We start from the raw sequence: 908,531 nt of genomic DNA on the forward strand, positions 1-908,531 counted from the left end.
CCCAGCCGCTGCCCCAGATCAGCTTGATCACGTTCCAGCCGGCCGCGCGGAAGGTGCCTTCCAGTTCCTGGATGACCTTGGCGTTGCCGCGTACCGGACCGTCCAGGCGCTGCAGGTTGCAGTTGACCACGAACACGATGTTGTCCAGCCGCTCGCGGCCAGCCAGGGAAATTGCCGCCAGCGATTCGGGCTGGTCCATTTCGCCGTCGCCGAGGAAGGCCCAGACCTTGCGGCCCTGGTGTTCTTTCAGGCCGCGGTATTCCAGGTAGCGCATGTAGCGCGCCTGGTAGGCGGCGGTCAGCGGGCCCAGCCCCATCGATACGGTGGGGAACTGCCAGAACTCCGGCATCAGGCGTGGGTGTGGATACGAGGACAGGCCTTCGCGGCCGGCTTCGCGGCGGAAGTTGTCCATCCGTGCCGGATCGATGCGGCCCTCCACGTACGCGCGGCCGTAGATGCCCGGCGCGGAGTGGCCCTGGATGTAGATCATGTCGCCGTCGAAGGTGTCGGTGCGGCCACGGAAGAAGTGATCGAAGCCGACGTCGTACAGCACTGCCGCGGACTGGTAGGTGGCGATGTGGCCGCCGACATTGGAATGCTTGCCGGCACGTAGCACCATCACCATCGCGTTCCAGCGGATCATCGCGTTCAGGCGGCGCTCGATGGCCAGGTCACCCGGGTAGGCCGGCTGGCGCTCGGGCGGGATGGTGTTGACGTAGGCGGTCCAGGCACGGGTATGCAGGTCGCCGTGCTGCTGCGCGTCCAGATCGCTCAGCTGGTCGATCAGGTAGTGCGCGCGCTGCCGGCCGCCGGCCTGCATCACCGCCTCCAGCGATTCACGCCACTCCCGCGTTTCCAGCGGGTCGGTATCGAAGGGGATCAGGGCTTGGTTCATGACGGTCTCCAGAGGGCGCCGGTCGGACTTCTGCCTGGGCGACAACACCGGCAGGGCGCACAGCACTGGAGCGGGGTCGCAACGGCGGGGCCGTGACGCGAAGGGCGACCGTGGCGGCCACCGAGAAGACAAGCGTAGGCCGGGCCCCCTGGCTTCGATAGGCGGGCCCGGCTTGGGTCTCTGGCAAGCAAGGGTTGGCACCGCGCGCCGTATCATGCGCGCATGCGCTGGGTGCGGCCGCTGATCAGGCCGGGGACAGCCCAGGCAGGAACACCGGGATGATCGCCACGCCGACGCCCAGCAGGCACCAGGCGACAATGGGCAGCCAGCGCGCCAGGCGTTGGGCGGGTTCCGGTGCACGACGGCCACCGATCCACAGCAGCAGCGTGAGCAAGCCCAGTGCATAGGCGAGAGCGACGATCACCGGATGCACATGGATGACCCGGCTGGGCGGCCACATCTGCTGCTGGTAGGCGGTGGTGTGGGCGACCAGCAGCAGGAACAGCAGGCTGCTGAGGGTGTTGATGGCGGTGCGTGCGTTCATTGCTGGGCACTCCTTGTGCCGGCTGCCGGGACAGTGCAGGGGCGGCATTCTAGCGGCTGCCTGCCGGTCGTTGAAACGCCACTGTCATCGATGGCGGTCACCCTGCGGGGCTTTCCAGCCTCGGGGTGGTTGGCCGGCCGTGAACAGCGTGAGGATCTGGGAGAAGAGCTACGCGCTGCGGCGCCGGCTGCTGCGTGGCTTCTTCCTGCGTCGCGGTTCGGCCAGCGAGGATGCCGAAGACCTGGCGCAGGAGGTCTACCTGCGCCTGCTGCGCAGCACCGGCGAAGATGCCGATGCGGTCGAGAACCCGGAAGCCTACCTGTTCACCGTGGCGGCCAACCTGGCGCGCGAGCATGCGCGCGCGCGGTCGTCGCTGCCGCCGCTGGAAGACGTCGACCTGCTGGCCGAAGTGCTGAAAAGCGAAGAAGACATCGAAGGCGAATTCGAGCGTGCGCAGCGCTGGAACGATATCCGCAGCACCATTGCACGACTGCCGGCGACCACGCGTCGGGTGATGGAGCTGCACTACCGCGACGGGCTGGATTGCCCGGGAATCAGTCAGCAGCTGCAGGTGTCGGTGCACATGGTGCGCAAGCACATCGGCAAGGGGCTGGAGGCCTGCAGGAACGCGCTGGGCGCCAGGGAGCACACATGAGCCGGAACTCATCGACCGTGGCCGACGACACGATCACCTGCGAGGCCATGGACTGGTTCCTGCGCAATCGCGACGGAACACTGGGTGAGGCCGAGCGGGTTGCGTTCCTGGACTGGATGAAGTGCTCGCCGGAGCATGTGCGCGCCTATATGCACGCCCTCGCGCTGCACCGGCAGGTCGGTGAGGCGCTGCAATCGCCGTTGCCTGAAGAGGCGCCGGTGCCACCGCGGCAGGTCGCCGCCAAGGTGGTGCCGCTGTTCGGTAGCATGCATGCGCCGCCGCGCGCTGTGCGGCCTCGGGGGCGTGCGCGCTGGTGGGTGATGGCTGCCGCAGCCTGTACGGCCCTGCTCGGCGTGGGCCTGGTTCCGCAGCTGATGCCCACCGCGCAACTTTACAGTGCCGGACAGGGTGAGCTTCGCGACCTGGTGCTGCCCGACCAGACCCAGGTGCGGCTCAACGCGGACAGCCGCCTGCGGGTACGCATGGGCTGGCTCAGCCGCAAGGTGGAGCTGTTGCAGGGTGAGGCCACGTTCGACATCGCCCGCGACCGCCGTCCGTTCGAGGTGGAGGTGAACGGCCTCGAGATTCGAGACATTGGCACGGTGTTCGATGTCGCGCGACGGTTGAAGAGCACGCGCATCGGCGTGGTTTCCGGCGAGGTGGAGATCTGGAGCCAGGGTGCGGACGCCCGGCGTCTTGCGCAACTGGGCGAAGGCCGGGTGGTGCAGGTCGACGCGCGCAGCCATGCGGTGGAGTCGCTGGATGTACCGTTGTCGATGCTGCTGGACTGGCAGCAACGCAAGGTGTCCTTCCTGGATGAGCGGCTGGACGAGGTAGCCGCTGCCTTCAACCGGCACAACCAGGTACAGGTCCGCGTGCTGGACGAAGGCGCTGCATCGGCACGGTTGTCGGGCAGTCTCGATGCGCATCGCATCGGTGCGCTGCAGGCCTTCCTCGAACGCGACCCGCGTTTCCTGGTGAGGCGCGAAGGCGACACCGTGCGGGTCGGCAGTCGCTGAGGCCGACGTGGCCGTGGACTGTCAGAAAAAATTCATCGAATCCGCGTTCTCCACTTCGGTGGATGCGGGCTCTTACTTGGGAGAAGCCACTGCCGAGCCACGCAGCGGCGCCTGCTGCCTTCTCTCTTCCAAGGACCCGTGATGCGCAACACGCTCTACCTGTCGATCATCCTCGCCCTGTCTCCCTGCAGCGTGCCGCTGGCGGTCGCGGCCACTGCCGATGGCCTTGAGGCCCGCGTTTCGGCGCCGATCGCGGCGCAGCCGTTGGCACGTGCACTGGAGCAGTTGTCGCGCAGTTCCGGAGTGCAGTTCCTGTACTCGGCCGGCGGTGATGCGCGCATGGCCGGTGCGGTGCCGCGCGGTGCTACCGTCAAGCAGGCGCTGGACGCACTGCTGGCCGGGACCGGCCTGGGCTACACCGTGGTGGATGGCAACGTCATCGCCATCGATCCGGCGCCCGTAAGCAACGCGCCGAAGCCGGCCGCGCCGAAGCCGCGCGAGGCAGAGGCGGTGGTGGCGCCAACCCTGGACACCGTCAAGGTGATTGCCGCGCACGAGGTGATCGACCAGAAGAAGTCGTCGCCAGTGATCAAGGATTCGGTGGTCTACGACGAGATGGACAGCTACGGCGACGAGACCCTGGCCGAGAGCCTGATGGCCGCTCCAGGTCTGAGTGCGGTGGAGGATGCCGGCGAGCCACGTTACGTGACCGTGCGCGGGGTACAGGCCAACCTCAACTACACCACCATCGATGGCATCGCAATTGCCAGCGTGGGAGGCAGTGGCTCCGGCGAGCGAATGAACAACCTGCAGCTGATTCCCAGCGACATCGGCACCCGTACCGACATCTACAAGAGCTTCAGTGCGGAGCAGGCACCGGATGCGATCGGCGGCGTGATCGACATCATCAGCCGCAGTGCTTTCGACCGGTCCGGCAAGTACGTGTTTGCCGATGTGGCGGGCATCTATTCCACCGCCGAGACCAACGTCGAGCGCAGCGCAGGCGGCAACCACGAGACTCTGGGCCACTTCGGCAAGAGCGCCAAGGTGGTGTTCTCCAACCAGTTCGGCGCCGACCAGGAGTTCGGCATCGTTGCGGTGGCACGCTACGAGCAGCGTTCACGCAACAGCGTCAAGCGCTGGGTGGAGTCGAACTACTACTACAACGACGCTGGCAAATACCTCGCCGACGGTACCACCGGTCCGGACGAGGCCAAGGGCTGGAACGGGCTGCGTGCGCCTGGCAACTTCAGCACCGGCACCTATACCAACTTCATCACCAACTTCGGTGGCTCCGCCAAGCTTGAGTGGAAGCCCTCGGATGATCCGTTCTACGCATCGCTGCTGCTGTACTCGTACCGGTTCTACGAGAACTCGACGATGAACAAGACCGATCTGTACGGCAATGCCAAGTTCCCGATCCGCAACCAGACCGAGGACAGCGGCACCACCCAGATCAACAGCATCTACATCAAGAACCGTCACGACCGCTGGGACCGCAGCAACCGTGGTGCCATCGCCAGTTTCAACTGGGACATGGGCGACCGTTCGCGGCTGACCCTGCGTGGCGGCCATACCGAAGAGACCTTCCACAACAACCAGGTCTACTGGGGTGTGCGCGCCTACCCAAGCAATCTGTTCGTCGACTACGAGAACGACAGCCACGGGTTCCCCAACGCGGTGGCGGTTTCCGATTCCAGCCTGCTGACCAGCTCCGCGTTCAAGCTCAATCCGGCGCAGGCCTATGTCTCCCCGCGCGATGCCAAGGAGAGCATCGACAACCTGCGCGCGGATTTCAGCTACAACATCGACGCCGATGCGCGTGGCTTCGGCCTGGCCACCGGCGCCGAGTACCGCCATCTGAAGATCTGGCAGGACATCGACTTCGACTACTTCAAGAGCAATGCCACGCTCAACGATTACCTGTATCCGGGTTCGACGCTGCTGGGCAGCGTGCCGGGTTTCCCGCTGATCGACAACCGCAAGTGGAACGAGGAACTGCTGCCGAAACTGGGCAACAACAATGCGGCGTATCCGAATGCCAACTTCACCAGCGACTACAAGTATGTGGAGGACATCACCAATGCCTATGTATCCGCGCACTACGCCTGGGACCGGCTGCTGCTGATCGGCGGCCTGCGCTACGACCACACCCGCTTCGATGCCTACAGCCCGTTCAGCGATGATGGCGGCACTACCTATACCTCCGCCTTCCGCAATACGAGCGGTGGCTACAACAACCTGCTGCCTTCATTGAATGCGACGTTCAAGCTGAGCGAGGACCAGCGCCTGCGCTTCTCCGCCAGCCGCACGCTGGGCCGGCCGACGCCGAGCAACATCGCCCAGGCCACCAGTACCAGTTGTGGCGATGACGAGGAGGGCAGGGGCTTCTGCAGCATCAAGCAGGGCAATGCCGATCTGCAGCCGCGACGTTCCACCAACATCGACCTGGCGTGGGACCTGTACTTCAACGGAAACAACGGCCTGGTCTCGGTGGCGCTGTTCGACAAGGTGATCAAGGACGACATCTACACCCTGACCACCTTCGAGAACGTGGGCGATACCCGCTATCGGGTGACCCAGCCGATGAACACCGATGAGTCCACGCTGCGCGGCGTCGAGTTCGCGGTGGCCAACCGCAACCTGCAGTGGGGCCGCCAGCGCTTCGACATGTACTTCAACGCTACACGGCTGGAAGGCCAGACCAACTACCGCATCAGCGATGGCACCGAGCGCCGCCTGGATCGCCTGCTGTACCAGCCGGACTGGTCGCTCAATGGTTCGGTGATCTGGCGCATGCCCTGGAAGAGCGCGCAGCTGCGCCTGTCCGGCACCTACCGCAGCCGGATGCTGGTCGACTTCGGCGACACCCAGTGGCTGGATTCGTACTACGACCCATACATGACCTTCAACATGGGCTTCAGCCACAAGCTCAGCAGGCACGTGACGCTGAAGTACGAAGCCAAGAACCTGTTCAACACCCAGCCGACCTACAGCACCGGCCCGAACGGGCGCTTCCGTACCGAGATCGACGACTACGGCCGCTTCTTCTACTTCCACATCATCTACAACTGAGGGCACAGCCGTGGAGACGATCAATCGCAGGCGATTCCTGGCCCTGGCCGGCCTGTCCGCTGCCGGTGCCTGGATGGGCACGGCACACGCGCTGGCCGCGCAGGCCGATGCCACCGCGCTGAACCCGCGCAACCTGCTGGCCAAGCCGCGCTTTGCCAGCACACCCTTCACCCTGGGCGTGGCCTCGGGTGATCCCTCGGCCGATGGCGTGGTGCTGTGGACGCGCCTGGCGACCGAACCGCTGGTGTTCGGCGGTGGCATGCCGACCCGGCCGATGGCGGTCGAGTGGCAACTGGCAGCAGACGATGGCATGCGCAAGGTGGTGCGCCAGGGTTCGGCAATGGCGCATCCCGAACTCGGCCACGCCGTGCACGTGGAGCTGGACGGGTTGGCGCCCGGACGGCCCTACTGGTACCGCTTCACCGTAGGCGGCCACGCCAGTGCGGTCGGTTGTACCCGCACGCTGCCCGCAGCCACGGCCGCAGTGGATCGTGTGCGCTTTGCGGTGGCCGGTTGCCAGCACTACGAAGAAGGCCACTACACCGCGTGGCGGCGCATCGCCGAGGAACCGCTGGATTTCGTCTTCCACTACGGTGACTACATCTACGAAGGCGAAAGCCAGCCGGGCCTGCGGAAGATGAACGGCCAGCCGTTCACCAACCTGCGCAACCACGTCGGCCCGCAGATCTACACGCTGGATGATTACCGCCGCCGCTACGCCCAGTACAAGAGCGATCCCGACCTGCAGGCCGCGCATGCGGCGGCACCGTGGTTCGTCACTTTTGACGACCATGAAGTGGACAACAACTGGGCCGGTGCCGAAGACCAGGATGACACGCCCAGCGAAGTGTTCCTGCTGCGTCGCGCACAGGCGTTCCAGGCCTACTACGAGAACATGCCACTGCGCCGCTCGGCATTCCCGCGCGATGGCCACATGCAGATGTACCGGCGCGCACGCTACGGCACGCTGATGGACCTGCACCTGCTCGACACCCGCCAGTACCGCAGCAAGCAGGTGAACATGGCGTTGCGTGAGGAGGTGGAATCGCCGGAGCGCAGCATTGTGGGGGCGAAGCAGGAGCGCTGGCTGTTCGACGGCCTGGCCGATGCTGCACCACGCTGGCACACGATCGCCCACCAGGTGGCGCTGGGCAACTACATGCGCGAGAAGGACGGCGTGGTGCAATCGTCCGACGACCAGTGGTCAGGCTATCTGGACAGCCGCCGGCGCCTGCTTGACCACATCCAGAAGGTGGGCTTCGGCAACGTAGTGACTGCCTGCGGTGACGCGCATCGCCACTATGCGAGTGATCTGGTGCAGGACCACCGTGACTCGGGCGTGATCTCCAGCGAGTTCCTCGCCACGTCGATCACTTCCGGCGCCGATGGCCAGGGTGTGGACGCGTATGCCAGGAACCAGCTTGCGCACAGCCCCTATCTGAAGGCGACCATCGACAAGCGTGGCTACGTGCTGTGCGATGTCACCCGCGATGCGTGGATCGGCGATATGAAGACGCTGGATACCGTGATGCAGCCGAATGGCGCGGTGCAGAGCTGGAAGCGCTACGCGGTGGAGCACGGCCGGCCGGGGCTGCAGGAGGCCTGATCCTACCGGTCTAGCCTGTAGAGCCGAGCCCATGCTCGGCTGCTTTTCCGGTCAGTTATCGAAGAGCAGCCGAGCATGGGCTTGGCTCTACAGAGATCCTTCAATCGTGCTCGAACCGCAATGGCTCGCTGCCCATCGCCGGATCACTGGTGCCGGGGCGCCCATCCTCGGCGCGGCCGGCCAGGCGCAGGGCACTGTCGCCCACACCGACGAGGAGGTCGTACCAGCCTGCGGTGGGCGTTGCGTCCCACGCCAACGCGGTCTCTGCATGTGCGGGCAGCACCAGCGTCTGCTCGGGCATATGCCCGGCATAGGCGCCAGGCTGCACACGCACCTGCTGCGCGCTGTCACCCAGATTGTGCAGGCGGAGCCGCAGTTGGCCATCCGCACGATCGGTTGAAGCCTGCACGGCAGGACCCGTGGCCGCTCCCTGGAAGTGGCGGTGGAAGCCGTTCGGGCCCAGCAGCCACAGGTCATAGCGACCCTGGGCGTCCAGCGGCCAGCGCTCGCGCAGCGGCATGCCCGGCAGCAGCGTGTAGCGGCGTGGCACCGCATCCAGCCGCAGCCGGTCGTAAACATGCAGCACTGCTGCTGCGCCTTCGCAGGACAGCGCCAGATCCACACCCGAGGCGTCGACAGCGGCAATCGATGCCTGCGGCCGGTAGGGCAGGGCACGCGCCGGGCGCACGCCGCTTTCCTGTTTCGCCGGCTTCAGTCCCTCGGGCAACGCGGGCACGGTGCGTCCCGGCAGGGCGGCGGCGCGCGCGGCCACCGCGCTCACGTCCGGCAGGCCGCGTACGAACGGGCGGGTATCGCGCTGGGCGAAGTCGAACGCGTTGCTCAGGTCGCCGCAGACCGCGCGGCGCCACGGCGAGATGTCCGGTGCGGCCACACCGAAGCGACGTTCGATCAACCGTATGACCGAGGTGTGGTCGTACACCTGCGAATCGACCCAGCCACCGCGGCTCCACGGCGAGATCACATACAGCGGCACGCGCGGACCCAGCCCATATGGGCGGCCACGCAGTTCGGCGAGGTCGTACTTCTCGTCGCCCGGTGCCGGATGGCGGTGGTACTCGCCCTCGGTACTGACCGAAGACGCACCGGCCCAGCCGGTGCCCAGCGGTGAAGGCGGTGCCGGTGGCGGCATGTGGTCGAAGAAGCCGTCGTTCTCGTCGAACATCAGCAACAGCGCGGTGCGGCTCCACACCTCTGGATCGGCGGTCAGCGCGTCCAGCACGCGCGCGGTATAGGCCGCGCCCTGGGCGGGGCTGGAGGGGCCGGGATGCTCGCTGCCGGCCGCGTCGGCAATGATGAAGCTGACCTGCGGCAGGCGCCCACCGATCACGTCCTGGCGCAGCTGCGCCAGGCCACGGGTGCTGACGCCGCGTGCGCGCAACTGCGGGTCATGCCCCGGCGCGGCGCGATGGGCCTGGCGGAACACCTCGAAACCGGCCAGCGGGTTGTCGGTGAAGTTGTCGGCCATGTCCTGGTAGATCTGCCAGGACACGCCCGCCTTCTGCAGGCGCTCGACATGGCTGGTCCATCGGTACGACGCCGGATGCCCGCCCTGTTCCGGGAAGTTGTCGTGCGAGTTGGCGATCACCGGGCCACCTGCACGCGCGTGTGCATCATTGTGGCCAGTCCACAGGAACACCCGGTTCGGGTTGGTGCCGGCCTGCATCGCGCAGTGATAGGCGTCGCAGATGGTGAAGGCGTCGGCCAGCGCGAACTGGAACGGCAGGTCGCTGCGCTGGAAGTAGCCCATCGAGTGGTTCTGCTTGGCCTTCGGCCATTGCCCCATGCGCCCGTGGTCCCAGGCACGCTGTGCGTCCGGCCAGGTGTGCGGTGTGCCTTCCACCCGCATGTAGCCGAAGTGCGCGGCGGTATCCAGCGGGAACGGCGCGATCGCGCGCGCGCCGCTCGCGTCGGGCTGCAGCCACAGGCTGCGGGTGCGGCCGCCGGCCTGCAGTGCCGGCGCCGGGGCCACGAAGCGATCGCCGAATCCACGTACCCCCGGCAGCGTGCCGAAGTAGTGGTCGAACGAACGGTTCTCCTGCATGAACACCACGATGTGCTGCAGGTCTTCCAGACTGCGGGTCTGCGCCGCAGGCGCGATCGCTGCGGCCCGGGCGATGCTGGGCAGCAGCGGGGAAAGGCCAGCGGCAACGCCGGCCTGCAACAACCGGCGTCGGCCGATATCGGTCACGGGCTCACTCACAGGTCCACACGGAAGGAGATGCCGACGGTGCGCGGGGCGCCGATGAAGGCGTTGTCGCGGCCGTCCACCCCTGCAAGATACCGCTTGTCGGTGAGATTGCTCACCACCAGGTTGGCACCCATGCCCTTCAGGCGCGGCGACAGCCCCTGCAGGTCGAAGCCGATGTTGGCGTTGAACACGGTGGCCGAGGGCAGCTTGTTGACGTTGGCGGCGTCGAGATAGCGCGTGCCCAGGTAACGGCCGGACAGGCCGAAGTTCCAGTTCTCGCCCTGCCAGTCCGCCGACAGCACCAGGGTCTGTTCGGGCTGGCCGATCACCTTGGCGCCATCGACGATGCCCAGCTGGGTATCGCGTGCTGCATCGCCACTGCCCAGGTACTTGGAGCGGTTGTAGGTGTAGGCCGCGTTGATCCGCCAGCCGTTGTTCCACCCATAGCCGAACGCCGCTTCCAGGCCGTTGCTTTCCACGCCACCGAAGTTCTCATAGACGCCGTCGGTCTCGCCCAGGTAGTCGATGCCGCTGACGAAGCCTGCCGGCAGATAGACGATGCGGTTGTCGAACTTGATGTTGTAAAGCGTGACCGAGGCGGTCAGCGGCCAGCGGCTGATGCGCATGCCCACTTCAATGTTGTCGGCGGTTTCGGGCTCGACGTTGCGGAAGCGCTGCGGGTCGGTCTCGCCAAGCACGCCGGAGGGGATGGCGGCGAAGTTCTGCGAGAAGCCGGCGAACAGCTCCATGCCTTCCACACCCGGTGCCCAGGTGACGCCGGTGGACAACAGTGGATCGGACCTGGAATCGGATTTGACGTGCTCGCTGGCACCGATCACGCGGCGGCGCGACTGGTCGACGAAGAACTGCTTCACGCCCAGGCGCGCGCTGAACGGACCGAAGCGGGCCACGTCCTCGACGTAGTACATCTGCTCGTCGACCTTGTACTTGTCCTCGAACTGCACCCAGTACGGCTGGTGGTCGAAGGCGATGTCCTGGCCGACGTTGAGCAGGCGGTGCCAGTCGCGGCGCGCCGAACGGTCCAGCTTCTCCACCCACAGGCCGCCGCGGATCGTGTTGTCGACCGCGCCGAAGGTCTGCCGCCACTCGACGTCGGCGGTCACGCCCATGCGATCGTTGTCGTAGTGGGTGTGGCGATACGACTGCGCGCCCAGCACGTTGCCGGCGTAGCAGTTCGGATCGTACTCGGCGGTGAAGCCCAACCGTGGCGTGCAGCTGGCCAGCCGCTGTGCCGCGCTGCCATCAGGATTGACGAAGAAGATCTGGCCGCGGTTGCTGCCGCCGTACACGGTCTTGCCACCGAGGTACTCCGACTCGGGGCGGCCCGCACCATCATCGCTGACCTGCGCCAGGTACGGTGGCAGCCAGTCACCGCGGCCCTGCATGCGATGCCCATAGGCGGCCACCGACGCTTTGAAACCATTGCCGCCGTCAAAGGCTGCGCGCAGGTAGCCGAAGGTGTTCTCGCGCAGGGCGCGTGAACCGGAGCGGTAGTTCTGGTCCAGGTAGGGAATGCCGGTGAGGGTGCCGACCAGGTTGTCGCGCTCCGGGTTGGTTGCGAAGCCCGTCGGCGAAACGCTGGTGTATTCGGGCTCGTCGGCGTCGTTGTAGGACAGGTAGCCGGTCAGCGTCCAGCGGTCCAGTTCGGTGATGAACTTGCCGGCGATGTGGTCGTTGCTGGCGTGGCCGGTGCCGTCGATCCAGTCGTGCACCTTCGATGAGGAGGCACTGACCCAGGCGCGGGTGTGGCCGCCGAGCAGGCCGGTGTCGTAGCGCACGTAGTACTTGCGTGCCTCGTTGTCACCGGCACCGACCACGAAGCGCAGGCGGCTGTCCTGCAGCGGATCGCTGGTGAGGAAGTTGAGCGTGCCGCCCAGCGCCTCGTTCGAGCGCGAGGAGATATCGGCGGTGCCCTGGCTCACTTCCACCGTCTCCAGATCGAGGGTGTCGATGTAGCGGTTGGCCAGCGATCCACCGCCGTAACCCGAACCACCGTTCGGCAGGCCGTCGATGGTGGTGCCGATCTGCTGCGTATCGCGGTTGGTGACGAAGCCGCGCATGCTGATCTGCGTGCCCCACACCGACGAACCGGTGGCATCGGCCTCGCTGACCACCACGCCCGGCACTTCATTGAGCGCATCGTTGACGCTGCTCATCACCGTCTGCCGGTTCAGTGTTTCTGCGCGCACCGACGTCTTGGCGTAGCTGGTGGCCTGGCCGATCACCTGCACCTGGTCGAGGGTGCGGGCATCGCTGCTGCGCGCTTCGGCCGTCTCGCCCTGCGGTGCTTCGGCCAGGGCGTCCAGTGCGGGGGCGATCAGCAGGGCAAGCAGCGAAACACGGGGAAAGCGCGCAATCGTTCGCATCGATACCGGACCTTGGGGGGAGAGAAGCCCCCGAGTGTCGGCAGCACCAATGACATCGACATGACGTAGAGATGCAGGAACCGTGTTGTGTGACGGCCGGCACCTGCTGCCTGCTTCAGTACCGCGCGTCCTTGGGTTTCGGGTCGCGCGGCCAGTCCTTGCCCTTGTTGGCGAAGTCCGGCCGCGGCTGGTTGATGAAATAGCCGGCGATGTCCACCGCGTCCTGGTCGGGCATCACCTGCTGTCCCAGTGGCGGCTCGCGGGTCACCGCCGGCGGCATGTTGTGCTTGACGAAGCCGGCGGCCTTGTACAGGCGCGCCATGCCGGCGCCGATGTTGAAGCTGTGGTCACCCCATAGCGGCGGGAAGGCGATGTCACCGCTGGCGTCGCGCCGTCCTTCGCCGCTGTCGCCATGGCACGCGGCGCACTGCACGGCGTACAGTGCCTGGCCACGGATCGGGTCCGGGGTCAGCGTGTTGTCGATCGGCCCCTCACTGGGGGCGGCCACCTTTGCACCCTCTGGCACAGGACTGCTCAACCACGCCATGTAGTCGAGCATCGCGCGCATCTGCGGCGAGTCCTTCGGCAGCGGTTTGCCGTTCATCGAACGCTGCAGGCAGCCGTTGATGCGCTCGGTCAGCCCGATCACCTTGCCCGGGCGCGGCATGTAGCGCGGATAGGCGCCGCCGCCGGTATTGAAGTAGTGATTGCCGAACGGCCGCTTGCCTTCGGCCATGTGGCACGAGTTGCAGTTCAGATCGTTGCCGACATTGTCCGGCAGCAGCCGTGCGGTCTCGTTGAGGATGCGGCGGCCGAGCATCACCGATTCGGCATTGCCGAGCCCGGCGATCTCTTCGGCGCTGGGTGCGTGGTAGTGGCCGACCACCTTGCCCTGCGCATCGAGAATATCGATCGTGCTGGCCACGGCGGCATCCAGATCCGGGTACAGATGACGGTAGGCGAGGGTACCGGCACCGGCCAGCACCACGAGGCTGATCGCACTGCCGATCAGCAGGCGGGAACGCGTGCGCGAACGCTTCATCGTTCGGCCTCCTGCGGAACGTAGTGCACCGGCTTGTCGCGCACCACCCGGCGCATGCGCGCCACGTCGACCTCGCTCACTGCGCTGGCCTGGTTGCCCCAGCTGCTGCGGATGAAGGTCAGGATCTGTGCCAGCTGCGCGTTCGGCAGCTGCTCGAAGCCGGGCATGGTGAAGGCCATCCGGTCGCGCGGGGTATGTGGCGTGCGGCCGCCGATCAAGGTCACCTGCACCAGCGAACTGGGGTCATCGGCGAACACGATCGAGTTGCCGGCCAGCGCCGGATAGACGCGGGGCATGCCGCGCCCGTCGGCACGGTGGCAGGCCTGGCAGTGCTCCGCATAGGCCAGCGAACCGGCAACACGGTAGTCGCCGCTGCGCAGTGCGGCGGTGGTGGTGTCGGTACCGGGGGACCACTGCGCACTGCGGCCCTCACGCGCCGGCAGCTGTTTCAGGTAGCGGGCCATGGCCAGCAGGTCGGCGTCGGACAGGTACTGCGTGCTGTGCTCGACCACATCGGCCATGCCACCGAAGGCGGCCGAGCGATCGGTGCGGCCAGTGCGCAGGAAATCGACGATCTCACCCTCGCTCCAGCTGGCCAGGCCGGTCGATTCGTTGCGCAGGTTCTTCGCGTACCAGCCCTCCAGCACCGAACCGGACAGGAACTGGCCGCTGCCATCGTCGGCCAACGCCTTTTCCTGGAACGCCAGGCCGCGTGGCGTGTGGCAGGCACCGCAATGGGCCAGGCCTTCCACCAGTTCGGCACCACGCTGCTGGCCGGCATCCAGCGACGGATCCGGGCTGAAGCTGCGCGGGCGTGCGAACAGCAGCTGCCACCATGCCAGAGGCCAGCGCATGTTGGCCGGCCACGGGATCGTGCTGCCGGCGTTGTCCTGTTTCACCGGCTGCACCGAGCCCATGAAATAGGCGTACAGCGCCTTGATTTCGGCATCGGAGGCGATCACGTACGAGGCGTACGGCATTGCCGGATACAACGGCTGCCCATCGTGACGGATGCCGCGACGTACCGCGCGCTCGAAGTCGGCGTAGTCGTAGGCGCCAATGCCGGTGTCCGGATCGGGCGTGATGTTGGTCGAGTAGATCGTGCCCATCGGCGTCTGCATGCCGAGGCCACCGGCGAACGGCTTGCCGCCGGGCGCGGTGTGGCAGGCCGCGCAGTCGGCCGCGCGCGACAGGTACTGTCCCTGCGTGATCAGCGCCGGATCGTGGATGTCGACCTGCGCCGTCTGTCGCGGTGCGAACCAGTAGGGCGTGGTGCGGGCGATGCCGTAGGCGGCGGCCAGCGTGGCGGCCAGGGCAATGGCGAGCTTGAACGAGGTGCGCATGGCGGCACTGTGGGCAATCCCGCGCGCGCGTTCATTGATCCGGATCAATGACTGAACGGATACAGCTTTTACACCAAGCTGAATCGTTCCTGCGTTGTCATCAAGCCGTCATCCACGCGCGATAGATGGCCCACGCGCGCGTCGCTAACCTGCCACGCTGTCGCACCTTTTCCCCGATTGCCCATGAAGCGCCTGCTGCTGTTGTTGCTGGCGTGCGCCGGCCTGTGGCTGGCTGCATGCTCGCCCTCGATCAATGCCTCGTCCACCTCGCTCGCCGATCGGCTGATCGCGCCGGGTGGCGTATCGACCCTGCTCGATCGTCCGCGCATTGCCGCAGCCATTGCCGAACTGCCCAATCGCCACGGCTTCGCGCCGGGCCGCGATGGCGTGCCGATCTTCTGGCGTGTGTTCGATCCTGGCGATTACGGCGCGCGTTACCACTACCTGCCGCAGCGCCACGAGAACGGCCTGCCGCTGGATACCGGCTTGAGCCTGGCAGTACCGCGACCGTTCCGCGCGCAGGCACCGCGCGGCACCGTGGTGCTGCTGCACGGCTGGATGATGAATGGTGATTCGATGCTGCCGTGGTCGTTGCAGCTGGCCGAATCCGGCTACCGCGTGGTCACGCTCGACCTGCGCAACCATGGACAGTCCGGTACTGGGCCGTCGGGCTATGGCACCTATGAATCCGACGATGTGGTGGATGTAATCGGCGAGCTGCGCGCACGTGGTGAAGTAACCGGCCCGCTGTACCTGTTCGGCGTGTCCTATGGCGCCGCCACAGCGGTATTCACCGCCGACAAGCTCGGCGACCAGGTGGAAGGCGTGGTGGCGATGGAATCGTTCGCCAATGCCGGTGTAGCGATCCGCACGATGATTCCGCACCTGATGGGGCTGCAGCCGGAAGGCCTGAAGGCGCAGGCGGTCGCCTCCTACGCGCGCTGGCGCTATGGCGGCCAGGACATCAACCAGGTGATCGCCGCCGCCAGCCGCCGCATCGACGTCGATCTGGACCGTGTGGACGTGGCCCGCGCGCTGGCCGATACCCGCGCCTGCGTGCTGTTGCTGCACGGGCAGGGCGACCAGCACATTCCGGTCAGCCAGGGCCGCGAGTTGGCCCTGGCCAACCCACGCGCGCACTACATCGAGATGCGCGGCGAGGACCACATCACCCTGCCGCTGCGGCTGGACCTGCTGGCTGGCGTGGTCGACGACTGGATGGCGCGCGACGAGCATCACCCGAAGAGCGCCTGCCCGGCACCGCAACTGCCGGCCCAGGCCGAGTGGCTGACGCGTAGCTGAGAAAAGGGGACGGAGGGGATCAAGTCGTTTCCCGCACACCAAGGCAGGAAACGACTTGATCCCCTCCGTCCCCTTTTTCTGTCAGGCCACCCGTCGTGCCAGTGCTCGCGCGGATGCGGCTACGCCCAGCAGCAGCGCGGCCACGCACAGGAAGGCGAATCCGAGGCTGGTGCCGTGTGCCAGTGCACCGATCGCTGCCGGGCCGGCGAGGATGCCGGCGTAACCCAGCGTGGTCACCGCAGTGATGGCGATGCTCTCCGGCATCACCCGTTGCTGGCCGGCCATCGAGAACAGTGCCGGCACGATATTGGCGCAGCCCAGCCCGACCAGCACATAGCCCGCCAACGCCACCGGGAACGACGGTACCAGCGTGGCCAACGTGAACCCGGCTGCGGCGGTGATGCCGCCGAAGACCAGGGTGCGGGTGCGGCCGAGGCGCTCGACGATGCCGTCGCCGAACAGGCGCATCGCGGTCATCGCCAGCGTGAACAGCGCGAAGCCGGCGCCGGCCTGGTCACGCGGCACCTGCCGCACTTCGGCCAGGAACACCGCGCTCCAGTCCAGCATCGAGCCCTCGGCGAGGAACACCACGAAGGCCAGCACGCCGATGAACAGCACCACGCCGTGCGGCAGCGCCAGCAGTGGGCCTTCGTGCAGGATCCGTTGCGGTCGCCAGTGCGGCGCCGACAGCACCGCAACCAGCAGCAGTGCCGCCACCGACACCAGCGCGGCCAGCCACAGCGGTGTACCCAGGATCAGCAGGCCGGTCATGCAGCCGGCGCCGACGAAGCCACCGATGCTGTAGAAGGCGTGGAAGCCGGACATCATTGCGCGCCCGGCGTCGCGCTCGACCGCGACCGCCTGCATGTTCATCGCACAATCCAGCGCACCGACGCCGGCGCCGAACACGAACAGGGCCGCGCCCAGCGCCACCGGCGAGGGCGCCAGCACCAGCAAGGGTAGGGCGCACAGCATCATCGCGCAGGTGATCACCATCACCCGTCGGCAACCCAGCCGCCCGGTCAGCGCGCCCGCCAACGGCATCGCCAGCAGCGAGCCGAGCCCGAGGCACAGCAGCACGGCGCCAAGGCTGGCGTCGGACAGCCCGGCCTTGGCCTTGGCGTAGGGCACCATCGGCGCCCACGCGGCGGTGGCGAATCCGGGAATGAAGAAGGCGGCACGGGTGGCGTGCTGCTGGGCACGTGGGGATGAAGGCGTCATGCGCGATGCGAAGCTCCAGGGGACGTTCATGAAAACGTTTTCAGGCCGGATCGGCAAGTGCCATGCGTGACATCGGGCGACGCATACGATTGCAGTGACTCGATCGCGTCACCAGCGATTAACGTCGCCCACGGACAGTGGCTGCACGGTCGGCACCCCGCCGGCCGCTGCCGGAGATCCGTACATGAGCACGACACCGACCATCCTCCTCGTCCATGGATTCTGGGGCGGGGCCGCACACTGGGCCAAGGTGATCCTGGAACTGCATCGCAACGGCCACGACCGGGTGCAGGCGGTGGAATTGCCGCTCACGTCGCTGGCCGACGACGCAGGACGCACCCAGAAAATGATCCGGCAGATCGACGGTCCGGTGCTGCTGGTCGGCCACTCCTACGGCGGTGCGGTGATCAGCCAGGCCGGTAACGAGCCCAACGTGAAGGGCCTGGTCTACATCGCTGCCTTCGCGCCTGATGCCGGCGAGAGCCCGGGTGGCATCACCCAGCAGCACCTGCCGGAGGCGGCGCCGAACCTGGCACCGGACAGCGATGGCTACCTCTGGCTGCGTGCGGACAAGTTCCATGAGAGCTTCTGCCAGGACCTGAGTGCCGACGAGGGCCGGGTGATGGCGGTGACCCAGAAGGCGCCGCTGGCCAGCACTTTCGGCGACACGGTCAGCGATCCGGCGTGGAAGCACCTGCCGAGCTGGTACCAGCTGTCCCGCCACGACCGCATGATCGCGCCGGAAAACCAGAAAGCCATGGCCGCAAGAATGCAGCCCAAGCGCCTGCTGGAGCTTGATGCCAGCCATGCCTCACTGGCCTCGCAGCCGAAGGAAGTGACCGCGCTGATCCTGGAGGCCTGCGCCGCCATCGGCGCCTGATCCCGCACCAGTACACCGCACGACAGCCGGGGCGCAGGGGAGTACACTCCTGCGCCTGCGGCCATCCGGCCGCGTCCCTCTCTTCCCTCAAGCCGCCGCCAGAGGATCCCACCCTATCGTGGAGGTCCCGCCGTGCTGTCTGTGCCTGTCCGTTTTCCGCGCTTGTTTCCGCGTCGCCTGCCGCTGCCGCATGCACTGGCTCAAGGCCTGCTACTGCTTGCACTGAGCAGCGGCACCGCTGCTGCCCAGTCCACCCAGGACGAGGACAAGGCCAAACCGGCACCCGCCTCGCAGACCCTGCAGACCGTGCAGGTCACTGCCAACCTGCTCGGTACCATCACCGAGGGCAGCGGCGCCTACACGCCCGGCACCATCGCCACCGCCACCCGCCTGGTGCTGACGCCGCGACAGACGCCACAGACCATCAGCGTGATCACCCGCGCACAGATGGATGACTTCGGCCTGCACGGCATCGATGACGTGATGCGGGTGACCCCCGGCATCAGCATCGTCACCTACGACAGCGAGCGCACCGAGTACTACGCACGTGGCTTCGCCGTGCAGAACTTCCAGTACGATGGCATTCCGATGTCGCGTGACTCGGCCTACTCGGCGGGCAACACGCTCAGCGATACCGCCATCTATGACCGCATCGAGGTGCTCAAGGGCGCCACCGGCCTGTTGACCGGCATGGGCGATCCCGGCGCGACCATCAACCTGGTGCGCAAGAAGCCGGGCAAGGACTTCGCCGGCAGCGCGACGCTGGGTGTGGGGCGCTGGGATGACTACCGTGCCGAGATCGATGTCGGCGGCCCGCTGACCGCCGATGGGCGCGTGCGCGGTCGTGCAGTGGGCGCCTGGCAGGACAAGCATTCCAATCTCGATTACTACCAGCGCACCAGCAAGGTCGGCTACGCGGTGCTGGAAGCCGATCTGGGCGAGCGCACGCTGCTGACCGTGGGTGGCGACGTGATGGACAGTGACCCGAAGGGCTCCACGTGGGGCGGCATTCCGCTGCTGGACAGCGCCGGCAACTTCAACCGCATGCCGCGCTGGTTCAACAATGGTGCGCAATGGGCCGGCTGGCGCCAGTACGTGCGTACCGGTTTCGCCACGTTGGAGCACACGTTCGCCAACGATTGGATTGCCAAGCTGCAGCTTAACCACCAGGTCAACGGCTATGACGCCGCACTGGCCGGTGCCGCCGCTGGCAATCCCGATCCGTTGACCGGCGAGGGCGTCAGCCTGTGGCTCGGGAAGTACGTTGGCAAGACCGTCAGCAATGCCGCCGACTTCTATGTGAGCGGGCATTTCGGCCTGTTCGGGCGTGAGCATGAGCTGGTGGTTGGCGGCAGTGCCTCGCGCAAGCGCTGGACCAATACCGGCTACGGCGCGCAGGCGGGGTTCCCGGATACGGTGCCGGACTACCGCAGCTGGAATGGCGACATTGCCGAGCCGCAATGGCAGCGCAGCTACGACAACAATGAAGTGACCCGCGAGAACGGCCTGTACGTGGTCGGCCGCTTCGACGTGGCCGATCCGTTGAAGCTGATCGTCGGCAGCCGTCTGGCCAGCTACCGTTCGCCGGACACGCGCGAGACCGGCGTCTATGTGCCGTATGCCGGCGTGGTCTACGACCTCGGCGAGCACTATTCGGTGTACGCCAGCTACAGCACCATCTTCAAGCCGCACAGCGAGCGCGACGAGCAGGGCAAAGCGCTGGATCCGCTGGAAGGCCGCAGCTACGAGATGGGGCTGAAGGCCGAGTTCTTCGATGGACGCCTCAATGCCAGCGCGGCGCTTTTCCAGCTTGATCAGGACAACTTCGCCCAGCCTACCGGCGGCAAGACGCCGGATGGCCAGGATGCCTACCGCGCGTTGATGGGCGTGCGTACCAAGGGCTATGAGCTTGAAATGTCGGGCCAGCTGGCCGAGGGCTGGCAGGTGCAGGGTGGGTTCTCCCACAAGATCGCCCGCCAGGCGGGAACCAAGGTGACCACGCTGGAACCGGAGAACCAGGTCAGCCTGCACACCAGCTACCGCCTGCGCGGTGCCTGGCTGGGGCTCACGCTGGGTGGTGGCGCACGCTGGCAGGATTCGACCTTCGGCGAGATCACCAATCCCGCCACCCAGGCCAAGGTGGTGCATCGCACGCAGCCTTACTGGTTGCTCGATGCGCTGGCGCGCTACCAGTTCAACGATCGCCTGTCGGCCACGGTCAACGTCAACAACCTGTTCGACAAGCGGTACTACACGATCTTCAACTGGTACAGCACCTACACCTGGGGCGAGCCGCGCAATGTGCGGCTGACCTTGAACTACAGGTTCTGACGCGGGTTTTGTAGAGCCGAGCCCACGCTCGGCTGGCTGTCAAACCGCAGCCGAGCATGGGCTCGGCTCTACACATACGCCCGCGATGCTTTTCGGCATCGCGGGCGTTGTGGTTACAGCGGCAGGTCGAACACCAGCACTTCGGCATCGTTGCCGTTTTCCAGCGTCAATTGGGCTTCGTCGCTGACCTGCAGTGCATCGCCGGCTTCCAGGGTGATGCCGTTGACCTGCAGCTGGCCACGCGCCACCTGTACATAGGCGCCACGACCGTTGCCAAGCGCATGGTGCAGCTTCTGGCCGCCGTCGAGGATGGTGGCGAAGATGCGGGCATCCTGGTGGATGCGCAGCGAACCGTCGGCACCGTCCGGCGAGGCGATCAGGCGCAGCTGGCCGCGCTTGGTCTCCGGTGCGAAGTGGGTCTCTTCGTAGGACGGCGTGATGTTCTCGGTATCCGGGAAGATCCAGATCTGCAGGAAATGCACGGTCTCGTCGGCCGAGTGGTTGAACTCGCTGTGGCTGACGCCGCTGCCGGCGCTCATGCGCTGCACGTCGCCGTAGCGCAGCACCGAACCGGTGCCCATCGAGTCCTTGTGCTCCAGCGCGCCACCCAGCACGTAGGAAATGATTTCCATGTTGCTGTGGCTGTGGGTGCCGAAGCCCTGGCCGCCGATCACCTTGTCTTCGTTGATCACCCGCAGCGGGCCGAAGCTGACGTAGCGAGGGTCGTAGTAGTTGGCGAAGGAGAAGGTATGGCGCGAGGACAGCCAGCCATGCTCGGCCAGGCCACGGGTAGCGCTCTTGCGGATCTGCAGCATGATGGAATCTCCTTGTTCGATGGTTTCGATAGGGCGGGGTGGGCCGGTAGCCGCTGTTTTTCCCCGTTGAAGAGAAGTATCCGCTTGCGCCCGGGGTTTGAAAAACGGATAGTTTTGACAGCCATCATCGAAAAATTCGAATGCTCAAGCTCAGCCTCGATGCCCTGCAGATCCTGGATGCCATCGACCGCCGCGGCTCCTTTGCCGGCGCCGGCAAGGCCCTGCACAAGGTGCCCTCGACCATCTCCTACACCGTGGCCAAGCTGGAGGAGGATCTGGGCGTACAGCTGTTCGACCGGGTCGGCCCGCGTGCCGAGCCGACCGAGGCCGGCCGCGCGCTGCTGGACGAGGGCCGGCATCTGCTGCGCGCTGCGCGCGAGCTGGAGCTGCGGGTGCGCCGGGTGGCGTCGGGCTGGGAGACCGAGCTGACCCTGGCGGTGGATTCAGTGTTCCCGACCTGGCTGCTTGGACCGGACATCGCCGCGTTTCGTGAGGCGGAGGCGCCAACCCGGTTGCGGCTGATCGGCGAGGCGCTATCCGGCACCTGGGAGGCCCTGCTGGACCGCCGCGCCGACCTGCTGGTCGGTGCACCGGGCGAGGGCCCCAGTGGCGGTGGTTACGTGGTCGAGCCGCTGGGCACGGTGGAGTTCGTGTTCGCGGTCGCACCCGAACATCCATTGGCTGCAGTACCGGGCGTGCTCGGGCGCGAGCAGCTGGTCGAGCACTGCGCGATCGCCGTCTCCGATTCGGCGCGGCGGCTGTTGCCACGCACGGTCGGCCTGTTGATGGGGCAGGAGATGCTGACGGTGCCGGACATGGCCAGCAAGCTGAAGCTGCAATGCGAAGGCGTCGGCTTCGGCTTCCTGCCTGAACCCTGCGCGCGCGCGGCGGTGGCACGCGGCCAGCTGGTGATCCGCGAGGTGGAGGAACACAAGCCGGAAGAGACCTTCTGGCTGGCCTGGCGCACCGGCGAGGACGGCGCCGCGTTGCGCTGGTGGCGCGAGCGCCTGCGCAGGCCGGAGCTGCTGTCGCAGTGGTGGCAGGCAATGGCCAGGGGGTAGGGGTTTGGCAGGGCTGCGCCCTGCACCCGCCGAAGCAACAGCTATGGCCGAAGCAACAGCTATGGCCGAAGCAACAGCAACAGCAACAGCTGGTTTCCTGAGGGATGGCGGGGTGGGTCCGGTTGCGGGAGACGCCGTAAACCCGTCCATGGGGGCTTGGCCGCGGCATCCATGCCGCGGACACTCCCGCAACCGGACCCACCCCGCCTTCGACAGAGTCCCGCTGCTGTTGGTAGGTGTCGACCTTGGTCGACACGGTAGATCCACGCCATGCGTGGATGCTCTTCGATCAATTATCGAAATACTCGAACTCGATGGAGATTCATCCACGCATGGCGTGGATCCATCAGATCGCGGAAATCTGTCAGAGGTGGGGCGGCATGGGCAGGCAGGACCGTTGGCGGCATGGATGCCGCCATCGAGCCCCCATGGATGGGTTTACGGCGTGTCCTGCCTGTCCATGCCGCCCCGCCAACCCACGGAACACCAGCTGTTGCTGTTGCTGTTGCCGTTGCCTTGGCTTGAAGCATCTGCAGGTGCAGGGCGCAGCCCTGCCGAAAAACACACATAAAAAAACAGCAGGCCGAGGCCTGCTGTTTCGGTGTAATGGTGCGCCCGGAGAGATTCGAACTCCCGACCGCCTGGTTCGTAGCCAGGTACTCTATCCAACTGAGCTACGGGCGCCAATTACATAAACCTGTTGTGTTGACTGTGTATGGTGCGCCCGGAGAGATTCGAACTCCCGACCGCCTGGTTCGTAGCCAGGTACTCTATCCAACTGAGCTACGGGCGCGCGGTACACAATCAAATTTTAAAACATTTCCAGCGGCGGATGCTGAAAACCTGTCGAGTGGTGCGCCCGGAGAGATTCGAACTCCCGACCGCCTGGTTCGTAGCCAGGTACTCTATCCAACTGAGCTACGGGCGCCCTGCGACAGGAGCGGAATTATGCGGATGTCGGCGCGAACCGTCAACAGTTTTTGTGAAAATTTTCATCCAACTGAATGAAAAAGCTGTCAGCCACGGCGTCCGGCGCCTTCAGCCACGCGAAATGATCGGCGCGCGTGCCCAGTTCCTGCGCGGACAGCACGCGCAGCTGCGCGTCCACATTCGGCAGCTTCGCCAGCAGCGTCTGCATCGATCCGGTGGGGGCCAACCAGTCGTGCTCCATCAGCACCGCCTGTGCGCTGCCATGCACGCGCGCCATCTGCGCATCGAGGTCTTCGTCCATGCCGGACGCGGCGTAGTGGTTGTTCAGGCCCACGCGCGCCCAGTCGGCAATCAGCCCGCGCGCTTCGGTGCCACCAAAGCCGAGGCGACGGCCATGCAGGACGCCCTGGCGCCGCGCGATCCACGGCAGGAAGCGGTAGACCAGTGGCAGCAGCCAGCCACGCGGTGGCGGGAACCCGCGCCAGAACGGTGAGCCACTGGCGGCCAGCCATAGCCGGTTGAAGTAGTGCGGATTGCGGCCGGCATGCACGCAAGCCAGCTGCCCACCGAGACTGTGTCCACCGATGATCCAGGGCAGGGCGCCGGCGTCGTCATCCGCTGTGGCCATGACCGCCTGGCTGGTTGGCAGATCCTGTTCGAGTACCTCGCGATAGCCCCAGTCCTGCGTGCGCGACGGGCGCAGTGAACTGCTGCCGTTGCCGCGCCACTCGTGCAGGTAGACCGCCACGCCCTTCGCCGCCAGCGCCAATGCCAGTGGCAGGTAGTGGCGCGCGGCCACGCCCAGTGCCGGCAGCCACAGCAGGCGCGCGACGGGATGTGCAGGCACGCAGGCGATCACTTCGTAGCGATGGCCGTCGTTGCACTGCACGGCGAGGATGCGTGGCGTCAGGCTCATGCGTGCGGTGCCGCGCCGAAATGGTCGAGCACCAGCACTTCGCTGCGGCCCGGCGCATAGCCTTGCTGCAGCCCACGTGCAACGTAGTCGATGCCGGCTTCGCAGGCATTGGCCAGGCTCAGGCCATTGCACAGCTGCGCAGCAATGGCCGAAGCCAACGTGCAGCCGGTACCGTGCGCGTCCAGTGGCAGGCGCGCATGGATGAATTCTTCGCTGCTGACGCCGTCGAAATAGCGGTCGATCACGCGATTGCCTTCCTGCAGGTGACCGCCCTTGAGCAGCACTGCGCCCGCACCGAGGTCGAGCAGGGCTGAGGCGGCCTGTTCTGCGTCTTCGCCGTTGCTGATCTTCCGGCCGACCAGCAGTTCTGCTTCCGGCGTATTGGGGGTGATCAGCGTGGCCAGCGGGATCAGGCGCTCACGCATGGCCTGCAATGCGCTGTCTTCCAGCAGGCGTGCGCCGCTGGTGGCGACCATCACCGGGTCCAGCACCACGTGGGGCGGACGATGCTTCTCCAGTGCGTCGGCGACGGCATGGATCACTTCGGCGTTGGCCAGCATGCCGAGCTTCACCGCGTGGATGTCGAAGTCGTCGAAGCAGGCGTCCAGCTGCGCGCGCAGGAAGTCGATTGGTGGCACGTGCACGGCGGTCACGCCGCGGGTGTTCTGTGCGGTCAGCGCGGCGATCGCCGAAAGGCCGTGCACACGATGCGCGGCGAAGGCCTTCAGGTCGGCCTGGATGCCGGCGCCGCCGCCGGAGTCGGAGCCGGCGATGGTGAGGGCGGAAACGGGAGTGGTCGGGCTCATCAGGCGATTGTGCCGTGGTCCTGCAGGGGAAGGTAGATCCACGCCATGCGTGGATGCCTTTGATCCGCTAGGCGGGGTCAGATCCCATTTCCGCAGGAAAAGGGATCTGACCCCCAGAGCGCGACCCTCAGTGCCGCCAGCGCGCCCACTGCTGGTACAGCACATAGCCCAGCCCGGTCAGGCCGGTCAGCAGGGCGGGGGCGAGCAGGGCGTCGTACTGCCAGCGCATGAACAGCCAGGCGCCGATGATGCCGCCGGCGAGGAAGCCGCTGATGATCAGGCCGCTGAGGGTCAGGCGTCGTACCTGCAGCGGCAGCCCACGCAGCAGGTGGCCCAGGCCGATGCCGAGGTCGGTGAACATGCCGCTGAGGTGGGTGGTGCGTACCACCGCGCCACTGAAGGTGGTGGCCATCGCGTTCTGCAGGCCGCAGGCCATGGCGGCGGCCAGTGCGCCCCAGATCTGGTGCTGTTCGAACAGCGGAATGGCCACCAGCAGCAGCGCCGATTCCAGTGCCAGGGCCACGCCGTAGCGACGGCCCAGCTGCAGGGTGCTGTCCTGGATCAACAGGCCGCTGAGCATCGCGCCCAGCGAGAACGCGATCAGCAGTCCCCACAGGTGGCCGACCGCGCGCCAGTCACCCTGGGCCAGCGCCATGCCCAACTGGCTGGTGCTGCCGGTCATGTGGCTGACGGCCTGGTGTTCGAAACCGAGGAAGCCGACGACATTCACCATGCCGGCCACGCACGACAGCGCGACCGCGCCGATCCAGACCCAGGTGGGCAGGCGAATTCCCATCGGCGGGGCCCCTCAGGGCCCGCCGAAGCCGCCGTTGAACTGCAGCTCGCTGAAGGTGTTGTTGGCCGGGTCGAACACCGCGCCCCAGAACTGCGTGCCGCCGTCACAGACGCGGATCGCTTCCCGTGCCGGATTGATGCCGCTGTCGTCGGGCAGGTGGAAGGCGTTGATGTAGATCAGCCGCTTGCCGGCGCTTTCGATGCCGACGTACTGGCGGTCGAAGTCCAGCACCTTCGGTACCTGTGCCTCCAGCGATGACAGCCGCGCTTCCAGCTGGTCGACCTGCTGCCGGCTGGGCGCCCAGTAGCCGCTGACCCGCCCGGCCTCGCGGCCGGGGCTGGTGCGCGAGCAGGTGTCGAGTACCTGCGCGGCGATGATCGGGCGGGTGACCACCCAGGACTGGCCGGTGCGCTCGGCGGTCGGCACGCTGGCCGGGCCGCGCGTGGTCGTGCAGGCGCCGAGCACGGCTGCGAGGGTGATCGCAGCCGTAGGCAGCAGCAGGCGGGTGCAGCGGTTCACAACACCTCCGAAGCATAATCGGCCAGGCGCGAACGCTCGCCACGGCGCAGGGTGATGTGTGCACTATGCGGCCAGTTCTTGAAGCGATCCACCGCGTAGGTCAGGCCCGAAGTGGTTTCGGTCAGGTACGGGGTGTCGATCTGCTCGACGTTGCCCAGGCAGACGATCTTGGTGCCGGGGCCGGCACGGGTGATCAGCGTCTTCATCTGCTTCGGGGTGAGGTTCTGCGCCTCGTCCAGGATCAGGTAGCGCGACAGGAAGGTGCGGCCGCGCATGAAGTTCATCGAGCGGATCTTGATGCGGCTGGCGAGCAGGTCGTTGGTGGCCTGGCGGCCCCAGGTGCCGCCTTCCTGGTTGTGCGTGAGCACTTCCAGGTTGTCGGTCAGCGCGCCCATCCACGGCGTCATCTTTTCTTCTTCGGTGCCGGGCAGGAAGCCGATGTCCTCGCCGACGCTGACCGTGGCGCGGGTCATGATGATCTCGCGGTAGCGCTGCTGGTCCATGGTCTGGGCCAGGCCGGCGGCCAGCGCCAGCAGGGTCTTGCCGGTACCGGCGGTACCCAGCAGGGTGACGAAGTCGATCTCCGGGTCCATCAGTGCGTTCAGTGCGAAATTCTGCTCGCGGTTGCGCGCACTGATGCCCCACACGGCGTGACTGCCGTGGCGGAAATCATCGACCAGCGACAGCACCACCTTGCCATCGCCGACCACGCGGCTGACGCGCAGTTCGACCTCGTCTTCGCCGGGCAGGTAGACGTACTGGTTCGGGTACCATTCCTCGCCGTCCTGCGCGAGGATTTCGTAATGGGTACGGCCCTTGTCGCTCCAGCTGCGCAGGTCGTCGCCGTGGCGCTTCCAGAAGTCTTCCGGCAGCTCGGTGGCGCCGGTGTAGAGCAGGCTGAAATCGTCCAGCGCGCGGTCGTTCTCGTAGTCCTCGGACACGATGCCGGCGATGGCGGCCTTGATCCGCAGGTTGATGTCCTTGGAAACGAACACCACCGGCAGATCCGGCGTCTCTTCCTTCAGGGCCAGGATCGCGCCGAGGATGGCATTGTCGGGAATGACCTTGCCAAAGCTCTTGCCCGCGTCGAAATGACTGGTCTGGAAGCGCAGCTTGCCGGCGCTCTGCTTGCCGCGCAGCTGCAGGCCGTTGGGGCGCTGCAGCGGAATGCCGTCGGCCAGGTTGTCCAGGCCGGATTCCTGCACCAGTTCGTTGAGGAAGCGGCTCACCTGGCGGGCATTGCGGCTTGCCTCGGAGGTGCCCTTCTTGCCGTTGTCCAGCTCTTCGATCACCTGCATGGGCAGGTAGACGTCGTGCTCCTCGAATTTGAACAGCGCGGTGGGATCGTGCATCAGCACGTTGGTATCCAGCACGTAGATGCGCTTGCCTCGGGTCATCGTCGATTCCTGGTTACGGACAGGGAAAAACCACCACGGCCTGCTGCGGGGCAGGGTGATGGCAGACACAGTAGGCAGTGGGACTCACTTGGACTGGGAGGCCTTCAGTTCGGCGAGAACGGCATCGGCATGGCCGGCAACCTTGACCTTGCGCCAGGACTGCACGATGCGGCTGTCGGGGGAAATCAGGAAGGTGCTGCGTTCGATGCCACGTACCTGCTTGCCGTACATGTTCTTCATCTTGATCACGTCGAAGGCGCTGCACAGCGCTTCGTCGCCATCGCTGACCAGCGGAAAGTTGAAGCCCTGCTTGGCACAGAAGTTGTCGTGCGACTTCACTGAGTCGCGCGAGACACCGAGTACCACCGCGCCTGCCTTCCTGAACTTCGGCAGCAGCGCGTTGAAGTCGATGCCTTCGGTGGTGCAGCCGGGGGTGCTGTCCTTGGGATAGAAGTACAGCACCAGCCAGTGGCCGGCGTAGTCGCCGAGAGTGGCCTGTTCGCCACCGGACAGCGCCAGCGGCAGGGAGAGGGTGGTGCTGTCCAGGGTATCGCCGTTGTTCATGAGGTCCTTCTGTCGAGCCTGGGTTCTTTCTACGACAATTGCATGAAACGCCACGCGCCCGTGAGAGGCGCGCGAAAAATCCGCACTTCCGATCAGAATTTCATCGGGTCCATGATCGCGTCCAGGTTCAGGTGGTCGCAGAACTCGAGGAAATCGTCGCGCAGCGCGGCGATGTGCATGTTGGCCGGCACGCCGATGGTGACCTGCGCGCTGAACATTTCCGCACCGGTCTGCATGGCGCGGTAGCGCGTGCTCTGCAGGTTCTCGATGGTGATGCCCTGGCGGTCGAAGAAATCGGCCAGCTGGAACAGGATGCCCGGCTTGTCGGCGGCGATCACCTCGACGATGTACGGCAGCAGGTTGGACTGCGCCTGCTTGGCGGCGGTGCGGTACCAGACCAGCTTCAGGCCTTCCTCGCGCTCGAGCCGGGTCAGCATCGCTTCCAGCTTGGCCACCGAGTCCCACGAGCCGGTGGCCAGGGCGGTGACCGAGACATCGCGGCCGACCGTGGCCAGGCGTGCGTCCACCAGATTGCAGCCGCTGTCGGCGATGCGGCGGGTGACGGACAGCAGGGGGGACTCCGGATGCGTCGTATAGGCGTTGATCAGGAGGTGGTTTTCGCTCGGCGCGGGGCGCGGGGTGGTGTCGGTCAAGGCGATTCCGGGTAATGCATGCGTTAGTCTGAATGCCCGCCAGAGGCGGGGATCCACCGGTGTCCAGCATACTTGCCCGTGCTTTCGCGCCGCAAGTAACATTCAAGTCGCCCCCGGCCTTTCGTGGCGGGCGTTTTCCCTTCCCAGCCAAGAGCAGCACGTCCTTGTCCCTTTCCGGCCTCATCACCGCGCTGGCGACCCCGTTCCGGGCCGACGGCGCCCTCGATCCCGACGGTTGGCAGCGCCTGCTGCACCTGCAACTGGAAGGTGGCGTCCATGGCGTTGTCGTAGCCGGCTCGACCGGTGAAGCGGCAACCCTCACCGATGCCGAGTACGACCTGCTGCTGGCCAGCGCGGTCGAGCTTATCGGCGGCCGCATCCCGGTCATGGCCGGTACCGGCCTTTCGGGCACCGCCAAGACCATCGAACAGACCCGCCGTGCCGCCGCGCTCGGCGCCAGCCATGCGCTGGTGGTCACCCCGCCTTACGTGCGGCCGACCCAGGCCGGCCTGATCGCGCACTACCGCGCGGTGGCCGACCAGGGCGGGCTGCCGGTCGTGCTGTACAACGTGCCTGGCCGCACCGGTTGCGACATGCAACCGGAGACCGTGGCCGAACTGGCCAGCCATCCCAACATCGTCGGCATCAAGGAGGCGGTGGGCGACACCGGCCGGGTGCAGGCGCTGCTGGCCCTGCGCAGCCCGCAGTTCGCCGTGCTCAGCGGTGACGACGGCACGGCGGCCCGGTCGATCCAGGCCGGCGTCGATGGCCTGATCTCGGTCGGTTCCAACGTGCTTCCGGGCGCCTACCGCCGGATGTGCGAACTGGCCGCCGCGCACGATCACGAAGCCACCGCGTCGTGGGATGCGCGCCTGCATCCGTTCCATGATTTCTGTGGTGTCGAACCGAACCCGATTCCGGTCAAGGCGCTGCTGCGCCGCATCGGCATCGGTCACGACCTGCGCCTGCCGCTGCTGCCCCTGTCGGCGCCGCATCATCCGGCGGCCGACCACCTTGCCGGCGACATCGCCGCCCTCGAAGCCCTTTCCAGCCACTGACCTTCCGTCTTGGTCTGACCCAGGAGATTCACATGCGTCAATCCGTATCCACCGTCCGCGTGCTGTCCTACGCCCTGCTTGCGGTGGCCGTTGCCGCCGGCACCACCGGCTGCTTCAAGCGTGGTGTCAAGGGCGACTACGCCCTGGCCCCGGAAATGCGTCCGCTGGAAGTGCCGCCGGACCTGAACCTGCCGACCACCACCGGTGACAACAAGGTGCCGACGCTGGCATCGGCGACCAAGCCGGCCGCGCCTGCGGCTGCGGCCCCGGCCGTGGGCAACACCGGTTTCACCATCGCCGGTGGCAAGGACGAGGCTTTCGCCAAGGTCGGCACCGCGCTGGAAGGCGTGGAAGGTGTGACCATTGCCAGCCGCGCGCAGCTGCTGGGCTCGTATGACGTGGCCTACGAAGGCAGCAACTTCCTGGTCCGCGTGGTCGCCGTCGATGCTGGCGCCTACATCTCCGCGGTCGACCCGCGTGGCCTGCCGGCCACCGCCGAAGCGCCGGTGAAGCTGATCGCTGCGCTGAAGGCGAAGCTGGCGCAGTAAGGGCTGGTCGGGTGGGGGCGGGCCTTGGTCCGCACCCGCTCTGGTGGAGGCCGACCTTGGTCGGCGCTTCTGTGCCAACCAAGGTTGGCACCTGCCGGATCGCAAGGTTGGCATACCGGATCTTGCGGTTGGCGTTTACCGGAAAACAGAAAAGGGCGCCCGTGGGCGCCCTTTTCGTTGCCGCCGTGGGCGCTTCTCAGCGCTCCAGCAGCTTCAGCTTGTCCGGCTTGCCGTCCCATTCGCCGGCATCGGCGGGCGGGTCTTTGCGCACGGTCAGCACCGGCCACTCCTTCGCCAGCTCGGCGTTGAGGGCCACGAAACTTTCCTGGCCGGCAGGAACATCGTCCTCCGGGAAGATCGCGTTGACCGGGCATTCCGGTTCGCAGAGGGTGCAGTCGATGCACTCATCCGGGTCGATCACCAGGAAGTTGGGGCCTTCGTGGAAGCAATCCACGGGGCACACTTCCACGCAATCGGTGTGTTTGCACTTGATGCAGTTTTCGGTGACGACAAAGGGCATGGGCTGGGGGTGGATCGATTCCTGAACCCGCCAATTCTAGAACAGGTTGGCCCCCGGTGTCGGTGCGGGGCGGAAATCGGGCGTCTGGCAGGCGCGGCCGTGGCGGTCATTGGCGGCAGGGCGAGGCCTGTGCGACGCTGCGGGTCAGCCGGCTGCGTCGGATGGCCGGACCCCTTCCCAGCAGGATCGTCCATGTCCCCAGCCCAGCCCAACATCGCCTCCCATGGCGGTGAGAACACTGCATTCATCGTCCTGATCAGCTGCGTGGCCACCCTGGGTGGATTCCTGTTCGGCTTCGACAGTGGTGTCATCAATGGCACGGTCGATGGCCTGCGCCAGGCTTTCAACTCCAGTGAGGCGGCGCTCGGTTTCGAGGTCGCCTCGATGCTGCTGGGCTGCGCGATCGGTGCCTTCCTGGCCGGCTGGCTGGGAGATCGCCTGGGCCGTCGTGGCGTGCTGATCGCCTCGGCGCTGATGTTCCTGGTTTCGGCGCTGGGTGCCGGTGCCGCACACGCCTCCTGGTTGTTCATTGCCGCACGCGTGCTCGGCGGCTTCGCGGTGGGCGCGGCCAGTGTGATGTCGCCGGCCTACATTGCCGAGGTGGCTTCGGCGCGCTATCGCGGGCGTTTGGCCACGGTGCAGCAGATGGCGATCATCTGCGGCCTGTTCGCCGCCTTCCTCAGCAATTACCTGCTGGCCCGTGCCGCTGGGGCGTCGACCGAGCCGCTATGGCTGGGCCATGAGGCCTGGCGCTGGATGTTCTGGATGCAGGCGCTGCCGTCGGGGCTGTTCCTGCTGTTGTTGCTGGTGATTCCGGAAAGCCCGCGCTTTCTGGTCGTGAAAGGGCGTCAGCAGCAGGCGAGGGCGGTACTGTCGCGGCTGTACGGCGAGGCCGCTGCGGCGGCCAAGCAGGCCGAGATCGAAGCCAGCCTGGCGCAGGACCAGCACAAGCCGCGCTTTGCCGACCTGCGCGACACGGTCAGCGGCAAGCTGCGCCCGATCCTCTGGGTGGGCATCGGCCTGGCCATGTTCCAGCAGCTGGTCGGCATCAACGTGGTGTTCTACTACGGCGCGGTGCTGTGGCAGGCGGTGGGCTTCTCGGAAAGCGATGCGCTGCTGATCAACGTGCTGTCCGGCGCGCTGAGCATCGGCGCCTGTCTGCTGACGGTGCTGTTGATCGACCGCATCGGGCGCAAGCCGCTGCTGTGGATCGGTTCGGTCGGCATGTCGGTGGCGCTGGTGCTGATGGTGGTTGCCTTCGCCAGTGGCAGCCTGGCCGACGGTCGCCTGCAGCTGTCCGACGGCATGGGCCGACTGGCGCTGGTGGCAGCCAACGTCTACGTGGTGTTCTTCAACATGTCCTGGGGCCCGGTGATGTGGGTGATGCTGGGCGAGATGTTCCCCAATCAGATCCGTGGTCCGGCGCTGGCGGTGGCCGGCGCCGCGCAATGGACCTCGAACTTCGCGATCACCGTGACCTTCCCGATGCTGCTGGCCGGCATCGGCCTGGCCGGCGCCTACGGCATCTATACGGTGGCGGCCATCCTCTCGATCGTCTTCGTGGTCCGCTACGTGCGCGAGACCAAGGGCAAGGAGCTGGAGCAGATGGAAGGCTGACGGCGACTGGCTTCGGTTGCATTCCGTTGGCGCCTGCCTGTCCAGAGTGTGAGGGGGCAGGCCGCCCTCTCCAGGACACGCAAAAGCCCATCCATGGTGCTCGATGGCGCCATCCATGGCGCCAACGGTCCTGGAGAGGGCGGCCCGCCCCCTCCTGACAGTTTCATGGTGCGTGCGGATGCGGCGAAGTGCTGGTCGGTTGTTGCCGCAGCTCGCGGGAAACCGTCCAGAGTCGGTGGGGTCACCCAGGGCAGGACCGTTGGCGCCAAGGATGGCGCCATCGAGCCCCCATGGATGGGTTCACGGCGTGTCCTGCCCTGGGTGACCCCACCGGCTCAAGCCGATTGCAGGCAGGCGCCAAAGCGACCAAGCCGATCGATGCCATTGCAAACCCCGGAAAACAGAAAAGCCCACACAAGGCGGGCTTTTTCGGTTCCTGCTGCGGCGACTGGCGCTCCCTAGGGGACTCGAACCCCTGTTTTAGCCTTGAGAGGGCCACGTCCTAACCACTAGACGAAGGGAGCGTAACTGTGTCGCTGCCGAGGCAGGAGCGCTAGTATATGCACCTCGATGCCATTGGGCAATCCCGAAACTTCAACCGGAAGCGCCAACATCATTTCCTCTGCTACATCACCGTTCAGCCTGCGCGTCATCCCGCGCGACCAGCACACGATCTCCCGCAAGGACATCAGCCCGAACGCCCTGCGCGTGCTTTATCGCCTGCGCGATGCCGGCTTCGGCGCCTACCTTGTCGGCGGCGCGGTGCGCGATCTGCTGGTCAATGGCCAACCCAAGGATTTCGACGTGGCCACCGATGCCACGCCCGAACAGGTCAAGCAGCTGTTCCGCAACTGCCGCCTGATCGGTCGTCGGTTCCGCCTCGCCCACGTCGTGTTCGGCCGCGAGATCATCGAAGTCGCCACCTTCCGTGCCAACAGCGATGACGGCAGCGGCGACCGCGAGATGGAAAACGGCATGCTCGTGCGCGACAACGTGTACGGCACCATCGAAGACGACGCCATCCGCCGCGACTTCACCTGCAACGCCCTGTACTACGCCATCGAGGACTTCTCGGTGCGTGATTACACCGGCGGCTTCGAAGACGTCCAGGCGCGCCTGATGAAACTGATCGGCGACCCCGAGCAGCGTTATCGCGAAGACCCGGTGCGCATGCTGCGTGCGGTGCGCCTGGCGGCCAAGCTCGGCTTCCAGATCGAAGAGGGCACCGCCGCGCCGATCCCGCACCTGGCTGGCCTGCTCAACGAAGCCGCACCGGCACGCCTGTTCGAGGAGGTGCTCAAGCTGTTCCTGTCCGGGCACGGCGTGGCCAGCTTCGAAGGCCTTGAGCGTTACGGCCTGCTCGACGTGCTGTTCCCGGAAAGCGCCAAAGCATTGAAGTCCAACCGCACCGGTGCGCTGCGCCGCATGCTGGTCGAGGGCCTGGCCAACACCGATGCGCGCGTGGCCAACGACGAGCCGGTCTCGCCGGCGTTCCTGTTCGCGCTGCTGCTGTGGCCGGCGTTCTGCCGCGCGCAGGCGACCCTGCTCAAGCAGGGCGTGGCACCGGAGGAGGCACAGCGCCGTGCTGCCGACCGTGTGACCGTGCAGCAGCTGAGCACCATCGCATTGCCGCGCCGCTTTTCGCTGCCGATGCAGGAAATCTGGCTGCTGCAGTCGCGCTTCAGTTCGCGCCAGCGCAAGCGCGTGTTCCGTACCCTGACCCACCCGCGCTTCCGCGCCGCGTTCGATTTCCTCAGCCTGCGCCAGGTCGCTTCGTCCGAGCATGCAGTGGATGTCGAGTTCTGGCGCGAAGCACAGGCGCAGTCCGGTCGCGAGCTGGAGTCGTCGCTGGATGCGATGCACAGTGAAGACGGCGATGACGAGAGCGGGGCACCGCGCAAGCGCCGCCGTCGGCGTCGACGTCCCGGTGCTGCTGCGGCGGGCGAGTAAGCGATGACCTTGGCCTGGATCGGCCTCGGCGCCAACCTTGGCGACGCGGCCGCGACCGTGGGCGCGGCGATTGCCGCGCTGGACGGCCTGCCAGGAACGCGCCTGCGACAGGCCTCGAGGCTGTACGCCACGCCGGCGTGGGGCAATGAAGACCAGCCGCCGTTCGTCAACGCGGTGGCCTCGGTCGAAACCACATTGCCGGCCGATGAGCTGCTGCAGGCGATGCTGGCGCTGGAGCGGGGCTTTGGCCGCGTGCGCGATCCGGCGGTGCACTGGGGGCCGCGCGCACTGGACCTGGACCTGCTGCTGTATGGCGCGCAGGTGCTCGACCATCCCGGCCTGCAGGTACCGCATCCCTACATGCACGAGCGTGCCTTCGTGCTGGTGCCGCTGGCCGAAATCGCGCCGGATCTGGCCATTCCCGGCCATGGCCGCGTGCAGGATGCAGTGATGCGGGTGGATGCCTGCGGGATCGCGCCGATAGGGTGATAATGCCCGGGTTATCTCCCCCGGTTATCAGCACATGAGCACCCACGCAGACAGCAAGCCCTGGACCGTTCCCGCCCTGGCCGAGGCCAAGCGCAATGGCCAGAAGCTGGTCATGTTGACCGCCTACGACGCCGGCTTTGCCCGTACCTTCGATGCCAATGGCGTCGACCTGATCCTGATCGGCGATTCGCTGGGCATGGTCGTGCAGGGCCATGATTCGACCCTGCCGGTGACCGTGGCCGACATGGTCTACCACACCCGCGCCGTAGCCCGTGTGCTGCAGCGTGCGCTGCTGGTGGCCGACCTGCCGTTCGGTGCCGATGCCACCCCGGAGCGCGCGCTGGATGCTTCGCTGCAGCTGCTGCAGGCCGGTGCCGAGATGGTCAAGATCGAAGGTGCCGGCTTCAAGGTCGACATCATCCGCTACCTGGTCGAGCGTGAGATTCCGGTCTGCTCGCACCTGGGCCTGACCCCGCAGTCGGTGCTGCGCCTGGGCGGCTTCAAGATCCAGGGCCGTGGCGATGCCGCGCGCCAGCTGGTGGAAGATGCCAGGGCCGTGGCCGCTGCCGGCGCCAGCATCATGGTGCTCGAATGCGTGCCGACCCCGGTCGCCGCCGAAGTGACCGCGGCGGTGGATGTTCCGACCATCGGCATCGGTGCCGGCCCGCAGTGCGACGGCCAGGTGCTGGTGCTGCACGATTTCCTCGGCCTGGACAGTGGCCATCGCCGTCCCAAGTTCGTCAAGGATTTCCTTGCCGAAGGCGGTTCGGTGGCCGGTGCCACCCGCGCCTATGCCGACGCCGTGCGCGACGGCAGCTTCCCCGACGAACAGCACGCCTACGCCCAATGATCCAGACCTTCAACGAGCTCGGCGCGCTGCGCGAGCAGATCGCCCAGTGGAAGCGCGAGGGCCTGCGCGTGGCGCTGGTGCCGACCATGGGCAACCTGCATGGTGGCCACCATTCGCTGGTGACCCTGGCCCGCCAGTACGCCGACAAGGTGGTGACGAGTATCTTCGTCAACCCGACCCAGTTCGGGCCGAACGAGGACTTCAGCCGCTACCCGCGCACGCCCGAGGCTGACGTGGCCGGGCTGGAGCAGGCCGGCTGCGATGCGGTGTGGCTGCCCAGCGTCGAGGCGATGTATCCGCTGGGCGTGGACAAGACCACGCAGATGCACGCGCCGGGTGTCAGTGAAGTGCTGGAAGGCGCCAGCCGCCCGGGCCACTTCGACGGCGTGTGCACGGTGGTGGCGCGCCTGTTCCTGCAGGTGCAGCCGGATGTGGCCGTGTTCGGCCGCAAGGATTACCAGCAGCTGGCCGTGATCAGGCAGATGGTGGCCGAGCTGTCGTTCCCGGTCCAGATCGTCGGTGCCGAGATCGTGCGCGACGAGGATGGCCTGGCCAAGAGTTCGCGCAACCAGTACCTCAACGCCGAACAGCGACCGGTTGCGACGACCATTCACCGCACGCTGCTGGGCATGCGCGAAGGCTACGTGGCCGGGCACACGCGGGTGCAGATCGAGGCCGACGCCACGGCGGCGCTGCAGGCGGCCGGTTTCCAGGTCGACTACGCCGTGCTGCGCACGCCCGAGCTGGCCGAGCCGACCTTCGACGGCGGTGGCCGCGTGGCGCTGATCGCCGCGCGCCTGGGCACGACGCGCCTGATTGACAACCTGGAGTTCTGAGCCGCACGCGGCTTGGGGGCGCCCGCAACGGGCGCCTCTGCACTTCCCACGGACGGGAGACCGGAAATGAAAGCCCCCAGCACTGATACCGGCCGCCTCGCCCAGGCCTCGATCCTGGCGGTGCTGGCGGCAGGCATGTTGCCGGCCCAGCTGTTTGGCGGCCTGTTGTTCGCGCTCGAATTCAGGCGTACGCCGATGCCTGCGCTCACCGGTGGTGGGCTGATGTTCGTACTGGCCGTCTGCAATGCCATCGCGGTGTTGCTGCCGATGGCGCTGATCCTGCAGTCTCAGCAGCGCCTGCGCCGGGCCGGCTTCGTGCTGGTCGGCTTCGGGCTGGGCGCGCTGGCCATGGCCACCTGCGCCTGGCCGGGGGAAAACCAGGGGCCCTGGCTGCAGCGCCTGCGCTACGTCGATACCTTCGATGTGATCAGCTATGCCTTGCAGGTGCTGGCCGCGGGAGGCTTCGGGCTGGTCGCCGGGCTGGCCTTCCATACGGTGTTCCGGCTGTCTCTGGAAGGCAGTTCCGGGCACGCAGCGCCGCCGCCGCCGGGGGAGGGCACCTGAACAGCCTTCAGCGTCCTGCTGCAGCCCCCTGACGATGGTCAAGCGGGTGCTAGAATCCGCTCTTTCCTTTGCCGTTGCAGCGCCCCCATGCACCTGTCCCTGCTCAAGACCAAGATCCACCGCGCCACCGTCACCCATTCCGAGCTGAACTACGAAGGCTCGATCGCCATCGATGACAACCTGCTGGCTGCCACCGGCATCCGCGAGTTCGAACAGGTGCACATCTGGGACGTGACCAACGGTGCGCGCTTCTCGACCTATGCCATCCGCGCCGAAGCCGGCAGCGGCGTTGTCTCGCTCAACGGTGGCGCCGCGCGCCACGTGCAGGTCGGCGACATCATCATCATCGCCGCGTTCGCCAGCATGACCGAGCAGGAAGCTGACAGCTTCAAGCCGAAGCTGGTGTACGTTGATGGCAAGAACCAGATCACCCACACCAACGACACGATCCCGACCCAGGCCGCATGACAACGAACAACGGATTCGACTCGCTGCATTCCCATGCCCAGCGCCTGAAGGGCGCAAGCATCCCCAGCCTGCTCGCCGCCGAACCCGGCCGCGTGCAGGATCTGGCGCTGCGGGTCGGTCCGTTGTACGTCAACTTCGCCCGGCAGAAATACGATGCCGCGGCGCTGCAGGCATTGCTGGCTTTGGCCGCCGAGCGTGATGTCGGCGGTGCCATCACCCGCCTGTTCCGTGGCGAGCAGGTCAATCTGACCGAAGGTCGCGCCGCGCTGCACACCGCGCTGCGTGGCGATGTGGTCGATGCGCCGGTTGCCGCCGAGGCCTATGCCACCGCGCGCACGATCCGCCAGCGCATGGGCGTGCTGGTGCGCGCGCTGGAAGACAGCGGCGTCACCGACGTGGTCAGCGTCGGCATCGGCGGTTCCGATCTCGGTCCGCGCCTGGTCGCCGATGCGCTGCGCCCGGTCAGCGGCGCGCGCCTGCGCGTGCATTTCGTGTCGAACGTGGACGGCGCCGCCATGCAGCGCACGCTGGCCACGCTGGATCCGGCCAGGACCGCCGGCATCCTCATTTCCAAGACCTTCGGTACCCAGGAAACCCTGCTCAACGGGCAGATCCTGCACGACTGGCTGGGGGGCAGCGAGCGCCTGTACGCGGTCAGCGCCAACCCCGAGCGTGCGGCCAAGGCCTTCGCCATCGCCGCCGATCGCGTGCTGCCGATGTGGGATTGGGTCGGTGGCCGTTATTCGCTGTGGTCGGCCGTCGGTTTCCCGATTGCACTGGCCATCGGTTTCGAGCGTTTCGAACAACTGCTGGAAGGTGCCGCGCAGATGGACGCGCATGCACTGGATGCGCCGCTGGAGCGCAACCTGCCGGTGCTGCACGGCCTGACCGACATCTGGAACCGCAACGTGCTGGGCCATGCCACGCACGCGGTGATGACCTACGACCAGCGCCTGGCGTTGCTGCCGGCCTACCTGCAGCAGCTGGTGATGGAAAGCCTGGGCAAGCGCGTGCAGCGTGATGGGCAGCCGGTCACCACCGACACCGTGCCGGTGTGGTGGGGCGGGGCGGGCACCGACGTGCAGCACAGTTTCTTCCAGGCGCTGCACCAGGGCACCAGCATCGTGCCGGCCGATTTCATCGGCTGCGTGCACAACGATGATCCCTACACGATCAATCATCAGGCGCTGCTGGCCAACCTGCTGGCACAGACCGAGGCGCTGGCCAACGGCCAGAGCAGCGACGACCCGCACCGCGATTATCCGGGCGGCCGCCCGAGCACGCTGATCCTGCTCGACGCGCTGACCCCGCAGGCGCTGGGTGCGCTGATCGCCATGTACGAGCACGCCGTGTACGTGCAGTCGGTGATCTGGAACATCAACGCCTTCGACCAGTTCGGCGTTGAACTGGGCAAGCAGCTGGCCAGTGGCCTGCTGCCGGCGCTGCAGGGCGAGGATGTGGCGGTTGCCGATCCGATGACCCGCGAGATTCTTGCGCGGCTGAAGGGCTGATACGGGGTGCGGATGGGCCGGCGCCAGCCGGCCATCCCATGTCTCTCCGGTTGCCTTCGATCCGGTCGCGCATGAAGGCTGCGCGGCCACTCATTCCGTCCTGTTTCCGTGCTGCACATGCCGCGCTTCCGCGTGCCTGCCGCAGCGCAGCTTGACTGTGCATTGCGTGCCAATGCAGTGTGCACGGGCGGCTGTACCTGTCATCCAGTATCGCTCGCAGCATGATGTTGATGCCAGGGACTGGCCGTATCCGAAGGAACGTGGAATCGATCCACGTTCTCAACGCCTCATGTTGTGAATGACAGGAGATTGCGAATGGATCTGAATGACGATGTTGTGTCCGGCTGGCTCAACGGCGCGGACGATGTGGATGGGTGCGCCAACCCTGCGGGTTCGCTGTTCATCTACGGTGCGGCAGCCACCGAAGCGGCCCTCACCGGAGCTTCGGACACCATGATCACCGGGGGCACCAACGAGTGCACCACCACGGTATCGGTGATCAACCACTGCCTGTGTTGCTGATGTAACCCGAGCCGGCACGCAGAGGCATGCAGCTGCGTGCCGGCGACTGGAACAGACTTCCCGATACCTTGCAGGGGGCGTAATGACCGCTTCTCCGGCTGCGGCTGCGTTTGCGCGCATCACCGAACATTTCCTTGCCCATGCGCGCGCCGCGTTGGCGACTGGCCTGCATGACCCTGCCATTGCGCTGCAGCCCGGTGAGCGCGAACTGCTGCACGCGCAGGGCGACGCGGCGCTGCGTGAGCATGCCCAGCTCAAGCTCAACCGCGTGCTGCTGCTGGAACTGCACGCCGCTGCACGCAGTGGTGACATCGGCCCGCTGGGCAGTGCGGGTGCGCTGGACGAATTCGTTGCCCTGGCCACGAGCGAGGGCTTCCGTACGCATCTGCAGCGACGCTATCCGGTGCTGCTGCCGCGCCTGACGCGCATGCTCGAAGGACAATGTGCGGCGGTGGTGGAGCTCGCTGTGCGCATCGGAAGTGATCGTGCGGCGCTGGCAGGGTTGCTGGGCGCGCCGGCGGGCACGCTGCATGCCGTTGCATTGGGACGGGGTGACCTGCATGGTGGCGGCCGGACTGTGGCACGGCTGCAGTTCGAAGGCGGCACGGTGATGTACAAGCCACGCTCATTGCGCATCGATGCGACGCTCGACGGCCTGTTGTGCACTCTCTTCGGTGACGGCCCTGACCGCGTATGCGTGCCGAAGGTGATTGATCGTGGCAGCCACGGCTGGGCCGCCTTCGCCGCGCACCGCTACTGTGCCGATGACGTTGAACTGCGTGCCTACTATCGCGGTCTTGGCCATTGGCTGGCGATCCTGCGCCTGGTGGGTGGCACCGACATCCATCTGGAGAACCTGATCGCGGTCGGGCCGGTGCCGGTTGTGATCGACGCCGAAAGCGTGTTCTCCCGGGTAATCGAAATCGAGCCGTCAGGACTTGGCGATGCGTACGACACCGCCGTCAAGCTGATGCGCAATTCAGTGCTGCGTACCGGAATCGTGCCGTTCCGTACTGCCGGCCTGGGCATGGAAGGCGTGGATCTGTCTGCAGCCGGCGCACTGCCGGGCGAGCAGCCGCGGGTGCAGGTGCCGGTGATTGTCGAGGGCGGGACGGAACCGGCCCGGTTGGGCATGGTCGAGGCCGAGGTCTCCGTTGCGCAGAATCATCCCAGCGCGCAGCCCGATGTGTCGTTGTACTGGGACCACATCAGCGAGGGCTTCATCGACGCCAGTGGGCGCCTGCGCGCGCTCGATGCCAAGGGCGAACTGATGCCACTCCTGGCGGCTTTCGAAGGCTGTCAGGTGCGCGACGTGCGGCGGCCGACAATGGCCTACGCAGAGCTCGGGCGGATGCTCTGGCATCCAGCCTCGCTGCACAACGAAGCCCAGGCGGTTGAACGCGCGATCGATCTGCTGGTGCGCAATGCAGCGGTGTCACCGGCTGCGCCATCGGACCTGGACACCGTCCGTAGCGAAGTGGATGACCTGCGCCACGGTGACATTCCGATCTTCACTTCGCAGCTGGACGCAGCGCGCATCCGCTCCATCGCCGACAACTGGCGTGCGATGCGCATCGACCTGGAAGACGTGACCATCCGCAGCACGCTGGTGGCCACCGACCTGAACCAGCATGCGCTGGCCCGCGCCGAGGCTCGATCCGGCTACAGCTATGCCGCACAGCATCCGCGTGCGGACGACCTGGACGCGCGCCGTCGTACGCTGGCCGCGCGCGCGGTGGAGAGCCTGCTGCGGCTGGCGGTGCATGGTGAGGACGGTTCGATGACCTGGATCACCCCCGAGGTGACCCGTACCGGATGGACCGTCCAGCCGGTGCAGCCCGACCTGTATTTCGGGCTGGGAGGTATTGCATTCGCATTGGCGGCTTACCACCGGGAAGTGGAGCAGGGGCGTGCCGACCCGGTAGCGGGGCTGGGCCCGGCCATCGATGGCGCCCTTGCGGTGTTCCAGACCATGTGTGAGCAGCACCCCGCCGAGATCGATGGTGGATTCGTCGGAACCGGTTCACAGATATGGACATTGCTGGCATTGCACGACCTCTTGCAGCGACCGGCGTTGCTGGTGCTGGCGGAACGTTGTGCGGAAGCCGCAGAGCGTCGCGGCTTCCAGGAGGCGACAAAGTTCGAACTGATTGATGGCGTGTCCGGCATGATCCTGCCGTTGCTGTCGCTGGCCGCGGCTACCGGGAACGCACGCTGGCTGGAGCTGGCCGCCGCAGCGGGGCGTCGCATGCAGGAAGCGGCGATCGTCGATGCCGACGGCGCACGCTGGCCGACGCCACAGTTCCGAGAGCCGATCGGTGGCTTCGGCCACGGTGCGATGGGCATGGGCTGGGCGCTGGCACGGCTGGCGCGTTCGGATGCCGGCAGCGTGCCTGAGCGAGCGGCCTGGCGGCAGTTGGCCGAAGGAGCGTTTGCGTTCCAGGCGGCGCTGTTCGAACCGCATACCGGGCACTGGCGTGACATCCACCTGCAGGATGGGCAGAAGAACTTCCCGACCTGGTGCCATGGCAGCGTTGGAATCGGTCTGGCGGCGGCGGATCTGTATGCCCGCACCGGCGATCCCGCGCAGTTGCGTGACATGCGGCGGGCTGTGGCCGACGCGCGCGGCAAATGGGGGTTCAGCCACACCCTGTGCCACGGCGATGTGTCCACCCGGGAGCTGCTGGTGCTGGCGGCTGCGCTGGATCCGGAGGGATGTCCCTATCCGCAGGATGAGGCGGCCATCGAGATCGTTTCTTCAATCGAGGAGCACCAGGGCATGGTCGGCGGACTGACCCGCGCGGCCTTCACTCCGGGCCTGATGATCGGCCTGGCAGGTGCGATCTATGGTTTCCTGCGCATGCATCCGGCCTGCGCGCTGCCGTCGCCGTTGCTGCAGGAGACGACAGTGGCCCGGGTCGATGCACCGGCATCGCGTTCCATTACCGCGCAGGACCGAGCGGTGCTGGCCGAGGTCTGAGCCGGACGGGGCCGGCCGCGATCAACGGCTGGGATCGCGTTCCGGGCTCGGTCGCTTGGCCAGCTTGCGCTGCAGCGAACGCCGGTGCATGCCGAGCAGGCGTGCGGCCGCCGATACGTTGCCACCGGTCTCGTGCATCGCCTGCTGGATGTGTTCCCACTGCAGGCGGCTGATCGGCGTCATCGCGTCCGGCACTTCCATTTCGCCATCGTCGGCCGGGCCGTCATCTTCCTCGCCGAGGGCGCGCAGGATCATCGGTACCGTGGCCGGCTTCGGCAGGTAGTCGTCGGCCCCGAGCTTGATTGCTTCCACCGCGGTGGCGATGCTGGCGTAGCCGGTCACCAGCAGGATGCGCATGTCCGCGCGCAGCGCGCGCAGTGGTTGGATCAGTGCCAGGCCGGAATCGCTGCCCAGCTTCAGGTCGATCAGCGCGAACGCCGGCGGATGCTGGCGGGCCAGTGCCAGTGCACTGGCGGCGTCCTGCGCGGTCTGGGTTTCCAGCCCCTTGCGGGCCAGGCTGCGCTGCAGGGTACGCAGGTACAGCTCGTCGTCGTCGACCAGCAGGCCGAGGGTTGAGGTGCTCATGGGGTTTCCTCGCGTAGGGCCAGCGGCAGGCGGAAGCCGACGCGGCTGCCGGCCCCCTGGGCCGGGCGCATCCACATCTCGCCGTCGAGGCGTTCGATGGTGGCATGGGACAGGGCCAGGCCGACGCCCATGCCCTCGCTTTTGCTGCTGCCGAACAGCTTGCCCGGCAGCACCGCGGCGCGGGCGTCGAAGCCGTGGCCGTAGTCGCGGACTTCGCCGATCAGGTCGTCGCCTTCGATGCGCAGGTCCAGGTCCACGCGCGGCCGGCCGGCCTGTTCGCCGGCATCAGCGGCATTGTTGAGCAGGACCATCAGCAGATGGCCCACGCCCGGGTCGAGTGGCAGCCGCAGCGGCGCATCGTCGTTGCGGTGCAGGTCGATGGTCGGCCGCACCAGGCGCCACTGTTCCAGTACCTGCTGCGCGCTGGAGTGGCTGCGCCCCGGTGCATCGGCCGAGGCCGGTGCGGCCAGCGCCAGCACACGCTCGCGGCACTGCACCAGCAGCTCGCGCAGGGTTTCCATGTCCTCGCGCACTTCCGGCTCTTCACTGCGCTCGGCCACGTCGTCGGCGAGCAGGGTCATGGTGGCCAGCGGTGTATTCAGTTCGTGCGCCACCGACGCGGCATGGGTGGCCAGGGCGACGATGCCCTCGTTGCGGGCGAAGCGTTCGCGCAGCGCCGACAGTTCCAGTTCGCGCTGGCGCAGCGCCAGTGCCAGGCGGGTGGAGAAGGCCAGCACCACTGCGGCGGAAATCAGGAAATTGGCGACCACGCCCCAGCGGTTGAGGTCCTGCGCGCGGAAATAGCCGTCCGGCAGCGGCTGGCCGAAGATGCCGCTGGCGGCGTAGCCGAGCAGGCAGGCCAGGGCCACTGCCAGTGCCCAGCGCAGGGGCAGGGCGAAGGCGGCCAGCGCGATCAGGATCAGGAACAGTGAACTGAACGGGTTGGCCATGCCGCCGCTCCAGCCCACCATCCAGGTCAGGATGATCACGTCCACCAGGATATGGCCGAATGCGGTCAGCGGGGCGGTGTCGGCCGCTTCCGGGCGCAGCTGGGTGTAGATGTTGAACAAGGTGAGCACGGCCACGCCGGCCCATAGTGGCAGCTGGGGCAACGGCAGGCCCAGCACCCAGCTGGCGACCAGGATGGTGGCGGCCTGGCCACCTACGGCAAGCCAGCGCAGGCTGCACAGGGTTCGGAGAAACGGGGCGTCGGGACCGGTCATTCACGCTCATCGTATGCGTTCACGCGTGACCGTGCCTGCGACAATCGGCCGCAGCCGTGCCGCCGGCTGAATGCGAGTCACCCGGAATGCGGGAGCGGGCGGTAGAATGCGCCCATGCACGACGCCGTCACCCGCCCGACTCCCCCCTCCGATGCCACCTCCTGGCCCCGCCGCCAGACCCACGCCGTGCAGATCGGCGGGGTCACCGTAGGTGGAGGCAAGCCGGTGGTGGTGCAGTCGATGACCAACACCGACACGTCCGACGTGGCCTCCAGCGTGAAGCAGGTGGCCGAGCTGTGGCGTGCGGGTTCGGAAATGGTGCGTTTGACCGTCAACACCGTTGAAGCCGCTGCGGCGATCCCGCGCATCGTCGACAAGCTGGCGATGATGGGCATCGACGTGCCGCTGATCGGTGACTTCCACTACAACGGCCACCAGCTGCTGACCGCCGAGCCGGCGTGTGCCGAAGCGCTGGCCAAGTACCGCATCAACCCGGGCAACGTCGGCTTCGGCAAGAAGAAGGACCTGCAGTTCGCCCAGTTGATCGAGTTCGCGATCCGCTACAACAAGCCGGTGCGCATCGGCGCCAACTGGGGCTCGCTGGACCAGGCCCTGGCGGCGAAGCTGATGGACGAGAACAACCTGCGCGAACAGCCCTGGGACGCCGGTCGCGTGCTGCGCGAGGCGCTGATCCGCTCGGCGCTGGATTCGGCCGAGCAGGCAGTGGAACTCGGCCTGCCGCGCGACCGCATCGTGCTGTCGGCCAAGGTCAGCGGCGTGCAGGAGCTGATCGCGGTATACCGCGACCTGGCCCAGCGCTCGGATTTCGCCCTGCACCTGGGCCTGACCGAAGCCGGTATCGGCAGCAAGGGCATCGTCGCGTCGTCGGCGGCGCTGGGCGTGCTGCTGCAGGAAGGCATCGGTGACACCATCCGCATCTCGCTGACCCCGGAACCGGGCCAGTCGCGCACGCAGGAAGTGATCGTCGCCCAGGAACTGCTGCAGACCACCGGCCAACGCGCCTTCACGCCGCTGGTCACGGCCTGCCCGGGCTGCGGCCGCACCACCTCGGAGTTCTTCCAGGAGCTGGCCAAGGTGGTGCAGAACCACGTGCGCGAGAAGATGCCGCTGTGGAAGATCCACCACCCGGGGGCGGAGAACATGACCCTGGCGGTGATGGGCTGCATCGTGAACGGGCCGGGCGAGTCGCGCCATGCCAACATCGGCATCTCGCTGCCGGGCACGGGCGAAACACCCGCAGCGCCGGTGTTTGTCGATGGCGAGAAGAAGGTGACCCTGCGCGGCGACAACATCGCCCAGGAGTTCGTCGCCCTGATCGACGATTACGTCGAACACACGTATGTCCGAAGCGCCGGATAAGCCTGCAATCCTCGCTGCACCGGAGTCCGCCTCCGGTTTCCGCCACTGGATGGCGCGCAATGCCTGGCGCCTGGTCCTGCTGTTCGGCGGCGTGCTGCTGCCGCTGGCTGGCTTCGTCGCCCTGGCGGACGAGGTGCACGAGTTTGAATCGTTCCATTTCGACGCGCCGCTGCTGTGGCAGATGCATGGCCTGCACTCGCCACTGCTGGACCGCTTCTTCGTGCTCATTTCCAAACTGGGCTATGAGTGGTTCCTGATCCCGGCCGACGTGCTGATCATCGGCGTGCTGCTGGGCTACCGGCGCTGGCGCGAGGCCACCTTCGTGGCGGTCAGCTTCGTCGGCTCGGCGCTGCTGAACATGGGCAGCAAGCACTTCTTCCAGCGCCAGCGCCCCAGCCTGTGGGAATCGATCGCGCCGGAATCGACGTTCAGCTTTCCCAGCGGCCACGCGATGGGCTCGATGACCCTGGCGGTGACCCTGGTACTGCTGGCCTGGAACACTCGCTGGCGCTGGCCGGTGCTGCTGCTGGCACCGGCATTCAGCCTGCTGGTCAGCGTCTCCCGGGTCTATCTGGGGGTGCATTACCCCTCCGATATCCTGGCCGGATGGTGTGCCGCGCTGGTTTGGGTGGTAGGGTGCTATCTGGTCATGTTCAGTCGCCGGCACCCTTGGCGGCATCATGGCACGCGGCCAGCGAAGGCCAGCGAAGCATCATCACAGGGGGATTGACGTGGATGCCCCGCGCGGGACGTCTACGTGATAGATCAGTTGTTTCGTTGCAGCAGGTTCTGCAAGACAGGGGGCAAGCACAACGCGCGGTACTGTGATGCGCAAGGCAGATTGCCGGGGCCGCATTCCGAACGCGCTTGCAGGGTATCGGCACCCTGCCTAGCTTGACCTGCAATGGCCGCATTCGAAGAGGTACGTGAATGACGATTCGAGTCTACCTGGTGGATGACCACGCGCTGGTCCGCACCGGGATGAAGATGATTCTGTCGGGGGAAGCCGACATCGAGGTGGTGGGCGAAGCCGAGACCGGCGAAGACGCGCTGCGTGAAGTCCGCCAGCTGCTGCCGGATGTGGTGCTGTGTGACCTGCACCTGCCGGGTGTGAGCGGCATGGAAGTGACCGAGCGCATCGTGCGCAGCCACCGCAACACCCGCGTAGTGATCGTGTCGGTGCTGGAAGATGGCCCGCTGCCGAAGCGGCTGCTCGAAGCCGGCGCGGCCGGATATATCGGCAAGGGTTGTGATGCGCAGGAACTGCTGCGCGCGGTGCGTGACGTGGCAGGTGGGCGCCGCTACCTGGGCACCAGCATCGCGCAGAATCTGGCACTGTCGACGGTGGAAGGCAACGGTTCGCCGTTCGACAGCCTGTCGCCGCGCGAGCTGGAAGTGGCGTTGCTGCTGACCCAGGGCCTGCGCCAGGAAGACATCGCCCGCCGTCTGAGCCTGAGCGCGAAGACGGTGAACACGCATAAGGCGCGGTTGTTCGAGAAGATGGGGATCCACGACAACATCGCGTTGGCGCGGATGGCCAGCCAATACGGGCTGGTGGATCCGGCACGGCCGCTGTAAGGGATTCGGCCAACGGCTGAGCCCCTCGCGGTGGTGGTTCGGTTGGATTCTGGGGGATGGCCGGGCGGATGGGTTGAGCAGGGGACGCTGCAAGTACGTCCCTGTAAGCTCGGTCGCCGCATCCATGCGGCTCACGCCCCTGCACAACCCATCCGCCCGGCCACGGACAGTTTCCGTGCGCGTCCACCGCGGAATGAAGAAGGAAGAGCGGGAGCGGGTCGCGCGCTTTGCGCGCTCGTAGCTTGGAGTCGGATCCCTTTCCCGACGGGAAAGGGCTCTGACCCCGATCCTCTTGTCAGTGGCCGCGCACGCGCTTGATGATCTTGGCGGCGTCGGTGGCGCTGGCGCGCACCTTGTCCCATTCGCCATTGGCGATCCAGTTGCCCGGCACCATCCACGAACCGCCGATGCAGACCACGTTCTTCTGCTCGAGGTACTCGGCGGCGGTGTTTTCGGTGATGCCGCCGGTCGGGCACAGCTTCAGGTCGGCGACCGGGCCGGCCAGGCCCTTGATCATCGCCAGGCCACCCACGGCCGTGGCCGGGAACAGCTTGCACACGCGGAAGCCGCGCGCATAGAGCGACAGAAGCTCGGTCGGCGTGGCCGCACCCGGCACCACCGGTAGCGGCGCAGCGGCCAATGCATCGGCCAGCGCCGGCGGCGTACCAGGCGTCACCAGGAAGTCCGCGCCCGCATCGATCGACTGCTGCATCTGCTCCACGGTCAGCACCGTGCCCGCGCCCACCACCACATCCGGCAGCTCGCGCTTGAGCATCGCCAGCGCTTCCATCGCCACCGGTGTCCGCAGCGTCAGCTCGATGGCCGGCAGGCCACCTTCCAGCAGCGCCGCACTGACCGCCCGCGCCTGGTCCAGCGTATGAATCGTCACCACCGGCAGGATGCCCGCCGCATGCAACAGCTCCGCCGCCTTCACCTGATGTTGTTCGATACCCATGCTTTTGCCCTTGCCTTTGCTCTTCTTGATTCAGTGGCCGCAGCGCAGATGACGCGCCGGGAATTGTCCAAGGGCAGTAGAGCGCCCTGGCCGGGACCGTGAGCGGCATGGATGCCGCGATCGAGCCCCAATGGATGGGTTTACGGCGTGTCCCGGCCAGGGCGCTCTGCCCAGGCCGGGAAGCCTGCCGCGGCTTTTCGCTTCAGGCGTCCTTCGCCTCATGCGGTGCCGCCGCCGCCGCGGCATCATGCCCCAGCTCGTACTCCGCGTCGTAATCCCACGGCCCACCATCGGCCGCCGCCGGCCCACACGAAATCGAAATCGCCCCCTGGTCCGCCGGACCCACCACGCGACGGTTGATCGCAAACAGATTGCGGCCCAGGTCATGCGCGGCCGGCGCGGTGTTCGGCGCCAGCGGACGTGCTGCCCATTCCGCCGCATCCACCAGCACTTCCAGCGTGCCGGCCTCGCCATCCAGGCGGATCATGTCGCCTTCGCGCACTTTGGCCAGCGGGCCACCGCGCGCCGCTTCCGGCGTCACGTGGATCGCCGCCGGAATCTTGCCCGAGGCGCCGGACAGGCGGCCGTCGGTGACCAGTGCCACACGCCGGCCCTGGTTCTGCAGCAGGCCCAGCAGCGGCGCCAGCGAATGCAGTTCGGGCATGCCGTTCGCACGCGGGCCCTGGTATCGCACCACCGCCACAAAATCCTGCGGCAGCAGGCCACCGGCGTGCAGCTTGTTCAAAACCTGTGGTGCATCCACCACCACCGCCGGTGCTTCGATCGTGCGGTACTGCGGCTTCACCGCCGACAGCTTGATCAGCGACTTGCCCAGGTTGCCGCGCAGCAGGCGCAGGCCGCCCTGGTGTTCGAACGGGTTGTCGACACCGCGCACTACTTCGTCATCGGCGCTGCGTTCCAGGCCCGGCAGATAGACCAGCTGGCTGTCGCGCAGCTGCGGCTCGCGCGCATAGTCGGCCATGCCGCCACGCGCGACGCTCACGAGGTCGCCGTGCATCAGGCCCGCCTTGATCAGCTCGCCGAACACGAACGCCGGGCCGCCGGCCGCAGCGAAGCGGTTCACGTCGGCGTCGCCGTTCGGATAGACGCGGGCCAGCAGCGGGATCAGCTGCGATAGCTCGTCGAAGTCGTCCCAGGTCAGCACGATGCCGGCGGCGCGTGCCACGGCGATCCAATGGATGGTGTGATTGGTCGACCCACCGGTTGCCATCAGCGCGATGACCGCGTTGATGATCGCGCGCTCGTCGATGATCCGGCCCAGCGGACGGAAGTCATCGCCCAGCGCGGTGATGTGCAGCGCACGTTCGGTGGCTTCGCGGGTCAGTGCATCACGCAGCGGCGTGCCCGGGTTGACGAACGACGCACCCGGCAGCTGCACGCCCATCGCTTCCAGCAGCACCTGGTTGGAATTGGCGGTGCCGTAGAAGGTGCAGGTGCCAGCGCCGTGGTACGACGCGGACTCGGCTTCCAGAAGCTCTTCGCGGGTGGCTTCGCCGGCGGCGTAGCGTTCGCGCACTTCGGCCTTCTGCTTGTTCGGAATGCCCGGGGTCATCGGGCCGGCCGGCACGAACACCGCCGGCAGGTGACCGAAGGCCAGTGCACCGATCAGCAGGCCCGGCACGATCTTGTCGCACACACCGAGGTAGACGGTGGTGTCGAACATGTCGTGGCTGAGCCCGATGGCGGTCGCCTGTGCGATCACATCGCGCGAGAACAGCGACAGTTCCATGCCGCCTCGGCCCTGGGTGACGCCGTCGCACATCGCCGGCACGCCGCCGGCCACCTGTGCGGTGGCGCCCAGCTCGCGGGCGATCTCGCGGATCTGCTCGGGATAGGTCTCGAACGGCTGGTGCGCCGACAGCATGTCGTTGTAGGCGGTGATGATGCCCAGGTTCGGCGTCACGCCACCGCGCAGGCGGCTCTTGTCGGTGCCGCCACAGGCGGCGAATCCGTGGGCGAGGTTGCCGCAGCTCAGGCGGCTGCGGAACGGGCCCTCACGCAGGGAGGCATCGATCGCCGCCAGATAGGCGGCACGCGAGGCGGCGCTGCGGCGGATGACACGCTCAGTGATGGCTTGCAGTTGCGGATGGAGGCTCATTGGCTACCGGCGTTCGTGGTGGCGAGAGGCAAGCGGCGGCGCGGCGCCGCCGCCGACATCAATCAGCCCAGTGCACGCGCAGGCGCGCGCCGTCCAGGTTGATTGCATTGAGGATCGGGTACTGCTGGGCGTCGTTGCTGTCCAGCGCCTGGCGCAGCACCTGCAGCTTCTGCTTGCCGCGCAGCAGCAGCAGGCGCTGGCGGCACTGGCCCAGCCCGTGCGGGGTCAGCGTGATGCGCAGCGGCCACTGGTTCGCGCCCGGGCAGCCGGTGGCGTCCAGTGCCGCGTAGGGCAGGGTGCTTTCCAGTGCGCGGACCAGGTCCTTCGAGCCCGGGAACAGCGAGGCGGTGTGGCCGTCGTTGCCCATGCCCAGTGCCACCAGGCTCGGCGGCTGGCTGTGCTGGGCCTGCAGGTTGGCGGTGTAAACGCATTCCGGCAGCGGCTTTCCGATCCGTACCAGCGGATCGAAATGCGCACCTTCGGCGCGCTTGAGCAGGTGCTCGCGCACCAGCCAGGCGTTGCTGTCGCGATCCTGCGGCGACAGCCAGCGCTCGTCGGCCAGGCTCACTTCCACCCGGTCCCAGTGCACGTCCAACTCGGCCAGCGCCTGGTAGACCGGCGCCGGCGTGGTGCCGCCGGACAACAGGATGCGGGCGCGGCCCACTTCGTTGATGTCGTGGTTGAGGGTCTGCGCCATCTCGGCGGCCACTGCCTCGATCCAGCCGTCGGCATCGCCGTGGCTGATGAACTCGATGCGGTCGTCGTGGAAGGTGGGACTCATGCGGCAACTCCAGGTGCGTCACGTTCGGCGTCGGCTGCATAGGCGGCGGCGCCCAGCAATCCGGCGTGGGGATGCATCACGGCCAACGAGGGAACGCGCGCCATGATCGAAGAGAACCGCCCCTTGTGTTCGAAGCGCTGGCGGAAACCAGAGTGCTGCAGCGAATCGAGCATCTTCGGAGTCAGACCGCCGGTCAGGAACACGCCATCCCAGGCACCCTGGGTCAGTACCAGGTCGCCGGCAATGGCGCCGAACACCGCGCAGAACACGTCCACGGTGCGCATTGCCTGCGGATCGCCATGCAGGGCACGGGCGGTCACGTCCACCGGCTGCAGCTGGCCGGGATCGATACCGGCCATCTCGCACACCGCGCGATGGATGTTGACCAGGCCGGGGCCGCAGATCAGTCGCTCGTTGGAGACGCGGCCGAACTGCTCGGACAGGATTTCCAGGATGCGGATCTCCTCCGGAGTTCCCGGCGGGAAGCTGACATGGCCGCCTTCGGTTTCCAGCGGATAGCAGCGTCCGTGGCGCAGGATCAGGCCACCGACACCCAGGCCGGTACCCGGGCCGATCACCGCGTAGTTGCGCGGCTGGCCCGGCTTGCCCGGCACCCAGGCGGCACCACCGACCTGGACCACGTCATCGGGCTGCAGCAGTGAAATCGCCATCGCCTGTGCGGCGAAATCGTTGATCAGGTGCAGTTCGTCGAACCCGAGCATCGCCGCGGTGCGGCTGCGCGAGATCACCCACGGATGGTTGGTGATGCGCGCTTCGTCACCATCAACGCGACCGGCCACTGCGAACACGCCGCGGCTGGCGGTGGCGCCGATCTGTTCCAGATGGTGGCGCGCGGCATCACCCAGCGATGGGAACTCCGCCACCGCGTACTCGCGGATGCTGTCCTTCTGCAGCGGTGCGTCCTGCGAGGTGTCGGCCAGGGCGAAGCGGGCGTTGGTGCCGCCGATGTCGGCGACCAGCACCGGCTGCGAGCTGGCACTCATGCCGAGGCTCCGCTGTCCGGCGCGTCCACGCCCTGCGGCAGGAACTCGCCCGCATTGCTCGGGCCCCATTGGCCGGCGGGGTAGGGCTCCAGCGGCAGCTTGGCGTCCTTCCAGGCATCGGCCACGCTGTCGATCCACGCCCAGGCGGCGCGCACTTCGTCATCGCGCACGAACAGCGTGTGGTTGCCGTTGAACGCATCCAGGAACAGGCGCTCGTACGCGATGCGGCGGTGCAGGCCGGTCGGCACCGACAGCTCCAGCTCCAGCGGGTGCAGTTCCAGCGCGCCCCATTCCGGGCCGGCCAGGCTGCTCATCAGGCCCAGTTCGATGTTTTCCTGCGGCTGCAGCTGGAACACCAGGCGGTTTGGTGCGGCCTGCGCGCGCTGCGGGCGCTCGAACAGCCAGTGGGTGACCGGCTTCAGCGTGACCACCACGCGGGTGGTGCGCTCGGGCAGGCGCTTGCCGGTGACCAGGTGGAACGGCACGCCGCTCCAGCGCCAGTTGTCGATGTGCGCGGTGACACCGGCGAAGGTCTCCACGTCGCTGCCTTCCGGCGGCTGGTAGGCCTGTGCCGGCTGGCCGTTGATGGTGCCGGCGGTGTAGCGGCCGCGGATGCTGTCACGCGCGGCGTGCTTGGCATCAAGCGGACGCAGGGCGCGCAGCACCTTGACCTTCTCGTCGCGGATGCGGTCGGCTTCCAGCGACGCCGGCGGTTCCATCGCCACCATGCACAGCAGCTGCAGGATGTGGCTCTGCACCATGTCGCGCAGCGCGCCGGAGCGGGCGTAGTAGGCGTCGCGGCCATCCACGCCTTCGCTCTCGGCCACCAGGATGTGCACCGATTCGATGTAGTTGCGGTTCCACACTGCCTCCAGCAGCGTATTGCCGAAGCGCAGCGCGATCAGGTTCTGCACTGCCGCCTTGCCCAGGTAGTGGTCGAGGCGGAACACGCGGTCCTCGTCGATCCACTGGCCGATGGTAGAGATGATCTCCTCGGCGCTCTCGCTGTCGCTGCCGATCGGCTTCTCCAGCATCAGGCGTGCCGGTGCGGCAAGTGCGCCGCCCTTGGCCAGGCCTTCGCAGGTGGAGATGTACAGACCCGGCGGGATGGCCAGGTAGCTGACGCACTTGCGGTGCACCAGGTCGGAGACCGCGGCGGCAACCGAGTCGACGTCGCGCAGGTCCACCGAACGGTAGTCGATGCGGCGCAGCAGGGCACTGATGTCGTCCTGCGTGGCCATCGGCATGGCCTGCTGCAGGCGCGGGCGCAGGATGTCATGGAAGGCTTCGGTGTCATGCCCGGACAGGGCCAGTGCGCGGATGCGGAAGTCCTCCGGCAGCAGGCCGTCGCCAAGCAGGCGAAGCAGCGAAGGGAACAGGTAGCGCTGGGCCAGATCACCTGTGGCACCGAACAGGAAGAGGGTGTCGTGCATCGCTCGAGTTTCAGATCCGGGTGACATCGTTGTCAATCGCTTCATGGCTGGGTTCGGGGGACATCCGCGCAACTGCCTGTCCGAGGTTCGTCAGGGGCGATCTCCGGGGTAGCGGAAGACCGTTCCATTCGAAACCACTGCTCCGGCGGAAGCTTCGTTCCACCGCCGACGCAGATCGGTGCGCACCGATCATCGGATAGTGCCACGTGAAAACGTTTACATGGCAGAATGGGCAACTGTATTCGATTGCAGTGCTCGCCGTCATGCCGCAAGCGCGCAATCATCACTGCCATCGGGAGGGCCGAGGCAGTCCCAAAAGACAGCCCGGCTTCGGGCGGACCGGATAGGTGATATGGCAAAAGTGCAGTTGCAGGGTGTGCGCAAGGTCTATGACAACGGCCAGGTCGCGGTGAAGGACGCCAGTTTCGAGGTCGCCGATGGCGAGCTGATGGTGCTGGTCGGTCCGTCCGGCTGTGGCAAGTCGACCCTGCTGCGGATGGTGGCTGGCCTTGAAGAAATCAGCGGCGGCACGCTGACCATCGGTGATCGCGTGGTCAACGACGTGGCGCCGAAGGATCGCGACATCGCGATGGTGTTCCAGAGCTACGCGCTGTATCCGCACATGACCGTGGCCGAGAACCTGGCCTTCGGCCTGAAGCTGCGCGGGCATGACAAGGCGACCATCGACAAGCGCATCGCCGAAGCGGCGCAGACGCTGGGCCTGACCGAGATGATGGACAAGCTGCCCAAGGCGATGTCCGGCGGCCAGCGCCAGCGTGTTGCGCTGGGCCGGGCGCTGGTGCGCGAGCCGGCGGTGTTCCTGCTCGACGAACCGCTGTCCAATCTGGATGCCAAGCTGCGCCACAGCGTGCGCACCGAAATCGCGCAGCTGCATCGCAAGCTGGGCACCACCATGATCTACGTGACGCACGACCAGGTTGAAGCGATGACCCTGGGCCAGCGCATCGTGGTGCTGAAGGACGGCATCATCCAGCAGATCGATACGCCGATGGCGCTGTACGACCGCCCGGCCAACCTGTTCGTGGCTGGTTTCCTCGGCAGCCCGGCGATGAACGTGCTGCGTGGCACGCTGCAGGGCGATGCCGGTGGCGTGACCGTGGTCGACGGCGAATGGCGTGCACCGCTGGGTCAGGCCACGATCGATCCGGCGTGGTTGCAGAAGCCGATCGCGGTGGGTGTGCGGCCGGAGCACCTGCAGCCGGCGGCCGCCGATGATGCGCATGCGTTCACTGCGCGCATCGAAGGCATTGAGCCGGTCGGCAACGAGATCTTCGTCAACCTCAGCAGTGGCCAGCATGCGCTGACCATGCGCGTGGCGCCGCAGGCGCTGCCGGCGGTGGGCGAGCAGATCCGCGTGGCGATCCACCCGCAGGGGTTGCATTTCTTCAACCCGGAAACCGGCGAGCGGCTCTGACTCTGTAGCCGAACCCACGCTCGGCTGCTTCGTTGCGGTGCGGACCAACGGTCCGCACCCACCATGGCGGCGGTAGCGCCGGGCCGTGCCCGGCGTGAACCTCAGCGCGCCAGTCCATCCAGTAGCGGCACACGCTGCGCCACCGCACCACCCACCTGCAGCTCGGCGTCGCTGGCCTCCAGCGGCAGCACCGCCAGCGCCAGTTCACCGGCCACGCTGGCAATCGTGCCCAGCGCTGCGCCGTCCTGTTGTACGCCATCGCCGGCCTGCGCCGGTGCTGCGGCATGCAGCAGCTGCACCGCGCGCTTGGCCTTGCCGAGGAAGTGGGTGCGCGCGACGATTTCCTGGCCGGGATAGCAGCCCTTCTTCACGCTGTAGCCGTTCAGGCGGTCCAGGCCCAGCTGCTGGGGGGTCCACACTTCGCGCTGGCTTTCTTCCAGTCGCGGCAACCCGTAGCGCAGGTCGGCCTGGCGCCAGGCCAGGGCGAAAGCGGCCTCATCGGTTTCGCTGCCGGCGGCAAATGCATCAGCTGCGCCAATGCGCAGGGTGCGCGGCAGCGCATCGCTGCCCAGGTCAAGTTCCCAGCCGTCCGCTGCGGCGTGCGCAATCGCGGCGTTGCTGGCGGCTTCGGGCGCGGTGAAGGCGCCGGCCACCGCCAGATCGCTGCGCACCTGCACCTTCACCTTGCGACGGAACACGAAGCGCTGCAGTTGCGACGCAATCGCATCGGCATCGCCGTCGGCCAGCACCAGCATCACGTGGTCGTCGGCCAGCCGAAGCAGCTGGAACACCGCCAGGGTGCGGCCTTTTGCGCTCAGCCAGGCGCTCCACTGCCAGTGCAGCAGGGGCAGGGCAGTGACGTCGCCGCTGAACTGGGCGTGGGCGAAAACGGCCGCATCCGTGCCCTGCAGGCTCAGCAACTGGTGGCCGGGCAGGCGCGGATATCCGACGAAAGCAGGGGGCAGGTTGTCAGGCACGTGAACGAGGTCTAAAATTTGTGCGTTGCGAGACCGAACATGATAGGCCAAACAACCCCCACTCCCGACGACGAATCTGAAGCCCCGCTGGTCCCCGCGGCACCCGTGCCCGTGGAACAGGAAAAAGCAGAGGAATTCGGCGGCCGCGGCGGACTTGATCCGGTGCGGTATGGCGATTGGGAGAAAAACGGACGCTGCATCGATTTCTGATCAGCATTGAGCCAACGCGGCCGTGTGCCGCCCAGCCGAGACAACGAGCCCAGCGAATGGCGACCAGACAACGCCCACTTTCCCCGCACCTTCAGGTGTATCGCTGGCAGATTCAGATGGCCACCTCGATCCTGCATCGAGCCACTGGCGTCTTTCTGTCTGTTGGTGCCCTCATCATCGCCGCCGGCCTGCTGGCCCTGATGATGGGGCCCAAGTCCTGGAACTGCTTCACCGGCCATGCCGGGGCCTGGTATGGCCGCGTGTTCCTGTTCGCGTGGACATGGTCGTTCGCCTATCACCTGTGCAATGGCATCCGCCACGTGGTGCAGGACTTCGCCATCGGCTTCAGCATCCCCGCCTTCATCCGCAGCAGCTGGCTGTCGGTCACCGGCAGCCTGGTGATCACCCTGCTGGTGTGGGCCTATGTGATGTTCGGAGGTGCCGCGTGAGCAAGTTCCGTACCCCGCTGAAGAACGTGCGCGGCCTTGGCTCGGCCAAGACCGGTACCGAGCACTTCGTGCACCAGCGCCTGACCGCCGCCGCGCTCGTGGTGCTGGGCATCTGGTTCCTGGTCTTCGTGCTGGGCCTGCTGGGCTCGGACTACGCGACCGCCGCCGCCGCCGTGGCCAAGCCGTGGAACGCAGTGCCGCTGATCGGCCTGCTGATCGCCATGTTCTGGCACGCGCAGCTCGGCATGCAGGTCGTGCTGGAAGACTACATCCACGAATCGCTGCTGGCCCTGGTGCTGCAGACCGCGGTGAAGTTCGTCGCCGTGCTCGGCATGATCGTCAGTGTGTTTGCGGTGGGCCGCATCGCCCTCGGCGTTGCCTGAGCCCAGGCACCAACACAGGAATCCAGATTAGATGTCCGCTTACAAGATCACCGAACACAAGTACGACATGGTCGTGGTCGGCGCCGGCGGCGCCGGCCTGCGCGCCACGTTCGGCCTGGCCGCCAAGGGCCTGCAGACCGTGTGCCTGACCAAGGTCTTCCCGACCCGTTCGCACACCGTTGCCGCCCAGGGCGGTATCTCGGCCGCACTCGCCAACATGGGCGAGGACGACTGGCGTTACCACTTCTTCGATACCATCAAGGGTTCGGACTGGCTGGGCGACCAGGACGCCATCGAATACATGTGCCGTGAGGCCATCCCGGCCATCATCGAGCTCGAACACTACGGCGTGCCGTTCTCGCGCACCGCCGAAGGCAAGATCTACCAGCGTCCGTTCGGTGGCATGACCACCAAGTACGGTGAAGGCCCGGCGGCGCAGCGTACCTGCGCGGCGGCCGACCGTACCGGTCATGCGATGCTGCACACCCTGTACCAGCAGTCGCTGAAGCACGACGCGCGCTTCATGATCGAGTACTTCGCGCTCGACCTGATCTTCGACGAGGAAGGCGCCTGCCGCGGCGTGCTGGCCCTGGACATGTCCGATGGCACGCTGCACCTGTTCCGCGCCCAGGGCGTGGTGCTGGCCACCGGCGGCTACGGCCGTGCCTACTTCAGCGCCACGTCGGCGCATACCTGCACCGGCGACGGTGGCGGCCTGGCCATGCGTGCCGGCATCGCCATGCAGGACATGGAGTTCGTGCAGTTCCACCCGACCGGCATCTACGGCGCCGGCTGCCTGATCACCGAGGGTGTCCGCGGTGAAGGTGGCATCCTGCGCAACAGCAGTGGCGAGCGCTTCATGGAGCGCTATGCACCGCACTACAAGGATCTGGCCTCGCGCGACGTGGTCAGCCGTTCGATGACCATCGAGATCCGCGAAGGCCGCGGCGTCGGCGAGCACAAGGATCACATCCTGCTCGACCTGACCCACCTCGGCCCGGGCGTGATCGACGACAAGCTGCCGGGCATCGCCGAAAGCGCCCGCATCTTCGCCGGCGTCGACGTGCACAAGCAGCCGATCCCGGTCATCCCGACCGTGCACTACAACATGGGCGGCATCCCGACCAACTACCACGGCGAAGTGGTGCAGAAGGTCGGCGACAACGACAATGCCGTAGTGCCGGGCCTGTACGCGATCGGTGAAGCGGCCTGCGTCTCCGTGCACGGCGCCAACCGACTGGGTTCGAACTCGCTGCTGGACCTGGTGGTGTTCGGTCGTGCGGTCGCCAACCGCTGCGCCGAGACCATCAAGCCGGGCGCATCGCACAAGCCGCTGGCGTCTGATGCCTGCGACAAGGCGCTGGGCCTGCTGGACAAGCTGCGCCACGCCAACGGCGATACCCCGACCTCGGTCATCCGCGATCGCATGCAGCGCACCATGCAGGCCGATGCCGCCGTCTTCCGCACCAGCCAGACGCTGAAGGAAGGCTGCGAGAAGATGGACAAGATCTTCGATTCGTTCCAGGACGTGAAGGTCTCCGACCGTTCGCTGGTGTGGAACTCGGACCTGATCGAGACCTACGAGCTGAACAACCTGCTGCTCAACGCGGTGGCGACGATCAACTCGGCCGAACAGCGCAAGGAAAGCCGCGGCGCGCATGCGCACGAGGACTTCCCGGACCGCGACGACGTCAACTGGCAGAAGCACACCCTGGTCAGCGTCGACGAGAAGGGCAAGTGCAGCTTCGACTACCGTCCGGTGCACATGTACACGTTGACCGACGACGTGTCCGTGGTGCCGCCGAAGCCGCGCGTGTACTGATCCGACCCCGCCTACCATGCAATCCGCGCCCAAGGGCGCGGGCCGCCTGAGCCAACGAGAGCAGCCATGGCCGAGTTTTCACTCCCCAAGAATTCCAAGATCACGAAGGGCAAGCACTTCCCCGTCAAGAACGGCGGCAAGAACGTGCGCACCTTCAAGATCTACCGCTGGAGTCCGGACGACGACAGCAACCCGCGCACCGATACCTATGAAGTCGATCTGGACGCCTGTGGCCCGATGGTCCTGGACGCCCTGATCAAGATCAAGAACGAGATCGACCCGACCCTGACCTTCCGCCGCTCCTGCCGCGAAGGTATCTGTGGTTCGTGCGCGATGAACATCGACGGCACCAATACCCTGGCCTGCACCCGAGCCATCTCGGACTGCGGCAAGAAGGAAGTGCCGATCTACCCGCTGCCGCACATGAACGTGGTCAAGGATCTGGTTCCGGACCTGACCCACTTCTACGCGCAGTACGCCTCGATCAAGCCGTGGATCCGCACCCAGACCCCGGCACCGCCGGACCGCGAGCGCCTGCAGTCGCCGGAAGACCGCAAGAAGCTGGACGGCCTGTACGAGTGCATCCTGTGCGCCTGCTGCTCGACCAGCTGCCCGAGCTACTGGTGGAACGGCGAGCGTTACCTGGGCCCGGCGATCCTGCTGCAGGCCTACCGCTGGATCATCGATTCGCGCGATGAGGACACCGGTGCGCGCCTGGACGACCTGGAAGATCCGTTCAAGCTGTACCGCTGCCACACCATCATGAACTGCGCCCGGACCTGCCCGAAGGGCCTGAACCCGGCGTTGGCGATCGCCGAGATCAAGAAGCTGATGATGGAACGCCGCGCCTGATACGGCGCAGGGTAGTTGCATGACCCCAGTAGAGCCACGCCATGCGTGGCTTTGCTGTGTCTGGAGAAGCACGATGGAAGAAGACGTTCTGCTGAAGAAGCTGCGCTGGCGCTGCCGCCGCGGCATGCGCGAGCTGGACCAGCTGTTCGGCCGTTACCTCGACCACGAATGGAGCACTGCGCCGACCGAAGAGCGCGAGGTTTTCCTGTTCCTGCTCGACTGCGAGGACGATAAGTTGTGGCGCTGGTTCATGGGTTATGAGGCCTGCCCGCATGCGCACGCGATCCCCCTCATGCAGAAGATCCTCGCCCTCAAGCCTTGAGTGGCGCCCCTCGCGGCTGCAGGCCGCCGCCCAGCTGGCGGTGCTGCTGGCCGCACCCTGGCTGCTGCGCGCATCGGATCTGCCGCCGCGGCTGTTGATTCCCGCGGTGTTGCTGGCCTGGGGCATCGGGTTGGCCGAACTGGCCTGGCGCCAGCGCAGGCCACGCGTGCAGGTGCTTCTGCCGGTACCGTCCGAGCCGCTGCAGGTGGCCGGGCAGGACGTCGATGCACCACAACTGGTCGTGCGCGGCCCCTGGCTGCTGTTGCTCTGGCGTGAGGATCGGCGCCGCCGGCGCCTGCTGTTCTGGCCGGATGTGCTCGATTCCGGGCAGCGACGTGAACTGCGACTGGCCGTCGCCGCACGCAGCGTTTCCCGTCAGCCCCGGTCGATGGCACCATAAGCTGAATTGACTGGCGTGCCTGCATGTTCAAACCCATTCCCGTGGCGATCGGCCTGCGCTACCTGCGCGCCAAGCGCCGCAACGGCTTCATCTCCTTCATCTCGATGGCATCGATCCTGGGCATCGCGCTCGGCGTGACGGTGCTGATCACCACCTTGGCCGTCATGAGCGGTTTCCAGAAGGAAATCCGCAGCCGCCTGCTGCAGATGACCGCGCACACCACCATCAGCCGCGACGGCGAGCCGATGCCGGACTGGATGCGCGTGGTGGACGTCGCCCGCAAGGACCCGCGCGTGGCCGGTGCCGCACCCTACATCGAGATCCAGTCGATGATCAGCGGCCCGCGCGTGCAGGGGGCGATCATCCAGGGCATTGATCCGGCGCTGGAGCCGAAAGTCTCGGTGATCGACAAGAAGGTCACCAAGGGCAGCTATGACAGCCTCAAGCCAGGCAGCTTCAACCTGCTGCTGGGCAAGGAGCTGGCGATCTGGCTGGACGTGGACGTCGGCGACCAGGTACTGGTGACCTTTGCCGAAGTGCAGGGCACGCCCGCCGGCGCGGTGCCACGGATGAAACGCTTCACCGTCAGCGGCATCTTCGAGGCCGGCTACAACGAGGTCGATCGTGGCGTCGGCTTTGCCAACATGCAGGACCTGGAGCGCGTGCTGCGCAGCGATGGTGCCACCGGCGTGCGGCTGAAACTGCACGACATGGACCGCTCGCTGGAAGTGGGCGTGGACCTGGCGCAGAGCCTCGGCGGTGCTTACCGCGTGAGTGACTGGACCCAGCAGAACGCCAACCTCTACCACTCGCTGCGCATGGAGAAGGTGGTGATGGGCATCCTGCTGTCGCTGATCATCGCCATGGGTGCCTTCAACCTGGTGTCCTCGCAGGTCATGCTGGTGACCGACAAGCAGGCCGACATCGCCATCCTGCGCACCCTTGGCCTGACTCCTGGCGGGGTGATGCAGGTGTTCATGGTGCAGGGTTCGCTGATCGGTATCTTCGGCACGCTGGCCGGCCTGATCGGCGGCATTACCCTGACCCTCAACCTGGAGCGCATCCTCGGCGCCATCGAGAGCGTCTTCAACGTCAAGCTGCTGCCGGAGGATGTGTACTACATCACCGGCCTGCCGACCGACATGCAGACCGGCGACGTGGTGGCGATCACCGTGGTCGCGCTGCTGATGAGCTTCCTGGCCACCCTGTACCCCGCTTGGCGGGCAGCACGCACCCAGCCGGCGGAGGCCCTGCGTTATGAATAAGGTCTTCAACCGCGGCGATGAAGTGATCCGCGCCGAAGCACTGGGCAAGACCTACGCCGAAGGGCGCATGCAGACCCCGGTGTTCGATGGCCTGGACCTGACCGTGACCGCCGGCGAGACGGTGGCGATCATCGGTGCCTCCGGCGCCGGCAAGAGCACGCTGCTGCACCTGCTGGGTGGCCTGGACATTCCCACCGCCGGCGAGGTCTATGTGACCGGCCAGCGCATGTCGGCGCTGTCGGACACCGCGCGCGGCCTGCTGCGCAACCAGGCGCTGGGCTTCGTCTACCAGTTCCATCACCTGCTGCCGGAGTTCACCGCGCTGGAAAACGTGATGATGCCGGTACTGCTGGCTGGCACTGCGGTCGCAGAAGCGAGCAGCCGGGCCACCACGCTGCTGGAAGCGGTCGGCCTCGGCCATCGCCTGGACCACAAGCCGGGCGAGCTGTCCGGTGGTGAGCGCCAGCGTGCTGCGGTGGCGCGGGCACTGGTCAATCATCCGGCCTGCGTGCTCGGTGACGAGCCGACCGGCAACCTGGATGACCGCACGGCTGCAACGGTGTTCGAGCTGATGCTGGAGCTGAATCGTGCACGTCACACCAGCCTGGTGCTGGTAACCCATGACCGCAGCCTGGCGCGTCGCCTGGACCGGGTGCTGGAACTGCGCGAAGGGCGCCTGCATGCACTGGCCCACGCCGACGTCTGAGCGGTCGGACGGACTCTGGTAGAAGCCGACCTTGGTCGGCTGCTCCTGCAGGGCAAGCGCCAACCAAGGTTGGCGACTACCGGAATCCGACGTTCTGGACCCGCTTTGGCAGAGGTCGACCCTGGTCGACCGCCGACCGGCGCCTGAATGGGGCCGTCGGCCGTCGCGCCGGCGTTGCCAGGCCAGGCGCATGATGGCGACAGTTCCCCGAGGAGATCGCCATGAAGACCCCGCTTCTGCTGGCCGGCCTCTGCCTGGCCCTGGCCGCCTGTGCCACCACCGGCCGGCTCAGCAGCGCCGAGAAGCTTGACCTTTACCGTGCCCACGCCGGTGCGCCGCAGAACGACATGCAGTTCTTCGGCACCCTCAATGGCTGGACCGAGCTGGGTGACAGCGCGCTGGCGGTGTGGACGCGACCCAGCGAGGCCTACCTGCTGGAGCTGAGAGGCCCCTGCCAGGACCTGCCGTATGCCACCGCCATCGGCCTGACCAGCCAGATGAACCGTGTCTCGGCGCGCTTTGACAAGGTGCTGGTGCGCGACCCCACCGGCGGCCCGCGCATGCCGTGCTTCATCAACAGCATCCGCAAGCTGGACGTGAAGGCGCTGCGTGCTTCCGAACAGGAGCTGCGCCAGGCGCAGGTGCAGGAGCGCGAGGAATCCGGGAAATAAACGGGTAGCGCCGGGCCATGCCCGGCGGATGCCTGGACGCCGGGCATGGCCCGGCGCTACCGGCAGGTCAGGCTTCCGGAACGAAGCCTGCGGGCTTCTCCGCGTCCTTCTCGAACAGGAACTTGACCAGTTCGCCTTCAAGGAACGCGCGATGCTCCGGCGTGCGCGGTGACAGCCGGTTCTCGTTGATCAGCATGGTCTGGTGCGCCAGCCACGCGGCCCAGGCCTGCTTGCCGATGTTGTTGAAGATGCGCTGGCCCAGCTCACCGGGGTAGGGCACGAAGTCCAGGCCCTCGGCATCGCGTTGTTCGTACTGGCAGAAGACGGTTCGGGGCATGGCACTCACTCGTGGTTGCGGGTTTTCTTGGAGGTTCGTTTCGGCGTCTTGATCGTGGCGCCGTCGAGCAGCTTGCGGATCGGCGCCGGAAGGCCCAGCGCGGGCAGTTCGTCGGCAGCCACCCAGCGCAGCGTGGGTTCTTCCACGCGCAGGCCGTGTACCTGCCGCGACAGTACCTGCAGATGCAGCTTGTAGTGGCTGAAGGTGTGCTGCAGCACCGGCAGTTCGTCGGCATCTTCCAGCGAGCCGTCCACATGTGTGTCGAACCAGTCCTGCAGGTCGCTGCCCGTCTCGGCCTGCGGCAGCGTCCACAGCTGCGCCCAGATGCCAGTATCCGGCCGCTTCTGCAGCAGCACGCGCTGCTGGGCGTCGCGCAACAGCAGGGCGACCGCTTCGCGTTCGGGCAGGGTCTTGCTGGGCTTGGGCGTCGGTAACTCAGCGGTGCGGCCTTCGCGGCGTGCCACGCAGTTGTCCTGCAGCGGGCAGATCACGCATGTCGGCTTGGCCCGACTGCAGACGGTGGCGCCCAGATCCATCTGCGCCTGGGTGTAATCGGCCATGCGCCCGGCCGGGACCTGCGCAACGTGCGCCTCGGCGATGGCCCACAACTGCTTCTCGATGGCCGGCAGGGCGGGAAACCCGTCGATGCCGTGGTAACGGCTCAGCACGCGCTTGACGTTGCCATCCAGGATCGCGAACGGGTCGTTCCAGGCCTGGCTGAGGATCGCGCCAGCGGTGCTGCGGCCAATGCCGGGCAGGGCATGCAATGCATCGAAATCGCGCGGCAGGTCGCCGCCGTGCAGTTCCACGCAGCGCTTTGCAGCGGCATGCAGGTTACGCGCACGGGCGTAGTAGCCAAGCCCCGCCCACTGCGCCATCACCGCGTCATTGCTGGCGGCGGCGAGGTCGGGCAGGGTCGGGAAGTGCTGCAGGAACCGCTGGAAGTACGGGATGACCGTGGCAACCTGGGTCTGCTGCAGCATGATTTCCGACAGCCAGACCCGATAGGGGCTGCGCGGGTGCTGCCAGGGCAGGTCGTGGCGACCGTGGTCGTCGAACCAGTGCAGCAGGCGGGCGACGAAACCGTCTTCCTGGGCAGTGCTGGCGCTGGCGTGCGGCTGGCGAGGCATCGGTGTTCCAGAGAGGCAGCCACCCGTGGGGTGGCTCTACCAGGCTGCAGTAGAGCCGCCCCATGGCTGGTTGCACGGGTGTATCAGGCGCCCAGCGCTTCGGGCAGCAGGGCGTCGACGAAGGCTTCCGGGTCGAACACGCGCAGGTCTTCCGGGCGCTCGCCGATGCCGGCGAAACGGATCGGAATGCCGAACTCGCGGGCCAGCGCGAACACCACACCGCCCTTGGCGGTGCCGTCCAGCTTGGTCACCACCAGGCCGGTCACGTTCACCGCGGCATTGAACTGGCGCAGCTGCGACAGCGCGTTCTGGCCGGTGGTGCCGTCGATCACCATCAGCACTTCGTGTGGTGCGGTGGGATCAATCTTGCCCAGCACGCGGCGGATCTTGCCCAGCTCGTTCATCAGGCCGGACTGGGTGTGCAGGCGGCCGGCGGTGTCGGCGATCAGCACCGAGGTACCACGGGCCTTGCCGGCCTGCAGCGCGTCGAACGCCACCGAAGCGGCATCGGCGTTCTGCCCCTGCGCGACCACCGCCACGCCGTTGCGCTCGCCCCAGGCCTGCAGCTGGGCCACGGCGGCGGCACGGAAGGTGTCACCGGCGGCCAGCATCAGGCTGTGGCCCTCGTCCTTGAAGCGCTTGGCCAGCTTGCCGATGGTGGTGGTCTTGCCAACGCCGTTCACGCCGACGGTTAGCACCACGAAGGGCTTGGCGTTGCGGTCGATCACCAGCGGCTTGGCCACCGGCTGCAGGATTGCGATCAGCTCGGCGCGCAGCGCGGCCAGCAGTGCATTGGCGTCGGCGAACTCGCGCGACTTCATGCGCTTGCGCAGGCCCTCGACCAGATCAGTGGTGGCACCCACGCCGACGTCGGCGGTGATCAGTGCGGTTTCCAGCTCGTCCAGCAGGTCGTCGTCGAGCTTGGGGTTGCGCGAGAACAGGCCACCGAAGCTGCGCGCGATGACGCTGTTGCGCAGGCGTTCGCGCCAGCCGGGCTTGCCGGCAGGCGCCGGAACGGCGTCAACCGAGGCGGCGGCAGGCAGGTCGTCGGTGACCGGTGCCGGGGTGGGCTCAGGCAGTGGTGCGGGTGCCGGTTCGATGGCCGGGGCCGCCACCGGGGCGACGTCGATCCGGGCAGCCGGTTGCGGAGCGCTCGGAGCGGGAACGACCGGCGCCGGAACCACAGGGGTAGGCTCGACAGCGACCGGAACGACGGCTACCGGCGGCGGCTCGACCGGCGCAGGCGCGGCCGGTAAGGCTACCGGTGCAGGCTCTTTGTCCTCGACCGGTGCGGCCGACGGGAACGCCGCCGCCAGCTCTTCAGCCGAGTAGTGCTGGGTCTTGGGTGCCTCCGCTGCGGGGGCATCCTGGGGCTTCTTGCGGCGGAAAAAACTGAGCATTGGCAAAAGGCGCTGAAATCAGAGGGATATGCTACCACTCGGGCCTGTCGGGCCGATGTGGACTCAAGGTCGCGGCCTGCCGGCCGTTAACCGGTCCGGAGGGCTGCGCAGTGCGGCCCGGAGACCGCCATGAACAACGTGATGGGAATCGCCCTCGGCGGGATGCGTGCGGCCCAGCAGGGCGTGCAGGTGGCCGCGCACAACGTGGCCAACCTGGCGACTCCCGATGCCCAACGCCTGCAGCTGCAGCGTAGTGCGGTGGAGCAGGGCGGGGTGCAGGCTTCGGTGACGTCCATTGGCGCCGATACCCGCGCACCGCTGGGTGATCTGCTGGCGGCGAAAGCCGAGGTGGTGGCCTTCGCCGCCAATGCCACGGTGATCCGCCGCCAGGACCAGATGCTGGGCTCGCTGCTGGATCGCGAAGCCTGAACCCCCTCGGCAAGCGCGAACCGCCGCCCCTGGTGGGTGCCAACCCTGGTTGGCATGCTTGACCCGCCCTGGTAGGTGCCAACCTTGGTTGGCACGCTATTGGGGCGCCAACCAAGGTGGGCCTCTACCAAGGCACCGCCGGGCCATGCCCGGCGACCACCGCCTCGATCAGGCCGACAGCTCCAGCAGCAGTTTGTTCAGGCGCGCCACGTAGGCGCCCGGGTCCTTCAGGCTGTCACCGGCGGCCAGCGCGGCCTGGTCGAACAGCACCCGGCCCAGATCGTCGAAACGTGCGCCATCGCCTTCGGCATCCAGCTTGGCGATCAGCGGGTGGCCCGGGTTGATCTCCAGCACCGGCTTGCTGTCGGGCACCTTCTGCCCGCTGGCCTCCAGGATCTGCCGCATCTGCAGGCCCAGGTCCTGTTCGCCGATGGCCAGCACCGCCGGCGAATCGGTCAGGCGGTGCGACACGCGCACTTCGGCCACGTCATCGCCCAGCACCGTCTTCAGGCGCTCGACGAGGCCCTGCTTGTCCTTCGCTGCCGCTTCCTGCTCCTGCTTGTCCGCTTCGGTTTCCAGCGCGCCCAGGTCGAGGTCGCCACGGGCGATGTCGACGAAGCCCTTGCCGTCGAAATCGGTCAGGTAGCCCATCAGCCACTCGTCGATGCGGTCGGTCAGCAGCAGTACTTCCACGCCCTTCTTGCGGAACACTTCAAGGTGTGGGCTGTTGCGCACCTGGCTGTAGCTCTCGCCGGTCAGGTAATAGATCTTGTCCTGGCCTTCGGTCATGCGGCCGATGTAATCGGCCAGCGACACGGTCTGCGCATCGGCCTCGCCGCGGGTGGAGGCGAAGCGCAGCAGGCCGGCCACCTTCTCGCGGTTGTTGTAGTCCTCGGCCGGGCCTTCCTTCAGCACCTGGCCGAATTCCTTCCAGAACGTGGCGTACTGCTCCGGCTTGTCGGCGGCCAGCTTCTCCAGCATGTCCAGCGAGCGCTTGGTCAGCGCCGCCTTCATCGAATCGATGACCGGGCCGGACTGCAGGATCTCGCGCGAGACGTTCAGCGACAGGTCGTTGGAATCGACCACGCCCTTGATGAAGCGCAGGTACAGCGGCAGGAACTGCTCGGCCTGGTCCATCACGAACACGCGCTGCACGTACAGCTTCAGGCCCTTGGGCGCGTCGCGGTGGTACAGGTCGAACGGCGCGCGGCCGGGCACGTACAGCAGCGAGGTGTACTCCAGCTTGCCTTCGACCTTGTTGTGGCTCCACGCCAGCGGGTCGCTATGGTCGTGCGCCACATGCTTGTAGAACTCGGTGTATTCGGCGTCGCTGATTTCGGTGCGCGGGCGGGTCCACAGCGCGCTGGCGCGGTTGACGGTCTCCCATTCGACCGCAGCGCCTTCTTCGCCACCTTCCTTCGGCATCTGGATCGGCAGGCCGATGTGGTCCGAGTACTTCTTGAGGATGCTGCGCAGGCGCCAGCCATCGGCGAAGTCGTGCTCGCCGTCCTTCAGGTGCAGCACGATGCGGGTGCCGCGCTCGGCCTTGTCGATGGTGGCGACCTCGAAATCGCCTTCGCCACGCGAGGTCCAGCGCACGCCTTCGGCTGCGGCCAGGCCGGCGCGGCGCGAGGTCACTTCGACTTCGTCGGCGACGATGAAGGCGCTGTAGAAGCCGACGCCGAACTGGCCGATCAGCTGCGAATCCTTCTTCTGGTCGCCGGACAGCTGGCGCAGGAAGTCGCCGGTGCCCGACTTGGCGATGGTGCCCAGGTGGGCGATGGCTTCGGCGCGGCTCATGCCGATGCCGTTGTCTTCGATGGTGATGGTGTGGGCGGTCGGATCGAAGCTGACGCGCACGCGCAGTTCGCTGTCGCCTTCCAGCAGGGCCGGCTGGGTCAGGGCCTCGAAGCGCAGCTTGTCGGCGGCGTCGGCGGCGTTGGAGACCAGCTCGCGCAGGAAGATCTCCTTGTTGGAGTACAGCGAGTGGATCATCAGCTGCAGCAGCTGCTTGACTTCGGTCTGGAAGCCAAGGGTTTCGGTCTGGATGGTGTCGGTCATCGATAGGGCTCCATGTGCAATGCCGCGCCAGCGCGTGCGGCCTCGCCAAGGGGTATGGCTGATTGTCCCGAAATCAAGGGGTTGGTCGGGCAGGGCTTGCAGCCCTGCACCTGCAGAGGCCGAAGCAACAGCAACAGCAACAGCGGGCTATCCGTGGGATGGCGGGGTGGTGTGGGTTGGCAGGACACGCCGTGAACCCGTCCCTGGGGGCTCGATGGCGCCATCCATGGCGCCAACGGTCCTGCCAACCCACACCGCCCCACCTCTGACAGGTTCACGCGGCTGTTGGTAGGTGTCGACCTTGGTCGACACCTCTGTCAGATATCGAAATAAAACTGGGGTCAGATCCGTTTTCCGCAGGAAAACGGATCTGACCCCAAGAGCCGTTCCGACAGATCGCAGGAAACTGTCGAAGGCGGGGTGGGTCCGGTTGAGGGGGCGTGAGCTGCATGGATGCGGCGACCGAGCTTACATGGACGTACTTGCAGCGTCCCCCTCAACCGGACCCACCCCGCCAACCCACGGATAGCCGGCTTTTGCCGTTGCTTCGGCCGCTGCCGTGGCTTCTGCGGGTGCCGGGCGCCGCCCGGCCGAACTACAATCCTGCTCATGCTGAAATTCTCGAATGAACCCCGCCGGGGGCGCCGATGAGCGGCCGTGGGGGCAATGACGGCCAGGTCCGCATCATCGGCGGGCGCTGGCGCAACACCCGCCTGCCGGTGCCGACCCTTCCGGGGCTTCGGCCCAGCAGCGACCGCGTGCGCGAGACTCTTTTCAACTGGTTGATGCCCAGACTGGGCGGCGCGCGGGTGCTGGACCTGTTTGCCGGCAGTGGCGCGTTGGGCCTGGAGGCGGTCTCGCGCGGCGCCGCCCACGCCACTCTGGTCGAGCGCGACGCGCAGCTGGGACGCAATCTGACCGCGGCCGTGGCCAAGCTGCAGGCCTACGACCAGGTCACCGTCGTGCAGGCCGATGCCCTGCGCTGGCTGCAGGGCGCACCGGCACAGCAGGCCGATCTGGTGTTCATCGACCCACCGTTCGCCGATGGCCTGTGGCAGGACGTGCTGGCCCAGCTGCCGCGGCATCTGGCTGCCGATGCCTGGCTGTACCTGGAATCGCCGGCCGGCCACGTGCCGGTGCTGCCGTCGGACTGGCTGCTGCACCGCGAGGGCGGCACCCGCGAGGTGCGCTTTGCCCTGTACCGCCGCGCCACTGCTACACTTTGACCTCATCTGAACATCTGCAACCGCCCATGACCGTGGCCAACCGCCGCATCGCCGTTTATCCCGGCACGTTCGACCCCATCACCAACGGTCATATCGACCTGGTGAGCCGGGCCGCGCCGCTGTTCGAAAAGGTCGTGGTCGGCGTGGCGCAGAGCCCGTCCAAGGGCCCGGCGCTGCCGCTGGAGCAGCGCGTGCAGCTGGCACGTGGCGCACTCGGCCACCACAGCAACGTCGAGGTCATCGGCTTCGATACCCTGCTGGCCCATTTCGTACGTTCGGTCCAGGGCGGGGTGCTGCTGCGCGGCCTGCGCGCGGTGTCCGACTTCGAGTACGAGTTCCAAATGGCCAGCATGAACCGCCACCTGATTCCGGAGGTCGAGACCTTGTTCCTGACCCCTGCCGAGCAGCACAGCTTCATTTCGTCCTCGCTGGTCCGCGAGATTGCGCGCCTGGGCGGCGACGTGTCCGGTTTCGTGCCGGCCGCGGTGCTCGAAGCCCTGCGCAAGGTCCGCGAAGCGAAGGCCGCGCAGTCGTAAGCCCCGCTGTACCCGCACCCCATTACGTACAACACCACGCACCATTCCGGGAGGAAACCCATGAACACCACCATGCGCGCGATGCTGATCGCTTCGTTGGCCCTGGCCTTCACCGCCTGCAAGAAGGAAGAGGCCGCTCCGGTCGACGAGGCCAAGCAAGCCCTGGTCGCGCCGTCCAAGGACGATGATGCAGGCTGGAAGAAGTACCTGCAGGAAGTGGCCATCCAGAACATGGGCAACATCAGCAACAGCCCGTTCCTGTACTACCTCTCGCCGGAATCGGACCCGGACTTCCAGGCCAAGTACGAGCGCCAGACCGAGAGCGCGACCCAGGCCGTGGCCCGTGGTGTGCAGCCGGGCAACATGCTGGCCTTCGGTTCGTCGGCCTCGGGCAAGATGGCTGACATGATCCAGGCTGTGTTCAAGGACGTGGCGCCGGATTCGATGAAGGGCGTGCGCGTCGTCTTCATCGGCCAGTCGGCCGACAACGCCCGCGTGCAGGCGGCGGTCCAGCCGACCGGCGCCGAGTACATTTTCGTCGAAGCCAAGTAATACCGAGCCATGGCGGCCATGCTCCGGCATGGCCCGGGCGGCACCCCGCAAGGGTGCCGCTGATGACCTGACCGGCCCGCGCGCCCGCGCTGGCCGGTCCTTTGTCCCAAGGCGCGGGCGAGGAGTATCGCCATGTCGCTGAAAATCAACGAGCTCTGCGTCAACTGCGACGTCTGCGAGCCGGCCTGCCCGAACCAGGCCATTTCGATGGGTGAAACCATCTACGTGATCGACCCTGCGCGCTGTACCGAATGCGTCGGTCATTTCGACGAGCCACAGTGCGTGGTCGTCTGCCCGGTCGAGTGCATCGACCCGGATCCGGAGATCGTGGAAACGGAAGACCAGCTGCTGGCCAAGCTGCGCCAGCTGCAGCACGATCACCCCGAACTCTACGCGGAGCCCCCATCCGAATGAAGACGCTGATCGTCCGCCCCCTGTTGCTGCTCGGCCTGCTGCTGAGCCCGATGGCCTGGGCCGACAGCCCGGCCCGTGCCGAGCGCCCCGATGGCGCAGCCATTGCCAGCGGCCACGCGCTGGCCACCCAGGCAGGTATCGATATCCTGGCGCAGGGCGGCAACGCCTTCGATGCCGCGGTCGCGGTGTCATCCACGCTGGCGGTGGTCGAGCCGATCAGTTCCGGGCTGGGCGGCGGCGGCTTCTTCCTGCTGCACGACGCGGCCACCGGCAAGGATGTGATGCTGGATGCACGCGAGACCGCACCGGCCGCGGCAACTCCGCAGGCCTTCCTCGACAAGCAGGGCAACCTGGACCGTGATCGTTCGGTCAACGGCGCCTGGTCGGCCGGTATCCCGGGCCTGCCTGCAGCGCTCGTCGAGCTGTCGGCCAAGCACGGCAAGCTGCCGCTGTCTGCATCGCTGCAGCCGGCGATCCGCATCGCGCGCGAAGGCTTCCCGGTGTACGACCGCATGGCCAAGGGCTATGCGTCGCGCCGAGAAGTGATGGAGCGCTATCCCGGCACGCGCGAGGTCTACCTGCGCAACGGCAAGCCGATCGCCACCGGTGACCTGTTCAAGCAGCCGGAGCTGGCACAGACGCTGGAGCGCCTGGCCGCGGGTGGCTTCGATGGGTTCTACAAGGGCCAGACCGGAAAGCTGTTGCTGGCCGGCGTGAAGCAGGCTGGCGGCAAGTGGAGCGCCGAAGAGCTGGCCGGCTACCGCGTGAAGCAGCGCGAGCCGATCGTGTTCAACTACAACGGCTGGAAGATCACCACCGCGCCGCCGCCGTCGTCCGGTGGCATCGCACTGGCCAGCATGCTGCAGATCCTGGAAGGCTGGGACATCAGGAAGATGGACCCGGCGCACCGTACCCACCTGGTGGTGGAGTCGATGCGCCGCGCGTACCGCGACCGCACCTTCTTCCTCGGCGATCCGGACTTCGTGCAGATCCCGCAGAAGGTGCTGACCAGCAAGGACTACGCACAGGGCCTGCGCGCTACCATCCATCCGGAGAAGGCCACGCCCAGCGACCTGCTGTCGGGCAATCCGACCCCGCTGGAAGACGACGAGACCACGCATTTCTCGATCATCGACCGCGACGGCAACCGCGTCGGCGCCACCCAGACCGTCAACCTGCTGTACGGCTCGGGGTTGATTCCCAAGGGCACCGGCGTGCTGCTGAACAACGAGATGGACGACTTCGCGCTGAAGCCGGGCACGCCCAATGCGTTCGGCGTGATGGGCTACGAGGCCAATGCGCCGAAGCCGGGCAAGCGCATGCTCAGCTCGATGACCCCGACCTTCATGGAGAACGCCGACAAGGTGGTGGTGCTGGGCACCCCGGGTGGCAGCCGCATCATCACCATGGTGCTGCTGGGCATCCTCGGCTACGACGACGGCCTGGATGCGCAGCAGGTTGCCGCGCTGCCGCGCTACCACCACCAGTGGCTGCCGGACCTGATCGAAGCCGAGGACGATGCGTTCGACGCGGCGACGGTGAAGCAGCTGCAGGCGATGGGTCACAAGATCGACCTGCCGGGCAATGTGGCCGCAGGCGGCCGCGGGTCCAGCCATGTGTGGGGCAACCTGCAGACCGTGGAATGGGACCGCAAGTCGAACAAGCTGTTCGGCGGCAGCGACCCGCGCAATCCGGTGGGCAGTGCCCAGGTCGTCCCGGCGCGCTGATCCGGTCGTGCCGGCTGCTGGCCGGCAATCCGGCTGATTATCGAAACCCCGCCTTTGCCGGCGGGGTTTTCTGTTTCCCTTCTAGCGATTATTTAACGAGCCGGCGCCGATAATCGACACATGAAACTCTGGTCAATTCGTGGAAACTCGCAGCGCCTCGATGGCGGCGCGATGTTCGGCAACGCGCCGCGCGCGTTGTGGGAAAAATGGGCGGCACCGGACGAGCTCAATCGCATCGAGCTGGCCTGCCGTGCGCTGCTTGCCAGCCCGCTGGAAGGCAAAACCGTGCTGTTTGAAACCGGTATCGGCGCGTTCTTCGACCCGCGCATGCGCGAGCGCTACGGCGTGCAGGAAAGCCAGCATGTGCTGATCGATTCGCTGCGCGAAGCCGGCTTCGAGCACGAGGATATCGACGTGGTGGTGCTCAGCCACCTGCACTTCGATCATGCCGGCGGCCTGCTGGCGGCGTGGAGCGAAGGGCGTGAGCCCGAGCTGCTGTTCCCCAACGCAACCTATGTGGTCGGCGCGCAGCATTGGCAGCGCGCCGTGCAGCCACACCCGCGCGACCGCGCCAGCTTCATTCCGGAACTGCCGGGCCTGCTGCAGGCCAGTGGCCGGCTGGAAGTGGTGGACGGGGAGTACTCGAAGGCGCTCGGCCGCAGCGTACGCTTCAGCTACAGCGACGGGCATACACCGGGGCTGATGCTGGCCGAGATCGTCGGTCACGCGCATGCCGGCGAAAGTGCGCACGGTGGCGTGGTGTTCTGTGCCGACCTGATCCCGGGGCGCTCATGGGTACACGTGCCGATCACCATGGGCTACGACCGCAATGCCGAGCTGCTGATCGACGAAAAGCGGCAGTTCCTTGAAGACAAGCTGGCGCGCAACGTGCGGCTGTTCTTCACCCACGACCCGCAGGTGGCGTTGGCGCAGCTGGGCAGGGATGACAAGGGGCGTTTCGTGACCCTGCACGAACAGGGCGAGCTGAAGGCACGCGCCCTGGGGTAGGGGTAGAGCCGAGCCTACGCTCGGCTGCTTCTCTGAACGGTCATGCACGTTACGGATGCCTGAGCCGAGCATGGGCTCGGCTCTACGTCACTGCCATTACGACGCCTTCAGGCAACTGCTCATGAAGGTCTTGCGCGCATCACCGGCCAATTTTTTCGTGCCGGCATCGGCGTTGCATTTGCGCATGCGTTCCTGCGGCGTTGTCGCAGCCTTGGTCTCGGCGGCATGGCCGCTGAGGCAGGAGCTCTGTGCAGTCTTGTAGGCATCCCCCTTCAAGCCCTTGTTCTTGGCTGAGCATTCGGCCATGCGCTGCTGCTGCGGAGTGGTGGCATTGGCAGCCAGGGGTAGGCCGACCAGCAGGACGGCGGCCAGCAGGAAAGAGGCTTTCATCGGGAGCTCCAAGGGTGGCGGGTGCGCGGAGCATTCGCTTCCCGCCTGCAAGGCCGCGTGAAGAACCACGCCATTGCCGCGCCTGCTTGCGGCAACGTTCAGATCGGCGTATTACTTAGCCATATGGGTAAGTATGATCCAGCCATTCAGGACGTCTTCCAGGCATTGGCCGACCCGACCCGGTGCGCGATCGTGGCTGTGCTGGGGCATGGGCCGCGCACGGTGTCGACGCTGGCCGAGCCCTTCGAGATGGCCTTGCCCTCGCTGATGAAACATCTGGCCGTGCTGGAGCGCAGCGGCGTGGTTCGCAGCCACAAGCGGGGGCGCGTACGCACCTGCGAACTGGTGCCGACGCGGCTTGGGGAGGCCGAGCAGTGGCTGGCCGAACAACGTGCCGTATGGGAAGCGCGCGCCGACCGCATGGTCGATTTCGTTGAAACCCTTCACCGACAGGAGCAGACCCATGGCCGTAGACGCAGGCAACAACCCTGACACCGATCTGGTCATCAGCCGCGTGCTGAATGCACCGCGTGCCGCCTTGTGGCGGGCATGGACCGACCCGGAACTGCTGCGCCAGTGGTGGTGCCCGAAACCGTGGACCACCGAGGTGCGCGCATTCGACCTGCGCCCCGGTGGCGCCTTCCACACCTTCATGCAGGGCCCGGACGGCGGCAGCAGTGACAATCCGGGCAGTTTCCTGGAAATCGTGCCGCAGCAGCGCCTGGTGTTCACTTCGATGCTGGGCGCAGGCTGGCGACCGCAGTCACCCTGGCTGGGCTTCACCGCCGTCATCACGATGGAGGATGACGGGCAGGGCTGCCACTACACCGCGCGGGTGATGCACCCGGACAAGGCCCTGCGTGACCAGCATGAGCAGCTGGGCTTCTTCGACGGCTGGAACACGGTCATCGGCCAGCTGGAAGCCTTCGCGGCCGGCCTGTAGGCCGCGCTTGGGGTCAGATCCCTTCCGCTGTGAAAGGATGCTGACCCCGGTTCGCCGGATCAGCCGACGCGGGTACCGAAGATACGGTCACCGGCATCGCCCAGGCCTGGCAGGATGTAGCCCTTGTCGTTGAGCTGGGCGTCGATGGCCGCGGTGTAGATCTCCACGTCCGGGTGCACGGCCTTGACCGCCTCGATGCCTTCCGGCGCGGCCACCAGGAAAATGCCCTTGATGCGGCGGGCGCCGGCACGCTTGAGCATGTCGATGGTGGCGATCAGCGTGCCGCCGGTGGCCAGCATCGGGTCCAGGATCAGCGCGTCGCGCTCTTCCAGGCGGCCGGTCAGGCGCTCGAAGTAGGGCACCGGCTGCAGGGTTTCCTCATCGCGCTGCAGGCCCACCACGCTGACGCGGGCGGCCGGGATCAGCGACAGCACGCCGCTGAGCATGCCCAGTCCGGCACGCAGGATCGGCACCACCGTGATCTTGGCGCCGGCAATGCGCTGCACCGTGACCGGGCCGGCCCAAGCCGGGCAGGGTGTGCGGCTCGGTGTCCAGGTCGGCGGGTGGCCTCGTAGGCCAGCAGCGTGCCCAGCTCGTTGGCCAGTTCGCGGAAATCCTTGGTGCTGAGCGCAGCATTGCGCATCAGGCCGATCTTGTGCTGCACCAGCGGGTGGCGCACTTCGACGATCTTCATGGTCGGGAAGGGGGAAAAGGAGAGAGGGCGCCATTTTGCCGGATTGGCGTGTCGAATCCCAAACCGGGCCGGAGCCGCCGTACATGAAATGTGCAGATGCATGTCACGGCCATGCAACCTTGCGGACATACCGTGCAGACCCATTCTTAACAGGAATGGGATTCCCAGTGCATATCAAGACTCCGTTGGCCGTTGCCCATCACCCTGACCCTGGCGATGGGGGCCGCAGCACCGCTGCAGGCAGCCGGGCAGCAGGCGGTAGCCGCCACCGGCGCCGTGGCTGCCGACGCGGTCGACCTGGACCGCATCGAAGTGCGCGCCCAGCTCGAATCGCAGATCCGCGCGGTCGACCTCAAGCGCAGCAGCGACGCCATCGAAGACGCGGTGTCCTCCGATGCGCTGGGCCAGTACCCGGACAAGAACGTGGCCGAGTCGCTGCAGCGGCTGCCGGGCATCAGCGTCACCCGCGACCAGGGCGAGGGCCGCTTCGTGGTGATCCGTGGCCTGGATGCCAATCTCAACAGCGTCAGCGTGGATGGCATCGCCGTGGGCACGCCGGAGGATTCCAGCCGTGCCGCGCCGCTGGACGTGATCCCGTCCGACTCCACCGAACGCCTGCGCGTGGTCAAGTCGCCGACCCCGGACATGCCCGGTGATGCCATCGGCGGCGCCGTGCTGGTGGAATCGGCCTCGGCCTTCGACCGCGACGGTCGCAGTCTGCGTGGCAAGATCGAAGGCAGCCACCAGCAGTTGTCCGGCGAGACCAGCCCCAAGGCCGCCTTCAACTACAGCGAAGTGTTCAACGACACCTTCGGCGTGGCCCTGGGCGTGAACTACCAGAAGCGGAAGTTCGAGTCGGACAACACCGAAGTGGAGTATGACGGCGAGGATGACGCCGCACCTGGCGACGTCACCGCGATCAACCTGCAGCACCGCAAGTACGAGATCGAGCGCAAGCGCATCGGCGCCAACCTCAACCTCGACTGGCGCCCGAACGAAGACAGCAAGTACTACCTGCGCACGCTGTACAGCCAGTTCGACGATGCCGAAACCCGCCAGCGTGTGATCTTCAACTTCGACGACGCCAAGATGGTCAGGACCGGCACCGACCAGTACCGCCTGGATGGCATGCCGAAGGATTCCATCGACAAGCGCATGCGCTACCGAACCAAGAAGGAAAACACCTTCGCGGCCAGCCTGGGTGGCGAGAACAAGCTGACCAACGCCGTGGTCGACTACAGGGTTGGCTACACCCGTACCGAAGAGCGCGTGAATGACGAGATGGAGGCGCGCTTCAAGCTCAACGGCAAGGCCTTCAACGGCACCCTGGACCAGAGCAGCCGCCTGCCCAGCTACAGCTTCGACAATCCGCAGTGGCTGGACAGCAGCAACTACGCGTTCGACCGCTTCGTGCTTTCGCCCAAGCAGGTGAACGACAAGGAGCACAGCGCGCAGGTCAACGTGCGCTTCGACGGCGACAGCAGCAGCATCAAATTCGGCCTGCTGGGCCGCTGGCGCGACCGCGACGTCAATGTGGATGAGCGCGAACTGCGTGTCGGCCCGAAGGTGGCGCTGTCGAGCTGGAGCACCTCCTCGCCCGAACACCGCCACGGCAACCTGGGTGATGGCATGGATTCGGCCGCGATGCGTGCCTTCTGGGCGGCCAATGGCGGCCAGTACAGTGCCCGCCCGCAGGACGTCGGTGGCAACGCGATGACCTCGCTGGAAGAGGACTACGTGGCCAGCGAAGACATCTTCGCCAGCTATGCGATGGGCACCTGGGATGTGGACGCGCTGCGCATCATCGGCGGTGTTCGCGTGGAAAACACCCAGTTCAAGGCAGTCGGCAACCAGGTGGACGTGGCCGCCAACGGCCGCAGCTTCACCGTCACCCCGCGCGTGGCCAACAGCAGCTACACCAACGTGCTGCCGGGCCTGCACCTGCGCTATGACGCGGCCGATGACTGGGTGCTGCGCGCCTCGGCCAACAAGACCGTGTCGCGCCCCTCGTTCGGTGACATTTCACCGCGCGTGGGCTACAGCCGCGGTGACGAGGAAGTGCGCCTGGGCAATCCGGAACTGGACCCGTACGAGTCGAAGAACATCGACCTGTCGGTAGAGAAGTACATCGGCAGTAGCGGCATCGTCTCGCTGGGCCTGTTCCACAAGTCGATCGATGGCTACATCGTGGAGACCGTGCGCACCAATGATCCGGCCTACGGCGGCCTGGACGTGACCCAGCCGATCAACGGCCGCAAGGCCACCGTGCGCGGTGCCGAGTTCAACTGGCAGCAGCAGCTGGCCTTCCTGCCGGAGGGCCTGGATGGCCTGCTGGTCGGCGCCAGTGGCACGTGGCTGGATACCGAGTTCGATGCCGGCATCAAGGACCGCCCAGGCGAGGACTTCACCCTGCCGCGCGCCTCCAAGCACGTCTACAGTGCCCACATCGGCTATGAGAAGTACGGTCTGAGTACGCGGCTGGCGGCGGTGTACCGCAGCGAGTACCTGGACAGCATCGGCAAGGGCCGCGCCTTCGACATCTACGTCGCGCCGAACACTCAGCTCGACTTCTCGCTGGACTACAAGTTCACCCCGCGCGTGAGCATGTACCTCGAAGCGCAGAACCTGCTGGACAAGCCGCTTGAGCTGTACCAGGGCACGCGCTCGCGCACCCTGCAGATGGAAGAGTATGGCCGCACCTACGCGCTGGGCCTGAAGGTGGCACTGTGATGGGGCGTCGCATCACTGCCTTGGCCACCGCGCTGGCGGTAGCGCTGGCTGCCGGCTGCACGCCGGCCACCGGCAATGACCCCGCCATGGCCGCGACGTCAGCGAAGGCCAGCGGCGAGCGAGCGGTGACCACCATCGCCGAGGCCTTCCTTTCGCCGATGACCCCGGCTGACAACATCGACTCGCCTGCGGCCTGGCGCGCTCCGGATGGCAGGCTGTGGCTGATCGCCACCGCAAAGGCCACCGACAAGCTGGTGGTCTACGACGGCAGCACCGGCCAGCACCTGCGTGACGTGGGCAGCAGCGGCACCGCACCGGGGCAGTTCGACCGCCCAAACGGCATCGCGGTGATCGACGATCTGCTGTGGATCGTGGAGCGCGACAATCATCGCGTGCAGGTATTGAGCCTGCCGGACTTCGCACCGCTGGCGACGTTCGCTGCGGAGGACCTGCGCAAGCCGTACGGGCTGTGGGTCGACCGCCGTGCCGATGGCTACAGCGTCTACGTCACCGATTCCTGGGACAACGGCGAGGATGCGCAGGGCCGTGACATCCTGCCGCCGCTGGCGGAACTGGACAAGCGCGTGCGCCAATACCACGTGAGCCGCGACGATGCGAAGGTCGAGGCGAAGCTCGTCGCCAGCATCGGTGACACCAGCGAAGCCGGTGCACTACGCGTAGTCGAATCGATCTGGGGCGACCCGGAAAACGACCGCCTGCTGATTGCCGAAGAGGACGAGAGCTACGCCAGCGAGTTCAAGGTCTACACCCTGTCAGGTCGCTTCACCGGTACCACCTTCGGTCGCGACGTGTTCAAGGCCCAGGCCGAAGGCGTGACCCTGCGCACCTGTGGCAAGGACGGCTGGTGGATCACTACCGAACAGGGCAAGCAGCGCAGCGTGTTCCACCTGTTCGACCGGCATACGCTGAAGCCGGTCGGTACGTTCCAGGGCAATACCGTGGCCAACACCGATGGCATCTGGATGATGCAGCAACCCAGCGCGCGCTTCCCGCACGGTGCGCTGTATGCCGTGCACGACGACCAGGGCGTGGTTGCGTTCGACTGGGAGAGCATCGCCAAGCAGTTGGCGCTGCCGCTGGAGTGTGGCGCATGAGCGGGCACTGCGTGATGCGTACGCTGGCGCTGAGCTTGCTGCTGGCGTTGCCGTCATTGTCGTTCGCAGCGGCCGAACCGAATACCCAGGTGCCGGCGGGCAGCCGCCACTACGCAGCAACGACGGTACCTGACCGCATCGTCGCCTCGCCGGCGGTCGATCCCAGCCATGGATTCGCTGTCGCCTGGCGTACCGACGGCAGCGTGCAGGCACCGCTGCTGGAGATTGCCCTCGCCGGAGATTCGCCGGCCATCGAGGGCATCCGCCAGGTGCGCGCAACGACCCGTTCGCTACAGACCGAGAATGGTCTGTCGCATCATCATCGCGCCGACATCAGCGGCCTGCAGCCGGATACCCAGTACGTCTACCGCGTGCAGGGCAACGGCAGCTGGAGCGCCTGGAACCAGTTGCGCACACTGGCCGCGGCCGACCAGCCGCTGACCCTGCTGTACTTCGGTGATACCCAGAACAAGAACGTCAGCCATGTCAGCCGGGTAGTGCGCGCCGCACAGAAGGTCGCACCGCAGGCGCGCATGAGCCTGTTTGCCGGCGACCTGGTCAGCGGCGGCGACAACATGGATGACAGTGAGTGGGGCGAGTGGTTTGCTGCGACCAGCTGGCTGGCGCAGGAAACCCTGGTGGCCCCGGCCATCGGCAACCACGAGTATTTCGAGGAGTTCGAGGACACCCCGCAGGAACGCCGCGTGCTGGGCAAGCATTGGCCGGTGACGTTTGCGCTGCCGGGCAATGGCGCCAGCGCCGCGCAGCAGACCAGCTACTGGTTCGATGCGCAGGGCGTGCGCGTGGCCGTGGTCGATGGCACTTCGGCACTCGACCTGGGCACCGCCAAGGCACAGGCACAGTGGCTGGACAAGGTACTGGGCGGAAATCCGCAGCCGTGGACCATCGTGCTGCTGCACCAGCCGTTCTACTCGCCGCGCGAAGGACGCGAGAACGCCGCGTTGCGTGACGTGCTGCTGCCGGTGGTACGCCGCCATAACGTCGACCTGGTGCTGCAGGGCCACGATCACACCTATGGTCGCCGTGGTGAAGGGCAGGCCGCGACGCCGCAGTATGTGGTCACCGTGGCGGGGCCGAAGCAGTATCGCCTTTCCGACGAAGCGCGCAGGACGATGGACCCGGTGGCCGAAGACACCCAGCTGTTCCAGGTGTTGAACATCGATCCGCAGCACCTGCGCTATGAAGCACGCACCGTGACTGGCCGTCTCTACGATGCCTTCGAACTGCGCCGTGATGCCAAGGGTGGCAAGCAGCGCACGGAGCTGACCGAAGGCCGCATCACGCCGCGTGACTGCCCGCGCGCGCAGACTGCCAAGGGCCGCGCTGATCGCTGCTGGGAATGAGGAAATCCAGATGAAAACCGTACGCCGTCTTGTCCCCATGGCTGCCATCGGCGGGGCCCTGCTCCTGCTCGCGACGGCGGTGACCGCCGCCGATAGCGTGCTGCATCCGTTCCTGGCGGCGCAGCCGAAGCAGGCCCCGCAGGAAGTGAATCTGGCGGTGGAGATTCCGGCCGGCAGCTTCACCAAGTACGAGATCAAGGAAGACGGCCTGGTGCATGTGGACCGCTTCCAGTCGATGCCGGTCGCCTATCCGGCCAACTACGGTTCGATGCCGCGCACCCTGGCCGGTGACAACGATCCGCTGGATGCACTGGTGCTGACCCGCGAACCGCTGCATCCGGGCGTGATCGTGCGCTTCCGGCCGATCGGCTACCTGAAGATGATCGACGGCGGCGAGCACGACGAGAAGATCATCGGGGTGCCCACCGACAAGGTTGATCCGAGCTACGCCAACATCCGCGATCTGGCCGATCTGCCGGAGATCGAACGGCAGCGCATCGAGGCCTTCTTCCGGGTCTACAAGGACCTGCCGGCCGGGCGCAACCCGGTGCAGCTCAACGGTTGGGGCAACGCCGCCGAGGCGCGCGGGCTGATCAGTGAAGCGATGGAGCGATTCAAGCAGTAGACCCACGCCATGCCTGGATGGCCGGGCGCGCGCATCTCCTTCACCACCGCTGGCTATCATGTGCGCCTTCCACAACGAAGGCAGTGCCTGTGTCGGTAGCGTTGGTATGGTTCCGCCGTGATCTGCGGCTGCAGGACAATCCGGCCCTGCAGGCCGCGCTGGATGCCGGTCACGACGTGGTGCCGGTCTACATCCATGCGCCGCACGAAGAAGGCGGGTGGGCGCCGGGTGCCGCCTCCGATGCGTGGCGCCACCGTTCACTGGCCGCGCTGGATGCGGACCTGCGCACGCGGGGTTCCTCGCTGGTGCTGCGCAGTGGTGACAGCCTGCCGGCCCTGCAGTTGCTGATCGAGCAGACCGGCGCCGGGGCGGTCTACTGGAACCGCAAATACGAACCGGCCACCCAGCCACGCGACGCCACCATCAAGCGCATGCTGCGCGAGCAGGGCATCGACACGCAGAGCTGCAATGGCAGCCTGTTGTTCGAGCCCTGGGACATCGCGACCCAGCAGGGCCAGCCGTACAAGGTGTTCACGCCGTACTGGCGCAACGTACTCAGTCATTGGCGCCTGCCTTCGCTGCAGGCCGCACCGAAGGCACTGGCGGCACACACGGTCGACAGCCTCGCACTGGATGATCTCCAGCTGGCACCGACGCTGGACTGGGATACCGGCTTCTGGGAACACTGGCAGCCGGGTGAAGCCGGTGCGCTGGAAGCACTGTCCGTCTTTGAAGATGGTGCCCTGCGCGGGTATCGCGAGCAGCGGGACCTGCCGGACCGTGTCGGTACCTCGCGGCTGTCACCGCACCTGCATTTCGGCGAAATCGCCCCCTGGCGGATTGCCCATGCGCTGGAAGGGCTGCGTAGTGCCGGCACCGACGCCGACATCGACGGCTACCTGCGCCAGCTGGGCTGGCGTGACTTTGCCTACCACCTGCTGCATCACTTCCCGAAGACGCCCACCGACAACCTCAACCCCCGTTTCGATCGCTTCCCATGGGCAACGCCCAGTGACGCGCAGCTGCACGACTGGCAGCGCGGCAACACCGGCGTGCCGATCGTCGACGCAGGCCTGCGCGAGCTGTGGCACACCGGCTACATGCACAACCGGGTGCGGATGATCGTTGCCAGCTACCTGTGCAAGCACCTGCGTGCGCACTGGCTTCACGGCGCGCGCTGGTTCTGGGACACCCTGGTCGATGCCGACCTGGCCAACAACACGATGGGCTGGCAATGGGTGGCCGGGACCGGCGCCGATGCCGCACCGTACTTCCGCGTGTTCAACCCGGTCACCCAGGCCGAGAAGTTCGACCCGCAGGCCCGCTACATCAGCCGCTGGGTGCCCGAACTGGCGGCGCTGCCGGTGAAGGCGCGCTTCGCGCCGTGGCAGCATCCACAGTTGCTGGCGGCGCATGCCCCGGGCTATCCGCGTACGCCGCTGGTGGATCTGGCGGCTGGCCGCGATGCCGCGCTGGCTGCCTACCGGCAGTCAGGAACGGGGTAAAGTGCGGGTTGAGTGATCCGGTCAGTTAGCTGAACGCGGCCCTGTCGGCGTGCCCGATCATCATTCCGGCATCGCATCGGGCTGTTTATTCTCTTTGCGCCCGCAGGCCGCCGGCCAACCGGAAACCAAGGAGAACCTCATGATCCGCAACACCACCCGCAACGTCGCATTGGCCCTGATGAGTGCGGCCGTCCTGTCGGCCTGCGCCACCGGCGGCTCCTACGTACAGAGTGACCAGTACGGCAACCCGACCGAGCAGCAGAACCGCACCGGCCGCAACGCCCTGATCGGTACCGCCATCGGCGTGGCCGCCGGCCTGCTGACCGGCGACAGCGCCACCGAGCGCCGCCAGCATGCCCTGATTGGTGCTGGTATCGGCGCGCTCAGCGGCGCCGCGGTCGGCCAGTACCAGGATCGCCAGGAACGCGCACTGCGCGAGCGCACCGCCAATACCGGCATCGATGTGCAGCGCCAGGGCGACAACATCATGCTGAACCTGCCGGACGGCATCACCTTCGATTTCGGCAAGTCGACCCTGAAGCCGCAGTTCTATGGTTCGCTCAACGGCGTGGCAGGCACCCTGCGTGACTACAACCAGACCATGATCGAAGTGGTCGGCCACACCGACAGCATCGGCAGCGACGCGGTCAACAACCGCCTGTCGAAGGAACGTGCCGACTCGGTCGCGCAGTACCTGATCGGCCAGGGCGTGCAGAGCGTGCGTATCGAAACGCTGGGCGCCGGCAAGGCGTACCCGATTGCCGACAACAGCACCGACGCCGGCCGCGCCAAGAACCGCCGTGTCGAAATCCGTGTGATTCCGCTCAAGCAGTAACGCTACGCGTTACTGCTTGAGCCGTTCCGGCCATCGGCCGGAACGAAAATGCCGCCCTTGCAGGCGGCATTTTTGTGGGTGCCGAGCATTGCTCGGCACGCCGATAGCGCCTGTAGAGCCGAGCCACGCTCGGCTACCTCTTCTGGTAGATGCCAACTTTGGTCGGCGCCGTTCGAAAGGCAGTCGAGCATGGCTATGCCGGTCGTCCTGACCGGCACCCGTCGGGCCGTCGCAAGCGACGTTGGTAGCGGCTCCTGCCGCTACCTTCGACGCTACAGAAAGCGGCATCGCGCGCCCGGGTAGATCCACGCCACGCGTGGATACCCTCAGTCATGCCGCCGAAGCGGCCACCTTCTCCAGGATCCGCTTGCCGCTGCTTTCCAGCGCAGCGTCTTCCTTTTCTTTCTGCTGCTGTGCCAGCTTCGCGCCCGGGCATTGCGCCAGCATGTAGTTGGCGTCGAAGTTGAGCTTCTCGACCAGGAAGTCGACGAACGCACGCACCTTCGGCGAGACCAGGCGGCCACCGGCGAACACGGCGTTGAAGTCCACTTCCGGGCCGGTCCAGCCGGCCAGCACGCGGCGCACCATGCCCGATTCAACGAACGGCTTGGCCATCACGTCGCCGGTCAGCAGCAGGCCTTCGCCGCACACCAGCGCACCATTGAGCGCAGACATGTCGTTTGCGGTCATCAGCGGGGTAACAGGGAAGTCGCGCAGCTCGCCGCCGTTCTCGCCCAGCTGCCAGGTGAAGCGCGGCGAGTTGCCGGTGTGGTACGGCTTGCGCATCGCCAGGATGCGATGGAACTGCAATTCTTCCGGATGCAGCGGCTCGCCATAACGTTCGATGTAGGCTGGGCTGGCGAACACCTGCGTGCGCAGGCTGCCGAGCTTGCGCGCGACCAGATTGGAATCGGGCAGGGCACCCACGCGCAGCGCCAGATCGGCTTCGCCGGCAATCAGGTCCAGCTTCTCGTTGCCCATATGCATGTCCAGGCGGATCTCTGGATACTGCGCATGGAACTGGCCCAGCAGCGGCGCAATCCAGGTGATGCCGATCGAGTAAGGCACAGTGAAGCGCAGCCAGCCACGCGGCCCGGACTGCAATTGGCTCACTGCGCTCTCGGCTTCTTCAAGCTCGCGTGCGATGCGTTGGCAATGTTCGTGATAGATCGAACCGGCTTCGGTCAGGCCGAGGCGGCGCGTGGTCCGGTGCAGCAGGCGCGCACCCAGGCGCGTCTCCAGTTCCTGCACCTTGCGGCTGACCGTGGTCTTGGGCAGGCCGAGCGATTTGGCAGCGGCAATGAAGCTGCCTTGCTCGACCACTTTGACGAAGATCAGCGTCTCGTTGAGATCGTGGGACATGGTCTGGGATCCTGGACGTCGGGGATGGGACAATCGTGACAGAACGATTGGACCGGGAGCGGGATGATTATTCCCCTTAATCAGGACTAATCAAGTAAAGGTTTGAGGTCTATCGTGGCGCCATTCGTTAATTGGAGCCCGTCCGCCATGAGCTTGCGCAACATTCTTGCCCGTCTCCGGAACGCCGGCCAGAGCAGCCTGGACCTGGCAATGACCGTTGAAGTCCGCCCGAGTTCCTTGGTACACAAGGACTTTCGTGAGTTTACCGCGCCCATGCGTCAGCAGCGTGGCGGTGCCATCCGTCTGGTCCCGCACAAGGGCGACCGGCTGCGTCGAATCGGGACTATCCCGGATTTGGGAGGAAATGTCCCGTGAATGGGATGCTGACGCCCGAAGTCCTGGTCCTCGGCGGCACCGGTGCCGTCGGCCAGGGCGTGGTTGGCGCATTGCTGGAAGCCGGCAGCCCGGTGCTGGTGGTCGGTCGCGATCCGGGCCGGCTGGCGGCGCTGCATGAGCAGTTCGCCGACGAGCCGGGCCTGGAGACGCTGCTGGGTTCGCTCAGCGATGACGGCTCGGCGCGCGCACTGGCCGAACGCATCGCGCATCGCCCGCGTCCGCTGGCCGCCGTGATCGCCGCAATGGGTGGTCCTTACCGTCGCGGCCGGGTGACCGACCGCAACGGCGATGAACTGCTGGGCGCGATGCAGGCCGACCTGATGCCGCACGTGCACGCGGTGCGTCACCTGCTCCCGCTGCTGCAGGACAACGTGCATGCGCGCCGCTATGTGATGATCGGCAGCCCGGCCAACGCCAAGCCATGGGCGGGCTACGGCGAGACCTCGATCACCACCGCCGCGCTGCGCATGTACGCGCAGGTGGTGCACCAGGAAGCGCAGGCGCTGGGCGTGCGCGCGCAGATGCTGGAAGTCTGCAGCCCCGTCTGTACCCCGGCCAACGCGGCCAATGCCTGCATCGAGTGGCCCAGCTCGCTGCTGGTCGGCCGTCGCGTGGTCTCGCTGCTGGATGGTTGCCGCGACAACCGCGCCATCGTCCGCTGTGACAGCAGCGATGCCGAACTGCCGCGCGGCCTGCTGCACTTGGAAGTTCCCCCTTTGTGGCGCGATACCGCAGGCGTCGCTTGACCTCGACCATGGTTGAGGTCGCAGTATGCGGCGCCGATTTTTGCAACACGTTCTCATCTAGCTGTACCACCCCTCCGTACGGATGCATGCCATGACTTCCCCCAATACCACCCCACATCGTTTCGGCCATCGCATCGCGATGGTCGGCGTGTCGATCCTCGCCGCGGCCGTGCTGGCGGCCTGCAGCGGCGGCCATGCCGAAGAAGCCGGCGCACCGCCTCCGCCGCAGGTCAGCGCAGCGCCGGTGCTGGTCAAGCAGGTCAGCCAGTGGGACGAATTCAGCGGCCGCGTCGAAGCGGTACAGAGCGTTGAACTGCGTCCGCGCGTGTCCGGCTACATCGACAAGGTCAACTACGTCGAAGGCCAGGAAGTGAAGAAGGGCGAAGTGCTCTTCACCATCGACGCGCGCAGCTACCAGGCCGAGTACGATCGCGCCGCCGCCGAACTGGCGCGTGCCCGCACCCAGGCTACGTTGGCCCGCAGCGAGTCCGAGCGTGCCAAGCGCCTGTCCGAGCAGCAGGCGATCTCCACCGAGACCGCCGAACAGCGTCGTGCGGCGGCCGACCAGTCCGGTGCTGCGGTGCAGGCCGCGCAGGCGGCGCTGGACGCGGCCCGGCTAAACCTGGAGTTCACCAAGGTGCGTGCACCGATCGACGGCCGTGCCGGCCGCGCGATGGTCACCGCCGGCAACCTGGTCACTGCTGGCGACAGCGCCAGCGTGCTGACCACGCTGGTCTCGCTGGACACGGTGTTCGTCTACTTCGATGCCGACGAGAGCACTTTCCTGCGCTACGCCCAGATGGCGCGCAAGGGCGAGCGCCCGAGCGAGCGGGACAGCGAGCTGCCGGTGAAGGTCGGTCTGTCCGGTGAGGAGGGTTACCCGCACGCGGGCAAGGTCGACTTCCTCGACAACCAGGTCGCCCGCAGCACCGGCACCATCCGCGTCCGCGCACTGCTGGACAACGCCGACCGCCAGTTCACGCCGGGCCTGTTCGCCCGCGTGCAGCTGCTCGGCAGCGGCCAGTTCCAGGCCCTGCTGATCGACGACAAGGCCGTGCTGACCGACCAGGACCGCAAGTATGTGTACGTGGTCGACAAGGATGGCAAGGCCCAGCGCCGCGACATCCAGCTCGGTCGCACCGCTGATGGCCTGCGCATTGTCGAACACGGCCTGGCCGCGGGCGACAAGGTGATCATCGACGGCGTGCAGAAGGTCTTCATGCCGGGCATGCCGGTGCAGGCCAAGGCGGTGGCGATGCAGCCACAGCCGGCGCCGGCACCGGGCCGCGATGCCACCGCCGCCCTGAAGCACTGATCCGCGTCCCCGCTTAGCTGCCGGCGCCAGCGGCAGCCGTTCCTGCCTTCGTCAACGTGACGAGGGGCAGGGCGGCTGTTGCCCGCCGAATGCCTTTCCCAGGAATTCCTCCATGGACTTTTCCCGTTTCTTCATCGACAGGCCGATCTTCGCGGCGGTGCTGTCGATCGTGATCTTCGCCGCAGGCCTGATCACCATTCCGATCCTGCCGATCAGCGAGTACCCGGAAGTGGTGCCGCCGTCGGTGGTCGTGCGTACGGTGTATCCGGGCGCCAACCCCAAGGTCATTGCCGAGACCGTCGCCACACCGCTTGAAGAGGCCATCAACGGCGTCGAAGGCATGATGTATCTGAAGTCGGTTGCCGGCTCGGACGGCGTGCTGCAGATGACCGTCACCTTCCGCCCGGGCACCGACCCGGACGCAGCGGCGGTGAAGGTGCAGAACCGCGTGGCGCAGGCGCAGGCGCGCCTGCCCGAGGACGTGCGCCGGCAGGGCGTGACCACGCAGAAGCAGTCGCCGACCTTCCTGATGGTGGTGCACCTGACCTCCCCGCAAGGCAAGTACGACACCCTGTACCTGCGCAACTACGCCCGCCTGCACGTCAAGGATGCGCTGGCGCGCATTCCGGGCGTCGGTGATGCGCAGATCTTCGGTGGTGGCGACTACGCCATGCGCGCCTGGCTGGATCCGGACAAGGTGGCTTCGCGCGGCCTGACTGCCAGCGACGTGGTGCGCGCCATGCGCGAGCAGAACGTGCAGGTGTCGGCCGGCCAGCTCGGCGCCGAACCGCTGCCGGACAGCAAGTTCCTGACCCTGATCAATGCCCAGGGCCGGCTGAAGACCGAAAAGGAGTTCGGCGACATCGTGCTCAAGAGCGGCACCGATGGCGAGATCGTGCGCCTGTCCGACGTGGCCCGCCTGGAGCTGGGTGCGGGCGACTACACCCTGCGCTCGCAGCTGGACGGCAAGAACGCGGTCGGTATCGGTATCTTCCAGTCGCCGGGTGCGAACGCGCTGGAAATCCGCGACCAGGTCATCTCGACGATGGACGAGATGCAGAAGACCATGCCGGCCGACGTGAAGTACGAAGCCGTGTATGACACCACCATCTTCGTGCGTGACTCGATCAAGGCCGTGGTCTCCACGCTGCTGGAAGCCATCGCCCTGGTAGTGCTGGTGGTGATCCTGTTCCTGCAGACCTGGCGTGCCTCGATCATCCCGTTGATCGCGGTGCCGGTGTCGGTGGTGGGTACCTTCGCCGCGTTGTACCTGCTGGGCTTCTCGATCAATACGCTGAGCCTGTTCGGCCTGGTGCTGGCGATCGGCATCGTGGTCGACGACGCGATCGTGGTGGTGGAGAACGTCGAACGCAACATCGAGGAAGGGCTGTCGCCCACCGCAGCGGCCCACCAGGCCATGCGCGAGGTCTCCGGCCCGATCGTGGCGATCGCGCTGGTGCTGTGCGCCGTGTTCGTGCCGATGGCGTTCCTGTCCGGTGTCACCGGCCAGTTCTACAAGCAGTTCGCGGTCACCATCGCCATTTCCACGGTGATCTCGGCGATCAACTCGCTGACCCTGTCGCCGGCCCTCGCCGCGCGCCTGCTGAAGGCCCACGGTGCCCCGAAGGACGGCCCGAGCCGCCTGATCGACCGCCTGTTCGGTTGGGTGTTCCGTCCGTTCAACCGCTTCTTCAAGTCCAGCTCGGAGAAGTACGAGCGTGGCGTGGCCCGCATCCTCGGCCGTCGTGGTGCGGTGTTCGTGGTCTACGCGATCCTGCTGGTCGGTACCGGCGTGATCTTCAAGCTGGTGCCGCCGGGCTTCATCCCGACCCAGGACAAGCTGTACCTGATCGCGGGTGTGAAGCTGCCGGAAGGCTCCTCGATCGCGCGTACCGATGAAATGTTGCGCAAGGTCGCCAAGATCGCCCAGGAAACCGATGGCGTGGCCCACACCATCTCGTTCCCGGGCTTGAACGCGCTGCAGTTCACCAACACGCCGAACACTGGTGTGGCGTTCATTCCGCTCAAGCCGTTCGCCGAGCGCCATGGCCGCACCGCCGCGCAGATCAACGCCGAGATCAACCAGAAGATCGCCGGGCTGCAGGAAGGCTTCGCCTTCGCGATGATGCCGCCGCCGATCCTCGGCCTGGGCAACGGCAACGGCTATCAGATGTTCATCGAGGACCGTGGCAACCTGGGTTACGGCGCGCTGCAGAATGCCGTGCAGGCGATGCAGGGCACCGTGGCGCAGACGCCGGGCATGGCCTTCCCGATTTCCAGCTACCAGGCCAATGTGCCGCAGCTGGATGCCGAGGTCGACCGCGTCAAGACCAAGGCACAGGGCGTGCAGCTCACCGAACTGTTCGACACCCTGCAGACCTACCTCGGTTCGGCCTACGTCAACGACTTCAACCAGTTCGGCCGTACCTGGCAGGTGATCGCCCAGGCCGACGGTCCGTACCGCGAGACGGTCGAGGACATCGGCAAGCTGCGCACCCGCAACGACCGCGGCGAGATGGTGCCGATCGGTTCGATGGTCACCATCAAGCAGACCTTCGGCCCGGACCCGGTGCTGCGCTTCAATGGCTATCCGGCAGCGGACCTGGCCGGTGAAGCCGACCCGCGCCTGCTGTCTTCGGCCGAGGCGATGAACAAGCTGACCGAGATCGCCGGCAAGGTGCTGCCGGTGGGCATGACCACCGAATGGACCGACCTGAGCTACCAGCAGGCAACCCAGGGCAAGGCGGCCTTCATTGTCTTCCCGGTGGCGATCATGCTGGCCTTCCTGGTGCTGGCCGCGTTGTACGAGAGCTGGTCGCTGCCGCTGGCGGTGATCCTGATCGTGCCGATGACCCTGCTGTCCGCGCTGTTCGGCGTGTGGTTGACCGGTGGTGACAACAACGTATTCGTGCAGGTTGGCCTGGTGGTGCTGATGGGCCTGGCGTGCAAGAACGCGATCCTGATCGTCGAGTTCGCCAGAGAGCTGGAGATGGGCGGCAAGGGCATCGTTGAAGCGGCATTGGAAGCCTGCCGCCTGCGTCTGCGCCCGATCGTGATGACCTCCATCGCGTTCATCGCCGGCACCGTGCCGCTGGTGCTGTCGCACGGTGCAGGCGCCGAAGTGCGCTCGGTGACCGGTATCACCGTGTTCGCCGGCATGCTGGGCGTGACCCTGTTCGGCCTGTTCCTCACCCCGGTGTTCTACGTGGCCCTGCGCAAGTTCGTCACCCGCAACGGTGGTGGCCAGCTGGTGCAGCACGGCGAGCCGACCATCCACCACTGATATGGAACCCCGTCGCCGCCGGTCATTGGCCGGTGGCGGCTTTCCCCTCACAAGGCATGCATCCATGAACACCCATCAGAACAAGATCGCGCTGGTCACCGGCGCCACCCGTGGCATCGGCCTGGAAACTGTGCGCCAGCTGGCCCAGGCTGGCGTGCACACGCTGCTGGCCGGTCGCAAGCGTGAGACCGCCGTGGAGCTGGCACTGAAGCTGCAGGCTGAAGGCCTGCCGGTCGAAGCCCTGCAACTGGACGTGACCGACGCGGCCAGCATCGCCGAAGCGGTCGAGCAGGTGCGCCAGCGCCATGGCCGCCTCGACATCCTGGTCAACAACGCCGGCATCATGATCGAGAACCCGGCGCAGGCACCGTCGGAACAGTCACTCGATACCTGGAAGCGCACTTTCGACACCAACGTGTATGCGCTGGTGGCAGTCACCCAGGCCTTCCTGCCGCTGGTCAAGCAGGCCAAGTCCGGGCGCATCGTCAACGTATCGAGCATGCTCGGCTCGCAGACCCTGCACGCCGACCCGGCGTCGGGCATCTACGATTTCAAGATCCCGGCCTACAACGCCTCCAAGGCGGCGGTGAACAGCTGGACCCTGAGTCTGGCCTACGAACTGCGCAATACCCCGATCAAGGTCAACACCGTGCATCCGGGTTACGTGAAGACCGACATGAACGGCGGCAACGGCGAAATCGAAATCAGCGAAGGCGCACGTTCCAGCGTGGAAATGGCGTTGATCGGTGAATCCGGCGCCAGCGGCAGCTTCACCTACCTGGGCGAGGTGCTGCCATGGTGATCCGCACGTTGGCGATGGCCGTCTCCAGCCTGGTGCTGGCGGGCTGTGTCAGCGTCGGCCCGAACTACAGGGCCCCGGTGCAGGAACCGGTGGTCCTCCAGAGCGCGCAGCAGCCGGTCTTCAGCACTACTTCGCCGGTGGCCAGCTGGTGGGCGCAGTTCGATGATCCGGTGCTGGAACAGCTGGTGCATGGCGCACTGTCGGACAACCTGGATCTTCGCGTGGCCGTGGCCCGCGTCAGCCAGGCCCGCGCGGTGTTCGTCGAAAGCCGTTTCGACCAGGCCCCGCACATCACCGCAGGCGGCAGCTACGACCGCCGCAAGCAACCCGATCCGCAGCTGGGTGGGCAGCGGGTGTTCAGTGAAAGCTACCAGCTCGGCTTCGACGCCGGCTGGGAGCTGGATCTGTTCGGCCGCAAGCGCCGTGCTGCAGAAGCCGCGCGCGCCGACCTCGACGCCGAGCAGGCCAACCTGGCCGATGCGCAGGTGCTGGTCGCCGCCGAAGTGGCGCGCAACTACTTCGAGCTGCGCGGTACGCAGAAGCGCATCGCCGTGGCCCAGCACACGCTGGTCAACCTGCGCGATACGCAGAAGCTGACCGAGGCGCGCTGGGAGCTGGGCGCCGGCAGTGAGCTGGACGTGCAGAGCAGCCGTGCACGGCTGAAGGCGATCGAGGCCGACATTCCGCTTCTGGAAGTGGCCGAGACGCAGTCGCGTAACCGGCTGGCGGTGCTGCTGGGCCAGCGCCCGGAAACGCTGACCGCCATGCTGGCACCACATGACGTGCCGGCATTCGCCAAGGCACTGCCGCTGGGCGATACCCGCGAGCTGCTGCGCCAACGCGCCGACGTGCGCGTGGCCGAGCGTCGCCTGGCCGCTGCTACCGCACGCGTGGGCGTGGCTACTGCGGACCTGTTCCCGCGGCTGTCGCTGTCCGGTTTCGTCGGCTTCCTCGGCGGCGATGCAAGTGGCCTGGTCAATGGCAACAACAAGGCCTGGTCGCTGACCCCGTCGCTGAGCTGGGCAGCATTCGACTTCGGCACCGTGCGTGCACGCCTGCGTGCCAGCAAGGCCGAGGCCGAAGGCGTGGCAGCACAGTATGAGCAGGCCGTGCTGCTGGCACTGGAAGACACCGAAAACGCGCTGACCCGCTATTCCAAGCAGCAGGCGCGGCTGGCGATCGTGGTCGAGCAGGCGCAGGCGGCACGCCGCGCTGAGTCGCTGGCGCAGATCCGCTACCGCGAGGGCTCGGAGGACTTCCTGACCCTGCTGGATGCGCAGCGCACGCAACTGGCGGCCGATGATGCGTTGGCGGCCGCCGAGTCCGAGGTCAACGTCAGCGTGGTGGGCGTGTACAAGGCGCTGGGGGGATGGGGTCAATCACCGCAGCCGCCGAGTGTGGCGCAGGTGCAGTAACCGCAGGGGACGGAAGCAGTGGCTTCCGTCCCTTTCTTCTTTCAGGGCCAGTGATTGGCAGGCACCTCGCGCTCGCGCATGCGCACGATGCAGAAGCGATGGCCGGTCGGTGCTTCCATTACCCACCAACGTTTGACGAAGCCGATCCGGCGCGCGCCGAGCCTCTCCAGGCGGTCGGCCTCGGCGTCGATGTCGTCGCTCTCGATGTCCAGGTGCACCCGTGACGGGTGATCGACGCGCTGGACTTCAACGTCCAGGCCCGCCGGAGCACCGAGCAGGTCGGCGTACTCGGCGGCGTCTTCGGCACGGGCGGGCCGCGCCTGCAGGCCAAGCGCGGCGGCCCAGAAGCGGGCGCCTTCGTCGGCGGGAATGCCCTCGCAATCGATGATGAAACCGGCCAGGCGACTCTGGTGTGCCATGCCCTTCTCCACAGTTTGGGAACAGGGGCAGGGTAGCGCGGCGTCTGCTGTGGACGTTGTCACAGTCGTGACGTTTCTGACTCTGCCGGAAGCCGTGTCCGCCGTGTAACTAGTGGGGCAGATTCCAGGGAGTACACACGATGAGCGATGACAGGCGGGATACCCAGCGCATGCTGTTTGGCGACCCGGGGCCACCCGGTGCGGGCCTTTCGGTGGCGGTCGTTGTGCTGCTGGTGCTGGCGACGATGGCCGCTGCGATCGGTTTCCTGCGACTGCCCGATCCGATGCTGGGGCTCGGGCTGATCGGTGTCGCCGTGTTCCTTGCCGTCGGCGCCCGCATCTGCCAGGCGCGCAACCAGCACCAGGCGTTGTACCGGCTGTTGTCGCGGCAGCCGCCGCCGTAGCCACGGCTGCCGCGGGAATTCAGGGCTTCGGCCAGTCCAGCTCGACCACCAGCGGGAAATGATCCGACGGCAGCACGCCGTCGATGCGACGATCATCGGTAAGGAAGCTGCGCGCACGGAAGCCACGCACCAGCACCCAGTCCAGCTGCACGGTGGCCTTGCCGGTGAAGTCGTGGAAGGTCGGGCGCGGACCCTGCGGTGTTTTCACCTGGGTACGGGTGTCCTGCAGCAGGCGGGTGAACGCCCTGTAGGTGTCACCGCCGGGCTCGCTGTTGAAGTCACCGGTCAACACCACCGGCAGGTCGTCCGGCATGGCCTGCAGGCGCTTGCCGATGAGCTCGGCACCCTTCACCCGGCGCGGTTCGTCCTCGTCGCGGTAGGGCAGGTGGGTATTGAGGAAGTAGAAGCGACGGCCATCGTCCAGGCGCCGGAACAGGGCCCAGGTGACCATACGCGGGTACAGGTTGCCCCAGCTGATGCTGCCAGGGACGTCCGGCGTATCCGAAAGCCAGAAGTTGCCGGATTCCTCGATGGCCAGCACCTTGCTGTCGTAGAACACGCCCATGTGCTCATCGCCGCTGCCACCGCGGCGGCCTTCACCGAACCAGCGGTAGCCGGGCAGGTGCCCTGACAGGTAGTCGGCCTGTTCCTTCACCAGTTCCTGGGTGCCGATCACTGCCGGGTGCGCGTCGAGGATCACCTTGACCATCGCATCACGGCGGTCGGGCCAGCGCTTGCCCGGCTCGGTGTCAGCCGGGGTACGGACGTTGAATGACATCACCTTCAACGGCGCCGGCGTGACGGCCCAGGCAACGGCAGGCAGAGCAAGCGCCAGCAGCGCACTCAGCGCCGGGCGACGGAAACGCGACAACATCGTCGAATCCCTCCATTCCATGAAAACGGTTTCATGGAGCATGCCATGGAAGGCGGGGGCAGTGGTATGCCGGGACGGGCGACTTGGAGGCGCCGGGCGGACGCTGGACGCTCCGCCCGGCAGATGCCCCTTGCCCGATCAGGGGTCGTAGATCATCCCGTTCTCGTCGCGGTTGTAGTGGTCGCTGGCCACGCGGGTGCCGTCGTCATGGACCACGTACAGCGTGCAACGCTGGTGGAACACGTTGCCGCTGATGCGGAAGGGCACGCACTCCTCCTGCAGGCCGACCTCTTCGGCTGCATTCGCCGGCGGCGAGGGCACCAGGGCCGCAAGTGCAACTACTGCAGCGAAAGAAAAAGCGGTCATTCGATTGTGCAGCGTCATTGATCACACTCCTTGTAGCCGTAGTCGGTGTCCGATGCAGATCAGTCTGCCGGGAGGTACCACTGACCGTTCTCGTCTATCCAGTACACCGACGTGAAAACGGTGCCGTCTGCCAGAGTGCGGGTGACGGTGCAGCGCTGATGCACGAGGTTGGGCCCAAGTCTTACGGGCACGCAATCGGTCGTCGATCCGGGGGACCCGGCCGCGTGGCCAGTCGCCGGTATCCCACTACCCAATGCCAACATCAATGCGGCCATCGCGGCCAGTTGCAGTTTCATAAGCATCATCCTTGCTTTCTGCAATCGCGCACATGCGCATGGCGTGTGTAACACGCGAACCAGAGATCCGGAAGTGCCTCGCCGCGATCAGTCTTCGATCTCGCCGCGACGGCTGGCGGCACGCACTGCCTGCGCGGTGGTCGCCACACCCAGCCGTTGCCGCGCGTGGCGCAGGTGGTTCTCCACCGTGCGCGTGGAAAGCCCAAGCGTGGCCGCGATCTCAGCTTGCCGGCGCCCGGCGGCGACCCAGCGCAGCACTTCGCGCTCGCGGTTGCTCAGTGCGCTTCCCGAACGCTCGGCAGGCGATTCGGCCAGACGGCGCGCGGCCCGGAATGCTGCGGTTGCAGCAGCTTCCAGCCGCAGGCGCGCGTTGGCCGACGCGTCGATTGACGTACCGGCAACGCTGACCGCGCCTTCCAGGCCGGTGATGCCGAACACCGGCACCTGCAGCCCATGCAGGCCTTCGCCGCGAGGCTGCTTCACCACCTGGTAGCGCTCGCCGCGAACGCCCAGGCGCTTGCTCCAGAAGAACGGCGCGTTGCTGTCCAGCACGTGGCGATTGACGGGGCAGGCGTGGAGGTAGCGCGCAAGGTCGGTATCGCTGCCATCGCCGAACCAGTCGCCCTCGATCCAGTACACGCGTTGCGTACCCCGCTCCAGCCCGGTGCCGGTGGCAAACACCAGCACGCGGTCGAAGCCGAGCGGTGCCGCGATGCCTCGCAGGACTGCACCCACCGCGCTCAGCGAACGGGCGCGTTCCAGCTCCAGCAGCGCCTGCACCAGCTCGGTCATCCGGCTCAGCGCCCGGCCAAGGCGTCGAGCAGGGCGCGTGCAGCCAGTTTGCCCAGCGCATTGCCAGCCAACGGGCTGTCGCCGGTCAGCAGCAGGCGGTCCTGCAGCACGCTGCCATCGATGCCGTCATTGACGATCTGCACGCCCCGCTGTGCCAGGCGCTCACCGAAGAACCACGGCAACTGTCCAGGCATGTAGCCGATCTCCGGCGTCTGCCGGTCCATCGCATCGGGGAAGGCGCAGATGCGGTAGCCGCGGAACAGCGAACCGCCATCGGCCTCGTCCACGCCCGCGGCCAGCAACGCGGCCGGACCATGGCAGAGGGTGATGATGTGGCGTTGCTCGGCCATCGCCCAGCGCAGGGCTGCCTTTACCGCGCGACTCTGCGGCAATCCGATAAGGGCGCCATGGCCACCGGGAATGAACACGGCTGCATAATCCGATGCGGCATCGAGGCCTGCCACCACCTCATCCAACGGCAGTGGCTGGCGGAAGCGGGCCTCGTAGCGGTCGTACAGTCCGCCGATCTCCTTGTCCTCGCGCGGGAACGCCCACCACTCGAACTTCGCGGCGTTGCCGGACAGCGTGGCCACATCGATGTCGAAGCCGGCTTTGTCCAGGTGGTACATCGGCAGCAGGGTTTCCACCGGATGGTTGCCGGTGGAGAACAGGTGGCCGTTGGCAGTGGGCAGATAGCGTTCGTCCGCAGCGATCATCAGCACCTTCCAGCGGCCGTCGCGGCGCGCGTCGGGATAGTCGGCACCGGACAGGTCGCTCTTCGCCGACGTGAACTGTGACAGCGAGTACGGAGACGGGAAGAAGGCGTCGCGCTCGGCCGGATCGGGGCTGGGATGGCGGCTGGGTTCTTGCGTGTTCATGCGGACCTCCAGTGGGGTAGTGGAGCCAGCATAGAAGGGCTGATGCGCAGGCGCGATGAGGGTTTTCCCCTCATTCGCGCGACGCTGCCATCTGTTGGCGCCAGGCATTCGGGCTCATGCCGAAAGCACGGCGGAACGCACGGCTGAATGCTGGTTCGGAGAGATACCCGACGTCTCCGGCGATCTGCGAAACCCGCCGGTTTCCGCTGCGCAGCAGCTCCGCGGCCAGCTGCAATCGCGATCCAGCGAGATAACGCATCGGTGACATGCCGGTGGCCAGGCTGAACCGCTGCGCGAAGTTCGAGCGGGACTGATTCAGGCTTGCCGCCAGAGACTCGACCGTCCATGCCTGTGCGGGGTGTGCCTGCATCAACGCCAGTGCCCGCCCGATCAATGGGTCGGCCAGTGCGTGCAGACGCTGGCAGTTGTGAGGGCTGGAGGTTCCCAGCCAGTAGCGCAGCGTCCAGACAAACAACAGGTCGAGCAGGCGTGACAGCATCAGCCCACTACCCAGCGTGGGCCGGGCCGCTTCAACCTGGATTGCGCCCAGGGTTACCGCCACCCAATCGGCTGAGCTGGCGGGAAATCCGTTCGGCATCCGGTCAACCCCGGGAACATGCAGCCAGCCGGGCAGGGCATCAAGCAGCAGCTGGCTGCCTGGGCCATCAAATCCAAAGGACGCCGTGGTCAGATGGGCAGGTTGCGGGGCGTCGCCGGCACAGTCGATGCGATGTGTCCTGCCATGCGGCATCAACAGCAGCTCGCCGGTCTGCAGTGGCACCACCGTGGCATCCGCATGCAGGCGTGCCGTGCCCTGTTCGATGAAATGGAAGCAGCCGCGCCCCACGGCAATGATGCGGGCCCCACCGGGCTGCACGACGTGGCGGGTGATGTCGCCGCCGTGCATGCGCGAGGACTGGAAGATCGCAAACAAGGCGTCGGAGCCGGCCTGAAGCGATTCGGTGGTGTGGAGCCTTGGCATGGTTTTCAGGAGTCCGTGCATCGCCGCTGGCAGGGGCGATCCGTAGTCTGGTCGGGTGGCTTCAGGCAGCGCTGATGGCTGTCGGGCAACGATCCCATCCAAGTGAGGAGTTCTGCAAGATGAGCAAGCCAAGCATCATTCTGGTTCATGGTTTCTGGGGCGGCGCCGCGCATTGGGCCAAGGTGATCCTGGAGCTCGATCGCCGGGGCTTCCACGATCTGCATGCCGTGGAACTGCCGTTGACGTCGCTGGCCGACGACGCAGAGCGGACCCGGCGCATGATCCGCCAGGTTGCGGGGCCGGTGCTGCTGGTCGGCCATTCGTATGGTGGCGCGGTGATCTCCGAAGCCGGAAACGAACCCAACGTGACCGGCCTGGTCTTCATCGCCGCGTTCGCGCCGGATGCGGGCGAGAGCCCTGGCGGCATCACCCAGCAACAGCTGCCGCAGGCGGCGGCCAATCTGGCGCCGGACAGCGACGGCTACCTGTGGCTGCAGCCCGGCAAATTCCACGAGAGTTTCTGCCAGGACCTGCAGGCCGACGAGGCGCGGGTGATGGCGGTCACCCAGAAGGCGCCGCTGGCGAGCACGTTCGGTGATGCCGTCAGTGATCCGGCGTGGCGGCACAAGCCGAGCTGGTACCAGGTCTCCAGCGCGGACCACATGATTCACCCTGACAACCAGCGGCGCATGGCGGCGCGCATGCAGCCACGTGCCAGCATCACGCTGGATGCCAGTCATGCATCGCTGGCATCGCAGCCGGTAGCGGTGGCCGATCTGATCACCGAAGCTGCGTCCGACGGACAAGGCTGAGTTTCCCGGTCTTGCCGCGGTGGCGGTGTCCCGGTCAGCCCGGATACCGCTGCCGTGATGCCGCCACGCTGTGCGTTACTTGTTCTGCCGGTCGTGTTCCTGCATGTCTTCATGCAGGATCCGCCGTAGTTCGACGATGGCCGGCGTGGCTTCCTGCACGCTGTGCCCGGACACGATCACCTTCTCCGAATCCGCGTGCGGCAGGTGCGAGCTCCAGTAAGGAACCAGCCCGTCGTCGGTCTTTTCCAGCGGACCATCGGCCTTGGCCCGCGCGATGATCGAGTGGTAGTGCACCTTCGGCGACATCGGCAGGTCGGCCACGGCGCGGACGAAGGGATCGTCCTTGTCCAGATTCTGGATGCTGTTCATCTGGTAGCCGTGCTTGCCGTCGTTGCGATCGATCTGGCCGTCGTTGGCGATGGTGGCGACGTCTTCCAGCACGGTCAGCGGCAACCGCACCAGGCGACCGATCCAGCGGCCCAGGCGGGTGCCCGCCACATCGGTGCCGCGGTGTGGTGTGGCGATGAATACCACGCGCGATACTTCCGGCTCCGGCAGGAAGGTCAGCACCGGTGCGCCTTTGGTACGCAGCAGTTCACGCTGTGCCGGCGTCATCTGCGCAGTCTCCAGCAGGGTGTCGACCAGATGATCGCCGGAAGAGGAGATCATCAGCCGCGCGATCACCCCACCCATGCTGTGCCCGACCAGCACCATGTCATGCGAAGCCTGCGCCTTGCCGCTGGGGTCGAAATGCTTGAACACCTCATCCAGCGTGTGGCGCATCGAATCGTGGCTCATCGCGATGGGCATGTTGGTGGGGTAGTAGAACTGCCAGACCTGGAAGTCCTGGCGGATCTCGTCGTCGCGCATCAGCTCGTTGGCGACGTTGACCCAGGCTTCCGGACTGCTGGCCAGGCCATGGATCATCAGCAGCACGCGGCGGTTCGGATCGTAGGGCTGCATCATGTACAGATGCGGCGTGTCGATGCCGCCTTTGCCACCGAACAGCGAACGCAGTGATTGGTGGCTGAAGTTGGAGCGCGCCAGCCACAATGCGTAGCCTGCGGTGAAGTTCGCGGCCAATGGCACCTGCTGCCCATGCAGGGTGACTTCCGTGACCTGGTAGGGATCGTGGATCTCCAGTTCCGGCTCGTCGTCGTGCAGCACTTCCCACAGGTTCTTTCCGGAGAAGCGCAGCAGTACCGTCATCGATGGCGACGGCATCTCGCTCCAGCTCTGCGTGACCGGTGTGGTGGCCTGCGCGGCGGGTGTTGTGGCCGGCGGCGTGGTGGCGGTGGTGGCGGCCGGATCCTCCATCACGGCCACCAGTTCGGCACCGAAGCCATCGCGGCGATGCACGCTGCGCAGCGTGCCGGTGAACGACAGCGAGGCGGCCGGTACCAGTTCGGTGGGGGTACGCGTATCCAGCGGCGATGCCTCGCCTGAAGGTGCCAGCACGAAGGTCCAGCGGCCCAGCTGGAAATGGCTGGCCTGGCTGTGCACGCGCCCGGTGGCATAGGCGTTGTACAACTGCACCGAGGCTTCCTGCACGGCCAGGTTGTAGTAGTCGCGCACCTGGGTCTGGCGGTCCTCGAAACCACGCTGGTTGGCGGTGCGCTCGGTGAAGAACAGATAGGCGTAGGCTTGGCGCGCGACCTGCATCCACGCGTCCAGGCGCGGTTGGAAATCGGCATCCAGCTCGGTGATCGCGCTCTTGGCACGGCCGGAGGTGGAGTACTCGCGCTTGGGCGCCGGCAGGGTCATCGCATGCTGCAGCCACAGCTCGGCCAGGCTTGAGCGCTTGTCCTCCTCGCGCACCACGATGCTGCCTTCCATGGCCTCGATGCAGGGCAGGCCGGGCTTGGCGCAGAAGCCTTCGTCGAGACCGGCCACGCGCAGCGTTTCCATGGTGGCCGAACTGAGCTTGCCGGTGGTGAGGATGTCGCCGCGCTTCAGGGCGATGTACTGGCCGGGGGTGACCGAGGCCACCTGCACCGACGGCCCGAACTGGCGCAACGTGGCGCAGCCGCCCAGGGTGAGCAGCACGGTGATGATGAGGGTCGTGCGACCGATGAAGCCCAAGCCCGTGGTTGCCATACGATCCTCCTGCGCGGTGGCGCCACTCTAGCGGTCGGCATGTCAAAGCGGAAGATACCGGGCGGTCGGTTTGGAGTGCGGAAGTGCCGCCAACCGGGCGATTCAGGCATTTCCGTGTGACACTGGGGTGAACAGGATGAATGCAGGGCTGCGATGCGCTGGCTTGAGACCCGTGTTCCTCCGCCTCTTGCGATGCTGTTGTGCGCCGCCATCGGTTATATGGGCAGCCGATGGCAGCCGGGCGGGGCGTTGCAGCTACCGATGCCTGAGTTGCTTGCGGGTCTGGTGATGGTCTTCGGCGTGGTCTTGAACCTGCTGCCGAAGCTGGCCTTCCGTCGCGTGGGCACCACGGTCAATCCCCTGCGGCCGGCGGCGTCGAGCGTGCTGGTCACGCACGGCGTGTACCGCTACACACGCAACCCGATGTATCTGGGCCAGGCCACTGTCCTGGCAGGTGCCATGCTGTACCTGCAGAACCTGGCCGCACTGCTGGCTGTGCCGCTGTTCGTGCTGTACATCAACCGGTGGCAGATCGTACCGGAAGAGCGGGCACTGTCGGCCCGCCTTCCTGAGGCATACGCAGCCTTCCGCCAGCGAGTACGGCACTGGCTCCAGCGCGGGTCAGGCCGTTACGGCGCGATCTGGCACTTCACGGCGGCGGAATAACCTTCGTAATCGTCACCGGCAATCACGTGCAGGGTGTGGCGCTTGTCGATGCGCTTCACGTACGAGGGCTCTTCGGTGTTGGCGTATTCGTTGACCGTGGTCACCGACCAGGTCTTGGCGAGGCGCTTCGGATCGACACCGTTCAAGTAGACGAAGACGCTCTTCTCGCCCTCGGCGACGTTCACATCGGCATGGGTGACGGTACCGCCGAACAGGGCGACTGGCGTGGTTTCCGGCTCGAACGTGCCGCCAGGCTTCCTGGCCAGGCCAGCTGCCTGCAGGGCATCGATGGCCTCGGCTTCGCTGAAGTTCGAACCTGCCTTGCAGGCCAGCAGGGCCTCCAGCGTTGCGGTGCCGGCGGGGGCGATGGCAGGCGGGGCTGCGTGGGTAGCCGAGCTCGCGGCCAGAGCGGTCATGACCACGGCGAACGCGGTGTTTCTGGTTCTCATTGCAGGTCCTTCTGTACGTGACGGAGCAGCGCGCCCGGCACCGGGCGCGGAACCGGATTATGGGCCTGCTGATGTTGCCTGCGTGTACAGATCGGATGCGCGACGAAGGCGCAGCGACCTTGCCGGGCCGCTGCGCCATGCCATCAGTTGCTGGCCGCCTTCACCGCTTCTGCGGCGTCGACAATGCCTGGCCCGCAACCACCCGGGCAGTTTGCTGCCGCGATCGGGCGCGCAGTGCGACGCAGGATGTCCTTGACCTGGTCGGTGGTCTTGGGCACCGGCGCCACTGCCTGCATCAGCGCGACGATGCCGGCGACGTGCGGCGCCGCCATCGAGGTGCCGGACATGAAGTCGAAGGCGTTGTTGCCCACGGTGGACAGGATGCCCTGTGCCGGATGCTGGCGGGTCGGTGCGCAGTTGGTCTGGTTCGGCGGCGTGGCCAGCGGCAGGAACTCGCCGACGGACGCGCGGCAGGACCAGGTTTCACCACCGGGTGCGGTGATGTGGATGCCTGCGCCGTAGTTGGAGTAGAACGCACGACGACCGCCCTGATCGTTGGCGGCAACCGCAATCACGCCCTTGCAGTTCGCCGGAGCAAACTCGGACACATCCAGATTGCTGTTGCCGGCGGCGACCACCACGATCGTGCCCTGCGCGGTGATGTCGTCGATTGCATCCTGCTCGGCCGGCGAGCAGGCCCGGCGGCCGCCGAGGCTGAGATTGATGACTTCAGCCGGGTTGGCATTGGCCGGGACGTTGGGCACGTTGATACCCGCACTCCAGAGCATGCCGTCGATGATGTCGGCGGAACCGCCATTGCCCTGGTTGCCGAGTACGCGCACCGGCACGACCTTCGCGTTGTAGGCCACGCCGGCGACGCCGATCTGGTTGTTGGTCACCGCTGCGACCGTCCCAGCGACGTGGGTGCCGTGAGCGATGCCCGAGGCATCGAAGGCATCGGCGTCGCGTCCGTCGCCATCGTCGGAGCCACCACAGCCGGGATTCATTCCCCCGATGATGCATTGCCAATCACTGAACGGGCGGGTGGACGAGATCATGTCGTAACCTGGCAACAGGTTCGCCTGCAGGTCGTTGTTGTTCAGATACCCCGAATCGACCACAGCCACCACCACACCCTGGCCGGTGGAGCGGTCCCACGCGGCCGGCAGGCGCGCACCGCTGGTCGGATTGCTGTAGTGCCACTGCTCGCCGTAGCGCGGATCGTTCGGTGTGGTGAACGCGCTCATCATGTAGTTCGGCTGCACATACTCGACGTCCGGATCGTCGGCGATGCGCTGCATCAGGATCTGCGCTTCCGGAAGATCCAGTGCCTTGTCCGTGGTGACGACGTCGGCGCCACCGCCCATGCGGCGCTGGTGGGTCACGGCTGGGGCCGGCGCAGCGCCGATCGAGCGCTTGCTGCGTTGCTGGATGCCGAGGCGCTTCTTCAGCGCATCCTGTGCGGTGGTAGCCGAAACGCGCTTGCTGCTGCCGTCCCGGTACTTGACGATGAAACTGCTGTACTGCTCGTTGCTGGCCATGCCTCGCGTCCATACCCGTTCGGTGGGTTGGGCGAAGGCGGGGGCGCTGACCAGAACCAGGGTGATGGCGCTGGCAAGGGAAACCCGAAGCGACGTACGCATGGATACAGTTCCTTTGTGAAAGATGTGTCGAACAGGCCGTGCCCCTCGGGCGCGGCTTCATGTGAAGGGTGCGGGTGCTCCGTGGTCTCCTCTTGATGGCGACCAGGGACGAACGGCTTCGCGGACACATCCCCCCCAATGGGAGGCTGGGAAAATTCTGAAGTGATTTAGTGATGTCGAAGGTGAGAGAAGATGCGCGGTGTCGACCTTTCTCGACGGCATCGGATCGCGACTGCGCCTGGGCGGTGAACTCCGCGGCGAGGCGAGGCGGGCAATAAAAAAGCCCGGAAACCCACGTTGGTGGAATTTCCGGGCTTCTCCGGTCCTTGACGAACCGTTCGTTGGTGGAGGTGGGCGGAATTGAACCGCCGTCCGAAGGCACTCCATCCCCAGCACTACATGCTTAGCTCACCGTTGAATCTCATCCCCGAGCAGCACGGTGTGCAAAGCGCACCCGGGAACCAGCCTGTTGTGTTCTAGTGCCGGACTGACAGGCAGCCGCCCAGCGCGATTCCATGATAATGACTCTACGCTGCGAGCATGGACACAAGCAGTTTCGAGGCTCCGCCTAAGTCGGCAGAAGGTCACGCACCGCAGTTTTTAGGCTGCGAGAGCGACCGGAGCGTAGTTGTCGTCGTTGGCAACTAGAGTTTTGCAGCTGGATTTACGAGGAAAGCTACCCCCTCGGCATGCGCCAGGCGACTTCACAACCCCCGTCGAAACCAATGCACCCCCGGTTTCTTCAAGTGCTGCAAGGCTTTGCGGCCAATGCCGTCATAAACGCTGACACTGACCCTGCCCAACGAAACGGATCTTACGGCAATCTTCCTGAACAGTCACGCGCGGTCAGGGCTGACGCTGAAATCGTTCAGCCGCCGCTGCTGTCCAGAGGCAGGCAGCGGGGCAGAGGCCGGCATGACAGCCGGCCCCTGTTTTCCAACGTCGTGATGTCGCATCCCTGCTAGGGACGCCCCATTCCATTGCAGGCGTCCGGGTTGTTCAGTCCGGTCGAACTACTTGCAAGAGCGAATCGTGTCTGGATCGCCTCACGCCAACTCCTATCCAGTGGGTAGAACCAGTGCGCCCGTAATGTCGCGTCATTGGGCCCTTGATCCTGGCTGGAATCACCTGCGCTTCCGTAGTGATTGAAAAGGAATGAACGAATTGCGCTTGCAACACGCTTGTGGGCGGACTAACGGCACCGATCGTTGCGGGGATGCTCACATATTTGGGCGAGAACCCAATCACGCGGGCCACTTTCGTGGCATCGTCCGGGTTGACCATCAGTCTGGGCCAGTGTATCCAATGCGGCCATTACCAGAATTGACGGTATCAAGCAGCGAGGTGTCTCCCGTTGCCACGGCAGGGAGAAAGTTTGAGGGCGCCGTGTTGTTTGAGAACAAGCCGGCGAAGCTCGTCTGGATCGAGAAGCCCGGCGCCGATCCACTCCAGTTGCTTTGCTGTTTGAGATTAGTCCCGAACAAATCAACCGACTTGCATGCCGCAGACAGAAAACGCGTGAGAACTTCAGTGCTACCGCTGCTCTCCGAGCGGTAAACCACAGTGATCGGGCCACTCTGACCTGACGACAAACCCGATGATAGTTGAGACCAGTCCGCTATCTTGCTTGAGAAGACACCACAGATATCGTTGATGGACAGGTCAAGCTTCGCGCCGGGCTTGTTGAAGGGGATCACGACTGGTACGAGCGCCGTGGGAATCTGGATGAGCGCTCCATATTTTTGGTTGGTTGTGGGTACGTTGTAGGCGTTGGTGTAGTCGGACAACTCGGTCGCCGTAAGAACGGAATCGCCTGCCGCAAAATGTACTGTGCCGATGTTCCCGAAGAGACTGGGATCATTGCTGAGAAACGCTTTCTTCTCTTTGCCGGAGCCCGTTACGGCGTAGCTGAAGCTGTTTGGAAGAATGCTGTCTGCTGATCCCTTGTAGAGGTTTGCCGGCACCGAGGCGCCGCCGCCTTGCACTGGGGACTGGGCGTAAGCCAAGTGGAACGGACTGGACAACGAGATAACGAGCAAAGCGGCCCTGATCGATTTCACGTTTACCTCTTGGCGGGCTGCTTTTGCAGAGGGGCGTCAAGGGAGGTTGCACAACGGTTGCTCGAACCCTCCAAGCCCCCCTATCCCTGAAGGACGATTCGATGTTCGATTGAATCAATGACATGCCGCTTAGAAATCCTGTGGAAGATCAAACGGTCATCCTTCTGTGAAGCCATCACGCTGAGAACCGGTGGCCATTGGAGGAGAAGGGCCAGTCCATGGATGGTGGTGCTGCTTTTCTTTTCCCTGCAACAGGCTTGGAGGCGGGTCCAAGGCATGCAGAGGGCGGCACTCTCGCCGCCAGACGCTGGAGAAGGACATGGAAGATGAGCGCCATAAGGCTCAGGTGGTCTCGATGGAGGCCTTCAAGGCAGCCCGGATGGGAAAGATCCCACCGGAGCTGCTGGATATGTATGACGAGCTGACGCGCGATCAGGATGCGTTGGCGCAGATCTCGATCATTCTAGTGGCGGCGCTGCGGAGACGATTGGGCCTGCCGGACCTGTAAGGTCCAAGGGGCCGCCGCGGCGGCCCCTTCAGGAACTGGCGCCGCTGGAAGCGGCATGATTCAGCTATGGCCAGGCATACGCCAGTGGCAGTTCATCGGCGACGCTGGACAGCACAAGCCCTGCTGACCCGGAGACAGGTCATAGTCCTCGCGCCGCCATCAGTCGCGTCTCATGCTCGTGCTCTTGAGTACGCAGATCGCTCTGTGCACGCGATTCAGAGGCCACCTCCAATCTGGAGAAACTGTCCTCGATCGGTGTATTCAACGCCGTCTGATAGTCGAAACCCGCCCGTAGATGCGCCGGGGAGTCGAGTGCCCCCTGCACGACAAAAGCTTGGCCACGATTTCCGACCACAAGGTGATCCACCTGACTCAACCCAGCCCGCTGGGCTGCGATGGTTCCGGCCATCGCCAAACGCTCAACTGCCTGATCCGGCAACCCACCCTGGGTGCATGCCAGTCTTTCTGCCGCTTGGAAATTCTGCTTGTAGATGGCATTTGCCTCGTGGTCCGAATGGCGCGGATCGAGGGTGGCGGTGCGGCCAGCCGGTGAAAGGGGGGCCGGAGCCTGCTGCTGCGATTGAACCGGCGCATTGAGCAGCGTGCCGTCTGAGCGCGTGAGTTGCGCATTGATCGGGTGGACAGGCCCACGCGGGTCACCGTCCTGCGCCACACGCTGTAGATGCTTGCCGAACTGATCGGCATTACCCTGCAGGCTACGGGCTATCCCGATTGCGAACTCAAGACCATCGCGCTGCGGCTGGTCGCCATAGCCAGCGCGAGCGATACCTGCCAATGGATCGAGATGTCCGAGGGGGCGCTCGACCATCTTCTGGGTTCGCTGCATGAATTCCTGCATCTGCGCTTCGCTGAAGCTGACCGAGACTTTTTCACCGGGACGGATCTGTCCCGGGCCCTCGGTCGATCCAGTTAAAGCCAGGTTCAACCCGGTGGCGATGTTGCGCTCCTCAACGGCTTCGTTTCGGCCACCAACCACCTTGTCCATAAAGCCGGGGGTCGGCACATCCGTGTCGACAAGGAACTGATACCTGCGCGCATCCACGTCCTCGCGGAGCGTTTCTCCGTCACGGATGAAGGCGCGCACAATCGTCAGCTTCACGTTGTCGTCATAGCTCAATTGCTGGGTGACTGTGACCTTGCCGTCGGGAGCCGTGCTCTGGATCGCCGTGCCAGTATTGCGGCGCCCCGCGATATCGGCACTCACCAGGTCATTGACCAGTCCCACTTGCAGCCGCTGCTGGGAGCTGTAGTCCAACCGCTCCAGCTGAGCCACGTTGCTCACGCCCGGCGTCTGATCGGCCACCTGGCCTGTTGCGAGCATTCGGATGTAGGCCGCACGCGCATCCGGGTCGCGCAGGTCAAAGTCGGCGGTCTGCAGTTTGGACTGTCCAAGCGCATCCTGGCGACCGGCCATCACGCGCGCAATGCCTAGATCGACGCCCACGCCCTGCAGGGATTCGATCGCCTTGTTGGGCCCCGTAACGACCCGGACATGGTGTTCGTCCAAACGGCTGATCGCGACACCGACCCCCTCCGCTTCAGTGAGCTGGTTCACCGTTGCGATGTGGCGGAACGCAACTTTCAACTCACTCTGCTGGAATTGCTGGCTATCCAGCAACACCCGGCCACCAATCGGCAGCGTGGTCGGGTCGAAGGGGTTCACTCTGGCAGCTTGCTCAGCCGTTGCAGGAGTGGATTTTCCGGTTTCAGATGCGGTGGTGTCAGGCAGGGAGACGCGATAGCGCACACGGGCACCCACCTGCGATCCGGCTTCAAGCTCGATACCAGCCAGACGCTCTTTGCCTTTGACTTCGGCGCGTGCGCCAACTGCAACCGACGCCTCAAGGCTGAACTGGGTGATGCGTTCGCGCTCGATACGGTTCTCGCCTGCCGTACCCGTTACCTCTGTCACCTTCTTCAACGTGGCGCCTGCAAGAGCCACCTCTGCCTGAGTCTTCTCGATACTACGTCCGGCAACCTTTACAGCGCCGTCTGCGGTCCGGGTAATCGAAGCGCTGTCACCCGGCAGTTTTGCACTGTGCTCAGTGCTAGAGCCGGAGTAGGTGGGGTCAATCGAATCGTCAGGATTGGAGGCCGTCGCAGTCATGCGAACTTCCTATGAAGAGGCGAGCCAGCCCAGAGTATAGACACCCTTCGGTTGATGGGGGGCGGGACGGTTGGCCGTTCTGCCTGACCCCAGCAGCAAAATATTGGGGTTGATAGCATCCAGACTCTCGATCTGCAGCCAATGGAAGGACGCCATGTCGCTTGAAGTCGCCGTAACCGATGATCCCAGCGACGAGGCGCTGGACCTAATTGGCAGTGGCCTGGACCAGTTCAATCTGAACGCAGCGGGTTACGCCGATCGGCGCACACTCGCGGTGCTGGTCACCGATCCGGCCAGTGGCGAGGTGGTGGGGGGCTTACCGGGCGAACTTCACTGGGCCTGTGGTTCGTGGATCTGTTCCATCTGCCAGCGGCCTATCGCGGCAACGGGCTGGGATCGCGCGTGCTGAAGGCCGCAGAGGATGAAGCACGGCGTCGTGGTTGCCGTTCCGGCGTGCTGTACACCCTCAGCTTCCAGGCGCCCGACTTCTATGTGAAGCATGGATGGGTCGTGTTCGGCCGGGTGCCATGCGATTCGGTCGGCACATGCAGGGTGTTCCTCAGCAAGGATCTGTCGGCGGGGTGTGTGCTGCGGGCGAGTCGCGCGTCCTGTCAATCCGCAACTTGTTGTAGAGCGTCTGTCATAGCGGATTGCTAACTTCGTGGGCACGAATTTGCGACACACTGGCGACGACCATCCAGGCCAGGACAGACACGGAGACGGTGGGTGACCGATGCAAGCCAACAACGCAGCCTGCGGCAGCTGATCGGACCGGTCGGTGCCGATTACCAGCGACGCGCGTTGCCGCCGGGCTGGGTATGGGCGGTGCTGGCGGTGCTGCTGGCGGCCACCTGGGTGACCGAGTTGCCGGCCACGGCCGCTGCGGCACTGGTCGCCAGCGCGGTGGTGGTGCACTGGTCGCAGCGTGGTCGCATCCATTGGCTGGGGTGGCGCCTGCCTGGCCTGGCGGTGCTGGCGGCCTTGTTGTGGGGGCCGGAAGTGCTGTCGCAGTGGTTCGAGCACGGGTTGGCCGTGGTGCTGATGTCGCTGGCCAGCCTGAGCATTGGTGTGCACGTGTGGCAGTCGCGACAGATGGCCCGCCGGCTGCAGGGTGCGGCCGACGCGCTGGACGATGCGCAGCTGCTGGCGCTGCTGCCGGCTGATGCCGCACAGCTGGCCCAGCAGTGGCGCTCGGGCGATGATCGTTACGCGCCGGAGCTGGCAGTGGTGATGCATCTGGCGGTGATGCACGCGGCACTGGCGCCGCGGGTGCGCAGGCAGGGCATGCTGGCGGGGTGATCAGCGTCTTGTAGAGCCGAGCCTGCGCTCGGCTGCTCTTCTTGCCGAAGCCGAGCGTGGCTCGGCTTTACAGACAGCCAAAGCAGTCGAGCATGGCTCGACTCTACAGGGTGATGCGCAACCGCCTTACGCGTCGCGGTTGCCGCGACGCATGACACGCTGCTTCTCGATCGCCCAGTCGCGGTCCTTGGCGGCATCGCGCTTGTCGTGGGTCTGCTTGCCCTTGGCCAGCGCGACTTCGAGCTTGATCTTGTTCTTGCTCCAGTACATCGCGGTGGGCACGATCGTGTAGCCATCGCGCTCGACCTTGCCAACCAGCTTGTCGATCTCGCTCCGGTGCAGCAGCAGCTTGCGATCGCGCCGGTCGTTGGCCACGACATGGGTCGAGGCCTGGATCAACGGCGTGATCTGCGCGCCGATCAGGAAGATCTCACCATCCTTCACGTAGGCGTAGGCGTCGACGATGTTGCCGCGGCCAGCACGGATCGATTTCACCTCCCAGCCCTGCAGGGCCAGGCCGGCTTCGAAGCGATCTTCGATGTGGTACTCGTGGCGGGCACGCTTGTTCAACGCGATGGTTTTGTTGGCCGTCGCGCTCTTTGCTTTATCCTTGCCGCTGTTCTTACTCATTTCCGTATTGTCTCCGATTCGGGCCCGCCCGGTCGATTGCCGAAACGTCCTGTATTCATGCCTACTATCCGCCGCAGCGCCCTGGTCGAACATTCGGCCGCGCGCATGTTCGACCTGGTCAATGATGTCCAGGCCTATCCGCGCCGTTTCCGCTGGTGTTCGGCTGCCCAGATCCTGGAGCAGGGCGAGGACCGACTGGTAGCGCGCCTGGATCTGGGCCTGGGCTCGTTCAGCACCTGGTTCCAGACTGAAAACACCCTGCAGCGCCCGCACAGCATCGACATGCAGCTGCGCGATGGCCCGTTCAAGCAGCTGCATGGCCGCTGGGAGTTCCATGCGCTGGCCGAAGATGCCTGCAAAGTCACCCTGACCCTGGACTTCGAGCCCAGTTCGCGCCTGCTGGGGCCGGCGCTGGCGTTGGGCTTCCAGAGCCTGGCCGACCGCATGGTCAACGACTTCATCCGCGTTGCCGACGAGGCCTGAGCAATGATCGAGGTCGAGGTGGTGCTGGCCTGGCCGCAGCGGGTGCTCTCGCGCCGGTTGCAGCTGGACGAGGGCGCGACCGTGGCCGAGGCCATTGCCGCTGCTGCGCTGGAAGGCAGTGCAGGCTGCCCGGCGGCGGCCGTGCATGGGGTACTGGCGCGCCCGCAGCAGGTACTGCTGGATGGCGACCGCATCGAGCTGCTACGCCCGTTGCAGGCCGACCCCAAGGACAACCGCCGGCGTCGCGCGCTCGGCGGTTGATTCCTGCCGCCCGTCCGTGCGGACGGGCAGGGGGCGTCAGCGACCCTTCTTCTTCTTGTCCTTCGGCAGATTGCGGCCGAACTGGCGCACGGTCTGCTGGGCCAGGGCCTTGTCGTTACCCGGGAAGTAATCGCCTTCCCAGCGGGTCACGTTGTCATTGTCGAAGAACACGGTGAAGTTCTTCACCTCGGTGCGGCCCAGGCGGTTCACGCGCTGGCTGGAGGTGTAGTCCCAGCGCTGGGCGTGGAACGGGTCCGGAATGGACGGGGTGCCCAGCAGCGCAGTGACCTGCTGCTTGCTCTGCCCGACCTGCAGCTTGGCCACGGCATCTTCCCGGATCAGGTTGCCCTGATAGATGGGTTGCTTGTAGATGATGCCGCACCCGGTGGTGGACAGGGCGACGGCGGCGACCAACAGGAGATTGCGCATCGGGACTGGCGGTTGGGGAAATCAAACCGATGATACACTCCCGGCGTGCCACCGCGACCCAATCCGAGGCAGCTGGCGCTAAATCGCCAATGAACGGAGACCTATGGAAACCCACGACCTGCGAAAAGTCGGCCTGAAGGTGACCCATCCACGGATGCGGATCCTGGCGCTGCTTGAACAGCGCAATGCCCAGCACCACATGACCGCCGAAGATATCTACCGCCAGCTGCTTGAGCATGGCGACGAGATCGGCCTGGCGACGGTCTACCGGGTGTTGACCCAGTTCGAGGCCGCCGGTCTCGTGCTCAAGCACAATTTCGAAGGCGGCCAGGCCGTCTACGAGCTGGACCGTGGCGGCCACCATGACCACATGGTCGACGTGGACAGCGGCAAGATCATCGAGTTCGAGAGCCACGAGATCGAGGAGCTGCAGCGCAAGATCGCTGCCGACCACGGCTACGAGCTGGAAGAGCACTCGCTGGTGCTGTACGTGCGCAAAAAGCGCAAGTAAGCCGTTCCTGCCAGCTGGATGCGACCAAACCCCGGGCTTGCCCGGGGTTTTTCGTTGCTTACGGTAGATCCACGCCATGCGTGGATGGCCCCATGAGCACCTCAAGATCGACCGCCTCGGCCATGGCCCGGTTGCCCGCATCGCCCGGGTGCAGGTGGTCACCGGAGTCGTAGGCGGCCGCCATCTGTGACGGATCGGCTGGGTCCCGCAGCGCGGCGTCCAGGTCGATCACCGCGTCAAAAGGGCTGTCCGTGCGCAGCCACGCATTGAGCTGCCGGCGCAGGACATCCTTGTCCGGGTGGTAGTAGTCATCCAGCGGCGTGTCGGGCAGGGCGCCGGCGAACGGTGCCAGGGTGGCGCCTACGATCCGGATACCTCGGCCTCGGGCCTGCTCGGCCAGGGCGCGATACCCCGCCTGTAGTTCCGCCAGCGCGGGCCGGGCCTGGTTGCGGGCGAACGCGGTGCCAGGCCAGCTGATGTCGTTGATGCCGATCAGCACGATCACACTGGCCACGCCGGGCTGATCCAGTGCATCGCGCTGCAAGCGGGCCAGAACCGACTCACCCATGCCGTCGCGCAGCAGCCGCCCCCCGGATATACCGGCGTTGACCACGGCGATGCCCCGCGGTGCCAGACGCGCGGCCAGGTGGTCGGTCCAGCGCTGGTCCTGGTCGAGGCTGGCGGTGGCGCCGTCGGTGATCGAGTCGCCGATCACCACCACGCTACGTGCGCGGGCGGCGGCCTCGACCTCGATGCCGGCCAGGAACAGGCGGGCAGTGGTTCTGCTGGCCGCGCTCAGAGCCTGGGCCCTGCTCTGGTCGCCGGGCGCAGTCCAACTGGTCTGGCGGCCTTCCCAATGGAACGTCTGCACCGGCGTCGGCCCCGGCACGAAGACACTGACCTGCAGTGCCTGCCGGTCATCCGTGACCAGTGGCAGCGGGTCGCTCAGCCGTTCCTGCCCGGGGGAGATCAGCACCCCGGGCTGGCCGTCGAAACTGAGCGGCTGCGGTGTGTCCCCCGCCCGGGCAGCCACGCTCGCTGCCCCGATCCGCAGCGGCTGGGTGCCGTAAGCATTGCTCAGCCGCACCCGCAGCCGAGGCCCGCCCAGGCTGATGCGCGCGGTCTGGCGGAAGGTCTGGTCATGCAACGTGGCCGGGACCAGGGTCGGGAACAGAAAATCCGCGCCCCAGACCGGTTGCGGGCTGGCCTGCCAGCTGGCAACCCAGTGCGGGGCGGATGCGGCACTGGCGACGCCGGACAGGGCGAGCAGGGTGGTGGCGGTAAGGTGGCTCAGGCGGTTCATCGGGCGGTCCCGGGTGGAGGGAACACCATGGTGATTCCGTGTTTATCTGTGAACTAGACTGCGCATGGATAATCATCTGTGAACTGGATTCATTGCCATGGCGCGACCAGACATCAACCGATCCGGCGAGCTGGAAGTGTTCGTGCGGGTGATCGAGACCGGTGGCTTCTCCGCCGCCGCCCGCACCCTGGACATGACGCCCTCGGCGGTGAGCAAGCTGGTGGCCCGGCTGGAACAGCGGCTGGGCACGCGCCTGCTGCAACGCTCCACCCGCCAGCTACAGCTGACCCCGGAAGGCTGCGCGTTCTATGAACGTGGCCTGCGCGTGCTGGCCGACCTGGAGGAGGCCGAACGCTGCGCCAGCGCACATGCCGAGCCGCGCGGACGGCTGCGGGTCAATTCCAACGTGCCGTTTGGCCAGCACTTCCTGTTGCCGCTGCTGCCGGCGTTCCTGGAGCGCAACCCGCAGGTGGGCGTGGACCTGACCCTCAACGACGAGGTGATCGACCTGCTGGAGCAGCGCACCGATGTGGCGGTGCGGGCCGGGCCGCTGAAGAGCTCCAGCCTGGTGGCGCGGCGGCTGGGCGCGACGCGGATGATGATCGTGGCCGCGCCGGCCTACGCGCAGCGGCATGGGCTGCCGCGCGACGCTGAGGAGCTGCAGTCGCACAATCGGCTGGACATCGGCCATGCCCGGGCGATGCAGGGCTGGCCATTGCTGCAGGACGGACGCGAGCGGATGGTGCTGCCCAGTGGCAATGCCCGCGCCAGCAACGGTGATGCACTGCGGCAGCTGGTGCTGGGTGGTCTGGGCATGGCACGGCTGGCAGCGTTCCAGGTGCAGGCCGACATCGCTGCCGGACGCCTGCTGCCGGTGCTGGAGGAAGCCAATCCCGGTGACCTGGAAGAGGTGCACGCGGTGTTCCTGGGACAGGGCGGCTACCTGCCGCTGCGGGTGCGCGCGTTCCTGGATTACCTGGTGGAAACGGTGGACCTGGCACGGCCCTTGGGGTGAGAGCGCCGGCGGACAGAAGCCGAGCATGGGCTCGGCTCTACATGTCGGTTTCGTTCGGGACGTTCCTGTAGAGCCGAGCCCATGCTCGGCCCGGTCGGCGTTACACCTGCAGCAGCTTGCGCGCAGCGGCGCGCGCTTCCTTGCTCACTTCCACGCCGCCGAGCATGCGTGCCAGCTCTTCCTCGCGCGCCTTGCTGTCCAGCTTTTCCACTGCGCTCTGGGTCATGCCTTCCACCGGCGCCTTGCTGACCCGGTAGTGGGCGTGGCCCTTGGAAGCGACCTGCGGCAGGTGGGTCACGCACAGCACCTGGCGCTTCTCACCGAGCGCGCGCAGCTTCTGGCCGACGATGTCGGCCACCGCGCCGCCGATGCCGGAGTCGACCTCGTCAAACACCATGGTGGGCACCGCATCCAGGTCCAGCGCGGCCACTTCAATGGCCAGCGAGATGCGTGACAGTTCACCGCCCGAGGCCACCTTGCGCAGGGCGCGCGGCGGCTGGCCGGCGTTGGCCGCCACCAGGAACTCGACGCGCTCTGCACCCTGTGGGTCGGGCTTGCCGCTGTCCTGTGGCTCCAGTTCGATCAGGAACTGGCCGCCGCCCATGCCCAGCTCGGCGATGATGCCGGTGGTGGTGGCCGACAGTTCTGCCGCAGCCTTGCGGCGGCTCGCGCTGAGCACTTCAGCCTGCATCCGCCAAGCCGCAGCGGCCTTGTCGATCTCGCCGGCCAGGCGCTGCAGGCGTTCGTCGGCGCCGCGCAGCTGCTCCACTTCGGCGTGCATGCGCTCGCGCTGCGCGCCCAGCTCGTCCATCGGCACGCGGTGCTTGCGGGCCAGGTCGTGCAGGCGGCCCAGGCGGCGCTCGTTCTCCTCGAACTGTTCCGGGTCGGCGTCGAGGTCGTCATGCACCCGGTCCAGCAGCGACAGGGCTTCGTGCAGCTGGATCGAGGCGTTCTCGATCAGACCGTCCACCTCGCCCAGGCGCGGGTCGTGCTCGATCAGGCGCGACAGCTCGTGGCGCACCTGCTGCAGCAGGTCCAGCGCAGAGCTGCCGTCGTCGCCGTTGAGCTGGTTGCTGGCGGCCTGGCAGGCGCTCAGCAGGGCGCTGGCGTGGGCCTGGCGGCGATGGCTGGCACCGAGCGCCACGATCGACTCCGGCTCCAGGTCTTCGCGGTCCAGCTCGCGCAGCTGGTGTTCCAGGAAGCCGATCCGGTCACTCACGTCGCCCTGTTGCGACAGCGCCAGCGATTCATCGACCAGTGCCTGCCATGCGGCCGCGGCGCGGCGCACCTGGCGGCGCTCGTTCTCGTTGCCGGCATAGGCATCCAGCAGGGCCAGCTGCGACGGGCGCGCCAGCAGGGCCTGCTGTTCGTGCTGGCCGTGGATCTCCACCAGCAACGAGGCCAGGTCGCCCAGCTGGGCCAGGGTCACCGGGCGGCCATTGATCCACGCCCGCGAACCGCCGTCTGCACGGATCACGCGGCGCAGCTGGCATTGTTCTTCGTCGTCCAGCTCGTTGTCGGCCAGCCACTGGCGCGCGGCCTGCAGCTGGTCCAGCGTGAACTCGGCCGAAAGCTCGGCGCGCGCGGCGCCGTGGCGGACCACGCCGCTGTCGGCGCGCAGGCCGGACAGGAAGCCCAGCGCGTCGACCATCAGCGACTTGCCGGCGCCGGTCTCGCCTGAAACCACGGTCATGCCTGGCCCGAACTCCAGTTCGGTGGCGCGGACGACGGCAAAATCCTTGATCGAAAGATGTCTGAGCATGGGTAAGGGGGTATCAGCAGCCGCGCAACGCTAGCACGTGGGCGAGGGAGGTCCAATGACTTGCCAAGGTGATGCGCCGCCATTATCTAGTGTCCGTGTCTCACAGGTTGATTCCATGCACGGTTCTCCCGACCAGCTTGCCCCGCGTGCGCGCCATCTGCTGCGCACGCTGATCGCGCGTTACATCCAGGACGGTGAGCCGGTCGGCTCGCAGACGTTGGCGCGCGTGGCCGGCCTGGAGGTCAGCCCGGCCACCATCCGCAACATCCTCGGCGACCTGGAGGACCTGGGGCTGCTGGCCTCGCCGCACACCTCGGCCGGGCGCGTCCCGACCGCACACGGCTACCGGGTGTTCGTCGACAGCCTGCTGCAGATGCAGCCGCCGGGCGAGGGCGAGCTGGCCCGGTTGCGTCAGGAACTGGCTGGCGGCGGCAGCACCCAGGCCCTGCTCGGCAGCGCCTCGGAGCTGCTGTCGGCCATGAGCCACTTCGTCGGCGTGGTCAGCGCGCCGCGGCGCGAGCAGTTCGCCTTCCGCCAGATCGATTTCGTGGCGCTGGACGGGCGCCGCGTACTGGCGATCCTGGTGTTCGCCGACAACGAGGTGCAGAACCGGGTCATCGAGACCCGGCAGGAGTTCGCGCCGGGCCAGCTGGAGCAGGTCGCCAACTACCTCAATGCCCATTTCGCCGGCCTGCCGATGGCCGAGATCCGCACCCGCCTGCTGCTGGAACTGCGCGACGCCCGCTCCGAGCTGGAACAGCTGCTGGCGCACAGCATCGAGCTGGCCGAGCAGGCCCTGCAGCCAGCGGCCGACGACATGCTGGTGGCCGGCCAGACCCGCCTGATGGGGGTGCAGGACCTGTCCGACCTGGAGCGCCTGCGTGAACTGTTCGAGCTGTTCTCCAGCAAGCGCGAGATCCTGCAGCTGCTGGAGCGGACCATCCAGGCGCCGGGCGTGCGCATCTTCATCGGCGAGGAGACGGGGATGATGCCGCTGCAGGGCGTCTCGCTGGTCACCGCCCCGTACACCGCCAACGGCCAGGTGCTGGGCGTGCTGGGCGTGATCGGCCCCAAGCGGATGGCCTACGACCGCATGATCCCGCTGGTGCAGGCCACCGCCGATGTGCTCGGCGCGGCCTTTTCACCCGCCGGGCGCACTCCCGGAACATCCGACGCTTGAAACGCAGCATCCCGCCCACACTAGGGTGGGTGGAGGCGGAGAGTGACCGCCAGGGACCCAGACATGAACCACGAACAGCCAGATATCGAATCCCAGCAGAGTGCCGCTGATGCGGCTGCCGCCGCCGGCGTCAACGACGAAGTGGAGCGCCTGCGCGCCGAAGTCGAGCAGATCAAGGCCGATGCGCTGCGTGAGCGCGCCGACCTGGAGAACCAGCGCAAGCGCGTGGCCCGTGACATCGAGCAGGCCCGCAAGTTCGCCAACGAGAAGCTGCTCGGCGAGCTGCTGCCGGTGTTCGACAGCCTGGATGCCGGCCTGAAGGCCGCCGGCGACGACCCGCACCCGCTGCGCGAAGGCCTGGAGCTGACCTACAAGCAGCTGCTGAAGGTTGCCGCCGACAACGGTCTGGTCCTGCTGGACCCGACTGGCCAGCCGTTCAACCCGGAACACCACCAGGCCATCAGCCAGGTGCCGGCCCCGGGCGCGGCCCCCGGCAGCGTGGTGACCGTGTTCCAGAAGGGCTACCTGCTGAACGAGCGCCTGCTGCGGCCGGCGCTGGTGGTGGTGGCCGCCGATTGATTGACTGGGCCGGGTGATGCCCGGCCCCGGTCGAGCCAGGCCATGCCTGGCAAGGTTTTCCAGGCGCTGAACACAGCGTTCGGGAGATGGCTTGAATGTTCCACGAGCCTCCCCCACATCGTATTCATCCACCGGCCGAACGGCCGGACTGACCCCAACAAGCATCCTCAGGAGTCTCCCCCATGGGCAAGATCATTGGTATCGACCTCGGCACCACCAACTCGTGCGTGGCGATCATGGACGGCGGCAAGGCCCGCGTCATCGAGAATTCGGAAGGCGATCGCACCACCCCGTCGATCGTCGCCTACACCAAGGACGGCGAAGTCCTGGTCGGCGCCTCGGCCAAGCGCCAGGCCGTGACCAACCCGAAGAACACCTTCTACGCGGTGAAGCGCCTGATCGGCCGCAAGTTCACCGACGCCGAAGTGCAGAAGGACATCGCGCACGTCCCCTACAGCATCCTCGCCCATGACAATGGCGATGCCTGGGTGGCCACCAGCGACGGCAAGAAGATGGCGCCGCAGGAAATCTCGGCCAAGGTGCTGGAAAAGATGAAGAAGACCGCCGAGGACTTCCTCGGTGAGAAGGTCACCGAAGCGGTCATCACCGTGCCGGCCTACTTCAACGACAGCCAGCGCCAGGCGACCAAGGACGCCGGCCGCATCGCCGGCCTGGACGTCAAGCGCATCATCAACGAGCCGACCGCGGCCGCGCTGGCCTATGGCCTGGACAAGGGCGACAACAAGGATCGCAAGATCGTGGTGTACGACCTGGGCGGCGGCACCTTCGACGTCTCGGTGATCGAGATCGCCAACGTCGACGGCGAAAAGCAGTTCGAAGTGCTGGCCACCAACGGCGACACCTTCCTGGGCGGCGAAGACTTCGACAACCGCGTCATCGAGTACCTGGTTGAAGAGTTCAACAAGGACCAGGGCATCGACCTGCGCAAGGATCCGCTGGCCCTGCAGCGCCTGAAGGACGCTGCCGAGCGCGCCAAGATCGAGCTGTCCAGCGCCCAGCAGACCGAAGTGAACCTGCCGTACGTCACCGCTGACGCGTCGGGTCCGAAGCACCTGAACATCAAGCTGACCCGCGCCAAGCTGGAAGCGCTGGTGGACGACCTGATCAAGAAGTCGATCGAGCCGTGCCGCGTCGCCCTGAACGATGCCGGCCTGCGTTCGAGCGACATCAGCGAAGTGATCCTGGTCGGCGGCCAGACCCGCATGCCGAAGGTGCAGCAGGCGGTGACCGAGTTCTTCGGCAAGGAACCGCGCAAGGACGTCAACCCCGACGAGGCCGTGGCACTGGGTGCGGCGATCCAGGGCGGCGTGCTGGGTGGCGACGTCAAGGACGTGCTGCTGCTGGACGTGACCCCGCTGTCGCTGGGCATCGAAACCATGGGTGGCGTGTTCACCAAGATCATCGAGAAGAACACCACCATCCCGACCAAGGCCTCGCAGGTGTTCTCCACCGCCGAGGACAACCAGTCGGCCGTGACCGTGCACGTGCTGCAGGGTGAGCGCGAACAGGCCCGCTTCAACAAGTCGCTGGCCAAGTTCGACCTGTCCGGCATCGAGCCGGCCCCGCGCGGCCTGCCGCAGGTGGAAGTGTCCTTCGACATCGACGCCAACGGCATCCTGCACGTGTCGGCCAAGGACAAGAAGACCAACAAGGAACAGAAGGTCGAGATCAAGGCCGGTTCGGGCCTGTCCGAGGAAGAGATCGCACGCATGGTCGCCGACGCGGAAGCCAACCGCGAAGAAGACAAGAAGTTCCAGGAACTGGTGCAGGCCCGCAACCAGGCCGACGCCCTGATCCACGGCACCCGCAGCGCGATCACCGAGCACGGCAGCAAGGTCGGTGGCGAAGTGATCGGCAAGGTCGAGGCGGCCCTGGCCGATCTGGAAACCGCGATGAAGGGTGACGACAAGGCACAGATCGAAGCCAAGTCGAAGGCGCTGGAAGAAGCTGGCCAGTCGCTGTTCGCTGCCGCTTCGGCCGACCAGGGCGGTGCTGCGCCGGGTGCCGACGCCGGCAACGCAGGCAAGGCGCAGGATGACGTGGTCGACGCCGAGTTCACCGAAGTCAAGGACGACAAGAAGTCCTGATCCGGACCGACACGGGACGCTGGCCATCAGCGTCCCGTTGTCGCATCAGGGTCCTGACCGCCCACCGGCGTGTCGGGGCGCCCGACGCAAGAGCGGACCTGGTTCCGCTCTTCCGCTTTGACGAATCCCGACTTTCCGGAACCCGATTCACGATATGAGCAAGCGCGATTACTACGAAGTGCTGGGCGTTGCCCGCACCGCCACCGACGACGAGCTGAAGAAGGCTTACCGCCGCTGCGCGATGAAGTTCCACCCGGACCGCAACCCGGGCGATACGGCGGCCGAAGCCTCCTTCAAGGAGTGCAAGGAAGCCTACGAAGTACTGTCTGACGGCAACAAGCGCCGCATGTATGACAGCCACGGCCACGCCGCGTTCGAGCACGGCATGGGCGGCGGTGGTCCGGGCGGCCCGGACATGAACGATATCTTCGGTGATATCTTCGGCAACATCTTTGGTGGCGGCGGTGGTCCGCGCCAGGCCCGTCGCGGCGCCGACATCGGCTACGTGATGGAGCTGGACCTGGAAGAAGCCGTGCGCGGTGTCGAGCGCCGCATCGAGATTCCGACCCTGGCCGAGTGCGGCGACTGCGATGGCAGTGGCTCCGAAGACGGCAAGGTCGAGACCTGCAACGTCTGCCATGGCCGTGGCCAGGTGCGCATCCAGCGCGGCATCTTCGCCATGCAGCAGGCCTGCCACAACTGCGGCGGCCGTGGCCAGATCATCGCCAAGCCCTGCAAGACCTGCCATGGCAACGGCCGTGTCGAGGAAGACAAGGTGCTGTCGGTGAAGGTGCCGGCCGGCGTCGACACCGGCGACCGCATCCGCCTGCAGGGCGAGGGCGAAGCCGGTCCGGCCGGTACGCCGCCGGGTGATCTGTACGTGGAAGTGCGCGTGCGCGAGCATGCGATCTTCCAGCGCGATGGCGACGACCTGCACTGCGAAGTGCCGATCCGCATCTCGCAGGCCGCACTGGGCGACACCGTGCGCGTGGCCACGCTGGGCGGCGAGGCGGAGATCCGCATCCCGGCCGAGACCCAGACCGGCAAGCTGTTCCGCCTGCGTGGCAAGGGCGTACGTTCGGTGCGCAGCCGCAGCGAGGGCGACCTGTACTGCCGTGTGGTGGTGGAGACCCCGGTCAACCTCACCAACGAGCAGCGCAAGCTGCTGGAGCAGTTCGAAGCCACCTTCGTCGGCGAGGAAGCGCGCAAGCATTCGCCGAAGTCGGCCACCTTCATCGATGGCGTGAAGGGCTTCTGGGACCGGATGACGTCCTGAGTTTTCAACACAAGCGTTGAACGGTAGCGCCGGGCCATGCCCGGCGTTTTCGTTTGCGGTCAGCGGAAAAACGCCGCGGGTGTCTGCCCCAGCTGCCGCTTGAACATGCTGGTGAACGCGCTTGGGCTGTCGTAACCCATCGCCAGCGCGACATCGATGACCTTGTCGCCGACCGCCAGCCGTTCCATCGCGGCCAGCAGCCGCGCCTGTTGTCGCCACTGGCCGAACGTCATGCCCAGTTCGCTGGCGAAATGGCGCTGGATGGTTTTCACGTCCACCTGCAGCGCCTGCGCCCAATCCTGCAGCGTGGCGTCGTCGCCGGGATGCTTCTGGATGTGCTGGCAGATCCGCTGCAGGCGCGGGTCGGTGGGGGAGGGCAGGTGCAGCGGCAGCACGTCCATGCGGTGCAGCTCGTCCAGCAGCAGGCGCACCAGGCGGCCGTCGCGGCTGTCGTCCACATGCGCGGTCTCGATCAGGCTGGCGGCCAGCAGCAGCTCGCGCAGCAGCGGTGCTACCTGTACTGCGAACGCCTCGTCCGGCAGCTGCGGCGCGAAGTCCGGCTCCACGTACAGGCTGCGCATGTGTACTTCGGCGATGCAGTCCACCGCATGGGCCATGCCGGCCGGGACCCAGATCGCGCGGGTCGAGGGCACCACCCAGCGGCCGCCGTCCGCACGCACCACCATCAGTCCGGACATGGCGAACACCAGCTGGTGACGGCGGTGCCGGTGGGGCGCGATGTGGGTGCCGGGCTTGTAGTGGCGGGCGCGGCAGGTCACTGGGCGGTGCACCGGAACCTCGTTCCACGGCGCAGTCTCGCGGACCGGGCAGGGGGTGTCCTTTTTGCGATATGCCATGACCCGAACGCGGCAGAAGGGAGGGGGAGGTCACCGTAGCATGCGTGGCTCGCCCCCAACCTGACTGTATCCATGTCGACCCTAGCTTCTCCCGCAACCACCTCACGCCCGGTGGCCCCCGGCGTGCTGGCCGCCATCTCCACCTCGCATGTCGTCAACGACATGATGCAGTCGCTGATCCTGGCCATCTATCCAGTGATCAAGGGCGGCTTCAACCTCAGCTTCACCCAGATCGGCCTGATCACGCTGACCTACCAGCTCACCGCCTCGATCTTCCAGCCGTTGATCGGCATGGCTACCGACCGCCGCCCGGCGCCGTACTCGCTGCCGATCGGCATGGCCTCGACCCTGTGCGGCATGCTGCTGCTGGGCTTCGCACCGAACTACGCGGTGGTGCTGATGGCGGCGGCGATGGTCGGCATTGGTTCGGCCATCTTCCATCCGGAAGCCTCGCGCATCGCGCGGCTGGCCTCGGGCGGTCGCCATGGTTTCGCGCAGTCGGTGTTCCAGGTCGGTGGCAACTTCGGTACCGCGCTGGGCCCGCTGATTGCAGCGGCGGTGATCGTGCCGTATGGCCAGCATGCCGCATCGTGGTTTGCCGGCGCCGCCCTGATCGGCATCGCGCTGCTGACCTATGTCGGCCGCTGGTACGCGCTGCACCTGGGCATCCCGCGCCCGGCCAGCACCGCCTCGACGGCGCCGCGGCATCCGTCGCGCACCGTGGCCAAGGTGCTGGCGATCCTGCTGGTGCTGATCTTCAGCAAGTACTTCTACATGGCCAGCATCGGCAGCTACTTCACCTTTTACCTGATCCACCATTTCGGCATTCCGGTGGCACAGGCGCAGCTGCACCTGTTCGCGTTCCTGGTGGCATCCGCCGCCGGTGGCTTCCTCGGCGGCCCGCTGGGTGATCGCATCGGCCGCAAGCCGATCATCTGGACCTCGATCTTCGGCGTGGCCCCCTTCGCGTTGATGCTGCCGCATGCGGATCTGTTCTGGACCACGGTGCTGGCGGTGCTGATCGGCTTCGTGCTGTCGTCGGCGTTCTCGGCGATCGTGGTCTATGCGCAGGAGATGATGCCGCACCGCATCGGCATGGTGTCCGGCCTGTTCTTCGGCTTCGCGTTTGGCATGGGCGGACTGGGTGCTGCCGTGCTCGGCCTGCTGGCGGACAAGACCAGCATTGAGTACGTCTACCAGCTGACCGCGTTCCTGCCGCTACTCGGCATCGTGGCGGCGTGGCTGCCGCCATCTCGGCCTGCTGCTCACTGAGGGGGTTTGGTTTGCAGGGCTTGCAGCCCTGCACCCGCCGAAGCAACGTCAACGTCAACAGCAGAAGCTGGCTATCCGTGGGTTGGCGGGGTGGGTCCGGTTGAGGGGGACGCTGCAAGTACGTCCATGTAAGCTCGGTCGCCGCATCCATGCGGCTCACGCCCCCTCAACCGGACCCACCCCGCCTTCGACAGTTGGCCGCGATCTGTTGGAGCAGCACTCTGCTCTGGTGGGTGTCGACCTTGGTCGACACATCTGTCAGATATCGAATGAATTCATCCACGCATGGCATGGATCTACCGTGTCGACCAAGGTCGACACCCACCAACAGCCGCAGTTACCAACAGCCGCATGAATCTGTCGAAGGCGGGGCGGTGTGGGTGGGCAGGACCGTTGGCGCCATGGATGGCGCCATCGAGCCCCCATGGATGGGTTTACGGCGTGTCCTGACCACCCACACCGCCCCGCCAACTCACGGAATGCCGCTCTGGCTTTTGCCGTTGCCGTTGCCGTTGCCGTTGCCGTTGCATAGAGCAGGTGCAGGGCTGCAAGCCCTGCCGAAAACCCCCTTGGGCGTAGAATGCGGCCATGAGCGAATTCCTTGATAACCACCTGGTCCACGGCCGCCGCCAGCGGCCCGACGGCCCGTCGCCGATCGATGTCATCTCGGTCCAGTCGCAACTTGTCTACGGCCATGCCGGCAACAGCGCCGCGGTACCGCCGATGCGCGCACTTGGCGTGCGCGTGGCGGAGATCCCGACCGTGTTGCTGAGCAATGCGCCGTTCTACGACACCACCCGCGGCCGTGTGCTGCCCGCCGACTGGTTCGCCGACCTGCTGCTGGGCACCCACGAGCGCGGCCTGCCGCAGCGGGCGAAGATGCTCGTCTCCGGCTACTTTGGCAGCACGGCCAACGGTGCTGCCTTCGCCGACTGGCTGGACGACATCCTGCCGGCCTGCCCGCAGCTGCGTTACTGCCTGGATCCGGTGATCGGTGATACTCACACCGGCCCCTACGTGGAACCGGGCCTGGAAGCGATCTTCGCCGAGCGGTTGTTGCCGCATGCCTGGCTGGTGACCCCGAACGCCTTTGAACTGAATCGCCTGACCGGTATGCCGGCGCTCGCCGAGGCCGATGCCATCGCCGCCGCACGCACGCTGCTGGATCGTGGCCCGCACTGGGTGATCGCGCACAGCGTAGGCGGCACCCCGGGTGAACTGGTGACCCTGGCCGTTGGCCGCGAGGAGACCTGGCGCTGGACCTCGCCGCTGCTGCCGGTGGACGTGGCCGGTACCGGCGATGTGCTGATGTCGCTGGTGGTGTCGTTCCTACTGCGCGGCGAATCGATGCAGCAGGCGATCTCGCGTGCGATTGCCGGCACCCACGCGGCGCTGGAGGCGACCCTGGACAACGGCTTCGAAGAGTTCGACGTGATTGCTGCAGCGCCTGCCGCGCTGGCCGAAGGGTCGCGCTTCCGCGCCGAACGCGTGGCATGAGCGGCCTGCTCGAACGTACGCCGCGCACGGTCGGCATCATCGGCAGTGCCGGCGCCTACGGGCGCTGGCTGACCCGCTTCTTCCAGCAGCACATGCAGCTGAAGGTGATCGGCCACGATCCGGCCGATCCGGACTCGCATACGCCGGAAGAGCTGCTGGCGCAGGCCGACGTGCTGGTGTTCTCGGCGCCGATCCGGCACACGCCCGCGTTGATCGCCGAGTACGTGCGGCAGTCCGCAGGCCGTGAACGCGACCGACTGTGGCTGGACGTGACCTCGGTGAAGGAAGCGCCGGTCCAGGCGATGTTGGCCTCTCAAGCCGAAGTGGTCGGCCTGCACCCGATGACCGCTCCGCCCAAGGCGCCGACCTTGAAGGGCCGGGTGATGGTGGTCTGCGAAGCGCGGCTGCAGCACTGGCAGCCGTGGGCCGATACGCTGTGCACGGCGTTGCAGGCTGAGTGCGTGCGCGCCACGCCGCAGCACCACGACCAGATGATGGCGCTGGTACAGGCGATGGTGCATGCCACTCACCTGGCCCAGGCCGGCGTGCTGCGCCAGTACCAGCCGCAGCTGGGCGATCTGGCCGCGATGATGCCGTACCGGTCGGCATCGTTCGAGCTGGATACGGCGATCATCTCGCGCATCCTGTCGCTCAACCCGGCGATCTACGAAGACATCCAGTTCGGCAACCCATACGTAGCGCCGATGCTGGAGCGGCTGGTCGGCCAGCTGCAGTCCCTGCAGGCGCAGGTCGGTCAGGGTGACGACGGTGCACGTGCTGCATTCCGGGAGCAGCTGCTGTCGGCCAATCGCACTGCCTTCGGCGAGCAGGCGCTGGCGGACGGCAACTACACATTCGAACGCGTGGGCTATCTGCTGGCTGACCTGACCGAGCGCAATGCGTTGTCAGTGCACCTGCCGGAAGACCGGCCGGGGTCGTTGCGTGAACTGCTGAACGTGTTCGAGCAGCACCGCATCAGCCTGGCGTCGATCCATTCTTCGCGAACGCCTGGCGGCGAAGTGCATTTCCGTATCGGATTCGTGGCCGGCAGCGATCCGGCGGCGATCACCCGGGCGGCGGCCGAGGTGGACGCCAGCGGCATCGGACGGGTGCTGGGCTGAATTCATCCACAGGCGATGTGGATGGTTTCTGAGCAAAGGTGTGGATAACCGCGCGCAGCCCTTGGCAGCCAAGGCTGTCAAGATGCTTGGTGAAAAATTGACCATGCTTTTTTGTAGCGTCGAGCCATGCTCGACCGCCTTTGGCAAAAAGCATGTCGACCAAGGTCGACACCCACCAGAGCGGGGCGGAATGAAATCCGGTAGCGCCGGGCCATGCCCGGCGAACCTCAGATCGTCAACCTCAACTCGCCGCCACTGGTGGTGAACTCGCGGCCATCGCGCACCAGCGGCCGCCCATCATCCAGCTCGTAGCGCGGCGTGGCTTCGGAATGGTGCCCGCTGCCATTCGCCTCGGGCTTGAACTCGATGATGATGTGACTTTCGCCGTTGCTGTCGACGGCGGGGAACTGACGGAACGACATCGTGCACCTCCTTCAGCGGATGCTGCAGTTGCGCGGCCAGCTTGGCCGCGCCGATGTTAGCCGGACGTCATCAATCGATGAACTGCAGGCGTGCCAGTTCAGCGTACAGTCCGTCTTCGGCCAGCAGCTGTGCGTGCGTGCCCTCGGCGACGATGCGGCCCTGGTCCATCACCACGATGCGGTCGGCCTTGAGCACGGTGGCCAGGCGGTGGGCGATGACCAGCGTGGTGCGACCCGCCATCAACCGTTCCAATGCCTGCTGCACGCTGTGTTCGCTCTGTGCATCCAGCGCGCTGGTGGCTTCATCCAGCAGCAGGATCGGCGCATCCTTCAGCAGCGCACGGGCAATCGCCACACGCTGCTGCTGCCCACCGGACAGGCGGGCACCGCGCTCACCCAGCTCGCTGTCATAGCCCTGCGGCAACGCGCGCAGGAAACCGTCGGCCTCGGCCGCTCGTGCGGCATCCTCGACCTCGGCGTCGCTGGCCTGCAGGCGGCCATAGCGGATGTTGTCGCGGGCACTGGCAGCGAACAGCGTAGGCTGCTGTGGCACCAGCGCCAGCTGCGCACGCAGCTCGGCCGGGTCGACCTGGCGCACGTCGATGCCGTCCACGTCGATGCGGCCGCTGGCCGGGTCATGGAAGCGCAGCAGCATCGAAAGCACCGTGCTCTTGCCCGCCCCTGACGGACCCACCAGCGCTACGGTCTCGCCGGGGCGCACATGCAGGTTGAAGTGGTCCAGTGCGGCCTGGTCCGGTCGCTGCGGGTAGTGGAACACCACGTCGTCGAACCGGATCTCGCCACGCAGCGGTTGCGGCAGCGCATGCGGCTGGGCCGGCGCGCGGATCTCGATGTCTTCCTGCAACAGCTCGCCGATGCGGCCCATGCCGCCGGCCGCGCGCTGCAGCTCGTTCCATACTTCGGCCAGCGCGCCCACCGAACCGCCGCCGATCAATGCATACAGCACGAACTGACCCAGCGTGCCGGCGCTGAGGCGGCCGTCGATGACGTCGTGCGCGCCCAGCCACAGCACACCGACGATGGCGCCGAACACCAGCAGGATGGCGCTGGCGGTGACCAGCGACTGTGCACCGATGCGGCGGCGGGCGGCGCCGATGGCGTCACCGAGCGCCTTGTCGAAGCGACCGCGTTCGTATGGTTCGCGTGCATGTGCCTGCACCGTGCGCACCGCGCCCAGCGTCTCGCTGGCCAGGCTGTTGGCATCGGCGATGCGGTCCTGGCTGTTGCGCGCGACCGTGCGCAGCTTGCGCGCACCGATGATGATCGGCAGCACCGCCAGTGGAATGCCGAGCAGCGACCATGCGGCCAGCCGCGGGCTGGTGACGAACAGCATCGCCAGGCTGCCGATGACAGTGACCGTGCTGCGCAATGCTACGGACATGGTCGAGCCGACCACGCTGCGCAGCAGTTCGGTGTCCGCGGTCAGGCGCGAGACCAGTTCGCCGCTGCGGCTGCGGTCGTGGAAGCCGGCGCCCAGCTGGATCAGGTGGGCATACAGCTGGCTGCGCAGGTCGGCCACGACTTTTTCGCCGAGCAGCGACACGAAGTAGAAACGCGCGGCCGTGCCCAACGCCATCACGACCGCCACCAGCATCAGCAGGGCGAAGGCGCGGTTGATCTGGCCGCCACTGCTGAAACCATGATCGATCATCTGCTTCACCGCCGGCGGCAGGCTCAGCGTGGCGGCCGAAGACACCGCCAGGGCCAGCAGCCAGGCGGTGAACAGCCCGCTATGGCGGCGCACGAATGGCCACAGCGTGCGCAGGCTGCCGAGGCGCCGCAGCGGCGGGGTCGAAGCGGGGGCGTCGTCCTTGTCAGTCATCCTGGTCGTCGTCTTCTATGCGGATACGGTCACGGGTGGCGTCGCGCAGGCGGATTTTCAATGCGTCGACCTGATCGGCAGGCAATTCGATCCGCAGGCACACGCCATTGGCATCGAACTGTTCATCGCGCTTTTCGGCACCGAAGGCGGGCAGGGTGGCGTGCAGGGTACCCAGATCCTCGAAGCCGGCCAGCAGCTGCAGCCGGGCCATCACTAGCAGCGGCAGGCGCGGCGCGGTACGCAGGCACTCGGCGGCGGCGCCACCGTAGGCGCGTACAAGGCCACCGGCGCCGAGCTTGATACCGCCGAACCAGCGGGTCACCACCACCATCACCCGGTCGAAACCCTGGCCGTCGATCGCCGCCAGGATCGGACGTCCAGCCGTGCCGGCCGGCTCGCCATCGTCGCTGGAGCGATAGTCCTGCCCGTGCCGGTAGGCCCAGCAGTTGTGGGTGGCATCGGCCACCGCGACCTGCTGCAGGAACGCCATGGCCGCTGCGGCGCCTTCGATCGGCGCGGCATGGGCGATGAAACGGCTGTGTTTGACTTCCAGCGTGTGGCTGACCGGCTGGGCGAGAGTATCGAGCATTCCCGCCATTCTACGGGGTTGCCGGGTATTCCCGTCCGCTTCAGTCGTCCAGCAGTGGGCGCAGGTCGCGTGGCAGGCGCGCTTCCGGGTACTGCTGCATGTAACGCTCCAGGCTGGCACGGGCCAGATCGCGCTGGCCGTCGTCGCGTCGTGTACGGATTTTCTGCAGCCACTGCCGACGCGGCAGTCGTGCGTCGGCGTCCACCTCGGCCTGCACGGCGTCCGCGCTCAGGCCCGCATCGGTGCTGCGGCGCATGATGCCTGGTGCGGAACGGCTGGGAGCCTCACGCTTCATCGAGGTGATTTCTACCCGGTCCAGCGCCTGCGCCCGCTCGACTTCGGCGGCATTCGCTGCCGGTGCTGCGGCCGTGCGTGCTTTCAGCGCCCCGGACGCTACCGGCGCGAATGCCGGTGCCGGTGCCGAGTAGGCGGCGGGTGCCGGTGGCGCAGGCGGCGCCGCTGCCGGCGCTGCGGCCGGAGCGGGCGGAAGGGCCGCAAAGGAGGTATCGGCGGCGGCATCTGCAGCCATCGATCGTGCAGCCTGGGCCGGCGCGTCAGCGGACTCGGCCGGCGCAGGCTTGCGCGTGCGCGCGATGACCGGTGCCGGTGCCGGGGCAGCGGCAACAGGGCCTGCCTCGGGCGCTGCGGGCGTAGCGGCCGGTTCCGCAGCCGCCACCGCGCTGTCGGCCGCACTGCTGTCAGCGGCCTGATCGGCAGCCGCAACGTCTTCTGCAGCAGCCGGTGCCGCAGCAACAGCGGCCTCACCGGCCGGAACCGGCGGCGGTTCCGGACGCAGCTGCCAGGCGATGCCAATGGCGAACACCATCGAGGCGGCGATGCCGAACACCGCCGGCCAACGCGGGCGTGCGCGCTGCGTGGGCGGCGCCTCGGGAGAGGCGACCGCATCGGCAGCCGGAGCGTCCACGGCAGCGCGGGCCGCGGCCAGGATGGCGGCGTCCAGTGCGGCGGGCGGTGCCTGATCGGCGCGACGGCCGAGCAGGCGGGACAGCTCGCGTTCTTCCGGCGTCAGCGGTTCGTCTCGGTTCATGCGTTCAATCCCGCACGCAGCTTGTCCATCGCATAGCGCAGCCGCGATTTCACGGTTTCCCGGCCTACGCCGGTGATCTGGCCGATCTCCTCCAGGCTCAGTTCCTGATCCAGCCGCAGCTGCAGCACTTCGCGCTGCTCCGGCGGCAGTTGTTCCATCGCCAGCTGGATGCGGCGACGTTGTTCGAATTCGGAAAGCTCACCTTCCGGGGTCTGCCCATCCTCGATCGCGGCCAGGCGCAGATCGGCGTCGGCCGGCGCGGCGGGGCGATGACGGGCGGCACGCCAATGGTCATTCAGGCGGTTGTGCGCAATGCGGAACAACCAGGTGCTGAACGCCGCCTCGGGCTGCCAGCCGGCGCGGGCGCTGATCACCCGCTGCCAGACGTCCTGGAAGATCTCCTCGGCCAGCGCGTTGTCGCGCAGTTGCCGCAGCAGGAAGCCGAACAGGCGCTTGCGATGGCGCGCATACAGGCTTTCGAATGCGCGCAGGTCGCCACCGGCCCAGGCCAGCATCAAGGCTTCATCGGTTGGCAGTGCGCTGGCTTCCACGGCGTACAGGGTAAGGCCTGCAGGCGATGGCGCATAGCCGGTGGCAGGGGCGGGCAGGGCGAGGGTCATGGCTCGGAAGGGGCTACGGACAGCAGGAAAAACGTACGGGCGCACGATTCGGGGTTTACGGGCTTCCATTGCCCCCCGGGTGGCGCGCTATGCTCGGCGGCTCAGGGGAGGCGACGCACCGACGGCGCCAAGAGATTGTCATTTGTCCACGCATGCTGAACCGGCGGAAGAGCCACCACACGAGGCCGTGCTGAGCACGGCGCTGGTGCGCGCGTTGCATGCGCTTTTGCCGGAAACGGCCGTGGTCCGCGTCGGCTGGGACGACCCGCAGCTCGGTCGTGGCCAGGGGGGCTGGCCGACAGCGGCTGCCGGAGGTGATGCGGCGGCACCCGGCGCGGGCGATGGCCAGCACGGCTGGGAACATGATGGTGCGCGCCTGCTGTTGTCGGTCGAAGGCGCAGTGCCTTCGCCGGCATGGTGGGGCGTTGCCCGGCAGGCGATGGAGCTGGCGCTGCAGCGCGGCCGCCAGGCCGGCCAGATCAAGGCACTGGAAGAGGCCGAGCGGTTGCAGCAGGCCCTGTTCCAGATTGCAGACCTGGCCGGTGCCGACCTTGAAATGCCCGAGATGCTGCGCCACGTGCATGGTGTGCTGGGCACGCTGATGTATGCCGAGAACTGCTACATCGTCGAATACGACGATGTGCGCGACCAGATCCGGTTCCTGTACTTCGCCGATCAGGTCGATGACTTCGTCGCCGATCCCACGCAGAGCCATGACGCCAGCGAGATGCCGCGCAGCCTGACCGTGGCGCTGCTGCGCCATGGCAAACCGCTCAGTGGTCCCTCGCGCAAACTGCTGGCGCAGGTGATGGAACAGGAGCACGACCCGCAGCGTGGGCCGGAAAGCCTGGACTGGCTGGGCGTGCCGATGCTGCGCGATGGCCGTGTATGCGGTGCCATCGTGGTTCAGAGCTATGAACAGGCGGCCCGCTATGGCGAGGCCGAGCGCGCATTGCTGGGTTTCGTTGCGCAGCATGTGCAGACCGCGATGGACCGGCGCCAGGCGCAGGTGCGGCTGGAGCAGCAGGTAGAGCGGCGTACCCAGGAACTGCAGCGGGCCAACCACAGCCTGCAGGACGAAGTAACCGAGCGGCGTCGCGCCGAACAGCTGCAGACCGCGCTCTACAACATTGCCGAGATGGCGATGTCGGCCGACAGCCTGGCCCAGTTCTACGGACAGGTGCATGGCGTGGTTGGGCGCCTGCTCGACGCACGCAATTTCTACATCGCCCTGGTCAACCCGGCCGGCAACGGCCTGGATTTCGTGTATTCGGTGGACGAGCACAATGCCAGCCGCGCGCCACGGCCCTTCAGCCGGGGCCTGACCGAATACGTGGTGCGCAACCGGCGCCCGCTGCTGGCCTCGCGCGCGCAGATCGATGCGCTGCTGGCCAGTGGCGAAGTGCGTGAATCCGGTGCGCGTTCGCACTGCTGGCTGGGCGTACCACTGCTGCGCGACGACGAAGTGGTCGGCGCGATCGTGGTGCAGAGCTACAGCGAGAACAGCATTTTCAGCGTGCATGACCAGCGCCTGCTGACCTTCGTCGCACAGAACATCGGTACCGGCCTGGCCCGTCAGCGCGACCAGCAGCGGCTGCGCTCGGCGCATGCCGAGCTGGAAAAGCGCGTGGAAGAACGTACCCGCGAGCTGGCCGAGGTCAACGAGAAGTTGCTCGGGCAGATTGGTGAACGCCTGCGGGCCGAGCAACGCCTGACCCACCAGGCCATGCACGATGCGCTGACCGGCCTGCCCAATCGCCTGCACCTGCTGGACCGCCTGCAGGATGGGCTGGCGCTGGCCAAGCGTGATGGTGGGCCGGTGTTCGCTGTGCTGTTCCTCGACCTGGACCGCTTCAAGCTGGTCAACGACAGTATCGGCCACGCTGCCGGTGACCGCATGCTGGTGGAGGTGGCCAAGCGCATCGTATCGATGGCTGGCGCCGAGGACGTTGTGGCGCGGCTGGGCGGTGATGAATTCGCGGTGCTGCTGCAATGCCCGCAGGGCCTGGCACAGGCGCTGGACTTTGGCCAGCGCCTGCTGCTGGCGCTGCAGGAATCGATGTGGATCGCCGGGCGCGAACTGTTCCCGTCCGGCAGCCTGGGCATCGCCCTGTGGAACCCGCGCTACCGCACCGGCGAAGAGCTGCTGCGCGACGCCGACGCGGCCATGTACCGGGCCAAGGCGCAGGGTCATGACCGCTGCGCGATCTTCGACGAAGACATGCGCGAGCAGGCCATGCGCAGCCTCGACCTGGAGGCCGACCTGCGTCGTGCGATCAACAACCGCGATTTCGTGCCGTTCTACCAGCCGATCGTGCGCCTGTCCGATGGCGAGGTGGTGGGCTACGAGGCGCTGCTGCGCTGGCAGCATGAGCGCCGCGGCCTGCTGCTGCCGGGCGCGTTCCTGGAGCTGGGTGAAGAGAGCGGCCTGATCGAACAGGTCGACTGGCTGATCTACGAGCAGGTCATCGCAGGGTTGGCGCAGGGGGGCGAAGGCTACGTCTCGGTGAACGTCTCACCCCGGCATTTCCGCTCCGCCGAATTCAGTGACCGCCTGTTCGGCCTGCTCGACAGCTGCGGTGCCGATCCGCGCCGGCTGCGCCTGGAGATCACCGAGGTGGCGCTGCTGGACGATGGCCCGCACACGCTGCGCATCCTGCAGGGGCTGCGCGAGCGCGGCATCCAGGTGCAGCTGGACGATTTCGGTACCGGCTTCTCCGCGCTGTCCTACCTGCACCGTTTCCCGATCAGTACGCTGAAGATCGACCAGAGCTTCATCGCCGGCCTGCATGGACCGGAAGTGCAGAGCACGCGCGCGCTGGTCGAAGGCGTACTGTCGCTGGCGCGCACGCTGGGCATCGAGACCATCGGTGAAGGCATCGAGACCGAGGCGCAGCGGCAGACCCTGCGCGAACTGGGCTGCGATTACGGCCAAGGCTATCTGCTGGGGCGGCCTGCCCCGTGGTCACACGCGGCGGCCTGAGCCACCGCGTGCGGCTGCATCAACGCAGGGCGGCGCGACGCTTCTCGTCGATCCACTTCGAGGCCTGGGCCGGCTGGTAGTTCTTCATCCACTCCAGCATCGCTTCGATGTCCGAGCCGTACCACAGGTCCTGGCGCTGGTCCGGGTGCAGGAAGCGCTCTTCCACCATGCGATCGATCATGCCGATCAGCGGGGCGTAGAAGCCTTCCACATCGAGGAACGCGCACGGCTTGTTGCCGATGCCCAGCTGGCGCCAGGTCAGCATCTCGAAGATCTCTTCCATGGTGCCGAAGCCGCCGGGCAGGGTGACGAAGCCATCGGCGAGGTCGAACATGCGCGACTTGCGCTCATGCATCGAACCGACGATCTCCAGTTCGGTCAGGCCGCGGTGGGCCACTTCCCAGTCGGCCAGCTGACGCGGGATCACGCCGGTCACTTCGCCGCCAGCGGCAAGCACGGCATTGGCCACGGTTCCCATCAGGCCGACGTTGCCCCCGCCATACACCAGGCGCAGGCCGTCGCGGGCGATGCGGTCGCCCAGTGCAATGGCGCGTTCGGTATAGGCCGGCTTGCTGCCAGCGTTGGAACCACAGTACACACAGATCGATTTCATGGATCTTCCTGTCTCTTGGCCGGAAACGAAAACGCCCCGTCGCCGACCGCAGGGCGGTCAGGGACGGGGTGCCCAAGGATTATGAGGCCTTGAGAGGCCTTCTGTAGAGCCGAGCCGCGCTCGGCTGCTCTTCGTTCAGATCGCGGCAAAGGCGCCAGCCGAGCATGGGCTATGCCGGTCGTCCTGACCGGCACCCTTCGGGCCGTCGCCAGCGACGTTGGCAGCGGCTCCTGCCGCTGCCTTCGGCTCTACCGAAGCGGGGGTTTACGCCGCCGCCGCCTGCTCGCGGCGCGGGCCTTCACGCAGGGCGCGGCCGACCATGCCCACCAGCAGGTCCAGCTCTTCGCTGTCCATGCCGAAGTGCGGGGTGAAGCGCAGCGAGTTCTCGCCACCGTGGATCACGTTGATGCCGTGCTGGCGCAGCCATTCCTCGGTGGAATTGGCGCCGTAGCACTTGAACTGCGGGGCCAGCTCGCAGGAGAACAGCAGGCCGGTGCCCTGCACCTTGGTGATCAGCCCGCCCAGCTCGTTCTTCAGCTGTTCCAGCTTACGCACGGCCTCGGCACCGCGTTCGGCAATGTTGGCACGCACCTGCGGGGTCAGCTGGGCCAGGGTGGCGCAGGCCACGTCCAGCGCACGCGGGTTGCTGGTCATGGTGTTGCCATAGATGCCCTTGCGGTACAGCTGCGCGGCATGCTCGGTTACCGCCAGCACGGACAGCGGGTACTGCGCGGCGTTGAGCGCCTTGGAATAGGTCTCCATGTCCGGCGGGTCCAGGCCTTCGAAGCCCGGGTAGTCCACCACCGAGAGCACGCCATGCGCGCGCAGGCCGGCCTGGATCGAGTCGAGCAGCAGCAGGCTGCCATGGGCACGGGTCAGTTCACGGGCCACGGCATAGAACGACGGCGGCACCGAGCGGCCGGGGTCGCCTTCGCCCATCACCGGCTCCAGGAACACCGCTTCGATGAACCACTGGTTGCGTGCGGCATCCTCGAACACCTTGCGCAGGCCGGCCTCGTCGTACGGCGCCACGGTGATCACCGAGTCCTCGCCGCGATAGCTGGCCAGGTGCTGCATGTAGCTCTTGCGGCTGGAATCGGAATACAGCGCCGGGCGGTCGGTACGGCCGTGGAAGCTGCCCTTGACCACCACGCGCTTGATCGCGGCGCCGGCGTGGCGCGCGCCGGGGTCGGTCTGCAGCTTGGCGTTGACGTCGGCGATGCGGGCGGCCAGGCCGACGGCCTCGGAACCGGAATTCAGGCACATGAAACGGGCGAACGGGCAGCCGCCACGGCGGTGGCCGATCTCGGCGCGCAGGGCGGTGATGAAGCGCTGCTGCGACAGGCTGGGGGTCATGATGTTGGCCATCACCTGCGGGCGGGCCATCGCCTCCAGCACGGCATCCGGGGTGTGCCCGAAGCCGAGCATGCCGTAGCCGCCGGCGTCGTACAGCACGGCGCCCTTCAGGGTGACCACCCACGGGCCGCGCGCGGCCAGTGCCACGTACGGGGTCACCGCGTCATCGGCATAGAAATTGACGAAACCGTCCTGCATCGCGTCGATCTGCGCCTGTTCGTCCTGCGCCAGCAGCGGCCCCAGGTCGGCCTGCACGCGCGCGAATTCCTCGGCGGCGGCATCCACCGCAGCGATCAGCTGCGGGTGGTTGGCGGACAGGGTGGTCAGGGTGGCATCGTCCAGACCGGAGGTGAGGCGGGTGCCGGGCTGGTTGCGCAGGGGGGCGAGGCGTTCGATGAAGCTCATTGCAGATCTCCTGAAACAAAGGGTCGCACGGGTCTTCAAAAGCAAAACGCGCGTCATCACGCGCGCTTGGGGGCAGGCTCGTGCAGCGGACTTCCGGCTCGATGCTAGCACTTGTTTTTTTGCGCGATAACCCCGCAGAAACCTGCTGCATAGCAGCATTTTGCGCGACGTTCGCCGCGAAGCGCGCCGGCTCGCAGACGCTGGACGTACAATGCGCGCCATTGTCGACCTGTTGCCGCCCACTGCCTTGAAGAAGTCCGATTTCCACTACGACCTGCCGGCTGAACTGATCGCGCAGGCACCCTTGGCCGAACGTTCCGCCAGCCGCCTGCTGCTGGTCCCGCCGGCGCCCGATGGCTTCACCGATCTGCAGGTGCGTGATCTGCCATCCCTGCTGCAGCCGGGCGATCTGCTGGTGTTCAACGACACCCGGGTGATCCCGGCGCGCCTGTTCGGGCAGAAGGCCAGCGGTGGCCGCGTGGAGATCCTGATCGAACGCCTGCTCGGCGGCCAGCAGGCCCGTGCCCAGGTCGGCGCTAGCAAGTCGCCAAAGGCCGGCAGCCGCATCGCGCTGGATGCCGGTGGCGAAGCCGAGGTGCTGGGCCGCGATGGCGAGTTCTACGTCCTGCAGTTCCATGTGCCGGAATCGCTGGAACAGTGGCTGCTGCATGCCGGCCGGCTGCCGCTGCCGCCGTACATCCAGCGCGAGCCGGGCGTGGACGACCGCGAGCGCTACCAGACCGTGTTCGCGCGCGAAGTGGGCGCGGTGGCGGCGCCGACCGCCGGCCTGCATTTCGACGAACCGCTGCTGGCCGCGCTGAAGGACAAGGGTGTGGACTTCGGCCATGTCACTCTGCACGTCGGCGCGGGCACCTTCCAGCCGGTGCGCGCCGATGACCTGAAGGATCACGTGATGCACCGCGAGTGGCTGAACGTGGGCGCGGAGCTGGTGCAGCAGGTACGGCGCACGCGCGCGGCCGGCGGCCGGGTGATCGGCGTCGGCACCACCGTGGTACGCGCGTTGGAAAGCGCGATGCGCGATGGCGAGCTGCTGCCGTTCGCCGGTGAAACGCAGATCTTCATCACCCCGGGCTACCGCATCCGCAGCGTCGACGCGATGGTGACCAACTTCCACCTGCCGGAAAGCACGCTGCTGATGATGATCTCCGCGTTCGCCGGCAAGGAAAGGGTGTTCGAGGCCTACCAGCACGCGATCGAGCAGCGCTACCGCTTCTTCAGCTACGGCGACGCCATGCTGCTGTTCCCGCAAGCGGGGTAGGGCGCTGACCTCTGCCTGCTTGTGGTGGGTGCGCACCGTTGGTGCGCACTTGCAGGTGCCTGGAGACCAGGAAAGCCACGCATGGCGTGGCTCTACTGCCGTGCCGTTCAGGCCTGAATGGGCGGTCGAGCCGGTTTTGGGAGACAATGAGCGACTATTTGCCCGAATGACCGCTCCATGTCCCGATTGCAGTTCCAGCTCCAGACCCGCGACGGCCGTGCCCGCCGTGGCCGCCTGACCTTCCCGCGTGGCACGGTGGAAACGCCGGCCTTCATGCCGGTGGGGACCTATGGCTCGGTCAAGGGCATCCTGCCGGACCAGGTGCGTGCGCTGGGCGCCGAGATCATCCTCGGCAACACCTTCCACCTGTACCTGCGCCCGGGCCTGGACATCATCGCCGACCACGGCGGCCTGCACGGCTTCTGCCGCTGGGATGGCCCGATCCTGACCGACTCCGGCGGCTTCCAGGTGTTTTCGCTGGCCCACCGCCGCAAGATCACCGAGCAGGGCGTGACCTTCGCCTCGCCCACCGACGGCGCTCGCGTGTTCCTGGGCCCGGAGGAGAGCATGAAGATCCAGAAGGTGCTCGATTCGGACGTGGTGATGATCTTCGACGAGTGCACCCCGTACCCGGCCACCGAAGACGTCGCCCGCCGTTCCATGGAACTGAGCCTGCGCTGGGCGCAGCGCAGCCGCAACGCGCATGACGAGCTGGGCAACGACGCGGCCCTGTTCGGCATCGTCCAGGGTGGCGTGCACACCGACCTGCGCAGCCGCTCGGCCGAGGCCCTGCAGGCGATCGGCTTCGACGGTTACGCCATCGGCGGCCTCGCCGTGGGCGAGCCGGAGCACGAGCGCAATGCCATGCTCGACCACCTGGACCCGGAGCTGCCGGGTGACCGCCCGCGCTACCTGATGGGCGTGGGCCGGCCGGAAGACCTGGTCGAGGGTGTCGCACGTGGCGTGGACATGTTCGATTGCGTGATGCCCACCCGCAACGCGCGCAACGGTCACTATTTCACCTCGTTCGGCACCGTCCGCATCCGCAACTCGCAGTACGCGCGCGACATGGATCCGATCGAGCCCGGCTGCGGCTGCGTGGCCTGCACCGGTGGCTACACCCGTTCCTACCTGCGCCACCTGGACCGCTGCAACGAGATGCTGGCGCCGATGCTGGGTACCCTGCACAACCTGTTCTATTACGAAAAGCTCATGGCCGACATCCGTGCGGCCATCGAAGCGGGAACCTTCCTGGCCTTCCGTGAGTCTTTCTACGCGGCACGCGGGGCGGTCGCGCCGCCCCTGTAAACCGAGTACCCCCTGCCAAACGGCCCAAGGACGAACGCCCGGGGCCGTGGCATACTTCAAGGCTGACCCAGATCCGCGGTCGACACCCCGTGCCCGTGAAAGGGCCGGAGCGCCGCCCAACCAAAGGACCAACGATGAACCTGCTTGCTTTCCTGATTCCCGCCGCCCACGCCCAGGCCGCCGGCGGCCAACCGCAGGGCATGGGCCTGACCACGCTGCTGTTCCCGGTCATCCTGATCGCCATCATGTACTTCCTGATGATCCGCCCGCAGATGAAGCGGCAGAAGGAGCACAAGGCCATGCTGGAGAAGATCAAGCGTGGCGATGAAGTGCTGACCAATGGCGGCATCGCCGGCATCGTCACCGACATCGGCGACAACTTCATCACCATCGAAGTGGCTGACAACGTGCGCATCCGCGTGCAGAAGGGCGCTGTCGGCAACGTGCTGCCGGCCGGTACCCTGAAGTCGGCCCAGTAAGCCACTCCCTTTCCGATGCACAACCGCGGCGCCGGGGATGGCGCCGCGCGGGACCCAAGCAATGCTCGAATTTCCACGCTGGAAGTACGTCGTCATCCTGATCGTACTGGCGCTCAGCGCGCTGTACGCGCTGCCCAACATCTACCAGAAGGACCCGGCCGTCCAGATCACCGCCAACCGTGGCGGACAGGTCGACGACGCGCTGCGCGACCGTGTGCTGGCCGACCTGAAAAAGGCCGGTGTGGACGCCCTCGGTGCCGAGAAGGAAGGGGAGAGCCTGATCGTCCGCCTGCCGGACCTGAAGGCGCAGTCCGCTGCCAGCGACGCCCTGCGTGACACGGTCGGCGAAAAGTACACCGTGGCCCTGAACCTGGCCTCGACCGTGCCGGACTGGCTGGCCAACCTCGGCGGTCGCCCGATGGTGCTGGGCCTGGACCTGCAGGGCGGCGTGCACTTCGTGCTGCAGGTCGACCAGAAGGCCGCGCTCGACAAGCGCCTGGATGCCTACACCGAAGACGTGCGCAGCACCCTGCGCGACGCCCGCATTCCGTACCAGTCGGTGGAACGCCGTGCTGACAACAGTATCGTGGCCAACCTGAGCCCGTCCGCCGGTGACGACGCCGCGCAGCGTGCCCGCACTGCCCTGGTCAAGGCGCAGCCGACCCTCGGCTACGACGTCAGTGGCAATCGCATCACGGTGACCGTGCCGGAAACCGAGATTACCCAGATCGCCAACGGCGCCATCGAGCAGAACATCAACACCCTGCGCAACCGCGTGAACCAGCTGGGTGTGGCCGAGCCGATCATCCAGCGCCAGGGTGCCGACCGCGTGGTCGTGCAGCTGCCGGGCGTGCAGGACACGGCCGAAGCCAAGCGCATGATCGGTGCCACCGCCACCCTGGAATACCGTGCGGTGGTCGAGGGCAACGCGCAGGACGCCATCAACTCCGGTCGCATCCCGCCGGAAGCGAAGGTCTACCAGCGTCGTGATGGCGGTGGTCCGGTCCTGCTGAACAAGCGCGTGATCGTCACCGGTGACCAGATGGTCGGCGCGCAGGCGGTGACCGATTCGAACAGCGGTTCTCCGGCGGTCAGCGTGACGCTGAACAATGTCGGCGGCCAGCGCATGTTCGACTTCACCAGCGCCAACGTGAACAAGCCGATGGCGGTGGTCTACACCGAGCGCGTACCGACCGTGACCGTTGTCGACGGCCAGGAAGTGCGTGGCTTCAAGGTCAACGAGGAAGTGATCTCGGTGGCCAACATCAACGGCGTGTTCGGAAAGAACTTCCAGACCACCGGCCTTCAGAAGAAGGAAGCCGAGGACCTGGCCAAGCTGCTGAAGTCCGGCTCGCTGGCCGCGCCGATGGACTTCGTCGAAGAGCGCGTGGTCGGCCCGAGCCTGGGTGCCGAGAACGTCAAGAACGGTATGCGCGCGGTGGTGTTCGCATTCCTGTTCACCCTGGTGTTCTTCAGCGTCTACTACCGCATGTTCGGCGTGATCACCTCGATCGCGATGCTGTTCAACCTGCTGATCGTGGTGGCGGTGATGTCGCTGTTCGGCGCGACCATGACCCTGCCGGGCTTTGCCGGCCTGGCGTTGTCGGTCGGCCTGTCAGTGGACGCCAACGTGCTGATCAACGAGCGTATCCGTGAAGAACTGCGTGCCGGCGTGCCGGGCAAAACCGCGATCGTGACCGGTTACGAGCGTGCTTCGGGCACCATCCTCGACGCCAACCTGACCGGCCTGATCGTCGGTGTGGCGCTGTTTGCATTCGGTACCGGTCCGCTGAAGGGCTTCGCGCTGACCATGATCATCGGTATTTTCGCCTCCATGTTCACCGCGATCACCGTGTCGCGTGCGCTGGCGACGCTGATCTACGGCCGTCGCAAGAAGCTCCAGAACGTGGCCATCTGACGGGACGACACGCACAATGAAACTGTTTCCGCTGCACATCCTCCCGAACGACACCAAGATCGACTTCATGCGCTGGCGCCATGTCGCCATGGCAGTCACCATCGTGGTGTTCCTGGCGTCGATCAGCATCATCGCGTTCAAGGGCTTCAACTACGCGCTGGACTTCACCGGCGGCACCCTGATCGAAGCCCGCTTCGACAAGGCGGTGGACGTCGAGCAGGTCCGCACCAAGCTCGAGCAGAATGGCTTCGACGGCGCCCAGGTACAGAGCGTCGGTGGCAACACCGACCTGCTGATCCGCCTGGCGCCACACGGCGAGCATGCTCCGGGCACGGGTGCTGCCGCCACCGAAGACAAGGCTACCGCTGCCGCTGTAGTGAAGGCACTGTCCACGGCTGACAACCAGGCCACCGTACTGCGCAACGAGTTCGTCGGCCCGCAGATCGGCAAGGACCTGGCGATGAATGGCCTGTACGCCACCATCTTCATGCTGGCCGGCTTCCTGATCTACATCGCCGTGCGCTTCGAATGGAAGTTCGCGGTCACCGCCAGCATCGTGGCCATGTTCGACCTGATCGTGACGGTGGCTTACGTGTCCCTGCTGGGCCGTGAGTTCGACCTGACCGTGCTGGCCGGCCTGCTGTCGGTGATGGGCTTTGCGATCAACGACATCATCGTGGTCTTCGACCGCGTCCGCGAGAACTTCCGCAGCCTGCGCGTGGACTCGATGGAAGTGCTGAACCGTTCGATCAACCAGACGCTGTCGCGTACGGTGATCACCGCGGTGATGTTCTTCCTGTCGGCACTGGCCCTGTACATGTACGGCGGCAGCTCGATGGAAGGCCTGGCCGAGACGCACATGATCGGTGCGGTGATCGTGGTGCTGTCCTCGATCCTGGTGGCGGTGCCGATGCTGACGATCGGTTTCCTGCGCGTGAGCAAGCAGGACCTGCTGCCGAAGGCGAAGGACGTCGAGGCCCTGGCCCGTCGCCCGTAAGCGTTCGCGCTGCACGCAATGCACAGAGAACCCCGCGCAAGCGGGGTTTTTTGTTGGCAGGGCTGGTACGCGTCATCGCATGCGCGCTGTCGCTCCCACGCTTCGCTGCGCGAACCGTGGGCCCCACTTACCAGCTCCCAGACCCCCGCCGCTTCGCGGCCGCCCCCTGACTCAGGGGGCTCTGCCCCAGATCGTTTCCTGCGGCTGTTGGTAGGTGTCGACCTTGGTCGACACACCTGTCAGATATCGAATGAGTCATCCACGCATGGCGTGGATCTACCGTGTCGACCAAGGTCGACACCCACCAGAGCAGAATGCCGTCCTGACAGATCGCGGAAGTCTGTTGAAGGCGGGGTGGGTCCGGTTGAGGGGGCGTGAGCCGCATGGATGCGGCGACCGAGCTTACATGGACGTACTTGCAGCGTCCCCCTCAACCGGACCCACCCCCGCCCACCCCCAGGAACCCAGCTTTTGACGTTGCTCTGGCTCTGGCCGTTGCTCAGGCCTCTGCGGGTGCAGGGTGCAACCCTGCAAAAGAAACACCACCCTACGGCAGCGTCGGTTGTGCATTCGGCCCCCGCGCACTACGATCCTGCGGTTCGCGCGCGCATGCGCGCACCCATATTCCTGCTGAGCGCCCCGCGCGCCGCATCTGCCAACCCGAGGTATCCATGGTCATCAAACCGCGCGTCCGCGGCTTCATCTGCGTCACCACCCACCCGACCGGCTGCGAGGCCGCGGTCAAGCAGCAGATCGACTACATCCGCGCGCGCCCGCCGATCCAGAACGGCCCCAAGCGCGTGCTGGTGATCGGCGCCTCCACCGGCTACGGCCTCGCTGCGCGCATCACCGCTGCCTTCGGCAGTGGCGCCGCGACCCTCGGCATCTTCTTCGAACGCCCGGGCAGCGAGACCAAGCCGGGTACCGCGGGCTGGTACAACTCGGCCGCGTTCCACAAGTACGCCGACGAAGCCGGCCTGTACGCCAAGAGCATCAACGGCGATGCCTTCTCCGATGAAGTGAAGGCGAAGACCATCGAAATGATCAAGGCCGATCTCGGCCAGGTCGATCAGGTCGTCTACAGCCTGGCTGCGCCGCGCCGCAAGCACCCGAAGACCGGTGAAATCATCAGCTCTACGCTGAAGCCGATCGGCGAGCCGATCACGCTGCGTGGCCTGGATACCGACAAGGAAGTGCTGACCGAGACCCATCTGCAGCCGGCCACCCCGGAAGAAGTCGCCGGTACCGTCGCGGTGATGGGCGGTGAGGACTGGCAGATGTGGATCGACGCGCTGGCCGATGCCGGCGTGCTGGCCAACGGCTGCACCACCACCGCCTTCACCTACGTGGGCGAAGAGATCACCCAGGCGATTTACTGGAACGGCTCGATCGGTGCCGCCAAGAAGGACCTGGACACCAAGGTGCTGGGCCTGCGCGAGAAGTTGGCCAAGATTGGTGGTGATGCACGCGTATCGGTGCTGAAGGCGGTGGTGACCCAGGCCAGCTCGGCGATTCCGACCATGCCGCTGTACCTGTCGCTGCTGTTCAAGGTGATGAAGGAAAAGGGCACCCACGAAGGCTGCATCGAGCAGTTGGATGTGCTGTACGACATCCTCTACGGCGGCAAGGCCGACGGCGTGGCGATCGATCGCCTGCGCCACGACCTGGTCGATGGCGAGGGCCATACCGTTGCGCTGGTCGATGAGGAAGGCCGCCTGCGTGCCGACTACAAGGAAATGGCGGCAGACGTGCAGGGCAAGGTGGTTGCGCTGTGGCCGCAGGTGACCAACGAGAACCTGTACGAGATCAGCGATCTGGCCGGTTACAAGGCCGACTTCCTGCGCCTGTTCGGCTTTGGCGTGGAGGGCGTCGACTACGAGGCCGACGTCAACCCGGACGTGAAGATCGACAATCTGGTCGACATGACCTGATCAATGAAAAGGCCGGCGAAAGCCGGCCTTCTCTTTGTGTAGAGCCGAGCCATGCTCGGCTGCTCTTCGCTTGAGTCTCGCAGCCGCGCATCGCTCGGCTCTACAGAGAGGCGTCAACCAAACTCGAACCCCATCTCCGGCAACGCCGGACCGACGAAGTCGCCCTGCACGTAATCCACGCCGGCACTGAACAGCAGGGTCATCGAGTTGGCATCGCTGACGAACTCGGCGATGGTGCGGATGCCGGCTTCCTGCGCGCGCGCGGTGATCTGGCTGATGCGGTCGATGTTTTCTCGGGTGGCGGCCAGATCGCTGGTGAAACCGCGGTCCAGCTTGAGGAACTGCGGCTGGAAGTGGGCCAGCAGCTGGAACGAGTCCAATCCCGAACCAAACTGCTCCAGGCCGATGCGGCAGCCCAGCGGCGCCACTTCGGCAAGGAACTGCTGCGCACTGCGCAGATGGGTGAACACCTTTGCTTCCGGCGCATGCAGCCACAGCCGTTCGCCGGGCACGCCCTGTGCCTGCAGTTCCCGACGCAGGGTGGCGATCATCTGCGGGTCGTCGAACGACTCTGGCGTCACCTTCACCAGCATCTGCGTGGCATGGCCTTCGCGTGCACGTTGGCCCAGCACAGCGATCGCCCGTGACACCACCCAGCGGTTGATGTCGGCCAGCAGGTCGTGTTCCTCCGCGATGCCCAGGAACGCAGTCGGGCTCAGCAGTTCACCATTGTGCTCAAGGCGCAGGTAGGCCTCATACAGCTCCAGCGACTCCCCCTGCAGGTTCAGCACCGGCTGGTAGTGCAGCTGGAAGCCATCACCGGCCAGTGCTTCACGGATTCGGGTGACCCAGCGCAGTACGCGTTCTTCCTCCACGCGGTCGGCAGCGGCCGGGTCGAAGATGCGGCAGGTGTTGCCCAGTTCGGCGGCGGCCTGCGTGCATTCGCTGGCGCGTGCCAGCACCTGGCCGATGCTGGCGATCTTCTCGCCCACCTGCACGCCACCGATGCTGACCGTTACCGTGGCCGAACGCGCGCCGATGCTGAAGACGTGTGCGGCGTAGGCTTCGCGGATGCGCTCGGCCAGTGCCACGGTCTGCGCGTAGGGCCCGGCCTGCAGCACGGCGAAATTGTGTTCGCCGAAGCGGGCCAGCTGCGCGTCCTCGCCAACCACCTCGGCCAGCAGGGCGGCGAGGGCGCCGATCAGGATGTCGGCCGAGGCCAGGCCGATATCCGGCAGCAGGCGCGCGTAGTGGTCCGGCTCGATCAGCAGCAGGCCGAACTGGCCTTCGCTGCGCCCGGCCTGGGCCACCGCGCTTTCCAGCTGCAGCATGAAGGTCGGTCGGTTGAGCAGGCCGGTGACCTGGTCGCGCTGGCGCAGGTCCTCGACCTCGCGCGCCAGTTCCGGGTCGAATTCCATGCGGCGGCGGAGTACCACCTGCAGGCAGGATTCGCCCTCGTAGGTGGCGGGGGTGAATTCCATCGTTGCCGGGAACGCGCTGCCATCCTCGTGGCGCGCGTCAAGCTGGTACTGCGGCGGCGGCGCCTCGCCACGGCTGAGGCCCTTCAGCAGCTGCTTGAAGCCTTCCACATGCTGGGCGGCGACCATGTCCAGCAGCGAGATGCCTTCGATATCGTCGAAATGCTCGTAGCCGAACATCTCCAGATAGGCGTCGTTGGCGCGGATGTGCATGCCTTCATGCACGTAGGCGATGGGGTCGCGCGAGGAAGCGATCAGGGCATCGCAGCGGCGCTCGGTCTCGCGCATCTGCGCCTCGATGCGGCGCAGGCCACGACGCGCCTGCAGGTCCACCCACTGATCACGGACCACGGCGAGCAGGTGCTCGGAACGCTGGCGCAGGGCGAGGGCACGGATGCCGTGGCTGCTGGCTTGTACCAGCTCGTCCTCGTCGATGCGTTCGGCCAGCAGCACCAGCGGAATGTCCTTGCCGCTGGCAGCAATATGCTGGGCCACCAGTGGCAGTGGGATGCCCTGCGAGGGCGAAGCCAGCACCAGGTCGATGGCCTGGCTGGCCAGCACCTGGGACAGCTCGGCAGCATCCTGCGGGCGCCACGGACGCACCGCGATGCCGCTGTTGCGCAGGGTGCTGACGATGGCCTCGGCGTTCTCGCCGCTGTCATCGACGATCAGCAGGCGGATGGTGATGTCGTTCGCGTTCTGCATGCACTGCTCCCCAATCTGCAAATCTAGATACACGATGCGCGCCGAACCGTCCATGCGCGCACCCCTTGCACGCATCGAACGGCGATGTGGTTCACACCACGCCACCGGCCGCGTGGCCGCTGGCCCAGGCCCACTGGAAGTTGTAGCCGCCCAGCCAGCCGGTCACATCCAGCACCTCGCCAACGAAATGCAGGCCCGGTACGCGCTTGGATTCCATCGTCGAAGAGGAGACCTCGGCGGTGTCCACGCCACCCAGCGTGACCTCGGCGGTACGGTAGCCCTCGGTGCCACTGGCCACCAGCGGGAACGCGCCCAGCAGCTGCGCGGCCTGGCGCAGCACCGGCTCGTCCAGCTGGCGCACGGGGCGGTCGGGCAACCAGTGTTCGCACAGGCGCTGCGCCAGTCGCTTGGGCAGCACCTCACCCAGTACCGTGCGCAGCTCGGCGGCCGGGCGCTCTCGCTTCATCTGGCGCAGCCACTCGCCGGCATCCTGGCCGGGCAGCAGGTCCAGCTCCAGCGCATCGCCGGGTTGCCAGAACGAGGAGATCTGCAGGATCGCCGGGCCACTCACGCCGCGATGGGTCAGCAGCATGAAATTCTGGAAGCTCTTTCCGTTGCAGCGCGCCTCGATGGGGAGAGCGACGCCGCTGAGATCGGCCAGCCGTTCCTGGTGCTTGCCGCTGAGCGTCAGCGGCACCAGCCCTGCGCGGGTCGGCAGCACCTGGTGGCCGAACTGTCGGGCCACTTCATAACCAAAGCCGGTGGCACCCATGCTGGGAATGGACAGGCCGCCGGTGGCAACCACCAGCGAGGCGCAATGGAACAGGCCATGGGTGGTATGCACGCGGAAGCCATCGCTGCCGTGCTCGATGCGCTGCACGCTGCACTCGGTGCGCACCTGCACGCCGGCCGCCTGGCATTCGTCCACCAGCATCTTCACGATCTGCTTGGACGAGACATCGCAGAACAGCTGGCCCAGCTCTTTTTCGTGATACGCGATACCGTGCTTGTGCACCAGCTCGATGAAGTGCCAGGGCGTGTAGCGCGCCAGCGCCGACTTGCAGAAGTGCGGGTTGGCCGACAGGAAGTTGGCCGGGGTGGTGCCGGTGTTGGTGAAGTTGCAACGGCCACCGCCGGACATCAGGATCTTCTTGCCGACCTTGTTGGCATGGTCGATCACCTGCACCTGGCGGCCTCGCTGGCCAGCCGTGATTGCGGTCATCAGCCCGGCCGCGCCGGCGCCGATGACCACCACATCGCAACGGAGGGTGCTCATGCCTTGGCGCGCTTGCGCCAGTTCGGGATTACGTCGAGCTGGATCTGGTCGTTGAGCAGCTGCACTTCGCCGTCCTGGATCAGCACGCTCCAGCGCATGGCGCGCTGGATCTGCTGGCCCCACAGTTCGACGAAGGCACCATCGAGGTCGACCACCGACAGGTTGTCGAAGCGCGCCAGGCCCTTGCTCTGCTTGCTCCACCAGATGTCCGAAGCGTTGCCGCCGTAGTTCACCACCTGCACCTGGCGGCTGCGGTTGCTGGCCTTGCGGATGCGCGATTCGTCTGGATGGCCCAGGTCGATCCATTGCAGGATGTCGCCGGTGTAGTCGTGCTCCCACAGGTCCGGCTCGTCATCGGTACTCAGGCCGCGGCCGAATTCCAGGCGGTCGCCGGCGTTCAGCGCGAAGGCGAGCAGGCGCACCATCAGGCGATCGTCGGTCTCGGACGGGTGCTGGGCCAGGGTCAGGTTGTGGGTCACGTAGTAGCCGCGATCCATGTCGCTGATCTGCAGTTCGGCCTTGCGGATGGTGGCGGTGAGAGCCATGGGGGGTCCGTGGACTAAAGACGACAATGATAGAGGTTTGCTCCAGGGGTGTCCGTGGCCGGGCTGTCTGTGGCGCGTCAACGTGGCACCCTTTCACTCTTTCCTGCCGCAGGAGTGCCACCGATGACCCTGCCCAGCCGCCTGCAGCTGCCGCCCGGCCACTGGCGCAGCCTGCTTGATGGCCTGTGTGCACGTTTCCCTCGCATCGACCGTGCGCAGTGGCAGGACCGCTTCGCCCGAGGCCGTGTGCAGGATCCGCAGGGCAGGGCACTGGCGCCGGACATGCCCTGGCAGGTGGGGCTGGAAATCCAGTACTTCCGCGAGGTGGCCGACGAGCCGGTGGTTCCCTTCGCCGAGACCATCCTGCATCTGGATGCGCACCTGCTGGTGGCGGACAAGCCGCACTTCCTGCCGGTGACGCCGGCCGGTGGCCATGTGCGCGAAACCCTGCTGGCGCGCCTGGTCGCACGCACCGGCAACACCGAACTGGCGCCGTTGCACCGCTTGGACCGGCTGACCGCCGGCCTGGTGCTGTTCTCGACCCAGGCAGCCACGCGTGATGCCTATCAACGGCTGTTCCGCGAGCGCCGCATCGAGAAGACCTATGAGGCGCTGGCACCGGCGCTGCCCGGGCTGGCGTTTCCGTTGCAGCGGGACAGCCGCCTGGTGCCGGGGGAGCCATTCTTCCGCATGGCCGAAGTGCCGGGCGAGCCCAATGCGCGCAGCCGGATCGAGCTGATCGAGGCCGAAGGGCCGGTCTGGCGCTACCGGCTGCTGCCGGAAACCGGCCGCAAGCACCAGCTGCGCGTGCACATGGCGGCGCTGGGCGCGCCGATCGAGGGCGATGACCTGTATCCGCTGCTGAGGCCGCGCCCGGATGAAGCGGTCGAGTCGCCCCTGCAGCTGCTGGCGCAGGGGCTGGCCTTCGATGACCCATTGAGCGGGGAGCCCCGGCGGTTCAGCAGCCGGCGCCGCCTGTGCCTGCCCGGCCAGGGCGGGTAGGGCCGTTCAGCGAACCGGGCGTCGGGCCAACCAGCGGTCCAGCTCGGCAGCGAACAGCTGCCGGTCGCGCGGGCCCAGCGGCGGCGGGCCGCCGGTCTGCACCCCGGCGCCGCGCAGCTCTTCCATGAAATTGCGCATCGACAGCCGCTCGGCCATGTTGTTCGGGGTGTACAGCTGGCCGCGCGGGTTCAGCGCCACGGCCTTCTTCTCCAGCACCAGGGCGGCCAACGGGATGTCCTGGGTGACCACCAGGTCTCCGGCGGCGACCCGCTCGACGATGGCGCTGTCGGCCACGTCCAGGCCCTGCGGCACCTGGATCGAGCGCAGCCAGCGCGATGGCGGGGTGCGGATCCACTGATTGGCGACCAGGGTCAGCTCGATCCCAACGCGTTCAGCGGCACGGAACAGGATGTCGCGAATGACGGTGGGGCAGGCATCCGCGTCCACCCAGATGCGGGGCAGGGCGGGTTCAGCTTGGGTTTCAGCTTCAGTCATTTACCCAGTGTAGGGTAGGAAAAACCTGAATGGGGACTCGGAGTTAGGCTTGATCGGCTGCCAAGCCTTGTCACGCCTAGCGGGCAGGGTTTGCCCATGAACGTCCGGGCTATCGCTTTTTGCAGAAAACACGCGTATCGTTCGACCCACTGTGTTTGCTAGGGTCACCGTGAATCGTGGCCTGGTGCAGTTGATCTCACGATCCGCTCATCGATCCGCTTTACCAACGCCTGCAACTCAGTCTCGGCCCCGATACCCGGTGGCTGCGATTTTTTTCAACATGTGTTTCAGGAGTTAGTCAAATGTCTGATCGTCAGACCGGCACCGTCAAGTGGTTCAACGACGCCAAGGGCTTCGGCTTCATCACCCCGGAAAGCGGCCCGGACCTGTTCGTGCACTTCCGTGCCATCCAGGGCACCGGCTTCAAGACCCTGCAGGAAGGCCAGAAGGTTACCTTCATCGCCGTCCAGGGCCAGAAGGGTATGCAGGCTGACCAGGTGCAGGCGGTCTAATCCGTCTGCTACCGTTTGGTAGCCAGAACGCCGGAAGCGAAAGCTTCCGGCGTTTTTTGTTGCCTGCTGTTCTGTAGCGTCGAGCCATGCTCGACTGCTTTCCAAAGGCAGTCGAGCATGGCTCGACACTACATGGGGCATGCACTGCTCGCGGTACGATGCGGGCCTCCCCAAGGATCATCCCCATGCGCATCGTCCATCACCTGGAAAACTCCCGTTCCCTGCGTGTGCTGTGGATGCTGGAGGAGCTGGGGCTGGACTACGAACTGCGCCGCTATCCGCGCGATCCGAAGACGCTGCTGGCGCCGCCGGAGCTGCGCAACGTGCACCCGCTGGGCAAGTCGCCGGTACTGCAGGATGGCGAGCTGGTACTGGCCGAGTCCGGTGCCATCCTCGACTACCTCGCGGATCGCTACGACACCCAACGCCAGCTGTCGCCGTCACCGATGCCGGCCGATGGCGCCGAGCGCATCGCCTACCGCTATTGGCTGCACTACGCCGAAGGCTCGGCGATGCCGCCGCTGCTGCTGACCCTGGTGATGGGCCGCATCCGCAACGCGCCGATGCCGTTCTTCGCCCGTCCGATCGCGCGCAGTATCGCCGACAAGGCCGAACGTGGCTTCATCGGCCCACAGCGGCGCCTGCACCTGGACTGGATGGAGCGCCGCCTGGCCGAAAGCCCGTGGTTTGCCGGTGAACGCTTCAGTGCGGCCGACATCCAGATGAGCTTCCCGATCCAGGCTGCGGCCGCGCGCGGCGGTGGCCTCGACGACAAGCCGGCACTGCGTGGCTTCCTCAAGCGTATCGGTGAGCGACCCGCCTACCAGCGTGCCGAGGCCCACGGCGGCCACCTGCAGGCGCTCAGCGGCAATTGAGGAGGGCGGCCGTCGCCCCCATCTTCAGCACCATGGATACCGACAGCCCCCGTTTCGACAACCGCCTGCTGCAGACCCTGCCGGGCGATCCCGAATCCGGCCCGCGGCGGCGCGAAGTGCTGGGTGCGGCCTGGTCGCCGGTGATGCCGACCCCGGTGACGGCGCCCACGTTGCTGGCCTGGTCGCCGGATGTTGCCGCGATGCTTGGTTTCGATACCGCTGAAGTCGAAAGCGAAAGCTTCGCGCAGGTGTTTGGCGGAAACGCACTGTACGCCGGCATGCAGCCTTGGGCGGCCAACTACGGCGGCCATCAGTTTGGTCACTGGGCCGGCCAGCTCGGCGACGGTCGCGCGATCTCGCTGGGTGAACTGGTCGCGCCCGATGGCCTTCATTGGGAGCTGCAGCTGAAGGGGGCGGGGCCCACGCCGTACTCGCGCGGCGCCGATGGTCGCGCGGTACTGCGCTCGTCGATCCGCGAGTTCCTGTGCAGTGAAGCGATGCACCACCTTGGCGTGCCGACCACGCGTGCGCTGTCGCTGGTTGGTACCGGCGACGACGTGGTGCGCGACATGTTCTACGACGGTCATCCGCGTGCAGAGCCCGGCGCCATCGTATGCCGCGTGTCGCCGTCGTTCCTGCGCTTTGGTTCCTTCGAGCTTCCGGCATCGCGCGGGGAAACCGCACTGCTGCAGCAGCTGGTGGGTGCCTGCATCGCCCGCGACTTCCCCGAACTGCAAGGGCAGGGTGAGGCGCTGTATGGCGACTGGTTCGCGCAGATCGCGGTGCGCACCGCCGAGATGATCGCGCACTGGATGCGCGTCGGCTTCGTGCATGGCGTGATGAACACCGACAACCTGTCCGTTCTTGGTCTTACGCTCGACTACGGTCCATATGGCTGGGTCGAGGATTTCGATCCGGACTGGACGCCGAACACCACCGATGCCCAAGGCCGGCGCTATCGTTTCGGCACCCAGCCGCAGGTGGCGTACTGGAACCTGAGCCGATTGGCACAGGCATTGTCACCGTTGTTTGCCGATGTCGAACCGTTGCAGGCTGGATTGGCTGCATACCAGTCCACCTTCGTGGCCTGCACGCGCCGCGATGCCGCAGCCAAACTCGGCCTGGCTGCGGCCGACGATGACGACCTGCAGCTCTACCTGCGCTGGCAGCAGTTGATGCAGGATGGGGGTATGGACATGACCCTGGCCTGGCGTGCGCTGATGCGTATCGATCCGGCGGCACCGGATGTGGCGCTGCTGGATGCGGTGTACTACGACGAGGCGCGCCAGCAGGCGGTGCAGGCGCCGTTGCAGCAGTGGCTGCAGGACTATGCGGTGCGGTTGCAGGCCGATCCGCTGTCGGCCAGCGAACGCCTGGCGAAGATGACAGCGGCCAACCCGCTGTACGTGCTGCGCAACTGGCTGGCCCAGGAAGCCATCGATCGCGCGGAGCAGGGCGACCTCGGCGGTGTTCATGCGTTGCAGGACGTGCTGCGCAATCCATACACCGAGCGTTCCGGTCTGGAACACTTCGCCAGCAAGCGCCCGGCGTGGGCCGACAATCGCGCCGGCTGCTCGATGCTGTCCTGCAGTTCCTGAGGGTGGGTTTCGGCAGGGCTGCGCCCTGCACCTGCAGAGGCAAGGGCCGAATCCAAAGCCAGAGCCAAAGCCAAAGCCAGAGCCAAAGCGGCTCTGGATTGTCGATGGTCTGGCGGGGCGGTGTGGGGCTGCAGGACACGCCGTAAACCCATCCTTGGGGGCTCGATGGCGCCATCCATGGCGCCAACGGTCCTGCAGCCCCACACCGCCCCACCTCCGACAGATTCCCGCTGCTGTGGGTAGGTGTCGACCTTGGTCGACACGGTGGATCCACGCCATGCGTGGATGCTCTTCGTTCAATTCTCGAAATATTCGATTTCGATGAAGATTCATCCACGCATGGCGTGGATCTACGACAGATCGCAGGAAACTGTCGAAGGCGGGGTGGGTCCGGTTGCGGGGGCGTGAGCCGCATGGATGCGGCGACCGAGCTTACATGGACGTACTTGCAGCGGCCCCCGCAACCGGACCCACCCCGCCATCCCACAGGAAACCCGCTTCTGCTGTTGCCGTTGCCGTTGCTTGAAGCCTCTGCAGGTGCCGGGCGCAGCCCGGCCGACACCCCCAACAGGCAGCCGGCGCCCGGAACAGGTACCCTATGCCGCCATCAGACAACCAACGTGACATGACCGACGCCCTCGTCGCTCCGCAGTGGGCCTCCCGCCTGCGCGACATCGCCGACTTCCCCAAGCCCGGCATCCTCTTCAAGGACATCATGCCGCTGCTCGCCCATGGCGAGGACTTCCGCGGTGCCATCACCGCGATGGCCGACCGTTGGCGCGACCAGAAGCTGGACGCGGTGGTTGGCATCGAATCGCGTGGTTTCATCCTCGGTGCCGCCATGGCGCTGGAACTGGGCGTGGGCTTCGTGCCGGTGCGCAAGCCGGGCAAGCTGCCGGGTCAGGTGCTGCGCGAGGAATACACGCTGGAATACCGCAGCGACTGCATCGAAGTGCACGCCGATGCGCTGCCGGCCGGTGCCCGCGTGGCGATCATCGACGACGTGCTGGCCACGGGCGGCACGCTGGTCGCTGCGTTGTCGCTGGTGCGCCGCCTGGGCGTTGACGTGGTCGGTGCCGGCGTGCTGGTCGAGCTCGATGGCCTCGGCGGTCGTGCGCGCTGGGAATCGGATTTGCCGCTGCACACCGAACTGGTGTTCTGAGTCTGTCGCCGGGCGTGGCCCGGCGCTACACACGGCATGCAGGTAGTGCCGGGCCATGCCCGGCGACTACCTTGCCAATCACATCATCCGCACGCGGAAGCGACGGCCCTTGATCTTGCCGGCTTCCAGCCTGGCCACGGCCTTGTTGGCCTGCTCTCGGGCGATCGCCACGTAGGATCGGGTCGGGAAGATCGCGATCTTCCCGATGAACTTGGCTGACAGGCCGGCATCACCGGTCAGCGCGCCAAGGATGTCGCCCGGGCGCAGCTTGTCGGTCTTGCCACCATCAATGCGCAGCGTGCGCATCGCGGCCTGCGGCAGCTCGGCCGGGCGCGAGGTCGCCAGCGGCGTCTTCTGCCAGTCCAGCGGTTGCCCCATGTGCGCTTCAATCGCTTCGGCGCGGGTCTTTTCACGACCGGCCACCAGGCTGATCGCCAGGCCACTGGCACCGGCACGGCCGGTACGGCCCACGCGGTGCTGGTAGCTCTCCACGTCGGTCGGCAGCTCGTAGTTGATCACCGCCGCCAGCTCTTCCACGTCCAGGCCACGTGCGGCCACGTCGCTGGCCACCAGCACGTTGCAGCTACGGTTGGCCAGCAGCAACAGCACTTCCTCGCGGTCGCGCTGTTCCATGTCGCCGTGCAGGGCGAGTGCGGAGAAGCCAAACTGCTGCAGCGAGTTGGCCACTTCGTCCACGTCCTTGCGGGTGTTGCAGAACACCACCGCCGACTCCGGCGTGTACTTCAGCAGCAGGCCCGCCAGCGCCTTCTGGCGGTGCGCCGGTTCCACCTCGCAGAACAGGTGGCGGATGGCCGGTGCCTGGTCGGCGCCTTCCACGGTCACTTCCACCGCGTCGCGCAGCAGGTCACGCGCCATGGCGCGGATGCTGTCGGGGAAGGTGGCCGAGAACAGCAGGCTCTGGCGGTCCCTGTGGGTGCGGCCGGCGATCTCGCGGATCGGCTCCTCGAAGCCCATGTCGAGCATTCGGTCGGCCTCGTCCAGCACCAGTGTGCGCACCGCGCCCAGGTTCAGCGCGCGCTTGCGTGCCAGCTCCTGCACGCGGCCGGGCGTGCCGACCACCACGTGCGGGTCATGGCCTTCCAGCGACGCCAGCTGCGGGCCCAGCGGCACGCCACCGACCAGCAGCAACAGCTTCAGGTTGGGGATGCCGGTCGCCAGCTTGCGGATCTGCTTGCCGACCTGGTCGGCCAGTTCGCGGGTCGGGCACAGCACCAGCGCCTGCACGCGGATCAGGCTGGGGTCGATGGCCTGCAGCAGGCCCAGGCCGAAGGCGGCGGTCTTGCCGCTGCCGGTCGGCGCCTGTGCGATCACATCGCGGCCATCCAGGATGGCCGGCAGGCTCTGCGCCTGCACGGGGGTGAGGGTGGTGTAGCCGAGGGCATCCAGGCCGGGCTGCAGGGCCGGGCTCAGCGGCAGGGTCGAGAAGTCAGTCATGGCGCATTGTACCCGTCCGGTCGCGCGCGGCTGCCCTTTGTAGAGCCGAGCCGATGCTCGGCTGCTTCACCTCTGAAGCCGAGCGTCGGCTCGGCTCTACATCGGGGGTAGGCTCAGCCCAGCACCGCCAACACGCCCTGATGAATCGCCACCCCCCCGAACAGCAGCCAGGCGAAAAGGATCAGCGCCAGCAGCAGCGGCTTCAGGCCCGCCTGGCGCAGCGCCGAGACGTGGGTGGTCAGGCCCAGCGCGGCCATCGCCATCGCCAGCAGCACGGTATCCAGCTGCACCAGCCCGGCCTGCAGGCCAGCCGGCAGCAGATGCAGCGAGTTGAAACCGGCCACCGCCACGAAACCGAAGGCGAACCACGGCACCACGATGCGCGCCTTGCTGCCGTCGGCGCTGGCCTTGCCGCCACGCGCCAGCCACAGCGACAGCGCAACCAGGAACGGCGCCAGCAGCATCACCCGCACCATCTTGGTGATCACCGCCGTGTCGGCCGCCGCTTCGCTGACCGCGCGGCCTGCCGCCACCACCTGTGCCACTTCATGCACCGTCGCACCGGTGAAAAGGCCGTACTGCCGCGCATCCACCGCCAGCCAGCCGTGCGACTGCACCAGGGCATACAGCGCCGGGTACAGGAACATCGCCAGCGTGCCGAACACCACCACCGTCGACACGGCCACCGTGACCTGTGCCGCGCGGCCACGCACCACGGGTTCGGCGGCCATCACCGCTGCCGCGCCGCAGATCGCGCTGCCAGCACCGATCAGCATCGCTGCCTCGCGCTCCATCTTGAACACGCGCACACCCAGCCAGCAGGCCAGGCCGAAGGTGCTGGCGACCACCAGCACGTCCATCAGCACGCCGCTGACGCCGACGTGGCCGATGTCCTGGAAGGTCAAGCGCAGGCCGTACAGCACGATGCCGGCGCGCAGCAGCCAGTGCTTGGAAAAGCCGACACCGGCCGCGCTGCTCGGCGCCAGCCGCGGGTAGAGGGTGTTGCCGATCACGATGCCGGCGACGATGGCCACGGTCAGCGCACTCAGGCCGTGTGCCTGCAGCCACGGCAGCTCGGCCAGGTACAGCGACGCCGCTGCGATCAGGCCGACCAGCAGCAGGCCGGGCAGGCGCGGCTGCCAGCGTTGGCGCAGGGCGGGCAGGGACCAGGGGGAGAGGGCGGGGGCGTTCATGGCACGGGCAGCGCTGGAGAGATGGGGCAAGCGTGCGCCTGAGATGATTACCTGTAAAACGAATAATATGGGTGAAACCTACCCATAAAGAAGGTAAGTGCCATGCGCCTGACCTTGCGCCAGCTGCAGGTCTTCGTCGCCATCGCCGATCACGGCAGCACTACCGCCGCCGGCCAGGCCATCGCGCTTTCGCAATCCGCCAGCAGTGCCGCCCTGCAGGAGTTGGAAGCCCACTTCGGCACCCCGCTGTTCGACCGCATCGGACGCCGCCTGGCGCTGAACGGGCACGGCCGCGCACTGCTGGAGCCGGCGCGTACCTTGCTGGTCAACGCCGCCGATCTGGAGCGGCAGCTGGCCGCCGGCGGCGACCCGTCGCAGGGCGCGCCGCTGCGGCTGGTGCTGGCGGCCAGTACCACCATCGGCAATTACCTGCTGCCGCCACGCATCGCCGAACTGCTGCGCCAGGCGCCACAGGCCGAGGTCGATCTGCGCATCGACAACAGTGCCGGCGTTGTCGCCGCCGTGCAGCGCCTGGACGTCGACGCCGGCCTGATCGAAGGCCCGTGTCACGAGCGCGGCCTGCAGGTGACCGCCTGGCAGCAGGATCCGCTGGTGATCGTCGCCGCCGACGACGCTCCGCCGCGCTGGACGCTGGACGAACTGCGCCGCGCCCGCTGGCTGCTGCGCGAACCGGGTTCCGGTACCCGCGAAGCGGTGGAGCAGGCCCTGCTGCCGCATCTGCGAGGTTTCGCCCAGACCCTGCAGCTGGGCAATACCGAAGCGATCAAGCAGGCCGCGATCGCCGGCCTCGGCCTGGCCTGCCTCTCGCGCCACGCGCTGGAAGAGCCGCTGGCGCTGGGCCACCTGCGCGTGCTGGACACCCCGCTGCCTCCCCTGCAGCGCACGCTGTGGCTGGTGCGCCACCCGGGCAAGCAGTGGCTGCCGGGGTTGCAGGCGTTGCTGGGGCAGGTGGAGTAATCCATCAGACCCCCAGTCGATCCCATCCATCGACAGTCCCTCCAGCGTTCATCCACGCATGGCGTGGATCTACCGTGTCGACCAAGTTCGACACCCACCAGAGCAGAATGCCGTTCCGACAGATCGCAGAAATCTGTCGAAGGCGGGATGGGTCCGGTTGCGGGGGTGTCCGCGGCATGGATGCCGCGGCCAAGCCCCCAGGGACGGGTTTACGGCGTCCCCCGCGACCGGACCCATCCCGCCATCCCACAGGAAACCAGCTTTTGACGTTGCTTTGGCTGCGGCGGTTGCCTCTGCGGGTGCCGGGTGCAACCCGGCCGACGCCCCCAACCCGTACAATATCCGGATGCCTCTGATTACTCTGCAGAACGTCGACTTCAGCGTCGGCGGCCCGTTGTTGCTGGAAAAGGCCGAACTGTCGATCGAGCCGGGCGAACGCATCGCCCTGATCGGCCGCAACGGCGCCGGCAAATCCACCCTGCTCAAGCTGCTGTCCGGCGACCACAAGCCCGATGACGGCGAAGTCCGCGTGCAGCAGGGCGTGCGCGTCACCCGCCTGGAGCAGGAAGTGCCACACGGCGCCGCCGGCTCGGTGTTCGACGTCGTCGCCGATGGCCTCGGCGAACTGGGCCAGTGGCTGGCCGAATTCCACCACCTCAGCCATGCCGAGGTGTTCGATGGCGAAGCCCTCGGCAATGTGCAGGCCAAGATCGACGCCGCCAACGGCTGGGGCCTGGACCAGCGTGTCAGCGAAACCCTGACCAAGCTCGACCTGGACGGCGAGGCCGAGTTTGGCCGCCTGTCCGGCGGCATGAAGCGCCGCGTGCTGCTGGCCCGCGCGCTGGTGTCCAGCCCGGATGTGCTGCTGCTGGACGAACCGACCAACCACCTCGACATCGAAGCCATCGACTGGCTCGAAGCGTTCCTGAAGGGCTGGAGTGGCAGCGTGGTGTTCGTCACCCATGACCGCCGCTTCCTGCGTGCGCTGGCCACCCGCATCGTCGAGATCGACCGCGGTCAGGTCACCAGCTGGCCGGGCGACTGGGCCAACTACGAGCGCCGTCGCGAGGAACGCCTCAACGCGCAGGCGCAGGAAAACGCACGCTTCGACAAGCTGCTGGCGCAGGAAGAAGTGTGGATCCGCCAGGGCATCAAGGCCCGTCGTACCCGCGACGAAGGCCGCGTGCGCCGCCTGAAGGCGATGCGCACCGAGCGTTCGCAGCGCCGCGATCTCAGCGGCAACGTCAAGATGGAAGCCGCGCAGGGCGTCAGCTCCGGCAAGAAGGTCATCGACGTCAAGGACATTTCGTTCGCCTTCGGCGAGCGCACCATGGTCCGCGACTTCACCACCACCATCCTGCGCGGTGACCGCATCGGCCTGATCGGCCCCAACGGCAGCGGCAAGACCACGCTGCTGAAACTGCTGCTGGGTGAACTGCAGCCGGCCAAGGGCGAAGTCAACGCCGGCACCAACCTGCAGATCGCCTATTTCGACCAGTACCGCGCGGTGCTGCGCGAAGACTGGAGCGCGATCGAGAACGTGGCCGAAGGCCGCGATTTCCTCGAGTTCAACGGCAAGCGCAAGCACGTGCATGCCTACCTGCAGGACTTCATGTTCACCCCGGAACGTGCGCGCGCACCGATCACCCGCCTGTCCGGTGGCGAACGCAACCGCCTGCTGCTGGCCAAGCTGTTCGCGCAGCCGTCCAACCTGCTGGTGATGGACGAACCGACCAACGACCTCGACGTGGAAACCCTGGAGCTGCTGGAAGAGCTGCTGGGCGACTACACCGGCACGTTGCTGTTGGTCAGCCACGACCGTGACTTCATCGACAACGTGGTGACCTCCACGCTGGTGATGGAAGGCGACGGCGTGATCGGTGAGTACGTCGGCGGCTACAGCGACTGGCAGCGTTATGCGGCCAGTGTGGCGGCGACGCCTGCTGCGGCACCGGCAGCCAAGCCGGCGGTCGCCGCACCGGCCACCCCGACTGCTGCAGCTCCGGCCGCACCGAAGCGCAAGCTGGCCTACAAGGAAGCGCGCGAACTGGAGCAGCTGCCGAAGACCATCGAGAAGCTGGAAGGCGATGTCGAAGGGCTGACCTCGGCGATGAACGATCCGTCGTTCTACACCCGCAGCAGCGCCGAAGTGACCGCGCACACCCAGCAGCTGGCCAAGGTGCAGGCCGAGCTGGATGCCGCGTACGCACGCTGGGAAGAGCTGGAAGGCTGAGCGTTGACCGGCGCCAGCGGTTGCGCCGATTGATGTAGAGCCGAGCCCACGCTCGGCTCAGTAGATCCACGCCATGCGTGGATATCCGGATCTGTGCGGACCAACGGTCCGCACCCACCAATCATCGGTCCGCACAGACCGGGGGCCGGCGGTCATTTAACCCCGTGCAGATCCCGCAACTGGCTCGGCCGGCTGCCGAAGTACGCCGCCAGATCGGCGATGTCCTGATCGCTCAGGTCCTTCGCCTGCGGCGTCATCAACATGTGCTGGCGGTCACCGGCACGGTAGGCCTGCAGGGCGTGCGCCAGATAGTCGCCGTACTGCCCACCCAGCTTCGGATAGGTCGGGTCGATCGGCGCATTGCCGTCAGCCCCGTGGCAGTCGATGCAGCTCTGGTTGGTGGCCTTGCCCTTCACCTTGGCGCGGGCTTCACCGGCGGCCTCGCGGCCTGCGGGCAGGCCGGCCGAAGAAGAAGAGCCGTGTTCGCCGCTGCCATGGCCCGGGTCGGCGGCGGATTTCTCGCTGTTTTCCACCTGCGACTGCGAACAGGCCGCCAGCAGCAGGGCAACGGACAGGGCGATGGCGTGACGCATCGGATGCGCGGCTTTCGACATGGGCGGGCCTTACTTGACGGTGGACAGGTAAACAGAGAGATCGGCGATCTCCTGTTCGCTGAAACTCATCGACTGCGCCTGCATCGTCGGATGCCGGCGCTTGCCCTGGCGGTACTCGGTCAGGGCCTGGGCCAGGTACTGCTGGGTCTGGCCGCCGATCTTCGGCACCCGGTAACTGGGGTAGGCGTTCTTGTAGCCGGTGATCCCGTGGCAGCCCTGACAGGTGTAGGCCAGGACACGGCCATTGTCGAAGTTGCCGGTGGGGGCGGCGGGCGCCGGGGCAGCGGCGGGAGCCGGGGCCGGGGCCGGTGTGGCAGGAGCAGGAGCGGGCTGTGCGGCGGCCCCAAGGGGCAGGAGGACGGCCAGAGCGAGACAAGCGGCGAGCGGCTGCGGGCGCATGGTGTCGTTTCCGGGGATTCGGGTCTGGTCGTTCCGGCGTGGGGTACGGAACGACCCGAGTATAGCCCCAGGTTTCATCTAGCTGAAATGGGGGGCGGGCCGACCAGTGGCACGAAGGCACCATGACCTTTGGGATATGGTGTTGCCGTGAAGTGGTGCATTACTTTGCTACCACACCTGTCCACGCATCCTCCAGGGACCTGACGATGTCGCACCCAACCTTCCTGTCCGGCCGTCGCAGCGGAATCTGCGCTGCCGCACTGCTGATCTCCACCTCCCTGCTGCTGGGCGGTTGCGCCGCAGGGCCCAATTCCGAAGCCAAGGCCGCCGAGACCAAGGAGGAGAAGAAGGTCGACGCGGTCCCGGTCGAAGTGGCCGTGGCCAGCCACCGTGCCGTCGCGGCCAGCTACACCGGTACCGCCGCGTTGGAACCACGCGCCGAATCGCAGGTGGTCGCCAAGACCTCCGGCGTGGCGCTGGCGGTGCTGGTCGAGGAAGGCCAGCGGGTGACCGCTGGCCAGCCGCTGGTGCGCCTGGACCCGGACCGCGCACGCCTGGCCGTGGCGCAGAGCGAAGCGCAGATGCGCAAGCTGGAAAACGACTATCAGCGTGCACAGAAGCTGGTCGTCCAGCAGCTGGTCAGTGCGGCCAGCGTTGACCAGCTGCGCTACGACCTGGAAAACGTCCGTGCGCAGTACCGCCTGGCCACGCTGGAGCTGTCCTACACCACGGTGGTGGCGCCGATCTCCGGCGTGATCGCCTCGCGCTCGATCAAGACCGGCAACTTCGTGCAGATCAACACGCCGATCTTCCGCATCGTCGACAACTCGCGGCTGGAAGCCACGCTCAATGTGCCCGAGCGCGAGCTGGCCACGCTGCGCGCCGGCCAGCCGGTGACACTGGCTGCCGATGCACTGCCGGGGCAGAGCTTCACCGGCACCGTCGATCGCATCGCGCCGGTGGTGGATTCGGGCAGCGGCACGTTTCGCGTGGTCAGTGCCTTCGACGGCGCCGCGCACGCGCTGCAGCCCGGCATGTTCGGCCGCATCCGCATCGATTACGACCAGCGTGCCGATGCGCTGGTGGTGCCGCGCCTGGCGCTGCTCGACGACGGTGAGCCGGCGGTGTTCCGGGTGCGCGAAGGCAAGGTCGCACGCGTTCCGGTCAAGCTGGGTTACGCCGAGGGCCCGTGGGTGGAGATCCGTGATGGCCTGGCGGCCGGTGATCAGGTGGTCACCGCCGGCAAGGTCGCGCTGCGCGACGGCACCGCAGTGCAGGTGATCGCCGATCCGAAGGCAAAGGCGAAGACGGTCGCAGCGGCCGCCAAGCCGGCAGACAAGGCCGGGAGCAAGCAATGACCGCCCCGGGCCACGACCACGGTGCCTCGCCGGCGAGCGACGGCGCCGCCGCGGGCATGCGCGGCGGCCTGGTGGAATTCGCCACCCGCCGCCGCGTGACCATCGCCATGTGCACGGTCACCCTGCTGCTGTTCGGGCTGATCGCGCTGGGCAACCTCAAGGTCAACCTGCTGCCTGACCTGAGCTACCCGACGCTGACCGTGCGCACCGAGTACACCGGTGCGGCGCCGACCGAAATCGAAACCTTGATCACCCAGCCGGTCGAAGAAGCGGTCGGCGTGGTCAAGAACCTGCGCAAGCTGAAGTCGGTCTCGCGCACCGGACAGAGCGACGTGGTGCTGGAGTTCGCCTGGGGCACCAACATGGACCAGGCCAGCCTGGAGGTGCGCGACAAGATGGAAGCGCTGAACCTGCCACTGGAGGCCAAGGCCCCGGTGCTGCTGCGCTTCAATCCGTCCACCGAGCCGATCATGCGCCTGGTGCTGTCGAACAAGGCGGCACCGGCCAGCGATGCCGATGCGATCCGCGAGCTGACCGGCCTGCGCCGCTATGCCGATGAAGACCTGAAGAAGAAGCTGGAGCCGGTCACCGGCGTCGCAGCGGTCAAGGTCGGCGGTGGCCTGGAAGACGAGATCCAGGTCGACATCGACCAGCAGAAGCTGGCGCAGCTGAACCTGCCGATCGACACCGTCATCAAGCGCCTGAAGGACGAGAACATCAACATCTCCGGCGGCCGCTTGGAGGAGGGTTCGCAGCGCTTCCTGGTGCGCACCGTCAACCAGTTCGCCGATCTGGAGGAAATCCGCAATCTGCTGGTCACCACCCAGGCGTCGAACGGCAGCGCGGCCGACTCGGCACTGCAGCAGATGTTCAACATTGCCGCGTCGACCGGTTCGGCGGCGGCCATCGCTGCGGCGTCGGCGGCGCAGAGCGCATCATCCGGCGGCAGCTCCAGCGTGGTCGCCAACGGTGTGCCGGTGCGCCTGAAGGACGTGGCCACCGTGCGCCAGGGCTACAAGGAGCGCGAAGCGGTGATCCGCCTGGGCGGCAAGGAATCGGTCGAACTGGCGATCTACAAGGAAGGCGACGCCAATACCGTGTCCACCGCCGAAGCGCTGCGCAAGCGCCTGGAGCAGATCAAGGGCACGTTCCCGTCCGACGTCGAGATGACCACCATCGAGGACCAGTCGCGCTTCATCGAGCACGCCATCGCCGATGTCAAGAAGGATGCGGTGATCGGTGGCCTGCTGGCGATCCTGATCATCTTCCTGTTCCTGCGTGATGGCTGGAGCACGTTCGTTATCAGCCTGTCGCTGCCGGTCTCGATCATCGCCACGTTCTTCTTCATGGGCCAGCTCGGCCTGAGCTTGAACGTGATGTCGCTGGGCGGTTTGGCACTGGCCACCGGCCTGGTGGTGGACGACTCGATCGTGGTGCTGGAGAGCATCGCCAAGGCCCGCGAGCGTGGCCTGGGCATCCTGCAGGCGGCCATCGTCGGTACCCGCGAAGTGAGCATGGCGGTGGTCGCCTCGACCCTGACCACCATCGCGGTGTTCCTGCCGCTGGTGTTCGTCGACGGCATCGCCGGCCAGCTGTTCCGCGACCAGGCACTGACCGTGGCGATCGCCATTGCGATCTCGCTGCTGGTGTCAATGACGCTGATCCCGATGCTGAGCTCGCTGAAGGGACGGCCGCCGCTGGCGTTCCCGGAAGAGGCGCCGAACGAACCGTGGCAGCCGCAGAACCGTTGGCAGAAGCCGGTGGCGCTGGGTCGCCGTGGTGCCGTGGCGACCGCGCGCTGGAGCTTCTATGCACTGGCCTGGCTGGTCGTGCGGGCGTGGCGTGGCGTGGTGGCGGTGGTTGGCCCAGTGATGCGCAAGGCCAGCGATCTGGCGATGAAGCCCTATGCCGGTGCCGAGCGCGGCTACCTGCGACTGCTGCCGAGCGCGCTGGCGCACCCGGGCAAGGTGCTGGGCGTGGCCACGATCATCTTCGTGGCGACCATGGCGCTGGTGCCGATGCTCGGTGCCGACCTGATTCCGCAGCTGGCACAGGACCGCTTCGAAATGACGGTGAAGCTGCCGGCAGGCACGCCGCTGAAGCAGACCGATGCGCTGGTACGCGAGCTGCAGCTGGCGCATGGCAAGGGTGAAGGCGTGGCCTCGCTGTATGGTGTCAGTGGCAGCGGCACCCGCCTGGATGCCAGCCCGACCGAAAGCGGCGAGAACATCGGCAAGCTGACCGTGGTGATGGAAGGCGGCGGCAACGCGCGCACCGAGGCGGAGATCACCGAGCGCCTGCGTGACACCATGGGCCAGCATCCGGGTGCACAGGTCGACTTCGCGCGCCCGGCGCTGTTCAGCTTCTCTACGCCGCTGGAAATCGAGCTGCGTGGGCAGGACATGGCGACGCTCGAAGTGGCCGGCCAGCGCCTGGCGGCGATGCTGCGCGGTAATGCGCACTACGCCGACGTGAAGTCGACGGTGGAAGAGGGCTTCCCGGAAATCCAGATCCGATTCGACCAGGAACGCGCGGGTGCGCTGGGCCTGACCACGCGTCAGATCGCCGATGTGGTGGTGAAGAAGGTGCGTGGCGACGTGGCCACCCGTTACAGCTTCCGTGACCGCAAGATCGATGTGCTGGTGCGTGCGCAGGAAGGTGATCGTGCCAGTGTGGAAAGCATCCGTCGGCTGATCGTCAATCCGGGCAGCACCCGTCCGGTGACGCTGGACGCGGTTGCCGACGTGGTTGCCACCACCGGCCCCAGCGAGATCCATCGTGCCGACCAGACCCGCGTTGCGGTGGTCTCGGCCAACCTGCGCGACATCGATCTGGGTGCGGCCATGCGTGAAGTGCAGCAGATGGTGGCCGAGCAACCGCTGGGCGCGGGTGTCGGCCTGCACATCGGCGGCCAGGGTGAGGAGCTGGCGCAGGCGGCGAAGTCGCTGATCTTCGCCTTCGGCCTGGCGATCTTCCTGGTCTACCTGGTGATGGCCTCGCAGTTCGAGTCGCTGCTGCATCCGTTCGTGATCCTGTTCACCATCCCGCTGGCGCTGGTCGGCGCGATCCTGGCACTGATGCTGACCGGCAAGCCCATCTCGGTGGTGGTGTTCATCGGCTTGATCCTGCTGGTGGGCCTGGTCACCAAGAATGCGATCATCCTGATCGACAAGGTCAACCAGCTGCGCGAGGCCGGCGTGGCCAAGCATGAGGCCCTGGTGGAAGGTGCACGTTCGCGCCTGCGGCCGATCATCATGACCACGCTGTGCACGCTGTTCGGCTTCCTGCCGCTGGCGGTGGCGATGGGCGAGGGCGCTGAAGTGCGTGCACCGATGGCGATCACCGTGATCGGTGGCCTGCTGGTGTCGACCCTGCTCACCCTGCTGGTGATCCCGGTGGTGTACGACCTGATGGATCGCCGCGGTGATGCCTATTACCGCGAGCGTGGCCGCAAGCACGCCGGTGAGATCGAGCCGGGTGCAGCAGGCAGCGCGGCGGGTGCGGAGGAACCGGCATGAGTGTTGCCGAGTTCTCCATCCGCCGTCCGGTCACCACCATCATGTGTTTCGTGTCACTGGTGGTGATCGGCCTGATAGCCTCGTTCCGGCTGCCGCTGGAAGCGCTGCCGGACATCTCCGCGCCGTTCCTGTTCGTGCAGATCCCGTACACCGGTTCGACGCCGGAGGAAGTGGAGCGGACCATCATCCGCCCGGTGGAGGAATCGCTGGCGACGATGACCGGCATCAAGCGCATGCGCTCGTCGGCCACCTCCGAGGCGGCGCTGATCTTCATCGAGTTCAGCGACTGGGACCGCGATATCGCCATCGCCGCCTCCGATGCACGCGAACGCATCGACGCGATCCGCAGCGACTTGCCGGACGACCTGCAGCGCTACAACGTGTTCAAGTGGTCCAGCAGTGACCAGCCGGTGCTGAAGGTGCGACTGGCCAGCACCACCGACCTGACCACCGCCTATGACATGCTCGACCGTGAATTCAAGCGGCGCATCGAGCGCATCCCCGGCGTGGCACGCGTCGACATCACCGGTGCGCCGCCGAACGAGGTGGAGATCGCCATCGATCCGAACCGGCTCAACGCGCACGGTCTGAGCATCAACGAGCTGAGCGAGCGTTTGCGCACGCTGAACTTCTCGATCTCGGCCGGGCAGATCGACGACAACGGCCAGCGCGTGCGCGTGCAGCCGGTGGGCGAGATCACCGACCTGCAGGAAATGCGCGACCTGGTGATCAACGCCAAGGGCCTGCGCCTGGGCGACATCGCCGACGTGCGCCTGAAACCGGCGCGGATGAACTACGGGCGTCGCCTGGACGGCAACCCGGCCGTCGGCCTGGACATCTTCAAGGAACGCAGTGCCAACCTGGTGGAAGTCTCGCGCGCGGCGCTGGCCGAGGTCGAATCGATCCGCGCGGAGCCGTCGATGCGCGATGTGCAGATCAAAGTGATCGACAACCAGGGCAAGGCGGTGACCTCCTCGCTGCTGGAGCTGGCCGAGGCCGGTGCGGTCGGCCTGATCCTGTCGGTGACGGTGCTGTTCTTCTTCCTGCGCCACTGGCCATCGACGCTGATGGTGACCCTGGCCATTCCAATCTGCTTCACCATCACCCTGGGCTTCATGTACTTCGTCGGGGTGACGCTGAACATCCTGACCATGATGGGCCTGCTGCTGGCGGTGGGCATGCTGGTCGACAACGCCGTGGTGGTGGTGGAGAGCATCTACCAGGAGCGCGAGCGCCTCCCGGGGCAGCCGCGGCTGGCCTCGATCATCGGCACCCGCAACGTGGCCATCGCGCTCAGCGCCGGCACGCTGTGCCACTGCATCGTGTTCGTGCCGAACCTGTTTGGCGAGACCAACAACATCAGCATCTTCATGGCGCAGATTGCGATCACCATCTCGGTCTCGCTGTTGGCCTCGTGGCTGGTTGCGGTCAGCCTGATCCCGATGCTGTCCGCGCGCATGGCCACGCCCAAGCTGGTGCACTCGCAGACCGGCATGATCGCGCGCCTGCAGCGCCGCTATGCGCAACTGCTGGACTGGTCGCTGCACCATCGTGGCTGGAGCCTGCTCGGCATTCTGCTGGTGGTGCTGGTCAGCCTGGTGCCGATGAAGCTGACCAAGATCGACATGTTCGGTGGTGACGGCGGCAAGGACATCTTCATCGGCTACATGTGGAAGGGCGCCTACACCTACCGGCAGATGTCCGAGGAAGTGGCGCGGGTGGAGAACTGGATCGATGCCAACCGTGAACGCCTGCACGTCAAGCAGGTCTATTCCTGGTACAGCGAGCAGGAAGGCAGCTCCACCGTGGTCACCCTGGACGAGAAGTACGCCAAGGACATCAAGGCGCTGCAGGAAGAACTGCGCAAGGGCCTGCCGAAGTCAGCCCGCACCGACTACTTCGTCGGCAACCAGGGCGGCGATGGGGGGGGCGGCGGCAACCAGGGCGTGCAGGTGCAGCTGGTCGGCGACTCCAGTTCCATGCTGCAGGAGATCGGCCAGGAAGTGGTGCCGCTGCTGGCCCAGCGTGCCGAGCTGCGCGATGTGCGCATCGACAATGGTGAGAAGGGCGGTGAGCTGAAGGTGCGCGTCGACCGCGAGCGCGCCGCCGCATTCGGCTTCAATGCCGAACAGGTGGCCAGCTTCGTCGGCCTGGCCCTGCGCGGTGCGCCGATGCGCGAGTTCCGCCGCGGCGACAATGAAGTGCCGGTGTGGGTGCGCTTCGCTGGCGCCGAGCAGAGCAGCCCGGAAGACCTGGCCGGTTTCAGCGTGCGCACCGGCGACGGCCGCAGCGTGCCGCTGCTGAGCCTGGTCACCGTTGACGTCGGCTCGTCGGCCACCCAGATCGGCCGCACCAACCGCCAGACCACGCTGACCATCAAGGCCAACCTGGCCGAGAAGGTCACCGCACCGGATGGCCGCAAGGCGATGGAGTCGGTGCTCAAGCCGATGAACTTCCCGGCCGGCTATGGCTTCACCTTCGATGGCGGTGACTACGGCAACGATGACGAAGCGATGCAGCAGATGGTGTTCAACCTGTTGATCGCGCTGGTGATGATCTACGTGGTGATGGCGGCGGTGTTCGAGTCGCTGCTGTTCCCGGCGGCAATCATGAGTGGCGTGCTGTTCTCGATCTTCGGCGTGTTCTGGCTGTTCTGGATCACCGGCACCTCGTTCGGGATCATGTCCTTCATCGGCATCCTGGTGCTGATGGGCGTGGTGGTGAACAACGGCATCGTGATGATCGAGCACATCAACAACCTGCGGCGCGGCGGCATGGGCCGAACGCAGGCATTGGTTGAAGGCTCGCGCGAGCGCCTGCGCCCGATCATGATGACCATGGGCACGGCGATCCTGGCGATGGTGCCGATCTCGCTGACCAATACGCAGATGTTCGGCAACGGCCCGGAGTACGCGCCGATGGCGCGCGCGATTGCCGGGGGCCTGGCGTTCTCGACCGTGGTCAGCCTGCTGTTCCTGCCGACCATCTACGCGGTGCTCGATGACCTGCGCAATGCCGTGACGCGGCTGATCCGCCGCGCGCGCGGCCTGGAGGTCGTGGCGGGTACCCCGGTGTAGTGGTCGAGCTTGCTCGACCGTAATGCGCGACAACGTGTTGTGGTGTGGGGGAGGCCGGTCGTAGTGGGGCGGCCTCCCCCCTTTTTTCTGCTCGCCGCGTCTGTTTGTCTCTGTAGAGCCGAGCCCATGCTCGGCTGCTGTTCGCCGCGTCGCCGCGTCGCCGCGTCGCCGAGTCGGCCGAGCGTGGGCTCGTGCGCTACAGATTCTGTGGCCGGTTGAGGGGTTTACCCCGCCACCTTGCCCCACACCTTGAACGTGGTCAGCCACAGGCCGAGCATGCTGCCGATGTTGGTCAGCATGAAGGTCAGCACCACGCGGGTGACGCGATTGCGATACCAGCCCTTCAGGCTCTGCGCATCGTCGCGCAGCTTGAGGAAGTCCTCATACGCCGGCTTGCGCAGGCGCGCTTCCACCAAGGCCGAGAATGCGCCGGTCGGGATGCTCAGGCGGAACGGCTTGAACGGGGCCACCGCGATTGCAGTGAGGATGCTCAGCGGGTGGCCACCGGCCAGCAGGCAGCCCAGGCCCGCCAGGCCGCCGGTATACATCGCCCAGGTCGCCAGCAGCTCGGTACCCACGCCGAGGCCGCCGCGATAGAAGCCCACGCCGATGCCGGTCGCCACGATCGCCAGGATGCCCAGCGTGAACCAAGGGATGTTGCGCTTCTTCGGTACCGCTTCCAGCTCGGCACGCAGCGGCGCCGGTGCTTCGGTGTCGGTTTCCAGGTAGCGCGCCAGGCCTGCAAGGTGACCCGCACCGACAACCGCCAGCACTTCACGCTGCTGCGGGTTGTGCTCCTCGCGCAGGCGCGTGGCCATGTAGCGGTCGCGCTCGCCGATGATGGTCTCGTACAGCGCTGGGCTCTCGCTGGCGAACTCACCGAAGCTCGATTCCAGCATGTCGCCCTGCTTGAGCTTCTCGATCTCGTTCTCGCCCACTTCCTCGGACGAGAACAGGCCGGCGCCGAGGCCGGCGACCAGCTTCAGCTTGCCGAAGAAACCCAGCCGCTGCGAGGCGCGGCGGAAGGTCAGGCCGACCTCGCGGTCGATCAGGTGCACCGGCAGGTCGCGTTCGCGGGCCAGTTCCACCGCGCGCTTCAGTTCGGCGCCCGGCTCGATGTCCAGCTGTTCGGCCAAGCGGCGCTGGTAGGCGGACAGCGCCAGGTTGGCCGCGAACAGGGCGACGCGGCCCTTGCGGATCACCTCGACCAGGTCGAGCTTGGCCAGCGTGTCCGGATCACTCAGTGCCTGCAGGCGCTGCGGGTCCAGTTCAACGGCAACGGCATCGAAGCGGCCGCTGTCGATGGCTTTCTCCACCGCCTCAACGCTGGCGCGCGAAACGTGGGCAGTGCCCAGCAGGGTGTAGCGCACGCCGTCGCGTTCGACGACGCGTACCGGCTGGCCGGCGAACAGGTCGTCGCCGGTTTCGGGAAGGGTTTCGGTCATGGGTTCATTCATTGGAAGGTGCGGTGTCGGCGCCATCGCCGAGCGCGCGCTGCATCTGCACGGTATCCAGCCAGCGGCCGTGCTTGCGGCCGAGGCCACGGAACACGCCGACCAGCTCGAAGCCGAAGCGTTCGTGCAGCTTGATTGAAGCGGTATTGGTCGGTTCGCCGATCACCGCCACCATCTGCCGGTAGCCACGCGCCACGCAGGCATCGATCAACGCCTGCAGCAGGCCGGTGCCAACGCCCTTGCCCTGGAACGCGGCATCGACGTAGACCGAGTTCTCCACGGTCCACTGGTAGGCAACGCGGGTACGGTAGGTGTTGGCGTAGGCATAGCCGGCCACCTGGCCGTCGATCTCGGCGACCAGGTAGGGGAAGCCGCGGTCGATGATGTCGCGCATGCGGCGCAGCATCTCGGACGCGTCCGGGATGTCGTACTCGTAAGTGTTGACGAAGTCGGTCACTTCCACCGCGTAGATCGCGGTGATCGCGGCGATGTCGGCCGGGCCGGCATCACGGATGAGGACGGCCATGCGCGGCTCCGGCTCAGTCGATGTAGCGCTTGAGCAGGTCACCGTACGCGTCGATGCGTCGGTCGCGCAGGAACGGCCAGATGCGGCGCACGTGCTCGCTGCGCTGCAGGTCGACATTGCACAGCAGCACGGTGGCTTCGGTGCCGGCTTCGGCCAGGAACTCACCCTGCGGGCCAAGCACGTGGCTGTTGCCCCAGAACTGGATGCCCGACGCGCCCAGCGGCGAAGCCTCGTGGCCGACGCGGTTGCAGCTCAGCACCGGCAGGCCGTTGGCCACGGCGTGGCCGCGGTGGCTCAGCACCCAGGCGTCGCGCTGGCGGGTCTTCTCGTCCTGCACGTCGTCCGGGTCCCAGCCGATCGCGGTCGGGTAGAGCAGCAGTTCGGCACCGGCCAGCGCCATCAGGCGTGCCGCTTCCGGGTACCACTGGTCCCAGCACACCAGCACGCCAAGGCGGCCCACCGAGGTGTCGATCGGCTTGAAGCCGATGTCGCCCGGGGTGAAGTAGAACTTCTCGTAGAAGCCCGGGTCGTCCGGGATATGCATCTTGCGGTACTTGCCCAGCAACGTGCCGTCCTTCTCGAAGACGACGGCGGTGTTGTGGTACAGGCCGGCAGCGCGGCGCTCGAACAGCGAGCCCACCAGCACCACGCCATGCTTCTTCGCCAGCGCGCCCAGGCGCTCGGTGCTCGGGCCCGGAATCGGCTCGGCCAGGTCGAACTCGTCCACCGACTCGTGCTGGCAGAAGTACGGACCGTTATGCAGTTCCTGCAGCAGCACCAGCTTGGCACCCTGCGCAGCCGCCTCGGCCACGCGTGCTTCGATCACCGCCAGGTTGGCGGCGGCATCACCGTGGTTGCGCTCCTGGATCAGGGCGACGGTAAGGGGGCTGCGCGAGTTCATGCGGGGCGTTCCTGCGGGGGAAAACCAGCATGTTAGCGCGGATGGGCGGCGACGGCGTGTCGCGCGCTGAATGGGTGCACGCAATCGGTAGCGCCGGGCCATGCCCGGCGGATTTTCCAGATGCGGCAGCGTTCGCCGGGCATGGCCCGGCGCTACCGGTTCGGCTTACGCCTTCAACAGCCCTTCCGGCAGCTGCATGGTGATGCAGTGCAGGCTGCCGTTCTGCCAGATCAGCGAGCGGCAGGGCACCTGCACGATCTCGCGGCCCGGGTGCGCCTGCGCCAGCACGTCGCGGGCCAGGTCGTCGGCCGGATCACCGTAGGCCGGCATCAGCACCGCACCATTGACGATCAGGTAATTGGCGTACGACGCAGCCAGGCGGCGGCCTTCGTCGATCACTGGCTGTGCCCACGGCAGCGGGAACAGGCGATACGGCTGGCCGTCCTTGGTGCGCAGCGCGGCCAGTTCGTTGCCCATCGCCTGCAGCTCGGCGTAGTGCGAGTCGCTCGCGTCGTCGCAGGCCTGGTAGACGATGCTGTCAGCCGAGGCGAAGCGGGCGAGGGTGTCGATATGCGCGTCGGTGTCGTCGCCTTCCAGGTAGCCGTGGTCCAGCCACAGCACGCGGTCCTGCTGCAGCCAGTCGGCCAGGTCGGCGCTCAGGCTGGCGCGGTCGCGGTCCGGGTGGCGCTCGTGCAGGCACTTCCAGGTGGTCAGCAGGGTGCCTTCGCCGTCGGTCTCGATGCCGCCGCCTTCCAGCGCGAACGGGATGCTGCGCACCGGCGCGTCGTTGAACACACCGGCCTGGTCGAGCACGCCCACCAGCTGGTCATCCAGGGTGGCGTCGAACTTGCCGCCCCAGCCGGTGAAGCGGAAATCCAGCAGCTGGAAGCCGCCGTCGGCGCGGCGCAGGGTGATCGGGCCGGAGTCGCGCAGCCATGTATCGTCGTAGGCCGCCGTGGTGAAGTGGACCTTGTCCATGTCGATGCGGTTGGAGCGCAGCCGCATCTCGGCATAGGTCTCCACATCGTCGTCGGCCACGCAGATCAGCACCGGCTGGAAGCGGGTGATGGCCGCGACCAGGGCGATGTAGGTCTCTTCCACCTGGCCCAGGCGGTCGGCCCAGTCGGTGTCGGCAGTGGGCCAGGCAATCAGGACGCCGCTCTGGGCTTCCCACTCGGCAGGAAAACGAAGGGTCTGGTTCATGGTCTCGCTACACAGGCCCGCCCACGGCGGGTAAAGGGATCAACGGATCGGCGGTTTCGGGCCGATTTCGTTCGGGTCCGCCTGGTTGGCCACCACGTCGATCACCTTCTGCTTCTCGAAGTAGACGGTGAACTGCGGGTACACCCAGCGGTTGATGGTCGGCCACTGCCGCTTCTGTCCGCCACGTGGCTGCAGCTGCTCGCTGGGCGCGCCGAACTGCGCCTGCACCTGCTGCATGCTCTGGCCGCGCACGGGCAGGGCACCGGCCGGCTTCTCGCGGGCGCGGTCGACAAGCAGGGTATCGGCCAGTGCCGGTGTGGCGGCGGCCAGGGTGGCCATCACGGCCAAGGCGGACAGGTAACGCTTCATCTCGATCTACTCCCCAGTGGTCAAGAAAGGCGATTACAGCAAAAACGGCAGGAAAAAGCCGCATAAACAAAAAACCGCCCGAAGGCGGTTTCTTGCATCGGGTCGGCCCCGCGTAGGGCCAGCCGCAGCCGGAAGGCTGTGAGGCTTAGCGCTGACGCGCCTTGAAACGCGGGTTCGACTTGCAGATGACGAAGATCTTGCCACGACGACGCACGACCTTGCAGTCACGGTGACGGGCCTTCGCCGACTTCAGGGAGGACAGGACTTTCATGGCATACCTCGGCGTAAACAGTAGTTGTTCGGGTGGAGCGTGGCCGCGATATGCGAAAGACAATCGGCAGTTGACGCTCGTTCAAGCCCGCCATTCTACCGGGCTTTTCCTCGTGGTTTCAAGTGGTTGCACAAAAGATCCCGCTGGGGGTGTCTGGCAGGGGCTAGAATGACCCCTTCACACGCTCTGGGAACCCCATGAATCCACTCGCTCCCGTCCTGACCATCGACGGCCCTTCCGGGGCCGGCAAGGGTACCATCAGCCGCATCATCGCGCGCCGGATGGGCTGGCATTACCTGGATTCGGGCGCGCTGTACCGGGCAGTGGGCGTGGCCGCGAGCTGGGCCGACATTGATACGTCCGATGCCTCGGCACTGGTGCGCTGCACCTTCGACACCCATGTTCAGTTTGTTGAGCAGGGCGAGTCGATGCGGGTCATGGTCAACGGCACCGATGCCACCGACGAGCTGCGCCTGGAGACCACTGGCGCCCTGGCCTCGGCCATTGCCGCCATTCCGGAGGTCCGCGCGGCCCTGAAGGAGCGCCAGCGCGCATTCAGGGAGCTGCCCGGCCTGGTTGCCGATGGCCGCGACATGGGTACGGTGATCTTCAAGGACGCCCCCTATAAGGTCTTCCTGACCGCCAGTGCCGAGGAGCGCGCCGAGCGCCGGCATAAGCAGTTGAAAGACAAGGGGGTTTCTGTTAACTTTGATGACCTCCTGCGCGAGATCATGGCCCGCGACGCCCGTGATGCTCAGCGTACCGTGGCGCCCCTGAAGCCGGCAGACGATGCTGTCCTCATCGACACCACAGGCATCGGCATCGCAGATGTCGTTGCCAGAGTGATGGATCTGCTTCCGGTTCCGGCTGCCTGATCCGTTCGCGCGGGAGCACTGCCAGCAGCATCGGCGGTGGTCGCGCATAACAGTGCTGTACCAGCTCCGTCGCGCAATGATGCGTGGCGGTTTTCCTACTACACACGACCTGCGTTTCCGGGGTCGACCAACAGGCGGGCGGTCGCCATTCCCCTGAAGGGGACGCCACCGACCCATGTGTCCAACAGAGTAAATCTAATGACCGAATCATTTGCCGAACTGTTTGAAGCCAGCCAGGCCAACCTGGCCAAGCTGAAGCCGGGCGCCATCGTCAGCGGTACCGTTGTTGAAGTCCGCGGCGATGTCGTGGTGATCAACGCTGGCCTGAAGTCCGAAGGCATCGTGCCGATCGAACAGTTCCGTAACGACGCTGGCGAAATCGACGTCGCCGAAGGCGACATCGTCAAGGTCGCCCTCGACTCGATCGAGAACGGCTTCGGCGAAACCGTCCTGTCGCGCGAGAAGGCCAAGCGCGCGATGGTGTGGGACGAGCTGGAAGAAGCGTTGGAAAAGAACGAAACCATCACCGGCCGCATCAGCGGCAAGGTCAAGGGTGGTTTCACCGTGGACATCAAGGATGTCCGCGCCTTCCTGCCGGGTTCCCTGGTCGATGTGCGCCCGGTGCGCGATCCGGCCTACCTGGAAGGCAAGGAGCTCGAGTTCAAGCTCATCAAGCTGGACCGCAAGCGTAACAACGTCGTGGTCTCGCGCCGCGCTGTCGTCGAAAGCGAGCACTCGGAAGAGCGCGAGCAGCTGATGGACAAGCTGCAGGAAGGCGCGATCCTGAAGGGTGTCGTCAAGAACCTGACCGATTACGGCGCGTTCGTGGACCTGGGCGGTATCGACGGCCTGCTGCACATCACCGACATGGCGTGGAAGCGCGTGCGTCACCCGTCGGAAGTCGTGAACGTCGGCGACGAGCTGGACGTCCGCGTGCTGAAGTTCGACCGCGAGCGCAACCGCGTTTCGCTGGGCCTGAAGCAGCTGGGCGAGGATCCGTGGGACAACATCGGCCGTCGTTACCCGGCCAACAGCCGCGTCTTCGGCAAGGTCTCCAACGTCACCGATTACGGTGCGTTCGTTGAGATCGAGCCGGGCGTCGAAGGCCTGGTGCACGTCTCCGAGATGGATTGGACCAACAAGAACGTCAACCCGTCCAAGGTTGTCCAGGTTGGTGATGAAGTCGAAGTGATGGTGCTGGACGTCGATGAAGAGCGTCGCCGTATCTCGCTGGGCATGAAGCAGGTTGCCGCCAATCCGTGGGAAACCTTCGCTGCCACCCACAAGAAGGGTGACAAGGTGTCGGGCCAGATCAAGTCGATCACCGACTTCGGCATCTTCATCGGCCTGGACGGCGGCATCGACGGCCTGGTCCACCTGTCCGACATCAGCTGGAACACCACCGGCGAAGACGTCGTTCGCAACTTCAAGAAGGGCGATACCCTGGACGCCGTCGTCCTGGCTGTCGATCCGGAGCGCGAGCGCATCTCCCTGGGCGTGAAGCAGCTGGAGCAGGATCCGTTCGGCCAGTACATGGCTGCCAATCCGAAGGGCTCCAAGGTCGAAGGCGTGGTGAAGGAAGTCGACGCCAAGGGCGCGATCATCGAGCTGGCTGACGGCATCGAAGGTTACGTCTCGGCCCGCGACATCGCCAACGAGCGCGTTGACGACGCCACCCAGCACCTGAAGGTCGGCGACAAGGTCGAAGCCAAGTTCGTGGGCATGGACCGCAAGGGCCGTACCCTGCAGCTGTCGATCAAGGCCAAGGACGACGCTGAAATGCGCGAAGTGCTGGAGGAATACCAGTCCTCTTCGGCTTCCAGCGGCACCACCCAGCTGGGCGCGCTGCTGCGTGCACAGCTGAACGGCAACAAGTCCGAGTAATCGGCCTTACGCTGTTCGTTGTTTCCTGGACGGCCCGGGCATTGCCCGGGCCGTTTCAGGCTGGGATACCCCTGATGTGAGCCGGTAATGACCAAATCCGAACTGATCGAAATCCTTGCGCGCCGCCAGGCGCACCTGAAGGCCGATGATGTCGATCTGGCGGTGAAGTCGTTGCTGGAAATGATGGGCGGATCGCTGTCCGCCGGGGATCGCATCGAAATCCGTGGTTTTGGCAGCTTCTCGCTGCACTATCGTCCGCCGCGCCTGGGTCGCAACCCGAAGACCGGCGAATCGGTTGCCCTGCCGGGCAAGCACGTCCCCCATTTCAAGCCGGGCAAGGAACTGCGCGAGCGGGTCAGCAGTGTGCTGCCGCTGGACGCCGATCCGGCCTGAGCCTCCCGTCGCGCCACCGCGTGCGAATCCAGCCGCGAGTCGGATAAGCTACGGACTCCTGCCACTGGAGCTGTCGCATGAAGGTTTTTCGTCTGCTGGTCCTGCTGGCGGTACTCATTCTTGGGTTGATCATCGGTGCCATGAACATGGACGAGATGACCATCAACCTTGTTTTCACCCAACTGAAGACCTCGGTCGGCGTGGCAATCATTGCCGCATTGCTGATCGGTGTCATCGTCGGCGCTGGCCTGGTGCTGGTGAGCGTGGTCATTCCGCTCTACAGCCAGTTGCGCCGCGCCAACAAGTCCGCTGTCGCCACGCCGGCACCGGTTGCTTCCCCCCAATCTTTTGATGGACGCTGATCGAAGATGGATTTCGTCACCGAGTGGTTCTGGTTCTTCCTGTTCGTTCCGCTGGCCGCACTGGCCGGGTGGGTGATCGGACGGCGTGGTGGTCAACGCCACGGTGACAGCCAGGTCAGCCGCCTGTCGAGCACCTATTTCCGTGGCCTGAACTACCTGCTCAACGAGCAGCCGGACAAGGCCATCGAGCTGTTCCTGCACATCGCCGAGCTGGACAAGGAAACCTTCGAGACCCAGGTCGCGCTGGGCCATCTGTTCCGCCGCCGTGGTGAAGTCGACCGCGCCATCCGCCTGCATCAGGGCCTGGTCAATCGCCATGACCTGAGTGATGCGCAGCGCGTGCAGGCGCTGCTGGCGCTGGGCGAGGATTACATGAAGTCCGGCCTGCTGGACCGCGCCGAAACCGTATTCACCGAACTGGCCCAGCTGGACCAGCGTGCCCCGCAGGCACTCAAGCACCTGATCGGCATCTACCAGGCCGAGCGCGACTGGGAAAAGGCGATCGATAACGCCACCCGTTTCGAGGATGTCACCGGCGAGCCGATGGGCAAGCTGATCGGGCAGTTCGAATGCGAACTGGCCGAACGCTTCCGCGGTGCCGGCAAGCTGGAAGAGGCGAGGGCAGCGATTGCCCGGGCCTACCAGGCCGATGCGATGTCGGTCCGTGCCGGCATCATTGAAGGCCGCCTGGAAACCGATGCCGGCAATCCGGAAGCGGCCGTGCGCGCCTTCGAGCGCGCGGCGCGCAACGATCCGGAGTACCTGCCGGAGCTGCTGCCGGCGCTGATGCAGAACTACCGCAAGGTGGGCGATCTGGCCGGCGCGCGCGCCTTCCTGTCGGAGATGACCGAGCATTACCGTGGCATTGCCCCGGTGCTGGCGCTGACCCGTCTGATGGAAGAGCAGGAGGGCGTGGCCCCGGCCCGTGCCTACCTGGGCCGCCAGCTCAAGGATCGCCCGTCGGTGCGTGGCGAGTCCGCGCTGATCGACCTGACCCTGGCTGAAGGTGCCGATTCCACGGCGACCCTGCACGACCTCAAGCACATCACCGACCAGTTGCTGGTGCGCAATCCGGCCTATCGCTGCACCCGTTGTGGTTTCGGTGCGCGCACCCACCACTGGCAGTGCCCGAGCTGCAAGGAGTGGGGTACGGTCAAGCCGCTGCTGAACTACGCGGTGCTCTGATCCATGCCGTGGCTCGTGATGGGCGCGCTGCTGGGTCTGGCCCTGCTGAGTGCGGCACTGACCTGGGCAGCGCGGGGCTATGCGCTGCGCCGGCAACTGTTTGACCAGCCGGGCGAACGCCGCAGTCATAGCGTGGCGACCCCGCGTGGCGGCGGCATCGCCATCGTCATCAGCCTGCTGGTGACCGCCGGTGTTGCCATGTGGGCCTGGCCCGAAGCGCGTCCGAGCCTGCTGGTCGCCAGCCTTGGCCTGGCGCTGGTGGCGGGTATCGGCTGGTGGGACGACCACCGGCCGCTTCCGGCCATGCGCCGCCTGATGGTGCACTTCATCGCCGCCGCGCTGCTGGCCGCGCTGGTCAAGGTCCATGGCGGCAGCTGGCTGCTGGCCGTACTGGTCCTGCTGTTCACCGCTTCGCTGATCAACATCTGGAATTTCATGGATGGGATCAACGGCATCGCCGCCAGCCAGGCCATCGTGGTCGCGCTGGGACTGGCGCCGCTGCTGCCTTGGCCGTACTCGCTGGCGGCGGTCGCGTTGGGCCTGGCCTGCCTTGGCTTCCTGCCGTTCAACTTCCCGCGGGCCCGGATCTTCATGGGCGATGTCGGAAGTGGCGCGCTGGGCTACGCGGTGGCGGCAGTGCTGGCACTGGCCAGCGTAAAGACCGACATCCACTGGATGCTGCTGCTGGTGTCGGCATCGCCCTTCCTTGTGGACGCGGGCTTCACACTGCTGGCGCGCATCATTTCCGGACAACGCTGGATGGAACCCCATACCCAGCACGTTTACCAGCGCGCGGTGCAGGCAGGAGCCAGTCACGCCCAGGTAACAGGGATGTACTTTGCTTTGGGCCTGTTCAGTATTACAGTGCTTAATGTCTGCTCCAATTTGCAGCCGAGGTGGGAGGCTGCCGTGGCGATCGCGTGGTTCACCGCGCTGAGCGTCCTCTGGCTCCTCCTGCGCAATGGATTGCGCCACCCAAAAGGAAATACCTGACTTATGGCTTCACCCTGGCGGGACAGAATCCTCGGCCTGATGCCGCGTTCGGCCATCGTCTGCCATGACCTGTTCATGGTCTGGGCGTGCTGGCAGCTGCTCCACGCGGGGCGGTACTCGATCCTGGCCAACGCCCCCGAGCTCCCACTCTGGAACGTCGACACCACGCTGGTGCTGCTGCTGCAGGGCATGGTGTTCTGGCGCGTCGGCCTCTATCGCGGCCTGTGGCGGTTCGCCAGCGTCAGCGACCTGCTGAACATCTTCAAGGCCAGCTTCATCGGCATGGTCGCCATCGTGCTGGTGCTGATGTGGAAGCGCTTCGACGGCGTGCCGATGTCGGTGCTGGTGATCTATCCGTTCGCGCTGTCGGCGCTGCTGGGCGCGCCGCGCCTGCTGTACCGGGCCTGGAAGGACTATCAGGCGCTGCAGTCGGACTCGTCCGCGCGTCGCGTGCTGATCCTGGGTGCCGGCCAGGCCGCCGAGACCCTGGTCCGTGACCTGCGCCGTTCGGGCAATTTCGAGCCGGTCGGCCTGCTGGACGACGCGCCGCACCTGCGCGGTGCCAAGCTGCAGGGCCTGCCGATCCTCGGCACCCTGGACGATGCGCCGACAGTGGTCCGCGAGACCGCGGCCAAGCTGCTGGTGATCGCCATTCCGTCGCTGGACGCTGCGGGCATGCAGCGCATCGTCGCCATCTGCGAAAGCACCGGCGTGCCGTTCCGCACCGTGCCCAAGCTCAGCGATATCCTGCAGGGCCAGTCGCTGCCGGGGCAGTTGAAGGAAGTGGCGATCGAGGACCTGCTCGGCCGTAAGCCGATCATGCCGGACTGGAACCTGATCCGTGGCTGGTTGGGCGGGCGTACGGTGATGGTCACCGGCGCCGGTGGTTCGATCGGCTCCGAGCTGTGCCGCCAGTGCGCGCGTCACGGCGCCGGCCGCATCATCCTGCTCGAGATCAGCGAGCTGCTGCTGCTGACAATCGAGGGCGAGCTGCGGCGCAGCTTCCCGGATGTCGAGGTCGAAGCGGTGCTGGGCGACTGCGGTGACCCGGCGGTGATCCGCCACGCCCTGTCGCTGCACCCCGTCGACACCGCCTTCCATGCCGCCGCCTACAAGCATGTGCCGGTGCTGGAGCGGCAGCTGCGCGAAGCGGTGCGCAACAACATCCTGGCCACCGAGAACGTGGCCCGCGCCTGCCTGGAGGCACGCGTGGAGCATTTCGTGTTCATCTCCACCGACAAGGCGGTCGACCCGGTCAATGCGCTGGGCGCCAGCAAGCGCTATGCGGAGATGATCTGCCAGAGCCTGGACCAGAAGTCCACGCATACCCGTTTCGTCACGGTGCGCTTCGGCAACGTGCTGGCCTCTGCAGGCAGCGTGGTGCCGTTGTTCCGCGAACAGATCCTGCGTGGCGGGCCGGTGACCGTCACCGATCCGGAGGTCAGTCGCTACTTCATGACCATCCCGGAGGCCTGCCAGCTGATCCTGCAGGCGGCCGCTTCGGCGTCGCACGGTGCGATCTATACGCTCGACATGGGCGAGCCGGTGCCGATCCGCGTGCTGGCCGAGCAGATGATCCGCCTGGCCGGCAAGCAGCCGTACAAGGACATTCCGATCATCTACACCGGGCTGCGTCCGGGCGAGAAGCTGCACGAGACGCTGTTCTATTCGGACGAGGACTACCGTTCCACCGCGCACCCGAAGATTCTCGAGGCCGGTGTACGCACGTTCTCGCGTGATCTGGTGTTGGGCAATGTTCCACGCCTGCGCGATGCCGTGGCTGGTTACGACACCACCAGCATCCAGGAGATCCTGTTCGCGACGATGCCGGAGTTTTCTCCTATCGAACAGGATGCTTACATTTCATCCGCTAAAGTCGTGCCTTTTCCGGCACGTGAGGCCAACAGGCACCAATGAGCAAGCGAATTCGCAAGGCAGTTTTTCCAGTGGCAGGGCTCGGGACGCGCTTTTTGCCGGCAACCAAGACGGTTCCGAAGGAAATGTTGCCGATCATTGATCGTCCGCTGATCCAGTACGCGGTCGATGAGGCGATCGAAGCGGGCTGTGACACGCTGGTGTTCATTACCAACCGCTACAAGCACGCGGTCGCCGACTACTTCGACAAGGCCTACGAGCTGGAGCAGAAGCTCGAGCGCGCCGGCAAACAGGAACAGCTGGAGATGATCCGCCACGTGCTGCCCAACGGCGTGCGTGCGATCTTCGTGACCCAGGCCGAGGCCCTGGGCCTGGGCCATGCGGTGCTGTGCGCCAAGGCCGTGATCGGCGACGAGCCGTTCGCGGTGCTGCTGCCGGATGACCTGATCTGGAACCGCGGCGACGGCGCACTGAAGCAGATGGCCGACCTCAACGAGGCCAGTGGTGCAAGCGTGATCGCCGTTGAAGACGTGCCGCACGACAAGACTGCCAGCTACGGCATCGTGGCCACTGACGCGTTCGACGGCCGCAAGGGTCGCATTTCGCAGATCGTGGAGAAGCCGAAGCCGGAGGACGCGCCGAGCGACCTGGCGGTGGTCGGCCGTTATGTACTGAGCCCGAAGATCTTCGAGCTGCTGGAGCAGACCGGCAGCGGTGCCGGTGGCGAGATCCAGCTGACCGACGCGATCGCGCAGCTGCTGAAGACCGAAGAGGTTGATGCCTATCGTTTCGAGGGCACCCGCTTCGACTGCGGCACGCATCTGGGGCTGGTGGAGGCGACGATCCGCTTTGCGCTGGATAACCCGAAGCTGGCCGGGCCGGCGCGGGAGAAACTGACGGCGATGTTGGCGGAATAAGGTTTATCAAGCGTTCCGTGCAGCGCCTTGATTGATACGTGATGGGCGGGACGGGTGGGCCGTTGCAGGACACGCCGTAAACCCGTCCATGGGGGCTCGATGGCGCCATCCATGGCGCCAACGGTCCTGCAACGGCCCACCCGTCCCGCCTGGCAGGTTTCCTGCGGGCGCGGACGGGAAGGGCGGAATCAAAGGCAGAAGCACAATCAAAAAAGGCAGCCTATGGCTGCCTTTTTTGATTGTTGGGGTCAGATCCCTTTGCGCAGCAAAGGGCTCTGACCCCGGCCTTTGACCCTGCCTTTGCTCATCCCTCCGCCGCGCGGAATGTTGGGTGGCGCGGGTGGGTGAGGCTGACCGGGACTGTCAGCGGCATGGGCCAGGCGCATGCGCCTGGCGGGTTGGGCAGGACGCCCAACCCCGGCCTTGCTGCGTGCGCAGGATTGCGCACGCTAGCAAGCCGCTGCCAAGCCCCCAGGGACGGGTTTACGGCGTGTCCCGGGCAGCCTCACCCACCCGGGCCCCACAGCCAACCAACAATCAGCCGGCAACGCTTTGAACCTTACAGCGCTTCGAAAATACCCGCCGCGCCCATGCCGGTGCCGATGCACATCGTCACCATGCCGTACTTCTGCTGGCGACGACGCAGGCCGTGCAGCAGGGTTGCGGTACGGATCGCGCCGGTTGCACCCAGCGGGTGGCCCAGGGCGATCGCGCCGCCCAGCGGGTTGACCTTGCTCGGGTCCAGGCCGCAATCGCGGATCACCGCCAGCGACTGCGCGGCGAACGCTTCGTTCAGTTCAATCCAGTCCAGCTGGTCCTGGGTCAGGCCCGCCTGCTTCAGTGCCTTCGGGATCGCGGCGATCGGGCCGATGCCCATCACTTCCGGACGCACGCCGGCCACCGAGAAACTGACGAAACGGGCCAGCGGGGTCAGGCCGTAATCCTTGATCGCCTGCTCCGAGGCCAGCAGCACGGCACCGGCGCCATCGCTCATCTGCGAGGAGTTGCCGGCGGTGACGGTGCCGCCGAACTGGCCGTTGCGGAACACCGGGCGCAGCTTGGCCAGGCCTTCGGCGGAGGAGTCCGGGCGCGGGCCTTCGTCGGTGTCGGCGATCTTGTTGCGGGTGATGATGCGCTGGCCATCGGCCAGGTCCGGCAGGTGCGAGACGATCTCGTACGGGCTGATCTCGTCCTTGAACTCGCCGTTCTGGATCGCCGCCATGGCCTTCTGGTGCGAGGCGAGGGCGAAGGCGTCCTGGTCTTCGCGCGAGACCTTCCACTCTTCGGCCACCTTCTCGGCGGTGATGCCCATGCCGTAGGCGATGGCCACGTGGTCGTTGTCGAACACGCTCGGTGCCATGGCGATCTTGTTGCCCATCATCGGCACCATTGACATCGACTCGGTGCCACCGGCCAGCATCAGGTCGGCGTTGCCCAGGCGGATCGCGTCGGCAGCCTGCGCCACGGCCTGCAGGCCGGAGGAGCAGAAGCGGTTCACGGTCTGTGCGGCGATGGTGTTCGGCAGGCCGGCCAGCAGCACGCCGATGCGGGCGACGTTCATGCCCTGCTCGGCTTCCGGCATCGCGCAGCCGATGATCGCGTCATCGATGCGGTTGACGTCCACGCCCGGGGCCTGCGCGACGACGCTGCGCAGCACGTGCGCGAGCATGTCGTCGGGGCGGGTGTTGCGGAACATGCCCTTGGGCGCCTTGCCGACCGGAGTACGGGTGGCGGCGACGATGTAGGCGTCCTGGATTTGCTTGGTCATTGCAGTGATCTCTCGTTTTTTTTAGCCGGAGTGCCGACCAACGGTCGGCACCCACCGGGGCAGAGGGAGTGCCCACCAAGGTGGGCACCCACCAAAAGCAGGGATGGCGATCAGTTACGCAGCGGCTTGCCGGTCTTCAGCATGTGCGCGATGCGGGCCTGGGTCTTCTCCTGCTGGGCCAGTTCGACGAAGTGCTTGCGCTCCAGGGTCAGCAGCCACTCTTCGTCCACCAGGGTGCCGCGGTCGACCTTGCCGCCGCACAGCACGGTGGCGATGCGCTCGGCGATCTCGTAGTCGTACGGGCTGATGAAGCGGCCTTCCAGCATGTTGACCAGCATCATCTTGAAGGTGGCGATACCCACGTCACCGGCCACCTGGATGCGGCGTGCCGGCAGCGGCGGACGGTAGCCCGCTTCGGCCAGGGCGCGCGCTTCGGCCTTGGCGATGTGCAGCGCTTCGTAGCTGTTGAACACCACCTTGTCGGTGCTGCGCAGCAGGCCCAGTTCCTTGGCGTTGACCGCGGAGTTGGACACCTTGGCCATCGCCACGGTCTCGAAGGTCTTCTTCAGTTCGGCGAACACGTCACCGCCCGGGCCTGCGGCCTGCGAGGCGCGCACGGCCAGTTCCTTCAGGCCACCACCGGCCGGCAGCAGGCCGACGCCGGCCTCGACCAGGCCGATGTAGCTTTCCAGGAATGCCACGGTCTTGGCGCTGTGCATCTGGAACTCGCAGCCACCACCCAGCGCCAGGCCACGCACGGCGGCAACCACCGGCACCAGCGAGTACTTGATGCGCTGGCTGGTGCGCTGGAAGTTGGCAACCATTTCTTCGAACTGGTCGACCTTGCCGGCCTGCAGCAGGCCCAGTGCACCGGCCAGATCGGCACCGGCAGAGAAGGGCTCCTTCTGCTGCCAGATCACCAGGCCCTGGAAGTCCTTCTCGGCGCGGCTGACGCATTCCTGCAGGCCGTCCAGCACCTGGTCGGACACGGTGTTCATCTTGGTCTTGAAGCTGACCACGGCGATGCCATCACCGTCGTGCCACATGCGCAGGCCGTCGTTCTCGAACACGGTCTCGCCCGGCGCGAACGTCTCGCCCAGCAGCGGATCGGGGAAGCGCTGGCGCTGGTACACCGGCAGCGACGAGCGCGGCAGCTTGGCATTGCGCGACGGGCTGTAGCTGCCTTCGGCGGCATGCACGCCGTCGCGGCCATCGAACACCCAGTCCGGCAGCGGGGCGTTGCTCATGCTCTTGCCGGCCACGATGTCATCGGCGATCCACTGTGCGACCTGCTTCCAGCCGGCGGCCTGCCAGGTTTCGAACGGGCCCAGCGACCAGCCGTAGCCCCAGCGGATGGCCAGGTCCACGTCGCGCGCGGTCTCGGCGATGTCGGCCAAGTGGTAGGCGCTGTAGTGGAACAGGTCGCGGAAGGTCGCCCACAGGAACTGCGCCTGCGGATGCTGGCTTTCGCGCAGCTTGGCGAACTTCTCGGCCGGGTTTTTGATCTTCAGGATCTCGACCACTTCCGGCGCGGCAGCGCGATCAGCCGGACGATAGTCCTGCTTCTCCAGGTCCAGCACCACGATGTCCTTGCCGACCTTGCGGAAGATGCCGGCGCCGGTCTTCTGGCCCAGCGCGCCCTTGGAAATCAGCGCGTCCAGCCACTTCGGCGACTTGAAGAACTCGTGCCACGGGTCGCTCGGCAGGGTGTCGCCCATGGTCTTGATGACGTGCGCCATGGTGTCCAGGCCGACCACGTCGGAGGTGCGATAGGTCGCTGACTTCGGGCGACCGACCAGCGGGCCGGTCAGGCCGTCCACTTCATCGAAGCCCAGGCCGAACTGCTGGGTGTGGTGGATGGTGGACAGGATCGAGAACACGCCGATGCGGTTGCCGATGAAGTTCGGGGTGTCCTTTGCGTACACCACGCCCTTGCCCAGGGTGGTGACCAGGAAGGCTTCCAGGCCTTCCAGCACGGCGGCGTCGGTGGTGGTGGCCGGGATCAGCTCGGCCAGGTGCATGTAGCGCGGCGGGTTGAAGAAGTGCACGCCGCAGAAGCGGTGACGCAGCTGCTCGGGCAGCACGTCGGCCAGCTTGTTGATGCCCAGGCCCGAGGTGTTGGAGGCCAGCACCGCGTGGTCGGCCACAAACGGCGCGATCTTCTTGTACAGGTCCTGCTTCCAGTCCATGCGCTCGGCAATGGCCTCGATGATCAGGTCGCAGTCCTTCAGCTGCTCCAGGCCCGACTCATAGTTGGCCGGGGTGATGGCTTCGGCCAGCGACTTGCTGGCCAGCGGCGCCGGGCTCAGCTTGCCCAGGTTGGCGATCGCCTTCAGCACGATGCCGTCGGCCGGACCTTCCTTGGCAGGCAGGTCGAACAGCACGGTGTCGACGCCAGCGCTGGTGAGGTGGGCGGCGATCTGGGCACCCATGACGCCGGCACCCAGCACGGCGGCGCGGCGGACTAGCAGGGAATTGGACATGGTGTAGGGCCTTTGTTGGTCAGCAGTTACTGGGTGGAATCAAAGGGAAGCGGGCAGGGCGCTGGCGCGTGCGGCGGCGCGGAACCCGGCTTCGGCGAAATGGATCAGTTCGTGGGCGGCATGGGCACGATGCGCCGCTTCGGTGACACCGGCGGGACGCTTGATCAGCCCGAAGTCGGCCATGGCATAGGTGAGCGAGCCGGCCAGGAAGTCCAGGCGCCAGTACAGCTCTTCCTTGCTCAGGCCGGGCACGCACTCGCCGATGGCCTTGCCGAACGCACGCAGCACGTGGCCGTAGTGGTCAGACAGGAACTTGCGCAGGTTGTCGTTCTTCTCGGCATAGGCGCGGGCGATCACGCGCACGAAGGCGCCGCCGTTCTGGCGGTCCTGGGCCAGCGCCAGCGCCGGTTCGACGAAGGCGGCCAGCACCGGGCGCAGTTCACCGGGGTGTTCGCTGCGGGCCCGCTCCAGCTGCGACAGGCGGGCACCGGTCATCTCGTCCATGCGGCGGCGGAAGACCTCGTTGACCAGGTTTTCCTTGGAACCGAAGTGGTAGTTGACCGCGGCGATGTTGACGTCGGCCTGGCTGGTCACCTGCCGCAGCGAGGTGCCGGCGAAGCCGTGCTGGGCGAACAGCTCCTCGGCCGCGCCGAGGATCCGGTCCTTGGTCGAGAAGTGGGCGGGCTTGGCCATCGATGGGCGGACCTTAATCAAACGATTGTTTGATACTAGAACCAGACGGTACCGTATGGCATTTTGCAGTGCAGCAAAATCGGCGGGCTCGGTCAGATTTCACTCAGGTGGGTGAATGGGTGGACCTGAACCTGTAGGGCCGAGCCCGCGCTCGGCTGCTCTTCGGCCCAAAGGCCAGCCGAGCATGGGCTCGGCGCTACTACAGGGCCACAAGGCCCTCTACCACCCGGCCACGTTATCTTTTACAATTCGCCTACGTTTATCAGGCTAAGCCCGCGTCCCGACGCGGGTTTTTTTCATGTTACCCTTCGGGCCATCAGCGGCCCGATTCCATTGGAGACATCCCATGGCGCTGGAGCGCACCCTTTCGATCATCAAGCCGGACGCCGTTGCCAAGAACGTCATCGGCGAAATCTACGCCCGCTTCGAGAAGGCCGGCCTGAAGGTCGTGGCCGCCAAGTACAAGCAGCTGTCGCGCCGTGAAGCCGAAGGCTTCTACGCCGTGCACCGCGAGCGTCCGTTCTTCAACGCGCTGGTCGAGTTCATGATCTCCGGCCCGGTGATGATCCAGGCCCTGGAAGGCGAGAACGCCGTCTTGGCCCACCGCGACCTGCTGGGCGCCACCAACCCGAAGGAAGCCGCTGCGGGCACCATCCGCGCCGACTTCGCCGAATCCATCGATGCCAACGCCGCCCACGGCTCGGACTCGGTCGAGAATGCCGCGATTGAAATCGCCTACTTCTTCGCCGCCACCGAAGTCGTCTCGCGCTGAGAGTAATGCCGTGAACGAGGTCGTACAGTCCCCCGCCATCCAGCCGCTGCCGAAGTCGGCACCCACGGCTGGCAAGCAGAACCTGCTCGACCTCGATCGCGCGGGCCTGGAGAAGTTTTTCGTCGAGGTGCTTGGCGAAAAGAAGTTCCGTGCCCACCAGGTGATGAAGTGGATCCACCATCGCTACGTCACCGACTTCGATGAAATGACCGACCTCGGCAAGGTCCTGCGCGCCAAGCTGCAGGCCCATGCCGAGGTACTGGTTCCGAACATCGTGTTCGACAAGCCCTCCGCCGACGGCACCCACAAGTGGCTGCTGGCGATGGGCGTGGATGGCAAGAACGCCATCGAGACCGTGTACATCCCGGACAAGACCCGCGGCACGCTGTGCGTGTCGTCGCAGGTCGGTTGCGGCCTGAACTGCACGTTCTGCTCCACCGCCACCCAGGGCTTCAACCGCAACCTGACCACCGCCGAGATCATCGGCCAGGTGTGGGTTGCCGCACGCCACCTGGGCAACGTGCCGCACCAGATGCGCCGCCTCACCAACGTGGTGATGATGGGCATGGGCGAGCCACTGATGAATTTCGACAACGTCGTGCGCGCCATGAGCGTGATGCGCGACGATCTGGGCTACGGCCTGGCCAACAAGCGCGTGACCCTGTCGACCTCCGGCCTGGTGCCGCAGATCGACCGCCTGTCTGCCGAAAGCGACGTGTCGCTGGCGGTGTCGCTGCATGCGCCGAACGATGCGCTGCGCGAAACCCTGGTGCCGCTCAACAAGAAGTACCCGATCGCCGAGCTGATGGCCTCGTGCGCACGCTACCTGCGCGCCAACAAGCGCCGCGAATCGGTCACCTTCGAATACACCCTGATGAAGGGCATCAACGACAAGCCCGAACATGCCCGCGAGCTGGCCCGCCTGATGCGCCAGTTCGACAACGCGGTGCAGGCCAAGGATTCGGGCAAGGTCAACCTGATTCCGTTCAACCCGTTCCCGGGTACCCGCTACGAGCGTTCGGAAGAGGCGCACATCCGCGCCTTCCAGAAGATCCTGCTCGACAGCAACGTGCTGACCATGGTCCGCCGCACCCGTGGCGACGACATCGATGCCGCCTGTGGCCAGCTCAAGGGCCAGGTGATGGACCGCACCCGCCGCCAGGCGGAGTTCAACAAGACGCTGCAAGCGGGGAAGGGGAGCGATGCCGCGGCCTGACCGCCTCTGGCTGGTTCTGCTCGCAGGCGTGCTGGCCGTTGCGGTCGGCGGCTGCAAATCCCAACCCAAGGCCAGGCTGGGCCCCAGCGAAGCGCCGGTCTACTCGGTCCGCGATCCGGACAACGTGCGGCGTCAGGTGCGCCTGCAGGACCTGCTGGCACTGGCCGCGCGCGACATGCAGGTCGGCAACCTGGATGCGGCCGAACGCAAGGCGCGCGAGGCGCTGAAGCTGGCACCCGAATCGCCTGATGCGCTGGTGCTGATGGCCGGCATCGACGAGCGCCGTGGCCGTACCCAGCAGGCCGGCGAAAGCTTCCGCAGGGCTGCCGAACGGGCGCCGCAGCGCGGGGACGTCCTCAACAATTACGGCGCGTGGCTGTGCCAGCAGGGCCGGCCGGCCGAGTCGCTGGCCTGGTTCGATCGTGCGCTGCAGGCGCCGGGCTACGCCACACCGGCCGAGGCCCAGGCCAATGCCGGGGGCTGTGCCCTGGACGCTGGCCAGCTTGAACGTGCCGAGCGCGACCTTCGCGCGGCGCTGTCGACGCTGCCGGGAAACCCGGTCGCGCTGGAAGCGATGGCCCAGCTCAGCTTCCGCCAGGGCCGCTACATGGAGGCCCGGGCCTTCGCCGAACGTAGGATTGCGGCTGCACCCGCAACGCGTTCCGTGTTACAACTTGCGTCTCAAATCGAAGCGCGGCTGGGTGATCGGGCGGCATCTGATCGCTATATTCAGCGGATTCGAAAGGAATTTCCGCAGGAAGCGGGCTCCTAACTCCAGGGTTGATGCATTGTGATTGATGACCAGACTGTGAGCGCTCTCGAGACTGCGGCCGGCTGCGGCAGCCGCCTGCGCCAGGCCCGCGAGGCGGCCGGACTGACCCTCGAAGATGTCGGCTCGCGCCTGCGCATGCCGGTCCAGGTGGTCAGGTCGCTGGAAGAAGAACAATGGCAGAAGCTTGGCGCGCCGGTGTTCGTGCGCGGCCAGCTGCGCAGCTACGCGCGGCTTCTGGATGTGGACGTCGGAGAGCTGCTGGAGCAGGCCCAGGTCGGCCCGGTGGTTCCGCCCACCCTGGTCAGCCATACCCATACCCCGCGTGCGCGCCGCATTGCCGAGAATCTCGGCCGTCGCGTGCTGTATGTCGGCATCACCGCGGTGCTGGCGGTGCCGGTGTGGTTCGCCACCCGTGGCCATTTCGATGGCAGTGCCACCCCGTCGCCGAATACCGCCTCGCTGGATGCCATCCCGGCCGCCGTGCCGGTAACCCCGTCCGCTGCGGGTGTCGAGCCCTCGGCGCCGGCTGAAGTGGCGAGCGCCCCGGCCAGCAAGCCGGCCGCCACCCCGTACGTGGCCTCGCTGGCCCCGGTGCCGCGTTCAGCCCCGGCGCCAGCGGCTGCCGCCAACACGCTGGACATGCAGTTCAGCGGCGACAGCTGGGTCGATATCGGCGGCCCGGACGGCGCTACCGTCGAGAAGGCGCTGATCAAGTCCGGCGAAAGCCGCAGCTTCACGCCGGGCCAGGTGACCCGGGTGACCCTGGGCAACGCCTCGGCGGTCCAGGTTCAGCAGAACGGCGCTATCGTCGATCTGACCCCCTACCAGCGAGCCAACGTGGCGCGCTTTCAGGTATCCTCTGAAGGCTCCGTAGTCCCGGTTTCGCACTGAGGCGCGGTTTCACCACCTTCGATTAATTCCAATGGTCCCTCCCGATGGGCGGGGCGAGAGTACGCATGGCGATCGACGATCTGCTCGACGAGCACGAACAAAGTGAACGCGTCCGCAGCTGGCTGCGGAAGAATGGTGCCAGCATCCTCGGTGGCGTGGTCATCGCCATCGGTGCCATTGCCGGCTGGCAGTGGTACCAGAAGGATCAGGGCGGCAAGCTGGCCTCGGCCAATGTCGAGTACCAGAAGGCGCTCGTTGGCCTGCAGCAGAACAAGCTCGACGACGCCGCCAAGGCGGTCAAGGCGCTCGAAGCCGGCCCGTCCAGCATCTACGGCGACCTCGCGGCGCTGCAGCTGGCCAAGGCCCAGGTCGACGCCGGCAAGAACGAAGAAGCCCTGGCCACCCTGCGCGGCGTGAAGGTCGAAGGTGACCTGCAGCGCGTGGTCGACCAGCGTGTGGCCCGCCTGCTGGTGGCCACCGGCAAGAGTGACGAGGCGATCAAGCTGCTGGGCAGCGCCACTGACAGCAGCAGCCTGGAAATCCATGGCGACGCGCTGATGGCGCAGGGCAAGCGCGATGACGCCCGGAGCCAGTACGAGAAAGCGCTGAAGTCGCTGGACGTGGCAGCGCCGCAGCGGCGCCTGCTGGAAACCAAGGTTATGGACGCCGGCGGCACCGTTGCCGCCCCTGCGGAGTCGGTTTGATGAGTCAGAAGGTCATGATCACCCGCGTCGCCACCGTGCTCCTGATGGGCATGGCCCTGAGCGGCTGCAGCACCGTGAAAGGCTGGTTCGCCGGCAAGGACGCGGCCGCGAAGAAGGCACAGGAACCGGCTGAGCTGGTCAAGTTCGAGCCGACCCTGAAGGTCAACAAGGCCTGGTCGGTCAACCTCGGCAAGGGCGAGCGCCGCATCGGCGTGCGCCAGGGCCCGGCGGTGGCCAACGGCCACGTGTTCGCTGCGGCGATCACCGGTGGCGTGCACGCCATCGACCTGCAGACCGGCAAGAAGGTCTGGACCTGGGAGCCGAAGAAGGAAAAGAAGAAGGCCAAGCTGCGCCTGTCCGGTGGCCCGGGTGTCGGTGAGAACCTGGTCGTGATCGGCACGCTGGATGGCCAGGTCATCGCCCTGGACATCAACGACGGCAGCGAGAAGTGGCGCGCCCGTGTTCCGGGTGAAGTCATCGCCGCGCCGGCCATCGCTCAGGGCGCAGTCTACGTGCGCAGCAATGACGGCCGCATCACCGCGTTCGATGCCGGCAACGGCACCCAGAAGTGGTTCAACCCGAGCGAGCTGCCGGCACTGACCGTGCGTGGCAACGCGCCGGTGGTGACCGGCCCGGGCGTGCTGTTCATCGGCAAGGACGAGGGCGCGGTTGCCGCCCTGGCCCAGCAGGATGGCCGCACCCTGTGGGAACAGAACGTGGGCAACGGTGAAGGCCGTACCGAGCTGGAGCGCATGGCTGATGTCGACGGCGCGCCGGTGCTGGATGGCAACACCCTGTTCGTGAGCAGCTTCAAGAACCAGACGATGGCCATCGAAGGCCCGACCGGTCGCCCGCTGTGGGCGCGCGACCATGGCGGTGCCGGTGGTGTGGCGGTCTCGTCTGGCAATGTGTTCGTCACCGACAACAAGGGCGGCGTGTTCGGCCTGGACAAGGCCAGCGGCGCAGCGATGTGGTCGCAGACCGCACTGGCCCGTCGCTCGCTGACCGGTCCGGCACTGCACGGCGACTACGTCGTGGTCGGCGACTACAAGGGATACGTGCACTGGTTGCAGACCTCCGATGGTGCGATGGCGGCACGGGCGAAAAGTGGCGGCGACGCCCTGCTGGCCCAGCCGGTCGTCGCAGACGGGGTGCTGCTGGTGCAGAACGTTGATGGCAAGCTGACCGCCTTCCGGTTGGCAAATTAAAAATTGGAGTAATCGCGATGCTGCCTTTGGTCGCCCTGGTTGGACGGCCGAATGTCGGCAAGTCGACTATTTTCAATGCGCTTACGCGCACCCGTGACGCGCTGGTCCATGACCAGCCCGGCGTCACCCGCGACCGCAACTACGGCGTCTGCCGCCTCGACGAGGACAACCATTTCCTCGTCGTGGATACCGGCGGTATCGCGGAAGAGGAAGAGGGTCTGGCAGGGGCTACCACCCGCCAGGCCCGCGCCGCTGCGGCGGAAGCCGACCTGATCCTGTTCGTGGTTGACGCCCGTGAGGGTACGTCGGCGATGGACGACGAGATCCTGGCCTGGCTGCGCAAGCTGTCGCGCCCGACGCTGCTTCTGATCAACAAGATCGACGGCACCGACGAGGACACCGTGCGTTCGGAGTTCGCCCGTTACGGTTTCGGCGAGATGCTGACCGTGTCGGCTGCGCACCGCCAGGGCCTGGACGACTTGCTGGACGAAGTGGTCCAGCGCCTGCCGGAAGAAGGCAGCGGCGAAGAGCTGGACAACGATCCGAACCGCATCCGCATCGCCTTCGTCGGCCGTCCGAACGTGGGCAAGTCGACGCTGGTCAACCGCATTCTCGGCGAGGAGCGCATGATCGCCTCCGACGTGCCGGGCACTACCCGCGACTCGATCGCGGTGGACCTGGAGCGTGACGGCCGCGAATACCGCCTGATCGATACCGCCGGCCTGCGTCGTCGTTCGCGCGTGGACGAGGTCGTCGAGAAGTTCTCGGTGGTCAAGACCATGCAGTCGATCGAGCAGTGCCAGGTGGCCGTGCTGATGCTCGACGCCACCGAAGGTGTGACCGACCAGGATGCCACCGTGCTCGGCGCCGTGCTCGATGCCGGCCGCGCGCTGGTGATCGCCATCAACAAGTGGGACGGCCTGACCGAGTACCAGCGCGAGCAGGCCGAAACCATGCTGTCGCTGAAGCTGGGCTTCGTGCCGTGGGCTGAATCGGTGCGCATCTCGGCCAAGCACGGCTCGGGCCTGCGTGAGCTGTTCCGTGCGGTGCACCGCGCGCACGAATCGGCGAACAAGACCTTCACCACCAGCGAAGTGAACAAGGCGCTGGAAGTAGCCTACGAGACCAACCCGCCGCCGACCATCCGCGGCCACGTCTCCAAGCTGCGCTACGTGCACCCGGCCGGCTCCAATCCGCCGACATTCATCGTGCACGGCACCCGCCTGAAGGAGCTGCAGGAATCCTACAAGCGCTACCTGGAGAACTTCTTCCGCAAGCGCTTCAAGCTGATCGGCACGCCGGTGAGCTTCATCTTCCGCGAGGGTACCAACCCGTACGAGGGCAAGAAGAACGTCCTCACCGAGCGGCAGGTCAAGGCCAAGCGGCGCTTGATGAAGCACGTCAAGGGCAAGTGATGCACGAGAAGGCGGCCTGAGGGCCGCCTTTTTTGTTGTGGTGCATGGGTGGCCGCCTTGCTCAGGCGCGGCCCCACGGCAACAGCACGCCACGGAACCTCATCCTTCCTGACGACAGGCGGTCATACGCCTCGGTCGCCTGGTCCAGATCAAAGGTCTCGACCATCGGCTTCACCTTGCCGGCGGCGGCAAGCTGCAGCACTTCGCTGAGGTAGTGCTGGCCACCATGGGTGGCGCCGATCACGCGCTGGCGCATCATGTGGAACGGCACGCCTTCGGACGAGATCGAGAACGGCTGGCTGAAGTCCAGGCCGCACAGCACAACGCGCCCGTCGACACGCAGGCCGGTCATCGCTTCTTCGGCCGAGCTGAATTCATTGGTGGTCACCAGCAGCACGTCGGCGCCGCCGATGGCCTTCAACTCCTTGCCATTGGCCACGACCTTGTCGGCGCCCAGCTGCTGGGCGAGCGCATGCTTGTCTGCGGAATGGGTGATGGCGATGGTCTCGAAGCCGCAGGCCTTGGACAGCTGCAGGGCGACATGGCCCAGTCCGCCGATGCCCAGTACCGCGATCTTCTCCCGTGGCTGGGGCGCCGCATCGCGCAGCCCGCTCCAGGTCGTGTAGCCGGCACACATCATCGGCGCCGCATCCACGTAGGAGAGTCCGTCAGGCAGCAGCACCGTGCCTTCGGCGGAGATCGCGATGTACTGGGCATGGCCGCCCTGCGCGGCGAAGCCGGTGGTGCGGGGTGCATCGCAGTTCATTGCCGTCTGTCCGGACAAGGGGCGGTTCTCGCGGCAGTAGGGGCAACGCCCACAGGACGACTGGACCCACGTGGTGCCCACGCGATCGCCCACCCGGCGCGAGTGCACGCCGGCGCCCACCTCCACCACTTCTCCGACTACTTCATGCCCCGGTGTCTGCGGGTAGATGTCGCCGCCATAACCCTGGGTTGCCCACACGTCCGTGTAGCACATGCCCGATGCGTGGACCTTGACCAGCACCTGGCCCGGTTCGATCACGGGCATCGGCACGTCCTGGACCTGCCACGGCGCATTCGGCCCGGTCATCACAACCGCTTTCATCGTCTTCATCGTCTTGATCCTGTCCCGGTGGGTGAGCGCCGAGGGCGGGTGCCCGCGGACTACTCGGAGCGTAGAATCGGTTGACTATCAAGACAATCGCTTCAATATTTCACGATATGGTGAGCCAAATTCAACAAACGAGCGGAGGGGATCTGACCGCCTTCACCGCGTTCCTGGCGGTGGCGGCGCATCGGAGCTTCCGCAGCGCGGCGGCAGAGCTGAACATCACGCCGTCGGCGATCAGCCATGCGATCAAGGCGCTCGAGCAGCGGCTGGGTGCGCGCCTGTTCAATCGCACCACGCGCAGCGTCTCGCTGACCGATGCCGGGGAGCGCCTGGCGGAAAAACTGCGGCCGGCCATGGCCTCGATCGAGGAGGCCCTGCAGTCCGTGGACACTGAAGCCGGCACGCCGCGTGGCACGGTCCGCATCAACGCCAGTGAGGGCGCCATACGGCTCGTGCTGAAGCCGGTGCTTGCGCGGTTCCTGCGCCAGTACCCGCAGGTCCATCTGGACATCGTCAGTGACGGCCGGTTGGGCGATATCGTTTCGGAGGGGTTCGATGCGGGTATCCGCCTGACCGAAGCCGTGCCCCAGGACATGGTCGCGATAGCGGTGACCGCCCCGATGCGCTTCGCGGCGGTGGCCTCGCCGGCGTATCTGCAGGCGCGTGGCCGTCCACTGCGGCCGCTGGATCTGCATCAGCACGACTGCATCCGTTTCCGCTTTGAAAGTGGGGCGATCTACCGGTGGGAGTTCGAGCACCAGGGCACTACCGAGCGGGTGAACGTCTCCGGGCCGATCACGCTGACGGACCAGCCGTTGATGGTCGACGCGGCCATTGAAGGGATCGGCATCGCCTTCGTTCCCGAGCATCTGGCACTGGAACCGTTGGCTGATGGCCGCCTGCTGCGGTTGCTTGAGGACTGGTGTCCTGAATTTCCCGGCCTTTCGCTGTACTACCCGGGCCACCGCCATGTGCCGCCCGGGCTGAAAGCGCTGATCGGTCTTCTTCAGGAACAGCACGGCGGGCGCGGGTAGTCCGGGTAGCGCTGGGTATTGGTCAAGGCAAGGTAGAGCGGCCTGCGTGATAATGCGGCCATGAGCATCCAAGAGCTTTCCCCCGCGCAGGCGTGCGAGCGCCTGGCCCACGGCGCGGTGCTGATCGATGTGCGCGAAGCGCACGAACGGGCCGGCGGGATGGCCGAGGGCGCGCGCGGCGTGTCCAAGGGCGAACTGCAGGCCGCCCCGGCCGCGCATCTGCCGCGGCACGACCAGGAGATCCTGCTGATCTGCCAGAGCGGCAAGCGCTCGGCCGATGCCACGCAGTTCCTGCTGGAGGCCGGCTACACAAACGTCGCTTCCGTGACGGGCGGTACCGTGGCCTGGCGTGAGCAGTCGCTGCCGCTGGTGCAGCCGCTGGCCAGCGCCGCCGACCGTGATTTCTATGATCGCTATTCGCGGCATCTGCTGCTGCCGCAGGTGGGCGAGGCCGGCCAGCGCCGGCTGCAGCAGTCGCGCGTGCTGGTGCTGGGCGCGGGCGGGCTGGGTGCCCCGGCCGGCTTCTACCTGGCCGCCGCGGGGGTGGGGCACCTGCGCTTCGCCGACCACGACCGCGTGGAGCGCAGCAACCTGCATCGGCAGATCGTGCATACCGAAGCCAGCGTCGGCCAGCTCAAGGTCGATTCGGCGCGCGAGCGGCTGCTGGCGCTGAACCCGTCGATCGAGGTCGAGGCCGTGCCCGAGCGGGTCACCTCCGAGAACGTGGATGCGCTGCTGGACGGCGTGGACGTGGTGCTGGACGGCTCGGACAACTTCCCGCTGCGCTACCTGCTCAACGACGCCTGCATCAAGCACGCCAAGCCGCTGGTGTATGCCGCCATCGAGCGCTTTGATGGCCAGGTAAGCGTGTTTGATGCCGGCCGCCAGCGTGGCGTGGCGCCGTGCTACCGCTGCCTGTTCCCGGAACCGCCGCCGCCGGAGTTTGCGCCGAACTGTTCCGAGGCCGGTGTGCTGGGCGTGTTGCCCGGCTTGGCTGGGGTGCTGCAGGCCACCGAGGTGCTGAAGCTGCTGCTCGGCATCGGCGAGCCGCTGGTCGGGCGCCTGCTGCGCTTCGATGCGCTGGGCATGCGCTTCCGCGAGACCGGCATCCGGCCGGACCCGCAGTGCCCGGTGTGCGCGCCGGGTGTGCCGTTCCCGGGGTATATCGATTACGCCGCGTTCTGCCGGGGTGGGTAACCCCGGCCGGGGATTGATCCACGCCATGCGTGGATGAATGTGTCTGGTTTCGGGATGATGCTGGGGATCGCTCCCATCATCGTTCCACCTCCAAGACAATCCGACGCAACATGCGTGCTATTGCCGTCATCGGCATTGCTCTATTGTTGAACCCGATTCTGGATCTTGGGGAACACACCGCATGGCGGTAGAAGCAGCGACCAGCGAGCTGGTCAAGGTCGTCGCCCTGCTGGGCGCGGCGGTGGTGATGGTGCCTTTGTTCCGCCGGGCCGGCCTGGGCTCGGTGCTGGGCTACTTCGCCGCTGGCCTGGCGATCGGACCGTTCGGGCTGGGCTGGTTCTCCGACCCGCAGGCCATCCTGCATACCGCCGAACTCGGCGTGGTGATGTTCCTGTTCGTGATCGGCCTGGAAATGCGGCCCTCGCACCTGTGGAGCCTGCGCAAGGAAATCTTCGGGCTGGGCACGCTGCAGATCGTCACCTGTGCGCTGGTGCTGACCAGCATCGCCAAGCTGTTCGGCCTGCCGTGGCAGGTGGCCTTCATCGGCGCCACCGGCTTCGTGCTCACCTCCACCGCGGTGGTGATGCAGCTGCTGGCCGAGCGCGGTGACATCGCGCTGCCGTCGGGGCAGAAGATCGTCTCCATCCTGCTGTTCGAAGACCTGCTGATCGTGCCGTTGCTGGCGCTGGTAGCCTGGATGGGCCCGAGCGCGGGCAGTGCCGATGGTGAGGGTTCGCGCTGGCTGTCGGTGGCGATCGGCGTGGGTGCCATCGTCGGCCTGGTGCTGGTCGGCCGCTTCCTGCTCAACCCGTTGTTCCGCGTGCTGGCCGAATCGAAGGCGCGCGAGGTGATGACCGCCGCCGCGCTGCTGGTGGTACTGGGTGCAGCGCTGCTGATGCAGCTGTCCGGCCTGTCGATGGCGATGGGCGCGTTCCTGGCCGGCGTGCTGTTGAGCGAATCGACCTTCCGCCACCAGATCGAAGCGGACATCGAACCGTTCCGCGGCATCCTGCTCGGCCTGTTCTTCCTCAGCGTGGGCATGGCGCTGGACCTGGGCGTGGTGGCCGGCAACTGGCAGCTGATCCTTGGCCTGGTGCTGGCGTTGATGGCGGCCAAGGCGCTGTGCATCTACGTGGTCGCGCGCATCATGGGCAGCGACCACGCGCAGGCGCTGGACCGTGGCGTGCTGATGGCGCAGGGCGGCGAGTTCGCCTTCGTGTTGTTCTCCGCCGCGGCATCGGCCGGCGTGATCAACCTGGAGATCAATGCCAACTTCACCGCGGTGGTGGTGCTGTCGATGGCGCTGACCCCGCTGGTGGTGCTGCTCTACAAGCGCATCGCGCCGAAGCCGACGGTGAACATGGACGGCGTGGACGAGGCCGATGGCCTGTCCGGCAGCGTGCTGCTGATCGGCTTCGGCCGCTTCGGTCAGGTCGCCAGCCAGTCGCTGCTGGCGCGCGACGTGGACGTGACCATCATCGACAACGATGTGGAGATGATCCAGAGCGCCGCGCGGTTCGGCTTCAAGATCTACTACGGCGACGGCACGCGGTTGGATGTGCTGCATGCTTCGGGCGCGGCCACCGCACGTGCGATTGCGGTGTGCGTGGACAAGGCCGAGGCCGCCGACCGCATTGTTGAACTGGTGGCGCACGAGTTCCCGCAGGCCAAGCTGATGGTGCGCTCGTTCGACCGCGAGCATTCGCTGCGGCTGATCCATGCCGGTGTCGATTTCCAGATCCGCGAGACGTTCGAGTCGGCGGTGCTGTTCGGCCAGGCCGCGCTGGTGGAGCTGGGTGCGGACGAAGACGATGCGGTGGAGATTGCCGAGCAGATCCGTCGCCGCGATGCCGAGCGCTTCGAGCTGGAAATTGCCGGTGGTGGTCTGAATGCCGGCGCGCGGATGATCTACGGCAACAGCCCGCAGGGCGTACCGACGCCAACGCCGTTCACCGCGCCGAAGCGGGAGAGCAAGACGCTCAATCCGCAGGATGTGCCGGAAGAGGAAGAATGAGGTGCCGCGCACCGCGCTCGCCGGGCGTGGCCCGGCGCTACCGTGGTGCGCACGGGTGGGGTAGCGCCGGGCCATGCCCGGCGAGCGCAGCGGCCGCCCGGATTGGCGGTGGGCGAGGGGGCCTGAATCAGGGACAATAGCGTCCCCGCCGCCCCACGCCTGCTCCCGATGACTGATTCCGCCGCCCCGCATCCTGCCCGCATCCTCGATGGCCGCCGTATCGCCGAGGACCTGCTCGACAGCCTGAAGGTGCGCGTCGACGCCCGCGTGGCCGCCGGTGGCAGCCGTCCGGGCCTGGCCGTGGTGCTGGTCGGTGGCGACCCGGCCTCGACCGTGTACGTGCGCAACAAGCGCCGTGCCGCCGAGAAGGTCGGCATCGAGGCGCATGACTACGATCTGCCGGCCGGTACCACCGAGGCCGAGCTGCTCGACCTCATCGACCAGCTCAACGCCGATCCGAAGATCAACGGCATCCTGATCCAGCTGCCGCTGCCGGGCATCCCCGACGCGCGCCGGCTGATCCAGCGCATCGACCCGCGCAAGGACGTGGACGGTTTCCACCCGGAAAACGTCGGCCACCTGGCCCTGCGCGAATTCGGCCTGCGCCCGTGCACCCCGCGCGGCATCACCACGCTGCTGGGCCACACCGACCAGCCGGTGCGCGGCCGCAACGCCACCATCGTGGGCGTCAGCAACCACGTCGGCCGCCCGATGGGACTGGAGCTGCTGATTGCCGGCTGCACCGTGACCAGCTGCCACAAGTTCACCCCCAAGGACGTGCTGGAACAGGCCGTGCGCAACGCCGACATCCTGGTGGTGGCGGTGGGCCGCCCGGGCATCGTGCCGGGCGAATGGGTGAAGCCGGGCGCGGTGGTGATCGACGTGGGCATCAACCGGTTGGACGACGGCCGCCTGGTGGGCGACGTTGGGTTTGAGGCGGCGGCCCAGCGGGCCAGCTGGATCACCCCGGTGCCGGGCGGTGTCGGCCCGATGACCGTGGCTACGTTGATGCAGAACACCCTGGAAGCGGCGGAAGCCTCCTGAGGGTAGCGCCGGGCCATGCCCGGCGGATGTTTGCGGCGCCGCTGCGCTCGCCGGGCATGGCCCGGCGCTACCGGGGTTGCATTGATGCCCCGCGATTCCCGCCGACCCGCTCCTGGTAGGTGCCAACCTTGGTTGGCACACATCCATCGGGGCCATCGGCCCATCTGGGGTACCGGTGCCGGACGGGTTGTGCCAACCAAGGTTGGCACCCACCCAAACCCCCCTGAACCAATCACCGCCCGCGCGACACTGCGTCGCATCTACCCCCTGCCACGCGGCGCGAAAACAGGGTAAAATGTCGCGCTTCCCCACATCTCGGGTATGCCGATGCTGCGCATCCAGGCTGAAGCACTCACTTACGACGACGTCTCGCTCGTCCCCGCCCACTCGACCATCCTGCCCAAGGACGTCAACCTCGAAACGCGGTTGACCCGAGACCTGAAGCTGAAGCTTCCGATCCTGTCCGCCGCGATGGATACCGTCACCGAAGCCCGCCTGGCCATCGCCATGGCCCAGCTCGGCGGCATGGGCATCATCCACAAGAATCTCAGCCTGGAACAGCAGGCCGCGGAAGTGGCCAAGGTCAAGAAGTTCGAGGCCGGTGTCATCCGCGACCCGATCACCGTCGGCCCGGAAACCACCATCCGCGACGTGCTGGCCCTGACCCAGGCGCACAACATCTCCGGCGTGCCGGTGGTGGGCAGCGACGGCCAGCTGGCCGGCATCGTGACCCATCGCGACATGCGCTTCGAGACCGAGCTGGACGATCCGGTCCGCCACATCATGACCAAGAAGGATCGCCTGATCACGGTCAAGGAAGGCGCCGCGTCTGATGAAGTGCTGCAGCTGCTGCACCGCAACCGCATCGAAAAGGTGCTGGTCGTCAATGACTCGTTCGAACTGCGTGGCCTGATCACCGTCAAGGACATCCAGAAGAACACCGACTTCCCGAACGCTGCCAAGGACCTGTCGACCCGCCTGCTGGTCGGCGCTGCCGTCGGCGTGGGGGGCGATACCGATCGCCGCGTGGAAGCGCTGGTCGCCGCCGGCGTGGACGTGATCGTGGTTGATACCGCGCACGGCCACTCGCAGGGCGTGCTGGACCGCGTCAGCTGGGTCAAGAAGAACTTCCCGAACGTGCAGGTCATCGGTGGCAACATCTGCACCGGCGAAGCCGCACTGGCGCTGCTGGACAGCGGCGCGGACGCAGTGAAGGTCGGCATCGGCCCGGGCTCGATCTGCACCACCCGCGTCGTCGCCGGCGTCGGCGTGCCGCAGGTCACCGCAATCGACCTGGTGGCCGAAGCGCTGCAGGACCGCATCCCGCTGATCGCCGACGGTGGCATCCGCTACTCGGGCGACATCGGCAAGGCGCTGGCCGCCGGTGCCTCGACCATCATGGTCGGTGGCCTGCTGGCCGGTACCGAGGAATCGCCGGGCGAGACCGAGCTGTATCAGGGCCGTTCGTACAAGAGCTACCGCGGCATGGGTTCGCTGGCTGCCATGGAGAAGGGGTCGAAGGACCGCTACTTCCAGGACGCCGCCACCGCCGACAAGCTGGTGCCGGAAGGCATCGAAGGCCGCGTGCCGTACCGCGGCCCGGTGGGCGGCATCATCCACCAGCTGATGGGCGGCCTGCGCGCCACCATGGGCTACGTGGGCTGCGCCACCATCGAAGACATGCGCAGCAAGCCCAAGTTCGTGAAGATCAGCGGCGCCGGCCAGCGTGAGAGCCACGTCCACGACGTGACCATCACCAAAGAGCCGCCGAACTACCGCGCCTGATGCGCTTGCGAACTGCTCTTGCGATTACGGGCAGCCTGCTGATGGCAGGCTGTTCGTTGTCCGAACCGCCGCCGCGCTCCGGGTCTCCGGGCGCGGCGGTTTCGCAAGTGAAGGACGTGCAGGCGTGCCAGAACGCGTTCTCGCTGCCGAAGGGCTGGCAGGTGCAGGCCGCAGGCGAGCAGCGCTGGCTGCTGAAAGGCACCGGCGAGCGCCCGCTGCAGGTCGTCCTGCGGTGCGTTACCGATCTGGGTGACAGGCTTGAAGATCCTGTGGTCACCGCCGAGCTGGGGCCGCTGGAGCCGAAGCGGATGAGCGTGCAGTCCGCGTTCTGGGGCAACGCCGTGGATTCCGGTTACCCGATGCACACGCTGCAACGGCGCATCGTGCCCGGCACCGAAGTGCAGGAAATCGCCGAGCTGCCGCGCGCCGACCGCGCCAACCCCAACGCACCGCACGGCCTGCTGATGCTGCGCTGGGACGAGGAAGACCCCTCACATATTCAACAACGCGAGGCGTTCATCGCCACGCTGACGCAGAGCCTTGAAGCGCCGGGCGCTGCGAAAAACACCACTGGAACGGCACCATGACCAACATCCATAACGACAAGATCCTCATCCTCGATTTCGGCGCGCAGTACACGCAGCTGATCGCCCGCCGCATCCGCGAGCTGGGCGTCTACTGCGAAATCTGGGCGTGGGACCACAACCCGGCCGAGATCGCCGCGTTTGGCGCCAAGGGCATCATCCTGTCCGGTGGCCCGGAATCGACCACGCTGCCGGGCGCCCCGGCCGCACCGCAGGAAGTGTTCGACAGCGGCCTGCCGATCTTCGGCATCTGCTACGGCATGCAGACCCTGGCTGCGCAGCTGGGCGGTGCCACCGAAGCCGCTGACCAGCGCGAGTTCGGCCACGCCGAAGTGAACGTGATCAACCCGGATGCACTGTTCAAGGGCCTGAGCGACCACGGCGGCGAGCCGAAGCTGAATGTCTGGATGAGCCACGGCGACCATGTCTCCGTTGCACCGCCGGGCTTCACCATCACCGCCACCACCGACCGCATTCCGGTGGCCGCCATGGCCAACGAAGAAAAGCGCTGGTACGGCGTGCAGTTCCACCCGGAAGTGACCCACACCCTGCAGGGCCAGGCGCTGCTGCGCCGCTTCGTGGTGGACGTGTGCGGCTGCCAGACCCTGTGGACCGCCGCCAACATCATCGACGACCAGATCGCCCGCGTGCGCGAACAGGTGGGCGATGACGAAGTGATCCTGGGCCTGTCCGGCGGCGTCGATTCGTCCGTCGTGGCCGCGCTGCTGCACAAGGCCATCGGCGACAAGCTGACCTGCGTGTTTGTGGATACCGGCCTGCTGCGCTGGCAGGAAGGCGACCAGGTGATGGCGATGTTCGCCGAGCACATGGGCGTGAAGGTGGTACGCGTGAATGCCGCCGACCGTTACTTCGCCGCGCTGGAAGGCGTGAGCGACCCGGAAGCCAAGCGCAAGATCATCGGCAACCTGTTCGTTGAGATCTTCGACGAAGAGTCGAACAAGCTGAAGAACGCCAAGTGGCTGGCGCAGGGCACCATCTACCCGGACGTGATCGAGTCGGCCGGCAGCAAGACCGGCAAGGCGCATGTGATCAAGAGCCACCACAACGTCGGCGGCCTGCCGGAGCACATGAAGCTGGGCCTGGTGGAGCCGCTGCGCGAGCTGTTCAAGGACGAAGTGCGCCGCCTGGGCGTTGAACTGGGCCTGCCGCGCACCATGGTCTACCGCCATCCGTTCCCGGGCCCGGGCCTGGGCGTGCGTATCCTGGGCGAAGTGAAGCGTGAATACGCCGAACTGCTGGCCAAGGCCGATGCCATCTTCATCGACGAGCTGCGCAAGGCGGATCTGTACGACAAGACCAGCCAGGCGTTTGCCGTGTTCCTGCCGGTGAAGTCGGTGGGCGTGGTGGGCGATGCGCGGGCTTATGAGTGGGTGATTGCGCTGCGGGCCGTGGAGACGATTGACTTCATGACCGCGCACTGGGCGCATCTGCCGTATGAGTTCCTCGGGACGGTGAGCAACCGGATCATCAATGAGTTGCGGGGGGTGTCACGGGTGGTTTATGACATCTCGGGGAAGCCGCCGGCTACTATTGAGTGGGAGTGAGTTCCCGGCGCCCTTAGTGAAACATTGGAGTGCCCGGCTCTAGTTCAAACTGTTGAATTTTAGCCGCGGGTGGGCGATCGCTAGATTGATTTCTGGCGATCGCTAGTTTCAAAAATTCATTCAAGCGCACATAGAGGGGCGCAGGTATCAAAGCAAGGTGTTGAAGTCCGTCTTTCTGCTGTTTGCTCCGGGATGTGCGCGAGTAGGAAGAGCGGCGGCTGAAGTGTGTTGGGACGTGCAGTTTTGCGGTGATTCCGATTACAGTGGGGCATGGACCTAGGAATCCACGGGGTCTACCTTTCGTGCCATGCCTGTAGGGAAGGCTTGGGTGACGCATTGAGCCTCTGGGTCGACGCAATTGCTCGGAAGTAATGATCGGGCGTGTTGCGAGACATGAATTCCTGCTAGATTTGCCTGGCGGGCTTGGAGTCCGTGGCTATAGGGAGCGAATTGGGGAACATGGAGCCAGTAGATTGCGCCACGGAAGCGCTCAGTCCATTCCTGAAATGGGCTGGAGGTAAGCGCTGGTTTGTCCGGCATCATGGAGGCTTATTTCCTGCTACCTATAACCGGTATTTCGAACCCTTTCTGGGCGGCGGAGCCGTCTACTTCCACCTGCGCCCGCAGCGTGCGGTGCTCAATGATGTGAACCCCGAAGTGATCGCTGCGTATAGGGCCATCAAAGAGCATTGGATTGGTCTTAAGAAGAGCTTGGCCTACCATCAGCGCTATCACGATGCAGACGATAGCTATTATTATGCCGTCCGTGGACGAGCGCCCAAAACATTGGTGCAGCAGGCGTCGAGGATGATCTATCTCAACAGGACCTGCTTTAACGGTATCTACCGTGTCAACCGCCAGGGCGAGTTCAATGTGCCGCGTGGCAGTAAGGATAGCGTCCTGATGGACACCGACGACTTCAAGTCGATGGCCGCCTTGCTAGCCACGGCCGATCTTCGGGTGGGGGATTTCGAAAGAATCATCGATGAGGCCGGTGAGGATGATCTTGTTTTTGCGGATCCGCCATACACCGTGCGGCATAACCTCAATGGTTTTATAAAATATAACGAAATCCTATTTTCCTGGGCTGATCAGGAGCGATTGGCGAGGGCGCTCAAGCGCGCGGCTGCGCGCGGGGCGAAGGTCGTGGCCACCAATGCCAATCATCACTCTGTCCGCTCGCTTTACGAAAGCTGGGATTTCCTGACGCGCTCGGCAAGCCGGTTTTCGCAAATCTCAGCTGACGGCGCAAGTCGAAAGCAATTCGAAGAGCTCATCATTACCTGCAATATTTGAAGGAGTCGCCATGTCCACGCTTGGAAGCTTGATGCAGACCTCGGCAACGCAAGGCAATCCGATCGATGCTTTGCGAAGCTTTCTTGATGCCGAGGCAAATAATGAAGCTGCAAAGCTAGTAAGCAAAATGCGCTTTGTGGGGTACGTACTTGAGTTGGGCTTTGACTCCGCAAAAATCATCACCAGCGACCCTTACAAGCTGGCGGTCGGGGGCATTCCGCGAGGTTCGTTTCTGATCATGACGCCGGTGAATGCTGCCGCTGCACCGGCGCATTTTACCCTCCTTCGCGTCACGGGCGTATCGCCCACACCCCTTAGTAGTCAAGTTCAGCAGACGTATTTCGAACTGCACAAGAAGTCTATGCCTGAACTGGACGTGTGGACGCAAAGCGAATTGCAGTGGGGTGCGCTGGACTGCGACGTGTTGGGCATGTTCTATGCCGATCCCGCTGCGATGCAGCGGCTAGCCTATTCGGGTGATGTGAACAATGTGGTGAGCGCCCATCGCTACAAGGTTTTCTCCCCTGACGATGCGCTGTTGAAGCTGATTGTCAATGGCATGGTCAAGCCAGAGAGCCAGATCGAGATCGGCGCGCTAAGGACGATGGAGTGCGGCCTGTCCAGCGCAAGCACCAGCCGCATCCCTGTTTCAATCTCGATGAGAGATTTCATGGGCTGCCGGACTGCGATGTTCGGCAAGACCCGACTTGGTAAATCCAATGTGGTCAAGCTCATTGCTAAGGGCATGCTTGATGCAACGGCAGAAGATAAGTCGGTTGGTCAGCTGATCTTCGATGTGAACGGGGAGTATGCCAACGACAATCCTCAGGATGGGAACAAATCCATTCGCTCGGCTAATGCGGATCGATGTGAGGTCTATGCTCTGACTACCCGCCCGGAGACGCCATCCAAGCCGTTGCGACTGAATTTCTACGAACAGACCGACTCCGCTATCCAAATTCTTGGCTCGATGCTGGAGCAGGATAACAATACGGCGCACTACGTTAAGAGTTTTACCAGTGCGACACTGCCCTCCATTGAAGGGATCAAATCGCTCCCTGAAGAAGATAAGGTTCGGCCGATCCGGAAAATCCAGATGTTCTGGGCAATTCTGAAGAAGGCTGGCTTTGATATTGACGAGAAGCGGCTACGAGGACTTGGACTGATATCTCGTGTTGCCAAACACTTTGATCCGCATTTTAGCATGGAACTCCGGTCGGCAGCCTATTCGGCCACTGGTGCAGGAACGCCTCCCTCATCGATCGATTCCATTGACCTTCTCAAGACAGAGCTTGAGGTAATTGCTCAGTTTCGCCGTGACAATCCGTCCGATCCGGTGCTTACGTCTAAGAAATCGAAGAAAGCCACGTTCGATCCAGACGACATTGCGTTGCTAGACTTTCTCAGTCCTGCAGCGGGGCGCACAGGTCCAGGTATGCTGCGAGCCTACAAGGCTTTTCACTCGCCGCATGCTGGCGACTTTATCAATGAGATCCTAGCCCTGCTGGATAACGGGCTTACGGTTATCCTCGACCTTGGCAATGCGACAGATGAAATACGGCGCTATTTTGCTGACATGCTGTCCAAGGCTGTATTCGCGCACCAGGAGCGCAAGTTTGTCAGCAATACCTTGGGTGGGTGTTTTGTGCAGCTGTACTTCGAGGAGGCTCATAACCTATTTCCTCCGGATTCGCGAGACCTAACAGGCGTCTACGCTCGTTTTGCGAAGGAGGGTGCGAAGTTCCACATTGGCATGGTGTATTCGACCCAGTCGCCCTCCACGATCAACAAGGACCTGTTGGCTCAGACAGAGAACTTCTTTGTCGGCCATCTCTCCAGTCAAGATGAGGCGCGTGCGTTGGGTCGGGTGCAGATCGCCTTCGAAGGCATCGAGCAGGATATCCTTAGGTCCAAGACCCCAGGGTATATGCGCATGTTGACGATGTCGCACCGGTTCGTCATTCCTGTGCAGGCAAACAAGTTCGAGGCGATCTGACATGCCTTACAGTGGCGGGACAAGGTTGCCCTTCGAGTCGGCCTCCAAGTTGGGCCATCTATCGGTGGTTCAGAGCACGTGGGTGAAGGAGCTGGTCAGGGATTTCGAGCAAGCGAAAGCACCAGCAACGGATAACTCTGGCACTTTATGGCAGACCATCGACACTCAGGGTGTACTGCCCCTGCGGAGCGTCTGGGCAGTAGATGGCTCCTTCGTTGCGGTGCGATCAGAAGGGAAGCCGCCCAAGGAAGTCGCGTTCGTCAAGACCGCGCTCTTGCTGGTCGATCGAGTCAAGATTGATGCGATCGACAAGGAGAATCCGCACCCGCTTTTGCTGCAGGATGTTCTCAGGGGCAGTGCGATCTATCATTCCACTGTGTTTCCGCTCAAGAACGTGCGCACCACGCTGGGAAGCAACTACGACGCTGTCCGTCACATTGTCCGAGACTCGTTCAAAATCGATCAGGGTGGGGCGTTCTTCGACACACTCAAGTGGCTGGTCTACAAAAAGTGGTCCGATGGCACTTCGTCGTCCCCTTCCTTCGAATGCCCGCATTGCCATACCTTGATCGATGGCTTGCCTCACGATGCCGACGAAGGTACTTGCGATCATTGCAAGCAGGTCGTCTTTGTGTCGGACCTGATTGGCTTCCATCTCGACATGGATGAGGACAGTGCGCCAGATTCGGTCGCATCGTCCTACATGCTCGTCATGGAGCATCTGATGCTTTTTACCGCCATTCGGGTCGCATGGGGGCACACCGACAAGTCGTTGGTCGGCGAGACTTTATTTATAAAGGACGGCCCGTTATCGCTCCGTAGCCAATATTCCAAGCTCGTCCCCAACATCCGCGAGTTTCTTTCCTTCGCCGTGAAGCAAGGCAGGGCTGTGCACATCATCGGACAGGAAAAGAGCGGTGCCTTCGTCGATCACTTGCAGTCAATCGTGCACTTCGCTGCTCCGCACGAGCGGGGAGAGCGGGGTAGCTATGCCGCGTTGGATCACAATTATGTTCGTCGCGAGGTCTATCGCTCGCCAGATTTGTCTAATCCCTATGGGAAGCGTACAAATTGGGGGGAGAAGCTATTCGTCAAGTTGGACCCGGGAATGTCCATGGTCCTGAATGTTCCAACGGGAGACTACATTGATGCTGGAGACCGACCGGTCCCTCAGGACTTGATCGGGCTTAAGCGAATCTTGGCTACTCTGCCATCGATAGTCAGCCATAAATTTGAGGGGGCACTTTTCCCCGTTGAGCTCGCCAATGGCATCGCGTCTATGTCGAGCTACCCGTCAGCTGCAATCCTGGCGAAGTTCTTGGAAGACCAGTCACCCTAATGACGAGAGGTGCCTGGCGATAGATTTGAAAAGAGTGTTGCGGGCGCTGCAGTTGTTGCCTTGTCATCCTCGCGCAGCGGTGCTGGTCTCAGCATCCGATATCTATGTGGCCTAGGGTGATCAGTGAAGATCACCCCGGCCTTACCTCATGGCAAGCCCACTCAACCAGCCCCCGACAAGCCAGAAACAGTCCATCCACAACTCCCTCATCCAGATGCCGCTCCGGCTCCGCTGCCACTCGGCAGCGATCTGCCGCGTGGAGCAGCTCCAGGACCGTTAGCGCTCCCACCATCGCGCGCTCACTCCTCGCCAGGCTCACGCGTCGGCCGGGTGACACGTCGGTTTCTGGCCAGGGGTGCCCATCGGCTCCCTCGCAGCCGCGCATGCGCTTGAGGATGCCGAGGAGGTAGTTCAGGTCGGGCAGGGGAGTGTCGTCGTTGATGGGCTCAACAACGGTGTACGAAGAGAAGGTGTCGGATTCGTTCATGGCGTCGGCTTCCGTGGCTGTGCTTAACAGCGCCACCGTGAAGAGGTGGCGGACGATGCGTGGCTGCAAACCGGGACGAAGCAACGAATGACCGGTGGGTCCGAGGACCCCCACGCACCGCCCGCCAGATAGGCCGACGGATTGCCCGCCGGCACCGGTTAAGGACGGTGCCGACGGGCAAGCGTAAACAACAGTCGTTGCTCATCGCGGGTTTGCAGACCCGGAGCCACCCGTTGTCGGTGGCACGTCATGGTGTTTACGCCGCCGCTCCGAATGCCAATAGAAATTCGCGAAGGAATCGCGGAATCCGAGAGCGAAGAACTATTGTGGCACGCACCATTCGTGCAGCACGCGACACCGCCGGATGCATTCGCGCAGCTGCTCTGCTGATGGCGAATCAAACTGGCGCAATCGCCCATGCCACAAGCGAATAGCGCGACAGCCTTCTTTGCAACAGTTCTTAGTCCGCCTCGCCAATCAACGGCGCGCGATCAGCCGCAAACCTCGAAAATCGGTTCAAACCCGACACCGTTAACAAGCTCGCAGCTTCAACCAACGCCCTTTTCAGCCGCATTCCCCACCAGCAACTCAATCATCGCCCGTGCCGCCGCCGACTGCCGCCGATGCGGCGCATAGATCACCGAGAACGGTCTTGACCGCCCTCGCAGCTGCGGCAGTACTTCCACCAGCTGCCCACGCAGCAACCGCTCGCGCACGATGAACTCATAGCTCTGGCAGATACCGATGCCCTGTTCGGCCAGCGACACCACGCCCAGCACATCGTCGGAAGTCTCGATGGACGAACGTGGCAGCCAGTCCACGTCGCGCCCGCCGTCGCGGAAGATCCACGGCGCCAGCCGCCCGGTGCGCGGCATCACGAAGGGCAGGCACAGGTGCTGCTGCAGGTCGTCCAGCGTCTGCGGGGTGCCGCGGCGCTGCAGGTAGTCCGGCGCGGCCACCAGCAGCAAAGGGGCGTCTTCCAACTTTCGCGCTACCAGCCCGCTGTCCGGCAGCTGGCCCAGGCGGATGGCCAGGTCGAAGCCTTCGGCGACCAGATCCACGTTGCGGTTGGTGATGTTCAGTTCCACCTGCACCTGCGGGTACTGCTGTGCAAAGCGCGCCAGCACGGGCGGCAGCCGGTAGTGGCCATAGGTGGTGGGCACGCTCAGGCGCACGCGGCCGGCCAGCGCACCGTCCTGGGCCAGCACGTCGCGTTCGGCGTCGTCCAGCAGGCCGAAGGCGGTGCGCACCTGTTCCCGATAGAGCCGCCCGGCGTCGGTCAGGCCCACGCGGCGGGTGGTCCGCTGCAGCAGCTGCCGGCCCAGCCGCGCTTCCAACCGGGTGACCGCGCGGCTCAGCACCGAGGGCGTGGTGGACAGCGCCACCGCCCCGGCGGTGAACGAGCCGTGCTCGACCACCGCCAGGAACACCTCCACATCGCCCAGGTAATCGAACTTGCGGCTCATTTGGCTCTCCGGGGAACAGATGTTTTGCGATGGGGCCAATTTATCGCCGCTGGGGCGATGAATAAAGTGGCCGCCATTCCCCGATAGGAGCTCCCCATGAACCTGATGACCCGGCTGGCCGCAGCGCTGGCCCTGACCCTGGCTGCCAGCGGCGCCCATGCCGCCAACGTGCTGGTGGTGCTGTCCGACGAAAACCACCTGGACCTGAAGGACGGCAAGGTGCTGTCCACCGGCTTCTATCTCAACGAGTTGATGCAGCCGGTCAAGCTGCTGCTGGACGCGGGCCACCAGGTGACCTTCGCCACGCCGCAGGGGCGGGCGCCGACGGTGGATGCGTCCTCGGTGACGCCGGCGTACTTCGGCAACGATGCCGCGCAGCTGACGCTGCACAAGGCGCTGCTGGAGAAGCTGGCGCTGACCTCGCCGACGGCCTCGCCGGTGGTCAGCCTGGCGCGCATCGAGCAGCAGGGCTACGCGCACTTCGACGCGGTCTACATTCCCGGTGGCCACGCGCCGATGCAGGACCTGCTGAAGAGCCCGGCGCTGGGCCGGTTGCTAGCCGACTTCCACCAGCGCAACAAGACCACCGCGCTGGTCTGCCACGGGCCGATCGCGCTGCTGTCCACGCTGCCGGATGCGGCGGGTTTCGTGGCAACTCTGGAAGCGGAGGCGATGCCGGCCATGCCGAAGTGGATCTACAGCGGCTACCAGATGACGGTGATCAGCAACCAGGAAGAGGAGCAGGCCAAGCCGCTGCTGGGCGGCGGTGAGATGAAGTTCTACCCGCAGACTGCGTTGCAGCGGGCGGGTGCGAAGTTCAGCAGCAATGCCACGCCGTGGACCGGGCATGTGGTGGTGGACCGCGAGCTGATTACCGGGCAGAACCCGGCCTCGGCGCTGGAGGTGGGGCAGCGGTTGGTGGAGCGGTTGAAGTAGGGCGGGGCCTGCATCGCGTGCGGTGCCGTGGCACCATGGCGGACTGGCCTCGTCCTTCCGGGCGGGGCCGGTTTTCCACGGAAGCTCTAGAACACGACATGCGAACGTCTTTTTTCATTCTCTCCGCCTTGTGCCTTGGCCTGCTGTCCGGCTGTGCCAGTGGCCCGGAAGAGCACGCCTCAAGCCGCGAGATCACCAGTGCGTTCGTGGCGGACGACGGCCAGCTGTACCTGCTGCCGCGCTATGACGAGCCGATGCGCTTCAATGCCGCGCCGTTCCGCGAGTACCGGGCGCTGATGGACAGCCCTCTGCGCGAGGCGGTGGCCTGCGCGCAGATGTACTTCCATGAGGATTGGCGCGACCCGGCCAACAAGGCCAAGGTGCACGGCAGCTATGCGCTGCTGCTGCGGCCGGAGCAGGTGACGCCGGAACAGGCCGCGCAGTTCAAGCTGGAGCGGATTGAGGTCCCCTCGCGTGAGGCCAAGGCCGTGGAGGAGCGTGCGCGCTACTACCTGCCGATGGACCGGACCCGTTACGCGCTGGCATTTGACCGGGCCTGCAATCTTTCCAAGAAGGGAGGCAGCTATTACAGCGCGCTGTTCGAGGGCCACGGCGAGCGGGTGAAGTTGCCGGATGCTGCGGCGCTGGCGGAGAAGGGGAAGCTGGCACAGCCGATCAATGCGCGGGCGCAGCGGATCCTGCCGGAGAGGGAGGACAAGCCGGGTGTGGGTTCGGCGGCTGGCAAGGTGCTGGGCGCGGCGTTGATCCCTGTGGCGGTGCCGGTGTTTGTGTTGAGCCTGCCGTTCCTGGGGCCGGATCATTGGAAGTGATGGGGCGTTGAGGGAGAGCATCCACGCGTGGCGTGGATCTACTTGGGTATCGCCTGAAAATTCATCCTGGAGATCTGTGTGCCCAGCACGCTGGAAACTGTTTTGAAGACCGCAGGTTTCATTGTCCTCGCGGCACTTCCGTTGGGGATCCTTTGGTTCATCCTTCGGCGAATGTCGGCAACTGCTCGCTCGTCCGTGAAGTCGGGGCTGCGTTTGGATCCTCCTCGCCGGATCTCCGGAACATCCATGACCTTGGTGATGGTGGATGGCAAAGAGGATCGCGAGCACTACTTCTTCGATACGGAAGCTTTCTACCTGCGGCGGGGACCGGTTCCCACGGCAGTTCCGCTTTCGCAGATCACCTCAGTCACCCGAACGTCCGACGTCATCTATGCGCGCTATGTCTGGCAGGTATGCTTCAGCAGAGCATCGGGTAAAAAGTGCGTGACGTTCACCAACAACCTTTCGCTGTTCAACCGCGACTTTCTGCTTTTTCTGGAGGCGGTGCGGAAGGCCAATCCGCTCGCGACCGTTGAGCGAGCGAGTCTGTTCTTCTGATTGTGCGGCGATATCAATAGCGCCGATTGGCAAGCAGAGGGACCAAGAGGGCGGGCTGTTGTGAATGATTTCGCGCGTGTCTTACCCACTCAGCCCATGCTGGCGGCACGGATCTGGATATCCTGCTGCACGCGCTGATCTTCCAGCTGCTGCTCCAGCTGGTTGGCGATGACGCGCTGATGCGCTTCGCGGCTGACGGCGTCGAACTGCTGCATGGATTCTTCGACTGAGGTCTGTGCGGCCAGTTCGGTCGGCATCGCAGCGCGCTGGTGTGCGGGGTCGCTGGGCTCGCCCTGTACGACGAACAGAGTATGACCGGCGGGTTTGTCCGCGGTGGCGTTGCTCAGCAGTACGTGGTCCACGCGATCCAGGTCGTTGTCCTTGGCGAGCACCAGCAAGCTGGCAGTCATGCGCTCGCTGGCTTCGTCGAACGTGCGGCCGTGCTTTGCATCTAATGTGGCTACGCCTGTGCGCACCTGCTGGTAGAGGGCGTGATCGGGATGCTCAGGCTGGGTAGGCAGCAGGGGGGCGGGCGGCGCTTCGGGCTCTTGCTGGGCCGTTGCGCTTGAGGGTGGTGCCGCCAGTGCTTCCACGGGTGGTGGCGCGTAAGGAGGCTCGTGCTCTGAGACCCTGGGCGCAGCGGCCTCGGCTGCTGCGAGGGGGGCTGGAACGTCTGGCTCAAGTTGGACTGGCGCTGGTGTTGCTTCGGCTTCGTGGAGACGAGCAGTAGCCGGGGCGGCGTCAGCCACTTCGGCCTGGATTGACGGGGCCAGAGAGTGGGTCTGAGTCGCAACGGGCTCCTGCGCAGGAGCGGGGTGTCCGACATCCGACGTAGGTAATGCACTCACTTCTGGCTGTGCGGGAGATCGCTCAGCGGAGGGAATGCCGGGTGACGGCACAGGGGCTGCCGGCATCGGGTGCGCAGGAGGATTTGCCTCGGTATGCGCTTGCCGCTCGCTTGACTCATCCGGTGCAGGTTGCGTTGCAGCGGCCGCGATCGGCTCCCGTCGTGGTGCTTCGCGGCGAGCCGGTTCCTGCACGGATTCCACACGATCCGAAGGCGTCGGCGCTGCAGGCGCAGGAGCGCGATGCTCCTGTACCAAGGGTGATGTGTTGGGCGACAGTGCAGCGCGTTCAACGCTGTGCGCATCGATCACGGCTTGTGGCGTCAGCCGTTCTTCGGCGTGCTCGCCGCGAACCTCAGCCACGGCAGCGGCGGCAACCTGCTGCGCTTGCGGTGCAGCGACACCCAGTCGATTGGCTTCCTGCATGGCCTGGTCGCGGGCTTCGCGTTCGTTGACGGTCAGTGCCTCGATACTGCGTTCGTGGGCGCCGGGTACCGGCGCCTCCATCTGTTGGATGGCGCGGATCTGCGGATAGGTTCGGTTCAACTCGTCGCGGATGTTGCCCTCGGCGAGCGAATCGTAGATCCAGCCGTCATGCAGCCATTCGCCGTCGCCCTGTTGCTGATAGGTGCGTCCATCGGATGCCAGTACGTGATCGGGATGGTCTTGGGCCCAGATCACTTCATCCGGAATCGGTCCGTACTGGGACCAGCCTTGGGCGGTGTAGGCCTGCTCGTACTGCTTGGCAAAGGCCGCCGAGCTACGGGCGGCGTTGAAGGCCATGATGCCCTGTGCGGCGTCATCAAGCTGGGCAGCCTTGGTGGCGTCGGCTACTTCGACCGTGGTGTTCTTGATGCCGTGTTCGAGGACCTGATGGACGACCTCGCGCCGCCATTCGCCGGTTTCTGGATTGCGCTCCCAGGAGCGTGGCAGTGCGCTGGGCGTATCGCTGGCATCGCCGGCGATGCTGAAGGGATTGATCGGTTGATCCGGCGCGGACAGCCGCAGCCCGACGGCCCGGCTTGAGGCCTGGTAGTTCAGTTGCTGGGTCAATTCGGCGTCGGCCGTGAGCAGTGTAGTCGCGCCGTAGATCGGGCGATCGGCCAGGGTGCCGACGGTGCCGATGATCTCCCGCTCGCTGTGCGTCCAGCCCTTTTCGGGATGCGCCGGGTCAAACGTCCAGACCCTGCCGGTGCTGTCTGCCTGGTTGTTGATCTGGTACTTCTCGATCCAGTCGACGATCTCACTGCCACCCCAGGCGCCTAACCCGCCACCAATGATGCCGGTGACAATGGCGCCAGGGCCGGATTCGATGCCCAGCAGCGTACCGACCTTGGCGCCCACCACTGCGCCGGTCCAACCGCCGACGCTGCGTGCTCCGAAGTCCAGCAGCGCGGCTTCCGCGCCCGTCCGGTTGTCGCGTGCGTACAGGTCGGCGATCCTTGTTCCTTCCGTCGCGGCTTCAACGACCGTCGCTGCGGCGCCACCGATGACGGCGCCCCGCACCATGTTTGGACGCACGCGGATGGTGTGGTCGATGACGCGTGCTTCCTGGATGTTGGGTGTAATGCCTTCAACAACCTTGAGCGTTGCGCGCTCATCGAAAACGGCTGCCGCTGTTGGTGGACTGACCTTGTCGTTGAGGGGCAGGGTGTCCCCAAGCTCGGCGTGCCAGCGGCCTTGTGCGCGCCAGCCATCGCGCAATGATTGGGTGATTCGGGGGTCTTTCAGCCGAGCTTCGCGTTCGGCTTCCAGTGCTGCGCCCGGCAGGCGGGTATCGGCATAACTGTCGTAGACCTGAGCGCCTTCGCGTCCGTAGAGCCGAATCTGGATGCCGGTCTCGGCCTGGACCTTGTCCAGATTGCCGGGCAGGGCATCGTAAACGTGTTTGCGTACATCTTCGGGGACGTAGCGGCCGAAGCCTTCGTCGTCCAGCTTGTCAGTAAACCTTCGGTCGACACCAAGCTCGCTTTCCAACCGATGTGCGACAACTCCCCGAATCTCCACTTCGTAGCCCTTGGCCTGGAGATTCTTGATCAGATTAACTGCGGCGTCGCCATTTCCTAGTGTCGTATCGAGGATGAGATTCCTGTGGCCCTCGACTGCCAGGGATCGCAGCTCTTTTGCCCATTGGCTGGCATCGCTGTGAGTATGCCCTGACCAGGTGTATGGGTGCTGCTGGACAAGCTGCGGAGCGTCACGGTGCATCTCCCGCAGCGCGTCGGGATCGATGGGAATGGCATCACCAGCAAGCTCTCGAATCGCAGCACCGGCAACCCCGCTCTTACCTGCGCCTGGCTGTCCAGCGAGTACAATTGCCTTGGGGTGCTCCTGAGGAGTGGTACTGTCCAGACCACTATGGGGAAGCACCTTCTCCGCAAACACCTGCGCATGCGCCTGGGGCGCGAGGCTCCAATCGGCTGAACTCAACGCTCTAGCTCCTGAAAATAGGAGTACATCGACTCATCTCCTATCCATTGGCTTTGTAGGCGCGCCCTAAGCATTAACCGTTCTTTTTCAAGTGCATTGGCAATATCCTGGGGATTCCCAGCCGCTTCAGCAGCGGCAAGCTCACTCCGTGCCTCCATGATGAACGTTCCGAGCCTGCCTTCCAATGCGGAGATCGCGTCGTCGAACGGCATTAAAGGAATCTGTCGTGATCGTTCGGCTGATCGATTCAGTACTTCCTGCAGTCGTTCGATATGTTCCGGATAGTCCTTGAGCATTTCCCGGAGTTTGGCTGGAACGGGCGGAGAGGAAAGGGTCAAGATTGTCACCTTTTGGGCAGATCCACGTAGATTCGAGAATATCCCCACATGCCTTGGTGGGTCCAATGCTATTTGCGACAACGTATAGGCAAATGGGTTGTGTCGATTTGGCCGGCGAGTCAGATCATTGGGTCGCCATTCCTCGTGGGCTGGAGGAATGTACGGCATTGCGCATGCATAATCCCAATGGGGCGAACGGATGCCCGCAAACAGGAAGGAAGCCTGCGCCATGACGAACATGCCAACCCAGCTCACGACCGACTTCGATGCGGTGCTCGACCGTGGTGGCATTGCCCAGGCGCGGCGGCTGTTGGCCCCGCAGCTTGCACGCGGGTGCGCCGAAGCGTTGTTCCGCTCTTCTTCGATGCCTGTAGGGGAGGACGACGCACATGCCGAGGCGGACAGCTTCGCGACCCTCAACCAGGCCGCAGAGAGGGGCTATATCCCGGCAATCCATGCGGTAGGGCTGTGCCTGCTGACCGGTGACCGCGTCGAGCAGGACGTCATGCGGGCGGCCGCGCATTTTGAACGGGCATCGGAGGCCGGCTATCCGTCGGCCATGTCCGAGTTTGGCCTGGCGCTGTTCCATGGCAAGGGTGTCGCCAGCGACGTGCCGCGTGCGGTGTACCTGATCCGTGCTTCGGCGCAGGGTGGGAATGAGTACGCCAGGGAGTTCCTACTGGCGTACTCGTTGGACGTGGGCACATAGGCGGAGGGTGCGGCGGCCGGTAACGCTACACTGGCGGCCTACCTCCGACGGAAGCTCGCCCATGTTCAGTGGAAAGGTTGCAGTAGTCACCGGCTCCACCAGTGGTATCGGTCTTGGCATTGCCAGCGCGCTGGCGCGGCAAGGTGCCGATATCGTGCTGAACGGCTTCGGCGATGCGGCGGAGATCGAACGCATGCGTACCGGTCTGGAAGCCGAGTTCGGCGTGCGCGTGGCGCATGACGGCGCCGACCTGTCCCGTGGCGAGGCGGTGCGCGGAATGATCGACCGCGCGGTTGCGACGATGGGGCGCATCGACATCCTGGTGAACAATGCCGGCATCCAGCACACCGCGTCGATCGAGAAGTTCCCGGTCGAGAAGTGGGATGCGATCCTGGCGCTGAATCTCTCGGCGGTGTTCCATGCCACGGCAGCGGCCCTGCCGCACATGAAGCAGCAGGGCGCCGGCCGCATCATCAACATTGCGTCGGTGCACGGGCTGGTCGGGTCGGTGAACAAGTCGGCCTATGTGGCAGCCAAGCATGGCGTGATCGGGTTCACCAAGGTGACCGCGCTGGAGAATGCGGGCACCGGCATCACCGCCAATGCCATCTGCCCGGGCTGGGTGCGAACGGCGCTGGTCGAGCAGCAGATCACCGCGTTGGCTGAGCGCGAAGGCACGGATCAGGAGTCCGCCGCCCGCGCGCTGCTGGCTGAAAAGCAGCCGTCGTTGCAGTTCGTGACGCCCGATCAGCTGGGCGAGATGGTGGTGTTCCTGGCCTCGGACGCTGCGGCGCAGATCACCGGCACGGCGCTGCCGGTGGATGGGGGCTGGACGGCGCGCTAGTTTGCCGGCTGCGCTTTGCGCTGCAACATCGGCAATGCCACCAGTGTGGCGAGAATGGTGAACAGCACCAGCGACGAGCCGACCGTGCCGAAGCCCAGGCCGCCCTTTTCCAGTGGCTTGGTGAGCAGATCGCCGAAGGTGGCGCCGAACGGGCGGGTGAGCACGAAGGCGATCCAGAACAGGATGACCCGGTTGATGCCCTTGATGCGGCTGGCCAGCGCGGTGAGCGCGATGAGGCTGCCGATCAGCAGTGCGCCGCCAGTGAAGCCCAGCCCGGAATCGTCGGCCAGGAAGTCGCCCAGCGCGGTGCCCAGCGTGTTGGAGAACAGCACGGCGGTCCAGTAGAAGCCTTCGGCGCGGCGCGATGCGATGTTGCTGACCGAGATCGACTTCTCCGACATGCGCCAGGCCAGCAACACCAGCGCCAGGCAACCGGCCAGTAGGCTGGCGCCGGTGGCGTAGCCCAGGCCGAGCGTGCGGTCGATCAGGTCCGACATGGTGGTGCCGGCGGTGCTGGTGGCCAGCACCACCGACCAGAACAGCACCGGATGGAAGCGTCGTGCCGACAACTGCATGCCCAGCAGGCCGGCAAAGATCGTCAGCAGGATGGCCGAGCTGGCCACGTAGCCCAGGTTGAGTGTCATCGACAGCAGGTCGCCGGCGGTCTCGCCGAGGGTGGTGGCGGCGATCTTCATCACCCAGAAGCCGAGGGTGACCGCCGCCACTTTGCTGTGCAGGGAATCTGCGTCTGAAGCACGCATCGAACGTCGCCTGGGGAGCCTGCGGGTGATGCTCTGGCGGGCGGCGTCGGAGTGCAGTCGGAACCGGGTTCGGTGAGGGTGAGTGTGGGGCTGGCGTTCAGCCCGCGCTGGCGGGGGCCGAAAGGCGAGCCAGCAGGGCATCCCAGTCGGCAACGAAGCAGCCGTTGTGGCCGCGGTTGCACTCAATGATCCACGCGTCCAGCGATTCGCTCTGTGCGCGGTAGTCGCTGACATCGCCCAGCACGGCGAAGTGCAGGCGGTAGTTCACCAGCATCTGCAGCCACTGACCGGCCATGCCGGAGCGCAGCTCGAAGAAGTCTGCCGAAAGGCGCTGCACCGGCACGGCAATCCACTCGGCCTGATGCCCGAGGGCATCGCCGACCAGATCGCGCAGGCCGTTGGCATCGAGTGCGGGGCCCTGCGGCGCGATGCGCAGGAGGCGGGTGGTGCCGATGTGTTCAATGGAATCATTCATTCTGGAGGTTCTGCAGTTGACGCAGCCGGGCGAGGATGTCTTCGCGCAGGCCGGGGATGTAGTGATAGGCGTCTGCGAGCAGGGTGACGTCCGCCGTCGGGACGAGCCGTTTCATGCGTTCGGCGGCGGCAGGGGTGTCGATGAGGGCATCACGCGCGCCCATGACAAGGGCTGCCGGCGGATGCAACGCAGCCAGGCGCTCGTCGCTGATGCGGGGAATGCGCAGCGGACGTGGCCGAACCTCGGCACGGATCAATGCCAACAGGTCGAGCAGCGGCTGCGCACGTGCAGGTGCATGCAGTGGCGCGGGACCCATGACCGCGCGGCGCAGGCGCTCGCGTCCCCATCGGCCAAGCAGCAACAGTGGCAGCGCCTTGAGCAGGAATGCACGCTGGCGCCCGATACCCGAGGGGCTGACCAGGACCAGTGCGTTGACCCGGGCAGGCCTTCGCAGCGCGTAGTCCAGTGCCAGGAAGCCGCCGAACGACAGGCCCACGAATGCTGCGCTTTCCACGCCAAGTGCGTCGAGGACATCATCCAGCCATTGCGCATGCGCGTCGCTGTCCAGCGCAGGTTGCGTGCCTTCGCTGAGGCCCGGTTCGCCAATGATGTCGACGGCATGCACGCGGTAGTACTCGCTCCAACGTTCGGCATCGAACATCCAGCTGGCGGCATTGCTGAGGGTGCCATGCAGCAGCACCAGGGCCGGGCCGTGTTCCGGGCCGCAGCTGACCACAAATGTCGAACCGGCGCGGGTGGCGAGATGGTGCGATTCGTGTGGTCCCGGCCAGTCCGAAAGCACCTGGCGGTAGGCGGCAAGTACGTGCTGCGTGGGAATACCGGGGCGCTGCCGCTTCATGCGCTGCGGTCCTGCAGCAGGCGCTGCAGGCTGACCAGCAGCGCCGTGGAACCTGCCAGGCCACCGATCACGATCAGCTTGAGCACATCGTGCTCAGGCGAATAGATCGTCTCCATGCGCAGCGGCTCATCGTCGGCCTCGCGGCCGGTGACGCGCGCATGCAGGGCACGCACCAGGTCGGCGGCACGTGCCGCACCGCATCCGGGAATATCCACCACTGTGGTCAGCTGTGGGCGCGCAGCGGAGGGCTCACGCACGGTGCCGGTGAACACGTCGAGGTCTTCAGCGGTGATGCGATAGGACTTGCCGATGCGGGTCGCGCGCAGTTGGCCGCTACGGATATGCCGCAGGACGGTTTTGGGGTGCAGGCTGAGCTGCTGGGCAGCCTGATCGACGGTTAGCAACGCGAGGGACATAACGGAACTCGAGAACCATGTGCTCCCTATTGTTCCATGAAATGCAATGTGGGGGAGCGATTGGGGATTGTGCGGCGGCGGCGACAGCGGGCCATCTGCCCGGTGCCGCTCGCGCGGGCCAACCCTCCCGACGACTACGCCGGCTTCGCAAACACATCCAGCCCCTTGCCCGTCTCCAACAACGACTTCAGGCTGGACAGCACGATCGGCCAGCCCTGGCGGATGCCGGTATCCATGCCGCTGCCCGGTTCCAGCTCGTCGTGGGTGACGGTCAGCCGCACCATGTCCTGGTAGGGCACGATGTCGAAGGTGACCCGGCTGTAGGCAGCGGGATTGTCGGCCTGAGAGGCGGCGGCCCAGGTGATGACCAGACGCGAGGGCGGGGTGCTTTCCACCACTTCGCCGACCAACTCGACCGAGCGCGTTTCGTTGGCGCGCACATGCTGCCAGCGCGAACCGGGCTTCCAGTCCGAGACGTTTTCATGGCCCCAGTAGCGGCTGGCGATCTCGGGGCGGGTGATGGCCTCGAACACCTTCTGTGGCGTGGAGGCGATATAGATCACGTGGATGAAGCGGGTGGTCTCTGCGGACATCGTCATTCTCCTTCCAGTTCTCGTTTCAGGTCATGCAGCAGGCTCAGGCGCTGCTGCTCGAACTTGCGTACCCAGCGCTCGTAGACTTCATGCAGCGGCACCGGGTTGATGAAGTGCAGCTTTTCGCGACCACGACGCACGGTACTGATCAGGTTGGCGTCTTCCAGCAGGCCCAGGTGCTGGGTGACCGATTGCCGGGCCATGTCCAGGTGCTCGCAGAGCTGTCCCAGAGTCTGGCCGTTGTCTTCGCAGAGCAGGTCCAGCAGCGTCCTGCGCGTGGGGTCGGCCAGGGCCTTGAACACCTTGTCTGCATTCATGCGGGGCGTCTTCAATTCCAGTTGTCGATCCTGATGTCGTGCGGGTTGGGCTGGCCCTTGCCGGTTTCCAGCAGGGCTTTGAGGCTCAACAGGAACACCGCCCACTTGGTGCTGCAGTGGGAGGTGAACTCGACGCGTTCTTTCCAGCCTTCGTGGGTGAACAGCACGATGCAGTAGTCGCCTTCCTGTTTCAGTGCGAAACGCGCATGCGTGCCGATCCATTCGGCGGGACCGGCCAGGAACTTCCAGAGCACCAGCTCGCCGGGAATGAGCTGTTCGAGCAGCATTTCCATGGCGCCGATTTCCTGGCCGTTGTTGGTGAAGCGGACCTTGACCGTGCCACCGGTCTGGCGGTCGCCATGGGTGTCTTCAGCCCACCAGGCGGCGACGCCTTCGGGGGTGGCCAGGGCCTGGTACACCTGGCTTGCGGGGGCCTTGATGCCGACCCGATGTGCGATATCCACCATTGCAGGTTCCTCGCGTGGGCGGGCAGGCGCCGCCGTCGAGTGGACTATATGCAGGTAAATGCCTGCATGTCAAATCCGGCCCACGGACGTCCGGCCCTGGCAGTGCTGGCCGCTGGCCGGCATCCTCGGTGCAGCCGATTGATGCGTTGGAAGGAGTGCGTGCATGACTGAAGCTGGAAAGGACACCTTGACCATCCGCCGCGCCAGCGTGGCCGATGCCCCTGCGGTGCTGAGGCTCTTCGACGAGGTGATCGAATGGTTCGTGTCGATCGGTAATCTGCAGCAGTGGGGCAGCGAGCCGTGGTCGACGGTGCCGCGTCGGATCACCCAGGTGACTGATGCCTGTGCGCTGCCCGGCGCGTGGGTGGCGCAGAACGCACTGGGTGAGGTGCGTGCGTTCCTGGCGCTGGGTGAGGCGATGCCCTATGTACCGGCGCCCGATGGGCCAGAGCTGTACGTACGCGTGCTGGTGGCTTCGCGCGATGGCCGCGTGCGCGGCGTCGGCCGCCGCTTGATGGCGTTTGCCGATGAGCAGGCGCGCGCTGCCGGACTCGACCATCTGCGCGTGGACTGCTACGGCGGTGGCAATGGGGATCTGGTGCGCTTCTATGAGTCCTGTGGCTACACACGCATCGCACCGTTCAACGTGGACGGTTGGCCTGGCATGCTGCTGGGCCGGCAGCTCTGACGCGGCTGCGTCATTCGGTCGCGGCGTGTGTGCAGGAAACGGTACATCGGTTCGGCGCTAGAGTAGGGCCATGACCTGCACGGGATGGCTGTGTCATCCCGCTACGGGTTCCTGATGACCCCCCTCCAGGAAGGAGCAGCGCATGTACTACAGCAGTGGCAACTACGAAGCCTTCGCGCGCCCGCGCAAGCCCGCCGGTGTCGAGGGCAAGCGGGCCTGGTTCGTCGGTTCGGGCCTGGCCTCGCTGGCGGGAGCCGCGTTCCTGGTGCGCGATGGCCGCATGGCCGGTGAACGCATCACCATCCTTGAGCAGCAGCAGATTGCCGGCGGCGCGCTGGATGGCCTGAAGGTGCCGGAAAAGGGTTTCGTGATCCGTGGTGGCCGCGAGATGGAGAACCATTTCGAGTGCCTGTGGGACCTGTTCCGCTCGATCCCCTCGCTGGAGATCGATGACGCCAGCGTGCTGGACGAGTTCTACTGGTTGAACAAGGACGACCCGAACTATTCACTGCAGCGTGCCACCATCAATCGCGGCGAGGATGCGCACACCGACGGCCTGTTTACGCTGACCGAGCAGGCGCAGAAGGACATCATCGCGCTGTTCCTGGCCACCCGGCAGGAGATGGAGAACAAGCGCATCAACGAAGTGCTGGGCCGCGACTTCCTGGACAGCAATTTCTGGCTGTACTGGCGCACCATGTTCGCGTTCGAGGAATGGCATTCGGCGCTGGAGATGAAGCTGTACCTACACCGCTTCATCCACCATATCGGCGGCCTGCCGGATTTCTCGGCGCTGAAGTTCACCAAGTACAACCAGTACGAATCGCTGGTGCTGCCGCTGGTGAAGTGGCTGCAGGACCATGGCGTGGTGTTCCAGTACGGCACCGAGGTGACCGACGTCGACTTCGATCTGCAGCCGGGCCGTAAGCAGGCCACGCGCATCCACTGGATGCGTGATGGTGTAGCCGGTGGCGTGGATCTGGGCGCGGACGATCTTCTGTTCATGACCATCGGCTCGCTGACTGAGAACTCGGACAATGGCGACCACCACACTGCGGCACGCTTGAACGAAGGCCCGGCGCCGGCCTGGGACCTGTGGCGACGCATTGCCGCGAAGGATGCAGCGTTCGGGCGCCCTGACGTGTTTGGCGCACACATTCCGGAAACCAAGTGGGAATCGGCGACGGTGACCACGCTGGATGCGCGCATTCCGGCTTACATCCAGAAGATAGCGAAGCGCGATCCCTTCAGCGGCAAGGTGGTGACCGGCGGCATCGTCAGCGTGCGCGACTCGCGCTGGCTGATGAGCTGGACGGTGAACCGGCAGCCACATTTCAAGAACCAGCCCAAGGACCAGATCGTGGTCTGGGTGTATTCGCTGTTCGTGGATACGCCCGGCGACTACGTGAACAAGCCGATGCAGGACTGCACCGGCGAGGAGATCACCCGCGAGTGGCTGTACCACCTGGGCGTGCCGGTGGAGGAGATCGACGAGCTGGCCGCGACCGGTGCCAAGACGGTGCCGGTGATGATGCCGTACATCACCGCGTTCTTCATGCCGCGCCAGGCCGGTGATCGCCCTGACGTGGTGCCGGAAGGTGCGGTGAACTTCGCCTTCATCGGCCAGTTCGCCGAATCGAAGCAGCGCGACTGCATTTTCACCACCGAGTATTCGGTGCGTACGCCGATGGAAGCGGTGTACACGTTGCTGGATATCGAACGCGGCGTGCCGGAGGTGTTCAATTCCACCTACGACGTGCGCTCGCTGCTGGCGGCGACCGGACGCCTGCGTGATGGGAAGGAACTGGACATTCCCGGGCCCGCGTTCCTGCGCAACCTGCTGATGAACAAGCTGGACAAGACCCAGATCGGTGGCCTGCTGCGCGAGTTCAAGCTGGTACAGGACGACTGAGCGGGGTGTGGGTGGCGCCGGGCGACGCCCGGCGAGTCCAACAGGGGGGAGTTGACGGCGCCTCAACCTACTAGTAGGTTGGCGGCATGAAAGAGTCGCTCTCGCCCAAGGCCCAGGAGATCCTGGCCCACGCCCGTTCGCTGCTGGAGGCCGGTGGCTACAACGGCTTCAGCTACGCCGACGTGTCGGCACGAGTGAACATCAGCAAGGCCAGCATCCACCACCATTTCCCCAGCAAGGTGGATCTGGTGCGCACGGTGGTTGAGCTGTACCGGGCCGAGGCGCGTGAGGGCCTGGCGCTGCTGGACCGGCAGCTGGGCGACCCGTTGCAGGAGCTCAACGCCTATGTGGACTACTGGTCCAGTTGCATTGCTGGCGGCACGTCGTCGTTCTGTATCTGCGCGATGCTGGCCGCAGAGGCACCGATGATCCCAGCAGAGATAGCCGATGAAGTACGCGGGCATTTCGAGGATCTGAGCGGGTGGCTGGCCGCGACGCTGGAAAAGGGCGCGGCACTGGGTCAACTGCGCCTGCAGGGTTCGGCGACGGACGAGGCGAGGGCCTTCATGTCGTCGGTACATGGCGCGATGCTGGCTGCGCGCGGTTTCGGCGATGCGGCGACGTTCGCGGCACTGGCGCGGTTGGCCATTGCGCGGGTGAGCGCGACTGCCTGACATGACTGTGGTGGGGCCCGCGGCGACGCGGGTCATTTTTTGAATCACGCACCTACCAACTAGTAGGTTTATTTAACTCTGGAGATGTTCCATGTCGCACTCTCTGTCCACGCTGGGCGTGTTCCATACCGTTGTCAGCCTGATCCCGGTCCTCAGCGGCCTGTATGCCTTCATTCGCCATCGCGCAATCGACCCTGCAACACGCTCGGGCAAGCTGTACCTGGCGGGACTGGTGCTGTCTGTCGCTACCTCATTCACCGTCTCCAGCACGGGCGGGATCAACCCGGGCCACGCATTCGGGGTGATCGTGCTGCTGGTGGCATTCGGCGGCGTGCTGGCCGCGCGGCTGCGCTGGCTGGGGCGCGCAGCGCGTTACCTGTCGACCTTCGCGCTGTCGTTCAGTTTCCTGTTGTCGCTGGTGCCCGGCGTCAATGAAACGCTGACCCGCTTGCCGGCGGCGCATCCGATTGCTGCGGCGCCGATGGCCCCGGTGGTGCTGCAGACGCTGCTGGGATTGGCTGTGGTGTTTGTGATGGGCTTTGCCGCGCAGTGCTGGCGGATCCATCGGCGCACCACCATGTTGTAAGCGATGCAGGCCCGCAGCACGAAGTACCGCAGAATCAGCAACCCACCAGCCGATCTGCGCCAATACCGCCACGATGCTGGCTGCGATACTCGGTAGGGCTCGCATCGACCTGACCCCGAAAGTGCCGACGGAACGATTCCTGTGAACCAAAGCCGGCCTGCTCGGCGACCCACTGCAGCGGCCGGTCGGTGGTTTCCAGCAGTTCGCGCGCGAAGGCTACGCGCTCGCGGATCAGCCAGTCGATCGGCGACAGGCCGGTGGCTTCCAGGAACTGCCGCTGCAGGGTGCGCTGGCTGAGTGCAGCCTGCTCGGCGAGACTGCCAAGGGAATGTGGCTCGCGCAGGTTGCGGCGCATCCATTCCATCAGCTTTGCCAAGCGCGTGGGCTCGCCATGGGGAATGGCCCGGCTGACGCGCTGGCTGCGGCCGGCGTCGCGCCATGGCGCCAGCACCAGCCGCTCGGCCACCAGGTTGGCTACACGCGCGCCGTAGTCCTTGCGCACCATGTGCAGCATCATGTCCATGCCGGTGGCCGAGCCGGCCGAGGTGATGATGCTGCCGGTATCCACATACAGCGCATCTTCGCGCACATCGATGCGTGGGAACTCACGTGTGAGCGCTTCGGTGAGGCGCCAATGGGTGGTGGCCTGGCGGCCATCGAGCAGCCCGGCCCAGGCCAGCACGAACGCACCGGAGCAGATCGAGGCGATGCGCGCGCCGCGTGCGTGGGCACGGTTGAGCGCATCGAGCAGTGCCTGCGGCGGGCGTTCGCTGGGTTCGCGCCAACCGGGGATGACGATGATGTCGGCGTCATCAACCGTGCTGAGATCGCAGGGCAGCTGCACCTGCGCATTGCCGAGCATGCGCAGTGCGCCGGGCTCGCCTGCGCATAGCTGGGTGCGGTACCAGGCCACGCCGAGCTCGGGCCTTATCGGCGCGAACAGGCCCACCGCACAGCCGAATTCGAACAGCCCCTGGCCGTGGCAGGCGACGATGGCAACGAGCGGCGCGGCGGGATCGGCGGGTGGGCTGGGCATGGCTTGATGCTACGTTTCGAGGTGCGCGGCGCGGAGTGGTGCGCGGGCATGAGGTGATGCCGGCCAGGCATATGGAGCGGTCGCTCCCCTCTTGTAGAGCCGAGCCCACGCTCGGCTCAATACCGGCAGGGGGGGGGATGCATCTGACGCCGTCACGAAGAGCAGCCGAGCGTGGGCTCGGCTCTACAGACAGCAGTGCACCGGCAATGCCGCCTAACCTCATTACCAGCGGTCATGTGGGTGGCCGGATATGACGGTTGGGTGACGTGATCCCGCCTGTCGCGCCAGGTGAACAGGCCCTTGAATGGAAGCGTGTTTCCGGCCCACCCCCACGAGCCCCCATGCCTGCCGCCCACGCCCCTGTCCTGAGCACTCTCGCTGTTCTGATCACTTCTATCCTCGCCGCGTCGCCCACCCATGCGGCGGAAACCGATGCCGATCCTGCCGCCACCGCCGCGACAGCCAACGTGGCAGCGTCCACGCTGGATGCGGTGGTAGTGACCGGTTCGCGCACCAGCACGCGCACGGTAAAGAACAGCTCCACGCCCATCGATGTGATCTCCGCCGAGGACCTTGCCGCTACCGGGCAGGGCAACCTGTTGGAAGCGTTGCAGCGCAGCCTGCCGTCGCTGAGCCAGATCGGCGGCTACCAGAGCGACCAGGAAAGCCTGATCCGCGGCTACCAGCTGCGCAACCTGTCGCCGGGCTACACGCTGGTGCTGGTGAACGGCAAGCGCCGCAATGCCAGTGCCTATGTGAGCGGGGCAAACGGCGGCGGCTATCCGGGCCACGCGTGGGCCGATCTGGCGCTGATTCCGGTCTCGGCCATCGACCATGTGGAAGTGCTGCGCGATGGTGCATCGGCCATCTACGGCTCGGATGCGATCACCGGCGTGGTCAACGTGATCCTGAAGTCGCAGGCCCACGGTGGTGAATTTGCCGTGGAGAGCGGGCAGAGCATCGATGGCGATGGCTCGCGCACCAGCGTGCGCGCCAACGTCGGCCTGCCGTGGGGCCAGGATGGCTTCGTCAATCTGTCTGGCGAGACCACGCGCCAGCATCATGCGATCCGCACCCGCCGCTACATCGATGGCTATCTGAGCTACCCGGCGGTGGATGGCAGTGGCAATCTGGTGGCATTGCGCCCGAACAACCGGTTGCCTGCGGGCGCGTCGCCGAACCCGGCTGAGGCCAACCGCGATGCCGAGGCCAACACCATCCTCAGCTCGCCGTCGTACGCGTTGAAGGCCTTCGCGGTGAACGTGGGCCATGGCCTGGGCGAAAGCGCGCAGTTCTACGCCAATGCCACCGCCAGCGACCGCACCGCGCAGGCGATCCAGAACTTCCGCCTGCCGGCGACCATCTTCACCACCTACAAGGCACCCGGCGTGCTGAGTGTGTTCCCGGATGGCTTCCTGCCGGTACTGGAAACCAAGGAGAAACAGTACACCGGCACCGCAGGCGTGAAAGGCCAGATCGCGGGCTGGGACTACGACGCCAGCCTGACCGGCAACCGCAGCACGGTGCGTACCTACACCCGTAATTCGGTGAACTATTCGCTGCCGTACCCGGGATCGCCCACCGATTTCTATGACGGCAAGCTGGACTACCAGCAGGGTATCGCCAACCTCGATCTGCGCCGTGGCTTCGAGGTGGCGGCATTCGCCTCGCCGCTGGAAGTGAGCGCAGGCGCCGAATACCAGCATGAACAGTATGAACGCGGGGCCGGGCAGTGGGAGTCGTATACCGGCTTTGGTGCTGCGGCGTTCGTCGGCTATTCGACTGCCGATGCGGTGAAGGCTACCCGCAACAGCAAGGCGGTGTACGTCGGTGCGGCCACCAACATCACCTCGCGCTGGTATCTGGATGCGGCCGCGCGCTGGGAAGATCACTCCGACTTCGGCAGTGTCTCCACCGGCCGCCTGACCACGCGCTTCGACGTCACCGACGCGCTGGGCGTGCGCGCGACGGTCAGCAACGGTTTCCATGCACCCAGCCTGGGCGCGCAGTTCTACCAGGCCACGGGCAGCTGCCCCTGCGGCACCACGCTGGTGGCGCAGGTGTCTTCGCCGGCGGCGATCGCACTGGGTGCCACGCCGCTGAAGCCCGAGAAAGCCACCAACTACAGCCTGGGCGTGACCTGGGACCCGAGCCCGGCGTTCCACCTGGCCGTGGATGCGTACCAGATCGATATCCGTGGCCAGCTCGGGCAGTCCAGCCAGATCGGCTACAACGCACAGGATCCGGCGCGCATCACCGACAACAGCGGCACGGTGCTGAGCGCAGCGCAGAAGAACACCATCGATGCACTGCTGGGGTCAGCCGGCATCAGCATCCTGCCGGGTGATGCGTTCTACGCGAGCTACTTCACCAACGTGGGCAATACCCGCACACGCGGCGTCGAGCTGACCCTGGAAGCGAACCAGGAGACTGCGTGGGGCAAGCTGCGCTGGAGCTACGCGGCCAACGTGGGGCGCACCACCATCCAGAAGGTCAGCGACATTCCAGGGGTGCTGCAGGGGCTGCCGAACATCAACCTGCTGACCAGGACCAGCGAATACGCACTGCGCTTCCGCACGCCGAGCTATACGCAGGTGGCCGGCCTGGGGTGGCAGAACGGGCGCTGGCGCTCGAATGTCGACTTCACGTACTACGGCCCGATCAAGCGCCTGAACAACGGCGTGGAGTACAAGCAGCCGCCCGTGCTGGTGACCAACCTGTCCGGTGGCGTGGAACTGGGGGCGGGCTGGAGTGCGGCGCTGGGCATCAACAATGTGTTCGACAAGCGCACCCGCAAGGTGCCCGAGTACGCACGCAGTGCCACCGATGTGGCGAGCATCGAGACGACGTGGGACAACGGCGATGTGCTGGGCAACGTTGGAGCGTACTGGTATGGGCGGGTCAATTACCGGTTTTGAGGTTCAGGCCAAAGGCAGCCGAGCATGGCTCGGCTCTACATGGGAGCGTTTCATGTCTTCTGCATTGAAGGTGGTTGCAGTGGTGGGGTCGCCGACCAGTTCGGCGACGTCGCGCACGTTGCTGCTGGTGCGGCACCTGCTGGAGTCGTTGCAGCAGCGGGTGCACGCCAGTGTGGATCTGGTGGAGCTGGCACCGATCGCGCGTTCGCTGGGGCAGTCGTTGTCGCGCGATGAAGCGGAGCCGGCCGTGGAGCAGGCGCTGCAGACGATCGAGTCGGCCGAGCTGCTGGTGGTGGCCGCGCCGGTGTATCGGGGGGCGTATCCGGGGCTGTTCAAGCACCTGGTCGACTTCATCGGGCTGGAAGCGCTGGTGGATACGCCGGTATTGCTGGCAGCGACCGGCGGCAGCGAGCGCCATGCGCTGGTGATCGACCACCAGCTGCGGCCGTTGTTCAGTTTCCTGCAGGCGCACACGCTGCCGATCGGGGTATATGCCACGCCTGCCGACTTCGATGGCGAGCACATCAACAGTGCCGCTTTGCAGGCGCGGATCGCGCTGGCGACCGAGCGTGCGGCCGGCCATCTGGCTACGCAGGCGCTGGCGGTAGCGGCGCCGCTGCGACGCATCGCCTGACGGCATAACCGGCGGCGCTTTGCTTATGGCCAAGGCGCATCTGCGTGGCCGGATCTGACCGCCGATTGTCGTCTGGCATCGCCGTGCCGACGGCCGTCATCTCTAGCATCGATATCGAAGCGGCATCGCATTGCCGCCCCCCGATGAGGACGACCCTGTGAGTCTGGACGCAACCGACAAGCCCATCCTGTTCCTGCTCGACCGTGAGTTCGAGGACGGGCAGATTCCCGGCCAGCGCTTCTTCTGCCGGCACAGCCTGCTGCTGGAAGGGGCGCTGTCGAGCATCGACGGCCTGGACGCGCAGCTGGACGTGCGCCGCATCGGCTTCGCGCGGCCGCGCCGCGAGGTGATCGCCGAGATCGGCGAGCAGGACCAGTCGCTGCCGAAGCTGGTGCTGCCGCAGGGCGTGCGCAGTGATCTTGCGAGTGGCGCGCACCAGGACCGCCAGTACATCTCCGGCGCCGAGCCGATACTGGCCGCACTGAACGGGTTGCTCGGCATCCCCGTGGCCCATCCCTGAGCGAGGACGCGACGATGAGCTATCAGATCAGCGTACTGGACAAGAGCCCGGTGGCCGAAGGCGCGTCGCCGGAGCAGGCGCTGCGCAACAGCCTGCAGCTGGCGCAGCGTGCCGAGCAGCTGGGCTACCACCGCTACTGGTTCGCCGAACACCACGCCGCGCCGACCTTGGCCAGCCCGGCGCCGGAAGTGCTGGCGGCCTGGGTGCTGGCGCAGACCCGGCGCATCCGCATCGGAAGCGGCGGAGTGATGCTGCGCCACTACGCGCCGTACAAGGTGGCGGAGAACTTCAACCTGCTGGCCGCACTGGCGCCGGGGCGTGTGGATCTGGGCGTGGGCAAGGCGCCCGGTGGCCTGCCGGCCTCTACAGCTGCATTGGCAGCGGGGCGACCGGCGTTTGCCGACTTCGACCAGCAACTGCGCGACCTGGAGGGCTACCTTTCCAGTACCGAAACCGAGGCGCAAGCGCGCCCGATCCCGCAGCAGGCGCCGGAGCGCTTCCTGCTCGGTGCCAGCCCGCAGAGTGCGAAGCAGGCGGCCGAGCTGGGCTGGCGCTTCGTCTACGCCGCGCACTTCGATGGCGACCCGAAACACATCGAGGCTGCGTTCGATGCCTACCGCAGCGTCTCCTCGCAGCCCCCGCTGCTGGCCACGGTGGCCTTCGCCGCACCTACGGCCGAAGCGGCTGCGCGTCATATCGGCGCGTTGCGGGTCTACAAGCTGCACCTCGGCCCCGGCCAGACGGTGAACCTGCCCAGTCCGGAGGCGGCTGCCGAGTACGCGCGCCAGGTGGGCGTGGCCGACTTCCGCATCGAGGAAACGCGCCCCAGCGTGCTGTCCGGCGATGCGCAGCATGTGCGTGACGAACTGGACGCGTTGCACCGGCGCTTCGGCGTGGGTGAGTTCATTCTCGATGCGCCGGTGGCCGACCTCGACGCACGCCTGACATCCCTTGAACTGCTGTCGCCCGCGCCACGCGCGGCGGTGGCCTGACCTGCAGGAGCGATCCCCATGAGCACCACCCCGCGCCACATTCCGTTCGGCATCATGCTGCAGGGCCCCGGCAGCCACATGCATGCCTGGAAGCATCCGTCCAATCCGGCCGATGCCAGCGTCAACCTGCAGTTCTACATCGACATTGCGCGCACCGCCGAGGACAACGGCATTGCCTTCGGTTTCGTGGCCGATGGCCTGTACATCAACGAGAAGTCGATCCCGCACTTCCTCAACCGCTTCGAGCCGATCTCGCTGCTGTCGGCCCTGGCCACGGCAACGAACAAGATCGGCCTGGCGGGCACGCTGTCGACGTCCTACAGCGATCCGTTCACGGTGGCACGGCAGTTCGCTTCACTGGATCTGCTCAGTGGCGGCCGCGCCGGTTGGAACGTGGTGACGTCGCCGTTGGAAGGTTCGGGCCGCAACTATGGCCGGCCACACCCAGAGCATGCGCTGCGCTACCAGATCGCCGATGAGTACCTGGACGTCGTGCAGGGGCTGTGGGATTCGTGGGATGACGATGCCTTCGTGCGCGAGCGCGACAGCGGCACCTTCTTCGCACCGGAGAAATTCCGCCGCCTCGACCACAAGGGCCGCTTCTTCCAGGTGGAAGGCCCGCTCAACATCCAGCGTTCGCCGCAGGGACAGCCGGTAATCTTCCAGGCCGGTTCGTCTGACGATGGCATCGCGCTGGCCGGGAAGTACGCCGATGCGGTGTTCACCCATTCGCCTTCGCTGGAAGAAACCCGTGCATTCACCCAGAAGGTGAAGAACTCGGCGATCGCGCACGGCCGCAGCGGCAATGACGTGAAGATCTTTCCGGGCATCGGCCCCATCGTCGGCCGCACCGCCGAGGAAGCCGAAGCCAAGTATCAGGCGATTGCCGCACTGGCCACGCTGGAGGATGCACTGGCGTACCTGGGGCGCTTCTTCGATCACCACGATTTCAGCCAGTACGATCCGGATGCACCGTTCCCGGAGCTGGGTGACATCGGCAGCAACTCGTTCCGTTCCACCACCGACCGCATCAAGCAGGATGCGCGTGAGAAGGGCCTGAGCCTGCGCCAGGTGGCACTGGAAGCAGTGAGCCCACGGCCGAACTTCATCGGCACACCGGAGCATGTGGCCGATGAGCTGATCCGCTGGTTCGATGCCGGTGCCAGCGATGGCTTCATTCTCGGCTTCGCCGCGCAGCGCGAGGGCCTGGACGATTTCGTGACCCAGGTGCTGCCGATCCTGCAGGCGCGCGGCTACCACCAGCGCGAGCTGGAAGGACAGACCCTGCGCGAGCATCTGGGTCTGCCGTACAAGGCCAGCCGCTATTCGACCGACGCCGAGCCGGCACGGAAGGCGGGATAAGGCGATGAGCGGAGAAACCGCGGTAGCGCCGGGCCACGCCCGGCGGACTTCCCCAACCAGTGGCATATTGCCCGAGATCGCGGCACGCGCCGAGGCCACAATCGCGATCCGCCATGACCTGCACCAGCACCCGGAGCTCGCCTTCGAGGAGCACCGCACCAGCGCCCGCGTGGCCGAGCTGCTGCAGCAGTGGGGTTATGAGGTGACCACCGGGCTCGGCGGCACCGGTGTGGTCGGCACGCTGCAGCGCGGGCAGGGCAGCCGTCGTCTCGGCCTGCGCGCCGACATCGATGCACTGCCGATCCATGAGGACTCCGGCCTGGCCTACGCCAGCCAGACCGAGGGGCTGATGCATGCCTGCGGCCACGATGGGCATACCGCCATCCTGCTGTCCGCTGCACACTACCTGGCCCACCACGGGCGCATCGACGGCACCCTGCAGCTGGTGTTCCAGCCTGCTGAGGAGACGGGTTCGGGCGCGTCGAAGATGATTGCAGATGGCTTGTTCGAGCGTTTCCCGGTGGATGCGATCTATGGGCTGCACAACTGGCCGGGCGTGCCGGTGGGCCACTTCGGTTTCGTCGATGGCCCGGCGATGGCGTCGGTGGATTGGGCACGGCTGAAGGTGATCGGCAAGGGCGGCCACGGCGCCGAGCCACAGGGCAGCGTCGATCCGATCCTGGTGGCGGCGCACATCATCACCGCGCTGCAGAGCGTGGTGTCGCGCAATGTCGATCCGCGGCAGATGGGCGTGGTCACCGTCGGTTCGATCCACGGCGGGCAGGCCGCCAATGTGATTCCAGACGTGGTCGAGCTGAAGCTGACCGTCCGCGCCTACCTGCCGGAAGTGCGCGACACCCTGCGGCGCCGGGTCACCGAGATTGCCGAACACACCGCCGCCGCGTTCGGTGCGCGCGCCGAGATCGAGTTCCCGCGCGGCTTCCCCAGTGTGATCAACCATCCGCAGCAGACCGCCTACATCCGCGAGGTGGCCGTGCAGGGCTTCGGCGCCGCACAGGTGGTGCCCGAATTCGCGCCGCGCACGGCCAGCGAGGATTTCGCCTTCCTGCTGCAGGCACGACCGGGCAGCTTCGTGTTCGTCGGGAACGGCGAGAGCGCGCCGCTGCACAGCCCGCGCTACGTGTTCAACGATGCCGCCATTGCCCCCGCCGCCAGCCTGTGGGCGCGACTGGCCGAAGACTATCTGGTGAAGGATGCGACATGAGCAGCAACGAACGCTTCCTCTATACCTCGGTGGATGATCCGCTGGCGCGGCCGCTGTTCGACGGCCTGGAACAGGAGTACGACAGCCGCTATGCCGACGTGCGCCGACGCATCGGTGGCAGCGCTCGCGAGGAGCTGCAGCGCTACCCGGCGCAGGCCTTTGCGGCCCCGGTGGGCGCCTTCGTGCTGCTGCTGCGCGACGGTGTGGCGATTTCAGGTGGTGCCTTCATGCCGCACCGCGATCCGGATACCGCCGAGTTCAAGCGCATCTGGACGCTGCCCGGGCTGCGTCGCCAGGGCATTGCGCGGCGCGTGCTGCAGGAGCTGGAAGAGCAGGCGGCGCGGCAAGGGTACCGGAGGGTGTTCCTGACGACCGGCTTCCGCCAGCCTGAAGCTGTTGGCCTGTACCTGAGCCACGGCTACACCGCGCTGTTCGATCTGGAGGCCGACCCGGAAACGGTTGCGCATCTGCCGTTCGAGAAGCAACTGCGAGCGACGACGCCCGTCGTTGCACCTGCACAGGCACTGCTGCACGGAGCCCACGCATGAGCACACCGTCGACCGCGCTGGAGGGCATCGCCGCTCGTCCGGCGCCCGGACAGGCACTGAAGATCGTGCCGGCCCGGCATCCGCTGCAGGTCTTCGGCACGGTGCTGGCACTGGCGCTGATCCTGATCGGGCTGCAGTCCGTGCTGGGCAATCCGCGCTGGGGTTGGGGCACCTTCGCCGAGTGGTTCTTCGCACGCCCGGTGCTGGAAGGCCTGGGTCGCACGCTGCTGCTGACCGCGCTTGGCACCGGCCTCGGTTTCGCGCTGGGTACGCTGCTCGCGCTGGCACGCGTCTCCGGTTCGCCGCTGCTGTCGGCGGTGTCGTGGGGCTATGTGTGGTTGTTCCGTTCGATCCCGTTGCTGGTGCTGTTGCTGCTGTTGAACAACCTGGGCTATCTGTACAGCACCATCGAACTGGGCGTGCCGTTCACCGGCATCAGCCTGTTCTCGTACCCGACCACACAGCTGATCGGTGTGTTCACCGCCGCGGTGCTGGGCCTGACCCTGAACCAGGCCGCGTTCTCGGCCGAGGTGATCCGCGGTGGCATCCTCTCGGTCGACCACGGCCAGTACGAGGCCGCGGCCGCGCTCGGCCTGCCGCGCGGTCGCCAGGTGCGCCGCATCATCCTGCCGCAGGCGATGCGTTCGATCCTGCCGGCGGCGTTCAACGATGTGATCGGCCTGGCCAAGAGCACCTCGGTGGTCTACGTGCTGGCGCTGCCGGAGCTGTTCTACACCGTGCAGGTGATCTATCGGCGCAACCTGGAAGTGGTGCCGCTGCTGATGGTGGCCACGGTCTGGTACCTGGTGATCCTGACCGTGTTGTCGCTGCTGCAGCGGCGCGTGGAACAGCGCTTCGCGCGCGGCCAGCTGCAGCGCGAGCGCTCGGTGTCGCGGGTGTCGTCACCGGTGCGGACATCCAGTGATGCTGCGCCGCGCGTGGCCAACCGCCCGCGCATCGCCACCCAGGTGGAAGCGGGCGAGGGTGCGGCGGTATCGCTGCATGGCGTGGGCAAGGTGTTCGGCGATCAGCCGGTGCTGGAAGACGTGAGCCTGGACCTGCGCGCCGGCAGCGTGACGGTGCTGATCGGCCCGTCCGGTGCCGGGAAATCCACGCTGCTGCGGTTGATCAACCACCTGGAACGCGCGGACAGTGGTTACGTGACTGTCGGCGGCCAGCTGATCGGTTACCGCCGCGAGGGTGACACGTTGTACGAACTTCCCGAGCGCGAGATCCGCCGTCGGCGTGCCGAGGTGGGCATGGTGTTCCAGGGCTTCAACCTGTTCCCGCATCTGACCGCGCTGGAGAACATCATCGAGGCACCGATCGCGGTACGTGGTGTATCGCGCGCGCAGGCCGAGCAGCAGGCGCGGACATTGCTGGAGCGGGTGGGCCTGGCCGACAAGGCCGATGCGTTCCCGCGCCAGCTGTCCGGTGGCCAGCAGCAGCGCATCGCGATTGCCCGCGCGCTGGCGCTGCAACCGAAGGTGCTGCTGTTCGATGAACCGACCTCGGCGCTGGACCCGGAACTGGTGGCGGAGGTGCTGAGCGTGATCGAGGAACTGGCCCGTTCCGGTACCACGCTGGTGATCGTCACCCATGAACTGAGTTTCGCCCGCCGCGTGGCCGACCACGTGGTGATGATGGACCAGGGGCGGGTGATCGAGCAGGGCACGCCCGAGGCGTTGTTCGAGCACCCGCGCCAGCAACGCACCGCCGATTTCCTGGCCAAGACCCTGTAACCCCGGTAGGAACATCATGAGCCCTGCAGCACCGCGTCGCCCCTCGCGCAGCACCCTGTTGATCGTGGGCGTGCTGGTCATCGGCATCGCCGGCATCGTCTATTCGCGCGTACGCCAGGCACCGGATGCCGGCGCCGTGGCCGCGACCAGCCTGGCCGGAGCGAACACGGCCGTGCTGAAGGGTACGTTTGACCCGAAGGCTCAGGCGTTGATCCCGGCCGACTATCGCTTCGTCACCCCCGGCACATTCACCGTTGCCACTCATCCGGGGCAGCTGCCGCTGGCCGACTATGGTGCCGACAGCAAGGACGTGGTCGGCATCGAGCCGGACATCGCGCGGCTGATCGCCGATGGGCTGGGCCTGAAGCTGGTGATCGTACCGGTGGCCTGGCCTGACTGGCCGCTGGGGCTGGAATCGGGCAAGTACGATGCGGTGCTCTCCAATGTGACGGTCACCGAGGAGCGCAAGAAGAAGTTCGATTTCTCCAGTTATCGCTACGACCTGCTGGGCATCTACACGCGCGCCGATGGGCCGATACAGAAGATCGAAAAGCCCGCCGACGTCGCCGGGCTGAAGGTGGTGGTGGGCGCCAGCACGAACCAGGACCAGATCCTGCGCCAGTGGGACCAGCAGAACATCGCTGCCGGCCTGAAGCCGGTGGAGTACCAGTACTTCGACGACGCGGTGGTCGGCCGCTTGGCGGTGATCACCGGCCGCGCCGATGTCTCGTTCGAGCCCAATGCCACCGGCGCTTATTCGGCACGCGATGGCAAGGTGCGGCGTGTGGGCCTGTTCCCAGGGGGATGGCCGAACGCTGCGGCGATTTCGGTGACCACGCGCAAGGGCAGCGGCCTGGCCGACGCGGTGACGCAGGCGCTGAATACCCAGATCGGCAGCGGCACCTATGCGCAGGCGCTGAAGCGATGGAATGTGGCCGAGGAAGCCGTGCCGCAGTCGCAGACCAATCCGCCGGGGTTGCCGACGCTGCAATGACGCCGGGCGTGGCCCGGCGCTACCTCCGTCTTTGTAGAGCCGAGCGATGCTCGGCTGCTCTACCAACGCGCCTCCAGTGTCCGGAACGGTTTCACCAGCCGCACACCCTCGGCATCGAAGTCGGAAACGCTACGTCCATCCACACGCACCGTCTTCGGCATGGTGCGCTCCGGCCACCAGACCTTCACCGCCGTCCCGCTGCGCAGCCCCTCACCAAGCGCCACCGTCAGCACCCCGTCGCGCTGCCGCGCCTGCATCTGCAACGTGCCATACGCTGTCGGCAGGCGTTCGACCGCCAACCCATCGCCAGACACCCAAGACGGTGGCGTGCCCGGCAGCAGTGAGAGGGCATCATCGTCTTCGCGCATCAGCATGCCGAACAGCGTGCGGCCGTACTCGGCACCAATCCAGGTATGCGGCATGTCGCCCAGGTAACGCGGAAAACGTAGGCGTGAGTGCACGACCTCAGCCAGCACCTGCCACTCAAGCGGGCGCCGATCATGCAGCAGTCCCTGCAGCAGCTCATCGGCCACCTGCGGCTGGCCCAGGTGCACATAGCTCAGCACATTGCGGATCTCGTACGGTGTGTACGCGTACAGCGCACCGGGCTGGCTGCGCTTGCGCACGTCATCGAGATAGCGGGCGAAGGTGGTACGCAAGGCTTCTGCGGGCAGTACGCTCTGCGCCCCGGTGGGGTCCAGCGCGATCGATACGCCGGTGGGATCGCCATCGCCCAGGTCGGCCGAGGAGGGAATGAAGTCGATGCCCTTCCACGCCATCGTCGCCCGGATCGAGGCGTGCAGCGCGTCGTAAAGCAGTTTGTACTGTTCGCGTGCCCACACTGCGGTCTCGTGGTCGCCCAGCGATTCGGCCAGCCACGCGCCGTCGTGCCAGCCCTTCAGGCCCCAATAGTCGTCCCAGTAGCTGTGGGTGGGAGACGGATAACCCTCATGGCTGATCGACGGCGCAAGAATGCCCGCGAAGCGCTCCGGCGCTGGCTGGTCGGCCTTGTAGCCGGGCGCCAGCGTGCGTTCGCGCAGTTCCTGCAGGAAGCGCAGCGCTGCCTTCACTTTCGGCAGATAGGCACGTACCGATTCGGGTCCGCCATCGAGGCGCGCGACATCGGCCACCAGCGCCACGTACTGGCCCTGGCTGTCGTACTCGATATCCGAACCGAAACCGGTGTTGACGCTGCCATCGTCGTTGAGGATCGGCGAGACCAGGCCGTTGGCATGCACGCCGTGTTCGCTGTACCAGCCCAGATAGTCGCGCGCGACCTTGGCTTCACCCATGCGCAGCAGCACCGCCGAGGTGGCCATGCCGTCGCGGATGAAGGAGCGGTTGTAGTTGCGCGGGCCGGGCTGCATGGCCGGGCCGGTCTGGTTGATCAGCATGTAGGCGGCCTGCGCACGCAGCATGTCGACCAGTGAGGGATCGGGCAGGCGCAGGCCGACCTGGCCCAGCCGTGCCTGCCAGTCCGCGGAGGCCTGCGTGGCCAGGGAATCGAACGCCGCATTGGCATCGCGGGGCAGCGTGGCTAGATCGAGAGCAGGCGCTTCGGTCAGTGCGCCCTTGGTATCGGCGGCGGTAGTACCCAGCGGGAACGCGACCACGATGGCATCGCTGGCCCCCGGTGCCAGTGATACGCGGTAGTTCAACGCAGCCGAGGCAAGACCCTCGTCGTCGCGCGCCTGTTGCGTGGAGGGCAGCTGGCCGGCAGCGAGGGTCGCGGTGATTTCCGTTGCGCCATCCTTGCCGAACGGCGCCGCGCCGGACGCAGCCACCGGCGTGAGCGACTGCAGCAGCGTGCGTCCATTGATGCGCACCGCCTGCCCATCGATGGTCACATCGCGGATCGGTGACAGCCCGCCGTTCTGCCACGGCGGATTCATCTGCATCGGGCGCACGACCAGGCTGAGCGTGCCTTCGATCCTGGCGCTGCCCGTGTTGTGCAGGCGATGCCGCAAGAACGTTACCGGCTGGCCGTCGCGCTCGATGGCGAAAACCTCGCTGCGCAGCTCCAGGCCGGGCTGCGGTGACCAGGTGGCGGAGGGCATCGGCTTCCAGCCATCCCGCAACGCGTGCTGTATCGGCTGTCCTGCCGCGCCAGCGGCACGCCCGTCAGCGCCACGCCAGATCGGCTGCACCAGCGGCGCGCCCTTGAAGGCTTCCAGATTGCCGTATTCGTCGAAGATCGATTTCTGTCGTCCTGCGTGCACACCGACGGCGGTCCAGTAGGTCTGCTGCATCTGCAGCGATGCCGGGAACAATGCGCGCTGAGCGCCGCTGGCGGTGATCTGGTATCGCTTCATCGGCGTCATTACCGCCTTTGGCCCGAGCAGGCGCAGTCGCGCGACCTGCGGTGCGGGGCCGTCCACGCTCAGCCGGAACGCACGCAGGGGTTGTGCCGTGTCAGCAGCCAGCCAGCTTTGCCGATGATTGGCCGCCTGTGCATCGTGTGCGACGTCCTGCCAGCGGCCCTGTGCATCCTGCGCCTGCAGTCGTGCAGCGCCGCGCGCGCCATCGGCCCAGTCGACCACCAGGCCAGCCGTGGATTGAGCCTGCGGCAGCGTGATCTCGAGCGCATGGGATCCACCTTTTCCGGTCGGAACCGCAATGGTGCCGCCGCCTTGCCAGAGCGCGGCTGCCTGTGTTGCATCGACATCGGCGATGCGTGCGCTGAGCGTGCTGTCCAGCGGCTCCATCTCGAAGATCGACACACCCCAGTCGGAGGTGCGCTGCGGACTGGCCAGTCGTAGATAGCGCGCCTGCCGCGGCGCGAAGTACAGCGTTTCCACATCGCCCAGTGAATCGGCCATCGTGTACGCGGTCTGCCACTGCGTACCATCCATTGAGGTCTGCAGTGAATAGCCTTCCGGGTTGGAGACATCCCAGGTGAGTCGTGCGCCAGCCAGCAGGGTTGGCGTGCCCAGATCGATCTGGAACCAGTGGCCGGGGCTGAAGGCGCCGCCGGTGACGGTCTTCGGGTCGCCGTCGATCAGGTGGCTGATCGCCATCGCCGGCACCTGCTGCGAGGAACTGCTGGCCTGCCATTGGCTGCGCGGGGGAAGGGGCTGTGCCTGTGCGGCGGCGGCGAGGGCGGCCAGTATCAGGGTGGCGGCAGTAAGCCACGGAATGGCTGAGCGGGCAACCTTGGAGCGTTCGGCGCGCAATGTCATTACGTACAGCCTCGCAGGTTCGGCCGGTATCGGGCGAGCGCTACGCTAGCAAGGGATGTAATCGGTTACATGACGCACTGCAGCGTCGCAGGCCGCTTCTGTGGTTGACGCAGCCGAGCATGGCTCGGCTCTACATGGTTTCCGGCAGGTCAAGCGCACCGCACGCTACAACTCCACCGTCTCCCACCAGCGCGTGCCCGCCTGCGGCGCCTGCATGTCCAGCGCTTCGCCCATCATCGGCGTGGCCACCGGCACGTTCTTCGCGGCCGCCAATGCGGTGATGCGCTCGAACGGCTGCTGCCACTCGTGCAGGGCCAGGTCGAAGGTGCCGTTGTGGATCGGCAGCAGCCACTTGCCGCGCAGGTCCAGGTGCGCCTGCAGCGTCTGTTCCGGCTGCATGTGCACGAACGCCCAGCGCGGATCATAGGCGCCGGTCTCGATCATGGTCAGGTCGAACGGGCCGTACTTCTCGCCGATGGCCTTGAAGCCGTCGAAGTAGCCGGTGTCGCCGCTGAAGAAGATGCGGAAGTCGTCGTCCTGGATCACCCACGACGCCCACAGGCTGCGGTCGCTGTCGCCCAGGCCGCGGCCGGAGAAGTGCTGGCCCGGGGTGGCGGTCAGGCGCAGGCCGCTGGCCTCGGTCGATTGCCACCAGTCCAGCTGTTCGACCTTGCTGGCGTCCACACCCCAGGCAATCAGCTGGTCGCCGACGCCGAGCGGGGCGATGAAGCGCGCGGTCTTGCCTGCCAGCTGCATCACGGCGGCATGGTCCAGGTGGTCGTAGTGGTTGTGCGAGAGGATCACGCCAGCGATCGGCGGCAGCTCTTCGATGCTGATCGGCGGTGCGTGGAAGCGGGCCGGGCCCATCCACTGCACCGGCGAGGCGCGCTCGGAGAAGACCGGGTCGGTCAGCCAGTATTGGCCGCGCAGCTTCAGCAGGATCGTGGAGTGCCCAAGCCGGAACAGGCTGCGGTCCGGCGCGGCGTCGAGGGTGGCGCGGTCCAGCGGCAGCACCGGAATCGGGTGCGCAGGCACGGTGCCCTTGGGTTTGTTGAAGAGGAACGTCCACCAGATCTCCGCACCGTCGCGCAGGCCCATCGCCGGACGGGGCAGGGCATTGTGGAACTTGCCGTCGCGGTACTGCGGCGAATCGGGGAAGTCGGGGAGGGACCAGGATTTGCAGAAGGTGTAGGCGGTCACGGCGAGGATTCCAAGCAAAAGGACAAGGAGCAGGCGCTTCATGGGTGACGTCCGCTGGGTACACTGCACAGTGTAGTTTCGTGTTTTTCAAAAGTACACTGTCCGGTGTAAAATGTGCGCATCCGTTCAGCTATCCGGTTTCTGCCATGCCCCGTGCCCCGCAACGCCTGACCGACCGTAAACGCGATGCCATCGTGCGCGCGGCGGTGGAGGAGTCCCGTGCCTCGGGCTACGAGGCCACCAGCATGGACCGCATCGCCGAGGCGGCCGGAGTCTCCAAGCGCACCGTCTACAACCACTTCCCAAGCAAGGAAGCGTTGTTCTCGATGATCCTGGAGGAGCTGTGGGAACGCAGCGTGGCCAGCGACGCGTTGCCGTACCGCGCCGACCAGCCGCTGCAGGCGCAGCTGCTGCAGTTGCTCGGCCAGAAGCTGGAACTGCTCAGCGATGCCAACTTCATTGACCTGGCGCGGGTGGCGATGGCCGAGATCATCCACTCACCGGAGCGCGCGCAGGCCATCGTCTGCCGCATGGGCGAAAAGGAAAGCGGCGAGAGTGCCTGGATCCGCGCGGCCATCGCCGATGGCCGACTGCGCGAGGTCGATCCGGAGTTCGCCGGCCACCAGCTGCACGGGCTGGTGAAGAGCTTCGCGTTCTGGCCACAGGTGACGATGGGGCAGGCACCGTTGAGCGCACAGGAGCGTGCACGCGTTGCCGAATCAGCGGTGGCGATGTTCCTGGGTTTCTACGCGGCCTAGCCGGTAGCGAAGCGGCGGAACTCGTCGGCCGGCAGCGCCGCCGAGTACAGATAGCCCTGGCCGACATCCACACCCAGTGCGCGCAGTTGCTGTTCCTGCGCCAGGGTCTCGGTACCTTCGGCCACCACGATTGCACCGCAGCGGTGCGCGACTTCGACGATGAAGCGCACGATCGACTGCGACTTGGCGTCGGACAGGGTGGCGATCAGGGCCTGCTCGATCTTGACCTCGGCGATGGCCAGCTGCGAGAGCAGGATCAGGGTTGAATAGCCAGCGCCGAAATCATCCAGTGACAACGTGACCTCCGCCGCCAGCAGCTGTGCGATGTTGGCATCGACCACGTCGCGCTCGACGATCTCGGTCCATTCGACGATCTCCAGGCGCAGCATCACGCCGGGCACATCGTGCAGCTGCAGCAGTTCCTGCAGGCGCAGGCCGAAGCCGGGCAGGCGCAGTGACTCGGCCGAAACATTCACGGCGATTTTCAGCTGCGTGCCATCGCGTCGGCACTGCTGCAGGAAGTGGATGGCCGACTGCAGCGTGGCCCATTCCAGTTCAGCCAGCCGCCCCTGCCGGCGCAGCAGCGAGATCACCCGCATCGGCGCGATCAGCCGACCCTCGCCGTCGCGCATGCGCAGCAGTGCTTCGGCGCCGACCAGTTGGCGATCCTGCAGGCGATGCTTGGGCTGGTAGCACAGCGGGGCGTCGCCCTGCTGCAGCCAGCGATCAAGGGCGACTTCAATCAGGGCGTCGATCTCGCTGTCGCGCTGGATCGGGTCGTCGAAGAACACGACGCCGGATTCGATCGCACTCAGCGCCACGGTGATTGCCCGGAAGGGCAGGTGGCCATCGTCTGCCGCGGCCGGTGGCTTCAGTTCGACCACCGCGCAGCGGAACAGCGGCCGGAAGCCGGGCCAATCGCGGCCGACCTGATCGGCCAGGTTGCTGGCCAGCTCGGTGATCTGCGGTTGCGTGCGCAGTTCGGACAAGGTCAGGTCGCGCACCAGGATCGCCAGCGCGGCATCGCCGAACTGGTATATCTCCAGTTGCCCGGCCGGCAGCGAGGGCAGCAGCCGATGCACCTCTTCGGTGCTGTCGCGCTGCCACAGGCCGTTGTCCTGCAGCGGACCGTAGCGCAGGCGCAGGTCGCGCAGGTTGCCCATCTCGGCCACGATCAGGCAGGCCTTGCCGATACCGTCGTTGTCGCGCCAGTAATGCTGCAGGCGTTCGCCGAGCGCACGCATGTTGGGCAGGCCACTGATCGGATCGATGCGCAGCCAGGCGTGTTCGCGCTGACGCTGTGCATCGATCTGCGCATCGTTGTAGACCAGTGCGAACACCGCGCCCAGCATCAGCAGCGATAGTGGCAGTGCCAGCAGGCGCTGGATTGCCAACTCCTCCACGGGTAGCTGATTGGCGCCGATGATTGCGACGCCCAGTGCCAGGCCCAACGCAGTGACGACGATACGCACGCCCCAGGCCTGCAGGATCATGCGCAGCGAGAGTTCATTGAGCATGCGCGGGTGCAGGCGCCTGCGCAGCCAGACGCCTGCCAGCATCTGCAGCGTGGCCTCGAGGCCGGCTGGTAGAAAATACTGGGTGCCGGCGAACTGGTATCGGGCCAGCAGGCTGGCACCGAGGCAGGCCAGGCCGCCGCGCCAGCCGCCGAGCAGTCCGCTGACCAGCAGGATGTCGAAGCCGAGGTGCAGCTTGACCACACCCTGGGTGTAGCGGGCTACGAACCAGGCGTTGAACAGGTAGATCAGGCCCAGCGCCACGCCCACGTACAGGCGGCGGCCCTCAATGGCATGGCCAGCGCGACGGGTGGCGATCAGCAGCACGCCGATCATGCCGATCACCGCCGTGGCCTGCAGCAGATACAGCGGCAGGCTGGGCAGGGCGCTGTCCAGGACCTGGGCCGAGACCCGTGAAAGCGCATCCATAGCAGGTTCCCGCCTGTGACCGACGGCCAGTGAGGAGCAGGGTAAACCACAGGCGCCCGAGCGGCCACCAAGGGCCCCGGGCCGAGGCCTCTGCAGTCAGTAGCGCGGGTCGGCGATGGCCGGCAGCACCAGTTCGCGCACGAAGCCGGACGGTGACAACTGCAGCAACGCGCGCACCATCGCAACGACGTCATGCACGGGCACTAATTCGCCGTCGCCGCGCGCTGCAGCCTCTGCAACCGGCACCGACAGTGCATCGTCGGTGTTGAGGTAGCCCAGCTGCAGGCTGGTCACCGCCAGGCGGCGATCGCGGAAACCCTCGCGCAGTGCATCGGCGATGCCGTTGAGTGCGAACTTGGATGCACCGAACGCCACTTCCGGGCGGCCACTGCGCGGCAGCGCCGAGGTCGAGCCGGTCAGCACCAGCTGCGGGCGTGGCGCGCCGAGCACCCGCGGCAGCAGGCGCTGCAGCAGCACCAGGGTGGCGGTGATGTTGACGTCGACCAGTTGAGTAAGCGCGGCATCGCTCTCGTCGAGGAAGGCGTACTCGTCGCTGAAGGCGGTCTCTTCCCAGATGCCCAGGTTGTGGATCAGCACATCCAGATCGGCCGGTGCCTGCGCTGCGATGTGATTGGCAGCCAGGGTGGGTTGGGACAGATCGGCCTCGATCCACTGCAGAGTGACACCCTCGGGGCATTCAAGATCGCGTGGACGCTTGCGCGAAACGCCGATGACGGTGTCGCCCGCACTGCTCAGGCCTTCCACGAACGCCCGACCCAGGCCCCTGCTGGCGCCGATGACCATCAATTTCATGTTGCTTCCTTGTTGTACTGCGGCGGCCTCAGTCGGCAGCCAGAATGGTGTCCCAGACGGCGAACGCGCGCAGGTTGCTGCGTTCAGCGGTAATGATCGAGGCGATGTTGTCGAGCTGGCAACGGTACTGTGGTAGTAGCCGTCGCAGCTGCTGCAGGTGCTGGGATGTACTGACCACTGACAGCCGGGTCAGTTTGGTCAGGCCTCCCATTGCGCGCTCTGCTGGGCGGTGTGCTTCGGGATCGGCGAGAATCCGTAGGGTCCGCAGCAACAGGAACATCCCGGCATGGGAGCACCCGATCCCTTCACTGATGGCCTGCCGCTGCCGTGGGCGTGGCAGGAAGCGTTGGCCGATGCGCACATCGAGCGGCAGTCGATCGGCGTGTCGCGCGCGGATGTCGCGCGGGTGCATCGTCCCGGGCAGACCGACGCCTTCCTGAAGTCGGAAGTGATCGACGCCTTCAGTGAGCTGGGCGATGAGATCACGCGCCTGCGCTGGCTGCAGGCACAGGGACTGCCGGCGCCAACGGTGATTGCCACCGCCGAAGAAGCGGGCCGGCGCTGGTTGCTGATGAGCGCGCTGCCCGGCCGCGACCTGGCCTCGTCGCCGGAACTTGCGCCGCAGCAGTTGGTGGAACTGCTGGCTGACGCGCTGCGCAGGCTGCATGTGTTGCCGGTGGCAGCCTGTCCGTTCGACCAGCGATTGGCCTCGCGCTTGCAGGCCGCCGCCGCCCGCGTCGAGGCGGGTCTGGTCGACGCCGATGACTTCGATGACGAGCGCCTGGGGCAGAGCGCACAGCAGGTGTTCGCCGAACTGTGCAGCACCCGGCCCGACCATGAAGATCTGGTGGTCAGCCATGGCGATGCGTGCCTGCCGAACCTGATGGCGGTCGAGGGGCGTTTCAGTGGTTTCATCGACTGTGGGCGGCTGGGCGTGGCCGACCGCTACCAGGACCTGGCGCTGGCCGCGCGCAGCCTGGTTCACAACTTCGGCGACACGCGTTGGGTGGCGCCGTTGTTCCAGCGCTACGGCGCGTTGGTCGACGAGCGTCGGCTGGCGTTCTACCGGTTGCTCGACGAGTTCTTCTGAGCCCGCGCATGGCTGGCGATGGCCGCGCAGATCAGGCCACCGACCACGCTCAGGTGTTCCAGCGCGAAGAACATCGCCAGCTGCTGTTCCGCGCCGTGCTTGGTCCAGAAGGTATGCACGATGACGATGGTCAGCAGCATGAACACCGCCAGCGCGCCGCTGCCCAGCCATAGCAGGCGATCGAGCAGCAGGCACAGTGAGCCACCCAGCAGCACCACGGCGCTGGCGATGTTGAACAGCGCGGGCGGTTGCAGCCCGGCCGCCTGCATTTCGGCCACGCTGTTGTCCCACGCCAGCAGCTTGGCCAGACCCGAGGACAGGAACACCACGGCCAGCAGCAGTCGGGCGAGGAACCACAGCACGCGGCTGTCGAGCAGGGTGGAGATCATCCGTGGCATGCAGCAACTCCGGGTTGAGCGTTGGGCGGGGCGGGCAGCATCGGGCCTCAACAGCGGTTGAGGTCAAGGCTGCCTGAACGAAGTCCGGTGGTGGCCGGGTTACCCTCTTCAAAATGGACGAACGTTCGTTCACTATTTATGGCATGAGCAGAATCGACCGCAATGAGCAGCGCATGATCCTGATCCTGCAGGCGGCACTGCAGTGCTTCGTCGCAAGGGGATTCCACCAGACCAGCATGCGTGACATCGCGCAGGCGGCCGGTGTCAGCCTGGGCAATCTCTACAACCACTTCCCGGGCAAGGAAGCGATCATCCTTGCAGTGGCGGTGGCCGAGAGCGAAGAACTGGCACCGTTGCTGCAGCGACTGGCCGCGTCCGATGGCGAGCGTGCACAGGTACTGGTTTTCCTTCAGGACTTCCACGCACTGTGCCGCCAGCCGGAATGGGCGACGCTTGCCGTCGAAGTGCTGGCCGAGAGCGCACGCAATCCGGCCGTGGCCGAGGCATTTGCGGCCAATCGCAGGCAATTGCAGGCGACGCTGGCCGAAGCCCTGCAGCAGGTGGCACAGCGCGAACGTCGGCGCCCCGTGCTTGCAGCGCCACTGCAGGCGCAGGTGCTGCTGGATGCCATCGAAAGCGACGCGCTGCGTCGGGGGCTGGGCGAAGCCGGTGGCACCGAGGAGGCTTCGCTGGATCTTGGCCTGCTCGCGCTGCTGCTCGCGGCACGCGCATGAGCGCTGTTGATCGGCGGTTGCACGGGCTGGACCTGGCGCGCTATCTGGCGCTGGCCGGCATGGTGCTGGTCAACTTCCGCCTGGCGATGGCCGTGCCCGCAGAGGGTGAGGGTTGGCTGGCAGGGTTCTTCCATCTGCTGGAAGGCAAGGCCTCTGCGACCTTCGTCACGCTGGCCGGCCTTGGCCTGGTGCTGGCCACGCAGCGGCAGGGGTGGTGGCCGGCCAGTGTGCAGACCTGGCGGCGCGCACTGTTCCTGATGGTGCTGGGCCTGCTCAACCTGACCCTGTTCCCAGCCGATATCCTGCACTACTACGCGGTGTATTTCGCGTTGGCCGTGCTGTGGCTGCGTGCCTCGCCGCAGGTGTTGCTGGCCAGCATCGTGGGCCTGGCGGCCTGTTCGTTCTGGGCGTTGCTGCACTGGGACTACAGCCAGGGATGGAACTGGCAGGCGCTGGAATACACCGGTCTGTGGCAATGGCCGGGCGCGGCCCGCAACCTGCTGTTCAATGGCTTCCATCCTCTGCTGCCGTGGCTGTGCTTCTTCCTGCTGGGGATGTTGCTGGCACGCCTGCAACTGTCGCAACCGCGGGTCCAGCGTGCGCTGCTGGTGCTGGGCCTGCTGCTGATCGCGGCTGGACATGGCGTGCAGCAGCTTGCACAGGGAACGCCCTGGCAGGCGTGGCTGGGAACGCAGCCGATGCCGCCGGGGCCCGCCTACGTACTCACCGGTGCGGGCGCAGCGTGCAGTGTCATTGCCGCCTGCCTGTGGCTGACGCGTGCGCGACCGGGTGACTGGCTGGAACCGTTCACCGCGGCCGGGCGCATGACCCTGACCCTGTACGTCGGCCACATCCTGCTGGGCATGGGTACGCTGGAAAGCCTGGGCCTGCTCGATGGCCGTGCATCGCTCGCGTCGGTGCTGCTCTGGGCACTGCTGTTCCTGATGCTGGCTACGGGCGCGGCCTGGCTATGGTCGTGGCAGTTCGCACGCGGCCCGCTGGAGGCGGTGATGCGGCGCATCGCAGGCTAGTTCTCTGCTCGTGCCGAGGCGATGTTGTGACGGACATGTCTGTGTCGTGGCGAGTGCATCTGCGATAGTGGCGGCAGGTAACACTTTCCGCTTGCATCCATGTCATTCGCTTCGGCGCAGCATCTCGGCGAAGTCCTGCAACAATCCTATGGCATCACCCCTACCGCCGTGGTGCCACGCCCGGTGGGGGCCGACGCCAATGCCAGCGTGTATCGCGTCGATGCGCGGCACGGGCAGTGGTGGTTGAAATGCCGTACCTACCAGGTCGACCCCGCAGTGTGGGACAGCCTGCATTGGATGCGCGGCACGCTGGGCATCGATGAGATCGTCGCGCCGTGGCCGGCACTGACCGGTGGTGCGTCGGTGCAGCGTTGGGGATTGCAGTTCACCCTGTTCCCTTATGTGGAAGGCCAGTCCGGGTTCGAGGCGGCGTTGAGCCGCACGCAGTGGAAACGGCTGGGGGAGGTGCTGCGGCGCCTGCACGGCGCGCAGCTGCCAGCGGAACTGCTGCAGGCGCTGCCGATCGTACGGCTGGAAACCGCGGCGCTGGAAACCGTCGGGCAATGGCTGGCTGGCGAGGGCCTGGCGGCCGCGAAGGATGGGCTGGGCCGCGCTTTCGTTTCGGTATGGGACCGGCAGCATGCGCGCATCGCGGCGCTGCATGCGCAGGCACGGGAGCTGCTCGCGGCATTGCAGGACGCGCCGGTAGAGCTGCATCTGTGCCACACCGATCTGCATGCCGGCAACCTGCTGATGGGCAATGACGGGGGCCTGCACCTGATTGACTGGGATGGCCTGTCGCTGGCACCGCGCGAGCGCGACTTGATGTTCATCGGTGCGGCTGTCGGCGGGCGCTGGGGGCGCGAGAATCCGCTGGGCTTCGAGGACGGCTACGGCAGCGACCGCGGCGACCCGCGCTGGATCGCCTGGTACCGGCACTGGCGCATTCTCCAGGACTTGATCGAGTTCCAGCAGGTGCTGCTGGGCAGTGATGGTGAGGAGCGTTCGCCGCAACTGCGCAGGCAGTCGCTGCACTATCTGGGCGAGCAGTTCGCACCGGGCAATGTGTTCGATGCGGCGGAGCGGGTGTATCGCGCGCTGGAATAGGTACTGGGCCGTTGCCAGGATCGCCCCGGGTAGAGTCGACTGTTAGTCGACTGCTCTTCGATTGGAATAGGCAAAGCCCGCGCTGCGCGCGATAGTCGACTAACAGTCGACTCTACCAAGGGCTTGTCCATCGAGGCGGTTTTCATTCGGCGGGCTTGGCCGCTGCCGAGGCCGCTGCACTTGCGGCCCGCCGCGACAGTACGGCTTCGCGGTGGGCGATGTAGGCGTTCGCGGCAAGGATGATGCCGGCGCCGATGATCGTCCAGCGGTCCACCGTTTCGTTGAACAGCAGCCAGCCGCACAGCGTCACCAGCGGCAGCTGCAGGAAGCTGATCGGGGTCAGCGCCGAGACTTCGCCCAGGCGCAGCGCCCGCGTCCACAGCAGCTGGCCGACCGTGCCGAGCACGCCGGTGGCCAACAGCCACAGCCACGCCACGCCGGTGGGCCAGACCCAGACGAACAGGGCAGGCAGCAGCGACAGCGGCACCCAGAACACGTAGGTATAGAGCACCACGGTATCGGCGCTGTCGATACGGGTCAGCTGCTTGATCTGGATCGCCACCAGCGAGCTGAGCACGGCGGCAGCCACCGCTACCAGGCTGCCCGCGGTGAAGCCGGCGGTACCGGGGCGCACGATCACCAGCACGCCGATGAAGCCGACCACCACTGCAGCCCAGCGCCGTACGCGCACGGTCTCGCCCAGCCACAGCACGGCAGCGATGGTGACGAACAACGGCGTGGAGTACGACAGCGAAACCGCCTGCGCCAACGGCAGGTGGCCCAGTGCCCAGAACGCGCACAGCATCGAGCCCAGGCCGATCGCACTGCGCACGAAATAGCGTGGCAGCTGCTGGGTCTTCAGCGGCGCGTGGCCGGGGCGCAGCAGCATCGGCAGCAACGCGAGCAGGCCGAAGGCATTGCGGAAGAACGCCACTTCCTGGGTCGGCACGTAGCGCGTGGCATAGCGGATCGCCACCGCCATCAGGCCAAATGCCATGGTGCTGCCGAGCATCAGCAGCGCCGCCCGCATCGGGGTGGCGCTGGGGGAGAGGGCGGGGCTGTTCACCACTGTGCGCCGAGCAGGCGGGGCTCCGGTTCGATCGGTACGCCGAACTTCTCCAGCACCGAAGCGGAAATACGTCGCGCCAGCGCCAGCAGTTCAGCACCGGTGGCGTTGCCGTGGTTGACCAGCACCAGTGCGTGGCTCGGCGCCACGCCGGCATCACCTTCGCGGAAGCCCTTCCAGCCGCAGGACTCGATCATCCATGCCGCCGAGACCTTGCGCTTGCCGTCCTGGTCGGACGGGAACACCGGCAGTTCGGGGAAGTGCTGCAGCAGCACGTCGACCTGTTCCAGCGGCAGCACCGGGTTCTTGAAGAAGCTGCCGGCGTTGCCGAGTACATCCGGGTCGGGCAGCTTGCGGCGGCGGATCGCGATCACCGCATTGGCCACGTCCACCGCGCTCGGCAATTCCACGCCCTGCGCCTGCAGTTCCTCGCGGATGCCGGCGTAGTCCATGCGCAGGTCGTGCAGCAGCGGCAGCTTGAGCTCGATGGCGGTGATCAGGTAGCGATCAGGTTGCTGCTTGAATACGCTGTCGCGGTAGGCGAAGCCACACTGTTCGTTGTCCAGCCGCACCCAGGCCCGCTCCTGGCAGTCCCAGGCCTCCACGGCCTGGATGAATTCGCCGACCTGCGCGCCGTAGGCACCGATGTTCTGGATCGGCGCGGCACCGGCGGTGCCGGGAATCAGCGCCAGGTTCTCCAGGCCGGACAGGCCCTCCTGCAGGGACCACATCACCAGCCCGTGCCAGGGCACGCCGGCACCGGCGCGGATCACCGCATGGTCGGCGCGGTGTTCAAGGAAACTGATGTCACGGTTGCCGAACACCAGTACCGTGCCAGGCAGGTCCTCGGCGATCAGTACGTTGCTGCCGCTGCCCAGCACCAGCAGCGGGCCGTTGGCCACCTCGGGCAGCGCGAGCACGTCCGGCAGCAGCACGGGATCGTGCAGCTCCAGCAGCTGCGCTGCGCTGGCCTGCACATGGAAGGTGTTCAGCGCCTGCAGCGGCGCATTGCGGGTGAGCGTCCAGCGCAGCGGTGCGTTGCCGTCGACGGTATCCATGGGCGCGCTCACAGTGGGGCCACCGCGCCGCGGCTCGGTGCTTCGCGACGGCGACGGATCGCCTCCACGCATTCGGAGACCAGCGCCGGGCCACGGAAGATCAGGCCGCTGTAGCACTGCACCAGCGCCGCGCCGGCGGCCATCTTGGCCACCGCATCGGCACCGGACAGGATGCCGCCGACACCGATCAGCGGTACCGATTCGGGCAGGCGCGAACGCAGGCGGCGCAGCACCAGCGTGGACTGCTCCAGCACCGGCGCACCGGACAGGCCGCCGGCCTCGTTGGCCAGCGGGTCGCCGGCCACCTTGCTGTGGTCGATGGTGGTGTTGGTGGCGATCACGCCGTCCACCTGCAGCTCGCCGAGCACGCGGGCGGCGGCATCGATGTCGCGCTCGCTCAGGTCCGGCGCCACCTTCACCAGCATCGGCACGCGGCGACCATGCTGCGCAGCCAGGGCTTCCTGGCGGTCACGCAGCTGGCTGACCAGTTGGCGCAGCGCGGTTTCTTCCTGCAGCTCACGCAGGCCGGCGGTGTTGGGCGAGGAGATGTTGACCGTGATGTAGTCGGCCAGCGGATAGACCTTGTCCAGGCAGGCGATGTAATCGTCCACCGCCTGTTCGTTGGGGGTGTCCTTGTTTTTGCCGATGTTGATGCCGAGCAGGCCGCGACGGTTGCGCGCGCGTTCGACGTTGCGCACCAGCGCGTCCACGCCCGCATTGTTGAAGCCCATGCGGTTGATGATCGCATTGTGCGCCGGCAGCCGGAACAGGCGCGGCTGCGGGTTGCCGGCCTGCGGACGCGGCGTGATGGTGCCGATCTCGACGAAGCCGAAACCCAGCGCGAACAATGCATCGATGTGCTCGCCATTCTTGTCCAGGCCGGCGGCCAGGCCGACCGGATTGGGGAAGGTCAGCCCGAACACGGTGCTCGGCATCGGCGCGATGCGTGCAGCCAGCAGCGGCGTGGTGCCGGTGCGATAGGCCAGGTCCAGTGCGGACAGGCCGAGGCCGTGGGCGCGCTCGGCGTCGAGCGAGAACAGGAAGGGGCGGGCAAGCGAATACATGCGTCGGTTCAGTCCAGCGTGCCGAGGAAGGCTCGGGTTCGATATTCAAAAGCAACCTGGCCGTCGACCGCGTGGGCGGCGAACAGGTCCTGCAGGGCGGCGATCATCGGCGCATGGCGCGGATGACCGGCTTGGGGTGCGTAGGAGGAGGACAGCAGGCGCCCGCGCAGGGCGTCGAAATCCAGATATTGCACGTTCGGCAGCTCCACCATGCCGCGCAGGCCGGGGCCGAACCACGCCTGCATGGTGGCGTCGTCCTGGTAGCGCTCGGCAACGGCGGTGTAGTCGGTGCCGTAGTCCAGCAGCAGCTGCTCGTAGCCGATCAGGAACGGGCTGGCATCGAGCAGGCGCGAGTTCCAGTAGATCAGTGCCAGGCCACCCGGACGCAGGATGCGCTGCCACTCGGCGCGCACCGCCACGGTGTCGAACCAGTGGAAGGCCTGCGCGACGCTGACCAGATCGATGCTGGCATCGTCCAGTGTGGTGGCCTCGGCGCGGCCGTCCACCGCACGGAACTGCGGGTACTGCGGTGCCAGCCATTCCTCGGCCGCGCCCCGCATGGCGGCGTTGGGTTCAACCGCGACTACTGGATGGCCGCTGGCCAGGAACAGGCGACTGGAAATGCCGGTGCCGGCGCCGATGTCGGCGACCACGGCCTCGTGACTGACGCCCATCGGGCCATGCAGCCACTCCAACAGGGCGGGCGGGTAATCGGGCCGGTAGCGGACGTAGTCGGCGACGCGGCTGCTGAAGCGTTCAGAGCTGTCGGAATTGGTCATGATGATCAGTTCGACATCGCGGCGAGCCAGGCCAGGCCGCCGAAGAACAGGATGAAGACCAGGATGGCGGCGATCACGGCGCCGACCATCACCCAGCCCAGCACCAGACCGGTGACGGCGAGGCCATCGCCTTCCAGTTCATGCAGGCGGCGGCGGATCTCGGCGCGGGCCATGTGGCCGGTGATGATGGCCACGATGCTGGCCACGAAGGGCAGGACGGTCCAGCTGGCGATGCCCATGACCAGGCTGACCACGGCCAGGGCGCTTGTCTGTCGGGGTGCCACGCTCATCGGGGTCCTCCTTGGCAGTGTGCACATGATAGTGCCTCTGCCCGGGCAATCCCATGCCCGGCGGATGCGATGGCAGGCGTCGACCGGAATGTCAGCCATAGTAGGCGTCGACCTTGGTCGACGAAAGCCATGCCAACCAAGGTTGGCAGCGACCGGTGTGCCGGTATCAGCCCATCAACACCTGGCCGCCATCCACGTTGAGCACATGGCCGGTGATCCAGCGCGCCAGCGGCGAGCACAGGAACAGGGCGGCATCGGCAATCTCGCGCGGGTGGCCGAAGCGGCCGAACGGGATCTTCGCCAGGGTGCCGTGGTACAGCGCGGGATCTTCGGTGCGGCGGCGATCCCACAGGCCGTCATCGAACTCGATCGAGCCCGGGGCGATGGCATTGACCCGGATCCGGTCCTTGGCCAGCGCCAGTGCCTGCGAGGTGGTGTAGTGCGACAGCGCGGCCTTGGCGGCAGCGTAGGGCGCGCCACCGGGACGCGGCTGCTGGGCGGCGATCGAGGACAGGTTGAGGATGCAGGCATCGCTGGATGCGCGCAGCCACGGCAGTGCCAGGCGCGAGGCCCGTACCGCCGCCATCAGGTCGATCTGCAGGCTGGCGGCCCAGCCGTCCTCGTCATCGGCCATGCCATAGCCGGTGGCGTTGTTGACCAGCACATCGATGCCGCCGAGTGTATCGGCGGCAGCCTGCAGCCAGGCCTGGATCTGGTTGGCCTCGCCCAGATCGGCAGGAAACGTGTGCAACTCGACGCTCTGTACCTTTGCATCGGCACGCAGGGCATCCAGGCCGGGCTGGCCGCGGGCGCAGACCGAGACCCGCGCACCGGCGCCGGCAAATGCCAGCGCCATCTCACGGCCAATGCCCTTGCTGCCACCGGCGATGAGCACGCGGCGGCCGGTGAAATCAATCACCGGCTTGCCACCCTGTAGCGCCGAGCCATGCTCGGCTGCATTTCCTGCGGTGTTCATGGCGCATCCTGCCGAGCATGGCCCGGCACTACAGAAAGCGTTACAGGTCGAACTTGATGCCCTGTGCCAGCGGCAGCGAATCCGAATAGTTGATGGTATTGGTCTGGCGGCGCATGTAGACCTTCCACGCATCCGAACCGGATTCGCGGCCACCGCCGGTGTCCTTCTCGCCACCGAAGGCGCCGCCGATCTCCGCACCGGACGTGCCGATGTTGATGTTGGCGATGCCGCAGTCGCTGCCGGCGGCCGACAGGAACTTCTCGGCGGTCTTCAGGTTCTGGGTGAAGATCGAGGACGACAGGCCCTGCGGCACGCCGTTCTGCATGTCGATGGCTTCGTCGAGGGTGTCGTACGGCATCACGTACAGGATCGGCGCGAAGGTCTCGTGCTGGACCACGGCGTCGCTGTTCTTCAGGCCGGAGACGATCGCCGGCAGCACGAAGTTGCCGGCGCGGTCGATGCGGGTGCCACCGGTCTCGATGGTGCCGCCGGCCGCCTTGGCCTGGGCGATGGCATCGAGGAACTGCTGCACGGCGCCGTCGCTGTTCAGCGGGCCCATCAGGTTGGCGGCATCGGTCGGGTCGCCGATCTTGCCTTCCACCTGCTTGTAGGCCTTGACCAGGGTGGCCAGCACGTCGGCGTAGATCGAGCGGTGCACGATCAGGCGGCGGGTCGTGGTGCAGCGCTGGCCGGCGGTACCGACGGCGCCGAACACGATGCCCGGCACGGCCAGCTTCAGGTCGGCGGTTTCGTCCAGGATGATGGCGTTGTTGCCGCCCAGCTCCAGCAGGCAGCGGCCCAGGCGGCGCGCGACCTTTTCGTTGACGGTGCGGCCGACCTGGGTCGAGCCGGTGAAGCTGATCAGCGGCACGCGACGGTCATCGACCATCTTCTCCGACAGCGCGGTGCCGGCATCGTTGATCAGGAAGAAGATGTCCGGGAAACCGGCTTCGCGCAGGGCGTCGTTGCAGATCTTCAGCGAGGCGATGGCGGTCAGCGGCGTTTTGTTGGACGGCTTCCAGATGCACACGTCGCCACAGATGGCCGCCAGGAACGAGTTCCAGCTCCAGACCGCCACCGGGAAGTTGAAGGCCGAGATGATGCCGACCAGGCCCAGCGGGTGGTACTGCTCGTACATGCGGTGGCCGGGGCGCTCGGAATGCATGGTGTAGCCGTACAGCATGCGGCTCTGGCCCACGGCGAAATCGGCGATGTCGATCATCTCCTGCACTTCGCCATCGCCTTCCGGCTTGCTCTTGCCCATTTCCAGGGCGACCAGCGAACCCAGCGCATCCTTGTGCTTGCGCAGCGCTTCGCCGCACAGGCGCACGGCCTCACCGCGGCGCGGGGCAGGCGTGGTGCGCCAGACCTTGAAGGCTTCCTGCGCACGGGCGACGACGGTCTCGTACTCGGCCTCGGTGGTCGCGCGGACCTGCGCGATCGGCTCGCCGGTGGTCGGGTTGACCGGGGTGATCAGCTCACCGCTGGTCGCGCTCGACCACTCCCCGTTGCCCAGGTACGTGCCAGCGTTGATCGCGTCCAGGCCAAGGGACTTGAGCAGCTCGGAAGACATGCAGACTCCTGTGTTTCGTTACGTTGTTTGGCGCCATCGCGGGCAGGTGGGGGACGCGATGAACAGAACCGCCGATGGTAGCAGAGGGTGGTGGTTGGGCTTTGGTGCGGTGCGGGGTGGGTGGAGCGCCAGTGAACCGACATGAAGTGCGCAATGACGTTCATTTATTGACGCTAAATGACGCATGTTGATGCAAATTGACACATTGGAAATTGTCAATATTTTCAATTGGATGGGGTGATTTCATGGCATTCCTCCGAGCCTGTGCCCAGTCGGAATTCCTATCTTTTGGCCCAGACTTCATCCACAATTCCTCCACATTTGATTGACACAACCTCGACGATTCCGTGCTGGCTGGGGAGTCCGCGCACGTGGACGCAGACAATTCCGCGTCCCGTCGAGCCGAAAATGGAGAAGTGCGTTGCTACAGGGATCAGTAGAAGACCTTTCCGCAGAGCGGGCCCGGGCTGGCCGCCGCCGCGTCGAAGCCCGGGCTGCCCTGGAGTTGGGGCTACGCCTGGGCGACATGTTGCTACTGCCAGGCATGGCAGTGCTTTCCCATATCGTGTTGTATGGAGCAGCTGCGCCGGACTCCTCCCAGCGAATCGTGTTTGGCGCGGTGATTCTCAGCGCCATCGTGTGTTTCTCCGTGGCGCCGCTGTATCGGAACTGGCGCATGCGGGGGCTGCTCGCTGACCTCTGGCTGCTGTTGCTGGCGTGGTCTGCCACCTTTGCGCTGTTTTCGCTCTACGTCGTGCTGGTCGGGCTTGCCGACGTGGTGCCCTCGACATGGCTGATTGGCTGGTACGCCTTTGGTCTGGCATCGATGGCGGCGCTGCGCGTATTGCTGAGAGTGCAGTTGCATGGCCTGCGCTCGCGCGGAATGGACCACGAGCGCATCTTGCTGGTTGGGCTAAGGGCTCCCGCTTTGAGGTTGCATCGCCTGCTGCGCGGGAAGCCAGAGCTTGGCAAGGACGTCATCGGCTACTTTGCCAGTGCGGGCGATATCGCCACCCGCCGTGGTGGGGACGCGCCGTGCAGGCTGGGGCGACTGGAAGACGTCCCGCAGTACATGGATCAGCACCGCGGCGAATTCGATCAGGTATGGGTGTCTCTGCCGATGGGGCATGCTGGCGCCATCAAGGACATGCTCAAGCAGATCGAGCGTTTTCCGGTGCCTGTGCGTCTGATTCCTGATACCACGGGCCTTGGGGCGCTGAACCCTGGTGTCCACCAGGTGGGTGATGTGCCGATGATCGGTGTACGCCAAGGCTTGGTTGATCATCGATTCCGCTTGTTCAAGCGCGTCGAGGACATCATGGTTGCAGGCGTGGCAGTAATCCTGCTGGCGCCTTTGTTTGCCGTGTTGGCCATTGGTGTGAAGCTGAGTTCTCCGGGGCCGGTGCTGTTCCGCCAGAAGCGCCATGGACTGGGCGGAAAGGAATTCTGGATGCTCAAGTTCCGCTCCATGCGCGTACATGCAGAGGGCTCCGGGCAGATCACCCAGGCGACGCGCGGTGATCCGCGAGTGACCCGGTTCGGTGCGTTCCTGCGTCGCAGCAGCCTGGATGAGCTGCCACAGTTCTTCAATGTGCTGGGCGGTAACATGTCTGTGGTTGGGCCGCGACCGCACGCGATTCAGCATAACAATCACTACGAGCGTGTGATCGAGCGCTACATGCATCGCCACTATGTGAAGCCGGGGATTACCGGCTGGGCGCAGGTCCACGGATTGCGTGGTGAGACACCGGAGTTGCGCTCGATGAAGAAGCGGGTCCAGTACGACATTGATTACATCCGGCGCTGGAGTCCGACGCTGGACGTACGGATCATTTTGATGACGGCCTTCAAAGTGCTGGGCCAGAAATCGGCATACTAGGCGAGGCTGCTGCCGGCATGTGGCGGCACGCTCGGATGGAAGTGCCTGGTCTGTAGGGGCGGCCAGGTGTTGCGTGCCATGTATTGAAGAATTGATGGAAACCGTTGTCCGTGTTCAAGAATATTCTGGTTGTGTGTGTCGGCAACATCTGCCGTAGTCCGTCGGCGGAAGTGATGCTGCGTGAGGCTGTGAGCGGCAGGGGCATCACGGTGTCCTCGGCCGGGCTGGGGGCCCTGGTCAATCATGGTGTGGATGCCACCGCGCAGGCGCTGTTGACCGAGCATGGCCTGGATGGCAGCAGTCATCGTGCGCGGCAGATCGACCGCGGCATCCTGGCAGCTTCGGATCTGGTGCTGGTGATGGAGCGCAAGCATGTCCATCGCATCATCGAAATCGCGCCGGAGGCGTCGGGCAAGACCTTCCTGCTGGGCAAGTGGCAGTCCGATCGCGAGATTCCCGATCCCTATCGCCAGCAACGTGCTGCATTCGAGCACGTCTACACGCTGATGGATGAGGGGGTGAAGAGCTGGGTGCGTTACCTCTGATTGCACAAGCTCTTTGAAGTTGCGCTGCAGACGAATGGCCGGGAGCCGTCAGGCTCCCGGCTTTTGTCATTCCCCGACGTTACGCAGATTGTCGTAGAAGAAGCGCTCGTCGCGATCACCGGTCATGCCGTACAGGCCGTACTTGCGGCCGAGCATGGCGCCACCATCGCGGATCAGTGGGTTCCAATTGAAGGCCGCACGGCCACGCGTGGAGCGTGGCAGGAATCCATCGAGCGGAATGCTGAAGTAGATACCCTTGTCGAAGCTGCCTTCACCGAAGTCGCGCGCCGAGACATTGGTCTTGGTCGCATACGCGCCCATTGTCACGCCGTTGTCGAATACGCGGGCCAGGTCCAGAGTGGCGCCCTTGTCGCCGGCCAGATACTGGCCGACCGATAGCGAGCCGATGATGCGTTCACGGGCGTCGAGGGCGTAATAGAACGTGGCGTGGCCGGTGGTGACGCGGTAGTCACGAAGGCCCCAGTGCTGGTCATAGTCGCGCTGTTGCACCCGGTTGAGATTTGCGCCAACCGCCCAGCGCTCGCCGCTTGGGCGATACAGCAGTTCGCCGCCTACGCCAGCATACATCCACTCCAGGTAGCCTGCGTAGGCGACGCCATACAAGTCCGGTGCCAGCCGCCCGGCGATGTTGGCCTGCAGGTTGGGCAGCATGATGTCGGAGGTGGTCAGGTACTGGCGGATGTCGGTACGTACACGCGGCAGGCGGCTTGGGGCGTTGTACTTGAACTTGTGGTAGTTGTTGGTGACATCGGCACTGATGGTGCCGGTCAGCCAGATGTTGTCGCGCAGGAACAGGCTGCCCGTATAGTTGGCTGCGACCTGGTACAGAATGAAGCCATCGGGGCCGCCAAGGTTCTGCCGGTAGCCGATGTTGAAGCCGCCGCCGAACGGGTTGCGCTTGGGTGTGTAAAGCGTTTCGCGCGCGCGCGCGTCAGGCGCCTGCAGTTCCGTGCTCCGCCGCAGTATGTCTTCGCTGACGGTGCCATCCAGGTATCCCGCGAACGCTTCGCGGTTGATCGACAGATCGGCAATCGGCATGCCCACGCGGGTGGTACGCAGGGTGAACCAGTTGTAGTTATCGCCGGTCGCGTTGGTAAGAATGCGCGTGGCGCGTCCCAGGCCCTTGGCGGCATGCAGGTAGCGGGTCTGGTAACCGTCGACATACAGTTCGTCGCCGCGGCGCGAAATGCGTTCGACACGGAAGCCGGCATTGCGCTGCAGCTCGGTGCTGATCGCTGCCCAATCGGTGCTGGTGCCAGGTGCGGCACCAGAAGCGTCGCTGTTGGCAGCTGATGCGCGCTGATCGACGGCGGCCGTCTCGGGCAGCAGTCGCTGCGGTGGCGGGTCGAACGGCTTCGGTGCAGCAGGCGCATTGCCCGGGTTGCCACGCAGGGTGAGCGAGAACATCGCCGCGTCGCCGCGCTCCCAGGCTGCAGTCAGCTCTACATTGCGGTTTGGCACATAGACCAGGCCCACGTTGACGGGCGTGCGCTGGCGCAGGTTGTTGTTGCGGGGTTCGCGGCGGTAGTCGTTGCCGTCGTATTCGACTTTGAGCAGCAGCTCATCCATCGGCGTCTGGTAGGTGATGCCGCCAAAAACGCCAACTGGCCCCTTGAACATGTTGCTCAGGCCGAACTTGCCGGACTGGGTGATGTCACTGTTGGCAATGGAGCGGCGGTTCTTGAAGCGATCATCGATAGCGCCGAGTGGATTGGAGAAGTCGCCGCGGTTGCCAATGTAGCCGGTGGCAAGTCCGATCGACGCATCGATCGGACCGAAATTCTTGTTGGCAACCAGGTATTCGCTGGAAAAGAATCCAGTGCCACCCAGATCGCGCACGCCAAAGGCCAGCTCCGGCAGCAGGCGTGATTCCTGCCACAGGCGCAGTTTGAAGTCGATCGACTTGTCCTTGTAATGCTGATCGCCTGCAACGCTGGGCCCGTACAGTAAGTTATTGACATTAATGTAGCGGAATGATGCCTCCAGCCATGGAAATGGCTGCATGGTCAGGTTATAGCGGGCGTACGGAGCGTTGTATGACGCCGTAAAGCTCAGGTCTCCGTCGCTTGCCATGCGCGCGGTAGGTGTCTGCAACAGGCCGATCCCGCCCCATTCGTTGGCAGTGGGTGGCGGCGCCTCCTGTGCATGCAGTGCGCAGGACAGCGACAAGGCGAGCGCGCTCAGTGCGAAACGGGCGGGGCGCACCGGGTGCGCGCGCAGGCAGGACTGGGTCATCACGGGTTGATGGGCTGGGTGGCGATGAACGTGGCGAAATCGCTGTTGAACAGCGGGTCGATATGCTTGATGAGGGACGCACGTACGGGCACGAAGACCGTACCTCCAGGCGCGACGGCCTGGGGATCTGCGCGGTTCCACAGGCCGATACCCAGCTGCTGGATTCGCCCGTCGGGTTGGATCACGTAAATATCGTTGCGGTCAGCAAGAGGACTGGGATGACAGTCACCCATATAGTCGCGCGCATCGCGCTGCGGGACGTGCGGCAGCTCGCATTCCTGCTCCACTGCGCCCATGACGGTGATCGTGCGTGGCTGCAGTGGGAACCGCAGCCTATCGCCTGTGGCTAGTATCGGGTTGTTCGCGGGCTGGACCTGGATCAGTCGTGCGGGTCCGGCGATGGGCGTCCGGCCGGTGGCCGGATGTGTCTCCAGCCAGGTCTGCAATGCCTGCGCTAGCGTCACTACCTGTGCGTCGGCAGACTCTGCCAGCTGCCCGACGCCATACTGCAGCCCCGCGCGCAGCCGCACTTGGGCCTGCAGGGCATGTGGGCGTTCGAGGCTTGTCCCCAGTAGGTAGGCGTCGGTGTTTGGGCGGGCTAGCAGTAGCCCGTCGGCCAGACGGGCGCCAGCGCTCAGCTCGTACTCCCCGGCTGCTTCGACGGCACCTTCAATATGTATCTGCGCGGCCTGGACGCCAGTGGCAGCAAACAGCGCGGCAAGGATTGCCGGGTTGGGAAATCTGAACGTCATGGCTCAATCCTTGGCCGTGCGATAGGGTTTGAGCTGGGTCAGTTCTGCGACGCGGCCGGGTGCCAGATGTTGTCGGCTTTTCCAGATGAAGCCCGTGACCGGATCTGCCCAGTAGACATTGCGGCCACTCATTCCGCCGCCCTGTAGCCGCTCGTCGAACCGCTGCAGGGTTCGACGCGAACCCAGTATGTCTACCTGCTCCAGTGCACCCCTGCTCAGTGTGCCGGTCACGGCGACGTCGACCTGGTAGGCGGGAACCCAGTCATAGCGGCGTTGCACCGTAACGGGCGCGGTCACTGTACGCAGGTCCTCGAACGGCGAAGGGCCATCGATACGCGCATGCCATTGCTGCCCCAGGCCGCTGCCACCCAGCAGCAGGCCGTGAGCGTCCATTTCGAACACCGCATGTGAGCCTGCGAACCACTGCTGGCGGCCTCCATCGATGTAGCCCAACACCGCCACTGCGGTGAGGTCAGGAGTTTCTACCTGCATCTGTGGGAAGCGGTTGTTGGCCACGCCTTCTGCGGTCGCCTGCGCCGGGCGATGGGTGATCAGCCGGAAGGTGTCCACTGTGGAACGGCTGCCGGTGGTGCACCCGGTGAGCAGCAGGGCGGCGACGATGACCATCAACACCGCGCCATGGGCCCGATGTGCTGGGCAGTGGCAAGCCGCATCCATGCGAGCCATGTCAGTTGTCCTTGATTTCGGTTCCGGTACGCGCCGCGTTGTACAGGATATTGGTGAAGGGCAGCAGCTGATTTACGAATCGGTTCCAACGGCTGACGCCGGCTGCGCCGACAAATACCACGTCGCCCGGCTGCAGATGGAACTGGCTGCCGGCAGCAAATGCGGTCGGCGAGCGCGCCTCCAGCTGATAGACCATCGACGGCTCCTGCTGCAGGTCCGTGCTGCCGCGGATGACATACACGGCGTTGCCGTTTGCGGTCTGTTGAAGCAGGCCGCGAGCACGGCCCAGTGCCTGGTTCAGCGAGACATCGCCCGTACGGAAGCTGTAGGCGCCAGGCTGATTGACTTCGCCCACCACGAAGATCTCTTTGCGATCCAGATAAGGGACGAAGATGGAGTCGCCATCCTTGAGGAGCAATTGGCGGCCGCCAAACTCGCGGGCCAGGGTTTCCAGATTGATCGTGTAAGTGGTGCCTTCCCGGCTGAGCTGGATGCCGGACAAGTCGGCCTGCTGGTTGTCCAGTCCGGACTGGCTGATCGCATCCGCCAGCGTCAGCGGCGAGGTGCCCAGAGCAATCGGTGAGGATCGCTGGGCAGCGCCTGTCACCCAGACCCGCTGGCTGCCATAGGTGAGGACGGATACGTCCACTTGGGGCGATTCCACGTACTTGGCCAGGCGGGTGCTGATCTCCTCGCGGAGCTGCATCGGCGTCTTGCCTGAAGCTGTGACCTTGCCGATGTATGGGTAGAACATCGTGCCGTCACTCTGCACAAGGCGCCCTGCCAGAGCACCTTGCTGCTGGGGACCGGCCGGCACGGTCAGTTCCGGGTGATCCCATACGGTGACATAGAGAATGTCGCCGGCGCCGACCGTGTACGGTGCCGGCTGGTAATCGAACAATGCAGCCGGCAGTGAATTCTGCGTACGCGCGGCGTTTTCCTGCGCGATCAGCTTCGGCGTGATGGTGACGATTTCCAGCTGACCATCGCCGCTCTTGCGGTCAACGGCGACGTCGCTGCGGCGCAGGTGCTGTCCCGGCGCAAGCGCACAGCTGGACAGTGCCAGTGCGGTCAACGCAGCGGCAAGAAGGCGAGGGGTGATGTTATTCATGGGAATGAGAGTCTGGCAGGCATAAAAAACCCCCGCCGGGCCGCGCCCGGCGAGGGCCTGAGTGGTACGCGGTGCGCTGATCAGCCGCCGGTGCCGCCGGTGCCGCCCGTACCACCGGTGCCGCCCGTACCGCCGGTGCCACCCGTACCAGGGCCGCCCGGACCCGGGCCGCCCGGATCAGTGCCGCTGCCGCCGTCATTGCTGCCGCTCGTGCTGTCGCCGCCGATGCTGTAGGCAACGGCAGCGGCGGCCACGCCGATTACGGTGGTGCCCACGACTGCAGCGGTCGAGACGCCAGCAGCTTCTGCGCCGGCAACTTCAGCCGCAGTAGCCTCCGTGCCGGCCGTAGCCTGCGCTTCCTGCGCGAAACTCATCATCGGGGAGGCGGACAGGGCCGCCAGTGCCACAACTGCGATCGTCTTCTTGAACATGGGAGGCCTGCTCCGTCAGGGGAAATTCCTTTCACATATTCTGCGGATGAACCCTTGCTGTCAAGATTTGTGAAAACTTCGTGCCTAATGATGGCTTCTGTCTGGCGACGAATTGCCGCGTAGATTCTGGCGCTCGAATGCCTGCGTGCGGCCGGACAGTGTCTTCGCAGCGGCCTTCACGAGGTCATGAGTGTGTAAATCTGCGAGCAGTATCGGCGTGGTCATGGCGGCGGCAATGGTCAGCAACGCGGCGCGGCCATGCACCGCCAGGATGTTGCCCAGCGTCTGTCCGTGACGCAGCACCCAAGCCGACGCAGCCAGGCCGAGGCTGAGTCCTATGATGATCTCGGAGGGGGAATGGGCCCGCAAAGGCAGTCGAGAGTATCCGATCGCGACTGCAAGCCCCGCGCCAGCGACGGCCCAGGCCCGCAAGTGTCGGCTGCGACCGCTGGCCAGCAGCCATAAGGTCACGGGATAGAGCACGCTGGACATGGCGGCATGCCCGGAGATGCCGGTGAAATCCAGATGCTCCAACCCGAAACCCCAGCCCATGAAGGCGATCTTGCTGGCCAGAGTGGTCGCGGCGACTACAATGATTGCCGTTGCCCAGCGCCATAGTAGGCGGCGGTGAGAGGTTGGCAGGAACAAGGCGAGTACAGTGGCAAGCGGAAACAAGGCGCGGCTGTCGCCGAGCGCAGACAGGCTCTCCCAGAAGGTCATCATGCGGCGACGGTATAAGTGCAGGGGGTGGATGTGCGCAGAATACTGGTGCTGGACGTCCTGCAGAACGCCCAGCGCTTGGTCCATTCAGCTGGACGCGGTATCCTGTGCCGCTGCCAGTGGCCCCGTAGCTCAGCTGGATAGAGCGTCCCCCTCCTAAGGGGAAGGTCGCCCGTTCGAATCGGGCCGGGGTCACCATAAGTCAATGGCTTGCGGCATTTGGCCAGCTTGCAGATTGTCTTGAAGCGCCAGTTGCTCCCACAGGTGCGGAATGCAGGCGCTGCGCGGAAGTTCGCTGCGCTGATGGTGTGGACCTCCGCTCATTTCAGGCGGCCCGCAGCTTGCACTACTGTGGTCATTCATCCCGGCTTCTGTCGCGGAGGGCGAGGAATGCGGCAATTGCGCTTGCAGCGACGCCAAGCAAAAAGCCGAGGACCATTCCGTCGAACCAACTCAAGCTCGCCACGTTGCCCCCATGCAAAGACTGATGCGCGAACAGCGTTCTGCTGCTTGTGTTGTACTGCGAAGGGGCAAAGGTATGGTCCCGGGCTTTCGCGGGCCTTACAGAGAACAATTCGCATCTTGGTGTCGCGAATCCCAGGTGATCTGCAGCAACAGATCTTCGCGGTTGTTCCGGGGCGCGTTCACCGTGCGGCTGACGCGGTAGGCCTCCATCACGTCCCCAGAACGGCACCGTGGTCAGATAGCCGCCATGTGTTAAACCGCCCAGATCATGGCCGCCTACCAGGATAAGGTCGCCCGTTCGAATCGGGCCGGGGTCACCATTCGGCACTGCTGCATTGCAGTCGCTGGCTGGAGTTCTATAGCAACCCCAGCCCGCCCAGCACCGTCGCCACCTCCTCGCGCTCGCCACCACGCAGCCCCTGCAGCGGCAACGGCATGCAGTTCTCGCCGCACAGCCCCAGCAGGGTCGCCGCGCAGGCCATGACGCGAATCCCGCCAAACCGGTCATACAACGACCACAGCGGCGCCAGTCGTGCCGAGAGGGCAATGGCACCCTCGGCATCGCTGTTTCCCACGGCCCGCACGATCTGCAGCGCAACCTCAGGGAACAACCCTGCTGTCACCGAATACCAGCCATCGCACCCCGCCAGCAGTCCAAGCACCGCCGAGGCGTCACCACTGACGCCCAGCGTCACATGCGCAGGAACGCACGGACGGAGTGGAGCAACGCGCGCGGCCACCTCAACCGGATCATCAGCAAGGCGCGGGATCTTGATCGAGGCGATGTTGGGCAGTGCGGCGATCCGGCCATGCAGCGCATCGGTGAAGCGGAAATGCGTGGTGCCCGGATTGTCGTAGACGCAGATCGGTGTGCGCACCGCTGCGCATACGGTTTCGAACAGCGCTTGCACCTCATGATCCTTCAGGGGCTGGTAGGACACGGGGGCCAGCAGCAGGCCAGCAGCACCCGCATCCTCCGCATCCAGCGCCAGTGCCAGCACATCGCGGGTACGCAGTGCACCGATGCCGGCGATCACCGGTACGCCCCCGGCATGCGCGAGTGCTTCGCGCAGCACCCGCTTGCGCTCGGGCTTTTCAAGATAGGCGTAGCTGCCCGTAGAGCCCAGGACGCCCATTGAATCAACACCGGAATCAGCCAGGCGCTCGATCAGGTGCGCAAATGCCCGAAAGTCGATGCCGGCTTCAGAGAGCGGGGTCAGGGGAAACGCGCTGAGGCCATTGAACATGGGATCTCCCAGAACTGGGATGGGTTGGGTGCCACCGCGCCTGGGGCGTGACGACTGGACGTCTGGAATTGTTTATTGTCCTATGACAAAACTCAAGTGCGGCCATGCAGCGTGTCTATCCGGTGCAAATGGCGCACCATGAATGTCATGGAACCGAACCTTCGCCCCGTCCAGCCTTCGAACTACGCCACCGTCGCCAGCTGGCCCGAATCCGCCGGGGCCACCCAGCGCTGGGCAGGCCCGGGTGTGCCGTTTCCACTACCGCCGGAGCGGTTCGCGCAGGTGCTTGAGCTCGAGGTGCGCCCGGGCTGGGCGCTGCTGGACGAGCAGGGTGTTTGTGTTGGATTCGGTCAGTACTGGATGACCGCAACCGACACGTCGCACCTGGGTCGCATCATTGTTTCCCCACTGGCACGCGGGCGCGGCCTTGGCCGGCTGCTCGTTCAGTCCTTGAGTGCACAGGCGATGCGCGAAAGCGGTATCCAACGCCTCACTCTGCGTGTCTATCGTGACAACACGGCCGCCGTGGCCCTGTACCGCGATCTCGGTTTCCAGCAGGTTGAAGCGTCCTCAACGCCGGAACTTCTGTTCATGCAGCGCACGTCGGGCTGAATCCTGTTCAAGCAGGTGTGGCGGCTTGCAGGGCACACCATTGCTCCCGGGTGATGCGGCTGATGTGCTCGGTACGGTAGTCGCCAAGGAAGCTGTTGAACGTGTTCACTTCGGTATGGTGATGCTGGAAACCGCATTTGCTCTGCGCGGTGAGCGATTGCAGGTTATCAGCGAAGTAACCGCACCACAGCGCTTCCAGCTCCAGCTGCAGGAATGCATGCCGCATCACTTCGCGCACCGCTTCGGGGACCAGCCCGCGGCCCCAGTACGGTACGCCGATCCAGTAGGCGATCTCGCCTTCGCGGTCGCTGATCTCGAAGTTGCTGTCAGCGCCGATCAGGATGCCGACACAGCCGATGGCGCGGCCGTCTTCGCGGTTCTGCAGAGCGTAGACCTCCGGTTGGTTGAAGACGGTGCGGATGATTTCGGTACTTTCCTCGACACTGGTGTGCACCGGCCAACCGGCGATCGGACCCACGCGCGGGTCGCGGGCGTACTCGTACAGATCGGCGGCGTCGGTGTCTCGCCAGGGGCGAAGGATCAAGCGTTCGGTGTGCAGCTGCATGTCGATTCCAAGGAGGCAAAGTGAGCGCACAGGCTAGGTCGCCAGGCGCGGCCGGACCAGAGCGGGACCTTGATTGTTTCGGTACTTTTCACAACTGATGGTCGAGCCCGGGTATGCTGGGGCTTGGAGTACAGCCGGATCGGCCCATGGACCGCGTACCGCAGCTTCTGGACCAGGACGAATCCATGCGACTGGAGGTCAGCACGCTGGCCGAAGGGCAGGGCGTCCCGTTGTCGTTCGGTCACGCCTATCTGGCGGTGCTGGTATGCGTATCGGGGCGGGCGCGCTTTGCACTGAATTTCCGCGAAGTAGCGGTGCAGCGTCATGATGTGCTGGTGCTGGCAGAGGACACGCTGGCGCTGCTGCGGCATCGCTCGCGCGGCTTCCTGGCGATGGTCTGCCTGATGCCCAAGGCGCTGGCATCGGAGGTGGCCTATGTGTTGCCCAATGCGCTGTTCCAGTTCCTGCACGAACAGCCGCACTGCCGGCCATCACCGTTGGATGTGCCGTTGCTGCAGGGATGGTTGCAGCTGATGATGGACGCGCAGCACAACGGTGGACGGCATCGCCACGTGATGCTGCGCAATCTGCTGCAGAGTTTCTTCCTGAAGATGGCCACGTTGCTGCCGAAGCAGAAGCGGGCGCCCGCGCAGGTCAGCCGACGCGAGCGCCTGGCCTGGAGCTTCTGGGAGCTGGTCGGGCAGCGCAGCACGCGCCAACGTGACGTGCAGTCCTACGCCGAGGCGCTGTGCATCACCCCGTTCTATCTTTCGCAGCTGACCCGCGAGTGCTTCGACGAGACGCCGAAGGCATTGATCGACCGTCAGGTGGTGCTGGAGATCAAGGCACTGCTCACCTACAGCGAATTGCCGATCGGTCGCATCGCCGAGCGCCTGTGTTTCGAGGATGCGTCCTACCTGTGTCGCTACTTCCGGCGGCATACCGGTCAATCGCTGACTGGCTACCGCCGGGCGGGGCAGGGTGGCACTAATGTGATACGAACAGCGGCGCCGGTACTTCGGCGAGCAGATCCTCGGTGACTCCGCCGAGCACGCGCTCGACCACGCGGCTGCGGCTGTAAGGGCCCAGCACCAGCAGGTCTGCGTCGGCATCGAGTACGTGCTGGCGGATGGTTGCGGCAACGCCGCCCTGGCTCGAACTGATCGTCTGGATCTCCACTTCAACGCCATGCCGCGATAGATGCTGGGCCATCTCTGCGCCGGGTGTGGCCTCGGCCTTGGGCGTGTCGACCATCAGCAGGTGCACCGAGTGTGCACGCGCGAGCAGGGGCAGCGCATCGGCCACCGCGCGACGTGCCTGCTTGCTGGCATTCCAGGCCACCACAATGCGATGGCCGACCTGATCGCCTTGCCAGTGCGGCGGCACCAGCAGCATCGGCACGCCGGTCTGGCGCAGGGTGCCCAGCGGGTGCCAGCCAGAAGGGGCGCCGGGAGTACGCGGATAGCCGGCGATGATCAGGTCGCAGTACAGCGACTGCAGGGCCAGGTCGGCGCCGCCCAGATAGTCCGAGACGATGCGCAGTTCGGTGCTGATCTGCAGCGGCTCGGACACGGCTCGCAGGTTCTGCATCAGCTGTGCGGTGCAGGCGGCATCCGCGCGCGCCTCATGGTCGAGCGCGGCGGCGATGGCGGCGCCGCGCGCGAAGCCGTTGGCGATGTCGGTGGGATGCTGGGCGGTGGAGACTGCGACCAGATGCGCCTGCTGCGCCTGCGCCAGATCGGCGGCGATGTTGAGAACGCGGTTCCCGGTGTCGCTGGCGTCGAACAGCACAGCGATATCGCGTAGTGGATGCAGCATGGCGTTCTCTCCTTCGATGCCTGTGACGCGTTCCCTGTCGTGCACCCACCCGGGTGCACCGGACGCATACCCGTTTTAGCGCAATGGTGATTCGGATGAATCACCCACGATTCAGTTTATTAATTGATGATTCATGCTAGCGTGAGGGCGAACCCATACCTCGGCGTTTTCATGCGACCTGCCGCAGCACGCACCCGCCGCGACCTGCACCACGCCCTGGCAGCCACCCTGGTCAGCCATCCCCGCTGCACGCTCAGCGAACTGGCGCAGGGGGCAGGCATCAGCCGGGCCACGCTATATCGATTTGCACCGACACGTGAAGCGATAGACGAAGCACTGTTCGCCGCAGGCTTCGAGCGTCTGGAAGCGGCGGCGGTCTGGTTCGACGAGGGCGGTGATGCACGCCACGTGCTGGAGCGGGTCACCGCCACGCTGCTGGCGGACTGGGAACTGGTGACGCTGCTGTTCGCGCGGATGATGGAAGAGCAGCAGCGCCAGGGCGACCTGCATCTGCTGCCGGAGCGCTGGGCGCCCATCGGCGAGCGCTTCGAGGCGTTTTTCCTGCGTGGTCAGGCGGCCGGAGAGTTCAACGTCGGTTTCACCGCAGTGTGGCTCGCGGACTTCTACTGGACCTGTTTCTACGGCATCACCTGGTCACTCGCACGTGGTCGGCTGGCGCCGGCCGCGGCGGCCTCCACGCTGCTGGCGTCGTTCCAGCGGGGGGCGATGAAGGGATGACCGCAGGGGCTTGCTGCCGGGGCGCCGTGGCTTACGCTTGCTTCAGCAGCTGCACCAGCTGGCGCAGCCGATACGGCTTGGGCAGGAACTCCACCTGTTCCGGCAGCGGCGGCAGCTGCGAACGGGCATAGCCGGACGACAGGATCATCCGCGCCTGCGGTTGTTCGCGCGCCACATGCTCGCTCAGCTCGATGCCGGACATGCCGTTGGGCATGCTGACGTCGCTGAACACTACGTCGAAACGTGCCTCCCCCTTCAGCAGGGCGGCGGCCTCATGCGCGTCAGCGGTCGTGGCCACATCGATGCCAAGGTCGCGCAGGGCCAGGCCGATCATTTCACGCAGATCGGTCTGGTCTTCCACCATCAATACGCGGATCGGGTCATCGGTCATCGGCAGGGTCCTCCATTGCGGGGAGCAGCAGGCTGACCGTGGTGCCGACACCGGGCGTGGTGGACACGTCGACGAAGCCGCCGCTCTGGGTAGTGAATCCGAACACCTGGCTCAGGCCCAGGCCGCTGCCCTTGCCGATGTCCTTGGTGGTGAAGAAGGGCTCGGTGGCCCGTTCGGCGATGTCGGCCGCCATTCCGTGGCCATCATCGCAGACGCTGAGCGTGACATAGCCCCGTTGCAGCGTGGAGTCCGCATCCGGGTCGAGCCGATGCTCCAATGCGGTGCCGATCAGGATGCGGCCGCCTTCGAGGGTGGCATCGGCGGCATTGGCCACCAGGTTGGCCAGCGCAGCCTGCAACTGCATCGCATCGGTGTTCACCAGGGGCAGGCCGGGTGTGAGCCGTAGCTCCAGCAGCACCGCAGGCGGACAGGCGCGCTGCAGGTCCGGCAGCCCTTGCAGTACCAGGGCATTGATGTCCAGTGGCTCGCGGATCAGCGTCTGGCCGGTGCTGAACGCCAGCAACTGGCGGGTCAACAGCGCGCCGCGGTCGGTGGCTGCCTGTGCAGCATCCAGCAGCTCGGCGGCACGCGCATCGTCACCGCTTACACGCAGTGAGAGCAGGTCCAGCGCGTTGCCGATGGTGGTCAGCAGGTTGTTGAATTCGTGTGAAAGGCCGCGGCTGAGGCGGCCGACGGTTTCGAACTGCTGGGTGTTGCGCAGCGCACGCTGGGCGTCGCGCAGCAGTCGTTGTGCCTGCCACTGCTCGGTGATGTCGCGGGTGATCTTGACGAAGCCGAGCAGCTCGCCTGCCTCGACGACCGGCTCGATGACCACGCTGGCACGGAACGAGGAGCCATCGCGACGTACCCGCCACCCTTCACTGGCAACGTGGCCATGTTGAGCTGCATGGCGGAGCAGGCGCTGCGGTTCACCTGCCTCACGATCGGCAGCCAGATAGAAACGGCCAAAGTGCGTGCCTATCACTTCATCGGCTGAATAGCCCTTGATGCGCTCCGCGCCCGGGTTCCAGCTGCAGACCATGCCATCAGGATCAAGCAGGTACAGCGCATGGTCGCGCACGCTGTCGATCAGCAGTCGCAGTTGGCGGGAAGTGTCCGTCAGCACGGACGTCGTAGAGGCGGCAGCGTCCACGTGGAAATGAGCATTACCCCTGGGAGGGACGTGAAGCTAGGCAGTGCAGTGTGAAGAGTGTGTAGAGGCATGGCACGTGCCATTCGTACTGTGCGGCTGAATACGACACGGGGTACCATCTCCCACCTTTATTTGCTGGAACCGACCTGCATGCGTCCTGGTGCGACCACGCGTGACCGCTGGATCTGGATGACCTCCGCCGTGCTGCTGGGGGCGACCATCGCCCTGGAGCTGGTGGTTCCACTGGGCTATGCCGTCTGGCTCGCCTATTTCCTGGCGGTGGGCGTCACGGTGTTCCAGCGTAGTGCACGCGCGCCGTTCATCGTGGCTGTGCTCGCCTGCGTCCTGCTGGTCATCGGGTTCAACATCGCCCCGGCCAGCTCGAATTCGGCGTTCTCGCTGGTCAACCGAAGCATCGGCGGCTGTGCGTTCCTGATGATCGCGCTGATCGTTTCCCGCGCGATCCAGGCACGCCGGGATGCAATGCGGGCGTTGTGGCTGCAGGAGGCCGAAAACGCGGTGGCGATGAGCCTACGCGGCGACCTCGGTCCCGAGCAGATCGCCGAGGCCGCGGCAACCAGCCTGGGGGCCCAGCTGCAGGCGGATGTCGCCGCCGTCTACCGCCTGGAAGGGGGGCGACTGCAGCTGACCGGTGGCCTGGCATTGCCGTCCGGCATGCCGGCGTCGCTGGCATTGCAGGAGGGCGTGGCCGGGCAGGTGGCGCGGGACGAACGCATCCGCCACCTGCACGGGGGTGACGATTCGGTGCTTGAGCTGCAGACCAGCCTGGGGCGCTTGCCGGTGCGCGAGCGCATCCTGGCGCCGATCAGCAGCGATGGTGCGGTCGTGGGCATCGTTGAACTGGGACGCACCCGCGCCGGCGAACAGGATCGACTCGATGTCGAGCTGCTGGAGCGCTGTGCAGAGACCATCGGCATGGCGCTGCGCGCATCACTGCTGCGTGCACAGTTGGTGGTGCTGCTGGAGGAATCCCAGCGCCAGGGCGAGGAGCTGCAGGCCCAGCAGGAAGAGCTGCGCGTGGCCAATGAGGAACTGGAAGAGCAGAGCCGCAGCCTGCTGCAGTCGCAGAGCCATCTGGAAGAACAGCAGGCCGAGCTGGAACAGAGCAACGTCCAGCTGGAAGAGCGCACCCACGAGCTGGAGGCGCAGAAGCAGGCGCTGCTGGTCGCGCAGAGCCAGCTGGTGCGCAACAGCAACGAACTGGCCGCCACCTCGCGCTACAAGTCCGAGTTCCTGGCCAACATGTCGCATGAACTGCGTACGCCGCTGAACAGCTCGCTGATCCTGGCCAAGCTGCTGGCCGACAACAAGGACGGCACGCTCACCGAAGAACAGGTGAAGTATGCGCGCGCGATCCTTTCGTCCAACAACGACCTGCTGGCGTTGATCAACGACATCCTGGACCTGTCGCGCATCGAGGCCGGCCACGTCGAGCTGGCCGATGAAGTGGTGGTGACGGACAGCGTGCTGCAGCGCCTGCGCGAGACCTTCGAGCCGATGGCGCGGCAGAAGGGCCTGGCCCTTCAGATCGAGGCCGATGCGCTGGCCCCCAGCCAGCTGGTGGTCGACAGCCAGCGTCTGCAGCAGATCCTGAAGAACCTGCTGGCCAATGCGGTGAAGTTCACCGAGCATGGAAAGGTCAGCCTGCACGTGCGTGCGGGCGGCCAGGGCCGCATCCGGTTCGAGGTCTGCGACAGCGGTATCGGCATTGCCCGAGAGCAGCTGCAGGTCATCTTCGAGGCATTCCGCCAGGCCGATGGCAGCACCCGCCGCCGCTACGGTGGCACCGGCCTGGGGCTGTCGATCTCGCGCGATCTGGCCGAGCGCATGGGCGGCAGCATCCAGGTCGACAGTGAACCGGGCCGCGGCAGCTGCTTCATCCTGGAACTGCCGTTGCAGGGTGCGCCCGCATCGAACGCCACTGACAACTCCGTGGCGCCCGTGGCGGCGCCGGCCATGGCCGCTGTGCCGGCGATGCCGGTACCTGCAACGGCTGCGGTGGCGCCGACCACGACGGTGCCCAGCGTGGCCGATGACCGCGGTCGTCGCCAACGCGCTGGCCGCTTGATCCTGGCCGTTGAGGACGATGCCACGTTCGCCGAAGCGCTGGTGGCCCTGGCCCATGAACTGGACTTTGACTGCGTGGTGGCCGGAACCGCCGAAGAGGCGCTGACCCTGGCCAGCGAACTGCGCCCGAACGGCATCCTGCTCGATATCGGCTTGCCGGACGTGTCCGGCCTGAGCGTGCTGGAGCGGCTGAAGCGTAACCCCGATACCCGGCATATCCCGGTGCACGTGGTCTCGGCGATGGACCGCAGCCAGGTGGCGCGCGAGCTGGGCGCGATTGGTTTCGCGATCAAGCCGACCACGCGCGAGCGTCTGGTGTCGGCCATCGAGCAGCTGGAGCAGACCAGCCAGCGCGACGTGCGGCGTCTGCTGATCGTCGAGGACGACAGTGAGCTGCGCCACAACCTGGAACTGCTGCTGGGCCGTGATCAGCTGCAGATTGTCGCGGTGGGCACTCTGGCCGGTGCGCTGGAGCAGCTCAGCACGGTCACGTTCGACTGCATGGTGATGGACCTGTCGCTGCCCGACGGCAGCGGCTACGACCTGCTCGAGCACATGGCCGGCAACGATGACGTCGGCTTCCCGCCGGTGATCGTCTATACCGGTCGCGCGCTCGGCCGCGAGGAAGAGCAGCGCCTGCGCCGCTATTCAAAGAGCATCATCATCAAGGGCGCCCGTTCGCCCGAGCGCCTGCTGGATGAAGTGACCCTGTTCCTGCACAGCGTGGAGGCCAGCCTGCCGACCGACCAGCAGCGCCTGCTGCGCGAGGCACGCCGCCGTGACACCGTGCTCGATGGACGCACCGTGCTGCTGGCCGAGGATGACGTGCGCAACATCTTCGCGCTGTCCAGCGTGCTCGAGCCGCTGGGCGTGACGCTGGAGATCGCGCGCAACGGCCAGGAAGCGGTGGATCGCCTGGCCGAGCGCGACGTCGACCTGGTGCTGATGGACATCATGATGCCGGAGAAGGATGGCCTGGCCGCGATGCGCGAGATCCGCGCGCAGCGTCACCTGCAGGACCTGCCGATCATCGCGTTGACTGCCAAGGCGATGCCCGATGATCGTGAGCGCTGCCTGCAGGCCGGTGCCAACGACTACATCGCCAAGCCCATCGACGTCGACAAGCTGGTCTCGCTGTGCCGGGTCTGGTGCTCGCGGCAATGAACGAACAGGCCCTGTTCGACCTGGAACTGAAGGTCCTGCTGGAGGCGCTGTACCAGCGTTACCACTACGATTTCCGCAGCTATGCGGTGTCATCGCTGCGCCGGCGCATGCGCCAGGCGATGCAGCGCTACGAGTGCGAACGGCTGGTCGACCTGCAGTACCGGCTGCTGCACGAGCCGGAACTGTTCGCCCAGGCCATGCAGTTCTTCACCGTGCAGGTCTCGGAGATGTTCCGTGACCCCGCGTACTTCCGTGAGCTGCGTGAGCAGGTGGTGCCGGTACTGCGTACCTATCCCTCGGTGAAGTTGTGGGTGGCCGGTTGCAGCACCGGTGAGGAAGTGTGGTCGCTGGCGATCCTGCTGCACGAAGAGGGCCTGCTTGATCGCAGCATCGTCTATGCCACCGACATCAATCCGGCGGCGCTGGCCACCGCCGAGGCGGGCGCCTATGGCATCGACCGGATGGCCCAGTTCAGCCGCAACTACCTGGCCGCCGGCGGCACGGCGTCGCTGTCCGACTACTACGCCACCGCCTACGATGGTGCGGTGTTCGACCGCCAGCTGCGTCGCAACGTGGTGTTCGCCGACCACAGCCTGGCTACCGATACCGTGTTCTCCGAAGTGCACCTGGTGTCGTGCCGCAACGTGCTGATCTATTTCAACCGCGATCTGCAGGACCGCGCCGTCGGCCTGTTCCGCGAAGCGCTGGTGCACCGTGGCTTCCTTGGCCTGGGCAGCAAGGAGTCGCTGCAGTTCGGGTGCCACCATGACGCCTTCGATGTCTGTTCGCGCGAGCATCGCCTGTACCGGAAGGTGGCCTGATGGCGTCGCCGGCGCGTCCAGCCGTGCTGGTGATCGGCGCGTCCGCCGGTGGCGTGGCCGCCCTGCAGGCGGTACTTGGTGCACTGCCGGGTACGCTGCCGGTACCGGTACTGGCCGTGCTGCACCTGCCGCGTGACCGTACCAGCCGCATCGCCGAGGTGCTGGCGCCGTACTGCGCGTTGCCGGTGCGCGAAGCCGAAGACAAGCAGCCGTTGCAGCCGGGCACGGTGACGTTCGCGCCGCCGGATTACCACCTGCTGGTGGAGGACGAGGGATCGGTGGCGTTGTCGGTGGATGCGCCGGTGCTGTTTTCCCGTCCGGCCATCGATCCACTGTTCGACTCCGCTGCTGCAGTGTTCGGCGGGCAGGTATTGGCCCTGCTGCTGACCGGTGCCAGCAGCGATGGCAGTGAAGGCGTGGCTGCGGTGCGCGCCGCCGGTGGCCGTGCCTGGCTGCAATGTCCCGAGGAGGCCGAGGCATCGATGATGCCGGCCTCCGCCCTGCAGTACGCCGGCGCCGATGCCGTGCTGCCCCTTGAACTGATGTGTCGCCGCCTGAAGGAGTTGTTTGCATGAACCTGTTGCCACCGGACCCTGCGCAGCCGCAGACCCCGGTCAACCTGCTGATCGTCGATGACGTGCCGCAGAACCTGGTAGCCATGCAGGCCCTGCTGCAGCGCGAAGGGGTCAACCTGCTGCTGGCCGGCTCGGGTGCGCAGGCGCTGGAGCTGCTGCTCGAGCACGAGGTGGCATTGGCCCTGCTTGACGTGCACATGCCGGAGATCGATGGCTTCACCCTGGCCGAACTGATGCGCGGTTCGCATCGCAGCCGCGACGTGCCGATCATCTTCCTGACCGCCTCCCCGGATGATCCCCTGCGCGTGTTCAAGGGCTACGAGAGCGGCGCGGTCGATTTCCTGCACAAGCCGGTGGCGCCGCAGGTAATCCTGAGCAAGGTCAATGTCTTCATCGAGCTGTACCAGCAGCGGCAGCTGCTGAAGGCGCGCAACGAGGCGCTGGAGCGTGCGCTCAAGCTCAACGAGACGATGGCAGCGGTGCTGACCCACGACCTGCGTACGCCGCTGTCGGCCATCCTGCTGTGTGCCGACAAGCTGGCGCTGGATCTTCCCGAAGACAACACTGGCGCGCAGCAGACGCTGCAGTACCTGGAGGCCAGCACCCTGCGCATGGCACGCATGGTCGAGCAGTTGCTGGACTTCTCGCGGATCCGCAGCGGCGGCCTGCGCCTGCAGGCCAGTGCCTGCGACCTGGCCGACGTGACCCGCGCGGTGGTGGCTGAGGCGGGCAGTGCGCATGGGGCAGGCCGGATCCATCTGGACATGCACGGTGATACGCGGCTGCAGGGCGATCTGGACCGTCTCGGCCAGGTTGCCGCCAATCTGGTCGGTAATGCGCTGACTCACGGCAGCGAGGCGAGGGTGGAGGTGGACGGGCGCGACCCCCGCAGCGTGCTGTTGCGTGTAAGCAACGCCGGCCGGATCGACGACGCGCTGCTGCCGCGGTTGTTCGAGCCGTTCAAGGCCAGCTTCCACCAGAGCAAGGGCCTGGGGCTGGGTCTGTACATCGTCGATCAGTTCGTGCGCGCGCATGGGGGGCGTATCGCCGCGCGCAACGAGGCCGGGCAGGTGGTCTTCGAAGCCCTGCTGCCGAGGCGCGTCGAGGGGCTGCCTGCAGCAGCAACCTGAATTCTTCAGGAAACGCCCGCGGGTGTTGAGACGGACTCGTCCGCAACTGCTACCGTGGGTGTACATCCTGTCAAGGAAGCACCATGCCACTGCGTGCCATCGCCTATGTCAGCCAGGCGCTGCCGGATCTTTCCGCTGAACGGTTGCGGGCGCTGGTCGACGATGCAGCCCGCTTCAACAAGATGGCGGGCGTGACCGGTGTGCTGCTGCATGACGGCGGGCGATTCCTGCAGTACATCGAGGGGCCGCCGGACGGTATCGATTCGGTCTATGAGCGCATCCTGCAGGCCGGCAGCCATGTCGACATCATCGAGCTGGCGCGTGGCCGCCTCGGCCAGCGTCAGTTTCCGTACTGGTCGATGCGCGCGTTGCCGGTGGAAGAGGCGCTGCTGCGCCAGCTGTCATCCAGCGACTGGTCGGGTTTTACCCGTGCCCTCCAGGGTGATCGTTCCGCGCCGACGCCGGTGGATCTGCTCGACAACGTCGTGCAGCCAGTCCTGCACGCCGGCTGAGCGTCAACGCGAGGTGCCGCCGCAGTAGGCGGCATGCAGCGCCTGCAGCACGCCCAGTGCGGGCCCTTCAATCACGCGGTAGTGGATCGCCTGCGCTTCGCGCCGGGTCGCGACGATGTCCAGTTCGCGCAGCACCGCCAGATGCTGTGACAGCGCTGATGCGCTGAGTCCGGTCAGTGCCTGCAGTTCCGGCACCGGCGCCTCACCTTCGACCAGGCGGCATAGCACGCGCAGCCGCGCAGGATGGGCCAGGCTCTTGAGCAGGGCTGCAGCCTGCGAGGCGTGCTCGGCCATGGCGGCGCTGTCGAGCGGGGGGCGGGCCATGGTTGACCTGTGGATTTAGAAAAAGCTAATTTAGAAAAAGCTAAATCAAAAGGCAAGCGAATGTACGGAATGGGCGGAGGCAGGTCATGACCCTGCCGTGGGCCGCGGTGGCGGGGGGCGCGGTGATCGGTGCGGCGGCGGTGGTGCTGCTGGCAACCACGGGCCGGGTGGCCGGCATCAGTGGCATCGCTGCTGGCAGTGTGCGTGCCGCGCCAGGTGAGCGAGGTTGGCGCTGGGCGTTCCTGCTTGGCCTGCTGGCTGCTGCAGGGTTGGTGCTGTGGTGGCAGGCCGCGCCAGGGCAAGCGCCCCGCGCCCTGCTGCGTGATGCCTTGCCGGCGTGGCAGCTGGTCGGTGCCGGCCTGCTGGTCGGCTTCGGTACGCGGTTGGGCAATGGCTGCACCAGTGGTCACGGGGTCTGCGGCCTGGCCCGCGGCTCAAAGCGGTCGCTGCTGGCGGTGCTGGTGTTCATGGCCTGCGCGATGCTGACCACGTTCCTGATCCGTCACGGCGGAGGCTTGGCATGAGCCGCGCGATGGTGGCCGCCGGTGCGGCAGGCGCGCTTTTCGGCGCAGGCCTGGCGTTGGCCGGCATGACCGATCCGCGCCGCATCCTCGGTTTCCTCGACATCGCCGGCGATTTCGATCCCACCTTGGCCTGGGTGCTGGCCTCTGCACTGCTGGTCAGCGCGGTTGGCCAGCGCTGGGTGCTGCGGCGCGCGCGTCCGTCCTGCGCAACGCGCTTCCAATTGCCCGCTGCGCGCGGTGTCGATCTGCGCCTGGTGCTGGGCGCGGCGTTGTTCGGCATCGGCTGGGGCTGGGCAGGCTATTGCCCGGGCCCTGCCATCGCCGGGCTGGCGGTGGGATCGCGCGAGGCGCTGTGGTTCGTGCCGGCGATGCTTGCAGGTTTCTGGCTGCACGATCGCGCGGTCCGCTGAGGCTTCACCGCTGTGTCACCCTGCATGGGGTCATATCCATGGATCAAGGGGAAAGGAGCGCAACGACATGGCACGGATGAAGTGGAAGGAAAAGGCACTGCTTGCGGTCGCACTGGCCGCCGCCGCAGCACCAGCGCTGGCCTGCACGCGTGCGGTGTACCTGGGCGACAACGGCGATGTGATCACCGCGCGCTCGATGGACTGGAAGGTCGATGTGGCGACCAATCTCTACGTGCTGCCGCGCGGTATCGCACGCAGCGGCCAGGCTGGCCCGAAGTCGCTGGCGTGGACCGCGCGCTACGGTTCGGTGGTGGCCACCGGCTACGACGTATCGACCACCGATGGCATGAACGAAAAGGGCCTGGTGGCCAACCTGCTGTGGCTGGTCGAGTCGGAGTATCCGCAGCAGCGAGGCAACAAGCCGGGCCTGGCCATCTCGCTGTGGGCGCAGTATGTGCTGGACAACTTCGCCACCGTGGAAGAGGCGGTCACCGCGTTGAAACGCGAGCCGTACGCGATCGTCACCGACAGGGTGCCCGGCGAAGATCGACAGGCGACGCTGCACCTGTCGCTGTCAGATGCCAGCGGCGACAGCGCCATCGTTGAGTACATCGGCGGTCGCCAGGTGATCCACCATGACCGGCGCTATCAGGTGATGACCAACTCGCCGATCTTCGAGCAGCAGCTGGCCCTCAACAGTTACTGGCAGCAGATCGGCGGCACGGTGATGCTGCCGGGTACCAACCGCTCCGCTGACCGCTTCGCGCGCGCCTCGTTCTACATCAACGCCATTCCCAAGGCCGAGGATCCGGTGGTGGCGCTGGCCAGTGTGTTCAGCGTGATCCGCAACACCTCGGTGCCGTACGGCATCACCACGCCGGGCGAGCCGAACATCTCATCCACACGCTGGCGCACCGTGGCTGACCACAAGCGGCGGCTGTACTTCTTCGAATCGGCGCTGACCCCGAACACCTTCTGGGTCGATCTGAACAAGGTCGATTTCGGCGGCAAGGTACTCAAGCTCGATCTCGGCCCGGACCAGCGCAATACCTTCGCTGGCGATGCACTGGGCCACTTCGTGCCCAGCGCACCGTTCACCTTCCTCGGCGTCGACGGTTAGTTCGACGCCTGGCTGGAGGCCGGGTAGACCGCCTGGATCGTGCAGCTGCCGCGGGTGTACTGCGGCAGCGGGGCGATGCTCTCACTGCGCAGATCGTCTGTCTCGAACTCTGCAGCCATGATCCGATCGCCAGGATTGCCGCAGATCAAGCCATTCTGCAGGCCCGAGTGGAAGCTCAGCTGCGGCGCGCGGTCGAGCTGGCGGCAGTGGCTGCCGAGTTCGACCCGGTAGTAGCGATGGCCACCATTTCGGTGCGGATTGGTCTCCACCAGCATGCCCTGCGGGTCGGAGGACCAGGCGCGCACGTTGCGCGTGGCAAAGCAGTAGGACGGTGAGCCGCCGAAGCTGCGGCGTACCTCCTTGCGTTCGCGGATGGTCACGGCGGGCAGGGTGGCCGTGCGCAGGCGGTCGCTGTCGCGGGCGACACTGGCGTAGTCACGATCCTGCAGCGGGGTGACCGCGCTGATGGCGCATCGGCGGCCGTCGACCACGACGCGTTCGCTGGGGCGGCCGCAGGCCCAGCCGGCGGGGGCTTCCAGTTTCAACGAGGTGGCACCGCGGACGCCGGGGCAATCTTCGTTGAAGTCGATCCGATAGGCCTGGCCGGAGGCGGCGCGCAGTGCGATCGAGCGCGGTGAAGCCTGCTCCACTTCCTGTACGCCGACAGCGTCCATGCAGTGCGGAGCCGGTGGCGTACGCTCCTGTGCGGAGGCCGAAGCTGCGAGCATCAGGCCGAGGCTGGTGGCGAGCACCGGGGACACCTGCTGATGGGTCATGTCCTGCACTCCCTGCGTTGGATGACGGATCGACTATAGCAGCGGTTTGCACGGCCGTTGTTACACGCGCACACTGCGCGGATGGGCGCCATCTTCCATCTGCGGCACTACGGGCAGGCCACTGGCCTGGACCGCCATGACTACGCGCAGTGGGTGCTGCCGCTGCAGGGTGAGCTGCAGTTCGAGATGGAGGGGCGCGGCGGTCGGCTGGACCTGCTGCAGGGAGCTTTCGTTGCTGCCGGCGAAGCGCATGACCAGATGGCTGACGGTCCCAATGGGTTCGTGATCGTTGACTGTCCTCCGGGCGTGCTCGATGACGGCACGCAGGAGCATCTGTGCCGGCAGCGCTGGCTGCATCTGCCGCTGGCATTGCGTCGGCGCCTGGCCGAGGTGCAGGCAGGGCAGCCGATGCCGGCGCTGCTGCCGCAGTTGCTGCAGGTATTTGCACCTGCTGGCAGTGGCGCGCGCATGCAGGGCCTGTGTGCGGCGGTGCAGGCCGACCCCGGGCGTGCGTGGCCGGTGGCGCGCATGGCTGCGTTCGTCGGGGTCAGCGAGAGCCGGTTGCACGCGCTGTTCCAGCAGGAGTTCGGGCTCAGCCCGCAAGCCTGGCTCAGTGCGTGCCGGTTGCGCTGGGCCAAGCATCGGTTGCGCACCAGCACGGCGCCGATCAGCGATATCGCGCTGGCCGCAGGCTATTCCGAGCAGAGCGCACTGACCCGTGCGCTGCGCCGCGAGTGTGGCCAGACCCCGGCCGCGTGGCGCAGGAGCGCCGGCTGATCTGTAGAGCCGAGCCCACGCTCGGCTGCCCTTATCTGCACAAGGGCGAATCGCAGCCGAGCATGGGCTCGGCCCTACAGAGGTGACAAGGCAGTAGCCTCGGTCAAGAGCGCCCACCGGCCAGCGCTTACACTGCGCGGCCCGTTCTCTCCCCCGAAGAACCCGAATGCGCAACAACCCGATGGCCCTGGGCATCGCCAATGGCGTTGCCGCCGGCGCACTGTGGGGCGTGGTTTTCCTCGCGCCCGCCGTGCTGCAGTCGTTCAACGCCCTGCAACTGTCGGCCGGTCGTTATCTGGTCTACGGCCTGATCGCCGTAGCCCTGCTGCTGCCGCGATGGAAGCGGCTGGCGCCGCGGCTGGGCCGCGCCGAATGGATCGGCCTGCTGTGGCTGAGCCTGGCCGGGAACCTGGTGTATTTCCTGTTGCTGGCCACGGCGGTGCAGTGGGCCGGTGGCGCGGCAGCGTCCTTGATTGTCGGCCTGATTCCGGTGGTGGTCACTCTGGTTGGCGTGCGCGAGCAGGGGGCGGTGCCGCTGAGGCAGCTGCTGCCGGCGCTGGGCCTGTGCGTGCTCGGCGTGGGACTGGTTGGCTGGGAAGCACTGATGTCCGAGCACCTGGCAACCCCGTGGCGGCAGCGTCTGATTGGCCTGCTGTGTGCGTTTGGCGCGCTGTTCTCATGGGCGTTGTACTCGATCGGCAACAGCCGCTGGCTGGCGCGCCGACCGGATCTGTCCAGCCACGACTGGTCGCTGCTGACCGGCGTGACGACTGGCGGCCTGGCCCTGCTGCTGGTGCCGATGGCCTTCATCGGTCACACCGGCGGGCACACAGCGGCACAGTGGAGTGGTTTCTGGGCGATCAGCGCCGGTGTGGCAGTGGTGGCCTCGATCCTCGGCAACGCATTCTGGAACCGCGCCAGCCGCCTGCTGCCGCTGACCCTGACTGGCCAGATGATCGTGTTCGAGACTTTGTTCGCGCTGCTGTATGCCTTCGCCTGGCAGCAGCGCTGGCCGACGCTGCTGGAGGCGCTGGCAATCGTGTTCCTGGTAGCCGGCGTGATGCTGTGTGCGCATGCCCACCGCACACCGCGGGCGATCGCCGAACATGCCGGCTGAATGCGGAAGTCATGGGTGCTGATGCCGGCTTGGTCTCAGATGCAACCAAATGCCCCCACGTTGGCCGATGATCGCCGCAATGGTTTTTTGCATCGCAGCACTTGACAGCCGCCCGGCGCGCAGTGTTTTCTGTACGCCATGGTTCTTGATGCCGCCCACGCCAGCCTGATCGCCCCCGCCACCGCGGGCCGTTCGACTGCGCCGGTCGCCACCACCACCATTACCACCACCACCGTCACCACTGCCCTGGTGCGGCCCGTCGTCTTCGTGTAACTCCCGAAAACCACGGCCCCGCACCATACAGGTGGCGGGGAAACTCGACACCTGCATGCGACGGGGCCTCCTACCGAGGTCTGCATGTCTTCCCACGCCCCCGCTCATCCCGTTGCCCCGGACGACCTGGCTGCACCGTCCATTGTCGTGCACAAGTTCGGTGGCACCTCGGTGGCCGATGCCGAACGTTACCGCCATGTTGCCGGCCTGCTGCTGGCCCGTCCCGAATCGCTGCAGGTCACTGTCGTCTCGGCGATGAAGGGCGTGACCGACGCGCTGATCGAGCTGGCCCAACTGGCGGCCAAGGGTGATGAAAGCTGGCGTGAAGCCTGGCATGCGCTGCGCGCGCGACATCGCGGCGCTGCCGTGGCGCTGTTGGGCGAGCAGGTGGGCGAGACGGTCGAATGGATCGACGCCCGCTTTGATCAGCTGGCCGAAGTGCTGGCCGCGCTGGCGGTGATCGGTGAACTGCCGCGCGAGGTCCTGGACCGCGTGCAGGGCCTGGGCGAAGTGTTCTCCGCGCAGCTGCTTGGCACCCACCTGCGGGCGTTGGGCGAAGAGTGTGCGGTGCTCGATGCGCGTGATGTGCTGGTGGTCGGGCACGGTGAACTGGGCGTGGATGTCGACTGGGAAGCCAGTGCCGACCGCCTGGCCAAGTGGCGTCTGCAGCACCCGCAATCGCGCCTGGTTGCCACCGGATTCGTCGCGCGTGATCGCGATGACCGTATCACCACCCTCGGCCGCAACGGCAGCGATTACTCCGGCGCGATCTTCGCCGCGCTGTTCAACGCCGATGAACTGCACATCTGGACCGATGTTGACGGCGTGCTGTCGGCCGACCCGCGGCTGGTGCCTGAAGCCGTGCAGCTGGAATCGCTGAGCTACGACGAAGCCTGCGAACTGGCCTACTTCGGTGCCAAGGTGGTGCATCCGCAGACGATGTCGCCGGCGATCCGCCTGGGCCTGCCGATCTTCATCCGCAACACGTTCCAGCCGGCACATCCGGGTACGCGCATCAGTGCCGAGCGCTCGCCGCGCGGGCCAGTGAAGGGCCTGACCCTGAGCCCCGGGCTGGCCCTGCTGAACCTGGAAGGCACCGGCCTGATCGGTGTACCCGGTACGGCCGAGCGCGTGTTCGCGGCCCTGCGCCAGGCACAGGTGTCGGTGGTGATGATCTCGCAGGGTTCGTCGGAGCATTCGATCTGCTGCGTGGTGCGTGCTGCTGAGGCGGCGCGTGGCCGCGAGGCGCTGCTGCACGCGTTCGCGCACGAGTTGTCGGTCGGTCAGGTGCAGCGCGTGCAGGTCAGTGAGGGCGTCAGCGTACTGGCGGCGGTCGGTGACGGCATGGCCGGCCAGCCCGGTGTGGCCGCACGCCTGTTCGAGGCACTGGGGCGTGCGCAGGTGAACATCCTGGCGATCGCACAGGGCTCGTCCGAACGCAACATCTCGGTCGCGGTGGACAGCGCCGATGCCACCCGCGCGCTGCGCGCGGCGCATGCCGGTTTCTGGCTGTCGCCTCAGACCTTCGCGGTGGGTGTGATCGGGCCGGGCAATGTCGGTGCCGCACTGCTGGACCAGCTGCTGGCGGCCCGCCCGCAGCTGCTGGCCAAGGCCAATGTCGACCTGCGCCTGCGTGCACTGGCCTCACGCTCGCGCATGCGGTTGGAAGTGGACGGCCTGCACGCCGACTGGCGGGAGGCTCTGCAGGACGCCGGCGAGTGCAGCGATCTGGATCGCTTCACCGAACACCTGCTGGCCGCGCACCTGCCGCATGCGGTGGTGATCGACTGCAGCGGCAGCGCCGAGGTGGCCGAGCGCTACGAGGGCTGGCTGGCGGCCGGCATCCATGTGGTCACCCCGAACAAGCAGGCCGGGGCCGGGCCGCTGCCGCGCTACCAGCGCATCCGCGCCGCGGCGGCGGCAAGTGGCGCACGCTTCCGCTACGAGGCTACGGTGGGTGCAGGCCTGCCGGTGATCACCACGCTGCGTGACCTGGTTGATACCGGTGATGAAGTGCTGGCGATCGAGGGCATCTTCTCCGGCACGCTGGCCTGGCTGTTCAACCGCTTCGACGGCAGCCAGCCGTTCTCGCAGTTGGTGGCGCAGGCGCGGTCGATGGGCTACACCGAACCGGACCCGCGTGATGATCTGTCCGGTGTGGACGTGGCGCGCAAGCTGGTGATCCTGGCGCGCGAGGCCGGCCACGCACTCAGCCTGGAACAGGTACAGGTGGAAAGCCTGGTGCCGGCGCTGCTGCGCGACGGCAGCGTGGATGACTTCATGGCGCGGCTGGGCGAGTCCGATGCCAGCCTGCTTCAGCGCCTGCAGGACGCGCGGGCGCGTGGCGCGGTGCTGCGCTACGTGGCGCAGCTGGGTGCCGACGGCGCCTCGGTGGGCCTGCAGGAACTGCCCGCCGATCACGCCTTCGCCAACCTGCGGCTGACCGACAACGTGGTGCAGTTCCGCACCCGTCGATACTGCGACAACCCGCTGGTGGTGCAGGGGCCCGGCGCCGGACCGGAAGTGACCGCCGCGGGCGTGTTCGCCGACCTGCTGCGGGTGGCCGCCGGCGAAGGAGCGCGCCTGTGATCGCACGTGCGTTCGCGCCTGCCTCGGTGGCCAACGTGGCGGTGGGCTTCGACATTCTTGGTCATGCCATCGCCGGTGTTGGCGATACCGTGAGCGTGCGCCGCATCGATGAACCGGTGGTGCGCATCGATGCGATACGTGGCAGTGCGGTCGAGCTGCCACTGGATGCGGCTGGAAACACCGCAGGTGCTGCGCTGATGTCGCTTCGCGCAGGGCTGGCCCTGGACTTCGGATTCGCGGTGGAGATCGACAAGGGCATTCCGTTCGGCTCCGGCATGGGCGGTTCGGCAGCGTCGTGCGTCGCTGCGCTGGTCGCCGCCAATGCACTGCTGGATGCGCCGCTGACGCGCGAGGCTCTGTATCCATTTGCGCTGGATGGCGAGGCGGTGGCCAGTGGTGGCCGTCACGGTGACAACGTGGGGCCATTGCTGCTGGGCGGGCTTGCACTGTGCACGGCCGACCGCCTGCTGCCGATTCCGGTACCGGCTACCTGGCACAGCCTGCTGGTGCATCCGCACGCGGTCCTGGAAACACGCCGCGCACGCCAGGCGCTGCAGGGCAGCTATGCGCTGGGTGAATTCGTGGCACAGAGTGCGAACCTTGCGCTGGTACTCAGTGGCTGCCATCGCAGCGACGCCGCGCTGGTCCGCGCGGGCCTGCGTGATGTGCTGGTGGAGCCTCGCCGCGCCGGCCTGATTGCGGGCTTCGAGGCCGCACGCGATGCGGCGCTGTCTGCGCATGCGATGGGCGCGGGCATTTCGGGCGCTGGCCCCAGCGTGTTCGCCTGGTTCGAGGACGCCGACCAGGCCCGCGCCGCTGCCGCACCGGTGCAGGCGGCATTCGCCGCCGCCGGTTTCGACAGCGATGCCTGGGTGTCGCCGCTGGATGCACCGGGAGCCCGCTTGTGCTGAATCCTTCCCCTTTACTGGATACCCAACCCATGCAATTTGTTTCGACCCGCGGCCAGTCCCCGGCCGTCGGCCTCAGTGCGGCGATCGCTGCAGGATTGGCGCCCGATGGTGGGCTGTATGTTCCGCAGGTGCTGCCGGCGCCACGTGAGCTGCAGGCCGGCGCAACGCTGGCCGATACCGCCGCCGATCTGCTGGCACCGTTCTTCGCAGGTGATGCTCTGGAGGCAGCGCTGCCATCGATCTGCCGCGAGGCGTTTGACTTTCCGGTGCCGCTGCGTCCACTGGGCGGCGGTGACCATGTGCTGGAGCTGTTCCATGGGCCGACGGCGGCGTTCAAGGATATCGGTGCGCGCTTCCTGGCCGGAACGCTGTCGCGGCTGCAGGCCGGCAAGGACCGCGACCTGAGCATTGTTGTCGCCACCTCCGGCGATACCGGTGCTGCAGTGGCGGCGGCGTTCCATCGCCAGCCGGGCGTGCGCGTGGTGGTGCTGTATCCGGATGGCCGCGTGTCACCGCGCCAGGCGCACCAGCTCGGTTGTTTCGGCGACAACATCCAGGCGCTGCGCGTGGCCGGTGCTTTCGACGACTGCCAGGCCATGGTCAAGCAGGCGCTGGCTGACCGCGAACTACAGGCACAGGTGCCGCTGAGCTCGGCCAACAGCATCAGCCTGGGCCGCCTGCTGCCGCAGATGAGTTATTACGCGCATGCGGCACTGACCCATCATGCTGAAACCCGTCGCCGGCTCAACCTGGTGGTGCCGACCGGCAACCTTGGCAACGCAATGGCTGCGGTGCTGGCGCGTGCGCTGGGTGTGCCGATCGGACAGATCGTGCTGGCCACCAATGCCAATGCGGTACTGCCAGCGTACTTCAGCGGCGGCGACTACCAGCCGCAGGCCAGTGTGGCCACCGTGGCCAATGCAATGGACGTAGGGGCGCCAAGCAACTTCGAACGCCTGCGCTGGGCTTACCACGGAGATGATGCCGAGCTGCGCGCTGCGTTCCGTGCGTTCGCGGTGGACGACGTGACCATCCGCGCCACGATTGCCGCAGCGTATGCGAGCCGCGGCGAACTGTTCTGCCCGCACACGGCGACGGCGGTGAAGGTGCTGCAGGATCTGCGCGCGCGTGGTGCCAAGGGTGACTGGGCGGTGGTGGCTACCGCCCATCCGGCCAAGTTCGAGGCTGTGGTCGAACCGTTGATCGGCGAACCCGTGGCCGTGCCGCCTGCATTGGATGTGTTGTTGCAGCGGCCGGCGCACGCCGAACCGTTGGCCGCCGATTACGCGGCGTTGCGTGAGGTGTTGGCTCCCATGTAGAGCCGAGCCATGCTCGGCTGCTGTTCGCGCACGGCGCGATGAGTCGAGCATGGCTCGACTCTACAATGCCCTTCGCGCAACACGGGTAGTGCCGGCCGCTGGCCGGCAACCCCACCAACCGCGATGCGGTCAGATCAACCCTTCACCGGCCAGCGTGCGCAGCCCGTCCTCGTCGAGGATCTCCACCACGTTCAGGTGGGGCAGGGCGATCAGCCCCTGCTGGCGCAGCTTGGTGAAGGTGCGGCTGACCGTTTCCATGGTCAGGCCCAGGTGGTCGGCGATGTCGCCGCGGCCCATTGGCAGCGACACACGCAGGCCGTCGCCACCCAGCTTGGCCTCGCGTGCAGCCAGGCGCAGCAGGAAATCGGCCAGTTTTTCGGCAGGCTGCAGGCGTGCGAGTGCCAGCGCAGCATCCTGTGCGGCATCCAGTTCCTGGCAGGCGCGCTGCAGCAGCTTGCGCTCCAGGTGCGGGAAGCGGCTGCGCAACGCCTTCATCTGTGGCAGCGCAACGCGGCATACCCGGCTGTCGGCGATGGCCTCGATGTCGTAGCGGTGGTGGTCGCTGCCGCTCAGGCCCAGGTAGTCGCCGGGCAGCACGAAGCCGTTGATCTGGCGGCGGCCGTCGGCCAGGGTGCGCACCAGGCGCAGTGCGCCGCCGGTCAATGTATAGACATGGTCGCGCTCTTCACCGGTGCGGGCCAGCGTGCTGCCCATGCTGACCTGCTGCGATACGGTGACCTGTTCCAGCGCCTGCACTTCATCGGGCGACAGCGCCGAGCACACCGCAAGGTGGCGAACCGAGCAGTGCAGGCAGTCCAGCGTGGCGCAGGACGGCGAGGCGGGATCGTTGGTGGCGGGCGGAGCGCCGGAAGGCCGGGACATGTTGCGGGGGCGTATCGCGGGCGGGGAGGGCCTTATGATACTTCAAGCGGCCGTTCGACCTTGCCGGAGGCGGGGGCGCTAGAATGTCGCCCCCTCCCACGTCCCGTTCCAGCAGGAGTTCCGCCCGTGATCAAGCCCCGTACCCCGCCCGGCACCCTTGAACTGCTGCCGCGCGAGCAGATTGCGTTCCAGCGCATGCTGGATGTCATCCGCCGCAACTACGAGCGCTTCGGGTTCCTGCCGGTGGAGACGCCGGTGTTCGAGCTGTCCGACGTGCTGCTGACCAAGTCCGGTGGCGAGACCGAGCGCCAGGTGTATTTCGTGCAGTCCACCGGTGCGCTGGCCAACGCCGCCGAATCGGGTGATCGTTCGCTGCCGGAAATGGCGCTGCGCTTCGACCTGACCGTGCCGCTGGCGCGCTACGTGGCCGAGCACGAACACGAACTGACCTTCCCGTTCCGCCGTTACCAGATGCAGCGCGTGTACCGTGGCGAGCGTGCCCAGCGCGGCCGTTTCCGCGAGTTCTACCAGTGCGACATCGACGTGATCGGCAAGGACAGCCTGAGCGTGCGTTACGACGCCGAAGTGCTGGCGGTCATCCACGCGGTGTTCTCGGAACTGCGCATCGGTGACTTCAGCATCCAGCTGAACAACCGCAAGCTGATGCGCGGCTTCTTCGAAAGCCTGGGCGTGGCCGAAGGCGAGCGCCAGCTGGCGGTACTGCGCGAAGTGGACAAGCTGGACAAGCGCGGTGCCGATTACGTGCGCGAAACGCTGGTGGGCGAGGGCTTCGAGATTCCGGCCGAGCAGGTCGAGAAGATCCTGGCATTCGTGGCCGTGCGTTCGCAGGGTCATGCCGATGCGCTGGCGCACCTGGCCACGCTTGAAGCCGACGCCGGTTCTTCGGAGATCCTGCGTGCCGGTGTTGCCGAGCTGCGCGAAGTGCTGCAGCTGGTGCAGGCGCTGGGCGTGCCGGAAACCGCGTACTGCCTGAACTTCTCCATCGCGCGCGGCCTGGACTACTACACCGGCACCGTCTACGAGACCACGCTGACCGATCACCCGCAGATCGGCTCGATCTGCTCGGGCGGCCGCTACGAAGACCTGGCCAGCCACTACAGCAAGTCGAAGCTGCCGGGCGTGGGCATTTCCATCGGCCTGTCGCGCCTGTTCTGGCAGCTGCGCGAAGCGGGCCTGATCGACGGCATCGAAGCCAGCAGCGTGCAGGCGCTGGTGGCGCTGATGGACGAGCAGGGTATGCCGCAGTCGCTGGACATCGCGCGCCGCCTGCGCGCCGGTGGCATCAACACTGAAGTGCAGATGGAGCCGAAGAAGATCGGCAAGCAGTTCCAGTACGCCGCCAAGGCGGGCATCCGTTTCGTGGTGCTGGCTGGCGAAGATGAACTGGCGCGCGGCGTGGTGGCGGTGAAGGACCTGCTGCGCGAGCAGCAGTTCGAAGTTTCCCGCGACGAGCTTGCCAGCACCCTGCAGGTGGAGTTGGAGCAGTCGCGGGTCATGGCGTGAAGCGTGCTGCCGCAGGGGCGCTGACGCTGCTCCTGCTGGCGGGTTGCCAGAGTGATCCGGCGCTGCGCAGCACCCGGATCGGCCCGGCCCAGTACCAGCTGGTGGTTGATCGCTGCCATGTGATCGACCGGGCGCAGCTTGAGCAGGATCTGCAGGCCCTGGCCACGCGGACGTGCCCGCGCGGGGCAGGGAGGCTGCAGAACCTGCAGTCTCATCCCAGCCGACAGGGCAGCCTGTTCGGCGAATGCCTGCGGCGCGGTGCGCTGCAGGCGAAGGTCCACTGCCAGCCCTGAGCGTCGCCAGCGTATTGATTTCAAAGTAGAACGCCCACCTTTGGTGGGCGTTCTGCGTTTATGGGAAAGAGCAGTCGAGCATGGCTCGACTCGATAAAAGCCGGTTCCGATCAGCTTTCCAGCGAGATCCGCCAGATCGCAGCCAACTGTCGAAGGCGGGGAGGGTCCGGTGGCAGGGGTGTGAGCGGCATGGATGCCGCGACCAAGCCCCCATGGACGGGTTTACGGCGCCCCCTGCCACCGGACCCTCCCCGCCATCCCACGGAATGCAGGCCTTTGCTGTTGCACTGGCTTTTGTTTCTGCGGGTGCAGGGCGCAGCCATGCCGTATCCCCCCAACCCTCGATTTGACGCACCGTGCAAGAATGCGCTAATGTACTAACGCGCTATTACATTGATGCATGGAAACGACCCCGTGAAAGCCCGCCCGGACATTGCCGCCAAAGACCCGAAGGCCGACCTGCAAGCCCTGGCCCGGGCCTTTGCCACCCTGTGCGAGCCTGAGCAGGTCGAGGCCTTCCTTCGCGACCTGTGCACCCCGGCCGAACTGGAAGCGATGGCCGACCGCTGGAAGGTGGTGCCGCTGCTGCAGCAGGGTGTGCCGTACCGTGAGATCCACGAGCGCACCGGGGTCAGCGTGACCACCACCGGACGGGTGGCACGCACGCTCGAGCATGGCCATCGAGGCTATGCCGCCGCCATCGACCGCCTTGCTTCGCGCTGATCCGCGCCCCGTTCCGAACTTCGAGACCTCCCCCATGAGTGCAACCCAGGCAGCGCCGGCACGAGACCGGTTGCGTATCGCCATCCAGAAGAGTGGCCGGCTGGCCGAGCCCGCCCGCAACCTGCTCAGCGCCTGTGGCCTGAGCTGGCGCGAAAGCCGCGACAAACTGTTCTGCTACGGCGAGTCGCTGCCGGTGGACCTGTTGCTGGTGCGCGACGACGACATCCCCGGCCTGATCGCGGACGGCGTCTGCGACCTCGGCATCGTCGGTCGCAACGAACTGGACGAGCAGGCCGCGGCGCGTCGCCAGATCGGCCTGCCGGATGCCTACCAGGCGCTGCGCGGGCTGGGTTTCGGCCAGTGCCGGCTGATGCTGGCGGTGCCCGAGGAGTGGCAGTGGCAGGGTCCGGCACAGCTGGCCGGCACCCGCATCGCCACCAGCTACCCGGCCATCCTCAAGCAGTGGCTGGCCGAGCAGGGCGTGGATGCACAGGTGGTCGAGCTGTCCGGTTCGGTGGAAATCGCGCCACGCCTCGGTACCGCCGACCTGATCTGCGACCTGGTCTCCAGCGGCGCCACGCTGCGCGCCAACCAGTTGACCCCGGTGCACAACCTGCTCGACAGCGAGGCGGTGCTGGCGGGCGCGGTGCGGGTGCCGGATGACGCACGCGCGTCGCTGCGGGCGATGCTGCTGCGCCGTCTCGACGGCGTGGTGCAGCGCCAGGACCGCAAGCTGCTGATGTTCCGCGCCAGCGAAGACCGCGTGGATGCGCTGGCACAGCTGCTGGCCGATGCCGAGCCGCTGGTGCGGCTGCCGGCCGATGGCGGTGCGCTGCGCCTGCAGACCATGTGCCCCGGCCCGTTGAGCTGGCAGCGCATGGAAGAACTGGAGCGCGCTGGCGCGCAGGGCCTGATGGTGTTGAGCGTGGAGCGATCGCTGGCATGAACCGTCTGATCTGGTCCCGACTTGATGAGGCCGCGCGTAGCGCGGCATTGACCCGCCCGGTGCAGACCGTGGCGCAGCAGACCTGCGACGCGGTGGCCACGCTGATTGCAGAAGTGCGCGAACAGGGTGACGACGCGCTGCGTACGATCACCGCACGTTTCGACGGTGTCGAGCTGGTCTCCTTTGAAGTGTCCGAAAACGAGTTCGCGGCCGCCGAAGCGGCGGTGCCGGCCGAACTGCGCCAGGCGATGGTCGAAGCTGCCGAGCGCATCACGCGCTTCCATGAGGCTGGCATGGGCAAGGGCTATGCCGTGGAGACCGCACCGGGCGTGGTCTGCGAACGCATGCTGCGGCCGATCGGCCGGGTCGGCCTGTACGTACCGGCCGGCAGTGCGCCGCTGCCGTCCACCGCGCTGATGCTGGGTGTGCCGGCACGGTTGGCTGGTTGCCCGCAGGTGGTCTTGTGCACGCCGCCGCGCGCCGATGGCAGCGCGGATCCGGCGGTGCTGGTGGCCGCGCGGCTGACCGGCGTGCAGCGTGTATTCAAGCTGGGCGGCGCGCAGGCCGTCGCGGCCATGGCTTACGGCACGGCCAGCATTCCGGCCTGCGACAAGCTGTTCGGGCCCGGCAACAGCTTCGTGACCGAAGCCAAACAGCAGGTGGCACAGGACGGCGCCGCCGCCATCGACATGCCGGCGGGTCCTTCGGAGGTGCTGGTGATTGCCGATGCCGGCGCCAATCCAGCCTTCGTGGCCGCCGACCTGCTGTCTCAGGCCGAGCACGGCCCGGATTCGCAGGTGCTGCTGCTGACCGACGATGCCGCGATGCTGGCGGCGGTCGAGGCCGAAGTGGAGCGCCAGGTGGCCCTGCTGCCGCGCCAGCAGATCGCACGCCAGGCGTTGTCGGCCTCGCGCCTGATCCAGGTCGATTCGCTGGACGAAGCCTTCGCGATCAGCAACCGCTATGCGCCCGAGCACCTGATCCTGGCCCTGCGCGACCCGCGCGCGTGGCTGGACAAGGTGCAGGCGGCCGGCTCGGTGTTCCTGGGTGATTACACCCCCGAAGCACTGGGCGACTACTGCAGCGGCACCAACCACGTGCTACCCACGGCCGGTGCCGCGCGTGCTTACAGTGGTGTCAGCGTGGCCAGCTTCCAGAACCTGATCAGCGTGCAGAGCGCCAGCGCCGCCGGCCTGGCGGCAATCGGCGGCTGCGCACGCATCATGGCCAGCGCTGAAGGCCTGGACGCGCACGAACGTGCGGTTGCCCTGCGCATGGAGGCCGCCGCATGAGCGCCGCCATTGATGACGTGCTGGCACTGGTGCGCCCGGATCTGCAGGCCTTCGCCGGCTACAGCTCGGCGCGCAGTGCGGCGGTGCAGGGCGAGGTCTGGTTGAACGCCAATGAGTCGGCCTGGGCCAATCCCGCTGATGCCGCAGGCAGCAGTCGGCGCTATCCCGAGCCGCAGCCGTTGGCATTGCGCGAGGGACTGGCGGCGCTGTACGGCGTGACGCCACAGCAGCTGCTGATCGGTCGCGGCAGCGACGAAGCCATTGATCTGCTGGTGCGCGCGCTGTGCGTGCCGGGCCGCGATGGCGTGCTGGTCACACCGCCGGTGTTCGGCATGTACGCGGTCTGTGCACGCCTGCAGGGCGCCGCACTGCTTGAAGTGCCGCTGGTGGATACCGAAGACGGTTTGCGTGCGGATCTGGATGCGGTGATCGATACGGCCAAGTCGCGCAACGCCAAGCTGGTCTTCCTGTGCGCACCGTCCAACCCGGCCGGCAGCGATATCGGCCTGGACGAGATCGAGCGGGTGGCCACTGCTCTGCGCGGGCAGGCGCTGGTAGTGGTCGACGAGGCCTATGTTGAGTACGCACAACGCCCGTCGGCAACCACGCTGCTGACCACGCATGCCAACGTCGCCGTGCTGCGTACGCTGTCGAAGGCGCACGCGCTGGCCGCGGCCCGAATCGGCACCCTTATCGCCGCACCGGAGCTGATTGCCGTGCTGCGCCGCTGCCAAGCACCGTACCCCGTGCCGACCCCATGCGCGGACCTGGCCGTGCAGGCACTGCAGCCGGCCGCGCTGGCACGCACTGCTGAGCGCGTGGCCACGGTCATCGCCGAGCGCGAACGCCTGTTCGCGTCGCTGCCTGGCCTGCCCGGCGTGCGCCGCGTGTATGCCTCGTCCGGCAACTATCTGCTGGTGCGCTTCGCCGATGCCCAGGCCGCGTTCGATACGCTGCTGGCTGCTGGCGTGGTGGTGCGCGATCAGCGCGCCGCGCCGCAACTGGGCGATGCCCTGCGCATCAGCATCGGCAGCCCCGAAGAGAACGACCGCGTGCTTGCGGCCCTGTCGGCGCGGAGGGCCGCAGCATGACCCCGATCCTGTTCATCGACCGCGACGGCACCCTCATCGAGGAGCCGTCCGATTTCCAGATCGACGCCTACGAGAAGCTGCGCTTCGTGCCGCAGGTGATCCCGGCGCTGCTGAAGCTGCGGGATGCCGGCTACCAGTTCGTGATCGTCACCAACCAGGATGGCCTCGGCAGCGACAGCTACCCGCGCGCCAGCTTCGATGGCCCCAATGATCTGATGCTGCAGATCTTTGAGAGCCAGGGCATTACCTTCCGTGACGTGCTGATCGATTGCAGCTGGCCACAGGACAATGCGCCGACCCGCAAGCCGGGCATCGGCCTGATGACCGCCTACCTGCAGGACCGCAGCATCGACTGGGCGCGTTCGGGCATGGTGGGTGACCGCATCACCGATCTGCAGTTTGCCGACAACCTCAACATCCGCGGTTTCCAGCTGCGCACCGAGCAGTTCGGTGGCGAGTGGGACTGGCCGGGCATCGCCCACGCGCTGGCCGACGCGCCACGCACCGCAGTAGTCCAGCGCAATACTAAGGAAACGAAGATCCGCGTTGAGCTGGACCTGGATCGTGCCGGCGATGCACGCATCTCCACCGGCCTGCCGTTCTTCGACCACATGCTTGAACAGATCGGCAAGCATGGTGGCTTCGCGCTGGACATCCAGGCCGAGGGTGACCTGCACATTGACGAGCACCACACCATCGAAGACACCGGGCTCGCATTGGGCCAGGCCCTGCGCGAGGCGCTGGGCGACAAGCGCGGCATTGGTCGCTACGGTTTCACCCTGCCGATGGACGAGACCCTGGCCAGCGCGGCATTGGATTTCAGCGGCCGGCCGTACTTCGTGTTCGAGGGTGAGTTCAAGCGCGAGCGGGTGGGCGACATGCCGACCGAGCTGGTGCCGCACTTCTTCCGTTCGCTGTGCGATGCCAGCGGCCTGAACCTCAACCTGCAGGTGCGCGGTGACAACGATCACCACAAGGTCGAGGCCTGCTTCAAGGCGCTGGCGCGTGCGCTGCGTCCAGCGTTGGCCCGGCAGGGCACCGCGCTGCCTTCCACCAAGGGGGCGTTGTGAGCGACGTCGCGCTGATCGATGCCGGCGGTGCCAACCTGGGCTCGGTGCGCTATGCACTGGAGCGTCTGGGTGCGACGGTGCGGCTGGTGCGCGATGCGGACGGCCTGATCGGGGCGCAGCGGGTGATCCTGCCCGGTGTCGGCGCCGCCGGTCCCGGCATGCAGCGCCTGCACGCGCAGGGCCTGGTGGAATCGTTGCAGCGACTGGAAGTGCCGTTGATGGGCATCTGCCTCGGCATGCAATTGCTGTTCGAACGCTCCGAGGAAGCGGGCGTGGAAACGCTGGGGCTGATTCCCGGCGTGGTTCGCAAGCTGGTGCCGGCCTGTGGCATCCGCGTGCCGCACATGGGTTGGAACCGGCTGCTGCCGCTGCGGGAGTCGTTGCTGTTGCAAGGTGTCCCGGAGCGGGCCAGCGCCTACTTCGTGCACAGCTACGCGGCGCCCCTCAATACCCACACCGTCGCTGCCTGTGACCACGGCGGCCTGTTCACTGCCGTGGTGGAGCAGGGGCGTTACTACGGCGCACAGTTCCACCCCGAACGCTCCGGCGAGACCGGCTCGCTGATGCTGCGCAATTTCCTCGAGGGCACCGCTGCATGAGTTTCATCGTCTACCCCGCGCTGGATATCCGCGATGGCCGCGTGGTGCGGCTGCGCCAGGGCGACTACGCGCAGGAAACCACCTATGGCGACGATCCATTGCCACGCGCGCAGGCCTTCGCCGCGCGAGGTGCGCAGTGGATGCATCTGGTCGACCTGGACGCTGCACGCGCCGGTGGCTACACGCTGGCACCGCTGCTGTCGTCGATCCGCGCGCAGACGCCGCTGCAGGTGCAGACCGGTGGTGGCGTGCGCGGCCGCGCCGATGTAGCGCGCATCCTCGATGCCGGCGCGGGCCGCGTGGTGGTCGGTTCGCTGGCCGTGCGTCGTCCCGATGAAGTGGTCGGCTGGCTGGAGGAATTCGGCGCCGATCGCATCACCATTGCGCTGGACGCTCGTCAGGATGCGCAGGGCCAATGGCAGCTGCCGGTGCACGGCTGGACCGAGAACGCCGGGGTAACCCTGGATGAGCTGGCGCAGCGCTACGCGCGCGCCGGCATGCGCCACCTGCTGTGCACCGACATCGCCCGCGACGGCATGCTGGCCGGGCCCAACATCGGCCTCTACCAGCACCTGTCGGGCTTGCTGCCGGGTGTGGCGGTGCAGGCTTCCGGCGGCATCCGTGACGTGGCCGACGTTGCCGAAGCGCGACGTGCAGGCTGCGGTGGCGCGATCCTTGGCAAGGCGCTGCTGGAGCAGCGCATGGACCTGGCGGAGGCACTGGCATGTTGAGCCGGCGCATCATTCCGTGCCTGGACGTGCGCGATGGCCGCGTGGTCAAGGGCGTGCGTTTCCGCGACCACGTCGACATGGGCGATATCGCCGAGCTGGCGCAGCGCTACCGTGACCAGGGCGCCGACGAGCTGGTGTTCTATGACATCGGCGCCAGCCCCGAGGCGCGCTCGGTGGACGTGGCCTGGATCGAGCGCATCGCGCGGCTGATCGACATTCCGTTCTGCGTGGCCGGTGGCATCGACAGCGTGGAAACCGCGCGTCGCGTGCTGTTCGCCGGTGCCGACAAGGTGTCGATCAACTCGCCGGCGTTGGGCCGTCCGGAACTGATCACTGAACTGGCCGACGAGTTCGGCGTGCAGTGCGTGGTGGTGGGTGTTGACTCGGTACGTGAAGCGGACGGCCAGTGGCGGGTGCGCCGTTTCAGTGGCGACCCGGACAAGACCCAGGCGGTACCGCTGCGTACCCTGGACTGGATTGTCGAGGCGCAACGGCGGGGCGCCGGTGAGATCGTGCTGAACTGCATGGACAGCGATGGCGTGCGCCGTGGCTACGATGTCGTGCAACTGCAACAGGCGCGGGCACTGTGCCAGGTACCGTTGATCGCCTCTGGCGGTGCCGGCGCGATGGAGCACTTTGCCGAAGCCTTCGACCAGGCCGACGTCGACGGCGCGCTGGCGGCCAGTGTGTTCCACAGCGGTGCCATCGCCATTCCGGAATTGAAGCGCTACCTGCGCGGACAGCAGATCGAGGTGCGGGATGTCTATTGAAGTCAGGCCGTCGTCGGACGCATTGCAGGCGTTGGACTGGGGCAAGGGTGACGGACTGCTGCCCGCTGTCGTGCAGGATGCCGATACCCTGCAGGTGCTGATGCTGGGCTATGTCAGCGCCGAATCATTGGCGGCCACCCTGGCGATCGGGCACATGACGTTCTTCAGCCGCAGCAAGCAGCGGCTGTGGACCAAGGGCGAGCAGTCCGGCAACGTGCTGGTGGTGCAGTCGATCAGCGTGGACTGCGATGCCGATACGCTGCTGGTGATGGCACGCCCGGCCGGGCCGACCTGTCACACCGGTGCGGAGAGCTGCTTCGATGGCGCGCCGAAGGACTTCCTTGGCGGGCTGGCCCAGTTGGTGGCGATGCGCGAGGCACAGCGGCCAACGGGCAGCTACACCACGAGCCTGTTCGAGGGCGGCATCCGCCGCATCGCGCAGAAGGTGGGCGAGGAGGGCGTGGAGACCGCCTTGGCGGCGGTGGCGCAGGATGACGAGGCGCTGCTGGGCGAGGCTTCGGACCTGCTGTACCACCTGCTGGTGCTGCTGCGCGCGCGCGGGCTGTCGCTGGAGGATGCGCGGGCGGTGCTGGAAAAGCGCCATCGTTGAGGTGCGGTAGTGCCGGCCGTTGGCCAGCAACCACCCGACGTCCGACGAATGTGAGGTTGCCGGCCAGCGGCCGGTACTACCATCTTGAAATGCAGCCGAGCATGGCTCGGCTCTACAATACCGCGTCTCTTTCTGCTGGATCTCTCCCATGAAACTGCCTGCCGCGTGGCTGTGCTGCCTGTTGCTGACCTCGCCGGCCTGGGCCGCGGACACTGTGGTCACCGGCAAGGTCTATCTGGAACGCGACGGCCGGCCGGGTCGCGGTGCGACCGATCCGGGCCTGGCCGGGGTGCAGGTCTCCAACGGCGAGACCCTCGTCAAGACCGCCGCCGACGGCAGCTACAGCCTGCCGGTGCGTGATGGCCAGACCGTGTTCGTGATCAAGCCCGATGCGTATTCGTTCCCGAAGGCGGCCGATGGCCTGCCTTCGTTCTGGCGCCACTACCGTCCGAACGGTTCGCCGGCGCTGAAGTACGGCGGCATCGCCGCGACCAGCGACGTCACCCGCAACTGGGATTTCGCCCTGCAGTCGGATCGCCATGACAGTCGGCGCGGCTTCCAGATGCTGGTGTTCACCGACTCCCAGACCGCGAGCCTGAAGGACATCGGCTACTACCAGCAGTCGATCGTGGCGCCGCTGGTCGGCCAGACCAAGGCGCGCATGGGCACCACCCTGGGTGACATCGTCAACGATGACTTGACTCTCTACCCGGCGATCAACAAGGTCACCACCGGACTTGGCGTGCCGTGGTTCCATGTGCCGGGCAACCACGACCTCGATTTCGATGCCGCCAGCGATGAGCACTCGCTGGACAGCTGGCGCAACATCTACGGCCCGGACACCTACGCGGTGGAAGAAGGCGGCGCCAGCTTCGTGTTCCTGGACGACGTGGTGTACGACCCCAAGGCCAAGCCGAAGTATGTCGGTGGACTGCGCGAAGACCAGTTCGCCTTCCTTGCCAGCTACCTGAAGGGCCTGCACAAGGACCGCCTGCTGGTGCTGGGCATGCACATCCCGCTGTTCGACGCCGCGCCGGGACGCGAGACCTTCCGCCATGCTGACCGTCAGCGCCTGTTCGACCTGTTGAAGGACTTCCGCAACGTGCTGGTGCTCAGCGGCCACAGCCACACCCAGCAGCACGTCTACCACGGTAAGGCCGACGGCTGGAACGGCGACAAGCCGCTGCATGAGTACAACGTGGGTGCCAACTGCGGTGCGTTCTGGTCGGGCGTGAAGAATGCCGCCGGCGTGCCGGACAGCACCATGAGCGATGGCACGCCGAAGGGCTATGCATTGCTCGACGTGGCCGGCAATGGCAGCTACAAGCTGCAGTACCGCGTGGCGGGCAAGTCGGCCAGCGAGCAGATCGGCCTGCATGCGCCGAAGGTGCTGCGCCAGGGGGCCTACCCGGCGTGGGGCATCTATGCCAACGTCTACATGGGTGAGGATGCCAGCGTGGTCGAGTACCGCGTCGATGGCGGCGCCTGGCAGCCGATGAAGCAGGTCAGCCAGCCCGATCCGCGCCTGATGGTGGAGAACGTGGCCGACGATCTGGCTGACAGCCTGCGTGGCTACGACCGCTCGCCGGAGGCCACCGCATCGCCGCACCTGTGGCGTGGCGCGCTGCCGACCGATCTGGCGGTGGGCAGCCACAAGGTCGAAGTACGCTCCACCCAGCCTGACGGTGCGGTGTTCACCGCCACCACCCGCTACAGCCTGCAGACTGCCCAGCCCTGACCTCCGCATCACGGCCCCAGCGAAAGGACCCCGCATGGATATCCGCTTCATGGCCGGCACCACGCCGGTGACCCTCAGCCGCCACTGGTTCACCGGCGCGATGCTGCTGCAGAGCGCCACCGAGAAGGTCTGGGTGCAGCATCCGCTGCATCCGGGCACGCACTTCTCCTTCTCGCTGGTACAGTCGTGGCTGCGCCACATCGCAGGCCACGAAGTGCTGGTCGAGCGTACCCGGCCGCTGCTGTTTGCCGGCTTCCGCCCGCAGCGGCTGCGCGTGCTGGTGGATGGTGTGCAGGTGGCCGAACAGGAAGGCATGTAGGCCAACCTGAATCATCGGCGTGCTAGGCAAAGCCGCCCCGATGCCTGAGAATCGGGGCGATTCAATCGATCCAAGCAGGCCAGCGTGACCATCGCAGCAGCGTCCCCGGTTTCCTCCGACTCCGCCCGCGGCGGTCCTCCGCGCTGTCTGGTGGTCGCCGATGTCGGTGGCACCTTCGCCCGCCTTGCGCTGGCTGGAACCCAACCCGGCCAGGCGCCGCTGCTGGGCAGCCATCGCACCTACGCCTGCGCCGAGCATCCCAGCCTGGCGGCGATCCTTGCTGATTTCACCGCTGGCCTTGGCCAGCCAGTGCAGACCGCGGTGGTGGCCATCGCCGGCCTGCTCGATGGCGATGTACTGATCAATTCCAACCTGCCGTGGACGGTCTCGCTGTCGGCCACCCGCGCGCAGTCCGGGCTGCATGAGCTGCAGTTGATCAATGATTTCGAAGCGGTGGCGCTGGCTATCCCGTACCTGCAGCCGGAAACCCTGGTGCCACTGAACGGCGACGCCGATCCGGCACAGGCGTTCCCGGCGCTGGTGCTGGGCGCGGGCACCGGCCTGGGCGCCGCGCTGCGTTTCGCCGATGGCGGGCGCCCGGTGCTGGCCAGCGAGATCGGCCACGCCGCGCTCGGCGCCGGCAACGCGCTGGAACTGCAGGTGCTGGGCAAGTTGCTGCAGCGCTGGGCGCACGTGGACAACGAGCGCGTGCTGTCCGGTAGTGGCCTGATGAACCTGTATCCGTGCCTGTGCGAGCTGCGCGGCGTCACCCCGGTGTGGACCAGTACCGAAGCACTGATCGGTGCCGCCCGCAGCGGTGAAGACGTGCTGGCGGTGGAGACGCTGCAGGTGTTCTGCGCCTGGCTGGGCAGCCTGGCCGGCGACGCAGCGATCGCCGTCGGTGCACGCTCGGTGTACCTGGCCGGAGGCATTTCCGCGCATGTGCAGGATTTCCTGGCCGATGGCCGCTTCCGTGAGCGCTTCCTCAACAAGGGCGTGCTGACCGAGGTGCTGCGCCAGGTGCCGGTATGGCGCGTGGAGCACGGCCAGCTGGGCGTACTCGGTGCAGCGGTCTGGCACGCCGCACGACAGCCCATGCACGACTGATCGGCACGACCGGCATCGGGCCGGCCGTGCATTGCAGACTGGGAGGGGAAGATGGTGGATCGCAGGCAGTTCCTGCAGGCCGGCGCACTGGCCGCAGGCATGGCGGCTTTGCCGGGCGTGCAGGCGCGCACGCAGGGTGGGGCCAAGGTGGTTTCGACCTGGGACTTCGGCGTGCCGGCCAACCAGGCCGCATGGAAGGTGCTGGCGCAGGGCGGCAGCGCACTGGATGCGGTGGAAGCGGGCGCACGCTGGGCCGAGAGCGAGCTGTGCAACCCCACCGTCGGTCATTGCGGCAACCCGGATCGCGACGGCGTGCTGAGCCTGGACGCGAGCATTATGGATGGCGATGGCCGTTGTGGTGCGGTGGCTGCGCTGGTCGACATCCTGCATCCGGTGTCGGTGGCCCGCAAAGTGATGGAAAACAGCCCGCATGTTTTGCTGGTGGGCGAGGGCGCGCAGCAGTTCGCGGTGCAGCAGGGTTTCGAGCGCAAGCACTTGCTGACGCCGCAGGCCGAAGCGGCCTGGCGCGAGTGGCTGAAGACCGAGAAGTACCAGCCACAGATCAATGCCGAGCGCCGGGGTATTCCCGGCAACAGCGACAACCACGACACCATCGGCATGCTGGCACTGGACGCCAAGGGCCATCTGGCCGGTGCCTGCACCACCAGTGGGATGGCCTGGAAACTGCACGGACGCGTGGGCGACAGCCCGATCATCGGCGCCGGACTGTATGTCGACAATGAAGTGGGCGCGGCTACCGCCTCGGGCGTGGGTGAGGAGATGATCCGCAACGCCGCTTCATTCCTGGTGGTTGAGCTGATGCGCCAGGGGCGCTCGCCGGCACAGGCCTGCCGCGAGGCAATCGACCGTGTGGTGCGCAAGCGGCCGGAGGCGAGCAAGACCCTGCAGGTGTGCTTCCTGGCCATGAACAAGCAGGGTGAGGTGGGCGCCTACGCGTTGCATCGCGGCTTCGTCTACGCCGTGTGCGATGCGCAGCGCCAGGATGACCTGCGCGATTCGCCGTCGATCTATGCGAGCACCCAGGCGTGAGCACGCGGCTGACCCTGGAGATCGCCAGCAACTCCCTGGCCTCGGCGTTGGCGGCGCAGGCCGGCGGGGCCGACCGCATCGAGCTGTTCGACAACCTGGCCGAGGGTGGCACCACGCCATCGTTTGCCACCATCGCGATTGCCCGCGAACGCCTGTCGATTCCGCTGTTCGTGCTGGTGCGGCCACGCCCGGGTGACTTCCACTACGACGCGCTGGAAACCGAACTGATGCTGCGTGATATCGCGCAGTGCCGCGCGCTGGGCTGCGATGGCGTGGTGATAGGCGCACTGGACGTGCAGGGCGGCGTTGACGTGGCGTTGTGCCGTGAACTGATGCAGGCGGCCGGGCCGTTGCAGGTGACCTTCCACCGCGCCTTTGATGCTGCCCGCGACCTGCCGGCGGCGCTGGAGCAGGTGATCGGGCTGGGCTGCCAGCGCGTGCTGACCTCCGGCGGCCAGGTCAGCGCCGAGGCCGGTGCCGATGTGCTGGCGGCGCTGGTCACCCAGGCGGCCGGGCGTATCACGGTGATGGCAGGTGCCGGATTGGCCCCGGGCAACATCGCAACCGTCGCGCGGCAGACGGGCTGTACCGAACTGCACGCGTCCGCAAAAGGCCTGCGCCGCTCGGCCATGCAGTTCCAGAACCCGGCCCTGCGCGGCTTGGACCCGGACTGGAGCCAGACCGCCACCGCGACCGTGGCCGCGCTGCGGCAGGCGCTGGACGGCGCAAGGTAGCCCGCCTCTTCTGTAGAGCCGAGCCCACGCTCGGCTGCTTTTCGCGGCGAACAACAGCAGCCGAGCGCGGGCTCGGATCTACAACGACCCGCTGTCGGCCGTACACGGCATCACGGACAAAACCGTTCCGCGCGCGATTGTCGCGATCGTGTCATTGACGTGTGAGCCGTTCTCTCAGCGATGTTTCGCAACCCTTTGATTGTTCGGGATGACGGCGGCCGGTAGCGGCATTCCGCGGGCTGTTGCTGCGTCGCCGCATGCCGGGTGTGATTCAGCTGTGCTTTAGTTTGGATCGATCCACAGGGGAGGGTGCTGCGACGGTCCTGAACCGATCCAGGCGCCCGGATCACCGGTAGTGCCGCACCACCACCCGTCCATGCGTTCACACTTTCGAAGAGCAACCACCCATGGCTCAGATCGTCCGCAAGCGCCGTCACCTGCTGTCCCAGGCCTTGGTCCTGGCCCTGCTTCCCCTGGCTGCCAATGCGCAGGAAGCCCCAAGCTCGTCCACCAAGGATCTCGATGCGGTCACCGTCACCGGCTCGCGCATCAAGCGCGCCAGTGTCGAAGGCCCGGCACCGGTCAATGTGATCACCGCCGCGCAGATCCAGAAGGAAGGCTTCGTCAGCGTGTACGACGCGCTGAAGACCCTCACCGAAGCGACCGGCACTGTTGAAGCCGCCTCGCAGTGGGGCTCGCATACGCCCAATGCCAGCGGCCTGAATCTGCGCGGGATGGGCCCGAACCGCTCGCTGTTGCTGGTCAACGGCCGTCGCGTGGCGGACTACCCGCTGCCGTACGGCGGTGAAACCAACTTCTCCAACTACGGCAACATTCCGGCCGCGGCGGTGGAGCGCATCGAAGTGCTGACCGGTGGCGCCTCGGCCATCTATGGCTCCGATGCGATCGCCGGCGTGGTCAACGTCATCCTCAAGACCAACTACGACGGCGACGAAGTGCGCGTGCGCGGCGGTACCTCCACCGAAGGCGGCCGCGATACGTGGGATCTGTCCTGGGCCGGCGGCAAGACCGGCGACAACTGGAGCGTGACCTACGCGCTGCAGTACACCAAGCGCGACCCGCTGTTTGGCCGTGACCGCCCGCAGATGGACGACGCCGATGATGCACCGTATCCGTCCTGGAACATGGAACAACGCAAAGTCGGCTTCCGTCCCACCGCCGGCCTGGCGCTGATCGATCCGACCACCGGCCAGCGCCTGGCGCCGCCCACCGGCACCTGCGAGAAGTTCGATGGCGAGTACTACACCGCCGATCGATTGGTCTACAACTACGCCGCCAACACCATCACCAACACCGGCCGCCTGTGCGGCATGCGTGCGGACTATGCGAACTGGCTGCTTACGGGCGGTGCCGAGAACGTGTCCGGCAACCTGTATGCCACCTTCGACTTCAGCAATGACGTGCAGGCCTGGACCAACCTGGCCGTCTACCGCTCCGAAGCGATCTGGGGCACCAATCCGCCGAGCGTGTCGCTGATCGACGACGACAACGGCTACTACTGGGATGCCAACCGCAACCGCCCGATCCTGGGCGTGCGCCAGTTCACGCCAAATGAAGTCGGTGGCCTGGATACGCTGCGCAACACCAACCGCGAACTGTCCTGGGACTGGAGCGCCGGCCTGCGTGGCCGCCTCGCTGACCGCTTCGACTGGAGCACCACAGTGGGGCGTTCCTACTACCGCGTTGAAGAACGGCAGAACGTGGTCGACAAGCAGAAGTCGTATGACTACTTCCTGGGTCCGAAGCTGGGCACCACCGCCGATGGCGAGGCGATTTACGCACTGAACGAATCGCGCTGGTGGAATCCGCTGACGCCGGACCAGTACTGGCAGATGGGCACGGTGGCGAGGAACCGCGCATCATCGTGGGTCAACCAGGCTTCGGCGGACATCACCGGCGAGCTTTTCCAAGGGTGGGCGGGTCCGATTTCGTTCGCGGCAGTGGCCGAAGTCGCGCAGCAGGGCTATCACCTCAGCCCCGATCCGCGTGCAGGTATCGACTTCGACCTGCAGAACGTCGATCGCGGCGGCGGCGAGCGCACCCGCTATTCGGCCGGCGTCGAGTTCAAGATCCCGCTGCTGGAGAGCGTAACCGCCACTGCGGCCGCGCGCTATGACCGCTATGGCAACTACAAGGCTGACAACAGCGGCGAAGCGCTGGACATCGGCAGCCAGAAGGAAACCACCTGGAACGTCGGCCTGGAATGGCGCCCGGCGGAGTCGCTGCTGGTGCGTGGCTCCTACGCCACCAGTTTCCATGCGCCGGACATGCACTACCTGCTGGGCCAGCCGAGCAGCTCCGAAGTGCAGACCTATGACCGCCTGCGCTGCATCCAGAGCGGCGCCTACCTAGTCAACAACTGCGGCGTGGGCAACACCGACGTCTGGTACACCTTCGACGTGAACCGCCGGGGCACGCCACTGCTGCGTTCGGAAACCGGCGATTCGTGGACGGTCGGTTTCGTCTGGGATGTGATGCCCAATCTGTCGGTCAGTGCCGACTACTGGGCGATCGAGCTGGAAGACATGATCGTCGACGTCGGCGCCGACGAGGTGCTGGCCAGCGAAGCCGGCTGCCTGACCGGCAAGAACATCGACGGTACACCATGGGCCAATCCGGCCGGTGGCGAATACTGCGCCGGCATCCTGGCCCGCGTGAACCGCGACAGCAACGGCCGTCTGGTATCGATCGAGCGCGGGCCGTTCAACCTGGCCAGCCGCGAAGTGCGCGGTATCGACCTGACCGCGCGCTATCGCCTGGAAACCGCGCAGTGGGGCAGCTTCCAGCTGGGCCTGAACTACACCAACCAGATCTCGACCAAGGAACAGCGCTACGCCAACGACCCGAACCCGGAGCGTCGTGACCGCGACCTGCGCAGCAAGCTGCGCGCGAGCCTGGCCTGGCAGCGCGGCAACTGGAACGCCAATGTCTATGCCGACCGCATCGGTTCGGTGCCGGGCGTGCGCTACCACTGGGGCACCGATCGCCTGAACAACCCGGGTGGCTGTCTGCCGTTCGCTGATGGCTATGTGCCCAGCGACAGCCCGTCGCTGAACTGCCTGGAACCGGCAACACGTCCGGATGGCTCGCCCAACCCGAACCCGAACGCCGGCCAGCAGACCACGCGCTACTACGGGCGGGTCGGGCCGTTCATCACCTGGAACTTCAACATGGGCTACCAGGTGACCGAACGCGCCAAGGTCAACGTCTACGTCAACAACGTGTTCAATTCGGCCAGCTGGAACCACAAGGATCCGTACAAGCTGGACTATGACTTCGCCCCGACCCGCCTGCTCGGCGCGGTGGGCCGCGAGTTCGCGCTGGAGTACGTGTTCACCTTCTGAGGCGGATTGCGGGCGGTACGCCGGGCCTGGCCCGGCGCTACCGGCTGGACGTGGCGGCTGGATTTGACCTTCCCACGATGGCAAGGTTTAGCCTGTCCACATCCAGAAGGAACCCCGGGAATCCGATCATGAGCACGCCCCGCGCCATTGCAGCCCCCGCAAGCCCCGCCACCATCAGCCTGCCCATCGAGGGCATGACCTGCGCCAGCTGTGTCGGCCGGGTCGAGGCCGCGCTGTCCAAGGTCGAAGGTGTGGGCAGTGTTTCGGTCAATCTGGCCACCGAGCGCGCGGATATCCGCCCGTCGGGCCCGGTCGATCGGGCCGCGCTGATCCAGGCGGTGGAGCGGGTGGGCTATGACGTGCCCGCCGCTACCGTTGAACTGGCCGTGGAAGGCATGACCTGCGCTTCCTGCGTGGGCCGCGTGGAGCGTGCGCTGCTGGCGGTGCCGGGCGTCAGCCAGGCCAGCGTGAACCTGGCCACGGAGCGTGCGACCGTGCGCGGCGTGGCGGGCGTGGACGCGCTGGTGGCGGCCATCGACAAGGTCGGCTACGCCGCACGCTTGATCCAGGCCGGTGTGCAGTCCGACGATGAGGCTGCAGAAAAGAAGGATGCCGAGCGCGCCGGACTGAAACGCGACCTGATCGTGGCGTCCGCGCTGGCGCTACCGGTGTTCGTGCTGGAGATGGGTTCGCACCTGATTCCCGGCATGCACGAGTGGGTGATGGCCACCATCGGCATGCAGGCCAGCTGGTACCTGCAGTTCGTGCTGACCCTCCTGGTGCTGGCCATCCCCGGCCGCCGTTTCTACCAGAAGGGCTTCCCGGCACTGCTGCGGCTGGCGCCGGACATGAACTCGCTGGTGGCGGTGGGCACCGCCGCGGCGTTCGGTTATTCGGTGGTCGCGACCTTTGCACCGCGGCTGTTGCCACCGGGCACGGTGAACGTCTACTACGAAGCGGCGGCGGTGATCGTCGCGCTGATCCTGCTCGGCCGCTTCCTTGAAGCTCGGGCCAAGGGCCGTACCTCCGAGGCGATCAAGCGCCTGGTCAACCTGCAGGCCAAGGTCGCCCATGTGATCCGTGACGGCCGCACCGTCGACATCCCGGTCAATGAAGTGCAGAGCGGCGACGTGGTGGAAGTGCGCCCGGGCGAGCGCGTGCCGGTCGATGGCGAGGTGGTCGAGGGTCGCAGCTACATCGACGAGTCGATGATCAGCGGCGAGCCGATTCCGGTCGAGAAGCAGCCGGGAAGCAGCGTTGTCGGTGGCACGGTCAACCAGAAGGGCGCACTGACGGTGCGAGCCACGGCGGTGGGCGCGCAGACGATGCTGGCGCAGATCATCCGCATGGTCGAACAGGCGCAGGGCTCGAAGCTGCCGATCCAGGCGGTGGTCGACAAGGTCACCCTGTGGTTCGTGCCGGCAGTGATGCTGGCCGCGCTGGCGACCTTCGCGGTCTGGCTGATCTTCGGTCCATCGCCGGCGCTGAGCTTCGCGCTGGTCAATGCGGTGGCGGTGCTGATCATTGCCTGCCCCTGCGCGATGGGACTGGCCACGCCGACCTCGATCATGGTCGGTACCGGCCGCGGCGCCGAAATGGGTGTGCTGTTCCGCAAGGGCGAAGCACTGCAGCTGCTGAAGGACGCGCAGGTGGTGGCGGTGGACAAGACCGGCACGCTGACCGAAGGCCGCCCGCGCCTGACCGACCTGGAGATCGCCGACGGTTTTGATCGCAGTACGGTACTGGGGGCGGTGGCGGCAGTGGAGTCGCGCTCGGAGCATCCGATTGCACGCGCCATCGTGGATGCGGCCACCGAGCAGGGCATCGCGTTGCCGGCGATGGCCGATTTCGAATCGGTCACCGGCATGGGCGTGCGTGCCAGCGTTGATGGCGCGCGCGTGGAGGTGGGGGCTGATCGTTTCATGCGCGATCTGAGGGTGGATATCACGCCGTTCGCGGCGCTGGCCACCCAGCTTGGAACGCAGGGCAAGTCGCCGCTGTATGCCGCCATTGACGGTCGCCTGGCCGCGATCATCGCGGTATCCGATCCGATCAAGCCGAGCACGCCGGCCGCGATCGCGGCACTGCACCAGCTCGGCCTGAAGGTGGCGATGATCACCGGTGACAACGCCGGTACCGCGCAGGCGATCGCGCGCGAGCTGGGCATCGATGAGGTGGTGGCCGAGGTGCTGCCGGAAGGCAAGGTCGAGGCCGTGCGCCGTCTGAAGGCCACGCATGGCCACGTCGCCTTCGTCGGCGATGGCATCAATGATGCGCCGGCACTGGCCGAGGCCGATGTCGGCCTGGCCATTGGTACGGGTACCGACATCGCAGTGGAATCAGCCGATGTGGTGCTGATGTCGGGCAATCTGCAGGGCGTGCCGAATGCCATCGCGCTGTCCAAGGCGACGCTGGGCAACATCCGGCAGAACCTGTTCTGGGCCTTCGCCTACAACACCGCGTTGATTCCGGTAGCGGCCGGCGTGCTGTACCCGGTGTGGGGTGTGCTGCTGTCGCCGGTGTTCGCGGCAGGTGCGATGGCATTGTCCAGCGTGTTCGTGCTGGGCAACGCGCTGCGACTGCGCCGCTTCCAGCCGCCGATGGCGGATGCCGCCGCTGCCACCCACTGAAGGAGATCCGCATGAACATCGGTGAAGCTGCCAAGGCCTCCAGCGTGTCGGCGAAGATGATCCGCTACTACGAGCAGATCGGCCTGATTCCTGCGGCCGACCGCACCGAGTCTGGCTACCGGGCGTATTCGCAGGCGGACATCCATCGCCTGCGTTTCATCCGCCGCGCGCGTGATCTCGGCTTCCAGGTGGCCGAGATCACTGACCTGCTGGGGCTGTGGAACGACACCTCGCGGCACAGTGCCGACGTCAAGCATCTGGCCGAACAGCACATCGCCGACCTGGAGCAGCGCATCGAAAGCATGCGGCAGATGGCCGACACGCTAAAGTCGCTGATCAGCTGCTGCGCGGGCGATGAGCGCCCGGAATGCCCGATCCTGCAGCGGTTGGGCGAAGACGAAGAGACGCAGGTGCCGGACGAAACGCCGAAGAGCGGCGCGGTGCGGCGGCGCGCGCGCAGGCATTGAGCACGACAACGCAGGCATGAAAAAACCCGCCCGGTGCCGTCGCACCTGGCGGGTTTCGTTGTCGATGCGGGGCAGGGGATCAGGGCGCGCGCGGCGGGAAGCCGGCATCGTTCAACGCTGCCACGATCTGCGCTTCGCTGGCCGAGGTCTGCACCTGCACGCGACGGCTGGCCGGATCTGCCTGCACGCTGGCCTGCGGGTCCACGCCTTCGATCGCCTTGGCCACGCTGCGCGCGCAGCCGCCGCAGGTCATGCCTTCAACATGGAATTCCATTTGTAGCTCCTTCGGTGCTCTTGGGGTGGAGTCAGTGTGCACCTTCCAACGATGGCAGGGTCAAGTGCCGGGCTGAACGACAGGCAAGGCGCCGACAAAAAACGGCAGCCACCTGTACCAGCGTGGCTGCCGTGGAGGAACGTCCCCGCCGGAGCAGGGCGTGGGCTGCGCCGGGCGTACCCGCGCAACCCGTGGTGCTTCAGAACTTCCAGGTGGCGCCGAAGTACAGCTGGCGGCCTGCGTAGGTGTTGGAGACGAGGCGGGCCTTGGTGTCATTGCCCAGGTGCACGCGCTGCTCGGACTTGGTGGCATTGATCACCGAGGCGGTCAGGGTCCAGTCCGGGGTCAGGTTGTAGGCAACATTCAGGTCCAGCTGGTCATACGGTTCGGTGTAGACGGTGAGGCCATTGTTGAGCCCGCCGACCACCTGGCCGCGACGGTTGAACGAAGCGCGCGCGAGGAACTTCTCGTTCTCGTAGAACACCGTGACGTTGGCCTGGTTCTTGGCGCTGCCAACCAGCGGCGAGGAGCCGATTTCCTGGCCGTCCAGAACAATCGAGGCCAGGTTGGTGTCGTTGTAGGTGTAGTTGGCCTGCACGCCAAAGCCGAAATCGAAGGTGTACTGGCCATACAGCTCGACGCCCTGCGACACACCATCGCGGCCATTGGCCTGGGTCTCGTAGCGCTGCACGTTCACCGCTTCACCGTTGATGACCATCGGCGTGTCGCGCACCACCGGCAAAGTGAAGTTGTCCACGTTCTTGCGGAACAGGCCGACGCCGGCGACTGCGCCCGGCTGGAAGTACCACTCCAGGCCCAGGTCGAACTGGGTGGCCTTGAACGGTTCCAGCTGCTTGTTGCTGCCTTGGCCCACCCAGCCTGCGGTCGAAGCGCCACCGGCAACGCGGCGATCATTGACGTACTCTTCGCTGTAATAGCTCAGTGCGCCCGGTGCTGCGATGTCGGTGTAGCCGGGGCGGGCGATCACCTTCGATGCGGCGCCACGCAGCACCAGCGTGTCGGTGATGTCCCAGGCGATATTGAAACTCGGCAGCACGTCGGTGTACGTGCGATCCACGCCGATCAGGCTGTAGGTCTTGCTCTGCGCCAGGTCGTGCGGCAGGCGCACGAAGCCGCTCTCGCAGCTGTAGGTCGGGTAGGCTGCAGCGGCCGGATCGGTACACGCCATCGGCGCGCCGGACGCGTTGTCCAGGAAGTAGTCGTTGAATTTCTCGATCGAGTCGGAGGACTGCGCGAACTGCTTGGTGCGCACCACGCGCACGCCAACGTTGCCGCGCAGACGCTCGGTGCGGAAGTTGGCCTGGAAGTAGCCCGAATAGATCTTCTCGTTGACGTTGTAGACGAAGTCTTCCTCGGTACGGTTGTGCGAACCGCCGTAGGTCTTGTTCAGGTAGTCGATGTAGGCCGGGTAGTTGATGCCCGGGAACACGTTGGCATTGAAGCCACCAGCGATGTTGCTGATCGGGTTGGACAGGAAGAAGCCAGGCTGCGCATCGCCGGCAGTCGGATCGCAGCCGCTCTGGTAGCGGCTGTTGTCATAGTCGGCCGGGTCACGGCCCGGGCACACCCAGTAGGTGTTGCCGGTGTTGCGGTGGACCTTGCCATCACGGTACTTGGCACCGAACTGGATGGAGTCCAGCCAGCCGGATTCAAACAGCTTGGTGACGTCGGCCTGGAAGTAGTTCTGCTTGACCTCGGTGCGCTTCCACGACGAATCGGTCGAGCCGGTGTCGACTTCGGCGATGCCGTTCATCAGCTGCTGCTGCAGGTCGGGCGAGAAGGTGGCCGAAGGCGTGCCGGTCAGATCCCAGGCGCTGTACAGATTGCCCGACAGGTAATCGTTGCCGACCTTGCGGCGCGGCTTGGCCGACATCCGGAAGTTCATCGATGGGCCACCTTCGGACCAGGTGCGGCCGCCCGTGAACGAGGCCTTCCACAGCGGGCTGATGTCCCAGTCGATGGTCAGGTCAGCGGTCTGCGACAGCGCCTTTTCCTTGCTGTAGCCACCGGTCAGCTGCGGCGTCGGAACCGTGCAGTCGTCCGGGCCCCAGCCGCCGGGCTTGAGGCCGGCGGCCTTGGCCTGGTCTTCATTGCAGTAGTAGGTCTTTCCAGCCAGCTTTTCGAACTGGGCGCCGGTAACGGTGTTGCCGCTGGGATCGAAGTCCAGGCCGTTGAGCAGGCGGCCACCGGCCCAGTTTCCATCGCCATTGAAGCGGGCCATGCTCCATTCCGGAATCTTCAGCATGTTCTGGGTGTAGTCACCCTGCAGCTCGAAGCGGAAGTAGTTGGCGGTCATCGTGACGTTGTCGACCGGCTTGAACTGGAAGGTCAGCTGGCCGCCCTTGCGCTCGCGCTTTTCTTCCTTCACCGCGAAGTTGACCGAGGTCGGCATGAAGAAGTCGCTGTAGTTGCCGCCGGTCTGGTTGTTGAAGCCGGACTTGCCCCACCAGTAGTGGATGCCATCCTGCTGCTGCACGTTGCCATAGGCGTCGCGTGCCCTGCCGGCGCCGTACCACTGGTAGTCCTCGGTGCTGGCTTCCATGGTACGGGTCGTGCGCTTCTGCTGCGTCACGCCGACCAGCACGCCGAAACGCTCATCCTTGCTGTGCCACGAATACAGGGCCGAGGCCTGCGGGTCGATATCGTGGTGGGTATCGGAGGAGGTGCCCTCGAGCGTGACGAAGCCCGAGTTGGACTCCATGTCCAGCGGACGGCGGGTGTGCAGGATGACCGTGCCGCCGATGCCGCCTTCGTCGATGCGTGCTTCCGGCGACTTGAACAGCTCGGCGCTGGACAGCATGTTCGACGGCAGCAGGGTGTAGTTGAACGAACGGGTGGCTTCGTCGTTGGTTTCCGACGTGGCCACGTAGTTGCCATTCAACTGGGTCAGGGTCAGGTCCGGCGCAAGGCCGCGCACGCTGACACTCTTGCCTTCACCACCGCTGCGGGTAATGACCACGCCGGGCACGCGCTGCAGTGCGTCGGCCACGTTCTTGTCGGGGAACTTGCCGACGTCCTCGGCGGTGATCACTTCGACAACGGCGTTGGCGTCGCGCTTCTGCTCAAGGCTCTTTTCGATGGCGTAGCGGTAGCCGGTGACCTGGACGCTGTCCAGAGTGGTGGCATCCGGCGCGCCGGTAGACGTGGCCTGTTGCGCGGCGGCGCCAGCCGGAATGACGGCGGCGGCCAAGGCCAGCGCGATGGCCAACGCCAGTGCGTCCTGGCCATGCGTACGTGTTGAATGCTTCATTCCCATCTCTCCCTCTCTCCTGGATTGATCCGGTGACGTGGCACGGACAACTTGAATCGATCTAATTTGAAGTGACATTGTCGCTATCGCCATGCAGTGGCAGTTGCACCGTGCACGTGGCCTGGTACGTCCTGTTGCCGCTCCCCCAACTCCCGGCCATCGCAACGTCGTCTTGGATCGATCTAAGCGATGGGCGGGCGTTTTTTAGCATGGGTCGCCCGCGGGCGCATGCTGCTCCGCAATATGGTACTGGCGTGGCGAAGGGATGACGGTTTGCTGAAAACAGTGAAATCGTTTTCGTGCGCAGGGGAAGGGTGGGTCGGCAGGGCTGCGCCCTGCACCTGCTTCAAGCCAGGGCGACGTCTACAGCCAAAGCCAAAGCCAAAGCGGCTCTGGGTTGTCTGTGGCTTGGCGGGGCGGTGTCGGATTGCGGGGACGCCGTAAACCTGTGGTGGTCAAGTATTTTTGGACACTCCCAAAGGGAGTTCAGGCCACCTGCTCTTCACAAAGCGCAGGTGGCACAAGGCCGTTGGCACTGTGCGGCCGACGGTGGTTGTACCAGTCCACGAATTGCTCGATGTCTGCTGCAGCCTCCTGTCGAGTGGGGTATTTGGAGTAAAGCCACTCCCCTTTGAGGGTGGCGAAAACCCGTTCCACCACCGCGTTGTCCCAGCAGTTGCCCTTCCTGCTCATGCTTTGGGTGATGCCGTTGTCACGCAGAATTTCGGCCATGGCATGGCTGGTGTACTGCCGACCTTGATCCGAGTGGAAAAGTAGTCGCCCGTTGGGACGACGCTGTTTCAGAGCCCCACGCAGGGCTCTGACGGCCAGCCAGGCATCCCCTTCGTGAGAGTGGGCCCAGCCCACGATCCGTCGGGCAAACAGATCCACCACGATGGCCAGATAGAGCCAGCCTTGCTGGGTCGGGATGTAGGTGATATCCCCTGCCCAGACTTGGTCGGGTGCCTCCGGGTTGAATTGGCGTTCCAACACGTTGGGCGCGGTCAGTGCCTGCGGCCCCAGACTGTGGTACTTGTGCCGCCGGTGCTGCCGCGCCCTGACGCCGGCCCGGCGCATCAGCGTCCGGGCGCGGTAGCGACCCACTGGCAGGCCGCGATTGGTCAGCTCCCTGGCCATCTTGCGAGAGCCACAGCTCCCCCGGTGGGACTGATGAATGCGACGAACCAGATCAACCTGGGCCAGCAGTTCCCGGTCAATCCGGGGCTCCCGGTGCAGCCAGGCGTAGTAGCTGCTACGGGGATAGTCCATCAACTGACACACCAACCGGATCGGAGCGACCTTCCCCAATTCCTGGATCACCTGTTCCGGTGATCGCTGTCCCGAATGAAGAAGGCGATGGATTTTTTTAGTAGGTCGCGCTCCTCCTTGAGCCTGCGATTCTGGGCCTCCAGCTCGGCGATTCTGACCTGGGCATCTACGGGCGGTGCCTCGGCCTGCGGGTCATGTTTTCGACGCCATTGCTCGATCCAGCGCCTCAGCGCCGTCGGGCCGACATCCATCAGCTGGCAGACGTCCCTGACTGTCTGCCCCTCCACAACCACAAGGCGAACCGCCTCGTCCCTCATGCCCTGAGTGATCTGCTTTGCCATGGGTCTACCTCGATGCTTGAAATTGATCCTATCGAGTGTCCAAGTTGATTAGACCACCACAACCCGTCCATGGGGGCTTGGCCGCGGCATCCATGCCGCGGACACCCCGCAATCCGACACCGCCCCACCTTCGACAGTTTCCCGGTGACGGTTGGATTGATCCTGGTGCGGCATGGGGTCATGGGGTCAGATCCGTTTTCCTTTGGAAAACGGATCTGACCCCAATTGATTTCGCTATCTGACAGAGATTCATCCACGCATGGCGTGGATCTACAGATCGCGGAAATCTGTCGAAGGCGGGGTGGGTCCGGTTGCGGGGGTGTCCGCGGCATGGATGCCGCGGCCAAGCCCCCAGGGACGGGTTTACGGCGTCCCCCGCAACCGGACCCAGCCCGACTCCCCGCAGGAAACCAGCTTCTGCTGTTGCTGTTGCTGTTGCTCCAGCTCGGAGCAGGTGCAGGGCGCAGCCCTGCCGAACACCCCCCTCTCATGCTGCGCCGCAGAATGCATTCGGCTGAACCAGCATGCTCTACTTGAATCGATCTAAATTCACGGTCGCACGGGTCGGGCGTCATTCCAGGGGGAGCTTTCTGCCAGTTGTGGCGGAGCTCAGCGGAACGGTGCCGGACGGCCCCGGCCGTCTGCCTCCGTGTCATCGACTACAGGAACCCGACATGCGTCCAGTGCCGTCCGCTCCCGCCGTCCCATCGACCTCGCGCCCGCTGACGCGCCTGGCCTGCCTGCTGGCGCTTTCGGCCATGCCGATGCTGCTGCAGGCCGCGCCGGCCGCGCTGGAGCGCGAGGTCAACACCTTCATCGGCAGCAAGGACGACGGCAACACGTTCCCAGGCGCGTCGGCACCGTTCGGCCTGATCCAGGTCAGCCCGATCGGCAGCCACTACTCGGGCTGGCGCTATGACGACGAGAAGATCCGCGGTTTCGGCCACTCCTTCATCTCCGGCGCAGGTTGCTGGGAGCAGGGCGGCCAGGTGTCGGTGCTGCCGGTGACCGGTTCGATCGGCCCGGGCGGCGATTTCGATACCGGCAACGCCAAGCAGTTTGACCACAAGGCGTATGCCTCGTCGTACACCCATGACGGCGAGGTCGGCCAGGCCGGCTATTACAAAGTGCGGCTGACCAGCTACGGCGGCATCGACGCAGAATCGACCGCACGTACGCGCGCCGCAGCCGAGCGCTACACCTTCAGCCAGCGCCAGGGCGATGGCCACGTGCTGGTCAATGTCGGCCAGGCCAACGAGCGCCATTCGGTGATCGGCAGCGTGGTCGATGTGGTCGGCGACCGCGTGGTGGAAGGCAAGCTGGTCACCAAGAGTTTCTGTGGCGGCCACCAGTACACCACCTGGTTCCGCATCGAGTTCGATCGCCCGTTCAAGGCGCATGGCACTTGGGGCGAGGGTGGTGGCCTGCCGGGCGCACGCCACAGCATGGAAGGCGAACAGAAGCCGAATGGGGCCTGGCTCAGCTTTGATCTGGCCAAGGGCCAGTCGGTGACGGCGGTCAGCGCGATCTCGCACGTGGATGCCGAAGGCGCGCGCATCAACCTGCGCGCGGACGGCATGCAGGATGGGGCGCTGCTCGGTTTCGACCGCATGCGTGCGTTGTCCCAGCAATCCTGGCGCGAGCAGCTGGGCCGGGTGCGCGTGCAGGGTGGCAACGCCGACGACCGCGCGGTGTTCTACAGCGCGGTCTACCACGCGCTGCTGCAGCCGATGACCGGCAACGACGCCGACGGGCGCTACCGCGGCTATGACGATGGTATCCACCGTGCCGACGGCTGGACCTACTACGAGTACTTCTCGCTGTGGGATACCTACCGCGCGCAGAACCAGTGGCTGGCGCTGACCCGCCCGGACGTGGCACGCGATATCGGCCGTACCCTGCTGGCGATCGACGAGCAGGGTGGTTGGCTGCCGCGCTGGGGCTATGCCAACTTCGAGACCAACATCATGACCGGCGACCCGGTCACCCCGTTCATGGTCGACCTGTGGCGCTTCGGCGCGCTCAAGGGCCGTGAATCGCAGGCCTGGGATGCGCTGCGCCGCAACGCCTTCGGCACGCCGCCGTTGAACTCGCGCATGGCCGGCCGTTCCGGCAACCCGACCTATCTGGACAAGGGCTACGTGGTCTACGACCGCGCGTTCCCGTCCAAGGGCATGGACGTCGATCCGCACCATGGCGGTTCGGCCACCTTGGAATACGCGCTGGCCGACTGTGCGCTTTCGCAGATGGCCGATGGCCTCGGCCACGCGCAGGACGCGGCGACGCTGCGTGAGCGCGGCCGCAACTGGCGCAAGGTGTGGGACCCGCAGGTGCGTGACGCCGAGACCGGCTTCACCGGTTTTCCGCGCCCGCGCACCGAAGATGGCCAGTGGTACACGCCGGCCGATGGCCACTACAGCCCGCGCTCGCATCACGGTTTCCATGAAGGCACAGCGTGGCAGTACCAGTGGCTGGCGCAGCAGGACGTGCCGGGCCTGGTCGAGGCGATGGACGGCCGCGAACAGGCCGGCCGCCGCCTCGATGCCTTCTTCGCGATGGACGCGCTGCAGGCCGACCCGCTCAATGCCGCCCGCAAAGAGTGGGTGGTCGGGCCGTACAGCTATTACAACCAGTTCCGCTACAACCCGAACAACGAGCCCGACCTGCACTCGCCGTGGCTGTACACGCTGATCGGCCAGCCGTGGAAGACCGCGGCCGTGGTGCGCGCCGCGCAGCAGTTGTTCACCAATGCACCCAACGGCGTGACCGGCAACGATGACCTCGGCACGATGTCGGCCTGGTACCTGTTCAGTGCCATCGGCGTGTATCCGGCGGTGCCCGGCAGCGGCCAGTTCCTGCTGCACACCCCGCGCTTCAGCAAGGTGGAAGTGGACATGGGCAACGGCCGCACCCTGCGCATCGACGCGCCGGGCGCCGATGGCCGCCGCCTGCAGTATGTGCAGGGCGTCCAGGTCGACGGCCAGGCGCATGCACCGGTATGGCTGGACTGGAACCGCCTGCAGCAGGGCCCGCGCCTGCACTTCGCGCTCGATGCGAAGGCGCCGGAGCAGGGCTGGGGTACGGCGGTGAAGGACCTGCCGGTGTCCTGGTGCGCGGCACCGGGCAGCCAGCTGCGCTGAGCCGGACTGTGCCGTTCGCGGTCACCCAGCGAACGGCACGGCACGACACGGCCCTGATCCATTAGGCTTGAGCCTCCAGCGGAGTCCGGGAAGACGATGAACGACAACGGCAGCAGTCCCAGCAAGCGCGCCGGCAAGGCGGTGACGGTGACCGACATCGCGCGTGCCATCGGCGTGTCACGGGCAACCGTGTCGCTGGTGCTGCGTGGCAGCCCACTGGTCAACGTCGATACCCGCGCCAAGGTCGAGGCCGAACTGCGTCGCCAGCGCTATGTCTACAACCGCGCGGCGGCCAACCTCCGTCGTCGTACGTCGTCAAGCATCGCGCTGGTGATCAACGATCTGTCCAACCCGTTCTTCGCCGAATTCGCCTCCGGCGTGGACGAGGCGTTGGGCGGGCGCGGCTACGTGACCCTGCTGGGCAGTACCGGTGAATCGCCGGAGCGCCAGCAGGCGGTGCTGTCCACGCTGATGGAACACACTCCGGCCGGCTTGATCCTGTCGCCGGCCGAGGGCAGCGATACCGCGCAGTTGCGGCAGGCGTTGGGTGCCAATGCCAACGTGCTGCTGTTCAATCGTGAACTGGACGGCGCCGACTGGGACTTCCTGACCTTGGACAACCAGCACGGTGCCTATCTGGCCACGCGCCACCTGATCGAGCGCGGCCATCGCCAGATTGCCTTCTTCGGCGGCCATGCTGCATCGAGCTCGTGCCACCAGCGCCGCGCCGGTTTCCAGCAGGCGCTGGCCGAAGCGGGCCTGTCACTGCCGCCGGGTTGGATGATCGAGTCGGCGCCGAACCGCCTGGAAGCCGCGGCACGTACCGATGAATTGTTTGCCGACGGCCATCGCCCGAGTGCGGCGGTCTGCTACAACGACACCGTCGCGCTGGGCCTGATGCTGGGCTTGAATTCACGTGGCATCCGTCCGGGCGGTGATTTTGCCGTTACCGGTTTCGATGATATTTCCGAGGCGTCGGTCGCGGTACCGCCACTGACCACGCTCACCGCCGATCCGCGCGAGCGGGGTCGGCAAGCTGCCGCGCTGCTGCTGCAACGATTGGACGAACCGGACGCGCCACCACGGCGCACGGTGGCGCCGGTGCAGTTGCGCATCCGCGAAAGCAGTGCCGCACGGCCGAACTGATTCCTTCCACATACCCCTTCCACGCAACAACGACCTTCCGCGCATCGAGGCGCGTACCGCATGCCGATCTCCGCAACGCCCCGTCCATCGGGTTTCTCCAGCAGCCAGGCACCGGTCATGAATGCCCGTGCTGCTCTGGCGGTCGCCACCACCATCTTCTTCATGTGGGGCTTCCTGACAAGCCTCAACGACGTGCTGATCCCGCATCTGAAGGCGGTGTTCGAGCTGAACTACACCCGCGCGATGCTGGTGCAGTTCACCTTCTTCGGCGCGTACTTCCTGATGTCGGTGCCGGCCGGTCGGCTGGTGGCCCGTCTGGGCTACAAGAGGGGCATCATCGCGGGCCTGCTGATCGCAGGCGTGGGCGCGCTGGGCTTCTGGCCGTCGGCCGCGCTGCGCACCTACGAAGCGTTCCTTGCATCGCTGTTCGTGCTGGCCAGCGGCATCACCGTGCTGCAGGTCGCCGCCAATCCTTACGTCGCGCTGCTTGGCCCGGAACAGACCGCATCGAGCCGTCTGACCCTGGCGCAGGCGCTCAATTCGCTGGGTACCACGCTGGCACCGCTATTTGGTGGCTTGCTGATCCTCAGCACCGCAGTGAAGAGCGGCGATGAGATCGACGCGATGCCGGTGGCCGAGCAGATGGCCTACCGTGCCGCCGAGGCGCAGTCGGTGCAGGGCCCGTACGTGGGCTTGGCCATCGCGCTGGTGCTGCTGGCGGTGTTCGTCTACCTGTTCCGCCTGCCCAGCCTGACTGAGTCGACCGAGCAGGCCGACAGCGGCCACCACACGCTGCTGGATGCCCTCAAGCACCCGCACGTGCTGTTCGGCGTGCTGGCCATCTTCTTCTACGTCGGCGCCGAAGTGTCCATCGGCAGCCTGATGGTGAACTACCTGGCGCTGCCGGAGATCGGCGGCATGACCGAACAACAGGCCACGAACTACGTGTCGGCCTACTGGGGCTGCGCGATGGTCGGCCGTTTCGCCGGCGCGTGGCTGCTGGCCAAATTCTCGCCGCGCCGCCTGCTGGCCGGTTTCGCCGCTGCCAACGTGGTGCTGCTGGCCGTCACCCTGGCGTCGGGCGGCAAAGTCGCGCTGTACGGCATCGTGGCGACCGGTCTGTTCAACTCCATCATGTTCCCGACCATCTTCTCGCTGGCCATCGAACGCCTGGGACCGCTGACCAACAAGGCCTCCAGCCTCCTGATCATGGCCATCGTCGGCGGCGCGATCATCCCGCTGCTGCAGGGCATGCTGGCCGACCGCATCGGCTTGCACCTGAGCTTCGTGCTGCCGGTGATCTGCTACGTCTATATCATTTTCTACGGTCTTGTGGGCTCGCGCCCGCCGGCTGTCCGCACGCAGGGAGGCTGAGTCCGGAATGGGTTCCATCGTTTGCTTCGGCGAAATTTTGATCGATCTACTGGCGCAGCCGCCGGCTTCGACCGACACCCCGCGCGCGTTCCTGCAGTACGCCGGCGGTGCGCCGGCCAATGTTGCGGTGGCGGCAGCGCGCCTTGGTGCGAAGACCCAGTTCGTCGGCATGCTGGGCCGCGACATGTTCGGTGACTTCCTGGCCGAAAGCCTGGTCGAACACGGCGTCGGCACGGATTACATCGTGCGCACCGATGCGGCCAAGACCGCACTGGCCTTCGTCGCGCTGGATGCCAGCGGCGAGCGCAGCTTCAGTTTCTACCGCCCGCCGGCGGCCGACCTGCTGTTCCGTGACAGCGACTTCCAGGCCGCGTGCTTCGACAGCGCGCAGTGCTTCCATGTCTGCTCCAACAGCCTGACCGAGCCGGCCATTGCCGAGGCGACCTTCGCCGGCATGGAGCGCGCCCGTGACGCCGGTGCGGTGGTCAGCCTGGACCTCAATCTGCGCCCGGCGCTGTGGCCGGCCAACGAGGACCCGACGCCGCGCCTGTGGCAGGCGCTGGAACGCGCCGACCTGGTCAAGCTGTCGCGCGAGGAGTTGGATTACCTGGCGGCACCGCTGGGTGCCGATGGCGAGGCAGTGGTGCTGAAGCGCCTGCTGGCCGCGCAGGCGCGCTGGGTAATCGTTACCGATGGTGCGGCCACGCTGCACTGGTATACGCGCGACGACCACGGCACGGTCACCAGCTTCCGTGTGGCCACCGTCGATACCACGGCCGCCGGCGATGCCTTCGTCGGTGGCGTGCTGGTCGGACTGCTGGAGCGTGGCGGGGCCGGTGCAGGCTTTGCAGCGTTCTGCCAGGACCCGGAGGCGATCACCGCCACGCTGCGCTTCGGTGCCGCGGTCGGCGCTCTGGCTGTTACCCGCAAGGGCGCGTTCGCCGCGATGCCCTCGCTCGATGAAGTGCAGCAGCTGCTGCAGGCCCAGGACATTACCGCATGAGCACCTCGCCCGATTTCCGTTCAGCCGCGTTCCTGCGTGCGCATATCGCCGACACGATGGCGTTCTACCACCCGCGCTGCATCGATCCGAACGGCGGCTTCTTCCACTACTTCCGTGATGACGGCAGCATCTACGATGCCAGCCACCGCCACCTGGTGAGCAGCACCCGTTTCGTCTTCAACTACGCGATGGCATACCGCGAGTTCGGCAACGCCGAATACCGCGACGCAGTCGAGCATGGCGTGCGCTATCTGCGCGAGGTGCATCGCAATCCGGCCACCGGTGGCTACGCCTGGACCCTGCGCGACGGCAAGGTCGAGGACGACATGAACCACTGCTATGGCGTGGCGTTCGTGCTGCTGGCCTACAGCTGTGCGCTGAAGGCCGGCATCGAGCAGGCGCGCGCCTGGATGGACGAGACCTGGCAACTGCTGGAAGCGCGGTTCTGGGAGCCGCAGCACGGCCTGTACAAGGACGAGGCCGACGGCCAGTGGAACTTCACCGGCTATCGCGGCCAGAACGCCAACATGCACATGTGCGAGGCGATGCTGGCGGCGTTCGAGGCCAGTGGCGAACCGCGTTACGTCGAGCGTGCGCTGCTGCTGGCCGACAACATGACCCGCCGCCAGGCCGCCAAGGCTGGCGGCCTGGTCTGGGAGCACTACGATTCCAACTGGGAGATTGACTGGGACTACAACCTGGACGATCCCAAGCACCTGTTCCGCCCGTGGGGCTTCCAGCCGGGGCATCAGACCGAGTGGGCCAAGCTGCTGCTGATCCTCGATCGCCACGTGCAGGCCGACTGGCTGGTGCCGACCGCGCAGCATCTGTTCGACGTGGCCGTGGCGCGCAGCTGGGACGACGCGCGAGGCGGCCTGTACTACGGCTTCGCACCGGAATCGCGCCGGCAGCCGGGCATGGAGGGCGCGCCGATCGGTGGCGACAGCTTCGTCTGCGACGACGACAAGTACTTCTGGGTGCAGGCCGAAACGCTGGCCACCGCCGCACTGATGGCCAAGCGCACCGGCGGTGACCGCTACTGGCAGTGGTACGAGCGCATCTGGGCGTACGCGTGGGAGCACTTCGTCGACCATCAGTACGGCGCCTGGTTCCGCATCCTCGATGCCGACAACCGCAAGTACAGCGACGAGAAGAGCCCGGCCGGCAAGGTGGATTACCACACCATGGGTGCGTGCTACGAAGTGTTGAACGTCGTGCGTTGAGGTCTGCCGCGCTGCGCGCTCGCCGGACGTGGTCCGGCGCTACCGTGGCGTGTTGAATTGGTAGCGCCGGGCCATGCCCGGCGGAAAAACAGGAGCATCCCGTGCATCGCCTTCCCCTCGTTGTCCGCCTGCTCCTGCTGCTGATCGCGGCCTCCGCCTTCCCGGCAACTGCGGCGCCGCTACAGGCACAGTGGGAATTCCGCATGCTGCCCGGCGACGCGCAGGGCGCGGCCCATCCCGGTCTGCAGCAGTGGCGTGCGGCCCAGGTGCCCGGCAGCGTGCACACCGACCTGCTGGCGCATGCGCTGATCCGCGACCCGTACGTGGGTGCGCCCGAAGCCGAGCTGCAATGGATCGGCCTGGCGGCCTGGGAGTACCGCGCGCGCTTCGACGTGGATGCGGCGACGCTGGCCAAGCCCAATGCCGAACTGCGCTTCGACGGGCTGGACACTTATGCCGAAGTCAGCCTCAACGGCAAGCCGCTGCTGCGTGCGGACAACGCGCACCGCACGTGGCGTGCGCGCGTGGATGGGCGCCTGCGCGCGAACGGCAATGAACTGCAGATCGTGTTCCGTTCGCCGATCCGCACGCTGCTTCCGGGCGTACAGGCGATGCCGCACAAGATCGCCGGCAACTATCCTTCGCCGTATGGCGACGAGCCGAAGGACGCGATGGTCGGCAACTTCGCGCGCAAGCCGGCTTACCACTTCGGCTGGGACTGGGGCCCGCGCTATGTCACGGCCGGCGTCTGGCGCGGTGTCGACCTGCAGGCCTGGGATACGCATCGATTGGCTGATCTGGCGGTGCGCACTGATGCATTGAGCGCGCAGCAGGCGAAGCTGACGGTGCTGCTGCAGGTGGAGCAGGGCGCGGCGGCGGGCTCGGCCGTGGTGAATGTGGATGTGCAGGATCCGCAGGGCCGCAGCGTGGCCCGGGTGAAGTGCACGGTGCTGCTGAAGCCCGGCCAGAACGCCGTCGAAGTACCGGTCGAACTGGTCAAGCCGCAGCGCTGGTGGCCGGTCGGCCACGGTGCACAGGACCGCTACACCGTGCAGGCCCGCCTGGATGATGGCGCCGATGCAACGCGGGCGCGCGAGCAGCGCATCGGCCTGCGCACGGTTGAACTTCGCCGCGAGGAAGACGGCAAGGGTGGGCAGGGCTTCGCCTTCGTCATCAACGGTGTGGAGATCTTTGCCAAGGGCGCCAACGTCATTCCTTTCGACGCCTTCCCCGCACGCGTCGATGCCACGCGATTGCGCCAGGTGCTGACCGCCGCGCGCGACGCCAACATGAACATGCTGCGCAACTGGGGCGGCGGCTACTACGAGGACGACGCGTTCTTCGACATCGCCGATGAGCTGGGCCTGCTGGTCTGGCAGGATTTCATGTTCGGCGGTGGCATGCAGCCCGGTTACGATCCGGCGTTCCGCGCCAGCGTGGTGGCCGAGGCGCGCGACAACGTGCGCCGCCTGCGCCATCACCCCAGCATCGTGCTGTGGTGTGGCAACAACGAGGAAGAGACCGCCTGGAAGGACTGGGGCCATGGTCGCGATCTGAAGGCGGCCGACCCGGCGTTTGCAGCGAAGGTGTGGCAGGGCTATGTCGACCTGTTCGGCAATGACCTGCGCCAGGTAGTAGGTGAGGAGGGGTTGGGCGTGCCGTACTGGTCCAGCTCGCCCAGCAACGACCTGGATGAGAAAGCCAACGATTCCAACCGTGGCGACAAGCACTACTGGCAGGTCTGGGGCAATCCGGCGCTGCCGGTGCAGGCCTACCTGCGCGAGACGCCGCGCTTCATGTCCGAGTACGGGCTGCAGGCGTGGCCGTCGGTGGCGACGGTGGACCAGATCGCCACCCGCGCCGAGCAGCGCATCGACAGCCCGGTGATTCGCGCGCACCAGAAGTTCATGGCGGGCGAGGGCAACAGCCGCCTGCTGCACTACATCGAACTGGGTTACGGCACGCCGAAGGACTTCGAGGACTTCGTCTACCTGAGCCAAGTGATGCAGGCCGATGGCATCGCGCTGGCGGCATTGCATCACCGCGCCTCGCGGCCGTACACGATGGGCTCGCTGTACTGGCAGCTCAACGACGTCTGGCCGGGCGCTTCCTGGTCCAGCGTGGACTATTTTGGCCGCTGGAAGGCACTGCATTTCGCCGCGCGGCGCTTCTTCGCGCCGGTGACGGTGGCGGCGCTGCGTGACGAGGGCAGCACGCGGGTGCGCCTGATCAATGATGGCGCCGCGCAGGATGCGCGTTGGCGGCTGCGGGTGATGGACATGGACGGCAAGGTGCTGCGTCGACGCGAGGACGCGGTGACGTTGACGGCGTCAGGCGTCACCTCGATCGGTGATTTCCGCGACGCGGAGCTGCTGGCCGGTGCCGACCCGAAGCGCACGGTGGCCGTGTTCGAGCTGCTGCAGAATGGGGCGGTGAGCGCGCGGCAGGTGGTCGGATTCGTCGAAGCCAAGGACCAGGTGTTGCCGCGGCAGAAGCTCAAGGCCACCTTGTCCATCGAAGGCGGCCACTATCGACTACGGCTGGAAAGCGCGGCGTACGTGCGCGCGGCGTGGATTGATTTCGGTGCGTTGGATGTGCAGGTCGAAGACAACCTGCTGGACCTGCTGCCGGGCGAAACCCGCGACATTGCGGTGCGCGGCCCGGTGGATCTGGTTACCCTGCGCGAAGCGCTGAAGGTGAAAACCCTCAACGACCGTTGAGGGCATCCGCCGGGCATGGCCCGGCGCTACCATTCATGGACCACGGTAGCGCCGGGCCATGCCCGGCGTGGGTGTGGACCGTTGAGGTGGGTGCGGACCGTAGGTCCGCACACCCTTACAGCTGGATCTGCTGGAAATTCTCGACCCGCTCGTGGCCGTTGGCGGTTTGGCCGGTACGCGGCAGCGGGTAATCGTCCAAGCGGTCGATCAGGCGGGTCTGCAGTCCAGCTTCGCGAGCGGCATCCAGTTCTTCCACCACATCGGACAGGAACAGGATCTCGCCGGCCTGCACGCCAATGGCCTGCACGATGCGGCGATAGCTGTCGGCCTCACGCTTGCCGCCGATCTCGGTATCGAACCAGCCCGACACCAGCGGGCTGAGGTCACCCGCATCGCTGAAGCCGAAGAACAGCTTCTGCGCCGGCACCGAACCGGAGGAGTACACGTACAGCGGCAGGCCGGAGGCGTGCCAGCCCTTCAGCACCGGCGCCACTTCCGGGTAGAAGTGCGCGGTGTAATCGCCGCGACGGTAGCCCTCGTCCCAGATCAGGCCCTGCAGCGCCTTCAGTGCGGTGTGCTTGCGGTCCTGGTCGATCCAGCCCTGCAGCGTCTCGGCCACCAGGCTGTCCTGGCAGGCACCGCCGATCTCGGTAGCCACCGCATCCAGCCAGCGGCGGACCTCCGGCTGCTGGCCATGTTCAGCGACGAACGCCGGCAAGGCCTTGCGGGCATAGGGGAACAGCACGTTCTTGACGAACGAGATGCTGCTGGTGGTGCCTTCGATGTCGGTCAGGATGACGCGGGGCTGCATGGATCAGGACGCCTGGGTAGGTACGTAACGGGGGAATTTCTGCGCGATGTCGGTACCGGTGAAGTGACCGACCCAGCCATCCGGCTCGGTGAAGAAGCGGATCGCCACGAAGCTCGGCTCCTCACCCATGTCGAACCAGTGGGTGGTGCCATCGGGCACGGCGATCAGGTCGTCCTTCACGCACTCGATCTCGTAGACCTTGTCTTCCACGTGCAGGGTGAACAGGCCGGACCCGGCGACGAAGAAGCGCACCTCGTCTTCCTTGTGGAAGTGCTCGTCGAGGAACTTCTTGCGCAGCTCGGCGCGGTTCGGGTTGTCGGGGGCGATCGAGGCCACGTCCACGCTCTTGAAGCCGTTCTCGGCGACCAGGCGGTCGATGTCGGCGCGGTACGCCGCGAACACTTCCTCCTGGCTGGCACCGGGCGCGACCGGTGCGGTGGCCTGCCAGCGTTCGAAGGTGACGCCGATCTTCTGCAGTTCGGCAGCGATGAGCGCGCCGTCCTGGGTGTCCAGCAGCGGCGATTCGGGGCGGGTGTCGTCGTAGATGCGCAGTCGGCTCATGGCGGCAGCTTGAACGTCTCGGGGGGAAGACAGGGTAGCAGGGTGGGGGCGAGGCGCAGATTCCGGATCGGCATCTGCACCTGCGCGAGGGTTCAGCCGCGCAGCCTGCGCAGTTCCAGCTCGCAGTGGAACAGGAACTCGAAGGCTTCCAGGTGGCGGCGCGCCTCGGCCATGTCGCGACCCCAGGCGTACAGGCCGTGGCCATCGATCAGGTAGCCCCACAGGTTCTGCTGGTCGAGCAGGTCATCGACCTGCTTTGAAAGCACGTTCATGTCCTGGGTGTTGGCGAACACCGGTACGTCGATGGCCATCTCGTGGGTGCTGTTGCCGGCGAAGGCCTTCAGCAGTTCATAGCCTTCCAGGCGGATGTGGCCCTGCGGCGCGTACAGGCGCGAGGCGATGGTCTGCACCGGCGAATGGGTGTGCAGCACGCAACCCACTTCGGGGAAGCGGCGGTACAGCTGGGTGTGCAGCAGGGTTTCGGCGGACGGGCGCAGCGGGCGGCCGACGGCCTGGCCGTCGAAGTCCACCACCATGATGTCGTCCTCGATCAGGCGGCCCTTGTCCTTGCCCGAGACGGTGATCGCAGCGTTGCGGTCGTCCAGGCGGTGGGAGAAGTTGCTGCTGGTGGCCGGGGTCCAGCCGGCGTGGGCCAGTTCGCGGACGTTGTCGATCAGCAGCTGGGCCAGTTCGCTCAGGCGCGTGGTGTCGTACGGGAAGGTGGGGGCGTTCATGCCGGCGATTTTACTGGATTCGGCCAACGGCTGAGCCCCTCGTGGCTGAGAGGTGGTTGGTTGGTCACGGAAAGCGGTTCATGGAGGTGGCGGGGCGGGTGGGCCGTGCAGGGGACGCTGCAAGTACGTCCCTGTAAGCTCGATGGCGCCATCCATGGCGCCAACGCCCCTGCACGGCCCACCCGCCCCGCCTCTGACAGGTTCCGGCGTGCGGCCGGCCACGGAGGAAGAAGGAAAAGCGGAAAGCGGGTCGCTTCGCTGCGCTTGCTCGGAGCGGAGCATGGCTCCGCTCTACAGAAACATTCATTCAGGAACATTCGTTCATGAGAACGTTTCATCCGCGCATGGCGTGGATCTACTGGACGTGCCAGCAGACTGTCGGAGGTGGGGCGGGTTGGGTTCGCGGGGGTGTCCGCGGCATGGATGCCGCGGCCAAGCCCCCAGGGACGGGTTAACGGCGTCCCCCGCGAACCCAACCCGCCCCGCCAAACCCTCAACCCAGCTGTTGCCGTTGCCGTTGCTCTGGCTTCAAAGGCGGGTGCAGGGCCGCAAGCCCTGCAATTCAGAAAACCTTACTTACCCCGCAGCCGGCTGTGCCTGAACCCGTAGCAGAAATAGATCACGAAACCGACGAACGTCCACACGCCCATCAGCATCCAGTTGTGCATCGTCATCGCCGACAGCAGCGCCAGGCAGCTCAGCACGCCCAGGCTGCAGATCAGCCAGGCCATCGGCATGCGGAACGGGCGCGGCAGGTCCGGCTGGGTGCGGCGCAGGATCAGCACGCCGGCACACACGGCGGCGAACGCGATCAGTGTACCCATCGAGGTCAGCTCACCGAGGATGTCCAGCGGGAACAGCGCCGCCAGCAGCGCGATGCCGATGCCGGTGATCACGGTGTTGATGTGCGGGGTGCGGTACTTCGGATGGATCTTGGTGAACACCGGCGGCAGCAGGCCGTCGCGGCCCATGATCATGAAGATGCGCGGCTGGCCGATGATCATCACCAGCACCACCGAGGACAGGCCGACCAGCGCGCCGACCTCGACCACCCAGCGCAGCCAGCCCAGCTGCGGATGCGCGGCCACGGCAGTCACCACCGGCTCATCGGTGCCCAGCAGCTGGAACGGCACCAGGCCGGTCATCACCGCGGCCATCGCGATGTAGAGCACGGTGCAGATCACCAGCGACAGCATCATGCCGAACGGCATGTCACGCTGCGGGTTCTTCGATTCCTGCGCCGCCACCGATACCGCTTCGAAGCCGATGTAGGCGAAGAACACCATCGCCGCGCCACGCAGCACGCCTTCCATGCCGTACTTGCCGGGGCCTTCGTTGGCGGGGATGAACGGCGTCCAGTTGCTGGTGTCCACGTACTTCCAGCCGACCACGATGACCAGCAGGATGAGGCCGGTCTTGAGCACGACCATCGCCATGTTCATTGCCGATGACTTGCTGATGCCGACGTAGCACAGCCAGGTCAGCAGCAGCACCAGTGCGGCGGCCGGCAGGTTGGCGATCGCGCCGGTCGGGCGCAGCTGTGCGTCCAGTGGCGCACTGACCAGCGCCGCTGGCAGATGGATGTCGAACTGGCTGAGCAGGCTGAGGAAGTAGCCGGTCCAGCTGACCGCCACCGCCGAGGCGGAGACGCCGTATTCGAGCACCAGCATCCAGCCGATGAACCAGGCCGAGAGCTCGCCGAAGGTGGCGTAGGTGTAGGTGTAGGCGCTGCCGGAGACCGGCACCATCGAGGCGAACTCGGCATAGGCCAGCGCGCAGAAAGCGCAGCAGATGGCGGCCAGCACGAAGGACAGCATGATGGCCGGGCCGGCGTGGTTGGCGGCGGCCTGGCCGGTGATGACGAAGATGCCGCCGCCGATCACCGCGCCGATACCCAGGGCGGTCAGGCCCCAGGGGCCGAGGTGGCGGCGCAGGCTCAGGCCGTTGGCGTCTTCATGGGCGGCATGCGGGTGCTTGGTGGCCCACAGTTGCTTGAACATGTGTGGTGGTCTTGTCGAAGCGCGCCATGACCGGCGCGCGGGGAAAACGGACGGGCCGGCGCGAGGCCGGCCCGTAGGCGGATCAGGGCGATTTGGCCAGCTTGCTGTTGCGGATGCCGTAGCCCAGGTAGATCAGCAGGCCGAGCAGCGTCCAGCCCACGAACAGGTGCCAGTGCACCACGAACGCCTGCCAGAACAGGAACAGGCAGGTGGCCGCGCCCAGCGGGCAGATGATCCACACCATCGGCACGCGGAACGGGCGATGGATCTCCGGCTTGGAATAGCGCAGCACGAGCACGCCGATGCAGACCGTGGCGAAGGCAAGCAGGGTCCCCATCGACACCAGTTCACCCAGCACGTTCAGCGGCACCAGGCCAGCCAGTGCGGCGGCGATCACGCCGACCACGATGGTGGCGACGTACGGGGTGCGGAAACGGGCGTGGACCTTGCCGAAGAACTTCGGCAGCAGGCCGTCGCGGGAGATCGTGTAGGCGATGCGGGTCTGGCCCATCATCATCACCAGCACCACCGAGGACAGGCCGGCGATGGCGCCGATCTCAACGAACGTCTTCAGCCAGGACAGGGTCGGGTAGGGCTCCAGCGCGGTCGCCACCGGCTTGTCGGTGCCCAGCAGGTGGTACGGCATCATGCCGGTCAGCACCGCACAGACGATGATGTAGACGAGGGTGCACACGGCCAGCGAGCCGAGCAGGCCGATCGGCATATTGCGCTGCGGGTCCTTGGTTTCACCGGCGGCGGTGGAAACCGCATCGAAGCCGATGTAGGCGAAGAACACGATGGTGGCCGCACGGAACACGCCGCTCCAGCCGAACTCACCCGGCACGCCGGTGTTTTCCGGAATGAACGGCTGCCAGTTGGCCGGGTCGATGTGGGCCGCGCCGATGCCGATGAACAGGCAGATGACGGTGACCTTGATCGCCACGATGATCGCATTGACGAAGGCCGACTGGGTCACGCCCACGTACAGCAGGCCGGACACCGCTGCCACGATCAGCACCGCTGGCAGGTTGAACAGCTTGCCGGAGGCGATGAACTCGCTGCCGGTCCAGGCGATGGGCGCGGCACTGAGTGCATCCGGGAACGGCATGTGCAGCGTAGTGGTGATGAAGCTGATCAGGTACGCCGACCAGCCCACCGCGACCGAGGCCGAAGCGAACAGGTATTCCAGCACCAGGCACCAGCCGATGAACCAGGCCATGCCTTCGCCGAGGGTGGCGTAGGAGTAGGAGTAGGCGCTGCCGGAGACCGGCATCATCGCCGCGAACTCGGCGTAGCACAGGCCCGCCAGGGCGCAGGCGAAACCGGCGATCACGAACGACAGCATGACGGCCGGGCCGGCGTGGTTGGCCGCGGCCTGGCCGGTCAGCACGAAGATGCCTGCGCCGATCACCGCACCCACGCCAAGCAGGATGAGGTGTTTAGCCGTGAGGGTCCGTTTCAACGTGGCTTCGCCGTCCAGGCTGCCTTCGATGGGTTCGCCGGCATCGACGTGCCCGGCCGGTTCAACCGGCTTGACCCTCAACAGAGCTTTCAGCATGCAGTACTTCCTAGTGATCGGATGGGGTGGGCCGCCGATACGTTGCCGGCAACCCTGGAATGGTGAAGGCCGCGCGAACGGCCCGCTGTACCTTAGCCAAAGCTGAAGCCAACGCACAAGCGCAATCGCAACAATGAACGGCGATAATGAGCAGTATTTTTCCAAGCGCCGCCCATTCATGAGCCAGACCGCCGAAACCCTTGCCGTGCTTGACGATCGCCTGCGTGGCCTGCTGCGGGACTATGCCCGCCGCCAGCCTGCCCACGACGCACTGGCTGCCGAATTCGGCACATTGTTGGACGATGCGGAAGATCCGTTCCGCCGCGAGCGCCTGGCCGGCCACTTCACCGCCAGCTGCTGGCTGGTCAGTGCCGATGGCCAGCGCCTGCTGCTGACCCATCACCGCAAGCTGCAGCGCTGGCTGCAGCTGGGCGGCCACGCCGACGGCGACCGCGACCTGGCCCAGGTGGCGCTGAAGGAAGCCGAGGAGGAGTCCGGCTTGAGCGGCCTGGTGCTGGAAGACCCGGCCATCTTTGATCTGGACAAGCATTGGATTCCGGAGCGCAAGGACGTGCCGGGACACTGGCACTACGACGTGCGTTTCGTGATCCGGGCGCTGGGTGGCGAGGCCTTCGTGCTCAGCGAAGAGTCGCTGGAGCTGGCGTGGCGGCCGGTGACCGAAGTCGCCGCCGATCCGGAATCGGATGAGTCGATGCAGCGCATGGCGCGCCGGTGGTTGGCGCGCTAGCAACCTGTAGAGCCGAGCCGATGCTCGGCTCGATGCGGGCCGGAACCGCAGCCGAGCATGGGCTCGGCTCTACACGTGCAAGGCGGGACGCGCGTCAATACAGGATGCGCGTCCGCAGCGTGCCCGGAATCGCGGCCAGCTCGTCGCGCACGGCGGCGGCCTGCGCCTCGCTGGCGGTGATGTCGATCACCACGTAGCCCACCTTCGGGTCGGTGCGCAGGAACTGGCCGTCGATGTTGACGTTGTGGCGCGAGAAGATCTCGTTGACCCTGGACAGCACGCCCGGCACGTTCTGGTGGATGTGCAGCAGGCGCAGGCTGTCTTCGTGTTCGGGCAGGGTCACTTCCGGGAAGTTGACCGCCGACAGGGTGCTGCCGTTGTCGCTGTAGCGCACCAGTTTGGCCGCCACTTCCACGCCGATGTTGTCCTGCGCTTCCAGCGTGCTGCCGCCTACGTGCGGGGTCAGGATCACGTTGTCGTGGCGGGTCAGCGGCGATTCGAAGATATCGCCGTTGCCCTTCGGCTCGACCGGGAACACGTCCAATGCAGCGCCGCCGACGTGACCGCTGGCCAGTGCGGCATCCAGTGCATCGATGTCGACCACGGTGCCGCGCGCGGCGTTGATCAGGTGCGCGCCCTTGCGCATCTTCGCCAGCTCCGTGCTGCCGATCATCCACTGCGTGGACGGGGTTTCCGGCACGTGCAGGGTGACGATGTCGGCGCGCGCCAGCAGGTCGTCCAGGCTGGCGGCAGCACGGGCATTACCCAGCGCCAGCTTGGTTTCCACGTCGTGGAAGATCACCTGCATGCCCAGCGATTCGGCCAGCACGCCGACCTGGGTGCCGATGTGGCCGTAACCAATGATGCCCAGCGTCTTGCCGCGCACTTCATGGCTGCCGCTGGCCGACTTCGACCAGCCGCCGCGATGGCATTCGGCGTTCTTCTGCGGAATGCCGCGGGTCAGCATGATCGCCTCGGCGATCACCAGCTCGGCCACGCTGCGGGTATTGGAGTAGGGCGCGTTGAACACCGGAATACCGGCCAGCTCGGCCGCGTCCAGGTCGACCTGGTTGGTGCCGATGCAGAAACAGCCCACCGCGATCAGGCGCTTGGCCTCGGCCAGCACCTCGGCACTGAGCTGGGTGCGCGAGCGGATGCCGACGATGTGCGCCTCGGCGATGCGTGCCTTCAATTCGTCCTCGGGCAGCGCCTTGGTGTGCGCCTCGATCTGGCTGTAGCCGGCGGCGCTGAACACCTCCACGGCGGTCTGGCTGACCCCCTCCAGCAACAGCACGCGGATATCCTGCTTCGGGAACGAGGTCTTCTTCGGCGACATGGGGCAACACGGCCAGTGGGACAGGGGCTGACCACTATGCCAGATTGGACCGCCGATGGTGCAGTGCGCAATTGGTTGCATCCGTAGCGATCGGCACGGCTGCGGGGCTGGACGCTGGCGCGTGCCGCTGGCACGCTTGCCCGTTCTTCACGCACCGCGCTGGACCGTCATGACCGATTCCCGCATTGCCTCGCTGCAGCAGGCCTGTCCCGGCCTGAAGCTGAAGACCGACCCGGCCGACCTGGAGCATTACGGGCGCGACTGGACCCGGCGCTGGACGCCGGCGCCGCTGGCGATCGCACTGCCGGCCACGGTCGAGGAGGTGCAGGCGCTGATGCGCTGGAGTGCAGGCGAGGGCGTTGCCGTGGTGCCGTCCGGCGGCCGCACCGGCCTCTCCGGGGGCGCGGTGGCGGCCAACGGCGAGCTGGTGCTCAGCCTGGAACGGATGAACAAGGCACTGGCCTACGACGCGGTCGATCGCACCCTGGTGGTGCAGGCCGGCATGCCACTGGAAGCTGTGCACAATGCCGCGCTGGACCACGGCCTGATCTACCCGGTGGATTTCGCCGCGCGCGGGTCCTGCACGATCGGCGGCAACATCGCCACCAATGCCGGCGGCATCCGTGTGATCCGCTACGGCAACACCCGCGAATGGATCGCCGGGCTGAAGGTGGTCACCGCCAGCGGCGAGTTGCTGGAGCTCAACAAGGGCCTGATCAAGAACTCCAGCGGCTATGACTTCCGCCAGCTGCTGATCGGCTCGGAGGGCACGCTGGGCGTGATCGTCGAAGCCACGGTGAAGCTGACCGACCCGCCGCCGGCCAGCAACGTGATGCTCCTGGCACTGCCCAGTTTCGAAGTGCTGATGCAGGTGTTTGCTGCGTTCCGCGCGCGCCTGCAGCTGCAGGCCTTCGAGTTCTTCACCGACCGGGCGTTGGAGCACGTGCTGGCGCACGGTGCGCAGGCGCCGTTCGACGAGGTGCATCCGTACTACGTGGTCACCGAGTTCGCCGCCGGCGACGACGCTCAGGAAGCGGCGGCGATGGCGGCCTTCGAGGACTGCATGGGCAACGGCTGGGTCAGCGATGGGGTGATCAGCGCCAGCGACGCCCAGGCCGCCCAGCTGTGGCGCCTGCGCGAAGGCATCACCGAGTCGCTGGCGCGCTACAAGCCCTACAAGAATGATGTCTCGGTGCGGATCTCGTCGATGCCGGCGTTCCTGGCTGAAACCCAGGCATTGATCGGGCAGGCATACCCGCACTTCGACGTGGTGTGGTTCGGCCATATCGGTGACGGCAACCTGCACATCAACGTGCTCAAGCCCGATGACACCAGCGACGCCGAATTTCTGGCGCAGTGCGAGCATGTCACCAAGCTGCTGGCGCAGGTGCTTGCGCGCTTCGACGGCAGCATCTCGGCCGAGCATGGCATCGGCCTGGTCAAGAAGGGCTACCTGGACAGCACCCGCGGCCCGGCCGAGATCGCGCTGATGAAGGCGGTCAAACGGGCGTTCGATCCCCAAGCGCGGCTGAATCCCGGCAAGCTGTTCGACGTTTGAGCCGGACAAATCCTTCACGCACCCGTTACGCTCCACGCTTCCTCACAACCGGCTTCGAACCGATGACCCGTCCGCTTCTGCTGCTCGCCCTGCTGTCCCTGCCGCTGGCCGGCTTCGCTTCCAGCTTCGCCGGTACGTCGGCCGGTTCGGCCACGGGTGCGTCCTCCGGTTCCTCGGGCAGCAGCTCGGGTGATGACAAGGTGGTGCTGGCTGCACGCGACGATGCGGCTGCATTCGTCGCCAGCGATGGCGAGATTCGTGGCGCCCGCCTGCAGGCCGCACTGGTCCACCTGCGTGAGCAGAGCGCCGCGGCACAGCAGCAGAGCGATCTGGAACTGGCCCGCGCGCTGCTGGCACGTTGATCCAGGCTGCATGACCTCGGCGTCATCGCCTTCTGTAGAGCCGAGCCATGCTCGGCTGCTGTTGCGATCCGCATGCGCCGGGCATTCAGCCGAGCATGGCTCGGCTCTACAGAGGCACAGCGGGCGGTGCGGGTGGATCGCCGCATTGGCGTGGCTGCTCATCCCTTCCGCGCACGCGGCTGATCGCCTGCTGCTTGATCCGTCCGGTCTCGACCCGGCGCAGCAGCAGCTCGCCAGCCAGACCCTGGCCGACGTGCAGTCCCTGCTGCCCGATGGCCTGCTGCGTGCATTGCCGTCACAGGTCCAGGTGCGTTGGCGTGATGACCTGCCGGCCGATGTGCACGGCCGGGCCTTCGCCGGGCGCATCGCCCTGCGTCGCGAGCTGCTGGATGATGCCGTGCCCGGCGCGCGTCGCGCACGCCGCAGCGCGCTGGTACACGAACTGGCCCATGTCGCCGACCGTACGGGGGCGAACTGGTCGCGCAGTGTGCGCTGGCGTGATCTGGCCGGATGGCAGCGCAAGCCCTGGCATCTCGGCCGTGGCGACAACGACTTCCGTGACCGCAGTCCCGATGCGTATGAACTGAAGGACCCGGCCGAGTACCTGGCGGTGAACGCCGAGCATTTCCTGCTGGACGCTGAGTTCGCCTGCCGGCGTCCGGCGCTGGCGCAGTGGTACCAGGTCCATTTCGGAACCCCGCCATCGCTGCCGCAGTCGCACTGCGCGACCGCGTTGCCATTGCTGCAGGCCGAATCGGAGGAGGGTGCGGCATCGCTGCTGCAGCTCGACCCCGCGCGTGTCCATGCGGTGGATTACCTGTTCGCCGAAGGCAGTGCGCAGCCGATGAGCCGCTGGGGCCACAGCATGCTGCGGCTGGTGATCTGCCGGCCAGGCCGTGCGCCGGGGCCGGACTGTCGCCTGGACCTGGAATACCACCGCGTGCTGTCGTTCCGCGCATTCGTCGGCGATGTGCAGATTTCCAACTGGCGTGGCCTGACCGGCGGCTACCCGTCGCGCCTGTTCGTGCTGCCGCTGCAGCAGGTGGTGGACGAGTACACCAAGGTGGAACTGCGTGGGTTGCAGTCGCTGCCGTTGCAGTTGTCGCCCGGCGAGATCGCCAGCCTGCTCGAGCGCACTGCACAGGTGCACTGGAACTATGACGGGCGCTATTACTTCATCAGCAACAACTGCGCGGTGGAAACCGCCAAGCTGCTACAGGCGGGCGTGCCGCGGCTGGGCGAGGCCGGGCTGGCCCAGCTGAGCCCGCGCGGACTGAAGCGGCGACTGGTGCGGCTGGACGTACTCGACGAGGGGGTGCTGACGGACCGCAATGCAGCGCAGGCGCAGGGCTACTACTTTGCTTCGGCGCGCGATCACTATCAGCAGTTGTTCGCCGTGGCGAGCTCACAGCTGGGGCTGCCGGTGCGCGATGTGCGCGGCTGGCTGAAGCTGCCCGCACCGCAGCGTGCGCCGTGGCTGCTGCAGGGTGACCTGCGTGCCAGCGCCGGGTTGCTGCTGCTGGAACAGGCGGCGCAACGCCGCGCCGAGCTGCGTGCGCGCGATGTGCTGAAACGACGCTTGCTGGCCGCACCGGACAGTGCCGAGACGCGCGGCCTGCGCCAGCTGCTGGAGCAGGGTGGGCAATGGTTGCGCCCGGGTACGCTGCTGGCGGACGGTGGCTATGGGTTGCCGCTGGTCGATGAGCAGGTGGTGCTGGCCGAAGCGGTTGCCACCGCCAGCGCACAGGCGGTGTCGGCCTGGCAGGCGCTGCGCGTGCAGCTGCGCCAGCAGTTGCCGGCAGGCCAGCGCAACGAGATGGATGCGATCGATGCCAACCTCGCTGCACTCGGCGCGCGCCTGCGGGAACAGGCGGCCGCGCCCGCTACTGGCGCGGCAGTTCGATGACGAAACGGCTGCCACCGGCGTTGCCCGCCGTGCAGTAGACGCGGCCGCCGTGCGCGTCGGCGATGGCCTTGACCACCGCCAGGCCGAGCCCACTGCCACCGCCCTGGCGTGAACGCGAGCCGTCGGCACGCATGAACGGGCTGAAGATGTCGGCGTGCAGCTCCGGATCGATGCCCGGGCCCTCATCCTCGATTGCTACCTGCACATGGCCTGGTGTGTCATGCACGGCAATCCGTACCTTGCCCGGGCTGGCATAGCGACGCGCGTTTTCCAGCAGCGCCAGCAGCGCCTGGCGCAGGCGCGTGGGATCACAGTGCGCGTTGTGTTCCTCGCGGCTGGTTTCCAGCTCCAGCACGAAGCCTGCAGCGCGGAACTGCGGATCGACCAGGGTCATCACCGAATGCACCTCGGCCACCACGTCGGTGCGCGCGCGACGCACGTCCAGCCGCGCATTGTCGGACAGGCTCAGCACGCGCAGATCTTCAATCAGGCGGGACAGCCCTTCGACCTGGGCAAGCAGGCTGCGGAACTGCGACTCGTCCGGCTGGAACACGCCCTCGGCCAGCCCCTGCAGGCGGCCACGCAGGATCGTCACCGGGGTCCGCAATTCATGGGCAATAGCCGCATGCCACATCGCGCGCTCGCTCTCCATGTGCTGCAGGCGGCGCGCCATCGCATTGAAATCCTCGACCAGGGTTGCCACTTCGCCCGGTGAGTTTTCCTCGACGCTGGCGCGCGCACCGAGGTCGCCGCCGGCGAGCGCGCGCACGCTGTCGACCAGCGAATTCAAGGGCGACAGGATGCGATGCGCCAGTCGGAACGAGGCGGCGATGGCCAGTGCCAGGCCGGTCAGGATCACCCCGACCATCCATGCCAGCTCCGGGCCGGTCGGCAGCCAGCTTTCCGGTTCCTCGGCACTGCCGGGGAAGAACTCGACCAGCACCGCGTACAGCAGCCATGACGACAGGATCATCATCACAATGACGCCGATCACCATCAACGACATCGAGACGATGATGTGTCGGCTGAGCCCGGAGCGGCGCAGGTGCGCCATCAGCGGTCGGCCATCAGCCGGTAGCCGACACCGCGCACGCTGGCCGGAACATTGACCATGCCTACTTCGTCCAGTTTGCGGCGCAGCTTGCTGACATGGCTGTCGACGGTGCGTTCCAGCGCTTCGCTTTCCGGCAGGCATTCGTGCATCAGTTCGCTGCGGCTGAAGATGCGGGTCGGCGCCAGCGCCATGCAGTGCAGCAGCTTGAACTCGGTGAGCGTGAGCAGCACTTCGTGGCTGTAGCCTTCGCCCTCCACATGCACGGCATGGGTGGCCGAGTCGATCAGCAGCGGGCCCGCCCGCAGCGCGGTCGGTGCATCCACGCGCGAGGCGCGCAACGTACGCCGCAGCACGGCGCGCACGCGTGCTGCCACTTCGGCCGGATTGAACGGCTTGACCACGTAGTCGTCGGCGCCCATGCGCAGTGCGGTCAGCTTGTCCAGGTCCTGGTCCAGTGCGGTCAGCATGATCACCGGCGTTTCGCCGCGCTGGCGCAGCTGCGTCAGCACGCTCCAGCCATCCAGGCGCGGCAGCTGCACATCGAGCAGGACCAGGTCGGGGCGGGCGCTGCGGTGCAGGTCCAGTGCGCTGTGGCCGTCGGCGGCGCGCAGTGTACGCAGTCCTTCGCGTTCCAGATAGGCGGTGAGAATATCGGCGATCTCGGCCTCATCCTCGACGATCAGGACGAGGGCAGCGAGGGCAGGGGCGGCATGCATGCAGGGGCGGGGTCTTAAGGTGCTTGCCTCCATCGTATCTCCACAGTTCCTCCATCGAAACCCCATCATTGCCACGCACACTTCACGCTTCAGAACCTATCAGCCGCCTGCGCGGCATTGTGCACAGCAATGAGAACCTTCAGGACTCCGGCCACGTTGATCGCGGCCCTCGCCCTGGCCATGACGGCCTGCTCAACCCCCGAAGCTACGCCGGAAGCCACGCCGCGTGTCAGCGTGGTCACCGTCGGCCCGCAGGTGGTACAGCGCGATGACGAACTGCCCGGCCGCGTGGCTGCCGTGCGCACCGCACAGATCCGTGCCCAGGTGGGCGGCATCGTGCAACGCCGCCTGTTCGACCAGGGCGCAGAAGTGAGCGCCGGCCAGGCGCTGTTCCAGATCGATCCGGCGGCATTCCGTGCAGACGTGGATTCGGCACTGGCAGCACTTCAGCGCAGCGAAGCGGCGCTGGGCCGCAGCCGCGTGCAGTCACAGCGCCTGCATGCACTGGCGGCCGCGCAGGCGGTCAGCCAGCAGCACCGCGACGATGCCAGTGCCGAGTACGAACAGGCCCGTGCCGCGGTGAACGAGGCGCGCGCGATCCTGGCCCGTCGCCAGCTTGACCTGCGCTATGCCACGGTCAGTGCACCGATTGCCGGCCGCATCGACCAGGCGCTGGTGACCGAAGGCGCACTGGTGGGCGTGGCCGATGCCGAGCCGATGGCGGTGGTGCAGCAGATCGACCAGGTCTACGTCGATGTGCGCCAGCCGGCGGCCCAGCTGGAATCACTGCAGCGCAGCGCTGCCGGTGGCGGCGAGCTGCCGGTGACGATCATCGGTGCGGCCGGCAAGCCGCTGTCCGAGCGCGGCCAGATGCTGTTCTCCGGCATCAACGTCGATGCGCGTACCGGTGATGTGATCCTCCGCATTCTGGTCGACAACCCGCAGCGCCAGCTGCTGCCGGGCATGTACGTGCGCGCGAGGGTGCCGCGTGGTGCGCCGGCCAGTGCACTGACCGTGCCACAGCAGGCCGTGCTGCGCAGCGCCGGTGGCCAGGCCTATGCCTGGGTGATCGGTGGCGATGGCAAGGCGGTGATCCGCACGCTGGAGGTCGACGGCAGCGTTGATCGCCAGTGGCTGGTGCGCACGGGCCTGAAGGCGGGCGAAAAGGTAGTGGTCGAGGGCCAGGAACGCCTGCAGGAAGGCGTGGTGGTCGATGCGCGCGATTGGCAGATGCCGGTCGCCAGCGCCGGCGTGGTGCAGGCCGGCAGCAAGGGCTGAGCCTCTACCGGGCTGGTCCCTCCAGGGAAATCCAACATGGCACGTTTCTTCATCGATCGCCCGGTGTTCGCCTGGGTGCTGGCGATCTTCATCATCCTGGCTGGCGTACTGGCGATCCCACGGCTGGCCGTTGAGCGCTATCCGGCGGTGGCGCCACCCAGTGTCAGCATCTATGCCAGCTACCCCGGTGCCAGCCCGCAGACGCTGAATGATGCGGTGGTCGGCCTGATCGAGCGCGAGCTGTCCAGCGTCAAGCACCTGCTGTACTTCGAATCGTCGGTGGACACTTCCGGTGAAGCGTCGATCACTGCCACCTTCAAGCCCGGCACCAATCCGGAGCTGGCGCAGGTGGACGTGCAGAACCGGATCAAGGCGATCGAACCGCGCCTGCCGCGCAGCGTCCGCCAGAACGGCCTGTTCGTGGAGGCCGCCGATTCGGGTTTCCTGATGCTGGTCGGCCTGCGTTCGCCCGATGCCAGCGTCAGCGAAGCCGCGCTGGGCGACTTCATGGCGCGCAACATCATCGAAGAGCTGCGCCGCATCGATGGCGTCGGCCGCGTGCAGCTGTTCGGCGCCGAGCAGGCGATGCGTGTGTGGCTGGACCCGACCCGGTTGACCGGCTACGGCCTGACCATGGGCGACGTCGCCGCCGCCATCGAGCAGCAGAACCTGGAGATCTCGCCGGGACGCATCGGCGATTCGCCGGGTGTGCCGAGCCAGCGCATTACCGTGCCGTTGAGTGCCGACGGCCAACTGTCCACGCCGGAACAGTTCGCTGCCATCGTGCTGCGCGCCGGGGCCGACGGCTCGCGGGTGCTGCTGGGCGATGTCGCCCGCGTCGAGCTGGGCGCCCAGAGCTATGCCTGGGGCACCCGCGAGGACGGCCATCCGGCCACCGCCGCCGGCGTGCAGCTGCGTCCTGGCGCGAACGCGGTGCGCACCGCGTCGGCGGTGCGTGAGCGCATGGCCGAGCTGGCACCGCTGCTGCCGCGCGGCGTGGAAGCGAGCATTCCGTTCGATACCGCGCCGTTCGTCAAGATCTCGATCCAGAAGGTGGTGCAGACGCTGCTGGAGGCGATGCTGCTGGTGTTCGCGGTGATGTACCTGTTCCTGCAGAACTGGCGCTACACGCTGATCCCGGCGCTGGTCGCACCGATCGCACTGCTGGGCACCTTCGCTGTGATGCTGGCGCTGGGCTTCTCGATCAACGTGCTGACCATGTTCGGCATGGTGCTGGCAATCGGCATCATCGTCGACGACGCGATCGTGGTGGTCGAGGGCGTGGAACGGATCATGGCCGAAGAAGGGCTGCCGCCGCGCGAGGCCACCATCAAGGCGATGCGTGAGCTGACCGGCGCAGTGATCGGCATCACCCTGGTGTTGACCGCGGTGTTCATCCCGATGGCGTTGGCCAGCGGCTCGGTGGGCGCGATCTACCGCCAGTTCACCGTGGCGATGGCGGTGTCGATCCTGTTCTCGGCGCTGCTGGCATTGAGCCTGACGCCGGCGCTGTGCGCGACGCTGCTGCGCCCGAACAGCCATGGCCATCATGGTCGTGGTGGGCTGTTCGGCGCCTTCAACCGTGGCTTCGAGGCGATGACCGGGCGCTACCAGCGTGGCGTGGCCTCCGTGCTGCAGCGAAGCGGGCGGGTGATGGGCGTGTTCGCCGCACTGGTAGTGGCGCTGTTGCTGGGCCTGCACTGGTTGCCGGGTGCATTCCTGCCGGAAGAAGACCAGGGCTATTTCATGACCTCGATCCAGCTGCCGGCCGAAGCCACCGCCGAGCGCACGCTGGCCGTGGTCGAAGCCTACGAACGGCATGTGGCGTCACGCCCGGGCATCGGCTCCAACCAGTCGATCCTCGGCTACAGCTTCTCCGGGTCCGGCCCGAGCGCGGCGCTGACCTACACCATGCTGAAGGACTGGGGCGAGCGTGCAGGGGCAACCGCGGCCGGCGAAGTGGAGGCCGCGCAGAAGGCGATGGCGACGATTGCCGAGGGCGAGGTGATGAGCGTGATGCCGCCGGCCATCGACAGCCTGGGACGCTCCTCCGGTTTCTCACTGGCGCTGCAGGCGCGCACCGGGCAGAGCCAGGCAGAGCTGCGCGCGGCCCTGCAGCAGCTGCTGAAGCTGGCCGAGGCCAGTCCGCTGCTGTCGGAGGTGCATGCCGATGGCCTGCCAGCAGGCACCAGCGTGCGGCTGGACATCGACCGCGCCAAGGCCGAGGCGATGGGCGTGGGGTTCGAGCAGATCAGCAGCACGCTGTCGGCGGCGATGGGCTCGCAGTACGTCAACGACTTCCCCAACAAGGGCCGGCTGCAGCAGGTGATCCTGCAGGCCGATGCACCGCACCGGATGGAGCTGGAGGATGTGCTGAAGCTGTACGTTCGCAACAGCGAAGGCGGCATGGTGGCGTTGTCGGAACTGGTGACGCCGCACTGGACCGAGGCGCCGTTGCAGCTGCAGCGCTATCTCGGCTTCCCGGCGCTGAACCTGTCCGGCGCACCGGCCTCCGGCGTGTCGACCGGCCAGGCCATGGCGGAGATGGAGCGGTTGGCGCAGAAGCTGCCGTCCGGCTTTGCCCTGCAGTGGACCAGCCAGTCGCTGCAGGAGCGGGAGTCGGGGGCGCAGGCACCGTGGCTGCTGTTGTTGTCGATGCTGGTGGTGTTCCTAGTGCTGGCGGCTCTCTATGAGAGCTGGTCAATCCCGCTGGCGGTGATGCTGGTGGTGCCGCTGGGCCTGCTCGGTGCGGTCGCCGCGGTGCTGCTGCGGGGCATGCCCAACGACGTGTTCTTCAAGGTCGGCATGATCACCGTGATCGGGCTGTCGGCGAAGAACGCGATCCTCATCGTCGAGTTCGCGCGCCAGCTGCAGCAGCAGGGTCGCGGCCTGGTCGAGGCGGCATTGGAAGCTGCCAGGTTGCGCCTGCGGCCGATCGTGATGACCTCGCTGGCATTCGCGCTGGGCGTGGTGCCGCTGATGCTGGCGCAGGGCGCGTCGAAGGAAACCCAGCAGGCGATTGGAACCGGTGTGTTCGGCGGCATGGTCAGTGCGACCGTGCTGGCGGTGTTCTTCGTACCGGTCTTCTATGTAGTAGTGCAGGGCGCGCGGCAGTGGATCGCGCAACGCCTGCGCAGGCGCCGGCCGATGCCGGAAGGATCCGTGGATGGAACGGAACATCGTTGAAAATCTGCATGAAAAACAGTTGATGGTGCTGGAGCAGCGCCTGTGCGCAGCGTTGCTGGAAAATGATCACGATGCGCTGACCGCGCTGGTATCGCCGGCCTTGTTCATGATGGATGGCCAAGGCGGGCGCATGCTCGATCTGCCGTGGCTGGGCGATTGGCTGGCCGGCGGCCTGCAGGTGCGAAGCCTGCAGCTGCACGCAGTTGAAACGCTGCTGTGTGGTCGCCTGGCACTGCTGTCCAGCAACGTGCGGTTGTCAGTGTGGCAGCAGGACCAGGAGCGTGAAGTGAAGCTGCGCCTGTTGCGCGTCTGGACCTGCAGTTCCGGCGGCAGTGGCGCACAGCTGCTGTCGATGGCGGTGCTGGCCGCCTGAGTGCGGTCAGGCCGCTTTCAGGCCCCGCTCACCGGCAGATGGTAGGGTCGAGCCTCTCTGTAGTGTCGACAAGGAGTCGAGCCATGCGTGTAGTTCCCAGTCTGTTGGCAGCCCCCCTCGGGGCGGTGCTGGCTGCGTGCCAGCCGGCCCAGGCACCCGCTGCGGGCGGCAATGACACCCCGCCTGCCACGCCGCAGCCAAGTGCCAGCACCGAAGGTGGCAGCGAGACCACCTACCAGTGTGGGGATCTCAGCGTGCGCGCGACCTTCACTGGCGAGGATACGGCCACGGTGGTGATCGGCGAGCGCACCTTTGCCATGACCTCCGAACGCGCGGCGTCCGGCGCCAAGTATGGCGATGGCCAGGGCAACAGCTTCTGGACCAGGGGCAGTGATGACGGCCTGCTGAGCCTGAAGGGCGAGGCGGACCGCGAGTGCCATGTGGTCGAAGCCACTGAAGGCGATGGCAGCGCCGGCAATGCTGCGTTCCGTGCCACCGGCAATGAGCCCGGCTGGCTGGCAGTTGTCGACGGCGACACGCCGGGCCTGCAGGTGGAAGTCGACTATGGCGAGCGCCGCTTCGATGTCGCCAAGCCCACCGAAGGTGCTGATGGCTGGAGTGGCAAGGCATCCGATGGCACCGACGTCAAGCTCAGCTTCCAGCGCACCACCTGCCAGGACGACATGAGTGGCGAGGCGTTCGAGGCCAAGGTGATGCTGACTGTCGGCACGCGCCAGTACCACGGCTGTGGCAATTTCGGCGCGAAGCAGCCGTAAGCCCTCTGTAGAGCCGAGCCCACGCTCGGCTGCGTTGTGCTCTGCACAGGCACTGCAGCTGAGCGCGGGCTCGGCTCTACACCACTGCTGTCAACGATGCGCTGCTTGCTGCCTGCGGCGAACTTGCCGCAAGCAGGGACAGGCAGCCGATCAGCGCAAGGCGCTTAGTCGGCACGGCCAGCGAATTCGCCGGTGGCGGTGTTCACCAGCACGCGTTCGCCGTTGACGATGTACTCCGGCACCATGATCTCGATGCCGGTGTTGAGCTTGGCCGGCTTCGGGCGCTTGGTGGCGGTGCCACCCTTCAGTTCCGGCGGGGTCTCGATCACTTCCAGCACCACCGAGGCCGGCAGCTGGATCGCCACCGGCTGCTCGTCGATGACCTGCACATAGATGCCGGTCAGGCCGTCGGTGATGTAGCCGGCGTCATCACCGATCACGTCCGCGTCCAGGGTGTAGGGGGTGTAGTCCTCGTCATCGAGGAACACGAAGGCGTCGCCGTCCTTGTACGAATAGGTGGACTGGCGGCGGAGCAGTTCGACCTCGACCAGGTTGTCGTCGGCATCGAAGCTGGCGTCGAGCTTGTTGCCGCCCGGCACGCTGTACATGATGAAGCGGAAGCGGACGTTGCCGCCGCGACCCTGCGGCGAGCTGCGCTCGATGTCGCGGATCTGGTACACGCCGTTGTTGTACTCGACGACGTTGCCCTTCTTGATGTCGTTGGCTTTCATGGTGATCTAGGTCGTTGGGGGAGGACGCCGTCCCGGCGCCCGGGGGGAATCACTTCGGAGCGAGGCGGGTAGCGCCGTCCAGGCGGATGGTCTCGCCGTTGAGATAGGTGTTGCCGAGGATGAAGCCGACCAGGCTGGCGAAGTCTTCCGGCTTGCCCAGGCGCGACGGGAACGGGATCGAGGCGGCCAGCGACTGCTGCACGGCTTCGGGCATGCCATCGACCATCGGCGTCCAGAACACGCCGGGTGCAATCGTATTGACGCGGATGCCAAAGCGCGACAGTTCGCGCGCCATCGGCAGCGTCATCGAGACCACGCCGCCCTTGCTGGCGGCATACGCGGCCTGGCCGATCTGGCCTTCATAGGCGGCGATGCTGGCGGTGTTGATGATCACGCCGCGCTCGCCGTCGGTGCCGGCTTCGTTGTGCTGCATGCGGTTGGCCGCGGCCTTGGCGACGTTGAAGCTGCCGACCAGGTTGACCATCACCGTGCCCTGGAAGCCGGCCAGCGGCATCGGACCTTCTTTTCCAAGCACGCGGCCAGCGCCGAGGATGCCGGCGCAGTTCATCGCCACGTTCAGGCCGCCGAGGAAATCGTGGGCCTGGTCGATGGCCGCAGCCACGGCCGCCTCATCGCTGACGTTGACGTTGAAATAGCGGGCCTTGTCGGTACCCAGCCCGGCAACGGCGGCTGCACCCTTGTCGTCGTTGAGGTCGAACAGGGCCACCTTGCCGCCCTGGGCGACGAGGTGCTGGGCCACGGCCAGGCCGAGGCCGGAGACGCCGCCAGTGATCACGGCACGTACGGAAGACAGCTGCATTGAACGGTCCTGCAGGTTCGAGAACCGCCGATTCTAACGGAAGCCGCGACCGCCGCTGTTGTGCACTGCGCCGCCTTTGCGGGGCGGCGCAGTGCGGTGGTCAACCGGCCGCGGCCAGCGCCTGGCCGGTGCGGCTGGCGGTGGCGCGGCCGAGCAGGCCGGCCAGCCAGCGGCCGGTTTCGGCCAGGGCCGGCAGGTCCACGCCGCTGTCCAGGCCCAGGCCCTGCAGCAGGTAGACCACGTCTTCGCTGGCCACATTGCCGCTGGCGCCCTTCGCATACGGGCAGCCACCGGCGCCGGACACAGCGCTGTCGACCACGCGCACGCCTTCTTCCAGGCAGGTGGCGATGTTGGCGATGGCCTGGCCGTAGGTGTCGTGGAAATGCACGGCCAGTGCCGACATCGGGATCTCGGCGGCGACCGCCTGCAGCATCGCCCGTGCCTTGCGCGGGGTGCCGACACCGATGGTGTCGCCCAGCGAGATTTCGTAACAGCCCATCTGGTGCAGGGCACGTGCGACGCGCACCACGTCAGTCAGCGGTACCTCGCCCTGGTAAGGACAGCCAAGCACGGTGGAGACGTAGCCGCGCACGCGCACACCATCGGCGGCGGCGCGGCGCAGGATCGGCTCGAACCGGGCCAGCGATTCGTCGAAGCCGGCATTGGTGTTGGTGCGGTTGAACGCCTCGGACGCGGCGGTGAACACCGCTACTTCCTCCACGCCGACCGCACGGGCACGGTCGTAGCCCTGTTCGTTCGGCACCAGTACCGGGTAGTGGATGCCCGGCCGGCGCTGGATGCCGGCGTAGACCTCGGCGGCATCGGCCAGCTGCGGGATCCACTTCGGGCTGACGAAGCTGGTCGCCTCGATGCTGCGCAGGCCGGTGGCCGACAGGCGGTTGATCAGTTCGATCTTGTCGGCGGTGGACACCGACTGCTTTTCGTTCTGCAGGCCGTCACGCGGGCCGACCTCGACGATGCGGACGTAGTCGCTCATGCGGTTGCCCCATCGGCAGGGCGGTGGCAGACCGCCTCGATGTTGTTGCCATCCGGGTCGAGCACGAAGGCACCGTAGTAGTCGGGGTGGTACCACGGGCGCAGGCCCGGGGCGCCGTTGTCGCGGCCGCCGGCGGCGAGCGCGGCGGCATGGAAGGCGTCCACCTGAGCGCGGCTGGCGCAGGCAAAAGCCACGTGCACGCCGTGGCTGGCAGTGCCGCCATTGCCAAGCCAGAAGAACGGCTTGCCGTCGTTGCCGAAGCCGATGTGGTCGTGGGCGCCGGTCTGTTCGGCGGTCACTTCCATCACCACGCCGATCTGCAACGGCGCCAGTGCCTGCAGGAAGAAGGCCTTGCTGCGCGCCAGGTCGGCGCTGGTCAAACCAAGATGATCGAGCATGTTCAGGCTTCCGTGACCCAGTGGGGGGCGCGCTTGTCGAGGAAGGCGCCCAGGCCTTCCTGGCCTTCGGCGGACACCCGCAGGCGCGCGATCAGGGCGGCATTATCGCGATCCAGGGTGTCGCGGTCATGGCTGTCGCGGACCTGGCGCACCAGCTGCTTGGCGGTGGACGAGGCGATCGGGCCGGCCTTGTCGAGCAGGGCCAGCTGGCGTTGCACGGCCTCGTCCAGGCGTTCAGGCTCGACCAGTTGGTGGACCAGGCCGATGCGCAGCGCGGTGTCGGCGTCGAAATGCTCGCCGGTGGCGAACCAGCGGCGAGCCTGGCGGGGGCCGATGGCCTCGATCACATAGGGCGAGATCACCGCCGGCAGCAGGCCGAGGCGGCTTTCGGTCAGGCCGAAGCGGGCCGAGGTGCTGGCGATGGCGATGTCGCAGCAGGCAACCAGGCCGACGCCACCGCCGAAGGCCGCGCCGTGGACCCGGGCCAGGGTCGGCTTGGGCAGCTCGTCCAGGGTGCGCATCAGCCGTGCCAGCGCCAGCGAGTCCTCGCGGTTGTCGGCCTCGCTGGCCGCCGCCATGCCGCGCATCCACTGCATGTCCGCACCAGCCGAGAAGGAGGTGCCGTGGCCGGCCATCACCACTGCCCGGACCGAATCATCGCGGCCGGCGGCCTCCAGTGCGGCGGTCAGCCGGGCGATCAGGCTGGCGTCAAAGGCGTTGTGCAGCTCCGGCCGGTTCAGCCAGAGGGTGAGGGCGGCGCCGCTGCGCTCGATCTGCAAAGCATCGTTCATGGGATTCCAGAGTCACTCCATACCTGTATGGATCATAGCGGGCCATTGGTCATGGGCCATGACGCGACGCGGGAATGTTAGAATCGAGAACCATTTACATCCAGCAGAGAACACGCTAGATGACGCTGTCCGAACTGCCGCTGCACACCTCGGCCGTGGTCGAGTCCGTGCAGGACCTGCATGCCAACGATGCCATCGCCCGTCGCCTGCGCGAGCTGGGTTTCGTGAAGGGCGAGGAAGTACGCCTGGTGGCCAAGGGCCCGTTGGGGGGAGAGCCGCTGCTGGTGCAGGTCGGGTTCACCCGTTTCGCGCTGCGGATCAGTGAAGCCAAGCGGGTCGTGGTCGACGCCGCCAGCCAGGAACGACGCGCATGACTGCTACTGCCACTACCGCCCCCCTGCGCGTTGCGCTGGTCGGTAACCCCAACAGCGGCAAGACCGCTCTGTTCAACCAGCTGACCGGCAGCCGGCAGAAGGTTGCCAACTACACCGGCGTCACCGTCGAGCGCAAGGAAGGCCGCCTGCGTGCGCCGTCCGGCCGCGAGTTCGCGGTACTCGACCTTCCGGGGGCCTACAGCCTGCATCCGGCCAGCCTGGACGAGGCGATCACCCGCGACCTGTGCCGGGGCTTCTATCCGGGCGAAGCCGCGCCGGATGTGCTGCTGTGCGTGATCGACGCCACCAACCTGCGCCTGCACCTGCGTTTCGCGCTGGAACTGCGCGAGCTGGGCAAGCCGATGGTGGTGGCGCTGAACATGGTTGATGCGGCCCAGCGCCGTGGCATCCAGGTGGATGTGGCCGCGCTGGAGCGCGAGCTGGGCGTCCCGGTAGTGGAAACCGTGGCGGTGCGCAAGCAGGGCGCCAAGGCCCTGGTCAAACGCCTCGATGCGATGGTGCCGCACCTGGATGCGCCGGTGCCGGGCCCGGAAGGTGGCATCGACTACCACGCCAAGGTGCGCGAGATCCTGTCGGTCGCCGTGCGCATGCCGGCGCGGACCGCGAAGATCGATGACGCGCTGGACCGCTGGCTGCTGCACCCCGTGTTCGGCCTGGTCAGCCTGGCGGTGGTGATGTTCCTGATCTTCCAGGCGGTGTACGCCTGGGCGACGCCGTTGATGGACGGCATCGAAGCCGGCTTTGCCTGGCTGGGCGAGTTTGTCGGCAGCGTGCTGCCGGAAGGTCCGCTGGCCAGCCTGCTGACCGACGGCATCATCGCCGGTGTCGGTGGCGTGGTGGTGTTCCTGCCGCAGATCCTGATCCTGTTCTTCTTCATCCTCGTGCTGGAGGAGTCCGGTTACCTGCCGCGCGCGGCGTTCCTGCTCGACCGCATGATGGCCGCCGCCGGGTTGTCCGGCCGCTCGTTCATCCCGCTGCTGTCCAGCTTTGCCTGCGCAGTGCCGGGCATCATGTCCACGCGCAGCATCCAGGACCCACGTGACCGCCTGGCCACGATCCTGGTGGCGCCGTTGATGACCTGTTCCGCACGCTTGCCGGTGTACGCGCTGCTGATTGGTGCGTTCATTCCGCAGAAGACGGTGTGGGGCGTGTTCAACCAGCAGGGGCTGGTCCTGTTCGGCCTGTACGCCGCCGGTATCCTCAGCGCGCTGGCGATGTCGTGGATCATGAAGAAGTGGCGTCGCGACAAGAGTGAGCATCCGCTGATGCTGGAGCTGCCGTCTTACCGCCTGCCGCATGCGCGCGACCTGGCCGTGGGCCTGTACGAGCGTGGCATGATCTTCCTCAAGCGCGTCGGTGGCATCATCCTGGCGCTGACCATCCTGCTGTGGGTGCTGCTGTCGTTCCCGGCGGCTCCCGCTGGCGCCACGATGCCGGCCATCGACTACAGCTACGCCGGCCAGATCGGCCATGCGATGGCCGTGTTCTTCGCGCCGCTGGGCTTCAACTGGCAGATCTGCATCGCACTGATCCCGGGCCTGGCCGCGCGCGAAGTGGCGGTATCGTCGCTGGCCACGGTCTACGCGCTGTCCGCGGCCGATGACGATGCCGCCAGCCAGGCGCTGACCCCACTGATCAGCGACGGCTGGTCGCTGGCGACCGCGCTGTCGCTGCTGGTCTGGTACATCTACGCCCCGATGTGCATCTCGACGCTGGCCACCATCAAGCGTGAGACCAATTCGTGGAAGCAGATGGGCTTCGCCGCGTTCTACCTGTTCGCCGCGGCCTATGTGGCTGCGCTGATCACCTACCAGGTGACCAAGGCGCTGGGAGGCGGCTGATGGATACCGGCCTGCTGATCCAGTACCTGATCATCGCGGTGGCCGTGCTGGTCAGTGCCTGGGTGGTGCTGAAGAAGCAGTTCCCGGGCACCGTGCGCACGCTGCGCGGGGCCTTGGCGCTGGCCCTGCTGAAGCCGGGTCGCCCCGGCTGGATGCAGGCGCTGGGGCGGAAGATCGCGCCGCCGGCGACTGGAGGTGGTGGTGCCTGTGGTGGTTGTGACAGCTGCGGGCCAACTCCACCGAAGCAGCACTGACGCTGCTTTTCCTGCGCTGGTGGGTGCGAACCCTGGTTCGCACGCTTGCGGGGTTCATTCCACGCATGGCGTGGATCTACTAGACCTCTTTGCGGATGATCGCCCGGAAGCGACCATCCTGATTCAATCGCCGCACCGATTCCCGGTTTCCATGGCTGGCCGCGAAGCCGGCCACGTCGGCAAGGGCAAAGAGCAGCAGGCCTTTCAGCGCGTCGCGGTTGCCGGCCTGCAGCAGATCTTCAAGATCCTGCTGGATGAAGGTCCGGCGCAGGCCTGGCGTCTCTTCGATCCGCCAGTCGACATGGGGCGTGGGAATGCTGGAGCGGTATCTGAAAGCCGTTTCAAGGTCGTCAGGCGCGAGGGGATACGCGAGCAGCTCTGGAAAGTAGAGTCCAGCATTCACATAGAAGCCCCGGTTTTCGTTGGCGCGTTGGTGATTCACGACAAGCAGGGCGGCATCCAGCAAGCGGTAGCGGGTCGTAGACGTTCCGGCAAAGCCGGTCTTCCTGGCGCACTTGCTGAAGACGGTCGAGGATTTCATGGGTTCTGCCTGGGCCGGAAGACGGGCCACAGCCTTGAGGCGCAGTGCCTGACGGTCAATTGGCAAACGCGACATCCGGAACACTGGCCAGCATTTCATCCACGCATGGCGTGGATCTACCGGGCGCGTGAGCCCAGCGCTGCTGCCAGCGCCAGCCACCGATTGCGTTGCTCCGGCGAGCTGCTGCGTACCGCGCCCACGCGGCTGACCCGCACCGGGCGGATGCCGCAGAACTGCAGGATGGTGGCGCGGATCTGGCTGATGCCCGGGTCGCGGTAGATCCAGCGGTAATACCAGGGCGGCGTGTCCAGGGTGGTGATCACCCGTGCGCTGCGTCCGGCCAGCAGCCGGTCCCACCACACCGAATCGCGCCGGTAGCGGAAGGCGTACCCCGGCAGCAGCACGCGATCGAAGAAGCCCTTCAGCAGGGCCGGCATTGCACCCCACCAGGTGGGGTAGACCAGCACCAGATGATCGCAGGCTTCGATCGCCTCGGCGGCGTCCTGCAGATCGGCTTCAAGTGGCTGGATCTGGCGGTAGCCGTGGCGCAGCACCGGGTCGAATTCAAGGTCGCCCAGTGCGATCAGGCGCACCCGGTGGCCGGCATTCTCCGCGGCCGTGGCATAGCGTTGGGCGAGGGCACCACACAGGCTGTCACGGTCAGGATGGCCGAGCAGGATCAGGACGGAACGGGACACGGCAACCTCGGGCAATGGAAAGTGCGCGAGGTTGGGGTCTGCCCCAGGGGCAGAGTCAAACCGGGGTGGTGCAGCCGCTGGGATCCAGGATGCAGTCGCCGCTGCCGGAGTGCAGCCACTGCTGCAGTTCGGCGCTGACCTGCTGCAGGGCGAGCTCGACCTGCGCCAGCCGCGCCCGTTCGCTGGCAATGCGTGTGCGCTGCTGTTCCAGCAAGGCCAGCACCGCAGGCCAGTCGAGCCGTCCGTCGCGGCGCTGCAGGCGCGAGATCGCGGCCAGGCTGATGCCCAGCCCCAGTGCCTGTCGGATCAGCTGCACCCAGGCCACGTCCTGTTCGCTGTAGTCGCGATAGCGGTTCAGGCGTGGCACCGGCGGCAGCAGTCCGCGCGCCTCGTACAGGCGGATGGCCTTGGCGCTGGCACCGGTCAGGCGGCTGACTTCGGAGATGCGCATCGGCTCAGTCCCGCACCAGCCCGCCATCGACCACCAGATTCTGGCCGGTCACCGCACGCGACCACGGGCTGGCGAAGAACAGCGCGGCATCGGCGAACTCGGTCGGCGTTGTGACGCTGCGCAGCGGGGTGTTCGCAGCGATGTAGTCGAACACCGCTTCAGGCGTAGCGGCACTGGCATCGGTGGTGCGCAGCAGGCCACCGGACAGCATGTTCACGGTGATGCCATGCGGGCCGAGGTCGCCGGCCAGGGTGCGGGTCAGCGACAGCAGTGCGGCCTTGGCGGCGGTGTAGTCGTGGTAGGGCACGACCGGGTTCTGGAACAGGTTGGTGCCGATGTTGATCACCCGGCCGAAGCGGCGGGCCTGCATGCCGGGCAGGGCGGCCTGCACGGTGTTCAGCGCGCCGCGCACGCTGCCCTCGAACTGTGCCTGGAAGGCGGGCCAACCGATGGTGGCGGCACTGTCGCGGGCATCACCATTGAACGAGAACGCTGCGAGTGCGTTGTTGACCACCGTGGTGACGCCCTGGCCGAAGTGGGCCAGGGCGTGCTGCAGCATCGCACCGACCTGGCGGCGATCAGTGACGTCGGCCGGCAGTGCGATCGCCTGTCCGCCCAGCTCGGCGGCCAGCGCCCGAGCGGTGCCTTCGCTGTGGTGGTAGTTGACGATGACGCGCGCACCCTGTGCAGCGAAAGCACGGGCGATGTGCTGGCCAAGTCCGCGTCCGCCACCGGTGACCAGCACCAGCTGTTCGCTGATCTGCATGAGGGAGCTGCCATCCATTGCATGAAAGGGCATGCAGCGTAGCAGCGATGGCGCTTGCCCGAGCGGGCTTGCTGCCGCTAGCCTTCAGGCATGAACCAGACTCCCCTGCGATTGCTCATTCACGGTGCCTCCGGGCGCATGGGCCAGGCCCTGCTGCGGCTGGCCGCCGAACATCCCGAAACCCTGCAGATCGTGGCCGCAGTGGCCGGCCGTGCGCCGGCGCAGCGCGTGGTCGACGGCGTGCCGTTCTTCGGTGCCAGCGAACTGCCCGGCGCGCCGGTGTTCGACGTGGCGATCGACTTCAGCCTGCCGGAGGGTTTCGACCCGATGCTGGCGTTGTGCGTGGAGCGGGGTGCCGGGCTGGTGTCGGGCACCACCGGCATCTCCAGCACGCAGCGCCAGGCGCTGGACGCGGCGGCTGCGAAGATCCCGCTGGTCTGGGCCTCCAACTTCAGCCTGGGCGTGGCGGTGCTGGACGAGTTGGTAGAGCGCGCGGCGCAGGCATTGGCCGGCTGGGACTGTGACATCGTCGAGTCGCACCACACCCAGAAGAAGGATGCGCCGTCGGGCACCGCGCTGACCTTGGGCGCGGCCGCGCAGCGGGGCGGGGCGGAGCCGCACTACGCCAGCCTGCGTGCCGGTGACATCGTGGGTGAGCACCTGGTGCAATTCACTGGGCCGGGCGAGCGCATCGAACTGGTGCACCGGGCCACCAACCGCGACATCTTCGCCCGCGGCGCCCTGTTCGCCGCCCGCCAGCTGCAGGGCCGCGCGCCGGGCAGCTACCGGGTGCGCGATCTGCTGGACGGGCCGCGTTAACCGGTAGCGCCGGGCCGTGCCCGGCGTCGGTGTCGGTTCCGCCGGGCATGGCCCGGCGCTACCAGCGGGCGCCGCATACGCCGCCGGATTGAAATGAATGCGCAATCGCCTGTTCATGAAGCGCGATAACCGCTGGCGCGAGCGCCCCGGCAGCGCTACAATTCGCACTCGCCGAATCACGAAAGCCGGACCGGTCCCAGACCGTACGTCCGCGCTTTTTTGCAACCGGATTTCCGTGAAGCGCAGGCGTGACTTCGGCAGCCCCCTCGGTAGCCAAAGTGAGATTCCCGTGACCCAAGCCGCAATCCTCGTCCTCGAAGACGGCACCGTATTCGAGGGCGAATCCGTAGGCGCGCCCGGCCTGTCCGTCGGTGAGGTGGTGTTCAACACCGCCATGACCGGCTACCAGGAAGTGCTGACCGACCCGTCCTACGCCCGGCAGATGGTCACGCTGACCTATCCGCATATCGGTAACACCGGCATGACCGACCAGGACAATGAAGCGTCCAAGGTGTGGTCGGCCGGCCTGATCGTGCGCGACGTTCCCCGCCGTCCCAGCAACTGGCGCAGCCAGGTGTCGCTGCAGGACTGGCTGATCCAGCGCGGCGTGGTCGCCATCGCCGGCATCGACACCCGCAAGCTGACCCGCATCCTGCGCGAGAAGGGCGCGCAGAACGGCGCACTGATGGCCGGCGACATCGACGTGGAAAAGGCACTGGAAGCCGCCCGCAAGTTCCCGGGGCTGAAGGGGATGGATCTGGCCAAGGTTGTCACTACCGAGAAGACCTACACCTGGACCGAGGGCCAGCTGGACCTGGATGCCAACGCCTTCGTCAGCGTGCCGTCCCGGTTCAAGGTCGTGGCTTACGACTTCGGCGTGAAGACCAACATCCTGCGCATGCTGGCCGAGCGCGGCTGCGAAGTGACCGTGGTGCCGGCCCAGACCCCGGCCGCTGAAGTGCTGGCACTGAAGCCGGACGGCGTGTTCCTGTCCAACGGTCCGGGTGACCCGGAACCGTGCGACTACGCGATCGAAGCGATCAAGACCTTCATCGACGTGAAGATCCCGACCTTCGGCATCTGCCTGGGCCACCAGCTGCTGGGCCTGGCCTCGGGCGCCAAGACCATGAAGATGGGCCACGGCCACCACGGCGCAAACCACCCGGTGCAGGACCTGGACAACGGCCGGGTGATGATCACCTCGCAGAACCACGGTTTCGCGATCGATGAAGCGACGCTGCCAGCCACCCTGCGCGTGACCCACCGTTCGCTGTTCGACGGCACCAACCAGGGCGTCGCCCGCACCGATGTGCCGGCGTTCTCGTTCCAGGGCCACCCGGAAGCGTCGCCGGGCCCGACCGACGTCGGCCCGCTGTTCGACCGCTTCGTGGTGCTGATGGAGCAGGCCAAGGCGTGATCAGTACGCCGCCGGCTCCCGGTGGCGTCGCGATGGACCGTACACCCCGCATCGCTGCTGCCCCTGGCGCGGCGCTGCGGATCAAGATTCCTGATCGACAGCGTGCGATCACTCCCCCTTGTCACGCTGTACTGACTTAGAGAAGAAAATGCCCAAGCGCACTGACCTCAAGACCATCCTCATCATCGGTGCTGGCCCGATCGTCATCGGCCAGGCCTGCGAGTTTGACTACTCCGGCGCCCAGGCCTGCAAGGCCCTGCGTGACGAGGGTTACCGCGTGGTGCTGGTCAACAGCAATCCGGCCACGATCATGACCGACCCGGAGATGGCCGACGCCGTCTACATCGAGCCGATCAACTGGCAGACGGTCGAGAAGATCATCGCCAAGGAAAAGCCCGATGCGCTGCTGCCGACCATGGGTGGCCAGACCGCGCTGAACTGCGCGCTGGACCTGGCCGACCACGGCGTGCTGGAGAAGTACAACGTCGAACTGATCGGCGCCAAGCGCGAAGCGATCCGCATGGCCGAAGACCGCGAGCTGTTCCGCGTCGCCATGGGTGAGATCGGCCTGGAATGCCCGACCGCCGCCGTCGCCCACACCCTGGACGAAGCGCTGGAGATCCAGACCCGCGTCGGCTACCCGACCATCATCCGCCCCAGCTTCACCCTGGGCGGCAGCGGTGGCGGCATCGCCTACAACCGCGAAGAGCTGGTCGAGATCGTCAGCCGCGGCCTGGAACTGTCGCCGACCACCGAAGTGCTGGTGGAAGAGTCGGTGCTGGGTTGGAAGGAGTTCGAAATGGAAGTGGTCCGCGATACCGCGGACAACTGCATCATCGTCTGCTCGATCGAAAACCTCGACCCGATGGGCGTGCACACGGGTGACTCGATCACCGTGGCGCCGGCACAGACCCTGACCGACAAGGAATACCAGCGCCTGCGCGATGCCTCCATCGCCGTGCTGCGCAAGATCGGCGTCGACACCGGTGGCTCGAACGTGCAGTTCGGCATCAACCCGAAGACCGGCCGCGTGGTCGTCATCGAGATGAACCCGCGCGTCTCTCGTTCGTCGGCGCTGGCCTCCAAGGCCACCGGCTTCCCGATCGCCAAGGTTGCCGCCAAGCTGGCCGTGGGCTACACCCTGGACGAACTGAAGAACGAGATCACCGGCGGCCTGACCCCGGCCTCGTTCGAGCCGTCCATCGACTACGTCGTCACCAAGATCCCGCGCTTCGCCTTCGAGAAGTTCCCGGCCGCCGATGCCCGCCTGACCACCCAGATGAAGTCGGTGGGCGAGGTGATGGCGATGGGCCGCACTTTCCAGGAGTCGGTGCAGAAGGCCCTGCGTGGTCTGGAAACCGGCAAGGTCGGCTTCGACCCAACCGGCCTGGACCTGGCCAACGAAGAAGACCTGCAGACCCTGCGCCGCGAGCTGAAGGCGCCGGGCCCGGAGCGCCTGTTCTTCGTCGCCGATGCGTTCCGCGCCGGCATGAGCGTGGAAGAGATCTACGCACTGTCGTTCATCGATCACTGGTTCCTGGATCAGATCGAGGAAATCATCGCGGCGGAAGCTGAAGTCACTGCCGGTGGCATCGATGCGCTGGACGCTGCACGCCTGCGCAAGCTGAAGCGCGCTGGCTTCTCCGACGCGCGCCTGGCGCAGCTGACCGGTACCAACGAAGCCGCCATCCGCGCGCTGCGTCGTGCGCACAAGGTACGCCCGGTCTACAAGCGCGTGGACTCCTGTGCCGGTGAGTTCTCCACCGGTACCGCCTACCTTTACTCGACCTACGAGGACGAGTGCGAGGCCGCGCCGAGCAACCGCGACAAGATCATGATCCTGGGCGGTGGCCCGAACCGCATCGGCCAGGGCATCGAGTTCGACTACTGCTGCGTGCACGCGGCACTGGCGCTGCGCGAGGATGGCTATGAAACCATCATGGTCAACTGCAACCCGGAAACCGTGTCGACCGACTACGACACCTCCGACCGCCTGTACTTCGAACCGCTGACCCTGGAAGACGTGCTGGAAATCGTCGAGCTGGAACAGCCGAAGGGCGTGATCGTGCAGTACGGCGGCCAGACCCCGCTGAAGCTGGCGCGCGCGCTGGAAGCCAACGGCGTGCCGGTGATCGGCACCAGCCCGGACTCGATCGACCTGGCCGAAGACCGTGAGCGCTTCCAGCAGCTGGTCGACAAGCTGGGCCTGAAGCAGCCGCCGAACCGCATCGCCCGCAACGACCAGGAAGCCCTGCTGCTGGCCCGCGAGATCGGCTACCCGCTGGTGGTGCGCCCGAGCTACGTGCTGGGCGGCCGTGCGATGGAGATCGTCTACGGCGAAGCCGACCTTGCCCGCTACGTGCGCGACGCGGTGAAGGTGTCCAACGATTCGCCGGTGCTGCTGGACCGCTTCCTCGACAACGCCGTCGAGTGCGACGTCGACATCATCGCCGACAAGGATGGCAACGTCCTGATCGGTGGCGTGATGGAGCACATCGAAGAAGCTGGCGTGCACTCGGGCGATTCCTCCTGCTCGCTGCCGCCGTACTCGCTGTCGGCTGAAACCCAGGCCGAACTGCGCCGCCAGGTGGTGGAGCTGGCCAAGGCCCTGAACGTGGTCGGCCTGATGAACACCCAGTTCGCGATCCAGACCAGCGACGAAGGTGCCGACACCATCTACCTGCTGGAAGTGAACCCGCGTGCCTCGCGCACCGTGCCGTTCGTGTCCAAGGCCACCGGCATGCCGCTGGCCAAGATCGCCGCCCGTTGCATGGCTGGCAAGAGCCTGGCCGAGCAGGGTGCAACCAAGGAAATCGTGCCGGACTATTACTCGGTGAAGGAAGCGATCTTCCCGTTCGCCAAGTTCCAGGGCGTCGATCCGATCCTCGGGCCGGAGATGCGCTCCACCGGTGAAGTGATGGGCGTAGGCCGCACCTTCAACGCCGCCTTCGCGCGTGCGCAGGAAGCCGGTGGCATCAAGGCGCCGCCGGTCGGCAAGGCCTTCGTTTCGGTGCGTGATCCGGACAAGAAGCGCGTGCTGCCGGTGGCCAAGGCGCTGCTGGCGCGTGGCTACAGCCTGGTCGCCACCCGTGGCACCGCCGCGTGGCTGCAGCAGCATGGCATGGACTGCGAGATCATCAACAAGGTGGTCGAAGGCCGTCCGCACATCGTCGACTCGATCAAGAACGGCGAGATCGTCTATATCGTCAACACGACCGAAGGTCGTTCGGCGATCAACGACTCGTTCTCGATCCGTCGCGAGGCACTGCAGCATCGCGTCACCTACTCGACCACCATTGCCGGCGCCAAGGCGCTGGTGGATTCACTGGAATTCCGCGGCACCGGCCCCGTCTGGTCGCTGCAGGAGCTGCACAAGGAGTTGAATGCATGAGAGCCCCCATCACGATGAAGGGCGCGCAGAAGCTGCGCGACGAACTGGATCACCTGAAGTCGGTCAAGCGCCCGAAGGTGATCGCCGCGATCGCCGAGGCGCGTGAGCACGGTGACCTGAAGGAGAACGCCGAGTACCATGCCGCGCGCGAGGAACAGGGCTTCATCGAAGGCCGCATCAAGCAGCTGGAAGGTGAGCTGTCGCACGCCGAAATCATCGACGTGAGCAAGCTCAATGCCGGCTCCAAGGTGGTGTTCGGCGCCAGCGTGACGCTGGCCGACGTGGAAACCGACGAAGAGAAGAAGTACCAGATCGTTGGTGACCTGGAAGCGGACATCAAGCTGGGCCTGATCGCGATTTCCTCGCCGGTCGCGCGCGCGATGATCGGCAAGCTGGAAGGCGATTCGATCGTGATCGACGCCCCGGCCGGCCAGCGCGAGTACGAGATCGTCAGCGTCAGCTACGTGGACTGACCACGTGGCGACGGCGACCCTGCTGTTGCCTGCACGCAGCCGCTTTGCCGCGGCTGCGCTGCCGGACGATGTGGCGCGTGCGCTCGGCCGTGCCACGATGGTGCAGGTCGCACCGGGCGAACGCGCACAACTGACGCGCCATTTCACGGTTGCCGCGCCGCACTGGCCGGTGGCCGCGTTGACCCGCCAGCGCGACGTCGGCGATGCAGCCGGCGCCAGCTGGCTGCGTGCCGACCCGGCCTGCATGGTGCCGGACATGCACGGCGCGCGGATGATGGCCTACGGCGAGACGCTGCGGCCGACCTTGGCGGACTGCCTGGCCCTGTTGCCGGTGCTGCAGCCGCTGTTTGCCGATGCCGGATTCGTGCTCGACGCACCGGACCCGTCGCGCTGGTACCTGCGGCTTCCGATCGACCTGGCCCTGCCGGACTTCGACAGTCCGGACGAGGTGCTGGGCGATGACCTGTTCTCTCACCTGCCCGAAGGCGAGGGCGGCCGCCGCTGGCGGGCGCTGATGACCGAAGCGCAGGTACTGCTGCACAACCATTCCTGGAACCAGCAGCGCGCCGCGCAGGGACAACAGCCGATCAATTCGCTGTGGTTCTGGGGCGGTGGCGTGATGCCGGTGTCGGTCAGCACGCCGCACGCACAGGTGCGTAGCCGCGATGCCCTGTTGCAGGGCCTGGCCCTGGCGGCTGGCGTCGCCGTGGACGGCGAGCAGGCGGTGGATGCATTGGTGGATCTGCGCCAGCTGCGTTCCCTGCAGCAGCTCGGCAATGAAGCGATCCGTCCGCTGCTGGCCGCGCTGAAGCGTGGTGAGCTGCAGCGGCTGGTGCTGGATTTCGAAGACGGCCTGCAGTTCCAGCTGGACCGTGGACAGCGCTGGCAGTTCTGGAAGAAGCCGCGCCAGCTTCACGATGCCTGAAGCATCCAGGTAGCGCCGGGCCACGCCCGGCGGGTGCCCTAGCGGAACTCCGAAACGTAGGTCGGCAGCTGCCAGGTGGAGGCGCCAGAGCCACTGCAGGTGCCGCCGACGTACTCCATGGCCAGCTGCATCCGCTGCCCATCCCACGACCAGTAGCGCCCGGTTTCGCAGCGATCCTGGTCGGTCTCCACGGTTTCCTCGAGAAAGACCGCCTCGGGCGAGCGCGCAAAGAGTGCGCCCTGGGTAATGAATACGGGATTGAACGGCGCCTGGTCGTTGATCACCCACGTGCCCGCCGGCACGTTGAGCGCCTGGGTGTGGCAGACAACAGAGGCGAGCAGGTGATGATCGTCCAATCGCTGGATGGCGATGGAATGCGGCGCGGTCTGCTGCACATTCGGGGCGCATGCCCAGTCGACCTTGCTGCTGGGCTGAAGCAGGCGGCGCAGGTCCTCGCGGTCCTCCAGGTGTACGTCTTCCTCATGCGGCTCGACCGCCATGGATGGCGTGGCAAGCTGTGGCTTCGGGAGGGCGGGTGGCACGCGCGACTCCGGTCTATGCCCTCGTCTCACCAGCGCGCCAGGCGTCTCCAGGCGCTGCTGGAACTGATCCATCTTCAGCATCAGCGCGGCTGCGCCGGATGCGGAGAGCGACCATGCCTGGCCCTTGCTGTCGGTGACGCTGATGGGTGAATGCTCGATGAGGGCTGCACTGAACGCCTGCACCTGGGCCGGTGTCAGCGTTGCATGCTCCGTCGCCGACTCCAGTACGCCGATGCTGCCGGCGGGCGTTCCATCCAACCGCAATTGCAGTTCGCCGGTAGGGGACTGTGCCTGCGCTTCGGGATCGTCAACGCTGTCGCGGGCGAGTGTCAGCCGGATCTCCACCGCGGCTCCGGGGCCGCCATTGCGCTCGATCAGCGCGGCCAGCCTCAGCGGCGCCAGTGCGCCGACACCGGCGAGACGACAAGTGCGCGTGTTGTCGCAGGCCATGAACCAGTCGCCATCGGCGAACGATCCGCCCACCGCATCCGTGGCCGAAGCAGCCGAAGGCATCATCAGCAAACCCAGCAGGAACAGGGGCGCCTGCAGCAGAGAAAGGGTGCGCATTCAACGAACCTCGCTGACCAGGGTCGGCAGGTTCCAGTGCCCGCCCGGGATGCCGCGACACAGGCCCGTACTGAACGCGCTGCTGGGTTGGAATCTGCGACCGTCCCATGCCCAGTCCGAGCCGGAAACGCAGTCGCCGATGCCCCGACCCTTGTAGCGCGCATACAGCGTGCGGTCTTCACGCGAGAAGCCCTCGGCTTCCAGTGTGACCACCTCCGCCGCATACGGTGGCTGATCGCGCGCGATCCAGAAACCATTGCTGTAGTTGTACGCACCCATCTGGCACAGCGCTTGGACCAGCACATGGCTGCCGTCCAGGCGCTCGATCACCATTTCCGGAGTTCCCGTGTACTCGACCAGGTGCGGACAGTCGTCGCTGTCGCCGATCGTGGCAATCAGGGCGTCGCGCAGCGCTTCGCTGGTACCCAGTGCACGGTCGCCGGGTCGAGCGGCCGCCAGCGTGGCGCGCACGATCACCGGTCTGGCCCGTGCAGCCGGCACGCTTGCCTCGGAACGGGTGCCACGCCGCACCAGGGCGCCGGGTGTTCCGATCCGCCCTTGTGCCTCGTCCATTTTCAGCAGTACGGCGGCAGCCCCACGGTCGGAAATCGGCCAGCGGGTGCCGTTGTTGTCGATGACCTCGATGCGGGCCCGGCCGGGCAGGGCGGCGAGCAGTGCTTCAACCTGCGCGGGACGCAGCGTCACGGCCTCGTCGGCGCCGGTGTCCTGCACCGGGCCCAGATCACGGTCGTTCACCAGCAGGCGCATCGCTCCTTCAGGCATTGCGCTTTCGCCATCCTCGCCCACCCGCAGCCGCGCCTTCACTGTTGTACCGGGACCGCCGGCACGTTCCAACATCAGGCCCAGCAGGCTGTCTGCGTTTTCCGGTCCATAACCCGCGGCACGGCAGGTGCCGGTGTTGTCGCAGGCCAGGAACCAGTCGTGGTGCACGAACTCGATACCGGGTGTGACCGGCGTGTTTGCGGCATGACTGGCAAGCGGCAGCAGCAGGCCTACAATCAGTGCGCTCAGCGGGCGGTACATGGCGAATTCCGTTTCAGAAGCGAACAAGCATGGGCGATGGCCGCGCCTGCGCCAAGCCCGGGAAGAGCCGGGCACGCCGAGCGGGTATCATGCGCGGGTCTTCCGTCACCCGGCGATGCCGATGTCCCTTGCCGCCGATGCTGTGCAGTCATCTCCTGATACGCCGACGATCCGCCGCCGCGATGCGGTCGCGCCCGGAAGCTGGCCGGAGGGCACGCTGCCGCTGCTGGCGCGCCTGTACGCTGCACGCGGCGCGCATACCCCGGAGCTCGCGCAGCCGAAACTGGGCAATCTGCACGCCCCCGAGCTGCTGACCGGCATCGACGATGCGGTGGGCTTGCTGGTCGAGGCCATCGCCAACGACAAGCGCATCCTGGTGGTCGGCGATTTCGATTGCGATGGTGCCACCGCCTGCGCGGTCGGCGTGCGTGGCCTGCGCATGCTCGGCGCGCAGCATGTCTTCCACGCGGTGCCCAACCGCATGGTGCACGGCTACGGCCTGTCGCCGTCACTGGTGGAAGAGCTGGCCGCGCTGCAGCCGGACCTGCTGGTCACGGTCGACCACGGCATTGCCTGCCACGCCGGTGTCATCGCGGCCAAGGCGCGTGGCTGGCAGGTGCTGGTCACCGATCACCATCTTCCCGGTCCGCAGTTGCCGCCGGCCGATGTCATCGTCGATCCCAATCTCGACGGCGACGCCTTCCCCAGCAAGTCGCTGGCAGGTGTCGGCGTGATCTTCTACGTGCTGATGGCGTTGCGCCGGCAGATGCGCGAGGCCGGTGTCTTTGCCGATGGCAAGGGACCGGACCTGACCACGCTGCTGGACCTGGTGGCGGTCGGCACCGTCGCCGATCTGGTGGCGCTGGACCCGAACAACCGGGCGCTGGTCAGCGCGGGCCTGCGCCGTCTGCGCGCAGGGCAGGGTTGTGTCGGCCTGCGTGCGCTGATCGAAGCCAGTGGCCGTGACGCCACGCGACTGACGGCCACCGATATTGGCTTCGCACTCGGCCCACGCCTGAACGCGGCGGGCCGGCTGGAAGACATGGCGCTGGGCATCGCGCTGCTGCTGACCGAAGACCCACGGCAGGCGCGCGAGATCGCGCAGACGCTGGAGCAGATCAATGCGGAACGGCGCGCCGTGCAGCAGTCGATGACTGACGACGCCGAGCAGGCGTTGACCCGCGTGGTGCTGGACATGGCTGGCCAGCGACCGGTGGCGGCCTGCCTCTTCGATGCAGACTGGCATCCGGGCGTAGTTGGCCTGGTCGCGTCGAAGATGAAGGATCGCTTGCATCGCCCGGTGATCGCCTTCGCACCGGCCGAGCCGGGCGCCGACACCCTGCGTGGCTCGGCGCGCTCGATCCCCGGCCTGCATATCCGTGACGCACTGGCATTGGTCGATGCGCGCCATCCGGGCTTGATCGAACGCTTCGGCGGCCACGCCATGGCGGCCGGCCTCAGCCTGCGCCTCGATCACGTCGATGACTTCAAGGCGGCCTTCGTCGCCGTGGTGCTGGAAATGCTCGACCCGGCCGCGCTCCAGCAGCAGGTACTCAGCGACGGCGAACTGGCGGCGGACGAACTCGACCATCGCCACGCCGACGCGCTGCGTCTTGCTGGACCGTGGGGCCAAGGCTTCCCCGAGCCGCTGTTCGACGGCCACTTCGAAGTGGCCAACTGGCGCGTGCTGAAGGAACGCCACCTCAAGCTGGAACTGCGCCTGCCAGGCGTACCCGGCACGATCAACGCGATCCACTTCGGCGGCTGGCACGGGAACGCGCCGGGCCGCCACGTGCATCTCGCCTACCGGCTCGCCTGCGATGACTATCGCGGCGGCAGCGCCATCCAGCTGATTGTGGAGCACAGCCTCCCCGCTTGAAGAAAAAGGGACGGAGGGGATCAAGTCGTTTTTGCCTTGTTTGCCATTGCGACTTGATCCCCTCCGTCCCCTTTTTTGGGACCCCGCCAACCCCGTTCCGGCAGCTCGTGCGTTCAACGGTCTACGATCCCACTGGAGTCCGGTCATGGTCTTCGCCCGATGCTGCACTGTGTTGTTGCTGGCCCTTGTGGCCTGCCCCGCTGGCGCGCAGTCGCCGCCGATCTCCCGGCCGCAGGCCGCCACGCCGCTGCTGATCGCGCCGGCCGCCGAACAACCGGTGCAGCTGCAGCGCGCACGCATCGAGGGCGAAGTCCAGGCGGGCATCGCCCAGACCCGGATCACCCTGGAATTCCATAACCCGAACCGGCGCGTGCTGGAAGGTGAGCTGCAGTTCCCGCTGGGCGACGGTCAGCAGATCAGCGGCTTCGCGCTGGATATCAACGGCGAGCTGCGTGACGCGGTGCCGGTGCCCAAGGACCGCGGTCGTCAGGTATTCGAGGAGATTGCCCGCCGCGGCGTCGACCCGGGCCTGCTGGAACAGACCGCTGGCAACCAGTTCCGCCTGCGCATCTACCCGCTGCCGGCCGGCGGCAGTCGGCGCGTGCAGCTGGTGATGCGTGAGCCGTTGGCCTTCGACGGCCACGGCTGGCAATGGACGCTGCCGCTGCAGTTCGCCGCCGGTGCAGCCTCGGTTGAACTGAAGCTGCAGGCCCCGGGCGCGACGGCCGCGGGTACGGCGCCATTCCGCATCAGCGCGGGCCAGCTGCAGTGGCAGGGCAGGGGCGCGCAGTTGCCGAAGCAGCTGCAGTGGAGCCTGCCCGCAGCAAGTCAGGCGCAGGTCCAGGTGGCGCCCTGGCAGGACGGGCACTACCTGTTGGCGCAGCTGCCGGTGTCGACCGGCAGCACGCCGCGCACGTTGCCCCGCGAGATCGGCCTGCTGTGGGATGGCTCCGGCTCGGGTGGGCAGCGTGACCGCACGCGCGAGTTCGCCCTGCTGGATCGGTACTTCGCCGCGATGGGTGACGGCACCGTGGCGTTGACCGTGCTGCGCGATCGCGCCGAACAGGTGCGTCGATTCCGTATCCGCGCCGGCAACTGGAGTGAACTGCGCGCAGCCCTGCAGGCCGTGCGCCCGGACGGTGCCAGCGCGCTGGCACAGTGGCAGCCGCAGCCGGGCGTGAAGGAATACCTGCTGGTCAGCGATGGCCTGCTGACCTATGGGCCGGAACAGCTACCGGCGATGGTGGCGGATCAACGCCTGTTTGCGATCAGCAGCGCCGGTGCGCGCACCGATGCCGTGCGACTGCGTGGTTGGAGCGAAGCGCATGGTGGCCGCTTTGTTGCACTGGGTGAGGATGTCGATGCAGCGGCGCGCGAGCTGCTGTCGTCGCCGTTGGATGTGCAGGTCGATGCGGGGCGCGGCGTGCAGGACGTGGTGATCGATCGTCGCAGTGAAGCCCAGGGCTGGCTGTGGCTGCACGCACGACTAGCGGCCGACGGTGTGCCGATGCGGGTGCGCGTGGGTGGCGGCGAATGGCAGGCGCTGCCGGCCACGCAGAAAAGCGATGACGGCGAACTGCTGGCCGGCCTGTGGGCGCAGGCGCGCCTGCAGCAACTGGCCGTCGACCGCCGCAGCAACCGTGAGGCCATGCAGCGCCTGTCCCAGCAGTTTGGCCTGGTGGGGCCGGATACCTCGCTGATCGTGCTGGAAACCCTGGATGACTACCTGCGCTACGCGATCCGCCCGTCTGGCACGCTCCGCACCGAATACGATGCACGATTCGCCGTGCAGGTGGCGGATCGCGCCGCTGCGGATCGCGAGCGCCTGGATGAAGTGGCTGCACGCTGGAAGGAGCGCCAGCAATGGTGGAACCGCAGCTGGCCGAAGGGAATGCCGCCGCAGCCGAAGGGCGGGGCACTGGAAGTTGCCTCCGCGGACTACGCGATGGAATCGGCGCCGGTGGCGACGCTCGCCGCGCCTGCCCCTGCGGCACCGCCCGCCCCGGCACCGATGGCCGCCGCCGAGCAGCGCATGGAAGCCAGCAGCGCGCGTGCACGTCGCTCGGCGCCTGCATCGAACAAGGCCCTGGATTCAATCACGGTCACGGGTGGCCGTGTCGCTGCGCCCGCTGCCGCCAACGAGGGCGAGCTCGGCATCCAGCTGGCGGCCTGGCAGCCGGACTCGACCATCGCCCGGCGCTTGCGCCAGGGCCCGGCGTCGCAACTGTATGACCGCTACCTGGCCGAGCGCGATGCCCATGCCGACAGCAGCGCATTCTTCCTCGACGTGGCCGACCTGCTGCTGGCGCAGGGTCAGCGCGACCTGGCACTGCGCGTGTTGTCGAACCTGGCCGAGATGGACCTGGACAACCGCCACCTGCTGCGCGTGCTCGGTTACCGACTGATGCAGGCCGATGCTCCCGCGCTGGCGGTGCCGGTGTTCGAGCAGGTGCTGGCGATGGGCCAGGAGGAACCGCAGAGCTTCCGCGACCTCGGTCTGGCACTGGCGGCGGCCGGCAAGCCGCAGCAGGCGCTGGCGCCGCTGTACCAGGTGGTGGTGCGGCCGTGGGACAGCCGCTTCGATGGCATCGCCCTGATCGCATTGGATGAACTGACGAACCTGGTGGCCCGCAGCACGCCCCGGCTGGATACCACCGGCATCGACCCGCGCCTGCTGCAGGCGATGCCGCTGGACCTGCGGGTGGTGCTGTCGTGGGATGCCGACAACAGCGACATGGACCTGTGGGTGACCGACCCGAACGGCGAGCGCGCCTACTACGGCAACCGCCTGACCTACCAGGGCGGGCAGATGTCGCAGGACTTCACCGGCGGCTATGGTCCCGAGCAGTTCTCGCTACGCAACGCCAAGCCGGGCAAGTACAAGGTGGAGGCGAACTACTTCGGCAGCCGCCAGCAGCTGGTGACCGGGGCGACGACGCTGATGCTGCGCCTGACCACCCACTGGGGCACGTCGAAGCAGAAGGACCAGATGGTCACGATGCGGTTGAAGGACCGCGCCGAAACCGTGCTGGTGGGCGAGTTCGAGGTGCGTTGACCGCTCGCACGCCCGTATGGAGTCGAGCGCGCTCGACCACGTTGGTATAGAGCCGAGCCCATGCTCGGCTCATGGCAGAGGCAGCCGAGCGTTGGCTCGGCTCTACAACTGCGCAGCGTGTGCAACCGGCGATGCTGGCGGATTGGCGCGCAGGCCGAACAGGGGGCGCAGCCAGCGCACGCGACGGATCAGCAGTTCGTGGATCAGCAGGCAGCCGCCGACGGTGCCGCCCAGCAGTAGCGACGGCTCCAGCCAAGGACCCAGTTGCAATGGCTTGAGCCAGAACAACAGCACGATGATCAGGCTCTGGTGCAGCATGTACCAAGGATAGATGGCCTCGGTACAGTACGGTAGCCAGCCGAACGGGCGGTCGAGGAAGACCTTGCCCCAGCCGAGGATGGCCAGCAGCGCGGTCCAGACATACACCGACTGGCTGGTCCTGCCCTGCAGGTCCCAGAACGTTTCAGGCCATTGCCGCAGCGAGGAGTCAGCCGGCAGCACCTGGCCGAGGATGCGCAACCCCAGATACCAGCCGACCGCCGCCAGCGCCAGCCACAGCGTGGTGCGGCGCAGGGAGACCACGCGCTGCCAGAACACCGGCTCGCGACCGAGCAGGTAGCCGGCCAGGAACACTGTCGCGTACTTCGCGTGCTGATACCAGTCGCCAAGCAGGGCATTGGTGGACGGATAGACCGGCTCCAGCCAGATCACCCAGGCCAGCAGCAGCGCAGACGGAATTCCGATCAGCAGTATCGGCGAGGCGGCGCAGAACGCGATCGCACGGCGCACCACGGCCGTTCCCAGTAATGGCATCAGCAGGGCCAGGGCCAGCGTGTAGTTCCACAGATAGGCCAGGTACCACAGGTGGTTCCAGGTGATGCCGTATTGCCAGCCGGCGAAACTGCCTTCCGGCCACGGCCGCACCTGCCAGTAGCGCAGCAGGAAATGCCCGAAGCCGGGCGCAACATGACCGTTGGCCACGCCCTCGCAGTAGGGCTGGATCGGCACGATCACGAACATGCCGAACAGCAGGGGCAGCAGCAGCCGCCACGTGCGCAGGCCGGCAAAGCGCAGCAGCCTGCTTTCCGGCCGCATCAGCGCGATGGCGATGCCTGAAATCAGGAACAGCAGCGACATCCGCCAGCGGTTGACGAACAGCATCGGCCACTGCAGCCATTCGGCGGTATGCACGCTCTTGAGGTGGAAGCCCCAGTCGTCCACATAGGCCATGGCGGTGTGGTAGAGGATCAGCAGGGCGAAGGCGAACACGCGCAGGGCGTCGATGTCGTGGCGTCGGGTCATGGTGGAGGTGTGCCGGAAGGTCGAGCCAACGTGACGCCGTCCGGCCTGTGCAGCCACTGCCAAGGGGCCGCCGGAACCCGCGCAGTGACCAATGGCGGGGGTGGCGGGACCAATGGAGCGGCTACCTTTGGTCCCTTGAGGCAGGCTGGAGCACCGCAACGAAATGGATGCAGCAATGACCCAGGGCCGACCATCGCGCTGGCGTACTTCAACGCGCCTGCTGGTATGGGCGACGATCCTGTCGGCTTCAGCAGTGACCAATGCGCTGGTGGAAGTGATGGATGCCAGTCGCCGCGGCGCCGATCTCGGTCTGTGGGAGCCGATGATCTGGGAGTTCAGCAGCCTTTGCCTGGTCCTGATGACCCTGCCGTTGCTGTGGTGGGGCTGCGAGCGCTGGCCGCTGCATGCCGATACCTGGAAGCAGCGGTTGCCGGTGTATCTGCTGGCCAGCGTAGGCTGGTCGCTGCTGCACGTGGTGGGGATGATGCTGCTTCGGCACCTGGCCTATGTATCGCTGGGCTACCGCTACCAGGACGATGCGGGATGGCTGGAGCGTTTTGCCTACGAATACCTGAAGGATGTGCGCACGTTCGCGATGTTCGTGGCACTGGAGCACTTCGCCAGCTGGTTCGGCCGGCGCAGGCAGGGTGAGGCGAGCCTGCTGGCCGAGCCCGACGTCGGCCCGCCGGTGGAGCCGGTCGAGCGTCCCCAGCACTTCCTGGTGCGCAAGCTGGGCAAGGAGTTCCTGGTCGCCACCGCCGACGTGGAGTACGCCCAGGCGGCGGGGAACTACGTGAACCTGCGGGTACGCGGCCACGACTACCCGCTGCGGATCACCATGGCGGTGCTGGAGCAGCGGCTGGACCCGAGCGAGTTCCTGCGCCCGCACCGCAGCTGGCTGATCAACCGGGGCCAGCTGCGCTCGATCGAGCCGCTGGAGGGGGGCGAGGCCCTGCTGCATATGGCCGACGGGGCCAAGGTGCCCTGCAGCCGGCGCCAGCTGCCGCTGCTCCGGCAGGCGTTGGGGGCCGGATGAGGCCCTCATTCCGGGCATCCCCGGCCTGCGGTATCATTACCAGTCATCTTTTGAATGCATAACCGCCGACATGATCGAACTGAATCCTGTCCGCCAGCGCATCACCGATCTGACCGATCGCGTGCTGTCGCTTCGGGGGTATCTTTGACTACGACGCCAAGAAAGAGCGTCTTGAAGAAGTAACGCGGGAGCTGGAAAGCCCCGACGTCTGGAACAACGCCGAGTACGCCCAGAATCTGGGCCGCGAGCGCTCCAGCCTGGAAAAGACCGTGGGCGGCATCGCCTCGGTGCTCGACGGCCTGGCTGATGCCACCGAACTGCTTGAGCTGGCCGAGTCCGAGCAGGACGAGGACACCGCGCTGGCCGTGGTCGCCGACCTGGACAAGCACCAGTCGCACGTCGAGAAGCTGGAATTCCAGCGCATGTTCTCCGGCGAGATGGACAATGCGGCCGCGTTCGTCGACATCCAGGCCGGTGCCGGTGGCACCGAAGCCCAGGACTGGGCCGAGATCCTCCTGCGCATGTACCTGCGCTGGTGTGAATCGCGCGGCTGGAAGACCGAGCTGATGGAAGTCTCCGGTGGCGACGTCGCCGGCATCAAGTCGGCCACCCTGCGCGTGGAAGGCGACTACGCCTATGGCTGGCTGAAGACCGAGACCGGCGTGCACCGCCTGGTGCGCAAGTCGCCGTTCGACTCGGACAACCGCCGCCACACCAGCTTCACCTCGGTGTTCGTGTCGCCGGAAATCGATGACAACATCGACATCACCATCAACCCGGCCGACCTGCGGACCGACGTGTACCGTTCGTCCGGTGCTGGTGGCCAGCACGTGAACAAGACCGAGTCGGCAGTGCGTATCACCCACATCCCGACCAACATCGTTGTGGCCTGCCAGACCGGCCGCAGCCAGCACCAGAACCGCGACAACGCGATGAAGATGCTGGCCGCCAAGCTCTACGAGCTGGAGATCCAGAAGCGCAACGCCGAGAAGGACGCGGTGGAAGCCACCAAGTCCGACATCGGCTGGGGCAGCCAGATCCGCAACTATGTGCTGGACCAGAGCCGCATCAAGGACCTGCGCACCGGCATCGAGCGTTCAGATACACAGAAGGTGCTGGATGGCGACCTGGACGAGTTCGTCGAGGCCAGCCTGAAGGCCGGCCTGGCCGTGGGCTCCAAGCGCGTCGATGCCTGATCGGCGCGCCTGCGCGGATGTCGTCACCCTCGTGCGCAACGCCGAGGGTGGTCGATCACGCGTCCTGTAGAGCTGAGCCATGCTCAGCTGCTTTTCGCGGGGTAGCAGATGCGTCGAGCATGGCTCGACGCTACAACGGGTACGGCGGTAGCGATGATGCGCAGCGAAAGTGAACGCAAGGAACTCGGCGGCTTCCTCAAGGCCTGCCGCGCCCGTGTCGACCCTGCCACGCTCGGCCTCCCGGCCGGGCGCCGGCGCACCCCGGGCCTGAAGCGCGAGGAAGTGGCGCTGGCCATCGGCGTAAGCGTCAGCTGGTACACCTGGATCGAGCAGGGCCGCGAAGTGCGTGCCTCGCCCGAGGTGCTTGAGCGCCTGGCGCAGGTGCTGCGCATGAGCGACGACGAACGCGCCTATGCGTTCGCGTTGTCCGGCTATGGCGTGCCACTGGAATCACCGGACGAAAGCGTGACCGATGGCCTGCGCCAGCTGGTGGAGGCGATGCAGCCGATCCCTGCGTATGTGCGCAATACCCGCTTCGACATCCTGGCCTGGAACCCGGCCATCGCCGAGCTGTTCGTGGACTACAGCGAGCTGGCGCCGCATGAACGCAACACGCTGCGGCTGATGTTCCTGTACCCGCCGTACCGTACGCTGATTCTCAACTGGGAAGAAATGACCCGCGGCCTGCTGGCAGGTTTCCGTGCGGCGATGGCGCAGGCGCCGGACAAGGCGCCGTTCCTGGCGCTGGTGGAGGACATTGCCGCGCACAGCGAGGAATTCCGTCAGTGGTGGCCGGAGCACGACGTGCGGCGGTTCGATGAAGGTGCGAAGAAGTTGAACCATCCCACGCGCGGGTTGCTGGACCTGCAGTACGTGGCGCTGGTGCCGGAGAGCCGGCACGATCTGTCCCTGGTGACCTACCTGCCGCGGAAGTAGGGGGTGTTCGGCAGGGCTTGCAGCCCTGCACCAGCAGAGGCCGAAGCGACAGCAACAGCAACAGCAACAGCAACAGCGGGCATTCCGTGGGATGGCGGGGCGGTGTCGGAGTGCGGGGACGCCGTAAACCCGTCCCTGGGGGCTTGGCAGCCGCATCCATGCGGCTGACACCCCGCACTCCGACACCGCCCCACCTTCGACAGGTTCACGTGGCTGTAGGTAGGTGTCGACCTTGGTCGACACATCTGTCAGATATCGAATGAAATTCCGGGGGTCAGAGCCGTTTTCCATAGGAAAACGGCTCTGACCCCAAAAGTATTTCCGACAGATAGCGGAAAACTGTCGAAGGCGGGGTGGGTCCGGTTGCGGGGGCGTGAGCGCCATGGATGGCGCGACCGAGGCTACATGGACGTATTCACGCCGTCCCCCGCAACCGGACCCACCCCGCCATCCCACGGAATGCAGGCCTTTGACCTTGACGTTGCCCTGGCCTCTGCGGGTGCAGGGCGCAGCCCTGCCGACACCTCCCCCCATTCAGACAGGTAAGTGCAGGTCACAGGATAAGCAGACGCCTTGTTGCCTCCGCCAATCGGGTCCACATTCCTGTGCAGGAGACGGGCCACCGCCCGTTTTCGAGACAACAGGAGCCCTGCATGTCCGCTGCCCCCAGCACTGCCATTTCGCGCGATCCGGCCACCGGTGAACAGATCGCCAGCCATCCCTTCGCCACCGACGCCGAACTGGAAACAATCCTCGACCGCGGTCAGGTCGGCTTCGCGGCCTGGAGCGCCAAGAGCCTCGAACAGCGCGCGGATGTACTGCGTGCGATGGCCGCGGTACTGCGCCGCGACCGTGAGAAGTTGGCTGCGCTGGCTACCGCCGAAATGGGCAAGGTCCAGGCCGAATCGCTGGCCGAAATCGAGAAATGCGCCGTGCTGTGCGACTGGTACGCCAACAACGGTGCCCAGTTCCTGCGCGACGAACCGACCCAGGTGCCCGACGACAAGGCTTACGTGTCCTACCTGCCGCTGGGCGTAGTGCTGGGCATCATGCCGTGGAACTTCCCGTACTGGCAGGTGATGCGCGCGGCGGTGCCGATCCTGATGGGCGGCAACGGCTTCCTGTTGAAGCCGGCCGAGAACATCGTCGGTACCGCGCAGCTGCTCGATGCCGCCTGGCGCGACGCTGGGTTGCCGGAAGGCACCTTCATCGCCGCCAACATCAGCCGCGACGGCACCAGCCGCGCGATCGCCGATGACCGCATCGCGGCGGTGACCCTGACCGGCAGTGTGGCCGCCGGCCGCAGCATTGCTGCCCAGGCCGGGCAGGCGCTGAAGAAGGTGGTGCTGGAACTGGGCGGCTCGGACCCGTTCATCGTGCTGGCCGACGCCGATCTGGACGCTGCCGTCGATGCGGCGGTGGCCTCACGCTTCCAGAACACCGGGCAGGTCTGCATCGCCGGCAAGCGCATCATCGTTGAAGACGCGGTATACGACCGTTTCGTGGCGCAGTTCTGCCAGAAGGTGCAGGCGCTGACCATCGGCGATGGTCGTGAAGCGGGTAATCGCATTGGTCCGATGGCACGCCAGGACCTGCTGGAACAGCTGGATGCGCAGGTACGCGCCTCGGTGGACGCGGGCGCGAAGCTGCTGGTCGGTGGCCATCAGCTGGATCGCCCGGGCGCGTTCTACGCACCCACCGTGCTGGCCGACGTGGAGCCGGGCATGCAGGCCTTCGATACCGAGACCTTCGGTCCGGTGGCCTCGATCAGCCGCGCTCGTGATGCCGACCATGCGGTGGAGCTGGCCAACCAGAGCGAGTTCGGTCTCAGCGGCAACCTGTGGACCGGCGACCGTGCCCGTGCGATGCAGCTTGCGCGCCGGCTGCAGACCGGCGGCGTGTTCGTCAACGGATTCTCTGCTTCGGACCCGCGCGTGCCGATCGGGGGCGTGAAGAAGAGCGGCTTCGGCCGCGAGCTCTCCCACTTCGGCATCCGCGAGTTCGTCAACGCGCAGACGGTCTGGTTCGACAAGCGTTGACGCGCAGCTTCCATCCTTCCTGCAACGATCCATCATCAGTCCAGCGAAAAGGACGGCATTCCAATGTCCAAGGGTTCAGATCTGCTTGTCGCCGCACTTGAGAACGAAGGCGTCGAGCGCATTTTCGGTATCCCCGGCGAAGAGAATCTCGACGTGGTCGAGTCGCTGCGCCATTCCAGCATCGAGCTGGTCATCACCCGCCACGAGCAGGCAGCGGTATTCATGGCGGCCACCTATGGCCGCCTGACCGGCAAGCCCGGGGTGTGCCTGGCCACGCTGGGGCCGGGCGCGCTGAACTTTACCACCGGCGCCGCCTACGCGCTGCTGGGTGCGTGGCCGGTCATCATGATCACTGGCCAGAAGGGCATCGTGGCCAGCAAGCAGGCACGCTTCCAGATCGTCGACATCGTCAGCACGATGAAGCCACTGACCAAGCAGGCGCGGCAGATCGTCTCGGCGCGCACCATCCCGACGATCGTGCGCGAGGCATTCCGCACCGCGCTGGAAGAGCGCCCGGGCCCGGTGCTGCTGGAGCTGCCCGAAGACATCGCGGCCGATGAGGTCGGGGACGTGGCGCTGATTCCGCCGCACGCGGTGGATCGTCCCATCGCCAGTCCGGAAGCACTGGACCGTGCGGCGGAGATCATCCGCAATGCCAAGCGACCGTTGCTGATGATCGCTTCGGCGGCGTCGCGGCCGCAGTCCAGCGAGGCGCTGTCGGCGTTCGTGCTGCGTGCCGGCATCCCGTTTTTCACCACGCAGATGGGCAAGGGCGCGGTGGCCGGTGGTTCGGGCCTGTACATGGGCACCGCGGCGCTGACCGAGCGCGACTACGTGCACATGGCCATCGACCAGGCCGATGTGATCGTGACCATCGGCCATGAGGTCACCGAGAAGCCGCCGTTCGTGATGCGTCCGGGTGGGCCGACCGTGATCCATATCGGCTATTCGCAGGCGGCGGTGGAGCAGGTGTACTTCCCGCAGGTGGAAGTGATCGGCGATATCGGCCGCTCGCTGACCCAGCTGGCCGACCGCATCGAAGGCGCGGTGCCGAACGCCGATGCGCTGCTGCCGTTGCGCGCGACCATCCTGGAGCACCTGGCCGCCCGTGCCGAGGAGGACGGCTTCACTCCTCAGCGGCTGGTGCATGACGTGCGCCAGGTGATGCCGCCGGACGGCATCGTGGCGCTGGACAACGGCATGTACAAGATCTGGTTTGCGCGGAACTACCGCACCCAGGTGGCCAACACGCTGCTGCTGGACAACGCGCTGGCGACCATGGGTGCGGGCCTGCCGTCGGCGATCATGGCCTCGATCCTGCATCCGCAGCGGCGGGTGCTGGCGGTGTGCGGTGATGGCGGCTTCATGATGAACAGCCAGGAGCTGGAGACCGCGCGCCGGCTGGGCCTGAACCTGGTGGTGCTGATCCTCAACGATGGCGCCTACGGGATGATCCGCTGGAAGCAGGCGGTGGATGGCTTCACCGACTACGGCATGACCTTCAGCAATCCCGATTTCGTGAAGTACGCCGAGGCCTATGGCTGCAAGGGCCATGAGGTGACCGCCATCGAGCAGTTCATCCCGACACTGGAGGCGGCGTTCAACGAGGGAGGCGTGCACCTGGTGTCGGTGCCGATCGATTACTCGGAGAACCAGCGGGTGCTGGTGGACGAGCTGCGGCAGGCCTTCCCGGGGAACGGCTGAGGTAGCGCCGGGCCACGCCCGGCGGATTCGTGCGCCGACCGACCGCCGGGCATGGCCCGGCGCTACCGGGCGCTGCCGGGGCCGGGGCCGGGGCGGGGCGGTTTTGGTATGCTGTCCAACCGGCTTTGCCGGCGCAGCATCCCCCCTCACTACACGATTCCCGCAGATCCATGAGCGAAGCCACCGATACCCCCCCCGTTGACGAAAACAAGTTGATCGCCGAGCGCCGCGAGAAACTCAAAACGCTGCGTGGGCAGGGCATCGCGTACCCGAACGACTTCCGTCGCGAGGACTTCGCCGGCCGCCTGCAGGAAGAGTTCGCCGATGCCGAACAGTGGACCGCCGAGGCCCTGGAAGGTAACGGCCGCCAGGTGAAGATGGCCGGCCGCCTGATGGCCAAGCGCATCATGGGCAAGGCCAGTTTCGCGCAGATCCAGGACGAGTCCGGTCGCATCCAGCTGTTCCTGCAGGGCACGGTGCTGGGCGATGCCTATACCGCCTTCAAGGGCTGGGACGTGGGCGACATCATCGCCGTCGAAGGCGGCCTGACCCGTACCAAGACCGGCGAGCTGTCGGTCAAGGCCGAATCGATCCGCCTGCTGACCAAGTCGCTGCGCCCGCTGCCGGACAAGTGGCATGGCCTGGCCGACGTCGAGCAGCGCTATCGCCAGCGTTACGTCGACCTGATCGTGACCCCGGAATCGCGCGCGGTCTTCATCAAGCGCTCGAAGATCATCCGCGCCATGCGCGCGTGGCTGGACAACCGCGACTTCCTGGAAGTCGAGACGCCGATGATGCATTACATCCCCGGCGGCGCGGCGGCCAAGCCGTTCACCACCCACCATAACGCGCTGGACCTGGACCTGTACCTGCGCGTGGCGCCGGAGCTGTACCTCAAGCGCCTGACCGTGGGTGGCCTGGAGCGCGTGTACGAGATCAACCGCAACTTCCGCAACGAAGGCGTCAGCACCCGCCACAACCCGGAATTCACCATGATGGAGCTGTACGAGGCCTATGCCACGTACAACGAGATCATGGACCTGACCGAAGGCGTCATCCGTGACGTGGCCAAGGCGGTCAACGGCGGCACCGAGGTGGAGTGGGACGGTGCGAAGATCGACCTGGGTCCGGCGTTCCGCCGCTGGCGCATGGACGAGGCGGTGCGTCACCACAACCCGGAAATCTCCGCGGCCGACTGCACCGATCGCGACGCCCTGCTGCGCCATTGCGAGCGCTTGAAGATCCGCGTCAAGCCGTCCTACGGCTGGGGCAAGCTGCTGCTGGAGATCTTCGAGGCCACTGTCGAGCACACGCTGATCCAGCCGACCTTCATCACCGACCACCCGGTGGAAGTCTCGCCGCTGGCCCGCGCCAACGACAACGATCCGGGCTACACCGACCGCTTCGAGCTGTTCGTCAACGGCAAGGAGCTGGCCAACGGCTTCTCCGAGTTGAACGACCCGGAAGACCAGGCCCAGCGCTTCCAGGCCCAGGTGGCGGCGAAGGAGGGTGGCGACGACGAGGCCATGCACTACGACGCCGACTACATCCGTGCGTTGGAGTACGGCATGGCCCCGACCGGCGGCCTCGGCATCGGCGTTGATCGCCTGGTGATGCTGCTGACCGGCAGCAGCTCGATCCGGGACGTGCTGCTGTTCCCGTACATGCGTCCGGAGCAGTAAGTCGTCTTTTTGACTCCTGATTGTGCGCGCCGTCGCGAAATGAGACGGCGCGATTGACGCCTCCCGCACTCGGCGTATCGTTAATGCACTACCTTGACGTCTGTTATGGCTTGATCGGCGCCAGGGGGAGTACGCATTGTGGAGAGTCCGCTTCACAATGTGATGACGATCATGAACCGGGACGCATGACACGGGAGTCAGGCCGATGCAGGGTGCGAGCGTTCGCAGCGGCAGGGTATCCTCGCCTGCTGATGATCCAGCATGGTCGAGAAACCAGGCAGAGTACGCGTTGAACATCGTCATTGTTGACGACCAGACGTCCGCCCGGACGATGCTGCGTCACGTCATCGAGGACATCGCGCCCGAACTGAGCGTGTATGACTTCGGTGATCCGCTGACCGCATTGGCCTGGTGCGAGGCGCATCCGGTCGACCTGCTGCTGCTCGATTACCGCATGCCGGAGATGGACGGGCTGGAGTTCGCCCGCCGTTTCCGCCGCCTGCCCAAGCATCGCGACATTCCGGTGATCCTGATCACCGTGGTCGGCGACGAGCCGATTCGTCAGGCGGCGCTGGAAGCGGGGGTCATCGATTTCCTGGTCAAGCCGATCCGCCCGCGCGAACTGCGCGCGCGCTGCTATAACCTGCTGCAGCTGCGCCAGCAGACCGAGAACGTGAAGCAACGCGCGTTGTCGCTGGAACAGCGCTTGCTGGCGAGCATGCACGAGGTCGAGGAACGCGAACGCGAGACCCTGTCGCGATTGGCGCGGGCGATCGAGTTCCGTGATGCCGGCACCAGCGCCTACCTTGAGCGCATGGCACGCGTGGCAGGGCTGATCGCCGAGCAGCTGGGCCTGCCCGAAGACGACGTGCGCCTGATCGAGATGGCCGCGCCCCTGCATGACATGGGCAAGATCGCCATTCCCGATGCCGTGCTGCTCAAGCAGGGCAAGCTCAACGACGAGGAGCTGGCGATCATGCGCCGGCACCCGCGCATCGGCCATGAACTGCTCAGCGGCAGCCAGAACCGCTTCATCCAGGTCGGCGCATTGATCGCGCTGCGCCACCACGAACGATACGACGGCAGCGGCTACCCGGATGGGCTGGTCGGTGAGGCGATTCCGCTGGAAGCGCGCATCGTCGCCGTGGCCGATGTCTTCGACGCACTCATCTCACCCCGTCCGTACAAGGAAGCATGGACCATGGAAGCCACACTGGCTTATCTGTACGCCCAGCGTGGCCGACTGTTCGACCCGCGCTGCGTGGATGCGCTGATGCGCGGTCACCAGCAGTTGATGGATATCTGCGCCCAGCACTCGACGGCATCGACGCGACCGGGTGGGTGACATGCAGGACCTGTTCGCACGCGTGAGGCGTCGGCTGGCGCAGCGTCCAGATTCGGAACATGGCCAGGCGATCGTGCGGGTGGTGCTGATCTCGCTGATCCTGGTCTATGTACTGTTGTCCGGTGCCCGCCTGCACCGGCTGGACCAGTACCAGGGCGTGCTGGCAACGGTGCTGACCGGGCTGGGCCTGTCGCTACTGCTGTGCGGTTGGCTGCTGTGGAAGCCTGAGCGCTCGGACCCGCGGCGGGTGGCCGGGATGCTGGCCGATTACGGCCTGATCGCGGTCGGCATGATCCAGATGGGCGAGCCGCTGGCGTGGGTGTACGCGGTGGTGATGTGGGTCACGGTGGGCAACGGCCTGCGCTTCGGGCCGCGCTACCTGGCCGCTGCCATCGTGCTGGCGATGGTCAGTTTCGGCACCACCGTGCTGTTGACCCCTTACTGGCAGGCCAATCTGGGCCTGGCCATTTCCCTGTGGTTGGGGTTGCTGGCAGTACCGTTGTGCTGCTCCTCCCTGCTGCGCCGAAGGATGCGACATCCGACCATGGATACGACGCCCGCCGCTGGCTCCGACAAGCGCTCGCTGCTGGCCCGCTTCAAGCAGCGCCTGTCCGGGCGCGAGGACAGCGAGCACGCGCAGAACCTGATCCGCATCATCATCACGGCGCTGTTCATCAGCTATCTCGGCTGGCGTTCGCTGAGCGGTGGCGGTGAAGCGCTGACGACGACGTGGCTGATCCTCGCCTTCGAGCTGACCATTTCCGCCGGCCTGCTGACCGCGATCCTGGTCAATCCGGGTGTGTCGCATGTGCGCAGGGTGATCGGCATGCTGACCGACTACACCTGCATGGCCTGGATCATGACGATCCAGGGCGAGCCGGCGGCACCGCTGTATGCGGTGATGCTGTGGGTCACGATCGGCAACGGCATGCGCTACGGCAGCACCTACCTGCGCGTGACCACTGCCATGGGCTGCCTGGCCTTCCTGTGCACGGTGATGCTGTCGCCATACTGGCGCGGCCACGACTATCTGGGCTGGGGCCTGCTGCTGGGCCTGGGCGCGATTCCGCTGTACTTCGATTCGCTGCTGCATGCCTTGACCCGGGCGGTGGCCGAGGCGCGCCAGGCCAATGAAGCCAAGAGCCGCTTCCTGGCCAACATGAGCCATGAATTCCGCACGCCGTTGAACGGGCTGGCCGGCATGACCGAGGTGCTGGCCACCACCCGCCTGGACGATGAACAGCGCGAGTGCCTGAACACCATCCAGGCCTCGACGCGCAGCCTGCTGGCGCTGGTGGAAGAAGTGCTGGACATCTCCGCGATCGAAGCCGGCAAGGTGCGCGTGGAGTGGCACGAGTTCGCGCTGGCCGATGTGCTGCAGGCGATCAACCTGATCCTCACCCCGCAGACTCGCTCCAAATCGCTGGACTATCGCGTGCAGGTGGACGACAACGTGCCGCCGCGCCTGCTGGGTGATGCCGGGCATCTGCAGCAGATCCTGCTGAACCTGATGGGCAACGCGGTCAAGTTCACCGACAGCGGCTACGTGCATCTGCGCGTGTCCAGCCCCGATGCGCTGGGCAGCGAGCGGATGCGCCTGCGATTCGAGATCGTCGATACCGGCATCGGCGTGCCGATGGCGTTGCGCGGGCGCCTGTTCAATGCCTTCGAGCAGGGCGATGTCGGCCTGGCCCGTCGCCATGAAGGCACCGGTCTGGGCACGGCCATTGCCAAGGGCCTGGTCGAGTCGATGGGCGGGCAGGTCGGCTATGCGCCGAACAGCCCGCGCGGCAGCGTGTTCTGGGTCGAGATCACGCTGGACGTCGCAGACACCTCATCAGCCCCGGCGGTTCCGTCCGAGGTGGCTGAAGCTGGGAATGTCATCGCGTTTTCCAATCCCTTCCTGCGCCATCGTGCACGGGTGCGCAGCCTGCGGGTTCTGGTGGCCGACGACCACGAAGCCAACCGCATGGTGCTGCAGCGGTTGCTGGAGAAGGCCGGCCACAAGGTCACCTGCGTCAATGGCGGCGCCGAAGTGCTGGATGCGTTGGAGCAGGCCAGTTACGACGCGGCGATCGTCGACCTGCACATGCCCGGCATGAGCGGACTGGATCTGCTCAAGCAGTTGCGGGTGATGCAGGCCAGTGGCATGCCTTACGTTCCAGTCATGGTGCTGAGCGCGGACGTCACCCCCGAGTCCATCCTGCGTTGCGAGCAGGCCGGTGCCCGCGCCTTCCTTGCCAAGCCCGTGGTGGCCACCCGCCTGCTTGAAGTGCTGGCCGATGTCGCCGCCAACACCCGCGCCGAGTCCGGCATCCAGTCGGTGCCGGCATTGCCGGTCGGCGATGGCGTGCTCGATACCGCAGTACTGGACGAGTTGGCGTCGCTGGGCATGGGCGATGGCTTCGAACGCAAGTTCATCGACCAATGCCTGGCGGACGTCGACGAGAGCATGGGCCAGCTGCAGGGCTGCGGCGAGCGCCAGGCCTGGGAGGATTTCCGCGAGCACGCACACGCGCTGCGCGGTGTGGCGAGCAACCTGGGGCTTGTCCAGGTTGCCGCCTCCAGTGGCGAAATCATGCGCATGGCGGACTGGCAGCTGAAGGGTGAATGGAGCGCCCGCCTCGGCAGCCTGGCGACCGCCCTGCGCAACGGCAGGAATGCGTTGGCTGCCCGTGGCGCGGGGGCACCGCACCGCGACGACAGCGAGCGCAGCCCGTCCTGACCCGCCAGACGCTCAGGCCGGGTCGCCATTGCGCCGGGCCTGCGCCCGTACCAGCCGATCCATGGTGCGCAGGGACTTCTCGCCGAGCTGCATGGCGGTGTCCACCCAGATCTCGGTGATCCGCATCATTTCATGCAGCGGCACCATGGTGGCGATCTCGTTGACCTCACGCATCGCTGCCCATGCGTGCGGAATGCGTCGGCTTTCCTTGATCACCTGTTCGACCGCGGCAACACCTTCGCCCACCGGCACCACGATGTCGACCAGGCCCATCTCCTTCAGCTGGCTGGCGGTGTAGAGGTTGCCTTCCAGCATGATCTTCTCGGCCAGGCGCGGGCTGATCCGCTGGCACAGGAAGGAGTAGGCGCCCATGCCCGGGAACAGGTCGAACAGCACCTCGGGCAGGCCCATCAGCACGCCTTCCTCGGCGACGATGGTGTGGCAGCTGAGTGCGGCCTCGAAGCCGCCACCCAGTGCATTGCCCTGGACCAGGGCGATGCTGTGGGCACGGGTGCCCAGGCCGGCGTGGAAGGCATGCACGCCGCGCACGCAGCGCTGGGCATAGTCGAGCAGGCGGGCGCGGTCGCCTTCGCGGATCAGGCGGCAGAACAGTTCTAGGTCGCCCCCCAGGTTGAACACGTCGCTGTCCGAGGCAAGAACGACATGGGGTGACAGGGCGTGCGAGGCGCTGAGGCGGTCGCCCAGGTCGCGCTGGTAGTCGACGATGTCATCGACCAGGCGCGAGGCGAAGCACGGCCGGCCTGGCTGGTTGACCAGGTTGGCGTGCATGTGGATCCAGTAGACATCCCGCTCGGGCTCCTCGGTGATACGCAGGGTAGGGTGCTGCGAGGGGCGGGTGATGATGGGGCGTACTGCGGACATGGGAGTTCTCCGTGTGACCGTCCGGCCAACCGCAGAGCGGACGGAGAGGAGTGAGGGGGCGGGCTGAACGTGCGGCGGCGACTGATTCTATGCACCCGTCGTGAACCGCCCGCAAGCGCTGTACCGGCCATGTTCCGGTAACAGAAAGACCCCGCCGTCTCCGGCGGGGTCCCTGTATTGTCCCGTTGCCCGGAAACCCTTACTGGGCGGGCGTATCACGCAGCTCGCGACGGAGAATCTTGCCGACATTGGTCTTCGGCAGCTCTTTTCGGAATTCTACGATTCTGGGGTGCTTGTAACCGGTCAGGTTTGCCCGCGCATGTTCCTTGACCATTTCCGCGGTCAGGTTCGGGTCCTTCTTCACGATCACGACCTTGACCACTTCGCCGGACTTCTCGTCCGGGACACCGACGGCGGCGACTTCCAGCACGCCCGGCATCATCGCGATGACGTCTTCGACCTCATTCGGGTACACGTTGAAGCCGGACACCAGGATCATGTCCTTCTTGCGGTCCACGATGTAGAAGAAGCCCTTTTCGTCCATCTTCGCCATGTCGCCGGTGTGCAGCCAGCCGTCGGCGTCGATGGCGGTGGCGGTTTCTTCCGGCCGCTGCCAGTAGCCCTTCATTACCTGCGGGCCCTTGATGCACAGCTCGCCCACTTCGCCCAGCGCCAGGATATTGCCGTTGTCGTCCTTGATGCAGGCATCGGTGGACGGGATCGGCAGGCCAATGGCGCCGTTGTACTCGGGCAGGGTGAGCGGGTTGATGCAGGCTGCCGGCGAGGTCTCGGTCAGGCCGTAGGCTTCGACCAGGGTCACGCCGGTGACCTTCTTCCAGCGTTCGGCCACGGCACGTTGCACCGCCATGCCGCCGCCCAGAGTGAACTTGACCGAAGAGAAGTCGATCTCGTCGAAGCCCGGGGTGTTGAGCAGGCCGTTGAACAGCGTGTTGACGCCGGTGATGGCAGTGAAGCGGGTGCCCTTGAGCTCCTTGACGAAGCCCTTCATGTCGCGCGGGTTGGTGATCAGGTGATTGCAGCCACCGAACTTCATGAAGACCAGGCCATTAGCGGTCAGCGCGAAGATGTGGTAGAGCGGCAGGGCAGTGATGATCACTTCCTTGCCCGGCTCGATGCCCGAGGTGGACAGCCACGCCGACGCCTGCTGCATGTTGGCGATCAGGTTGCGGTTGGTCAGCATCGCACCCTTGGCCACGCCGGTGGTGCCGCCGGTGTACTGCAGGAAGGCGATGTCGTCGTGGTCGATCTCGACCGGCGGAAGCGCGTGGCGGCTGCCCAGCTTGAGCGCCTGCTTGAAGCGGACGGCGCCCTTGATGTGGTAGTTGGGCACCATCTTCTTGACGTACTTCAGCACGAAGTTGACGATCGCGCCCTTGGCGCCGAGCAGGTCGCCCAGGCCGGTGGTGACCACGTGCCTGACCGGCGTGTCGGCGATGACCTGCTCGACGGTGTCGCCGAAGTTGTCGACCACCACCAGCGCACTGACGCCCGCGTCGACCAGCTGGTGCTTGAGTTCGCGCGCGGTGTACAGCGGGTTGACGTTGACCACGGTCAGTCCGGCGCGCAGCACGCCGAAGGTGGCCACCGGGTACTGCAGGCAGTTGGGCATCATCAGGGCGACGCGGTCACCCTTCTTGAGCTTGAGCTCACCCAGCAGGTAGGCGGCGAACTGGGTGACCAGCGCATCCGTCTCACCATAGGTGAGGACCTTGCCGAAGCTGGAGTAGGCGGGACGGTCGCGGAATTTCGCGACGGAAGCGTCGAAGACCGAGGCGACCGAATGGAATTCGTTGACGTCGATTTCGGCGGGAACGCCTTTCGGATAGCTCTGCAGCCAGGGACGATCCAGACTCATATTCCCCCTCCAGGAATCGTGATGTATTAGGTTCGGCCCTGAGCGTAGCGACAATGGCCGTTTATTGCAGCATACCCCGCCGTAGGGAAAACGCGAAGAGGGGTTTGCGCGGCGCATTGTGCGAACGCGTCAAACGCCGCCGGGCATGGCCCGGCGCTACCGAAGGCAGGACGCGCCTGGTAGCGCCGGGCCATGCCCGGCGGGTGTTTCACCGTGAGCGGCTGGCTCAGCCCTGCTTGCGCACCGGTGCGCCGTTGGCCTTGTAGTACGGCGCGGTGCTGCGGGCCAGCGGGGTGCGGCCGCGGATCACGTCGGCCAGCTTCTCGGCCATCATGATGGTCGGCGCGTTGAGGTTGCCGGTCACCACCTGCGGCATGATCGAGGCATCGACGATGCGCAGGCCTTCCAGGCCGTGCACGCGGCCCTGGCCATCGACCACCGCCATCGGGTCATCGGCATGGCCCATCTTGTTCGAGCACGACGGGTGGTAGGCGGTCTCGGCATGCTCGCGCACGAATGCGTCGATCTGCGCGTCGGTCTGCAGCGCGCTGCCCGGCGAGATCTCGCGGCCGCTGTACGGTGCCAGCGCCGGCTGCGCGAAGATCTCGCGGGTGATGCGGATCGCCGCGCGGAACTCACGCCAGTCCTGCTCGTGCGACATGTAGTTGAACAGGATGCTCGGATGTTCGCGCGGATCCTTCGAACGCACATGGATGCGGCCGCGGCTGGGCGAGCGCATCGAACCGACGTGCATCTGAAAGCTGTGCGCCTTGATCGGGTTGGAGCCGTTGTAATTGATCGCCACCGGCAGGAAGTGGTACTGCAGGTTCGGCCAGTCGAATTCGGCATCGCTGCGGATGAAGCCACCGGCCTCGAACTGGTTGCTGGCGCCGATGCCGGTGCCCAGGAACAGCCACTCGGCACCGATCGCCGGCTGGTTGTACAGCTTCAGTGCCGGCGCCAGCGACACCGGCTTCTTGCATTCGTACTGCAGGTACATCTCCAGGTGATCCTGCAGGTTGGCGCCGACGCCTGGCAGGTGGTGCACCAGGTCGATGTCCAGGCTGCGCAGCAGGTCGGCCGGGCCGACGCCCGAGCGCTGCAGGATCTGCGGCGAGGCGATGGCGCCACCGCACAGCAGCACTTCGCGGCGCGCAGTGGCACGCTGCGGCTGGTCGTTGTGCAGCCACTGCACGCCCACCGCACGCTTGCCCGAGAACAGGATGCGGTCGGTCAGTGCGTGGGTGACGATGGTCAGGTTCGGACGCGGCTTGGCCAGGTCCAGGTAGCCGCGGGCAGTGCTGGAGCGACGGCCCTTCGGGGTCACCGTGCGGTCCATCGGGCCGAAGCCTTCCTGCTGGTAGCCGTTGAGGTCGTCGGTGCGCGGATAGCCAGCCTGCACGCCGGCTTCGACCATCGCCGCGAACAGCTCGTTGTTGCCGGCCTTCGGCGTGGTCACGCGCAGCGGGCCGTCGCCACCGTGGTAGTCATTGGGGCCGATGTCGCGGGTTTCGGCCTTGCGGAAGTACGGCAGGCAGTCCAGGTAGGTCCAGTCTTCCAGGCCCGGCATGCTGGCCCAGTTGTCGTAGTCCATCGCGTTGCCGCGGATGTAGCACATGCCGTTGATCAGCGACGAGCCGCCCAGGCCCTTGCCGCGGCCGCAGTCCATGCGGCGGTTGTTCATGAAGGGCTCGGGATCGGTCTTGTACGCCCAGTTGTAGCGCTTGCCCTGCAGCGGGAAGGCCAGTGCCGCCGGCATCTGGGTACGGAAGTCGAGCCGGTAGTCCGGGCCACCGGCTTCCAGCAGCAGCACGCTGACATCGGCATCTTCGGTGAGGCGGGTGGCCAGCACGTTGCCGGCCGAACCGGCGCCGATGATGATGTAGTCGTACTCGTTATGGGTGCTCATGGGTGTCTCCTGCAGGCCGGGGCGCGCTGCATGCAGGCGTCCCGGCGGAATGTCGGATCGGCACGATGGCCGGACGATGGGGCGCGCGCAGGGCGCGCCGGTCAGAACACGCTGGCGTAGTCGCCCAGCTCGACCTGCACCGACTTGATGCGGGTGTAGTGGCCGAGGGTGGAGATGCCGTTCTCGCGGCCGACGCCGGATTCCTTGTAGCCGCCGACCGGCATTTCGGCCGGCGATTCGCCCCAGGTGTTGATCCAGCAGATGCCGGCTTCCAGGCGGTGGATGATGCGGTGGGCGCGGCTGACGTCCTTGCTGACCACGCCGGCGGCCAGGCCGAAGGTGGTGTCGTTGGCGCGGCGCACCACTTCGTCCTCGTCGTCGTAGGCGAGGATGCTCATCACCGGCCCGAAGATCTCTTCCTTGACGATGGTCATGTCATCGCGGCAGTCGGAGAACACGGTCGGCAGCACGTAGGCGCCATTGGCCAGCGCGCCTTCGGTGGGGCGGCCGCCGCCGGTCAGCAGGCGGGCGCCTTCGGTCTTGCCGCTTTCGATGTAGCGCAGCACGTTTTCCATGTGCGGGAAGCTGGTCAGCGGGCCGAAGTTGGTCTCGGCGGCCATCGGGTCGCCGATGCGGATGCGCTTGACGCGCTCGACAACAGCGGCTTCGAACGCGGCCAGCATGCTGCGCGGCACGAACACGCGGGTACCGTTGGTGCAGACCTGGCCGGAGCTGAAGAAGTTGGCCATCACCGCGATGTCGGCGGCGCGGTCGAGGTCGGCGTCATCGCAGATCACCAGCGGCGACTTGCCGCCCAGCTCCATGGTCACTTCCTTCAGCGACGAGGACGCGGCGCTGGCCATGACCTTCTTGCCGGTGGCGACGCCGCCGGTGAAGGAGATCTTCTCGATCACCGGGTGCTCGGTCAGCCACTGGCCGATCTCGCGGCCCGGGCCCTGCACCACGTTGAACACGCCGGCGGGAACGCCGGCTTCGGTGTAGATCTCGGCCAGCCGGATCGCGGTCAGAGGGGTCACTTCGGACGGCTTGAACACCATCGCGTTGCCCGCGGCCAGCGCCGGGGCCGACTTCCACATGGCGATCTGGATCGGGTAGTTCCAGGCACCGATGCCGGCGACCACGCCCAGCGGTTCGCGTCGGGTATAGAAGAAGCTCGATTCGCGCAGCGGCAGCTGGATGCCTTCGATGGCGGTGGCCAGGCCGGCGTAGTACTCGACCACGTCGGCGCCGGTGACGATGTCCACGGTGGTGGTTTCGGCCAGCGCCTTGCCGGTGTCCAGGGTTTCCAGGTGGGCCAGTTCGTCGTTGCGCTCGCGCAGGAGCTCGACGGCACGGCGCAGGATGCGCGAACGCTCCATGGCCGTCATCGCGGCCCACACCTTCTGGCCTTCGGCTGCGCTCTGCACGGCACGTTCGACGTCGGCCTGGCTGGCGACCTGCACTTCAGCGATCACCTCGCCGGTGGCCGGGTTGATGGTCTTGAAGGTCTTGCCGCTGGTGGCATCGACGCGCTGGCCGTGGATGTAGAGCTGTTGGACGGGCAGGGTGGTCATGGGGCGTACTCCTTGGAAGGGGGCGGGTGCTGAAGCGCTTATAGCGCGACAGCCTGCAACTGGAAGTCGATATAGCCGTAAGCGATGCGCCGGGACTTCTCGGCATTGAACTGGCCGCCGACCAGGCTGCCGCGCAGCCACAGGCCGTCAATCATCGCGGCCAGGCCGCGGGCGGCCAGGCGGGCCTGCGGGTGGGGCAGCAGGCGGTTGAACTGGTGGCACAGGTTCGAGAACAGGCGCTGGTCGTTGGCGCGCTGCAGCCGGGCCAGTTCCGGCTGGTGCATGCTCGCGGCCCAGAAGGTGAGCCAGACGCGCATGGCGGTGCCGTTGATCTGGCTGTCGTCGAAGTTGCCATCGACGATGGCGCGCAGCTGCTCGCGCGGGTCGTCGCTGGCGTCGGCGCGGTAGCGGGCGACCGCGTCCTTCAGTTCGCGCAGGATCTGCCGCATTGCAGCATTGAGCAGGCCGTCCTTGTCGCCGAAGTAGTGGGCGACGATGCCGCTGGACAGCCCGGCCTTCTTCGCGATGGTGGCGACGGTCGCATCGGCCATGCCGATCTCGTCGATGGTCTGGAAAGTGGCCCGGATCAGCTGCTCGCGCCGTACCGGTTCCACGCCTTTCTTCGGCATTGTCTCTCCACGGATTGCGACCCGAAGGATCGGGCTGCCCGCCATTATGCTTTTTATTGATTGAACGTTCAATCAATAAACCCTAGGATGCGCTCGCGCCCCACGCCATGGGCCCGGTTTACCGGTCCGGCCCCGCCCATGTGCTCCCTCGGACTTGATGAGACGACCCCATGTCTTCCCTGGCTCATCCCAAGCGTTCGCCCCTGCGCTTGAACCGTTTTGTGTTCTTCAGTTCCTCGGTGTCGATCGGCATCCTCGGGCTGCTCACCGTTCTCTATCCCGAAGGCAGCGAGCACTGGCTGCAATGGGCGCAGGCCGAAGTGTCGGCCGCGTTCGGCTGGTGGTACATGCTGCTGATCGTGCTGTGCCTCGGCTTCGTGCTGTGGCTGGCGTTCTCGCCGTATGGCCGCATCCGCCTGGGCCACAACGAGGAATCACCGGCCTTCGGCTACGTCGCATGGGTGTCGATGCTGTTCTCGGCCGGCATCGGCATCGCGCTGCTGTACTACGGTGCCTACGAACCGCTGGACCATTTCCTCAATCCGCCCGGGCAGCCCGGCGGGACTGTGGCCGCCGACCGCGAGGCGATGGTGCTGACCTTCCTGCACTGGGGCCTGCACGGCTGGGCGCTGTACGCGCTGGTCGGCGTGGCGCTGGGCTACTTCGCCTACCGCCGCGACCTGCCGCTGGCGTTGCGCTCGGCGCTGTACCCGATCTTCGGTGAGCGCATCCATGGCCGCATCGGCGACATGGTGGATGGCTTCGGTATCCTGGCTACGCTGATCTCGATGGTGACCAACCTCGGCATCGGTGCGCTGGTGGTGCAGTCCGGCCTGGTCTACCTGTTCCACATCCCGGATACGCCGCAGGTGCTGGTGGCGATCGTGCTGGTGATGATGGTGGTGGCCACCATCGGCGTGGTCGCCGGTGTGGAGAAGGGCATCGCCTGGTTGTCCAACCTCAACGTGCGCCTGCTGTGCGGCCTGCTGCTGTTCGTGCTGGTCACCGGCCCGACCCTGCACCTGTTCGATGGCCTGATCCAGAACACCGGCGATTACCTCGGTGCGTTCGTGCGCAAGAGTTTCGACATGTACCTCAACGACCCGAAGGGCCGTGAGTGGATGGGCTCGTGGACGCTGTTCTACTGGGCCTGGTGGATCGCCTGGGCGCCGTTCGTCGGCCTTTTCGTGGCACGCATCTCGCGCGGCCGCACCATCCGCGAAGTGATCATGGGCGTGCTGCTGATCCCGCTCGGCTTTACCCTGGCGTGGCTGTCGATCTTCGGCAACACCGCCATCGACCTGGTGCTCAACCATGGCCAGGCGATCCTGGGTGACGTGGCCCAGCACGATGCGGCGATGACGCTGTTCAAGCTGCTGGAATACCTGCCCGCCGCGCCGTACGTGGCCGGTGCCGCGGTGGTGATCGGCTTCGTGCTGTTCCTGACCCCGGTCGATTCGGGCACGCTGATGATCGCCAACCTGTGTACCCGTCGCGTTGACGATGGCGTGGAAGACGGTCATGACGCGCCGATCTGGCTGCGCGTGTTCTGGGCGGCCGGCATCACCGTGGCCAGCGTCGGCCTGCTGCTGGCCGGCAACTTCAGCGCGATGCAGACGGCGGTGGTGCTGTGCGGCCTGCCGTTCTCGTTCACCCTGGCGTTCTACATGTGGGGCCTGCTGAAGGCGCTGCGTACCGACCCGGACGCGCCGCGCCGCTGAGTGCTTCTGTAGAGCCGAGCCCATGCTCGGCTGCTGTCGGCGCAGAAGCAGCCGAGCGCAGGCTCGGCTCTACAGGGGGGTGCATCGCAAACGGAAAGGGCCGGATCCGTGCGGATCCGGCCCTTTTCCGTTACTTGCTGGCCAGCTGGCGCAGCACGTACTGCAGCAGGCCGCCGTGGCGGAAGTACTCGACTTCCTTCGGGGTCAGCAGCATCACCGAGACCTCAAAGGTCTTCCTGGTGCCATCGGCCTTGGTGGCGGTGACCGTGGCGCGCTTGCTGGCACCGTCCTGCAGGCCGGTGATGTCGATCACTTCCGAGCCGTCCAGGCCCAGCGACTGCGCGTTTTCGCCGTTGCGGAACTGCAGCGGCAGCACGCCCATGCCGACCAGGTTGGAGCGGTGAATGCGCTCGAAGCTTTCGGCGATGACCGCCTTCACCCCCAGCAGCAGGGTGCCCTTGGCCGCCCAGTCGCGCGACGAGCCGGTGCCGTATTCCTTGCCGGCCAGCACCACCAGCGGCACCTTGTCAGCCTTGTACTTCATGGCCGCATCGTAGATCGCCAGCTTCTCCGGCTGACCGCCGCCGGCGGGGTAGTACAGGGTGTTGCCGCCTTCTTCGCCACCGAACATCAGGTTCTTGATGCGGATGTTGGCGAAGGTGCCGCGGACCATCACGTCATCGTTGCCGCGGCGGCTGCCGTAGCTGTTGAAGTCGGCCGGCTGCACGCCGCGTTCCTGCAGGAAGCGGCCTGCCGGCGAGTCCTTCTTGATGTTGCCGGCCGGGGAGATGTGGTCGGTGGTGATCGAGTCGCCGAAAAGGCCCATCACGCGCGCGCCGTGCACGTCATCGATGGTGCCGACCTGCATGGTCATGCCATCGAAGTACGGCGGATTCTTGATGTAGGTGGAGGCATCGCTCCACGCGTACAGATTGCCGTCCGGCGAGGCGATGGTGTTCCAGCGGGTATCGCCCTTGAACACGTCGGCGTAGTTCTGCTTGAACATTTCCGGCCCGACGGTCGCTGCGATGACATCGCCGATTTCCTTGTTGCTCGGCCAGATGTCGCGCAGGTATACCGGCTGGCCATCGCTGCCGGTCCCCAGTGGCTGGGTGGTCAGGTCGATGTCGGTGGTGCCGGCGATGGCGTAGGCCACCACCAGCGGCGGGCTGGCCAGGTAGTTCATCTTCACTTCGGGGTGCACGCGGCCCTCGAAGTTGCGGTTGCCCGACAGCACCGAGGTCACCACCAGATCGCCGGTGGCGATGCCGGCGCTGACTTCGGTCGGCAGCGGGCCGGAGTTGCCGATGCAGGTGGTGCAGCCATAGCCGACCACGTAGAAGCCGATCTTCTCCAGCTCCTTCAGTACGCCAGCCTTTTCCAGGTAGTCGGTGACCACGCGCGAGCCTGGGCCGAGCGAGGTCTTGACCCACGGCTGGCGGTTCAGGCCCTTGGCGGCCGCGTTGCGCGCGAGCAGGCCGGCACCGATCATCACCGCCGGGTTGGAGGTATTGGTGCAGGAGGTGATGGCAGCGATGACCACCGCACCATCCTTCAGCCGGACCTTGCGGCCTTCGATCTCGATGTCGGCGAAGCCCTTGGCCAGTTGCTCGTTGCCGACTGCGGCGCCGCCGCCTTCGTTGACGAACGAGGACACGTCGTCGCTGCGCTTGTCGCGGTTGGCGGTCATGCCGACCAGCGCTTCGCGGTAGTTCTTCTGCACGTCTTCCAGCAGCACGCGGTCCTGCGGACGCTTCGGGCCGGCCAGCGACGGCTTCACCGTGCCCATGTCCAGTTCCAGCGTGGTGCTGTACTGCGCATGCGGGCTGTTGACGTCGTGCCACAGGCCCTGCGCCTTGGCATAGGCTTCGACCAGTGCGATCTGCTCTTCGCTACGGCCGGACAGGCGCAGGTAGGTCAGCGATTCGTTGTCGATCGGGAAGATGCCGCAGGTGGCGCCGTATTCCGGGGCCATGTTGCCGATGGTGGCGCGGTCGGCCAGCGGCAGGTGCTGCAGGCCGTCGCCGTAGAACTCGACGAACTTGCCGACCACGCCCAGCTTGCGCAGCATCTGGGTGACGGTCAGCACCAGGTCGGTGGCGGTGGCGCCTTCGGGCAGCTTGCCGGTCAGCTTGAAGCCGACCACCTGCGGGATCAGCATCGACGAGGGCTGGCCGAGCATGGCGGCCTCGGCCTCGATGCCGCCCACGCCCCAGCCGAGCACGCCGATGCCGTTGATCATCGTGGTGTGGCTGTCGGTGCCGAACACGGTATCGGGGTAGGCCACGGCCTTGCCGTCCTTGTCCGCGGTCATCACCACGCGGGCGAGGTTTTCCAGGTTCACCTGGTGGACGATGCCGGTGTTGGGCGGCACCACCTTGAAGTTGTCGAAGGCCTTCTGGCCCCAGCGCAGGAAGCCGTAGCGTTCCTGGTTGCGCTGGAATTCGATCTTGCCGTTGAGGTCCAGCGCGTCGGGCTTGCCGAACACATCGACCTGCACCGAGTGGTCGATGACCAGTTCGGAGGGAATCTGCGGGTTGATCTGCTCCGGCTTGCCGCCGAGCTTGACCACCGCATCGCGCATCGCGGCCAGGTCGACCACGCAGGGCACGCCGGTGAAGTCCTGCAGGACCACGCGCGCCGGCATGAAGGCGATCTCGGTGTCCGGCTCGGCCGCCGGATTCCAGCGGGCCACTGCTTCGATGTGGTCCTTGCCGACGGTGATGCCGCCATCCTCGTGCCGGAGCAGGTTCTCCAGCAGGATCTTCATCGAGTAGGGCAGGTGGGAGATGTCGAAGCGCTGGCCCAGCGTGGGCAGGCTGAAGTAGTCGTAGGTCTTGCCGCCGACGTTCAGCTGGCTGCGGGTGGAGAACGAATCGCTCATGCGGGGTAACTCCTTCTTGCGGATGGCTTGCACTGGCCCGCGCATGGGCGGACCTGCTTGCGGTCGCCGCGGGCCTGACGGCCCCGGTGGTTCCAGTATGAACCCGAAACTGAATGGATTCACCCGGGCCGGGTTCCGGCCTGCGGCATCGGTCCCAGACTACAGGGGAAGGTGTATGGCGTATGTCACGTTTGTGGCCGATCCTTTGCGAGGCAAGGGCTGGCGGGGCGCCGGTCCTGTTCAGGGTGGAAGTATGCCCGGGGAAGTATGTATAATTTGTGCATACTCTGGAGGGCCTACCGATGGAAGCCACTGTTGCAGAACGCGGACAGATCACCCTGCCCAAGGCGGTGCGTGACGCCCTCGGCCTGACCAAGGGCACGCTGCTGAAGGTCGAGCTGGACGGCAGCCGCATCATCCTGCGCAAGAGTGTTGACGATGCCATTTCACGGGCGCGCGGCAAGTTCGCGCTGGACGGCTTCGAGTCATCCGACGCGGCCGTACGCGCGGTGCGTGACGAGGAGTAAGCCGTGATGATCGCCGTCGATTCGCCGGTGCTGGTCGAGCTGCTCAGCAATGGTCCGCAGGCCGATGCGGTGGAAGCCATCCTCAGGCAGAGCCTGGTCGGTGGCCGCGTGGTGGTCTGTGGCGCGACCCTGGCCGAAGTCTGCGCATCGCTGCGCGGCGGCGCCGAAGTGCTGGAAGCACTGGAAGAGATGGGCGTGCACTTCAACCCGATGGAAGCCAAGTCGGCACTGCGCGCCGGCGAGATGCACCGCCGTCATCGCCAGCGCGGCGGCAGCCGCCGCAGCCTGGACGAATTCATGGTCGGCGCCCACGCACTGCTGCAGTGCGACGGCCTGATCACCTGGAACGACACGTTTTACCGCGACTACTTCAAGGGCCTGAAGCTGATCGTGCCGCAAGCCTGAGCCCACTTTGTTATTTCAACCTACGCATTACCCGGGAGTTGTCATGTTGGAAGCCTACCGCCACCACGTCGCCGAGCGCGCTGCGCTTGGCATCCCGCCGCTGCCGCTGAGCGCGCAGCAGACGGCCGATGTCATCGAACTGCTGAAGAACCCGCCGCAGGGCGAGGCCGAGTTCCTGCTCGACCTGCTGACCCACCGCGTTCCGGCCGGCGTCGATGACGCAGCCAAGGTCAAGGCCTCGTACCTGGCCGCGATCGCGCTGGGCAGCGAGCAGAATCCGCTGATCAGCCGCGAGCGCGCCACCGAACTGCTGGGCACCATGCTCGGCGGCTACAACGTCGCCCCGCTGGTGCAGCTGCTGGACGATGCCAGCGTCGGTGCCATCGCCGCCGACGCGCTGAAGAAGACCCTGCTGGTGTTCGACGCCTTCCACGATGTGCAGGAAAAGGCCAAGGCCGGCAACGCCAACGCCCAGGCCGTGCTGCAGAGCTGGGCTGATGCTGAGTGGTTCACCAGCAACCCGGAAGTGCCGCAGAGCCTGACCGTCACCGTGTTCAAGGTGCCGGGCGAAACCAATACCGACGACCTGTCGCCGGCGCCGGACGCGACCACCCGCCCGGACATCCCGATGCACGCCCTGGCGATGCTGAAGAACAAGCGCGACGACGCGCCGTTCACCCCGGAAGAAGACGGCAAGCGCGGCCCGATCCAGCAGATCCTCGACCTGAAGGACAAGGGCCACCTGGTTGCCTACGTGGGCGACGTGGTCGGTACCGGTTCCTCGCGCAAGTCGGCCACCAACAGCGTGCTGTGGTGGACCGGTGATGACATTCCGTTCATCCCGAACAAGCGTGCCGGTGGCGTCTGCCTGGGTTCGAAGATCGCCCCGATCTTCTACAACACCATGGAAGATGCCGGCGCACTGCCGATCGAGCTGGACGTGTCGAAGATGGAGCACGGCGATGTGGTCGAGCTGCGTCCGTACGAAGGCAAGGCGCTGAAGAACGGTGAAGTGATCGCCGAGTTCCAGGTCAAGTCCGACGTGCTGTTCGACGAAGTGCGCGCCGGCGGCCGCATTCCGCTGATCATCGGCCGCGGCCTGACCGGCAAGGCGCGCGAAGCGCTGGGCCTGGCCCCGACCGACCTGTTCCGCCTGCCGGTGCAGCCGGTCGACACCGGCAAGGGCTTCTCGCTGGCGCAGAAGATGGTCGGCCGCGCCTGCGGCCTGGCGGAAGGCCAGGGCATGCGCCCGGGCACCTACTGCGAGCCGAAGATGACCTCGGTCGGCTCGCAGGACACCACCGGCCCGATGACCCGTGACGAGCTGAAGGACCTGGCCTGCCTGGGCTTCTCGGCCGACCTGGTGATGCAGTCGTTCTGCCACACCGCCGCCTATCCGAAGCCGGTGGACGTGAAGACCCACCACACCCTGCCGGAGTTCATCTCCACCCGCGGCGGCGTCTCGCTGCGCCCGGGCGACGGCGTGATCCACAGCTGGCTCAACCGCATGCTGCTGCCGGACACCGTCGGTACCGGTGGTGACTCGCATACCCGTTTCCCGGTGGGCATTTCGTTCCCGGCCGGTTCGGGCCTGGTCGCCTTCGCCGCGGCCACCGGCGTGATGCCGCTGGATATGCCGGAGTCGGTGCTGGTGCGCTTCAAGGGCAAGATGCAGCCGGGCGTGACCCTGCGTGACCTGGTCAACGCGATTCCGCTGTACGCGATCAAGTCGGGCCTGCTGACCGTGGCCAAGGCTGGCAAGAAGAACATCTTCTCCGGCCGTATCCTGGAAATCGAAGGCCTGCCGGAGCTGAAGGTCGAGCAGGCGTTCGAACTGTCCGATGCCTCGGCCGAGCGTTCGGCCGCCGGTTGCTCGGTGCGCCTGAACAAGGAACCGATCATCGAGTACCTGACCAGCAACATCACGCTGCTGAAGTGGATGATTGCCGAGGGCTATCAGGATCCGCGTTCGCTGCAGCGCCGTATCGAGAAGATGGAAGCGTGGCTGGCCAACCCGGAACTGCTTGAGCCGGATGCCGACGCCGAGTACGCCGCCGTCATCGAGATCGACCTGGCCGACATCCACGAGCCGATCGTGGCCTGCCCGAACGACCCGGACGACGTGAAGACCCTGTCCGAAGTGGCCGGTGCCAAGATCGACGAAGTGTTCATCGGTTCGTGCATGACCAACATCGGTCACTTCCGTGCGGCTGCCAAGCTGCTGGAAGGCAAGCGTGACCTGCCGACTCGCCTGTGGGTGGCCCCGCCGACCAAGATGGATGCCTCCGAGCTGACCAAGGAAGGCGTGTACGGCACCTTCGGCGCCACCGGCGCGCGCATGGAAATGCCAGGCTGCTCGCTGTGCATGGGCAACCAGGCGCAGATCCGTGAAGGCTCCACCGCGATGTCGACCTCGACCCGCAACTTCCCGAACCGTCTGGGCCGCAACACGAACGTGTACCTGGGTTCGGCCGAGCTGGCCGCGATCTGCTCGCGCCTGGGCCGCATCCCGACCAAGGAAGAGTACATGGCTGATGTGGGCGTGATCGCCGCCAGCGGCGCGGAGATCTACCGCTACATGAACTTCGACCAGATCGAGGAATACCAGGACGTGGCCAAGACGGTCGCTGCCTGAGGGTAGTGCCGGCCGCTGGCCGGCCTCCCGTTGAAACGAAGAACCCCCGGTGAAAGCCGGGGGTTTTTGTCTGCTGCATCCGCTATTGCACGGTCCAGTCTGCGTTGCCCTGCAACCGACGGCCGCCGATCAGCACGTTGCCGCGCTTACCGGAGACATCCATCTCGAACCAGGGCAGTCCATCACGGTCAAGTGGACGCACGTAGGCCTGGCGCTTTGCACGGTTGAATTCGATGTAGTAGCGGCGATGCACGTTGGGGTACGGCGGGATCGACGCGCCTTTCCAGCTGACGCTTACCGCGCCGGGGTCTTCGCGACCCACCAGCATCAGCATGAAGAACACATCACCCTGCTTGGCCTCGAAGTAGAACAGATCGCCACTGGCGCTGGCGGGTGCCAGTGGCAATGAAAGCAGTACGGCCGCCAGGGCGGCCTTCCATATGCCTTTGATCATGTGCAGCATTCCTTGTGCAATACCGCTATCAAAGCACACATGCGGGTAGCGCGTTGAAACGAAGAACCCCGGTGAAAGCCGGCGCCTTTTTTTGCTGCCTGATGGCCTGTAGCGCCGAGTCCGTGCTTGGCTGCTGTTCGCGCGATGCGCGATGAGTCGAGCGTGGCTCGACTCTACAGAGGGCATCCACGCATGGCGTGGATCTGCTTTGTGTCAGTTGCGGGCGAGGGCGAGCAGGCGTTCGGCAATGCGTTCCAGCGGTACCTGTTCCTCGGCGGCGCCGAGCTTGAAGGCGGAACCAGGCATGCCCCAGACCACGCTGGTGGCTTCGTCCTGCACCAGCGTCGGGGCGCCGGCCTGGCGCATTTCCAGCAGGCCGCGTGCGCCGTCGTCACCCATGCCGGTGAGGATGGCACCGATGGCATTGCCACCCGCACTCTGCGCGACCGAGCGGAACAGCACGTCCACCGCTGGCTTGTGCCGGTTCACTGCCGGGCCGTCGTCGACCCGGCAGCGCCAGCGTGCACCGTCACGGATGATCCGCAGGTGCTTGCCGCCCGGCGGCAGGTAGGCGTGGCCGGGCAGCACCGCTTCGCCATCGCTGGCTTCGCGCACGGCCATCGCCGAGTGTCGGTCCAGGCGTTCGGCAAAGGCGCTGCTGAAGCTGGCCGGCAGGTGCTGGGTCATCACCACGGCGGGCGCGTCGGCGGGCATGCCTTCCAACACCACGCGCAGGGCTTCGGTGCCACCGGCCGACGAGCCGATCGCGATCAGGCGGTCGGTGGTGCGGAACTGCGGTGAGGCAGGACGCATCGAGGGGGCTGTGTCCAGCGTGAGCTTCGGGACTGCAGCGCGCACCAGCGGGCGCACCCGCGAGCGCGCCGCCATCTTGACCTTGGCGATGATCTCGTCGGCGTAGGCCTGCAGGCCGCGCGCCACGTCCAGCTTCGGCTTGGAGACGAAATCCACCGCACCCAGCGCCAGTGCCTGCAGGGTGGTGTCGGCGCCGCGCTCGGTCAGCGAAGAGATCATCACCACCGGCAACGGGTGCAGGCGCATCAGGTTTTCCAGGAACGCCAGGCCGTCCATGCGCGGCATTTCCACGTCCAGGGTGATCACGTCCGGGGCCAGGCGCTTGATCTTTTCACGGGCCAGCAGCGGGTCGGCGGCGGTGCCGACCACGTCGATGGCCGGATCGCTGGACAGGATTTCCGTGAGCATCTGGCGCACGACGGCGGAGTCGTCGACGATCAGGACCCGGCAGGGGGCGTTGCCGGTCAAGGTCATTCGAACAGCTCCACGCCGCCGGTGACCGGGGCCTTCGAAAGGCGTGCACGCACCGCCGATTCGGTCGCAGCCACTTCGGCTTCATGGGCATGCGGCAGGCGCTGCACCACCACGCGGCCGGTATCGGCGAAGAACCAGATCTTGCGCGGATGGATGCCGCACAGGTCCTCGGCGATGATCGGAATATGCTCGGCCTGCAGGTACTGGCGCACGAACTCGGCGTTGCGCGTGCCGACCGGATTGCTGGTGAAGCCCTTGAGCACGTTGGCGCCGCCGAACACCTTGGCTTCGATGCGCTTGCGGTGGGCGCCGCGCTTGAGCATGTCGTTGATCAGCAGTTCCATCGCATAGCTGCCGTAACGCGCGGGCGCGCCGTCGCCGGCATTGCCCTCGGGCAGCAGGAAGTGGTTCATGCCGCCGATCTTCAGTACCGGGTCGCGCAGGCACGCGGCCACGCAGGAACCCAGCGTGGTGGTCAGCGCGGTGGTGTCGTCCACCACCAGGTACTGGGTCGGCAGCAGCTTGGCCGCGATGGTCTGGAAGCGCGCATCCTGGTAGCGCATCACATCGTCGGTACGCAGCGAGGCGTTCATGCGCCGGCCTTTGCCGCACGGCGATACAGCGTACGGCCGCAGGGCTGGATCAGGTCGGCGGCGTGCAGGTAGTTCTCCGAGTGCCCGGTGTAAAGCAGGCCGTCATCGGCCAGGTGCTGCACCAGGCGGCCGAGGATGGCACGCTGGGTCGGCTTGTCGAAATAGATCATCACATTGCGGCAGAACAGCGCGTCGAATGGTCCGCCGACGTCGTAGCGCGGGGCGAGCAGATTCAATGGGCGGAACTCGATCAGCTCGCGTAGTGCCGGCAGCACGCGGCACTGGCCCTCATTGGGGCCGCTGCCACGCTGGAAATAGCGCCGGCGCAGATCCGGGTCGAGATTGCTGACCCGGTCGATGTTGTAGACGCCACGGCCGGCGGTGGCCAGTACCTGGGTATCGACATCGGTGGCGACGATGCGCACCGGCGGCTTCAGCGTACCGAAGGCCTCACAGGCGGTGATCGCCATCGAATAGGGTTCTTCACCGGTGGACGCCGCGCATGACCACAGCAGCAGCGGCGTGCGGCTGGAGCGCTGCTGCAGTTCCTCGCGCAGCTTGTCGAAGTGGTGCGGCTCGCGGAAGAACGAGGTCAGGTTGGTGGTCAGCGCGTTGGTGAACGCCTGCCACTCGTCACCGTCTTCCTGCTCCAGATGGTCCAGATACTGCTGGAAGCTGCGCATGCCCAGCGTGCGCAAGCGGCGCGATAGGCGGCCATAGACCATGTCGCGCTTTGCCGGTGCAAGGGCGATGCCCACGCGCTGGTAGATCAGATCGCAGACGCGGCGGAAATCACGGTCGGCGAACTCGAATTCGCGCGGGCCGGTGACGATGGGAGTAGGACTTTGCACGGGGGACGTGTCCATCGGCAGAGGCGGCGGCCGAAGCCGCCGCGGGTGGGTCTCAGAATTCCTGCCAGTCGCTGTCGCTGGCGACGAAGGTGCTGGCGTTGCTGCCGGTGCGGCGGACCGGTGCCGGCGTTGGAACCGGCTGCGGGCGCGCCACGGCGGTGGCAACACGCACCGGTTCGACACGCGCGGCCACCGCCTTCATTGCGGCGGAGACCTGGTTGTCCAGGCGGAAGATCGCCACGGCGTCGGCCAGCTGGCCAGCCTGTTCTTCCATCGCGCGCGCGGCAGCGGTAGCTTCCTCCACCAGCGCGGCGTTCTGCTGGGTGGTCTCGTCCATCTGCACCACGGTCTGGTTGACCTGCTCGATGCCGGCGCTCTGTTCCTGCGAGGCGGCGGAGATCTCGGCCATGATGTCGGTCACGCGCTGCACCGAGGCGACGATCTCGCCCATGGTGCTGCCGGCCTGGTGGACCAGGCTGGAGCCTTCGGCAACCTTGCCGACCGAATCATCGATCAGGCCCTTGATCTCCTTGGCGGCGGCGGCCGAGCGCTGGGCAAGGGTGCGCACCTCGCTGGCGACCACGGCGAAGCCGCGGCCCTGTTCACCGGCACGTGCGGCTTCCACTGCAGCATTCAGCGCCAGAATGTTGGTCTGGAAGGCGATGCCGTCGATGACGCTGATGATCTCGGCGATCTTCTTCGACGAGGCTTCGATGGCCGACATGGTGTTGACCACCTGGCCGACCACGCTGCCGCCTTGAGACGCAACACCCTGCGCGCCGATCGCCAGCTGATTGGCCTGGCGGGCATGTTCGGCGTTCTGGCGCACGGTGGAGGTCAGCTCCTCCATCGACGCGGCGGTTTCTTCCAGGTTCGCAGCCTGCTGCTCGGTGCGACGCGACAGGTCGCTGTTGCCCGAAGCAATCTCACCGGCGGCCAGGGTGATGCTGGAAGCACTGGCCTGGATCTGGCCGACGATCTGGGTCAGCTGCGCGACGGTTGTGTTGGCGTCGTCACGCATGCGGGCGAACACGCCCTGGTAGTCACCCTGCATGCGCGCGGTCAGATCACCTTCGGCGATGGCCGACAGCAGCTGCGAGAGCTTGCCGAGGTTGTCATCGCTGACCGCCATCATCGCGTTGAGGTTTTCCAGCATCAGGCGAAAATCGTGATCGAAGCGCTGCGCATCGCCACGGCGGCTGAAGTCGCCGGCAGCGGCGGCACTGGCCAGCTGCTTGATTTCGGCGTTGATGCGGCCGAGATTGGCCTTGACGGTGTCGACGGTGGTGGTCATCGCCGCCTTTTCGCCGGGGTAGCGGGCGATGTCGCGGCTCAGGTCGCCGACCGCGTACTGCTGTACCACGTCCAGCACGTCATGCAGGGTCTGCACGTGGCCGCCTACCAGGGCGTTGGTTTCCTGCACCATCAGCCCGTACTCGCCGGGGAAGGCACTGGCGTCGATGCGATAGCTCAGTTCGCCGGCATCGTGGCGGCGGGCCATTTCGCGCTGGCCGCCGATCACTGCGTGCAGCTGCTGCTGCATGCCGGACATGGCGTCCAGCAGGCGACCGGGTTCGTCATGCGCCTGCGGACCGATGTGGCTGTCCAGCTTGCCGCGGGCGATACCCTCGGCGACGGCCGTTGCCTGCTTCAGCGGCACGGCGATGCGGTTGCCGATGAGCCAGCTCAGGGCCAGCACGATCAGTACCAGCACGCCACCGGAGACGGCCATGATGGCGGTGAACACCAGCGCCTGCTTCTGCACGTCGTCCATGTAGACGCCGCTGCTGACCACCCAGTTCCAGGGCGCGAACAGGCCGGCGTAGGCCACCTTCTCGACCTCGCCCTTGCTGCCGGGCTTGGCCCAGCGGTAGTTGACGAAGCCGCCACCGGCCTTGGCTGCTTCAACCTGGTCGTAGTAGATGCGCACGCCGTCGTCGGTGCGGAAGTCCTTCATGTCCTTGCCGACCAGATCCTTGCGGAACGGGTGCATCAGCAGGCGGTAGCCGGTGTCGTAGATGTTGAAGTAGTAGGCATCGCTCTCGGCGCGCATCACTTCCAGCGCCTGCAATGCCGCGCTCTTGGCAGCGTCCTCGCTGAGCTCGCCGGTACCGGCCAGCCGGTGATAATGCTGGAGGATGCCGTAGCTGAGTTCGACCTGGGTCTTCAGCGCGGTCTTGCGGGTCTCGGTGAGGTCCAGGTACTGCATGCGGGCGGCGATCACCGAGAGCGCGATCACGCCGAGCGCGATGAGCAGCGTCAGCAGGTTGAGCTTGCGCCGGACGGAGAGGTTGCTGAAGTAGTGTTGCCAGCGATGCAGGAGATTCATCGAGCAGGACCAGGTCGAAGCGGGCGGGCGGCGCCGAGCCGGTCAGCGGCGGGACAAGCCGTGACAACCCCGTTATCGGCCGATGGGGCGGGGGATTGAGGCGCAGTGTCCGAACGTATTCAGGTTTCCTTGCAGCGGCGGCTGCGGCGCTGCCTGCGGCAGGCTGGTTTTGAAGCAACAGCAACAGCAACAGCAACAGCAACGGCCCTTGGTCGGTGGTCAGGGGTTGCGAGAAGGGCCGGGGCAGGATGGGTTGGCGGGGGACGCCGTAAACCCGTCCCTGGGGGGTTGGCCGCGGCATCCATGCCGCGGACACCCCCGCCAACCCACCCTGGCCCGGCCCATTCGATATCCCGGCGTCGGACGGCAAGAGCGTTGGGTTTCCAAGTGGAAAGAGGGGTCAGATCCGTTTTCCGCAGGAAAACGGATCTGACCCCGGAAGTGACCTGGCTTTTGTTTTTTGCTTTTCTTTCTTCAATCCGGGGTGGACGCGCACGGAAATTTTCCGTGGCCGGGAGGGTGGGCTGCGCAGGGGCGTGAGCCGCATGGATGCGGCGACCGAGCCTACAAGGACGTATTCACGGCGTCCCCTGCGCAGCCCACCCTCCCGGCCTGCCCTCAGCAGCCCAGCACTTCGACCGACCACCCCGAGGGGCTTCGCCGTTGGCTGGATAATCAGATATCCCGTAAACAAAAACGCCCCAGCACAGGGCCAGGGCGTTCTCGTACCTCAGGTCAGGCAGGCATCAGAATTCCTGCCAGTCCCCGTCGGCCAGTTCCGTGGCCATCGGGCGACCACCCGCGCTGCGGCGGGCGGGCGGGGCGGCCGGAGCCGGTGCCGCCGGTGCGGCAGCACGCGGGGCAGGGGCAGCGACGACGCGCGGGGCGGCCACGACCTCGGCTTCGTCCACCACGAAGATCGACACGGCCTCGCTGAGGTGGCCGGCCTGTTCTTCCATCGCGCGGGCGGCGGCGGTGGCTTCTTCCACCAGAGCAGCATTCTGCTGCGTGGTTTCGTCCATCTGCACCACGGTCTGGTTGACCTGCTCGATGCCGGCGCTCTGTTCCTGCGAAGCCGCAGAGATCTCGGCCATGATGTCGGTCACGCGCTGCACCGAGGCGACGATCTCGCCCATGGTGGCGCCGGCCTTGTGTACCAGGGCCGAGCCGTCGTTGACCTTGCCAACGGAGTCGTCGATCAGGCCCTTGATCTCCTTGGCGGCAGCGGCCGAGCGCTGGGCGAGGGTGCGCACCTCGCTGGCGACCACGGCGAAGCCGCGGCCCTGTTCACCGGCACGCGCGGCTTCCACGGCGGCATTCAGCGCCAGGATGTTGGTCTGGAACGCAATGCCGTCGATGACGCTGATGATCTCGGCGATCTTCTTCGACGAGGCTTCGATCGCCGACATGGTGGTGACCACCTGGCCGACCACTTCACCGCCCTGCGAGGCGACGCCATGGGCGCCGATCGCGAGCTGGTTGGCCTGGCGGGCGTGTTCGGCGTTCTGGCGCACGGTGGAGGTCAGTTCCTCCATCGAGGCAGCGGTTTCTTCCAGGTTGGCAGCCTGCTGTTCGGTACGGCGCGACAGGTCGCTGTTGCCCGAGGCGATCTCGCCGGCGGCCGAGCTGATCGCACGGCTGGACTGCTTGATGCGGGTGACGATCTCGCTCAGCTGCGCGGCCGTGGCGTTGGCGTCGTCGCGCATGCGGGCGAACACGCCCTGGTAGTCGCCCTGCATGCGCACGGTCAGGTCACCCTGCGACAGTGCGGCGAGCAGGCCGGAGATCTGTTCGATGCTGCCGGCATTGGCGTCCAGCAGGCCGTTGATCTGCTGGGCCAGCTGCAGGAAGAAGCCTTCCTTGTCGCTGGAATCGATGCGGCCGGACAGGTCGCCGGCGGCTGCCTGGGCGATCACGCGCGCCACTTCGGCTTCCACCTGCGCTTCCTGGGTACGGTCGCGCCATTCCACCACGTAGCCGACGGTGTCGCCGCCTTCATTGCGGATGGTCGAGACCACCTGGGCGAACTGGGCATCGCCGTACTGCATCGGGCGACGGGCCACGCCGTGTGCCTTCAGGTTACCCAGCAGGGTCTGGTCCATTTCACCACGGTGTTCAAGCACCGTGACCGGCTTGCCGATCAGCGAGGCCTGGGCGTCGAAGTCCGGCAGGTCACGGCGCACTTCGTCCTGGTACTGGCTCAGGGTCTGCTGCAGGGCGCGGTTGCTGTAGACGATGGTGTTGCTGGTGTCGGTCAGGTACACGCCGGTCGAGCTGTAATCCAGCGCGGTACGGATGCGCAGGTTCTCGCGCGCCACGGCCTGGTCGGTTTCGATGCGCTCGCGCAGGTCGCGCTGCATGCGCTGCATGGCCTGCATCAGTTCGCCCACTTCATCCTGGCGGCTGACGTCGATGTGGCCATCGAGCTTGCCGCCGGCCACGTCGTTGGCAACCGACACGGCGCCGCGCACGCTGCCGACCAGGGCGCGGGCGAACAGCCAGACCAGCACCAGGCCGAGCGCGGCGCCGCCCAGCAGGGCGATCACGGTCAGCACGGCCGAGGCGGAATACGTGGAGGCGGCCTGTTCGCGCGACGCGCGGGCGAGGCGGTTGTCTTCGGCGATCAGCGCTTCCAGCGCCGAGGCGGCCTTGCGGTGCTTGGTGCGGGTTTCGCCGACGAAGGTATCGATGGCGTCGTCCGGCAGGTCCAGTTCCAGCATCTCGGTGACGCTGTCATAGGAGGCCAGGGCGTCCTTCCACTCCTTGGCGAAGGTGTCGAACAGCTTCTTCTGCTGCGCGTTGTCGACCAGGGTCGGATACTCCTTGATCGACTTGTCCATGCTCGCGCGCAGCTCGACGCCCTGCTTGCGTGCATCCGCCTTGACGTCGTCGCTGGCGCGGATCAGCTGCTGGTAGGCGGCGTTGCGGTATTCACCCAGCATGCCGCGCATCTCGCCTGCCATGCGGATGCTCTCCATGCGAGAACCCGCCAGCTCGGTGGTGACATTGTTCAGCGAATGCAGGCCACGATAGGCGACGATGCCCTGCAGCAACATCACCAGCAGGAGGACGCCGAAGGTCAGCAGCAGCTTCGGCATCAGTTTGAGGTTGTTGATCCACGGCATGGGCGTTGCGATCTCCTAAGGCAGACGCGTCCGGGCGTCGGGCCCGGTTGCAGCAGAAACCACGCCGGCACCAGGTCCGGCGTGGTTCGACGGACAGCGGATTACTTGATGTTGGCCAGCTTCAGGCCGGCCGGCGAGCTGACTTCGATTTCCGCGCGCGAGGCGTCGCGCTGGATCTTGCCGATCACGCAGACGGTCTTGCCCTCCAGGGTTTCCAGCGGGAAGGAGAACTTGCCGCGGTTCTCGCCGGCGATGCGCGCCGAGAAGGTGTGGCGCGGGAAGGCGCCGCCCATGTACAGGAAGGTCGGCTGGCCTTCGGAACCTTCTGCGTAGCGGGCCTTCTCGACCTTGCCGCAGACCATGCCGTCCTTGCCGACCGAGCGCGGTGCCAGTTCCGGCGGGATCATGTCGGCCGACTGGGCAAACGCGGCGGAAGCGGTGGTGGCCAGGACAGCGGCCGAAACGAACGCAAGCAGGGACTTCATCGAGGTGTATCTCCGGGGATGGTGATGGTCGTTCCGGTTCTGCGCGCTCCTGCGCGACCGGCTTCTGTCCCCCTATCGGCACTGCCGGAGGGAACTGAAGGGTTGTGTGACCAGAACGTGAAGCAGGTCCGCTTGATCAGGCGGCGGCGTCTTCAACGACGTTGGCCTGGCCCATGTCGGCGCTGTCCAGCAGGGTCTCGATGTCGAGCAGGATCAGCATGCGGTCGTCCTGCGTGCCGATGCCGGAGATGAAGCGGGTATCGACGGCGGCGCCGAATTCCGGGGTCGGGCGGATCTGCTCGGCCGACAGCGGGATCACGTCCGAGACGCTGTCGACCACGATGCCGACCACTCGGTCGTCGACGTTCAGCACGATCATCACGGTGAAGGCGTCGTAGCGGGCGTCGTCCAGGCGCAGCTTCAGGCGCAGGTCGATGACCGGGACGATGGTGCCGCGCAGGTTGATCACGCCCTTGATGTAGTCCGGTGCATCCGGCACCCGGGTGACCGCGTCATAGCCGCGGATTTCCTGCACTTTGAGGATGTCCACGCCGTAGTGCTCGGCACCGAGGGTGAAGCTGAGGAATTCGCCACCGGCGCTGGCGGTGGAGCTGGTCTTGTCGTTCATCGAGGGGTCCTGGTTCTGCCGGAAGTCCCGGTGTCAGGCTCGATATCGGCCCCTCGTCGGGGGACTTTAGGTGTGGGCCCCGCGTTGTCGCGAGGTTGCCGGCCAGCGGCCGGCACTACCGGTTGGACGAGCCCTACAGCTCGCCGTTGCGGCGCGCCTTGCGCTGGCGGTCGATGCGGAAGATATAGCGTTGGATGGCGCTGTCGGCGCCACGTGGCAGGATGTCGAAGCGCATGCCCACGCGCTTGATTTCGATGCCGTTGGGTTGGCGCTGCGGCAGCAGGTTGCAGACGACCAGCTCGATCTCCAGGTCCGGGCCGTCGGGCAGCGACAGCACCGCCGGGTAGCGCTTCTGCAGGCTGAACACCGCGCAGTCGGTAGGCACGGCCACCGCCAGGCCGCCACCACTGATGTCCACCACCCGCATCGACAGCGCTTCGGCGCGGCTCTCGCCGGCGGGGATCAGCAGCTGGGGCGAATCGGTGACGGGCGTCTCCAGCCGGTACATCTCACGTCGTTGCAGATGGACCAGCTCGTCCGGCAGAGGGGCGCGGAAGGCGACGTGGCCGTCGTTGTCCACACGCTGCAGTGCCTGCAGGCGGAACCGCACCAGCACGCGTTCGAGCTGGGCGAAGCACAGCAGATGATCGGCCTGTTCGGCGGCGCGGTTGGACGCCTCCTGCGGGCTGCCATCGAGCAGCAGGGTGTCTTCATCCTCGTCGAGCTCAAGCAGCGCGGTCGGGAACGAGCGGTCGCGGCCGTCGATATGCGCATTGATCAGTGATCGCTGGTCGATCAGCGATCGCAGCAGCTGCCGCAGCTGGCGCGGATTGCGGACCAGGAAACGTTCGTCAGCGGCATCAGCCGCGTGGACATCATGCACTGCAGTGTCGTTGCCGTCGGACATGGAATCTACGGTCAGGGGCGGGCGCCAGCACGCGTTGGCGCGAGGCTCGATGGGGATATCGGCCACTGTGCCGGATTATGAAGTGAGAATTGCATCACTTTCCGTGCGTCCGGGGTCGGATCCCCTTCCCGAAGGAAAGGGATCCGACCCCGGTTATATCAGAACTCCTGCCAGTCGCCGTCTGCGGCCAGCGCCGGCTGGGCTGTCGCGGTGCGCAGCGTACGCGCCGGGACCGGCTTTGCGGCCGGTGCGGCGGCTGCAACCTGGCGCGGTACCGGTGCCGCCAGCGGGCGTGCCGGGATGGCCGTCGTGCCCTGTGATGCCAGCCGGAAGCGGGCCACGGCTTCACCCAGCTGCACGGCCTGGTCTTCCATTGCACGCGCGGCGGCGGTGGCTTCCTCCACCAGCGCGGCGTTCTGCTGGGTGGTTTCGTCCATCTGCACCACGGTCTGGTTGACCTGCTCAATGCCGGCCGACTGTTCCTGCGAAGCAGCGGAAATCTCGGCCATGATGTCGGTCACGCGCTGCACCGAGGCCACGATCTCGCCCATGGTGCTGCCGGCCTGGTGGACCAGGCTGGAGCCCTCGGCAACCTTGCCGACCGAATCATCGATCAGGCCCTTGATCTCCTTGGCGGCAGCCGCCGAGCGCTGGGCGAGGGTGCGCACTTCGCTGGCGACCACGGCGAAGCCGCGGCCCTGTTCACCGGCACGCGCGGCTTCCACGGCGGCATTCAGCGCCAGGATGTTGGTCTGGAACGCAATGCCGTCGATGACGCTGATGATCTCGGCGATCTTCTTCGACGAGGCTTCGATGGCCGACATGGTGGTGACCACTTGGCCGACGACTTCACCGCCCTGCGAGGCGACGCCATGGGCACCGATGGCGAGCTGGTTGGCCTGGCGGGCGTGCTCGGCGTTCTGACGCACAGTGGAGGTCAGTTCCTCCATTGACGCCGCGGTCTCTTCCAGGTTGGCGGCCTGCTGCTCGGTACGGCGCGACAGGTCGCTGTTGCCCGATGCAATCTCACCGGCGGCCAGGGTGATGCTGCCAGCGCTGGCCTGGATCTGGCCGACGATCTGGGTCAGCTGGGTGACGGTGGTGTTGGCGTCGTCACGCATGCGCGCGAACACGCCGTTGAACTGGCCGTCCATGCGTGCGGTCAGGTCGCCGGCGGCGATCGACTGCAGCAGCTGCGAGAGCTGGCCGAGGTTGCCGTCAGCCACCTGCATCATGGTGTTGAGGTGCTCGATCATCACGCGGAAATCGTGATCGAAACGCTGCGCATCACCGCGCTGGCTGAAGTCGCCGGCGGCGGCGGCCGAGGCCAGCTGCTGGATCTGCGTGTTGATGGCCAGCAGGCTCGCCTTGGCCGCATCCATCGACTCGTGCAGGATCGCGCGGCTGCCCGGCAGGCGGCGTGCGTCCGGGGTCAGATTGCCGGTGGCGTACTGGTTGAGTACTTCAATGGCATCGACGATTGCATCGAGGTGTTCGAAGATCACCGTGTTGATGCCGTTGGCCAGCTGGCCATAGACGCCCGGGAAGTCTTCGGGAATGCGGTGGCTGATGTCCGGGCCGGCATGCATCTGGGCCATCAGCTGGGTCTGCTCGCTGAAGCGGCGCAGCATCGCGGTCATCTCCGCGGTGGCGGCCAGCATCTTGCCGGCCTCGTCCTTGCTGGTGGCCTGGGTGCTGACGCTGAGGTCGCCGCGGGAAACTGCCTGGATGGCATGCACGGCCTTGCCCAGCGGACCGGTGACCGCACGCGAGATGACGATGGCCAGCGCGGCGGCCACCAGTGACAGCAGTACGATGCAGCCGATGATGGCGATCATGCTGTTGCGATGGGTGGCGTTGGCGTCGGCGATCTTGCCGTCCATCTGCCCGGCGATGTGGGTGCCCAGTGCCTTCATTGCAGCGAACAGGTCGCGACGTGCCGGGCGCGACTGCTCGTCGGAGATCTGCTGCGCCAGGGCGCCGTCACCGGCGGTCACGGCGTCGCGCATCGCCTTGTTGGCGGCGAAGTAGCGATCCAGCTGCGTTCTGGCCGCGCGATAGAGTTCGCGCTCCTTCTCCAGCGCCGGCAGCGCCGAGTACGCCGCCAGTTCGTCATGCACGGCTTTGGCGGTGTCGTCCATGCGCTTGTTGTAGTCGGCGACCTTCTCCGGCTGGTCCAGCATGCTCAGCTGGGCCAGTTCGTAGGTACGGAACTCACCGAGCTGCGAGCGCGCCTCGCCCAGGTGCTGGACGGAGGGGATATCGTTGCCGGCCATCTCGCGCAGCTGCGCGTTGGCTTCGCTCAGGCGCAGCAGGGCGAACGCGCCGAGGACCAGGGTCATCAACGTGGTGAGGGTGAACCCCACGGCCAGCTTGCGGGCGATGGGCAGATCTTGGAACCACTTCATGCAGGGTGCTCCAGGTGGGCAGAGTGCTGGCGTCTGTGCGCCGGTTTGGGGGTGGTTGCAGAGCGAACGGTGGTGCCCGGTGGGGGTTCGGTGACGGCCGTCAAAGCGAAATAGCGGCGCAGTCCGGATGGACTTTATGGACGCAGATCACATTCGGTTGCGTAGGGATGACGGCGCGAAAGTGCCGCCGTGGCGGGGCTTGCGCTGGTGTGACGTAGTTGCGCGCGAAACCGTCGCGTTGACGGAGTTCACGGAATGCAGGGCGCAGTGGGTTGGGGGCAGATCCCTTGGCAGGGCGCGCACAGACGAAAACCGCCGCCCGGAAGGGCGGCGGTCCAGTACACGCCTGCAACGTAGATCAGGCGGCCTGCGGCATCCGCAGCGAACGCACCAGCCCGCCGATGTCGACGATCAGGGCCACGCGGCCATCGCCGAGGATGGTGGCACCGGACACCCCGCCGATGCGGCGGTAGTTGTTCTCGATGTTCTTCACCACGACCTGTTGCTGGCCGACCAGTTCGTCCACTTCCAGCGCGATCTTCTGGCCATCGCCTTCGACCACCACCACCAGCGATTCGCTGCCCGGCGCACGGTTGCCGTAGCCGTAGTATTCGCTCAGCGACAGGATCGGCAGGTACTCGCCACGTACGCGCAGCACGCGGCCTTCGCCGGCCATGCTGCGGATGTCCTCGGCCTGCGGCTGCAGGGCCTCAAGCACATAGGCCAGCGGCAGGATCAGGGTTTCGCCCGCGACTGCCACGGTCATGCCATCGAGGATGGCCAGGGTCAGCGGCAGGCGGATCAGCGTGCGGGTGCCGTTACCAAGGCTGCTTTCGATCTGCACCTCGCCACCCAGCGCCTGGATGTTGCGGCGGACCACATCCATGCCGACGCCACGGCCGGACAGGTCGGTGACTGCATCGGCGGTGGAGAAACCAGGCTGGAAGATCAGGTCCCAGACCTGCGAATCGGTAGGGTTGTCCGGCACTGCCAGGCCGCGTTCGTGGGCTTTGGCCAGGATCTTGGTGCGGTCCAGGCCGCGGCCGTCGTCGCTGACTTCGATGACGATGTGGCCGCCCTGATGCGAGGCTGCCAGGGTGATGGTGCCGGTTTCGTCCTTGCCCGCGCCGCGACGCACGTCCGGCATCTCCAGGCCGTGGTCGATCGAGTTGCGCACCAGGTGCACCAGCGGGTCGGCGATCTTTTCGATCAGGCCCTTGTCCAGCTCCGTGCCTTCACCGACGGTGCGCAGGCGGACCTGCTTGCCAAGGCGGCTGGACAGGTCGCGGACCAGGCGCGGGAAGCGGCGGAACACCGCATCGACCGGCAGCATGCGCACGCCGATCACGGCTTCCTGCAGGTCGCGGGTGTTGCGTTCCAGCTGGTCCAGGCCGGCGAACAGGCTCTCGGCGTGGACCGGGTCCAGTGCGTGCGAGACCTGCTTGAGCATGGCCTGGGTGATGACCAGTTCGCCGACCAGGTTGATCAGCGCATCGACCTTGTCGACGCTGACTCGGATCGAGGTTTCGGCTTCCTGGCTGGCGCCGCCGCTGGTGGCGGGCGCAGCAGGCGCCGCCGGTACGACGGCAGCCGGTGTGGAAGGGGCGGTTGCAATGGGCGCCTGTGTAGCCAGGCTCGGCGGTGCGGCCGGACGGATGTCCAGTTCGCAGTCGTCCAGTACCCAGGCGAAGGTGTCTTCGATCTTGCTGCGCGGCACCTTGCCGACCAGGCCCAGATCCCACGCCAGATGGGCCTCGAGCGGGTCGAGCTGGGCGAAGCCCGGCAGGCGTTCCATGCGCGCGGCGACCTGCAGCGAACCGAGATGCTCCAGTTCGCGGATGATGCGCAGCGGGTCGTTGCCGCTCATGAACAGCGACGGTGCCGGGGTGAAGCCGATCTGCCAGGCTTCCGGCGTATCGTCCACCTTGGCCGCGACGGCAGCGGGGGCGCTCGGTGCGGCCTGGCCGGAAAGGACCGCTTCCAGGCGCGCCTTCACCGCAGCGACTGCAGCCGGATCGGCAGCCTGGCCGTGTTCGGCTTCGCGAAGCAGGGCGCGCAGCACGTCCACCGAGGACAGCATGGCGTCGACCGCGTGGCCTTCCAGCGCCCGCTTGCCGGCACGCAGTTCATCGAGCAGCGTTTCCAGCACGTGGGTCAGGCCGGCGATCGTATCGAAGCCGAAGGTGCCGGCGCCGCCCTTGATCGAGTGGGCGGCGCGGAACACCGAATTGATGATCTCCGCGTCCTGCTGCCCCGATTCCAGGGCCAGCAGGCCAGCCTCCATCGCGTCGAGGCCTTCGCGGCTCTCCTCGAAGAAGGTGGCGTGGAAGCGTTGCAGGTCCATGCTCATGGCAGTGGTGGTCCGGAAGCGAAGAGGGGGAGCGGTGGCGGGCGATCAGCCCAGCACTTTCTGCACGGTGGCGACCAGCTGTTCGGGATTGAACGGCTTGACCAGCCAGCCGGTGGCGCCGGCGGCCTTGCCTTCGGACTTCTTGTCGGCGGCCGATTCGGTGGTCAGCATCAGCAGCGGGGTGAACTTGTAGTCCGGCAGCTGGCGCAGTTCACGGATCAGCGCGATGCCGTCCATGTTCGGCATGTTGACGTCGGTGACCACCGCATTGAAGCGCTGGCCCTTGGCACGACCGAGCGCGACCGCGCCGTCTTCAGCTTCTTCGACGGCAAAACCGGCCGAGGTGAGGGCGAAGGACACCATCTGGCGCATCGACGCCGAATCGTCCACCACCAAGATACGTGCGCTCATGCAGCGTTCTCCACAGATTTCAGGTTGTCATGGGTTACGTCCAGGCCCAGGGCCTGGGTGACGCCCAGCAGGCGCGCGGCGTCACGGAAGGTTGCGGTGCAACCGTGGAAGCCGGTGCCGAGACCTGCCTCGCGGCGGGCCTGCACGAACGCACACAGCACCTGCACGGCGGCCGTGTGGATGCGGGCGACCTGGCTTGCATCCAGGGTCAGCTCGCCTGCCTGCGCCACCAATGGGGCGAGGCGGTTCTTGAGCTCAGTGGTGCTCTCGATGCCGAGATCCCCACCCAGTTCGACAGTGCTCATCGTTGCTCCGGACAAACGGTTCCGTGATCCATAACGGCACCCCGGCGGGGTTCTTTAGGGGAATCGACGCGGTGCGCCGATGCGGTGTTGTTCGGGGGCGGGAGATGCCAATGCTGCGCATCGGCACCTGCCGTCCCCGCTGCGTAGGCGCCGTTGCTGATGGAGGCGGATGCGACTTAATCCCCTCCGTCCCCTTTTTAATGGCGACGGCGCAGTGGGGACGTAAGGTGTTGATCCAACGGATCAATTCCTTGCGTCCCCGACAGGCAACGCGTCGGCGCAAAGCGCCGACTCAGCTCAACAGCCGCGTGGCATCCAGCAGGATCATCGGGCGCTGGCTGACCCGGGCGACGCCACGGAACAGGTCGTTGGAGATCTGGCAGATGCGCGCCGTATCGGGCGGTTCGATCTGCGAATCGGTGAGGTTGGCGACATCTTCCACCGCCGACACGCGCAGGCCGATGGTCTCGCCGTCTTCTTCCAGGACCACGATGCGGGTCTGTGAGTCGTCTTCAGCGGCCGCCGCGCCGAGGTGCAGGCCGAGATCCATCACCGGTACCACCTGGCCGCGCAGGTTCATGATGCCGAGCATGGCTGGCGCGGTGCCGCGCAACGGCAGCAGCGGCACCGGCAGCACCACTTCCTGCACCTTCAGCAGTTCCAGTGCATAGGCCTGGGTGCCGCAGCGCAGGCGCAGCCAGCGCGAGGTGCGCTCGCCGGCGCGTCGGTTCTGCGGATGCGGACTGCTGGCGGGCCGATGTGCCTGTGCCTGCAGTTCCTGCCAGCTGTTCGGACGGTTGCCTGCTGGTGCGTCCACGGCCACGCGCGGTGGCGGCGCGGCATCGGTGCGTGCCGCTGGAGCGGGTGCTGCGACTACGGCCGGTGGCAGCGCAGGAACGTCCTCACCGCCTGCTGCGGCCTCGAATGCAGCCTGCAGGCCGGGGCTGTCGGTGTGGGCGAGGCGATGGCTGTCGGCCGTATCGGTCTCGTAGATCACTTCGTCCGGCAGGTCGTCCCAGGTGGGTTCCGGACCTGCCTTGGCGGCGGTCGGAGCAGGGGGCGTCTCGTGGATCACCTCGTCAGGCAGGTCATCCCAGGTTGGTTCGCGCTCGGGAGCGGCGACAGGCGTTGCGGCGGCCTCGAAAGCGGCTTCCAGTGCTGCGTTGTCCTCTGCCGGGGCAGCAGCAACAGTCTCCGTTTCGTAGATCACTTCGGCCGGAAGATCGTCCCAGGTCGGCTCGCGTTCGGCGTCCGCTGCAATCGCCGGGCACGCTTCGTCGCTGGCCGGCGGCGGTGCAGCCGGTGGCGCCACGGCGATCGCTTCGCCCAGCAGTTCGTCCAGATAGTCGTCCAGTACGCCGGTGCTGTTCATGCGGCCTGCTCCAGGGCGCGGGCATCCTCGCCGAGGATCCAGTTGAGGGCGCGGCGGTAGGCAGCCAGGCCGCGGCCCGGGTAGTCCTCACCAACGCTTGGCAGGGTCAGGCCGGCGGCGTTGCTGATGCGGGTGTCGATGGGAATGGCGTCTTCCCAAACGCGGGTGCCGTGACGATCCTGCATCGTGCGCAGCGATTCGTTGCCGGCGCGGGTGCGGCGGTCGAACAGGGTGGGCAGAATCGAGATCGGCAGCGGGCGGCGGCGCGAGCGCTCGACCATCTCGCCGGTGCGGACCATCCCCTCCAGGCCATGCAGAGCCAGCGGCTCGGCCTGGGTGGGAATGATCAGGCGGTCGGCCGCGGCCAGTGCGTTGATCATCAACAGACCGAGGGTGGGTGCGCAGTCCAGCAGGATGTAGTCGTGCTGCCCCTGATGGCGGGCAAGCGCGTTCTGTAGGGCCAGGCCGAGGCCGGGCTGGTTGGCGCTGCGGCGTTCCAATGTGGCCAGCGCGGATTGTGCACAGACATAGTCCAGGCCGTGGATGCTGCTGGCATGGCACAGGCTGGAAAGATCGGCCGGCGGTGCGCCGAACAGTTCCAGCACGCCGGCCGGCGGCGGATCGACCGGCACGCCGAAGGCGCGGCTGAGCGAGGCGTGCGGATCGAGGTCGATCAGCAGCACGCGATGGCCAAGCGCGGCCAGGCCACGGCCGAGGGCGAGGGTGGTGGTGGTCTTGCCGACTCCGCCCTTCTGGTTGGCGACTGCCCAGATGCGCATCGGTTTACTCCTTCATTGCCGGGGGAACGGCGGCGCCGACGCGGCTGCCAGCCGGCACCGGCGGCAACTTCACCGGTGCGATGGGGGAGGTGGGGGCGGTAGCCGGAGTTGCCGCGGCTTGCTCGGTGTCGGTGCTTTGGGTGGCACCGGTGGCTGCGTTCAGGCGCTGGCCGAGCGGGTCCACCGAATGCGAGGTGTCGGCCAGGATGATGACCATCACCCGACGGTTGCGGTTGCGGCCCTGCGCGCTGTCGTTCTCTTCGCGCGGGCGGAACTGGCCGTAGCCGACCATCGCCAGCCGCGACGGTTGCACGCCCTGGTCGGCGAACAGGTGCACCACGCTGGCCGCGCGGCCGGCCGACAGTTCCCAGTTTGAAGGGAAGGTGGCGGTAGCAATCGGTACATTGTCGGTGTGCCCTTCCACGCGCACGCTGTTGGGCACGTCACGCAGCACCTCGGCCAGGCTGGCCAGGGTCTGCCGTGCATGCACGTCCAGCGCGGCCGAGCCGGTGGGGAACAGGATGTCGCTGTTGATCTCGACTTCGATCCACAGCTCGGTGCGGCGCACGCTGATCATGCCGCGGTCGATCAACGGCGCCAGTGCAGCGGTAAGGCGGTCGGCGATGCTGTTTAGCTGGCGCTCGGCGCGCGCGATCTGCTCCTGGTTGTGCACCGACACCGGCATGCGCATCTGCGAGGCCATCGATGGCAGCAGGGTCGGGTCGTGCGACGGTGCAGGCGCTGAGGGTCCGATCTTGGTGCCGGACTTGATCACCGAGGGGCTGTCCCAGCCGCCCCCCTGCACCTGTTTGTTACCCACCTGCACCGGATTGATGGTGCGCGGTGCGCCGCCGAAGGCATCGGTCAGCGCGTCGGCCATGATCCGATACTTGCCCTCGTTGACCGAGGAAATCGCGTACATGACCACGAAAAAGGCGAGCAGCAGCGTCATCAGGTCGGCATAGGGAATCGCCCATGCTTCGTGGTTGGCGTGCTCTTCGTGGTGCTTGCGGCGGGCCATGTCAGTGCAGGAAGCCGGAAAGGTTGGTTTCGATGTTGCGCGGGTTCTCGCCCTGGGCGATCGAAATCAGGCCTTCGATGACCATTTCGCGATCGCGGGTGTTGTGCGAGATCACACTCTTGAGCTTGGCGGCCACCGGCAGGAACAGCAGGTTGGCCGAGGCGATGCCGTAGATGGTGGCGGTGAACGCGGCAGCGATGCCGTGGCCCAGCTTGCTCGGGTCGGCCAGGTTCTTCATCACCGCGATCAGGCCGAGCACGGCGCCGATGATGCCCAGCGTGGGCGCGTAGATGCCCATCGCCTCGAATACCTTGGCACCGGCCTGGTCCTGGTGTTCCTGGCTGCCCAGTTCGATTTCCAGCATGTGCCGCATCGATTCGGGCTCGACGCCGTCCACCAGCAGCTGCAGGCCCTTGCGCAGGAACGGGTCCTGCTGCGCTTCCACCTGCGATTCAAGGCCCAGCAGGCCCTGGCGACGGGCGATGTTGCTCCACTCGACGATCTGCTGGATCAGTTCGCGGCGATCGCTGTGCGGCGGGCGCACGACCCACCGCACGATCTTGAACGCATGCTTGAACACCGCCGGCGAGGTATGCAGCAGGATCGCGGCGACGGTGCCGACGATGACGATCACGAACGCCGCAGGCGACCACAACGACGCCAGGCCGGCGCCCTTGAGGATGCTGCCACCGACCAGCGAGGCCAGGGCGAGAAAGAGTCCAATGAGGCTGAGTCTATCCATGGTTCCGGTATCGGCGTGTATGAATGGGACTTGAGACACCGGTAGATCGCGTACAGACGGTAGTCACAGTTTTCGGGTCGCCGGGCGACGCCCGGCGGGGGTCATCGCAGTCCGTCCACGTCCAGGATCAAGGCCATGCGACCATCGCCGATCAAGGTTGCACCTGCATAACCACGCAGGCCGCGCAGGGCTTTCGGCAGCGGCTTGATGACCACTTCCTCGCGCCCGCGCACCTGGTCCACGACCAGCCCGAAGCGCGCTTCGCCGGCCTGCAGCACCACGATGGTCAGCAGGGGCGAGGCGGCCGGCGTCACATCCAGCCACTGGCGGAGATCGACCAGCGGCAGGGTGTGCGAGCGGCGGTCGAGCACGGCACGGCCATCGAACCAGCCCAGCGACGTGCGCGGTGCGTGCAGCACTTCCATCACGCGCGCCAGCGGCAGCGCGTAGACGTCCTCACCGGCCTGCACCAGCAGGGTCGGCAGGATCGCCAGGGTCAGCGGCACGCGGATCAGGAAGCGGCTGCCACGGCCCAGCTCCGACTGGATCTGGATCTGGCCGCTCAGTTCGCGGATGCGTGACTGCACCACGTCCATGCCGACGCCGCGGCCGGAGATGTCGGTGACCTGCTGCTTGGTCGAGAAGCCGGGCAGGAACACCAGGTGCAGGCATTCCTCGCTGCTCAGGCGCGCAGCGGCTTCCGGATCGATCAGGCCCTTCTCGCGTGCCTTGGCACGCAGCTTTTCGGGGTCGATGCCGGCGCCATCGTCCTGCACCTCGATGCTGACGTAGTCACCTTCCTGCTGCGCCGAAAGCCGCACGTGGCCCATCCGCGGCTTGCCCTGCGCCTCGCGCAGGTCGGGCATTTCCACGCCATGGTCGATGGCGTTGCGGACCAGGTGCACCAGCGGGTCGGCCAGCGCTTCGACCAGGTTGCGGTCGAGCTCGGTCTCGGCGCCGATCAGTTCCAGGTCCACTTCCTTCTTCAGCGAGCGGGCGACGTCGCGGGCCACCTTGGGGAAGCGGGAGAAGACCTTGCCCACCGGCTGCATGCGGGTACGCATCACCGCCGACTGCAGGCGGGCCGTGGCGATGTCCAGTGTGGACACGGCGCGGTCCAATTCTTCATCGCGCAGGCGTGCACGCAGGGTCTTGAGCCGATTGCGTGACAGCACCAGTTCGCCGATCAGGTTGACGATCGCGTCCAGGCGCTTGGTGTCTACGCGTACGGTGTGTTCGGCCTCGGCCAACGGCTTGGCGGCCGGCTTTGCCACCGGTGCCGGTGCGGCGACCGGGCGCGGGGCTGCAACCGGCGCCGGTGCCACGGCGGCAACAGGCTTGGTGCCCGGTGCGGCGCCACCGTGCAGCTGGTCGAGCAGGGCTTCGAACTCGTCTTCGCTGATCAGTCCGTCGTCGGCTTTCTTCGCTGGTGCGACCGCGGTCGGCGCGTTGCCACCATGCAGCTGGTCGAGCAGGGCCTCGAATTCGTCGTCGGTGATCAGGTCGCTGCCACCCGCGGCGGGTGCTGCGGCGGCGGCGGGTGCCGCCACGGCACCGCCGTGCACGTCGAACTGGGCGATCAAGTCCGGCGGCGCATAGCCCGGCTCGGTGCCGGAGGAAACTGCATCCAGCATCGACTGCAGGTAGTCCAGCGATTGCTGGGCCGCGTCGAAGTGATGGGCCTGCAGCACCGCCTGGCCGGCACGCGCGGCGCCCAGCGCTTCTTCAGCGGCATGGCACAGCTCCACCATGGCGGTGACGCCGAGGAAGCCGGCGCCGCCCTTGAGCGTGTGATAGCCGCGGAACACCGCGTTGAGCTGATCGCTGTCCTGCGGTGCCTGCTCCAGCGACACCAGCTGTTCGCCGAGGCGATCCAGGATTTCCTGTGCCTCGATGATGAAATCGGCAGTGATGTCGTCGGATACCGCGCTCATGCTTACAGCCCCAGATCCGACAACAGGTCGTCGGCGTCGTTCTGCGAGACCGCGTGGCGGTCCAGTCCCTTCAGTGCCGGCCCGGCCAGTTCCGGGTCGGTGCGATGCTGTTCCGGTGGCAGGCCGAGTGCGCCGAAGCCTTCGTGCACGCGGCGGACGATGCCCACCACGCGACGGATGATCTGCCCGGTCAGGTCCTGGTAGCTCTGGGTCAGGGCGATCTCGGTCAGGTTGTGGCGGATGCGCTCGAGCTGCGCGTCCTGGCCCGGCTGCAGGCCTTCGGCGCGCAGCTGTTCGGTCAGGCTGCGGCATTCCTCGGCCAGGTCCAGGGTGCGGTGCGTGGCCTGCTCGGTCATCGCCACCACGTGGTCCAGGCGCGCGCAGGCATCGTCCAGTTCCCCGGCTTCGCTCGGCACGGTCGGCAGTTCACCCAGCGCCTGCCCCAGTTCGCGGGCCAGCCGCGAGAGCCCACTCATCATCGGCTGCGTGCGCAGCGCGACCAGTCCGTCGATGCGCTGCCGCCAGGCGGCTTCGTCACCGGACTCGAGTGCGTCCAGGGCCTCCTGCAGGCGCAGGGCGAGGGCGCTCTTGTCGACCGTGGTATCCATCAGGCGCTGGCCGCCAGGCGTTCGAAGATCTTGCCGAGCTTCTCTTCCAGCGTCTGCGCGGTGAACGGCTTGATGATGTAGCCGTTCACGCCGCTCTGGGCGGCTTCGATGATCTGTTCACGCTTGGCTTCTGCGGTGACCATCAGCACCGGCAGGGTCTTCAGCTTGGCATCGGCACGGATCGCCTTGAGCAGCTCGATGCCGGTCATCACCGGCATGTTCCAGTCGGTGACCACGAAATCGAACGGCTGGCTCTGCAGCAGCGACAGCGCGGCATGCCCGTCCTCGGCTTCGGCGGTATTGGTGAAGCCCAGATCGCCCAGCAGGTTCTTGACGATTCGACGCATGGTCGAGAAGTCGTCGACGATCAGGATGCGCATGTTCTTGTTCAAAGCAGAATTCCTTTGTTGTTCATTCCGGACGGCCGGGGGCAGCCGCCTCGGGGATGTTCATTCTTCGAGGCCGGCGTCGGCGGCCTCGAACAGCTTCAGCCGGCCACGCAGGCGCAGTACCGCCTGGCCGTGGATCTGGCAGACCCGCGACTCGCTCACGCCGAGCACCGCGCCGATCTCCTTCAGGTTCAGTTCCTGCTCGTAGTACAGCGAGAGCACCAGCTGTTCGCGCTCGGGCAGGTGGCCGATGGCCTTGCCCAGCTCGCGGCCGAACTCGCCCCGCTCCAGCACCTGCTGCGGGGTCGGGCCGCCCTGGGCCACGGTGTCCAGCTCGCCCTGGTCCTCGATGCGCGATTCAAGACTCAGCACCTGGCCACGGGCAGCGTCTTCCATCAGCCGCAGGTACTCGGGCAATGGCATCTCCATCGCGGCGGCCACTTCGGTGGCGCTGGCGGCACGGCCACTGCTCTGTTCCAGGCGGCGGATGGTGGCGGCGGCATCACGTGCACGGCGGTGCACCGAGCGCGGCACCCAGTCGCCACGGCGGATCTCATCGATCATCGAACCGCGGATGCGGATCGAGGCATAGGTCTCGAACGAAGCCCCCTGGTCGGCGTCATAGCTGCGCGAGGCTTCGATCAGTCCCATCATGCCGGCCTGGATCAGGTCGTCGACCTCGACGCTCGCCGGCAGGCGTGCGGCCAGGTGGTGGGCGATGCGCCGCACCAGGTCCGAATGCTGGGCGATGACCTCGTTGGCCGCCGTGCGCTGGACTTCCCGGTACTGGGCTGCGCCTTTCATGCGGCCACCCCGCGCTGCTTGAGAATACGCTCGAGGAAGAACTCAACGCCGCCGCGCGGTTCGGTCGGCGCCTGCCAGCGTGCGGTACGGCGGGCAATCTCGGTGATCGCCAACGCGGCCGGGCTGGACGGGTAGGCCTTTACCACTGGCTGCTGGCGCTGCACCGACAGGCGCAGCCAATCATCCTGCGGCACACAGCCCAGATAGTTCAGCGAGACATCGGCGAGGAATTTCTCGCAGACCCGGGTCAGCTTTTCGTACAGCACGCGGCCCTCGTTGGGGTCGCGCACCATGTTGGCCACCACCTGGATGCGGTCCACGCCGCGCTCGCGCGACAGCACCTTGATCAGCGCATAGGCGTCGGTGATCGAGGCCGGCTCGTCACAGACCACCACCACGGTGTCCTGCGCGGCCTGGCAGAAGGTCAGCACGCCATCGGTGATGCCGGCGGCGGTGTCCACCACCATGATGTCCAGTTCGCGTTCCAGTTCGGAGAACACGTTGACCAGGCCGACGTGCTCGGCCGGGGCCAGCTCGGCCATGTGCCGGCGACCGGACGCGGCCGGAACCACCAGCACGCCGTTCGGGCCTTCGACGATGACGTCATCCAGCGTGCAGCGGCCGGCGACCAGATCGGCCAGGGTAAAGGTGGGGTTCAGGCCCAGGATCACGTCGATGTTGGCAAGGCCAAGGTCGGCGTCCAGCAGCAGCGTGCGCTTGCCCATGCCGGCCAGCGCCACGGCCAGGTTGGCCGAAACGTTGGTCTTGCCCACGCCGCCCTTGCCGCCAGTGACGGCAATGGTGCGCACAGGGCCGAGCGGCTCGCTGCGGGTGGCCGACAGCGGGAAGGTCTTGGTCAGCTTGGCGTACTCACGCGACGGCATGGTTCAACTCCGGGTTGCAGGGCATATCGGCCGCGCGGCGCAAATCTTCAAGGCGAAGTACGAGATTGGCCGCACTGGCCCGGTGCAGGTCCTCCGGAACGTCCTGGCCATCGGTCACCCAGGTGATCGGCAGGGCATGGTCCACGGCCACCGACAGGGCGTTGCCGAAGCGGCCGGTCTCGTCCAGCTTGCTCAGCACCAGACCCTGCAGGTTGGCGGCGCCGAAGCGGCGGACCACCTCGTCCATGTCGCCGAAGCTGGTATTGGCCGGCAGCACCAGCAGGGTGCGCACCTGGCGGGCGGCACGCAGCCACTGCAGCTGGGCGGCCAGCGCGCGGTCGCGCGGGCCCAGGCCGGCGGTGTCGATCAGCACCAGCTTGTAGTCCTTCAGGCGTTCCAGCAGCTGGTCCAGGTCGGTGCCACTGTTGGCCTCGTGCACCGCGATGCCGAGCTGGCGGCCGTAACCGTACAGCTGCTCGCGGGCACCGATGCGGGTGGTGTCGGTGGTGACCAGGGCCACATCACGCGGCGCGTGCTTCTCGGCGAAGCGCGAGGCCAGCTTGGCGATGGTGGTGGTCTTGCCGGCGCCGGTCGGGCCCACCAGGGCGATCACACCGCCTTCTTCCAGCGGGTCGACCGGGGCGATCGGCAGCTTGCGCGAAATCAGCCCCAGCATCAGGCCGCGGCCACGGTGGGCTTCGGTCTCCAGCGGGATCTGCATGGCCACGTCGCGGGCCAGGCCGGCGTCGAAACCGTACTCGTCCATCAGGTCCAGCGCGGTGGCGCGCACCGGGCAGCCACGCAGGCGCTCGTCGGTGAAGCGGTTCATCTCGCGCTCGATCACCTGGCGCATGCCGGCCACTTCCTGGCGCAGCTGGCGGATCTCGGCGTCGTCCTGGGCGACCACGGTCAGCACCGGGGCCGGGGCGAGGGTGGGCTCCGGCGAGGTTTCGATGACGGCGTCGGCCACTGCCGGTTCGCTGGCGGCGATCTCCGGCTGTGCTTCGGTCGGAGCCGCGCCCGGCAGCGGCGGCGGCTGCACGGCGGGGGCCGCGCTTTCGTGATGCATCTCGTGCGGCGGGTCGACCTGGAAGCGGGCACGGTTGGCTGGCGCGCTGGCGGCCGGTGCCGATGCCGGTGCAACGATGGCCTCGGCGAACGGGGCGAAGATCTGTTCGGGCAGCGCCGGTTCGTTGACGGCAGCGCGGGCCAGGGTCGCGGCGAAGCCGGTGCTGCCGCGGGTCGGCACGATCTCGTCGGCGCTGTCCAGGGTACGGCCGGTGGCACCGACCGCGGCGCGGGCGAGGGCGGCCACGGCCGAGGTGGTCGCGGCAACCGGTTCCGGAGCGGGGGTGTTGCTGCGACGGCGGGTGACTGCGGCAATGACGGCATCGGCGGCGGTGCGCGGCTTGGGTGCCGGCGGCGGTGCCACGTCACGGCGCGAGGCTTCCAGTGCACGCTGCACGGCGCTCTCGTCATAGTTCGCGGCGGCGACGATCTCGATGCCTTCCTCGATCCGGCGGTTGGACAGGATCACGGCGTCAGGACCATGTTCCTTGCGCACCAGGTTCATGGCCGAGCGCATGTCGGCGGCGACGAATCGTTTGATTTTCATGCTGTGGTCACGGGACGAAGACGGCGGGGTGGCGGTCGGAGAACTCGGGTGGTCGGTGGTCTGCACGGTGCGGGTTCCCCTTGGTGTCTGTCTGTTGCGTTGGTTCGAAAGTGGTGTCTGTTTTCTGGCGCATCGGAGGGCGGCGTCAGCTGATCGTTCCGACCAGCTTCAGGCGCTTGTCCTCCGGCACCTCGCTGTAGGCCAGGACCGACAGCGACGGGACGCTGTGGCGGACCAGGCGCGCCAGCGCGGCGCGCACCGGGCCCGGTACCAGCACGACCGCCGGCTCGTTTCGCGCTTCCTGCTTGCTGACACATTCGGCCAGGCTCTGGTGCAGTCGCTCTGCGAGTCCGGGTTCCAGCGCGGCGCCGTTGCCCTGCGTGGACTCCTGCAAGACACGTTCCAATTGCGGGTTGAGGGTGAACACCGGCAGCTCCGCCGACATTCCGGCGATCTCCTGCACGATGAAGCGGCCCAGTGCGGTGCGCACCGCGGCGGTCAGCACGGCCGGGTCCTGGCTGCTGGGCGCATGTTCGACCAGTGCCTCGGCGATCTTGCGCAGCTGGCGGATCGGAATGCGCTCGACCAGCAGGTTCTGCAGCACGCGCACCACCGCCGACAGCGGCAGCGCCTTCGGCGTCAGATCTTCGACGAGCTTGGGCGCGCTCTTGGCCAGGTTGGCCAGCAGGTGCTGCACTTCCTCATGGCCGAGCAGCTCGGGTGCGTGTTCGCGGATCAGGTGCGACAGATGGGTGGCGACCACGGTGGCCGGGTCGACCACCGTGTAGCCCAGCGTTTCGGCCTGGGCGCGCTGGTGCGGCTGGATCCAGGTGGCATCCAGGCCGAACGCGGGATCCTTGCCGGCAATGCCCTCCAGTGCGCCGAGCGCGCTGCCCGGGTCCAGGGCCAGTTCCCGGTCGGGGTGGATCTCGGCGGTGGCCACCGGCACGCCGTGCACCAGCACGCGATAGCCGTTGGCCGGCAGTTCCAGGTTGTCGCGGATGTGCACCGACGGGATCAGGAAGCCGACGTCCTGGGTCAGCTTGCGGCGCACGCCCTTGATGCGCGCCATCAGTTCGCCGCCCTGGTTGGCGTCCACCAGCGGGATCAACCGATAGCCGACCTCCAGGCCCAGTGGATCGACCGGGCGCAGCTCGTCCCAGCTCAGTTCGGCGGTGGGCGCCGGTGCGGCCGGGCGACCCAGTGCGTTGAGCGCGGCGGCGTCATTGCCTGCGGCTGCCGGGTCGGTGGCCGCGGCCTTGCCCTTGCGGTAGACCTTCCAGGCGATGAAGCCGAGGATCGCGGACAGCGTCAGGAAAGCGACGTTGGGCATGCCCGGCACCAGGCCGACCACGCCGATGATGCCGGCGGTGATCGCCAGCGCACGGTACTGGCCGAACACCTGGCCGGTCATGGCCTGGGCCATGTCCTGCGAGCGCGAGGCGCGGGTGACCAGCATCGCCACCGCGCTGGAGACCAGCAGCGCCGGCAGCTGCGCCACCAGGCCGTCACCGATGGAGAGCAGGGTGTAGGTGGCGGCGGCGTCGCCGAACGGCATGCCATGCTGGAGCACGCCTACGGCCAGGCCGCCAAGCATGTTGATGAACAGGATCAGGATGCCGGCGATGGCGTCGCCGCGGATGAACTTGCTGGCGCCGTCCATTGCGCCGTAGAAGTCGGCTTCCTCGCGGACTTCTTCACGGCGCAGCTTGGCTTCTTCACGCGTCAGCAAACCGGCGTTGAGGTCGGCGTCGATCGCCATCTGCTTGCCGGGCATCGCGTCCAGGATGAAGCGCGCGGTCACTTCCGAGACGCGGCCGGCGCCCTTGGTGATCACCACGAAGTTGATGATGGTGAGGATCGCGAACACCACGATGCCGACCGCGTAGTTGCCGCCGATCACGAATTCGCCGAAGGCGGCGATCACCTTGCCGGCCGCATCGTGGCCGTTCTGGCCGTTGAGCAGGATGACGCGGGTGGAGGCTACGTTCAGCGCCAGCCGCAGCATGGTGGTGATCAGCAGCACGATCGGGAAGATGGTGAAGTCCAGCGGGCGCTTCACGTAGACCACCGCCAGCAGCACCATCAGCGAGATGGCGATGTTGAAGGTGAACAGCGCATCAAGCACCGGTGCGGCCAGCGGGACCACAACCATGGCCAGCAGGGCCAGCACGATCAGCGGCGCGCCAAGGCCCTGGCGGATCATTTCCAGAGCGCGGCGGGTGTTGAAACCGGTGGAGGGCTGGGCGCTCACGGGCGGCCTCCCTTGCCGAATTCATCCACCTGGATGTGCGGGGCGTCCGGCATCGGGCCAGTGCGCCAGGCGCGCAGCTGGTAGACGTAGGACAGGACCTGGGCGACGGCCGAATACAGTCTCACGGGGATTTCCTTTCCGAGTTGGCCTTCCCGATACAAGGCGCGTGCCAAAGGCGGGGCGGAGACGATCGCGACCTTGTTGCCGTCGGCCACTTCACGGATGCGCAGGGCGGTCTCGTCCACGCCCAGCGCGACCACGGTCGGGGCGTTCATGGCACCACCTTCGTACTTCAGGGCCACCGCGTAGTGGGTGGGGTTGACCACCACCACGTCGGCGGTGGGTACCGCCTCCATCATCCGGCGGTTGGCCATCTGCTGCTGCAGCTGGCGGATGCGGCCCTTCACCTCGGGGCTGCCCTCGCTTTCCTTCATTTCCCGGCGCAGCTCTTCACGGGTCATCTTCAGCTTGCGCATCCAGTTCCAGCGCTGGTACGGCGCGTCGATGGCGGCCAGCACCAGCATCGCACCGGCGGTGGCCAGCAGCAGGCGCAGGGTGAAGCCGAGGCCGTCGGTGATGGCGGTCTCCAGCGGGTGGTGGATCAGCCCGCGCAGGGTGTCGAAGCCGGTGCAGACCACCATCCCGGCAGCGACACCGACGAAGGCCACGCGCAGCAGCGATTTGGTGAACTCGGCGATGGCCTCCGGGCCATACAGGCGCTTGAGCCCGCTCATCGGGTTCATGCGGTTGATGTCGGGCAGCAACGCCTTCTGCGACCAGCGCAGGCCCCCCATCACCAGAGGTGCGACGAAACTGGCCAGCAGGCAGACCAGCACCAGCGGCGCGATCACCAGCATGAACTGCAGCAGCAGGTCGCCGAAGTGGCCGAACAGTTCCTTCGGGTTCTGCCGCAGGCTCTGTTCCGGGCTGAGCGCCTGCTTCATCCAGGCCGTGGCGCCGCGGCCGATCGAGCCGCTCATGGCCATCACCGCCAGTACGCCGGCACCGAACACGGCGGCGGTGCCGAGTTCGCGCGAGCGCGGCAGGTTGCCCTGTTCACGGGCGTCGCGCAGGCGTTTTTCGGTGGGTTGTTCGGTCTTTTCGCCGGCGGATTCGTTCTCGGACATCACAGGCACTGCGGCAGGGGTTGCCGGGGTGGATGCAAGAACTGTTCCGTGATGGGGTGTTGCCTATCCACGCACGGCGTGGACCTATTTGCAGAGCCGAGCCCATGCTCGGCTATGTTTGGATTGGTTGCGAAGAGCAGCCGAGCGCAGGCTCGGCTCTACAGGGGAGCGTTGTCGCTGGGCGGCGGGCTCTGCGCCAGTTCCACCCGTGGCCGCGGCAGGTCGTGCAGCTGCATGAAGCGGGCGGCGTCCACCGGCCGGCCCAGCAGGTAGCCCTGCAGGTAATCGCAGCCCAGGCGCTCCAGGTAGGCGCGCTGCGCGGCGGTTTCCACGCCTTCGGCCACGATGTCCATGTCCAGCGCGTGGCCCAGCGCTACGATGGCCGAGACGATCACCACGTCTTCGGCGCTGTGTTCCAGGTCGCGCACGAACGCATGGTCGATCTTGATCTCGGTGGCCGGCAGCCGCTTCAGGTACAGCAGGCTGGAATACCCGGTTCCGAAATCATCGATGGAGATGCCCACGCCCAGCGCCGACAAGGCCTGCAGCAGGCGAAGGCTGGTATCGGTATCGCGCATGACCGTGCTTTCGGTGATCTCCAGCACCAGGTGGCGCGGGGCAATGTCATAGCGTTCGATCACTTCACGCACATCCTGCAGCAGGTGCGGCGAACTGAACTGCACCGGCGACAGGTTCACCGACATTGACCAGCCTTCATGCCCGGCGTCGCGCCAGCGCCGCAGTTGCTGGCAGGCCTGGTCCAGTGCCCAGCGACCGATCTCGTTGATCGCGCCGCTGCGTTCGGCCAGGCGGATGAAGCGGTCCGGTGGGATCAGCCCGTGCTCCGGGTGCTTCCAGCGGATCAGTGCTTCGGCACCGGCCACCTTCTGCGTGGCCACGCGGATCTTCGGCTGATAGTGCAGGAACAGCTGCTCGCTGCCGATCGCACGGCGCAGGTCGGCCAGCAGCCGGAACTGTTGTTCGGCGCTGTCATTCATCCAGTCGGCGAACAGCACGAAGGCGTTGCGTCCGGATTCCTTGGCCTGGTACATCGCTGCATCGGCGAAGGCCATCAGCTGCCGCTCGCTGGCAGCGTGGTCCGGGCAGATCGCCACGCCGATGCTGGCGGTCACCTGCAGTTCGTTGTCGGCCAGCAACGGCCCGCTGCCTACCGCCTGCAGGATGCGGCGGGCCAGGGTCGGAAGGTCCTCGTCGTGCTCGATGCGCACCACCAGAACGAATTCGTCCCCGCCCAGACGGGCCAGCATGTCGTGGGGGCGCAGCAGCTGGCGCGTACGTTCGGCCACCGCCACCAGCAGTGCATCACCGGCCTGATGGCCATAGGCATCGTTGACCTGCTTGAAGCCATCCAGGTCCATGAACATCACCGCGAAACGGCTGCCGCCCTGTTCGGCCTCGGCCAGTGCCTGCACGATCCGACGCTGCAGCAGCAGGCGGTTGGGCAAGCGGGTGAGCGGGTCGTGTAGCGCGGCCTGGGTCAGTTCCTGCTGCGCGTCGGTGAGCGAGGTGCTCAACAGGGAATTGCGCAGGCGCAGCAGCTGCGCCTCCACCCGCTGGTCCAGCCAGGACACCACCAGCACCACGGCCAGGATCGCCACGGTGAGCATCACCACCAGCATGGCCAGCCATTCGCTCTGCAGTCCATCGCCCACCGCCGCACCGCAGATGCTGCCTTCCGGGAACCGCGCGGCGGCCATGCCGGTGTAGTGCATGCCGACAATGGCCAGCCCGAGCAGGCCGGCAGCGGCCAGCCGGTCGCCGACACGGGTGCGCTGCGCACGCAGGCGGAATGCAACGTACAGGGCCGTCCACGAAGCAGCGACCGCCACCATCAGCGAAAACAGCAGCCAGCCCGGGTCGTAGTCGATGCCCGGCTGCATGCGCATTGCGGCCATGCCAACGTAATGCATGCCGGCGATACCGGTACCCATCAAGAGTGCGCCGCCAGCCAGGCGCGGATGCGGCAGGGTGCGCAGCGAGACCAGCCACAGTGCGAACACTGACGAGGCGATGGCCAGGGCCAGGGAGAGCAGGGTGATGGGCAGGTCGTAGCCGAGCGGAATGGGCAGGTCGAAGGCGAGCATGCCGATGAAATGCATCGACCAGATGCCCAGGCCCATGGCGAAGCCACCACCGAGGCGCCACCACCACGCCGCGCCCTTGCCGGGGGCGGTGACCGTGCGCCCGGCCATTGCCAGCGCAGTGTACGAAGCCATCACGGCAACCAGCAGCGAGATCGCCACCAGCCACGGGTTGTACGTGCCTACCAGCATTCGTCAGTCTCCCGGACCTGCCTGTCGACGGAAACCACGGTGGGGCATGCATGAGGCAGGCCGACGCAGGGCGGCGGCCACGTGCGGCATCCCCCCGGTTGCCGCGCATTCACTCTAACGCGCGGACCCGGGGGAAGGGCAAGCAGTAAAACGTGAAATTGCGCCCCTGTAGAGCCGAGCCCATGCTCGGCTGCCGCTCCTGCCGAAGACAGCCGAGCATGGGCTCGGCTCTACAGAAACAAAGGCATGGCAAGCAGTAAAACGTGATGATCAGTTCAGTGTGTGACCGCGTCCGCAGCCTGGATGGCGGCGTCGAACAGGCGCTGTACCGGCGGGCCCATTTCCCCGGCCAGCAACGCCAGCAGGAACAGGCCCAGCAGCAGTGAGACCGGCAGGCCCAGCTGGATCGGGTTCAGTGCCGGGGCCGCACGGGCCAGCACGCCGAACGCCAGATTCACTGCCAGCATCGCCACGGTCAGCGGGATCGCCAGGGTCAATGCGCCGCGCAGTACGGTCAGCAGGAAGGTCGGGGCGATGCTGAAGAAGGCGTGCGGGTCGGGCAGCGGCGCGCCGATCGGCAGCGCCCGGTAGCTGTCCACCACCAGTGAGATCAGCGCCAGGTGCCCGTTGGCGGTGAAGAACAGCAGGCCGAACAGCAGATAGAACCACTGGCCGATCACGCCCGAGGTGCCGCCACGCAGTGGGTCACTCATCTGCGCGAAGGCCAGGCCGGTGCCCTGGGCAATCAGTTCGCCGGCCATCGCCCCGGCCTCGAACACCAGCCGTAGCAGGAAGCCGATGGACACGCCGATGGCCAGTTCGCGGGCGATGGTGAGCACGGTGGCGGCATCAAAGCCCGTCCATTCCGGTACCGGCGGCAGCAGCGGCGCCAGCGCGATGGCCAGGGTCCCGGCCAGCACGACGCGCACCCGCGCGGGAACGGCACGGGTGCCGACCATCGGCATGGCCATGGCCACGGCACCGATGCGCAGCATGGTCCACAGCACGGTGCCGATCATGCCGAAGGCCTGCAGGCCGTCGGCTGCCATCTGGGTGGCGGCGTCCATCGAAGCGTGTGTCCTAGCCGATCAGGTGTGGAATGCGCTGGAACAGCAGCGTGGTGAACTCCACCAGGTGGCCGATCAGCAGGCTGCCCAGCGCGAACAGCACCGCGGTCAGCGCCGCCGCCTTGGCAACGAAGGCGATGGTCGGTTCATTGAGCTGGGTCGCGGCCTGCACCACGCCCACCACCACGCCCACCACCAGCACGGTGAGCAGCAGCGGGCCAGCCACCCACAATACGGTGATCAGGCCGCCACGCAGTTCGGTCAAGGCAAGTTCGGGAGACATTCGGATTCCATCTGCTTATGTAGAGTCGAGCCAGGCTCGACTGCCTTTCGATCACGCCGGATTGAAGCTCGCCGCCAACGTGCCCACGGTCAGCACCCAGCCATCCACCAGCACGAACAGCAGGATCTTGAACGGTGCCGACACCAGCATCGGCGACAGCATCATCATGCCCATCGACATCAGCACGCTGGCCACGACCAGGTCGATGATCACGAACGGGATGAAGATCAGGAATCCGATTTCGAAGGCGGTCTTCAGTTCGCTGGTGACGAACGAGGCGACCAGCACCGGGAACGGAATCGCATCGGGGCTGGCGTAGGTGCCGTGCCCGGCGATGCCGGCGAAGGTCATCAGGTCGGTCTCGCGGATCTGCGCCAGCATGAAGGCGCGCAGCGGCGAGGTGGTCAGCGTCCAGGCGGTCTGGAAGTCGATCTCGCCATTGAGATAGGGCGCCATGCCGGTGCTCCAGGCCTTGTCCCAGGTCGGCAGCATGATCATTGCGGTCAGGAACAGCGCCAAACCCAGCAGCACCTGGTTGGACGGCGTCTGGCCGGTGCCCAATGCCTGGCGCAGCAGGCCCAGCACGATGATGATGCGGGTGAACGAGGTCAGCACCAGCAGCATCGACGGGATCAGGGTGATCGCCGTCATCAGCAGCAGGGTCTGCAGCGGCAGGCTGACCGGCGCACCGCCGATTTTGCCGACGTTGATGTCCGGCAGCGGCGTGGTCGGGGCGCCCGGGGCGGCGAAGGCCAGTGCCGGCAACAGGCACAGGGCAAGCATCAGCAGCCACGGCATCAGGGTGGCAAGACGGGTACGGGTGACACGCATGTCAGGGGTCCTTGCGCAGCCGCTGCTGGAGCAGCTGGGCGAAATTCGGCAGGTTCTTGAAGTCCGGCACGCGCACCGGTGCCGGCGGCGGCAGCGGTTCGGGCAGGGTATGCAGGGTGTTGATGCCGCCGGCGGTGACGCCCAGCAGCAGTTGCTGGCCATTGACCTCGACCACCACCACGCGTTCCTTGGCGCCGACACTGAGGCTGGCCACCAGCTTCATGCCTTCGGCCGGGCGGAAGCCGCTGCCGGGCATGCGCTTGAGCAGCCAGCCCAGGCCGACGACCAGGGCCAGCACGGCCAGCAGAGCCAGCACCGCACCGAACAGGCTGGGTGCGGCGGCCGCATGCTGGCCGACCTGCGGGCCAACCGGGGCGGCGGTCTTGCCGACCGCCAGCAGGGTGGAGGCCAGCAGGCTCAACGCAGTCTCCGGATCCGCTCGCTCGGGCTGACCACATCGGTCAGGCGCACGCCGAAGCGGTCATTGATCACCACGACTTCGCCATGGGCGATCAGGGTGCCGTTGACGAATACATCCAGCGATTCGCCGGCGCCGCGTTCCAGTTCCACCACCGAACCCTGGTTGAGCTGTAGCAGGTTGCGGATCGGCAGGCGGGCGCGACCGACTTCCAGCGACAGGGTCACCGGCACGTCCAGGATCACGTCCAGGTTCAGGTCAGGACCGTTCGCCTCATCGGCCTGCAGGCTGCTGAACTGGGCCGGGGTCGGTTCGAGGGCGTCGATATCGTTCATTGCGGGTCTTCCTGGATGACGGGTGCGCGCGGGCGGGTGCCCGGCGGATGGGTAGCGGTGATCTTCACGGCGTTCATGCCGTTGGCGATGCCGAACTCGCCGGTGAACACGGGAATGTTCTCCACGCACAGCGGCACCTGCGGGCTGAGTTCGATCGGCAGGATGTCGCCGACCTTCAGCTGGGTCAGGTCGCGCAGGGTCATGCGCTTGCTGGCCAGCACGCTGGACAGGGTGACTTCGGCGATGTTGAGCTGTTCGCGCAGGGTCTGGCCCCAGCTCTCGTCGCGATCGTTGCGGTCGCTCTGGATGCCGGCGTCGAGCAGTTCGCGGATCGGCTCCAGCATCGAGTACGGCAGGGTCACGTGGATGTCGCCGCCACCGCCGTCGAGCTCGACGTGCAGGCGGCACACCACCACGTACTCGCGCGGCGTCACGATGTTGGCGAAGTGCGGGTTGATTTCCGAGTTGATGTACTCGAAGTCGACATCCATCACCGGTGCCCAGGCTTCGCGAAGGTCGGCGAAGGTCTGCTTCAGCAGCAGGTGGATCACCCGCATTTCGGTGGCGGTGAACTCGCGGCCTTCGATGCGGGTGGGGTAGCGCCCGTCGCCGCCGAAGAAGTTGTCGACGATGGCGAACACCAGGGTCGGTTCGAACACGATCAGGCCGGTACCGCGCAGCGGCTTGAAGCGGATCAGGTTCAGGTTGGTCGGCACATACAGCGAGTGCATGTAGTCGTTGAACTTGATCAGCTCGATGCCGCGCACCGACAGTTCGGCCGAACGGCGGATCAGATTGAACAGGCCGATCCGCCACAGCCGCGCGAAGCGCTCGTGGACCATTTCCAGGGTCGGCATGCGACCACGGATGATGCGGTCCTGGCTGGCGAAGTCGTACGAACGCGCCTCGCCTGATGGCGGTTCCGGATCGGTCTCGACCGCACCACTGTCCACGCCGTGGAGCAGGGCATCAATCTCGTCCTGGGACAGCAGGTCATTCATCGGTGGGCCCTTACTGGGTCACGAAGCTGGTGAACAGCAGATCGTCGGCGCCGTTGCTGCCGGTCTCGGCCTTGAGCACTTTCTGCACTTCGGCCAGCGATGCGGCCTGCAGCTTCTGCTTGCCGGCGACGTCGGCGATCTGATCGGGGCTGACCTGCGAGAACAGCATCAGCAGGCGTGCGCGGATGGCCGGCGCATGGGTCTTGATCGCTTCCAGCGCGGCCGGGTCACGGGTCATCAGCTGTACTTCCAGCTGCAGGTAGCGCGGACCGTCGATGGGGCCGTTGAGGTTGACCACGAAGGCTGGGTCCAGCGCGAAGTACTGCGCCGGTGCCGGGGTGGCGGACTTCTTCGGGGCCTGCGCGGTCTTCTCTTCCGGCTTGGACTGGGTGAAGAACCAGACGCCGCCACCGGCGGCTGCGGCGGCCAGCACGGCCACCAGGGCGGTGATCAGGATCGGACTGCGCGGCTTGGCGGCCTTGTCCTTCTCGGCGGTCTTCTTGGTTTTGTCAGCGGCTGCGGCCACGGGGTGAAGCTCCTGAGGGTTGCTTCACCGGGATATGCAAGGGGTGTGCCGGAGCCGGGGCAGAGGGGTGTGACGGAATTCCGTCGGATGCCTGTATCGGTAGCGCCGGGCCATGCCCGGCGGAGGGTTGGGGCTCCGCCGGGCATGGCCCGGCGCTACCCGCTCGCGCGGTGTCAGGCGTATGCGTCCAGCAACCCGCGCTGGCGGATCAACTGCGCGGACGACAGGCTGGCGTCGCCTGGCGACGGTTCTCCGTCACCTGCCATGCCGCCGCCACCGGACTGGCCCGACGCATTGCCGTCACCACCGGGGGCCTGGTGGCCGACATCGGCATGAGCCAGCTGGAAGCCCTGCTCGCCGAGAAGTTCGCGCAGGCGCGGCAGGCTGCTTTCCAGTGCCTGGCGTACATCCACGTGCGGGCTGCTGAAGCTGGCATGCACCTTGTCGCCGTTCAACTGCAGGCGCACGTCGACCGGGCCCATGTCGTCCGGACTCAGGCGGATGTGGGCATGGCCGATCTTCTGGTCGGCCAGCCAACCCAGGCGCGCACCGATTGCCTGGTCGAAACCATCGTCGCCGAGCGCCGGCTTCGGTGTCGGTTCGCCATTGAAGATGGCATTGCCCGTGGCCAGCGCGGCCTTCAGATCCTGCACAGCCGCGTTGCCCGGTGCATGCAGCAGCGGCGCCGTGGCGCGGTCGCCGATGAGGGTTGCGTCGCTGCCTTCACCGCGCTCGCCGCGCTTGCCGGGCAGCACCAGCTCAGGCAACGGCAGAGTGGTCGCCTGGTCGGCCCCATTGGGGGCGTCGCCTTCGGCGGTGGCCGTAGCGGTCGCCGCTGCTGTGGAGGGCAGGGCTGCTGCGACCGGCAGTGCAGCGGGCGAGGGCAGTGCGTTGCCGTCTGCATCGGTGGCCGTCGCCACTGCTGGCAGAGCGGCGGCAGGATCGGCAGGCGTCGGTACCGCCAGTACCAGTCCTGCCAGGCCGAGCGGCGGCCATGGGGCTTCCTCGGTCGTCGCCGAGGCGTCCTTTTCGGCAGCGGGCCTGGCTTGCACCGGGGGCACCGTCGCCGCAGTCTCTTCGGGTACGACAGCGCTGTCCGGCCTGCGCTCGGCGCTGGACTGGCCATTGCTGTCGGATGCCGGCCCCTGTGCAGGCGACGTGGGCATGTTCGAGGGCCTGGAGGATCCATCGGCGCCCGGCGCACCCCCCTGCAGCAGCTGGCTGAAATCCTTGCTGCCCTCACCGCGTGGCGCGCGCGTTGCGCTGCTGCCGGAATTCTGCGGCTGCGCGTTGGCGCTGCTGGCCAATGGCGCGGGCATCACGAGCGGCCTCCCTGCTCGGCGCCGTCCTGGTCTTCGATCTGTACCAGGCGGGCGCGGCGGGCACCGATGTCATCCATCTCGCGCTGGTCGCGGCGGTCCGTCACCACCTTCTCCTGTGCGCGGTAGCTGGCGGCCAGTTGTTCCAGCACGGCCTTGTCACGGCTGGCCAGGATCAGCCGGGCGCGCTCGGCTTCCACCTTCTCGCGGTTGCCATTGACCGTGGCCTGCTGCTGTTCGACCGCACTGTCGAGGCGGTCGAGAAACGCGCGCCGGTTCAGCAGCTGCGCCGGGCTGGTCGCCGCCATCTGCGCATTCGCATACTCCTCGGCGTAGCGGCGCAGTTCGTCCAGTCGCGACAGATGGGTATCGAGCACGCGCTGGCGTTCGGCCAGGTCGCGGGCCACCGCGTCCTCGTGTTCCTGGGCCCGCTTCAGCAGGGGATCGATGCGCTTGGACTGGTTCATGGCTTAACTCTCTTGTTCCACCAGGCGCTGCAGCGCCGCCTGGCTGTGCGGGAGATCTGCGGCCTTGGCAACGTCCTGGCCGAGGAACTCCATGATTTCCGGCCAGCGTTCCAGGGCTTCGTCGGTGGCCGCGTCGTTGCCGCGCTGGTAGGCACCGATGGCGATCAGGTCGCGGTTGGCCGAGTAGGCCGAGACCAGTCGCTTCAACTTGCGGATGCGCAGGCGCCACGGCTCGTCGGCGATTTCCGTGACCACACGGCTGACCGACGATTCGACGTCGATGGCCGGGTACAGGCCACTGTCGGCCACGCGCCGCGAGAGCAGGATGTGGCCGTCGAGGATCGCGCGCGCTGCATCGGCGATCGGATCCTGCGGATCATCGCCTTCGGTCAGCACCGTGTAGAACGCGGTGATCGAGCCACGTCCCTTGGCGCCGTTGCCGGCGCGTTCGACCAGTGCCGGCAGCTTGGCGAACACCGACGGTGGGTAACCGCGGGTGGTCGGCGGCTCGCCGACCGACAGGCCGATCTCGCGCTGCGCCTGGGCGAAGCGGGTCAGTGAGTCCATCAGCAGCAGCACGTTCAGGCCCTGGTCGCGGAACCATTCGGCGATGGCGGTGGCACGGTAGGCGCCGTGCAGACGCGCCAGTGGCGGTCGGTCGGCGGGGCTGGCCACCACCACGGCGCGGCGCAGTCCTTCTTCGCCCAGCGTGGTCTCGACGAAATCGCGGACTTCGCGGCCACGTTCACCGATCAGGCCGACCACGATCACGTCGGCGGCGGTGTAGCGGGTCATCATGCCCAGCAGCGTCGACTTACCGACGCCAGAACCAGCGAACAGGCCGACACGCTGGCCGCGGCCGATCGGCAGCAGCGCGTTGATCGCACGCACGCCCACGTCCAGCGGCTGGGTGATCGGTTCACGTGCCAGCGGATTGATCGACACGCCGGCCATGCCGACATGGCCCTCGGCGCGGATCGGGCCCTTGCCGTCCAGCGGCACGCCGTCGCTGTCGATGACGCGGCCGAGCAGGCCTTCGCCCACTTCAACGCCGCCACGGCGTGCGGACGGCACCACCCGCGCATTGGGCAGCAGGCCGTGCAGTTCCGCGCTCGGCATCAGGTAAGTGCGCTCGCCGGCGAAGCCGACCACTTCGGCATCGACCCAGCCACCATCGACCACTTCCACCTTGCAGCTGGCACCCAGCGGCGCTTCGCAGCCGACCGCTTCCAGGGTCAGTCCGACCGCGCGGCGCAGCACGCCTTCGCGGATCAGGCCACGGCCATGGGCGGTATCCACGCGCAGGCCATCGAGCCGACGCGCCAGGCGCAGGTTGCGGGCGATGGCCCAGTCGGCCGGTGGCGGCGTCGGCTGCGGATCGGGGGTCATGCATTGGCTCCGGTCTGGCGGATCACCGCGTCCAGCGCGCCGCGCAGGCGGGCTTCCAGGGTGCCGTCGATGCGCACGGCTTCGGCGTGCACGCGAAGATCGCCGCGGCTGAGGCTGGTGTCTGGCACCAGGCGCTGTTGTGGCGGCAGGCTCAACAGCGGGGCGAGGGCGGCGATGTCGTCCGGGTGCAGTCGCACTTCGACCTCGCGGGTGCTGCCGCCCACCGCGTCGATCGCCTCACCGACCAGCTGTGCCAGCAACGCCGGGTCAGCTTCGTAGGCGCGGCCGACCAGCGCGCCAGCGATGCGTACCGCCAGTTCGCCCAGTGCGCCGACGACTTCGTTCTCCAGCCGCACCAGCGGTCGGCTGAAGTTGTCGAGGATGCCTTCGATCTGCGCGGCGAGGCGACGCACTTCCGCCTGTCCCTGGCCGTAACCTTCGCTATGGCCGTGCTGGAAGCCTTCCTTCTCGGCGCTGTCCTGGATGGCCTGGATTTCCTCCAGGGTCGGCAGCTGCAGCGGTGGCTCGGGTTCGTGTTCCGGGTCCGGCTCGGTGAGTTCGAACGCATCCTCCTGATCCAGCACCGGGTCGGGCTGGGCCAGCAGGTCCGGGGCAAGCCAGCGCACGACGTTGCTCACAGCATGGCCTCCGCGCTGCCACCAATGGTGACGGTGCCTTCATCGGCCATGCGCTTGACGATGGCCAGGATCTCGCGCTGCGCGCCTTCCACGTCGGACAGGCGCACCGGGCCACGGGCTTCCATGTCTTCCAGCAGGATCTCGGCCGCGCGCTGCGACATGTTGCGGGTGATCTTGTCGCGCACCTTGATGTCGGCACCGCGCAGGGCCAGGCCCAGGCGCTCGCCGCTCACTTCGCGCAGCACCAGCTGCATCTCGCGGTCGTCCAGGTCCACCAGGTCGTCGAACACGAACATCAGGTCCTGGATGCGGTTGCTCAACGGCGCATCGATGCGGGCGATTTCGCCCAGGATCGCCTGGTCCTGGCCGCTGTCCATGAAGTTCAGGATGTTGGCCGCGCACTGCACGCCGCCGATGTTGGACGACTTCAGGTTCTGGTTGCCGGCGAACTGGCGCTCCATGATCTCGTTGAGTTCATTGAGTGCGTTCGGCGGAATGCCGTCGAGCGTGGCGATGCGCAGCAGCACGTCCACGCGGGTGCGGTCCGGCAGCAGCTTCAGCGCGTCGGCGGCCTGGTCGGTTTCCAGGTGCGCCATCACGATGGCGATGATCTGCGGGTGCTCGTTGCGCACCAGATCGGCCACCGCGCGCGGGTCCATCCACTTCAGCGCGTCCAGCCCGGTGGTGTTGCGGCCGAGCAGGATGCGGTCGATCAGGTTGCCGGCCTTCTCGCTGCCCAGCGCCTGCACCAGCATGTTGCGGATGTAGTCGTCCGAGCCCACGCCCAGCGAGGTCTTCGAGCCCAGTTCCTGGCCGAACTGGTCCATCACCCGTTCCACCTGTTCGCGGGTGATGTCGGTCATGGTGGCCATGGCGATGCCGATCTTCTGCACCTCCTTGGGTTCCATGTGGCGCAGCACTTCGGCTGCATCCAGCTCACCCAGGGACAGCAGCAGCACGGCCGCGCGCTGCACGCCGGTCAGTTGTGCCTCAGTCATTGGCCACCCAGCCCTTGACCACCTGGGCCACGCGCTTGGAGTCGGTCTTCACGGCTTCACGCGCCATCCGCAGTCGTTCCTCATATGAATCCACCGGCAGGGCCAGTGCATCCGGCCCGCCCAGGCTGGCCCGGTCGGCGCCCAGCGCCGGCAGCGGCATGCCATCGTCATCGACCAGCTGCACGTCCGCGGTGTGCGGTTCCAGTGCCTGTTCGTCGTTCTTCCTGTTCTGGCCGGTGATCGCACGCAATGCCGGGCGCAGCACGCCGAACAGCAATGCCAGCACCACCACGGCGCCCAGCAGCATGCGGCCGGCATCGTGCACCCACGGCAGCTCCCACCAGGCCGGGCCTTCGACCGGCGTGGTATCACGCACGAACGGGGCGTTCATCACCGACACGGTATCGCCACGCTCGGCATTGAAACCGACGGCCTGCTTGACCAGTGCCTCGACGCGGGTCAATTCGGCGGCCGACAGCGGCTGCGGGCTGACCTTGCCGTTGGCGCCGGCGCGCGGCACGTTGTCCACCAGGACCGCCACCGAGACGCGCTTGATGCGGCCCGCCGGCTGACGGGTGTGCTGCAGGGTGCGGTCCAGCTCGTAGTTGCGGGTCGCGTTCTTGCTGCTTTCGGTCGGCGCCTGCGCGGTGGCCGGCGCGGCCTGCTGGCCCGGCGGGCTGTTGCTGGTCGCGCCCGGCACGCCCTGCGGGCCCGGGGTGCTGGTGGTGTTCTCGCTCATCTGCTCGCTGCGCAGCTTCTGCGGTTCACCGTTGTAGAGCTCACGGGCTTCCTCGGTTACCGAGAAATCCATGTCCACGCTCACTTCCGGGTTGACGCGGCCGGGGCCGGTCATCGGCTCCAGCAGCTCGCGGATGCGCTGGTTGAACGAGGTTTCCTGGCGGCGCACCTGTTCGAACTGGGCAGCGTTGACCGCCGCCTCACTGTTCGGGTCGCTGACGCTGAGCATGCGCCCGCTCTGGTCAACCACGGTCACCCGTTCCGGGGCGAGATCCGGGATGCTGGCCGCGACCATGTGCACGATGGCGTCCACCTGGCTGCGTTCCAGCTGCTGGCCGCCACGCAGTTCCAGGGTCACCGAGGCGCTGGCCACGTCACGCTGGCGGGTGAAGGCGCTGGGCTTGGGAATGGCCAGGTGCACGCGCGAATCGCGCACCGGGCGCAGCGTGTTGATGGTGCGCGACAGCTCGGTTTCCAGCGCATGCTGGTAGCGCGCGCTTTCGACGAACTGGCTGACGCCGAAGCCCGGGTCGCGCTCCATCAGCTCGAAGCCGAGCTTGCCGCTGTCGGTCAGGCCGGAGCCGGCCAGCTTCAGGCGCGCGTCGTGCAGGTTCTTTTCCGGCACGGTGATGCCACCGGTGGCCGGGTCGAGCGCGAACGGAATCTGCGCGGCGCGCAGCAGGTCGGTCGCTTCAGCGGTCGCCTTCTGGTCCAGGCCGGTGTACAGCGGGACCATGCCCGGCTTCTGCGACCAGAAGAACACGGACAGGCCTGCCGCCACCGCCACCGCGATCATCGCCATCAGGCCCAGCCGACGGGTGATCTGCAGACTCTGCAGGCGGTCGAACCATTGCCCGGCCTTTTCGGCGTTCAGGCTGTCCTTGGAGAGCGTCAGTGCCATGCGTCTCTATTCCTTACAGCGGCATGTTCATCACGTCCTGGTAAGCCTGGACGAGACGGTTGCGGACTTCCACGGTGGCGCGGAAGGCGATCTGGGACTGCTGCGAGGCGACCATCACCTTGGCGAGGTCGGCGCTGGGGTCGCCCATTTCGAAGGCTTTGGCGAGGGCGCCGGATTTCTGTTGCGCATCGTTGACGCCGGCAATCGCACCACGCAGGGTTTCGGTGAAGCTGGCCGGCTGGGCCTGCGGTGCGTCCAGCACCGTGCCCGGCAGGGCGTTGCTGCGCGGCGTTTCGCCCAGCGGGTTGAGCGCCGGCTGTCCCATCTGGGTCTGATAGGAGCGGATCTGCGAAAGGATCGAAGTGACGGAGTGGGACATCTGCAACGGTTCCAGAAACAGGGGATGGGGTTGTCTGCTGGAGCCAGTGCAAGTGCCGTGCCGAAACCGGTTTTCGATTCAGTGAAGTGAGGGTTGGGGGGGCTGGCAGGGCTGCGCCCTGCACCCGCCGAAGCAACGGCAAAGGCCGGAGCAACGGCAGAAGCTGGATTCCTGAGGTTGGCGGGGTGGGTCCGGTGGCGGGGGACGCCGTAAACCCGTCCTTGGGGGCTTGGCCGCGGCATCCATGCCGCGGACACCCCCGCAACCGGACCCACCCCGCCTTCGACAGTTTCCCGCTGCTGTCAGAGCGGCATGAGCTGCTCTTGGTGGGTGTCGACCTTGGTCGACACGCTTGATCCACGGCATGGATAGATAGATGGCGCGTTTCTGGGCTGTGACGCGCCATTTAACCGGCGTCGGTTTTCTGGCCTACGTCTGCGGTGTCCAGCGGCCGGCGTTCCGGCGCTGTAGATGCGCAGGGCTCCGACCCCGGGTTCTGGAAACACGAACGCCCGGGCAAGCCCAGGCGTTCGTGCCCCCTTCATGCTGGTAGCGCGCTTCAGCCGGCCAGTTCGGCCTGCTCGCGTTCGATGCCGTACTTGCGCAGCTTTTCCACCAGGGTGGTGCGGCGCAGGCCGAGCAGCTGGGCGGCGTGGGCGACCACGCCCTGGGTGCGTTCCAGGGCTTCGTTGATCAGGCCCAGTTCGATGTTGGCCATGTGGTTGCGCAGGTCCATGCCTTCGTCAGGCAGCGCCGCCGGTGCCGCCGGGCGATTGACGGCGATGCCGTGCTCCAGTGCCGGCTGGTTGCCGCTGCCTGGGGTGTGGAACGAGAAGCTGCGCAGGTCCAGGCGTTCTTCGTTGGCAACCGTAGCTGCCGGTGCCGGTGCAGCCACCGCCGCCAGTGCGGTGTCGCCACGGTAGCGGGCCGGCAGGTCCTGCACGCGTACTGAACCGCCCGGATGCAGCACCGCCAGGCGCTCGACCAGGTTGGTCAGTTCGCGCACATTGCCCGGCCATTCGTAGCCGGCCAGGGCCTGCAGGGCTTCCGGGGTGAAGCGCACTTCACCGCGGCCGGTGCGGGCCAGCTGTGCGGCGATGGTTTCCACCAGCGCCGGCAGGTCTTCGCGACGCTCGCGCAGGGCGGGCACGTCGATCGGGAACACGTTGAGGCGGTAGAACAGATCCTCGCGGAACTTGCCTTCGGCGATGCGCGTTTCCAGATCGCGGTGGGTCGCGGCCACGACGCGCACGTTGCAGCGGATGGTCTGGTTGCCACCGACGCGCTCGAAGCTGCGTTCCTGCAGCACGCGCAGCAGCTTCACCTGCATCGGCAGGCTCATGTCGCCAATTTCGTCGAGCAGCAGGGTGCCGCCCTCGGCCATTTCGAAACGTCCCTTGCGCGCGGTCAGCGCGCCGGTGAAGGCACCTTTTTCGTGGCCGAACAGTTCGCTTTCCAGCAGGTCCGGCGGAATGGCGCCGCAGTTGATCGCCACGAACGGGCCGTCACGGCGTGGCGAGCGCTGGTGGATGGCGCGCGACACCACTTCCTTGCCGGTGCCGGATTCGCCCAGCACCAGTACGGTGGTGTCGAACGCGGCCACCTGTTCGATCATGGTGCGCAGCGCGGTAACCGCCGGGCCGTTGCCGGTCGGCCCCTGGTCCTGCGCGGCGCCGGCCTGGTGCTCGGCGTCCAGGCGCTTGAGGCTGGCGCGGCGCAGCAGCGCCTCCATCTGCGCATGGCGCAGCGGCGTTTCCAGCGGCCAGATGTTGGCTTCGTGCAGGCCGTGCTGGCGGGCAAACGTTACCCCGTCACCATCGGCCAGCAGCACCGGCGGCGGCAGGCTGCTGCCACCCAGCCAGTTGTAGAGTGCGGTGCTGGCGGCGTTGTCGTCCAGGCTGCCGACGATCACCGCCATCCAATCGTTCTGGCGCTGGCGGCCCAGGTCGAAGTCGGCCGCGTCGGAAACCCAGCGAGGGTTGAAGTCCATGAATTCCAGCAGGGCAACGGTGCGCTCTGCGCGCACGGCGTCGTTGTCCAGCACCAGGATGCGCGATTCGCTCACGATCGATCCTCCCTGAGGCCTTCCAGGATCGGCATGACTTCCTGGATGTAGGACAGCTTGCTGACGAAATTGTCGGCGCCGGCGCGCAGCGCGTGCTCGCGGTGCTCGGCGTCGTCGAAGTGGCTGGCGATCACGATGTACGGTGCATCGTCCTGCGACTTGATCAGGCGGGTGGCCTGCAGGCCACCCATCTCCGGCATGGCCAGATCCATCAATACGACCTGCGGGCGCAGCGTTTCCGAACGCTCGATCGCTTCCAGGCCATTGCCGGCGCTGCCGACGATCTGCAGCCAGTCGATCTTGCGGAAATGGCGCATCGCCGCATTGATGAAGCCCTCGTGGTCATCGACCAACAGGACCGTGAGCTTGTTCATGTCCAACATCCTTTTCAGCCCACCCGGGCCAGCTGCGGTTGCCTGGCGCCAAGCCGGCGCCGTTCACGGGCCGGGGCGATGTCCAGTTGTTCTCGGTATTTTGCGACGGTTCGGCGGGCAATGTTCACCCCCTGGCGCGACAGCAGGCCGGCGATGGCCTCGTCGGCCAGCGGCCGGCCGGCCGGTTCGGCGTCGATCAGGCGGCGGACCATGGCCTTCACGGCCTGGCCGGAGACGCTGGCGCCTTCCAGGCGTACGGCGAAGAAGTGCTTCAGTTCGAAGGTGCCGCGCGGGGTCTGCAGGAACTTGCCGGTGGTGATGCGCGAGACGGTGGACTCGTGCATGCCGATTTCCTCGGCCACTTCCTTCAGGGTCAGCGGCGCCATGGCCTCTTCGCCACGCACCAGGAACGCGGCCTGGCGCTCGACGATCACCCGCGCGGTGCGCAGCAGGGTGTCGTAGCGCATCGACAGGCCGCGGCTGAACCAGCGCGCTTCCTGCAGCATTTCGCGCAGTGCCGGTGCGGCCTCGCTGGTCTCGGCCAAGGCCTGTTCGTACTGGCTGTTGATCGAGACCCGGCGGCTGGTGGCCGGGTTGAGGGCGACTTTCCACTGGCCGTCGGCGTGCCAGGCGACCACGTCCGGTACCACCACGGCATTGCGTTCGGGCAGCAGGCTGTCACCCGGGCGCGGCTGCAGCGACAGGATCAGGCGCACGGCTTCGCGCACGTCGTCGATCTCGGCGTCGTGCAGGCGGGCGAGGGCGGGGTAGTCGTGTGCGGCCAGTGCTTCGAGTGCGCCGTGGAGAATGCGGGTGGCCAGATGGCGGGCGGGAACCGCGCCATGCAGGCTGCGAAGCTGCGCCTGCAGGCCTTCGCGCAGGTCCTGCGCAGCCATGCCGGCGGGCTCGCCGTGCAGCAGCTGCTGGCGGATGGCTTCGACGCCGTTGGCGGCGATATCGAACTGGGCGCTGGCCAGCAACTGCAGCTGGTCCAGCGGTGCCTGCAGGTAGCCGGCCTCGTCGCAATGATCGAGCCAGAACGCGGCCACCGCCAGTTCGCGGTCGTCCATGTCCAGCGACAGGCGCTGAAGCACACGCAGCTGCGGGTCGGTCGATTCGCCGGCGGCGATGCGCGCCATACGGTCGTCGTCGCCGTCCTGCCAGCTGGCGCCGGCCACGTCCCACATCGAAGACTCCGGCAGCTCGTCGAAGGCGGCGGTGTCCATCGTCGTGGCGCTGGCCTCGGTGGCATCGGCTGCGGGCGCTTCGGCCTCTTCGATCTCCAGCAACGGATTGGAGTCCAGCAGGCGCTGGATTTCCTGTTCCAGGTGCAGCCCATCGAGCTGCAGCAGCCGGATCGACTGCAGCAACTGCGGGGTAAGGTGAAGTTGTTGGCCCAGCTGGGTCGAGAGTGCAGCCTTCATCGTGGTTCCCCGGCACCGCTCCCCGGCGCCTTGTGGAACGCATCTTGCTTTTGATCCGGCGGGGGCGGAATCAGGGGGTTCCTGAGGGGCTTCGTGAATGTCCTGACAGGATGTGGGGGTATTCCCTACATCGGCGCGGAATGTTGACGATGATCGCGCCTAAGTTGCTGATTTTCTGTGTGGTTGCCGGATTGACCGGGCTGCGCCGTGTACGGGTTCCTGTCGGAGCGTGTCAGGGTGACGGGAATTCGTCGCCGGTGCAGTGCCGGGCAGGGGTCAGATCCCTTTCCTGCGGAAAGGGATCTGATCCCATTCGCAGGCAATCACTCCAGCTCGTGCTGGTGGCGCGCGGCCAGCAGCAGCAGATCGTTGGCGCGGCGGCAGCCGAGCGATTCCATCATGCGTGCGCGGTGGGTCTCCACCGTCTTGACGCTGATGCCGAGGTCGGCGGCGATCTCCTTGTTGCTCTCACCCTTGCCGATGCGGCGCAGGATCTCGCGCTGGCGCGGCGACAGCGCGGCGATGCCGGTGGGTTTCTCGCGGCCGAGCATCGGTGCCAGCATCTTGGCGGATATCTGCGGGCTCAGGAACACCTGTCCGGCGTGCGCGGCACGCAGCGCCAGTTCCAGCTCCTGCGGCGCCGCATCCTTGACCAGGAACCCGACCGCGCCGCGATCGAGTGCATCGCGCACGTGCGCGGCGTCGTCGTGCATGGTCATCATCACCACCCGCGTGCCGGGAGCGCGCAGGCGGATGTCACTGAGGGCTTCCAGGCCGGTGCGGCCGGGGAGTGACAGGTCCATCAGGACCACGTCCGGGGCGTGCTGCAGGGCCAGCTGCAGTGCCTGCTCGGCATTGCTGGCCTCGGCGACGAGCTGCACGTCGGCAAACCCCTGCAGCAGCCGCGCCAGGCCGGCGCGGACCAGGGTGTGATCGTCGACGATGAGAACTCGCACAGGCACGTTGGAGGTCCGTGAGGGGAGTCCACCTTAACTTAGCTGAACGGGCGCGCCAAGGCTTGCCCATCCGCCGCCATGGTGGCAGGTTTCAGCGGGCGCGGCGTGCTTCGGCCACCTGGCGGCGATGCAGGCGGAACAGATGCCGCTCCATCGCCATCTCCAGGCCATCGCCAAGACGCTGGAAACGCAGCCACAGGTAGTGACCACCGCCACCGTCCGCCGCTTCGGCGATCACTTCCACCGGCAGGTCGATATGGTCGGGCAGCCAGTCGCTGGGCTGCAGGCGCACCACGCCGGCCTGGCCGGCACTGGCGCCGCTACGCGGGCCCAGCTGCAGGCGGATGCCGCGGCGTGACCAGCGCACGGGGCGCAGGGTCAGTTCCTGGCCCTGCTGGCGTACCAGACGGCCGAGCAGCACCATGGCCAGATCCAGCTTGGCTTCCAGCCGCTGCAGCTGCAGGCTGGACTCATTGCGGTCGTCGTGCTCGTCGACGCGGCTGTCCTCGACCAGGGCCAGGCTGCGCAGCAGGCCTTCGGCACTGCTGGTACGTCCAGCGGCGCTGCCTGCCTGGAACTCGGCCGGCAGGGCCAGCTCGCAGCTGAGTGTTTCGTCGAACAGCTCGCTTTCGGCCGGATGATGCAGCGACGTGGTCGGCAATTGGGTCATACCAGCGATTCTGCCTGCAGGTAGGCATGTGCCGCGCGAAGGGAGCGCTGGCCGTCGTTCATCAGCGCGGCGACGGCATCACGGCGCTGGCGCAGCAGGCCGAGCAGGTTCTGCTGGCGTTCGAACAGCGCGGTCAGCGGCGCGTGGTCGGCGGCGGTCAGCGGCTGGCTGAGCAGCGCATGCAGCGTGCTGTCGTGGCCGTCGAGCAGGCTGTCGGCCTGGTCAAGGGATTCTTCGCCAAGGGCCTTCTCGAAGGCGTCCAGCTGGGCGTGCAGTTCATGCAGGCTCATGGCGCCACCGCGGCCGGGCGGCGCTGTTCCTGCGGGATCGCATTCCAGGCGCTGTCGATCTCGCCCAGCAGCTGCAGCGACTCGTCCAACGCGGCGCGGTCGTTGTGCAGATTGGCCTCGGTCAGGCGCTGCAGCACATAGTCATACAGTGCCGACAGATTTCCGGCGATCTCGCCGCCGGCTTCATGATCCAGCGAGCCGTTGAGGTGGCCGACGATCGCGCAGACCTCGCCGATCGCCTTGCCCTTGCCGGCCTGGTCGCCACGCTCGAGGCTGGCCAGGGCACGCCGCACGCGCTCCAGCGCGCCGGCCAGCAGCATCGCCACCAGCTTGTGCGGATCGGCGTCGGCGACCGCACTGGTCACTCCCACCTGGCGGTACTGCTCGGCATATTGACGGCTGGAACCGTACATTCGTGATTCTCCTTGCGCGGGGTGCCGCCGGGCGATCGTGGGGACCGCTGCCGACGGCGCGGCGATGATTGCTGTTGCGTCCGTTATCGGTGCGTTACACGTCAAACTTGAGCGTCGCACGCAGTCCTTTAGCGGTTCAGCTGTGCCAGCTGTTGCTGCAATGCGGTGTTGCTCTGCTGCAGTTTGCCCATCAGGCTGTCCAATGCCAGGAACTGCTTCTTGTAGCGTTCCTCGACGTTCTTCATACGGACATCCAGGTCCTTGCGTCGCTTGTCGATGTTGTCCAGCGTGGTGTTCAGGCCCTTGGTACGGGCGACGAAGGCGCCCTCCTTGCCCGTGGTCGTACTGACGTAACCGTCGACCATCGTGTAGAGCTTGCCGGCGCCGCCGGTATCACCGGTGATCGCCGAGCGGATCTTCTCCGGCTGGCTGGCAAGCGCCGCTGCGAACTTGGTCGCGTCCAGCACCAGGCTACCGTCGGCATTGGGATAGCCACGGGTCTGCAGGCCGAGCTTCTTCGGATCCAATCCATCCGCGGACAGGTCCTTCAGTACAGCGCCCATCATCGAACGCAGCTGACTGGATGCGCCGCGCATCTGCGCATCGCCGGTCAGCGTCGCCGCTTCCTTGGTCTTGGCGTCGTACTTGGTCTCGGTATTGATGGCGGCGATCGCATCGTTGTAGGCCTTGACGAAGTCCTGCATCACCTTGGTGGCTGCAGTGGTGTCGGTACTGATCACGACCGTGCTCTTGCCCTTGACCTTGAGGTTCAGGGTCAGGCCTGGTACGGCATCGGTCACGGTGTTGCTGTCGCTGATCACCGTGACGCCATCAATGGTCAGCTCGGCATCGGCGGCCGCGGTGTTCTCCTGAAGGCTGCCAACCAGCGCGCTCAACTTCGGGTCGCTGCCACCGTATTCGAGCTTGATTGCATTGGCGGCGCCGGTCTTCTCCTGGGCGATCGACAGGTACTGGTTGTCGCCCGAAGCGATCAGGGTCGCCTGCACGCCTTCCTTGCGGCCTGCCGCGTCGATCTTGTTGCGCACGGTGGTCAGCGTGTCGCCGGCCTCCACCTCGACCTTCATCGTCTTTGCCTTGTCGCCCACACCAACGGTCAGCGTCAAGGTTCCGGCGCCGAAGGTGTCGGTCTTGGGCACCGAGGCGTTGGCAATCAGCTTGTGTGCCGTGGCGAGGGATTTCACCTCCACCTGGTGCGTGCCGTTGGCGGCTGCCGCCTTGGTCAAACCCTGGTCGTACAGTGCCACCGATGCCGACAGCACGTCGTCGGCATTGTTGGGTCCGGCCTTGCCGGTGGCGGTTACTGTGCGGGTGTCGAAGGCTGTCGTGGCCTTCAGTGCGGTCAATGCGGTCTTCAGCTTGTCAAAGGCCGAGGTGACGGTGCCGATTGACGACAGCTGCATCTTGGCCTTGGACTGCTGCAGGTTCAGCGCGTTGTCGGCGGGCTTGCGGTCGGCCGCCACCAGCTGGCTGACGATGTCTGAAATGTTCAGGCCCGAGCCGATGCCACCGTATCCAAAGCTTGCCATGTGATTCTCCTGGTATCGGGCCTGGCCGCTAGGCGCTGGCCCGTCGTCAACGAAAATAGCGGCCTGCGCCGCTGGGTCTTGAGGACTTCGTTGATGCATGCGCCGTGCCAATGGTTCGGCGCAGGTTCTGGCACGCAGATTGCAGGAGGGTTGGGGCAGGGTGCGGGGACATTCACCGCGGGCTGCCGGGGGTCTGCAAAAGACCCTCCCCCAATGCAGGGGAGGGATCAGGCTACTGACAATCGGGGGGAGACGAAGCCGCCCGGTACGTACAGTCAAAGGTACAGCGCTGAAAGAGAGGTCCGCAGGAGCGGGCGATGCCAAGCCGGTTCGGGAGTGTTCCCGGGCCGGGCATGGCCCGCGCCTTCGTGCATCGTGACTTCCGGGTTGCTGCTACCGTCGGTTTGACCCGACGGTAGCAGCACCTTCTTGCCGTGGATCAGCGCAGCAGGCTGAGCACGCCCTGCGGCACCTGGTTGGCCTGGGCCAGCATGGCCGTACCGGCCTGCTGCAGGATCTGGGTGCGGGTCAGCTCTGCGGTTTCCTTGGCGAAATCGGTATCCTTGATGCGGCTACGCGAGGCCGACAGGTTTTCCGTCGAGGTCTGCAGGTTGGCGACGACCGAGGTGAAGCGGTTCTGGATCGCACCGAGGTCGGCGCGGGTGTTGTTGATGGATTCCAAAGCCTTGTCGACGATCTCCATCGCCTTCTGTGCGCCAGCAACACTACCGATGTTGATGTCGGAGAGATGCGAGCTGCTGGCATTGGCCGTAACGTCAGTGGTCGTTGCGACCCCGGCAGCAAGTCCGGTCACTGCAAGCTTGGTGACGTCCGCGCCTGCCTTGACAGAGGTCAGGGTTATTGATCCGGCGACCGGCTTGTTGTTGGCATCCATCGTCTGCGCAGCCAGTAGGCCGGTCTCGCCGAGCTTGGCGTTCAGGGCTGCAGTGACGGCTGCAGTGGCGTTCTGCATGTTGCTGTCAGCAATCTTGGTGCGGGAAGCATTGCTTGCGTTCGCTGCGTCGATTGCATCCTGCTCAGCCTGTGTGGGGTTGGCCGGATCAGCGGGGGTTGGCGGTGTCACGACGGCCGGGACGGTAGCAGCGGAGTAGGTAATCTTGCCAAGGTCAATGTCGCCAACCTTCATGCCGGTGATTTCACCGCTGCTCAGATCGGCCGCAGCGGCAAAAACGATGCTTCCTTCGTTCGCGAAGCTGGCTGCACCGAGGGCGTTGGTCTTGGCATCAACTACCTTGTCGATTGCGATGGCCTGGCCCGCATTGGCGCCGACCTGGAAGAGCTGGCTGGAGAACGAACCGTCCAGCAGCTTGGTACCGTTGAACTCGGACTGCTTGGCGACGCGATCGATTTCGCTGACCAGCTGGGTCACTTCGGCCTGCAGTGCCTTGCGGTCGCTGGCCGAATTGGTGGCGTTGGACGACTGCACCGACAGCTCACGGATGCGCTGCAGGTTGTTGCCGATCTCGGTCAGCGAGCCCTCGGCAACCTGGGCCAGCGAGATGCCGTCGTTGGCGTTGCGGATGGCGACGTCGGTACCGCGGATCTGGGTGCCGAAGCGCTCGGAGATCGCCAGGCCTGCGGCGTCGTCCTTGGCGCTGTTGATGCGCGAACCGGAGGACAGGCGCTGGATGGTGGTGGCGAGCGAGCTGCCGCTGGTGCTCAGGTTGCGCTGAGCGTTCAACGACATGGTGTTGGTGTTGATGACTTGTGCCATGGTGCTTTTCCTTTGGCGAAGGTGGTACGTATTTCAGGAGCCGGGCGGCAGCTCAGCCGCCGCCCGGTGGTCGATCAAGGTGCAGATCAGCGCAGCAGGCTCAGCACGCCCTGCGGCACCTGGTTGGCCTGGGCCAGCATGGCCGTACCGGCCTGCTGCAGGATCTGGGTGCGGGTCAGCTCTGCGGTTTCCTTGGCGAAATCGGTATCCTTGATGCGGCTACGCGAGGCCGACAGGTTTTCCGTCGAGGTCTGCAGGTTGGCGACGACCGAGGTGAAGCGGTTCTGGATCGCGCCCAGGTCTGCGCGTGTGCTGTTGATGGCACCGAGGGCCTTGTCTACGACTTCCAGAGCCTGTTGAGCTCCCTTGACGCTATCGATGTTGACATCGGAGAGCATCTTCCCTGCCTTAGCTGGGCCGGCAGTAAGCGCAACGCTGCCGATGGCGACGGTGCCTGCGGCACCGGTAAGCGTGCCGGTGCCAGCGCTGACAGTCATGCCTGCGAAGTTGCCAGAGGAATCGATGCTCTCCTTGACGGAGGTGAGCGTGATTTCGCCGGCGTTGGCGCCAACTTCTGCGTAGATTCCCGCCTCACCGATCTTGGCATTGATAGCGGTGGTGACGGCAGCAACCAATGCTTTCTGGTCGTCTGCGATAACGCCCGTCGAAGTCACTTCGACCTTGTCAATCTTGATGCCAGCTGCCAAGCCGCCGCCACCAATGGTCAGGCCGTCATAGGAGATGGTCTTCCCCTTGTCGGCCGCGGCAATGCCGGTCGCAGTGATGGCCAACGTACGGTCGTCAAAGGCAGCATTTCCGAGTGCGTCGGCTTTTGCGTCAACCACCTTGTCGATAGCGATGGCCTGACCAGCGTTGGCGCCCACCTGGAACAGCTGGCTGGAGAACGAGCCGTCCAGCAGCTTGGTGCCATTGAACTCGGACTGCTTGGCAACGCGATCGATTTCCGACTTCAGCTGGGTCACTTCGGCCTGCAGAGCCTTGCGGTCGCTGGCAGAGTTGGTGGCGTTCGACGACTGCACGGCCAGTTCACGGATACGCTGCAGGTTGTTGCCGATCTCGGTCAACGAACCTTCGGCGACCTGGGCCAGCGAAATGCCGTCGTTGGCATTGCGGATGGCGACGTCGGTACCGCGGATCTGGGTGCCGAAGCGCTCGGAGATCGCCAGGCCAGCGGCGTCGTCCTTGGCGCTGTTGATGCGCGAACCGGAGGACAGGCGCTGGATGGTGGTGGCCAGCGAGCTGCCACTGGTGCTCAGGTTACGCTGAGCATTCAACGACATCGTGTTGGTGTTGATGACTTGTGCCATGAGGAGAGGTCCTTGAGCGGTTGCACGTGAGTTGGGTTAGACGCCCCCGACGTGCCCCGGGGGCGGCTCATGTCAGCGCTGCAACAGGCTGAGCACGTTCTGCGGTACCTGGTTGGCCTGGGCCAGCATGGCCGTACCGGCCTGCTGCAGGATCTGGGTGCGGGTCAGTTCGGCGGTTTCCTTGGCGAAGTCGGTATCGCGGATACGGCTGCGCGAGGCGGACAGGTTCTCCGAGGAGGTCTGCAGGTTGGCCACCACCGAGGTGAAGCGGTTCTGGATCGCGCCGAGATCGGCGCGGACGCTGTTGACCGACTCAAGAGCCTTGTCGACGATCGACAGTGCCTGCTGAGCACCCGCAACGGTGTCGATCTTGATATCCGCAACATGGACCGGGTTGGTTGCGGGACCGACAGTGTTCATCGCAACAGGGTCCGTAGCCGGAGCGACCGGCGGCTTGGTCACAGTGATGTCAGTCGCGTTTCCATCCGCCTTGACGGCGGTGAGCGCGACCTCGCCCGGAATGACTGCGCCATTAGCTGCAGTGGCTACTGTAGCGTGCAACCCGGTTTCGCCCAGCTTGTTGTTGATGGCTGCGGCGACGGCCTTGGCCGCGCGCTCCATGTTGGCGTTGTCGACGGCCGGCTCCGGGGTGCCGGCCACAGCGCGGGGGGTATAGTCGAACTTGATCTCGCCCAGGGATACATTGCCGACCTTCAGGCCGCTCAGCGTACCCTTTGCATCTTCCACATCGGTTGCAGTGAAGGCGATCTTGCCGGCATCGAGGAAACTTGCTGCCCCCAGCGATTCAGCCTTAGCATCCACCACGCTGTTGATCGCAATGGCCTGGCCGGCATTGGCGCCGACCTGGAACAGCTGGCTGGTGAACGAGCCGTCCAGCAGCTTGGTGCCGTTGAAGTCGCTCTGCTTGGCGACGCGATCGATTTCGCTGACCAACTGGGTCACTTCGGCCTGCAGGGCCTTGCGGTCGCTGCTGGAGTTGGTGGCGTTGGAGGCCTGCACGGCCAGTTCGCGGATGCGCTGCAGGTTGTTGCCGACTTCGCTCAGCGAGCCTTCGGCGACCTGGGCCAGCGAGATACCGTCGTTGGCATTGCGGATGGCCACGTCCAGGCCGCGGATCTGGGTGCTGAAGCGCTCCGAGATCGCCAGGCCGGCGGCGTCGTCCTTCGCGCTGTTGATGCGCAGGCCGGACGAGAGGCGCTGGATGGTGGTGGCCAGCGAGTTGCCGCTGGTGCTCAGGTTGCGCTGAGCGTTGAGCGACATCGTATTGGTGTTGATTACCTGTGCCATGGGGTCGTCTCCTCTTATATGGAACCCGTTGGTGAATGAAACGAAGCGCCGCCTGTTTTTTTGTGTGGCTGTGTGCTTCGTTGTTGCCAAATGAATAACGGCGCTTTGTCAACAACCTTTAGCCGTGAATTCCGCTGAAGCCGTAATTCGTTGCCGGAGGCTGTTTTTCCGGGGTTTTCCAGCCTTGGAGGGGCGTGAAGGCGACCCCGGAAGGGGCGGCTGGGCAAGCCCAGCCAGCGCTGATGAAGGTATCGGCGGGGGCCAGCCGGGCTTGATGGGCAATCACGGAAAATCCGCGGAAGGCAGGTCGGCGCGCCCGGCGGCAACGGGCCGCAGAAACGAGAAAGGCCGCGATGCAGGGCATCGCGGCCTTTCAGGAGTGACGCAGGGGATGCGTCAGCGGATCTTGTTGAACAACGACATCGACTGCATCTGCGAGAAGATCGTCTGCGCCGCCTGCAGTGCGGTGCTCTGCAGCTGGTACTGGCTCAGTGCGTCGGCGTAGTCCAGGTCGCGCATCTGCGACAGCGTGGTCTTCAGCGTCACGCTGTTGGCTTCACGCATGTCGGCGGCATTGTCCAATGCCTTCAGCTGCGCGCCACCCGCCGCACGTGAATCGATCATCCGCTCCGAGGCGCGCGCGATGTCACGCAACGCGCTCTGCAGTTCGTTCTGCTGCGCGCTCATCTTCGCGGTGGTACCGGTGTCGGCATCCAGCGCGGTGATCAGCTTGTCCATCGTGTCGAAGATGTCACGGCTGCTCGCCGGCTTCACGTTGAAGCTGTCGCCTGCGGCAGGCGCACCGGTGATCTGCAGGCGTACGCCGTTCACTTCCAGATCATCACCGGCCTTGTAGGTGCCGGTGCCGGTCACATTGCCGGCACCATCCAGCACTTCGTACTGGTTGGCGGCGGTGAAGCGGACGCTGAAGCTCTGGCCGTTCCAGCTGTCGCTGCCATCGCGGGTGATGTTGGTCAGCACGCCGTTGCCGGTGTTCCCGGCGGCGGCACCGCCATCGACGAAGCCATCGCCGGTGGGGATGCGCATGAAGATCTCGCTGCCGGGCAGGGCATCGCGGACGTAGGTATCGGGGCCAACCTCGATCTGGCGCTGGGTCTGGTCACCGCGGTAGACCACCTTTCCGTCGATCTTGGCGAACGGAGGATCACCATCGTTGGTGCCGCCGAACACATAGCGACCGGTGCCGTCCTCGGCGTTGGCCAGCGACAGCAGGCCGTCGCGGATCTGGTTCAGCTCGGTGATCAGTGTTTTCTTGTCGGCCGCGCTCAACGCGGGGTTGCTGGCCTGGATGGTCAGGTCGTTGACCCGCCCCATCAGATCGTTGACCTGTGCCAGGGTGTTTTCCTGCACACCCAGCCGGTTCTGCACGTTGCCGGCGTTGAGCTTCATGCGGTCCAGTGCGGCCAGGCTGCGGTCCAGTCCGACCGCAGCGCCGGCGCCGACCGGATCGTCCTTGGCGGTAACGATCTTGCTGCCGGTGGCGATCTGCTGCTCCAGGTGGCTGAGCTTGGCCTGCTTGGCCATCATCAGCGACACCGACTGGTTGTACATCATGCTGGTGGAGATGCGGCTGCTCATCGGCGGACGGCTCCCAGGATGGTCTGGAACATGCTGTCAGCGGTGGAGATCAGCTGCGAGGCCGCCTGGTAGGCCTGCTGCAGACGCAGCATGTCGGCGGCTTCCTCGTCCAGGTTGACGCCGGACACTTCATCGCGCGCTTCCTGCGCCTTGTCGTTGATCACCAGCTGGGCGTCCAGCGAGTACTCGGCCGAACGGGCCGCGGCGCCCACCTGGGTGGTGAGGCCGCCCAGCGCGCCGTTCAGCGTCACCGTGCCGGCGTTGAACGCCTTGGCGCTTTCAACCTTTGCCAGCTTGGCGGCATTGCTGTTGTCAGAGGACCCGGCCGGGGTCGGGGTGATGTTGAAGGTGTCGCCGACCTTCGGCGCACCATCCAGCACGAAGCTCCAACCGTTGGCACTGATGGTCTGGCCGGGGGTGTAGGTCTGCGGCGGGCCACCGTCGATGGTATAGGTGGTGGCCGAGGTGAACACGATGGCCGCCGGATTGCGCAGGTTGGCGTTGCTCGCGTCGGTCACGGTCACGCCGCTCAGCTTGCCGGTACCGGTGTTGGCGGTCGCGGCCGCACCCTTGACCGCCGCCGCGGCGGCAATACGCGACGGATCGGTGATGGCCATCTCCATGCTGCCGGCCACGCCTGCGGTGGGCTGCAGCAGGAAGCGGTCATTGGCCGATGGCGTGCCGCCGACCACCAGCTTGACGCCGTTGATCATCAGCGGGTCGGCAGCGGTGCCCGAACCGGTCAGCGGCACGCTGGCGCCGGTGTCGGCCCGGCTGGCCTTCCAGTTGGTGCCATCGAACTGCAGCACCACGTTCTGCGCGTCCAGCTTGCCCAGGTCGCCATAGGTCGCGCTGAGGCTGGCAGTGCCGGTATTGCTGTTGTTGGCGGTGACACGCGGGTTGCCGATGTTGAAGAAATCGCCGCCCATCTTGCCGTACAGGTCAACACCCTGGTGGTGGGCCTGGTTGAAGGTCTCGGCCAGGCCCACGGCCAGCTTGCCCAGTTCGGCCTGGGCCGGGGTCAGCACGGTGTCGCGGAACTCCATCAGGCCGCCGATCTGGCCACCGACGGCCTTCGGATCGAGGCGGATGGTGTTGCCCTGGGTTTCCAGGGCCAGCTGGAGGCGTTCGGGCTGGTAAGGGTCGGCCACGGTGGTGACCTTGGTCGCCGTGGTGCCCACAACCAGCGCGTTGCCGCCGGCGGTGTAGACATTCATGATGCCGCCGTCCTGGATCACCGCCGTGCCACCGGTGTAGCCGATCAGCTGGGTGATCAGCTGGTCACGGCGGTCGAGCAGGTCGGGTGCAGCCGTGGCGATGTTGGTGCCGATGGCGCCGTTGATCTGCGCGATCTCCTGCGCCAGTCGGTTGATCTCGGTGGCACCGGCCAGCAGGCCGTTGTTGACCTCGCTGTTGAGGTTGTTCAGGTGGGTGTTGAGCTGCACGAAGCGGTTGGCCAGGGCCTTGCCGCCGTCGAGCATGTTCTGGCGATCGGCGGTGCCGGAGGCATTGGAGGACAGGCCGCTGACCGAATCGAAGAAGTTCGACCAGACGCCGGAGACGTTGGTGGCAGGATCGGAGACCAGCGCGTTGACGCGGTCGGCCATGCTGGAAAGCTGCTTCAGGCGCGCCAGTTCACCGCTGCTGTCGAGCAGCCGCGAGATCGCCAGCTGGTCGGCGGTGCGGCGGATGTCGGTGATACGGGTGCCGTTGCCGACCGTGCCATAGCCGTAGTTCTGCGGATCGGCGGTGGCGAAGTTGACCTTCTGCCGGCTGTAGCCGGGTGTATTGAGGTTGGCCACGTTGTGGCTGGTGGTCGCCAACGCACGCTGGAAGGCGAGCAGGGCACCGGTACCGGTGGAAAGTACGCTGGACATGGGGTTCCTCAACGACGAGTGATACCCAGCGCCGCGGTTGCGGTGCTGGCGAAGGTCTGGCCAAGGCGCGAGCCGGCATCGGCGACTGCGCTGACGGCCCGCTCGATGGTCGGTCCGCCGGCGATCGCGGCGATCTTGGCCGCATAGCGTGGATCGGTGGCATAGCCGGCGCGCTGCAGGCCGCGGGCGAAGCCCTGCACGTCGGTGCCGGCCTGCAGGGCCTGCTGGTAACGCGGGCTGGTCTTCAGCAGGCGCACGTAGTCGGCGAAGCTCTCGGCCGGCGAACTGTAGGCGCGGAAGCTGGCGGTCTCGTTGCGGCGCACGCCATCGACATATTCATGGGTGCCGGCCGTGGCGCGCTGGCCGTTCCAGCCATTGGCCTTGATGCCGAACAGATTGTGCGAGGTGCTGCCGTCGGCATGCTTGATGTGGCGCTTGCCCCAGCCGGTTTCCAGCGCCGCCTGGGCGACCAGGGCGCGGGCATCCACGCCCAGCTCCTTGGCTGCGCTCTGTGCGTGCTGCCAGATGCTGGCTACGAAACCTTCCGGGGTGTGTTCGCCCAGCTGGGCGACGGCGGTGCGCGTGGCCATCGCATCGGCTGGGCTGATGGCCGTGCCGCGGTTGCTGGCGGTGGCCGCCCATTGGTCGCTGCTGGCGGCCCAGTCCTCGCCCTGCAGGCTGCCGATGTACGGATCCTCGGTGCCCAGCGAGCGGTGCATGCTGCTGCTCTCACGGCCGGCGATCAGGTCCAGGGCCTGCTCCATCGGCGCGACAGCCGCCTGTGTACCCTGCTGTGCACCGGCGGCCATCTGCTGCAGCAGGCGCACGGCCTGGCTGCCATCTTCCAATGGCAGCGACGGTGCCGGCTTGGCCGGTGCATTGAGCTGGTAAGCACGGCTGGCCTTGGCCGGGTCCACGCGGGTATCCAGCGCCGGACCCTCGGCGGCCTGCCCGGACAGCTGCCGGCTGATCATGCCCGACAGTCCCAGGCCCTTGCCGCGGGTCATCGCCTCGGCAATCTTCTGGTCGTACATGTCGCGGAACATCTTGTTCTCGCCGGGGAACAGCGAGTCGCCGAAGCTGGCGTCACGCATGCTCTTGACCAGCATCTGCGCGAACTGGCCTTCCAGTTGGCGCGCGACCTTGTCGATCTTGGCCGGATCGTTCTGTTGCGCCGGGTGCAGATCGAATGCGGGATTGATGCGCATATCAGATCACCTCGAGCTCGGCACTCAGGGCGCCGGCCTGCTTCAGGGCTTCCAGGATCGCGATGAGATCGCCTGGTGCTGCGCCCACGGCGTTCACCGCGTGCACGATCTCGTCCAGAGTGGTGCCGCCGCTGAACTTGAACATGCGGCTGCCGTCGTTGGTGGCGGTGATGGTCGACTGCGGGCTGGCCACGGTGCGGCCGCCGGACAGCGCATTGGGCTGACTGACGTTGGTGTTTTCCTGGATGGTCACGGTCAGCGAACCATGCGAGATCGCAGCCGGTCCCACGCGCACCTGCTGGCCGATGACCACGGTGCCGGTGCGCGAATTGACCACCACCTTGGCCGGCGCGCTGCCGGGGGTCAGTTCCAGGTTCTCGATGCGCGCCAGCAGGCCGATGCGTGCGCCCGGATCGGTCGGCGCGGTAACCGCTACGGTCACGCCGTCGACCGCACGCGCTGCGCCTTCGCCGAAGGCATTGTTGAGTGCAGCGACCATGCGCGAGACCGTGGTGAAGTCGTTGTTGTGCAGGTTCAGGGTGATGTCGCCGCCGTTGGCCAGCGGATCGGGCAGGGCACGTTCCACGGTTGCACCGTTGGGAATGCGGCCGACGCTGGGCACGTTCACCGAGACACGGGAACCATCCTTGCCCTGCGCACCAAAGCCGCCGACGATCAGGTTGCCCTGGGCGATCGCGTAGATCTGGCCGTCGGCACCACGCAGCGGCGCCATCAGCAGCGAACCGCCACGCAGCGAGACCGCATTGCCGATGGAGGATACGGTGATGTCGATCGGCTGGCCCGGCTTGGCGAATGGCGGCAGTTCGGCGTGGATCGCCACGGCGGCCACGTTCTTCAGCTGCGGGTTGACGTTCGGCGGCACGTTTACGCCCAGCTCGCCAAGCAGGTTCTTCAGGCTCTGCACGGTGAAGGGGGCCTGGCTGGTGCGGTCGCCGCTGCCATCCAGGCCGACCACCAGGCCATAGCCCACCAGCGCGTTGCCGCGAACGCCGCCGACCTGGGCCAGGTCCTTGATGCGCTCGGCACTGGCGGGCGCCGTCACGGCCAGCAGCATCAGCGCGGCGAACGACGCCACGCGGCGCTGCCAGGAGGAAGTGAGAAAGAGTTTCATGGCCATACTCAGAACGGCGTCAGGCCGGAGTTGAAGAAGCGGCTCAGCCAGCCCATCGCGTTGGACTGCGCGACGGGGCCGCGGCCGCCATAGACGATGCGGGCCTCGGCCACGCGGCTGGACGGAATGGTGTTGTCCTGGCTGATGTCGCCCGGGCGGACGATGCCCTGCACCTGCACCAGTTCATCGCCCTGGTTCAGCCGCAGGTTCTTCTGCCCCTGTACAACCAGGTTGCCGTTGGGCAGGCGTTGGACCACGGTGACCGTGACGCTGCCCTGCAGGCGGTTGCTCTGCGCGCTGTTGCCCTTGCCGGTGAAGTCACGCGCGCCCTTGGCCGTGGCACTCAGGATGTCCTTGCCGCCGAGGGTGACCGGCGCGCCGAGAATGGACGGCGTGCCCAGGCTCAGGTTCGATTCCTTGTTGGTTGCGGTATTCGCACTGGTTTGCGCGGTGGTGTTTTCCAGCAGGGTGATGGTCAGCAGGTCGCCAACATCGCGTGCGCGGCGGTCCGAATACAGCTGCAGGATCGGGCCGGCGGCATAGATGGCACCCGCGGTCGGCTGGGCCTGCGGCGGCATGATCGGCTGGATCGGTGCCATCGTCGGGTAGGGACGCACGTCGCCGGCGATCACGCAGCCACCGAGCAGGGCGGCCACGGCGCAGGCGAGGGCAGTGCGGGCGAAGTTGGAAATGGGCGACATGGCAGTTTCCCGGTTTGGCCGGTCAGAGCTTGTTGTTGAGGTAGCCGAGCATCGAATCGGTGGTGGAGATCGCCTTGGCGTTCATTTCGTAGGCGCGCTGGGTTTCGATCATCGACACCAGCTCTTCCACCACGTTGACGTTGCTGCCTTCCAGCGCGCCCTGCACCACGGTGCCGAGGCCGTTGAGCCCGGGGTTGCCGTTCTGTGCCGGACCGGAAGCGGTGGTCTCCAGGAACAGGTTCTCGCCGCGGGCCTGCAGGCCAGCCGGATTGACGAAGTCGGTCAGGGTCAGCGCACCCACTTCCACCGACGCCGCACCGTCGGCCATCTTCACGCTGATGGTGCCGTCGGTTCCGATGGTCACCGACTGCGCGCCTTCGGGAATCTGGATGCCCGGCTGCACCGGGTAGCCGCTGTTGGTGACCAGTTCGCTGTCCTGGTTGATCTTGAACGAGCCATCACGGGTGTAGGCCGAGCTGCCATCAGGCATCTGAACTTCGAAGAAGCCGCGGCCGTTGACCATCACGTCCAGGGCGCGGCCGGTCTGCTGCTGGCCGCCCTGTTCAAAATTCTTGGCGGTGGCGACCACGCGCACGCCGGTGCCGAGCTGCAGGCCGGTCGGCAACTGGGTCTGCGCCGACGAAGAGCCGCCGGGCTGGCGCACCTGCTGGTACAGCAGGTCTTCAAAACTGGCACGGTCCTGCTTGAAGCCGGTGGTGTTGGTGTTGGCGAGGTTGTTGGAAACCACCGACATGCGCATCTGCTGCGCATCCAGTCCGGTTTTCGCGATCCACAATGCCTGGTTCATCTTCGGTGTCCTGTCTGGTGAAGCCGGCCGCGTGGTGCGGCCCTTGAATGCGGGTGTGCAAGCGGTGTGCCAGCGCCGGCATCAGCCGGCGCCGGAATTCCGTCAGCTGCCCAGGCGCAGCATGCTGTTGGCGCTGCGCGCGTTCTCGTCGCCGTGCTTGATCACCTGCACCTGCATTTCGTACTGGCGCTGCAGCTGGATCATCTGTACCAGCGCGCCAGCGGCGTCCACGTTGCTGCCTTCCAGCTGGCCGCTGTGCACGGCCGTGCCCTGTGCCGGTGCGAACGGCTGGCGTGGGTCGGTGTTGCGGAACAGGCCATCCAGGCCACGCTCCAGGCGTTCATCCGGTGCCTGCACCACTTTGATGCGACCGATCTGTGCCATGGTCTGCGGGCCTTCGCCCTGCGGGATGATCGAGAGCGTGCCGTCGGCACCGATCTCCATCGCCTGGTAGGGCGGGATGGCGATCGGGTTGTTGTTGTCATCCAGTACCGGACGGCCGCTGGAGGTCACCAGCTGGCCGTTCGGCGTCACCGACAACGCCGCGCCGCGCGTGTAGGCCTCGCTGCCGTCACTGGATTGCACGGCCAGCCAGGTGCCGGTCTGCAGGGACAGATCCAGCGGCTTGCCAGTGATGTGCTGCGAGCCGGGCGTGCGGTTGAATCCGGCGTCGACATGCAGCGCATCCACCCGCGAGGCAAAGCCCGGGCCACGGATCGGGAAGGCTTCGGTATTGGCCAGCGCTTCCTTGAAGCCGGGGGTGTCGGAGTTGGCGAGGTTGTGGCTGAGCGTGCCCTGCGCCTGCAGGGAGGCGCGGGCACCGGTCATCGCCACGTAAAGGGCTTTATCCATGCGGGGAGTTCCGTGACAGGGTCAGCGCGTCATCAACGGATGTTGATGACGGTCTGGGTGATCTGGTCCTGGGTCGTGATCATCTGCGCGTTGGCCTGGAAGTTGCGCTGCGCGGTGATCATGTTGACCAGCTGCTCGGTGAGGTCGACGGTGGACGCTTCCAGCGAGCCGGCCTGGATCTTGCCGAGGTTGGAGGTGTCCGGCATGCCGGTGCGCGGCGTACCCGACTCGAACGTCTCCACCCACAGGTTGTTGCCCTTCTGCTCCAGGCCCTGCGTGTTGTTGAACGTGGTCAGTGCGACCTGGCCGAGGGGCTTGTCGTCACCGTTGGAATAGCGGGCATAGACCACGCCGGTTTCCGACACGGTGATCTCGTTGAGCTTGCCGGCGGCGTAGCCGTCCTGCTGGGTGTTGCGCAGAGCGAACTTCTCTCCGTACTGGGTCGAGCCGCTGATATCCAGCGTCATGTTGAGCTGACCGGCGCCGGTGGTCGGGGTGAACGTGCCGAGGCTGACCTTGCCGTTGGCCGGAGTGGTCAGCTTGCCGCTGTTATCGAAGGCGACCGCGGTCGGGGTGCCGGCCGGTTGGCCGTCCACGTAGTTGTGCACGGTCCACTCGTTTGGATTGGCGCCCTTCACGAAGTACGAGACCTGGATATGGCTGACGCCCAGCGAGTCGTACACGGTGATGCCACCGCTGGAATGGTTGTAGCTGTTGGAGTCGGTTGGATCGAAATTTGCGACCGTCGGCTGCTTGGCGTTGGCCGGCAGGGTGAAGCCGACCTTCACTTCGCTGGTCTGCTTCGGCGGGCTGTCGGTGGTCAGCAGCTGCAGGTCGACCAGACGGCCTGCATCGAAGTTGGTGCCATCGGCATTCGGCGCGAACACCTGCAGTCGCGCGCCCTGCGGGTTGATCACGTAACCGGCGGAATCGGTCTGGAAATTGCCGGCACGCGAGTACACGCGCGAGCCGTTCATGTTCATGGTGAAGAAGCCCTCACCGGAGATCGCCATGTCCAGGCTGCGGCCGGTCTGTTCATTGTGGCCCTGGATGAACTGCTGGGCGACATTGGAAACACGGACGCCCGAGCCGGTCTGGTTCTTCGACAGGCCGTAGCTGGTGGAGGCGAACAGGTCGGCGAATTCGGCGCGCGATTGCTTGAAGCCGGCGGTGTTGACGTTGGCGACGTTGTTGGCAGTGACGCTCAGGTCGGAATTGGCGGCATTGATGCCGGACAGCGAGACATTGAAGCCCATGGGATGCTCCTGGTAAGTACGGGGTGTGCGGCTCAGCTGACGCGGAGCACGTAGTCGATCGGGGCCGTGCCCAGGCCCTTGAGGTTCAGGTACAGGCCGTCGGAACCGACGGTCACGCTCTCCACCGGTGCCTGTACGTAGGTGGACAGCTTGGTGCTCTTGCCGGCGGTGTCGACGTGGTTGGCGACGACCGAGTACTTGCCCGGTTCCATGCGCTTGCCGTTCGCATCCTTGCCGTCCCACTGGAAGGCGGTTTCGCCGGCGGCTTTGGCTTCCACGCTCAGCGACGTGACCTTGGCGCCGTTGGCGTCAGTGATGTCCACGGTGATGATGCCGGCCGACGGCGCAGCCACCGTGCCTTCGACGCTGCCTTCCTTCTCAAGCACCAGCTTTTCCGAAGGCACCAGCACCTGGTGGCCGACCAGTGCCGCACCACGCAGCACCTGGTCGCTGGCCATCGATTCCTGGAAGCCCTTCACCGTCTTGTTCAGATCGGTGATGCCCTGCACGGTGGACATCTGCGCCATCTGCGCGACCATCTGCGTGTTGTCCATCGGCTTCAGCGGATCCTGGTGCTGCAGCTGCTCGGTCATCAGGCGCAGGAAATCGGCCTGGTCCAGCGTGTTCTTCTTCTTGGTGGCGTTGCTGTTCGGGGCGTTCAGGCCCAGCGCGGAATAGACGTCCTGGCTGGTCTGGTTGTTGACGGCGGTGGTCATGGCGGTATCCGGTGCTGCGGGCCTCAGCGGCCCATGGTCAGGGTGGCCAGGGCCAGTTCCTTGGCGGTGGTCAGCATCTCCACGCCGGCCTGGTAGTTACGCGAGGTCGAGATCAGGTTGACCATCTGCGCCACCGGATCGACGTCGGGCTGGTAGATGTAGCCATCGCCATCGGCCAGCGGGTGGCCCGGCTCATAGCGCTTGATCGGCGCAGCCTCGCTCTGGGTGATCTCCTTGACCTTCACCGAGGTGATGTTCGGATCGTTCTTGCTGGTCACGGCCTGGAAGATCGGCTCCAGCGGCTTGTACACGGCGTCGGCGGAACCGGCGACGGTGTCGGCGTTGGAGAGGTTGGAGGCGATGGTGCTCATGCGCACCGACTGCGCCTGCAGCGCGGAGCCGGCGATATCGAAGATCGGCAGATTGCTCATGGCTTATTGCCCCGTGATCGCGGTCAGCATGGAACGCACCTTGCTCTCGACGAAGCTGAGCGAAGCGCGGTATTCGAGTGCGGCGCGGCCATAGGCGGCACGCTCGGCATCGGGATCGACGGTGTTGCCGTCCAGGCTGGGCTGTACGCCGTCGCGCGCGATCTGGAACGGATTCAGGCCACTACTGATTTCGTAGTGCTGCTCGTTGGTGGTGGTCATCAGGCCGTTGGCATCCTGCCCCTGGGCATGGCGCAGGGCGGCATCGAAGTCCAGGTCCTGGGCCTTGTAGCCGGGAGTGTCGGCATTGCCGAGGTTGCTGGCGATCAGCTTCATCCGCTGTTCGCGCAACGGCATGGCCTGGGCGTGGACGCCCAGGTAGTCGGTAATCAGGTTGCGCACGGTGCACTCCCACGGGAACGTTGCCCGGGAAGCTGCAAGGGGTGTGCCAAAGCACGCGCGACATCGCGTCCGCCGGGCATGGTCCGGCGCTAGCCCAGGGGTCGGGGAGGTTGTGGTAGCGCCGGGCCATGCCCGGCGGAGACCCGTGACGCGGCCCTACGCCGCCATCGCGACCTTGCGCAGGCGGTCCAGCACGAAGTCAGCCAGTTCGTGAGGCGAGTATTTGGCGACGAAGGCGTTGGCGCCGACGCGCTCGACCATCGCATTGTTGAATACGCCCGACAGCGAGGTGTGCAGCAGCACGTACAGGCCGGCCAGGCCCGGATGGCGCCGGATTTCCGTCGTCAGCGTATAGCCGTCCATGGCCGGCATCTCGATGTCCGAGATGACCATGGCGTAGCGCTCGGCCGGGTTCTCGCCGGAGGCATGGATCTGAAGCAGGTGGTCCAGTGCCTGCTTGCCATCGGAAAGCAGGGTGGCGCCCACCCCCAGCTGGTCCAGCACGCTGCGGATCTGCTGGCGGGCTACGCGCGAGTCGTCCACCACCAGCACCTGCAGCTGCGGGCCGTCGGCCGGCATTGCCATCGCCGGGTCCAGTACTGCTTCACCGCGTACCTGGGCGATGTCGGCCAGTACGCTTTCCACGTCGATCACCTGGATCAGCTCGCCCTGGAAGCGGGTCACCGCGGTCAGGTAGCTCGATTCGGCGCCCAGTTCCGGCGGCGGGTGGATGTCTTCCACCGCGATGTTGACGATGCGCTCCACGCCGCTGACCAGGAAGCCCTGGATCGAACGGTTGAATTCGGTGACGACCAGATAGCCGGGCGAGGTGTCCGCATCGGGCTCGCGCTCGGGATGGCCGATCGCCAGCCCGAGGTCCAGCACCGGCACCGAACGGCCGCGCACGTCGGCCACGCCGGAGAACTGGCTGGGCAGCCCGGGCACCTGGAACAGCTCCGGGCGCCGCAGGACCTCCTGCACCTTGAAGACATTGACGCCAAAAAGCTGACGTCCGCCGAGACGGAACAGCAGCAGCGCCAGGCGATTGTGGCCGGCCAGTCGGGTCCGCTGGTCGATCCGGTTGAGCAGGTCATGGGACATGGCTGCTGTATCGGCGCCGCAGTGGCGGAACTTGAGGGCGCTCTGCCGCCCGCGTGGTCCGCACCGCAATTGTGGCGTCGCGCCATGTTCGACCGAGGCTCGACTCTACAAAACGCAGCTCTGCCCATCTGGCACACCCCTTGCACGCACCAGGGCCAGATCCCATCGATAGGAGGCGCCATGCGCCGGGTCACATCTCTCTTCGCCATCGCGTTGGCCTTGGCCTCGCCGTGGGCGGTTGCCGCCGACTGGCAGCCGGTGGCCAGCATTCGCGCCGCGGCGTTGTCGACGCTGCCGGCCGGCAGCGAGGGCGAGGCCCAGGTGGCCGATGCGCTGCGCCTGCCCAGGTGTGGTGGCGCGCTGCAGGTGCAGCCCACCGCCAACACCACGGTCGAAGTCAGCTGCCCCGATGCCGGTGGCTGGCGCCTGTTCGTGCCGGTGAAGGTACGGCGCAACCAGACCGTGCTTGTGCTCAATCGTGGAATCGGCACTGGAGAAACTCTCACCGCCGCCGATATCACCACTGCCCAGCGTGACGCCGCCCGGATTGCCGGTGCAGTGCTGGCCGATCCCAACGCGGCGATCGGCCGCATCGCCCGCCGTCCGTTGCAGGCCGGAGCCCTGCTGTCGAACAACGATCTGGTGGTGCAGCGTCTCATCAAGAGGGGAGACAATGTGGCCCTGGTATCGCGTCGCGGCTCGGTCGAGGTCCGCATTGCCGGTCGCGCGATGGGCGATGCCGGTGAAAACGAACGGGTCTCGGTAGAGAACCTGTCCTCGCGGCGGATCGTGCAGGGCACGGTCGATGCCGCCGGTGACGTAATCGTGGCGCGTTGATTTACCGCAAAATATCCCTAAAGATCACGGCCCTGCGGCCGTTATCCCTTGTGAACGGCAACTCCAGGACACCCCATGAGCCAGAAAATCGACGGCAACCTGCAGGTCCCCCAGGCACTGCGCAGCGTGACGACCCCGGCCAACAAGCCCGGCGTCAGCACCGATGCGGCAGCACGTCCGGTCGAAGCGGCCGACAGCCTGCGCCTGACCGGCGAGGCCACCAATCTGCAGGCCATCGAGCGTGAGCTGACCACCGCCCCGGCGATCGACGCCCAGCGCGTGGCCGCCGTGCGCGAATCGCTGCAGAACGGCACCTACAAGATCAATCCGGACGCGATCGCATCGCGCATGCTCGAGCTGGACCAGCAGCTGCACGGATGACCGCGGCGATGAGCGAGCCGCTGCAGCGCCTTGCCCAGGCCCTGGACGTTGAACGCCAGGCCTTGGTCGAGCACGACGTGCACGCCCTGATTCGGGCCACCGGCGCCAAGCTGGAAGCGCTGCGTGCGCTGGAAGGCGCGCCGCCGGTGGGCGAGGGCGAACAGCTGCAGGAACTGGCCGAGCGCAACCGCGCCAACGGCGTACTGCTGTCGCGCCGCCGCCGCGAGGTCAACTGGGCATTGCGCCAGCTCGGCCGCACCGAAGATGCCTCGGCCTACGATGCCAAGGGCCAGGCGCACACCGTCACTGCGCGCCGTCCACTCGCCGTCGCCTGACGCGACGGCGGTCGCACAACCCATTCCCGCGGGCTGAAGCCCGCTGCGTGACCGCGTATATTGGGCGCCTGTTCGAATGCCCCGAGTCGCCGTGTCCGCTGCCAACGCCCTGGTTACCGCCCCCCTTCCGCCACAGCCGGTGCTGCAGGCCCTGCTTGAGCGCCTGCGCGAAGGGCTGCTGCTGTTCACCGACGACGGGCAGGTGGCCCTGGCCAATCCGGCTGCGCAGAACCTGCTGGCCAGTGGTGAGGGTGGCGGTCTGCCACCACCGCAGCGCCTGCGTGAACTGCTGCCGCCCGATGCCCTGGAACAGGCGCGCCAGCATGGTCACTGGAATGGCAGCCTGCCGCTGGGCGAGGGCGTGGTCATCGCCCATCTGTATCACCACGGCCCGGTGGGCCAGGGGCACTTCCTGGCGTTGTTCCGCCATATCGAGGGGCAGGAAGACTACGAGCGCGAGCTGCAGCAGCGCCATGCCGAGCTGCGCCAGGCCTACCTGCGCCTGAACGGCACCCAGGAAAAGCTGCTGCAGTCGGAAAAGATGGCCTCGATCGGCCAGCTTGCTGCCGGCGTCGCGCACGAGATCAACAACCCGATCGGCTACGTGCACTCCAACCTGGGCAGCCTGCAGGAATACCTGCGCAGCCTGTTCACGGTGATCGAAGCCTACGAACGCGCCCTGCGCGCGCCGGACCCGAAGGCGTTGATTCCGGAAATCGACGATATCCGTGACCGTCTGGACATCGATTTCATCAGCCGTGACCTGCCGCAGCTGATGGCTGAATCGCGCGAAGGCATCGAGCGGGTCACCCGCATCGTGCGTGACCTGAAGGACTTCTCGTATTCCGGCCGCGACGAATCGTGGAAGCTGGTCGACCTGCACGCAGGCCTGGAATCGACCATCAACATCATCTGGAACGAGCTGAAGTACAAGGTCACCCTGGTGCGGGAGTTCGGCCAGCTACCGCTGGTGGAATGCCTGCCGTCGGAGTTGAACCAGGTCTACATGAACCTGCTGCTCAACGCCGGCCATGCCATCGCCGAGCGCGGCACGATCACGGTGCGCACCGGCGTTGATGGCGATCACGTGTGGGTCGAATTCGAGGACACCGGCGGCGGCATCTCGCCGGAACTGCGCCAGCGCATCTTCGATCCGTTCTTCACCACCAAGCCCGTTGGCAGCGGCACCGGCCTGGGCCTGTCGATCTCCTACAGCATCATCAACAAGCACCACGGCCGCATCGACCTGGACAGCACCCCGGGCGTGGGCTCGCGCTTCCGCGTGGTGCTGCCGGTGAAGCAGCCGCGCTGATCGACTCTACATGTGGGTCACCGCAGCGGACGATCCTCACCGCCATCTCCGCTCTCCACCGGCGCCGGACCGGCGTTGCTGCGGCGTTGCTCCTCATAGGTGCGGAACGCCTGGTGGATGTGCTTGCGCAGCTCGTCATCGTTCCACGGCTTGGTCAGGAAGCGATAGATCGCACCGCGGTTGATCGCGTCGGTCACGGTGTTCAGATCGGTGTAACCGGACAGCACCAGGCGGATCGTGTCCGGGTACAGCATCTTCACCCGGCCCAGGAACTCGGTGCCGCTCATGTCGCTCATGCGCTGGTCGGACAGGATCACCTGCACGTCGTTGATCGCCAGCAGGTCGAACGCATCGCGCACGTTGCCGGCGGCCAGGATGCGGTAGCCATCGCGACGGAACAGGCGCACCAGCGAGCGCAGCACGTTCTCCTCGTCGTCCAGCAACAGCAGCGTGCGGTCGGGACGGGTCTCGGCAAAGGCCTCCGGGCGCAGGTAGCGGCGGCGCAGGGTCATGCCGGCGGCATCGGCCGACATCGGTTCGCCGAACAGGTAGCCCTGGAACACGTCGCAGTCGTTGCGGCGCAGGAAGCCCAGCTGCGCCTGCGATTCCACGCCGTTGGCGATCACGGTCATGCCCAGCTGGTGGCCCATGGCGATGATCGCGCGGGCGATGGCCGCTTCGCGGTTACCGGCCGGCGCACTCTTGATGAAGCTGCGGTCGATCTTCAGCTTGTCCACCGGGTAGCGCACCAGCGCACTCAGGCTGGAATCGCCGGTGCCGAAATTGTCCAGGCTCAGGCTGATGCCTTCGTTGCGCAGGTTGGCCAGCGTCTCGTGCACGAAGTTGACGTTGTTGGTCAGCGCGCTTTCGTTGATCTCCAGCGTCAGCATCTGCGCCGGCACGCCCGCCGCCTGGATCAGGCCCATGACTTCTGCGAAGAAGTTGGGCCGCAGCAACTGCAGGGTGGAGACGTTCACGGCGATGGTGAAGTCGTCGAAGCCCTGGTCGCGCCACAGGCGGGCCTGCTTCAGCGCGCCCTCCAGCACCCAGGTGCCGATCTGCACGATGATGCCCAGCCGTTCGGCGGTGCGCATGAAGCGCTCCGGCACCAGCATGCCCAGCGTCGGCGACTGCCAGCGCAGCAGCGCCTCCATGCCCACCACGTGGCCGTCGCGGGCACTGACCAGCGGCTGGTAGCGAAGCTTCAGCTCGCCATTGGGGATCGCGTCGACGATCTGGCGCGCGATGATGCTCTCGCTGTGCGCGCTCGGCGGCGTGTCCACGGCGTGGATGCGCACCGCGTTGCCGCCTTCGCGGGCCGCCTGGTACAGCGCATCCTCGGCATGATCGAGCAGGCGTGAGGCGCTGCTTGCATGGTCCGGGCACAGGCTCACGCCCAGCTTGCCGGTCATGAACAGCGTGTACGGCAGCACCGATAGTGGCAGTTCCATCTGCTGCCGGATCTCCTCGGCAAAGTCCTCCGGCAGCGGCACATCGGCGGTGCGTGGCACGGCGATCAGGAACTCATCGCTGCCGTGGCGCCACAGCTTGCCGCGCCCGCGCAGATAGGACTGCAACCGCTGCGCCACCAGCGCCAGTGCCTGGTCACCCACCTCGGCGCTCATGTTTTCGTTGACCGAGGCGAAGTGGTCAATGTCGACATGCATCAGCATCAGTGCGGTGCCGCCCGAGGCCGCCTCGGCGACCATTACCTGCAGCTCGGGGTTGCCGGCGCCAAGGCGGTCAGGCGCATCATCGATGCTGACCGGGGGCTGGTTGGGATTCCACATAGGCTCAGTATTCCGGTGACTCAACGGCGGCCATGCTGGCCGCCTGGTAGGGGAGGTGGACGTCGATCAGCGTGCCTTCGCCGTGCGCGGATTCGATCCGCACATGGCCACCGACGCTCTGCGCGCGCTCACGCATCACGATCAGGCCCAGCCCGCGCGGACCATCGGGGTCGAAACCCTCGCCATCGTCGCGGATCTGCAGGTGCAGGCCGCGCTGGCCGACATCGCGCAGCTGCAGCTGCACCTGGCTGGCACGGGCGTGGCGCAATACGTTGGTCAGGCTTTCCTGCGCGATACGGAAGCAGGCCTGCTCGATGCTGTTGTCGGGACGGTGCGGCAGGGGCTCGATCTCGGCCAGTAGTTCCACCGGCGACGAGCGGAACAGTACCCGTGCCTGCCAGCTCAAGGCTGCTTCCAGGCCCAGCGCGTCGAGCTGCGGCGGGCGCAGCAGGGTAGAGATGTCGCGCAGCTTGGCCACCGTGGTATCGGCCAGGCTGACGATCTGCGCCAGATCCTCGGCGCGGCGCTGCGGATCATCTTCGTCCTGTGCTGCGTAGGCGGACAACTTGATCGCCGTGATCGCCTGGCCGATGTCGTCGTGCAGATCGCGCGAAATCGCGCGGCGTTCATCCTCCTGCAGCGAGAACAGGCGGCCGGCCATCGCCTGCAGTTCACGGTTGCTGGTTTCCAACGCACTGCGGGTCCGCTCGGAATCGCTCAGGTCGCGCACGATCAGCAGCTTGCAGTCGCGTCCGCCATAACGCACTTCACCTACCGCCAGGCCGGCATGGAAGCTGCGGCCATCAGCGCGCTGCATCGCCACCACGCTGCTGTGACCGGGCCCCAGGTGGGGCTGGCCGGCACGCAGCTGGCTGCGCACGCGGGACAGATCGGCGTTGCCCACCAGTGCCGACAGCGGCTCGCCCAGCAGGGTGTGGCTGCCATAGCCGAACAGGCTGGCCGCCCAGGCATTGGCGTACAACACGTGTTCTTCGGAGAGGATCACCACGCCATCGGGCAGTACCCGTACCAGCTCGCGGAACTGCTCCTCACGCTCGCGCAGCAGGCGTCGCGACTGCTCACGCTCGGTCACGTCCTGCAGCGTGCCCAGCACGCGATTGCGGCCGGCCTCGTCGATGCCGCTGGCAGCACGCAGATGCACCATCAAGGCGCGGCCATCCATCGACAACAGCGGCAGCAGCACGTCCACGTGCACGGGATCGCCGGAGCACAGTTCGGCCAGCAGCTGTTCGGTCTGGGTAGCGGTGGCCGGATCGGCCGGCACCAGCAGTTCGTCGAAGCGATGCCAGCGCCGGGCCTCGGGCGGGCGGCGACCCAGCAGGCGGTAGACCTGGTTGGAATAACGGCCGAGCCCGGTGGACGGGTCCAGCTCCCAGGCGCCGATGCGGGCCAGCTCGTGGGCTTCTTCCACCCGGGCCAGCGCCTGGTCGCGGCGCAGTTGCGCCAGATCCTCCGCAGTGCGGTCGATGGCAATCAACAAGCGGGCGTTGTGGCCGTCGTAGCTGATGGCGTTGGAGCGCAGCTCCATCTGCCGCAGCGAGCCGTCACGCAGCTGCAGCTGGGTACGCAGGATGCACAGTTCCTCTGGTGCCTCGCGGATCGCCTCCAGCTTGGTCTGCAGTGCCTGGTCCTGGCCTGGCGGCCACAACGCGTCGATGGTCTGCTCCAGCAGTTCGTCACGGTCCCAGCCGAAGGCGGTGCAGGCCGCCGGATTGGCATCGAGGATCGCCAGCGTATCGAGGTCATAGACCAGGATCGGGCCGGGGTTGCCTTCGAACATCTGCCGCAGGCGCAGCTCCGAGGCCTGCTGGCGTGCATGGGTGTGCAGCACGTGCTCGGCCAGCGGGCGCAGCAGCAGATACAGCAGGCCCGCACTGGCAAGGGCGAAGAACGAGCCCTTCAGGCCCTGCCACAAGGCCGCCTGCTGCGGGTCAGGCACCAGTGCCTGCACCGCACTGTCGGTGGAGATCATCCAGGCCAGCGCCATCGCCAGGTAGCTCAGCACCACCCGGCGCCGGTCGCGGCTCAGCGCCTGCGCCATCCGCGGGTCGGGAACTGGGGCGTTGCCGGTCGGTTCTGCGGGCATGGACAGGGCGGAAGAAAGGGGCGCCGGCCATCTTACCGCGCAGGTGCGCCCAGACCACTCAATTATCCGCCGCAGGCGCCGTTAACCACTGCGTGCCCCGCTGACGGGCGTGTCATCCGGAGCAAGATCGCGTGGACCAAGGGATCATCGCCAGCCTGCTGCAGCACCCGCTTGCGTCGGCGCTGGTCATCGTCGACCGCACGGGCCGCCCGCTGGCGGCCAATCCGGCTGCGCGCGAGCACGGCTTGCCGGCTACCGTGGCTGCGTATGCGCCGATGCTGGAAGATCTGCGCCTGATGGCCGCCGATGGCGGCATCGTGGCCTGCACGCTGCCGGGTGGCCCGCACGGGCACTACGACGGCCACCTGCGGGCCGTGCACGATGGCGCCGGCAATCTGCTGGCCTTCACGCTGAGCATTCCCGAACCGGTGCCGCTTGGCGGCGGTGGGCGCTGGGAGCTGGCGCTGGACAGTGCCGGGCACAGCCTCTGGGACTGGGACATTCCCAGCGACCGTGTGGTGCGCACCCCGGCGCTGGGTGACGAAACCGCCACCGAGATCCTGGCCCGCGTGCACAGCGAGGATATCGCCCAGGTGCGGGTCGCACTGGACGAGCATCTGCGTGGCTTGAGCGAGCAGTACAGCGCGCAGTTCCGTTTCCGCCAGGCCGATGGCCAGTGGCGTTGGGTACTGGACCGCGGGCGCGTGGTCGCGCGCACCGCCGATGGCCAGCCGCTGCGCATGGTCGGCACGCATACCGATATCGAACAACAGAAGCAGCTGGAAGGGCTGCTTCAGGAACAGCAGCTGCACCTGAGCGAGGCCCAGCGCATCGCCAGCATGGGCAGCTGGTCGTTCGACCCCAACAGTGGTCATTTCTGGTGGTCGCCGGAACTGCGCTCGATGCTGGCGCTGGAGCAGGGCAGCGCGCCCGGCCAGCGCCGCTGGCTGAAGCAGCTGCATCCGCGCTCGCGGGGTGCGTTGCGCGCGGCATGGCGGCGCCTGTGGCGTGATGGCCGGGCCGCCAACATCGAACTGGAATTGACCCGGGGCAACGAACCGTCGCAGCATCTGCGGCTGTGGATGCAGCCACTGCTGGACATGGACGGACAGCCCAAGCGGCTGCTCGGCCAGGTGCAGAACATCACCGAGCAGCACCAGACCGATGCGCTGATCCGCTGGCGCACCGAACTGCTCAACCGTGTTTCCGCGCTGGGTCGCATCGGTGGCTGCGAGATCGAGGTGCAGACCCGGCACATGCAGTGGACCGAGGAGTGCTACCGCATCCACGGCCTGCGCAAGGAGCCGATCACCCTCGACCAGGCGCTGGCGCTGTACACCGAAGATTCGCGCAATGCCTTCGACGCCGCATTGGTCCGCATTGCCGGCGGCGGACTGCCCGAACAGCTGGACCTGTGCTTCTACCGTCAGTCCGGCCTGCGCGTGTGGGTGCAGGTGCTGATCGAGCTGGACCGCCGTGATGGCCTGCCGCCGCGCTTCGTGGTGCTGTTCCGTGACATCACCCGCGAGCGCGAGGCCAACGAGCGCATCGAGCTGCTGGCCCACTACGATCTGCTCACCGGCCTGCCCAATCGCGTGCTGCTCGGCGAACAGACGGCAGAAGCCATCGAGGAAGCGCGCGACCGTGGCACCTCGCTGGCGATGCTGTTCATCGATCTGGACGGTTTCAAGACCATCAACGACAGCTTCGGTCATGCCACCGGTGATGCGCTGCTGAAGGCCGCTGCGACGCGCCTGCACCAGAACCTGCGCAACAACGACCTGTTTGGCCGCTTCAGTGGTGACGAGTTCATCGTGGTGCTGCGCGATCTGGCCGAGCCGGAAGACGCCGGCCACGTGGCGCGCAAGCTGATCGCCTCGTTGGCCGAGCCGCTGCGCCGTGGCGAGACCACCTTGAAGGTCGGCGCCAGCGTCGGCATCGCGATGCTGGGCGATGCGCAGACCGACTTTGATTCCCTACTGCGTGCTGCCGACGCCGCGATGTACGCGGCCAAGGAAGCCGGGCGCAATACCTACCAGTACTACAGTCAGGACGCGCTGGCCCGCATCCAGCGCAAGCTGGAGCTTGAGCACGCCCTGCACGGCGCCATCGAGCGCGAAGAGTTCAGCCTGGCCTACCAGCCGCTGCTGCATGCCCACCACGGCGAGCCGCCTGCAATCGAGGCGCTGCTGCGCTGGCACCGGCCCGGGATCGGCTACTGCAGCCCGGCCGAGTTCATTCCGATTGCCGAGAAGTGCGGTGAGATCGTACGGATCGGCGACTGGGTACTGAATGAAGCCTGCCGCCAGGCCACCGCCTGGGACCGCGCCGGCCTGCGCTTCGACCGCATCGCGGTGAATGTCTCTGCGGTGCAGCTGCGTGACCGCGGCTTTGCCGAGCGGGTGATCGAGATCTGCCACGCCCATGGCTGGCCACCGCAGCGGCTGGAACTGGAACTGACCGAGTCGGCACTGATCCGTGACACCGACATCCTGCGCCACTGCTTCGATGTGCTGGAACGGCACGGCGTGCCGCTGGCGGTGGATGACTTCGGTACCGGCTTCTCCAACCTCAATTATCTCAACCGCTTCCCGGTGGGCCGCCTGAAGATCGACCGCAGCTTCGTGCAGGGCATGCTGCACGATTCGGGCACGGCCGAAGTGACCCAGGCCATCGTGCACCTGGGCCACGCGCTGGGCATGAAGGTGGTGGCCGAGGGCGTGGAAACACACCAGGAAGAAGACATGCTGCGCCGCCAGGGCTGCGACGAGATCCAGGGCTACCTGTACTCGCGCCCGCTCAGCCCGCGCGACCTGGCGCAGTGGCTGCGCCAGCCACAGCCGGTTTCGCTGCGTACCGATGCCAGCGGGGAAGTGGTGCTGGCGCGCTGATCAGCTGCACTGGTTGGAACTGACCTTGGCTGCGGTGTCTATCCTCGCATGGCGTGGGTCTACCGCAATCCGCTTTGGTGGGTGCCGACCGTTGGTCGGCACTGATGCCTGGACGCGCGATCATCCACGCACGGCGTGGATCTACCTTGGAAATTCCGACTTCAACTGCATGCGCAGCGCTTCGACGATGGCCGCATAGCGCCGCTTCTGGACCAGATAGCTGGCCAGGAACAGCGGCAGCACCAGCAGCATGGGCGCCACCATCGGGCGCATCGCCACCAGCGGCAACAGCAGCAGCGACAGGATCGCCACGAACCAGCTGCACAGGCCGATCACCCGCACCTCGTGCCGTCGCGTGTTGAGTACGATGCGACCGCGCATCACGGGGAAGTAGCGCAGGCCGAAGCTCGGCGCGAAGCTCTCGCGGAACGCCATGCTGCCGTCAGGCAGCGCATGGAAGGCCAGTCGCAGCCACTTGTCCCGCGGCAGGTCACGTTCCAGGCTGCCCAGCGAGAGCCGGGCCTGCATGGCCGGTGACGCCGCGATGCGTTCGTTGAACACGGTGATGCCCCAGCTGAAATAACCGGCCACCCAGGCCATCAGAAGGACGGTCTCGATCAGCAGGAGTGCGATCAGGGCGATGGCCATCGGTCTTCCATGAAGGGGACCGGCGGATCATGCCATGCGCGACGGCCTATCCACGCATGGCGTGGATCTACCTCAAGGCTTCGCCATCCAGCCCCAGGTCCCACGCCAGCCCCAGCAGCGCCTCGTCCGTACGGGACGGCGCCGGCCGCGCGTCCGCCAGCTGCTGCAGTTCGCGGATCTCCTCGCGGGCGACCTCTTCCAGTTGCTGCAACTGCTCACGCACGCTCGCGTTGCGCGGGCGCTCGGTATCGGTGAGGGAGGGCAGGGCACGGATCAGGGTCATGGTGCGCGTACAGGATGCATCCAACGGCGGGTCACAGGCAAAGGCCCCGGAGGAACCGGGGCCTTGCGGGCTGCCGGCGAGGGCAGCGGACATCAGGGTCAGAACAGCTCGACGGTGCCGGCGCCCATGCTCTGCTGGGCAACCGGCTTGTGCGGCGGGCGTTCCCATTCGCTGCGCAGTTCGCGCAGGCGGCTGCCGGTGCGCTGCAGGGCGGTGGCGATCTCTTCGTCGAACACGCCGCCGTTGCGGTGCAGCAGTTCCTGCAGGGCGACTGCTTCGCGGTTGATCGCGGTCAGGCGGTCCAGGTGGGTGTGCACGCCGCCCAGCGCCTGGGTGGCGATGTCTTCGAACTGCAGGGCGCGCACAGCCTCGGCCACGCTGCCATCGATCGAACGGGCGCACTCGGAGACTTCGCGCATGCCATCGCCCAGCGAGGCATTGATCTGGGCCACGTTGTCGAGCATCGCGGCCGCTTCCTGGCGCGCTTCACGGGAGCGATCCATGTCACGCGACGCCATGTGCGAGACCGTCTCGCGCACCTTGGCAATGGCGTCCTTGGAGCTGTGCGCCAGCTTGCGGATCTGCTCGTTGAACGTGGTCGAGCGCTCGGACAGGTTGCGCACTTCGTCGGCGACCACCGCGAAGCCACGACCGGCTTCACCGGCACGCGCCGCTTCAATGGCAGCGTTCAGTGCCAGCAGGTTGGTCTGGTCGGCGATCGATTTGACGTCTTCCAGCAGCGCGAAGATGCCATCCAGGTGCTGCGCCATCTGGTCGATGTGCTGCACGGTGGTGCTGCTCTGGCCGCTCACCTGTTCCAGTGCTTCGACCAGCTGTTCCATGCGGTGGCTGGCGTGCTGGGCGAAACGGGCAACGTCGAGGCCGGCATTGCCTTCATCACCGGCGCGGTCGACGATGCGCGACAGGGCCTGGCTCTGCTGGCGCGACTTGCGGTTCATCGCATCGAAGCTGCCGCCCAGGCTGGAGACCGCCTGGCGGATCAGGTCACGGGCACGTTCCACTTCGCCGCGCGAACCGTCGATCTCGTTGCCGACGAAGTTGCGCAGTTCGGTCAGCAGCTGGTCCTGCTCACGCAGGACACGGGCATGTTCCGGGGAACGGTGCGCCTGGGCGCGGGTGGTCCACCACGCAAAGCCGAGCCAGCTCAGCGTCATCGTGGTCAGGATCGCCCAGCGCAGGGCGGCCGGCCATTCGAAACCGATGGCGAAGGGGAGCAGCAGGGTCAGAGCCAGGGGGGCGGCCAGACGGATGAAAATGCGTGAGTACATGGACGTTCTCGGGAGGTGCACGGAGGATGTATCGGCCGTACCCCCTTTCTCTTTAACGTCGATGTGCCCGGAAGTGCATTCTGAATGCGCCGGTTCTCCGGCGCCTTGGCGGCTTCAGGGTCAGAGCCCTTTCCGTGCCGGAAAGGGATCCGACCCCATGGCCTCAGGCCAGCTGCCGGTCCACGGCCTCGATCATCGCCTTGCGGCTGAACAGGAAGTCCCAGTAGCTGCCGCCCAGCTGGCGCCACAGCACCGCCGAGCGCACCGCGGCCAGCAGCAGGGCGCGGATCTCGGCCACCACGCCGGCCTGGCCCAGATAGTGCGGGTTGCCCTGCACCATCACCCGCGGCTTGAGGTGGCTGATGGTGTCCGCGTAAAGGCCGCCCAGGTTGGCCAGCACGTCCGGATGGCCGCTGTCGCCCAGCTCGGTGGCCTGGCGCTGGGCGCGCTCGATGCCCGAGGCGACCTTGTTCACGGTGGCGCCGTCCTGCACGAAGCGGCGCTCCAGCTGCAGCACCGACAGGGCCAGCTTGGGCAGGATCGGATCCTGGCCCTGGCTGCGGAAGTAGTTGTGCAGCAGGCGCAGGCCGGCCTTCAGTGCATGGCGATCGCCGAACACCTCCTGCGGCGAGGACGCATCGACACGGAACACGCTGTCCACGGCGGTGCGCACGGCGGCGGCGTCGGAATGGCCGGTATCGGCGATGCGGCGTACCTGCTGCAGGGCCTGGGCAATGCCGGCCAGGGCCAGGACGCGGTCGTCGACAGTGAAACTCATGCAGCGATTACCTCAAAAGGGGAGGGGGTGGTGCGCAGGCGCTGTTCCAGCGGCGCATCGGTGGCGGCGATCACCGCGCCACCCAGGCACACGTCACCGTCATACAGCACCAGTGATTGACCGGGGGTAACGGCGCGCTGCGGGCGCGCGAAGGTGACCAGCACGCTGCCATCGTCCAGCACCTCGACCGTACACGGCTCGTCGGGCTGGCGGTAGCGGGTCTGGGCGGTGCATTCAAAGCGCCGTGCCGGCGGCGCGCCGGCGATCCAGTGCGCGGTTTCCGAGCGCAGGCGATCGGACAGCATCCACTTGCTGTCGCGGTCCTGATCCACGTACAGCACGTTGCTGGCCACATCCTTGCCGACCACGTACCACGGCGCGGCCGGACGTCCACGCACGCCGCCGATGTTCAGGCCTTCGCGCTGGCCCAGGGTGAAATAGAACACGCCCGGATGTTCGGCGATGACGCTGCCGTCGGCCGGGTCGAGGATCTGGCCGGGCTTGGCCGGCAGGTAACGGCCGAGGAATTCACGGAAGTCGCGCTCACCAATGAAGCAGATGCCGGTGGAGTCCTTCTTGGCGTGGGTCGGCAGGCTGACGTCACGTGCGATCCGCCGCAGGTCGGTCTTTTCCAGGTCGCCGATCGGGAACAGGGTGGCCGCCAGCTGTTCCTGGCCCAGCTGGTGCAGGAAGTAGCTCTGGTCCTTGGAGCGGTCGGCGCCGCGCAGCAGCAGCCACTGGTGGCCGCGCTGGGTCACACGTGCGTAATGGCCGGTGGCGATGCGTTCGGCGCCCAGCTCGCGGGCGGCATCCAGGAAGTGCTTGAACTTCACTTCGCGGTTGCACAGCACGTCCGGGTTCGGCGTACGGCCGGCCGCGTACTCGGCCAGGAAGTGCTCGAACACGCCCTGCCAGTATTCGCTGGAGAAATCGCGGAAGTGGAACGGAATGCCGAGCAGGCCGCAGACGGCCACCGCATCGCGGCGGTCGTCCTCGGCACGGCAGTCGCCGCTGCCGTCGTCGGCCCAGTTCTGCATGAACAGACCGGCTACGGCCTCGCCCTGCTGTACCAGGCGCCAGGCGGCGACCGAGGAGTCGACGCCACCGGAGACGCCCACCATCACGCGCGGAGTGCTCATGCGACCTCCCGGACCAGGGAAAGTGGATGGCGCTGGCCACCCAGGTAATCAGCCACCACCTGCCAGACCAGCGGGCTGCGCTGGCGCTCGCCGGCGGCCTGCAGTTCGGCCGGGGTCAGCCAGAGTGCGCGGTCGATGCCGGTGTCCAGTGGCTGCGCCGGGTCGTGCGAGACCGGGCGCGCCGCGTAGCAGAAGCGCAGGAAGGGGGTGCCGTCGCCGGCCGTCCACTGGTAGCAGCCGATGAAGTGGGTCAGCTGCACCGTCCAGCCGGTTTCCTCGCGGGTCTCGCGCAGGGCTGCCTCGGCCAGGCTTTCGCCCGGCTCGAGGTGGCCGGCCGGCTGGTTCAGCACCTGGCGGCCGTCGATGGTCTCTTCAACCAGCAACACGCGGCCGCCGTCGACCACCACGGTGGCGACGGTGGCGTGCGGTGCCCAGCGCGGGTCCGGCGTAGCGTTCAACTCAGAACTCGTCCTTCTTGGTCAGTTCCAGCTCCATGGCGTCGGCGGTGCGGATGGCCGCATCGATGGCGTCGCTGAGCTGGTCGGCCGTGGCATCGGCGTCGATCTTGACCACGAACATGGCGGTGGTGTCCTGCTTCACCCAGCCGCCCATCTTGGCGTCCTGCGAATCTTCCAGCAGGCGGTTGGCCACGGCCACCGGGAACTGCTTGGTCTTGGCGTTGTAGGCCGGCGACCAGATCTCGCGGATGTTGTGGGTGCCGAAATCTTCCACCGACGAGCGCACGTAGACCATCTGGGTGCGGTCACCTTCGACGTCGAACACCATGCGGTAGTCGCCGTCCTCGTCGACCTCGTAGGTGTAGCCCAGCTTGTCCAGGTGGCGGGCCACGGCCTTGTCGGCCTGGGTCTCGGCGGCGGCGGAGCCGGCGGCGGCCAGGGCGATCAGCAGGGCGGAGAGAAGGGTCCTTTTCATGAAGATCCTGTGAAACAGTGTTGAGAGAGGATGCAATTGTGACGGCGGCCGTGCGTGCCGTCCAATCTGCGGCGGGCCGACGCAGGCCCGCTCGAGCCTCTATAATGAGCAGATGCCCCGCGAGTCTTCCCCCGATTCCCATCACGAGCACGGCGTTGCCGTGGAACCCGCGCGCCCGGAAGTGGCGCCGCCGCCGTTCTACCAGGTGATGCTGCTCAATGACGACTACACCCCGATGGATTTCGTGGTGGACGTGCTGCAGCAGTTCTTCACCATGGACCTGGACAAGGCCACGCAGGTGATGCTGCACGTCCATACCCGCGGCCGCGGTGTGTGCGGGGTGTTCACCCGCGAAGTGGCCGAGACCAAGGTTGCCCAGGTCAACGAGTATTCGCGGATGAACCAGCACCCGCTGCTGTGCACGATGGAAAAGGCCTGACCGCCCCCGACCTGTAGAGCCGAGCCCACGCTCGGCTGCTGTTCACCCAGGCAGCCAGCAGCAGCCGAGCGCAGACTCGGCTCTACAGCTGGATCAGGCCTCCGCCAACGCCTCCAGCGCCATACGCGCCACGGCCTCGTCGACCTCGGCGGGGGCGCCGTCATCCCGGAACCAGACTGCCGACAGCCCCGCGCTGGCTGCGATCCAGCGCAGCAGGCGCGTGCGCTCCAGGCCCGCCAGTGCACTGACCTGTTCCAGCCGGGCGGCAAACCGCTCAGGCTGCGTCGCAACGTGGATGCCCGGACCGCACAGGTCCGGGTTGCTGAACAGTGTCGTGTAATCAAAGGCGCGATCACCCAGCAGCCGCTTCGGGTCGATCGCCAGCCAGCCACGTGCGCCGAAATCGAGCACGTTGTCGTGGTGCAGGTCGCCGTGCAGCGGCCGGATCTCGCGCTCTTCCTGCAGCAACCCCTCCGCCAGTGATCTGCACTGTTCCAGCAGTGGCGGCAGCGCAGCCCTTGGCTGCAGCAGGTCGGCGAACCATCTACGGAGGCAGACCAGTTCCGCTGGCGGCGCGTTCCGTGGCCGGTGCAGCCGCTGCAGGACCTGGCACAGGATCGTGGTGCAGGCGTCATCGTCGCCCTCGATCGAGCGTTGCCGCAGCGAGTCGCCGCCGGCACGCTCGATCAGGATCGCCGGTCCCTCGTGGGCCAGCAGGCGGGCGGCGCCATCGCCCTCCCACCAGCGCAGCAGGCGATGGCTGTTCTGCTCTTCGGTTTCGCTGCTGATCTTCAGCATGGCCGGCTCGCCGGCGGTGGTCAGCACCGGCCAGAGCTGGGCATGGGGCGTTTCGATGGCTGCGCCATCACGCCGCAATCGCCAGCGGCTCAGGTAGGGTTCGCTCATGCTGGGCGGGCTGTCCTGGAGTGAATGAAGATCAAGCGATGTGTACTGCTAACGCCATCTGAACGCAGCAATCCGCTAGGGTGATGGAAATCGCGTAGTCAGGCCGCATATTGTCCCCATCTGCCGCCGGAGTAATCCATGTTCAGCAAAGACCTCGAACACACCATCGGCCAGTGCTACAAGCGCGCCCGTGAGGCCCGGCATGAGTTCATGACGGTCGAACACCTGCTGTTGGCACTGCTCGACAACCCGTCCGCCCAGGCCGTACTGAAGGCGTGTGGCGCCGACGCCGAACGCCTGCGCCAGGAGCTGGAGCAGGCCATCGAGGCCTCCGTGTCCCGCCTGGCCGAAGATGACGGCCGCGATACCCAGCCGACCCTGGGCTTCCAGCGCGTGCTGCAGCGGGCCGTGTACCACGTGCAGTCCTCGGGCAAGAAGGAGGTCACCGGCGCCAATGTGCTGGTCGCCATCTTCGGCGAAAAGGACTCCCACGCCGTCTATTACCTCAACCAGCAGGACGTCACCCGGCTGGACGTGGTCAATTACCTGTCCCATGGCATCGCCAAGCTGGGCGAAGAAGGCGAGCAGCCGTCCTCCTCCTCCGAGGGCGAAGGCCGCATTGAAGGCGGGGAGGGCGAGCCGAAGGGCGATGCCCTGACCGAGTTCGCCAGCAACCTCAACGAACAGGCCCGGGCCGGTCGCATCGACCCGCTGGTCGGTCGTGCCGACGAAATCGAGCGCACCATCCAGGTCCTGTGCCGCCGCCGCAAGAACAACCCGCTGTACGTGGGCGAGGCCGGCGTGGGCAAGACCGCGATTGCCGAGGGCCTGGCCCGCCGCATCGTCGAGGGTTCGGTGCCTGAGGTGCTGGCCGATGCGGTGATCTATTCGCTCGACCTGGGCGCACTGGTGGCTGGTACCAAGTACCGTGGCGACTTCGAGAAGCGCCTGAAGAGCGTGCTGACGGCACTGAAGAAGGTGCCCAACGCGGTGCTGTTCATCGACGAGATCCACACCATCATCGGTGCTGGCTCGGCGTCGGGCGGCACCATGGATGCGTCCAACCTGATCAAGCCGGCGCTGGCGTCGGGCGAGCTGCGCTGCATCGGCTCGACCACCTTCCAGGAATATCGTGGCATCTTCGAGAAGGACCGGGCGCTGGCCCGCCGTTTCCAGAAGATCGACATCGTCGAGCCGACGGTGGGCGAGACCTACGAGATCCTGCAGGGCCTGAAGTCCAAGTACGAGCTGCATCACGGTGTGACCTATTCCGACGAGGCGCTGCAGGCCGCGGTGGACCTGTCGGTGAAGCACATCGGCGACCGCCTGCTGCCGGACAAGGCCATCGACGTGATCGACGAGGCTGGCGCCCGCCAGCGCCTGCTGCCGGAAGGCCAGCGCAAGGAGCTGATCGACGTCGAGGAAGTGGAGGCGATCGTCGCCAAGATGGCGCGCATCCCGACCAAGCAGGTCAGCGCCACCGACAAGGATGTGCTGCAGCACCTGGAGCGCAACCTGAAGATGGTGATCTTTGGCCAGGATCCGGCCATCGAGACGCTGTCCTCGGCGATCAAGCTGGCCCGCTCGGGCCTGGGCAATCCGGAAAAGCCGATCGGCAATTTCCTGTTCGCCGGTCCGACCGGTGTCGGCAAGACCGAGGTGACCAAGCAGCTCGCGCTGCAGCTGGGCATCGAGCTGGTCCGCTTCGACATGTCCGAGTACATGGAGCCGCATTCGATCAGCCGCCTGATCGGTGCCCCTCCGGGCTACGTCGGCTTCGACCAGGGGGGCCTGTTGACCGAGAAGATCGTCAAGACGCCGCACTGCGTGCTGCTGCTGGACGAAATCGAGAAGGCGCACCCGGACATCTTCAACATCCTGTTGCAGGTGATGGACCGCGGCGTGCTGACCGATACCAATGGTCGTGAGGCGAACTTCAAGAACGTGGTGCTGGTGATGACCACCAATGCCGGCGCGGCGCAGGCCTCGCGGCGTTCGATCGGCTTCACCAAGCAGGACCATGCCACCGACGCGATGGAGACCATCCGCCGCAGCTTCACCCCGGAATTCCGCAACCGCCTCGACGCGGTGGTGCAGTTCCAGGCGTTGGGCTTCGAGCACATCCTGCGCGTGGTCGACAAGTTCCTGATCGAGCTGGAGATGCTGCTGCAGGACAAGCACGTCAGCCTGTCGGCCACCCCGACCGCGCGCGACTGGCTGGCTCACCACGGCTTCGACCCACTGATGGGTGCGCGCCCGATGGCCCGCGTGATCCAGGACAAGATCAAGCGCCCGCTGGCCGACGAGCTGCTGTTCGGCAAGCTGGTCAACGGTGGCAAGGTCAGCATCGATGTCCGCGACGACGAGCTGGTGGTCGAGACCCAGGCTGAGCCGGAGCGGCTGCTGCCGGTTACGGTGGAGTGAGCTGAAGGCTTGGCGTGAAAGACTGGAAACAACAAGGGCGGCTTCGGCCGCCCTTGTGCTGTCCGGGGTCAGCGGCTGCGGCGGCGCGCTTCGCGCTTGAACCGCTCGGCATCGATCGGCTCGATGCGCGCGACCTCGCAGCTGCCACGACCGGTGTCCAGAGCGCTTCGGCCCTCGCTGCACAGCTCGTCAGCCTCCTTGCCGTCGGTCTTGAAGCCGAGGCGGGTGGCCAGCACGGCAGAAGGGCAGCTGTTGCGGAAATGCACGACATAGTGGTCTTCGCCGGAGCGAAGCAGGATGTTCTTGTCGGCGCCGGCGCGAACGATCTGCTGTTCGCCGGTCAGTGGTACGCACTGCGCCGGCGGGGTGTCGGCGGCATGGGCGGGCGACGCCAGCAGGGTGGCGGCAGACAAGGCCAGGGGGATGAGCAGGGAAGACAGATTCATGGCGGGGCAGGGGGCGGCGATCCGGACTGGATCGGATCCCAGGATGCCGCCGCCGCTGCAAATGCGAATCTGCCGCAAGCAGGGCTGACCGACGTCACGGTGAGATCGGTCACGATGACCTTTGGCGCATCAGGCTGCGATCGAACGGAATCCCTGCTGGCGCCCCTGGTTGCCGCCATCCTCGATGACGAATGCGACCGCTTCATGCGGAATGTGCAGGCGCTGCTTGAGTGTGCTGCCCATGTGTGGGACCTCGCGCTGCGCGGCCAGATACAGTGGGTGGGATGCGTCCATGCTGGTACAGACCAGGCAGGGCTGGCCGAACCAGGTGCCGTCCGGGCCCTTGCTGGCGTAGCAGCGGCTGGTGACGGACTGCGGGTCCAGGACGATCAGGTAGGTCATGCGCGCAGCGCCCTCTGTGAAGAACGCGTTGAGTCTAGAGTTCCGGCGCGATGCTGGATTTCAGACAAGGACGAAAATCGGACGATCTCGGTGCCGCGTATTTTCTTCCGCGCACGACAAAGGGCCAGCAGCGAGGCCGGCCCTGTCGGAGTGGCGCACTGCGCCGACCGCTTACTTCATGCGGTAGGTGATACGACCCTTGGTCAGGTCGTACGGGGTCATTTCAACCTTGACCCGGTCACCGGTGAGGATGCGGATGTAGTTCTTGCGCATGCGGCCGGAGATGTGGGCGATGATTTCGTGCCCATTTTCCAGACGAACGCGGAAAGTGGTGTTCGGCAGCGTCTCGCTGACGGTGCCCTCGAACTCGATGGAATCGTCTTTCGACATGTAGTCCTGTGCGGTTCAGAAAACGGCCACGCTGGGCCTAAGGCGCGGTATTTTACGCGTGATGGGCCCGGCTTGCAAAGTTTGTGTTAACCCCCGGCCAAACGCTGTGCTGGCAAGCGTCCTACCGCCTGGGTCCATGGGCCTTCACGGCCGTCACGGTGTACGGCCTGGCGGACGTGCTCCAGAAAGTCCGCGCGCGGCAGGTGCTCGGCGCCCATCCGCAGCAGGTGCGGATTCTCCACCTGGGCATCGATCAGTTCCCAGCCCCAGTCACGCAGGGTGGATGCGAGGGCGGCCAAGGCGATCTTGGAGCCGCCGCTGGCGCCACTGAACATGCTCTCCCCGAAGAACATGGCGCCGATCGCGACGCCATAGATGCCGCCGACCAGCGTCTGCCGATCCCAGACCTCGAAGGAGTGGGCAAACCCCAGGTCGTGCAGCTGGCTGTAAGCCTCGACCATCGCCGGGCTGATCCAGGTGCCGTCCTGGCCCGGTCGCGGTGCTGCGGCGCAGGCACGCATCACACGACTGAAAGCGGTGTCGGCGGTGATCTCCCACGTGCTGCCGCGCAACTGGCGGCGGAAGCGGCTGGACAGGTGCACGCCCTCGGTGCGGAACACCATGCGCGGGTCTGGCGACCACCACAGGATGGGCTCGCCCTCGCTGAACCACGGGAAGATGCCGCCGGCATAGGCGTTGAGCAGTCGCACCGGATGCAGGTCGCCGCCCACCGCGAGCAGGCCGTCGGGCTGGCGCAGTGCGGTTTCAGCCGGAGGGAAGGGAGCGTCCGGCGCATCGGCCAGGCGCCAGGGCAGCTGGCGGGTCATGCCGCCATTGTATTCGTCGTGGCGATCGCTGATGTCTGGCACCATCAGCGTCCAACGGCAAGGAGCCCACGCATGAGTGACGCGATCACCGCCATCCTCGATGTGCACGATATCCCGCGCACGCGCAACGACAGCCAGGGCATGCTGCTGGCGCTGGCCACTGAACAGCCCGGCCAGCTCGGTGCGCTGATGCTGCTGGCCCTTGCCCGGCGTTCACCCAGCTCGGCCTTTCTCGACATGGCGCTGGATCTGCTGCCCGATGAAGCGATTGTGCCGGTCTGTGCCGAGGCCTGGCGCCGCTATCGGGATGGCGAGCGCGGCGAACTGCTGGCCAGCGTGATCGAATTCACCAGCTACCAGGCGCCGCAGGTGCTGCAGGACGACTGGGAGGCCTTGCTGGCGCTGGCCACCGAAGACGAGCTGCAGCTGGCTTCGCAGGTATGGCAGGGCCTGCCCTCCGTCATTGCCGTGCAGTGGGCGCAGATTCTGGTTGAGGCCGACGACGATCGCGAGATGGCGCGGGCCAGGGCGCTGCTGCTGGCGGCGCAGCCCGAGAGCTATGCCGTTGCCCGCGGCTACCTCGCTGACTGGGGCGCGCTGGATGCTGAGGTCTGGGCGCACTGGGCCGGCGTCGCGGACGGACCGCAGCCGCGGCGCCTGCATGGGGAGCGGCCGCTGCACATCCGCTTCGGCCGCGAGCAGCATCGCGCGCAGCAGGCGGACGAACCGAGCTGGCGCAAGCGCATCTGGCGCCTGCACCCGACCTGGAATGGCGGGCAGGTACAGTACGCCGGGCAGATGGGAGGGCCGCTGGAATCGTTGTGTGGCAGCTGCCATGCACCGCTGCAGCGCCTGCTGCGAACCGACGCTGCCGCGCTGCAGCCGGGCGCGGCGGGTGAGATCACGCTGGGCCTGTGCCTGGACTGCTGCGGCTGGGAAGATCCGCCCGTGCGTTTCTATCGCCACGATGCCAGCGGCCTGCCCAGCTGCCACCCCAGCCAGCGTCTGGAGGTGCCGGCGACGCCGACCGACAGCGGTGACCTGATGCAGGCCGAGGTCGGCCTGGTCGCCATGGACACCATGCGGTGGGAGCAGCAGGACTGGGGCCAGTCAAACCACCGGCAGAACCTGTCGCGCGTGGGCGGCGCACCGAGCTGGGTGCAGAGTGCCTGGTATCCGGCGTGCATCGATTGCGGTGAGGAGATGCCCTTCGTGATGCAGCTGGATTCGACGCTGCCGACCACCGGTGGAGGTGCGCTGCTATGGGGCAGTGGCGGCATGCTCTACACGTTCTGGTGTGCGAAGTGCCGGGTGAGTGGGCATTTCTGGCAGTGCACCTGAGCGCAGCACCCTCGACATCGCTCTGATAAGCGCCAACCTTGGTTGGCAGGCCTCATTGCTCTGGTAGGTGCCAACCTTGGTTGGCACGCTTCTCGGCACCGCGCCAGTCGAGCAAGCTCGACTCTACGTTCCTACGCGGAACGGCCCATGCCCCTGCAATTCCTGCTGGTACCGCCGCACACTCTGCCGCTCCTGCCGGCACCAGTCCTGCAGTGCCTCTGCGAAATCCGGATCGGCCACCCAGTGTCGGCTGCGCACCAGGGTCGGCAGGAAGCCACGTGCCAGCTTGTGCTCGCCCTGTGCGCCGGGCTCGAAACGGCTGAGGCCTTCGCGCAGGCAGTACTCGATGCCCTGGTAGTAGCAGGCTTCGAAGTGCAGGCCGGGCAGGGTGGCGCCGCCCCAGTAGCGACCGTACAGCGTGTCGCCACCGCGCAGGCACAGCGCGCCGGCAATCGGCTCGCCGTCCTGTTCGGCCAGAAACAGCACCAGCCCGCGTCCCAATGAAATGGCCAGATGGCGCAGGAAGGCCTCGGTCAGTGCCGGGGCGTTGCCGTACTCGAGGAATGTCTGCAGATAGAAGCGGTACATCGCCTGCAGGTCGGCGCGGCCGGCCTCGTCGCCATGTACCACGCGGAAGGTGATGCCCTGGCGGGTGACTTTGGCCCGTTCCTGGCGGATGTTCTTGCGATGCTTGTGGTCCATCGCAGCGAGGAACTGGTCGAACGTCGCCCAGTCACCCGGATTCTGCCATTGGAACTGCACGTCCTCGCGCAGCAGCCAGTCGTCATCGAACAGAGCCTCATCGCTGGCGGTGTGGAAGTTGATATGGGCCGAGGATACGTGCAGCGCGGGCAGCGCCTCGCGCAATGCCGACAGCAGCGCGATGCGCCCTGAATCGTGACGAGCCAGCAACCGCGGGCCGGTGACCGGCGAGTACGGCACTGCACCCAGCCACTTCGGATAGTAGTCGCGGCCATGACGGGCATACGCGTTGGCCCAGGCATGGTCGAACACGAACTCGCCGTGCGAATTGGTCTTCAGGTAGCCCGGAATGGCGCCGACCAGCGTGCCGCCCTCCCACAGCGTGAAATGCCGGGGCTGCCAGCCCCAGTCCTCGCGCAGGCAACCGTGCTGTTCAAGCCCGGAAAGAAAGGCATGACTGACGAAGGGGTTGCGGCCGTCGTGCAGGGCGTCCCAGTCGGTTGCGGCAATGGATTGCAGGGAGTCGAGGAAGCGGACGGAAGGCATGTGGGAAGGATAGGGCAGATGAAACAGAAAGGCCGACGCGCTGGCGTCGGCCTTCTATGCGGAGTCGAGCGTGGCTCGACCCTACAGGAGCGGGTCAGCCTCTCAGCTGGCCTTGCCCTGCGCGTCCAGGTAGCGCTCGGCATCCAGTGCGGCCATGCAGCCGAAGCCGGCCGAGGTGATCGCCTGGCGGTAGTGCTGGTCGGCCACGTCGCCGGCGGCGAACACGCCTTCCACCGAGGTCTGCGTGGCATTGCCACCCAGGCCCGAGCGGATCTCCAGGTAGCCGTTGTTCATCGCCAGCTGGCCGTCGAACAGTGTGGTGTTCGGGTGGTGGCCAATGGCCACGAAGAAGCCGTGGGCATCGATGTCGCGGGTGCTGCCGTCCAGGGTGGACTTCACGCGCACACCGGTCACGCCGGCGTCGTTGCCCAGCACTTCTTCCACCTGGTGGTGCCAGACGGTCTCGATCTTGCCTTCGGCCACCTTCTTGAACAGCTTGTCCTGCATGATCTTTTCCGCCTTCAGGGTGTCGCGGCGGTGGACCAGGTAGACCTTGCGGGCGATGTTGGACAGGTACAGGGCCTCTTCCACGGCGGTGTTGCCGCCGCCGACCACGACCACGTCCTGGTCGCGGTAGAAGAAGCCGTCACAGGTGGCGCAGGCGGAGACGCCGCGGCCCTTGAACTCGTCCTCGGTCGGGATGCCCAGGTACTTGGCGGTGGCGCCGGTGGCGATGATCAGCGCATCGCAGGTGTACTCGTGGCTGTCGCCGATCAGCTTGAACGGGCGCTGCGACAGGTCGGCGGTGTGGATGTGGTCGAAGATGACCTCGGTCTCGAAGCGCTCGGCATGGGCCTGCATGCGCGCCATCAGGTCCGGGCCCATCAGGCCGTGGGCGTCACCTGGCCAGTTGTCCACCTCGGTGGTGGTCATCAGCTGGCCACCCTGCTGCAGGCCGGTGATGACGACCGGCTTCAGGTTGGCGCGGGAGGCGTAGACGGCGGCGGTCCAACCGGCCGGGCCGGAACCGAGGATGACGAGGCGCTGGTGGCGGGAGGGCAGGCTGGTGCTCATGTAAACTCGCGAAAAGGTAGATGGGACAAGGCGCTGGCGATATTTGCGCAGCATCCGTGGCAGGTCATAGAGTGGCGGCTGGGGCAGGGCGATTCAAGCCGATGAACAGAACGCCGTCATCCGGCGATGGTTCCGGCGCTCTGAATGCCCTGTCAGATGTCGCATAACTGAAAACTGACGTCGTCTCATTTATTATCAATCACTAACAGCGCATTCCAAAGGTATGGTCTAAGGTGGCGAAGCAGGTCCCCGAACGCTCCAAGTCCGACGACAGCAAGGCGTCACGTCGCACGGCCGCGGCGGCGACGACCGACAATCCACGCCGCCAACGCCTCTGGCGCGACCTTGGCTTGATCGCCATCGCGCCGGCGCTGTTGTACCTGGCGGCCAGTCTTTTCACCTATTCAGCGACCGACCCGGGCTGGTCGCATACCGGCAGCGTGGTCGCGCCGGTGCACAATCTTGGCGGTCGCGCCGGGGCCTGGATCGCCGATGTGCTGCTGCAGCTGTTCGGCTACATCGCCTTCCTGCTGCCGGTGGTGCTGGGCGCGCTGGCGTGGATCGCCATGTTCGGCCTCAAGCGCGAGAGCAAGGGCGAGAACGACCTGGACCCGGCGCTGCGCCTGGTCGGCCTGGTCGGCTTCCTGATCGCCGGGACCGGCTTCCTGCACGTGCGCCTGTTCAGTGGCGATGTCTCCAGTGCCGGCGGCATTCTCGGCAAGCTGGTTGGCAATTCGCTTACGGTGGGCTTCGGGGCGCTGGGCGCGAATCTGTTCGTGCTGGTACTGCTGTTGGCTTCGATCACGCTGGCCACCGGGCTGTCCTGGTTCACGGTGATGGAGAAGATCGGCCGCGGGGTGATGTCGCTGGCGCCGCTGCTGGCGCGCAAGAAGGAAGAAGTCACCGAGTGGCAGCAGACGCGGGTGATGCGCGAGGAGCGACAGGAAGTGCGCAAGGCCGACGCCGAGGTGCGTGCCAAGCGCGAGCCGGTGAAGATCGAGCCGCGCCCGGAACCGGTGATCGAGAAGAGTGATCGGGCCAAGCGCGACACGCAGATTCCGATGTTCCGTGGCGTCAACGGCGACGGCTCGGACCTGCCGCCGCTGGCCCTGCTGGACGACCCCAAGCCGCAGCCGGTGGGCTACGACAAGGAAACCCTGGACGCGCTGTCGCGGCAGATCGAGTTCAAGCTGAAGGACTTCCGCATCGACGCCCAGGTGGTCGGCGCCAACCCCGGCCCGGTCATCACCCGCTTCGAGATCGAGCCCGCGCCGGGCATCAAGGTCAGCCAGATCAGTTCGCTCGACAAGGACATCGCGCGTGGCCTGTCGGTGAAGTCGGTGCGCGTGGTGGACGTGATTCCGGGCAAGTCGGTGATCGGCCTGGAAATTCCGAACGTCACCCGCGAGATGATCTACCTCTCCGAGCTGCTGCGTTCCAAGGAATACGACAAGTCGGCCAGCGTGCTGACCCTGGCGCTGGGCAAGGACATCGCTGGCCGCTCGACTGTGGCAGACCTGGCGCGCATGCCGCACCTGCTGGTGGCCGGTACCACCGGTTCGGGCAAGTCGGTGGCGGTCAACGCGATGGTGTTGAGCCTGCTGTTCAAGGCCTCGCCGAAAGACCTGCGGATGCTGATGATCGACCCGAAGATGCTCGAACTGAGCGTCTACCAGGGCATTCCGCACCTGCTGGCGCCGGTGGTCACCGACATGAAGGAGGCCGCCAACGGCCTGCGCTGGTGCGTGGCCGAGATGGAGCGCCGCTACAAGCTGATGAGCGCGGTCGGCGTGCGCAACCTGGCCGGCTTCAACAAGAAGGTGAAGGAAGCCCAGGACGCCGGCCAGCCGCTGATGGACCCGCTGTTCAAGCCGAACCCCGAGCTGGGCGAGGCGCCGCGCCCGCTGGAGACGCTGCCGTTCATCGTCATCTTCATCGACGAATTCGCCGACATGATGATGATCGTCGGCAAGAAGGTGGAAGAGTTGATCGCGCGCCTGGCACAGAAGGCGCGTGCGGCCGGCATCCACCTGATCCTGGCCACGCAGCGCCCGTCGGTGGACGTGATCACCGGCCTGATCAAGGCCAACATCCCGACGCGCATCGCCTTCCAGGTCAGCTCCAAGATCGACTCGCGCACCATCCTCGACCAGTCCGGCGCGGAAACCCTGCTCGGCCACGGCGACATGCTGTACCTGCCGCCGGGCACCGCGCTGCCCGAACGCGTGCATGGTGCGTTCGTGTCCGACGATGAAGTGCATCGCGTGGTCGAGCACCTCAAGGCGATGGGCCCGGCCGACTATGTCGACGGCGTGCTGGACGAAGTGCAGACGATGGGCGACGGCGTGGTCGTCGGCGCCACCGGGCTGCCGGAGAACAGTTCGTCCGGCGACGAGTCCGACCCGTTGTATGACGAAGCACTGCGGGTGGTGACCGAGACCCGCCGCGCCTCGATCTCCGGCGTGCAGCGCCGGCTGAAGATCGGCTACAACCGTGCAGCGCGACTGATCGAGGCCATGGAAGCGGCCGGCGTGGTCAGTTCGCCCGAGCACAACGGCGACCGCACGGTGCTGGCTCCGCCGCCGCCGAAGTAAGACCCGACGTATCCCCCACGACGTCCAAGGAACCGACGCATGCTTCACCCCGTACCAAGCGCGCTGGCACTGGCGCTGGCAGCCTTTCTGGCTGCCGGCCCGGCACTGGCAGACACCGCCACCTCCGCGCCCGCCACGGCGCCGCCTTCCACCAGCGGCGATACCGAAGCCAGCAATAATTTCAGCATTGTCCGTTACCGCGCCGACTACCAGGTGCGGCCGGATGCGGGCAATGTGCAGACCGAAACCTACGAAGTCCTGCTCAAGACCAAGGCGTCCGTCGAGCAGTTCAGCCAGGTGCGGCTGAGCTACAGCGAGAAGATGGAGACGCTGGAAGTACTCGGCGCCTACACCATCACCGCCGACGGCCAGCGCCGCGACGTGCCGGCCGACCGCATCTACACCCAGGAGAGCTACTCCAGCGCCTCGGCGGCAATGTATGCCGACCGCAAGGTGCGGGTGATCGTATTCCCGAACCTGGCCCCGGGCACGCGCCTGTACTACCAGGTGCGCCGCACCCAGGTCACGCCGTACTTCCCGGGCTACTTTGGCCTGTGGGAAACCTTCAACGTCTTTACCGAGTACGAGGACGCTGAGGTCACCCTGAGTGCGCCGGCCAACCTGCCGATGTTCGTCGACAGCCGTGGCGTGCAGGGCAGCGATCGCCCGACAGTGAAGAATGGCCAGGCGCAATGGCGCTGGCGCTACCAGCGTCGCGAAGCCATGCCGGCACAGAACTGGTCGGCGGCGGGCTGGGAGTTCGGTCCGAACATCATGGCCAGCACGTATCGTGACTGGTCGCAGATGGGGCGCGCCTACCAGCTCAAGGCTGGCCCGGCGGCGCAGGTCACGCCGGAACTGCAGGCGCTGGCAGACGAAATCACGACGGGCATCAGCGACCGTCGCGAGCAGGCTGATGCGCTGTACCGCTGGGTGGCGCAGAACATCCGCTATGTGGCGGTGTACCTGGGCAATGGTGGCCTGGAACCGAACAGCGCGCAGAGCATCCTCGACAACCACTACGGCGACTGCAAGGATCACGTGACGATCCTCGAGGCGCTGCTGGCGGCCAAGGGCATCGCCAGCTCGCCGGTGCTGATCGGTGCGGGCGGCGGCCCGACGCTGCCGAAGATTCCGGTGCTGGGCCGCTTCAACCACGCCATCACCTACATCCCCGAATTCGATCTGTACCTCGATTCGACCACCGCGTGGGCGCGCTTCGGCCAGCTGCCGGAGGGTGACCTGGGTGCGCCGGTGATGCGCACACGCGACGCCACGCTGGCACGCACCCCGGCCAACACGCCGGAGCGCAACGCCACCTCGATGGAAGTGCGCTTCACCTTCGACGCCAACGGCAACCTGCGCGGCGAGACGATCCCGAAGCTGGGCGAGAACGCCGAGATCGGCATGCGCGCCCAGTTCTCCCAGCTCAACGCGCAGAACCGTGCGCGCGCTGAAGAGCAGATCATGGCCGCCTCCGGTTTCGACGGGCGAGGGCAGCTGCAGATCCAGGGTGTGCCGGTCGACCTGACCCGGCCGTTCGGCTACCGCATGGCGTTCCAGGCCGAGGATTACGCCGACTTCAGCGTGGCCGGCGGCATGGCCGTGCCGGACCCGCCGGGTGGCGAGTCGGTGCGTGGCTTGTACGCCACCGCCTCGGCGCCGGCCAACGAGACGCCGTTCTACTGCAATGCCAGCCTGCGCGAGGAGACCTACCGCCTGCAGTTCCCGGCCAACGCGCCGATCATCGCCATCCCGGCCAGCCAGCGATTCGCCAACGCCGCCGGCGAGTACCGCGTGGACTGGAGCCGCGAAGGGCAGGAGGTGATCGTGCACCACCGGTTGCAGCAGAATGCGGTGCGCGGCCCGGAGGCATTGTGCCAGCCGCGGGATTATCCGGCGTTCCGCGCGCTGTATCGCGAAGTGCGGCGCGGCTTCCGTGGCCAGGTGCTGTACGGCAAGCTGCCGGCATCCGGCGGCTGAATCGCCGATGGACGTTCAGGGCGGCATAATGTCGCCCTGATCGCCCATTCATCTTTCCCCGGGCACACTGGCAACCACCTTTCCTGGCGCGCGCGCCCACAGGATTCCCGCATGAACTTCCGCTTCCGCCGTTTCCTTGCCACCACCACCCTGGCCGTGGCCTGCGCCGCCGCCGGCAGTGCCTGGGCTGGCGCCCGCGATGACCTGAAGACGTTCACCAGTGGCCTGAAGGGACTGGATGGCCAGTTCAGCCAGCAGGTGTTCGACAGTCGTGGCAAGGTGAAGGAATCGACCAGTGGCCGCGTGGCGCTGTCGGCGCCGCGCCTGTTCCGCTGGGAGTACGTGCGTCCGCACGAGCAGCTGATCGTGGCCGACGGCAAGAAGGTCTGGATGTACGAGCCGGACCTGGAGCAGGCCACCGTGCGCGAGCAGGGCAAGGAAGAGCAGAACAGCCCGCTGACCGCGCTGATCAACCCGGCGCTGCTGGAGCAGCAGTACGACGTCAGCGAAGAGGCCGCGCAGCGTGACGGCCTGCAGTGGCTGTCACTGTCGCCGAAGCGCGAAACCGAAGCCAGCTTCCAGTACGCCGCGCTGGGCTTCAACGCCCAGGGCCTGGCCAGGATGGAAATCACCGACGCGGTCGGCCAGCGCACCGTGATCAGCTTCAGTGGCTGGAAGCGCAACCCGGGCTTTGCGGCTGGCACCTTCAGCTTTACGCCGCCGAAGGGCACCGACGTTATCGGTAATTGATCTGTGGGCGGAGGCGCTTGGGTGGGTGTCAACCTTGGTTGACACGCTTTTGATCTGCCGGCCAGCGGCCGGCACTACCGGAATCGTGGTCACCCGGCGCGGTACAATAGCCGCGTGCCAAGACATCGCTCCACTTCCTTCCCCGGCCCCGATCTGCTGAGCGTTGATCGGGATCACCTGCGCCCGCTGGCCGAGCGCATGCGCCCGCGCACCCTGGACGAAATGGTCGGGCAGAAACGCCTGCTGGCGCCGGACAGTGCGCTGCGTCGCGCCGTCGAATCCGGGCGCGTGCATTCGATGATCCTGTGGGGGCCGCCGGGCTGCGGCAAGACCACGCTGGCGCTGCTGCTGGCCGAGTACTCCGACGCTGAATTCCGTGCCATCTCTGCGGTGCTGTCCGGTCTGCCGGAAGTGCGCCAGGTGCTGGCCGAGGCCGCGCAGCGCTTCGCCGAAGGCCGTCGCACCGTGCTGTTCGTGGACGAGGTGCATCGCTTCAACAAGGCACAGCAGGATGCGTTCCTGCCGCACATTGAACGCGGCACGATCCTGTTCGTCGGTGCCACCACCGAGAATCCGTCGTTCGAGTTGAACTCAGCGCTGCTGTCGCGTTGCCGCGTGCATGTGCTGGAAGCGGTTTCGCCAACCGATATCGTCGAGGCGCTGGAACGTGCACTGGGTGACCGCGAGCGGGGCCTGGGCGAAGAGGGCGTCGAGGTCGCGCCGGAACTGCTGCTGGAAATCGCTACCGCTGCCGATGGTGATGTACGCCGTGCGCTGACGTTGCTGGAAATTGCCGCCGAGCTGGCAGGCGGGGAGGGTGGCCGCATCACGCCGCAGACCCTGACCCAGGTGCTGGCCGACCGCACCCGCCGTTTCGACAAGGGCGGGGAGCAGTTCTATGACCAGATCTCGGCGCTGCACAAGTCGGTACGCAGCTCCAATCCTGATGCCGCGCTGTACTGGCTGACCCGCATGCTCGATGGCGGTTGCGATCCGTCCTACCTGGCGCGTCGGCTGACCCGCATGGCCATCGAGGACATCGGCCTGGCCGATCCGCGCGCACAGAGCATGGCGCTGGAGGCCTGGGACATCTACGAACGCTTGGGCAGCCCGGAAGGCGAGCTCGCCTTCGCCCAGCTGGTGCTGTACCTGGCCAGCACCGCCAAGTCGAATGCGGGCTACGCCGCGTTCAACCAGGCCAAGGCCGACGTGCGCGAAAGCGGCACCGAAGAAGTGCCGCTGCACCTGCGCAATGCGCCGACCAAGCTGATGAAGGAGCTCGGCTACGGCGCCGAGTACCAGTACGACCACGACGCCGAAGGCGGCATCGCGCTGGACCAGACCGGTTTCCCGGATGCGATGGGCGAGCGCGTGTACTACAACCCGGTACCGCGTGGCCTGGAGATCAAGCTGAAGGAAAAGTTGGATCGGCTGCGCGCCGAGCGCGAAGCGGCGCGGGCCGCGAAGGGCCGCTGACCCGGCTTCTGTAGAGTCGAGCCATGCTCGACTTCGCTCTTGCATGGGCTTACAGGTACCTCTTGGAACAGCAGCCGAGCATGGCTCGGCACTACAGGAGTAATGGCAGTCGAGCATGGTTCGTCGCCACATTGTCCTGCGCGCGTGCATTTGGCACACTGCGCGGCTACTTTTTCAAGGATCGATGCCGTGCAGGAAATGATTCTGCCGTTGAAGCGCTACGCCCAGTTCGAGGGCCGCGCCAATCGCCGCGAGTACTGGATGTACCAGTTGTTCCTGTTCCTGGTCGCAACGGCAGTGATGCTGCTGGCCGGTGTGCTGGCGATCCTCCTGCGCAACAGTCCCGATGCGCTGGCCGGCATCCTGATCGGCATGGTGCTGCTGCTGGGTGTGATGTGGCTGGCGACGATCATTCCGCTGGTTGCCGTGACGGTGCGCCGCCTGCATGACTGCAACCAGTCGGGCTGGCTGTTCCTGCTGGCGCTGGTGCCGGGCGGCGGGATCGTGATCATGATCTTCTCGCTGCTGCCGGGCACGCCGCAGGAGAATGTGTATGGTCCGGTGCCTTCGGGCCCGTGACGCTGTTGGCGTCGAGCATGGCTCGACTCTACAGGGGTAAAGAAGAGAAGCCGGCGTTTCGCCGGCTTCGTCTTTACTTGATGCGGCAATCGCCGAAGGACAGGTAGTCCGTGCCGGAGCTGAACTGCAGCGTGCAGCTGGCGGTGAACGTTGCGCCTTCTTCCAGGGCGCCCAGCTTGGCCGCCTGCTGCTCGTCGTCGGTGGTCAGCCGGGCCAGGACATTGCCCTGGTCGTCGCCGGCCTCGATCAGCGGTTCGCCCGCCAGGTTGCTGGAAACGCCCAGCGCCACGGCGGTGAACGTCACCGCCTGGTTGAGTTGGTCCATGCTCAACGTCGAATTGCCGGCCTCTTCAAAGGCCTGGTAGAGCGACGGCAGATCCTGCGCGGCGTGGGCGGCCAGCGGGGCGAGCAGGCCGAGGGACAGGGCGATCAGTGCGGTGTGCTTCAAGGGTTCTCACAATCATGGGATCCAATCCCATGGCGGTTGTGTGCAGATGAACGCGACCCGGATGGCGGCAAGTGCCCGCCATCCATGGCTGCGCTGGAAGCGGGGCGATCCAATGCCCCGGTGGGCGGCAAAATAGGGGAACTGCTGCCCCTCGTGCAACCCGGGCATGCGCGCGCGTGATACACAGTGTGACGTTCGATCGATGTGATAATCATTCGCGTTTAAGGTAGACTGCGGTCCCTTGTGAACCGGCGGCCCTGGGCCGCTTCTGCCGCCGCTGATGAAGCATTTCGTCCCGCCTTCGCGCCGTGGTCTGCTGGCCCGCGGCTTGGCCGCCTTGATGATGGGTCTGCTCCTGGCTACCCCGTATGCCTATGCACAGCAGCGCAATCCGCTGCAGAAGATCGGCCACACCGTGCTCGACGAGCCGGCGGCCAGCTACCGCTTCGAGCATTTCGTGGTGGACAGCCCGGACCGGCAGCGCCGTTGGCGGGTGAACCTGGCAATCCCGGCCAAGGCCGGCAAGACACCCTCCCCGGTGTTGTACGCACTGGACGGCAACGCCGTGGCCATGGTCCTGGATCAGCCGTTGCTGGCCGAGCTGGCCGCGCGCAAGGCGCCGCCGGTGCTGGTGCTGATCGGCTACGACAACGACCTTCGGATCGATTCCAAGGCGCGCACCCGCGACTACACCGCGTGGATCGACCGTGCCGACGACGAGAGCGGTACAACCCAGGCGGTCGGTGGTGGTGCCACGGCCTTCCTGGATGTGATCGAGCGCCGCATCAAGCCGGAAGTCGAGCGTCGCGCACGCATTGATACGCAGCAGCAAGCGCTGTGGGGTCACTCGCTGGGCGGCCTGTTCGTGCTCAATGCGCTGTACACCCGTCCCGCCGCCTTCCAGTCCTACCTGGCGGCCAGCCCGTCGCTGTGGTGGAGCCAGGGCGCGGCGCTGGGTGATCCGGAACAGCAGTTCGTGCAGAACGTGCATGGCCAGCCGGCAAAGCTCTGGCTGATGCTGGGCGGCGCCGAGCGAGTCGGTGATCGTGGCAAGCGCGACATGAACAATCCGCGCGTGGTCGCGCACCTGCGCCGCATCGGTGGCGCCACCCCGGATGCGGCGATGCAGTTGTCCGAACGGTTGGCCAAGGTGCCGGGCCTGAGCGTGCAGTACCGGGAGTTCGACGGCCTCGGCCATGGCCCGATGCTGCCCGCGTCGTTCCATGCCGCGCTGCATGAGTTGTACGGCGTGACCGACCGCAGCGCCGGTGACGGTGTCCCCACGGGTGGTGACAACGCCGCCGAGTGAATCCCTTCGCACGCGATGCCGTGCGACCCCACTACCCAGGCGAGGCTGCCGACGTGCAGCGGCCCAGGCAACCGATGAATCCCGCGCCACGTGGCGCGGCCTACGTGTGCAAGGAGCCTTCCATGTCGTTCCGTCCGTCTTTCCGTCTCACCTCTCTCGCCGCCGGCCTTTTGCTCGCGGTGACCGCCACCGCGCAGCCGGTGTTCGATCAGCCGGCCAACGCCACCTTCAAGGGTGAGGTCGTCTCGCGCGGTGAGAACGTGGTTCCCGGCAGCACCGCCGACGTGGTCGGTCGCGGCTTCGTGCCGGGCCAGAAAGTCAGCCTGCTGCGTGGCGACAGCGTGCTCAACACGCAGCCGGTGGTGGTCGACGCCGATGGCAACTTCAAGACCCAGCTGAGCATTCCGGCCGATGCGGTGCCGGGCACTCACCCGGTAGTGGTGCGCGCCAGCCAGCCGGCTGCAGCCACCGTGCTGAAGCTGCGCGTCTCGCCGCAGCTGCCGCTGTCCGGCCAGGCGCAGTTCGCCACCCAGTCCAACAAGCTGGTGCCGGGCCTGTACCAGTCCGCCTACAGCGCCGCCAGCAACGCGGTGTTCGTGACCTCGGCGGTGGGTCGCCCGCCGGTGACCCAGTCGCAGCTGCTGAAGCTGGACCCGAAGTCGCTGAAGGTGACCAAGGCGATCACCCCGGCGCAGGTGCCGGGCAGCACCAATGGTGCGGTGTATGCGGTCTACGGCGTGGGTGTGGATGACACCAACGGCAATGTGTGGGTGACCAATACCCGCCAGAACTCGATCGCCGTCTATCGCCAGAAGGACCTGTCGCTGGTCCACCAGTTCCCGGTCGATGCCGTGCCGCATGCGCGCGACGTGGTGGTCGACGGCACCCGCGGCAAGGTGTTCGCTTCGGCCACCGGTGAGGACCACCTGTCGGTGTTCGATGCGAAGACCCTCAAGGAACTGCCGCAGGTGACGCTGGAATCCGGCGTGGACGACGGCAAGTTCACCCCGATGAGCCTGGTGCTGGACGAGAAGGGCGGCAAGCTGTTCACCGTCAGCATCGGCACCCCGGAGGCGGCGGTGATCGATGTGGCCAGCGGCAAGGTCGACAAGGTCATCGACCTGGGCAATTCGATCAGCGCCTCCGGCGTGGCCTTCGATGCGGCACGCAACCGTCTGTACGTGGCCTCGCAGGGCACCGACAACCTGCTGATCGTCGACGTGGCTGCCGGCAAGGTGCTGCATGACGTGCCGGTCGGCGCCGGTGCGCTGAACGTCGCCTTCGATGATGCCTCCGGCCTGGCCTACGTCAGCAACCGTGGCGCTGGCACGGTCACCGTGGTGAATGGTGACGGCAAGGTGGTCGCCAACCTCGATGGTGGCACGCTGCCGAACCATGTGCGCGCCGATGGCAAGGGCAACGTTTTCGCGGTGAACAAGTCGCGCGGCGCCGAAGACCCGAAGGGTGACCGCATCACCCGCATCACCCCGAAGCAGTAAGTCACACGGTGGGGCGGCGTGTGCGTCGCCCTGCCAGCAAGGAGAACGAGCATGAACATCGCGTCCCGTCTGCGCCTGTGTGCGCTTCCGTTGGCTGTTTCGCTGGCGCTGGCCGCCTGTGGCGGTGCGTCGGCGCCGCCTGATGGCCAGAAGGCCGCCGAGCCGCCCACTGCAACGGCCGCTGCGGCAACCGCGTTGCCGGCAGGCTGGCAGCGCGTGGCCGGCGCCGAGATGCCGACGGTGCATGACCAGAAGGCGGTGCTGCCGGCCAAGGTGCATTCCGATGACGGCGCCGATATCGAGGTGGCCGATACCAGCCGCGTCATTGCCGGTGGCGACGACGTCATCGCGGTGATCGAGGCACTGGGCCTGGGCACGCAGGTGTTCGCGGCACCGACCAACACCACCACCCAGGCCGGCCTGGCCGCCCCGCATCAGTTCCTGTTCAACCGCACTACCGGCGTGGAGGGAGTGCTGAGCCTGCAGGGCTCGCTGTTCCTCGGCAACAGCCTGCGCCGCCACACCGAGCTGGCCAGGAAGCTGCGCGAAGTGGGCGAGCCGGCCGTGGTCATCGATGACCTGCAGCCGGCCCCGGACAAAGTGCGCAAGGTCGCCGCCGCACTAGGGCTGGCCGAGGCAGGGCAGACACTTGCCACGCAGGTGCAGCGCCAGCTCGACGAGGCTGCAGCGATTGGCAAGGGCCTGGGCCATGCGCCACGAGTGATCCACGTATCGGCCACCGGTGCCGGTGGCTCGCCAACTGTTGCCGGTGCCGACAGCGCATCGGCGCAGCTGATCGCACTGGCTGGCGGCGTCAACATCGGCACCGAGGCCGGGGTGAAGAACTACTCGCAGCTGAGCAATGAAGGCGTGGTTGCCGCGGCACCGGAGGTGATCCTGGTGACCGAGCATGACCTGCAGTTGTTCGGTGGTGCCGAAGGCCTGTGGAAGGCGTACCCGACGCTGAGGCAGACCCCGGCCGGGCAGGCCAATCGGGTCTGGGTGATGCCTGATGTGCAGCTGAAGTACACCAGTGTCGGTTCCGGTGCTGGCGCGCTGGCGCTGGCCAAGGCCCTGGCGGCGTTGCCGAAGGCATGAGTCCGGCGGATCGGCGCCGCCGTCGCGGGCGGACGATGTTGCTGGTGGCGTTGCTGGCACTGCTGGGGGCAGTGCTGGCGTCGTTCGCCGTGGGCCCGCTGCGGCTGCCGCCGCTGGAGGTGATGCAGGCGCTGGCGGTGAAGCTGGGCCTGCTGGATCCGCAGGCAGTCAGCAGCCGCGATCTGGCCGTGGTCTGGCAACTGCGCATTCCGCGTGCCCTGCTGGGCGCGATGGTCGGCGCGTCGTTGGCGATGGCCGGTGCCAGCCTGCAGGGCCTGTTCGGTAACCCGCTGGCCGACCCCGGCATCGTCGGTGTCAGCCAGGGTGCTGCACTGGGTGCGGTGGCCGCCATCGTGCTGGGCGCCGCCGGTGCGGCGGGCTGGCTGGTGCCGGTGGCCGCGTTCGTCGGCGGTGCGCTGGCGATCGGCCTGACGTATGCGTTGGCCCGGCCTGGCAAGGGCACGGGTAACGCCACGCTGCTGCTGGTCGGTATCGCGATGGCCGCGTTCTGCTCGGCGCTGATTGGTTTCCTCACTTACATCGCCAGCGAAAGCGAACTGCAGTCGCTGGTGTTCTGGCAGATGGGCTCGCTCGCGCGCGCCAACTGGGCCGACGTGGCTGCGGTGGTACCGTTGTTTGCGATTGGCGTGTTCGCGTTGCAGCGACTGGCCACGCCGCTGGACATGCTGGCGCTGGGCGAGCGCCAGGCACAGCATCTCGGGCTGGATGTCACCCGCACGCGGCGTCGCCTGGTGGCGTTCAGTGCGCTGCTGGTGGGTGCGGCGGTGGCATTCGCTGGTTCGATCAGTTTCGTGGGCCTGGTGGTGCCGCACGTTGCGCGCCTGCTGGTTGGCCCAGGCCATCGCTGGCTGCTGCCGTTGTCCGGCCTGCTCGGCGCGTTGCTGATCGTGGTGGCCGACACCGCCGCACGCACGCTCGATCCGCCCGCGGAGATTCCGCTGGGCTTGTTCTCGGCCGCGCTGGGCGCACCGTTCTTCCTCTGGCTGGTGCTGCAGCAGCGCCGCAAGGCGGCCCCATGAGCGTGCTACTGAAACTGCACGAGGTGGTGGTGCGCCGCCAGCAGCGCGAGATCCTGCATGGCATCTCGCTGGCGTTCGAGCCGGGTACGGTGACCGCCCTGGTTGGACCGAATGGCGCGGGCAAATCCACGCTGTTGGCGGTGGCTGCCGGTGACCTGCGCGCTGATGTGGGCGAGGTGAGCCTGCTGGGCAAGCCGCTGGCCAGCTACAAGGCCGGACCACTGGCGCGCGAGCGCGCGGTGATGCCACAGGAGCACGGCGTGCGCTTTGCCTTCAGCGTGGAAGAAGTGGTGGCGATGGGGCGGTTGCCGCATCCGCCGGATCCAGTGGTGGATGACGCCCAGGTGGAAGCGGCAATCGATGCCGCGGAACTGCAGGCGCTGCGCCTGCGCGAGGTGCAGCAGCTGTCCGGTGGCGAATCGGCTCGCACCACGTTCGCGCGCGTGCTGGCGCAGGACACGCCGCTGTTGTTGCTTGATGAGCCGACGGCCGCGCTGGATCTGCGCCACCAGGAGCGCACGCTGCGCAGTGTGCGTGCCTGTGCCGAAGCCGGTGCGTGCGTGATCGTGGTGCTGCACGACCTCAATCTGGCCGCGGGCTATGCCGATCGCATCGTGCTGCTGGAACAGGGCAGGGTGGCGGCCGATGGCACGCCATTGCAGGTGCTGACCGAAGACAATCTTCAGCGCGTGTACCAGCAGGATGTGGTGGTGCTGGAGCATCCACGACGTGGGGTGCCGCTGGTGGTGGTGACCTGAGCGAAGGCCGTCAGGTTGCTCCGGGTATCATGGTTGCTTCGTTTTCTTCAATGGACTGATGCCATGATCCGTACCGTTACGCGCGGCGTGCTGCTTGCCGCGATGGTTGCTTCGGTGTGCGCTGCCAATGCAGCGTCGACCTCCCAGGTTTCGCTGGCCAATGCGGCCGAGCACGCCTCGCTGATCGAGACCCGGCATTCCAGTGGCGACGGTGCCGCTGTGACGTCGATGAAGACGCAGTACTTCGCCAACGAGGAAATGTCCGTGAGCTGGGACGACCAGCAGGTGCTGGTACTGTGCAGGGAGGCGGCGTACCTGAAGATTCCTGCCGCCAAGCTCAAGGCCGGAGCGTTGACCGCCGAGCAGCGGCAGATGATCGTCTATCAGGCGCTGATGTCCGGCCTGGGGGCTGTCGCGGGCGTTGTCGGGCCGGCAGGCGAACTGGTAGCCGTGGCCGATGACGGTAGCGAGACCCGCAGCGTTGGCGAAAACAGCTGGGCCTATGGTGTTGAGCGATACGAGGTGATCACCCAGCGGTTGCCGGACGGTGCACTTCGGGTCCGGACCCGCAAGACGGAAACCGTGAATACCACGCCTCCGGCGGGCCCGGACGATATGTTCAGCACCGAGGACGACCAGGCGGCACGCTTGTCCGAACTGGCGCCGGTGGGCAGCTGGACCGAAGTGGTGGTGCGCGGTGGCGCGCGCCAGCCGCATGTGGATCCGGCGATGTCGCTGCAGGGCTGGATCTCGATGGGCGATGACCGGGCTGCGACGGTGGCCGAGGCGCGCAAGCTGCACGGCTGCAAGTAAGGGCCGCCATGGGTCAGATCCCTTTGCCAGGGGCAAAGGGATCTGACCCCTATCGTTGCCGGCCTCATCGTTCCATTTATGTGCTCAATATTCACTTGCGCGCCAGATTGGCAGGTCTAGAATGCGCCCCATGAACCGGATGCCGCTCCTGAAGTTTTTCACCCTGACCCGCGCAAGCGCGGAACGGGCGTGTCTGCCTGGAGCCCCACGAGGCCGTTGAAGCGGCCATCGCTGGACCTTCGACAGAGCGCCCTTCGGGGCGCTCTTTTCGTTTCCGCAGTTCCATTCCCCGTAACCCGATGTACCTCAAGGAGAACGTGCCATGCACCAGATCGCCGAGACCGAACGCTAGCCGCGCACCCTGTCGCCAACCGGGGTGCGCGGCCCTCGAAGTTGGCTTTGCAGGAACCTTTCTCATGAACACCCAAGTCCTTTCCCGCCGTCGCAACCTCGGCATCATTGCCCACATCGATGCCGGCAAAACCACGCTGACCGAACGCCTGCTGTGGAAAAGCGGCGAAATCCACCGCGTCGGCGAAGTGCACGACGGCAATGCGACCACCGACTTTTCGGCGATCGAGCGCGAGCGTGGCATCACCATCGGCGCTGCCGCCGTGCAGGCGCAGTGGGCGCCGCGTGACCTGCCGCCGCATCGGCTCACCCTGATCGACACCCCCGGCCACATCGACTTCGCGATCGAAGTCGAACGTTCACTGCGCGTGCTCGACGGTGCCGTGGCCGTGTTCTCGGCCGTGGACGGCGTGCAGCCGCAGTCCGAGACGGTGTGGCGCCAGGCGCGCCGCCATCGCGTGCCGCTGATCGCTTTCGTCAACAAGATGGACCGCGTTGGCGCTTCGTTCGAGCGCGTGCTGGAGCAACTGCAGGACAAGCTGCGGGCGCGGCCGTGGGCACTGGGCGTGCCGTTGGGCAGCGAAAGCGGCTTCAACGGCTGGGTCGATCTGGTCGATGAGCGCGTGCTGCAGTGGCAGGATGGCGCCGCAACCACGATGACCCCGTGGGACGACGCGGTGCGCGACCAGTGGCAGGCACAGCGCGATGCGCTGGTCGAAGCCGTGGCTGATCACGACGAGCAACTGGCCGATGCCTGGCTGGAAGGCGGCTTGATCGATGCCGGGACGCTGCGTGCGGCGATCCGTCGGGCGACGCTGGCAGGTGCGGGCGTGCCTGTGCTGGCCGGTGCTGCGTTCAAGGACAAGGGCATCGAAACGCTGCTGGACGCCGTGGTCGATTACCTGCCGTCGCCGCTGGATCGCCCTGCGGTGAGCGCCGAGAGCGAAGGTGGCGAGGTGGTGCTGCCGCCGGATCCGGACGGTCCGCTGGCGGGCCTGCTGTTCAAGATCACCCACCAGCAGCACGGCGCGCTGAGCTTCGTGCGGCTGTACTCGGGCACCTTGAAGGTGGGCGACGCGGTGGCCAGTTCGCAGCATCCGCAGGGACGGCGGGTCAGCCGGCTGGTGCGGGTGCAGGCCGACCAGACCCACGACATCGAACAGGCCGTGGCCGGTGACATCGTCGCGGTGCTGGGCTGGAAGGATGCGGTCAGCGGTGAAACGCTGAGCGGCCGTGCGCAGCCGTTGCGCCTGGAGAACATCCAGGCACAGGCGCCGGTGCTGGCGTGGCGGCTGGAGCCGGCGCGTGCGGCCGACCTGATCCGGATGGCGCAGGGCCTGGCCAGCCTGGCCCAGGAAGATCCGTCGTTCCGCGTCGAAACCGATCGCGATACGGCGGAAACCCTGGTCTGGGGCATGGGCGAGCTGCACCTGGAGGTGATGGTCGAGCGCCTGCGCAGCGAATGGAAGGTGGACGTGGGCGTGGGCTCGCCACGCGTTGCCTACCAGGAGACGCCGATGCGTGCGATGACGGGCGTCGTCGGGCGGCTGGTCAAGCAGACCGGCGGCCAGGGCCAGTTCGCGCACGTGGTGCTGGACGTGGCGCCGCGTGAGGACGATCAGATCGTGTTCAACGATCGCATCGTCGGTGGCGTGGTGCCGCGCAGCTTCATCACGGCGGTGGAAAAGGGCGTGCGTGCCGCACTGTCGGAAGGGCCGCAGGGTCATCCGGTGGTCGGTATCGAGGTCAGTCTTGTTGATGGCCAGACCCATGCCAAGGACTCGTCGGAGATGGCGTTCCACCGTGCGGGTGCCGAGGCGATCAAGGCGGCGCTGGCCGAGGGTGGCACGCAGCTGCTGGAACCGGTGATGGCGGTGACGGTGCATTCGCCATCAGCGTCGGTGGGTGATGTGGTGGGCGACCTCAACCGTCGCCATGGTCGCATTGCCCGCATCGACGACCAGGACGGTCGCGCCGAGGTCAGTGGCTTTGCGCCGCTGGCGCAGCTGGTGGGTTACACCACGTCGCTGCGTTCGCTCAGCCAGGGGCGGGCGAGCAGCGAGGCGCACCTGCACGGCTATGAGCCGGTACGCGCTGCATGAGGAAGGTGAGGGGAGCCCGTTCGCGGGCTCCCTTTTTTTTGTGGTCGGGAACGCGCATCCACGCATGGCGCGGATCTACTGGGAGTTGGCGGGTTTCCGTATCCACACAAGGCGCGGCGATTCCGCAGTAGATCCACGCCATGCGTGGATGGAGCCCTCGGCATGCGATTTTTTGCATTGCGTTGCAACAAAACTGCAGAAAAGGCTGGATTAAAGTGATGCCTCACGATAAATTGCGCACCCCCCGTTGCTCGCCGCCGCCCGCACCCCTCTCATGCGTGATGACAAAGACCCCGGAACCCTGGAGCTGACCCTGCCGCGAAAGCGCGGTCGTCCGCCCAAGTTCGGGTACGCCATGAGTGATGCGCAGCGGGCCGCGCGCTACCGCGCGCGCCGGGCAGGGCAGGCCAACCACGCCGATGTGCGCTCCTGCTCGGACATGGTGCTGCTGGACAAGATCCGCGCCGCAGTCAGCGCGCGCGACACCGAGCTGGCCGGTTTCCTGGTCCACGTGCTCTGGCAGCGCTACCCCCTGCAACTGAAATAGGCCGTCGGTGGGGTGGCCGTTGTCATCGAGCTTGTTGATAATGCGGGATTCAGGTTGTTCCCGCTGGCGCGCCCGGGATGGCAGGCGCGCATGATCGAACGGTTCCCAAGATGACGACCACCAGCGACACCACCACCGAAGCGGCGCCGAGCAGCGCCCCCCTGTTCTACACCCGTCCGGTGCCGCTGCAGGCCGATGTGCATGCCGATCTGCGCATCCTGCCGGGCAAGCTCGAGTTTGCCGCCGGCAACAACGCCATTCCGCTGGTGCTGGGCGAGTTCTCGCTGGCCCTGCACCACTTCCCGATCCTGTTCGCTGGCCCGACCGCCGTGCCGATGGCCGCCGTTGGTGTTTCCGACCAGAACCTGTTCATCAAGGACGGCCTGTGGGAAGACGAGGCCTATATTCCGGCCTATCTGCGTCGCCACCCCTTCATCTTCATCGACACCGGTGCGGACAACGACTTCCTGCTGGGCATCGACGAAGAGAGCTCGCGCGTGGTCAAGGGCGGTGACGAAGGCCAGCCGCTGTTCGTGGACGGCAAGGCCACCGACATGGTGCAGCAGGCGCTGGAGTTCTGCGGCCAGTACACCCGCGAGCATGAACAGACCCAGGCCTTCTCCAAGGCCCTGATCGACAACGGTCTGCTGGTCGAGCGCAATGCCACCGTGCGTACCCCGGATGGCCGCGAGTTCAATCTCAACGGCTTCCTGGTGGTGGACGTGGAGAAGTTCGTGGCGCTGCCGGAAGCGACCGTGGTCGAGTGGCACCGCAGCGGCTGGTTGGCGCTGATCCATCAGCACCTGATGTCGCTGGGGCGCTTCAATGACCTGACCCGTCGCCAGGTCGAGCGCCTGGCGGCCTGATCAGGCCGATGGTGCGGCTTCCGCCCTGCGGGAGCCGTGCCACTGTTGCAATCCCTGCAGCAGCCGCCGCGCCTGGACCCAGTCGGGCGCGGCCTCATGCCCCATCTCCCACAGAGCGGCCGCCATGCCGGCCTGATCCATTGCCCGGCACATCTGCAGCGTGCCCTGCAGGCGGTGCGCATGGTGGCGTAGTGTCGCAGCATCGACGTCGTGCACGGCCTTTTCGATCCTGGCCAGCTCATAGGCAATGTCCGCAGCGTAATCCGGCTCGACGCCAGGGGCGTCATCGGGCGCAGCACGGTGCGCCGGGGGCGGAAGGCCCAGCGCCTGCAGCAAGCTCGCAACCTGCAATGGCTTGACCAGGATGGCGTCGAATCCGGCTCTCCGGCAGCGCGCCGCATGGCGGCGCCCCATGCGGGCGGACAGGGCAATCACTCGCAGGGGGGGCTCTGCCTGCGCGCGCAGCTGCTGCGCCAGAGCGTAGCCATCCGAGTCGCGAAGCCCGATGTCCAGCATGACCGTGGCGCGCGGTCGTAGCGCGTGCTCGGCCAATGCGGTGTCGGCATCGGCAACCGCGCGTACATCCGCACCCAGCCGGCGCAGCTGCTCTGCGACGATGTGCCGGCTGAGTGCATGATCTTCGACCAGGAGCAGGTCGATGCCGGCCAGTGGTGTCTGCTGCAGCGGCTCGATGGGTGGCGGATCGCCGTGGACGGCGCGGACCGGCAATCGCAAGGTGAAGCGGCTGCCGCGCCCATGCACGCTGTGTGCGGTCAGGTTGCCGCCCATGGCAACGGCCAGTTCGCGCGCGATCGTCAGGCCCAGCCCGGTGCCGCCACGTCTCTGGCCATCCTCGCTCTGCTGGAATGGCCGGAACAGAAGCGCCAGTTGAGCGGGCGCAATGCCGATGCCGCTGTCGATCACATCCAGCAACAGCTCCCGGGGAGACAGGGCGGGCGATAGTTGCAGGCGCACTTCGATACCGCCGACATCCGTGAATTTCAATGCATTGCCCAGCAGGTTGTCGACAATCTGGCGCAGTCCATCGGCATCCAGCGCGACCACCGGCGCTGGATCGGGCGTGCGATCAAGCTGGAGTGACAGGCCTCTCCGTAGTGCCTCCGGCCGGATGGCTTCCAGTGCACGGGCACAGAGTTGACCGACGTCACAGGGCACGGGATGCGGCCTGAAGCTGCCGCTGGCAAGGCGCGAGAACGCCAGTGAGCGATCGAGCAGCCTGCGCAGCGACTGGCCGGCAGCAAGCGCTGCCGCGAGCAGTTCGCGCTGCCCCTTGGGCAGGTGTGACTGGCTCAGCAGGTCGATCGAAGCCAGAATCGTCTGCGCGGAATTGCGCACCTCATGGCTGATCATCCCCGCCGCGCGCCCCAGGCGGCGTTCCGTGCGGCCGATTCGCCAACGTAGCGCCTGCCAGAGCACGGGCAGGCCGATGAGTGCCGTGGCCAGACACAGCAGCCATCGCAGGAGCGGGAGGCGCATCTGGTCAAGTGGGCTCTCGATGGATGCGGGCAGCATCTGCTGTGCCCACAACTCCAGCAGCCCTGCGTGCTCTTCGAGCGTGATGGCGCGCAGCGCCTGATCGATGCGCGCCAGCAGCTGCTGGTCCTCGCGGCGGACAAACAGGTGCAGATCGGTGGAAAAATCGCTGTCGAACGGGTGCAGTTGCAGGTTGCCCGCGAAGTGCTGCCGGATCATCGACTGCAGCGTTGCTTCCAGGCCGATGGCCGCATCGGCGATACCGCTCTCCACGGCGGCCAGCGCCGCATGGCGGTCGTGAAGGTGCAGCAGGTGGATCTGAGGATGGTGGGTCGCCAGCCAGTCGGCATAGGGGCCACCGTCAACGACGGCCAGCACCTGCGCCCTCACCCCGGTGACGTCACGGGGTGGACGCTCGCCTTTACGCGAGGCCACCACCGTCCTGCCGCCATGGAAAGCGCCCGATGCCATCAGGTCGGGACAAGGAAGCGGGCGATGCGAAGGATTGCCCATGACCAGCACCAGGTCAGCCTCGTGCCGGCAGACGGCAGCGACCGCCGCGCTCGTGCTGGTGTAGGTGAGATCGCGGAAGCGCAGGCCGGAATGCTGAGCGACAAGGTCGGCATAACCATGGGCGAGGGTAGGGGGCGTGCGTGAATCCTCCAGCGCTGCAGGTAGCGGGCGCAGTGATGGCGCGGTGGCAACCCGCACTTCGCGGCCGGCGGACCATTCCTGCAGTTGCGCATCCTCGGCGGAGGCTGCGGGCAGCAGGATCAGGGCCAGCAGCAAGGTGCACGAAGTGCGCAGACGGAGACGAGCGCGGCGCCTCATCGCACCCCCAGCTGCCGCCGCAGTGCATAGATCTCCACGTCATTGCGCAACCCGAGCTTGCGCAGGGCGGCGACCTTCTGGGTGCTGACCGTCTTGACGCTGCGGTGGCGGTGCAGCGCGATCTCGGAGACGGTCAGGCCTGCCAGAAGCAGGTCCAGCACTTCGCGTTCGTTGCGACTGAGTTCCTCGCGGTTGGCCGGGAACAGGCAATCGGCGGGCAGGCGGCACAGTCCCTGCGATATGCGCACGATGGCTTCAGACAGCATCTCCAGGGGCTCGGACTTGCTGACCACGCCGCTGATGCCGGCCGTCAGCAGGTGATCGATGCGGGTGGTTGGCGTCAGCGTGGCGAAGGCGAGCAGGGGAACATGAGGAAAGCACTCGCGCAGGAGAGAAACCAGTTCATCACTGCTGCGGTCGCCGGGCGCCAGGGTGAGATCGATGATGGCGACATCCACTGCCAGCCGGCGCAGGCTGCCAACGAGCTCATCGCTGCGGGTGTGGCTGGCGACGATGTCGAAGCGGATGTCGCGGGACAGGTGCAGGACGGTGCCGCGGCGGACGACTTCGTGATCGTCGAGGAGTGCCAGCCGCAGTCGGCGCGGTGCAGGGTATCCATTCATGCGCTGGGAGGTGATCGGCGCCCGAAGGGCGTGGCGATCATTCTGGCGCTGCTGTCGCGTCGAGCATCGAGTTTGTTGGATTTTTGCGATTATTCCTAAGGGTCGATGTGCAAGATCCATCAATCCAGTGTTGCCGATTGATGCAGTGGATCGTCAGGCCACAGTCAGGCCCTTCAGGGCACGTCGCCCCCGCTGCGCAGGTCGCGGGCCATTTCGCTGGTCGCAGCCCATCCGAGATCGGCATACAGAGGCTTCCCTTGGGCGGTAGCGTGCAGCACCGCGTAGGCCACCCCTCGCCCGGCGAACGCGTTGTCGGCCAGCTTCATCAGCTGGCGGGCGATGCCGCGACGCCGGTAGCCGGGCTCCACGTAGACATTAAGTACGTAGCCGCGCGAGTCCTGCTCTGGATGGGCGGGGTGGGGCGGCCAGTCGATCAGCATCAGGCCGATGCCTGCGATGGGTTGTCCATTGTCGGAAAGGACATGGCCGAAGTAGTCGCCCGACATCAGGCGCGGCTCCAGCCATCTACGGAACGGGGCGGCCATCTGCTGCAGGACCTCTTCGCTCCGGCCGCTTTCACGGAACATCGCTTCACGGTGGGCACAGATGAGGTCGAGATCGCACGGAAGGATCTGCCGGACGACGAAGCCATTCCAGGAGGCTGTGATGGTATTGTCCGGAGTGCTGTCCATCGATCGTGTATCCGTTCAGACCCTGCTGGCTTGCCCAGCATCGTATCTGAAGGGCGCATGGTGAAAGCACCACGTTGCAATGATTGATGATCGATTGTTGCTCCAGGACGATCCACCGGGGACGAGGGTGCGGTGTCATCGCACCGACTGCGGTACCCGCCTCAGCGTGCGGGTGTCGTAACCCATCGCCGCAATCCGCTCGACTGCCTGCTGGTAGTCTCTGTCCGACACCTGCGGGGTGCGGGCCATATACCAGACGTAATCACGCTTGCTTCGCGCCACGATGGTCTGGCGGTAGCCTTCGTCGAGCCAGGCGATCACGTACTCAGCCTGGATCGGCCAGATGAACTGCATGCCCCAGATCGCGCCATTGCCTTCCTTCTCGACACGGCCGATGGGGTGCATCGACTTCTGTGGCGCATCAAAACTGCCCTTGCGATAGGTGAAGGTGGTCTGGATGCGCCCATCGGAGCGCAGGGCATAGCTCTCCACGGCGTCGAAGGCCTCGCGTTCAGGGCGCGATGGGATATGCGCGATCACGTACCAGTCACCCATGAAACGCGGCACATCCACCGATGACGGACGCGGCAGTGGGCGCGTGTCGCTGGAGCTGCAGCCGGAACCGAACAAGCCGATCGCGATCAGGGGAAGCAGTGGAAACTTTCGCATGTCACACCTCAGCGGGGCCGGAACAGGTAGTGGGCCACCAGCCACTGCTGGCCGTCGTCGTAGCCGAACAGCTCGGCACACGCCATCCAGAACATCCGCCAGCGTTGCCACCAGATGCGCGCAGCCGCCGGCCCATAGGTCGCCGCCAGTATCGGCATCACCCGGTCGCGTGCCGCATCCTGATTGGCCAGCCAGTGCTCGGCGGTGCGTTGGTAGTGGGTGCCGTCCAGCAACCAGCGCTGATCCAGCCGCAGGTCGCGCTGGAAATGCAGAAGGGTATCGGCGGCCGGCATCAGCCCGCCGGTGAAGAAATGGCGGCCCATCCAGTTGTCGCCACCCTCGGTTTCGAACGGGTACATCAGCGTGCGATGGGCAAAGATATGCACGAACAACGCACCGTCTGGCTTCAGCCACTGCGCGATGCGCGCCAGCAGGCGCTCGTAGTTGCGCACGTGTTCGAACATCTCGACCGACACGCAGCGGTCGAAGCGTGCCGTGGGCAGCTCAAGCTGGTTGACATCGCGGGTGATCACCTCGACGTTGCGCAACCCCCTGGCTTCACACTGCGCCATGATGTGCTGGCGTTGGCTGTGCGAATTCGAAACGGCGGTGATGCTGGCCTGCGGGTAGCGTTCTGCCATCCACAGGGTCAGTGAGCCCCAGCCGCATCCCAGTTCGAGAATCTGCTGGCCATCGGCCAGGCCTGCGCGCTGGCCGTACAGTTCCAGCATCGCGTCCTCCGCCTGGTCCAGCGTTTCGCGCCCGGTGGGGTAGTAGCAGCTGCTGTACTTCAGTCGCTTGCCCAGGCAGGCCTGGAAAAAGGCTGCTGGCACTTCATAGTGCTGTCGGTTGGCTGCGTCGGTGTGTAAGGCGAGTGGGCTGTCGGCCAGCTCGGCGATGCCCCGGCTGAAGCGCGCCGACTGGCCTTCGATGCCACCCTCGCTTTCCTCATGCAGGCGTCGCGCGCACAAGCGGCGGATGCCCGCACGCAGCGCCGCATCGGGGACCAGCCCGCGTTCGGCCCAGGCGATCAGCCCGGTTTCCGTGTCTTCGGCAGGATTCAGTGACGGGATCGCGTTCATGCGGAATGCTCCTTGGAAGGGCGGGGGAACCAGGGAAAGAACATCGGCGTGCTGCGCTGATAGGCCTGGTAGTCGTCGCCGCGGCTGCGCAGGGCCTGCTTCTCGGTGAACGGGATGCCGCTGAGATAGCGCAGGAACACATACATCAGCACGGGGCCGAGCCAGGCCAGCCACCACAGCGGGGAGCCGACGGCCAGCAGCACGTAGGTGAACCAGTGCAGCCACTCGAAGAAGTAGTTGGGGTGGCGGGAATACCGCCAGAGTCCATCACGGCAGGTGCGGCCCTTGTTCGCCGGGTTGGCGCGGAACCGGGCCAGCTGCTGGTCGGCCAGCGATTCTCCGCCCACGCTCATCAGCCAGACGAGCGCAGCCGCCATCACCCAGGGTGCCGTGCCTGAGGTTTGATTGGCGGCGACCGCGACGAAGGGCAGGGCAAACAGCACCACCAGCAGTGCCTGTGCCATGAAGAACCCGAAGATCTTTCCCTGGTGTCCTTGCCAGTGCTCACGAAGGTAGCGATAGCGCCCGTCCTCTTCTTCGTGCCGGACCCGGTGCCACAGATGCAGGGCCAGGCGACCGCCCCACAGGCCACCGAGCACAGCCAGCGCCACCCGTGGCGTCACCGCACCCTCGCCCAGCAACGCCAGCAGCAGCGCGGCGGCGCCCACGCCCTTGGCCCAAAGTACGTCCACAACGCCGATGTTGTGGTGGCGGCGCTGCCAGGCCCAGCCCCAGCTCATCACCAGTACCGCGTACAGCAGCACCCAGAGCAGGTTGATCATGATGACGCTCCGACCAGAGGTGGTTGTGGCGTAGTACGCGGGCCGCCACGGGCGGCGCGGCACAAGAGGGAAAGCGCAATGGCCCAGCCTGCGCCCAGCACCAGGACGCCATGCCACATCGGGCTGTTGAACTGCACCGCATCGAATCCACGCGCGGCCGACAGGTAGGCCAGTGGCGCCAGCAGCAGGCCGAACAGAGGCGGCAGGGCAGGGTGTCGCTGAAGGAAGCGCATCGAGGTGGTCAGGGTCATGGCGAATGCCGCCCACAAGGCCATGATCCAGAGCGGTGGCGCCCACCCCGGCGGGGCAGCGGCGTAGCGCACGGTGCCGCTGGCGGCCGCAGTGGCATCGACCAGCCAGGCGCAGGCCAGCGCAAGCACCAGCAGCCGCAGGTCCAGTCGCGGATGCGCCGACGCCAGCAGCTGGCTGCCGATGTAGAGCGACGCGGCCAGCAACGCAGGCCACTGCCAGCCGCGGCCCGCGCCGGCTACCGCGCACAGCCATACCAGCTGGTTGCCAAGCAGATTGGGCCAGAACCGGCGCATTTCAGTTGCCTTCACCCGGTGCGCCCGCGGGCCGATGGCCCGGGCGCGCCAACAACAGATGCGAGACGCCGATCGAACGCTCCAGGAAGCCGCCTTCGCAGTAGGCCAGGTAGAAATCCCAGAGGCGGCAGAAGCGGGTATCGAACCCCTGCGCCTGCACGGCAGGCAGCTGCGCAAGGAAGCGTTGGCGCCAGGCGCGCAGGGTCAGCGCGTAGGAATGGCCGAAGTCCTGCTGGGCGATCAGCTGCAGGTCGCTGGAACGCGTCTTGGCGGCCATGATCGCGTTGATCGATGGGATGAAGCTGCCCGGGAACACATAGCGCTTGATGTAGTCGACGCTGCGCCGGGCCTGCTCGTAGCGATGATCCTCGATGGTGATGGCCTGCAGCAGGGCAACACCATCAGGCTTCAGCAGTCGCTGCAGCGTGCCCATGTAGGTGTCCAGGTATTCCGCGCCGATGGCTTCGATCATCTCGATCGATACCAGCTTGTCGAACTGGCCCTGCAGGTCGCGGTAGTCCTGCATCAGCAGCGTGACATGGTCCTGCAGGCCCGCTGCCTGCACGCGCTGGGCAGCCAGCGCGTGCTGCTCGGCGGAGATGGTGGTGGTGGTGACGTGGCAGCCGTAGTGCTGCGCGGCGTGCAGCGCAAAACCACCCCAGCCGGTGCCGATCTCCACCACGCGATCGCCCGGCTTGAGCTGGAGCTGCTGGCAGATGCGGTCCAGCTTGCGGCGCGAGGCGGACTCCAGCGATTCGGATTCGCCGGTGAACAGCGCCGACGAATACATCAGGTCAGGCGACAGGAACAGGGCGAAGAAATCGTTGCCCAGGTCGTAGTGGGCGGCGATGTTGCGCCGGCTGCCCTCACGGCTGTTGCGGTGCAGCCGGTTCCATCCGCGCAGCAGCCAGCCAGCCACACGGGCCGGGCCCTGCTCCATGCCGTCCAGCAGTTCGCGGTTGCGTACCAGCAGTTGTATCAGGGCAACCAGATCATCGCAGTGCCACTCGCCCTGGATATAGCTCTCACCTGCGCCCACACTGCCTTGGGCAGCAACCTTGCGATAGAACGCGGGGTCATTGATGGTGACAGTGACATGCAGTTCGCCACGGGCGTCGCCCAGCCAGACTTCGCCGAGTGCATCGCGCACGCATAGGCGGCCGTCGCGCAGGGGGGCAAGCTGCGCCAGCAGGCGGCGGCGCAGGAAGGCGTCCAGCGCACCGGGGCGCGGCAGGGCCACCGAAGGTGTCATCGAGTTCATCGCGGTTTCCCGGCAAGGGTGGGGTGGTCGTGTACGGGGTTGCGCTTCAGCCATAGCCGCAGTGCGTGCCAGTGGATGGCGGCCACCACCTGGGTGGTCATCAGGGGATAGCAGGCCAGAACCCGGGCCAGTCCGCGGCCATCCAGGGCACGTCGCTGCATGGCCTGGGTGGCATCGAACTGGCGCACGCCGTCGCGCCAGACCTGCATGTGCACGCGCAGGTCCTGGTCCGGGCGGTTGAAGCGCCAGTCGTAGCGGCAGTCCATCGGCATGAACGGCGAGACATGGAAGCACTTGTCGAACTGCCAACGCAGTGAACTGCCTTCGTGCGTGGCGGTAGTGACCGGCAGCACATAGGTGTGTCGTTCCTTCCAGGGCGTGTTGGTGATCTCGGCGACGATGCAGTCCAGCGTGCGGCCGTCGGCCTGGTAGCAGTAGTAGAAGCTGACCGGGTTGAAGACATGCCCGGCGAAGCGGAGATGGGTGAGCAGGCGCACCGGGCCGGTCGGCCGGTAGCCGAGCGTGCCCGCAGCGTGGTCGCGCACCGCATCGGCCAGTGGCCGGGCGGGGTCGCCGAAGTAGTCGCTGCGGCGGAATTCGGCCAGATTGCGGCGATTGACCGACCACAGCCAGCGCCCAACAAACACGGTCTCCAGTTCATCCAGGTCGAGCAGCAGTTGTGCAACCGGGTAACGGAACGCATGCGGATGCGGATGATGCCGGCGATGCATCACCTGCCCGAAATAGAGCGCACTGGCGCTCATGCCGCCACCTCGCCCGGAGCCTGTGCCCGCTGGTGTGGCGCGCAGGCCTGCAGGGCGTCGACCACGCGTCGGGCACTGCGGATACCATCCTCGTGGAAGCCCCAACCCCAATAGGCGCCTGCAAACCAGGTGTGGCGACGGCCCTGCAGTTCCGCCCAGCGCTGCTGTGCCCGCACTGCGGCGTGGTCGTGTACGGGATGCGCGTAATGCAGGGTTCGCAGCACCTTGCTGGGGTCGATTGCCTCGCTGCGGTTAAGCGTCACTACCAGGGGGGTGTCGCCGGGCAGGCCCTGAAGCAGATTCATGCAGTAGCTGACGGTGCAGGGCGCGGCGCGATCCTGCGGCACGTGCGCGTTCCACGCTGCCCAGGCCTTGCGATTGCGCGGCAGCAACGAGGCATCGGTATGCAGCACCGCCTCGTTGGACTGATAGCGGATGGCGCCCAGCACCTCACGTTCGCCAGCGTCCGCATCGGCCAGCAGGGCCAGCGCCTGGTCGCTGTGGCAGGCCAGGATCACTTCGTCGAAGGCCTCCACGCCGGCAGCGCTGTGCACGCGTGCGCCCCAGAGCATGCGTTCGACGGTGCTGACGGGGCATTGCAGCCGCTCATGCACCCGCCAGCGGCGACGCAGCGCATCCACGTAGCGCGCCGATCCGCCGCTGACTACCCGCCAGCTCGGACGGCCGGTCATCTGCAGCATCTGGTGATTAGCCATGAACTGGGCCAAGTAGCGCGCCGGGAAGTCCTGCACGGTGACCGCCGGTGAGGACCACAGCGCCGAGGCCATCGGCAGCAGGTGCTCGTCGATGAACGCCTCGCCATAGCGCTGGCTGCGCAGGTACTCGCCGAGCGTGGGACCGTCTTCTTCGGCCAGCAGCAACGGCGCGTCGCGATAGAACCGGCGCAGGTCGGCCAGCATGCCCCAGAAGCGCGGCGATACCAGATTGCGGCGCTGGCAGAACAGCCCATCCAGCGAGGTGGCGTTGTACTCCACACCGCTGCGCTCACTGTGCATGGAGAAACTCATCGTGGTCGGTTGCGAGGCCACGCCCAACTCGTCGAACAGCGCCGTCAGCAAGGGATAGTGCTGGGGGTTGAAGACGATGAAACCGGTATCCACCGCCATGCCTCTGCCCGCCACCTGCACGTCGTGGGTATGGGTGTGCCCGCCGAGGTAATCGTTGGCCTCGAACAGCGTGACGTCGTGCTGGCCATCCAGCCACCAGGCACTGGCCAGCCCCGCGATACCCGAGCCGATGACCGCGATGCGCATCTCAGTACCTCGCCTTGGCCAGAACCCACTCGGGGATGGGCTTGAGCCCTTTGACCAGGCCCAGCGCCGCCATCGCGCGCAGCCCGTACCAGGTCAGGTCCACTTCCCACCAGCGGAAGCCCTGGCGCACAGTGCCGGGAAAGAAATGATGGTTGTTGTGCCAGCCCTCACCGAAGGTGAGCAGCGCCAGCCACAGGTTGTTGCGGCTGTCGTCGCGGGTCTCGAAGCGGCGGCGGCCAAAGCGGTGCGCCAGCGAATTGATGGTGACGGTGGCATGGAACAGCACGATGGTGGAAATGAAGAAGCCCCACACCAGCAGCTGCGGGCCATTGGTCTGCAGGTCGGGCGCCCAGCGTTCCAGTCCAGCACCCAGCGCGTACAGCGCTGCGGCCAGCAGTACCGGCACTGCCGTATCGAAGCGGTCGAGCCAGCGCAGCTCGGCGAAGCGCGCCAGGTCAGGTACCCGCGACAGATCGGTGGCGAAGGCCTCGCGGGTGAGGAACCAGCCCATGTGGCTGCGCCAGAAGCCGCCTTCGCGCGGTGAATGCGGATCCAACCGCTGGTCGGCATGCCGATGGTGGTGGCGATGATGGGCAGCCCACCACAGCGGCCCGCGCTGCACGCTGGAGGCGCCGATGACTGCGAACACGAACTGCACCGGACGCGATGCCTGGAAGGTGCGGTGCGAGAAGTAGCGGTGATAGAACGCCGTGATGGCGAACATGCGCACTGCGTAAAGCGCGGTGGCCATGACGACCGCCGTCCATGACACGCCCACCCAGATCACCGCGAAGCAGGCCAGGTGCATCAGTGCAAAGGGTACCGCGCGCATCCAGTCGATGCGTCCTGGCTGTTCGCCGGTGGTCTCTGTGGCATTGCTGGTATCGACCCACCGCTGCAACGTACGCAGCAGGCGCCAGCGTCGACGGGGGAGGGGCACTACAGAGGCCATGGCGGATCTCGGCGGGTGTCTTGGCTATCTGTACGCAGCAGAGCGTGCAGTGGATGCGACGCGACGCGGAAAATTTCGCCTTCACCCGGGCGTCACGGTGCAGCCGTCAACCAAGGGCTGGGTCCATACCCGCTGCCAGTCGCTTGCCGGGCGTTCGGCAGCTGGCGAGCTGAAGCGCACCGTCACCTGCGGGTAGCTGCCGCGGGCATCACGCAGGTTGCTGGTGCCTCGGAACTCCAGCAAGCGACGGTCGGCGTTGGCATAGACCAGTGACAGGCGGGGCGCGACGCCGCCGTACCAGGTGTCCAGACTGACCTCGATCGATTGGCCATCGATACCCTGCCAACGTACCGGACCGATGCGCCGCACCTGCACCGGGAAATAGCGCTGCCGTCCCGGCACCAGGAACGGCAGGCTGATGCGTTCGCCGCGCAGCAGCGCCGGCCAGTGCGCGCGCACCGCGGCGTCGAACCCTGCATCGATCACCGCGTCCGGTGGCAGTTCAAGCTGGCGCCGCCGCAGCTCGCTGGCGGCATCCTCCTTCCAGGCAATCGACACCGAGTCGCCAGTGGCATCGACTACAGCAGCCTGGCCGCTGCGGCGGTCTTCCAGCGAGTAACCCCGTGCCTGCGGGCGGGTACTGGCGGGCAGATGCTTGCGGGCGAAGGGTTGACCACCCGGGCACTGGTACAGCACCCAGCGCTCGGCGCCCTCCGTTGCCTCGCGCCGCCAGTGCACTTCACGGTAGAGGACGCCGCCCTGCGCGGAGGTGGCCACGCCCTCGCTTCGCAGCCAGGGTGCCGCCAGCGCGGCGTGAGGCAGGCACAGCAGCAGCCAGGCAGTGCGCATGGGTCGTGATCCGGAAGGGAGGGCTCAGGGCGTACGGCAGCGGCGGCCGGTTGGATGCACAGCGCCGGCTGCATCCAATTGCTGCCCCTGCGCGTACAGAGGACAGACCTTCACCCGCCCGCTGCGAACCCAGATGTACCCTGACGCCGCCAGCACACTCCTCAACTTCGATAGCGCACGCACCGTGTCCAGTTCCCAGCAGCCGAGCAGCGAGCCGACGAACTGGGCCGGTGACATGGACGGCGTGGCGCGGCTGCGCGACCGCGACTGTTTCATGCGGATCTACGACTACTTCATGCCGCGATTGTGCGTGTACCTGCGCGGCCTGGGTGCACCGGATGCGGTTGCCGAGGAACTGGCGCAGGAATGCCTGCTGCGCCTGTGGCTGCGAGCGGCCGACTACGATGCGGCCCAGGGCGCGCTGAGTACGTGGCTGTACCGGATTGCGCGGAACCTGCATATCGATCGCATCCGTCGCGAGCGAAGCTGGATGCAGGTGCAGTCAGCGGTGGAGGATGCTGCCACACTTGACGTGATCGAGCGCAGCAGCGCCGAGCAGTTCGCAGACCAGGCACGGCTGCGCCAGCGCATCAACGAGTTGCCCGCGGTGCAGGCGCGGCTGGTGCGGATGTCCTATTTCGAGGCCAAGAGCCACAGCGAGATCTCAGAGGCGCTGGGCATGCCGCTGGGGACGGTCAAATCACACCTGCGCCGCGCGTTTCTGCAACTGCAGGCCAAAGTGGGAGGTGCGTCGTGAACCCGCATCACCACCTGCACGAATCCACCCTGATGAGCTATGCCGCCGGCGCGCTGCCGGCGCCATTGAGCATCGTGGCCGGTGCTCATCTGGAGCAGTGCCCGCATTGCCGTCACCGCCTGCGCGACGCAGAGGCGATCGGCTCGGTGCTGCTGGAGCAGACCCAGCCACCCGCAGCCGACACGCGACGCGAACAGCTGCGTGAGGCGATGCTGATGCAACTGGCCGCGGAAGCGCCGATGGCCATGGCTGGGGTCGCACGCCCCGTGCCGAAGGAGCGGCCCGAGGCCGATCCGGACCATCTTCCTGCTTCGCTTCACCCGTATTTCGGTGCGTCGCTCAGTGGCCTGCGCTGGCGCTGGATGGCGCCGGGTGTGCACTGCATCCGTGCAGAGCAGATGCCTTCGCTGATCATGCTGAAGATCGCCCCGGGCAAGTGCCTGCCGATGCACAGCCACGGCCGCAGCGAGCTGACCCAGATCCTGCGGGGCTCGTACAACGATGCGCTAGGGCTGTTCGCGCCCGGCGACGTGGCGGATCTGGATGAAGACGTGGAGCATCAGCCGGTGACTGCGCCCGGGGTTCCCTGCATCTGCGTGTCCGCGTTGGATGCACCGTTGGTGTTCAGTGGCTGGCTGGCGCGGAAGATCCAGCGTTTCGTGAAACTCTAGCGGGGGCGACGATGGCCGGGACGGGCGCATTACGGATTCTGTTGACCGGTGCCGCAGGCCTGGTCGGGCAGGGTGTGGCGTTGGCTTGCCAACGCTCACCACATGTGTCCGGCCTGACAGCGCTGGTCCGCCACCCGGGAAGTCTGAGCGGTGCCGGCAGCGAACTGATCGTTCCGGACTTCCTGCGTATCCAGGGGCGGTTGGAAGAACTGGCCGGGTTCGATGCCTGCTTCTATTGCGCCGGCGCACCACCGGTCGGCACCACTGAGGCCGAATACCGGCGCGTGACCTTGGACACGACATTGGCGGTGGCCCGTGCCTGGGCGGCTGCGAATCCCGAAGGGTTTTTTTTGTATGTATCCGGTGCCGGTGCGGACCCTCGGAGCCGGCTGATGCCGTTGAGGATCAAGGGCGAGACCGAGGTCGCATTGCAGGCCCTGCCGGTGCGTACCGTGATGCTGCGCCCGGGCGGCGTGCGGCCGGTATCGGGAACCGGCACGCGCCACGCGGTGCTCAAGCCCTTGTACTGGGGTGGCGCGCCGTTGATGAAACTGGCTGGCGCACTCGTCCCTTCACTGGTCACCAGCAATCTGGCGGTGGGCCAGGCGATGATCGCACTGGCCGGAAGAGAGCATCCGCCTGCGACGGTGGAGTGCGCGGACATCAACCGGATCGCGGCAGGCATGCGTGATCCGGCCGCGTGAGCTCAGTGCGCGGCAGCGTCCAGCGCGGTGCGTACCGCCTGCGCAAGGTCACTGCGGGTAAACGGCTTCGGCAGCAGCGCTGGGAACCGCCCCTGACTGCCCACCGCTTCGTGGTCGCGTGGATAGCCCGATGTGAAAAGCACGGCAATTTCTGGCCAGCGCTCGCGGACCTCGCGGACCAGCTCCCAGCCCGACATGCCGGGCATCACCACGTCGGAGAACAGCAGGTCGACCCTGGTGTCCGGCCGCTCCAGCAACCTCAGCGCGGATGGTCCGTCATGCGCTTCCAGTACGCGGTAGCCCAGCAGGCGCAGTGAATCAACCGTGTGCGCGCGCACATCGTCGTTGTCCTCGGCCACCAGGACGGTTTCCTCGCGCGGCGCGTAACCGGCCAGGCCAACCTGCGGCGCACGTGCTTCGCAGGGCAGGGCCAGCGGTGAGCGCGGGAACATCATGGTGATACTGGTGCCGCCGCCTTCCACCGAATCGATCAGCACGTGGCCGCCGGACTGCTTGACGAAGCCATGCACCATCGACAGACCAAGCCCGGTGCCGCGGCCGACCTGCTTGGTAGTGAAGAACGGTTCGAACACGCGCGCCAGGGTAGCCGCGTCCATGCCGTGGCCGTTGTCGCGCACCCGCAGCATCACGTACTCGCCCGGCGTTGCATCCGGGAACAAGGCGGCGTAATCGTGGTCGAGGTGGCTGTTGTCGACCTCGATCACCAGCCGGCCGCCATGTGGCATCGCATCGCGGGCATTGACCGCCAGGTTCAGTACGGAGGCCTCCAGCTGGCTCACGTCGATCTCCACGCACCAGATGTCCTGGGCGCTGCGGATCTCCAGCTGCACCAGCTCGCCCAGCGCACGCTGCAGCATGTCGTGCATGTCCAGCAGGCGCTCGTTGAGGTTGGCGGCCTGGCTGTGCAGCGGCTGGCGTCGGGCAAAGGCCAGCAGGCGCTGGGTCAGGCTGGCGGCACGGCCCACGCCCTTCAGCGCATTGTCCAGCGCACGGCTGACCGTCGCTCCGGCTTCGCCCGCGCGCTCGTTCAGCAGCATGGCGTGCTCGATGTTGCCGGAGATGACCGTCAGGATGTTGTTGAAATCATGCGCGATGCCGCCGGTGAGCTGGCCGACCGCCTCGATCTTCTGTGACTGGCGCAGCGCATGTTCAGCCTGCAGCCGCGCGGTGGTTTCCACCGCCTCGGAAACCACGGCTGTGACCACGCCTTCGGTATCCAGCAGCGGACGGAACGAGAAATCGAAGCTGCGCCGGCCGGTCGGGAGCTCCAGCTCCAGTGCATGCAACGAACTGCGGCCCTGTACGGCTGCGGCGACGGCCCGGTCGATCAGCGCGCCGATGCCATCGGTTGTGCCGAACCAGATCGATTCGCCAAAGCGCTGGCCAATGACGTCCCCCTTGTCTGCCAGCACCGCGGCCAGTGACGCGTCATTGGCATCAACCACGCGTCCGGACAGATCCAGCAGCACCTGATGCTGGAAGCTGGATTCGAAGATCGCCTGCAGGCGCCGCTTGCTGGCCCTCAGTTCGGTGGTGCGCGCCTGCACCTGTCGTTCGAGTACCTGGTTGTCCTCGCGCAGCGCCAGTTCGGCCTTCTTCAACAGTGAAACATCGCTGCCCATGCAGATGTAGCCGACCACGCTGCCATCGGCGGCTTGCTCAGGCACGCAGTCCATCTGCACGAACCGTGATTCGCCGCTGCGGTGGATCAGTTCGACCTGGAAGCTGGTGCGTTCGCCCCGCAATACCCGCTCCAGGCTGGGCAGGGCGTGCTCGAAGGCAGAAGTCCCGCTGACATCCCGTGCCGCGCGACCCAACAGTTCTGCAAGGCTGAATCCGTGCCAGTCCAGGAACGCCTTGTTGGCAAACCGGTAGCGATGGTCCTTGTCCAACTGGGCGATCAGCGCCGGGACGGCATCGGTTACCTGCTGCAGCTGGGCCTGGCTTTCGTTCAGCGCGGCCTGCGCATTGGCCAGCTGGGTACGCTCGTGCGCCTCCTGGCGGGCGCGGCGGATCGCATCGGGCAAGCGTTGCAGGCGTTGCTTCACCACGTAGTCGCGCGCGCCGCGCGTGAGTGCCTGTACCGCCAGTTCCTCGGTCAGCGTGCCGGAAACAAAGATGAAAGGCGTCTGCGGCACGCGTTCGCGTGCCAGGGCAAGTGCTGCGTCACCATCGAAGCCTGGCAGGACATGATCGGCGAGGATCACGTCGAACGCACGGTTGTCGATGGCCTCGATGAACGCATTGCGGGTCCACAGGCGCTCGGCCTCGAAGTCGAGGCCGGCGCGCTGCAACTGTGCGCTGATCAGCTCCGCATCAAGCGCGCTGTCCTCCAGCATGAGGATGCGCAGGCGCTCGCTGCGGCGCGATCCATCACGCATTGTGCTGCCCCGAGCCGTTGGGCCGATGCGGCGGCGGCTGGTTGGTGATGCCCCAGAACATGCCCAGCCCCTGGATGGCGTCGAAGAACTCCTTGAAGTCGACCGGCTTGACCACGAATGCGTTGACGCCCAGTTCGTAACTGCGAACCAGGTCCTGCTCTTCACGCGAAGAGGTCAGCATCACCACCGGCGTGCTGCTCAGATCCGGGTCGCTACGCACCTGTTCCAGCACCTCCAGGCCGTTGACCTTGGGCAGCTTCAGGTCCAGCAGCACCACCACCGGGCCGCCGTGCATGGCGCCGGCAAACTTGCCTTCGCAGCGCAGGTAGTCCAGCGCTTCGGCGCCGTCGCGTACATGGATGACATCGTTCAGCAACTGGCAGCGCGACAATGCGGCCAGAGTCAGCTCTGCATCCTTGGGGCTGTCCTCAACCAGGAGGATCGGCCGCAGGTCCCTCATGGGTGATCTCCTGTGGAACGGGGTAGGGTGAAGTGAATGGTGGCGCCCTTGCCGGGCTCGCCCTCGGCCCAGGTACGGCCGCCATGGCGGCTGATGATGCGGCGTACATTGGCCAGGCCGATGCCCGTGCCTTCGAACTCTTCGACGTGATGCAGGCGTTGGAACACGCCGAACAGCTTGTCGACGTAGCGCATGTCGAAGCCGCAGCCGTTGTCGCGCACGAAGAAGTGTTCTTCGTCGTCGCTGCGTTCGTGACCAACCTCGATAACAGCCTGGTCGCGCTCGCGGGTGAACTTGATCGCGTTGGCCAGCAGGTTCTGCCAGACCAGGCGCAGCATCGTCGGATCGGCTTCGACCTCCGGCAGCGGTGCGAGCGCCCACTGCACGTCGCGGCCGGCGTAGTCCAGGGCCAGGCTCCGGCGCACATCCTCGGCCAGCGCGGTCATGTCCATCCGCACACGCCCCAGGGTGGAGCGCCCCATCTGCGAGAAGCTGAGCAGGTCATCCACCAGTGTTCCGGCGGACTTGGCCGATTCCACGATCGTGTCCAGGAAGCGGCGCTCGGTATCGTTCAGGCGCTCGCCCGCCGAGCTGCCCAGCAGTTCGGAATAACCGACAATGTGACGGAACGGAGCGCGCAGGTCGTGGCTGACCGAGTAGGAGAAGGCTTCCAGTTCCTTGTTGCTGCGGAGCAGCTGCTCATTCAGTTCGGCCATTTCCTCGGCCTTGCGCAACACGATATCGACGATGGCCGTGCGCATCTCGTGTGCCGCGTCGCAGTCAGCGTCGCTCCACGGCAGACTGCGCTGCTGCACGGTCTCCTTCCAGGCCTCGAACGAGTTGCGCGGGGACAGCGCCACGCCCGGTGCTGCTTCCTTGCGGGGATCGCCACCCCAGCGCACGGTGCGCACCACTTCCGGGCGGAACCACATCAGGTAACTGTCATGCAGCTGCGAAATGGACACCGCCAGCAGGCCGCTGGCGACGTCGGCCAGGTGCGCGGCAGGCGACCAGTCGGCTGCCAGGTGATCGGTGCAGTAGGTTTCCTGGCCGGCCTGCTGCGTGGCCAGCCAATTCGCCAGGGCCAGCACGTCGCTGGCAGAAGGGCACTGGCCGACACGCAGGCAATCGCCCTTGTGCACGATCACCGCGCCGGCCGCGCCAGTCAGCGACAGCAGGCTGGCCTCGTCGTCGCGCAGTGCGGCCATGAAGTCCTCATCACCGGCCATGCGTGCCAGCAGCTTGACCAGCACAGAACGCCGGGCCACGCGCTCTTCGATCGCACGCGCACGCTCCTTCAACGCAATCTGCAGCGACAGGATCTGGCCCATGAACTCGCAGGCAGTACGCACGTGGTACGGCAGGCGGCGCGGCTGCACGGTGTGACAGGACACCAGGCCCCACAGCCGGCCTTCATGCACCAACGATACCGACATCGACGCACCGGTTCCCATGTTGCGCATGTAGTGCAGGTGTACCGGCGAGACGCTGCGCAGCACGGCCAGGCTCAGGTCGGTGGGCGGCGCGTCGCGATGGTCCTCGGCCCGCATCAGCGGGGCCGGGGTGTAGTTGTTGTCCGCAATCAGGCGGACCCGGTTGCGCCGATATAGTTCGCGGGCCTGCGCGGGAATGTCCGACTCAGGGAAGCGCAGGTCCAGGTAGGACGGCAACAGGCCGTTGCCATCCTCAGCCACCACGATGCCGTTCCAGCCGGCATCGAACTGATAGACCAGGGTGCGGTCAAAGCCGGTGAGCCGCCGCATGTGCGCGGCCGCAAGCCTGCACAGGTCTTCCACGGTCGCCGCCGATTCAATGCCGGTCATCAGCTCGCGGATGGCCGGATACAGTTCTTCCAGTGAGCCCGGTTGGCCGGGAACCGGTGCTTCCAGTTCGACCAGCAGATCGTTGGCGGAACGGTGCACCAGCAACTGATGCCGGCCGTGGCCATCCAGATGCACGGCACCGACATGGGCACTGCTGCCGATCACGGCCTGCTGGAACAGGCCCTGGAACGGCGCCAGCACGCCGCCAAACACCTCGCTGACATGCTGCGTCAACGGTTCGCCGAACTGCTGCAGCAGGCCGGGATGGCTGATGGCGCGCTCGCGCACCTGCAGGGACTGCGGTTCAACGACCAGAAGCACACCGTAGGGCTGGATCGCGCCGGGGGTGTGGATCGGTTCGCGCGCGCAACTGGACAAGGCAGTGTCGTGCGCGGACTCAGCAGAAGGCATCAAGGGCGGGACTCATCATTTGTGGATGGCTGGAAAGGCCCAGTGGTACATCCGGTACCCCTCAATGGTGAAGCAAAATCATGCATTCGCCTACCAGTGTATGCGTGTGAAGCGTGCTTCTGTCCAAGCTGAATTCTTCATGTGGGGACGAGGTCGAGCACTTGCAGTTTTCGCGAAGAATACATCTCCGCTGCACATCAGCTCGACAGGTCATTGCCTAGAGTGGATCCACTTCCCTGAGCGACCGCCCCGTGAACCTGCAGCCCGCGCCCCTGTCCCCGTACCGCATGCTGGCTGACAGCTGCCAGTTTGAACTGCTGGATGTGGATGCGCTGCAGGACCCGGCCAGTGGCCGGCTGCTGCACCTGTATTCGCTGGTTGCCCGCTGCCTGTCCTGCGAGACGATCTTCAAGGCCGAAGAAGGGCAGGGCCTGGTCAGCCATACTGCGGCACGGGTGGTGCGGTGCCCCACCGGCTGCGGCCAGCAGGCATTCAAGCCGGCCCTGCTGCGGACCTGGCGCCCGCAGGCCATTGCCCAGGCATGAGCGGCAGGCGACCTTGTCACAGCAGTCCGGGATTGGCTCGCCATACCGCAAAGTTGAGCGCCGAGGCGAACGAAATCCAGGCCAGGTAAGGAAGCAGCAGCACCCCCGCAATCGGGCGGGTGCGCGCGAACGTGACGATCGTCGCGCACACCAGCACAATCAATAGAAGAATGTCGGCGAAGGCAAGCGCGCCCAGCCTCCAGCCGAAGAAGAGCCAGCTCCACAGTGCGTTGACGGCCAGCTGCACCAGATAGAGCACCAGCGCGGGTCGTGCCCCACGCCAGCCACGTTCGCGCCAGGCCAGCCACGCGGCAATCGCCATCATGGCGTAAAGCAGCGTCCACACCGGGCCAAAGACGCTGGCCGGTGGCGCCCACCCGGGGAGGGCAAGGGTGGCGTAGAAGGTGGCCGCCGATGTGGATGCCCACGCGCCCAGGGCGGCCGCCGCGAAGGTGATCGTCACCCATCCCAGAAGACCGGAAATCTGTGAACTCCGCTTCATACCGTACAGCTCCCTGATGCGCATGCTCCCGTATACGCGCAGAGGCCGCGAATGGATGCAGGCTGCGGGCCTTCTCAGTCTGAAGAGCCGGCGGCGCTCGTGCCTTGGCTTGCTGGCAGCAGGGAAGGCTGTTGATCAAACCACTCACGTGCCTTGGACAGATGCCATTGGCGCCGGTCACCGTCCAGCTCGATGCCCGCCCCCAGCAGTCCCCAGCGCAGGTAGAGATCGCCGCGTTTGCGCTGTTCCAGAAGATCCAGCCGCGCGCGTACCGACAGGCGATCATTCTCGGCCTGCAGTCCATCGATGACCAGATGGCCGGGGCGCCAGCGCAGCGTCGCCTGTGCCTGCACCTGACCGGAATCGAGGAGGGACAGCGTCCAGCGTGGGTAGTCGGTGCGCTCTGCGAACAGCGCGAGCAACGGACGGGCATCGCTGAGATCCAGATCCGTGGTGGCATCCACCTGGAATGGCGACTGCGCATCGATACGGCCACGTTTGAAGGCCGCGCGGCCTTTCCAGGCGGTTGCGCGCTCCGTACCCGCCACCTGCACGTTGCGTAGCTCGACCGTGGTGCCGGACAGATCAAAGTGGCGCTGGTTGAAGTCGCCACGGCGCAGCGTTGCGTTCACGTCGACGTCGCCGCCCATGTCCAGCCCCGCCACCTTGGCACTGGCGTTGCGCCCCAACAGCCGGGCCGTGCCATGGCCAACGCGGCCATCGGTATCGAGGGTGGCATCACCGCTGAGTGAGCCGGTGCCGCGCAGCAGGCGCACCTGTTTTGAACCGAGATAACGGTTGTAGGCCGACAGATCTGGAATGGTGGCTTCGCTGAAGCTCAGGTGCGCGCGCACGCCCTTGCGCAGCTCCTGCAGGCGACCGTCGCCGGTCAGATCCAGCGCCAGATCACGACCATCGAACAGCCGAACGTCCTTGGCATCGGTGGGACGCGCGGTGAAGCGGGGCAGGCGGACGGCAAGCAGGGCCAGATTTGGAGCGCCTGACTTCAGTTCCCCGTGCGCGCTGGCGGCACCGGCAAGCCGGACGCCGGCGACCTCGGCAACTGCTTCGGCAGAGGGAATGTCCACCGTGCTGCCTTCGCTCAGCTCGCCGTTGCGCAGCCGCAGGTCGGCCTTCAGTGTGCCGCCGCCGTCCAGTTGCAGCCACGGCTTGCGGACGAACAGGGCAGGGATCCAGTTGAGTGAGGTGAACGTCCATTCGCCGCGCACCGTGCCGGAACTGCGCTCCAACAACTGAGCGAGGTCCTGGAAGGGGATATCACGGCCTGTGATGTGCAGGTCCGCGTCCACTTCGCTGCCTGAGCCGGGCTTTGGCGGCAGGCGGGCCTGCAGGCGCAGGTCGTTGGCCACGTTGAGCTGCAGGGCCAGCACGCCGCGATCGGGGGCGCCGTCACCCAGATAGAGCGGCACCTGCCACAGCGCGTGGTCCTTGGGCTGCAGTTGGCCGTCGATCAGGTGCAGCGCCAGCTGCAGGCGGCCGGGCACGGGCGCGCTGGAGATCTTCGGCTTTGTGACATCCGTATCCATGCGCAGCCCCTGGCTGCGTGCATCAACGTCCAGCTGGGCATGCAGGATCTTCAGTTTGGCGAGCCCCGGCGCCTGGTCCCGGTAATGACGCGGATAGCTGAAGCGTGCGGCAAGGTTCATGTCATCCAGCACCTGCACGCCATCGAAGCTGGTGTCCGCACCCTTGAACGTGACGGTTGAATCGAGCAGTTCCGAGGGGCCACCGCGCAGCTGCTTGATGAAGCCGACCGTGCCCTGGCCCTTGCCGATGATCAGCAACTTGCCGAAACGGGCGCTGCGGATGCTGTCGCTGTGGATGGCATCGAAACGCAGCGTCCAGCCCTGGTCGCTGCGCGGGGGCGGCGGAATGGCCTCGTCAACGCGGCTGATCTCGGCCGATACGCCCGTGGCCTGCAGGCGCGGAACCCGCACTTCGCGCTGGAACAGCGGCAGGACTGCCAGCCTGGCGCTTGCCCGGTCGGCATGCAGCACGTAGACGGTGTGGTTGACGTGGCCGCGCATGTGCACGTTCCAGGCGATCACGTGGCCGGGCAGCAGGGTGATGGCCGGGCCCGTGGTCATCACGAACTTGTGTGGCTTGCGATTGGTGACCTGGTCGAACAGTGGCGTGTTGAGGAAGATATTGCCGGCCAGGATGTAGGCAACATACAAGCCCAGCAGGATGTAGATGGCAATGCGCCATCGCCGGGGCAGGCGATGTGCGGGCGCAGGAGGAGGGGACATGTACCACTCGAACAACGAGGACCCCCGCACTATTGCGAAGTGGGTGGCGGCAGGGTGTGAAGCCGGCGCGTCGCGCAGATTCGTTGTGACCTGCCACGCTAAATCAATTGCAACCCATCGGGATGCCGCCGGGTTTCATACAATCCTTCCGGCATCTGCCCAACATCCAAGGAAGACCCTGTGAGACAACGCGTCATCGTATGCCCGCTGATCCAGAACCAGGGTGCCTATCTGCTGTGCCGCATGCCGTTGGATCGTGGTGCATTTCCGGGCCAATGGGCACTGTCCGGCGGTGGGCTGGAGCCCGACGAACTCATCGAGGAAGGCCTGCGCCGGGAGATCCGCGAAGAGCTGGGGCACGCGCTGCAGATCGGTGCCGTTCAACCATGGACCTTCCGCGACGACATCCGCACCAAGCTCTATCCGGACGGTTCCAGCGAGCAGATTCACATGATCTACCTGATCTTCGACTGCGAAGCACTGAACCGTGACGTTACGATCAACGAAGAGTTTGATGCCCATGCCTGGGTGGAACCGAAGGATCTGGGTGCGTACGACCTCAATGCGGCGACTCGGATCACGCTTCTGGTGAAGGGGCTGCTTTCGAGCTAGTGCAGAAAGGGGCGCCAGGTTGAGATGGAGGGCCTGCGGCAGCGGACTGCCATAGACCATTAACGTGACGCGTCACGCCGGACGGAAACACTTTCCTGTCATGGCACGTGACCGGCCGATGCAATTGGAGGCGGGAGAACGATGAAGGTCCTGCTTTGGGCGCCTACAGGTTTGTTTGCCTTGCTGTCATTGTCGCGGGGGGCGGTTTGGTCTGCGGCTGGATCGCCTGGGTCATGCACAAGACTCTGATCGGACGATGGAGGAAGCCGTAGCTGCCAGGCCGCGAGGGGCACGCTGGGGAGGCTGGCTTCTTGGCTTGGCATAGCAAGGCCGGTGATTGAGGCGAGCGGTACGCCAGCGTCCTCGGGGATGCTTTGAACATAATATACATTATGCGAAATGAAGTGCTTGGCCTGATCCGGTTCTTCGGCTCGATACGGCTATGGCTGCGGCTTTTGGCTTGGCTCTTGCGTACCTGCTCGTTCTCCCGCCAAGGATGAGCTCGCAGCATGATCAAGATGGATCCCCACGACCGCATAGATCTAACCGGCCCTTCGGCCGGTTTCGGATTCCAAGGTGGGCACATGTTCACGCCCGAAGGTCATCAGCTGGAGCCATGCGACATGGCTTGGTGGTCCCTGACCTGCAACATTGCACGCGAATGGCGGCTGTTGATGGCTGAGGCGGCTCCACGGGTCTCGCTCTCCCCAAAGAGCATCCTGCAAGGCGAAATCTAGCGTCATCTGCCTAGTCGAAGCCCTCAGGATTCGCCGAGAACGGCAGTCCGACGTGATCCCGGAGGAACTCGCGAACCTGATCAACGGCCGTATTCGACCTTGTACATGTGGCTTCAGTGTGTTGCCTTTGTGCTCCTCTTGGAAGCTACGACCACCATGCAAGCCGTCGTAGAGGAATTGGCAATAAAGCGTCCGGGATCTTCGGCTGGTCAAGTCGAACAGGCGAGCGCTCTCAAATGGAAGGCTTTTGCACGGGCACTAATCCTTTTCGGACTGAAAGAAGCTGGACGTCCTTTGGGTTAACTGTGCGCCTAAGATTCTCAATGACTTTGCGCTGAGTCTCCGGGGTCCAGAAGATACGCAGCACCCGTTTGGAGCGAGTGATTGCTGTATAGAAAATGCTGTGAGTCAGGTCGTCTTCGTTGGCGTCGGTTACGACAACCTTCACGGAGTCATACTCCAGTCCCTGTGCCTTATGAATAGAAACGGCGTATGCAACCTGAAATGGAACTACATTCTGCGCTTCGTCGTCATCATCGTCGCTGGTATCTTGGTCGGTGACTGAGAAACGAATGGTTGAATCGGCAACCCACTCCAATTCGGTGCCAGCAACATCCATGGCGGTGAGAGGTCGATCCACTTGGACGTCAAACTGAAGTGACTCCAGGTTCTGCTGCATGGCTGTGATTCGACCTTTAAGATTATTATATAAAACGGGGCGAAACCTTCCGGAGTCGTTGAACAGGACTGGGTCGCCAACTTTGTAGGTTGCTTCTCGCCAAATAACGGCAGGATTCAGGTTTCCGCTTTGCAAGAATCGATTTATGTTATTTATTCCATACAGCCCATCATAATTAAGACAAAGTATGATCTCGTCATCACTTGCGCGTTGAAATAACGTGCTGTCTAAAATGCTTGAGTAGCCATTTTTCGCAATGACCTCATCTATATCATCTTCAATGTGCCTAACCTTGTTCCAAAGGCGCAGGAGGGGTTCGCTGCTCGTTCTAAAAGGCGTAGTTAACTCGAATACGGCACTCTCCGGAAGGAATGAGCGAATAACCGAGAACCAGTTTCCGAACTGAATGGACTCAATTTGGTAGACGTCACCCACAAGAACGAGAAGTTTAAAGGAGGTCTTTTCGAGCACCTTCAGTAGTGCTGAATTGCTGACCGTACTACACTCGTCGATAATAAGTAGATCATATTCAACGCCCAGTCTCGCCTGGTGGATATGTTTGCTGACCGTTCGGAACGTCGCATTCTGAGTATTGACCTTGCGAATGAGGTTGTCGATCGCAGGGTGTGTATGGGCGAGGAATAGTTTGGTCTTGTCGCCAAAGAAGTTTGCGATGTGATCGACCATGGTCGATTTGCCTGTGCCTGCTGCCCCATAGATTAGGGCTACCTTGGAATCGGAAAAGAGGCGCTCAAGGGCGTCTTTCTTAACCGGGTCATCCACATGCTGCGACGCTTGCTGAAGCCATCGCGAAATTGCACTACTGTATCCGGCCAACCCTCCACTTGCTTTAGCTTGAAGCTTCTTTACGATCGTTGCCGTCTCTTCTTCGTAGCCGCGAATGAATACGTGGCCCTTGTCTTCTTCGATCGTTCGATGGCTATGTTTGTAGTACAAATTTCTATTGTGTTTATCCGCAAGCTCTCTGATGTCACCAAATGATTTGAGCTCTGCTGCGGCCGTGTATAGCATTCCATACTGCTCGACGTTGATGTGAACTCTTCGCGCCATGATTTCGTGCTTCCGATCGCCCGCGCCTATTGCCTCTATGAGATCAGAAAATCGAGGGTTATGGTCCACAAGCGAGGTGCAGAATGGCATTGTCTCAAATGGTATGCAGCCAAATTTTAGGTATAAATTCGAAAGTGGAGCGCATGGTTCCGACGAGTACTGTCCACGAACCACTGAATTCTGCAGTCGTAGAATGAGGTAGCGGACGAGATTGTGGCCAGGTAAAGATCCACCAACTATGCGGCGTGCTTCGTCAAGAATCGGGTAGATCGCCAACCGGGTATCGGTGGATTTAGAAACAAAGCGCGCGGCATGATATGAGTACTGATCCATCTCCATTAGGTCCAGTAAACTTCCCTCGGTGTTGGTTAGCCACTGATTTAGGTGTCTATATTCTGCCGATGCACCGGACACCTGACTATGGATGCCAAGAATTCGCCCGAGATTCTTTAGCTCGCAAGGCCTAATAGATACATCCCAAGCCCTGATGATAGTGATGGGCATGTCCTGCTCCAGAACGCGAATTGAATCACTCTGAAGGACCAGGTAAGCGGAGTAGCTGTCGTTAAGATCTATGTCAGTAAAGGCAATTACTCGATTAGATTTGCTTGATCGATCAGTTGCGCGATTAAATGTAACTTCATAGTAGATCCGCCCGTCTGCAAAGAATGGTCGGATTTTGTGGATATAGTATCTAGCGCCGCGCTCGCGATCCACGCGATCCCCAGTAGTCCGCTCAATTCGCTGAGCTATTTTACGATGGTACTCTCGTAGCGACGGATCGAGATCGAACGGGAAGCGCTCCAGGTTCTCCAGTATGTTGATACCGCACGCGCTACGCATCAACGTCCTCAGGCGGTACATGTAGCCGTAGTACTTGAGCATCAGTCGCTCTGAAGAATCACCATCAAGCGTGTAGTGTGAGGCGCTCGCCTGGAGCAGGCGATGAAAGCGGGCAAGGAAACCTAGTTTCCCTTGGCTGCGAACATAAGCTTGGGCGGGCTTCACTGCGTCGTAAGTAAAAGTCGCGGCGCCTCCGCCTTGGTGGAGATATACCATTGCACCCTCTACCAGGTTGCGAAGTTGTGCAAGCACATTCTGAGAGAGTAGCGGGCGCTGGCCGCCCAGTGCGGCGATGTTTTCACAAATGGCTGCACTTGAGCGAATTACCTGATCTGCTACGCTTGCCATCTACTATTCCTTCAGTTCGGGGCCGCCGAGAAATAGTAGCCCATTGTCAAGTGGCGATGCCACCTATTCTATTGTCGGAATATTTGGCGATTTTCGGTTTTAAGTTGGACGGGCCATCGTTTCATGAGTGCGCAATAGTCGCTTTGCGCATAGCGCCGTTTGAACTCCAAATTTGAAAGCTGCTTCGTCGAGGACCAGGGGCGCCTGTCGTTCGTTCACCGGGCTCGGGAACATCGCGTTTCCATTGAGCAGATCTGCGAGTTGATTGTCATGGGTGAACAGCGGCGGCACGTGTTCGCCAGCATCATCGAAGATGCCCAGCGCTGGTCGCGGCACGCGCGCAACCACAATGCCGCATGGCTGGAACGGACCAAAGCCGCGTTAAAGCGTCACTGACACTGGGATGTGCTGGACGGGCCTGTCGCATCCGCCTCGTTCACGGCCTCGCCGGGCGGATGCCGACACTCGTCAGGCGTGCACCGCCGACATCGACAACAGCCTTGCGGCGCAAGGCTCCAGCCCCGTTGCGCCATGTGCAACGATTCTGAAAATGTTGAAAGTGATGACGGCATCGGCCTTACTGCATTGGCATCGCGCACAACCGGGCGTATTCCTTTGCGTGCCACCGGAAACGGGTGGCCGGGATTCGAAACCCCGGTAGTTCGCTGAAGTAAAACGCTTGCCAGCCGGCATCACCCTGTGTGGTGCCGGCTGGCAATCCGTCGGCCGGCTATGGCGGGCGGTGCGTGGAGGCCTTGTGCCTGCCGGTTCAGCGAACGCCGGGTTTCGAACCACGCACCGCCCGCCACCTTTATCGGTGGCGGCTTCTGCCTGCACGCAAGGAGCCCTGCCATGACCCAGCCCCACTCCCCTGCCCCTCACCCCATCCACGACGCGCCTGCGAACGGCCCTGCGCTCGACCCGAACACCCTCATCGCCCTGCTGCACAGCATCGGCTCGGGCGCCGCCTCCGATGGTCAACCGTGGCCAGAGCGCCATCAGATGCCGGGCCGGCGCATCGCCTTGGCGGATACCGATTGCTCGCTGGCCGGGCTTCGCGTGGTCCTGGAGATTCTGCTGGCCGCGCAGCGCGCCCGCGAGAATGGCGAGCTGGAGCAGTACGTTGGCCCGCGCGTGATGGAAGGGCTGATCATGGCCGGAATCGGCCTTACCGCGCACGCCAGTACCCGACTGCATCCGGAGGGCTGAGTGGCCTGGTGGCGCTGGGCGGCCACCGCGCTCTGTCTTGCGGTGGTGGTTGCGGCACAGACGCAGTGGCCGGCACCGCCGGTGCCCGAGCAGCTCGCTTTCCACAGCATCACCGACAATCGCTTTTCACAGCTGCGCCGCCAAGCGGTGCAGTTCGTGGAGGCTCGGCCACGACAGGGCTTCCAGTTCGTCGAGCGGCATCGAGATGCCGAGTTCCAGGTTCATTGCCGAGGCATACCCGTGCTGTGGCTGGAGAGGCGCCCGCAACATCTGCTGTTGCAGGTCTCACTGGACGCGAAGCAGCGGGCGCCTGCCGTTGTGCGGTTGCGGGCGCTCCTCCAATGGCAGTTGGAGCCGTTGGATTACCTGGAGCAGGTACTGGCTGGCGTGCCGGAACCTGTTCTGTTGGATCGGGTGCTGCAGAGTCTTGCCAGTGATGTGCCTGATGGGGCGCGATGTGGCGTGCCGTAGTCGAGCATGACTCGACTCTACAAGGCTGCGGGCAGCGAGGGTTCGGGCTCCGGCCCTGCCGCTCGTCACCTGCGCGACAGGCATTGGCCAGTGATCATGCGGGTCACCTCCCGGCATCGATCCAGCCCGCATCGCGCGCACGCGCAAGCTCTTCTGGCGTATCGATATCCAGGGCCAGTTCCGGTGCGTGCAGGACATGCACCGTATCGGCAGGAAGTTGCCTCAAGCGCGCTCCGAAGCCGCGGTCACCGGTTGCACCCGCAGAGTTGAACCATGCACGCGGCACTACTGCGGGAACGCCAAGCGCGTTTCCATGACGGGTACCCGCACACCCTGACGCCGAGGCGCGGACACCCGAGAGCAGCGCCTGCAGATGGGAGCGCTCGATTGCGGGCTGGTCGCATGCCACGACCATCACCGCGGTCACCGTGGGCAGCAGGTGTACGCCGGCAACCTGCAGACTGCTCGCCAGGCCGCGTTCCCAGTGGTGGTTGGTTACCGGAGTGGCGTCCAGCCCGGCAATGCTGGATGTCACGGCCTGTGCGTTCGCGCCCACCACGACCAGGACCTGCGCTGGCGCGAGCTCCCGCGCCAACCGCACCACGCGATGTACCAGGGTTTCGCCCTGCCGGGTCAGAAGCTGCTTGGGCTGGCCAAGTCGGGTGCTCCCGCCGGCAGCCAGCACGACGACCGCATGCGCGTCAGTCACCTGCCGTGCGCGCTTCGCCATTGCTGCAGCTGCGCGGCGATGCTGAGCGAAATCGCCTCTGGCCCTCGGCCGCCGATGTTCAGGCCGACCGGTGATTGAAGTCTCGGGGAAAGGCGGTGGCGCTGATCCGGTGTCAGCAGCTTGAACAGGTCCTCGCGCCTTCGCCGCGGACCCAGCAGTCCAATGAACGCAACTTTGGTATCAGCCAGGGCCACCAGCGCCTCCCGGTCCAGTTCGAAATCGTGATGCATCACCAGTGCCGCGTCGCACGGGTCGCCATGAAGGGCCTCGGCCGGGCTGGTCTGAAGATGCGCATCCGCGCACTGCCCGGCTGACGCCCAGCGCGCTCGTCGTTCGGCCACGCTGACCCGCCACCCCAGGCCCCGCAGCAACGGAACCAGGGAGGGCGTTTCGGGACCGCCTCCCAACACCAGGGCCCGCGGAAGCCGGAGCAACGGCAAATGCCATGCGACCTCGCCAAAGGACTGTGCCCCGTCCATCGGATGCAGCTGCCATGCCTGCTCGCGATGGCCAGCGCGGAAAACGACCTGCCCCGACCTGCGAAGGTCGCGCTGGAGTGACACACCCTCGCGCAACCAGGCCTCGATGACGTCGTCGATGCCGGACATGGCACGCAACGGCAGAAGCGCAATCCGCAGCCGGCCGCGGCACCCGAGCGCGGACCCACTTAACAGATCGTCGTCACTGCGGGTGTCGATCTCGATCCAGTCGACCCGCCCTGCCGCGCTCACCTGCTCCGCGCGTCGCGCGAGCTCCGGCTCCAGGCATCCGCCGCTGAGCCAGCCGACCTGGCCGCCGTTGCAGAACAGCACCATGTCGCCGGCACCGGCGTAAGTGGAGCCATCGGTTTCCAGCACCAGCGCGAGCACGGCGTGCTCCCCCGCGCGCACGCGCGTCAAGGCCGTCTCGAGTACGCCGCGCGGGCTACCTTCGGCGAGGAAGCCCGGCGCTGCGGACAGGTCCTCGGCAAGATCGCCGGGCTCCCCTCCGCCTGCCGCTGAAGCTTCCAGCGCGGGTGAGGCTACGGGTCGGTCCATGCGCAACGTCAGCCCACGTCGGGCAAGCCGGGCAACAGCTTGTCCAAGGTGATGGGATAGCTGCGCACGCGCACGCCGGTTGCGTTGTAGATCGCATTGGCGATCGCGGCGCCAACCCCGCAGATGCCCAGTTCACCCACACCCTTGGCCTTCATCGGCGAGATCACCGGATCCAGCGTGTCGAGGAAGACCACCTCCTGGTACGGGATGTCGGCGTGCACGGGAACCTCGTAGCCGGCCAGGTCGTGGTTGATGAACAAGCCAAGCCGTTTGTCGACCACCAGCTCCTCCATCAGGGTCGCGCCCGCACCCATCACCATCCCGCCGATGACCTGGCTGCGTGCGGAGAGCGGATTGAGGATCCGGCCGCCATCGCATACGGCAAGCATGCGGCGGATGCGCGTCTCTCCAGTGTAGGCATGCACGGCAACCTCGCAGAAATGCCCTGCATAGGTGCCGACGTCGTAGCCTTGTTTGAAGTCGCCGAAGGCAATGCCGTCCTCCGCCGACAGTGTGCCCGCCTCCGCCAGCTTGATCGTCCGCCCGCCCGCCTGGATGCGGCCATTGGCGAAGTCTGCGGTGTCGCCGTCGAAGCCCAGTTTCTCGCCCACCTTGCGGCGCAGGCTGACGCACGCCGCGTACACGCCTGCGGTGGAGCTTGCCGCGCCCCACTGGCCGCCGGAACCGGCGGAGGCGGGATGACGGGAGTCGCCGAGGGTCACCTGGACCCGCTCCAGCGGCACGCCCATGGTCTCGGCTGCCGTCTGCGCGATGATCGTGTAGGAGCCGGTGCCGATGTCGGTCATGTCGGTCTCGACAATCACCCCGCCTTGGCCGTCAAGCCGGACCCGCGCCGCCGACTTCATCGTCGGTGCGCCGCGATAGCCCGCAGACACGCCCATGCCGATCAGCCAGTCCCCTTCCCTGACCTGCGCCGGCCTGGGGTTGCGCTTGTTCCAGTTGAAGCGCTCCGCGCCCTCGCGCAGGCAGCGCACCAGGTTGCGGTCGGAGAACTTCTTGGACGGATCGCCGGGTACCACCTCGGGCTCGTTGAGGATGCGGAACGCGATCGGGTCGAGGCCCAGCTTCTCGGCCATTTCATCCATCGCCACTTCCAGCGCCATGTGGCCCGGTGCTTCGCCCGGTGCGCGCATCGCATTGCCTTCGGGCATGTCGAGCGTGGCGATGTAGTTGGCCACCAGGCGGTTGGCGCCCGCATAGAGCTTGGGCGTCTGCAGGGTGCCGTTTTCGCCGTCCTCGCCGTTGATGTTGCCCGACCAGTTCTCATGGGCGATGGCGGAGATCCGGCCATCCTTTCCGCAGCCGATCCGCACGCGCTGGAGGGTGGCGTGCCGGTGCGTGGTGTTGTTGGGCATCAACGGGCGTTGCAGCGCGATCTTCACCGGTCGCCCGACCTGCTTGGCCGCCAACGCGGCCAGCACCGCGTCGGCACGGATGAACAGCTTGCCGCCGAAGCCGCCGCCGATATAGGGCGAGTCCACACGCACCTTGGCAGGATCGATGCCGAGGATCGCCGCCATGCCCTGCCTGGCCCAGTCGATCATCTGGTTCGCCGTCCACAGCGTGAGCGTGTCACCCTCCCAGGCGGCGATGGTGGCGTGCGGCTCCATCATCGAATGACTTTCGTCGGAGGTGTGGTAAGTCTCGTCGAGCTTGACCGCGGCGCTCGCGTAGGCGGTGTCGAAATCGCCCAACGCCTGCCGGTCGGGCTTGCCGTCACGCCCCTTTGCCAGCGGCGCGGACGGTGCCAGGGCCGGGAAATCGAAGCGGCCCTTGCCGCGCTCGTAGCGGGTACGGATCAACGCCGCGGCGGCGCGGGCCTGCTCGAAGGTCTCTGCCACCACGCAGGCGATGGCCTGATGGTAGTGGGCCACTTCGGGTCCGCCGAACAGCGGCGCATTGTTCCAGTTCGATGTGCCGACCGGCTTGGTTTCCGGTGCGGTGATGACCGCCAGTACGCCGGGCGCGGCACGCGCGCGGGAGGCATCCATCGAAATGATGCGCCCTTTGCCGATGCCCGCGCCGACGATGTAGCCGTAGGCCTGGTTCGGCGCCACGTCATGGCGCTCGTAGGCATAGGGGGCGGTGCCGGTGGTCTTGCGTGGACCGTCGATGCGCGGCGTCGACTTGCCGACGACCTTGGCCTTGTCGAACAGGTTGTCGCCGGCGGGGGCGTTGAATTCAAGGGGCATCAGCGCTCTCCTTCCACCAGCACCGCTGCGAGGGTGCGCTCGGCGAGCGCGATCTTGAACGCGTTCTCTGGCGTCGGACGGGCACCGGCGAACACCTGCCGGGTCGCGGCCTTCACGCCGTCGCGCAGCAGGGGTTCGGCTGCCTCGACGCGCCACGGCTTCGGCGCAACCCCACCGAGGGCGAACCGCGCCGAGCCGTCACGCTGCACGACCGCGGCGACCGACACCAGTGCGAACGCATAGGACGCGCGGTCCCGTACCTTGTGGTACACGTGCCGACCGCCCAGGGGCTTCGGCAGCGTGACGTGGGTGATCAGCTCACCGCGCTGCAGCACGTTGTCCTGCTGCGGCCTGTCGCCGGGGGAACGATGGAAATCGGCAATCGGGATGCTGCGCGTACTGCCGTCCCCCCTGACGGTCTGGATCGAGGCGTCCAGCACCCGCAGGGCCACCGCCATGTCGCCCGGATAGGTCGCGATGCAGCTGTCCGAGATGCCGATCACGCCCATCTGCCGGGAGAACCCCTCGAGTGCGCCGCAGCCGGACCCGGGCAGGCGCTTGTTGCAGGGCAGATTGGGGTCGTAGAAGTACGGGCAGCGCGTGCGCTGCAGCAGGTTGCCGCCGGTGGTGGCTTTGTTGCGCAACTTCCCGGAGGCGCCTGCCACGATCGCGCGGGTCAGCACCGCGTAGTCGCGGCGCACGCGCTCATGCGAGGCCAGCGCGGTATTGGTGACCAGCGTGCCGATGCGCAGGCCACCCTCGTCGGTGGGTTCGATCCTGTCCAGGCCGATGTCCTGCACATCGACCAGGTGCGCTGGCGTCTCGACCTCCAGCTTCATCAGGTCCAGCAGGTTGGTCCCTCCGGCCAGGAACTTCGCGCCCTCGGTACCGGCGACGGCCCTGGCGGCCTCGGCCGGGGATTTCGCGCGCTCGTAACTGAAGGCCCTCATGAGCGCCTCCCTGCAGAGGTGACGCCAGCGACCTCTGCCATCGCCTCGGCAATGTTGGAATAGGCGCCACAGCGGCAGAGGTTGCCGCTCATGCGTTCGCGCATTTCCATGTTGGTGGCCTGGGGCCGTGCGCTGACATCCGCCTGCACATGGCTGGGCACACCCCGCTTGATCTCGTCCAGTACCGCCACCGCCGAACAGATCTGCCCCGGCGTGCAATACCCGCACTGGTAGCCATCATGCTTGATGAAAGCGGCCTGCATCGGATGCAGGTCATCGGGAGTTCCGAGGCCTTCGATGGTGGTGATGGCATCGCCCTGGTGCTGCACCGCCAGGCTGAGGCAGGCATTGATGCGCTCACCGTTGACCAGCACGGTACAGGCACCGCATTGACCGTGGTCGCAGCCCTTCTTGGTGCCGGTCAGCTTCAGATGTTCGCGCAGGGCATCGAGCAGCGTGGTCCGGGTGTCCAGTTCAAGTTCCCGCCGCTCGCCGTTGACGGTCAAGGCCACCGTGCTGATGACCGGCGGGCTGGGCGGCGGGGGGGCCGCCAGTTCGGCGGCGAGCGATGACGCCCCCGGTGCGGCGGACATCGCCACGGTCGTGACGCCGCCGGCGATCACCTGGCGACGCGTCAACTTCATTCCTTCATCACAACTTGGCACAGTGACCTCCTGGCGTTCGGGGAAACCCCCGTGGCTGGATGGACGCGCTCACACTACCGAAGGGCCACTATGCCCATCTGCGGGGTACAGATCTGTGAAGCCGGCAAATGTAAGAACATGATGCAGCACGCCCGAAGAAATCGGCTGCATCCAGCCACAGCGCGGCACTCTTGGGCCATGCGTATGCCTCACTGGATGACTCACAGTCCTGTTTGTCCCTCAGCATGAGGAACATGATGGCCCGACGCTACAAAGGCGTTGGCTGGGAGGGCTCGGGTTCGTGGATGGAGCCCTCCAACAAGGCAACGTAGGTATCAAGCCTGGTGCGAAGGCCGATCAGCATCCAGCCCAGCAGGTACAGCAGCACCATGGCGAAGATCAGTAGTGCACCCAGCGGGCCAACATCGAAAGCGCCCGCCCAGTCGCCCCATTTCCATCCGCGGAACTGCAGGTAGAGGGCAATCAACAGCGGGAATGGTCCCAGCCGCTGCAGGCCGCCATACATCATGCCCATGCGCTCAATCATGTTTGTGCGCAAGGTGCTGACGAACTTGAGTCGCCGCTCGCGCTGGACGCGCGGGAATCCGCGAAGCTCGGTCACCACCGCTTGCCAGTGAGCGAAGTCTTCATCCATCTCCCGGGCGTGTGAGAGCCGCGGCTGGCTGAACTGGCGAATGCCCCTGCGGGCGGCCAGTACGCCACCGACAATGAACCCTCCGATTTCGATTGCCAGGCAGGTAACAACCACCTGGAGCACTACGCCAAGAGGCAGCCATCGATCCGGAAGCTGACCCATGAGAATGCCGATGATCGCCGCACCCACGCCGATGCGAAACGCCCACGTCTCCACCCTGCCCGCCTTGGGGCAGATGCTGTGCTCAACCAGTCCCTGCACCCGCTGGTAGAGCCAGTGGAACGTGAGTTCCTGAGAATCGGTCTTCGCTGGCGGTTCGAATCCGCCCCGTGCCTGCATGTCCATTGCGCCCCGTGCCCCGCCGGCCAGGTTGCCGGCGCCACCATCGTAGCCGAGCTGGGTTGTGGCGGAATACGGCCTAGCCGTGTAACCGTCAGGCCAGGACCTTCCCGGAGTCGAGCATGGCTCGATTCTACAGAGGCGGAGCCTGCGGGCCGACCCGAACATGCACCGCATGGCTGATGCCACGATGGAACATCTTGGCGTATGGGCAGACGCGTTCGGTGTTGCGCACCAGTTCGCAGGCGAGGTTCTCATTCATGCCGGGAAGATGTACCACGATCTCGGCCGACAGCAGGTACAGCCCATCTGCCGGATCACGGGCGAAGGTGACCGCCACCTCGATGCTGGGATTGTGCAGCAGCAGGCCGGCACGCGCGGCCACCAGCACCAGGGCACCGTGGAAGCAGCCGGCATAGCTCGCAGCCAGCAGCTGCTCGGGATTGGCGCCGCCGCCCGGCGCACCGAGTTCCGGCGGCAGGCGCAGGTGCACCGCCAGTGCACCGTCGTCCGATCGCACGACGCCGGACGCCCGCCCGTGCTGGGCCTGGCCTCCGCTCACCCGCACGCGGCCGGTGTACAGCGGCTTCACGTCGTCGCCCTGGTAACGGTCCAGCATGGCGGGCGAAGGCGGTTTCAGCTCGGTCATTGCGCGGCTCCATCAAGCGCTGCTGCGGCAGGCGATCAATTCGCCGCTCAGGCAGGCTGCCGCTGCAACAGGCCCGACTGCTGCAGCCAGGCTTCGAAATCGACCTGCCCCAGCCACGCGTGTCCGACCGGCACCAGCGTGTCGATCTGCAGCGGCGCACCGAAGTACAGCGCCTCGGTATCCGCAACGACCTGCCGGGGATCACCCGTCAGTTGCAGATACCGCCTGGCCAGATCCGCCATCGCGCTGCGCTGCGGCCCGGCGATTTCCAGCACGCCATTGGCCGGCGGCTGCTGCGCGATGCGTGCCACCGCTTCGGCAACATCCTCGGCGGCAATCGGCTGCACGTCGGCGGCCGGCAGCCGCAGGGTCTCCCCATCGCCGGCGGACTGGATGATGCCCGGCAGGAACTCGAAGAACTGCGTGGAATGGATGATGGTGTACGGCAGGCCCGAGTCGCGGATCAGGCGCTCCTGGGCGATCTTGCCGCGGAAATAGCCACTGGCTGCCAGCATGTCGGTGCCTACGACGGAAAGCGCAACGTGGTGATGTACGCCGGCACGGATAGCGGCCGCAAGTATGTTGTGGCCAGCGGTCACGAAGAACGAAAGCACTGCCGCATCTTCGAACGAGGGCGAGTTGGCCAGGTCCACCACCACGTCGACGCCGTCCATGGCGGCATCCAGACCTTCACCGGTCAGCACATCCACCCCGGTCGAGGGTGCTGCCACCACGATCTCATGCCCGGCTACGCGCAGGCGTTCCACCACCTTGCTGCCGATGCGGCCGGTACCACCGATGACGAGGAACTTCATTGCGTATCTCCTGGAATGTAGAAGGGCTACCGGATGTGGCCGGGCGCAGGCATCGTAGGTAGCGCGGGCGCGAGGCAGTAGGTCCATGGCGGGCCGCGCACTGTTGCCCGGCACGCACCAATACGCTCAGGCCCAGCCAGGCCGTGCGCCTTGGTTCAGAGGGGTGGCCTGCTGGCGCGCTTCCCAGTGCGAGATCACATCCAGCTCGAGCGCGCGCACCCGCTGCGTGCTGAAGTCGATGAAGGCCCGCACGCGCTTGGGCAGCTGGCGGCGGCTGAGGTAGCACAGGTAGTGGCCACGATCGAGCGGCGCATGCCGATCCAGGCAGGTCACCACCCTGCCCGCCCACAGCGCTTCACGCACCTGATAGCTGGGCAGTTGGGCGATGCCGAGCCCGTCGATGACGGCCTGCAGGGCCAGGTCGGCATCGTTGAACACCATTGCGGAAGGCGGCTGCAGGTGCACTTCGGCACCGTCGACACGGAATTCCCAGGGCTGCATGCGTCCGCCCGGCAGGCGCCGCCCGATGCAGGCATGCGTGGGCAGCGCGTCCACCGACGCGGGTAGGCCGTGCACCTGCACGTACGCCGGTGATGCACATACGACCAGCTGCATCGGCACCAGCTGCTTGGCGATCACCTGGCTGTCTTCCAGCAGGCCGTCGCGAAACGCCACGTCGATGCGGTCACCGGCCAGGTCGGGGGCCTGCTCGTCCAGCAGCAGTTCCACGGATACCTGCGGGTACTCGGCGCGGAATGCGGCCAGCAAGGGGGCGATCACCCGCCGGCCGAAGCCGTGGCTGGCACTGATGCGCAGGTGCCCGCGCGGCGGGCCCTCGCGCAGGTCGCGCATTTCCTCCAGCGCCTGCAGGATGCAGGTCACGCCCGGGTTGCAGCCCTCCAGGAACAGCTCGCCTTCCCGGGTGAGCGTGGTCGAGCGCGTGGTGCGCAGGAACAACCGCACGCCCAGCTGGCTTTCCAGCTTCTGCACGCTGCGGCTGACGGCCGAGCGGCCGATGCCGAGGCGGTCGGCCGCGCGCGCGAAACTGCCCTCGGACGCCACTGCAATGAAGGCCAGCACACCGGCGTAGCTGGTGGAGAAGGACGCATTGAGCGCATCGTGGCCGTCACTGGCCGCGCGGGGCGTTGCGGCATTCATGGGTGGCCTGGCTCCAGGCGGGCACGTTGTGCGTGCAGGTGGCTCCGCGCCAGCGCCAACCGTTGCCTGCACGTGGAAGGGTCGAGCCCCAGCAGGGGCACGATGTCCTCGAATCCGGCGCCCAGCACGTCGTGCAACAGCAGGATCGCGCGTGCGTCGGGCGGCAGTTCGCGCAATGCGGCGAGGAAGGCCTGCCAGACCTGTTCGCTGGCAGGGCGCGATGCGGTGCGCAGGTGCGATGAGGTGTCCATGCCCGGCAGACGGCCGAGCATCGGCCGCTGTGACAGGACATTGGTGTTTTTCATGCAACAGCGTGCGGCCCGGCCCCCGCCTACCGGCGTTGCGAATGCAGGCCTAGCCTCGCTGTGCCCTTCACACGCTACAGGAACACACCATGACCGCACGCCTGGATTACGCCGCGCAATCCCCCGAACTGTTCAAGAAGCTCGGCCTGTACTCGCATGCCGCCCACACCGCCTCGATCGAAGGGGCCATCATTGATCTGGTCAACATCCGTGCATCGCAGCTCAACGGCTGTGGCTTCTGCCTGGACATGCACGTGAAGGAGGCCACCCTGCGTGGTGAGCGCCCGCTGCGCCTGCATCACCTGGCGGCATGGCGTGAATCAACGCTGTTCAGCCCGCGCGAGCGCGCCTGCCTGGCCTGGACCGAAGTACTGACCCAGCTGCCGGCGCAGGGGGTGCCCGACGAGCTGTACGCGCGCGTGCGCGGCCAGCTGTCCGATCAGGAAATGGTCGACCTCACCCACGCGGTGATGGCGATCAACGCCTGGAACCGTGCCAATGTCGCCTTCCGTACCACGCCCGGCACCCTGGATACGGCCTTTGGCCTGGACAAGGCCGGCCTGGCCTGACCCTTCCGCCGCTGCCCCATGCAGCGGCCCTCCTCCACCGCTTTGGAGACCTGCCATGCGTCGCTCTGTTCTGGTCCTGTTTGCGCTGCTGCCACTGTGCGGCGCTGCCGCCACCCCGCCCTCTCCTGCGCCCCAGCCCTTGGTGCGCGAGGTGATGACCCGCGCCCTGCCGGAGCAGCCCGGCAAGGAAGCGCTGATCCTTACCGTGGAGTACCCGCCGGGTGGTGCTGATCCTGTCCACCGCCACGATGCCCATGGCTTCGTCTACGTCCTGGAAGGACGGATCGTGATGGGTGTGGCCGGCGGCAAGGAGGTCACCCTTGGCCCGGGCGAGGCCTTCCATGAGGGCCCGGCCGATCTGCACACCGTAGGCCGCAACGCCAGCGCTACCGAGCCGGCGAAGTTCGTGGTGTTCCTGATCAAGGACATCGGCAAGCCGGCGGTGCTGCCGCCGCACTGATCGCACGTCCGGCGCTGGCACCAACGACAGGTTCCCGGGTGTCACAATCCGGGGACCTGTCCCGTCTACGCTGGTATGGACGAATCCACTGCGCTGTTCTCACGCCTCCGCCCACGCCTGTTCGGCGTGGCCTACCGCATGCTTGGGTCTTCGCACGAAGCCGAAGACGTGGTGCAGGATGTCTGGCTGCGCTGGCATGGCGCCGACCAGTCACAGATCGAGAATCCGGAAGCCTGGCTGGTGGCGGCCACCACCCGTCGCGCCATTGATGGCCTGCGCCTGGCACGGCATGCGCGCGAACACTATGTGGGCATGTGGTTGCCCGAGCCGCTGCTGACCGATGACGCCGCCACGCCCGAGTACGTGCTGGAAACCGCCAGCGATCTGTCGGTCGCCTTCCTCAGTGTGCTGGAACGGTTGGCCCCGGATGCACGTGCGGCCTTCCTGCTGCACGATGTGTTCGATCAGGATTACGCAGTGGTCGCGCGCACACTGGACAAGACGGAAGCCGCCTGCCGGCAGATCGTGCATCGCGCACGCCGTCAGCTCAGGCAGGAGCGCCCGCGCTACAACGTCCCGCAGGACGTGCACCAGAAACTGCTGCGCCGCTTCGCCGAGGCTGCATCCAGTGGAGATTTCCGCACGATGAAGGCGTTGATGGCCGAATCGGCCGAGCTGGTGGGTGACGGCGGCGGTATCGTCACCAGCTTTCCCGGGCCTTTGCTCGGCGGCACACGCATTGCCCAGCTGCTGTATGCCCCGCACCTGCGGCGCAGCGCGCAATTGCGGATGGTACCGGCCATGCTCAACGGACGGTTGGGACTGCTGCGCTATTTCGATGGCGTGCTGGAGGCGGCGATGGCCTTCGAGACCGATGGCGAACGGATCACGCAGATCCTGGTGCAGCGCAACCCGCACAAGCTGCAGCGGTTGGCTCGCCCTACCGCCATCCAGTAGTTTCACGCCAGGTGTGGATGGCGTCCGTTGTCGGCCTCGTCCTTGCGGGATTCGAGCGGGGCGCCGATGCGCCCCGTCGAAAACCCCTGCTTGCGCTGTATCCGCAGGATCCGATCAGAAGTCCCAGAACACCGGCACCCAGCGGAACGTCTCGCCCTCCAGCGACACCCGGCCCACTGACGGGAACGGAAGATGCGTGGCCACCAGCATTTCGCCGGTGCCGGCCAGTTCCTTCAGCAGAGCGATGCGTACGCGTGCGGATTCCTCCGGGTCGTGCTCAAAACCGTTGTGCCAGTTCGGCTGGTCGAAGCCGACCGCGAATACCGCGTCACCGGCAAAGGTCAAGGCGTGCCCCGCAGACGCCACGCGCACCACGCAGTGGCCCGGGGTATGCCCACCGGTACGGCGGGCCGTCACGCCCGGGGCGATCTGCTGTTCGTCCTGGAAGGTGTGCACATAGCTGCTGTACTCGGCCCAGAAGTGCTTGGCCGTGGCGCGTAGCGCATCGGGGAAACCCTGCGGCATGTTGGTGCGGCTGAAGTCCGGCGACTTCCAGAACTCCACCTCCGCTGCGGCCACGTGGATCTTCAGGTCCGGGCGCAGCTGTTCCTTCACACCTTCAACCAGCAGCCCGCCGACGTGGTCCATGTGCATGTGGGTGATCACCACATCGGTGATTTCGCCCAGGTTGATACCGGCAGCACCAAGGCGACGGATCAGCTGGCCGGCGCGCGGCAGCTGCAGGTCCGGGTCCATGCCCAGGCCGGCATCGATGAGAATGGTGCGATCCCCGCTGTGCACCACCATTACGTTCAATGCCCAGTCGAAGGCATCCTGCGGCAGGTACATCTCTTCGAACCATTCGGCACGGTCGGCCGCCGGTACGTTGTGGCCGAGCATCTGGGTGGGCAACGGCAGGACGCCATCGCTGATCACCAGCACTTCGACGTCGCCCACTTTCAGGGCGTAGCGCGAGGGCACCAGTTCATCGAGGGCGGGGGCAATGGACGCGGCGGTGTTTTCCATACTGAACATGAGGGATCTCCACGAAGAGCCATTTGGCGGGCAGCAATGCAAGGCTGGCGCGAACGAATCCGGGCGCCTGCCCATGGCGCAGGCAGTGACATTGCCAGGGCACGGTTGCCTGGCAGGCCAGCGCTGCGGAGTTCATGGGAAGACGGGCCACTGCGCGGGCAATGGGCCCGGAACACGGCAGGTGCCGTGTGGGATCAGCCTAGGCAGCAGGCCGCAGGTGCGGTAGCGCCGTGAAGGGGTACGTCATGTTGCGTTCCGGGAAGCAATGCGGAACCGGCTGCAATGCCACCATTGCAAGCGCCTCTGGCTTGTTCGGTAGCGCGCAGGCCCAGGTCGGGCAGCTTCGGATGATCATCCAGTCGACCCCACTGTGGATCCGTGCACTCAGGACGATCTATCAAGAAATTCGGACTTGTCATATCCCTGGCGCCTGATCGCGGGCGCAAAGTACGTCTCACCACCCACCCATGAGAGTTCCCGCATGAACACCTTCGCCCGTACCCTGGCCGTTGCCGCCCTCGCCCTCTCGGTCCAGGCCGGCCTGTCCGCGCAGGCCGCCGAACCGGCCAAGCCGGCTGCAGTCACCAGCATTGCGCGCACCGCCAGCTACATCACCACCGCCGATGGCGTGCAGCTGTACTACAAGGACTGGGGCCCGAAGGACGGCCCGGTCGTCACCTTCAGCCACGGCTGGCCGTTGAACTCAGACAGCTGGGAATCGCAGATGATCTTCCTGGCCGATCATGGCTACCGTGTCATCGCGCATGACCGTCGTGGCCACGGTCGCTCCAGCCAGCCGTGGGACGGCAACGATATGGATCATTACGCCGATGACCTGGCCACGGTGATCAATACGCTGGACCTGCACGATGTGACCCTGGTGGGCTTCTCCACCGGTGGCGGCGAAGTGGCGCGCTACATTGGCCGGCATGGCACGGGGCGGGTGAAGAAGGCCGTGCTGATCAGCTCGGTACCGCCGTTCATGCTGAAGACCGCCGACAACCCGAACGGCCTGCCGATTGAAGTGTTCGATGGCATCCGCAAGGCGCAGATGGATAACCGCGCGCAGCTGTACAAGGACATTCCGTCGGGCCCGTTCTATGGCTTCAACCGCCCGGGCGCGAAGGTGTCGCAGGGGTTGATCGATGCGTGGTGGGCGCAGGGCATGCAGGGCGGCCACAAGAACACCTACGATTCGATCGCTGCGTTCTCGGCCACCGATTTCCGCGCGGACCTGAAGAAGTTCGATGTGCCCACCCTGGTCATCCACGGTGACGACGACCAGATCGTGCCGATCGATATCTCCGGCCGCCAGTCGGCGAAACTGATCAAGGGCGCAAAGCTGATTGTCTACCCGGGTGCGCCGCATGGCCTGACCGACACCCACAAGGACAAGGTCAACCAGGATCTGCTGGCGTTCCTGCAGGAAAAGTGAGTGACCGGGGCTCTGTTGTGATGGCAGAGCCCTTCCTTCCCAGAAGCAGGGCTGGCACCGGAGAAGCGCCGGGTGCCGCGTCAGTGCACGATTGCGGCCGTGGGATTTCAGGCCAACGATGGAGCGCGTTCCGCACTTTGATGAAGGGTTAACCTCCAACGGAGGACACTGCGCCCTCACGGCTCTTCTCCGGCGCAGAATCCTTTGCTCCCGTGTCCAGCCTTAGACGACACGGCCATGCATCCTCCCAATGCCTTCCGGATCCACGCGATCCAGCCCCTTCTTGCGCGCAATGGCGCAATCGTTCGCCTTGATCAGTTGCGATCTACCTGCAAGAGTTGCGGCCTGCGCTCGTCAATGAGCGAGAACGCCGGCATTCAGACAAGCCCATTGGGCACGACGCTCACTTGCCCCGCATGCGGTGCCACGGGGCTGATGGACGAGGTGGAGATATGGCACCACTGGCTCGAACAATGCCGCCGTGAACGGATGCTGGCGCTCTTTGATCCAAAGCCTGACGAACCTCTGGAACCAGACACTCCGGAATGACGAGCGCGTTCCGGGCGCTTGCGGACGCAGCGCCAGCTACGCGCCTCAACCGTCGCCCGGGTGCCGGCCCGCCAGGCTGCCCATCGTGAAGGCGTAGCCAGCTTCCTCCAGCAGCGTTCTCATGCGTAGCTCCACGCGCCTGGGTGAAAGCAGGCTGTTGGGCGCGTACAGGGCATAGACATAGCCGGCGCCGTCGATGATTTCGCGGCGCACGGCGCAGTCGCTGGATTCAGCTGCCTCGGACCAGACAGACATCAACCGGGCAGGACTGATGGACTGCCCGTTGCGAAGACGAAAGAACAGCCAGCGGACTCCCAGGGACGGGGCTGGATTCAACTTAGCCACTGCGAGCCTCCAATGCGCCGGAAAAGATCCCTGAGAACCTCAGGATCCAATCGTGGATGCTCGTCTTTCGAAGATCGCGGAAGGTCGATGCGCGCAGCACCCTTCACCAGTGCAGGCAGATCGGACTGAAGGTCGATCCACCATCCCGCGGGCAGACGGAGGCCCGTGCCCGTTCTATCGTAGATGCAGATCGTAAAATTCATCGCGTTGCTCCTGAATGACCCGAGCATACGCTTGCGCAATGTCAGGTCCGGATGCGACGCCTAGGGAGATGTCGCGTCGACGCGCTTTGCGCATTCGAATACGTGTGCTTCGTCCTGCTGGACCCTGCGGAATGATTCAAGCCAGCTGAATGCTGCGCCGCGATTGTGAATCATGTCGCCGAGCCTTCCGGTCAGGCATCGTGCGCATTCCATCCCGCCAGGGCTGGGTGCGTGGCAGCAACGGCATTGCGCCATCGTCGTGGTTCTCTCCGGACGACATTGGTACATGATCTTGGTCATCAGGCTGATCGCCTGGCTTTGCGAGGACATGCCCGCTCCCTGTCTACCGCGGAAGCAGCCGCGCGGCGCGCGGCTCCTCCTGTTCCTCAGCGGCGCGTATCGCCGCCGAGACCGCCCTTCTTTTCGTCCGCTGGCTTCGGGCTCTCGCGATCCTCGTTGTCCTGCTGCTGTTGCTGCCCTTGCTTGCCGGGCTCCTTCCCGCCAGGCTCGCTCCCCTCGACCTGCCCCTGCTGCGCGGGCTGTTCTGTTTCAGCGGAAGCGCTGGAGCGGTCGTTCCTGTTCTGTTCGGGGACGCTGTTCATTTCGATTCTCCGTCGCAGCAAGTCTGCTGCCAATTGACAGTGGGCCTGGCGCCGTTACGGGAGCGTACCGGGAAGCGCGCTGGATGAACGACTGTCATGAACAGGCTCCCGGCAACAAGCGTGTACAGTGAGGCTCCGAACGTGGGGAACACCATGATCCATGGAAGAAGCAAGCACATTGTGGACGTAGAGCGTGAACTGGCCCACTGGAAGGCCGCGTTCAACCTGGGCACCCTGCCCGCGATGAGCTTCCGATATGAAGTAGCGCCGGTTGTCCGGCTTGCCTGCGATATCTATGTGAGAGATCCGCACGGCACCCGGTCGGCATGGATCGACGATCTGCAGGACAGGCTTGCGAAGCGATCGAGCCTGCGCGGCCACCCTGGCGCAGCAGAGATTGCCGATCGGTGCTGGTCCCTGCTTGGCTGCGCTTAGGCGCGGCTGGCCGCGTGATTCCGCTCGCGCATCAACTCATCATTCAGTACGTGGACAATGGACATCACCGCGTCGGCAAGTCCACGAGAATCGCTGATGGATCCGTAGAAGTAGATCCTGGCGCCTTCAATGCGAACATCCGCCAGCTGGAGCTGGGACGCCAGGGCCCTGCACTTGATGAGGAACATCTCTGTCCAGCGAGCGCCGGGCGCCAGATCCAGCAGCGCGGTGATGGCTTCGTCGGTGGATGCGTCTACACGCTCATGCAACAACGGGACATCGAAGCCGACGATTCTTGGGAGCATGGAAGCGTTCACCTGACCATCCTCTCGCTGATGGGCGCTGCGAGTACTCCCACAGTACAACAGAATGCGTCCAGCCCCAGATGAGATGGCGTCAGCTGGCCTGTCCCAGCTCGCGCGCAAGAAACGGCGCCGTCCTGCTGCCCTTGGCGCGGGCCACCTGTTGCGGCGTGCCCTTCGCCACGATGGTGCCGCCCGCACCGCCTGCACCTGGCCCGACATCAATCACCCAATCTGCCTGTGCGACCGAACGCATGTCGTGTTCGATCATCACCACCGTGTTGCCTGCCTCCACCAGTCGTTGCAGCTGCGCCAGCAACCTGTCCGCGTCAGATGCATGCAGGCCGGTGGTGGGCTCATCCAGCACATACAGCGTGCGCCCGCGCTGGCTGCGCTGCAGCTCGGTCGCCAGCTTGATGCGCTGCGCTTCACCGCCTGAAAGCTCCGTGGCCGGCTGCCCCAGCCGCAGGTAGCCCAGACCTATTTCCTGCAGCAACTGCAGCGGGCGGTCAATGGCGTCTTCTTCGGCGAAGAACGCGTGCGCCTGGTCGACCGTCATCTGCAGGACCTCGGCGATGTTGCGGTCGTTCCACAACACCTTCAGGGTGGCCTCGTTGTAGCGGGCGCCATGGCAGGTCGGGCACGGCGCATAGACGCTTGGCATGAACAGCAGTTCGACACTGACGAAGCCCTCGCCTTCGCAGGTCTCGCACCGGCCCTTGGCCACGTTGAACGAGAAGCGTCCCGCATCGAAGCGACGGCGGCGCGCGTCTGGCGTTGCGGCGAACAGCTTGCGCACGTGGTCGAACAGGCCGGTGTAGGTGGCCAGGTTGGATCGTGGCGTGCGGCCGATGGGCTTCTGGTCGACCTGCACCACGCGTTGAATGGCGTCCACATCGCCGGCCAGCTGGCCCCGCGTCGCTTCCATCACGGTCGGCCCATCCGGGGGCGTGCTGTCGGCGCTGTCGTCCACGGGCTCGTGCCCCAGGTGCAGCAGCATCAGCTCGGGCAGCGCTTGTGCCATCAGGCTGGACTTGCCCGATCCGGAAATGCCGGTCACTGCTGTCAGCAGCCCCAGCGGCACCTGCGCGTCCACGCCCTGCAGGTTGTGGCGATGGATGCCCTTCAGTTCGAGCCAGCTGTTGGCACTGCGCTGCCGGCTGGCAGGCGCAGGCACCTGGTCGAACAGATACCGGGCCGTGCGCGAATCCTTTACCTGGCGCAGGCCATCGGGTTCGCCGCTGTAAAGCACGCGCCCTCCCCGCTCGCCGGCCTCCGGTCCCACGTCCACCAGCCACTGCGCGCGGCGCATCAGCTCCAGATCATGTTCAACAACGAACACCGAGTTACCGCCGTCGCGCAGCCGTTCCAGTGCGTCGTACAGCGCCTGGCTGTCGGCCGGATGCAGGCCGGCCGAGGGTTCGTCGAGCACGTACAGCACGCCAAACAGCAACGAGCTGAGCTGCGTGGCCAGCCGCAGGCGCTGCAGTTCGCCGGCCGACAGCGTGGGCGTGGCGCGATCAAGTGATAGATAGCCCAGGCCGAGCTCGCGCAGTTGCCGTACACGCGCCATGACCCCGCCCGCCAGGCGTTGTGCCGCCAGGCGCTTTTCCTCAGACAAGGCTGAGGTCAGGCGCACGTCGGGTGCGCCTTCGTGGGTCGCGCGGCCACTTGCTGCCCGCTTGGCGCGATCGCGGGGCGTTGCACGCCTGCTGGAACGCGCGCCGTGGCTGTGTGCACTGAAGTCGCCCCGCGCGATGGGCTCGAGCAACGCCGCCAGCTGGTCCAATGGCAGCCGCATGAACTCGCCGATATCCACACCGGCAAAGGTGACCGAAAGCGCCTCCGGCTTCAGGCGCTTTCCGTGGCAGGCGGGGCACAGCTTGCCTTCCATGTAGCGCGAAACACGCCTGCGCATCAAGGCGCTCTGGGTGTTGGCAAAGGTGTGCAGCACGTAACGGCGCGCGCCGGTATAGGTGCCCATGTAGCTGGGCTCCTGCTTGCGCTTGAGTGCGCTACGGGTCTCGGCCGGCGTGAAGCCGGCATAGACCGGCACGGTGGGCGTCTCCTCGGTGAACAGGATCCACTCACGGTCCTTCTTCGGCAGTTTCTTCCACGGCACATCGATGTCGTAGCCCAACGTGACCAGGATGTCGCGCAGGTTCTGGCCATGCCATGCCGGTGGCCAGGACGCGATGGCGCGCTCGCGGATGCTCAGCGACGGGTCCGGAACCATCAGTGCTTCAGTCACTTCGTAGACATACCCCAGGCCATGGCAGGTGCTGCAGGCGCCCTGTGGGGTGTTGGGCGAGAAGTCTTCGGCGTACAGCATGGGCTGGTGGGCCGGGTAGGCTCCCGCCCGCGAAAACATCATGCGCACCAGGCTGGACAGCGTGGTCACGCTGCCCACCGAGGAGCGCGCATTGCTGGCGCCGCGCTGCTGCTGCAGGGCGACCGCCGGGGGCAGCCCGTCGATGGCATCCACATCGGGCACGCCCGCCTGGTCGATCAGGCGGCGCGCATAGGGTGCGACGGATTCGAAGTAGCGCCGCTGCGCCTCGGCGAAAACCGTGCCGAAGGCCAACGAGGACTTGCCGGATCCCGACACGCCGGAGAACACCACCAGTGCATTGCGCGGAATGGAGACATCGACATTCTTCAGGTTGTGCTCGCGCGCACCACGGACTTCGATGCAGCCGCTGGCTGCGGCAGCACATGACGACTCGCCATAGGGGGTGTTGGACATCTCAGCATTCCTGCAATCGGTGGGCGGCTCGCGCATGGTGCGCCCGGTAGGCCATTCTCGCTGTTGCGGGGTGAATGGCGTGAGGGGGTGCGCAACCACGTGCCGCATCAGAACGCCATGGCCGACGCAGACCGCGCCGCCGCGCTGATTGTTAACGCGCGTTGCCTGAAGGATTGACGCCACGTTGCCCCGCCCTTGATGAGGCCGCTCACAGTGCATTCCTATGCTGGGCCCGCCACCTGCGAGGTGGTGATCAACCTGGAGATGCACCATGCAACGCGACCAGAAAGACCTTCCACATCCGGACACGGAGGCGCAGCGCCCCGATCCTGTCAGTCCGCTGCAGGCGACGCTGCACAACCGCCGCAATCATGACGAGGCGCTGCAGGAAACCTTCCCCGCCAGTGACCCGATCTCCCCCTTCGTCGCTGCGCCCACGCCGGACGAGCAGGCCAAGCGCCTCGGGAAGCGGGTCAAGCTGCCGGACCGCCACACGGATGAGGAGGCCGCGGGAGGTGACCAGTGATCCGGCGCGGTTTCGCCCGTGTCGCGGCGGCGACGGCGCGATTGTCCGGCAGCCTGGGGGCATTCGTCGCAGCGCTGGGGGTGATCATCACCTGGGCTGCCAGCGGGCCGGCCTTCCACTTCAATGACACGTGGCAGCTGGTGGTGAATACAGGAACCACCATCGTGACCTTCCTGATGGTGTTCCTGATCCAGCATACGCAGAACGCTGATACCGCTGCGCTGCACATCAAGCTGGATGAACTGATCCGGGTGAGCAAGGACGCCAACCAGGAGTTGTTGAACCTGGAGTCGATGGAGCCGGCCCATCTTGAAGAGATACGCCAGCGTTACGAGGCACTGGCGAAGACCGCTGCAGACATCAAGTCCAAGAAGGAGCGCTGCATGCCCAGCGATGCGGATGCAGCCGCCGAAGCCTGAGGTGGATGCCTGCGCCTACAGCTGTTCTGGTGTGAGGCCCTGTCTGGCAGGGCCTTCCAGCAGCGCTCCGGTGGCGGAAAAGCGGCTGCCGTGGCAGGGGCAGTCCCAGGTGCGCTCATGGCCATTCCATTGGACAACGCACTTCAGGTGCGGGCAGAGCGCCGACATCATGTGCAGGCGCCCGCCCTCGTCGCGGTAGACCGCGGTGCGCTTTCCGTCCACGTCCAGCAGTGCGCCGCAACCACGGGCGAGCTCACTGGGTGAGTGCGACGGCGCCGTGGCAAGGCGATCTCCCACCATGTGCCGCGCCACCGTGGCGTTGGTGCGGGCCCAGCCCGATGCCGAGCGCACCGGCGTGAAACGCATGGGGCTGAGCAGCTGCTCGATCTCGCTGGCCGTGCCCATGATTCCCTCGGTGATCGCGCGCGCGGCCACGCCTGCCCAGGTCAAACCGTCCGGCCCATAGCCGGTAGCGACCCACACATTATCGTGCGCGCTGCTGCCGATGTAGGGCAGCTGGTCGGCGGGCCGGAATTGCTGGGCCGACCAGCACAGCGGCTCGCCCTGCACGTTGAAGTTGCGGCGCGCGTCGGCTAGCAGATGCTGGGCCGGATCCTCCGCTGGCGTTTCGCCGGTGCGGTGTGTTTCGCCAACCAGCACAAGCCAGTCGCGGCCATCAGCGCCGTGCACCCCGCGCAATGAGCGGTGCCGGTCGGCGATCCAGTGAATGCCTGCCGCAGGTAGGTTGGCAACCGGCACCGCCACCCCGTACTCGCGGTACACCTCCATCTCGGCCTGCACCAGGTTGAAGCCTGCGGGCGAATGCGTAGCCAGCACGAACTGCCTGGCCTGTATGCGGGCGCCATCGGCTGTCGCAACGCCGGCGGATGCCTCGATGCGGTTGATCCGGGTCCAGTCGTGGATGCGCACGCGACCTGCCAGATGACGTGCCAGTTGCCTGCAGAACGCCGCAGGATCCAACTGCGCCTGATCGGGAACGCGGAAGGCGTGGCCCAATGCAAACGGCAGCCCGGACTGCCGGTGTTCGCACTGCAGGCCGACGCGCTGATAGGCCTGCAGCTCACGCTCGAACTGCGCGGTGACCTCGCGGGTGCGATCCTGCACACCGTACTGCATGCCCACGCGTTGGAAGCCACAGCGCAGATCGTAGCGATGAACCAGTGTTTCGATGGACCGCAGCGCCTGCTGCCGCCACTGCACGACACGGCTGGCCGTGTCGCCGCCCCAACGGGAGATCAGATCGGCCAGCCGGGAGACGGGCGCGTAAAGATTGCCGGTGGACATCACCGTATTGCGCCCGCCGATGGGCCCCGCATCAACCACCAGCACATCCAGGCCGCTATCGGCCAGGCGGGCCGCTGTCAGCAGGCCGGTCATGCCGGCGCCCACCACCAGCACGTCCGCGCGCGTCGTGCCGGCAAGGGGGCGGAAGCTGTGCGACTCGGTGTCAGCTGACCATAAGCTGGCGCGCGGGAACGGTTCGGACATGAAAGAGATCCTTGCAGCTTCAGCTGGGAGGCCTCTCTGATACGCCTTGCCGGGTGAAACGACGGTGGCGTGGTCGTGCAGATGATGCTCACGCGCTGCCACGATCAACGCCATGGTCAAGGCCAGGTGAGCGTTGCGTGGGCAACACGCCTGTGTCGCCTCTGCGAACCGCAACTCCTTGCTTGCAGCGTGGTCGCTAACGTGCCTGGAAGGAGGATCAGGCAGTGAGCACGCACTTGGAAATCGATCTGATGATCGCGCAACTGGAGGAATTGCTGCCGACCTGGGCAGCGTTCTACCCCGAGCCGCAGTTCATCCGCATGCTCGCCGAGGCATTGGACTATATCGCTGCCAGCGCGGAGCCGGAGGCGCGGCTGTATTGCGTGATGCGCACCGGGCACCTCCATGTGTGCAGCGGCGAAATTCCGTGGGCCGAGCGCCATGGAGGTCGCTAGGCCGGTGGATCACGCCGCCACGGCATAGGGTTCCACCAACCTGGCCAGGACATCCATCGCCGTCTCGGTTGGCGCTTCGTCACCGCTGTGCTGGGCGAACCCCGACCAGTCCGCGCAGGCAAGAATTTTCAACTGCTCGGGTTGCGTCGGCAGCCAACGCATCGGCCAGAACGGGAGTCGCCGGTTGCCCACCCTGCCCCGCTGCAACTCGATGAGCCCTGCGTGGCTGGAAGCACCCACCACTCGCGAGTACGCCACGCTCAAGCCGTCCTCGGGTCCCTCGATGTACTGCAGGAAGCGGGCGCCATCGAACAGCAGAACTCCGGTAACGCCGGCATTTCGGTTGAAGCGGGCGGCATCATCGACCAGATCGTCCAGCTTCCCGCTGCGCAGGCCCAACGAGTCACCCGCAACGGCGGGGCCCGCTTCGCTGACGTATGCGACTGCCCTGATCGGCATTGACTGCTCCTGTAGTGAATCCCCCCAGATTCCGTGCCGCTAGGATAGGCCACCTGCGCCCCGCAGTTGTTCCCATCCTGTGCATTTTGTGAATCAGTTGGGACCCAGCCGACAAACGGCATGCAGGACGCCTCCCCGCCCAATGCCATGGATCGTTTACGCTTGGGGCAGATGACTCGGGAGCACCCCATGCCCAATACCGGCCTTTTCCATGTTCTGGAGCTGGACGCCGCTTCCGGCGTGCAGGGTATTGAGCGCGTCAGGTCCATTCGCGTGCGCTGCAACACCTGCGGCGGGATTACGCAGTTGTCGGGGGACGCGTTGGGGGCGGTACCCGGTGGAACGACGCTGGTGTGCGGTGCTTGTCCGTCGCGCCAGACGGTCAGCAACGCGCGGCTGGTCGAATGCGATCATGTATTGCCCGGTAGCGTGCAGGCGCCCGAAGCGTAGGCGCGGGCTACGGGTCTGCCTGCGCCCATCGCGCAAGATTCTGTTTCACTTTCCCGATACCGGCCCAAGGGTCTTTGCGCTGCCGTTTCAGCTTTGCTGGCACGTCCTTGATCGTGAACGCGTCTGCGCGCTTGAGTTTCGTCAGATCGCCCCAGGCGATCGGCAGTGCTACCGGTGCCCCCGGCCTGGCCCGCAGCGAGTAGGACGCAACCGCCGTCGCACCGCGCCCATTGCGCAGATAGTCCACGAAGATCCGCTTGTTGCGGAGGCTTTTGGTGGCCGTCGCCAGGAATCGCTGGGGCTCGGATTGCGCCAGCGCATCGGCGAAACCCTTCGCAAAGCGCCTGGTCAGGTCCCAGTCGCATCCCGGATTGAGTGGCACGACCACGTGCAGGCCCTTGCCACCGGATACACGCAGGAACGATTCCAGCTCCAGCTGCGCCAGCAGTTTCCGGATGTCGGTTGCCGCTTTCTTGACCTCGGCAAAGGGTACGTCCGGTCCTGGATCCAGGTCGAACACCACGCGGTCGGCCTTGTCGGGCGCTTCGGCGTGGCTGCCCCAGGGGTGGAACTCCAACGCGTTGAACTGCACCAGTTCAAGCAGGCTGGCTGCGTCCCGCACCACCAGGTAATGGGCGTTTATACCGCTTTCTTCCTTGAGCTTTACTGCGTCGACCAACTCCAGCCCGGCTGTATGGTGTTTCTGGAAGAAGCAGGGTTTTGCGGTGCCACTGGGACATCGGATGATCGACAGCGGACGATCAACCACCTCGGGCAGGAGATGCTCCATCACTGCCGCGTAGTAGTCCCATACCTCCTGCTTGGTGTAGCCATCGCCAGGAAACAGGATCTTGCCGGGAGACGACAGCGCGGGCGGTGTGCGGTCGGTAGCGGGTGACGTTTTCGCATCGCGCGCAGGACGCGCCGTTGCGGACTTCCCACCAGAGATCGTGACCGGCCCGGCGCGATCGGAATCTGCGAGATCGGCGATGTCCTTGTCCGCCCTTACCGCCTTCAGTGACGCCTGGCGCAACAGCTTCTGCCCGCCAATCCCGCGATAGAAGACCTCCACCACGAAACGCGGTGGGAACCAGGTCGCGGCGCGCAGGTCGGTGTCCTGGGTGGGCACGTACGCCGTCGGCTTGCGGCTGCCGCCGCCTTCGATGCGCTTGCTGACTTCGCCGATCAGTTCGTCCGAGAACCCGGATCCGACGCGGCCGACGTAGAGCCAGCCATGTTTCGGGTCTGGCCGCGCCAGCAGCAGCGAGCCGAACCCGGTGCGGTTGCCTTTCGGCGTGGTGTATCCGACCACCGCAAACTCGTCGCTGGCCAGCTGTTTGGTCTTGCGCCAATCCTCACTGCGGCCACTGTGGTAGCTGCGCTCGGCGTGCTTGGAAATGATGCCTTCGAAGTGCTGCTCACCGGCCAGGCGATAGGCCTCGTCGCCATCCCCCTGTACATGCGAACTGAACGCCAATGGCCTGCCCTGCCCCTCCAGCACGGATTGCAGCAGGGCCTTGCGTTCCAGCAAGGGCGCATCGGCGACGTCCACGCCATCAAGGTGCAGCAGATCGAACAATGCATACGTCAGGACGCCCTGCCGCTCGCCGGAGAGCGTGGCCTGCAACAGGTTGAAGTCTTCCCTGGTGCCGGCGCCGGCGATGAGCTCACCGTCCAGTGCCGCCGAGGTGAGGCCCAGTGCTGTGATCGCGTCACGTATTTCAGGGAGCTTGCCGGTCCATTCCAATGCGTTCCGCGACCACAGCTGCACGTTGCCCTCAGCCACCGTAGCAAGGATGCGGTACCCATCCCATTTGATCTCATGGACCCACTGCCCGCCCTGCGGCGGCGCTTCGCCCAGCTTGGCCAACTGCGGTTCGAATGGACCGAACGGCGCTGCGGCCTTTCTTGCCTTGCTGAGCGCCAGCGCCTTCTTCGCCCAGTTCTTTCGTCGGGCGCGTGTGGCGGGTACGACCGTGAGTTTCTTCTTCGCGGTCTTTCCGGCCCCGGCACGCTTCAGGTCCACCGGGGGCGCTACAGCAACATCCGCCAGCAGATCGTCTGCCTCGATGTCGCTCGCAAATTCATCGTCGTCCTTGAACAGCAGCCACTGTGGCTGGCGCGCTGGCTTGCCTGAACGGACCAGATGCCATCCACCCTTGAGCTTGGCGCCGAACAGCTCGAATCGTAGATGGCCCTTGGCGAGCTGGGCTTCCGGGTCGCCCTGCGTAGCCCACACACCGTGGTCGAACTGGGCGACATGGCCGCCGCCGTACTGGCCTTTGGGGATTTCGCCTTCGAAGGTCGCATAGTCGACAGGATGATCTTCCACCTCCACCGCCATGCGCTTGACCTTCGGGTCGTAACTGGGCCCCTTGGGCACGGCCCAGCTCTTCAGCGCGTCACCCACCTGCAGGCGGAAGTCGTAGTGCCTGCGGCTGGCGTGGTGCAGCTGCACCACGAAAATGGCGCGTTGCCCTTTCGGTAGCGCCTTGCCCGGCTCGGGCTCCTTGGTCTTGTCAAAACTGCGCTTGCGGCGGTACTCGACCAGGGACATGGGCAACTCCGCGCTATTTTCCCAGATGCTTGCGGACAGCAACGGCTGTGGGGCCGACCGCCGCCACAGCGGCACGAAGTTCCTCGGCGGACACGCCCAGCGCCGTGGTCCAGTACTGCAGCTCGTAATCTTCGTTGACGTTGATGCGATCCCGGTCCGGGCGTCCGGTGTTCTTCTTGTCGTCGCTCATGGGAGTCTCCACGCGTGATCGGGCGTGAAGTGACCGTACCGGCCGGTGCATGGGCACCAGGCGATGCCATTGTGAAGCCATGGCGAAGGCTTGGCGGCACCGGCGCCAACCCGCAGTGGCGGATCCCGCATCGTGAAGGGCACGCGCACGGTTCGCGTGGACCTTCACATGCCGCCTTCACCTGGCACCTGCCTGATCGCAACCGGGCAGACCCTACGCTGATCGCTCCACTCACTGCGGAGCCCAGTATGGCTATCAAGACGGCGGAAGACCTGTTCATCCACGAACTCTCGGACATCTACAGCGCCGAGAAGCAGCTGACCAAGGCCCTCCCGCGCCTGGCCCGTGCGGCCGAGAACCCGGACCTGGCCACGGCGTTTGAAACGCACCTGGAAGAAACCCAGGGCCAGATCGAGCGCATCGACCAGGTTGTGGAGATCCTGGGCATTCGCCTGAAGCGCATCAAGTGCGCGGCGATGGAGGGCCTGGTGGAGGAAGGCAAGGAAGTGATCGACAGCATCGACAAGGGCCCTGTGCGCGATGCCGCCCTGATCGGTGGCGCACAGAAGGTCGAGCATTACGAGATTGCGTCCTACGGCACCATCGCCGCGCTGGCCAAACAACTGGGCTACAAGGACGCCCTGCCGTTGCTGCTTGAGACGCTTGAGGAAGAGAAAGCCACCGACGAAAAGCTCACCCTGCTGGCCAAGGGCGGCGGCAACGCCAAGGCAGCGCAGGCCGCCTGATCGACGCGCCCCGGAACCCGGCTGCCACGGACGGCAGCCTCAGGGCCCGTACAGCACTTGATCATTGGGGCAGAAGAACGTGCGCCGCCGCGTGGTCCCCATGTAGAGCTTGCTGATCGGGCCACCGCACACGGGACAGACCTTCTTCGTGTGCACCTGCCAATGCTTCTTCAGCTCAAAGCAGCGCTTCCATTCCAGGAAATCGAAGCTGTAGGCGCGGGCCTGCTCGATCAGCGCGGTAAGCCTACGTGGCGGCAGGTCGCCCAATCGGGTGGCGGGATGCACGCCTATCCGGAACAGCACCTCGTTCTTGATGATGTTGCCGACGCCGGCGAAGACCGTCTGGTCCAGAAGCGCATCGCAGGCAAGGACGTCCGGCATGGTTTTCAGCTTGCGCCTGGCCAGCTTCGGATCCCAGGCATCGTTCATCACGTCCGCCCGCCAATCGTAGATGTCGTCCAGAGGCTGGTCGATCAGGCGCACGGAACACGCATAGAAGTTCAGCTCACCGTTGTCGAACACCAGCGATACCCGCGCCGGGGCTGGCTTCCGCTCGTCGATGCGCCAGCTGCCGAACATCATCAGATGGATGCGCAGCGTGTGATGGCTGAATTCCAGCAGGAAGTGCTTGCCCCAACTGCGGACCGCCTTGACCCTTCGGCCCTGCAGCGGCGACAGGTCGATGCGGCTGTTCCCGGAGACGGTGCGGACCACGTGCCCCTTGAAATGGCTCGCTGCTTCGCGCAGCAGGACGATCGAAGGGCCTTCAGGCATGTTCGTTCTCCTGCAGCAGCGCCTGCAGGTGCAGGGCATTGCCGGTGGCGTGACCCAGCGCGGTATTGTCCAGTACGAACCAGGCGGGTCGTTGCGCGTCGGCCTCGGCCAGCAGCTGCCGCGCAAGGTGGGCAAGGGTCGGCTCGTCGTAGGCACTGCGATAGATCTGCGGCTGGCCGTGCCAGCGCCAGTAGCTCCACGTGCGATCACCGCCGGGAATCGCTGCCGCCGGCACACGTGCTGGATCTGCGGCAACCCGTGCAACGCCATGCGCGCTCAGCAGCGCATCCACGTCCGCCGTAAACCAACTCGGATGGCGCGGCTCGCACGCTACTTCGGCCTGCGTGCGCGCGCGCAGGCCCCGCAGGAAGGCTTCGGCCGTGACCGTGTCGTACACCAGGCTGGGCGGCAACTGCAGCAGCAACGGACCGAGCTTTCCACCCAGTTCCAGCACGCCTTCAAGGAACCGCTCGAGCGGTTGCATTGCATCACGCAGCCGACGCTCATGGCTGATCTCGCGCGGGAGTTTCACCGCGAACCGGAAGCCCTCCGGAACGCTCGCCGCCCACCGCGCGTAAGTCCTGGGCTGGTGCGGTCGGTAGAAGGAAGAATTGACCTCCACCATCGGCAGGCGTGTGGCATAGCGCTGCAGTACGCTGTCGCCCGCGCCGAACGCCTCCTGATCCGACCGCGACAGCGACCACCCCGCACAGCCGACGCGTAGCAGCTCAGGCACCACCGGGGCGGCTGACGACATCATCGTGCCAGCTGCCCGTCTGGTTCCATGATGCCGCCCGCGCCTGCTTCCGTCTGCGATTGCGAAACCGACAGTAGTCGATCCAGGGCGCTGGTGCCCGATTCCAGCGCCGACGCGCTGCGCACGAAGCCGGTCCAGTCGGATATGGCGATCTTCCCCAGCGCGAGCTCATCCACCCGCACGCTGCGCATCCGCCAGTGCGGAAACTGCCGGCGCCCCACCCTGCCCCGGTTCAGTTCGACGATCCCACTGTGGCTGCCGGCCGCGAGAATGCGCGCGTAAGCCGCATTGATCCCGGCCTCCGGGCCCTCCAGATACTGCAGGAAGCGCGAGCCGTCGAACAGCAATGTGCCGGTGACATCGGCGGACTCATTGAACTGCACCGCCTCTGCCACAAGTTCCTGCAGCCGCTGTTCCGTCAGGTTGCGGGAGGCTTCACTTACATAGGCAATCGCTCTAAAGGGCATGGCACCACCGGTTGTTGCAGACCGCTCTACCTTAGCCACACCGATCGTACGCGCGGTGAGACCGGTGTGGAGGCTGCGTCGAACTGTGGCGTGTACCTTCCGCATCGCGTTGACGCGCGGTTGGGCCGCTGAACGTGTGCCTGCCACTGTGCGCACGCACGAATGTTCGTGGAGGCCGGATGAGGAATCAGCGCCTTCGGGATGACGCGACGTTGGCAGTCGTGCCACCGCCGTCTAGCGCCGGATCTGGAAGATGGTCGCTGCCGCCAATGAGGCGGCTGAACCCAAGGAGACTTTCCATGGCCAACCAGAACCAGAACCAGGGCACCAGCAACCGCGGTTTCGCTTCGATGGACGAGGACAAGCAGCGCGAGATCGCCGCCAAGGGTGGACGTGCCGCGCACGAGTCAGGCAACGCCCATGAATTCAGCTCGGAAGAAGCACGCGAAGCCGGCCGCAAGGGTGGCGAAGCGGTGAGCCAGGACCGCCAGCACATGGCTGACATCGGCCGCGAAGGCGGCCAGAACAGCCGTGGCGGTGGTAACCAAGGAAACGGGCAGCAACAGCAGCAACGCGGCGGCAACAACCGCGGTGGCCAGCAGCGCTGATCGGCGCTGAAACCCGATGCATCCCTTCGTGGGCGGACGTGATGTCCGCCCACTTTCGTACGCCCCACGCTGCCCAAGGGCGTTGCAACCGGGGCGCCGCACGGGCGCACCGGGTTCTTTCACGGCTCGCGTGGTGGCAGGTCCAGTGCGCCTGCGCCCGGGCCGGCCCCCAGCTCGGCCCCGGTGGTCGGCCGCGCTTCCGGGTCGGAGAGCGTGCGCAGGGTCATGGCCTGTACTGCCGCTTGTTCGCGTGGGTCCAGGTCCACCGTGCCGCCGCCGTCGCCACCATCCACAGCGGCCTGTGCCTCGCGGTCGCTGACCCGCTCCCAGAGCTCGCCGCTGTTCCAGCTGCCCTGCAGGTCGTCGGCGCCGTCGCCCTGCGACATGTCCATGTACAGATCGGTGAATGCAGGGTCCCCCGGCAGCTTGCCCGGCGGGAAGTTGGGCTGGATGCTGTGCAGCGCCTTCTCGAATGACTTCATGTGCGCGATCTCGCGCGTCATCAGGAAGCGCAGCGCATCCTTGATGCCGGGGTCGTCGGTGACGTTGATCAAGCGCTCATACACCAGCTTGGCGCGCGCTTCGGCCGCGATGTTCGAGCGCAGGTCGGCGGTGGGGTCGCCGATCGAGTCGATGTAGGCGGCTGTCCACGGCACCCCGCTGGAATTGACCAGCGCGGGGCCGCCACCGTACAGGATCTGTTCGGTGTGGCTGGTGCTGTTCTGGCCCAGCAGGCGCATGTCCTCGGCCTCGGCAAGCCCTTCGGACTGGATCGCCTTGGGCCCGCGGTTGAGCATGGCGATGATGGTGCCGATGATCTCCAGATGGCTGATCTCCTCGGTGGCGATGTCCATCAACAGGTCCTTGCGCCCGGGGTCGCATTCGCCAAGTCCCTGGGTGAAGTAGCGCATCGCGGCGGCCAACTCGCCCTGCGGGCCGCCGAACTGTTCAAGCATGAGACTGGCGAGCTGCGGGTTGGATTCGCGCACGCGCACGGTATACATCAGCTTCTTGTGATGAAAGAACATGGGGTTTCTCCAATGGCGGGCGTGGGCGGGTGTTGGGGTCAGCGCTTGGCTTGGGCGCCCGGCGTTTCGTCGCGATTGAGGAATGCACCGACCAGGCCGTCCTGGTGGTCCTCCAGCCAGCGCGCCATGGCAACCTCTTCCTGCAGGATCTGGCCACACACGGCCGCAATGTCGGGCGCGCCGGCGCGCTCGGCAGCGATCACCAGCGCCCGGTAGGTGGCGATCTCGGTATTCTCGAAGCCGAACGAGAGGCCTACGCTCTTGACCACCTCGTCCTCCATCAGACTGGTGCCCGCCGCGTGGAGGGCGGCAGTCATGCTCGCGAACAGCCCCTTTGCGGTCGGCACGCTTCCCCCAAGCGCCTCAATGCACTCGCGCAGGGAAGCTGCCTGCCCCTGCGTCTCCTGGACGTGCTGGCCGACGCGTGCGGCGAGCTGGGGATAGTTCTCGATCCGCGAAGCCATGGCCTTCATCATGGTCTCCGCTTCCTGTTCCATGGCGTAGGCGTCCTGCAGCCACTTCAGCAGGCGCTCGCTTCGGGCGGTGTTCTGGTCTGCCATCTCGATCTCCGGTGCGGGGCAACATGCCTCCGGAGACCATGGTGGAGCGCTGGCAATCACCGCCTTGTCGGCCGCTGTGATCCGCCGAAGCTCGGCGCTGCACGCAGCGCTGATGCGGCGATAACATCCCCAGCCCCGGGCTGGACCCGGGGCGCTCTCAGGTCGCCAGAGCGCTGGATACGCCTACGTTGACTGCAGGGCGCTGGCGCCTGGCGTTCGAGGCGCCCGCGCCCTCTGCCGCCATCACGGCCTGCATGACCCGATGTTCAGCACGATGCGCGCCGCCGTCCACGCCCACGACATAGACAAAGCGCCCATCAAACTTGGCCTGTGCACCGTCCAGGGCGTCGTCGGCCAGCAGCGCTCGCTTCAGCGACTTCATCCAGGTCCGCTCAGGCGTGCGGTCCAGTTCCACGACGATGGCAGCGCCGCCGCAGTCGAGCGGCATGCACTCGATACGCAGCACGCCAGGAGAGGCCGCTTCGGTTCCGGATTGAGGCATGACAGAAACTCCGATAAGGGGTCGGCGGCAGTATCCACAGCGCATGCCAAGAAGCCGTCAACGAAATCCATAACGCCTTCCACGCCTCCTCCACGAGGTTGGCCACGCGCGCAGAGCTTCGCGCCGGACTGACAATGCACACGCAGGATCTTGATGCAGCACAGCAGAAACTGGTGTTCCCAGGACAACACAGGCATGCACGCATGCAATCCGCAACCGGCCAGCGCAGATGTAACCTGCTGCTGGTGGAAGACCAACTCGACCTGGCCGCACTCATGGAGCACGCACTTGAGGACGTCGGCGATCAGGTGACGCATGCCTACAGCGTGTTCGACGCTCTCGGGCTGCTGGACACCCAGCGGTTCGACGGCGCCGTGCTCGATGTCGAACTTCGCGACGGTGTGGTCTTTCCCGTCGCTGATCGCCTGGCAGAACTCGGCATCCCCTACCTGTTTGTCTCTGCGGTCTACGACCAGCTGGTGCCGCAGCGCCACCGGCGCGCAGCCTTCGTGGCCAAACCGTTCCATGTGAGTCAATTGCAGGACACGGTCCGGCGCGTGCTGGGCGATACCTGCGCACAGCCGCCCGCGCATTGACTCCATACAACCGTCACCCCAGGTGCGGGGCCACCGCCAGGCTCAGCTGGCGCAGCGCGCCACCACGGGAGAGCCCATCCCAGTTGCCGTGCGCGACGCTGCGGATCTCGGAGTAGGCAGGGATGAGGGCCTTCGTGGCCTGCCCTGTCCCAACGCTTTCCTAAACTGCACGCTCCCATAACACGGGGCCCTTGCGTGACGGAGTCGCTGACCCTCAGGTGATCAGGGCGGGTGCTTCCGCGCCAGAGCGCTCGCCACCCAGCGCCGCCAGATAAGCGGAGAATCCACCTGTAGCGCGCCCCTGCAGACGCGCACTGGTCATCACCACGGGAGCGCTGGCCCATCGCACCTCCGCACCGCGGCGTTGCAGCGCTCTGACAAGCGCCACGTCTTCACTACAGTGCAGGGGAGCAAAGCCGCCAACGGCCCGATAGGAACAGGCAGAGACGCCGAGGTTGGCACCGTGGATGCGCCCATGATGGTCGCCCCACTGCTGCCTTGCCTGGAATGCCCTGCGCAGGCGCCGTTCACTCTGGCAGGTCGTCGCTATGTCCACCAGTCCGCAGAAAGCGTCACAACTGCTCTGAACCTGTGCGGCCAGCCACTCGGGAGGCACCTCACTGTCAGCGTCCGTGCTTGCCAGCCACCTGGCGCCCCGCCCCAGCAGTTCAGCAGCGGCTGCGGCCCGGGCGACACCGACGCAGCGTGCATCCAGCTGTACGCTCCCGACCCGGTATCGGTGGCAGATGGTGCCCGTTGCATCCGTACAAGCGTCCAGCGCGACCATTACCTCCACTGCTTCGCCGCCGAGGCCTGGGTGCAGGGCCGCCACCCGGATGGATTGCAGGCACCGCGCGATACTGTCCGCCTCATTGTGGGCGGGTATCAGGACGCCTATCACCGCAAGCCCTCGTTCCGGGCCAATGACAAGGGGCCCCGTGTCCATCCCTGAAGCACGAAGTCCGCATCGCGGTAGTGGAAGGCTTCCTGCAGGCCTTCCCCCAGGCATCGATGCACCACCTCGGTCCGGCTCGCGCGTCCCGGGAACGAGGGCAACCAATGGCAGGCGACCAGCAGGCCGTCATCGCGAAGTGCTTCATCGATGCCACCGCGCAGCTCGCGCAGTGCGCCTGCCCCCAGGTAGTAGCCCATTTCGCCGCAGACGATCAGGTCGAAGCGTCCTGGCGGCCATTGCTCGGGATGGCTGGCGCAATGGACCTGCACGTGCGGCAGATGGGCCAGGTTGCGGCGCGCCTGGAACGCCGCACGTGGACTGATGTCGGTTGCAAGCAGGCGTTCGCAACGTGCCGCCAGTGCCTCGGTCAGTACGCCGTTGGAACACCCCAGTTCCCAGCCGCGAGCGAACTGGCGCTGGCTGAGGCTTGCCAGCAGCAGCGCACGCTTGCGCTCTTCATACCACCGGCTGCGGTAGCCGAACGGGTCCTCCTGCTCATGCAGGTCATCAAAGTACGGTTGCGCGCTCATGCCAGAAACACCTCGTAGTTTCGGAAGAATCGGGCGAGTACATGTGCGGGCAGCACCGGCGGGCTGTTCAGGCCCGCCACGTCACCCGTCTGCGTCCGGAAATGCGCGATCGCGCTTCGTTTTGCGGACGCCACCGCTGAAATGTCGATCAGCTTCGGAACCTCCCACGCCATATGTGCGCAGGCAGGGTCAAGCCAGTGCCAGCCCCACACCGGATACTCCAGCCGGTGGCAACCGGCCGCCCGCGCGGCGCGGCAGGCAGCGCGCCCTGCGGCTTCGTGATCGGGGTGGCCATCAAACCGCCATGGCGCCAGGACCAGATCGCGCGGTTGCAGATACTGCTGCAGCCAGCCCTCCAGCCCCTGCTCGTGCGCGCTGACCGCGCCGTCGGCGATACCCAGGTGGAAGATGGAGCCGACCGGAATACCGAGTTCGCCCAGTGCCGCGGCAAGCTCCGCTCGGCGCGTTGATCGCAGGCGTTCCGGCGTCCACCACGACTCGCCCGGATAGCATGCTTCACCGTCGGTCACGGCAACGACACTGACGTCGATACCCTGCCCCACAGCGTGATGCAGCAGCCCGCCACAGCCGAGTATTTCGTCATCCGGATGCGGCGCGACCACCACCATGCGGTCATGCCCGCTGCAGAGTGCGGTTGCCGATATGGTCGGTTGCTGCCAGAGCCAATCGCAGTGCAACCAGGCCTGCTCCTGGGTTCCTTCCCCTTGCAGGGGTGTCCTGGCTACAGCGCCCATGTCGCCTCCTGTGCTGCACGCTGCTCGCCCAGCCATTCCCAATCGCGATCGGCGTGGCTCTGGCGAAGGAACACGGTCAGGTCCGCGCAGCGCCGGGCATGGGAGGCCTCCAGGCACATCGGGCCCGGGCCCAGCGCGCGACCCGCCAGGTCCAGCACACGCGTTGCCGCACGCTCGACCACACAGCGCAGGCGCACCACATCTTCGCGATGGGCCAGTTCGGGCGCGGCGTCGATGCGCGCCGCCAGTTCGCGAAGCAGCGCGGCAGCCGGGCCCAGGGCGAGGTCCACTTCACCCAGCAGCCGCGCGCGATTCCCCTCGGTGCAGGCCGGTCGCATGCGCTCGGCCAATGCGGCCGCTGCGCCAAACCAGACCGCCGCGATGCCTGCCCCGCCATGCCAGAAGCCTGGGCGCTGAAGGTAGTCATCGCGCGTCCCCAGGATCACCATCGGTGCGCCGTCAAAGCGCACCGTGGTGGACGGGATTGCGGCCATGCCCACGGCGGGCCATGGCTCGCCTGCAAGTGTGTGCCAGTGTTCCGCCGCCACCTGGCATAGCCACACGCCCTGCGCGTTGCGAACCGTTACCAGTGCCGAATCCACCCATGCGCTGCCGGAACACCAGGGTTTGTCACCGTACAGTCCACCGCCGGCATCGATGCGAACGGTGTTGGCCGGACCCTCTGCAGCCCACACCGCCAGCAACGTGTCTTCAGCATGGATGGGCGCCTTCAACTCGGCAGCAATCGCTTGGGCGTCATAGTGGGCCTCCAGTACCTTGGCCAGGCAGAGATCCTCTGCCCCCCAAGCTGCCAGCGCCTGCCAACGCTGCAGCGTCTGGCCGCCCCCGGGCAAAGGCAATGCCGGTTGCTGTACCAGCACCTGGCGTGCGCGATTGAACAGCGAAGAGGATGACGTCACATCCTGCATGGATGGCAGACCTGCAATGGAGATACGCCATGAACGTAGGCGGCAGGCAGTCACATGCCTGTCTTGACGGCGTGGCGGGCACATGAATGCCCGGTACCGTGATCCTCACGGACCCGTCTGCATGCGTTGCTCTCGTGCACGCACGCACTGCCGCAGTTCCCACAGCCATGGCAGCACCACCAGGCCCAGTGCCGGCAACAGGGTGAACCACCAGACGTCCGGTGCTGCAGGTTTCACTTCGAGCGACCACCGGGGGTGGACCTGCCAGCCGACCCAGCCCAGCAGGACCCACGGCGCGGCATCCAACACACTGTGCACATGTTGTTCCGCCGGGCTGATGCGTCTGCGGCCGTCTGCGCTGACGGTGTCCAGGTAGCCGGCGATTGCGTGAGCAATGACCAGAAGCGCCAGGAGCGTGACCAGCGACAACGTGTTTTCCAGCAGCAGCCACGCCAGCACGCCGCTGCCGATCAGAAGCAGCTGCACCCCATGCAACAGGCTTTCGCGCATCGCGGAGGTGTGTGGAAGGTCGGTCCGGCGGTGAAAATGGAAGTCCAGCGAACCGGCTACCAACCACAGTGCGTACACACAGCCCACGACAATCGCACTCATGGCGCCACGCTCACGGTGTCAGAACGATCTTGCGGCAGTCGTCATCCTTGGCATCAAACATCGCATAGCCCTGCGCTGCATCGGCCAGGCGCATCCGGTGCGAGATGATGTCACCCGGGTCCAGCTTTCCTTCCATGATGGCGTCCAGCAGCTCGGGCATCAGCCCCTGGACATGGGTCTGCCCCATCTTGAACGTCAAGCCCTTGTCGAACGCGTCGCCCAGCAGGAAACCGTGGATGAAGCCGGCATAGACACCGGGGATGCTGACCACGCCGCCGCGGCGGGCCGCTGCGATGCACTGCCGGATCGCCACCCCGCTGCTGCCTTCCAGTTTCACGGCGGTCAGCGCTGACTCCAGCGCACTGCCTTCGGCCTCGAAGCCTACGGCCTCGATGCAGGCGTCTGCGCCGCGCCCGCTGGTCTGGGTCAGGATGTAATCGGCCGGGTCCTCGATCTCTCTGAAGTCGATGGGGGTCACCCCGTAGGCGCGACGCGCGTAGTCAAGGCGGTAGCGAAGATGGTCCACCATGAAGATGGTCTCGGCCCCCAGCAGCCGGCAGCAGGCTGCGCTCATCAGCCCCACCGGCCCGGCACCGAAGATGGCCACCGTCGAGCCTGCCTTGACCCCTGCGTTCAATGCAGCCTGGTAGCCGGTGGGGAGAATGTCAGACAGGAACAGCACCTGCTCATCAGCAATGCCTTCCGGAATGCGCAAGGGACCCACATTCGCCTTCGGTACACGCACGAATTCGGCCTGCCCACCGGCCACGCCGCCATACAGATGGCTGTAGCCGAACAAGGCGGCCGGAGGCAGTATGCCCTTCTGATTCAGTGCGGCGCCCTTGCCCGGATTTGTGGTCTCGCAGGCGGCATGCTCGGCCAGCCGGCAGTGGAAGCACTCGCCACAGGCAATCACAAACGGGATCACCACGCGATCACCGGGTTTCACCTGGGTCACGCCGCTGCCGACCTCTTCCACCACGCCCATGAATTCGTGGCCCAGCACATCGCCATCGTGCAGGTCAGGAATCTTGCCCCGGTACAGGTGCAGGTCCGAACCACAGATGGCGGTGGCGGTCACCCTCAGGATCAGATCATCCTCGGCCGCCAGTACCGGGTCCGGCACGGTCTCGACGCGCACATCCTTGCGGCCGTGATAGGTCAATGCCTGCATCGCGGTGCTCCAGAAAGATCGGAACACCAGCATCGCAGGGCGCTCCTCCTGCTGCGGTGACATCCGGGTGTGCGCAGCGTTCATTCCGCGGCGTCGTGGCGTTAACCCGGACCGGTGCAGGCTTCAGGTTCTCGCCGCAGGAGCTGCCCATGAACGACAAGCTGCCTTTCAATCCAACCACAGACGTGGACGATCAGTCGAAGGCCCATACGCCGGACAAACGTCGCAACGACCAGGCCAGGTGGAAGGACCACGACATGCCCGACGATGGGGACGGCCCCAAGGCGGTACCTGAAGACTACGAGCGGCCGGATCCAGACCCGACAGGCAAGCGTTGAGCCCGCCTCACATCCTCGATGCGCAGTAATCACGAGCCCTGCCCTCTTGCCCGCGCATGCTTCCGCACGGTCTTTGGAACAGCTGATCGAGGTGTTGCATGTGGAAACGCAACGGTCTCTCGCTGGTGCTGCTTGCACTCACCGTCGTGTTCATCGTTGGGCAGGCAGTTGCGGGGCACCATGTCCACAACGAGGAGTTGACGCAGCACGGGCGCGCGCCGATCGATCTATGGCACTACCTGGCGACCGGCCACTTTGTAAGCGCCACATTCGAGAACTGGGAGAGCGAATTCCTGCAGATGGGCATGTATGTTCTCCTGACCGTCAGCCTTCGCCAGCGTGGCTCGGCTGAATCGCGGCCGTTGGACACTGCACGGGAGCAGAGCCGCGTCGAGCCAGGACCTACGCCCTGGCCGGTGAAGCGTGGCGGCATCTGGAAGGTGCTGTACGGTCATTCGCTTGCAATCGCCTTCGGGCTGTTGTTCCTGCTGAGCTTCACGCTGCACGCGTTGGGAAGCTGGCGAGCCGAGCAAGCCGAGAAGCTGTTGCAGGGCCTGCCCGCACCCGGCTTCCTGCAGCACCTGGCCAGCAGCACATTCTGGTTCGAATCCATGCAGAACTGGCAAAGCGAATTCCTGGCCGTGCTGTCTCTGGTGGTGCTGACGATCTTCCTGCGCCAGAAAGATTCGCCGCAATCCAAGCCGGTCGAGGCGCCACATACCCAGACAGGAGATTGAACCATGGCAGATGATCCGTCGACTGCCTTGCTGATCATCGACATGTTCAGCCGTTTCGATTTCCCGGGCGCGCAGGAGCTGGCGCCCGCGGCAGAGCGGGCGGCCCGGCAGATCCGGCGCCTGAGGGATCACTTCGACGAACGCGGGTGGCCGGTCATCTACGCCAATGACAACTTCTCGGATTGGAAGCGCGATTTCCGCCAGCAGGTGGAACAGTGCCGGCGTGACGGCGGTCCGGCGGGGCGAATTGCCAGCCTTCTCTCACCTTTGCCCGGTCATTGCTTCGTACTCAAGCCCAAGCATTCGGCGTTCCTGGCCAGTCCCTTGCCGATTCTGCTGGCCAAACTCGGAGTGCGCCGCCTGTGCCTGAGTGGCATGACGGCCGATTCGTGCGTTCTGGCCACCGCGCTGGATGCCAACGCCAGAGAGTTCCACGTCGTGTTGGCACCGGAGGTCGTGGCGGGGCTGCCATCCCGGAAGCGGCGCGCACTGGCGCTGCTGGCTGATTCGGGCGCAGCCAGGATCGCGCGGCTTTCCTCGCTCGTCTCCGGGCAGGAAGCAGGATGGCGCTGAAGGCAGCTCAGGCCCGGTCGGCTATACCCTGTACGCCCGCATGACCGGCGCAATGTGCACAGCAGAAGATCTGGCCATTTCCTTCAACGCCATGCCCGATAACCGCGCATTCGCAGTGTGCGCAGCGGGGTGCGAATGCGTGGATCGCGCACTCGAACGAATCGAACGTGCCGCTGCGCCCGCCCTGCTGCAGGGTAAAGCTTTTGTCGTAGTTGTTGCCGCAGACATCACAGGTAGCCATGGGGCACCTCGTGCTGTGGAAGGAACATGCAGTGTGGCAAGCGCGAATGTCGGTGGCCGTGAATGCACCGTGTCGCGAGGGTGTAGGACGTTCGCACCGTCGCCAAGCGGGCGCGGCGTGCTTCATTGGTCATTGCCGGGCTCGGCAATGTTGCCACGTGGTGTGCCGCGACCACAGGGAAACGCCGTCCGCAGCCCTTCGACAACCAGTGGCGACGCATCCTGCTGCAATCGCTCGCGGGGCAGTTGCCGGAGATGGGAAGACACATGGTCGACCAGTTCATGCGGAAGGATCTGGCCCTGCCCGCACCACTGTCCGCGGCTGGCATCGGCGACGCCCAGGATATAGCCGCTGGCGCGAGCGCTGGACAGGCTCCGGCACTGTTCGCCGTCGCAGAACCCGTCATCGCCTTTCCCCTGCAGGAGGGTGATGAGTTCCGTGCCGCTGACAAGCCAGATCCGTGCCGGCTGCGTTGTTCCGGCCACGGCGGACCCAGCCAGCGCGCAGAGGCCAAGTGCGAGGAGCCGACGTATGACGCGGCGCGCCTGGGGTTGGTGATGTCCCTTCATGTTGAGACCCTGGCTGTTGCTTTCATGGATGCCACGCGGCAGAGGTCAAAGCCGATCAAGCTGGCCAAGAAACGCGATGGCATCGTAGAGGCTTTCAGAATACGTCGTATTGGCCGTTTTCCATGCGCCACTGCCCGGAGATACGTCGCCAGTCGGACCAACGGGATGCTGAAGGCACGGGCGCTGCCAGCCATCTGGAAAGATCGTGGTGGGATATCTGCAGGCGGAGCAGTGTTGAATATGGCTCTGACAAGGCGATCCTCCACTGTGTCTGCGTACGGATGGCTTGTAGCAGACAACGCATGACCCGCCAACACCTGGCGGCTGCTTCATGGACTGCCGCAAGCAGGCGCCGGACTATCGCGCAGCCGTCGACCCTCTCACGACGCACCTTCCCGTCATCACCAGTCTGCGCACGGGCAGCTCCGGCATGCGCAGGCGTTCCAGCAACAGCGACATCGCAGCTCGCCCCATGTCTTCAACCGGCTGCTCGACCACGGTAATGCCAGGTTCGACCAGTTCGGTCCAGCGCTCGTTGTCGAACCCTGCCAGCGCCAGCTCTCCTGGGATGGCGAGACCGGCGCTGCGCGCCGCCTTCAATGCACCCATGAGCAGCAGGCTGTTGCTGGTGACCAGCGCGTCGGGACGCGAAGGGCCGGCCAGCCATTGGTCGACCGTTGCGATGGCGGCCTCGGCCGTTGGCTCGACTTCGCGGTAATCCGGCTCCAACCCATGCGTGCGCATCGCAGCAAGATAGCCGTCGCGGCGCTCGGCCGCCGTGGTGCTGGTGCTGCCGAACAGGCCGCCGATGCGGCGATAGCCACGCTCGACGAGATGCTCGACCAGGGCGCCCATCGCCGCGGGATTGTCCAGCACCACGCTGTCGATCGACCCGCTGGCCGCGGCGCGGTCCACCAGTACCGTCGGGAAGTCCAGCGCGAGCCGTTCCAGCCGCCCCACCGTGGTCCGTGTGGGCGCAAAGATCAGTCCACTGATGCGCTCCTCGTGCATCAACTGAAGATACAGCGCCTCGCGCTCGGGGTCTTCATCGGTGTTGCAGAGCGTGACGCGCAGGCCTTCGCGATAGGCCACCTCCTCCACCGCGCGGATCAGCGCAGTGAAGAACGGGTTTCGGATATCTGCCACGATCAACCCGATGATGCCGGTGTGCCGGGAGCGCAGCCGTCTTGCCTGCAGGTTCGGCCGATAGCCGGTCTGGCGGATCGCCACCTCGACCCGGCCGCGAACCTCTTCGCTGACCGGGCCGCCCCCGAGCACCCGCGACACGGTGGACTTGGATACCCCCGCTACACGCGCGACGTCATTGATGCTGATACTCATTGGAAACGTTCCCGGAAAAGTGCGCCTGCCATGGCCCGGCGGCTGTTCAGGACAATGCTAACGCCAAAGAGCTATTGGCATTTTGTGCGGTGCACATTGAAATAGGCAGTGGGAACGTTCCCAATATGTCCAGCCATCCTTTTGCCGGAGCCGCCCTTTGTCGCCCCTGACCTCCCCCTCCCCCGTCAGCCGGGAACTGATCCGCCTGGACGCGCGGGCACAGGACAAGACCGATGCCATCGCCCAGGTAGCCCAGATGCTGGTCGCCGCCGGCTGCGTGGCGCCGGGCTACGAGGCCAGCATGGGACGCCGCGAAGCGCTGGCGAACACCTTCCTCGGCCATGGTGTGGCGATCCCGCATGGGCTCGGCGAGGACCGCCACCTGGTGCGCCGCGACGGCATCGCGGTGCTGCAGTTGCCGGAAGGCGTGGAATGGAACCCCGGCCAGACCACCCGCCTGGTGGTTGGCATTGCTGCCCAGTCCGATACCCACATTACCCTGCTGCGCCGCCTGACCCGGCTGATCCAGGATGAGGCAACGCTGCAGCGCCTGTTTGCGACCACCGATGCGGGTGAGATCGTCAACGCGCTGACCGGCGACATTGCGATCACGACCGCCCAGGTACCGGCCACCGATCTGGCCGAGCGCTTTGACTGGACCATTGCCTACCCCAGCGGCCTGCACGCGCGCCCGGCCACGCGCTGGGCAGAGACGGCGCGCCGCTTTGCGGCCCGCGCCCAGGTGCGTGCCGGCGACCAGGCAGCGGACGCCAAAAGTCTGGTCGCGCTGCTGCAACTTGGCCTGCGTCATGGCGATGCCATCAGCGTGTCTGCCGAGGGGGCGGATGCCCCCGCCCTGCTGACCGCGCTGCGCAGGGTCATGGAGGACCTGGTGGCACAGGAAAAGGCCGACGCCGAGCGCGCAGCACAACGCAAGGCCACGCCGGTGGCAGGCTGGAATCCGCCCGAGGCACAGGCTGCCATCGTCGGCATCGGCGCCAGCCCCGGGCTGGCCATCGGACCGGTGCATGTACTGGCCAGCGCGCAGGCCGATGTTGCCGATCGCCCTGCCCCGCTCGGCGAGGGCGGCGCACGCCTGCAGGATGCACTCTGTCGCACCCGCCAGCAGCTGGCCGCGCTGCAGGACGACACCCAGCGCCGCCTTGGCGCTTCGGATGCTGCGATCTTCAAGGCGCAGGCTGCGCTGCTTGACGACACCGACCTGATTACCCGCACCTGCCAGCTGATGGTTGAAGGTCATGGTGTCGCCTGGTCGTGGCACCAGGCCATCGAGCAGATCGCCTCCGGGCTGGCGGCGCTGGGCAATCCGGTGCTGGCCGGGCGCGCTGCCGACCTGCGCGATGTGGGTCGGCGCGTACTGGCGCAGCTTGACCCCTCTGCGGCCGGTGGCGGCCTGGCCGATCTGCCGGCGCAGCCGTGCATCCTGCTTGCCGCCGACCTGTCGCCCTCGGATACCGCCAACCTCGACACCACCCGCGTGCTCGGCCTCGCCACCGCACTGGGCGGTCCCACCTCACACACTGCAATCCTCTCGCGCACGCTCGGCCTGCCGGCGCTGGTTGCCGGTGGCGCCGAACTGCTGGCGATCCAGGCCGGCCGCGAGGCGATCATCGACGGCAGCAGCGGGCGGCTCTACCTGTCCCCCTCCGAGGCAGATCTTGCTTCGGCTCGCGCCTGGATCGCTGGGCAGCAGCAGATCCGCGCGCGAGAAGCGGCGCAACGTGCGCAGCCAGCGCAGACCACCGATGGCCATCGCATCGACATCGGCGCCAACGTGAACCTGCCCGAGCAGGTGCCATTGGCGCTGGAACAGGGCGCGGAAGGTGTCGGCCTGATGCGCACCGAATTCCTGTTCCTCGAACGCGGCAGCACGCCCAGCGAGGAGGAGCAGTACGCAACCTACATGGCGATGGCCAACGCGCTGGACGGCCGTCCGTTGATCGTGCGCGCGCTCGATATCGGTGGCGACAAGCAGGTCGCCCACCTGGAGCTGCCACACGAGGAAAACCCGTTCCTCGGCGTGCGCGGCGCGCGCCTGCTGCTGCGCCGCCCGGATCTTCTGGAACCGCAGCTGCGTGCGCTGTATCGCGCAGCCAAGGACGGTGCACGCCTGTCCATCATGTTCCCGATGATCACCTCGGTGCCCGAGCTGGTCGCTCTGCGCGCCATCTGCGAGCGCCTGCGCACCGAACTCGAGGCGCCCGACGTGCCGATCGGCATCATGATCGAAGTGCCGGCCGCTGCCGCCCAGAGCGATGTGCTTGCCCGCCACGCCGACTTCTTCTCGATAGGTACCAACGACCTGACCCAGTACGTGCTGGCGATCGACCGCCAGAATCCGGAACTGGCCGCCGAGGCCGACAGCCTGCATCCGGCCGTGCTGCGCGCGATCCGCGCCACGGTGGAAGGCGCACGACTGCATGGGCGCTGGGTGGGAGTCTGTGGCGGGCTGGCCGGCGATCCGTTCGGCGCACTGCTGTTGGCCGGCCTGGGCGTGGACGAACTGTCGATGACCCCGAACGACATCCCGGCCGTGAAAGCACGCCTGCGTGGCAGCGCGCTGGCCGATCTGCGAACGCTGGCTGCGACGGCGCTGGACTGCGAAACCGCTGAGCAGGTGCGTGCCCTCGATGGAGCGCGCGCATGAGTTCCCGCGCCGTCACCATTACCCTGAACCCGGCAATCGACCAGACCGTGCGGCTGGCCGGCCTGCGGCCGGGCCACGTGCACCGCGCCCGCAGCAGCCACGACGATGCAGGAGGCAAGGGCATCAATGTGGCCGCCTGCCTGGCCGACTGGGGCGTGCCGACTACCGCGCTGGGCGTGGTCGGCGATGGCAACGACGGCCTGTTCTCCGCACTGTTCGCCGAACGCGGCATCGAGGATGGTTGCCTGCGCGTTCCTGGCCATACCCGCACCAACATCAAGCTGGTCGATGAGGCCGCCGGCGAGACCACTGACATCAACCTGCCCGGCCTGTCACTGCGTGAGGCCGATCTGGATGCGGTGTCGGGCCGGCTCGCTGCCCTGCTGCGGCCGGGCCTGCCGGTGGTGCTGTCCGGCAGCCTGCCGTCCGGACTGCCGGCTGATGCATGGGCGCGGCTGCAGGCGCAGGCCGGCGCCGCCGGGGCGCGCGTACTGCTGGATACCAGTGGCGACGCGCTTGCCGCGGCGTTGAGTGGTGCACAGGGTGCACTGCCCTACGCGGTCAAGCCCAACCGCCATGAACTGGAGGCATGGGCCGGCACGCCGCTGCTGGATCGCAGCGCCCTGCGCGCCGCGGGCCGGGCCTTGGTCGAACGTGGAGTTGCACTCGTAGCGATCTCGATGGGCGCCGACGGCGCGCTGTTCATTGATCGCAGCGGCGCCTTGGTCGCACGACCGCCGCGACTGGCCCAGGGCAGCACGGTCGGTGCGGGCGACGCGATGGTCGCCGGCATCGCTGCCGCCTTGCTGGAGCCTTCCATTGATCTGGACGGCTGCGCGCGGCTGGCGACCGCGTTCTCGATGAGCCGGCTGCAAAGCGGTGACGCACGACGACTGGACCCGGCGCAGGTACGCGGGTGGGCCGGCGATGTATTGATCGAGCGGTTGGATTGACCCCCTGCCGGAGGCAAGGCGGCTGGCTTCGGGCCGACCGCGGCGCCTTCGGTAAGGACGAACCCGAAGAATTCCAGGAGTTCCCATGCACGCTTCTACCGTAGTCATCGCCGCTGGCGAACGCAGCATCGAGGCGGTTCTTGCCGCCGAAGCGCTGCGCCGCGCCGCACGTCAGCAAAGGGTCGAATTGGCGATCGAAATCCGCAGCGATCAGGGCGTGACCGGGGCACTGCCCGGCGCGCAGGCTGCCGCCGCAACGCAGCTGCTGCTGGTGGGTGACGGCGAGGCGGACAGCGCCCGCTTCGGCAATGCCCAGATCGTGCGCGCCGGCCTCGGCGAAGTACTGGACGACCCGCTCGCCGTGCTGGCGCAGCTCGCCGCAGCATCGGTACTCCCTTCCAGGGATGACGCGGGCAAGCGCATCGTCGCCGTCACCTCCTGCCCGACCGGCATTGCCCACACGTTCATGGCGGCCGAAGGCCTGCAGCAGGCGGCCAAGGCACTGGGCCATGCAATCCGGGTCGAAACCCAGGGCTCGGTCGGCGCGCAGGACGCGTTGAGCGACGAGGAAATCGCGGCTGCTGACCTCGTCCTGATCGCCGCAGACCGCGAAGTCGATCTGTCGCGCTTCGCTGGCAAACGCCTGTTCAAGAGCGGCACCAAACCGGCGATCAGCGACGGCCAGAACCTGATCCGCAAGGCGCTGGCCGAGGCCGGCGTGCAGGCAGGTACGGCAACTTCAGGGCGCACGACCGAAAAGACCAAGGCCACCGGGCCCTACAAGCACCTGATGACCGGCGTGTCGTTCATGCTGCCGTTCGTCACTGCCGGCGGCCTGCTGATCGCACTGGCATTCGCACTCGGCGGCATCTATGCCTTCGACGATGCCCACAAGGGCACGCTGGCCTGGTCGCTGTTCCAGATCGGCGCCAAGTCCGGCTTCATGTTGATGGTGCCCGCACTGGCCGGTTACATCGCTTACTCCATCGCCGACCGCCCCGGCATTGCGCCCGGGATGATCGGCGGGCTGGTAGCAGTGAACATGGATGCTGGCTTCATCGGCGGCATCCTGGCTGGTTTCATCGCTGGCTACGGCGTGCACTGGATCAACCGTGCGCTGCGCCTGCCGCGCAGCCTGGAAGGCCTCAAGCCGGTGCTGATCCTGCCGGTCCTGGGCACGCTGCTGGTCGGCCTGTTGATGATGTACGTGATCGGCACGCCGGTCGCCGGCCTGCTGGCCTGGCTGACCGACTGGCTGCGCGGTATGCAGGGCGGCAGCGCGATCCTGCTTGGCCTGCTGCTGGGCGGAATGATGGCGGTGGACATGGGCGGGCCGGTCAACAAGGCGTCCTACGCGTTCTCTACTGCATTGATTTCCAGCCAGGTCTACACGCCGATGGCGGCGACGATGATCGGCGGCATGACGCCGCCGCTGGGTATTGCACTGGCGACATGGCTGTTCAGCAACCGCTTCACCGCCGAGGAGCGCGGCACGGCCGGTGCCGCCGGCGTGCTTGGCCTCAGTTTCGTGACCGAAGGCGCGATCCCCTACGCCGCGCGTGATCCGCTGCGCACCATTCCGGCGCTGATTCTTGGTTCTGCCGTGGCAGGTGCAATCTCGATGGCCGCTGGCGTCGAGCTGAAGGTGCCGCACGGCGGCGTGTTCGTGCTGCCGATCCCGAACGCAGTCACTCACCTCGGCATCTACCTGCTGGCACTGCTGGCGGGCGTGGCCGTCACTGCAGTCGCGTTGCGCATCCTCAAGAAGCCGGTCACCACGCCGGCCTGATCCACCCCATCGCCAAGCCCCTTCCACCGCCCCTGCGCACGCAGGGGCGCAGCGACCTAGGCCCTGCACAAGGACCCTCGCCCATGACCCGCTCTTCCCGACACATGTTGCCGATGGCGATCGCGCTTGCCCTGCCATCCCTGGCCACCACCGCAGACGCGAGCGACGTCTTCACTCGCAGGCTCGCCTACACCGGCGAAGCAGCCGCCACGCTCGACGGTGGCAAGCGCAGCGGCACGGCCTATGCCGGCCAGCTGATGTTCGGTGCCGACGTGGACCTGGACGCGGCGTTTGGCTGGCGAGGTGCGACGGTCAAGGCCTACGGCATCAACCGCCATGGCACCAATCTCGCCAACAGCAGTACGGGCAACAGCACCTCGGTGCAGGAGATCTACGGCGGCCAAGGCACGCGCCTGGCCAACCTGACCCTCGAACAGAAGCTGTTCAACGACCGGCTGGTGCTGGAAGCAGGGCGCAGCGTCGCCAACATCCACCACCTGGGTTCGGACCTGTGCCAGTACTTCCAGGGCAACTCGGCCTGTGGCAACCCGACCTACGTATTCCGCACCAGCAGTTTCACCTGGTGGCCGGTATCGAGCTGGATGGCCGATGCCACGGTCTGGGTGACGCCCGATGTCTACGTGCGCGTCGGCGCCTACCAGGTTGATCCCAGCCAGGCCGAGGATGGCCAGCATGGCCTGAAGTGGAATACGAACCAGGCCACCGGCTGGATCGTGCCCTACACGATCGGCTGGCGCAGCCCTGCTTCGGCACGACTGAAAGCCCGCTACGAACTCGGTGGCTGGCAGGACAACTCGACCTATCGCGATCCGCTGCGCGATGCCAACGGCATTCCCGCGCTGCTCAGTGGCCAGGAGTACGCGACACGTCACGGTCGCTCCGGCGCGTTCGCCCGCTTCGAGCAGCAACTCACCAGTGATGGCGCCGGCCGCGGCCTGACCTTTTTCGGTGCGGCGCTCAAGGGCACCTCCGGCCAGTTGATCGAGGATCATTTCCTGCAGGCCGGGCTGGTGCAGAAAGGCACGTTCGCCCGGCGGCCGCAGGACAGCATCGCTTTCGTCGTGACCCAGCAGAAGTACAGCAGCATGGCGCTGGAAGACCTGCGCCTCGCCCGCGCCGCAGCCGGTGGCAGCGGCACCCCGCACGGGAGCCAGGTGATGATGGAGCTGAGCTATGGCATCCAGCTCACCCCGCAGCTTCGTGTTGCACCGAACCTGCACTACATCGTGCACCCCGACCAGTTCAATGAGCCCGCACGCCAGCACGACCTGCCGAATGCGCTGATCGCGGGCATGCGGATCGACTGGAACCTGTAGGAAATGTCAGGTGGTCCTGGGCGCGGCCCGTGTCAGGCACCGGGTCCACGGCCGGTCCAGGCGGAGTACCGACCGCCCGGCACCCGGATGATCGCCTGCCCTGGCCGGGGTTTCAGGTGCTGTCCGCCGCCCACGCCAGGTCGAACGTCAACGCGAGGCGCTGGCCGGGCTCCAGCCGGTGCGGCGCCAGCGTGAAGCCGTCCGGCGGACCGCTCTGCGGCTCGACACAGGTGGCGTGCGGCGTGCCGTCGTAGACCACCCAATGGTCGTGGTCCGAGCGCAGCCGCAGGCGCTGGCCTTCACGTATCAGCGTGATGTCACTGTCGGCGATGAAGCAGTCATCCCAGCGACCGGTGGTCGGATCCACACAGGGCAGCGTGGCAATACCTTCCTCGTCCCGCGGGTACATCGCACGAGGCGTGAACAGCAGCCGGTCCGGCTTCCGGAACCAGGGATGCCAGCCCAGCACCGCCGGCATCGCCTGCTCGCCGGCCTGGACCGAAAGGCGCATCTGCAGGGTGTGGGCCTGCAGCTGCAGGTCCAGCATGGCAATGCCACCGAAGGGCCAGTAGCCGTCGCGCGGCAACGCCAGCGACAACCTGGCTGCCGCCGCATCCAGCCGGTCGATCTGCCACGGTCGCGAGAAGCCCAACCCATGAATGGCATGCCCGTCGAAGTTGAGCGGCAGCCGATGCGGCCTGTCGTCAAAGCGGAACGTTCCATGGCGGATGCGCCCGGCCCAGGGCACCATCGGGTAGCAGCCCCAGGCGATCGCAGCCGCCCCGCCCTCCTGCGCATCCACCAGCCACTCCACGCCCTGGTAACGCAGGTGCGCCACGCGCCCGCCCGCCCCTGCGGCGAGCGCAACCTCCAGTTCGCCGCATCTCAGCCAGTGCAGTTCACCGGCCGGCAGCGGGGCCAGCGCATCATCCACCGGCAGCATGCGCTCAGGCCCCATACGGATTGATCGTGCGGATGCTTCCGTCCGGCTCCATGTGCAGCGGCGTGCACTTGGCCGAGCGCAGGTGGGTGATGCCGCCGGACATCAGCGCATCGTGATAGAACAGGTACCACTGCCCTTCGAACTGGCAGATGGAGTGGTGGGTGGTCCAGCCCACGACGGGGGTGAGGATCACGCCAGCGTAGGTGAACGGGCCATACGGGCTGTCTCCCACGGCGTAGCACAGCTGGTGGGTGTTGCCAGTGGAGTACGACAGATAGTAGCGACCCTGGTACCTGTGCAGCCACGGGCCTTCGAAGAAGCGGCGCGCATGGTCGTCCGCACGCAGCGGCTGGCCATGCTCATCCAGGATCTGCACTTCGCGGGTGGGTTCGGCCAGCTCGGTCATGCCGACATCCAGGCGGCCCACGCGCGGCCCCAGGGCCGGCGCGCTGCCCTCGGGTTCCTCGTGGGCCTCGCTGTACTGGTTGTCACGATACTTCTGCAGCTGCCCGCCCCAGATGCCGCCGAAGTACAGGTAGTGGCTGCCATCCTCGTCTTCGAACACGGCCGGGTCGATCGAGTACGCGTCCTTGATCGGCTCCGGCTGGGGCACGAACGGGCCCTCCGGCCGCTTACCGATCGCCACGCCGATGCGGAACCGGCCCTCGGCGTCCTTGGCCGGGAAGTACAGGTAGTAGTGGCCATCGCGGCAGGCGGCATCGGGGGCCCACATCTGTTTCCGCGCCCAGGGCACGTCGCGCAGGTGCAGCGCCATGCCGCAATCCATGGCCGCGCTATCGGGCGTATCCATCTTCAGCACATGGTAATCCTGCATGCCGAAATGGCCACCTTCGTCGTCGAATGGCTGGCCACCGTCGATGTCGTGCGAGGGATAGATGTACAGGCGCCCCTCGAACACGTGCGCCGAAGGGTCGGCGGTGTAGATGTGGGTCACCAGCGGTTGCGAAATGGCGTGCGCGGTGAGCTGCGCAAGACGGGCTTTGCTGGCCTGGCCGTCTTCGCCGGCATGGAGGTCGATCATGGTTGTCATCTTGGCGTTACGCGGAGGCGTCGGCGGAACGTCGACGCAGGTGGAGGTCCTGCTCGATGCGGGTTTCGGTGCGCTTGTCGATCCTGTAGAAGAACAGCAGCGCCACGGCGAGCAGGAAAGGAAGGGAGCAGTAGACGCTTACGGTCAAGCGGATGCCCTGCACCACGCCCTCAGGCTGTTGCGCCAGTCCTGCCTGGTAGCCGTAGTGGGCAAGGATCGCGGCGACCAGCGCGCCTCCGACGCTGAGGCCGATCTTCAGCCCGCACAACATCGCCGAGAAGATGATCGCCGTTGCCCTTCGATGGTTCTTCCACTCCGAGTAGTCCGCGACGTCGGCGATCATCGCCCACAGCAACGGGATGGTGATGCCATAGCAGAAGCCATGCAGCATGAAGGCTGCGAACGCCACCGCCACCGCCGTCGGGGGGAACAGGTAGAAGGCCAGCAGGAACAGGGTCGAGACAAACAGGGCGCCACCGAAGACATCGCGCTTGCCGAAGCGATCCGCCAGCCGCCGTGATGCGCCGATACCCAGGATCATGCAGAGGATGCCGCACGCGTTGAACAGGCTGAACGCCGAGGTGGCCGCATCCTTCGGCCAGGTGAACGCCGCGAAACCGGCGCGGGCCAGGGCGCCATTCAATGCACTGATCAGGCCGTTGAAGCCTGAGTTTTCCAGGAAGCCGGCCAGCGCCGCTTCGCTCATGTAGTACTGGAAGTAATAGATGTAGGTGCCGCCTTTCAACGCCAGGTTGATGAACACCAGCACGGTCAGCGCCAGCATCACCTGCCACGGGCGGTTGTGCAGCAGGTCCGAAAGGTCCTGCACTATGCCGCCGGTCTGCTCTCGCGTCGGCACGATGCGCTCGCGGGTGGTGGCGAAGGTGATCAGGAAGAACACCGTGCCGATCAGTGCGAAGGCGGTCATGACCTGTTCAAAGCCGCGCACCCGGTCGCCATTGCCCAGGATCAGCACCAGCGGCATCAGCAGCACCTGGATGATGAACTGCGCGATCATCACGGCTACGAAGCGGTAGGCCGACAGGCTGTTGCGCTGGGCCATGCTGCCGGTCAGCACGCCGCTCAACGCGGAGTACGGCAGGTTGTTCGCGGCGTAAACGCAGACCAGCAGCGCGTAGGTGGCCAGTGCATAGATCACCTTTCCGCGCTCGCCCAGGTCGGGGGTGCTGAACGCCAGCAGTGACAGTACGCCAAAGGGAATGGCCGTCCACAGGATCCACGGGCGGAAGCGGCCCCAGCGGGTGGACGTTCGGTCCGCCGCGATGCCGATCAACGGCGTGAACACGAACGCACCCAGCAGGCCGACCACGAAGATGATCGTGGCCGCGGTGGCAGCTGGCAGGCGGTAGACGTCGGTGTAGAAGAATGCCAGGTACGTGATCAGGGTCTGGAAGATCAGGTTGGCGGCGAGATCGCCCAGGCTGTAGCCGAGCTTCTCGCGTACCGATAGCGCGTGTTCAGTGCTTGCCATGCAGCGGACATCCTTGAAAAGGAATCTGGTCGAAGGGGAATCGATGCCGGCGGGGGCGATCAGTCATGCGCGGGCACCACGGTGAACCTGCCCTGCGCACGTACATCGGTACTGGACGCCCCCACCCTGACCTCGTAGGCACCGGGCTGCACCGCGTACGCCGCACGTGCCTCGTCATAGTGGCGCAGGGCCTGCGCCGCCTCCAGGGTGAACGTCACCGTGCGGCGTTCGCCCGGGGCCAGCTGGACGCGCTGGAAGCCACGCAGTTCCTGCACGGCATCGCCGCTGCCGGCGTGCTCGCGCCGCACGTACAGCTGTACCACTTCGTCACCGCTGCGCGTGCCCGTGTTGGCGACATCCACTGCCACGCCCAGGCGGCCATCGGCGCGGAGGCTGTCTGCATCGAGGCGGAGCGTTCCATAGTCGAACCGCGTATACGACAGACCGTGACCGAACGGATACAGCGGCGTGCCGCGGAAGTAGCGATAGGTGCGGCCCTCCATGGCGTAGTCGTCGAATGCCGGCATCGCTTCGCCGGCCTTGTAGAACGTGACCGGCAAACGGCCGGAGGGATTGACGTCGCCGAACAGCGCCTGGCCGACAGCGGTGCCGCCGCGTTGCCCCGGGTACCAGCTCATCAGGATCGCCGGCAGATGCGCCTGCGCCCAGTCCACGGCGATGGCCGAGCCACCGGTGAGCACCATCACCACCGGCTTGCCGGTGCCGTGCAGGGCCTCCAGCAGGGTGCGCTGCGGCGCGGGCAGCCGCAGGTCGGTACGGTCGCCACCGGCAAAGCCCGGGTAGTTGACCGTCATCTCTTCGCCTTCGACATCGCCGGTGAGGCCACCGACGAACACCACCACATCGGCATCGCGTGCTGCATCCAGCGCTTCGTCGAAGGGCGCCTTGGCGCCGGGCATGCGCCACCCAAGGCGCACGCCCGCATCGCGCTGGTCGTCGTAGTACTCCAGTGTCAGCGCATAGGCACGCCCGGCCTGCAGGTCCAGTTCGACGCCCTCGGCATGCAGGCGATCAGTATTCACCCAATGATCGATCACACGCTTGCCGTCCAGATACAGGCGGTAGCCATCATCGCCGGCCACCTCCAGCCGGTAACGGCCGGACATGGGTGGCAGCAGTTGGCCACTCCAGCGGATGCTGAAGCGGTCGTTGGGAATCCCCTGCCCCGGTGCCGCTTCGCCGCGTGCCAGCAGGTTGTCGGTCGGCGAGCCGCGGTCCCAGCGGAAGCCGATCTGCGCGTCGGTACGCACCAGTGCCGGAGTGCCGGACAGGTCGGGCGTGCGGAAGTACTCACCGCGCAGGCCACGCTCGGGCGAGTCCGCCGAGGGCCGCAGGTAAGTCGGCTCGATCAGCGGTGTGGCGCCGGGATCGTCACGGCCTTCCACGAGGTCGACGCCGCGGGCATAACGCACTTCAACGCCCTTGGCCGCCTCGCGTATGCCCTGCAGGATCGTCACCGGCGCGGCCGGTGTGCCGAAGTAGTTGCCGAGCAGCGCCATGGTGTCGTCGGCGGTGGGTCCAACCACGGCAATGCGCCTGGTGTTGCGTGACAGTGGCAGGATGCCGTCGTTCTTCAGCAGCACCAGCGATGCCTGCGCGGCCTTGAGCGCGAGCGCATCATGGGCCGGCGCCTGGTTCACCGAGGCGGGAATGCGCGCCCAGCGCACCCGCTCCGCTGGGTCGAACATGCCCAGGCGCATCCGTGCGGTGAACAGGCGGGTCACTGCATCGTCGATCTCCGCCTCGCTGATCAGCCCCTGGCGCACGGCCGAGGGCAATGTGGCGTACTCCTGGCCGCATTCCAGCTCGGTGCCGTTCCTCACCGCCAGCGCCGCAGCGGCTTCGCGCGTGGTGACGATACGGTGGTGCTTCCAGATATCGACGATGGCCCAGCAGTCCGAGACCACGTAGCCCTTGAAGCCCCAGTCGCGTCGAAGCACATCGCGCAGCAGGAAACGGCTGGCACTGGCGGACTCGCCGTACACGCGGTTGTAGGCGCCCATGACCGCATCGACGTCGCCCTCCTTCACCAGCGCCTCGAACGCCGGAAGGTATGTGTCATACAGGTCGCGCCGGCTGGGCCGTGCATCGAAGTGATGGCGGTCGGCCTCCGGTCCGCTGTGCACGGCCAGATGCTTGGCGGTGGCGTCCAGCTTGCGGTAGACGGGGTCGTCGCCCTGCAGGCCACGTACGAAGGCCACGCCCATGCGCGCGGTGAGGTACGGGTCCTCGCCATAGGTTTCCTGTCCGCGGCCCCAGCGCGGGTCGCGGAAGATGTTGACGTTCGGCGACCAGAAGGTCAGCCCCTGGTAACGCCCGTGCAAGCCTTCGCGGAGGAACTGGTGGTGCTTTGCGCGGGCCTCGTCGCTGATGGTCGTGGCCACCTGCCCCATCAACGGTACATCGAAGGTCGCGGCCAGGCCGATTGCCTGCGGAAACACCGTGGCCTGCCCTGCCCGTGCGACGCCGTGCAGTCCCTCGTTCCACCAGTCGTAGGCGGGTACCCCCAGGCGTTCGATCGCCGGCGCGGCGTTCTGCATCTGCGCGGCCTTCTCTTCCAGCGTCATCTGCGCGACGAGTGCGGCGGCCCGTTGCTCGAAGCTGGCCGAAACGTCCAGCCAGGGCCGTGGCGCGGCCGCGGACGCGGCGGCCGCCACGCAGGTCAGTACGAACAGGGCGGCCCCACCGCGCAAGGTACGGCGGCGGGCCTTGGACGAAATCGACAGCCTCATTTGCTTCTCCCGGTGCGCTCGTCGCGCGCGAAAGGACCCAGCAGTGCGCCCACGAAGCCGCCTGCCCGGTCCGTACTCAGAACGGTGCCGTCCACCCCGCCTGCGAGCAGTTGCCAGCCCTGCCCATCGCCGGTGTCGAACGAGAACGCATAGTCGCCCTCGTTGCCGGCAATCTTCAGGCGCAGTGCTGCAGGCACCGGTACTTCACGGCTGGCCAGCGTCCGCGTGCTGCGGCCACCGTCGCGCGCTTCGAGGAAGAGCGAGAGGCGCCCCCCGCCAAGGTCACGAACGCCAAGGAAGTACCAGTACGCCTCGCTCTGGAACGCCGCCAGGCCGGCGGCGACTCCGGAAGCTGGCGGGGTCATCGCGGTGCTCGCCTCGAAGCGCAGATGCTGCTGGCGCCGGCCGAGAAACGTCGGATTGCGCAGCGTGTCCAGATCCTCGGCAAGCGGATGCACGGCCAGCATGCCGGGGCGCGTGGCCAGGTCGGCCCAGGCATGCCGGGGCACCCGCACGCGCAGCCACTGTGGATCAAGCGTCGGGCCATCGAAATTGTCGCGCGCTACGAAATTGCCGGTCGAAGGGGCCTGGGATGCCTCGCCCTGCATCCACGCGGGGGCCTTGGCCACATAGGGAATGGCCTGGTCAACCGGCAGGATCTGCGGCCAGCCATCCTGCCAGCGCACCGGCAACAGGTAGGTCTCGCGCCCGGTGTTGTAGTGCCGCTTCTGGTAGTTGCGGCTGGCCAGGAACACCGCCCACCACGAGCCATCCGGGCCTTCGACCAGGTCGGCATGGCCGGCATTGGTGATCGGAAGCGGACGGTCATCCGGCAGTTCTCGCTGGGTCAGGATCGGATTGCCCGTATAGGGAACGTAGGGGCCCCACACCGTGCGGCTGCGCAGCACCACCTGCGAATGCTGCGGCCCGGTACCTCCTTCAGCGTCGGACAGGTAATACCAGCCCTCCCGCTTGTAGATATGCGGTCCCTCGATCCAGATGGGATTCTTCGCCGGCTCCACGCCTCCATCAACCAGCACCCGGCGCGGCCCGACCGGCCTGAATGCCGCCAGATCGATCTGCTGCATCCAGATGGCGCGGTGCCCGTCGTAGCGCGGCGGGCCGGGCGGTGCATCGTTGTTGACCAGGTATACCTTGCCGTCATCGTCGAAGAACAGTGACGGGTCGATGCCATCGATGCCGGGCAGCCAGTGCGGATCGGACCACGGACCGGCCGGATCACGCGCGGTGGCGATGAAGTTGCCACCACTGTCGGTGGCGGTGGTGGTTACGTAGAAGGTGCCGTCGTGGTACTCGATGGTCGGCGCGAAGATGCCGCGCGAGACGCTCAGGCCGTCGAAATCCAGTTGCGTGGGGCGGTCAATCACATTGCCGATCTGCTTCCAGTGCACCAGGTCGGCACTTTCGAACACCGGAATGCCAGGGAAGTAGGTGAAGCTGGAATTGACCAGGTAGAACCGGCCGTTCGCGCGCACGACGCTGGGATCGGCATGGAAGCCGGCCAGGACAGGATTGCGGTAGTGGCCGGCCGGCAGCGGCACTTCAAACGCCTGGTCATTGCCGCGGTACTCGAACCAGTCGAAGTACACCGGGGGAGCATCCGGCGGCGCGCTGGCCCGGGTGGTTGCGGCCGACAGCAGGAACAACGCCCCCAGCAGGTGGCGCGCCATCGACCTCAGGCCGGCCCTGTCGCGGGCCAGAGGGGACTGCTTGGACAACGTCATCATCGTCGGGCCTCGGCTTCGGCAATGGGAAGTTCGAACGGGCCGGCCGGCGCCCCGCTGCGGTCGCGCAGCGTGCACACCGGGCCATCGGCCCAGCAGTAGCGCACATGCGTTGCGCGCGTGGACAGCGGGCCGCGCAGCAGGATCCGGCGCGCATCCAGTCCGGCATCGGCGTACTCGCAGTGGCGCGTATGGCCCCTGGCCTCGCACAGTTCAAAGCCGATCGGACGCAGTGCGCCGGTCGCGGTGAGCGCGCCTTCGACATCCTCGAACGCAATGGCGACGCCCGTGGGCGTCCGCACGGCGGTGACCGCTCGCGGGCCCGACGGTGCTACGCCCTGCTCGCGGTACACCACATGGCGCGCCACGCGCGCCAGGCGGCGCCCGAGCTCCTGCTTGTTCGGCGGATGGATGTCGTAGGCGTCGCCGATGTCGATGGCAATGGCAAGACCGCTCTGCGCATCCTCGGCCGCGACGCGCCGCTGCGCCTCACGCACCTGCGCCCAGCCGCTGTCGGCGGGCGCAGCCGGCGGCTGGCCGTAGCCGGCCAGTTGTACCAGCAGCAGTGGCGTGCGCGCACCGAACTGCCGTCGCCAGTCCTCGCGCAGCGCACGCAACCGCACTGCATAGGCCGCACCATCGCCGGTGTTCGATTCACCTTGATACCAGAGCATGCCGCGCAGCCCGAAGCCCCCGAGTGGTGCGATCATTCCGTTGTACAGCGTCGACAGCCCGGTGGCGGCCTGCCACGGGGCAAACGGCGGCGCCTGTTGGCCCGGCGCAACCCGATACATCCACGGCCCCTGCAGTGGCACCCGCTCGCCGGTATCGAACTGCAGGCGGTGTGCCGTTGAAGGACCGGCCAGGCCGCCTTCGCCGTAGGTGTCCAGCACGTTCACCGCAATGCTGTTGGATCCTGCCTTCAGCAGGCCATGTGGCAACGGGTAGCGCCTCTCGCCGGCGCCGTACTGGCTGCCGACGGCGACCCCGTTCACCCAGGTCACGTCCACCTCGTCAGCCGATGCCAGCTCCAGGGTCGCGCCGCGTGCAGCCTGTTCAGCGCTCAGCATCACCTGCGTGCGATACCAGACCATGCCGTTGTAGTCGGCAAGTGCGGGCTCGTTCCACCGCTCCCATGCGCCCAGTGTGGCCGGTGCGCGCGACCATCCGCGGTCATCGGCATCCGTCCGCCATGGTGCGTCACCTGACAGTGCGCCCTCGCGTGTGGCCCACCAGTGCTGCCAGTAGCGACCCCAGCGTGCATGTGCCTGCTGCGGGTCGTGGGCAGACTGAGCAAGGATGTCCAGGGGCTCGTCCATGCCGCCCTGCCCGCGCAGCGCGCCCGGGCTGGTCCACGCCTCGATCCGGGACCCGCCCCACGCCGCCTGGATCAAACCCATCGGCACGGCAGCCGTGCGCTGCAGCTCGCGCGCGAAATAGAAACAGGCTGCGGAGAAGTCGCGCACCCTGTCGGGGGTTGCCGTTGTCCATGCAGGGTCGCCCTTGAAGCTCTCCTGTGCCTGCGCGGCCCCCTCCTGCGGCACGGTGAACAGCCGGATCCGTGGCATCGTGGCCGAGGCGATCTCGCTGGCAGCGTTGAGCGAGCGCCACACCGGCAGCTCCATGTTCGACTGGCCCGAGCACAACCACACGTCGCCCATCAGCACATCGCGCGCCGTCTGCCGGCGCGTTCCGTCGTTTACCTCCAGCGTGTAGGGACCGCCAGCGGCGACCGGGGACAGCATCGCCTGCCAGCGGCCTGCGGCGTCCGCCCGGCTGCTCACCGCCTGCCCCGCAAACGTCACGGAAACCGGCTGCCCGGGGCCTGCGTGCCCCCAGACCGCAATGGGCCGGTCGCGCTGCAGGACCGCGTGATCCTTGAACAGGGGATGCAGCAGTCCCGTCGTTTCCCGCGCCGCGGCCGGCATCGCCACTACTGCCGCAGCCATCATCAACAGCGCACACCCGACCGCTCCGAACCTGCTCATCGGCCATCCCCCGGTGCGAACGGAAACTGCAAGGCCTGGTAGTACGACAACGGATGCGGCGGCGGCCGCTCGCCGGCGGGCAGTGGCCGGCCACTGAGCGACTGGAAGTACGCCACGCTGGCGTCACGCCACCATTGCGCTTCGTTGTGCTGGATCTGCAGGAACGCCGCGACGTGCCGATGCCGCTGCGGATCGATCCGGTCGCTCAGGCCGGCCCAGGTCGCCTGCATCGACTGCACCTGGCGCACGCCGCGCGAATAGCGCCCGACCAGTTCGTCCCAGAGCGTCCTGCCCGAGCGCATGCGGCGGTCCCACGGCACATGATGGAACCACAGCAGCAGCGACTCGGGCACCCGCTCGGGGTCGCCATAGACCTCGGCGACCTGCGGGGCGTACTGGCCCACGGCGTTGCTTCCGCTGGCGCTGCGGTCAAAGCCGATGCCCTTGCTATCTGCGCGGTGGTAGTACACCGACGTCCAGTCCGCACGCGGGCCGCCGTCCACCCAGGGGCCGGGGCCGTAGTGATGGCCGCGTGCCATCAGGTGATGCAGGCCCAGCGGCGTCATGTAATCCACCACCGCCTCGCGCGAGTCCATCATCATGCGCACGATCGGGCCTGTCACCTGCGGGTCGGGCGAGAAGGTCAGCGCTGCCCAGTCTTCGGCAATCGCGCGCGCGGATTCCTGCGGGTTCCAGGCCAGTCGGCCGAAGGCGTACCAGTTGGCCTGATCGAAGTGCGAGCCACTCCAGGTGCGGTCCACGCCGATGTTGGCGACGCCGGCGATACCGGTCAGCGCATGACCCTCCAGCGAGCCATCGACCACGCGGGAGACCGTGGAGCCTTCGCCGCGTGCATGGGTGTCGGCCTGCAGCACTTCTTCGTAGAGCGTTCCCAGGTACACCAGGTGCGTCGCAAAACCCAGGTACTCCTTGGTGATCTGCAGCTCCATCATCAGCGGCGTGCGCGGCATCGCGCCAAACAAGGGGTGGAACGGCTCGCGCGGCTGGAAGTCGATGGGGCCGTTCTTCACCTGCACGATCACGTTGGGGCGGAAGGCGCCGTCCAGCCCGACAAACTCGCTGTATGCCTGCTTGGCGCGATCTTCGGGAACCTCGTGCGAGTACACGAAGGCCCGCCACATCACCACACCGTTGTAGGGCGCCAGCGCGTCGGCCAGCAGGTTGGCGCCGTCGGCATGGGAACGACCGTAATCCTGCGGGCCGGGTTGCCCTTCCGAGTTCGCCTTGACCAGGAAGCCGCCAAAATCCGGAATGCGCGCATGGATCTCATCGACCTTGTCGCGCCACCAGCGCCGCACAGCCGGATCCAGGGGATCAGCCGTCGCCAGGCCGCCGAGTTCGATGGGCGCATTGAAGCGCGCGCTCAGGTAGACCCGGATGCCATAGGGGCGGAACAGGTCGGCCAGCGCGGCGGCCTTGGCCAGATAGGCCGGCGACAGGCTCATCGCACTGGCATTGACGTTGTTGAGGACGGTGCCGTTGATGCCGAGCGAGGCGTTGGCACGGGCGTAGTCGGTGTAGCGCGGGTCACGCCACTGCGGCAACGTCTGCCAGTCCCAGAGCGAGCTGCCTGCATAGCCACGCTCGACGTAACGATCCAGGTTGTCCCAATGGTTGAGCAGACGCAGTGCGACCCGAGGCGACTCACGCACCTCCAGCCCCCGCAGCGACGTGCCACGCTGCAGCAGGCGCAGCAGATGGAAGGTGCCGTACAGCACGCCGACATCCTGGCGTGCCGCCACCAGCAGCACATCGCGCCCTCCGGTCCGGACCTGCCGGATCAGGAAGCCCTCGTCGCCCAACGTGGCGATCTCGTTGCCGTACGCGGCGACGAGGGTCGAGGATTGCGGCGTGCCCAGCACCAGGGCACGTTCAGTAGTGATTGCCGTTCGCATTGGCGGTGCCGCTCCCAGCAATCCAGGGAGGCTGCGCGCAAGCTCGTCGCGGGTAGCGCGCTGCATCGGCGTGCAATCCGGGGCCACCACTTCGGCCAGTTGCCGCCGGTAATCGGCAGCGACCGTTGCGGCAACCGGCTGGTAGCGCATCCACAGCGCATAGCCATCCTCCGCCCGTGCCCCGCCAACACAGGCCAGCAGCACGAGCAGGGCCCACAGCTGCGTGCCGACAGCGCGCAACAACGGCGTTAACATGCGCCTTTGTAGACTACGTCCGGGCCCGGGACAGCGCATCATCGTCCTTCGCACCCGCGCGGCAGCGCCACCAAGAACAAAGGGATCGTGCATTGGACAAGCCGAAGAAATCGGTTCGCCGCAGAACCGCAGGCGTGACGATCGACGAGGTTGCGGCCCTTGCCGGCGTTTCGCCGATGACCGTGTCGCGGGTGATCAACCAGGGCAAGGTGCGCGACGTCACCCGCGAGCGCGTGCTGCGCGCCGTGCGTGAGCTGGGCTATACGCCCAATCTTGCCGCCAGTTCGCTGGCCGCCGCACAGCACACGCGCATTGCGCTGATCTACACCAACCCCAGCGGCGCCTACCTGCGTGAACTGCTGGTGGGCCTGCTGCGCGTCGCCTCCAGTTCCGCCATCCAGCTGGTCATCGACTACTGGGACAACCTGGATGCCGAATCCGAACGCAGGGCGGCGCGCGCGCTCGCCGGACGCGTCGACGGGGTGATCCTGCCGCCGCCCCTGTGCGAATCGCAGGCCGCCGTAAGCGAACTGGTCAAGGCTGGCATTCCGGTGGTGGCCATCGCATCGGGGCGCCTGAGCGAGGCCCTGTCCTGCGTCCGCATCGACGATTTCAGTGCGGGCAGGGAAATGACCGATCACCTGCTCCGGCAGGGACACACCCGCATCGGCTTCATCCGTGGGCGCGATGACCTGAGCGCAAGTGCGCTCCGCTACGACGGCTTCGTCACCGCCCTGCGCGAGGCCGGGCTGGCGGTGGACCCCGGCCTGGTCCAGCACGGTGACTACACCTACCGGTCCGGCCTGGCTGCGGCCGAGAAGCTGCTGTCCCAACGCCGGCCACCGACCGCGATTTTCGCCAGCAACGACGACATGGGCGCCGCCGCCATCTCGGTGGCGCATCGGCGCGGGCTGGAAGTGCCGCGCGACCTGTCGGTCGTGGGTTTCGATGACACCTCGGCCGCCACCACCGTGTGGCCGGAACTGACCACGATCCACCAGCCCATCGCCTCGATGGCCAACGCGGCCGTCGACATCCTGCTGCGCACCATCCGCCGTCCGGCGGCGGACGCAACGGTGCTGCGCGATCATGTGATGCCGCATCGGCTGATCGCACGCGATTCGGTCGCCGCGCCGCCCCGACGGCGGTAGCGCAGGCATCATGCTCCGCATCCGAGGGTGACTTCGGCTTCGTTCAGCGCACCCAGCGCGACGCGTGACACGGAGATCGTCATCGCATCGCCCGTCACCACCGACCACGGTCGGTCGATCGCGTCCAGCTTGGCGCCCGCCTTGGCCAGGCACTTCAGCGGCACGCCAACACGCTTCCACTGGCCTTGTGGAAGCGCCGCCAGCGAAGACCCGATGGCGATGCGTGCCGAGCAGCCCGCGCCGCAACCGACCGACAGCCACACCTCACCCTGCGGCGCAGCGTCGACCCGCAGCGTGGTCAGCAGCATCAGGTCGCCGTTGGATTCGCGCTGCAGGTCCAGCGCCGTGTGCGACTGCAGTGCAGCGACGGCCTCGCCCTTGCCCGACCAGGCCAGGCGTCGCCCATCCTCCTGCGCCAGATGATCCACGCCGGTGATCTTCAGCCGGTCATCTGGCAATGCGTCCGGTACGCGGGTCACGGTCAGGCCCTGGCCAGCGGCATCCTCGAGTCGCAGCGCCATGCCAGGGCCTGCGTCACCACGCGCGAAGTAGACGCCGGTCGCGCCCTCGTTGCCGGTCACGCCCGATGCCTCCGGCAGCGCGGCCAGGTCGCCGTTGTCGGCGTAGGTCAGGCCGAAGCCGAACGCAAACAACGGATCGTAGTCCTTCTGGCCGACGTTGTTGGCGTACTGGGTGGCGGTGCGCGGCCAGCTGAAACTGAGCTTGCCCTTGAAATCGTGCTGCACGCGGCCATCGCTTCCGCGCAGCAGTACATCGGCAATGCCGGCGCCTTCCGAGCCCGGCAGCCACGCAGCCACGAAGGCATCGGCGGCATTGATTTCCCGGTTCACCCAGAGCGGCCGCCCGCTCAGGAAAACCGCAACAACCGGTATGCCTTCGGCCTTGAGCCGCTTGAGCAGCGCCAGGTCCGTTTCGTTGCCGGGCTTGTAGGCCAGCGTCGGCCGGTCTCCCTGGAACTCGGCATAGGGGTCTTCGCCAAACACCACCACCGCCACATCGGGCTTCACTGCATAGCGACCGTCAACGGCAAGCACGGCTTCACCACCCGCCGCGCTGGCCTGGCGCGCGATGCCCTCATAGATCGTGTCCGCATTGGGGAAGTCCTTGCGGGTGGTGCCGGTGCCCTGCCAGTTGAGCGTCCAGCCGCCCGCCTGCTTGCCGACATCGTTGGCACCGTCGCCGGCCACGAGGATCCGCTGCTTCGGAGACAGCGGCAGGACGTGGTCCTGGTTTTTCAACAGGACCAGCGATTCGCGCACGGCCTGCCGGGCGACCGCGCGATGTGCCGGCGCGCCGATCAGTGCGAACTGCCCGCCGACGGCCCGCGTGGATGGCCTGCCGGCCTCGAACAGCCCAAGGCGGAACTTGACCCGCAGGATCCGGCGCACTGCATCGTCCAGCCGCTGCGTCGTGATCCGGCCGTCCTTGACCGCAGCCAGCGTCGTCTCGTAGAAGCCCTTCCAGCTGTCCGAAGCCATCGCCATGTCCAGGCCCGCGATGATGGTGGCCGGGCAGTCTGTGGTGGTGCAGCCCTTGACCTGTCCATGACCATTCCAGTCACCCACCACGAAGCCACCGAAGTTCATGCGGCCCTTGAGCACATCGGTGAGGTAATGCCGGTGCCCATGCATCTTTTCACCGTTGACGCTGTTGAACGACGCCATTGCGGTCTGCGCGCCGGCGGCGATTGCCGGCGGGTATCCGGCCGCGTGGATGCGCACCAGATCTGACTCGCTGATACGGGTGTCGCCCTGGTCCTTGCCGTCAGTGGTGCCCCCATCGCCCAGGAAGTGCTTCACCGAGGCGATTACATGGCGGCCATCGAGGAACTCCGGTGTTCCCACCCTGCCCTGCAATCCCTCCACCATGGCGGCGGCATAGCTGGCCACCACCTCCGGCGATTCGGAGTAGCCTTCGTAGGTGCGTCCCCAGCGATCATCCTGGGGTACCGCAACGGTCGGCGCGAACGTCCACTCCATGCCGGTGACGCGGGTCTCCAGCGCGGTGATGCCACCGATCTGCCGCAGCAGCTCCGGATTGCGCGTGGCGCCCAGCCCGATGTTGTGCGGGAACAACGTGGCACCCATGATGTTGCTCTGCCCGTGCACGGCATCGATGCCGAACAGCAGAGGGATGGGCTTGCCGCCTTTGGACGTATCCATGGAGGCGTCGTAGAACGCGTCGGCCAGCGCCAGCCATTCGGCCGGCGAGGCGTCATAGCGGCCGCCGGGATCGGAGTTGCCTCCGGCCAGGATCGAGCCGAGGCGGTAGCGGCGCACGTCGTCGGGGGTGACGCTGGCGATGTCGCCCTGCACCAGCTGGCCGACCTTTTCCTCCACCGTCATGCCGGCCATCAGGTCGGTGATGCGCTTCTCCAGTGCCGGATCCGCGGCCAGCGGCCAGGCGACCTTCGGCCAGGGATCATTGTCGGTAGCTGCGGCGGCGGCAGCCCGGTCCTGGCCGCGGCAGCCGAGCAATCCCAGCATCAGTGCGGCGACCAGCGCGCCGCTGCGGATTACCAAGGCCTGCGATGTCATGGCGCTCATCCTTCCATCTGCTCCAGTTCCTTGCCCTTGGTCTCGTGCACATGCCGGACCACGAAAATCACCGAGATCACGGCAGCCACCAGGTAGATGCCGTAGGTGGCTGCCAGCCCTGCCGCGGCCAGCAGCATCGGGAACGTCACCGTGACCACGAAGTTGGAGGTCCATTGCGCTGCGCCAGCGACCGCCAGTGCCGAACCGCGGATCTGGTTCGGGAACATCTCGCCCAGCATCACCCACATCACCGGCCCCCAGGACAGATTGAAGAACACGACGTAGGCATTGGCCGCCACCAGCGCCAGCGTGCCCATGCGACCGGGCAGCTGCAGGTGCCCGTCCGCCAGCGAACCGCTGGCAAAGGCCACCACCACCAGTGCAAGCGACAGCGACATCCCTGCCGAGCCGAACCACAGCAGGGGCTTGCGGCCGATCCGGTCAATCAGCAGTACCGTGACCACGCAGGCACCGATGCTCAGCGCGCCGGACAGCACGTTGATCAGCAGCGCGTCGTTTTCGGAAAAGCCGACCGCCTGCCACAGCACGGCGCCGTAATAGAACACCACGTTGATGCCGACCAGCTGCTGGAAGCAGGCCAGCCCGACGCCGACCCAGACAATCGGGCGGATCCGCCCGGTCGCCCGGCTCTTCAGGTCGGACAGTCGAGGGCGATGATGGTCGTTGGACAACGAGGCATCGATCTCCTCGAGCGTGGCGCGGGCCTTGTCGCTGCCCAGCAGCCGGGTCAGCACCCGCAGTGCATCGTCCTTGCGCCGCTTCACCACCAGGTAGCGCGGGCTCTCAGGAATGGTCAGCAACAGCAGCAGGAACAGCAGCGATGGCGCGGCCTGCATCCAGAACATCCAGCGCCAGGCGGCCTGCCCACCCCACAGCGGTTCGGTCGACGCGCCCGCTGCAGCCGCCAGCAGGTAGTTGGACAGGAAGGCAGCGGTGAGCCCGGTGATGATGGCGATCTGCTGCACCGTAGCCAGGCGGCCGCGATAGCGGGCCGGAGCGACCTCGGCAATGTAGGCCGGCGAGATCACACTGGCCGCGCCTACCGCGAATCCGCCCACCACCCGCGCCGCAATGAACCAGCCTGACGAGACCGCCGCCCCGGCACCGAGCGCCGACAGCAGGAACATCACTGCCGAAAGGATCAGCACGTTGCGACGGCCCAGGCGGTCGGCCAGCCGTCCAGCACTGAATGCGCCCACCGCACAGCCCAGCAGCATCGACGCGATCTCGAAGCCCTGCATCCATTCGCCGGACCGGAACGCCTGGTGCAGGCCATCCTGGGTGCCATTGATCACACCGCTGTCGAAGCCGAACAGAAAACCGCCAATCGTTGCTACCACGCTGATCAGTACGATCAGTCGTGTGTCTTCACCGCTGCCTGCTGCCTGGTTCATCCCCGTCCCCTTGAGTGCACCGTTGCGCCCTTCGCCTGCCGCGCTCAGCGCAGCAGGTATTGGTTGAGCAGGTTTTCGTAACGCTCCTGCTTGCCGCTGGCCTGGCGCGGTTCGCCGAGCCGGGAGGCCAGTGCCGCCAGGTCCGGCAGGCTGAGCGTGCCACGCTCGAAATCCTGGCCGGCACCGCTGTCGAAACTTGCGTAGCGCTCCTTGCGCCATTGCTCCCAGGGCGACTCGGTCAGCAGTGCATGGGCAACCTCCAGGCCGCGTGCGAACGCGTCCATGCCGCCAATGTGGGCAATGAACAGATCCTCCAGGTCGGTCGACTCGCGGCGCACCTTCGCGTCGAAGTTCAACCCGCCCTCCAGCCCACCCTGGCGCAGCACGACCAGCATCGCGCCGACGGTGTCGTACAGATCGCTGGGGAACTGGTCGGTGTCCCAGCCGTTCTGCGCGTTGCCGCGGTTGGCGTCGATGCTGCCCAGCAGGCCGTGATCGGACGCGACCTGCAGATCGTGCTCGAAGGTGTGCCCGGACAACGTGGCGTGGTTGGCCTCGATGTTGAGCTTGAAGTCCTTGTCCAGCCCATGCTCCTTCAGGAAACCCACCACCGTGGCACTGTCGAAGTCGTATTGGTGCTTCATCGGCTCCATCGGCTTGGGCTCGATCAGGAAGTTGCCCTTCAGGCCAATGCTGCGGCCGTAGTCGCGGGCCATGGTCAGGAAGCGTGCGAAGTGCTCGATCTCGCGCTTCATCTGGGTATTGGCCAGCGACGCATAGCCCTCGCGTCCGCCCCAGAACACGTAATGCTCGCCGCCCAGCTCGACCGTCGCTTCCAGTGCAGCCTTGACCTGCACGGCTGCACGCGCGACTACCGCGAAGTCGGGATTGGTCGATGCACCGTTCATGTAGCGCGGGTGCGAGAACAGGTTGGCCGTGCCCCACAGCAGCTTGACGCCGGTGGCCTCCTGGCGCGCCTTGGCCAGGCCCACCATGTGCGCGAGGTTCTTCTGGTACTGGCCGATGTCATCGGCGTCCGGCGCCAGGTCGATGTCGTGGAAGCACCAGTACGGCACGCCCAGCTTCGTGAAGAACTCGAACGCGGCGTCCACCTTTGCCTCGGCCGTGGCCAGCGGCGACGATGCCTCCCACGGGAACTGCCGGGTGCCCGGGCCGAACGGATCGTGCCCGGCATTGCAGAAGGTGTGCCAGTAGCACACGGCGAAGCGCAGATGCTCCTGCATGGTCTTGCCGCCGATGACCCGGTTGGCATCGTAGACCTTGAAGGCAAGCGGATTGTCCGAGCCCTTGCCCTCGAACGGAATGCGGCCGACGCCGGGGAAGTACTCCTTGGCGCCGATGAAGGGCTGCGTGCTCATGGTGCGTGCTCCTGTCGTTGTACGGGGTGTCGTGGAGGAGCCATCAGCCGTGCTGCAGCGGCGTGATGGCATCAAGATGGCTGAGGAAGCGTGCGTAGGCCCGTGCATAGGCTTCGCTGCGGTCCGGATCCGGCCGAGCGGACAGCGCGGGATCGACGGTGACGTGGCGCGCGGTGATGTCGCTGATCGGGGTGGCGTCTCCCTGCGCCTTGGTGAACGCCCACAACGCCTGTAGCGCCGCTCCAAATGCCGCACCTTCGGCCTGCACCGGGACGTCCACCGGCAGGCCGAACACATCAGCCACCAGCTGACGCCAGGCAGCGCTGTTGCTGCCACCGCCGGTGAGCACGATGCGATCGAACTGCATGCCTGCGCGGACAAAGGCGTCGTAGCCATACTTCAGGCTGTAGGTCGCGCCCTCCATGGCGGCGCGGTACACATGCGCCGGGGTGAAATTGGCGGTGTCCAGGCCAGCCAGCACGCCCTTGCCCAGCGGCAGGTCAGGGGTACGTTCGCCATTGAGGAACGGCAGCATCACCAGCCCGCCTGCTCCCGGTGGCGTCGCGCGCAGGTGCGCATCGCCGTCGCGAGTGCTGAAGCCGAAGGCACGGGCCACCTGTTCGGTCGCCACGGTGCAGTTCATGGTGCAGATCAGCGGGAGCCAGCCCCCCGTCGACGAGCAGAACGCTGCCCAGGCGCCGTCGGTATCGATCACCGGCGATCCGGAGTAGGCAAACAGCGTTCCGGAGGTTCCCAGGCTCATCGCCAGCCGACCTTCCGTGACGCAGCCGGTGCCGATCGCCGCCATCATGTTGTCGCCGCCGCCAACGGCCACCTTCACCGCCGTCGGCAGCCCCAGCGCGGCTGCCGCAGCAGGCGCGATATCGAACAGCGCATCGGGTGATGCGATGGGCGGCAGGCAGGCGGCAAGATCACGATCAGGGTCGGTTGCGCGCAGCAGCTGCTGCGACCAGGTGCGTGTGCGCACGTCCAGCCAACCGGTTCCAGACGCATCGCCAAGCTCGCAGAACCGCTGCCCGGTCAGCACGAAGTTCAGGTAGTCGTGTGGCAGCAGGATGGTCGCCATCCGCGCGTAGGCGTCGGTACGGTGGATCCGGGTCCAGGGCAGCTTGGACGCTGTGTAGCCGGCCAGGATCGGGTTGCCCGCCAACGCGATGGTCCGTTGCAACCCGCCCACGGCGTCCATGATCTGGATGCACTCGGCCGAGGTGCTGGTGTCGCACCACAGCTTGGCCGGCGCCAGTACTTCACCAGCATCATCAACCGGCACGAACCCATGCTGCTGGCCCGATACCGCCAGCGCGACGATGCGAGCGCGCAGCGAGGGATCGATCCGGGCAAAGCAGTCGCGCAGGGCCGACACCCAGTCGGCAGGCGCCTGTTCACGGCTGCCGTCGGTGCCGCTGTCCAGCGCGAGCGGCGCGCTGGCCGAGGCCACAACCGCCTGCTTCCGCGGGTCATAGACCAGCAGCTTCAGGCTCTGCGTCCCTGCATCGATTCCTGCAACCAGACCCATCGAAACCGCCTCCGATCAAAAAAGGTAGCGCTAACATTCCGTGGACTCAAAAAAGGGGCGTGATGTTCAGCCCCTCCTTGCCACCGCTCGCGTCATCGCCACCGGTGTTGCCGCACTGTAACCAGCTGCAGCGGAAAAAGCGTGCTGCAACGCAAAACCCTGCTACGCGTTTGCTGCCGTCGAACGCCACACGTCAACGCCGGACCTGCAGTACTGCCCGATGAACTCCGCCTGCGTCGGCATCTGCGCGGCGGCCTGCTGCACCGGCTGCTGGATGCCCTTCAACAGGGTGCGCAGATCGGCGTCGCTCACTGCCCGCGCCAGCGGGTGGGCAGGACCGGGCGCGATGCCCTGCCCGAGCAGCACGCTGGTCCACGATTCCACGCGGAACAGCTCGCCGGGGTCCTGCCAGGCGTGTGCGCGCTCGCGCCACGCCTGCAGCCGCTGCTGCAGCGATTCGGGCACGCGCATTTCGCGACACGCCTTCCACATCGGTTCGGTGCGCTGCGTTGCGTGATAGTGCAGGATGATGAAGTCGCGCACGTGCTCCATTTCCTGGCGGCTGACATCGTTGTACAGCTTCACCAGCGACGCACGGATGCCGTCGAACGGGAACAACTGGATCAGGCGCACCACCGCGCTGATCGTCAGATGGATGCTGGTCGACTCCAGTGGCTCGATGAAACCGCTGGCCAGCCCGAGCGACACCACGTTCCCGTTCCAGGCCTTCAGCCGGCGCCCGCTGCGGAACGGCACCTTCCATGGATCGCGCAAAGGTGGGGCCCCGGCATCGCGCAGCAGCTTCGCTGCGGCCTCGTCATCGGACAGGTAGCGGCTGTCATACACCAGCCCGCAGCCAACGCGGTGCTGCAGCGCGATGTGCCAGCGCCACCCCGCTTCGTGGGCGATCGCGCGGGTATAGGGAACCGGCGGCGCCACCGCTTCGGTCTGCACCGCCACGGCCCGATCGCACGGAAGCCATTCGTGCCAGTCCTCGTAGCCGGTGCCCAGCGCCTGCTCGATCAGCAGGCCACGGAACCCGGTGCAGTCGATGAACAGATCGCCCTCGATCACCTGGCCGTCGTCCAGCACCAGCGCCTGCACCGAGCCGTCGTGTGCGTGCTGCCTGACCAGGGCGATCCTGCCTTCGATCCGGCGCAGGCCGTGGGCCTCGGCCCTGTGGCGCAGGAACCGCGCATACAGGCTGGCATCGAAATGATATGCATAGCTGGCCTGCGGCTGGGTGTGCAGCGAGAAGCGGTCGCCACGCGAGGCGATGCTCTCCAGGCAGAAGTCGCCCAGGTCCGAGGGCATGCCGCGGCGCAGGCTGTCCAGCCAGAAGTGATGGAAGGGAGCCGCCCAGGTGCCATGGCCGATGGTGCCGAACGGATGGAAGAAGCGATCCCCCGGCAGCCGCCAGTTCTCGAACGAGATCGACAGCTTGAAGGTACCGGCCACCGCGCGCAGGAACTCCTGCTCGTCGATCTGCAGGAAGCGATGGAAGGTGCGGATCGGCGGCACGGTGGACTCACCGACGCCGACCGTGCCGATCTGCTCGGACTCGACCAGCGTGATCTGCAGTTGGTCACGGAACTGATGCGCCAGCGCGCAGCCGGCCAGCCATCCCGCTGTACCGCCACCGGCAATGACCACTTTACGGATGCGCCCTGCAGGCGTGCTCTCGGTATCCAACACGGTGCCCTCTCTCAACGGTTGAGCCTGCCCAGCAGCATCGCGCGCATGCGGCGGGCGCGCTGCTCGTCGAACGGCGCCAGATCCCCGCGCGCCGTGTCAGGCAGGTGCTGCCCGGCGCGCTCGCCGGGGCCGAATACGTAGTATCGGAAGAGCCCTTCCCAGGCCTGCTTCTCACTCGCTGGCAGGTCGCGCACGGACCACATCGCGTGCTGTAGCGCCGCCAGAGGCGCCCCCAGCCAGGCCGGCGAGCTTCGCCACCAGTAGTTCACCAGCACGTTGAACGGTTCCAGGCTGCGTACATGGTGCCACCACATGCTGGGAATGAAGATCGCATCGCCCGGCCCAAGCACCGCCCTGCGTGCATGCGCCAGCGCGTCGCGGAAGCGTGGATGCCGACCGAAGTCGGGGTGTTCGAAGTCCACCACGCTGACCACCTGTCCACCCGGCGTGGGATCGAGCGGACCCGGATAGAGGTTGTCGATCTGTGCGGGCGGGAACAGCGTGAACTCGCGCTGCCCCACCGCGCAGCAGGCGAGGTTGTCGGGTGTGTCGAAATGGCACGAGGCCGTCACCCGGTTGCCGATCCAGATGCTGGCGGTGGCGTCGATGCCCTGCTTCGCCAGCCCGGCGTCGTTGGCCTGCGCGAATGCCGGCAGCAGGGCCCGCTCGATCGGCAGCGAGGCCACGTAATAGGTTGGCGGCCGCGGCGCATGCAGCGTCGTGGCGATCTCTTCCAGCACCTGGGCCAGCAGGCCCCGCCGCACTTCGAAGTTCAGCCGGGTGAAGTCCGCGCTGTAGAACGGGCGGCCTGCGATCTCGGGGCCGCCGAACGAGTACTGGATGGGCGCACCCGCATCGACGCTGCAAAGGTACACCATCGCGTCGTGCACGCCGCCCAGTCCGGCCTGGACCAGTGGCCAACCGCTGGCGATGCCGCGCAGTACGACAGGCTCACCGGCGTCCACCAGGTCAGCCAATGGCAACGCGGCAGGATCGATGCCTCCCAGGATCCGCATCGGCAGGCTGGCGTGCACCGGTCAGTTCCTGACCGCCTGCGTGGTGCCGTCCTGGACGCGGAGACGGCGCTGCTTCTCGGCGATCAGGCGGCGCATGTTATGCAGCGAGGCAAGCATCAGGTATGCACCTTCCAGGTAACCGGCGCGGTTCAACGCAGCCAGGCGTGAACTGTCCAGCGCCGCCAGGCGCTCGCGGTCAATGCCGTGCAATCCGCTCACGCCCACGCGGTGATGCGGCGCGAGCTGCACATCAAGCGTCACCGGCTGGATGAGCCCGCAGTCGTCGAGCATCGTGAACATATTGGCCGCGAAGGCACTCCCCTCGTGGATGCCGCGCAGCACGCCGGCGATGTGGTCCAGGTAGGGCGTGTTGCCGCCCTGCGGCAGGAACACCGGCTCACCGGCGCCGGCGGTGACGCGCGGATGGTCCAGGTCCACGTGCATCACCGCATCCTGGGTGAGCACGCCATCCACGTAGTGCTCCTGGAACCCGATCAGGAACGGCCCTTTGGCGGCCGCGCCAGGCAGGTAGGAGGCATACCAGCGCCCGTCCTGCAGGAACAGGTTCTCGTGTTGTTCGAAACCCAGCAGGGCCACGGACTGCCACGCTTCCGTCCCGGTTTCCCTGCGCAGGAAGATCGGATACTCACGCTGCAGTTCAGCGAACTCGCTGGGATAGGCCGGCACCATGCCCACCGCATCGCCGAACTGCGGCCCGAAGCCGGTGGCGACCTTCAGGTCCCGATGCGCGATGTTGTTGAGCATTTCATAGCGGGCCATCAGGATATCCAGTCCAGCGCGGGGTGGCTGGACAGCAGGGTAGCGCAGGCGCGACAGGTGCGGCGATACCGTCCCGGCACGGCACCGCTGGCGGGCAGCGGTGCCGTGCCGGACGCGTCGGCAACCAGGCTCAGAACTTGTAGCGGACGCCCAGCATGTAGCGCGGGCTCTGGTCTGCCAGCTTGACGATCATCTGCGACGTGCGCGAGCGCCACCGCACATCCTCACCGGTCAGGTTGATCGCCTCCAGGCTGAAGGACCAGTGGTCATCGAGCGCGTAGTTGACGCTGAGATCCCACTGCTCGTACGGCTCCACATAGTACGGATTGCGGCTGGAGCCCTGGTTGGCCAGGATCAGGTACTGATCGCGCCAGTTCCATGCCAGTCGCACCGACCACCCGTACTTCTCGTACATCAGCATGGCGTTGGCGGTGTCGCTCAGGCCGGTGAGCGAGAACTGGTCGATACCCGGATCGCCGCCGTTGTTGTAGCCGACATCACCTTTCACCACCGTGTAGTTGGCCAGTACGCCGAACCCGGTGTCACCGAAGAAGTACTGCCCGCCCAGCTCCCAGCCGTGCAGCTTGGACTTGTTCTGGTTGATCGGGCGATTGACGTTGAACTGGTACAGCGGATCGTTGGCCTGCCCATACAGATCGTAGGCCGCTTCGGTGGCCAGGACCTGCGCATCGGTTCCGTTGTAGGCGCCCAGGCCGGCAGGATTGTTGCGCAGCAACGCCAGTGCGGTGAACAGCGAGGTGTCGTTGGCCGAGCAGGCGGCTGCGTTGGCCGGCCCGACCTGGGCGACGCAGCCGCCGCTGGTCAGGAAGTCCAACGCCGCCCGCGCATCCGGCCCGGAGGTCGGGTCGGTGAGGCCGTACAGGCTTTCCTGGACGACGGTGTTGCCGATGAAGTTGCTGACCGACTTGTTCCAGTAGGTCAATGACACATAGCTGGCATCGGCGAAGTACCACTCCAGCCCCAGGTCGAGGTTGTCCGATTCCAGCGGCTTCAGGCTCGGGTTCTGGGAATTGCCGCTGGCGCGGGACGAGGGATCGATCAGCACCGAACCGAACGGTTGCTGGGCCCCGGGTCCTGCATAGAGATTGCCGTACGGCGCGCGGGCGATGCTTTTGCCGAACGACACACGGCCCTTCAGTTCCTCGGTGAGGTCGATGCTGAAATCAAGGTTGGGCAGGATGTAGCTGTACCGCGCCTTTTCCGTGAAGGGCTGCTGCTCATCGGACAGCACGATGCGGAAATCGTTGTTGGCCTGCCACTCGATGGACTCGGGAACGGCAATGACCGAGGTCGACACCACGTCGGTGGTTTCATAGCGCACTCCCAGGCGCGTGTTGGTGCGCATGCCGCCCAGTTCCCCGTCCAGCTCTACCTGGAAGTACGCCGCCTTGGTCTTCTCTTCCACGAAATTGTCGGCCGCGCGTTGCGGGTTCACACCCAGGCCAACGCCGTACTCGCGCGACGCCCATTGCGCGAGCTGCCCGGCATTGCCGCGCCAGGCCGGCCAGCTGTTTGCACTGTAGTCGTCGAACAAGCCGACGATGCTGACCGGTTGAAGCAGGTCCATCAGGCCCGCGGCGGTATCCCGGTCCACGTTGGCCACGCCCCAGTCACCCAGGGTGGAGTAGGCCTCGGCGGCCTGGATGCGGTGGGTGGTGGACTTGTTGGTGTCCACGCCGAACTGGAAGCGGCCGTGGTCGAAGTTCCATTCGCCATCGACGCGCGCCTGCTTGATCTCGCTGATCTGGGTCTGCGCGTTGACGCGCAGCACCTGCGTGCCAACCTCGCCTTCCTGGAAGCCCGGATTGACCACGCCATTGGTCCCGGCGACCGCATCGGCGGTGCTGGGATACCAGACCTGGGTGCCAACCGGCAGGCCATTGTTGAAGTTCAACTCCTGCACCCAGGAGCCACCGCAATGCGGGCCACGGGTGCAGTTGTTGGTGCCGGCGATGCTCATGAAGATCGAACCACCGCCGGTGAGCGGGTCATTCGGGCGGCTCTCGTTCTTCGAGTTGTGCGCATCGAAGCTGAGCTTGAAGCGGTCGCTGACATTCCAGACGGCATTGAAACCCAGCGAACCCAGCTTGTATTCCTGCATGCTGCGCTGCTGTTCCAGGCCGAAATCCTTGGTGCCGGCGATTTCACGGATGTATACCGGCGTCGCGACGGCGCCACTGGTGTCGAACTCGACGTTGGTGTAGTTGCTGTTCTGCAGCCACATGCCCTGCTCGCCGCGATTCTCGGTGATTTCGTTGGTCGAGTAGGTGTAATCCACGGTCAGGGTCAGGCTGTCCGTTGGTGCGAACTGCAGCACGGCCTGGCCGTTGACGCGTTCGCGTTCGAATTCGGAGAACGCGTAGCGCAGGTCGTTGGGCCGCGCGTAAAGCTGGCCGACGGCCGGGGCATTGACCACGGTCGGGTTGCCCGGCATCGACCCTGTCCACGGCTGCACGTTCCAGTAGTTCTCCGTGGCCTGCACCGAGCCACCCTTGCGCTTCTGCTGGCTCGCGCTGAGGCTGACGCCAAAGGTCTTTTCCGGATTGCTGTAGCTGAAGATGCCCGACAGCTCCGGTGTCAGGTCATTGTCGAACGGCTGGCTCTGGTCGGAGACCAGCTTCGCCCCGGCGTTGGCCACGATGCCGGCGTGATCGAGCGGGCGCGAGGTCAGGATATTGATCGTCGCGCCGATGCCACCGCTGGGCACCTGTGCCTGGCTGGTCTTGTAGACCTCGATGCCATTGATGGCCTCGGCGGCCAGTTGCGCGAAATTGAAGGCGCGGGTGCCGCCGTCGACACCGCCGATGGCCACCTGTCCGGAGGCACCGAACGCGTCCGCGCCCGGCATCTGCCGACCGTTGAGCGTGACCATGTTGAACTGCGGACCGAAGCCACGCGCGGTCACCTGCGCGCCCTCGCCGTCACGGCGCTCGATGGAGATGCCGGTGATGCGCTGCAACGACTCGGCAAGATTGGTATCGGGGAACTTGCCGATGTCCTCGGCGCTGATCGCATCGACCACGCCCGCCGAGTCGCGCTTGATATCCATGGCCTGGCTCAGGCTGTTGCGTATGCCCGTGACCTGCACTGCATCAAGCTGGGTGGGTTGCGACTGGCTCTGCGGCTGCTGCCCGGTCGCCGGTGCGGCGTCCTGCGCAAAGGCGGGATTGATGACCAGGGCACCACCCACGAAGGTGAACATGGCCCGGGACCGGAACTTCGCCAACGCGCGGCTCATGAACCGGACCTCGGGCCCGGGGTGCCACGGAAACTGCAGGTGCTCATGAAAGTCCCCTCTGACATACGATCGAATGGATGTACCGCCCCCTCCCAGGGGCACGCACGGGCGTGGCCCGCATTCCAAACCGAACAGCACGGGTGCTCGGGCACGCCGCGACTTACACTTGCTTTTCAAGCCTGCCAGGACAAACACGCGGCAAAGAAGGCAGCCTCCCGGACCCTGGATCCCCGTCCGACTGGTAGCGCTACCATCGCGTTGCAGCGGAGAGTAATCACCGAGGTTCGCCGTTGTCACCATGCAGCGCAGCAAAACCGGCAGCGCACGAAACAGCTGCTGACTCGGCCGTTGCTGCATCTGGTCACGCTCGCCCGCCGTAGGAAAGATGCCCGCGCTTGCGGGTCATCCAGAAAGGAACGCACCGTGAACGCTCTTCAGCGCATCGCCGCCGCAGTCGGCTTCGCCGTACTCGTTTCGTCCGGCTCCTCAGTTTTCGCTGCCAACACCGTCATCGTGGGCGGGGCAGAAATGTACCCCACCAGGACCATCGTCGAGAACGCCGTCAATTCCAAGGATCACACCACGCTCGTTGCAGCGGTCAAAGCAGCCGGCCTGGTCGACACCCTCAACGGCACCGGGCCCTTCACTGTTTTCGCGCCCACCAATGCGGCCTTCGAAAAACTGCCTGCAGGCACTGTCGATACGCTGGTGAAGCCGGAAAACAAGGCACGGTTGACCCGGATCCTGACCTACCACGTCGTCCCGGGCAGCTACAGTTCGGCCCAGCTTCTGGCCGATGCCCGCACGCACGGCGGCAAGGCCACCCTGAAGACCGTACAGGGTGAGCCTCTCACCGTGGCGCTCCACGATGGCAAGCTCTGGGTGATCGATGCAGAGGGTGGCAAGGCAGGCATCAGCGTTGCAGATGTCAGCCAGTCCAACGGCGTCATCCACGTGGTCGACACCGTGCTGATGCCCAAGTAAGCGTCCTCATGCAACGGGCATCCGGCGCGATGCCCGTTGCCCGGGCCGGTCATTCCGCCGTCAGCATGCGGATGCCCGGCCGGCATGGCGCAGTGGCTACCACACCGGTCCCAGCAGCTTCGTCACTTCGGCCTCCAGTTTCTGCGCGGCCTCGTCTTGGGAGGCGACCTTGATGCACAACCCCGACTGTGCCGGTCCCGGCACCAGCTGGTAGCGGTTGATGGTGCCGCCACCTTCACCGTCCAGCGCTACCCGCGCCACTACCGTTCGGCCATTGGCGTGGAAGGTCCAGTCCTGATAATCAAACATGCTTCAGTAGGTGTGCGGCCAAGATGTCATCCCACTTTAGGCGGCACGCCAGTGAAGAACGCTCCAGGAAGATGTTCAGCGCGCGTGGACATGATGGCGACAGGGCCTATTGCAATGTCCGCGCCAACTGCAGGACATCGGCGAAGAAGGAGGGATAGTCGTCCTGTGGAGCGCTGTGGGTCTCGCGCCGGTGGATCAGGCGCACTGCGACGACACGCTGTTCCGGAATGATCATCATGTATTGGCCCAGGTAGCCGTTGGCGGCGAAGCCGACGACCGGCCCCCGTGTGATGTCGTAGAGATCGGCAAGCTTCAGCCCTCGCCCGGAGATCTGGCTGCCGTAACGCTGCGACCAGTCCGCGCCCAACTGATCGGCAAGGAAGGCCACCAGCGCGCTGCGGCTTTCGAATGCACGCCCTGCACTGGCCTGCAGTGCGCGCTGCACGTCGTCGTCCACCCTCCTTTGCACCAGCAGATCCTGTAGCCGGGGCTTGAGCTGGTAGCGTTCCCAGGCCGGTACCCGCCACCACAGCAGCCCAACATCTGGCGCACGGGCGCTTTCGGTCGTCATCAACGCGACCGACTGCTCACTCAGGAGACGTTTGCCATCCGGCGCCACGCCTCCTTCCAGCAACAGTTGCCCGATGGCGGCAAGATCGGCCGCGCGCAGGGACAGCCCGGCCATGCCCAGCGGGGTGCCTGCCTCATCCTTCATCCAGGTGTAGTGGGCAATGCCCAGGGGCTTGAAAAGACGCGCGTCCACATAGGCATCCAGCGGCTCGCCTGCCAGGCGCTCGACAATACCGGGCAGCAGGTTGGTGGCCTTGTTGTTGTAGGAGAACACGGTACCCGGGGCATCGCTCAGCTCGGCGGCCAGTGCCAGCCTGACCAGGTCCGGGGCCCCTTCCAGCTCTTCGCCCGCGTTCGCCACGTTCTGCAGGCCCGAGGTATGGTCCAGCAGCATGCGCACGGTAATGGCGCTCTTCCTGCCCTGCTTCCATTCGGGATAGATCTGGCTGACCGGCGTATCGATCGAAGCCAGCTTTCCTTCGTCCAGCAGCAACGCAATGGCGAGCGCGACGACCGACTTGGTGGCCGACATCAGGTGAACCGATTCCTGCCCCGCGGCGGGCTTCAGCTCAAGCAGCGTTTCCCGGTCGTGCATCACCAGGACCGCATCGGAATGCGCGGCGCGCGCGTTGCGCTCGATCGCGGCAAGGGCTTCGGCACGCGTCGCCGCTTGGGTGGGCCCGGCGATGCCGAACACCAGCGCCAGGGCGCAGGACAACCAGCAGGATCTTGGCATCGCAATCTCGTCCAATGAGCGTGTGTGCAGTTTGACTACATGTGTAGTCAAACTGCAGTGCCTGAAGTCATGCCGCGCTTGAGTGCTGAAGGTGGGCTGGGCGCCGCCCCGGCCCACCTGCAGCGCGGTCGACTGCAGCGGTCGCCATGCCGCGCCGCACGGTATGATGCGGCGACCCGGAACCTGCGATGATTGCAGCGGCCGCCCATCCGCTGATCGCGCGCGCCAGGACCCCCTGCGCCGGGGTCGCTGCCGGTGCCGCTGAAGCCCCACTCCATGCTCGCCCCCCAAGCCCCCCTCGTGATCTGGGCAGCGGTCGCCGTTGCCACCATCGGCCTGCTGTTCCGTCCTTTCCGCATCCCCGAATATGTGTGGGCGTTGTGCGCTGCCGCCCTCTTGCCGTTGCTGGGCGCGGTGTCGCTGCACACCGCATGGGGCGCGGTGGCCGAAGGCCGCGACGTCTACCTCTTCCTGGTCGGCATGATGATGCTGGCCGAACTGGCGCGGCGCGAAGGCCTGTTCGATTGGGTGGCGTTGTACGCGGTCCGGCATGCGGGCGGATCCGGGCGACGCCTGTTCGACCTGGTATTCTTGGTCGGCACGCTGGTGACGGTGTTCCTGTCCAACGATGCAACGGCCGTGGTGCTGACCCCAGCGGTCTACGCCGCCTGCAAGGCGGCGCGCGCCAATCCCCTGCCCTACCTGTTCGTCTGTGCCTTCATCGCCAATGCGGCCAGCTTCGTGCTGCCTATTTCCAATCCGGCCAACCTGGTGGTGTACGGCCAGCACATGCCGCCGCTGCTGCAGTGGCTGGCGCAGTTCGCGCTGCCGTCGGCGGCGGCGATCGGTGCCACCTACCTGGTCCTGCGCTGGGTGCACCGGCGCGAGATCGCCCAGCCGCTGGTGGCCGCGCCGGCGCATCGCCCGTTGACCGACGGCGGCCGGCTGAGCGCACTGGGCGTGCTGTTCACCGGCACCGTGTTGCTGGTCACGTCCGCCTTGAACGGGCCATTGGGCCTGACCACGTTCTGCGCGGGCACGCTGAGTGTGGCGGTGGTGGCGATCCGTCAGCGGCGCAGCCCGCTGCCACTGCTGCGCCACGTGTCCTGGGGCGTGTTGCCGCTGGTGGCGGGACTGTTCGTGCTGGTGGAAGCGGTGGCGCAGACCGGTGTCATCCAGACCGCGGCCAGCGCCCTGCAGGCCCTGGCGCAGGCATCTCCCCGCCAGGCCAGCTGGCTGGCCGGTGGCGCGGCTGCGCTGCTGAGCAACGTAGCCAACAATCTGCCGGTCGGCCTGGCCGCCGGTTCGCTGGGGCAGATGGCCGACCTGCCGGCGCAGACCCGTGCCGCATTGCTGGTCGGTGTGGATCTGGGACCCAACCTGTCGGTCACCGGTTCGCTGGCGACGATGCTGTGGCTGGTGGCGCTGCGCCGCGAGGGCGAGCATGTCAGCGCGCTCGACTTCCTGCGCGTCGGCGCGCTGGTGATGCCGCCGGCGTTGATCGGAGCGTTGCTGCTGCTCTGATCGGCGCGCGAGCGGCATGCGCTTCTAGAATGCCACCTGCAGGCGGGTATTGAAGGTGGTGCCTTCATCCCTGCCCTGGCCGGTGCCGCTGCGGTTGCGGGTCTGCCAACGGATCGCCTCGAACATCACGCGGCTGAAGTCGTTGAGATACCAGTTCGCACCCAGCGTCCACGCGTGGCCGGTACCGCCACTGGGCAGCTCGGCATAGTCCACATCCTCGTAGCGCCCCTTCAGTTCCCATGCCCCGGCGCCGCCGCGGGTGACAGGATCGGCCACCTTGACCCGGCCCCAGGTGCCGGCCTTGCCCGAATAGGCCGGCCTTGCACCGGCCAGGAACCAGCCAGCCGAAATCGCCCAGGCCTGGTGGTCCAGATCGTAGCGCCCGCTGGCGTCGGCCCCGCGCAGGTTGCGCGTACCCCATTCGCCGGTCGCCCAGGCCGGCCCGAAGAAGCCTGCCAGTTCCGCGCCATGGGCCGTGCTGCGCTCGGCGCCCAGCAGTGTGCCCGGCGCGATCTTGACCAGGTCGTTGAAGTGCCCGGCGATGGCCGAACTGCGGACGACGCCGCTGGCCCCTGCGGCGATCTCCTCATGGAAGGCCCAGGCCCCCAGGTGCACCGTGACCGCTTCGTTGGCCACCGGGTTCCAATGCACGCGCGTGGCCCAGGTCTGGCTGTCGTTGTCGGTGCCGGTGTTGTTGAGATCGTTGCCGGCCACCGACAGGCTGGCATGCCAGTCCTTGCCGTACACGCGCTCGGTCAGGCCGACACCGAACAGGCCGCGCTGCGGCAGCATCAGCGTGCCGACCACGTTGCGGTCCTGGAACGGCGTGTTGGACGTGCTGCTGGAGCCGTCGATACCCCGGTCGTTGAGGCGGTTGCCCACGGTCAGGTCGGCCGGCAGCCCGAACAGGCGGTGGTCCACGGTGGCGTAGACCGACTTCCACGCCACCGCGTTGTCGGCGAAGTCACCTTCCACCGCCCAGCCGAGGATGCCGTAGCGGCCTTCGGCGCCCAACCGCACCGAACGGATCTCGGTACCGGAGATGTTGCGGTCACTCACTGAGGACCCATCGGTGCTGGATGCGTCGACGAACAGGCGTCCGCGCGGACGGAACACCACGCTGCCATCGGCACTGCTGAATTCCGGTGCGCCCTTGGACCAAGTGACCTTGGGCGCCTTGGCCTGGCTGGATTCCAGTGCGGCAATGCGGGTGTCCAGCGCGGGAGCCTGCGTTGCGACCGCCGCGCCGGAAGTGCCGCGCCCGCCTTCCACGGCACGCAGGCGCGCCTCCAACTGCTGGATCTGCAGCGCCTGCTGCTGCACCAGGCGTGAGAGTTCGGCCTGGCTCAGTGGTGCGGGAGGGGACGAAACAGCCTGGGCGCCAACATGGCCACTGGCCAACAGCAGGCCAAGCGCGACCGGCAGCACTGCCAGCGGCAGCACGGTGGAATGATTCATGGGCTCTCTCTCCGGCCAGCCGGCCCCCTGGCCCGGCGCTGGCCTGTTGCGGTGGTGCGGGGGAAGATCGGGGGAGGAAGTGCGCGCCGCCGGATCGGTCCGGCGGCGCGGCGGGCCGGCTCAGCGCGGCCGGTTCAGCTGGTGGCCTGTGCCTGGGCGTTGGGACGCCAGGTGATCAGCTTGTTCTCGACCACGTCCAGCAGGGCGTCGATGACCAGCACGAAGGCGGCCAGGATGATGATGCCGGCGAACACGCCCACGGCATTGAAGTTGCCCTCGGCCTGCGCGATCAGGTAACCCAGGCCCGCCGAGGCCCCGAGGTACTCACCGATGATCGCGCCGACCACCGCGAAGCCCACCGAGGTGCGCAGCGAGGACAGGATCCAGCTGGCTGCTGCAGGGAAGTAGACATGGCGCAGCAGGTCGCTACGGCTTGCGCCCAGGATGCGGGCATTGGCCAGCACCACCGGATTCACCTCGCGCACGCCCTGCATGGCATTGAAGAACGTGGTGAAGAACACCAAGGTGACCGCCAGCGCCACCTTCGACCACAGGCCCAGCCCCAGCCACAACACGAAAATCGGCGCCAGTACTACGCGCGGAATTGCGTTGAAGCCTTTGATGAAGGGGTCGAGGATGCGCGCCGAGCGTCGGCTCAGGCCCAGCCACACGCCGCCAGCCACACCCAGGCCGGTGCCAATGATGTAGCCCAGCGCGGTTTCGGTCAGGGTGATGTAGACGTGCTGGTAGAACGAGGTGTCGGACAACCAGGTCCAGGCCTGCTGCACGATCGCTGTCGGCGAAGGGAAGAAGAACGGATCGATCACGCCCAGCGCGATACCGCCTTCCCAGCCGCCGAACACGGCGACCACCAGGGCCAGCTGGATGAACTTGTCAGTCTTGGCGTGCATAGCTCTTCTCCACTTCGCCGCGCAGGCAGGCCCAGATGTCGCGGTACAGGTCGGTGAAACGGTCATCCAGCTTGATCTCGGCCACATTGCGCGGACGCTCCAGATCCACGTCGAAGCTGCGCACCACGCGGCTGGCTGGGCCGGAGGACAGCACCACCACGCGATCCCCCAGGGCGATCGCTTCTTCCAGATCGTGGGTGATCAGGATCACCGAGCGCCGGTCCTCCTGCCACAGGCGCAGCAGCTCGTTCTGCATCAGGTGCCGGGTGTGGATGTCCAGCGCCGAGAACGGTTCATCCATCAGGATCACCTTCGGCTCGACGATCAGCGCCTGCGCCATCTGCACACGCTTGCGCTGACCACCGGACAGCTGATGGGGGTAGCGATGCTCGAAACCGGCCAGGCCGACCTTGGCCAGCCACGCGTTGGCCTTGGCCTTGCGTTCGGCTTCGGGCACGCCGCGGAAGCGCAGGCCGAGTTCAACATTCTGGTAAGCCGTCTTCCACGGCAGCAGCGCATCCTGCTGGAACAGGTAGCCGACCGACTCCTGCACACCGCTGACGGCGCGGCCGTCGATGCTGACCTGCCCGGAAGACGGCTTCAGCAGACCCGCCACGGAATTGAGGATGGTGCTCTTGCCGCAGCCGGTCGGGCCGACGATGGCAAGGAACTCGCCGTCACCCACCTGGATGTCGACATCACGCACGGCGGTGAATTCGCCGAAGGACATGGTCACCTTGTTGAGGGCGACCATGGTCTGTGCAGGCTCCAGCTGCGGCGCGCCGTTGAGCTGGCGCACGGTGGCATTGAGGGCCATGGGGTTACCTCCGCTTACGGTTGGGCCGCCGGCGCCGCAGCGTTGGCACGCTCGACGAAGGCATTGGTGTAGGTCCTGGACAGATCGATGTTGGCCTTGGCCACATCCGTGTTGAACTCGCGCAGCACCTTCAGTGGGGTTTCCAGGTCGGCCGGCGTGAAGTGACCGTCCCGGGTAAAGATCGCGCGGGCGTTCTCCACCGCGCGGGCATAGGTGGCGCGGTCGCCGGAGACGTAGCTGTCCGGCAGGGCCGCGACGATCTCCTCGGCGCTGTTGTCGGCGATGAACTTCAGCGCCATCTGCTCGGCCCGGGCAATCTTCGCGGCCGCCTCCGGTCGCTTGTCCAGGAAGCTCTGGTTGGCGTACATCACCGAGGTCGGGTACAGGCCGCCATAGACCTGGCGGGCGCCGTCATCGCTGCGCGCGTCGAGGAGGATCTTCCCGACCTTGCGCTCGGTGATCAGGGTGGCGGCCGGGTCGTAGTTGACCAGCAGGTCGATCTTGCCCTGCTCCAGCGCGGCGACCGCTGCGGCGCCCGAGCCGACGCCGATCAGCGAGATGCTGTCGGCCGGAATATCATGCTGGGCGAGGAAGTGACGGACGAAGAAGTCTGACGAGGAGCCCGGTGCGGTAATGCCGACCTTCTGCCCCTTGATGGTCTCCGGGCGGGCCGGATCGAAGGTGGCATCCTCTCGGCCGGCCATCACCAGACCGGAGTTGCGCGAGAGCAGCACGAAGGCCACCACGTCCTTGCCCTTGGCCTGCATCTGGATGGTGTGGTCGTAGAAGCCGACGGCCACGTCGGTGGAATTGGCCACCAGCGCCTGCAGTACCTTGGAGCCGCCCTGGGCGAAGTTCTCGGTCTTCACTTCGAGACCGACATCCTTGAAATAGCCCTTTGCGTCGGCGATGAAGAACGGCAGGTTGTTGAGGTTGTAGGAGCCGACGCTGATGCGTACCGGTGCATTGTCACCACCGCCGGCGGATGCGCCTTCGGTGCGCCCGCTGTTGCTGCATCCGGCCGCGGCCAGACCAGCCGCGCACAGCGCGGCCATCAAGAACTGCTTGTACATCATCCCTCCCAGGAGTGAAGCATCTACGTTGTAATGGCGGGCATGCGTGTCTACGCCGGCCCGTCCGGGTTCAGATCATGCCGCTGACGTCCATTGGCGGGCTTGGGTGGCACTGGCCGTGGTGGGCGCGGGCGAAGTCGCGTACACGCGCCCCTCGAACAAGCGGCGCGCGGTGCGGACCACGCTGGCAATCACCGGCGAATCGCCCGAGCTGCGACTGAGGCCCACCTCCAGGGCCCCGCTCGGATGTTCGAGGGTAATGCGGCCGGGAACGGACAGGCATCCGACCAAAGTGTGGGCCAGCGTGCCCGGCGTAACGGCGGCGGTGGCCAGGCCAACGGCACCGGTAATGGCCAGCGCGGTGTGGCATTGATGCGGCATGAAATAGCGCACCTGCAGATCGCCCCCATGTTGCGGCGCCGACAGCAGCACCGGCTTCGGAATGACCTTGTTGCCGGCGTCGGCGATGCCCATGCGGGCGCCCGCCTCGATGCGCAGCGCTTCCAGCCGGCGCATGAATACCGCGTCCGCGTTCAGTTCGGCGGGCGGGGCATCGCCGCGCATGCCCAGGTCTTCGGCACGCACCAGCATCATCGGCATCGCGCAGTCCACCAGGCTGACCGGCACGCCATCAATGGTCTCCTGCGCGTGCCCGCTGGGCAGCAGCTTGCCGGTGCGGGCGCCCGCGGCATCAAGGAAGGAGAGCCTGACCGGCGAAGCCGAGCCCGGCGCGCCGGCAATGCGCGTGTCACCTCGGTACACCACGTTGCCGCCGGGCGTTTCCACCGTGGCGACGATCAGCTTGCCGGTGTTGACGTTGTGGATGCGCACCTCGGTCTGCGGATCCTGCGCCTGCACCAGCCCACGCTCGATGGCATACGGGCCTACGGCCGCCAGCATGTTGCCGCAGTTCGGCGAGGTATCCACCACCTGCTGCTCTACCCGTACCTGGGCGAACAGGTAGTCGACATCGGCGTCCGGACGGCTGGAGCGGTCGATGATCGCCACCTTGCTGGTCAGCGCGTTGCCTCCGCCGATGCCATCGATCTGCAGCGGATGCCCCGATCCCATCACTTCCAGCAGCAGGCGATCGCGTTCGGCGGTGTCCGCCGGCAGGTCGCTGGCCAGGAAGAACGGGCCCTTGGAGGTACCGCCGCGCATGAGAACGCAGGGAATGCTGAGCAGATCGTTGGACATACGTGTGCTAGATTGATGCGCGTAGGGGATGAATGACCCCTCTGTGATTCGATACTGGCATGACCCCAATTGATCTGTGAATTGCTGATTTTTGGATGAATGATACCCAATGAGCATCAATTGCGAAATCCTGGATCTGCGTGCGTTCCTGCTGGTGTCGGAGACCCGCAGCTTCCACCGCGCCGCGGAAATCCTGCACGTCTCCCAGCCAGCACTCAGCCGGCGTATCCAGAAACTGGAACAGGCGGTGGGGTCGCCGCTGCTGGAGCGCACCACGCGCAGCGTCAGTACCACCGCTGTCGGCGAGAACCTGCTGCCGCTGGTGCGCCGCATGCTGGAGGAATTCGATGGATCACTGTTCTCGCTGCGCGGCCGCGAAGACACCCGCGGCGCGACAGTGACCATCGCCTGCCTGCCGACGGCGGCGTTCTACTTCCTGCCCAGCGTGATGGCGCGTTTCCACGAAGCGCACCCGAACGTGCGCTTCCGCATTCTGGATATCCCGGCCACGGAGGGTCTGCAGGCAGTGGAACGTGGCGAAGTGGAGTTCGGCATCAACTTCATGGGCGCCAACGATCCGAATCTCGATTTCGACGTACTGGCAGAGGACCCGTTCGTGCTGGCGTGCCGTCGCGATCATCCGCTGGCGCGCAAGCGCAAGGTGGAATGGGCCGACCTGGCCGAGCACCAGTTGATCACCGTGCATCGCACCAGCGGCAACCGCACGCTGCTGGATGGTGCGCTGGCGCGCGAGAACCTCAAGTTGAGCTGGCACTACGAAGTGACCCACCTGTCGACGTCACTGGGCATGGTCGAGGCGGGCATCGGGGTGTCGGTGCTGCCGAAGATGGCTACGCCAGATGGGGATCACCCCACCCTGGTGACGCGCGCGATCGGCAACCCGGTGGTGTCACGCACGATCGGCATCGTCCGCCGCCGCGGCGCCCTGCTCTCGCCCACGGCGGAGCGATTCCTGCAGATGCTGATGAGCCAGTGGCGTGGGGAGGCGTGAGCAGCCCCGCAGTTCACGCACCCATCCGTTCCGGCACACTGGGCGCTGACAGGGTCGCCCTTCATGACGAGGCCGCGAAGATCGACGCAATACCTGCAAGCGATCCCACGGCCACCCATGAGAGCGTGGCGAATGCAGTCAGCAGTACCTTCCGGTGGACGGCCTGCGCTTCGTTCTGGGCCTCCGACCGTCGCGCATAGGGCCTGGAGAAACCCAGCAGTTCGCCGGTGACAGTCAACACCCCCATCAGGATCAGTGCGGTCACGCAGAAGCCGAACATGGAGCCTATGAAGGCCAAATGGCGGGTGTCGCCGATAGCCGGCTGAGTCCCGGCCAGGGCTTCCACAAGTTGCCCCGTCCACCGTGCGGGCAGCCAAGCCAGGGCTGCGACAATGCCGAAGTGACTGGCCACGTTGATCCAGAACCAGGATGTGGTCTTCATGACGTCAGCATTTCCGGTGTTGGCCAGTGGCGGGCATCGTGACGCCTGCGCCAGCCCCGCGCAACGCTGCATGGGGAAGCCGGCCAGCGGCCGGCACTACCAGATCAATCAGCCTGCGGTTTCCAGCCCCTTGCCTGCCGCATCCATCCGCAACGAGGCCAGGTACCGGGCGTACTTGCCGACGAAGATGCCAGTGAACCCGCCCGTCAGCAGCAGGTAGGCCGCACTGAAACCGGCATGGGAGGTCAGCGACGGCGACACCGCAAATGCGACTTCGAAGCCGTACTTCACCAGGAAGGTGACCAGCAGCAGCGGCAGCAGGCTGAAGTCCGCGCTGCGCCAGAGCTTGCCGGTGCTGCGATCCAGCGTCAGCTTCAATCGATTCAGCAGCAGCCAGGCAAGTGCCGCGCCCGTGGCTATGCCGGCAAGCCACTCGCTCCAGGCGGCCAGCGACGCGCCGAAGCGATGACTGATCGACCACGCGCCCCAGACGGCGAACAGCGCGGGCACGATCGCCAGTTTGTGCAGCGAGGTTTCTGCAGGCTTCATGGCGGCGATGCCACGGGTGACCAGGAAGGCCAGGAGCAGCCAGACCCAGATCGGCGTCTGCGAGGCGAGTTGCTGGAGCATGTTCATGAGCGGTCCCCTTGATGAGTGGTGGCTGAGTGGTGGCGAGGTGCCCTCGCATTGGCGCTCACTATTCGCTTCCGCCCGGGTTGCAGCCAGTGACAGCTGTCAGCCATCGCGGATGACCCGCCGGCATGCTGCGCGTCCCCGGCAGCTGTCGGGGTGGATTCACCCGGTGCACCCTGCGCGGGCCGGCCCTCAGTCCGCGCTACCATCACCACGACGCCGCTGCGAGCCACGTGCATGTACCACGACCCTGTTCGACGTCGCCTGTGTGCGGCGCTGCTGGCCACTGGCTTCGGCCTGTCAGCACCGTCGGCGCTGGCGAGCCGGGCGACGTTGGCGGGATGCGGTTCGCTGACCGCATTGCTGCAGGCCGAACGGCAGCCTGGCATGGCGGCCGTTCTGGTCGATCACGGGCGCATTGCCGCGCTGTGCACGACCGGGCGGCTCAATGACACCCGGCCTGCACCGATTGATCGCCATACCGTGTTCGAACTGGGGTCGATCACCAAGCTGTTCACGGCCCTGCTGATTTTCCGGCTCCAGCAGCGGCATCTGCTCGACGTCACCGCGCCCATCGGCCAGTACGTGGAAGGGTTGCCTTCCGCATGGGCATCCACTTCGCTGCTGCAGCTGCTGAGCCATACCTCAGGCATTCCCAACTATCTGAATGAAGAAAATTTCCTGCGGTTGATGCCGACGAATCCAGCCCCCCGTGAATTGCTCGCAGAGGTGGCCGAGCGGCCGCTGGCGTTTGCGCCCGGTGCGCGGCACGCCTATTCCAATACGAACTACATCCTGCTCGGCCTGGCCATAGAGCATGCAACCGGCATGGACTACTGGCGGGTTCTGCAGGAGGAGATACTGTCGCCGCTGGGCATGCGCGATGCGGGACCGCGTCGTGCAGGCGATCGGCGCCGGGTTGCCCAGGGGCGTCTGTTCCAGGATGGCCACTGGCGCGCACCACCGCCCACTGCTCCGGGCTCGGCATGGGCCGCCGGCGGCCTGCTCGCCAGCATCGACGACATGGCGCGCTTTGCTGTGGCGCTGGACCAGCATCGACTGTTGCCCGAGGCGGCCCTGAAGCGGATGTGGTGCGACACACTCCTCGCCAATGGCAGCAAGGCGGGCTGGGGGGCCGGCTGGGAAGTTTCCGATGGCGGAAAGGTAGTCGGCCATGGCGGCGGGACCGCAGGCTTTACCGGGTATCTCCGGCACCGTCCCACCGATCGAAGAACGCTCGTCGTACTGATCAATCGCGCCGGAGACATCAACCCGCAGGGCATTGCAGAGCGCCTCGACCTGGGCATGCGTCGCTGCAATGGGAGGCTTTCCAGGCCGGCGCCTTCGCTGGATCAACCCGGCACCCGGACAACGCGATCCATGCCATGACGCAGATCATCGGCGCTGGCTGATGGAAATGCGCCGCCGGTACTGCGCCACCCACTCCAGCGACGGCGCAACACCGCCGAACGGGAAGAAATGCGGGCTGACCTGGCCATGGGCGCGGGTCAGCCCCTTCACCAGGCGATCGACGAACACCTCCGGCCCTGCCGTGCCGAGCAGCCGGCCGATCGAGATGCCATACCGGGCCAGCATCGATGCACTGGCGCCCACGCCGCACATCGCGGCGTAGCGCAGCAGGCGAGAGACGCTGGCCGGGCCCGGCACGCCGACCAGCACCGGAACGCTGATGCCGCGCGCGCGCAGTGCATCCAGCCAGGCCAGCACGGCATCGGCATCGAAGGCGAACTGGGTGACGATCACAGGCGCCATGCGGCGCGCTTCGATGGCCTGGCACTTGCGTTCGAGTACCTGCCAGCGAGCGTCGCCGCTCATCGCCGGATGGCCTTCCGGATGCCCGCCGATACCTACGACCTTGATGCCGAAACGCTCAAGACGCCCGGTCTCGATGATCGAAGCACTGTCGGCAAACGGCCCGGCAGGCGTCGCGAGGTCACCGGCGATCAGCAGGCAGCGCTCCACCCCGGCTTCGCTGGTGGCGCGCTCCAGGAAGCGTTCAAGCGCTGTGCGTGACCCGATGCGCCGCGCGGAGAGATGCGGCATCGGCTCGAATCCGAGCGCGCGCACGGTGCGCACGGCGGCCAGGCGGGCGTCGTCATCCTCGCTGGCCAGCCAGGGAATGGAGATGACCGTACCGCGCGGGATCCGATCCGCCTCGGCGCGCAGCGCGGGCATGGCCTTCGCGCTGACTTCCAGTGAAAAGGCGTTGATGAAGGCTTCCGCGTGCGCTGAGGTACCGACCGGCATCAGCGCGCCTCGCGTGCATTGCCGGCAAGCGGCGAGCTGTTGCGGGCCAGTTCGATGAAGGCCTGCAGGTAGTCGATACCGGTATCGGCCTCGCGCGCGCCCAGGTAGATCTGCTTGGGGATGCCCTTGGCGCCCAGCCGTACGGGCACCACGTCCATGCGCGTGGCGTACTCCTCCACCAGCCAGCGCGGCATGGCAGCCACGCCGCGGCCGCTGGCCACCATCTGCATCATGATGTCGGTGGTTTCGATGGCCTTGTGGCGCCGCGGCGTGATGCCGGCCGGCAGCAGGAACTGGTTGTAGATGTCCAGGCGCTCGAACGGCACCGGATAACTGATCAGCACTTCCTGGCCGAGCTGGCGCGGTTTTACGTAGTCCACCTTGGCCAGGGCATGGTTCCCGGCCACCACCAGCACCTGCTCGTAGTCGAACACGGGAATGAACTTCAGGCCCGGCTTCAGCAGCGGGTCGGGGGTAACCAGCAGGTCGATCTCGTAGCCGAACAATGCGCCGATACCGCCGAACTGGAACTTCTGCTTGACGTCCACATCCACGTCCGGCCATGCCGCCAGGTAGGGCGAGACAATCTTCAGCAGCCACTGGTAGCAGGGATGGCACTCCATGCCGATGCGCAACGCGCCACGCTCGCCCTGCGCGAACTGGCGCAGTCGCTCCTCGGCCAGGTCCAGCTGCGGCAGCACCCGGTTGGCCACTGCCAGCAGGTACTGTCCGGCCTGGGTCAGCCGCAGGCTGCGACCCTCACGCAGCCAGACCTCGGTACCCAGCTGCTGCTCCAGCTTCTTCATGCTGTGGCTGAGCGCCGACTGGGTCAGGTTGAGCACGCCGGCGGCGGCGGTGAGCGAGCCCTGCTGCTCGACCTGCTGCACGATGCTGAGGTGGATGCGCTCCAGCATGACGATGAATCTCACTCATGGATAGGTGAAGTAATACCATTTTACGTCATGGAAAGGCATGACTAGGATCGGGTCATGCCTTCATCCCACCGCCCTCTCCGTATCGTCGCCGTGTCCGGCGGACTGCAGCGCCCCTCGCGGGCCACCCTCCTGGCCGAGCATCTGCTGGGCGTGATCGGCAACGACGTCCATTGCGAACACCATCTGATCGAGCTCGGCGAGCTCGCCCCGCAGCTGGCCGGCGCCCTGTGGCGCTCACAATTGCCCGAGGCTGTCGAGCGCCAGCTGCTTGCCGTCGAGCAGGCCGATGTCCTCGTGGTGAGCACACCGGTCTATCGCGGCTCGTACACGGGGCTGTTCAAGCATTTCTTCGACTTCATCCAGCAGGATGCGCTGGTCGACACCCCCATCCTGCTGGCCGCGACCGGCGGCAGCGAGCGCCATGCGCTGGTGATCGACCACCAGCTGCGGCCGCTCTTCAGCTTCTTCCAGGCCCGCACCCTGCCGCTGGGCGTCTATGCCACCGACCGCGATTTCGCCGACGGCCGCGTGCACAACGAACCGCTGATCGAGCGCGCTCGACTGGCGGTCCACCGAGCCATGCCACTGCTGGCCCTGGCCCGCCAGCCCGTCGCCGCCCTCGAGGCTGCCGCAGCACCCTGAATGCCGGATGCGCTCGCCCCGCATCCGGATGTCACCCCGCATCACGGAACGCCGCCCATGACGAACGACACCTTCACCTTCAGCATCACGCGCATCCCCTTCAACGAGGACTACCAGCCCGCCGAGGGCACGCGCATCACCACCAATTTCGCCAATCTGGCGCGCGGCGCTTCCCGGCGGGAAAACCTGCGCAACACCCTCAGCATGATCAACAACCGCTTCAACGACCTGGCGCACTGGGACAACCCGAGCGCCGATCGTTATGCCGTCGAGCTGGACATCATCTCGGTGGAGATGCACATCGACGGCGCCGACGGCAACGATCCGTTTCCGTTGATCGAGGTGCTGCAACCGACCATCGTCGACACGCGGACCGGCGCGCGTACCGAAGGCATCGTCGGCAACAATTTCTCGTCCTACGTGCGTGATTACGATTTCAGCGTGGTGCTGCCGGCCAGCAACGAGGGCAAGGCCACCTTCGGCATTCCGGAAGGCTTTGGCGACCTGCATGGCAAGCTGTTCAAGCACTTCCTGGAGTCTGACGCCTACCGTGCCAACTTCAGCAAGGGGCCGGTGATCTGCATCAGCGTATCCAGCAGCAAGACCTACCACCGCACCGAGAACCACCATCCGATCCTGGGCGTGGAATACCGCCAGGGCGAGTTCTCTCCCACTGACCAGTATTTCGACAAGATGGGCCTGCAGGTGCGCTACTTCATGCCACCGGGCAGCGTGGCGCCGCTTGCCTTCTACTTCCAGGGCGACCTGCTGGGGGATTACTCGAATCTGGAACTGATCGGCACCATCAGCACGATGGAAGCGTTCCAGAAGATCTACCGCCCGGAGATCTACAACGCCAACTCTGTGGCCGGCAAGGTCTACCAGCCCAGCCTGAAGCACCAGGACTATTCGTCCACCCGCATCGTCTACGACCGCGAAGAGCGCAGCCAGCTGGCGGTCAAGCAGGGCAAGTTCACCGAAGAACACTTCATCAAGCCGTATCGCGCCGTGCTTGAGCAGTGGGCTGCCCGCTGATCCATCGATTTTCCATTCGCCCCCAGGAAACAAGACGCAATGTCGACGAAGAAACTGCTCCCTACCTCCACCGCCGGCAGCCTGCCCAAGCCGTCCTGGCTGGCAGAACCCGAAAAGCTCTGGTCGCCCTGGAAGCTGCAGGACGAAGACCTGACTGAAGGCAAGCAGGATGCCCTGCGCCTGTCCCTGCAGGAACAGCAGCATGCCGGCATCGATATCGTCAGCGACGGCGAGCAGACCCGGCAGCACTTCGTCACCACCTTCATCGAACACCTCAGCGGCGTTGATTTCGAGAAGCGCGAGACCGTGCGCATCCGCAACCGCTACGATGCCAGCGTGCCGACCGTGGTCGGCGCCGTGAGCCGTCCGAAGCCGGTGTTCGTGGAGGATGCGAAGTTCCTGCGCCGGCAGACCACGCAGCCGATCAAGTGGGCACTGCCTGGCCCGATGACGATGATCGACACGCTGTACGACGCGCACTACAAGAGCCGTGAGAAGCTGGCCTGGGAATTCGCGAAGATCCTCAACGAGGAAGCAAAGGAGCTGGAAGCCGCTGGCGTGGACATCATCCAGTTCGACGAGCCGGCCTTCAACGTGTTCTTCGACGAAGTGAACGACTGGGGCGTAGCCGCGTTGGAGCGTGCGATCGAAGGACTGAAGTGCGAGACCGCCGTGCACATCTGCTACGGCTACGGCATCAAGGCCAACACCGACTGGAAGCAGACGCTGGGGTCGGAATGGCGGCAGTATGAAGAGTCGTTCCCCAAGCTGCAGACCTCCAACCTCGACATCATCTCGCTGGAATGCCACAACTCGCACGTACCGATCGACCTGATCGAGCTGGTGCGTGGCAAGAAAGTGATGGTCGGCGCCATCGACGTGGCGTCCAGCACGGTGGAGACCGCCGATGAAGTAGCCAACACCCTGCGCAAGGCCCTGCAGTTCGTGGATGCCGACAAGCTTTACCCGAGCACCAACTGCGGCATGGCGCCGCTGGCCCGTGAAGTGGCACGGGGCAAGCTGCGTGCGCTCAGCGAAGGGGCCCGGATCGTGCGTGAGGAGCTTTCGGTGTAGCCCTGGCTGGAGATGTGTTCCCGTTTCGGCGCGAGGAGGATGGAATCTGGCCGGGTACAGACCAGGCTCCACCTCGTCCCTGCACCTCGGGCCTGGCGGCCATCATGCGCGGCCTTGGTGTCAGCGCTTCCTTGATCCTCCCCATCTCCCCTGCCCCGGCTTCAGCCAGGCGCCGGGCCTGCTGCCGCTGCTCCCGCGTCAGCACCTGCGAGGGCACGGCGCCCGCGCCGGGCGCAACAGCCACCAACCGCGCCACCGCATCGCGCAGAGGCAACTGCGGGCAGAGCCGTGCAGCACACCAGCGCTCGGCGTAGCGCTTGGCCTGACGGGCGCTGGCGGCGGACACGACCTTGGCCTGTGACATCTTGCGTGCGTCCAGATACAGGCGGAACCCGAGCACGGCATGCGGCACGATACTGGCCACCGAACGGCCGTTCCACCACAGATCCCAGCGCTCGCCGCTTTGCACCCACCCGGATGGCCGGGAGGCGGTCATGCACGCAGGGAATTTGAACGAAGAAGAGGCCATGGCGGGAAGGATACGAACACCCGTCTCATGACTTGAGACCGGGCGAACACCTGCGCGGAAGGCTGCCCGGATGCACCATTAACGTGACGCATCACGCTCGATGATGCTTTCGATCCAGTTGAGGTAGCGGGACACGCGGACGTTGTAAACCACCTGGCCATAGAAGCCCGCCTCTAGCGCATGCTCGGGAACGGCGGTGATCCAGGAGCCGAGGCCCACCAGCTGCCAGGTCCCTTCCTTACTGATCAGCAGCGGGCCGCCGCTGTCGCCGTTGCCGAGCACGCCCTCAAGGGGAAGGCCCTGCGGAGGTGGATCGAACCGGTACCAGAGATAGCGCGTGTTGCCGCCGGTGATCGCGTTGCAGGCTCGCCGCAGCGTCGTACGATGCGACCCGCCGGGCGCCAGCCCCACGGCACCGTTGCCGGTGGCGCCTTTCCCTATCAGGGAGGCGACCTGCGTGACCTCGTCGGCGCCACGGTAGAGTGCGACCGGCGGCACACCGCTCACCGGGGCGGCAAGTCTGATCAGTGCAATGTCGTCCGACGCTGCCAGAAACGCATGGATTTTCGATGCGCTCCCGGTTGCCATCGCTTCCTTGCCCAGCGCCTCGGGCATCCTCCGGTAGCCGGGGTGCAGGAAGACACGCTCGACGCCGTAGCCCTTCCCATCGATGGTGATCGTGGCATCCATCCCCTCCATCGGCGCGGCATGCGCGGCAGTCAGCACCCACTGCGGTGCGATCAGGACGCCGTGCCCCTCGCCCGGCATGTCTGCAAGTGCCGGGAACACCGATGCGTCGATCCGGTACCTGGCATCGTCAACATCATCGCGGATGACCACGGCACCGGCGGCGAACGGGAGCGTGGCCAATGCCAGGAAAATCCAGCGGTTCATGATTGCTTTCATCCTTGCAGTTCAATCACAACAGCCTAGGGGATATCCCTGCAATACGGGGAGATCGTGCGACCACTCCCGGCGATGGCCGACGAACCCGGGGAAACGGGAGTTGAAGCCAGGTGGGCCATGCCCTACCTGCGGCCCCGATAGGGTTCGCAGCCCACGCCGTCATTGTCACGATCGAGGTGCGGGCCATACCCCGGATCACCACGCCGTACCGGCGCAACCCCGGCGGCGCGGGCCTCCGCGCAGTTGGCAAATGCCCGGGAACCGCGCGCGGGGGCAGGGGCGAAACTGCTGCGCGGAGTGTCGACGTATCGAGGGGCGGCTGGAGCGCCTCGATGGCAGTGATACTCACCTGTTTTCCGGTTGGTGTGGCAACCCTGCTTGTCGAGCCCGCCCGGATGCGCGAGCGCATTGGCGGACAGTGCCAGTGCGAGCATGCCGGATGCAGCCAATACGATGGAATCTCGGCGCCGGGTATCCATGCCTTCCCCCTGTCAGGCAATCCTGCCAAAGGGAAGGCTAGCATGGTGTCTCGACCGCCAGGCTTGACGCTGCAGCGGCGACCACTCAGCGCTGGTAGTCCTTCAGGAACAACCAGGTGATCAAGGTGGCATCCGGCCCCTTCGGGTCGGTGAATGGCAGGCCCGACTGGCTGCCGCTCCAGGCATGCCCCATGCCCTGCACCACATAGTGCTGGACCAGCGTCCTGCCGCCGTACGCGTAGGTGTCGACGGTATACGCGCGGCCGCCCGGCACCTGGCCGTGATAGGTGCTGGTGGGCACGTACTTCACCGAATCGTTGTCCATGCCGTCGTCGGCCAGGTCATTGGTCTGCAGGAACTGGCGCACGGCCTGCTGCCCGTTCACCGGGTTGACGGTGAGGTCGGCGCTGCCATGGAACACCAGCACCGGCAGCGGTCGCGGCGACGGCGAACCCGAACACTGCCATGCCAGGCGACCGTTGCTGTCCGGCGAGTAGATGCTGCCAGCCAACAGTGCGTAGGCGCTGCCGGAAATCGTGGTCGCGCCCTTGAACATGCCACCGGAATGGATGGCACCTGCGGCGAACACGTCCGAATAGCAGCCCAGCATGATCGAGGTCATCGCGCCGCCCGCCGAAATGCCGGTGACGTACACGCGATGCGGATCAACGCTGTAAGCCGCCTTCACCTTTTCCACGATGCCGGCCAGGAGCGAGGGCTCGCCACTGTCGCGTGCCTGGTTGATCGGCAGCTGCCAGTTCCAGCAGCGGGCCGGATTGGAGGTGACGTTCTGCCGCGGGTAGACCACGATGAAGCCTTCGGTGTCGGCCACATCGTTGAAGCCCGAGGCATCGCCCATCAGGTTCGGCCCGGTCACGCAGCCGTGCAGCACCAGCAGCAGAGGCAGCGGTTGTGTGTCGTCGTAGCCGGCGGGCACCCACACCTGGTATTCGCGGGCGCCGAACAGATTGCCGTACAGGCCAATGTCCCAATGCCCGGCCGGGCCTGCGGCAACGGCGCTGCCCGCCATCGCCAGCCAACTGCACAGTATCAGCAGTACAACCTTGATCGAATCGATTCCGGATTTCATGGCCAGATCCTCATGCGTGAGTCGTGGATGAAGGGGTACCGGGATGCGCTTCCGGCTGGGGGCGCGCCCAGTATCCGCATCCGGCGGCCGCTGCCGACTGGACCTAGGTCCACTCGCCGCTGCCCGATGACACCGCTAGCCTTGGCTGCAGGGGTGGCAATGGGCCATCTGCAAGCACCTGCCTGGGGGAGGACCGAATGAAACGGAATTGTTTGAGTCTCATGATCGGCGCGCTGCTGGCCTCCGGGCCGGTACTGGCACAGGAAGCGCCCCAGGCCACGCCGACGGTGAGCAGGACTGCATCACCCACCAACCTGGGCAGCATCAAGGTCACCGCACGCAAGCGCGAGGAAACCCTGCAGGAGGTGCCGGTTGCCGTCACTGCGTTTACCTCCGAGGCGCTGGACAAGATGAATGTCCAGGACATCAGCGACCTGGATGCGCAGGTGCCCAACCTGACCATCTACGCTGCCCGCGGCGCCAGCAGCACGGTCACCGCCTACATCCGTGGCATCGGCCAGTCCGATCCCACCTGGGGCGCCGATCCGGGCGTGGGCATCTACCTGGACGACGTCTATATCGCGCGTCCGCAGGGTGCGCTGCTGGATGTGTTCGATGTCTCGCGCATCGAGGTGCTGCGCGGCCCGCAGGGCACGCTGTATGGCAAGAACACCATCGGCGGCGCGATCAAGTACATCTCGCGCGGCCTGCCCACCCAGACCGAGGGCTTCGCCCAGATCACCGTGGGCAACTACAGCCAGCTGGATGCGAAGGCGGCCATCGGTGGCCCGATCGGCGGTGCCGACAGCGGCCTGCGCGCCCGTGTGGCGGTGGCCAGCATGAACCACGACGGGTTTGGCGAGAACACCTTCAACGGCCAGCCGGTCAGCGACAAGCAGATCAACGCGGCACGCCTGAACCTGGGCGCGTATGCGGGCGATGACTTCGACGTGCAGTTCGCACTGGACTGGATCGACGATCAGTCCGGCATGCGCGGCTCGAAGATGCTGGCGCCCAATCCGTTCCTGCGCGCCTACCCGCCGATGGACAGCCGCTATGACATCCGCTCGGGCATGCGCAACCTCAACAACGTGGAGAGCAAGGGCGCCTCGGCCACGGTGAACTGGCGGCCGAACGAAGACATCGCACTGAAGTACGTGATCGCCAAGCGTGAATCGGACAGCGAGGCCAACATCGACTTCGATACCGCGCCGGTCAAGCTCGCCGACGTGGGTGGCACCTACCACGACGACCAGGTCAGCAACGAAGTGCAGGTGAACTACGATGCCGGCGGCCGGATGCGCGGCGTGGTCGGCCTGTACCAGTTCAGCGGCGAAGCTGGCGGGCAGATCCAGAACAACTACTTCAGTGCCCAGTTCGCCGACAACCAGGGCAAGGTGCTGACCGACAGCATCGCGCTGTACGCGGACTGGACCTTCGACCTGACCAGCAGACTGAAGCTCGATGTCGGCGCCCGCTACACCGACGAGGACAAGCGCGCGATCGTGCTGAACCGCCTCTACGCCGACCCGGGCTTCAGCCGGCCGGTGGCGGTGACCGCCGATTTCGACAAGAAGACCAACTTCAAGAACGTCTCGCCCAAGGTCTCGCTGGACTACCAGATCACCCCGGACATCATGGTCTATGGCCTGGCGACGCGTGGCTTCAAGTCCGGTGGCTACAACATCCGTGCCAACGCGGTGGCGGTACCGCGCTCGGCGGAGCCGTTCGATGACGAGACCGTGGACAGCTACGAAGTCGGCAGCAAGATGGCCTTCCTCGACCAGCGCCTGTTCCTGAACCTGTCGGCGTTCTACAACAAGTACAAGGACATCCAGCTGTCGGTGTTCACCGGCCTGGATACCAACGGCGATGGCATCGACGATTCCTTCTTCGGCGACTTCACCAACGCCGGCGCCGGTACCGTCAAAGGCCTGGAAGTCGAGTATCAGTACCTGCCCAGCCAGCACTGGCTGATTTCCGGAAACCTGGCATGGCTGGATACCAAGTACGACGAGTACATGGACCGTGGCATCAACGTGGCCAGGCAGATGAAGTTCACCAATGCCCCGGAATTCTCTGGTGCGTTCAACGTGGAATACCGCACCGACCTGGCCAACGGCAGCAACCTGTCGGCACGGGTGAGCTACAGCTATCAGAGCGAGGTCTGGCCGACCACTGACCTGAGCCCGGTGATCCGACAGCAGGGTTACGGGCTGGTCAATGCCGGCGTCATCTGGCGCCTGGATGATGCGTGGACCTTCTCGCTGCAGGGCACCAACCTGGCCGACAAGGAATACCGCACCACCGGCTACAACATCCCGGCGGTCGGCACGCTGATTGGCTTCTATGGCCCACCGCGCCAATATAGCCTCAGCGTCCGTTACGATTTCTAGCGCATCCGTTACGATCTTCAGGAAGCTTCTGCATGACGCAGTCTTACGACGACCTGTACTGGAACAGCAATGATGGATTGCGCCTGCATGCGCGCGACCATGCACCCGATGCGGGGCAGGCAGCGCGTGGCACAGTGGTCTGCATTCCAGGACTGACCCGCAATGGTGCCGACTTCGATGCGCTTGCCGATGTACTCACCGCCGAGGGCTGGCGCGTGATCGCGGTCGACCTGCGTGGTCGTGCAGGCTCGGAACGCGCATATCACCCGTCCAGCTACAACCCGCGTGCCTATGCGGATGACATGGTTGCGTTGCTGCGCTCGCAGAACATCGACAAGGCGGTGTTCATCGGCACCTCGCTGGGCGTGCTGGTGACCATCACCCTCGCCTCGCGCGCGCCCGGGCGGATTTCCGGGGCGGTGCTCAACGATGCCGGCCCCAAGGTGCCACGCGAGGCGCTGGCACGGATCGGCAAGTACGCCGGCAAGCCGGTCCCGCCGATGGACCTGGTGCAGGCCACGGCCTACGTGGAATCCATCGGCAAGGCTGCGTTCCCGCGCTTCAGCACCGACGACTGGCGGCAGATGGCGGTGCGCACCTTCCGCCCGCGCAGCGATGGCCTGCTGGAACTGGACTACGACCCGGCAGTGATCCGTACTACCCGGCCATGGTTGCTGTGGCTGTTGCGTCCGCTGCTGTGGCGTGCGGTCCGCGGGCTGACCGCACGGGTGCCGGTGCTGGTGGTACGCGGTGCGCTGTCCGACATTCTGCCGGCCGATGTCGCGCGGCAGATGGCGGCCACCTCGGAAAGTGCCCGCCTGGTGGAGGTGCCCGATGTGGGGCACGCGCCGATGCTGTCCGAGCCAGAGGCGCGTGACGCGATCCTGACCTTGCTGGAGCGTGTGGCGTGAGTGCGGACAGCGACCTGCCTCCCGCCCTGCTGGCGTTGCAGCAGTGGGCCGCCAGTGAGCGGCTGAGTGGCGTGACCCGCGTGGACCAGGCGCGCATCGATGCTTTTGCCGACGCCACCGGCGACCACAACTGGATCCATGTCGATCCAGCGCGGGCGCAGGCGCAGATGCCGGGTGGGCAGACCATCGCACACGGCTTCCTGCTGCTCTCGCTGACGGTGGAGGACGATGTGGCCGCCCTCGCTGGCTTCCCCGGCATCGCCCATGTGCTCAACTACGGCTTGAACAAGGTCCGCTTCCTGGCGCCGGTGCCGAGCGGGTCCGAGGTGCGGGTACGCTCGCAGCTGGTGTCACTGGACGCGCGGCAGCCCGGCCAGTGGCTGCTGACCCAGCGCAAGGCCGTCGAGCGGGTCGCCGATGGCGAGCTGGCACTGGTCGCTGAGCAGCTGTCACTGATCGTGATCGCCTCCTAGCACCACCCTGCCCGCTTCTCTCCCTACACTGGAGCGATGTTGACGCCCTCCATCGTCCTCTTCGCCTGCATTGCATGGACCGCACTGCTGTTTGGCGTGGCGCTGTGGGGCGAGCGCCGCGGGCACCGGCTTTCGAAGGCCTGGCCGCTCATCTATGCACTGTCGCTGGCCGTGCACTGCACCGCGTGGACCTACTACGGTGCGGCCTCGCAGGGGCAGCAATGGGGTTTCCCCATTCCACCGACCCTGGCCGGCATGGCGCTGATCTTCGCGTTGGGCCTGCCGTTCCTGCTCCGCCTCGGGCGGCTGGCCAAGCAGCACAACAGTGCCACCATCGCCGATCTGGTCGTTGCACGACTGCGTGCCGATCGCGGCCTCGGCTTCACTATCACCCTGGTGGCGCTGTTCGGCATCATTCCCTACATCGCACTGCAGCTGAAAGCCGTCAGCCAGGGGCTGGGTGCCCTGCTGGGTGATCGGTTCGCGCCTGCCGGTGCGCAGCTGGACATGTCGTTCTGGTTCGCGCTGACGATGGCCGCGTTCACCCTGCTGTTCGGTGCACGCAAGGCCTCGGCTACCGAGCCCAACCGCGGCATCGTGGTCGCGCTGGGCCTGGAATCGGTGCTGAAACTGGTCGCACTGCTGGCCATTGGCCTGTATGCGGCGCTGTCCGTGCACAAAGCCGGCACGCCGCTGCTGGAAAAGATGGCGCAGATGCCGCCACCGGCCATCGTGCCGGACTATCTCACCATGGTCGCGCTGGGGGCGATCTCCGCGTTCACCCTGCCTCACCAGTTCCACGTCGGCGTGGTCGAGCTTCGCCAGACCTCGGACCTGAAGACGGCACGCTGGATGTTCCCGGTCTACCTGCTGCTGATCGGTCTGCCGTCGGTGCCGATGGCATTGGCCGGTGCCGCGCAGCTGCCGGCCTCGGTATCACCGGACCTGTACGTGCTGGCGCTGCCGCAGGCCGGTGGCCATCATCTGCTGGCGCTGCTGGCCTATCTGGGCAGCCTGAGCGCGGCCACGGGCATGATGATCCTGTCCGGGCTGACCCTGTCGATCATGCTTGGCAACCACGGATTCGGTTCGCGCCTGCTCGGCGGCATCGAGGGTGGCGTGGCCAACGCCGATCTGCGCCCGCGCGTGCTGGCGTTCCGCCGTGCCGGCATCCTCGCCGTGTTCCTGATGGCGTGGCTGTACAGCCGCGCGATGAGCGACACCGAGGCACTCAGCGATTTCGGCCTGATGTCCTTCACCGCTCTCTCGCAGCTGGCACCGGCAGTGCTGCTGGCGGTATATCGCCCGCGTACGCCCTCCGCGGCCATCATGGCCGGCATCGTGCTGGGCTCATTGGCCTGGCTGTGGCTGGTACTGCTGCCGATGGTGATCCCGGCCGCCACGCCATCGGTCGGCGCCGACGGGCTGCATTGGTTGTCGGTGGTCTCGCTGCGCGTGCAGCCGGGGCATATCGCCATCAGCATGGGGGCCAGCCTGGCGGTCAACCTGCTGGCCGTGGCACTGGTGTCGCGGGCCGTGCGTCCGTCATTGCCGCGGAGGCGGGATGCGGTGGCTGCGGCGTCCCTGCGCAGAACCGCCGGACGCTTCCTTGGCCAGGAGCGTGCGCGCCAGCTGCTGGAGGGCTACGCCGGGCAGATGCTGGATGACGACCGGGTCACCGCCGTCGAGCGTGAACTGACTGCCGTGGTCGGTGCAGGCATGGCACGACTTCTGGTCGAAGCCGCACGCGAAGGCGGCGCCGCGCCGCTGGATGCGGTGACCCGCGCCGTCGGCGAGGCCACCCAGGTGCTGCGCTTCAACCAGCGCCTGCTGGAAGCCGCGCTGGAGAACATGAGCCAGGGCATCAGCGTGGTCGATGCGCAGCTGCAGCTGGTGGCGTGGAACAGCCGCTACGCCGCGCTGTTCAAGTTCCCGCCTGAGCTGCTGCAGGTCGGGCAGCCGGTGGTCAACCTCACGGCATGGGCACTGGGGCAGCTGAAGATCGGCGATGGCCCCGGCGACACGCCGACCAAGGCATTGCAGCGCCGCGTCGCGCATATGCGCCGTGGCACGCCACACCTTTCCGAACGGATTTTCCCCGATGACACCATCGTCGAGATCCGCGGCAACCCGATGCCGGGCGGTGGCTATGTAGCCACATTCACCGATGTCACGGCGTTCCGCCGCGCGGAAGATGCGCTCAAGCGCAGTAATGAGAATCTGGAACGCCGGGTACAGGACCGCACCGCACGGCTGCAGCAGGCGGTACAGGAGGCCGAGCGCGCGAACGCGGCAAAAACGCGCTTCCTGACGGCGGTCGGCCATGATCTCATCCAGCCCATGCATGCGGCCCAGTTGCTGACCGAGGCGATGTCGCAGCACATCGAGTCCGAGTTCCTCGAAAGTTTCCTGCGGCAGATCCGCGGCGCATTGGATTCCACTGATGACCTGCTGTCCGGCCTACTGGATATCTCGCGACTGGAAGCCGGTGGGCTGGTGGCCGATCCGCGCCCCTTCGCGCTGTCGACCGTGCTCGATCCGCTTGCGCAGGAGTTCGCGGTGCTGGCGGCGGCGCGTGGCCTGCAGTTCCGCCACGTGCGGAGCCAGGCCTGGGTCCATAGCGACCCACTGCTGCTGCGCCGGGTGCTGCAGAACTTCCTGGCCAACGCCATTCGTTACACCCGCCATGGCGGTGTCTTGCTGGGTGCGCGCCGCCAGGGGCAGGCACTGATGATCGGCGTGCATGACACCGGCCCCGGCATTGCTCCGGAGCAGCAGGCGGTGGTGTTCGAGGAGTTCCACCGGATCGATCGCAGCAACGGGCAAGGACTGGGCCTGGGCTTGACCATCGCGCACCGAATCGCCGACCTGCTGCATGCACCCTTGCACCTGCGCAGCGTACCCGGGCATGGCTCGGCCTTCTCGATCAGCGTGCAACGGGCAGCACCCCCTGTGACCCCGCGCAGTCCACCACCGACGGGCGGCAGCAGCGCCCTGAAGGGAATTCGTGTACTGGTGGTGGACAACGACCCGGACGCACTGGCGGCGATGCGGCAGCTGCTGCATTCCTGGGGTTGCGATGTGATCGCGGCAGGCAACGCCGATGACATCGGACCCTCAGCGCACGAGGCGGCGCTGTGGCTGTTCGACTATCACCTGGATGATGGCGATACCGGTGTTGCGCTGTGGAAGCGGCTGGTGGGCATGCATGGGCCGCGGCCGACGGTGATCCTCAGTGCCGATACCGGCAGCGATACGCGCGAGGCGGTGCGTGGCGTTGGGCTGTCCCTGCTCAACAAGCCGTTCAAGCCGTTGGCGCTGCGCTGGGCGATCAACCACCTGCTGGCGACCACTGCCACGCCCTGACCCATCAGGGCTCGGGAATCTCTTCGATCTGCCGGGACGGATCGGCCAGTCCCATTTCGTGCAGCACGCGGATGGCCTGCGCGCGGTTGCGCACGCCCAGCCGCTCCATGATGCGTGTCATGTGCGCCTTGACCGTGCGCAGCTGTACGCCCAGCCGGTCGGCGATCTGCTTGTTGAGCAGGCCCTCGGCCACCAGCCCCAGCACCTTGTACTGATGTGCCGACAGGCTGGACAGGCGTGCGGCCAGGTCGGCATCCCTGCTGAACGGTGCCACCCGCGCCACCGGCTCGCGCAGCAACGCTGGAATCCAGCGCTCACCCTCCAGCACGGACTGCAGCGCGGACTGCAGTTCGTTCAAGCCCGAACTCTTGGGCAGGTAGCCTGCGGCGCCGAGGTCGATGGCACGCCGGATGACCTGCGGCTCCTCGTTGGCGGAGACGATGATGATCGCCAGGCCCGGCTGCAGGGCACGGATCGTGGCCAACCCGGCCAGCCCATGGTTGCCGGGCATGTGCAGGTCAAGCAGCATCAGGTCGATCGACTGGTTCTCGATCACCTCCAGCACGCCGTCCAGCGAATCAGCCTCGCTGATCTGCAGATCGGCGACCGCCTCTTCCGCCGCGCGATGCAGTGCCGCACGGAACAAGGGGTGATCATCGGCGATGAGCAGGGTTGGCATGTCCTGGCGAGATTATCAAATCGGCTGCGCGCGGGAACAGGTACCTAGGTACGCTGGTACAGCAGGAAGGGCTTGCTAGTGTGGGGCGGAGAAGGCCGGCGACCGCAACGCCGTCCACGAGGAAATGCCATGTCATCCGCCCCCACTCCCGATGCCCATGCCTATCCACTGCTGATCAAGCAGCTGCTGCTGATGCCGCTGGCGGTGAGCCCTGGACAGGAAATCGTCTACGGCGACCAGGTACGGTTCGATTACCGCACCCTGCACGCGCGCATCGGCCAGCTGGCAGGCCTGCTGACCTCGCTGGGAGTCGGCCACGGCGACACGGTGGCGGTGATGGACTGGGACAGCAACCGCTACCTGGAGGCCTACTTCGCGGTGCCGATGATCGGTGCGGTGCTGATGATGGTGAACGTGCGCCTGGCCCCCGAGCAGATCGCGTACACGCTGAACCACAGCGGCGCGCGGGCGATCCTGGCCAACCGCGAGTTCCTGCCGCTGCTGGACGCCATCGACGAGCAGCTGCCGGACCTGCGCACCCGCATTCTGCTGGACGATGCCGATGGCCCGCTGCCGCCAGGCTTCGCCACCGAGTACGAAACGGGCCTGCGTGATGCCACGCCGGTCGTCCGCTTCCCGGACTTCGACGAGAATGCCCGTGCCACGGTGTTCTACACCACCGGAACCACCGGGTTGCCCAAAGGGGTCTATTTCAGCCACCGGCAGCTGGTGCTGCATTCGCTGGCGGCGATGGCCGCGCTCGGCGGCGCCCCCCGCCAGGGCCGCCTGCACCGTGACGACGTCTACATGCCCATGACCCCGATGTTCCATGTGCACGCGTGGGGCCTGCCCTACGTGGCTACCGCGATGGGCATCAGGCAGGTCTATCCGGGGCGCTACCTGCCTGCGAAGCTGCTGGCGTTGATCGCGCGCGAAAAGGTGACCTTCTCGCACTGTGTGCCAACCATCCTGCACATGCTGCTGGAGCATCCGGACGCGGCGCAGACCGACCTGGAGGGCTGGAAGGTGATCATCGGCGGTGCGGCCCTGCCCCGTGCTCTGGCGCAGCGTGCACTGGCACGGGGCATCGACATCTTCGGCGGCTATGGCATGTCCGAGACCTGCCCTCTGCTCACCATCGCCCAGATCGACGTGGACAGCATGACCGATGCCGACGAGGTGCTGTCACTGCGCACCAAGGCCGGCACTCCGGTGCCGCTGGTGGACCTGCGCATTGTCGACCCGGACATGGGCGATGTCGTCCACGATGGCGTGGCCACCGGCGAAGTGGTGGCACGAGCCCCCTGGCTGACCCAGGGTTACCTGCACGATCCGGACGCTTCGGCAGCGCTGTGGGCGGGCGGCTACCTGCACACCGGCGACATCGGCAACATCGATGCAGGTGGCTACCTGCGCGTCACCGATCGCATCAAGGACGTGATCAAGACCGGTGGCGAATGGATCTCCTCGCTCGCGCTGGAAGACATCATCGCACTGCACCCGGCGGTCAGCGAGGTCGCGGTGATCGGTATCGCCGATGCGAAATGGGGCGAACGGCCGCTGCCACTGGTGGTCAGGCAGCCCGGCCGTGATGTGTCAGAGGCGGAGATCATCGAACTGGTCGCAGCGCGCAGCCGTTCCGGAGACATCTCACGCTATGCGATTCCGGAGCGTGTCAGCTTCGTGGATGCGATCGAGCGGACCAGCGTGGGCAAGATCAACAAGAAAAAACTGCGCGGGCTGCATGATCCGGGCGCTGGCACCGGCGGGCGCTGACGCCCTCTGCCGGCACGGCTCAACCGCGCGATGCCCCGCCCTGCAGCAACTGGACCCAGGCCTGGAATCCCTCCAGGAAGCGCTGCAGGCGCTTGCGCGTCGCCGCGTCGAAATCGTCCGCGTCATTGTTGTAGGCGGCCGCTGCTTCGGCCACATAGAGCTGTGGCGAGGCCATGGTCAATGCCCCCATGGCGGTCAGTGTATGGCGCAGCTGCGACTGTGCCAGTTTGGTGCCCCAGTGACCCGGCGTGGCGCCGATGATCGCCACCGGCTTGGCCGAAAGGACCGTGCGGTATTCGGCATCGTCGCGGGACAGCCAATCGAGCGTGTTCTTGAGTACGCCGGGCAGGGACTGGCTGTACTCCGGCGTGGCGATCAGCACGCCGTCAGCGGCTGCAATGGCCGCGCGCAGGCGCTTGACCCCGGCGGGACCGGCCGGGTCGGCGGCTTCCAGGTCTTCGTCGAACAGCGGAATATCGGCAATGGTGTCATGCACGGTCAGCAGCAGGCCCGCAGGCGCGGCGCCTGCTGCAGCCCTGACCAGGCGCCGGTTGTAACTGTTGCTGCGCAGGCTGCCGGCAAACGCCAGGATGTTCAGCGGTGGAGGGTTGTCGGACATGCGGGATTCCTGGAATGAGTCGGTGCGGGGTCACGGGCCAGGCATCGACAGCGCGGGAGGCACCGGGAACGGTCGCGCACAGCGTACCCCAGAAGCATCGCGCCCCAGCTGCAGGTGCAGGTGTCCGCCAGATCCCGTCAGCCCGTGGCCAGCACGATCACCTGGTCGGCTGCGGTCACCACGCTGCGGCGATGGGTGATGGCCACGATCGTGACATCACCGGTAAGCGCGCGGATATGGCCCATGATCTCGCGCTCGGTCGCCTCGTCCAGCGCCGAGCTGGCTTCATCCAGGAACAGGATGGCGGGCTCTCCGTAGAGTGCACGCGCAATGGCGATGCGCTGCCGTTCGCCGCCGGAAAGTTTCAGGCCGCGCTCGCCCACCGTGGTTTCAAAGCCCTCGGGCAGCGCGTCGATCAAGGCCAGGATCGACGCCCTGTGGGTCGCGCGGCGCAACCGGGTGTCGTCGCGCGGGCGCCCCAGCAGGATGTTGTCGGCCAGGCTCTCGTTGAGCAGGATGACATCCTGGGGAACGGCGGCGACGGCGGCGTGCCACGCGGCACGGTCGATGTCGGCCAGGTCGATGCCATCCACCAGGATGCGACCGTGCTGGGGCTCGATCGACTTCAGTGCCAGCTTGAACAGCGTCGACTTCCCTGCCCCGGTCTCCCCCATCAGGAAGTTGATGCCGCCGCGCCCGGCGTGGAAGGACGCATCCCGGACGCCGCGGCCATTGCCGTAGCGATGGCTGACATGCTGGAACTCGATCCGGCCGCATTCTCCGTGGAATCGGCCGGCGTTTGCTGCCTGCCGCTCTTCGGGTGCCGCCCACAGGGACGATAGCGGCGTCAGCAGCGTCCACGAACGGGCAACGTCATCGATCGAGCGCGCGATCATTTCAAAGGGCATGTTGAGCTGCAGCAACAGCAGGTTGAACAGCACGATATCGCCGACGCTCAGGTCACCGCTCTGATAGCGCGGGAGCAGCAGTGCGAAGGTGACGATGAACTCGACCGCCAGGCCGATGCCCAGCAGCGCGATGAAACCGATCCGCTGCAGCACGTACGCCCGCCAACTGTCGCGGACCTCCAGGGCCTTCTGCTCGAAGCGCTGGATCATCCACGCGCTGCCGCCGAACTGCCGCAGCGTCTCCATCGCGTTCATCGCATTGCCGACGAAGCGCGCATTCTGCTGGCCCGCTTCGACCGCCGCCTCACGATGGATCCGTGCTCGCCGCGTAGCGATGGCCGAGAGCGTGACGGCCACAGAACCGTAGCCCAGCACGATCGCCACCATCTGCAGGTTGATCAGCGCACCCAGTGTCAGCAGGGTCAGCAGGATCTGCAGTGCGCTGGGAATGAACACCACCAGGCCAAGCTGCACCACGATCTTCAGGGCGTTGCGGCCCTTCTCCCCGGCCACCTGCAGTTCGGCTGCGTTGTAATCCAGGAAGAAGCCGTGTGTCTTCTTCAGCAGCCGCGCGAAGTAGCGGGTGCTGGTGATGAAACCCAGGTTCTCGCCACTGAGGAACGACAGGTACTGCACGGTGTTCTGCAGGATGCTGGCGGCGCCGAGCATCACCGCGTAGAGCAGGAACCCTCCCGCCAGTTCACGGATGCCTTCCGTGCTGATGCGGTCGATCAGGCGCGAGAACAGGTACGGCGCTGCCACCGTGGCCAGACTGGAAAGCACGACGATGGCGGCGATCAACAGCAGCAGCCTGCGGTCCGCCTTCCAGTACGCGGTGAGGATCTCGGTGACCGGCGGCGGCAGCGCGAACATTCTCATCAGCGTCGGTCCGGCATCGGTGCAGTGGCTCCTGTGTGGCGGTGCGCCTGCCGTCGCCCCTCGGCACAGCAAGAGATCGTCGCGCATCTTAAATGATATGATATAACATCTCCATTGAAGGCGCGATGGCTCGTGCCGCAGACCAACATCCGATGAGATCGATGGACCGGGGCATGAACAACGCATCCACCGCCAGGCCGGCGGCATTGGTGGTCGCCAGCCTGGCCGCCGCTCTGCAGCTCAACGCGCCGGCAATGGCGCAGGATGCCAGCGTTCCCGGCAGTCCTGTCCAGGGCGACCGGCGATCCGATACCGCCACGCTGGACAAGGTGATGGTCATTGGCAGCAACATCCGCGATGCCATTGGCGGCGGCGCCTCCCCGGTCATCGTGATCGACCGGGAGGCCATTGATCGAACCGGGGTGGCCTCGTTGCAGCAGCTCTTCGAGAAGCTGCCACAGAACTTCGGCGGTGGTGCCAACGGCGCCAACGTCGGCAACCTCGGCGTCGACCGCGATACCGGCAACAACTTCGGCCAGGGCACCGCCATCAACCTGCGTGGCCTGGGCACGGGCACCACGCTGACGCTGATCAATGGCCACCGCGTGACCTCCTCGAACCGCTATCAGTACGTCGACATCTCGCTGATTCCGCTGAGTGCCATCGAGCGCGTGGAGATCCTCACCGATGGCGCCTCGGCCATCTACGGCACCGACGCCGTCGGCGGTGTGGTCAACATCGTCCTGCGCCGCGATTTCACCGGCTATGAAACCTCGCTGCGCTACGGCAGCGTCACCCGCGGCAACATGGACGAATACCAGGCATCGCAGTCGGCCGGCTGGTCGTGGGAGGGTGGCCACCTGATGGCCAGCTACGAGTTCCTGAAGCAGTCCAACCTCGCCGCGGTCGACAAGGACTTTTCCAGGAACGTTACGGTCAGGCCGTACGACATCTATCCCGGCTCGAAGCGGCACAGCCTGTATCTGGACGGCGTGCAGGCGCTCAGTGATGTGCTGACGCTCAACCTGACCGGCTCCTTTGCCAAGCGCGAGATGGACACCACCATTTCCGGCACTGCCGACGAGACCCGCCTGTTCCCGCACACGCGGCAGTTCGATGTGTTCGCCGGCCTTACCCTCGAGCTTCCGCGCCAGTGGCAGGCCCGTCTGAATTCCGGATTCGGCAGAAGCGACGTCTCCTACGAGAGAACCACCATCACCGGCAGCTCGGTCAGCACCGCACCGCCGACGGATACCCATTCCGAATCGCGCTACGTGGAGATGATCGCCGACGGCGAGCTGTTCAATCTTCCGGCCGGCGGCGTACGCGCGGCATTCGGTGCGGGCTACCGCCGCGATGGCTATGAACTGCTCGATCACCGTGGGCTTGAGAAGCCGCTGGATCTGCAGCGCACGATCCGTTCCGCTTTCGCCGAGCTCAACATTCCGCTGCTGGCAGACATGCCTGGCGCTCGCCGGCTGTCGCTGACTGCGGCCGCACGCTACGACGACTACAGCGATTTCGGTTCCACCCTCAACCCCAAGCTCGGCCTGCTGTGGGAAGCAACGGAAGGTCTTTCATTCCGCACCAGCTACGGCCGCTCCTACCGGGCGCCGGTCTACCAGGACATGCAGCTGAACAACACCGTGGTGGTGGCCAAGGTACCCAACCCGAGCGCGGCCAACGGAAGCACGGTGCTGATGATGCTCTCCAACGGCAACCCGGACCTGGGGCCCGAACGTGCCAAGACCTGGACCGGCGGCTTCTCGTTCGCGCCCCCGTCGCTGCCGGGCCTCAAGATCGACGCGAACTACTACCACATCGAGTATGCCGACCGGATCGGCAGCGGTTTCGGCGGCAGTTTCCCGTCGCTCTTCCTGCAGTCCACCGCACCCTATGCGGACCTGCTGACCGTCAACCCGACGCCGCAGCAGATCCAGCAGGCGCGCCAGCTGGGTGCCTCCGGCCTGGGACTGTTCGTATCGCGGGTGGGCCCTTATGCGCTGACACCAGGAACCGATGAAACCAGCAGCGAGGTCATCCTCGACAACCGCTTCCGCAACAACGCGTTCACTTCGCAGCGCGGCGTCGACTTCAATGCCTCCTACGATTTCGACGCCGGCCAGACCCGTATCGCATTGAACCTTGCCGGCCAATACATCATCGATTCCAAGCGCCGCGTGACCGCCACCTCGCCCGAGGTCGACGCGGTGAACGCGGTGTACTTCCCGGTCGACCTGAAGGTGCGCGGCGGCCTCGCCGTAAGCCACCGGCAGGTCGCCGGTGGGTTGTTCGTGAACTATATGGACAGCTATCGCGATCCCGCCAACCGCGCCGACCCCCATGTCACCTCGTGGACGACGGTCGACCTCAATCTCAGGTATGACTTCAGCGGTTCTGCCGGCACCGGCCAGAGCACCTCGCTGGCCTTCAACGTGCAGAATCTGTTCGACAGGAATCCGCCCTTCATCGTCAACAGCATCAACACCGGTTTTGACCCGACCAATGCAACGGCGCTCGGCCGCTTCCTGTCCATGACATTGACCCATCGCTGGTAGGGCGCCCGCCGTGAGCGATGCCTCCCCCGCCCTCTCCAGACCCGCATCCGCCCTGCGCCAGGCGCGGGCCGTTGCCGCGACCCAGCTGAAGCTGATGTGGCGCGAACGGCGCCTGTTGTGGCTCGCGCTGACCCTGCTGCTGCTTGCGGGAGCGTCGGTTACCACGGGCGCAGCACGGCTGGCCCAGCAGGCCCAGGAGCGCCAGATCGTAGCGGAGCAGGAGGCCGGGCTGTGGGACAGCCAGGGCACGATCGACCCGCATGCTGCCGCGCACGTCGGCCGCGCCATTCCCGCGCCGGTGCGGCCGCTGGCGGCGCTCGACCCGGGCATCACGGATTTCGTCGGCACCTCGGTGTTCATCGAAGGCCATGCGCAGAACCCGGCCCGGCACCGACCCATCGACGCCGGCACCGCGCTCAGCCGGTTCGACGGCTTCTCCGCCGCATGGGCGCTGCAGGTCGTGGCGCCCCTGCTGATCATCCTTGCCGGATTCGCCAGCCTCTCCGGCGATGTCGCCCGCGAGACCCTCCGCCAGGAGCTCGGCAGTGGTGCATCGGCCCACGTGCTGATCGGTGGCCGCCTGATCGCGCTGGCAACGGCATCGCTGCTGCTGGTCCTCGCCCTGCTGGCGGTCAGCCTTCCGGGCATGGTCGGCCGCACCCTCGGCACGGCCGACATCACGGCGCTCGTTGCGATGTTCGCGGCGTATGCGCTCTATCTCCTGGTGTTCTGCGCCATCACCATCGGTGTCTCGGCGCGCTTCAGCGCAGCACGCACGTCGCTGGTGGTGCTGCTCGGCTTCTGGGTGGTGGCCACCCTGCTCGCGCCGCGGGTGGCCCCCGCACTGGCCGAATCGCTGTATCCCACGCCTACTGCACCCGCGTTCCGGGCGGCGGTCACCGAGGACGCGGAGCACGGCGCTGATGGTCACGACCCGGCGGACAAGCGGCTGGACGCACTGAAAGCAGAGATGCTGGCACGCTACCAGGTGAAGGACGTGGACGATCTTCCGGTCAACTTCCGCGGTGTGGCGCTGGAGTTCGCCGAAGCGAATTCCACCGAGACCTACAACCGCCACTTCGAGCGCATCTACGCCACCTACCAGCGGCAGGCGATCACGCAACGCGCCTTTGCGGCGCTGTCCCCCACCCTCGCGCTGCAGGCCGTGTCACGGGCACTGGCGCGCACCGACTTCCCTGCACATCTGGCGTTCCTGCGCGGGGTCGAGGACTATCGCTACCGGCTGATCCAGGCACTCAACCTGGAAGTGAAACAGCACAAGGCCGCGAACGGCAGCAAGCATCTGGCCGATATCGCGACCCTTACCCGCTCCGTGGCGTACAGCCCGCAACACCCCCCGCTGGGCCACATCGCCGCGGCACAGTCGGTGAACTTCGCCATCCTGCTGGCCTGGGTGCTGCTGGCCCTGGGGCTGGTGTTCACGTCGGCGCGGCATCTCGGGAGTGCCCCATGAGCAGCCTGTCGATCGCAGGGCATGAGATCCGTCGCCTGCTGCGAGACCGGGCGTTGCCGGTGCTGCTTGGCCTGCTGGCGGTGCTGGCGGCCTTTGCAGCATGGAATGGCAGTACGTGGGTCGGGCAGCGCGAGGCAGCCATCAGCCTTATCAACGCGGAAGAACAGGATGCCAGGGACCGAAGCCGGGGATTCGTTGGCAAGGCACCGTCGGTACTGCCCCGCGTCCAGCCGGTGCTCCCTCCCGGCCCGATGGCGGCATTGTCGATTGGACAGGCGGACGCCTACCCCTACACCGCCGACGTGGTTGCGCTGGGCGACCGTAGCCAGCTGCTCAGGCATGTGTGGTCCGACATCGGCAATCCTGCCGTGCAGGCCGCTGGCCGATTCGACCTGGCCTTCGTCATTGTCTTTCTGCTGCCCTTGGTCATCCTGGCGACCACCTTCGACCTCTGGTCGCGCGAACGTGAGCGCGGCATCACAGCGTTGATGTTGTCACAACCCATCGCGGCGGGACGGCTGATCGCGGTCAAGGCCCTGGCCCGCGCTGCCATCGTGCTGCTGCCTGCGCTGGCGATCATCCTTGCCGGTGCCGCTGGTTCGGGGGCCACGAGTCCTTCCGGCCTGGCCGCGCTTGCCCTGATCGTGCTCGCCTACGGCAGCGTCTGGCTGGCACTGGCGGTGCTTATCGGCTGCTTCGCCCGGCGCACCACCGAGGCCGCGATCGCTTCCGGCGCACTGTGGCTGCTGATCGTTGTCATGGCCCCGTCACTGGTCCTGGCAGCGGTGAACCTGAGGGTTCCACCGCCCTCGCAGATGCAGCTGGCCACCGCATTGAAGGCGCAACTGGCCGACACTGCCCGCCAGCAGCAGCTGCGCCACGCGGCAGCCTCCCCCGCCACGCGTTCGCCAGCACCGCGCATTGCGGACGCCGTGCGCGTGGCCTATGCCGATCTTGTCCAGGCCGATCAGGCCATCGCGCCCTTGATCGCCGCGCATACGGAGGCTGAGGACGGGCGACGCCGGGCACTCGACCGGGCGCGCCTGCTGCTGCCGTCGGTCGCGGTGCAGGATGCACTGGACCGCCTCGCCGGATCCGACGCCGACCGGGCGCTGGCGTTCCAGCAGCAGGTCCTCATGTACTGGCACGCACGTCGGCAGCTGCACAAGGCCTATCTGGACCGTGACCTGCCACAGACGCTGGCCGAGTACGACGCCCTGCCCCGTTTCGAATTCCAGGACACGGCGGGCGCCCTGCAACGCGGTGTACTGATCGACCTGGCCGCGTTGGCGGTCGCCACCCTGCTTCTGCTGATCGCAGCCTGGTCGATGCGGCGTCGGCTGGCCACCCCCTGAGGTACACCACTCATGCTGACTGCAACGCATCTGGTCAAGGAACACGGCACGCATCGGGCGCTGGATGATGTGAGCTTCACGGTAGCTCCCGGCGAGATCTTCTGCCTGCTGGGTGCCAACGGGGCCGGCAAGTCGACCACGATCAAGCTGTTCCTGGGCTTCCTCGAACCCACCTCCGGATCCGCCGAGGTTGATGGGCTCAGTGCCTGGCAGCGGCCACAGGAGGTACGCCGGCGCCTGTTGTACATCCCGGAGAACGTGGCGCTGTATGACGAACTGACCGGCTATGAAAACCTGGATTACTTCGCGCGCCTGGCTGCGGTGGAGCAGCGTTCGCCCGCACGGCTGAAGGACGCGCTCAGGTCTGCCGGGCTGGCGCCCGAGGCATTCGGGCGACGCGTCGGCCTTTACTCCAAGGGCATGCGCCAGAAGGTGGGCATCGCGCTGGCCATCATCAAGGAAGCCAGGGCACTGCTCCTTGATGAGCCGACGTCCGGCCTGGACCCGACTGCCTCGGCCGAATTCCACGAACTGATCGTGCGCCAGCGCGACCGCGGCACGGCGATCCTGATGGCCACCCACGATCTGTTCCGTGCCCGCGAAGTGGCGACGACCATCGGGCTGATGCAGGCCGGCAGGCTGCGCAGGACACTGGATGCCAGCACGATCACCGCCAATGACCTGGAGAGCCTCTACCTTGAGGAAATGAGCCGGAGCGCCTAGGCCACGCCGGCCGCAGGCGCGCCTGGCCGGCCCATCCAGCGCCTGAGCCAGGCTTCGATGTTGACCTGCGGACCGAAGATGCCCAGCACCTGGGAGGAGTGATCCGGGCTGACCCTGCGGATGCCCGCGTCGGCCGATGCGCTGTCGATGTAGCCCCGCCGCGCCAGCAGGCCATCCACCAGCAGGCCCCTGATGAACTGCTGATGCCGCTGGGTGACCGCCACCGAGTGATCGTCGAGGTAGGACTTCACCTTGCGCGACAGCAGCGCCTGCGGCAGCAGGCCCTGCAGTGCACGACGCGCGATCGTCCGGTCTTCCGCGCCGGCCATCAGCAGGTGCAGCGGCAGGCGGGCGAACAGTTCCACCACAGGCTGCGCGCTGATGGGTGATACGCCGTGCCAGCGTCCTGCGCCCTCGAAGGGATCGAGCACGCTGGTCGGGAAGATCATCCGGCCGATATGCGCCAGCTTGTGCGGAGAGAGCCTGTGCCCTTGTGCGCGTGCATGCCGCAGCCAGGCCGGCGGCACGCCATCCTGTTCGGACGCATCCACCTTCACCCATTCGCACGGGTTGCCCCAGCGGCCATTGATGTTGCCCGGCTTCTTGAGCACGCCGTGGACGAAGGCATCCTTGAATACCCCGTACAGCGAATCACCCGACTGCGCGGTTTCGAACGCAACACGGAAAAAGTCACGGTCGATCCCACGCCGCCACGCATAGTCGATGGCAGCGGCATTGCCCTTGAAGCGGAGGAAGACCGCATCGCCGCCGACACCGGTGAACTGCACCGTGCCTGCGTCGACATCCACGTCGCGCCGATGCAGCAGGTAACCCGAGCAATGCGCAGGACGCGCGGTTCGCGGGAAGTCCATGATCTCTTCCAGCGAGCAGTGCGGCTGCCGCAGGTACTCGACGAACTCGCAGCGTCTTCCGGAGGATTCACTGGCACCGGTAACGGCCATGCGCGCGAACATGCGCTCATCGGCACCAATGCCGGCATCGTAGTGATGGACGCACTTCACCTCCGGTGCGGAGGGCGCATGCAGCAGGCCGGCGAGGACGATGGAGGAGTCCAGCCCGCCGGACAACTGAAGCTGGATGCATCGATGCTGGCTCGCCAGCGCACCGATACAGCCCAGCAGCGTTGCACGTGCCAGTTGCACGGCTTCCTCCAGATCTTCGATGGGCGCTTCACTGGCCTGCCGCACCACATCCCACGGGTAGTGCCGGCCGATCGGCCGGCCATCACGGATCGTCACTGCCTCGCCCGCTTCGAGCGCGGTGACCTCCTCGAAGCCTGTCTGCAGGCCGTCACGGAACGGGAACAGCAGCGAATAGGACAGGAACGACCAGTCGACGTTGAAGTCACCCACTCCCAGCAGCAGGCAGTCTTCCATGCTCGAAAAGACCACCGTCAACTGATCGACCGTGGTCATGTAGCACGGAATCTCCGCTGTCGGATCGCGCAGCACGAACCAGCGGGTGGTATCCGGCTGGTAGCCCACGGCAACGTAGCGCCCCCAGTACTGCTCCACCAGGCTCCTGCCCTGCGTACTGCAGGCGCTGTCTGCGGATGCAGCATCGGGAAATGCCTGTGCGGGAACGGTATCGGCGGCGAACACCTTGTGGAACAGCTTGCCGAGTATCACCAGCGGGCCGGACCGGCTGTACTCGAAGTAGCCGGGGTTGTCGGTCTGGGCATAGATGGCGCCGCCGCTGCCCTTCATCACGCAGGCGATTCCGGGGCGGTCTGCCTCGATCCGTTCCATGGCCTGCAAAGCCTGCGCACGAGCGGATTCGGAATGTTCGTTCCAGAACAGAGCGATGTATCGGTACATGCCTCAGGCCGGTTACAGCACCAGGATGGGCGTCATCCGGCGCAGATTGAAGGGGATGTCGGTCAGGACCTGGTCGCCGTGCTGCAACCAGCAATGCGCTGCGAACGGCTGGGTGCGCACCGCGAACACCCACGCGGGAACGATGCCGTACCGCGACAGGAACTCACGCATGGCCAGGCAGTAGAGGAAGCACTCATCGGTCTTCCTGAAGGCGATCGGTCGCAACCAATCGAACACCCGGACCAGGAGGGCCAGCTGCTGCAGATCCACCTCGCCCGGCATGGAGGCCTGACCACGCCTGCGGGCTGCCGACACCGTGTAGTTGAAAGGCAGGAACGTCCTGCTGCAGGCCGCGCGCGTGACCGAGGCCAGGAAGCGGCGCACATCGCAGGCCGTGATCGGCGGACATCCTCGGGACTCGCCCTCGCGCACCCAGTGCAGGGGCAACGCGATTTCGGCACTTGCTGCGGATTTGCCACGCAGCGGATCCTGGGTGATCAGGCGCCGATCAAGCAGCGACTGCAGCATCCTCGGGCTCGGCGCTCCATCGGAGGCCAGGGGCCAGTCCTGCACCAGCCCGCCAAGCGCCGCCGCTCCGCGCCGATCGATGGAGAGATAGCTGCCGGAGGCCTGATCAAGAATGACCATTGCGTCACCGGTCACACAGACATGTGCGTGCTTCGAAAGGAAGTAGGTGGTTTCAGGCTGGTCCATCGCGAGCGTGATCTCATGCTGCTGCAGGCATCAGAGCGGTGCATGCGGGGGGCATGCACCGCAGGTCATGCAGGGTGCGATGGATCAGGGCGAGGTGGTCGGGAAGACGCCATCCCACAACGTGCCGTGGTTGTGCGCCTTCGTTTCGGAAACCACCGAGCCCAGCTCGATCAGTTCACTCGGATCTTCGTGATTCTGCTCTCCAGCCACTACGCCCAGCTCAATCAGTTCGTTCATGAACATCTCCTCTAGTCAGTGGATGCACCCACGCGATGCAGCGGATGCACAGCGGCCAGGCCAGCGTCGCCCTGCGTATTTCAGGACGATTGCCGCCAAGGCACGCAAATGTTACGATATAACATATTATTTTGGTGTGACGGCCGACCGTGATCCGACGCCGCTGCAGCGACTCCCAAGAGAGCGAGATGGATGCCCACCGAGATCAATGACGATGGCCTTGATTCCACCCTTCTGCTGAAGGGCCTGTTTCCGCTGCCGAAGTTCATCCGCTTCGTCCGGGAGCGTTGCCCACCAGGAAGCTTTGATGAAGCGATGCTGGTGGAGCAGTGGCGGGATGCCCGCGCCCTCGTGCGTCACCTTCATCACGACGAAGCAGACGACGCCGATGCCATGGACGTCCTCGACCTGCCCGAAGAGATGCGGCCACTGGCCGAGCAGGCGCTTCGCCAACCCTCGATGCACCGCATGACGAGCGTGGTGCCCCGCAGTTGGCAGATGGTGGAGATCGACCGGCTGGTGGTTTTCCAGGAGTGCATCAACCTGCGCCACATCGATCAGCTTGCAGCGGCCACGGCCGCGTCACCCGATGCAAGCGAGATCATGGAGCTGGTGGCGCGACGTGGACGCCACACACATCCGGATGTGCGCTTTACCCAGTCCGATGGCATCTACACGTTCGCATCTGCGTCCAACGACCTGCGCTTCCTCGACGTGGCGACGATCGACCCTCGCACCATCGCCGGTTACGAGCCGTTCGGCGCAGCCAGCCACGCCCTTGTCGTCTATCTCGGTTTCAGCGACAACCTGATCAGCGCCACACGCATTGGCCGCCGGATCATCCTGACCAACGGCTCGCACCGGCTGTACCTGCTGCGCAGGCTCGGCTTCCGCCATGCCCCCTGCCTGGTGACCGATGCGTCCGACAGCGATCTGTCCGACGTGTTGCTGCCCGCCGCGGTGAAGCAGGATCGGCCGTTCTATCTGGGCGCTTCGCGACCGCCGATGTTCAAGGACTACCTGGATCCACGCCTGACCTGCACCGTGCCGGTCACCCGCAAGCACTATGCGCTCAGGGCCAAGCTGGATCTGCAGCGGATCACGGTTCCAGCGGTGTAGAAAGGCCGTGGGCATCAAGCCCGACGGCGGTAGCCAGCCACATCAGGTCGTCGCCCGCAGAACGCCTTTCAGATACGCGTCGTCGCCATGAACCGTTCGCGGTCCTGCTGCGTGCGGCGGCGAATCTCCTCCAGCGCCTGGCTTTCGGTCGCCTGCAGCATGGCTTCGAACAGGCGCTGGAAGTGATGGCGCATCGCATTGCGTGCGGCCACCGGATCACGCGCACGCAGGGCTTCGAAGATGGCCATGTGCTCGTCGGCACGGCTGGCGCCATCATCGTGGCAGACCCGGGCATAGACCTCGGTCACCCGCGGCAGTTCGCTGCGCATGCGCCAGATCTGCTGCACGAAAAATTCCACCACCGGATTGCCGGAAAGCCGTGCGATGGCCAGGTGGAAACGGCGGTCGTACTCGCCGGCTTCGGCGTCGCTCAGGTCGCGACGGCACAGCGCTTCGGCCAACGACTGCAATTCGGCAATGCCGGCATCATCCAGATTGCTGGCAGCCAGCGCGGCAGCCTCGGCTTCGAATACCGCGCGGGCAGCGGTGAGGTCGAAGGCGCTGACATCCGGCAGCCCGCCGGACGCCTGCGTCGGGCGCGGCTTCACATGCACGCCCGAACCGATGCGGATGGCGATCCAGCCCTGTGCTTCCAGTGCGATCTCGGCTTCGCGGATGGTGACCCGGCTGACACCGAACCGTTCGGCCAGTTCACGCTCGCCCGGCAGCCGCGAGCCCGGCGGAAATTCGCCGTCCTCTATCAGCTTGCGGAGCTTGGCAGCGATGGTCTGGTAAAGGCGGTTGGCGGACATGCGGCTGACCCTTGGCGATTCCCTCCGGGTCCCTGCCCTGCCACCGCGGCCGGCAAGGGTCCGGTTGGAGCGACGGCGCGACCACTGGCCGCGCCGCCCTGTTCAGAACTTGTATCGTACACCGAAATACGCACGCCGCCCGTAGGTCACCACTTCGCGGAAGTTCCCATAAAGCGGCTGGTAGGCCACGCGCGGCTCGTTGGTCAGGTTCATCAGCTCCAGCGACAGCGACAACTGCTTGTTCACCCGGTAGCGCAGGCGCAGGTCCACGCTGGTGTTGTCATCATAGTAGCGGTTCTGCTGCGCGGTGTTGCCGGTGAAGTCCTGGTAGTAGTGCGAGCGGAACTTGCCGATGGCCTGGATGTTGAAGCGCCCGACGTCCCAGTAGATCGAGCCGGACAGGACGTGCCGCGAGAAGCCGCTGAGACCCGCCGGCGGCACGATCGCCGGAATGATCGTGCCATCACTGGCCAGCTGCTCGCCCAGTCGTGAGTCCTGGGTCCGGTAGTCGGCATCGGCGTAGTTGTAGCTGACCTTGAAGCCCAGCCCGTCGAACGGCTTGGGCAGGTACGACAGTCGATGGGTGGCGGTCAGCTCGAAGCCGGTCAGCGTGCTGTCCTCGTCGGTGGTTACCTGCTGCCGCACCGGCACAGTCACGCTCTGGCCGTCGATGGTGTAGGTCTCCGGCACCAGCGCGGTGGCGGTGCCGCCGTTGAACTGCTTCCAGTACACCGCGCCGGCCAGCATCGTGTCCGGGTTCGGGTACCACTCCAGTGACAGGTCGCCGTTCCAGGACATCAGCGGCTGTGCCGCCGGGTTGCCACTGGCGCTGATGTCATCCAGCGCATCGGCCAGGTTGCCGTAGGTGGCATCACTGCTCACGTTGATGGTGCGCCCCGCACCCAGCGCGGCGATGTCCGGCCGTGACATCGCGCGGTACGCACCGACCCGCAGCAACACGTCCGGGCGCAGTTCGAAGGCCGCGTTGAGGCTGGGCAGCAGCTTGTCGTTGCCCGCCTTGAACACCTGCGTGCTGTACTCGCCGGTGGGTTGCAGGCGGATCGTCCCGTCACCGTTGTCCTCGATACGCAGGCCGGTACGCACGCCTTCGGAGCGAACATCGGTCTTGACCCAGCGCAGGCCGAGGTTGCCGGTCACCGGCAAACCGAACAGGCTGCTGCTGAACTCACCCAGCAGATAGAGCGCGCGTGTCTTCTCGGTGATATCGACATTGTTCGGATCCTGGAAACCCGGATCCAGCCCGCTGTCGAGGCTGCCACGGAACGACTGGTACAGGCAGTTCGGATCGAAGTACGCCCACGAGGAGATCGTGTTGCCGCTGGCGGCATCCATGAAGTCATCCTGGGGGAATGGTGCACGGCAGGCCTGGTTGGCAGCGATGATCTTCGCCTTGTCGGCCGCCACGCGCTGGTCGTAGTCGGTTACCAGGGTGTTGTCGCGCAGGCGGTAGTCGGCCTGGCTGGCGCGCACGCCGCCCTTGATGCGGGTGAAGAAACCGGACTCGGGCATGAAACTGGCATCGAAGCGGCCGGCCTTGATCTTGTGGTCATTCTCCGTTGCGCTTGAGGTCACCCGCGCCGCCCCGGTGTAGGCGTCCCAGTTGGTGGGGTCGAAGTTCGGCGCCAGCGCGACACTGGGCACTTCGCCGTGCCAGTCCCAGTCATAGTCCACGTAGCCGGTGGCACCACTGCTGATGCCGGGCACGGCGGCATTGTTGACGTCGCGCTGGTTCGCGCGCAGGCGGGTCATGCGCTCGCTATCGAGGCGATTGGTATGCGAGTACGAAAGATCGGTGGACAGCTCCCAGGCCGGGGTCGGTCGCAGGATCAGGTTCAGGCCACCCCCGGTGTATTCCTCGCCACGCCAGTAGCGGTTGGAGGTGGAGTCGATCGAGGTGCTGCCATGCAGGTGGCGCACGATGCCGTCTGCGTCCACGTCGCGCTGGGTGATGCCGCGACGTGCGTTGGACAGGCTCAGATCGCTGCGGTTCTCGTACCAGTTGCGCTCGGTGTGTTCGAAGTCGAGATTCACTTCAACCACATCATTGGGCCGCCACTGCAGTGCGGCGAACTCGCTCTGCCGGTCGTTGCGCTCCTGCTTGAGCCGGTAGATGCGGCTGCTTGGCACCAGGTAGTACGGCGCGCCGTTGGCGATGGCCTGCGCGGACACTTCATTGCAGTTGGCATTGCCCACGTTCTGAGTGCCATCGCAGGCATACCAGGTGGAACCGCTGGTGATGCTCTCTTCCGGATCAGTACCGTCCAGACGCTGGAAACCCAGCGAAATGCCCAGCTTCTGCCCGTTGCCGAACTCGAACTGGTCGATGTAGCTGGCGGTGCCGCGGTAGCCGATGCCGTCGTCGTCGCGGTACTTCTTGTCATACTCGGCCCAGCTGCCACGCAGATCGATCTGCGCCGAGCGCTTGCCGTATTCCAATGGCCGTACTGTTTCCAGGCCGATGGTACCGGCCACGCCGCCTTCGATGATGTCGGCGCGCTGGGTCTTGTAGATGGCCACCGTATTGATCAGCTCGGCGGGGAACATGTTGAAGTTCACCGAGCGGTCGCCGCTGCCGTTGGTGATTTCGCGGCCATTGAAATTGGTACTGCTGAGGAAGGCGCCGAGGCCGCGGATGGAGATTTCCGAGGCGCCGGTCTTGTCGCGGGTCGAAGCGGCGCCGGTCAGGGTCTCGATCGCATCGGCCAGCGAGGGCGCCGGCAGGTCGCCGATGTCATCGGCCGAGAGCACATCTGCAATGACGGTGTCGTCGCGCTTCTTGTTGATCGAACTCTGCATCGATTCGCGGATGCCGGTGACCTGCACCTGGTCCAGCGTGGTGGGATCCTGTCCTGCCGCGTCCCTGCTGGATTGCGCCTGGGCCGCGGGCAGGCCCGCCAGCACGGCGAGCAACGCCACGATCAGGGGTGTGGGGGACAACGAGATGCTGTGCACTGCTCCGGCGGATCGCCGCATGGTTTCCTCCTCCCAAAGGATCGCCTGCATGCCAGGCGTGGGACGCAGCTTCGGCACGGTGACATGAAAATGTCAACCAATTGGTATGCAAATGTTTAAATGCCTTTGATCCATACCAGTTGATCGCAATTTAATGTGCTTCTGCAGCATGACTTTGCGCGAAGGCTGGCTTACAACAGACCCGAAAGTGGTATGCAGACCCACCCTGAAACGACGGCCGGGCCGTCCCTGGAAGGATTTCATGCGCATTCACTCGCTGGCGCGTCACCCGTCCAACAATCCATCACTGTTTTGCCTGGCCACTGGTCTGGTCATGTGCCTGACCACTTCAGCTGCAAGTGCAACCAGCTGGCTCGTCCACGATGTTGCTGAGTTCACTACAGCCGCCTCGACGCTGCAGCCCGGCGATGAGATCGTGTTGGCTGACGGCATCTGGACCGACGCCCGGTTGCTGCTGAAGGGCCAGGGCACGGCAGCCGCGCCGATCGTGCTGCGCGCGCAGACCGCCGGCGAGGTCGTGCTCAGCGGGCGCTCGGACCTGCGCCTGGCAGGGAGCTACCTTCAGGTGTCCAACCTGGTGTTCCGCAACGGCTACGCACCGGGTGATGCGGTGGTGGCATTCCGCGAGTCGAGCAAGGCCGTCGCCAGCAACAGCCGCGTCACCGGCCTGGTGATCGACGACTACACCAACCCCGATGCCAGCGACCAGGACTACTGGGTTTCCTTCTATGGCAGCCACAACCGCCTCGATCACAGCCAGCTGCGCGGCAAGACCAATGCCGGGCCGACCGTGGTGGTGGTGCGCGATGCCACCCAGGGCCTGGACAACCAGCACCGCATCGACCACAACTGGTTCGGCCCACGCCCAGCGCTGGGCGTCAACGGCGGTGAAACGATTCGCGTCGGCACCAGTGACACCTCACTGAGCAATTCCAACAGCACGGTGGAAAACAACTGGTTCGAAGGCTGCGACGGCGAGACCGAAATCGTCTCCAACAAGTCTGGCGGCAATACCTACCGCGGCAACGTGTTCTATCGTTCGGCCGGAGCACTGACCCTGCGCCACGGCAATGGCAACCGGGTGATCGACAATGTCTTCCTCGGCGACGACAAGGCCGGCACCGGCGGCGTACGCATCATCAACGCCGACCAGACCGTCAGCAACAACTACTTTGAACGGCTGGCCGGGTCCAGCAACCGTTCGGCACTGGCGGTGATGGATGCGCAGGCCAATCCGCCGCTGTCCGGCTATGCGCCGGTGGTGAATGCCACGATCAGCCGCAACACCTTCGTGGACGTGGCGAAGATCAGTTTCGGCGTCGGCCATGATGAGGCGAAGGGCATCGTGGTGGCCGCCAGCAACAGCCGCTTCACCGGCAACCTGATCGTCAACCGCACCAGCAGGAACCCGCCCAATGCCGCCAGTTCGCTGGCCGGTATTGACTTCAGTGGCAACGTGCAGTCGCCGGCAGCCAGCACTGTGTTCCCGGGAGGCGTAGAGAGCCGTGGTGTCAGCCTGCAGCAGGCTGATAGCGGATTGTGGGTTGCCACGCCTGCCCTGCCCGCCGTGGGTGCCGATCCTGCCCTGGCGATGACCGCGCGCGAGGCGACCGGCGTTGCCTGGTATCCCAAGGTGGGCGAAGTTGCCCTGTCACGCACCCGCAATGGAGTTGATCGATGAGGTTGCAGCCGCTGTTCGTTTCCCTGGCTTTGGCCGCCCCCTTCGCCCTGCTGCCGAGCGCATCGCTGTTCGCAGCCCCCACTGCTGCCGTGCGACAGGCCGAGGCCGCGCCGGTGCTGGTCACCGCCGCACAGTGGCAGCAGATGGCCAGCGAAGGCCGCCGCTACCCGTGGTTTTCCAAGGAACAGGCGCGCACCGAGGCGACGCTGAAGAAGATGATGAAAGCCGGTATCGACGTGCCGGTACCCAAGGACAAGGGCGGCGGGCGCACCCATGAACAGCACAAGCGCAACTACCAGGCGCTGCTGGCGGCGGGCACGCTGTACCGGCTGACCGGCGACAGGGCCTACGTGAACTATGCGCGCGACATGCTGCTGCAGTATGCCCAGCTCTACCCGACGCTGGGCCCGCACCCGGAAGGCCGTGGGCAGATCCCCGGGCGCGTGTTCTGGCAGGTGCTCAACGATTCGGTATGGCTGGTCAACGCCATCCAGGGCTACGACGCGATCCGCGACGCGCTGTCCGCCAGCGACCGCAACACCATCGAATCGAAGGTGTTCCGGCCAATGGCCGAGTTCCTCGTCAGCGAGCCGAAGAACTACGACCAGATCCACAACCACGCCACCTGGGCGGTGGCCGCCACCGGCATGACCGGCTACGTGCTGCGCGACCCTGAGCTGGTGGAGAAATCCCTGCGCGGCAGTCGGAAGGACGATCAATTCGGCTTTCTTCGGCAGATCGACCTGCTGTTCTCGCCCGATGGTTACTACGAGGAAGGCCCCTACTACCAGCGCTATGCACTGGCGCCGTTCCTGCTGTTCGCCAATGCCATAGTACGCAACGAACCTCAGCGGAAGATCTTCGCGCGCCGTGACGGCGTGCTGTTGAAGGCCGTGGATGTGCTGGTGCAGTCCAGTTACAACGGCTTGTTCTTCCCGATCAACGACGCCATCCTGGACAAAGGCATCGACACCGAAGAGCTGGTGGCCGGCATCGGCATCGCCTATGCGCGTACCGGTGATGACCGCCTGCTGTCCGTGGCCCAGCAGCAGAAGCGCCTGCTGCTTTCGCCCGAAGGGCTGGAGGTGGCGCAGGCGCTGGCGGCGAACAAGGCCAAGCCTTTCGACTACAGGCCGATGCTGCTGCGCGACGGCCCTGACGGCGACCGCGGCGGCTTGGCCATTCTGCGCATGAACGGCGAGCGCGGCCAGGCGCTGGTGCAGAAGGACACCATGCAGGGCATGGGACACGGCCACTTCGACAAGCTCAACTGGCTGTTCTACGACAACGGCAACCCGGTGGTGACCGACTACGGCGCGGCCCGCTTCCTCAACGTGGAAGCCAAGCGTGGTGGCATCTACCTGGCCGAGAACCGCAGCTGGGCCAAGCAGACCGTGGCCCACAACACCCTGGTGGTGGACGAGCAGAGCCACTTCAAGGGCGACTGGAAACGCGGCGAGGAACACGCGCCGCAGGTGCGCTTCTTCCAGGCCGATGCCGATACCCAGGTCGCCTCGGCAACCATGCGCGATGCGTATCCAGGCGTGATCTTCACCCGCACCCAGGCGCTGCTGCGCCACCCCGACCTGGGTCTGCCAGTGGTGCTGGATCTGTTGCAGGTGCACGGTAACAAGGCCGCGCGCTACGACCTGCCGCTGCACTTCAACGGTCACATCGTCACCACCGGCTTCGAGGCCGAACACTTCCCCGCCCAGCGCCCGGTGCTGGGCAAGGACAACGGCTACCAGCACCTGTGGCTGGATGCACGCAGCAAACCCGGCAGCGAACCGCGTTCGCTGGCCTGGCTGCTGGACGGCCGCTTCTACACCTACCGCTTCGGCAGCAGCGCACCCGCGCAGGCGCTGCTGGTGGAAAGCGGTGCCAACGACCCGGAATTCAACCTGCGCCGCGAACCGGCCCTGCTGCAGCGCGTGGAAGGCCAGAAGGACGTGACCTTCTTCAGCGTGCTGGAGCCGCACGGCGAGTACAACGGCACCGCCGAGTACGTGCACGGCGCCGACAGCCGCATCAAGGACATCGTGCGCACCCGTGGCAGCGATGCCGAGGTGATCGAACTGCGCCTTGCCAGTGGAGCCCGCATCGCGCTGGGCGTGGCCGATGACAGCAGCGCCAAGGGCGAGCACAGCGTGACCGTCGACGGGCATGCCTACGGCTGGAGCGGCAGCCACGCGCGCATGGACCCCAGCAAGGATGACGCGAAATGAACGGCCCTGCGGTGGTGGCCAACCTGCGCAAGGTGCCGGTGCGTTCAACAGTGCGCTGGCTGATCGTGGGCCTGATCGCCGTGGCTACGGTCATCAACTACATCGACCGCAACGCACTGGCGGTGATGTGGCCGGAAATCGCCAGGGAAGTGGGCGCGACCAAGGATGACTACGCGCTGCTGGTGACGGTGTTCATGCTGTTCTATGCCGCCGGCCAGTTCCTGTTCGGGCGCCTGTTCGACATGATCGGAACGCGCCTGGGTTTCGCTCTGTCGATCAGCGTGTGGTCGATCTCCATCGCCCTGCATTCGGTCACCCATTCGATGCTGTCCTTCAGCCTGGTGCGGGCGATGCTCGGCATCAGCGAGGCCGGTGCCTGGCCCGGCGCGGTCAAGGCCAATGCCGAGTGGTTCCCGGCACGCGAGCGCGCATTGGCGCAGGGCGTGTTCAACGCAGGTGCGTCGATCGGCGCGATTGTCTCCGCACCGGCCATCGCCGGCCTGTACCTGTGGCTGGGCTGGCGCGGCACCTTCGTGCTGGTCGGTGCGATCGGCTTCCTGTGGCTGCTGCCATGGCTGTTTGTCTACCGCGCCGGGCCGGACAAGCATCCGTGGGTGAGCGATGCCGAGCGCCGGTTGATCCAGGAAGACCAGGCCGGGCAGCAGGCAGAGGTGGCACCGAAGGCCAGCGTTCGTGAGCTGCTGGCCCACCGGCAGAGCTGGGGCATGCTCGCCTGCCGCTTCCTGCTGGACCCGATCTGGTGGTTGTTCGTGTCCTGGCTGCCGATCTACCTGGCCGAAACCTTCGGCTTCGACATCAAGCAGATCGGCCTGTTCGCCTGGGTGCCGTTCGTTGGCGCGATGCTGGGCAGCCTCAGCGGCGGTTGGCTGTCCGGGCGGATGATCCGCGCCGGGCACAGCGTGGACCGCGCCCGCAAGCTGGCCATCACGCTGGGCTGCGTGATCATGGCCCCTGCCCTGCTGGCTGCCGTGCTGGCCAACCAGCCGCTGCTGGCGGTGCTGGCGATCGCTGCCGTGCTGTTCGGCTTCCAGGTGGCCATCGGCAACATCCAGACCCTGCCGGGCGATCTGTTCGACGGCCGCTCGGTGGGCACGCTGGCGGGCCTGGGGGGCCTGGCCGCCGTGGCCGGCACCTTGATCACCACCTGGCTGGTGCCGGTGCTGACCCGCCATTCCTACGCTCCGATCTTCATCCTCGTTGCCGCGCTGGTGCCGCTGTCGCTGGCTGCGCTGTGGTGGTGGACCGGGCCTATCCAGAAGCTCGACCGCCGCGCCGGTTGAGCCTGGGTCTCCTTCTTTTCCAAGTACATCCATTCCCCCGCAAACCAAGGAGTTTTCCGCATGTCGTTCCAGGACAAGGTGGCCATTGTCACCGGCGGCGGCCGCGATATCGGCCGCGCCGTTTCGATCAAACTGGCTGCCGCCGGTGCACGCGTCTGCATCAACTACGCCAATGATGAAGCCAGTGCCCAGGAAACGCTGGCGCAGATCCAGGCGGCCGGTGGCCAGGCCATCGTGCATCGCGCCGACGTCACCGATGCCGCTGCCGTCGCCGGCCTGGTCGCTGCGGCACAGGCCGTGTTCGGTGAGCGCATCGACCTGCTGGTGAACGTGGCCGGTGGCATGGTGCAGCGTCGCCCGCTGGCCGAGATCGACCCGGCGTTCTTCCACACGGTGATGGACCTCAACATCACCTCCACCTATCTCACCACGCACGCGGTGGTGCCGCACATGCGCGAAGGCGCGGCCATCGTCAATTTCGCCTCGCAGGCCGGTCGTGATGGCGGCGGCCCGGGCGCATCGATCTACGCCACCGCCAAGGCGGCAGTGATGACCTTCACCCGCGCCATGGCCAAGGAGCTGGGGCCGAAGGGTATCCGGGTGAACGCACTGTGCTGCGGCATGATCGCCACCCGCTTCCACGACGAGTTCACCAAGCCGGAAGTGCGCACGGCCGTTGCCGGCGCCACCCCGCTGCGCCGCCAGGGTGCGCCGGACGAAGCCGCTGACGCTGCTGTATTCCTGGCCTCGGATGCGGCGGCGTTCATCACCGGTGCGAATCTGGACGTCAACGGCGGCACCTACTTCTCCTGACTGGAATCCTGCTCATGCAGCGCTGGACGCTCCTGCTTTCATTGACGATCTGTTCCGCCGCGGCCGCGCCTGCCGCTTTGGCTGCACCGGTCTGGGTCACCGCCTGGACTGCCTCGCCGGCACCTGACCGCAAGGATGGCACCGCCGAGGCACCCGTACAGTTCGCCGCACAGACCGTGCGCCAGGACATGCGTATCGGCAGCCGTGGCGATGCGCTGCGCCTGCGCATCAGCAACGAGCTCGGCACGGCACCCTTGCGGGTCGAGGACCTGCGCGTGGGAGTAAAGAACGGCAAGGCCGCACCGCTGCCGGTAACAGTGGATGGCCGCGCGGTCATCGAGGTGCCGGTGGGTGCCGCGCTGCTGAGCGATCCGGTGCGGATGCCGGTGGCGGCGCTGCAGGAAATCAGCGTGAGTGCCTATTTCCCGCAGCCCACCCGTCCCGCCGTGCGCCGCACCGAGCTGCGGGTAGCGGACGGCAGGCAGGCAACCGTTGCCGACAGCGTGCGGCTGAGCTACCAGCAGAACGTGTTCTCGGCGGTGATGGTGCAGCGCGCAGATCGTCCCCAGGTGATCGTGGCGCTGGGCGACTCCATCACGGAAGGTGCCACAGCCCGTCGCGGGACCTTCAACCAGTGGCCGGAGCGGTTGGCGCAGCGCCTGCAGCAGGCCTGCCCGAACCGGTTCGTGGTGCTCAACCAGGGCATCAGCGGCAACAAGCTGCTTGACCATGGCCGCAGCCACAGCGCACTGTCACGATTGGATCGCGATGTGATCGCGGCGGCCGATGCCGATCAGGTGATCCTGTTCGAAGGCATCAATGACATCCGCCATAGCGGTGGCGCGCAGCCGCTGCCTGGCCGCAATGCGGCGGACATGCTGACGGGCTATCAGCAGGTTGCGGCGCGGCTGCATGCGCATGGCGTCCGCGCCTGGCTGGGTACGTTGACCCCATTCGGCGGCTCCGAGCGCTACGAGCCCGTGTCCGCAGCCACCCGCACCACGATCAACCAGTGGGCACGCGGTGGGCAGACCGGGTTCGATGGCATCATCGATTTCGATGCCGCCCTGCGTGATCCGAAAGCGGCGGAATCGTTGCCCAACGACATCACCCGCGACCATCTGCATCCCAACGACGAAGGCTACCGGCGCATGGCCGATGCCATCGATCTGCGCATGCTGGGCTGCGCCACCGCCGACTGAGAGGGAACCGATGAGCCGCGTCGTTTGTTTCGGTGAGTTGCTGCTGCGCCTGGGTGCGCCGGGTCGTGAACTGCTGCTGCAGACGCCGCAGCTGCAGGTCCATGTAGGAGGCGCCGAGGCCAATGTTGCGGTCTCGCTGGCCTGCCTGGGCCACGATGTGCAGATGGTCAGCACGGTACCCGGCAACGCGCTGGGCCGGCATGCCGTGGCCGAGCTGCGGCGGCATGGCGTAGGCGTGGCCGGCGTGCGCGAAGTGGATCGCGACCGCATGGGCCTGTACTTCCTGGCGCCCGGTGCGGTGCACCGCGCCAGTGAAGTGGTGTATGACCGGGCGGGGTCTGCATTCGCAAACAGCAGCGCCGAGGATCATGCGTGGCCCGCTCTACTGTCCGGCGCGCAGCTGCTGCATGTCTCCGGCATCAGCCCGGCGCTGGGAGACAACGTGGCCGGGTCCGTGCTGGGGGCCGTGCGTGCGGCGCGCGCGGCGCGCGTCCAGGTGTCCTTCGACGGCAATTACCGTCCCTCACTGTGGCGACGTTGGGGCGGCGACGCCGGGGCGATCCTGCGCGAAGTCTTCGCCGAGGCCGACATTGTCTTTGCCGATCATCGGGACATCGAACTGGTGCTGGGGCTGCACTTTCCGCAGGACGATGCCGCCGCCCGAACCGAAGCCGCTGCGGCCGCCGCCTTTGCCGCATTCCCGCATCTGCAGTGGTTGGCGTGCACCCAGCGCGATGTGGTGAGCGCAGACCATCACATCCTGGGCGCGCTGCTGCTCGGCCGCGACGGCTCGCGGGCGCAGGCACCACCGCGCCCGCTCCCCGGTATCGTTGATCGCATCGGGGGCGGCGATGCCTTTGCCGCCGGCATCCTGCACGGAATGCTGTCCGGGCTCGACGCAGAAAGCACCGTGCGCTTCGGACTGGCTGCGGGCGCGTTGAAGCACGCCATTCCCGGTGACTTCAGCCCGGTAGCTGAGGCGCAGGTGCTGGCCCTGCTGGGCAATGGAGGTGCGGATGTCCAGCGCTGAATGCCGAACGCGCGTGGTCACCCCGCCGGGGTGACGACGAAGCGACGGTTGGGACGCAGATAGATGCTGCCGGAACGGGCATCCAGCAGGATATTGAACTGCTGCAGGACTTCGCTGCCAAGCGTCCCGTCGTCCGTGGAGCCATCGTCATCGACGGTGATCGAGGCTTTCGGCCCCTTCAGTTGCAGGGTCGAGATGCTGGCCACGGGCACGCGCACGTCCACCGCGCGGATCTTCCGGCCCGCGCTGCCGCTGAACTGTGATGTTCCAAGTCGTTCCGGAAACGCTTCCTGCAGGCGGTGGGCGCTGCCGAAGGCGTAGGACAGGTCGATGTTGCCGTTGCTGCCGGTGTCCAGGGTAAGCCAGGGTGCGAAAGTGCTGCTGCCGTTGCCGAGCGTGACCTGGATGGCCGGGATATTGTCGATCCAGCGCACGTTGGCCCGGACATACCCGGCAAGGTCGGGAACATCGTCGTGCACGCGCAGCAGGCTGCGGTCGTAGTCGATCTCCAGCACCTTGCCCTGGAAGAAGGTCCAGCCCAGTACCGCATCGAAGGGGCGCCCCGTGTAGTCGATCACCACGGCCCCCATCGGTCGCTGCACGCCGCCGATCTGCACGGCGTTGTGCGTGCTGTAGTCGAGAAGCGTGACGCCATCGGAACCGGTGTTCTCACTCTGGTCGTCAATGACCAGCTTCGCGTCCTGCTGGATGTGCCTGGCAACGGCCATGGCCGACGCGCCTGTATCGACGAGAAAGCGCAGTGGTCGCGAGCCGTTGATCGTACCCTCCACGTAGATCCGGTGATCCTTGCCCAGCTCGAAGGGAACTTCGGTGACCGCAGCACCTGCTGCGAAAGGCACCAGCATGATCAACATCGCGCATTGAAGCGCAGTACGAGGCAGTTCGCACATCCGAGGGCTCCTTCGGTCAGTAGAGCTGCAGCAGCGGTTGCCGGGCTCATTGCGGGTTGGATGCAGCTGCCGGTGAAAAGGTTTAATGCGCCGGAACTGCTTCACCGGTACGCCACCAGGATGGGATCATCGTCCAGAGATCCACGCCTCAAGTGCTGCGGTGTCCCGCATGTCGCCGGTATAGCGATGATCGGGCACGTGTGGTTCGTTCGAACCACGCACCCGCCCCCGGAACACCTTCATCGGCACCGAAATCCTGGCCAGCCCGCTTGGCAGCCGCTCTGGCCGCACGTCCATGTAGAGACTGTCGGCCGATGTCTCGACGCCCACCTGCACCGCGCCCAACCGCTTCCACAGGTCCAGCGCATCCAGGCAGGCCGAACCACAGGCGGCATCAGCCACGATCACCACCCTGCCCTTGCGCAGCGGTGCGGCCGGGCCTGAGGTTGGTGCTGTATCTGCGCTGGCCTCGGACGGCTCGCGCCACAACGCCTCACCCCGGCCGCGTGCCTGTGCCATGCCCGCCGTCACCGACTCCAGCATGCGACGCAGCTCTGGCGACGCGTCGGGCGCCTGCACCAGCTTCTGCAGGAAGCTGCGCAACTGGGCGATGTTGGCCTCGGAGGTCCGCCACTCCACCCAGCTGGGGTCGGGCAGCACGTCCACGGCGGCCCGGCCCCAGATCAATCGCGCCAGTTCGATGCTCCATTGCGAAGCTCCGCCGCTGTTGCCACGCACGTCCAGCACCACCGACGGTGCCTGCTGCAGGGCTTCGGCTTTCGGAGCAAGCTGCTCAAGCAGGGCGGTCAGTTCCTTGAAGTTCTGCTCCGTGGGGTCGGCATTGAAGCTGCTGGTGGTGATCCAGTAGCCGCCATCGGGCATGATGCGCCAGCCGTTCGCCGGGCGGAAGCTGCGCCGGGTGTCGGCCAGACGCTCCTTGCGCTGTGCCGCCTGCAGTGGTTGCCACTGCAGTGCGTAGGATTTCTCGCGTCCATCTACCTGGAAGACGCAGGCGTTCAGCGTGGGCACGAACGGATTGCCCTGCTCCAGCAGCACTTCGCCACCGCCGTGGATGCGGCTGGCCTGCAGGTTCCAGCGCCCGCTGAAGTCCCCGATCCGGCGCGCAGCCAGCGTCTGTGCATCGATGCCATCACAGGACAGCAATCGCGCCCCAAGTGGCGGATGGCCATGGCCACCATCCACGGTCATGACCAACTGCGCATCGCCGTCGAAACCGGTCAGGAACCCGGGCCACTGCGTTGGAACATCGGGAGCGTCGGCAAGCGCGTTGAGGCTGACATGCCCATCGTTGAAGAACGCCGCATAGCCTTTCATCGCCCACCAGTAGCCCTGGTAGTTGGTGACCCGACCTGCACGCGAACGTGCAAGCGCCTGGGCCTCGTCGAGCTGCGCGCCGAACCCGGGATTCCGCAGATCCACTGCGCCCGGATGACTGCGACGCAGGGCGGCGTCGGCAGCGTCCAGATCCTTCAACAGCGTGTCCGGCCAATCGATCGGCGCACCTTTCGCGGTGGGTGCCGCGAGCACCGCACCGAGCAGCAGCCATGCAATGACCATGGATTCATCCGTTTGCCGGGACAAACACGAGTCTCGCAGTTTTCCGGCCCGGTGTACCGCGCCCGCCGCAACGGGCGCGGCCGCACATCAATGCAGCGGCACTTTCAGCACCGACGGCGCATTGGCTGGCGAGCTGAAGGTCACCGCCCCACCCAGCTGGCTGATGCCCGCATAGCGCAGGTCCACGGTATCGACCACCAAGGTCAGGCGGCTGCCGGCTGGAAGGTTCCAGCTGCTCGCTTCCAGCCGCAGGTCGAGCGTTTTCGCCTGGCCCGGCGTGGCACCGCGCAAGGTGTACGGCTTGTGGCTGATCAACTGACCATTGCCCAGCACATCCTCGGCGTACAGGTAGGCGTACAGCGTGGTGTTGGCACGGCTGGGCGTGACCGTCAGGCGCACTTCCGGCGCACCGTCCAGGCGTTTGGCGCTCCACTGGATCGGCCCCTGCCAGACACCGGCGGCACTGCGGCCAACAAACGGTACGTAGGCACCCGGCGGCAGGTTGATCATCTGCAGCGCGCCGGAGGCCATCGCCACGCCGGAATTGGCCGCAGTCAGCAAACCGCTGCCGATGCGGTAGTTCCAGCCGGTGCCGCCACCGTGCTCGGCCAGGCCGCCGGTCGGCAGCAGCAAACCAGAGGGTGCGGTCAGGCCGTAGCTGACCGCACCCTTGCTGGTCGCCTGCCAGTCCGGGTAACTGCTCCAGCTGCCCTTCTGTGACTTCAGCTGCACCGCCGGCTGGCGGTCGATGCCGTTGGCCACTGCCTTCAGATAGTGATCGAACCAGTCACCCACCTGGTCATAGACTTCGTTGGGAATGCCCAGTGCACCGAGCGCTTCGTTGAGCGCGTGGTCACCGTGGCGCAGCTGCAGCTGCTTCGGGCCTTTCAGCCGGTTGAAGAAATCAACCAGCTGGCCCGGCGGGAACAGGCTGTCGTTGAAGGCGTTGGCCAGGAACACCGCCGGCTGGTTGGCGTTGATCTCGTCGATGCTGGCCGCGGGACTGCGCTGCGCCGCCACCGGCAACAGCGAATCCACCGCGCCCTGGTAGTTGCCCGCCAGAACATTGCGGTTGATCGTGGCCAGCTCCGCGCCAGGGCGTCCGGTCACCAGGCCGGCCGCAACCAGCAGTGCGATGCCCTGCGCGCTCGGGGTGTCGTTGCTGTACAGCGAGGCCTGCAGATCGGCCCAGCCACTGAGCGCGGCCACGGCCTTGATGCGCGGATCGCGTGTCGCCGCCAGCAGGCTCGTGCCCGCACCGTAGGAGATGCCCGAAACGCCGATCCGGTCCGGGTCAGCGCGGGTGTTGTCCAGCGCCCAGTCGATCAGCGCGCTGACATCCTCCACCGTGGAGGGCCCGGCGATGTCGATGCTGCCGCCGGATTCCCAGAAGCCACGCGAGCTGTAGCTGATCACCACATAGCCGCGCTGTGCCAGCGACTGCGCCACCCCCACGTACTCCACGCTGGGCACCGCCCAGCTGCTGGGCATCACCAGCAGCGGATAGCGCCCGCCGCCCGCATCCTGCGGTTCGATGACGAAGGCCCCGAGAGGCGTTCCATCCCAGCCGGCAATGGTGCGATGGGTGGTCTTGACCGTCGCGGCCCAGGCAGTGGGCGCCAGGCCGGTCAGCAGGATCAACAGCAGCAATACCTTGCGCATCGTCGTCTCTCCCCGTCGGTGGTGGTGCAACGGGTTGGACCGTACCAGTGCGAATGGTGAGTGGCACCTTGCGACGCAGCATGACGTTTGCTGCACGTTCGCAGCGCTTGTTGGCTGAACAGGGGGCGCTGCGCGCCCCCTGCCCTGCATTGCGTTACAGGTCTACGCCGAAGCCCATGCCGGCAGACCTCTCGCCATTGCTGAAGGCACCACCCAGCGAGAAGGAAGCACGCTCGCCGATCCGTTTACCGTATCCGATCGACAGCGCCTGCTCGCCACCCTGGAAGCCGGCACCCACCGCAATGCGACCGCGCGGGCTCTGTGAGCCGGCGGCGTTGATGGCCATGTTCAACATCGCCGAGCTCATCGCGCCCATGCGATCGATCCGCTGGTCCTGATGACGCAGGCGGCGTTCCATCTCCTGCTTCAGCCCGTTGTTGTCCAGCGCGAACTGCGCCAGGCGCTGGTCGGTGTAGGCATTGGCCGTCGTCACCGCCTGCGCGGACTTCGTATCGGTATAGGAGTTGGCCGAGGAGAGCGTGGTTGCGCTACTGGCATCGGTATAGGCCTTTGAGGTCGTCACTGCCGCGGCGCTGCTCGCGTCGGTGTAGGCGTTGACGGAGTTGATGGTCGCTGTGGCCCGCGCATCGGCATAGCTGTTGGCCGAAGTCAGCGTATTGGCGTTGGCGGTATTCATCTGATTGAGGTTCACCGCATCGGTGCCCTGCGTGGCGGCGGCCACGTTGGTCAACTGGCGTTCGTTGCCGGCGCTGCCTACCGATACCGAGTTGGCACGGTCGGCGACGGAGCCATTGCCCAGTGCAACGCTGTCGTTTGCAGAAGCGATGGCACCATTGCCCACGGCACTGCTGTTGTTGCCACTGGCTTCGGACAAGCTGCCGAGCGCGGTGCTGTTTTCGCCCGTGGCGTTGCTGCCAGCGCCTGACGCGGTGGAGAACGAGCCCGTTGCGGAGCTGCCCGAGCCACTGGCACTGCTGAAGTCACCACTGGCGGTGGCGCTGTCGCCGATCGCCGCACTGTTGGCGCCGGAGGCGGAAGCACCCACGCCCACGGCGGCGCTCTGGTCGCCGGAGGCGCTGCTGGCTGCGCCGATCGCCGTACTGCCGGTGCCGCTGGCACTGGCGCCGGTTCCGACGGCCGCCGATAGATCACCGCTGGCATCGGCACCACTGCCGCACGCCAGCGAGGCGGCACCACCGGCGCTGGCGCCACCGTTGGACACGCCGCCGAAGCCATCGTCCAGCTGGCAGGTATCACCGGCCCACGCCGGTGCGGTTGCCATGGCCAGTGCCACGGCAAGGATGTGCTTGTGCATCGTCTTCACGGTACCCCCGAGGTCCATCAGGAAGGGTTCCCGGCAAGCGCCGGAAACGGTGGGAAACCGGCCGCCCCTGCACAGGGGCGGCCGGGATGCTGCTGGCGCCTTACGGCGTTACGGTCAAGGCGACACGGACAGCAGTCTTCGGCGTGCTCGGGTCATTGCTGCCGACACAGACGAAGCCCGAATAGCTGCCCGGCGCGAGGCCGCTGGCATTGATCTGCACCTGCGTGCTCTGGCTGCCGCCTGCGGAGATGCGGCCCAGGGCACGGGTCGGTGTGCCGATCCAGCCGGCGCCGCACGCATTGCTTCCGCCCAGCCCATAGGCCAACCCAGGCGCGCCGGCGGTGGCGGACCAGGCACCGCTGCCATCGGGATTGATGATCGCGCTGCGGTAAACGCTGTCGCCGCTGGTGGCGTTGAACCAGAACCAGCTGGTAGCCAGCGGCGCGCGCACCGAGACCACCAGCCAGTAGCGGCCTGCCGGCAGGTTCACGTTCTGGCCTGCAGCGGCCAGGTCAAGGTTGATGGTGGCCAGCGTGGCCGACGTTCTTACGCCCGGACCGCTGACGGTGGAGGTGTAGCTCCACAGCGCCAGCTGCGGGCTCGATTCCGGATTGCCCTCCGGATTGCCGCCAACATCCCGGTAGATCGACCAGTTGATGTTGGTCGAAGTTGCCAGCGAGCCACCGTTGACGAAGCCGTCAGCGACGATGCGGGTAATGCCGGTGGCCTCGCCCAGAGTGAAATCATCGGCACCAAGCTGTGCACGTGCACCCACTGTCGCCGCATCGGTGAAGCGCGTCGAGCGACGGCCATTGGCGTTGTTTGGCGCCTGCGCTACCAGCGTGCGGGTGCCCACTCCGGAATTGTCGATCTGCCATTCCAGCGGTGAGCCGCCGGTATTGGCGATCTGCAGGTTCACCGTTCCACTGCCACCGGCCGGCAGGGTCAGCGAGTTCGTCGGCGGCGTGGCGGCGATCTGCGGCGGCGGCACCGACACGGCGATCGGCAGGCGCAGCAGCGGCTGGCTGGTATCACCGCCCTGCGGTGAGAGGGTGAGCCTGGCAAAGCGCCAGCTGCCATCGTTCGGTACCGAACCGGTGGTGACGATGACCCGCACCGACTTGCTTTCACCCGGCGCCAGGGTAAACACCGATGGCGAGACAACCGCGGTCAGGCCCTGCACCTTCGCCGTCCACGTCTGCCGGGTCGGCAGCACATTGCGGAACACGCGGGTGAAGCTGCAGCTGTCCGCGCAGCTGCGCTTGCCGAGGCTGGCGATGTTGAGCGACGACACTTCACCCCCATTGGCTGGATTGGCGGCCAGGAAGTTGGTCTTGGTCTCGTTGAGCACCAGCCCTGCGCGCAGTGCCTGGTCCACCTGGATGCGTCCAGCGCCCATCGCGAATGCGTCGGCCGGTGTGACGCCATCTTCCTTCAGCACCTCCTGCCGCGCGGTCATCATCAACGCCGAGCGTGTCTCCTGCACGGTCCAGTCAGGACGCGCCTGGCGCAGGAGCGCGGCGGCACCGGCGTGATGTGGTGATGCCATCGAGGTGCCGTCCATCAGGCCGACGGCGTTCTCCGAGCCGGTCACCTCATTGCCTGCGATCACGGCCAGCACACGCACACCCGGGGCGGTCACGTCCGGCTTGACCAGATCAAAGATCCCGGCCGGGCCGCGCGAACTGAAGTCGCCCAGCACATCCGGCGTATTGCTGATCTTGCTGGCCGGATAGGCAATGCCGGCGGTTGCGTTGTTGCCAACGCTCGACGCAAAGGTCCGCAGTGCATTGGCGTCCGACTGGTCGATGGCGAAGGCGGGAATGGTCGCCCCGGCCACGTTGGGCAGGATGGGGGCCGGCTGGTTGTTGCCGATCAGCACGGCGATCGCACCCGCTGCAGCGGCGTTGTTGACCTTGTCGCTGAAGTTGCACGAGCCACGGCGGATCACCGCAACGGCGCCCTGGAAGGTATTGGCCGGGAACGGCGCGCACCCATCGTTGGCACTGTCGATGCCTGCACTGACACGCAGCGGCGTGGTTGCAGGAATCGGCGTTGCGAACGGCACGCCACCCGAGCCTTCGGTCAGCAGGATGGCAGTGAGCGCCGGCGGCACGCTGCCGGGGCCGCTGACCGCAGCGAACAGCACGATGTCGCCGCGGCCATGCGTGGCCGCCGCAGTGCTGCCGGTCCAGGGTTCCAGATGGCCCATCGTGTTCGGACCTGGGCCGGAGTTGCCGGCCGAAGTGGCCACGTAGATGCCGGCATCGGATGCGTTGAGGAACGCCAGCGAGACCGCCTCTCCCCACGGCGCGGTGCCACCGGCAATGGAGTAATTGATGACGTCGACCACGCCATCGGCGAGGGCCTGGTTGACCGCTGCCAGCGTCGAGGTGTTCGGGCAGAAGCCGCGCCCGGTGGAGACCTCGGTGTAGCAGGCGTCGTAGGCGATGATGTTGGCGCGCGGCGCAACACCGGAAATGTGGATCTGGTTGCCACGGTAGGACGCAGTGTGCGGGTTGCCGGCGGCGGTGGAAGCGGTATGGCTGCCATGACCGTTGGTGTCACCAAATCCAGGCTCCTCGCGTACGTCCGCAACGCCACACTGGTTGCCCGGCGCACCGCAGACGAAGTCGTAGCCGCCGATCAGCTTGCTGTTGCAGCGACCTTCGTCGATGCCGCCCGGCGCGCAGGTACCGAGGTAGTTGCCGGCGCCCAGCGGATTGACGTGCTCGTAACCATCTTCGGCGCGGGCGGTGAAGGCCGGGCTGCCGAAGTTGATGCCCGAGTCGATGACGCCGACCACCACACCTTCGCCACGGAACGGCGCAGGTGTGCCGTTCCACAGCGCAGGTGCGCCGATCAACCCCGGTCCGACGTCGGTGTCCTGCTCATACTCCCTGTACTCTTCAACCAGCTGCACATCGGGAAGTGCGCGCACGCGCTCCGCTTCCTGCGGATTCATCTGCAGCACCGATGCGTTGATCGCATGCTGCATGCGCCGTTCGACCTTTACGCTGCGACCCAATGCTGCATTGATGCGGGCCTCGTGCTGTACCTGGCGGTCAGCGAGGAAGCGCACATAGTCCTGCGAGCGTGCCCCCTTTACAGCGATGCGCGGTGTCGGCGCATTGCCGGTGGCTGCCGCTGCACGCGCGGCGCTGGCGGATGGGCGCATGCGTTCCGGTGCCGCGAGGCCCTGGATGTCGCCCTTGTAGGTGGCCAGCGGCTCCTCGCGGTAGACCACGATATAGCGGTTGGAGAGCTCGGCGAAGCCGCTACCCGGACCGCGTGCCGCAGGCCCGGACGGATTGCCGGCGCGCGCGTCCACCGAGGGATTGCCGGTCTTTGACTGGGCACCGGTACTGCGTATGCCCACGGCAGCGGCGGCCAGTGCGGCACCCGCCACCAGGGTCAGTGCAACCCATTTGCTTCGTTTGATCCATGCATTGCGCATCGAATACCCCCTTTTCATTGAAAGCCCGAGATGCACGCCGGCGTCAACGCCGGCGCTGTGATGTCTGGTGCTTCAATTGCGGGTGCGGCGCGTAGTCCCCGACGCCTTGCACCCCGCTGCGCCCCGGCAGCAGAATCGACACTACCTCAAAATTTGACGCGGCGCACAGTTTTCGTGACAGCGGCAAGACAGAGATCAGTACGCGAAAGTATGGATGCGCGCCTGCATGGCGTAGCCATGGCCCCGGCCGCCGAAGCGGCAACGCGTTCGTTGCCCGTCGTTGAAGGGCAACGGTGTCCAGTGCTATGACTGCCTGCGCCCATCAACGCACGGATGCCATGGATATTTTCCGCACTGCACTGATTGCCGGTGTTGCCTGTGCAGCAGGACCGGCATGGTCCGCTGAATCACCGATCGCAGACGCCGACGCGCGCGGAATCTTCATCGAAGCACAGCACCTGTGCCAGGTCGATGGCGGCCAGCTGTGGGGGCAATCCCTGTGCGGGCCGATGATGCTGGTCGATCCGAAGAGCCGCCAGGTCACCGCCTCGCATGCGGATGTACACGGCGCGTTGAAGGCGCGCGCCGAGGTGTTCGTGGGCCAGCTTCCGCCCGATGCGATCGTTGCCAACACCGCCGTGGAATGGTCCGGCATACGCTGGACGCAACTGCTCTGGCCATTGCCGCAGGACGTGTCCAGGCGCAGTACGCTGCTGGCTCACGAAATGTTCCATCGGCTGCAACCGGCGTTGCCCATCACCGCGCCGACCGAAGGCGGAAACGAACACCTCGACACGCTTGAAGGACGCTACTGGCTGCAGCTGGAATGGCGCGCGCTTGCGGATGCGCTCACGGCCACCGATGCAATGGCGCAGCACACTGCGATGACCGACGCACTCGCATTCCGCGCCGAGCGCCACCGCCAGTTCCCTGCGGCAGCGCAGGAAGAAGCGGCGCTGGAATTGAACGAGGGTCTGGCCGAGTACACCGGCGTGCTCGTCGGCAACCCAACGCAGTCCACACGTACCCAGGCGGCGCTGCATGACCTTCGCGCGCACGTTGCCGATCGCAGTTTCGTCCGCTCTTTCGCCTATGCCACCGGTCCGGCCTATGGCCTGCTGCTGGACCAGGCGGCCCCCGGCTGGCGCAACCATCTCGCCCACCCCGCCCGGGACCTCGGCACGCATCTGGCCGAAGTGACCCGGACCCCGATGCAGCGGGGTGCGACCGAGCTGCGGGCCGCTGCTGCGCGCTACGGCGGACAGGCACTGCGCGAAGCCGAAATGCTGCGCGAACAGCAGCGCATTGCGCAGCTGGAACACAACCGTGCGCGCTTCGTGACAGGCCCGGTCGTGCGGCTGGATCTGCGCAGCATGCGCATCCAGTTCAATCCCAACACGATGCAGCCGTTGCCGGGCCGTGGAACGGTATATCCAACGATGCGGCTGACCGACACCTGGGGCAGCCTGGACGTCACCGACGGAGCGTTGATGCAGAGCGACTGGAAGGCCGTGTTCGTGCAGGCACCCGCAACTGCCGACCCGCCGCTACAGGGTCCAGGGTGGTCGCTGAGTCTGAAACCAGGATGGTTGCTGGTGCCAGGAACACGCAACGGCGATTACGTGTTGAAGGCGACCCCCTGACAACACCCGCAGGCATCGCGATGCTCTAGTACGCGAGCGTTTCAGCCACGTCCTGCTCCATTTGACACATCTCCAGTGCTTGCGCGCTGTCACAGCTTCGTCTTTTCATCGTTGACCGAAAGACGACAGCTTGTGACGCTTACGACACCGCACGGCCTCCACGGCCCTGTCATCGCGGTCACGTCTCACCGCAATCCGTAGCACCCGTCTCCGCAACGTCCCCCATGACCTCGCCTCGGCCCGGTCGTGGCGGACGGCTGCGCCCTGAACTTCTGCTGGAGAACCGCAATGCGCCTTGCAAGCCTCTTCTTCGCGTTCGTCCTCAGTGCCTTCGCTGGCGCTGCCCAGGCCCAGGTCGTCACCCTCAACAAGGGCGGCTTCGTGCTCACCTACGACTGCAGCATCCACAGCGCCACCCGCTACGAGTACACGCTCACCGCCGACACCGGCTCGGCCGCGCGCCCGTCCAGCTTCTACAAGGATCCGGACCTGCCGGCAGGCTGCCTCGGCCAGACCAGCACCGCCTCCTACGCCAGCATCAAGTCCGGCTACGACCGTGGCCATCTCGTCACGTCCAATCACATGGACTACAACGCGACCTACATCCGCCGCGCCAACTACATGACCAACATCGTTCCGCAGGTGTCCAGCTTCAACCAGGGCATCTGGGTGAAGGCAGAGAACGTGGCCGAGTGCTACCGCGACATCGCGCCGGTGGATGTCTACGGTGGCGTGGTCTACGGAGACGCCTCCAACGACTACTTCCTTTCCAGCCACGGCATCCCGACACCGGAGTTCTTCTGGAAGACCATCATCACCCGTGACCCGAACACCGGCACGGCCAAGGCGATCAGCTGGATCATTCCCAACGAAGCCAATCTGGGCAGCCTCGACAGCTACCTGGTGACCATCGCCGATCTGGAGGAGCTGCTGGGTGCGAGCTACGTCGCGATCAACGCACCGGCCTCGCTGAAGAACATGCTGCCGGCCAGCACCTGGCCGCAGCCGGCGGGGTGTGACCTGGGCTGACCGGCCTGCCGGGAATGGGGGCACCCGGACCGGGTGCCCCGCAAGGATGGCTGTGGGAAAATAGCGGGCAATTGCACCACCGCATTGCGCCCTGGAGTTGTAGATGTCCCTTTTCCCCTTTGATGCCGTGCTGTTCGACTGCGACGGCGTACTCGTCGATTCCGAGCCACTGGTCGCCCGCGTGCTCGCGGAAATGCTGACCGCACGCGGCTGGCCGCTGACCCCGGCGCAGGCGGGTGTAGTCTTCCTCGGCCAGTCCGTGGCCCATCTGGCCGGGCTGATCGAGGAGCGCACCGGCAAGCCGTTCACCGAGGCGTGGCTTGAAGAGTTCCGCCAGCAGCGCAACCGGGCACTGGAACGTGACCTGGAAGCGATCCAGGGGGCACCCGAGGCCGTGCGTGCGATCGCTGCGGCCACCGGTGGGCGGATCGCCTGCGCCTCCGGCGCCGATCTGCTAAAGGTGAAACTGCAGCTGGGCAAGGTCGGCATCCTCGATGCCTTCGGCGACCACGTCTACAGCGGCCAGGACATGCCGAACACCAAGCCGCACCCGGACGTCTACCTGGCGGCCGCTGCCGCGCTGGGTGTGGATCCGAAGCGCTGCGCGGTCATTGAAGACACCGTGACCGGTGCGACCGCCGGTGTGGCCGCAGGTGCCACCGTGTTCGGCTTCAGCGAGGGCGGCCCGCACCACAGCACGCCCGAGGCTCTGCGCGCGGCCGGTGCCCAGGTGATCTTCCAGCGCATGGAAGATCTTCCCGCACTGCTGGCGGCCTACACCGCCGACGCTGCCGCCTGACCCGGCGTCAACCCGCAGCGCCCTGCCCGGCGCTGCGGCACCTGCCGCTGTAGTGCAGCGCAAACAGGTACAACCCGGTGAACAGCTGCAGGAACAACGGCGGCAGCGGCGAATAGGTGATCCACGCCGCAGGCTCGCCCTGCCCCAGCCCGCGCACCACGAAGTTGGGGATCACCGCCAGGGTGAACACGATCGAGGTCCAACGATGCACGGGCCGTGCCCAGCCACCGCGGCTCATTGCCGGCGCCTCGCTTCGGAACGGGCTTCGATCATCTTCCAGCCATTGCCCGATGGATCGCGGAATCCGGCGTCGACGGCGCCAAAGCGCTTGATCGGCTCCTGGGTGAATTCCACGCCCTGTGCCAACCACTGCGTGTAACGCGCCTGGCAGTCATCCACAGCCAGCACCAGGGGCGGCATTGCGCCTTTGGCCACCAGCTGCTGCAGCGAAAGCGCGGTGGCCGCATCGTGGGTGGGCGGACCCGGCACGAACAGGCCCAGCTGGAAACCGTCCTGGCCTGGGCTGCGTACCGTCAGCCAGCGGTAGCTGCCATTGCGCACGTCGGTATGCACTTCGAAACCGAGCTTGCCGACGTAGAACGCCAGCGCCTCATCCTGGTCGCGCACATACAGGCCGACCGTGTTCACCATATCTGACATGCAGCACCTCCTCTCAAGTGCGCCTACGTTACGCCCCGACGAGGCGGTTCTGCTTCTCCAAAACTGCGCCAATGGCTGGGACGGCGAACGTGAAGGAATCAAAAGTACATGGCCCTCCCCAAAAGCGGATGAATACGCAGTTCCGCGACGGCGGATAATCCGCCCCGGCATTAAGTCAACTTAATGTGATGCCAATCACGCACGCGCCTGAGGGCGCATGCGATAACCGCGCGGACCGGGATTCATCGGCACCATCACGCCGACAGGGAGCGCATCATGCAGGACGTAACGCAACGCCAATGCAAAGTTGTGTCCGACAGCCGCTGGTCGCTCAGTACCTTCATGGAATTCTATGAGCGGATATTGAGCCCTCGCATTTTCCAGCCTTACGGGAGGCTGCTGGCCGGGGAAATCGCCAGCGACATCGATGCAGGGTTCGCGGTCAAGGACGTGCTGGAAGTGGCATGCGGCACCGGGGTGATCACCGCCAGCCTGTATGAGGATCTTGCGCGGCCACGGGGCTTGCGGCTGGTGGCCAGCGATCTCTCGCAGATTGCGGTGGACATGGCCCGACGTGTCCTGAACCCCGAGATCCAGCAGAACGTTCCGTTGTTGGCCGACGTGGACATGGCAGAGCTTCCATTCGATGACAAGAGCTTCGATGTGATTGTCTGCGGCTTCGGCCTGATGTTCCCGCCCGACAAGGCGCGCGTGGCCAGGGAGTTCCGGCGCGTGCTGCGGCCGGGGGGGCGTGTCTACGCGACGATGTTCCACTACAACCAGCTCTTCGAACTCACCCGCCAGCAATCGCAGCTGCATTTCGGCATGCCTTCCCGGTTGATGGACGCGGCGCTGAGCCTGACCGACCCGTCGCCGATCACCCGCGCCTTCGCGATCGAAGGGCTGTCCCGGGCCAACGACGTGCCTGCTGGGCTGCATCCCCTGTCGTTCTCGCTCGACGCAGCCGGTGCGCGCGAGTTCCTGTTCAATGCCTGCATCCTGCTCGAAGAGTTCAACCAGTGCGACACCCGCACCCGTGAGCACTACCTGGACCTGATGCTGGCGCAGTTCGGCAAGGACGTGCCTGACCAATGCTACCGGGTGGAGGCATGGTTGCTGCGCGGCCAGGCCGATCCCGCCAATGCGGGCACGACGGTGGACATCGCGTCGCCCGACTTCTCGCCGCTGGTGCGCTGCCAGCAGCTGACCCATCGCGCGTCCAGCGCGGGCGTCGAGTGCGCAATCTCCGTGCAGGAGGCACAGGGGCTCGCTGCATTCACCGCTGCCAAGGCGGAGTTCCTGGCTGAGTATCCCGGCTTCCCCGACGCATCGGTAGAGAAGATGCGCAACGAGGAGTACGCACGGCTGGACGAGCAGCACGTCACGTATCTGGATCATGTAGGCGGAACCCTGCCACCCGAAAGCCTGCTCGAACAGGACCTGCAGGCGTTGAAGCACGCAATCCTGGGAAATCCGCATAGCGGATCGAAGGCCTCGCAGGCGGCATACCAGGAGGCGCGGGATGCCATCTACGCCTTCTTTGACTGCTCTCCGGACGAGTACGAAGTGATATTCACTGCGAACGCCAGCAGCGCGATCCGGCTTGTGGCGGAATCGTTTCCGTTCCAACCGTGCACGCAGCTGCTGTTGACCAAGGACAATCACACGTCGGTGCATGGACTGCGCGAATACGCCAGGGCCAAGGGCGCCTCGGTGAAGTACATCCCTCTGGACGACGATCTGCTGCTGCACGACGACCTGATGCGGCGTGCGCTGCAGCGGCTGGGCGACGGCGCCCCACACCTGCTGGCCTTTCCCGCCCAGTCCAACGCGACCGGCGCGCGGCATGACCTCGCCTGGATCGCCCGCGCGCAGGCGCACGGTGCGATGGTGCTGTGCGATGCAGCCGCACTGGTCCCGCAGGCGCGGCTGGATTGCGGCACCCTTCAACCGGATTTTGTGGTGGCCTCGTTCTACAAGATCTTCGGCTACCCCACCGGCGCAGGCTGCCTGCTTGCCCGCCGCTCGTCGCTGCAACTGCTCAGGCCACCGTCCTTTGCCGGTGGCGGAGTCTGCTACTACTCAGGCCCCTGGTCGCCCACCGAGCGGCTGCTGTATCGCGATGCCGGGCAACGTTTTGAGGTGGGAACACCCAACTACGCCGCGTTCCCGGCGATCGCCCGGGGCTTTGCCTTCGTGGCACGAATGGGCGGCGCCGAAGCCCTCGCGCTGCACTCCACTGCACTGGCCCGGTGGATCGAGGTGCGTCTTGCCGCGCTTCGCCATACCGTGCGCGGCGACACACCACTGTGCCGCGTGTACGGCCCGCCGGCACAGCGAAAAGGAGCGACGGTGATGCTCAACTTTTTCGACTGCTATGGCTCGATCGTGCCGCATGCCCGCGTCAAGCACCTCGCCGACCGCTTCGGCATCACCCTGCGCAACGGATGCTTCTGCAACCTCGGAGCTGTCCAGCAGGCAACCTATGCAACTGCGGGTGCCGAGCACTGCGAACTGGACAAGACCGGGAAGATCCTCGACTGCACCGCCTTCGATGAGAAGATCCTGGACAAGGGAGATTGTGGCGCGGTCAGGATTTCATTTGGGCTCGGTTCGAATTTTGCCGACGCCTACCGCTTCCTGATGTTTGCGACCTGCCTCCTGGACACCGACGTTTCTGGTCTTGAAGGTGTGCTCGCCGCGAGTGACCCTGAAGCCGATGCCGGCAGTCCTTGTACCGCTCCTGCCGTGCCGGCCTGACGCTCCACGGCGAGTGCCACCGCCGGCGCGCGACGGCGACGTTGTTCCAGCACGGATGTGTCCAGGCGGGGGCGCTGCGCGGCGCGTGCGTGGCATTCCGGCACACTGGCCGACGCCGCCTGGGCTGCACGCTCACGCTCGCGCACATTGCCCGGGCTGTCACCGGTGATGTCACGGAAGATGCGGCCAAAGGTGCCCAGGCTGCGCCACCCGGTCTGCGCGGCGATTTCGGTCACCGCCAGATCGGTATCACGCAGCAGCGCCACCGCTCGTTCGATGCGGCGGCTGAGCAGATAACGGTGCGGCGGCAGCCCGAAGGCCTGCTTGAACGAGCGGGCGAAGTGCGCCGGCGACACCGCACTGACCTCAGCCAGGCGCGCGACGGGCCATTCCTCATGGCTGGCCCGATCCATCCGGTCCTTGGCGCGCAGCAGGCGCCGGAGCAGTTCGGGGCTCTGGCTCATGGCATTACCGCCCGGGCCAGGTAATGGCGGGCTGCATGCCGCGCCTCGGCGGCCTGCTCGACCAGCCAGTCACGGAATGCAATGACCTTGGCACTGCCACCTCGCGCCGTGGGTGCCACGAACCAGAAGCTGCGACCGTCGCAGGCCACCCCCGGATGCGCCTGCACCAAACGCCCGCTGTCCAGCTCGGCCTGGAACAGGATCGGCGAACCAATGGCGATGCCCTGCCCTGCGATCGCGGCGCCGACATCCAGATGCTCGACGGCAAAGGGCGCGACGAAACTCTCCGGTGCCGGCGGTGGAAGGTCCCCGTGCGCGGCAAACCACAGGGCCCACCAGTCCGGCCGCCCGAGCAGGGGAATTTCCAGCGCGCTGCTGCCCAGCCCACGGGCCGCTGGCAGCAGCGCCGGCGCACACAACGGTGTGAACACGCTGGGAAACAAAGGAGTTGCCTGAAGACCTGGCCATCCACCCTGGCCATTGCGGATGGCCGCATCGAAGTGACCGGCGGCCAGATCCTGCGGCGCTGCCGACAGGTCCAGCTCCAGCACGAACTGCCGGTGGCGGGCGCGGAACGTGCCCAGCCGCGGCGTCAGCCAACTGGTGCCCAGCGTGGGCAGTACAGACAGGCGCAGTCGCGCCGCATCCATGTCTGCGGCGCGCATGAAGCTGGCGCGCAGTGCATCGAATGCCCGGGTGGCCTCCTGGGCGACGCTGGCCCCCGTCGCCGTCAGTTCTACGTGCTGTGCATGGCGCAGGAACAGGCAGGTGCCGGTCTGGGCCTCCAGCCGCCGCACGTGGTAGCTCACCGATGCCGCACTGGTGTCGAGCTCCTCGGCGGCACGCGCGAAGCTGCCCAGCCGCGCCGCCGCCTCGAAGGCACGGATGGCGGCAAGCGATGGCAGCTGGCGTTGGGTGACCATAAGTGTGACTTAGCCTGAGCCCCGATATCTGCGTGGTCAATCCCCCTCCTGTCCGCAACGATGGAGGCACTTTCGACAGGGGATCACGCACATGGATCGACGGCAGTTCCTGGCCACCCTGGCCGCCTCGGCGGCGTCCACTGCCCTGCCCTCCGGGTGGGCCCTGCCCAGCCACAGCAAAGATTGGAAATGGTTGCAGGGCAACTGGCAGGTCCGGCACCGACGCCTGAAGGAGCGCCTGGTCGGCGATACCCGTTGGGAGTCCTTCACCGGTTCCAGTGCGGTCTGGCTCACCCTGGGCGGACTCGGCACCATCGATGACAACGTCATGGCGCTGCCTTCGGGCCCTTACAGGGGCATGGGCGTGCGTGCATTCGATCCGGTGTCTTCCATGTGGTCGATTTGGTGGATCGATGGCCGCAACCCTGCCCGTATCGAAGCCCCCGTGCGTGGCGTTTTCGAGGGCGATGCAGGCAGCTTCCGCGGCACCGACCGGATCGACGGACGCCCCATCGACGTGTGGTTCCGCTGGCATGACATCCACGGCGAGGAGCCGTGGTGGGAGCAGGCGTTCTCCGACGATGCCGGTGCGCACTGGGAAGTGAACTGGCGCAACTGGTTCCGCCGCACTGCTGCGATCCCTTCTCCGCTTCCGAAGCTGCCGGATGCACCGGGCGATTTTGATTTCCTGGTGGGCCATTGGAACGTGCGCCATCGTCGCCTGCGCGCTCGGCTGGCAGGCAGCGATGCGTGGGACGCGTTCAACGGCACCCTGCACAACTGGCCGGTCCTGGGAGGATTCGGCAACGTGGGTGACAACGTGATGGACGTGCCTGCAGCACCGCTGCGCGGCATGGGCATCCGCGCCTGGAATGCGGCGGAGCAGCACTGGCTGAGCTGGTGGCTGGATGGCCGGGAGCCGACCCGGATCGGCGCGCCACTGCGCGGTGGTTTCCAGGCCGGTGTCGGCCGCTTCTTCGGCGAAGACCAGCACGACGGTCGATCCATCCAGACGCGGGTGATCTGGTCACGCATCACGCCGCGTTCGGCGCGCTGGGAACAGGCGGCCTCGGCCGATGGTGGGCGCAGCTGGGAAACCAACTGGGTCAGCGACTTCGAGCGACAGGCATGAAGGCGCAGCTGGCCGTGATGCTGCTGGTTGCTGCGTCGCCTGCCGCGTCTCCATCAAGGGTGCTGCAGATCGTCGGCCCGGCCGAACGCTTTGCCCCGGACGTTGCATCCACGCAGTACGACGAGATTCGACTGACCTTGAGCCCGGACGGAAAAACCGCACTGTGGTTCAGCCGCAACCGGCCCGGCGGTCCGGGTGGGTATGACATCTGGATCTCGCGCAACGATGGGCAGCGCTGGCGGCCGGCGATGCCGGTGCCGTTCAACACGCCGGGGCGCGACTTCGATCCCGCCTTTTCCGCCGATGGCCGCGTGGTGTATTTCTGTTCGGATCGCGCAGGCGGCCAGGGCGGCGACGATCTGTATCGGGTCAGCATGGGAAGCGACGGTCGATTCGGGGAGCCGGTCAATCTTGGCCCGGCAGTGAACAGCGCGGCCGATGAATTCGCGCCGATGCTCTCGCCGGACGGTCGTACGCTGTTGTTCTCCAGCGATCGTGCGGGCGGTGCCGGCGGCCATGACCTCTACAGCGCCACGATGATCGGCGGCGTGGCGCAGCTGGCACGGCCGCTGGCGGGAGACCTCAATACCGCAGCGCAGGAGTTCGATGCCACCTTCCTGGGCGACGGCCGAACGGTGGTGTTTGCCCGCGCCCAGGACTTCGGCAGTGCACCGGTGCGCCAGTTCATTGCCTACGCGCGTGGAGGCCGTTATGACGCAGGCCATGCATTGCCCTCGCCCTTGAACGAGGCCTCCGGCGACAGCTACGGCGCGATGCTGGATGGCTCGCAACCCGGCACCTTGACCTATTCGGCGCGGCGCGCAGACGGTGCAGGGTTGGACCTGTACCGCATCCGCTACCAGATGTCGCGACCTTGAGGGCAGGTGGTGTCGATTTCCAGCGCGCTGGTTCGTCGAGAGGATGAATGCCCCAGGAGAAAATGCAGATGCCCTCCCATCAGTCGCTTGCATGCGCGTGCGGCCAGGTACGCCTGACCGCCACGGGCCAACCCATTGCCACCGTCGAATGCTGCTGCGACAGCTGCCGCAAGGCCGGCGCCATGCTGCAGTCGCTGCCCCGCGCACCGGACGTGCTGGGCCCGCACGGCCAGACGCTCTTCGTAATGCACCGCAAGGATCGCGTCAGCATCGATGCCGGGCATGCCATGCTGCGTGCCTTGCGATTGTCCAGCAGGGGCGGCAGCCGCCGCGTGCTGGCCGGCTGCTGCAATACGCCGCTGTTCCTGGAGTTCAGCGGTGGCCATTGGCTGAGCCTGCATGGCCTGTTGTGGCCGGCGTCGGCAAGACCCGCCGTGGAGATGCGGACGATGGTCAGTGATCTTCCTGACCCGTCTGTCCTTCCGGACGATGTGCCGAACCTGAAGACCCACTCGCTGCGGTTCTACGCCCGCCTGATGAAGGCGTGGATCGCCATGGGCTTCCGCAGCCCGCGCATCGAAGTCGCGGGAGATACCCATGTCTGAGCCCGAGCGGATCGAGATCGAGAGCATCACCACGCCCGGGCACATCCAGCGCGTGGATCGCGCCAAGTACCTCGCCATGCGCCATGCTTTGCTGCGAGCCCTGCCTTCGCAACCGCCCGGCCTGACCGTTGCGCAGGCAAAACAGGCACTGCTGCCACATCTGCCCGCCGCGCTGTTCCCGGCAGGTGCCACCGCCGGCTGGTGGTTGAAGGCCGTGCAGCTGGACCTGGAAGCCAAGGGCGTGATCGAGCGCGTCGCGGGCAAGCCGTTGCGCCTGTTCAAGCACCTCGCGGCCGGCTGATCAGCGCTGCGCAGGCAGCTCCAGCCGGTGCTTGCGGCACAGCCGATACACCGTGACCCGCGATATCTGCATCTGCCGCGCGCACTCGGAGACGTTGTAGCCGGTCTGGCGCAGGGTCTGCAGTAGTACATCGCGCTCGGCCTGGCCGCGCGCGTCGTGCAGCATCGCCGCGGGCAGGACCGCTGCCAATGCGCCCAGCTCCAGGTCACGCTCACTGATCAGCTCGCCTTCGGCCATGATCGCTGCGCGCTGCACACGGTTCAGCAGTTCGCGTACGTTGCCGGGCCAGTCGAAGCGCCGCATGGCCTGTACTGCGGCCGGTGCAAAGCCGCGTGCACGCACGCTGTGGCGCAACCGGAAGCAGCGCAGGAAGTGCTCGGCCAGCAGCTGCACGTCGGCACCGCGCTCGCGCAGCGGCGGCATCAGCAGGCGCAGCACATTCAGGCGGTAGTAGAGATCGCTGCGGAACCGCCCCTGCGCCACCGCGTGTTCCAGTTCGACGTGGGTCGCGGCAAGTACTCGCACGTCCGCGCGCAGCGGCTGGCTGCTGCCCACGCGCTCGAAGGTCCCCTCCTGCAGCACGCGCAGCAGGCTGGTCTGCGCTTCTGCCGGCAGATCGCCTACCTCATCAAGAAACACCGTACCGCCATGGGCGGATTCGAACACACCGATCTGCCGCTTGTCGGCACCGGTGAACGAGCCACGTTCGTGGCCGAACAGCTCCGACTGCACCAGGCTGGCCGGAATCGCACCACAGTTCACCGCAATGAAAGGCCTGCCGGCGCGCCCCGACAGCGCATGCAGCGCATGTGCAGCCAGTTCCTTGCCTGTACCGGTTTCGCCGGTGACCAGCACCGGCAGTTCCACCGGCGCGAACTTGTGCAGCACCGTGCGCACCGCATGCAGCGCAGCGCTTTCGCCAATCAGTGCATGCGGTCCATACCCACTGCAGGTTGCATCGACAGGCGGATCATCCGCATCGAACTGCTGGCGCATTGCGCAGACCAGGTCCTGAAGGCCGAACGGCAGCGTGAAGCGCGCGCCACATCGCTGCAGCAACGGCAGCCAGGCCGGCGATGTGGGTCCGGCGCCCGGTGGCAGTACCGCCAGCCAGGGCAGATGCTGGTGCTGCTCGATCCACGGTTCCAGCAGCTGCAGCGACGCCGCATCGAGATGGCGCAGATCGAGTACGGCGAGCAATCGATCACGCCCACGCAGGCCTATCGCCATGGCGGGATCGGGATGGATGCTGCGCACATACCAGCCTGCTGCCGCCAGCGCACTGCGCTCGTTCGCCAACGGCTCGCCAAACCAGAGCACGCAACGTGACGTAGAAGCCTCCGGGACCGCTGCCATGCTTCCCCCAGCATCCGGACACCGTCGGCGGACTGTCAGGCAATCGCCGGCGTGCCGCCCCCCGCCGGGACCTCTACGGCCACCGGGGCGGCCTTTGTTGGGCGGATCCTAGCGCTTCCCTAAACGGCGGCGCAATGAGCAATGCGTCAAGAAATTCGTGGCTGAACCGGCACCGTTGCAGACGGCGGCGCCACCTGTAACACCCATGCAACAGTTGCCCGCCGCCCTTGCCCTGCGGTGCCTGGGGCTTCGAAATCCCAACGATTCCCCGACGTGCCTGTAACACCGTGGCAGCAGCCCGGTCAGGTGCTGCACGGTCCCGACATTGGCGGGTGGGCACTTCCAGGTTGGCACGGTTGATGCGTGGTTCCGCCGCACCCATCGCGGGAGATCGGCATGGACGGCACCACCCTGATTCGCGGCCTGGCCGCAGCACTGGCAATCGCCCTGCTGTCGGTTGGCGCGGGCGCATCCGCGTCCGGCGCCCGCCAGGGCGTGAAGGCACAGCCGGGCGAAATCGTCCTGTTGCGGGACGTCTCCGCGCGGCCGGCCTATCGCATGGCACCACCGGGCATGGCCCTGATTGCCGACCCGAAGCCACAGCGCGAGATCGCCACCGCATTGGGCGCCGGTGGCACGACGAACGGCATGGACGAGTTGAGCGATGAGGACTATGCCGGCATGGGTGCCGGCCAGGCAGCGTCCGTCGCGACACCGGGCGGCACTACCGTTGAACGGGTCACCCAGCAGGCCCTGGGCGGCACGCTTGGCCGCGGTGGTGATGGCATGGTCGGCAGCAACCTCGGGGGCGCCATGAGCGGTCCGCTTGGTGCGGTCGGCAGCAGCACCCGCGGTATCGCCGATACCGTGCGCGGCGCACTGGCCCAGTTCCCCCTGCAGGGCACGGCCCCGGCAGGTGGAAAATGAAGGCCCTGCACGGCTTGCTTCTGCTGCTCGCTGCCGCGCCCTGGGCCACCCGGGCCGATGACTACGGCGGCATGCTCGCCTATCTCGACGTGGCCCGCATCGACGGCCACGCACTGGCCGGGGCGACGGGTGCCATCGCCGTCAACCAGGCCGCCGGCGACCTCAACGTGCAGGCCAACCTGCGGGGTATCGCCAAGGGCGATCGCGCCGACGTGGCGATCAATGCCCGGCAACTGCAGCAGGGCAACCGCGTGCTGTCCGGGCCGCTGCAGGCCACCGCGTTCATTGGCGGTGACGCACTGGCCGGTGCCAGTGGCATCGCATCCATCAACCAGGCCAGCGGCATCGCCAACACGACGCTCAACGTCGTCAGCGCGACGCTGGCCCGACAGGGCATACGCGAAACCGACGATACGGCCTTGGCCGCCGAGGGTTCCGCGTTGGCAGGGGGGCGGGACGACACCGGTCGCGGCGTCGCGACGGGCACCCGCAGCGCCGGTGTAGCCAGCACCGCACTGCGGGGATTCGACGGGGTCCTGCAACTCAATCAAATCGCGGGCAACGGCAACGACACGGCCAACGTACTGGGCCTGGTCGTGCAGGACCGCCCGTGACAACCACCCAACCGATGCACCACCTGATGAGAGAGAGGGCACCATGAAAGCGACCGTCAAACAGACCATGCTCGCCATGGCGATTGCCACTGCCTCGACCGCCGCTGCGGCCAATGGCTGGGACAACCAGAACGCCAACGCGAACATCAACCACAACCACACCGTCAGCGAGACCCGCAACGACACGCACAACCACACCGACAACGACGTGCGCAACCGCACCGTCAACGTCAATGTGCAGAAGCACAGCAACATCCAGGCCGACGAACGCAAGGAAAAGAACAACCACGGCGTCGACGTGAACCTGGAGAAGGACCTGCGCCTGAGCACCGACATCAATTTCTCCGGCGACCCGAACATCACCGGCGACATCGACCTCGACTCGGCGGCCATTGCCGTGATCGACAACCGGCAGTCGATCAGCAACAACGCCACCAGCAACAGCCTGGTCACCAACAGCGCGTCGATCGGTGACAGCGTCGGCGCCGGTGCCTCGGGCAATCTGGGCTTCAATGTCGTCTCCGGCGACAACAATGCGCAGGACAACGCGGCCTCACTATCTGCGGCCGATGCGTCCTTCAGCTTCGGCATGGCCGACGCCGAGGTGTTCGTCAACCAGGCCGGCTTCGGCAACGCCACCATGAACTCCGGTGTCACCAACGCCGCAGGTCTCAGCGGCAACGCCTTTGGCGGCGCGTCCGGCAACATCGGCGTGAACATCGCCTCGGGCAACAACAATGAGCAGAAGAACGCGCTCGCGGCCTCGGTCGCGACCACGGCGGTGGCCCAGTCGAGCATCAGCTCCAACCAGGTCTCCACCGGCAACACGGTCAGCAACGCCGGCTTCGTGCAGTCCTACACCGATACCGTGCAGGTCGGCATGCGTGGCGGCGTCAGCGGCCTGACACTGGCCTATGGCGCGGGCAGCTACCGCGGCACCGGCAACGCCTACCAGATGGCCAACTACTACCTGGATACGTGGAGTGGCGAGCTGCCGCACCCGGGTGGCAACAGCACCGGCCATATCGATCTGGACAACCAGATCCAGAACGCCACGATGAACCCCAACCGGCCGGGGGTGGGCGGCCTGGGCTTCGATACGCGTGAGAGTGGCACCAGCCAGTTCGTCGAACTGGGCGTGGCTGACCTGTATGCCAGCCTCAGCGGCACGGTCAGCACCACGCGCTGGGTGAACGTCAATGCGACCAACACCTCGGCCTTGTCCGGCAGTGCCTTCTCGGGCGCCTCCGGCAACATCGGCGTGAACGTTGCTGCGGGCACCGGCAACCTGCAGGCCAACAGCCTGGCCCTGGCAGTGGCCCAGCCCAGCACCGGCGGCGGTGGTGGCAGCGGCGAGTAAGCGCAACACCCCGGCCGTCCGCCAATGGCCGGGTCCCCGGGAGCCCCTGTTCCTCCTCCCCCTTGGGACAGGGGCTCCCCCCTGCTGCCGGAGAACGTAGATGATCCGTTGCCCTCCATCGATGCGCCTGCTGGCCTTCCTGTTGCTGATGGGCACCGCATCGGCATGGGCGGGCGAGGTCCACTTCGCCGGCGTGCTGCCCAATGGCGCGCTGCTGCAGCAGAAGGTGGAAAGCATGCAGGAGCGGCGCTACCGCAACGTGGTGCGCCAGCACACCGATTACAGCTGCGGGGCGGCCGCATTGGCGACCATCCTGCGCCATGCCTATCACCTGCAGACCGACGAAGCGACGGTGATCGAAGGAATGATGGGGGTTTCCGATCCAGCGCTGGTGGCCGAACGCGGCTTCTCCCTGCTCGACATCAAGCGCTACGTGGAATCGCTGGGCATGCGTGGCCGGGGCTACCGCATCGATGAAACACGACTGCGCACCCTCCGCGTGCCAGGACTGGTGCTGATGGATGTGCGCGGCTTCCGCCATTTCGTGGTGCTCAAGCAGGTCCGCAACGGCATCGTGGAAGTGGCCGACCCGATCCTCGGCAACCGCAGCCTGGCGCTGCCGGAGTTCCTGGCTGCCTGGCCATCTCGCGCGGTCTTCGTGGTGATCGGCAGCGACTTCGATCGCAACACCGTTCTTCTGCAACCCAGCGAACGGCCAAGTGCCCGCGCGCTCTATGCGCGGCAAGGGCCGATCACCGATGCCGAACTGGTCGACTTCGGCTTCAGCCACGCCGACCTGTTCTGAGGAGGTACGACCATGTTCCGTCAACACGTATGGATGGCTCTGCTGCTGATGGCCCCTGCCCTGCCCCTGCAGGCCGCCGACGGCAGGACCGGGCGTGGACTCACGGAAATCCCCGACCCGGAGCTGAGCCTGATGCGGGGGCGCTACACCGTGTGTGGCAACAACGTTGCCTGGTTCGGGGTCACCATGGTGTCGCAGTGGCAGGCCAGCAACGGCACGACCCTGCAGGGCAGCCTGACCCTGGGCATGGACTTCCGTGGTGGTGGCGCGCCGAAGCTCAGCTTCCAGCCCAGCGTGCATGTCACGGCAGCCGATGCGCCGCTGCCCGATACCCACGGACGCAGCATCGACAGCAGCGGCCTGGCCAACGCCAGCGGCCTGGTGCAGAGCGTGCAGGTGGCCGGCGATGGCAATGTCGCGCGCAACGTCACCACGCTGACCGTCCGCGAGGGTGGTGTGCCGGCTGTTCTCTCTGATGGCGCAGGCAACATCACCGCGCAGCAGGCCGGCGCCAGCGCGACGGCCGTGCTGGAAGGCAACCAAGCACGCCTGCTGCTGCAGGTGGATGGCCAGGGGCTGGTGCAGCAGTGGATCCGCAATGGCAGCGTCGGCCAGGGCATCGCCCTCGCTGGTGACGGCCAGATCGCCAGCAACCAGCTGCGGCTGGAGCTGGTGCGCAACGCCGTGGGCGGCAACCTGCCGTTGAGCCAGAACGTGGCCCAGGCGATTGCGTTGAACCGCGGCATGGGGCCGGGCCAGTAGCAGGGCCTGGCATTGGGGGAAACGCTCCACAACGCAGGACACGAACATGCACACCCTGATGAGAATCACCCCGTTGGCGTTGGCGGCGCTGGCGGGCACCGCCCTTGCCGCGCCGCCGACGTCTGACGATGGCGCAGACGTGCAGGCCCTGGCCAACCAGCTGGAACAGCTGAAAGCCAACTACGCACAGGAAGTGCGGCGGCTGCGCGAACTGGACATGCAGGTGCAGGCCATGCAGGCACGCTTGGGCGGGCGGGTGGGCCCAGCCTCGACCCCACCGGCCGCGCCATTGGCGCAGGCGGCGGCCGCCGCGGTTCCACCGAGCAGCGAGGGCTACGCCAGTACCGCTGCCGAGGCCCAACAGGCCAAGCAGGAGTCGCGGCGCAGCGTGGACGACGTGAAGCAGCAGCAATCGGCCCTGTTCTCCCGTCGCTTCACCATCGAGAACAGCCTCACCTACGCCCGCTATGACCGCAAGCAGCTCACCCTCAACGGCTTCCTCGCGTTGGACGCCATCTTCCTCGGCAATATCGCCATCGAGAACGTGGAGTCCGACTCGCTGACCTATAACGTGGCGGCCCGCTGGGGCGTCAGCCCGAACCTGACCCTCAACCTGGATGTGCCCTACCTGGCGCGGCGCACCGTATACCAGAAAGGCGGCGCCGGCGGTGCAGCGGCCGCCATCGCGCAGGAGCAGACCAACGGCAATGGCCTGGGCGACATTGGCCTGAGCGCGAACTACCGGCTGTTCGGCGAACGCGGCTGGCGCCCGGAGACCGTGCTCACGGCCGGTGTCACCGCCCCCACCGGGCGCGCGCCCTACGGCCTGGACTGGAAGGTGATCGAGCGCGATGACGACGACTACATCCGCTTCGCCGTGCCGCGCGAGCAACCCACCGGCAACGGCGTATGGCAGGCCAACCTCGGCCTGTCGATGGTGAAGACCGCCGACCCGGCCATCCTGTTCGCCAACATCGGGTACGTACACTCCATCCCTCGCGGCTTCAGCGACATCGACAGCAATCCGGATACGGTCAATCCGGGCGACGTGAAGCTGGGCGGCTCGGTGTACTTCGGTGCCGGAGTTGCCTTTGCGTTCAATGAACGCACCAGCCTGAGCCTGTCCTTCAGCGACCGCATCAGCGCCCGCGCCTCCACCCGCTTCCAGGGTGGCAAGTGGATGAAGGTGATCGGCAGTGACGCCAATGCGGCATCACTGAATCTGGGCGTGACCTATGCGTTGAACCAGCACACCACGCTGGTGACGTTGCTGGGCATCGGACTGACCCCGGATGCGCCGGACTTCACGTTGGCGTTCAAGATTCCTTACATGCTCTAGCGGCCACTGCCCATGGCATGATGGGCGATCTGCGGCCAGCGGACGTCCATCATGCGCATCGGATTCCTGGGACTTGGAGTGATGGGAACGCCCATGGCGGCCCATCTGGCTCGCGCAGGTTACGAGGTATGCGGCTGGTCGCGCTCCGACCGCAACCATGCGGCCGCGCGCACCGCCGGCATCAACGTCTGCGAGGCGGTGGACGAGGTATTCGCGGCCTGCGACACCCTCATCCTGATGCTGGCCAATGACGATGCCATCGACAGCGTGCTCGATCGGCATGGCGCGGCGTTTGGCGAGCGGGTCGAGGACCGCCTGCTGATCAACATGGGTACCAGCTCGGCAGCGTACTCACAGGCGCTGGCCGAACAGATCCGCGCCGCGGGCGGCCGCTACGTGGAAGCGCCGGTGTCTGGCTCACGCGTGCAGGCCGAAGCGGCGCAGCTGGTGATCCTGCTGGCCGGTGCCGATGTCGACCTCGCGGCAGCCGCCCCACTGGTTGCACCGATGGGCAGGCAAACGGTGTGCTGTGGTGCAGTGCCGTCCGCACTGCGCATGAAACTGGCGGTGAACCTGTACCTGATCACCTTGGTCACCGGCTTGGCCGAAGCGGTGTACTTCGCCGAAGCACACGGCATCGAGCTTGATCGCTTCGCGCAGGTGCTCAACGCAGGGCCGATGGCCAGCGAAGTATCGCGAATCAAGCTGGACAAAATGATCCGTGGTGACTTCAGCGTGCAGGCGTCGATCACCGACGTGCGCAAGAACAGTGGGCTGGTAGCCGCTGCCGCCCATGAGGTGGGCATGCATGCGCCCTTGATCGACGCCAGCGACGCGCTGTTCGCACAGGCACTGGCGTCCGGATCGGGGGCGCTGGACATGGCGGCCGTGCTGCAGGCGGTACGGGCCGGGCCAACCGGCACTGGCCGGCGCTGATCCGGATTCATGTTCCGGCACTACTGCCGTCCTCCACCGCTGCTATATTCAGTCCAGCTCGGCAGGCATGGTGCCTGCCTTCGAATCACAGGGAGTTGGTCATGGGTCTGGTACAGGCGGTGAAGGGTGCGGTTGGCGGTGTGCTGGCCGACCAGTGGAAGGACTTCTACACCGTGCCGGCGGGCCTGCCGTCCACGGCCGCCCTGTTCGCGGCGGTGCCGCAGGACACCAATGCCGGCCGCGGCTCCAACACCAGCGGCTCGTCCAACATCATCAGCAACGGCTCGAAGATCATCGTGCCGGAGGGCTACGGCCTGCTGCTGTTCCAGGACGGCGCGATCACCGCGTTCGTCGCCGAACCGGGTGGCTACGAGTGGCGCTCGGACGATCTGAACTCGCAGTCGATCTTCGCCGGCGACGGCCTGGTCAGCACCTTCATCAAGCAGAGCTGGGAACGCTTCAAGTTTGGCGGCCAGCCGGGTTCGCAGCAGGCGGCCTATTTCGTCTCGCTGAAGGAACTGCCGGACAACCGCTTCGGCACCCAGTCGGAAATCTACTGGGACGACGGTTTCCTCAACACCCAGGTAGGCGCGGTCACCCGTGGCTCGTACACGCTGAAGATCGTCGACCCGATCCTGTTTGTGAAGAACTTCGTGCCGGCCAGCTACCTGCAGCCGGGCCAGGTGTTCGACTTCACCGATCTGGACAACGCCGCCGCCAGCCAGCTGTTCAATGAAGTGGTCGGTTCGCTGGCGCCGGCCTTCAGCCTGTATACCAACGATCCGGGCAAGGGCAACCGCATCACCAAGCTGCAGCAGGACTCGCTGGGCTTCGCGCAGAGCCTGTCGGCCGCCGTCGAACAGGGTTACCAGTGGAAGTCCGACCGCGGCCTGGCCATCGTCAAGACCGCCATCGTCTCGATCGAGTACGACGCCAACACCCGCGAGCTGCTGAAGACCGTGCAGCGCGCCGATGCGCTGTCCGGTTCGCGCGGCAATTCCAACCTGCAGGCCAGCGTCGCCCAGGGCATCCAGTCGGCCGGCGAAAACGGCGGCGCGGCAGGTCTGGTCGGTGTCGGCATGGCGTCTGGCATGTTCGGTGTCGGCGGCATGCAGCAGCCGGCCACCCCGGCGGCCGACGATCCGGTCGCCAAGCTGAAGAAGGCCAAGGAAATGCTCGATCTGGGCTTGATCACCCAGAGCGATTACGACGCGCTCAAGGCCAAGGCACTGGGCCTGTAACGGCAGGACGTACACCCAACATGTCCGATCCCCGAAACGGCCCACCGCCGCTGCCCGGATCCGCGCCCGCGACGCCGCCACCCTTGCCGGCGGCGTCGTTGGATGGGCCCGGTTCGCCGCAGGACGTCCCTCCCCTGCCCGGCAGCTTCCCGCTGGACACCTCCAAACTGCCCCAGGCCATCCGCGATGAAGTGGAAGCGCCCGATCCTGTGGCCATCGATACCTCGGCCAGCGAGCTGAAGGACGGTCTCAACCGCTGCCCGAAGTGCGGCGCAACCGACATCCGGCCGAAGGCCGGGACCGATATCCTGGTCTGCCTGTACTGCCGTCACGAATGGCATGGCGCGCGGGTCGAGGAAGAATTCGGCCTTGGCGAAGCCATCGACCAGCTGCGCGGTACGGTCATCGCCTCTGGCGCACGTGACATCGATGCCGACACCTCGGCACTGATGACGTTCAAATGCACCGGTTGCGGCGCCGAAGTCACGGTCAATACCGAGAGTACGATGACGGCGCGCTGCCACTGGTGCCGCCACGTCTTCGGCGTCAACGAGCAGATCGCCAACGGCGCGGTGCCCGATGCGGTGCTGCCCTTCCATATCAAGAAGGACGATGCGGTCGCGCGCATCCGCCAGTTCGTCGACAAGCGCCGCATGTTCGCGCTGAAGGCATTCAAGGACCAGTTCACCCCGGAAAACGTGGTGGGCGTGTTCCTGCCCTACATGATCGTCGACAGCAATGTCAGCGCGGCTGTGGCCGGCAAGGGCGAGATCCAGACCCGGCAGTACACCGTGGGCAGCGAGAAGAACAAGCGCACCCTGTATGACGCCGACGTCTACCAGGTCGAACGCCAGGTCGATTTCACCGTGGATGACCTGCCACTGGAATCCTCGGCCGAGCGCGGGAATCTTGATATCCGCGCCAACACCAACAACATCATCAACACTATCCTGCCATTCGATACCAAGAACGCGGTGAAGTGGAATGCCTCGTACCTTGCTGGCTTCACTTCGGAGAAGCGCAACCTGGACGTGGAGAAGCTGCGGCCGCGACTGGAAGACCAGCTGCTGTCGATTGCCCGCGCACAGGTGGAAGGTTCGGTGAAGCGCTACAACCGTGGCGTGCGCTGGGAGCAGGAACAACTGGAGGTGCATGGCACCCGCTGGGTGTCGATGTACCTGCCGGTGTGGTTGTATTCGTACCACCAGCCCGGCAGGAACGGCGGCATGCTGCACTACATCGCAGTGAACGGCCGTACCGGCGAAACCATGGGCAGCGTGCCCGTGCAGCAATGGAAGATGCTGCTGGCGGCCCTGGCCACCGGCACCGTCATTGAAGCCCTCGCAATTGCCTTCCTGGTGGCATCGACATGAGTGACGACAGTGGCCTCTGGCTGTTGGCGGCAGGTCCAGCCGGCGCGACCGCGCTGTACTGGGCGCTGTACCGCTATTACCGCAACACCGACAAATCGCACTCCTTCGAGCACGAGACCGAAATCGAGGCACAGCCCGTGACCGGTTCGGACCAGCAGGTGGGCCGGGTCACCGGCACCGAGGAGAAGCGCATCCGCGGTGACAACGTGTATGAGTACCGGAAACGGGTGGTGAGGGTGAAGCCCGATCAGTAGAGCCAGGCCGCCTGGCTGCGGGTAATGCCGGCCGCTGGCCGGCACTCCTTCGGTCTCTGAGCGTCAAAGGGGAGCCGGCCAGCGGCCGGCACTACCCTTCAGCGGACAGCACCTACCCTTGGCTGGCTTGCCTCAGGGCGCGCCCTCACACCGTCTCCCACCCCACCGGTTCGATACTCGCGCGATCCACCCTTCCGAGGATCCTGCGATGGCTGCCCTGCTTGCCTGTAGCTGCCTGTCGGCGCTGTACTTCCTGGCCCTGCCCGCCCTTGCCCAGGACGCCTCGTTCGGCTTCGGCGAACAGACCACCCGCACCGACCAGGCCACCCAATCGAGCAGCACAGAGACCCGGACCAGTGGCTCGGTGACCACCCAGACCACCACCAGCGGCAGCTCGCAGTCCGAATCACGCAGCGAAAGCAAAGAGATCGACGTCGGCTTCGGTTTCCACGACGACAACGACGACTGGAGCCATGACCGCCACCGCGGCGACCGCGATGTGCGCGACAGCGATCTGTTCGGCAGCTGGACGCTGGGCCAGGAGAACGGCAGCACCTGCACCATCGAGCTGAAGAACAGTGAGTGGTTCGGTGGCTACAGCGCCTACGTGCCTGCCGGCTGCCCGGACGGATTCTTCTCGGCCAACCGCTGGGTGCTGTCGGGCAACCAGCTGCTGCTGACCGATACCAGCAATACGGTCTTCGGGCGTTTTCGCGCGTCGGGAGGTGGGCGTTGGACGGGCTACCGTGAATCGGATGGGGCACGTTTGTATCTCAATCCCAAGGGGCACTGATCGCATCGTGCACACAGTAGGCACGCGCTGATCGGGAAGATCAGGAATCCGCCTCACCCCGCCGCCGAAATGTCCGCTCCCACTGGTTCCCGCCTGGTCATCTACGCCGCCCTCGCCGGCAACCTGGCCATTGCCATCGCCAAGTTCATCGCAGCCGGCATCTCCGGCAGCTCGGCCATGCTCAGCGAGGGCGTGCATTCGCTGGTCGACACCCTTAATGAACTGCTGTTGCTGTATGGACTGCGCCGTGCCGGAAAGGCACCGGACCCGGTACATCCATTCGGCTATGGCCGCGAACTGTATTTCTGGAGCTTCATCGTCGCCCTGCTGGTGTTCGCCGCCGGTGCCGGCGTTTCGGCCTACGAAGGCATCCAGCACATCCGCCGGCCGGAGCCAGCTACCAACCACGCGTTGAGCTACAGCGTGCTGGGCATTTCCATCCTGTTCGAGGGGGCTTCCTGGTGGGTGGCGCTGCGTGAGTTCCGGCGCACCAAGGGCAGACTTGGCTACTTCGAAGCTTTCCGCCGCAGCAAGGACCCGTCCACCTTTACCGTGCTGCTGGAGGATAGCGCGGCCCTGCTGGGCCTGGTTTTCGCACTGATCGGGCTCGTGGCCGCCCAGGCCCTGGACATGCCGGTGCTTGATGGTGTGGCGTCACTGTGCATCGCGGGCGTGCTTGCCGCCACCGCCTTTCTTCTCGCACGCGAAACCAAGGGACTGCTGGTGGGTGAGCCGGCCCATCCTGCGGTGGCTGAGCGGATCATGGCCGTGGCCGAAACCGATCCAGACCTGCGCCGCGCCAATGGCGTGACCACCATGCAGATGGGACCACAGCAGGTCGTGGCCATGCTCAGCGCGGAATTCGAGGATGACCGGCGCACGCCGCAGATCGAGGCCTGCATCACCCGCATCGAAACTGCAGTGAAGCAGGAGTTTCCGGAATTGGTGGCACTGTTCGTCAAGCCGCAGACGCCGGAGGTCTATGCTGCCCGGCGCGCCGCACTGGCCACGCCGCCAGCACCGGACTGATGATGTCTCTGTACGCGCTTTGCCCTGCAGATCCTCCGATGCAAGCTCCGCCGGCGCGCGCTCGTTCGCGACCACCGTCACGCTTTTTCACCCCTCGCGTGCAGTTCGCAAACGCAGGCGGAAGCGCGTCACGTCGGCATCACCTCACCGTAGCGATACATAACGTGGTGCGCACTAGCGTAGTACCTGACAGCCGCCGAAGCCGCCCTCGCCACCCAGCCCTGCAAAGCGCCATGGACGAAGCCGACCGCCTGCTTGAAATCGACCGCCTGCACCTGCTCGACACGCCGGCCGAACCGGTGTTCGATGCAATCGTTGCTGCCGCCCGCGCAGCTACCGGCATGACCATGGGCCTGATCTCGGTGGTGGCCGAGGAGCGCCAGTGGTTCAAGGCCAATATCGGCCTTGAAGGTGTCAGCGAGACCGCACGCGACATCTCGTTCTGTACCCACGCCATCGAACAGGACGAACTGTTCGAGATCCCGGATGCCCGGCAGGACCCGCGATTCTCCACCAACCCCCTGGTGACCGGTGGCCCGCGCATCCGCCACTACGCGGGAATCTCGCTTGGGTCGGCGCAGGGTGCCCGTATCGGAACACTGTGCCTGCTCGATCCGATGCCGGGTGTACTGTCGCCCTCGCAGCGCGAACTGATGGTGCATCTGGCGCGGGTCACCACCCAGGTGCTGGAGCAGCGCAGCACCCTGATGGCACAGGTCGGCCAGGCCAAGGCACTGCACCGCGAACTGAAACGCAGCGAGGACTTCCTGGAACGCACCAACCGCGCGGCACGGGTGGGCGGCTGGGAGATGGACCTGCTCTCCCACGAAGTGCGCTGGACCCGCGAAACCAAGCAGATCCACGGCGTGCGTGGCAATTATCAACCCACGTTCGACACCGCACTGTCCTTCTATCGGGAGGACAGTCGCAACATCATCCGCAGCGCGGTCCAGCGCTGCATCGATGAAGGCACCTCATGGGAAGTGCAGCTGCCGATGACCACCGCCGATGGGCGCTCCATCTGGACCCGGGTGGTCGGTGGCCGTCAGCAGGTGGATGGGCACCCTCGCCTGGTCGGCGCCATCCAGGACATCACCGAGGAGCGTGCCGCGCTGGATGCCCTGGAGGCGAGCGAGACGCGCTACCGGCGCCTGTTCCACTACAGCCTCGGCCTGATCTGCACGCACACGCTGGAGGGCGTGCTGACATCGGTGAACCCGGCGGCCGTGCAGTCGCTGGGCTTCGATGAGACTCATATGATCGGGCGCAGCCTGTGCGATCTGATGCCTCCCGAGAAGCGTGCTGCATTCAAGGCCTATCTCGCGCGGATCACGGTCAACCACACCGATGCCGGCGTCATCGAACTGATCGCCGCCGATGGCACCCGCCATTTCTGGGCATATCACAACGTGCTCGACAGCGAGGCGAACCCTCCCTATGTGCTGGGCCATGCGCAGGATGTGACTGCACTGCGGATGCAGGAGCAGCAGCTGCGCGAGATGTCCTTCAAGGACCCGCTGACCCAGAGCTACAACCGCCGCTTCCTGCCGCGCCTGGACGAGCTGGTTGATCAACCCTGGGCCTGCCTGATGTTCGATCTGGATCATTTCAAGCAGATCAACGATACGCAGGGCCACGCGCGGGGGGACACTGTGCTGGTCGAGTTCGCCGCCTTCCTGCGCGCTCCACTGGGGGCGATGGAAAGCGTAGTGCGCATGGGCGGCGACGAGTTCATGGTGGTGCTGACCTGCCCGGAGCCGGGGCGGTTGGCCGCGCTGGAGCAGTGGTATACGCAGCAGGCCGGTCGGTCACCCTCGCCCTTCTCACTGGGTGCGACCCACCACGCCCCGGGTGAGTCGGTGGCCGACACCCTGCAGCGTGCCGACAGTCGCCTGTACCGCGAGCGCGCACGCGTGCGCACGCACCCGCGACCGGCAACCTGAGACTCTCCCCGCAGCGGGCGCGACCCTACTCCGCCGCCAACGCCTGGATCGGGTCCAGCTGTGCGGCACTGCGCGCCGGGAAGTAGCCGAAACCGAGCCCGATCGCAGACGAACATGCCAGCGCGGCGATCACCGGCCCAGGCGTGAACAGGAACGGCACCCCCAGCGACAGCAGGCTGGACAAGGCGCCCACAGCCAACGCGAACAAAACCCCCAGCACCCCGCCGAACAGGCAGATCAACACGGCCTCGATCAGGAACTGGCGCAGGATGTCGCCCTGCCGGGCACCCACCGCCAGCCTCACACCGATCTCGCGCACGCGCTCCTTCACCGACACCAGCATGATGTTCATCACCCCCACGCCACCGACCACCAGCGCCACCGCTGCAATGGCCGAAACCAGTGCCGCCATGGTCTGGCTGGACTTCATCACCGCCTTGCGGATCTGGTCGGCGTTGTAGATGAAGAAATCACGCCGGCCGTGCAGGCGTTGCAGCTCCGCACCCAGCGAGGCTTCAGCGGCGGTGGTTGGCACGTCATCCCGCACGCGTACGGTAATGCTCTCCAGCCGCTGGCTGCCAAGCAGACGCGAGGACGCGGAGGTGTACGGCACATACACCGTCGGCGTCGCTCCGCCGGCGAATGCGTTGGGGCCAACCACGCCGATCACTTCCACCGGCATGCCGCCCAGCAGCACCGTGCCGCCGATCGGATTGCCGCTGAACAATGCCTTGGCCGCCTTCTGGTCGACCACGCCCACCGCGCGATGTGCCTCCACCTCGGCATCGGTGAAGAACCGGCCCGCCTTCAGGCGCAGCCCGCGCACACGCGGTAGATCAGCGCCCACGCCAAGCACCTGCGTGTTGGCGCGCCGGTTGCCCTGCAGTGCCGCCACCGAACCGCTCAGGTTGGGGCTTACGCTGTCTACGTAACTCAATGCGGCCAGGTGATCGGCATCGTCCACCACCAGCGTTTCAATCTCGCCCGAGCGCGGGTCACCAAAGTCCGCGCCCGGGAAGATGTCCAGCGTACTGGCACCCAGTTCGTTGATCTGTGACTCGACCTGTGCCTGTGCGCCCTTGCCCAACGCAACCACGGTCACCACCGCAGCCACGCCGATGATGATGCCCAGCATGGTCAGCAGGGTGCGCAGGCGATGGGCCAGCATCGAACGTACCGCCATCCGTGCAGCTTCCCTGATTGCATCCAGGCGCGCGCGGCGCTCGGCGCCCGGTTCTGGACTGCGCTCGTGGGCAGCAGCATTGCGTGCTGCCGGAGGATCACCCATACCACGGTCGGAAACGACCCGACCGTCTGCGATCTCGATCACGCGTGAAGCGTGCGCGGCGATCGCCGCATCATGGGTCACCAGGATCACGGTATGGCCCTGCGCATGCAGGCGCTTGAGTTCCGCCATCACCTGCCGGCCGCTGGCATGATCCAGCGCGCCGGTCGGCTCGTCGGCCAGCACGATGGCGCCGCCGTTCATCAGCGAACGCGCAATGGAAACGCGCTGCTGCTGGCCGCCGGACAGCTGGCTGGGCCGGTTCGTAGTGCGCTCCCCCAATCCCAGCGTTTCCAGCAGCATGCGCGCACGGGCGGTGCGCGCATCGGCATCCACGCCGGCATAGACCGCCGGCAATGCCACATTTTCCGTGGCGCTCAGGTTCTCCATCAGGTTGTAGCGCTGGAAGATGAAGCCGAAATGCTCGCGGCGCAGGTGCGCCAGTTCATCCTGTGACATCTGCTCGGTTGCTGCGCCCTGCACCCGGTAGCTGCCTTCGCTTGGCCGGTCCAGGCAGCCCAGAATGTTCATCAGCGTGGATTTGCCCGAACCGGACGGGCCGATGATCGCGATGAACTGGCCCGCCTCGATGCGCAGCGACACGTCCTTCAACACCACCACCTCGCCGGCGGCCGAGCGATAGGCGCGCGATACGCCATGCAGTTCCAGCAGCGCGTCGACCATGCTCACATCCCCAGCAGGCTGGTGGGCTCGGCTTCCGCGCCGCTGGGCGCCTGCCCGACCACCACGTTCTCGCCCGCTTCCAGGCCAGACAGGATCTGCACGGCGGTGGCGGTGCGCAGCCCGGTGGTCACTGCGCGCTCGCGGGCACGGCCTTTCGCATCGACCACCTGCACGGTTGCGCGGTTGCTGTTCTTGTCGTCGGACTCGCCCAGCGCTGTCAGCGGCACCTGCAGTGCATTGGCCACGCGTGCCAGTTGGATCGTCACCTTCACCGTCATCGAGGGCTTCAGCATCAAGCCCGGGTTGGCCACGTCGAACAACCCGGCGTAGTACACCGCCTTCGGCGTCTGCGCCGATCCGCCGGTGTTGCCGGCGGCCACGTCGGCAATCGACGACGGCGCAGGTTCAAGCTGCTGCAGATGCGATTCGTAGCGGCGTCCACCCGGCCCCAGCGTGGAGAACCACAAGGGTTGGCCAGGCGCGATCAGTTCCACATCGGCCTCCGCGATCTCGGTGCGAACCGTCATCGTGTCCATCTGTGCCAGCATCACGATGGTCGGCGTGGTCTGCATCGAGTTCAGCGTCTGCCCGGCCTTGGTGACGATGGCCACGATGTAGCCGTCGGAAGGTGAGACGATGCGGGTGTAGCCCAGGTTGATCCGCGCGGTTTCCACCTGGGTCACCGCCTGGTCGATCTGGGCCTGCAGCGCTGCGACGTCCGAGCGCGCCGCTTCGCGCGCCACCCGTGCGGTCTCGAAACCTTCCTGCGAAACAAGCCGCGACGCCACCAGCTGCGCCTGGCGCTCATGCACGCGGATGGCCTGGGCGTAGCGCGCCTGGCTGGCCGCGTGCTGGGCACGCAGCGTGTTGGCAGCCGCTTCGGCGCTGCGCAGGGCGATGCGCTGCGGCTGCGAATCCACTTCGGCAATCAGGTCGCCAGCGTGCACGCGCTGGCCCAGCACCACATGCAGGCGCGTGACCTGGCCCGACACCTGCGCGCCCACCGCCACCAGTTCCTTGGGGTTGACCCGGCCGACTGCCTGCACAGTCTTTTCCAGGTCCGCCACCCTTGCCGGGGCCGTGATCAGCGCGGCATCATCACCTTCGGCGAACAGCCACCCACCGGTGCCGCCTGCAAGAAGTACAACGATTGCGGCAATGATCCAGGTCCTGCGGTTGTTCATCGGAAGGCTCGCATGCACGCAGCCACCGGATGTGACCGCAGAAGCCGCAGTCTGGAAGGTGGTGGTGGATGTTTCTTGGAGCCACTGTGGAGATTGCATGGAGGCCGCACATCCGTTCAGGCACGGGGCCCGCTCCTGAACGGCACGGATCGCGTCCACGAAATCTCGACACAATCTCGACCAAGTCTCCATCAACGGCTCCTAGCCTTGTCGGCCTCGCCGACTGCGCTCCCGCCGTGTCCCTTCCGTTTCCAGACCTGCCTCCCATCGATATCCGCCGCGCCTACCTTGCCTGGTGCGCGCCTTCGCCGTGGCTGCTTGCACTGGTGCTGACGTCCACCAGTGCCTGGATGCTTGCCAGCGCGAACCCGGCGCCGCCCCTGTTGGCGGGCGCCGGTGCCGCCGCGCTGGTGTGGTTCCGCAGCGAAGGCCCCAGCCATTCGGCGCGCGCGGGCACCCTGGCATCGCTGGCGCTGATCGGTCTCGCGGCCTAGTCCGCCTCCAGCGCGGACGTGAGCCTCATGCCAGCAGGGATGGCGGCTGTCCTGGTGGCTGCGTTGCTTGCCCTGCGCCTTCGGGCCGTGGTCCGCATGGCCCGCCGCCTGCAGGACCGGGTGGACGCAACGGCCATGGAATCACGGTGGAGCAAGCTGCCTGCGGCCGTATCGACCCTGCTCGCACAGCACCTGCGCGCGACCGCAACACTGGCGCCCGCCCTGCAGCACACGCTGGTGCTGGCCACCCTGGCCTGGGCCGCCCACGAAGAAGCGCAGACCCTGGAACGGCCACGATGACACCGTCGCCGGCGTTTCCCATTCCTCACTTGAAACCGCAGCATGCAATGAAATCCGATGCCCGCACGCGCCTGGCGCCCCTGGTGCTGATTGCCGAAGATGAAGGCGAAATCGCCGACATTCTCGGCGCCTACCTGGCCCGCTCCGGGCTGCGCAGCGCCCGCGCCGCCGACGGCGAAGCCGCCCTCACCAGCCACCGCCAGCTGCGCCCCGACCTGGTGCTGCTGGACGTGCAGATGCCGAAGATGGACGGCTGGCAGGTGCTGAGCGAGTTGCGCCGGCGCGGCAACACCCCGGTAATCATGCTCACCGCACTGGACCAGGACGTGGACAAGCTCACTGGCCTGCGCGTCGGTGCCGACGACTACGTGGCCAAGCCATTCAATCCCGCCGAGATCGTCGCCCGCATCCAGGCGGTGCTGCGCCGTAGCGCGAAGCCCATTGCAGAAGAACCCAACGGGCTGATCCGGCAGGGGCCGTTCGAGATCGACCTGCGCAGCCATGAAGTCACCGTGCGCACCGATGACCACGTGCATGCTCTGAGTTTCACGCTCACCGAGTTCCGTCTGCTGGTACACATGGCGCGCGCACCGCGCATGGTGCACAGCCGGCTGGATCTGCTCCAGACCTGCCTGCCGGAAGGCGATGCGCAGGAGCGCACCGTGGACAGCCACGTCAGCAAGCTGCGCCGCAAGCTGGAGGAAGTAGGCGTCATCGGCATTCCCGCCACCATCCGCGGTGTCGGCTACCGCTTCCTGGACTGAGCCGATGAACCCCAAAGGCAAGAGCATCGGGCGCCAGATCACGCTCTCCATCACGGTCGCGTCGCTGTGTTCAACCGTACTGTCGATCAGTGGTTTCTACCTGTTCTATTACCTGATGGAGGTGTTCTATCCACGCTGGTACGACGAACCGGAAACCATCATGCCGTCAGGCCTGGAATGGCTGTGGATCGGCCTGACCGCCACCGTGGTCGTTGCGCTGGCCACATTGATCGCCTCGCGCCTGACCCGGCGCATCATCACCCCGCTGAACTCGGTCGCCGAAAGCCTGCGTCGCGTCGCCAGCGGTGATCTGGAGGCGCGTGCGCGCGGCGGTGACACCTCGATGACCGAGGCCGCCACGCTGGTCAGCGACTTCAATTCCATGGCCGAGCGATTGAGCCGGATGTCGGAGAACCGCGTGTTCTGGAACGCGGCGATCGCACACGAACTTCGCACGCCGATGACCATCCTGCGCGGCCGCCTGCAGGGCATCGCCGAAGGCGTGTTCGAGCCGGGGCCGGAGCAGTTCAACAGCATGCTCACCCAGCTGGAGGGCCTGACCCGCATCATCGAGGACCTGCGCGTGGTCAGCCTAGCCGAGAGCGGCCACCTCGATCTGCGCCTGCAGCGCAGCGACGTCAGCGTGCAGGTGGCGGCGGTGGTCGAAGCGATGTCGGAGGCGCTGACCGAGAGTGGTTTCTCGGTGACGTTGGACGCACGGTCTTCGCTGGCCGACTGCGATCCCGCGCGCATCCGCCAGGCGGTGCTGGCACTGCTGGAAAACGCTCGCCGCCATGCCATTCCCTGCCCGCTGCAGGTCCGCGTCACGCTGGCCGAAGGCCATTGCACCGTGACCGTTGAGGATGGTGGCCCCGGTGTGCCGGACGACCTTCGCGACAGCATCTTTGAAGCCTTCCAGCGCACCGATGTGTCGCGCTCGCGGCAGAGCGGCGGCTCCGGGCTCGGCCTGGCGGTGGTGCGGGCGATTGCCGTGGCCCATCACGGAACGGCGCGATGCCGGGCTACCGAACGTGGCGGCAGTGCCTTCGAAATCCGCTGGCCGGTGCACGCGCGTCGTTGAGAGCACGGCGTTGCGGCAGACGCTGCCCTGGTAGCGGCCCACCTTGGTGGGCATCGGCACACTGCGGCGCCAACCAAGGTTGGCGACCACCACGACTCTGGTAGTTGCCCACCTTGCTGGGCACCACGCCCTCCGCTGAACGCCGCCGGTTCCTCCACGCAATCTCCATCGTCCCTCCATGCCCGCTCCAAAGGGCTGCAGATACTGGGCGCGACCCGGGAGATGGCAGGCATCGTCCCCTGCCCTGTCCCCGACCCACCCAGGCACCCCATGAAACACCCCCATGATCCAGCGGCCGCCGCCGGCAGCATCGGCCAGCAGAATGCGGCCGCCACCCTGAAGGCCATCCTGCGCACCTACCCCTGGCAGCTCACCGGCACGTTCTCGCTGGTGGCACTGGAGAACACACTGCTGCTGGCCTATCCCTTGTTCGCCGGCTTCGCGGTGGACGCGATCATCAGCAGCAACATCGGCCATGCCGTCTCCTATGCCGGCGTGGTACTGATGTTCTGGTTGGTCGGTGCCGCCCGTCGAGCGGTCGATACACGCACCTTCACCCGCATCTATGCCGATCTGGCGGTGAACGTGGTGCAGGCGCAGCGTCGGCTGGGCCAGGCCACGTCCACCTCGGCGGCACGCGTGGTGCTGGCCCGCGAGTTCGTCGACTTTTTTGAAAAGCACGTGCCGATCATCGCCACCGGGCTGGCATCGATGTTCGGTGCGGTGGCCATGCTGCTGGCGATCGAGCCGATGGTCGGTGCCGCTGGCCTGGTCACCCTGCTCGGCGCCCTGCTGGTGCTGCCCTCGTTCGCACGCCGCAACGAGCAGCTGCATGGCCGCCTGAACAACCGCCTGGAACACGAAATCCGGCTGGTCGACCGGGTCAGTCCCTCGGTGCTGCGCCGCCACTACACCACGCTGTCGCGCCTGCGCATCCTGTTGTCAGACCGCGAGGCCGGCGCCTACGTGGTGATCGGACTGGCTGCCGCGGCATTGTTCGCGCTGACCATCGGCCGCCTCGCCACCACTGAGGGTGTCACGCCGGGCCACGTCTACGCGGTGATGACCTATCTGTGGACCTTCGTCGGCAGCCTGGACGATGCGCCGTCGATGGTGGACCAGCTTGCACGGCTGAAGGACATCGGCCGGCGAGTCAGTCCCGGGATGGACGACGCGGAGCACAAGGACGCCGCTTGACCGGTAGATGCCACCTTGATGGGCACCGACACATCGCGGGGCCAACCAAGGTTGGCGACTACCGGGAGCGATAGCTACCAATGCGCCGCTCGGCGCTACAGGAACTCCGCCATGCGCTGCAGCTCGTCTTCCAACGCGCCACGAAACACCCTGTCGCGGGCCAGCGACTTGCCGGCATAGCCCACACTCGATGCCAACTCACCGTCGCGCACGCTGAGATTGGCCCAGCCCACCACCTGGTCGTGCCACAACACCGGCAGAGCGTAGTACCCATACTGTCGCTTCGGTGCAGGTGTATACGCCTCGAACTTGTACACCCATCCCCACAGCAGCTCGAAGCGGCGGCGGTCCCACACCACCGGGTCGAACGGCGCCAGCAGGCGCACCTGTTCGTCCGGTGCATGGCGGCGCGAGCGCGGATTCTCGTCCACCGGCCAGTACCAGGTGGTGCCCTCCAGCGTGCAGCTGGCCAGTTGTTGCTTGGCCAACGCCAACGCCTGCCGGGTCTGCTCGGCCAGATGTGGGGCGCCATAGCCCAGCAGACGCACCAGATAGGTCAGGCTGGCCGAGGGCAGCGGCGCGTACTTGCGCACCACCAGATCGATCAGGGCGGCGGCCCGTTCAACCTGCGCCTGCTCGCTGACGTCCGGCTCGGCGTGCTCCGCCACTGCATAGATGCGGGTGCCACTGTCGCGCCGCTGCACCCGCAGCAGGCCACGGTAGTGCATGCCGTCAAGCAGATGCGTGCTGGCGTTGCTGGTGCCGCCCCAGTAATTGGTCACCCGCCCATGCGCGAACGCCTGGTCCACCTCGCGCGGGTGCACGCTGCCGCGCTCGCGCACGAAGGCCAGTACGTCGGCCGCGCGGCGATGGGTCTCGGCGTCCCATTCGCGCTTGGACACGCGCGGGTGCATCAGTGCCAGATGCTCGCGCGGCAGGAAGCCGTAGTTCACCAGGCAATCCTCTTCCACCGGCAGGCGCGTGTAGCGCCGCTCAAGATCGCCTGCGCGGTAGTCCCTCACCCGGTGGCGCAGGGTCAGGTCCTGTGCGCGCGCCGGTGCCCTGATCGGGTCGGCCTGCACGAAGCCCAGCCGTCGTATCGCGGTCAGCAGCGTAGTCGGCTTGAACAGGGTGCGCGCCACCGCGTAGCGGCGAAGATCATCGAGAGTAGGCGTGGCAGGCATGGCCGCATTGTATTCTCGACACCACGCGATCCGTCCAGTAGAGCCAGGCCATGCCTGGCTGGCGTCAGGGTGAACGGCCAGGATCGTCCACGCATGGCATGCATCTACCGAAGCCGCGATACCTCCAGCGAACCGATCACCAGCGCCCGCATGCCCTGCTTGAACTCGGTGATCACCTGTCCTTCCTCGTCGTCCGCAATCGCATAGATCGTATCGGCGCCGGCGATGCAATAGAACGCGATCGTGGCCAGCAGCCAGCGCGCCTTGTCCACCGGCAGGCCGAACACATCAGCCACGTGCGCCTGGTGCGAGGCGATCTTTTCCAGCATCGGCGCAGTCGCCACCGTGCGCCGCAGCAGGTACGGTGGCAGCCCGGGATGTGCCTTCACCACCTCGCACAGTGACTCCACGAACCGCATCAGGTAGGCCTCCAGCCCACCCGTTGCGTCGACCGACGCGCGCGGAATCTGCCAGCGCTGGAATACCGCCTCCGCCACCAGTCGCTTCAACGCCTCCAGGTTGGCCACGCGCTTGTACAGCGCCGCCTGGGTCACCGCCAGTTCGGTGGCCACGTTGGCCATGGTCAGGTTGGGTAGGCCCAGGCGGATGCCGATGTCGGCCAGGCGCTCCGGGGTGATAGTGGGCGGGCGGCCACGGGTCGGCGCCGTTGGATCGGAGTGAGGGCTCATACGGTGCGTGCTCATACCCTGCTGAGGGTGCCAGCAAAGGGACCCTCTTGTCCGCTTCGATTGCTTTAGTTTAATTTACTAAACTAATTCGGAATGCGTCCAGCACGCTGCCCGTAGTCGAGCCCATGGCTCACCTTCCGCCAGGTCCCCACCCAGCCAACAACCCTGCGCTGCGCCCTCTCCCCGTGCTTGCCGTCGGCAGCGCGCCAGGTGCGCTCGCGCCTGCGATTCACAGGAATCTGGCATGACCGTGTACAACTTCTCTTCTCTGCAGCATCGCGCTGCCGCCGCATCTTCCAGCCTGATGCATCCACCAGGCATCGCCCGGCGCTACCGGATGTCGGCCCTCGCGCTAGGGCTGCTGGCCTCGTTTGCCGCGCTGGCCGACTCCGCGCCGTCCACCCTGCCCTCGGTGCAGGTGCAGGAACAGCGCCGGGTCACTGCAGACTATGCGGGCGGGCAAGTGGCCGCTGGCAGCCGCGTCGGCCTGCTTGGCGACAAGGACTTCATGGACACGCCGTTCAATACGGTCAGCTACACCGAGTCCTTCATCCGCGACCGCCAGGCCAAGGACCTCACCGACGTCATCGCCGCCACCGACCCCACGGTGTTCAGCAACGGCGTCACCGGTTCGTGGAGCGAGAACTACGCGATCCGAGGCTTTGCCTCCAACACCAGCGACACCACCTTCAATGGCCTCAGCGGCATGGCGCCGTACTACCGCACTTCGCCGGAAATGTTCGAACGCATCGAGGTGCTGAAAGGCCCCTCCGCGCTGCTCAATGGCATGCCGCCGGGCGGCTCGGTCGGTGGCAGCGTCAACCTGGTCCCCAAGCGTGCCGGCGATCAACCGCTGCTGCGGGTCAGTGCCAACTTCGCCTCCGATGCGCAGTTTGGCGCCCATGTGGATGCGGGGCGTCGCTTGGGCGCGGACAAGCAGTTCGGCATCCGCTTCAACGGCGCGTACCGTGATGGTGATGGCGCGGTCGGCAAGCAGAGCAAGAAGGTGCAGCTCGGCGCACTGGCAGTGGACTGGCGCGGCGAACGTGCGCGGCTGTCGGCCGATCTGTACAGCGCCGATGACCGCGTGGACGGCCCGGCACGCGGCGTCGGTCTGGCACCGGGCGTGGCCATTCCGCGGCCGCCGCGTGGCGATACGCTGATCAACCCGGACTGGGCCTACGTGGACAGCCAGGACAAGGGCGCGATGCTGCGGGGCGAGCTGGACATCAATGACACCCTGATGGCCTACCTGGCCTACGGCATCAGCAAGACCGACTACCGCTACAATGGTTCGATCAGCGCGCAGATCCTCAATCCAGCCGGCGACTTCACCACCGTGATCGGCCAGCTCGCCTTCGATATCAAGAAGCAGTCCGCAGATGCCGGCCTGCGCGGCTCGTTCCACACCGGCAGCGTCAGCCATCAGTGGGCCGCCAACGTGACCCACTACCAGCACACCCAGAACGATTACGGCCGCCGCAGCGTGCCGGGCTGGGACTGGACCACCAATCTGTACAACCCGGCATGGGGCCCGGCGGCACCGTTCGTAACGCCGCACATCTCGCACACCGAGCTGCGGCTGGACAGCCTCGGTTTCGCCGACACCCTCGCCTTCGCCGATGACCGCGTGCAGCTGACCCTGGGCGTGCGCCGCCAGCAGGTGGTCAGTGAGACCTTCAATGTCGCCAGCGGTGCGCGCACCTCGCGCTACGACGAGAGCGCCAACACGCCAGCAGCGGCGCTGCTGGTGAAGGCCACCGGAAGGGTCTCCATCTACACCAACTACATCGAAGGCCTCAGCCAGGGCGCCACCGCGCCGATGACCGCCGCCAACGCCGGTGATGTGTTCGCACCGTTCCGCACCAGGCAGAAGGAGCTGGGCCTGAAGCTGGACCTGGGCAGCTTCGCGCACACCTTCAGTGTGTATGAAATCAAGCGGCCCAGCAGCTACACCGACCCGGTCACGAATATCTTCTCGTTCGGTGGCGAGCAACGAAATTGCGGCGTGGAATGGGGCTTCTTCGGCACGCCACTGGATGGCGTGCGCCTGCTCGGTGGCGTGGCCTACGTGCAGCCGAAACTGACCCGCACGGCCGGTGGCGTGAATGAGGGACGCATCGCCACCGCCGTAGCGCAACGGCAGGCCAAGCTGGGGGTGGAATGGGATGTACCGACCTTGCAGGGCCTGACCTTGACCGGCAATGCCACGGCGATGTCGAAGCAGTACATCAGTGCCGACAACAGCCTGTCGGTGCCGGGCCGCACGTTGTTCGATGTCGGGGCGCGCTACAGCACCACCGTGGCGGGTCGACCGCTTGCGCTGAGAGCCAGTGTGAACAACGTGACCAACAAGGCGTATTGGGGCATGCCGTTGCTTTCCAGTCTAGCGCTGGGAGCGCCGAGAACGGTGCTGGTGTCGGCGACGATGGACTTCTGAGGCAGGCGCCTCCACGCCAGACATGCATCACCTGTGGAGTCGAGCCATGCTCGGCTCGCTTTGCCGGTCACGCATGGCGTGGATTTCCCAGAACGTGTAGAGCCGAGCCATGCTCGGCTCCGGTTCGCCCGCTGAGTCGGGCATGGCTCGACTCTACACACGCCGATGGCGGCATGCTTCACCCCCACCTGCGACGCGCATTCCTTGACCGCATCCAGCATTCAAGACACTCGACATGCCAGTTCCGACATTACACAAGCAGATGGGCAACCAACGCCAGCATCGCCAGATGCCCCACGTAATACCCGTAGAACGCCCACCGCCAGCGCGGCAGCTGCCACGGCACCCGCGCCGCCAGCAGCACTACCGGAATGGCCAGCAATGCCCAGCCGTTGTGGTTGGCCCAGCACACCGCTGCAAGCCCAACCAGCAACAGCCACCACGCCCGGTGCCGGAACGCGATCCAGGCCAGCAGCACGCTGCCAACCCCGGCCCACTGATAGTCCACGAACATCGGCAGCACGCCGGCAGCCAGTAACAGCTGCACCGGCCGATTGTTCGCCAGCGCATGTACGGCTACTGCTGCAACTGTAAAGGTGAGCAGGATGTTGAGCGGCAGCCAGAAACCGAACGCCAGTGCATGCAATGGCTGCGCGATCAAGCCCCATAGTGCCAATCGGCGCATCGACTTGCGCAGGTCGGCCTCCGGCTGGGCGAGATTGCAGGCCATCACCAGCGCGAACAGCGGGAAGGCGATGCGCCCCAGTTCGCTGACCACCGGCACGTAGCCGCCGAAGACCACCTTGGCCACGTGGTCACCCGTCATGGCCAGCAGTGCGATCCACTTCAGCAGCTCGCGCGCGCCGCTGCTGAGGGTGAAGAAGGTTGACGTCCCGGTCGTGGTCGCTTGCATCGCGGAAGCTTATGCGCATCGGCCAGCGCATTTCCAGCGCCGCGCAGGAGCACGACGCTGCAGGCAGCAGGCGGGGGCGCTATGCTGGCCGCCCCTGCTTGTGAGACGTCCGCCGTGCGAACCCTATACCCCGCCATCGAGCCGTACCGCGAGTTCACCCTGAAGGTGAGCGATCTGCACACGCTGCACATCGAAGAGTGCGGCACGCCAGAGGGCATTCCGGTGGTGTACCTGCACGGCGGCCCGGGTGCTGGCATCTCGCCCACCCACCGCCGCTTCTTCGATCCGGCGCGGTACCGCATCGTGCTGATCGACCAGCGCGGCAGCGGCCGCTCCACACCGTTCGGCGAACTGCGCGACAACACCACGCAGGATCTGGTGGCCGATATCGAGAAGGTGCGTGAGCACCTGGGCATCGAGCGTTGGCTGGTCTACGGCGGCTCATGGGGTTCGACGCTGTCGCTGGCCTATGCGCAGGCGCATCCCGAACGCGCCACCGGCCTGATCGTGCGTGGCGTGTTCCTCGGCCGCGAGATGGAGAACCGCTGGTTCGCCGAGGCCAACGGCGGTGCGCGCTGGATCTTCCCGGAACGCTGGGAACGCTATGAGGCCTACATCCCGGAAGCCGAGCGTGGCGACATGATCGCGGCCTACTGGACGCGCATGGATGGCCCGGATGAAGCGACCCGCATCGAAGCCGCGCAGGCTTGGCTGGGCTGGGAAGACAACGCCGCCACCCTGCAGCACGACGTGGATGCGCAATCCACCGACGACCCGCTGGACACATTGGCAAAGGCCCGCATTGAAGCGCATTACTTCCGCAACAGCATCTTCCTGGAGCCGGACCAGCTGCTGCGCGATATCGATCGCATCCGCCACCTGCCCTGCGTGATCGTGCAGGGGCGCTACGACATCATCTGCCCGCCGCGCAGTGCGTGGGATCTGGCCAAGGCCTGGCCGGAAGCCCGGCTGGAGATGGTGACCTCCGGCCACAGCGCGAACGAGCCGGCCACGGTGGATGCGCTGGTGCGGGCGACGGACGCCTTTGCCGACCGTTTCTGAGCAGATGGTGGTGCCGGCCGCTGGCCGGCATCCCACCGTTCGAGGGTAGCGTCGACTCCGCGCAATCGCTGCTGCGCGGCCAGGTGAATGGCGACCCACCGGCAACGGTCCACGGCCCCATTCTTCGCAGCCCGCTTACAGCTCCGCGCAGAAGATCCGGCGGTGACCACCGCACCGGTGGTTCGCCCTTTCCCCAGGAGCACGCCATGACCGGTTATCGCTGCCTTCCCATCGCTCTCTCGCTATCTGCGGGCCTGCTGCTGGGCGCCTGTTCCAATCCGCAGGAGGCCAGCAAGGCCACCGCCGCCGAGGACGTGACAGAAGTAAGGCTCATCCCTGCCTACGAATCGCTGGACAAGGACAAGGACGGCATCGTCACGCTGGCCGAGGTGGATGCCGTGGCACCGGACTGGGCCGAACGACTGCACGCCTGCGACACCGACCGCAACAAGACGCTGAGCCGTGGCGAGTACGACGTGTGCAAGCAGACCAGCGCTTCGCATTGATCCATCATTGAGCCCTCGACTGACGCTGCGCATGCCGGCTATACCAAAGTATAGCCGGGCTAACCCACGAGCCTCTAGGACTGCCCCATTCAGGGGCGGACAATAGCGCCACTGGCCAGGGCAATCCTGGCCGGCACCCTCCCCTCATGGAGACGCAGATGGACCCCGACCCTGCCGGGCGCACCGCGCCCCGGATGACCGCTTGTTGCCTGTTCCTGGCGCCTGCCCGCCGGTCCCTGCCTGCCTGAGTGACGGGGGACCGCCAGGCGCCGCTTGCCTGGAGATCGCCCCATGTCCTACAAGATCCTCTACATCACCCTGCGCCGCCTGATCGGCGAGCGCGATGTTGCCGCGCTGCGCAGCCAGCTGCTGCAGCACGGCCCCGTGATGTTTGCCCGTTCGCTGTCACTCGGTTCGCCACGCGTGGTGGCCGACGCCTTGTCGCTGCTGCCGATCAGCGAGCGCATCACCGTGCTGCGTCATCTGCCCTATCCGCTGCGTGATGCGATGAAGCCGCTGTGCATCGGCGGCAGCCAGCGCCTGCACATGCAGCCGTGGTCGCCGGCGGTGCTGGCGATGCGCCACGCCTGATCGGTTGCATCCGTTCCGTTCGTGTTCCGGCCCCGGCCGGCTCTGACATTCGAGGAGAGTCCCATGAGCCTGCTCAACGCCTGGTTCAATGCCTTCCTGCGCAGCCGTCGCGCAGGCAACCTGTTCCGCCGCCGTGCGATGCCCGAGGCCGGGTTTGGCCCGGGCAGCGCCGACGCGGCACCGTTCGCGCTCACCACCGGCCTGGTCACCCTGGCCCAGCAGGAGGAAGCCGAGCTGCTGGCCACGCTGGGGTCGCATGCCGATGGCCTCAGCCCGCATGAGGCCGAGGAACGGCTGGCGACGCTCGGCCCCAACGAGGTGGATCACGAAAAGCCGCTGCCGTGGTGGCGGCACCTTTGGCAGTGCTACCGCAATCCGTTCAACCTGCTGCTGACCGTGCTGGCGGCGGTGTCCTGGCTGACCGAGGACATCAAGGCCACCATGGTGATCGGTGCGATGGTGCTGCTGTCCACGCTGATCCGCTTCGTGCAGGAGGGCCGCTCGAACCGTGCAGCCGAGCGGCTGAAGGCGTTGGTCGGCAATACCGCGCGCGTGCTGCGCCGCAATCCCGGTACCGAGGCCGCCGATGTGGCCGACCAGTACTTCGGTGCGCACCTGCACAGCCGGCGCCCGGCGCGCCTGCTGGACCTGCCGATCCGCGAACTGGTGCCCGGCGACCACATCGTGCTGTCGGCCGGCGACATGATTCCGGCCGACTGCCGCGTGCTGACTGCCAAGGACCTGTTCGTGGCACAGGCCGCGATGACCGGCGAGTCGCTGCCGGTGGAGAAGTTCGCGCACCCGGGCGACGGCCTGGCTGGCCTGCTGGAACAGCACAACCTGCTGTTCATGGGCACCAATGTGGTGTCCGGCACTGCCACCGCCGTTGTGCTGGCCACCGGCAACCGCACCTATTTCGGCACGCTGGCCCTGCGCAGCACCGCCACTGACCGCGCGCCGACCGCATTCCAGGCCGGCGTCAACAGTGTCAGCTGGCTGCTGATCCGCTTCGCGCTGGTGATGGTGCCGTTCGTGCTGCTGATCAACGGCTGGACCAAGGGCGACTGGACCGAGGCGTTCCTGTTCGCACTGTCGGTGGCAGTGGGCCTGACGCCGGAAATGCTGCCGATGATCGTTACCTCCACCCTGGCCAAGGGTGCGGTGCTGCTGTCGCGGCGCAAGGTGATCGTCAAGCGCCTGGATGCAATCCAGAACTTCGGCGCGATGGAAGTGCTGTGCACCGACAAGACCGGCACCCTCACCCAGGACAGGATCGCGCTGGAGCGTCATACCGATGTGTTCGGCCACGATTCGGAAGACGTGCTGAAGTTCGCCTATCTCAACAGCCACTTCCAGACCGGGCTGATCAACCTGCTGGACCGTGCGGTGCTGGAGCACGTGGAGCTGCAAAGCTCGCTGCGGCTGTCGCAGGACTACCACAAGGTGGATGAGATCCCGTTCGACTTCGAGCGCCGCCGCATGTCGGTGGTGGTGTCCGAGCGCGAGGACCATCATGAGCTGATCTGCAAGGGCGCGGTGGAAGAAATGCTGGCGGTGTGCAGCACCGTGCGCGAGAACGGCCAGGACATGCCGCTGGATGAACATCGCCTGGCCCGCGTGCGGCAGACCACCGAAGAGCTGAACGAACAGGGCCTGCGCGTGGTGGCGGTGGCGATGAAAGAGACCGCCGCCAGCCAGACCACCTATTCGCAGGCCGACGAATGTGGCCTGACCCTGGTCGGCTACGTCGCCTTCCTGGACCCGCCGAAGGAATCGGCAGCGCAGGCGCTGCAGGCGCTGGCCGCGCATGGCGTGGAGGTCAAGGTGTTCACCGGCGACAACGAACTGGTGACCGCCCGCGTCTGCGCGCAGGTGGGGCTGGACGCCGACACCATCCTGACCGGCCCGCAGATCGAGCGCATGGATGATGGCGCATTGTCACGGGCACTGCACCACCACCGCGTGTTCGCCCGGCTGACGCCGCTGCACAAGGAACGGCTGGTACGCGAGCTGCGCGCCCAGGGCAAGGTGGTCGGCTTCCTCGGTGACGGCATCAACGATGCCCCGGCACTGCGTGCGGCCGATATCGGCATCAGCGTGGACAGTGCCGTGGACATCGCCAAGGAGGCGGCTGACATCATCCTGCTGGAAAAGAACCTGATGGTGCTGGAGGAAGGTGTCATCCAGGGCCGGCGCACGTTCAACAACATGCTGAAGTACATCCGCATGACCGCCAGTTCCAACTTCGGCAATGTGTTCTCGGTGCTGGTGGCCTCCGCCTTCCTGCCGTTCCTGCCGATGCTGCCGCTGCAGCTGCTGGTGCAGAACCTGCTGTACGACATCTCGCAGATCGCCATTCCGTTCGACAACGTGGACGAGGAACTGGTACGCAGGCCGCTGAAGTGGAACCCGGCGGACATCGGCCGCTTCATGGTGTTCTTCGGGCCGATCAGCTCGATCTTCGACCTGACCTGCTTCGCGCTGATGTGGTACGTGTTCGATGCGCGCACCGCCGGCGACCAGAGCCTGTTCCAGTCCGGCTGGTTCGTGGTCGGCCTGCTGACCCAGACCCTGATCGTGCACATGATCCGCACGCCCAAGGTACCGTTCCTGCAGAGCATCGCCGCGCCGCCACTGCTGCTGATGACCGGCCTGATCATGTCCATCGGCGTGGCCCTGCCGATGAGCCCGTTGGCCGGTTACTTCAAGCTGCAGGCGCTGCCGGCTGGCTACTGGCCGTTCCTGGTGGCGATCCTGTTCGGCTATGCGGTGCTGACCACCGCGCTGAAGAAGTTCTACATCCGCCGGTACGGGTGGCAGTAAACGCCCGCCGCTTGTCCAGGGAGAAACACAATGGACATCAATCCCAACCTGCCGGCCTTCAACGCCGGCGCGACCCTGAGCTCGCTGATCAGCCTGTCGGTGGCGTTCGTGCTGGGCACGGTCATCGGCCTGGAGCGGCAGCTGCGCCAACGCACCGCCGGCCTGCGCACCAATACGCTGGTAGCGGTGGGCGCGGCAGTGTTCGTCGATCTGGCGGTGCGCTTCCATGACCTGTACGGCGGTCCACCCTCGCCGCTGCATGTGGTGGCCTATGTGATCTCCGGCGTCGGCTTCCTCGGCGCCGGTGCGATCATGAAGGACGGCGCCCAGGTGTCCGGCCTGAACACCGCCGCCACCCTGTGGGGCTCGGCGGCGGTAGGTGCGTGTGCCGGTATCAAGCTGCTGCCCGAGGCGGTGCTGGCGGCAGTGTTCGTGCTGGCCGCCAACACCCTGCTGCGGCCGGTGGTGAACCGCATCCAGCGGCAGCCGCTGCCGGAAGCGTTCAGCGAGGCGACCTATGCGATCAACGTGGTCTGCCAGCGCGAGCAGCAGGCCGAGGTACTGGACCGGTTGTTGCTGCTGCTTGAGCAGGCGCAGTACCCGGTGCGCGCGGTGGACCAGCGGCCATTCGGCGAGCGTGACGTGGAGATCGAAGCGGTGCTGTATGCCACCACGGTGGATGCCGGTGAGCTCGATGCCGTGCTGGCCACGCTGGCGACCACGCCCGGCGTACTGCAGGGGTTCTGGAACGCCAGCCTGGAGGAGTAGTGCCGGCCGCTGATGGACGCATCCCGCCGGGCATGGCCCGGCGCTACCGTGCACCGCCTTGGTAGGTGCCGACCGTGGTCGGCACAATCCGTCAGGCACCATGACCGCGCACAACCCATGCCGACCAAGGTCGGCATCTACCGAACAGCGCTTTGCTATCCTTTCCGCCCACGCCAGGGAGCCATCCCGATGCCATCGCTGTCGCCCCGCCGCCCGCTGATGCTGCTGGCCCTGATCGTCGTGATGGGGGCGATCTTCCTGATCGATACCGTCACCGATTACGCGGTCGCGGCAGCCTGCTTCTACGCAGCGGTCATCCTCGCCGCATCACGCGTGCTGAGCGCGCGCGGGCTGATCACCCTGGCCGTCGCCTGCATTGCATTGACCGGGCTGAGCTTCTTCCTGACCCGCTTCGGCACCTATCGCATCGGCCTGGTCAACTCGGTGATCGGCATGCTGGTGATCGGCATCACCACCTACCTCGCCCTGAACATGGAAGCGGCCAAGGCCGCCGTGCAGGAAGCGCAGGGCCGTCTGCTGCGGGTGGCGCGCGCCTCGACCGTGGGCGAACTGACCACTTCCATCGCCCATGAAGTGAACCAGCCGCTGGCGGCCATCGCCAGTAGTGCCGAAGCCTGCCAGCGTTGGCTGGCGCAGGATCCGCCGAACGTGGACAAGGCCCGGCAGACCGTGGCCCGCATCCTGGCCGACGCGCACCGTGCCGGTGACGTGATCGCCCGCATCCGCGGACTTACCCAAGGCGCCGCTCCGGAACGGCACGCCTTCGACCTGAACCACGCGGTGGAGGAAATGCTGGCGCTGTCACGCAGTGAACTGGACCAGCACGGCGTGGCCGTGGCCCTGCTGCTGGATGCCGACCTGCCCCCGGTGCAGGCCGATCGTGTGCAGGTGCAGCAGGTGATCGGCAACCTGATTCTCAATGCGGTGGACGCAATGGAAACCGTGCCTCCCGCCGACCGACGCCTGTCGCTGCTGACCCGACGTGACGGTCAGCGGGTCAGTCTCAGCGTGCGCGACCGCGGCGTCGGCCTGCCCGCCGATCATCCCGAGCGTGTATTCGATGCCTTCTGGACCACCAAGTCACACGGGCTGGGACTGGGCCTCAGCCTGAGCCGTTCGATGATCGAGGCCAACGATGGCCAGATCCGCGCCGAACGACCAGCAGGCGGCGGTGCCTGCTTCGTCTTCGACCTGCCCATCGCCACGGACGTTCAACATGCGTAAGCCCGTTGCCCCTGCCATCGACCCAGCACCCATCGTCTATGTAGTCGACGACGATCCGTCGGTGCGCGCCGCACTGGAAGACCTGCTGGCCTCAATGGGCCTGCAGGTGCGGGCGTTCACTTCCACCCAGGCCTTCCTCGAACACGAACTGGAAGATGCGCCGGCCTGCCTGGTGCTGGACGTGCGCATGCCCGGCCAGAGTGGGCTTGAATTCCATCGCACGATGGGCAGTCACGGTCTGCAGCTGCCGGTGGTGTTCATCACCGGCCACGGCGACATTGCGATGGGCGTCAACGCGATCAAGGACGGCGCCATCGAGTTCCTGACCAAGCCCTTCCGCGACCAGGAACTGCTGGATGCCATCCACAAGGGCATCGAGATCGACCGCCAGCGGCGCCGCGACGGCGAGGCACTCGGCGCGCTGCAGCTGCGCTGGGATACCCTCAATGCCGGCGAGCGCGAGGTGGTCGACGGCGTGGTACGCGGACGCCTCAACAAGCAGATCGCCGGCGACCTCGGCGTCAGCGAGATCACGGTGAAGGTGCGCCGCGCACAGGTGATGCGCAAGATGGGCGCGCGCACCCTGGTGGACCTGGTGCGGATGTATGACCGCCTGCAGGGCAGCGCAGGCTGAGCGATGCCTCGTTCTATTCCGGATCGGGCAGCGCGTACTCCAGCCTGTAGTCATGGCGACCGTCGCTGATGGTGATTTCCAGGATTCCGCTCAAGCCGAGCAGCCCTTCACTGCCCGAATCGGGCACCACCACCACGCTCAGCTCCGGCGTTCCCCGGGCCATCAGACCGTTGTGCTGCAAGGTAAAAGCGCCCTGACGCCCAGCCAGCGCGGCCGTTACCCGTTCCATCGCCACATAGCCCGCCGAGCCCTGCACCGGGCTGCGGAAGGCCAGCATCTGGCCGACACTGCTGCCCTGCAGGTCACCATGGAAGAGCTTATCGATCGACATCACCCCGATCGGGCCGTCGTTGCCACCGATCGGCAGCAGCTTCACTTCAAAGGTTCCGCGCGCTTCGCCCTGCATCCTGCTCTCCCTCGTCGATAATGCGGCAACGGCGCGTGCGGATCATGCGCGCCGCAGGCGACGCTTCAACTGCGTATCCATCAAGCCCACCGCCAGCAGCACCGCGCTGGTCAGCCAGCCGGCGCCCAGCAGATGGGTGTGCGGCAAAACCACCCCCAACACGACCAACGCCACTGCACCGACCAGATGCGAATACGGGGCGCGCCCGTACACGATGCGCTTGTACAAGGCGCTGCCCAGCAGGTAGATCAACGGTCCGGCAACCAGCACCGTAGCGTAGACCAGAGTCACCGCCGCGCCAGGATGGTCCATGACCAGGTCATTGCCGACCGCGGTGGCGATGATGCCGGCGATCAGCAGCGCATGCACGTAGTGGAAGTTGGCCCCCATCCGCCCGGCGTCCTCGGAATGGGTGATCGCCGCGGTGGCATCGCGGCTGGAGATGCCGAAATACAACCACCACATGGCGATGGTGCCGGCGAAGGTGGCCAGCACCGCCGAGACCACATCGCCGCTCCAGTGCTCGACCTCGCTGAGCACGCCGCCAGTGGCCAGCAACGTTTCACCCAGCGCGACGATGACGAACAACTGGCAACGTTCGGCCAGGTGCCCGCCTTCGATGGTCCACTCGCGGGTGTGCGAACGGCCCAACCCCGGAAACGCGAAGCCGAACATCGGCGAGATGTACTCGCAGGCCACCGCCACCGCCCACAAGGCCAGGCGCAGGTTGCCCTCGGCAGCAGCGCCTGCCAGCCAGAAGCAGGCCGACACGCTCACCCACGCCAGCATGCGGCGGAAATTGGGCGCCAGCGGATGGTTGCGCCCGACCTCCAGCAGCACGAACACCGTGCGCCCGACCTGCATGGTGGCGTAGGCCCCCGCGAAGACCCAGGCGCGTTCAGCGAAGGCCTCGGGAATGGACGAGGACATCAGCAACGCCAGCAGCATGGTGACGAACAGCAGGCTGCGGATGCGTGGCGTCTCCGGATCGAACCAGTTGCTGACCCAGCAGGCGTACTGCCAGCCCAGCCAGACCGCGAACCACAGCACCAGGGTCTGCATCACCCCGACCAGATCCAGGTGATGCAGCAGATGGTGGCTGAGCTGGGTAACCGCAAACACGTAGACGAGGTCGAAGAACAGCTCTTCGTAGGTCACGCGGGCGTGGTGGCCATCGCGCTGGCGCAGGGCAGGCAGTCGCAGTCGTGTGCTCATGGCCGTCCTTCAGCGCGCCAGGCGCCAGTACAGCAGACCGGCCAGCAAGGCCGGCACCGCGAACACCAGCAGCAGGATCGGCAGCTCCTCCCGGACGGCGTAGCCGGCCTTGCTCACGCCCACCCACATGTTGGCCACCGTCACCAGCAGCCAGGTGGCGATGAACGCGATCAGGGCCGTGGGCAGCTGTGACTGGCCTACGCTCCACAGCCGCCCGAAGAGCAGGAACACCCCCAACAACAGCACCCCACCCACCATCACCAGAAGCACGTGCATGGTCCATCTCCTTGAGCCTGCTGGCAGGCTAGCCGCGGCCGATTCTGCGCTCCAGCCGATGATCGTGGTTTCACTTTCCAGCCTCGCCGAACAATCCCGATCCCCGAACCACATAGCAAACGAGAACGGTTCCCATTAGTATTGCGTCATCGCGCAGGGATGCCCTCCCCGTGCCCGCCCCTTGCCCCTGCTTCCGGTCCGGATGTCCCAACTACCTTCCCCACACCCTCCTGCGCTGCCGCTGGTGTCCTCGCTGGTGCGCCACTACGAGGAACTGGTGGAGTACCTGCGCTGCCGTTTCCGGTCGCCAGGGCTGGCCCGTGAAGTGGTGCACGACGTCTGCGTGCGGCTGCTGGAACGCCCCGCCGCCTACGATGCACGGCAACCCATCGCACTGCTGCGGCGCATCGCCCACGATGCGGCGGTGGACCGCTGCCGCGCCGAGGATCTGCGCCGGCACTGGGTGGAGTCGCGTGCCGAACTGCCCGATGACGCCTGCCCACGCCCAGGCCCCGAGCAGCAGGCGCAGGGACAGCAGGCGTTGCAGCGCCTGAGCGCGACCATCGAGCGCATGCCCTGCCGGCGCCGGCAGGTCTTCATCCTGCACAAGATTCACGCGCTGCCGCAGGCCGACGTCGCGCAGCGCATGGGCATCGGCCTGAAGGCTGTGGAGCGTCACCTGCGGCTGGCCATGGCCGATTGCCGCCAGCAGGGCACGCTGCAATGAGCGATGCACCTGCACCACCGCCGCCACCCGAAGTCCCCAGCACCGACCAGATCCTGGACCAGCATCGGGACGCCCTGAAGCAACGCTTTCCGCTGCCCGACCCGGAAACGCTGCGCCGCCGGGGTGGCGGCGCGAAGCGGGTACTGCCCGTGTTGCTGGTGCTGGCCGGCGCCGTACTCGTGGCCGACCCGGCCTGGCAGGTCCGCGATTACCAGACCGGCGTGGGCGAACGCCGTGAACTCGTCCTGGCCGACGGCAGTCGGGTACAGCTGGATGCAGGCACCCGCGTGCAGGTGCGCCGCCATCTGCGCTCCCGGCAGGTGCTGCTGGAACAAGGGCGGGCACGCTTCGAGGTGCAGCACTCGGCCTGGCGACGCTTCGGGGTGGATGCCGGCCCGGTCCACGTGCGCAATTACGGCACGGTGTTCGACGTCGACCGCCAGGGGGAACTGAGCGAAGTGACACTGTGGCGCGGCGAGGTCGGCGTGCGCGTCGACGAGGGCGGCAGCGAACAGCGGCTGAAGCCAGGGCAGCGCCTGCTGGCCCAGCGCGGTTCGCTGTCACCTCCGGAAGCCATCGATCCAGAGCAGGCGGACTGGACCACCGGACGCCTGCAGTTCGACCGCATGCCACTGACCGAGGTCCTGCGCATCCTGCAGCGCTATCACGACCGTCCCATCGTGCTGGACGACCCAGCGCTGGGGCCCCTGCAGGTGTCGGGCGTCTTCGATGCCGACCGCGCCGAGACCGTACTCGCGCTGCTGCCCGAGATCCTGCCGGTGCAGGTGCATGCCGGCACCGATGGCAGCCTGCATCTGCGCGCCCGCGATTGAATGCCACACCGAGGGTGGGTTGCGCGCCGTCCCATCCGGCAAGTGCTTGAACCCTTCCGAAGGACCCCCGCATGACCCGCCCTGTTCCGCCTGCCGCTCTGCGCCGGCTGGCCCCCACCCTGCTCGCTGCCTGCCTGTGTGCGGCCCTGCCCGCCACGGCGCAGACCGCTGCGTCAGCGCCCATCGAGCTGCACCTGCCGGCCGGCCCGTTGCAGGCTTCGCTCAACTCGCTGGCGCGGCAGAGTGGCATCCAGCTGTTGTTCGCCGCCGACAGCGTGAGCGGCCGCAGCGCCCCGGCTGTTGATGGCCGCTACACCCCGCATGAGGCCCTGCAGCGGCTGCTGGCCGGGCAAGGCCTGGCGATGCAGGAACGTTCGCCGGGTGTGTTCGTGGTGAGTGCCGCGCCAGCGCCGGCGAAGCCGCGCACCCCGGCCCGGGCCGCATCATCGGCGCCGTCATCCGCCACGACGGCGTCGCTGGCCCGCGTTACGGTCTCGGCCTCGACCGCGCGCATGCCACAGGGCGAGACCGCCATGCCCAATACCATCACGGTGCTGACCCGCGAGGACATCGCCCAGCAGCTGGCGCTGGGTTCGGATGTGTCGCGGGTGCTGTCGTCACAGATCCCGGCATTTGCCCCGGCGCGCGAAAAGATGTCCAACTACGGCGAAACCCTGCGTGGCCGCGGCATCCTGTACATGGTCGACGGCGTGCCGCAGTCCACGCCGCTGCGCGATGGCTCGCGTGATTCGCACACCATCGACCCGGCGATGATCGAACGCATCGAGGTCATCCACGGCGCCAACGCGCTGCAGGGCATCGGCGGCACCGGCGGCATCGTCAACATCATCACCGGCAGTGCGCCCAGTGAGCTGGGCGCGTTCCTGCTCGACACCAACGTCAGCTACAGCGCTGCCCTGCCCAGCCGCCACGACGACAATGGCCAGCGCGGCTCGGCCCTGGTGGGCGTGCGCGGCGAGCAGTTCGACCTGGTGGCTGGCCTGGCCTATGAGAAGCAGGGCCTGTACCACGACGGCGAGGGCCGATCGATCGGCACCAACGCGCAGGGCGAGCTGATGGACTCGACCTCATCGAACGTGTTCGCCAAGCTGGGCTGGAACATTGCCGAGGGCCATCGCCTGCAGGTCATGGCCAACCGCTACCAACTGCGCGGGATGGACAACTACCTGGCCATCAACGGTGACTATCGGACCGGTCGCCCGACCATTTCGGTCCCCGGCGATACGCCACTCGATCCGCCGATGAACCGCTCGCGTTCGCTGACGGTGGACTACAGCGCCGCCGACCTGCTCGGTGGCCGTTTCCAGGCGCAGGCCTTCGCGGTGGATTTCGAAGGCCGCTACGGTGCCAGCCAGTGGGACCCGTGGGGCAACACCGGCGCCAACGCCGCCTGGGACCAGACCCAGAACGAATCGGACAAGCGCGGCTTCAAGCTGACCCAGAGCTGGACCCGCGTCGCCGACACCACGCTGGACGTGACCCTGGGCCTGGACGGCCTGCGCGACCGCACCCACCAGGTGCTGCTGGCCAGTGGCATGAACTGGGTGCCGCAGACCACCTACCAGAGCCTGTCACCGCTGCTGCAGCTGCACTGGTGGCCGACCGATCACCTGATGCTGTCCGGCGGCCTGCGTTACGAGAAGGGCGAGCTGGACGTGGGTGACTACACCACCCTGCCCCGCTACGGCGCTCGCAAGGTGGCTGGCGGCAAGCCGACCATGAGCGAGACCCTGCCCAACTTCGGCGCGGTCTGGTACATCAACGATCGCCTCAACGCCTACGCCTCGTATTCGGAAGGCTACACCGTGGCCGACGTCGGCCGCGTGCTGCGCGCGATCAACCGCGACGGACAACGCGTGGACAGCCTCATCGACCTGTCACCGGTGGTGTCGGACAACCGCGAGATCGGCCTGGAGTACGACGATGGCCGCTTCAGCGGCGACATCGCCTACTACACCTCCGAATCCAGGCTCGGCTCGGTACTGATCTACGATCCGGGCATCGATGCCTATGCGGTGCAGCGCCAGGCCACCCGCGTGGAAGGCTTTGAAAGCAACCTGCGCCTGCGGTTGGGCGACAGCCGGCTTGGCCTGGGCTATGCGCGCGCCAACGGCCGCTACGACGCCGACGTCGACGGTCGCCTCGACAGCGACCTCGCCGGCGTAAACATCGCACCGAACCGGCTGACCGCGTTCTGGGAACAGAGCTGGACGCCGCAGCTCAGCACGCGCCTGCAGGCCAGCCATGCCTTCGACCGTGATTTCGACCTGCGTGGCGCGCAGGTGGCGGAGTTCAAGGGTTACACAACTCTGGATCTGGTCGCGCGCTATACGCTGGACAAGCATGCCTTCACGCTGGGCGTGCAGAACCTGGCGGACAAGCAGTACATCAGCTACTACTCGCAGACCACGCCGTCGAATCCGAGCTATTTCTCCGGCCGCGGCCGGGTGCTGACGCTGGGGTGGCAGTACCGGTACTGATCCATGGCGCCCTTATGGGAGCCATGAAATCTATGCGAGACGCGATGAAGGGGGCCCATGCTAGTTTCTGGGCCTCCTTCAAACGGACGTGAACCATGCGTTGTTCCCTGCTCGCCTTCGCCCTGGCCGCTGCTGTTCCGGTCGCGCACGCCAGTGCCGCCGAGGCACCACTGCCGCAGCTGCGGGCCTACACCGTGGACACCTCCTGGCTGCAGCCGATGGCACCGCTGCAGATCGCCGACCAGACCTGGCAGATCGGTACCGAAAACCTGACCGCGCTGCTGGTGCAGACCGCCGAGGGCGCAGTGCTGCTGGACGGCGGCATGCCACAGATGGCCGGCCACCTGCTGGACAACATGAAGGTGCGCGGCGTGGCGCCGCAGGAGCTGCGACTGATCCTGCTCAGCCATGCGCATGCCGACCACGCCGGCCCGGTCGCCGAGCTCAAGCGTCGCACCGGCGCGCACGTGGTGGCCAATGCCGAATCAGCGGTGCTGCTGGCGCGCGGCGGCAGCAACGACCTGCACTTTGGCGACGGCATCACCTATCCGCCCACCAGCGCCGACCGCATCATCATGGATGGCGAAGTGGTCACGGTGGGCGGCATCGCATTCACCGCACACTTCATGCCGGGGCACACCCCGGGCAGCACCGCCTGGACCTGGACCGATACGCGCGACGGCAAGCCGGTGCGCATCGCCTACGCCGACAGCCTGAGCGCGCCGGGCTACCAGTTGGCGGGCAACCCGCGCTATCCGCGCCTGATCGAGGACTACAAGCGCAGCTTCACTACCGTGCGCGGCCTGCCCTGCGAACTGCTGCTGACCCCGCACCCGGGTGCCAGCAACTGGAACTATGCCGCCGGCAGCAAGGCCGGCGCCAAGGCACTGACCTGCAGCGCCTACGCGGATGCGGCCGAGAAGACGTTCGACGCGCAGCTGGCCAGGGAAGCCGCGGCACACCGCTGATCCTGTAGAGCCGAGCCTACGCTCGGCTTGCCGGAAGAAAACAGCCGAGCGTGGGCTCGGCTCTACACAGGACACGTGGGAAGGTGCCGGTCAGGGCGACCGGCACCTGCGACCATCAGCCACCCTGCCCGTGCTGGGCAAACGGCTCGGTGCTGCCGTCGGTGCGCACCAGCTCGACAGTGTATGGCTGCACGTAGCCGTCGGGCATTTCCATGCCCGGCGAACCGGCCGGCATTCCGGGCAGCACAAGCCCGCGCACCGCCGGTCGCTCGGCCAGCAGTCGCTTGATGTCCTCGGCCGGGATGTGGCCTTCAACCACGTAACCACCGATCTCGGCGGTGTGGCAGGACGCCTTGCCGACCGGTACACCGAGGCGGACCTTGATCGGGTTCATGTCGTCGGTGTCGCGCACATCCACCTGGAAGCCTTCGGCCTTCAGGTGATCGACCCAGATGCCGCAGCAGCCACAGCTGGCAGTCTTGTGCACGATGGCGATGGGCAGTGCAGGATCCACCTGCGACGGACCGGCCATGATCGGTGCCGCAGGGGCGTCGCTGGCAACCGGCGTGGCGGCGGATTCTTCGGCGGCACGCGCGCAGGCGGAGGTGGCCAGCACGGTGCCCAGCAGCAGGCCGAGGGAGAGAGAACGGTTCATGGTGTTGATTCCTTTGCAGATGCGGGCAACGCGGCCCGCTGCCTGCGCATCGAAGGCACAGGCAGAGTCGAGAATGAGTCGAGCAGCTATGGCAGGCACTGCCTGCAGGGAATCACACGATGGGAGGCCGTAACGGGTCCGGCAACGGCGGCGGTGCGCGTTGCTGGGCGCTGGCTGGCAAAGGCGCCTCACGCCATGGCAAGGCGGGCGTTCCGCTCAGGGAGGCCAGCATGCCGAGGCTGGCCGGCGGGCATTCGCACTCATTGCTCTGGCAGACCGTTGATGCTGCATCGTCGCAGCATCCGGCCATGGCCGCCGAATGCGGTGCAGCGCAATGGTCCTGGCTGGCCGGGCCGCTGTACGAAGACGCGGCGAGCGCCAGCGCCGGTGCATTCAGCACCAGGGCGACAAGCAACGTCCATCGCAGCAGCAGGCCAGACAGGTTCACACGCCGATGATAGCCGATGCGCGCGCTACGCAATGGCCGCGGCCATCGCCTGCACCCGCACCGGAATCGACTTGGCGGCGGGCGTGCCGCTGATGCGGTCGTAGTAGTCCAGCGGCAACAACGGGTTCAGCTCCGGGTAGTAACCGGCCAGCGCGCCGCGCGGCATCGGGTAGTCCAGCACGGTCAGGCCCTCGATGCGCCGCTGCACGCCATCGCCGCTGATCGTCTCCAGGCTGACCAGCGCCTCCTTCTGCAGTCCACGCGCCAGCCGGTCCTCGATGTTCATGAACAGCACCATGCGATCGTTGTACACGCCGCGATAGCGGTCGTTGTAGCTGTAGATGGTGGTGTTGTACTGGTCGTGCGAGCGCACGGTGGCCAACCGCAACATGTCCGGATCGTGCACCGGATCGTCCACGTCCAGGCCGGGCATCACCAGGATGTTGGCCTTGCCATTGGGCGTGGGCCAGACGCGGCGGCGCGGCGGAATGTCCAGATGGAAACCGTGTGGCTGCTGGATGCGCTCGTTGAAGCCGGTGTAGATCTCCGGGTACACGGCAGCGATCAGATCGCGGATGGGCGCATAGTCGTGCATGCACCGCGCCCAGTCGACCTTGCTGTCTGGCAGTGCGGCCATCGCCATGCGGCAGACGATCTCGACCTCGGGCAGCACCTCGGTGCTGACCGGTTCGAGCACGCCGCGCGAGGCGGTCACGTTCGACATCGCGTCTTCGATGGTGACGAACTGCTCGCCGGCCGGCGTGACGATGCGCTCCGAGCGCGCCACCACCGGCAGGATCAGCGCATCGCGGCCATGAACCAGATGACCGCGGTTGAGCTTGGTGGCGATGCCCACGGTCAGGTCCAGCCCACGCATCGCTTCATACGCGCGAGGCGTATCGGGCACCGCATGGATGAAGTTGCCACCCAGGCCGATGAACACCTTGGCGCTGCCGTCCAGCATCGCCTCGATGGATTCGACCACATGATGGCCATGCTCACGCGGCGGATCGAAGCCGAACACCTGCTGCACGCGGTCCAGATAGGCCGGTTTGGGCTTCTCGTCGATGCCGACGGTGCGGTCGCCCTGCACATTGGAATGCCCACGGATCGGCCCGATGCCCGCACCGGGCTTGCCGAAGTTGCCGCGCAGCATCAGCAGGTTGGCGACCTGCTGCAGCAGGCGCGAGCCATACTGGTGCTGGGTCAGCCCCATGCCGTAGCAGATCACGGTGGCCTTGGAGCGGATGTAGATCTCCGCACAGCGTCGGATCTGCGCCTGCGAAATGCCGGACACCTGCACGATCTCGTCCCAGTCCTGCGCCATCACGTCTTCGCGAAGCGCCTCCAGCCCCACCGTGTGTTCTGACAGGAAATCATGGTCGAGCACGCGCTCGCCCTGCGCCTCGCGCTCGAACATCACCTTCATCATGCCTTTGATCAGAGCCAGGTCGCCGCCGATACGGATGTGCACGAACTCGCTGGTGATCTCGGTCGAACCGAACGTGGCCATCTGCACCACGTCCTGCGGCTCGGCAAAGCGGATCAGCGCGCGCTCGGGCATCGGATTGACCGCCACGATCGGGATGCCGCGTTTGCGCGCCTCGACCAGGTTGCTCATCATCCGCGGTGAATTGGTGCCGGTGTTCTGGCCGATCACGAAGATCGCCTCGGCGTGCTCGAAATCCTGCAGCACGATCGTGCCCTTGCCCACCCCGATGGCCGGCGGCAGGCCGCGGCTGGTCGGCTCGTGGCACATGTTCGAGCAGTCCGGGAAGTTGTTGGTACCGAACTCGCGCACAAAGATCGAATACAGGAACGCCGCTTCATTGGGCGTGCGCCCGGAGGTGTAGAACTCGGCCTGGTGCGGGCTGTCCAGCGCCTGCAGGTGGCGGCCGATCAGCGCGAAGGCATCATCCCAGCTGCACGGCACGTAGTGGTCGGTGGCTGCGTCGTAGCGCATCGGCTCGGTCAGCCGGCCCTGCATCTCCAGCCAGTAGTCGGTCTGCGCCATCAGTTCGGTGACGGTGTGCTGGGCGAACAACTCGCGGCCGGCGCGGAACTGGGTGGCTTCCCAGGCCAGTGCCTTCGCGCCGTTCTCGCAGAACTCCAGCTTCTTGCGTTCGTCGGCGTCGGGGAACGCACAGCTGGGGCACTTGAAGCCACCCGGCTGGTTCATCGCCAGCAACGCCTTCGAGCCTTTGCCGATCACGCTTTGCTGCAGCAGCACCTTGGCCGTGGCACCGGCGGCACCCCAGCCACCGGCCGGCTGGTTGTACGGCTTGTAACGCGGTGGCTTCTGCTCGGACATGTTCGGGGACCTTACGGTAGGAACGCGGCAACAATGGGCACATCGCAGTCCGGCGGCGCTTTCAATCGCACGGCCAGCCCCACAGTCAAACACGGCCTGCACGGCTTCGCCAGTGGCTGCGCGCTGTTTTCAGCGCAGCCTGCCATGACAACGGTTACACCTGCGTCAGCGCACGGCCACTGCGCTATTCTCGATGCCGTGGGTGGTCCACCACCTGCGTATTTCCTTAGTCCGGACGCGCTGCATGCCAGATTCGACCCCACCGCACACCCCGCCTGCCGGCACGGCCCTGCGCCCGTTGCGGCGCTGGCGCAGCAAGGGGCAGCAGCCGCAGATCGACGTGGTGGCCGAGGAAGTGCCGGTGGCGCTGCGTTACAACGGCGCCGCCTTCGCGGTGATGATGGCCACACCCTGCGACCTGGAGGACTTTGCGCTGGGGTTCTCGCTCAGCGAGGGATTGATCGCTACGCCTGCCCAATTGCTGGCCATCGAGGTACGACCGCAACTGGAAGGCATCGAGCTGCAGATGACCGTGACCGAGGATGCACCCGGTGCCGACCTGGATCCGGCCAACGGGCGCCTGCTGCCCGGCCGCGGTGGCTGCGGCCTGTGCGGCACGCGCCAGCTGGAGGAAGTGCTGCGGCCGCTGCCCGAGGTGCGCGAACGGCGAACCTACCCGCCAGCAGCCCTGCAACGGGCGCTGGCCACACTGGTGCAGCATCAGCCGATGAATGCGGTGAGCGGTTCGACCCATGCCGCGGCCTGGGCCGACGCCAGCGGTCGCATCGGCTGGGTGCGCGAAGACGTCGGCCGCCACAACGCGCTGGACAAGCTGATCGGCGCCCTGCATCACAATGAACACACGATCGAGGGGGGGCTGCTGGTGATTTCCAGCCGCGCCAGCTACGAAATGGTCAGCAAAGCCGTACGGGCCGGCGTCAGCGTACTGGCTGCTGTCTCGGCACCGACCGCGCTGGCGATCGACCTTGCCCGTAGTGCAGGCCTGTGCCTGGTCGGGTTCGCGCGGGAAAGCGGATTCAACGTGTATACCCATCCCGAGCGGCTGCAGGCGAACGATAAACGGGACGACTGAGAACGACCGGGAGCACGACGCCCCCGGTCTGGCACAGCTCAGCGCAGCGCCACCTTCGGGAAGTCCACCGGCACGTCGAACGCTACGTTGACGTAGTTCGTGAACAGGTTGAGCGCTACGTGGGCGAGGATCTCAACGATCTGCTCATCGTCGAAGCCGGCCGCACGCAGCGCCTGCACATCGCCATCGGTGACCTGCGCACGCTGCTCGACCACCTTCAGCGCGAAGTCCAATGCCGCCGAGGTGGCCGGATCGCTGGACTGACCGATCTGTGCAGCGGCCATCTGCTCGCTGCTGGCACCCGCCTTGCGGCCCAGCGCGGTGTGTGCGGCCAGGCAATACTCGCAGGCATTGCGGTTGGCGATGGCCACGGCGATCTGCTCGCCCAGCAGCGGCGACAGGCGACCGCCGCCCAGCGCGCCGAACGAACCCCACATGCTCTGCAGGGCGGCTGGCGAGTTGGCCACGGCGCGGAACATGGCCGGGGTGGCGCCGAAGGCAGCGTGGACCTGACCCAGCAGGGCCTCGCGGTCGGCGGTGGTGTTGGCGGCATCGATCAGGGGGACACGGGACATGGTGGATCTCCTTGGGAAAGCGCCCGGGATTGGACGACCCGCTCATCCTAGGTAGACTCGCTGGACGCTTCAGGCGCAATCAGCCACACATGTTGTCCATTCATCCATGAGCACGCCCACCGACACCTCCCCACCCGACCGTCTCTCCTCCCTGCTGGAACGCTTCCGGGTGCAGGCCGCGCTGTTCCACAGCGGTCCGCTGTGCGGGCGCCATGTCTTCGAGCCGCAGCCCGGTCGTGCCTTCCTGCACATCCTGCGCCAGGGTGAAATGGAGGTCCGTCATCCCGACGGCGATATCGCGCTGCCCCGGTTGAAGATCGACACACCCAGCCTGCTGCTGTATCCGCAACCGCTGCACCATGTGTTCTTCAATGCACCGCTGGAAGGCCCGGATTTCACCTGCGCCACGCTGGATTTCGATGGCGGCGCGCGTAATCCGATCGTGCAGTCGCTGCCGCCGGTGATGGTGGTGCCACTGGCCGCGATCGGCGAACTGGATGACACCCTGCACCTGCTGTTCGCCGAGGCCGATCGCCAGCGCTGTGGTTCACGGCTGCTGACCAACCGCCTGTTCGAGGTCGCGCTGATCCAGATCCTGCGCTGGGTGGTGGACCACCCGGATGCGGCCGGCGTCAGCCATGGGCTGATGCGGGGGCTGTCCGATGTACGGCTGGCACGCACACTGGTGGCGATGCACCAGGCGCCACAGGACGAATGGACGCTGCCGCGCATGGCCGCGACTGCCGGCATGTCGCGCAGCGCGTTCGCGGCCGTGTTCAAGGACGTGATGCAGGCAACGCCGGCCAGTTATCTGCTGGACTGGCGGCTGAGCCTGGCCTGCGCGCAATTGAGGGCCGGCGTGGCGGTCAAGCAGGTGGCGATCGAGGTGGGCTTTGCCGATACCGCGTCGCTGTCGAAAGCGTTCCGCAAACGGTTGGGGGCCTCGCCGAGGGCGTGGTTGGCCGCGAGCGCAGCGCAGGTTGGGTGAACGGCTGAGGAGTAGAGTCGACTGTCAGTCGACTACCGCGCGAAGCGCGGGGTTTCGCTGTCTGAGCGAAGAGCAGTCGACTAACAGTCGACTCTACAAGTGCGGCGATCCATCAGACTTCGCCAGCAGCCCGGCGATGCGCTCGGCAACCTGGGCACGTACGCCTTCGTCCAGCTGCCCTTCGTACATCGCCTCGTAGATCCACAGGCCATCGGCGGCCAGCCGCGCCACGAAATTGTCGAGCGCTGCGCTGTCTTCCGCTGTACCCGCCTCCGGCGGCAGCGGTGCCCAGCGACGCACCGCCGGTCCCCACGGGCGCTCTTCGGCGTCCGGGTCGGCCGATTCGAGCATGAACATCAGCTCGGCACGGGTGGCGCTCTGGGCCGACACGCGCACGAAGGTCTGGTAACGCTCCAACGCAGTGGCCTGCTCGGCGGTCTTGCCCAGCAACGCTTCCATCGACGTCTCCCAGGCCTGTACCAGGTGTTCGTCGATCCCCCGCAGCAGCGCCTCGCGCGACGGGAAGTGGTACAGCAGTCCACCACGTGTCAGCTGGGCCTCGGCCGCCACCGACTCGAAGGTCACCGCGCGCACGCCGTCACGATTGATCACGTTGACGGCGGCGTCGAGGATGCGATCGCGCTTGCTGGTTCTCATCGCTTCATTTTACGCGATCGGCCGCGCCTTCGCGGCTGCCGACGCGGCCGCGCAGCAGGCGCGCGATGATCGCCGCACCCAGCGCCAGCACCGCCGTGATCACCAGCAGCACGATCTGGTAGCCACGGTCATACGCGGCCGTAGCCAGTGCGAACCACTCGCCCTGCCCGCTCTCGCGCGCGGCATGCAGCGCCTGGGTGAAACCCTCGCGGGCAAGCGCGGGCATATCGGCCGAGACCGGCAGGAACGCGCTGTACATTGCGGTACTCAAGCTGCCCAGCATCGCCACCGCCAGCAGGCCACCGAACTCATAGGACACTTCTTCCACCGACGAGGCCATGCCCGCACGGTGCGCCGGCACGTTGTTGAGGATGGCGGTGGACGCCACCGAGATGGCCGGACCCATACCGAAGCCGGTGATGGCCATGCCAGCCGCCACCCAACCAAGGCCGTGCAGGAAGCCGAACGCCACCACGCCGACGCCCAGCGCACCTGCGGCCAGGCCACCACAGATCAGCGGGCGCAGGCCCACCCGGTGCAGGATGCTGCCGCCGAGCAGCGCACTGGGCAGGCTGCCCAGTGCCGCCACCGACACCAGCAGGCCCGCCTGCAGCGGCGTGAAACCTGCCACCAGCTGGAAGCGCTGCGTGGTGACCAACTGCAGGCCGGCCATCGCGAACAGGGTGAACACCGCCGACAGCGTGCCGGCCAGGAACGCCGGATTACGGAAGATCGCAAAGTCCAGCAGCGGGTACGGCAGCTGCTGCTGGCGGCGCGCGAACGCCGCACCGCTGATGACGGCCAACACCAGCGCGGCTGCGCCCAGCGCATATGAGGGCGGCGTGGCGATCAGCGACTTGATCGCCAGCACCAGGCCGGACAGTGCAGCCAATGCCAGCACTGACGACACCAGGTCCCATGGCCGCGAGGTGTCGCGCTGTCCTTCCGGCGCCAGCAGCAGCGTGGCCACGAACGCGACCACCACCACCGGCACGTTGATCAGGAACACCGAGCCCCACCAGAAGTGCTGCAGCAGCCAGCCGCCAATGATCGGGCCGAGCGCTGCACCGACGATGGCGACCGAACCCCAGATCGCGATGGCGATGTTGCGTTCGCGTTCTTCGTGGAAGCTCAGTCCGATCAACGCCAACGTGGCCGGCATCATCGCTGCGGCACCGATCGCCAGGAATGCACGCGCGGCAATCAGCTGCGTTGCGGTGTCAGCGAACGCCGCTGCCAGCGAGGCGACGCCGAACACCACCAGGCCGATCAGGAACATGCGCCGGTGACCGATGCGGTCGCCCAGCGTGCCCGCACCCAGCAGCAGGCCGGCCATCACCAGCGGATAGGCGTTGATGATCCACAGCGCCTGGCCGGCACTGGCCGAGAGTTCTTCGGTAAGGGTGGGCAGCGCGGTGTAGAGCACGGAGTTGTCGAGCGTGACCAGCAGCAGGCCGGCGGCGACGGTGAACAACAGCGCCCAGCGACGGGCACGCGACAGGGCCGGAGCACCGGCCAAGGGCTGGGACAAAGCCATGGGAGAACCTGATGGGGGTGGAATACGGCCATAACTATACAGGATGTCCTGTATAGTTATGAAAACAGCGCCACCAATTCAGATTGGGGCCCGGGCAATGTTCATGTTGTCGTGCCCCTCATGCCGGGTCGTGCCCGGTGTCAGGGATCATCACCGGCAATCTTCCGGCAGTGCGGCAATCGCCAATACCACCGCCGCCTGCATGCCCTTCCCCACGGCCATGTCCAGTTCCCCGCCAGTTCCCCCATGCTGGCGCCGCAGCTCGTCCTCGCACAGGCCGCGCACCCGCGCGCGGGCATTCGCGCGCAGGCTGCTGCACCGCCAGTCGGCGCCACCCAGCGGCAGCACCGAATACACCACGCTGTTGCAGGCGTTGCCGGCACGCTGCTGCAGCGACAGTCCACCAAAATCCCGCGGTTCGCTGCTGCGTTGCGGGTCGAAGTAGCTGTCCGGAAACGTGCGCGCATACTGTTCGATGTCCACGGCCATGCTGCGCCCACCGGCCAACGGCATCTGCAGCGGCTGCCCGCACGGCGTCGCATCGGCGCGGTGCTGGATGTACTGGTAGATCGGCCGGTCCAGCGATGGGTCCTGCTGGGTCACCGCGCTGACTGCCGCCAGCACCGGCAGCGATGCACGATTGGCCATGCGCGCCAGCAGCCCCGCCTGCGCCGGCTGGCAGCGGTCGCGCAATGTTGCTGCGAGCAGGAAGAGCACGTCGTTGCGAAACGCGGGGTCATCACCCAGACGCTGTTCGATACGCTGGCTGGCATCGGACGCCGGTGCCGGAAACGCGACCGCCGGCGGCGCGGTGGGTGCGCGCTGCCGCTGCCACCACACCAGCAGCACCACCGCGCCCAGCAGCACCCCGGCAGCCATGAGCCATCGCCTGCGCATCAGTTGCGGATCGCCGTCAGCGTGGCTGCCGCGGCATCGTAGGACGCGCTGGCGATGTCCGCGTCGAAACGCTTCACCTGCAGGCGGCCGGCAAGCCGGTACGGATCCCACAGATCGCCCAGCGCGATCGGTGTCGCCAGGGTCACGTGGATGATCTGGTTGGGTGGCGGCGGCGGCACATGGATACACGCGCCGTAGAACGGCACGAACAGCAGTTCATCGACCAGGCCGGCATCGTTGGTGCCGAGCGGCACCACGTAGCCATCCAGATCCACCGCGCGACCGTCGACAGCGTCGACCACGCGCGAGGAGCCGAACTGCTTGACCCGGTCCGGGCTGGAATGGTCGATCTCCAGCCCCGGTGGCGTGCCCGAGCCGGTGTCGTCGATCAGGCCACCCACGCCCTCCATGCCATTGCGTGACAGGCCGATCTGCGGGGGTGGGCGCTGGTAGCTCACTTCGTCGGGTCGCAACGCGTCCCAACGGTCGATGGGGGCTTCGGCCGTGGCGGAGGGCGCCGGCTTGTCCTGCGGCCCGACCACCAAGGCATCGCCGCCCGGCGCCGTACAGCCTGCCAACCACAGGCATCCCACCGCCAGCAACAGGTGACTACGGTTCATAGGGCCTCAGCTGTGCGTCACGCATGGTGTAGGCCGAACCGGCCAGATCGTCATCCAACCGTTCGGCGCGCAGGGTGCCCGCCAGGAAGAACGGTGAGTACATGTCCGGCATCTCGATCGGGCGCGGCAGCACTACGTGCACGATCTGGTTCGGTGGCGGTGGTGGCACGTGGATGCAGGCGCCGTAGTACGGCACGAACAGGAATTCGGTCAGCCGCCCGTCCTGCGCGTTGGCCAGTGGCACCACGTAACCCGGCAGGCGCACCGGCCGCTGCAGGACCGTGTCCACCGTGCGGAAGGTACCGAACTGCGGCATGCGCCGGTTGCCGTTGTGCTCGACCTCCGGGCCCTCGCCCCGCTCCAGCGCGGCCAGCTCGTCCTTGGGCATCATCTGCAACCAGTCCAGCTCCTGCTCCACAGCGCCTGCAGGGTCATCGCGGTCGACGACCGGCGAGGGTGGCAGGGCCTGTACGCCGGTATCCACCGGCCGCTCACAGGCGGCCAGCGCCAGCACCATTGCCACTACCCGCATCCATCGCATGCTCAGCCTCCCGGTGAAAGGCCATCGGCCAAGGTGCGCCGGTAAGCGAGCAACGCCGGGACCAGCCCGGCTACGGCGCTGATCAGCAGCACGCCCGCTGCCCATGCCAGTTCACGGCCATCCGGCCAGACATGGGTGATCGACAGACCGAAGGTGGCCAGTACCCAGCCGCGCCCGGCAATGCTGGCGACCACCAGCAGCGACAGGGCCAGCACGCTGGCCACCGCACTGGTCGCCACCGCTTCCACCACGAGCAGGCCCGCGATGTAGCCCGGTCGCGCACCGGTGGCACGCAGGATGGCCATCTCGCGCCGGCGCTCCTGCAGGGTGGAGACCAGCAGCGCCACCAGCGAGACCATGCCCAGCAGCACCACCATTGCACTGATCAGCTGCAGGGCTCGCTCGGCGGTGCCCAGCGACTGCCACAGCTGCTGCAGGGTCACGCCGGGCAGGATCGCCAGCATCGCCTCGTCCGGATACTCGTTGATCCTGCGCTGTACCGAGAACGTGGCGATGCGCGAGTTCAGGCCGAGCATGAAGGCGGTGATGCTGGTCGGGGTCAGGTCCAGGTGGCGCGCCTGCTCGGCGCTGACGCTCTGGCTGCGCAGCTGCACGCCCGATCGCCAGTCAACATGGATCGCCTCGATGGCCGGCAGCGAGACCAGCAGCGACGAATCCACCGGCGTGCCGGTGCGCTGCAGGATGCCTGCAACGCGGAACGGCTTGTCGGCATGCGTGGCCAGCGTGACCGCGCCGGTGCCGTGCGCCAGCACGATCTCGTCGCCGAGGCCGACCTTCTGCGCGCGAGCCACCTCCGCGCCGATCACCGCGTCATACAGATCATCGAAGGGCCGCCCCTGTGCAAAGGCCAGCGCGTGGCCGGAACCATAACGATAGTGTTCAAAGTAGCCGCCAGTGGTACCCACTACCCGGTAGCCGCGCCAGGAATCGCCCAGCGACAACGGTACCGACCACTTCACCTGCGGCAATGCGGACAGCTCCTGGTAGGACTGCCAGGACACGTTGTTGGTCGGGTCGCCGATATGGAACACCGAATACAGCAGCAGGTTCACCGGTCCCGAACGCGCACCGACGATCAGATCGGTGCCCGATACGGTGCTGGCAAACCCCTCGTGCGCCTGCGTGCGTACACGCTCGACGCCCAGCAGCAGCACCACGCTGAGGGTGATGACCAGCACGGTCAGGCCCACGCTCAACGCGCGGCTGCGCAGGCTGGCCCAGGCAAGCTCAAGCATGGCCGGCACCTGCCTGGTTGATCTCGGACAGTGAAATGGTGCGATCGAACAACGGCTGCAGGCTGTCGTCATGGCTGACCACCAGCACCGTGGTGCCGGCCGCCTGGCACTGCGCGGACATCAGCTGCAGGAAGGCGCTCGCCGCTTCGCGGTCGAGCGCCGAGGTGGGCTCATCGGCCAGCAGCAACGCCGGCCGGCCGATCAGGGCGCGCGCTGCCGCCACGCGTTGTTGCTGGCCGACACTGAGCGTACCCGCCCGCCGCTGCATCAGCTCAGGATTGAGCTGCAGGGCCTGCAGCAGGCGGGCGATCTCGGCATCCAGCGGCCCGCTGATGCGTGCGCTGCGCAGGCGCGAGAAGCGCAGGCCCAGCGCGATGTTGTCGCGCACGGTGAGGAACGGCAGCAGATTGAACTGCTGGAAGATCACGCCCAGCTGGTCGGCACGGAAACGATCCCGCGCCGCACCCCCCATGTCCTGCAGTGCGTGGCCGGCCACCTCGACACGGCCCTTGCCGGGCAGCAGCACGCCCGCCAGCAGGCCCAGCAGGGTGCTTTTGCCGCCACCGCTGATTCCGCGCAGCAACACGCTGCTGCCCTGCTCGACCCACAACCGCGGGATGTCCAGCACCAGCCGCGTGCCGTAGCCGAACTGCACGTCTTCCAGCGAGATCACCGGTGCCGCGCTCACGGTGCCAGCACCACGCGCAGGTTGTCGGGCGTCAGCACACTGCGGTTTTGGCCATTGGCGGTTGCGCTGTTGACGATGACTTCGTGCAGGCCCGGGAAAAGTACGGGCAGGCGCACGACGATGGCGCGCAGCGCGGCAGGTTTGGCACAGTGGTACTGCAGCGTTGCGCTGAAACCTGCGTGCCGGTGCTGTCCCGGCGGCGGCGCGGCGGCCGTCGCGTCGAAGCCCTCCGCATCGGCTTTACTGGTGGCCAGACGGCAGCCCGCAGCGGTGGGCAAGGTGACCCAGTTGCCGCCCTTCAGCAATGACGTCGCCCGTGCCAGCGCGGCCTGCTCGGCTGCATTGGCCGGCGGCCGCTCGTAATCGAGGATGCCGATGCCGGGGGCCTGAAGGCCGAATTCCAGGGTTTGCTGTTCAAGCGCAACATCGACGGTCGCCTGGCCGTGCACATGCGGTGCGTGCTGGCGGATGTCATGGGCCTGCGCGGCGCTGGCAGCCAGCAGCAGGAAAAGAGCAGCGGGAAGCTTCATGGGAAAGACTCCAATTGTTACTATGTAACATTATGGACCACATTCCCACGACCCCCGCAAGGGCCCTGGCCCAGCCGCCAACTTCGGCACGCTGGCACCCCCGCTTCGATCTTGCCGGTGCCTGGCTGTCCCTGGCCTGCGCCGCCCACTGCATCGCCCTGCCCGTGCTGCTGGCCTTCGTGCCGGCAGCGATGATGGCGCTGCGCTCGTTCCAGCATCCCGGCCATGGCGCGATGACATTGCTGCTGATGATGTCGCGCTGGGAGTGGCTGTTCGCGGTGCTGGCCTCCTCGCTGGCCTTGGCGAGTACCTCGGCCGGGGTGCACCGGCACGGGCGCTGGCAGCCCCTGCGGCTGGCCTGCGCCGGCGCCATCCTGCTGCTGTCGGCCTCTCTGTGTCTGCCGCTGAAGGAATCGCTGCTCTGGCATGGCGTAGCGACAGCCAGTGGTGGCGCGCTGCTGGCGTTCGCTCACATCGGCAACCGACGGGCGCTGCGCAAACGGTAGTGCCGGCCGCTGGCCGGACGGAAAAACACCATCCACGCGTGGCGTGGATCTACTGATGCACTTCCGGCAGCCGGCCAGCGGCCGGCTCTACCCTTCTCTATTCGTCGAACGGTCGCTGTCCCAGCGTCTGCGTCACGTGGTCCACGAAACAGGTGATGCGCGCGGCCAGCGCGGTGTTGCGGTAGTACACCGCATTGATCGGCTGCCGCACGTCCTGCGTCTGTTTGCCGAACAGCTGCACCAATCGGCCCTCGCGCCGGTCCTGGCGGGTCAGGAAGTCCGAGAGGCACGCAATGCCCAGCCCCGCCACCGCCATCTGCCGCAGCGTCTCGCCACTGGATGAAGCGATCGCCGGCGCGATCACGAAAGGCCCGCCATCGGCATCGTGCAGCGGCCACTCGTTCAATGAACTGGGCTGGGTAAATCCCAGCAGATCGTGCTTGCGCAGCTGCTCCACGCGTGTCGGCGTGCCATGCCGTCGCAGGTACTCGGGACTGGCGACGACGCGGATGCGGCTGTGGCCGATCGGCCGCGCATGCAGGGTGGAATCGCGCAGCACGCCGATGCGGAACGCCACGTCGGTGCGCTTCTCGATCAGGTCGGTGATGCCCTCGTTGGAATTCAGCTCCAGCTCGACCTGCGGGTAGCGCTCGCGGAAGCCCTTCAGCAACGGCACGATCACATGCAGCATGAACGGCGTGGCGGCGTCCACGCGCAGGCGCCCGACCGGCTGCAGCCGCCGCGCGGCCATCTGTTCCTCGGCCTCGTCCACCGTGGCCAGGATCGTGCGCGCGTACTCCAGGAACGCCGCGCCTTCCTCGGTCAGCTCCAGCCGCCGCGTGGTCCGCCGCAGCAGCGTGGTCTGCAGCTTGTCTTCCAGCCGCGCCAGGGTGCGGCTGGTGGCCGAGATGGTCAGTTCCAGCGCCTCGGCCGCCGCCGTGATCGAACCACTGTCGACCACGGCCACGAAGGCCTTCAGCTCATCCAGGGTGGTTTTCATTTTTTACCTCGGCGCAAAAGCGTTTCCCGTATACACAGCTTAATCAACAAATGTAAAGCGCCCACACTTCGCCCTGTCCCGAGCCCACCGGCTCCCAACGAAGTCCCTGGAGTCCATCATGAGCGTTCCTTCCTTTGGCGTCGGCACCTTCCGCCTGACCGGCCAGACCGTCATCGACTCGGTGCGCAACGCCCTCGAGGTCGGCTACCGTGCGGTCGATACCGCGCAGATCTATGGCAACGAAGCCGAAGTCGGCCAGGCCATCGCCGAATCCGGCGTCCCACGCGACCAGCTGTTCCTGACCACCAAGATCTGGGTGGACAACTACGCCGCCGACAAGCTGATCCCGAGCCTGCGCGACAGCCTGGCCAAGCTGCGCACCGACTATGTCGACCTGCTGCTGATCCACTGGCCGGCGCCGGGCAATGGCGTTGAACTGCGCGAGTACATGACCGCGCTGGCCGACGCCAAGACGCTGGGCCTGACCCGCCAGATCGGTGTGTCCAACTTCAACATCGAGCTGACCCGGCAGGCCATCGAGGTGGTCGGTGCCGGCGAGATCGCCACCAACCAGATCGAACTGAGCCCCTACCTGCAGAACCCGGCACTGACCACCTTCCTGCAGGACCAGGGCATCACCGTGACCTCCTACATGACCCTGGCCTACGGCAAGGTGCTGAAGGATCCGGTGCTGGCCACCATCGCCGGCAAGCACCAGGCCACCGTGGCCCAGGTTGCGCTGGCGTGGGCGCTGCAGCGCGGTTACTCGGTCATCCCGTCCTCGACCAAGCGCGAGAACCTGGCCAGCAACCTGCTCGCCCAGGACCTGCGCCTGGATGCCGATGACATGGCCGCGATCGCCGCGCTTGACCGCAACGGCCGCGAAGTCGATCCGCCGGGCCTGGCCCCGGCCTGGGACTGAGGCGCCAAGCCATGGGCAGTGCGATGACCCGGTTGCAGGCCGGTGGTTTCAGCATCGGCATCGAAGCACCGCTGGACAATGACTGGACGCCGCTGGGCGAACAGGCACGACGCGCCGCGCGACGCCTGCCCGGCGAACCGGACCTGCAGTGCCATGCAGAACTGGCACGCTTGGCCGACCGCCTCGGCTTCCGTGCGCTGTGGGTGCGCGACGTGCCGGTGTACGACCCGGCCTTCGGTGATGCGGCACAGGTGTTCGAGGTATTCAGTTACCTCGGCTATCTGGCTGGCATCACCAAGGACATCCTGCTGGGTACTGGTGCGGTGGTGCTGCCGATCCGCGAGCCGTTGCTGACCCTGAAGTCGGCGCGCAGCGTGCAGCGGCTCAGCGGTGACCGCCTGCTGCTGGGCGTGGCCAGTGGCGACCGCCCGGTGGAGTACCCGCTGTTCGGCCGCGACTTCGACACCCGCGGCAGCCGCTTCCGCGAGCAGATCGCACTGCTGCGCGAAGGCGCCGCTTCGCACCTGCCGCAGGGCCTGGACGTGCTGCCCGCGGATGGCCCGGCCCTGCCGTTGTTCGTGGCAGGCCTGGCCCAGCAGCAGCCGGCGTGGATCGGCCAGCACATGGATGGCTGCCTGGCCTACCCGGGCACGCCACAGGACCATGCGCAACGCGTGGCGGCCTGGCGCGCCGTGGCCGGCAACAAGCCGTATGCCAGCTTCATCCACCTGGACCTGGTGGCCGATGCCGATGCCCCGCTGCAGCGCTGGCGCTTTGGGCTGCGCGGCGGCCGCAACGCCCTGCTGGCCGAGCTGCACGCCATGCAGGCGGCCGGTGTCGACCACATCGGCCTGCAGTTCCGCCGCAACGAACGGCCGTTGGCCGAGACCTTCCACGAGATCGCCGAGTACGTGCTGCCGCACTTCCCGGCCCATGCCGACGCCGCTGCGCCGCATGCCCCGCTTGCCGCCCCCGCGACGGCCTGACAGTTACCGGAGCTTTGCCATGAAAATGAACACCCTGGCCCCGCTTGCGCTGGCCACCCTGCCGCTGTCCTTCCAGGCCACCGCCGAGGACTGGTACCCCTCTGCCTACGGCGCCAACGACGAGATCGGCGCCGCCAACCTGCTCACCACGGACGTGGTCAAGCACGCGGTATCGCTGGTCAGGACCGGCAAGACCTATCCGCTGGCGGTGCCGGTGGACAAGAACCTGCCCGCGTTCCGCCACCGCAGCTTCCGCCTGTACAACGTGCAGGTCGGCCAGCAGGCCGGCAAGTCGCTGGGCCCCAACAGGTTCACCTTCAACGATGAACTGGTGAACGCCTGGACCGGCGTTGGCACCCAGCTCAACGGCATCGGCCATATCGGCATCGACAACGTCTACTACAACGGCAACAAGGCCGCCGACTTCGTCACCGTGGACGGTGTGCGCAAGCTCGGCGTCGAGAAGGTGCCGCCGATGGTCACCCGCGGCGTCGTGCTGGACATGACCGCGCACTACGGCAAGGCGATCGTGCCCGGCGGCACCGAGTTCACCGTGGCCGACATCCAGGCCGTGCTGAAGAAGCAGGGCCTGAGCCTGCGCAAGGGCGACGTGGTGCTGTTCAACACCGGCTGGCTGGAACTGATCGGCAAGGACGACAAACAGTTCCTGGAAGTGGAACCGGGTATCGGCATGGAGGCCGCGAAGTGGCTGGCCGACCAGGGCATCGTCGCCTTCGGTGGCGACACCTGGGCCTCGGAGGTCTACCCGAACCCGAACGGTGCCGAGGAGTTCCCGATCAACCAGTACATGCTGGCCAAGCGCGGCATCTACAACCTGGAGCTGATCGACAGCCGTGCGCTGGTGCGCGACAAGGCCTGGGAATTCCTGTTCGTGCTCGGCCAGCCGCTGTACGTCGGCTCGACCCAGGTCAACATCAACCCGGTGGCGATCCGATGAACGCGGCGTCCACCCTGCCACTGTTCGCCGGCCGCCGCTTCCGCGTCAGCTATGACGGCCTGACGGCAGACAACGCGTACAGTGCCGATGGCCGCCATGTGCAGTACGCCATCGTCTCAGGCGCCTATGCCGGTGCACAGGGCGAAGCCGCCTGCGAGTGGCAGCAGATCAGCGAAGGGGTCTATGTCATTTCGTGGCAGGAAGCCGATGGCGCAACGGTCGTGCATGTCGATGACTTCGTGGGCGGGCATTCGCTGGCCTGGTTCACCGCCACCGATGGCAGTTTCCATCGCATGCAGGGGCCGCTGCACGCGCTGTGATGCCGGCCAGCGGCCGGCACTACCTTGTTAGTGGGCCGCACATTACAGATCGGTAATGTGCGGGTCAGGGCAGCGAAAGGCGCTGCCCTCCACCCTGTGGGCCACGTCTTCCACAGGTGTCCCACGCATGGCCCGCTCCCTGCTCCGCTCCACCGTCCTTGCTGTCCTGCTGACCGGCCTCGCGGTTGCGCCGCTGGCGCTGGCCCATCCCAGCCTGGTGCGCTCGACGCCGGCCGCCGACGCCACCGTAGCCCCGGCGACCGAGATCACGCTGCAGTTCAGTGAGAAGGTGATGCCGCGTGCCACCCGCATCGAACTGAGCATGGACCATGGCCGCATGAAGATGGCCATGCCTACCGTCGCGCAGGACGTTTCCGAAGATGGCCACACGCTACGCGCGCGTTTCGCCAAGCCGCTGCCCGCCGGCAGCTACGCACTGCAATGGCGCGCGGTCGGTCAGGACAGTCATCCGATGACCGGCAGCTACCGCTTCACCGTGAAGTAAGGCTGCCGCCATGGCCGAGCTCTCGCCGTATGCACTGCGGCTGGCGCTGTACCTGGTACTGATGCTGCTGTTCGGGCGGCTGCTGTTCGTCCGCCCCGGGCTGCCACGCGGCATCTCGCTGGCGCTCGCCGTGGTTGCGCTGATCCTGGTCGTCATCGATGCCGTGAACCGGTTGTCGGGCGTGCTCGGCATCCCGGCAGCCGATATCGACCCAGCAACGGGGCACTGGTTCCTCACCGGTACGCCGGTGGGTGAGGCGGGGCTGCTGCGCATCCTGGCCCTGCTGGCAATGCTGCCGCTGCTGGCAGTCAATCGCCCGGTGCAGGGCCTGCGCCGTCTGGCGCTGCTGATACTCACGGCGGTAGCTCTGGCCAGCCTCGCCTGGAATGGTCACGCCGCCGCCGGTGATGGATTCGGCGGGACGTTGCGGCTCGTGGCCGGCATCGTGCACCTGCTGGCCGCCGGTGCCTGGGTCGGCGCGATCGCCGCCATCCTGCAGCTGGCGCTGCGTCCACAGGGCCTGCGCCTGCACGAACGTACCCGCGAACTGTGGCAGGCCGCGCACAGCTTCGCCGTGCCGGGCACGATCATCGTCGCCCTGCTGGCGATGACCGGCACCTACACCTATGTCGATCTCGGCGGTTCCATACAGACCCTGACCGGCGCCGCGCATGGGCGTTGGCTGATGCTCAAGCTGGCGCTGGTGGGCGGCATGCTGGGGCTTGCCGCGCTGCATCGCTGGCGGCTGGTACCAGCGCTGGCCAGCTCCATCCGCGGCGGCTGGCAACCCAGGCCGCTGCGCTCACTTCGCCACAGCCTGGCCTGCGAATCGGTGCTGGCGCTGCTGGTGCTGGCCTGCGTGGCGGTGCTCGGCACTCTGGACCCATTGGCATGACTCATCCGTTCCAGCACGGGCCCAAGCTGCGATGATGGGCACACCATGAAACTGCTGATCGTCGAAGACGAACCCAAGACCGGCAACTACCTGCGCCAGGGCCTGATCGAGGCCGGCTATGTGGTCGATCTCGCCTGCAACGGCGTCGACGGGCTGCACCTGGCCGGCAGCGGCGAGTACCAGCTGGTCATCCTCGACGTGATGCTGCCCGGCCTGGATGGCTGGAACGTGCTGTCGCGGCTGCGCGAGGCCGGATGGCAGGTGCCGGTGCTGTTCCTCACCGCGCGCAGCAGCATCGCCGACCGCGTTCAGGGCCTGGAGCTGGGCGCGGATGACTACCTGGCCAAACCATTCGCCTTCGCAGAGCTGCTGGCGCGCGTGCGCACCCTGCTGCGTCGTGGCCAGGCGCTGCCGCAGGCCGAACGCATCGTCATCGCCGACCTGGTGGTGGATACCCTGCGCCGCCGGGTCGAACGCGGCGGCCAGCGCATCGCCCTCAGCCAGAAGGAATACACCCTGCTGGAACTGCTGGCGCGCCGACGCGGTGAAGTGCTGCCGCGCTCGTTGATCGCCTCGCAGGTATGGGACATGAACTTCGACAGCGACACCAACGTGATCGACGTGGCGATCCGCCGCCTGCGCGCGAAGATCGACGATGACTTCGACGCCAAGCTGATCGTCACCGTGCGCGGCATGGGCTACGTGCTCGAGGCACCGGACGACGGCACTGTGAACAACGGATGAGCCTGCGCCGTTCCATTGCGGTACGCCTCACGCTGCTGTTCGCCATCGTGGCTACGCTGGTGCTGGCCGCATTGGGCGTGGCGATCTATGTCAGCGCCCGCCACGACCTGGTGGCCCAGGACTTCAGCGAACTGGAGAACAAGGTAGCGTTGATCCGTGACCTGGCCGGCAACGGACCTGCATCCGCACGCGGGCAGCGATTGGCGGAGGCACTGGGCCACCATCCGGATATCGCCTTCCACATTGTTGATGGGAGCGGCGCGGTGCTGTTTTCCACCGCACCGGCACTGCTGCGCGAGCATGCACGCAGCCAGCCGATCGACGCCGCGCCACGGCGGCACGACTGGATCCTCGCCGATGGCCGCTGCATGCATGCTCTGCACCTGCGCCAGACCCTGGCCGACGGCAGCCAGCTGGACACCCTGCTGGCCATCGATGACGACCGCCATGCCGATTTCCTGCAGCGCTTCCGCCATCTTCTTGCAATCGCCATCATCGGCGCCGCCGTGGCCAGCAGCCTGCTCGGCGGCTACGTGGTGCGGCGCACGCTGCGGCCGCTGCGCACGCTGGCCGATGAGGCCCGGCAGATCACCGCTGGTCGCCTGCAGCGCCGGCTGAGTGCACGCAGCGCACCGGCCGAACTGGAGCAGCTGGCGCAGACGCTCAACGGCATGCTGGCGCGCCTGCAGCAGGACTTCGCGCGGCTGACCGAGTTCTCCGGTGATCTCGCCCATGAACTGCGCACACCGATCACCAACATGCTGACCCAGGTGCAGGTGGTGCTTGCGCACCCGCGCAGCAATGAGGCCTATCGCGAGACGCTGGCGTCCTGCGCCGAGGAACTGCAGCAGCTGGCGCAGACCGTGGGTGACCTGCTGTACCTGGCGCAGGCCGAAGCGCCGGGTGCACTGCCCTCGCGCGAGCCAGTGGCGCTGGATGCGGTGGTGGATTCGCTGCTGGAGTTCTACGAGCTTCTGGCCGAGGACCGACAGTTGACCCTGCGCCGCGAAGGTGTGGCGAGCGTGGAAGGCAACCGCTTGCTGCTGCACCGGGCGATTGCCAATCTGCTGTCCAACGCGTTGAAGTACGCAGCCGTGGGCAGCGAAGTGCGGGTGCGGCTGGTCGAGGCCGATGGCGTGTGCAGGGTCAGCGTGCACAACCTTGGCACGCCGATCGCCAGCGAGGCGCTGCCGCGCCTGTTCGATCGTTTCTACCGCGGCGAGCGTGGCCGCCATGAGGGTGCCGGACTGGGCCTGGCGATCACCCGCGCGATTGCACAGGCGCACGGCGGCAGCGTGAGTGTTGCGTCAGATGACACCGGCACCCTGTTCGAGCTGGTGCTGCCGAGCACCTCAGCCCGGTAGTGCCGGCCGCTGGACGGCAACCCCGGTCTGTTCAAACACCCCGGCCACCCAATCGATGAACACCCGCAAGCGCGGTGACGGCGTGCGGTTGCGTGGGTAGACCAGGCTCAGTGGACTCGGCGTCGGCGGCGTCTCGGGCAACAGCTCCACCAACTGCCCGCGCGCGATGTACGGGTCCATCCGGTAGCACGGCGCCTGGATGATACCGAGCCCCGCCAGCGCGGCACCGAGGAACGCATCAGCACCGGACACACGCACCCGCGCCGGCAGCGGCACGTAGCGCACCTGCCCGCCCTGCTGGAACTCCAGCGGAATCAGCTGGCCGGTGGCGCTGGAGCGGTAGCCGACCATCTGGTGGCCGTCCTGCAACGATTCGATGGTATCGGGCAGGCCGTGCGCCTGCACATAGCCCGGCGAGGCCACCGTGACCTCGCGCAGCATGGTCAACCGTCGCGCCGCCAGATCGCTGTCGGCCAGCGTCCCCACCCGCAACGCCACATCCACGCCTTCGCGCAGCAGGTCGACATAGCGGTCACCCTCGCTGACGTCCAGTTCGATCTCCGGGTAGCGCTGCAGGAATTCCGGCAGGTGCGGAAACAGCAGGTGCCGGCCCAGCGTGCCATGCACTTCGATACGCAACGGGCCGCGTGGCGGCGCGTCACGGAACGCAGCCTCGGCATCATCCATGTCGGCGATCAAGCGCAGGCAACGGCCATAGAAGGCCTCGCCTTCCAGCGTCGGCACCACCACCCGCGTGGTCCGGTGCAGCAGGCGCACGCCCAGCCGCTGTTCCAGCGCCTTGATCGCGTCGGTCACTGTGGCCCGCGGCAGGCCGAGGTCCTCGGAGGCCCGGGTGAAGCTGCGACGCTCGACGATACGGACGAAAGCGCGCATGGCCGTGAAGCGGTCCATTGTTCGGCTACCCGAATGATGTTGGCGGATTATGCATGATTATCCGGGCGGGAGAGATGACGAAGATGGCCCTGCGCCATTCCGGCGCGCTCCGCTGGAACCGACCATGACCCTCTCCCCCGCCCGCACTGTCGCCCTGGTCACCGGCGGCTCCCGTGGCATCGGCGCCGCCATCTCCCGCCGGCTCGCCGCAGATGGCCACGCGGTCGCGATCAACTATGCGGGCCGCCGCGACGACGCCGAAGCCTTGGCGGCCGAACTCAACGCGGCCGGTGCGCAGGCCATCGCGTTGCAGGCCGACGTGGTCGATTCACAGGCGGTCAACCAGCTGTTCGACGCCATCGAGGCCCGTTTCGGCGGCATCGACGTGGTGGTCAACAGCGCCGGCGTATTGCAGCTGGCGCCGCTGGCCGACACCGACGACGCATTGTTCGAGCGGGTGATCGGCATCAACCTCAAGGGCGCCTTCAACGTGCTGCGCGAAAGCGCGCGACGGGTGCGCGACGGTGGCCGGCTGATCACCTTGTCCACCAGCGTGGTCGGCATCAAGCTGGAGAACTACAGCGTGTACGCGGCCAGCAAGGCAGCGGTGGAGACGATGGGCGCCATCCTCAGCAAGGAGCTGCGCGGGCGCAACATCACCGTGAACGCAGTGGCCCCCGGCCCGACCGCCACCGACCTGTTCCTGGACGGCAAGTCACCGGAACTGATCGAGCGGTTGGCGAAGATGAACCCCCTGCAGCGATTGGGTACACCGGAGGACATCGCCGGTGCGGTGGGGTTCCTGGCCGGTGCCGATGGCGGGTGGGTCAACGGCCAGGTCCTGCGCGCCAACGGCGGGATGGTGTAGTCCGCACAGGTGGCATCCACGCATGGCGCGACGCCCTTGTAGAGCCGAGCCCATGCTCGGCTGCTCTTCGCGCAAAGGCCAGAAGCAGCCGAGCATGGGCTCGGCTCTACAGGTAGGTCAGGCGATGCGCGCCTCGCGACGGCGGTGTACCCAGTAGTACAGCGTAGGCAGCACCAGCAGGGTCAGCAGCATCGCCGACAGCAGGCCGCCAATCACCACGACCGCCAGCGGTTTCTGGGTCTCGGCACCAATCGCATGCGAGGTGGCCATCGGCAGCAGGCCGAACATCGCCAGCAGTGCGGTCATCAGTACGGTGCGCAGGCGCTGCAGCGAGCCCTGTACCACCGACTGCAGCAGGTCCATGCCCTGCTCGCGCAGCTGCGCGAAGCGACTGAGCATCACCACCCCGTTCAGCACCGCCTGCCCGAACAATGCAATGAAGCCGATCGCCGCCGACACCGACAGTGGAATGCCGGTCAACCACAGGGCGAGGATGCCGCCGATCATCGCCAGTGGCACGTTGGCCAGGATCAGCGCGGCGCTGCTGACGTCCTTGAAGGCATCGAACAGCAGTACGAAGATGATCAGCACCGACAGCGGGATCACCCAGCCCAGACGCTTCATCGCACGTTGCTGGTTCTCGAACTCGCCGGACCACTCCAGCCGGTAGCCTTCCGGCAGCTGCACGCTGGCCTCCACGCGCTTGCGCATGTCGGCCACCACGCTGCCCATGTCACGCCCGGCGATGAAGATGCTCACCGCCTTTACCCGCTGTGCGTTCTCGCGCGAGATGTTGATCGCGCCGCTGGCCATGCGGAAGTCGGCCACGTCGGCCAGCGTCACGGTGTGGCCATCGCCGATGCCCACCGGCACCGTGCGCAGCCGCTGCAGGTCGCGGTCGGCGTCGTCCAGGCGCAGCGTGATCGGGAACCTGCGGTCGCCCTCCCACAGTTCACCGACCTGGCGCCCGCCCAGTGCGGTCTCGATCACCTCGTCGATGTCGCGCACATTGAGGCCATAGCGCGCGGCACGGTCGCGGTCGATCTCGATCTGCAGCTGCGGCAACGACCCGTCACGGTCAATGAAGGCGCTCTCCACGCCCTCCACACCACGCACCTGACCCAGGATCGCCTGCGCCTGCTGATTCAGCACGTCCAGGTCCGAGCCGCTGACCTTGATCACCACCTGGCCCTTGATCTGCGAGATGCTCTCCAGGATGTTGTCGCGCACCGGCTGCGAGATCGAGAACTCAGGCCCCGGGATGCGCTGCTCCAGCGTGCGCTGCAGGTCGCTCACCAGTTGCCGCTTGTCCACGCCCTTCGGCCACTCCTTCTCCGGCTTCAACGCCACCAGCGCCTCGATCTGGTTGGCGCCCTTGGCGTCGGAGCCGTCTTCCGGGCGGCCAAGCTTGGCCACCACCGTCGACACCTGCGGGAAGGTGCCGACCAGCTCACGGATGCGCCGCGACTGCTGCTGTGCTTCGGCCAGGCTGGTGCTCGGGTCGAGCGTGGCGGTCAGCCAGATCGAGCCTTCGTCCAGCTCCGGCAGGAACTCCGAACCCAACCGGGTACCCAGTGCCAGCGTGCCGACCAGCAGCGCAACCGCGGTCAGCACCACCGCACGCGGGCGAGCCAGTGCGCGCTCCAGTACCGGCCGATACCAGCCGGTCAGGCGGTCCATCAGCGGATTGCCGTCGCGCATGCGGTCGCGCCGCAGCCACCAGTAGCAGAACAACGGCACCACGGTCAGCGCCAGGATCAGCGCGCCGATCAATGCCGAGGTCACCGAGTACGCCATCGGCGCGAACATGCGGCCTTCCTGGCGCTGCAGGGTGAAGATCGGGATATGCGCGGCGATGATGATCAGCATCGAGAAGAACGTCGGTCGACCCACTTCCGATGCAGCTGAAAGAATGGTCGAGAACCGTGTCTTCCGGTCGGCGGTGGACGGCAGCTTCGACAGTCGCGAGACGATGTGTTCGGTCACGATCACCGCGCCATCGATGATGATGCCGAAATCCATCGCACCCAGCGACAGCAGGTTCGCCGGCACACCCCACAGATGCAGGCCGAGGAAGGTCGACAGCAGGGCCAGCGGCATCATCGCCGCCACGATCAGCGCGGCCCGGGCGTTGTACAGGAACAGCCACAGCACCAGGAACACGAGCACTGCGCCTTCCAGCAGGTTGCGGAAGACCGTCTTCAGCGTGGTCGTGACCAGCCACGAGCGGTCGTAGAACGGCTCGATGCTGACGCCGGCCGGCAACTGGTTGGCCTCGATCTCGGCGATGCGCGCATGCAGGGCGTCGAGCACATCGGACGGGTTCTCGCCCTTGCGCATCAGGACCATGCCGAACACCGCATCGTCATTGTCGTCCTGGCCGACCAGGCCCTGGCGCGGCAGGCCGGTGTCGGCGATGCCGGCCAGGTCGCGCACCAGGATAGGCGTGCCCCCGCGCTGCGCCACCACCACGTTGCCGATGTCCGCCGGCGAACGCATCAGGCCCACGCCACGGATCAGGAACTGCTGCTGCCCACGCTCCACGTAGCCGCCGCCCGCATTCGAGCTGCCCTTCTCCAGCGCCTCGGCGAACTCACCGAGGCTGATGCCACGGTCACGCAGCTTGTCCAGGTCCGGCTTGACCTGGAAGGTGCGCGCGAAGCCACCGAAGCTGATCACATCGGCTACGCCCGGCACGGTGCGCAGGCTGCGTTCCATTGTCCATTCCTGCACGGTGCGCAGCTGGGTCGGCGTCATGTGCGGGCCTTTCAGCACATAACGGTAGATCTCACCTACCGCCGAGCTCATCGCCTCCAGTTCCGGCGTTACCCCTTCCGGCAGTTCCACGCCCTGCAGGCGTTCCAGCACCTGCTGGCGCGCGAAGTAGTCATCGGCCTTGTCGTCGAAGGTCAGGATGATCATCGACAGGCCGAACTGCGTATGCGAGAACACCCGCACCGAATGCGGGATACCGGACAACGCCACTTCCAGTGGCATCGTCACCTCGCGCTCGACCTCTTCGGCGGCACGGCCCGGGTGCAGCGACACCACTGTCACCTGGGTGTCGGACACATCCGGGAAGGCTTCCACCGGCAGCACGCGGAACGCGGCAATGCCAGCGCCGATGAACAGCAGCAGTGCCAGCATGACCATCAGCGGCTGGCGCAGGCAGTAGGCAATCAGGCGATCGATCATGGGGCGGCGTGCCCCGTGCCGCTGCTGGCGGCGGCAGGCGCGCTGTCCGCCAGCTGCTGCAGCAGCAGGCCGCCCTCGACCACCACCCTGGCGCCTGCGGCCAGGCCTTCACGGACCCACAGCCGGCCATCGCCCAGTTCCTCGGCATGCACCGCGTGACGCACGAAGCGGCCCTTGCCCTCCTCCACGAACACCACCTGCTTGCCGTCGATCAACAACACGGCCGCATCGGGCAGCGAGACGCCGCCCTCGGCCGGCAACGCCACCTGGGCGCGCACGTACTGCCCCGCCTTGAAACCGCGTGCGCGGTTGTCCAGCTCGGCGCGCGCCTGCACCACACGGCGTTCGCTGTCGACGAAGTCATCCACGTGCTGCAGGGTCGCCTGCAGCGGCTGTCCATCGGCCCCGGAAACGCTCACCTGCATGCCCGCCTTCAAGCGTCCGGCCAGGCTCTCCGGTACATCCAGCAGCAACCACAGGCGGTCCGGATCGCCAATCACCGCCAACGGCTGTTCGCTGTCGGGGCTGACTGTCATGCCCGGGCTCATCCGCCGCTCCACCAGCACGCCATCGATCGGCGCGCGCAACGGCAGGCGCTGGTCGACGTGCTGGCCATTGCCATAGGACTTGGCGAAGGCGGTCGCACGCGCGTGATCGGCCTGGCTTCCGGCGAAATTGGCCTCGGCCTCGTCCAGTTCGCGGCCCGACGCCACACCTGCCGCATGCAACTCGCGGGTGCGCTCCAGCTCCTTGCGCGCCTGCTGCAGCTGGGCACGGCCGCGCACGCCCTCCGCCTGGGCCTGGCCGAATTCGGGCGAAGTGATCCAGGCGATCACCTGGCCCGCCTTCACTTTCTGCCCCGGCTGTGCCTCGATGCGCGCCACCTGCCCCGCCAACGGCGTACGCAGCGCGCTGGAGCGCGTCTCGTCCCAGACCACCCGGCCCGGCAGCTGCAGGCTGGCGCTGGCGCCGGCGGTGACCGCCTCGCTGCGTAGCACGTCCAGCTGGCGGCTACCGGCAGGAAACTGGATCTGGCCAGCACTGACCTTCGGCGCGTCCTCGGTATACGACGCCGGTTCGCGGCCGCAGCCGCCCAGCAGGGCCAGCGCCAGCAAGGCCGGCAGCACGGCCCGTCGCGCCTGCGGTCGATAAGCGACGGTGGACTTCATCGGGACTCTCCTTCAGCAACGGATGTGGCCGCTTCCCAGCGCGCCAGGGCAATGGCATGGTCGGCACGCGCTTCAATCAACGCGGCCTCGAACTCGCGCCAGCTGCGGCGCGCATCCAGCAGATCGGTCAGGCTGGCGGCGCCGCGGCGGTAGGCCAGCTCGATGCCCTGCACCGCCCTGCGTGCGGCGTCGGACTGCAGTCCTTCGTAGTCGCTCCGGCGCTGCGCGGCGGACTGCGCGCTGGCCTGCAACTGGTCCAGTTCGGCACGCGCTTCGCGCTGCAGCACCTGCAGCTCCAGCGCGGCACTGTCACGGTCGGCCTCGGCACGCTGGATCGCGCCGCGTGCACGTGACGGGCCGCCGAGCGGTATGGTCAATGACACACCCCAGGTGACGCCGCTGATGTCAGCCGGCTCGCGCTCGGCCTCCACGCCCAACTGGATGTCGCGGTGGCGCTCACTGCGCGCCAGTGCCACACCGGCGTCGGCCGCAGCCAGGCGCGAACGTGCCGCGCGCAGGTCGGCACGCTGCTGCGGATCGAACGCACGCACGCTGGCCACGCTGCTGGTCTCCGGCCAAGGATCATCGGCGCTGAGGTCATGGCTGTCGTCGCGGCCGAGCAGCAGCCCCAACGCATGCCGCGCATCGCGCAGATCCAGCGACGCCTCGCGCGCCGCGTCGGCCACCGCCAGGTCGTCCACTGCCAGCCGCGCGCGGTCGACCGGCGCCATCGCCCCGGTGGCAACCTGCTTGTCCGCCGCCGCCATCTGCTCGGCCGAACTCTGGCGGTTGGCATCGGCAATCTGCGCCCGCTCCTGTGCGCCCTTCAGAGCGAAATAGGTTTCATGCAGCGCCACCTGCTGGCGGCGCCGCGCATCGAGCATCTCCAGCCCGGCCACTTCCAGCAGCGCATCGGCCTGGCGGATACGCAACGCACGCTTGCCACCGCGCTCCCAGGTCCAGCCCAGGCCCACGGTGCTGTCCACCCGCTTGTCCTGCCAGCGTCCGGAGCCGATGCCATGCTTGGGGCTGATCTTGCTGGTGCCGATCGACAACTCGGTGGCCGGGCGCAACGCCGCCGTCTGCACATCGCCCTGCACGCCGCGCAGCTCCAGTGCCGCCGCACGCAGGTCCGGGTTGTGTGCTTCCATGGCGCGCTGCGCTTCCTGCAGGGACAGCGCCGAAGCGGTGGGCGCGCACAGAAGAGTGGCCAGCACGGCCGCAAAACGAGGGGAGAAATTCATGCACGTCACGGTAAGGTGATGCACTTGCGCCAAACTTGCCCCAACCTTGCACGAAGCTTGCAATGCGAATCCTGCTGATCGAAGACGACGCCGCGCTGGCCGATGGACTGATCCGCGCCCTGCAGGGTGCCGGCCATCTGTGCGACCACCTCTCGCGTGGGCTGCACGCGCCGGCGGCACTGGCCAGCGCACCGTATGACGTGATGGTGCTGGACCTTTCATTGCCTGACGTCGATGGCCTGGACCTGCTCTCACGCCTGCGCAACGACGGCGTCACCCTGCCGGTGCTGATCCTGACCGCACGCGATGGTGTGGAGGACCGCATCCTCGGCCTCGACCGCGGTGGCGACGACTACCTGGCCAAGCCCTTCGCCCTGGGAGAACTGGAAGCGCGCCTGCGTGCGCTGTCGCGCCGCCGCAGCGATGCACCGGCGCAGAAGCGGCTGGGCCGGTTGTGCTTCGACAGCGTCCGCAATGAAGTGCAGGTGGACGGTCAGCGCATCGAGCTGACCGCGCGCGAGCTGTCGCTGGTCGAGGCACTGATGCAGCATCCCGGCCGCACGGTTACCAAGCAGCGCCTGTTCGACGCGCTGTACAGCTGGGACCACGAGGCCAACCTGTCGGTGATCGAAGTGCATGTCAGCCGCCTGCGCCGCAAACTGGAACAGACCCACGCCGGCGTCGGCATCCGCATGCTGCGTGGGCTTGGATACCGGTTGGAGGCCGTGGGTGACTGAGCGCGTGCACAGCCTGCGTGGCCTGCTGCTGAGACGCCTGTGGCTGCCACTGCTGGTACTGCTGTTGTGCAGCGCAGTGGGTTCATTCGCCTTGGCGCGCTTCTACGCCGGCCAGGTCTACGACCGCTGGCTGCTGGATTCGGCGATGTCGTTGTCCGAGCTGGTGACGGTGCAGGACGGCCGCGCGTCCATCGAGATCACCCCGGCGGTGTCGCGCATGTTCACCTGGGACACCGCCGACGAAGTGCATGGCGAGGTGGTCGACGCCGCGGGTGGGCGCCTGTATGGCGACCTGCCCGAGGCATTGCCACGCCCGTCGATGTCCGCCGGCAGCGACGACCCGGTCTACTATGATGCGCGGCTGCGTGGGCAGGCCGTGCGCATGGTCGAAGTGGTGGTCAGCGCCGGGCCGGGTCATGACATCCGGCTGCGCGTGGCCGAGACACTGCGCAAGCGGCACCGGCTGGAGCGCAAGCTGCTGCTGACCAGCGTTCCGTTCCAGGCTGCGATCCTGGCACTGGCGGCATGGCTGGCCTGGTCCGGTACAGGCGCTGCCGCACGCCATGCCAACCTGGTTGCGCGGAAGCTGGCCAGCCCGCGGCCGGATCCATTGGCGCCGCTGGATCCGGCGCAGGAAGCTCCGCGCGAACTGTGGCCGGCGGTGGAGGCCTACAACGCGCTGCTGCAGCGCCTGGACGCGATGCAGGATGCACAGCGGCGCTTCGTCAGCAATGCCGCGCACCAGCTGCGCACGCCGCTGGCAGCGATGCAGGTGGAGCTTGAGAGTTCATTGCGCCAGCACGATCCGCAGGCCCAGCAACTGGCGCTGTCCGGCACGCTGGCCGGGCTGGCGCGGCTGCAGCACCTGGTCAACCAACTGCTGATGCTCAGCCGATCGGAAGATCCACATGGCAGTGCACTGCCGCTGCAGCCGTTGGATCTGGCCGCGCTGGCGCGCGGCGTGGTCGAGCGTTACGCCGATCGCGCGTTGGCTGCGCGCGTGGACCTGGGTTACGACGGACCCGACGACGGCGTGCAGGTGCAGGGCGATCCACAGCTGCTGCGCGAGGCACTGGGCAACCTGCTGGACAACGCGCTTCGCTATGGCGCCTCGCGCGGTGTGATCACCCTCGGCGTTCGGCAGGAGGTCGAAGGCATGCAGGTATGGGTGGACGATAACGGCGCCGGCATTGCCGAAACCGAGCGCTCGCGCGTCACGGAACGCTTCTACCGGGCCAGCAGCGAGGGCGATGGCTGCGGCCTGGGACTGGCGATCGTGGCCGAGATCGCGCAGCGACATGGGGCGACCCTGATGATTGATACCGCCCCGATCGGCGGTGCGCGGGTGGGGTTGCGGTTTCGTTCCCGCTGACCTCCTGCGTGCCAACCAAGGTTGGCACCTACCCAGGGCGCATCAATGCACTCCGCCGGGCATGGCCCGGCGTTTCCGTTACGGCGCCGTCATCGAATAGGGCGCCTGCGCGCCCTGCCCCGGCCAATCCTTGTTCGGCTCGGCCTGCATGGTGAAACGCAGCTCGCCACCTGCCAGGATCTCGTCATGGCGCAGGAAGGTGCGCTGCAGCGGCTTGCCGTTGAGGCTCACGTTGCCGACGTAGGTGTGCCCGTCATCCAGCCCATCGGCCACGATGGTGAACGCCTTGCCGTTCGGCAGGCGCATCGCGGTCTTCGGCAGGAACGGGCGGCCGAGGATGTACTCGCCCGAGCCCGGGGCCACCGGATAGAAGCCCAGGGCGGTGAACACGTACCACGCCGACATCTGGCCGACATCATCGTTGCCGGCCAGGCCATCGGGGCGATCGGCGTACTGGGTGTCCATGATCTGCTTCAGGCGCGCCTGGGTGCGCCACGGCTGGCCAGCGTACGAATACAGGTAGGCCACATGGTGACTGGGCTCGTTGCCATGCGCATACCAGCCGATCAGGCCGGTGATGTCTTCCATGTGCTCGAAGATGGACGGATCCACCTTGGCGTTGAATACATCGTCCAGGCGCGCGAGCAGCTTGTCGCTGCCACCGTGCGCTGCTGCCAGTCCGGCAACATCCTGCGGCACGTACCACGAATACTGCCAGGCGTTGCCTTCGGTGTAGTCGGTGCCATAGCCGCTGGCGCTGGGGTCGAACGGAGTGCGGAAGCTGCCATCGCGCTTGCGCGCACGCATGAAGCCGGTGTCCTTGTCGAAGGCATTGCGCCAGTTGCCGGCGCGCTTGTCGAAGGTCGCCGCCACATCGGTCTTGCCCATCGCCTGCGCCATGCGCGCGATGGTCCAGTCATCGAAGGCGTACTCCAGCGTCTTGCTGGCGGCCTCGCCTTCCTCGTCGATCGGCACATAGCCCAGCTCGCGGTATTGCGCGATGCCGTCATAGGGGCCGTAGTTGGCAGTCTCGATCATCGCCTTCAGTGCCTTGTCGGCGTCGAAGCCACGAATGCCCTTCACGTAGGCATCGGCAATCACCGGCACCGCGTGGTACCCGATCATGCACCAGTCTTCCAGGCCATGGAACGACCACACCGGCAGCATGCCGTAGGGGCTGTGCTCGTGGTGGGCCAGCATCGAATTGACGAAGTCGCTGTTGCGCTTCTCCGGCTGCACCAGCGTCAGCAACGGGTGCAGCGCCCGGTATGTGTCCCACAGCGAGAACGTGGAATAGTTCGTGTAGCCCTCGGCCTTGTGTAGGGCATTGTCCGGCCCGCGGTACTGGCCATCGGCATCCATGAACAGCGTCGGCCCCAGCAGGGTGTGGTACAGCGCGGTATAGGCACTGCGGCGGGCGTGCTCGGGCGCATCGATATCGAGCACCGACAGCGCCTGCGTCCATTCCTGTTTCGCCTGCGCACGCACGCGATCGAAATCAAAGTCGGCCACTTCCGCGTCGAGGTTGGCAATGGCGCCGACTTCGCTGACCGGCGAGATCGCGACCTTGACCACCAGCGGTGCATCCAGCTTGCCGAATGCGAAGGTACCGACCAGCTGGCGGCCTTCGACCTGTGCGCGCTGCGCTGGATCCTTCTCGCCCGGCGGCGGGAAGCCCTTGTAGACGATGTCCTGCTCGGTGTTGTGCAGCTCATGCCCGGAAAGCGGCCGCGAGAAACGCATCGCGAAGTACAGCTGGCGACCTGGCGCCCAGCCGCGCGTCTCCCGGAAGCCGGTCACGGTACCATCGGCGCGCACCCGCACCCGCGACCACAGCACCTTGCCCGGGTAGTCGTACATGCTGGTGCGCATGTCCAGCAGCACCTTGGCGTCGGCGCCCTTGGGGAAGGCGTAGCGATGCACGCCCACGCGCGCACTGGTGGTCAGCTCGGCGCGCACCTTGTAGTCGTCCAGGGTGACGGCGTAGTAGCCCGGCTCGGCCTTCTCATCATCATGGCGGAAGCGAGAGGCATAGCCGCTGCCCGGCTTCTCAGGATCGCCACGCTCCAGGCCGGGACTGCCGGTGAACGGCATCAGTAGGATGTCGCCCAGATCGGAATGGCCAGTGCCGGAAAAATGCGTGTGCGAGAAGCCGACGATGCTGCTGTCGTCGTAGCGGTAGCCGGCTGCCCAGCCATAGGCCTTTTCGCGTGGCTGGATGCGTGTGTCCGGGCTGAGCTGGACCATGCCGAACGGCACCGTGGCACCCGGGTAAGTGTGGCCTTCACCACCCGTACCAATGAACGGGTCGACCGAGGCATAGGCCTTGTCGGCGGCGGTTCTGGCAGGCGCGGCCGACGCCAGGCCGGAAGCGAACATCGCCGTGGCGGCGACAGCGATCAGGAGACGACGGTCCAGCGTGGGCATCGGCATTTGGATCGATTCAGGTGATAGCGGGATCCTAGCACCGGGCCTGTCACGCCGCATGCTGCAGTGCGACTGCCCGGTGTCCCGCACCGGGTTTACTCTTCAACCGGGAAGTGCGCTCTGCAACGACATGAGATCCGCGCTGTCCAGCGGCCTTACCACCCGCGCGATCTCTTCTCCATCGCGCAGCAGCACCACCGTCGGCCACAGCTTCACCTTGAACGCTCGCCCCAATGGCCTTCCCTTGCCATCCTCGATCTTCCAATGCGGCAGATCGTTCGCTTCGACAAAGGCCTGCAACGCGGGCTGCGCGGCCTGGCAATGACCACACCAGGGCGCACCGAACTCCAGCACCCGCCAGCCAGGCTGCGCCGCCACCTCCGCAGAGGTGGGCCCGTTCGCAAGGTGATCACGCATGAACGGCATGAGCGCTACGCCGCCAGTGCCTTCTGGATGTCTTCCAGCGGCGCGTTGGTCAGATCCTTGGCAATATCCCCGAGCAATCGCGCCTGGACCTCTTTATGCAGCAGCGGACGAATGCGACCCAGCGTGGTCGGGTCGGCGATCAATACCAGGTGCGCATAGCGGTTCTTCAAGGCATCTTCGTTGAGCTGTTCGGCCACCTGCTTGGCGAACGTGGCCTCATTGAGCTGCGAGACCGACATGTCCTTCGGCACGGCACCCGCAGGCCCCTGCCCGGATACACCCTGCTCGCTGATGTCCTGCAGGCGCAGTTCGCCTTCCTGCTTCAGGGTCAACTGGTGGTTGCTGCCCACGTTGGTGAACACCCGCGCCGAACCACCGTCGGCTACCACGATCAGAGTTCCTTCGGGAATCGTCCGCGCCATTGCATCCTCCATCAATCCGAAAAGTGGGTGTGCGCTCCACCTTATGCACGCCGATGTCACCAGAGCGGGTACAGGATGTGATCCCGTCATCGCAATCTGCAATCAGCGCTAAATTTGTCCGCCTGCCTGCCGCTATGGCCTCCATCATCGCGAGGAACCTCTGTGTACGCTGGCTCACTGTTCCACGTCTGCTTTGCCACCAGCCTGGCGATTGCCGGCTGTGCCGGTTGCATTCACCAGTTCCTGCAGGGCCAACCGTTCTTCGCCCTGGCCATCATGCTCTCGGTGCTCACCATGATCGGCGCCGCACTGGTCACGCGGAAACTGGCACTGCCGGGCGCCTTGGCGATGGCCTGCACGGTGTTCGGTTTGGTGGCGAAGTCGGCCTGAGCCTTCTGAACAGGCGAGGTGGAACACAGCGTGCAGATCAGCCTGCTTCGCTGCATGCTCACGCCGATGCCGTTATGATGAACAGATGATCGACACGACCCACTACGTGACGGGCGCACCTGTTACGTGGGAAGCACTGCCGACCGGCGCTTCGCTTGCCACGAATGCTCCCGCCCTGCATTTCCATCGCCTCGCGCTGGATCCCGGCGGATGACGCCCGCAGGCGCTCTGCCTGCACCGCCTACGCTGATGTGATACCTGGCCGCTGACTGCGCGGCCGCTGTGATCCCGTTTTCGCGTCTCCGCCCCTGCGGCGGTGCTTTGCCGTGCGCGTGGCGTTGCGCCTGCACACATTCCCCGGCCCCCACGCCGCCTTCCGATGCCCCTGCGCCACTTGCGCCTGCATCGCCGTTTCCGATTTCCGGGACACGCCACAGCACCCATTCCCCTATTCCATACCTACAAGGGAGCCCCTATGCAGGACACGCCCGATTCCCATGCCCACTTCGGCTGGTTCAAACGCCGCCGCCACCTGAAGGTCGATGAGATCACCGTCGTCGACAAGCCCATGCTCAAGCGCGCCGTGGGCGCCGCCGCACTTGGCAATGCCATGGAGTGGTTCGACTTCGGTGTCTACGGCTATCTGGCCGTCACCATCGGCCAGGTGTTCTTCCCGTCCAGCAACCCCACGGCACAGGTGATCGCCGCCTTCGCCACCTTCACCGTGGCATTCCTGGTGCGTCCACTCGGCGGCCTGGTGTTCGGCCCGCTCGGCGACCGTTATGGGCGCCAGAAAGTGCTGGCGTTCACCATGATCCTGATGGCGCTGGGCACGTTCTCGATCGGCTTGATTCCCGCCTACGAGCGCATCGGCATCTGGGCACCGGTGCTGTTGCTGCTGGCACGTGTGGTGCAGGGATTCTCCACCGGCGGCGAGTACGGCGGTGCGGCCACCTTCATCGCCGAGTATTCCACCGACCGCAACCGCGGCCTGATGGGCAGCTGGCTGGAGTTCGGCACGCTGGGCGGCTACATCGCCGGCGCCGGAACCGTGACCGCGCTGCACATGCTGTTGAGCAGCGGACAGATGCTGGACTGGGGCTGGCGCATTCCATTCCTGGTGGCCGGCCCGCTGGGCCTGCTCGGCCTGTACATGCGCATGAAACTGGAGGAAACGCCGGCCTTCCGCGCCTTCGCCGAGGAAGCCGAGAAGCGCGAGCACGACCGGCCCGGGCTCGCCGCGCTGTTCCAAGTACATGGCCGCCAGTTGCTGGTCTGCATGGGCCTGGTGCTGGTGTTCAACGTGACCGACTACATGCTGCTGACCTACATGCCCAGCTACCTCAGCGTCACCATGGGCTATGCCGAGAGCAAGGGCCTGCTGCTGATCATCATCGTGATGCTGGTGATGATGCCGCTGAACATCGTCGGCGGATTGTTCAGTGACAAGCTTGGCCGCCGCCCGATGATCATCGGTGCCTGCATCGCGCTGCTGGTGCTGGCCGTACCCTGCCTGCTGCTGATCGGCAGCGGCAACGACTGGCTGATCTTCCTCGGCCTGATGCTGCTGGGCCTGGCACTGGTGTGCTTCACCAGCTCGATGCCGTCCACGCTGCCGGCGCTGTTCTATACCCCGGTGCGCTACAGCGCACTGTCGATCGCCTTCAATGTGTCGGTGTCGCTGTTCGGTGGCACCACGCCACTGGTGACCGCATGGCTGGTGGAACGTACCGGCGACCCGCTGGTGCCGGCCTACTACCTGATGGGCGCGGCAGTGATCGGCCTGGTCACCATGCTGTTCGTGAAGGAGACCGCTGGCCTGCCGCTGCGCGGTTCACCGCCGGCGGTCGGCAGCGACAAGGAAGCCGCCGCACTGCTGAAGAGCGATGTGCCGGTGACGGTGGACCCGAGCCTGCCGCCACTGCCGGAGACTGCGGAGCCTGAGCAGGTAAAGCCGGCCTGAGGCTCGGCGAAGCCGGCGTTGTTGTACGGCCAAGCCCGCGCGCGGCTGCCTTTCGAGGGATCAGCCGAGCGTGGGCTCGGCTCTACAACGTACGCGCCCTCAATCGCGCGCAGCGTTCAACTCCATCGCACGCATCACGATGGGTTTGGCCCAGTCCGGCGTGTGCAGCAGCTCGGCCACCGAGACCGGGTACTGCAGCTGGCCGTGCGCCATCGCCAGCACCGGCAGCGGCTCGACGCAGCCGTCGGCGTCGGCGGGAGCGCTGTTGTCGTAGACATGCAGCTCGGCCAGGTGTGGCAGCAGTTCCAGCAGGTTCTCGCGTGCCGAATCGAAGCGGGCGTGGATCTTCTCCACCGGAATGTCATGGCCGCCGGCGGCCACCCGCGCTGCAACACGGGCAATGTGCAGGTCCACCGTGGCCAGGCCACAGAACCAGATCGCGACGTGATGGTGCTCGCAGGCCTCGCGCAGCAGGCGCGGAATGGTGTTGCCGCCCAGCGTGGTCTCGAAGGCGAAGTCCGTGCCATCGGCCATGGCCTGGCGCAGGCGGCGGGTGCCTTCCTGCCAGGCCTCGGCATTGGCGTCGGGCAGCGGCCAGCCCGCCTCTACCAGGCGGCGGGTGAACGAATCGGGGTTGAACCAGCCCAGCCCTTCGGCTTCCAGCCAGGTTCCCAGCAGCGAACTCTTGCCGGCGCCGTTGACGCCGGCCAGCACCAGGATCCGCCCCATCGGTCAGAGCGGACGGCCGAGGGTGACCTTGCGGCCGCGGCGGATCGGCTGGCCCAGCACCTTGCCCAGCCCCTCACCGCGCTGCAGGCCAGCCAGAGTCTGGTCGAATTCGCCGCGCAGGCGCAGCAGTTCTTCACTGCGCTCACCGGCATCGCTGCCGGCGGCCTTGGCCAGCAGCTCCTGGTAGGTGCGGATGTCCACGATCACCGCTTCGGGGTGGTTGTGGTTGGTGATGACCAGCGCCTGCTTCTCGCGCACGGTACGCATCAGGCTCGGCCAGCCCCGGGTCTTCACCGACGAGGCTGGGGCCTTCTCGAGGCCAGGCAGATCCAGCGGCAGGGTCATGGCACGGCTCCGGGCAGGGTGGATAATGGCCACTATACCCAATTTGGCCCAATTGGGGATAAATGGACCTTTACCTGCCGGAACCGTCCGCCGCCGCGTCCGGCGCATCGGTCTGCAGCAGGCTGTCACGCTCGCGCAGCGGGAAGCGGATCCAGGCATCCAGGCCTTGTGGGCCAAAGCGCAGCTCGCCGCTGCCGGCGAGCTCGTACGGCACGCGCTGCTCGATCAGCGCCCGGCCAAGGCCACGCTGCCGGGGCAGCTCCCAGTCTTCCACGGTGGCATGGCGTTCACACCAGTGCAGCCCCAGCCACGGCTGCCCGTCCTGCACCTGCAGGTGCCAGGACACGTCGATCCGGCCGTCCTCATGGGTCAGCGCACCATGCCGCAGGGCGTTGGTCGCCAATTCGTGGATCGCCAAGGACAGCACTTCGGCCGCCTTCGGCGGCAGCAGCACGTCCTCGCCCTGCAGGCGGCAGGCGGCCGCTGCTGGTGTCTGCGCCGCGATCTCCTCATCGATCATGCCACGCAGGCAGACCCCGGCATTGGCGCCACGGGTCAGCAGGCTCTGCGTGCGTGCCAGCGACATCAGTCGCCCGCACAACCGTTCGGCGTATTCATCCACACTGCTGACCGACTCGCGGGTCCGCCAGGCAATGGCATGGATGGTCGACATGATGTTGCGCACCCGGTGCTGCAGCTCCGCCAGCAACACCGACTGGCGCTCGGCGGCACGCTTGAGATCGTCGATGTCCACGGCGATGGCGAACACCCCGCTGACCTCGCCATCGCCATCGCGCAGGGGCGCGGCCGCGACCCGGGTCCAGCGCGCGCGGCCATCGTCGTGCAGGTACTGGAACTCCAGCCCCGGCACCACGGTCTCGCCGCGCATCGCACGGGCGATGGCGAAATCCTCCGGCCCGATGGCGCTACCGTCGGCATGCCAGCCACGCCAGCGATGCAGGTTGGCCTCATCGGTGGAAGGCACCTTGCCGCTGGGCAGGTAGGCACGCATCTGGTCGTTGGACAGCAGCATGCGACCCTGCAGATCGACGATGCACAGGCCGACCGGCAGCATCCTGAAGGCCAGTTCCAGGCGTCGCTCGCTCTCGCGCCGCCGCAGTTCCTCGCGCTCGCGCGCGGCCCGCGCCAGATGCGCGGCGGTGGTCTCGAACATCGTCACCAGCACGCCGTTGATGCGCCCTTCCTCACCACGGATCGGGCTGTAGGTGATGGTGAACCAGATGTCCTCCAGACGCCCCCGGCGGACCAGCGGATACAGCTTGTCCTCGAAGGTGAGCGTCTCGCCCTGCCAAACCCGGGTATAGAGCGGCCCGTTGATGTGCCAGACCTCGGGCCAGCACTCGCGGGTCGGCTGGCCGAGTCCACCGGGATGCTTGTCGGCCAGGATCTCGGCATAGCCATCGTTGTAGAGCTGCACTAGCTGCTCGCCCCACAGCACGATCATCGGGAAGCCATGGGCCAGCATCAGGTCGACGGTGGCGCGCAGGTGGGGCGGCCACTGCGCGCAGGCACCCAAGGGCGTGGATGACCAGTCATGGCGGGCGATACGCGCGGCCATGCCATCGTGGCGCGCATGCAGGCGCGGCGCAGGTGGCATCCCGCCACGCAGCGTGGCGGCGTGGATGCCTTCAGGACGGCGCGACATGCCGCGCAATCAGGCGATGCCCGCAGAGACCTGCGGCGCCGCCACCAGCCCGGCCAGCTGCTGCACCAGGGTTTCGATGTGATAAGGCTTGGTACAGCGCGGCGCGCTGGCGAAGCGGCTGGGCAGGTTGTCGTCGTAACCGGAGGTCAGCAGGAAGGGGGTACCCGCCTCGGCCAGCCGATCGGCCAGCGGATAGACCTGCTCACCGCCCAGGTTGATGTCCAGCAACGCCACATCGATGGGATGGGTATCGACCAGCTGCCCCAACGCCTGCAGGTCACCGGCAGGCCCCACCACCTGTGCGCCTTTCAGCTCCAGATAGTCGACCAGGAACATCGCGATGGCGAATTCATCCTCCGCCACCAGTACACGCAGCCCTTTCAGGCCCTCTGGTTTGTTGCCCGCTTCCAGCACGACCGGCGCTCCTCGATACACGCGGCCCACCTCTGCCGCAACGCCCGCAGGATGCGCGAACCGGGCTACAAGAGCGCGTGATGATGGATGAAGGTCGCGGCCACGGCGCGTTCACCGCGGCATTGCAACGCCGCGTTCAGAAGGCCCGTTCCCACTTCAGGCTGAGCAGGCTGCGGTCGTGGCTGTACAGCCAGCCGACGTTGCTGTCGATGCGCGCGTAGCGCAGGCTCAGGCTGGGTACCAGCCCGGCCACGGCCAAGCGCTCGCTGCGCACGATGGCGATCAGGTTCTGTTCGTCGTCCTGCCTGCGCGCCTCCAGCAACGGACTCCAGGTGTCGTAGTCGCGCTGGCGCAGCGACACGAATACGGTGGCCGTGGTGCCACTCCACTGCCGCGCCGCGCCCAGCCGCAGGCCGCGCTGGCGGTAGCCGTTGGCCGGGTCGGCTGCGCTGCTGTCGGTGACATCCAGCCCGGCGAAGACCGTCCAGCGTGGATTGAGCGCGCGGAACCAGGTGGCGTACAGCGATGCCAGCTCGCCGTCGTAGTTACTGGCAAGGCCCTGCTGGCGGTAGCGCTGGCGCTTCCAGTCAGCCTCCAGCTTGAGCAGGCTGCGTGCATCCAGGGCGTACTGCCATTCCGCGTGCACGCCACTGCCGCCCTGCAGCGCATGGTTGCCCAGGGCCTGGTAGTCATAGCTGGGGGCGAGCATCACGGTCTGCCGTGCACTACGCCAGCTGTAACCCGCCTGCACGTTGGCATTGAGCTCGTTGTACGCACTGTGCCCGCGCCATGCCTGACCGAAGGCGAGACCGCGCACGTACAGCCCATGATGCCCGCCGAGCACCCAGCGCCGTTCCAGGCTGGCGTCGTAGTCGAGGCCCGCCGCGCGCTGGGCGTCCGGCAGTTTCCGTTCGATGATGCAGGCGTCGCCCACGCCGAACAGGCAGGTGCGACTGGCCGAACTGCGGTTGATGTTGTCACTCCATGCCGGGCCGGCGGACAGCGCGCCTTTCCAGCGCTGGCGCGCCTGCAGGGCACCCAGGTAACCGTCCACGCGCGCGCGGACGCCGGCCGTGGCCGGATCATCGGCATTGATGCCTGCAGCGATGGCGGTGAACAGCGCGGCCGCATCGCGATCGCGCTGGTCTTCCGCATAGACACGTGCCAGCTCGAGGCGGGCCGGCAGGAAATCCGGCTGCGCCGCCAGCAGCGCTTCGTACTCCATCGCCGCGCGACGATGGTCGCCTGCCACCCGCGCCAGCGCCCCCTGCGCATAGTGGCGCAGCAGGGGGTCATGCCCCGGCAGTTCGATGTACTCATCGAGGAACGCAGCGGCGGCCTGCCATTGCTGATGCTGCAGAGAGAGGTAAAGGGCCTGGCCAAGATCATCGACGGTGCGCTCCACGCGCAGCGTCTGGCCGTCGATGGTGATGGTCGGCCGCTCCGACTCGGCCTGCTGCAGGCGCTGCTGGTCCTGCTGCTGGTGGCGCAGTTCGGTGCCCTGTTCAAGCACACGACGAAGATCGTCCTGCTGGGCGCGCACCTCGGTGGCAGCCAACAGCAGTACGACAAGGAAAATGGAATGGCGCATGGTCGATCCGTGGTGGTGCATGCAGCGGGCCGAAGCAGGGACTGGCGGATCGCGGCTTGTCCCTGCCCTGCCCCGTCAGGGGCGTGGCGATCAGTTCTTGCTGCCGCCGAAGGCGGTGTCGTACTGGCTGTTGCCGCTGAAGGTGGCGATACCGGCCAGGGTGGCCGCGTTGGCGCCGAAGAACTGGCCCTGGCTGGTGCCGGCAACGCTGCCGTTGGCGGTGGCGGTGCCGGCGAACGAGGCGTTGGCGCTGTTGATGTTGGCGTTGACGTTGATCGACAGGCCGCCACCGCTCAGGCCACCGAGCAGGGTGCCATTGCCGAAGTTGGCGCGGAACGTACCCGACAGCAGGTTGCTGCCATTGAACTTGTTCAGGCCTGCCACGCTGTAGGTGGCCACGCCGGCCGGCAGCGTGGTGCCGGCACGGTCACCGACGAAATAGACCTGGCGGTTGTTGAAGCCACCAGCGGCGCCATCCTTGGACCACTCGCCGAACCACACATCGCCGCTGCCGACCTTGACGAAGTTGAAGTGGCCCATGCCGGAATGGCTGCCCGGGGTACCGGTGATCGGCATGGCCAGTGTGCGTACGGTGACACCATTGACGGTGGTCGGGGCCGAGTAGGCCGCCAGGCCCTGGAAATCGACCGGCTTGGCATTGGACACGGTGCCAACGCCGATACCGGCCTTGCCGGCCGAGTGCGGGCCGCCGTTGACTTCCGACGCACCCACCTTGACGTACAGCTGCGCATCGGTCGCCGGGCTGGCAGCGCCGACGATGTCGGCCGCCTGCGCAGTGCCGGCCAGGGCCAGTGCAGCGGCGACGGCCAACAGGGAACGGTTGATCATTTTCATGGTATTGCTCCTTGGGTTGAGGGAACTACGGGTACAACACAAAAAGGAACGGCGGCGGATCAGTTGCGCTGACCGCCGAAGGACGTATCGAACTGGCTGTTGCCGGCAAAGGTTGCGATGCCGGTCACCGCACTGGCACCGGCGCCGAAGAACTGGCCGCTGCTGGTACCGATGATCGAACCATTGGCGATGGCCGAACCGCTGAACGCACCGGTGGCGCGATCCAGCGTGCCGCTCGCGGCGAGCCTGTATCCGGTCCCGACCAGGCCGGCGGTAACGGTGCCGGTATCGAAATTCGCCCGCAGTGCACCTTCCAGCACGCCGCTGCCATCAAAGCGGTTGATGCCAGCCAAGGTGTAGGTCACGATGCCTGCTGGCAGCGAAGTACCGGCACGGTCACCGACGAAGAACACCTGGCGGTGATTGAAGCCCGCCTGCGCGCCGCTGGATGACCATTCACCGAACCAGACATCTGCATTGCCCACCTGCACGAAGCTGAAGTGGCCCACGCCAGCGGTGGCGAACGGCAGGCCTGCGTCCGGGCCCAGCGTGCGGACCGTGGTTGCGCCACGCACCACCGTGGTGGCGTAGGGCACCAGGCTGGCCACGTCCACTCGCGCCGCGTTGGCATACGGCCCCAACGAAACGCCTGCGCGACCGGAACGGTGCGGACCGGCATTGAGTGTCGATTCGCCTGCGTTGATGTAATGGACGCCGTCCTGGGCCGGGCTCTGCCCGCCAGCGATGTCGGCAGCCATGACCGGCATGGAAGCCAGCAGGCCGATCGAAAGTACAAGGGTGCGGGGCTGTTTCACGGTTGATTCTCCCTGTCGAATACGGACTCAGAAGCGCGCGGTGATGCCAAGCTTGATCGTGCGGCCCGGTGCCGGAAGCGTTGAGCGTGTTGCCGGGTCGACGTAATAGCGGTTGCCGAGATTGCTGCCGACCAGCTCGACGCTGGCGTGCTGGTTGAAGCGCCAGCGGGCGTAGGCATCCACCGTGGTGATGTTTCCCCAGGTGAAGGGCACGTTCTGCCAGAGCAGGCTGCTGCCCCCGGCGATCAGGCGGTCGCGGTAGGCCTGCAGGTCCGGATTGTCGTGCCGCTGGTAGTGCACGATGCGGCTGCCCAGCTCCAGGCGCTCATCGAACAGGCGGGTGCCGAGTGACCAGTTCACCGACAGCTTCGGCGTGGCCTGGGTCAGCAGATAGCCGCTGACGAAGCCATCCTGGACGCAGTTGGGCACCCGCCCCTGGTCCGCATCCAGCCGTACCGCCGAGCTTTCATCGCAGACTTCGTTTTCAAGGATGCGGCTGATGCCCAGATCGGTGAAGAAGCGCCGGTTGTCGAAGCGCGCCTGCAGCTCGATGCCGCGGATGGTCTGCTTGTCGATGTTGTCGAACATGAAGTACGCATCACGCTCGATGACATTGCGGGTCTTGTGCACGTAATAGGCCAGCTTGACGTCGGCATCGGCGGTGTTGCCGAACAGCCCGGAAAGGTTGTGCACGTACCCCAGCTCGTAGTTGTAGGCATGCTCCGGCTTGAGTGGATACAGCGGATTGAGGCTGCTGGAGAACGCAATGGTGCTTTCGAACATGCTGGGGAAGCGCACCGCCTCGCTGTAGCGCAGATAGGCACGAGCGGCCGGCGAGAAACGCACCGTCGCCGAGAACGTCGGCAACCAGGCGTGATCGCGGTGCCGTTCGTTGCGCCCGGCCACCGACTGCATCGCCCCGCCCCCGATCCTGCAGCGGATGTCGGTGCCGAGGACCATCGGCAGCAGCCCGGGGATGGCGGCGACCTGACCGTTGAGGCAGGGATTGGTGGCCCGGCTGTAGTTGCCGTTTGCATCGGGCAACCAGGGAATGCCGTGCTGGACCTCCCTGGGTGTCTCGTACTTGCGCAGCAGGTCGGCCAGCGACTGATCGACGATCCAGCCCATGCCGATGCTGTCCCAGAATTCCCGCTCGCTCTCGAGTGCGTCGATCTCGCCCTGCAGGCTGTCCGGCCGCGGCGGCAGTTCATTCACCCGGTACTGTGCTTCGCGCGGCACGATCGAGGTCGTCTGCAGTTCCGGGTGGGCCTGCAGGAAGTCGTCGAACGCCCAGTAACGGCTGTAACGCACGCCGGCATTGAGGGTCAGGAAGTCGACCGGACGCCATTCCAGCGTGAGGTAGCCCTCGCCCTCCTGGCGACGGCCGGCACGCGGGTACATGCGCCAGCCGTCGGACGGGCCGAAATACGGGTCACGCGAACCGAGCTTCTCGTATTGCCAGTTGCCGCCCACGGTCAGGTCCAGGGTCGAATGCAGGGCGAAGCGGTTGCTCAGGGTCAGGCCGGTCCGGTCGTTGCTCGCATTTGCCAGCGCGGTGTTGCGCAGAATCGGGCTGGCGCCGGCATTCCAGTCCGGATTGCCCGGGGCGAAGTTCGGAAAGCCGCCTGCGGTGTAGGTATCGCTGTCCGTCTCTGTGCGCCACAGGTTGGCGTAGAGGTCCAGCCAGCGGCTGCCGGCCGGCTGGAAGCGGTACTCCAGGTTCCAGGCATCGGACGCAACCCGGCTGAGCGGCCACTGGATGCGCCCATAGTCCGGTGCCGACAGGATGCGCGACGGCATGATCTCGCCGTAGTGCGACAGCGTTCGCCGCCAGGTCGCCTTCAACTGCTGGTCATCGTTGATCTGCCAGCTGCCCTTGACCAGCCAGGACTCCTGTTCGCTGGAAGTATTGGGCACTTCATCGCCGGGCTTGAAATAGCGCGCCAGCGTGGTGATGTAGTCGATGCCCTGGTACTCGAACTGCTCGCGCCGGTCCTGGTCGTAGTAGGCGCTGCCCTGGGTCCCGGAGAAGTAGTTGCCGCGCTTGCGCCAGGCGTAGGCGGCCATCAGGTCGACGTTGTCGCCACGCACGCCCAGCGCCAGGCGCCAGGCCTGGTCCTCGCCATCGAGGGGGTTGTTGCCACTGCGCGACTTCACCGGCACCACCAGGGTGCGGTCGTCGTAGGGCGAGTTCGGCGAGCCCTGCGGAAACCCCGGCACGGTGCGGTAATCCTCGCCGGTGTGCAGCCGCGGCAGGCGTGGCGCCACCGCATTGCTGCTGCCTTCGATCTTCAGCTCCCCGCCGAAGCGCTCACCCGCTTCCACGATGTCATCGACGTCGATGGTCTTGATCACCAGCGCGCCACCGATCCCGCTGTGCACATCGCGCACCAGCCCTGGCCCCTTGATGACCTGGATGCCACCCATCAGGTTGGGATCGATGTAATTGCGGTTGCTGACGCCGTTGTAGCCGCGCCAGACCGTGAGCGCCTGTTCGCCACCGTCGATGCTGACCGGCACCCGCCCCGGCCCCTGGATGCCGCGGATGTTGATGTCCAGCGCGCCGCTGTTGCGCGCATCGCCACTGAACACACCGACCAGATCCTTGACCACGTCGGCCGGGTTGGAGCCGCGATAGCGCTCCACCCGGTCGCGCCCCGAATACGCCGTGGTCAGGTCCAGCGCGAACACATCATCGTAGCCGCGCCGATCACGCGCCTCGCCCCCTTCCGACTGCAGGCGGCCGGCCACGTCCAGTGTTTTGGTCACCCGCACCCCGTCCCCCTCACCCGCCTCCGCTGCGGCCAGCAGGCTCCAGGTACCGTCCATGCCGCGCTGTGCACGCACGCCGCTGCCGCGCAACAGCTGCTGCAGTGCCTGCATCTGGCTGTACTCACCACTCACTGCACTGGAGCGGCGGCCCTCCACCAGGTCACTGCGGAACACCACCTGCACATCGGCCTGGCGGCCAAAGGCACGCACGGCGTCGGCCAGGGGCTGTTCCGGAATGGTGTACTGGCGCAACGGTGCGACGACCACCGGTTGCGCCTGCACGGCCGGCACCCAGGCCAGCGGCAGCAATGCGGTGGAGATGGCAAGAGCCAGGACGGTGGCGCGACGATGACAGGCGGATGCCGTGGACGGCATGGACAGGAACTCCTCAAGCGTGGCGGAACCACGGGCACATCCAGTGCCGGTGGCATGTCTGGCTTGAGGAGAAACGGTGTTTCGCTCTGGCTATACATCTATAGACAGCAGGGCACAGCGAGTGCCCACGGTTTTTTCATGTTTTTTTTCCATGTGGGGCGCTGTGCGCTGTGCCGCAGGCACCTCACCACACCACCAGCGCTCCGCCGGGCAAGCGCTGCACACGCAGTCCTGCCTGCGCGGCCACCGCATTGATGGCGGTCTCCGATTGCTGCAGGTGGAACAGGCCACTGACCCGCACGCTCGCGCCCTGCCCGCCCAGTACCCAGACCGGGGCACGCCGGTAGCGCGCCAGGTCGGCGATGGCCTGCGCGGCCGGCTGATCGTCGATCACTACCTCGCCACGCCGCCACGGCGCCATGGTTGCGGTATCTTCCAGCTGCACCGGCTGCAGCCAGCGACCGTCACGGAACACACGTGCCTGCCCGGCATGCAGGCGCTGCACACTGCCATCACCCGGGCGCACATCGACCCCGCCCTCGCTGACCTGGGTCAGGACCGTGGTGTCCTGCATCGACACGCTGAAGGCCGTGCCGATGTCACGGATCTGGCCGCCCGCCGCCTCCACCTGGAACGGGCGCGCCTCGTGCGCTACCTGGAACCAGGCTTGGCCGCGCAGCAGACGAAGGTGGCGCTGCTGGCCATCGAATTCAATCGCCAGTGCGGTGCCGGCGTCGAGTACCGCGATGCTGCCGTCCTCCAACTGCACCATGCGCGGTGCATCGGTGCTGTGCAGGTCACTGCGTGCCAGCAGCAGCGCGTGCGGCGCAGCGGCAACCATCAGGACCACGGCGGCAGCACTGGCCAGCAGCCACGGCAGTCGGCGGCGTGGCGCGATCGGGCGCAGTCCCTGGCGGTCTTCGGTCAGTTCGGGCAGCGCGGCCAGCACCTCCGGCCCGGCGGCATCCAGCCCCCGCCAGAATGCCTGCTGCTGGCGCCAGGCCAGCACATGCTGCGGATCGGCCCGCAGCCAGCGCTGCAGGGTTCGTTGCTGGCGTTCCGGCAGCGGGCCTGCACTGCACCGGATCACCCAGCGCAACGCCTGCCTGGCCCGACGCGGCGAGGGTTCGGACGTGGTCATGGTTGTGGCCTGCCGCACCGCGAACGGGTGCGCTTTCCTGTTGTGACAACGGCGGGCGCGATCTGCCCACGGCAATCGCAGCTCATCGGCGTGTTCCCTGCTGGTGCTGCTGGATCAGCAGCGCCGCGCGCAGCACGTATTTGCCCACCACGCTCTTGGAGATGCCGAGGCGGGTGGCGATCTCGCGCTCACTCAGGCCCAGGTATCGATTGAGCACAAAGCACTCGCGCACCTGCGCCGGCAAGGCAAGGATGGTCTGGGTGATCTCGCGCAGCTGTGCCTGGTCCAGCGCCTGTGCCTCACCGTCGTGGCCTTCATCGGCCATGTCGGTGGCGTACGCGGCCATTGCGCGCCGCTCGCGGGCGTCGGCCTGACTGCGGTTGAGCGCGTGGTGATAGGCCATCCGGTACAGATAGCCGCGCGGCTCCAGGATGGGCGGATCGCCGGGTACGCTGCTGGCCTTCAGGTACAGGTTCTGCAGCGTGTCCTCGGTACTGGCCGGGTCGAGGTAGCGCGCGATGAAGCGAGACAGCGCACGGCGCTCGCGGATCAGCAGTTCGACCAGCGCCAGGGCATTGGGAGACATAGGTGCCAAGGCCGGACCGGGGAATGATGGGCGTGATGGCGACGGTCCGGACGTGGATTGTGGGCTGCCGGGCCGCAGGCGGCAAGCCGCACCCCAAACCATCATCCACGCATGGCAGGTTCAGTAGATCCACGCCATGCGTGGATGGAAGACCTAGGGCTCGTCCAACGCATCGAAACGCTCGGCGAGGTAGTCGATCAACGCACGCACCGCTGGCAGCAGCCCCCGCCGCGACGGGAACACCGCATGCACGATGCCGTGCCTCGGCACCCACTCCTGCAGCACCGGCATCAGCGCGCCACTGGCCAACTCATCGGTGATCATCATCCGCGGCAGCATCAACAGCCCGACCCCGGCCACCGCGGCTGCGCGCAACGCGATCATGTCATCGCTGACCAGCCGCGGGCGGTGATGCACGCTGGCCTGGACCTCGCCGGGCCCACTGTATTCCCACACATGCTGCTGACTGGGCGAGGCCAGATCAACAGTCGGCATCATCGCCAGGTCGGCCGGCACCTGCGGCGTGCCCAGCCGCTGCAGCAGCGCCGGACTGGCACTGGTGCACCACACCCGGCGCGCCAGCACGCGTACCACCAGGTCACTGTCCTCCAGCGGCGGCGGCCGCACCCGGATCGCCACGTCCACACCCTCGCCCACCACGTCGACGCGCCGGTTGGTGGCATCCAGCTGTACCGTCACCTGCGGGTGCAGGGCGAGGAAATCGGCCAGCATCGTGCCGATGCGCGCATGCAGGATCGCGATCGGGCACGCCAGGCGGATCGTGCCGCGCGGCTCGGCGCGTGACATCGCAATCGCTTCTTCGGCCGCTTCGGCCTCGACCAGCATTGCCTTGCAATGGCGGTAGTAGTCCTGGCCCACCTCGGTGACCGAGAAGCGCCGGGTCGAACGCTGGATCAGGCGCACGCCCAACCGTTCTTCCAGCAGCGCGATGCGCCGGCTCAGTTTCGACTTCGGCATGGCCAGCGCCCGGCCGGCCTGCGAGAAGCCGCCGTGCTCGACCACCATGGCGAAGTAGAACAGATCGTTGAGGTCACAACGGCGGATATCTGCGATGAACACGGGACGATCTCCTGCGGCTCATGGCCTGCGACCATTGTTCACCAGATAGGACTATGACGGCAAATATTGGCGTCTACCGGCCCAATTGTCGCGGCGATATCGTCTTCGCAACGAAGAACAGCGGCCGGCAGCCCCGGCCAGGAGATCGCCATGAAGCGTGTCACCGGTACCTACAGCGCCCCCCGCCCGCACTGGGTGGGCGACGGATTCCCCGCCCGCTCGATGTTTTCCTACAACACCCACGGCCAGCACCTTAGCCCGTTCCTGCTGCTGGACTATGCCGGCCCCTACAGCTTCGCACCCAGCGATACCCCGCGCGGGGTCGGCCAGCATCCGCATCGCGGTTTCGAGACCGTCACCATCGTCTATGAGGGCGAGGTCGCCCACCGTGATTCGACCGGGGCCGGCGGCACCATCGGCCCGGGTGACGTGCAGTGGATGACCGCTGCCTCCGGCATCCTCCACGAGGAGTTCCATACCCCGGAGTTCAGCAGGCGCGGCGGCACGCTGGACATGGTCCAGCTGTGGGTGAACCTGCCGGCGCAGGACAAGATGGGTGCACCGGGCTACCAGACCCTGCTTGACGCACAGATCCCCTCGGTTGAACTGCCCGATGGCGCCGGCCGCGTGCGTGTCATCGCCGGTCGATTCGACAACCACGCCGGTCCGGCGCGTACCCACACGCCGATGGATGTCTGGGACATCCGCCTGCGGCAGGGCCATCACGCCGAGCTGCCGGTGGCCGATGGCCGCACGCTGGCGCTGGTGGTGCTGAAGGGCACGGTGCGGATCAACAGCGGCCTGCCAGTCGGCGAGGCACAGCTGGTCACCTTCGACCGCAGCGGCGAAGACGTGTTCGTCGATGCGGACAGCGACGCCACCGTGCTGCTGCTCAGCGGTGAGCCGATCGACGAGCCGGTGGTGGGCTACGGCCCGTTCGTGATGAACAGCCAGGCCGAGATCGCGCAGGCGGTCAACGACTTCAACAGCGGCCGCTTCGGGCAGATCGCGCACTGATCGTTTCAAAGCGGCGGGCACTGGCCCGCCGCACCCTCCGGGCCATCGCCCACTTTTTCCAGGAGACTGACCATGAGTACCCCCGCCAACTTCAACGGTGCCCGCCCGGTGATCGATCCGGACAATGCCGCGATGCTGCTGATCGACCACCAGAGTGGCCTGTTCCAGACCATCGGTGACATGCCGTTCACCAGCGTGCCTGCCCACGCCACCGCGCTGGCGAAGATGGCCACGCTGGCAAAGATGCCGGTGATCACCACCGCCTCGGTTCCGCAGGGCCCGAACGGCCCGCTGATCCCGGAGATCCACGACGCGGCCCCGCATGCGCAGTACGTGGCGCGCAAGGGTGAGATCAACGCCTGGGACAACCCGGAATTCGTTGCTGCGGTGAAGGCCACCGGCCGCAGGCAGCTGATCATTGCCGGCACCATCACCAGCGTGTGCATGGCCTTCCCGTCGATCGCCGCCGTCGCCGATGGTTACCAGGTGTTCGCGGTCATCGACGCGTCCGGCACCTACTCGAAGATGGCCGAGGAGATCACCCTGGCCCGCGTGGTGCAGGCCGGCGTGGTACCGATGGACACCGCCGCGGTGGCCTCGGAGATCCAGCGCACCTGGAACCGCGACGATGCCCAGCAGTGGGCCGAGGTCTACACGAAGATCTTCCCGAACTACCAGCTGCTGAACGAAAGCTACCTGAAGGCCCAGGACGTGCAGAAGAACCATGAACAGCTGGATTCGCAGCGCAGCTGAGCTGCCCCCCGGGGTGCCTGCCCGCCGCCGGCACCCCTCCCAACCGGAGACCCATCATGTCCAGTGAACCGATCCGCGACCCGGCCAGCGACCACCTGCTGACCCCGCAGAATTCCGCTTTCATCATCATCGACTACCAGCCGGTGCAGGTGAACTCCATCGCCTCGATGGACCGCCAGCTGCTGGTCAACAACATCGTCGGCACCGCCAAGGCCGCAGTGGCCTACGGCCTGCCGATCGTGCATTCGACGGTCAACGTCAAGACCGGCCTGAACAAGCCGCCGATTCCGCAGCTGCGCAAGGTGCTGGGCGACTACCCTACCTACGATCGCACCACCATCAATTCCTGGGAGGACGTCGAGTTCCGCAAGGCGGTGGAAGCCACCGGCCGCCGCAAGCTGATCATGACTGCGCTGTGGACCGAGGCCTGCCTGACTTTCCCGGCTCTGGATGCGTTGAAGGAGGGCTATGAGGTGTACGTGGTGGTCGATGCCGTCGGCGGTACCTCGCCGGCGGCGCATGATGCCGCGTTGCGCCGCATCGAACAGGCCGGTGGCCAGCTGATCAGCGTGCCGCAGCTGTTCTGCGAGCTGCAGCGCGACTGGGCCCGCTCGGAAACGGTGCCGGCCTTCATGAACCTCTTCATTGAAACCGGGGGTACGGCGGGCATCCAGTTCTCGTACGATCGTACCGAGTAACTGCGTGGCGGCGCCGACCCTGGCTGGCGCCGCCCTTGGGAACGGTCGAGCATGGCTCGACGCTATAGACAGATGGAGAACGTGATGGCCTACGCACGCATTGTTTCGACCGCCGACAACTACCTGCACCACATCAGCAATGGCAGCTTCGATGTGGATGCGGACGAGCCCGCCTCGCTGGGCGGCCAGGGCAAGGGTTTCGCACCGTTCGACCTGTACCTGGCCTCGCTGGCGGCATGCACCGCCATCACCCTGCGCATGTACGCGCAGCGCAAGGGCTGGGAGCTGGGCGAATTCCATGCCGAGCTGCGCTCGGAACGTGACGCGGACGGACGCTTCCATGTGCACCGCGTGCTGCATGCCAGCGCCGAGCTGAGCGATGCGCAGTGGCAGCGTTTGCTGGAGGTGGTGGAGAAGACCCCGGTCACGCTGGTGATGCGTGAGGGTGCGCGGATCACCAGTGAGCGTGGGGCTGCAGCGTAACCCCATCCACGCCTGGCGTGGATCTACAGACGACGCTCGCCGGGCCTGGCCCGGCGCTACCGGAGCGGCGCGGGGCCATCGGGTAGCGCCGGGCCATGCCCGGCGGCCACTCAGCGCCGTGAATGCAGCACGGTGCGCTGGCGCATCGCGTTGAATTCCTGCTCCACCTGCTGGATGTCTTCGGCCTGGAACCCGGCCGCATCCAGCAGCTGGTCGGCGGCGGCCGCCGCCAGCGGATCATCGTCACGCTGGCGCCAGCAGCGCGCCGGCAGGAAATAGCCTACTTCGCTGCGCCCGCGCATGATCACCACAGGCCGGCCCGCATACAGCAGGAACTCCGCCAGGTGCTGGCGCAGCCCCTCCACTGAAACATAGGCCGGTCCCACACCCAGCATCTGGCTGGACGGTTCAGGACTCTCGAACAGCTTGCGACGGCTCATCCACTCCTCCTTTTGAACAACGCGTGGTCTCCCTTCCTTAGACGGGCGCATCGCTGCGCCCCCGCCACGCACGACGTGATCCGCATCACGCCCGCCACTCAGAACCCGGTATTGAACTCCAGCTGGAACACGTCGATCGACAACGGCGCACCGGACACTTCCTTGGCCGCCATCCACTTGCCGCTGATCCAGCTGCGCGCATCCAGCGCGTAGGCGCCGCCCACGTAGTAGCCACGGGCGTTGGTGCCGCCGAGGTGGAAGTTCGGGTCGTTGTACGCGTCCGGCAGCGCATCGGCCTCGATATGCTTGTAGCCCAGCAGCGCCTGCCACTGGCCCTTCTCCTTCAGGTCAGTGGCGCCGAAGGTGGCCTGCACCATCCAGGCGGTGTCGCCACTGCGGAAGGTATCGATGCTGGCGGCGCCACCGGCACCGTAGTTGTTGACGATGCCGTTGTTGGCGCGGCTGAACATGGCCTGCTTGTCGTAGGCCAGGTTGCGGATGTAGTCGCCATCCAGGCGCAGGCCGATGCCCTGGGCCAGCTGCGTATCCCAGCGCAGGTTGAGCGTGGCCAGGCGGAATGCCGAGGCCAGGCCGACATACTGCGGGGTCGGCGTGTTGGCCGGGTCCAGCGGATTGCGCGCGATGTCGCGGATCAGCATCAGGGTATTGCCCTTCTGCATGAACGCTGGGCGCGACCAGTCGGTATCGCAGCCCACCGCGCCCGCATATAGCGCGCACGGCGAGGACAGGCGGCCGCTGATGTTCTTGAAATCGTAGTAGCCCAGTGCGGCACGCAGCGCATTGTCGTCGTTGAAGCGCCAGTTCATGCCGACCTGTGCACCGGACAGCCACTTGTTCTCGTTCGGGGTCTTGACCCGGCTCTGGCTGGGCGCGCTGTCGGAGGTGTACTCCAGCGGTACCACGGCCAGGTTGGCGAACAGGCCGAGGTCACCACCGTCAAAGTCATGCTGCAGGTTGGCGGCCAGGCCGTCGAAGTTCAGGTCGTTGGAGAACAGCGTGTCGCTGGTCCAGAACGGATTGCCGAAGCGGCCGCCGCGCACCGTCACCCAGTCGGCCGGGCTGTAGGCCAGCCAGGCCTGGTCCAGCCACACGTCCTTCTTGCTCAGGCCACCGCCCAGCTGCTCGGTGGTCGACACCGGGCCATTGCTGCTGCCGCTGGCCAGGCGCACGCCGGCCGTGGTGTGCTGGCCGATGGTGGCCTCGATGCCCAGGCGGGCGCGGATGCGCCACAGGTTGCGGCGGTCCTGGCGGGTGTTCAGCAGCGGCGGCAGCTGCAGGTTGGTGTTGGTGTTGGTGTCGAAGCCGTTGCCGGAATTGATCGACGACCAGTTGCTCACGATGTCGCTGTTGCGCTCGGAATAGAAGCGCGACTCGCTGCGCACGCGCATGTCACCGGTCACCTTGATGCGCTTGGTCCACTCAGCCACTTCGTTCGGTGCCGCCCAGCCCTCGGACCTGGCCTGCGCCATCACGTCCTGGCGTACTTCGTCACGAATGCCGTCGCGCACGCTCTGCGGCACGTAGGGCACGCGCACGTCGCCGGCCTCCAGGGCCACGCCACCGCTGGCGGCCGAAGGTGCGGTGGTCGTAGTGCGCGATGCGGCCGCTGATTCAGCCTCGGCCTGCACCAGCAGTGCCTGGCCGTCTTCTGGCTTCAGCGCGCCGCTGGCGATCAGGCCCTTGATCAGCTTGACCATGGTGGTTTCTGCGGCCATCGCACCGGCCGGGGTGGCCAGGCTGAGCAGCACGGCGCAGCACAGCAGCGCCCGTCGGGCCGGCCGCGGGCGGCGGGAGTCGGTTCGTGCGCGGACGTGGTCGTTCATCACGGTTCTCATCGAAAGAAGGGAAATCACGGAGGTCGGGAATCAGGCCCCGGGCCGGCGGCCCTGGATCAGCACGCGGGCGGGGAAATCGAGCGACGGCGGCGGTGCCTGGTCGACCTTGCCGATGCGTCGCAGCGCATCGAGCACGGCCGCGTCGGCCTCCTCGTTGCCACTGCCACGCACCAGCTCGACCTTTTCCAGGCGGCCATCGTTGGACAGCCACACATTCACCTGCAGCTGGAACGCCAGGCGCTTGACCTTGTCGTCGCGCGAGATCGCCTGCTGCATCAGGTAGCCGAGATAGCGCCCATAGGTGGCATTGCCGGCGCCGCCACGGCCCACGCCGGATGAACCGCCGCCGCTGCCGGACTGGATGCCGAAGTTGTCACCACCGGCCTGCGCATCGGCATTCATCGTCACCGGGTCGGCGTTGTCCGGGGTCGGCGTCGGCTCTTCCGCCGGCGTCGGTTGATCCAGCGGGTCGGGCTCGGGAATGGTCTCTTCCGGCGGCGTCTCCGGCTCCGGTGGCTTTTCCGGCGGCGGTGGCGGCGGCGGAGGGGGGGGCGGCAATGCCAGCATCGGCGGCTGCACCACCGGCCTGCGGGTGCTGGCGGTGTCCTTGAACAGCATCCACCACACGGCGATGCCGAGCACCAGCAACGCGGCCAGCACCAGCGCGACGGTCACCAGCAACTGGCGACCGCGCATGCCGGGCTCCGGCCGAGGGGATTGATGGGCCGTCATGCCTCAGCCCTGCGCCTTGCCGGTGACCAGCCCGACCTGGGCCAGCTCCAGCCGCCGCAGCAGGTCCAGCACCTCGACCACACGGGAGTACTGCACCTGCGCATCACCGCGCACGATCACCGGGAAATCCGGCGTGGTCGCGCGCTCGGTGCGCAGGCGGTCTTCCAGCTCGGCCATCGTCACCGGGTAGGCATCCAGGAACACCTGGCCACTGGGGTCAATGGTGATCGCCTTGGTCTTCGGCTTTTCCAGCGCCACGCTGTTGCTGGCCTTCGGCAGGTTCACCTCGATGCCGGGGATGGAGGCGTTGCTGGTCAGGATGAAGATCACCAGCACCACCAGCAGCACGTCGACGAAGGGCGTTACGTTGATGCCCTTCTCGCGCTTCTTGATGCCGAACTTCGCCTTCTGGCCCATGGCGCGCCCCTCAGCCCTGGACCGCGGCCGGGCCGCGCCCGTCCTGCTCTTCGGCCAGGCGCGCGGCGAACTCGTCGATGAACACCGCCATGTCGGCGCCGATCGCCTCGGCACGTGCACCCAGGTAGTTGTAGCCGAACAGCGCCGGAATCGCGACGCCGAGGCCGGCTGCGGTACACAGCAGCGCCGCGGCCATGCCCGGTGCCACCGAATTGATGTCCACCGCGCCGGCCATCGCCGCCACCACGAACACCAGCATGATGCCGATCACGGTACCGAACAGGCCCACGTACGGCGCGCCTTCGATGGTGGTCGAAAGCCAGTTCATGCGCCGTGCCATTGCTTCCTGCTCGCGCACCATCACCGCATCCATCGAGGCGCGGATCGCGGCGATGGTGGCGCCACTGAGGTAACCGCTGTTGCCATCGCGCTGGTGGCGCTGCTGCATTTCATCGATGGCCACCTGGTAGATCCGCCACAGCGAACCGTCGTGCATCGCGGCCGGCGCCTTGCCCTGGCGGTCCATGTCGGACAGGGTGCGCAGCGGCACGCCGGACAGCTTGCCGAAGCTCTCGGTGAACACCGCATTGGCCTTGCTGGTACGGCCGAAGTGGCGCCCCTTGGCGATCATGATCGCCCACGACAGCAGCATCATCAGGCCGAGGATCGCCACCACCACCCAGGCGTCGAACGGCATTGCCTTGAGGATGAAGGCGAAGTGGCTCTGACCGGCGGACTGCTCGTCGGCACCGTAGCTGATCAGGCGCGAGTCCGCGCCCTGTGCGGTGGCATCGGCCAGCAGCAGTGCCGCCGGTCGTGCCACGCGAGAGATACGCAGCTCATCCAGTGCGCCCTCGAAATTGGCCAGCGGCTGCGCCGCGCCAGGAGCATCGGCGCCCACCACCGGGGCGGTGCCCAGCGCCGGCAATTCGCCGCTCAGCTGTGCGACCACGCGGCCATTGAGGTACAGCTGCAGAGCGCCCTTCTCCGCAGTCAGCGCCACATGCGCCCACTGCCCTTCCGGAATCGGCTGTGCCGGCGTGCTGCGATGGCCATTGAGCTGCACGAACGGCACCCGGTTCTCGATGCCCAGCACCAGTTCGGAAGCACCGTCACGACGGGCATAGATCGCCTGTGCGGCGTTGTTGCTGCCCGGCTTGATCCAGGCCGAGACGGTGAGCGGCGCGCCCGCCTCCTGCGCAAGCGATGCGCTGGCCGGCAGCGGCAGCGGGGCTGCGCCCAACTGAACGCCGCGGCCGATCACCGAGCCTTCCGACGGCGGCGCCACGGCCCCGGCGTTGTTTCCATACGCGGTGGTGTCGCGTGCCGGCGCATTGGCCTCGGCAAAGTGGTAGACCAGCGTGTAGTCCGGGTCGAACACCTGCTGGCCATTGCCGCTGGCCGGGGCCTTCTCGTTGCCGTAGTACATCCAGATCGTCTGCGGTGCTGCGGCGCTGACCGCCGGTACGTCCACCCAGACCAGGGCCAGGCCCAGCCTGGGATCGAACTGTTCGATCTGGTGGGCCAGCACGGTGCGGCCATCACCCGAGACGAAGCGCAGGTCGTTGCCCGCGTCCTGGGTGCCGTCGAAACCGAAGTTGCCGGTATGCAGGCGCAGCAGCAGCGGCGTGCGACCCGGGTCACCGGCCAGGCCCGCGCCCTGCGGGCCGGCGTCGACGGTGATCGGCTTGCGGTATTTCCATTCGGCCTGCCACCAATTGGCATCGGCCGCAGCGACCGGCAGCGCAACCAGCGCGGCCAGCAGCAACAACACTCGGGAAAGCAAACGGTCCATGCGAAGGGTCTCCGGAGAACGCATGTTCAAGGGAAGGGTCAGTAGCTGGTGCTGATGTTGAAATGCAGGCGCGGGTCGTCCTTGCGCGTGACCGGGCCATCGGCATAAGGCCAGGCGTAGTCCAGGCGCAGTTGCAGGTGTTCGCCGAGGCGCATCTGCGCGCCCAGGCCGACCGAGGCCAGGTTGTACTTGTCACGCTGCTCGGGCAGCGGCTGGCGCAGGCGCAGGTAGGCCGCGTCGGCAAAGCTGTAGACACGCAGGTCGGTGCCGCTCCACAGCGACCACGCCGGGGTGCGCCATTCCAGGCTGGCCAGGCCGCCGTAGTCGCCGATCGCCTCGGCCGACAGATAGCCGCGCACGGTGTACATGCCACCGGCGGCAAACTGCTCGGCCGACACCAGCGGCGCGTCGGTCACCTGCAGCAAGCCACGTGCGTACCACTGCCAGTCGTTGCCGAAGGTGTGGGTGTTGGCCACGTCGGCCTTGAAGGCCACGAAGCTCGGGTCGGCCCAATAGCGCTTCTGGCCGAAGGCGGTGGCGTCGCTGCCGTAGCCGAACAGGCGGCGGGTGCCGGCCACCAGCTGGGTATTGATGCTCAGCTGATCCTGCTCGCCCTGGCGCACGCCCACGAAGGCCAGCGTGATAGGCGCGTACTTCAGCGGCGTCTTCAGGCTGTCCTTGCCCATCTGGGTATCTTCCTCGGTGTCCTTGAAATCCACACCAAGGCTGAGCTGGCGCCACCACTGACTGCTGCCCGCCAAGCGGTAATTCAGCTTGACACCGATTGAATGGCCATTGCCGATCACATTGGTACCGCTGCCGGCGCCGCCCTGCCCACCTGCGTTCAGCACACGGCTGTCGGACTTGTAGCCAGACGCTTCCAGGCTCCATGGGGTACCTTCAAACGGCATCGTGTACGAGGCCGAGAACACCTTGGCCTGTTTGGTGTCTTCCGGTGCCAGGTACACGCCGATGTTGGCGCTGTGCCCGCGCTTCCACAGGTTGTCGTAGGCCAGCGATGCACTCAGGCGCAGCTTCTCGGTGTCGGCGCTGTGGTCGTTGTTGAGTGACGCGCTGGCACGCCACGGCGACTTTTCTTCGACCTGCAGGTCCACATCCATCGTGCCCGGCACCTGGCCTTCGCGCACCAGCGGCATCACCTGGCGACGCCCGCCCTCATTCAGCGCGGTCAGTTCTTTCTGGGCCTGGTCGAAGTCCGGCACCTTGCCTTCCGCCAGCGCTGGTACGCGTTCGCGGATGCGCTCGGGCGATTCGTGCTTCGTTCCCACGACCCGCAGCTGGCCGATCGGTGTCTGCTGTACCTTCAGCAGCACTACGCCACCACTGACCTGCTGCTCGGGAAGCTCCACATAGACCGACTGGTAGCCCGCCTGCTGGTACAGCGCATTGACTGCATCGCGTGCCTTCTCGACATCGGCCAGGGTCTTTCCCGGGCCGAGGAAGGGCTCGACCGCGCGCTCGATCTGGCGCGGATCGAGCACGGTATTGCCACGTACGATGTATTCATTGATGTTCACGCTGGGCGCAGGCGCTGCCTCCTGCGCGAACAACGGCAGCGGCATCGCGGCCAGGGCCAGCACCAGGGGATGCAGGCGCAAGGGAAGGCGGACGGCTCGGCACGGAACAGGAGTCATCGAAGGCATCGCGTCGTATCGAAGGTAATGGCCATGGAGCGGCGCGTGGGTCTACCAACAGGACGTGCACGTCGCGTCAAAACCGCCAACAGTTTTATGACAGCACTGTCATCTTTTGACAGCGCCGCAACGCACGCAGGCGGAACCTGCCTTCGCCACACGTCTTCATTGCAGAACGTCGATTGCTGCGGGAGATTCGAGATGCGTGAATCATTGATGGTGGAACTGCGCGCTGCCCTCACCCTTGCGTTGCTGCTGGCGTTGGCCCCGCTTCGCGCCGACGAGGCGAAGAAGCAGGAAGGCGCCGCGCCCTGCATCGAAGTACAGGTCAATGGCGAGCGCATTCCGGCCTGGGACTGCCTGCAGCGCAAACTTGCGCCGGCATCGAAAACGGCGAAATCACCGGCGCTGCCGGAGGCCGAACGCCTGATGCGGCAGCCCGGCAACCAACTGATGCAGTACAACCTGGAAGGCACACGACAGCGCATGGGCGATGCCTTTGGTCGTTCGGTGGTACCGCAGCGCCCGGCGCGCTGAGCCTGCACAGTCGCGGTGCAAAGCCCCAGCCCGGCAGGATTCTGTAGCGTCGAGCCATGCTCGACTGTTCTTCCAGGCGCAGCCGAGCGTAGGCTCGGCTCTACAGTGCGGCCGGCACGATGCCATCGATCGGCACCGGCGGCAGCTCAGGCACCGGCAAGCTGCGCGATTGCCCGGCCTGGTTCAGTTCCACCGCGCTGGCACTGATGCTGGCCAGCACCGTGCAAGGTCCGAGCCGTTGGCCGGGCGCATACGCTTCCGCCGGGCGTCCATCCACCGAGAGCAGGGCCAATGGCGCATGGTCACCGGCCATCACGCCCAGCACCACCACCTCGGTCTGCACTGCACCGGGGGACAGCAGCCGCACCAGCGGCAGGCTAGCCACTGCATCGAACATCGGCCGTACCGGCGCCACGGCCTTCGCCTCGCTGGCCGCGGCCGCTGGCGCCACGGCAGACAGGGTGACACCCCAATAGGCCACCACGGCCAGCAGCAGCGTCGCCGCCAGCAGGGTCAGTATGCGATTGCGATCCCAGCGCCTGCCATCCATGTTCCGCACCACCGCCACGTTCGTGTCCGCCCACGCTAGCAGCTGTGGCTGACGCTTTTGTTTCATCATGCCGGCCTACGCTGGCAGGTATCGACCCGGACAGGAGGCAACGTCGATGCAGCGCGTGCCGCGTGGTTTCACCCTGCTGGAACTGATGGTGGTGCTGGTGATCATCGGCATCTGCACGGCCGGAATCGGGCTGGGCCTGGGCAGCCTGCTCGACCCGGGCCGGCAGCTGCGGCAGGAAGCCGAGCGGTTGGCGCAGCGCCTGCAGGTGGCGCGCGATGAGGCGCGCATCGATGGCCACCCCCTGCGTTGGCAGGCCGACGCCAACGGCTATCGTTTCAGCCGCCGCGAAGGCAGCGGTTGGGTGACCGTTGAACACGATGATCTGCTGCGTCCGCAGAAGTGGCAGGCAACGGGCATTGCGGTGCAGCCCGCCAACCCCATTGAGCTGAGCCCAGAGTGGATCGGTATCGCCTGGGAGCTTGGATTGTCGCTGGAGGGTCGCAAACTGCGTCTTCGTGATGATGGCAGCGGACAGTTGCAGGTCGTGCAATGAAGCAGGCGGCGCGCGGATTCACCCTGATCGAAGTGCTGATCGCATTGGCGATCGTATCGATTGCACTGGCGGCGGTGATGCGCTCGGTGGCAGTGGCGACTGACGATCAGTCACGGCTGCGTGACCGTCGCCTGGCACTGATGTGTGCGCAGGATCGCTGGCAGGAACTGCGCCTGAGCGGACAGGCACCGCAGGATGCCCGGCAACGCTGTGTGCAGGGGCGCAGCAGCTTCCTGGTGCTTCAGCATCTGGGCACGGGCAACGATGGCCAGCCGCAGCTGGAACTGAGTGTGGTTGCCGAGGACGCTCCTCGGCAGTCGCTGGCGCGGATGCAGTTGCCATGGACGGCGGCGCAATGAGGCGCGCCGTCCGCGGCTTCACCCTGATCGAGGTGATGATTGCGATCACCATCATGGGCGTACTGGCACTGATCTGCTGGCGGGCGCTCGACAGCGTGGCCAACAGCGACCAGCGCCTGCGCCAGGCCGATGCCGAGACCACGACGGCGCTGCGCGTGCTGCAGCAGTTCCAGCGTGATATCGAAATGCGCGCAGACGATGCGTTGATGAATGGTGCAGTGCGGCCGGCCGATCAACCGCAGCGGCTGCTGCCGCCTTCGCTGGTGAGCGAGCGGCATCCGGATGGGAGCTTCGCGCTGGAGATCACCCGCAGTCTCGGCAGCGATGGGCTGCGCTGGCAGCGGGTGCGCTGGTGGCGGCAGGGAAGTACGCTTTGGCGGGCCAGCGGCGCAGCGACGGATCGGTATCCCCTGCCGGCGCCGGATCTGTCGAAGGGCATTGCCGTGGCGCGCGAGGTACAGCGGTTCGAGGTGCGGGCATGGCAGCCCGGTGCCGGCTGGGCGCCGTTGCCGAGCGAAGGCGAAGTGCTGCCGGCCACCGGGCTGGAACTGCGGCTGGACCTGCGCGATGGGCGTGGGCCGTTGAGTTACCGGCGGGTGCTGGAGCTGTAGGATTCTTCCCAGGCAAAGCATCCACGCACGGCGTGGATCTACGGTGGGTGCCGACCGTGCCTTGGTGGGTGCCGACCGTTGGTCGGCATTGTTGTTGACTCCGGAATCCGCGCATTGCATGGATCCCCCCGCCTGCCGCCGGGCGCACTCCTGCACCCGGCGGCGCCGTGTCGGTGGTCCTCACCGCTGATGGCCGCTCCCTGCCCTCCGTGCCGTCCTGGCTGGGGCCGCCACCGCTCCGTGGCGGCTGGCCCGATGCTGTCCGTTCTTCCGTCCCGATCGCATCCACGCTTGGCGTGAATCTACGGTGGGTGCCGACCGTTGGTTGGCACGATTGCAAGAGGGCTACCGGCGCTGCGTGCCCTCGTCGCGACTTGCCTGCGGGAACTGGAAGGCACTGTTGGCGTCATAGCCAGCGTTGGCAGTATTGCCACGCACCGGCGGGTTGATGCTGCTGGTGCCGCTGCCGAAACCGAGGATCTGCACACTGATCACCGATGGCTGGCTGCGCCGCGCATCATCCTGGCTCTTGCGCATCACATCCTGTGCCGCTTGGCTGGCGCTGTTGGCTGCTGCACTGGCCGAGGCCAGCGCGTTGACGTTCACCGTGGCCAGCACGGGCAGGCCCTTGCTTTCACCCTGTACCTGGATGTTGGCGGCATTGAGCACCTGCAGCGCGGCCAGGTTGATGTTGCCCGAGACGCGGATGCCAGCCTCGCCCGCATCGATGGTGCCCAGCGGCGCGATCAGGTCGACGTCGCCCGGTCGTACTTCGGCAATGGGGTTCAACGTTGCGATACCTGCACCACTGGCCGGGGCCTGCGGCGACAGGATCACGTTGCCCCAGCCGTCATAGACGCGACGCGGTGGCGTGTACAACAACGTGGTCTGCGAACCACGACCGGCGTTGATGTCACCCTGCTCCGACCAGGCCAGGATGTCTCCGCCGAACGTTGTCATCACCCGAGACAGCCCCAGCAGAACGCTGTCCTGGCTGAACAGACGGATGTCACCCTGCCCCTGGGTCACCAGCCCGGCACTGGCCGGCGGCACCACGCCCTGCACACCCACCACGATCTGTCCGCCCGGCGCCATCAGCTCGATGTTGCCGCCGGCTTCGGTACGCACGCCGGAGCCTCCGTACATCAGGATGTCGCCGGTGCGCTGGATCGTCGCCCCCGTCGCATCCTTGTCCGGCATCAGCGTGGCGATGGCCTCGCGGCCGCGCAGGTAAGAACCGAAACGCGGACCTTCGGCATCGGTGTACTCGCGGCCACCTTCACGCAGTTCGGCGTAGTAGACCTGGCGCAGGAAGATGCGCTGCTGTTCCTTCGGCAGCCGGTCGAATGCTGCCAGGGCCTCGGCGCCATCAACCGCCAGACCGAAGCGCTGCTGCAGCCACTCCCTCAACTCCTTGTCGTAGATCTTCACCGCCTTGCCCGGCTGCGCAGCCAACGACTGCGAGGGATCGGCGAGGTTGGCCGGATCCAGGTAGTGCGTGCGCAGTGCATCGAAATCAATGCCCTGGTTGCCGGCAGTCACTGCGATGCTGGCGCCGGGACGGGCATCGCCTTGCACGACGCCGCCCAGGCTCACGATGCTTCCGGCCTCTTCCTGGCGCAGCTGCCGGCCCGCACTCACTTCGACGTTGCCGGGGCCGGCAACCGTCAGGTTGCTGCGGATGATGTCCCGGCCCGCTTCGATCCCGCTGATATCGGTACCGCTGGTGTTGAGCGCGGTGACATCCGCGCCGATCACATCGCGACCGGCGCGCAGCTGTACCGCCGAGCCCGCTTCGTACCAGTCGAATACGGTACGCGCGCCGTTCTCGGCATTGCGCGACAGTTGCCGCCTGTCGCCGCTTCCCAGCCCGATGATGTCGCCGGCCACTGCATAGAACCGGCTGGCCACGGTCGGTGTGGTTGGCAACAGCACGCCGAGCGCGGTATTGGGACCGAAGGCAAAGTACGGCAGCGTAGTGCCAGGACTGGCGCCGTTCCCGTCCGCGGGTACATTGCTGCGCACGGTTCCTGCGTTTCCGGGGCCTTGCGCGATGAAGCCGGGATTGAATGGGCCGGGGACACGGGCATCACTGCTTGAGCGCACAATCTGAGTGGCCCGGTCGGTAGCCAGGATCGATCCTCCCGCCAATACCTCCAGCCGACCCGACGCCGAGGGCGCCAGCACGATGACGTCCTGGGCATCGGGCACGCTGCCACTGCGCAGACTGGCGAGATTGATGTTCCCGGAGGCCGCGATGGCCGTGAACCGGGAGGGATACAACCAGTAGTTGAGATAGGCATCGCCATTGCTGGGGTTGATTCTGATCACCTCCCTACCCTGGTTGCTGCCGGTCGTGTGCTGCGTGCCAACCAGGCCCGGCGAGAGATTTCCGCCTGCGGAGAACAGGTCGAGCGCGGTGCGCGGCGTCCACAGCGAGAACCAGCTTGTGCCCGACGCGTGACCGCCCCCTTCCAGCAGGATATCGTTGAAATTGGCCACGGGAACCCGGCCGGGATCGGCGGCACTACCCAGTACCACATCGCCGCGCGCCTGCACCTGGGCGGTGGAATCGCCCAGCACCAGCACCGGCCCGGCCATCGCAACGGGTGCGTCGGCCACGAACGGATTGTGCAGGCCCAACGTGCCGTAGCTGCTTTGTATCGCGCTGAGACCGCCGATGCGCGCCGCCTGCAGCAGCGTGCTGCCGCGTAGATTGGTCACGGTGCCGTTGAGATCCAGATCCTGCTGGAAACCCTCGGGCTGCTGCGCGCTTGCGCGCAGGCCGGGGTTGACCGCTCCGCCGCTTCGCAGCGTCAGGTCTCCACCCCCCGTCAGATGCAATTCACCGTTGCTGACCCGTCCGGTCGACCCGACCGCCGCGACGATCGCGCTGGAATGGGGCGCCGTCAACAATCCCAGAGCATTGCCCATCGGCGCGATCACGCCCGAGTGGCGGCCTGCTTCCAGGGACAGATTACCGCCGCCCAGCGTGCCGAAACCGGTAAAGCCGACCAGGCGAGGCGTCGCATCCAGCTCAGGGCCCACCGTGCTGTAGGTACCGAAATTGATCCACCAGCTGGTTGCGCTCTGCACTACACCAGCAGTCGTGCCCGATCCCTGGCGCCACAACCAGTTGCCCACCGCGGCGCTGGAATGCCCGGCCTGGTCGCGCTGCGGCGTGCCCGCCTCTGCGCGCGCGCTCCAGGTATCACCGGTGATATCGCGGCCCGCTTGCACGTGCAGATTGCCACCCTGGTCGGGATACCACGCCTGGTAAGTGGCGATGGCGGCATCGTAGCGGCCGGACGCCTGGACCGGGCCCAGCAGCGCGGTGTTCCTGGGCACTGGGGCCCGCCCCGGGGTGAACTGCGTGTCACGGCCATCACCCAGCGCCGTCGGCGCACCTGCGGTGTACACACCGAAACCGGACTTCATGCGCACATCCTGCGCGGCCAGCAGCGCCAGGTCACCCTTGCCGGTGCGCAGGACGCTCCAGGCCGGTGCACCCAGGCGCTTGCCATAGGTCGTGACTTCAGTCAACGTGCCGCCGCCATAGCAGTAGCCCATCGCCGCGCAGATTTCTTCCTCCGACATGCCCATCTCGGCCCCGAGCTCCGTAGCCGGGCGGCCGACCCACGATTCATCGCCCCACCATGCCAGCGAGCCTTCCTTGTCGACCAGGCGCGGGGCCGGACCGCAGTAGGGTCCGGAATCACAGACATCGCTCTCGGTCATGCCAAGCTCCCGAGCGAGATCCGCTACGGGTTTTCCGACCCACGACTCATCGCCCCATAGATCCAGCGAGCCATCCACGGTGATCACGCGGTCGCCCTTCCATTCCGTCGTCGTGGTCACCGTACCGATGGTGCTGTAGTGGCTGTCGGCCAGCACGATGCTGCCGTCACTCCCCCAGCGCCGGGTACGCGGATCGGCGGCGGTCGTATCAGCACCGGCCACCGCGGTCAGGTCCCACGAGGTGGTGCCTTCGGGCAGCATGGCCGCCAGCGCCCAGTTGCGGCCCTGGCGTCCGCTGGCATCGGCCGCCCGCAGCTTCACCGGTGCATCGCCTGGCAGCTCCACCTTGGTCATCGACGGGATGATCGCACCGGCATGCAGGTTCAGCGCGCCTGAAAGCTTCATCGCCATGGGCAGGGCGACGCCGGCCGGCCACACCTGTGCGGCCAACGGCGCCGGCGTGCGCAGGCGGAAACCGGCACCCAGTCGGGCACCGGACTGCAACGCCAGCGCCTGTGCCAGCACGGTGCCGGCCACCATCACCTGTCCGCTGTCTGTGGTCACTACCGCGCCCAGCACGGTACCGGCCGGCAGCAGCAGCGGCCCGGACAACACCATCTCCGCCGGTAGCACGGTTCCGGCCGGCAGGGTTACCGCCTCGAAGGGCAGCGCATAATTCAGCGTGGCACCGGCGCGGAACTCGGTGCCGCCCTGGAGCTGGACACCCTCGCCCGGCACGATCAGGTCACCGCCAAACGCGGTGTTCGGTGAACCCGTACTGCGTCCTTCCAGCAACACCCAGCCGTCTTCATCGGGATTGGCAGGCGGTGGCGCGAACCCATCGTTGATGCTGCCGTAGACATTGACGTCGCCCTCGGCACGCAGTACCAGCGCGGCCGACTCACCGAAGCCACGGCGCGCAGGATCGGCCCGGTTCGACTGCGGTCCGTAGCGGTAGCCGGACAGATCGATATCACCGGCCACGACCAGATCACCGCGCGGGTTGTCACTGCTGGTTCGCGCCATGATCTGCACACCGGGGCGCAGGCGATAGCTGCCCAGTGCGGAGATGCGCTGCTGCAATCCGGTATTGGCCAGCGCGGCGTTCATCCATTGGCTGTTGTCCGGATCCACCACCGTATCCAACCATTGCTGGTTGATCACCTGCGGACGATGGCCATGCACGTCCGGAGCGCTGGCCAAAGGCGCCGAATCATAGCTGCGGAAGGCGTTGACCTGCACATCGCCGGCACCGGCGATGCGGATGCCGCTGGCCACCTCGATCGCTGCATCGTTGCTGCCCACGCGGGGCACGTTGAGCTTGACGCTGCCGCGTGCGCGGCCGTCGTTCTGGCCCGGCCCGCTACCGGTGGCCACCGACGTGCCGGCGCGCAGGTCCATCGAGGCAGCCGCACCCAGCTGCAGGCTGCCGTTGGCCGAGGTCAGTTCGATCATGGCCCGGTTCGGGCTGTCGATGATCTTGCCGTAGCTGTCCACGCGCAAGGCGCTGCCATGCGCGTCCAACGTGCCATCGATACGCAGCACGTCGCGGGCGGACAGGCGGATGCTGCCGACCTGTTCGCCACTGGCATCAATGCGGCCATTGACCTGCAGGCTGCCGCCATCGACGCTGATATCAACGTTGCGGGCCTTCACCTCATCGCCGATCACCAGGTCGCCTTCGCTCAACTGGAAGGTCCGGCCACCGGTAATACCATCGGCGGTAAGCCGTGTATTGAGCCCGGAGAAGTCCTGCAACTGGCGTGCGCGCACCACCACTTCGCCACCGTCATAGGGCACTTCGGTGCCACCGGCGTCGTAGCGGCCGCTGGCACCGCCAAGCAACGAACCTGCCAGATCGACACGGCCGCCCTGCGGGCCCAGCGCAGCAACGGTCAAGCGGCCGCCGCGGTTGTTGCGGGCGGAAAGATCGATCCGCGACGCCGCGTCGGCAACGATGTCACCTTCGCGGCTCGACAGCGCCACGTCACCGCCCCAGCTGTACTTGTCCACGTCGAACAGGCTGACCTTGCGCCCTGCCATGTCCAGCACTGCATTGCTGCCAAGCACCACGCCCTGGCGTGCGTTGGCCTCGAACCTGCCGGACGCCAACGCCACCCTGCTGTCGATCACAACGCGTTCGGCCGTGATGGACAACTCGGCACCCAACGCATCGCTGCCCGCGGTCGCCGCGGCGCCGCGCAGCTGCACCGTACCGCCATTGCGGATTGCCAGCTGCGCACCGGCATCACCGGTCAGCAGCGGAGTGACGATGTCCAGCGCGCCGCCACTGAACTGCCAGCCGCTGCCTGGCAGATAGTCGCCCTGCTGCTGGAACACATCGAGGCTGCCCTTGCCCGAGAACAGCATGCGGTCCGACGCTGCCAGGGTAACGCCGGCAAAGCCGAGCACCTGGCGACCGGCCGCCACAGACGAGTTGGGGCGGGTGAACGGCGCACGCCCCAGTTCCAGCACCCGTGTATTGATCTCCAGCTGCCCTTGGCCGAGCCGGCCCACCATCGCCTCGCCGGGCGGTTGTGCCAGCTCGCCGCCGGGCAGGTCGGTGCCGGCCAATGTCCCATCCCAGACCAGCGTGTCGGCGAAGATGCGCGCGCGGTCGGTGGCGGCAGCATAGCCGTGGATGGCCGGCGCACCCAGCACCAGATTGCGCAGGCTGCTGCGACCGGTCGCGCCATCGCGCGTATCCAGGTCGACACTGCCGAACACGTTGATGGCATCACGCGCGGTCAGGCTGAGCGCCTCCAGTGCGGGAGCGCCGATGGCGGTGTTTCCGCGCAGCAACCGCTGCAGCACCTCCTGGTTCATGGTCATGCCCGTGGGCAGGCCGCCGGCCGCCGACGCCATCGCAATGGCCTCGGTGCTGCCCAGGTTGAGTGCGGACATGCCCAGGCCGAGCTGGCGCGTGCCATAGCTCAGCGAGTCACCCATGTTCAAGGCGCCGTCGGTGACCACGTTGATGCTGCCCGCCGACAGCAATCGGGTCTGCCCACTGCAGTCCGCCTCGCAACCGCCGATGTCGATCGCTACCGGCCCGCCGGCACTTCCGCCCTGTGCACTGAGCGCCGTCAGGCGCTGGTTGGACACGGCAAGCAGGCCGCCCGCGACCAGGTAGGGCGCCGTGGGCTGCGCCACGCTCGACGGGCCCGACTGGGACAGGGTGTCGATCGAAACGCCCTGCTCGACCAGGATACCCCTGCCTCCGAACGCGGCCGACAGCAGCACTTCCTGCGCCGTCAGGTTGACGCCGTTGCGCACCACGATGTGCTGTGCGCCGCCCTCCAGCGCATAGGTGGTTGCATCGCGCCGCAGCGTGCCGCCGATCAGCATCGTTACCGGACGGAATGCATTGAGCGTGGTATCGGAGACGGTAGCGCCGCGCCCGCTGGCGGCATCGGCGCCCTCGCTGGCGATCTCCAGCGTTGCACCATTGGAGACACGCAGATTGACCGAGAGCGTGCCGCCGAGCCCGTCACTGCTGCCGGCGCCAAAGCGGGACAGGCCGAGGAAGGTTGCCGCCGGGGTACCCGACCGTCCTGCGCCTTCACCGAACACCAGGTTGAGGCTCCCGGCATCCACCGTCCGCCAGCGCAGCGCTTCGCCACGCCGCTCGGCCACGCCGTGCACGAACGCGTTGTAGGAGGTTTCGTTGTAGCCGGCGTGGCGGCGAACCGCCTCCGCTGGTGTCAGCACCAAGTCGGTGAGCAACGGCGACACCGCCCCGCCCAGGCCCTGCGCGCGGTGCCCGCTGATGCGCCAGGAGCCGGTGCCGGTCGCCACCGGCGAGACGTTGCCCAGCGCGCTCTCGGCGCCGATCTCGACGCGGAATGCGCCCTTCTGCAATGCGTAGTTCGCCGGCAGCAACGTGTAGGTTCCCGCCGGGAGTCCAGGCACGCCGTCCGGAATGACGATCTCCTGGCCGACACGGGGATCGACGCTGCCGTCACCGGTCGCCAGCGGTGCCTGCACGTCCGCTCGGCCCGGCACGATTGCGTAGACCGCATTGCCCGCGCGACTGAAGCCATAGCGTGGATTGGCATCCGCCAACGAATGCCGCAGGACATCGACCGAGCCACCGCGCCCAGCGACGAACGCAGCGCCGGTCAACTCACCTCCGCCGGAGACATCCACGATGCTGCCTGCGGCACCGTTGAAGGCGTTGGCGACGATGTCCACACCGATCGGGGCATCGATCGATCCAGGAACCAGCACATCGAACTCGGCGCCGTTCCGGCGCCATGTCACACCGTCCACGGTACCGCCAAACGGAAGCGCCAGGCCGGCGCCACTGATCGAGGTCACGCTGCCACCCAGCAGGTCGACGCGGCTGGCGCGATTGGTGCTTCTTTCACCGCCACCCAGTTGGACGCGGCCCCACGGCGCCTGCACGTTGCCGCCCTGCACCACCGTCGCCGCGACCAGTTCCAGGCGGCCGAATGCCGAATCCGGTGCCGGTTGCGTGGCACTGCCAACGCCGTGGATGCGCAATACAGCTTCCGGGTTCTGCCAGGCAGGCTGTCCCGACGGACCGATGTCCGCAACGCCAGCGACGATGCGCCCGCGCGCCCGGGCCGCCGGGTACAGACGGGCTGCACTGATATCGATCGAACCCGGGGACGACAACGAAGTTTCCTGGGCGCTGCTGGCTCCCGGTGCCAGCAGGCGGATGTCGCCACGGCTGTCCAGGTTGACATGGTCGAAGCCCGCCAGCCAGCTAACGTCGCGCAGGTCGATCAGGTTCGCCTTCACATCGAAACGATGTTGCTTCCCTTCGTCGAACCGCGCCTCGACCGGCCGCAGCGTGCCCTCCCCCGCCGGCTGCCACCAGCGTCCCTGCGCAAGGCGCACGTAGGGCGCGCTCAGCAACAGGCGGCTGCCCTCGCTGTTGCCTTCCGCAAACCCCAGGGCGCGCTCATTCATGCCATGGATGCGCAGGCTCTGGTCCATGCGCAGATCGACATCTCCCTGGGCGCGGAAGTCGCCGAACAGGGCCAGATGATCGAAACCACCGGCCTCGATCTGCTCCACCGACAGTGCCGCATGGCCGTACTCAAGGCGTGCAGGCAGGTCCGCCGTCTGCGCGGCGTGCTGGGTCAGCGAGATCACCCGCGGCGCCAGCACGTCCTTGCCCAATGCCGTTCTGCCGTAGGTGCCGCCCCCAAAGGCAACACCGAGGGTGCCGCCGCGCGCGCCGTCGCCGCCCGCTGCTGCGTCCAGTTCGCCCTGCAGGTACAGCGCATTGCCCGCGCGCAGCACGATGCTGCCGCCATCGCTGTCCACCCGGGTGCGCCCGCTGCCATCAATGTCCAGCAGCGCCGAAGCACCGGACGCGTCCAGCCGCGCACCGCGCTCCACCACCACGAAGGTATCGGGCGGCAGGTGGCGTACGTTGTCCTGGTCTTCCCAGTCCAGCGCCCCCCCGATCTCGATCGTTCCACCCTTGCGCACCTGTCCGCGCAATGTCCGGCGCGCGTCGGGCAGGGAAACGCTATCGCCACTCACGTCAAGCAGTGCGCCTTCAGCGATTGTCCACTGGCGCTCGCGGCGTGCATCGCCGCGTACGCCCGACGGATCGAATGCCTCATCCAGGCGGATGCGGCCGCCGGCCGCCTTCAGACCGCCAGCCACGTCCAGGTTGCCGGCGCTGAACAGTTCGATCGACTGGCCGGCATCGACCTCGATCCTTGCACCCTTGCCAACGCGCAGATCGGCCGTGGACAGCAGATGCCCTGCGCGCAGTGCCAAGCTCGCGCCGCCGCGCTGCGATACACGCCCGCTGGCCGGATCCGCCTCATACAGCGACGGCGTCCAGGCCTGAACGCCCTGCTCGCGGGCCAGTGCCTGCTGTGCGCCCTCGGCCAGGCGCAGCGCCGGTCGTTCGACCTGCAGCTGGGTACCCTCTTCAACCGTCAAGCCGTTGTGACCGGCGATGTCATAGCCGGCGAAGCCACTCCTGAACAGTGCTGGCTGCAATCGCAACGACGCCGCCGATGCATCCGTGCCAGGCGCGCCGATGGACACCACACCGCCGGTTGCCAACGTGAAGTTGCCGCTGCCGTTGCCGAGCGCGCTGAAGCGTGCGTCCTCGCCGATACGGATCCGTCCGCTGCCGTCAGTGCCAACCTCGGTGCTGGCCGCGAGCAGGCTGGCACTGCCACCCTTGCCTACGCGCCCCTTGCCACTGGCATCGATCGCGCCGCCGGCATCGACCAGAATCGCGGCCCGCTCGCCCACATGGATGTCGTGGCTGCTGTTGAAGCGCACCTGTCCGCCGTCGATCCACGCCTGTGCGGGACCGCCATCCGGCGCAGCAAGCGCGTTGCCCCAACCGCCGCCAAGATCGATCCGTGCGCCGGCCGCAACATCCACCGCACCACGTCCGGACGTCAGCAATGCCGTGGGCCCGCCAAGCGCCGCAAGCAGATTTCCGGCTTCCACCTGCCCGCCGGCAATCTGCACCGTTCCACCAAAGTTGACGCGGCTTGCGGTGAGTCCAAGCCGGCCGCCCTCCTGCAACCTGAGCGTGCCGTCGAGGTCGATACGACCGGCCGATGCGAGGTCCACCTGCCCCCATCGCTGGGCGCTCAGCACCTCACTGTCCAGCCACACGGTATTGCGCTGTGCTTCCCCGACTGGCGCCTGCAGCGTCCACGGCCGGGTGTCGGCCTGGAGCGCTCCAATGCGGACATTCGAGTCGAACACCGCGCTGCGCCCGCTGTTGTCGAAACGCCCGAGCCAGAGCTGGGCGTTGCGGGCCGCCGCCGTCTGTGCCTGCGCGTAGCCCTCCTGCTCCTGATCGGGCCGGCGCGTCTGCTGTGCGCCCTGGAAGGCCACCGTATCCACCTGGCCCTGCAGAACGGCCGTGGGCGCCGAGATCAACAGGCGGCCAGCATCGCGTCCCACGGTATAGCCATTGTCGAAACGCTGGGTGGGTGCCACCAGCGGATTGCGGAACGATTCGGTCACCCCCCATCGCTCCTGCTTCACTTCATAGCCCTGGTACAGACCGTCGTACAGCATCTCGGCCGGTGCATCATCAAGCCGGTACAACTGCCCGTCGCGGCCACGCAGCCAGCTCTGCTGCACCACGCCGGACTGCACATCCAGGCTGCCACCGGCCAGATTGATGCGCGAACCGGCGTGGCTGACCACTTCCTTGCCTGCCAGCTGAACGGTGCCGCCCTGCGCCGCCCATTCGCTGATCGAATGCCCCTGATTGTCCAGGTAGCCACCCACTTCCAGCAGGCCGCCGCCGGCATACCAGCGCGTGCCTTCATAACCGCCGGTACCGGCGGCAACTTCGGTCAACTGGCGGCGGTCGATCCACACCTCGCTGCTGATCAGCTTGCCGCTGTCACGGTTGTCCGGCGAATCGCGCAACTCATTGCCCTGCACCTTCACCTTGACGTTGTTGCTTTCCATCGCCACCTGCACACCCACCGCACCGGAGACGTCCACGCGCGCGCCATCATCCAGATAGCTGCGCCGGCTGGCGTCGGCGATCACCTGGCCGCCGGTGGCCACCGCCAGCGAACCGGCCTGGAAGTTCACATCGCCGCCGGAGACGACTTCGATGCGGGATTGCTCACGGCGGTCCTGCAGGCGCGAGAGATTGTCGAAGGTGCCACTGTTGCTGGAACCGCGCAGCTTGTCCTGCTCGGCCGATTCCTTGATGAGCGCGTTGCGCTGGCTGTCCAGCGCCGTGCTCTTGCCATCGTCTTCCAGCAGTACTGCCGTGGTCGAGCCAGCGGCCAGGGTCACGCTGCCGGCCGCATCGGACGCCGAGTTCAACAGGTGCACCGTACCGCGCTGGTTCAACGTGGTGGTCGCAACCGCAACGCCGGCCTGCTCGACGGTGCGGCCGGCCAGCGTGACATCGCCTTCGCGCGCCTGGATCAGACCACTGTTGCGAACACTGCCCGCCGTGCTGTCAGCGACGAAGCGCGGGGCAATCTCATTGCCGCGGGTGGTGGACGCGGTGTTCTGGGCGGTTCCCACGCCGCGACGGATCACGAAACTGTCACCGGCGGCCAGCTGGGTCTGTCCCTTGCGGGTTTCAATCTGGCCCGCGTTTTCCACGCTGTGGCCAGCCAGCAGCACATAACCGCCGCCCCGTGTAGCCGTGGTCGGTTCGTGCGTGGTGATGCGCGCACCGCGTTCGACCATGACCTTGCCCACGGCGTCGGTCAGCGCCGAGGTGTTCGCGTCGGCACTGTACAGGCCCTGCTCGCGGAACTGCGCATCGCTGATGCGTGCGGCCGCTGCCACCAGATTGCGGACATTGACCTGGCTGTTGTTGCCGAACACCACACCGTTGCGGTTGGCCACGAACACCGTGCCATTGGCCTTCAGCTGGCCAAGGATCTGGCTGGGCCTTGCGGCGGGATCATTGACCCGGTTCAACACGGCCCAGTCGGGGTTCTGCAGGAAATTCAGTGTGGTGTTGCCACCAATGTTGAAGGTTTCCCAGTTCAGGATCGCCTGGTCGGCGGTCTGCTCGATGTTGACCAACACCCGCCCGTCGGCCGCCTGCGACTGGATCGCGTCGCGCGCATTGATCCAGCCACGCGTCAACGGATTCTCGTCAACCTTCAGGCCATCCTTGCCCAGGCCATCGGCCACTACGAATCCCGCCTCGCGGCGCGCCTGCCGTGCCTGTTCCTGCAGGCGCTGCTGCAGGGCGATGGCCTGCGCGGCCGTACCAAGGTTGTCGATCGACTGCTGCAGCTTCTGCCGTGCCGCATCCTGCTGCTGCGCGGGTAGCTGGAACTGGATCGGCACACCATTGGGCATGCGCCCGCTCTGTGCGGCCGCGCCCTGCGCCGCACCGCGCTCGGCGAACCAGCCGGGGCTGAACGCCTGTTGGGCCTGAGTGGCCGGAGCCACCACGCTGCCCAGGGCCACTGCGACGGCCCAGGCCATCGGGTGGCTTCGCCACAGGGCAGCAGGGAAATGGGCGGTGGGCGAATGCGGGTGCGACATCGGGGACCTCGTCAACCTGATGGGCCGCGCTGGCGGCGGCGTGTACGGATGGGCCTGCGCCAGGCACGCCCTGCACCTCATAGACGGTGGCGGCGGCGTGAAGGCGACAGGCGCATCACTGTCATGCAGCGGACATACGCAGAAGGCGCCGGCATTGCTGCCGGCGCCCTTGTGCGTTTCCTGCAACTACCAAAGCAATCGCAGTTACAGCGGACGGCCGATGCCCGAGCAGGTGCTGGGGTTGTTCACGGCCCCGGCGTTGGTGGCGGTCGCAAAGCGGGTGCGGATCGCATCACGCCAGGCCTTGGTCAGCGGGATGAACTTGTGCGCGCGGATGGCGGCGTCGTTCGGGCCCTGCTCCACGCCGTTGATCACCGTGCTGCCGTAGTGGCGGGTCAGGAAGCCGCGGATGTTGGCGCCCACGGTGCCGTTCTTGTAGCACTGGCCGAACACGAAGTTGGTGTAGCCCGCGATCGGGTAGCCCGCGTTCGGGTTGCCGAACACCGGCACCCAGTTGGCCGGGTTCTCAGCGGCGGCATCGGTCGGCGGAGCGACGGTTTCCAAGGTCGCCTGCACGCTCACTTCGTCCGGCGAGAAACCCTTGACCTTGGCGACCTTGGTGGCGTCGGTCAGGCTCGGGATCACGTCCGGGCCGACGTAGCCGATGCGGCCATCGGCAGCGTACACGGCGTTGTACACCGAGGTGCCGCCGGTGGCCGGGGCAGCGACGAAGTTCGACGGAACCGTGGTGAACAGGTTGGCGAAGGTCGACTGCACCGAGAAAGCCGGCACGCCATTGGTCAGCTTCAGCGCGGTACCGGAGACGTCGGCCGGCTTGCAGGCGCTGGTCAGGAAGCGGGCCAGCAGCTCGGTGGTACCGCTGCTCTCGCCACGGTAGACCACCTGGATGGCACCGCTGCGGGCGCTGTCGATGCTCGACCAGCTGGTGATCTTGCCGGAGAAGATGCCGCAGATCTGGGTCACCGACAGGTCAACGGCCGAACCGGCCTTGTTGAACGGAATCGTGACCGAGGTGGCTACCGACGGGATCTGCACCAGGGCGCCGTAGCGGTTGGCATCGCCGGACACGTTGTAGGTGCTGTTGTAGGTGTTCAGCTCGGTGCTGCTCAGCACCGAATCGCTACCGGCGAAGTGCACGGTACCGGTGGTGGAGAACAGCGCCGAGTTGTTTTCCAGGAAGGCCTTCTTGCCGGTACCCGAGCCGGTCACGGCGTAGCTGAAGTTGGCCGGCAGGATGCTGTCAGCCGAACCCTTGTAGAGGTCGGCCGGCAGCGAGGCGCCGCCGCCGGTGACGGCGGTCTGGGCCGAAGCGGCACCGGCAGTGGCCAGCAGCGCGGTGGCAACCAGCGCGGCCAGGGTCTTGTACTTGTTCATGATCTTCTCCTGAAGGGTTTACTGCGAAGGGAAACACCAAGGGAGGAACGGTCACTACACGCCTGCTGCCGCCGAGGGCCTCCCAGCCCACTCTGCGGCGACGTGGCTATGCTGGTCCGCGCCGATGACAGGCCGCTTAAGAAACCTCTGGAAGATCAGAAAAAGGTGTGGAGGATTGTGTGGAGAATCGAAATCGTGCCGCGCTGCGCGTTGCGCATCACTGCACCAGCTGATTCATTTCCATGATCGGCATCAGCACCGCCAGCACGATCGTCAGCACCACGCCGCCCATCACCAGGATCATGGTGGGTTCCAGCAGCGCGGTCAGCGCCATCGCGCGACGCTCGATCTCCCGCGAGATCGTCTGCGCAGCGCGATCCAGCAACGGCGCCAGCGAACCGGTCTTTTCGCCACTGGCCACCAGGTGCACCAGGATCGGCGGATACACCTTCTGTACTTTCAATGCAGAGCCAAGCGCGGCACCTTCGCGCACGCGTGCGGACACATCATCGGCACAGCGCGCCAGCAATGCATTGCCAAGCGTCTGTCGTGCCGCCTCCAGCGCACGCAGCAGCGGCACGCCGGCATCGAGCAGGATCGCCAGCGTCGAGGCGAAGCGCGCACTGTTCACGCCCAACACGAAGCGCCCGATCATCGGCACCCGCAGCAGCATCGCGTCCCAGCGCAGGCGCAGCTCTGGCCGGCGCAGCGCCAGCCGCCACGCCACCACCAGCGCAGCGATGCCCAGCCCCACCCACACGCCCCAGCTGCGCACGAAGGCGCTGGCCGCCAGCATCACCTGGGTCAGCATCGGCAGCGTCTGCCGCGCCTGCACGAACGCGGTCACCACCTGTGGCACCACGTAGCTGAGCAGGAAGATCACGATCGCCACCGACACCAGGCTGATCGCCGCCGGGTAGATGAAGGCGGTCAGCACCTTGGCCTGCAGCGCGTTGCGTTCTTCGATGTAGTCGGCCAGGCGCTCCATCACTCGCGCCAGGTCGCCGGAGTCTTCACCCGCCCCCACCAGCGCCCGATAGATCGGTGGAAAATCGCGTGGCCGCGCGGCCAGCGCCACGGTCAGCCGCTGGCCTGCGCGCACGTCGGCGCGAACTGCAGTGAGCGCCTGCGCAACATGCGGGCGCTCGGCCTGCTCGATCACCGCACTCAAAGCACCTTCCAACGGCAGGCTGGCGGCCAGCAGGCTGGCCAGCTGGCGCGTGGCCCAGGCCAGCTCGCTGGCAGACAACCGGCGAGCCCCCCAACCACTGCCGGCACTGCGCGCCGCACTCACCTGCACAGGGGTCAGCCCGCGCCCACGCAGCAGCTGGCGCGCACCGCGCGGGCTGTCGGCATCCAGCTGACCCTTCTCGATGCGGCCCTGCGCGTTGGCAGCCTGGTAGTCGAACAGTGCCATGCAGACCTCAATCGTCGCCGGTGACGCGCAGGATCTCTTCCAGCGTGGTCACCCCGCTGTCGACCCAGCGCTGGCCGTCCTGCCGCAACGTCCGCATGCCGGCACGCCGGGCCGCCTCGCGTAGCGCAGGCTCGCCCTGCCCTTCATGGATCAAGGCGCGCGCGCGGTCGTCCACCACGAACAACTCATGGATGCCGGTGCGTCCGCGATAGCCGCTGTTGGCGCAGGCCGCGCAGCCCACCGCACGCCATACGGTGCGACCCTCGCCGTCCACCTCTGCACGACGGCACTGCATGCACAGCCGCCGCACCAGCCGCTGCGCCAGCACGCCGCGCAGCGACGAGGCCAGCAGGAAGGGTTCCACGCCCATGTCGGCCAGGCGGGTCACCGCAGAGATCGCATCGTTGGTGTGCAGCGAGGCCAGCACGCCATGCCCGGTCAGCGACGACTGCACCGCAATCTGTGCGGTTTCCAGGTCGCGGATCTCACCAATCATGATCGTGTCCGGATCCTGACGCAGAATCGCACGCAGCGCGGTGCCAAAGCTCATGCCGATGCGCGCGTTGACCTGGATCTGGCCGATGCCGGCGAAGTCGTACTCCACCGGGTCTTCCACGGTGAGGATGTTGCTGGTGGTGCTGTCGAGCTGGCCAAGCGCGGCGTACAGCGACGTGGTCTTGCCGCTGCCGGTCGGCCCGGTGACCAGTACGATGCCGTGCGGCTGACGGATCAACCCGGTGAACGTGGCCAGAGTGTCATCGGCCATGCCCAGGCGCTGCAGCTGCAGGCGACCGGCATCCTTTTCCAGCAGGCGCAGCACAGCACGCTCACCATGCCCCGTCGGCACCGTGGAGACACGGATATCCAGTGGCCGGCCGCCCACACGGATCGCGATGCGCCCGTCCTGCGGCAGGCGCTTCTCGGCGATGTCCAGGTGGGCCATGATCTTGATGCGCGACACCAGCGCCGCATGCAGTGCGCGCCGGGGCTGCACCATGTCGCGCAGCGTGCCGTCCACCCGGTAGCGCACCACCGAATGGGTCTCGAACGGCTCGATGTGCAGATCGCTGGCGCCATCGCGTGCAGCCTGTGCCAGCAGCGCATTGATCATGCGGATCACCGGCGCATCGTCCTGCGCATCCAGCAGATCGGTGACCTCCGGCATGTCCTGCATCAGCCGGTCCAGGTCGACTTCGCTTTCGGCGGCACCCACTACAGCAGCGGCATCGCCGCCGTCACGGTACTGCTCACCCAGCCGCTGCTGCCAGGTCGCCGCATCCAGCGCATGGAACGGCAGCGGACCATGCCGGCGGCGCAGCTCGGCCACCGCCCACGCAGCGGTGTCGGCCGTGCCCAGCAACACGGCCTCGCCCCCTGCTTCGACCAGCATCACGCCATGGCTGCGCACCCAGGCATACGGCAGTGGCGCAGGCGCGCTCACGGCCCAATCACCAGTTCCGGCGTGTAGCCCAGCCCACGCAGCTGCTGCAGTGCCGGGTCCAGCGTTGCCGGATCGCGCGGCAATCGCACGCGCAGGCGCTGCCCGCTCTCGCCGGGCGTCGCTTCGGCATAGGCCTGCAGGCCCAGCGCCCGCACCTGTGCAACCCCCTGGCTGGCACGGGCCGGGTCCAGCCCCTGCGCGAACTGCACCAGCTGCGCGTCGCCGTCACCGGCCGGATACAACGCTGCCAGGCTGGTGTTCTGCAGCGGCTGGCCCTGGCCATCGCGCGCATTGCCCTGGCCGAGTACAGACAGGTCCTGCGGCGGCAGCTGCGGTGCGGACAGCGCCGGCAATGCCCAGCTCTGTATCGGCTGCGCGCCGGCCTGGGCGTTGCGCATGTAGTCGTAGCGGTCGCGGGTCAGGCGCTGGCCGGCGGCGGGGTCACGCACCACGTGCGGGCGCAGGAACACCATCAGGTTGGTCTTGGAGCGCTTGCGCGTATCACTGCGGAACAGCGCCCCCAGCAACGGCAGCTTGCCCAGCCCCGGCACCGCATCACGACCGTGGCTGACGTTGTCCTCCAGCAGGCCACCCAGGACCATGATCTGGCCATCGTCCAGCAGCACGCTGGTATCCAGCGCTCGCTTGTTGGTGATGATGCCGGCGGCACTGTTGGCACTCTGCGCGTCGATGCTGCTGACTTCCTGGTAGATGTCCAGCTTCACCGTACCGCCCTCGGAAATCTGTGGGCGCACCCGCAGCTTCAGGCCGACGTCCTCGCGCACGATGGTCTGGAACGGGTTGTTGCTGCCGCCACCGCCGTCGGTCACGTAGCGGCCGCTGACGAACGGCACGGTCTGGCCGACCATGATGCTGGCTGCCTCGTTATCCAGCGTCATCAGGTTCGGCGTGGACAGGATGTTGGCGCCGCCCTTGCTCTGCAGCGCGTTGGCCAGCGCTTTCATGTTGAGGATCTGGCCGACACCGGGCAGGTTGATGGTGCCGTCGATCACGCCGATCTTCAGGCCATCCTTGGGCAGCACGTCCAGCGTGGTACGCGCGCCGGTATTGAGCCCGCTGCCGCCGGTGGTACCACCGAAGTGGGTGCCACCAAAGGTGCGTCCATTGCCCAGCATCCACTGCACGCCCAGCTCAGCCGCGTCGGTCTGGTTGACCTCCACGATCAGGCTTTCCACCAGCACCTGTGCACGGCGCTGGTCGAGCTGATCAATCACCCGCCGCAGGTTGCGGTACACCGGCTCCGGCGCCGAGATCAGCAGCGTGTTGGTGGCCACGTCCGCCTGCACCGAGATGCCGTTCTGGCTGAAGCCGGTGCTTCCCGCATCGATCGGGTCACGGCGGCTCGGATCCAGGCGCTGCGATTCCAGCGCATTGCCTCCGGTCTTGGCCTGCTGCGGCTGCGACGGCTGCGTGGGCGTGGAACGGTTGGCGTCACCCGGCAGTGGCGTGATGCCTTCATTGCTACCCATCGCGGGTGCATCGCTCTGCCCGGCCACCACGCCACGCAGCACACCGGCCAGCTGGTTGGCCTGGGCATTGCGCAGGTAGACCACATGCAGGTTGCCGGACTCGTCCTGCGCGCGGTCCAGCTTCTCCACCAGCTGCCGCGCCAGGCGGGTGCGCCCGGGGCTGCTGGAACGCAGCAGCACGCTGTTGCTGCGCGGGTCGGCCATCACCACCACCCTCTGGGTGGGCTCGGCGCCCTGCGCATCCAGCAGCGGCGCGACCATCGCCGCGACGTCAACGGCAATACCTTGCTGCAGCTTCACCACATCGGTATCCATGCCGGCCGGTGTATCGACGCTTGCGATCACCCGTGCGATGCGCTCCAGGTTGTCGGCGTAGTCGGTGATCACCAGGGTGTTGTTGCCCGGATTGGCGGTGATCGGATTGTCCGGACTGATCATCGGCCGCAGCACCGCCACCAGCGCGGCTGCGTTCTCGTAGCGCAGCGCGAAGGTGCGGGTGGTCACCTCACCGCCGGCACCACCAGTGCCGACGCGTCCTCCCAACAGCTTGGCATCGGCCTGCGGCACCACCCGGCTGATGCCGCCGTTCTCTACCACGGCGAAGCCACGCATGCGCAGTGCGCCCAGCAGCAACTGGTAGGCCTGGGTACGGCTGACCGGGCCATCGGAAACCACTGTCATCTTGCCGGTCACCCGTGGGTCGACCAGGAACTGGCGGCCGGTGAAGCGTGCGGCCATGCGCAACACGCCACCGATATCGGTGTCGACCAGGTTCAACTGCACCGGCTCATCGCGAGCGTCCTGCGCCAGCACCGACGCCGGTGCGTGGGCCATGCACACGATCAAGGCCAGTGCGGTACTGCAGGCAAGGCTGCGCATCGCCCTCATGGATGGGCACCCACGTTGAGCGCCATCACGATGTTTCCGGAAATCCGTGCCGCCGGCATGTTCGCATCCCCTGTGCGTGTCAGTTGCAGCTGCTGCAGTTCGATGGCCGGATCGGCCAGCACGGGCAGCAGCCAGTTCCACAGCGCGTCAGCGGGCACCGCGTGCACCTGCAGGTGCCAACGCCCGTCGCGCGCTTCGATATGCAGTCCGTCGGCGAGGCCGGCTGACTTGATTCCATCACGCAACCCGGCCATCGTCGGGCGCTGCCCCTGCGTCTGCTGCTGGCGCTCGCGTGCCTGCAGCAGTGGTGCCAGTACACGCGCCTGTGCCTGCAGCCGCGGCAGCTCGGCCTGCCAGTGCGTGCGCTGCTTCAGCAGCGGCTCCAGCCACAACATCCACAGACCCGCCGCGAGCAGCGCCACCACCATCACCCACAGCATCAGCCGGTCGCGCGGTGGCAGGCGTTGCCAGCGTTGCTGCAGGCCTGCCAGTCCCTCGCCCAGTCGCAAGGTTCGGGTGGTCACTGTCCAGCCCCGTTCACCCGCAGGCGTCCACCGGCTTCGCGCGCCAGCTGCAGGCCCTGCGCCCGCACCGCCTGCTGCCAGCGTTCAAGTCGCTGTGGATCATCGGCCAATGCCTGGGCATCGGCATCCAGCTCCATGTCCAGCTGGCCCGGTTGGTAATGCAGGCTGCGCACCTGCCCCGCCAGCTCCGGGACCGCCTGCAGCGTGCTGGCAACCTGGCGCTGCAGCGGCGGCAATGGCGGCGCCGGCGGCGGCACCGCAAGTGCTCGCCTCGCCTGCAACACCGGGTCCACCACATCGGTGACCTCCGGGAAGCGTGCGCTGAACTGGCGTGCCATGTCCTGTTGCAGGGCCTCGCCCTCACTTCGCCACCGCGAGACCTGCAGCTGCAGACCGAGCGCGGCCAGCAACATCGCCGCCAATGCCAGCCCGATCGCAAGCCGCGGCGCTTTCTGGCTCGCCCCGGGCAGCGGCAATGACCAGCCTGGCAAGGGGCCAGAGGCCTGCCGTTCATGGGGGATGGCGGTGGCCGGCAGGCTGTCCGGCCACGTGGGCGGCACACCATCGATCCACTGCACGGCCTGCATGCCGGCCTGTTGCAGGCGCACTGCCAACGCATGCATCACCGCACAGGCATCACGTCCGCCATACCATTGAACGAAACCCCGGTCGCGCCCGCTGCGTACCAGCAGGTGCTCGCCGCTGACCTGCAGCGTGGCATGACCGTCCTGCCAGGGCAGCAGCAGCGGCGTCGGATACAGCGCCTGCAACCGCAGTGCACACGAAGCCAGCAGCTGCTGCGCCTGCAGGAGCGCCTGCTGGCCCAGCCAGGCCACAGGAACCGTGCCGTCCGTCGCCTGCACACCGTGGGCCAGCGCTACCTCCTGCAGGTCATCCAGCAGCATCGCCTCCACCTCACCCTGCAGCGCCGACTGCAGACGGCGCCCGGACAACGGTGGCAACTGCAGTTCCAGCAGGATCAGGTCGTTCGGATCGAGGCAGGCATGCACCGCAGCCTGCGGATGGCGCAGGCCCAGCGCCGCCAGCGTGTCGCGGCCGTGAGCCAGCACCTCGCCCTTGTGCAGCTGCGCCCAGTCCACCGCGCTGTCGGCGCGCAGACACTCAAGCGCCGGCAAGCGCACCCGAATCTGCACGGTCATGCGCCGATCCTCGTCCACACGCGCTGCACGCGCGCCCCATCGTCGCGGTACTCGCGCCAGAGCAACGCGCGAAAATCAACCGCGCTGCCGTCAGCCTGCACCTGGCCGACGGCCAGGAACCACTCGCTATGGATACCCAGGGGAAGCACGGCCATCTGTTCGTTGCTCAGTTGAAGTCGATTGGCGATGTCGCCGCGATTGAGCAGCCAATGACCAGCGTCGCGCTCACCGAGCAGCGCCTGCAGCCGTGCCGGTTCGACCGCAGGCGTCACCGCCTGCAGAACGCGCAGGTCGCTGGTGTTGGCGTTGACCAGGGTCTGCGCCGGCAGCACCACGGTGCGCCGCGCCAGCGCCTGCAGCGCTACCGGGTCAGCGCCGGCCAGCGCCTGTTCGATCAGTGATTCACGCGGCAGCGGCGCCTGCGCCTGCATGTCGCCATCGCGCAGGCGCGCCTGGATGTGGTCCGCGGCGGATGCGCAGGCGCCCTGGCCCAGCCCCTGCCCGGCACACAACGCGATGAACGCGCGCCGCGCCTCGGGGTCAGGCCTGCCATGTGCCAGCAGGTTGCGCAGGTTGAACATCGACTGCGCATCGACCAGTTGCAGCTGCACCGGCAACGGCGCCTGCAGTTCCAACGGGCGCGCCCAGCGCCCGCTGCGCACCGTGGTCAGCTGTTCCTTTACATCCTCACGCAGCTGCTGCGCCGCACGCTCCAGCGTGGCGTCCACCGCCATGCGCACCTGCGCGCGTAGCTGGTCACCACGCAGCGCACGCAGCTGCGCCGACTGCCGGGTCAGCAGTGCCGTGGCAATCACCGCCACCAGTGCCACCACAAGCAGGGCGACGATCACCGCCATGCCACGTTGACGGACACTCGAAACAGAACGCATCCGGGCTGACATCGGCCTGCCTCACAGCTGCCAGGAGCCGATGTCCGCGTTCCCGGCGTCGCCGCCGGGCTTGCTGTCCGCGCCTAGCGAGAACACATCGACGTCGCCGTGGGTGCCAGGTATCTGATACTGGTACGGATGGCCCCACGGGTCATTGGGCAGGCGATCCAGATAGGGCGTGACCGGCATCGTGCCACCGCCCAGCGGGGGCTTCACCAGTGCCTGCAGGCCCTGCTCGGCACTGGGATAGCGACCGTTGTCCAGCTTGAACAGCTTCAAGGCCTGCATCAATGCGGCGATGTCCTGGCGCGCCGCCACCACGCGTGCCTGGTCGGGACGGTCCATCAACCGCGGCACGATCAGCGCGGCGAGGATGCCGATGATCACCACCACCACCATGATCTCGATCAGGCTGAAACCCTTCTGCCGAGCTTTGCGACCACGAACCTGCCTTGCCATTGTTCCGCCCTCGTCATCCTGGAAGAGACCGCTGCGCCATGGTCAGCGGTGCATGTGTCAGTACGATAAACATCCGCCGGCAATTCGCTGCGCGTGTGCCTGTACGGGCGCACCACGCGCAGCCGGTGCACATGCAGACTCGAACAGATGCTGCGGTACGCTGGCCAGCGCATCGTCGATGCAGCCGCGCAGCAACGGATGCGCGCAGGCCTGCAGCAGCCGCACGCACTGCATCGGAGACCACGCTGTTCCATGATCGAGGCCGATGAACATCCGATAGGCCTGGTGATAGCGCAGGTCGTCGTACACGCGCTGGGCACTATTCAGATCGCGCATGACCACCAGCAGGGCCGCGCGTTGCAGCAGCCGCGCATCGCCTGCATCAAGCGGCAGCGGGCTCATGGCCGCTTCGGGCCAGGGCCGCAGCTGCAGATCGATGGCTTTTCGCAGCGCCACTAGTGGGTGCGCACTACCATCCAGTGCCGCCCAGCGCGCCGCATCTGCCCAGGCATCACTGGATAGCACCCAGACCCAGGAGTGCCCATAGCGCTGCACGTTCAATGGCGTATGCCGCGCCTGCTCCAGTGACTGGCTCAGGTGACGATCCAGCTCCAGCATGCTGATCCTGCGACTGTCTGCCATCGGCGCCGCCCGTGCTCCGCGACGCGTGGTGCGCCGTACTCTGGAGAAGACGTCAGCAAGGCAGGTGAAGCGACAGCGCACATGCAGCTCTGTGCGCTGCGTGGCGCTTCATCGCCAACGTCATCGCAGCGTCATCTGCCTGCAGGCTTCGCGCTCCAGTCGCGGTGCGTCGCCCCCGCAACGGCGCGCCAGTATCGCCACATCGCTGCGCGCGGCGAACGCGGCCAGCGCATCGGTCATCTCCGCGTCATCGCACCATGACCCCATCGCAACGCGCAGCGCCGGCAATTGCCAGCTGTCCATCACACCGTGGGTACCGGCCACGAACCAGTGCCACAGCCGATGGTGCAGCACCTGCTCGTGCAGCTGCGCCAGATCGTTAATGCCATGAACCCCCGTCAACAGCAGTGCGCGCGCGAGGGCCGCAGGTGACAACGCACCGGCTTCAGACAGGGGAAGCGCCTGCTGCTGCAGCCGCAACAGCATCGCCAGCGGGTGCGACTGCGGATCGAAGTCCAGCAGCACAGCCTTTTCCTGCCACTGCGCGTCGGACACCACGCACACCCATGGCGAGCCGTAGCGGTGCACCATCAACGGCCGTCGCTGCGTGGTTTCCAGCAACGCCGACAGATTGCGACGCAGATCCAGCACACCGATGGTCTCGTTGCGCATCCTTGGCTTCTCCTTGCTTGCAACAGCCCTGCGCGGTGCGCACGGCCAGCGTCTTCATCTATCCAAGGACGGCAATGCCACCCGGAAAGCGACGCAGATCCAGCGACATCGTCAGTCGCAGCTGCTCAAGTGCCGCGTCCGGATCATCGATGCGGAAGCGACCGCTGACCGGTGCGCGCGCCAATGCCGATTCGCCCAGCAGTACCTTGCCGCGGCGGTAACGGTTGATCTCCTCCACCACCTCACGCAGCGGTGCGCGGCGGAACACCAGCATGCCCTCGGTCCAGGCACTCACTTCCGACGCCACGGCCTCGGTCACCACACCACTGAGGCGCTCGTCGTACTGGGTCTGCTGGCCCGGCTGCAGCTGCAGCCGCCCCTGCGGATGCTCGATGCGGGCACTGCCCTGCAGGCAGGTCACCCGCACCTGGCCATGGGTGTTGCGTACGTCCAGGCGCACCGCTCCCTCATCGGCAATCACGCAGCCCGGGCCCGCGAACAACGCCAGGCGCAGGCCGGCCTGGGTCTCGATCGCGGCCTGGCCCTGCACCAGCTCGAAGCCTTCGCCCTGCGTGTCCGCGCGGCGGCGCAGGCTGCTCTGCGTATCCAGTTCGATCTTCAGCTGCGGCAAGGGTGCAATCTGCAGCCGTTCACCGGTGCCGGTGTGGAAATCGGCCGCCATCGCCGTCACCGAGGGCCATAATCCCAGCGGCGGACGGATCGCCGCGACCACCACCAGACTGGCCGGCGCGGCAATCGCCGCGCCCAGGAAGGCACGCCGGCTCCAGCGCTGGGCCGGCGACGGCGCGACCGGTTGGCGCGCGGCGGCGGGCAGCTGCTCGCCGGCCAGCCGCACCTGCTCCCACTGCCGGCGCGCACGTCCGAACGCTTCACGATGACGCGGGTCGGACTCGCACCACGCGCGGAACCGGCGCCCGTCGGCGGCGGTCGCCTCGCCCGAGGTCAGCCGCACCACCCACGCGTGCGCCTGACGCTCGACGGCATCCAGCGGGCGTTGCGGGCGATCGTCAGGATCCATGGGGGCTCATGCCGGACCCGCACGCTGCGGGGTTCTGCTCGGCGTCAAAGTGTAGACGGATGCCGCCGTTCAGAACCGCACCTGGCGCCCCTGCCCGCTGCGCTCGGCCAGGTAGTCCTGGGCCGCCTTCAGCTCACGCTGCACCAGCCGCAGCGACACACCGAGGTGGTCGGCCACGTCGCGCTGCTGCAGGCCATCGACGCGGATTGCCAGCAGAATGCGACGACGGCGCTCGGGCATGCGCTGCAGCAGGCCGACCATGTCTTCCAGCGCGAAGTCCAGTTCGGCCGCCTGCGCCGGGCCGGGTGCCGGGTCGGCCATGTCCATCAGCGTATCCACCTCCTCTAGGCTCAGCAGGCGGTGGTCCGCACGTTGGCGGTCGATCACGGTGTTCATTGCCATGCGCAGCAGGTAGGCCGCGGGGTTCTGCACGGCGTCCAGGCGGTCACGGCGCGCGCTCAGGCGCATCCAGGTGTCCTGCAACGCGTCGCCAGCCAGCTCTTCCGAGCCCAGCTTGCGCACCAGCCGGCGCTTCAACTCATCGTAGGCACCCAGAAGGTGGTCCATCAGGTCAACTGCCCCAGCCGTACCGTTGCTCATGTTCGAATCCTTGAAGTCATGGAAGGGGCGCGCGCCGGCCACAGTCGTGGTCGGTGCCGGAAGGACGGATCTGCAGCGTCACCGGCTGTGGCAGCGCAGCGGCATCGGGCGCCAGCACCAGGCCCTGCAGCGCCTGCAGCAGGCGCGCATCGCGGCGGGCGCTGCCACTGCCTGACAGCAGCTCGGGCTCGCTCACCTGGCCCGCGCCGTCGATGCGGAAGCGCAGCGTCGCGGCATAGCGGCCGGGCGCGATCTCCGGGTCGTCACAGAACGCCGCACGCAGCCGCTGCTGCAGGCCGCCGTAGCGACGCCGACGTTCGGCCTCGGGAAGTTCGGCGCCAACACCCGATTCAGCGGCCGAGGGCGCGCCCCGGCGCAGCACCACGCGCTGCTCGCCGATCACCTCGGCCTCGATACCGGAGTCCTGCAGCAGCACCTGCAACGCAGGCAGCGGCGCCAGGCTGGCGCGCAGCGCATGGCTGCTGCGGCCTGCGGCAAGATCGCCCGGGTACATCACTGACCACCCACTGATGACGCTGAAGCGCTCGACCGCCTGTTCCAGCGGCTGCGCAGGGATGTCGTAGGCATGAACAGCGTCCTGCGCGACAGCGGCAAAGGACAGCAGCAGCCATGCGGCGATGGCCACCTTCCAAGTTCTGACCGCATGGTGTCCATTCAGCCCCCTGACGTAGAACACATGACCCTCGGCAGCGACAGCAGCTGCAGTGGACGCGCACCACGACCGGAACCCCGGCCCGCGCGCGACCCGCAAGCGGGCTCAAAACGTACCGGTGCCAGATGTCATTGCGATGACCGCCGCCACGGCTGACGCCGAGGCAGACTCCGTGGAGCCAGTCATGCATCAGGAATCAATGAACCGAGCAGACAGGTTCATCTGCGCACGGGATCCGACCCCGACAGATCGCGGAAGCTGTCAGGCAGCGGGGCGGTGTGGCCAGGCAGGACCGTTGGCGCCATGGATGGCGCCATCGAGCCCCCAAGGAAGGGTTTACGGCGTGTCCTGCCTGGCCACACCGCCCCGCCGCCCCACGGAGCATCGCTGTTGCTGTTGCTGTTGCTGTTGCTCCTGAGGTTGCCGGCCAGCGGCCGGCACTACCCGCGGGTGCCGGGTGCAACCCGGCCGCAAACCCCACCGCTCAAAGCGGCAACTGGGTCGTCTGCTTGATCCGCTGCATCGGAATCTCGGTCTTGGTGTTCTGCACCCCGGCAATCCGGTTCAGGTGCTGCATCTGGAACTGCCGGTAGGCATCAAGGTCCGCCACCGCCACCCGCAGCAGGAAATCGCAGTCGCCCGCCATCAGATGGCATTCAAGCACTTCCGGGAAAGACTTGATGCTGTTGATGAAGTGGTTGGTGGTGTCCTCGTCCTGCCCGCGCAGCCAGACCCGCACGAACACCGTGAAGCCACGGCCCACCTTGGCCTCATTCAGCAGGGCAACGTAGCGGTCGATGTAGCCGCCCTCCTCCAGCAGCCGTACCCGCCGCAGGCAGGCCGACGGCGACAGCCCGACCAGCCGGGCCAGCTCCAGGTTCTGCAGGCGGCCGTCGCGCTGCAGGGCGTCGAGGATGCGCCGATCGAGGTTGTCGAGTTGATACTGCATGCAATTTCGCCCTGGACGCCTTCAGCCGCATGAAATTTCAATCATCCAGAATCCAGTGGCATCAACGCAACCCGATTTCGCGATTGGACCGCTAGCATGGGCCACCCCCACCTCGTTGTGCCGCTCCATGGACGCCCGTACCACCCTCCCCCTGCCCAACACCTGCGATACCGCCCCGCGTGCCGAATTCCTGCGCGGCCTGCGTGCCGCCGTGCCGGTGATGATCGGCTTCATTCCGTTCGCCCTGGTGCTCGGCGCGCAGGCGGCCCAGAAAGGCCTGAGCGCACTGGAAGTGCCACTCATGACCGGCCTCAACTTCGCTGGCGGCTCGGAGTTCGCCGCCGTCGAACTGTGGACCTCGCCGCCGCATATCGCACTGATCGTGGCGATCACCGCGCTGGTCAACAGCCGCCACCTGCTGATGGGCGCCAGCCTGGCCCCGCTGCTGCAGCATCTGCCGCGCCGCCGGGTGCTGCCGGCGCTGTTCTTCATGTGCGACGAGAGCTGGGCGATGGGCGTGGCCGATGCGCGCCGCCGTGCGCTCGGCTTCAGCCTGGCCTATTACCTGGGCGTTTCGGCAGGGCTGTACACGGTCTGGGTGGCCTGCACGGCACTGGGCGCGATCGTCGGCCCGATGTTGGGCGACATCCATGCCTACGGTTTCGACATGGCCTTCCCTGCGGTATTCCTGGTGCTGCTGCGCGGCATGTGGCAGGGCATGAAGGCAGCACGGCCGTGGCTGGTCAGCCTGATCGTGGCCGCCGCCACCTACCTGCTGATCCCGGGCGCGTGGTACGTGGCCAGCGGCGCACTGGCCGGCCTGGCGGCCGCCTGGCTGCTGGCGGAGGACGCGGAATGATCTTCAATGGACTGATCCACTGGACCTCGGTGCTGACCATCGTGCTGATGGCCGCCGCCACTTACCTGACCCGCATCGTCGGCTTCCTCGCGCTGCGCAACCGCACGTTGAGCAGGCGCGCCGTGACGGTGATGGAAGCTGCGCCGGGCTGCGTGCTGATCTCGGTGATCGCCCCGGACTTCGTCGCCGACAAGCCCGCCGACCTCGCCGCGCTGGCGATCACCCTGCTGGCCGCCACGCGGCTGTCGATGCTGCCGACGGTGCTGATCGGCGTGGTCTCGGCCGGGGTGCTGCGCTATCTGATGGGCTGAACGCAAGAACGCATTCACCACGTGTTGCGACTGGAGACTCAAATGTCGCCATTGGCACGACCTGAGCGTTCGTCTGGCAGTTCAAACATGGCCCGGAGCCACCTGCTGGAGGTGTTTGAAACAATTCCGATTGCCTGATCGAGCCGGAGTCGATACGCATTGATTGCCGAGTCGGCTGGTCGAGCTGATCGGTCAATCGAAGTCCTACACGGAGAATACCAATGAGCAATCTACGAACTATCGTGGTGGCAATAGGTATCACTCTCACCTCTGCCGGCTGCGGGCCAATGGAGTGGCAGTTGAGTGCATCGTGTGAAGAAACCAAGAAGTGCCGGATAGAAGGCAGGATCGGTGGCAAGATCGGCGGAGGAGAACGCAATGGCCTACCCTGGTTCGAGCGGATTCTGCAGGCGTCGACATCAGAAGTGCCAGATGCCGCGCAGTTCGAAATCGACGTCTCGGGTTCATCCATAGCCTTCCCTGCCAATGGATCTGTAACTCTGCTGCTGTTCGATGGCCGGCAAGGATCCACCATCGCCGCCAAGCAGTTCCAATGGCATCGAACAGGAACCCTCCTTCGACTTGTCGATCCGGATGGTGCGAACGCGTGGGCCGCAGCTGCGGCCGGTCCGGCTACCGAGTTGAGGTACGACCTCGCTACATTCGATGTAGGTGCGGCTCCTGGGCCAAACACCATTGCGGCGGCCTCTCGATACAGAGGAGCCACCAAGGCGGCCTCAGTCTCGGACTTTCAAGTCTGTACGAAGTATCCATCGCCGTATCAGTGCGGGCTGACCCCTTGATGCAACGCCGTCAGTCCAAGCGTACCCAACCGGGCTCCATTCTTGGGCACTACGCTGGCCTGACGGCAATCCTTCTGGCCACAAGTGCGTGCCAATCCATTCAGCTGCCTCCCCGGAACCTGGTCGGCAACGATGGCGCATATGCCACACTGCTGCGAGGCCCTTCCTCACATCTGAAGATCAGCACAGTGTCGGTGCTATCCGGCCCGGAAAGCTCGGAGCATCCCAATCGATCCATCCAGTGCAGGTGGTCATCCGTCGCAACTCGAGTTCTCTGGGCAGATGGAGCGCTCTCGGCCGCGCAGGCGTCTCGGCTCTGCAAGGCCGCCGCACGATCCGCTGGACTGCCGCTCCAGGCCAATGGGCTTGAACGGACGCCTGTGCGCTATCAGCTCACGATCGTAAGTGACGGAGGTGGCATCTGGCGACAACTGCCAGGACCAGAGCAGTCAGGCCAGATGGTCAGCTTCTGGTTTCCCTCCAGCCCCGACATCGATTCGCTGCGCAGGCGCGCGATCGCCACCACCGCACACGAGTTCCAGCATATCGCCACTGTATTGTCAGGGCAGCCTCGGCGCGGCAGTCAGCGTGAACCTGACGCCTATCTGGCAGGTGCATGTGCCCAGCTGTTGATCGAAGGCGCCCTTGCACGTGCGGACCTCCCTGGCGGACACGACCCCCGAGCTGATCCGTTTCTGCCACCCGCGGCCAGGCACTCCGCGCATGCGGGCAGTACGACCGCAACAGCGCTGCTGCGGTTCTTCGGTGACGCGGAAACCTTGCGCATCAATGAGGGAGGCCGCCACCTGGTGCAGCATTGCCACGAGACGATCGGTTTTCCCCTGCAGCAGTGACGCCCACTGCGACACCCGGTCGCAGGCCATCGTGCGCCCCACTTGACCAATGTCAAACCGCCCGCCGCCGTGCGGGCGTATCTCTATGCAGGACCCGAACACGCCGGCGTTACCGGCATCCACAAGGACCCTGCGATGAGCTACACCCCCGACAACGCCCAGCTGCTGAACGCCATGCAGAACGTCATGGTGATCTCCACCACCGACCTGCAGGGCAATATCACCTATGCCAACGACCTGTTCTGCACGCTCACCGGCTTCGCCCGCGAGGAACTGATCGGCCAGCCGCACAGCATCGTGCGCCACCCGGATGTGCCCAAGGCCGTCTACAAGGACATGTGGGACACCATCAAGGCCGGCAAGACCTGGACCGGCATCGTGCCCAACCTCGGCAAGGGCGGCGTGCTCTATGTGGTCGATACCACCGTGCAGCCGCTGTTCGACGCCGACGGCAACATCACCTCGTACATCAGCATCCGCCGCGTGGTGAACGACCTGATGCAGAACTACGACCTGGTCGAGTTCAGCAAGGAAAAGTTCGACGACTTCTACGAGGCCGCGTGAACGCCCTCCCGGCCAGTACGCCCTTCAGCCGCCTGCTGGTGGGTTTCGCGTCCGAGTCGGGCAACGCCCGCGCCCTGGCCCAGCGCCTTGGCGCGGACCTGCAGCCGCACGGGCCGCAGGTGCTCCCGTTCAACGACATCGACGTAGCCAGCCTCGGCCACGGCGATGTGCTGCTGGCGATCTCCAGCTCGTTCGGCGATGGCGAGCCGCCAGCCAACGGCGAGCAGTTCTTCGAAACACTGCGCCAGACCCCGACGCTGCGCGGCCTGCGCTATGCGGTGTTCGGCCTGGGTGACACCGGCTACCCCAGTTTCTGCGGCTTCACCAAGGCGCTGGATGTAGCACTAAGCGAGCGCCAGGCCCAGCCGCTGCTGCACCGCGTGGACGCCGATCTGGGCTACGAGCAGTTCTTCCAGCAATGGCAGCCGGTGCTGGGCCAGGTGCTGGAGGGTGACCTCAGCGCTGGCCAGGACCTGCGCCTGCAGGTCACCGCCTATGGCGAAGACAATGCCTTTGCCGCCCCCATTCTCGAACGTCGCCGCTTGAACAGCAGCGACCCGGCCGCCTGGCACCTGCAGTTGGACATTGCCGGCAGTGGCATGGCCTACCGCGCGGGCGACACCCTGCACGTGGTACCCGAGAACGACCCTGCCCTGCTGCAGGCATTGACCACCTGGTACGGCGACACGGCCGCCGTGGCCGCCCTGCACGACCGCGAGCTGCGCCTGCTGAGCAAGGGCGTGCTGCGCGAACTGGCCAAGCTCGGCGGTAGCGAGGTACTGAAGGGCCTGCTGAAGGTCAGCCAGAAGCGCGAACTGGACGCCTACCTGCACGGCCTGGACCTGCTGGATGTGCTGCAGGACCACGCCACGCCGGACAGCGTGCCGCTGGCCCGGTTGCGCGAACTGCTTTCACCGCGGCTGCCGCGCGCCTATTCCATCGCCTCGCACCCGTGCGACGACCAGCTGAGCCTATGCGTGCGCGAAGTGCGCTACACCCTGCGCGGCCGCGAACGCGTCGGCACTGCCACCGGCAGCCTGCTGCATGGCGGCGACCATGCCCGTGTGTACTGCCGCTCCAACCCCGGCTTCCACCTGCCCGATACCGGCGAGGCACCGCTGCTGCTGGTCGGCACCGGCACCGGCATCGCGCCCTTGATGGGCCTGATGCAGGAACTGCAGGCCAACGCCTGCGAACGTGAAGTGCACCTGGTGTTCGGCGAGAAGCATCGCCAGCACGACTACCTGTACCGCGACCAGCTGCAGGACTGGCACACGCGTGGCGTGCTGGCCGGCCTGCATACTGCGTTCTCGCGCGATGGCACCGAAAAGGTCTATGTGCAGCATGTGCTGCAGCAGCGCGCCAGCGAAGTGCGCGACGTCCTGGCCCGCGGTGGGCATCTGTACCTGTGCGGCAGCAAGCGCCACCTGGAAGGCGCGGTGCGCGAGGCCATCGATGCCGTCGCGGGTGCAGGGCAATGGGACGCGCTGCGGAATGAAGGCCGCACGCACTGTGAACTGTATTGATCCGTTGATCCTGTAGAGCCGAGCCCACGCTCGGCTGCTGTTGGCGGTGTCGCGCAGAGCAGCCGAGCATGGGCTCGGCTCTACAGGTGCAGGTCAATCGCCGACGATGCGGCCGTCGACCACGCGCGCCACCTGCTGGCCGAACATGGCCACGTCCTGCGGGTCGTGGCTGATCAGCAACAACGGGATGCCGGTCCGGTCCAACACGGTTTCCAGCTCCTGGCGCAGGTGCTGGCGCAGGTCGTGGTCCAGTGCGGAGAACGGCTCATCCAGCAGCAGCGCCTGCGGCTGCGTCACCAGGGCGCGCGCCAATGCAGTGCGCTGGCGCTGGCCACCGGAGACCTGCGAGGGCAGCAGATCGCCCACCGTGTCGATGCGGAATGCGTGCAGCCACTGCTCCACCGCATCGAAGCGCTGGCGCGCGCGCGGATTCAACCACCCGCGCTCCAGCCCGAACGCCACGTTCTGGCGCACGCTCAGGTGCGGGAACAACGCGTAATCCTGGAACACGTAGCCCAGCCGGCGGCGCTGCGGCGGCAGATCCACGCCGTTGGCCGCATCGAACAAGGTCTGCCCCTGCACGCGCACATGTCCCTGCCCGGGCCGCAGCAGCCCGGCCACCGCCTTCAGCGTCAGGCTCTTGCCGGCACCCGAGGGTCCGAACAGCACCACCTGGCGCTGCGTGCACTGCAGCGATACGTCCAACACGAAATCCTGGCCGGCCGCCCGCAGGCGGCGCTGCACCTGCAGGTCAAGCCACATCACGCAGCTCCCGGCGACGTCCGCCCACCAGCCGCGCAGCCAGCAACAGGATCACGATGCAGACCACCGAGGTCAGGATCACCAGCGCATTGGCCCTGCCATCCTGACCGGCCTGCACCGCCTCGTAGATGGCAATCGACAGCGTCTGCGTCCGGCCGGGAATGCTGCCCGCCACCATCAGCGTCGCGCCGAACTCGCCCATCGCGCGTGCAAACGCCAGCAACAGACCGGCAAGAATGCCACGCCAAGCCAGCGGCAGCGTGATGCGGAAGAACACCGCGGCTTCGGACACACCGAGCGTGCGTGCGGCTTGTTCCAACTGCCCGTCCACTTCCTCGAACGCCGCGCGCGCAGGCTTGAACACCAGCGGGAGCGAAGCCACCGCCGCAGCGATCACTGCAGCCTGCCAGGTGAACACCAGGTTGATACCGAACCACGACTGCAGCCACGCGCCGATCGGGCCATTGCGGCCGATCAGCACCAACAGGTAGTACCCCAGCACCGTCGGCGGCAGCACCATCGGCAAGGTCAGCAACGAATCCAGCAGCTCACGGCCTGGAAAACGCCGACGCGCCAGCAGCGCGCCCAGTGCTACGCCCAGCACCAGGTTGATCGCGGTGGCCCAGCCAGCCACCTTCAGCGACAACCCCAATGCGCTCCAGTCCAGATCCATGCCTCAGGGCTTGCCGAACCCGTGTTTGGCCAGGATCGCCTGGCCCTGTGCCGAACGCAAGAAGGCGGTGAAGCGCCTGGCTTCCGCCTGCTGTGGGCTGGCCTTGATCACGGCCAGCGGATAGGCAATGCGCCCTGCCACCGGCACCGCGAAGGCACGGCGCACGCGGTTGGGCATCGCCTGCGCATCGGTGGCATAGACGAAGCCGGCATCCACTTCACCGCGTGCCACGTAGTCCAACGACTGGCGCACGTTCTGCGTGGTGATGGCCTTGCCCTGCACCGACGGCCACAGGCCCGCCACTTCCAGTGCACCCTTGGCATAGCGGCCCACCGGCACGCTGTCCGGGTTGCCCAGTGCGATGCGCTGCACACCAGCACCGGCCAGGTCCTTCAAGGTACGCGGCGCCGCCTTGGCCTGCGGCGGCACCACCACCCACAGCGCGTTCACCGCGAACACCTCGCGGGTGCCGGCCGCCAGCAGATCCTGCTGTTCGGCCTGGTCCATCGTGGTTTCATCGGCCGACGCGAACACATCCACCGGTGCGCCGCGGCTGATCTGCTGCAGCAGCACGCCGGAGGCGGCGAAGTTGAAATCCACCTTGGTTCCCGGGTGCGCCTTTTCGTAGGCCGCGCCCAGTTCACGGAAGCTCTCGGTCAGGCTTGATGCCGCCGACACCGTCAGCTCGGCCGCCCAGGCCGGCACCGTGGCCAGCAGGCCCAGCAACAACAGTCCAGCTCGCTTCATCGTCGGCTCCCGGCCAGGTTCAGTTCGGATCGGATTCGTCGGCCACCGCCAGCGCTGCCAGGCGCTCGGGCTGCAGCAGCAGGATCTCGCGCTGCTTCACCGCGATGATCCCATCATCGCTCAGGCGGCGCAGCACGCGGCTGGCGGTTTCCGGCGCCATCCGCAGGTAATTGGCGATCTCGGTACGCGCCATCGTCAGGTTGAAGCGCGTGGCGGAAAAGCCGCGCCGCGCGTAGCGCTCGGACATGTCCAGCAGGAACGCGGCCATGCGTTCTTCGGTACGGTGGTTGGCGGCCAGGGTCGCGACCTTGCCGATCTCCGCGCTGAGCAGGCTGAACAGCTTGGCCTGTAGCCCCGGCATGCGGGTGGCCAACAGGCTGAGCTTGGGGAACGAGATGCGGCACAGGTGCACGGTGTCCAGCGCCACCGCATTGCAGGGAAAGCGTGAACCGTGGATCGCGTTGAGGCCGATCACTTCACCCGGCAGGCTGAAGCCCAGCACCTGCTCGTTGCCCTGGCTGTCATCGACGAAGGTCTTGACCATGCCAGCGCGCACCGCAGCAATCGAATCGAACGATTCGCCAGCGCGGAAAATGTAGTCACCCGCATGGAACGGACCGACATGGTCCACCAGCACGTGCAGATCGCCCAGTGCTGTCTTGTCGTAACCCTGCGACATGCATGCGTCGGAGAACGCACAGGTGCTGCAGAAGTGCAGTGCGTCGCCATCATCGGCGGCGGCGGGGTTGGGTGTGGCCCGGCCGAGACGGCCCTGCGAAGGCGGAATTGAAGACATCGGGGCAAGACTCAAGCGATGGCGGCCGCCGGCCGGAAGCATGCGGCCATCATACGCCACAGCAGGCGCCCTTCTTCGGCCAGGCGCAGTACGCGCGCATCCCACTGCGCCCAGCCGCGTGCCAGCAACGGCGACAACGCGGGCAGCTGTTCGGCAAAACATTCCTCGAACGGTTCATCGTTGCGCCACTCGAAGGCAGCCGCATCGAGGGCGTGGTCACAGGCGATGCTCTGCGCCACTTCGGCCACCAACCGCTCGTCCTCGGACAGGATCAACCCGGCAGACACGCCCATGTGCCCGGCCTGCAGCCGCGCACGCCATTCGCCCAGTTCGTCCTCCAGCCGGTAGAACACCTCGCCGATCTGGCTGCAGGCGGACAGCCCAAGGCCGATGAAATCGCTGCGGTCGCGGCGTGGCACACCGGCAAGATCGCAATGGCGCTGGCCATCGCCCGGACCGTGCGGGTTCGGCAGATCGCCGCGCTGATAGTGATCGCCACCAATCGGTTCGTAACCCGCAGCGCGCAGCAGGCGCCAGGCCTGCAGCCAATGGACGGCCGAGGGATGTTCCGGCAGCGCACACGGCGCCGGCAGCAGGATGCGCTCCGGCGCCTCGGCCAGCACCTCGTGCAGCCGTTCAATGAAGCCGGCGTCCTCGCTGCCGGGTACCCGCAACTGGTAGTAGCGCGCGGTGAAGCCCACCTGTCGCGCCTGTGCCAGCAGGGTCGGCCCCGGTGCATCGGCACGATCGATCACGTTCAAGCGGGTGCAGCCCACCGCACGCAGCTGCGCCGGCGCCAGCGCGCTGCCTGCGTCCAGCCGCACCTCCACCTGGGGCCGCGCCACGGTGCGCAGGTGCTGCGGCACCGCATCCAGCAGCTGGCCCAGCTGCGGCGGCGGCAACGTCTCGGCCAGCCCCAGCTGCAGCACCATCGCCACCACTTCACGGTCCTCGGCCAGCGCGTCGGCCTGCAGCCGCAGCGCCAGCAGCAGGGTATCCAGATACGCCTGCGGTGGCGCATCGCGTCCGCCACGGCCGGCCTGGAAGCCGAGCGTCAAGCCACGCGGGATCAGGTGCTCGTTGCTGGCGCGCACGGCGGCGCGCCACCCGCTTTCGCCAAAGCCGGTGCTGAACTGGTCAGCCGGCGGAAACAGCACGTGCCGGGGCTGCCGCAGCAATGCCGCCTGCAGCGCAGTGTCCTCGCTCTCGTCAACGTGGAAGCTCATGGCAGACATCTTCGGGCGTTCCTCTTCGCGTGGCCCTGATTGAAATCAAGCGCGGCGCATCTGATGGTTGCTGCCGGCCAGCGGCCGGCACTACCCCTTCACCCACCATTTGGTAGTGCCGGCCGCTGGCCGGCAAACACCTTCACCCGCCGCGCACCCGCTCGGCGGCGGCCGCATCGATGGCTTCGGGCAGATCGGTTTCGCGGTCGATCTGCGGGAAGTGGCGGCGTTCCATGCGACGGATCGCAAAGTGCATCCACGCCAGTGCAGCCGCCACCAGCACGAACAGCAGCATGAAGCAGCTGCTCCAGATGCCCACCGCGTCATTCAGCGCGCCAAACACGATCGGCAGGATGAAGCCACCCAGGCCACCGATCATGCCGACCACGCCGCCCACCGCACCCACGTGCCTGGGGTAGTACACCGGAATATGCTTGTAGACCGCGGCCTTGCCCAACGACATGAAGAAGCCCAGCACGAACACCAGCACGGTGAACATCACCACCCCGATGGCCAGATGGAAGTGGATCGGGCCATGGATGCCCTTCACCACATACTCGGTATCCGGGTAGGCCAGCAGGAAGGTGCAGATGGCCGACACGCCGAAGGTCCAGTACATCACCCGGCGCGCGCCCATCCGGTCCGACATCCAGCCACCGACCACGCGGAACAGGCTGGCCGGGATCGAATAGCAAGCCGCCAACATGCCGGCGTGGCCCACGTCCATGCCATAGGCGCCCACCAGGTAGTGCGGCAGCCACAGCGCCAGCGCCACGAAGCCGCCGAACACGAAGAAGTAGTACAGCGAGAACCGCCAGACCTGGAGGTTCTTCAGCGGCGCCATCTGCTCGGCGAACGGCACCGGCTTCACGCCCTCGCGGCGGCGCTGCTCCAGCGACGGGTCTTCCTTGCTGAAGAGGAAGAACAGCACCGCCGTGACGGCCAGCGCAACGGCCCAGACCTTGGCGACCATGGTCCAGCCGGCCGCCACCATCACCAGCGGCGCCAGCAGCTTGGTCACCGCCGAGCCGATGTTGCCGGCACCGAAGATGCCCAGCGCGGTGCCCTGCTTGCTGGCCGGGAACCACTTGGAGACGTAGGCCACGCCCACCGAGAAGTTGCCGCCGGCGATGCCCACGCACAGCGCGGCAGTCAGGAACTGGGGGTAGGTCTGCGCATAGGTCAGCATCCAGGTGGCCACTGCGCCACACAGCATCACCAGCACCATCACCTTGCGGCCACCGAATTGATCGGACCAGATGCCGAGGAAGACCCGGCTGACCGAGCCGGTCAGCACCGGGGTGGCGATCAACAGGCCGAACTGGGTGTCATTCAAGCCGAGCTGTTGACTGATCTGGATGCCGATGATCGAAAAGATCATCCACACCGCAAAGCACACGGTGAAGGCGAACGTGCTCAGCCACAGCGCACGTTGCTGCTGCCCGGCACTGGCGGGGGCAAGAGCCTGGTTCATGAATTCTCCTGGTTCAAGGGGGGGTTCAGCCGATATCCGCTTCGGCTTCGATCTCATCCAGCCCGCGCACCGGGTAGCGTTCCTGCAGCTGCAGCAGGTAGGCCTGCACTTCACGCTGGCGCACCTGCAGCTCCAGGTAGTCACGCAGCTGCGGCAGCACCGCCTCGAACGGCTGCGGCTGGCCTTCCTCGCGGGCATCGACGCAGACCACGTGGTAGCCCCAGCGTGATTCCACCGGGAAACCGGCCAGGCCCTCGCGCAGGCGGAACACCTGGCGGTCGAACTCCGGCGTGGTCTGCCCGCGCTGCAGCCAGCCCAGGTCGCCGCCTTCGCTGCTGGATGGGCAACGCGAATGGCGCAAGGCGAAATCGGCGAACAGGTGCGGCGACTCCTTCAGCAGCCCGACCAGCCGCTCGCCCTGGGTACGTGCGGCGAAGCGCCCAGCCACGTCGTCGGCCGGCGCGGCCAGCAGGATATGGCGCAGGCGCACGCGGTCGGGCGAGCGGAAGCGCTCCGGGTTCTGCTCGAAGTAGCGGCGGCAGTCTTCATCGGTCGGCACGCGGTCTTCGATCGCATCTTCCAGCAGTTGCTGGATCAGCACTTCCTCGTCGCTTACCCGGTTGCCCTCCGGCGCCTGCAGCCCAAGCCGCTGCGCTTCCAGGCGCAGCAGCTCACGCACCACCAGTGCACGTGCCGCTTCAGCACGAGACTGCTCCGGGCGCATCGCCCGGTGGTGCTGCATCTCGCGGGCGATGTCAGCCTCGCTGATCGCGGTCTCGTCCACGAACAGCCGGCACGGTGCCGGCTGCCCGAGCGAGCGCGGCCCCTGCGCTGCCGCGTCATGGTGGTGCGAATGCGCCTCGGCGGGAACCGGCGCAGCGGAGTCGATCACGGTGATCGGCAGGAATTTCGGCAGGCTGCCCATGGCTTACTCCCGCGGACCGTAGCGCAGCGTGGCCTGGCGGCGGCGCACCACCTGGTAGGGCCTCCACAGGTAGCTGATCGGAATGCTCCACACGTGCACCAGGCGGGTGAACGGCGCGATCAGGAACAGGGTCAGGCCCAGGAAGATATGCATCTTGTAGACCCAGCTGACGCCTTCGATGTAATCAGCAGCACCGGCACGGAAGGTCACGATGTGCTGCGCCCACTCGGCCAGCTGCACCATCACCCCGCCGTCCAGGTGCCCGGACGAGATGCGGATGCTGTACAGGCCCAGGCACAGCTGCGCGACCAGCAGCACCAGTACCAGGGTGTCACCGAAGCTGCCGGTAGCCCGAACACGCGCATTGAACAGGCGTCGTACCAGCAGGATGCTGATGCCGATGAAGCACAGTGCGCCGAACACACCACCGACCACCATCGCCAGCATCTGCTTCTGCGAGGAGGTGATGAAGTGCTCGTACACCGCGTGCGGGGTCAGCAGGCCGACCAGGTGGCCGCCGAGGATGGCCAGGATGCCGATGTGGAAGCAGTTGCTGCCGATCCGCATGCCCTTGTCCGACAGCATCTGGCTGGAGCCGGTGCGCCAGGTGTACATGGCCTTGTCATAGCGGGCCCAGCTGCCGATCAGCAGCACCGCCACGGCGATGTACGGGTAGTACTGGAAGGCGAATTGATGCAGGGAGTAACTCATGGCTGGACCTCTCGATGCGAAGGACGGGCCGGCGAACGCACGGGCGGCTTGCAGTCTTCGGCGGGGGCTTCGGCGCCGAAGCGCACCGCCTCCTCCTCCCACAAGCGATCCATGGCCTCGGCGGTATCGTCGCGGACTTCCTCGCTGGCACGCTGGCGCAGCGCCTGCAGATCGGCCTTGCCATCACCGGCTTCGACCAGGATCTCGAACAGCGCCCGGTGCGGCAGCTCACGCTCGGCGGCACGCGCCGCCAGCATCCCGGCGATATGGCCGATGTGGTGCAGCCACTCGCGGGCCTCGCTGCCGGGGCGATGGGCCAGGAACTCCAGCAGCAGCGGCAGGTAGTCCGGCAGCTCGCGGGCATCCAGTTCGAAGCCGTTGCGGCGGTAGGTTTCGACCAGGTCGACCATGGCCTGGCCGCGGTCGCGCGACTCGCCATGGATGTGCTCGAACAGCAGCAGGCTCATCGAGCGGCCGCGGTCGAAACTGGCCAGCCACGCCGCCTGCGCATCCAGCGCATCGGTGGCCAGCAGCTGCTGCACGAAGCTGCGCAGCTGCTGGCGGCGGGTGGCGTTCAGCGCCGGGTCGTCACAGGCGGCGAGCAGTTCCTCGCCGTGCTCCCACAGTTCCTCGCGGGGGTAGTCCAGCAACACCCCGACCAGCTTGAGCACGCTCATCAGACCACCTCCTTGCGGCGGTGGTTGGGACCGTTGTCGACCACGAAGGTGGTGCTCTTGCGCTGGCCAAACAGGTCGGCCGGGCTGTCACCATTGCAGCCGTTGCCGAAGGTGAAGCCGCAGCCGCCGCGCTCGCCGAAGGCATCGTTGGCGTACTCGCGGTGGCCGGTCGGAATCACGAAACGGTCCTCGTAGTTGGCGATGGCCAGGTAGCGGTACATCTCCTCCACCTGGGCGATGCTCAGCCCGGTCTGCTCCAGTACCGCGGTGTCTTCCACGCCGTCCACGTTCTTGGCCCGGCGCCAGGCACGCATGGCCATCAGCCGTTCCAGCGCGCGTACCACCGGCGCCTCGTCACCGGCCGTCAGCAGGTTGGCCAGGTAGCGCATCGGGATGCGCAGCGACGCAACGTCCGGCAGTTCGCCGCTCATGCCCACACGGCCACGCTCGGCGGCGGACTGGATCGGCGACAGCGGTGGCACGTACCAGACCATCGGCAACGTGCGGTATTCCGGGTGCAGCGGCAGCGCCAGCTTCCAGTCGATGGCCAGCTTGTACACCGGCGACTGCTTGGCCGCATCCAGCCAGCTGTCCGGGATGCCTTCCTTGCGCGCGGCAGCGATCACCGCCGGATCGTTCGGGTCCAGGAAGATATCCAGGTGGGCCTGGTACAGGTCCTTCTCGGCCGGCACCGAGGCGGCCTCGGCGATGCGATCGGCGTCGTACAGCATCACGCCCAGGTAGCGGATGCGGCCCACGCAGGTTTCCGAGCACACGGTCGGCTCACCCATCTCGATGCGCGGATAGCAGAAGATGCACTTCTCCGACTTGCCGCTCTTCCAGTTGTAGTAGATCTTCTTGTACGGGCAGGCCGACACGCACATGCGCCAGCCGCGGCACTTGTCCTGGTCGATCAGCACGATGCCATCTTCCTCGCGCTTGTAGATCGCACCCGACGGGCACGCCGACACGCACGCCGGGTTCAGGCAGTGCTCGCACAGACGCGGCAGGTACATCATGAAGGTCTTCTCGAAGGCGCCGTAGATCTCCTTCTGCACCTGGTCGAAGTTGTAGTCGCGCGAGCGCTTGCTGAACTCCGAACCGAGGATTTCCTCCCAGTTCGGGCCCCACTCGATCTTCTGCATGCGCTCGCCACTGATCAGCGAACGCGGGCGCGCGGTCGGCTGGTGCTGGCTGTCCTTGGCGGTATGCAGGTTCTGGTAGTCGAAATCGAACGGCTCGTAGTAGTCGTCAATCTGCGGAAGGTCCGGGTTGGCGAAGATCTTGGCCAGCATGCGCCAGCGGCCACCAGCACGCGGCACCAGCTTGCCGGCGCGGGTGCGCACCCAGCCGCCATTCCACTTGTCCTGGTTTTCCCATTCCTTCGGGTAACCGATGCCCGGCTTGGTTTCCACGTTGTTGAACCAGGCGTACTCGACGCCCTCGCGCGAGGTCCAGACGTTCTTGCAGGTGATCGAGCAGGTGTGGCAGCCGATGCACTTGTCCAGGTTCAGCACCATCGCGATCTGTGCACGGACCTTCATCACACCACCTCCTTGGCGGCGGCCGGTACGGCCTCGCCATCTAGCCAATCCACCTTGTCCATCTTGCGCACGATCACGAACTCATCGCGGTTGGTACCGCAGGTGCCGTAGTAGTTGAAGCCATAGGCCAGCTGCGCGTAGCCACCGATCATGTGGGTCGGCTTGAGCACGATGCGGGTCACCGAGTTGTGGATACCACCACGGGTGCCGGAAATCTCCGAGCCTGGCACGTTGATGATGCGTTCCTGGGCGTGGTACATCATCGCCATGCCCGGCATCACGCGCTGGCTGACCACCGCACGCGCGGCAATCGCGCCGTTGACGTTGAACAGCTCGATCCAGTCGTTGTCGACGATGCCGGCACTGCGCGCGTCGTCCTCGCTGATCCACACGATCGGGCCGCCACGCGACAGTGTCTGCATGATCAGGTTGTCGCTGTAGGTGCTGTGGATGCCCCACTTCTGGTGCGGGGTGATCCAGTTCAGCACGATCTCCTTGTTGCCGTTCGGGCGCTGGTTCAGCAGCGGCTCCACCGTGCGCGTGTTGACCGGCGGCCGGTAGCTCATGAAGGCCTCGCCGAAGTCGATCATCCACTCGTGGTCCTGGTAGAACTGCTGGCGACCGGTCACCGTGCGCCACGGAATCAGCTCGTGCACGTTGGTGTAGCCGGCGTTGTAGCTGACGTTGTCGTCTTCCAGGCCCGACCAGATCGGAGAGGAAATGATCTTGCGCGGCTGTGCCTGGATGTCACGGAAGCGGATCGCCTCGTGCTCCTTGCCCACGGCCAGGTGGGTGTGCTCGCGCCCGGTGAAGGTGCCCAGCGATTCCCAGGCCTTCACCGCCACATGGCCGTTGGTTTCCGGCGCCAGGTGCAGGATCACTTCGGCCGCGTCGATCGCGGTCGAGATGGCCGGGCGCCCCTGGCTTACGCCTTCTTCGTGCACGGTGTGGTTCAACTTGCCGAGGAATTCGACCTCGTGCTTGGTATCCCAGCTCATGCCCTTGCCGCCGTTGCCCTGCTTGTCCAGCAGCGGGCCGAGCGAGGTGAACTTGCGGTACAGGTTCGGGTAGTCACGCTCAACCACCGTCATCGACGGCATGGTCTGGCCAGGGATGGCCTCGCACTCACCTTTCTTCCAGTCGGCCACGCCGAACGGCATGCCCAGCTCGTTGGGCGTGTCGTGCAGGGTCGGCACCAGCACCAGATCCTTCTCCACACCCAGCACGCCGGGCGCCATCTCGCTCACGGTGCGGGCCACCTCCTTGAAGATGTCCCAGTCGCTGCGCGATTCCCACGCAGGGTCCACCGCCTTGGATAGCGGGTGGATGAACGGGTGCATGTCCGAGGTGTTGAGGTCGTCCTTCTCGTACCAGGTGGCGGTCGGCAGCACGATGTCCGAGTACAGCGCGGTGGTGCACATGCGGAAGTCGAGCGTGACCAGCAGGTCCAGCTTGCCTTCCGGCGCCTGGTCGCGCCACTTCACCTCCTGCGGCTTCACTGCGCCCATTTCGCCCAGGTCCTTGCCCTGCAGCCCGTGGCGCGTACCCAGCAGGTGCCGCAGCATGTACTCGTGGCCCTTGCCCGACGAACCGAGCAGGTTCGAGCGCCAGATGAACATCATGCGCGGGTGGTTCTGGCTGGCGTCCGGGTCGGCGAAGGCGAAGTCCAGCGAGCCATCCTTGAACTTGCCCAGCGCGTAGTCCGCCGGGGCCACGCCGGCCGCTTCGGCCTCGCGTACCAGCTGCAGCGGGTTGCGGTCGAGCTGCGGGGTGCTCGGCAGCCAGCCCATGCGCACCGCGCGCAGGTTCAGGTCAGCCAGGCTGCCGCCGTACTTGCTGGCATCGGCCAGCGGCGACAGCAGCTCGTCCACCTGCAGCTTCTCGTAGCGCCACTGCCCGGTGTTGAAGTAGAAGAACGAGGTGCCGTTCATGTGGCGCGGCGGCTTGCTCCAGTCCAGCCCGAACGCGAGCGGCTGCCAGCCGGTCTGCGGGCGCAGCTTTTCCTGGCCCACGTAATGCGCCCAGCCGCCACCGGTCTGGCCCACGCAACCGCACATGATCAGCATGTTGATCAGGCCGCGGTAGTTCATGTCGTTGTGGAACCAGTGGTTCATGCCCGCGCCGACGATGATCATCGAACGGCCATGGGTCTTGTCGGCGGTACGCGCGAACTCGCGGGCGATCTCGATCACCTCGGCGCGCGACACGCCGGTGATGCGCTCCTGCCACGCCGGCGTGCCCGGCACCATGTCATCGAAGCTCGATGCCACGTTGCCGCCGCCAAAGCCACGGTCCACGCCGTACTGGGCCAGCAGCAGGTCGTAGACCGTGGCCACCAGCGTCTCGCCGCCGTCGACCGTGACCAGCCGGCGCACCGGAATGTTGCGGTCCAGTACGTCTTCGGCCGGCGCGGCAGTCCAGCCGTCGCTTTCAATGCCACCGAAGTAAGGGAAGCTCACCGCCTCGATGCCGTCGTTGGCGTCGGACAAGCTCAGGCGCAGGCGTGTGTCGGCGCCATTGCTGGCCTTCTCTTCGATGTTCCAGCGGCCCTTTTCACCCCAGCGGAAACCGATGGAGCCATTGGGCACCACGATCTGGCCACTGTTCTCGTCGTAGGCCAGGGTCTTCCAGTCCGGGTTGTTGGCTTCACCCAGCCCGCCCAGCTCACTGGCACGCAGGAAGCGGCCCGCCACCAGGCGGCCATCGTCGCGGCGCTCAAGGCGCACCAGCATCGGCATGTCCGAGTACTGGCGGCAGTAGTCCTGGAAATACTGCGAGGGCGAATCAACATGGAACTCGCGCAGGATCACATGGCCGAAGGCAAAGGCCAGCGCCGCGTCGGTGCCCTGCTTGGGGTGCAGCCAGTGGTCGGTCAGCTTGGCCAGCTCGGAATAGTCCGGGCAGATCGCCACCGTCTTGGTGCCGTTGTAGCGCGCCTCGGTGAAGAAGTGCGCATCGGGCGTACGCGTCTGCGGCACGTTCGAACCCCAGGCGATGATGTAGCGGCTGTTGTACCAGTCGGCCGACTCGGGCACGTCGGTCTGCTCGCCCCAGATCTGCGGCGAGGCCGGCGGCAGGTCGCAGTACCAGTCGTAGAAGGACAGGCAGGCGCCACCCAGCAGCGACAGGTATCGCGCACCGGCAGCGTAGGACACCATCGACATCGCCGGAATCGGCGAGAACCCGACCACGCGGTCCGGGCCGTACTGCTTCACCGTGTACAGGTTGGAGGCGGCGATGATCTCGTTGGCCTCTTCCCACTGCAGGCGCACAAAGCCACCCATGCCGCGGCGGGTCTTGTACGAGCGCGCCTTCTCCTTGTCCTCCACGATGCTGGCCCAGGCATCGACCGGGGCCTTGCTCTTGCGGGCTTCGCGCCACAGGCGCAGCAGCGTGCCGCGGATCAGCGGGTACTTCAGCCGGTTGGCGCTGTACAGGTACCAGGAATAGCTGGCGCCACGCGGGCAGCCACGTGGTTCATGGTTGGGCAGGTCCGGGCGCGTGCGCGGGTAATCGGTCTGCTGGGTTTCCCAGGTGACCAGGCCGTTCTTGACGTAGATCTTCCAGCTGCAGGAGCCGGTGCAGTTCACGCCGTGTGTGGAACGTACGATCTTGTCGTACTGCCAGCGGGCGCGGTAACTGTTTTCCCAGTCGCGGCCCTCGCTCTTGGCAAAACCATGGCCATCGGCAAAGGTCTGGGGGTCACGCTTGAAGAACTGCAAGCGATCGAGGAAATAACTCATCGGGGATCTCCCTTTGCGGACATCGGCATCGTGGCTGTGTGTGTCATCTGGCTGCGGTGCGTTTTCATGTCGTCAGCAGGGTGTCTCGGCACCGCGCCGGTAGTACCACCACCAGGTCACGGCCAGGCAGGTGACATAGAAAACAACGAATCCGTACAGCGCCATGTCGGGGCTGCCGGTCAACGTAATGGACGAGCCGTAGCTCTTGGGAATGAAGAAACCGCCGTAGGCACCGATCGCACCGGAGAAACCGACCACCGCGGCCGACTCGATGCTGGCCTGGTGTGCGGCCGTGGCCTTGCCCTCGGCGTTGTCGTTGGCCGACCAGCGCTCATGCAGGGTGCGGAAGATCACCGGGATCATGCGGAACGTGGTGCCATTGCCGATGCCACTGAGCACGAACAGCGCCATGAAGCTGAGCAGGAAGCCATGGAAGTTGCCGCCCTGGCCATCGCTGGGCAGGAAGTGCAGCACGCCGAACACCGCCGCGATCATCAGCGCGAACACCCAGAAGGTCAGGCGTGCGCCACCCCAGCGGTCGGCCATGCTGCCACCCACCGAGCGCATCAGAGCGCCCAGCAGCGGGCCGATGAAGGCGTAGGCCAGCGGGTTCACGTCCGGGAACTGGCTCTTCACCAGCATCGGGAAGCCGGCCGAGAAACCGATGTAGGAACCGAAGGTGCCGATGTACAACCAGCACATCAGCCAGTTGTGCTTGCGGCGGAAGATCACCGCCTGCTCGGAGAACGACGAGCGGGCGCTGGTCAGGTCGTTCATGCCGAACCAGGCCGCGATGGCGCACAGCGCGATGGCCGGCACCCAGATGAAGCCGGCGTTCTGCAGGAACAGCGGTGCCCCACCCTCCACCGCGGGCTGCGGTGCACCACCCAGCGCACCGAACACGCCTACGGTGATGACCAGCGGGATCACCGCCTGCGCCACCGACACGCCCACATTGCCCAGGCCGGCGTTCAGGCCCAGCGCCAGGCCCTGCTTCTGCTTGGGGTAGAAGAAGGAGATGTTGGACATCGACGACGAGAAGTTCGCGCCGCCGAAGCCACACAGGATCGCGATGGCCACGAACACCCAGTACGGCGTGGCCGGGTCCTGCACCGCAAAGCCGAGCCAGAGCGTCGGCGCCAGCAGCGACGCGGTGGACAGCGCGGTCCAGCGGCGGCCGCCGAAGATCGGGATCACGAACGAATAGAAGATGCGCAGGGTTGCGCCGGACAGGCTGGGCAGCGCCACCAGCCAGAACAGCTGGTCGGTACTGAAGTTGAAGCCGATCTTCGGCAGGCTGATCGACACCGCCGAGAACAGCACCCAGACCGAGAAGGCCAGCAGCAGCGAGGGGATCGAAATGACCAGGTTGCGGGTGGCAACCCGCTTGCCGGTGCGCTCCCAATAGCCGGGGTCCTCCGGCGTCCAGTCGCTGATGACGCGACCCGGACGGGCAGTGCTGCGGACAACAGGATCGCTACCGACGGTCATACATGGCTCCAAGGCTGTGGAATGACGTGGGTATTGCTTTCAAGTTGTGACCCGTCGTCATGCAGCCATTAGGCCGTGCAGCAACTACGACGGGGTTGATCTGGATCAATCAGGAGCCGGTTTCCACCCTGCCCCTGACAAATGTCAAATCGATGAAGCGGTATTGCGGCGCGTGACTCCGCGCTGGCGCACGCTATCGCGCACGTCTACATCGAACTGCAGCTGAAGCTGGCTGCCATCTTCCAGGGCAATGTCGAATGGCAGGCCATCCCGGCACGGCAGCCGTGCCGCCAAGGCCTCAACTGCCGAGCGCGGCAGTACCAGGCGGCAGAAGGTGCCACCATCGAGCAGTACCGGTTGATCGCCGCCATGCAGCGACACCGCCATGCCCCAGCCCTCGATACCGCCGAAGCGGGTCATGTTCTCGACCGATTCACCGGCCAGCAGGCGCGCCAGTTCGGCCTCATCCAGGCGAAGCCGTACCGATTGGTCCTGCAACTGCACTTTCATGACGCAACATCCTCCCATTGTTCGGGGGTATTGCAGTTGACCAGGCAGGCTTCGTCAACGCTTTCAAGCGCCAGCACGTGCATCTGCAGGCGACGCTGGAACGCCTGTACAGAGCGCGGCCCTTCCGCATCATCCAGCATCGCGGCCAGCACGCTACGAGTGGCATTGTCCACATTCAACAGCATGGGAAAGGGATGCCCGTCAAAGATCGTGCACGCGCCCCGCCCCTCGGCAGCCAGCCGTTGCAGCAGCCGTGGCGCCAGCAACGGCGTATCCACCGCTACCACCCAGGCCGGGCTGTCGGGCATCTGCTGCATCACGCTGTGCAACCCTCCCAGTGGGCCGCAGCGCGCAACCTGATCGGGGATGCCACCGAAGGTCGGATAGTCACCGCTTACCCATACCCGTTCGGCGCCAGCCTGCATCAACAGGCCACGCATGTGTTCCAGCAGCGTGCGGCCCTGCCACGGCAGCAGTGCCTTGTCGCGACCCATCCGGCTGGACAGGCCACCGGCCAGTACGATGCCGTTGATGCTCATCGCAGTAGAGCCACGCCATGCGTGGCTGCGTCGGCATCAATGTTGATGATCATGCGCATGGTCATCGGCATGTCCGGGTTCGCTGTCCACGTGACACAGGCTGCAACCCTCGCTCCACGCGCTGTCGCCGTCCTCGTAATGCTCCTGCTTCCAGATCGGGCACTGGTGCTTGACCACCTCGATCAACTGCCGGCAGGCGCGGAACGCCTCGTCGCGGTGCGGGCTGCCGGCGGCCACCACCACCGCCACATCACCAATGCCCAACCGGCCCTTGGCATGGGCCACATACAGTATCAGCTTCGGGCCAAACGTCGCCTCGACCTCGGCGGCCAACCGCTTGAACTCGTTCAACACCAGCGGCTCGAACAGGTCGTAGGTGATCCCGGTCACCGGCCGGCCGATGTTGACGTCGCGCACCTTGCCGATGAACACATCGATGCCACCGAAGCCCGGATCGGATACCGCCGCGATGCCTTCGGCCGGATCGATCGCCGCCTGCGCGCGGTCCACCACCTTCGCGATGATCTTCTCGCTCATCGCTCAGCCCCCGCTCACCGGGGGCAGGATCGCCACACGGCCATCCTCGGGCAGCGCCTCGTGGTCGCGCAGCACGCGTTGCTGGTCGGCGAACGCCGAATAATCCAGCAGGCCGGCACGGAATCCCGGCCAACGCAGCGGCAGCAGCTCGCGCAGCGCCTGGCGCAGATCGGCCACGGTGCCACCGGCCACATCCACGGCAATCTCGCGGCTGGCATCCAGATCGGAAAATGCACCGAACAACTGCAGATTCACCTGTTTCATCATGACTCCTGGCTCACCAGCTGCACCGGTTCGTGGTGACCCCAGCCCTGCACGCGCACGTAGGTGCCGGCGCTGGCCAGGTCACCCTCAGCCTCCAGCACCACCCAGGCGTTGGCCTGCAGCATGGACATCAAACGGAACGACTCCTGCCCGGCCAGCACGCGCGCACTCAGGCGACCCTGCGCATCCACTTCCACCCGCGCCCGCGCGTGGAAGCGCAGGCCCGGCGGCGTGCGCACGTCGGCCTGCAGCGGCAACGTCAGCACCGGCTCCGGTGCCAGCCCCAGCAGGCGGCGCAGCACTGGCTCGATGAAGAAGCGCTGGCCCACGGCAGCGGAGACCGGATTGCCCGGCAGGCCGAAATACAGCGCGCCGTTGGGCAGCACTGCAAACAGCAACGGCTTGCCCGGGCGGATTGCCACCTTGTGGAACACGATGCGCGCACCCCGGCCGCGAAGCGCGTCGGGAATGAAATCGTAGCGGCCGGCCGACACCGCGCCTGTGCTGATCAACAGCTGCGCACCCGCTTCCAGCGCTTCATCCAGGACCGCGTTGAACGCCGCCACCTCATCGCCCACCGTGCCCTGCCAGACCACCTCGGCACCGGCGGCCTGCAGGCGGCCGACCAGATACGGCCGGTTGCTGTCACGAATCTGCCCGGATGCCAGCGGCTGCGCCGCCTCGGTCACCAGCTCCTTGCCGGTAGCAATCACCGCCGCCTTTGGCCGCGCCACCACCGCCACCTCGCCCACGCCGATCGCATGCAGCAAGGCGCGCGCGTTGATGTCCAGCACCTGCCCGGCCTGCAGCACGCGCTCGCCGTCGCTCACATCCTCGCCACGCAGGCGCACATTCTGGCCCGGCTTTACCGTGCCCTTCAGGGCAATGCGGGTCGGGCGACCATCCTCGCTGGCGAGGATCTCCACATTCTCGACCGGCACCACCGTATCCAGCCCGACCGGCATGCGCGCACCGGTCATGATTTCCCAGGCACCCTCGCCGCCTTCGGCGCCGGCATCGCCTGCTGCCTGCCAGCCCTGCACAGCGAACTCGGTACCAGCTTCGAACGTCGCGCCGTTGGCGCGCAGCGCGAAGCCGTCCATCGCCGAATTGTCGAACGGCGGCAACGACTGCCCGCTGTGGATGTCACGGGCCACCGTGCGGCCCGCGGCCTCATGCAGCGGCAGATGCTCGGCCGGCAGCGGCGTGGCCGCGTCCAGCAAGTGCTGCAGGGCTTCGCTGTAGGGGATCATGCGTGGCCATCCCCCTCGACCATCGCCAGGGCGTGGCCCAGTACCGGCGCCAGGATGTCCAGGCACTGCGCCGCCGCCTTTGGGCTGCCCGGCAGCGCGAACACCAGCATGTTGCCCAGCTGCACCACCTCGGCGCGGCTCAGCCAGGCCATCGGCGTGTGCTGTGCACTCAGTGCCCGCACCATCTGCGCCAGGCCATGCACCGGCCGCGCATTCAACGAACGCAGCGCCTCCGGAGTCAGGTCGCGCGGGCCCAGCCCGGTACCGCCGGTACACAGGCACAGGCGCACGCCCTCGGCGGCCAAGGCCTGCAGGCGGCCTGCCAACGGCTCGATGCCATCGGGCAGCACTTCGGCCGCCACCACCTCGCCACCCAGCTTCGTCAGCCCGGTCACCAGGGTCGGGCCGGAGACATCTTCATAAGTGCCTTCACTGGCGCGATCACTCAGTGTGATCACCGCGCAGGCCGCACCCTCCAACCCCTTTGGCGCACGCGGGTTGAAACGCTCACGCTCGGCCTCGTCCATGCCGTCCGGGTGCAGCCACACACCACGCTTGCCGCCTTCCTTGAACAGCAGGCGGATGCCTTCGATGCGCAGGGCCGGCTCCACCGGCTTGCTCAGGTCGTACAGGGTAAGCAGCGCCGCGTTGACGCCGGCCAGTGCCTCCATCTCCACGCCGGTGCGCGCCTCGCTGGCGCACTCGCACCACACGCGGATCGCCTGCCGTTCCGGTACCGGCGCGCAGAACACCTGCACCAGTTCCAGCGGCAGCGGATGGCACAGCGGCATCAGCATCGAGGCCATCTTGGCGCCCTGCAGGCCGGCAATCTCGGCCATCACCAGCGCATCGCCCTTGGGCAGGCGGCGCTCGACGATCAGCGGATAGGCCACTGGACCGGCATGCAGCTCGCCCACCGCCACCGCACGTCGGCGGGTGATGCGCTTGTCGCGGACATCGGCCATATGGAAGGCCGCATTCAATTCCCCACTCATCGTGTTGCTCATCCTCCGATGGAGGCCAGGTGCGGGGTCAGCCCGGTCTGGCCCTGGTGCAGTCCATGCCCGGCCGCTTTCAGGCCAAGCTGTGTGGTGATGCGTGCCAGCAGCGCGTCATGGTCATCGTCGCTCTGCAGCAGCGGGCGCAGCGGCACGCCGAACTCGCCGAACAGGCACAGCCGCAGGTCGCCCTTGGCGGTCACCCGCAGGCGGTTGCAGCCCTTGCAGAAGTCGCGCGAATACGGGGCGATGATGCCGATGCTGCCGCGATGGTCAGGGTGGCCGAACTCGCGCGCCGGACCGGCATCGGCGGCGCGCGGCCGTTCGTGCCAGCCAGCCGCCAGCAGCTGCTCGATCACCACGTCGGCGCGCAGGTGGTGGCGCTGGAAATAGGCTTCGTTGTCGCCGGTGCGCATCAGTTCGATGAAGCGCACGCTGAAGGGACGATCGCGCAGGTAGTCCATCCACTGCGGCAGCTCGTCGTCGTTCAGGCCACGCAGCAGCACCGCGTTGAGCTTGATCGCCGGCAGGCCCAGCGCCTGCGCCAAGGCCAGGCCCTGTTCGATCTCCGGCAGGCGGTCATGCCCGGTGATGGTCCTGAAGCGTTCGCGCTGCAGGCTGTCCATGCTCACGTTCAGCGCGGTCAGGCCGGCCCGGTGCCACCCCGGCAGGCGCCGCGGCAGCAGCGTGCCGTTGGTGGTGATGGCCACCTTGCGGATGCCCGGCACCGCCGCCACGGTGGCGATGATCTCATCCAGGTCCTTGCGCAGGCTGGGCTCGCCACCCGTCAGGCGGATCTTGCTCATGCCCAGCGCGGCAAACGCACGCACCAGACGCGCGATTTCATCCACCTGCAGGAAGCGCGGGCGGCCATCGGCCTGGTAACCGTTGGGCAGGCAGTAGCTGCAACGGAAGTTGCAGGCTTCGGTCAACGACAGGCGCAGGTACGGAAAGCTGCGTCCGAAACCGTCGGTGAGTTGGCTCATGGCTGGTCCACCTTGTTGCTCCACCGTCTTGCCTGTGCCCGGAACGGCCCGGATACCCTCGCCTGCTGGAACGATTGCCAGAGTACGCGGCCTTCAGTTCCATGGGCATGACTTAAATCAATCGTCTTCGGCCCCGCGCGGCAGGCGTTATGGCAGCATGCGGCTTTCCGTGCAGCGGGCGTGTGACAACCCTCATGATGATGAACGATTTCCAGCAACTGCTGCATGCCGCCGGCCAGCAGGCTGAACCGCAACGCTTGCTGTTCGTATTCGTGCGCGCCGAGCTGCCCGAATCGCCCACCGGTGACCAGCGCGACCGGCATGACCGCCGCGAGGGCGGCACCCTGTCGCCGGTGCTGTGCGTGGACAAGCTGCCGGACGAGGTGCCCAGCTTCCAGGCGCTGGCGGCCGAGTCGACCACCACCGGCATCGACTGGGACCTGGTGTTCGTGGCGGCACTGGATGGCAGAGGTGGTTTCGCACCCAACAGCGACGAAGCCGCGCGCCCGCTGAAGCTGATGGTCAACGCCATCCACGACGGTCAGATCGGCCGCTTCGCCGCCTTCGACCGGGGCGGCGAGCCTGTTCAGTTCTATTGAGCCACCAGCTGCAGGGTCAGAAAGAAGATCACCAGCACAGTGTTCAGCCCCCAGGCCACGGTCAGCCCGCGCGCCGCCACGCCCAGGTTGGGGTTGTGCGCGGTGGGCGCCGCCCGCCACACCGCCGGGATGATCCAGCCGGTATAGAGCAGCAGCACGGCAAATACCCCCAGCAGCAGCGGGGTGCGCTGGTTGGCCAGGGCCCAGAGGGCCACCGCCCACAGAATATTGCTGGGAATGACGCCCTGCAGCCAGAACACACTCCAAAGGCGGGAACGGCCCTGAGTGTCGGGGGTTGGGTGCAGCGAAGCGGTCGCGGTCATAAGTCTCCTTCTGTTTAGGAAACGTGCTGAACAAGCCTGCGCTTGGTGGCTGGGAACGTCAAGGAACAACGGAATCGGTAGCGCCGGGCCATGCCCGGCGGAATCCTCCATGTTCATGCGCCGTCGGCTCGCCGGGCGTGGCCCGGCGCTACCGGTCCTGTTATCCCTGTCGCCATCGCCCCTCCCCACCCGCCCCCTTCCTCCTCCCAACCTCGACACCTGTCGCAGATTGCACGGTGCGGGCGGATCACCGCGCCAGCCTGTGCTGGCAGTGCTTAACAGCGTGGGAGAATGCCGAAAGCGTCTCCAATCGAGTGATCTTTGCAACTCTTCTGATTGGCATTGCACAGCGCCAGGGGCTCAGATGGCGTGCCACCGGAAAACGGTGGCCGGGCTTCGAACACCCGAGTTGATGTTGATGTATGCGCTTGCCAGCCGGCGCCACCTCAGCGTGGCGCCGGCTGGCAATCCGTCTGCCGGCTATGGCGGGCGGTGCGTGGGGGCCTTCGGGCCCGCCGGACTGACATCAACCCGGTGTTCGAACCACGTACCGCCCGCCACTTTTATGGGTGGCGGCTACCGATTGCCCTGCACGGAGCCTTGCCATGAACGAATCGGACTTCCCCCATCTGCACGCCTACCGCAGCGCCGCCGGCGGCGACGGTTCGCCACAGGCTAAGCCAACAGTGGACAGGAACACCTTCATTGCCAATCTCCACCGCATCGGCTCCGGTGCGGCGGCCGACGGACAACCCTGGCCGGAGCGGCATCAGCTGCCCGGGCGCTGCCTGGCCCTGGCCGATGCCGATTGTGCGTTGAACGGGTTGCGGGTAGTGCTGGAAATGCTGCTGGCGGCCGAACGCACCCGGCAGAATGGCGAACCGGAAGAGTACGTGGGCGACCGGGTGATGGAGGGGTTGGTCATGGCCTGCCAGTCGTTGTGCGCGCAGGCGGTGGGGCGGTTGCAGCCCGAAGGGTGAACGCGATGCGCCACGCCCTTCGGCGAGGACCGCTTTCAGCAGGTGTCAGTGCTCGCTGAAAGCGCTCCTCAGATCGACCCCGATGATCGGTGAGAAGTCCACTTTGCACAGCTCCAGCTCGAAGAGCTGATCGTGATTGTCCAGGCACAGGGTGACTCTCACCGGCACGCCGTCGGCATCGGCAAGCATCGCCGTGGCAATGTCACTTCCGAAGACCTGGGTCGTGCTGGACAGGAACACTACACCCCCAAATCCGACGACCTCCACGTCCTCCACCTGGGCTAGCGCCAGATCCTTCAACAACCGTTCGGACAGCTCGGTCGCCCCAGGCAGCAGCCTGTGGATGAGGGAGACCTCGTCGGGGGTGAGGAATCTGGGCACGGGATGTCCTTCAGAGCACCGCGCCCGCCATCAGCAGATGCTCGATCCGCCATGTCTTGGCGTAGATGAGAATGACGCTTCCGGTCGAGCGGGTCTCGATACGGAAACACTTCAGGCCGGACAGCGGATAGCCGACCGCTTTCCAACGATCAAGAAGATCAGCAAGTCCCGGCTCGTTATCGTCAACCCTGGCGAACTCAATTCGCTCTTCACCCAGTAAAACTGGCAGAGCGTTCTGCGCGAGCAGACATCCTGTGCAGCATGAGCCGGATAGGAAACAGCCATGACAACGCATCGATGGAGAACTTCTTCCAGCGACAGTAGCGGGAACATACAAAGCAGAGGATCTAAAGCAATCACGACGAGACACGCGCAAACGTCGCCCTGCACATCGAGATGTTCTAGAACCCAAGACAGCGCCACCGCTCCAGCGACGAGCCGCCCCGATAAAGTTCGAGACGCAGCAGGCACTTGGCGGCTGATGGCTACCCGGGAAACACTGGACGATTAACCTTTGGATCAGGCGCCGCCCAGCTTCTTAACATTCTTCTCCTTCACCACGTCCAGCATCGATTTGACCGCCTCAACTCCAAGATTCAGGGCCACTATTAGAGAATCGCAAAGTTTCAGATCATGATCATCCAACGCCGGGACTAGTTCCTTCAGCAACTTCAGCGCTAGATCCGTCTTCCCCAATAGCGCCAATGCAGTTGCATGATTGATATGAGCGTGAGCACCTCTCAAGCCCCGCGTCTCAAGAAATGATGCAAATTCCATCAAGGTCATTGAAGACTTCGCTTCAATAACGTTTCGCAGCTCGATCGATGAAAGAATGCTCTCAACCACATCATCGTCTGCCATTTGATCCCTTCCGATAAACGGCCGATCCGCGATTCGGCTGCTGTAGGAAAGATGCGGCCCAAATGAGTCAAACAATGGAAATACAAAATTCCATACATAGAGCCCCCTTGGGACGAACTCCAGAACAATTCCTTGTGCCACATAGTCATAGTCACTTCGGAAAAAATATCCGCTTGACCCGCCGATCAGGCCGGACCTTTTCCGCAGAAGGCTGCAAATGTATCGCTTGTTCATCTTATCAACGGCCTTCAGGCTTAAGTTCCACCACGAGAGTTCCCTCGGGGAGATTCTTGACGTACTTATTGTACTGATCCCAGGAGATGTAAGCCCAACCAGTCTTCAGATCGAAGATGGCTTGAGGCGCATCAACTGGGCCGTACACAGCGTCCGCCCGTGAGGACCCCGGGTACCCATACCTAACAACCCTACGGCCAGCGTAGCTCACCTCAGTCGCATACTGAGACGTCGGGCATGTGGTATCCACCAGGCGCTTGAACTCACTATGGATGAGCGTTCCGCGTATCCAAGGCAGTGAGCAACGCCATCCACAGGTGGCGTCAATGGTGGACGCTGCTTGGTTTGCCAGCCTCTGGAGCCGATTTCCGACCGCCTGCAACTCCGGTGAAACAGGTACGGCCTGAGGTATGTATTTTTTATCGGCCAAGCCTAGCGAATCGACACGGCCAGTGGGATCTCCGCTTCCATACGCGAACGAGTTCAGTCCACCCATCAACCCAATCGGATCGCTCTGGGTATACCGCCCCACTGCCGGGTCGTATTCCCTCCGATAGTTGTAGAACAGCCCACTCGCATCCGTCGCCTGCTGCCCGGCGAAGCGCAGCGCCAACTCGAACGCCACACCATCGCCATCCGGATCAAGACTCGGAATCTGGTTGCCGAACACCTCGCTCTTGTTGCTCCACTCCCATATCGAGACATTCCGCACCGGGTCGATCACCACGCGCGGCGTGCCCAGATGATCCGGCTGCACGTAGGCCAGCTCCGGCACGCCGGTAGCCGGCGTGTTGATCAGCGCCACCGGATAGTTGTCCAGCCAGATGGCCTGCTGCTGCGCCTGGCCCGTGGCCGAGTAGTTACCGAGCCACTGCCCGGCCTCGTCGTACAGGGTGATCTGAGCCGCACCACCGGCTGGGGTGCGCAGCACGCGCTCGCCGCGGTGGTTGTAGGCATAACTTTCCAGCACGGCATCGCCCTGCTTCACGGCGTTCATGCGGTTGGCATCGTTGTAGGTGAACGTCTTGCCGCCGATGCTGGTGGTGTTGCCCACCGCGTCATGGTTGCGCGCCTCGCCATCCACGGCGGTCAGCCGGTGGCTGGTTGCGGGATAGGTGTAGCTGGCGGTGCCTGCTGAGGTGGTCAGCGCAGTGCGATTGCCGGTGGCGTCATAGGCATAGGTTTCAATCGGCGTGCCGGTCGCGCCGTCCTGGGTCTGGGTCAGTCGGCCCAGCGTGTCGTAGGCGTACTTGGCCAGCACCGTCGAGCCTGCGCCATTCTTCAGCTCAGTGATCGAGCCGACCGGATCATAGCCATAGCCCAGCGACAGGCCGCCTGCAGCCGGGTCATGCACCGCTTGCGGGCGATAGTCCAGGTCCAGCGGACGCTGCAGCTGGCGGCCATTGCCATAGGTCCAGCCGGTCGCCGGGCCGAAGGCCGCATAGGTCACGTTGTTCACCACGATCTGGCGCGCCTGGCCGGGGCGGGTCAGGCCGATCTGGCTGATGCGGCCCTGGGTATCGCGCACGTAGTCGGCCACGCTGCCGTCGGGGTAGGTCAACGCGGTCAAGCGACCCGTCTTGCTGTAGGCATAGCGCAGGGTGCTGGCCACACCATTGACGGTCTGCACCTTGCGGGTGACCTGGCCGAAGCGGTCATGGCAGTACTGGGTGCTGCCATTGGCGTGCAGCACCTGCCCCAGGCGGCCCTTGGCAAAGCGCTCGTCGGCGGCACAGGCGGCCGGCGCCACGTCATAGCTGTAGCCCACGTCCAGATTGGGGTCCGGGTAGGCGATGCCGATCAGGCGGTTGAGTGCATCGTAGTGATAGGTGGCAGTGATGCCGCGTGCATCGGTGGCCGTCTTGCGGTTGCCGGCGGCGTCCACGGTGAAGCTGCTGGCGCCACTGTCCGGGCTGACCTGCCCGGTCAGGTCACCGAATCCGTTGTAGGCGTAGGTGGTATGCAGGCCCTTCGGGTCAGTGACCTGGGTGACCTGGTCCAGCGCGTTGTACTGGCTGCGGATCTCGGCGGCCACGCCACCCACGTCCTGCAAGGTCTGGGCCAGGCGGTTCAGCGGGTCGTACTGCTGGCTGGTCACGCGCTGCAGGGCGTCGGTCACGGTCTGCGGGTTGCCGTTAGCATCGTAGGCAAAGCCGGTAGCGTGGTTGCCTGCGTCCTTCAGTGCGGTCAGCTGGCCGAGTGTGTTGAACGTCCGTGCGAGGGTACGGCGCAGGGTACCGCCTGCATCGAGCGTGTCTTCCTTGAGGCGATTGCCGGCATTGTCCAGCGTGTAGTGAATCGTGTTGCCCGCGTTGTCCTCGATATCGGTCAAGCGCAGCGCCGCATCGTAGACATAGGAAACGCTGCTGCCGTCGGGCTCGGTGATCTGTTGCACCTGGCCGGTCGGCCAGTAGCTGATCTGGGTGACCCGATTCTCGGCAGTGGTCGCGCCACGTACGGTGACCGAGGTTGGCCAGCCGCGAGCATGGTAGGTGTAGTCGGTGACCACGCCGTTGGCATCCTTGACCGACAACGGCCGCCCGAAAGCGTCGTAGGCCAGAGTCTCGACCGTCTGGCCCAGCGCATTGGTCACGCTGCGCAGGTCGCCCTTGCGATAGGTGCAGGCACCTCCCGTCGCGCACCCTGCATCATCCGCCGAGTAATAGGCATAGGTAACGGCATCGGCCACATCCGTGCGCGGGCCATCCACACTCTTCAGCAGCCCCTCCACCGGGCAGCTGCCTGCCGCTGCCACATCAGCGGCTTCGCAGTACGTGTAGTTGGTGATGCGCGTCTGACCGGAAGCGGTGTCGGTCACGGTGTTGGCCGTCGGCTGGCGTCGGGAATTGAAGGCCGTGCGGGTTTCGCGGCTACCGATCCGGGTGGTCAGTACCGCATTGGTTTCGACGTCGCGCGCAGTGGTCACCACCCGCTGCTCGGGCAGGCCGAACGCTTCGGTCACGGTATGGATGCTGACGGCACGACCACTCACCGGGTCGGTGCCCTGCGCATAGATGTGCTTGGTCTGGATGCCGCGGCGATCGGTGTAGGTATCCAGACGCCGGCGGAAGTCGACACTCTGGTCGTAGTAGGTCCGGCTGACGGTTCCCTGCGAATCCGTCAGGCCGGTCACCTTGCGCGACGGCGCGGTGTCGCCGCCGGGTGTCAGGGTGTAGTCGGTCTGCCGCCCCAGCGCGTCGGTCACCACCGCACCACCATTGGGGCTGTAGGCCAGTGTCACGCCATCGGCACCGCCGGCATGCTGACTGGAGATCACACGACCTATGGAATCATAGGTAAAGGTGCTGTAGCGGCGACCGTCCTCGGCGGTGATGCCGGTCAGGTGCTGGGGGAAGTCCTGGTTCTCGTAGTGATACGTCCGCACACCACCACCCGCATAGGTCACCGTGGCGACCTGGTTCTGCGGCGTGTAGGTATAGGTGGCGAGCGCAATGCCTTCGACCAGCACCGAACTGATCAGCGCCTCATAGTCGTTGGACTGGTAAACGAACTCCAGTGTGCGGCCACTGCTGTGGGTGACCGCCGCAAGGCGGTCGCTGTCGTCGTAGATGTAGGTCAGCGACGTGCCATCCGGGAAGCGCTTGGCGGCAAGACGCCCGTCCGCACCGAAGGTCGAGATGGAGCCCGCCGAGTACAGTGTCCAGTTGCCGTTCTGGACCAGACGGTCACCACTGTCGTCGTCCGCCTCATAGGCTTGGCCGATCTTCTTGAATGCGCGCTGGAAACCGGTGCTTTCAATGATGCCCACACTGTCAACGCCGTCCAGTGCCAGGTGGGCGCCCAGCGAATGGGTCCAGCCATAGCCGAAGCCGCCGGAGGACGTGGAGATGCCAGAGTGATAGAACCGCGTCAGCGCGATCCAGCCCAGATCGAAGTCCTGCGCGATTTCGTATTTCTCGCCGGTTTTGACGTCACACGGATTGCCGACATTGCCGTCGCAGGTACCGCCGTTGGAGGCCGGGTCCTGGTCGGGCAACGGACTCATGTTCGCAGCTGTATCGTTGCGGGACATGGGGCAGCTACCGTTGCCGCCGTCCTTGTCGCACTTCTGCGACTTCGAGGTGATAGTTGCAACGAATTCTTCGCTGACGCAGGCGTTGTGCTTGTTGGACCACTGCGTGAAGGGGATCGGGCAGTTCAAGCGTCGCATGCGAGCAAGCCCTGTCGTTCCTGCGTCGAAGGGCACGCACGGAGACTCCGCCGAATTGCTGCCCAGCATGCCGGTGACCCGGTACTCCCTGATCTCCGAAATTCCGTCCATCCCTGGAGCAGTTGGGCCCCATTCTCCTTCCGGCACAGCAGTTTCCCCAGGACACTGGGGATTGATGTCCTGCAAGTCTGCAATGAGCGCTTCCAGCACTTCCTCTTCGGACAAGAAGCCACCATCACCCGCGCCGTAGTAAGTCCAGTCAGGGTCGGAGGGCTGCGTCTTTCCCATCCAGTAGGTAATCGACGTGTTTCCGTTCAAGTCCACGACTTTCGACTTGATCTTGTCGACGTACTGCCAGCCGAACTGGAACTCCGGCGGGAAGGGGCTGGGCGCCGGCAGATTCTTGATGCCGGCCACCGCCGCCTGCTGGGTTTTGTACTGGGTCGCGTCGCCGCCGGGCTGGGAAATACGCCAGGTGATCTTGCTTTCCTGCGCCTGTACAACAGCCGGCGCAATGCAGCCAACGGCAACAATCGCCAGCACGGCACACGAAATGGTCTTCAGTCGTTCCAACATCCCTGTTCTCCTTCCTGGACGAACACAGCGCCGGCGGGAACGAGAACGCGAAGGTGTTCCCCGCGTCATGCTTCGGATCGTCCCTGGTCCGGTATGCGGCAGTGCCACATGCCGCCTTTATCGTTGAAGACGCTTGCACGTTCAAGTGTGGAGCCGCGTAACCGGTCACAGATTCAAGCATCCGTGGCCATTCAGCGGCCTACGCCGGGCTCCCATGACTTCTTCTACAGGGAGTCCGTGTTCATAGCTCACATCACTACCAGCACAATCTGCCGCACGCGCCCTGCTCTTCTCGGGATTCACGCGCGGCTCGCACCGCTACCTGGCAACCGGCCACACCCTCCAGCGCGAGGATCCTGCTGCGGTGGTGGCCGCGATTCCATCGGTCTCCGACACCTCGAAGTAGCCGTTCCGGGCAACGGCTTCCCCCATTGTTCCCCGCTACTGCCCGCGCAGGCGCGCCGCAAAGTACCGCGTCGGGGAAAGGCCAAGCGCCTTCTTGAACATCGTGATGAAGGCCGTCACCGACTCATAGCCCAGCGTCTCGGAAACGCGTTGTACCGGTGCACCCGCGGCGAGTTCACGAATGGCGATGAGCAGGTGCAGCTGCTGCCGCCAGCGCCCGAAGGACAAGCCCGTTTCCCGTTCGATGAGCCGGGTCAACGTGCGCTCGCCCAGGGCCAGGCGCAAGGCCCACTGGCCGATGGTGCTGCGGTCTGCCGGATCCGCCGACAGCGCCGCAGCCAGCGCACGCACCTTCGGGTGATGGCTGACCGGCAACGACAGGTGCTCGGCCGGCATCTGTACCAGCTCGTCCAGCAACACGCGCGCCAGCCGGTCGGTGTGGCTGCCATGCGGGTAGTCCAGCGGCGCGTCGGCCAGGTGCAGGATCATCTCGCGCAGCATCGGGGAGATCGCCAGCGTCACGCATTGCATGGGCAGATCGACGATGCCGGGCTCGACGAACAGGTAGCACAGGCGCGCGTTGGCGGTGGCGCGGTTGCTGTGCGGCATGCCACCCGGAATCCAGACGCCACACTGGGGCGGCACGATCCACAACGCATTGGCCACTTCGCAGGTCACCGCCCCATGCAGCGCAAGAATGAGCTGACCCTTGCGGTGCTCATGCACGGGAATCTCCGCGTCGTGCTCGGCCACCTGCAGGCGGCTGGCGACCGCCGGGCGATCGGTCTCGTCCGGGTCCAGGTCAAAGCCGGGGAGCGAAATGCGAGCCATTCTCACATTGGCCGGTTTTAGCGATTGATTGTCATTGTAGCGAAATTCGCCAGTGCGGCCGATCACTAGCATGAGCCGCATGCACTCCCCCACCCCGTTCCGCCCCTACATGCGCCAGGCTTTTGCCCGGTTGAAGAACCCTGCCCTCAGGACCGATCAGGAAGCGCTGCTGTTCTCGCTCAAATGCCTGCTCGCCGCGTCGCTGGGGCTGTATGTCTCTCTGAGGGTCGGCCTGAATCGCCCGTTCTGGGTGATCGGCACGGTCTATCTGGTGTCACAGCCCCTTTCCGGGGCAACGCTCAGCCGCGGCCTGTTCCGCCTGCTCGGTACCGTGGGCGGGGCCGTCGCCACCGTCGTGCTGGTGCCACGTTTCGCCAATGCCCCCCTGGTGCTGAGTGCCGCACTCGCCACGTGGATGGCGCTGTGCCTGTATCTGGCGATGCTCGACCGCACGCCACGTGCCTATGCGTTCCTGCTGGCCGGCTATACCACCAGCCTGATTGGATTTCCTGCGGTGATGGTGCCGGGAGACGTGTTCACCATTGCCATCACACGGGTGCAGGAAATCGCCATCGGCATCCTGGCCGCAACGCTGGTACATGCGCTGGTGCTGCCGCGCCGGGTCTCGATGCGCGTGCACGTACGGGTTGCTGCCGTGCTGGATGATGCGGAACGATGGACACGGGACATGCGCGCCGGTGCATCGGACACGGTACTGGCGACGGACCGCTCGAAAGTGGCCGCCGACCTGCTCGAGCTGCATGTGCTGTCGATCCACCTGCCCTACGACAGCGCCCACGGCGTGGCGCAGGTGCAGATCCTGCGCGCCCTGCACGACCGGATGCTGGACGTCCTGATGCTGTCCAGCGCGGTGGAAGATTCCATCGACCGGCTGCGTTCACCACAGGCCGGCGCGATGGATGCAACGGGCTGGCGCGATCTGCTGCAGGCCGGCCTCGCCGCGCAACAGACCGAGCTCGACCTCGCCCACGCCGACTGCCGCGTGCTGCAGGCGCAACTGCACACTGCCCGTCCCGACTGGCGTCGGCATGTGCCTGCCCGCCTTGCGCGACATGTGCAGGGTGCGGTACTTCACCGGGATCATCGGCTTGCCCTGCGCAGCGCGCTGGGCGCGTTCGCCGGCATCCTGCTGAGCTGCGTTCTGTGGATCGTCACCGGCTGGTCGGAGGGCGCCACGGCGGTATCCATCATCGGCACGGCGTGCGTGCTGTTCGGCACGATCGAAGCGCCGGCACCGCATGTCATGCGCTACCTGGTGGGATCGTGCATCGGCGTGGCCGTCGGCCTGCTCTACGGTCTACTGATCTTCCCCGCGTTGTCCGATATCACCGGCCTGATTGCCGCGCTCGCGCCGGTGCTGCTGCTGTGCGGATCGTTCCTGGCCCGGCCGCCCTTCATCATGGCCGCCCTGGGCGTGGTACTGACCTTCCCGATCATCGCAGGCCTGGGCGCGACCAATTCGGTCAACATCGTCGGCGCACTCAACAACAGCGTTGCGCTGTTCGTGGGTACGACGGTGGCACTGTGCAGCATGCAGCTGTTCCAGACCGCCGACGCAAGCCGCAACCGCGCACGGTTGGAGCATTCGATCCGTCGGGATATCGCACGACACACCGCCGGACGAGGTGATGTGACCCGCGCCTGGCTCAGCCGCATGCTGGATCGAATCGGGCTGCTCGCTCCAAGGTTGCAGGGCCGTTCCAGCGCAGTACACGAGCTGCGGGTATTGTTTGCGGACGTTCGTGCGGCACATGCATCCAGCCAACTGCGCACACTGGACAAGTACCTGGACAACCCGCACGTTCGGACGCTACACGCGGCGCTGATCGAACGCGTCGCCGCACATTTCAGGGTTCGCGCCCACGCGCCACGCAGTGTCGATGCCCATCTTCTGAAGTTGTTGGACTGCATGCGCGAGGCCGCAACAGCCATCGCCGAGGCCGATCGAGGGAATCTGCTGCACCTGCTCAGCGGGTTGCGCCGCGACCTGCTGGCCTCACCGCTCACCCATCGGCACTGACCGCATGCTCTCTGATCTTTCCATTGATGGCGTGCTCATTCCCGGCCTGCTCGCCGTGGCCGCTGCCGCCTTGGCGCTGTCGATACTGACTTCACGCCTGCTCGCCAGCCTCGGTCTGTACCGGCTGTTCGCCGCGCGGCCGCTGGTGGGCCTGTCCCTGTTCGTGATCCTGGCGGAGCTGATGATCCGGCTCTCGCCCCTGCTCGAGAAATGAAATGAAAGACCTGCTTGCTGTCATCGGGCGCTGGAGCGCAACGCTGGGCGTGTGTGCGCTTGCCGCCATTGCCGCGCTCTCCCTCTGGAATCGTTACGAAATGCGCCCGTGGACGCGGGATGGGCGGGTGCGCGCCGATGTGGTGCGCGTTGCGTCGGACATGGGGGGGCTGGTCACCCAGGTGCTGGTGCACGACAACCAGCGGGTCAGTGCCGGCCAGCTGCTGCTGGTGCTCGATCAGCCACGCTTCGCCGCCACGCTGGAGAAGGCAGACGCGGCGGTCAGGAGCGCGCATGCCACGCTGGCACTGGCCCGCCGCGAATCGGCGCGGGACAACGCACTTGGCAACCTGGTCGCTTCGGAAACCCGCGAACGCAATGCCGCCAAGGTCGATACCGAGCTGGCCGCGCTGGCGCAGGCACGGGCCGAACAGCGCGTTGCCCAGCTCAACGTGCAACGCACCGAGGTGCGCGCAACCACCGATGGCATCATCACCAACCTCGACCTGCACGCGGGCGACTACCTGCAACCCGGTGCGCAGGCACTGGCGCTGATCGACACCGGCAGCCTGCGTATCGAGGGCTACTTCGAGGAAACCAAACTGGCCTGCATCACCGAGGGCGATGCCGCCGTGGCCCGGCTGATGGGCGACAACCACGACGTCCGCGGACACGTGGATACCATCGCCGCCGGCATTGCCGACGATCAGCGCTCAAGCACACACAACCTGCTGCCCGCCGTGGCGCCAACTTATACCTGGGTGAGGCTGGCGCAGCGCATCCCGGTACGCATCCGCATCGATGATGCGCCGTCGGATACCCGCCTGATCGTGGGTCGCACTGCGAGTGTGACCATCACACCCTCGGCACCGGGAGCCTGCAAGTGAGCGTGCGAACACTACGCGGTGGGCTGCTTGCCCTGCTGCTGCCCATGACGGCCTGCGTCTCCGGCCCCGACTATCACCTGCCTGCGAATGCGGTCGCGGCCTCCCCCCAGGTGGCGCGGGCGTTCGTCTCGGGCCAGGAGGCATCGTTCAGCCAGGACGCGCCACCAGATCGATGGTGGCACCTGTACGGCGACCCCCGGCTTGACGCCTACGTACGCGAAGCACTGGCGGCCAATACCGACCTGCGCGCCGCCGATGCCAACCTTCGGCGCGCCAGCGCAACCGTGCTGGAGTACCGCGCGCGCGGTGCCGTGCAAGCCGACGTGGATGCATCGGGCACGCTCACCCATACAGGTGGCTACGCCCAAGCGTCGGCCGCGCCGCAGTCGTATGCGCTGGGCCTTCACCTCTCCTATCCACTGGATCTTGCAGGCGGCATCCGCCGCGGCATCGAAGCCGCCAACGCGGACGCCGAGGCCGTCGCTGCGGCACGCGACCAGGTCCGCGTGGTCGTCGCTGCTGCCGTCACCCGTGCCTATCTCCAGGTGTGCACCCGCAATCACACGCTCGCCGCAACCCGGCAGGTGCTGGCGATCCAGCACGCCACGCTGGAGGCAACCCGCCGCCTCGCCGCAGGCGGCCGAGGAACGGACTTCGATGTCAGCCGTGCCGGTGCCGCCGTCAACCGCAGCGCGGCGGGGATACCGCACCTGCTGGCCGAACGTCAGGCCGCACTGTTCGAACTGGCCGCATTGATGGGCAGGGTGCCGGCAGACTATCCGAGGGAGGCGGAAGCGTGCCCGCGCCCCCCGGAGCTGGAGCAGGCGCTGCCGGTCGGTGAGGGCTGGCAGCTGCTACAGCGGCGCCCTGACATACGTGCCGCCGAGCGGAGCCTTGCCGCGGCCACGGCGATGATCGGCGTAGAGACCGCGGAACTTTATCCGCGGGTCACCCTGGGCGCATCCCTGGGCACAGCAGGCACGCGAGGGCAGCTGCTTTCGGCCGACGGTTTCGGGGCGAGCGTCGGGCCGCTGCTCTCATGGCACTGGCCCAACCGCCGCGTGGCCAAGGCCCGCATCGCGGCGGCCGGCGCCAATGTGGATGCCGCTCTTGCTTCCTTTGACGGCATCGTGCTGCAGGCACTGCGCCAGACCGAGACCGCGCTTTCTGCCTGCACGCAGGAGCTTGAACGCGAGCGCAGCCTGGCGCAGGCGCGCAGGGACGCGGCGCGCGCAGCCGGACAGGCACAGCAGCTCTACCGCTTCGGCAGGATCGATTTTCTCGACGTGCTTTCGGCCCAGGCCGCGCTGGCAGATGCGGAGTCCGCACTGGCGGCCTCCCGCGCGGAGCGGGTCGACCGTCAGATGGATGTGTTCCTGTCACTGGGTGGCGGTTGGGCTGCAGGGGCCGTCGCCATTGGTGCGGCCCGCTGACGTCGTCTTCGCAGCAGCAGCCGCTACCCGATCTGTTCATGAAAGCCCTGTCCACATCCGTATTCATTCACACGGCCTGCCCTATATTCGCGCTCACAGCGCCGCATATCGCGGCCATGACGGAGGCATCCCGATGACATCCATACGTCTTCTTGCCATTGCCGTGGGCTCGGCCGCAGCACTCGCCGTAGCGCCCGCCTTCGCCGATCCGCCGCACCACGCCCGCGGCAACGGCCCGCCACCGCATGCGGGCGGCCCGCATAACCGTGATGCGCCGCCGCCGGGCTGGCAGAAGAAGGCCTGGCGACGTGGCGAGCGCCTGCCGTGGGCCGAAGTGGACCGCCGCTACTGGGTAGACGATTACGCGCGCTATGACCTGCGCGAGCCGGGCCGCGACCGGCGTTGGGTGCGCCAGTCCGACAACGAGTACCTGTTGGTGGAGATCGCCACCGGGCTGATCATCGACGCCCTGCATCGCTGAAGCGACCTGCAGCGTCCCACATGGAGCGATTTGCCCCGGTGCAGACACCCTACGACCGGGGTCGCTCCGGTCGGCGGTGTTTGCGCCCACCGCGCCCCACATGCCTCCGCTGCCGCCCGGCATGCATGCCCTCCCGCAGTGCGATATGCCCGAACATCAGCGCCGCGGCAACGAGCCCCATCGCAACCAGTATTTCGAATCCCCGATCACCAAAGAGCAGGCGGATGGAGATCTCCAGTGAGCACAGCCTGCCGCAGCTAAGGCCGTGCTCGTTGAAGCCATAAATGAGCACCATTACGCCCATCAGCCCGCACAACGCCATCAGGGCCAAGCTTGCGATGAAGATGAAAGGTCGATGGATACGCATGCGCTCGTCGCGGTCTTCTACGGTGATGTAAAGCTCGACGTTGCGAGCACGCGATCGGAAGCATCCAGCTCTACCGACCAGGCTTGGGTATCCAGGCCCAGCCGGTTCTCATACCACCATCGCTGCGCACAGCGACCCCGCATCCACTGCTGGCATAGCGGGTAAAGGGAGCACCGGCATGCTCCACCACGTCAGGTTGCCCCAGCGCCCGCAGTACCTCGGCCCTGCTCGCCCCGACCGGGACCGAGGCAAGCGCGTGGGAATGCCACACTGAGATCGCCGAGCAACTGGCAACGTACGCCACGAACAGGCCGGCAAGCCCCCCATCAGTGTCCTCATTGACAGATCCCCTCCTGCGCCGCGCGCCCGCGCATCATCCGCGCAGACCTTCTTCAACGTCAAACCTCGACAAGCGGTCCTGTTGCAGCGCCCGGCATCCGTGCTAGCGTGCGCCGACCGATGATTCAGGATGAACACAGGGACGCCCGTCGATGGCAGGCAAGCGCCGGAAGGACAGGATCGCGCAGGAGATCGGCCTGTTCATGCAGCAGTACGCGCGCAAGGCGCAGCGCCATACCGAACCCAACGACCGGCCGTACGATCGGAAACTGGAAGCGCGGCTCAAGCGCTTGCCACCGGAAGAACTGGGTAGGCTGCTTTCCGGAGAAGAGGACGACGATGACTAGCCCCGCCGGAATGGCCAGGCGCGCCATCGTCGTGACATTCTGTAGCGCGCTCGGCGCCTGCGGACTGGTGATGGACAGTTCGTTCGACACTCTGTGCGAGGCGCTTGACGCCGACATGGTGAACAAGGGATGGATTCCCGATTGGGTACCCCACGAGGCGACCGACCTGCGCGAGGTACACGACCTCGACTCGAACACCAGCGCGCTGGCCTTCACCAAGCCCCCTGCGATACCACTGCAGCTGCCTGCGGATTGCCAGGCAACCACATTCAACGACCGCGATCCTGTTGCGTTCAATCGACACTGGTGGCCTGGCGACGCGACGCTCAGCGCGTCGTACCGCGTCTTTCGCTGCGCACCTGAATCCGGAAAATCGGTCTTCGTCGCCATCAACAGGACCGAAGACCGCGTGCTCTTCTGGCGAACCTACGCACGGTGATGCGCCCGCACCGTCGCCCCTCTTCTCAGGAACCCATGATGCCCAACGCGCGTGCACGCTTCGCCGCCCTCGCCCTCTCTCTCGCGGCGTGCCTGCCGGCCTACGCCGCGCAGAACGCCCCCGCCGACATCGAAGCGATCGAACAGGTTGTCGAATCCTTCCGGACCTCGCTGATCAACAAGGACAAGCCGACCTACATGGACCTGTTCTTTTCGGACAAGCCGGAAGACATCGGCTGGCAGTATGTGTCCGAGGACGTGCGCCTGCAGGACATCCGCAAGGCCAAGCCCGATGCGATCAAGGCGCGGCAGATTCCCGCCAACAACTTCATCGCGCTGATCGATGGAGCGGTGGCCTCGCCGAAGCCGAAGGAGGAGACGTTCTCCAACACGAAGATCGAGACAGACGGCGACGTGGCCTCGGTGTCGTTCGACTACAGCTTCCACGACGATGGGGTGAAGACCAACTGGGGCAAGGAAATGTGGCAGCTGATCCGCACCGAACAGGGCTGGAAGATCTTTTCGGTGATCTATTCGATCCGCGACTCACGCAGCCCGGCCGATTGAACGTCGCTTGAGGACGCTGAGCGCCGATTGCCGATTGCCGATTGCCGATTGCCGATTGCCGATTGCGATCCATTCAGCCAGGGCATTGGCATCCGGCAAGAGATCGGGCAGAGTTCGGCCACGCGCAAGGACGCACGCTATGACCCGCCTGCTGATCATCGAAGACAACCCCGAGCTGGTTGCCAATCTGTATGCCTTCTTTGAACCGCTGGGCTACGTCCTGGACGACGCCCGCGACGGCGCCAGCGGACTGCGCCGGGCCACGCAGCACGACTACGACGCCATCCTGCTGGACCTGATGCTGCCGCGGTTGGACGGCATGACGCTGTGCCAGAAGCTGCGCCAGGAGTTCCAGAACCCGGTACCGATCCTGATGCTGACCGCGCGCGATCCGGTCGAAGACCGCGTGCAGGGCCTGGCCCTGGGCGCGGATGACTACCTGGTCAAACCGTTCTCGCTGACGGAACTGGATGCGCGGATCAAGGCCCTGGTACGACGCGCCCAGGGCCGCCAGGTCCAGAGCGTGCTGGCGTGGAAGGATCTGCAGGTGGACACGCGCTCGCCGCAGGCCTGGCGGCAAGGCCGCCGCATTGCGCTGACACCCACGTCGCACAAGCTGCTGATGTGCCTGGTGCGCGCGGCGCCCGCTGTGGTCCGCAAGCAGGAGATGGAATACCTGGTCTGGGGCGACGAGCCACCGGACAGCGGCGCGCTGCGAACACACATCCATGAGCTGCGCCTGCAGGTAGACCGCAGCTTCGACGCCGCGCTGATCACCACGGTGCACAGCGTCGGCTGGCGCATGCAGGCGTGAGCCCTGCCTCCCTCTACCGCCGCCTGAGCTTGCGTGCCCGCATCACGATCTCGTTCGTGCTGTTGATGGCCGGTGCCATGGGTTTCATCGTTCTGGCCGAACAGGTCGACTACGACCAGGTCCGGGCTGCTGTCGTCGCGCGGACCCAGCACGGTGAAGTGGAAAGGCTGCAGGCCGCGCTGGCTCGTGGCCAACGCCCCGCCCTGCCACCGGGGACCCAGCTGTTCGATGCCCATGACGCGCCTGTCGTGCTGCGCCAGTACGGCCCGGGCCATCACGGCGAAGAGGCGCCCAACGAGTGGCACCTGAGCGTCTTCAACAACGGCGACCAGCGCTACTACCTGCTGCAGGATGCGGCGCACTATGGCTATCTGGAACACCTGATCAACGCCTTTGCGGCACTGGTCATTTCGATCTGCGTGCTCGGCGCCTTCCTGATCGGCCGCAAGGTAGCGACGCACGTCATCGCACCCATCACGCGATTGGCGGACGCGGTGCAGGACGGCCAGAAGCCTTTTCCCTACCAGGACGCGCGCGATGAGATCGGTGTACTCGCCCGCGCCTTCGCCCGACACAGTGACGAGCTCGAACGGTTCCTGCATCGCGAACAGTGCTTCAGCGGCGATGCCAGCCACGAGCTGCGCACGCCGCTGGCCATCATCGGCGGCGCTGCGGAGACGCTCGCCTGCCAGCTTCCGGCCGACAGCCACCTGGTTCCCAGCGCGGAGCGCATCCTGCGCACCACCCAGGAGATGCAGCGCCAGCTGACCTGCCTGCTGCTGCTCTCACGCGCCCCCAGTACCGTGCCGCGCAACAAGGTGGCCCTGCGCCCGCTGATCGAATCCTGCATGGAGCGCTGCCAGCCGTGGATTTCCGGCAAGCCGGTGATCGTTGCGCTTGATGCCCGGCATGACGCCGTGCTGGACACCAACGCAGATCTGGCGCACAGCGTGATCTGGAACCTGCTGCGCAACGCCTGCCAGTACACCGAAAGGGGCGAAGTGAGGATCACCCTCCACGACACCGCACTCACCTTCGCCGACACCGGACCCGGCCTGCCCTCCAGTATCGACCCACAGCAGTTCCAGCGCTTCGTGCCCGGCAGCCCGCACAGTGGTGAGGGACTGGGGCTGTCCATCGTGCAGCGCATCGTCGAGCACCTGGGTTGGAGGATGACGGTGCGTTCCTCGCAGCAGGGCTGCCGGTTCAGCCTGGAGTGGCCCATCTGACGGTTTCCTGACGCGCGCCTGCACATGCTGGGGATTGCTCACTTCACGGCGGAAACGGCATGCAGCACCCCAAGGACAGCGGCAAGTACCCGCACGGCAAGAGCGGCCTGAGCCGCATCTTCCACACCCTCATCCATTCGCGCGATGGTTTCATCGCCACCTTCCGCGGCGAGGCGGCCTTTCGCCAACTGCTGCTTCTGCACGCGCTGTTGATCATTGCAGCGTTCGTGCTGGACATCAGCAAGCTCGAACGGGCGCTGGTGCTGGCGGTCTGCTTCATCAGCCTGCTGGTGGAACTGCTCAACTCGGCGATCGAAGCAGTGGTCGATCGCATCTCACTGGAACAGCATCCACTGTCCAAGAACGCCAAGGACATGGGCAGCGCCGCGCAGACCACCGCACTGTTGATGGTGGGCGCGGTGTGGGGCGTGATCCTGCTGGGCTAGTCCGCCCAACCTGACAACTTCCTGATAAAGCGGTTTCGATACTGCGCGCACTCCCGCTCCACGGAACCTGCTCGTGCGTCAACGCCGCCGTTTTCCACGGCCCCATCCGATCGTTCTGGTCTGGGCCACCGCACTGTTCTTCACCACGATTGGAAACATCGCCCTCTGGAAGACGCTGTGGGGGCTGATCGACCTCAACAGCCTGCGCAGCGTGCTGTTCCTGGCCAGCTTGCCGGTGGTGCTTTTCTGCCTGTTCAACCTGCTGCTGACGCCACTGCTGGCACTGCCGTTCCTGCGCAGGCCGCTGCTGGTGCTGCTCGTTGTCGTCAGCGCCGCCTGCAGCTACTTCATGCTGCACTACAACGTGCTGATCGATCGCAGCATGGTGCAGAACGTGTTCGAGACCAACCAGGCTGAACTGAACGCCTATCTGTCGCTGCCACTGCTGTTGACCCTGCTGGCGCTGGGCGGGCTGCCCGCGACCGGGCTGGTCCTGATGCGCACCGCCAGCGGGGCGGGCTCGATACGTTCGTTCCTGGTGTGGCCAGTCAACGTCCTGGTATCCATGATGGTGCTGCTGGCGATCGGCTTTGCGTTCTACAAGGACTATTCGTCATTGCTTCGCAACAACCGCTACATCCGCGACCAGGTGCTGCCGTTGAACGTGGTGCGGCATACCCACGGTTACCTGAATAGCCTCTACAGCACCCGCCAGCAACCGCTGCGCGCGATTGGCATGGACGCACGGCGCGCGCCGGGCCCGCGCCCGAAGCTGGTGATCCTGGTCGTCGGCGAGACCGCGCGATCACAGAACTTCCAGCTCAACGGCTACCCACGCGCGACCAATCCCCGGCTCTCGCGCAAGGAAGGCGTCATCAGCTTCAATGATGTCTCCTCATGCGGGACCGCCACGGCCATCTCGGTGCCGTGCATGTTCTCGCAGATGACCCGAGGCCAGTACGACGACGTGCGCGCCGCAACCGAGGAGAACGTGCTCGACATGCTGCAGCGCACCGGCATCCGCGTGCTCTGGCGCAACAACAACAACGGCGGCTGCAAGGGCGTGTGCGAACGCGTACCGACCGAGGACATGCCTGCGCTGAAGGTGGCCGGCCAGTGCGTCAACGCCGACGGCACCTGCTACGACGACGTGCTGCTGCACCAGTTGGGCGCACGCATCGATGCCATCAACGGCGACGCCCTGATCGTGCTGCATCAGCTCGGCAGTCATGGGCCGACCTACTTTGAACGGTATCCCGCAGCGTCGCGGGCTTTCAGCCCGACCTGCGACAGCAACCAGATCCAGCAGTGCAGCAACGAGGCGCTGGTCAACACCTACGACAACACTCTGGTCCACACCGACCACCTGCTGGGCAAGGCCATCGACCTGCTGCAGGGCTATGCGGACCAGCGTGATGTCGCACTGATCTATGTGTCCGACCATGGCGAGTCGCTGGGCGAACGCGGGATGTACCTGCACGGCACGCCCTACTTCATCGCCCCGCGCGAGCAGACCCAGGTGCCGATGGTGATGTGGTTCTCACCGGAATTCAGCCGCAACGCAGGCCTGGACCTGGCCTGCCTGCACCAGAATGCCCTGCACCGGGCGCACAGCCACGACAACCTCTTCCACTCGCTGCTGGGCCTGTTCGCGGTCAACAGCGGGGTGTACCAGCACGATCTGGATGTGTTCGCAGGTTGCCGCGCGTCGGCTTCGCCGGCTGTGGCCACCTCACCGGCCAAGGAAAGGCGCCGGCTGATGCCGGTCGCTGCCCGGAACGTGGCGCGCTACTGCGCCGCCAGGGCGAAATCCAGGCCCGCACACACCGCCGCCACCTGGGCGTCATTGCATTCCTGCGGGTTGGTGCGCGGGCTGTCCGGGTAGACCTCGGTGGTGGTGGCAAAGCGCGCGTCGGTGAAGCCGGCGCAGGCGCCGATCGAACGCGATTCACCCCAGACCACGCCCGGCGACTGCAGCGGCAGGCCGACCAGGTTGCCTTCGGCATCGGCCGGGGCGATATGGGTGACCGGGGCCACGGCGGTGATCAATGCCTTCTGGAACTCGGCCTGCGGATCTTCGCTGTTGCCGATCACGTAGAAACCATCCGGAATGGTGTCGCGCTCGAATGGCTTGCCGTCGCGGGCACAACGCGCCGGATCGAACTCCTGCAGGTCGCTGTCGGTGGTCTCGTGCAGGTCCAGGTGCACCAGCAGGTTCGGCTTGCGCTCGGCCACCCAGGCCATCAGGGCGGCGGCTTCCACGATCTGGCCGCCGTCACGGAAGCTGCGGTTGGGGTCGATGGCGTCCGGGTTCCAGCGCTGGATGCGCTCGTAGCCCCACGGGCTGACGCACGGCGCCACGATCAGGTTCAGCCGGCCCAGGTAACGCTCCGCCTGCTGCTCCAGGAACTGCAGGGCACCGTGCACGCCGCTGGTCTCGTAGCCATGCACGCCACCGGTGATCAGCGCGGTCGGCAGCGCCGGGTTCCAGTCGTGGTTGACCACGGCGAACAGCGGGTAATGGTCCGGCGCATAGTCCAGCTGGCCGTACTGGATCACATCGAAGCTGTCGTCCAGGCGCTCGAGCGCGGCCACCACGTCGTCGTGGTAGCTGCGCCGGCGCTGCTGGCGGGCCCGCCACTGTGCGCGTTCCGCGTCGCCCCAGGGCTGTCCGGGGGTGCCGATCGGGTAGAACTGCGCAACGGTCATTGGGGAACTCCAGGGGTCGAACGGGATGGGTGCAGCCGGACATTCTAAGCCTTGTCGCGCCTGCGGGCGCCCCCGCCCCGCCCCGCCTTCATCCAGCCGGGGTCATCTGGTTGTAAAATCAATGGTTTTTGGCCCCTCACCCCTTGATGGCGAACGCAGCGCAGCCGGTCCTGGGTGGACCGGAGTTCCTCCGCCTGCTCGCCCGTCTCAGCGACGGCGCGATGCCGGCCACCAGTCCCGCCCTGACCGATCGCCTCGGCCAGTGGGTGGACTGGAGCCGTGCCGTGGCCCTGTCCGGGGCGCTCGGCGGACGCCTGCCCGAGCCCGGTGAAGCCGCCGAAGCGGTCGAGGATGTACTGGCCGACTGCGCCCAGGCGCACGCCAGCCTGCTCGCCTCGATCAGTGAGGATGCCGAGGCCGAGCGCCTGCTGGACCTGGCCGAAGCTGCCGCCGCACCCAACTTCGCCTCGCTGCGCCAGCGCTACCGGGTACTGCAGCAGGCCATCCAGACCGCCACGGGCCGCCTGCGCGGCCGCCTGCGCGACCAGCTGGTACAGGTTTCGCCCGAGCTGGCGCGGCTGGCCGAGGTCGATGCGGTGATGGAACAGACCCTCACCCCGCGCGAGCACAGCCTGCTGGCCACTGCGCCGGCCGTGCTCGGCGCCCGATTTGAACGCGTGCACGGCCAGCCCGGCTGGCGCACGGCCTTCCGCCATGACATGCGCACGCTGCTGCTCGCCGAGCTGCAGCTGCGCTTCCACCCGATCGAAGGGCTGCAAGACGCCCTGCGCTCCCACTGACCGGAACACCATGTCCAGAACTGCTTTCCATGTCGTTGTCTTCCTTGTCGGCCTGCTGGCCGTGTGCTGGATCGGCATTGGCTACGTTTCGGTGCATCCGCTGGGTGCAGCGGTGGCGGCGATCATCGCGGCCTGCTACATCGCCGGTGGCGTGGAGCTGTACCGCTACCGCCAGGCCAGCAACGGCCTGCGCGCCGCACTGAACGACCTGTCCAGCGCGAAGGAAAGCCTCGCCCCCTGGCTGGAGCGCGTGCCGGTAGGCCTGCGCAACGCCGTGCGCCTGCGCGTGGAGGGCGAGCGCACCGCCCTGCCCGCACCGGTGCTGACCCCTTACCTGGTCGGCCTGCTGGTGCTGCTGGGCATGCTCGGTACCCTGCTGGGCATGATGGACACGCTGCGTGGCACCGGACTGGCCCTGCAGAGCGCGACCGACATGGCCGCCATCCGCGGCTCGCTGGCCTCGCCGGTGCAGGGCCTGGCGGTGGCATTCGGTACCTCGATCGCCGGTGTGGCCAGCTCGGCCATGCTCGGCCTGCTGGCGGCGCTGCTGCGTCGGGATCGGCTGCAGGCCGTGCAGCAGCTGGACCGGGCCATTGCAGGCGACCTGCATCCCTACTCGCAGGCCTGGCAGCGCGCCGAGTCGCTGCGCCTGCTGCAGGCACAGTCCGCCGCGCTGCCGGCACTGGTCGACCGCCTACAGGCGATGACACAGACCTTTGAACAGCACAGCACGGCCGCCAACGAGCGCCTGCTGGCCGGCCAGGCCGAATTCCTGACCCAGAGCCAGGCGCTGCAGGAGCGTCTGGCGGTCTCGCTGCAGCAGTCGCTGCGCGAAGGCGCCGAAGCCAGCGCCGCCGCCATCGGCGGTGCGCTGCAGCCGATGGCCGAGACCACGCTGGCTGGCCTGGCCCGTCACAGCGAAGCACTGCACGCCCGCGTCGAGCAGGCCGTGCAGCAGCAGCTGGCTGGCCTGAGCGACGGTTTCGAGCGCAGCCGCGTTGCGACCGAAGCCAGCTGGGCCAAGGTGGTGAGTGAACAGAGCCAGGCACAGCAGGCCCTGGTGGACGATCTGCGCCAGCACCTGCAGGCCTTCAGCGATGGCCAGGGCACGCAGGCCGAAGCACTGGTCGCGCGCATCGGCGAGCGCCTGCAGGTCGATGCCAACGGCAACGCCGAGGCCTGGCGCGCCGCCATCGAGCAGCAGCAGGCACTGAACAGCGCGCTGGTCGAGCGCCAGCAGCAGGCGCTGCTGGCGGCCGGCCAGCAGCTGGACGAGCATGCGCAGGCATTGCTGCGGGCACTGGAGCAGCGTCACGACGCCAGCCAGTCGTTGCTGCAGGACCACGAACAGCAGCGCTCGCAGCAGTGGCAGGCCGCCCAGGCTGCCGCCGCAGCTGCGCACGCCGAACTGCAGGCCTGCCTGGACACTCGCGAACAGCAGCGCCAGGCGCGCTGGGACGCGGTCAGCGCCGAACTGCAGCAAGCCCACGCCGCGCTGCATGCGCAGCTGCAGGCCGGCGACGAACAGCGCCTGCAGCGCTGGAGCGATGCCTTGCAGCACGTTTCCACCGACCTGGCCGAGCGCCTGCGGGCCAACGGCGAGCGCCTGGCTGCGCAGCAGCAGCAGGTCTGCGACACGCTGGCGGCGACCGCACAGCAGATCGGCGAGAACGGTCGTGCACAGGCCAGCGCAACGCTGGCCGAAGTCTCCACCCTGCTGCAGACCGCGGCAGCCGCGCCGAAGGCCGCTGCCGACGTCATCAACGAACTGCGCAGCACGCTCTCTGAAAGCCTGGTGCGTGACAACGCAATGCTGGAAGAACGCGGTCGCCTGCTGGCCACCGTGCAGACCCTGCTCGATGCGATCAACCATGCCTCGCACGAACAGCGCACCGCCGTGGACGCGCTGGTTGGCGGATCGGCCGAGCTGCTGGAGCGCGTCGGCAACCGCTTCACCGACCATATCGCCGCCGAGACCGGGAAGCTGGACGGCATCGCCGCAGCGCTCAACGGCAGCGCCGGTGAAGTGGGCCAGTTGGCCAGCACCTTTGGTGAAGCGGTCGCGCAGTTCGGCAGTGCCTCCACCGAGCTTTCCGGCCGCCTGGAACAGATTGGCGGCGCACTGGATGCCTCGCTGGCCCGCAGCGATGAGCAGCTGGCCTACTACGTGGCGCAGGCGCGCGAGGTGGTCGACCTCAGCCTGCTGTCGCAGAAGCAGGTGATGGAAGAACTGCAGCAGCTGGCCACGCGCCGCGGCAAGGCCGGCAGCGCATGAGCGACGAGCTGGAGGTCGATGGCGGCTCACACGCCCCGATCTGGGCCGCCTTCGGCGACCTGATGTCGGTGCTGCTGGGTGCGTTCGTGCTGATCCTGGTGGGTGTGGTCGCGGTGCAGCTGGAGCTGTCGCAGCGGTTGGACCAGGAAGTGAAGCAGCGCCAGGCCGAAGCCAAGCGCCTGCAGACGCTCGAACAGGCACTGGCTGGCCCGCTGGCTGCCGGTCGCGTGACGCTGGTTGACGGCCGCATCGGCATCAGCGGCAGCGTGTTGTTCGCGCTCAACTCCGACCAGCTGCAGCCGGAAGGCCAGGAGCTGCTGCGCAGCCTGGCGGCACCGCTGGCCGCCTATCTGGGCAGTCGCGAAGAAATCCTCATGGTCAGCGGCTTCACCGATGATGCGCCGGTGCGCGAAGGCAACCGCCGCTTCGCCGACAACTGGGAGCTGTCCGCGCAACGTTCGCTGACCGTGACCCGTACCCTGATTGCCGATGGCGTACCGGCTGACGCCGTGTTCGCCGCCGCGTTCGGCAGCGAGCAGCCGGTCAGTTCCAATGCCAATGAGGAAGGACGCGCACGCAACCGTCGCGTGGAGATCGCGCCGATTCCCAAGCCCAAGGCCCCGGATGCCAAGTAAGCCGCCCGCACTGGAGGGACTGCGCGCACTGGTGCGCGACCTCGATGCGGGGTCGCGCTCGCTGCCGCATTACCCGCGGGTGCCGATGCTGCAGCAGGTACAGCGCGAGTGGTCGGAACTGCGCAGCGAACTGCAGGTGCGCCGCTCGCTGCGCGCCGAGGCTCCGGCTGACGGCGGCCCGCTGAACTCGGCGGTGCTGGTGCAGCGCATGCTGGACACGATGCAGGCCGCCAGCCCAGGTTACCTGCGCCATTTCATCGACTACGTGGACACCCTGTCCTGGCTGCAGGCGCTGCAGGACGGTGCCGTGAGCAGTGGTGACACCGCAAAGCCGAAGCGCACGCGCAAGCCGCGCAACGCGGGTTGATCGTACAGTGACGCCGACCTCGTTCGGCGCCCCCGTAGACGCCAACCTTGGTTGGCGTTCCACCAACGACGCCGCGCATGCCAACCAAGGTTGGCATATATCAATGCATGCTCCGGCATGCCACGCGTGTAGCGGTGTCACCAGACAGTCATCTGTCTAGCGCACCATTTTCACGTGGGCCCACGGCGCGTGCAGCGCCTGCAGTCGCATCGCTTGTCTCCCCTTTTCAATTCCATGAGCTCCGCGCCAGCGCGGTGGCTCGTGCCTGCCTGAGTGTCTGCAACATGACGAAGACTTTGTTGGCCGCCGCGCTGTCGATCGCGCTTGCTCCCGCGGCCTGGGCGCAGGATGCTGCCCCGACCTCCCATGGCACGTCCGCCACCGACCTCGATGCGGTTTCGGTGATCGGCAGCGGTGAAGCGCGCCAGGTGCAGCGCATCACCCGCGAGAACCTCGACATCCTGCCGCCGGGTACCGGCCTGCAGAAGACCCTGAACCTGCTGCCGGGCGTCAACGCGCAGTCGGCCGATGCGCTGGGCACCAACGAGCAGTCGATGACCCTCAGCCTGCGTGGCTTCAACTCCACCCGCCTCGGCTACACGCTGGATGGCGTGCCGCTGGGCGATGGCGCGTACAACAACTACAACGGCCTGACCATCAACCGTGCGCTGATCAGCGAGAACATGGCCGGCGCCGAACTGGCCGTCGGTATCGGCAGCCTCGGCACGCCGTCCACCAGCAACCTCGGTGGCACCATCTCGTACACCTCCGACCGCCCGGCCCAGGAACTCGGCGGCCGCGTGGTGCAGACCTTCGGCAGCGATGCCAACCGCCGCACCTTCGTGCGTGTGGACAGCGGCGAGTACAACGGTTTCTCCGGCTATATCTCCGGCATGAATGCCGTCTCCGATCTGTGGAACGACCAGACCGCCTACAACAGATCCACCACCAAGCAGTTCAACGCCAAGGGCGTGTGGAACTTCGGCCGCGGCCAGATCACCGGCTTCGTCGATACCTCGCGCACTACCCAGGCCGACTACTTCTACCTGTCCAAGGACGAGATGTCGCGCGGGCTGGGCTGGGACTGGGGCGGCTATGCGCCGGACTGGAACAAGGCCGTGGCCAAGGCCTACTGCAATACCGCCAGCTTCAACGCGAAGAAGTGCGACAGCAGCGGCCGGGACAAGGATGCCGACGGTGCGTTCACCGCCGGGCAGATCCTGCGCGATGACAACCTGTACTACCTGGCCGGCGATTTCTTCCTGGCCGATGGCTTCAGCCTGCGGGCCCTGGCCTACCACCACGACGACCGCGGCGAAGGCCACAACTGGAACAGCGGCGCGTGGTCGAACAAGGGCACCGCGCAGGAAATCCCGATCATCTTCCGCAACACGATCTATACCATCGACCGCGATGGCGGCACGCTTTCGTTCGATTGGGAACTGGGCGCGCACCGCATCGAGGGCGGCGTCTGGTACGAGCGCAACACCAGCAGCGCCGAGCGCTACCAGACCGCCGTGGACGGCCCGCGCGACCTGAGTGGCATGAACACCCTGCCCTCCGACGTCGGTGTGTTCGCCCAGCGCACGCGCTGGAAGACCCACCAGTTCTTCCTGAAGGACACCTGGCGCCTGCTCGATGATCGCCTGACCCTGGAGTTCGGCGCCAAGAGCCCGCATGCCACCTCCGATGCGCAGGCCCTGCCGGGCGACGCGAAGGCGCCGATCTCGCCGACCTCCAACAACCAGTTCGCCACCGGCGAACTGAAGGCCAGCAAGAACTTCCTGCCCAGCATCGGCGCCAACTTCCGCCTGGCCGAGCATCACGAAGTGTTCGCCAGCTACGCCGAGAACATCGCCATGTTCCAGGGCGGCTTCAAGCTGGGCCCGCAGGCAGTCAGCCAGGCCACCTGGAACGCGCAGGGCAACCTGAAGCCGGAAGAATCCCGCTCGCTGGAGGCCGGCTACCGCTTCGTCACCGATACCCTGCAGGCCTCGGTCGCGGCCTACAGCGTGCGCTTCGACAACCGCCTGCTGCAGTACAACCCCTGCGACTCGCGGCAGCCGGTCGGCCCGACCTGCGGCAACCGCTTCTACAACGTCGGCGGCGTCGACAGCCGTGGTGCCGAGCTGACCGTGCTGTGGACCCCGAACGAGCACTTCAGCTGGTACACCTCGGCCTCGCTGAACCGCTCGACCTATGCGTCGAACTACGTGCAGGCCGGCGTCGAGCAGCAGATCAAGGGCAAGATCCAGACCGATACACCCAAGCAGCTGCTGGCCACCGAGATCACCTGGCGCGACAACGGCTGGTTCGCCAGCCTGCGCGGCAAGTACACCGGCGAACGCTTCTACACCTACACCAACGACCAGGGCTTCGGCGGCTTTACCGTGTTCGATCTGGCCGGTGGCTATGACTTCGGCCAGGTCGGCTTCGCCAAGGGCATGCGCGTGTCGTTCAACGTGACCAACCTGACCAACAAGCGCTATGCCAGCAACCTGGATTCGAGCGTGTTCGCCCCGAGCGACCCGGCCGGCAAACTGTACGTGTTCCATGCCTCGGCACCACGCCAGGTGTTCGGTACGATCGACCTTCGCTTCTGATTGACCGCCCGGAGTCCACTGATGCTCACGACCGCCCTGCTGATGGCCACTCTCTCCGCCAGCGGATACTCCGCTCCGCATGAGGCAACGGGTGCAGCGCCGCGTACCCTGCAGCTGGGCGGTCGCAGCTATGTGGACAAAGGCCTGGTCGCCGCCGGGCGGGTGCCGGCGGGCACGGTGGACTTCCTGGGCGACACGCTGGGATCGTTCTCGTCGCTGGCGGTGCAGCCCGGCACCTGGAAGCGCACTGCCAACGGCTACGAAGGCGTGCTGTGGACCCTGCCCGACCGCGGCCGCAACGATCCCGAGGCTGGCCTGTTCTACGACTACACCGGCCGCGTCGAGCGCATGCAGCTGCGCATCGACGTTTCCCCGGGAGAGCCCGAGCTTGGCACGCTGGCGATGGTGCCCGACAAGGGCGTGATACTGAAGGATTTCAACGGGCAGCCGTTCACCGGTGCCGACCCGGGCGACCACACGGTCACTCAGCGCCAGGTGGTGCTGCCTTCGCCGGCCAGCGGCGCCGGTGCGGGCAAGGTCTCGCTGGATGCTGAGTCACTGCAGTTCACCGCAGATGGCCACTTCTATATCGGCGACGAGTACACCGCCAACGTCTACTACTTCGATGCGCAGGGCCAGGTGCAGGGTGTGATCGTGGCACCACCCGCGATCCGTCCGCAGCGCGACGGCAAGCCGGCGTTCGGTTCGCTGGCACCACCGCAGACCGGTCGACGCAACAACCAGGGCGTGGAAGGCATGGGCCTGTCACCCGACGGCAGCCGCCTGTACGTCGCCCTGCAGAGCGCGACGCTGCAGGACAGCGCGCAGGGCAACGCGGCGGGCCGCATCAACACCCGCGTGCTGGTCTACGACGTGACGGCCTCGCCAACGCCACAGCAGCCGATCGGCCATTACGTGATGGCTTTGCCTGCCTACGCGCACGACGGCAAGGGCAAGCTGGACCGAACCGCGGCGCAGAGCGAGCTGCGCGCGCTGGACGGCCATCGCTTTCTGCTGCTGGCCCGCGACGGAAACGGGCTGGGCAAGGACGGCGACGACCCGATCGTCTACAAGTCGGTGCTGCTGGTCGATGTGACCGATGCCACCAACCTGGCCGAAAGTGCTTATGAAACCGGCACGGCCTCGGTTCTGGCCGACCCGACCGACACCGCGCTGAAGCCGGAGATCATGCCAGCACGCAGCGACGAACTGCTGAACCTGCTGGACCGCCCGCAGTTGGCCCGTGCCGGGCTGGACCTGGACACAAAGCGCGGCCCACATGCCGGACTGCTGTCAGAGAAGTGGGAAGCCATGGACGTGCTGCCGGCGCTGGACCCGCAGCACCCGAACGACGTACTGCTGCTGATCGGCAACGACAACGACTTCATCGCCCGCCACTGCCGCATGCAGGGCCAGGCCTGCGACAGCCCGTACGACAACGACAACCGCGTGCTGGTGTACCGCCTGACCCTGCCTTGAATCGTCGCCGGGCTTGGCCCGCCGCTACCGGATCAACCCACTGTTTGTTGTAGGGCCGAGCCCATGCTCGGCTGCTTTTCCTTCAGGCATCCGTATCTCTGAAGGAACAGCCGAGCATGGGCTCGGCTCTACAAAAGCTCACCCACGCAGGGTGGCGCCGCCGTCCACATACAGGTCGCTCATCGCCACATGCCCGGCCTGTTCGGAGAGCAGGAACATCACCGAGTGCGCGATGTCCTCCGGGGTGGCCAGCTTGCGCAGCGGAATGCCGGCCTTGTAGGTTTCAAGGGTGCCGGCGATCACCCGCTCGGCACCATGCTCGTCCAGCCACATGCCGGTCTGCATTGGGGTCAGTGTTGAACCCGGGGCAACGATGTTGCAGCGGATGCCCAGCGGCGCCAGTTCCAGCCCGAGGCAGCGGGTAAACATCGTGGCGGCGGCCTTGGAGGCCGCATAGGCCGCCATGCCGTGCCTTGGTACACCGGCCGCATTCGAACTGACGGTAACCATCGCGCCCTGCCGACGCGGTGACATCACCCGCGCCAACGCCCTTCCGACATGGAACACGCCATCGGCATTGACTGCAAACACCCGGCGCCAGTCGTCGTCGGTGGTCCCGGTGACGCCGCCCACATGCAGTACGCCGGCCACGCTGGCGGCCAGCATGATCGGCCCGATGCTGGACTCGACCTGATCCACCAAGGCGTCCACGGCGGCGCTGTCGGTTACATCGAGTGCGAGCGACTTCACCCGGGTATCGGCCACGCGCGGCGTCTCGCGATCGGTCGCCACCACCGTGCAGCCGGCCTCGGCCAACAGCCGTACCAACGCCTCGCCAATGCCGCCGGATGCACCCGTAACCAACGCCACGCGGCCATCGAAACCGGTCAACTGCATGTTGCGATCTCCTGTTGCTCATCCCAGTGGCGCAGCCGCGCCGACAACCACGGCGCCAGCTGCGCCACCGCATCGCGGCCGGTCAGTTCGGCGTGCAGGAACGGCAGTTCCAGCGCCTGCACCCTGCGCGCGTGGGTCCGCCACAACGTCGATTGCAGCTGTGGCCGCGCCTGATGATCCCGACCAGCACGGACGTGCACCAGCGTGCCGTCGAACGGTTGGTGAATATGTTCGCGAATCAGTCGATTGGTGCCGGTCACCGCGCGCACCACGCCATCGAGCACCACATCCGGCAGGCTGCCGAGTGCACTGCCGCCACGGCGCAGGAACCCCAGAATGCGTTCACGGCTGTCGAGTTCCGGATGCGCATCCGGATCGTGGCCGGCAATCGCCAGCAGTGCCCGCAATGCGGCAATGGGATCGGGTTCCGGCTCGGCCCGCCAGCACTCGCTGGGATAGGCGTCCAGCAGCACCAGTTCGCCGACGTCGCGGCCGATCTCATGCAGGCGCACCGCCATCGCCTGGGCGAGGATGCCCCCCACTGACCAGCCCAGCAGGTGCACCGGCCCCTTTGGCTGCAATGCGACCACGCGCTGTACGTAGTCGTTGGCCATCGCCTCGATGCTGCTCGGCAGCGGCTGCCGCGCGTCCAGTGCCGGCGACTGCAGTCCATACACCGGGCGTGCCGGCTGCAGTGCCCGGGCCAGGGTGCGGTAGTTCCAGGCGATCCCCCCGGCCGGATGCAGCACGAATAGCGGCGTGGGCCCGGCGGCGTCGGTTGCGGCCAATGCGATCACCGGCCCCAGTGCGTGATCGGCCAGCGCGGGAGGCTCGGCAATACGAACCGCCAGCGCGGCCACGGTGGGCTGCGCAAACAAGGCACCCAGACCCAGATCGCAGCGCCAGCGCTGCTCGATCGCCAGCAGCAGGTGCACCGCCGACAGCGAATCACCGCCGAGACTGAAGAAATCTGCATCCACTGCCACCGGCGCCTCACGCCCAAGCGCCTGGGCGAACAACAACGCCAGCTCCTGTTCCAACGGCGTGCGCGGCGCCAAGCCGGCAACTTCAAGTTGCGGTGGCTTCGGCAACGCGTTGCGGTCGAGCTTGCCGTTGGCGGTCACCGGCCAGTGGTCCACGCCGACAAACGCCGAGGGCACCATATAGTCCGGCACGCGCGTGGCCAGGTGGCTGCGCAGCGTTACGGCATCGGCAAGCGCGGTCGGCAGATACGCCACCAGACGCACTTCGCCGGGAGCATCCTGGCGCAGCAGCACTTCCACCCGCTCCATGCCAGGCAGCTCGCGCAGTGCCGCCTCGATCTCGCCCAGTTCGATGCGCAGGCCGCGCAGTTTCACCTGGTGGTCGCTGCGGCCGAGATACTCGACCGCACCATCGCGGCGCCAACGGGCTACGTCGCCGGTGCGGTAGATGCGCTCGCCCGTCAGGAAGGGATCGGCAATGAAACGTTCGGCAGTCAGATCATCGCGACCGAGATAGCCACGCGCCAGCTGGACGCCACCCAGGTACAGGTCACCGGGCACGCCCACCGGCACCGGCTGCATCCGGGCGTCCAGCACGTACAGGCGGGTGTTCCAGACCGGGAACCCGATCGGCACCGGCCGCGAACGATCCTGCGCCGACGCCGGCCAGTAGCTGACGTCCACCGCAGCTTCGGTCGGGCCATACAGGTTGTGCAGCTCGGCGTGCACACGCGCGTGGAAGCGGTCCCGGGACGAATCATCCAGTGCCTCGCCACTGGTGAACACCCGTTGCAGCTGCAGCCCTTCGGAGGCCGGTGCAGCGAGGAAGGCATCCAACATCGACGGCACGAAATGCGCCGTGGTGATGCCATGCTCGCGGATCAGCCGCGCCAGTTCGGTGGGGTCGCGATGCGCGTCCGGCCCGGCGACCACCAGCGTGGCTCCGCACAGCAGCGGCAGGAAGAACTCCCAGACCGAGACGTCGAAGGTGGCCGGGGTCTTCTGCAGCACGCGGTCGTCTGCCTTGAATCCATAGTGCTCGCGCATCCACAGCAGGCGGTTGACGATGGCGCGGTGTTCGACGACCACGCCCTTGGGCTCGCCGGTCGAACCGGAGGTATAGATCACGTAGGCCGCATCGTCAGGTGCCGGATCGGCCCACGGTGCGGCAAAACTCAGCGCAGTCCACTGCTCCGGCGCAAGCACTGGCACGCCGGCCATGCGTGCCGCTACGTCCGCCGCAGCCAGAACGCACACCGGCTGTGCCGACGCGAAAATACGGGCCAGCCGCTCATCGGGATGGGCCAGGTCCAGCGGAAGGTAGGCCGCGCCTGCTCGCAGCACCGCGACCAGCGCGATCACCAGCTCCAGCGAGCGCGGCAATGCCACCGCCACCACGCTGCCCGGGCCGACATCCATCGCCCGCAGCTGTGCCGCCAGCGCGAAGCTGCGCGCTTCCAGCGTTGCGTAGTCCAGCGTAGTGTCGCCGAACACCAGTGCCGGCGCGTGCGGGTCCCGATCCATGCCCTGCTGCAGCAGCTCGACCAGGGTCGTCTCCGGCAGGGCGTGCGCGGTGGCATTGAAGCCTTGCAGCACCTGCTGCGCCTCCTCGGGCGTCGCCAGAGGTGCGGCTGCGATATCGTCAGCCTGCAGTGCCGAGGACACGAAATGCAGCAGCCGCGCCGCGTGCGCCTCGACATCCTCGCGACTGTACAGCGCGGGATTAGCCTCGATCTCCAGATCCAGCAGCGCCTGGCCATCGCCACGGAAGCCCAGCGTCAGGTCATCCACCGGCCCGGTGCACAGCACCTCCAGCGCCGCCTGCGCGCCCGTCAGCGCCAGCGGCTTGTAGAACGGCTGCACATTCACCAGGGGGCCGTGCAGGCGCTGCTGCGCGCCGACCAGGCCCAGGTCCCGGCGCAGTTGCTCGCCGCGGTAGCGGCCGTGCTTGCGGCCCTGGCTGAGCTGCCGGCCCAGGCTGCGGGTAAAGGTCTCGACGCTGCCCTCGCCGGCGGCCACGCGCAGCGGCAACACATTCATCACCATCGCCGGTACCCGTGCCGACGCGTTGCCGAGCCGGCCCATGTAGGGCACGCCCAGCACCACTTCATCGGCCGCGCTCATCCGCCGCAGGTACTCGGCCGACAACGCGGCCAGCACGTCTGGCCAGGGCTGCAACCAACGTACCGATGCCTGCAGCAACTGCTCACGGAATGCCGCATCGAGCGGCTGCACCCAGCGCAGCGCGTCGTCACTGGCCGCGAGCGTACCGGCCAGGCCCATGCCCGCCGGTGCACCCTGCATGTGCTCGCGCCACCATTGCCCGGCCTGCGTGCGGCGCGGGTCGGCACGATAAGCAGCATCGTCGGCCAGCACCCCCGCCAGCCCCGGCAGAGGCTCACCCGTACGACCGGCATACAGCGCGCACACGCGATCAGTGAACAGCGCCATGCCGTAACCATCGGCCGCCAGATGATGCACGCGCAGGTACCAGACCCAACGCTGCCCGCCCAGTTCAAGCAGCACCTGCTGGCTGATCCGGTCGCGGGTGGGATCGACCGGGCTCAGCCGGTCGGCGTGCATCAGGTTGCGTGCCGCAGCGGCGGGATCCGTCTCGGCGGACACATCACGCACCGAAAGCAACGGCACGTGTGCGGGGTCATGCCATTGCAACGGCTGGCCATCAGCCCCTTCGGCAAAGCGCAATGCGAAGGCCTCGGCCTCGCGCGCAGCCTGGTCTGCCGCTGCGACAAATGCGGCCACGTCCAGCGGGCCGTCGATCCATACCGCGTGCGCGGTATTGAATGACGGATTGTCCGGTGCCAGCCGCTGTGCAAACCACAGCCCGGCCTGGGCCTCGGTCAACGCCACCGGCGTGGCCAGCGCTGCGGTGTTCATGCGTTCTGCGCGGCCTGCAGTTGCTGCACCACACCCCACCACTGGCGCAGCGTGGTGTGCTCGGCCAACTGCGAGAACTCCAGCGGCAGGCCGGTGTTGCCCCAGGCCAGGACCAGGCCGAGCATGCGCATTGAATCCAGGTCCAGGTCGATCAGGTTGTCGTCGTCACCGATCTCGGCCGGTCTGCACTCCAGCACGCGCGCTACGTCGGCGCGCATCCGCTCCAGATCCAGCGCCTCACCCATGGCAGCCATCACAGCACCTCCAGCAGCTGATCGGTGGTCATCGGCACACCACAGGTGCGCGCGATCCAGTGCAGCGCCTGATCGTGGTCGGCGCGCGAGAAGTCCGCCACCGCATCGGCGGCGATGAAGGCCTCGATATCACGCTGGAAGGCCTCGACCACGGTCGCGGTGCAGCCGATATGGGCGTACACGCCCGTCACCAGCAGCTGGTCACGGCCGCGCACCCGCATCAGCGTTTCAAGGTTGCTGCGCTGGAACGCGCTGTAGCGGTGCTTCACCAGCACGTGCTCCCCTGGCTGCGGTGCCAGTGCTTCGATGATCGGTTCGTGATCGGCGCTGCGGCGCATGCCCGGCCCCCACAGGTCAGCCTGAAGGCCACGGTCACGGCGGTCCTGGTCGCCATGCTGAGCGGTGTAGAACACCGGAATGCCGTGCGCGCGGCAATGCGCCAGCAGGCGTGCGATGTTGTCCACGGCCGGCCGCAGCGGCGCGTTGCCAGCGTCGAATGCGGCCAGGAAGTAACGCTGCATGTCGTGCACCAGCAGCGCGACACGATCGCGCCGGGGGCGCCAGGGGCCACGCGCCTGCGGCAGTTCAGCGGCAGTCGGCAAGGGGTAATCGGTGATACGGGGCAGCGCCATCAGCGCGTTCCTCCTGTCTGTTGCAGATGACGCGCACGCAGCTGCGCGCGCAGTTCGCGGCGGCTGATCTTGCCGACCGCGGTGGTATCGAAGCTGTCGACGAACACGATCTGGTCGGGCACCTTGAATGCGGCCAGGCCGCGCCCGCGCATCCAGGACTTCAGAGCCGGTGCCTTGAACGGCTCGCCCTGCGGAATCACGAAGGCGCAGCTGCGCTCGCCCAGGTACTCGTCGGGAATGGAGACCACGGCCGCATCGAACACTCCCGGATGTGCCAGCAAGTGATCCTCGATCTCTTCGGCAGAGATCTTCTCGCCCGCCCGGTTGATGTGGTCACCCGCACGCCCCTGTACCACCAGGTAGCCCCCGGGCAGCTGCTGCACGCGGTCACCGGTACGGTAGAAACCGTCGTCGGTGAACGAGCGCGCATTGGCCACCGCATCGTTGTGGTAGCCACGGATGGTGTACGGCCCACGGGTGAGCAGATGCCCTACCTCGCCTTCGGCCACCGGCTGGTCATGGTCATCGAGCACGCGCACTTCATCATCCGGACTGATCGGCCGGCCCTGGCAGGCCACGATCAGGTCCTCCGGATCATCCAGCCGTGTGTAGTTGACCAGGCCTTCGGCCATGCCGAACACCTGCTGCAGCGTGCAGCCAAGGCCGTCGATCACCCGCCGTGCGGCTTCCGGCACCAGTTTGGCACCGCCCACCTGCAGTACCTGCAGGCTGGACAGGTCATGCTTGCTGGTGGCGGCGGCCTGTGCCCACAGCAACGCCAGCGGCGGCACCAGCCCGCAGCAGGTAACCTGCTCGCGGGCGATCAGCGGGAAGGCCGCATCCGGCCCGGGGCCGGGGCTGAACACCACGCGGGCGCCGGCGTACAACGCGCCGAAGAAACCGGGCGAGCTCATCGGGAAATTGTGCGCGGCCGGCAGCGCGACCAGATAGACGCTGTCGCGGTCGATGCCGCAGATTTGATTGCTGGCGCGGAACGAATAGATGTAGTCGTCGTGCGTGCGTGGAATCAGCTTGGACAGCCCAGTGCTGCCTCCGGAAATCTGCAGGAACGCCACCGACTGCGGGTCCGGATCGGACGGCAGCTGGCTGCGATCGCCCTGCAGTGCCTCCAGCGCGATGAACTCCGCCGTATCGCCGTCGATCACCACATGGCGAACCGCCGGCACTTCGGCCTGCAGCGCCCTTGCCAACCCGCGATGATCGAAGCCATCGTGCAGTGTGGTGGTGATGTAGGCACTGGCTTCCGCCTTTTTGGCGAAGTGGACCAGCTCGGTGATGCGGTGCGCCGGCAACGCATACACCGGCACCAGGCCGGCGCGGAACAGGCCGCAGACCGTGGCGATGAACCCGGCGGTATTGCCCAGCTGCACCAGCACCCGTTCGCCAGGTTGCAGGCCGAGCGCCAGCAGGCCCGCACCGATGCGGCCTGCCTCATGCCACAGCTGCGCATAGCTCAGGCGTACGTCGCCGGCGACCACCGCGATGTCATCGGCATAGCGTTCTGCACGCTCGCGCAGGAAACCCGGGAAGGTCTCGCCACGCCAGTGACCGGCTTCGCGATAGCGCGCCACCAACGTGTCGGGCCACACCTGCTGCAGCGGCAGGCGGGAAGCGTCAGTGGAGGTACTCATGCGGCAGGCTCGATGGCGGGCGCGGATTCATGGACACCCAGCGCGTTCAACAGGGCAGCAAACTTCGCTGCGGTTTCGGCCACCTCGGCCTCGGGGTGTGACTCGGCGACGATGCCGGCACCGGCATACAGGCGCAACTGCGTGCCCTGCAGGCGCGCGCAGCGGATCGCCACGTGCCAGTCGCCGTCACCCTGCGCGTCCAACCAGCCCACGGCACCGGCGTAGAAGCCGCGCGGCACCGGCTCCAGCTCGCGGATGCGCTGCAGCGCCGCCAACCGTGGCGTACCGCAGACTGCCGGCGTGGGGTGCAGCTGCGCCAGCAGTTCGGCGGCAGACGTCTGCGGATCCTTCAGGGTGGCGTGGATGCGGGTGCCCAGGTGCCACATGCTGGCGGTGGCATGCAGCACCGGGCGCGCCTGCGCATCGATGTGGCTGCAGTACGGTGCCAGGCCCTCGACGATGGCTTCGACCACGTGGCGGTGCTCGTCGTGGTCCTTGGTCGAGGCCAGCAGCGCCTGCGCCGCACGCTCGTCCTCGGCGGCATCGGCGCTGCGCCGCGCGGAACCCGCCAACGGATGCGACAACAGTTCGGCGCCGCGCTTGCGCAGCAGCAGCTCCGGCGTCGCACCGACCAGCCAGGCCGGTGCCTGGCCCAGCTCCACCGGAAGCGGCACCGCGTAGGTCGCCACCGACGGATCCGCGCCCAGGCGTGCCAGCAGCACGTCCGGAGAAAGCGCCTGGCGGGTGCGTGCCAGCAGGCTGCGCGCCAGCACCACCTTATGCAGGTTCTGCTCGGGCGCACGCAAGGCCTGCACTGCCGCAGCGACTGCAGCGGCATAGTCCTGCGGCACAGGTTCGGCCCGCAGGGCGCCGTCCAGCGGCGGTGCGGCCTGCGGCTGCAGTGCCAGCGCCGGCAGCAGGCGCTCGGGCTGGTACAGCGCATCGTCGGCACGCGGCTCGAACGGCACCGCGCCAACCAGCAGGCTCGGGCCGCCACGCTGCTGGGCAAAGAACTCCGAAACGCGTTCTGCCAACGTCGCCAGTGCACCGGCTGGCAACGTGGCGCGGCAACCGCGGGCGTGCACGTGCTGGCCGGCATGCCGCAGCAGGAACAGCGACGCGTCGTCGGTGCTCTCCTGTGGTGCTGGCGCAGCCTCCGGCCACGCGCCCTGCATCAGGGAATCGTTCATGGGGTCTCCTTCATCCGATGCGCTGCGGCCAGCGCGCACAGCAACAGCAGCAGCGCGCCCACCAGCAGGTAAGGCAGGCTTGGCCCGCCGCGATACAACAGCGTGCCGAGCATCGGCCCGGCCACCATGCCCAGCCCTTGCGCGGCCGCCACGGTGCCTGCGGCGGCGCCCTGCTCGTGCGCCTCTACCGCATCGGCGGCCAGCGCCTGGAACGAGGGGAATACGAAGCCCATGCCGAACGCAGCCAGCGCATACGCCGCAGGCAATTGCCAGGCCTGCTGCACGCCCGCCACCGAAGTGAAGCCGATGCCGGAAATCAGGGCGCCAAGGACGATCCAGCGACGTGGATGCACCTCCAGCTTCATCACCAGCGCCTGCGCCAGGATCAGGCCGACGCCAACGGCGGTGAGTGCAATGCCGGCCATGCGCGCGCCGGTCGCCGCATCCAGACCCAGGCGATCAATTGCGAAGAAGCCGACCGTGACCTGCGCGATAGTCACCGAGACCATGGCGATGAACGCTGCCAGCTGCGGCAGGCACAGGCGCGCGTCGAGGCGGCTCATCGGCGTGCGGCGCTGTGCGGACGCGCCCACCACGGGCGGTGTAGCCGGCAGGCGCCAGGCCAGCAATGCCAGTGCCAGCAACGGCAGCAGCGCGGCCACGTACAGCGCCAGCGACAGATTCGTATAGGCCAGCCAGCCCGCGGCGGCCGGGCCGAGCACCATGCCCAGCGCGTTGGCACTGCCCAAGCGGGCGAGGAATTTTGCACGCTGTCCGGTGGGTGCCCTGTCGGCGATCAGCGCCGCTGCGGTAGGAGGCACAGCCGCGTAGAACAGGCCGATCAGGCCACGCGCGCCGACCAGCACCAGCACTGACACCAGCACCGGCGGCACTGCCTGCAGGGCGACGTCGATGAACACCGCCAGCGCGATGTAGACCACGGTGTAGGCACTCATCGCCAGCATCAGTACGCGCTTGCGTCCGATGCGGTCGCTGAGCTGGCCCCAGGGGCGCGCGGCCAGCATCCACAGCACGCCTGCAGCGGTGACCGATAGCCCGGCATGCCACTCGGACAGGCCAAGCATGCGGACCACCGGGCCGATCACGGCGACGAAGGACATCATCGCCATGGTGCCGATCAGGGCAGCCAACACCAGCGCCGGCAAGCCGGGAACGACGGGACGTGCGTGCATGGAACACCAGCCGTAACAGGAAAGGATTGGCCGGGCGCGTCTGCACGCCCCGCCCGGCACCCGCCCCACTCAGAACCGGATGCCACTCTCAAATGATAACGGCTCGTATTTGCATTTGATACCCATTCTCTTGAATGGGCATGCAACAGTGGGTTCAGCGCATCGCACGGAGGCCCAGCAGGCCACGGCGCTTGAACCACCACTCCAGCGGCAGCGTCACCAGCGGCGGGATTGCCGCCAGCAGCGCCAAGGCACTGGCCCACCACGGCCAGCGCAGGCGCACCGCCGCAAACAGGGTAACCGCCACATAGGCCAGGAAGGCCACGCCGTGCAGGGGCCCGAACAGCTTCACCAGCGCTACGTTGGCCATGGGGCCGTACTTCATCCACATGCCGATGAGCAGGCCGGCCCAGGTCACAGCCTCGATGAAAGCGACCGCGGCGAACAGGCGTCCGGTCGGGTGCATGGGGGAACGTTGGGTCACACGGGGCTCCGGCATCGGGGTATCAAATGCGAATGATACGCAGATGCGAACCCCATGTAGAGTCGAGCCGTGCTCGACCGCTTGAACGTGTCCACCAAGGTGGACACCTACCGGAGCCTATGCGGCAGAACGTGCTCCCCGATCTCGCGCAGTACCGCGTCCATCGGTCGCCCGTTGTCGACCAGGTTGAACATCACGTGCCCCACGCCCTGCGCATGCACGCGCAGCAGGTAGTCACGCAAGCCGTCGCGTCCGACCTTCAGGCCCAGTGGCAGCGGCTCGGGCGGTGCCTGCGGATCGGCCTGCAGATCCAGCAGCATCGACTGCACGAACGGCTTGCCTGGCCCAGCGCCTTGCGCCTGCGCCTGTTGCCACAGGCCAATGCGCCCTTCCTGTGCGGCTTCCTCGCGGTGATAGGTGGCCCAGCCTTCGGCCTCGCGCGCGATCCACTGCAGGCTCTGCCGCGCAGTGCCCACCACCAGCATCGGAATGCGCGTGGCCAGGACCGGGAGCACGTCGAAGCCACCGGTCGCCTGCCGCACGGCAGCCCGCTCATCGGCCTCCGGTGACAGCGCCGCGCGCAACAATGTCCAGCGCTCACGGAACGTCGCCGCCCTGCCCTCCAGATCCTCGCCGAATGCGGCGAACTCTTCCGGCCGATCGCCAGACCCGAGGCCCAGCACGAAGCGGCCGTCGCTGATCCGGTCCAGGCTCAAGGCCGACTTCGCCACCTGCAGCGGATGGCGCAATGGCAGCACGATGGCCGCGCTGCCGACCACGATGCGCTCGGTCGCCGCAGCCAGCATGCCCAGCCACAGGAACGGGTCGTCCAACGCGCTCGTTGTCGCGTCCGGACCCTGCGGCACCATCAGCGGCACGTCGCGCGTCCACAACGCGGCAAAGCCCAGGTCATCGGCCAGTCGCGCGATACGTCGCGCCTCACGTGGATCGGCCAACCCATGCGACGCCACGGGCGTCATCAGGCCCAGGCTCAGACCCTGCTGCGGAAACATGGCAGCGTACGCGGGATTGAAATCACTCATGCCGCCAGCTTAGCGTGAAGGCCTGCGGCAACAATGACGCGCCGCCCACCACCGGAAGAACACTGCATGCCGACGATCCGCCCTGCCCACGTCGATGACCTGCCCGCGATCAGCACGGTGTGCCTGGCTGCCTTCACTGCGGCGGTCGCACCTTCGCTCAGCGCGGCCGGCATCGCCACCTTCGGCAGCGTCGCCGCGGCCGAAGCGTTCGGCGCGCGCCTACACGGCGACAACCACATCCTGGTGGCCGAGCAGGACGGCCGCGTCGTCGGCGTGATCGAACTGAAGGAAGGCCGGCACCTGGCGATGCTGTTCGTCGATCCCGGCTACCAGGGCCAGGGCATCGGCCATGCTTTGTTCGACGCGGTGCTCCCGCAGGTGCGCGAGCCGGTCCTGACCGTGCGCGCCTCACTCAATGCAGTGCCAACCTACCTGCGCTATGGCTTCGTGCTGGACGGCGACGTCGGCGAGTTCAATGGGCTGGTGTATCAGCAGATGGTGCGGGCAGCGGCCTGAAGGCATCCGCCGGCCAATGCCCGGCGGGCGTCATGCCCTGCGGCACGCCCGTCATAAGCAAACTGAATCAGCAGGCTCCCCGGCCGTTCCTAGAATGGCCTGTCACCCTGCCCTTCGAGATGCTGCCGATGCGCGTCGCGCTTTCTATGTTGCTGCTGGCTTCGGCGCTGAGCGCCTGCACCCCGGCCCCGGTTTCCATCGCCAACTCCGCCGAGGTGCCCGCGCCGGCCAAGGCAATCGCCTGGCGCCAGGGCGATGTCGATGATGCCTTCGCCGAGGCCGCCGACAGCGGCAAGCCGGTGCTGCTGTACTGGGGCGCCGTCTGGTGCCCACCGTGCAACCAGCTCAAGGCGGGCCTGTTCAAGGACCCGGCCTTCATCGCGCTGACCAGCAAATTCGTTCCCGTCTACCTGGATGGCGACGAGGAAGGTGCGCAAGCCTGGGGTGAGCGCTTCGGCGTACGCGGCTATCCGACCCTGATCGTGCTGGACCCAAAGCGCAACGAAATCACCCGCGTGGCCGGCGGCAATGATGCCACCGAACTGACCCGGGCACTGACCGTCGCCGCAGGCCGCCGCAGTGCTGTTGCCGCCACCTTGGCCACCGCGTTGGCAACGCCGGACCGACTGGCCGCAGAAGACTGGCAGGTGCTGGGCGACTACGGCTGGGAAGTGGACGCCAACCGCCTGGCCGGCGAGCGCAGCAGCGAGGATGTGCTGCGCCAGTTGTCCAAGGCCGCACCCGACGCTGCCCTGCAGCGCCGCTTCGCCCTGCTGGCCTTGGCAACGGCCGAAAAGCCCGATGCCTCGCCCACCGAAGTACGCGAGCTGCTGCAGGCCGTGCTGGCGCAGCCCGCCGAAGTCCGCCGCAACCGTGAGTTGCTGGGCTATGCGGGCGTACAGCTGGTCAAGCAGGCCAGTGCCGGGCCGGCCACCAGCAACACGCTGGGACAGCAGCTGCTGGTGGCATTGGAGCGGGCAGACGCCGAGCGCGGCGACCGCGCCGACGACGCATTGTCGCGTGCGTTGACCGAAGTGTCGCTGGCCCGCCAGCAGCAGCCGAAGGGCGCATTGCCCGCGGCCCTGGTTGATCGGGTCAAGCAGCGCGTGGCTGCTGCCGACGCTGCCGCCACCGATGCGCATGCGCGCCAGGCCACGATCAGCAGCGCGGTCTACGCACTACGCCAGGTCGGCGACGACGCAGGCGCCGAGTCGCTGTTGCTGGCGGAACTGAAGCGCAGCGAACAGCCGTACTACTACATGCCCGAGCTGGCCGAACTGGCCGAGCAGCGCGGCGACACCGCCGGTGCGCTGGAGTGGTTGAAGCGTGCCTACGACGGCGCGCAGGGCCCGGCCACCCGCGTGCAGTGGGGCGTGCTGTACGTGGAGGGCCTGCTGAAGCTGGCGCCGGACGACGCACCACGCATCGAGCAGGCCACCGCCTCGCTGATCGCCGAACTGGAAGCACAGCCTTCGGGCTACCACCAGCGCACCCGTCAGCGCTTCGAGCGCCTGGCCGGGCAGTTGAAGACGTGGAGCGGCAAGCACCAGGGCGCGGAGACGCTGGCGCGGCTGCAGCAGAGGATGCAGCAGGCGTGCGGCGATCAGGTAGATGGCGCGTGCAAGGATTGGTTGAGTTGAGTTGATGAAGACGCTGGCGGCGGGTTCGCCTGCCGGCGCTTTTGTTGATATCGGTTGTGGCGGGGGGAGGGGCTGGCCGGGACACGCCGTAAACCCATCCCTGGGGGCTCGATGGCGCCATCCATGGCGCCAACGGTCCCAGCCAGCCCCTCCCCCCGCCACCGGACAGTTTCCTGCGAGCGCGGGCAGCACATCAGCGCGCCGGTGAGGTTCGAAAAGCGGGTTCTGGTAGTGCCGGCCGCGGGCCGTCAACCCGACCTTCGCTGATTGCCGGCCAGCGGCCGGCACTACCACGTCGCTCTTCCTCTTGCCTTTGACTCCGTCTCCGCGCCGCCGCAGGGAACTGTCCTGCAGAGGTTGACGGGGGAATCAAAGCGGCGAACGCGCGCGCATCCCAATCCCGCCCCTTGACCTCAACCAATGTTGAGGTGCGATAACAGTCTCCCCACGGCCAGCCCTCTGGCCTTCCCCACGGAGATTGCTTCGATGTCGTACTCGCTTCCCCCGCTCCCCTACGCCTACGACGCCCTTGAGCCGCATTTCGATGCGCGCACGATGGAGATCCACCACAGCAAGCACCACCAGGCCTACGTCAACAACCTCAACGCCGCCATCGAGCAGGCCGGCATCGCCGAGCAGCCGGTCGAGGCGCTGATCGCCAACCTCGATGCCGTGCCCGAGGCGCAGCGCGGCGCCATCCGCAACAACGGCGGTGGCCACGCCAACCACAGCCTGTTCTGGACCGTGCTCAGCACCAACGGTGGTGCACCCGATGATGAACTGGCCGCCGCCATCAACCGCGATCTCGGCGGTTTCGATGCCTTCAAGGATGCGTTCACCAAGGCGGCGCAGACCCGCTTCGGCAGCGGCTGGGCGTGGCTGACCAGCGATCGCGATGGCCGCCTGCAGGTGGAAAGCAGCGCCAACCAGGACAGCCCGCTGATGGGTGCAGCCGTCGGCCTGTCCGGCAATGCCCCGATCCTCGCACTGGATGTCTGGGAACACGCCTACTACCTGCACTACCAGAACCGTCGCCCGGACTACATCGGTGCGTTCTTCAACATCATCAACTGGGCCGAGGTCGGCCGGCGCTACCGCCAGGCCAGGACCTCATGAGCGGCGAGACACTGCCGTACGCCGGGCCGTGGGCGGGGGTTTTCCCCGCCCCGGCCCCGGTGCCGTCGGTCGAGATGCCGCCGCGGGCCCTGCGGCGGCTGCTCGGCCACTTTCCTACCGGCGTGGCCATCGTCTGCGCGCGCGATGCGCAGGGCAAACCCATCGGCCTGACCATCAATTCGTTCGTGCCGGTGTCATTGCAGCCGCCGCTGGTGCTGTGGAACCTGGCGTTGCACGCGCAGAGCCTGTCCACCTTCCAGCGCGCCACCCGCTTTGCGATCAGCGTGCTGGCAGCCGACCAGGAAGCATTGGCCCGCCGCTTTGCCGATCCACAGGTACGCAACCGCTTCGACGGCCTGGCATTGCTGGATGACGACGAGGACAGCCCACCACGCATCGCCGGTGCAGTCGCTCATCTCACCTGTACCCGCCACGCGATGTGGCCGGTGGGCGATCACCTGCTGCTGGCCGGACGCATCATCGAGGTGCACGAGAACGGCGGCGCGCCGCTGCTGTTCCATCGCGGCCGCTTCCAGCCCGGCCCCACCGAACTGCTGGTGGAGGTGCGCTGATGAACATTGAAGCTCTGGAATGCATGCTTGCGGCCGGCAAGGACAGCGCGCTGCTGCGCTTCGGCCTGGGCAAGGGCTGGCTGGATGCCGGCAACCCGGTGCGCGCAGCGACCCATCTGGGCCGTTGCGTGGTGCTTGATCCGCAGTACTCGGCCGCCTGGAAGCTGCTCGGCAAAGCCTGGCTGGCCAGTGGCCAGCCGCAGGCGGCGCGCGAAGCATGGCAGCGCGGCTTGAGCGTGGCCGGCAGCAAGGGCGACCAGCAGGCACGCAAGGAAATGCAGGTGTTCCTGCGACGCCTGGACCGCGAGCACGCGGACCTGGCAAAAGCGGGCTGAGTCGATCAGCCCGCGTTGGCCGATGCCGGTGCGGACATGATGTCCGACATCGGCAGGCGGCGCGGCTTGCTGGGGAACGCGTGACGCAGGATGCGCCAGACCACCTGGCCGAACTGGCGCGGCAGCGAGCCGTTGTTGTAGTGCTGGCCGTAGCGGCGGCAGATGTCCTTCACTTCCTTGGCGATGGCCGCATAGCGGTTGGCCGGCAGGTCCGGATAGAAGTGGTGCTCGATCTGGTGGCTGAGGTTGCCCGACAGCACATTGATCAGGAAGCCGCCGCTGATGTTGGACGAACCGCGCAGCTGACGCAGGTACCAGTGGCCGCGCGATTCATTGCGCAGGCATTCCTTCGGGAAGGTTTCCGACTCGGCGGTGAAGTGGCCGCAGAAGATGATCACGTAGGTCCAGATGTTGCGCAGGCCGTTGGCCACCATGTTGCCCAGCATCACGGTGAGGAAGAACGGGCCGGCCAGCAACGGGAAGAACACGTAGTCCTTCAGCACCTGGCGGGCCATTTTCCGCGCCACCGGGCGGGTCTGCATCCACATCGCACGGCCGCTGATGCGACCTTTCAGCCAACGACCCAGGCGCAGGTCCTGCGCGGCAACGCCCCACTGGAACAGCAGCGCGAAGATCGGCGCGATGATCGGCTGCAGCAGGTAGAACGGCTTCCAGCGCTGTTCCGGGAAGATGCGCAGCAGGCCGTAGCCGATGTCATCGTCCATGCCACGCACGTTGGTGTAGGTGTGGTGGCGGAAATTGTGGGTCTTGCGCCAGTTGTCGGCGGTGGCAACGATATCCCACTCGTAGGTGTTGCCATTGAGCTTGGGGTCGCCGGTCCAGTCGAACTGGCCGTGCATGACGTTGTGGCCCAGCTCCATGTTCTCCAGGATCTTCGACAGCGCCAGCAGCAGCGTGCCAGTGATCGCGGCCGGCCACAGCAGCGGCATCCAGAACAGCGGCGAGAATGCTGCCAGGAACAGCAGGCCACGGCCACCGACGCCGAACCATCGCACGGCAGCAGCCACACGGCGGATGTAGCGGGTATCGGAGGCGCCGAGGCTGCCGATCACACGGTCGCGGATCGCATCGAGTTCCTCACCGAAAGCATGCATCTCGGCGGTGCTCAGGGCACGGTCGGTAGCGCGGGTCATGGCAGGCGTCCTCAGAGATCCAGAGTCAGGTCGGTGGTCGGTGCGCTCACGCAGATCCGCACCGGCTGTGCCGTTTCGGACTGCAGGTCGCCGGTGCGAAGGTGGCGGGTGGCGCCACTGACGCGATCACAGGTGCAGGTGTTGCAGATGCCCATGCGGCAACCGTGCTTGGGCTTGATGCCATGCGCTTCCAGGCTTTCCAGCAGCGAGCGGCCTCGCGGCACGCTCAGCTGGCGGCCACTGCGCGCAAGCGTCAGCGACACCTCGCCTTCGCTGCTGGCATCGCGCAGTGGCGCCGGCGGGGTGAAGGCTTCGGCCTGGAAGCCAGCCACCTGGTGCGCCAGGCGTTCACGCGCAGCGGCAACGAAGCCATCCGGACCGCAGGCCAGCACATGGCGCTGCGCCAGCGGCGTGTCATCGCCGGCCACCTGCAGACCATGGGTATCGATGCGCGCGGCCGGCGCCTCACCCTCGCGGGTGGTCAGCAGATGCACGCGCAGGTTCGGATGTGCCGCGGCCAGCGCCTGCAGTTCATCACGGAACTGCAGATGGGCGGCGGTGCGCTCCCAATAGAACAGGTCCACCGGTGCTGCCAGCGGGCGCTGGCAGGCGTCGCGCAACAGGCTGCGCATCGGCGTGATGCCACTGCCGGCAGCCAGCAGCAGCACCGGCGCCGCGGCCGGCATATGGAACTCGCCGAAGGCGGCATCGAGGCGGAACAGTTCGCCCGGCTGTGCATGGTTGACCAGATGCTGGCTGACCCGGCCGCCATCGATCGCCTTGACGGTGATCGCCAGCTCGCGCCGACCCAGTGCGGTAGGGCTGTAGCTGCGCTGCCACAGGCGCCCCTCAATCTCGACGCCCAGGGTGACGTGCTGGCCGGCGCGCATGCCGGCCCAGTGCCGGTTGGTGCGCAGGACCAGGGTCGCCGCGCCCTCGCCGGCCGGCTCGCGCCGGACCAGTCGGGCCACCGGCTCGCGCAGGGTCCACAGGGGATTGAGCTGGCCCGCCCAGAAATCGAACAGCGACGGCGAGACCCAGCGGTACGGAGAGAACAGGGACGGACGGACGACAGCGCTCATGGGCGCACTATACGGGCGCACATACACCTGTGTATACATGTGTATATTGAACCGGATTGGGTATGATTCAGCCTCGCCCCACCGGAACCCCCATGGCCGCCGCCACCGCCTTGTCGACGCCTGAAGATGCCAACAGCCCGGCCCGCCGTACGGTGAGCCGCGAGGATCTGCTGGCCGCCGCCCTGAAACTGATCGGGCCGCACCGCAGCCTGTCCACGCTCAGCCTGCGCGAAGTGGCACGTGAGGCCGGCATTGCGCCGAACAGCTTCTACCGGCAGTTCCGCGACATGGACGAACTGGCCGTGGCGCTGATCGATGCAGCCGGCCGTTCGCTGCGCACCATCATCGGCGAGGCCCGCCAGCGCGCCACCTCCACCGCTACCAGCGTGGTGCGGGTCTCGGTGGAGACCTTCATGGAGCAGCTGCGCGCCGACGACAAGCTGCTGCACGTACTGCTGCGGGAAGGCGCGGTCGGCTCGGACGATTTCAAGCACGCGGTCGAACGCGAGCTGCACTACTTCGAGGAAGAGCTGCAGCACGATCTGGTGCGCCTGGCCGCACTGGATGGCGCGGTACTGCATGCCCCGGAACTGGTGGCCAAGGCCATCACCCGGCTGGTGTTCGCGATGGGCGCCACCGCCATGGACCTGCCACCGGAGAAGGATCCGGAACTGGTCGAACAGATCTCCACGATGATCCGCATGATCATCGTCGGCGCCCGGACCCCCGCCGCATTCCGTCGCGGCTGACGATCCGACCGCGCCTACACGGCAACTCCATCCTATGGACATGACCACCGGCAGGGTTGTGGTCGTTTTGTGTAATGTTATAACACACAAATGATCTGACTCGACTGGCGCCCCAATCGCAATTGCCTCGGCTTCGTTATATAGCACTTGCTATATTCATAAGCCGCTGCTTTCATATCGTCAGCCAGGTCGCCCTCGCCGCCTTTCTTCTCCCAAGGACGACGCCCTCATGCCCGTTGCCACGCCCCTCTTCCATCGGCTGCCCCTGGCCGCCGCCATTGCCCTGACCCTGCCGCTGCCTGCACTGGCCGCCACCTCGAAGCCGACCGAGCTGGACCGCGTGCAGGTCAAGGTCAGCACCGCCACCCGCAGCGAACGCCTGCTATCCGATGTCCCGATCCGCACCGAAGTGCTGCGCAAGGAAGACATCGCGCTGCGCGCGGCCACCGACTTCTCGCGCGCCGCCGAGCTGATCAACGGCCTGCGCGTGGAAAGCAACTGCCAGAACTGCAACACCAGCGAAGTGCAGCTGCTGGGCCTGCCCGGTGCCTACAACCAGCTGCTGTTCGATGGCATCCCGCTGTTGTCCACGCTGGGCAGCGTCTATGGCCTGGAGCAGATTCCGGCCGGGTTCGTCGACCGCATCGAAGTGGTCAAGGGCGGCGGCTCGGCGCTGTACGGCCCGGGTGCGGTGGCCGGTGTGATCAACCTGATTCCGCCGCTGCCGGCGCGCAGCGGTGGCCATGTGCAGGCCGGCGTGGATGTCCTGAAGGGCACACCGCAGAAGAATGCCGACGTGCGCCTGGACCTGGTGGCGAAAGATGCCGACGCCGGGCTTTCAGTGATTGCCCAGCGCAACTGGAACAGCGGCATCGACTACAACGGTGACGGCTACACCGAGATCACCCGCAAGAACCTCAAGGTCGGCGGGCTGCAGGCCTGGTACGCGCCCACGCCGGGCACGCGGCTGCGCCTGGACCTGCAGGTGACCGATGAAACCCGGCGTGGCGGCAATCGACTGGATCAGCCCGAATACCTGGCCAACATCGCCGAATCGCTGGATACGAAATACCGGCGCGGCAGCGTGTCGTGGGATCAGGAAATCAATGCCGACGCCGATTTCCGCCTGGCCTACGCCTTCGCCGACATCGACCGCGACAGTTTCTACGGCGGTCTTGGCGACGTGGTTACCGATCCGTCTGCCCCCGGCCATGACCCGTCGCAGCTGGATCCCAACGTGGCCGGCAGCGCGGCCTCGCGTTCGTGGCGCCAATACGGCCGCACCCACAACCCGCTGCACTACATCGACAGCCAGTTGAACTGGCGGCTGGGCGCGCACGCGCTGGCCTTCGGCGTGCAGTACAAGCACGAGGCGCTGCGCGACGACAACCGCACCGGTGACGGGCAGCGCCTGGCGGTGCTGGAAGATGCAACCTTCCACAACCTGGGCGCCTTCATCCAGGACGAGTGGAGCCTGCGCGACAACGTCGACCTGGTACTGGGCGCACGCGTGGACAAGAGCTCGGAGCTGGACAGCGCGGTGTTCTCGCCGCGCATCGCCCTGGCCTGGCAGGCCACGCCCAACCTGAAATGGCGAGCCGGCATCGCCACCGGCTTCCGTGCACCGGAGATCTTCGTCGAGGACGTGCACGTCGATACGCTGGGTGGCGAGCAGGTGCGCGTGCGCAACACCGATGGCCTGAAGGAAGAGCGCGCGTTGACCACTCTGTTCGGCTTCGACTGGCGCTCGGACCCGGCCAATCCAGTGTGGAGCTGGGATGCTACCGCCTCCTATGCACGCATCCGCGACACCTTCGCGCTGGGCGAGATCCAGCGCGGCGATGACGGACAACTGAGCCAGCTGCGCTACAACGCCTCCGGCTCCAACGTGCTGGGGGCGGAAACCAACCTCGGCTGGCAGCCGTCGCCGCAGTGGCGCCTGACCGCCGGTGCCTCGTGGTACCGCTCGCGCTTCCGCGAACCGCAGCGCATCTTCGACGACACCGGCGACGGTGGCGACACCATCATCGAAAGCCGCGACTACCTGAAGACCCCGCGCTGGACCGGCCTGGCGCAGCTCAGCTGGATGCCCGCCGAGCCGTGGGAAACCTTCGTCGCGCTGCGCCATACCGGGCCGATGTCGGTGCTGAACAACCGGTTGGGCGAGCTGCACCGTACGCGTTCCTTCCTGGTCACCGATCTTGGTGCTCGCTGGCACCGCCATCTGGGCGCGCAGGCGCAGCAGGAAGTGTCGGTGGCCGCGGGCGTCAAGAACGTGTTCGATCAGCGCCAGAAAGATCTGGAAGTGGGCGCGCTGCGTGACAGCGACTATGTCTACGGGCCGCGCTTCGCGCGTTCGTGGTACGTCAACCTGCGCTATGCGTTCTGAAGCTCTGCGAGCGTTGTTGCTGGCCTGTGCCGTGCTGCTGGCCGCACCGGCGATGGCTGCGGACCTGCACGCGCAGGTCTCGGCCTCGCTGATGCAGCCGGAACAGCGCTCGCTGCGACCGATGCAATGGACACAGCCGCCGAAACTGGTGGCGCTGTACTTCGGTGCCGACTGGTGTGCACCGTGCCATGCCTTCGTACCCACGCTGCGCAGCGTGCGTGATGCCCTGCGCCAAGCCGGCGCCGATACCGAAGTGGTGTACGTCAGCCAGGATGAGAGCGAGAGCGCGCTGCGCCGCTACATGCACGCGCAGGACATGCCGTGGCCGGTGCTTGACCCGCGCCGCGCTGCGCGCATGCCGGCCCTGCAGGCATTGGCCGGGCTGGCACCGCCGAATCTGGTACTGATCGATGCCGACGGCACGGTGCTGGCCAATGGCTGGCAAGGCCGGCGTTACCAAGGCCTGCAGCCGGTGTTGAAGGAATGGACGAAACGGGCGTGCGCGCAGGAACAGGCCCGCTGCCCGCCTGACCTGTAGCGTCGAGCCATGCTCGACGCATTCCATCACCGTGCAAACGGCAGCCGAGCATGGCTTGTATGTTCCTCCCGGCTCCTACGAGGTATGTAGGAGCCAGGGTGGAGGGACCGTCAACATGATATCTGCGGGTACCAGCCGACAGACGAGCCGAGCGATCCCCATCCCGCACCTTAACGTCGATAAGGGATCTAGCGGCCTTTGAGGACCGCCGATGTAGGCAAGCCAACGTGGTGCGGTACCACCCCAGCCCCTCAACAATAGCTGGGAGTTGCGCAGATGTCAGATCGTTTGGCCTTCGGCATCGATGCCGATTCAAAGACCCTTGTGGTGGCCCATCACGGCACCAAGGGCAGCGCCCGCATCACCAATTCAGCGTCGGCCATCACTAAGTGGGTGTCCGCCCTGCCGGCCAGATCTCGCATTGGAGTGGAGGCAACCAATCGCTACCACGAGCTTGTGGTTCAGGCTGCCCAGAAGGCCGGTCACGCCGTCTTTGTGCTCAATCCGCGCGACATCAAACATTACGCCAAGGGCGTGGCCTGCCGCGGCAAAACCGACTCAGGTGACGCGCAGGTTATCGCGCGTTACATCGCTAAGGAGGCCGACAATCTGCATGAGCATGTCGCCCGTTCACCTGCGCAGGAGCAGCTGCATGTGCTACTCCAGCAACGCGACAGCCTGGTCCGGAGCAAGGCGAAGTTGAATCTCTCGCTAGGCGCGGGAGCGTCGGAGTCGGCCATCTTTGGGCGCATCTTCGGTGGTCTGAAAGAGGCCATTGCCATGCTCGACCAACAGATTCAGCAACTGTGCCGCAGCGGCGAACAGCGCGACCTGTATCGGCGGATCATGACCATCCCGGGGATCGGACCGACGGTTGCGGCCTTTATCACCCATCACATCACGCGCTGGCCCTTGACCAGCTCAGACGCTTGGATTGCCTGCAGCGGTCTGGATCCGCGACCCAACGAATCCGGTGCGCGGACCGGCAGACGGCGCCTGTCCAAGCGTGGCAACGCCAGCCTGCGCCAGATCCTCTACATGGCGGCCATGGGCCTGACCCGATCCAAAGGCGGCAAAGCCCTTTATACGGCCATCCGCGAACGTGGTCACAGCAGTACCGCCAGCTTTAACATCCTGGCCAGAAAGCTGGCCAGGATCGCCTGGGGGGTCTTCAAAAGCGGGCGGGACTTTGACCCCGCCATGCTGAAAGTGGGTCAAGCCTGCTTCCAGCAGGCTTGACCGCGAACATAGGATCTCGGCTCTACAAAAACCGGGATCGCGCGAACGGCCGCCGGGCATGGCCCGGCGCTACCGTTACGGCGCCTCGCCCTCGGCCTTGCGCACGAACGCCTCGAACAGCGCCAGCGTCTGCTCGCTCACATGGTGCTCGATACCCTCCGCATCACGCCGTGCCGTATCAGGGTCCACGCCCAGCGCCAGCAGGAAACGCTCCACGGTCTGGTGCCGCTGGCGGCTGGCATGGGCCAGCGCCTCGCCTTCCGGGGTCAGGAACACGCCGCGGTACGGCCGCTGCACCACCCAGCCATCGCGGGCCAGGCGCCGCAGCATCTTCGCCACGGTGGGCTGGGCCACGCCCAGGCGGGTGGCGATGTCGACCTGGCGGGCCTCGCCGCCGTCGGCCAGCAGGTCCGAGATCAGCTCGACATAGTCCTCCACCAGCTCCATCCGGTGCGCTTCGCGCACTTGCCGGAAGCTCTCGACCTGGCGCTCAGCCTCGATCAAGGGGGTGCTTTTCAGCGATGTCGAATCGTCGGTCTTGCCCACGCCTGCGCCTGTCCTTCCGGTCTACTCCGGGTTTGAAACTGAATTCTGGACCAGTAACGCGATAAAGACGATTGTTTCACATTGCTAATGACTATAGCAGGAGCTATATTCGGACCCATGAACACCCTGGCGCCCCACGACCCTTCGGCCTCCACCCCGGCCAGCCTGGGCGCGCTCAACGCCTCGGTCGCCGTTCCCGACAAGGGCCATTGGTGGTTCCGCCTGCTGGCCTTCCTCGGCCCGGGCTACATGATCTCGGTCGGCTACATGGACCCAGGCAACTGGGCCACCGACCTCGCCGGCGGTTCTCGCTTCGGCTACCTGCTGCTGTCGGTCATCCTCATCTCCAACCTGATGGCGGTGATCCTGCAGGCGCTGTCGGCACGGCTGGGCATCGCCACCGGCATGGACCTGGCGCAGGCCTGCCGCGCGCGGTACCCGAAGCCGGTGAACCTGGCGCTGTGGGCGCTGTGCGAGGCAGCGATCATCGCCTGCGACCTGGCCGAGGTGATCGGCACCGCGATCGCATTGAAGCTGCTGTTCGACCTGCCGCTGCTGTGGGGCGCGGTGATCACCGCGCTGGATACGCTGCTGGTCCTGCTGCTGATGAACCGCGGCTTCCGTGCGCTGGAAGCCTTCGTGATCGCGCTGCTGATGGTGATCTTCGGCTGCTTCATGGTGCAGATCGCGCTGGCCGCACCGCCGGTGATGGACGTGCTGGGCGGATTCATTCCGCGCGCACAGGTAGTGACTGATCCGCACGCGCTGTACATCGCCATCGGCATCATCGGCGCCACGGTGATGCCGCATAACCTGTACCTGCATTCTTCCATCGTGCAGACCCGCGCCTATCCGCGCACCGACGAGGGCCGTCGCAGCGCGCTGCGCTGGGCGGTGACCGACAGCACCCTCGCGCTGACGCTGGCACTGTTCATCAACGCCAGCATCCTGATCCTGGCGGCGGCGGTGTTCCATGCCAATGGCCGTTTCGATGTGGAAGACATCGAGCAGGCGCACCAGCTGCTGGCGCCGATGCTGGGCGTGGGCGCGGCGGCGACACTGTTTGCGATTGCCCTGCTGGCCTCGGGCCTGAATTCGACAGTGACCGCCACGCTGGCCGGCCAGATCGTGATGGAAGGCTTCCTGCACCTGCGCCTGCCGCCGTGGCTGCGTCGGCTGATCACGCGCGCACTGGCGATCATTCCGGTGGTGGTGGTGATCATGCTGTTCGGCGACCAGGGCGCGGTGAAGCTGCTGGTGCTGAGCCAGGTGGTGCTGTCGATGCAGCTGCCGTTTGCGATCATTCCCCTGGTGCGGATCGTGACCGACAAAGTGACGATGGGCGCGCTGGTGGCACCGCGCTGGCTGGGTGCGATTGCCTGGGTGATCGCGCTGGTGATCGTGGTGTTGAACGTGAAGCTGCTGGTGGATACCTTCAGCGGAGCCTGACGCCGAACCACGGACCCTGCCCCGGTAGATCCACGCCATGCGTGGATGCCCTTGTAGAGTCGAGCCATGCTCGACTCATCGCTCACCGCGCGAACGGCAGCCGAGCATGGGCTCGGCTCTACAGATGCAACGCGATCGCGGCCTCGATCTGCTGCGGTGACTGGAACCCTGCCAGGCGCGTGCGCTCATCACCGTCACGGAACAGGGACAACGTCGGGGTCTGCCGCAGTCCCAGCTCCCTGAAGAACGCCTCACCCAGCACCTCCAGCTGCACGCGCAGCAAGGTCGTGCCCTGCCCCGCCACGCTGTTGGCCACCCGGTGCAACGACATCTCCAGCATCCGGCAGCCCGGGCACTGGTCCTTGTGGAAATCCACCAGCACCCGCGGGTGCTCGGCCAGCAGCTGCTGGAACTGCTCAGGCGTGGTGGCGTCGATGATCTGCATCGCTGTTTCTCCAGTAGTGGGCCAGGACCGCATCGGTCCAGGCGTCGATGGCTTCGGCATGACGCTCGCCATGCGGCATCTGTTCGATCTCCAGCGGCGGGTAGTCGCTGCGGAAATAGCGGATCAGCCGGTGCACGGCACCGCAGTAGTACTCCTGCCCCCACTGCGTTTCGCCGGTGCCGAACACCGCCAGCTGCCGTGGCCGCTCGCCGCGCTCGGCAATGCCGGCCACCCACGCCTTCATCTCCGCCGGCGTGCGGCCGGCGTTGTCGGTCCAGCAGCCCAGCAGCACCAGGTCGGCCTCGCCGGCAGCCAGCGGCGGCGCCTGCCGCAGGTCGTCGGCCTCCTGCCAGTGCACGGCATGCCCCACGGCACGGCAGCGCTCGGCAATCTGCCGGCCGAGTTCGCGGGTGTTGCCGCTCAAGGAGGCGACCACCATCAGGATGCTCAGCACGGCGCCAGGCTCAGAGATCGTCGAAGCCGTTGTCGACGTTGGTCTTCTTGTAACTTGCATTGCGCATCTCGAAGAAGTCGGTCTTGGTCTCGGTGAAGTTGTCGGCGTAGGCCTTGATCCACGGCATCACGTTGTCGGTGGTGTCGCTGTACAGGCGCTCGATGCCGAGCATGCCGGCCATCTTGTTGGCGCGGTACTTCACGTAGCGCACCATCTCGTCCACGTCGATGCCATCGATGCCATCCAGCACCTCCGACGACCACTGCGTCTCAAGCTCGATGGCATGTTCGAATGACTGGTGCACGTAGGCGGTCAACTCATTGGTCTGCAGCTCGGGGTTTTCACCGATGATGGCGCGGATCAGCTCGCTGATGAACTTGGTATGGGCCAGCTCGTCGCGATTGATGAAGCTGATGATCTTGCCGGTGCCGTTCATGCGGTTCTGCCGCACCATGTTGTAGAAGTAGGCGAAACCGGAATAGAAGTTGATGCCTTCCAGGATCGAGGACTGGATCAGCGACTTGAGCAGGGTCTCGGCGGTCTTCTCGCGCATGAAGTCGTCATACGCGCCCATGATCGGGGCATTGCGCTTGATGATGGTCGGGTGGGTGCGGGCGATCTCGAAGATGCGGTTCTGGTTCGGCAGGTCGGTGATCGAGGCCAGTACGTAGCTGTAGCTCTCGTTATGGATCACTTCCTGCTGGCCGATGATCGCCGCATTGGCATGCGCGGCCGGGTCAGTGATGTACTCGGCGACGTTGTAGATGAAACGGGTCTGCGGTGAGTCGAGCGTGGCCAGCAGGCCGATGATCGAATCGTAGGCGTTCTTTTCGCGTGCGTTGAGCTCGCCGTACTGGCGCGCATCGAGCTTCATGTCGACCTCGTCGGGAATCCAGAAGTTGGTCGACAGCTCCTTGTAGGCCCGATAGAAGGACGGATACGGGATATCGTTCCAGTTGAGGATGCCGCTGGTACGGCCGTTGATGATGCCGGTGCTGCGGTTGGGATGGCGCGGTTCGAGGATCTTGATGCGGTCGAGGGGGGTTGCCATGGTGTTACCTGCAGGGGGTAGCGCCGGGCCATGCCCGGCGGAATGTGCGACGGCCGCGCGATGCGCTCGCCGGGCGTGGCCCGGCGCTACCGTGGATGGTCAACTGGCGCACCACTCGCATTCGCTGATGTCGATGTCGTTGGAGCGCACGTAGTAGGTGGTCTTCAGGCCTTCGCGCCAGGCGCTCAGGTGCAGCTCCAGCAGCGTGCTGGCGCGGATGGTGCTGGGCACGTACAGGTTGAAACTGATCGACTGGTCGACATGGCGCTGGCGGCGGGCGTTCTGGCGCACGCTGGCGAACTGGTCGACCTTGTAGGCACCCTTCTCATAGTACGGCCAGGTTTCCAGCGACAGGCCCGGCGCCGCCACCGGCCGCCGGAAGTCCTTCTTTTCCTCGTAGTAGAACGCGCTGTAGATCGGGTCGATCGACGCGGTGGAACCGGCAATCTGCGCGGTGCTCATGTTCGGCGCGACGGCCAGCAGCCAGCCGTTACGCAGGCCGTGCGTGGCGACCTCGCGGGCCAGGCTGTCCCACGCGGCGCCGCTGTAGTCGCGGTCACGGAAGTAACGCCCGTTGTGCCAGTCGCTGCCCGCGAACATCGGGTAGCTGCCCTTCTCCTTCGCCAGCTGCGCGCTGGCCTGGATGGTCAGGAAGTTGATGCGCTCGTAGAGACGGTCGGCCAGATCCTCGGCATCCGGTGATTCCCACTGGATCGCCTGTTGCGCCAGCAGGTGGTGCCAACCGAACGTGCCCAGGCCGATGGCGCGGTACTTGCGGTTGGTGATGGTGGCCTGCGGCACCGGCAGCGCGTTGAGGTCAATCACGTTGTCGAGCATGCGCACCTGGATCGGGATCAGGCGCTCCAGCACGTCGGTGGCCAGCAGGTCATCCGGCGCCCTGATTGCCCGGCCGAGGTTGATCGAGGACAGGTTGCAGACCACGAAGTCACCGGCGCGGCGCGTGGTGACGATCTGGTCGCCGCTGACGATCTCCTGGATCATCCGCGTCGGGCTCATGTTCTGCAGGATCTCGGTGCACAGGTTGCTGGAATAGATCATGCCCGCGTGCTTGTTCGGGTTCCGGCGGTTGACCTCGTCGCGGTAGAACAGGAACGGATTGCCGGTCTCCAACTGGCTGAGCATGATCCGCTTGAACAGATCGATCGCCTTCACCGTGCGGCGGCTGATGCGCTCGTCGGCCACCAGTTCGGCATAGCGGTCGCGGAAGCTGCCCGCACCGCGCGTCTCATCGTAGAAGTCCTGCAGATACCAGCCCTTGGCCTGCTTCACCTCGTGCGGGTCGAACAGGTACCAGTCGGCGCGGCGCTCGACCGCTTCCATGAACAGGTCGGGCACGCACACCGAGGTGAACACATCGTGCGCGCGCAGGCGCTGGTCGCCGTTGTTGAGGCGCAGGTCCATGAACGCTTCGATGTCGCGGTGCCAGATGTCCAGGTACACCGCCACCGCGCCCTTGCGCTGGCCAAGCTGATCAACCGACACCGCGGTGTTGTTGAGCTGCTTGATCCACGGCACCACGCCACCGGAGGAATTGGCCACGCCCCGGATCGGCGCGCCGCTGCTGCGCACATAGCCCAGGTAGGCGCCGACGCCGCCACCGTGCTTGGACACGCGGGCGATATCGGTGTTGGAGTCATAGATGCCCTGCAGGCTGTCGTCCACCGTGTCGATGAAGCAGCTGGACAGCTGCCCACCCACCTTGCCGGCATTGGCCAGGGTCGGTGTGGCGACGGTCATGTACAGGTTGGACAGCGCCCAGTACGCCTCGCCGACCAGCTGCATGCGCCGCTCGCGCGGCTTTTCCTCCTGCATCAGGTACAGCGCGATGGTCAGCCAGCGCTCCTGCGGCAGTTCGTAGACCTCGCGGCTGCGGTCGCTGGCCAGATAGCGCGTGGCCAGCAGGTACAGGCCGTTGTAGGCGAACAGGCGGTCGCGCTCCGGGTCGATCATCTCGCCGGCCTGCTGCAGCTCTTCCTTCGAATAGCAGCGCAGGATGTCGTTGCTGTAGATGCCGCGGTCAGCCAGGCTTTCCTGCAGGCCCACATACGAACCGTACTTCAGGCCGACGTCGTAGAAGCGGTTGCGGCTGGCGCGCTTGTACAGGCGGCGCAGGTAGATGCGCGCGGCAAACTGTTCCCACTCGGGTGCAACCAGGTCCACCCGCGATTCGGCCTCACGGATCAGCAGATCGACCAGGTCGTCGGCGCTGATGCTCGGTTTGCGCTCGACCATCGCCTGCACCACGCGGCGATAGTCGCTCACGTCCAGCTGCGGGAACTCGGCATGCACGGCGTCGATGCTGCGCTGCAGGCGCTCGGCCTCGAACGGCAGGCGGCGGTTGCCGGCCTCCTTGGTGATCCAGGTCGGCACGCGCTCGCCACCGGCGCGCAAGGCGTCGCCAGCGCCGGCCAGATCGGCCACGCGGAAGGTACTGTCGGTCATGGTGGTGAAACTCCAGGCTCGCACGCGCTTTGGCGGTCGATGCCATGGCGGCCCTGAACGCGATACCGGCGCACGGGGCGAACGGGTGGATTGCCAGGGCACGGGAACGTAGGTCGTCGGCATCTGCCTGCGCCTGCGGCCGGTATCCGGGCCGTGGGGGCGACCTGCGTCCGCACGATGGCGGCCGCGTCGACACGGCAAGCCTTCAGGGGCGGGCCGCGGGACGTTTGCTGCATGTCCGGCGGCGGCGGCTGACCGGGAGTGACGGCCACAACATAGTGGGGATATCCCGAACCGTCAACACAAGATGCGGCAATCAGCACATGTCGCGACGATCAGTCGCAGGATGCCGTGTTGCAGCTGCGGCGCCTTGTCGACAGCCCCTGCGTCCCCAGTTCGGTACAACATCCACTTTCCCCGGAACACCGCCCATGCGCGCTGCCCAGTACCGCTCCTTCGGCAACCCGGCCGACGTCCTTGCCATTGCCGATGCGCCGCTGCCCGAGCCCGGCCCCGGCGAGGTGCGCATCCGCACCGTGCTGGCCTCGATCCACAACCACGATCTGCTGACCGTGCGCGGCCTCTATGGCTACAAGCCGACCCTGCCGGCGATCGGTGGCAGTGAAGCGCTGGGCGTGGTCGATGCACTCGGCGATGGTGTCGACGGCCTGCAGATCGGACAGCGCGTCGCCGCAGCCTCGGTACACGGTACCTGGGCCGAGGCCTTCATCGCGCCGGCACGCATGGTGATTCCGATGCCGGAGGCGATCCCCGACGAAATGGCCGCGCAGCTGATCGCCATGCCGCTGAGCGCGCTGATGCTGCTGGAGTTCCTGCACGTCGAGGCGGGCCAGTGGATCGTGCAGAACACCGCCAACGGCGCGGTGGGCAAGTCGCTGGCGATGCTGGCGCGGGCGCGTGGCGTGCATGTAGCCAACCTGGTGCGCAATGCGGATGCCGTCGCACAGTTGCAGGCGCTGGGTATCGATCATGTGTTCGACACCTCGGTGGACGGCTGGAAGGATCGCGTTCGTGAAGCGACCGGCGAAGCACAGGCGGCGGCCGCCGTGGATTCCATCGGCGGCGACGCCAGCGGTGACCTGGTCGACCTGCTCGGCCACAACGGCACGCTGGTGTCGTTCGGCGTGATGAGCGGCGAACCGATGCGCATCCCGGCCGGCGGCCTGATCTACAAGGAAGCGACGGTGAAGGGCTTCTGGGGCAGCAAGGTCAGCCAGGCGATGGCGGTGGAGGACAAGCGCCGGCTGGTTGGCGAACTGCTGAAGCGTGCGGCTGGCGGCGAGCTGACGCTGCCGGTGGAGCAGATCTTCGCACTGGGCGATATCGCCCAGGCAGCGAAGGCCGGTGCGGGTTCGGGTCGTAACGGCAAGGTGCTGCTGCGGCCGTGATCGTCTGACATTGCGTTCTGTAGCCGAGCCATGCTCGGCTGCTTTCCGGCCAGTGTGTGGAGCCGAGCGTAGGCTCGGCTCTACAGGGGCGTGCGGACCAACGGTCCGCACCCACCGAGCCGGTTCGTTAAGAACCTGTGATGTATAACTGAATGCGCTTTCGTCATTGGAAGGTGCATGTACCTGCATGCGGTACTGACGGCTCCTCCCCCGTTCGGCGTTGTCGCTTCCATGTACCGCACCACCCTGAACCTGCTTGCTGGCGCCATTGCGCTGGGCCTCACCGCCGGCGCTGCCGGCGCCGCTGAATCCGCCGACACCGGCAAGGACAGCACCACCCTCGGCACCGTGCTGGTGACCGGTTCCAACATCAAGCGCAGCGATACCGCCGGGCCCAACCCGGTGCAGATCGTCAGCCGCGAACAGATCGAGCAGACCGGCCGCTCCACCCTCACCGACGTGCTGCGCAACCTGTCGGCCAATGCCGGCAACAGCTTCGACGAGCAGTACACCGGCAGCTTCGCCGCCGGCTCGGCCTCGATCGGCCTGCGTGGCCTGTCGCCGAAGAACACACTGGTGCTGGTCAACGGCTACCGCGTGTCCAACTTCGGCTTCGCGCTCAATACCCAGGACACCTTCGTCGACCTCAACGCGCTGCCGATCAGCGCGGTGGAACGCATCGAAGTGCTGAAGGACGGCGCCTCGGCGGTGTATGGCTCCGACGCCATCGCCGGTGTCATCAACATCATCCTGCGCAAGAACTTCCAGGGCGTGGAAGTGGGCGGCGGTTTCGGTACCGCCACCCAGGGCGGCCTGGACGAACGCAAGGCCAACCTGCTGGCCGGCTTCGGCGACCTGGAGCAGCAGGGCTGGAACGTGCTGTTCGGGCTGGACCTGCTCAAGCGTGATCGCCTCGACGCCGACCAGCGCGCCTATACCCGCAGCGGCGATTTCCGCGACAAGCCCGGCGGACGCCTGGCCGGCTGGTCCACCGCCGGTGGCAATTGGCTGTCCAACCCGCGCGCGCCACAACCGTTCGCCAACTGCCCGGATGGCAGTCAGCTGCGTCCCTACAGCGATTTCGGCAGCACCCTGCCCGGCCAGGCCTGCGCCTTCAACGCGCAGCCGTTCAAGACCCTGCAGCCCGGCGCCGAGCGCCTGCAGGCGTCGTTGAGTGCGACCTACCGCTTCAATGACAGTGTCGAAGCGTTCGCCGACGTGCTGTACAGCCACAACAAGGCCGACCAGATCTTCAGTGCGCCGCTGACCGTTGGCCCCGGCCTGCGTGCCTACAACCCGGCTACCGGCACGCTCATCGACGTGCCGGCGGTGCTGCCGGTCGGCCATCCCAACAACCCGGGCAGCACGCCACTGCCGTTCGAGTACACCTTCTTCGACCTCGGCCCGCGCCTGAAGGACAACACGCAGGTGTTCTACCGTGCCCTGGCGGGCGTGCGCGGCAGCGGCGAACGCTGGGACTGGGAAGTGGCAGCGCTGACCTCGCAGAGTGCACAGCGCGAGTACGTCGACAACTTCGTCAATCGCTATGCGTTCGAGCAGATCCTGCGCGAGGGCAGCTACAACTTCCTCAACCCGTCCAGCACGCCGGGCGCGCTGGATGCACTGCGCCTGCAGACCAAGCGTCCGGGCTGGTACAAGCTGCACGCGTTGAACGTGAAGGCCTCGACCTCGCTGTGGGAGATGCCCGCCGGTACGGTCGGCTTCGCCTGGGGTGCCGAGTTCCGCAAGGAATCGCTGGATGCGCGCACCAGCGCGCAGGTGCTGTCGGGCACCGAACTGCGCCCGGCCATCAACGTGGTCAACGGCGAGCGCCAGGTCAGTGCCGCCTATGCCGAACTGAGCGTGCCACTGCACCGCACGTTGGAGCTGCAGGTGGCCGGCCGCGGCGATCACTACGATGACTTCGGCAAGGCGTTCTCGCCGAAGGTGGCGCTGCGCTGGCAGCCGCTGGACAGCCTGCTGCTGCGCGGCTCGTTCTCGCGCGGCTTCCGGGCACCCTCGCTGCCGGAGATCGCGCCGGGCCAGACCGTCAGCTACGGCTCGGTGATCGATCCGCTGGATCCGCTGCAACCGGGCGGCAGCCGTGGCGTGACCAACATCCGCACCGGCAACCCGGATCTGAAGGCGGAGCGCTCGCGCAACTTCAACGTGGGTGCAGTGTGGTCGCCGGATGGTGATACCAGCATCGGCCTGGACTGGTACCGCATCGCGCAGGACAACCTGGTCAAGCCGGACAGCGCGCAGTTCATCGTCGACAACCCGACGCTGTTCCCCGGTCGCGTGCAACGTGATGCGCAGGGACGCATCCAGTTCATCACCAACCAGTACGCCAACCAGGGCGAACTGACCACCTCGGGCCTGGACCTGGACGCCAACCGCACCTTCCGCACCGTGGGCTGGGGCACCTTCACCGTGGCCGGCAGCTGGACCCACCTGCTCAGCTTCAAGCAGCCGCTGGTGGCTGGGCAGGCACCGTATGACGGCGCCGGCAACAACCGCCACGGCGCGCTGCCGCGTACCCGCGGCACCACCTCGTTGAACTGGGCGGTGGGCGACTGGAGCAGTACGCTGAGCCTGCAGTACGTGAGTGGCTACGACCAGCGTGTGGCGACGGCAACCAGCAACCCGGGCCTGCGCGACCGCATCAAGCCGTATCACCAGCTGGACCTGTACGTAGCGTACGAAGGTATTCCCAACACGACGCTGTCGCTGTCGGTGCTGAACCTGACCGACAAGGACCCGCCGTTCGACCCCGCCGGTGGCTCCAACGGTTTCGACATCAGCCAGTACAACCTGCGCGGACAGTTCGTCTCGCTGGGCGCTCGTTACAGGTTCTGATTGCCACTGTAGAGCCGAGCCATGCTCGGCTGCTCTTCCGACACCGAGGAGCCGAGCGCGGGCTCGGCTCTACAGGGGGGTGCGGACCAACGGTCCGCACCCACCGCATCACCGGCTCAGGTGCAGGAACTGCAGGTGCCGTTCGTACTGGCTGATGATGTCGTTGATGATCTGCTTGCGGCTGTAGCCCACCAGGTCGTAGTCCTGGCTGCCTTCGAACAGGTGCACCTCGGCGCGGTAGTAGCGCTGGTTGCGCAGCTGCTGTGCGGCGAACGACGGGGTCAGGTAACCGCTCAGGATCACCCGGTACAGGAAGTCCTGCTGCTCGCCATGGTTGACCGTCAACTCCATGTCGCCCGCCTCGAAGCGCGTGGCCACGTCCCAGCCCTGCCCGCGCAGCTGCTCGGCCACCGCTTCCATCGCCGGCTTCACCGTGTCATCCATGAAGCGGTAGACCTGGTCGCGCACCGGGAAATGCATCGCCTGGCTCAGGCGCTGGCGCCAGCCCTGGTGGTGGCGATCGTCGCCGATCAGCGGCGATGGCCGGTACTGCAGCGCGCGCTTGCGGTGCGATTCGTCACTGAAGGCGCGGGTCAGCCCCCACATCATCAACAACAGGATCGCCGAGAACGGCAACGACGCCAGCACCACCGCCGATTTCAGTGCGTCGATACTGCCGGCCAGCAACAGGCCCGCGGTCAGCACCGCGATCACCGTGCCCCAGAACACCCGCAGCCAACGCGGACCATCATCCTCGGGTGCGCCGCCATGCGAGGACAGCGTGGACAACACCACCGCCCCCGAGTCGGCCGAGGTCACGAAGAAGATGAAGCTGACCAGCACTGTCACCGTGATCACCGCGCGGCTCCAGGGGTAGCCGTCCAGCAGCGCATACAGCACGGTCGGTGGATCATCCACCGCCAGCTGCGCCAACTGTTGCTGGCCGTGGTGCAGCACCTGGTCCAGCGCGCTGTTGCCGAAGATCGACAGCCAGGCCAGGGTGAAGCCCAGCGGAATCAGCAGCACGCCGAACACGAATTCGCGGATGGTGCGGCCGCGCGAGATGCGCGCGATGAACAGCCCGACAAAGGGCGCCCAGCCGATCCACCAGGCCCAGTAGAACACCGTCCAGCCGCCCAGCCATTCCGGTCGGCCGCCGTAGGCATACACATCGAAACTCTTGCCGACCACGCTGCCGAGGTAGTCGCCCAGGTTCTGCATCAAGGTGCTGAACAGGTACTGCGTCGGCCCGGCAAACAGCATGAACAGCACCAGCGCGATCGCCAGCAGCATGTTGATGTTGGCCATCCAGCGCACGCCCTTCTCCACGCCGGAGACCGCCACGGCCACTGCCGCACCCATCATCGCCACCACCAGCATGATCTGCACCAGGTTGGAATGAGGGATGTTGAACAGGTGCGCCAACCCGGCATTGAGGTGCAGCACCCCGAAGCCCATGTCGGCGCCGATGCCGAACACGGTGGCGACGATGCCCAGCGCGTCCACGGTGTAACCGATGGGGCCGTTGATGCGCTTGCCGATCAGCGGGTACAGCGCCGAGCGCAGCGCCAGCGGCAGGTTGTGGCGGTAGGCGAAGTAGGCCATCGCCATCGCCGCCAGCGCGAACACACCCCAGCCATGCAGTCCCCAATGCAGGAACAGCAACTGCATGGCCTGGCGCGCGCCGGCCTCGCCCGCCGCCGGATCGCCCTGCGGCGGCTGCAGGTAGTGGGTCAGCGGCTCGGAAACGCAGAAGAAGAACAGGGTGATGCTGATGCCTGCAGCGAACAGCATGCCGGCCCAGGAGAGGTAACTGAACTCCGGTTCGTCATGGTCGGCACCGAGCTTGATGCCACCGTACTTGGACAGCGCCACGCCGACCACGAACACCAGATACAGGGTCATGGCCAGCAGGTAGTACCAGCCGACGTTGAGTGCGGCCCAGTCCTGCGCCTTCAGCAGCAGGCGGCCTGCGCCCAGCGGGAGCAGGCTGACGAACAGCGCGAACGCCACGACAACGATCGCCGCGAAGGCGAACACAGGCCGAAGGGTGCGCACCGGGGATTGTTGCGGCTCCAGTACATCCATGGGGCGGCGTTCTCCGGTAGATCAAAGGGTTAGCCGACCGATTGTGGCTGAACCGCAGTGGACAGAGCATGAAGTTGTGGCCAGCGGTCACAGGCCCGATCCACCATTACGTGTTATCACGCGCGCGCCGGCAGACGCCTGCGAGCACAGCCGCGCGCACTGCCTGCGACGCGGCCACGCGCGTACTGTCCAATTACGACATCACATGCACCGCGCACAGCTTGTTGCCATCCGGGTCGCGCAGGTAGGCCAGGAACAGCTGGCGCCCGGCCATGCTGCGGATGCCGGCCGGGTCTTCGATGGCGGTGCCGCCATGGGCCACGCCGACGTCCTGCCAGCCACGCACGGCCTCAGCACTGTCGAGGGTGAAGCCGATGGTGCCGCCGTTGGCGTGGCATGCCGGCTGACCGTCGATCGGCGCGGTGACGATGAACATACGGCCATCCTTGAAATACACCAGACGGCCCTTGTCATCGAAGACGCCCGGACGTGCGCCCAACGCACCGAACAGTGCATCGTAGAAGCGATGCGCGGCGTCCATGTCGTTCGTTCCAACGGTGATGTGGCTGAACATGCGGGCACTCCCTGTGGAAAACCGCAGTGTCGGCGAGCACGTCGGGCATCGCAAATCCGGCGACCTCCCCCGCTGCGCCCCGCGCAACGTTTGTCGCGCGCCGCTCGATCGCCCTATAATGGGAATCATTCTCATTAATGATCAATACCGATGGCCGTGCCCGCCGCCTCCAGCACTGCGCTGGCGGGGTTCTACCGCGAACACCATGGCTGGCTGCTCGGCTGGTTGCGCCGCCGCACGCACAACGCCGACTGCGCCGCCGACCTGACCCAGGACACCTTCCTGCGCCTGCTCAGCCGTCGTGTCGATCCATCAGAACTGCGCTTGCCGCGCGCCTATCTCAGCACCATCGCGCACGCCCTGCTGGTCAACCACTGGCAGCGCGCGGACCTGGAACGCGCCTACCTGACCGCGCTGGCCGCCCAACCGGAGCCGGTGCATCCCTCGGCAGAGGAGCGCACCCAGGCATTGCAGTTGCTGCATGCCATCGCCGACATGCTGTCCGGCCTCGCCGAGCGGCCACGGCGCGCGTTCCTGCTGGCGCGGCTGTCCGGCCTTGGCTATGCAGAGATCGGCGTGCAGCTGGGCGTGTCCGAGCGCATGGTCAAGAAGTACATGGCGCAGGCGATGCTGCATTGCCTGCGCCTGTCCGGCGACGCGGCGGCATGAGTGCGGCATTGGCCGGCCCTGCGCTGGAACAGGCTGCCGAATGGTTCGCGCTGCGCCAACAGGGCTGGAGCGACGGCGACCAGCAACGCTGGCACGCCTGGCTGCAGGCCGATGCTGGTCACGCCGACGCCTGGCGACGGGTCGAGGCGGTCTGGCAATCGTTCGCCCCGCTGTCGGCTCCGGCAGCCGCAACTGCATTTGATGCTGCGCGCCTTCGCCGGCGGCGGGCGCTGCGCGGCATCGGTGGCGCCCTCGGCATCGGCGCGGTCTCCCTGCTCGGCCTGCATGGGCTTCAGGCGCAGCGCCGCCTGCAGACGCAGCGCACCGCTGCCGGGCGTACCGGTCATTGGACGTTGGCCGATGGCAGCCAGTTGTGGCTCAACGCCGGCAGCGAAGTGACCGTCGACATCGGCAACGGCCACCGCGCCCTGCATCTGCTGCGCGGCGAACTGCTGCTGCAGACCAGCCACCACCCTGCATTCGTCGGCCTGCCCCTGACCGTGCATGTGCCCGGGGCGCGCCTGCAGCCGATCGGCACCCGCTTCGCGGTCGGCCGCGAAGCGCAGGACGGCCGGTTGGACGTGTTCGAGGGTGTGGTGCGGTGCCTGCCGATGTTCGGTGCGGCGCTGGATGTTCCTGCGGGAAGTGCGCTGCAGATCGGACCGATGGGGGGACTCACAACGGTCGCTGCCGATCCTCTGCGCGGCGACTGGCAGGACGGACGCCTGCAGGTGCAGGACACGCCGTTGATCCGGGTGATCGACGAACTGGCCCGTCACCATCAGGGCTATCTGGGCTGTGATCCGGCACTGTCCGCATTGAATGTCACCGCGGTATTGCCGCGCCTGGACAGCCTGCAGGCCCTGAAACTGCTGGCGCGCGCCCTGCCGATCCGCATCGAGCAGCGTTGGCCGTGGTGGACCGTTGTGCGTCCGCGTTGAAATCGCGGTTCCCTTTCTGCGCGCTCGGCGGGCACTACAAGGGAACCCATTGCGGATGTTGCCGCCCCCATGAAACGACCCTGCCCTTCCCCTCGCCCGCTTGCCATCGCGCTGTGCCTGGCCCTGGCCACGCCGTGCCTGTTGCCGGCGGCCGCCCACGCACAGGATGCAACCGCTGCCGTTCGCTGGCAGATCCCGGCCGGACCGCTCGACCAGGCCTTGACCACGTTCGGCCAGCAGTCCGGCCTGTCCATCGCCACCGATGCGCGCCTGACCCGCGGCCGCCACAGCAGCGGCGTGCAGGCCTCGCTCAACACCGAGGCCGCGCTGGCGCAGCTGCTGGCCGGCACCGGCCTGTCGTTCCAGCGTGATGCCAGCGGCGTGGTGCTGCAGGCCGCCCCCGCCACCGATGCTGGTGTGCGCCAGATCGGCACACTGCGCGTAGCCGGCCAGGCCAACGAAGGTGCTTCGCCGTGGGGCTTGGCCGATGCCGATGCCGTATACCGCGACAGCGGCTCGCGCGTGCATCTGGACCACCAGCAGCTGGAACGCTTCCGCGGCCAGTCGATCGGCGATGTGCTGGCCGGCGCAGTCGGCGTGCACACCGGAGACGTACGCAATGGTGGTGCGCTGGACGTGAACATCCGCGGCCTGCAGGGCCAGAACCGGGTGCCGGTGATCATCGACGGCGGCCAGCAGGCCATCGACGTGTACCGCGGCTATGCCGGTGTGCAGCAGCGCAGCTACCTCGACCCGGACCTGATCAGCGCGATCAGCATCGAGAAGGGGCCGAGCCTGGCCGCCAACGCCGCCAGCGCGATCGGCGGCGTGGTCTACATGGAGACGCTGAACGTCGATGACATCCTCGACGAGGGCGAGGCCTGGGGACTGCGCGTGCGCGGTGGCGTGGCCGACAACAGCATCGACCGCACCCGTACCTTCAAGCAGATCGCGCGCGGCAGCGACAACAGCAACAGCCTGCGTGACCCGCGCGACTGGAACGGCAGCGTGGCCTTCGCCCAGCGCGCCGAGGACTGGCAGCTGATGGCCGCTTACGCGCGTCGCCGCCAGGGCAACTACTTCGCCGGCAGCAACGGCGCGCACCGCTACGACGACCAGCACCTGTCCAGCGGCGGTACCGGCATGTCCAGCCAGGCGGTCTCGGACATGTACCACTCGGGTGATGAAGTGCTGAACACGCACACCGACAACGAATCGGCGCTGCTGAAATTCACCTGGACGCCCAACCCCGACCAGCGGCTTGAGCTGAGCCACCGCTACTTCAACTCCAGCTTCGGCGAGATCATGCCCTCGGCGATCGGCCGTGTCGGTGAGTCCAACGAATGGGTGACCTACGTGGACAAGGCCAACACCATGTTCCAGTTCGAGCCCGGGAAAATGCGGCTCAACGCCACCTCGCTGCGCCACCGCTACCGGCCCGAGGCACACCCGTGGCTGGACCTGAGCAGCACGCTGTGGTTCACCACCGCCACCAGCCGCATGTTCAACAGCAACATCGCCAACACGCCGCTGTTCAAGGACGTGCCCAACGACCAGATGCCGGACACGCTGGGGGAAACCTATGGCCCGGGCCTGCAGTCGGACGTGAAGACCCGGCGCTGGGGCGTGGACAGCAGCAACACCACCCGCTTCAGCAACAGCCTGGGCGACTGGACGCTGCGCTACGGCGCTGCGTTCCAGCATGAGGACACCGCACCGAACTCGCCGGTGCTGCCGGTGGACTACAACAACAACCGCTACCTGCGCTCCGGCACGCGGCGCGAAGCCAGCGTTGTCGCCTCGCTGCAATGGCAGCCGTGGGACTGGCTGTCGCTGACCGCAGGCGGCCGCTTCATCGACTACCGCACCCGCGACCGCAACCGCGTGGCCTTCGTCAGCGAATCGCGCGACCTGCGCTATACCTTCGCGCGCCTGAGCAAGGGGGGCCAGCTGCTGCCGGGCTGGTACAAGGAGTGGTACCCGGATGCACAGGGCAACTACACGTATGACTCGCTGCGCGCTACGCCCTACGGCGGCAGCACGCTGGGCCAGAGCTACGACTTCGATGGCTTCATTCCCGACCCGCGCGGCGCCAACGGTTTCTACACCAAGCAGATTCCCACCGCATGGAGCTACAAGCCGGGGATCCGCCGTTCCGGCCACGGCTTCGCGCCGTACGCAGAGGCCCGCTTCAACCTCGATCAGGACATGTTCTTCTACGTGAAGTACGCG

At 66.4% G+C, this 908,531-nt stretch carries 814 protein-coding genes, 5 tRNA genes, 1 other RNA gene and 5 pseudogenes (2 of these 825 only partly in view); 394 read left to right on the forward strand and 431 right to left on the reverse strand.

All coding sequences use genetic code 11. The features are described from left to right. Together aceE and GOC52_RS07915 are read right to left on the reverse strand one after the other, a co-directional pair. Nucleotides 1–895, reverse strand: partial view of a pyruvate dehydrogenase (acetyl-transferring), homodimeric type gene (gene aceE / locus GOC52_RS07910; RefSeq protein ID WP_191851094.1) — the 5' end (the start) only. Its footprint begins 1,778 nt before the window's first position; only the first 895 of its 2,673 coding nucleotides appear in the window; it begins with the start codon at nucleotides 893–895; its stop codon lies off the left edge, out of view. Nucleotides 896–1,139: 244 nt separating this feature from the next. Further along, nucleotides 1,140–1,439 carry a hypothetical protein gene (locus GOC52_RS07915; protein WP_043402433.1) on the reverse strand — a complete coding sequence of 100 codons (300 nt, stop codon included), beginning with the start codon at nucleotides 1,437–1,439 and terminating at the stop codon, nucleotides 1,140–1,142. Between the two features lie 139 nt (nucleotides 1,440–1,578). Here GOC52_RS07915 and GOC52_RS07920 point away from each other — a divergent pair, with 139 nt between their 5' ends. The 4 genes from GOC52_RS07920 (at nucleotide 1,579) to GOC52_RS07935 (ending at nucleotide 7,794) form a co-directional block, all read left to right on the forward strand. After that, nucleotides 1,579–2,094 (forward strand): RNA polymerase sigma factor, encoded by a 516-nt coding sequence (locus GOC52_RS07920; RefSeq protein WP_043402430.1) that lies wholly within the window; start codon nucleotides 1,579–1,581, stop codon nucleotides 2,092–2,094. After that, nucleotides 2,091–3,113: a FecR family protein gene (locus tag GOC52_RS07925; protein WP_191851096.1), complete on the forward strand. Its 1,023-nt coding sequence runs from the start codon at nucleotides 2,091–2,093 to the stop codon at nucleotides 3,111–3,113. Before GOC52_RS07920 ends, GOC52_RS07925 begins: the two co-directional genes overlap by 4 nt. Nucleotides 3,114–3,254: 141 nt before the next feature. After that, on the forward strand, nucleotides 3,255–6,188 hold the full coding sequence (locus GOC52_RS07930) for a TonB-dependent receptor (RefSeq protein WP_143994860.1): 2,934 nt from the start codon (nucleotides 3,255–3,257) through the stop codon (nucleotides 6,186–6,188). A gap of 10 nt (nucleotides 6,189–6,198) precedes the next feature. Then, on the forward strand, nucleotides 6,199–7,794 hold the full coding sequence (locus GOC52_RS07935) for an alkaline phosphatase D family protein (RefSeq protein WP_109814962.1): 1,596 nt from the start codon (nucleotides 6,199–6,201) through the stop codon (nucleotides 7,792–7,794). A gap of 100 nt (nucleotides 7,795–7,894) precedes the next feature. Here the strand turns inward: GOC52_RS07935 and GOC52_RS07940 are convergent, their stop codons facing one another. From GOC52_RS07940 to GOC52_RS07955, 4 genes are all read right to left on the reverse strand, one after another. Next, nucleotides 7,895–10,003, reverse strand: a complete 2,109-nt coding sequence (locus GOC52_RS07940; RefSeq protein WP_191851098.1) for a phosphocholine-specific phospholipase C — start codon at nucleotides 10,001–10,003, stop codon at nucleotides 7,895–7,897. Nucleotides 10,004–10,011: 8 nt separating this feature from the next. Further along, on the reverse strand, nucleotides 10,012–12,390 hold the full coding sequence (locus GOC52_RS07945; RefSeq protein WP_191851100.1) for a TonB-dependent receptor domain-containing protein: 2,379 nt from the start codon (nucleotides 12,388–12,390) through the stop codon (nucleotides 10,012–10,014). Between the two features lie 115 nt (nucleotides 12,391–12,505). Next, nucleotides 12,506–13,432 carry a c-type cytochrome gene (locus tag GOC52_RS07950; protein ID WP_191851102.1) on the reverse strand — a complete coding sequence of 309 codons (927 nt, stop codon included), beginning with the start codon at nucleotides 13,430–13,432 and terminating at the stop codon, nucleotides 12,506–12,508. Then, entirely contained in the window at nucleotides 13,429–14,775 is a 1,347-nt protein-coding gene (locus tag GOC52_RS07955; RefSeq protein WP_043402405.1) for a c-type cytochrome, read from the reverse strand. The genes GOC52_RS07950 and GOC52_RS07955 overlap by 4 nt, the downstream gene beginning before the upstream one ends. A gap of 183 nt (nucleotides 14,776–14,958) precedes the next feature. Between GOC52_RS07955 and GOC52_RS07960 the strand changes: the two genes are divergently transcribed. Next, nucleotides 14,959–16,077: an alpha/beta hydrolase gene (locus tag GOC52_RS07960; protein ID WP_019338298.1), complete on the forward strand. Its 1,119-nt coding sequence runs from the start codon at nucleotides 14,959–14,961 to the stop codon at nucleotides 16,075–16,077. An 81-nt stretch (nucleotides 16,078–16,158) separates the two neighbouring features. Here GOC52_RS07960 and GOC52_RS07965 read toward each other — a convergent pair whose 3' ends face one another. Continuing rightward, nucleotides 16,159–17,298, reverse strand: a complete 1,140-nt coding sequence (locus GOC52_RS07965) for an MFS transporter (RefSeq protein ID WP_010484275.1) — start codon at nucleotides 17,296–17,298, stop codon at nucleotides 16,159–16,161. A gap of 184 nt (nucleotides 17,299–17,482) precedes the next feature. Between GOC52_RS07965 and GOC52_RS07970 the strand changes: the two genes are divergently transcribed. Next, nucleotides 17,483–18,178, forward strand: coding sequence for an alpha/beta hydrolase (locus GOC52_RS07970; RefSeq protein ID WP_049455347.1), 696 nt, complete (start codon nucleotides 17,483–17,485; stop codon nucleotides 18,176–18,178). Between the two features lie 132 nt (nucleotides 18,179–18,310). Further along, nucleotides 18,311–20,509 carry a TonB-dependent siderophore receptor gene (locus tag GOC52_RS07975; protein ID WP_191851104.1) on the forward strand — a complete coding sequence of 733 codons (2,199 nt, stop codon included), beginning with the start codon at nucleotides 18,311–18,313 and terminating at the stop codon, nucleotides 20,507–20,509. Between the two features lie 113 nt (nucleotides 20,510–20,622). Here the strand turns inward: GOC52_RS07975 and GOC52_RS07980 are convergent, their stop codons facing one another. Then, the gene (locus tag GOC52_RS07980; RefSeq protein ID WP_049434728.1) at nucleotides 20,623–21,324 is read right to left on the reverse strand and encodes a pirin family protein; all 702 of its coding nucleotides are present in this window, start codon (nucleotides 21,322–21,324) and stop codon (nucleotides 20,623–20,625) included. 140 nt (nucleotides 21,325–21,464) lie between these two features. On the opposite strand from GOC52_RS07980, the gene GOC52_RS07985 reads away from it, so the two are divergent. Continuing rightward, nucleotides 21,465–22,385, forward strand: a complete 921-nt coding sequence (locus GOC52_RS07985) for a LysR family transcriptional regulator (protein ID WP_049455349.1) — start codon at nucleotides 21,465–21,467, stop codon at nucleotides 22,383–22,385. A 607-nt stretch (nucleotides 22,386–22,992) separates the two neighbouring features. On the opposite strand, the gene GOC52_RS07990 is transcribed toward GOC52_RS07985, so the two are convergent. The 10 genes and pseudogenes from GOC52_RS07990 to GOC52_RS08035 all read right to left on the reverse strand — a co-directional run bounded on the left by GOC52_RS07990 (nucleotide 22,993) and on the right by GOC52_RS08035 (nucleotide 28,966). Next, nucleotides 22,993–23,069 (reverse strand) — tRNA-Arg (locus GOC52_RS07990). A gap of 32 nt (nucleotides 23,070–23,101) precedes the next feature. Further along, nucleotides 23,102–23,178 (reverse strand) — tRNA-Arg (locus tag GOC52_RS07995). A 58-nt stretch (nucleotides 23,179–23,236) separates the two neighbouring features. Continuing rightward, a tRNA-Arg gene (locus GOC52_RS08000) sits at nucleotides 23,237–23,313 on the reverse strand. Further along, nucleotides 23,304–24,231, reverse strand: a pseudogene (locus GOC52_RS08005) (alpha/beta hydrolase family protein). Before GOC52_RS08005 ends, GOC52_RS08000 begins: the two are co-directional and overlap by 10 nt. Next, nucleotides 24,228–25,037 (reverse strand): bifunctional hydroxymethylpyrimidine kinase/phosphomethylpyrimidine kinase, encoded by an 810-nt coding sequence (thiD, locus tag GOC52_RS08010; RefSeq protein WP_010484282.1) that lies wholly within the window; start codon nucleotides 25,035–25,037, stop codon nucleotides 24,228–24,230. The pseudogene GOC52_RS08005 and the gene thiD overlap by 4 nt, the downstream one beginning before the upstream one ends. 127 nt (nucleotides 25,038–25,164) lie before the next feature. Further along, a complete protein-coding gene (locus GOC52_RS08015) occupies nucleotides 25,165–25,833 on the reverse strand; it encodes a YoaK family protein (protein WP_010484284.1) in 669 nt (222 codons plus the stop codon). Between the two features lie 12 nt (nucleotides 25,834–25,845). Further along, a complete protein-coding gene (locus GOC52_RS08020; protein ID WP_010484285.1) occupies nucleotides 25,846–26,352 on the reverse strand; it encodes a hypothetical protein in 507 nt (168 codons plus the stop codon). Beyond that, entirely contained in the window at nucleotides 26,349–27,749 is a 1,401-nt protein-coding gene (locus GOC52_RS08025; protein ID WP_010484287.1) for a PhoH family protein, read from the reverse strand. The genes GOC52_RS08020 and GOC52_RS08025 overlap by 4 nt, the downstream gene beginning before the upstream one ends. 84 nt (nucleotides 27,750–27,833) lie before the next feature. Beyond that, the gene (locus GOC52_RS08030; protein ID WP_010484289.1) at nucleotides 27,834–28,313 is read right to left on the reverse strand and encodes a peroxiredoxin; all 480 of its coding nucleotides are present in this window, start codon (nucleotides 28,311–28,313) and stop codon (nucleotides 27,834–27,836) included. Between the two features lie 92 nt (nucleotides 28,314–28,405). Beyond that, entirely contained in the window at nucleotides 28,406–28,966 is a 561-nt protein-coding gene (locus GOC52_RS08035) for a glycine cleavage system transcriptional repressor (protein ID WP_005409051.1), read from the reverse strand. Between the two features lie 164 nt (nucleotides 28,967–29,130). Between GOC52_RS08035 and dapA the strand changes: the two genes are divergently transcribed. Together dapA and GOC52_RS08045 are read left to right on the forward strand one after the other, a co-directional pair. Beyond that, on the forward strand, nucleotides 29,131–30,024 hold the full coding sequence (gene dapA, locus GOC52_RS08040; protein WP_010484294.1) for a 4-hydroxy-tetrahydrodipicolinate synthase: 894 nt from the start codon (nucleotides 29,131–29,133) through the stop codon (nucleotides 30,022–30,024). Nucleotides 30,025–30,056: 32 nt separating this feature from the next. Continuing rightward, nucleotides 30,057–30,572, forward strand: a complete 516-nt coding sequence (locus GOC52_RS08045) for a hypothetical protein (RefSeq protein WP_010484296.1) — start codon at nucleotides 30,057–30,059, stop codon at nucleotides 30,570–30,572. Nucleotides 30,573–30,768: 196 nt separating this feature from the next. Here GOC52_RS08045 and fdxA read toward each other — a convergent pair whose 3' ends face one another. Continuing rightward, complete coding sequence (gene fdxA, locus GOC52_RS08050; protein ID WP_004153066.1) at nucleotides 30,769–31,092, reverse strand: ferredoxin FdxA; 324 nt, start codon at nucleotides 31,090–31,092, stop codon at nucleotides 30,769–30,771. 192 nt (nucleotides 31,093–31,284) lie between these two features. Between fdxA and GOC52_RS08055 the strand changes: the two genes are divergently transcribed. Continuing rightward, complete coding sequence (locus tag GOC52_RS08055; RefSeq protein WP_010484300.1) at nucleotides 31,285–32,709, forward strand: sugar porter family MFS transporter; 1,425 nt, start codon at nucleotides 31,285–31,287, stop codon at nucleotides 32,707–32,709. A gap of 449 nt (nucleotides 32,710–33,158) precedes the next feature. On the opposite strand, the gene GOC52_RS08060 is transcribed toward GOC52_RS08055, so the two are convergent. Next, a tRNA-Glu gene (locus GOC52_RS08060) sits at nucleotides 33,159–33,233 on the reverse strand. A gap of 52 nt (nucleotides 33,234–33,285) precedes the next feature. Between GOC52_RS08060 and pcnB the strand changes: the two genes are divergently transcribed. The 9 genes from pcnB to GOC52_RS08105 all read left to right on the forward strand — a co-directional run bounded on the left by pcnB (nucleotide 33,286) and on the right by GOC52_RS08105 (nucleotide 42,879). Beyond that, nucleotides 33,286–34,659, forward strand: coding sequence for a polynucleotide adenylyltransferase PcnB (pcnB, locus tag GOC52_RS08065; protein ID WP_029550838.1), 1,374 nt, complete (start codon nucleotides 33,286–33,288; stop codon nucleotides 34,657–34,659). 3 nt (nucleotides 34,660–34,662) lie between these two features. Further along, entirely contained in the window at nucleotides 34,663–35,148 is a 486-nt protein-coding gene (gene folK / locus GOC52_RS08070) for a 2-amino-4-hydroxy-6-hydroxymethyldihydropteridine diphosphokinase (protein WP_019338321.1), read from the forward strand. A 34-nt stretch (nucleotides 35,149–35,182) separates the two neighbouring features. After that, nucleotides 35,183–35,998: a 3-methyl-2-oxobutanoate hydroxymethyltransferase gene (gene panB, locus GOC52_RS08075; RefSeq protein ID WP_019338322.1), complete on the forward strand. Its 816-nt coding sequence runs from the start codon at nucleotides 35,183–35,185 to the stop codon at nucleotides 35,996–35,998. Further along, nucleotides 35,995–36,834: a pantoate--beta-alanine ligase gene (panC, locus tag GOC52_RS08080; RefSeq protein WP_010484306.1), complete on the forward strand. Its 840-nt coding sequence runs from the start codon at nucleotides 35,995–35,997 to the stop codon at nucleotides 36,832–36,834. The genes panB and panC overlap by 4 nt, the downstream gene beginning before the upstream one ends. Nucleotides 36,835–36,900: 66 nt before the next feature. Then, entirely contained in the window at nucleotides 36,901–37,398 is a 498-nt protein-coding gene (locus GOC52_RS08085; RefSeq protein WP_049453343.1) for a hypothetical protein, read from the forward strand. A gap of 87 nt (nucleotides 37,399–37,485) precedes the next feature. Beyond that, nucleotides 37,486–37,866 carry an aspartate 1-decarboxylase gene (gene panD, locus GOC52_RS08090; protein WP_005409061.1) on the forward strand — a complete coding sequence of 127 codons (381 nt, stop codon included), beginning with the start codon at nucleotides 37,486–37,488 and terminating at the stop codon, nucleotides 37,864–37,866. After that, complete coding sequence (gene pgi / locus GOC52_RS08095) at nucleotides 37,863–39,377, forward strand: glucose-6-phosphate isomerase (protein ID WP_049453344.1); 1,515 nt, start codon at nucleotides 37,863–37,865, stop codon at nucleotides 39,375–39,377. Before panD ends, pgi begins: the two co-directional genes overlap by 4 nt. A 315-nt stretch (nucleotides 39,378–39,692) precedes the next feature. Further along, a complete protein-coding gene (locus tag GOC52_RS08100; RefSeq protein WP_043402549.1) occupies nucleotides 39,693–39,899 on the forward strand; it encodes a DUF6229 family protein in 207 nt (68 codons plus the stop codon). An 82-nt stretch (nucleotides 39,900–39,981) separates the two neighbouring features. Beyond that, nucleotides 39,982–42,879 (forward strand): type 2 lanthipeptide synthetase LanM family protein, encoded by a 2,898-nt coding sequence (locus GOC52_RS08105; protein ID WP_053442821.1) that lies wholly within the window; start codon nucleotides 39,982–39,984, stop codon nucleotides 42,877–42,879. 21 nt (nucleotides 42,880–42,900) lie between these two features. On the opposite strand, the gene GOC52_RS08110 is transcribed toward GOC52_RS08105, so the two are convergent. Together GOC52_RS08110 and GOC52_RS08115 are read right to left on the reverse strand one after the other, a co-directional pair. After that, nucleotides 42,901–43,464, reverse strand: a complete 564-nt coding sequence (locus GOC52_RS08110) for a response regulator transcription factor (RefSeq protein WP_054171466.1) — start codon at nucleotides 43,462–43,464, stop codon at nucleotides 42,901–42,903. Then, on the reverse strand, nucleotides 43,461–44,687 hold the full coding sequence (locus GOC52_RS08115; protein WP_191851108.1) for an ATP-binding protein: 1,227 nt from the start codon (nucleotides 44,685–44,687) through the stop codon (nucleotides 43,461–43,463). The genes GOC52_RS08110 and GOC52_RS08115 overlap by 4 nt, the downstream gene beginning before the upstream one ends. Before the next feature lie 114 nt (nucleotides 44,688–44,801). Between GOC52_RS08115 and ispG the strand changes: the two genes are divergently transcribed. From ispG to GOC52_RS08130, 3 genes are all read left to right on the forward strand, one after another. Next, the gene (gene ispG, locus GOC52_RS08120) at nucleotides 44,802–46,067 is read left to right on the forward strand and encodes a flavodoxin-dependent (E)-4-hydroxy-3-methylbut-2-enyl-diphosphate synthase (protein ID WP_191851110.1); all 1,266 of its coding nucleotides are present in this window, start codon (nucleotides 44,802–44,804) and stop codon (nucleotides 46,065–46,067) included. Further along, nucleotides 46,048–46,797 carry a phosphatase PAP2 family protein gene (locus GOC52_RS08125; RefSeq protein ID WP_058980273.1) on the forward strand — a complete coding sequence of 250 codons (750 nt, stop codon included), beginning with the start codon at nucleotides 46,048–46,050 and terminating at the stop codon, nucleotides 46,795–46,797. Before ispG ends, GOC52_RS08125 begins: the two co-directional genes overlap by 20 nt. A 200-nt stretch (nucleotides 46,798–46,997) precedes the next feature. Next, the gene (locus tag GOC52_RS08130; protein ID WP_021202017.1) at nucleotides 46,998–47,645 is read left to right on the forward strand and encodes a response regulator; all 648 of its coding nucleotides are present in this window, start codon (nucleotides 46,998–47,000) and stop codon (nucleotides 47,643–47,645) included. 295 nt (nucleotides 47,646–47,940) lie between these two features. On the opposite strand, the gene eda is transcribed toward GOC52_RS08130, so the two are convergent. The 5 genes from eda to zwf all read right to left on the reverse strand — a co-directional run bounded on the left by eda (nucleotide 47,941) and on the right by zwf (nucleotide 53,937). Further along, complete coding sequence (gene eda, locus GOC52_RS08135) at nucleotides 47,941–48,600, reverse strand: bifunctional 4-hydroxy-2-oxoglutarate aldolase/2-dehydro-3-deoxy-phosphogluconate aldolase (RefSeq protein WP_043402561.1); 660 nt, start codon at nucleotides 48,598–48,600, stop codon at nucleotides 47,941–47,943. A 202-nt stretch (nucleotides 48,601–48,802) separates the two neighbouring features. After that, on the reverse strand, nucleotides 48,803–50,719 hold the full coding sequence (gene edd, locus GOC52_RS08140; protein WP_191851112.1) for a phosphogluconate dehydratase: 1,917 nt from the start codon (nucleotides 50,717–50,719) through the stop codon (nucleotides 48,803–48,805). 58 nt (nucleotides 50,720–50,777) lie between these two features. Then, nucleotides 50,778–51,500 carry a 6-phosphogluconolactonase gene (gene pgl / locus GOC52_RS08145; RefSeq protein WP_191851114.1) on the reverse strand — a complete coding sequence of 241 codons (723 nt, stop codon included), beginning with the start codon at nucleotides 51,498–51,500 and terminating at the stop codon, nucleotides 50,778–50,780. Further along, the gene (gene glk, locus GOC52_RS08150; protein ID WP_010484331.1) at nucleotides 51,497–52,504 is read right to left on the reverse strand and encodes a glucokinase; all 1,008 of its coding nucleotides are present in this window, start codon (nucleotides 52,502–52,504) and stop codon (nucleotides 51,497–51,499) included. The genes pgl and glk overlap by 4 nt, the downstream gene beginning before the upstream one ends. Beyond that, nucleotides 52,501–53,937: a glucose-6-phosphate dehydrogenase gene (gene zwf / locus GOC52_RS08155; protein WP_010484333.1), complete on the reverse strand. Its 1,437-nt coding sequence runs from the start codon at nucleotides 53,935–53,937 to the stop codon at nucleotides 52,501–52,503. The genes glk and zwf overlap by 4 nt, the downstream gene beginning before the upstream one ends. Nucleotides 53,938–54,289: 352 nt before the next feature. Here zwf and GOC52_RS08160 point away from each other — a divergent pair, with 352 nt between their 5' ends. Continuing rightward, nucleotides 54,290–55,372: an ABC transporter ATP-binding protein gene (locus GOC52_RS08160; RefSeq protein ID WP_010484335.1), complete on the forward strand. Its 1,083-nt coding sequence runs from the start codon at nucleotides 54,290–54,292 to the stop codon at nucleotides 55,370–55,372. Nucleotides 55,373–55,473: 101 nt separating this feature from the next. Here the strand turns inward: GOC52_RS08160 and ygfZ are convergent, their stop codons facing one another. Further along, nucleotides 55,474–56,349, reverse strand: coding sequence for a CAF17-like 4Fe-4S cluster assembly/insertion protein YgfZ (gene ygfZ, locus GOC52_RS08165; RefSeq protein ID WP_019338329.1), 876 nt, complete (start codon nucleotides 56,347–56,349; stop codon nucleotides 55,474–55,476). 39 nt (nucleotides 56,350–56,388) lie between these two features. Between ygfZ and GOC52_RS08170 the strand changes: the two genes are divergently transcribed. The 10 genes from GOC52_RS08170 to GOC52_RS08215 all read left to right on the forward strand — a co-directional run bounded on the left by GOC52_RS08170 (nucleotide 56,389) and on the right by GOC52_RS08215 (nucleotide 63,429). Next, the gene (locus GOC52_RS08170) at nucleotides 56,389–56,559 is read left to right on the forward strand and encodes a DUF1674 domain-containing protein (RefSeq protein ID WP_005409075.1); all 171 of its coding nucleotides are present in this window, start codon (nucleotides 56,389–56,391) and stop codon (nucleotides 56,557–56,559) included. 56 nt (nucleotides 56,560–56,615) lie between these two features. Then, entirely contained in the window at nucleotides 56,616–57,008 is a 393-nt protein-coding gene (gene sdhC / locus GOC52_RS08175) for a succinate dehydrogenase, cytochrome b556 subunit (RefSeq protein ID WP_191851117.1), read from the forward strand. Then, a complete protein-coding gene (sdhD, locus tag GOC52_RS08180; RefSeq protein WP_005409077.1) occupies nucleotides 57,005–57,391 on the forward strand; it encodes a succinate dehydrogenase, hydrophobic membrane anchor protein in 387 nt (128 codons plus the stop codon). Before sdhC ends, sdhD begins: the two co-directional genes overlap by 4 nt. A gap of 31 nt (nucleotides 57,392–57,422) precedes the next feature. Next, a complete protein-coding gene (gene sdhA, locus GOC52_RS08185) occupies nucleotides 57,423–59,213 on the forward strand; it encodes a succinate dehydrogenase flavoprotein subunit (RefSeq protein ID WP_010484342.1) in 1,791 nt (596 codons plus the stop codon). 66 nt (nucleotides 59,214–59,279) lie between these two features. Beyond that, nucleotides 59,280–60,065 (forward strand): succinate dehydrogenase iron-sulfur subunit, encoded by a 786-nt coding sequence (locus GOC52_RS08190; protein ID WP_005409079.1) that lies wholly within the window; start codon nucleotides 59,280–59,282, stop codon nucleotides 60,063–60,065. Between the two features lie 73 nt (nucleotides 60,066–60,138). Next, nucleotides 60,139–60,387, forward strand: a complete 249-nt coding sequence (locus tag GOC52_RS08195) for an FAD assembly factor SdhE (RefSeq protein WP_005409080.1) — start codon at nucleotides 60,139–60,141, stop codon at nucleotides 60,385–60,387. Then, complete coding sequence (locus GOC52_RS08200; RefSeq protein ID WP_043402567.1) at nucleotides 60,338–60,787, forward strand: hypothetical protein; 450 nt, start codon at nucleotides 60,338–60,340, stop codon at nucleotides 60,785–60,787. Before GOC52_RS08195 ends, GOC52_RS08200 begins: the two co-directional genes overlap by 50 nt. A 23-nt stretch (nucleotides 60,788–60,810) precedes the next feature. Further along, complete coding sequence (locus tag GOC52_RS08205) at nucleotides 60,811–62,052, forward strand: lipoprotein-releasing ABC transporter permease subunit (protein WP_043402570.1); 1,242 nt, start codon at nucleotides 60,811–60,813, stop codon at nucleotides 62,050–62,052. Beyond that, nucleotides 62,045–62,758, forward strand: coding sequence for a lipoprotein-releasing ABC transporter ATP-binding protein LolD (gene lolD, locus GOC52_RS08210; protein ID WP_005409083.1), 714 nt, complete (start codon nucleotides 62,045–62,047; stop codon nucleotides 62,756–62,758). Before GOC52_RS08205 ends, lolD begins: the two co-directional genes overlap by 8 nt. A 221-nt stretch (nucleotides 62,759–62,979) precedes the next feature. Then, nucleotides 62,980–63,429, forward strand: a complete 450-nt coding sequence (locus GOC52_RS08215; protein WP_019338334.1) for a DUF6491 family protein — start codon at nucleotides 62,980–62,982, stop codon at nucleotides 63,427–63,429. 67 nt (nucleotides 63,430–63,496) lie between these two features. Here the strand turns inward: GOC52_RS08215 and GOC52_RS08220 are convergent, their stop codons facing one another. From GOC52_RS08220 to ftsY, 3 genes are all read right to left on the reverse strand, one after another. Next, nucleotides 63,497–63,766, reverse strand: a complete 270-nt coding sequence (locus tag GOC52_RS08220; protein WP_019661206.1) for an oxidative damage protection protein — start codon at nucleotides 63,764–63,766, stop codon at nucleotides 63,497–63,499. A gap of 5 nt (nucleotides 63,767–63,771) precedes the next feature. Beyond that, nucleotides 63,772–64,896 carry an A/G-specific adenine glycosylase gene (mutY, locus tag GOC52_RS08225; RefSeq protein ID WP_191851119.1) on the reverse strand — a complete coding sequence of 375 codons (1,125 nt, stop codon included), beginning with the start codon at nucleotides 64,894–64,896 and terminating at the stop codon, nucleotides 63,772–63,774. 83 nt (nucleotides 64,897–64,979) lie between these two features. Further along, nucleotides 64,980–66,296, reverse strand: coding sequence for a signal recognition particle-docking protein FtsY (gene ftsY / locus GOC52_RS08230; RefSeq protein ID WP_191851121.1), 1,317 nt, complete (start codon nucleotides 66,294–66,296; stop codon nucleotides 64,980–64,982). A 129-nt stretch (nucleotides 66,297–66,425) separates the two neighbouring features. Here ftsY and GOC52_RS08235 point away from each other — a divergent pair, with 129 nt between their 5' ends. Next, on the forward strand, nucleotides 66,426–66,725 hold the full coding sequence (locus GOC52_RS08235; protein ID WP_053442829.1) for a hypothetical protein: 300 nt from the start codon (nucleotides 66,426–66,428) through the stop codon (nucleotides 66,723–66,725). Between the two features lie 168 nt (nucleotides 66,726–66,893). On the opposite strand, the gene htpG is transcribed toward GOC52_RS08235, so the two are convergent. Continuing rightward, nucleotides 66,894–68,786, reverse strand: a complete 1,893-nt coding sequence (gene htpG, locus GOC52_RS08240) for a molecular chaperone HtpG (protein ID WP_053442830.1) — start codon at nucleotides 68,784–68,786, stop codon at nucleotides 66,894–66,896. Between the two features lie 647 nt (nucleotides 68,787–69,433). Here htpG and rsmD point away from each other — a divergent pair. From rsmD to GOC52_RS08270, 6 genes are all read left to right on the forward strand, one after another. Then, nucleotides 69,434–70,012 (forward strand): 16S rRNA (guanine(966)-N(2))-methyltransferase RsmD, encoded by a 579-nt coding sequence (gene rsmD / locus GOC52_RS08245; protein WP_191851123.1) that lies wholly within the window; start codon nucleotides 69,434–69,436, stop codon nucleotides 70,010–70,012. Between the two features lie 26 nt (nucleotides 70,013–70,038). Next, nucleotides 70,039–70,548, forward strand: coding sequence for a pantetheine-phosphate adenylyltransferase (gene coaD / locus GOC52_RS08250; protein WP_010484372.1), 510 nt, complete (start codon nucleotides 70,039–70,041; stop codon nucleotides 70,546–70,548). 60 nt (nucleotides 70,549–70,608) lie between these two features. Continuing rightward, nucleotides 70,609–71,100: a hypothetical protein gene (locus GOC52_RS08255; protein WP_010484374.1), complete on the forward strand. Its 492-nt coding sequence runs from the start codon at nucleotides 70,609–70,611 to the stop codon at nucleotides 71,098–71,100. Nucleotides 71,101–71,232: 132 nt separating this feature from the next. Further along, the gene (locus GOC52_RS08260) at nucleotides 71,233–71,514 is read left to right on the forward strand and encodes a YfhL family 4Fe-4S dicluster ferredoxin (RefSeq protein WP_010484376.1); all 282 of its coding nucleotides are present in this window, start codon (nucleotides 71,233–71,235) and stop codon (nucleotides 71,512–71,514) included. After that, entirely contained in the window at nucleotides 71,511–73,241 is a 1,731-nt protein-coding gene (gene ggt / locus GOC52_RS08265) for a gamma-glutamyltransferase (protein ID WP_191851125.1), read from the forward strand. The genes GOC52_RS08260 and ggt overlap by 4 nt, the downstream gene beginning before the upstream one ends. Nucleotides 73,242–73,361: 120 nt before the next feature. After that, nucleotides 73,362–74,249 (forward strand): MBL fold metallo-hydrolase, encoded by an 888-nt coding sequence (locus tag GOC52_RS08270; protein WP_019338337.1) that lies wholly within the window; start codon nucleotides 73,362–73,364, stop codon nucleotides 74,247–74,249. 96 nt (nucleotides 74,250–74,345) lie between these two features. On the opposite strand, the gene GOC52_RS08275 is transcribed toward GOC52_RS08270, so the two are convergent. After that, nucleotides 74,346–74,639, reverse strand: a complete 294-nt coding sequence (locus tag GOC52_RS08275) for a PsiF family protein (RefSeq protein WP_010484382.1) — start codon at nucleotides 74,637–74,639, stop codon at nucleotides 74,346–74,348. Nucleotides 74,640–74,696: 57 nt separating this feature from the next. On the opposite strand from GOC52_RS08275, the gene GOC52_RS08280 reads away from it, so the two are divergent. Continuing rightward, nucleotides 74,697–75,131, forward strand: coding sequence for an ArsR/SmtB family transcription factor (locus tag GOC52_RS08280; RefSeq protein WP_230080553.1), 435 nt, complete (start codon nucleotides 74,697–74,699; stop codon nucleotides 75,129–75,131). Then, a complete protein-coding gene (locus GOC52_RS08285; RefSeq protein WP_191851127.1) occupies nucleotides 75,103–75,582 on the forward strand; it encodes an SRPBCC family protein in 480 nt (159 codons plus the stop codon). Before GOC52_RS08280 ends, GOC52_RS08285 begins: the two co-directional genes overlap by 29 nt. Nucleotides 75,583–75,641: 59 nt before the next feature. Here GOC52_RS08285 and upp read toward each other — a convergent pair. After that, nucleotides 75,642–76,276: pseudogene (upp, locus tag GOC52_RS08290) on the reverse strand (uracil phosphoribosyltransferase). A gap of 216 nt (nucleotides 76,277–76,492) precedes the next feature. On the opposite strand from upp, the gene GOC52_RS08295 reads away from it, so the two are divergent. The 6 genes from GOC52_RS08295 to GOC52_RS08320 all read left to right on the forward strand — a co-directional run bounded on the left by GOC52_RS08295 (nucleotide 76,493) and on the right by GOC52_RS08320 (nucleotide 84,450). Beyond that, a complete protein-coding gene (locus tag GOC52_RS08295) occupies nucleotides 76,493–79,006 on the forward strand; it encodes a TonB-dependent receptor (RefSeq protein ID WP_191851425.1) in 2,514 nt (837 codons plus the stop codon). After that, entirely contained in the window at nucleotides 79,006–80,121 is a 1,116-nt protein-coding gene (locus GOC52_RS08300; protein ID WP_053442837.1) for an NHL repeat-containing protein, read from the forward strand. The genes GOC52_RS08295 and GOC52_RS08300 overlap by 1 nt, the downstream gene beginning before the upstream one ends. A gap of 14 nt (nucleotides 80,122–80,135) precedes the next feature. Continuing rightward, entirely contained in the window at nucleotides 80,136–81,485 is a 1,350-nt protein-coding gene (locus GOC52_RS08305) for a purple acid phosphatase family protein (RefSeq protein ID WP_235650690.1), read from the forward strand. Between the two features lie 10 nt (nucleotides 81,486–81,495). Further along, entirely contained in the window at nucleotides 81,496–82,110 is a 615-nt protein-coding gene (locus GOC52_RS08310; RefSeq protein ID WP_043399251.1) for an inorganic diphosphatase, read from the forward strand. Nucleotides 82,111–82,199: 89 nt separating this feature from the next. Continuing rightward, nucleotides 82,200–83,615, forward strand: coding sequence for a cryptochrome/photolyase family protein (locus GOC52_RS08315; protein WP_191851129.1), 1,416 nt, complete (start codon nucleotides 82,200–82,202; stop codon nucleotides 83,613–83,615). 139 nt (nucleotides 83,616–83,754) lie between these two features. Further along, nucleotides 83,755–84,450, forward strand: a complete 696-nt coding sequence (locus tag GOC52_RS08320; protein WP_053442840.1) for an OmpA family protein — start codon at nucleotides 83,755–83,757, stop codon at nucleotides 84,448–84,450. A 330-nt stretch (nucleotides 84,451–84,780) separates the two neighbouring features. Here the strand turns inward: GOC52_RS08320 and GOC52_RS08325 are convergent, their stop codons facing one another. Continuing rightward, nucleotides 84,781–85,812 carry a LysR family transcriptional regulator gene (locus GOC52_RS08325; RefSeq protein WP_005409107.1) on the reverse strand — a complete coding sequence of 344 codons (1,032 nt, stop codon included), beginning with the start codon at nucleotides 85,810–85,812 and terminating at the stop codon, nucleotides 84,781–84,783. Nucleotides 85,813–85,959: 147 nt separating this feature from the next. Between GOC52_RS08325 and GOC52_RS08330 the strand changes: the two genes are divergently transcribed. From GOC52_RS08330 to GOC52_RS08355, 6 genes are all read left to right on the forward strand, one after another. Then, the gene (locus GOC52_RS08330) at nucleotides 85,960–86,187 is read left to right on the forward strand and encodes a hypothetical protein (protein ID WP_010484401.1); all 228 of its coding nucleotides are present in this window, start codon (nucleotides 85,960–85,962) and stop codon (nucleotides 86,185–86,187) included. Further along, entirely contained in the window at nucleotides 86,184–86,954 is a 771-nt protein-coding gene (locus tag GOC52_RS08335) for an SDR family NAD(P)-dependent oxidoreductase (RefSeq protein ID WP_019338346.1), read from the forward strand. The genes GOC52_RS08330 and GOC52_RS08335 overlap by 4 nt, the downstream gene beginning before the upstream one ends. Nucleotides 86,955–87,045: 91 nt before the next feature. Further along, a complete protein-coding gene (locus tag GOC52_RS08340; protein WP_071305809.1) occupies nucleotides 87,046–88,269 on the forward strand; it encodes an efflux RND transporter periplasmic adaptor subunit in 1,224 nt (407 codons plus the stop codon). Nucleotides 88,270–88,381: 112 nt separating this feature from the next. After that, complete coding sequence (locus GOC52_RS08345) at nucleotides 88,382–91,552, forward strand: efflux RND transporter permease subunit (RefSeq protein ID WP_191851132.1); 3,171 nt, start codon at nucleotides 88,382–88,384, stop codon at nucleotides 91,550–91,552. Between the two features lie 64 nt (nucleotides 91,553–91,616). Further along, entirely contained in the window at nucleotides 91,617–92,354 is a 738-nt protein-coding gene (locus GOC52_RS08350) for an SDR family oxidoreductase (RefSeq protein WP_005416162.1), read from the forward strand. Then, nucleotides 92,348–93,769, forward strand: coding sequence for an efflux transporter outer membrane subunit (locus GOC52_RS08355; RefSeq protein ID WP_191851134.1), 1,422 nt, complete (start codon nucleotides 92,348–92,350; stop codon nucleotides 93,767–93,769). The genes GOC52_RS08350 and GOC52_RS08355 overlap by 7 nt, the downstream gene beginning before the upstream one ends. A 41-nt stretch (nucleotides 93,770–93,810) precedes the next feature. Here the strand turns inward: GOC52_RS08355 and GOC52_RS08360 are convergent, their stop codons facing one another. Further along, entirely contained in the window at nucleotides 93,811–94,188 is a 378-nt protein-coding gene (locus tag GOC52_RS08360) for a VOC family protein (protein WP_159360027.1), read from the reverse strand. A gap of 140 nt (nucleotides 94,189–94,328) precedes the next feature. Here GOC52_RS08360 and GOC52_RS08365 point away from each other — a divergent pair, with 140 nt between their 5' ends. Then, nucleotides 94,329–94,592 carry a hypothetical protein gene (locus tag GOC52_RS08365; protein WP_021203970.1) on the forward strand — a complete coding sequence of 88 codons (264 nt, stop codon included), beginning with the start codon at nucleotides 94,329–94,331 and terminating at the stop codon, nucleotides 94,590–94,592. Nucleotides 94,593–94,611: 19 nt separating this feature from the next. Here GOC52_RS08365 and GOC52_RS08370 read toward each other — a convergent pair whose 3' ends face one another. The 6 genes from GOC52_RS08370 to GOC52_RS08395 form a co-directional block, all read right to left on the reverse strand. Next, nucleotides 94,612–95,466 (reverse strand): endonuclease/exonuclease/phosphatase family protein, encoded by an 855-nt coding sequence (locus GOC52_RS08370; RefSeq protein WP_043399271.1) that lies wholly within the window; start codon nucleotides 95,464–95,466, stop codon nucleotides 94,612–94,614. A gap of 138 nt (nucleotides 95,467–95,604) precedes the next feature. Then, nucleotides 95,605–95,832, reverse strand: a complete 228-nt coding sequence (locus GOC52_RS08375) for a hypothetical protein (protein WP_227200225.1) — start codon at nucleotides 95,830–95,832, stop codon at nucleotides 95,605–95,607. A gap of 59 nt (nucleotides 95,833–95,891) precedes the next feature. After that, nucleotides 95,892–96,128: a hypothetical protein gene (locus GOC52_RS08380; RefSeq protein ID WP_021203968.1), complete on the reverse strand. Its 237-nt coding sequence runs from the start codon at nucleotides 96,126–96,128 to the stop codon at nucleotides 95,892–95,894. Nucleotides 96,129–96,215: 87 nt separating this feature from the next. Continuing rightward, on the reverse strand, nucleotides 96,216–96,920 hold the full coding sequence (locus tag GOC52_RS08385) for a PA1136 family autoinducer-binding transcriptional regulator (RefSeq protein ID WP_019661232.1): 705 nt from the start codon (nucleotides 96,918–96,920) through the stop codon (nucleotides 96,216–96,218). A gap of 5 nt (nucleotides 96,921–96,925) precedes the next feature. Next, entirely contained in the window at nucleotides 96,926–97,798 is an 873-nt protein-coding gene (gene hchA, locus GOC52_RS08390; RefSeq protein ID WP_043399281.1) for a glyoxalase III HchA, read from the reverse strand. A 70-nt stretch (nucleotides 97,799–97,868) separates the two neighbouring features. After that, nucleotides 97,869–98,801: an AraC family transcriptional regulator gene (locus GOC52_RS08395; RefSeq protein WP_224329211.1), complete on the reverse strand. Its 933-nt coding sequence runs from the start codon at nucleotides 98,799–98,801 to the stop codon at nucleotides 97,869–97,871. Nucleotides 98,802–98,899: 98 nt separating this feature from the next. On the opposite strand from GOC52_RS08395, the gene GOC52_RS08400 reads away from it, so the two are divergent. Next, entirely contained in the window at nucleotides 98,900–99,592 is a 693-nt protein-coding gene (locus tag GOC52_RS08400) for an alpha/beta hydrolase (protein ID WP_043399287.1), read from the forward strand. Nucleotides 99,593–99,667: 75 nt separating this feature from the next. Here the strand turns inward: GOC52_RS08400 and GOC52_RS08405 are convergent, their stop codons facing one another. Beyond that, nucleotides 99,668–101,689: an esterase/lipase family protein gene (locus GOC52_RS08405; protein WP_071305801.1), complete on the reverse strand. Its 2,022-nt coding sequence runs from the start codon at nucleotides 101,687–101,689 to the stop codon at nucleotides 99,668–99,670. Between the two features lie 153 nt (nucleotides 101,690–101,842). Here GOC52_RS08405 and GOC52_RS08410 point away from each other — a divergent pair, with 153 nt between their 5' ends. Beyond that, complete coding sequence (locus GOC52_RS08410) at nucleotides 101,843–102,355, forward strand: methyltransferase family protein (protein WP_052148808.1); 513 nt, start codon at nucleotides 101,843–101,845, stop codon at nucleotides 102,353–102,355. On the opposite strand, the gene GOC52_RS08415 is transcribed toward GOC52_RS08410, so the two are convergent. The 4 genes from GOC52_RS08415 to GOC52_RS08430 all read right to left on the reverse strand — a co-directional run bounded on the left by GOC52_RS08415 (nucleotide 102,319) and on the right by GOC52_RS08430 (nucleotide 106,507). Continuing rightward, complete coding sequence (locus GOC52_RS08415; protein ID WP_010484437.1) at nucleotides 102,319–102,804, reverse strand: hypothetical protein; 486 nt, start codon at nucleotides 102,802–102,804, stop codon at nucleotides 102,319–102,321. The two genes, GOC52_RS08410 and GOC52_RS08415, sit on opposite strands and share 37 nt — an antisense overlap. A gap of 143 nt (nucleotides 102,805–102,947) precedes the next feature. Continuing rightward, on the reverse strand, nucleotides 102,948–104,447 hold the full coding sequence (locus tag GOC52_RS08420; RefSeq protein WP_224329213.1) for a S8 family serine peptidase: 1,500 nt from the start codon (nucleotides 104,445–104,447) through the stop codon (nucleotides 102,948–102,950). A gap of 342 nt (nucleotides 104,448–104,789) precedes the next feature. Further along, nucleotides 104,790–105,182: a transfer-messenger RNA gene (ssrA, locus tag GOC52_RS08425) on the reverse strand. Nucleotides 105,183–105,730: 548 nt separating this feature from the next. Beyond that, nucleotides 105,731–106,507, reverse strand: coding sequence for a substrate-binding domain-containing protein (locus tag GOC52_RS08430; protein WP_342354963.1), 777 nt, complete (start codon nucleotides 106,505–106,507; stop codon nucleotides 105,731–105,733). 319 nt (nucleotides 106,508–106,826) lie between these two features. On the opposite strand from GOC52_RS08430, the gene GOC52_RS08435 reads away from it, so the two are divergent. Then, the gene (locus GOC52_RS08435; protein WP_049454717.1) at nucleotides 106,827–107,015 is read left to right on the forward strand and encodes a hypothetical protein; all 189 of its coding nucleotides are present in this window, start codon (nucleotides 106,827–106,829) and stop codon (nucleotides 107,013–107,015) included. Between the two features lie 139 nt (nucleotides 107,016–107,154). Here GOC52_RS08435 and GOC52_RS08440 read toward each other — a convergent pair whose 3' ends face one another. Continuing rightward, the gene (locus tag GOC52_RS08440) at nucleotides 107,155–109,143 is read right to left on the reverse strand and encodes an XVIPCD domain-containing protein (RefSeq protein ID WP_071305799.1); all 1,989 of its coding nucleotides are present in this window, start codon (nucleotides 109,141–109,143) and stop codon (nucleotides 107,155–107,157) included. A gap of 154 nt (nucleotides 109,144–109,297) precedes the next feature. Here GOC52_RS08440 and GOC52_RS20735 point away from each other — a divergent pair, with 154 nt between their 5' ends. The 3 genes from GOC52_RS20735 (at nucleotide 109,298) to GOC52_RS08450 (ending at nucleotide 110,442) form a co-directional block, all read left to right on the forward strand. Next, nucleotides 109,298–109,552, forward strand: a complete 255-nt coding sequence (locus tag GOC52_RS20735; protein ID WP_238794428.1) for a hypothetical protein — start codon at nucleotides 109,298–109,300, stop codon at nucleotides 109,550–109,552. Further along, nucleotides 109,546–109,800 (forward strand): GNAT family N-acetyltransferase, encoded by a 255-nt coding sequence (locus GOC52_RS20740; protein ID WP_342354964.1) that lies wholly within the window; start codon nucleotides 109,546–109,548, stop codon nucleotides 109,798–109,800. The genes GOC52_RS20735 and GOC52_RS20740 overlap by 7 nt, the downstream gene beginning before the upstream one ends. Before the next feature lie 69 nt (nucleotides 109,801–109,869). Further along, entirely contained in the window at nucleotides 109,870–110,442 is a 573-nt protein-coding gene (locus tag GOC52_RS08450) for a hypothetical protein (protein WP_010484444.1), read from the forward strand. A gap of 126 nt (nucleotides 110,443–110,568) precedes the next feature. Here GOC52_RS08450 and smpB read toward each other — a convergent pair whose 3' ends face one another. After that, a complete protein-coding gene (smpB, locus tag GOC52_RS08455) occupies nucleotides 110,569–111,072 on the reverse strand; it encodes an SsrA-binding protein SmpB (protein ID WP_010484447.1) in 504 nt (167 codons plus the stop codon). Between the two features lie 57 nt (nucleotides 111,073–111,129). On the opposite strand from smpB, the gene GOC52_RS08460 reads away from it, so the two are divergent. After that, nucleotides 111,130–111,555, forward strand: a complete 426-nt coding sequence (locus GOC52_RS08460; protein WP_010484449.1) for a type II toxin-antitoxin system RatA family toxin — start codon at nucleotides 111,130–111,132, stop codon at nucleotides 111,553–111,555. Nucleotides 111,556–111,558: 3 nt separating this feature from the next. Further along, entirely contained in the window at nucleotides 111,559–111,816 is a 258-nt protein-coding gene (locus GOC52_RS08465) for an RnfH family protein (protein ID WP_010484451.1), read from the forward strand. Nucleotides 111,817–111,852: 36 nt separating this feature from the next. Here the strand turns inward: GOC52_RS08465 and GOC52_RS08470 are convergent, their stop codons facing one another. Beyond that, the gene (locus tag GOC52_RS08470) at nucleotides 111,853–112,245 is read right to left on the reverse strand and encodes an outer membrane protein assembly factor BamE (RefSeq protein ID WP_010484453.1); all 393 of its coding nucleotides are present in this window, start codon (nucleotides 112,243–112,245) and stop codon (nucleotides 111,853–111,855) included. Between the two features lie 103 nt (nucleotides 112,246–112,348). Between GOC52_RS08470 and fur the strand changes: the two genes are divergently transcribed. Further along, entirely contained in the window at nucleotides 112,349–112,756 is a 408-nt protein-coding gene (gene fur / locus GOC52_RS08475) for a ferric iron uptake transcriptional regulator (RefSeq protein ID WP_005409235.1), read from the forward strand. 58 nt (nucleotides 112,757–112,814) lie between these two features. On the opposite strand, the gene GOC52_RS08480 is transcribed toward fur, so the two are convergent. Beyond that, nucleotides 112,815–114,059, reverse strand: a complete 1,245-nt coding sequence (locus GOC52_RS08480; protein ID WP_071305798.1) for an SGNH/GDSL hydrolase family protein — start codon at nucleotides 114,057–114,059, stop codon at nucleotides 112,815–112,817. A gap of 97 nt (nucleotides 114,060–114,156) precedes the next feature. Between GOC52_RS08480 and GOC52_RS08485 the strand changes: the two genes are divergently transcribed. Further along, a complete protein-coding gene (locus GOC52_RS08485) occupies nucleotides 114,157–115,074 on the forward strand; it encodes a LysR family transcriptional regulator (RefSeq protein ID WP_010484459.1) in 918 nt (305 codons plus the stop codon). Between the two features lie 100 nt (nucleotides 115,075–115,174). Here the strand turns inward: GOC52_RS08485 and recN are convergent, their stop codons facing one another. Continuing rightward, nucleotides 115,175–116,836 carry a DNA repair protein RecN gene (recN, locus tag GOC52_RS08490; RefSeq protein WP_071305797.1) on the reverse strand — a complete coding sequence of 554 codons (1,662 nt, stop codon included), beginning with the start codon at nucleotides 116,834–116,836 and terminating at the stop codon, nucleotides 115,175–115,177. Between the two features lie 115 nt (nucleotides 116,837–116,951). On the opposite strand from recN, the gene hrcA reads away from it, so the two are divergent. The 4 genes from hrcA to dnaJ all read left to right on the forward strand — a co-directional run bounded on the left by hrcA (nucleotide 116,952) and on the right by dnaJ (nucleotide 121,979). Continuing rightward, nucleotides 116,952–118,016, forward strand: a complete 1,065-nt coding sequence (gene hrcA / locus GOC52_RS08495) for a heat-inducible transcriptional repressor HrcA (protein WP_010484463.1) — start codon at nucleotides 116,952–116,954, stop codon at nucleotides 118,014–118,016. A gap of 63 nt (nucleotides 118,017–118,079) precedes the next feature. Next, nucleotides 118,080–118,595 carry a nucleotide exchange factor GrpE gene (gene grpE / locus GOC52_RS08500; RefSeq protein ID WP_010484465.1) on the forward strand — a complete coding sequence of 172 codons (516 nt, stop codon included), beginning with the start codon at nucleotides 118,080–118,082 and terminating at the stop codon, nucleotides 118,593–118,595. A 182-nt stretch (nucleotides 118,596–118,777) separates the two neighbouring features. Continuing rightward, on the forward strand, nucleotides 118,778–120,703 hold the full coding sequence (gene dnaK, locus GOC52_RS08505; protein ID WP_010484469.1) for a molecular chaperone DnaK: 1,926 nt from the start codon (nucleotides 118,778–118,780) through the stop codon (nucleotides 120,701–120,703). Nucleotides 120,704–120,857: 154 nt separating this feature from the next. Further along, complete coding sequence (gene dnaJ, locus GOC52_RS08510; protein ID WP_010484471.1) at nucleotides 120,858–121,979, forward strand: molecular chaperone DnaJ; 1,122 nt, start codon at nucleotides 120,858–120,860, stop codon at nucleotides 121,977–121,979. Between the two features lie 59 nt (nucleotides 121,980–122,038). Here dnaJ and GOC52_RS08515 read toward each other — a convergent pair whose 3' ends face one another. Then, nucleotides 122,039–122,836 (reverse strand): AraC family transcriptional regulator, encoded by a 798-nt coding sequence (locus GOC52_RS08515; protein WP_053442852.1) that lies wholly within the window; start codon nucleotides 122,834–122,836, stop codon nucleotides 122,039–122,041. Between the two features lie 72 nt (nucleotides 122,837–122,908). Between GOC52_RS08515 and GOC52_RS08520 the strand changes: the two genes are divergently transcribed. The 3 genes from GOC52_RS08520 (at nucleotide 122,909) to GOC52_RS08530 (ending at nucleotide 126,726) form a co-directional block, all read left to right on the forward strand. After that, nucleotides 122,909–124,108 (forward strand): MFS transporter, encoded by a 1,200-nt coding sequence (locus GOC52_RS08520; protein WP_043399330.1) that lies wholly within the window; start codon nucleotides 122,909–122,911, stop codon nucleotides 124,106–124,108. 588 nt (nucleotides 124,109–124,696) lie between these two features. After that, nucleotides 124,697–125,605 carry a pyridoxal kinase gene (gene pdxY, locus GOC52_RS08525; protein WP_191851136.1) on the forward strand — a complete coding sequence of 303 codons (909 nt, stop codon included), beginning with the start codon at nucleotides 124,697–124,699 and terminating at the stop codon, nucleotides 125,603–125,605. After that, the gene (locus GOC52_RS08530) at nucleotides 125,602–126,726 is read left to right on the forward strand and encodes a prephenate dehydrogenase (protein ID WP_049411457.1); all 1,125 of its coding nucleotides are present in this window, start codon (nucleotides 125,602–125,604) and stop codon (nucleotides 126,724–126,726) included. Before pdxY ends, GOC52_RS08530 begins: the two co-directional genes overlap by 4 nt. Before the next feature lie 227 nt (nucleotides 126,727–126,953). Here the strand turns inward: GOC52_RS08530 and GOC52_RS08535 are convergent, their stop codons facing one another. The 5 genes from GOC52_RS08535 to GOC52_RS08555 form a co-directional block, all read right to left on the reverse strand. Continuing rightward, nucleotides 126,954–127,148 carry a hypothetical protein gene (locus tag GOC52_RS08535; protein ID WP_005409247.1) on the reverse strand — a complete coding sequence of 65 codons (195 nt, stop codon included), beginning with the start codon at nucleotides 127,146–127,148 and terminating at the stop codon, nucleotides 126,954–126,956. Nucleotides 127,149–127,218: 70 nt separating this feature from the next. After that, nucleotides 127,219–128,991 (reverse strand): ABC transporter transmembrane domain-containing protein, encoded by a 1,773-nt coding sequence (locus GOC52_RS08540; protein ID WP_010484484.1) that lies wholly within the window; start codon nucleotides 128,989–128,991, stop codon nucleotides 127,219–127,221. Further along, on the reverse strand, nucleotides 128,984–129,580 hold the full coding sequence (locus GOC52_RS08545) for an IMPACT family protein (RefSeq protein WP_043403374.1): 597 nt from the start codon (nucleotides 129,578–129,580) through the stop codon (nucleotides 128,984–128,986). The genes GOC52_RS08540 and GOC52_RS08545 overlap by 8 nt, the downstream gene beginning before the upstream one ends. Nucleotides 129,581–129,620: 40 nt before the next feature. After that, a complete protein-coding gene (locus tag GOC52_RS08550) occupies nucleotides 129,621–130,628 on the reverse strand; it encodes a hypothetical protein (protein WP_049411455.1) in 1,008 nt (335 codons plus the stop codon). Next, the gene (locus GOC52_RS08555) at nucleotides 130,625–131,143 is read right to left on the reverse strand and encodes an RNA polymerase sigma factor (protein WP_229301621.1); all 519 of its coding nucleotides are present in this window, start codon (nucleotides 131,141–131,143) and stop codon (nucleotides 130,625–130,627) included. The genes GOC52_RS08550 and GOC52_RS08555 overlap by 4 nt, the downstream gene beginning before the upstream one ends. A gap of 247 nt (nucleotides 131,144–131,390) precedes the next feature. Here GOC52_RS08555 and GOC52_RS08560 point away from each other — a divergent pair, with 247 nt between their 5' ends. Then, on the forward strand, nucleotides 131,391–134,231 hold the full coding sequence (locus tag GOC52_RS08560) for a bifunctional diguanylate cyclase/phosphodiesterase (RefSeq protein ID WP_191851138.1): 2,841 nt from the start codon (nucleotides 131,391–131,393) through the stop codon (nucleotides 134,229–134,231). Between the two features lie 19 nt (nucleotides 134,232–134,250). Here GOC52_RS08560 and GOC52_RS08565 read toward each other — a convergent pair whose 3' ends face one another. Continuing rightward, nucleotides 134,251–134,844: an LOG family protein gene (locus tag GOC52_RS08565; protein WP_010484495.1), complete on the reverse strand. Its 594-nt coding sequence runs from the start codon at nucleotides 134,842–134,844 to the stop codon at nucleotides 134,251–134,253. A 264-nt stretch (nucleotides 134,845–135,108) separates the two neighbouring features. Next, nucleotides 135,109–136,605, reverse strand: a complete 1,497-nt coding sequence (locus tag GOC52_RS08570) for an aminotransferase class III-fold pyridoxal phosphate-dependent enzyme (RefSeq protein WP_043403227.1) — start codon at nucleotides 136,603–136,605, stop codon at nucleotides 135,109–135,111. 211 nt (nucleotides 136,606–136,816) lie between these two features. On the opposite strand from GOC52_RS08570, the gene queA reads away from it, so the two are divergent. The 6 genes from queA to fabV all read left to right on the forward strand — a co-directional run bounded on the left by queA (nucleotide 136,817) and on the right by fabV (nucleotide 144,517). Then, nucleotides 136,817–137,884 carry a tRNA preQ1(34) S-adenosylmethionine ribosyltransferase-isomerase QueA gene (gene queA, locus GOC52_RS08575; protein ID WP_010484499.1) on the forward strand — a complete coding sequence of 356 codons (1,068 nt, stop codon included), beginning with the start codon at nucleotides 136,817–136,819 and terminating at the stop codon, nucleotides 137,882–137,884. Nucleotides 137,885–138,061: 177 nt separating this feature from the next. Next, a complete protein-coding gene (gene tgt, locus GOC52_RS08580) occupies nucleotides 138,062–139,192 on the forward strand; it encodes a tRNA guanosine(34) transglycosylase Tgt (protein WP_029379947.1) in 1,131 nt (376 codons plus the stop codon). A 134-nt stretch (nucleotides 139,193–139,326) separates the two neighbouring features. Next, entirely contained in the window at nucleotides 139,327–139,671 is a 345-nt protein-coding gene (yajC, locus tag GOC52_RS08585) for a preprotein translocase subunit YajC (RefSeq protein WP_005409257.1), read from the forward strand. Nucleotides 139,672–139,732: 61 nt separating this feature from the next. After that, complete coding sequence (gene secD, locus GOC52_RS08590; RefSeq protein WP_043403221.1) at nucleotides 139,733–141,589, forward strand: protein translocase subunit SecD; 1,857 nt, start codon at nucleotides 139,733–139,735, stop codon at nucleotides 141,587–141,589. A 16-nt stretch (nucleotides 141,590–141,605) separates the two neighbouring features. Then, nucleotides 141,606–142,586: a protein translocase subunit SecF gene (gene secF / locus GOC52_RS08595; protein WP_010484505.1), complete on the forward strand. Its 981-nt coding sequence runs from the start codon at nucleotides 141,606–141,608 to the stop codon at nucleotides 142,584–142,586. A gap of 671 nt (nucleotides 142,587–143,257) precedes the next feature. Then, the gene (fabV, locus tag GOC52_RS08600) at nucleotides 143,258–144,517 is read left to right on the forward strand and encodes an enoyl-ACP reductase FabV (protein WP_126560568.1); all 1,260 of its coding nucleotides are present in this window, start codon (nucleotides 143,258–143,260) and stop codon (nucleotides 144,515–144,517) included. Between the two features lie 113 nt (nucleotides 144,518–144,630). On the opposite strand, the gene GOC52_RS08605 is transcribed toward fabV, so the two are convergent. From GOC52_RS08605 to GOC52_RS08615, 3 genes are all read right to left on the reverse strand, one after another. After that, nucleotides 144,631–146,700 (reverse strand): EAL domain-containing response regulator, encoded by a 2,070-nt coding sequence (locus tag GOC52_RS08605; RefSeq protein WP_191851140.1) that lies wholly within the window; start codon nucleotides 146,698–146,700, stop codon nucleotides 144,631–144,633. A gap of 91 nt (nucleotides 146,701–146,791) precedes the next feature. Continuing rightward, nucleotides 146,792–147,976 (reverse strand): BaiN/RdsA family NAD(P)/FAD-dependent oxidoreductase, encoded by a 1,185-nt coding sequence (locus GOC52_RS08610; protein ID WP_049411433.1) that lies wholly within the window; start codon nucleotides 147,974–147,976, stop codon nucleotides 146,792–146,794. Beyond that, nucleotides 147,973–148,521 (reverse strand): YaeQ family protein, encoded by a 549-nt coding sequence (locus GOC52_RS08615; protein ID WP_043403207.1) that lies wholly within the window; start codon nucleotides 148,519–148,521, stop codon nucleotides 147,973–147,975. The genes GOC52_RS08610 and GOC52_RS08615 overlap by 4 nt, the downstream gene beginning before the upstream one ends. A gap of 123 nt (nucleotides 148,522–148,644) precedes the next feature. On the opposite strand from GOC52_RS08615, the gene GOC52_RS08620 reads away from it, so the two are divergent. Further along, nucleotides 148,645–149,523 (forward strand): pseudouridine synthase, encoded by an 879-nt coding sequence (locus tag GOC52_RS08620; protein WP_043403203.1) that lies wholly within the window; start codon nucleotides 148,645–148,647, stop codon nucleotides 149,521–149,523. A 6-nt stretch (nucleotides 149,524–149,529) separates the two neighbouring features. Here the strand turns inward: GOC52_RS08620 and GOC52_RS08625 are convergent, their stop codons facing one another. Then, nucleotides 149,530–150,018, reverse strand: coding sequence for a YaiI/YqxD family protein (locus tag GOC52_RS08625; RefSeq protein ID WP_010484520.1), 489 nt, complete (start codon nucleotides 150,016–150,018; stop codon nucleotides 149,530–149,532). Nucleotides 150,019–150,320: 302 nt separating this feature from the next. Here GOC52_RS08625 and GOC52_RS08630 point away from each other — a divergent pair, with 302 nt between their 5' ends. The 4 genes from GOC52_RS08630 to GOC52_RS08645 all read left to right on the forward strand — a co-directional run bounded on the left by GOC52_RS08630 (nucleotide 150,321) and on the right by GOC52_RS08645 (nucleotide 154,165). Further along, the gene (locus GOC52_RS08630; protein ID WP_004153307.1) at nucleotides 150,321–150,530 is read left to right on the forward strand and encodes a cold-shock protein; all 210 of its coding nucleotides are present in this window, start codon (nucleotides 150,321–150,323) and stop codon (nucleotides 150,528–150,530) included. A 185-nt stretch (nucleotides 150,531–150,715) separates the two neighbouring features. Continuing rightward, a complete protein-coding gene (locus tag GOC52_RS08635; RefSeq protein WP_010484523.1) occupies nucleotides 150,716–151,405 on the forward strand; it encodes a glutathione S-transferase family protein in 690 nt (229 codons plus the stop codon). A 32-nt stretch (nucleotides 151,406–151,437) separates the two neighbouring features. Next, nucleotides 151,438–153,003 (forward strand): protein adenylyltransferase SelO, encoded by a 1,566-nt coding sequence (locus GOC52_RS08640; protein WP_043403200.1) that lies wholly within the window; start codon nucleotides 151,438–151,440, stop codon nucleotides 153,001–153,003. A 625-nt stretch (nucleotides 153,004–153,628) separates the two neighbouring features. Further along, nucleotides 153,629–154,165 carry an adenine phosphoribosyltransferase gene (locus GOC52_RS08645; RefSeq protein WP_043397250.1) on the forward strand — a complete coding sequence of 179 codons (537 nt, stop codon included), beginning with the start codon at nucleotides 153,629–153,631 and terminating at the stop codon, nucleotides 154,163–154,165. 78 nt (nucleotides 154,166–154,243) lie between these two features. On the opposite strand, the gene dbpA is transcribed toward GOC52_RS08645, so the two are convergent. After that, nucleotides 154,244–155,620 (reverse strand): ATP-dependent RNA helicase DbpA, encoded by a 1,377-nt coding sequence (gene dbpA, locus GOC52_RS08650; protein WP_191851142.1) that lies wholly within the window; start codon nucleotides 155,618–155,620, stop codon nucleotides 154,244–154,246. Nucleotides 155,621–155,733: 113 nt separating this feature from the next. Then, nucleotides 155,734–156,813, reverse strand: a complete 1,080-nt coding sequence (locus GOC52_RS08655; protein ID WP_043396981.1) for a YeiH family protein — start codon at nucleotides 156,811–156,813, stop codon at nucleotides 155,734–155,736. A 102-nt stretch (nucleotides 156,814–156,915) separates the two neighbouring features. On the opposite strand from GOC52_RS08655, the gene GOC52_RS08660 reads away from it, so the two are divergent. Beyond that, nucleotides 156,916–157,791 carry a LysR family transcriptional regulator gene (locus tag GOC52_RS08660; RefSeq protein ID WP_049454745.1) on the forward strand — a complete coding sequence of 292 codons (876 nt, stop codon included), beginning with the start codon at nucleotides 156,916–156,918 and terminating at the stop codon, nucleotides 157,789–157,791. 346 nt (nucleotides 157,792–158,137) lie between these two features. Then, nucleotides 158,138–160,024: an ATP-binding cassette domain-containing protein gene (locus tag GOC52_RS08665; protein ID WP_043397252.1), complete on the forward strand. Its 1,887-nt coding sequence runs from the start codon at nucleotides 158,138–158,140 to the stop codon at nucleotides 160,022–160,024. 152 nt (nucleotides 160,025–160,176) lie between these two features. On the opposite strand, the gene GOC52_RS08670 is transcribed toward GOC52_RS08665, so the two are convergent. After that, complete coding sequence (locus tag GOC52_RS08670) at nucleotides 160,177–160,638, reverse strand: c-type cytochrome (RefSeq protein WP_191851144.1); 462 nt, start codon at nucleotides 160,636–160,638, stop codon at nucleotides 160,177–160,179. Between the two features lie 9 nt (nucleotides 160,639–160,647). Continuing rightward, the gene (locus tag GOC52_RS08675) at nucleotides 160,648–161,037 is read right to left on the reverse strand and encodes a c-type cytochrome (RefSeq protein ID WP_005413034.1); all 390 of its coding nucleotides are present in this window, start codon (nucleotides 161,035–161,037) and stop codon (nucleotides 160,648–160,650) included. 206 nt (nucleotides 161,038–161,243) lie between these two features. Here GOC52_RS08675 and GOC52_RS08680 point away from each other — a divergent pair, with 206 nt between their 5' ends. From GOC52_RS08680 to GOC52_RS08690, 3 genes are read left to right on the forward strand one after another with little or no spacing between them, the layout of a single operon-like run. Continuing rightward, nucleotides 161,244–162,395: an efflux RND transporter periplasmic adaptor subunit gene (locus tag GOC52_RS08680; protein WP_010484552.1), complete on the forward strand. Its 1,152-nt coding sequence runs from the start codon at nucleotides 161,244–161,246 to the stop codon at nucleotides 162,393–162,395. After that, on the forward strand, nucleotides 162,392–165,913 hold the full coding sequence (locus tag GOC52_RS08685; RefSeq protein ID WP_191851146.1) for an efflux RND transporter permease subunit: 3,522 nt from the start codon (nucleotides 162,392–162,394) through the stop codon (nucleotides 165,911–165,913). Before GOC52_RS08680 ends, GOC52_RS08685 begins: the two co-directional genes overlap by 4 nt. After that, nucleotides 165,910–168,990, forward strand: a complete 3,081-nt coding sequence (locus GOC52_RS08690) for an efflux RND transporter permease subunit (protein ID WP_191851148.1) — start codon at nucleotides 165,910–165,912, stop codon at nucleotides 168,988–168,990. Before GOC52_RS08685 ends, GOC52_RS08690 begins: the two co-directional genes overlap by 4 nt. 224 nt (nucleotides 168,991–169,214) lie before the next feature. Here GOC52_RS08690 and GOC52_RS08695 read toward each other — a convergent pair whose 3' ends face one another. The 6 genes from GOC52_RS08695 to ykgO form a co-directional block, all read right to left on the reverse strand. Then, a complete protein-coding gene (locus GOC52_RS08695) occupies nucleotides 169,215–170,435 on the reverse strand; it encodes a TraB/GumN family protein (RefSeq protein ID WP_005409278.1) in 1,221 nt (406 codons plus the stop codon). Between the two features lie 4 nt (nucleotides 170,436–170,439). Then, on the reverse strand, nucleotides 170,440–170,970 hold the full coding sequence (locus GOC52_RS08700; protein ID WP_005409279.1) for a GNAT family N-acetyltransferase: 531 nt from the start codon (nucleotides 170,968–170,970) through the stop codon (nucleotides 170,440–170,442). Nucleotides 170,971–170,983: 13 nt separating this feature from the next. Beyond that, the gene (locus GOC52_RS08705; protein WP_010484560.1) at nucleotides 170,984–171,871 is read right to left on the reverse strand and encodes a carbon-nitrogen hydrolase; all 888 of its coding nucleotides are present in this window, start codon (nucleotides 171,869–171,871) and stop codon (nucleotides 170,984–170,986) included. 165 nt (nucleotides 171,872–172,036) lie between these two features. Further along, on the reverse strand, nucleotides 172,037–173,074 hold the full coding sequence (locus GOC52_RS08710) for an agmatine deiminase family protein (protein ID WP_010484562.1): 1,038 nt from the start codon (nucleotides 173,072–173,074) through the stop codon (nucleotides 172,037–172,039). 39 nt (nucleotides 173,075–173,113) lie between these two features. After that, nucleotides 173,114–173,413, reverse strand: coding sequence for a hypothetical protein (locus tag GOC52_RS08715; protein ID WP_227837998.1), 300 nt, complete (start codon nucleotides 173,411–173,413; stop codon nucleotides 173,114–173,116). 175 nt (nucleotides 173,414–173,588) lie between these two features. Then, on the reverse strand, nucleotides 173,589–173,714 hold the full coding sequence (ykgO, locus tag GOC52_RS08720; RefSeq protein ID WP_005409283.1) for a type B 50S ribosomal protein L36: 126 nt from the start codon (nucleotides 173,712–173,714) through the stop codon (nucleotides 173,589–173,591). Nucleotides 173,715–173,911: 197 nt separating this feature from the next. On the opposite strand from ykgO, the gene cmk reads away from it, so the two are divergent. The 8 genes from cmk (at nucleotide 173,912) to galU (ending at nucleotide 182,198) form a co-directional block, all read left to right on the forward strand. After that, on the forward strand, nucleotides 173,912–174,589 hold the full coding sequence (gene cmk / locus GOC52_RS08725; RefSeq protein ID WP_010484566.1) for a (d)CMP kinase: 678 nt from the start codon (nucleotides 173,912–173,914) through the stop codon (nucleotides 174,587–174,589). 198 nt (nucleotides 174,590–174,787) lie between these two features. Beyond that, on the forward strand, nucleotides 174,788–176,473 hold the full coding sequence (rpsA, locus tag GOC52_RS08730) for a 30S ribosomal protein S1 (protein WP_005416230.1): 1,686 nt from the start codon (nucleotides 174,788–174,790) through the stop codon (nucleotides 176,471–176,473). 87 nt (nucleotides 176,474–176,560) lie between these two features. Further along, nucleotides 176,561–176,866, forward strand: coding sequence for an integration host factor subunit beta (locus GOC52_RS08735; protein ID WP_005409286.1), 306 nt, complete (start codon nucleotides 176,561–176,563; stop codon nucleotides 176,864–176,866). A 77-nt stretch (nucleotides 176,867–176,943) separates the two neighbouring features. After that, nucleotides 176,944–177,228, forward strand: coding sequence for a LapA family protein (locus GOC52_RS08740; RefSeq protein WP_049423675.1), 285 nt, complete (start codon nucleotides 176,944–176,946; stop codon nucleotides 177,226–177,228). A 6-nt stretch (nucleotides 177,229–177,234) separates the two neighbouring features. Continuing rightward, nucleotides 177,235–178,413 (forward strand): lipopolysaccharide assembly protein LapB, encoded by a 1,179-nt coding sequence (gene lapB / locus GOC52_RS08745; protein WP_005416232.1) that lies wholly within the window; start codon nucleotides 177,235–177,237, stop codon nucleotides 178,411–178,413. Between the two features lie 3 nt (nucleotides 178,414–178,416). Further along, on the forward strand, nucleotides 178,417–179,406 hold the full coding sequence (locus GOC52_RS08750) for an MraY family glycosyltransferase (protein WP_099560712.1): 990 nt from the start codon (nucleotides 178,417–178,419) through the stop codon (nucleotides 179,404–179,406). Nucleotides 179,407–179,409: 3 nt separating this feature from the next. Beyond that, the gene (locus GOC52_RS08755; RefSeq protein ID WP_043397011.1) at nucleotides 179,410–181,323 is read left to right on the forward strand and encodes a polysaccharide biosynthesis protein; all 1,914 of its coding nucleotides are present in this window, start codon (nucleotides 179,410–179,412) and stop codon (nucleotides 181,321–181,323) included. Continuing rightward, entirely contained in the window at nucleotides 181,320–182,198 is an 879-nt protein-coding gene (galU, locus tag GOC52_RS08760) for a UTP--glucose-1-phosphate uridylyltransferase GalU (RefSeq protein ID WP_019336276.1), read from the forward strand. Before GOC52_RS08755 ends, galU begins: the two co-directional genes overlap by 4 nt. 559 nt (nucleotides 182,199–182,757) lie before the next feature. On the opposite strand, the gene GOC52_RS08765 is transcribed toward galU, so the two are convergent. From GOC52_RS08765 to GOC52_RS08775, 3 genes are all read right to left on the reverse strand, one after another. After that, the gene (locus GOC52_RS08765) at nucleotides 182,758–183,966 is read right to left on the reverse strand and encodes an acetyl-CoA C-acyltransferase (protein WP_005409292.1); all 1,209 of its coding nucleotides are present in this window, start codon (nucleotides 183,964–183,966) and stop codon (nucleotides 182,758–182,760) included. Nucleotides 183,967–184,076: 110 nt separating this feature from the next. After that, entirely contained in the window at nucleotides 184,077–186,449 is a 2,373-nt protein-coding gene (locus GOC52_RS08770; RefSeq protein ID WP_191851150.1) for a 3-hydroxyacyl-CoA dehydrogenase/enoyl-CoA hydratase family protein, read from the reverse strand. A gap of 39 nt (nucleotides 186,450–186,488) precedes the next feature. Then, nucleotides 186,489–187,142, reverse strand: a complete 654-nt coding sequence (locus tag GOC52_RS08775) for a TetR/AcrR family transcriptional regulator (RefSeq protein ID WP_019338406.1) — start codon at nucleotides 187,140–187,142, stop codon at nucleotides 186,489–186,491. A 346-nt stretch (nucleotides 187,143–187,488) separates the two neighbouring features. Here GOC52_RS08775 and ndk point away from each other — a divergent pair, with 346 nt between their 5' ends. The 7 genes from ndk to der all read left to right on the forward strand — a co-directional run bounded on the left by ndk (nucleotide 187,489) and on the right by der (nucleotide 194,120). Next, nucleotides 187,489–187,914 carry a nucleoside-diphosphate kinase gene (gene ndk / locus GOC52_RS08780; RefSeq protein ID WP_008265389.1) on the forward strand — a complete coding sequence of 142 codons (426 nt, stop codon included), beginning with the start codon at nucleotides 187,489–187,491 and terminating at the stop codon, nucleotides 187,912–187,914. A 10-nt stretch (nucleotides 187,915–187,924) separates the two neighbouring features. Next, a complete protein-coding gene (gene rlmN / locus GOC52_RS08785) occupies nucleotides 187,925–189,130 on the forward strand; it encodes a 23S rRNA (adenine(2503)-C(2))-methyltransferase RlmN (protein WP_005409296.1) in 1,206 nt (401 codons plus the stop codon). Next, entirely contained in the window at nucleotides 189,117–189,902 is a 786-nt protein-coding gene (gene pilW / locus GOC52_RS08790) for a type IV pilus biogenesis/stability protein PilW (RefSeq protein WP_049410941.1), read from the forward strand. The genes rlmN and pilW overlap by 14 nt, the downstream gene beginning before the upstream one ends. Before the next feature lie 18 nt (nucleotides 189,903–189,920). Next, nucleotides 189,921–190,793: a RodZ domain-containing protein gene (locus GOC52_RS08795; protein ID WP_019338408.1), complete on the forward strand. Its 873-nt coding sequence runs from the start codon at nucleotides 189,921–189,923 to the stop codon at nucleotides 190,791–190,793. 65 nt (nucleotides 190,794–190,858) lie between these two features. Beyond that, nucleotides 190,859–191,497, forward strand: coding sequence for a YfgM family protein (locus tag GOC52_RS08800; protein ID WP_019338409.1), 639 nt, complete (start codon nucleotides 190,859–190,861; stop codon nucleotides 191,495–191,497). After that, entirely contained in the window at nucleotides 191,497–192,705 is a 1,209-nt protein-coding gene (bamB, locus tag GOC52_RS08805; RefSeq protein WP_109813875.1) for an outer membrane protein assembly factor BamB, read from the forward strand. The genes GOC52_RS08800 and bamB overlap by 1 nt, the downstream gene beginning before the upstream one ends. A gap of 17 nt (nucleotides 192,706–192,722) precedes the next feature. After that, nucleotides 192,723–194,120: a ribosome biogenesis GTPase Der gene (gene der / locus GOC52_RS08810; RefSeq protein ID WP_010484595.1), complete on the forward strand. Its 1,398-nt coding sequence runs from the start codon at nucleotides 192,723–192,725 to the stop codon at nucleotides 194,118–194,120. A gap of 61 nt (nucleotides 194,121–194,181) precedes the next feature. Here der and GOC52_RS08815 read toward each other — a convergent pair whose 3' ends face one another. Further along, entirely contained in the window at nucleotides 194,182–195,216 is a 1,035-nt protein-coding gene (locus GOC52_RS08815) for an alcohol dehydrogenase catalytic domain-containing protein (RefSeq protein WP_191851152.1), read from the reverse strand. A gap of 119 nt (nucleotides 195,217–195,335) precedes the next feature. On the opposite strand from GOC52_RS08815, the gene GOC52_RS08820 reads away from it, so the two are divergent. From GOC52_RS08820 to GOC52_RS08865, 10 genes are all read left to right on the forward strand, one after another. Beyond that, a complete protein-coding gene (locus GOC52_RS08820; protein WP_312660241.1) occupies nucleotides 195,336–196,247 on the forward strand; it encodes a LysR family transcriptional regulator in 912 nt (303 codons plus the stop codon). A gap of 60 nt (nucleotides 196,248–196,307) precedes the next feature. Then, complete coding sequence (gene moeB, locus GOC52_RS08825; protein WP_191851154.1) at nucleotides 196,308–197,444, forward strand: molybdopterin-synthase adenylyltransferase MoeB; 1,137 nt, start codon at nucleotides 196,308–196,310, stop codon at nucleotides 197,442–197,444. A gap of 181 nt (nucleotides 197,445–197,625) precedes the next feature. Continuing rightward, a complete protein-coding gene (locus GOC52_RS08830; RefSeq protein ID WP_191851157.1) occupies nucleotides 197,626–199,458 on the forward strand; it encodes a monovalent cation:proton antiporter-2 (CPA2) family protein in 1,833 nt (610 codons plus the stop codon). Between the two features lie 168 nt (nucleotides 199,459–199,626). After that, the gene (folD, locus tag GOC52_RS08835) at nucleotides 199,627–200,502 is read left to right on the forward strand and encodes a bifunctional methylenetetrahydrofolate dehydrogenase/methenyltetrahydrofolate cyclohydrolase FolD (protein ID WP_111098732.1); all 876 of its coding nucleotides are present in this window, start codon (nucleotides 199,627–199,629) and stop codon (nucleotides 200,500–200,502) included. A gap of 327 nt (nucleotides 200,503–200,829) precedes the next feature. Continuing rightward, nucleotides 200,830–202,287, forward strand: coding sequence for an IMP dehydrogenase (gene guaB, locus GOC52_RS08840; RefSeq protein WP_005416248.1), 1,458 nt, complete (start codon nucleotides 200,830–200,832; stop codon nucleotides 202,285–202,287). A 107-nt stretch (nucleotides 202,288–202,394) separates the two neighbouring features. Continuing rightward, the gene (locus tag GOC52_RS08845; protein ID WP_191851426.1) at nucleotides 202,395–202,874 is read left to right on the forward strand and encodes a hypothetical protein; all 480 of its coding nucleotides are present in this window, start codon (nucleotides 202,395–202,397) and stop codon (nucleotides 202,872–202,874) included. Then, a complete protein-coding gene (guaA, locus tag GOC52_RS08850; protein ID WP_136639453.1) occupies nucleotides 202,871–204,436 on the forward strand; it encodes a glutamine-hydrolyzing GMP synthase in 1,566 nt (521 codons plus the stop codon). The genes GOC52_RS08845 and guaA overlap by 4 nt, the downstream gene beginning before the upstream one ends. Nucleotides 204,437–204,895: 459 nt before the next feature. Next, on the forward strand, nucleotides 204,896–205,732 hold the full coding sequence (locus GOC52_RS08855; RefSeq protein WP_191851159.1) for a DNA adenine methylase: 837 nt from the start codon (nucleotides 204,896–204,898) through the stop codon (nucleotides 205,730–205,732). Nucleotides 205,733–205,742: 10 nt separating this feature from the next. Next, on the forward strand, nucleotides 205,743–207,728 hold the full coding sequence (locus tag GOC52_RS08860; protein WP_191851161.1) for an ATP-binding protein: 1,986 nt from the start codon (nucleotides 205,743–205,745) through the stop codon (nucleotides 207,726–207,728). Between the two features lie 82 nt (nucleotides 207,729–207,810). Beyond that, a complete protein-coding gene (locus tag GOC52_RS08865; protein WP_238794431.1) occupies nucleotides 207,811–209,067 on the forward strand; it encodes a hypothetical protein in 1,257 nt (418 codons plus the stop codon). 130 nt (nucleotides 209,068–209,197) lie between these two features. Here GOC52_RS08865 and GOC52_RS08870 read toward each other — a convergent pair whose 3' ends face one another. Both GOC52_RS08870 and GOC52_RS08875 read right to left on the reverse strand, forming a co-directional pair. Further along, nucleotides 209,198–209,554, reverse strand: coding sequence for a hypothetical protein (locus GOC52_RS08870; protein ID WP_191851165.1), 357 nt, complete (start codon nucleotides 209,552–209,554; stop codon nucleotides 209,198–209,200). Between the two features lie 548 nt (nucleotides 209,555–210,102). Then, the gene (locus GOC52_RS08875; protein WP_191851166.1) at nucleotides 210,103–211,020 is read right to left on the reverse strand and encodes a LysR family transcriptional regulator; all 918 of its coding nucleotides are present in this window, start codon (nucleotides 211,018–211,020) and stop codon (nucleotides 210,103–210,105) included. A gap of 96 nt (nucleotides 211,021–211,116) precedes the next feature. On the opposite strand from GOC52_RS08875, the gene GOC52_RS08880 reads away from it, so the two are divergent. The 3 genes from GOC52_RS08880 (at nucleotide 211,117) to GOC52_RS08890 (ending at nucleotide 213,344) form a co-directional block, all read left to right on the forward strand. Further along, entirely contained in the window at nucleotides 211,117–211,956 is an 840-nt protein-coding gene (locus GOC52_RS08880) for a type 1 glutamine amidotransferase domain-containing protein (RefSeq protein WP_191851168.1), read from the forward strand. Between the two features lie 98 nt (nucleotides 211,957–212,054). Further along, nucleotides 212,055–212,786, forward strand: a complete 732-nt coding sequence (locus GOC52_RS08885) for a hypothetical protein (RefSeq protein ID WP_191851170.1) — start codon at nucleotides 212,055–212,057, stop codon at nucleotides 212,784–212,786. Nucleotides 212,787–212,864: 78 nt separating this feature from the next. Then, nucleotides 212,865–213,344, forward strand: a complete 480-nt coding sequence (locus GOC52_RS08890) for a hypothetical protein (protein WP_238794432.1) — start codon at nucleotides 212,865–212,867, stop codon at nucleotides 213,342–213,344. Between the two features lie 89 nt (nucleotides 213,345–213,433). Here GOC52_RS08890 and GOC52_RS08895 read toward each other — a convergent pair whose 3' ends face one another. Both GOC52_RS08895 and GOC52_RS08900 read right to left on the reverse strand, forming a co-directional pair. Beyond that, nucleotides 213,434–216,619, reverse strand: a complete 3,186-nt coding sequence (locus GOC52_RS08895; RefSeq protein WP_238794433.1) for a zeta toxin family protein — start codon at nucleotides 216,617–216,619, stop codon at nucleotides 213,434–213,436. After that, on the reverse strand, nucleotides 216,616–216,957 hold the full coding sequence (locus tag GOC52_RS08900; RefSeq protein WP_143572903.1) for a hypothetical protein: 342 nt from the start codon (nucleotides 216,955–216,957) through the stop codon (nucleotides 216,616–216,618). Before GOC52_RS08900 ends, GOC52_RS08895 begins: the two co-directional genes overlap by 4 nt. A 229-nt stretch (nucleotides 216,958–217,186) precedes the next feature. Here GOC52_RS08900 and GOC52_RS08905 point away from each other — a divergent pair, with 229 nt between their 5' ends. After that, nucleotides 217,187–217,666 (forward strand): tetratricopeptide repeat protein, encoded by a 480-nt coding sequence (locus tag GOC52_RS08905; protein ID WP_191851172.1) that lies wholly within the window; start codon nucleotides 217,187–217,189, stop codon nucleotides 217,664–217,666. A 61-nt stretch (nucleotides 217,667–217,727) separates the two neighbouring features. Beyond that, nucleotides 217,728–218,510, forward strand: coding sequence for a 3-hydroxybutyrate dehydrogenase (locus GOC52_RS08910; RefSeq protein WP_191851174.1), 783 nt, complete (start codon nucleotides 217,728–217,730; stop codon nucleotides 218,508–218,510). Here GOC52_RS08910 and GOC52_RS08915 read toward each other — a convergent pair. The 7 genes from GOC52_RS08915 to GOC52_RS08945 form a co-directional block, all read right to left on the reverse strand. Next, a complete protein-coding gene (locus tag GOC52_RS08915; protein ID WP_191851176.1) occupies nucleotides 218,507–219,271 on the reverse strand; it encodes a COG4705 family protein in 765 nt (254 codons plus the stop codon). The genes GOC52_RS08910 and GOC52_RS08915 overlap by 4 nt on opposite strands. 97 nt (nucleotides 219,272–219,368) lie before the next feature. Further along, nucleotides 219,369–219,746 carry a DUF4180 domain-containing protein gene (locus tag GOC52_RS08920; protein WP_053442876.1) on the reverse strand — a complete coding sequence of 126 codons (378 nt, stop codon included), beginning with the start codon at nucleotides 219,744–219,746 and terminating at the stop codon, nucleotides 219,369–219,371. Further along, entirely contained in the window at nucleotides 219,739–220,605 is an 867-nt protein-coding gene (locus GOC52_RS08925; RefSeq protein ID WP_191851179.1) for an alpha/beta fold hydrolase, read from the reverse strand. The genes GOC52_RS08920 and GOC52_RS08925 overlap by 8 nt, the downstream gene beginning before the upstream one ends. Beyond that, on the reverse strand, nucleotides 220,602–221,021 hold the full coding sequence (locus tag GOC52_RS08930; RefSeq protein ID WP_191851180.1) for a helix-turn-helix domain-containing protein: 420 nt from the start codon (nucleotides 221,019–221,021) through the stop codon (nucleotides 220,602–220,604). Before GOC52_RS08930 ends, GOC52_RS08925 begins: the two co-directional genes overlap by 4 nt. Nucleotides 221,022–221,155: 134 nt before the next feature. After that, nucleotides 221,156–221,614 carry an SRPBCC family protein gene (locus GOC52_RS08935; RefSeq protein ID WP_191851182.1) on the reverse strand — a complete coding sequence of 153 codons (459 nt, stop codon included), beginning with the start codon at nucleotides 221,612–221,614 and terminating at the stop codon, nucleotides 221,156–221,158. 2 nt (nucleotides 221,615–221,616) lie between these two features. Then, nucleotides 221,617–221,931: an ArsR/SmtB family transcription factor gene (locus tag GOC52_RS08940; protein ID WP_005416268.1), complete on the reverse strand. Its 315-nt coding sequence runs from the start codon at nucleotides 221,929–221,931 to the stop codon at nucleotides 221,617–221,619. An 11-nt stretch (nucleotides 221,932–221,942) separates the two neighbouring features. Beyond that, a complete protein-coding gene (locus GOC52_RS08945) occupies nucleotides 221,943–222,398 on the reverse strand; it encodes an SRPBCC family protein (RefSeq protein ID WP_191851184.1) in 456 nt (151 codons plus the stop codon). 163 nt (nucleotides 222,399–222,561) lie between these two features. Between GOC52_RS08945 and GOC52_RS08950 the strand changes: the two genes are divergently transcribed. From GOC52_RS08950 to GOC52_RS08965, 4 genes are all read left to right on the forward strand, one after another. After that, nucleotides 222,562–223,086, forward strand: a complete 525-nt coding sequence (locus GOC52_RS08950) for a GNAT family N-acetyltransferase (RefSeq protein WP_043397078.1) — start codon at nucleotides 222,562–222,564, stop codon at nucleotides 223,084–223,086. Between the two features lie 142 nt (nucleotides 223,087–223,228). Continuing rightward, complete coding sequence (locus GOC52_RS08955) at nucleotides 223,229–224,998, forward strand: oleate hydratase (RefSeq protein ID WP_191851186.1); 1,770 nt, start codon at nucleotides 223,229–223,231, stop codon at nucleotides 224,996–224,998. A gap of 86 nt (nucleotides 224,999–225,084) precedes the next feature. Next, entirely contained in the window at nucleotides 225,085–225,672 is a 588-nt protein-coding gene (locus tag GOC52_RS08960; RefSeq protein WP_019337514.1) for a TetR/AcrR family transcriptional regulator, read from the forward strand. A 91-nt stretch (nucleotides 225,673–225,763) separates the two neighbouring features. Beyond that, nucleotides 225,764–226,258 (forward strand): hypothetical protein, encoded by a 495-nt coding sequence (locus GOC52_RS08965; protein WP_191851188.1) that lies wholly within the window; start codon nucleotides 225,764–225,766, stop codon nucleotides 226,256–226,258. A gap of 34 nt (nucleotides 226,259–226,292) precedes the next feature. On the opposite strand, the gene GOC52_RS08970 is transcribed toward GOC52_RS08965, so the two are convergent. Then, nucleotides 226,293–227,294 (reverse strand): helix-turn-helix domain-containing protein, encoded by a 1,002-nt coding sequence (locus GOC52_RS08970; RefSeq protein ID WP_191851190.1) that lies wholly within the window; start codon nucleotides 227,292–227,294, stop codon nucleotides 226,293–226,295. 341 nt (nucleotides 227,295–227,635) lie between these two features. Between GOC52_RS08970 and GOC52_RS08975 the strand changes: the two genes are divergently transcribed. The 9 genes from GOC52_RS08975 to GOC52_RS09015 all read left to right on the forward strand — a co-directional run bounded on the left by GOC52_RS08975 (nucleotide 227,636) and on the right by GOC52_RS09015 (nucleotide 238,229). Then, entirely contained in the window at nucleotides 227,636–230,212 is a 2,577-nt protein-coding gene (locus tag GOC52_RS08975; RefSeq protein ID WP_191851192.1) for a TonB-dependent receptor plug domain-containing protein, read from the forward strand. 52 nt (nucleotides 230,213–230,264) lie between these two features. Beyond that, nucleotides 230,265–230,846 (forward strand): FMN reductase, encoded by a 582-nt coding sequence (gene msuE / locus GOC52_RS08980; protein ID WP_191851195.1) that lies wholly within the window; start codon nucleotides 230,265–230,267, stop codon nucleotides 230,844–230,846. A 157-nt stretch (nucleotides 230,847–231,003) separates the two neighbouring features. Further along, nucleotides 231,004–231,366 carry a DUF3088 family protein gene (locus tag GOC52_RS08985; RefSeq protein WP_014646898.1) on the forward strand — a complete coding sequence of 121 codons (363 nt, stop codon included), beginning with the start codon at nucleotides 231,004–231,006 and terminating at the stop codon, nucleotides 231,364–231,366. Between the two features lie 14 nt (nucleotides 231,367–231,380). Next, nucleotides 231,381–232,358, forward strand: a complete 978-nt coding sequence (locus GOC52_RS08990) for an MsnO8 family LLM class oxidoreductase (RefSeq protein ID WP_106549614.1) — start codon at nucleotides 231,381–231,383, stop codon at nucleotides 232,356–232,358. An 18-nt stretch (nucleotides 232,359–232,376) separates the two neighbouring features. Further along, nucleotides 232,377–233,720 carry an LLM class flavin-dependent oxidoreductase gene (locus GOC52_RS08995; RefSeq protein ID WP_049483186.1) on the forward strand — a complete coding sequence of 448 codons (1,344 nt, stop codon included), beginning with the start codon at nucleotides 232,377–232,379 and terminating at the stop codon, nucleotides 233,718–233,720. A gap of 4 nt (nucleotides 233,721–233,724) precedes the next feature. Beyond that, the gene (locus GOC52_RS09000) at nucleotides 233,725–234,945 is read left to right on the forward strand and encodes a M20 aminoacylase family protein (protein WP_191851197.1); all 1,221 of its coding nucleotides are present in this window, start codon (nucleotides 233,725–233,727) and stop codon (nucleotides 234,943–234,945) included. Next, nucleotides 234,942–235,493 (forward strand): GNAT family N-acetyltransferase, encoded by a 552-nt coding sequence (locus tag GOC52_RS09005; protein WP_010484662.1) that lies wholly within the window; start codon nucleotides 234,942–234,944, stop codon nucleotides 235,491–235,493. The genes GOC52_RS09000 and GOC52_RS09005 overlap by 4 nt, the downstream gene beginning before the upstream one ends. After that, nucleotides 235,490–237,235 (forward strand): amino acid ABC transporter permease/ATP-binding protein, encoded by a 1,746-nt coding sequence (locus GOC52_RS20830; protein ID WP_171955033.1) that lies wholly within the window; start codon nucleotides 235,490–235,492, stop codon nucleotides 237,233–237,235. Before GOC52_RS09005 ends, GOC52_RS20830 begins: the two co-directional genes overlap by 4 nt. 16 nt (nucleotides 237,236–237,251) lie before the next feature. After that, on the forward strand, nucleotides 237,252–238,229 hold the full coding sequence (locus tag GOC52_RS09015) for an ABC transporter substrate-binding protein (RefSeq protein WP_019338456.1): 978 nt from the start codon (nucleotides 237,252–237,254) through the stop codon (nucleotides 238,227–238,229). 59 nt (nucleotides 238,230–238,288) lie between these two features. Here GOC52_RS09015 and GOC52_RS09020 read toward each other — a convergent pair whose 3' ends face one another. Then, complete coding sequence (locus GOC52_RS09020; protein WP_191851200.1) at nucleotides 238,289–241,408, reverse strand: discoidin domain-containing protein; 3,120 nt, start codon at nucleotides 241,406–241,408, stop codon at nucleotides 238,289–238,291. 165 nt (nucleotides 241,409–241,573) lie between these two features. Further along, the gene (locus GOC52_RS09025; RefSeq protein WP_019338458.1) at nucleotides 241,574–242,650 is read right to left on the reverse strand and encodes an MBL fold metallo-hydrolase; all 1,077 of its coding nucleotides are present in this window, start codon (nucleotides 242,648–242,650) and stop codon (nucleotides 241,574–241,576) included. A gap of 104 nt (nucleotides 242,651–242,754) precedes the next feature. On the opposite strand from GOC52_RS09025, the gene GOC52_RS09030 reads away from it, so the two are divergent. After that, nucleotides 242,755–243,366 (forward strand): TetR/AcrR family transcriptional regulator, encoded by a 612-nt coding sequence (locus tag GOC52_RS09030; protein ID WP_191851202.1) that lies wholly within the window; start codon nucleotides 242,755–242,757, stop codon nucleotides 243,364–243,366. On the opposite strand, the gene GOC52_RS09035 is transcribed toward GOC52_RS09030, so the two are convergent. From GOC52_RS09035 to GOC52_RS20755, 3 genes are all read right to left on the reverse strand, one after another. Beyond that, the gene (locus GOC52_RS09035) at nucleotides 243,363–245,309 is read right to left on the reverse strand and encodes an EAL domain-containing protein (protein WP_191851204.1); all 1,947 of its coding nucleotides are present in this window, start codon (nucleotides 245,307–245,309) and stop codon (nucleotides 243,363–243,365) included. The genes GOC52_RS09030 and GOC52_RS09035 overlap by 4 nt on opposite strands. A gap of 96 nt (nucleotides 245,310–245,405) precedes the next feature. Beyond that, complete coding sequence (locus GOC52_RS09040) at nucleotides 245,406–246,122, reverse strand: SDR family NAD(P)-dependent oxidoreductase (protein ID WP_071305757.1); 717 nt, start codon at nucleotides 246,120–246,122, stop codon at nucleotides 245,406–245,408. A gap of 28 nt (nucleotides 246,123–246,150) precedes the next feature. Further along, complete coding sequence (locus GOC52_RS20755) at nucleotides 246,151–246,333, reverse strand: hypothetical protein (RefSeq protein WP_238794434.1); 183 nt, start codon at nucleotides 246,331–246,333, stop codon at nucleotides 246,151–246,153. Between the two features lie 75 nt (nucleotides 246,334–246,408). Here GOC52_RS20755 and GOC52_RS09050 point away from each other — a divergent pair, with 75 nt between their 5' ends. After that, nucleotides 246,409–247,212 (forward strand): APH(3')-II family aminoglycoside O-phosphotransferase, encoded by an 804-nt coding sequence (locus GOC52_RS09050; RefSeq protein ID WP_100448432.1) that lies wholly within the window; start codon nucleotides 246,409–246,411, stop codon nucleotides 247,210–247,212. Here GOC52_RS09050 and GOC52_RS09055 read toward each other — a convergent pair. Beyond that, nucleotides 247,185–247,610, reverse strand: a complete 426-nt coding sequence (locus GOC52_RS09055) for a DoxX family protein (protein WP_049483203.1) — start codon at nucleotides 247,608–247,610, stop codon at nucleotides 247,185–247,187. The genes GOC52_RS09050 and GOC52_RS09055 overlap by 28 nt on opposite strands. A gap of 143 nt (nucleotides 247,611–247,753) precedes the next feature. Here GOC52_RS09055 and GOC52_RS09060 point away from each other — a divergent pair, with 143 nt between their 5' ends. The 3 genes from GOC52_RS09060 to GOC52_RS09070 all read left to right on the forward strand — a co-directional run bounded on the left by GOC52_RS09060 (nucleotide 247,754) and on the right by GOC52_RS09070 (nucleotide 250,482). Beyond that, nucleotides 247,754–248,344 (forward strand): TetR/AcrR family transcriptional regulator, encoded by a 591-nt coding sequence (locus tag GOC52_RS09060; RefSeq protein WP_043397131.1) that lies wholly within the window; start codon nucleotides 247,754–247,756, stop codon nucleotides 248,342–248,344. Continuing rightward, on the forward strand, nucleotides 248,341–249,375 hold the full coding sequence (locus tag GOC52_RS09065) for a DUF418 domain-containing protein (RefSeq protein ID WP_159360063.1): 1,035 nt from the start codon (nucleotides 248,341–248,343) through the stop codon (nucleotides 249,373–249,375). The genes GOC52_RS09060 and GOC52_RS09065 overlap by 4 nt, the downstream gene beginning before the upstream one ends. A gap of 99 nt (nucleotides 249,376–249,474) precedes the next feature. Then, nucleotides 249,475–250,482 (forward strand): aminoglycoside phosphotransferase family protein, encoded by a 1,008-nt coding sequence (locus GOC52_RS09070; protein ID WP_043397135.1) that lies wholly within the window; start codon nucleotides 249,475–249,477, stop codon nucleotides 250,480–250,482. A 142-nt stretch (nucleotides 250,483–250,624) separates the two neighbouring features. On the opposite strand, the gene GOC52_RS09075 is transcribed toward GOC52_RS09070, so the two are convergent. The 7 genes from GOC52_RS09075 to amaB all read right to left on the reverse strand — a co-directional run bounded on the left by GOC52_RS09075 (nucleotide 250,625) and on the right by amaB (nucleotide 257,288). Next, on the reverse strand, nucleotides 250,625–251,512 hold the full coding sequence (locus tag GOC52_RS09075) for a DMT family transporter (protein WP_019338467.1): 888 nt from the start codon (nucleotides 251,510–251,512) through the stop codon (nucleotides 250,625–250,627). 32 nt (nucleotides 251,513–251,544) lie between these two features. After that, on the reverse strand, nucleotides 251,545–252,606 hold the full coding sequence (murB, locus tag GOC52_RS09080; RefSeq protein WP_099559457.1) for a UDP-N-acetylmuramate dehydrogenase: 1,062 nt from the start codon (nucleotides 252,604–252,606) through the stop codon (nucleotides 251,545–251,547). An 8-nt stretch (nucleotides 252,607–252,614) separates the two neighbouring features. Then, nucleotides 252,615–253,670 carry a quinone-dependent dihydroorotate dehydrogenase gene (locus tag GOC52_RS09085; RefSeq protein WP_019338469.1) on the reverse strand — a complete coding sequence of 352 codons (1,056 nt, stop codon included), beginning with the start codon at nucleotides 253,668–253,670 and terminating at the stop codon, nucleotides 252,615–252,617. Nucleotides 253,671–253,678: 8 nt separating this feature from the next. Continuing rightward, the gene (locus tag GOC52_RS09090; RefSeq protein ID WP_191851206.1) at nucleotides 253,679–254,449 is read right to left on the reverse strand and encodes a class I SAM-dependent methyltransferase; all 771 of its coding nucleotides are present in this window, start codon (nucleotides 254,447–254,449) and stop codon (nucleotides 253,679–253,681) included. A gap of 5 nt (nucleotides 254,450–254,454) precedes the next feature. Next, nucleotides 254,455–254,739 (reverse strand): DUF4190 domain-containing protein, encoded by a 285-nt coding sequence (locus GOC52_RS09095; protein ID WP_191851208.1) that lies wholly within the window; start codon nucleotides 254,737–254,739, stop codon nucleotides 254,455–254,457. Nucleotides 254,740–254,905: 166 nt separating this feature from the next. Next, nucleotides 254,906–255,715: an SDR family NAD(P)-dependent oxidoreductase gene (locus GOC52_RS09100; RefSeq protein WP_191851210.1), complete on the reverse strand. Its 810-nt coding sequence runs from the start codon at nucleotides 255,713–255,715 to the stop codon at nucleotides 254,906–254,908. A gap of 40 nt (nucleotides 255,716–255,755) precedes the next feature. Continuing rightward, nucleotides 255,756–257,288: an L-piperidine-6-carboxylate dehydrogenase gene (gene amaB, locus GOC52_RS09105; protein WP_005413146.1), complete on the reverse strand. Its 1,533-nt coding sequence runs from the start codon at nucleotides 257,286–257,288 to the stop codon at nucleotides 255,756–255,758. 526 nt (nucleotides 257,289–257,814) lie between these two features. Between amaB and GOC52_RS09110 the strand changes: the two genes are divergently transcribed. Both GOC52_RS09110 and GOC52_RS09115 read left to right on the forward strand, forming a co-directional pair. Next, nucleotides 257,815–259,167 (forward strand): undecaprenyl-phosphate glucose phosphotransferase, encoded by a 1,353-nt coding sequence (locus tag GOC52_RS09110; RefSeq protein ID WP_236565185.1) that lies wholly within the window; start codon nucleotides 257,815–257,817, stop codon nucleotides 259,165–259,167. Between the two features lie 110 nt (nucleotides 259,168–259,277). After that, nucleotides 259,278–259,712: a low molecular weight protein-tyrosine-phosphatase gene (locus GOC52_RS09115; RefSeq protein WP_029550852.1), complete on the forward strand. Its 435-nt coding sequence runs from the start codon at nucleotides 259,278–259,280 to the stop codon at nucleotides 259,710–259,712. Nucleotides 259,713–259,778: 66 nt separating this feature from the next. On the opposite strand, the gene GOC52_RS09120 is transcribed toward GOC52_RS09115, so the two are convergent. The 6 genes from GOC52_RS09120 to GOC52_RS09145 all read right to left on the reverse strand — a co-directional run bounded on the left by GOC52_RS09120 (nucleotide 259,779) and on the right by GOC52_RS09145 (nucleotide 265,756). Beyond that, nucleotides 259,779–261,968: a YjbH domain-containing protein gene (locus GOC52_RS09120; RefSeq protein WP_191851212.1), complete on the reverse strand. Its 2,190-nt coding sequence runs from the start codon at nucleotides 261,966–261,968 to the stop codon at nucleotides 259,779–259,781. Further along, nucleotides 261,968–262,720 (reverse strand): capsule biosynthesis GfcC family protein, encoded by a 753-nt coding sequence (locus tag GOC52_RS09125; RefSeq protein ID WP_019338476.1) that lies wholly within the window; start codon nucleotides 262,718–262,720, stop codon nucleotides 261,968–261,970. Before GOC52_RS09125 ends, GOC52_RS09120 begins: the two co-directional genes overlap by 1 nt. A gap of 3 nt (nucleotides 262,721–262,723) precedes the next feature. Next, nucleotides 262,724–263,347, reverse strand: coding sequence for a YjbF family lipoprotein (locus tag GOC52_RS09130; protein ID WP_019338477.1), 624 nt, complete (start codon nucleotides 263,345–263,347; stop codon nucleotides 262,724–262,726). A 61-nt stretch (nucleotides 263,348–263,408) separates the two neighbouring features. Further along, nucleotides 263,409–264,518 (reverse strand): polysaccharide biosynthesis/export family protein, encoded by a 1,110-nt coding sequence (locus tag GOC52_RS09135; RefSeq protein ID WP_049436285.1) that lies wholly within the window; start codon nucleotides 264,516–264,518, stop codon nucleotides 263,409–263,411. 80 nt (nucleotides 264,519–264,598) lie between these two features. Further along, nucleotides 264,599–264,949, reverse strand: a complete 351-nt coding sequence (locus GOC52_RS09140; RefSeq protein ID WP_019338479.1) for a hypothetical protein — start codon at nucleotides 264,947–264,949, stop codon at nucleotides 264,599–264,601. An 84-nt stretch (nucleotides 264,950–265,033) separates the two neighbouring features. Further along, nucleotides 265,034–265,756, reverse strand: coding sequence for a phosphatase PAP2 family protein (locus GOC52_RS09145; protein ID WP_019338480.1), 723 nt, complete (start codon nucleotides 265,754–265,756; stop codon nucleotides 265,034–265,036). 34 nt (nucleotides 265,757–265,790) lie between these two features. Between GOC52_RS09145 and GOC52_RS09150 the strand changes: the two genes are divergently transcribed. Continuing rightward, nucleotides 265,791–265,867: transfer RNA gene (locus GOC52_RS09150), tRNA-Arg, on the forward strand. A 623-nt stretch (nucleotides 265,868–266,490) separates the two neighbouring features. On the opposite strand, the gene GOC52_RS09155 is transcribed toward GOC52_RS09150, so the two are convergent. Beyond that, nucleotides 266,491–267,381 carry a dihydrodipicolinate synthase family protein gene (locus GOC52_RS09155; protein WP_191851215.1) on the reverse strand — a complete coding sequence of 297 codons (891 nt, stop codon included), beginning with the start codon at nucleotides 267,379–267,381 and terminating at the stop codon, nucleotides 266,491–266,493. A gap of 147 nt (nucleotides 267,382–267,528) precedes the next feature. On the opposite strand from GOC52_RS09155, the gene GOC52_RS09160 reads away from it, so the two are divergent. Then, entirely contained in the window at nucleotides 267,529–267,993 is a 465-nt protein-coding gene (locus GOC52_RS09160) for a GNAT family N-acetyltransferase (RefSeq protein ID WP_053442903.1), read from the forward strand. A 7-nt stretch (nucleotides 267,994–268,000) separates the two neighbouring features. On the opposite strand, the gene GOC52_RS09165 is transcribed toward GOC52_RS09160, so the two are convergent. Continuing rightward, complete coding sequence (locus GOC52_RS09165; protein WP_019338484.1) at nucleotides 268,001–268,558, reverse strand: GNAT family N-acetyltransferase; 558 nt, start codon at nucleotides 268,556–268,558, stop codon at nucleotides 268,001–268,003. A gap of 146 nt (nucleotides 268,559–268,704) precedes the next feature. Here GOC52_RS09165 and GOC52_RS09170 point away from each other — a divergent pair, with 146 nt between their 5' ends. Then, complete coding sequence (locus GOC52_RS09170) at nucleotides 268,705–269,598, forward strand: helix-turn-helix domain-containing protein (protein WP_049436275.1); 894 nt, start codon at nucleotides 268,705–268,707, stop codon at nucleotides 269,596–269,598. On the opposite strand, the gene GOC52_RS09175 is transcribed toward GOC52_RS09170, so the two are convergent. Further along, complete coding sequence (locus tag GOC52_RS09175; protein WP_053442904.1) at nucleotides 269,546–270,376, reverse strand: universal stress protein; 831 nt, start codon at nucleotides 270,374–270,376, stop codon at nucleotides 269,546–269,548. The two genes, GOC52_RS09170 and GOC52_RS09175, sit on opposite strands and share 53 nt — an antisense overlap. 171 nt (nucleotides 270,377–270,547) lie before the next feature. On the opposite strand from GOC52_RS09175, the gene GOC52_RS09180 reads away from it, so the two are divergent. Continuing rightward, entirely contained in the window at nucleotides 270,548–271,114 is a 567-nt protein-coding gene (locus GOC52_RS09180) for a TetR/AcrR family transcriptional regulator (RefSeq protein WP_010482618.1), read from the forward strand. A gap of 31 nt (nucleotides 271,115–271,145) precedes the next feature. Here GOC52_RS09180 and GOC52_RS09185 read toward each other — a convergent pair whose 3' ends face one another. Further along, a complete protein-coding gene (locus GOC52_RS09185) occupies nucleotides 271,146–271,505 on the reverse strand; it encodes a response regulator (RefSeq protein ID WP_010482617.1) in 360 nt (119 codons plus the stop codon). Beyond that, complete coding sequence (locus tag GOC52_RS09190) at nucleotides 271,495–272,658, reverse strand: two-component system sensor histidine kinase NtrB (protein ID WP_414614402.1); 1,164 nt, start codon at nucleotides 272,656–272,658, stop codon at nucleotides 271,495–271,497. Before GOC52_RS09190 ends, GOC52_RS09185 begins: the two co-directional genes overlap by 11 nt. Nucleotides 272,659–272,808: 150 nt before the next feature. Between GOC52_RS09190 and GOC52_RS09195 the strand changes: the two genes are divergently transcribed. The 5 genes from GOC52_RS09195 to GOC52_RS09215 all read left to right on the forward strand — a co-directional run bounded on the left by GOC52_RS09195 (nucleotide 272,809) and on the right by GOC52_RS09215 (nucleotide 278,948). Beyond that, on the forward strand, nucleotides 272,809–275,910 hold the full coding sequence (locus tag GOC52_RS09195) for a response regulator (RefSeq protein ID WP_043397180.1): 3,102 nt from the start codon (nucleotides 272,809–272,811) through the stop codon (nucleotides 275,908–275,910). Continuing rightward, the gene (locus tag GOC52_RS09200; protein ID WP_010482611.1) at nucleotides 275,907–276,731 is read left to right on the forward strand and encodes a CheR family methyltransferase; all 825 of its coding nucleotides are present in this window, start codon (nucleotides 275,907–275,909) and stop codon (nucleotides 276,729–276,731) included. Before GOC52_RS09195 ends, GOC52_RS09200 begins: the two co-directional genes overlap by 4 nt. Further along, nucleotides 276,731–277,306: a chemotaxis protein CheB gene (locus GOC52_RS09205; protein ID WP_043397183.1), complete on the forward strand. Its 576-nt coding sequence runs from the start codon at nucleotides 276,731–276,733 to the stop codon at nucleotides 277,304–277,306. The genes GOC52_RS09200 and GOC52_RS09205 overlap by 1 nt, the downstream gene beginning before the upstream one ends. Then, nucleotides 277,303–278,436 (forward strand): hybrid sensor histidine kinase/response regulator, encoded by a 1,134-nt coding sequence (locus tag GOC52_RS09210; protein ID WP_010482609.1) that lies wholly within the window; start codon nucleotides 277,303–277,305, stop codon nucleotides 278,434–278,436. The genes GOC52_RS09205 and GOC52_RS09210 overlap by 4 nt, the downstream gene beginning before the upstream one ends. Nucleotides 278,437–278,519: 83 nt before the next feature. Continuing rightward, on the forward strand, nucleotides 278,520–278,948 hold the full coding sequence (locus GOC52_RS09215) for a BLUF domain-containing protein (protein ID WP_010482608.1): 429 nt from the start codon (nucleotides 278,520–278,522) through the stop codon (nucleotides 278,946–278,948). Nucleotides 278,949–278,951: 3 nt separating this feature from the next. Here the strand turns inward: GOC52_RS09215 and GOC52_RS09220 are convergent, their stop codons facing one another. Then, nucleotides 278,952–279,272 (reverse strand): ArsR/SmtB family transcription factor, encoded by a 321-nt coding sequence (locus tag GOC52_RS09220; RefSeq protein WP_019338489.1) that lies wholly within the window; start codon nucleotides 279,270–279,272, stop codon nucleotides 278,952–278,954. 86 nt (nucleotides 279,273–279,358) lie between these two features. On the opposite strand from GOC52_RS09220, the gene GOC52_RS09225 reads away from it, so the two are divergent. The 3 genes from GOC52_RS09225 to GOC52_RS09235 all read left to right on the forward strand — a co-directional run bounded on the left by GOC52_RS09225 (nucleotide 279,359) and on the right by GOC52_RS09235 (nucleotide 281,326). Continuing rightward, nucleotides 279,359–279,796, forward strand: a complete 438-nt coding sequence (locus GOC52_RS09225) for a YeeE/YedE family protein (protein ID WP_049436271.1) — start codon at nucleotides 279,359–279,361, stop codon at nucleotides 279,794–279,796. Then, nucleotides 279,793–280,206 (forward strand): DUF6691 family protein, encoded by a 414-nt coding sequence (locus GOC52_RS09230; protein WP_043397189.1) that lies wholly within the window; start codon nucleotides 279,793–279,795, stop codon nucleotides 280,204–280,206. The genes GOC52_RS09225 and GOC52_RS09230 overlap by 4 nt, the downstream gene beginning before the upstream one ends. A gap of 67 nt (nucleotides 280,207–280,273) precedes the next feature. Next, nucleotides 280,274–281,326 (forward strand): linear amide C-N hydrolase, encoded by a 1,053-nt coding sequence (locus GOC52_RS09235; protein WP_043397191.1) that lies wholly within the window; start codon nucleotides 280,274–280,276, stop codon nucleotides 281,324–281,326. On the opposite strand, the gene GOC52_RS09240 is transcribed toward GOC52_RS09235, so the two are convergent. Next, nucleotides 281,323–282,102, reverse strand: coding sequence for a DUF6491 family protein (locus GOC52_RS09240; protein ID WP_043397193.1), 780 nt, complete (start codon nucleotides 282,100–282,102; stop codon nucleotides 281,323–281,325). The two genes, GOC52_RS09235 and GOC52_RS09240, sit on opposite strands and share 4 nt — an antisense overlap. Nucleotides 282,103–282,183: 81 nt before the next feature. Between GOC52_RS09240 and GOC52_RS09245 the strand changes: the two genes are divergently transcribed. The 6 genes from GOC52_RS09245 to thrC all read left to right on the forward strand — a co-directional run bounded on the left by GOC52_RS09245 (nucleotide 282,184) and on the right by thrC (nucleotide 289,088). After that, nucleotides 282,184–282,879, forward strand: a complete 696-nt coding sequence (locus GOC52_RS09245; RefSeq protein WP_010482600.1) for a helix-turn-helix transcriptional regulator — start codon at nucleotides 282,184–282,186, stop codon at nucleotides 282,877–282,879. A gap of 166 nt (nucleotides 282,880–283,045) precedes the next feature. Next, complete coding sequence (locus GOC52_RS09250; protein WP_043397195.1) at nucleotides 283,046–283,996, forward strand: DMT family transporter; 951 nt, start codon at nucleotides 283,046–283,048, stop codon at nucleotides 283,994–283,996. 138 nt (nucleotides 283,997–284,134) lie between these two features. Further along, entirely contained in the window at nucleotides 284,135–284,269 is a 135-nt protein-coding gene (locus GOC52_RS20835) for a hypothetical protein (protein ID WP_005413160.1), read from the forward strand. Nucleotides 284,270–284,353: 84 nt separating this feature from the next. After that, complete coding sequence (gene thrA / locus GOC52_RS09255; RefSeq protein ID WP_043397196.1) at nucleotides 284,354–286,858, forward strand: bifunctional aspartate kinase/homoserine dehydrogenase I; 2,505 nt, start codon at nucleotides 284,354–284,356, stop codon at nucleotides 286,856–286,858. Further along, entirely contained in the window at nucleotides 286,855–287,769 is a 915-nt protein-coding gene (locus GOC52_RS09260; RefSeq protein WP_043397198.1) for a homoserine kinase, read from the forward strand. The genes thrA and GOC52_RS09260 overlap by 4 nt, the downstream gene beginning before the upstream one ends. A 29-nt stretch (nucleotides 287,770–287,798) precedes the next feature. After that, entirely contained in the window at nucleotides 287,799–289,088 is a 1,290-nt protein-coding gene (gene thrC, locus GOC52_RS09265) for a threonine synthase (RefSeq protein WP_191851217.1), read from the forward strand. 129 nt (nucleotides 289,089–289,217) lie between these two features. Here the strand turns inward: thrC and GOC52_RS09270 are convergent, their stop codons facing one another. Beyond that, nucleotides 289,218–289,970, reverse strand: coding sequence for a Crp/Fnr family transcriptional regulator (locus GOC52_RS09270; RefSeq protein WP_043397202.1), 753 nt, complete (start codon nucleotides 289,968–289,970; stop codon nucleotides 289,218–289,220). A 126-nt stretch (nucleotides 289,971–290,096) separates the two neighbouring features. Here GOC52_RS09270 and hisS point away from each other — a divergent pair, with 126 nt between their 5' ends. From hisS to cueR, 19 genes are all read left to right on the forward strand, one after another. Next, nucleotides 290,097–291,494, forward strand: coding sequence for a histidine--tRNA ligase (gene hisS / locus GOC52_RS09275; protein ID WP_191851219.1), 1,398 nt, complete (start codon nucleotides 290,097–290,099; stop codon nucleotides 291,492–291,494). Beyond that, nucleotides 291,491–291,787, forward strand: a complete 297-nt coding sequence (locus tag GOC52_RS09280; RefSeq protein WP_043397206.1) for a hypothetical protein — start codon at nucleotides 291,491–291,493, stop codon at nucleotides 291,785–291,787. The genes hisS and GOC52_RS09280 overlap by 4 nt, the downstream gene beginning before the upstream one ends. A gap of 414 nt (nucleotides 291,788–292,201) precedes the next feature. Further along, nucleotides 292,202–292,510, forward strand: a complete 309-nt coding sequence (locus GOC52_RS09285; protein ID WP_043397209.1) for a YerC/YecD family TrpR-related protein — start codon at nucleotides 292,202–292,204, stop codon at nucleotides 292,508–292,510. Nucleotides 292,511–292,544: 34 nt separating this feature from the next. Then, nucleotides 292,545–293,456, forward strand: coding sequence for an ATP phosphoribosyltransferase (gene hisG, locus GOC52_RS09290; RefSeq protein WP_010482592.1), 912 nt, complete (start codon nucleotides 292,545–292,547; stop codon nucleotides 293,454–293,456). Further along, nucleotides 293,453–294,748 (forward strand): histidinol dehydrogenase, encoded by a 1,296-nt coding sequence (gene hisD / locus GOC52_RS09295; RefSeq protein ID WP_043397212.1) that lies wholly within the window; start codon nucleotides 293,453–293,455, stop codon nucleotides 294,746–294,748. Before hisG ends, hisD begins: the two co-directional genes overlap by 4 nt. After that, the gene (hisC, locus tag GOC52_RS09300; protein ID WP_043397215.1) at nucleotides 294,745–295,839 is read left to right on the forward strand and encodes a histidinol-phosphate transaminase; all 1,095 of its coding nucleotides are present in this window, start codon (nucleotides 294,745–294,747) and stop codon (nucleotides 295,837–295,839) included. The genes hisD and hisC overlap by 4 nt, the downstream gene beginning before the upstream one ends. Next, nucleotides 295,836–296,909: a bifunctional histidinol-phosphatase/imidazoleglycerol-phosphate dehydratase HisB gene (gene hisB, locus GOC52_RS09305; RefSeq protein ID WP_049436252.1), complete on the forward strand. Its 1,074-nt coding sequence runs from the start codon at nucleotides 295,836–295,838 to the stop codon at nucleotides 296,907–296,909. Before hisC ends, hisB begins: the two co-directional genes overlap by 4 nt. Continuing rightward, nucleotides 296,906–297,508 carry an imidazole glycerol phosphate synthase subunit HisH gene (gene hisH / locus GOC52_RS09310; protein ID WP_019338503.1) on the forward strand — a complete coding sequence of 201 codons (603 nt, stop codon included), beginning with the start codon at nucleotides 296,906–296,908 and terminating at the stop codon, nucleotides 297,506–297,508. The genes hisB and hisH overlap by 4 nt, the downstream gene beginning before the upstream one ends. After that, a complete protein-coding gene (gene hisA, locus GOC52_RS09315) occupies nucleotides 297,505–298,239 on the forward strand; it encodes a 1-(5-phosphoribosyl)-5-[(5-phosphoribosylamino)methylideneamino]imidazole-4-carboxamide isomerase (RefSeq protein ID WP_126560908.1) in 735 nt (244 codons plus the stop codon). Before hisH ends, hisA begins: the two co-directional genes overlap by 4 nt. Next, nucleotides 298,233–299,009 (forward strand): imidazole glycerol phosphate synthase subunit HisF, encoded by a 777-nt coding sequence (gene hisF, locus GOC52_RS09320; protein WP_005409431.1) that lies wholly within the window; start codon nucleotides 298,233–298,235, stop codon nucleotides 299,007–299,009. Before hisA ends, hisF begins: the two co-directional genes overlap by 7 nt. After that, nucleotides 298,999–299,619, forward strand: coding sequence for a bifunctional phosphoribosyl-AMP cyclohydrolase/phosphoribosyl-ATP diphosphatase HisIE (gene hisIE, locus GOC52_RS09325; protein ID WP_043397222.1), 621 nt, complete (start codon nucleotides 298,999–299,001; stop codon nucleotides 299,617–299,619). The genes hisF and hisIE overlap by 11 nt, the downstream gene beginning before the upstream one ends. Before the next feature lie 148 nt (nucleotides 299,620–299,767). Continuing rightward, nucleotides 299,768–301,357, forward strand: a complete 1,590-nt coding sequence (locus GOC52_RS09330) for a calcineurin-like phosphoesterase C-terminal domain-containing protein (protein ID WP_191851221.1) — start codon at nucleotides 299,768–299,770, stop codon at nucleotides 301,355–301,357. 34 nt (nucleotides 301,358–301,391) lie between these two features. Beyond that, nucleotides 301,392–301,676 (forward strand): hypothetical protein, encoded by a 285-nt coding sequence (locus GOC52_RS09335; protein ID WP_005409434.1) that lies wholly within the window; start codon nucleotides 301,392–301,394, stop codon nucleotides 301,674–301,676. An 84-nt stretch (nucleotides 301,677–301,760) separates the two neighbouring features. Next, nucleotides 301,761–302,783: a glucokinase gene (locus tag GOC52_RS09340; RefSeq protein WP_043397228.1), complete on the forward strand. Its 1,023-nt coding sequence runs from the start codon at nucleotides 301,761–301,763 to the stop codon at nucleotides 302,781–302,783. A 51-nt stretch (nucleotides 302,784–302,834) separates the two neighbouring features. Next, nucleotides 302,835–303,833, forward strand: coding sequence for a N(4)-(beta-N-acetylglucosaminyl)-L-asparaginase (locus tag GOC52_RS09345; RefSeq protein WP_043397231.1), 999 nt, complete (start codon nucleotides 302,835–302,837; stop codon nucleotides 303,831–303,833). Beyond that, a complete protein-coding gene (locus GOC52_RS09350; RefSeq protein WP_191851223.1) occupies nucleotides 303,830–304,567 on the forward strand; it encodes a copper homeostasis protein CutC in 738 nt (245 codons plus the stop codon). Before GOC52_RS09345 ends, GOC52_RS09350 begins: the two co-directional genes overlap by 4 nt. Before the next feature lie 407 nt (nucleotides 304,568–304,974). Continuing rightward, nucleotides 304,975–307,932, forward strand: coding sequence for a TonB-dependent receptor plug domain-containing protein (locus GOC52_RS09355; protein ID WP_191851225.1), 2,958 nt, complete (start codon nucleotides 304,975–304,977; stop codon nucleotides 307,930–307,932). Between the two features lie 128 nt (nucleotides 307,933–308,060). After that, nucleotides 308,061–310,562, forward strand: coding sequence for a heavy metal translocating P-type ATPase (locus tag GOC52_RS09360; protein WP_043397239.1), 2,502 nt, complete (start codon nucleotides 308,061–308,063; stop codon nucleotides 310,560–310,562). 11 nt (nucleotides 310,563–310,573) lie between these two features. Continuing rightward, a complete protein-coding gene (gene cueR, locus GOC52_RS09365; protein ID WP_043397241.1) occupies nucleotides 310,574–311,029 on the forward strand; it encodes a Cu(I)-responsive transcriptional regulator in 456 nt (151 codons plus the stop codon). A 79-nt stretch (nucleotides 311,030–311,108) separates the two neighbouring features. On the opposite strand, the gene GOC52_RS09370 is transcribed toward cueR, so the two are convergent. From GOC52_RS09370 to GOC52_RS20910, 4 genes are all read right to left on the reverse strand, one after another. Then, a complete protein-coding gene (locus GOC52_RS09370; RefSeq protein WP_043397244.1) occupies nucleotides 311,109–311,303 on the reverse strand; it encodes a heavy-metal-associated domain-containing protein in 195 nt (64 codons plus the stop codon). A 199-nt stretch (nucleotides 311,304–311,502) separates the two neighbouring features. Beyond that, entirely contained in the window at nucleotides 311,503–314,580 is a 3,078-nt protein-coding gene (locus GOC52_RS09375; RefSeq protein ID WP_191851227.1) for a TonB-dependent receptor, read from the reverse strand. A 480-nt stretch (nucleotides 314,581–315,060) separates the two neighbouring features. Continuing rightward, nucleotides 315,061–315,894 carry an IS3 family transposase gene (locus GOC52_RS09380; RefSeq protein ID WP_043397638.1) on the reverse strand — a complete coding sequence of 278 codons (834 nt, stop codon included), beginning with the start codon at nucleotides 315,892–315,894 and terminating at the stop codon, nucleotides 315,061–315,063. Further along, complete coding sequence (locus GOC52_RS20910) at nucleotides 315,891–316,184, reverse strand: transposase (protein ID WP_019338990.1); 294 nt, start codon at nucleotides 316,182–316,184, stop codon at nucleotides 315,891–315,893. The genes GOC52_RS09380 and GOC52_RS20910 overlap by 4 nt, the downstream gene beginning before the upstream one ends. A gap of 674 nt (nucleotides 316,185–316,858) precedes the next feature. Here GOC52_RS20910 and GOC52_RS09385 point away from each other — a divergent pair. The 6 genes from GOC52_RS09385 to GOC52_RS09410 all read left to right on the forward strand — a co-directional run bounded on the left by GOC52_RS09385 (nucleotide 316,859) and on the right by GOC52_RS09410 (nucleotide 326,790). Beyond that, entirely contained in the window at nucleotides 316,859–319,324 is a 2,466-nt protein-coding gene (locus GOC52_RS09385) for a GH92 family glycosyl hydrolase (RefSeq protein WP_191851229.1), read from the forward strand. A 96-nt stretch (nucleotides 319,325–319,420) separates the two neighbouring features. Further along, a complete protein-coding gene (locus GOC52_RS09390; protein WP_010482566.1) occupies nucleotides 319,421–320,470 on the forward strand; it encodes a LacI family DNA-binding transcriptional regulator in 1,050 nt (349 codons plus the stop codon). Nucleotides 320,471–320,587: 117 nt separating this feature from the next. Continuing rightward, entirely contained in the window at nucleotides 320,588–321,844 is a 1,257-nt protein-coding gene (fucP, locus tag GOC52_RS09395) for an L-fucose:H+ symporter permease (protein ID WP_380575793.1), read from the forward strand. A 7-nt stretch (nucleotides 321,845–321,851) separates the two neighbouring features. Next, the gene (locus GOC52_RS09400) at nucleotides 321,852–322,847 is read left to right on the forward strand and encodes a carbohydrate kinase family protein (RefSeq protein WP_010482564.1); all 996 of its coding nucleotides are present in this window, start codon (nucleotides 321,852–321,854) and stop codon (nucleotides 322,845–322,847) included. After that, the gene (locus GOC52_RS09405; protein ID WP_191851231.1) at nucleotides 322,844–324,070 is read left to right on the forward strand and encodes an AGE family epimerase/isomerase; all 1,227 of its coding nucleotides are present in this window, start codon (nucleotides 322,844–322,846) and stop codon (nucleotides 324,068–324,070) included. Before GOC52_RS09400 ends, GOC52_RS09405 begins: the two co-directional genes overlap by 4 nt. Nucleotides 324,071–324,171: 101 nt before the next feature. Further along, nucleotides 324,172–326,790: a beta-mannosidase gene (locus tag GOC52_RS09410; protein ID WP_191851233.1), complete on the forward strand. Its 2,619-nt coding sequence runs from the start codon at nucleotides 324,172–324,174 to the stop codon at nucleotides 326,788–326,790. Between the two features lie 115 nt (nucleotides 326,791–326,905). Here the strand turns inward: GOC52_RS09410 and mtnC are convergent, their stop codons facing one another. From mtnC to GOC52_RS09435, 5 genes are all read right to left on the reverse strand, one after another. After that, nucleotides 326,906–327,601: an acireductone synthase gene (mtnC, locus tag GOC52_RS09415; protein ID WP_010482560.1), complete on the reverse strand. Its 696-nt coding sequence runs from the start codon at nucleotides 327,599–327,601 to the stop codon at nucleotides 326,906–326,908. 3 nt (nucleotides 327,602–327,604) lie between these two features. Further along, nucleotides 327,605–328,162, reverse strand: coding sequence for a 1,2-dihydroxy-3-keto-5-methylthiopentene dioxygenase (locus GOC52_RS09420; RefSeq protein ID WP_019336326.1), 558 nt, complete (start codon nucleotides 328,160–328,162; stop codon nucleotides 327,605–327,607). 92 nt (nucleotides 328,163–328,254) lie between these two features. Next, nucleotides 328,255–328,896: a methylthioribulose 1-phosphate dehydratase gene (locus GOC52_RS09425; RefSeq protein ID WP_191851236.1), complete on the reverse strand. Its 642-nt coding sequence runs from the start codon at nucleotides 328,894–328,896 to the stop codon at nucleotides 328,255–328,257. Between the two features lie 572 nt (nucleotides 328,897–329,468). Then, nucleotides 329,469–330,896 carry an amino acid permease gene (locus GOC52_RS09430; RefSeq protein ID WP_010482555.1) on the reverse strand — a complete coding sequence of 476 codons (1,428 nt, stop codon included), beginning with the start codon at nucleotides 330,894–330,896 and terminating at the stop codon, nucleotides 329,469–329,471. A gap of 82 nt (nucleotides 330,897–330,978) precedes the next feature. Continuing rightward, complete coding sequence (locus GOC52_RS09435; protein WP_010482554.1) at nucleotides 330,979–332,454, reverse strand: amino acid permease; 1,476 nt, start codon at nucleotides 332,452–332,454, stop codon at nucleotides 330,979–330,981. Between the two features lie 133 nt (nucleotides 332,455–332,587). Between GOC52_RS09435 and GOC52_RS09440 the strand changes: the two genes are divergently transcribed. Then, a complete protein-coding gene (locus GOC52_RS09440; protein ID WP_191851238.1) occupies nucleotides 332,588–333,202 on the forward strand; it encodes an NUDIX hydrolase in 615 nt (204 codons plus the stop codon). 94 nt (nucleotides 333,203–333,296) lie between these two features. Here the strand turns inward: GOC52_RS09440 and serA are convergent, their stop codons facing one another. After that, complete coding sequence (gene serA, locus GOC52_RS09445) at nucleotides 333,297–334,538, reverse strand: phosphoglycerate dehydrogenase (protein WP_010482552.1); 1,242 nt, start codon at nucleotides 334,536–334,538, stop codon at nucleotides 333,297–333,299. A 169-nt stretch (nucleotides 334,539–334,707) separates the two neighbouring features. Between serA and GOC52_RS09450 the strand changes: the two genes are divergently transcribed. The 3 genes from GOC52_RS09450 to GOC52_RS09460 all read left to right on the forward strand — a co-directional run bounded on the left by GOC52_RS09450 (nucleotide 334,708) and on the right by GOC52_RS09460 (nucleotide 338,364). Further along, the gene (locus tag GOC52_RS09450) at nucleotides 334,708–336,096 is read left to right on the forward strand and encodes an FAD-binding oxidoreductase (protein WP_191851240.1); all 1,389 of its coding nucleotides are present in this window, start codon (nucleotides 334,708–334,710) and stop codon (nucleotides 336,094–336,096) included. 62 nt (nucleotides 336,097–336,158) lie between these two features. Further along, a complete protein-coding gene (locus tag GOC52_RS09455; protein WP_010482550.1) occupies nucleotides 336,159–336,458 on the forward strand; it encodes a DUF2388 domain-containing protein in 300 nt (99 codons plus the stop codon). Between the two features lie 10 nt (nucleotides 336,459–336,468). After that, nucleotides 336,469–338,364: a DUF7844 domain-containing protein gene (locus tag GOC52_RS09460; RefSeq protein ID WP_458309525.1), complete on the forward strand. Its 1,896-nt coding sequence runs from the start codon at nucleotides 336,469–336,471 to the stop codon at nucleotides 338,362–338,364. On the opposite strand, the gene GOC52_RS09465 is transcribed toward GOC52_RS09460, so the two are convergent. Beyond that, nucleotides 338,342–339,418: an ATP-binding protein gene (locus tag GOC52_RS09465; RefSeq protein WP_019338525.1), complete on the reverse strand. Its 1,077-nt coding sequence runs from the start codon at nucleotides 339,416–339,418 to the stop codon at nucleotides 338,342–338,344. The two genes, GOC52_RS09460 and GOC52_RS09465, sit on opposite strands and share 23 nt — an antisense overlap. Beyond that, the gene (locus GOC52_RS09470; protein WP_020424480.1) at nucleotides 339,418–340,134 is read right to left on the reverse strand and encodes a response regulator; all 717 of its coding nucleotides are present in this window, start codon (nucleotides 340,132–340,134) and stop codon (nucleotides 339,418–339,420) included. Before GOC52_RS09470 ends, GOC52_RS09465 begins: the two co-directional genes overlap by 1 nt. 129 nt (nucleotides 340,135–340,263) lie before the next feature. On the opposite strand from GOC52_RS09470, the gene GOC52_RS09475 reads away from it, so the two are divergent. The 4 genes from GOC52_RS09475 to GOC52_RS09490 all read left to right on the forward strand — a co-directional run bounded on the left by GOC52_RS09475 (nucleotide 340,264) and on the right by GOC52_RS09490 (nucleotide 345,747). Next, nucleotides 340,264–341,412, forward strand: coding sequence for an efflux RND transporter periplasmic adaptor subunit (locus GOC52_RS09475; protein ID WP_049453493.1), 1,149 nt, complete (start codon nucleotides 340,264–340,266; stop codon nucleotides 341,410–341,412). A gap of 36 nt (nucleotides 341,413–341,448) precedes the next feature. After that, nucleotides 341,449–344,598: a multidrug efflux RND transporter permease subunit gene (locus GOC52_RS09480; protein WP_191851244.1), complete on the forward strand. Its 3,150-nt coding sequence runs from the start codon at nucleotides 341,449–341,451 to the stop codon at nucleotides 344,596–344,598. Next, on the forward strand, nucleotides 344,579–344,971 hold the full coding sequence (locus tag GOC52_RS09485; protein WP_049453497.1) for a nuclear transport factor 2 family protein: 393 nt from the start codon (nucleotides 344,579–344,581) through the stop codon (nucleotides 344,969–344,971). The genes GOC52_RS09480 and GOC52_RS09485 overlap by 20 nt, the downstream gene beginning before the upstream one ends. Nucleotides 344,972–345,054: 83 nt before the next feature. After that, the gene (locus GOC52_RS09490) at nucleotides 345,055–345,747 is read left to right on the forward strand and encodes a COG3650 family protein (protein ID WP_191851246.1); all 693 of its coding nucleotides are present in this window, start codon (nucleotides 345,055–345,057) and stop codon (nucleotides 345,745–345,747) included. 164 nt (nucleotides 345,748–345,911) lie between these two features. Here GOC52_RS09490 and yeiP read toward each other — a convergent pair whose 3' ends face one another. From yeiP to GOC52_RS09515, 5 genes are all read right to left on the reverse strand, one after another. Next, nucleotides 345,912–346,478: an elongation factor P-like protein YeiP gene (gene yeiP, locus GOC52_RS09495; RefSeq protein ID WP_005409468.1), complete on the reverse strand. Its 567-nt coding sequence runs from the start codon at nucleotides 346,476–346,478 to the stop codon at nucleotides 345,912–345,914. Between the two features lie 49 nt (nucleotides 346,479–346,527). Next, nucleotides 346,528–347,298 (reverse strand): SDR family oxidoreductase, encoded by a 771-nt coding sequence (locus GOC52_RS09500; RefSeq protein WP_049453502.1) that lies wholly within the window; start codon nucleotides 347,296–347,298, stop codon nucleotides 346,528–346,530. A 100-nt stretch (nucleotides 347,299–347,398) separates the two neighbouring features. Beyond that, nucleotides 347,399–348,295: a hydroxymethylglutaryl-CoA lyase gene (locus tag GOC52_RS09505; RefSeq protein ID WP_191851248.1), complete on the reverse strand. Its 897-nt coding sequence runs from the start codon at nucleotides 348,293–348,295 to the stop codon at nucleotides 347,399–347,401. Beyond that, nucleotides 348,292–348,693 carry a VOC family protein gene (locus tag GOC52_RS09510; protein ID WP_010482537.1) on the reverse strand — a complete coding sequence of 134 codons (402 nt, stop codon included), beginning with the start codon at nucleotides 348,691–348,693 and terminating at the stop codon, nucleotides 348,292–348,294. Before GOC52_RS09510 ends, GOC52_RS09505 begins: the two co-directional genes overlap by 4 nt. Before the next feature lie 2 nt (nucleotides 348,694–348,695). After that, nucleotides 348,696–349,484, reverse strand: coding sequence for an enoyl-CoA hydratase/isomerase family protein (locus GOC52_RS09515; protein WP_010482535.1), 789 nt, complete (start codon nucleotides 349,482–349,484; stop codon nucleotides 348,696–348,698). 119 nt (nucleotides 349,485–349,603) lie between these two features. On the opposite strand from GOC52_RS09515, the gene GOC52_RS09520 reads away from it, so the two are divergent. From GOC52_RS09520 to GOC52_RS09530, 3 genes are read left to right on the forward strand one after another with little or no spacing between them, the layout of a single operon-like run. Beyond that, complete coding sequence (locus GOC52_RS09520; protein ID WP_191851250.1) at nucleotides 349,604–349,858, forward strand: FeoA family protein; 255 nt, start codon at nucleotides 349,604–349,606, stop codon at nucleotides 349,856–349,858. Next, on the forward strand, nucleotides 349,855–351,720 hold the full coding sequence (gene feoB, locus GOC52_RS09525) for a ferrous iron transporter B (protein WP_191851252.1): 1,866 nt from the start codon (nucleotides 349,855–349,857) through the stop codon (nucleotides 351,718–351,720). Before GOC52_RS09520 ends, feoB begins: the two co-directional genes overlap by 4 nt. After that, on the forward strand, nucleotides 351,720–351,974 hold the full coding sequence (locus GOC52_RS09530; protein WP_010482530.1) for a DUF6587 family protein: 255 nt from the start codon (nucleotides 351,720–351,722) through the stop codon (nucleotides 351,972–351,974). The genes feoB and GOC52_RS09530 overlap by 1 nt, the downstream gene beginning before the upstream one ends. 79 nt (nucleotides 351,975–352,053) lie before the next feature. On the opposite strand, the gene GOC52_RS09535 is transcribed toward GOC52_RS09530, so the two are convergent. The 4 genes from GOC52_RS09535 to GOC52_RS09550 all read right to left on the reverse strand — a co-directional run bounded on the left by GOC52_RS09535 (nucleotide 352,054) and on the right by GOC52_RS09550 (nucleotide 354,430). Beyond that, the gene (locus GOC52_RS09535; RefSeq protein WP_049453511.1) at nucleotides 352,054–352,515 is read right to left on the reverse strand and encodes a DUF4304 domain-containing protein; all 462 of its coding nucleotides are present in this window, start codon (nucleotides 352,513–352,515) and stop codon (nucleotides 352,054–352,056) included. Nucleotides 352,516–352,631: 116 nt separating this feature from the next. Further along, nucleotides 352,632–353,213: an NAD(P)H-dependent oxidoreductase gene (locus GOC52_RS09540; protein ID WP_043398995.1), complete on the reverse strand. Its 582-nt coding sequence runs from the start codon at nucleotides 353,211–353,213 to the stop codon at nucleotides 352,632–352,634. Between the two features lie 55 nt (nucleotides 353,214–353,268). Then, on the reverse strand, nucleotides 353,269–353,664 hold the full coding sequence (locus GOC52_RS09545; RefSeq protein WP_049409020.1) for a MerR family transcriptional regulator: 396 nt from the start codon (nucleotides 353,662–353,664) through the stop codon (nucleotides 353,269–353,271). 4 nt (nucleotides 353,665–353,668) lie between these two features. Further along, on the reverse strand, nucleotides 353,669–354,430 hold the full coding sequence (locus GOC52_RS09550) for a 3-oxoacyl-ACP reductase (protein WP_458309526.1): 762 nt from the start codon (nucleotides 354,428–354,430) through the stop codon (nucleotides 353,669–353,671). Between the two features lie 138 nt (nucleotides 354,431–354,568). Between GOC52_RS09550 and GOC52_RS09555 the strand changes: the two genes are divergently transcribed. From GOC52_RS09555 to GOC52_RS09575, 5 genes are all read left to right on the forward strand, one after another. Then, a complete protein-coding gene (locus GOC52_RS09555) occupies nucleotides 354,569–355,249 on the forward strand; it encodes a 4-hydroxy-tetrahydrodipicolinate reductase (RefSeq protein ID WP_345782138.1) in 681 nt (226 codons plus the stop codon). A gap of 289 nt (nucleotides 355,250–355,538) precedes the next feature. Beyond that, the gene (gene carA / locus GOC52_RS09560; RefSeq protein ID WP_191851257.1) at nucleotides 355,539–356,666 is read left to right on the forward strand and encodes a glutamine-hydrolyzing carbamoyl-phosphate synthase small subunit; all 1,128 of its coding nucleotides are present in this window, start codon (nucleotides 355,539–355,541) and stop codon (nucleotides 356,664–356,666) included. A gap of 148 nt (nucleotides 356,667–356,814) precedes the next feature. Continuing rightward, complete coding sequence (gene carB / locus GOC52_RS09565; protein WP_191851259.1) at nucleotides 356,815–360,057, forward strand: carbamoyl-phosphate synthase large subunit; 3,243 nt, start codon at nucleotides 356,815–356,817, stop codon at nucleotides 360,055–360,057. Between the two features lie 8 nt (nucleotides 360,058–360,065). Beyond that, nucleotides 360,066–360,530: a transcription elongation factor GreA gene (greA, locus tag GOC52_RS09570; protein WP_026347191.1), complete on the forward strand. Its 465-nt coding sequence runs from the start codon at nucleotides 360,066–360,068 to the stop codon at nucleotides 360,528–360,530. Between the two features lie 4 nt (nucleotides 360,531–360,534). Continuing rightward, nucleotides 360,535–361,455, forward strand: coding sequence for a phosphoglycerate mutase (locus tag GOC52_RS09575; RefSeq protein WP_191851261.1), 921 nt, complete (start codon nucleotides 360,535–360,537; stop codon nucleotides 361,453–361,455). Nucleotides 361,456–361,493: 38 nt separating this feature from the next. Here the strand turns inward: GOC52_RS09575 and GOC52_RS09580 are convergent, their stop codons facing one another. Together GOC52_RS09580 and GOC52_RS09585 are read right to left on the reverse strand one after the other, a co-directional pair. Next, entirely contained in the window at nucleotides 361,494–362,564 is a 1,071-nt protein-coding gene (locus GOC52_RS09580; RefSeq protein ID WP_010482519.1) for a DUF1176 domain-containing protein, read from the reverse strand. Continuing rightward, on the reverse strand, nucleotides 362,565–363,608 hold the full coding sequence (locus tag GOC52_RS09585; RefSeq protein ID WP_191851263.1) for a DUF1176 domain-containing protein: 1,044 nt from the start codon (nucleotides 363,606–363,608) through the stop codon (nucleotides 362,565–362,567). A 121-nt stretch (nucleotides 363,609–363,729) separates the two neighbouring features. On the opposite strand from GOC52_RS09585, the gene recJ reads away from it, so the two are divergent. Continuing rightward, entirely contained in the window at nucleotides 363,730–365,487 is a 1,758-nt protein-coding gene (gene recJ, locus GOC52_RS09590; protein WP_010482517.1) for a single-stranded-DNA-specific exonuclease RecJ, read from the forward strand. Between the two features lie 145 nt (nucleotides 365,488–365,632). Then, entirely contained in the window at nucleotides 365,633–368,542 is a 2,910-nt protein-coding gene (locus GOC52_RS09595; protein WP_191851266.1) for a VIT domain-containing protein, read from the forward strand. Nucleotides 368,543–368,644: 102 nt separating this feature from the next. Here the strand turns inward: GOC52_RS09595 and GOC52_RS09600 are convergent, their stop codons facing one another. Further along, complete coding sequence (locus GOC52_RS09600) at nucleotides 368,645–369,844, reverse strand: acyltransferase family protein (protein ID WP_049481580.1); 1,200 nt, start codon at nucleotides 369,842–369,844, stop codon at nucleotides 368,645–368,647. Nucleotides 369,845–370,019: 175 nt separating this feature from the next. Between GOC52_RS09600 and GOC52_RS09605 the strand changes: the two genes are divergently transcribed. The 8 genes from GOC52_RS09605 (at nucleotide 370,020) to GOC52_RS09645 (ending at nucleotide 382,507) form a co-directional block, all read left to right on the forward strand. Beyond that, the gene (locus GOC52_RS09605) at nucleotides 370,020–370,880 is read left to right on the forward strand and encodes a LytTR family DNA-binding domain-containing protein (protein WP_049481582.1); all 861 of its coding nucleotides are present in this window, start codon (nucleotides 370,020–370,022) and stop codon (nucleotides 370,878–370,880) included. Between the two features lie 70 nt (nucleotides 370,881–370,950). Next, a protein-coding gene (gene prfB / locus GOC52_RS09610) for a peptide chain release factor 2 (protein ID WP_097048047.1) occupies nucleotides 370,951–372,076 on the forward strand; the annotation gives its coding sequence in 2 pieces (ribosomal slippage) (nucleotides 370,951–371,025 and nucleotides 371,027–372,076; 1,125 coding nt in all). Nucleotides 372,077–372,229: 153 nt separating this feature from the next. After that, entirely contained in the window at nucleotides 372,230–373,012 is a 783-nt protein-coding gene (locus GOC52_RS09615) for an MmyB family transcriptional regulator (RefSeq protein WP_191851267.1), read from the forward strand. A 653-nt stretch (nucleotides 373,013–373,665) separates the two neighbouring features. Further along, a complete protein-coding gene (locus GOC52_RS09620; protein ID WP_049481584.1) occupies nucleotides 373,666–375,051 on the forward strand; it encodes an NAD-dependent succinate-semialdehyde dehydrogenase in 1,386 nt (461 codons plus the stop codon). Between the two features lie 63 nt (nucleotides 375,052–375,114). Continuing rightward, nucleotides 375,115–376,755 carry an acetolactate synthase large subunit gene (locus GOC52_RS09625; protein ID WP_191851269.1) on the forward strand — a complete coding sequence of 547 codons (1,641 nt, stop codon included), beginning with the start codon at nucleotides 375,115–375,117 and terminating at the stop codon, nucleotides 376,753–376,755. Nucleotides 376,756–376,925: 170 nt separating this feature from the next. After that, complete coding sequence (gene lysS / locus GOC52_RS09630; RefSeq protein ID WP_043398964.1) at nucleotides 376,926–378,437, forward strand: lysine--tRNA ligase; 1,512 nt, start codon at nucleotides 376,926–376,928, stop codon at nucleotides 378,435–378,437. 205 nt (nucleotides 378,438–378,642) lie between these two features. Beyond that, nucleotides 378,643–379,782 (forward strand): response regulator, encoded by a 1,140-nt coding sequence (locus GOC52_RS09635; RefSeq protein WP_006364528.1) that lies wholly within the window; start codon nucleotides 378,643–378,645, stop codon nucleotides 379,780–379,782. A gap of 1 nt (nucleotide 379,783) precedes the next feature. After that, a complete protein-coding gene (locus tag GOC52_RS09645; protein WP_238794436.1) occupies nucleotides 379,784–382,507 on the forward strand; it encodes a response regulator in 2,724 nt (907 codons plus the stop codon). A gap of 12 nt (nucleotides 382,508–382,519) precedes the next feature. Here GOC52_RS09645 and GOC52_RS09650 read toward each other — a convergent pair whose 3' ends face one another. The 5 genes from GOC52_RS09650 to betI all read right to left on the reverse strand — a co-directional run bounded on the left by GOC52_RS09650 (nucleotide 382,520) and on the right by betI (nucleotide 389,377). Further along, complete coding sequence (locus tag GOC52_RS09650) at nucleotides 382,520–383,389, reverse strand: crotonase/enoyl-CoA hydratase family protein (RefSeq protein WP_049413283.1); 870 nt, start codon at nucleotides 383,387–383,389, stop codon at nucleotides 382,520–382,522. Nucleotides 383,390–383,588: 199 nt separating this feature from the next. Further along, on the reverse strand, nucleotides 383,589–385,265 hold the full coding sequence (locus GOC52_RS09655; RefSeq protein ID WP_010482498.1) for a long-chain fatty acid--CoA ligase: 1,677 nt from the start codon (nucleotides 385,263–385,265) through the stop codon (nucleotides 383,589–383,591). A 226-nt stretch (nucleotides 385,266–385,491) separates the two neighbouring features. Further along, nucleotides 385,492–387,174 carry a choline dehydrogenase gene (gene betA, locus GOC52_RS09660; protein WP_010482497.1) on the reverse strand — a complete coding sequence of 561 codons (1,683 nt, stop codon included), beginning with the start codon at nucleotides 387,172–387,174 and terminating at the stop codon, nucleotides 385,492–385,494. A gap of 101 nt (nucleotides 387,175–387,275) precedes the next feature. Next, a complete protein-coding gene (gene betB, locus GOC52_RS09665) occupies nucleotides 387,276–388,748 on the reverse strand; it encodes a betaine-aldehyde dehydrogenase (RefSeq protein WP_191851271.1) in 1,473 nt (490 codons plus the stop codon). A 38-nt stretch (nucleotides 388,749–388,786) separates the two neighbouring features. Beyond that, nucleotides 388,787–389,377, reverse strand: a complete 591-nt coding sequence (gene betI / locus GOC52_RS09670) for a transcriptional regulator BetI (protein ID WP_005409501.1) — start codon at nucleotides 389,375–389,377, stop codon at nucleotides 388,787–388,789. A 170-nt stretch (nucleotides 389,378–389,547) separates the two neighbouring features. On the opposite strand from betI, the gene GOC52_RS09675 reads away from it, so the two are divergent. After that, complete coding sequence (locus GOC52_RS09675; protein WP_191851273.1) at nucleotides 389,548–391,098, forward strand: BCCT family transporter; 1,551 nt, start codon at nucleotides 389,548–389,550, stop codon at nucleotides 391,096–391,098. 130 nt (nucleotides 391,099–391,228) lie between these two features. Here GOC52_RS09675 and acnA read toward each other — a convergent pair whose 3' ends face one another. Continuing rightward, nucleotides 391,229–393,982: an aconitate hydratase AcnA gene (gene acnA, locus GOC52_RS09680; protein WP_191851275.1), complete on the reverse strand. Its 2,754-nt coding sequence runs from the start codon at nucleotides 393,980–393,982 to the stop codon at nucleotides 391,229–391,231. Between the two features lie 302 nt (nucleotides 393,983–394,284). On the opposite strand from acnA, the gene GOC52_RS09685 reads away from it, so the two are divergent. From GOC52_RS09685 to acnB, 3 genes are read left to right on the forward strand one after another with little or no spacing between them, the layout of a single operon-like run. After that, entirely contained in the window at nucleotides 394,285–394,509 is a 225-nt protein-coding gene (locus GOC52_RS09685) for an AbrB/MazE/SpoVT family DNA-binding domain-containing protein (protein ID WP_005409505.1), read from the forward strand. A gap of 6 nt (nucleotides 394,510–394,515) precedes the next feature. Then, nucleotides 394,516–394,914 carry a type II toxin-antitoxin system VapC family toxin gene (locus tag GOC52_RS09690; RefSeq protein ID WP_005409506.1) on the forward strand — a complete coding sequence of 133 codons (399 nt, stop codon included), beginning with the start codon at nucleotides 394,516–394,518 and terminating at the stop codon, nucleotides 394,912–394,914. A gap of 43 nt (nucleotides 394,915–394,957) precedes the next feature. Continuing rightward, nucleotides 394,958–397,549, forward strand: coding sequence for a bifunctional aconitate hydratase 2/2-methylisocitrate dehydratase (gene acnB / locus GOC52_RS09695; protein WP_191851277.1), 2,592 nt, complete (start codon nucleotides 394,958–394,960; stop codon nucleotides 397,547–397,549). A gap of 82 nt (nucleotides 397,550–397,631) precedes the next feature. Here the strand turns inward: acnB and GOC52_RS09700 are convergent, their stop codons facing one another. The 63 genes from GOC52_RS09700 to GOC52_RS10010 all read right to left on the reverse strand — a co-directional run bounded on the left by GOC52_RS09700 (nucleotide 397,632) and on the right by GOC52_RS10010 (nucleotide 464,985). After that, nucleotides 397,632–398,003, reverse strand: coding sequence for a hypothetical protein (locus GOC52_RS09700; protein WP_043398942.1), 372 nt, complete (start codon nucleotides 398,001–398,003; stop codon nucleotides 397,632–397,634). A gap of 213 nt (nucleotides 398,004–398,216) precedes the next feature. Further along, nucleotides 398,217–399,290, reverse strand: coding sequence for a protein-glutamate methylesterase/protein-glutamine glutaminase (locus tag GOC52_RS09705; protein ID WP_191851279.1), 1,074 nt, complete (start codon nucleotides 399,288–399,290; stop codon nucleotides 398,217–398,219). Next, nucleotides 399,287–399,883, reverse strand: a complete 597-nt coding sequence (gene cheD / locus GOC52_RS09710; RefSeq protein WP_014037083.1) for a chemoreceptor glutamine deamidase CheD — start codon at nucleotides 399,881–399,883, stop codon at nucleotides 399,287–399,289. The genes GOC52_RS09705 and cheD overlap by 4 nt, the downstream gene beginning before the upstream one ends. Further along, the gene (locus GOC52_RS09715) at nucleotides 399,880–400,749 is read right to left on the reverse strand and encodes a CheR family methyltransferase (protein ID WP_191851281.1); all 870 of its coding nucleotides are present in this window, start codon (nucleotides 400,747–400,749) and stop codon (nucleotides 399,880–399,882) included. Before GOC52_RS09715 ends, cheD begins: the two co-directional genes overlap by 4 nt. A gap of 37 nt (nucleotides 400,750–400,786) precedes the next feature. Then, nucleotides 400,787–403,063 carry a methyl-accepting chemotaxis protein gene (locus GOC52_RS09720; RefSeq protein WP_126559903.1) on the reverse strand — a complete coding sequence of 759 codons (2,277 nt, stop codon included), beginning with the start codon at nucleotides 403,061–403,063 and terminating at the stop codon, nucleotides 400,787–400,789. Between the two features lie 746 nt (nucleotides 403,064–403,809). Next, entirely contained in the window at nucleotides 403,810–406,188 is a 2,379-nt protein-coding gene (locus tag GOC52_RS09725) for a methyl-accepting chemotaxis protein (RefSeq protein ID WP_191851283.1), read from the reverse strand. 101 nt (nucleotides 406,189–406,289) lie between these two features. Next, the gene (locus tag GOC52_RS09730; protein WP_010482470.1) at nucleotides 406,290–406,673 is read right to left on the reverse strand and encodes a hypothetical protein; all 384 of its coding nucleotides are present in this window, start codon (nucleotides 406,671–406,673) and stop codon (nucleotides 406,290–406,292) included. 136 nt (nucleotides 406,674–406,809) lie between these two features. Further along, a complete protein-coding gene (locus tag GOC52_RS09735) occupies nucleotides 406,810–407,301 on the reverse strand; it encodes a chemotaxis protein CheW (RefSeq protein ID WP_010482468.1) in 492 nt (163 codons plus the stop codon). Nucleotides 407,302–407,434: 133 nt separating this feature from the next. Continuing rightward, complete coding sequence (locus tag GOC52_RS09740) at nucleotides 407,435–408,208, reverse strand: flagellar brake protein (protein ID WP_049437805.1); 774 nt, start codon at nucleotides 408,206–408,208, stop codon at nucleotides 407,435–407,437. A 158-nt stretch (nucleotides 408,209–408,366) separates the two neighbouring features. Then, nucleotides 408,367–410,616, reverse strand: a complete 2,250-nt coding sequence (locus GOC52_RS09745; RefSeq protein WP_191851285.1) for a methyl-accepting chemotaxis protein — start codon at nucleotides 410,614–410,616, stop codon at nucleotides 408,367–408,369. Between the two features lie 358 nt (nucleotides 410,617–410,974). Then, nucleotides 410,975–412,966, reverse strand: coding sequence for a chemotaxis protein CheA (locus GOC52_RS09750; RefSeq protein ID WP_191851287.1), 1,992 nt, complete (start codon nucleotides 412,964–412,966; stop codon nucleotides 410,975–410,977). Between the two features lie 45 nt (nucleotides 412,967–413,011). After that, a complete protein-coding gene (locus tag GOC52_RS09755; protein ID WP_005409521.1) occupies nucleotides 413,012–413,377 on the reverse strand; it encodes a response regulator in 366 nt (121 codons plus the stop codon). Next, on the reverse strand, nucleotides 413,374–413,682 hold the full coding sequence (locus tag GOC52_RS09760) for an STAS domain-containing protein (RefSeq protein ID WP_014037092.1): 309 nt from the start codon (nucleotides 413,680–413,682) through the stop codon (nucleotides 413,374–413,376). The genes GOC52_RS09755 and GOC52_RS09760 overlap by 4 nt, the downstream gene beginning before the upstream one ends. 292 nt (nucleotides 413,683–413,974) lie before the next feature. Beyond that, nucleotides 413,975–415,054 carry a chemotaxis protein CheW gene (locus GOC52_RS09765; RefSeq protein ID WP_191851289.1) on the reverse strand — a complete coding sequence of 360 codons (1,080 nt, stop codon included), beginning with the start codon at nucleotides 415,052–415,054 and terminating at the stop codon, nucleotides 413,975–413,977. Further along, a complete protein-coding gene (locus tag GOC52_RS09770) occupies nucleotides 415,051–415,833 on the reverse strand; it encodes a ParA family protein (protein WP_019338560.1) in 783 nt (260 codons plus the stop codon). The genes GOC52_RS09765 and GOC52_RS09770 overlap by 4 nt, the downstream gene beginning before the upstream one ends. A gap of 4 nt (nucleotides 415,834–415,837) precedes the next feature. Then, the gene (motD, locus tag GOC52_RS09775; protein WP_049434715.1) at nucleotides 415,838–416,854 is read right to left on the reverse strand and encodes a flagellar motor protein MotD; all 1,017 of its coding nucleotides are present in this window, start codon (nucleotides 416,852–416,854) and stop codon (nucleotides 415,838–415,840) included. 1 nt (nucleotide 416,855) lies between these two features. Then, nucleotides 416,856–417,596 carry a flagellar motor protein gene (locus GOC52_RS09780; protein WP_010482457.1) on the reverse strand — a complete coding sequence of 247 codons (741 nt, stop codon included), beginning with the start codon at nucleotides 417,594–417,596 and terminating at the stop codon, nucleotides 416,856–416,858. A gap of 101 nt (nucleotides 417,597–417,697) precedes the next feature. Beyond that, nucleotides 417,698–419,530, reverse strand: coding sequence for a chemotaxis protein CheA (locus GOC52_RS09785; RefSeq protein WP_053442967.1), 1,833 nt, complete (start codon nucleotides 419,528–419,530; stop codon nucleotides 417,698–417,700). A 2-nt stretch (nucleotides 419,531–419,532) separates the two neighbouring features. Then, a complete protein-coding gene (locus tag GOC52_RS09790) occupies nucleotides 419,533–420,138 on the reverse strand; it encodes a protein phosphatase CheZ (RefSeq protein WP_010482455.1) in 606 nt (201 codons plus the stop codon). Continuing rightward, nucleotides 420,138–420,530, reverse strand: coding sequence for a chemotaxis response regulator CheY (gene cheY / locus GOC52_RS09795; protein WP_006365466.1), 393 nt, complete (start codon nucleotides 420,528–420,530; stop codon nucleotides 420,138–420,140). Before cheY ends, GOC52_RS09790 begins: the two co-directional genes overlap by 1 nt. Before the next feature lie 57 nt (nucleotides 420,531–420,587). Then, nucleotides 420,588–421,331 (reverse strand): RNA polymerase sigma factor FliA, encoded by a 744-nt coding sequence (locus GOC52_RS09800; protein ID WP_010482450.1) that lies wholly within the window; start codon nucleotides 421,329–421,331, stop codon nucleotides 420,588–420,590. Next, nucleotides 421,328–422,215: a MinD/ParA family ATP-binding protein gene (locus GOC52_RS09805; RefSeq protein ID WP_010482449.1), complete on the reverse strand. Its 888-nt coding sequence runs from the start codon at nucleotides 422,213–422,215 to the stop codon at nucleotides 421,328–421,330. Before GOC52_RS09805 ends, GOC52_RS09800 begins: the two co-directional genes overlap by 4 nt. Continuing rightward, the gene (gene flhF, locus GOC52_RS09810; RefSeq protein WP_029379820.1) at nucleotides 422,202–423,830 is read right to left on the reverse strand and encodes a flagellar biosynthesis protein FlhF; all 1,629 of its coding nucleotides are present in this window, start codon (nucleotides 423,828–423,830) and stop codon (nucleotides 422,202–422,204) included. Before flhF ends, GOC52_RS09805 begins: the two co-directional genes overlap by 14 nt. A 145-nt stretch (nucleotides 423,831–423,975) precedes the next feature. Then, on the reverse strand, nucleotides 423,976–426,036 hold the full coding sequence (gene flhA / locus GOC52_RS09815; RefSeq protein ID WP_171955051.1) for a flagellar biosynthesis protein FlhA: 2,061 nt from the start codon (nucleotides 426,034–426,036) through the stop codon (nucleotides 423,976–423,978). Between the two features lie 44 nt (nucleotides 426,037–426,080). Beyond that, a complete protein-coding gene (gene flhB / locus GOC52_RS09820) occupies nucleotides 426,081–427,211 on the reverse strand; it encodes a flagellar biosynthesis protein FlhB (protein WP_191851291.1) in 1,131 nt (376 codons plus the stop codon). A gap of 158 nt (nucleotides 427,212–427,369) precedes the next feature. Beyond that, on the reverse strand, nucleotides 427,370–429,505 hold the full coding sequence (locus tag GOC52_RS09825; RefSeq protein WP_191851293.1) for a putative bifunctional diguanylate cyclase/phosphodiesterase: 2,136 nt from the start codon (nucleotides 429,503–429,505) through the stop codon (nucleotides 427,370–427,372). Nucleotides 429,506–429,780: 275 nt separating this feature from the next. Next, on the reverse strand, nucleotides 429,781–430,572 hold the full coding sequence (fliR, locus tag GOC52_RS09830; RefSeq protein ID WP_049454599.1) for a flagellar biosynthetic protein FliR: 792 nt from the start codon (nucleotides 430,570–430,572) through the stop codon (nucleotides 429,781–429,783). Nucleotides 430,573–430,585: 13 nt separating this feature from the next. Further along, nucleotides 430,586–430,855: a flagellar biosynthetic protein FliQ gene (locus GOC52_RS09835; protein ID WP_005413254.1), complete on the reverse strand. Its 270-nt coding sequence runs from the start codon at nucleotides 430,853–430,855 to the stop codon at nucleotides 430,586–430,588. Nucleotides 430,856–430,906: 51 nt separating this feature from the next. After that, nucleotides 430,907–431,686 (reverse strand): flagellar type III secretion system pore protein FliP, encoded by a 780-nt coding sequence (gene fliP, locus GOC52_RS09840; RefSeq protein WP_043395553.1) that lies wholly within the window; start codon nucleotides 431,684–431,686, stop codon nucleotides 430,907–430,909. A gap of 1 nt (nucleotide 431,687) precedes the next feature. Beyond that, a complete protein-coding gene (gene fliO / locus GOC52_RS09845; RefSeq protein ID WP_010482437.1) occupies nucleotides 431,688–432,107 on the reverse strand; it encodes a flagellar biosynthetic protein FliO in 420 nt (139 codons plus the stop codon). Further along, nucleotides 432,104–432,439, reverse strand: a complete 336-nt coding sequence (fliN, locus tag GOC52_RS09850; RefSeq protein ID WP_005409543.1) for a flagellar motor switch protein FliN — start codon at nucleotides 432,437–432,439, stop codon at nucleotides 432,104–432,106. Before fliN ends, fliO begins: the two co-directional genes overlap by 4 nt. Continuing rightward, complete coding sequence (gene fliM / locus GOC52_RS09855) at nucleotides 432,436–433,440, reverse strand: flagellar motor switch protein FliM (RefSeq protein ID WP_010482429.1); 1,005 nt, start codon at nucleotides 433,438–433,440, stop codon at nucleotides 432,436–432,438. The genes fliN and fliM overlap by 4 nt, the downstream gene beginning before the upstream one ends. Before the next feature lie 10 nt (nucleotides 433,441–433,450). Beyond that, complete coding sequence (locus GOC52_RS09860; protein ID WP_057504318.1) at nucleotides 433,451–433,966, reverse strand: flagellar basal body-associated FliL family protein; 516 nt, start codon at nucleotides 433,964–433,966, stop codon at nucleotides 433,451–433,453. A 173-nt stretch (nucleotides 433,967–434,139) separates the two neighbouring features. Then, nucleotides 434,140–435,285, reverse strand: a complete 1,146-nt coding sequence (locus GOC52_RS09865; protein ID WP_191851295.1) for a flagellar hook-length control protein FliK — start codon at nucleotides 435,283–435,285, stop codon at nucleotides 434,140–434,142. Then, complete coding sequence (gene fliJ / locus GOC52_RS09870; protein ID WP_010485935.1) at nucleotides 435,285–435,752, reverse strand: flagellar export protein FliJ; 468 nt, start codon at nucleotides 435,750–435,752, stop codon at nucleotides 435,285–435,287. Before fliJ ends, GOC52_RS09865 begins: the two co-directional genes overlap by 1 nt. A 3-nt stretch (nucleotides 435,753–435,755) precedes the next feature. After that, on the reverse strand, nucleotides 435,756–437,141 hold the full coding sequence (locus tag GOC52_RS09875; RefSeq protein ID WP_010485933.1) for a FliI/YscN family ATPase: 1,386 nt from the start codon (nucleotides 437,139–437,141) through the stop codon (nucleotides 435,756–435,758). After that, nucleotides 437,138–437,779 (reverse strand): FliH/SctL family protein, encoded by a 642-nt coding sequence (locus GOC52_RS09880; RefSeq protein WP_010485931.1) that lies wholly within the window; start codon nucleotides 437,777–437,779, stop codon nucleotides 437,138–437,140. The genes GOC52_RS09875 and GOC52_RS09880 overlap by 4 nt, the downstream gene beginning before the upstream one ends. Further along, nucleotides 437,776–438,762 carry a flagellar motor switch protein FliG gene (gene fliG, locus GOC52_RS09885; RefSeq protein ID WP_024958226.1) on the reverse strand — a complete coding sequence of 329 codons (987 nt, stop codon included), beginning with the start codon at nucleotides 438,760–438,762 and terminating at the stop codon, nucleotides 437,776–437,778. The genes GOC52_RS09880 and fliG overlap by 4 nt, the downstream gene beginning before the upstream one ends. 7 nt (nucleotides 438,763–438,769) lie before the next feature. Then, complete coding sequence (gene fliF / locus GOC52_RS09890) at nucleotides 438,770–440,416, reverse strand: flagellar basal-body MS-ring/collar protein FliF (RefSeq protein ID WP_010485928.1); 1,647 nt, start codon at nucleotides 440,414–440,416, stop codon at nucleotides 438,770–438,772. A 13-nt stretch (nucleotides 440,417–440,429) separates the two neighbouring features. Continuing rightward, nucleotides 440,430–440,795 carry a flagellar hook-basal body complex protein FliE gene (fliE, locus tag GOC52_RS09895; RefSeq protein ID WP_005409552.1) on the reverse strand — a complete coding sequence of 122 codons (366 nt, stop codon included), beginning with the start codon at nucleotides 440,793–440,795 and terminating at the stop codon, nucleotides 440,430–440,432. Nucleotides 440,796–441,354: 559 nt separating this feature from the next. Continuing rightward, complete coding sequence (locus GOC52_RS09900) at nucleotides 441,355–442,860, reverse strand: sigma-54 dependent transcriptional regulator (RefSeq protein WP_049453781.1); 1,506 nt, start codon at nucleotides 442,858–442,860, stop codon at nucleotides 441,355–441,357. Continuing rightward, nucleotides 442,857–443,234, reverse strand: a complete 378-nt coding sequence (locus GOC52_RS09905) for a response regulator (protein WP_010485922.1) — start codon at nucleotides 443,232–443,234, stop codon at nucleotides 442,857–442,859. Before GOC52_RS09905 ends, GOC52_RS09900 begins: the two co-directional genes overlap by 4 nt. Before the next feature lie 14 nt (nucleotides 443,235–443,248). Then, nucleotides 443,249–444,658 (reverse strand): RNA polymerase factor sigma-54, encoded by a 1,410-nt coding sequence (gene rpoN / locus GOC52_RS09910; RefSeq protein WP_043395564.1) that lies wholly within the window; start codon nucleotides 444,656–444,658, stop codon nucleotides 443,249–443,251. A 323-nt stretch (nucleotides 444,659–444,981) separates the two neighbouring features. Further along, the gene (locus tag GOC52_RS09915; RefSeq protein WP_010485918.1) at nucleotides 444,982–445,614 is read right to left on the reverse strand and encodes a response regulator; all 633 of its coding nucleotides are present in this window, start codon (nucleotides 445,612–445,614) and stop codon (nucleotides 444,982–444,984) included. A gap of 91 nt (nucleotides 445,615–445,705) precedes the next feature. Next, on the reverse strand, nucleotides 445,706–446,284 hold the full coding sequence (locus tag GOC52_RS09920; RefSeq protein WP_019336599.1) for a PilZ domain-containing protein: 579 nt from the start codon (nucleotides 446,282–446,284) through the stop codon (nucleotides 445,706–445,708). Beyond that, complete coding sequence (locus tag GOC52_RS09925; RefSeq protein ID WP_043395568.1) at nucleotides 446,281–446,574, reverse strand: hypothetical protein; 294 nt, start codon at nucleotides 446,572–446,574, stop codon at nucleotides 446,281–446,283. Before GOC52_RS09925 ends, GOC52_RS09920 begins: the two co-directional genes overlap by 4 nt. Beyond that, entirely contained in the window at nucleotides 446,571–446,987 is a 417-nt protein-coding gene (fliS, locus tag GOC52_RS09930) for a flagellar export chaperone FliS (protein WP_005409561.1), read from the reverse strand. The genes GOC52_RS09925 and fliS overlap by 4 nt, the downstream gene beginning before the upstream one ends. A 128-nt stretch (nucleotides 446,988–447,115) precedes the next feature. Next, on the reverse strand, nucleotides 447,116–448,534 hold the full coding sequence (fliD, locus tag GOC52_RS09935) for a flagellar filament capping protein FliD (RefSeq protein WP_010485908.1): 1,419 nt from the start codon (nucleotides 448,532–448,534) through the stop codon (nucleotides 447,116–447,118). A gap of 439 nt (nucleotides 448,535–448,973) precedes the next feature. Next, on the reverse strand, nucleotides 448,974–450,269 hold the full coding sequence (locus tag GOC52_RS09940; RefSeq protein WP_053442974.1) for a flagellin: 1,296 nt from the start codon (nucleotides 450,267–450,269) through the stop codon (nucleotides 448,974–448,976). 86 nt (nucleotides 450,270–450,355) lie between these two features. Next, nucleotides 450,356–451,597 carry a flagellin gene (locus GOC52_RS09945; protein ID WP_053442975.1) on the reverse strand — a complete coding sequence of 414 codons (1,242 nt, stop codon included), beginning with the start codon at nucleotides 451,595–451,597 and terminating at the stop codon, nucleotides 450,356–450,358. 72 nt (nucleotides 451,598–451,669) lie between these two features. Beyond that, complete coding sequence (locus GOC52_RS09950) at nucleotides 451,670–452,905, reverse strand: flagellin (RefSeq protein WP_053442976.1); 1,236 nt, start codon at nucleotides 452,903–452,905, stop codon at nucleotides 451,670–451,672. 396 nt (nucleotides 452,906–453,301) lie between these two features. Continuing rightward, nucleotides 453,302–454,504: a flagellar hook-associated protein FlgL gene (gene flgL, locus GOC52_RS09955; protein ID WP_191851296.1), complete on the reverse strand. Its 1,203-nt coding sequence runs from the start codon at nucleotides 454,502–454,504 to the stop codon at nucleotides 453,302–453,304. Next, the gene (gene flgK / locus GOC52_RS09960) at nucleotides 454,501–456,381 is read right to left on the reverse strand and encodes a flagellar hook-associated protein FlgK (RefSeq protein WP_049436366.1); all 1,881 of its coding nucleotides are present in this window, start codon (nucleotides 456,379–456,381) and stop codon (nucleotides 454,501–454,503) included. The genes flgL and flgK overlap by 4 nt, the downstream gene beginning before the upstream one ends. Nucleotides 456,382–456,389: 8 nt before the next feature. Beyond that, nucleotides 456,390–457,589 carry a flagellar assembly peptidoglycan hydrolase FlgJ gene (flgJ, locus tag GOC52_RS09965; RefSeq protein WP_191851298.1) on the reverse strand — a complete coding sequence of 400 codons (1,200 nt, stop codon included), beginning with the start codon at nucleotides 457,587–457,589 and terminating at the stop codon, nucleotides 456,390–456,392. Nucleotide 457,590: 1 nt separating this feature from the next. Continuing rightward, nucleotides 457,591–458,721, reverse strand: coding sequence for a flagellar basal body P-ring protein FlgI (locus tag GOC52_RS09970; RefSeq protein ID WP_202909906.1), 1,131 nt, complete (start codon nucleotides 458,719–458,721; stop codon nucleotides 457,591–457,593). Nucleotides 458,722–458,729: 8 nt separating this feature from the next. After that, a complete protein-coding gene (flgH, locus tag GOC52_RS09975; RefSeq protein ID WP_191851300.1) occupies nucleotides 458,730–459,422 on the reverse strand; it encodes a flagellar basal body L-ring protein FlgH in 693 nt (230 codons plus the stop codon). Between the two features lie 22 nt (nucleotides 459,423–459,444). After that, nucleotides 459,445–460,230, reverse strand: a complete 786-nt coding sequence (gene flgG, locus GOC52_RS09980; RefSeq protein WP_005409571.1) for a flagellar basal-body rod protein FlgG — start codon at nucleotides 460,228–460,230, stop codon at nucleotides 459,445–459,447. A gap of 102 nt (nucleotides 460,231–460,332) precedes the next feature. Continuing rightward, the gene (locus GOC52_RS09985) at nucleotides 460,333–461,082 is read right to left on the reverse strand and encodes a flagellar basal body rod protein FlgF (protein WP_019337418.1); all 750 of its coding nucleotides are present in this window, start codon (nucleotides 461,080–461,082) and stop codon (nucleotides 460,333–460,335) included. 32 nt (nucleotides 461,083–461,114) lie between these two features. Beyond that, nucleotides 461,115–462,338 (reverse strand): flagellar hook protein FlgE, encoded by a 1,224-nt coding sequence (flgE, locus tag GOC52_RS09990; RefSeq protein WP_191851302.1) that lies wholly within the window; start codon nucleotides 462,336–462,338, stop codon nucleotides 461,115–461,117. 32 nt (nucleotides 462,339–462,370) lie between these two features. Continuing rightward, a complete protein-coding gene (locus GOC52_RS09995) occupies nucleotides 462,371–463,054 on the reverse strand; it encodes a flagellar hook assembly protein FlgD (RefSeq protein WP_010485894.1) in 684 nt (227 codons plus the stop codon). A gap of 23 nt (nucleotides 463,055–463,077) precedes the next feature. Next, nucleotides 463,078–463,485, reverse strand: a complete 408-nt coding sequence (gene flgC / locus GOC52_RS10000) for a flagellar basal body rod protein FlgC (protein ID WP_010485892.1) — start codon at nucleotides 463,483–463,485, stop codon at nucleotides 463,078–463,080. Between the two features lie 3 nt (nucleotides 463,486–463,488). After that, nucleotides 463,489–463,884: a flagellar basal body rod protein FlgB gene (gene flgB, locus GOC52_RS10005; protein WP_010485889.1), complete on the reverse strand. Its 396-nt coding sequence runs from the start codon at nucleotides 463,882–463,884 to the stop codon at nucleotides 463,489–463,491. A gap of 156 nt (nucleotides 463,885–464,040) precedes the next feature. Beyond that, entirely contained in the window at nucleotides 464,041–464,985 is a 945-nt protein-coding gene (locus GOC52_RS10010) for a chemotaxis protein (protein WP_049436370.1), read from the reverse strand. A 180-nt stretch (nucleotides 464,986–465,165) separates the two neighbouring features. Here GOC52_RS10010 and flgA point away from each other — a divergent pair, with 180 nt between their 5' ends. The 4 genes from flgA to GOC52_RS10030 all read left to right on the forward strand — a co-directional run bounded on the left by flgA (nucleotide 465,166) and on the right by GOC52_RS10030 (nucleotide 467,850). Next, nucleotides 465,166–465,822 (forward strand): flagellar basal body P-ring formation chaperone FlgA, encoded by a 657-nt coding sequence (flgA, locus tag GOC52_RS10015; RefSeq protein ID WP_010485884.1) that lies wholly within the window; start codon nucleotides 465,166–465,168, stop codon nucleotides 465,820–465,822. A gap of 75 nt (nucleotides 465,823–465,897) precedes the next feature. Further along, nucleotides 465,898–466,203 (forward strand): flagellar biosynthesis anti-sigma factor FlgM, encoded by a 306-nt coding sequence (gene flgM, locus GOC52_RS10020; protein ID WP_019337421.1) that lies wholly within the window; start codon nucleotides 465,898–465,900, stop codon nucleotides 466,201–466,203. Next, nucleotides 466,200–466,538, forward strand: a complete 339-nt coding sequence (locus GOC52_RS10025) for a flagella protein (RefSeq protein ID WP_010485882.1) — start codon at nucleotides 466,200–466,202, stop codon at nucleotides 466,536–466,538. Before flgM ends, GOC52_RS10025 begins: the two co-directional genes overlap by 4 nt. A gap of 91 nt (nucleotides 466,539–466,629) precedes the next feature. Beyond that, nucleotides 466,630–467,850: an ATP-binding protein gene (locus GOC52_RS10030; RefSeq protein WP_010485880.1), complete on the forward strand. Its 1,221-nt coding sequence runs from the start codon at nucleotides 466,630–466,632 to the stop codon at nucleotides 467,848–467,850. A 17-nt stretch (nucleotides 467,851–467,867) separates the two neighbouring features. Here the strand turns inward: GOC52_RS10030 and GOC52_RS10035 are convergent, their stop codons facing one another. Both GOC52_RS10035 and GOC52_RS10040 read right to left on the reverse strand, forming a co-directional pair. Further along, entirely contained in the window at nucleotides 467,868–469,640 is a 1,773-nt protein-coding gene (locus tag GOC52_RS10035) for an EAL domain-containing protein (RefSeq protein ID WP_019337423.1), read from the reverse strand. 4 nt (nucleotides 469,641–469,644) lie between these two features. Next, nucleotides 469,645–471,747: a sensor histidine kinase gene (locus GOC52_RS10040; protein ID WP_071306146.1), complete on the reverse strand. Its 2,103-nt coding sequence runs from the start codon at nucleotides 471,745–471,747 to the stop codon at nucleotides 469,645–469,647. A gap of 131 nt (nucleotides 471,748–471,878) precedes the next feature. Here GOC52_RS10040 and GOC52_RS10045 point away from each other — a divergent pair, with 131 nt between their 5' ends. After that, nucleotides 471,879–474,638: a bifunctional diguanylate cyclase/phosphodiesterase gene (locus GOC52_RS10045; RefSeq protein WP_191851304.1), complete on the forward strand. Its 2,760-nt coding sequence runs from the start codon at nucleotides 471,879–471,881 to the stop codon at nucleotides 474,636–474,638. Nucleotides 474,639–474,779: 141 nt separating this feature from the next. On the opposite strand, the gene GOC52_RS10050 is transcribed toward GOC52_RS10045, so the two are convergent. From GOC52_RS10050 to GOC52_RS10080, 7 genes are all read right to left on the reverse strand, one after another. Then, the gene (locus GOC52_RS10050; RefSeq protein WP_191851306.1) at nucleotides 474,780–475,286 is read right to left on the reverse strand and encodes a hypothetical protein; all 507 of its coding nucleotides are present in this window, start codon (nucleotides 475,284–475,286) and stop codon (nucleotides 474,780–474,782) included. Nucleotides 475,287–475,353: 67 nt separating this feature from the next. After that, complete coding sequence (locus GOC52_RS10055; RefSeq protein ID WP_191851307.1) at nucleotides 475,354–475,569, reverse strand: hypothetical protein; 216 nt, start codon at nucleotides 475,567–475,569, stop codon at nucleotides 475,354–475,356. 98 nt (nucleotides 475,570–475,667) lie between these two features. After that, nucleotides 475,668–476,858: a methyl-accepting chemotaxis protein gene (locus GOC52_RS10060; RefSeq protein WP_010485867.1), complete on the reverse strand. Its 1,191-nt coding sequence runs from the start codon at nucleotides 476,856–476,858 to the stop codon at nucleotides 475,668–475,670. Nucleotides 476,859–477,021: 163 nt separating this feature from the next. Next, on the reverse strand, nucleotides 477,022–477,636 hold the full coding sequence (hflD, locus tag GOC52_RS10065) for a high frequency lysogenization protein HflD (RefSeq protein WP_010485865.1): 615 nt from the start codon (nucleotides 477,634–477,636) through the stop codon (nucleotides 477,022–477,024). After that, on the reverse strand, nucleotides 477,633–478,775 hold the full coding sequence (gene mnmA / locus GOC52_RS10070) for a tRNA 2-thiouridine(34) synthase MnmA (RefSeq protein WP_010485863.1): 1,143 nt from the start codon (nucleotides 478,773–478,775) through the stop codon (nucleotides 477,633–477,635). Before mnmA ends, hflD begins: the two co-directional genes overlap by 4 nt. Continuing rightward, entirely contained in the window at nucleotides 478,772–479,233 is a 462-nt protein-coding gene (locus GOC52_RS10075; RefSeq protein ID WP_126561112.1) for an NUDIX hydrolase, read from the reverse strand. Before GOC52_RS10075 ends, mnmA begins: the two co-directional genes overlap by 4 nt. A 1-nt stretch (nucleotide 479,234) precedes the next feature. Next, the gene (locus GOC52_RS10080) at nucleotides 479,235–479,708 is read right to left on the reverse strand and encodes a hypothetical protein (RefSeq protein WP_010485859.1); all 474 of its coding nucleotides are present in this window, start codon (nucleotides 479,706–479,708) and stop codon (nucleotides 479,235–479,237) included. A gap of 112 nt (nucleotides 479,709–479,820) precedes the next feature. Here GOC52_RS10080 and clpS point away from each other — a divergent pair, with 112 nt between their 5' ends. Further along, on the forward strand, nucleotides 479,821–480,147 hold the full coding sequence (gene clpS / locus GOC52_RS10085) for an ATP-dependent Clp protease adapter ClpS (RefSeq protein WP_006366596.1): 327 nt from the start codon (nucleotides 479,821–479,823) through the stop codon (nucleotides 480,145–480,147). Between the two features lie 93 nt (nucleotides 480,148–480,240). Here clpS and GOC52_RS10090 read toward each other — a convergent pair whose 3' ends face one another. Beyond that, entirely contained in the window at nucleotides 480,241–481,053 is an 813-nt protein-coding gene (locus GOC52_RS10090; protein WP_049455058.1) for an APH(6) family putative aminoglycoside O-phosphotransferase, read from the reverse strand. A 138-nt stretch (nucleotides 481,054–481,191) separates the two neighbouring features. Between GOC52_RS10090 and clpA the strand changes: the two genes are divergently transcribed. Next, nucleotides 481,192–483,477, forward strand: a complete 2,286-nt coding sequence (gene clpA, locus GOC52_RS10095) for an ATP-dependent Clp protease ATP-binding subunit ClpA (protein WP_010485852.1) — start codon at nucleotides 481,192–481,194, stop codon at nucleotides 483,475–483,477. A 68-nt stretch (nucleotides 483,478–483,545) separates the two neighbouring features. Here clpA and GOC52_RS10100 read toward each other — a convergent pair whose 3' ends face one another. From GOC52_RS10100 to aat, 4 genes are all read right to left on the reverse strand, one after another. Next, on the reverse strand, nucleotides 483,546–483,923 hold the full coding sequence (locus GOC52_RS10100) for a hypothetical protein (protein WP_053442983.1): 378 nt from the start codon (nucleotides 483,921–483,923) through the stop codon (nucleotides 483,546–483,548). Between the two features lie 129 nt (nucleotides 483,924–484,052). Then, nucleotides 484,053–484,325, reverse strand: a complete 273-nt coding sequence (locus GOC52_RS10105) for a hypothetical protein (protein WP_191851309.1) — start codon at nucleotides 484,323–484,325, stop codon at nucleotides 484,053–484,055. Between the two features lie 171 nt (nucleotides 484,326–484,496). After that, the gene (gene infA, locus GOC52_RS10110; RefSeq protein WP_005409596.1) at nucleotides 484,497–484,715 is read right to left on the reverse strand and encodes a translation initiation factor IF-1; all 219 of its coding nucleotides are present in this window, start codon (nucleotides 484,713–484,715) and stop codon (nucleotides 484,497–484,499) included. A gap of 86 nt (nucleotides 484,716–484,801) precedes the next feature. Beyond that, a complete protein-coding gene (gene aat / locus GOC52_RS10115; protein ID WP_071306172.1) occupies nucleotides 484,802–485,542 on the reverse strand; it encodes a leucyl/phenylalanyl-tRNA--protein transferase in 741 nt (246 codons plus the stop codon). Between the two features lie 72 nt (nucleotides 485,543–485,614). Here aat and GOC52_RS10120 point away from each other — a divergent pair, with 72 nt between their 5' ends. Then, nucleotides 485,615–486,883, forward strand: a complete 1,269-nt coding sequence (locus GOC52_RS10120) for a hypothetical protein (protein WP_191851311.1) — start codon at nucleotides 485,615–485,617, stop codon at nucleotides 486,881–486,883. A gap of 123 nt (nucleotides 486,884–487,006) precedes the next feature. On the opposite strand, the gene GOC52_RS10125 is transcribed toward GOC52_RS10120, so the two are convergent. Continuing rightward, on the reverse strand, nucleotides 487,007–488,131 hold the full coding sequence (locus tag GOC52_RS10125; RefSeq protein WP_191851313.1) for a GNAT family N-acetyltransferase: 1,125 nt from the start codon (nucleotides 488,129–488,131) through the stop codon (nucleotides 487,007–487,009). A 102-nt stretch (nucleotides 488,132–488,233) separates the two neighbouring features. Beyond that, nucleotides 488,234–489,205, reverse strand: a complete 972-nt coding sequence (trxB, locus tag GOC52_RS10130) for a thioredoxin-disulfide reductase (protein ID WP_191851315.1) — start codon at nucleotides 489,203–489,205, stop codon at nucleotides 488,234–488,236. Nucleotides 489,206–489,438: 233 nt separating this feature from the next. Here trxB and GOC52_RS10135 point away from each other — a divergent pair, with 233 nt between their 5' ends. From GOC52_RS10135 to GOC52_RS10155, 5 genes are all read left to right on the forward strand, one after another. Then, complete coding sequence (locus GOC52_RS10135) at nucleotides 489,439–491,799, forward strand: DNA translocase FtsK (protein ID WP_010485837.1); 2,361 nt, start codon at nucleotides 489,439–489,441, stop codon at nucleotides 491,797–491,799. Nucleotides 491,800–491,838: 39 nt separating this feature from the next. Then, nucleotides 491,839–493,782, forward strand: a complete 1,944-nt coding sequence (locus tag GOC52_RS10140; RefSeq protein WP_049409854.1) for a DUF3857 domain-containing protein — start codon at nucleotides 491,839–491,841, stop codon at nucleotides 493,780–493,782. 111 nt (nucleotides 493,783–493,893) lie between these two features. After that, nucleotides 493,894–494,532: an outer membrane lipoprotein chaperone LolA gene (lolA, locus tag GOC52_RS10145; protein ID WP_049448152.1), complete on the forward strand. Its 639-nt coding sequence runs from the start codon at nucleotides 493,894–493,896 to the stop codon at nucleotides 494,530–494,532. A gap of 198 nt (nucleotides 494,533–494,730) precedes the next feature. Next, entirely contained in the window at nucleotides 494,731–496,008 is a 1,278-nt protein-coding gene (locus GOC52_RS10150; protein ID WP_238794447.1) for a replication-associated recombination protein A, read from the forward strand. A 189-nt stretch (nucleotides 496,009–496,197) separates the two neighbouring features. Then, nucleotides 496,198–496,587 carry a DUF805 domain-containing protein gene (locus tag GOC52_RS10155; protein ID WP_191851319.1) on the forward strand — a complete coding sequence of 130 codons (390 nt, stop codon included), beginning with the start codon at nucleotides 496,198–496,200 and terminating at the stop codon, nucleotides 496,585–496,587. Nucleotides 496,588–496,660: 73 nt separating this feature from the next. On the opposite strand, the gene GOC52_RS10160 is transcribed toward GOC52_RS10155, so the two are convergent. After that, nucleotides 496,661–497,035 (reverse strand): hypothetical protein, encoded by a 375-nt coding sequence (locus tag GOC52_RS10160; RefSeq protein ID WP_191851321.1) that lies wholly within the window; start codon nucleotides 497,033–497,035, stop codon nucleotides 496,661–496,663. A 280-nt stretch (nucleotides 497,036–497,315) separates the two neighbouring features. Between GOC52_RS10160 and GOC52_RS10165 the strand changes: the two genes are divergently transcribed. The 9 genes from GOC52_RS10165 (at nucleotide 497,316) to GOC52_RS10205 (ending at nucleotide 507,418) form a co-directional block, all read left to right on the forward strand. Beyond that, nucleotides 497,316–498,344 carry an alpha/beta hydrolase gene (locus GOC52_RS10165; RefSeq protein WP_191851323.1) on the forward strand — a complete coding sequence of 343 codons (1,029 nt, stop codon included), beginning with the start codon at nucleotides 497,316–497,318 and terminating at the stop codon, nucleotides 498,342–498,344. Between the two features lie 122 nt (nucleotides 498,345–498,466). Next, on the forward strand, nucleotides 498,467–499,843 hold the full coding sequence (locus tag GOC52_RS10170; RefSeq protein WP_191851325.1) for a YncE family protein: 1,377 nt from the start codon (nucleotides 498,467–498,469) through the stop codon (nucleotides 499,841–499,843). A 51-nt stretch (nucleotides 499,844–499,894) separates the two neighbouring features. Next, the gene (locus tag GOC52_RS10175; RefSeq protein WP_191851328.1) at nucleotides 499,895–500,941 is read left to right on the forward strand and encodes a heme/hemin ABC transporter substrate-binding protein; all 1,047 of its coding nucleotides are present in this window, start codon (nucleotides 499,895–499,897) and stop codon (nucleotides 500,939–500,941) included. Then, a complete protein-coding gene (locus tag GOC52_RS10180; RefSeq protein WP_019337457.1) occupies nucleotides 500,938–501,981 on the forward strand; it encodes a FecCD family ABC transporter permease in 1,044 nt (347 codons plus the stop codon). Before GOC52_RS10175 ends, GOC52_RS10180 begins: the two co-directional genes overlap by 4 nt. Beyond that, a complete protein-coding gene (locus tag GOC52_RS10185; RefSeq protein WP_071306136.1) occupies nucleotides 501,978–502,739 on the forward strand; it encodes a heme ABC transporter ATP-binding protein in 762 nt (253 codons plus the stop codon). Before GOC52_RS10180 ends, GOC52_RS10185 begins: the two co-directional genes overlap by 4 nt. A gap of 63 nt (nucleotides 502,740–502,802) precedes the next feature. After that, a complete protein-coding gene (locus GOC52_RS10190; RefSeq protein WP_049481262.1) occupies nucleotides 502,803–503,552 on the forward strand; it encodes a hypothetical protein in 750 nt (249 codons plus the stop codon). A 416-nt stretch (nucleotides 503,553–503,968) separates the two neighbouring features. Next, entirely contained in the window at nucleotides 503,969–506,005 is a 2,037-nt protein-coding gene (gene fusA / locus GOC52_RS10195; RefSeq protein WP_191851330.1) for an elongation factor G, read from the forward strand. Nucleotides 506,006–506,279: 274 nt separating this feature from the next. Beyond that, nucleotides 506,280–506,552: a hypothetical protein gene (locus tag GOC52_RS10200; RefSeq protein WP_005409616.1), complete on the forward strand. Its 273-nt coding sequence runs from the start codon at nucleotides 506,280–506,282 to the stop codon at nucleotides 506,550–506,552. Between the two features lie 110 nt (nucleotides 506,553–506,662). Further along, the gene (locus GOC52_RS10205; protein ID WP_010485810.1) at nucleotides 506,663–507,418 is read left to right on the forward strand and encodes a SapC family protein; all 756 of its coding nucleotides are present in this window, start codon (nucleotides 506,663–506,665) and stop codon (nucleotides 507,416–507,418) included. On the opposite strand, the gene GOC52_RS10210 is transcribed toward GOC52_RS10205, so the two are convergent. The 12 genes from GOC52_RS10210 to GOC52_RS10265 all read right to left on the reverse strand — a co-directional run bounded on the left by GOC52_RS10210 (nucleotide 507,419) and on the right by GOC52_RS10265 (nucleotide 519,236). After that, complete coding sequence (locus tag GOC52_RS10210) at nucleotides 507,419–509,743, reverse strand: ATP-binding protein (protein ID WP_191851332.1); 2,325 nt, start codon at nucleotides 509,741–509,743, stop codon at nucleotides 507,419–507,421. It lies immediately after the preceding gene. After that, nucleotides 509,740–510,486, reverse strand: a complete 747-nt coding sequence (locus tag GOC52_RS10215; RefSeq protein WP_238794437.1) for a response regulator transcription factor — start codon at nucleotides 510,484–510,486, stop codon at nucleotides 509,740–509,742. The genes GOC52_RS10210 and GOC52_RS10215 overlap by 4 nt, the downstream gene beginning before the upstream one ends. A gap of 53 nt (nucleotides 510,487–510,539) precedes the next feature. Further along, nucleotides 510,540–511,058, reverse strand: a complete 519-nt coding sequence (locus GOC52_RS10220) for a GNAT family N-acetyltransferase (protein ID WP_010485804.1) — start codon at nucleotides 511,056–511,058, stop codon at nucleotides 510,540–510,542. 135 nt (nucleotides 511,059–511,193) lie between these two features. Next, nucleotides 511,194–511,727 carry a lipocalin family protein gene (locus tag GOC52_RS10225; RefSeq protein WP_019337464.1) on the reverse strand — a complete coding sequence of 178 codons (534 nt, stop codon included), beginning with the start codon at nucleotides 511,725–511,727 and terminating at the stop codon, nucleotides 511,194–511,196. 8 nt (nucleotides 511,728–511,735) lie between these two features. Continuing rightward, on the reverse strand, nucleotides 511,736–512,809 hold the full coding sequence (locus GOC52_RS10230; RefSeq protein WP_010485800.1) for an SAM-dependent methyltransferase: 1,074 nt from the start codon (nucleotides 512,807–512,809) through the stop codon (nucleotides 511,736–511,738). Then, on the reverse strand, nucleotides 512,806–513,591 hold the full coding sequence (locus GOC52_RS10235; protein WP_191851334.1) for a DUF1295 domain-containing protein: 786 nt from the start codon (nucleotides 513,589–513,591) through the stop codon (nucleotides 512,806–512,808). Before GOC52_RS10235 ends, GOC52_RS10230 begins: the two co-directional genes overlap by 4 nt. Next, complete coding sequence (locus tag GOC52_RS10240) at nucleotides 513,588–514,136, reverse strand: DUF2878 domain-containing protein (RefSeq protein ID WP_057502827.1); 549 nt, start codon at nucleotides 514,134–514,136, stop codon at nucleotides 513,588–513,590. The genes GOC52_RS10235 and GOC52_RS10240 overlap by 4 nt, the downstream gene beginning before the upstream one ends. A gap of 1 nt (nucleotide 514,137) precedes the next feature. Next, nucleotides 514,138–515,397: an SAM-dependent methyltransferase gene (locus tag GOC52_RS10245; RefSeq protein ID WP_191851336.1), complete on the reverse strand. Its 1,260-nt coding sequence runs from the start codon at nucleotides 515,395–515,397 to the stop codon at nucleotides 514,138–514,140. Further along, a complete protein-coding gene (locus GOC52_RS10250; protein ID WP_191851338.1) occupies nucleotides 515,394–516,161 on the reverse strand; it encodes a DUF1365 domain-containing protein in 768 nt (255 codons plus the stop codon). The genes GOC52_RS10245 and GOC52_RS10250 overlap by 4 nt, the downstream gene beginning before the upstream one ends. Continuing rightward, a complete protein-coding gene (locus GOC52_RS10255) occupies nucleotides 516,158–517,435 on the reverse strand; it encodes an NAD(P)/FAD-dependent oxidoreductase (RefSeq protein ID WP_191851340.1) in 1,278 nt (425 codons plus the stop codon). The genes GOC52_RS10250 and GOC52_RS10255 overlap by 4 nt, the downstream gene beginning before the upstream one ends. 1 nt (nucleotide 517,436) lies before the next feature. Continuing rightward, nucleotides 517,437–518,387 (reverse strand): acyl-CoA desaturase, encoded by a 951-nt coding sequence (locus tag GOC52_RS10260; RefSeq protein WP_191851343.1) that lies wholly within the window; start codon nucleotides 518,385–518,387, stop codon nucleotides 517,437–517,439. 81 nt (nucleotides 518,388–518,468) lie between these two features. Further along, nucleotides 518,469–519,236: a hypothetical protein gene (locus tag GOC52_RS10265; protein WP_191851345.1), complete on the reverse strand. Its 768-nt coding sequence runs from the start codon at nucleotides 519,234–519,236 to the stop codon at nucleotides 518,469–518,471. A gap of 133 nt (nucleotides 519,237–519,369) precedes the next feature. Between GOC52_RS10265 and GOC52_RS10270 the strand changes: the two genes are divergently transcribed. From GOC52_RS10270 to GOC52_RS10280, 3 genes are read left to right on the forward strand one after another with little or no spacing between them, the layout of a single operon-like run. Then, nucleotides 519,370–519,993, forward strand: a complete 624-nt coding sequence (locus GOC52_RS10270) for a sigma-70 family RNA polymerase sigma factor (RefSeq protein ID WP_019337472.1) — start codon at nucleotides 519,370–519,372, stop codon at nucleotides 519,991–519,993. Next, on the forward strand, nucleotides 519,990–520,664 hold the full coding sequence (locus GOC52_RS10275; protein WP_019337473.1) for a ChrR family anti-sigma-E factor: 675 nt from the start codon (nucleotides 519,990–519,992) through the stop codon (nucleotides 520,662–520,664). Before GOC52_RS10270 ends, GOC52_RS10275 begins: the two co-directional genes overlap by 4 nt. An 11-nt stretch (nucleotides 520,665–520,675) precedes the next feature. Further along, entirely contained in the window at nucleotides 520,676–521,368 is a 693-nt protein-coding gene (locus GOC52_RS10280) for a Rossmann-fold NAD(P)-binding domain-containing protein (protein ID WP_043395697.1), read from the forward strand. A 2-nt stretch (nucleotides 521,369–521,370) separates the two neighbouring features. Here the strand turns inward: GOC52_RS10280 and GOC52_RS10285 are convergent, their stop codons facing one another. Genes GOC52_RS10285 through GOC52_RS10295 form a run of 3 tightly spaced genes read right to left on the reverse strand, consistent with a single transcriptional unit; the run spans nucleotide 521,371 to nucleotide 526,464 of the window. After that, the gene (locus GOC52_RS10285; RefSeq protein WP_191851347.1) at nucleotides 521,371–523,770 is read right to left on the reverse strand and encodes a hybrid sensor histidine kinase/response regulator; all 2,400 of its coding nucleotides are present in this window, start codon (nucleotides 523,768–523,770) and stop codon (nucleotides 521,371–521,373) included. Beyond that, nucleotides 523,763–524,230 (reverse strand): response regulator, encoded by a 468-nt coding sequence (locus GOC52_RS10290; protein WP_010485778.1) that lies wholly within the window; start codon nucleotides 524,228–524,230, stop codon nucleotides 523,763–523,765. Before GOC52_RS10290 ends, GOC52_RS10285 begins: the two co-directional genes overlap by 8 nt. Further along, nucleotides 524,227–526,464 carry an ATP-binding protein gene (locus GOC52_RS10295; RefSeq protein WP_191851349.1) on the reverse strand — a complete coding sequence of 746 codons (2,238 nt, stop codon included), beginning with the start codon at nucleotides 526,462–526,464 and terminating at the stop codon, nucleotides 524,227–524,229. The genes GOC52_RS10290 and GOC52_RS10295 overlap by 4 nt, the downstream gene beginning before the upstream one ends. Before the next feature lie 251 nt (nucleotides 526,465–526,715). Here GOC52_RS10295 and GOC52_RS10300 point away from each other — a divergent pair, with 251 nt between their 5' ends. Continuing rightward, complete coding sequence (locus GOC52_RS10300; RefSeq protein WP_049409812.1) at nucleotides 526,716–527,009, forward strand: hypothetical protein; 294 nt, start codon at nucleotides 526,716–526,718, stop codon at nucleotides 527,007–527,009. Between the two features lie 16 nt (nucleotides 527,010–527,025). Here GOC52_RS10300 and GOC52_RS10305 read toward each other — a convergent pair whose 3' ends face one another. Together GOC52_RS10305 and GOC52_RS10310 are read right to left on the reverse strand one after the other, a co-directional pair. Continuing rightward, nucleotides 527,026–527,511, reverse strand: coding sequence for a TspO/MBR family protein (locus GOC52_RS10305; protein ID WP_057502820.1), 486 nt, complete (start codon nucleotides 527,509–527,511; stop codon nucleotides 527,026–527,028). A gap of 74 nt (nucleotides 527,512–527,585) precedes the next feature. Then, a complete protein-coding gene (locus GOC52_RS10310) occupies nucleotides 527,586–529,781 on the reverse strand; it encodes an AsmA family protein (protein WP_191851351.1) in 2,196 nt (731 codons plus the stop codon). Between the two features lie 180 nt (nucleotides 529,782–529,961). Between GOC52_RS10310 and nudI the strand changes: the two genes are divergently transcribed. Then, entirely contained in the window at nucleotides 529,962–530,393 is a 432-nt protein-coding gene (gene nudI, locus GOC52_RS10315; RefSeq protein WP_191851354.1) for a nucleoside triphosphatase NudI, read from the forward strand. Nucleotides 530,394–530,902: 509 nt separating this feature from the next. After that, a complete protein-coding gene (locus GOC52_RS10320) occupies nucleotides 530,903–531,130 on the forward strand; it encodes a DUF3653 domain-containing protein (RefSeq protein ID WP_238794439.1) in 228 nt (75 codons plus the stop codon). Between the two features lie 232 nt (nucleotides 531,131–531,362). On the opposite strand, the gene GOC52_RS10325 is transcribed toward GOC52_RS10320, so the two are convergent. After that, nucleotides 531,363–534,071, reverse strand: coding sequence for an ATP-dependent DNA helicase (locus tag GOC52_RS10325; RefSeq protein ID WP_191851355.1), 2,709 nt, complete (start codon nucleotides 534,069–534,071; stop codon nucleotides 531,363–531,365). Nucleotides 534,072–534,230: 159 nt separating this feature from the next. Here GOC52_RS10325 and GOC52_RS10330 point away from each other — a divergent pair, with 159 nt between their 5' ends. The 3 genes from GOC52_RS10330 to GOC52_RS10340 all read left to right on the forward strand — a co-directional run bounded on the left by GOC52_RS10330 (nucleotide 534,231) and on the right by GOC52_RS10340 (nucleotide 535,751). Next, nucleotides 534,231–534,467: a hypothetical protein gene (locus GOC52_RS10330; RefSeq protein ID WP_191851496.1), complete on the forward strand. Its 237-nt coding sequence runs from the start codon at nucleotides 534,231–534,233 to the stop codon at nucleotides 534,465–534,467. A 456-nt stretch (nucleotides 534,468–534,923) separates the two neighbouring features. Continuing rightward, nucleotides 534,924–535,280 (forward strand): hypothetical protein, encoded by a 357-nt coding sequence (locus tag GOC52_RS10335; RefSeq protein WP_010485758.1) that lies wholly within the window; start codon nucleotides 534,924–534,926, stop codon nucleotides 535,278–535,280. Beyond that, nucleotides 535,281–535,751 carry a hypothetical protein gene (locus GOC52_RS10340; RefSeq protein ID WP_191851357.1) on the forward strand — a complete coding sequence of 157 codons (471 nt, stop codon included), beginning with the start codon at nucleotides 535,281–535,283 and terminating at the stop codon, nucleotides 535,749–535,751. It begins immediately after the preceding gene. Between the two features lie 103 nt (nucleotides 535,752–535,854). On the opposite strand, the gene GOC52_RS10345 is transcribed toward GOC52_RS10340, so the two are convergent. The 10 genes from GOC52_RS10345 to GOC52_RS10390 all read right to left on the reverse strand — a co-directional run bounded on the left by GOC52_RS10345 (nucleotide 535,855) and on the right by GOC52_RS10390 (nucleotide 545,246). Further along, on the reverse strand, nucleotides 535,855–536,481 hold the full coding sequence (locus GOC52_RS10345) for a nucleotidyltransferase family protein (protein WP_191851359.1): 627 nt from the start codon (nucleotides 536,479–536,481) through the stop codon (nucleotides 535,855–535,857). Further along, nucleotides 536,457–537,518: an XdhC family protein gene (locus GOC52_RS10350; RefSeq protein WP_191851361.1), complete on the reverse strand. Its 1,062-nt coding sequence runs from the start codon at nucleotides 537,516–537,518 to the stop codon at nucleotides 536,457–536,459. The genes GOC52_RS10345 and GOC52_RS10350 overlap by 25 nt, the downstream gene beginning before the upstream one ends. Before the next feature lie 8 nt (nucleotides 537,519–537,526). Next, the gene (paoC, locus tag GOC52_RS10355) at nucleotides 537,527–539,731 is read right to left on the reverse strand and encodes an aldehyde oxidoreductase molybdenum-binding subunit PaoC (RefSeq protein WP_191851433.1); all 2,205 of its coding nucleotides are present in this window, start codon (nucleotides 539,729–539,731) and stop codon (nucleotides 537,527–537,529) included. Next, complete coding sequence (locus GOC52_RS10360; RefSeq protein WP_191851363.1) at nucleotides 539,731–540,681, reverse strand: FAD binding domain-containing protein; 951 nt, start codon at nucleotides 540,679–540,681, stop codon at nucleotides 539,731–539,733. The genes paoC and GOC52_RS10360 overlap by 1 nt, the downstream gene beginning before the upstream one ends. Continuing rightward, nucleotides 540,678–541,325, reverse strand: a complete 648-nt coding sequence (gene paoA / locus GOC52_RS10365; protein WP_099560617.1) for an aldehyde dehydrogenase iron-sulfur subunit PaoA — start codon at nucleotides 541,323–541,325, stop codon at nucleotides 540,678–540,680. The genes GOC52_RS10360 and paoA overlap by 4 nt, the downstream gene beginning before the upstream one ends. 268 nt (nucleotides 541,326–541,593) lie before the next feature. After that, nucleotides 541,594–542,325 (reverse strand): hypothetical protein, encoded by a 732-nt coding sequence (locus GOC52_RS10370; protein ID WP_191851365.1) that lies wholly within the window; start codon nucleotides 542,323–542,325, stop codon nucleotides 541,594–541,596. A gap of 127 nt (nucleotides 542,326–542,452) precedes the next feature. After that, complete coding sequence (locus GOC52_RS10375) at nucleotides 542,453–542,968, reverse strand: Ohr family peroxiredoxin (RefSeq protein WP_191851367.1); 516 nt, start codon at nucleotides 542,966–542,968, stop codon at nucleotides 542,453–542,455. Between the two features lie 47 nt (nucleotides 542,969–543,015). Continuing rightward, on the reverse strand, nucleotides 543,016–543,783 hold the full coding sequence (locus GOC52_RS10380; protein WP_111118018.1) for an SDR family oxidoreductase: 768 nt from the start codon (nucleotides 543,781–543,783) through the stop codon (nucleotides 543,016–543,018). Nucleotides 543,784–543,909: 126 nt separating this feature from the next. Further along, nucleotides 543,910–544,941, reverse strand: coding sequence for a LysR family transcriptional regulator (locus GOC52_RS10385; protein WP_100445692.1), 1,032 nt, complete (start codon nucleotides 544,939–544,941; stop codon nucleotides 543,910–543,912). Continuing rightward, nucleotides 544,938–545,246, reverse strand: a complete 309-nt coding sequence (locus GOC52_RS10390) for a sigma factor-like helix-turn-helix DNA-binding protein (RefSeq protein ID WP_049455242.1) — start codon at nucleotides 545,244–545,246, stop codon at nucleotides 544,938–544,940. Before GOC52_RS10390 ends, GOC52_RS10385 begins: the two co-directional genes overlap by 4 nt. Nucleotides 545,247–545,335: 89 nt before the next feature. Between GOC52_RS10390 and GOC52_RS10395 the strand changes: the two genes are divergently transcribed. The 3 genes from GOC52_RS10395 to GOC52_RS10405 all read left to right on the forward strand — a co-directional run bounded on the left by GOC52_RS10395 (nucleotide 545,336) and on the right by GOC52_RS10405 (nucleotide 547,232). Continuing rightward, nucleotides 545,336–545,815, forward strand: coding sequence for a carboxymuconolactone decarboxylase family protein (locus GOC52_RS10395; RefSeq protein WP_043395764.1), 480 nt, complete (start codon nucleotides 545,336–545,338; stop codon nucleotides 545,813–545,815). Nucleotides 545,816–545,870: 55 nt separating this feature from the next. After that, complete coding sequence (locus GOC52_RS10400) at nucleotides 545,871–546,275, forward strand: cupin domain-containing protein (RefSeq protein ID WP_125436986.1); 405 nt, start codon at nucleotides 545,871–545,873, stop codon at nucleotides 546,273–546,275. A 75-nt stretch (nucleotides 546,276–546,350) separates the two neighbouring features. After that, nucleotides 546,351–547,232, forward strand: a complete 882-nt coding sequence (locus GOC52_RS10405) for an RNA polymerase sigma-70 factor (RefSeq protein ID WP_143994483.1) — start codon at nucleotides 546,351–546,353, stop codon at nucleotides 547,230–547,232. A 114-nt stretch (nucleotides 547,233–547,346) separates the two neighbouring features. Here GOC52_RS10405 and GOC52_RS10410 read toward each other — a convergent pair whose 3' ends face one another. Beyond that, complete coding sequence (locus tag GOC52_RS10410; RefSeq protein ID WP_191851369.1) at nucleotides 547,347–548,267, reverse strand: MBL fold metallo-hydrolase; 921 nt, start codon at nucleotides 548,265–548,267, stop codon at nucleotides 547,347–547,349. Between the two features lie 481 nt (nucleotides 548,268–548,748). Here GOC52_RS10410 and GOC52_RS10415 point away from each other — a divergent pair, with 481 nt between their 5' ends. Together GOC52_RS10415 and GOC52_RS10420 are read left to right on the forward strand one after the other, a co-directional pair. Beyond that, entirely contained in the window at nucleotides 548,749–549,702 is a 954-nt protein-coding gene (locus GOC52_RS10415) for an alpha/beta fold hydrolase (protein WP_100445698.1), read from the forward strand. Between the two features lie 237 nt (nucleotides 549,703–549,939). Next, the gene (locus GOC52_RS10420; protein WP_099560612.1) at nucleotides 549,940–550,251 is read left to right on the forward strand and encodes a hypothetical protein; all 312 of its coding nucleotides are present in this window, start codon (nucleotides 549,940–549,942) and stop codon (nucleotides 550,249–550,251) included. Between the two features lie 45 nt (nucleotides 550,252–550,296). On the opposite strand, the gene GOC52_RS10425 is transcribed toward GOC52_RS10420, so the two are convergent. Both GOC52_RS10425 and GOC52_RS10430 read right to left on the reverse strand, forming a co-directional pair. Continuing rightward, the gene (locus tag GOC52_RS10425) at nucleotides 550,297–550,596 is read right to left on the reverse strand and encodes a hypothetical protein (protein WP_019336576.1); all 300 of its coding nucleotides are present in this window, start codon (nucleotides 550,594–550,596) and stop codon (nucleotides 550,297–550,299) included. Nucleotides 550,597–551,185: 589 nt separating this feature from the next. Then, the gene (locus GOC52_RS10430) at nucleotides 551,186–551,401 is read right to left on the reverse strand and encodes a hypothetical protein (RefSeq protein ID WP_100445702.1); all 216 of its coding nucleotides are present in this window, start codon (nucleotides 551,399–551,401) and stop codon (nucleotides 551,186–551,188) included. A gap of 96 nt (nucleotides 551,402–551,497) precedes the next feature. Here GOC52_RS10430 and GOC52_RS10435 point away from each other — a divergent pair, with 96 nt between their 5' ends. Further along, nucleotides 551,498–551,836 (forward strand): hypothetical protein, encoded by a 339-nt coding sequence (locus GOC52_RS10435; RefSeq protein ID WP_230080572.1) that lies wholly within the window; start codon nucleotides 551,498–551,500, stop codon nucleotides 551,834–551,836. Here GOC52_RS10435 and GOC52_RS10440 read toward each other — a convergent pair. Together GOC52_RS10440 and GOC52_RS10445 are read right to left on the reverse strand one after the other, a co-directional pair. Next, entirely contained in the window at nucleotides 551,833–552,153 is a 321-nt protein-coding gene (locus GOC52_RS10440) for a hypothetical protein (RefSeq protein WP_019336574.1), read from the reverse strand. The genes GOC52_RS10435 and GOC52_RS10440 overlap by 4 nt on opposite strands. A gap of 79 nt (nucleotides 552,154–552,232) precedes the next feature. Then, nucleotides 552,233–554,884 (reverse strand): excinuclease ABC subunit UvrA, encoded by a 2,652-nt coding sequence (locus tag GOC52_RS10445; protein WP_191851371.1) that lies wholly within the window; start codon nucleotides 554,882–554,884, stop codon nucleotides 552,233–552,235. A gap of 271 nt (nucleotides 554,885–555,155) precedes the next feature. On the opposite strand from GOC52_RS10445, the gene GOC52_RS10450 reads away from it, so the two are divergent. After that, nucleotides 555,156–555,410 carry a hypothetical protein gene (locus tag GOC52_RS10450; RefSeq protein WP_099560609.1) on the forward strand — a complete coding sequence of 85 codons (255 nt, stop codon included), beginning with the start codon at nucleotides 555,156–555,158 and terminating at the stop codon, nucleotides 555,408–555,410. Continuing rightward, nucleotides 555,407–555,829, forward strand: coding sequence for a low affinity iron permease family protein (locus tag GOC52_RS10455; protein WP_071305203.1), 423 nt, complete (start codon nucleotides 555,407–555,409; stop codon nucleotides 555,827–555,829). Before GOC52_RS10450 ends, GOC52_RS10455 begins: the two co-directional genes overlap by 4 nt. Nucleotides 555,830–555,844: 15 nt before the next feature. On the opposite strand, the gene GOC52_RS10460 is transcribed toward GOC52_RS10455, so the two are convergent. Next, a complete protein-coding gene (locus tag GOC52_RS10460) occupies nucleotides 555,845–557,338 on the reverse strand; it encodes an FAD-dependent oxidoreductase (RefSeq protein WP_191851373.1) in 1,494 nt (497 codons plus the stop codon). Between the two features lie 224 nt (nucleotides 557,339–557,562). Here GOC52_RS10460 and GOC52_RS10465 point away from each other — a divergent pair, with 224 nt between their 5' ends. Next, entirely contained in the window at nucleotides 557,563–557,793 is a 231-nt protein-coding gene (locus tag GOC52_RS10465) for a hypothetical protein (protein ID WP_100445708.1), read from the forward strand. Nucleotides 557,794–557,802: 9 nt separating this feature from the next. On the opposite strand, the gene GOC52_RS10470 is transcribed toward GOC52_RS10465, so the two are convergent. Further along, entirely contained in the window at nucleotides 557,803–558,252 is a 450-nt protein-coding gene (locus GOC52_RS10470) for a BLUF domain-containing protein (protein ID WP_126559510.1), read from the reverse strand. Nucleotides 558,253–558,441: 189 nt separating this feature from the next. Between GOC52_RS10470 and GOC52_RS10475 the strand changes: the two genes are divergently transcribed. Then, nucleotides 558,442–558,702, forward strand: coding sequence for a hypothetical protein (locus tag GOC52_RS10475; protein ID WP_227199396.1), 261 nt, complete (start codon nucleotides 558,442–558,444; stop codon nucleotides 558,700–558,702). A gap of 7 nt (nucleotides 558,703–558,709) precedes the next feature. On the opposite strand, the gene ligD is transcribed toward GOC52_RS10475, so the two are convergent. Next, entirely contained in the window at nucleotides 558,710–561,259 is a 2,550-nt protein-coding gene (gene ligD, locus GOC52_RS10480; protein ID WP_191849321.1) for a DNA ligase D, read from the reverse strand. 13 nt (nucleotides 561,260–561,272) lie between these two features. Continuing rightward, the gene (locus GOC52_RS10485; RefSeq protein ID WP_019336566.1) at nucleotides 561,273–561,449 is read right to left on the reverse strand and encodes a DUF3606 domain-containing protein; all 177 of its coding nucleotides are present in this window, start codon (nucleotides 561,447–561,449) and stop codon (nucleotides 561,273–561,275) included. A 248-nt stretch (nucleotides 561,450–561,697) separates the two neighbouring features. On the opposite strand from GOC52_RS10485, the gene GOC52_RS10490 reads away from it, so the two are divergent. Continuing rightward, nucleotides 561,698–562,195, forward strand: coding sequence for a YciE/YciF ferroxidase family protein (locus GOC52_RS10490; RefSeq protein WP_019659711.1), 498 nt, complete (start codon nucleotides 561,698–561,700; stop codon nucleotides 562,193–562,195). Between the two features lie 39 nt (nucleotides 562,196–562,234). Here the strand turns inward: GOC52_RS10490 and GOC52_RS10495 are convergent, their stop codons facing one another. Genes GOC52_RS10495 through GOC52_RS10505 form a run of 3 tightly spaced genes read right to left on the reverse strand, consistent with a single transcriptional unit; the run spans nucleotide 562,235 to nucleotide 564,193 of the window. Then, nucleotides 562,235–562,969 (reverse strand): DNA-formamidopyrimidine glycosylase family protein, encoded by a 735-nt coding sequence (locus GOC52_RS10495; protein WP_049481219.1) that lies wholly within the window; start codon nucleotides 562,967–562,969, stop codon nucleotides 562,235–562,237. Then, entirely contained in the window at nucleotides 562,962–563,729 is a 768-nt protein-coding gene (locus tag GOC52_RS10500) for a DUF72 domain-containing protein (RefSeq protein WP_049409769.1), read from the reverse strand. Before GOC52_RS10500 ends, GOC52_RS10495 begins: the two co-directional genes overlap by 8 nt. Continuing rightward, nucleotides 563,726–564,193 (reverse strand): BLUF domain-containing protein, encoded by a 468-nt coding sequence (locus GOC52_RS10505; RefSeq protein WP_043395806.1) that lies wholly within the window; start codon nucleotides 564,191–564,193, stop codon nucleotides 563,726–563,728. The genes GOC52_RS10500 and GOC52_RS10505 overlap by 4 nt, the downstream gene beginning before the upstream one ends. A 299-nt stretch (nucleotides 564,194–564,492) precedes the next feature. On the opposite strand from GOC52_RS10505, the gene GOC52_RS10510 reads away from it, so the two are divergent. After that, nucleotides 564,493–564,801, forward strand: a complete 309-nt coding sequence (locus GOC52_RS10510; RefSeq protein ID WP_049481218.1) for a KGG domain-containing protein — start codon at nucleotides 564,493–564,495, stop codon at nucleotides 564,799–564,801. A 119-nt stretch (nucleotides 564,802–564,920) separates the two neighbouring features. Here GOC52_RS10510 and GOC52_RS10515 read toward each other — a convergent pair whose 3' ends face one another. The 3 genes from GOC52_RS10515 to GOC52_RS10525 form a co-directional block, all read right to left on the reverse strand. After that, the gene (locus GOC52_RS10515) at nucleotides 564,921–565,829 is read right to left on the reverse strand and encodes a manganese catalase family protein (protein WP_019337685.1); all 909 of its coding nucleotides are present in this window, start codon (nucleotides 565,827–565,829) and stop codon (nucleotides 564,921–564,923) included. A 38-nt stretch (nucleotides 565,830–565,867) separates the two neighbouring features. Further along, a complete protein-coding gene (locus GOC52_RS10520; RefSeq protein ID WP_049481217.1) occupies nucleotides 565,868–566,389 on the reverse strand; it encodes a ferritin-like domain-containing protein in 522 nt (173 codons plus the stop codon). Nucleotides 566,390–566,546: 157 nt separating this feature from the next. Further along, nucleotides 566,547–566,891: a hypothetical protein gene (locus GOC52_RS10525; RefSeq protein ID WP_224329364.1), complete on the reverse strand. Its 345-nt coding sequence runs from the start codon at nucleotides 566,889–566,891 to the stop codon at nucleotides 566,547–566,549. A 203-nt stretch (nucleotides 566,892–567,094) separates the two neighbouring features. Here GOC52_RS10525 and GOC52_RS10530 point away from each other — a divergent pair, with 203 nt between their 5' ends. After that, nucleotides 567,095–567,487, forward strand: a complete 393-nt coding sequence (locus GOC52_RS10530; RefSeq protein ID WP_019337688.1) for a response regulator — start codon at nucleotides 567,095–567,097, stop codon at nucleotides 567,485–567,487. A 214-nt stretch (nucleotides 567,488–567,701) separates the two neighbouring features. Here GOC52_RS10530 and GOC52_RS10535 read toward each other — a convergent pair whose 3' ends face one another. The 6 genes from GOC52_RS10535 to GOC52_RS10560 form a co-directional block, all read right to left on the reverse strand. Further along, the gene (locus GOC52_RS10535; protein WP_100445720.1) at nucleotides 567,702–568,388 is read right to left on the reverse strand and encodes a glycosyltransferase family 2 protein; all 687 of its coding nucleotides are present in this window, start codon (nucleotides 568,386–568,388) and stop codon (nucleotides 567,702–567,704) included. After that, a complete protein-coding gene (locus tag GOC52_RS10540) occupies nucleotides 568,385–568,972 on the reverse strand; it encodes a class I SAM-dependent DNA methyltransferase (protein WP_019337690.1) in 588 nt (195 codons plus the stop codon). The genes GOC52_RS10535 and GOC52_RS10540 overlap by 4 nt, the downstream gene beginning before the upstream one ends. Beyond that, on the reverse strand, nucleotides 568,969–569,727 hold the full coding sequence (locus GOC52_RS10545) for a PIG-L deacetylase family protein (RefSeq protein ID WP_049481214.1): 759 nt from the start codon (nucleotides 569,725–569,727) through the stop codon (nucleotides 568,969–568,971). Before GOC52_RS10545 ends, GOC52_RS10540 begins: the two co-directional genes overlap by 4 nt. Next, complete coding sequence (locus GOC52_RS10550) at nucleotides 569,715–570,656, reverse strand: acyl-CoA dehydrogenase (RefSeq protein WP_191849323.1); 942 nt, start codon at nucleotides 570,654–570,656, stop codon at nucleotides 569,715–569,717. The genes GOC52_RS10545 and GOC52_RS10550 overlap by 13 nt, the downstream gene beginning before the upstream one ends. 105 nt (nucleotides 570,657–570,761) lie before the next feature. After that, entirely contained in the window at nucleotides 570,762–571,268 is a 507-nt protein-coding gene (locus tag GOC52_RS10555) for a hypothetical protein (RefSeq protein WP_049481212.1), read from the reverse strand. A gap of 10 nt (nucleotides 571,269–571,278) precedes the next feature. Further along, a complete protein-coding gene (locus tag GOC52_RS10560) occupies nucleotides 571,279–572,442 on the reverse strand; it encodes a zinc-dependent alcohol dehydrogenase (RefSeq protein ID WP_049481331.1) in 1,164 nt (387 codons plus the stop codon). A gap of 149 nt (nucleotides 572,443–572,591) precedes the next feature. Here GOC52_RS10560 and GOC52_RS10565 point away from each other — a divergent pair, with 149 nt between their 5' ends. The 3 genes from GOC52_RS10565 to GOC52_RS10575 all read left to right on the forward strand — a co-directional run bounded on the left by GOC52_RS10565 (nucleotide 572,592) and on the right by GOC52_RS10575 (nucleotide 574,090). Beyond that, a complete protein-coding gene (locus tag GOC52_RS10565) occupies nucleotides 572,592–572,780 on the forward strand; it encodes a hypothetical protein (protein WP_019337695.1) in 189 nt (62 codons plus the stop codon). Between the two features lie 98 nt (nucleotides 572,781–572,878). Beyond that, nucleotides 572,879–573,517: a DUF6766 family protein gene (locus GOC52_RS10570; RefSeq protein WP_191849326.1), complete on the forward strand. Its 639-nt coding sequence runs from the start codon at nucleotides 572,879–572,881 to the stop codon at nucleotides 573,515–573,517. Nucleotides 573,518–573,520: 3 nt separating this feature from the next. After that, entirely contained in the window at nucleotides 573,521–574,090 is a 570-nt protein-coding gene (locus tag GOC52_RS10575; RefSeq protein ID WP_071305216.1) for a cysteine hydrolase family protein, read from the forward strand. A 7-nt stretch (nucleotides 574,091–574,097) separates the two neighbouring features. Here the strand turns inward: GOC52_RS10575 and GOC52_RS10580 are convergent, their stop codons facing one another. The 3 genes from GOC52_RS10580 to GOC52_RS10590 all read right to left on the reverse strand — a co-directional run bounded on the left by GOC52_RS10580 (nucleotide 574,098) and on the right by GOC52_RS10590 (nucleotide 576,241). Next, a complete protein-coding gene (locus GOC52_RS10580) occupies nucleotides 574,098–574,331 on the reverse strand; it encodes a hypothetical protein (RefSeq protein ID WP_100041155.1) in 234 nt (77 codons plus the stop codon). Between the two features lie 122 nt (nucleotides 574,332–574,453). Then, nucleotides 574,454–574,900 (reverse strand): Rap1a/Tai family immunity protein, encoded by a 447-nt coding sequence (locus GOC52_RS10585; protein ID WP_238794385.1) that lies wholly within the window; start codon nucleotides 574,898–574,900, stop codon nucleotides 574,454–574,456. A gap of 357 nt (nucleotides 574,901–575,257) precedes the next feature. Further along, complete coding sequence (locus tag GOC52_RS10590; protein WP_019337699.1) at nucleotides 575,258–576,241, reverse strand: LacI family DNA-binding transcriptional regulator; 984 nt, start codon at nucleotides 576,239–576,241, stop codon at nucleotides 575,258–575,260. A gap of 157 nt (nucleotides 576,242–576,398) precedes the next feature. Here GOC52_RS10590 and ptsP point away from each other — a divergent pair, with 157 nt between their 5' ends. The 4 genes from ptsP to GOC52_RS10610 all read left to right on the forward strand — a co-directional run bounded on the left by ptsP (nucleotide 576,399) and on the right by GOC52_RS10610 (nucleotide 582,988). Then, nucleotides 576,399–578,909 carry a phosphoenolpyruvate--protein phosphotransferase gene (gene ptsP / locus GOC52_RS10595; protein WP_191849328.1) on the forward strand — a complete coding sequence of 837 codons (2,511 nt, stop codon included), beginning with the start codon at nucleotides 576,399–576,401 and terminating at the stop codon, nucleotides 578,907–578,909. Further along, complete coding sequence (locus GOC52_RS10600) at nucleotides 578,906–579,862, forward strand: 1-phosphofructokinase family hexose kinase (RefSeq protein WP_191849330.1); 957 nt, start codon at nucleotides 578,906–578,908, stop codon at nucleotides 579,860–579,862. Before ptsP ends, GOC52_RS10600 begins: the two co-directional genes overlap by 4 nt. An 85-nt stretch (nucleotides 579,863–579,947) precedes the next feature. Beyond that, a complete protein-coding gene (locus GOC52_RS10605) occupies nucleotides 579,948–581,651 on the forward strand; it encodes a PTS fructose transporter subunit IIC (protein WP_191849332.1) in 1,704 nt (567 codons plus the stop codon). A gap of 83 nt (nucleotides 581,652–581,734) precedes the next feature. Continuing rightward, complete coding sequence (locus GOC52_RS10610; RefSeq protein WP_191849334.1) at nucleotides 581,735–582,988, forward strand: carbohydrate porin; 1,254 nt, start codon at nucleotides 581,735–581,737, stop codon at nucleotides 582,986–582,988. A gap of 112 nt (nucleotides 582,989–583,100) precedes the next feature. On the opposite strand, the gene GOC52_RS10615 is transcribed toward GOC52_RS10610, so the two are convergent. The 7 genes from GOC52_RS10615 to GOC52_RS10645 are packed head-to-tail and all read right to left on the reverse strand — an operon-like array spanning nucleotide 583,101 to nucleotide 595,131. Further along, nucleotides 583,101–583,946 carry an aldose epimerase family protein gene (locus tag GOC52_RS10615; protein WP_191849336.1) on the reverse strand — a complete coding sequence of 282 codons (846 nt, stop codon included), beginning with the start codon at nucleotides 583,944–583,946 and terminating at the stop codon, nucleotides 583,101–583,103. After that, nucleotides 583,936–584,973, reverse strand: coding sequence for a glycoside hydrolase family 43 protein (locus tag GOC52_RS10620; RefSeq protein WP_191849338.1), 1,038 nt, complete (start codon nucleotides 584,971–584,973; stop codon nucleotides 583,936–583,938). The genes GOC52_RS10615 and GOC52_RS10620 overlap by 11 nt, the downstream gene beginning before the upstream one ends. Before the next feature lie 16 nt (nucleotides 584,974–584,989). Then, nucleotides 584,990–586,474 (reverse strand): MFS transporter, encoded by a 1,485-nt coding sequence (locus tag GOC52_RS10625; RefSeq protein ID WP_010485712.1) that lies wholly within the window; start codon nucleotides 586,472–586,474, stop codon nucleotides 584,990–584,992. A 59-nt stretch (nucleotides 586,475–586,533) separates the two neighbouring features. Then, complete coding sequence (locus tag GOC52_RS10630) at nucleotides 586,534–589,227, reverse strand: glycoside hydrolase family 3 protein (protein WP_238794386.1); 2,694 nt, start codon at nucleotides 589,225–589,227, stop codon at nucleotides 586,534–586,536. Next, complete coding sequence (locus tag GOC52_RS10635) at nucleotides 589,224–590,918, reverse strand: glycoside hydrolase family 43 protein (protein WP_043396290.1); 1,695 nt, start codon at nucleotides 590,916–590,918, stop codon at nucleotides 589,224–589,226. Before GOC52_RS10635 ends, GOC52_RS10630 begins: the two co-directional genes overlap by 4 nt. 53 nt (nucleotides 590,919–590,971) lie before the next feature. Next, nucleotides 590,972–592,960: a sialate O-acetylesterase gene (locus tag GOC52_RS10640; RefSeq protein ID WP_425507519.1), complete on the reverse strand. Its 1,989-nt coding sequence runs from the start codon at nucleotides 592,958–592,960 to the stop codon at nucleotides 590,972–590,974. Beyond that, nucleotides 592,957–595,131 (reverse strand): alpha-glucuronidase family glycosyl hydrolase, encoded by a 2,175-nt coding sequence (locus tag GOC52_RS10645; protein WP_191849339.1) that lies wholly within the window; start codon nucleotides 595,129–595,131, stop codon nucleotides 592,957–592,959. The genes GOC52_RS10640 and GOC52_RS10645 overlap by 4 nt, the downstream gene beginning before the upstream one ends. 92 nt (nucleotides 595,132–595,223) lie before the next feature. On the opposite strand from GOC52_RS10645, the gene GOC52_RS10650 reads away from it, so the two are divergent. Next, nucleotides 595,224–596,282 carry a LacI family DNA-binding transcriptional regulator gene (locus GOC52_RS10650; RefSeq protein WP_019337710.1) on the forward strand — a complete coding sequence of 353 codons (1,059 nt, stop codon included), beginning with the start codon at nucleotides 595,224–595,226 and terminating at the stop codon, nucleotides 596,280–596,282. Nucleotides 596,283–596,290: 8 nt separating this feature from the next. Here the strand turns inward: GOC52_RS10650 and GOC52_RS10655 are convergent, their stop codons facing one another. From GOC52_RS10655 to GOC52_RS10690, 8 genes are all read right to left on the reverse strand, one after another. After that, entirely contained in the window at nucleotides 596,291–598,849 is a 2,559-nt protein-coding gene (locus GOC52_RS10655; protein WP_191849340.1) for a glycoside hydrolase family 3 protein, read from the reverse strand. Continuing rightward, entirely contained in the window at nucleotides 598,846–600,255 is a 1,410-nt protein-coding gene (locus GOC52_RS10660) for a sugar porter family MFS transporter (RefSeq protein WP_191849342.1), read from the reverse strand. The genes GOC52_RS10655 and GOC52_RS10660 overlap by 4 nt, the downstream gene beginning before the upstream one ends. A 44-nt stretch (nucleotides 600,256–600,299) precedes the next feature. After that, nucleotides 600,300–601,634 carry a xylose isomerase gene (gene xylA, locus GOC52_RS10665; protein ID WP_049409713.1) on the reverse strand — a complete coding sequence of 445 codons (1,335 nt, stop codon included), beginning with the start codon at nucleotides 601,632–601,634 and terminating at the stop codon, nucleotides 600,300–600,302. A 43-nt stretch (nucleotides 601,635–601,677) separates the two neighbouring features. After that, nucleotides 601,678–603,171, reverse strand: coding sequence for a xylulokinase (xylB, locus tag GOC52_RS10670; RefSeq protein WP_191849344.1), 1,494 nt, complete (start codon nucleotides 603,169–603,171; stop codon nucleotides 601,678–601,680). A gap of 162 nt (nucleotides 603,172–603,333) precedes the next feature. Next, nucleotides 603,334–604,866 carry a tryptophan halogenase family protein gene (locus tag GOC52_RS10675; protein WP_191849346.1) on the reverse strand — a complete coding sequence of 511 codons (1,533 nt, stop codon included), beginning with the start codon at nucleotides 604,864–604,866 and terminating at the stop codon, nucleotides 603,334–603,336. A gap of 11 nt (nucleotides 604,867–604,877) precedes the next feature. Further along, a complete protein-coding gene (locus GOC52_RS10680) occupies nucleotides 604,878–605,900 on the reverse strand; it encodes a cupin-like domain-containing protein (RefSeq protein ID WP_191849348.1) in 1,023 nt (340 codons plus the stop codon). 3 nt (nucleotides 605,901–605,903) lie between these two features. After that, a complete protein-coding gene (locus GOC52_RS10685; protein ID WP_191849350.1) occupies nucleotides 605,904–606,662 on the reverse strand; it encodes a SapC family protein in 759 nt (252 codons plus the stop codon). Nucleotides 606,663–606,792: 130 nt separating this feature from the next. After that, nucleotides 606,793–609,921 carry a TonB-dependent receptor gene (locus GOC52_RS10690; RefSeq protein ID WP_191849352.1) on the reverse strand — a complete coding sequence of 1,043 codons (3,129 nt, stop codon included), beginning with the start codon at nucleotides 609,919–609,921 and terminating at the stop codon, nucleotides 606,793–606,795. Between the two features lie 423 nt (nucleotides 609,922–610,344). On the opposite strand from GOC52_RS10690, the gene GOC52_RS10695 reads away from it, so the two are divergent. After that, nucleotides 610,345–610,905 carry a fasciclin domain-containing protein gene (locus GOC52_RS10695; protein ID WP_191849354.1) on the forward strand — a complete coding sequence of 187 codons (561 nt, stop codon included), beginning with the start codon at nucleotides 610,345–610,347 and terminating at the stop codon, nucleotides 610,903–610,905. Between the two features lie 96 nt (nucleotides 610,906–611,001). Here the strand turns inward: GOC52_RS10695 and GOC52_RS10700 are convergent, their stop codons facing one another. Together GOC52_RS10700 and GOC52_RS10705 are read right to left on the reverse strand one after the other, a co-directional pair. Continuing rightward, nucleotides 611,002–611,214, reverse strand: a complete 213-nt coding sequence (locus tag GOC52_RS10700; RefSeq protein WP_010485683.1) for a hypothetical protein — start codon at nucleotides 611,212–611,214, stop codon at nucleotides 611,002–611,004. A 106-nt stretch (nucleotides 611,215–611,320) separates the two neighbouring features. Then, nucleotides 611,321–612,502: a serine hydrolase domain-containing protein gene (locus GOC52_RS10705; RefSeq protein WP_191851441.1), complete on the reverse strand. Its 1,182-nt coding sequence runs from the start codon at nucleotides 612,500–612,502 to the stop codon at nucleotides 611,321–611,323. A gap of 294 nt (nucleotides 612,503–612,796) precedes the next feature. Between GOC52_RS10705 and GOC52_RS10710 the strand changes: the two genes are divergently transcribed. After that, nucleotides 612,797–614,044 carry an arsenic transporter gene (locus GOC52_RS10710; RefSeq protein ID WP_043395889.1) on the forward strand — a complete coding sequence of 416 codons (1,248 nt, stop codon included), beginning with the start codon at nucleotides 612,797–612,799 and terminating at the stop codon, nucleotides 614,042–614,044. Nucleotides 614,045–614,068: 24 nt separating this feature from the next. On the opposite strand, the gene GOC52_RS10715 is transcribed toward GOC52_RS10710, so the two are convergent. The 5 genes from GOC52_RS10715 to GOC52_RS10735 all read right to left on the reverse strand — a co-directional run bounded on the left by GOC52_RS10715 (nucleotide 614,069) and on the right by GOC52_RS10735 (nucleotide 619,500). Then, a complete protein-coding gene (locus GOC52_RS10715; protein ID WP_019337720.1) occupies nucleotides 614,069–615,502 on the reverse strand; it encodes an OprO/OprP family phosphate-selective porin in 1,434 nt (477 codons plus the stop codon). A gap of 134 nt (nucleotides 615,503–615,636) precedes the next feature. Next, nucleotides 615,637–616,413, reverse strand: coding sequence for an ABC transporter permease (locus GOC52_RS10720; RefSeq protein WP_005409726.1), 777 nt, complete (start codon nucleotides 616,411–616,413; stop codon nucleotides 615,637–615,639). Further along, the gene (locus GOC52_RS10725; RefSeq protein WP_005416613.1) at nucleotides 616,397–617,230 is read right to left on the reverse strand and encodes an ABC transporter ATP-binding protein; all 834 of its coding nucleotides are present in this window, start codon (nucleotides 617,228–617,230) and stop codon (nucleotides 616,397–616,399) included. The genes GOC52_RS10720 and GOC52_RS10725 overlap by 17 nt, the downstream gene beginning before the upstream one ends. A 14-nt stretch (nucleotides 617,231–617,244) precedes the next feature. After that, a complete protein-coding gene (locus GOC52_RS10730; protein WP_049409879.1) occupies nucleotides 617,245–618,303 on the reverse strand; it encodes an ABC transporter substrate-binding protein in 1,059 nt (352 codons plus the stop codon). A 75-nt stretch (nucleotides 618,304–618,378) separates the two neighbouring features. Next, on the reverse strand, nucleotides 618,379–619,500 hold the full coding sequence (locus GOC52_RS10735) for a 4-oxalomesaconate tautomerase (protein ID WP_191851443.1): 1,122 nt from the start codon (nucleotides 619,498–619,500) through the stop codon (nucleotides 618,379–618,381). Between the two features lie 109 nt (nucleotides 619,501–619,609). Between GOC52_RS10735 and GOC52_RS10740 the strand changes: the two genes are divergently transcribed. Further along, nucleotides 619,610–620,512, forward strand: coding sequence for a LysR family transcriptional regulator (locus GOC52_RS10740; RefSeq protein ID WP_010485668.1), 903 nt, complete (start codon nucleotides 619,610–619,612; stop codon nucleotides 620,510–620,512). 61 nt (nucleotides 620,513–620,573) lie between these two features. Here the strand turns inward: GOC52_RS10740 and GOC52_RS10745 are convergent, their stop codons facing one another. Both GOC52_RS10745 and GOC52_RS10750 read right to left on the reverse strand, forming a co-directional pair. After that, entirely contained in the window at nucleotides 620,574–620,954 is a 381-nt protein-coding gene (locus tag GOC52_RS10745; RefSeq protein WP_019337724.1) for a hypothetical protein, read from the reverse strand. Between the two features lie 108 nt (nucleotides 620,955–621,062). After that, nucleotides 621,063–621,590 (reverse strand): DUF6622 family protein, encoded by a 528-nt coding sequence (locus GOC52_RS10750; protein WP_053443055.1) that lies wholly within the window; start codon nucleotides 621,588–621,590, stop codon nucleotides 621,063–621,065. A gap of 234 nt (nucleotides 621,591–621,824) precedes the next feature. On the opposite strand from GOC52_RS10750, the gene GOC52_RS10755 reads away from it, so the two are divergent. Continuing rightward, nucleotides 621,825–622,976: a serine hydrolase domain-containing protein gene (locus GOC52_RS10755; protein WP_100050560.1), complete on the forward strand. Its 1,152-nt coding sequence runs from the start codon at nucleotides 621,825–621,827 to the stop codon at nucleotides 622,974–622,976. Between the two features lie 6 nt (nucleotides 622,977–622,982). On the opposite strand, the gene GOC52_RS10760 is transcribed toward GOC52_RS10755, so the two are convergent. Together GOC52_RS10760 and GOC52_RS10765 are read right to left on the reverse strand one after the other, a co-directional pair. Continuing rightward, nucleotides 622,983–623,855 (reverse strand): methylenetetrahydrofolate reductase, encoded by an 873-nt coding sequence (locus tag GOC52_RS10760; RefSeq protein ID WP_049481167.1) that lies wholly within the window; start codon nucleotides 623,853–623,855, stop codon nucleotides 622,983–622,985. Further along, nucleotides 623,855–624,769 carry a LysR family transcriptional regulator gene (locus GOC52_RS10765; RefSeq protein ID WP_053443057.1) on the reverse strand — a complete coding sequence of 305 codons (915 nt, stop codon included), beginning with the start codon at nucleotides 624,767–624,769 and terminating at the stop codon, nucleotides 623,855–623,857. The genes GOC52_RS10760 and GOC52_RS10765 overlap by 1 nt, the downstream gene beginning before the upstream one ends. Before the next feature lie 75 nt (nucleotides 624,770–624,844). On the opposite strand from GOC52_RS10765, the gene msuE (GOC52_RS10770) reads away from it, so the two are divergent. Genes msuE (GOC52_RS10770) through GOC52_RS10780 form a run of 3 tightly spaced genes read left to right on the forward strand, consistent with a single transcriptional unit; the run spans nucleotide 624,845 to nucleotide 627,541 of the window. Continuing rightward, on the forward strand, nucleotides 624,845–625,432 hold the full coding sequence (gene msuE / locus GOC52_RS10770; protein ID WP_191849356.1) for an FMN reductase: 588 nt from the start codon (nucleotides 624,845–624,847) through the stop codon (nucleotides 625,430–625,432). A 57-nt stretch (nucleotides 625,433–625,489) separates the two neighbouring features. Further along, nucleotides 625,490–626,467 (forward strand): DUF1852 domain-containing protein, encoded by a 978-nt coding sequence (locus GOC52_RS10775; protein WP_191849357.1) that lies wholly within the window; start codon nucleotides 625,490–625,492, stop codon nucleotides 626,465–626,467. Nucleotides 626,468–626,506: 39 nt separating this feature from the next. Next, the gene (locus GOC52_RS10780; protein ID WP_191849359.1) at nucleotides 626,507–627,541 is read left to right on the forward strand and encodes a methionine synthase; all 1,035 of its coding nucleotides are present in this window, start codon (nucleotides 626,507–626,509) and stop codon (nucleotides 627,539–627,541) included. Here the strand turns inward: GOC52_RS10780 and GOC52_RS20760 are convergent. The 4 genes from GOC52_RS20760 to GOC52_RS10795 form a co-directional block, all read right to left on the reverse strand. Continuing rightward, nucleotides 627,498–628,070 carry a hypothetical protein gene (locus GOC52_RS20760; RefSeq protein ID WP_238794387.1) on the reverse strand — a complete coding sequence of 191 codons (573 nt, stop codon included), beginning with the start codon at nucleotides 628,068–628,070 and terminating at the stop codon, nucleotides 627,498–627,500. The genes GOC52_RS10780 and GOC52_RS20760 overlap by 44 nt on opposite strands. Before the next feature lie 78 nt (nucleotides 628,071–628,148). Further along, the gene (locus tag GOC52_RS10785; protein WP_057504109.1) at nucleotides 628,149–628,964 is read right to left on the reverse strand and encodes a S1 family peptidase; all 816 of its coding nucleotides are present in this window, start codon (nucleotides 628,962–628,964) and stop codon (nucleotides 628,149–628,151) included. A gap of 134 nt (nucleotides 628,965–629,098) precedes the next feature. Further along, complete coding sequence (locus GOC52_RS20865; protein WP_088479247.1) at nucleotides 629,099–629,455, reverse strand: excalibur calcium-binding domain-containing protein; 357 nt, start codon at nucleotides 629,453–629,455, stop codon at nucleotides 629,099–629,101. 85 nt (nucleotides 629,456–629,540) lie between these two features. Then, a complete protein-coding gene (locus tag GOC52_RS10795; RefSeq protein WP_143993703.1) occupies nucleotides 629,541–630,545 on the reverse strand; it encodes an extracellular catalytic domain type 1 short-chain-length polyhydroxyalkanoate depolymerase in 1,005 nt (334 codons plus the stop codon). Between the two features lie 221 nt (nucleotides 630,546–630,766). Here GOC52_RS10795 and GOC52_RS10800 point away from each other — a divergent pair, with 221 nt between their 5' ends. The 4 genes from GOC52_RS10800 to GOC52_RS10815 are packed head-to-tail and all read left to right on the forward strand — an operon-like array spanning nucleotide 630,767 to nucleotide 637,691. Beyond that, the gene (locus tag GOC52_RS10800) at nucleotides 630,767–632,941 is read left to right on the forward strand and encodes a TonB-dependent receptor (RefSeq protein ID WP_191851445.1); all 2,175 of its coding nucleotides are present in this window, start codon (nucleotides 630,767–630,769) and stop codon (nucleotides 632,939–632,941) included. A 32-nt stretch (nucleotides 632,942–632,973) separates the two neighbouring features. Continuing rightward, nucleotides 632,974–633,852 carry an alpha/beta fold hydrolase gene (locus tag GOC52_RS10805; protein WP_071305233.1) on the forward strand — a complete coding sequence of 293 codons (879 nt, stop codon included), beginning with the start codon at nucleotides 632,974–632,976 and terminating at the stop codon, nucleotides 633,850–633,852. Then, nucleotides 633,849–634,325, forward strand: coding sequence for a MaoC family dehydratase (locus GOC52_RS10810; RefSeq protein ID WP_191849361.1), 477 nt, complete (start codon nucleotides 633,849–633,851; stop codon nucleotides 634,323–634,325). Before GOC52_RS10805 ends, GOC52_RS10810 begins: the two co-directional genes overlap by 4 nt. Before the next feature lie 36 nt (nucleotides 634,326–634,361). Continuing rightward, nucleotides 634,362–637,691: a hybrid sensor histidine kinase/response regulator gene (locus tag GOC52_RS10815; RefSeq protein WP_191849363.1), complete on the forward strand. Its 3,330-nt coding sequence runs from the start codon at nucleotides 634,362–634,364 to the stop codon at nucleotides 637,689–637,691. Between the two features lie 4 nt (nucleotides 637,692–637,695). Here GOC52_RS10815 and GOC52_RS10820 read toward each other — a convergent pair whose 3' ends face one another. After that, nucleotides 637,696–638,370: a response regulator transcription factor gene (locus GOC52_RS10820; protein WP_053443065.1), complete on the reverse strand. Its 675-nt coding sequence runs from the start codon at nucleotides 638,368–638,370 to the stop codon at nucleotides 637,696–637,698. Nucleotides 638,371–638,499: 129 nt separating this feature from the next. On the opposite strand from GOC52_RS10820, the gene GOC52_RS10825 reads away from it, so the two are divergent. Beyond that, complete coding sequence (locus GOC52_RS10825) at nucleotides 638,500–640,146, forward strand: fatty acid--CoA ligase (protein WP_191849365.1); 1,647 nt, start codon at nucleotides 638,500–638,502, stop codon at nucleotides 640,144–640,146. A gap of 19 nt (nucleotides 640,147–640,165) precedes the next feature. Here GOC52_RS10825 and GOC52_RS10830 read toward each other — a convergent pair whose 3' ends face one another. Together GOC52_RS10830 and GOC52_RS10835 are read right to left on the reverse strand one after the other, a co-directional pair. Then, nucleotides 640,166–640,765: an NADPH-dependent FMN reductase gene (locus tag GOC52_RS10830; protein ID WP_191849367.1), complete on the reverse strand. Its 600-nt coding sequence runs from the start codon at nucleotides 640,763–640,765 to the stop codon at nucleotides 640,166–640,168. Between the two features lie 137 nt (nucleotides 640,766–640,902). After that, nucleotides 640,903–642,552: an ABC transporter ATP-binding protein gene (locus GOC52_RS10835; RefSeq protein ID WP_238794388.1), complete on the reverse strand. Its 1,650-nt coding sequence runs from the start codon at nucleotides 642,550–642,552 to the stop codon at nucleotides 640,903–640,905. A gap of 173 nt (nucleotides 642,553–642,725) precedes the next feature. On the opposite strand from GOC52_RS10835, the gene GOC52_RS10840 reads away from it, so the two are divergent. Genes GOC52_RS10840 through GOC52_RS10855 form a run of 4 tightly spaced genes read left to right on the forward strand, consistent with a single transcriptional unit; the run spans nucleotide 642,726 to nucleotide 648,662 of the window. Next, the gene (locus GOC52_RS10840; protein ID WP_191849369.1) at nucleotides 642,726–645,110 is read left to right on the forward strand and encodes a TonB-dependent receptor plug domain-containing protein; all 2,385 of its coding nucleotides are present in this window, start codon (nucleotides 642,726–642,728) and stop codon (nucleotides 645,108–645,110) included. Nucleotides 645,111–645,120: 10 nt separating this feature from the next. Then, nucleotides 645,121–646,584 carry a DUF3526 domain-containing protein gene (locus GOC52_RS10845; protein WP_238794389.1) on the forward strand — a complete coding sequence of 488 codons (1,464 nt, stop codon included), beginning with the start codon at nucleotides 645,121–645,123 and terminating at the stop codon, nucleotides 646,582–646,584. Continuing rightward, nucleotides 646,581–647,939 carry an ABC transporter permease subunit gene (locus GOC52_RS10850; RefSeq protein ID WP_191849371.1) on the forward strand — a complete coding sequence of 453 codons (1,359 nt, stop codon included), beginning with the start codon at nucleotides 646,581–646,583 and terminating at the stop codon, nucleotides 647,937–647,939. The genes GOC52_RS10845 and GOC52_RS10850 overlap by 4 nt, the downstream gene beginning before the upstream one ends. Nucleotides 647,940–647,951: 12 nt before the next feature. Further along, nucleotides 647,952–648,662 (forward strand): ABC transporter ATP-binding protein, encoded by a 711-nt coding sequence (locus GOC52_RS10855; RefSeq protein ID WP_191849373.1) that lies wholly within the window; start codon nucleotides 647,952–647,954, stop codon nucleotides 648,660–648,662. Here GOC52_RS10855 and GOC52_RS10860 read toward each other — a convergent pair. The 3 genes from GOC52_RS10860 to GOC52_RS10870 form a co-directional block, all read right to left on the reverse strand. Beyond that, nucleotides 648,659–650,431: an asparagine synthase-related protein gene (locus GOC52_RS10860; RefSeq protein ID WP_238794390.1), complete on the reverse strand. Its 1,773-nt coding sequence runs from the start codon at nucleotides 650,429–650,431 to the stop codon at nucleotides 648,659–648,661. The two genes, GOC52_RS10855 and GOC52_RS10860, sit on opposite strands and share 4 nt — an antisense overlap. Before the next feature lie 81 nt (nucleotides 650,432–650,512). Next, nucleotides 650,513–651,214, reverse strand: coding sequence for a lasso peptide biosynthesis B2 protein (locus GOC52_RS10865; protein ID WP_191849377.1), 702 nt, complete (start codon nucleotides 651,212–651,214; stop codon nucleotides 650,513–650,515). Nucleotides 651,215–651,298: 84 nt separating this feature from the next. After that, on the reverse strand, nucleotides 651,299–651,451 hold the full coding sequence (locus GOC52_RS10870) for a hypothetical protein (protein ID WP_162257677.1): 153 nt from the start codon (nucleotides 651,449–651,451) through the stop codon (nucleotides 651,299–651,301). A gap of 192 nt (nucleotides 651,452–651,643) precedes the next feature. Between GOC52_RS10870 and GOC52_RS10875 the strand changes: the two genes are divergently transcribed. Then, nucleotides 651,644–652,570 carry a hypothetical protein gene (locus tag GOC52_RS10875; RefSeq protein WP_191849379.1) on the forward strand — a complete coding sequence of 309 codons (927 nt, stop codon included), beginning with the start codon at nucleotides 651,644–651,646 and terminating at the stop codon, nucleotides 652,568–652,570. A 68-nt stretch (nucleotides 652,571–652,638) separates the two neighbouring features. Here the strand turns inward: GOC52_RS10875 and GOC52_RS10880 are convergent, their stop codons facing one another. Next, nucleotides 652,639–653,382: a FadR/GntR family transcriptional regulator gene (locus GOC52_RS10880; RefSeq protein ID WP_049455191.1), complete on the reverse strand. Its 744-nt coding sequence runs from the start codon at nucleotides 653,380–653,382 to the stop codon at nucleotides 652,639–652,641. 102 nt (nucleotides 653,383–653,484) lie between these two features. After that, nucleotides 653,485–656,376, reverse strand: a complete 2,892-nt coding sequence (locus GOC52_RS10885) for a TonB-dependent receptor (RefSeq protein WP_191849381.1) — start codon at nucleotides 656,374–656,376, stop codon at nucleotides 653,485–653,487. Between the two features lie 241 nt (nucleotides 656,377–656,617). Here GOC52_RS10885 and GOC52_RS10890 point away from each other — a divergent pair, with 241 nt between their 5' ends. The 6 genes from GOC52_RS10890 to GOC52_RS10915 are packed head-to-tail and all read left to right on the forward strand — an operon-like array spanning nucleotide 656,618 to nucleotide 664,628. Beyond that, nucleotides 656,618–658,057 carry a chondroitinase-B domain-containing protein gene (locus GOC52_RS10890; protein ID WP_191849383.1) on the forward strand — a complete coding sequence of 480 codons (1,440 nt, stop codon included), beginning with the start codon at nucleotides 656,618–656,620 and terminating at the stop codon, nucleotides 658,055–658,057. Continuing rightward, nucleotides 658,054–660,282: an oligoalginate lyase gene (locus GOC52_RS10895; RefSeq protein ID WP_191849385.1), complete on the forward strand. Its 2,229-nt coding sequence runs from the start codon at nucleotides 658,054–658,056 to the stop codon at nucleotides 660,280–660,282. The genes GOC52_RS10890 and GOC52_RS10895 overlap by 4 nt, the downstream gene beginning before the upstream one ends. Next, nucleotides 660,279–661,583 carry an MFS transporter gene (locus GOC52_RS10900; RefSeq protein ID WP_019659759.1) on the forward strand — a complete coding sequence of 435 codons (1,305 nt, stop codon included), beginning with the start codon at nucleotides 660,279–660,281 and terminating at the stop codon, nucleotides 661,581–661,583. The genes GOC52_RS10895 and GOC52_RS10900 overlap by 4 nt, the downstream gene beginning before the upstream one ends. Before the next feature lie 60 nt (nucleotides 661,584–661,643). Continuing rightward, on the forward strand, nucleotides 661,644–662,396 hold the full coding sequence (locus tag GOC52_RS10905) for an SDR family NAD(P)-dependent oxidoreductase (protein WP_049481126.1): 753 nt from the start codon (nucleotides 661,644–661,646) through the stop codon (nucleotides 662,394–662,396). A 14-nt stretch (nucleotides 662,397–662,410) separates the two neighbouring features. After that, nucleotides 662,411–663,598 carry a GDSL-type esterase/lipase family protein gene (locus tag GOC52_RS10910; RefSeq protein WP_191849387.1) on the forward strand — a complete coding sequence of 396 codons (1,188 nt, stop codon included), beginning with the start codon at nucleotides 662,411–662,413 and terminating at the stop codon, nucleotides 663,596–663,598. Between the two features lie 10 nt (nucleotides 663,599–663,608). Further along, complete coding sequence (locus GOC52_RS10915; protein ID WP_053443080.1) at nucleotides 663,609–664,628, forward strand: sugar kinase; 1,020 nt, start codon at nucleotides 663,609–663,611, stop codon at nucleotides 664,626–664,628. Nucleotides 664,629–664,645: 17 nt separating this feature from the next. Here the strand turns inward: GOC52_RS10915 and GOC52_RS10920 are convergent, their stop codons facing one another. The 5 genes from GOC52_RS10920 to GOC52_RS10940 form a co-directional block, all read right to left on the reverse strand. Next, entirely contained in the window at nucleotides 664,646–665,644 is a 999-nt protein-coding gene (locus GOC52_RS10920) for a retropepsin-like aspartic protease (RefSeq protein ID WP_238794392.1), read from the reverse strand. A 21-nt stretch (nucleotides 665,645–665,665) separates the two neighbouring features. Then, nucleotides 665,666–667,117, reverse strand: a complete 1,452-nt coding sequence (locus GOC52_RS10925) for a S41 family peptidase (RefSeq protein ID WP_191849389.1) — start codon at nucleotides 667,115–667,117, stop codon at nucleotides 665,666–665,668. Between the two features lie 87 nt (nucleotides 667,118–667,204). Then, on the reverse strand, nucleotides 667,205–668,779 hold the full coding sequence (locus GOC52_RS10930) for a S15 peptidase family protein (RefSeq protein ID WP_191849391.1): 1,575 nt from the start codon (nucleotides 668,777–668,779) through the stop codon (nucleotides 667,205–667,207). 154 nt (nucleotides 668,780–668,933) lie between these two features. Next, nucleotides 668,934–670,115 (reverse strand): YadA family autotransporter adhesin, encoded by a 1,182-nt coding sequence (locus tag GOC52_RS10935; protein ID WP_227199427.1) that lies wholly within the window; start codon nucleotides 670,113–670,115, stop codon nucleotides 668,934–668,936. Between the two features lie 109 nt (nucleotides 670,116–670,224). Beyond that, nucleotides 670,225–673,581 (reverse strand): S8 family serine peptidase, encoded by a 3,357-nt coding sequence (locus GOC52_RS10940; protein ID WP_071305253.1) that lies wholly within the window; start codon nucleotides 673,579–673,581, stop codon nucleotides 670,225–670,227. A 338-nt stretch (nucleotides 673,582–673,919) separates the two neighbouring features. On the opposite strand from GOC52_RS10940, the gene GOC52_RS10945 reads away from it, so the two are divergent. From GOC52_RS10945 to GOC52_RS10955, 3 genes are all read left to right on the forward strand, one after another. Continuing rightward, nucleotides 673,920–675,224 carry a hypothetical protein gene (locus GOC52_RS10945; protein ID WP_191849393.1) on the forward strand — a complete coding sequence of 435 codons (1,305 nt, stop codon included), beginning with the start codon at nucleotides 673,920–673,922 and terminating at the stop codon, nucleotides 675,222–675,224. 288 nt (nucleotides 675,225–675,512) lie between these two features. Further along, a complete protein-coding gene (locus GOC52_RS10950; RefSeq protein ID WP_019337401.1) occupies nucleotides 675,513–676,253 on the forward strand; it encodes a DNA/RNA non-specific endonuclease in 741 nt (246 codons plus the stop codon). Between the two features lie 103 nt (nucleotides 676,254–676,356). Beyond that, a complete protein-coding gene (locus tag GOC52_RS10955; protein ID WP_191849395.1) occupies nucleotides 676,357–677,052 on the forward strand; it encodes an HAD family hydrolase in 696 nt (231 codons plus the stop codon). A gap of 7 nt (nucleotides 677,053–677,059) precedes the next feature. Here GOC52_RS10955 and GOC52_RS10960 read toward each other — a convergent pair whose 3' ends face one another. Beyond that, nucleotides 677,060–677,290, reverse strand: a complete 231-nt coding sequence (locus GOC52_RS10960) for a hypothetical protein (protein ID WP_191849397.1) — start codon at nucleotides 677,288–677,290, stop codon at nucleotides 677,060–677,062. Then, complete coding sequence (locus tag GOC52_RS10965) at nucleotides 677,287–677,712, reverse strand: VOC family protein (protein WP_099559299.1); 426 nt, start codon at nucleotides 677,710–677,712, stop codon at nucleotides 677,287–677,289. Before GOC52_RS10965 ends, GOC52_RS10960 begins: the two co-directional genes overlap by 4 nt. 276 nt (nucleotides 677,713–677,988) lie before the next feature. On the opposite strand from GOC52_RS10965, the gene GOC52_RS10970 reads away from it, so the two are divergent. After that, nucleotides 677,989–680,472 carry an aminotransferase class V-fold PLP-dependent enzyme gene (locus GOC52_RS10970; protein WP_238794393.1) on the forward strand — a complete coding sequence of 828 codons (2,484 nt, stop codon included), beginning with the start codon at nucleotides 677,989–677,991 and terminating at the stop codon, nucleotides 680,470–680,472. A 20-nt stretch (nucleotides 680,473–680,492) separates the two neighbouring features. Here GOC52_RS10970 and GOC52_RS20855 read toward each other — a convergent pair. Both GOC52_RS20855 and GOC52_RS10980 read right to left on the reverse strand, forming a co-directional pair. Next, nucleotides 680,493–680,936, reverse strand: a pseudogene (locus GOC52_RS20855) (helix-turn-helix domain-containing protein); the annotation flags it as partial. Continuing rightward, the gene (locus GOC52_RS10980; RefSeq protein ID WP_191849399.1) at nucleotides 680,933–681,859 is read right to left on the reverse strand and encodes a LysR substrate-binding domain-containing protein; all 927 of its coding nucleotides are present in this window, start codon (nucleotides 681,857–681,859) and stop codon (nucleotides 680,933–680,935) included. The gene GOC52_RS10980 and the pseudogene GOC52_RS20855, both read right to left, overlap by 4 nt. Nucleotides 681,860–681,950: 91 nt before the next feature. Between GOC52_RS10980 and GOC52_RS10985 the strand changes: the two genes are divergently transcribed. The 4 genes from GOC52_RS10985 to GOC52_RS11000 all read left to right on the forward strand — a co-directional run bounded on the left by GOC52_RS10985 (nucleotide 681,951) and on the right by GOC52_RS11000 (nucleotide 684,775). Then, nucleotides 681,951–682,991 carry a hypothetical protein gene (locus tag GOC52_RS10985; RefSeq protein ID WP_191849401.1) on the forward strand — a complete coding sequence of 347 codons (1,041 nt, stop codon included), beginning with the start codon at nucleotides 681,951–681,953 and terminating at the stop codon, nucleotides 682,989–682,991. Next, nucleotides 682,988–683,869 (forward strand): TolB family protein, encoded by an 882-nt coding sequence (locus tag GOC52_RS10990; protein WP_191849403.1) that lies wholly within the window; start codon nucleotides 682,988–682,990, stop codon nucleotides 683,867–683,869. The genes GOC52_RS10985 and GOC52_RS10990 overlap by 4 nt, the downstream gene beginning before the upstream one ends. 62 nt (nucleotides 683,870–683,931) lie before the next feature. Beyond that, nucleotides 683,932–684,474 (forward strand): GFA family protein, encoded by a 543-nt coding sequence (locus tag GOC52_RS10995; protein WP_043396012.1) that lies wholly within the window; start codon nucleotides 683,932–683,934, stop codon nucleotides 684,472–684,474. Beyond that, the gene (locus GOC52_RS11000) at nucleotides 684,467–684,775 is read left to right on the forward strand and encodes a DUF6958 family protein (protein WP_019659776.1); all 309 of its coding nucleotides are present in this window, start codon (nucleotides 684,467–684,469) and stop codon (nucleotides 684,773–684,775) included. Before GOC52_RS10995 ends, GOC52_RS11000 begins: the two co-directional genes overlap by 8 nt. On the opposite strand, the gene GOC52_RS11005 is transcribed toward GOC52_RS11000, so the two are convergent. Further along, nucleotides 684,776–686,131: a sigma-54 dependent transcriptional regulator gene (locus tag GOC52_RS11005; RefSeq protein ID WP_019659777.1), complete on the reverse strand. Its 1,356-nt coding sequence runs from the start codon at nucleotides 686,129–686,131 to the stop codon at nucleotides 684,776–684,778. Between the two features lie 396 nt (nucleotides 686,132–686,527). Here GOC52_RS11005 and GOC52_RS11010 point away from each other — a divergent pair, with 396 nt between their 5' ends. The 13 genes from GOC52_RS11010 (at nucleotide 686,528) to GOC52_RS11070 (ending at nucleotide 699,507) form a co-directional block, all read left to right on the forward strand. Next, nucleotides 686,528–687,058 carry a hypothetical protein gene (locus GOC52_RS11010; RefSeq protein ID WP_054171815.1) on the forward strand — a complete coding sequence of 177 codons (531 nt, stop codon included), beginning with the start codon at nucleotides 686,528–686,530 and terminating at the stop codon, nucleotides 687,056–687,058. Then, nucleotides 687,055–687,672: a hypothetical protein gene (locus GOC52_RS11015; RefSeq protein WP_010485539.1), complete on the forward strand. Its 618-nt coding sequence runs from the start codon at nucleotides 687,055–687,057 to the stop codon at nucleotides 687,670–687,672. The genes GOC52_RS11010 and GOC52_RS11015 overlap by 4 nt, the downstream gene beginning before the upstream one ends. Before the next feature lie 43 nt (nucleotides 687,673–687,715). Further along, the gene (locus GOC52_RS11020; RefSeq protein ID WP_191849405.1) at nucleotides 687,716–689,032 is read left to right on the forward strand and encodes an adhesin; all 1,317 of its coding nucleotides are present in this window, start codon (nucleotides 687,716–687,718) and stop codon (nucleotides 689,030–689,032) included. A gap of 100 nt (nucleotides 689,033–689,132) precedes the next feature. Continuing rightward, complete coding sequence (locus GOC52_RS11025) at nucleotides 689,133–689,837, forward strand: C39 family peptidase (RefSeq protein WP_019659781.1); 705 nt, start codon at nucleotides 689,133–689,135, stop codon at nucleotides 689,835–689,837. A gap of 12 nt (nucleotides 689,838–689,849) precedes the next feature. Beyond that, the gene (locus GOC52_RS11030; protein ID WP_191849406.1) at nucleotides 689,850–690,599 is read left to right on the forward strand and encodes a hypothetical protein; all 750 of its coding nucleotides are present in this window, start codon (nucleotides 689,850–689,852) and stop codon (nucleotides 690,597–690,599) included. 46 nt (nucleotides 690,600–690,645) lie between these two features. After that, nucleotides 690,646–691,938, forward strand: coding sequence for a transporter (locus GOC52_RS11035; protein WP_191849409.1), 1,293 nt, complete (start codon nucleotides 690,646–690,648; stop codon nucleotides 691,936–691,938). A gap of 27 nt (nucleotides 691,939–691,965) precedes the next feature. Then, nucleotides 691,966–692,874 (forward strand): NAD(P)-dependent oxidoreductase, encoded by a 909-nt coding sequence (locus GOC52_RS11040; protein ID WP_258306715.1) that lies wholly within the window; start codon nucleotides 691,966–691,968, stop codon nucleotides 692,872–692,874. 101 nt (nucleotides 692,875–692,975) lie between these two features. Then, entirely contained in the window at nucleotides 692,976–694,115 is a 1,140-nt protein-coding gene (locus GOC52_RS11045; protein ID WP_191849411.1) for an SPFH domain-containing protein, read from the forward strand. Between the two features lie 20 nt (nucleotides 694,116–694,135). Beyond that, the gene (locus tag GOC52_RS11050; protein ID WP_191849412.1) at nucleotides 694,136–695,488 is read left to right on the forward strand and encodes a TFIIB-type zinc ribbon-containing protein; all 1,353 of its coding nucleotides are present in this window, start codon (nucleotides 694,136–694,138) and stop codon (nucleotides 695,486–695,488) included. Then, nucleotides 695,485–695,742: a hypothetical protein gene (locus tag GOC52_RS11055; RefSeq protein WP_046983345.1), complete on the forward strand. Its 258-nt coding sequence runs from the start codon at nucleotides 695,485–695,487 to the stop codon at nucleotides 695,740–695,742. The genes GOC52_RS11050 and GOC52_RS11055 overlap by 4 nt, the downstream gene beginning before the upstream one ends. Before the next feature lie 208 nt (nucleotides 695,743–695,950). Then, on the forward strand, nucleotides 695,951–696,535 hold the full coding sequence (locus GOC52_RS11060; RefSeq protein WP_049455165.1) for an AprI/Inh family metalloprotease inhibitor: 585 nt from the start codon (nucleotides 695,951–695,953) through the stop codon (nucleotides 696,533–696,535). A gap of 69 nt (nucleotides 696,536–696,604) precedes the next feature. Then, the gene (locus tag GOC52_RS11065) at nucleotides 696,605–697,564 is read left to right on the forward strand and encodes a cation diffusion facilitator family transporter (RefSeq protein WP_191849414.1); all 960 of its coding nucleotides are present in this window, start codon (nucleotides 696,605–696,607) and stop codon (nucleotides 697,562–697,564) included. Between the two features lie 233 nt (nucleotides 697,565–697,797). Beyond that, entirely contained in the window at nucleotides 697,798–699,507 is a 1,710-nt protein-coding gene (locus GOC52_RS11070) for a PAS domain S-box protein (protein WP_191849416.1), read from the forward strand. A gap of 25 nt (nucleotides 699,508–699,532) precedes the next feature. On the opposite strand, the gene GOC52_RS11075 is transcribed toward GOC52_RS11070, so the two are convergent. Both GOC52_RS11075 and GOC52_RS11080 read right to left on the reverse strand, forming a co-directional pair. Further along, entirely contained in the window at nucleotides 699,533–701,476 is a 1,944-nt protein-coding gene (locus tag GOC52_RS11075) for a MacB family efflux pump subunit (RefSeq protein ID WP_191849418.1), read from the reverse strand. Between the two features lie 2 nt (nucleotides 701,477–701,478). Then, the gene (locus GOC52_RS11080) at nucleotides 701,479–702,660 is read right to left on the reverse strand and encodes an efflux RND transporter periplasmic adaptor subunit (RefSeq protein ID WP_191849420.1); all 1,182 of its coding nucleotides are present in this window, start codon (nucleotides 702,658–702,660) and stop codon (nucleotides 701,479–701,481) included. Nucleotides 702,661–702,896: 236 nt separating this feature from the next. Between GOC52_RS11080 and GOC52_RS20770 the strand changes: the two genes are divergently transcribed. The 5 genes from GOC52_RS20770 (at nucleotide 702,897) to GOC52_RS11100 (ending at nucleotide 706,496) form a co-directional block, all read left to right on the forward strand. Then, complete coding sequence (locus tag GOC52_RS20770; protein ID WP_238794394.1) at nucleotides 702,897–703,154, forward strand: hypothetical protein; 258 nt, start codon at nucleotides 702,897–702,899, stop codon at nucleotides 703,152–703,154. 39 nt (nucleotides 703,155–703,193) lie between these two features. Then, on the forward strand, nucleotides 703,194–703,454 hold the full coding sequence (locus GOC52_RS20775; RefSeq protein ID WP_238794395.1) for a hypothetical protein: 261 nt from the start codon (nucleotides 703,194–703,196) through the stop codon (nucleotides 703,452–703,454). A 47-nt stretch (nucleotides 703,455–703,501) separates the two neighbouring features. After that, nucleotides 703,502–704,218 (forward strand): response regulator, encoded by a 717-nt coding sequence (locus GOC52_RS11090; RefSeq protein ID WP_043396059.1) that lies wholly within the window; start codon nucleotides 703,502–703,504, stop codon nucleotides 704,216–704,218. A 4-nt stretch (nucleotides 704,219–704,222) separates the two neighbouring features. Continuing rightward, nucleotides 704,223–705,299, forward strand: a complete 1,077-nt coding sequence (locus GOC52_RS11095; RefSeq protein ID WP_049481079.1) for an ATP-binding protein — start codon at nucleotides 704,223–704,225, stop codon at nucleotides 705,297–705,299. Nucleotides 705,300–705,569: 270 nt separating this feature from the next. Next, the gene (locus tag GOC52_RS11100) at nucleotides 705,570–706,496 is read left to right on the forward strand and encodes an ABC transporter six-transmembrane domain-containing protein (RefSeq protein WP_191849423.1); all 927 of its coding nucleotides are present in this window, start codon (nucleotides 705,570–705,572) and stop codon (nucleotides 706,494–706,496) included. A 95-nt stretch (nucleotides 706,497–706,591) separates the two neighbouring features. Here GOC52_RS11100 and GOC52_RS11105 read toward each other — a convergent pair whose 3' ends face one another. Continuing rightward, on the reverse strand, nucleotides 706,592–707,680 hold the full coding sequence (locus GOC52_RS11105; protein WP_191849425.1) for a DNA glycosylase AlkZ-like family protein: 1,089 nt from the start codon (nucleotides 707,678–707,680) through the stop codon (nucleotides 706,592–706,594). Nucleotides 707,681–707,784: 104 nt separating this feature from the next. Continuing rightward, nucleotides 707,785–708,369 carry a TetR/AcrR family transcriptional regulator gene (locus GOC52_RS11110; RefSeq protein ID WP_053443104.1) on the reverse strand — a complete coding sequence of 195 codons (585 nt, stop codon included), beginning with the start codon at nucleotides 708,367–708,369 and terminating at the stop codon, nucleotides 707,785–707,787. A 244-nt stretch (nucleotides 708,370–708,613) separates the two neighbouring features. On the opposite strand from GOC52_RS11110, the gene GOC52_RS11115 reads away from it, so the two are divergent. After that, nucleotides 708,614–710,809, forward strand: coding sequence for a TonB-dependent receptor (locus GOC52_RS11115; protein ID WP_191849427.1), 2,196 nt, complete (start codon nucleotides 708,614–708,616; stop codon nucleotides 710,807–710,809). Between the two features lie 250 nt (nucleotides 710,810–711,059). Here the strand turns inward: GOC52_RS11115 and GOC52_RS11120 are convergent, their stop codons facing one another. Beyond that, nucleotides 711,060–711,722 carry a TraX family protein gene (locus tag GOC52_RS11120; RefSeq protein WP_191849430.1) on the reverse strand — a complete coding sequence of 221 codons (663 nt, stop codon included), beginning with the start codon at nucleotides 711,720–711,722 and terminating at the stop codon, nucleotides 711,060–711,062. Nucleotides 711,723–711,836: 114 nt separating this feature from the next. Between GOC52_RS11120 and pip the strand changes: the two genes are divergently transcribed. The 7 genes from pip to GOC52_RS11155 all read left to right on the forward strand — a co-directional run bounded on the left by pip (nucleotide 711,837) and on the right by GOC52_RS11155 (nucleotide 719,351). Then, a complete protein-coding gene (pip, locus tag GOC52_RS11125) occupies nucleotides 711,837–712,784 on the forward strand; it encodes a prolyl aminopeptidase (protein ID WP_053443106.1) in 948 nt (315 codons plus the stop codon). Between the two features lie 206 nt (nucleotides 712,785–712,990). Continuing rightward, nucleotides 712,991–713,290, forward strand: coding sequence for an EF-hand domain-containing protein (locus GOC52_RS11130; RefSeq protein WP_019337231.1), 300 nt, complete (start codon nucleotides 712,991–712,993; stop codon nucleotides 713,288–713,290). A gap of 291 nt (nucleotides 713,291–713,581) precedes the next feature. Then, the gene (locus GOC52_RS11135; RefSeq protein WP_005413574.1) at nucleotides 713,582–713,881 is read left to right on the forward strand and encodes a hypothetical protein; all 300 of its coding nucleotides are present in this window, start codon (nucleotides 713,582–713,584) and stop codon (nucleotides 713,879–713,881) included. Nucleotides 713,882–713,944: 63 nt separating this feature from the next. Then, nucleotides 713,945–716,704 carry a magnesium-translocating P-type ATPase gene (mgtA, locus tag GOC52_RS11140; RefSeq protein ID WP_100445851.1) on the forward strand — a complete coding sequence of 920 codons (2,760 nt, stop codon included), beginning with the start codon at nucleotides 713,945–713,947 and terminating at the stop codon, nucleotides 716,702–716,704. A 30-nt stretch (nucleotides 716,705–716,734) separates the two neighbouring features. Beyond that, nucleotides 716,735–717,472, forward strand: coding sequence for an MgtC/SapB family protein (locus GOC52_RS11145; RefSeq protein WP_021202328.1), 738 nt, complete (start codon nucleotides 716,735–716,737; stop codon nucleotides 717,470–717,472). A gap of 189 nt (nucleotides 717,473–717,661) precedes the next feature. Next, entirely contained in the window at nucleotides 717,662–718,717 is a 1,056-nt protein-coding gene (locus tag GOC52_RS11150; RefSeq protein ID WP_049409569.1) for a sensor histidine kinase, read from the forward strand. After that, nucleotides 718,710–719,351: a response regulator transcription factor gene (locus GOC52_RS11155; protein ID WP_049409567.1), complete on the forward strand. Its 642-nt coding sequence runs from the start codon at nucleotides 718,710–718,712 to the stop codon at nucleotides 719,349–719,351. Before GOC52_RS11150 ends, GOC52_RS11155 begins: the two co-directional genes overlap by 8 nt. A 13-nt stretch (nucleotides 719,352–719,364) precedes the next feature. Here the strand turns inward: GOC52_RS11155 and GOC52_RS11160 are convergent, their stop codons facing one another. Genes GOC52_RS11160 through GOC52_RS11170 form a run of 3 tightly spaced genes read right to left on the reverse strand, consistent with a single transcriptional unit; the run spans nucleotide 719,365 to nucleotide 721,248 of the window. Further along, nucleotides 719,365–719,757: a DUF3224 domain-containing protein gene (locus tag GOC52_RS11160; protein WP_191849432.1), complete on the reverse strand. Its 393-nt coding sequence runs from the start codon at nucleotides 719,755–719,757 to the stop codon at nucleotides 719,365–719,367. Nucleotides 719,758–719,799: 42 nt separating this feature from the next. Beyond that, nucleotides 719,800–720,972 carry a low temperature requirement protein A gene (locus GOC52_RS11165; protein ID WP_049481051.1) on the reverse strand — a complete coding sequence of 391 codons (1,173 nt, stop codon included), beginning with the start codon at nucleotides 720,970–720,972 and terminating at the stop codon, nucleotides 719,800–719,802. A gap of 9 nt (nucleotides 720,973–720,981) precedes the next feature. Then, nucleotides 720,982–721,248, reverse strand: a complete 267-nt coding sequence (locus tag GOC52_RS11170) for a hypothetical protein (protein WP_010485461.1) — start codon at nucleotides 721,246–721,248, stop codon at nucleotides 720,982–720,984. A gap of 202 nt (nucleotides 721,249–721,450) precedes the next feature. Here GOC52_RS11170 and GOC52_RS11175 point away from each other — a divergent pair, with 202 nt between their 5' ends. The 4 genes from GOC52_RS11175 (at nucleotide 721,451) to blaL1 (ending at nucleotide 726,277) form a co-directional block, all read left to right on the forward strand. Beyond that, the gene (locus GOC52_RS11175) at nucleotides 721,451–721,975 is read left to right on the forward strand and encodes an RNA polymerase sigma factor (protein WP_049455150.1); all 525 of its coding nucleotides are present in this window, start codon (nucleotides 721,451–721,453) and stop codon (nucleotides 721,973–721,975) included. Beyond that, nucleotides 721,972–722,808: a FecR family protein gene (locus GOC52_RS11180; protein WP_191849436.1), complete on the forward strand. Its 837-nt coding sequence runs from the start codon at nucleotides 721,972–721,974 to the stop codon at nucleotides 722,806–722,808. Before GOC52_RS11175 ends, GOC52_RS11180 begins: the two co-directional genes overlap by 4 nt. 71 nt (nucleotides 722,809–722,879) lie before the next feature. Further along, nucleotides 722,880–725,309 carry a TonB-dependent receptor domain-containing protein gene (locus GOC52_RS11185; protein ID WP_191849438.1) on the forward strand — a complete coding sequence of 810 codons (2,430 nt, stop codon included), beginning with the start codon at nucleotides 722,880–722,882 and terminating at the stop codon, nucleotides 725,307–725,309. 95 nt (nucleotides 725,310–725,404) lie between these two features. Further along, the gene (gene blaL1 / locus GOC52_RS11190; RefSeq protein WP_191849440.1) at nucleotides 725,405–726,277 is read left to right on the forward strand and encodes a L1 family subclass B3 metallo-beta-lactamase; all 873 of its coding nucleotides are present in this window, start codon (nucleotides 725,405–725,407) and stop codon (nucleotides 726,275–726,277) included. Between the two features lie 115 nt (nucleotides 726,278–726,392). Here the strand turns inward: blaL1 and GOC52_RS11195 are convergent, their stop codons facing one another. Next, complete coding sequence (locus GOC52_RS11195; RefSeq protein ID WP_191849442.1) at nucleotides 726,393–726,932, reverse strand: DUF411 domain-containing protein; 540 nt, start codon at nucleotides 726,930–726,932, stop codon at nucleotides 726,393–726,395. Between the two features lie 473 nt (nucleotides 726,933–727,405). Next, a complete protein-coding gene (locus tag GOC52_RS11200; protein ID WP_191849444.1) occupies nucleotides 727,406–729,691 on the reverse strand; it encodes an FdhF/YdeP family oxidoreductase in 2,286 nt (761 codons plus the stop codon). A gap of 244 nt (nucleotides 729,692–729,935) precedes the next feature. Here GOC52_RS11200 and fdhD point away from each other — a divergent pair, with 244 nt between their 5' ends. Beyond that, nucleotides 729,936–730,784, forward strand: coding sequence for a formate dehydrogenase accessory sulfurtransferase FdhD (fdhD, locus tag GOC52_RS11205; protein WP_010485448.1), 849 nt, complete (start codon nucleotides 729,936–729,938; stop codon nucleotides 730,782–730,784). Nucleotides 730,785–730,822: 38 nt separating this feature from the next. On the opposite strand, the gene GOC52_RS11210 is transcribed toward fdhD, so the two are convergent. Next, nucleotides 730,823–731,359: a carboxymuconolactone decarboxylase family protein gene (locus GOC52_RS11210; protein ID WP_019337220.1), complete on the reverse strand. Its 537-nt coding sequence runs from the start codon at nucleotides 731,357–731,359 to the stop codon at nucleotides 730,823–730,825. A 106-nt stretch (nucleotides 731,360–731,465) separates the two neighbouring features. On the opposite strand from GOC52_RS11210, the gene GOC52_RS11215 reads away from it, so the two are divergent. Then, a complete protein-coding gene (locus GOC52_RS11215; protein WP_191849446.1) occupies nucleotides 731,466–732,347 on the forward strand; it encodes an AraC family transcriptional regulator in 882 nt (293 codons plus the stop codon). Nucleotides 732,348–732,440: 93 nt separating this feature from the next. Here the strand turns inward: GOC52_RS11215 and GOC52_RS11220 are convergent, their stop codons facing one another. The 8 genes from GOC52_RS11220 to GOC52_RS11255 form a co-directional block, all read right to left on the reverse strand. Beyond that, the gene (locus GOC52_RS11220) at nucleotides 732,441–733,004 is read right to left on the reverse strand and encodes a TetR/AcrR family transcriptional regulator (protein WP_049455145.1); all 564 of its coding nucleotides are present in this window, start codon (nucleotides 733,002–733,004) and stop codon (nucleotides 732,441–732,443) included. A 4-nt stretch (nucleotides 733,005–733,008) separates the two neighbouring features. After that, nucleotides 733,009–734,541 carry an MFS transporter gene (locus GOC52_RS11225; RefSeq protein ID WP_159360223.1) on the reverse strand — a complete coding sequence of 511 codons (1,533 nt, stop codon included), beginning with the start codon at nucleotides 734,539–734,541 and terminating at the stop codon, nucleotides 733,009–733,011. Nucleotides 734,542–734,691: 150 nt separating this feature from the next. After that, nucleotides 734,692–735,438 carry a hypothetical protein gene (locus GOC52_RS11230; RefSeq protein ID WP_191849448.1) on the reverse strand — a complete coding sequence of 249 codons (747 nt, stop codon included), beginning with the start codon at nucleotides 735,436–735,438 and terminating at the stop codon, nucleotides 734,692–734,694. Next, nucleotides 735,438–736,058: a DUF3299 domain-containing protein gene (locus tag GOC52_RS11235; protein WP_191849450.1), complete on the reverse strand. Its 621-nt coding sequence runs from the start codon at nucleotides 736,056–736,058 to the stop codon at nucleotides 735,438–735,440. The genes GOC52_RS11230 and GOC52_RS11235 overlap by 1 nt, the downstream gene beginning before the upstream one ends. Further along, the gene (locus GOC52_RS11240; protein ID WP_043396119.1) at nucleotides 736,048–736,599 is read right to left on the reverse strand and encodes a DUF3299 domain-containing protein; all 552 of its coding nucleotides are present in this window, start codon (nucleotides 736,597–736,599) and stop codon (nucleotides 736,048–736,050) included. The genes GOC52_RS11235 and GOC52_RS11240 overlap by 11 nt, the downstream gene beginning before the upstream one ends. Before the next feature lie 2 nt (nucleotides 736,600–736,601). After that, nucleotides 736,602–737,855 carry an ABC transporter permease gene (locus GOC52_RS11245; RefSeq protein ID WP_010485431.1) on the reverse strand — a complete coding sequence of 418 codons (1,254 nt, stop codon included), beginning with the start codon at nucleotides 737,853–737,855 and terminating at the stop codon, nucleotides 736,602–736,604. Next, nucleotides 737,848–738,543: an ATP-binding cassette domain-containing protein gene (locus GOC52_RS11250; RefSeq protein ID WP_010485429.1), complete on the reverse strand. Its 696-nt coding sequence runs from the start codon at nucleotides 738,541–738,543 to the stop codon at nucleotides 737,848–737,850. Before GOC52_RS11250 ends, GOC52_RS11245 begins: the two co-directional genes overlap by 8 nt. Continuing rightward, nucleotides 738,540–739,073, reverse strand: a complete 534-nt coding sequence (locus GOC52_RS11255; protein WP_043396125.1) for a ZrgA family zinc uptake protein — start codon at nucleotides 739,071–739,073, stop codon at nucleotides 738,540–738,542. The genes GOC52_RS11250 and GOC52_RS11255 overlap by 4 nt, the downstream gene beginning before the upstream one ends. A gap of 32 nt (nucleotides 739,074–739,105) precedes the next feature. On the opposite strand from GOC52_RS11255, the gene GOC52_RS11260 reads away from it, so the two are divergent. Further along, nucleotides 739,106–739,579, forward strand: coding sequence for a MerC domain-containing protein (locus GOC52_RS11260; protein WP_126559597.1), 474 nt, complete (start codon nucleotides 739,106–739,108; stop codon nucleotides 739,577–739,579). A gap of 97 nt (nucleotides 739,580–739,676) precedes the next feature. Here the strand turns inward: GOC52_RS11260 and GOC52_RS11265 are convergent, their stop codons facing one another. Further along, nucleotides 739,677–740,579 carry a LysR substrate-binding domain-containing protein gene (locus tag GOC52_RS11265; RefSeq protein WP_043396130.1) on the reverse strand — a complete coding sequence of 301 codons (903 nt, stop codon included), beginning with the start codon at nucleotides 740,577–740,579 and terminating at the stop codon, nucleotides 739,677–739,679. A 118-nt stretch (nucleotides 740,580–740,697) separates the two neighbouring features. Here GOC52_RS11265 and dkgB point away from each other — a divergent pair, with 118 nt between their 5' ends. From dkgB to GOC52_RS11305, 8 genes are all read left to right on the forward strand, one after another. Continuing rightward, nucleotides 740,698–741,501, forward strand: coding sequence for a 2,5-didehydrogluconate reductase DkgB (gene dkgB / locus GOC52_RS11270; protein ID WP_043396134.1), 804 nt, complete (start codon nucleotides 740,698–740,700; stop codon nucleotides 741,499–741,501). Nucleotides 741,502–741,512: 11 nt separating this feature from the next. Beyond that, complete coding sequence (locus GOC52_RS11275) at nucleotides 741,513–742,487, forward strand: TIGR03571 family LLM class oxidoreductase (protein WP_043396137.1); 975 nt, start codon at nucleotides 741,513–741,515, stop codon at nucleotides 742,485–742,487. Between the two features lie 19 nt (nucleotides 742,488–742,506). Beyond that, nucleotides 742,507–743,445: a cyclase family protein gene (locus tag GOC52_RS11280; RefSeq protein WP_191849451.1), complete on the forward strand. Its 939-nt coding sequence runs from the start codon at nucleotides 742,507–742,509 to the stop codon at nucleotides 743,443–743,445. Further along, nucleotides 743,442–743,765 carry a MoaF-related domain-containing protein gene (locus GOC52_RS11285; RefSeq protein WP_043396144.1) on the forward strand — a complete coding sequence of 108 codons (324 nt, stop codon included), beginning with the start codon at nucleotides 743,442–743,444 and terminating at the stop codon, nucleotides 743,763–743,765. Before GOC52_RS11280 ends, GOC52_RS11285 begins: the two co-directional genes overlap by 4 nt. Nucleotides 743,766–743,892: 127 nt before the next feature. Further along, nucleotides 743,893–744,270 (forward strand): copper homeostasis periplasmic binding protein CopC, encoded by a 378-nt coding sequence (gene copC, locus GOC52_RS11290; protein ID WP_043396147.1) that lies wholly within the window; start codon nucleotides 743,893–743,895, stop codon nucleotides 744,268–744,270. A 10-nt stretch (nucleotides 744,271–744,280) separates the two neighbouring features. Then, nucleotides 744,281–745,165 (forward strand): copper homeostasis membrane protein CopD, encoded by an 885-nt coding sequence (gene copD / locus GOC52_RS11295; RefSeq protein WP_043396149.1) that lies wholly within the window; start codon nucleotides 744,281–744,283, stop codon nucleotides 745,163–745,165. 45 nt (nucleotides 745,166–745,210) lie between these two features. Next, nucleotides 745,211–745,909 (forward strand): heavy metal response regulator transcription factor, encoded by a 699-nt coding sequence (locus GOC52_RS11300; protein WP_010485410.1) that lies wholly within the window; start codon nucleotides 745,211–745,213, stop codon nucleotides 745,907–745,909. After that, a complete protein-coding gene (locus GOC52_RS11305; RefSeq protein WP_043396152.1) occupies nucleotides 745,906–747,273 on the forward strand; it encodes a heavy metal sensor histidine kinase in 1,368 nt (455 codons plus the stop codon). Before GOC52_RS11300 ends, GOC52_RS11305 begins: the two co-directional genes overlap by 4 nt. Here the strand turns inward: GOC52_RS11305 and GOC52_RS11310 are convergent. Continuing rightward, the gene (locus GOC52_RS11310) at nucleotides 747,262–748,185 is read right to left on the reverse strand and encodes a LysR family transcriptional regulator (protein WP_043396155.1); all 924 of its coding nucleotides are present in this window, start codon (nucleotides 748,183–748,185) and stop codon (nucleotides 747,262–747,264) included. The two genes, GOC52_RS11305 and GOC52_RS11310, sit on opposite strands and share 12 nt — an antisense overlap. Nucleotides 748,186–748,291: 106 nt before the next feature. On the opposite strand from GOC52_RS11310, the gene GOC52_RS11315 reads away from it, so the two are divergent. Next, nucleotides 748,292–749,035 (forward strand): SDR family oxidoreductase, encoded by a 744-nt coding sequence (locus GOC52_RS11315; protein ID WP_191849453.1) that lies wholly within the window; start codon nucleotides 748,292–748,294, stop codon nucleotides 749,033–749,035. A gap of 117 nt (nucleotides 749,036–749,152) precedes the next feature. Here the strand turns inward: GOC52_RS11315 and GOC52_RS11320 are convergent, their stop codons facing one another. Genes GOC52_RS11320 through GOC52_RS11330 form a run of 3 tightly spaced genes read right to left on the reverse strand, consistent with a single transcriptional unit; the run spans nucleotide 749,153 to nucleotide 754,643 of the window. Continuing rightward, the gene (locus GOC52_RS11320) at nucleotides 749,153–752,230 is read right to left on the reverse strand and encodes an efflux RND transporter permease subunit (RefSeq protein ID WP_191849455.1); all 3,078 of its coding nucleotides are present in this window, start codon (nucleotides 752,228–752,230) and stop codon (nucleotides 749,153–749,155) included. Further along, a complete protein-coding gene (locus GOC52_RS11325; RefSeq protein ID WP_043396164.1) occupies nucleotides 752,227–753,399 on the reverse strand; it encodes an efflux RND transporter periplasmic adaptor subunit in 1,173 nt (390 codons plus the stop codon). The genes GOC52_RS11320 and GOC52_RS11325 overlap by 4 nt, the downstream gene beginning before the upstream one ends. Next, the gene (locus GOC52_RS11330; RefSeq protein WP_164191122.1) at nucleotides 753,396–754,643 is read right to left on the reverse strand and encodes a TolC family protein; all 1,248 of its coding nucleotides are present in this window, start codon (nucleotides 754,641–754,643) and stop codon (nucleotides 753,396–753,398) included. The genes GOC52_RS11325 and GOC52_RS11330 overlap by 4 nt, the downstream gene beginning before the upstream one ends. 62 nt (nucleotides 754,644–754,705) lie before the next feature. On the opposite strand from GOC52_RS11330, the gene GOC52_RS11335 reads away from it, so the two are divergent. Then, on the forward strand, nucleotides 754,706–755,380 hold the full coding sequence (locus tag GOC52_RS11335) for a response regulator (protein WP_019659837.1): 675 nt from the start codon (nucleotides 754,706–754,708) through the stop codon (nucleotides 755,378–755,380). Next, entirely contained in the window at nucleotides 755,373–756,752 is a 1,380-nt protein-coding gene (locus GOC52_RS11340) for a sensor histidine kinase (protein ID WP_049455133.1), read from the forward strand. Before GOC52_RS11335 ends, GOC52_RS11340 begins: the two co-directional genes overlap by 8 nt. 78 nt (nucleotides 756,753–756,830) lie before the next feature. Here the strand turns inward: GOC52_RS11340 and GOC52_RS11345 are convergent, their stop codons facing one another. The 3 genes from GOC52_RS11345 to GOC52_RS11355 form a co-directional block, all read right to left on the reverse strand. Next, entirely contained in the window at nucleotides 756,831–759,185 is a 2,355-nt protein-coding gene (locus tag GOC52_RS11345) for a GH92 family glycosyl hydrolase (protein WP_099559534.1), read from the reverse strand. A 96-nt stretch (nucleotides 759,186–759,281) separates the two neighbouring features. Continuing rightward, nucleotides 759,282–759,605 carry a thioredoxin family protein gene (locus GOC52_RS11350; protein WP_191849457.1) on the reverse strand — a complete coding sequence of 108 codons (324 nt, stop codon included), beginning with the start codon at nucleotides 759,603–759,605 and terminating at the stop codon, nucleotides 759,282–759,284. A 5-nt stretch (nucleotides 759,606–759,610) separates the two neighbouring features. Then, on the reverse strand, nucleotides 759,611–760,027 hold the full coding sequence (locus GOC52_RS11355) for a baeRF12 domain-containing protein (protein WP_019337746.1): 417 nt from the start codon (nucleotides 760,025–760,027) through the stop codon (nucleotides 759,611–759,613). Between the two features lie 162 nt (nucleotides 760,028–760,189). Between GOC52_RS11355 and GOC52_RS11360 the strand changes: the two genes are divergently transcribed. From GOC52_RS11360 to proP, 3 genes are all read left to right on the forward strand, one after another. Further along, nucleotides 760,190–760,417, forward strand: coding sequence for a hypothetical protein (locus GOC52_RS11360; protein ID WP_019337747.1), 228 nt, complete (start codon nucleotides 760,190–760,192; stop codon nucleotides 760,415–760,417). Between the two features lie 85 nt (nucleotides 760,418–760,502). Continuing rightward, a complete protein-coding gene (locus GOC52_RS20840; protein WP_256202341.1) occupies nucleotides 760,503–760,631 on the forward strand; it encodes a hypothetical protein in 129 nt (42 codons plus the stop codon). A gap of 261 nt (nucleotides 760,632–760,892) precedes the next feature. Further along, nucleotides 760,893–762,380 carry a glycine betaine/L-proline transporter ProP gene (proP, locus tag GOC52_RS11365; protein ID WP_191849458.1) on the forward strand — a complete coding sequence of 496 codons (1,488 nt, stop codon included), beginning with the start codon at nucleotides 760,893–760,895 and terminating at the stop codon, nucleotides 762,378–762,380. A gap of 99 nt (nucleotides 762,381–762,479) precedes the next feature. Here proP and GOC52_RS11370 read toward each other — a convergent pair whose 3' ends face one another. The 11 genes from GOC52_RS11370 to GOC52_RS11420 all read right to left on the reverse strand — a co-directional run bounded on the left by GOC52_RS11370 (nucleotide 762,480) and on the right by GOC52_RS11420 (nucleotide 774,749). Then, nucleotides 762,480–763,109 carry an AAA family ATPase gene (locus GOC52_RS11370; RefSeq protein WP_010485380.1) on the reverse strand — a complete coding sequence of 210 codons (630 nt, stop codon included), beginning with the start codon at nucleotides 763,107–763,109 and terminating at the stop codon, nucleotides 762,480–762,482. Nucleotides 763,110–763,112: 3 nt separating this feature from the next. Next, the gene (locus GOC52_RS11375; protein WP_010485378.1) at nucleotides 763,113–763,454 is read right to left on the reverse strand and encodes a type II toxin-antitoxin system prevent-host-death family antitoxin; all 342 of its coding nucleotides are present in this window, start codon (nucleotides 763,452–763,454) and stop codon (nucleotides 763,113–763,115) included. Nucleotides 763,455–763,524: 70 nt separating this feature from the next. After that, a complete protein-coding gene (locus tag GOC52_RS11380; protein ID WP_191849460.1) occupies nucleotides 763,525–765,120 on the reverse strand; it encodes a PAS domain-containing sensor histidine kinase in 1,596 nt (531 codons plus the stop codon). Between the two features lie 9 nt (nucleotides 765,121–765,129). Then, nucleotides 765,130–765,534: a response regulator gene (locus tag GOC52_RS11385; protein ID WP_019337750.1), complete on the reverse strand. Its 405-nt coding sequence runs from the start codon at nucleotides 765,532–765,534 to the stop codon at nucleotides 765,130–765,132. 136 nt (nucleotides 765,535–765,670) lie between these two features. After that, complete coding sequence (locus tag GOC52_RS11390) at nucleotides 765,671–767,125, reverse strand: surface lipoprotein assembly modifier (protein ID WP_049455127.1); 1,455 nt, start codon at nucleotides 767,123–767,125, stop codon at nucleotides 765,671–765,673. 90 nt (nucleotides 767,126–767,215) lie between these two features. Continuing rightward, complete coding sequence (locus GOC52_RS11395) at nucleotides 767,216–767,980, reverse strand: Slam-dependent surface lipoprotein (RefSeq protein WP_043396189.1); 765 nt, start codon at nucleotides 767,978–767,980, stop codon at nucleotides 767,216–767,218. Between the two features lie 59 nt (nucleotides 767,981–768,039). Next, on the reverse strand, nucleotides 768,040–768,795 hold the full coding sequence (locus GOC52_RS11400; protein ID WP_010485368.1) for a Slam-dependent surface lipoprotein: 756 nt from the start codon (nucleotides 768,793–768,795) through the stop codon (nucleotides 768,040–768,042). Nucleotides 768,796–768,822: 27 nt separating this feature from the next. Beyond that, entirely contained in the window at nucleotides 768,823–771,942 is a 3,120-nt protein-coding gene (locus GOC52_RS11405) for a TonB-dependent receptor (protein ID WP_191849462.1), read from the reverse strand. Between the two features lie 184 nt (nucleotides 771,943–772,126). Further along, a complete protein-coding gene (locus GOC52_RS11410; protein ID WP_191849464.1) occupies nucleotides 772,127–773,083 on the reverse strand; it encodes a FecR family protein in 957 nt (318 codons plus the stop codon). Nucleotides 773,084–773,165: 82 nt separating this feature from the next. Continuing rightward, a complete protein-coding gene (locus GOC52_RS11415; RefSeq protein ID WP_191849466.1) occupies nucleotides 773,166–773,669 on the reverse strand; it encodes an RNA polymerase sigma factor in 504 nt (167 codons plus the stop codon). A gap of 153 nt (nucleotides 773,670–773,822) precedes the next feature. Further along, a complete protein-coding gene (locus tag GOC52_RS11420; protein ID WP_049480986.1) occupies nucleotides 773,823–774,749 on the reverse strand; it encodes a LysR family transcriptional regulator in 927 nt (308 codons plus the stop codon). A gap of 150 nt (nucleotides 774,750–774,899) precedes the next feature. On the opposite strand from GOC52_RS11420, the gene GOC52_RS11425 reads away from it, so the two are divergent. The 4 genes from GOC52_RS11425 to GOC52_RS11440 all read left to right on the forward strand — a co-directional run bounded on the left by GOC52_RS11425 (nucleotide 774,900) and on the right by GOC52_RS11440 (nucleotide 777,700). Continuing rightward, complete coding sequence (locus GOC52_RS11425) at nucleotides 774,900–775,766, forward strand: pirin family protein (RefSeq protein WP_049480984.1); 867 nt, start codon at nucleotides 774,900–774,902, stop codon at nucleotides 775,764–775,766. A 72-nt stretch (nucleotides 775,767–775,838) separates the two neighbouring features. After that, nucleotides 775,839–776,519, forward strand: coding sequence for a hydrolase (locus GOC52_RS11430; protein ID WP_191849468.1), 681 nt, complete (start codon nucleotides 775,839–775,841; stop codon nucleotides 776,517–776,519). Between the two features lie 56 nt (nucleotides 776,520–776,575). Then, nucleotides 776,576–777,217 carry a hydrolase gene (locus GOC52_RS11435; RefSeq protein ID WP_049480981.1) on the forward strand — a complete coding sequence of 214 codons (642 nt, stop codon included), beginning with the start codon at nucleotides 776,576–776,578 and terminating at the stop codon, nucleotides 777,215–777,217. Nucleotides 777,218–777,301: 84 nt separating this feature from the next. After that, complete coding sequence (locus tag GOC52_RS11440; RefSeq protein WP_049480979.1) at nucleotides 777,302–777,700, forward strand: OsmC family protein; 399 nt, start codon at nucleotides 777,302–777,304, stop codon at nucleotides 777,698–777,700. 110 nt (nucleotides 777,701–777,810) lie between these two features. Here the strand turns inward: GOC52_RS11440 and GOC52_RS11445 are convergent, their stop codons facing one another. The 6 genes from GOC52_RS11445 to GOC52_RS11470 all read right to left on the reverse strand — a co-directional run bounded on the left by GOC52_RS11445 (nucleotide 777,811) and on the right by GOC52_RS11470 (nucleotide 784,595). Further along, nucleotides 777,811–778,140, reverse strand: coding sequence for a hypothetical protein (locus tag GOC52_RS11445; RefSeq protein ID WP_005409871.1), 330 nt, complete (start codon nucleotides 778,138–778,140; stop codon nucleotides 777,811–777,813). 98 nt (nucleotides 778,141–778,238) lie between these two features. Then, entirely contained in the window at nucleotides 778,239–779,984 is a 1,746-nt protein-coding gene (locus tag GOC52_RS11450) for a putative porin (RefSeq protein ID WP_049480977.1), read from the reverse strand. A 42-nt stretch (nucleotides 779,985–780,026) separates the two neighbouring features. Beyond that, nucleotides 780,027–780,692, reverse strand: a complete 666-nt coding sequence (locus tag GOC52_RS11455) for a cell envelope integrity protein TolA (RefSeq protein WP_049480975.1) — start codon at nucleotides 780,690–780,692, stop codon at nucleotides 780,027–780,029. Nucleotides 780,693–780,731: 39 nt separating this feature from the next. After that, the gene (locus GOC52_RS11460) at nucleotides 780,732–781,145 is read right to left on the reverse strand and encodes an ExbD/TolR family protein (protein WP_049480973.1); all 414 of its coding nucleotides are present in this window, start codon (nucleotides 781,143–781,145) and stop codon (nucleotides 780,732–780,734) included. Nucleotides 781,146–781,155: 10 nt separating this feature from the next. Further along, nucleotides 781,156–782,940 (reverse strand): DUF2341 domain-containing protein, encoded by a 1,785-nt coding sequence (locus tag GOC52_RS11465; RefSeq protein WP_109814251.1) that lies wholly within the window; start codon nucleotides 782,938–782,940, stop codon nucleotides 781,156–781,158. A gap of 38 nt (nucleotides 782,941–782,978) precedes the next feature. Next, a complete protein-coding gene (locus GOC52_RS11470; RefSeq protein WP_191849470.1) occupies nucleotides 782,979–784,595 on the reverse strand; it encodes a ShlB/FhaC/HecB family hemolysin secretion/activation protein in 1,617 nt (538 codons plus the stop codon). Between the two features lie 201 nt (nucleotides 784,596–784,796). On the opposite strand from GOC52_RS11470, the gene GOC52_RS11475 reads away from it, so the two are divergent. After that, nucleotides 784,797–785,132 carry a hypothetical protein gene (locus GOC52_RS11475; protein WP_099559524.1) on the forward strand — a complete coding sequence of 112 codons (336 nt, stop codon included), beginning with the start codon at nucleotides 784,797–784,799 and terminating at the stop codon, nucleotides 785,130–785,132. 100 nt (nucleotides 785,133–785,232) lie between these two features. On the opposite strand, the gene GOC52_RS11480 is transcribed toward GOC52_RS11475, so the two are convergent. Further along, nucleotides 785,233–785,682, reverse strand: coding sequence for a general secretion pathway protein (locus tag GOC52_RS11480; RefSeq protein WP_043396221.1), 450 nt, complete (start codon nucleotides 785,680–785,682; stop codon nucleotides 785,233–785,235). Nucleotides 785,683–785,797: 115 nt separating this feature from the next. On the opposite strand from GOC52_RS11480, the gene gspH reads away from it, so the two are divergent. The 3 genes from gspH to GOC52_RS11495 are packed head-to-tail and all read left to right on the forward strand — an operon-like array spanning nucleotide 785,798 to nucleotide 787,214. Next, nucleotides 785,798–786,244 (forward strand): type II secretion system minor pseudopilin GspH, encoded by a 447-nt coding sequence (gspH, locus tag GOC52_RS11485; protein WP_099559523.1) that lies wholly within the window; start codon nucleotides 785,798–785,800, stop codon nucleotides 786,242–786,244. After that, a complete protein-coding gene (gene gspI / locus GOC52_RS11490) occupies nucleotides 786,241–786,603 on the forward strand; it encodes a type II secretion system minor pseudopilin GspI (RefSeq protein WP_049480967.1) in 363 nt (120 codons plus the stop codon). The genes gspH and gspI overlap by 4 nt, the downstream gene beginning before the upstream one ends. Then, entirely contained in the window at nucleotides 786,600–787,214 is a 615-nt protein-coding gene (locus GOC52_RS11495) for a prepilin-type N-terminal cleavage/methylation domain-containing protein (protein ID WP_099559522.1), read from the forward strand. Before gspI ends, GOC52_RS11495 begins: the two co-directional genes overlap by 4 nt. A gap of 345 nt (nucleotides 787,215–787,559) precedes the next feature. On the opposite strand, the gene GOC52_RS11500 is transcribed toward GOC52_RS11495, so the two are convergent. From GOC52_RS11500 to GOC52_RS11570, 15 genes are all read right to left on the reverse strand, one after another. After that, nucleotides 787,560–799,952 carry a filamentous haemagglutinin family protein gene (locus GOC52_RS11500; RefSeq protein WP_191849472.1) on the reverse strand — a complete coding sequence of 4,131 codons (12,393 nt, stop codon included), beginning with the start codon at nucleotides 799,950–799,952 and terminating at the stop codon, nucleotides 787,560–787,562. A gap of 204 nt (nucleotides 799,953–800,156) precedes the next feature. Next, on the reverse strand, nucleotides 800,157–801,347 hold the full coding sequence (locus GOC52_RS11505; RefSeq protein ID WP_010485337.1) for a substrate-binding domain-containing protein: 1,191 nt from the start codon (nucleotides 801,345–801,347) through the stop codon (nucleotides 800,157–800,159). A gap of 217 nt (nucleotides 801,348–801,564) precedes the next feature. After that, nucleotides 801,565–802,764, reverse strand: coding sequence for a type II secretion system inner membrane protein GspF (gene gspF, locus GOC52_RS11510; RefSeq protein WP_191849475.1), 1,200 nt, complete (start codon nucleotides 802,762–802,764; stop codon nucleotides 801,565–801,567). 7 nt (nucleotides 802,765–802,771) lie between these two features. Next, a complete protein-coding gene (gspE, locus tag GOC52_RS11515; protein ID WP_191849477.1) occupies nucleotides 802,772–804,205 on the reverse strand; it encodes a type II secretion system ATPase GspE in 1,434 nt (477 codons plus the stop codon). Continuing rightward, a complete protein-coding gene (gene gspD, locus GOC52_RS11520) occupies nucleotides 804,202–806,583 on the reverse strand; it encodes a type II secretion system secretin GspD (protein ID WP_191849479.1) in 2,382 nt (793 codons plus the stop codon). Before gspD ends, gspE begins: the two co-directional genes overlap by 4 nt. After that, nucleotides 806,580–807,107: a type II secretion system protein GspM gene (gspM, locus tag GOC52_RS11525; RefSeq protein ID WP_019659865.1), complete on the reverse strand. Its 528-nt coding sequence runs from the start codon at nucleotides 807,105–807,107 to the stop codon at nucleotides 806,580–806,582. The genes gspD and gspM overlap by 4 nt, the downstream gene beginning before the upstream one ends. Next, nucleotides 807,104–808,267: a type II secretion system protein GspL gene (gene gspL, locus GOC52_RS11530; RefSeq protein ID WP_191849481.1), complete on the reverse strand. Its 1,164-nt coding sequence runs from the start codon at nucleotides 808,265–808,267 to the stop codon at nucleotides 807,104–807,106. Before gspL ends, gspM begins: the two co-directional genes overlap by 4 nt. Continuing rightward, the gene (gene gspK, locus GOC52_RS11535; protein WP_049409477.1) at nucleotides 808,264–809,169 is read right to left on the reverse strand and encodes a type II secretion system minor pseudopilin GspK; all 906 of its coding nucleotides are present in this window, start codon (nucleotides 809,167–809,169) and stop codon (nucleotides 808,264–808,266) included. Before gspK ends, gspL begins: the two co-directional genes overlap by 4 nt. A gap of 9 nt (nucleotides 809,170–809,178) precedes the next feature. Then, nucleotides 809,179–809,616 carry a type II secretion system major pseudopilin GspG gene (gspG, locus tag GOC52_RS11540; RefSeq protein WP_134959345.1) on the reverse strand — a complete coding sequence of 146 codons (438 nt, stop codon included), beginning with the start codon at nucleotides 809,614–809,616 and terminating at the stop codon, nucleotides 809,179–809,181. A gap of 57 nt (nucleotides 809,617–809,673) precedes the next feature. Next, nucleotides 809,674–810,258 carry a hypothetical protein gene (locus GOC52_RS11545; protein WP_191849483.1) on the reverse strand — a complete coding sequence of 195 codons (585 nt, stop codon included), beginning with the start codon at nucleotides 810,256–810,258 and terminating at the stop codon, nucleotides 809,674–809,676. Between the two features lie 120 nt (nucleotides 810,259–810,378). Beyond that, the gene (locus GOC52_RS11550) at nucleotides 810,379–810,930 is read right to left on the reverse strand and encodes a hypothetical protein (RefSeq protein WP_100445917.1); all 552 of its coding nucleotides are present in this window, start codon (nucleotides 810,928–810,930) and stop codon (nucleotides 810,379–810,381) included. A 58-nt stretch (nucleotides 810,931–810,988) separates the two neighbouring features. After that, nucleotides 810,989–811,969 (reverse strand): FecR family protein, encoded by a 981-nt coding sequence (locus GOC52_RS11555; protein WP_053443154.1) that lies wholly within the window; start codon nucleotides 811,967–811,969, stop codon nucleotides 810,989–810,991. A gap of 69 nt (nucleotides 811,970–812,038) precedes the next feature. Beyond that, nucleotides 812,039–812,569 (reverse strand): RNA polymerase sigma factor, encoded by a 531-nt coding sequence (locus GOC52_RS11560; protein WP_019337777.1) that lies wholly within the window; start codon nucleotides 812,567–812,569, stop codon nucleotides 812,039–812,041. A 16-nt stretch (nucleotides 812,570–812,585) separates the two neighbouring features. Further along, nucleotides 812,586–813,266 (reverse strand): TonB C-terminal domain-containing protein, encoded by a 681-nt coding sequence (locus GOC52_RS11565; protein ID WP_191849485.1) that lies wholly within the window; start codon nucleotides 813,264–813,266, stop codon nucleotides 812,586–812,588. 460 nt (nucleotides 813,267–813,726) lie between these two features. Then, the gene (locus GOC52_RS11570) at nucleotides 813,727–814,191 is read right to left on the reverse strand and encodes an Lrp/AsnC family transcriptional regulator (RefSeq protein WP_005413654.1); all 465 of its coding nucleotides are present in this window, start codon (nucleotides 814,189–814,191) and stop codon (nucleotides 813,727–813,729) included. A 127-nt stretch (nucleotides 814,192–814,318) separates the two neighbouring features. Here GOC52_RS11570 and GOC52_RS11575 point away from each other — a divergent pair, with 127 nt between their 5' ends. From GOC52_RS11575 to GOC52_RS11600, 6 genes are all read left to right on the forward strand, one after another. Then, nucleotides 814,319–815,050, forward strand: a complete 732-nt coding sequence (locus tag GOC52_RS11575) for an AzlC family ABC transporter permease (protein WP_053443156.1) — start codon at nucleotides 814,319–814,321, stop codon at nucleotides 815,048–815,050. After that, nucleotides 815,047–815,361 (forward strand): AzlD family protein, encoded by a 315-nt coding sequence (locus GOC52_RS11580; RefSeq protein WP_010485323.1) that lies wholly within the window; start codon nucleotides 815,047–815,049, stop codon nucleotides 815,359–815,361. Before GOC52_RS11575 ends, GOC52_RS11580 begins: the two co-directional genes overlap by 4 nt. A 221-nt stretch (nucleotides 815,362–815,582) precedes the next feature. After that, nucleotides 815,583–816,164: a hypothetical protein gene (locus GOC52_RS11585; protein ID WP_125438161.1), complete on the forward strand. Its 582-nt coding sequence runs from the start codon at nucleotides 815,583–815,585 to the stop codon at nucleotides 816,162–816,164. A gap of 458 nt (nucleotides 816,165–816,622) precedes the next feature. Beyond that, nucleotides 816,623–817,018 carry a hypothetical protein gene (locus GOC52_RS11590; RefSeq protein WP_043396261.1) on the forward strand — a complete coding sequence of 132 codons (396 nt, stop codon included), beginning with the start codon at nucleotides 816,623–816,625 and terminating at the stop codon, nucleotides 817,016–817,018. A 135-nt stretch (nucleotides 817,019–817,153) separates the two neighbouring features. Continuing rightward, nucleotides 817,154–817,582: a PAS domain-containing protein gene (locus GOC52_RS11595; protein WP_005409905.1), complete on the forward strand. Its 429-nt coding sequence runs from the start codon at nucleotides 817,154–817,156 to the stop codon at nucleotides 817,580–817,582. After that, nucleotides 817,579–819,108 (forward strand): diflavin oxidoreductase, encoded by a 1,530-nt coding sequence (locus GOC52_RS11600; RefSeq protein ID WP_171954404.1) that lies wholly within the window; start codon nucleotides 817,579–817,581, stop codon nucleotides 819,106–819,108. Before GOC52_RS11595 ends, GOC52_RS11600 begins: the two co-directional genes overlap by 4 nt. 93 nt (nucleotides 819,109–819,201) lie before the next feature. Here GOC52_RS11600 and GOC52_RS11605 read toward each other — a convergent pair whose 3' ends face one another. From GOC52_RS11605 to moaA, 19 genes are all read right to left on the reverse strand, one after another. Next, a complete protein-coding gene (locus GOC52_RS11605; RefSeq protein WP_019659884.1) occupies nucleotides 819,202–819,870 on the reverse strand; it encodes an ATP-binding cassette domain-containing protein in 669 nt (222 codons plus the stop codon). Further along, nucleotides 819,860–820,543: a molybdate ABC transporter permease subunit gene (gene modB, locus GOC52_RS11610; protein ID WP_049455117.1), complete on the reverse strand. Its 684-nt coding sequence runs from the start codon at nucleotides 820,541–820,543 to the stop codon at nucleotides 819,860–819,862. The genes GOC52_RS11605 and modB overlap by 11 nt, the downstream gene beginning before the upstream one ends. 3 nt (nucleotides 820,544–820,546) lie before the next feature. Next, entirely contained in the window at nucleotides 820,547–821,290 is a 744-nt protein-coding gene (gene modA / locus GOC52_RS11615; RefSeq protein WP_049455116.1) for a molybdate ABC transporter substrate-binding protein, read from the reverse strand. Nucleotides 821,291–821,309: 19 nt separating this feature from the next. Further along, entirely contained in the window at nucleotides 821,310–822,086 is a 777-nt protein-coding gene (locus GOC52_RS11620) for a helix-turn-helix domain-containing protein (RefSeq protein WP_010485317.1), read from the reverse strand. 11 nt (nucleotides 822,087–822,097) lie between these two features. Further along, nucleotides 822,098–823,312, reverse strand: a complete 1,215-nt coding sequence (locus GOC52_RS11625) for an oxygen-independent coproporphyrinogen III oxidase (RefSeq protein WP_010485316.1) — start codon at nucleotides 823,310–823,312, stop codon at nucleotides 822,098–822,100. A 142-nt stretch (nucleotides 823,313–823,454) separates the two neighbouring features. Further along, a complete protein-coding gene (locus tag GOC52_RS11630; protein WP_053443160.1) occupies nucleotides 823,455–824,786 on the reverse strand; it encodes an MFS transporter in 1,332 nt (443 codons plus the stop codon). 25 nt (nucleotides 824,787–824,811) lie between these two features. Next, nucleotides 824,812–825,711, reverse strand: a complete 900-nt coding sequence (locus GOC52_RS11635; protein WP_191849487.1) for a peptidylprolyl isomerase — start codon at nucleotides 825,709–825,711, stop codon at nucleotides 824,812–824,814. Nucleotides 825,712–825,714: 3 nt separating this feature from the next. Next, nucleotides 825,715–826,422, reverse strand: coding sequence for a respiratory nitrate reductase subunit gamma (gene narI / locus GOC52_RS11640; RefSeq protein WP_191849491.1), 708 nt, complete (start codon nucleotides 826,420–826,422; stop codon nucleotides 825,715–825,717). Continuing rightward, on the reverse strand, nucleotides 826,419–827,099 hold the full coding sequence (gene narJ, locus GOC52_RS11645) for a nitrate reductase molybdenum cofactor assembly chaperone (RefSeq protein ID WP_171954407.1): 681 nt from the start codon (nucleotides 827,097–827,099) through the stop codon (nucleotides 826,419–826,421). Before narJ ends, narI begins: the two co-directional genes overlap by 4 nt. Beyond that, nucleotides 827,099–828,643 carry a nitrate reductase subunit beta gene (narH, locus tag GOC52_RS11650; protein WP_071305323.1) on the reverse strand — a complete coding sequence of 515 codons (1,545 nt, stop codon included), beginning with the start codon at nucleotides 828,641–828,643 and terminating at the stop codon, nucleotides 827,099–827,101. Before narH ends, narJ begins: the two co-directional genes overlap by 1 nt. Then, nucleotides 828,643–832,386 (reverse strand): nitrate reductase subunit alpha, encoded by a 3,744-nt coding sequence (locus tag GOC52_RS11655; RefSeq protein ID WP_191849492.1) that lies wholly within the window; start codon nucleotides 832,384–832,386, stop codon nucleotides 828,643–828,645. Before GOC52_RS11655 ends, narH begins: the two co-directional genes overlap by 1 nt. A gap of 72 nt (nucleotides 832,387–832,458) precedes the next feature. Further along, nucleotides 832,459–833,877: a NarK family nitrate/nitrite MFS transporter gene (locus tag GOC52_RS11660; RefSeq protein WP_043396273.1), complete on the reverse strand. Its 1,419-nt coding sequence runs from the start codon at nucleotides 833,875–833,877 to the stop codon at nucleotides 832,459–832,461. Between the two features lie 144 nt (nucleotides 833,878–834,021). After that, a complete protein-coding gene (locus tag GOC52_RS11665; RefSeq protein ID WP_010485308.1) occupies nucleotides 834,022–834,387 on the reverse strand; it encodes a DUF7009 family protein in 366 nt (121 codons plus the stop codon). Continuing rightward, nucleotides 834,384–834,926 (reverse strand): molybdenum cofactor guanylyltransferase, encoded by a 543-nt coding sequence (gene mobA, locus GOC52_RS11670; RefSeq protein WP_019659889.1) that lies wholly within the window; start codon nucleotides 834,924–834,926, stop codon nucleotides 834,384–834,386. The genes GOC52_RS11665 and mobA overlap by 4 nt, the downstream gene beginning before the upstream one ends. 36 nt (nucleotides 834,927–834,962) lie before the next feature. Further along, on the reverse strand, nucleotides 834,963–835,463 hold the full coding sequence (locus tag GOC52_RS11675) for a molybdenum cofactor biosynthesis protein MoaE (protein WP_019659890.1): 501 nt from the start codon (nucleotides 835,461–835,463) through the stop codon (nucleotides 834,963–834,965). Nucleotides 835,464–835,466: 3 nt separating this feature from the next. After that, nucleotides 835,467–835,727, reverse strand: coding sequence for a MoaD/ThiS family protein (locus GOC52_RS11680; protein ID WP_019659891.1), 261 nt, complete (start codon nucleotides 835,725–835,727; stop codon nucleotides 835,467–835,469). Further along, nucleotides 835,727–836,980: a molybdopterin molybdotransferase MoeA gene (locus GOC52_RS11685; RefSeq protein ID WP_054171907.1), complete on the reverse strand. Its 1,254-nt coding sequence runs from the start codon at nucleotides 836,978–836,980 to the stop codon at nucleotides 835,727–835,729. Before GOC52_RS11685 ends, GOC52_RS11680 begins: the two co-directional genes overlap by 1 nt. Next, nucleotides 836,977–837,975 (reverse strand): bifunctional molybdenum cofactor biosynthesis protein MoaC/MoaB, encoded by a 999-nt coding sequence (gene moaCB, locus GOC52_RS11690; RefSeq protein ID WP_191849494.1) that lies wholly within the window; start codon nucleotides 837,973–837,975, stop codon nucleotides 836,977–836,979. The genes GOC52_RS11685 and moaCB overlap by 4 nt, the downstream gene beginning before the upstream one ends. Before the next feature lie 8 nt (nucleotides 837,976–837,983). Then, entirely contained in the window at nucleotides 837,984–838,964 is a 981-nt protein-coding gene (gene moaA / locus GOC52_RS11695; RefSeq protein WP_010485296.1) for a GTP 3',8-cyclase MoaA, read from the reverse strand. A gap of 194 nt (nucleotides 838,965–839,158) precedes the next feature. On the opposite strand from moaA, the gene GOC52_RS11700 reads away from it, so the two are divergent. Next, nucleotides 839,159–839,563, forward strand: a complete 405-nt coding sequence (locus GOC52_RS11700; protein WP_019337817.1) for a hypothetical protein — start codon at nucleotides 839,159–839,161, stop codon at nucleotides 839,561–839,563. Here the strand turns inward: GOC52_RS11700 and GOC52_RS11705 are convergent. Then, complete coding sequence (locus GOC52_RS11705) at nucleotides 839,557–839,886, reverse strand: hypothetical protein (RefSeq protein WP_019659894.1); 330 nt, start codon at nucleotides 839,884–839,886, stop codon at nucleotides 839,557–839,559. The two genes, GOC52_RS11700 and GOC52_RS11705, sit on opposite strands and share 7 nt — an antisense overlap. 605 nt (nucleotides 839,887–840,491) lie before the next feature. Here GOC52_RS11705 and GOC52_RS11710 point away from each other — a divergent pair. Next, nucleotides 840,492–840,866: a hypothetical protein gene (locus tag GOC52_RS11710; RefSeq protein ID WP_049480919.1), complete on the forward strand. Its 375-nt coding sequence runs from the start codon at nucleotides 840,492–840,494 to the stop codon at nucleotides 840,864–840,866. Nucleotides 840,867–840,911: 45 nt separating this feature from the next. Here GOC52_RS11710 and GOC52_RS11715 read toward each other — a convergent pair whose 3' ends face one another. Beyond that, nucleotides 840,912–841,247: a DUF6984 family protein gene (locus GOC52_RS11715; RefSeq protein WP_019659896.1), complete on the reverse strand. Its 336-nt coding sequence runs from the start codon at nucleotides 841,245–841,247 to the stop codon at nucleotides 840,912–840,914. 220 nt (nucleotides 841,248–841,467) lie between these two features. On the opposite strand from GOC52_RS11715, the pseudogene GOC52_RS20780 reads away from it, so the two are divergent. Then, a pseudogene (locus GOC52_RS20780) lies at nucleotides 841,468–841,729 on the forward strand (IS3 family transposase); the annotation flags it as partial. 37 nt (nucleotides 841,730–841,766) lie between these two features. Here GOC52_RS20780 and GOC52_RS20785 read toward each other — a convergent pair. After that, nucleotides 841,767–842,342: a hypothetical protein gene (locus tag GOC52_RS20785; RefSeq protein WP_224328223.1), complete on the reverse strand. Its 576-nt coding sequence runs from the start codon at nucleotides 842,340–842,342 to the stop codon at nucleotides 841,767–841,769. A gap of 4 nt (nucleotides 842,343–842,346) precedes the next feature. Continuing rightward, nucleotides 842,347–847,089 carry an RHS repeat-associated core domain-containing protein gene (locus GOC52_RS11730; protein ID WP_191849496.1) on the reverse strand — a complete coding sequence of 1,581 codons (4,743 nt, stop codon included), beginning with the start codon at nucleotides 847,087–847,089 and terminating at the stop codon, nucleotides 842,347–842,349. A 271-nt stretch (nucleotides 847,090–847,360) separates the two neighbouring features. Between GOC52_RS11730 and GOC52_RS20790 the strand changes: the two are divergent. Further along, nucleotides 847,361–847,495: pseudogene (locus GOC52_RS20790) on the forward strand (alpha/beta fold hydrolase); the annotation flags it as partial. A 35-nt stretch (nucleotides 847,496–847,530) separates the two neighbouring features. Here the strand turns inward: GOC52_RS20790 and GOC52_RS11735 are convergent. Next, entirely contained in the window at nucleotides 847,531–848,325 is a 795-nt protein-coding gene (locus GOC52_RS11735) for a helix-turn-helix domain-containing protein (RefSeq protein WP_049455109.1), read from the reverse strand. A gap of 79 nt (nucleotides 848,326–848,404) precedes the next feature. On the opposite strand from GOC52_RS11735, the gene GOC52_RS11740 reads away from it, so the two are divergent. The 5 genes from GOC52_RS11740 to GOC52_RS11760 all read left to right on the forward strand — a co-directional run bounded on the left by GOC52_RS11740 (nucleotide 848,405) and on the right by GOC52_RS11760 (nucleotide 853,380). Beyond that, nucleotides 848,405–850,366: an FUSC family protein gene (locus GOC52_RS11740; RefSeq protein WP_238794396.1), complete on the forward strand. Its 1,962-nt coding sequence runs from the start codon at nucleotides 848,405–848,407 to the stop codon at nucleotides 850,364–850,366. A 4-nt stretch (nucleotides 850,367–850,370) separates the two neighbouring features. Next, nucleotides 850,371–850,580 carry a DUF1656 domain-containing protein gene (locus GOC52_RS11745; protein ID WP_019337823.1) on the forward strand — a complete coding sequence of 70 codons (210 nt, stop codon included), beginning with the start codon at nucleotides 850,371–850,373 and terminating at the stop codon, nucleotides 850,578–850,580. Between the two features lies 1 nt (nucleotide 850,581). After that, the gene (locus GOC52_RS11750) at nucleotides 850,582–851,466 is read left to right on the forward strand and encodes an efflux RND transporter periplasmic adaptor subunit (protein WP_029380003.1); all 885 of its coding nucleotides are present in this window, start codon (nucleotides 850,582–850,584) and stop codon (nucleotides 851,464–851,466) included. Beyond that, a complete protein-coding gene (locus GOC52_RS11755) occupies nucleotides 851,463–852,899 on the forward strand; it encodes an efflux transporter outer membrane subunit (RefSeq protein ID WP_191849498.1) in 1,437 nt (478 codons plus the stop codon). Before GOC52_RS11750 ends, GOC52_RS11755 begins: the two co-directional genes overlap by 4 nt. Nucleotides 852,900–853,032: 133 nt before the next feature. Then, complete coding sequence (locus GOC52_RS11760) at nucleotides 853,033–853,380, forward strand: RcnB family protein (RefSeq protein WP_019337825.1); 348 nt, start codon at nucleotides 853,033–853,035, stop codon at nucleotides 853,378–853,380. 49 nt (nucleotides 853,381–853,429) lie between these two features. Here the strand turns inward: GOC52_RS11760 and GOC52_RS11765 are convergent, their stop codons facing one another. After that, nucleotides 853,430–853,747 carry a hypothetical protein gene (locus tag GOC52_RS11765; RefSeq protein ID WP_143994303.1) on the reverse strand — a complete coding sequence of 106 codons (318 nt, stop codon included), beginning with the start codon at nucleotides 853,745–853,747 and terminating at the stop codon, nucleotides 853,430–853,432. A gap of 491 nt (nucleotides 853,748–854,238) precedes the next feature. Here GOC52_RS11765 and GOC52_RS11770 point away from each other — a divergent pair, with 491 nt between their 5' ends. From GOC52_RS11770 to GOC52_RS11800, 7 genes are all read left to right on the forward strand, one after another. Next, nucleotides 854,239–854,433 carry a hypothetical protein gene (locus GOC52_RS11770; RefSeq protein WP_049409423.1) on the forward strand — a complete coding sequence of 65 codons (195 nt, stop codon included), beginning with the start codon at nucleotides 854,239–854,241 and terminating at the stop codon, nucleotides 854,431–854,433. Beyond that, complete coding sequence (locus GOC52_RS11775; protein WP_143994302.1) at nucleotides 854,426–854,872, forward strand: hypothetical protein; 447 nt, start codon at nucleotides 854,426–854,428, stop codon at nucleotides 854,870–854,872. The genes GOC52_RS11770 and GOC52_RS11775 overlap by 8 nt, the downstream gene beginning before the upstream one ends. Nucleotides 854,873–854,907: 35 nt before the next feature. Continuing rightward, nucleotides 854,908–855,438 (forward strand): Cif family virulence factor, encoded by a 531-nt coding sequence (locus GOC52_RS11780; protein WP_143994301.1) that lies wholly within the window; start codon nucleotides 854,908–854,910, stop codon nucleotides 855,436–855,438. A 139-nt stretch (nucleotides 855,439–855,577) separates the two neighbouring features. Continuing rightward, nucleotides 855,578–856,252, forward strand: coding sequence for a response regulator transcription factor (locus GOC52_RS11785; protein WP_143994300.1), 675 nt, complete (start codon nucleotides 855,578–855,580; stop codon nucleotides 856,250–856,252). Next, nucleotides 856,249–857,481, forward strand: a complete 1,233-nt coding sequence (locus tag GOC52_RS11790) for a HAMP domain-containing sensor histidine kinase (RefSeq protein ID WP_191849500.1) — start codon at nucleotides 856,249–856,251, stop codon at nucleotides 857,479–857,481. Before GOC52_RS11785 ends, GOC52_RS11790 begins: the two co-directional genes overlap by 4 nt. A gap of 59 nt (nucleotides 857,482–857,540) precedes the next feature. Next, entirely contained in the window at nucleotides 857,541–857,927 is a 387-nt protein-coding gene (locus GOC52_RS11795) for a diacylglycerol kinase (RefSeq protein ID WP_010485254.1), read from the forward strand. Nucleotides 857,928–858,000: 73 nt separating this feature from the next. Then, entirely contained in the window at nucleotides 858,001–859,812 is a 1,812-nt protein-coding gene (locus GOC52_RS11800; RefSeq protein WP_191849502.1) for a phosphoethanolamine transferase, read from the forward strand. On the opposite strand, the gene GOC52_RS11805 is transcribed toward GOC52_RS11800, so the two are convergent. Beyond that, on the reverse strand, nucleotides 859,716–860,636 hold the full coding sequence (locus GOC52_RS11805) for a M14 family metallopeptidase (protein ID WP_043396360.1): 921 nt from the start codon (nucleotides 860,634–860,636) through the stop codon (nucleotides 859,716–859,718). The two genes, GOC52_RS11800 and GOC52_RS11805, sit on opposite strands and share 97 nt — an antisense overlap. A 146-nt stretch (nucleotides 860,637–860,782) precedes the next feature. Between GOC52_RS11805 and GOC52_RS11810 the strand changes: the two genes are divergently transcribed. The 6 genes from GOC52_RS11810 (at nucleotide 860,783) to GOC52_RS11835 (ending at nucleotide 868,795) form a co-directional block, all read left to right on the forward strand. Further along, the gene (locus GOC52_RS11810; protein WP_010485248.1) at nucleotides 860,783–861,436 is read left to right on the forward strand and encodes a DUF3348 family protein; all 654 of its coding nucleotides are present in this window, start codon (nucleotides 860,783–860,785) and stop codon (nucleotides 861,434–861,436) included. Nucleotides 861,437–861,446: 10 nt separating this feature from the next. Further along, nucleotides 861,447–863,711 (forward strand): DUF802 domain-containing protein, encoded by a 2,265-nt coding sequence (locus GOC52_RS11815; RefSeq protein ID WP_191849504.1) that lies wholly within the window; start codon nucleotides 861,447–861,449, stop codon nucleotides 863,709–863,711. Next, a complete protein-coding gene (locus GOC52_RS11820) occupies nucleotides 863,708–864,346 on the forward strand; it encodes an OmpA family protein (protein ID WP_005409939.1) in 639 nt (212 codons plus the stop codon). Before GOC52_RS11815 ends, GOC52_RS11820 begins: the two co-directional genes overlap by 4 nt. Further along, nucleotides 864,336–864,713, forward strand: coding sequence for a DUF2894 domain-containing protein (locus tag GOC52_RS11825; RefSeq protein ID WP_053443175.1), 378 nt, complete (start codon nucleotides 864,336–864,338; stop codon nucleotides 864,711–864,713). Before GOC52_RS11820 ends, GOC52_RS11825 begins: the two co-directional genes overlap by 11 nt. 284 nt (nucleotides 864,714–864,997) lie before the next feature. Next, nucleotides 864,998–867,316 (forward strand): TonB-dependent receptor, encoded by a 2,319-nt coding sequence (locus GOC52_RS11830; RefSeq protein WP_191849506.1) that lies wholly within the window; start codon nucleotides 864,998–865,000, stop codon nucleotides 867,314–867,316. A gap of 21 nt (nucleotides 867,317–867,337) precedes the next feature. Next, nucleotides 867,338–868,795 carry an esterase-like activity of phytase family protein gene (locus GOC52_RS11835; protein WP_191849508.1) on the forward strand — a complete coding sequence of 486 codons (1,458 nt, stop codon included), beginning with the start codon at nucleotides 867,338–867,340 and terminating at the stop codon, nucleotides 868,793–868,795. Nucleotides 868,796–868,933: 138 nt separating this feature from the next. On the opposite strand, the gene GOC52_RS11840 is transcribed toward GOC52_RS11835, so the two are convergent. The 9 genes from GOC52_RS11840 to GOC52_RS11880 all read right to left on the reverse strand — a co-directional run bounded on the left by GOC52_RS11840 (nucleotide 868,934) and on the right by GOC52_RS11880 (nucleotide 880,021). Further along, nucleotides 868,934–869,692 (reverse strand): 2,3-dihydro-2,3-dihydroxybenzoate dehydrogenase, encoded by a 759-nt coding sequence (locus tag GOC52_RS11840; RefSeq protein WP_043396371.1) that lies wholly within the window; start codon nucleotides 869,690–869,692, stop codon nucleotides 868,934–868,936. Then, nucleotides 869,683–873,573 carry an enterobactin synthase subunit F gene (locus GOC52_RS11845; RefSeq protein ID WP_191849510.1) on the reverse strand — a complete coding sequence of 1,297 codons (3,891 nt, stop codon included), beginning with the start codon at nucleotides 873,571–873,573 and terminating at the stop codon, nucleotides 869,683–869,685. The genes GOC52_RS11840 and GOC52_RS11845 overlap by 10 nt, the downstream gene beginning before the upstream one ends. Continuing rightward, the gene (locus tag GOC52_RS11850) at nucleotides 873,570–873,827 is read right to left on the reverse strand and encodes a phosphopantetheine-binding protein (protein WP_191849513.1); all 258 of its coding nucleotides are present in this window, start codon (nucleotides 873,825–873,827) and stop codon (nucleotides 873,570–873,572) included. The genes GOC52_RS11845 and GOC52_RS11850 overlap by 4 nt, the downstream gene beginning before the upstream one ends. Then, nucleotides 873,827–874,459 carry an isochorismatase family protein gene (locus GOC52_RS11855; RefSeq protein WP_155029697.1) on the reverse strand — a complete coding sequence of 211 codons (633 nt, stop codon included), beginning with the start codon at nucleotides 874,457–874,459 and terminating at the stop codon, nucleotides 873,827–873,829. Before GOC52_RS11855 ends, GOC52_RS11850 begins: the two co-directional genes overlap by 1 nt. Beyond that, on the reverse strand, nucleotides 874,459–876,111 hold the full coding sequence (locus GOC52_RS11860) for a (2,3-dihydroxybenzoyl)adenylate synthase (RefSeq protein ID WP_099559491.1): 1,653 nt from the start codon (nucleotides 876,109–876,111) through the stop codon (nucleotides 874,459–874,461). The genes GOC52_RS11855 and GOC52_RS11860 overlap by 1 nt, the downstream gene beginning before the upstream one ends. Beyond that, nucleotides 876,108–877,301, reverse strand: coding sequence for an isochorismate synthase (locus GOC52_RS11865; RefSeq protein ID WP_191849515.1), 1,194 nt, complete (start codon nucleotides 877,299–877,301; stop codon nucleotides 876,108–876,110). Before GOC52_RS11865 ends, GOC52_RS11860 begins: the two co-directional genes overlap by 4 nt. After that, nucleotides 877,298–878,494, reverse strand: a complete 1,197-nt coding sequence (locus GOC52_RS11870; RefSeq protein ID WP_021204252.1) for an MFS transporter — start codon at nucleotides 878,492–878,494, stop codon at nucleotides 877,298–877,300. Before GOC52_RS11870 ends, GOC52_RS11865 begins: the two co-directional genes overlap by 4 nt. A 154-nt stretch (nucleotides 878,495–878,648) precedes the next feature. Further along, nucleotides 878,649–878,960, reverse strand: coding sequence for a DUF3817 domain-containing protein (locus GOC52_RS11875; RefSeq protein WP_053443181.1), 312 nt, complete (start codon nucleotides 878,958–878,960; stop codon nucleotides 878,649–878,651). A gap of 125 nt (nucleotides 878,961–879,085) precedes the next feature. Continuing rightward, nucleotides 879,086–880,021: a TIGR03571 family LLM class oxidoreductase gene (locus tag GOC52_RS11880; protein WP_191849517.1), complete on the reverse strand. Its 936-nt coding sequence runs from the start codon at nucleotides 880,019–880,021 to the stop codon at nucleotides 879,086–879,088. Between the two features lie 66 nt (nucleotides 880,022–880,087). Between GOC52_RS11880 and GOC52_RS11885 the strand changes: the two genes are divergently transcribed. From GOC52_RS11885 to GOC52_RS11905, 5 genes are all read left to right on the forward strand, one after another. Further along, complete coding sequence (locus tag GOC52_RS11885; RefSeq protein ID WP_010485217.1) at nucleotides 880,088–880,537, forward strand: GNAT family N-acetyltransferase; 450 nt, start codon at nucleotides 880,088–880,090, stop codon at nucleotides 880,535–880,537. Between the two features lie 119 nt (nucleotides 880,538–880,656). Continuing rightward, entirely contained in the window at nucleotides 880,657–882,177 is a 1,521-nt protein-coding gene (locus GOC52_RS11890; protein WP_010485215.1) for a thioredoxin family protein, read from the forward strand. 486 nt (nucleotides 882,178–882,663) lie between these two features. Then, nucleotides 882,664–883,293: a superoxide dismutase gene (locus GOC52_RS11895; protein WP_043403346.1), complete on the forward strand. Its 630-nt coding sequence runs from the start codon at nucleotides 882,664–882,666 to the stop codon at nucleotides 883,291–883,293. Beyond that, the gene (locus tag GOC52_RS11900; protein WP_043403348.1) at nucleotides 883,290–883,865 is read left to right on the forward strand and encodes a flavin reductase family protein; all 576 of its coding nucleotides are present in this window, start codon (nucleotides 883,290–883,292) and stop codon (nucleotides 883,863–883,865) included. Before GOC52_RS11895 ends, GOC52_RS11900 begins: the two co-directional genes overlap by 4 nt. Further along, nucleotides 883,865–884,200, forward strand: coding sequence for a tetratricopeptide repeat protein (locus GOC52_RS11905; RefSeq protein ID WP_043403350.1), 336 nt, complete (start codon nucleotides 883,865–883,867; stop codon nucleotides 884,198–884,200). Before GOC52_RS11900 ends, GOC52_RS11905 begins: the two co-directional genes overlap by 1 nt. Before the next feature lie 5 nt (nucleotides 884,201–884,205). Here GOC52_RS11905 and GOC52_RS11910 read toward each other — a convergent pair whose 3' ends face one another. After that, the gene (locus tag GOC52_RS11910; RefSeq protein ID WP_005413710.1) at nucleotides 884,206–885,354 is read right to left on the reverse strand and encodes a fatty acid desaturase family protein; all 1,149 of its coding nucleotides are present in this window, start codon (nucleotides 885,352–885,354) and stop codon (nucleotides 884,206–884,208) included. An 11-nt stretch (nucleotides 885,355–885,365) separates the two neighbouring features. Beyond that, the gene (locus tag GOC52_RS11915; RefSeq protein ID WP_049480882.1) at nucleotides 885,366–886,436 is read right to left on the reverse strand and encodes a ferredoxin reductase; all 1,071 of its coding nucleotides are present in this window, start codon (nucleotides 886,434–886,436) and stop codon (nucleotides 885,366–885,368) included. A 92-nt stretch (nucleotides 886,437–886,528) separates the two neighbouring features. Between GOC52_RS11915 and fabR the strand changes: the two genes are divergently transcribed. The 4 genes from fabR (at nucleotide 886,529) to GOC52_RS11935 (ending at nucleotide 891,351) form a co-directional block, all read left to right on the forward strand. Further along, nucleotides 886,529–887,185, forward strand: coding sequence for an HTH-type transcriptional repressor FabR (gene fabR, locus GOC52_RS11920; RefSeq protein WP_005409961.1), 657 nt, complete (start codon nucleotides 886,529–886,531; stop codon nucleotides 887,183–887,185). A gap of 229 nt (nucleotides 887,186–887,414) precedes the next feature. Further along, the gene (locus GOC52_RS11925; RefSeq protein ID WP_043403354.1) at nucleotides 887,415–889,574 is read left to right on the forward strand and encodes a TonB-dependent receptor plug domain-containing protein; all 2,160 of its coding nucleotides are present in this window, start codon (nucleotides 887,415–887,417) and stop codon (nucleotides 889,572–889,574) included. Next, nucleotides 889,564–890,112 carry a thioredoxin-like domain-containing protein gene (locus GOC52_RS11930; protein ID WP_019336275.1) on the forward strand — a complete coding sequence of 183 codons (549 nt, stop codon included), beginning with the start codon at nucleotides 889,564–889,566 and terminating at the stop codon, nucleotides 890,110–890,112. Before GOC52_RS11925 ends, GOC52_RS11930 begins: the two co-directional genes overlap by 11 nt. A 276-nt stretch (nucleotides 890,113–890,388) precedes the next feature. Beyond that, nucleotides 890,389–891,351: an IS110 family transposase gene (locus GOC52_RS11935; RefSeq protein WP_191849519.1), complete on the forward strand. Its 963-nt coding sequence runs from the start codon at nucleotides 890,389–890,391 to the stop codon at nucleotides 891,349–891,351. A gap of 75 nt (nucleotides 891,352–891,426) precedes the next feature. On the opposite strand, the gene mntR is transcribed toward GOC52_RS11935, so the two are convergent. Next, entirely contained in the window at nucleotides 891,427–891,897 is a 471-nt protein-coding gene (mntR, locus tag GOC52_RS11940) for a manganese-binding transcriptional regulator MntR (RefSeq protein WP_006372477.1), read from the reverse strand. 117 nt (nucleotides 891,898–892,014) lie between these two features. On the opposite strand from mntR, the gene GOC52_RS11945 reads away from it, so the two are divergent. After that, entirely contained in the window at nucleotides 892,015–893,346 is a 1,332-nt protein-coding gene (locus GOC52_RS11945) for an Nramp family divalent metal transporter (RefSeq protein ID WP_010485195.1), read from the forward strand. 118 nt (nucleotides 893,347–893,464) lie between these two features. Here the strand turns inward: GOC52_RS11945 and GOC52_RS11950 are convergent, their stop codons facing one another. From GOC52_RS11950 to GOC52_RS11965, 4 genes are all read right to left on the reverse strand, one after another. After that, complete coding sequence (locus GOC52_RS11950; RefSeq protein ID WP_005409967.1) at nucleotides 893,465–893,791, reverse strand: thioredoxin family protein; 327 nt, start codon at nucleotides 893,789–893,791, stop codon at nucleotides 893,465–893,467. Further along, nucleotides 893,763–894,230: a flavodoxin gene (locus tag GOC52_RS11955; RefSeq protein ID WP_126560719.1), complete on the reverse strand. Its 468-nt coding sequence runs from the start codon at nucleotides 894,228–894,230 to the stop codon at nucleotides 893,763–893,765. The genes GOC52_RS11950 and GOC52_RS11955 overlap by 29 nt, the downstream gene beginning before the upstream one ends. 25 nt (nucleotides 894,231–894,255) lie before the next feature. Next, complete coding sequence (locus GOC52_RS11960) at nucleotides 894,256–895,296, reverse strand: ribonucleotide-diphosphate reductase subunit beta (RefSeq protein WP_024957408.1); 1,041 nt, start codon at nucleotides 895,294–895,296, stop codon at nucleotides 894,256–894,258. A gap of 99 nt (nucleotides 895,297–895,395) precedes the next feature. Beyond that, the gene (locus GOC52_RS11965; RefSeq protein WP_053443189.1) at nucleotides 895,396–897,759 is read right to left on the reverse strand and encodes a ribonucleoside-diphosphate reductase subunit alpha; all 2,364 of its coding nucleotides are present in this window, start codon (nucleotides 897,757–897,759) and stop codon (nucleotides 895,396–895,398) included. A 431-nt stretch (nucleotides 897,760–898,190) separates the two neighbouring features. On the opposite strand from GOC52_RS11965, the gene GOC52_RS11970 reads away from it, so the two are divergent. Together GOC52_RS11970 and GOC52_RS11975 are read left to right on the forward strand one after the other, a co-directional pair. Then, a complete protein-coding gene (locus GOC52_RS11970; RefSeq protein ID WP_191849521.1) occupies nucleotides 898,191–899,168 on the forward strand; it encodes a zinc-binding dehydrogenase in 978 nt (325 codons plus the stop codon). 177 nt (nucleotides 899,169–899,345) lie between these two features. Then, the gene (locus GOC52_RS11975; protein ID WP_238794397.1) at nucleotides 899,346–902,027 is read left to right on the forward strand and encodes a TonB-dependent receptor; all 2,682 of its coding nucleotides are present in this window, start codon (nucleotides 899,346–899,348) and stop codon (nucleotides 902,025–902,027) included. A gap of 108 nt (nucleotides 902,028–902,135) precedes the next feature. Here the strand turns inward: GOC52_RS11975 and betT are convergent, their stop codons facing one another. Further along, a complete protein-coding gene (gene betT, locus GOC52_RS11980) occupies nucleotides 902,136–904,115 on the reverse strand; it encodes a choline BCCT transporter BetT (protein ID WP_191849523.1) in 1,980 nt (659 codons plus the stop codon). Nucleotides 904,116–904,308: 193 nt separating this feature from the next. Continuing rightward, entirely contained in the window at nucleotides 904,309–904,689 is a 381-nt protein-coding gene (locus GOC52_RS11985; protein WP_043401464.1) for a VOC family protein, read from the reverse strand. A 150-nt stretch (nucleotides 904,690–904,839) separates the two neighbouring features. Between GOC52_RS11985 and GOC52_RS11990 the strand changes: the two genes are divergently transcribed. From GOC52_RS11990 to GOC52_RS12000, 3 genes are all read left to right on the forward strand, one after another. Further along, entirely contained in the window at nucleotides 904,840–905,358 is a 519-nt protein-coding gene (locus GOC52_RS11990; RefSeq protein WP_010485178.1) for a sigma-70 family RNA polymerase sigma factor, read from the forward strand. Continuing rightward, the gene (locus GOC52_RS11995) at nucleotides 905,355–906,299 is read left to right on the forward strand and encodes a FecR family protein (protein ID WP_191849525.1); all 945 of its coding nucleotides are present in this window, start codon (nucleotides 905,355–905,357) and stop codon (nucleotides 906,297–906,299) included. Before GOC52_RS11990 ends, GOC52_RS11995 begins: the two co-directional genes overlap by 4 nt. 69 nt (nucleotides 906,300–906,368) lie before the next feature. Further along, nucleotides 906,369–908,531 carry the 5' portion of a TonB-dependent receptor gene (locus GOC52_RS12000; protein ID WP_191849527.1) on the forward strand. Its footprint extends 786 nt past the window's final position, so 2,163 of the gene's 2,949 nt are visible here — the first part of the coding sequence; the start codon lies at nucleotides 906,369–906,371; the stop codon falls past the right edge of the window.

The organism is Stenotrophomonas sp. SXG-1, assembly GCF_014083965.1.
In the GTDB taxonomy this organism is placed as follows: domain Bacteria; phylum Pseudomonadota; class Gammaproteobacteria; order Xanthomonadales; family Xanthomonadaceae; genus Stenotrophomonas; species Stenotrophomonas geniculata.

Bases quoted from the DNA above. Each gene is read 5' to 3' on its own strand.
- GOC52_RS10025 (WP_010485882.1), top strand. From the start codon at position 466,200: ATGACCGCGGCGATGAGCGAGCCGCTGCAGCGCCTTGCCCAGGCCCTG.
- GOC52_RS09120 (WP_191851212.1), bottom strand. From the start codon at position 261,968: ATGACCCAGTCCTGCCTGCGCGCGCACCCGGTGCGCCCCGCCCGTTTC.
- GOC52_RS08125 (WP_058980273.1), top strand. From the start codon at position 46,048: ATGTCCGAAGCGCCGGATAAGCCTGCAATCCTCGCTGCACCGGAGTCC.
- GOC52_RS20775 (WP_238794395.1), top strand. From the start codon at position 703,194: ATGGCGGCTGTCCTGGTGGCTGCGTTGCTTGCCCTGCGCCTTCGGGCC.
- GOC52_RS09520 (WP_191851250.1), top strand. From the start codon at position 349,604: ATGACGCTGTCCGAACTGCCGCTGCACACCTCGGCCGTGGTCGAGTCC.
- GOC52_RS09100 (WP_191851210.1), bottom strand. From the start codon at position 255,715: ATGAACACCGCAGGAAATGCAGCCGAGCATGGCTCGGCGCTACAGGGT.
- GOC52_RS08665 (WP_043397252.1), top strand. From the start codon at position 158,138: ATGCCTCTGATTACTCTGCAGAACGTCGACTTCAGCGTCGGCGGCCCG.
- GOC52_RS08880 (WP_191851168.1), top strand. From the start codon at position 211,117: ATGAACCTGATGACCCGGCTGGCCGCAGCGCTGGCCCTGACCCTGGCT.
- GOC52_RS11105 (WP_191849425.1), bottom strand. From the start codon at position 707,680: ATGCCTGCCACGCCTACTCTCGATGATCTTCGCCGCTACGCGGTGGCG.
- GOC52_RS11435 (WP_049480981.1), top strand. From the start codon at position 776,576: ATGTCCAGTGAACCGATCCGCGACCCGGCCAGCGACCACCTGCTGACC.
- paoA (WP_099560617.1), bottom strand. From the start codon at position 541,325: ATGAAGTTGACGCGTCGCCAGGTGATCGCCGGCGGCGTCACGACCGTG.
- GOC52_RS09180 (WP_010482618.1), top strand. From the start codon at position 270,548: ATGCGACCTGCCGCAGCACGCACCCGCCGCGACCTGCACCACGCCCTG.
- GOC52_RS08695 (WP_005409278.1), bottom strand. From the start codon at position 170,435: ATGACCGAAACCCTTCCCGAAACCGGCGACGACCTGTTCGCCGGCCAG.
- GOC52_RS09220 (WP_019338489.1), bottom strand. From the start codon at position 279,272: ATGGCCCGCCCCCCGCTCGACAGCGCCGCCATGGCCGAGCACGCCTCG.
- amaB (WP_005413146.1), bottom strand. From the start codon at position 257,288: ATGTCTTCCGAGCTGCTCAAGTCCCTTGGCCTGGACGCGATCAACGCT.
- GOC52_RS11450 (WP_049480977.1), bottom strand. From the start codon at position 779,984: ATGAACGACCACGTCCGCGCACGAACCGACTCCCGCCGCCCGCGGCCG.
- GOC52_RS10840 (WP_191849369.1), top strand. From the start codon at position 642,726: ATGAACAACGCATCCACCGCCAGGCCGGCGGCATTGGTGGTCGCCAGC.
- GOC52_RS10995 (WP_043396012.1), top strand. From the start codon at position 683,932: ATGCAGATGCCCTCCCATCAGTCGCTTGCATGCGCGTGCGGCCAGGTA.
- GOC52_RS08920 (WP_053442876.1), bottom strand. From the start codon at position 219,746: ATGAATGATTCCATTGAACACATCGGCACCACCCGCCTCCTGCGCATC.
- GOC52_RS10755 (WP_100050560.1), top strand. From the start codon at position 621,825: ATGTACCACGACCCTGTTCGACGTCGCCTGTGTGCGGCGCTGCTGGCC.
- GOC52_RS09370 (WP_043397244.1), bottom strand. From the start codon at position 311,303: ATGGAATTCCATGTTGAAGGCATGACCTGCGGCGGCTGCGCGCGCAGC.
- GOC52_RS08605 (WP_191851140.1), bottom strand. From the start codon at position 146,700: ATGCAGAACGCGAACGACATCACCATCCGCCTGCTGATCGTCGATGAC.
- GOC52_RS11590 (WP_043396261.1), top strand. From the start codon at position 816,623: ATGGTCAGCTTCTGGTTTCCCTCCAGCCCCGACATCGATTCGCTGCGC.
- GOC52_RS09210 (WP_010482609.1), top strand. From the start codon at position 277,303: ATGAACCTGTTGCCACCGGACCCTGCGCAGCCGCAGACCCCGGTCAAC.
- GOC52_RS11410 (WP_191849464.1), bottom strand. From the start codon at position 773,083: ATGACCACGTCCGAACCCTCGCCGCGTCGGGCCAGGCAGGCGTTGCGC.
- GOC52_RS11325 (WP_043396164.1), bottom strand. From the start codon at position 753,399: ATGAAGTCCACCGTCGCTTATCGACCGCAGGCGCGACGGGCCGTGCTG.
- GOC52_RS10885 (WP_191849381.1), bottom strand. From the start codon at position 656,376: ATGCGGCGATCCGCCGGAGCAGTGCACAGCATCTCGTTGTCCCCCACA.
- GOC52_RS20910 (WP_019338990.1), bottom strand. From the start codon at position 316,184: ATGGCAAAGCAGATCACTCAGGGCATGAGGGACGAGGCGGTTCGCCTT.
- yajC (WP_005409257.1), top strand. From the start codon at position 139,327: ATGAACCTGCTTGCTTTCCTGATTCCCGCCGCCCACGCCCAGGCCGCC.
- sdhC (WP_191851117.1), top strand. From the start codon at position 56,616: ATGGCGACCAGACAACGCCCACTTTCCCCGCACCTTCAGGTGTATCGC.
- GOC52_RS10580 (WP_100041155.1), bottom strand. From the start codon at position 574,331: ATGGCTACCTGTGATGTCTGCGGCAACAACTACGACAAAAGCTTTACC.
- GOC52_RS09145 (WP_019338480.1), bottom strand. From the start codon at position 265,756: ATGGACCAAGCGCTGGGCGTTCTGCAGGACGTCCAGCACCAGTATTCT.
- GOC52_RS09715 (WP_191851281.1), bottom strand. From the start codon at position 400,749: ATGGACACGTCCCCCGTGCAAAGTCCTACTCCCATCGTCACCGGCCCG.
- GOC52_RS09875 (WP_010485933.1), bottom strand. From the start codon at position 437,141: ATGACCCCCGATCCGCAGCCGACGCCGCCACCGGCCGACTGGGCCATC.
- GOC52_RS09440 (WP_191851238.1), top strand. From the start codon at position 332,588: ATGAACGGCGATAATGAGCAGTATTTTTCCAAGCGCCGCCCATTCATG.
- recN (WP_071305797.1), bottom strand. From the start codon at position 116,836: ATGCTCAGACATCTTTCGATCAAGGATTTTGCCGTCGTCCGCGCCACC.
- GOC52_RS08635 (WP_010484523.1), top strand. From the start codon at position 150,716: ATGCGCATCGTCCATCACCTGGAAAACTCCCGTTCCCTGCGTGTGCTG.
- GOC52_RS10625 (WP_010485712.1), bottom strand. From the start codon at position 586,474: ATGGCAAGCACTGAACACGCGCTATCGGTACGCGAGAAGCTCGGCTAC.
- GOC52_RS08530 (WP_049411457.1), top strand. From the start codon at position 125,602: ATGAGCGGCCTGCTCGAACGTACGCCGCGCACGGTCGGCATCATCGGC.
- GOC52_RS10475 (WP_227199396.1), top strand. From the start codon at position 558,442: ATGCCCAATACCGGCCTTTTCCATGTTCTGGAGCTGGACGCCGCTTCC.
- GOC52_RS08385 (WP_019661232.1), bottom strand. From the start codon at position 96,920: ATGACCGAGCTGGTGCAGGCGCTGCTGGAGCTGGAACGCGCCCGTTCG.
- GOC52_RS08480 (WP_071305798.1), bottom strand. From the start codon at position 114,059: ATGAACCGCCTGAGCCACCTTACCGCCACCACCCTGCTCGCCCTGTCC.
- GOC52_RS11795 (WP_010485254.1), top strand. From the start codon at position 857,541: ATGCAGCACCCCAAGGACAGCGGCAAGTACCCGCACGGCAAGAGCGGC.
- betI (WP_005409501.1), bottom strand. From the start codon at position 389,377: ATGCCGAAGAAAGGCGTGGAACCGGTACGGCGCGAGCAGCTGATCCGG.
- cmk (WP_010484566.1), top strand. From the start codon at position 173,912: ATGAATCCACTCGCTCCCGTCCTGACCATCGACGGCCCTTCCGGGGCC.
- GOC52_RS11390 (WP_049455127.1), bottom strand. From the start codon at position 767,125: ATGCGCCATTCCATTTTCCTTGTCGTACTGCTGTTGGCTGCCACCGAG.
- GOC52_RS11265 (WP_043396130.1), bottom strand. From the start codon at position 740,579: ATGAAAACCACCCTGGATGAGCTGAAGGCCTTCGTGGCCGTGGTCGAC.
- GOC52_RS11425 (WP_049480984.1), top strand. From the start codon at position 774,900: ATGAAGCGTGTCACCGGTACCTACAGCGCCCCCCGCCCGCACTGGGTG.
- flhA (WP_171955051.1), bottom strand. From the start codon at position 426,036: ATGATCCGCCAGGGCCTTGGCGCGCCGCTGATCGTGCTGGCCCTGCTG.
- GOC52_RS09500 (WP_049453502.1), bottom strand. From the start codon at position 347,298: ATGCAGCTGTCTTCCGTACGTGCCGTGATCACTGGCGGCGTCTCCGGC.
- GOC52_RS11580 (WP_010485323.1), top strand. From the start codon at position 815,047: ATGATCTTCAATGGACTGATCCACTGGACCTCGGTGCTGACCATCGTG.
- GOC52_RS11630 (WP_053443160.1), bottom strand. From the start codon at position 824,786: ATGAACCAGGCTCTTGCCCCCGCCAGTGCCGGGCAGCAGCAACGTGCG.
- GOC52_RS10905 (WP_049481126.1), top strand. From the start codon at position 661,644: ATGTCGTTCCAGGACAAGGTGGCCATTGTCACCGGCGGCGGCCGCGAT.
- GOC52_RS09455 (WP_010482550.1), top strand. From the start codon at position 336,159: ATGACCCGTCCGCTTCTGCTGCTCGCCCTGCTGTCCCTGCCGCTGGCC.
- GOC52_RS09805 (WP_010482449.1), bottom strand. From the start codon at position 422,215: ATGCCGTCGCGTGAGTACGCCAAGCTGACCAAGACCTTCCCGCTGTCG.
- GOC52_RS11955 (WP_126560719.1), bottom strand. From the start codon at position 894,230: ATGGTGGTCGCCTCCTTGAGCGGCAACACCCGCGAACTCGGCCGGCAG.
- GOC52_RS11860 (WP_099559491.1), bottom strand. From the start codon at position 876,111: ATGAGTACCTCCACTGACGCTTCCCGCCTGCCGCTGCAGCAGGTGTGG.
- GOC52_RS09155 (WP_191851215.1), bottom strand. From the start codon at position 267,381: ATGTTCAATGGCCTCAGCGCGTTTCCCCTGACCCCGCTCTCTGAAGCC.
- GOC52_RS11280 (WP_191849451.1), top strand. From the start codon at position 742,507: ATGAAAATGAACACCCTGGCCCCGCTTGCGCTGGCCACCCTGCCGCTG.
- GOC52_RS11395 (WP_043396189.1), bottom strand. From the start codon at position 767,980: ATGAAAATGATCAACCGTTCCCTGTTGGCCGTCGCCGCTGCACTGGCC.
- GOC52_RS09185 (WP_010482617.1), bottom strand. From the start codon at position 271,505: ATGACCGATGACCCGATCCGCGTATTGATGGTGGAAGACCAGACCGAT.
- paoC (WP_191851433.1), bottom strand. From the start codon at position 539,731: ATGCCCCTTGAATTCAACGCCCCCGCCGGCGACAACCTGTTCGACAAG.
- GOC52_RS11910 (WP_005413710.1), bottom strand. From the start codon at position 885,354: ATGACCCGCGCTACCGACCGTGCCCTGAGCACCGCCGAGATGCATGCT.
- GOC52_RS10700 (WP_010485683.1), bottom strand. From the start codon at position 611,214: ATGTTTGATTATCAGGACTGGACCTTCCACGCCAATGGCCGAACGGTA.
- GOC52_RS11700 (WP_019337817.1), top strand. From the start codon at position 839,159: ATGATGATGAACGATTTCCAGCAACTGCTGCATGCCGCCGGCCAGCAG.
- GOC52_RS10335 (WP_010485758.1), top strand. From the start codon at position 534,924: ATGACCCAGCCCCACTCCCCTGCCCCTCACCCCATCCACGACGCGCCT.
- GOC52_RS09085 (WP_019338469.1), bottom strand. From the start codon at position 253,670: ATGTATTCGCTTGCCCGCCCCTTCCTGTTCTCGCTCGACGCCGAGCGC.
- GOC52_RS09790 (WP_010482455.1), bottom strand. From the start codon at position 420,138: ATGGATACCACGGTCGACAAGAGCGCCCTCGCCCTGCGCCTGCAGGAG.
- GOC52_RS09635 (WP_006364528.1), top strand. From the start codon at position 378,643: ATGCAGGGTGCGAGCGTTCGCAGCGGCAGGGTATCCTCGCCTGCTGAT.
- GOC52_RS11035 (WP_191849409.1), top strand. From the start codon at position 690,646: ATGCACACCCTGATGAGAATCACCCCGTTGGCGTTGGCGGCGCTGGCG.
- GOC52_RS08485 (WP_010484459.1), top strand. From the start codon at position 114,157: ATGGCGCGACCAGACATCAACCGATCCGGCGAGCTGGAAGTGTTCGTG.
- queA (WP_010484499.1), top strand. From the start codon at position 136,817: ATGCGCGCCATTGTCGACCTGTTGCCGCCCACTGCCTTGAAGAAGTCC.
- GOC52_RS09345 (WP_043397231.1), top strand. From the start codon at position 302,835: ATGGTGGATCGCAGGCAGTTCCTGCAGGCCGGCGCACTGGCCGCAGGC.
- GOC52_RS11475 (WP_099559524.1), top strand. From the start codon at position 784,797: ATGCGTGAATCATTGATGGTGGAACTGCGCGCTGCCCTCACCCTTGCG.
- GOC52_RS10915 (WP_053443080.1), top strand. From the start codon at position 663,609: ATGAGCCGCGTCGTTTGTTTCGGTGAGTTGCTGCTGCGCCTGGGTGCG.
- GOC52_RS08285 (WP_191851127.1), top strand. From the start codon at position 75,103: ATGGCCGTAGACGCAGGCAACAACCCTGACACCGATCTGGTCATCAGC.
- GOC52_RS10875 (WP_191849379.1), top strand. From the start codon at position 651,644: ATGCCCACCGAGATCAATGACGATGGCCTTGATTCCACCCTTCTGCTG.
- fliJ (WP_010485935.1), bottom strand. From the start codon at position 435,752: ATGAACCAGTCCAAGCGCATCGATCCCCTGCTGAAGCGGGCCCAGGAA.
- GOC52_RS09920 (WP_019336599.1), bottom strand. From the start codon at position 446,284: ATGACCCAATTGCCGACCACGTCGCTGCATCATCCGGCCGAAAGCGAG.
- moeB (WP_191851154.1), top strand. From the start codon at position 196,308: ATGAGCATCCAAGAGCTTTCCCCCGCGCAGGCGTGCGAGCGCCTGGCC.
- GOC52_RS08750 (WP_099560712.1), top strand. From the start codon at position 178,417: ATGCCGTGGCTCGTGATGGGCGCGCTGCTGGGTCTGGCCCTGCTGAGT.
- GOC52_RS10050 (WP_191851306.1), bottom strand. From the start codon at position 475,286: ATGGCCATCGCCCTGATCGCACTCCTGCTGATCGAGACCGTCCTTCTG.
- GOC52_RS11705 (WP_019659894.1), bottom strand. From the start codon at position 839,886: ATGACCGCGACCGCTTCGCTGCACCCAACCCCCGACACTCAGGGCCGT.
- GOC52_RS10805 (WP_071305233.1), top strand. From the start codon at position 632,974: ATGACGCAGTCTTACGACGACCTGTACTGGAACAGCAATGATGGATTG.
- GOC52_RS09730 (WP_010482470.1), bottom strand. From the start codon at position 406,673: ATGAAGTCCCTGCTTGCGTTCGTTTCGGCCGCTGTCCTGGCCACCACC.
- GOC52_RS08690 (WP_191851148.1), top strand. From the start codon at position 165,910: ATGAGTGTTGCCGAGTTCTCCATCCGCCGTCCGGTCACCACCATCATG.
- GOC52_RS09970 (WP_202909906.1), bottom strand. From the start codon at position 458,721: ATGAAACTCTTTCTCACTTCCTCCTGGCAGCGCCGCGTGGCGTCGTTC.
- GOC52_RS08045 (WP_010484296.1), top strand. From the start codon at position 30,057: ATGCGTCAATCCGTATCCACCGTCCGCGTGCTGTCCTACGCCCTGCTT.
- GOC52_RS09140 (WP_019338479.1), bottom strand. From the start codon at position 264,949: ATGTTCAAGAAGACGATCGCAGTTGTGGCACTGGCGGCCCTGTCCGCC.
- GOC52_RS09945 (WP_053442975.1), bottom strand. From the start codon at position 451,597: ATGGCACAAGTCATCAACACCAACACGATGTCGTTGAATGCTCAGCGT.
- feoB (WP_191851252.1), top strand. From the start codon at position 349,855: ATGACTGCTACTGCCACTACCGCCCCCCTGCGCGTTGCGCTGGTCGGT.
- thrC (WP_191851217.1), top strand. From the start codon at position 287,799: ATGCAATTTGTTTCGACCCGCGGCCAGTCCCCGGCCGTCGGCCTCAGT.
- GOC52_RS08270 (WP_019338337.1), top strand. From the start codon at position 73,362: ATGAAACTCTGGTCAATTCGTGGAAACTCGCAGCGCCTCGATGGCGGC.
- GOC52_RS09825 (WP_191851293.1), bottom strand. From the start codon at position 429,505: ATGCTGGTAGGCACGTACAACCCGTGGCTGGTGGCGATCTCGCTGCTG.
- GOC52_RS10280 (WP_043395697.1), top strand. From the start codon at position 520,676: ATGGCCGGGACGGGCGCATTACGGATTCTGTTGACCGGTGCCGCAGGC.
- yeiP (WP_005409468.1), bottom strand. From the start codon at position 346,478: ATGAAAGCCAACGACATCAAGAAGGGCAACGTCGTCGAGTACAACAAC.
- GOC52_RS10910 (WP_191849387.1), top strand. From the start codon at position 662,411: ATGCAGCGCTGGACGCTCCTGCTTTCATTGACGATCTGTTCCGCCGCG.
- GOC52_RS10395 (WP_043395764.1), top strand. From the start codon at position 545,336: ATGACCGCACGCCTGGATTACGCCGCGCAATCCCCCGAACTGTTCAAG.
- GOC52_RS11185 (WP_191849438.1), top strand. From the start codon at position 722,880: ATGACCCGCCCTGTTCCGCCTGCCGCTCTGCGCCGGCTGGCCCCCACC.
- flgJ (WP_191851298.1), bottom strand. From the start codon at position 457,589: ATGCGCATCAATCCCGCATTCGATCTGCACCCGGCGCAACAGAACGAT.
- GOC52_RS10320 (WP_238794439.1), top strand. From the start codon at position 530,903: ATGATCAAGATGGATCCCCACGACCGCATAGATCTAACCGGCCCTTCG.
- GOC52_RS10570 (WP_191849326.1), top strand. From the start codon at position 572,879: ATGTGGAAACGCAACGGTCTCTCGCTGGTGCTGCTTGCACTCACCGTC.
- GOC52_RS09195 (WP_043397180.1), top strand. From the start codon at position 272,809: ATGCGTCCTGGTGCGACCACGCGTGACCGCTGGATCTGGATGACCTCC.
- GOC52_RS08935 (WP_191851182.1), bottom strand. From the start codon at position 221,614: ATGTCCGCAGAGACCACCCGCTTCATCCACGTGATCTATATCGCCTCC.
- lysS (WP_043398964.1), top strand. From the start codon at position 376,926: ATGAGCGAAGCCACCGATACCCCCCCCGTTGACGAAAACAAGTTGATC.
- GOC52_RS10410 (WP_191851369.1), bottom strand. From the start codon at position 548,267: ATGTTCAGTATGGAAAACACCGCCGCGTCCATTGCCCCCGCCCTCGAT.
- GOC52_RS10630 (WP_238794386.1), bottom strand. From the start codon at position 589,227: ATGAGGCTGTCGATTTCGTCCAAGGCCCGCCGCCGTACCTTGCGCGGT.
- secD (WP_043403221.1), top strand. From the start codon at position 139,733: ATGCTCGAATTTCCACGCTGGAAGTACGTCGTCATCCTGATCGTACTG.
- ligD (WP_191849321.1), bottom strand. From the start codon at position 561,259: ATGTCCCTGGTCGAGTACCGCCGCAAGCGCAGTTTTGACAAGACCAAG.
- pgi (WP_049453344.1), top strand. From the start codon at position 37,863: ATGACAACGAACAACGGATTCGACTCGCTGCATTCCCATGCCCAGCGC.
- GOC52_RS11210 (WP_019337220.1), bottom strand. From the start codon at position 731,359: ATGTCCCGTGTCCCCCTGATCGATGCCGCCAACACCACCGCCGACCGC.
- GOC52_RS09005 (WP_010484662.1), top strand. From the start codon at position 234,942: ATGAGCAGCAACGAACGCTTCCTCTATACCTCGGTGGATGATCCGCTG.
- GOC52_RS08395 (WP_224329211.1), bottom strand. From the start codon at position 98,801: ATGCACGGACTCCTGAAAACCATGCCAAGGCTCCACACCACCGAATCG.
- xylB (WP_191849344.1), bottom strand. From the start codon at position 603,171: ATGGGTCTGGTTGCAGGAATCGATGCAGGGACGCAGAGCCTGAAGCTG.
- clpS (WP_006366596.1), top strand. From the start codon at position 479,821: ATGCCCCGCGAGTCTTCCCCCGATTCCCATCACGAGCACGGCGTTGCC.
- GOC52_RS11245 (WP_010485431.1), bottom strand. From the start codon at position 737,855: ATGCTTGAGCTTGCCTGGGCCAGCCTGCGCAGCCGCGCGTTGAGCGTG.
- GOC52_RS11575 (WP_053443156.1), top strand. From the start codon at position 814,319: ATGGACGCCCGTACCACCCTCCCCCTGCCCAACACCTGCGATACCGCC.
- GOC52_RS07965 (WP_010484275.1), bottom strand. From the start codon at position 17,298: ATGACGCCTTCATCCCCACGTGCCCAGCAGCACGCCACCCGTGCCGCC.
- GOC52_RS11100 (WP_191849423.1), top strand. From the start codon at position 705,570: ATGAAACACCCCCATGATCCAGCGGCCGCCGCCGGCAGCATCGGCCAG.
- acnB (WP_191851277.1), top strand. From the start codon at position 394,958: ATGTTGGAAGCCTACCGCCACCACGTCGCCGAGCGCGCTGCGCTTGGC.
- GOC52_RS11985 (WP_043401464.1), bottom strand. From the start codon at position 904,689: ATGTTCAGCCACATCACCGTTGGAACGAACGACATGGACGCCGCGCAT.
- GOC52_RS07985 (WP_049455349.1), top strand. From the start codon at position 21,465: ATGCTCAAGCTCAGCCTCGATGCCCTGCAGATCCTGGATGCCATCGAC.
- GOC52_RS07945 (WP_191851100.1), bottom strand. From the start codon at position 12,390: ATGCGAACGATTGCGCGCTTTCCCCGTGTTTCGCTGCTTGCCCTGCTG.
- GOC52_RS11445 (WP_005409871.1), bottom strand. From the start codon at position 778,140: ATGAGCCGTCGCAAGCTGTTCGAGAGTCCTGAACCGTCCAGCCAGATG.
- fliS (WP_005409561.1), bottom strand. From the start codon at position 446,987: ATGTACGGTTCCAGCCGTCAATATGCCGAGCAGTACCGCCAGGTGGGA.
- GOC52_RS20840 (WP_256202341.1), top strand. From the start codon at position 760,503: ATGATCGACACGACCCACTACGTGACGGGCGCACCTGTTACGTGGGAA.
- GOC52_RS10950 (WP_019337401.1), top strand. From the start codon at position 675,513: ATGCGCCTTGCAAGCCTCTTCTTCGCGTTCGTCCTCAGTGCCTTCGCT.
- GOC52_RS09385 (WP_191851229.1), top strand. From the start codon at position 316,859: ATGCGTCCAGTGCCGTCCGCTCCCGCCGTCCCATCGACCTCGCGCCCG.
- ykgO (WP_005409283.1), bottom strand. From the start codon at position 173,714: ATGAAAGTCCTGTCCTCCCTGAAGTCGGCGAAGGCCCGTCACCGTGAC.
- GOC52_RS11380 (WP_191849460.1), bottom strand. From the start codon at position 765,120: ATGTCGCGCCGTCCTGAAGGCATCCACGCCGCCACGCTGCGTGGCGGG.
- zwf (WP_010484333.1), bottom strand. From the start codon at position 53,937: ATGCACGACACCCTCTTCCTGTTCGGTGCCACAGGTGATCTGGCCCAG.
- modB (WP_049455117.1), bottom strand. From the start codon at position 820,543: ATGGATCTGGACTGGAGCGCATTGGGGTTGTCGCTGAAGGTGGCTGGC.
- GOC52_RS10750 (WP_053443055.1), bottom strand. From the start codon at position 621,590: ATGAACATGCTCCAGCAACTCGCCTCGCAGACGCCGATCTGGGTCTGG.
- GOC52_RS10575 (WP_071305216.1), top strand. From the start codon at position 573,521: ATGGCAGATGATCCGTCGACTGCCTTGCTGATCATCGACATGTTCAGC.
- GOC52_RS10265 (WP_191851345.1), bottom strand. From the start codon at position 519,236: ATGCGCACTGCCTGGCTGCTGCTGTGCCTGCCTCACGCCGCGCTGGCG.
- GOC52_RS11275 (WP_043396137.1), top strand. From the start codon at position 741,513: ATGGGCAGTGCGATGACCCGGTTGCAGGCCGGTGGTTTCAGCATCGGC.
- GOC52_RS09435 (WP_010482554.1), bottom strand. From the start codon at position 332,454: ATGCTGAAAGCTCTGTTGAGGGTCAAGCCGGTTGAACCGGCCGGGCAC.
- GOC52_RS10295 (WP_191851349.1), bottom strand. From the start codon at position 526,464: ATGCCTTCTGCTGAGTCCGCGCACGACACTGCCTTGTCCAGTTGCGCG.
- GOC52_RS08030 (WP_010484289.1), bottom strand. From the start codon at position 28,313: ATGAACAACGGCGATACCCTGGACAGCACCACCCTCTCCCTGCCGCTG.
- GOC52_RS11660 (WP_043396273.1), bottom strand. From the start codon at position 833,877: ATGACCGTCGGTAGCGATCCTGTTGTCCGCAGCACTGCCCGTCCGGGT.
- GOC52_RS08705 (WP_010484560.1), bottom strand. From the start codon at position 171,871: ATGAACTCGCGCAGCCCCCTTACCGTCGCCCTGATCCAGGAGCGCAAC.
- GOC52_RS09270 (WP_043397202.1), bottom strand. From the start codon at position 289,970: ATGTCCCGGCCTTCCGGCGCTCCGCCCGCCACCAACGATCCCGCCTCG.
- GOC52_RS09060 (WP_043397131.1), top strand. From the start codon at position 247,754: ATGAGCAGAATCGACCGCAATGAGCAGCGCATGATCCTGATCCTGCAG.
- GOC52_RS08610 (WP_049411433.1), bottom strand. From the start codon at position 147,976: ATGAGCACCCTCCGTTGCGATGTGGTGGTCATCGGCGCCGGCGCGGCC.
- glk (WP_010484331.1), bottom strand. From the start codon at position 52,504: ATGAGTGCCAGCTCGCAGCCGGTGCTGGTCGCCGACATCGGCGGCACC.
- GOC52_RS09050 (WP_100448432.1), top strand. From the start codon at position 246,409: ATGGGAGCACCCGATCCCTTCACTGATGGCCTGCCGCTGCCGTGGGCG.
- GOC52_RS10080 (WP_010485859.1), bottom strand. From the start codon at position 479,708: ATGAAAAGGACCCTTCTCTCCGCCCTGCTGATCGCCCTGGCCGCCGCC.
- ndk (WP_008265389.1), top strand. From the start codon at position 187,489: ATGGCGCTGGAGCGCACCCTTTCGATCATCAAGCCGGACGCCGTTGCC.
- GOC52_RS07925 (WP_191851096.1), top strand. From the start codon at position 2,091: ATGAGCCGGAACTCATCGACCGTGGCCGACGACACGATCACCTGCGAG.
- GOC52_RS11830 (WP_191849506.1), top strand. From the start codon at position 864,998: ATGACGAAGACTTTGTTGGCCGCCGCGCTGTCGATCGCGCTTGCTCCC.
- GOC52_RS10260 (WP_191851343.1), bottom strand. From the start codon at position 518,387: ATGGCCTCTGTAGTGCCCCTCCCCCGTCGACGCTGGCGCCTGCTGCGT.
- GOC52_RS11770 (WP_049409423.1), top strand. From the start codon at position 854,239: ATGGCAGGCAAGCGCCGGAAGGACAGGATCGCGCAGGAGATCGGCCTG.
- GOC52_RS10740 (WP_010485668.1), top strand. From the start codon at position 619,610: ATGAGCATCAATTGCGAAATCCTGGATCTGCGTGCGTTCCTGCTGGTG.
- GOC52_RS08755 (WP_043397011.1), top strand. From the start codon at position 179,410: ATGGCTTCACCCTGGCGGGACAGAATCCTCGGCCTGATGCCGCGTTCG.
- GOC52_RS10715 (WP_019337720.1), bottom strand. From the start codon at position 615,502: ATGAATCATTCCACCGTGCTGCCGCTGGCAGTGCTGCCGGTCGCGCTT.
- GOC52_RS11415 (WP_191849466.1), bottom strand. From the start codon at position 773,669: ATGTCTCCCAATGCCCTGGCGCTGGTCGAACTGCTGATCCGCGAGCGC.
- GOC52_RS08420 (WP_224329213.1), bottom strand. From the start codon at position 104,447: ATGCGTACGTCGCTTCGGGTTTCCCTTGCCAGCGCCATCACCCTGGTT.
- GOC52_RS11855 (WP_155029697.1), bottom strand. From the start codon at position 874,459: ATGGCGCTGCCCCGTATCACCGATTACCCCTTGCCGACTGCCGCTGAA.
- GOC52_RS11070 (WP_191849416.1), top strand. From the start codon at position 697,798: ATGGACGAAGCCGACCGCCTGCTTGAAATCGACCGCCTGCACCTGCTC.
- GOC52_RS10485 (WP_019336566.1), bottom strand. From the start codon at position 561,449: ATGAGCGACGACAAGAAGAACACCGGACGCCCGGACCGGGATCGCATC.
- GOC52_RS11240 (WP_043396119.1), bottom strand. From the start codon at position 736,599: ATGCGATGGATGCGGGTAGTGGCAATGGTGCTGGCGCTGGCCGCCTGT.
- betB (WP_191851271.1), bottom strand. From the start codon at position 388,748: ATGACCACCCTGCCCGTCCAACAGCTCTACATCCACGGCCAGCGCGTC.
- GOC52_RS11775 (WP_143994302.1), top strand. From the start codon at position 854,426: ATGACTAGCCCCGCCGGAATGGCCAGGCGCGCCATCGTCGTGACATTC.
- GOC52_RS08195 (WP_005409080.1), top strand. From the start codon at position 60,139: ATGGAAGAAGACGTTCTGCTGAAGAAGCTGCGCTGGCGCTGCCGCCGC.
- GOC52_RS10760 (WP_049481167.1), bottom strand. From the start codon at position 623,855: ATGCCGGTCGGTACCTCAGCGCACGCGGAAGCCTTCATCAACGCCTTT.
- GOC52_RS09360 (WP_043397239.1), top strand. From the start codon at position 308,061: ATGAGCACGCCCCGCGCCATTGCAGCCCCCGCAAGCCCCGCCACCATC.
- GOC52_RS09555 (WP_345782138.1), top strand. From the start codon at position 354,569: ATGGGCCAGGCCCTGCTGCGGCTGGCCGCCGAACATCCCGAAACCCTG.
- GOC52_RS11430 (WP_191849468.1), top strand. From the start codon at position 775,839: ATGAGTACCCCCGCCAACTTCAACGGTGCCCGCCCGGTGATCGATCCG.
- ftsY (WP_191851121.1), bottom strand. From the start codon at position 66,296: ATGCTCAGTTTTTTCCGCCGCAAGAAGCCCCAGGATGCCCCCGCAGCG.
- GOC52_RS09585 (WP_191851263.1), bottom strand. From the start codon at position 363,608: ATGTACCGCCCGCTGAGCGCACTGATTGTAGGCCTGCTGCTGCCGCTT.
- flgL (WP_191851296.1), bottom strand. From the start codon at position 454,504: ATGAGCAGCCGCATCTCCACCAGCATGATGTACAACCAGTCGGTGTCG.
- flgG (WP_005409571.1), bottom strand. From the start codon at position 460,230: ATGAACCAGGCATTGTGGATCGCGAAAACCGGACTGGATGCGCAGCAG.
- GOC52_RS11990 (WP_010485178.1), top strand. From the start codon at position 904,840: ATGGCCGTGCCCGCCGCCTCCAGCACTGCGCTGGCGGGGTTCTACCGC.
- GOC52_RS10090 (WP_049455058.1), bottom strand. From the start codon at position 481,053: ATGAGCGAACCCTACCTGAGCCGCTGGCGATTGCGGCGTGATGGCGCA.
- flgA (WP_010485884.1), top strand. From the start codon at position 465,166: ATGCGCCGGGTCACATCTCTCTTCGCCATCGCGTTGGCCTTGGCCTCG.
- GOC52_RS08685 (WP_191851146.1), top strand. From the start codon at position 162,392: ATGACCGCCCCGGGCCACGACCACGGTGCCTCGCCGGCGAGCGACGGC.
- GOC52_RS11235 (WP_191849450.1), bottom strand. From the start codon at position 736,058: ATGAACCGTAGTCACCTGTTGCTGGCGGTGGGATGCCTGTGGTTGGCA.
- GOC52_RS09550 (WP_458309526.1), bottom strand. From the start codon at position 354,430: ATGCAGATCAGCGAACAGCTGGTGCTGGTCACCGGTGGCGGACGCGGA.
- GOC52_RS10220 (WP_010485804.1), bottom strand. From the start codon at position 511,058: ATGGACAGCACTCCGGACAATACCATCACAGCCTCCTGGAATGGCTTC.
- GOC52_RS08465 (WP_010484451.1), top strand. From the start codon at position 111,559: ATGATCGAGGTCGAGGTGGTGCTGGCCTGGCCGCAGCGGGTGCTCTCG.
- GOC52_RS20785 (WP_224328223.1), bottom strand. From the start codon at position 842,342: ATGAACAAGCGATACATTTGCAGCCTTCTGCGGAAAAGGTCCGGCCTG.
- GOC52_RS10010 (WP_049436370.1), bottom strand. From the start codon at position 464,985: ATGTCCCATGACCTGCTCAACCGGATCGACCAGCGGACCCGACTGGCC.
- GOC52_RS10210 (WP_191851332.1), bottom strand. From the start codon at position 509,743: ATGAGGCGCCGCGCTCGTCTCCGTCTGCGCACTTCGTGCACCTTGCTG.
- GOC52_RS09075 (WP_019338467.1), bottom strand. From the start codon at position 251,512: ATGCGGGCGGCGCTGCTGATGCTCGGCAGCACCATGGCATTTGGCCTG.
- GOC52_RS09430 (WP_010482555.1), bottom strand. From the start codon at position 330,896: ATGTTCAAGCAACTGTGGGCCACCAAGCACCCGCATGCCGCCCATGAA.
- GOC52_RS10660 (WP_191849342.1), bottom strand. From the start codon at position 600,255: ATGAACCAGGCAGCAGGCAGCGGTGAAGACACACGACTGATCGTACTG.
- GOC52_RS10860 (WP_238794390.1), bottom strand. From the start codon at position 650,431: ATGGAACGGATCGAGGCAGACCGCCCCGGAATCGCCTGCGTGATGAAG.
- cueR (WP_043397241.1), top strand. From the start codon at position 310,574: ATGAACATCGGTGAAGCTGCCAAGGCCTCCAGCGTGTCGGCGAAGATG.
- GOC52_RS10125 (WP_191851313.1), bottom strand. From the start codon at position 488,131: ATGCCTTCCGTCCGCTTCCTCGACTCCCTGCAATCCATTGCCGCAACC.
- GOC52_RS10780 (WP_191849359.1), top strand. From the start codon at position 626,507: ATGTCGACGAAGAAACTGCTCCCTACCTCCACCGCCGGCAGCCTGCCC.
- ispG (WP_191851110.1), top strand. From the start codon at position 44,802: ATGCACGACGCCGTCACCCGCCCGACTCCCCCCTCCGATGCCACCTCC.
- GOC52_RS11925 (WP_043403354.1), top strand. From the start codon at position 887,415: ATGCCCGTTGCCACGCCCCTCTTCCATCGGCTGCCCCTGGCCGCCGCC.
- narI (WP_191849491.1), bottom strand. From the start codon at position 826,422: ATGAGTTACTCCCTGCATCAATTCGCCTTCCAGTACTACCCGTACATC.
- copD (WP_043396149.1), top strand. From the start codon at position 744,281: ATGGCCGAGCTCTCGCCGTATGCACTGCGGCTGGCGCTGTACCTGGTA.
- GOC52_RS09505 (WP_191851248.1), bottom strand. From the start codon at position 348,295: ATGAGCGACTACGTCCGCATCGTCGAGGTCGGCCCGCGTGACGGCCTG.
- GOC52_RS11370 (WP_010485380.1), bottom strand. From the start codon at position 763,109: ATGGGGCGGATCCTGGTGCTGGCCGGCGTCAACGGCGCCGGCAAGAGT.
- GOC52_RS09490 (WP_191851246.1), top strand. From the start codon at position 345,055: ATGCGTGTAGTTCCCAGTCTGTTGGCAGCCCCCCTCGGGGCGGTGCTG.
- blaL1 (WP_191849440.1), top strand. From the start codon at position 725,405: ATGCGTTGTTCCCTGCTCGCCTTCGCCCTGGCCGCTGCTGTTCCGGTC.
- GOC52_RS10470 (WP_126559510.1), bottom strand. From the start codon at position 558,252: ATGCCGATCAGGGCAGTCGCATACGTCAGCGAAGCGGGCCCCGCCGTT.
- thiD (WP_010484282.1), bottom strand. From the start codon at position 25,037: ATGAGCCCGACCACTCCCGTTTCCGCCCTCACCATCGCCGGCTCCGAC.
- GOC52_RS08160 (WP_010484335.1), top strand. From the start codon at position 54,290: ATGGCAAAAGTGCAGTTGCAGGGTGTGCGCAAGGTCTATGACAACGGC.
- fur (WP_005409235.1), top strand. From the start codon at position 112,349: ATGGAAACCCACGACCTGCGAAAAGTCGGCCTGAAGGTGACCCATCCA.
- GOC52_RS11165 (WP_049481051.1), bottom strand. From the start codon at position 720,972: ATGAGCACACGACTGCGACTGCCTGCCCTGCGCCAGCGCGATGGCCAC.
- GOC52_RS11655 (WP_191849492.1), bottom strand. From the start codon at position 832,386: ATGAGTTATTTCCTCGATCGCTTGCAGTTCTTCAAGCGTGACCCCCAG.
- dbpA (WP_191851142.1), bottom strand. From the start codon at position 155,620: ATGACTGACTTCTCGACCCTGCCGCTGAGCCCGGCCCTGCAGCCCGGC.
- GOC52_RS10600 (WP_191849330.1), top strand. From the start codon at position 578,906: ATGAGTTCCCGCGCCGTCACCATTACCCTGAACCCGGCAATCGACCAG.
- GOC52_RS11760 (WP_019337825.1), top strand. From the start codon at position 853,033: ATGACATCCATACGTCTTCTTGCCATTGCCGTGGGCTCGGCCGCAGCA.
- GOC52_RS10970 (WP_238794393.1), top strand. From the start codon at position 677,989: ATGCAGGACGTAACGCAACGCCAATGCAAAGTTGTGTCCGACAGCCGC.
- GOC52_RS20835 (WP_005413160.1), top strand. From the start codon at position 284,135: ATGGTTCTTGATGCCGCCCACGCCAGCCTGATCGCCCCCGCCACCGCG.
- GOC52_RS11170 (WP_010485461.1), bottom strand. From the start codon at position 721,248: ATGCACGTGCTTCTGGTGATGGTGGGTGGGGTGCTGTTGTTGGGGGTG.
- GOC52_RS08945 (WP_191851184.1), bottom strand. From the start codon at position 222,398: ATGGTGGATATCGCACATCGGGTCGGCATCAAGGCCCCCGCAAGCCAG.
- msuE (WP_191851195.1), top strand. From the start codon at position 230,265: ATGTCTTCTGCATTGAAGGTGGTTGCAGTGGTGGGGTCGCCGACCAGT.
- GOC52_RS11305 (WP_043396152.1), top strand. From the start codon at position 745,906: ATGAGCCTGCGCCGTTCCATTGCGGTACGCCTCACGCTGCTGTTCGCC.
- GOC52_RS09160 (WP_053442903.1), top strand. From the start codon at position 267,529: ATGGAACCGAACCTTCGCCCCGTCCAGCCTTCGAACTACGCCACCGTC.
- clpA (WP_010485852.1), top strand. From the start codon at position 481,192: ATGTTCAGCAAAGACCTCGAACACACCATCGGCCAGTGCTACAAGCGC.
- GOC52_RS08670 (WP_191851144.1), bottom strand. From the start codon at position 160,638: ATGTCGAAAGCCGCGCATCCGATGCGTCACGCCATCGCCCTGTCCGTT.
- msuE (WP_191849356.1), top strand. From the start codon at position 624,845: ATGCCTTCATCCCACCGCCCTCTCCGTATCGTCGCCGTGTCCGGCGGA.
- GOC52_RS09720 (WP_126559903.1), bottom strand. From the start codon at position 403,063: ATGAATCTCCTGCATCGCTGGCAACACTACTTCAGCAACCTCTCCGTC.
- GOC52_RS08905 (WP_191851172.1), top strand. From the start codon at position 217,187: ATGACGAACATGCCAACCCAGCTCACGACCGACTTCGATGCGGTGCTC.
- GOC52_RS10500 (WP_049409769.1), bottom strand. From the start codon at position 563,729: ATGATGTCGTCAGCCGCCCCGGTGGTGCCTGAGCTGCTACGCGTCGGC.
- GOC52_RS08775 (WP_019338406.1), bottom strand. From the start codon at position 187,142: ATGGCCAAGCCCGCCCACTTCTCGACCAAGGACCGGATCCTCGGCGCG.
- GOC52_RS10520 (WP_049481217.1), bottom strand. From the start codon at position 566,389: ATGGCAGACCAGAACACCGCCCGAAGCGAGCGCCTGCTGAAGTGGCTG.
- GOC52_RS11405 (WP_191849462.1), bottom strand. From the start codon at position 771,942: ATGCCGTCCACGGCATCCGCCTGTCATCGTCGCGCCACCGTCCTGGCT.
- eda (WP_043402561.1), bottom strand. From the start codon at position 48,600: ATGGGTATCGAACAACATCAGGTGAAGGCGGCGGAGCTGTTGCATGCG.
- xylA (WP_049409713.1), bottom strand. From the start codon at position 601,634: ATGAGCACGCAGCCCTTCATCGGCGCCAAGGAGTACTTCCCCGGCGTC.
- gspD (WP_191849479.1), bottom strand. From the start codon at position 806,583: ATGAGGGCGATGCGCAGCCTTGCCTGCAGTACCGCACTGGCCTTGATC.
- flgC (WP_010485892.1), bottom strand. From the start codon at position 463,485: ATGAGCAATCTGCCGATCTTCGATATCGCCGGCTCCGCGCTGCAGGCG.
- GOC52_RS08710 (WP_010484562.1), bottom strand. From the start codon at position 173,074: ATGAACCAGACCCTTCGTTTTCCTGCCGAGTGGGAAGCCCAGAGCGGC.
- pdxY (WP_191851136.1), top strand. From the start codon at position 124,697: ATGAGCGAATTCCTTGATAACCACCTGGTCCACGGCCGCCGCCAGCGG.
- GOC52_RS09250 (WP_043397195.1), top strand. From the start codon at position 283,046: ATGCGCAACAACCCGATGGCCCTGGGCATCGCCAATGGCGTTGCCGCC.
- GOC52_RS08675 (WP_005413034.1), bottom strand. From the start codon at position 161,037: ATGCGCCCGCAGCCGCTCGCCGCTTGTCTCGCTCTGGCCGTCCTCCTG.
- GOC52_RS10710 (WP_043395889.1), top strand. From the start codon at position 612,797: ATGCTCGCCCCCCAAGCCCCCCTCGTGATCTGGGCAGCGGTCGCCGTT.
- GOC52_RS08260 (WP_010484376.1), top strand. From the start codon at position 71,233: ATGTCGCTGAAAATCAACGAGCTCTGCGTCAACTGCGACGTCTGCGAG.
- GOC52_RS10745 (WP_019337724.1), bottom strand. From the start codon at position 620,954: ATGAAGACCACATCCTGGTTCTGGATCAACGTGGCCAGTCACTTCGGC.
- fusA (WP_191851330.1), top strand. From the start codon at position 503,969: ATGAACACCCAAGTCCTTTCCCGCCGTCGCAACCTCGGCATCATTGCC.
- GOC52_RS09700 (WP_043398942.1), bottom strand. From the start codon at position 398,003: ATGATCAAAGGCATATGGAAGGCCGCCCTGGCGGCCGTACTGCTTTCA.
- GOC52_RS09580 (WP_010482519.1), bottom strand. From the start codon at position 362,564: ATGCGCACCCTTTCTCTGCTGCAGGCGCCCCTGTTCCTGCTGGGTTTG.
- GOC52_RS11915 (WP_049480882.1), bottom strand. From the start codon at position 886,436: ATGAGCGCTGTCGTCCGTCCGTCCCTGTTCTCTCCGTACCGCTGGGTC.
- GOC52_RS09925 (WP_043395568.1), bottom strand. From the start codon at position 446,574: ATGAGCCTGCATGAACTGCACGCCCAGCTGGACGCCTTCGAGAAGGCC.
- GOC52_RS10800 (WP_191851445.1), top strand. From the start codon at position 630,767: ATGATCGGCGCGCTGCTGGCCTCCGGGCCGGTACTGGCACAGGAAGCG.
- GOC52_RS07960 (WP_019338298.1), top strand. From the start codon at position 14,959: ATGAAGCGCCTGCTGCTGTTGTTGCTGGCGTGCGCCGGCCTGTGGCTG.
- GOC52_RS09405 (WP_191851231.1), top strand. From the start codon at position 322,844: ATGAGCACCTCGCCCGATTTCCGTTCAGCCGCGTTCCTGCGTGCGCAT.
- folD (WP_111098732.1), top strand. From the start codon at position 199,627: ATGACTGATTCCGCCGCCCCGCATCCTGCCCGCATCCTCGATGGCCGC.
- GOC52_RS08975 (WP_191851192.1), top strand. From the start codon at position 227,636: ATGCCTGCCGCCCACGCCCCTGTCCTGAGCACTCTCGCTGTTCTGATC.
- recJ (WP_010482517.1), top strand. From the start codon at position 363,730: ATGTCCCTTGCCGCCGATGCTGTGCAGTCATCTCCTGATACGCCGACG.
- GOC52_RS09400 (WP_010482564.1), top strand. From the start codon at position 321,852: ATGGGTTCCATCGTTTGCTTCGGCGAAATTTTGATCGATCTACTGGCG.
- GOC52_RS08190 (WP_005409079.1), top strand. From the start codon at position 59,280: ATGGCCGAGTTTTCACTCCCCAAGAATTCCAAGATCACGAAGGGCAAG.
- GOC52_RS08940 (WP_005416268.1), bottom strand. From the start codon at position 221,931: ATGAATGCAGACAAGGTGTTCAAGGCCCTGGCCGACCCCACGCGCAGG.
- GOC52_RS11195 (WP_191849442.1), bottom strand. From the start codon at position 726,932: ATGAACCGTTCTCTCTCCCTCGGCCTGCTGCTGGGCACCGTGCTGGCC.
- GOC52_RS10925 (WP_191849389.1), bottom strand. From the start codon at position 667,117: ATGGTCATTGCATGGCTGCTGCTCGGTGCGGTGCTCGCGGCACCCACC.
- GOC52_RS11555 (WP_053443154.1), bottom strand. From the start codon at position 811,969: ATGGATCCTGACGATCGCCCGCAACGCCCGCTGGATGCCGTCGAGCGT.
- GOC52_RS11130 (WP_019337231.1), top strand. From the start codon at position 712,991: ATGACCGGTTATCGCTGCCTTCCCATCGCTCTCTCGCTATCTGCGGGC.
- secF (WP_010484505.1), top strand. From the start codon at position 141,606: ATGAAACTGTTTCCGCTGCACATCCTCCCGAACGACACCAAGATCGAC.
- GOC52_RS10450 (WP_099560609.1), top strand. From the start codon at position 555,156: ATGCAACGCGACCAGAAAGACCTTCCACATCCGGACACGGAGGCGCAG.
- GOC52_RS11220 (WP_049455145.1), bottom strand. From the start codon at position 733,004: ATGAGAACCAGCAAGCGCGATCGCATCCTCGACGCCGCCGTCAACGTG.
- gspL (WP_191849481.1), bottom strand. From the start codon at position 808,267: ATGACCGTGCAGATTCGGGTGCGCTTGCCGGCGCTTGAGTGTCTGCGC.
- GOC52_RS11145 (WP_021202328.1), top strand. From the start codon at position 716,735: ATGGACATCAATCCCAACCTGCCGGCCTTCAACGCCGGCGCGACCCTG.
- GOC52_RS10765 (WP_053443057.1), bottom strand. From the start codon at position 624,769: ATGCTGGAGCGCATCCACCTCAGCATCGTGCAGCAGGTCGAGCAGCAG.
- GOC52_RS09530 (WP_010482530.1), top strand. From the start codon at position 351,720: ATGGATACCGGCCTGCTGATCCAGTACCTGATCATCGCGGTGGCCGTG.
- GOC52_RS10545 (WP_049481214.1), bottom strand. From the start codon at position 569,727: ATGGGCGCTGTAGCCAGGACACCCCTGCAAGGGGAAGGAACCCAGGAG.
- GOC52_RS07955 (WP_043402405.1), bottom strand. From the start codon at position 14,775: ATGCGCACCTCGTTCAAGCTCGCCATTGCCCTGGCCGCCACGCTGGCC.
- GOC52_RS11115 (WP_191849427.1), top strand. From the start codon at position 708,614: ATGACCGTGTACAACTTCTCTTCTCTGCAGCATCGCGCTGCCGCCGCA.
- GOC52_RS10055 (WP_191851307.1), bottom strand. From the start codon at position 475,569: ATGACCCTGATCCGTGCCCTGCCCTCCCTCACCGATACCGAGCGCCCG.
- GOC52_RS08215 (WP_019338334.1), top strand. From the start codon at position 62,980: ATGAAGACCCCGCTTCTGCTGGCCGGCCTCTGCCTGGCCCTGGCCGCC.
- GOC52_RS08875 (WP_191851166.1), bottom strand. From the start codon at position 211,020: ATGAGCCGCAAGTTCGATTACCTGGGCGATGTGGAGGTGTTCCTGGCG.
- GOC52_RS11075 (WP_191849418.1), bottom strand. From the start codon at position 701,476: ATGGTCGACGCGCTGCTGGAACTGCATGGCGTATCGCGCGCCTATCGC.
- GOC52_RS11945 (WP_010485195.1), top strand. From the start codon at position 892,015: ATGAACACCCTGGCGCCCCACGACCCTTCGGCCTCCACCCCGGCCAGC.
- GOC52_RS10285 (WP_191851347.1), bottom strand. From the start codon at position 523,770: ATGCGTGATGGATCGCGCCGCAGCGAGCGCCTGCGCATCCTCATGCTG.
- GOC52_RS09770 (WP_019338560.1), bottom strand. From the start codon at position 415,833: ATGCGCATCTGGGCAGTCGCCAACCAGAAGGGCGGAGTCGGCAAGACC.
- GOC52_RS08310 (WP_043399251.1), top strand. From the start codon at position 81,496: ATGAAAACCGTACGCCGTCTTGTCCCCATGGCTGCCATCGGCGGGGCC.
- hchA (WP_043399281.1), bottom strand. From the start codon at position 97,798: ATGAACACGCAAGAACCCAGCCGCCATCCCAGCCCCGATCCGGCCGAG.
- der (WP_010484595.1), top strand. From the start codon at position 192,723: ATGCTGCCTTTGGTCGCCCTGGTTGGACGGCCGAATGTCGGCAAGTCG.
- GOC52_RS09545 (WP_049409020.1), bottom strand. From the start codon at position 353,664: ATGCGCATCTCCGAAGTCAGCCGCCTGACCGGTGCCAGCGCCAAGGCC.
- GOC52_RS08275 (WP_010484382.1), bottom strand. From the start codon at position 74,639: ATGAAAGCCTCTTTCCTGCTGGCCGCCGTCCTGCTGGTCGGCCTACCC.
- GOC52_RS09510 (WP_010482537.1), bottom strand. From the start codon at position 348,693: ATGCTCGATCATCTTGGTTTGACCAGCGCCGACCTGGCGCGCAGCAAG.
- GOC52_RS08460 (WP_010484449.1), top strand. From the start codon at position 111,130: ATGCCTACTATCCGCCGCAGCGCCCTGGTCGAACATTCGGCCGCGCGC.
- GOC52_RS08365 (WP_021203970.1), top strand. From the start codon at position 94,329: ATGAGCGATGACAGGCGGGATACCCAGCGCATGCTGTTTGGCGACCCG.
- GOC52_RS11015 (WP_010485539.1), top strand. From the start codon at position 687,055: ATGAAGGCCCTGCACGGCTTGCTTCTGCTGCTCGCTGCCGCGCCCTGG.
- GOC52_RS09225 (WP_049436271.1), top strand. From the start codon at position 279,359: ATGACCCTGCCGTGGGCCGCGGTGGCGGGGGGCGCGGTGATCGGTGCG.
- GOC52_RS10225 (WP_019337464.1), bottom strand. From the start codon at position 511,727: ATGCGAAAGTTTCCACTGCTTCCCCTGATCGCGATCGGCTTGTTCGGT.
- GOC52_RS10635 (WP_043396290.1), bottom strand. From the start codon at position 590,918: ATGGCGCGCCACCTGCTGGGGGCGTTGTTCCTGCTGTCGGCCGCAACC.
- GOC52_RS08380 (WP_021203968.1), bottom strand. From the start codon at position 96,128: ATGAAACTGCAACTGGCCGCGATGGCCGCATTGATGTTGGCATTGGGT.
- GOC52_RS10945 (WP_191849393.1), top strand. From the start codon at position 673,920: ATGGATATTTTCCGCACTGCACTGATTGCCGGTGTTGCCTGTGCAGCA.
- GOC52_RS11500 (WP_191849472.1), bottom strand. From the start codon at position 799,952: ATGTCGCACCCGCATTCGCCCACCGCCCATTTCCCTGCTGCCCTGTGG.
- GOC52_RS09785 (WP_053442967.1), bottom strand. From the start codon at position 419,530: ATGAGCGCGGTATCCGACGACATCACTGCCGATTTCATCATCGAGGCA.
- GOC52_RS11005 (WP_019659777.1), bottom strand. From the start codon at position 686,131: ATGGCAGCGGTCCCGGAGGCTTCTACGTCACGTTGCGTGCTCTGGTTT.
- GOC52_RS08615 (WP_043403207.1), bottom strand. From the start codon at position 148,521: ATGGCTCTCACCGCCACCATCCGCAAGGCCGAACTGCAGATCAGCGAC.
- modA (WP_049455116.1), bottom strand. From the start codon at position 821,290: ATGAAGCGAGCTGGACTGTTGTTGCTGGGCCTGCTGGCCACGGTGCCG.
- GOC52_RS09335 (WP_005409434.1), top strand. From the start codon at position 301,392: ATGGATATCCGCTTCATGGCCGGCACCACGCCGGTGACCCTCAGCCGC.
- hflD (WP_010485865.1), bottom strand. From the start codon at position 477,636: ATGAGTTTCACTGTCGACGACCGCGTCCTGGCCCTGGCCGGCATTGCC.
- GOC52_RS10140 (WP_049409854.1), top strand. From the start codon at position 491,839: ATGCTTCACCCCGTACCAAGCGCGCTGGCACTGGCGCTGGCAGCCTTT.
- GOC52_RS11620 (WP_010485317.1), bottom strand. From the start codon at position 822,086: ATGTCTTCAATTCCGCCTTCGCAGGGCCGTCTCGGCCGGGCCACACCC.
- GOC52_RS07950 (WP_191851102.1), bottom strand. From the start codon at position 13,432: ATGAAGCGTTCGCGCACGCGTTCCCGCCTGCTGATCGGCAGTGCGATC.
- GOC52_RS09650 (WP_049413283.1), bottom strand. From the start codon at position 383,389: ATGTCCGCAGTACGCCCCATCATCACCCGCCCCTCGCAGCACCCTACC.
- GOC52_RS11335 (WP_019659837.1), top strand. From the start codon at position 754,706: ATGCGAATCCTGCTGATCGAAGACGACGCCGCGCTGGCCGATGGACTG.
- gspF (WP_191849475.1), bottom strand. From the start codon at position 802,764: ATGGCACTGTTCGACTACCAGGCTGCCAACGCGCAGGGCCGCATCGAG.
- GOC52_RS10775 (WP_191849357.1), top strand. From the start codon at position 625,490: ATGACGAACGACACCTTCACCTTCAGCATCACGCGCATCCCCTTCAAC.
- GOC52_RS11215 (WP_191849446.1), top strand. From the start codon at position 731,466: ATGAGCACGCCCACCGACACCTCCCCACCCGACCGTCTCTCCTCCCTG.
- GOC52_RS10405 (WP_143994483.1), top strand. From the start codon at position 546,351: ATGGACGAATCCACTGCGCTGTTCTCACGCCTCCGCCCACGCCTGTTC.
- GOC52_RS11255 (WP_043396125.1), bottom strand. From the start codon at position 739,073: ATGAAGCTTCCCGCTGCTCTTTTCCTGCTGCTGGCTGCCAGCGCCGCG.
- GOC52_RS10120 (WP_191851311.1), top strand. From the start codon at position 485,615: ATGAGTGACGCGATCACCGCCATCCTCGATGTGCACGATATCCCGCGC.
- grpE (WP_010484465.1), top strand. From the start codon at position 118,080: ATGAACCACGAACAGCCAGATATCGAATCCCAGCAGAGTGCCGCTGAT.
- GOC52_RS08130 (WP_021202017.1), top strand. From the start codon at position 46,998: ATGACGATTCGAGTCTACCTGGTGGATGACCACGCGCTGGTCCGCACC.
- GOC52_RS09030 (WP_191851202.1), top strand. From the start codon at position 242,755: ATGCCCCGTGCCCCGCAACGCCTGACCGACCGTAAACGCGATGCCATC.
- GOC52_RS10345 (WP_191851359.1), bottom strand. From the start codon at position 536,481: ATGGCGAAGCGCGCACGGCAGGTGACTGACGCGCATGCGGTCGTCGTG.
- GOC52_RS08770 (WP_191851150.1), bottom strand. From the start codon at position 186,449: ATGTCCAATTCCCTGCTAGTCCGCCGCGCCGCCGTGCTGGGTGCCGGC.
- GOC52_RS09765 (WP_191851289.1), bottom strand. From the start codon at position 415,054: ATGAACAGCACCGGCGTACTGGACGACTATCTGGACGAACTGCTGGGC.
- GOC52_RS10445 (WP_191851371.1), bottom strand. From the start codon at position 554,884: ATGTCCAACACCCCCTATGGCGAGTCGTCATGTGCTGCCGCAGCCAGC.
- GOC52_RS08055 (WP_010484300.1), top strand. From the start codon at position 31,285: ATGTCCCCAGCCCAGCCCAACATCGCCTCCCATGGCGGTGAGAACACT.
- hisIE (WP_043397222.1), top strand. From the start codon at position 298,999: ATGTCTATTGAAGTCAGGCCGTCGTCGGACGCATTGCAGGCGTTGGAC.
- GOC52_RS10820 (WP_053443065.1), bottom strand. From the start codon at position 638,370: ATGCCAACCCTGCTCATCGCCGATGATCACCCCTTGTTCCGTGCGGCA.
- GOC52_RS11780 (WP_143994301.1), top strand. From the start codon at position 854,908: ATGATGCCCAACGCGCGTGCACGCTTCGCCGCCCTCGCCCTCTCTCTC.
- GOC52_RS09600 (WP_049481580.1), bottom strand. From the start codon at position 369,844: ATGACCCGACGCCACGACATCGACGCCCTGCGCGTGTTCGCCTTCGCC.
- GOC52_RS08435 (WP_049454717.1), top strand. From the start codon at position 106,827: ATGGAAGATGAGCGCCATAAGGCTCAGGTGGTCTCGATGGAGGCCTTC.
- GOC52_RS08400 (WP_043399287.1), top strand. From the start codon at position 98,900: ATGAGCAAGCCAAGCATCATTCTGGTTCATGGTTTCTGGGGCGGCGCC.
- thrA (WP_043397196.1), top strand. From the start codon at position 284,354: ATGTCTTCCCACGCCCCCGCTCATCCCGTTGCCCCGGACGACCTGGCT.
- GOC52_RS09835 (WP_005413254.1), bottom strand. From the start codon at position 430,855: ATGTCTCCCGAACTTGCCTTGACCGAACTGCGTGGCGGCCTGATCACC.
- lolD (WP_005409083.1), top strand. From the start codon at position 62,045: ATGAATAAGGTCTTCAACCGCGGCGATGAAGTGATCCGCGCCGAAGCA.
- GOC52_RS11310 (WP_043396155.1), bottom strand. From the start codon at position 748,185: ATGGACCGCTTCACGGCCATGCGCGCTTTCGTCCGTATCGTCGAGCGT.
- GOC52_RS09215 (WP_010482608.1), top strand. From the start codon at position 278,520: ATGCCACTGCGTGCCATCGCCTATGTCAGCCAGGCGCTGCCGGATCTT.
- GOC52_RS08990 (WP_106549614.1), top strand. From the start codon at position 231,381: ATGAGCTATCAGATCAGCGTACTGGACAAGAGCCCGGTGGCCGAAGGC.
- GOC52_RS10375 (WP_191851367.1), bottom strand. From the start codon at position 542,968: ATGACCGAGCTGAAACCGCCTTCGCCCGCCATGCTGGACCGTTACCAG.
- GOC52_RS09995 (WP_010485894.1), bottom strand. From the start codon at position 463,054: ATGACCACCGCCGTCAACAACCAGACCAGCCAGGACGTCTATTCCGCG.
- GOC52_RS08540 (WP_010484484.1), bottom strand. From the start codon at position 128,991: ATGACTGACAAGGACGACGCCCCCGCTTCGACCCCGCCGCTGCGGCGC.
- GOC52_RS20735 (WP_238794428.1), top strand. From the start codon at position 109,298: ATGTCGCTTGAAGTCGCCGTAACCGATGATCCCAGCGACGAGGCGCTG.
- GOC52_RS10890 (WP_191849383.1), top strand. From the start codon at position 656,618: ATGCGCATTCACTCGCTGGCGCGTCACCCGTCCAACAATCCATCACTG.
- mtnC (WP_010482560.1), bottom strand. From the start codon at position 327,601: ATGCAGCCCCGCGTCATCCTGACCGACATCGAAGGCACCACCAGCAGC.
- GOC52_RS10515 (WP_019337685.1), bottom strand. From the start codon at position 565,829: ATGTTCTTTCATCACAAGAAGCTGATGTATACCGTGCGCGTGCGCGAA.
- GOC52_RS08330 (WP_010484401.1), top strand. From the start codon at position 85,960: ATGAGCTTGCGCAACATTCTTGCCCGTCTCCGGAACGCCGGCCAGAGC.
- mobA (WP_019659889.1), bottom strand. From the start codon at position 834,926: ATGAGCATCAACGGCATCGTACTGGCCGGTGGCCTGTCCAGCCGGATG.
- GOC52_RS10785 (WP_057504109.1), bottom strand. From the start codon at position 628,964: ATGAACCGCTGGATTTTCCTGGCATTGGCCACGCTCCCGTTCGCCGCC.
- GOC52_RS08800 (WP_019338409.1), top strand. From the start codon at position 190,859: ATGGCGATCGACGATCTGCTCGACGAGCACGAACAAAGTGAACGCGTC.
- GOC52_RS09090 (WP_191851206.1), bottom strand. From the start codon at position 254,449: ATGACCAATTCCGACAGCTCTGAACGCTTCAGCAGCCGCGTCGCCGAC.
- GOC52_RS09170 (WP_049436275.1), top strand. From the start codon at position 268,705: ATGGACCGCGTACCGCAGCTTCTGGACCAGGACGAATCCATGCGACTG.
- GOC52_RS09205 (WP_043397183.1), top strand. From the start codon at position 276,731: ATGGCGTCGCCGGCGCGTCCAGCCGTGCTGGTGATCGGCGCGTCCGCC.
- GOC52_RS08375 (WP_227200225.1), bottom strand. From the start codon at position 95,832: ATGACCGCTTTTTCTTTCGCTGCAGTAGTTGCACTTGCGGCCCTGGTG.
- GOC52_RS11900 (WP_043403348.1), top strand. From the start codon at position 883,290: ATGAGCGGCGAGACACTGCCGTACGCCGGGCCGTGGGCGGGGGTTTTC.
- galU (WP_019336276.1), top strand. From the start codon at position 181,320: ATGAGCAAGCGAATTCGCAAGGCAGTTTTTCCAGTGGCAGGGCTCGGG.
- GOC52_RS11880 (WP_191849517.1), bottom strand. From the start codon at position 880,021: ATGAGTGATTTCAATCCCGCGTACGCTGCCATGTTTCCGCAGCAGGGT.
- GOC52_RS11175 (WP_049455150.1), top strand. From the start codon at position 721,451: ATGTCCCAACTACCTTCCCCACACCCTCCTGCGCTGCCGCTGGTGTCC.
- GOC52_RS08640 (WP_043403200.1), top strand. From the start codon at position 151,438: ATGGATACCGACAGCCCCCGTTTCGACAACCGCCTGCTGCAGACCCTG.
- narJ (WP_171954407.1), bottom strand. From the start codon at position 827,099: ATGAGCGTGCTCAAGCTGGTCGGGGTGTTGCTGGACTACCCCCGCGAG.
- GOC52_RS08950 (WP_043397078.1), top strand. From the start codon at position 222,562: ATGACTGAAGCTGGAAAGGACACCTTGACCATCCGCCGCGCCAGCGTG.
- GOC52_RS09375 (WP_191851227.1), bottom strand. From the start codon at position 314,580: ATGGGAATGAAGCATTCAACACGTACGCATGGCCAGGACGCACTGGCG.
- GOC52_RS11090 (WP_043396059.1), top strand. From the start codon at position 703,502: ATGAAATCCGATGCCCGCACGCGCCTGGCGCCCCTGGTGCTGATTGCC.
- GOC52_RS08325 (WP_005409107.1), bottom strand. From the start codon at position 85,812: ATGTCCCACGATCTCAACGAGACGCTGATCTTCGTCAAAGTGGTCGAG.
- GOC52_RS08630 (WP_004153307.1), top strand. From the start codon at position 150,321: ATGTCTGATCGTCAGACCGGCACCGTCAAGTGGTTCAACGACGCCAAG.
- GOC52_RS08655 (WP_043396981.1), bottom strand. From the start codon at position 156,813: ATGAACGCCCCCGCCCTCTCCCCCTGGTCCCTGCCCGCCCTGCGCCAA.
- GOC52_RS10855 (WP_191849373.1), top strand. From the start codon at position 647,952: ATGCTGACTGCAACGCATCTGGTCAAGGAACACGGCACGCATCGGGCG.
- GOC52_RS11505 (WP_010485337.1), bottom strand. From the start codon at position 801,347: ATGAACAAGTACAAGACCCTGGCCGCGCTGGTTGCCACCGCGCTGCTG.
- GOC52_RS10540 (WP_019337690.1), bottom strand. From the start codon at position 568,972: ATGAGCGCGCAACCGTACTTTGATGACCTGCATGAGCAGGAGGACCCG.
- GOC52_RS09690 (WP_005409506.1), top strand. From the start codon at position 394,516: ATGATCGCCGTCGATTCGCCGGTGCTGGTCGAGCTGCTCAGCAATGGT.
- GOC52_RS11885 (WP_010485217.1), top strand. From the start codon at position 880,088: ATGCCGACGATCCGCCCTGCCCACGTCGATGACCTGCCCGCGATCAGC.
- GOC52_RS11355 (WP_019337746.1), bottom strand. From the start codon at position 760,027: ATGGCGCGGACGATTCCCGAAGGAACTCTGATCGTGGTAGCCGACGGT.
- GOC52_RS11330 (WP_164191122.1), bottom strand. From the start codon at position 754,643: ATGAATTTCTCCCCTCGTTTTGCGGCCGTGCTGGCCACTCTTCTGTGC.
- GOC52_RS10200 (WP_005409616.1), top strand. From the start codon at position 506,280: ATGCGTGATGACAAAGACCCCGGAACCCTGGAGCTGACCCTGCCGCGA.
- GOC52_RS10720 (WP_005409726.1), bottom strand. From the start codon at position 616,413: ATGCACGCCAAGACTGACAAGTTCATCCAGCTGGCCCTGGTGGTCGCC.
- GOC52_RS08555 (WP_229301621.1), bottom strand. From the start codon at position 131,143: ATGCTGGCCTGGGCCGGTGGCGACCTGCGCGCATTCGAAAGCCTGTAT.
- GOC52_RS10380 (WP_111118018.1), bottom strand. From the start codon at position 543,783: ATGAAGTTCCTCGTCATCGGTGGTACCGGCCGCATCGGCAGCAAGGTG.
- lapB (WP_005416232.1), top strand. From the start codon at position 177,235: ATGGATTTCGTCACCGAGTGGTTCTGGTTCTTCCTGTTCGTTCCGCTG.
- GOC52_RS10150 (WP_238794447.1), top strand. From the start codon at position 494,731: ATGCGCCCGCGCACCCTGGACGAAATGGTCGGGCAGAAACGCCTGCTG.
- GOC52_RS11150 (WP_049409569.1), top strand. From the start codon at position 717,662: ATGCCATCGCTGTCGCCCCGCCGCCCGCTGATGCTGCTGGCCCTGATC.
- GOC52_RS09615 (WP_191851267.1), top strand. From the start codon at position 372,230: ATGATGCGCAGCGAAAGTGAACGCAAGGAACTCGGCGGCTTCCTCAAG.
- GOC52_RS10565 (WP_019337695.1), top strand. From the start codon at position 572,592: ATGAACGACAAGCTGCCTTTCAATCCAACCACAGACGTGGACGATCAG.
- fliD (WP_010485908.1), bottom strand. From the start codon at position 448,534: ATGGCAAGCTTTGGATACGGTGGCATCGGCTCGGGCCTGAACATTTCA.
- GOC52_RS08715 (WP_227837998.1), bottom strand. From the start codon at position 173,413: ATGGCCACCCTGGCCGCCGCCACACCGGCACTGGCCGATACCCTGCTT.
- GOC52_RS10385 (WP_100445692.1), bottom strand. From the start codon at position 544,941: ATGAATGCCGCAACGCCCCGCGCGGCCAGTGACGGCCACGATGCGCTC.
- acnA (WP_191851275.1), bottom strand. From the start codon at position 393,982: ATGAGCGATTCGTTCTCCACCCGCAGCCAGCTGAACGTCGGCGGCAAG.
- GOC52_RS09645 (WP_238794436.1), top strand. From the start codon at position 379,784: ATGCAGGACCTGTTCGCACGCGTGAGGCGTCGGCTGGCGCAGCGTCCA.
- GOC52_RS10830 (WP_191849367.1), bottom strand. From the start codon at position 640,765: ATGTCCGACAACCCTCCACCGCTGAACATCCTGGCGTTTGCCGGCAGC.
- GOC52_RS08235 (WP_053442829.1), top strand. From the start codon at position 66,426: ATGAACAACGTGATGGGAATCGCCCTCGGCGGGATGCGTGCGGCCCAG.
- pilW (WP_049410941.1), top strand. From the start codon at position 189,117: ATGCCGCGGCCTGACCGCCTCTGGCTGGTTCTGCTCGCAGGCGTGCTG.
- GOC52_RS08645 (WP_043397250.1), top strand. From the start codon at position 153,629: ATGACCGACGCCCTCGTCGCTCCGCAGTGGGCCTCCCGCCTGCGCGAC.
- GOC52_RS11635 (WP_191849487.1), bottom strand. From the start codon at position 825,711: ATGGGCAGCCTGCCGAAATTCCTGCCGATCACCGTGATCGACTCCGCT.
- GOC52_RS08740 (WP_049423675.1), top strand. From the start codon at position 176,944: ATGAAGGTTTTTCGTCTGCTGGTCCTGCTGGCGGTACTCATTCTTGGG.
- GOC52_RS11480 (WP_043396221.1), bottom strand. From the start codon at position 785,682: ATGGATGGCAGGCGCTGGGATCGCAATCGCATACTGACCCTGCTGGCG.
- folK (WP_019338321.1), top strand. From the start codon at position 34,663: ATGACCTTGGCCTGGATCGGCCTCGGCGCCAACCTTGGCGACGCGGCC.
- GOC52_RS11120 (WP_191849430.1), bottom strand. From the start codon at position 711,722: ATGCAAGCGACCACGACCGGGACGTCAACCTTCTTCACCCTCAGCAGC.
- hisC (WP_043397215.1), top strand. From the start codon at position 294,745: ATGAGCGCCGCCATTGATGACGTGCTGGCACTGGTGCGCCCGGATCTG.
- GOC52_RS11810 (WP_010485248.1), top strand. From the start codon at position 860,783: ATGGCGAACGCAGCGCAGCCGGTCCTGGGTGGACCGGAGTTCCTCCGC.
- GOC52_RS11225 (WP_159360223.1), bottom strand. From the start codon at position 734,541: ATGGCTTTGTCCCAGCCCTTGGCCGGTGCTCCGGCCCTGTCGCGTGCC.
- GOC52_RS09625 (WP_191851269.1), top strand. From the start codon at position 375,115: ATGTCCAAGGGTTCAGATCTGCTTGTCGCCGCACTTGAGAACGAAGGC.
- GOC52_RS11440 (WP_049480979.1), top strand. From the start codon at position 777,302: ATGGCCTACGCACGCATTGTTTCGACCGCCGACAACTACCTGCACCAC.
- GOC52_RS10460 (WP_191851373.1), bottom strand. From the start codon at position 557,338: ATGTCCGAACCGTTCCCGCGCGCCAGCTTATGGTCAGCTGACACCGAG.
- GOC52_RS09015 (WP_019338456.1), top strand. From the start codon at position 237,252: ATGAGCCCTGCAGCACCGCGTCGCCCCTCGCGCAGCACCCTGTTGATC.
- GOC52_RS08830 (WP_191851157.1), top strand. From the start codon at position 197,626: ATGGCGGTAGAAGCAGCGACCAGCGAGCTGGTCAAGGTCGTCGCCCTG.
- GOC52_RS08305 (WP_235650690.1), top strand. From the start codon at position 80,136: ATGCGTACGCTGGCGCTGAGCTTGCTGCTGGCGTTGCCGTCATTGTCG.
- GOC52_RS08915 (WP_191851176.1), bottom strand. From the start codon at position 219,271: ATGCGTGCTTCAGACGCAGATTCCCTGCACAGCAAAGTGGCGGCGGTC.
- GOC52_RS11875 (WP_053443181.1), bottom strand. From the start codon at position 878,960: ATGCACCCGACCGGACGCCTGTTCGCCGCGGTCGCTTTCATCGAGGCT.
- GOC52_RS10655 (WP_191849340.1), bottom strand. From the start codon at position 598,849: ATGAGCGCCATGACATCGCAGGCCTTGGTAATCCGCAGCGGCGCGCTG.
- GOC52_RS10525 (WP_224329364.1), bottom strand. From the start codon at position 566,891: ATGCCTCAATCCGGAACCGAAGCGGCCTCTCCTGGCGTGCTGCGTATC.
- GOC52_RS08320 (WP_053442840.1), top strand. From the start codon at position 83,755: ATGATCCGCAACACCACCCGCAACGTCGCATTGGCCCTGATGAGTGCG.
- GOC52_RS08015 (WP_010484284.1), bottom strand. From the start codon at position 25,833: ATGGGAATTCGCCTGCCCACCTGGGTCTGGATCGGCGCGGTCGCGCTG.
- GOC52_RS11870 (WP_021204252.1), bottom strand. From the start codon at position 878,494: ATGCACGCACGTCCCGTCGTTCCCGGCTTGCCGGCGCTGGTGTTGGCT.
- GOC52_RS11935 (WP_191849519.1), top strand. From the start codon at position 890,389: ATGTCAGATCGTTTGGCCTTCGGCATCGATGCCGATTCAAAGACCCTT.
- GOC52_RS09515 (WP_010482535.1), bottom strand. From the start codon at position 349,484: ATGAACGATGCTTTGCAGATCGAGCGCAGCGGCGCCGCCCTCACCCTC.
- gspI (WP_049480967.1), top strand. From the start codon at position 786,241: ATGAAGCAGGCGGCGCGCGGATTCACCCTGATCGAAGTGCTGATCGCA.
- GOC52_RS09865 (WP_191851295.1), bottom strand. From the start codon at position 435,285: ATGCCCGCGCCATTGGCCAGCAGCGCCAACGCGCAGCCGCAGAATTCC.
- GOC52_RS10505 (WP_043395806.1), bottom strand. From the start codon at position 564,193: ATGCCCTTTAGAGCGATTGCCTATGTAAGTGAAGCCTCCCGCAACCTG.
- narH (WP_071305323.1), bottom strand. From the start codon at position 828,643: ATGAAGGTCCGTGCACAGATCGCGATGGTGCTGAACCTGGACAAGTGC.
- flgH (WP_191851300.1), bottom strand. From the start codon at position 459,422: ATGTCGCCCATTTCCAACTTCGCCCGCACTGCCCTCGCCTGCGCCGTG.
- GOC52_RS09420 (WP_019336326.1), bottom strand. From the start codon at position 328,162: ATGAGCCGACTGCGCATCTACGACGACACCCGCCCCGAATCGCCGCTG.
- GOC52_RS09025 (WP_019338458.1), bottom strand. From the start codon at position 242,650: ATGAAGCGCCTGCTCCTTGTCCTTTTGCTTGGAATCCTCGCCGTGACC.
- GOC52_RS11975 (WP_238794397.1), top strand. From the start codon at position 899,346: ATGTACCTGCATGCGGTACTGACGGCTCCTCCCCCGTTCGGCGTTGTC.
- GOC52_RS11865 (WP_191849515.1), bottom strand. From the start codon at position 877,301: ATGAACGATTCCCTGATGCAGGGCGCGTGGCCGGAGGCTGCGCCAGCA.
- GOC52_RS11135 (WP_005413574.1), top strand. From the start codon at position 713,582: ATGTCCTACAAGATCCTCTACATCACCCTGCGCCGCCTGATCGGCGAG.
- fliE (WP_005409552.1), bottom strand. From the start codon at position 440,795: ATGTCCCACTCCGTCACTTCGATCCTTTCGCAGATCCGCTCCTATCAG.
- GOC52_RS08700 (WP_005409279.1), bottom strand. From the start codon at position 170,970: ATGGCCGTCCTCATCCGTGATGCCGGCCCGGCCGACATCGCCGCGATC.
- GOC52_RS08735 (WP_005409286.1), top strand. From the start codon at position 176,561: ATGACCAAATCCGAACTGATCGAAATCCTTGCGCGCCGCCAGGCGCAC.
- GOC52_RS10040 (WP_071306146.1), bottom strand. From the start codon at position 471,747: ATGCCCGCAGAACCGACCGGCAACGCCCCAGTTCCCGACCCGCGGATG.
- GOC52_RS09070 (WP_043397135.1), top strand. From the start codon at position 249,475: ATGTCATTCGCTTCGGCGCAGCATCTCGGCGAAGTCCTGCAACAATCC.
- GOC52_RS08220 (WP_019661206.1), bottom strand. From the start codon at position 63,766: ATGCCCCGAACCGTCTTCTGCCAGTACGAACAACGCGATGCCGAGGGC.
- GOC52_RS08550 (WP_049411455.1), bottom strand. From the start codon at position 130,628: ATGAACCGAGACGAACCGCTGACGCCGGAAGAACGCGAGCTGTCCCGC.
- guaA (WP_136639453.1), top strand. From the start codon at position 202,871: ATGACCAACATCCATAACGACAAGATCCTCATCCTCGATTTCGGCGCG.
- GOC52_RS08340 (WP_071305809.1), top strand. From the start codon at position 87,046: ATGACTTCCCCCAATACCACCCCACATCGTTTCGGCCATCGCATCGCG.
- GOC52_RS09620 (WP_049481584.1), top strand. From the start codon at position 373,666: ATGTCCGCTGCCCCCAGCACTGCCATTTCGCGCGATCCGGCCACCGGT.
- GOC52_RS08965 (WP_191851188.1), top strand. From the start codon at position 225,764: ATGTCGCACTCTCTGTCCACGCTGGGCGTGTTCCATACCGTTGTCAGC.
- GOC52_RS10955 (WP_191849395.1), top strand. From the start codon at position 676,357: ATGTCCCTTTTCCCCTTTGATGCCGTGCTGTTCGACTGCGACGGCGTA.
- GOC52_RS10985 (WP_191849401.1), top strand. From the start codon at position 681,951: ATGGATCGACGGCAGTTCCTGGCCACCCTGGCCGCCTCGGCGGCGTCC.
- panB (WP_019338322.1), top strand. From the start codon at position 35,183: ATGAGCACCCACGCAGACAGCAAGCCCTGGACCGTTCCCGCCCTGGCC.
- GOC52_RS10640 (WP_425507519.1), bottom strand. From the start codon at position 592,960: ATGAGCAGGTTCGGAGCGGTCGGGTGTGCGCTGTTGATGATGGCTGCG.
- GOC52_RS11000 (WP_019659776.1), top strand. From the start codon at position 684,467: ATGTCTGAGCCCGAGCGGATCGAGATCGAGAGCATCACCACGCCCGGG.
- GOC52_RS11110 (WP_053443104.1), bottom strand. From the start codon at position 708,369: ATGAGCCCTCACTCCGATCCAACGGCGCCGACCCGTGGCCGCCCGCCC.
- GOC52_RS10035 (WP_019337423.1), bottom strand. From the start codon at position 469,640: ATGTGGAATCCCAACCAGCCCCCGGTCAGCATCGATGATGCGCCTGAC.
- hisF (WP_005409431.1), top strand. From the start codon at position 298,233: ATGTTGAGCCGGCGCATCATTCCGTGCCTGGACGTGCGCGATGGCCGC.
- GOC52_RS08115 (WP_191851108.1), bottom strand. From the start codon at position 44,687: ATGACCGGTCCCGACGCCCCGTTTCTCCGAACCCTGTGCAGCCTGCGC.
- GOC52_RS09605 (WP_049481582.1), top strand. From the start codon at position 370,020: ATGACCCAGGGCCGACCATCGCGCTGGCGTACTTCAACGCGCCTGCTG.
- GOC52_RS10430 (WP_100445702.1), bottom strand. From the start codon at position 551,401: ATGAACAGCGTCCCCGAACAGAACAGGAACGACCGCTCCAGCGCTTCC.
- GOC52_RS11895 (WP_043403346.1), top strand. From the start codon at position 882,664: ATGTCGTACTCGCTTCCCCCGCTCCCCTACGCCTACGACGCCCTTGAG.
- GOC52_RS10730 (WP_049409879.1), bottom strand. From the start codon at position 618,303: ATGTACAAGCAGTTCTTGATGGCCGCGCTGTGCGCGGCTGGTCTGGCC.
- GOC52_RS20865 (WP_088479247.1), bottom strand. From the start codon at position 629,455: ATGGATACCCGGCGCCGAGATTCCATCGTATTGGCTGCATCCGGCATG.
- gspG (WP_134959345.1), bottom strand. From the start codon at position 809,616: ATGGCAAGGCAGGTTCGTGGTCGCAAAGCTCGGCAGAAGGGTTTCAGC.
- GOC52_RS09165 (WP_019338484.1), bottom strand. From the start codon at position 268,558: ATGCAGCTGCACACCGAACGCTTGATCCTTCGCCCCTGGCGAGACACC.
- GOC52_RS08535 (WP_005409247.1), bottom strand. From the start codon at position 127,148: ATGTCGTTCCGTCAGTTCCCCGCCGTCGACAGCAACGGCGAAAGTCAC.
- GOC52_RS11625 (WP_010485316.1), bottom strand. From the start codon at position 823,312: ATGAGCTTCCACGTTGACGAGAGCGAGGACACTGCGCTGCAGGCGGCA.
- gspK (WP_049409477.1), bottom strand. From the start codon at position 809,169: ATGTCAGCCCGGATGCGTTCTGTTTCGAGTGTCCGTCAACGTGGCATG.
- panC (WP_010484306.1), top strand. From the start codon at position 35,995: ATGATCCAGACCTTCAACGAGCTCGGCGCGCTGCGCGAGCAGATCGCC.
- GOC52_RS10590 (WP_019337699.1), bottom strand. From the start codon at position 576,241: ATGAGTATCAGCATCAATGACGTCGCGCGTGTAGCGGGGGTATCCAAG.
- GOC52_RS11285 (WP_043396144.1), top strand. From the start codon at position 743,442: ATGAACGCGGCGTCCACCCTGCCACTGTTCGCCGGCCGCCGCTTCCGC.
- GOC52_RS10205 (WP_010485810.1), top strand. From the start codon at position 506,663: ATGACGACCACCAGCGACACCACCACCGAAGCGGCGCCGAGCAGCGCC.
- bamB (WP_109813875.1), top strand. From the start codon at position 191,497: ATGAGTCAGAAGGTCATGATCACCCGCGTCGCCACCGTGCTCCTGATG.
- GOC52_RS11740 (WP_238794396.1), top strand. From the start codon at position 848,405: ATGCACTCCCCCACCCCGTTCCGCCCCTACATGCGCCAGGCTTTTGCC.
- GOC52_RS10615 (WP_191849336.1), bottom strand. From the start codon at position 583,946: ATGGGGCCTGAGCGCATGCTGCCGGTGGATGATGCGCTGGCCCCGCTG.
- GOC52_RS09095 (WP_191851208.1), bottom strand. From the start codon at position 254,739: ATGAGCGTGGCACCCCGACAGACAAGCGCCCTGGCCGTGGTCAGCCTG.
- GOC52_RS08960 (WP_019337514.1), top strand. From the start codon at position 225,085: ATGAAAGAGTCGCTCTCGCCCAAGGCCCAGGAGATCCTGGCCCACGCC.
- GOC52_RS11350 (WP_191849457.1), bottom strand. From the start codon at position 759,605: ATGCCGTTCATGCGTGATCACCTTGCGAACGGGCCCACCTCTGCGGAG.
- GOC52_RS09745 (WP_191851285.1), bottom strand. From the start codon at position 410,616: ATGAAGTGGTTCCAAGATCTGCCCATCGCCCGCAAGCTGGCCGTGGGG.
- GOC52_RS10940 (WP_071305253.1), bottom strand. From the start codon at position 673,581: ATGCGCAATGCATGGATCAAACGAAGCAAATGGGTTGCACTGACCCTG.
- GOC52_RS08815 (WP_191851152.1), bottom strand. From the start codon at position 195,216: ATGAAGACGATGAAAGCGGTTGTGATGACCGGGCCGAATGCGCCGTGG.
- GOC52_RS08345 (WP_191851132.1), top strand. From the start codon at position 88,382: ATGGACTTTTCCCGTTTCTTCATCGACAGGCCGATCTTCGCGGCGGTG.
- hisD (WP_043397212.1), top strand. From the start codon at position 293,453: ATGAACCGTCTGATCTGGTCCCGACTTGATGAGGCCGCGCGTAGCGCG.
- GOC52_RS09685 (WP_005409505.1), top strand. From the start codon at position 394,285: ATGGAAGCCACTGTTGCAGAACGCGGACAGATCACCCTGCCCAAGGCG.
- GOC52_RS08570 (WP_043403227.1), bottom strand. From the start codon at position 136,605: ATGAGCTTCATCGAACGCCTCGCCCCCCTGCGCAACCAGCCCGGCACC.
- fucP (WP_380575793.1), top strand. From the start codon at position 320,588: ATGAATGCCCGTGCTGCTCTGGCGGTCGCCACCACCATCTTCTTCATG.
- GOC52_RS11455 (WP_049480975.1), bottom strand. From the start codon at position 780,692: ATGCGCGGTCGCCAGTTGCTGGTGACCGTCGCGCTGGTGCTGGCCGCG.
- GOC52_RS08300 (WP_053442837.1), top strand. From the start codon at position 79,006: ATGGGGCGTCGCATCACTGCCTTGGCCACCGCGCTGGCGGTAGCGCTG.
- GOC52_RS09240 (WP_043397193.1), bottom strand. From the start codon at position 282,102: ATGACCCATCAGCAGGTGTCCCCGGTGCTCGCCACCAGCCTCGGCCTG.
- GOC52_RS09735 (WP_010482468.1), bottom strand. From the start codon at position 407,301: ATGAACGACAAGACCAGCTCCACCGCCAGCGCCGGTGGCGAATTCCTC.
- GOC52_RS09905 (WP_010485922.1), bottom strand. From the start codon at position 443,234: ATGAACAAGCTCACGGTCCTGTTGGTCGATGACCACGAGGGCTTCATC.
- GOC52_RS10215 (WP_238794437.1), bottom strand. From the start codon at position 510,486: ATGGATCTTGCACATCGACCCTTAGGAATAATCGCAAAAATCCAACAA.
- GOC52_RS10310 (WP_191851351.1), bottom strand. From the start codon at position 529,781: ATGTCCCCTCCTCCTGCGCCCGCACATCGCCTGCCCCGGCGATGGCGC.
- GOC52_RS11765 (WP_143994303.1), bottom strand. From the start codon at position 853,747: ATGCGTATCCATCGACCTTTCATCTTCATCGCAAGCTTGGCCCTGATG.
- GOC52_RS10370 (WP_191851365.1), bottom strand. From the start codon at position 542,325: ATGGACATGCAGGCACGGGGCGGATTCGAACCGCCAGCGAAGACCGAT.
- cheD (WP_014037083.1), bottom strand. From the start codon at position 399,883: ATGAACGCCTCGCTGCGTACCGACGATGTGATGCGCTACCAGGATGCG.
- GOC52_RS10290 (WP_010485778.1), bottom strand. From the start codon at position 524,230: ATGAGGGACCTGCGGCCGATCCTCCTGGTTGAGGACAGCCCCAAGGAT.
- GOC52_RS10270 (WP_019337472.1), top strand. From the start codon at position 519,370: ATGTACCCTGACGCCGCCAGCACACTCCTCAACTTCGATAGCGCACGC.
- GOC52_RS10880 (WP_049455191.1), bottom strand. From the start codon at position 653,382: ATGTCCGCCAACCGCCTTTACCAGACCATCGCTGCCAAGCTCCGCAAG.
- GOC52_RS11030 (WP_191849406.1), top strand. From the start codon at position 689,850: ATGTTCCGTCAACACGTATGGATGGCTCTGCTGCTGATGGCCCCTGCC.
- GOC52_RS11605 (WP_019659884.1), bottom strand. From the start codon at position 819,870: ATGTGGCTTGACCTGCAGGTGCAGCGCCGCCTGCGGGCGGCCGGCCAG.
- GOC52_RS08910 (WP_191851174.1), top strand. From the start codon at position 217,728: ATGTTCAGTGGAAAGGTTGCAGTAGTCACCGGCTCCACCAGTGGTATC.
- GOC52_RS11180 (WP_191849436.1), top strand. From the start codon at position 721,972: ATGAGCGATGCACCTGCACCACCGCCGCCACCCGAAGTCCCCAGCACC.
- GOC52_RS09450 (WP_191851240.1), top strand. From the start codon at position 334,708: ATGACCGATTCCCGCATTGCCTCGCTGCAGCAGGCCTGTCCCGGCCTG.
- GOC52_RS11020 (WP_191849405.1), top strand. From the start codon at position 687,716: ATGAAAGCGACCGTCAAACAGACCATGCTCGCCATGGCGATTGCCACT.
- GOC52_RS09235 (WP_043397191.1), top strand. From the start codon at position 280,274: ATGGCACGGATGAAGTGGAAGGAAAAGGCACTGCTTGCGGTCGCACTG.
- GOC52_RS10980 (WP_191849399.1), bottom strand. From the start codon at position 681,859: ATGGTCACCCAACGCCAGCTGCCATCGCTTGCCGCCATCCGTGCCTTC.
- fliF (WP_010485928.1), bottom strand. From the start codon at position 440,416: ATGGCACTGACGCTCTCCAAGGACAGCCTGAACGCCGAAAAGGCCGGG.
- GOC52_RS08680 (WP_010484552.1), top strand. From the start codon at position 161,244: ATGTCGCACCCAACCTTCCTGTCCGGCCGTCGCAGCGGAATCTGCGCT.
- GOC52_RS11080 (WP_191849420.1), bottom strand. From the start codon at position 702,660: ATGAACAACCGCAGGACCTGGATCATTGCCGCAATCGTTGTACTTCTT.
- betT (WP_191849523.1), bottom strand. From the start codon at position 904,115: ATGGATGTACTGGAGCCGCAACAATCCCCGGTGCGCACCCTTCGGCCT.
- GOC52_RS07930 (WP_143994860.1), top strand. From the start codon at position 3,255: ATGCGCAACACGCTCTACCTGTCGATCATCCTCGCCCTGTCTCCCTGC.
- infA (WP_005409596.1), bottom strand. From the start codon at position 484,715: ATGTCGAAAGACGATTCCATCGAGTTCGAGGGCACCGTCAGCGAGACG.
- GOC52_RS10235 (WP_191851334.1), bottom strand. From the start codon at position 513,591: ATGATCAACCTGCTCTGGGTGCTGCTGTACGCGGTACTGGTGATGAGC.
- serA (WP_010482552.1), bottom strand. From the start codon at position 334,538: ATGTCGCCGAAGAAGACCTCGTTCCCGAAGCAGGATATCCGCGTGCTG.
- flgK (WP_049436366.1), bottom strand. From the start codon at position 456,381: ATGTCCAGCGTACTTTCCACCGGTACCGGTGCCCTGCTCGCCTTCCAG.
- GOC52_RS10240 (WP_057502827.1), bottom strand. From the start codon at position 514,136: ATGCGCCGGTTCTGGCCCAATCTGCTTGGCAACCAGCTGGTATGGCTG.
- GOC52_RS10255 (WP_191851340.1), bottom strand. From the start codon at position 517,435: ATGCGCATCGCGGTCATCGGCTCGGGTATCGCGGGGCTGGCCAGTGCC.
- GOC52_RS08205 (WP_043402570.1), top strand. From the start codon at position 60,811: ATGTTCAAACCCATTCCCGTGGCGATCGGCCTGCGCTACCTGCGCGCC.
- GOC52_RS09130 (WP_019338477.1), bottom strand. From the start codon at position 263,347: ATGGTCATCGTCGCCGCCCTGCTGCTCACCGGGTGCACCACCGGCAGC.
- GOC52_RS09245 (WP_010482600.1), top strand. From the start codon at position 282,184: ATGGGCGCCATCTTCCATCTGCGGCACTACGGGCAGGCCACTGGCCTG.
- GOC52_RS11300 (WP_010485410.1), top strand. From the start codon at position 745,211: ATGAAACTGCTGATCGTCGAAGACGAACCCAAGACCGGCAACTACCTG.
- GOC52_RS09110 (WP_236565185.1), top strand. From the start codon at position 257,815: ATGTTGCTACTGCCAGGCATGGCAGTGCTTTCCCATATCGTGTTGTAT.
- GOC52_RS11675 (WP_019659890.1), bottom strand. From the start codon at position 835,463: ATGAGCGAGAAGATCATCGCGAAGGTGGTGGACCGCGCGCAGGCGGCG.
- GOC52_RS08295 (WP_191851425.1), top strand. From the start codon at position 76,493: ATGGGGGCCGCAGCACCGCTGCAGGCAGCCGGGCAGCAGGCGGTAGCC.
- GOC52_RS09760 (WP_014037092.1), bottom strand. From the start codon at position 413,682: ATGAGCACTGTCGAACTGGGTGGGGATCTCGGCATCGAGAGCACCACT.
- GOC52_RS08545 (WP_043403374.1), bottom strand. From the start codon at position 129,580: ATGCTCGATACTCTCGCCCAGCCGGTCAGCCACACGCTGGAAGTCAAA.
- hrcA (WP_010484463.1), top strand. From the start codon at position 116,952: ATGCACGGTTCTCCCGACCAGCTTGCCCCGCGTGCGCGCCATCTGCTG.
- GOC52_RS10865 (WP_191849377.1), bottom strand. From the start codon at position 651,214: ATGGACCAGCCTGAAACCACCTACTTCCTTTCGAAGCACGCACATGTC.
- fliM (WP_010482429.1), bottom strand. From the start codon at position 433,440: ATGAATGACCTGCTGTCCCAGGACGAGATTGATGCCCTGCTCCACGGC.
- GOC52_RS09655 (WP_010482498.1), bottom strand. From the start codon at position 385,265: ATGAGTCTGGATCGTCCCTGGCTGCAGAGCTATCCGAAAGGCGTTCCC.
- carB (WP_191851259.1), top strand. From the start codon at position 356,815: ATGCCCAAGCGCACTGACCTCAAGACCATCCTCATCATCGGTGCTGGC.
- GOC52_RS20760 (WP_238794387.1), bottom strand. From the start codon at position 628,070: ATGGCCTCTTCTTCGTTCAAATTCCCTGCGTGCATGACCGCCTCCCGG.
- GOC52_RS11890 (WP_010485215.1), top strand. From the start codon at position 880,657: ATGCTGCCGATGCGCGTCGCGCTTTCTATGTTGCTGCTGGCTTCGGCG.
- GOC52_RS07915 (WP_043402433.1), bottom strand. From the start codon at position 1,439: ATGAACGCACGCACCGCCATCAACACCCTCAGCAGCCTGCTGTTCCTG.
- GOC52_RS11465 (WP_109814251.1), bottom strand. From the start codon at position 782,940: ATGGACCGTTTGCTTTCCCGAGTGTTGTTGCTGCTGGCCGCGCTGGTT.
- GOC52_RS08355 (WP_191851134.1), top strand. From the start codon at position 92,348: ATGGTGATCCGCACGTTGGCGATGGCCGTCTCCAGCCTGGTGCTGGCG.
- GOC52_RS08100 (WP_043402549.1), top strand. From the start codon at position 39,693: ATGGATCTGAATGACGATGTTGTGTCCGGCTGGCTCAACGGCGCGGAC.
- trxB (WP_191851315.1), bottom strand. From the start codon at position 489,205: ATGAGCACCAGCCTGCCCTCCCGCCACCAGCGCCTCGTCATCCTCGGT.
- GOC52_RS10245 (WP_191851336.1), bottom strand. From the start codon at position 515,397: ATGAACTCGATGACACCTTCGGTGGCCCTGCCGCGCCCCGGTGCGCTG.
- GOC52_RS07980 (WP_049434728.1), bottom strand. From the start codon at position 21,324: ATGCTGCAGATCCGCAAGAGCGCTACCCGTGGCCTGGCCGAGCATGGC.
- GOC52_RS08625 (WP_010484520.1), bottom strand. From the start codon at position 150,018: ATGACTGAAGCTGAAACCCAAGCTGAACCCGCCCTGCCCCGCATCTGG.
- GOC52_RS11160 (WP_191849432.1), bottom strand. From the start codon at position 719,757: ATGCAGGGCGAAGCGCGCGGAACCTTTGAAGTGAAGCTGCTGCCGATC.
- GOC52_RS10495 (WP_049481219.1), bottom strand. From the start codon at position 562,969: ATGCCTGAAGGCCCTTCGATCGTCCTGCTGCGCGAAGCAGCGAGCCAT.
- GOC52_RS09740 (WP_049437805.1), bottom strand. From the start codon at position 408,208: ATGTCCGACGGCAACGACACTGCAGTGCATGATGTCCACGCGGCTGAT.
- GOC52_RS08410 (WP_052148808.1), top strand. From the start codon at position 101,843: ATGCGCTGGCTTGAGACCCGTGTTCCTCCGCCTCTTGCGATGCTGTTG.
- GOC52_RS10935 (WP_227199427.1), bottom strand. From the start codon at position 670,115: ATGCACAAGCACATCCTTGCCGTGGCACTGGCCATGGCAACCGCACCG.
- GOC52_RS10435 (WP_230080572.1), top strand. From the start codon at position 551,498: ATGAACAGGCTCCCGGCAACAAGCGTGTACAGTGAGGCTCCGAACGTG.
- GOC52_RS10180 (WP_019337457.1), top strand. From the start codon at position 500,938: ATGAGTCCGGCGGATCGGCGCCGCCGTCGCGGGCGGACGATGTTGCTG.
- GOC52_RS10795 (WP_143993703.1), bottom strand. From the start codon at position 630,545: ATGAAATCCGGAATCGATTCGATCAAGGTTGTACTGCTGATACTGTGC.
- GOC52_RS11060 (WP_049455165.1), top strand. From the start codon at position 695,951: ATGGCTGCCCTGCTTGCCTGTAGCTGCCTGTCGGCGCTGTACTTCCTG.
- flgM (WP_019337421.1), top strand. From the start codon at position 465,898: ATGAGCCAGAAAATCGACGGCAACCTGCAGGTCCCCCAGGCACTGCGC.
- GOC52_RS10930 (WP_191849391.1), bottom strand. From the start codon at position 668,779: ATGCGCAAGGTATTGCTGCTGTTGATCCTGCTGACCGGCCTGGCGCCC.
- GOC52_RS10990 (WP_191849403.1), top strand. From the start codon at position 682,988: ATGAAGGCGCAGCTGGCCGTGATGCTGCTGGTTGCTGCGTCGCCTGCC.
- ggt (WP_191851125.1), top strand. From the start codon at position 71,511: ATGAAGACGCTGATCGTCCGCCCCCTGTTGCTGCTCGGCCTGCTGCTG.
- GOC52_RS08870 (WP_191851165.1), bottom strand. From the start codon at position 209,554: ATGAACGAATCCGACACCTTCTCTTCGTACACCGTTGTTGAGCCCATC.
- GOC52_RS08350 (WP_005416162.1), top strand. From the start codon at position 91,617: ATGAACACCCATCAGAACAAGATCGCGCTGGTCACCGGCGCCACCCGT.
- GOC52_RS11010 (WP_054171815.1), top strand. From the start codon at position 686,528: ATGGACGGCACCACCCTGATTCGCGGCCTGGCCGCAGCACTGGCAATC.
- flhF (WP_029379820.1), bottom strand. From the start codon at position 423,830: ATGAAAATCAAACGATTCGTCGCCGCCGACATGCGCTCGGCCATGAAC.
- GOC52_RS10305 (WP_057502820.1), bottom strand. From the start codon at position 527,511: ATGAAGCGGAGTTCACAGATTTCCGGTCTTCTGGGATGGGTGACGATC.
- sdhA (WP_010484342.1), top strand. From the start codon at position 57,423: ATGTCCGCTTACAAGATCACCGAACACAAGTACGACATGGTCGTGGTC.
- GOC52_RS09750 (WP_191851287.1), bottom strand. From the start codon at position 412,966: ATGAGCATGGACCTGCAACGCTTCCACGCCACCTTCTTCGAGGAGAGC.
- GOC52_RS10690 (WP_191849352.1), bottom strand. From the start codon at position 609,921: ATGAGCCGCGCGTTGGCGAAGTTCCGGTCCCGGGCCATGTTCACCTTC.
- GOC52_RS20755 (WP_238794434.1), bottom strand. From the start codon at position 246,333: ATGGGAGGCCTGACCAAACTGACCCGGCTGTCAGTGGTCAGTACATCC.
- smpB (WP_010484447.1), bottom strand. From the start codon at position 111,072: ATGAGTAAGAACAGCGGCAAGGATAAAGCAAAGAGCGCGACGGCCAAC.
- fliP (WP_043395553.1), bottom strand. From the start codon at position 431,686: ATGCGTGTCACCCGTACCCGTCTTGCCACCCTGATGCCGTGGCTGCTG.
- GOC52_RS11545 (WP_191849483.1), bottom strand. From the start codon at position 810,258: ATGGCAGACAGTCGCAGGATCAGCATGCTGGAGCTGGATCGTCACCTG.
- GOC52_RS09390 (WP_010482566.1), top strand. From the start codon at position 319,421: ATGAACGACAACGGCAGCAGTCCCAGCAAGCGCGCCGGCAAGGCGGTG.
- GOC52_RS10815 (WP_191849363.1), top strand. From the start codon at position 634,362: ATGTTGACGCCCTCCATCGTCCTCTTCGCCTGCATTGCATGGACCGCA.
- GOC52_RS09035 (WP_191851204.1), bottom strand. From the start codon at position 245,309: ATGGATGCGCTTTCACGGGTCTCGGCCCAGGTCCTGGACAGCGCCCTG.
- GOC52_RS08415 (WP_010484437.1), bottom strand. From the start codon at position 102,804: ATGAGAACCAGAAACACCGCGTTCGCCGTGGTCATGACCGCTCTGGCC.
- GOC52_RS11735 (WP_049455109.1), bottom strand. From the start codon at position 848,325: ATGGCTCGCATTTCGCTCCCCGGCTTTGACCTGGACCCGGACGAGACC.
- GOC52_RS09055 (WP_049483203.1), bottom strand. From the start codon at position 247,610: ATGCCACGGATGATCTCCACCCTGCTCGACAGCCGCGTGCTGTGGTTC.
- GOC52_RS10620 (WP_191849338.1), bottom strand. From the start codon at position 584,973: ATGATCGACCTCCATGCCGGCGAAGACGGCCAGGCCAGCAAAGCCCGT.
- GOC52_RS09675 (WP_191851273.1), top strand. From the start codon at position 389,548: ATGTCTTCCCTGGCTCATCCCAAGCGTTCGCCCCTGCGCTTGAACCGT.
- GOC52_RS11730 (WP_191849496.1), bottom strand. From the start codon at position 847,089: ATGTTGGAACGACTGAAGACCATTTCGTGTGCCGTGCTGGCGATTGTT.
- GOC52_RS09425 (WP_191851236.1), bottom strand. From the start codon at position 328,896: ATGAACGCCCCCACCTTCCCGTACGACACCACGCGCCTGAGCGAACTG.
- GOC52_RS11065 (WP_191849414.1), top strand. From the start codon at position 696,605: ATGTCCGCTCCCACTGGTTCCCGCCTGGTCATCTACGCCGCCCTCGCC.
- GOC52_RS11315 (WP_191849453.1), top strand. From the start codon at position 748,292: ATGACCCTCTCCCCCGCCCGCACTGTCGCCCTGGTCACCGGCGGCTCC.
- mgtA (WP_100445851.1), top strand. From the start codon at position 713,945: ATGAGCCTGCTCAACGCCTGGTTCAATGCCTTCCTGCGCAGCCGTCGC.
- GOC52_RS10835 (WP_238794388.1), bottom strand. From the start codon at position 642,552: ATGAGAATGTTCGCGCTGCCGCCGCCGGTCACCGAGATCCTCACCGCG.
- GOC52_RS08200 (WP_043402567.1), top strand. From the start codon at position 60,338: ATGCGCACGCGATCCCCCTCATGCAGAAGATCCTCGCCCTCAAGCCTT.
- rpoN (WP_043395564.1), bottom strand. From the start codon at position 444,658: ATGAAGGCTGCACTCTCGACCCAGCTGGGCCAACAACTTCACCTTACC.
- GOC52_RS09755 (WP_005409521.1), bottom strand. From the start codon at position 413,377: ATGAGCGCACGTATCTTGGTGGTGGACGATTCGGCGTCGATGCGCCAG.
- GOC52_RS11260 (WP_126559597.1), top strand. From the start codon at position 739,106: ATGGACCACATTCCCACGACCCCCGCAAGGGCCCTGGCCCAGCCGCCA.
- GOC52_RS08085 (WP_049453343.1), top strand. From the start codon at position 36,901: ATGAAAGCCCCCAGCACTGATACCGGCCGCCTCGCCCAGGCCTCGATC.
- GOC52_RS10645 (WP_191849339.1), bottom strand. From the start codon at position 595,131: ATGTTAACGCCGTTGTTGCGCGCTGTCGGCACGCAGCTGTGGGCCCTG.
- GOC52_RS11835 (WP_191849508.1), top strand. From the start codon at position 867,338: ATGCTCACGACCGCCCTGCTGATGGCCACTCTCTCCGCCAGCGGATAC.
- GOC52_RS08025 (WP_010484287.1), bottom strand. From the start codon at position 27,749: ATGACCCGAGGCAAGCGCATCTACGTGCTGGATACCAACGTGCTGATG.
- GOC52_RS20830 (WP_171955033.1), top strand. From the start codon at position 235,490: ATGAGCACACCGTCGACCGCGCTGGAGGGCATCGCCGCTCGTCCGGCG.
- GOC52_RS08105 (WP_053442821.1), top strand. From the start codon at position 39,982: ATGACCGCTTCTCCGGCTGCGGCTGCGTTTGCGCGCATCACCGAACAT.
- GOC52_RS11375 (WP_010485378.1), bottom strand. From the start codon at position 763,454: ATGACCCTGCCGCTGGATCTGCCTGGCCTCGAGAAGGCCCCAGCCTCG.
- GOC52_RS10060 (WP_010485867.1), bottom strand. From the start codon at position 476,858: ATGTACTCACGCATTTTCATCCGTCTGGCCGCCCCCCTGGCTCTGACC.
- GOC52_RS11905 (WP_043403350.1), top strand. From the start codon at position 883,865: ATGAACATTGAAGCTCTGGAATGCATGCTTGCGGCCGGCAAGGACAGC.
- GOC52_RS09460 (WP_458309525.1), top strand. From the start codon at position 336,469: ATGACCTCGGCGTCATCGCCTTCTGTAGAGCCGAGCCATGCTCGGCTG.
- GOC52_RS10190 (WP_049481262.1), top strand. From the start codon at position 502,803: ATGATCCGTACCGTTACGCGCGGCGTGCTGCTTGCCGCGATGGTTGCT.
- GOC52_RS08440 (WP_071305799.1), bottom strand. From the start codon at position 109,143: ATGACTGCGACGGCCTCCAATCCTGACGATTCGATTGACCCCACCTAC.
- moaCB (WP_191849494.1), bottom strand. From the start codon at position 837,975: ATGAGTGGGGAATTGAATGCGGCCTTCCATATGGCCGATGTCCGCGAC.
- GOC52_RS11685 (WP_054171907.1), bottom strand. From the start codon at position 836,980: ATGATCCCCTACAGCGAAGCCCTGCAGCACTTGCTGGACGCGGCCACG.
- GOC52_RS07970 (WP_049455347.1), top strand. From the start codon at position 17,483: ATGAGCACGACACCGACCATCCTCCTCGTCCATGGATTCTGGGGCGGG.
- GOC52_RS09330 (WP_191851221.1), top strand. From the start codon at position 299,768: ATGAAACTGCCTGCCGCGTGGCTGTGCTGCCTGTTGCTGACCTCGCCG.
- GOC52_RS10165 (WP_191851323.1), top strand. From the start codon at position 497,316: ATGAAGCATTTCGTCCCGCCTTCGCGCCGTGGTCTGCTGGCCCGCGGC.
- fabR (WP_005409961.1), top strand. From the start codon at position 886,529: ATGGCCGCCGCCACCGCCTTGTCGACGCCTGAAGATGCCAACAGCCCG.
- GOC52_RS09985 (WP_019337418.1), bottom strand. From the start codon at position 461,082: ATGGATAAAGCCCTTTACGTGGCGATGACCGGTGCCCGCGCCTCCCTG.
- GOC52_RS09230 (WP_043397189.1), top strand. From the start codon at position 279,793: ATGAGCCGCGCGATGGTGGCCGCCGGTGCGGCAGGCGCGCTTTTCGGC.
- GOC52_RS11495 (WP_099559522.1), top strand. From the start codon at position 786,600: ATGAGGCGCGCCGTCCGCGGCTTCACCCTGATCGAGGTGATGATTGCG.
- GOC52_RS10550 (WP_191849323.1), bottom strand. From the start codon at position 570,656: ATGCAGGATGTGACGTCATCCTCTTCGCTGTTCAATCGCGCACGCCAG.
- GOC52_RS10510 (WP_049481218.1), top strand. From the start codon at position 564,493: ATGGCCAACCAGAACCAGAACCAGGGCACCAGCAACCGCGGTTTCGCT.
- GOC52_RS09485 (WP_049453497.1), top strand. From the start codon at position 344,579: ATGGAACGGAACATCGTTGAAAATCTGCATGAAAAACAGTTGATGGTG.
- GOC52_RS10900 (WP_019659759.1), top strand. From the start codon at position 660,279: ATGAACGGCCCTGCGGTGGTGGCCAACCTGCGCAAGGTGCCGGTGCGT.
- aat (WP_071306172.1), bottom strand. From the start codon at position 485,542: ATGACCCGCCAGCTGCCCTGGCGCCTGGCCGATGCGCCGGACGCTCCC.
- GOC52_RS10560 (WP_049481331.1), bottom strand. From the start codon at position 572,442: ATGCAGGCATTGACCTATCACGGCCGCAAGGATGTGCGCGTCGAGACC.
- GOC52_RS11055 (WP_046983345.1), top strand. From the start codon at position 695,485: ATGAGTGACGACAGTGGCCTCTGGCTGTTGGCGGCAGGTCCAGCCGGC.
- GOC52_RS10850 (WP_191849371.1), top strand. From the start codon at position 646,581: ATGAGCAGCCTGTCGATCGCAGGGCATGAGATCCGTCGCCTGCTGCGA.
- GOC52_RS11850 (WP_191849513.1), bottom strand. From the start codon at position 873,827: ATGGCTGCCATGGGTGAGGCGCTGGATCTGGAGCGGATGCGCGCCGAC.
- GOC52_RS10170 (WP_191851325.1), top strand. From the start codon at position 498,467: ATGTCGTTCCGTCCGTCTTTCCGTCTCACCTCTCTCGCCGCCGGCCTT.
- GOC52_RS08970 (WP_191851190.1), bottom strand. From the start codon at position 227,294: ATGCCCAGCCCACCCGCCGATCCCGCCGCGCCGCTCGTTGCCATCGTC.
- GOC52_RS10175 (WP_191851328.1), top strand. From the start codon at position 499,895: ATGAACATCGCGTCCCGTCTGCGCCTGTGTGCGCTTCCGTTGGCTGTT.
- GOC52_RS10895 (WP_191849385.1), top strand. From the start codon at position 658,054: ATGAGGTTGCAGCCGCTGTTCGTTTCCCTGGCTTTGGCCGCCCCCTTC.
- GOC52_RS10825 (WP_191849365.1), top strand. From the start codon at position 638,500: ATGTCATCCGCCCCCACTCCCGATGCCCATGCCTATCCACTGCTGATC.
- GOC52_RS10725 (WP_005416613.1), bottom strand. From the start codon at position 617,230: ATGGCCCTCAATGCCACCGTGCGCCAGCTCAACGGCGCGCCGCAGCTG.
- GOC52_RS10105 (WP_191851309.1), bottom strand. From the start codon at position 484,325: ATGACCTACCTGATCGTCCTGGACCCGCAGTCCGTCACCAGCCGCTGC.
- panD (WP_005409061.1), top strand. From the start codon at position 37,486: ATGCACCTGTCCCTGCTCAAGACCAAGATCCACCGCGCCACCGTCACC.
- GOC52_RS08255 (WP_010484374.1), top strand. From the start codon at position 70,609: ATGAACACCACCATGCGCGCGATGCTGATCGCTTCGTTGGCCCTGGCC.
- GOC52_RS11570 (WP_005413654.1), bottom strand. From the start codon at position 814,191: ATGCAGTATCAACTCGACAACCTCGATCGGCGCATCCTCGACGCCCTG.
- GOC52_RS11680 (WP_019659891.1), bottom strand. From the start codon at position 835,727: ATGAAACAGGTGAATCTGCAGTTGTTCGGTGCATTTTCCGATCTGGAT.
- GOC52_RS11805 (WP_043396360.1), bottom strand. From the start codon at position 860,636: ATGACCGTTGCGCAGTTCTACCCGATCGGCACCCCCGGACAGCCCTGG.
- GOC52_RS10685 (WP_191849350.1), bottom strand. From the start codon at position 606,662: ATGGCCCGCTATGAAATGCTCAACAACATCGCGCATCGGGACCTGAAG.
- dnaJ (WP_010484471.1), top strand. From the start codon at position 120,858: ATGAGCAAGCGCGATTACTACGAAGTGCTGGGCGTTGCCCGCACCGCC.
- guaB (WP_005416248.1), top strand. From the start codon at position 200,830: ATGCTGCGCATCCAGGCTGAAGCACTCACTTACGACGACGTCTCGCTC.
- GOC52_RS10325 (WP_191851355.1), bottom strand. From the start codon at position 534,071: ATGGCAAGCGTAGCAGATCAGGTAATTCGCTCAAGTGCAGCCATTTGT.
- pgl (WP_191851114.1), bottom strand. From the start codon at position 51,500: ATGAGTCCCACCTTCCACGACGACCGCATCGAGTTCATCAGCCACGGC.
- edd (WP_191851112.1), bottom strand. From the start codon at position 50,719: ATGAGCCTCCATCCGCAACTGCAAGCCATCACTGAGCGTGTCATCCGC.
- GOC52_RS11595 (WP_005409905.1), top strand. From the start codon at position 817,154: ATGAGCTACACCCCCGACAACGCCCAGCTGCTGAACGCCATGCAGAAC.
- GOC52_RS10735 (WP_191851443.1), bottom strand. From the start codon at position 619,500: ATGTCCAACGATCTGCTCAGCATTCCCTGCGTTCTCATGCGCGGCGGT.
- GOC52_RS08885 (WP_191851170.1), top strand. From the start codon at position 212,055: ATGCGAACGTCTTTTTTCATTCTCTCCGCCTTGTGCCTTGGCCTGCTG.
- GOC52_RS08930 (WP_191851180.1), bottom strand. From the start codon at position 221,021: ATGTCCCTCGCGTTGCTAACCGTCGATCAGGCTGCCCAGCAGCTCAGC.
- hisG (WP_010482592.1), top strand. From the start codon at position 292,545: ATGAGTGCAACCCAGGCAGCGCCGGCACGAGACCGGTTGCGTATCGCC.
- GOC52_RS09175 (WP_053442904.1), bottom strand. From the start codon at position 270,376: ATGCTGCATCCACTACGCGATATCGCTGTGCTGTTCGACGCCAGCGAC.
- GOC52_RS10605 (WP_191849332.1), top strand. From the start codon at position 579,948: ATGCACGCTTCTACCGTAGTCATCGCCGCTGGCGAACGCAGCATCGAG.
- GOC52_RS09595 (WP_191851266.1), top strand. From the start codon at position 365,633: ATGGTCTTCGCCCGATGCTGCACTGTGTTGTTGCTGGCCCTTGTGGCC.
- GOC52_RS09355 (WP_191851225.1), top strand. From the start codon at position 304,975: ATGGCTCAGATCGTCCGCAAGCGCCGTCACCTGCTGTCCCAGGCCTTG.
- GOC52_RS09465 (WP_019338525.1), bottom strand. From the start codon at position 339,418: ATGGCGCACCTGCGCCGCTCCGGGCTCAGCCGACACATCATCGTCTCG.
- fabV (WP_126560568.1), top strand. From the start codon at position 143,258: ATGGTCATCAAACCGCGCGTCCGCGGCTTCATCTGCGTCACCACCCAC.
- htpG (WP_053442830.1), bottom strand. From the start codon at position 68,786: ATGACCGACACCATCCAGACCGAAACCCTTGGCTTCCAGACCGAAGTC.
- copC (WP_043396147.1), top strand. From the start codon at position 743,893: ATGGCCCGCTCCCTGCTCCGCTCCACCGTCCTTGCTGTCCTGCTGACC.
- dkgB (WP_043396134.1), top strand. From the start codon at position 740,698: ATGAGCGTTCCTTCCTTTGGCGTCGGCACCTTCCGCCTGACCGGCCAG.
- GOC52_RS11095 (WP_049481079.1), top strand. From the start codon at position 704,223: ATGAACCCCAAAGGCAAGAGCATCGGGCGCCAGATCACGCTCTCCATC.
- GOC52_RS09475 (WP_049453493.1), top strand. From the start codon at position 340,264: ATGAGAACCTTCAGGACTCCGGCCACGTTGATCGCGGCCCTCGCCCTG.
- GOC52_RS09725 (WP_191851283.1), bottom strand. From the start codon at position 406,188: ATGCCGTGGATCAACAACCTCAAACTGATGCCGAAGCTGCTGCTGACC.
- hisB (WP_049436252.1), top strand. From the start codon at position 295,836: ATGACCCCGATCCTGTTCATCGACCGCGACGGCACCCTCATCGAGGAG.
- GOC52_RS09040 (WP_071305757.1), bottom strand. From the start codon at position 246,122: ATGAAATTGATGGTCATCGGCGCCAGCAGGGGCCTGGGTCGGGCGTTC.
- GOC52_RS08370 (WP_043399271.1), bottom strand. From the start codon at position 95,466: ATGTTGTCGCGTTTCCGTCGCCCGGCGCTGAGTGCGCTGCTGGCGCTT.
- GOC52_RS11745 (WP_019337823.1), top strand. From the start codon at position 850,371: ATGCTCTCTGATCTTTCCATTGATGGCGTGCTCATTCCCGGCCTGCTC.
- GOC52_RS08855 (WP_191851159.1), top strand. From the start codon at position 204,896: ATGGAGCCAGTAGATTGCGCCACGGAAGCGCTCAGTCCATTCCTGAAA.
- rpsA (WP_005416230.1), top strand. From the start codon at position 174,788: ATGACCGAATCATTTGCCGAACTGTTTGAAGCCAGCCAGGCCAACCTG.
- GOC52_RS10585 (WP_238794385.1), bottom strand. From the start codon at position 574,900: ATGAAGGGACATCACCAACCCCAGGCGCGCCGCGTCATACGTCGGCTC.
- dnaK (WP_010484469.1), top strand. From the start codon at position 118,778: ATGGGCAAGATCATTGGTATCGACCTCGGCACCACCAACTCGTGCGTG.
- GOC52_RS10965 (WP_099559299.1), bottom strand. From the start codon at position 677,712: ATGTCAGATATGGTGAACACGGTCGGCCTGTATGTGCGCGACCAGGAT.
- GOC52_RS08955 (WP_191851186.1), top strand. From the start codon at position 223,229: ATGTACTACAGCAGTGGCAACTACGAAGCCTTCGCGCGCCCGCGCAAG.
- GOC52_RS09065 (WP_159360063.1), top strand. From the start codon at position 248,341: ATGAGCGCTGTTGATCGGCGGTTGCACGGGCTGGACCTGGCGCGCTAT.
- GOC52_RS09780 (WP_010482457.1), bottom strand. From the start codon at position 417,596: ATGGATAGACTCAGCCTCATTGGACTCTTTCTCGCCCTGGCCTCGCTG.
- GOC52_RS11460 (WP_049480973.1), bottom strand. From the start codon at position 781,145: ATGGGCCAGAAGGCGAAGTTCGGCATCAAGAAGCGCGAGAAGGGCATC.
- GOC52_RS10400 (WP_125436986.1), top strand. From the start codon at position 545,871: ATGCGTCGCTCTGTTCTGGTCCTGTTTGCGCTGCTGCCACTGTGCGGC.
- GOC52_RS11965 (WP_053443189.1), bottom strand. From the start codon at position 897,759: ATGACCGACAGTACCTTCCGCGTGGCCGATCTGGCCGGCGCTGGCGAC.
- GOC52_RS08860 (WP_191851161.1), top strand. From the start codon at position 205,743: ATGTCCACGCTTGGAAGCTTGATGCAGACCTCGGCAACGCAAGGCAAT.
- GOC52_RS09940 (WP_053442974.1), bottom strand. From the start codon at position 450,269: ATGGCACAAGTCATCAACACCAACACCATGTCGTTGAACGCTCAGCGC.
- lolA (WP_049448152.1), top strand. From the start codon at position 493,894: ATGAACTTCCGCTTCCGCCGTTTCCTTGCCACCACCACCCTGGCCGTG.
- GOC52_RS08170 (WP_005409075.1), top strand. From the start codon at position 56,389: ATGATAGGCCAAACAACCCCCACTCCCGACGACGAATCTGAAGCCCCG.
- GOC52_RS08565 (WP_010484495.1), bottom strand. From the start codon at position 134,844: ATGAAATCGATCTGTGTGTACTGTGGTTCCAACGCTGGCAGCAAGCCG.
- GOC52_RS10350 (WP_191851361.1), bottom strand. From the start codon at position 537,518: ATGGACCGACCCGTAGCCTCACCCGCGCTGGAAGCTTCAGCGGCAGGC.
- rsmD (WP_191851123.1), top strand. From the start codon at position 69,434: ATGAGCGGCCGTGGGGGCAATGACGGCCAGGTCCGCATCATCGGCGGG.
- GOC52_RS09480 (WP_191851244.1), top strand. From the start codon at position 341,449: ATGGCACGTTTCTTCATCGATCGCCCGGTGTTCGCCTGGGTGCTGGCG.
- flhB (WP_191851291.1), bottom strand. From the start codon at position 427,211: ATGTCCGAGAACGAATCCGCCGGCGAAAAGACCGAACAACCCACCGAA.
- betA (WP_010482497.1), bottom strand. From the start codon at position 387,174: ATGAGCACCCATAACGAGTACGACTACATCATCATCGGCGCCGGTTCG.
- GOC52_RS10610 (WP_191849334.1), top strand. From the start codon at position 581,735: ATGACCCGCTCTTCCCGACACATGTTGCCGATGGCGATCGCGCTTGCC.
- GOC52_RS11230 (WP_191849448.1), bottom strand. From the start codon at position 735,438: ATGCGCAGGCGATGGCTCATGGCTGCCGGGGTGCTGCTGGGCGCGGTG.
- GOC52_RS10360 (WP_191851363.1), bottom strand. From the start codon at position 540,681: ATGAGGGCCTTCAGTTACGAGCGCGCGAAATCCCCGGCCGAGGCCGCC.
- GOC52_RS09705 (WP_191851279.1), bottom strand. From the start codon at position 399,290: ATGACCTTGACCGGCAACGCCCCCTGCCGGGTCCTGATCGTCGACGAC.
- GOC52_RS11825 (WP_053443175.1), top strand. From the start codon at position 864,336: ATGCCAAGTAAGCCGCCCGCACTGGAGGGACTGCGCGCACTGGTGCGC.
- GOC52_RS09020 (WP_191851200.1), bottom strand. From the start codon at position 241,408: ATGACATTGCGCGCCGAACGCTCCAAGGTTGCCCGCTCAGCCATTCCG.
- GOC52_RS11970 (WP_191849521.1), top strand. From the start codon at position 898,191: ATGCGCGCTGCCCAGTACCGCTCCTTCGGCAACCCGGCCGACGTCCTT.
- coaD (WP_010484372.1), top strand. From the start codon at position 70,039: ATGACCGTGGCCAACCGCCGCATCGCCGTTTATCCCGGCACGTTCGAC.
- mnmA (WP_010485863.1), bottom strand. From the start codon at position 478,775: ATGAGCACTCCGCGCGTGATGGTGGGCGTCTCCGGTGGCGTCGACTCC.
- GOC52_RS11665 (WP_010485308.1), bottom strand. From the start codon at position 834,387: ATGAAAGTGCAGTTGCAGGACCAATCGGTACGGCTTCGCCTGGATGAG.
- GOC52_RS11750 (WP_029380003.1), top strand. From the start codon at position 850,582: ATGAAAGACCTGCTTGCTGTCATCGGGCGCTGGAGCGCAACGCTGGGC.
- fliR (WP_049454599.1), bottom strand. From the start codon at position 430,572: ATGGACGCCGCCACCCAGATGGCAGCCGACGGCCTGCAGGCCTTCGGC.
- GOC52_RS11560 (WP_019337777.1), bottom strand. From the start codon at position 812,569: ATGAGCAACGGTACGGCTGGGGCAGTTGACCTGATGGACCACCTTCTG.
- GOC52_RS11470 (WP_191849470.1), bottom strand. From the start codon at position 784,595: ATGACTCCTGTTCCGTGCCGAGCCGTCCGCCTTCCCTTGCGCCTGCAT.
- GOC52_RS11550 (WP_100445917.1), bottom strand. From the start codon at position 810,930: ATGCGCAACGAGACCATCGGTGTGCTGGATCTGCGTCGCAATCTGTCG.
- GOC52_RS11950 (WP_005409967.1), bottom strand. From the start codon at position 893,791: ATGCAGATCATCGACGCCACCACGCCTGAGCAGTTCCAGCAGCTGCTG.
- GOC52_RS11345 (WP_099559534.1), bottom strand. From the start codon at position 759,185: ATGCCGATGCCCACGCTGGACCGTCGTCTCCTGATCGCTGTCGCCGCC.
- GOC52_RS10250 (WP_191851338.1), bottom strand. From the start codon at position 516,161: ATGAGCGCCAGTGCGCTCTATTTCGGGCAGGTGATGCATCGCCGGCAT.
- motD (WP_049434715.1), bottom strand. From the start codon at position 416,854: ATGGCCCGCCGCAAGCACCACGAAGAGCACGCCAACCACGAAGCATGG.
- GOC52_RS10185 (WP_071306136.1), top strand. From the start codon at position 501,978: ATGAGCGTGCTACTGAAACTGCACGAGGTGGTGGTGCGCCGCCAGCAG.
- GOC52_RS10390 (WP_049455242.1), bottom strand. From the start codon at position 545,246: ATGAAAAACACCAATGTCCTGTCACAGCGGCCGATGCTCGGCCGTCTG.
- GOC52_RS08660 (WP_049454745.1), top strand. From the start codon at position 156,916: ATGCGCCTGACCTTGCGCCAGCTGCAGGTCTTCGTCGCCATCGCCGAT.
- fdxA (WP_004153066.1), bottom strand. From the start codon at position 31,092: ATGCCCTTTGTCGTCACCGAAAACTGCATCAAGTGCAAACACACCGAT.
- GOC52_RS11025 (WP_019659781.1), top strand. From the start codon at position 689,133: ATGATCCGTTGCCCTCCATCGATGCGCCTGCTGGCCTTCCTGTTGCTG.
- GOC52_RS11045 (WP_191849411.1), top strand. From the start codon at position 692,976: ATGGGTCTGGTACAGGCGGTGAAGGGTGCGGTTGGCGGTGTGCTGGCC.
- fdhD (WP_010485448.1), top strand. From the start codon at position 729,936: ATGCCAGATTCGACCCCACCGCACACCCCGCCTGCCGGCACGGCCCTG.
- GOC52_RS10555 (WP_049481212.1), bottom strand. From the start codon at position 571,268: ATGAGTGCGATTGTCGTGGGCTGTGTGTACGCACTGTGGTTGGTAGCC.
- murB (WP_099559457.1), bottom strand. From the start codon at position 252,606: ATGGATACCGTCGACGGCAACGCACCGCTGCGCTGGACGCTCACCCGC.
- GOC52_RS08520 (WP_043399330.1), top strand. From the start codon at position 122,909: ATGTCGACCCTAGCTTCTCCCGCAACCACCTCACGCCCGGTGGCCCCC.
- GOC52_RS11155 (WP_049409567.1), top strand. From the start codon at position 718,710: ATGCGTAAGCCCGTTGCCCCTGCCATCGACCCAGCACCCATCGTCTAT.
- GOC52_RS10960 (WP_191849397.1), bottom strand. From the start codon at position 677,290: ATGAGCCGCGGTGGCTGGGCACGGCCCGTGCATCGTTGGACCTCGATC.
- hisA (WP_126560908.1), top strand. From the start codon at position 297,505: ATGAGTTTCATCGTCTACCCCGCGCTGGATATCCGCGATGGCCGCGTG.
- GOC52_RS11930 (WP_019336275.1), top strand. From the start codon at position 889,564: ATGCGTTCTGAAGCTCTGCGAGCGTTGTTGCTGGCCTGTGCCGTGCTG.
- GOC52_RS11960 (WP_024957408.1), bottom strand. From the start codon at position 895,296: ATGGCAACCCCCCTCGACCGCATCAAGATCCTCGAACCGCGCCATCCC.
- GOC52_RS10490 (WP_019659711.1), top strand. From the start codon at position 561,698: ATGGCTATCAAGACGGCGGAAGACCTGTTCATCCACGAACTCTCGGAC.
- GOC52_RS11820 (WP_005409939.1), top strand. From the start codon at position 863,708: ATGAGCGACGAGCTGGAGGTCGATGGCGGCTCACACGCCCCGATCTGG.
- GOC52_RS09470 (WP_020424480.1), bottom strand. From the start codon at position 340,134: ATGCATGCCGCCCCTGCCCTCGCTGCCCTCGTCCTGATCGTCGAGGAT.
- flgE (WP_191851302.1), bottom strand. From the start codon at position 462,338: ATGGGCTTCAATGTCTCGCTGTCCGGCATCAATGCCGCCAATTCCGAC.
- GOC52_RS08925 (WP_191851179.1), bottom strand. From the start codon at position 220,605: ATGAAGCGGCAGCGCCCCGGTATTCCCACGCAGCACGTACTTGCCGCC.
- GOC52_RS11995 (WP_191849525.1), top strand. From the start codon at position 905,355: ATGAGTGCGGCATTGGCCGGCCCTGCGCTGGAACAGGCTGCCGAATGG.
- mutY (WP_191851119.1), bottom strand. From the start codon at position 64,896: ATGCCTCGCCAGCCGCACGCCAGCGCCAGCACTGCCCAGGAAGACGGT.
- GOC52_RS11320 (WP_191849455.1), bottom strand. From the start codon at position 752,230: ATGATCGATCGCCTGATTGCCTACTGCCTGCGCCAGCCGCTGATGGTC.
- GOC52_RS11200 (WP_191849444.1), bottom strand. From the start codon at position 729,691: ATGTCCGAGCAGAAGCCACCGCGTTACAAGCCGTACAACCAGCCGGCC.
- GOC52_RS08405 (WP_071305801.1), bottom strand. From the start codon at position 101,689: ATGGCAACCACGGGCTTGGGCTTCATCGGTCGCACGACCCTCATCATC.
- GOC52_RS10230 (WP_010485800.1), bottom strand. From the start codon at position 512,809: ATGAACGCGATCCCGTCACTGAATCCTGCCGAAGACACGGAAACCGGG.
- GOC52_RS08765 (WP_005409292.1), bottom strand. From the start codon at position 183,966: ATGACCAAGCAAATCCAGGACGCCTACATCGTCGCCGCCACCCGTACT.
- GOC52_RS09950 (WP_053442976.1), bottom strand. From the start codon at position 452,905: ATGGCACAGGTAATCAACACCAATACGATGTCGCTCAACGCTCAGCGC.
- GOC52_RS11845 (WP_191849510.1), bottom strand. From the start codon at position 873,573: ATGAACACCGCAGCGCTGGCCACGCCGGTGGCGTTGACCGAGGCCCAG.
- GOC52_RS11840 (WP_043396371.1), bottom strand. From the start codon at position 869,692: ATGCAGTTGACCGGTTTCGATGGCCGCGTGGCGTTGGTTACGGGTGCA.
- GOC52_RS10870 (WP_162257677.1), bottom strand. From the start codon at position 651,451: ATGAACGAACTGATTGAGCTGGGCGTAGTGGCTGGAGAGCAGAATCAC.
- GOC52_RS08470 (WP_010484453.1), bottom strand. From the start codon at position 112,245: ATGCGCAATCTCCTGTTGGTCGCCGCCGTCGCCCTGTCCACCACCGGG.
- GOC52_RS08995 (WP_049483186.1), top strand. From the start codon at position 232,377: ATGAGCACCACCCCGCGCCACATTCCGTTCGGCATCATGCTGCAGGGC.
- GOC52_RS10420 (WP_099560612.1), top strand. From the start codon at position 549,940: ATGCATCCTCCCAATGCCTTCCGGATCCACGCGATCCAGCCCCTTCTT.
- GOC52_RS08620 (WP_043403203.1), top strand. From the start codon at position 148,645: ATGACCCTGCCCAGCCGCCTGCAGCTGCCGCCCGGCCACTGGCGCAGC.
- GOC52_RS08110 (WP_054171466.1), bottom strand. From the start codon at position 43,464: ATGAGCACCTCAACCCTCGGCCTGCTGGTCGACGACGACGAGCTGTAC.
- GOC52_RS11815 (WP_191849504.1), top strand. From the start codon at position 861,447: ATGTCCAGAACTGCTTTCCATGTCGTTGTCTTCCTTGTCGGCCTGCTG.
- proP (WP_191849458.1), top strand. From the start codon at position 760,893: ATGCAGGACACGCCCGATTCCCATGCCCACTTCGGCTGGTTCAAACGC.
- GOC52_RS10415 (WP_100445698.1), top strand. From the start codon at position 548,749: ATGAACACCTTCGCCCGTACCCTGGCCGTTGCCGCCCTCGCCCTCTCG.
- gspH (WP_099559523.1), top strand. From the start codon at position 785,798: ATGCAGCGCGTGCCGCGTGGTTTCACCCTGCTGGAACTGATGGTGGTG.
- GOC52_RS09200 (WP_010482611.1), top strand. From the start codon at position 275,907: ATGAACGAACAGGCCCTGTTCGACCTGGAACTGAAGGTCCTGCTGGAG.
- GOC52_RS09135 (WP_049436285.1), bottom strand. From the start codon at position 264,518: ATGAATAACATCACCCCTCGCCTTCTTGCCGCTGCGTTGACCGCACTG.
- GOC52_RS10100 (WP_053442983.1), bottom strand. From the start codon at position 483,923: ATGAATCTGTCTTCCCTGCTCATCCCCCTGGCCTTGTCTGCCGCCACC.
- fliN (WP_005409543.1), bottom strand. From the start codon at position 432,439: ATGAACGATATCGACGCCCTCGAACCGACCCCGGCCCAGTTCAGCAGC.
- GOC52_RS11585 (WP_125438161.1), top strand. From the start codon at position 815,583: ATGAGCAATCTACGAACTATCGTGGTGGCAATAGGTATCACTCTCACC.
- GOC52_RS09535 (WP_049453511.1), bottom strand. From the start codon at position 352,515: ATGAAATCCTCGACCGTCTTCAGCAAGTGCGCCAGGAAGACCGGCTTT.
- GOC52_RS11050 (WP_191849412.1), top strand. From the start codon at position 694,136: ATGTCCGATCCCCGAAACGGCCCACCGCCGCTGCCCGGATCCGCGCCC.
- GOC52_RS09800 (WP_010482450.1), bottom strand. From the start codon at position 421,331: ATGAAAGGCGCAGCCCAGTACCGGGAAGTCCAGCGCACGGCGGCCAAC.
- GOC52_RS09125 (WP_019338476.1), bottom strand. From the start codon at position 262,720: ATGACGTTCAGATTTCCCAACCCGGCAATCCTTGCCGCGCTGTTTGCT.
- GOC52_RS08515 (WP_053442852.1), bottom strand. From the start codon at position 122,836: ATGGCATATCGCAAAAAGGACACCCCCTGCCCGGTCCGCGAGACTGCG.
- tgt (WP_029379947.1), top strand. From the start codon at position 138,062: ATGTCCCGATTGCAGTTCCAGCTCCAGACCCGCGACGGCCGTGCCCGC.
- GOC52_RS08360 (WP_159360027.1), bottom strand. From the start codon at position 94,188: ATGGCACACCAGAGTCGCCTGGCCGGTTTCATCATCGATTGCGAGGGC.
- GOC52_RS11785 (WP_143994300.1), top strand. From the start codon at position 855,578: ATGACCCGCCTGCTGATCATCGAAGACAACCCCGAGCTGGTTGCCAAT.
- moaA (WP_010485296.1), bottom strand. From the start codon at position 838,964: ATGAGCCAACTCACCGACGGTTTCGGACGCAGCTTTCCGTACCTGCGC.
- GOC52_RS09000 (WP_191851197.1), top strand. From the start codon at position 233,725: ATGAGCGGAGAAACCGCGGTAGCGCCGGGCCACGCCCGGCGGACTTCC.
- GOC52_RS11710 (WP_049480919.1), top strand. From the start codon at position 840,492: ATGAACGAATCGGACTTCCCCCATCTGCACGCCTACCGCAGCGCCGCC.
- GOC52_RS10530 (WP_019337688.1), top strand. From the start codon at position 567,095: ATGCAATCCGCAACCGGCCAGCGCAGATGTAACCTGCTGCTGGTGGAA.